Source organism: Pseudomonas sp. BIC9C (genome assembly GCF_034541995.1).
In the GTDB taxonomy this organism is placed as follows: domain Bacteria; phylum Pseudomonadota; class Gammaproteobacteria; order Pseudomonadales; family Pseudomonadaceae; genus Aquipseudomonas; species Aquipseudomonas fluorescens_CC.
On the sequence record NZ_JAWDGM010000001.1, the window covers coordinates 346,029 to 1,268,774 of the forward strand.

The window sequence follows — 922,746 nt, forward strand, 5'->3', positions numbered from 1 at the left end:
CGCTGGCAAGTATCGCGTAAAAAACACCACGATTGTACACAATGGATGGTGGCAACACGACTGTACGGCTGAATGTTGCCTCGGCTGTATCGCAACGTCTGGTTACTTTTGAGTTTAGGCTTGTTCGCAGAATCCGCCCTCCTGTGGGAGCGGGCTTGCTCGCGAATGCAGTCTGTCAGCCACATCAATGTCGACTGACACACCCTCTTCGCGAGCAAGCCCGCTCCCACAAGGCTCTGCATCGCTGCGGACATCTTCATTGGTATAAGGAACACCGCCGTCATGAACGACGCCACGCACACGCAGCTCCGCCCACTGGCCGACACCTCGACCTCGGCCATCGTCGCCGGGTTCATCGCCATGATGACCGGCTACACCAGCTCCCTGGTGCTGATGTTTCAGGCCGGGCAAGCGGCGGGCCTGAGCAGCGGGCAGATTTCTTCGTGGATCTGGGCGATTTCCATCGGCATGGCGGTGTGCTCCATTAGCCTGTCCCTGCGCTATCGCACGCCGATCACCATTGCCTGGTCGACCCCCGGTGCCGCGCTGCTGATCACCAGCCTGGGCGGTGTAAGCTACGGTGAAGCCATTGGTGCCTATATTACCTGCGCGGTACTGGTGACGATTTGCGGGCTGACCGGCAGCTTCGAACGGCTGGTGAAAAAAATCCCGGCATCCTTGGCCGCCGCCCTGCTGGCAGGGATCCTGTTCAAGATCGGCAGCGAGATCTTCGTCGCTGCGCAACACCGCACCGCCCTCGTATTGGGGATGTTTGTCACTTATCTGCTGGTCAAGCGCCTGTCGCCACGCTATGCGGTGTTGGCGGCATTGCTGATCGGCACGGCATTGTCAGGCTTCATGGGGCTGCTGGACTTCAGCGGTTTTCACCTGGAGGTGGCCACGCCGGTCTGGACCACGCCGCACTTTTCCCTGGCAGCGACCATCAGCATCGGCATCCCGCTGTTTGTCGTCGCCATGACATCACAGAACATGCCCGGTATCGCCGTATTGCGCGCCGATGGTTACACGGTGCCAGCCTCGCCGCTGATCACCACCACCGGCATCGCCAGCTTGCTGTTGGCACCATTCGGCTCCCACGGGATCAACCTGGCGGCGATCAGCGCAGCAATCTGCACCGGGCCGCACGCCCATGAGGATCGCAACAAGCGCTACACCGCCGCCGTCTGGTGCGGGATTTTCTACGGGTTTGCCGGCGTGTTCGGCGCGACGCTCGCCGCATTGTTTGCCGCGCTGCCCAAGGAGCTGGTGCTGTCGATTGCTGCGCTGGCGCTGTTTGGCTCGATCATCAACGGCTTGAGCATTGCCATGAGCGTCGTGAAGGAGCGTGAAGCCGCGCTGATCACCTTCATGGTCACGGCATCGGGGCTGACGCTGTTTTCCATCGGTTCGGCGTTCTGGGGGATTGTCGCGGGGGTGGTGACGCTGCTGATCCTCAACTGTGGGAGCGAGCCTGCTCGCGATGGTCTTCAACGATAACGCTGGAAACCTGACACCCCGCGGCGCTCTCAGGTTCATCGCGAGCAAGCTCGCTCCTACAAAGAGCAGGCATAAAAAAACGGCGACCCTCGGGTCGCCGTTTTTTCAGAACATCAAGCTACCGGATTGATCGGCTTTTCCGGGTACCAAACGTCCAGCAGCGGGCTGACTTCAACGCTGGTCAGCTCGGTGCGGCCTTTGAGCCAGGCTTCAACGGCAGCGCGCTGTTCAGCGCTGACCGAGCCACGCTTCTGCAGGCAAACCAGACCGTAGTCGTCGCCGCCAACATAGCCCAGACCGTTGGCTTCCATGGCTTCTTTGAGGAACGCATCGAGGAAAGCATCAATGGCTTCATCAGCCAAATCTTCTTTGAAATCCAGGTTCAGTTCGAAACCCAGCTCTTGAAATTCATCGACGCACAGTTTTTTGCGCAGACGCTGGGAACGGTTAGTCGCCATTGGAACAATCCTCTTAAGTAATAACGGGCGGCACTTTAGCAGTTTAAGCCGCCGATTGCCTGACTCTCTGGGCCACGATGCCTACCGTCGGTAAAAAAATAGCCTGTCAGACAGCCCGCGCACGGCACAAGCAGCGACACCTTGGGGCATAATGCCGACACTTTCATGACCATTGAGGGAATTTATCTCTATGCCCTCGTCTTATTCCCCCTCGGCTGTAGGGTTTTATTTCAGATGATCAAATCTTTGCGTCCATTGCTGTTGGCCGGTTTTTCTCTCCCCTGGCCTTCTCCGTTTCCGCAGCGCCCATCAACACTGCGTTGTCGCCCAATGTTGAAAAAGCCCTGAAAGCCAGCAAGTTGCAGGACAACGCCCTGTCGCTGGTGATGATCCCGCTCACCGGTCCCGGCACCCCGACGGTGTTCAATGCAGACGTCTCGGTCAACCCGGCGTCGACCATGAAACTGGTCACCACCTACGCGGCCCTGGAAATGCTCGGCCCGAACCACCAGTGGAAAACCGAGTTCTACACCGACGGTACCCTCAGTGGCGGCATCCTCAACGGCAACCTCTACCTCAAGGGTGGCGGCGATCCGAAGCTGAACATGGAAAAACTCTGGCTGCTGATGCGTGACCTGCGTGCCAATGGTGTCACCCAGGTCACCGGCGACCTGGTGCTGGATAAAACCTTCTTCGTGCAACCGCAACTGCCGGAGTTCAATGACGACGGCAACGACGAAAACAAACCGTTCCTGGTCAAACCCGACTCGCTGCTGGTCAACCTCAAGGCCCTGCGCTTCGTCGCGCGCAATGATTCGGGCAAGGTATTGGTCTCGGTGGAACCGCCGATTGCGAGCATCCGCATCGACAACCAGGTCAAAGCCCTCAATTCCAAGCAATGCACCGGTGGCGTGCGCTACAACCCGGTAGCACAGGCCGATGGCAGCGTGACCGTGACAGTCGGCGGTCAACTGGGTGAAGGTTGCAGCTCGCAGACTTACCTGTCGCTGCTCGACCATGCGACCTACACCGCCGGCGCCGTCCGTGCGATCTGGAAGGAACTGGGTGGCAGCATCCAGGGCAAGGATGTGCTGGCGCCAACACCCAAAGATGCCAAGGTACTGGCCCGGGCGTTCTCTCCAGACCTGGCGGAAGTCATCCGCGACATCAACAAGTACAGTAACAACACCATGGCCCAGCAGTTGTTCCTGAGCCTCGGCCAACGCTTCCGCACCGATGCCGATGGCGACGACGCCAAGGCCGCCCAGCGTGTGGTGCGTCAGTGGCTGGCGAAAAAGGGCATCACCGCGCCGCATCTGGTGATGGAGAACGGCTCCGGCCTGTCCCGCTCCGAGCGCGTCAGCGCCCGGGAAATGGCTTCGATGCTCGAAGCGGCGTGGCACAGCCCGTATGCCGCCGAATACATCAGCTCGATGCCGATTGCCGGCACCGACGGCACCATGCGCAAGCGCCTCAAGACCACGGCGATGCGCGGCGAAGCCCACGTCAAGACCGGCACCCTGAACACCGTGCGGGCGATTGCCGGGTTCAGTCGCGACGTCAACGGCAACACCTGGGCGGTGGTGGCGATCCTCAACGACAAGGCCCCGTTCGGCGCCTCTTCGGTGCTGGATCAGGTGCTGCTCGACCTGTACCGTCAACCGAAAATGCCGCAGACGGCTTCGGTTCTGTAAAGCACCACATAACCCTTGTGGGAGCGGGCTTGCTCGCGAAGGCGATTTGTCAGTCACATCGATGTTGGATGTGCCGCCGTCTTCGCGAGCAAGCCCGCTCCCACATTAACTGCGTACAGCCTGGGTCAGTTCATTTCCTCTTCCACACGATCCCTTCCTGCCTGTTTAGCCGCATAAACCCCCGAATCCGCGCGCAATAGCAAGGCATCGGCGCCCTCCCCGACCCGCCAGCTGGCAATCCCGAAACTGGCCGTGACCGTACCCACACCTTCAATGGGTGAACTGCGCAAGCCTTGCCACAATTGCTGGGCCAATACATAGGCATGTTCGCCATTGATATCCGGGCACAGCACCATGAACTCCTCACCGCCCAAGCGGCAGAACACATCGGTGCGACGCAGCCGGTGGCCGATCCGTTGGCACACTGCCTGCAACACCCGATCACCGATGGCATGGCCATGCAGGTCATTGATGCGCTTGAAATGGTCGATATCGAGCATGATCACCGACAAATCCCCACCGCCGCGCTCTACCCTGGCCATTTCGGTGGTCAGACGCTCCTGGAAATAACGCCGGTTGTGGATACCGGTCAGCGAGTCGGTGACCGACAACGCGCGCAACTCTTCTTCCACCCGCTTCATATCGGAAATGTCCGAGACGTAGCCGTGCCACAGCACACCACCACCGGGCAGTTCCTCCGGAGTGGCTTCGCCGCGAACCCAACGCAATCCACGTTGCGGCAGTTGCACGCGGTATTCTTCGCGCCACGGGCTGAGCGTGTCGGCCGAGGCGCGGATCGAGGCGCGGACACGGGTGGTGTCCTGCGGGTGAATCCGGGTGAAGATCGACTCGGCATTGAGCAGCAGCACGTCGGGTTCCAGCTCGTAGATCTCGCGAATGCCGTCGCTGGCGTAGATCACACTGAAGCGCCCGTCGAACTCCATCTTGAACTGGTAGATGCCACCGGGCACGTGGGCGCTGAGTTTTTTCAACAGCAGGTCCCGCGCCGCGAGCGCTTCATGGACCCGTTTGCGTTCGGTGATATCGATGCACACCGCCAGGTGCCCGACCCACAGGCCTTGCTCGTCGAGCACCGGAGTCGCGAGCATGTTGACCATCAAATGGCTGCCATCGCCGCGCACCAGCGTCCACTCCCGCGCCTCGTGGCTGCCCTCCATGTCGCCTTCGACCAGCATCGCGTGACAGGCTGGCACCGGTTTGCCATAGCGTGCACTCAACTCTACCGAGCGAGCGGCCAGTTCCCGAGGCAGGTGCAGGTTCTCCAGGGTCATATGGCCGACCACATCGGCACTGGCGTAGCCAAGCATCTGCTCGGCACCTGCGTTGAAAGTGCTGATGACGCCGCGCAGGTCAGTGGCGATGATCGCAACCTGGGTGGCGGCATTCAGCACGCCACGCAACTGACCATGGGTGCCGCGCAGTTCTTGTTCTCGATCGCGCAGCTCCTGGGTGCGTTGCTCGACCAGCTTCAACGCCCTCTGGCGCTGGCTGACCAACACATACAGCAAGGCACTGAGCAACACGCTGAGCAAACCACCCAGCACCACCACACTGGTCACAGATGAATGATTGGCCTGGATGAACGCTGCACTGGGCTGGATATCAACTTGATAGTCATGGTCGGCCATGCGCAACAGGCGCGTGGCGGACAACTCGCTGATCGCCGGCGGGTTGGGCGACTCGAACAGCACCTCGTGCTGGTCGTCGGTCGACAAATCGAGGATGCGCACCGATAGATAATCATGGCTCGCTTCCGGCAGCCCGTCCGCCAGCAACTGGCGCATGCTGATCACTGCCATGACATAACCGTAGGGCTTCGTGGCCTTGTGGTCTTGACTGTTGCGCTGCGTGACCGGCGCGACCAGCAACACCCCCCGTGCATAAGCCGGCTCGATACTCACCAGATGCATCGGCTGCGACACCGCCATGTCGCTACGCTGATCGGCCCGATCGAGCGTGGCGCGCCGCAGCGGCTGGGCCAGCAAGTCGTAACCAAGGGGAGACCCGAGTTTGCTTTGGGTCTGGCTATAAAGCACCACCACGTACTCGTTGCGTTCGCCCGCCAGTTTCAGCTGACCGTCGGCATCGAGTTCGCGCAGGGTGAAGTTACTCAAGCCTTCGTCGCGCACACGGCGCTCGAACGCCGCCCGCTGCTCGCCGGTAACCCGTTCCGCATAGGAATAGGCTTGGGTTCGCAGCAGCAAAGGCTGGGTATAACCGTCGAATTCCGCACGGGAAACAAAACTGGAATTGGCGAAAAAACGGCGCAGGCCATCAAGGCGCTGCTCCTGATCTTCGAAACGCTCTTCGATACGGCTGTAACGCTCACTGGCCAGCAGTTGAAAGCGTTGCCGCAATTGATGGTGAAACAGATTCAGCGTCGACCACGCCAGCAAACCCGTGAGCACCCCGCCGACAAGTAACACCAGCAGCGCGACCAGCCAGGCCGAGACATCTTCGCTGAGAAAACCCAGGATCTTGGGGCGCACGGCGTGCAACGACATAAAACGCAAACTCAAAACGCCAGGTGCGGGAAAGCCCTTTGGCCATGAGTTGAGTTATAGCTATTAGCCACTAATTTGACTAGTACTGTAGGAGCGAGCCTGCTCGCGATGGACGATAACGAAAACACGTGCTTTCTGAATGCACGCGGTGTTCTTGAGTCCATCGCGAGCAGAGCTCGCTCCTACAGTGAATCAGCACAGCTGTTTAACGAGCCGTGATTTTCCAGGCGCGATGGATCTTGGCGTTGCGGGCAAAATCCGGGTCGATGGTCTGGGCGGTGATGTCCTCGACCGCATAACGCTCGCCGAGATTGGCCTCCAGTTCGAACTTGCGGAAGTTGTTGGAGAAGTACAACACACCACCAGGCGCCAGTCGCGCCATGGCCAGGTCGATCAGTTGCACCTGGTCGCGCTGCACGTCGAACACGCCTTCCATGCGCTTGGAGTTGGAGAACGTCGGCGGGTCGATGAAGATCAGGTCGTACTCGTCACGACTGGCTTCGAGCCACGCCATCACATCGCCCTGCTCCAGGCGGTTCTTGTCGGAAAAACCGTTCAGCGACAGGTTGCGACGCGCCCAGTCCAGATAGGTTTTCGACAAGTCGACACTGGTGGTGCTGCGCGCGCCGCCCTTGGCCGCATGCACACTGGCCGTTGCGGTATAGCAGAACAGATTGAGGAAGCGTTTGCCGGCCGCCTCTTTCTGGATACGCATGCGCATCGGCCGATGGTCGAGGAACAGACCGGTATCGAGGTAGTCGGTGAGGTTCACCAGCAGCTTCACGCCACCTTCATTGACCTCGACAAACTTGCCCTGCGCCGCCTGGCGTTCGTACTGCTTGGTGCCACTCTGACGCTCGCGGCGCTTGACCACTACTCGGCTCTTGTCGATGCTCAACGCCTGCGGGATGGCAGCCAGGGCATCGAACATGCGGGCCGAGGCTTTTTCCGGGTCGATGGATTTCGGCGCGGCGTACTCCTGCACATGGACCCAATCGTGATACAGGTCGATGGCCATGGAGTATTCCGGCATGTCGGCATCGTAGACGCGGTAGCAGTCGATGTCTTCACGCTTGACCCATTTGCCCATGGCCTTGAGGTTCTTTTGCAGGCGGTTGGCGAACATCTGCCCGCCTTCGCTCAGGCGCGGCTGCTCGACCACCGGAGCCGGTGCCGGCGTCGGTTTGATCGGGTTGCCGTTCTTGTTGAACTTGCGTTCCAGCGGCTCGTTTGGCGCCTGATCATAGGCGGCTTGCTCACGCTCGACCTGGCGTTGCTCCGGGGTACGGCGCTCGCCAGTGACGAACTGGTCCGGCAGCACTTTGATCAGCAGCAGCTTGCACGGCAAGGCGCCGTTCCAGAACGAATACTGCTTGTGGCTGCGGATGCCCATGCGCTTGCCCAGGTCCGGCGCGCCGGTGAATACCGCCGCTTCCCAGTTCAGGCAGGCCTGACGCAGGCGCTCGCCGAGGTTCTGGTAGAGGTAGAGCAGGCTCGCCTCGTCGCCCAGACGCTCGCCGTACGGAGGGTTGCAGATCACCAGGCCTTTCTGGTTCTGGTCCGGGCGCGGCTCGAAAGTCGCGACTTCACCCTGATAGATCTTGATCCACTCGCTCAGGCCGGCCCGTTCGACGTTGTTACGGCCCGGTTGAATCAGCCGTGGATCGGCTTCGTAGCCGCGAATCCACAGCGGTGGCTTGGCCAGTCCGGCCGCTGCGCGCTCGGACGCCTCTTCGTGGAGTTTTTTCCACAGCGCCGGAACGTGACCGAGCCAGGCGGTGAAGCCCCACTGCTCGCGACGCAGGTTCGGCGCGATGTCGGCGGCGATCATCGCCGCTTCCACCAGGAAGGTGCCGACACCGCACATCGGGTCGGCCAGTGCACCGCCTTCGGCCGCGATACGCGGCCAGCCGGAACGGATCAGGATGGCGGCCGCGAGGTTTTCCTTGAGCGGCGCCGCACCTTGCTGCAGGCGATAACCGCGCTGGTGCAGGCTGTGACCAGACAGGTCGAGGGACAGAATGGCTTCGCCGCGGTCCAGGCGCAGGTGGATGCGCAGGTCCGGATTGAGCTTGTCGATGGACGGACGGTCGCCTTGCGGGGTGCGCAACTTGTCGACGATGGCGTCCTTGACCTTCAGCGCGCCGAAGTGGGTGTTGTCGATACCCGAGCCATGGCCGCTGAATTCGACGGCCAGGGTGCCGTCATTGAGCATGTGGTCTTCCCACTCGATGTCCAGCACGCCGTGGTACAGGTCTTCGGCGTCCTTCATCGGGAAACGCTTGAGCACCAGCAGCACGCGGTTGGCCAGGCGCGACCACAGGCACAGGCGATAAGCGGTTTCCATGGTGGCCATGCCGCGCACGGCAGAGGTGTGCTCCCGCGCTTCCTCAAGGCCAAGCCCGACGGCTTCCTCGATGAGCAGGCCTTCAAGGCCTTTTGGGCAAGTGAGGAAGAGTTCGAAACGATCGGACATGGGAATTCCAGAACCTTTAGCTGAGTGACCGGGCAACGCATTGCCGGTCCGGTTTTCAATCAGGCGCTTTTCTCGAAGAGCGCCCGCGTGGCACGAAGGTGTGCCGTTCCACCCTTGCTGCCCGGGTTAAATGAGCTTAGATGCAAGGGCAGATAAAAAAGTTGATGCAACAAAATGTCATAAGTCGACCCTTCGTCGAATAGTGCTTCCCGGCAACGGGAGCCATTCTCACTAAAGGATTAAGCCCATCATCCAGCGCAGGGCCGATCATACCGGGGTTTGGCCAATAAATACGCTACAAACACGCTGTTACTTATGGCCTTAGCACATTAATAGTTACGTCCTTATGACAAAACGATCATTCCCTCGATGTGACGCATTGGTTAGAACTCAATACAGGTTGGCGCCACAACGGACGCCAACACCTTGGCTCGCCACGCCGGCAGCGAGCCGCCAACGGCAGACATTTCTGCCAGACCTCGATTGAGGTCGACGCGATACATACAGTCAACAAGTGAGGGCAACACCCTATGAGAAGACTTAAGCGTGATCCGTTGGAAAGAGCGTTTTTGCGCGGATATCAATATGGCGTTGGTGGCAAATCCCGTGAGCTTTGCCCATTTACTCTACCGTCGGTACGTCAAGCCTGGATCAACGGCTGGCGAGAAGGACGCGGCGACAACTGGGACGGTATGACCGGCACTGCGGGAATCCACAGACTCAACGAACTTCACGCCGTCGGCTAATTACAGGGCACAACACTCCGACACGACAATCTGATTTTGTACTGAATTAACCACGCACGTCCCATCCGGACGGCGGGCTCCGGCCCAGGGGCTCCTTTTAAGGAGCCCTTTTTTATGCCTGCTCGTTGGCCCAGAACAATCCCCCCTGTAGGAGCGAGCTCGCTCGCGATGGACGTCAACGATAACGCGTGCTTTCTGGATACACGCGGTGTTCTCGAGTCCATCGTCGGAACGCCGCCCGGAGCAAGCTCGCTCCTACAAGGGCTCAGCGCAGGGCTGCGATGGCGTCTACCGACTCACGAATCAGCGCCGGGCCTTTGTAGATGAAGCCCGAATAGATCTGCACCAGGCTCGCGCCAGCGGTGATTTTCTCCGCGGCGTGCTTGCCTTCGGTAATGCCACCGGCAGCGATGATCGGCAGGCGACCACCCAGCTCCGATGCCAGCACTTTCACGGTGTGGGTGCTCTTGTCGCGAACCGGGGCGCCAGACAGACCACCGGCCTCGTCGCCATGCTCCATGCCTTCGACGCCTACGCGGCTCAGGGTGGTGTTGGTGGCGATGACGGCATCCATTCCGGTTTCGATCAGCGCTTGCGCAACCTGCGCGGTTTCTTCGTCGCTCATGTCCGGCGCGATCTTGATCGCCAGCGGTACATGCTTGCCATGACGCAGGGCCAGCTCCGCACGGCGCTCGGCCAGATCAGCCAGCAACTGCTTGAGCGAGTCACCGAATTGCAGGCTGCGCAGGCCCGGCGTGTTTGGCGAACTGACGTTGACCGTCACATAGCTGGCGTGGGCGTAAACCTTGTCCAGGCAGATCAGGTAGTCGTCCACGGCACGCTCGACCGGCGTATCGAAGTTCTTGCCGATGTTGATGCCCAGCACGCCCTTGTACTTGGCCGCCGCCACACGGGCCAGCAGGTGATCGACGCCGAGGTTGTTGAAGCCCATGCGATTGATGATCGCCTCGGCTTCCGGCAGGCGGAACAGGCGTGGCTTCGGGTTACCCGGCTGCGGACGCGGCGTGATGGTGCCGATTTCGACAAAACCGAAACCCAGTTGGGCGAAACCATCGATGGCCGCGCCGTTCTTGTCCAGGCCGGCGGCCAGCCCCACCGGATTCGGGAAGTCCAGGCCCATGACATTCACCGGCGTCTTCGCCGGGGCCTTGCACAGCAAGCCGTTGAGCCCAAGACGTCCGCCCGCGCCGATCAGGTCCAGGGACAGATCGTGGGAGGTTTCCGGGGAGAGTTTGAACAACAGCTGACGGGCCAGGGTGTACATGGGCGGATTTGACTCGATTGGCGGCGAATTGAGGCGGCGATTATAGCCGGGCAACGGGGTGGCAAGCGAGGCGCGTGAGCAAATCAACGGTTAATGGCATATGCCTTGCACCACTTAAGGCACCAGCACCCATGCCAACGACGGAATGTGTGCAAAGACAATGGCGTCGTCCCCGGCCTGCTCATGCAAGCACTCGGGACGACGTTTTTTTTGCAAGGTGATCACGCGATGAACGAACCGTCAGCCGGCCCTCTGGCCTGGGTCAATGGCAGCGATGCCCCGGAGAAAACCGAAATCAATCTCGGCTTCATGGCCCTGAGCGACTGCGCCTCGGTGGTTGTCGCCGCCACCCAGGGCTTCGCCCAGCCCCATGGCTTGACCCTGAACCTCAAGCGCCAATCGTCCTGGGCCAACCTGCGGGACAAACTGGTCAGCGGCGAACTCGATGCTGCCCATAGTCTCTACGGCCTGGTCTACGCCGTTCACCTGGGCATCGGTGGCGTGGCCGCGACCGACATGGCCGTGCTGATGGGCCTGAATCAGAACGGCCAGAGCATCAATCTGTCCCGCGGCTTGCAGGCGCTGGGAGTGACCAGTCCTGAAGCACTGGATCGGCACGTGCACCAAACTCGCTCAAAACTCACCTTCGCCCAGACGTTTCCAACCGGCACCCATGCCATGTGGCTGTATTACTGGCTCGCCAGCCAGGGCATTCACCCGCTGCTGGATGTCGACAGCGTAGTGGTGCCGCCACCGCAAATGGTCGCGCACCTGCGAGCCGGGCGTATCGACGGATTCTGCGTCGGCGAACCCTGGTCTGCCAGCGCCGTGCAACAGGACCTGGGCTTCACCCTGGCCACGACCCAGACCCTCTGGCCCGATCATCCGGAAAAAGTCCTCGGCTGCACCCGCGCATTCGTCGAGCAATACCCCAATACCGCGCGGGCATTGGTGATGGCGGTCCTGGAAGCCAGCCGTTTCATCGAAGAAAGCACCGAGAATCGCCGCAGTACCGCACAATTGCTCAGTGCCGCGCAGTACCTTGACGCACCACTGGACTGCATCGAACCGCGCCTGCTGGGTGATTACGCCGACGGCCTTGGCCATCGCTGGCAAGACCCGCACGCGCTGCGCTTGCACGGGGATGGCGAGGTCAACCTGCCGTACCTGTCCGACGGCATGTGGTTCATGACCCAGTTCCGCCGCTGGGGTTTGTTGCGCGATGACCCCGACTATCTCGCGGTGGCCCGGCAGGTCCAGCAACTGGACCTCTACCGTCAGGCCGCCAGTGCCGTCGGCGTCGCTTCGTCGGCCGAGGAAATGCGTAGCAGTCAGTTGATCGACGGCAAAATCTGGGACGGTTCGGACCCGGCCGGTTATGCCCGCAGCTTCAAACTGCACGCCATGAGCGACAGCTCGCACCGATCCGCCAGCCACTGACAGGAGACCACGAACATGCTGCGTATCCTGCTGATCAACGACACTGCCAAAAAAGTCGGACGCCTGAAGGCCGCCCTGACCGAGGCCGGTTTCGAAGTGATTGATGAATCCGGCCTGACCATCGACTTGCCCGAACGCGTCGAAACGGTGCGTCCGGATGTAATCCTGATCGATACCGAGTCACCGGGGCGCGATGTCATGGAACAAGTGGTGCTGGTGACTCGCGACCAGCCCCGACCGATTGTGATGTTCACCGACGAGCACGACCCCGAGGTGATGCGACAGGCGATCAAGTCCGGGGTCAGTGCCTACATCGTCGAAGGCATTCACGCACAACGCCTGCAGCCGATTCTCGATGTGGCCATGGCGCGCTTCGAAAGCGACCAGGCCCTGCGTGCCCAGTTGCATGCCCGCGACCAGCAATTGGCTGAGCGCAAGCGCATCGAACTGGCCAAAGGGCTGCTGATGAAAATGAAGAGTTGCAACGAGGAAGAGGCCTACACCCTGATGCGCCGCCAGGCGATGAGCCGACAGCAGAAGCTGATTCAAGTGGCGGAGCAGATCATTGCCATGAGCGAATTGCTCGGCTGAAGCCCAGTGGTGAATGATCTATCGCCTTCGCGAGCAAGCCCGCTCCCACATTCGACCGCGATCAAATGTGGGAGCGGGCTTGCTCGCGAATGGCTGCAACTCGGTTTCGAGTGTTGGCACAAATCTCGCTAAGTAATCACCACAGGTAACCAACGGCGGTTGCCCCACCTACGACAAAGACGTCGCGCACCTCATTTGCCCCTGGCGAATCGGGTCGCGGCGTTTTTTCGTTTTGGCCCCACAGCACGGGGCCGGTGGTGCGGCCGTAACGGCGCCCCACCTGCAAGCTCATGACTCCTTCCGAGACTCTTCACAGCTGAGGTGCGCGATGAATTCAAGCTTCTGGAAATCTGGCCATACACCCACATTGTTCGCAGCCTTCCTCTATTTCGACCTGAGCTTCATGGTCTGGTATCTGCTCGGCCCCTTGGCGGTACAGATCGCCGCCGACCTGCACCTGACAACGCAGCAACGCGGGCTGGTGGTGGCCACACCCATTCTGGCCGGGGCGGTCTTGCGTTTTGTCATGGGGATGCTGGCTGATCGTCTGTCGCCCAAAACTGCCGGCCTGATCGGTCAGGTCATCGTGATCTGCGCCCTGTTCGGCGCCTGGAAACTCGGTATCCACAGCTACGAGCAAGCGTTGCTGCTGGGGCTGTTCCTCGGCATGGCCGGCGCTTCTTTCGCCGTCGCCCTGCCGTTGGCATCGCAGTGGTATCCGCCGCAGCACCAAGGCAAGGCCATGGGCATCGCCGGTGCGGGGAACTCGGGCACGGTGTTCGCCGCATTGATCGCCCCGGTGCTGGCGGCGGCGTTTGGCTGGAGCAACGTGTTCGGCTTCGCCCTGATTCCGCTGATTCTGACCCTGATCGTCTTCGCCTGGCTGGCCAAAAACGCCCCCGAGCGGCCAAAAGCCAAATCCATGGCCGACTACTTCAAGGCCCTGGGCGATCGTGACAGCTGGTGGTTCATGTTTTTCTACAGTGTGACGTTCGGCGGCTTCATCGGCCTGGCCAGCGCCCTGCCCGGTTATTTCAACGACCAGTACGGCCTGAGCCCGGTCACTGCCGGCTACTACACTGCTGCCTGCGTGTTTGGTGGCAGCCTGATGCGCCCCTTGGGCGGCGCGCTGGCTGACCGTTTCGGCGGTATTCGGACCTTGCTGGCGATGTACACCGTCGCGGCGATCTGCATTACCGCTGTCGGGTTCAACCTGCCGAATTCCTACGCCGCACTGGCGCTTTTCGTCTGCACCATGCTCGGTCTGGGTGCAGGCAATGGCGCGGTATTCCAGTTGGTGCCGCAGCGGTTTCGTCGGGAAATCGGCGTGATGACCGGCCTGATCGGCATGGCGGGCGGCATCGGTGGTTTTGCCCTCGCGGCCGGCATGGGCGCGATCAAGCAAAGCACCGGCAGCTATCAACTGGCGCTGTGGTTGTTCGCCAGCCTCGGCGTACTGGCCTGGTTCGGCCTGCACGGCGTGAAACGGCGCTGGAGAACCACCTGGGGTTCGGCCGCCGTGACGGCTGCGCGGGTCTGAGGTCTCGATGAGCCTGCAACTGAGTTTCGCCGAAGCCAGCGCCATCGGTCCTCGCGAGGAAAACCAGGATGCCCTGCGCCTGGTCACGCCGGCTCCGGCGCTGGCGGCGAGCAAAGGTTACCTGTTCGCCATCGCCGACGGTGTCAGCCAGTGCGCCGATGGCGGTCTGGCTGCCCGTTCGACGTTGCAGGCCCTGGCGCTGGATTACTACGCCACGCCGGAAACCTGGAGCGTCGCACAGGCACTTGATCGTCTGCTGTTGGCGCAAAACCGCTGGTTGCAGGCCAATGGCGGCGGACAACCGCTGCTGACCACCCTCAGTGCGCTGGTCCTGCGCGGCCGGCGCTTTACCCTGGCCCATGTCGGCGATTGTCGGGTGTATCGCTGGCACGCCGATAGATTGCAGCGAATCAGCGAGGATCACGTCTGGGATCAGCCGGGCATGCAACATGTGCTGAAACGGGCCCTGGGCCTCGATCAACATCTGGTGCTGGATTTTCTCGACGGTGAGTTGCGCCCCGATGAAAGCTTCGTTCTGCTCAGCGATGGCATCTGGGCCGTCCTGGGCGATACCGCCATTGCGGCGATCCTGCGTGATCAACCGGACTTGAACAGCGCAGCGCAAACCCTGGTCAATGCCGCACACCTGGCGGGCAGCCAGGACAATGCCAGCGCCTTGCTGGTGCGGGTCGATGCCCTCGGTGAAGCGAGTATTGGCGATGCGTTGATTCACTTGCAGCAATGGCCACTGCCGCCAGCCTTGAAACCGGGTCAGACGTTCGAGGGCTGGCAGGTCGAGGGGATCGTCGCCCAGAGCCAGCAATCACTGCTTTATCGCGTTCGCGACAATCAGCAACAACCCTGGTTGCTGAAAACGCTGCCGGGCCGCCTGCACGACGATCACCAGGCCGGGCAAGCGCTGCTGTCGGAAGAGTGGTTCCTCAAACGCGTAGCCGGTCGACATTTTCCTGAAGTCCATGCCGTCAGCCAGCGTCAGCATTTGTACTACGTGATGCGTGAATATTCGGGCGCTACCCTGGCGCAACGATATGAGCAAGGCGGACCGTTGCCACTGCCCCAATGGCAAGACATCGCCGAACGCTTGCTGCGAGCGGTCGGTCTGCTGCATCGACGGCAGATTCTGCATCGCGATATCAAACCGGAAAACCTGTTACTGGGGCACGACGGTGAGTTGCGCCTGCTGGATTTCGGCCTCGCCTACTGCCCCGGTCTCTCGCAAGACCTGCCCTGGGCTCTGCCGGGCACACCCAGTTACATTGCACCGGAAGCCTTTCGCGGTGAAGTGCCGACGCCACAGCAGGACTTGTACGCCGTCGGTGTGACCTTGTATTTCCTGCTCACCGGGCACTATCCCTATGGCGAAATCGAAGCGTTCCAGCGCCCGAGGTTTGGCCTCCCGGTCAACGCCAGCCGCTACCGGCCCGACCTGCCGGACTGGATCGCCCATAACCTGGAACGCGCCGTGGCGGTGGCCCCCGATCAACGCTTCGAAACGGCGGAAGAATGGTTACTGCTGATCGAACAGGGCGAACGCCGCAGTTTGAATGTGCGCCCCAAACCATTGCTGGAGCGCGAGCCACTGAAGGTCTGGCGAACATTGGCGCTGGTATCGCTGTTGCTCAATCTGGTGCTGCTGGTGGTTGCGCTCCATTAGCGGGCAGCGCGCTTTGAATCGGTGCATTCCCTCACGGTTCTGTCCCTGAAAACGGGAGGAACGCCAATAAACACGGGACCTGAGCGACTTGGCACAACCGCTGCATTACCTCTTTCAACAGACATAAAGCGCAGGCTTCAACGACGAAGGCTGCACTTCCCGAGAGAACGGGACCAGGACAAAGGTGTCCTCGCCAGGTAACTGGCGGGACGCCTTTTTTTGTTTGCGCAAAATTTGTCGAGCATGGCCTGAACCCTGATGAGGCAGGCCTGAGCTCCCCGGAGAACCTGATGAAAAAACTAAAACTGGTGATGATCGGCAACGGCATGGCTGGGGTCCGGACCCTGGAAGAATTGCTCAAACTGAGCACAGAGCTGTACGACATCACGGTCTTCGGCGCCGAACCGCACACCAACTACAACCGCATTCTGTTGTCGCCGGTGCTGGCGGGCGAACAGACCTTCGAAGAGATCGTGCTCAACGACCTGAGCTGGTATCTGGACAACAACATCAAACTGCTGCTCAACCGCAAAGTGGTAGAGATCGACCGGGTCAAGCGCCGGGTCATTGCCGAAGACGGCAGCGAAGCCGAATACGATCGCTTGCTGATCGCCACCGGCTCGACGCCTTTCATCCTGCCTATTCCCGGCAACACCCTTGAGGGCGTGATCGGCTACCGCGATATCGCCGACACCCAGGCCATGATCGACACCGCGAAAACCCACCGGCACGCCGTGGTGATCGGTGGCGGCCTGCTCGGCCTGGAGGCCGCCAACGGCCTGATGCTGCGGGGCATGCACGTCACCGTGGTGCACATCGGCGAGTGGTTGATGGAGCGGCAACTGGACAAGACCAGCGGCCAATTACTGCAAACAGCCCTGGAGTCTCGCGGCCTGCACTTTCGCCTGAGCGAGCAGACCCAGGCCTTGCACGACGCGGGCAACGGCCGGGTCGGTTCGGTGCAGTTCAAGAACGGCGACATCATCCCCGCGGACCTGGTGGTGATGGCCGCCGGCATTCGCCCCAATACCGAACTGGCGGAGAAATCCGGCATTCCGTGCAACCGCGGGATTCTGGTCAACGACACCCTGCAAACCTATGACCCGCGGATCTATGCCATCGGTGAGTGCGCCAGCCATCGCGGCATCGCCTACGGTTTGGTGGCGCCACTGTTCGAACAGGCCAAAGTCTGCGCCAACCACCTCGCGCAACTCGGTTTTGCCACCTACAAGGGCTCGGTGACCTCGACCAAACTGAAGGTCACCGGCATCGACCTGTTTTCCGCCGGCGACTTCATGGGTGGCGAAGGCACCGAGACCATTACCCTCTCGGACCCGATTGGCGGGGTCTACAAAAAACTGGTGATCAAGGATGACGTGCTGGTCGGCGCCTGCCTGTACGGCGATACGGCAGATGGCGGCTGGTATTTCCGGCAGATCCGTGAAAACCATGCCATCAGTGAGATCCGCGATCACTTGATGTTCGGTGAAAATGCGCTTGGCGACGTAGGGCATCAGGGCCAGGACAAAGCCATGAGCATGGCCGACAGCGCCGAAGTCTGCGGCTGCAACGGCGTGTGCAAAGGCACCATCGTCAAGGCGATTCAGGAGCACGGGCTGTTCAGTGTCGACGACGTCAAGAAACACACCAAGGCAGCCAGCTCCTGCGGTTCGTGCGCGGGCTTGGTGGAGCAGATCCTGATCAACACCGTGGGCGGCGCCGCCGACGTCAAGCCGAAAAGCGAAAAGGCCATCTGCGGCTGCAGCGATCTCAACCACGGGCAGATCCGCCAGGCCATCCGCGAGCAGCACCTGCTGACCATCGCGGACACCATGGGCTACCTGAACTGGCGCACACCCAATGGTTGCGCCACTTGCCGGCCGGCACTCAATTACTACCTGATTTCCACCTGGCCGGGGGAAGCCAGGGACGATCCGCAATCGCGCCTGATCAACGAAAGGGCTCACGCCAACATTCAGAAAGACGGCACTTACTCTGTAGTCCCGCGGATGTGGGGCGGTGTGACCAATCCTTCGGAACTGCGGCGCATTGCCGACGTTGCCGACAAGTACAACGTGCCGATGGTCAAGGTTACCGGTGGCCAGCGCATCGACTTGCTGGGCATCCGCAAGCAAGACCTGCCGGGGGTATGGAAAGACCTGGACATGCCATCCGGCCACGCCTATGGCAAATCCATCCGCACGGTGAAAACCTGCGTCGGCAGCGAGTTCTGCCGCTTTGGCACCCAGAACTCCACACAGTTGGGTATCGAGCTGGAACATGACCTGTTCAACATGTGGTCACCGCACAAGGTGAAACTGGCTGTCTCCGGTTGCCCGCGCAACTGCTCGGAAGCCGGTATCAAGGATGTAGGAATCATCGGCGTGGACTCCGGCTGGGAGATGTACATCGGTGGCAACGGCGGGATCAAGACCGAAGTCGCGGAATTCTTCGTCAAACTGAAAACCGCCGAAGAAGTCCGCGAATACAACGGTGCATTCCTCCAGCTCTATCGCGAAGAAGCCTTTTACCTCGAACGCACCGTGCACTACCTGCAGCGGGTCGGCATGGACCATATCAAGAAAGCCGTGCTTGAGGACCCAGAACGTCGCAAGGCACTCAACGATCGCCTGCAATTCTCGCTGTCGTTCGAACAGGACCCGTGGAAGGAACGCCTGGAACAGCCACAGCTGAAAAAAGAATTCGACGTCATCCCCGTGAAAAACCTGGAGGTGCTGGCATGAACTGGCTGGATATCTGCGCACTGGATGAAATCAATACCCTTGGCTCGCGGATCGTCGCCGGCCCAAAGGGAGACATCGCGATTTTTCGTACCAGCGACGACGAAGTGTTCGCCCTCGATGACCGCTGCCCGCACAAGGGCGGCCCGCTGTCCCAAGGCCTGATCTACGGCAAACGGGTGGCCTGCCCGTTGCACAACTGGCAAATCGATCTGCAAAGCGGTGAAGCCCAGGCCCCGGACATCGGCTGCGCCCACCACCATCTGACCCGGGTGGAAAATGGCCGGGTCCTGCTGTCCCTGCGGGATGCAGGCTGATGGACCGCCAGATCACCGCGTCCACCTGCTGTTACTGCGGGGTCGGCTGCGGGGTGCTGATCGAGCACGACGGCGAGCGCATCCTCGGCGTCAGCGGCGATCCGGCACACCCGGCCAACTTCGGCAAACTGTGCAGCAAGGGCTCGACCCTGCACCTGACCGGCGACATGACGGCACGGGCGTTGTACCCCGAACTGCGCCTCGGCAAAGGCCTGGCCCGCCACCGCACCGACTGGGATACCGCCCTCGATCACGCTGCCAGCCTTTTTGCCGCGACCATTGCCGAACATGGCCCGGACAGCGTGGCGTTCTACATTTCCGGGCAACTGTTGACCGAGGACTACTACGCCTTCAACAAGCTGGCGCGGGCCCTGGTGGGTACCAACAACATCGACAGCAATTCACGGCTGTGCATGTCCTCGGCGGTGGTCGGCTACAAGCGCAGCCTGGGTGCTGACGCCCCGCCCTGCAGCTACGAAGACCTGGAGTTGAGCGATTGCGTGATGATCGTCGGCAGCAACATGGCCTACGCCCATCCGGTGCTGTTTCGTCGGCTGGAAGACGCCAGATCCCGCCGGCCGCAGATGAAAGTCATCGTCATTGACCCACGTCGTACAGATACCTGCGATCTGGCTGACCTGCACCTGGCGATCTTGCCTGGCACCGATGTCGCCCTGTTCCATGGGATTTTGCATCTGCTGCTGTGGGAAGACTGGATCGATCGTGACTTCATCAGGGACCACACCGAGGGTCTGGCCGAGCTGAAAAGCCTGGTGCGTGACTACTCGCCGCAAATGGTTTCGCAGCTCTGCGGCATCAGCGTCGGGCAATTGCAGCAATGTGCCGAGTGGATCGGCACATCTCCAAGCTTTCTGTCGCTGTGGTGCATGGGGCTTAATCAGTCCACCGCCGGCAGCGCGAAAAACAGTGCGCTGATCAATCTGCACCTGGCCACCGGGCAGATCGGTCGTCCCGGCGCCGGACCTTTCTCTCTCACCGGTCAGCCAAATGCCATGGGCGGGCGGGAAACCGGCAGTTTGTCCAACCTGTTGCCCGGCCATCGTGATGCGACCAATGCGCAGCACCGTGGGCAAGTGGCGTCCTACTGGGGCGTCGAGCAACTGCCGGAAAATCCCGGGCTCACGGCGATCGAGCTGTTCGAGCAAGTGCGCAGCGGCAAGATCAAGGCATTGTGGATCGCCTGCACCAACCCCGCGCAATCCATGCCGGACCAGACGGCCGTGCGCGCCGCCTTGCAAGCCTGCCCGTTCGTGGTGTTGCAGGAAGCCTTTGGCACCACGGAAACCGCGAAGTTTGCTGACCTTCTGCTGCCCGCCGCCAGTTGGGGGGAAAAGGAAGGCTGCGTGACCAACTCCGAACGGCGCATTTCCCACGTACGCCAGGCAATCGCCGCACCGGGTGAGGCACGGCCGGACTGGGCGATCACCGTGGATTTCGCACAGCGTCTGGAAAAATACCTGCGTCCTGGTCGCACCAGCCTGTTTGCGTTCGATAACCCCGCGCAAGTCTTCGATGAATACAAACAACTGACTCGCGAACGCGATCTGGACCTGTCCGGTATCAGCCATGCACTGATCGATCGTCTCGGCCCGCAGCAGTGGCCCTTCCCTTCGGGTGCCGTTGAGGGCACGGCACGGCTGTATGTCGACGGGGTATTTGCCACGGCCAACGGGCGCGCGCAGTTCGTGGCCGATCCGTATCGTGCCGCCAAAGAGCAACGCGATGCACGCTTCCCGCTGACCCTGATCACCGGCCGCCTGCGCGATCAATGGCACGGCATGAGCCGCACCGGCACCGCCGCGCAGTTGTTCGGCCATGTCGGCGAAGCGCAGGTGAGCCTGCACCCGGACGAGTTGCGCCGCCATCGCTTGCAGCCTGGGGATCTGGTCAGCCTGAAAAGCCGGCGCGGTGCGGTTATCGTTGCGGTTGCCAGCGATGACAGCGTGCGTCCGGGCCAGGCGTTTTTACCCATGCACTGGGGCGACCGTTTCCTCAAGGGTGGGGTGAACAGCCTCACCTTGTCCGCATTCGATCCCCTGTCGAAACAGCCCGAACTCAAACACAGCGGTGTTCGCCTGGATCCGGTGGATTTGCCCTGGAAACTGTTCGCACTGATTGAGGGAGATGTTCAACGACATTTTGAGACGCTACGACCGCTATTCGAGGCGTTTTCCTACGTCAGCCTCAGTCTGGTGGGTCGTGAGCGCCCTGCTCTGCTCGCACGGGCTGCCAATGCTTCAGCGCCTTCGGCAGAATTGTTAAGCGAAATCGATAGAAGCCTGGCACTCAATGACGGCCCCGTACTGGCTTACGACGACCCTCGACGGGCCATTGGCAAGCGCGTGCGAATCGAAAATGGCCGGATCACCTCCATTCGACTGGCCGGTGAAACCCTGGCCCAACACTGGTTGCAGGGGCTGTGGCTCGAAGGCCGCGCAGACGAGCAATTGCGGCGCTGGTTGCTGGCGCCGCTGAGCGCACCACCAGGCAACCTCGACGCGCCTGTCGACGCGAACAAAACCCTGTGCAACTGCAAGAACGTCAGCCAGAACGCGATCTGCGCCGGCATCGACCGTGGCCTGGACTTGCAGGAACTGAAGCAGGAACTGGGTTGCGGCACACAATGCGGGTCCTGTGTTCCGGAAATCAAACGCCTGCTGGCTGCCAAGGCGCGGCCAATCACCGTCATCTCGTGAGGAAAACACTATGAGCGCAAAAGTCTGGCTGGTGGGTGCGGGCCCGGGGGATCCGGAGTTGCTCACGTTGAAAGCGGTTCGTGCCTTGCGCGAGGCCGACGTGGTGCTGATCGATGATCTGGTCAATATCGCGATACTTGAGCACTGCCCTCGGGCGCGGATCATCCCGGTGGGCAAGCGCGGCGGCTGCCGCTCCACCCCGCAAGCGTTCATCCATCGCCTGATGCTTCGTTATGCCCGGCAGGGTAAATGCGTGGCGCGGCTAAAGGGTGGCGACCCGTGCATTTTCGGCCGCGGCGGTGAAGAGGCGCAGTGGTTGCGTGAGCGTGGGATCGAAGCCGAGTTGGTCAACGGCATCACTGCCGGGCTGGCGGGGGCAACGCAATGCGATATTCCGCTGACCTTGCGCGGTGTGGCCCGCGGCGTGACGCTGGTCACCGCACACACCCAGGACGACAGCCAATTGAACTGGCAGGCGCTGGCCCAAGGCGGAACGACGCTGGTGATTTACATGGGAGTGGCCAAGCTCGGTGAAATCCGTGAGCAATTATTGGCCGGCGGCATGGCAGCGGATACGCCCGTGGCCATGATTGAAAACGCGTCCTTGCCCCATCAACGGGAATGCCGGAGTTCCCTCACTGCGATGGAAGACGCTGCCTGCAGATTCCAGCTGAAAAGCCCTGCCATCCTGGTGATCGGCGCAGTAGCGGCCAACGCCATCCCCTCCTGCGGGAGCGAGCCGGCTCGCGAAGAGCCTCTATTCGTCGACATCAATGCTGGACTTCAACGCGCCTGACGCGTGCCTCCTCACCAAATCGCAGACAAAGAAAAGCCCGGCCTGAGCCGGGCTTTTCTCAGAGCTGCGAGCTAATTACTTAGCGTGAGCTTCAACCTGCGCTTCTACGCGACGGTTAACAGCGCGACCAGCTTCAGTTTTGTTGTCAGCAACTGGGCGGGATTCGCCGTAGCCAACGGACTGAACGCGGGACGACTCAACACCGTACTGGTTGGTCAGAACTTGCTTAACGGCGTTTGCACGACGCTCGGACAGTTTCTGGTTGTAAGCGTCAGGACCGACGTTGTCAGTGTGACCTTCAACAGTAGTGGTGGTCGATGGGTACTGCTTCATGAAGTCAGCCAGGTTCTTGATGTCGCCGTAGCTGTTTGGCTTGACTACCGACTTGTCGAAGTCGAACTTCACGTCCAGCTCTACACGAACGACTTCAGCAACAGCTGGGCAGCCATCAGCGTCAACAGTTACGTTGGCTGGGGTGTCAGGGCACTTGTCGACGTTGTCGCAAACGCCATCGTTGTCGCTGTCGGAGCAGACTTCTGGTGCTGGAACCGGAGCAGCAGCAGGCTTGTTGCCGCCACCGAAGTTCACACCCAGACCTACGGACGGGATGTAGTCCCACTTGCCGTTGTCCAGCTTGTAGTCAGCCTCTACGCCAGCACGAGCGTAGACGTTTTCGAGGAAGTAGTACTTCAGGCCAGCGCCAGCAGTCAGGAAAGTCGACTGGTCACGACCAGTGTGGCCGTCAGCGGCTACGTTGGTCATGCTGCCGTGCTTGACACCACCTTGAACGTAAGGACGCAGAGCGTCGCCAGCGTTGTTGAAGTGGTACTGAGCGTTCAGACCGAACTGGTCGCCTTCGATTTTCTGATTACCAGTACCGTTGTTCGAACGGGTGTGGTCGTCATTGTTGTAGGTCAAGTTCAACGATACGTCGTCGGTCAAGAAGTAACCGATGGAGGCGCCAGGAGTGTAGCCGTCTTCAACGTTCTTAACGCTGTCGTTGTACTTCTTCCCGTAGTTGAGCTCGCCTTCAACTGCGCCTTGGCCTTGTGCCAGTGCGCCGAACGAAGTAGCGGCAATAAGAGTACCAATGGCCAAGCCCAAGGTGTTTTTCAGTTTCATCCGTTAAATCCCCATCTGGTGATTGTGAAGCAGTCCCGCAAACCGGGGGACAACTCGGCGGCAAGTCTAACAGAACTTGCCTGCACGTAAGAGATATTTGCGCTGAACTAAGTTTCAGCAATGCCTGCAAATTTCTCACGCAATTTATCTAGAGCGCGCTTGTACCGCATTTTTGTTGCACTCAAACCCATATGCATGATGTCTGCGATCTCCTGAAACTCCAGCTCTGCGACAAAACGTAGCACCAGAATTTCGCGGTCAATCGGGTTCACATACACCAGCCAGCGATCAAGTCCGCCCTTTTCCTCAGGTTTCGGCGCCTTTTCTTCGGACGCTTCCTCGAGGGGGTCAAGACTCAATGCGTCCATCAAGCGACGCTTTCGCCGTTCCTTCCGATACTGTGTGATGCACTCGTTGTACGTGATGCTATAAAGCCATGTCTTGAACTTCGATTTACCTTCGAAGTTCTTCAGGCCATACAGCACCTTCAACATGACCTCCTGACAGACATCGTCTGCATCGCGATCGTTCCCGAGATATCGTGCACACACATTAAATAATGTTCGCTGGTAACGCCGCATCAGTTCTTCATAGGCGCGTGTTACGTGAAACAGCTCGGTATGCGAGCGCGCGACCAACTCCTCATCAGAGAGCTCGCGGGGGTCGTAGCGCATGGATAACGATTGGGCTTTATTCAAAACAAGTCGGGCCGACAGTCAGGTCAATGTCCGCCGCAGCCAGCATCAGCGGGCATTTTGCGGCGGCATACATTAGCAGGGTTTGCCGGGTTAGCGGCTACTCACATGCTGCTCAAGGAGGATCCGATTGGAAAGAGAGACTAGCTCACCCTCATCGGTCAGCAATGTGGTTTTAACCGTGCCGATCTCTTCGATCTGGCCTTCGACCTCGCCAACACGCACTTGTTGCCCAACCTGGTACAGCTCACGCACGTAGATTCCCGCAAGAATCTGGCCGGCAATTTCCCGGCTTCCCAACCCCATGGCCAGCGCTACCGCCAGACCAACGGTTATCAACACGATCACGATCACATGGTTCAGCAGGTCAGTCTTGACTTCCAACTGGCTGATCGCAACCGAAATACTGATGATGATCACCAGGCCCTGAGCAATCCGTCCAAGCCCTGCAGCATAGTCCAGGCCCACGCCTTCTGCCGCTCCACGCACCAGCCCGTTGGCCAGTTGCGCCAGCAAAACGCCTACCAGCAACACCAGCGCCGCGCCGAAAACCTTCGGCAAATACAACGCAAGCATATCCAGCGTAGCTGAAACTCGTTCAAGTCCAAGAGATTCTGCGGCAGAAACCAGAAAAATAAGCAGAACGAACCAATAGACGATCTTGCCGATCAGGGTCGAAATGGGCACCTGCAATCCGGCGCGGGACAGCAGCTTGGTCAGGCCGGTGCCACCCATCAAGCGGTCAAGGCCCACTTTGGCGAGCAATTTGGAAAGCAGGGTGTCCAGCAGCTTGGCCACGACGAACCCCAACAGCAGCACGACCAGTGCGCCGAACAGGTTCGGAATGAAGTTCGCAACCTTGGTCCATAACGCAGTCATTGCAGTGACGAGGCTCTGGGTCCAGAGATCAAGTTCCATATTCAATCAGCCTTATCAGCAGTGCGGGCGGTAGGTTTGCGAAGACGGGACACTGGCGCGACATGGGCCGAGCCGTTGTTCAGGGCGATCATCAGGGCGGGCAACCAGCGGCCCAGCAGGCTGAACAAATCGCCGGCGCCGACCTGGCGGTTGGCGGTTTTCAGTACTCGCCCAAGGCACGCATCGTCGTCCCGGGTGGACGGTGAGGCGTTGAGCATGTCGCGCAAAGACTGTTCAAACGGATCGTGCATACGCACCTCTCGTGATGTCTGTGGAAGACGCGGTGAGTTTTGCTCGGGTCACATGGTTTCCCTCAAACCCAGCGCAAACGTCGGAACAACCACCACTGCCCCAGCGCCACCGAGACCATCATCAGGCAGGCGATCAGAAAGCCATAAGGGCTGGCAGAGAATGGAATTCCACCGACGTTGATCCCCAAAAGCCCGGTCAGAAAACTCATCGGCAAAAAGATCCCGGTGATGACGCCAAAGCGATACATCGTGCGATTCATGCGCACGCTCAATCGACGGTCTTCCGCTTCCAGAACCAGCCCCACACGCTCCCGGGTCAGTTCCAGCTCTTCGAGGTAGCGGGTCAGGCTGTTATTCAATTCGTTCCAGTAATCACCATCGTCCTCGAGGAACCAGGGCAACTTGATCCGGGTCAACTGCCCGAAAATATCCCGCTGCGGAGCGAGAAAACGCTTCAACGCGGCGGCCCTGCGACGGATCTGCAATACAGCGCCATGCTCCGGCGCATACCGTTCGTCGGCATCCAGCTTTTCTTCTTCCTCATCGACCACTTCCGAGAGGTCGCTGACCAGATCCTGCACCTTGTTGGTGAGGTACTGCGCCATGTACAGGATGAGTTCGGAGGCTGTTTTCGGCCCTTTGCCGTCGGCCAGTTGCACCAGCAGTTCTTCAGTGGCGCGTAATGGACGCAAACGCAGGGAAATGACACGCTGGGCAGAGCCGAAGATCCGCACCGACACCATGTCTTCCGGCTCGGCACCGGGGTTCAGATTGACCCCGCGCAAAAATAGCAGCAGTTCGCTGTCGGAAAGCTGTAAAAGTCGCGGACGGGTGTTTTCTTCGAGTAACAGGTCACAGCTGAATTCGCTCAGACCACTGGATTTGCGTAGCCAGGTCCGGGTTTGCGGATGACTGCGATCCCAGTGCAGCCACAGGCTTTCATGCGCCTGCAGCTGCAAGTCATCGAGTTCAGTCCGGGCTATCGAACGCGCGCCGCCTCTACCGTCCAGCACCAGGGCATGCACCAGCCCCCATTGCGCGTTTTCTTCCTCGAACATCCGCACTCCTCTGATCTGCAGCCGCTTTTATTCAGGCATTTTCAGCGGGCTGGGCGAGATGATCACGCCGTTGTTGTCCGCATAGATGTAATGGCCCGGATGGAAGGTCACGCCAGCGAAGGTCACGGCAACGTTGAGATCACCGATACCGCGCTTGTCGGTTTTCATTGGGTGGCTGGCCAGCGCCTGGACCCCCAGGTCGGTTTGCGCGATGACGTCGACATCACGGATGCAACCGTAGATCACCAGGCCTTCCCAGCCATTACTGGCCGCTTTCTCGGCGAGCATGTCGCCCAGCAGCGCGCGGCGCAGGGAGCCCCCGCCATCGACCACCAGGACCTTGCCATTGCCCTTGAGCTCGACTTGCTCCTTGACCAGCGAGTTGTCTTCGAAGCACTTGATGGTCACGATTTCGCCACCGAAGGAATCACGGCCGCCGAAATTGCTGAACATCGGTTCCAGCACCTGCACCAGCTCCGGATAGGCATCGCACAGGTCAGGCGTGAGGTAATGGATCATCGAGAAACTCCTGTAAAGAGGAAGACAGCACGAACATCAGTGATGGCTCAGCCACGGAAAGTGACCAGAACAGCTCAATGCGTCATATCTTAGCCGCAAGCCGACCAGAGCGAAATGCCCTTGTTAGAGCATCAGGCTCAAACCGCCGCGGCAAAATCTCCCTGTTCTCCCAACAACGGCGTCTGCTGGTCCGCCAGCCAGCGGGCCACCAAAGGCCAGACTTCAGCCTGGGCGGGCTTGCTGACAAGCATTTCAACATGGCCGAAATTATCGGCAAAACCCTGGTCACGACCTAGATTGATAAATTGCTTGTGCTCGGAACCGAACTTCTCGAACAGTTTGCGACAAGCCCACGCCGGATCCTGATGATCACCCGCTGCGCTCACGGCGAGCACTGGCAACTTGACCTCGGCCAAACCGTCCCACCAGTTTTTATCGGCGTCGCCGAAGCGCCCGAACAGACCGTACCAACGCATGCTTTCCAGGGCCAGACCGATGGGCTCGTCCTCCGGACCGCGTTTGAGCCTTGATCCGGACAACTGGGCAAAACGCTTGAGAATGAAGCGACCGCTCCACTCCACCGGCGGAATCTTCAATGGCCAGTAAGTGCGACTGACCTGAGTGCCAAAAAACGCTGCCGAAGCTACGACTGGCTCACCGATGTACTCGCCGCCCAGCGCGGCTGCCAGGGTAATACCGCCCAGCGAGTGACCGATCCAGTGCGGGACCTGCCCGCTCTGTTCGCGCACGAACGCACCAATGGCCGGCAGGTCATAGCGAGCGTAGTCGGCGACACGGTTCTTACGGTAGTCGTGGTTGCGCTGGGACAGGCCGTGACCGCGCATTTCCGGAATCCAGACGTCGAACCCCAATCGGGTCAGATAGGCGCCCAACCCCAGGCCCTTGGGAGAAAACCAGAACCGGCGATTGGAAAAGCTGCCGTGCAGCAGGATCACCGGCACGCCGCGGGAAGATGGCTCATCAGCCATGCCGAGACGCGTCACGGCCAGCTCGACGGTGAAGTCGGGGCTGTTGCCGGGCTTCAAACGATACACATCTTCGCTCAGATCACCGCGCCGTTCGGCGCTGATCAGGGCGACAGGAAATAGGTTGCTGCTGCTTTGCATAATCTCTTGCACAAAAAAGGGCGGCATCCAGATGGAGCCCGCCCTGCGTAATCAACTGTAGGAGCGAGCTTGCTCGCGATGAACTTCAGAACACCGCGTTTATCCAGGACAAACGCGTTATCGTTAGCGACCATCGCGAGCAAGCTCGCTCCTACAACAACACCATCAAGCTGATGCTTGACCTTCCGCCAGGAAGAACCAGGTTTCCAGTACGGAGTCCGGGTTCAACGACACGCTTTCGATGCCCTGTTCCATCAGCCACTTGGCCAGGTCCGGGTGGTCCGAAGGGCCCTGACCGCAAATACCGATGTATTTGCCGGCCTTGTTGCACGCGGCAATGGCATTGGCCAGCAGCTTCTTGACCGCCGGATTACGCTCATCGAACAGGTGCGCAATGATCCCGGAGTCACGGTCCAGGCCCAGGGTCAGCTGGGTCAGGTCGTTGGAGCCAATGGAGAAACCGTCAAAGAACTCGAGGAATTCTTCCGCCAGGATGGCGTTGGACGGCAGTTCGCACATCATGATCACGCGCAGGCCGTTTTCGCCACGGGCCAGACCGTTTTCCGCCAGCAGGTCGACCACCTGGCTCGCTTCGCCCAGGGTACGGACGAACGGCACCATGATTTCGACGTTGGTCAGGCCCATCTCGTTGCGCACACGCTTCAGCGCGCGGCACTCGAGCTCGAAGCAGTCGCGGAACGATTCGCTGATATAACGCGACGCACCGCGGAAGCCCAGCATCGGGTTCTCTTCTTCCGGCTCGTACAGCTTGCCGCCGATCAGGTTGGCGTATTCGTTGGACTTGAAGTCCGACAGGCGCACGATGACTTTCTTCGGCCAGAACGCAGCCGCCAGGGTGCTGATGCCTTCGACCAGTTTCTCGACGTAGAAACCCACCGGATCGTTGTAGCCGGCGATGCGCTTGTCGACGCTTTCCTTGATGTCCAGCGGCAGGCCGTCGTAGTTCAGCAGCGCCTTGGGGTGCACGCCGATCATGCGGTTGATGATGAACTCCAGGCGAGCCAGGCCCACGCCGGCGTTCGGCAGCTGCGCGAAGTCGAAGGCGCGGTCGGGTTACCGACGTTCATCATGATCTTGAACGGCAGCTCGGGCATGGCGTCAACGGAGTTCTTCTTGATGTCGAAGCCCAGTTCGCCTTCGAAGATGAAACCGGTGTCGCCTTCAGCGCAGGAAACGGTCACGCCCTGGCCGTCTTTCAACAGCTGCGTGGCGTTGCCGCAACCGACTACCGCCGGGATACCCAGCTCACGGGCGATGATCGCCGCGTGGCAGGTACGGCCGCCACGGTTGGTGACGATGGCGCTGGCGCGCTTCATGACCGGTTCCCAGTCCGGGTCGGTCATGTCGGACACCAGTACGTCGCCTGGCTGGACCTTGTCCATCTCGGACACGTCCTTGATGATGCGGACCTTGCCGGCGCCGATGCGCTGGCCGATGGCGCGACCTTCCACCAGCACGGTACCGGTTTCTTTCAACAGGTAACGTTCCATGACGTTGGCCTGGGTGCGGCTCTTCACGGTTTCCGGACGGGCCTGCACGATGTACAGCTTGCCGTCGTCACCGTCCTTGGCCCACTCGATGTCCATCGGGCACTGGTAGTGCTTCTCGATGATCATCGCCTGCTTGGCCAGCTCGCTGACTTCGGCGTCGGTCAGGCAGAAACGTGCGCGATCGGCCTTGTCCACGTCGACGGTCTTGACCGAACGACCGGCCTTGGCCTCGTCGCCGTAGATCATCTTGATGGCCTTGCTGCCCAGGTTGCGGCGCAGGATGGCCGGGCGACCGGCGGCCAGCGTGCCCTTGTGGACGTAGAACTCGTCCGGGTTCACCGCGCCTTGTACGACGGTCTCACCCAGGCCGTAGGCGCCGGTAATGAACACCACGTCACGGAAACCCGATTCGGTATCAAGGGTGAACATCACGCCGGCGGTGCCGGTTTCGGAGCGGACCATGCGCTGTACGCCGGCCGACAGGGCTACCAGCTTGTGGTCGAAGCCCTGGTGCACGCGATAGGAAATCGCGCGATCGTTGAAAAGGGATGCGAACACCTCTTTGGCGGCGCGAATGACGTTTTCGACACCGCGGATGTTCAGGAAGGTTTCCTGCTGACCGGCGAAGGATGCGTCCGGCAGGTCTTCGGCGGTAGCGGAAGAACGCACGGCCACGGCCACGTCAGGGTTGCCGGCGGACAGCGCGGCGAACGCGGTGCGGATTTCGGCATTCAGTTTTTCAGGGAACTCGGCTTCCATGATCCATTGACGGATCTGGGCACCGGTCTTGGCCAGGGCATTCACGTCGTCGACGTCCAGGACATCGAGGGCATCGTGAATCTGCTGATTCAAGCCGCTCAGCTCCAGGAAATCACGATAAGCCTGAGCGGTCGTGGCGAAGCCACCGGGCACCGAAACACCGGCACCTGCCAGGTTGCTGATCATCTCGCCCAGGGATGCGTTCTTGCCCCCCACATGCTCAACATCGTGTTTGCCGAGCTTATCGAGGGAAACTACGTACTCTACCAAGGTGATCTCTCCACTAACTGTGTTGGAAAAGCTCAGAAACCGGCTGCTCTATGGAGCGTTTGCCAGCTATATGGCCTGGACCTGGAAAATAAGTGAGAATGCGGGCCATTGGCGGCCGGCAAATCGCGCCTATCATATCCAAGAATGATCATTAGCTTAAGGCCCAAGGTGCAAATGAAACGATCTGCTTTCTTTATCTCCGATGGTACCGGCATTACTGCCGAAACCCTGGGTCAAAGCCTACTGGCGCAGTTCGAAAACATTACCTTCAGCAAAGTCACGCGGCCGTACATCGACAACGTGGACAAAGCGCGGGCCATGGTACAACAAATCAACAAGGCCGCCGAAACCGACGGCTTCCGTCCGATCATCTTCGACACCATCGTCAATCAGGACATTCGTGAGATTCTCGCAACCTCGAATGGTTTCATGATCGACATTTTCTCGACGTTCCTGGCACCGCTTGAACAGGAGCTGACCGAGCATTCTTCCTACACTGTCGGCAAATCCCATTCCATCGGCTCCAACACCAATTACATGGAGCGGATCGAGGCGGTGAACTTCGCCCTCGACAACGACGACGGCGCCCGCACGCACTATTACGACAAGGCCGACCTGATACTAGTGGGCGTGTCGCGTTGTGGTAAGACACCGACGTGTCTGTACATGGCGATGCAATTCGGCATCCGCGCAGCCAACTATCCGTTGACCGAAGACGACATGGAGCGCCTGCAACTGCCCAGCGCCCTGCGCGCCCACCAGCACAAGCTGTTCGGCCTGACCATCGATCCGGACCGCCTGACCGCCATTCGCAACGAGCGAAAGCCCAATAGCCGCTACTCGAGCTACGCCCAGTGCGAGTTCGAAGTGCGCGAGGTGGAAAACCTGTTCCGCCGCGAGAACATTCCGAACATCAACTCCACGCATTTTTCCGTTGAAGAAATCTCCGCGAAAATCCTGGTGGAGAAAGGCGTCGAGCGGCGGTTCAAATAGAGCCGGCAGCTGCGAACTCAAGCCAACGCTGGTGTGGGTTCGCAGCTACCAGGCTACTTCAGCCGTTTAAGCAGTTCATTGGCGACGTCCATTGTCGATTCGGGGTTCTGTCCGGTAATCAGCTCACGGTCGACCACCATATTTGAACTCCATGGCAGCAGGTTGGACCGATAGCGCCCTCCCGCCTGCTCGAGTGCCGTCTGGGGCATGTATTTCATTTCTCCCCCTTGAAGTCGGCCGTTACGCTGCGCCCACTTTTCCTCCGTGTTGCTCATGACCGTCATGTTGTAGCCGGCATATATCCAGCCGGCCCCCGGATCGGCGCGACCTGTCGACTCCAGTGCGCGAGCAAAGCCCGCCGGGTCCGGCAAGGTGGACAGCAGCGCGGCGGGACCGTGACACACCATTGCCGTGGGCTTGCCCCGTTCGTTGAAGTTCGCCAGAAGCCTGCCCATCAACGGGCTCTCGGTAAGATCCTGCATGGGTGCCCGGCCACCGGGCACATACAACGCATCGAACTGCTCATAGCCCATCTGCTCGACGCGGGTCAGGCTGATGACCGGTGATTCATCGGCAGACGTGAGCTTGAGCGTTTCCAGCAAGGTTTTGTGCGCATTGAAAACTGCCTCGTCATTACCGAAGTAGGACTTGTTCAGAGAGCCCTGATCCAGTATCGGAGCCCGCCCCAACGGGGTCGCGAAGGTCACCTTGTGATCGGCATCGAGCAGCATTTTCACAGGCTGCATGAGTTCGTTGAAATAAAAGCCGGTCTGCACGGACTTGCCGTCCTTCAGGTCGAGCCTTTCGGCATCCGACAGTACGACCAGCACATGGGCGGCCAGGGCGGTTTGACTGGTAGCCCAAATCCCGGCGCTCAGCATCAGCGTCATCAGTTTTTTCATATCGTCTCCAAAGGTTTCCACAGGCGCTTATTGCCTGAAGCCCGTAGAAATTATTGCTACCTTGATCGCCGATAAACCCGTCTGGAAGACAATCTCTTTGGCCCCTGGAAGTAAAAATGGAACGTCGATTCGATCACCTGACCGATGTCGAAACCTTCATCACCGTCGTCGACAAGGGTACGTTGAGCGCAGCCGCCGTCGCCCTGGTCACTACCCCATCGGTGATCAGCCGAGCCATCAAACGCCTGGAAAAAAAGGTCGGGGTACAGTTGCTCAGGCTCACCACGCGCCGGCTGTGCCTGACCGAGGCAGGACGCCTGTACCTGGATCAAATGCGTAACGCTTTCGGCATGATTGCGGACGTGGAAAACACTCTGCAAAGCCAAAGGGAACAACCCGGCGGTCTTCTGCGTATCAGCGCGCCCTCCACCTATGGCCATTACCGATTGCCGGCACTGCTGGCAGTCTTCAACCGACACTACCCGCAGGTCCGAATCGAACTGAGCATCTGCAACCGCAATGTCGACCTGGTGGCTGAAAACTTCGACCTGGCCATTCGCATGGGCGCCTTACCCGACAGCCGGATGATCGGGCGCAAGCTCGAAGATGCACGCCTGTGCCTCGTCGCCGCTCCCCAATACCTGCAACGAGCCGGTGTGCCGCGCAACCTCGACGACTTGAAAAGTCATGCGTGCCTGACCTTTGTCATCCCCGGCACAGGCAGAATCAGACCCTGGCAACTGGTCGAAGATGGGCGGTCCGTCGACTGGGTACCGATGGCAACGGTGCAGGTCTCGGAGGACGTCCTGGGTATCGTTTCCCTGGCTGAACAAGGCCTGGGCATTTGCCAGACCTATGATTTCATCGTCCGCGAACGCATCCGGCAGGGGCACCTGGTGGAGTTACTCGAACAATCGAGCGGACGGACACGATCCTTTTCAATGGTCTACCCCCATCATCGGCTTTTATCCTCTGCCGCTCGCGCCCTGATTGATTTCCTGACCGGACAGTACCGCCGGTGAATCGAAGGCACTCAAAGGCGCATCGCGCAATCGCGCTGCTGCCTCAGATCACGAACAAGTCCACAAACCGGTTCACCGGCGTCGCTTCAAGCGCTAGCTGATCCTTGCACAATTGAAAAATCTGCGCACACCGCTGCGCCGTGAAACGCGTCGCCAGGTTTGCCTTGAACTTGTCCTCCAGCAACGCAATACCCTCAGCGCGGCGCCGACGATGGCCGATCGGGTACTCCACCTCCACCTTCCCCGTGCTCGCCCCATCCTTGAAAAACACCTGCAGCGCATTGGCGATGGAGCGCTTGTCAGCTTGCAGATATTCACGGGTGTAGCGAGGCTCTTCGACGATGACCATCTTGTCACGCAGCACGTCGATGATCGGATGCGCCTTGTGGAAGTCATCCTCATAGTGCTCGGCCACCAGATTGCCGAAGGCCAGCGGCACGGCGGTCATGTACTGAATGCAATGATCGCGGTCGGCGGCATTGGCCAGTTGGCCGACCTTGGAAATGATGCGGATCGCCGATTCGTGGGTGGTGATGACGATCCTGTCGATTTCGTGCAACCGATTACGCACTTGCGGATGAAGCGTCACCGCGGCTTCGCAGGCGGTTTGCGCGTGAAATTCGGCGGGAAAGCTGATCTTGAACAGCACGTTTTCCATCACGTAACTGCCGTACGGGCGAGAGAAGCTGAAGGTGCGCTTGTCTGCGGGCTTGAGCGCCAGATCGTTGTTGGTGTGACTGAACAAGACATCGTAGAAACCCCATTGCCTGGCACTCAACACACCGGGGATGCCCATTTCACCGCGCAAGGCGATGTCCGCCAGACGCACGCCACGGCTGGACGCATCCCCCGCCGCCCAGGATTTGCGCGAGCCGGCATTCGGCGCATGGCGGTAGGTACGCAACGCCTGTCCGTCGGCGAAGGCATGGGAAAGCGCCGAGAGCATCTGCTCGCGGTTGGCGCCCATGAGCCTGGCGGTGACCGCGGTCGAGGCGACTTTCACCAGAATCACGTGATCGAGACCGACGCGGTTGAAGGCGTTCTCCAGGGCAATCACGCCTTGAATTTCGTGAGCCATGATCATCGCTTCAAGCACGACGCGCACGGTCAGCGGCGCATCGCCATTGGCCAGACGCTTTTGCGACAAATGGTCGGCCACCGCGAGAATGGCGCCGAGATTATCCGACGGATGCCCCCATTCGGCGGCGAGCCAGGTGTCGTTGTAGTCCAGCCAGCGCACGATGCAGCCGATGTCCCACGCCGCCTTGACCGGATCGAGCCGAAAAGAGGTGCCTGGCACACGGGCGCCGAACGGTACGACGGTGCCTTCGACCACTGGCCCCAGATGCTTGGTGCATTCGGGAAAACGCAGAGCCAGCAAGCCACAGCCCAAGGTGTCCATCAGGCAGTTGCGGGCGGTGTCCAGGGCTTCTTGCGACTCGACCTTGAAGTTGAGGACGTAGTCGGCGATGTCCTGCAGGACCTTGTCGTAATCCGGGCGATTGTTGAGGTCAACGTTGGCGCTCATGCTCGATTCACTCTGCGGGTGTTTCGTTGATGGGACCTCGGTTCAGGGCGATCTCAGCGGGTGAAAACACTTTTATTTTGATAACGCATCACCTGTGGGAGCGGGCTTGCCCGCGATAGCAGTGCATCAGCCAACATAGATGTTGAATATGAAGGCCTCATCGCGGGCAAGCCCGCTCCCACAAGGACTTGGGTGATTTCTGAATTTACGTCAGAAAGAATCCCCCGGCACGCGCACGAACCCTTCCATCAACACCCGCGCACTGCGGCTCATGATGGCTTTGTTAACCGTCCATTCGCCGTTCACCAGGCTGGCCTCGGCGCCGACGCGCAAGGTGCCCGATGGATGACCGAAGCGCACCGCGTTGCGTTCGACACCGCCCGCCGCGAGGTTGACCAGGGTGCCGGAAATCGCCGCCGCGGTACCGATGGCCACCGCCGCCGTGCCCATCATCGCGTGGTGCAGCTTGCCCATGGACAGCGCGCGAACCAGCAGGTCGACATCGCTGGCTGCAATCGCCTTGCCGCTGGACGCCACGTAATCCGCGGGTTTGGCCACGAACGCCACCTTCGGCGTGTGCTGCCGTTTGGCCGCTTCGTCGATATCCGATATCAGGCCCATGCGCAGCGCGCCATAAGCCCGGATGGTCTCGAACATCAGCAAGGCTTTCGGGTCGCCGTTGATCGCACCCTGCAGCTCGGTGCCCTTGTAGCCGATGTCCTCGGCATTGACGAAAATCGTCGGGATACCGGCGTTGATCATGGTGACTTTCAGCGTACCGACGCCTGGCACTTCCAGGTCATCGATCAGGTTGCCGGTGGGGAACGTCGAACCGCCGGCGCCCTCTTCTTCCGCTGCCGGATCAAGAAATTCGAGCTGCACTTCAGCGGCCGGGAACGTCACGCCGTCGAGTTCGAAATCGCCGGTCTCCTGCACCTCTCCATGGGTGATCGGTACATGGGCGATGATGGTCTTGCCGATGTTGGCCTGCCACACGCGAACCACCGCCACGCCGTTGTGCGGGATGCGGCTGGCGTCCACCAGGCCGTTGCTGACGGCGAACGAGCCGACCGCCGCCGACAGGTTGCCGCAGTTGCCGCTCCAGTCGACGAAAGGCTTGTCGATGGACACTTGGCCGAACAGGTAATCAACGTCGTGATCGGCCTTGATGCTTTTCGACAGGATCACGGTTTTGCTGGTGCTGGAGGTCGCGCCGCCCATGCCGTCGATTTGTTTGTCGTACGGATCCGGGCTGCCGATGACACGCAGCAACAAGGCGTCGCGGGCCGGGCCGGGGACCTGCGCTGCTTCGGGCAAATCCTTCAGGCTGAAAAACACGCCTTTGCTGGTGCCGCCGCGCATGTAGGTGGCGGGGATTTTGATCTGCGGTGCGTGAGACATGAGTGCTCCTTCATAACAGGCACGGGACCTGAAGTCCCGTGCCTGTACAGCCTGTATTAGACGGCAACCGCCGATTCTTCGAGGAAGTCCTGGGCGAAGCGTTGCAACACGCCGCCGGCCTCGTAGATCGACACTTCTTCGGCGGTGTCGAGGCGGCAGGTCACCGGCACTTCGACGCGTTCGCCGTTCTTGCGATGGATCACCAGTGTCAGCTCGGCACGCGGGGTGCGGTCGCCAATCACGTCGTAGGTTTCGCTGCCATCGATGGCCAGGGTGTGGCGGTTGGTGCCAGGCTTGAATTCCAGTGGCAACACGCCCATGCCCACCAGGTTGGTGCGGTGGATGCGTTCGAAACCTTCGGCGGCAATCGCTTCCACACCCGCCAGACGTACGCCCTTGGCCGCCCAGTCGCGAGACGAACCCTGGCCGTAGTCAGCGCCTGCGATGATGATCAGCGGCTGCTTGCGATCCATGTAGGTTTCGATGGCTTCCCACATACGCATCACTTTGCCTTCCGGCTCGACACGGGCCAGCGAACCCTGCTTGACCTTGCCGTTTTCCTGAACCATTTCGTTGAACAGTTTCGGGTTGGCGAAGGTCGCGCGCTGCGCAGTCAGGTGGTCACCACGGTGAGTCGCGTAAGAGTTGAAGTCCTCTTCCGGCAGGCCCATTTTCGCCAGGTATTCGCCAGCGGCGCTGTCCAGCATGATGGCGTTGGATGGCGACAGGTGATCGGTGGTGATGTTGTCCGGCAGCACCGCCAGCGGGCGCATGCCCTTGAGCGGACGCGCCCCGGCCAGTGCGCCTTCCCAGTACGGCGGACGGCGGATGTAGGTGCTCATCTCGCGCCAGTCGTAGAGCGGCGCGACTTTCGGGCCGGTGTCTTCGTGGATGGCGAACATCGGGATGTACACCTGACGGAACTGCTCCGGTTTCACCGACGCCTTGACCACGGCGTCGATTTCTTCGTCGCTCGGCCAGATGTCTTTCAGGCGGATTTCCTTGCCATCGACCACACCCAGTACGTCTTTTTCGATGTCGAAACGAATGGTGCCGGCAATTGCATACGCGACCACCAATGGCGGCGACGCGAGGAACGCTTGCTTGGCGTACGGGTGAATCCGCCCGTCGAAGTTGCGGTTGCCGGACAACACCGCAGTGGCGTACAGGTCGCGGTCGATGATCTCTTGCTGGATCACCGGGTCCAGTGCGCCGGACATGCCGTTGCAGGTGGTACAGGCGAAAGCCACGACGCCAAAACCGAGCTGCTCCAGCTCATCGGTCAGGCCGGCTTCATCGAGATACAGCGCCACGGTTTTCGAGCCCGGCGCCAAGGACGACTTGACCCACGGCTTGCGGGTCAGGCCCAGCTTGTTGGCATTGCGCGCCAGCAGGCCGGCGGCGATCACGTTGCGCGGGTTGCTGGTGTTGGTGCAACTGGTGATGGCGGCGATGATCACCGCGCCGTCCGGCATTTGCCCCGGTACGTCTTCCCACTTCCCGGAGATGCCTTTCGCCGCCAGATCCGAAACCGCCACACGGGCGTGCGGGTTGCTCGGGCCGGCCATGTTGCGTACCACCGAGGACAGATCGAAGGTCAGGCCGCGCTCGTACTGCGCGCCCTTGAGACTGTCGGCCCACAGGCCCGTGGTCTTGGCGTAGTTCTCGACCAACTGCACCTGCTCGTCTTCACGACCGGTGAGCTTGAGGTAGTCGATGGTCTGCTGGTCGATGTAGAACATCGCCGCGGTGGCGCCGTATTCCGGGGCCATGTTGGAGATGGTTGCGCGGTCGCCGAGGGTCAGCGCGGAGGCGCCTTCGCCGAAGAATTCCAGCCAGGCACCGACCACTTTTTGCTTGCGCAGGAACTCGGTCAGCGCCAGCACCATGTCGGTGGCGGTGATACCCGGTTGCAGCTTGCCGGTCAGTTCGACGCCAACGCTTTCCGGCAGACGCATCCAGGAGGCGCGGCCGAGCATCACGCTTTCGGCTTCCAGACCACCGACACCGATGGCAATCACGCCCAGTGCATCGACGTGCGGGGTGTGGCTGTCGGTGCCGACGCAAGTGTCGGGGAAGGCCACGCCGTCACGCACCTGGATCACCGGATACAGTTTCTCCAGGTTGATCTGGTGCATGATGCCGTTGCCCGGCGGGATCACGTCGACGTTCTTGAACGCTTTCTTGGTCCAGTTGATGAAGTGGAAACGGTCTTCGTTGCGACGGTCTTCGATGGCGCGGTTCTTCTCGAACGCCTCCGGATCGAAACCACCACGCTCGACGGCCAGGAGTGGTCGACGATCAGTTGCGTCGGCACCACCGGGTTGACTTGCGCAGGGTCACCGCCTTGCAGGGCGATGGCATCACGCAGGCCGGCGAGGTCGACCAAAGCGGTCTGACCGAGAATGTCGTGGCACACCACGCGGGCCGGGAACCACGGGAAGTCGAGGTCGCGTTTGCGCTCGATGAATTGCTTCAGGGATTCGGTGAGCGTGGCCGGGTCGCAGCGACGCACAAGGTTTTCCGCCAGCACGCGGGAGGTGTACGGCAGGGTGTCATAGGCGCCAGGCTGGATCGCCTCGACCGCTGCGCGGACATCGAAGTAATCCAGGTGGCTGCCGGGCAGCGATTTACGGAATTCTGTGTTCATCGTCAAGACTCGGTCACGGTGGTTTCAAAGGGCGGGGCCTGGCACCGGTATTGAAGTGAACCTGGTCAAATGTGGGAGCGGGCTTGCTCGCGAAAGCGGTGTATCAGTCAACATCAATGTTGGATGTCAGTCCGTCTTCGCGAGCAAGCCCGCTCCCACACTGGTTCTCGGTTCATTCAGTGACCAGCGCTGTAGCCTCCACCATTCAGCGTCGTTCGATTGGCACGAACTTGCGCTGTTCGACGCCGACGTACTCGGCGCTTGGACGGATGATGCGGTTGTTGGCACGTTGTTCGTACACGTGGGCGGCCCAGCCGGTCAGGCGTGAGCAGACGAAAATCGGTGTAAACAACTTGGTCGGGATGCCCATGAAGTGGTACGCCGAGGCATGGTAGAAGTCGGCGTTCGGGAACAGCTTCTTCTGCTCCCACATGGTCTTGTCGATGGCTTCGGACACCGGGAACAACACCTTGTCACCCACTTCGTCAGCGAGCTTCTTCGACCAGCCCTTGATCACCTCGTTGCGCGGATCGTTGTCCTTATAGATCGCGTGGCCGAAGCCCATGATCTTGTCCTTGCGCTCCAGCATGCCGAGGGTGCCCTTGATCGCGTCTTCCGGCGACGAGAAACGCTCGATCATTTCCATAGCCGCTTCGTTGGCACCGCCGTGCAGCGGGCCGCGCAGCGAGCCGATGGCTGCGGTGATGCACGAAAACAGGTCGGACAGGGTCGATGCGCAAACACGCGCGGTGAAGGTCGATGCGTTGAACTCGTGCTCCGCGTAGAGGATCAGCGAAACGTTCATCACCTTGACGTGCAGCTCGCTCGGCTTCTTGCCGTGCAGCAGGTGCAGGAAGTGTCCGCCGATGGATGGCTCGTCGCTCACGCAGTCAATGCGCTTGCCTTCGTGGCTGAAGCGATACCAGTAAGTCATGATCGCCGGGAAGGCGGCGAGCAGACGGTCGGTCTTGTCCTGTTGCTCGGAGAAGTTCGCCTCGGGTTCAAGGTTGCCCAGGAACGAGCAGCCAGTACGCATCACGTCCATCGGGTGGGCGTCGGCGGGGATGCGTTCCAGTACTTCCTTCAGCGCTTGCGGCAAGTCACGCAGCTTGCCCAGCTTGGCGATGTAGGCGTTCAGTTGCGCTTTGCTCGGCAACTCGCCGTACAGCAGCAGGTAGGCAACCTCTTCGAACTGCGCGTCAGCCGCCAGTTCACGAACGTCATAACCACGATAAGTCAGACCGGCACCCGACTGGCCCACGGTGGACAGTGCAGTTTGCCCGGCTACCTGGCCACGGAGCCCGGCGCCACTGAGTACTTTTGCTTCGGCCATTGCTGTCTCCAATTCTTGAATTTTTTTAGGGAAACCAATCTTTCATCTGTAGGAGCGAGCTCGCTCGCGATGGACGTCAATGATGACGCGGGAAAACTGATACCCCGCGGTGTATGGCCCACCATCGCGAGCCAGCTCGCTCCTACAGGTACACGGTGTTCATTATTTCTTCGCGGCAAACAACGCATCGAGCTTCTGCTCGAAGGTGTGGTAGTCGATGCGATCGTAAAGCTCCATGCGCGTCTGCATGGTGTCGATGACGTTCTGCTGCGTGCCATCGCGACGGATCGCGGTGTAGACGTTTTCTGCAGCCTTGTTCATGGCACGGAACGCCGACAGCGGGTACAGCACCAGCGATACATCGGCAGCAGCCAGTTGTTCGGTGGTGTACAGCGGCGTCGCGCCGAACTCGGTGATGTTGGCCAGGATCGGCGCTTTCACACGGTTGGCGAACAGTTTGTACATTTCAAGTTCAGTGATGGCTTCCGGAAACACCATGTCGGCGCCGGCTTCGATGCACGCGGCGGCGCGATCCAGGGCAGACTCCAGACCTTCCACCGCCAGGGCGTCGGTACGGGCCATGATCACGAAGCTGTCATCGGTACGCGCATCGACGGCTGCCTTGATGCGGTCGACCATTTCCTGCTGGGTCACGATTTCCTTATTAGGACGGTGACCGCAGCGCTTGGCGCCGACCTGGTCTTCGATGTGAATCGCTGCGGCACCGAACTTGATCATCGATTTGACAGTGCGAGCGACGTTGAACGCCGAGGAGCCGAAACCGGTGTCCACGTCCACCAGCAATGGCAGGTCGCAAACATCGGTGATACGGCGCACGTCGGTCAGCACGTCATCCAGACCGGTGATGCCCAGGTCAGGCACGCCGAGGGAGCCGGCAGCCACCCCGCCACCCGACAGGTAGATCGCCTTGAAACCGGCGCGCTTGGCCAGCAGCGCGTGGTTGGCGTTGATCGCGCCGACCACTTGCAGTGGATGTTCACTGGCGACCGCATCGCGGAAACGCTGGCCTGGTGTGCTCTTGTTCAAACTCATGACTCACCTCGTTTGGCTGTCGGGTTAACGCCGTCCTGGTAGTGACGGGCGATATTGCGTTTGGAGGCGCCGATGTGACGGCGCATCAACAACTCGGCCAGCTCGCCGTCACGGTCGGCGATGGCATCGAGAATACGGTGGTGCTCGGCGAACGCCTGGTGCGGGCGATTGGGCGTGGTGGAAAACTGGATGCGGTACATGCGCACCAGCTGATAGAGCTCGCCGCAGAGCATTTGGGTCAGCGTGCGGTTGCCGCTGCCCTGGATGATTCGGTAATGGAAGTCGAAATCGCCTTCCTGCTGGTAGTAGCCTCTACCGGCCTGGAACGCTTCATCGCGCTCGTGGGTTTCCAGGACGCGACGCAATTCGTCGATTTCCTCGACGCTCATGCGCTCGGCGGCGAGACGACAGGCCATGCCTTCCAGGGATTCCCGGATTTCGTAAAGCTCAAGCAGCTCGGCGTGATTGAGCGACACCACCCGCGCGCCGACATGCGGCACGCGAACCAGCAGGCGCTGGCCTTCCAGACGGTGGATGGCCTCGCGCAACGGGCCACGGCTAATGCCGTAGGTGCGCGCCAGCTCCGGTTCGGAGATTTTGCTGCCCGGCGCGATCTCGCCTTTGACGATAGCCGCCTGAATGCGACGGAAGACGTTCTCGGACAGGGTCTCCGTATCGTCTTGCGCTAAAACCGGGGGATCGAGTTGATCCAGCATATTGTCGACACCTTGTGAGCCAATGCCGCAAAAACTAACGAATACAGGCGGCACAGTCAAAGGTTAAATCGATATTGTCGACAATCTTCTGATAACCGGCTGCACCATAACGAAGCAACCTCACGGTTTATAGCCACCCGCCAGCGCTGGCGCCATCAAACCACCGTGCTAGAATGCCGCCCGCATTTGTTTGTCACATCTGCACTGCCTGTCATAAAACCCTGATAGGCATACGAGGGAGCTTGCGCAGCGATGCCAGGGCCTTGAATCAAGTCGGACCGCTGCGCACCAGGATTTATGAGACTCAAGCCCTTCCCTGCCTTCCTTTATTTACTTTGCCTGCCCGGCTTCGCAATGGCCGGGGAAAAGACCGTGTATGGCCTGAATGAGTACGCATCGCTCAATGGCATTGATCTGGAAGTGGCGGCCAAACTCGACACCGGGGCGAAAACCGCGTCCCTGAGTGCACGGGATATCAAACGCTTCAAACGCAACGGCGAGTCGTGGGTGCGCTTTTATCTGGCCATCGACGCCGCCCATACGCACCCGATCGAACGCCCGCTGGCCCGTGTCAGCAAGATCAAGCGCCGGGCCGGCGACTACGACCCGGAGGAAGGCAAGAAGTACACCGCCCGTCCGGTGATCGAACTGGATATCTGCATGGGCTCGGCCCTGCGCAGCATCGAAGTGAACCTGACCGACCGCAGCGCCTTCCAATACCCGCTACTGATTGGCTCCGAAGCGCTCAAGCGCTTCGATGCACTGGTTGACCCCAGCCTTAAATATGCTGCCGGCAAACCCGCCTGCACCACCGACGCTTATACCGCCGAGTAATTCAAATGCGCTCTCTTACCCTTCATCTGAAACTGCTGATCGCCATCCTGGTGGTGCTGGGCATTTCAGTTACGGCCTACCAGATCTTCGTGCTGGGCATCCCGGTAACCGAAGACGCCACCGACGACCTGTGGAACATCGACGCCAAGGTCGAGTTCGTCGCCAGTGCCAAGGACCCGGTCAAGATCCAGATGTTCGTGCCACCACTGAGCCGCGACTTCGTCAGCCTCAACGAGAGCTTCATCTCCAATAACTACGGCGTGGCCGTGAACCGGGTCGACGGCAATCGCAAGGTCACCTGGTCGGCACGCCGGGCCAAAGGCAATCAGACGCTGTATTACCGCCTGGTGCTGACCAAGCGTTATTCCGGTGAGAAAGCCAAGATCAAAGGTCCGACCTTTCGCGACAGCATGACCATCGAAGGCCCGGAAAAAATCGCCGCCGAAGCCCTGCTCGCACCGATTCGCCAGCACTCGGCCGACGTCGAAACCTTCGTCGGCGAAGCCATCAAGCGGGTCAACAACCTCAACGACGACAACGTGAAACTGTTGCTGGCCGGCGATCCATCCACCGCGCACAAGGCAAAAATCGTCGAGTTGCTGCTGTCCATCGCCCATGTGCCGATCGAGAAGGTCCACACCATCCGCCTGGTGGCCGACCAGCCGCAAATGCCGGAACTGTGGCTGCGCAGTTTCAATGGTACCGACTGGCTGTACTTCAACCCGGAAACCGGTGAGCAGGGCCTGCCGACCGACCGCCTGCTGTGGTGGACCGGCGACGAAAACCTGATCACCGTCGACGGCGGCAAGAAAGCCAACGTGACCTTCAGCCTGAACAACAGCGAAATGAACGCCATTCGCCTGGCCAAGCTGACCGACGAAAACACCGACGCCAACTTCCTCGAGTACTCGTTGTACGGCCTGCCGCTGCAAACCCAGCAGACCTTCATGATCATGGTGATGATCCCGATCGGCGTGCTGGTGATCCTGATCCTGCGCAACCTGATCGGCATCCAGACCCTGGGCACCTTCACCCCGGTGCTGATCGCCCTGGCCTTCCGCGAAACCCAGCTCGGCTTCGGTATCGCGCTGTTTACCATCATCACGGCGCTGGGCCTGTCGCTGCGCTCCTACCTCGAACACCTGAAGCTGCAAATGCTGCCGAGGCTGTCGGTGGTGCTGACGTTCGTGGTGGTGCTAATTGCGATGATCAGCCTGTTCAGCCATAAACTCGGCCTGGAGCGCGGCTTGTCGGTGGCGCTGTTCCCGATGGTGATCCTGACCATGACCATCGAACGCCTGTCGATCACCTGGGAAGAACGCGGCGGCGGCCATGCCATGAAAGTGGCCATTGGCACGCTGTTCGCCGCGTCCCTGTCACACCTGATCATGACCGTGCCGGAACTGGTGTACTTCGTGTTCACCTTCCCGGCGATCCTGCTGATCCTGGTGGCTTTCATGCTGGCCATGGGTCGTTATCGCGGTTATCGCCTGACCGAACTGGTGCGTTTCAAGGCCTTCCTGAAAGAGGCTGACGCCTGATGTTCGGCTTCTGGAAGACCTGGAAGGCCCTGGAAGCCCGGGGCATCATGGGGATCAATCGGCGCAACGCAGACTACGTGCTCAAGTACAACAAGCGCAGCCTGTACCCCATCGTCGATGACAAGATCATCACCAAGGAGCGCGCCATTGCCGCCGGCATTCATGTGCCGGAACTCTACGGGGTGATTTCCACCGAGAAGGAAATCGACAATCTCGAAGAGATCATCGGCGGGCGCAAAGACTTCGTGATCAAACCGGCCCAGGGCGCTGGCGGCGATGGCATCCTGGTCATCGCCGACCGCTTTGAAGGCCGCTATCGCTCGGTGTCCGGCCGGATCATCAGCCATGAAGAAATCGAGCACCAGATTTCCAGCATCCTCACCGGCCTGTACTCCCTGGGCGGTCACCGCGACCGGGCGCTGATTGAATACCGGGTGATTCCGGACCCGATCTTCAAGAGCATCAGTTACGAAGGCGTGCCGGACATTCGCATCATTGTTTTGCTGGGCTACCCGGTGATGGCCATGCTGCGCCTGCCGACGCGTCAGTCCAACGGCAAGGCCAACCTGCACCAGGGCGCCATCGGCGTCGGTGTGGACCTGGCCACCGGCCTGACCCTGCGCGGCACCTGGCTGAACAACATCATCAACAAACACCCGGACACCACGAATGCCGTGGATGGCGTGCAACTGCCCTACTGGGACGGTTTCATGAAGCTCGCCGCTGGCTGTCATGAGTTGTGCGGGCTGGGCTACATCGGTGTCGACATGGTCCTGGACCAGGAAAAAGGCCCGCTGATTCTTGAGCTCAACGCCCGGCCAGGGCTGAATATCCAGATTGCCAATGACTGCGGGCTGACGTCGCGCACTCATGCGGTGGAAGCACGACTGGAAGACCTGAAGGCTCGTGGCGTGACCGAAACGGTCGAAGAGCGCGTGGCGTTCGTGCAGGAGATGTTTGGGCATATTCCTGCGGTCGTGGGTTGATCACCTTCTCCTGTAGGAGCGAGCTTGCTCGCGAAAAACGCCAGGACAACGCGGGGATTCAGACAGCCCACGTCATCGTTGACGACCATCGCGAGCAAGCTCGCTCCTACAATCCCCTCTAGGAGCAATTCTCCGAGGGGACTACAATCGCCACCCCGCCTCGATGGCTGATCTCCCCCGCCCATGCTGACCTGTTCCGTACACCCGCTGCCCTATCGCGCCAACCCCGCCCAATACTTCGCGGCGATTCGCCATGCTCCCGGTGCCGTGCTGCTCGACAGTGGCCGCCCCAGCGCCGACCGCGGTCGCTATGACTTGCTCAGTGCCTGGCCGCTGGAACAGCTGACGGTATCGCCCGACGAAAGTGGCGACGCTTTCCTGCAACGCCTGCGCGATAACCTCACACGCCTGGGCGAAGCCACTCTGCCGGCACCTTATGAGTTGCCATTTGCCGGTGGATTGATCGGCTACCTGAGTTACGACTTCGGCCGGCATCTGGAGCGCCTGCCGAGCCAGGCACGGGATGACCTGCAACTGCCTGACGCGCGTTTCGGCCTGTACGGCTGGGCCTTGATCAGCGATCACCTTTCGCTGACCAGCCAATTGGTGTTCCACCCGACTCTGCCTGGCAGTGAACGTCAGCGCCTGATCGATCTGTTCAGCCAGCCCGCAGCGGAAGTGGTCGCTCCATTCAAACTGCTCACCCCGATGACTGCCGACTTGAGCGCTGACGAGTATCAACAGGCAATCGAACGCATCCAGCAATACATTCAGGCCGGCGACTGTTATCAGGTCAACTTCGCCCAGCGTTTTCGCGCGCCCTGCCAGGGTGATCCCTGGGCCGCTTACTGCGCACTGCGCGCAGCGTGCCCGACGCCTTTTTCCGGCTTCCAGAGCTTGCCTGACGGCGATGCCGTACTCAGTCTGTCGCCGGAACGCTTCGTCAAAGTCAGCCAGCGCCACGTGGAAACCCGCCCGATCAAGGGCACTCGACCTCGAGGCCTGACACCTGAGCAAGACGCCGCGAACGCCGCCGAACTGCTGGCCAGTCCCAAGGATCGCGCAGAAAACCTGATGATCGTCGACCTGCTGCGCAATGACCTCGGCCGAACCTGCCGCACCGGTTCGGTACGGGTGCCGGAATTGTTCAGCCTGGAAAGTTACCCGAACGTGCATCACCTGGTGAGCAGCGTCACCGGTGAACTGGCGGATGATCGCGATGCCCTGGACCTGATCGCCGGCAGTTTCCCCGGCGGCTCGATCACTGGCGCGCCAAAGATTCGCGCCATGCAGATCATCGATGAGCTGGAGCCAACCCGGCGCGGACTGTATTGCGGTTCGTTGCTGTACCTGGACGTGCGCGGCGAGATGGACAGCTCCATCGCCATTCGCAGTTTGCTGGTCAAGGACGGGCAGGTGTGTTGCTGGGGTGGCGGCGGGATTGTCGCGGATTCCGAGTGGCAGGCTGAGTACCAGGAGTCGATCACCAAGGTGAAGGTGCTGCTCGACACCTTGCAAAACCTGTAGGAGCGAGCCAGCTCGCGATGGTCGTTAACGATAACGCTGGAAACCTGACACCCTGCGGCGCTCTCAGGTTCATCGTCGGAACGCCGCCCGGAGCAGGCTCGCTCCTACAGGGAATGTGCTTACAAACTCAGGGCCCGATTCGAAGCCTTGATGAATTCCTGCTTCAGCTCTTCAAAACTGTGCACCGCCGGGAACTGCGGGAACTCGCGAATCACGTTGTCCGGCGCATGGAACAGAATCCCGACATCGGCCTCGCCCAGCATCGTGGTGTCGTTGTAGGAATCCCCCGCCGCGATCACCCGGTAGTAGAGGCTCTTGAAGGCCAGGACCGACTGACGCTTGGGATCTTTCTGACGCAATTGATAGCCAGTGACTCGCCCGCTGTCGTCAGTAATCAGACGATGGCAGAGCAAGGTCGGGAAGCCCAGTTGGCGCATCAACGGCTGGGAGAACTCGTAGAAGGTGTCTGACAGGATGACCACCTGAAAACGCTCGCGCAGCCAGTCGACGAACTCGATGGCACCGTCCAGCGGCTTGAGCGTGGCGATCACTTCCTGAATGTCGGAGAGCTTCAGGCCGTGCTCGTCGAGAATCCGCAGGCGCTGCTTCATCAGCACGTCGTAGTCGGGAATGTCCCGGGTGGTGGCCCTGAGGGACTCGATCCCGGTTTTTTCGGCGAAGGCGATCCAGATTTCCGGGACCAGCACACCTTCAAGATCCAGACAGGCAATTTCCACAAGACACTCCCATTTGTATTGATTATTGAGTCGAGCGAGCAAAAAGACTGCCGAACTCTAGCGACTCGGGCCTGCCTGCGCAACGCAGAGGATGCCCCGGCCCGTGCTGCTTTTTGTTACCATCGGCCCATATAGAGCGCCCAGCGCCACCGACCTGTAGGAAGCCGCCCTGATGAGCCCAACGTTCGACGTCGTGGAACTCGCCACGACCTATGCCAACAAATCCGCCCAGGACATCCTGAAACTCGCGTTTGCCGAGTTCGGCGATGACCTGTGGATATCTTTCAGCGGCGCCGAGGACGTGGTGCTGGTGGACATGGCCTGGAAGCTGAACAAGAACGTCAAGGTGTTCAGCCTCGACACCGGCCGCTTGAATCCCGAGACCTACCGCTTCATCGATCAGGTGCGCGAGCACTACAAGATCGACATTGAGCTGGTGTCGCCGGACTACACGAAACTCGAACCTTTCGTGAAGGAAAAAGGCCTGTTCAGCTTCTACAAGGACGGCCATGGCGAGTGCTGCGGCATCCGCAAGATCGAACCGCTGCGCCGCAAGCTGTCCGGCGTGAAAGCCTGGGCCACCGGCCAGCGTCGTGACCAGAGCCCCGGCACCCGCAGTGCCGTCGCGGTGATGGAAATCGACACCGCGTTCTCCACTCCGGAACGCACCCTGTACAAGTTCAACCCGCTGGCGCAAATGACCAGCGAAGAGATCTGGGGCTACATCCGCATGCTGGAACTGCCTTACAACAGCCTGCACGAACGCGGCTTCATCAGCATCGGCTGCGAACCCTGCACCCGCCCGGTACTGCCGAACCAGCATGAGCGCGAAGGCCGCTGGTGGTGGGAAGAAGCGACGCAGAAGGAATGCGGGTTGCATGCGGGGAATATCATCAGCAAGTCCAAAGCCTGATCCCGAGCCTTGTGATACCCCTTTGTAGGAGCGAGCCTGCTCGCGATGGACGTCAACGATAACGCGTGCTGCCTGAGTGCCCGCGTTACTCGGAGTTTTTCGCGAGCAAGCTCGCTCCTACAAGGTTTTCGTACCGCCCGTAAATGTGTACACACAAATGTCACCATCGGTGCCATTTGTGTGTGCACTTTTAGTTTCAGCGCCCCAAAAAGTTACATCCCTCTCCGTGACATGCGCCGCCATGCCCTCCTGAATCCCTTCCTTAAAATAAATACCTGTTCAATCGGTCAATTTAAATTTTCTATTTTTCAGTAGCTTGACGAAAAACCATAACAAAACGAAATGAGCAGTGCCTTTCATAGAACTCTCCACTGGCATGGTTCTGGCTTAAGTGCATACATGTTTTGTATACAATAAATTCAAAACATACACACACTTTAGATCCGCAAGCCTGAAGCGCCCTATCCCGTACAGGCTGCAGATGCCCCGTAACCAATGATATTCGCCACCCGCGACGAAGATTTGTCGAGCCAAGGCTCATGCACAGTCATCGCGATGTCGAGCATCAGGAGCCTGCCGGAATGCGTACTAATCTCTCCAATAACAACATCGCACTGGATCTACCCTCCTCCCATTCCACCCACATCGCCGACAATCAAGCGCATCACTGCCCCGTCGTGCTCAGTCCCCGACTGCACAACAAAGACCTGGCGCCGACCAAGGCCGAAGGCCGGCGCTGGGGCCGCTACAGCATCTTTGCCCTGTGGACCAACGACGTTCACAACATTGCCAACTATTCCTTCGCCATCGGCCTGTATGCCCTGGGCCTGGGCGGCTGGCAGATCCTGCTATCCCTGGGGATCGGTGCGGCGCTGGTGTATTGCTTCATGAACCTGTCCGGCTACATGGGACAAAAGACCGGGGTGCCGTTTCCGGTCATCAGCCGGATCAGTTTCGGCATTCATGGAGCGCAGGTTCCTGCGTTGATCCGCGCCGTGATCGCCATCGCCTGGTTCGGTATTCAGACGTACCTGGCGTCCGTAGTCTTTCGCGTGTTGTTGACGGCAGTCCATCCCGGGTTCGCCGACTACGACCACAATTCGATCCTGGGTCTGTCGACCCTCGGCTGGGTGAGTTTCGTCGCAATCTGGTTCGTGCAACTGGCGATCCTTGCCTACGGTATGGAGATGGTGCGGCGCTACGAAGCGTTTGCCGGCCCGGTGATTCTGCTGACTGTCGCCGCCCTCGCTGCCTGGATGTACACCCAGGCCGACGCGACCATTGCCTGGTCGATCCGTGAACCGCTGACTGGCGGAGAGATGTGGCGCAACATCTTTGCTGGCGGCGCATTGTGGCTGGCGATCTACGGTACGTTGATCCTCAACTTCTGCGACTTCGCCCGCTCTTCGCCGTGCCGCAAGACCATCAAAGTCGGCAACTTCTGGGGCCTGCCGGTGAATATTCTGGTGTTCGCCGCCATCACCGTCCTGCTGTGCGGCGCGCAATTCCAGATCAATGGCCGGATCATCGAAAGCCCGACCGAAATCATCGCCTCGATTCCCAACACCTTCTTCCTGGTGCTCGGCTGCCTGGCGTTCCTGATCGTCACCGTGGCGGTGAACATCATGGCCAACTTCGTCGCCCCGGCGTTCGTCCTCAGCAACCTGGCCCCGAAGTACCTGACCTTCCGCCGCGCCGGGCTGATCAGCGCGACCATCGCCGTGCTGATCCTGCCGTGGAACCTCTACAACAGCCCGCTGGTGATCGTGTACTTCCTCTCCGGCCTCGGTGCCCTGCTCGGCCCGTTGTACGGCGTGATCATGGTCGACTACTGGCTGGTACGAAAAGGCCGGATCAACGTGCCGCAGTTGTACAGCGAAGACCCCAACGGCGCGTATTACTACAGCCGCGGCGTCAATTTACGCGCGGTGGCGGTGTTCATTCCTGCAGCTTTGATCGCCATCGTCCTGGCATTGGTACCGGGCTTCCACAGCGTGTCGCCGTTCTCCTGGCTGATCGGTGCCGGGATCGCCGGAATGCTCTACCTGATCATCGCCAAGCGCCAACCGCACTATGCCGATGTCAGTGGCGAATCAATCGCGGTCGACAACGTCAGCCATTAATCCTGTCGCGGCCCGACATTGTCGGGCCGCAGAACCACCAGCAATAAGGACTCCCCATGCGCATTCTCGTGGTCAACGTCAACACCACCGAATCCATCACCCAGGCCATCGCCCGCTCGGCGCAAGCCGTCGCGTCGCCCGGCACGGAAATCGTCGGCCTCACCCCGCATTTCGGCGCCGACTCCATCGAAGGCAATTTCGAAAGTTACCTGGCGGCCATCGCGGTCATGGATCGGGTGATGTCCTACGACCAGCCCTTCGATGCGGTGATCCAGGCCGGTTACGGCGAACACGGCCGTGAAGGCCTGCAGGAACTGCTTAACGTGCCGGTGGTGGATATCACCGATGCCGCCGCCAGCACGGCGATGTTCCTCGGTCACGCCTATTCCGTGGTCACCACCCTCGACCGCACCGTGCCGCTGATCGAGGATCGCCTCAAGCTCTCCGGCCTCTGGGATCGTTGCGCCTCGGTGCGGGCCAGCGGTTTGGCCGTGCTGGAACTGGAACACGAGCCGCAGCGCGCACTGGAAGCCATCGTGCATCAGGCCGAACTGGCGGTGACCCAGGACAAGGCCGAAGTGATTTGCCTGGGCTGCGGCGGCATGGCCGGGCTGGACGAGCAGATTCGCCGGCGCACCGGCGTGCCGGTGGTGGATGGCGTGACGGCAGCGGTGACCATCGCCGAATCGCTGGTGCGACTGGGGTTGTCGACTTCGAAGGTGCGGACTTACGCAACACCGCGACCGAAAAACATCATTGGCTGGCCGGCGCGGTTTGCGCGCTGAGTTCGCAACTATTGACCGAGGCGCAGCCTTCGCGAGCAAGCCCGCTCCCACACTGGATCTCCAGTGAATACAATTTTTGCATTCACAACAGATCAAATGTGGGAGCGGGCTTGCTCGCGAAGAGGGCAACTCGGTCTAGAATCTGGCTCAAACCGCACTGAACCTCTGCCCCAACCCCCGCTCGGCAAACTGCTCAATGATGAAATCGACAAACGCCCGAGTCTTGCCCGGCAGCAGTTTGTGTTCGGCGTAATAGATGGAGGTGTAGCCGTCGTCGATGTACCAGTCCGGCAACACCCGCTGCAACCGGCCCGATTCCAGATAGCCCGCAGCAAACGGCATGCTCACCAGCGCAATGCCCAGCCCCTGCGCGGCCGTGGCGCAGGCCGCCTCGGAATCGCTCATGGTCATCCGCGCCTTGAGCGTCAACGGGCTGTGCTGGTGATTGCGATGGGTCAACTGCCAGGAACGCACACGACCGGTTTGTGGCGAGCGGATCAGTATCCCGTCATGGTGCTTGAGGTCATCCGGCTCGCTGATCGACGCATGAGCCTCCAGGTAAGCCTGCGAAGCCACCAATACCCGATGCGCCGGGCTCAGCCTGCGCGCCACCACGCCCTGGGGTAATTCGAAGCCGCCGCCAATTGCCGCATCGAAGCCCTGCCCGATCAGATCGACCTGGCGGTTATCGAAGTGCCAGTCCGGGTTGATCGCCGGGAATCGCCGCAGAAACTCGCCGAGCATCGGCACAATGTACAAACAGCCGAACACCGTCCCCATGCTGACTTTCAAAGTGCCCGCCGGCTGCCCTCCGGCACTGGCGAGATTGGCCACGGCATTCTGGATCGTGTGCAGGCTGGCGCTGACTTCGCCGAGAAACAACTGACCGGCCTCCGTCAGGGTCAGGCTGCGCGTGCTGCGCTGAAACAATCTGACGCCCAGGCGTGCCTCGAGCTTGGCGACGCTCTTGCCCACCGCCGCTGGGGTCAGACTCAAGCGTCGCGCCGCTTCGGCAAAGCTGCCGACCTCGGCGCTGCGCACAAAGCATTCGATACTGCTGAAGGTTTCCATAGACGCCACTATAAACTTTTGGTTTACACAGACTATCTCAACTATGGTCTACACAGCATGTAATCCCGAATCGATACTAGGCTCCATCAACCGGGACATCTCGCCTCGGGACTTGGAGATCGACATGACTACTCAGAACCTCAGCGGCAAAGTGGCATTGATTCAAGGTGGTTCCCGCGGCATCGGCGCAGCCATCGTCAAGCGCCTGGCTGCTGAAGGCGCGACCGTTGCCTTCACTTATGTCAGTTCGACGGCCAAGGCCGAAGCACTGCAAGACAGCATCACCGCCAGGGGTGGCAAGGCCCTGGCCATCAAGGCTGACAGCGCCGACGCCGAGGCGATCCGCGGTGCCGTGTCCGCCACGGTAGAAGCCTTCGGTCGCCTGGATATCCTGGTCAACAATGCGGGTGTACTGGCCATCGCGCCGCTGGCCGAGTTTAAACTCGAAGACTTCGACCAGACCCTGGCCATCAACGTGCGCAGCGTGTTCATCGCCACCCAGGCCGCCGCCAGACACATGACCGAAGGCGGTCGCATCATCAACATCGGCAGCACCAACGCCGACCGCATGCCCTTCGCCGGTGGTGGCCCGTACGCCATGAGCAAGTCGGCACTGGTCGGCCTGACCAAAGGCCTGGCCCGTGATCTCGGCCCGCAAGGCATCACCATCAATAACGTGCAACCGGGTCCGGTCGACACCGACATGAACCCGGCCGACGGTGACTTTGCGGAAAGCCTGATCCCGATGATGGCCGTTGGCCGTTACGGCAAGGCCGAAGAGATCGCCAGCTTCGTCGCCTACCTTGCCAGCCCTGAAGCCGGCTACATCACGGGGGCCAGCCTGACCATCGACGGTGGCTTTGGCGCCTGATGCGTTAAACGCAGTCAACATGTGGGAGCGAGCCTGCTCGCGAAGGCAGTATGTCAGGCAACATAGATGTCGTCTGATCTACCGTTTTCGCGAGCAGGCTCGCTCCCACATTTGTTTGCGTGCGCCTACAACTCTTCCGGATCAGGCCAGTTCCAGCGCCGGCAAACCAAAAGCGCCCGGCTCGAACGCCTTCAACGTACGAAGAATGCCATCGGCATGTGCGTACCTGGCGTCGGCCATTGCCGCATCCGGAATCGCAATCGCCGTCATCCCCGCCGCTTTCGCTGCGGTGACACCAAAGGGCGAATCCTCGAACACCAGGCAATCCTCGGGCGCGACGCCCAGGCGCCGCGCCGCCGTCAGGAAAATATCCGGTGCCGGCTTGGCCGCGCCCACCTCGGGGTCATCGGCGGTGACGATGAAGTCGAACAAGGCGAACCAGTCGCGGTGCAAGGTGGTTTTCTGGCCGAACGACTGGCTCGAAGAACTGGTGCCGACCGCAATGGGAATGTTGTTGGCCTTCAGATGCCGTACCAGCTCCTGTGCGCCCGGCATCGCCTGTGCTGTAGGAAAACGCTCGCGCATCAGCGGCTCACGGATCACAAGAAACTCTTGCGCCGTAATCGGCAAGTCCAGTGCTTCAACCACATAGCGCGCCAGATCGCCCGCGCCCCGACCAATGATGTTCTGTTTGATGCTCCAATCGAACGTTCGGCCGTAACGCGCAGCGATGATGGACGTGACTTCGGTGTAGATGCCCTCTGTGTCCAGCAACAAGCCGTCCATATCGAAAATCACGGCCTTGATCGGGCCGAATGCTTTCAGTGGTGCATTCATCGCATCTGATCCGTTTTCTGAGGCATCCCGGGCAGTTCAGGAACGGCCTGATGCCCGAATGGATTAAAGGATTCAGCAGCATAGCGAGCGCCGCTGGCTCAGAGCAACGATGAAATCCCGATCCACGCCGAATGGCCCTACGTTATTTAAAGAATCGCCCTACACCAAACGCCAACTTTCCTGACTTCTTTCCTTGCTGATCCCCCGCAGAGTCTCGCGTTCCACACTCCGCCAAGCGAAAGTCTGCCGATGTTCGATCCCCAAAAGGTATTGACATGCCCCGCCAGCAGCCCCTTGATGCGGGTGCACAGGATCGAAACCGGCGAGCGCACTGCCACCCACAACTGCCCGGTATCGATGGTTACCGGTGAAGTACTGCTAACCCGGACCGACGGCACCCTCGACGGAATCTTGCCGTTCGACTTCACCCGTCTCTATCGCACCAGTGCCGTCGAACTCGACAGTGGCCTCGGTTTTGGCTGGAGCCATTCGCTGTCCCAGTACCTGAAACTCCACGGCGAGCAGGTGCTGCGGATCGACCCCGAAAACCGCCGCACGCCATTTCCGCGGCCGACGGCCGCGCGCCCGCTGATCCACAACAGCCTGTCGCGGGCGGCGATTTACCTCGGCGAGGCGCCGGACGAACTGATCCTCGCCCTGGCCGGCGACGTGGCGCGTTTCCATCACTTCCGCGACGGCCGACTCAGTGCGATCAGCGACGCCTACGGCAACCGCCTGACGATACAGCGTGACCGCTTTGACCGGATTCAGCGCCTGGACAATGGCGCCGACCGCGCCCTGCTACTGCGTTACGACCTCAAGCACCTGGTGGCCGTCGACTATCAGGTGTTTCAGCGCAGCGGCTCCGAGGCGTACACCTGGCGGACCGAACAGACACTGGTCAGCTACCGCTACGACGCCCGCCAGCGTTTGATCGAGGCGACCAACGCCGCGGGTGAAAGCGAGCGCTATGACTACGACGAGCAGCACGTCATCCTGCAACGGCAACTGGCTGGCGGCGCGAGTTTCTTCTGGGCGTGGGAACGCTCCGGCAAGGCAGCTCGCTGCATCCGTTACTGGGCCTCGTTTACGCAGATGGAAGTGCGTTACATCTGGGACGATCAGGGCCATCTGATCGCACTGCTTGCGCCGGATGAGGCGCCCATGTCCTACGAGTATCGTCACGGCTTCCTACACACCCACACCCACAGTCAGGCGAGGTGGAGCTACCGGCGCAATGCCCAAGGGGACATCACTGCCGTCACCGATCCCGACGGGCAGATCACCCGCTATTTCTACGACCCGCAGGGACGCTTGCTGACGATCCGTTTCCCCGACCAGAGCAGTCACCGGTTTGTCTGGAACGCCTTGGGACAATTGCTGGAAGAGACCCTGCCGGACGGTGCTCTTCGCACTTTTTCCTACGATGCATTGGGGCGGCGGATTACCCAACAGGACGAACACGGTGCCGTCACCGGTTATGAGTGGGACGCCGTGGGCCGACTGACCCAGACCACGCTGCCCACCGGTGCCCGCCGTGCCTGGCGCTATAACGCCTACGGCCAGGTCACCGCCAGAACCGACGAACTGGGGCGGGTAACCCGTTACGAATACACCGACGACCTGCACTTGGTCAGCCGTCGGATCAACCCCGACGGCAGTGCACTGAAGTACCGCTACGACCATGCGCAATTGATGCTCACAGAGATCGACAACGAGGTCGGCGACACTTACCGGCTGGACTATACCCCGGGCGGACTGATCCGACAGGAAACCGGTTTCGATGGCCGTCGTACCGCCTACAGCTACGACCTCAATGGCCAGTTGCTGGTGAAAACCGAGTTTGGCGACGACGGCTCACAGCGGGTGACTGGTTATCAACGTGACAACGCTGGGCGGCTACTGGTCAAAACTCTGCCCGATGGGATCAAGGTCGAGTACCGTTACGACAACCTCGGGCGACTGGTCAACGTCGATGACGGCCAGGACCATCCGCTGGAATTCGAATACGACCGCCAGGACCGGCTGATCACCGAGCATCAGGGTCCGGGGACCCTGCGTTACGGCTATGACCCCGGTGGTCGGCTCAAGCGCATACGCCTGCCGGATGCCTGTGTCCTCGTCTACCACCACACCAAGGGGGCGCCCTGACTGCCATCGATCTCAACGGCACGCGCCTGACCAGCCATCGTTTTGTCGGTAGGCGCGAACAGCAACGCCAACAGGGGCTGCTGCTCAGCGATTATGCCTACGACGAGCAAGGCCGTTTGCAGGCCCATGCCGTCAGCAAAAAGCAACGACCGCTGTACCACCGCGAGTATGCCTACAGCACCAAGGGCAACCTCCTGCAAATTGCCGACAGCCGCCACGGTTCACGCCGCTACCAATACGACTCGCTCGACCGCCTGACCGGCGTGCGCCACACCCGCGACCCGTCCACAGAGAACTTCACTCACGACCCGGCCGGCAACCTGCTGATCCACGACCGCCCCGGCCCTCGCGTACTCCAGGGCAACCGCTTGCGCCGCCGCTGCGACAGCCACTACGACTACGACGCCTTCGGCAACCTGATTCGCGAATGTCGCGGTATGCCGGCCCAGATCACCGAATACACCTACGACAGCCAGCACCGCTTGATCGGCGTCAGCACCCCGGACGGTAAAAGTGTCAGCTACCGCTACGACGCCTTCGGTCGGCGCATCCGCAAAACCGTCGACGGCCAGACCACGCAATTCTTCTGGCAAGGCGACCAGCTCATCGCTGAAAGCGGCCCCCGGCACTACCGCAGCTACGTCTACGAACCCGACACCCTCCGCCCGCTGGCGCTGCTTGACGGCAAAGGTCGGGGAGACGCCTGTCCGTTCTACTACCAACTCGACCACCTCGGCACCCCGCAGGAACTGACCAGTTATGCCGGCGCCATCCTCTGGTCGGCCAAATACACCGCCTACGGCAAACTCCGCGAACCGAGCCACAGCGACGACAAACGGCTTGAACAACCGCTACGGTTTCAGGGGCAATATTTCGACGCTGAGAGTGGCCTGCACTACAACCGGCATCGCTACTACCATCCGGACATCGGTCGTTATCTGACGCAGGATCCGGTCAAGTTGGCCGGTGGCTTGAACCCGTATCGATACACCCGCAACCCGACAGGATGGGTGAATCCGTCGGGGTTGGACGGGAATTGCCCGCAGGCGAACAAGCCGGGATGCCTGGCGACGAATCGGGAGGGAGTGGCAAAGGTTGATGAAGGTGAGCCTGATGCGCCCGCTCCAAAAACTCCAAATAAACACTTGTATCGCGGGGGCTCACGGGAGCCCTGGGAAATCCATGAAACTGCAATTGAACCCGTTGGATCGACTGCTTAAAGCAATCGGGCCCCGGGCTTCCTCACTGTCGTTTCGTAACAGCTATCTCACCCGATCCATCGGCACCGGCAATGACTTGGTGATGGACGCATTCGATCCGGCAACACGGTTCGATCAATCTTCGTCCTCTTCCTCATCTTCAAAATCAATGTTCCCCACATCGCCCGCATCATCAGCATCGTTGAGCGGCACCGTCGCATCATCCATCAGCGATCCCGGGTCTTCATTGCCGGGATCGTTGATAAACGGCAGTCCGCTCGGGCCTTTTTCTTCCTTGCCTTCGGTTTCCGCAGTCATGGCATGCCTCGCTTAACTAGTGATGCCTCTTGTGGTGCTTGTTCGAGTGTTTATGACCGTTACCGGAATGGGAATGACCGCTGTCACTCCCCAGATCATTGCCGACCGCGCCGCCTGCTGCACCGCCAAGACCCGCGCCGATGGCCGATCCGGTCGAACCGCCCAGACTGTTGCCGACCACCGATCCACCCGCCGCGCCCAAACCACCGCCGATCGCCGCTTCGGTGCGACTGTGCTTGGGCGCGGCAACGGCACTGCCGGCCGCTCCGCCGACACCCGCGCCAATCGCTGCGCCAGTGCTGCCACCCACCTGGCCACCGACAACGTTGCCCAACACCCCACCAAGACCACCGCCTACCGCGGCATCTCCGTTACCTCCCGCCAGCGCCACCTGAGAGACCAGCAATCCAAAAACAATCGCCGGCAACATCAATCGACGAGCATTCAGGCTTCCGTTTTTCTTGCCGTTGGTTACAGGGTTCATGGTACGCCTCACATTCTTGGGGGGTATGGATGATTTGAGCCATTGCGGCGTAAAACGTTCACATACGAAAAAGCCCGGCATCAAGCCGGGCTCTTTTCAAATCTGGATCAGGATCAGTGACGCTTGTGACCATTGGCCAGGTTGCTGCCTACGCCGCCGCCCAATGCACCACCCAGGCCTGCGCCGATGGTGGCACCGGACTTGCCACCGAGGCTGTTACCGATCACCGAACCACCGGCCGCACCGACACCGCCACCGATCGCAGCGCTGGTGCGATGACCTTTTTTGGCGGCAACTGCGCTGCCCGCCGCGCCAGCGACGCCTGCACCAATCACTGCGCCAGTGCTGCCGCCCATCTTCTGGCCGACCACGTTACCCAATGCGCCGCCCAAGCCACCGCCCAGCGCGGCAGTGCCGTCACCAGCCATTGCACCTTGAGCAACCAGAAGCCCCAGAACCAGAGCAGGCAGTGTTAAACGCATGACAAAAACCTCAAAAAATAGGGGTACACAAAAAGAGGGGCGAGATTGAATGCTTTTGCGCGGATAAAGTCCAGCACGCCGGTCCAACTTCGCGATTGGCGACGATTGGACAGCATTTTGGGAAAAGGTTTTATGGCGGGCAAAAAAAAGCCCGCAGGGGAACGGGCCAGGTGTTGCTTTCTAACGGATGAGTCGAGATTACGGAGGGAGCTGTGAAAAGTTTGTGAAAGATCAGCCGCCTGAAAATATTGTCATGCAGCCCATTCAATCATCAAAAACCCCGCTCAATGACGGGGTCTACTTGTGTTCGTTTACTTCCTGACCGGTGCTGTCACCTTGGGCAGGAATTTGCCCTTCAGTACCCGGCACGCCCTGGTCTTGATCTTGTCGACCTCTGTCTGGTCCTCGCCGAAACTGGCCACATACTGGGTCTGGCCACACCGCACGGAATTGTTGATCGGAAACTCTGCGCCATCGTCCTCGATATACGGATCAGCCATCTCATCACCCCTTTCAAAAAGCGGGATCGACACCGGCAAGCCCTTTTGCCGAAAAAATATCGATCACCACGGTTTTGGAGACTAGCCGGTCACTAATGGACTTGCCGTTCGGATTTCCCCGTGACCGACGAATGGCCTCGCTCTTTCACCGTAACTTGACTGCAGTCCCGGTCACAAACACCACGACCATCCCGCCCTTGCCGGCCGGCATGCTGATCGCATAATCAATCCCGACCACCGCATCCGCCTGAAGCGCCCGTGCCCGCTCCTTGATCTCATCGGTGGCCTGAATGCGCGCTTCCTTCAACGCTCGCTCCAGTGTCTGGGAGCGTCCGCCGAAAAAGTCGCGCATCCCGGCAAACACGTCACGGACGACGTTGATCCCTTGCACTGACTCGGCGCTGACGATGTCCAGATAGGCCGTAATTTGCCGACCTTCAATGGAATGGGTGGTGGTGGTGATCATTACTGTTCCTTCCTGTTCAGATATTCAGCCAACGCATCGAACGCCGGCAATGTCACGGGATCATTGGCGGAGTTGCTGGCCACCGGATGGGATGCGTAGCGAACGATGACCATCCCGGCCTTCGGGTCGACATAGATGCGCTGCCCATGGACCCCACGCGCCATGAACGCCCCGCCCTCCTTGTTCGTCACCCACCACATCGACCGGTAACTCCAGTCTTTGAGTAATGTGTACCCCGCCTTGGCGAAAGCCTGTTTATCACCGCCGCCACGGATATCCTCGATCACCGCCTGCGGCACGATCTGCTGACCGTTGAACCGACCGCCGTTACGCAACATCTCGCCAAACCGCGCCAGATCCCGCAACCCGGTATTCAGGCCACCACCAGCGAATGGCGTGCCGATGGAGTCCACGGTGAAATAGCCATCCTGTTCGGCACCCAACCGGCTCCAGATGTTCTCCGACAGCAGTTGCGCAACATTGCGACCGGTGGCGCGGGCAATGACCCAGCCCAACACGTCGGTGTTGACGGTTTTGTAGGCAAACGCTTCGCCGTGCGCACCTTGCGGTTGCACCGTCTGCAGAAACTCGAAGTAACTGCGAGGGCCGTCATAACCCTTGGGTTTGGGCAACGGGCTGCCTGCCCTGGCATGGGCCCAGACCTCGGCATCCGGGTCTGCGTAGTCCTCGCTGTATTTGAGGCCCGTGGTCATGTCGAGCACCTGGCGTACCGTGGCGCTACCAAACGCAGAATCCGCCAGTTCCGGAACATATTCGGCAACGCGCTTGCCAGCATCGATGCGCCCCTCCGCCACCAACATGGCACCCAGCGTGCCGACTACGGACTTGGTCACCGACATCGCGGCGTGTTGGCCGTCCGGTTTCAACACGCCGAAATAACGCTCGTAGACAACTTTCCCGCGGTGCATCACCACAATGCCATCGGTGTAAGTGGCCGCGAGGGATTGCTCCCAGGTGATCGGTGCCTTGGCGCCAAGGGGGACGAAACTGATCTGGTCGATGTCTTTGCGCAGCGCTGTCTCCAATGGAACCGGTGCGCCCAGGCCCCGTGAAACATTGATCGTCGGCATCAGCTGCCGAAAATTCGAAACACTCCAGCGCATTGCCGGAAACTGGAAATAGCTGCCGTCTTCAAATCGTACAGTGCGATCAGCAGGGGGTGGCGAACCTGCCATCCAACCCAATCTGGCGGGGTCGCTGGCTTCAGCGTCGGGAAAGGTTACGGGGGCAGATGCGAGAGCCAGTGCGGACATGGCAACAAGCGACACAGCCACGATGAACCTGACAGCACCGCGAAAACTGGCGCGAGGATGGAGCATGATGGCGATTCCATTCGAAGAGTTTGAGCAGTCTAACAGCCGGATCGGCTTGGTCACCCGCGCCAATGCCAGGGCGCCACTTTCCACTGCTATGCTGTTAGCGTCGATTCTCTACACTGGAGACGAGCAGCATGAAAGCAGAAGGCAATCATTTCCCCTTCACTTTCAAGGCTATTGCCTACTCGACCGGAGGCTTCCTTGTCGCCTTGGTATCTGCCACAAAGCTGCTCGACACTTACTTCGACATGACGCTGTTGGCAGATACCAAGGGCTGGCTGCTACAGGCGTGGAAGTGGCTTCTGTTAGAAACGCCAATACCGAATTGGTCGCTGCTGACGATTATCGCGGCTTCAATCAGCACTCTGACTTTAGCGATTTACTACTACCGCACCCCTGACGGCACTTACGGCGAGCTACATGAGATAGAGCGAAAAGTTTACAAAACGAACAACCCTCAGTTTCCGCAGTTGACAGATAACCAAACGCTGCTGATGGAAGCTTTGGCCTATCATGCAAACTTTAGAAAAATTGCAAATCTAGACTCGGTTTGCAAACTTGTCTCACTCAGCAAATTGGAAGTTGAAGACGGTCTAAAGCAACTCCAGGCTAAACGTCTTGTGAAGCAAAAAGTGACACGGGGTACGTTCGGCGCCACCTTTTTTGAACTTACCCTGGCAGGTAAGGACTATGCGTTAGAGCGATTCAAGCTCACTTAGTGGAGACACACAGGGTCGGCGAAAGGTATGGATCGGAGTGGCGGAAGGCGGGATGTAATGAGCAGTACAATCGAGTAGTACGGCTGAAAAAGAAAAACCCCCGCAAACCATTGATTTGCGGGGGCTCTCAGAATGTGGCGGTGAAGGAGAGATTCGAACTCTCGATACAGTTTCCTGTATACACACTTTCCAGGCGTGCTCCTTAAGCCACTCGGACACTTCACCGTATCTCTTCAAACATGTTCTGTCTGTCGAGGCGCGCTAATGTAGTCGAAAGCTTTTCCGATGGCAAACATTTTTTTCAGAATTTTCATGCGGTTAACGCGATTCAGCGTTTACGGTCGCTCGAGGCCATGGCAAACCGGCCAATCTCCGGCTTCGCCCCCTCTTCTATATAGAGGGGAATGTACAGCAGGCATGGCGGGCTACGCCTGGCAGGCAGGTAAAGGGTGACTGGCGGGTCAGTCACGGCGCTTTACCTGGCCGGCGGCGGTGGGTAACGTCTGCCCAACTTTATTGAAAGGAATAGCGTCATGAGTGAGTTGATTTCCTACCATCTCGAAGACGGTATCGCGACCCTGACCTTGAGCAATGGCAAGGTCAACGCCATCTCCCCGGATGTGATTGCCGCGTTCAACGCTGCGCTGGATCAGGCCGTGACTGATCGTGCGGTGGTGATCATTACCGGCCAGCCGGGCATTCTCTCCGGCGGTTATGACCTGAAGGTGATGACAGCCGGCCCTAAAGAAGCCGTGGCACTGGTGACCTCCGGCTCGACACTGGCCCGTCGCCTGCTGTCGCACCCCTTCCCGGTGATCGTTGCGTGCCCGGGGCATGCTGTGGCCAAGGCGCGTTTTTGCTGTTGTCGGCCGACTATCGCATCGGTGTTGACGGCCCGTTCAGCATTGGCCTGAACGAAGTGCAGATCGGCATGACCATGCACCACGCCGGTATCGAGATTGCCCGTGACCGCCTGAACAAAGTGGCGCTGCAGCGTTCGGTGGTCAACGGCGAGATGTTCAATCCACAAGGCGCCGTGGCTGCAGGTTTCCTGGATGTCGTGGTGGCGCCTGAAGAACTGCAAGGCGCGGCACTGGCGGCGGCTCGCCAGTTGAAGAAGATCAACATGACCGCGCACAAGAACACCAAGTTGAAAGTGCGCAAAGCGCTGCTGGAGGCCCTGGACAACGCGATCATCCAGGACCAGGAGCATTTGGGTTAAGCCCGGACCTGCTACAACGAAAAGCCCGACCGTCGTGTCGGGCTTTTTCATACATGTCTGTGTTAAACGCCTGTAACCGCTCTAGACCGTATCTGACCGATTAGTCGGAAACATCAGCACAAACATCGGCTATCTCCCACTACTCTGGCAGCAATTGCCGAAAACAGTGCACATCCGTACACTGCGCCACCTTTTGTCCCGGTGGGGCCTGTAAATGCTGTTTTTGTTGCGTATGTCATTGATGGGCCTGCACTTTATTGTGGCGGGTGTGCTGGGTGTAATTCTCGGCCTGTGCCGGCCATTCAACCCGGACAACAGTCGCCTGTGCGCACGCCTGTACGCATGGCCGGCCATGTGTATTTTGCGTTTGCGGGTGAAGGCCGAAGTCGGGCCGTTGATGGATAAGCCTGACAGCTGCGTGATCATCGCCAATCACCAGTCCAACTACGACTTGTTTGTGTTTGGCAACGTAGTGCCCCGCCGTACCGTGTGCATCGGCAAAAAGAGCCTGAAATGGGTGCCGCTGTTCGGGCAGTTGTTCTGGCTGGCCGGCAATGTGCTGATCGACCGTGGCAATGCGCAAAAGGCGCGCAAGTCGATGTTGACCACCACCCACACCCTGCAAAACAAGGAGACCTCGATCTGGGTCTTCCCGGAGGGCACGCGCAACCTGGGTGAGGATTTACTGCCCTTCAAGAAAGGCGCATTCCAGATGGCCATTGCCGCCGGAGTTCCGATCATGCCGGTGTGTGTCAGCAGTTACGTCAAACACATGCGCTTGAACCGCTGGCGCAGCGGGAAAATCCTGATTCGTTCGTTGCCGGCGATTCCCACCGCCGGATTGAGCCTGGATGACATGCCCATGCTGATTGCCCAGTGCCGCGAGCAGATGCGTGAATGCATCGATTCGATGGACCGGCAACTGCAAGCCGCCTGAACAAGAAAACCCGCCTGGTGCGGGTTTTCTTTTGTCTGCGAGACTTTACCGGCGAACTCGGCAGATTTAGCTGACTCGCAAACACTGCGAGGCTAAGCTGATCAACACTGGCATTGCATATGTTGCCAATTGAAAGCTGCCAAAAGAAGTGAACCACCATCATGGGTAGAGTTGTTGCTGCTGCGGTTTATAGCGCCGGTAAAAGAGTCACCAATATCACCCTCGACGAAGGCGCTGCCTGGGCAGCCAAGCCCGGGCACTTTGTCTGGATCGGCCTCGAGGAGCCGAACGCCGGGGAGCTCTACAATCTGCAGCGCCAGTTCAATCTGCACGAACTGGCCATTGAAGACGCCCTGGAAAAGCACAGCCGGCCGAAGCTGGAAACCTTCGGCGATGCGCTGTTCATCGTGACGTATTCGCCCATCCGCCATGAAGGCAAACTCGAGTTCATCGAGACGCATATCTTTGCCGGCAATGGCTACATCATCACTGCACGCAACGGTCACTCGGCGTCCTATGCCCATGTCCGACAACGTTGTGAGGCACGTCCGCTGTTGCTTGAGCACGGGGAAGATTTCGTACTCTATGCCATCCTCGATTTCGTCATTGAAAACTACCAGCCGATGGGCGAAGCCATTCACTCGGAAATCGATGAGCTGGAACGCAACGTGTTATGCGGCGTGTTGAATGACTACGACATCCAGAAGCTGCATGGCCTGCGTCGTGATGTTTTGCGCTTGCGTCGTTATGTGGCACCGATGATTGAGATCGGGGAGGAATTGCAGAGGCTGAGCTTCCCGTTCATCGATAAGAACATGCGTCCGTACTTTCGCGATGTGCAGATCCATGTAACGCGGCAAATGGAAGACCTGACAACCCTGGCGGATATTGCCAGCCAGACGATTGAGGTCGGGGTGCTGTTGGAGGCCTCTCGCCAGAGCGTGGTGCAACGCAAGTTTGCGGCCTGGGCGGCGATTCTGGCCTTCCCGACGGCGGTGGCGGGGATCTACGGGATGAATTTCCAGAACATGCCGGAGTTGAACTGGCACTACGGGTATTTCGGGGTGCTGGGATTTATTACAGTGGGTTGTCTGGGGTTGTGGGCGAGCTTCAAGAAATCGGGGTGGCTGTAAGAGCGAGCCTGCTCGCGAAAAACCTGAGAGCACCGTGGGCTGTCAGGTTTGGCGCGTTATCGTTTACGACCATCGCGAGCAGGGCTCGCTCCTACAGGTTTTAAACAGCTGTTGGCTTGTGCGCGACAAACCGCATCATCCATTCGGCAACCGTGGTGCCGTGGTGCTCCTGCTCCAGGCTCGCAATGCCTTTGGTGTAGATCTGCTCACCCAGCGCCTCCTGACGAATGTCCAGCAGGGCACGGGAGTAGTCGTGGATGAACTCCGGATGCCCCTGGAAGCACAGCACCTGGTCGTTGATGTGATAAGCGGCATACGGGCAGAAATCGCTGGAAGCGATGACCGTGGCGTTCTCCGGCAGCGACGTGACCTGGTCCTGGTGGCTGATCAACAACGTCAGCTCCTCACGCACCGGGCTCATCCACGGCGCCTTGGCGGCGAGTTTGTATTTGTGGGTGCCGACGCCCCAGCCTTGAGTCGCACGCTCGCTCTTGCCACCGAGCAGCAATGCCAGCAACTGATGACCGAAGCAGACACCCAGCAACTTGTCGCCGCGCTCGTAGCGGGTCAGCAGGTATTTCTTGAGGGTTTCGATCCACGGGTCGGTGCCGAAGGAATCGGCCTTGCTACCCGTCACCAGGTAGGCGTCGAATGTCAGGTCGTCGCTTGGGTATTCACCCTGCACCACGTTGTAGACCGTGAACTCGGCGGCAATCGGCTGCTGCGAAAACAGGTGTTTGAACATCTGCCCGTAGCCCTGATATTGGTCAACCAATTCCGGACGCAGGTGGTCGGTTTCCAGAATGCAGATGCGTAACGACATAAAAAATACCTGACACGTGATGGGAATAATGCACACCCCAGAGCCTGCCCTGAAACACCGTGACAAGGCAAGCCCCGAAATGCGTCATCGCCCCCTTAGAATGCCTCCCTTTTGGCGGCCTTCTCCAGCAGCAATGCGGGCGGCGCGAACCGCTCGCCATATTGCCTGGCCAGGTACTGGGCGCGGGCGACAAAGTCCTGTACGCCGTACTGGTTGATGAACTGCAGCGCACCGCCTGTCCACGGGGCAAAACCGATACCGAAGATCGAGCCAATGTTGCCGTCCGCGGTCGAGGTCAACACGCCCTCCTCCACGCAGCGCACGGTTTCGATGGCTTGTACGAACAGCAAGCGATCACGCACATCTTTCGGCGAAATCTGCCCGTCGGTTTTCTCGAAGCGGGTTTTCAACTGTGGCCACAGGTGTTTCTGGCCGCCTGCCGGATACTCGTAGAAACCACCCCCGGCAGCCTTGCCCGGACGCTTGTATTCATTGAGCAGCAAGTCAATCACGGCAAAGGCCGGATGCTCTCTCAGCGGTTTGCCTTCTGCCTGCAGGTCCTTGGCCGTTTGCAGGCGGATATGGTTCATCAGGCTGAGGGAAACTTCGTCAGAAATCGCCAGCGGCCCTACCGGCATGCCGGCTTTGCGTGCTTCAGTCTCGATCATCGCCGCGCTCACGCCTTCGCCCAGCATGGCAATGCCTTCGTTGGTGAAGGTGCCGAACACCCTTGAGGTGAAGAAACCGCGGCTGTCATTGACCACAATCGGGGTTTTCCTGATTTGCAGGACGTAATCGAACCCGCGGGCCAGGGTTTCATCGCTGGTATTGGCGCCCTTGATGATTTCCACCAGCGGCATTTTTTCCACGGGGCTGAAAAAATGCAGGCCGATGAACTTGCTCTGATCGGGCACGGCGCACGCCAGGCCGCTGATCGGCAAAGTCGAAGTGTTGGAGGCGATCACCGCGTCCGCGCCGACGACCTTCTGCGCCGCCAGGGAGACCTTGGCCTTCAAATCCCGATCCTCGAACACGGCTTCGATGATCAGGTCACAACCGGCCAGGTCGGCATCGTTTGCGGTGGGTTGAATGCGAGCCAGAACGGTGTCGCGTTGCTCGATGCTCATTTGTCCGCGAGCGACTTGCTTGTCCAGCAGCGCCGCCGAATGCGCCTTGCCCTTCTGCGCCGCGGCAAGGTTGATGTCCTTGAGCACCACCTCGATACCGGCCGACGCGCTGACAAACGCAATTCCGGCGCCCATCATCCCGGCGCCGAGCACTCCGACCTTGCGGGTGACATAAGGCGCAAAGCCTTGAGGCCGCGAACCGCCGGCATTGATTTCGTTAAGTTGGAACCAGAACGTGCCAATCAGGTTTTTCGAGACCTGGCCGGTGGTCAGTTCAGTGAAATAGCGGGTTTCGATCAGGTGCGCCGTGTCGAAATCCACTTGGGCGCCCTCGACCGCCGCGCACAGGATCTTCTCCGGCGCGGGCATCGTGCCCTGGGTTTTGCTGCGCAGGATCGACGGTGCAATCGCCAGCATCTGGGCGACTTTCGGGTCTGACGGCGTCCCGTCCGGAATCTGGTAGCCCTTCACATCCCAGCGTTGTACCGCCGCCGGGTTGGCGAGAATCCACGCCTTCGCCTTGGCCATCAGCTCTTCGGAGTCCGCTGCCAGTTCGTCGATCAACCCCGCCTGCAACGCCTGTTGCGGGCGAACTTTCTTGCCTTCGAGCAGGTATGGCAGGGCTTTTTCGATCCCGAGCATGCGCACCATGCGCACTACGCCACCGCCGCCCGGCAGCAGGCCGAGGGTAACTTCCGGCAGGCCGAGTTGCACCGACGGGCTGTCCAGCGCCACGCGATGATGACAGGCCAGGCAGATTTCCCAGCCGCCGCCGAGTGCCGCGCCGTTGATCGCAGCAACCACCGGTTTACCGAGAGTTTCCAGGGTGCGCAGCTGCCCCTTGAGGGTCAGCACCATGTCGTAGAAGGCTTTGGCTTCGGGCTTGCCGACCTTGATCAGTTCATTGAGGTCGCCGCCGGCGAAGAAGGTTTTCTTGGCCGAGGCGATGATCACGCCAGCGATGCTGTCCTTGTCGGCCACCAGGTGCGCAACGCAGTCAGCCATGGCCTCGCGGTACACCGCGTTCATGGTGTTGGCGCTCTGGCCCGGCATGTCGATGGTCAGGACGACGATTTGGTCCTGGCCTTTTTCGTAACGAATGGCTTCGTTCATAACTGGGTTCCTTGAAGTCCGGGCTCAGAGGCGTTCGATGATGGTGGCAATGCCCATGCCGCCGCCGACACACAGGGTCGCGAGGCCATAACGCAGGCGTCGGGCTTCCAGTTCATCCAGCAGCGTGCCGAGAATGGCGCAGCCAGTGGCGCCCAGCGGATGGCCCATGGCGATGGAGCCGCCGTTGACATTGACCTTGTCCGGATCGACAGCCATGTCCTTGATGAATTTCAACACCACGGAAGCGAACGCCTCGTTGACCTCGAACAGATCGATGTCTTCGACCCGCAGCCCGGCCTTGGCCAGCGCCTTGGTCGCCGGCGCGGGGCCGGTGAGCATGATGGTCGGATCGGTGCTGGTGACCGCCGTGGCGACAATCCGCGCCCGCGGCTGCAGGCCAGCGCCCGGCCCTTGGCTTCGGAGCCGATGAGCATCAGCGCCGCACCATCGACAATCCCGGAGCTGTTGCCGGGGGTGTGAACATGACTGATCCGCTCGACATGGCTATAGACCCGCAACGCGGTGGCATCGAACCCCATCTGCCCCATCATCTCGAAACTCGGCTGAGCTTGCCCAGTCCTTCGAGGGTCGAATCGGCGCGAATGAACTCATCGTGATCGAGCAGGATGATGCCGTTCTGGTCCTGCACCGGCACCAGCGACTTGTTGAATGAACCGTCGGCCCGCGCCCGTGCAGCCTTTTGTTGAATGCAGCGCGTAGACATCGACATCCTGACGGCTGAAGCCTTCAAGGGTGGCGATCAGTCAGCGCCCACGCCCTGCGGCGTGAAGTGACTGTGCAGGTTGGTCGCCGGGTCCAGCGCCCAGGCCCCGCCATCGCTGCCCATCGGCACCCGGGACATCGACTCGACGCCGCCGACCACCACCAGATCCTCGAAGCCGGAGCGCACTTTCATTGCGCCGAGGTTGACCGCCTCCAGCCCCGAAGCACAGAAACGGTTGATCTGTACCCCCGCCACGCTGACATCCCAATCGGCCACCTGAGCGGCGGTTTTGGCGATGTCGGAACCTTGATCGCCAATCGGCGTCACGCAGCCGAGCACCACATCATCGACCTGGCTGGTGTCCAGCGCCGTACGCTGTTGCAGTGCGCTGAGCAAACCGGCAACCAGGTCCACCGGTTTGACACTGTGCAAGGCGCCGTCGGCCTTGCCTTTGCCACGGGGCGTGCGTAACGCGTCGAAAATCAATGCTTGGGTCATGACGTCCTCGAACCACAGTACGGGTGGGTGAATATCGAGTGCTCACTCTTGGCCCGAGCCGCGTTTGATTCAATGACCGCAGCGCTCACAGACGTTGACGCTCACGCTCAGACGGACGGTAGTGAGCTACCGGATTTACCGATTCCGGACACCAAGCTGTCTAGCCAACGGGCGCCAAAGAAGCTGGCAATAGGCCTCATGTCTTTTTCAAAGCTAATCGTAACAATTCCATACGAAATGGATCTAAGCCATGCGCAGCGCGGGCTCTAAGGTGAACTTGTACGAAGTTGTCGTCGGGTTTTGCCGAGGCACTCGTCGCTACAGGAAGTGCACCTGCCGTCATGGAGCAATGCAGGCAGGCATCAGGAAATAACAATAAAGGCGGTCAAGCCATGTTCAAACAATCGAAAGTACGACAAGCCGGGCTCATCCTTTTCGCCACCACACTGTTGTTGATATTGCCGAACCTGACCAAGGTGATCGGCTAGTCGCGTCTGAAAGATGCGGCGTCACGTTTTTTAATTGCCACTATCAAAATGTGACTGGCCCGCTACCCGGGCCAGCGTGGCTGTGCCAACCTTGACGGCACTTCCACGACATGGACGGCGATCATTTGAAAATGCTCATTCTGCTCGGGGCCCTGCTGTTCGGCTCGCCCCTGTATGCCGCACAGCTGAACCTGGAGCTGGGCGCGAACAGTCGCACCTGGCAGACCGAGGAGTTGCTCAAGCATCCTCAGGTTCAAACCATCGACATCAGCAACGACGTTTCCTACAAGCGGGACATGAGCTACCGCGCCGTACCCCTGTCCGAGTTGCTGACCGGCATCAAGCCCGACGACCACCTGCAAGCTGTGGCCCTGGATGGCTTTGCCGCCGAAATGACCGCAGCGCCATTGCTCAATACCCAGGGTGCACAGGCGTGGCTGGCGATTGAAGACCCGGCCAAACCCTGGCCACCGCTATCCGAAGGCAAGCCAGGCGCCGGGCCGTTCTATCTGGTCTGGACCAACCCGCAGGCCGGCAACATCAGCCCCGAACAATGGCCGTTCCAGGTGGCGAGCATCAAACGCCTGGCGCCCGTGGCCGAGCGCTTTCCTGCCCTGCTGCCCGATCCGGCGTTGAAGGCGGATGATCCGGTGAACAAGGGTTTTGCGCTGTTCCAGAAGAACTGCCTGGCATGCCATCGACTCAATGGCGCTGGCGACTCGCAGTTCGGGCCGGACCTGAATATTCCGTACAACCCGACCGAGTATTTCGGCACGGACTTCCTCAAGCGCTACATCCGCGATCCACAGAGTTTGCGCCAGTGGCCGCAGGCGAAGATGCCCGGGTTCTCGACCGAGGTGTTGCCGGATGGTGATCTGGGGATGTTGGTGGGGTATTTGCAGCATATGGTTGGGCGCAAGGTTAAGCCCTGACAATATCGTACCTGTAGGAGCGGGCTTGCCCGCGATAGCGATACATCAGTCGCCGATACAGTGACTGGAAGACCGCCTTCGCGAGCAAGCCCGCTCCCACAGGGTTCCGTAGTGTCCCGCTTACTGCTGCTGCACGGAGATCACCGGCGCTGGCGTCGGTGAAACCAGCACCTTGGCGTGCATCTGCTCACACCCACCGCCCCGGCGCATCCCGCGCACCGGGCAGGCATCCAGGTAATCCAGGCCCACTGCCAGTTTCAGGTGACGTTCCGGCCGGGCCAGCTCGTTGGTCACGTCGAAGCTGTACCAGGCATCATCCAGCCAGGCTTCGGCCCAGGCGTGGCTGGCCAGGTGTTCGCTGTTCTCGCTGTACAGATACCCCGACACATAACGCGCCGGAATGCCCAGGCTGCGCGTGCAGGCAAGGAACGCATGGGTATGGTCCTGACACACGCCGGAGCGCCCGGCAAAGGCCTGAGCCGCGCTGGTATCCACTTCCGTGGAGCCCGGCGTGTAGGTCATATGCTGGTTGAGCCCATGCATCAGATCGATCAGCGCCGTGCGATCGCGGCGTTGTTTGCACGCCTTCTCGGCGAACGTACGCAGGGCGGCGTCGGCTTCAGTCAAACGGGTGAAACGCAGAAACGGCAGTGCCGACTGGCTCTCGTGTTCGGCCTCACGCAACTCGTCGATATCGACCTGGCCACGGGCGCCTATGATGATCGCCTCGTGCGGCTCATCCATGGTCAGCACATGCAGGATGTTGCCGAACGGATCGAGTTGCGCCCGCACCGGACGCGGCAGGTCGAGCTGCCAACTGAGCACGTGCTGGCGCTCGCTATCGTGGGGAGTCAGTCGCAGATACTGGATGCTCGCCCGCACCTTGTCTTCGTAGTGATAGGTGGTTTCGTGGCTAATGGAAAGTCTCATGCGGCCTCCAGATAAGAACTGTGTATCGCGTTACCCAACTGGCGCACCAGCGGGATGAACTCGGTCAGCCAGGCGTGCAGGCCTTCTTCGAGAATTTCATGGATACCGGTGTAGCGCAGGCGTGCGTCCATTTCTGCCGCCAGGCGTTGTGCGGGACGACCATTGGCCCCTGGTAATTGCGCGAGGATCTGGTCGATTTCTTCGGTACAGGCGCGCAGGGATCGCGGTACATCGGCCCGCAGCAACAGCAGTTCGGCGACATGCCGGGCGCCGGGGGCGTCGCGATAGATTTCCGTGTAGGCCTCGAACGACGACAACGCCCGCAACAACGCACTCCATTGGTAATACGCGTGAGCGGTGCCATCGCTGACCGCTTCGGCCTGATCGCCGGCCATTTCGTAGCGGGCATCGAGCAGGCGCAAGGTGTTGTCCGCCCGTTCGATAAAGGTCCCCAAACGAATGAAGCGAAACGCATCGTTACGCATGATGGTGCCGTAGGACGCGCCCCGGAACAGATGGGAACGTTCCTTGATCCACTCGCAGAAACGGCTCATGCCGTAGCGACTGAGGCCCTGCTCGGCAATTCCGCGAATTTCCAGCCAGGTGGCGTTGATGTTTTCCCACATGTCGGCGGTGATGCGCCCACGTACCGCATGGGCGCTGGCCCGTGCCGCCCCGAGACAGCTGTAGATGCTCGCCGGGTTGGCCGCATCCAGGGCGAAGAAATGCAACAGCCGTTCGGCATGCAGTTCGCCATGGCGTTCCAGGTAATCGTCCAGGGTGCCGGTGATCAACAGCGGCATGGCCAATTCGTGCAAACCGTCGCCACGACCGTCTTGCGGCATCAGCGACAGCGAATAGCTGATGTCGAGCATCCGTGCGAGGTTTTCCGCCCGCTCCAGGTAACGCGACATCCAATACAAATCCGAGGCAGTTCTACTTAACATGGCAGGCTTCCTTTAATCCTCGACCACCCAGGTGTCCTTGGTTCCGCCACCCTGGGAGGAGTTGACCACCAGGGAGCCTTCGCGCAGGGCAACACGGGTCAAACCGCCGGGCACGACCCGGGTTTCACGACCCGACAGGACAAACGGCCGCAAGTCGATATGGCGTGGCGCAATGCCGTTTTCGACAAAGGTCGGACAGGTCGACAACGACAGCGTCGGTTGCGCGATATACGCATGGGGCTTGGCGATGATCCGCGCGCGGAAGGCTTCGATTTCCGCCGCTGTCGCCGCCGGCCCCACCAGCATTCCGTACCCACCGGAGCCTTGGGTTTCCTTGACCACCAACTCTGGAAGATTGGCCAGTACATGGGACAGTTCAGAAGGGTTACGGCATTGCCAGGTCGGCACGTTCTTCAGGATCGGCTCTTCGTCGAGGTAGAAACGGATCATGTCGGTAACGAACGGATACACCGACTTGTCGTCCGCCACCCCCGTGCCAATGGCATTGGCCAGCACCACGTTGCCGGAGCGGTAGGACGACAGTAGCCCCGGCACGCCGAGCATCGACTCCGGGTTGAAGGCCAGCGGATCGAGGAAGGCGTCGTCGAGGCGACGATAAATCACGTCGACCGCTTTCGGCCCGTCGGTGGTGCGCATGTAGACCTTGTCGTCACGCACGAACAGGTCCGCGCCCTCCACCAGTTCCACCCCCATTTCCCGTGCCAGGAACGCATGCTCGAAGAACGCGCTGTTGAAGCGCCCGGGTGTCAGCACCACCACGCTCGGGTTGTCGATGGGGCTTGAGCTTTTCAGGGTGTCGAGCAGCAGGTTCGGGTAATGGTCGATGGGAGCGATGCGTTGCGCCGCGAACAGTTCGGGGAACAAGCGCATCATCATCTTGCGGTCTTCAAGCATGTAGCTGACGCCGCTGGGTGTACGCAGATTGTCTTCGAGCACGTAGTAGGTGCCGTCGCCATCGCGCACCAGGTCGACCCCGGAGATGTGCGAGTAGATATCGCGGTGCAGGTCCAGGCCCTGCATCGCCAACTGATACTGCTCGTTCGCCAGCACCTGTTCGGCCGGAATGATGCCGGCCTTGATGATGCGCTGCTCGTGGTAAAGGTCGGCGAGGAACATGTTCAACGCCTTGACCCGCTGGATGCAGCCGCGCTCGACGACCCGCCATTCACTGGCAGGAATGCTGCGGGGGATGGTGTCGAAGGGAATCAGGCGCTCAGTGCCCTGCTCGTCCCCGTAGAGCGTGAAGGTTATCCCGGCACGATGAAACAACAGATCGGCCTCGCGTCGCCGTTGTGCCAGAAGCTCGTCAGGCGTCTCGGCCAGCCAACGGGCAAACTCCCGATAATGCGGGCGGACCTGGCCGCCGGCATCGTACATCTCATCAAAATAGGTGCGGATCATGCCGTACTCCTTGTCACTCGGACGTCCAGACCTTCGCAAGGCCCGTGCCATCGGCATAAACGCTTATATTTCAATCGGTTGGATAATCAACACGCACGCACCGCACCAATCCTGTGCGACAAATGCCCCAACCCGATCGCCCCCGCTTCATTGCAAGGCGTGGTGGTCGCCTATCACCAGCATAGTCAGAGTTGATTTCACTGCCCGGCAACGGCTGCGGATAATCCGGGCATTCGCTGAAAAGCTCACCGAACTTCCCTTTTAGCCGCCTGCCCAGGCGGCTTTTTTTGGCCGATTATCAATGCCCGCAAATGAAAACGGCCAACCCGAAGGTCAGCCGTCATTGTCGGTTGTCACTGTTCATAAGGTTATGCGAGTCGCCCTCGTACCTCCTGTTTCACACCCCAGCCTTCGATGATGCCGCCCAATGGCTCGACCACCGCTTCGAAACCCTGTTCGAAATCGCCGATGTCGTCGTAGGTGGCATACATGACTTTGCACAATTCCAGCGCCCAGGCGCCATCGTCGCGCACACTGACTTGCGCATTCAGGGATTCACCATGGTGGAAATGACCTGCTGCCCTGCGTGCCCGCTCCTCATCCGGGAAAATGGCGTAGAACTCGATGGGATGAAACCGCGAAAAGTCAAAACCGCCTTCTTTCATGCGGCGCAGTACGCTGCTGCTGATGTCTTCTTGATAGGCTGTGCTCATGAAACGTCCTCCTCAAAACGATGGATAGACTTTCCGTACTCCCTCACCCGCAACCGAACAGCGCGAGCGACGGCAACCGATGTGCCGGCGGGAAACAAGCATGGAGCTGACAAGACCAGACCTTAGCGATTCATTCGCTGATCTCGCTTGCAGAGTAGCCCCAAGATAGAGCCTCTGCCAAGGTCTGGATTTGAATGCGACAGGTGTCGTTCAGATTGGCGTGATGCCGAGGATTTGAATGGCGTACTGGTCTTTCAGACTTTTGACGGTCGCATCGGCGGTCCGCCCTTCCAGATCGTTCAGATCCAGTTCGGCAGCAACGGGAAGGAGTCGGGCTTTTATGAGTTTGGCAGCGTGCTCGTTATCCGGGCACTCGTCGCACTCAAAGACTTCGTCGACTTGTTCGCCGTGATCATCCACGAAAGTGATTTTCCACTTTTGCATCAAAGCCTCCTCGATAAAACCCATTGATGGGCTCACCTCTATCTCGACCTCGTTAGCTGCCTAATTGTTCCGCCGGAGCAAACACATCGACGGATGTGAAAATCTCTCCCGACACCCGCTTCAACCCGTCCAGCGCAAACCATGTGGGAGCGGGCTTGCTCGCGAAAGCGGTAGAACATTCAACATCAATATTGACTGGTCTGACGCTATCGCGAGCAAGCTCGCTCCTACAGGGTTTTAGTCGTTGCTTGGCTTGTTCACCGCCTGCAACACGTATTGCGGCAAGGCAAAGGCACCGATGTGGATTTCAGGATTGTAGTAGCGGGTGATGATGCCGCTGCCCGCGAAGCGCTGTTGCAGGGTTTCGCGGGACAACTTGCGATAAGCGGTATTGGTGGCGCCCCAGGCGAAGGTCATCGAGCCACCGATATAGGTCGGCACGGCAGCCTGGTAGAAGTGCCAGTCCGGGAACAGGCTGCGCAGGCGACCGGCGGTGGTCTTCACCTCTTCGATCTGCATGAACGGCGTGCCGTTCTGGGTCACCAGGATGCCGCCTTCGTTCAGGCAGCGGTGGCAGGCCTGGTAGAAGTTTTCCGAGAACAGCACTTCACCCGGTCCGATCGGGTCGGTGGAGTCGGAAATGATCACGTCGAACTTTTCAGTGGTGGTAGCGACGAAACGCATGCCGTCGTCGATCACCAGGTTCAGGCGTGGATCATCGAACGCGCCCTTGGAGTGGTTCGGCAGGAATTCCTTGCACATGTCGACCACGGTGCCGTCGATCTCGACCATGGTGATGTGCTCGACACTGCGGTGCTTGGCCACTTCACGCAACATGCCACCGTCACCGCCGCCGATGATCAGCACGCGCTTGGCAGCACCGTGCGCCAGGATCGGCACGTGGGTGAGCATTTCGTGGTAGATGAATTCGTCGGCTTCGGTGGTCTGGATCACGCCGTCCAGCGCCATCACCCGGCCCATGCGCGGGTTCTCGAAGATCACCAGATGCTGGTGTTCGGTGCGCACTTCGTGCAGCAGTTTTTCCATGCGAAAACGCTGGCCGTAGCCTTCGTAGAGGGTTTCCAGGTAGTCGCTGGTCAGGGTGTTGCTCATGGGAAGTGCTCCGATGAATGCGGGTGGCAACGGACGGTTACCCGCCCATGATGGCCAATCGAGCGTCTCGATTGACCGGGAAAGGCGCGCATTCTACGTCGCGGAACATGACAGGTCGAATGTGGGAGCGGGCTTGCTCGCGAAAGCGGTGTGTCAGCCGACTTGTTTTCAACTGCCCCTCCCTCTTCGCGAGCAAGCCCGCTCCCACAGGGTCGGAGTTGTTTGCGGGATATCCGTCAGAATTTGACATTGCCCCGCGGCCCGGCGATGGCCCAGATGATCAGTCCCAGCACCGGCAACAGTGCGATCAACAGTACCCAGAGAATTTTCATCCCGGTCTCGGCGCTACTTTTGAATACGTTGATGATGGCCCAGATGTCCAAGGCAAAAATGATCAAGGCAACCAGGCTGTTGAACGTGGAACCCATGGTGACGCTCCTGAAGAGTGATTTGCCCTCTCAGGATAGACGGTCGTCGCGAGGGCTCCGTTTTATTGACAGTGTTTGGCTATCAGACGTGGATCGCCACTTTCAGGGCTTCCAGGGATGGCGCGGCTGCGATGCCGATTTCTGCGCACAATTCCAGCACCCGTGGCACGTCATTGCCGTAGACCAGCACCACCTGCAACTCGTCATCGAGCAACTGGCTGAAGTTCATCAGCGTGTAGCCACCGTTTTCCTTGTTCAGGCTGCTCATCTGCACCTGGATACGGTTGAGCGCGGTCAGGGCTTCGGTCCTGGCCAGTTGCTTGGGCTTGAGATTGAACTCCACTCCAGGGCCGAACGAGGCGACGATCTGGCCGAACAGGTCCATGTAGGTGTCAGCCTGGAACAGCACCGTTTCCGGCAGGCTGCCGACCACCACCCACTCACCCAGCGGAATCGGGAAGCTGTCGTCGTAGTTGATGTCCGGATTGGCGGTCAGAAAAGCCTGCGGATCGGCGTAGGCCTGTGCCGCTTCGTCTGCGACCTTGAGGATTTCGTCTTCGCCCATGCACCCGGAGCTGATTTTGCTGATGAGTTCGACGAGTGCGGCTTTCATGGGGCGGATCCTGTAGCGAGGGGAATGTTGAGGGCGCGAAGGATAGCGCAAATGTGGACCTGTAGTGAGCGCCCCTTGCCACAAGGCTCAGCGTCAGCCCAGCAGTTTTTCCAGGTGCGCAACAGCATCGGAAGCGCCCATGGTTTTCGCCGCTTCCAGCGCGGTGATGCCATTGGCGTCCTTGGCTTTCGGGTCGGCGCCCTTGCTGATCAGGTAATCGACCACTTCGACGCGATTGAACATCGCCGCCATCATCAGCGCCGTGCGGCCGTCAAAGGACGAGCCTTCAACCTGCGCGCCGCCGTCGACCAAGACCTTGATCACCGCCAGGTCACCCTTGAAGGCAGCACCGGCAATCGGACTCTGTCCGTTGTCGTTGCGGATCTCCGGGTCGGCCTTGTGCTCCAGCAGGACTTTTACCGTATCCACATGACCGTGGTACGCGGCCAGCATCAGCAAGGTGTCGCCCTTGTGGTTACGCAGGTTCGGCGGTAACCCCTTGGTCAGCAGCGCGGCCATCATCGCCGCATCGCCCTCCCGTGCCTTGTTGAATACCTGTTCGGCAAATTCAGCGGCTTCTTCGGGGGTCATCTGGCGGCTTTTGTCTGACATTGGCTACTCCCTTCTCTGTCATTCGTAAAAGCCGACAGTTTCCCGAGCCGCCCCGGCACTGTCACTTGTTTTTTCTCATGGGCCGCCATAGCCAGATTCAATAGCGGTACTTGCCGCCCTGAATGTCAGACAACAATTGCTCCGTGACCTGCACGTAAGTCTGGGTGCCCGGCAGCCAGGCATAGATCGGATCATCACCGGTTTTACCCGGGTCGAAGGCCTCGTCCTTGAGTCGGGTCTTCTGATACTTGAAAGTCCCGGTGGTTTCCATTTTCACTTTCACCCGCAGGAACAACGGCACCGCATAAGCCGGCATTTGCTCACGAGCGAAGGCCAGCAGTTCGCTGAAGTCCAGGGTTGCCAGGGATTCGGCGGGGGTAATCGCCGCCATCCCGGCCCGACCATTGGTATTCCGGATTTCCACGCCATAGGCCACGGCTTCGGAAATACTCGGGTGTTTCAGGAGGATGTTTTCGACCTCCGTGGTCGACACGTTTTCACCCTTCCAGCGGTAGGTATCACCCAGGCGGTCGACGAACTGTGCATGACCAAAGCCGATGCAGCGCAACAGGTCGCCGGTGTTGTAGTAGCGGTCGCCCTGCTCGAATACATCGTGGAGCACGACCTTGGCGGTTTTCTGCGGATCGGTGTAGCCATCCAGCGGTGCCTTGTCGTCGATTTTTGCCAGCAACAGCCCCTGCTCACCCTTGGCGACCTTGCGCATCAGGCCATTGGCCCCACGAATCGGTGCGCCGCTGTCGTGGTCGTACGCCACCAGTTCCCAGGACATCAGGGAAAAACCGATGGTGTTGTCGAAATTCAGAATGTTGGTGAACCCGATATTGCCGTCGCTGGCGGCGTACAGCTCACAGATGTGATTCACCGCAAAGCGGGTCTTGAATTCGTTCCAGGCGCCGGGACGCAGGCCGTTGCCGATCATCTTCTTCACGTCGTGCCGGCTGTCGTCGGCGCTGGGCGGTTGATCGACCAGGTAGCGACACAATTCGCCGACATAACCGATGGTGGTTGCCCGGTACTTGCGCACGTCGTTCCAGAACTGACTGGCGCTGAATTTGCGGCGGATGGCGAACCCGCTGGCACCACTGACCGCCGAACCCCAGCACACGCAAAGGCCCGTGGCGTGGTACAGCGGCAAGGTGCAATAGACGACATCGTCCGGGCGCATGTCCAGGGCGATCATGCCGAAACTCGCCGAACTGCGCATCCAGCGGCCATGCTTGAACACGCCGGCCTTGGGCAGCCCCGTGGTGCCGGAGGTGTAGATATAAAAGCAGGGATCGTCGAAGAAAATCCGCTGGCTGCTGGCCGGGTTGTCGCTGGCGTCATCGAGACTGACGGTCATCAGGTTGATGAAACCTTCAGGCGCGATGCCCGGTTGACGAGAGGTGTCCTGATCGGCGACGAACCAGGTTCGCGCAGCCTGAATCGACACCCGATCACGAACCGCCAGGTAGGCCGGGACCAACTCCTCACCGACAATGATCGCCACCGGCGCCACCAGATTCACACTGTGCACCAGGGTGTCGCGGGTCTGCGAGGTATTGAGCAACGCACTGATCGCGCCGACCTTGGCCACCGCCAGAATCGTCACCAGCAGTTCCGGGCGGTTCTCGATGAAGACCGCCACCACATCCCCCTTGCCGATGCCCTGACCGATCAGGTGATGGGCGATGCGGTTGGCCCATTGGTTGACCTCGGAGTAACTGAGCGTCACGTCGTCTTGCAACAGCGCCGGGCCATCCGGGTTGCGCAACGCGGCTTGCTCGAAACACCAGCCCAAACCACACGCCTGGGTCGGGTCCGTGACATTGGCGGCCTTCATGCCCTTCACCACCCGGGGGATGGCTTTGGCAATGGAAGGCAGCTTGCGGAGCATCATGCCCCAGGTAATCGTGTCGTTTGACGTGCGGCTCATGATGCTCCCGTTCGATCTTTTTTATTGTCGGGCGGCGATGACTGAGCCCGAAAATACGTCAACGGTTCTTGAGCTGTACACGCGGTTTTTGAAATGTTTTGTATCTACGATCTTGATCTGCGATCCAGATCCGCGACAGCGCTGCGCGTAGGTGATCCCGTGCACGCCAATGGGTTCCATCGAGTCGCCGACGTACCTGCAAAATGCAGGATGCACGATGGCCATTCATGCAGATTGCACGAAAGCAAATATCACTAAAAAACGTAAGCTGTTGATTTTTATCAATATAAATCAACTGATATTACTGGCACAAAGGCTGCAACAGTCTCCCCATGCTTGCCATTCAAGTCATCACGGAGCTGAAAGACATGAGCCTGATCCAGGAAAAATTTTCGTCCCTGTTCGCCAACTACGACGTCACCACCCAGGCCCGCCCTGATGGCGGGATCCTGCTGACCCTGAGCGGTGGCGAAGGCAAAGTGTTCAAGCGCTCGATCTCCTACCGGCAATTGCACAATGGCGACCAGCTGATGTGGGTCATCAGTGCGATCCGCCGCGACCTCGCCGAACAAGCCAGTGAACTGCCGCAGATTTCCATGCTGCAAAGCCAGCAACGGTTTGCCCTGCCGACCTATTACTCGCTGTAAAAAAAGTGTGGGAGCGGGCTTGCTCGCGAAGTGGGAGTGTCAGTCAACATCAAAGTTGGATGACACTCCGCATTCGCGAGCAAGCCCGCTCCCACAAGTTATGCGGCGATTTCCAAGCAGTATTTAGAAGGCTGAAGGATTGATTCGCACAAAACTGTCCACGGTGACATGCCCCGCCAGTTCCCCACCCTCACGTGCCAGGCCGCAAGTGGCCATTCCCGCCGCGCGCGCTGCGTCGAGTTCTTCGACGATGTCCGACAAAAACAGAATTTGCTGCGCCTCGACCTGGATCGCCTGGGTGATGTTGGCGTAGGACTGCGCCTCGCGTTTTGGCCCTGACGTCGTATCGAAGTAGCCGCTGAACAGCGGCGTCAAATCCCCGCCTCCGAGCAGCCGAAGATCAACTTCTGCGCCTGGATCGAGCCCGAGGAATAAACGAACAGTTGATAGCCGTTCTGGTGCCATTGCTTGAGCGCTTCGACGGCGTCGGGGTAGACGTGGCCTTTCAGTTGCCCGGCCTGATAACCCTGCTCCCAGACCATTCCCTGCAACGCTTTCAACGGCGTGGCCTTGCGGTCTTCGGCAATCCAGCCCAACAGGATCTCGATGACCCGCTCGACGTCAGCATTCGGTTCGTTGCTGTCGCGGCGCACGGCAGCCAGTTGTTCTGCCACGTCGGCGCGTTCGGCGTGCTGACGGACAAACGCCGGCAAGTGTTTGGCGGCATAGGGAAACAGCACGTCGAACACAAAACTCACCGCGCTGGTGGTGCCTTCGATGTCGGTGAGAATCGCTTTGATCGGCATCGACTCAGTCCTCCAGGCGCGGGAATTGGCTGGCGATGTCTTCGCCGGTGAAATTGGCCACCCAGCCTTCCGGGTTGTTGAACAGACGGATCGCGACGAAATGCGGATGTTCGCCCATGTCGAACCAGTGTTTGGTGCCGGCCGGCACTGAGATCAGATCGTTTTTCTCGCACAGGACCGCGTAGACGTAATCGTCGATGTGCAGGGTAAACAAGCCACGGCCGGCAACGAAAAATCGTACTTCGTCTTCGCCGTGACGATGTTCGTCGAGGAATTTTGCACGCAGTTCGGCTTTTTGCGGGTGATCGCTGTTGAGGCTGATCACGTCGACGGTAACGTAACCGCGTTCGGTCATCAGTTTGTCGATTTGCTCTTGATAGGCGGCAATCACTTCTTCCTGAGTGGCGCCCGGCTGGATCTTCGCCGCCGCTTGCCAGCGGTCGAAGCGCACGCCCTGCTCGGCCAGGGTCGAGGCGATGTCTTCGAAATGGGTCAGCACCTTGTTGGGAGTTTCAGGGCTGGAGACGTGATAAACGGACAGGCTGCTCATCGTGGCAACTCCTTAACGGTTCATGCGTTACGGTTAAAGAGCGAGCGCGTCTTCAACTCGCACTCGAACAAAAATTCAAAGGCCTCGATCTGCCGCAGGGCATCGCTCATGCGCGCGCCCCAGGTGTACAGGCCATGACCGCGGATCAGGTAGCCGACGCAATCGGGATGGGCGTCGAGCCAAGGCTGCACCTTGGCGGCCAGGCGCGCAATGTCCTGATCGTTGTCGAAAATCGGCACGCGCACCCGGGATTCGTGGGTCGTCACACCGCTGAAGGCTTTTTGCAGTTCGTAGTCTTCGAACTCGATGAAGTCTTGCGGTGTCAGGCGCGACAGCACAGTGGCATTCACCGAATGGGTGTGCAGCACGGCACCGATCTCTGGGCGCCAGGTGTAGAGCTGGGTGTGCAACAGGGTTTCGGCGGACGGTTTCTTGCCCGGTTCCAGACTGTTGCCCGACAGGTCAGTGGCCAGCACGTCATCCATGCCAAGTTGCCCCTTGTGCTTGCCGGACACGGTCAGCAAGGCTTCGGTCGGCGACAGGCGAGTCGAGTAATTGCTGCTGGTGGCTGGCGACCAGCCGCGACCATACAGAAAACGCCCGGCGTCGATGATTTCCTGGGCGAGGTGTTCACGGGTAAGGCTCATGGCCTGTCCTCTTGCATACGTGTGGCAATGATAACGGCAGCCGCGACGGCTGCGAGACTGGCAATACTAAAGGTCCATGCCGCGCCGAGGGCGTTCCAGCTGTAACCGGCGTACAACGCGCCCAATGCGCCACCGGTGCCGGCCAGGGCGGCGTACAACGCCTGGCCTTGGCCTTGCTGGCGCGCACCGAAGCTACGTTGCACGAATTGAATGGCAGCGGCGTGAAAGCTGCCGAATGTCGCCGCGTGCAGCACCTGGGCAAACAACAGCACCCAAAGAAACTCCGCGAGCGAACCCAACAACAGCCAACGCAAAGCTGCCAGCAGAAAACTGGCCATCAGCACCCGGCGCAGCGAGACGCGCGCGAGGATCCGGCTCATGGCCAGGAACATCAGCACTTCAGCCACCACGCCGACCGCCCAGAGCATGCCGATCACGCCGCGGCTGTAACCCAGTCGCTCAAGGTGCAGCGTTAAAAACGTGTAATACGGCCCGTGACTCATCTGCATCAGCGCCACGCAGGCATAAAACGCCAATACGCCGGGGCTGCGCAGTTGCTTGAGGAACCCTTCCCCCGCCACCCGGTTGCCCGGCGCCGGTTGAGCATTGGGCACCCACAGGCTGCTGAGCACGATGCCGGCCATGATCAGCACCAGCGCCGCCGGGTAGATGTCCAGGCTCAGCCATTCGAACAGCCGGCCCAGCGCGACCACGGTGATGATGAAACCGATCGAGCCCCACAGGCGAATCTGGCTGTAGCGCGAGGTCTGCCCCTGCAAATGCGCCAGGGTAATGACTTCGAATTGTGGCAACACCGCATGCCAGAAGAACGCATGCAAGGCCATGACCATCACCAGCCAGGCGTAGGTCTTGCTGACGAAAATCAGCGAAAAGGTCAGCAGCGTGCACACCGCGCCGAAGCGCACGATGGTCAGCCGCCGACCGGTGTAGTCGCCCAGCCAGCCCCAGATGTTCGGCGCCACGCAGCGCATCAGCATCGGGATCGCCACCAGTTCACCGATGCGCGCGGCACTGAATCCGAGGTGATCGAAATACAGCGCCAGAAACGGCGCTGTCGAACCGAGCAAGGCGAAATAGAACAGATAGAAACTGGAGAGCCGCCAGTACGGGAGCGCCGCAGTCGCCATCAGACGGCTGCGACTGTGAAGTCAGCCATTTACAGCTGACCCAGCACCGGCGTGCTCACACGCACATCGGCGTTCTGCCCACGGTGACGCAGCAGGTGATCCATCAGCACGATGGCCATCATCGCCTCGGCGATCGGCGTGGCGCGGATGCCGACGCACGGGTCGTGACGCCCCTTGGTGATCACTTCCACCGGGTTGCCATGGATGTCGATGGAACGGCCCGGTGTGGTGATGCTCGACGTCGGCTTCAGCGCCAGGTGCGCGACGATCGGCTGACCGGAGGAAATACCGCCGAGAATTCCGCCCGCGTTATTGCTGAGGAAACCTTGCGGGGTCATTTCATCGCGATGCTCGGTGCCACGCTGGGCGACGCTGGCGAAACCGGCGCCGATTTCCACGCCCTTGACCGCGTTGATGCTCATCAGCGCATGGGCCAGTTCGGCATCGAGGCGGTCGAAGATCGGCTCGCCCAGGCCCGGCATCACGCCTTCGGCGACCACGGTGATTTTCGCGCCGACCGAATCCTGATCGCGGCGCAACTGGTCCATGTAGGCTTCCAGTTCCGGCACTTTGTCCGGATCCGGACTGAAGAAGGCGTTCTGCTCGACCGATTCCCAGGTCTTGAACGGGATTTCAATCGGCCCCAGCTGGCTCATGTAGCCGCGAATGACGATGCCCTGACTCGCCAGGTATTTTTTTGCAATCGCCCCCGCCGCCACGCGCATCGCCGTTTCACGGGCCGAGCTGCGACCGCCGCCGCGGTAGTCGCGCTCACCGTACTTGTGGTGGTAGGTGTAGTCGGCGTGGGCCGGGCGGAACAGATCCTTGATCGCCGAGTAGTCCTTGGACTTCTGGTCGGTGTTGCGGATCAACAGGCCGATGGCGCAACCGGTGGTGCGGCCTTCGAACACGCCAGAGAGGATTTCGACTTCGTCGGCTTCCTGACGCTGGGTGGTGTGGCGGCTGGTGCCGGGCTTGCGACGGTCCAGGTCACGCTGCAGATCCTCCAGGGATATCTCCAGGCCCGGCGGGCAGCCATCGACAATGGCGACCAACGCCGGACCATGGCTTTCGCCCGCGGTGGTGACAGTGAACAGCTTGCCGTAGGTATTGCCGGACATGCAGGACGCTCCGTGAAATGAACCTGAATACGTAATGCGCGCCAGTATACGCAGGCTACCCAAGTAGTTCATCCTCGAACCTTATGGGTGCCTGTGAGTCCAACCGGCATCTTCTTGATGATGGCGCGATGATGCTGCGAGTTCTAGCCTTGAGCCTTACCCTGATTTCCGGCTTCGCCCAGGCGACTGTCCTGCAACGACCGATCACGCTGGATACCGGCACCGGCGAGCTTTTCGGCTCGCTGTTGCTGCCAAAATCCGACGACCCCGTGCCGGTTGTCCTGATCATTTCCGGCTCCGGCCCTACGGATCGTGACGGAAACAACGCCGACGGCGGGCGCAATGACAGCCTCAAGCGCCTGGCCTGGGTACTGGCCAAACACAACATCGCCAGTGTGCGCTACGACAAACGCGGTGTGGCCGCGAGCCTGGCCGCCACACCGGACGAACGTAACCTGACGGTGGACGCCTATGTGGCCGACGCCCAAGCCTGGGGCCACAAGCTCAAGAGCGATCCGCGTTTCGGCAAGCTGATTGTGCTGGGTCACAGCGAGGGTGCCTTGATCGCCAGCCTCGCCGCCCCGAATATCGATGCCGACGCGGTGATTTCTGTCTCCGGCAGCGCAAGGCCGGTTGATCAGGTCATCCGCCAGCAACTGGGCAATCGCCTGCCGCCGCCGCTGATGCTGCGCAGCAATGAGTTGCTCGACAGCCTCAAGGCCGGGAAACCCGACGACAACGTGCCGCCACCATTACAGGCAATTTTCCGTCCGAGCGTGCAACCGTACCTGATTTCCCTGTTCCGCCAAGACCCGGCCGCCGCGTTCGCCAAGCTGAAGATGCCGGCGCTGATCATCCAGGGCAGCAACGACATCCAGGTCGGCGTCAATGATGCCCGGCTGCTCAAGGCCGCCAAACCGGACGCCGAACTGGCGTTGATCGAAGGCATGAACCACGTCATGCGCATCGTGCCCAACGACGTCAAACGCCAACTGGCGTCCTATAAAGATCCGCAATTGCCCCTCGCGGCGGAACTGGGCACGCGAATCCTCGGGTTTATTGATGGACTTCGCACCAGTTGAGCGCTGTAGGGGGCGTTCTCAACCAGTTTTCACGCCCCCTGGCCCTCCAGTCTTGAAAAAAACGGCCGATAAGCCTTTGTCACCACCACATTGGCTGGCGACAAGCTGAGCTTGGACAGGATCTCGCCGTTATGACTGACACCCAGACTTCACCCGACACCACCGCTGAAAAAGACGCACCGCCAGCGGTCGAGCTGCCCTGGGCGGACGTCCACGTCGAGCACCACAAAATGCTCCGTCTGGCGCAGTTGCAGACTGACCGCAACACAGGCGGGCGCCCATTGCGTTTTGTCGAGTTCGGCTATGCCGAGCGCAACGACAAGGAGCGCAGCCTGATGCGCATGAGCATCACCCTGCCCGGCCAGCGCGTGCGCAAGGAACAGAATCATCTGGACGTGTGGGTCGATCACGCCGAAAAACGCGTGCATTTCGGACCGGAAAGCGGACTGCAGATTGAACCGCTGAACCGTGGCATTGGCCGATTCCTGGCGGCCCAGGGCATCAACTGGGCGAAGAAGCGCTGGCCGACCTACACCGTCGACGGCGTTGACCTGAACAACAAGGATGCGCTGAACGAAGATACCCGCCTGCGCCGCGATCATTTTTTACGCGTGCACGGTTTCGACGTGGTGTATGCCGATGCCCAGCATTTGAAAGGCAGCGTCAAGCCGGTCAAGGTCGGCGACCTTTCCGGCGACTGGAACAGCGAAAAACTGCAGGTCGTGGAAATTCTCGAGGCGGCGCAGATGCTCCAGCAAGCCGAACAGAACCTGGCCGAGCAGGAAGTCAAACTCAAGAAACACGAAGAGAAAGTCAGCAAATACAAACGCGAGGACGCCGGGCTGCGCTTCACCATTACTTGCCTGGTGGCGTTTGCGGTGTTTCAGGCGGGGTTGCTGATCTGGATTGCGACGCACCGTTGAAGGCTTGAGACCGCGGCGCGACCATCGCGGGCAAGCCACGCTCCCACAGGATTTGTGTCGTACCCAAATGATGCGGCAGACACTGAACCTGTGGGAGCGGGCTTGCCCGCGAAGATTTTAGAGGTCAGACGCGAGAAGCGAACAACGCCTGGTGCTCCCGGCACTGCTGCGCGCTCAGCATGAACACACCATGGCCGCCACGCTCGAACTCCAGCCAGGCAAAGTCGACTTCCGGGTACAACGCCTCTACGTGCACCTGGCTGTTGCCCACTTCGACAATCAGCAGGCCCTTCTCGGTCAGGTGATCCGCCGCTTCGGCGAGCATGCGCCGCACCAGGTTCAAACCGTCGTCACCGCAGGCCAGGCCCAGTTCCGGTTCGTGCTGGTATTCGTCCGGTATGTCGGCGAAGTCTTCCGCATCGACGTAGGGCGGGTTCGACACGATCAAATCGAAACGTTGCCCCGGCAAGCCCCCGAAACCGTCGCCCTGCACCGTGTACACGCGCTCATCGACACCGTGGCGCTCAATGTTCTGGTTAGCCACTTCCAGCGCTTCGAACGACAGGTCCGCCAACACCACCTCGGCATGCTGGAACTCGTAAGCGCAGGCGATGCCGATGCAACCGGAACCGGTGCACAGGTCGAGAATCCGCGCAGGCTCGGCAGCCAGCCACGGAGTAAAACGATTTTCGATCAGCTCACCAATGGGTGAACGCGGGATCAGCACGCGCTCATCGACGATGAACGACATGCCACAGAACCAGGCTTCGCCCAGCAGATACGCCGTCGGCACCCGCTCTTCGATTCGGCGCTTGAGCAAATTTTGCAGGTGGACCCGTTCGTCGTCTTCCAGATTGCAGTCGAGGTAACTGTCGGCAATTTCCCACGGCAAGTGCAATGCGCCCAACACCAGTTGACGGGCTTCGTCCCAGGCGTTGTCGGTGCCATGGCCGAAAAACAGATCCTCCCCATGGAAGCGGCTGACAGCCCAACGGATATGGTCACGCAGGGTGCGAAGGCGGGAAGTGATCACGACGGCAAACTCCAGAAAAATCGACGGGCGATTCTACCAGTCAAACGGCGCCACGACGACGCGGGAAAACGATCGATTCAAATGTAGGAGTTATCCGTTTTTTCGCCAGGCCATTGAACAAAACTCGACTATTGACAAGGCTACAGGCCAGCAACGACGGCACCTACGATCGTAGCGATTCACAGAACCGCTCAGCCAGAGGACAATGTCGCAAAAGCCCCACTCCAAGGAGCCCCAGAATGTCCGTTCCAAAAACGATGTTTCAACTCAGCGGCCGCGGTTATCCGGCAGCCAAACTGAGTCAAGCGACCCTCATCATCATCGATGCCCAGAAAGAGTATTTGAGCGGGCCACTGGCCCTCAGCGGCATGGATGAGGCCGTCGCGAACATCAAGCAGTTACTCGCCGCAGCCCGTGCCGCTGGCCGGCCGATCGTGCATGTCCGCCACCTCGGAACGCTCGGTGGAATGTTCAACCCGCAAGGCGTCGGTGGTGAATTCATAGCAGGCCTGGAGCCACAGAGCGACGAAACCATCATCGGCAAATTGCTGCCGAGCGCGTTCCACGGTACCGAACTGGCCAAACGCCTGGAAGACCTCGGCGCCCTCGACCTGATCGTCTGCGGCTTCATGAGTCACTCGAGCGTCAGCACCACTGTGCGTGCAGCGAAGAACCTGGGTTTCCGATGCACACTTATTGAAGATGCCTGCGCCACACGCGATTTGCCCTACAAGGGCGGAGTCCTGAGCGCCGCGCACGTTCATCAGACGGAAATGGCGATCATGGGGGACAACTTCGCCACCCTCGCACTGACCCGTGAACTGATCTGATCGACGCTCAATGAGCGGCCCGATACGCCGCTCATCCGCAAAAACCTCTCATTTGCCATAATTGTCTTAGCCTCAGGAACATCCCGGTCAACTCCCGGTCGAAGGGCCGATACCCATTGAGGAAGGTCGGAATGAAGTTATCCGATGGTTTTGACGCTCGCCGCTTGCGGCCCAAAGGCCAAAGAAACTGGCGTTTTCGAATCGGCGCGACATTCGCGGCATTGCTGGCGATGTGCGGCGTGTTGCTCGCCATGGCCGGTACCGCCAGCCTGCTCGGCCACGCACCCGCCCTGGGTGAATTGAACACAAGCCGCACCGGGGCCGCCGTGATCCTGGTCATCGGCCTGTTCGTGCTGTACCTCGGGGTCTGGCTGTGGCGCCGTTGCCGTCGTCGCTCGCGGCAGTCGCGGGAACTGGCCATGTCCCCGCACCTGATGAAAAAACACGACTGAGCTCAAGCTCCAGGCCCACCGCCGCGCGTTTTTGTCGCGCCCGATTCGCTTCGAGTTGGGTAAACTGGCCGCCCTTCGCGGAGGCTGACATGCAAGACGACGATTTTTCCCTGTTCAAAAGCGCGATCCAAGGCGTCAAGCCGATCAAGCACGATCGCGCCGAAACCGGCAAACCCAAGGCTGACCGCGCGCAGATCGCCAAGCTGCGTCTGGCGGCCAGCGTGCGCACCGAATCCACCACCGTCGACGGGCTGTCCGATCAGTTCGTCATCGACGTCGGCCCTGAAGACGAGCTGATGTGGGCACGTGACGGCGTGCAGGAAAGCCAGATGCGCAAGCTCAAGACCGGACAGATTCCGTTCGAAGGCAGCCTCGACCTGCACGGCATGAGCGTGGAAAAGGCCCGGGAAACCCTCTGGGCGTTCCTGGCCGAGGCAACCCGATTCGAAATCCGCTGCGTGCGCGTCACCCATGGCAAGGCAGTACGCCTGGACGGCAAGCGGCCGATGATCAAGAGCCACGTCAACACCTGGCTGCGCCAGCATCCACAGGTGCTCGGCTTTACCTCCTGCCAGGCGAAACACGGCGGTGCCGGAGCGGTTTACGTCATGCTCAAACGCACCATGATGGAAGGTCGCGACGAGTAAAGCTGATGCGTCACGCTTGCAGCGTCGTGTCCGCCACCGTACCCTTGCCCTTTGCGTAAAATCCCACAGGTAGTTTCATGTCCCTGGAACAGAATTACACCGCGATTCTAAAGGGGTAAGGCAAAGTACTCATGGCCAATGAAACCGGGCACTTCCTTACTTTGGAATACCCGGTTTTAACCTGCTTTACACGGTCAGTGGTACAAAAATTGGTACAAGCTTCATTCCCTCCTTCGGCGTCCTGCCCCCTCCTCACACCAAAACCTACTGCTCTCCGAATCTCATCCAACAGCCGCAGCGTCACCACTCACACAAGCTGCGTTGGGCTTATGGCTTCAATCAGCAATACGACCATTCGTCGAATCACACAGTGGCTTAACCAAGCAATTGCATATGCATTCTTCGGTTTACAAATTAATAGTTTGACAGCGACCTTGACGTGGAGATAATCCCGAGCCACTTTGTGTAAGCAATGTGCGTATCCTGTGGATAACTTGCATTCGTTACGTGCACCGCTGATCTTCAAAAAAGGAGCAGCTCATGACCAGCCTATTTTTCAGTGAATCAAGCGCCATGGTTCAGGCACGAAATTTATTCGGCACCCGAACAGATCAGGCCCTTGTAAAAGACGAGGTTACCTCGCCAGCCAGCCGTGACCCATACGAGGCAATCCGTCGAGCTAGTGAGCGGATGAATGCCGGAAAGACCATTTTCGCCCTCGGTGAAAATCAGACCACCCAAGATGAACAGGATGTTCGACGCCATGCCGGACTGCTTCCCTAGATCTAAGACTCTCCCTCCGCAGTCGCCGCTTTTCTGGGTCACGCATAAAGATCGGTATCTTCGTCAACAGCTAATCGCTGACATTCAGGAAGATACCGGCCGCGATTTAATTGTCTATTTCACTGAGTGCGAGCAATCAGGCGCACAAATTGATATGGGCGACGACGTGCTTTTTGCCGAGCTATTGCGAGGATCCCTCGGAAGACCAATCGACTTGCTACTTGAAACCAATGGTGGCTGGACCGATCCGACGGAAAAAATCTGCTCACTGCTACAGCAGGCAGCTCCAGACCTTCGGGTTATCGTTCCCAGACGAGCAAAAAGTAACGGCACCGTCATCGCTATGTGCGGCTCGACAATCATGATGGGAGTGGAATCTGAGCTGGGCCCAATTGATCCGTTTTACAACGGGGTCCCGGTAGATTTTATTCTCAACGCGCCAGCAGGCTCGTTCAACCCCATCGAGTATCAGCTCGCGTTAACAACTCGTGGCCAAACCGAGAAGCTTGCACGCGAACTGCTGTCACGAGGGATGATGTCGCATCTTGGGCCAGAAGAAATTAATGAAACCATAGCGAAAATGGCGACAAGGGGGCACTACCACTCCCATGGATCCGTCATCGATATGCGGGAAGCCGGCCTGCTTAAGCTGAACGTTACACAGCATGCAATGGATGATGCTCTTTGGCAGAAGCTTTGGCTGCTGAGAACAATGTACCAATACGACTGCCTTCAATCGGGCTACGCAAAGATTTTTGAAGCCCAAAAACTAAGTAGCGCCGTTAAGGTTACCCCTCGTCCAGCCCCCTGATACACCAGTAGTGAGCTCTTTAAGAGCTCACTGAATTTCCCGCACATAGGCCTGACAGGCCGCCAACGCGATCAGTCCTTGGTCGCCTCCGTTGGTGATCCCGATAATTCGTTGAGCATGCGCTGGGTCAAGTCGGGCACGCGTTTCTCCATGAACCACGCCGCCGGCGCCGGTGGTGGCAGGCACTGAACAGCCACCGGCTGAATCCGTGGCATCGAGGAGGACTGACAGCCGTAGATCAGCAGTGGCAAGGCGATCGCGCAGGCGAGCCTGATCTCTTTGTGCATTGGTCAAAACCTCATGATGTGTTTGGTCGCTGGCCGACAGTCGCTGCTCGAGCGCCAGGCGCTTATCCTGATCGGCGCGAACCCGGGCAGCAGCCGCGTTGCTGATAGCGGTGAGATCGTCCTGATGCAGCCCGGCCTGCTCGGCCAGTTGCTTGCCGTAACGCCAGTCCTGAACCTTCCACACGCCACCGGCGGTGGCCAGCACCAGCAGCAAAGCACCTGCCAGCGCCAGCTTCAGCGAGGCCGGGTTCATGGCACATCCCTGAAGAACACGTGGTGCCCGAGCACAAGCGTCTGCTTGGCACCTTTCACCCAGGCCGGTGGCTTGGGCATGGTGGTCGCGTAGTAATGGGTGGCGCCGCCGGTGGGGTCCGGCACCTTTCCATCGACCACCTTGTCAGCGGCAATCCGCGCCTGCGCGAGCTCACGGAACGGGATTTTTCTCGCGCCACTCAGGTAAGCGAAGTTCGGGTCGTTCCTGTTCCAGCAGCTGAACTGGTAGGGCTTCTGGCACACGCCGGAATAGCCCTCCCCCCACCACGACTTGTCCTTGCCGTCGTTCACCCGGTTGCGGATGGTCCAGGCCACGGCAATTTGGCCGGCAAGGGATTCGCCGCGAGCCTCGCCCCACAGCGTGCGGGCGAGCATGTCGCGGTCTTTCTCGGATACGGGCATCACTTTTCTCCGGGCAAAAAAAATCCCGCACTTGGCGGGCCTTGGTGTGCGCGAGGCACTTAGGCTTCGTTGATCTCGGACGCTTCGGCACTCACCGGCAACGGGTACCGAGCTTTGATGGCGGCCACTGAGGCAAGCCACGCGGTGTAATCAGGCTCCAGGCCCTGGGAGAGCGCGTCGTAGTCAGCCTCCAAGCGCAATGGATCTGACTCGGCAAGGTAGGCGGTCCGACGCGCATTGAGCGCAGCCTCAAGCTCGGCATTCTTGCGTTCTTCCAACTGCTGCTCGGCGGTGACCATTTGACTGAAGTCGATGTTCATTCTGGAAGCCTCACTTCGCCATCGGGTGGGTTGATGATGTCGCTGGGGAAGCGGACCGCGATACTGGAAGCCGCGTCGCAAGGAATCCCCAGGGCGATAATGAGATCACCATTACGGCGAGTCACATCGCCCACCAGGTGCTGGCACTGAACGGCCGACCAAGGTAGCACCGCCCCCTCCGGCAGCTGCCGAAAGTCGAACGACTCCCCGTTGATGATCAGCACATCGCCGGATTTTTGAACTGAAAGCGGCGCCCGGCCGCCCTGCGGTGAAAGCTTGATGATCATCAGAACCACCTCCCGATTGCTAAATACGATCCACTGACAATTGTTTGCGCGACCGCACCGTTGCGGAAGAGCGCGGTGGCCGACCAGTTCGCCTTTGAGTTGGTTCGGGTGTAGCCATAAACATCATTGCTCGTGTTAGGGCTGCCAAAGGCCTGAAAGGTGTACGCGGTGTCAGCAAACAGCACCGGGAACACGCCCGCCGGCGAAACCGTTGCGACGGCTCCGGCGGCCACAGCGAAGTCAGCAATTGGCCCAGTGCAAATCAACCGGCCGTCTGCAAACTTCGTGGCCTCACCGTTCGCGTTCACCACCTTTTCAAAAATGGCGCCGGTCGGTACACCGCCGCCTTGCGAGACGATTCCGAGAATGGCCGCGATAGCTGCGGCGCCCAACCCCAAGCCGGCACGGGCCAAAGCCGCAGTGTTGCCACCCGTTCCGCCTTTTGCCACCGGCACCACGTTTTCAGTAGAGACCGCGCCGAGCCCGGCCAACGTCGCGCCCCATTGGTCGACCAATTGCCGCACGCGGTCGGCAGTCTCTTTGACGTACCCCTGAATCGGTGCCAGGGCATACGCCCCAGCTGAGGCGTTAGCCCCCTGATACGCGGGGAGAATCGACAGCACCGTAGCGCTGGCAATGTTCGAGACTTCGTACCAGCGCCCATCCGGGCCTAGAAAAGCATCGCCCACACGAGCGTTGGCGGCGAAGGCCGTACCGGTGCCGGTCACGGTGGTGCCGCCGCTAGTGACAGCGACTGTTCCTGATCTGTACCAGGGCATGGTTATTCCTTATCCGAAGGGGAATGGTAGATCTGCAGTTTTGATGTAAAGAGCAACTGGGTAACGGTCAGTCGGCACGCTGTACCAACCCACCGGCCTTGGGGCCACACCTGTTGTTAAAGTTGTGCCGGCTGACGCACCGAACATGAAACTAATACCGCCAACTCGCCCATATGCGCCTTCAATAACAGCGTATGCAATGGGTGTCGGCCCTTGGTTATCAACAGTTGATGCCGCCCTTGACCATGGCAGATGTACTGCGTACTCAACACCCGCTGTCAATGCAACATCAAAACGACAGTCCTGTTTACTGTTGTTAACGTTGTCATCATCTTGACGGCCGACGAAGACTCCATCCGTGTAGGCCGTTTGAACCCCATAAGTACCAGATGGCGCTGTTGGTGGCGGTGGCTGGTACGTACCGGCAATGTTCAGTGGTGGCTGTAGTGAGTTGAACGTGAGAACACCATTTGAATCATACGTCTTCAAATACGGTGATCCCGCAATATTGTCAGCCATCAAATCGAAGCAGTAGAACTTGGTGCTCGCACTTGCATTGGAGAAATGATAGGTAATGCTGGTTCCTGACGTTGTAGTGCCATTCAGACAACCAGACCCGACCAAAAACACGATAGGCGATTTAGCATTGGTTACGGTGAAGCTCCACACCTGATCAAAATTCGCTGGAGAATTGACTGATGATGAAGCTGTCCAGTTGGCTCCATCCGTGGGGTCTAACTGGGCTGACTTGAGGGTTCTGCGCGTCCAAGACGAACTGTAAGCAAGGTACCCACTCTTGACCAAGCCATAGGTGATTTTGCTTGTATCAAACAACAAGCTACCGTCAGGCTTCTTAACTATTAATTGCGGCATTAATAGTACCCATAATAAATTCTGGCGTTAGCTGAAAAGAACCCCCACCCGTTAGTGGCGTAAGAATACGCCCATGACAACGTGCTACCCGAAAGCGTTACACCGGGCAGTTTCCCGGTCACGCCCGTCGTAACAAGCGGCACAATAATGTAGTACTGAGTTTTACCCGTCGGAGGGGCGGGAATGGTTATTCCTCCATTCACGCCCCCTGTATCAACAAACCCTTGCGTTTGACTGATAAACATAGTCATGTCGACCATTACCTGGCCGGCCGCGTTTTTGATTGTAATTCCCGTCATCGCTATAGGCTCAAGTCAATGCCTAGCACCCCATTAGGGTGATAAAACTTCAAGGCGTTACTTGTAAGCTGCATCCTCCCCCCGCCATAGGTGCCGTTCATTTCAAAACCACCATCCTTGTTGATGATCCAACCACTTGTGTTGAACACATAGTTGTTGGACTGAATGTAGTTACCAATCTTGGCGTTACTGATGGAGCCGTCCTCAATGAATGCCGATCGCATGAACACCTGCCCGCCAGTGACAGCAAACGGAGAAGACAATGTGCCGTTGATCCCGTTAACCACGGCAAACAGATCCGCGCTCACCAGGAACTTGCTTTGCAATCCCGCCGGGCCGTTCTCAATGCCCAAGCCAATGCCCGCCGCCACGTACTGACCTTGGCTGTTCAGCTGCATTTTGACCGACCACATCGTGCTGGCCTTGCCGTCGAGCGCTACCACCGCCTGACTGACCGTCTGCACCGCTGCGTTTGTGGTGCCGATGGACACTTCCAGCTGTTCCGAGCGTCGCGCCTGGGCTGTATCACCGTCCGCCCTGACGCGGGTTTCCTCGGCAAACTTCGCCGTAGATCCCCACGCCTGCAACGCTCCAGCCAGTTCGCCTTCCGCATCATCGTCCCGCCCGGTCGTGTAGACGGCCTCGACGGTTGTCCGCAGCGTAGCCACCGCCACGTTGGTATCGACCTGAGCGTCCTGCACGTCCTGGATCTTCGCGGTGTTGTCCCCGACCCCTAAAACAATCGTATCGATCCTTCTCCCCAGCGCATCATCAGCTCCAACGCGGGCCTCGGATTCAGCACCGATGTCCGCGGTATTGCCACCGACCGATGCGCTCAACAACTCCAAGCGGCTCGCTGTTGCAGAGCGGTCGATGACCTGCACCGTCTCCAGGGTGCGAATTCCGGCTTGGTTGTTTGCGACCTGCGCATCGAGTGTGGTCAGGCGGATGGCCGTTGCTTCCCTTTCCGTGGCGCTGGTTCGCACTTCCACCGCAGCCCTCGCGGCGCTATCCCACGCATTCAGGCCCCCGGCTAAATCCCCTTCCCCATCATCATCCCGATACGACGCCTGCAGTGATTGCAGGGAAGTCGACGCAGCCGTGACCTTGCCGTCTACCGTGGTGATGTCGGTTGTGTTTTGGCTGATCTGCACCGCCTGGGCGTTGACCGTCGACACGATGCCGCCGATGTCTTGCCAGTAGGTCGGATTAGGCGGCGCATTGGCCCCGCCGGCATTGGCTGGCACGGCCTTAATGGCGGTGTACAGGCGCTGACCGCCGCGCACGTTGTCGTCTTTCAGGTAGCTTTTCGTCGGCACGTATTCCAGTGCGTCTGTGATTTGGTCGATCCGGTCGTCAAGCGCATCCTTGGCCGCATCAATTCGACCATTGACAGACTCCGGTCCGTCGCCAGAGATCTTGTCGATCTCATCGAGCAGATGCTGGCCAAGTTCGGACTCGGTGATCTGGCCGGAGATCATGTCCAGGATCGGGCCGGCTTCAGAGCTGGCCTGCCCCATCACGCCGTTTGCCACTGGAAAGAACGGGCCGATGTTGCCGGTCCGGTCAACCAGGCGCGCCCAGAAGAAGAACCGCGCGCCGGCCAGCAGGCTCTGCATCCGGTAGTCAGCCTGCGGGTAGGCCAAGTCGGCCAGCTTGGTCGCTGAACCGAGGTTGTTGGTTTGGCCGTACCAGAGCTCGGTGCGCTGGGTGTCCTTGGCACCGATCGGGAATCCCCACTTGATACCGATCCCGAACAGCTCGCTGGTGGTGGTCAGGAACGACACCGCCGGCGGCAACCCGGTTTTACCCAGCAGGTCGGTGAGTACCGAGGTTGTAGGAATAGAAGCAACATTCAATGCACTGACTGCACGAACCCGGGCCAGATACTGGCCGGAGTAGATACCCCGTACATCCACAGCTAGCTCACCGGTGCGTGGAACCTTGACCCACTCTCGGGCGCCCCAGCGCCATTCGACGTCATACCCGACTGCGCCTGGTGCAGCATCCCAAGCGATGGTCATGTTCGTGACGGCAATACCCTGCTCAACGACGACATGCTGACTGAGCAGCACGCGAGCCGGTGCAGCCTGTGTGCCGACCGGAATACCGCTAATTGGCCGCGTATCAACGACCGCGCCGAAATCGATCGCGTCGAACTTACTTGGCTCGTGCTGAATCATCTCGAACTGAAACTGGTGCCACTCAGGACGCGTCACGTTGCGGACATAGAACTGCATCAGCTTCAGGTCGTCGTAGTCGATCGCCCATCCACATTCGGCCTGTGGTACCTCGCTGTAATCCGCCATTACGGTCAGAGCTCGACCCACAGCCGACTTCACCACGCGGGCTTCTGACTTGCCGCTGGGCAAGTTGACGAAGAGCCTTGCACCGGCTGGCACCGGAGTATCGCGATCCAAGGTGATTACTCGGCCCGCAACCGCAGATATACGCCCACCATTCGCACGGCCAGCCAGCGCCGGATCGGCGATGGCAATGACCTGGCCCGGCTTGGGAATTTGCCCATCAAGCCCCACGCGTATGGTAGCGCCACGTGTTTGCAACTGCTCGGTCAACAGCGCCCATTGCCCAGCACGCTGCCCTTGGCCCAGCGACGTGCAGCCGATGGCGTCGACGGCGAGCTCACGCACCATGCCCAGATCGGCCATAGCGGCGTCATCGAACACTGGCTCCTTATCAGTCTCGAACCCTTGATCCGGATTATCCCAAGCGACCATCGCCAGGGTGTGCCGGTCGCGCGCCCGGGTGCCCTCGTACTTGATCTCACCGTTATTGAGGATCTGCGATGGGCTGTAGGTGTAAACCGGATCGCCGGGCATATCGGCGTTGACGACAATCTGGCTTCCATCCCAGTAGGCCATGCCGTGGAAAATCGAGGCCAGATCCTGCAATACCGCGTAGGCCTCGGCTTGCTTCTGAAAGTACAGGTTGCAGGTGAATCGCGGCTCTTGACCGCCCTTGCCGTCCGGTACCATCTGGTCGCAATACTGCCCGATGCGGTACAGCGACCACCGATCAACCATGGTCGCGTCGATGCGCTCGCCAAGACCGTAGTACGGATGCAACACCAGGTCGTAAAACACCCAGGCCGGGTTGTTGGTGTAGGCCTCCTGAAAGGTTCCGTCCCAAACGCCTCCGCTTGTACCAGCGCCACTGGTGCGGTAAGTCCTGGTCGCAGCGTCGTAGTTGGCAGGCACCCGCACGATGCGCCCGCGCATCAGTGCCGCGACCTTGGCGATGTCTCCACCGAACTGCTGGGCGTCGTACTCAAGGCAGCCTACTGCGGTCAACGGGTATTCCTGATCGCTGTCGACCACCTCAGCAATGGCCTCGACCAGCATCCCGTCTTGAATCAGCGAGCTGTTCGCCTCAGGTGTCAGACGCCGAACACGGATTGTCCAACGACTGCCGGCGGGGAGTTCAATCCGGTGAGAACGTTCGTACTTCGTGACGTTCTTGCGGTCGACGAAAGAACTGAGGACTTGAACGTACGGACCGGCGTCGGTCGAAATCTCAACGGAATACTCGATCCGGACGCCGTTAATGTTGCCGCTGGCATCCTGGCTTTGCAGTTGCGGCCACGCGAGGCGAATGCGGACGGCGTCGATCAGGGAATTGTTAATGGAGTGCAGCCACGGCGTGGTGCTGACCAACGGCTGATTCACGGAAATTTCATTGCTCGCTTCCGAAATCCCTTCGAGGCGCGACTGGTTCAGCTCTCCAGAACGGAACTGCCACTTCACGCCTGGGAAGTTGAGCGTTCCGTCCTCAGCCTGCACCGGCGTACCGTCGAGCTTGAGCGAACGAAGACCATTCACCAGCCCAACGATCGGCCCCCAGCTCCAGAGGTAAACAATCCGGGCCGTTGCAATAGACGGAACGCTGTTGGATGCGATGCTCGGCTGCTTCTGCTTGGCCTGGCCGCCCTTGCTGCCGGCAACAGCGCGGCGTTTGCGCGGTGCAGTTCGCGGCGCCTTCTTTGCTGCGCTCATTGGCCTCTCCAGAATGCAAAAACCCGCCGAAGCGGGTGATTAAATGTTGTCTTGGGTGTAGATCCCGCCGGACTCAATCGCCCCGCCGATCTCCCGCTCGCCGTAAAGCAGCGGGTACGGGTTGCCCTGGGCAATGGTCGTGACTGCTCCGCCGAAGCCGTAGCTCGGGTTGTTGCCGTCTTCGTTTTTGTCGCTGGTGTTGGACTTCGTGGTGGGAGACAGCATTTGCACTACGCCACCCAGCCCCATAGCGGCACCGCCGGCGAGCAAGGCCGTGCCCAACGTTGAGGTCGTGCCACCGGTGAACATCCCACCCACGATTAGCGCCACACCGAGCAGGGTTTGAAACATGCCCGCCTGCTTGCTGCCCTGAATGATCGGCATGATGCGGATATCGCCACCGCTGGAATCCTTCAGGTCGAGCTCAGCTTCGGCGAGGTTTCGATCATCGACGAACACAGCGAAGACAAGCCCCCGCTCCTCCGCTTGACGCAGAAACTGCTCGAAGCCTGGCTTCATGTTGCACAGCGCGCTCATCGCATCGCGTACACCGTGGATATCCAGCACATACTGGCGACCGAAGCGTTTACCCAGCACACCACCCAACTTTATGGTGCGCATCATGGTCGGTAGTCCTTGTGCCGAAGAATCAACTTCACCCGGTTGGCCTGCGACCAGCCGTAGACTTCACGACTGGCAAGACGTCCGGGCATGTGGTGATAAATGAATGGGCCGGCGCCGCCCAGGGTGGCCGCCGGCTCGCTGACCAAAGCGGGCTCATCGCCCAAGTAAATCGCCGCATGGTTGGGATGAAAGCAGTTTCGGCCCGGGGTCGGGATCTGCAACACCAGCATGTCGCCACGCCGCGCCGTCTCCACCTGATAGAAACCGGTGGCTTTGAAGTTGTCTTCGTACAGGCTCGGACCTGATTCGTCTTCCCACCACAGGTCATGTCGCTCAAAGTTCGGCAAATGCAGCCCAGCTTCACGGGCATACCAGTCCCGGCAAGCGGCCCAGCAATCCAATAGGCCGTGCGAGAAGTCCCGGCCCAATAATGGCGCCTGGAAACCCGACGGCTTGAACCATTCAATCTCGCCACCCGGCCACCCGACAATGCCCCACGGCAGCTCATGCAGCTCGCAACTGACCCGGTCGGCCATGCTTGGAGTCGGAGACTTGTCCGGGTGGCTGTGAATGATCGCCAGCACCTCGCCGCGATCCTCGGCAGCAGCCTGATCCCGCTCGCAAATCTGGAAGTTTTCCCGGTCAGTTTTCGCCACGTTGGCACACGGCACATATTCACGGCCATCAGCGGTGTTAATCAGCAGCCCGCAGGCTTCAGCCGGATAGGCCTGAGCCGCGTGAGCGCGAATCGTGTCCTGCAATTGTTTGTTGATGCGCATGGATTACCTCGAGCTTGCGATCAGGCTCGCGCCCATTGACCCGCCGAACCGGCGAGTGTTGCCGCGCAGCTTGCAGCTGCTCCACCAGCCGCCGCAGCGATCGAGCGCAGGGTTGTCGGTGGGCTGATTCTTTTTGTCGAACATGACGCTGCCGGTGTACGCGCAGGCCTCGCCCCGGTACCCGCCGCGACAAGCCCATCGGCAGAGCTTGGTGATCTGTTGCGAAGGCAGCTGCTGGCCTTCCATGTCCGTGGGGCTCGACAGAGAAAACACCACCGAGGCGCGACTTTCTTCGGTCTTCTGCTCGATGTACCAGAGGTTGATCTTGCTCTGATCACTGGCAGTAGGATTCCCCTCGGGGAAGTTCGCCGCGTCCAGAAAGTGCCGAAACGTTTCGATAACCCGCACCTTAGCGCCGGCCAAATCACGGAACTGCAAACACAGCGCGGTGATCGCTCCGGGAACGCCACCTAACTCGTTGGCCACCTGTAACGTCGGCGATGCCGGACGGCCATCCCCCCGAATATCGAAGCCCTTTGCCGTGATTTGGAGCGGTGAATACACCTGCCCCTGCCAGATGATGTCGGCCTCCTGGGCGTGCCCATGGAAGCGCCAGAGGTTTGCACCAAGGCGAGTGGCATCGAGCTCGAAAAGCCGAATCTGGTTGCCCGGCTCGAGCTTCTGGATGTCAGTGCTGTAGTTCATGAGCCTCCAGAAACAGAAAGCCCCGCACTTGGCGGGGCTCGATTGAGTGATGGATCAGGGGGTGTAGACCTGCTTGAAGACGAAGGTCAGCGTATAGAGCGTGCCACCTTGTGGCCGCGACTTATACCCAGTACAGCGGTACCGACCTTGCACGTCACCAGGTGGTGTCCAGAGGAAGGATTTGTAACCCTCGTGGCGATCAAGGAACGCCTGCACCAGTGGCAACTCATCCCCCGCCTCCAATGAGCCGGTGTGCGTGAGATTCCAGACCTGGCGCTTGGTGTTGATGCCAATCCCTCCAGCCTGGACATAGCCATCACCGAATTCGTTCTCCCAGGTTGATTGCGAGACATCCCCATCAGCCCCAAGCTGAACGTCGAAAATGAATACTTCGGCCATCAGTTACGCCTCCAGAGTCTTCCACCTTGGCGCATTTCCCGATCGAGAAACTGACCGAACCGCGATTCGAGGCCAGCACTGATTGATTCGCCCTGCATTTGCGCTTGTTGCTCGCTCATGCCTGGCTGTGCCTGCACGGTCACCGGGGCGTTGAAAACGATGGGAGCCGGACCGCCGGAGGAAGAATCACCACCGGTACTGCCAGACGGCCTGATCATCGCAGCCTTGCCGTTGGCCATTGCCTCTAGGGTTCCAACGCCAATCCGGGCTGTAGCCTCCGAGTTGAACACGTACTCGCCGCGGTGGACCGGACCGGCAACTTCGTCACGTCGCCCATTACCGGTGTAGCCACCCTCCATAAAGCCAACACCAGACATGGCCGTCATGCCTACCGCCGAAGCAAGTGGGCCCGTGACGCTCAACGCCGTAGCCATTGCAGCAGGCGCGGCCGCTGGACCAATGATCGGAATCGCCGCGGTGGAGGCATAGGCGTTCAGTCCGGCCTGCAAAGACATCGCCGCCGCATTGGCGCCGAGCGTCCCTGCCGCCGTTGCCTGGGTGGATTTCCCGACCAGCATCTGCACACCCTGATAGATCAGCCACTGCGCGGCCATGTCGCCCAATGCCTTCAACATCGACTTGGCAAAGTTACCGATCATGTCGCCCAGGGCATCACTCGCATCTTCCGCGCCGCTGGCCACATCCGAGAAGAACGTGCCCAGCCCACCGGTCGCCTCGTTCAGCGCGGTGTTGGTGACGTCGGCAGCCTGTGCCGAGTAGTCACGCGCTGCATCGGCGTAATTGGCCCACGCCTCATTGACACCATTCATCCAGTTGGCTTGCTGCTCATCCGTTGCAGCGTAAAAGTCCTGCTGGTGTTGTAGCCGCTTGTCGTACTCACTTTTGAGAACTGCCGTTTCCTTGGCGTATAGCGAGTCTTCAAGCTGGCCGGTGTTGTGCTGCTCCTCGAGATTGGCCACATCAGCGGCGTACTTCTGACGCATCACCAGATCAGCGCGCATCCGGTCGCGGGTCTTGTCGCCCATCCCAACACCGGCAAGCTCTTGGTCGAAGCCATCCTTCGTGGTTTGGGTGGTCAGCGCCTGGGCGTTCTTGAACGCCGTAAGCTTCAGATCGTCCTCGTTCGCCTTCTTCAGCTTATTCAGCGCATCCAGCTCAGCGGCCATGCCCATCAGCCGCTTCTTTTGCGCCTCACTGAGCTTTCCAAGCTTCCCTTCTTGGAGTTCGAACGACAGTTTCTGAACCTCGGTGGCATCCTTCTGCTTATCACCGGTAGTGTTGATCAGCTCGATCTGGCGCTTGTAACTCTCTTCGGTCGATTCGAAATCCTTGAGCTGCTTCTTCGCCGCCGACTCAGCTTCGCTGGCGTTCTTTTTTGACGCCTTGGCGGCTGCATCATCAGCGGCCTTCTGTGCATCCTTGGCGGCTGCCGCCGAACGGATGGCAACGATCATGCCTTCCGTCAGGTCGGTGTTCTCGGAGATAAACCTGTTTGCCGCTTCGAGGGCTGTTTTGTCCTGGGCGGCACCCAGCTGCTTTTGCAGTTGCTCGAGGTATGTCTGACCGACCTGATCCGCAGCAGCGATTGCGGCGTTGTTCTTGCCGCGAGACGCGGTATTGGCGTCCGTCTCACCGGTCAGCTCCGCCAGCGTCTGCCGCTGCTTATCAAGGATAACGGTAAGGTCGGAAACCTTGATTTGCCCGGTCTCAATCGACTGTGCCATTTCCTCCGTGACACCTGGAATCTGTCTGACCTGGTCTGCCACGACCTTCCAATCTACCGCCTGTCCTTTTGCAGAGTTGGCAACGGCCTTGTTGACAATGTCCATAGCCGATTGGAACTCGGCTGGTAGCGGAGCCATGCCGCCCATAAAACCAGAAGCACCGGCAAGACCGGCGTTAGTTAAACTAGCCTGAAACTCGAAAGCGATCGAACCGGCTGCTGTAGCAAGGTCCTTTTCTGTATCTGCGATTGAGGCACGCAACTCGCGCAAGGTGACGGACTGTGTAGCCCGATTGAGCTTATTGAAACGCTCGGTCAGTTTGTCGAGCGGGTCACTCAGATCACCCAATTTCTGCTCGAGAACACTCGTGTTGTCGCGCAGAGTGAGAAACGCAGTCGCGGCGCCAATTGCTAACAATGCGACACCAGCGGGCCCGCCCAACAACCCAAGGACTGTCCTCGTAGGACCTACTACAGCCGATTGAGCAACCGCCACTGCGTTGGTTGCTCGAGCTTCGGCCATCCTCGCTTCCGCAAGCTGGAGGGACATTTGAGTCTGTACAGCCGTCCCCTTCGCTGCTATCGATTCTTTCTCTGCTAAAAAAACGGCAGTTTGAGCTTTTTTCTGATCGGCTTGAGCGGCGAGCAAAGCAGACGCTGCTTGTGCGCGACGTGCCAGGGAGTCCTCAATCGCAGCTTTGGTAGAGAGAACTGATGCGGCAGTTGACGTTGCTAACCCGCGCGCAAAAACGGCCAGAGCACCGGCGGCGGCGACACCCGCAATTTCCGCAAGAGTTTCGAAGTTATCTGCAATGCCACTGATAACTCCGGCAAGAGCACCGGTGCCATCCGTGCTTTCGTTGAGCCGACCAACGTACACGGTGAAGGCGTTTGACAGATTTTGAACCGCATCGCGGACGGCCACACTCATGCTGTCCGCCAAGACCCCATTGGCCTCAGCAGATTTTTGCAAGCCTTCCGTCAGGACGTCCAGGCTGAGCTTGCCCTGAGCTCCGAGGCTACGAATCTCTTCAGCCGTCCTACCGGTTGATTTGGCGATGGTGTCGACTACTGTTGGCATGGCCGCGAGAATCGACTGCCAACCATCAGCTTCGACCTTCCCGGTTTGCAGCGCCTTTGAATAGGCGTCGATGGCGGCACTGGCCTTATCGGCCGAAGCTGAGTTGGTCACCAGCAAGAAGCTGAAGCTGTCCATCACATCCAGCGCCTGGCCGGTGTCGTAGCCCATCGATTTCAAGCTGTCAGCCGTCCGGATGTAAAGCTCTTGCGCTTCACTCAGCGGACGATAGGTGCGCTTGGCGGTTTCCAGCAGGCGCTGTTGCACCAGGTCATATTCGCTAACACTACTGGTGGCCATACCAATTCGGTCGGACATTTGACCGTAGGAGTCTGCCGTCTCGATTATCTTGCTGATAGACGCGGCACCAATGGCTGCAGCAAGAGCACTCTTGATCAGCCCAGCAGCGCTTTCAGCGCTCTCGCCAGCACGGTCAAAAGCCTCATCGACACGCGCCAGACTCTTATCGATCTTGCCAGACGCCTGGGCAACACTGGAGTCTGCGCGGGCCATTTCCTGGCGCAGCTGTGCGGTGGTCGCCTCAATGCGGACCAGCATTCCCTGAACGTCTGTATCTGCCATGCATTTCTCCTGGCAACAAAAAACCCGCCGTAGCGGGTTTTAGTGGATGGCGAATGAAAACTAGTTTTTCCTTGAGTTCGCTCGATTGGCGGCATCGGTAATCTTTCTGATCCGCCGCTCTTCTTTGGCCTGCTGCCTAACTGGGTCGGAGGCTCTACGTTCCCAAACAAAAATCACCGCCAGAATTATCAACACTGACGCCAAAGAAAACAGAATTACATTTCCCAGAGACAACACCAACGCAACGAGCCCCAGAAAAAACCCCGGAGCCAATGCAACGGCTATGACCAGAAGAAGTAAGACTATGAGGAATTGCATCGGTTTTGACTCCGTTCAAACCGGTAGCGTATCAAAAAAATGGTATCCCCCCAATCAACTGCCCCGCCGCCCCGTCAGCGCCTGGCGCAATTTGGCGGCGACTGTGGACGGTTTCGGCTTTTCCTTCTGCCCAGCTGATTTGCCACCAAATGGATTGGTCATCTGCGCCCATTCAACCCGGGCATCCACTGCCAGAAACAACTCTGGGAGTGGAGTACTCCAAGCCACCTCAGGCGACCAACCAAGCCACCCAGTGGCCACCGCGTAAAGCCGGTCAACGTAACTGCCGTCTTCGACAGCACTTACGCCTTCGCCGGCTGCTGCTTTCCCGGGTCAGTGCCCTTGGGATTGTAAAGCGCGACCAGGTACGCATTGAGCTTAACGGACACTTCCAGTACACCTTCTTGCCAAACCTGCTCAGGGATTGCCTCGGAGGCTTTCCCGGTCAGGCCTGCACCGCTGGCGATGATCACAGCGCAACCATCAACGCTCAGGGCGTTGATTGCCTGAGATGCGCCACGCAAGCCACCAAAGTGGGCTTCAATCGCCCGCACTGCGCCGAGGGTGGGCTTGAGGGTGTAAGTCTCACCATCGAGTGTAATGTCGACGGTACCGAGCAGGGTCTTGCTCATGTGACGGATCCTTAAGAATCGGGGCCGAAGCCCCGCAGGTTAGGCGGCGGCAGCCGGGAGGATTTCGAGGATGTCGGAGTTGATGCCGATCGTGACGTTGCGGCGAACCACGTTGTCAGCGGCGCCGGCGGCGACGGTGTTGTTCATCACCTTGCCGCGCAGGTAGAACGTAGTCGGCAACAGTGCCGGAGTGGCAAGCGGATCGCCGTCATTCAATGTGATCTTCATGTTGTAGTCGCCCTTGCTGCGGTCCTTGTGAGCGACTTTCAGTTTGGCTTGGCCCAGGTCGCCGTTGTCGAGGCCGACGGTCAGGGTCAGGTCGCCTGCATCAGCAGTGCCCTTGTACTTGCGCACCCGGCCATCACGCAGCGAGGTGAAGGTCACGGAACTGAAGGTGTCGCCAAACTCGCCAAGGTCTTCAACTTCGCCAATTTCGACGTAGGTGTCGGCTTTGTAGAGCGCTTCGGTGTCAGCGCCGTTCTTGCTGCCGATAGAAATTCGGCAGCCGGCGGCTGTATTGAGGTTGTCTGCGGCCATGGGGGTTCCTCCAAAGGCACATTGGATAAAGCCGCTCGGCGGCCAGGGTTTGGATTCAGTGGGTGGTGATAACGCGGACCGTGATCGATCCCTGGTACGTGACGCCGTCAGCATCGCGCTGGGCATCGGCCTGCTCTACCCTGACGGAAACAGCGCGGCCCACCGTCAAAGGCAGTTTTCGCTCGTCCAAGGCGGCAACAATCTCGCCAATGATGCGCTTCACTTCGGCTTGACCATGAGCATCAGACCAGACAGACAAATAGATCAGGCGCTGCTCGCGCTTCCTGCCGGCGATTGGCGAGCTATTGGTGGATATCTCCCGATCAAACGAGACATACGGCATTGGCGAATCCATGGGCGCACCGTCGTAGACCGGGCACGAAACCTCGGCCTCCAGCCGTGCGAACAGCGCTTCCTGCAATGCAACAGATGGATCAGCCATTGCTCAAACCCTCACTCGCCTTGCGCAACGTATCGGCAACCGCTGCCCGAATGTTCGCCAGCACAAACTCCCGGTTCACATCCTTTGAAGGGCGAAGCCAAGGGTGAGCCGGCCGGGCCGGAATATCCGGGTATTTGCCAAAAAAGGTGGTGCCATCCGATTTGTTCTTGGTGTCCCGCGCACGCAACGCATTACGGCGCCCGGACAGCTTCGACTTATCGCGGTTGTTGGTATGCTCCCCTCCGACCGCGTTTCGGTCAGCCCGCCGATACAGCGTGCCGCTGTAACCCTTGGTGCCGTACTCCAGAAAACGGAGATAGAAAAACCGCTGTGAGTCGCGTTTGCCTCGAATGCCGATCTCGGCGTTGAGGCCGCTCTTCGAAACGAACACCTTCAGGGCGGCCGACGCTGCACCAGTATCCTTGGGGATGAGTTGCCGCATCGTGGCCAGGATGCGGTCAGCGCTCTCCTGCATAACGCCAACCAACTCGTTGTCCATCGTGGCGTGGATGTTGCGCAGGGTCCGACGCAGCTTGAAGTCACCAGACATCCGCGAACGACGGGCGGCCATGGGCTACTCCTTGGCCTTGCCGGGCTTGTCGGAAGCAGGTGTTGCCTCAGCAACGGGCTCCACCAGACCTCGCTGGATCAGGTCGGCGCCAAGCTTGGCGTCTACCGTGAATTCTTCACCCTTCTCCCGATCACCAGTGGCGCCGGAAAGGATGCCCAAGGCAATGACTTTCATGATTAACCTCTATGGATTGGGTACGTTTGAACACGGCAGGCGAAGCATCGTGCTGTCGTTGTCGAGCAGTACTGCCTCGATCAGGTAAGTTTTGGTGATTCCGCCGACTACCTCCACAAGGCGGCAGCCGGCAACCACATCCCGCCGCGGTCGGACACGGATTTCGGCGGTGACAATGGCCGTCAACTGCTCAGCCACCGGCGCAATGCGGCCGGTTGGCAGTGTGATTTCTGCCCAAAGTTTGCCGATCTCTGCCCAGGTGACATTGAAGCCGCCCGAACCATTGGGGACGCGCACCTGCGCCTGAAGTGCGCAGCGGTGTTTCATCGGGCCAGCTCTCATCAGAAACGCTTCCTGTACCAGAGCAACCTTTCGACTGCGAGCGGAACAGCCGAGGAAATCGTCCCGACCACCACGGCCTCGCGGTTTGAGTACCAGTGCCCGACCAGCAGCAGAATGGCCTGCTCAACATCCGGAGTCAGCCCCATCTGCTCGGGCTCCTCCGGATCAGCCTCGACCAGCACCCGATCGCAATGCATAGCCACGTGAGACTTGGCCGACTCGATGTAGCCCGTGATGATCGAATCCTCTTCATCGCCATCCACCCGCAGGTGGAGCTTCACGCGGGCAAGGTCGATCATCTACTTGGTCTCGTTTGGCTTCGCCGATCGGCCAGATTTCGGAGCCGTATTCTCATCGTCCAAGACCGCCAGGCCTTTGCCGATCAGTTGATAGGCATACTCCTCGTCTTCCAGATCCAAAGTCTCGCCAGCAGCGATGCGGCCATTGTTGATCTTGACCTTGTCAGGGTCACCCTCGAAGCCCCACAGAACTTTGACTTTCATAGCCTTCTCCACAAAAAAGGGACCAATAGGCCCCTGGATAAAAGAATGACGAGATCAAGCCTGAGGCTTGAAGCGACCTTTCACGAACGCGTAAGGACGGCGCACAGCCAGACCTAGGCGCTCCTCTACCAGGATGGCGCGCTTGTTCTTGATGAAGTCGTCATTGATCATGCCCACCTTGATGGTGAACGCCATTCGGTCGTAGATCCGCGCGCCCTGGGCAAACGATCCGGTCAGGAACTCACCACCGGTGGTGGTGCCATCCCCTTCATCCATGCTGTCAGAGGCTACGACCGGACGACCCCACAGGATCGGAGTTACCAGGCCCTGCAGGTTGGCGAACAAGTAGCGGTTCTGGGAGTCCTTCTCCAACTCGATGTTCATCCAGTCGAGATCGGTCATGACTACCGCATCTGCCGAGCGCTTCGATTGCTTGCCGACTTGGTACAAGGCACGGCGAACGGTATCGATTGCAGTGTCGTTAGCCTTGCTCAGCGCGGCATTGAACAGGGTGGCCTGGGTCATGATGCCATTGAGGTTCTTGCCGGTACCGTCCCCCTTCAACAGCTGACCTTCCTTCTTCAACTTCAGGTCGTAGCGCAGCAGTTCCTGGATGTAGCTGTAGAGCTGCGGAACGTCGTCCAGCGCCTCGTCGGTAACCGGCATCCATACCGCAATCTTCTTGACTGTGTCGGTGGCCTCTTCAAAGGTCACGTCGCTGGATGGCTTTGCCTCGCCTTCGGCAACCATGCCGGCACCCAGGGTATGCAGCAGCTCCTTGAAGTAGGTGAAGCTGGTGCCGGTGACTGGCGTCGATGGAATCAGGTCCTGAATCACCAGGTTCTGCCGCGGCTTGTCCTGGATGATCGGGTCATACTGAGGCGCCACCAGTCCAGCACTGGTCACCTTGGCTTCGGACATGGTGGCCATAGCCGATTTGGTAATCTCGATTTCTGCCCGGTCCTGCTTCTTGTCCAACAGGGATTTGTAATCGTCGTTGCCCTTCACGAAGTCGATGAAGCCTTTTTGCTCACCACCAGGCGAGCGCAAGCGAACACCCTTCTGTTCCAGATCCTGCACCTGATCGATGACTCGTTGCAGTTCACCCTTCTGGTTTTCGATCTGGGATTTAAGGTCTGTGGTGACCTGATTACCTTTTTCGAGTTCCGCAGCGACGTGGTCGTACTTTTTCTGCAGACCGCCGAAACCTTCTTTGAGTTGGGTTTCGAGGGCATCGCGAATTTCTTTAACATCAGCGGTCATGGCTGAACTCCAAATTGAGTTATGAACAGGTTGGATATTTCTTTCAGCTCATCCACGATCGCCGTGGCCGCGGTACCACCATCACGGTGAACTGCGGAGTAGCCGAGCGAGGCGACTGCTGCCGCCTCCTTTTGTGAGAGCCCCATGCGTTCGCGTAGGGCGGCTTCAAAAAGTCGAATGTCCGACTTCACGTCGGTGATCTTCGCTTCCGGGTTCATGCCGAACGGCACGATCGACGCTTCCCAAAGCTCTGCCTGTTTGATGACCCGGACCGTTCGGCCGGCTCGCTCTTCGAGATTGGAGACGAGGGTGTTGAAGCCGATCGACATGCTGTCGAGCGTGCCCTCCTTCATCAGCTCGTAAGCGTCACGCGCGTAGCTGACGGCGAGGTTGATCTTGCCTTTCAGATACAGGCCGTGATCGTCCTGGGTGAATTCAGATGACCCCACCAGCCGGGTCAGGTCATGGAACAGGGCCAGCTTCAAGCGACCGGCGCGGGTGGTTTTCACTTTGGTGAAGGCACCCGGAAGGATCACGTCATCGCCAAGATCGATGTTGCTGAACACCGCCGCGTAGCCCTCAAAGTTTCCCGCGTCGTCGACGGCCTTTACCTCGAAGGGAACTTCAAGTTTGCTGAACATTGGTCTGCATCTCCCACCGGGTGACCCGGTCGTACTCCGCTCCGGACAGGGGCGGCAGGTTCTCTTTTTTTCGAACGTCGTTGACGGACATCCAGCCAGATCCGCCGGAACCACCGAGGGCTGCCTGGAAATAAGTGGCGCGGCCAGCGCTATCGGCGCGCAGTAATCCCTCGACCACGAACTCGACGAATCGCGAGGAGGAACGAAACATCTTGTCGTTGAGCTCGTCCTCGACCGCATCGATGTAGGGCTTGAGGCCGAAGGTGATGAACCCGGTGAGCTGCTGCTCAAGGTTCGAACCCATGATCGAGGTCTTGTTGGCACGATTGGCCAGCCACAGCGGAACGCCGTAGATGCCGGCCATCGCCTCTTCCTGGAACTGTTGAGACTCGATGAACTGCGCGTCTTTCTGACTGAGGCCGGCCGGCACAATCTTGGGATTGCCCTGCAGAATGGCCATCTTGCCGATGTCCGCCGAATCGCCCTGCCGGACGTCCGGGAACTTCTCCATGACCTGCGCCTGTTGTTGTTTGGTCAGGAACTGCTCGTAAATCACATAGCCGCCGGTGAAACCGCCCTTGCGCATGAAGCGGGAAGACCAATCCTGACCCGCCTTGGCAAGGCCCATGGTTTCGGCCTGGTATTCGATGGGCGACAACCCGGTGACGCCATCCAGACTGAACAGCTTGAAGTGCAGCATGTTCTCGGGGGATACCGGGAACGGCGCCCCATCCTTTGGCGCCACCCAATAAATCAGTTCACCGTCGGTGTCGATGGATACCGTGTCCGTGGAGACGGGCACCAAACCGATCGGCGTGCCGTGGACATTGCGCTCAATCAGCGCAAACGCATTCCCCCTCATCGCCATGTTCACAACGATGAACTTCAGAAAGTTCAGCATCGTCATGTAGGGATTGGGTTTACGCAGAAGCTTTAACGCACGATCGTTTTCCGGGACCTGCTCCCGGCCCGTTGTTTTGTCGTCGTACAGTTTCAGCGGTAAGCCGCTGAGAGATTCCGACAGGATCTTCACGCAGGACCAGACCATGCTGATCGACAGTGCGGTCTTGGTCGTGATGGTGACGCCGGCTTTGGTTCGCTTGCCGCCGACCTCCATCTCCACTTCGACATAGTCGCCCGTGTTCGGATCGGTGTAACCGAAGAACCGCCAGGTGCTGGGGTTGTACCAACGAAATGCCATGGTCAGCCTACTAGTCCGAAGAATCCGTTATTGAGGTAATCGTCCAGGCCGCCGCGGGCCTCAGGGTTGAGGGCCATTAGCGACACGGCGTTGAAGGTGGCCATGAGCGGGTCAATTTTTGCGGTGCCAGAGGCCTGCTTGGTGATCAGGAAGGCGTTGGCTGAAGGAACGCCCTTGGCATTACCGCAGGCCCAGGCCATCAGCGGTTGCCCGCAGTGGAGCAGCGAGCCATCGGCAAGACGGCGCTCGGTGGTCTTGATCGCACCGGTGAGTTTCCAGCCCTGCGAGATGCCTACGATCTGCTCTTCTTCGATGCCGACATCGGCCAGCGCGTCGAGCACCGCGCCGATACCCGCCGGGTCGAGCCCGACCTTATCCAGAAGCCCTGCCTGATTGATCCGCGCAACGATAGCGGCGAACTGATCGACGTCGTCACCGATCTTGTCCACGATGGTGAGGTCGCCGGTGGCTTGTAGATCCAGCAGACGAGGCGCTTCGGACTTGCGCCGTTCGAGCACGGAGGGATGCGCCCAGGCGTGCGCCCAGTGCAGCCATGTGCGCGAGTCTCGAACCCGACCGACCGCCGACAGGCCGAGCAGGTCATCGAGGCCACCACCATCACCGCCCACCTCGATGACTTCACACTGCTCGAGCAAATCATCCAGCGTCATGCCCGCCCTGGCCTGCGCCTCCCAAAATTCGGCACCAACCCAATTGTCGGACATCAGCGCCAGGCCGATCTCGATGTTCAGGTGTTTGGCCAGGAAGCCGCGAATCTCGGCCTCGCCGTCAATCTCCGCCTGCATGAACAGGCGCTCCAGCGTTGGCCGGTCTACGGAGTAGTTGATGTTCGGGTTTACCAAGTGGAAGTTTTCAGGCTTCCGCGCGTCGCCGCTTTTGATCATCTCCTGCGAGAATTCGTAGATGATCGGCAGGAACCGGTTGTCATCGATCCGGCCATCCCGCACGCCGCGGGCATAGTTCAACTTCGATCTGAAGACACCGGCCGGCGGTTCGTTCGATTGGGTTGTCAGCCAGATGATGAAACCTTCGGGTCGGGACAGCAGACCGCCCGTGGCTTCGCGGATCATGTCCGCCGCTTTCGGGTTCTTGCCGAACAGCCAAGTTTCATCGATCAGGACGCCGACGGCCTTCTTGCCACCAACCACGTCGCTATCTGCGGCCACCACCTTCAGAGTGGCGCCCGTCTCGCGGTGAGTAATGAGCCGCAGGTGCGGCTGGACGTGCAGCAGTGTTTTCAGCTCGTCGTCGTTGTTGACCATGTCCTTGGCTGGGACGAAGGCGTTATCCGCAATCTCCTTGGTAGGAGCCAGGATGATGAACTCGGCCGATAGCCGCCAGTTGCGCACCAGTGCGGTCAGCATGATCGCCGCCGCAATGGTCGACTTACTGTTCTTCTTCGGAATGCAAAGCATGAACTCCCGAATCAGTCGCTCGCCGGTCTCGCTGTTGTAGCTGCCGAACACAGCGCCGGCGAACGCCAGAACCCAAGGCGCACATGCAGACTCAATCGTCGGGCTGCCGGGTGCATCCACAATCTTCAGGCCCTTGAAGACCTCAAGGCTTTCCTCGGCCTCCAATGGAAACAGCGGCGGCGGAATGATGGACTCGCCCGCAGAAAGCCGCCGCCACCAGTCCGGGCAGGCGGTAGTCCACTGCATAGATCACCCCTTGACGATTGATAGGGGCGGTTTGCCCTGTGCGTACCGGCCCTTCCCCGCCTGCTTCGCAGCATCGGCAACGGCTTCTTTCTTCCCTTGATCGGCAACCTTGCCGTGGATGTATGGCATCAGCGCCTTGGCGGCGTCGACACGAAGCCTCGGCTCGGCGGCCTGCTCGTTCATGACCGCTACTAGGAAGTCGCGAGGGTCGTCGAACTCGGCGAAGACCAGGCCATCTTCGGGCGGCCCAGCCTCCGCTGGCGAGTTAACTTTCCCCGCAGCTTTAACTTCTGCCGGAGTGGCGTTCTTCACTCGAGTCTTGCGAGCAATCGCGGCGATGACGTCGGGGTCCTTCGCCAGCTTGGAGCCCGCCTGCGACGCGGTTTTCTCGGAGTATCCGGCAGCGATTGCCGCGTCTCTTTTCGAGGCTCCCGACTGCAAAGCGTCAGCAAACCGTCGCTTTTTGTCGGTTAAAGCCATGGTTAACTTTTCCGTAAATTGGGAAAAAATGTGTGCGTGCGGTCGAGGGCGGTCTAGTCCCCGGTCGGGGCCAGATTTTTACCCCCCCCCGGGTCAGAGGCCTGATTACGCACCAAGACGGTGCGCCGAATTAACCAGCGAGTCCGGCTGCTTCCTCGGCCTGCTTGACCGAGTCATGGCAGGGTTTGCACAGGGACTGCCAGTTGGTCTCATTCCAAAACAGCTCCTGATCACCTCGATGCGGAACCTTGTGGTCCACCACGCTGGCCGCAGCGGTCAGGCCTTGGCGTGCGCAGTAAACACAAAGCGGGTGATCGAGCAGGTAACGCTCTCGCGCCTTCTGCCATTTGTAACCATAACCGCGCTGCGTGCTGGTCTTGTCACTTCTCCAGCTGCCTGGGGTGATTACCTTGAGGCGAGAGCCTGCACCCTCCTTTACCCGAGAGCTCAGCGTCTTCAGTCGGACCATTACTCAGCCCTTCGAGGTAGTTTGAAGTCAGCGAACCGATCAGCCAGGTCAGCGATCTTCTTCACGCCGAGGAAGCCGATGAACACTCCGGCAGCCGTGGCGAAGTTCTGAGGTAGACCGAAGTACTCAAGCAGCGGGATCAATCCGATGGTGATCAGCGTGCAGAGCGAGGCCTCAAGCAGCGCCTGTCGCCGTGTGCCACCGCCGTAGATGATGCGCAAGGCCCCCACTACGAAGGACAACGCACCGGCGTAGATCGTCGGCGAGTGCTGGCTCAGCCACGCGAATACCAGCAGCCAGGTATCTGGTTTATCGGGCATGTTTGGCATCTCGGTATCCTCCCTTTCGGGGAGTACGTTAGATCCGGCCCCAGCAGCACTCCCAGCTCGGAGCAATGGGTGTGGTGGAGCCGAAAACAAAAAAGCCCCGGCAAATGCCGAGGCTTGTCATGAGGCAGAGGACCGGTGCGGATTTCCGGCTTCATAGGTTCGATCGCTGGATCGCATACCTCAAACTCTTATCGCGCTGCCCCACAGTGACCGCACGGGTTTGTGAGACACCACTACCGACTTATCGCGTCAGCCTGCGCTTCGTCTGCATTAAAATGCCCAGTTCGATGGCTTGGCTACTTACAACTTGCTGGACATACAATGTCTTGATCAATACTTACACAAGAAGCGCTTGCTCTTCATGCTCTAAAGCTCTGAGGGCAGCACCTACTTTTTCGTTTATCGCCGAATATTCAACGGTTGCTACGTCCAACAATTTATCCGCCTCTTCCTTCGACAACACCAAAGTCATGCGGGAGCAAGTTGAAGATAATTTACCACTCGACTCCCTAACCTCCTGATCACTAACCCGTACTCTCATAAGGGTAACTGCTCGAAAGTGGTTTCTGACCCTTTCACTCAGCTCTTCAGACATTTCGGTCAGGCCCCAGACATCCGTTTCGCGAAACGCTTTCAAGTCGTGCATATAATTCAAGTTTGAAGAACGCATCATGTCCGCTAGGGCAATCTGCAAGTCACCGAGCGCTTTTCGCTGAAGATCAATCCGCTGCAAAAGGATAATTTCTTTTCGCTTTTCAACTCTTGATTCTCTTTCAACAGCAACCTTTCTGTTATCTGTCCACGCATCAAAAACAGCTTTCAGAAAAACACCAACAACCAGCGTGACTACTGGAAACCAAATTGATGGGTTGATCCCTTCCACTTCATCATCCTTAAGAAATCACAACACAAAAAGCAAAAAACCCAACTCAAGAGTCGGGCTTTGCTCGCGGAAAAACCGCAAAGTAACTGAAATCTATAGTTCGACCCCGGTCCTGTCAAGCGGCCTGACGACGAATATCGAGAGCACCATCAATCCAGGCTATTCCTGCCTTCCAAAGCTGTCGCGTCTTCTCTTCGCCGAAGCCCAGCTTCTTACCGACATCGACCAGCGCCTTGTCACGCGAGGTGTAGTACTTCATCAGAACATTACCGCATTCCGGGTAGCGCTTCAGCAGTCGCCCCATCAGTCCGTCAATCATCAGTGCGTCGTCGTCAGTGATCATCGGTGTGTGCAACGTGTTCTCGCGAGATGCGCAGCAGGACACGCCAGACCCCAGCACCACCCAGCGCCCCCAATGCTCCAGCAGGTCTTCGGAGGTGCGCTCGGTGAAACTCATTGTTCTTGCCATCGATCAATCCCCTGTGAAGTTGGTGCCGCCGGCGCCGCGGCGGTTATTCCGTTCGTACTGTGCAGCCGGACCCGACATCAGGGGCTCGCGCTTCAATAGTTCAACTTGGTGTTCGGCGGCCTGGAGCCGGATGCTCAGTTGGGTTACCAGCACCTCCAGCGGCAGCGGTTCGCCAGTCTCAGCAGTGACCCATCCGGCGGCGTTGCACTGCACGCAGGCCAGCTCATGAAATACGCCCCTGATCACCGCACGTCCTCGGCAGGCCGGACACTTGGCCAAGTCCAACTGAGCAACACCGAAGGCTGGGCTGTGTGACTTCTTCATTTGGCCTCCAGCAGCTGCTTGTGCACCGCGTAAATATCGTCGCCGTCCGAGCAGTGAGTGGTGTGCTTAACCATGTGCCGTTCGCCCGTCGACATCTTCACGTCAAGCACCTGCCAGCCGTTTGAGCTGCGGATCACCATTGAGCTGACTTCGGTGGGGTTAACGGCGAGGCCGGTGTGCCTTTCGAGCAAAATCATCATTTTTAAACCTCGCCTATGGTTGATTCTTGAATGGCCTTGCAGCCCTTGTGTTCCGTGGCTTCCAGCGGATTACCCGAATTTTCGTTTCTACCGTCCTTCAACCCGTGAATCAGGGAAAAACCCTTGGTGTCTAAATGGCCGTGCCACAGTTCGAGGGCGGCGCGCTTACGCTCTTCGACGGTCGTGTGGATGTAGGCCTGCACGTTGTGGCCCATGGCGTGGTTGATCAGCATCTCGCCAATCAGGAAGTCGATCCCGAGGTCTGCCCACCCGGTCCTGGCCAACTTGCGCAGGTCGTGACTGCTCCACTCGCCCTTCCCCAACCCGGTGAACACGGCACTGGCCTGCCCTTCGCTCATGCCCTTACCGCTGTGGGAGCGAAACAGGCAGTCGCCGTCGTAATTGCTCGCCTGTTGCGCCGCTCGGTAGCGGATTAGAAGGTTGCAGACCTGCTCCGTCAGTGGGAGCGAGTGTTCGACGCGGGTCTTGGTGTTACCCACCGGCAGATACCAGGTGCGCTCGGGCAAGCTGATGTGCGACCACTGGGCTTTACGGGTTTCGCCGATGCGGGTGCCGTGGCACAGCATCATCAGCGCGAGCATGGCCGGCTGCGAGTCGAACTCGAAAAGCTCATGCAGCTGGCCCAGCAGGCCCTCGATCTGCACACCGCGAAGGCGCGCCGGCTTGGCCTTGATCTTGGTCTTGGAGAAGTCGCTGAACTTGATGCCTGCCATCGGGTTGACCGGAATCAGACCCAACGTGTGCGCCTGACGGCAGGCGACCACCAGCAGGCCGAAGATCAGCCGGACAAACTCCAGCGACAGCGTCTCCTGCAGCGGCCACATCAGTTGGGTGTCGAGGGTGCCGTGACGGACATCGGCCAATACCAAATCACCCACGCGCGGAATCAGGTGGCAGGCGATGGCCGACTTGCCCGTAGCCTTGCGCTTGTCGGAGAGGTTGCGGTCGCGGCTCATGCGGTCGGCGTACCAGTTCAACAGCTCGCCCAGTGTTGACCACGGCGATACGGCGGCACCCGCTTCCGGGTCGGTGCTCAGTCGCATGCGCAGGTCAGGCAACGCCGCCAACACGGCTTTCGCCGACAGGTCCGGATAGGCGCCAATCCGGTTCCACTTCTTGCGCACCACCAAGCTCCAGGTCCCACGTGGACGGGCCTCGGTGAATCGGAAGTACAACCCCGGGTGACGAGGATCACGCATCAGCACCGCGGCCGGATCATCGGCACGCCGACGAATCTCGGCATCGGAGAAGGCCACGGTCATTGTCATGCGGCCACCACTGTAGGAGCGAGTCGCAGGTAGGCGCGGATCTGCTCCATCGCGTCGAAGTGTCCACGGCACACTACCGCCAGATAACCCTGCTCATTGAGCTTGCGGATGCGTGCATGCTGACTGGGTGAGATAGGGGCATCGTTCGGCGGTGTCGCCTTGAACTCGATGTACAGGCCAAAGAACCCGCCGCGCGCCATGGTCAGCACCAGGTCAGGTATACCGGCCTTCACGCCCTGGGCTTTCAACTTGCCGGCGACCGCCTTCACGCGGTGCCCGCCGTTGGGCACGTGATACATCAACTCGAACACCGCCGGGTAGCGCAACTCAAGCTCGCGCATCAGGGCGGCCTGCTCCTGCCCTTCCCGGTCGACTGGCTTCGCGCGCAGGGTCCTTTGTTTGAAGAGTTTGGGTTTAGCGGGCGTCATACTGTTTCTCCAGTCAATCGGTCGATCACTTCAAAGGTCGAAGGCCACATCCGCGCACCGTAGGTTTTGGCCATCTCGACGGATCTGAAAATGGCCACAGCGTGGTCCTGCTCGAAGGTGAGGTCCCACTTGTAGCCACAGCAGTGCACAGCGAATCGGTACTCGGCAGGGTCTGTAGGAGCGAGATACGGGTTAGGCATGTTGAGCACCTCCGACAACCCGCGCCGACGGCTTCAAACCGAGGCGTCGCAAAAGCTGCTCACGCGCCGACTGACCATCTGTAGGAATACCCATCCTCGACACCTGGGCCTGCGCTACTCGCTCGGTCAGTTCGGAAGCCCACTCAACAGCAGATTTTTGGCTGTCATGGCCGATGCCGACGGCAATTTCTTCCAGGGGAAGCCCCTGCACTAGCCGGCGAATCGTGATGTCGTAAGCCCTGTCGAACACCTTGCTGGCCTTTTCCGGGATCAGGTCGCCGAGGTTATGCAGCTCGCATTGCAACGCGGCATGCCGGACAGCTGGATGCGACCAGGTGCGCTCGCCGAACCGACTCGGGTGGGAATTCTCCAGCGCCTCGCGGAAGGCCTTGTCGTGCGACGGAATACCCAGCATCTCAGGGGTGGGCTGGCACCACTTGATGAACTTCCCAACGCTCGGCGCAAAGTCTCCGCCGATCTGCCGGCAGTTCTGCAACCCGTACCGGATCTGCTCAAGAGTGTTGATCCCCGCAACGAGGAACGCCTTGATCCAGCTGCGCTTCGCCGCCTTCAGCGACTCATCATCCGGCCACGCCTGCTTCCAGGCCGGGAAGATTGCCTGCAATTCTTTGAACAGCGCGTTCACCACATCGGCGGTGCCCGGAGGAAGTTGCTTCGGCTGCACCAGCGCGACTGGCGGCAGGTTGCCCATCGTGCTGAGCAGTTGGTTCGTGCTGCGCGGCTTCTTGTTTTCCATCACAAATCCCCCAAATCGTCAGCCCAGCTGGTGTCGTTGAAATCAGGCTCTTGCCCCCGGCCTGCCGCCTGAACACGCTCACGCTTGACCCACTGGACAAGGCGATAGCACCAGCCAGCATTGGAGTCGAGGGTGTTGGGTTTCGCGCAGTGGAAGCCCTTGAACTTGCGAACCGCTTCGTCAGGGACGCAACCGATCGGCAGGCCCGCGATCGCGATCTGATCGGACAGAGACTTAGCGTCCGGCACCCAAAGGGCGAACATGGCGAAGCGAGCCGTGGAAGGAATGCATTCGGCGGCAGCCTGGTCTTGCCGAGAAGCTTCATCAGCCAAATCGCGCTGCAGCTGCTCTTCGGTTACCTGATGGTTAAGTGATGGATTGGGTGCAGATTCTGCACCCCGTTCTGTTCCAGGCTGCACCCCGTTCTGTTGTGAACTGCACCCCGTTGCGTCATCTGCACCCCGTTTTGTACGGGGTGCAAGATTTGCACCCCGCGATAGTTGAAGATCGTAAACGACTGGGCGGCGGTCATGACGGTCAATGTGCACGGCGGCGATGGCTTGATTGCCCTTCTGGATCAGGCCAACCTTCTCCAGATCGTCAAGCTTGTAGCGAACGGTACGCTCAGACAGGCCGGTGTCCTGCGCCAAGGTCGAGGCAGATGGAAAGGCGCCAGCGCCATTGGAACCGGCATAGTTCGCAAGGCACAGCAGCACATGACGCGCACTCGAGTCTTTCAGGGATTCAGTGGGCAAAGAGAGCGCCCAGGACATTGCTTGAACGCTCACAGCGAGGCTCCGATATTTTTTTCGGCCAGATAGGCAAGGCCTTTCGGGGTTACGAGAGGTTGAAAGGCAGCACGATCGGCACCGGTCTCCGGATCGCTTTTCAGCGCGGTGACCTTGTGGATCAGATAGCCGGAGGTGATGCGAGGTTGGTAGGCGGTCCAGCGCCTGGAGCCGCCGCGATGGAAGATCCAGCGGTTCTTTTCCATCCACCGGAACAACTTGGTTGGGGCGACCTGAAGCTGCTTGGCGGCATCACTGATGCAGATCGCACCGCCTGCCGAGGCAAGGCGCTTGATGGCGGCGACTTTCGGCGCCTGGTCCAGAATCACCAGGCGGAGTGACTGGTTTTCCTTTGCCTGATCGGCAGCAGCCTGGAGTGCCTCGGCATAGGTCGCCGGGATCTGGAACTGATCCGCCCTCGCCTCCAGCTCCTGCCAGCGATCAATGATCCGTGCGCGCAGCTCGACGCTGTAACCGGAGACCACCACCAGAGTGTCGCGCTGGGAAAGTAGGAACTCGCGATAGACCTGACCATTCTGCGGATGGACGTAGGGGGTGTCGTTTGAAGAAACGACACCCTTGGCAACCAAAGCCCGGACTGTTTTCAGCACGTTGTCATGGGTGCTGCCAGTGAGTTCGGCGATCTCGCGAGAAGACATAGTGTGTCGCGACACGTTTTGCGATTGCCCGAAAAGTGTCGCGACATGGCGGGTATTGCCGGGGGATGCGATCGTGTTCATAATGGCCCCTCAAGTGTTTTGCTGTTGAAGAAGCCGGTCTAGCCACCGGCTTTTTTGTGCCTGCGATTCAGGCGATTGCTTTCCCGCAGACGCGACCTATCCCGCCGACTGAGCTTTCGCCCTCAGCGTTCAATGTCCCCGCACGTCCTGATGTATTGCTGTCCATTTCCTTTCCCCTAATGGTCTTCCTGGTCGGATCTTTTTTACTGGATGAATCAACAGCTAACTCCGCGCGCTACCTCGACCCCCTGCTAAACCCGATACTGGTGCCACTCGACCTTCTCGTTATTTCTCAATGCTCCGAAGGTCTTCCCGCAACCGCTCAAGGTCTTCCTTGAGCAAATCGAGGTGGTGCTCCATGGCTTCCAGTCGTTCCAGTGGGCTTTCGGTGGCAGGCATAGCCCCCGCTATGCCGCAGACTTTTTTGGTCTGGCTGGAATCGGTCGAATTTCATTAGCCTCGAGTCGACCGTCGTTATGAATGGTGATTTCGATGCTTCTGCTGGAGCGAACCATTTGCGAAATCGCACTTTGGTTCACGCCAAGAGCAGCAGCCAGCGCGGCTTGAGTGCCGTGCTTTTCTAGGTATTGGCTCAAAGGAATCTTTTTCATGGAATTTCCACGGTTCGGTATCTGCCATGGATAGTAGCAGTGCTGCTTTTTACCAGCAACAAAATACTAGCAGCGCTATTTGTGATTTAAGCAGCGCTGCTAATAACCTTGTAACTATGAATAAACGACGACCGTTATCAGCCGAAGAAGTCGCCGAGAGCGTTAGGCTCAAAGCTATTTATGAAGCGAAAAAATCAGCCGCCAGAGCCTCAGGCCAGAGCCTTACGCAAGCAGATGTGGCCGAAGCTTGCGGCTGGTCAGGGCAAAGTGCATTTAGCCAATATGCTACTGGGAAGGTGCCTCTGAATCTTGAGGCGCTTCTTAAGCTAGCCAAAGCTCTTGATTTCAGCCCCGAGCAAGTGAGCACACGCCTTCTATCGATGGTGAGCCTCAACTCTGCACCGAGCGAAGTCGTTTCGGATCGTTCGACTGATCTAGTGCCCATGAGCATTTGGGACGAGGACACGCCGCTCGACGATGATGAGGTCGAGGTCCCGTATTTTGCTGAAGTCCAATTAGCCGCTGGAAGTGGTATGACGCACGTTGTCGAAGTCCCAGGAAGGAAGCTGCGCTTCTCCAAGGCCACCCTGCGCGAGGCCGGCGTGAACATCAATGACGCCATGTGTGCAAGGGTTCACGGCCGAAGCATGGAAAGAATGATTCTGGATGGAGCGGCTGTCGGCGTTGACCGAGGCCAGACGGAGATAATTGATGGCGAAATTTATGCCTTTGACCACGAGGGAATGCTTAGGACCAAGTACCTTTATAGGATGCCAGGCGGAAGCGTAAGGGCTCGTAGCGAGAACCATGAGGAGTATCCCGACGAGATTTTCACACCCGAGCAGATGGCAGAAATCCGGATTCTAGGTCGAGTATTTTGGTGGTCGACAGTTCGAAGGGCTCCGCGTCGGAAATAACCCGCAGCTCTTTGCTATCTTAGGAGTACGGATGTACTCCACCCGCTTGCCAAATTAAACAGCCTATCTATACTGGATATCCAACCAGTATAGATGAGCCTTACTCATGGCCAAAAAAGCCGCCGTACCTAAACAGCCGTCCTCTTACGATCTGCTCGCAATGCGTATCCAAAAAATCATCAATTCAACGGGCGCCCAAACCTCGAAGAGGGCGATCATCTACAAGGCCCCAGATGAATCGCTGGACGATTGGACGCAGTTGCTCGAAGAAATCTCCGAAGCCGACAACGTAACCGTGGCGCACCAGGATGATGGTGGCGTCCAGATTTTTTGGGTTGTACCGAAAGAAGACTGATTGAAGCGCACAAACCGAAGCCCGCCTATTGAGCGGGTTTTTTGTGGGTGCAAGAAATATTATTAGCAGTGCTATTTACAGCATTTAACAGCAGTGCTACTTTTGATTCATCGCAGCCGAGTACCAAAACAGGGATCGCAGCGAAGGACCTTAACAGGCCCGCTGCTCTTTAACAGCCCAGAAGACAACCCCCGACGCCAGACGGCGTTTGAGTTCGGGGAACAGTACGCAACACAGCATGCTTCCGTGCCCGGTAAATCGGCGCGCAAGGTTTGCTGAGCAGTACGGAGTTTTCACTGATGCACCTGGTTACCCGGGTGCATTGGGAAAACAACCGGGAGTCAACGCGATGGAAACAGAAATCGTAAATGGCACATGGAAGGGTCACCTCGGTCGTGGCCTAGCACCGCGAGAACTTCAGTTTCTTCTCTGGGTAGCCCTTGGGCTCACCGCAAAGGAAATCGCACGGGAGGTCGGCATTTCGCCAGCCACCGTAGCGAAGCGTCTCACCAACGCAATGTTCAAGCTCGGCGTTACCCGTCGCGCCGCCCTGGTGGCCGAAGCGATGCGCCGCCAAATCATTTCGCCGATGTGCTTTGTTCTGGCAGCGCTGATCGCCATGCACGCACTGCTAGATGGCGACTCAATGCGCCGCGATCGTCGAGTTCCTGAGCGCCGTATCGCCCAGGTCCGGACGGCAAAGCGCGCCGAAGCTTATGACCACCACGCATAACCCAGGAGAACTCCATGAAGCACGAAGCAGCAGTCGCAAAACTGACCCAGCACGCTCAGCAATGCGATGAAAACGCAGCAATCCAGCAAGACGAAGGCAAGTGGCAAGAAGCGAAATTCAACGAACGACTTGCAGGCGATTACCGAAAGGCAATCGAAGCGCTCCAGGCTGAATAGCATCACTTCTGCACCTTGGCGACAGGGTGCAGCGGGATGTAACCCAACCCAGAGGAAACACCCATGTTCGGTATTGGTAAGAAGTTGTTCGGCGCAAAGCGCGCAGTCAAGAAGCTGGAAAATCGCGACCTGATGCAGGCAATCGTCGGTGGCTGCCTGCTGGTTGCAGCATCGGATGGCGAGATCAGCAAGAACGAAGCGGCCCAAATCGATATCCAGATTCGGGCCAACAAGGCGCTGGAGCACTTCGGCTCCGAGATCACCAGCACCGTGAACCTGTTCACCGAGCAGCTGCAAGCTGGATTCCGCCTCGGCCGCATGAACATCCTGCGCGAGATCCGCGACATCAAGAACAACCCAGCCGACGCAGAAGAGGTGTTCGTGAACATGCTCACCGTTGCCGAAGGCGACGGCAACATCAGCCCCGAAGAGCTGAAGGTTCTCGGCGAGATCGGCAATGAGCTTGGCCTGCGCCTCAAAGACTTCGGTATTGAGGCGTGAGGCAGCGCCAAAGGCAGGCGCTGATCATCTCTGCCGCAGTCATCGCCCTGGCAGTCATTGCAAACAGCGTCATCAATCGCGGCATTTGCTCCTACTACGGCTACCAGACTGACAGAGAAACGAAATACGCCCCGTTCGTTGGCTGTATGGCGAAGGTCTCCGGCAACTGGGTACTGCGTAGCGAGCTGCGAGCCGTTCAATAGGCATCACTTCTGCCCATTCACTAAGTGGGCAGCGGGATGCGGATGTTTCTGCACCGCGCAACGCGGCCCCCTGCATAGGACCGGAAACAAATTGCACCTTTCCGGAATAGTTTTTCCACTCCCACCGAGGGCGACCGCCATGAAATAGACCATGACCCGAAATCACTGCATCTGTGAAAGGCCCGAACGTCCAACGGGCCTTTCTTTTGCCCGCGTTTACCCGTCAGCACTCTCCCCTGCGCCCAACGGCAACCAGCAGGCGGACAGAGTGCTGACGAATGAACGCCGCCCACAAAGAGGAAAGGACATGAATCATACAATCCAACAGCGCCGCGCCATCCTCGATGGGCTGCGCAAGCGCGCCACCATGGCCACCGCCGAGTTCTACCAAAAGGTCGGGATAACAGCTGCCGTGATATCGCCACGCTTCACCGTCGTGCCTCATGGAAACAATTTGTTCGGTGTGGTTGACCGCAAGACTGGCACCGAGCGCGCAGAGGTGGTGGGCCACATGAACGCCTGCCAGTCAGCGCAGAGTTTTGAGAGTGCCGCTCGCTTCACCCAGGCCGCGCATCTATCCATCGCAAATATTGCCCGCTGGACGCTTGTGTTCGCTGTGGTGCTTTTCGCATTTGTCTTCATGGGTGTGTCGCGATGAGCAAGCGAAAGCCCAACAACGGCTTCGCCCGGGCCGAGCGCAGCTGCCGAGCATTGCTCAGGACCAACCACGTCGCCGTCATCAACATCGACCCCAGCGGGTCGCAGATCATGGCGAACTGGAAGAGCTGCCGGCAGATCCGCAGCCTGCCCATCGCCAATGCCCTGTTCGACTTCTCCTATCACTGGACGATCTACATCAGCGCCATGTGTCGCGACGAGCGCGGCGGCGAGTACGTCAAGTCGGTCGAGATATCGCCAGAGGGCATCTACAAGGTCGAGCGCCTGACAGATGCCATTGAGCATTACTACCTGGAGCTGCGTAACAGCTGCAACCCGAACCACCTGGTGGCGTCTGGCTGGATCGCCATTCCCACCGAGGTATCGCTCGAAGAGGCGCAGGCCGCAAAGCTGTTCTACGCCGCCGGAGCTTGGCACCAAATCAAGGTGGCAGCGTGAAGCGCATCAACAACCAGGTGCGACAGCGCCTTCGCCAATCGCAATTCAACCTCCCCCCCAGCGGCCTGCAGGCCATCCCGGAGAAACAACCATGTCCACCGCAACCAATACCGCCGAATTCCTCGAGGAGCTGAACGGCGGCGCATTCGCCAGCCAGATCGGCCACGCCCTTTCCGAAGTAGCCGCTGGGGTTGTCGACCACGGCAAGGCCGGCAAGCTGGTGATCACCTTGGACTTCAGCCGGATCGGCGAATCCAGCCAAGTGAAGATCAAGCACAAGCTCGACTACAAGGTGCCGACCAAGCGCGGCACTCGAAGCGAGAACACCAGCCTGGACACGCCGATGCATGTTGGCTCCGGCGGAAAGATCACCCTCTTCGCTGAGAAGCACGATCAGCTTTTCACCCGCGAAGAAGCCCCAATCAAACCCCGCACTTGATTCACCCTCTCACAAGGATCTGACGCATGTCCCTGACCAAAGAAGCAGTACAGCTCATCACCGATACCGCCCTGCAAGCCTCGGGCAAGATTCTGCCAACTCAAACGCCCACCGTGGTGCTGCCAGAAGGTTGCCAGGTGGTCACGCTGGAAAAGTGGCAGGCCGGCCGCAGCCGCTTCCGTGGCATCTACTCCACTCACTCGCTGGCTGACTTCAGCGCCTACGTGGCCGCCCGGGCCATCCCGACCGCCAAGGGATTCATCGATCAGGATGAAATGACCTGCACCCTGCTGTTCAACCTGGGCACCGATGCACTCCCGGGTCACGCTGATGACCGCGCGGTGCTGAAGCTGAAGGCGTCGGCGGGCTACAAGGCTGCCCAGTCAATCGGTGGCCGGGCGATGTCACAGAAAGAGTTGAGCGACTGGATCGAAGACTGGCACCAGTACCTGACGCCAGTTGATGACGAAGGCAATGCTATCCCTGTCGCCAAGGCCATCGCCGCAGTTCGCACCATCACTGTCAAAGCCAGCAGCGAATCCGAAACCACCGTCGGCGACACCAGCGCCAGCCGTAGCGCCATGGACCAGATCGAAGCCCGGAGCAAAGAAACGCTGCCGGCAGCATTGCTGTTCGGCACCATTCCGTTCGAGGGTTTAACCGAGCAGCAGATCAATCTGCGTATCTCGGTGATCACCAGCGGCGCAGTGCCGGCGCTGAAGCTGCGCTGGGTCGGTGAAGAAGTTCAGCGCGAGGACATTGCGCAGGAGTTCAAGACGGTGCTTCAGGACAAGATTGGTACCGCTGCGGCCCTGTCTCTGGGCTCTTTCGATCCGAAGTAAAGCGGACCATGTGATCCTGCTGATGATTCAGCAGGATCCGGGCGACGAATAACCAACCTCACGCTGCGCATCCGGACACGGAGGGCGGCGCCTGACTGGAGAGAATCGTGCCCCCTCACTTCGAAAGCCCCAACGGGCTATGGCTACGACTGCCGCATTGTGAAAGCGAGTGCCGGGTCGCGCAACTCGACATATTCACCCGACTCTCGATCTCTTATTGCCCTTAAAATAAGTTTTAAAAGATGGCTTGGAACGTTTGAATCATGTACGGGCTTAGTGCCGCGAGCCCTTGAATGATCGTTGCAGCGTTCGCGGAATTCTGGATGAACGAGCCAAACCTAGAACTCCTAACCACTTGGGCCTTCTCTTCATGACTGGCTGCCTCCTTTTTACGAAGCGCAGCTAAAACCTCTGCAAATAGTTCGTGTGGAGTGTCAGCGGGAATACCTAGGGCTGCAAAGGCCCCGGCAGGGTCCCGCTGTAAAATCGCCACTTCGCATTTATTAATGTTCGATTCAATCAGATTGATCTCTACGTCTCCTGAACCGACGGAAATTCCTCCGCCACATTCAGAGATCGTTGAGTTGGTCATGTTGATTATCAAGGCCATCGCTTAGCTCCTTCCGGCTCAATGCCGGGCCGAACACAAATACCCCACTTATACGAATCACGCCAGCCGGCGAGGATCCCATATGCACGTTTTGTTCTGCAGTTACGGGAACGACTCCATCGCCCTGATCCAATGGGCGCATGAGCGTGGCCTGAAGGATGTCGTGTGCCTCTACTCCAACACCGGCTGGTCCGCAAGCTGGTGGTCCGACCGTGTAGCCAAGGGCGAGTCACTGGCCCAGGGCTACGGATTCACCACTGCCCGCACCGAATCGGAGGGGATGCTCGAACTGGTCAAGCGTAAGCGCGGCTGGCCCGGCGCAGGCGGACAGGGTCAATTTTGCACCGCCGAGCTGAAGGTGATGCCAGCTTTGAAATGGCTCGACTCCAACGACCCAGACAAAGAAGCAACAGCCATGACGGGCGTGCGGCGCAGCGAGAGCAGGCACCGTTCCGACGCCGAGGAGCACGTTTTGGAATCAGAGCGGCATGGCGGACGGGAATTGTGGCAGCCCCTTGTGCGACACGACGATGCAATGCGTGACGCCCTACTACATCGTGCGGGCTTCAAAGTACTACCCCACCGGTCACTCGAGTGCTACCCGTGCATCAACGCGAACATCGACGACATCCGGCTTCTTTCCGAGGACCGCATACGATTGATCGACGTCATCGAAAAGGACTTGGGCTTTACAAAGAAGGGCAAGCCCCGGGTGATGTTCCGCACAGCGCGCCGTAAAGGAGCCGTCGGAATTCGGGCGGTCGTCCAATGGGCGGCAGCACCCAGGCCACGCGATCAAATGGAAATGTTCCCCGCTAAGTGCGACTCAGGATACTGCGGCGGCTGAACGAATCCCTCACCACCCTCCACCGCCCGGGCATGCCCCGGATAGGACGACCCATGCCCACAGAAAACAAACCGGCCGAGCCGCTGCAGGTTGAGCGCTCGACAGTCACGAAACTGGTGATCACTGGCGCACCGCGGCTCGACCCGATCACCGTGTTCCTCGAAGACTTTGGCCGGCGCGACTGCCCTACCGAGTCAGACCCGAACTACCAGGCCGCCCAGGGCAAGATCACGATCAACTGCTGGGACAAGAGCTGGAACGCTTACTGGGGCGGCATGGGGCCGCGCACCGCCGCGGAGTTCGTCGCCGACTGCAGTTGGGACTACGTTCTTAACTGCTTGGATCGCGGTATCAGCAGCACGCGATTCAGCGGCGACGCGCTGCATGCCCTGGCCAAAAAGTGCATCGTCCAGCGCCGGCGACAACAGACCGGACGCCACGACTGGGAGTTGGGCGAACTGAGTAAAGGTGAAGCCCGCGAGCTTTGGCACGACATCGATGATCTAAGCAGTATCGAGAGCCCAAACGAATGCTGGCATCAAAGCAAGCTGCTGACCGAGCTGTTCGGCGAGGAATGGCATTACTCGCTCGATGGCAAGGCTGTCGAAGAGAACCACGAATTCACTTACCTGCGCCGCGTTGTCGAGGCTGTTCAGCAGGCGCTGCGCCAGGAACAGCAGCAGGTGGCGGCGTGACTGTTATGAATGCCCATGATTTGGCATCGATGGAGATTTGACTGACGTTCGGAATAAGATGGAACAACTTCAGACAAGGAAAAAAGCTATGAAATATCGGAATGCACTGAACGGAGACCATCCAGGTTCATATCAAATTGCAACAAGAGCAGGTAAAAGCACGCTGAATCCAGGTGAAACCCTACATTTCGAACAATATATAACAGGCTACGGAAACATACTCACTGCAAAAATTCAAGCTTACATATCGACTGACGCCTTTGTAATGGACGATTCTTTCATTCGCAGCAGCATCACCAAAAAAGAAGTGGATGGTGGCACAGAGCTCGGATGGGGAAATACAGTAATGAACCCAACCGATACTGGCTTCACATGTGTGCTGGCAGGAATGCAATTACATGAAAGCCATGAATCTACAATGATTTTCGATGTCCCCGGGCACCCTGGAACCCCAATTTTAGTATGCGAAAACAAAGTAAATCATGCGCCTTTTGAATACACACTAAAGACAAAAAAAGACATTGGACCAGGGGAATATTACATAGATTTTTATTTAACATTTTTTAATGGCGACCATTGGATAACCAGCAAGGAAAGAGTTCCATTTAAAGTTAGAAACTTTTTCGAGCGCCACGCAAAAGCCATTAGTGCTTTGGCTGTAATTGCTTCAGCATCAGGAATAATTCGATTTGCGGCATTACCCATCTACGACTTTGTAAAATCTTTTTTTTGTTAACCACATGCAGGACTTAATCAGTCCTGCTTGAACCCTCACCCTCTCCCCCTTCAAAGTCAGCCGCTATAGCGGCAAAGGAACAGTCATGCCTGAGGAAAAGTTGATTGGCCCCGTCGAAGTCGTGCGAGACGCGGATGGGTATTGGTTCCACCCCCACATCCCGGATTTTGACGAAGACGCCGAAGCTTGGAAGGCGTGGCTCGAAGCCCAAGGTCTGCGGGTGGTTGGCTCGCACATGGACTCCGACTTGGAATCCCATCCCTACTGGGAAGACGATGCAGCTCACTGCCTGGGCTGGGAGCCTGAGACGCCGCCAGGCGCTGGCTGGTTCCTGCTCGGAATTTTCGACACAGACGACGGCCCCTATGTTCAGTGGGCGCGCCGCGAGGTGACGCCATGATCATTGATGACGTGATGACCGACAAAATCACTTTGCACGGCCTGGGCTTTGTGCAGATCCAGCTCCAGGGTAACCAGCGGCTGCACGTCTGGCACCCTGAGCTTCCGCGCCGAACCTGCTTCGAGCACTCGGCAATCCACGATCACCGCTTCGACTTCGTGTCGCGCGTCCTGGTCGGAACGCAGATCAACCATGTCTACGCCTATCAGAAAAAGCATGACGGCGAATTCATGCTTTACCTGCATGAAGGTAAACGAACGGCAAATGGCGGGCGCCCGTGGACTCCAGACGGCTGCGCGGATCTGACGCCGGTAGCCTCGTTTGAAGTGCAGGCAGGGAAGGATTACGAGAGCACTGCTTACGTTTACCACCGAACAGAGCCTGGTGGAGATGGGCGGGTCGCAACGATCATGCGCAAGACCGGTGAATGGCAGGCCGGAGCGCACTCCACCTGCCGCTCTGGCATCCAGCCCGATACAGACTTCGACCGATACCAGTGGTCACCGGCCCAGCTCTGGGAAATAGTCGCCGACGTAATGCTCGGCCAGCAGGTGACGCCATGATCGCCCTCACCTGGTTCGACTACTTCTACTGCTACAAGGGGCCGCGCCGCTAGGGTTCACCCCGCCAGCTACCTTCAGGGGAAAAAGCGTGTACGCAACTGGCGAAGCGAACCACTAAACCTTAGCCCAGCTGATCAACTTACCTGATACCCCTCATCTGATTCCCTTCTTCCACTTACCAGCCTGCCAGTGTACGGCGGGCGAGGATAACTATTGCCATGCCAAACCATGTGACCAACAAAGTGCGCGCACCTGCCCGCGTTCTGAAAACGCTGATCAACGAAAACGGCAAAATCGATTTCAACACCATCCTTCCATTTGCTGGGCAGTTTCCATGGGATGGGATCAGCGGCCAGGCCGAGACCACAGCGCAGGCGATCACCGCCCAGCCGCTCAACGAACACCCGTTGATCGCTGGACTTGAAAGGCGCAACCGTGCCGAAGCCAACGTAATGCAACTGAGTGATGAGTGCTTCGAGCAATTCGTGCAGATGCTTCGTAACAAGCGCACTTGCGGGCACTTCCACACCTTGGACCATGCCCGTGATGTTTGGGGAACGAAGTGGAACGCGTACGACCAGGTGATCGAACTCGATGCCGGAGAGCTTTCGTTCGACACCGCCTGGTCATGCCCCCTGCTAGTCCTGGCAGAACTTTCAAAGCGCCACCCAGATGAAGAGATAACGGTCCGGTATGCCGACGAGGACCTCGGCAGCAACTGCGGGACCGTGAAGCTAAAGGCTGGCGAAACTGTTTCGTCGGAGGTTGCTGGGCGCTGGGACGAGATGAGCGAAGAGCAGCGACAGCAGTGGACTTCCTGGGCGCGCGACTTGAAGGGTTGGCCCGAAGACGAAGAAGACGAATAACCCCCATCACCACCTTCTGCCGCCGCGCGGCATGGAGCATCATCATGTCAGCAGCAGAACAGATACCGGTGGAGTACCTGTCCGACAAAGTCGCCGAGAAAAACTTTGCGGAGATGGTCGGCACGACCCGGCGCGCTCTTCAGGGCAAGCGCCAGCGCAACATCATCCCTAGAGGGGTATGGAACGAGATCGATGGACAGATTTACTACAGCATCAGGAGATATGAGGCATGGCTAGAAAGCCTTTGGGATTGCCCGCCGGAGTTGAATTCGCGGGCCAGTCAGTCCGGATTCGCTTCACCTGGAAGTTCCGCCGCTGTGAGACCCTCCCCTATCCCCAAACGCCAAAAGGCATCAAGGCAGCCGCAGATCTTCGCGCTACAGTAACCAGCCTGATCAAGCATGGCGTGATGGATGACCAGCGTTACGCCGAGCTTTTCCCGAAATCGACCTATTCCACCTACTCCGCCACGCCGCTGTTCGGGGGCTACGCACAGACCTGGCTCGACAGTCGGGAAGTCGTAGGTGGCACCCGTAAAAACTACCGGATATCCCTCAACATTTATTGGATGCCCCACCTGGCATTGCTCCCGATTGACCAGATCAGTTCAGCGACGATCCGAAAAATCGTCAGTGAGACGCAGTGGAAGTCGTCGACCGTAAAGCGTTCGGCGATCCAGCGGCTGTACACGATGTTTGAAAGCGCAGTGAATGATGAGCTGATCACGCGGAATCCAGTCGGCTCGATTGAGCTGCCGGTAAAGGCAAAGAAACCGGTGGATCCGTTTACCGTAGTGGAGGCTGATTTGATTGTCGGGCACCTTTATAAGGTGCTGAAGGGCTCGATGCGGGTTTACGCGGCCTACTTCGAGTTCGCGTTTTATACCGGCATGCGGCCAGGTGAGATAGCGGCATTGCGCTGGAATGAGGTGGACACTGAGGGGCGTGTCGCCAACGTGTGCAGAATCGTCGCTGACTACAAGATCGAGGAGCGCACGAAAACCCGCGAGACGCGGCGAGTCATGCTGAACAGCAGGGCATTGAATGCGCTTGAGGTGGCCAAGGGTGTGGCCGAGTTGAGGGCGAAGCAAAGCCGGAGACAGCACAAACAGTCACCATATGTGTTCCCACCGACCAAGAATTTCGAGTTCATCCAACAGGCCAGCGTGACCGACAAACACTTCAAGGCAGCGCTGGTCGCGTTGAAGATCCGGGCCAGACGGCAATACAACTGCCGGCACACTTACGCTACCATGTGCCTAATGGCAGGCATGAACCTAGGGTTCATCGCGAATCAGCTCGGCCATAGTGTGCAAATGCTACTGTCGACCTATGCCCGGTGGATCAACTCTAGTGAAGACTGGAGCGAAGTCGGGAAGCTGGAACAAAGCCTGATTGGTACAAAATTGGTACAGACCGAAACCGTACCCCTCTAGAACCCATACGGAATAAAGCTCTGTGACATTGGAACAGAATTACACCGCGATCCTTGGCCAACTGGGCGAGGACGTCTCCCGCGAGGGCCTGCTCGACACGCCCAAGCGTGCCGCCAAAGCCATGCAGTACCTCTGCCGCGGCTATGAACAGACTCTGGAAGAGGTCACCAACGGTGCCCTGTTCAGCTCCGACAACAGCGAAATGGTGCTGGTCAAGGACATCGAGTTGTACTCGTTGTGCGAACACCACCTGCTGCCGTTCATCGGCAAGGCTCATGTGGCCTACATCCCGAGCGGCAAGGTCCTGGGCCTGTCGAAGGTGGCGCGGATCGTCGACATGTATGCCCGCCGCCTGCAGATCCAGGAAAACCTCAGCCGCCAGATCGCCGATGCGGTCCAGCAAGTCACCGGCGCCCTGGGCGTCGCAGTGGTGATCGAGGCCAAGCATATGTGCATGATGATGCGCGGTGTGGAGAAGCAGAATTCGACGATGATCACCTCGGTGATGCTCGGTGAGTTCCGCGAGAACGCCGCGACCCGCAGCGAATTTCTCAGCCTCATCAAGTAATTCGCGGCACGAAGAAAACCGGCGTTCATCGCCGGTTTTTTTTCGCCTGCAAAAAATCAGGTAAGCTGCGCGCCCTTCTTCATTTGCACCGTGAGGCTTTCAACGTGTTCGTAAAAGCGCTTCGTGTCGGCCTTGGCCAACTGATCATCTTCATCGACTTCATCACGCGCCCGGGCAAAAAGCAGCGCCCGGCGGAGGCTCAGGCGCAAGTCAACACGGCGGCCAAGGGCCTGACGCTGTATCAATTCCACGCCTGCCCGTTCTGCGTGAAGACTCGCCGTACCCTGCGCCGCCTGAATGTGCCGGTGGCCCTTCGCGATGCGAAGAACAACGAACAGGATCGCCAGACCCTGCTGGAGCAAGGCGGCAAGATCAAGGTGCCGTGCCTGCGTATCGAAGAAAATGGCCAGACCACCTGGATGTATGAATCCAAGGTGATCATTGATTATCTGGACAAGCGGTTTGCTGCAGCCTGATGGTTATGTAGTGCTCGCGAAGAGGCTGACACAGGCACCGCAAATTTCAGACAAAAATAAACCGGCCCATTGGCCTAATGCCGATCAGTTAAGCCTCGTCGCTTGACCTTTGGCCGCAAGAAATCAAAATCCGATGCCTGAATAGGCATCGGATTTTTTTATGCGTCTGGCTCGGGCACTGGAACTAACCCACAACTTCGTCTCGACTCCCAATTCCATTGAGGGATTGGACTCGTTGCTTGATCCCTCTCTGGTCGAGCAAGCGTTGGAACAGGCCGGCGTAGCCACCCTTCGCAAGCGGCGTCTGCCCTTGGAAATGATGCTCTGGTGCGTCATCTCCATGGCGTTTTTCCGGCGCATGTCGGCGTGGGATGTGGTCAGTCGCATGAACATCATGCTGCCCGGGCAACGCCCACTGGTCGCACCCAGCGCCGTAGTCCAGGCCCGTCAACGATTGGGTAGCGAGGCCGTACGACAAGTCTTCGATCTGACGCAGAAAAGCTGGCATGAAGCGGCCGGCCATCCGACCTGGGCCGGATTGCGTTTACTGGGGGTCGACGGTGTCGTCTGGCGAACGCCCGATACACCCGAAAACCGTGCGCGTTACGACTCCGCCAGCAACCAGCATGGCGATACCGGTTTTCCTCAGGTGCGCATGGTTTGCCAAATGGAGTTGACCAGCCATTTGCTGATCGGCAGTGCTTTTGATGGCTATCGCAGTAACGAAATGAAACTGGCAGAGCAACTGATCGACACCACGCCAGATCACTCGCTGACGCTGTTTGATCGCGGTTTCTACTCCTTGGGGTTGCTGCACCAATGGCAGCAGGCCGGCACTGAGCGGCATTGGCTGATGCCGCTGCGTAAAGGTGCGCAGTACGAAGTGATTCAGCGCTTGGGGCGTCAGGATGCGGTGGTCTCGCTCAGCACTTCGCCGCAGGCCCGCAAGCAGTGGCCAGGCTTGCCAGAGCGCCTAACCGCAAGGCTCCTAAGCAAGACCGTAAAGGGCAAGGTCTGTCAGATTTTGACGTCGATGGTCGATCCGCTGCGTTTCCCATCCGATGAAATCGTCGACCTATACAGCCATCGCTGGGAAATCGAATTAGGATTCAGGGAAATGAAACAGACACTGCTCAACAGCAGCTACACGTTGCGTAGCAAGACGCCCGAGATGATCGAGCAAGAGTTGTGGGGCGTGTTGCTGGGCTACAACCTGTTGCGTTATCAGATGGTGGAAATGAGCCGCCATTGTCCGGGCATCCATCCGTGCGAGCTAAGCTTCACCGCGTGTACTTGGGCGATCCTGGGTTTTATCAATGGCGTTTCTGCGGATCGCTCAGGGAACATCCCCAAATACCTCGCCGAATTGCATGCCTCGGCCCCGCACTATGTACTGCCGCATCGCCGGGAAGAGCGGGTTTATCCGCGAGCTATCAGGCTGAAATCCCCGAAGTATCCGATCAAAAATAAAAATGCCAGTCAGCTTAACTGACTGGCATTAGCCCATTGGCCGGTTTATTTGTTTCTAGGCTGCCTTTGCAGCCTGCGCCTGTCGCACCACCGCCGCCAACCGCTTGAGTCCCTCATCCAGCCGTGCCGGATCAATGTGGCTGAAGTTCAACCGCAGATACCCCGGATGATTATCCGGCTCGGGGAAGAACGGTTCGCCCGGCATGAACGCCACGTCATTGGCCAGCGCGGCGTCGAGCAAGGCGCGGGTGTCTTGCGGCTGCTTGAGTTTCAGCCAGAAAAACAGCCCGCCCTGCGGCACGTTCCAGTCCGCCAGATCGCAGAAGTGAGTTTCCAGCGCAGCCTGAAACGCATCCCGACGCCCCCGATAAAAATCACGTAACTCACGACGGTGTTGCTGATATTTCTCGCTGCCGATCCATTGCAGCGCCTGCCACTGGCCGACCCGATTGGTGTGCAAATCCGCCGACTGCTTGAGTTTCAACAGATGGGGAAACAGGTCAGGGCTGGCGATCAGAAAGCCGACGCGCAATCCCGGCAACAGGGTTTTCGACACGGTGCCGGTGTAGATCCAGCTGGCTTTTTTCAAGCGACTGACAATCGGCGTCGCGCTGCCGCCGTCGAAGGTCAGTTCTCGGTAAGGCTCGTCTTCAATCAGCGTCACGCAGAATTCATCCAGCAACGCCGCCACCGCATCGCGCATGGATTCGCTGTAAGACACGGCCGATGGATTCTGGAAGGTCGGGATCAGGTAGATGAAGGCCGGGCGGTGTTGTTCCAGGCGAGCGCGAAGCTCCACAAGGTTCGGCCCGTCGGCTTCCAGCGGCACGGTCAGGCAATCGGCGCCGAACAGTTGGAAGATTTGCAACGCCGCCAGATAAGTCGGCGCCTCGAGCAGGATCTCGGTGCCCTTGTCGATGTACAGCTTGGCGGCAAGGTCCAGGGTCTGCTGTGAGCCGCTGACCACCAGCACCTGGCTGGCCTCGCACGGCACACCCAAGGCTCGCGCTTCGGCAGCCAACGCTTCGCGCAGCGCCGGCTCCCCTTCACTCATGCCGTATTGGCCGATGGACAGCGGCATCTGGGCCCATTCGACCTTCGGCAACATGGCTTCGGCCGGCAGGCCACCGGCAAACGACATCATCTGCGGACGCTGGGCCGCGGAGAGGATTTCACGGATCAAAGAACTTTTAAGGCGCGAGACACGTTCGGAAAAAGCCATGGGATCACCGGTAGCGAGGCATGAGGAAAATGAGTCAAACTTGTTGACCGAAATTACGCTTGATCGAATGGATACGTCAATATGCTTGACCTTAAAAGCCCCCTTTCCCAGCAACAAGCCATGGAAGCGTTTTTCTTCGGCTACCAGGCCTTCACCGCCAAGGTCGATGAAATGCTCGAACGTCGCGGCCTGAGTCGGGTGCACCAACGCATCGTGTTTTTCATCGCCCGTTATCCGAACCTCAGCGTCAAGGAGTTGCTGGCATTGCTCGGGGTGAGCAAGCAGGCGCTGAACATGCCGTTGCGTCAGTTGGTCGAGATGCATCTGGTGGACAGCGTCGCTTCCGAGTCGGACAAGCGTAAGCGGCTGCTGGAACTGACCGACGACGGTGCCCGTTTCGAACAGTCGTTGCGCCGTGAGCAGGTGAAATTGCTGGAGCGGGTGTTTGCCGAGGCTGGGGAGACAGCGGTGAATGGGTGGCTGGCGGTGAACCTGGCGCTGGGGAAAGGCCAGTTGTCGGCAGACTGAGTATTCAATCTGCTGGATTTGTAGTGACTGAACCGACGCCTTCGCGAGCAAGCCCGCTCCCACAAGGGGAATGCGGTCACCTGTGGGAGCGGGCTTGCTCGCGAAGGGGCCAGAACAGGCGATATATCCCTATCGCCAAATATTTCGTCTACAAAATCAAAAACATTATTTGCTTTATTTGTATACAAAAGCATAATCCACTTCGTGCGAGTTCCTGACCAACAAGTCAACAAATTCGCAAGTGCCTCAAAGGGCCGCTGCCACCCTCATGGGTCCGGCCCTGGAAATAACAATAAAACTCTTGAGGAGTACTCGCTGTGGAAAGCCGCAAATCCGAAGCATCGACGCTGGAACTCTCGCCGCCATTACGCAATGGTTTGCTGGAACGCCTGTTCAAACTCAGCTTGCATGGCACCACGGTGAAGACCGAGTTGATTGCCGGACTGACAACCTTCATCACCATGGCCTACATCATTTTCGTCAACCCCAATATCATGGCCGACGCCGGGATCGATCACGGTGCCGCGTTCGTCGCCACCTGCATCGCCGCCGCACTCGGTTGCCTGTTGATGGGCCTGTACGCCAACTGGCCAGTTGGTCTGGCACCAGGCATGGGGCTGAACGCCTTCTTCACCTACACCGTGGTCGGCACCATGGGCTACAACTGGGAAACCGCCCTCGGTGCGGTGTTTGTTTCCGGTGTGTTGTTCATGATCCTGACGTTCTCGCGGATCCGCGAATGGTTGCTCAACAGCATCCCGGTCAGCCTGCGCTTCGCCATGGGCGCCGGCGTGGGGCTGTTCCTGGGGCTGATCGGCCTGAAAACCGCGGGTATCGTCGTCGATAGCCCGGCCACGCTGATCAAGCTCGGTTCCCTGCGCGAACCCGGCCCGCTGCTCGCCGCCGTGTGCTTCCTGATGATCGCCATCCTCAGCTACCACAAGGTGTTCGGCGCGATCCTCATCAGCATCATCACCGTGACCCTCGCTGGTTGGGGCCTTGGGCTGGTGCACTACGAGGGCATCATGTCCGCCCCGCCGAGCCTCTCCCCGACCTTTATGGCCATGAACGTCGCCGGCGTGTTCAACGTCAGCATGATCAGCGTGGTCCTGGCGTTCCTTTTCGTGCACATGTTCGACACCGCCGGCACCTTGATGGGCGTTGCCCAGCGCGCCAACCTGGTGGGCGCCGATGGCCGGATCGAAAACCTTTCCCGCGCCATGAAAGCCGACAGCGCTTCCAGCGTATTCGGCGCAGTGGTGGGTGTTCCGCCAGTGACAAGCTATGTCGAAAGTGCTGCCGGTGTGGCCGCTGGTGGTCGGACTGGTCTTACCGCAGTCACCGTTGGTGTGCTATTTATAGCAGCAATGTTTTTCGCACCACTGGCCGGCATGATTCCCGCCTATGCCACCGCTGGCGCACTGATTTATGTGGCCATGCTGATGATGGGCGGCATGGCCCACATTGAATGGGATGAAGCGACCGACAGTATTCCGGCGATCGTCACCGCCATCATGATGCCCCTGACCTTCTCGGTCGCCGACGGTATCGCGCTGGGCTTCATCACCTACGTGGCGCTGAAGGCCGGCACCGGCAAGTACAAGGAAATCTCGGTCAGCCTGTGGGTGCTCTGCGCGATCTTCATCGCCAAGTTCATCTTCTTGTAGGAGCGAGCTCGCTCGCGAAGGTCGTTAACGGTAACGCGTACTTACCGGGTTGAATCCATAGTCGGAACACTGCCCGGACCAAGTGCGCCACAGCAAACAGCCTCACCCCGTCGGGTGGGGCTTTTGTGCAAATGGAGGAAAGTGATGAGTCTGGAAACCTGGCTGCTGTTCAGCGGCGCTGCGCTGATAGTGATCCTGATCCCGGGGCCGCTGTCTTTGCTGATGATCAGCAACAGTCTGAATTACGGCCTGCGCCGCTCCTGTCCGGCCTTTCTTGGCGGCGTATCGGCCTCGATCTGCCTGCTGAGTGCGTCGGCGCTGGGGCTGGGTGCGTTGTTGCTGGCTTCGGAACAGCTGTTCAGTGCCCTGAAGATTCTTGGCGCCCTTTACCTGTTCTACCTCGCCTGGCAGAGCTGGCAGCAATCGCGCCAGCCATCCCATGGCGCTGAAGTGCCACAGGCAGCACCGGTACCACGCTTTCGTGCACTGTTCGGGCGTGCGTTCATGTTGGGCGCCAGCAACCCGAAGGACATCCTGTTCTTCGCCGCTTTCCTGCCGCAGTTCTTGAGTGCCGAACAGCCGTTCCTCCCGCAATTGTTGGTGATGATTGCGACCTGGACCCTGCTCGACCTGCTGTGCAAATTGGCCTATGGCCTCGGCGCCCATGGTGCGGCGCGGTATCTGCGCAGTGGCAAGGGGCAGAGCTGGTTCAACAGGATCAGTGCGGGCTTGTTCAGTGGCGCGGGTGCTGCGTCTCTGCTGAGCCGCTAAAAGCAAAAGCTTCGCGAGCAAGCCCGCTCCCACAGTTGATCTTCAGTGAACATGGTATTTGTGTTCGAAGATGATCCAGTGTGGGAGCGGGCTTGCTCGCGAAGACGGCATCACAGGCACCGATTTTCTCGAGACGAAAAAAAGCCCGCAGTGTGAGCGGGCGAAAGACCAAAGAAGCTATATGCGCAGTCGCTTCCAGGGTGCAGCAGCTGCTTGGGGGATCAGCTGCCGCGATAGGTGGAATAGCTGTAAGGCGAAATCAACAGCGGCACGTGGTAGTGATCCTGCTCGGCAGAAATGCCGAAACGCAACACCACGACATCCAGGAAAGCAGGCTCCGGCAGCTTGACGCCACGGGCGCGGTAGTAATCGCCGGCATGAAACTGAACCTGATAGACCCCAGTGCGGTAGTCATCGCCTTGCAGCAGCGGTGCATCGACACGGCCATCGCTGTTGGTGACTGCAGTGGCGACCAATTCCAGCTGCGAACCTTCAACGCGGTACAACTCAACCTTGATCGAGCTGCCCGGGCAACCGTGTGCTGCGTCCAAAACGTGTGTAGTCAAACGTCCCATTGATTCTGCGCGCCTGCCTGCGTGGAGCAGTCAGACTTCGCGCCTCCCGAAGTCAGTTGAAAAGGAGACCGCACCGATTCGGAACACGAAAAGCTGCGGCGAGCGATTGATTAAGACATTTTTCATAAAAATTGTACACAATAAAAACGACATTTTTCCCACAACCTCAGCCACCGGCGTATTTGGCATCGATTTCCGGCCAAACCGCACAGCCTATGAACCCTTCATCAAATTGCTGACCAGTCAGGCAGATTTCTTGCAGGCTCACGCCAATCGCAGTAAAAGATGACGGCCGGTGAAAAATGCGAAAATTCAGGCTTACAAAGTGAATATAAAGTTGTATACAATCAGCCCATCGCTGTGACGCAAGCCAGCCATCCAATCTTCAGCTGCGTCACACCAACCGTCATCATCGAATAAGAAGGAAGCCTGCAGTGAGCGCTGACTATCCACGCGACCTGGTCGGTTACGGCAGTAACCCTCCGCACCCACACTGGCCGGGCAATGCCCGCATTGCCCTGTCGTTCGTACTCAATTACGAAGAAGGTGGCGAGCGCAACATCCTGCACGGCGACAAAGAGTCCGAAGCGTTCCTCTCGGAAATGGTTTCTGCCCAACCGCTGCAAGGCGCGCGCAACATGAGCATGGAATCCCTTTACGAGTATGGCAGCCGTGCCGGCGTGTGGCGGATCCTGAAGCTGTTCAAGGAATTCGACATTCCGCTGACCATCTTCGCCGTGGCCATGGCCGCCCAGCGTCACCCGGACGTGATCCGCGCGATGGTCGATGCCGGCCACGAGATCTGCAGCCACGGCTATCGCTGGATCGACTACCAGTACATGGACGAAGCCCAGGAACGCGAGCACATGCTCGAAGCGATCCGCATCCTCACCGAAATCACAGGCATTCGCCCGCTGGGCTGGTACACCGGCCGCACCGGCCCGAACACCCGTCGCCTGGTGATGGAAGAAGGTGGTTTCCTCTACGACAGCGACACCTACGACGATGACCTGCCCTACTGGGAACCGAACAACCCGACCGGCAAGCCGCACCTGGTGATCCCGTACACCCTGGACACCAACGACATGCGCTTCACCCAGGTCCAGGGTTTCAACAAGGGCGACGACTTCTTCGAATACCTCAAGGATGCGTTCGACGTGCTCTACGCCGAGGGCGCCGAAGCACCGAAAATGCTGTCGATCGGCCTGCACTGCCGCCTGATCGGCCGTCCGGCGCGTCTGGCTTCCCTCAAGCGCTTTATCGAATACGCTAAAAGTCATGAACAGGTGTGGTTCAGCCGTCGCGTCGACATCGCGCGCCACTGGCAGGAAGCCCACCCGTACACAGGGGCTGCCAAATGAGCACCTTTCAAACCCTCAAACCTTCGGCCCTGAGCCGCGATGCTTTCGTCGCCGCTTTCGCCGACATCTACGAACATTCGCCATGGGTGGCCGAGAAGGCCTTCGACCTGGGCCAGGACGCTTCGATCGACGAAATCGAAACCCTGCACCAGCGCATGAGCGACATCCTGTTGAGCGCCGATCACACCAGTCAGCTGGCACTGATCAACGCTCACCCGGACCTGGCCGGCAAAGCCGCCGTCCAGGGGCAGTTGACCGAAGCCAGTACGAATGAACAAGCTGGCGCCGGTATTCACCAATGCACGGCCGAAGAGTTTTCTCGCTTCACCGAGCTGAACGACGCCTACAAGGCCAAGTTCAAGTTTCCCTTCATCATGGCGGTAAAAGGCAGCAACCGGCATCAGATCCTCGCAGCGTTCGAAACGCGCATCCACAACCCGGTCGACACCGAGTTCAAGTGCGCGCTGGCGCAGATCAACAAGATCGCCCTGTTCCGATTACTGACCCTATAGCAAGCCTGGCCCAGGGATTTCATGAACGCCGAAATCAACCCGGGCCTGGCAAGCATCCCAAGCCACTTATTTAAAGGCAGACAAGAAGAATGAAAGCTTACGCCGTACCTTTCGAGAAGTTCGTCAACCTGGCCGATGCCCGCCTGGGCACCAAAATCATCTCGGTCACCGATGACTGGTTCGCAGACGCCAACCGGCTGTTCCAACCGACCCCGGCCGTATGGAAGGAGGGCGTGTTCGATGACAACGGCAAGTGGATGGACGGCTGGGAATCGCGTCGCAAGCGCTTCGAAGGCTTCGACAGCGCAGTGATTCGCCTGGGCGTGCCAGGTTCGATCAAGGGCGTCGACATCGACACTTCATTCTTCACCGGCAACTTCCCGCCGTCGGCTTCCCTGGAAGCCTGCTTCCTGGCCGAAGGCGAGCCGAACGAAAGCACCCAGTGGGTTGAAGTGCTGTCCGCCGTCGAGCTGCAAGGCAACAGCCACCACTACCACGAAATCAACAATGACCAGGCCTTCAGTCACCTGCGCTTCAACATCTACCCGGATGGCGGCGTGGCCCGTCTGCGTGTGTACGGTGTGCCGTTCCGCGACTGGTCGGCCATCGGCGACAACGAGCAGGTCGACCTGGCCGCTGCCCTCAACGGCGGCCGCGCCCTCGCCTGCTCCGACGAACACTTCGGCCGCATGAGCAACATCCTCAACCCGGGCCGTGGCATCAACATGGGCGATGGCTGGGAAACCGCGCGTCGTCGTACGCCGGGCAATGACTGGGTCATCGTCGCGCTGGGTCATGCCGGTGAAGTCGAAAAAGTCATCGTCGACACCCTGCACTTCAAGGGCAACTACCCGGACAGCTGCTCGATCCAGGGCGCATTCGTGAAGGGCGGCACCGACAGCCAGATCGAAACCCAGTCGCTGTTCTGGCGCGAACTGCTGCCAAGCCAGAAGCTGGAAATGCACGCCGAACACACCTTCGCCGAGCAGATCAAGGCACTGGGCCCGATCACCCACATCCGCCTGAACGTGTTCCCGGATGGTGGTGTGAGCCGCCTGCGCGTTTTGGGCAAGGTCGCTAAATAAGCGCTGAACCCAATCGCGGGCAAGCCCGCTCCCACAGTGGACTATGGCGTTCACAAAACCTGTGGGAGCTGGCTTGCCAGCGATGACAATAGATCCAACAACACAGAACTCGGATAAGAAGACCAGCATGCGCACACTGACGATTGAACCGCTGACCAAAGAAGCCTTCGCCCCTTTCGGTGACGTGATCGAAACCGACGGCAGCGATCACTTCATGATCAACAACGGTTCGACCATGCGCTTTCACAAACTGGCGACGGTGGAAACCGCCACGCCAGAGGACAAGGCGATCATCAGCATTTTCCGCGCCGATGCGCAGGACATGCCGCTGACCGTCAGCATGCTGGAGCGTCATCCGCTGGGCAGCCAGGCTTTCATTCCGCTGCTCGGCAACCCCTTTCTGATCGTGGTCGCGCCACTTGGCGATGAACCTGTATCAGGCTTGGTCCGCGCCTTCGTCACCAACGGCAGGCAGGGCATCAATTACCATCGCGGCGTCTGGCACCACCCGGTGCTGACGATCGAAAAGCGGGATGACTTCCTGGTGGTTGATCGCAGTGGCACAGGCAATAACTGCGATGAGCATTTTTTCAAAGAGGATGAGCGTTTGATCCTCGCCCCCCACCAATAAGAGAAGGTCTGATCACGCGACAACAAGCGTGACAGGCGAGAGGTAAAGACTGTGGAAGCACATCTGTTGGAATGGCTGAACCTGAGCGTGCGCTGGGTTCACATGATTACTGGCGTGGCCTGGATCGGTGCGTCGTTCTATTTCGTCTGGCTGGAAAACAACCTCAATCGGGTCAACCCGAAAAGCGGTCTGGCTGGCGATTTGTGGGCAATCCACGGTGGCGGTATCTACCACCTGGAAAAATACAAACTGGCTCCACCGACCATGCCGGACAACCTGCACTGGTTCAAATGGGAAGCCTACTTCACCTGGATGTCGGGGATTGCTCTGCTGTGCGTGGTGTTCTACTCCAACCCGACGCTCTACCTGCTGGCTCCGGGCAGCACCCTGAGCGGTCCTGAAGGCGTGGCCATCGGCCTGGGCTCGTTGTTCATCGGCTGGTTCATCTACTCCTTCCTGTGCGACTCGGCCCTGGGCAAACGCCCTGCCCTGCTGGGTTTCATCCTGTTCGTACTGATCATCGGCGCGGCCTACGGCTTCAGCAAAGTGTTCAGCGGTCGGGGTGCGTACCTGCACGTCGGCGCGATCATCGGCACCATCATGGTCGGCAACGTGTTCCGCATCATCATGCCGGCGCAGCGCGCACTGGTCGCGGCGATCGCCGAAAACCGCACGCCGGATCCGGCACTGCCGGCCAAAGGCCTGCTGCGTTCGCGTCACAACAACTACTTCACCTTGCCTGTGCTGTTCATCATGATCAGCAACCACTTCCCGAGCACCTACGGCAGCCAGTACAACTGGTTGATCCTGGCCGGGATCGCGGTACTGGCGGTGTTGGTGCGTCACTATTTCAACACCCGTCACGACAGCCACAAGTTTGCCTGGACCCTACCTGTGGCAGCCGTCGGCATGATCAGCCTGGCTTACGTCACCGGCCCTGCGCCGCTGAACAGCCCGGAAGTGGCCAAGGCACCGGCGAAAATCGAATACCAGCCGTTGCCGGAAACAGCCGTGGGTGGTGGTTTGAAACCCGCTGAAGCCAAACCTGCCGAAGCGCCTGCAGCCGCACCGGCGCAGGCATCCAACGCCGGTCCTGGCTTCGACAAGGTACACAGCGTGATCCAGGAACGTTGCGCGGTTTGCCATTCGGCCAAGCCGACCAGCCCGCTGTTCAGTGCGGCCCCCGCCGGCGTGATGTTCGACACTCCCGAGCAGATTCGCCAGAACGCCGCGCGCATTCAGGCGCAGGCCGTCACCAGCCAGATCATGCCACTGGGCAACATCACGCAGATGACCCAGCAGGAACGTGACCTGATCGGTGCCTGGATTGTTCAGGGTGCTCCGACCAACTAAGTAAAAAGCTTCGCGAGCAGGCTCGCTCCCACAGGTTTTGCATAGCTTGTGTGGGAGCGAGCCCGCTCGCGAATGGCCGCAACGCGGTCCACCTGATTCGAAAACAGCTGCCAGCAGCACTGCAGCTGTAAACACAAGAATAAAAAAGATCCGAGGTGTTGCATGTCCGAGCTATCCGAAGCGCGCATCCCCGACGCACCCGCCATTCAGCGTTTGCCCCTTTTGCAACTGATCCTGGTAGGCCTGCAACACGTTCTGCTGATGTACGGCGGAGCCATCGCAGTGCCGCTGATCATCGGACAGGCCGCTGGCCTGAGTCGTGAAGAAATCGCCTTCCTGATCAACGCCGACCTGCTGGTGGCCGGTATTGCCACCATCGTCCAGTCCCTCGGCATCGGCCCCATGGGCATTCGCATGCCAGTGATGATGGGCGCCAGTTTCGCCGCCGTCGGCAGCATGGTCGCCATGGCCGGCATGCCCGGTATCGGCCTGCAGGGGATCTTCGGCGCCACCATCGCCGCCGGGTTCTTCGGCATGCTCATCGCCCCGTTCATGTCCAAAGTCGTACGCTTCTTCCCGCCGCTGGTGACCGGCACCGTCATCACCTCGATCGGCTTGTCGCTGTTCCCCGTCGCCGTGAACTGGGCCGGTGGTGGTGCTGACGCCGCTCAATTCGGCTCCCCCATCTACCTGACCATTGCCGCGCTGGTACTGGGCACCATTCTGTTGGTGCACCGCTTCATGCGCGGTTTCTGGGTCAATATTTCCGTGCTTATCGGCATGTGCCTGGGCTACGTGCTCTGCGGCCTGCTCGGCATGGTCGACCTCAGTGGCATGGCTCAGGCGCCGTGGCTGCAATTCGTCACCCCGTTGCATTTCGGCATGCCGAAATTCGAACTGGCACCGATCCTCTCGATGTGCCTGGTGGTCGTGATCATCTTCGTCGAGTCCACCGGGATGTTCCTGGCGCTGGGCAAGATCACCGGCCAGGAAGTCTGCCCACGGATGCTGCGTCGCGGCTTGTTGTGCGATGCCGGCGCTTCGTTCTTCGCCGGTTTTTTCAACACGTTCACCCACTCCTCCTTCGCCCAGAACATCGGCCTGGTGCAGATGACCGGCGTGCGCTGCCGTTCGGTGACCATCGTTGCCGGCGGGCTGCTGATCGTGCTGAGCCTGCTGCCCAAAGCCGCGTTCCTGGTGGCCTCGATTCCTCCGGCAGTACTGGGCGGCGCAGCGATTGCGATGTTCGGCATGGTCGCCGCCACCGGGATCAAGATTCTGCAAGAGGCCGACATCGGTGACCGTCGCAACCAGTTGCTGGTGGCAGTGAGCATCGGCATGGGTCTGATCCCGGTGGTACGCCCGGAGTTTTTCGCCCACCTGCCCGTGTGGATGAGCCCGATCACCCACAGCGGCATCGCCATGGCCACCCTCAGCGCGCTGACGCTGAACCTGCTGTTCAACATCCTTGGCGGCGCCGAACGCGCCGCCGCCAACGACTGTCACGCCCACTGACAGGCAAACACACGCCCCCTGTAGGAGCGAGCTCGCTCGCGATGGTCGCGAACGATCACGCGTGTTTTCTGGATAAACGCGGCGCCCTGTAGTCCATCGCGAGCAAGCTCGCTCCTACAGGGCTTGGGGCTGCCTGCGCCTCGTAAAAATAAAAACAAGAGGGAGCAACAGATGATTCGGACACAAACAAACATGCTGTTGGGCTGTGGTCTTCTGGTGGCCAGCCAAGCCATGGCCGGCGATTTACTGCTGTGGCAGACCAACAGCCTGAGCTATCTGTACGGCAAGGATTTCGTGGTCAACCCGCACATCCAGCAGACGATCACCTTCGAACACGCCGACCGCTGGAAGTACGGCGACAACTTCATGTTCATCGACAGCACTTACTACAACGGCGACAAAGACCGGAACAAAGGCGTTCACGCCTATTACGGCGAGTTCAGCCCGCGCCTCTCCTTCGGCAAGATCCTCGACCGCCGTTTCGAATTCGGCCCGATCAAGGACGTGCTGCTGGCCATGACCTACGAGAACGGCGAAGACGACACCGAAGCCTACCTGATTGGCCCTGGTTTCGACCTCGCGGTACCGGGCTTCAATTTTTTCACCTTGAACTTCTATTACCGTCAGACCGAAGGCTCGCGTCCCGGCGACGATGTCTGGCAGATCACGCCGGCCTGGTCCTACACCCTGCCATTGGGCAACTCGAACCTGTTGATCGACGGCTACATGGATTGGGTAGTGGATAACGACCAGAACTCACAGGGCACTTATCACGCCAACCTGCACTTCAACCCGCAGATCAAGTACGACCTGGGCAAGGCCCTGGGCTGGCGGGAGAAACAGGTCTACGTCGGTGCCGAATACAGCTACTGGAAAGACAAGTACGGCATCGAAAACAGCACCAGGTTCGACACCAATGAAAACACCACCAGCCTGCTGGTGAAGGTGCATTTCTGATGCTGCCCCGCAACCGCGCCCCAAACCTATCGTCGGTGCGCCGTTGCGGAGCACTTGAGACCTGGCCGAGGAGTCAGTATTCTCCGCGGCCGCCCGAATCCGGTTTAAAAAAAAGCCCGGATGTAAAACCTGACCAGCAGGCCAACTTATCCCGGCGCTGGCAGGCACCAAGGCACTCCAAAACCCCTCTCAGTCGACTGCTCTTGAGCCGCCGAACGGGAGTTTTTTTGCTTTTTGAAAGCCTTGGCCCAGCTCTTGCCAACAGCACCAAAGCTGACCGAACGGATGATTTTTTACCGCTAGAGAACAGGCGCCACACCAGAGCGCTGACCTTAAAAAATAACGTGGAACCACCTACTTTTTGGGAGCAACCGAATGAAACGTACGTGCACTAGCCTGATGCTGGCGGGATCGATGCTGGCCGGGGGCCAGGCCATGGCCGGCGATTTGCTGCAGTGGCAGAACAACAGCCTGACCTACCTGTATGGCAAGGACTTCCAGGTCAACCCGCGCATCCAGCAGACGGTGACCTTCGAACACGCCGATGGCTGGAAGTACGGCGACAACTTCTTCTTCATCGACAAAATCTTCTACAACGGCAAGGAAGACGCCTTCGCGGGCAAGAACACCCACTACGGCGAATTCAGCCCGCGCCTGTCGTTCAACAAGATCTTCGACCAGAAATTCGAGTTCGGCCCGATCAAGGACGTGCTGCTGGCCATGACCTACGAGTTCGGTGAAGACGACACCGAGTCCTACCTGATCGGTCCTGGCTTCGACCTGGCCATCCCGGGCTTCGACTACTTCCAGTTGAACTTCTACAACCGTCACACCGAAGGCGACCGCCCGGGCGACAACATCTGGCAGGTCACGCCGGTTTGGTCCTACACCATCCCGGTGGGTGGCTCGGATGTGCTGATCGACGGCTTCATGGATTGGGTCGTTGACAACGATGTGAACAAAAAAGGCGAATACCACGCCAACCTGCACTTCAATCCGCAGGTGAAATACGACCTGGGCAAGGCGCTGAACCTGGGTGCCAAGCAGTTGTACGTCGGTGTCGAGTATGACTACTGGAAAAACAAGTACGGGATCGAAGACAGCCAGGGCTTCAAGACGGATCAGAGCGTGACCAGCTTCCTGGTCAAGGTTCACTTCTGATCTGAAAACCTCCTGTAGGAGCGAGCCCGCTCGCGATGGTCGTGAACGATAACGCTGGGGTCCTGATACCCCGCGGTGTCCTGTCGTCCATCGCGAGCAAGCTCGCTCCTACAGGCAATGGCTGCACTGCCAATCTCAGGCCGAAACCAAAGGCTCCACTATCCCCAGAAACCGGCACAACTCCCCGCGCTTGGCCAACGCATCCCGCCGCCCCAGTTCGATCAACTCGCTGCAATACCCCGACTCGAACAGCAGATAACTCAGCACCCCTGCCCCGCTGGTCTTGGTCGCGCCCGGCCCGCGCAGGAACAGGCGCAATGCGGGCGGCAACTCCTGGCGATGTCGCGCGGCAATCTCGTCGATCGGCTGGCTTGGTGAAATCACCAGCACGTCCACCGGCGCCACGCCCAAGGCGCGGATTGGCGTGCCGTCGGGCATCAGGTGACTGAACTGGTTCAGGCGCTGCAGCAACTCGATGTCACTTTCCAGGCTATCAATGAACGTACTGTTGAGCATGTGCCCACCAATCTGCGCCAGGGTGGGTTGTTGCCCGGTGTAAGCGCGTTGAAGTGGCTGCTGCGGATCGAAGCCACGCGGGTTGCCACTGACGCCCACCACCAGCACGCGACTGGCGCCCAGATGCAGCGCCGGACTGATCGGCGCCGACTGACGCACCGCGCCATCACCGAAGTACTCCTCGCCGATTTTCACCGGGGCGAACAGCAGTGGAATGGCCGAACTGGCGAGCAGGTGTTCGACGGACAATTGGGTGGGAACGCCGATGCGTCGATGGCGCAACCAGGCATCGATCTTGCCGCCGCCCTGATAGAAAGTGACTGCCTGGCCCGACTCATAGCCGAACGCCGTGACCGCCACCGCATGCAATTGCTTTTGTGCGATCGCTTCGGCGATGCCGCCCATATGCAGCTTGTCGTTGAGCAGATGGCGCAACGGAGAACTGTTGAGCAGCGCCACCGGCATGTGCTTACCGATGCCGAGCAAACTGTGGCTGACAAAGCGGCTGGCCTGGCGGATCACCCCGGGCCAGTCGCTGCGCAACACCAGATGACTGCGAAAACCCTGCCAGAACGCCGTCAGGCGCTCGATGGCGTTGCGAAAGTCCATTGCCCCACTGGCGAGGCTGACCGCGTTGATCGCGCCCGCCGAGGTGCCGACGATCACCGGAAACGGATTGCTCGCCCCCGGCGGCAGCAGCTCGGCAATCGCCGCCAGCACCCCGACCTGATAGGCCGCCCGAGCCCCGCCGCCGGAAAGAATCAACCCTGTAACCGGTTCGCCTGGACTCATGCACAACTCTCCTTGGTGCCTGATGGGATTTCGTTGTTTTTACCTGTTCCCTTGTAGGAGCGAGCTTGCTCCGGGCGGCGTTCCGACGATGGTGGCGAACGATAACGCGGGGCACCTGACACCCCGCGGCGTCCTTTCGTCCATCGCGAGCAAGCTCGCTCCTACAGGGGATCGGGATTCAACCGCGCTTGGCGTACAGCTTCGGCTCGCCCGGTGGACGGCTCTTGAAGCGGCGGTGGGCCCACAGGTATTGCTCGGGATGTTCACGCAGCACACCTTCGATCCACTGGTTGATGCGCAGGCAATCGGCTTCCTCGGTTTCGCCGGGGAAGCCTTCGAGCGGCGCATGGATCACCAGGCGATACCCGCTGCCGTCCGCCAGACGCTCCTGGGTGAACGGCACCACCAGCGCCTTGCCCAGCCGTGCAAACTTGCTGGTGGCAGTAACGGTCGCGGCCTGAATGCCGAACAGCGGCACGAAGATGCTTTGCTTGGCGCCGTAGTCCTGATCCGGTGCGTACCAGATCGCGCGACCCGAGCGCAGCAATTTGAGCATGCCGCGCACGTCTTCGCGTTCCACCGCCAGCGAGTCGAGATTGTGACGCTCGCGGCCCTGGCGCTGGATGTAGTCGAACAATGGGTTCTTGTGCTCGCGGTACATGCCGTCGATGGTGTGCTGCTGGCCGAGCAGTGCCGCACCGATTTCCAGGGTGGTGAAATGCAGGGCCATCAGGATCACGCCCTTGCCTTCGCGCTGGGCCTGCTGCAGATACTCCAGCCCTTCAACGTGAGCGAGAGTCGCCAGGCGCTTGCGCGACCACCACCAGCTCATCGCCATCTCGAAAAAGCGATGCCGGTGGAGGCGAAGTTTTCCTTGAGCAGGCGCTTGCGTTCGGCGGCGTTTTTTTCAGGAAAGCACAGTTCCAGATTGCGCTGGGCAATGCGCCGTCTGTCGCCGGCCACGCGATACATCAATGCGCCCAGTGCGCGACCGATCCGCAGCAGTGCCGGATACGGCAACTGGACGATCAGCCACAACAGCCCCAGGCCACACCACAGCGGCCAGAAACGTGGAGATAGAAATGCTTTTCGAAAACGCGGGCGGTCCATTAATGCTTCCGGAATGACAATGGCCGCGCATTCTACATCGTTCGACCCGGCTTGCGGCCTGCGGGCGTTCTCGTTATAAGTCTCGGCACTTTTAGTGACAAGTCGTTGTATGCCGACCATGAGCCAAACCGAACCGCTAGACCAAGATCCCGTGTTCCAGTTGAAGGGCAGCATGCTGGCCATTACGGTGCTGGAGCTGGCCCGTAACGACCTCGAAAGCCTTGATCGGCAACTGGCCGCCAAGGTCGCCCAGGCGCCCAACTTCTTCAGCAACGCGCCGCTGGTACTGGCCCTGGACAAACTCCCGGCCAACGAAGGCGCTATCGATCTGCCGGGGCTGATGCGCGTCTGCCGCCAGCATGGCCTGCGTACCCTGGCGATCCGCGCCAGTCGCATCGAAGACATTGCCGCCGCCATCGCGGTCGACCTGCCGGTGCTGCCACCGTCCGGTGCCCGGGAGCGCCCACTGGACCTGAGCGAAGGCGAACCGAAGAAAAAACCGGAAAAACCGCCCGAGCCGACCATCAAGCCGACGAAAATCATCACCTCGCCGGTACGCGGTGGCCAGCAGATTTATGCCCAGGGCAGCGACCTGGTGGTGATTTCCTCGGTCAGCCCGGGGGCGGAACTTCTCGCCGATGGCAACATCCATGTATACGGCCCGATGCGGGGTCGCGTGTTGGCCGGCGTCAAGGGCGACACCAAGGCGCGGATTTTCTGTCAGCAAATGAGTGCTGAACTGATTTCCATCGCCGGGCATTACAAGGTTTCCGAAGATCTGCGCCGCGACCCTCTATGGGGTTCGGGTGTGCAGGTCAGCCTGTCCGGCGACGTGTTGAACATCATTCGGCTTTAACGGATACTGCCGCATTTTCCAAGCATCTCTAAAACGTAGCGAAAACGGCTCAAACGAAGTAGGAAAAAGGCTGAAAGCAGTGTTTACCGGGGGTAAATACCGCTCAAAACCGGATTCCAGCCAAGGCTGTCCGACTGCAGTAGTTTTTCAGGAGATGTTTTTCAGGGACTGAGAAGTCCTTCTTCCTTAGGGGTGAAACACCTTGGCCAAGATTCTCGTGGTTACATCCGGCAAGGGTGGTGTGGGTAAGACCACCACCAGCGCCGCTATCGGTACCGGCCTCGCTCTGCGCGGTCACAAAACAGTTATCGTCGACTTCGACGTGGGCTTGCGTAACCTCGACCTGATCATGGGTTGCGAGCGCCGCGTGGTGTATGACTTCGTCAACGTGGTCAACGGCGAAGCCAACCTGCAACAGGCCCTGATCAAAGACAAGCGCCTGGAAAACCTCTACGTGCTGGCCGCCAGCCAGACCCGCGACAAAGACGCGCTGACCGTCGAAGGCGTGGACAAAGTCCTGATGCAACTCAAGGAAGACTTTGAGTTCGTGGTCTGCGACTCCCCGGCGGGCATCGAGAAAGGCGCCCACCTGGCCATGTACTTCGCCGATGAAGCGATCGTCGTGACCAACCCGGAAGTCTCCTCGGTACGTGACTCCGACCGCATGCTCGGCCTGCTGGCCAGCAAGTCCCGTCGTGCCGAACGCGGCGAAGACCCGATCAAGGAACACCTGCTGATTACCCGTTATCACCCGGAACGTGTGAGCAAAGGCGAAATGCTCGGCGTAGAAGACGTCAAGGAAATCCTTTCGGTGACCCTGCTCGGCGTGATCCCTGAATCCCAGGCGGTGCTCAAGGCATCCAACCAGGGTGTTCCGGTGATTCTCGACGACCAGAGCGATGCCGGCCAGGCCTACAGCGATACCGTTGACCGCCTGCTGGGCAAGACCGTGGATCATCGATTCCTCGATGTACAGAAGAAGGGATTCTTCGAGCGCCTGTTTGGAGGCAACTAAGCAATGAACCTTTTTGACTTCTTTCGTGCCAACAAAAAGCAAAGCACCGCGTCGGTAGCGAAAGAGCGTCTACAGATCATCGTGGCGCACGAACGCGGCCAACGCAGTACCCCGGACTACCTGCCGGCCTTGCAGAAGGAACTGGTGGAGGTGATCCGCAAGTACGTCAATATCGGGTCCGATGACGTGCATGTCGCGCTGGAAAGCCAGGGCAGCTGCTCGATTCTGGAACTCAATATCACCCTGCCTGATCGCTGAGTCGATCCGGCTGGAGCCACGGCGGTTCAGGCCCTTCAAGCCTTTGTAGGAGCTGCCGCAGGGACCGAGGGTTCTGAACCGCCGTTGGCGTTTGTTACGAGGCTGTTTTAATGCCGTTGTCCAACGTCCATATCATCCATCAGGACGCCGCCGTACTGGTGGTGAACAAACCGACCCTGCTGCTCTCCGTCCCTGGCCGGGCCGATGACAACAAGGACTGCCTGATTACCCGCCTGCAAGAAAACGGCTACCCGGAAGCACGGATCGTCCATCGACTGGACTGGGAGACCTCGGGCATCATCCTGCTGGCTCGTGATCCGGACACCCATCGCGAGCTGTCCCGGCAATTTCACGACCGCGAAACCGAGAAGGCCTACACCGCCCTGTGCTGGGGCCAACCCGAACTGGACAGCGGCAGCATCGACCTGCCCTTGCGCTACGACCCGCCGACCAAGCCACGGCATGTGGTCGATCACGAATTCGGCAAACATGCGCTGACCTTCTGGCGAGTGCTCGAACGTTGCGGCGACTGGTGCCGCGTCGAGCTGACACCGATCACCGGCCGTTCCCACCAGTTGCGCGTACACATGCTCTCGATTGGTCATCCGCTGCTGGGTGACGGGCTCTATGCCCATGAGCAGGCGCTGGCGGCCTGGCCGCGCCTGTGCCTGCACGCGAGCATGCTCACATTCACCCATCCCCAGACCGGCGAACGCCTGCGCTTCGAGTGCCCGGCACCGTTCTGAACGCAACGCCCCCCCCTGTAGGAGCGAGCTAGCTCGCGATGATCCCGAGAACGCCGCGGGGCGCCAGGCTTCCCGCGTAATCGTTGACGACCATCGCGAGCAAGCTCGCTCCCACACCGCCAATTTCCTGACCAATACGTTAAACTGGCGCCATTGCTGTCTGGAGCTACTTTATGCGCGAAGAGTTGAACCAAGGCCTGATCGATTTCCTCAAGGCCTCCCCTACCCCGTTCCACGCCACCGCCAGCCTTGTAAAGCGCCTGGAAGCGGCGGGCTATCAACGCCTCGACGAGCGCGAGCCGTGGAATACCGAAGCCAACGGTCGCTACTACGTCACCCGCAACGACTCTTCGCTTGTCGCGATCAAAATGGGCCGCCACTCACCGTTGCACGGTGGCATTCGCCTGGTCGGCGCCCATACCGACAGCCCGTGCCTGCGAGTCAAGCCGCAACCGGAACTGCAACGCCAGGGCTTCTGGCAATTGGGCGTCGAAGTGTATGGCGGTGCGCTGCTGGCACCGTGGTTCGACCGTGACCTGTCTCTGGCGGGCCGCGTAACCTTCCGTCGTGATGGCAAGGTCGAGAGCCAGTTGATCGACTTCAAGGCTCCGGTCGCGATCATTCCGAACCTGGCGATTCACCTCAACCGAGAAGCCAACATGGGCTGGGCCATCAACGCCCAGACCGAACTGCCGCCGATCCTGGCGCAATTTGCCGGTGACGAGCGCGTGGACTTCCGCGCGGTGCTCACCGATCAACTCGCCCGTGAACATGGCCTGAACGCGGACGTGGTGCTCGATTACGAGTTGAGTTTCTACGACACCCAAAGCGCTGCGGTCATTGGCTTGCATGGCGACTTCATCGCCGGTGCGCGCCTGGACAACCTGCTGTCGTGCTTCGCGGGCCTGCAAGCGCTGCTGACGGCCGAGACCGACGAAACCTGCGTACTGGTGTGCAACGATCACGAAGAGGTGGGTTCCTGCTCGGCCTGTGGCGCCGACGGCCCGATGCTTGAGCAAACCTTGCGTCGCCTGCTGCCCGAAGGTGACGAGTTCGTGCGCACCATTCAGAAATCCCTGCTGGTTTCGGCCGACAACGCCCACGGCGTGCACCCGAACTACGCCGACAAACACGATGCCAACCACGGCCCGAAACTCAACGCCGGCCCTGTGATCAAGGTCAACAGCAACCAGCGCTACGCCACCAACAGCGAAACCGCCGGGTTCTTCCGTCACCTGTGCATGGCTGAAGAGGTGCCGGTGCAAAGCTTCGTAGTGCGCAGCGACATGGGCTGCGGATCGACCATCGGCCCGATCACCGCCAGCCACCTGGGTGTGCGCACCGTGGACATCGGCCTGCCGACGTTCGCCATGCACTCGATCCGCGAACTGTGCGGCAGCCATGACCTGACTCACCTGGTCAAGGTGCTGAGCGCCTTCTACGCCTGTCGCGATTTGCCGTAAACCCCGCAATACCCTCTGTAGGAGCGAGCTTGCTCGCGATGGACGTGAACGATGACGCTGGACGCCTGACACCCCGCGGTGCTCTCTAGTCCATCGCGAGCTCGCTCCTACAGACAGACAACACCGCGCAAAAAAGCCACCTAGACTCCCAGTATCCCTTCGACAAGGCTGTCACCATGATTTCGATGTCTACCTTTCACGCCATGCTGATCCCGATTCTTGCCGGGATGCTCATGCTCGCCGTCGGCTTCAACTTTCGCGACAAGAATGCCGGTGTGTTTGTCATGTGGATCGGCATGCTGACCATCCTCGCGACTGTGATCATCAAGATCCTCGCCAAACTCAACGAATAATTCATCGCCCTTGGCTCGCATTGATTTTGACGGGCTCGTACACTCGGTCGATCCGCTCCTTGCGAGGTTGACCGCCTAGTGTTCGCTCGTCTTTTTGCCCTCCCGTGTATTTTCCTTGTCTGCCTGATGACGCTGCTGTCAGTGGCGCCCGTCCAGGCGGCCGGCCTGCCAGGCCTGCTCAACAGCCAGGCCAAGACCCAGCCCGAAGCACAGGAGCCGTTGGGGCAATCCCTGGACGAAGTGATCAAGTCGCTGGAAAACGATCAGCAACGTACCAAGCTGCTGGCCGACCTGAAAAAGCTCCGTGACGCCAGCAAAAAGGCCCAGCCGATTACCGAAGAAGGCGTGTTGGGCCTGATCGGCGGAACCCTGACCAATATCGAGAAGAAGTTTACCGGCGACGACAGTCCGCTCACGCGCTGGTCCAGTGAGTTCGATCAGGCCAGGGAAGAACTGGTGGCGCTGGCGTTGCCGGCCAACGAATGGCTGCCCATGCTGTTCGCCTTCGCCATGATCCTGGTGGTCTGGAGCCTGCTGGCCGCCGCCCTGATCTGGATCAGCCACCGCGTGCGGATGCGTTTCGGCCTGACCGAAGAACTGCCGCAACACCCCCGGGCCCTCGACATGCTGCGCTTCGCCTTGCGTAAACTCGGGCCATGGCTGATCGCCCTGGTGATCACGGTCTACATGAGCTACGCCCTGCCCTCGTCCCTGGGCAAAAGCCTGGCCATGGTACTGGCCTATGCACTGGTGGTCGGCACCTGCTTCTCGGCCATCTGCGTGATTGCCTTTTCCCTGCTCGACGGCCCACACCGCCACCGCGCCTTGTACATCCTGCGGCACCAGGCGTTTCGGCCACTGTGGCTGATCGGCAGCTTTGCCGCGTTTGGTGAAGCGCTGAGCGATCCGCAACTGGTCGACAGCCTCGGCAGCCATCTGGCCCATACCGCCGCGACTGTCGCCAATGTCCTGGCAGCGCTCTCCACGGGGCGGTTCATCCTGCGCTTCCGCCGGCCGATCGCCCACCTGATCCGCAACCAGCCGCTGTCCCGACGCCTGACCCGACGTGCCCTCAACGACACCCTGTCGATTCTCGGCACCTTCTGGTACGTGCCGGCGCTGGTGCTGGTGGCCATATCCCTGTTCGCGACGTTCATTTCCGCCGGCGACACCAGCACCGCCCTGCGCCAGTCGCTGATCTGCACCGTTTTGCTGGTGTTGTGCATGGTCATCAACGGCCTGGTACGCCGCCACGCCCTCAAGCCGCAGCGCAGCATCCGGCGCTACGCGGTGTATTCGGAACGACTGAAAAATTTCTTCTACACCATCGTCCACCTGTTGGTGTGGCTGGCCTTCATCGAACTCGGCCTGCGGGTCTGGGGCATGTCGTTGATCCGCTTTACTGAAGGCGACGGCCACGAAGTCAGCGTCAAACTGTTCAGCCTCGCCGGCACACTGCTGTTCGCCTGGCTGATCTGGATTCTCAGCGACACCGCCGTGCATCACGCGCTGACCCGCTCGCGCAAAGGCCTGGCCAATGCCCGCGCACAGACGATGATGCCGCTGATCCGCAACGTGCTGTTCGTGGCCATTTTCATCATCGCGCTGATCGTTGCCCTGGCGAACATGGGCATGAACGTCACGCCACTGCTGGCCGGTGCCGGTGTGATCGGCCTGGCCATCGGTTTTGGTGCGCAGTCGCTGGTAGCCGACCTGATTACCGGGTTGTTCATCATCATCGAAGACTCCCTGGCCATCGACGACTACGTGGATGTCGGCGGCCACCTCGGCACGGTCGAAGGCCTGACCATCCGTACCGTGCGGCTGCGGGACATCGATGGCATCGTCCACACCATCCCGTTCAGCGAAATCAAAAGCATCAAGAACTACTCCCGGGAATTCGGCTACGCGATCTTCCGGGTCGCGGTGCCGGCCAGCATGGACATCGACAACGCAATCAAACTGATGCGCGAAGTCGGCCAGAAAATGCGCACCGACCCGCTGCAACGGCGCAATATCTGGTCGCCACTGGAGTTTCAGGGGGTGGAAAGCTTCGAGTCGGGCAACGCGATCCTTCGCGCCCGTTTCAAGACCGCGCCAATCAAGCAGTGGGAAGTGTCGCGAGCGTTCAACCTGTCGCTCAAGCGGCACATGGATGAAGCCGGGCTGGATCTGGCGACACCGCGGATGAGTATTCAGGTGATTACCGCAGGTGGTGCGCCAGAACAGTCCGTGTAGGAGCGAGCTTGCTCCTACGGGAAGGTCGGACGTTAGACGACATCCACCCCGACATGAATCGCATCATGCCGCCAGAACTCCAGGTCGCAGTCGATCAAGCGTTCATGCTGGTCATAGTTGACCCGGGCAATCTGCAAGCCCGGGCTGCCCGCCGACACCTTCAACGCCGCCGCCGCGTCCACCGACAACGCCGTGGGCACAATCTCGAAACGCACCCGCCCGTAATGCAAATCGTAATGCCGCGCATACAACTCGGTGATTGATTGATTCAAATCGAAATCGAGGATCCCGGGAAAATACTGCGGGTTCAGATAGTGCTCCACATACAGCACCAGTCGCCCATCGATCCGCCGTGAGCGGCAGATCTGGATCACGCTCGACAGCGCCGGCAATTGCAACCAGGCGCAGACCGCCGCCGATGCCGGTTGCAATCGCGCCGAAATCACCTCGGTGGACGGCACCCGCCCCTGGGCGCTGACCATCGCGTGAAAGTGGCTGCGCTGCATCAGGTTGTACGCCAGGCGTGGCGGCGAGACGAACCAGCCACGGCGCTCCTCGCGGTAGATCTGCCCCTGTGACTCCAACTGCAGCAACGCCTCACGCAGAGTGATCCGCGTGGTGCCGAACAATTCACTGAGCTTGCGCTCGGCGGGCAATTTGTTGCCGGGAGCCAACAGACCGTGGTCGATCTGCTCCTGAAGCACCTGGCCGATGGCTGTTACCGCTTTTGTTGCCTCGTCACGCATCAATGTTTCCTATCTGGACTAGACCAGCACCAATTCGGGGCAGAACCGCAGCGCAAACCGGCTCATTCAATAGTCTGCAAGCGTAGGCACTGCAGATGACCGAGGTGTGACAGAGGCGCCCAACGGTCGCCACTCCGACTTTCAATAACCTGCAATTCATCGGCCATGTCCCCTGCCTGCCGGGGCTTTGACCATGGTCTACGCTTAGCAGGCCACCCGCGATACCGCCGAACAAATAGTCATCCCGGGCGACGAACGACATCAAAGTGTCATCCAGCCCCCTTAAATTGGCTCAGGTATTGCTGACCTAGACCAACACAAACCGCAATCGCAGCGTTGAACACGACCCAAGGAGCTTCGGAATGAAACAGTTTTTCCTGGCATCACTGTTAGGCTCGACCATTGCCATGTGCACCGCCGCCATGGCGGCTGATGATTTGAAAACCCTGGAAGCCGCTGCGAAAGCGGAAGGCGCCGTCAACAGCGTCGGCATGCCCGATGACTGGGCCAACTGGAAAGGCACCTGGGAAGACCTGGCCAAGACGTACGGCCTGAAACACATCGATACCGACATGAGCTCGGCCCAGGAGATCGCCAAGTTCGCTGCCGAGAAAGACAACGCCAGCGCCGACATCGGCGACGTCGGTGCTGCTTTCGGCCCGATTGCGGTCAAGCAGAACGTTACCCAGCCCTACAAACCATCCACCTGGGACCAGGTGCCGACCTGGGCTAAAGACAAGGACGGCCACTGGGCCCTGGCCTACACCGGCACCATCGCTTTCATCGTCAACAAGAAGTTGCTGCACGGTTCCGAGGCCCCAACCAAGTGGGCTGACCTCAAGGGCGGCAAATACAAGGTGTCCATCGGTGACGTGAGCACCGCAGCCCAGGCCGCCAACGGCGTACTGGCCGCGGCACTGGCCAACGGTGGCGACGAGAAGAACCTGAAGCCTGCATTGGAGCTGTTCGCCGACATCGCCAAGCAAGGGCGACTGTCGATGGCCAACCCGACCATCGCCACCATGGAAAAGGGCGAGATCGAAGTGGGCGTGGTCTGGGACTTCAACGGCTTGAGCTACAAGGCCAAGATGGCCAACCCGGATGACTACGTGGTGCTGATCCCGTCCGACGGTTCAGTGATTTCCGGCTACACCACCATCATCAACAAGTACGCCAAGAACCCGAACGCCGCCAAGCTGACCCGCGAGTACATCTTCAGCGACGCCGGCCAGATCAACCTGGCCAAGGGCAACGCCCGTCCGATCCGTGCCGAGCACCTGACCCTGCCAGCCGAAGTGCAGGCCAAGCTGCTACCGAACGAGCAGTACAAGAAGGTCACGCCGATCAAGGACGCGGATGCGTGGGAAAAGACTTCCAAGGCCCTGCCTCAGAAGTGGAACGAAGAAGTCATCGTCGAAATGAAGTAATGCTTTAGATCCCTGTGGGAGCGGGCTTGCTCGCGAATGCGGTCGATCATTCAACATTGATGTCGACTGACACGCCGCCTTCGCGAGCAAGCCCGCTCCCACAGTGGACCGAGTGAAGTCCGAAATTTCCGAATTCCTGTTTCACGGAGTTTTTGCCCCCTATGAAACACAACGTCATCCTTGTCGTGCTCGACGGCCTCAACCATGAGGTCGCCCGCCACGCCATGGGGCACCTGCAGGCTTACGTCGGCGCCGGACGCGCCGCACTCTATAAACTGGAGTGCGAGTTGCCGGCCCTGTCCCGCCCGCTGTACGAATGCATCCTGACCGGCGTTGCGCCCATCGTCAGCGGCATTGTCCACAACAACGTCTCGCGCCTGTCCAACCAGCGCAGCATCTATCACTACGCCACCGACGCCGGCCTTGTGACTGCCGCGGCGGCTTATCACTGGGTCAGCGAGCTGTACAACCGTTCGCCCTTCGTGGCGGCCCGGGATCGCCACACCGATGACCCGGAACTGCCGATCCAGCACGGGCATTTCTACTGGAACGACCACTACCCCGACTCACACCTGTTCGCCGATGCCGAAAGCCTGCGCCAGCGTCATTCACCGAACTTTCTGTTGATCCACCCGATGAACATCGACGACGCCGGGCACAAGCACGGCCTCGACACCCCGCAGTACCGCAACAGCGCCCGCTCGGCCGACATCATCCTGGCCGACTACCTGCAAGGCTGGCTCGATGCCGGTTATCAGGTGCTGGTCACCGCCGACCACGGCATGAACAACGACCGCACCCATAACGGCCTGCTGCCCGAAGAACGCGAAGTGCCGCTGTTCGTGCTCGGCGATGCCTTCAGTTTCAACGCCAAAGCCACGCCAAAACAGACCGACATCTGCGGCACCGTCTGCGAGCTGTTGGGCGTACCCCACGACAAACCCGTGTGCCGGGAGCTGCTCAAGTGACCTCCATGACGCGCGGAAAATGGCTGGCTGCCTTGTGCCTGGTGCCCTTCGCCCTGTTCTTTATCGTGTTCGAAATCGCCCCGCTGGCATGGGTGATGATCAACAGCCTGGAATCGGAAGAGTTCGGTTGGGGCCTGGCCAACTTCACCAGGATATTCAATTCGAAGTTCTATATGCAGGCGATCCAGTACAGCCTCGAGATCAGTTTCTGGTCCAGCGTATTCGGGATCATCATCGCCGTGCTCGGTGCCTACTCCTTGCGCCGGGTCGACTCGAAACTGCGCAATTTCGTCAACGCCTTCGCCAACATGACCAGCAACTTCGCCGGCGTGCCCCTGGCTTTTGCGTTCATCATCCTGCTGGGTTTCAACGGCAGCTTCACCATCATGCTCAAGCAGGCCGGCATCATTCAGGACTTCAACCTGTATTCGAAAACCGGGGTGATCATTCTCTACACCTACTTCCAGATTCCCCTTGGCGTGCTGCTGCTCTACCCGGCCTTCGACGCCTTGCGCGAAGACTGGCGCGAGTCCGCCGCGCTGCTCGGCGCGAACGGCTGGCAGTTCTGGCGCCACATCGGCCTGCCGGTGCTGACCCCGGCGCTGCTTGGCACCTTCGTGATCCTGCTGGCCAATGCCCTTGGCGCCTACGCCACGGTGTACGCCCTGACCACCGGCAACTTCAACGTGATGCCAATCCGCATCGCGGCCATGGTCTCGGGCGATATTTCCCTGGACCCGAACCTGGCCAGCGCCCTGGCCGTGGTGCTGGTGGCCTTGATGACCCTGGTGACCATCGTGCATCAGCTGCTGTTGAAGAGGAGCTACCATGTCTCGCGCTGAATTGGGCCCCATCGGTATCTACCACCGGGTAGTGGTCTACCTGCTGTTCGCCATTCTGTTGTTGCCGCTGCTCGGCACCTTTATCTATTCGATTTCCAGCAGTTGGTCGGCCACCATCCTGCCCAGCGGTTTCAGCATCAAATGGTACGTGCACCTGTGGAGCGATCCGCGTTTCCTGCAAGCGTTCGGGCAATCGCTGCTGGTTTGCGTTGGTTCATTGATTCTTTCGGTGGTTCTGATTCTGCCGTTGCTGTTCGTGGTGCATTACCACTTCCCGAAACTCGATGCGCTGATGAATATCCTGATCCTGCTGCCCTTCGCCGTGCCGCCGGTGGTGTCGTCGGTGGGGTTGTTGCAGCTCTACGGTTCCGGGCCGTTCGCCATGGTCGGCACGCCGTGGATCCTGATCGGTTGCTACTTCACCGTGGCGCTGCCGTTCATGTACCGGGCGATCACCAACAACCTGCAGGCGATCAACCTGCGCGACCTGATGGACGCCGCCCAATTGCTCGGCGCCAGCACTTTTCAGGCGGCGATCCTGGTGGTGCTGCCGAACCTGCGCAAAGGCCTGATGGTGGCGTTGCTGCTGTCATTCTCGTTCCTGTTCGGTGAGTTCGTGTTCGCCAACATCCTCGTCGGCACCCGCTACGAAACCCTGCAGGTCTACCTCAACAACATGCGCAACAGCAGCGGCCACTTCACCAGCGCGCTGGTGATTTCCTACTTCTTTTTCGTGCTGGTTCTGACCTGGGCGGCCAACATCTTGAACAAGGACAAAAGCGAATGAGCTATGTCAGCGTCCAACATCTGCAAAAGAATTACGCGGGCACCACAGTGTTCAGCGACATCAATTGCGAAATTCAAAAGGGTGAGTTCGTCACCTTGCTCGGCCCGTCCGGTTGCGGCAAATCCACGCTGCTGCGTTGCATCGCCGGCCTGACCTCGGTGGATGGCGGCAAGATCCTGCTCGATGGTGTCGATATCGTGCCATTGAGCCCGCAGAAACGCGGGATCGGCATGGTGTTCCAGAGTTATGCACTGTTCCCCAACATGACCGTCGAGCAGAACGTCGCCTTCGGTTTGCGCATGCAGAAGGTCAACACCGACGATAGCCAGAAGCGCGTCGCCGAAGTGCTGAGACTGGTGGAGCTGCATGATTTTGCCGCCCGCTATCCACATCAGTTGTCCGGCGGCCAATGTCAGCGTGTCGCCCTCGCCCGCTCGCTGGTGACCCGACCACGGCTGTTGTTGCTGGACGAACCGCTGTCGGCCCTCGATGCGCGTATCCGCAAGCACCTGCGCGAACAGATCCGTCAGATCCAGCGCGAACTGGGCCTGACCACGATTTTCGTCACACACGATCAGGAAGAAGCCCTGACCATGTCTGACCGGATTTTCCTGATGAATCAGGGAAAAATCGTACAAAGCGGCGACGCCGAAACCCTCTATACCGCACCGGTGGATGTGTTCGCCGCCGGTTTTATCGGCAACTACAACCTGCTGGACGCCGACAGCGCCTCGAAGCTGTTGCAGCGGCCAATCAACAAACGCATCGCCATTCGTCCGGAAGCCATCGAACTGAGCCTCAATGGCGAGCTGGACGCACAGGTACGTAGCCACAGCCTGCTGGGCAACGTGATTCGCTACCGGATCGAAGCCCGGGGCGTGGAGTTGGTGGTGGATGTGCTCAACCGTTCAGCCTCCGATCTGCACCCCGATGGTCAGCGCCTGGCACTTTCCATCGATCCGACGGCCCTGTGTGAGGTAGCCTGATGCCTTTGCTTATCCTGAAGAGAGAACTGCACTGATGGCCCTGGCAATTTTTGATCTGGACGAAACCCTGATCCACGGCGACTGCGCCTCACTGTGGAGCGAGCAAATGGTCCGCCTCGGCTGGGTCGACAGCGAATCCTTCCTGCGTCGTGACAGGGAGTTGATGGATGCCTACGGCCGGGGCCACCTGGCGATGGAGGACTACATGGCTTTCAGCCTGGAACCCTTGATCGGCCGCACGCCCGAAGAAGTCGAGCATCTGGTCGGTCCCTGGGTGGAAGACTTCATCGAACCGATCATCTTCAGCGACGCCACCAGGACCATCGCCGCCCACCGCAAGGCCGGCGACCGTATCCTGGTGATCTCGGCCTCGGGGGTACATCTGGTCAAGCCGATCGCCGAGCGCCTGGGCATCGACGAGATTCTCGGCATTGAGCTGGAAGTGTCGCACGGTGCTTATACCGGTAACACCGTCGGCACCCTGACCTACCGCGAAGGCAAGATCACCCGCTTGCTGGAATGGCTGGATGCAGAAGAGGAAAACCTCGAAGGCGCGAGCTTCTATTCCGACTCACGCAACGACCTGCCGTTGTTGCTGAAGGTGGATTTCCCGCATGTGGTCAACCCGGATCCGGTATTACTCGAACACGCCGAAAAAGCCGGTTGGCCAATCCACCTCTGGAAATAACCCGGATCCCCTGTAGGAGCGAGCTTGCTTGCGATGAACTTGAAGACGACGCTGGTTATCAGGTAGCACGCGTTATCGTTCACGACCATCGCGAGCAAGCTCGCTCCTACAAGCTTTCGTCTATCACCAGCACCACTTTCCCCGCCACGGTATTACTCGCCAATTCGGCAAACGCCGCCTCGGCATCCCTGATCGGGAATGTCCTGGCCAACTGCGGGCTCAAGCGCCCCTCGGCAAACAATGGCCACACATGCTGGCTCAAATCACTGAACAGATCGGCCTTGAATTGATCATCACGGCTACGCAACGTCGAACCCAGCAACTGCACTCGTTTGGCCAGCACCTGGGCCAGATCCAGTTTGGCCTCGCGCCCGCCCATCAGACCGATCAACACCCAACGGCCATCCTGCGCGAGCAGCTTGAGGTTCAACGCCGCATAATTGCCGCCCACCGGGTCGAGTATCACGTCGAATGGCCCCAGGTCCCGCAAGCTCTCCAGATCATCGTTACGCACCACGCCGCCCTGGGCGCCGAGCGCTTCGCAGTAGGCCAGTCGCTCGGCGGAGCCGACGCTGACCCAACACGGGTTACCGAAGGCCTTGCACAGCTGAATGGCCGCTGAACCAATTCCACTTGCCCCGGCGTGCAGAAGAACTTTCTGACCCGGCTTGAGCGCCGCCAGTTGAAACAAATTCAGCCAGACTGTTGCATAAACTTCGGGCAATGCCGCCGCTTCGACCAGTGACATTCCGTCGGGAACCGGCAATACATGCCGCCCGTCGACAACCACCTCTTCGGCCATCCCTCCCCCGGCCAGCAAGGCGCAAACCCGATCGCCAATCTGCCAGGAAGACCCGGCGCCGACCTCGCTGATCACGCCGGAGCACTCTAGACCAAGCACCTGGCTGGCCCCTGGCGGTGGCGGATAAAGACCGGCCTTCTGCAACAAGTCGGCGCGATTGAGGCCCGATGCCGCCACTCGAATACGAACTTGTCCTACATCGCACGCAGGACTGGGCTCATCAACCCATACCACTTGACCGTCAACGCCTTGCAATGCTTTCACAGTGCCTCCATAGTGAGTCTGGACTGAGCCCGAAGCTATAGCGCCGGGCTTTTTGCATTATGCGACCGGCTCCCAGAGAACCGGCGACTTCAAAGACGGCCTAATATGCGTTATCAATTGTCCCCGCGTCGAATCAGCATGAAGCATCTGTTCCCCAGCACTGCCCTCGCCTTATTCATCGGTATCGGCTTGCTGCCGATGTCGAGCAATACATTTGCAGCCAATAGCTGGGACAAGCTTCAACCCGATCGTGACGAAGTGATCGCCAGCCTGAACGTCGTGGAGTTGCTCAAACGCCACCACTACAGCAAGCCACCACTCGATGACGCACGCTCGGTGATCATCTACGACAGCTACCTCAAGCTGCTGGATCCGTCGCGCAGCTACTTCATGGCCAGCGACATTGCCGAATTCGACAAGTGGAAGACACAGTTCGACGACTTCCTCAAGAGCGGCGACCTGAACGCCGGGTTCACCATCTACAAGCGCTATCTGGACCGCGTAAAGGCGCGTCTGGACTTCGCCCTTGCCGAGCTGGGCAAAGGCGTCGACAAGATTGACTTCACCACCAGGGAAACCTTGCTGATCGACAGAAAGGACGCCCCTTGGCTCAAATCCACCGCAGAACTCGACGACCTGTGGCGCAAACGCGTCAAGGATGAAGTACTGCGGATGAAGATCGCCGGCAAAGAGCCCAAGCAGATCCAGGAAACCCTGACCAAGCGCTACAAGAACCAGTTGGCACGCCTGGACCAGACCCGCTCGGAAGATATCTTCCAGGCGTACATCAACACCTTCGCCATGTCCTACGACCCGCACACCAACTATCTGTCGCCGGATAACGCGGAAAACTTCGACATCAACATGAGCCTGTCCCTGGAGGGCATCGGCGCGGTGTTGCAGAGCGATAACGACCAGGTGAAAGTCGTGCGCCTGGTGCCGGCAGGTCCGGCAGACAAGACCAAGCAGGTTGCACCGGCCGACAAGATCATCGGCGTGGCCCAGGGCAACAAGGAAATGGTCGACGTGGTCGGCTGGCGCCTGGACGAAGTGGTCAAGCTGATTCGCGGTCCGAAGGGCACCGTGGTGCGCCTGGAAGTCATCCCGGCCAGCAATGCGCCGAACGACCAGACCAGCAAGATCGTGCCGATCACCCGCGAAGCGGTGAAGCTCGAAGACCAGGCCGTGAAGAAATCGGTACTGAACCTGAAGCAGGACGGCAAGGACTACAAGCTCGGCGTCATCGAAATCCCGGCGTTCTATCTGGACTTCAAGGCCTTCCGTGCTGGCGACCCGGATTACAAGAGCACCACCCGCGACGTCAAGAAACTGCTGACCGAGTTGCAGAAAGAGAAAGTCGACGGCGTGGTCATCGACCTGCGTAACAACGGTGGCGGTTCCTTGCAAGAGGCCACCGAGCTGACCAGCCTGTTCATCGACAAAGGCCCGACTGTGCTCGTGCGCAACGCCGATGGCCGGGTCGATGTCCTGGAAGATGAAAACCCGGGCGCGTTCTACAAAGGCCCGATGGCGTTGCTGGTCAACCGCCTGTCCGCCTCGGCTTCGGAGATCTTTGCCGGTGCCATGCAGGACTACCACCGCGCACTGATCATCGGCGGCCAGACTTTCGGCAAAGGCACCGTGCAGACCATTCAGCCGCTCAACCATGGCGAACTGAAACTGACCCTGGCCAAGTTCTACCGGGTTTCCGGGCAGAGCACCCAGCATCAGGGCGTCTTGCCGGACATCGATTACCCGTCGATCATCGACACCAAGGAAATCGGTGAAAGCGCCCTGCCGGAAGCCATGCCGTGGGACACCATCAAGGCAGCGATCAAGCCTGCAGTGGATCCGTTCAAGCCGTACATTTCGCAGCTCAAGTCCGAGCATGACGGGCGTACGGCCAAAGATGCGGAGTTCGTGTTCATCCGCGACAAGCTGGCCCTGGCGCAGAAACTGATGGCCGAAAAAACCGTCAGCCTCAATGAAGCCGAGCGTCGCGCCCAGCACGCCGACATCGAAGCCAAACAGCTGACCATGGAAAACATCCGTCGCAAGGCCAAGGGCGAAGAACCGCTCAAAGAGCTGAAGAAAGAAGACGAGGACGCCATTGCGGCCGAGGATGCCAAGACCAAACCGGAAGACGATGCCTACCTGAGCGAAACCGGGCGGATTCTGCTGGACTACCTGAAACTCAACACGGCAGTGGCCAAGCACTGAGTTTTTACAAACAATGATGGCAATTTAATGCTGACGCTCCCCGGAGCATCATCAAACAGTCATCATTCTGTCGTGAAATAAAGGACCGGGCGTGCTCTCTTACCAAGAGCCCGCCCGGTCCTTTTTTATCGCCAGAGATCGCCATGACCACGACCGAACAGCTGAGTGCGTTGAGTTCAATCCTGACTCAAGGCGGTTTGCACAGTCTGTTCCAGCCGATCATCAGCCTCTCTGAGCGGCGCATTCTCGGTTACGAAGCCCTCAGTCGCGGCCCCTCCAACAGCCCTCTGCACTCCCCTGTCGCCCTGTTCGCCGTCGCCCGCCAGGCCGGCCGCCTGAGCGAGCTGGAAATTGCCTGCCGCGAAAGCGCTTGCCGACGCTTCAATGAGCAACAACTGCCTGGTCTGTTGTTCCTTAACGTCTCTCCGGAATCCCTGCTCGAAGCGGCGCATCAACCGGGGCGTACCCTGCAATTGCTGCAGGACTTCGGCATTCCGCCGAGTCAGGTGGTCATCGAGCTCACGGAACAGACGCCGACGGATGATTTCCAGCTACTGCAAACCGCCCTGCATCACTATCGGGCGATGGGGTTTTCGATTGCGCTGGATGATCTGGGGGCGGGCTATTCGAGTTTGCGCCTGTGGTCCGAATTGCGTCCGGACTACGTGAAGATCGACCGGCACTTCATCGACGGCATTCATCAGGATGCGCTCAAACGCGAATTCGTCGGCTCGATCCTGCAAATCGCCAAGGCCTCGCGGGCGCAAGTCATCGCCGAAGGTATCGAGCTAGCCGAAGAGCTCACGGTGCTGACCGAAATGGGCGTGGACCTGGTGCAGGGCTACCTGCTCTGCCGCCCCCAGGAGCACCCGCCGCGCGATGCCCGGGCATTGATGCCCCGACAGGACAGCACCGCCGTCGTCCTGAGCGAAGACGGCAGCGACCTCAGCGCCCTGCTCAACGAGCAACCCGCAGTGAACCGGGATACCCCGACCGCCACAGTGCTCGAAGCCTTTCGCCGCCAGGCCAACCTGAACTCGCTGGCGGTCCTGGATGAACAGGGTCAGCCCTGCGGCATTGTCCATCGTCATTCGCTCTCTGATGTCCTGCTCAAGCCCTTTGCCACCGACCTGTACGCGCGCAAGCCCATCAGCCGCCTGATGAGCGATGACTTCCTCGCCGTCGAGCTGAGCCAGTCGCTGCAGCAAGTCAGCCGCCTGATCACCAGCCGTGCCCGCCAGCGCATCGAAGAAGATTTCATCATCACCCTCAATGGTGGCTATCTCGGGCTGGGCCGCGTAATTGACGTGCTCAAACTGATTACCGAACTGAAAATACAGCAGGCCCGCTACGCCAACCCGCTGACCTTGCTACCGGGCAACGTACCGATCCAGCAATGCCTGACGCGGCTGCTGCAACAGCAACGGGAATCGGTGATCTGCTACGTGGACATTGATAGCTTCAAACCCTTCAACGACCTCTACGGCTATGGCCGCGGTGACGACGTCCTGCTGTGCCTGGCGCAATGCCTGATCGACCGCGTCGACCCCTCCCGCGATTTTGTCGGCCACATCGGCGGTGACGATTTCCTGCTGGTGCTCGGCCCGGAAGACTGGCGCAAACGTTTGAACCAGTTGCTCGACGACTTCCAGAGCCAGTGCCGGCGCTTCTACCGCAGCGAGCACCTGGAAGCCGGCTGCTTCATCGCACCGAATCGCCAGGGCGTGCGGCAGGAGTTTGCGCTGTTGTCGCTGTCGATCGGGGTGGTGCATCTGCATCCACAGGCCTGTGAACAACTCGATGCGAGCCAGTTGGCGGAGATGGCTTCCCAGGCAAAGCACCACGCGAAGAATGTGCCGGGGTATAGCGTGCACGTGATTGATAGTCTGGCGCAGCGGATGTCGTATGGGGAGTTGTTCGTGGGGCAGCGGTGATTGAACTGACGCTTTCGCGAGCAGGCTCGCTCCCACAGGATTTGGTGTCGTTCGCAATATCCACATTCGACACGACATCTGTGGGAGCGAGCCTGCTCGCGAAGGCGTTGGACCAGCCACTAATTATCTAAAGGACCGCGAGACACCAACTCTTTGAGCTTGATCTCAGCCAACGGATGCCCAGCCTTGGCAGCCATCTCCCAGAACCGCGCAGCTTCAGCCGGATCCGGAGCCTTGCTCGCCGTCCCGGCCAGGCTGATCACGCCCACTTGATACGCCGCCTTGCCATCGCCCGCCAACGCCGCCAGGCGCAACAAACGCACGCCCTCCTCACGAGCACCGAGGCCGACGCCGCGAAACGTCAGGATGTGCCCATAGAAGCTCTGGGCGCCGACATTGCCCAGGTTGGCCATGCGGGCGAACTGGCCTTCGAGCCAGCGCCAGCCTCGTGGCTGACGGACAAACCATGACCAGTGAAACAATCGGCGCGCGAGCCAGTAACCGGCCCGCGCCTTGAGTTGTAAAAACACTCAGGCCTCGGCCGATTCCGGGTATTCGTACTCGAACACCCGCACCACTTCCGAAGCGTGCCAGGACGCGGCGGCAACACCGTCCGACGGCCCGGAAAAACGCCCGAGGCGCTCGACACACTCAAAGAACCCGGTGCGCGGCAAACGGCTGGCACCCTGGCTGATCACCAGTGAACTGCGCAATGGTTGCTCCGCCTTGGCGTCCAGGGCCGCCAGATGCTCAAGGGCCGCCGTCAGGGTCTGCATGGCCGGGGTCGGCAGCTGCAAACGCTCCAGCAATGCCCGATACGTCAACAGATGGCGCTGGCGACGCGCCTGATCCAGTTCGCCCAGCAATCCGTCCCAGTGTTGACGACTGATGCGTACGCTCACGATTCTTCCCTCCACCCTGGCACCGTCAATTCCCAGGCCAGGCTGCGGCGAATCGCGGCGTCGGGCAGACGCTCGCCACTTTCGATCATGGCAAGGTAAGACGGGCTGATGCCTACCGTGCGGGCCAGCGCCTCGATGGCGATGCCCTTTCCTTCGCGCAAACTGCGTAGTTGATCCAGACCTGGAAGAATCGGGTCTGGTGTTGCCGTCTGAAGCTTCGTGGCTTCAGGCGACGCTTGCTCCTTGATGCCTGCTGCTTTCAGTAACGCCTGATACTGAGCCCATGGCAGAACCGCATATTCGGGCTCGCCTTCGCGTGTAATTATCTGAATATCCATGACTACCCCGTAGGACAAAAACACTTAGCGAGTCAGCACTTTTCCTTAGAAGTGTAATCCTAACAGCGGCCAAGGTCGCGGGGGGCATCAATCTGTGAACAGGTCGAAATCGGCTCAGTGCTTTTTCGGGCCCTGAAGTTGAAGTTGTTCGGGGGTAGCAGGCAGACGCTCGACCACCGCGAGCTTCTCCGGTGCTTGCCGTTGGCGCCAGGCGCGGAAGGCATTGAGTTCGTCGTCGAGCACTTTCATCAGCCACGCCAATACCGCAATGTCATCGAGCATGCCGAATACCGGAATGAAATCCGGGATCGCATCCACCGGGCTGAGGAAGTACATCAGGCCCGCAACGACCGAAATCAGCGCCTTGGGGCTTATGGCGCGATATTCACCACGCCAGTAGGCCAGGCAGAGTGCTTGCAACAGCTTCAAGTCGTCCTTGATTTTGCCCAGTCGATTGCCCTGGCTCGCGCCTTTGCTGGCGACCGCGAACAACAGGGTCGGCAATCGACCGCGTGCCAGCAGGCGCCCGGCCAGAGGCAGGAAACGAGCGAAATTCCAGGGTGCTTTCATGATTTCTCCCGTTGAAATGTTATCCACACAAATTGTGGATAACCTTGTGAACAGAGCTGCTTTTCTCCGCTGAAAGCCCCGTTTTACAAGGCTTGCGTTCAGATCGGGCGTTTTTTACTCATCAAAAAAACCCATAATTTCATTGACTTGGCGACGTTGTGCGTCTACCGCCAACGCCACTATGCCTGAGACTCCGGTCTGGAGCGTCTGTTCGTTTTGTTTACCCCTGCCGAGCGCCAGATGCAACAACGCCCCGCATGAGCGAGGCGTTGTTATCGAAGCAGACGCTGGTTACTTGGCAGCGGCGTCTTCTTTTGCCGGATCCTTGATGGCCAGCAGTTCCAGGTCGAATACCAGCACCGAATTGGCTGGAATCGCCGGGCTTGGGCTTTGAGCGCCGTAAGCCAGGTCAGCCGGGATGTACAGTTTGTACTTCTCGCCAACGTGCATCAGTTGCAGGCCTTCGACCCAACCCGGGATCACACCGCTGACCGGCAGATCGATCGGGCTGCCGCGCTCGACGGAGCTGTCGAATACGGTGCCGTTGGTCAGTTTGCCGGTGTAGTGAACGGTCACTACGTCAGTCGGCTTTGGCTGAGGGCCATCGGCTTTCTGCACGACTTCGTACTGCAGGCCCGAAGCCGTGGTGGTCACACCGGCTTTCTTGCCGTTCTCCTCGAGGAATTTCTTGCCGGCAGCGGCCGACTCTTCGCTCATCTTGGCCATGCGCTCTTCGGCACGCTTTTGCAGTGCGGCGAACGCCTCAACCAGTTCTTCGTCCTTGAGCTTCTGCTCTTTCTTGCCGACGGCGTCTTCGATGCCCTGGGCTACGGCTTTGGAATCGAGATCATCCATGCCTTCCTGGGCCAGGCTCTTGCCCATGTTCAGGCCAATGCCGTAGGAAGCTTTTTGCGCCGGAGTTTTCAGCTCTACGCTGGTCTGCGAATCACAACCCGCGAGTACCAGGCTAACCAGGGCCACCGCCGCCGCCAACCGATGCTGTTTCATGCTATTTCCTTGTTCATGCGCCTAAAGGGCAATCGAGTAAAGCCGCGAGCTTATCAGGCCGCCACGACCAATGGCTACCGGCATGAGAGCCGGAAACATTTGATAAGTTCACGTGTTTAAACGCATTTCACAATTCGGCTGATGAAGCTTCTTTCATCTTGCTCCGACGCAGACTGATTCCAGAACCCGCAGCATCTGGCGTAATGGCCTCTTGCCGCACCCTGGGTACTCGGGCATAACGGCATGATAACTTGACAAGGATGTTTATCGTGCGCCTGTTCCTTCGCTTGCTGGTTCTCATCGCAGTACTGCTCGGGCTGGTCATGGCCGTGGTTCTTTACTACGTCGCCAACCCGAAATTGCCGGCCTGGTCGCCTGCACAACAGGTACATTACCTGGCGCAATGGAGCGCCGCCGACCGAGAAACCTATTACTTCACACCCCAGGGCACTCAGGTCAAAGGCTTGCGCTATGACTGGTTCACTGCCCTCGAACTGCCCTTCTCGCAGCAACGCTTCGCCGCCCCCGAGTACCTCGCACGCTTCGGTTTTCTGGTGGACCCCGGCCAGAATCCGACACTGAACAACCCGGGCAACCACCCGGCAGGCTTTACCCGGCACCAGAATGCGGGGAGCCCGGATGTGTTTCTGGATATCACCTGCGCGGCCTGCCACACCGGAGAACTGCGTTTCAAGGGGCAAGCCGTGCGTATCGACGGTGGCTCGGCGCAACATGTCTTGCCGTCCAGTGTTCCTACACTCAAAGGGGGCAGTTTCGGACAAGCACTGGTGGCCAGCCTGGCCTCGACCTACTACAACCCGTGGAAATTCGAACGTTTCGCACGCACTGTGCTGGGCCAGGACTACGACGCCCGTCACCAACAGTTACGCAAGGAATTCAAATCTTCACTGGATACCTTCCTCAAGGTGGCCTGGAACGACACCCACCGCGGGCTCTATCCGACCGAGGAAGGCCCGGGGCGCACAGACGCCTTCGGGCGCATTGCCAACGCCAGCTTTGGTGATGCGATTTCCCCCGAAAACTACCGCGTAGCCAATGCCCCGGTTGATTATCCGCAGTTGTGGGACATGTGGACGTTCGAATGGGTGCAGTGGAACGGCTCGGCGAAACAACCGATGGCCCGCAACATCGGCGAGGCGCTGGGCGTCGGCGCCACGCTGGATTTCTTCGACGACAATGGCCAGCCGTTGATGGGCGATGCCCGCTATCCCTCCAGTGTCCGCGTGCGCGACCTGCACCTGATCGAAAAAACCCTGCAACGACTCTCGCCTCCAGCCTGGCCGGAAGATCTGTTGGGCGCGGTCGATAAACCCCTGGCAGCAAAGGGGCGCACCTTGTTCGCGGAAAACTGCGCGGGTTGTCATGTACCGCGCACCACCCAGGGCGAGGGGCGTTACGTTCAGCACCTGAAAATGCTCCCGGTGGATTACATCGGCACAGACCCCGGTGCGGCCAACAACATCGCCGACCACCGCTTCGACCTGACAGCGCTGCAATGGAAGCAGGCGGAACTGGAAAAGCTTGATGTAGAGCCAAAACCCACCGAACCACTGGACCTGAGCAAGATGTCCGTGGCCAAGGGGCTGGCCTATGTCACGGCATTTGTCCTGGACCGCGCGTATCAAGACGCCCAAGTCACCCCTGCCGAGCGTCCGGAAATGGACGGTTTCGGCCTACCCATTGGCGTGCGCGAATTACGCTCGTACAAGGCCAGGCCATTGGCAGGTGTATGGGCGACAGCGCCGTTTCTGCACAACGGTTCGGTACCGAGCATTTATCAATTGCTGTCGCCTCAGGATGAGCGTGCTACCACGTTCTTCAAAGGCACCTTCGAATACGACCCGGGACACCTGGGTTACCGCACCGAAGCCTTTACCAATGGTTTTCTGTTCGACACGCGAATCACCGGCAACCACAACGGTGGTCATGAATTCCGTGCCGGCAAACTCGGCAATGGCGTGATCGGCCGCTGGTTGCAGCCGGAGGAACGCTGGGCGCTGCTGGAATACCTGAAAGTGCTGGGCGGCCCGCTGGAAGCGCAATTGCCATGACCACAGCCGCAGTCAAAAGGACTTAACTATGTTGACAACTCTCTGGCTGCGCCTGGGCGCCTTTCTCGGCAAGCTGCTGCTGTGGTTACTGGGCCTGGGCGTGTTGGGCTGGGCATTGGCCAGTGCCTGGTTTGCCTGGCAGCATCGCGGGCCGGTCCCGGCGCAGGAGCTGATTCCGGACGACGAAGCCGCGATGACCCAGGACATCATCCAGACCGCCGTGCGCATCGTCGATCAGCACCGTGAAAGCACCCGCTACCTGCGCGACGCCCATGCCAAGGCCCACGGTTGTGTGAAGGCCGAGGTTCAGGTGCTGCCGGAACTGCCAAGTGAACTACGCCAGGGCGTGTTCAGCGAGCCGGGCAAAACCTGGCAAGCGACGATGCGCCTGTCCAACGGCAATGCCTACCCGCAGTTCGACAGCATTCGCGACGCCCGGGGCATGGCGATCAAACTGCTCGATGTTCCGGGTAAACAACTGTTGAGCAATCAGCAGGAGAGAAGCGAACAGGATTTTGTGATGTTCAGCCATCCGAACTTCTTTGTAAGCAATGTCGCCGAATACCGTCAGAACGTCGCCGCCCAAGCCGATGGCAAAAAGATAATGGCTTTTTTCCCCGACTGGGATCCACGCGCCTGGCAGGTTCGCCACCTGTTTATTGCCCTGGCGACATTGTCCCCCGCCCCGTCGAGCCCAACCCGGACGACGTACTTTTCGGTTTCACCCTACAAATTCGGTGAAGCCAATGCGAAGTACCGGGTGATACCCGATCCGGACAACTGCCCGGCCTACAGCCTGCCGGAACAAAATCGCAAGCTGCCGAACTTTCTGCGCAGTGCGCTGAACCAACAACTGTCGACCGACCGGGTGCCCGCATGTTTCGCCCTGCAAATCCAGCGACAGGACGCCAACAAGTACATGCCGATTGAAGACACCAGTATTGAGTGGCGCGAAAGCGATGCACCCTTTGAGACGGTGGCGCGAATCAACGTGCCGGCACAGGATTTCGATACACCGGCGCTGAACCTGCAATGCGACAACCAGTCGTTCAATCCCTGGTTCGGCCTTGAGGCGCACCGCCCTATCGGCGGGATCAATCGCCTGCGCAAAGCCGTGTATGAAGCCGTCAGCGACTACCGGCACAGCCGTAACGCCGAACTGTAGGAGCGAGCCTGCTCGCGAAAAACCCATGGGCGCCGCTGGCTATCTGAATCTACGCATTATCGTTAACGACCATCGCGAGCTGGCTCGCTCCTGCAGGGAGCGAAAAAGCCAAACCCCAGACAGCAAAAAGCCCGCACTAGGCGGGCTTTCTGTGGTGATCTGGCGTTCAGTGTTCCAGATTACCGAATATGGCGCAGCGGACGGGACTCGAACCCGCGACGCCCGGCGTGACAGGCCGGTATTCTAACCGACTGAACTACCGCTGCGCGTAGCGTTGAAAGTGGTGGGTGATGACGGGATCGAACCGCCGACATTCTGCTTGTAAGGCAGACGCTCTCCCAGCTGAGCTAATCACCCTTTACCTTCGTTGCGGGGCACATTATGCCACAGGTTTTTATAAAGCGTTGATTTATTTGAAGTTTTTTTCAAAAAAATCGAAAAACCGGTGAAACGATGCAACCCACAGGAACAACAGTCAAACTTGAGGCAGAAAAAAACCCGCCTAAGCGGGCTTTTCCGTGGTGACCTGGCGTTCAGTGTTCCAGGTTACCGAATATGGCGCAGCGGACGGGACTCGAACCCGCGACCCCCGGCGTGACAGGCCGGTATTCTAACCGACTGAACTACCGCTGCGCTAAACACTTGAAACGAATGGTGGGTGATGACGGGATCGAACCGCCGACATTCTGCTTGTAAGGCAGACGCTCTCCCAGCTGAGCTAATCACCCTTCGCTTCGGTGTGGCGCGCATTCTACGGAGCGACCCAACCTCTGGCAAGCACTTTTTAAAATAATTTTCTCAGGCCTTCCAAAGGCTTAGAGAAAGGTTGGCCTATGGCACGGCGAAGACAATAATGCCCGCCTTTGTATAAAGGAGAGACTCACCCCATGTGGTTCAAAAACCTGCTTATCTATCGCCTGACCCAAGATCTGCCTGTTGATGCCGAGGCGTTGGAAACTGCACTGGCCACCAAACTGGCGCGCCCATGTGCAAGCCAGGAGTTGACCACCTACGGTTTCGTCGCGCCATTCGGCAAAGGCGAAGATGCGCCGCTGGTGCACGTCAGCGGTGACTTCCTGCTGGTGTCCGCGCGCAAGGAAGAACGTATTTTGCCGGGCAGCGTTGTGCGTGACGCCGTCAAGGAAAAGGTCGAAGAGATCGAAGCCGAGCAAATGCGCAAGGTCTATAAGAAGGAACGCGATCAGATCAAGGATGAAATCATCCAGGCCTTCCTGCCCCGCGCCTTTATCCGCCGCTCGTCGACCTTCGCTGCCATCGCGCCGAAACAGGGCTTGATCCTGGTCAACTCGGCCAGCCCGAAACGCGCCGAAGACCTGTTGTCCACCTTGCGCGAAGTGATCGGCACTCTGCCGGTGCGCCCGCTGACGGTGAAAATGTCCCCGACCGCGACCATGACCGAGTGGGTCACCACGCAGAAAGCCGCGGACGATTTCTTTGTACTGGACGAGTGCGAACTGCGCGACACCCACGAAGACGGCGGCATCGTGCGTTGCAAGCGCCAGGACCTGACCAGCGAAGAAATCCAGTTGCACCTGAGCACCGGCAAAGTGGTCACTCAACTGTCCCTGGCCTGGCAGGACAAACTGTCGTTCGTCCTCGACGACAAAATGGTGGTCAAGCGCCTGAAGTTCGAAGACCTGCTGCAAGACCAGGCGGAACAGGACGGCGGCGACGAAGCCCTGGGCCAACTGGACGCCAGCTTCACCCTGATGATGCTGACCTTCGGCGACTTCCTGCCGGCGCTGGTTGAAGCGTTGGGTGGCGAAGAGACTCCGCAGGGGATCTAACAGCTTGTGATCTGAAACTGTGGAGATTCTATGGTTGAGGGAAGCCCTCAACCGACTTTTGGCTGGTATTCGCTTTGCCCCTTGAGCAAGGCGAATACGACCCTGAGCAAGTTTGCGAGCCAGTATCACCAGTGCCTGAGTGGTGCTGAACCCTCGAGCTCTTTGTGCCGCGTAAAAATCTTTCCAGGCTGGTGTACGACTGGCCGACATGGCTGCGTTGTGCAGAAGTCGGCGAGCTTCCGGATCACCTCGTTTGGTCAAGCTTCGGCGACCGTCTTTTGTCCTGACTTCGCCACCCGCAAATCCATTCCCAGAAAGGCGATGAAGGCATCTGCGTTTCTGAAATCGCCTCGCTGGAATGCTGCGATCAAGCGGGCTCCGGTCAAAAATCCGATGCCTTCAACTTTCAGACAGCGCTTCAACTGACCGAGCAAACCGGCTTCTTTCAGATAATCCTTAATCGTCTTTTCGACCAGCGCCTCAAGCTGTTGCATGGATTTCACTTGCTCGGCGAAAGCGGTCTTCAACAGCGGTTCATTCGCCCAGCTTTGCACCAGGCCCACTCGTGCCTGAACCAGAGCCGCCCGGCGGCGAAAAAGGCTCAAGAGCTGACGGTACAGCGGTGATGGCGGGGTCCAGGGATGAAGATCGTCACCTTCGTTCTTCAGGTAGCGAGCGAGCAGCCTGGCATCCAGCGCGTCGGTTTTGGCGCGGACATTCACCCCTTTGCGTAATGGCTCAGCTCATAGCCACCCACCATGTAAATCACGCAGCCGGCCTCGTAGGCCAGATCGGCGAACTCCAGGTGATAGATATTGGTCGACTCAATGGCGATGGCCACTGTCCTCGGCAAGTCCTTCAGCCACTGCTTGATGGCTGCCTTGTTGTTGGGAATCGTTTCAAGCAGGTCAAGTTCGGCGTGATAAATCACCAGTTCATTCTTGGCGACATCCACGCCTGCGATCGGCTTTGAGACAGAAACCGGCATTGCCATTAAATTTCCTCCGGGATATGGTTTTGAGCACTTGAAGGGCTCACCCAGAGGCGCAGGCTTGTTCCTATCGTCGGTCTAGCCAGATGCATTCTTTATCGGCGCTTGGGTGAAAGGAGGAGGGGCGAAATCTCCCACGGATCTGTACTGCGTCAACAGTCAGAATCGGGCTTTGTCCCTCCTCCTCCCTTCAAGTCCTACCATACAAGCGGGCTTGCTCGCGAAAGCGGAGTATCAGTCAGTACATATGTCGACTGACACTCCGCTTTCGCGAGCAAGCCCGCTCCTACATTTGGTTTTGTGGTGCACTTAATAACAAGGATCAAGCCATGCGCGCACTGGCTGCATTGAGTCGCTTTGTCGGCAACACCTTCGCCTACTGGGTTCTGATTTTCGCTGCCGTGGCGTTTCTGCAGCCGGCATGGTTCCTCGGCCTCAAAGGCGCCATCGTGCCCTTGCTGGGGCTGGTGATGTTCGGCATGGGCCTGACCCTCAAACTCGACGACTTCGCCGAAGTCGCTCGCCATCCATGGCGCGTGGCCTTGGGCGTGGTTGCACATTTCGTGATCATGCCCGGCGTGGCATGGTTGCTTTGCCAGGCGTTCCACTTGCCGCCGGAAATCGCCGTCGGCGTGATTCTGGTGGGCTGCTGCCCAAGCGGCACCTCGTCGAACGTGATGACCTGGCTGGCCCGCGGCGATCTGGCGCTGTCGGTGGCCATCGCTGCCGTCACCACCCTCCTCGCCCCGCTGCTGACGCCAGCACTGATCTGGCTGCTGGCCTCGGCCTGGTTGCCGGTGTCGTTCATGGAGTTGTTCTGGTCGATCCTGCAAGTGGTGCTGTTGCCGATCGTGCTGGGCGTGGTTGCCCAACGGCTGCTCGGCGACAAGGTTCGACACGCCGTGGACGTGCTGCCGTTGGTGTCGGTGGTCAGCATCGTGATCATCGTTACCGCCGTGGTCGCCGCCAGCCAGGCGAAGATTGCCGAGTCCGGCCTGCTGATCATGGCCGTGGTCATGCTGCACAACAGCTTTGGCTACTTGCTGGGTTACTTCACCGGGCGCCTGTTCAAGCTGCCTCTGGCACAGCGCAAGTCCCTGGCCCTGGAAGTCGGCATGCAGAATTCCGGATTGGGCGCGGCCCTGGCCAGTGCGCACTTTTCGCCGCTGGCGGCGGTGCCCAGTGCATTGTTCAGCGTCTGGCACAATATTTCCGGGGCACTGCTGTCGACTTGTTTCCGTCGCATGAGCGAGAAACAGGACAGGGAAATCGCCGCCCAGCAAGCCACTGAATGATCCGCGATCTTGATCCCCGGGTTGATACTGGGCACTATATTGCGCATCGCGGGGACGACCCCGCAGCTCGATCGAGCCATTAATCTGGGGACGACCCCGTCAGACGATGGAGGTCTTCATGTCCTGGATCATTCTGTTTTTCGCCGGCCTGTTCGAAGTCGGCTGGGCCGTCGGCCTCAAGTACACCGACGGCTTCACCCGCCCGCTCCCCACTGTTTTGACCGTTACCGCCATGGCTGTCAGCCTTGGCCTGCTCGGCCTTGCCATGAAGGAATTACCGCTGGGTACGGCCTATGCGATCTGGACCGGTGTCGGTGCCGTAGGCACGGTGATCGCCGGGATCATTCTGTTTGGAGAATCCATGGCGCTGGTGAGGCTGGCCAGTGTGGCGCTGATCATTACAGGGCTCGTTGGCCTGAAGGTCAGCGCCTAAGCCACTATCGCCTTCGCGAGCAAGCCCGCTCCCACAGGGATTGTAGGTGTGCCTACTATGTGTGGCACAACACAAAACCTGTGGGAGCGGGCTTGCTCGCGAAGAGGCCGGTAGAATCACCGATTATCTTACGGCCCCGCGCAACTCCCCCACCAACGCCTGCAACCTGGCAGGCTCCGCCGCCTCAACCGCCACCGCCGGCCCTGCCACCAGGGTCACTCGCGACCACAGGCGATGAAACAGCCCCTTGCCCGGATCGCGGCTGAAAAAACTCCCCCACAACCCTTGCAAGGCCAGCGGAATCACCGGCACCGGCGTCTCTTCGAGAATTCGCGTCAAGCCGCCCTTGAACTCATTCATTTCGCCATCGGCGGTCAATTTACCCTCGGGGAAGATGCACACCAGCTCACCATCCTTCAGATACCGGGCAATGCGCGTGAAGGCCTTTTCGTAGATCTGGATGTCTTCCTGACGCCCCGCGATAGGAATCGTCCCCGCGGTGCGGAAGATGAAGTTCAGCACCGGCAGGTTGTAGATCCTGTAATACATCACAAAGCGAATCGGCCGACGCACCGCGCCGCCAATCAGCAAGGCATCGACGAATGACACGTGATTGCACACCAGCAACGCCGCGCCCTCATCGGGGATCAGATCCAGGTTGCGGTGCTCGACGCGGTACATGGAATGGCTGAGCAGCCAGATCATGAAACGCATGGTGAACTCGGGGACGATCTTGAAGATGTAGGCATTGACGCCGATGTTCAGCAACGAGACCACCAGGAACAGTTGCGGGATCGACAGCTTGGCCACACTCAGCAAGACGATCGAGACAATCGCCGACACCACCATGAACAACGCATTGAGAATGTTGTTGGCGGCAATCACCCGCGCCCGCTCGTTCTCGGCGGTACGCGACTGGATCAGCGCGTACAGCGGCACAATATAGAAACCACCGAAGACGCCCAGGCCGAGGATGTCGAGCAACACCAGCCAGGCGTGGCCGAAACCGAGGATTTCGATCCAGCCATGGCCGACGACATTGTCCGGGATCCCGCCGGAATGCCACCACAGCAGCAGACCGAAGACGGTCAAGCCAAACGATCCGAACGGCACCAGGCCAATCTCGACTTTGCGTCCGGAGAGCTTCTCGCAAAGCATCGAACCCAATGCGATGCCGACCGAGAACACCGTCAGAATCAGCGTCACCACGGTTTCGTCGCCGTGCATCCATTCCTTGGCATACGCCGGGATCTGCGTCAGATAAATCGCCCCGACAAACCAGAACCACGAGTTGCCGACAATCGAGCGCGACACCGCCGGAGTTTGCCCCAGGCCCAGTTTCAGCGTGGCCCAAGACTGGCTGAAGATGTTCCAGTTCAGGCGCATTTGCGGCGTGGCGGCCACCGCGCGGGGGATGCTGCGGCTGGCCAGGTAGCCGAGCACGGCAATGCCGATGATCGCCGTGGACACCACCGGCGCGTAATGCGCCGAAGACATCATGACCCCGGCGCCAATGGTGCCGGCGAGGATCGCCAGGAAGGTGCCCATTTCCACCAGGCCGTTGCCGCCTACCAGCTCATCCTCACGCAGGGCCTGCGGCAGGATCGAGTACTTCACCGGCCCGAACAGCGCCGAATGAGTGCCCATGGCGAACAGCACCACCAGCATCAACGACAGGTGATCGAACAGGAAGCCGACGGCGCCGACCGCCATGATGACGATTTCCCCAAGCTTGATCAGGCGGATCAACGCGTCCTTGGCGAACTTTTCCCCGAATTGCCCGGCCAGAGCCGAGAACAGGAAAAACGGCAGGATAAACAGCAGCGCACACAGGTTGACCCAGATAGAGCGGTCACCTTCGATGGCCAACTTGTACAAAATGGCCAGGATCAACGACTGCTTGAACACGTTGTCGTTGAACGCCCCGAGGGACTGGGTGATGAAGAACGGCAGGAAGCGCCGGGTGCGCAGCAAGGTGAACTGTGAGGGGTGACTCATCTTCCATGTGTCCCTGATTGTGGCTGAAGAGCAGGTAGCGAGTGGCCTGGATTCTTATTGGATTATCAAAAGTCGATCCAGGCCACACCTTACCTAATCTTTGCCGGTTATTTCTTCAATCCGGCAATACACGGCGAGACAAACAGCTCGCCACGCCAGGCGCCCAGCACCGTGCGCTTGCCGACGATCAGCCACATCACGACCAGCAACGCCACCAGCGCACAGCCAAACACGCTGAAAAACGTCAGGCTCAAGGTACTGGCCAGCTTCAATGTCGCCAGAGAATAGACGCCCAACGGGAAGGTGAAGCCCCACCAGCCGAGATTGAATGGAATGCCCACACGCAGGTAGCGCACAGTGATCAGCAGCGCCATCAGCATCCACCACAGGCCGAAGCCCCACAGGGTAATGCCGGCCACCAGACCCAAACCTGCAGCAATTTCACCAATGCCCGGCAAACCGTTGGCTGCAAAAATCAGCGGTGCATCGCCGCCCAGTACCAGCATGCCCAAGGCACCGGTGCCGATCGGGCCCAGGGCCAGCCAGCTCGAGGCGGCCATGTTTTCGTGGGGCAGTTTATGCAGGGCCATGCGCAACAACAGAATGGTCAGAATGCTGAAAGCCACCGGCAGGGAAAAAGCCCAGAGCACGTAGCTGGTCACCAGCACCACCAGTTGCGAATGAGCGTCGGCCAAATGCGGTGCCAACAGGCCACCGCTGGCGGCCGCCACTTCTGCCGCGACCACCGGCAACAACCAGACCGCTGTCATCTGGTCGATGCTGTGCTCCTGACGGGTGAACATCATGTAGGGAATCAGCACGCCGCAGGCCAGCGACATCGCCACATCCAGCCACCACAGCACCTCGGCTACGTGAATCACACCTTCACCCCAGCGCGGCAGGCCGAACACCAGGAAGCCGTTGATGATGGTCGCCAGGCCCATCGGGATGGTGCCGAAAAACATCGAAACCGTGGAGTGGCCGAAGATCCGTCGTGCTTCGTCGAAAAACAGCAGCCAACGCGCGGTGTACATCGCGGTAAACAGCAGAAACAGCGCGATATTGAACATCCACAGGGTTTCGGCGAAGGCGTGCAAGGCGGGAATGGCGACCGGCAATTGCACCAGCGCCAACGCCAGCACACCGGTGCCCATGGTGGCCGCGAACCAGTTGGGGGTGAACTGGCGGATCACCTCGCGGGGATGCTGCAGGTGACTGAAAGGTTTGATTCCGGGCTTGATGCTATTGGCGCAAGTCATGGCGAACTCCTGTCCTCTCGTGAGGTAGAGCCCATGTTAGATCCGAATCGAATATCTATATAACGGGTAATTTCTCTATATCTTATCTATTTTGTAGATATAGACTCAAACGCTCCCTTCCGATTCAATCACCAGAATCCGCGCCGGACCCAGTGGGTGGGCCACATGCTCAGTGCCGACCGAGGCATGGAAAATGTCCCCCACGTTCAGCACTGCCTCCCGTTCGACACCCTCCTCGCGATAGAGCATCCGCACTTGCCCGTCGAGCACCACGAACACTTCCTCTCCGTCATTGATGTGCCATTTGTACGGTTGATCAGTCCAGTGCAGCCGCGTGGTGATGTCGTTCATGTTGGCGATATCCAGCGCCGCCCAGGCACGCTCGCCAGTGAACGATTTGCTGCGGATGATCTTCATGGTCCGATCCTTCGAATGTACTGACAGGGCGCCAAGGCTAACCCAGATTCACGGGTTAGCCGTACAAGCACGGGCAGAACGCTGGCGTAACATAGACGCCAGCGCGCCAAGAGCCAGGATAATCAGCACCACGCCATAACCATCGGTGGTGGTGACCAGGCCGAAGGTTCGCGTCAGGTTTCCGGCCAGCAGCGATGGCAGACAGAACGCAAGGTAGCTGAGCACATAGAACGCCGACATCAGCCCGGCGCGCTCATGGGGCAAGGCCAGCGGCACCAGGCTGCGCAAAGCCCCGAGGAAACCGGCGCCGAAGCCACAACCGGCGACCAGCGTGCCAAGGAAAAACAGGGGCAAACTGGCACTGTGCACGCCCAGTAGAATCAGGACGACTCCCGTCGGCAACGAACAGGCGCCCAAATGCAGCGCCTTGGTAGCAGCCTGATTGCGCAGCATGTAAATCATCAGGGCCCCCGTCACCGTCAATGTGGCGACGGTCGCACCGCCAATCAGGTTCGAGGTCGAACCCGTCGCCGTGCGCACCAGCGAAGGTGCCAGCGACGCGTAAAAACCACCGAGCGCCCAGGTCGCCGTGTTAAGTGGCAACACCCGCCACAAGGTGGCGCGTGCCTGAACAGGTACATGCAAGGTCGGTCGCAACGACGCCCACACACCGGCCTGGCGCGAGACGCTTTCCGGCAATCGCCAGACATACACAGCCTGCAGCGCAAACAGCGCCATCAGCAGCCAGAAGGTCAAATGCAATGGCGCCGGCGCAAACTCGGCCAACACACCGCAACCCAATGCGCCTACCGCCATGCCGAGCAGCGGCGCGACGCTGTTGACCAGCGGCCCCTGCTGGCGGTCAGTGTCGAGTAGCGTTGCACTCAGAACCGCAGTGGCCATGCCAGTCGCGAAGCCCTGCAGCACCCGGGCACTGATCAGCCAGGCGACGCTGTCCGCGTGAATGAACAGCAGCATCGCCAGAATGTTCAGAATCACTGCAGTAAAAATCACCGGCTTGCGCCCCAGGTAATCCGACAGCGAGCCGACCGTCAGCAACGCCGCCAACAGGCTGAGGGCGTACACGCCAAAAATCAGGGTCAGCGTCGCGGCAGAAAACTGCATCTGCTCCTGATACAGGTGATACAGCGGCGTTGGCGCTGTGGAGGCCGCCAGGAAACTGAGCAAGGTAACGGCCAGAAACCACAGGCTGGCACGATTTGAACGAGAACCGGGCATGGACACACTCCGCAAAAGCTAATTTTTTGCTTTTGCGGAGTGTGCTACCGGATCCCTCTTAAAGCAAATTCTTTGTGTTAAGGTCCGAAGCATGGCTTTCAGGACCGGGTGCCAGCAACGGGACCCGCGCGATTCAGGAAACACAAGATGACAGCTCCCACCTTACGCCCCGGCGGCCGCAGCGCACGGGTACAAGAGTCGATTCATTCGGCCGTGCGCCAACTTCTGCAGGAGCAGGAACGCGCCAGCCTGACCGTCCCGCAGATTGCTGCGCGCGCGGGCGTCACGCCGTCAACCATCTATCGGCGCTGGGGCGATGTGTCGGTGCTGCTGGCCGACGTCGCCCTCGCCCGCATGCAGCCCGACAACGAACCGGCCAATACCGGCAGCCTTCACGGTGATGTGCGGGCCTGGGCGGAACAGTACCTCGACGAGATGAGCTCCGAACCCGGCCGCAACATGCTGTGCGACGTGCAGGCGGCGCTGAAGCCGAGTTATTGCGCGACGATCATTGGCGGGCAACTGCAGACGATTCTGGATCGCTATCCGGATGCGCCCAAGCCCAGTGTCGATCGGCTGATCAATCTGATTGCCGCGCCGACGGTGTTTCGCATCCTGTTTTCTGAGGCGCCATTGGAGCTTGAAGAACTGCATCGCTTGATCGCGATTGCGCTGGATCAGTAAAAAACCCTTCGCGAGCAGGCTCGCTCCCACAGGGTTCTTGTGTACGACACAGACTCATTGTGGGAGCGAGCCTGCTCGCGATGAGGCCAGTCCAGACACTGCAAATCCCCCTGCGACACCCCGCCACGCCACGACCTTGGTCGACACTGACTAACGCTGGCGGTCGTGCGAGACTGTCTGTCCGGGCGGGAAGTCCGGGTGTCTTTTGTCTGGAGTCCCCATGTCGCTGTCCACCGGGCTGATCGCCGCCGTTGCCCTGGCCTATATGGCCATCATGTTCGCCATCGCCTTCTATGGCGACCGTCGCAGCGCGCCCTTGCCGCCGCGTGTGCGCGCCTGGGTGTACAGCCTGTCGCTGGCGGTCTATTGCACCAGCTGGACGTTCTTCGGCGCCGTGGGCCAGGCCGCCGAACAGCTCTGGTCGTTCCTGCCGATTTACCTCGGGCCGATCCTCTTGCTGATCGGAGCGCCGTGGGTCCTGCAAAAAATGGTGATGATCAGCAAACAGGAGAACATCACCTCGATCGCCGACTTCATCGCTGCGCGCTATGGCAAATCCCAGCCATTGGCGGTGGTGGTGGCGCTGATTTGCCTGGTCGGCGTGTTGCCCTACATCGCGCTGCAGCTCAAGGGCATTGTGCTCGGCGTGAACCTGCTGATCGGCGCCGGTGCCGACGCCATGGGCACCCGTGCCCAGGACACCGCGCTGATCGTGTCGCTGGTGCTGGCGCTGTTCACCATCGTCTTCGGTACCCGCAACCTCGACGCCACGGAGCACCACCGCGGCATGGTGCTTGCGATTGCCTTCGAGTCGCTGGTCAAGCTGTTCGCGTTTCTCGCCGTCGGCGCATTCGTGACCTACGGCCTGTACGACGGTTTCGACGACCTGTTCGACCAGGCCATGCTGGCGCCGCGGCTTGAACAGTACTGGAAGGAAACCATCAACTGGCCGTCGATGGTGGTGCAGACCGGTGTGGCGATGATGGCGATCATTTGCTTGCCACGGCAATTTCACGTGACCGTTGTCGAGAACATCGACCCCCAGGATCTGCGCCTTGCCAAGTGGGTGTTCCCGGCCTACCTCGCCCTCGCTGCATTGTTTGTCGTGCCGATCGCCCTGGCCGGCCAGATGATGCTGCCCAGTTCAGTGTTGCCAGACTCGTTCGTCATCAGCCTGCCCCTGGCCCAGGCGCATCCGGCGCTGGCCCTGCTGGCGTTTATCGGTGGCGCATCGGCGGCCACCGGCATGGTGATCGTGGCCAGCGTGGCGCTGTCGACCATGGTGTCCAACGACATGCTGTTGCCCTGGCTGCTGCGTCGCAACAACGCCGAGCGCCCGTTCGAAGTGTTCCGCCAGTGGATGTTGTCGGTGCGCCGGGTCAGCATCGTGGTCATTCTGCTGCTGGCCTACGTCAGTTACCGCCTGCTGGGCTCGACCGCCAGCCTGGCGACCATTGGCCAGATCGCCTTCGCTGCCGTGACCCAACTGGCCCCCGCCATGCTCGGTGCGCTGTACTGGAAACAGGCCAACCGCCGCGGCGTTTTCGCTGGCCTCGCCGCGGGCACGTTCCTGTGGTTCTACACCTTGATCCTGCCGATTGCCGCCCTCAGCCTCGGCCTGTCCCTGAGCACATTCCCGGGCCTGGCCTGGTTGCACAGCAATCCACTGAACCTGCCGATCACCCCGCTGACCCAGGGCGTGGTGCTGTCGCTGGCAGGCAACTTCACGCTGTTCGCCTGGGTCTCGGTGCTGTCCCGCACCCGGGTTTCCGAGCACTGGCAAGCGGGCCGCTTCATCGGCCAGGAAATCAGTGCCCGCCCCAGCGCACGTTCGATGCTGGCGGTGCAGATCGACGACCTGCTGCAACTGGCGGCGCGCTTTGTCGGTGAAGAGCGCGCCCGTCAAAGCTTCATCCGCTTTGCTTATCGCCAGGGCAAAGGCTTCAACCCGAACCAGAACGCCGACGGTGAATGGATCGCCCACACCGAACGCTTGTTGGCTGGTGTGCTCGGCGCCTCTTCGACCCGCGCGGTGGTAAAAGCCGCCATTGAAGGCCGGGAGATGCAGCTGGAGGACGTCGTGCGTATCGCCGACGAAGCCTCGGAGGTGCTGCAATTCAACCGCGCCCTGCTGCAAGGCGCCATCGAGAACATCACCCAGGGCATCAGCGTGGTCGACCAGTCACTGAAACTGGTGGCCTGGAACCGTCGATACCTGGAGCTGTTCAACTACCCGGACGGCTTGATCAGTGTCGGCCGGCCGATCGCTGACATCATTCGCCACAATGCCGAGCGCGGTCTGTGCGGCCCCGGCGAAGCCGAAGTTCACGTCGCGCGTCGACTGCACTGGATGCGCCAGGGCCGCGCGCACACTTCCGAACGATTGTTCCCCAATGGCCGGGTGATCGAGCTGATCGGCAACCCGATGCCGGGCGGTGGCTTCGTCATGAGCTTCACCGACATCACCGCGTTCCGCGAAGCCGAGCAGGCGCTGACCGAGGCCAACGAAGGCCTGGAGCAACGGGTGACCGAAAGGACCCACGAATTGTCGCAGCTCAACGTTGCCCTGACCGAAGCCAAGGGCAACGCCGAGGCGGCCAACCAGTCGAAGACCCGTTTCCTCGCGGCCGTCAGCCATGACTTGATGCAACCGCTGAACGCCGCGCGGCTGTTCTCCGCCGCCCTCTCCCATCAGGACGATGGTTTGTCCGGCGAAGCGCAGAAACTGGTCGAGCACCTGGACAGCTCGCTGCGCTCTGCCGAGGACTTGATCAGCGACCTGCTGGACATTTCCCGCCTGGAGAACGGCAAGGTCAACCCGAATCGCCAGCCATTCGCACTCAACGAACTGTTCGACACCCTCGGTACCGAATTCAAGGCACTGGCGCGAGAACAACAACTGGAATTCCGCGTTCGCGGCAGTGCGCTGCGGGTCGACAGCGACATCAAACTGCTGCGTCGGATCCTGCAGAACTTCCTGACCAACGCTTTCCGCTACGGCAAAGGGCCGGTGCTGCTGGGGGTTCGTCGGTACAAAGAACAGCTGTGCCTGGAAGTCTGGGACCGTGGACCAGGTATTCCGGAAGATAAACAGCAAGTGATTTTCGAAGAGTTCAAGCGCCTCGACAGCCACCAGACACGGGCCGAAAAAGGCCTCGGCCTGGGGCTGGCAATTGCCGACGGGCTATGTCGCGTGCTCGGTCAAACCCTGCGCGTTCGCTCCTGGCCGGGACGCGGCAGCGTGTTCAGCGTCAGCGTGCCGCTGGCCCGGGCGCAAACCGCAGCGCCGGTCAAAGTCGCCGAGCTCAATGGCAAATTGCTCAATGGCGCGCAGGTGCTGTGCATCGACAACGAGGACAGCATCCTGATCGGCATGAACAGCCTGCTCAGCCGCTGGGGTTGCCAGGTCTGGACTGCGCGCAATCGCGAAGAATGCGCAACACTGCTGGCCGAAGGCGTGCGCCCGCAATTGGCGCTGGTGGATTACCACCTCGATCATGGCGAGACCGGAACCGACTTGATGGCCTGGTTGCGCACCCAGATGGGCGTACCGGTTCCCGGGGTGGTGATCAGCGCCGATGGCCGGCCGGAGACGGTTGACCAGGTGCATGCCGCGGGGCTGGACTATCTGGCCAAACCGGTGAAACCAGCGGCGTTGCGCGCGTTGTTGAGCCGGTATTTGCCGCTGTAATGCGGATTAACTCAAAACCCTGTGGCGAGGGAGCTTGCTCCCGTCCGGCTGCGTAGCAATCGTCAATCAGGCAATGCGCTTAACCTGAAGAAACTCATTGATCGGTATTGGGGCTGCTGCGCAGCCCAGCGGGAGCAAGCTCCCTCGCCACAAGGTCCACGCTCGCCCGGGGCTATTCCGGCAATTCGACCAACCCATCGACATCCGTCATCGCCCGCTCCAGCAAGTCCGCCGGCAGGCTCTTGCTCGCCCGTGCGCCCAGCAGCTTGAGTTGCTCACTGCGACTGACCAGGTTGCCACGCCCCTCTGTCAGCTTGTTGCGTGCTGCACTGTAGGCCTTGTCCAGTTGTTGCAAGCGATTGCCGACCTCGTCCAGATCCTGAATGAACAGCACGAACTTGTCGTACAGCCACCCGGCCCGCTCGGCGATTTCCCGGGCATTCTGGCTCTGGCGCTCCTGTTTCCACAGGCTGTCGATGACGCGCAGGGTCGCCAGCAACGTGGTGGGGCTGACGATCACGATGTTGCGGTCGAATGCCTCCTGAAACAGCGTCGGCTCGGCCTGCAACGCGGCAGAAAACGCCGCCTCGATCGGCACGAAGAGCAACACGAAATCCAGGCTGTGCAAGCCATCGAGGCGCTTGTAATCCTTGCCGGCCAGGCCCTTGACGTGATTTCGCAACGACAGCACGTGCTGCTTGATGGCGATCTGGCCGATGGCCTCGTCCTCAGCCGCCACGTATTGCTGATAGGCCGTCAGGCTGACCTTGGAGTCGACCACCACCTGCTTGTCGCCCGGCAGATAAATGATCACGTCCGGCTGGAAACGCTCGCCGTCCGGCCCCTTGAGATTGACCTGGGTCTGGTACTCGCGGCCCTTCTCCAGCCCCGCATGCTCGAGCACGCGCTCAAGAATCAGTTCACCCCAATTGCCCTGGGTCTTCTGCCCTTTCAGGGCGCGGGTCAGGTTGGTGGCTTCATCGCTCAAGCGCAAATTCAGCTGTTGCAGACGCTCCAGCTCCCTGGCCAGGGAGAAACGCTCACGAGCCTCGTTCTGATAGCTTTCCTCGACACGTTTCTCGAAGGACTGGATGCGCTCCTTGAGCGGGTCGAGCAACTGCCCCAGGCGCTGCTGGCTGGTTTCGGCAAAACGCTGCTCGCGCTCATCGAAAATTTTCCCCGCCAGCTCGGCAAACTGCGCACGCAACTCGTCCCGTGAACCTTGCAGGTCGTTGAGGCGTTGCTGATGACTGTCCTGTTGCTCGCGCAATTCGGCGTTGAGCGAGGCGGCCTGGGCATCCAAACGGCGCAATTCGGCTTCTTTGCCGGCGCGTTCGATATTCCACGCATGGGCGGCGTCCCGGGCGTCGTCGCGCTCGATCTGCAGCAGTTCGACTTCACGACGCAGCGCAGCCAGGTCAGCCTGTTTGGCGGCGTTGGCCTGGGTCAGATCGCCGACTTCATCGCGGCTGGATTCGAGTTGTGCATTCAATCCGTCCTGCGCCAGTTGCGCCATGGCCAGGCGTTCTTGCAGCAGAGCAACGTCAGCCAGCGTGGTGCTGGCCCGACGCTGAAGTTGCCAGGCCAATACCAGCAACGGCAACGCAGCCGCTGCCAGACCCAGCAACACGCTGGTCAAGTCCATTGCCATAGCCACTCCTGCCATTCGAATAAAGCCTGAAGGTTAACCAAGGCGCCTGATCTTGGACAGCTCAGTCTTCGATCAGCCCCAGTTCCTGTTGAGCGCGGCGATCGCCTGCCCGAGCGGCCTGTCGCAGCAGGTCCTGACCGATCCGCCGATCCCGGGCATTCCCGCATTCCCGGCACATCAACTGGCCAAGGCGACTTTGCGCAGCCACCACGCCTTCACGGGCTGGCTGCTTGAGCAGGCGTCCGGCGATGTGTTTGACGTTACGGTTTTCACCCAGATGCGGACTGTCCAGCAGCCACTCTGCCACGCGCATGGAAAAGCGCTTGGTAGGGGTAACAGAGGGTGGTGTGGAGGAAGAGGAAACGGAGGCTGAGCGAAACTTCATAAAGCACTGTGGGGCAGATCGGAAGGCGCGCAACTTTACTCTCTTTTTCTTACAGGTAAAGCTTAAAATATCCCTGCACGCCCGTCCTAGAGCAAGCGCTCGGGACAATCCACAGAAGCTGTGGATAACTCAGTGGACAACCGCCCCTGAACCCGCTCAAAGCCCTGTGGAATGGGGCTCGCAGTCAAACTGACGATTTTTTCACCAGTAAAAAAAAGCGATGTTTTTCATTGACTTAAATTTTGGTTACAGGCAGCTATTGCGCTTGAACATGAGATGACAGCGGGGTGACAGGCTGCGCAACTAATGTGCACAAGTGCCTTTGCGACGGTTATATCGATGCACTTTTTCGGCGCATTTTTTTGTCGTACCTGGGGATAAGCCCTGGCAAACCCGGTATTTAGACGGCTGCACTGCTACAAACGTCGATGACCGGTGGTCGGATTATTGTCCGAATACAGTGCGTATCAATCGCAGGCAGCGCAGCTTCATGCACACCTCTACAGGGCAAAGCAGCCCGATCAGGCACCTGCCGGGGAATTCTTTTCACTAACACACTTCCCTTAACCAGTTCAATTCGTTAGTATCCGCGGCGTTAGTACCAAGCTGAAAGTCAATTCTGGTCGAACAAATCCCCCCGGTCAGCCTTCCCGACGGAAGCCTCCACCGAACAAGCGGGATCGACCACCTCGATGGTTTCCAGGTAAATCTTGCGCCAACACAACCTTTGAATCGAAAGCAAAGGGTGTCGTTCCGCCTGCTTACTCTGCTCGAACCAACCTGCAAATTGATCAGGATCTTCACCCCGGGCCCAGAACCTTTGCCCCTGATGTGTTGCCTGCCCTCCTAAGTACCTACCTGCCAGCCCAAGCGCGCCAACTTATCAGCGCTTCAAACTGGCTGCCTTGTTCCAGTCGGGTTCTTCGTTCGGTCAATGGTGATCGACGTTACTGGAACGTTTTAACGTTGCACGGTTCTTATCCGTGTCATTTGTAGGAACACCCAATAATGTCTACTCAAATCCAGACTCAGGATGCCATTCGCACCCTAACCAACGCTTTTGCACCAATGAACTGCCTGATCATGGCCGCTCGCAAAGGCTGCTTCAGCTTCACCCTGGTCAACGAACACGGCATCGCTCGTCACAGCGAACGCCTGTACCCCGATCAATACTCCAGCGCCGAGCCGCTGCAGGCTGTGATCGCACGTACCCGTCAGGCACTGGTTGCCTGAAACGCCAGAAAGGCTGAAACCCGAAAGCCCTGCCCGAAAAGCAGGGCTTTTTATTGCCCGATGTTTCTCTTTCCTCGAACCACGACTAAGCACGATCCGATATAAGGGTTATAACTGGCCGCTGGAAATATTTTAAAAACAGGCCTTTACAGCGCGAATATGACACTACACTTCAACTCAAGCGGCTTGACCCGCTTGCGGCGAGCCTGAGTCGATTCACAGCTGCCAAGCCCCCTTCAGGCATCGCCGTCCAATTCAGGTTTCGAGGGTTTTATGGGTATCGCTGCCAGCGAACTGTGCCGCTATGTGATTCGTCCGACATTGATCTATCTCGGACAACATAGCGCTACTGCCGAATCCCTGCTGCTGGGCATTGCCGCCAGCCAGTCCGCCCTTGGTTCCGCCCTGCATGACCGCCGTGGGCACGGCCTGTACCGCATCGCCGAGCCCCGCCACCAGGCCCTTTGGGACCATTACCTGGCCCTTGATCCGGAACGTGCGAGCCTGGTCCGCGGCCTGGCCAGCCAGCATGCGTTTCTGAGTGGCCCGCACCTCGAGTTGACCGTCAACCTGCGTTACGCCACAGCCATCGCCTGGCTGCTGGTGGAAGAACAGAATACCCCCCTCCCCGCCCCGGATGATTTGCTGGGTATGGCCAGGATCTGGCGCCAGACATTTCACCCCCAGGGGCGCCTGCGTGACTTCACTTGCGCCTGGCAAACCTGTGTTTCACCGCTGAATCAGGTAGCCTGCTGACACCTCTGGATCCAAAGATCGCGCAACACGCCGCGAATCTGGTCGGATTGTCCTACAAAACCGCTCTAAATCAAGGCATACAGCCTATGGCGCCGGGACGAAAATGTTGGTAATTTTCGCCCCGGTGATCACCAGGAGTTCTAATAATGAAAAAAGTAATGCTCAAAACCACCCTCAGTCTCGCCGTTGCCATGGCATCCACCCAGATTTTCGCAAGTGGCTTTGCCGTCAACGAACAAAGCATCAGCGGGATGGGTACTGGTTTTGCCGGGCGATCTTCCGCTGCCGATGACGCAAGCACCCTTTTTGGCAACCCTGCCGGCATGTCGCGCCTCAAGCGCGAACAAGTCACCGGCGGTGTTGCGATGATCGACGCACACACTGACATCAGCCACGCCAGCTCCAGCCCGAACGGCGGCAGCAACGACGGCGACATGGTTCCGCTCATCGCCGTACCGATGGGTTACTACGTCAAGCCAATCGACGACAAGTGGGCCGTCGGTGTGGGCGTGTACGCACCATTCGGTCTGGTAACCGACTACGAGAGCGGCTTTGCCGGTCGTTACTTCGGCAGCAAGAGCGAAGTCAAAATCGTCACCCTGCAACCGACTGTCAGCTACGCCTTCAACGACAAGGTTTCCATCGGTTTTGGCCCGACCATCAACCGCATTGACGGCACCCTGGAATCGAACCTGTCGGTCACCCAGGCCGCACCAGACGGCAAGGTCAAGATCACAGGTGACGACACCGCGCTGGGCTACAACATCGGCGTGCTGGTTCAAGCCACCGACAGCACACGTGTCGGCCTGACCTACCACTCGAAAGTGAAGTACAAACTCGAGGGCAACACCAAGGTCAACTACGGCGTGCTGGGCCTGATCGGCCAGAACCCGAACCAGAAGTTCGACGCTTCGCTGGATGTAACCACCCCTGAATCGGTGGACTTCTCGGTCACTCACCAGCTCGACGACAAATGGACTCTGTACGCAGGCAGCACTTGGACCCGCTGGAGCCGCCTGAAAGACATCACCGTTGAAAACACAGGTGTTCCGGCTGCTCTGAACGGCCAGTTCGGCACCATCACCGAAGAACAGAACTGGCACGACACCTGGGCTCACGCCATCGGCGCGTCCTACCAGCTGAACAAGCAATGGGTACTGCGTACCGGTCTGTCTGTCGACCAGGCACCGACCAACAACGTCGACCGTTCCCCACGCATCCCGACTGGCGATCGCAAGGCGTTCAGCGTGGGCGCCGGCTGGAGCCCGACCGACGACCTGACCATCGACGTGGCGTATTCGTACCTGCGCGAAGAGTCGGTCAAGGTCAACAACAGCAACGACCGTGGCCAGAGCTACAACGCCAAGTATGAAAACTACGCGAACGGTTTCGGCCTCGGTGCGACCTACCGCTTCTGATGATTCCCGGCGAGCCTGATCCGCTCGCCATCCGAATCAAAAAAGCCCCGCGCTCTTCACAGAGGCGGGGCTTTTTAACGGGTGTCGATCAGGGGGTCGAAACCAACGGTGGCGAAGCCAGCGCTTTTTCCACCGCCGCAATGAACTCGGGATCATCCGGCTTGGTCAGGCTGGAGAAACCGGCAATCACCTTGCCTTGGCGATCCACCACATACTTGTAGAAATTCCACTTCGGCGCGCTGGTCTGACTGGCGAGGACTTTGAACAAGTGCGTCGCATCGTCGCCACGAACCTTTTGCGGTTCGGTCATGGTGAAGGTCACGCCATAGTTGACGTAGCAGACCTTGGCGGTTTCGGCACCATCCTTGGACTCCTGCTTGAAGTCATTGGACGGAACGCCAATCACCTCCAGTCCTTGCCCCTTGAAGCGCTGGTTCAGCGCCTCAAGGCCTTTGAACTGCGGAGCAAAGCCACAGAAGCTTGCGGTATTGACCACCACCAACGGTTTACCGGCGAAGCGCTGGCACAGGTCGATGGATTCCTTGGCGCGCAGCTTTTGCAGTGATCCTTGCAACAGCTCCGGGCACTCGGCCGCGTAGGCCAGCCCGGTAAACGTCACCAGCAACGCGGGGACCGCAATCCAGCGCATCAGCATGTCGGTGCATCCTTGATAATTCGTCAAAAGCGACGTTACTCGCCCTCGCCGCTCGCTAGCAAGCACCCATGCCCAACTGCATCAGCGCCAGCCCGCCCTGATGCCAGCCCCACCACGACAACGCCAGCAATAAGGCACAGACGGCGGCTACAGCGATCTGCGGCCAAAGACTGTTCATATCGCACTCATTTGTGATTGCAGACGCTCTACCGGCCGCTCCCGCACCGGCCAGTTGAGGGCAGCGGCCAACAGGCTCAAGAGAATTGCCACTTGCCAGATCAAGTCATAACTCCCGGTTCGGTCATACACCACCCCGCCCAACCAGCCGCCCAGGAACGAACCGAGCTGGTGAAACAGGAAAACAATCCCACCGAGCATGGACAGGTTTCGCACACCAAACAAGGTCGCCACCGTACCGTTGGTCAACGGCACCGTCGACAGCCACAGGAAGCCCATGGCCATGCCGAACAGATAGGCCGAGGTGGTGGTCACCGGCAACCACAGAAACAGCGCAATCACCACCGCCCGCAGCAAGTACAAACCGGTGAGCAAACGCGGCTTGGACATCCGCCCGCCGAGCCATCCAGCGGTGTAGGTGCCGAAAATGTTGAACAGGCCGATCAGCGCCAGCACCGTGGTGCCGACCGTCGCCGGAAGATGCTGATCCACCAGGTAGGCCGGCAAGTGCACACCGATGAACACCACCTGGAATCCGCACACGAAAAAGCCGAACGCCAGCAGCCAGAACCCGGAGTGAGAGCAGGCTTCGCGCAGTGCTTCGCCAAGGGTTTGTTCGTGACCCATGACGGGCAGCGGCTTGTCCTTGAGCATGCTCACCAACGGCACAATCAGCGCCACCAGCAAGCCCAGCGCCAGCAGCGCCGCGGACCAGCCAAGCCAGCCGATCAAACCGAGTGTGCCGGGCAACATCGCGAACTGGCCGAACGAACCGGCAGCACTGGCGATCCCCATGCCCATGCTGCGTTTTTCCGGCGGCACTGCGCGACCGACCACACCCAGAATCACCGAGAACGACGTACCGGACAGCCCGATGCCGATCAGCAGGCCGGCACTCAACGACAAGGTCACCGCCGAATCGGAGAGCCCCATGCAAATCAGCCCCGCCGCATACAGGACGCCACCGATCAGCACCACTTTCGCCGCGCCGAAGCGGTCGGCCAATGCGCCGGTGAACGGCTGAGCGAGGCCCCAGATCAGGTTCTGCAAAGCGATGGCGAAGGCAAAGACTTCACGGCCCCAGCCGAACTCGGCGCTCATCGGCGCCAGGAACAGCCCGAAGCCATGTCGAACACCCAGAGACAACGCAAGGATCAGCGCACTCCCCAACAGAACCCAGCCGCATGTACGCCACATCGATGTCATTGTTGTTCTCCGGTAGCGGGTATATACCCGCTTAAGATCGGAAAAACCGGCGTCACGCCAGTTCGTCCAGCAGCTTCAATAAGGTTTCGCGCTTCTCGGCACCCAGGCGATCGATCAAACGCTGCTGCGCGGCTTCCCAGGCCGGCAAGGCAGCCTTGAGACGCTCTGCCCCGGCCTCGGTCAGCAGGACGATCCGATTGCGCATGTCCTCGCCCTCGACCAGCGTCACCAGGCCGTCACCCTCCAGCACCCGCAAATTGCGCCCCAAGGTGCTGCGATCCAGACCCATGGCCTCGGCCAGGACCGAGATGCTTGGCTGATCCAGACGCTGCAGATTGCACAGCAAAGAATACTGCGCAACGTTGATCCCGAAGCCGTCGAGTGCGCCGTCGTAATGCCTGCTGACGCCACGGGCGGCGCGACGCAGGTTGATGCATAAACATTGGGAATCGAGCATGGTGCGTGTATATACCCGCGAGTCGGTTAAATCAAGTTACATGAGAGCTCGCGCCCACAGAGATTTTCGTTGTGCACACTATTTTATCAACGAAACTGAAACCCTGTGGGAGCGGGCTTGCCCGCGAAGAGGCCAGAACATTCAATACAACCCAATCAGACCAAAGCCAAACCTACCAGCACTGCAACCTCCAGCAACTCCAGCATCGCGCCCGCCGTGTCCCCCGTCGTGCCACCCAGCCGCCGCAGCATCACCTGCCGCAACCAGACAAACCCCAGCACAGCCAACACCAGTGCCAGCGCCCCACTGAAGCCGGCGATCAACACACAGGCCAGTGCGCTGACCGCCAACACCTGCTTGCCCGCCGAACGCGGAAGATGATCGGCCAATGCCTGCCCCAGGCCACCGGCGCGCACGTACGGCGTGGTCAGGAACAAGCCGAGCAATGCACTGCGCCCTATGAATGGCACGATAATCAAGGCGAGCGAATGCGCTTGCCCGATCAACGCCACCAGCGCGCTGAATTTAAGCAACAGCACCAGCACCAGCGTCACCACGGCGATCGGCCCGCTGCGCGGGTCTTTCATGATGGTCAGCGTACGCTCACGATCGCCAAAGCCGCCGAGCCAGGCATCGGCGCTGTCCGCCAGGCCATCCAGATGCAACCCGCCACTGAGCAAGACCCAAACGCTCAGCAGCAACGCCGCGTGCAGCAATGTCGGCGTGCCGAGCAACAGCCAGTTCACTGCCCACAGAATCGCGCCAAAGAGCAATCCCACCAGCGGATAAAACAGCAGCGACCGCCCCAGTTCCCGGGGCTCAGGCATGCCGGGCAGGCGAATCGGCAGGCTGCTGAGAAATTGCAGGGCGATCCAGAACGGCAGCATGGTCAGAGCACTTCCTTCAACAAGCCTGCGGACTCCAGCGTCAGCGAAAACACCGCGCCATGCCCGACCTCAACGTTCAGCAGTTGTTCTCGCGGCAGCCCGCGAGCCTGTGCCAGCAACAGTCGCATCACACCGCCGTGGCTGATCAGCAAAATGCGCTCACCGGGAAAGGACGCATGCAAACGCTCCAGCGCTGCCAGTACCCGTGCCGAAAAGTCTGCGACCGGCTCTCCCTGAGGCGGTGTGAACGAATAGGGATCGGCCCAGAACAAGCCCAGCGCCTGTGCGTCGGTTTCCATCAACGCCGCCGCGCTCTGCCCTTCCCAGGCACCGAAATGCAACTCTTGCAGGTCGTTGTCCAATTGCACCGGCACAGCCAATTGCACACCGAGCTCCTCGGCAAACCGCGCACAACGCTGCAACGGCGAACTGACCAGCCGATCCCATGGCCCTCGGCCGACCACGGCGGCGCGCATCTGCGCCCAGCCCGTGTCGGTCAACGCATCATCGATACTGCCGCGCAGCCCGCCACCGAGTTCGGTTTCACCGTGACGCAACAAATCCAGGCGCAAGGTCATGCCGGACGATCTGCCACGGCGGCCTCGGCGAAGGTCGCCATTTGCCCGTGCAGGTCGCAGGCCAGACGTAGCAACGGCACGGCCAATGCCGCACCACTGCCTTCGCCAAGCCGCAGGCCGAGATCGAGCAACGGTTGTGCATTCAGGGTTTCCAGCACATGACGATGGCCCGGCTCGGCGCCGCGATGACCGAACAACAGCCACTGGCGGCATTCAGGGTTCAAGCGCACCGCAACCAGGGCCGCGACACTGCAGATGAAACCGTCCACCAGCGCCGCGACACCTGCCTGGGCACAGGCGAGATAGGCACCGACCAGCGCGGCAATCTCAAAGCCGCCGAGGTTGAACAGGGTCTGCAAGGCATCGTCACGCTGCGCGCCATGCAGTGCCAAGGCGCGCTCGATCACTTGGGCCTTGTGGCTGACACCTTCGGCGTTGAGCCCGGTACCAGGCCCGGTCAAATGGCTCACCGGGCAATCGAGCAAAGCACACGCCAGGGCGCTGGCGGCGGTAGTGTTACCGATGCCCATTTCGCCACCGATAAACAACTGCGCACCGGTGGCCATTGCCCGTTGCACGCTGTCACGGCCGGCTTGCAAGGCGAGTTGCCCCTGCGCCTCGGTCATGGCCGGACCCTGCACAAAATTCGCCGTGCCCAGGCCGACGTTCAGGTGGCGTACACCCGGCAGGTTCAGCGACGGCGTTACCGTGCCCAGGTCCACCACTTCAAGGGAAGCGCCCAGTTGCCGCGCCAGCACGCTGATCGCCGCACCGCCGTTGACGAAGTTGTGCAGCATCTGCCCGGTGACTTCCTGGGGAAACGCCGACACGCCCTCGGCGACGACGCCATGGTCGCCGGCAAAAATCGCGATCCACACCTGCTCCAGACTCGGCTTGACCCGCCCCTGCAAACCCGCCAGTTGCACCGCCACCGATTCCAGCTGGCCGAGAGAACCGGCCGGTTTGGTCAGTTGCTGTTGCCGCGCCTGTGCCTGTTCGACCACTTGGGTATCGACCGGCTTGCACGGGTTCAGCCACCAGGATTGAGTCATAACGCAGTTCCTTTCAGAGTCAGGGGCAGGCCGGCGACGGTCAGCACGACACGCTGACAGCGCTCAGCCAGAGCTTGATGCAGCCAACCGGCCTCATCGACATAGCGGCGAGTCAATTCGCCCAGCGGCACGACACCCATTCCGGTCTCGTTGCTGACAAAAATGATTTCACCTGGCAGCGACGCCAGGCAGTCCAGCAAGGCATCACGCTCGGCAGCCAGGCGCTCGGCATCGTCGAGCATCAGCAGGTTGGTCAGCCACAGGGTCAGGCAATCCACCAGCAGGCATCTGTCGGTACGGGCGGATTCGCGCAGCACCCGGGCCAGTTCCACGGGCTCTTCGATCAATGCCCATTCGGCAGGACGACGGGCGCGGTGATGGGCCACCCGCTCGCTCATTTCTCCATCCAGTGGCTGGCTGGTGGCGATGTAGGTCACGGCCAGAGCGCTGTCGATGGCGAGTTTTTCAGCCAGACGACTCTTGCCGGAGCGAGCGCCGCCGAGGATCAGTTGCAGCATGGTTGTTTCCTTGAAATCTTCAGTGAAGCGGCTGGCCTCTTCGCGGGCAAGCCCGCTCCCACAGGGTTACGAGGTGTACTCAAAATTCATGATCAACCCGAATCTCTGTGGGAGCGAGCTTGCTCCGGGCGGCGTTCCGACGACGAGGCCATGGCAAGCGCCTCAAATCCCGCAGAGCTGACGCAACAGCCCGGTATCCAGATGCTTCTCCACCAGATCCGCCAGCCGCTCGATATCGCGCTCGCGCAAGGCGTGGTAATCCACGGCCTGCACCTCCTGCAACCCGGCCCAGCGCAACAGCGCACTGCACGCTGCTGGCGATTCGAACAACCCGTGCAGGTAGGTGCCGAAAATCTGCCCGTCCGCACTTTGCGCACCGTCACAGCGGCCGTCATCCAGTTGCACGGCGGCATTTTCCAGCGCCGGCCCGGTGGTCACGCCGGCATGAATTTCATAACCCGCAACCGGCGCATCTTCCAGCGCCAGGCGCCCACGCACATTGCGCAACTGCTTCTCTTGCTCGAGCTGAGTCTGGAACGCCAGCAACCCCAAACCGGCACTGGAACCCGGCGCACCTTCGAGACCCAACGGGTCATGCACTTGCTCACCGAGCATCTGCAGGCCGCCACAAATCCCCAGCAGTTTTCCGCCGTAACGCAGGTGCCGGGCAATGGCGGTTTCCCAACCATTGGCCCGCAGGTACGCGAGGTCGCTGCGCACGCTTTTCGAGCCAGGAAGAATGATCAGGTCGGCGGGCGGAATCGCCTGGCCGGGGCCGATGAATTGCAGGTCCACTTGCGGATGCAGGCGCAGCGGATCGAAATCGGTGTGATTGCTGATGCGCGGCAGCACCGGCACTATCACTTTCAGTACCTGGTCGGCTTTATCGGCCTGGCGTTGATCGATGCCGTCCTCGGCCTCCAGGTGCAGGTCCATCACGTACGGCAGCACGCCAATCACCGGCTTGCCGGTGCGTTCTTCGAGCCAGTCGAGACCGGGTTGCAGCAACGCGATATCACCCCGAAAACGATTGATCACGAACCCTTTGACCCGCGCCTGTTCGCTCGGCGACAGCAGTTCAAGGGTGCCCACCAGATGGGCAAAAACCCCGCCACGGTTGATATCGGCGATCAGCACCACCGGGCAATCCACCGCTTCGGCGAAGCCCATGTTGGCGATGTCGCCAGCCCGCAAATTGATTTCCGCCGGCGAGCCCGCGCCCTCGACCATCACCAGTGGATATGCCGCGCTCAAACGCTGGTGGGAAGCCAGTACCGCTTGCATCGCAATGGTTTTGTAGTCGTGATAGGCAACGGCGTTCATGGTCGTCACGGCGCGGCCATGGATGATCACCTGGGCACCGGTGTCACTGTTGGGCTTGAGCAGCACCGGGTTCATGTCGGCGTGCGGCTCAAGGTGCGCGGCCTGGGCCTGTACCGCCTGGGCGCGGCCGATCTCGCCACCGTCGGCGGTCACCGCACTGTTGAGTGCCATGTTCTGCGGCTTGAACGGCACCACCCTTGTGCCCTGGCGCGTGGCCCAACGGCACAGTGCGGTCACCAGCGTGCTTTTACCGGCATCCGACGTGGTGCCCTGCACCATCAGCGTGGTCATTGGTTTTCCTTGGCGAAATCTTCGAATGCCTGCGCCAGTCGCACCCAGGCGGCTTCGTCACCGGGCAAGCCGAATCGCAGGCTGCTGTTGTGCGTGAACAACCGCAGGAGAATGCCGCGCCGGGCCATGAACTCACGCAGCTCTTCGGCGCGTTCGGTGATCAGCCACTGGAACAGCGCACAACCGCCCTGCGGCTGGAACCCGTGTTGCTCCAGCAACGACGCAAGGCGCTCGCTGGCGTCATCCGCACGCATCCGTTGCCGAGTCTGCTCTTCGGTATTGCGCAGGCAGGCCTGGCCCACCACCCGGGTCGGCCCGCTCACGGCCCACGGCCCCACTTGTTCAGCCAGCAACTTGAGCAACTTGCGCTCGGCCAGCACAAACCCCAGGCGCACTCCGGCCAGGCCGAAAAACTTGCCGAAGGAGCGCAAGACGATCAACCCGACTTGATGGGCAAACGGCGCCAGACTCAGTCGCGGCGTGTTATCCATGAACGCTTCGTCCACGACCAGCCAGCCACCGCGTTGGGCCAGGCGTGTGTGCCAGTCGAGCAAGCGACTGGGCGTAAGGCTCAGGCCTGTGGGGTTATTCGGATTGACCACCACCAGCACGTCGAAACTGTCGATAAAGAAGTCGACTTCCTGCTCCAGCACTTCCCGCACGATGTAGCCGTTGCGACGCCACGCTTCGGCGTGCTCGGCATAACACGGCGACAGCACGCCGACCTTGCCCGCCCGACGCAATCGCGGCAGCAGTTGAATCGCCATTTGCGAGCCGGCCACCGGTAGCGCCTGCAAGGTGCCGTAGTAATCACAGGCGGCTTGCTCCAGGCCATCGTCCGTCTCCGGCAGACGGGCCCAGGCCCGCAGCGGGATATCCGGCACCGGGAACGGCCAAGGTGCAAGCCCCGTGGACAAATCCAGCCAGTCAGCTTCATCGATGCCGTACTCGAGCGCTGCCTTGCGCAGCCGCCCACCGTGCTCAAGCATAAAACTCAGCCCCCATGCAGAGAATCAGCAGCCATAACCATACCCCGCGCTGGACCAATTGCCAGCCCCGGTCAATGGAGTCGGCATCCGCCGGCACGCCTTCGCCCAACCGAGGACGCTGATGCAGTTCGCCGTGATAAATCGCCGCCCCGCCCAATTCGACACCCAGGGCACCCGCCCCTGCCGCCATCACCGGGCCGGCGTTCGGGCTGTCCCAGGTCGGGCCCTGGGTGCGCCAGCATTTCAACGCGAGCCGGGTTTTGCCCAGCAGCGCGTAAGTCAGGGCCACCAGACGCGCAGGAATGTAATTGAGCACGTCATCGATCTTCGCCGCGGCCCAACCGAACCGTTCGAAGCGCTCGTTGCGATAGCCCCACATCGCATCCAGCGTATTGCTCAGGCGGTAGAGCACCACACCCGGCGCACCCGCCACGGCAAACCAGAACAACGCCGCGAACACCGCATCGCTGCCGTTTTCCAGTACCGACTCGGTAGCGGCACGGGCAACTTCAGTTTCATCCAGTTCGCTGGTCTGGCGGCTGACCAGATAGCTCACCCGCGTGCGCGCAGCATCCAGATCATGACTGCGCAGGGCCTTGGCCACAGGCGTGACGTGCTCGCCGAGGCTGCGCAGGCCGAGGGCGCAATAGAGCGCGAGAATCTCGACGATCCAGCCGACATAAGGCGCCCAGGAGAATGCCGTAACCAACAGCGTCAGCGGCAACACGGCGATCACCCACGCAGTGACGCCATGGCTACGCCAGCCACGACCACCGCCGTTGAAACGTTGCTCGATGCGGTCGGCAAAACGGCCGAACGCCACCAGCGGATGCCAGCGTTTGGGCTCACCCAGCAGCGCATCCAGCGCAACCGCGGCGACACTCAGCAACGCCACACTCATTGACTCACTCCCCAATAATTTTCGTACAGCAATTCATGTAGCGGACGCGCCTGCGCCCAGCCTTCGAGCACCAGCATCGGCGCCGGGTAGAACGCTTTGACCGGTCCCAGGCACAGCACCGCCAGCGGTTTGGCGCCCGGTGGCAGCCGCAACAAGTCCGCCAGTGCCTGGGGTTCGAACAGCGACACCCAGCCCATGCCCAACCCTTCCGCGCGGGACGCCAGCCACAGGTTCTGGATGGCACAGGACAGTGAGGCCATGTCCATTTCCGGCAAGGTGCGGCGACCGAAGATATGCTGCTCACGGTCGTCCATCAGTGCGGCGACCAGTACCTCGGCGCAATCGTTGATGCCTTCCACCTTGAGCTTCATGAACTCATCGCTGCGCTCGCCTAGGGCTTCGGCGGTACGGATGCGTTCCTCTTCCACCATGGCCTGGATTTGCCCGCGCAAGGCGCGATCACTGATGCGGATGAAACGCCAAGGCTGCATCAGGCCGACACTGGGTGCCTGGTGTGCGGCCTCGAGCAGGCGCCGGAGCAATTCAGGCTCGACGGTGCCGCCGCTGAAGTGGCGCATGTCGCGGCGTTCGGTGATGGCGCGATAGACCGCTGCGCGTTCGGCTTCGGAAAATGCGTTGTTCGTCATGGCCTCTTCGCGGGCAAGCCCGCTCCCACATTTAAAAGTGAGTCGCCTGAAGAAACGCGATCCCCTGTGGGAGCGGGCTTGCTCGCGAAGGCGTCCTCTCGGTCGGGCGCAAACAACGCGGCAATCGCCGATGGATTGGACGGAAAATAGAAATGCACATAAGAGGCCGTCATCCGCCCCTCACGATAAACCGCTTCCGCCCCGCGCCCGCCATTAGGGCTCAAGCCACGTGCAATCGGCACCAGCTCAGTGGTGGTCAGCGAATGGTGATAGGTGTGCCCGCGCAGCGAACCTTCCGGCAGTTCCACCGCTTGCAACGCCAACGCCGCCAGACGCTTTTGCATGACCGCATCACCGGCCAGCACGCCAACCAGTTCGGCGCGAGTGCCCTCGACATCGGTCAGGGAATCGAGCAGATACAGCATGCCGCCACACTCGGCGAGCAACGGTTTGCCTGCCTGGTGGTGGGCGCGGATCGCTTCGAGCATCGCGGTGTTTTGCGCCAGTGCAACATGGTGCAGCTCCGGGTAACCACCCGGCAGATACAGGCTGTCGGCCTCTGGCAACGCACGGTCGCGGATCGGCGAGAAGAACGACAACTCGGCGCCCATCGCCCGCAGCAAGTCCAGGCTCGCGCCGTAGGTGAATGCAAAGGCTTCATCCCGGGCGACGGCAATGCGCACACCGGCCAGCAGCGGTTCGGCGGCAATGACATCCGGTGCGGCAAACTCGACTGCCGGTGGCAGCGCAACCTCGCAGCTGCTGGCCAGGGCATCGGCGGCCGCATCGAGGCGCAGGTCGAGATCGTTCAGCTCACTGGCCTGAACCAGCCCCAGGTGCCGGCTCGGCAATTCGATCCCGGTTTCCCGGGACAGCGCGCCGTACCAGCGCAAACCTTCGGTCAGGCTGCCTTCGAGTAGTTGCGCATGGCGCAGCGTGCCGACGCGGTTGGCCAGCACCCCGGCGAACGGCAAGTCCGGCTGATAGCGCGCCAGTCCCAGGGCCAGTGCACCGAAGGTCTGGGCCATGGCGGTGCCATCGATCACACCCAGCACCGGCACACCAAAATGCCGCGCCAGATCGGCGCTCGACGGCGTACCGTCGAACAGTCCCATGACGCCTTCGATCAGAATCAGGTCGGCTTCAGCCGCAGCTTCCCACAGTAACCGGCGACTCTCCTGCTCGCCGACCATCCACATGTCCAGTTGATACACCGGCGCACCGCTGGCGCGCTCGAGGATCATCGGATCGAGAAAGTCGGGGCCGCACTTGAACACGCGGACCTTGCGCCCCTGATTGCGATGCAAACGGGCCAGCGCCGCGGTGACGGTGGTCTTGCCCTGGCCGGAAGCCGGCGCGGCAATCAGTACCGCCGGGCAATGACGAGGCTGGTTCACAGCTCGACGCCTTTCTGCGCTTTGATCCCGGCTTGAAAGGCATGTTTGATCACGCCCATTTCGGTGACGGTGTCAGCCATCTCGATCATTTCCGGCCTGGCGGCACGACCGGTGACCACCACGTGCTGCATCGGTGGCCGGGACTGCAAGTCGCTGAGCACCTGATCGAGGTCGAGGTAGCCATGCTTGAGGGCGATGTTCAGCTCGTCCAGCACCACCAGACCGATAGACGGATCGCGCAACAGTTGCTGCGACACCGCCCAGGCGGCTTCGGCGGCGGCGATGTCGCGCTGACGGTCCTGGGTTTCCCAGGTAAAACCTTCGCCCATCACATGAAAACGCACCTGCTCGGGAAAGCGCCGGAAAAACAACTCTTCGCCCGTGCTGTTGCGGCCCTTGATGAACTGCACCACGCCACATTGCATGCCATGCCCCATGGCGCGGGCGAGCATGCCAAAGGCCGAACTGCTCTTGCCTTTGCCGTTACCGGTCAGCACCAGCAACAGGCCACACTCGTTCGGGGAATTGGCGATGCGTTCGTCGATCACGGCTTTTTTGCGCTGCATGCGCGCCAGGTGGCGTTCGTCACGATCGGGGGTATCAGTCATGGGGGAGCTCTCCGTTGAGGCAGGAATAACGGCGGGCAGGCACAGCAATAGACGGCAACAAGCCTGGCATCGCCCACCGTGATGCCGCTGGATGAATCAGGCCGGTCTCCGGGCTCATGAGTGGCCACGGGGCCAGACTGTGCGCCTTCCCGCATCGAATCGACACAGTGGCATCACACACAGTTTTCACTCATTTACCGTTGCGGGGGCAGCGCCGGAATTGCAGGCCTTCGACGAACGGAAGGACTCACTCACCGGCTTCCCTGTTTCACTCTGTCGACCCAAGTCACAGAGCACCTGAAACAAGCCGCGAAGGTTAGAGGGTTGGGGGTGGAGCGTCAATTAAAGCCGGGCGGCCACCTGCCGAAAAACTGTCGTCAATCAATAAACTGACGTCAATCTTGTGCCACGCTCGCAGCAGTGATATCAAAGAGCCACAACCCCACAACACAATAACAAGGGTGAGCCCATGCAAGGCATGATCATCAGCAATCCAAAGCTGGAATTCCTGCGCCCGGTGCTCGAGCGCTGGTTCGAATGCATCGACCGCTATAACACCGTCCGCGGCGATGGCGACACACCGTACTGGCACGACGAAAAAGCCAATCTCGGACTGCTGTCTGCCGCGGCCTGGATGGCCGAGATGGTCACGCTGCAACAGACCCCCACCCGCAAACAGACCGAAGAAGGCGACCGCAACGGCCGTGCCGACCTGTTCCTCGCCTCGCCCGAAACCCGCGCCTACATCCAGACCAGCCAGCGCTGGCCACGGGTCAACAGCCTCAATCTGACCCAGGCCCTGCTCGACATCGCCAGCGATGCGAAGCGAGTAAGCCATGCCAGCGACCTGAAAATCGGCTGCCTGTTCGTCGCCCCGCAAAAAGCCCAGCAAGGCGCAACACCGGAAGAACTCCAGGACATGGTCGACGACCTGCAAAAGGAACACACCTGCGCCGTCGCCTGGTATTTCCCCTATGCCTACCGCAAATTGCGCAACGAAGCCGGCAACTATCACCCCGGCATTGCGGTGCTGTTCAAGGAAGCACGCGGCTAAGGGTTGAACCATCGGTCAACAACGCATCTCTATGATTAGAACAAGGCATTCATAGGGAACACCAGCATGCGCAAGCCCCCGCTCGTTCTCGTTATCGCGCTCTGCGGAGGGCTCGCCGCTTGTAGCGAGACCTCCCGCCTGCAGGTCTCCGACGGCACCGGTCCTTCACCCCGACTGCCGGAACCGAACAAAACCCTGATCCCGACCATGAACATCGCCCCGGCCATCGGCTGGCCACCGGGTGCGAAACCCGTCGCCGCCAATGGCACGCAAGTGGCCGCTTTTGCCGAAGACCTGGATCACCCCCGCTGGCTTTATGTGCTGCCCAATGGCGACGTGCTGGTGGCGGAAACCAGCGCACCACCCAAACCCGAAGACGGTAAAGGCATTCGCGGCTGGGTGATGAAGAAAGTCATGGGCCGCGCCGGGGCTCGTGTGCCCAGCCCGAACCGCATCACTTTGCTGCGCGACAAGGACCACGATGGCGTTGCAGAAACCCGCACGGTGTTTCTGCAAAACCTCAACTCGCCCTTCGGCATGACCCTGGTCGGCAAAGACCTGTATGTGGCCGACACCGATCGCCTGCTGCGCTTTCACTATGAAAGTGGCGATACGCAGATCCAGTCACCGCCGATCAAGGTGATTGACCTGCCAGGCGGCCCGCTGAACCACCACTGGACCAAAAATGTCATCGCCAGCAAGGACGGCAGCAAGCTCTACGTCACCGTGGGCTCCAACAGCAACGTTGCGGAAAACGGCATGGACAAGGAAGAAGGTCGCGCAGCGATCTGGGAAGTGGATCGCGCCACCGGCCAACACCGGATCTTCGCCTCTGGTCTGCGCAACCCCAATGGCATGGCCTGGGAACCGCGCAGTGGTGCGTTGTGGACAGCGGTCAATGAACGGGATGAAATCGGCAGCGATCTGGTACCGGACTACATCACCTCGGTGAAAGACGGTGCGTTCTATGGTTGGCCGTTCAGTTACTACGGCCAGCATGTCGATATTCGCGTCGAACCGCAAAACCCGGACCTGGTGGCCAAGGCTATCGTCCCGGACTATGCGGTCGGCCCGCATACGGCGTCACTGGGCCTGACGTTTGCCGAAGGCAGCAAATTGCCGGCGCAATTCAACGAGGGCGCCTTCATCGGCCAGCACGGCTCCTGGAACCGCAAACCGCACAGCGGCTACAAAGTGATTTTCGTGCCCTTCCGCGCCGGCAAGCCGGTCGGGAACCCGGTTGATGTGCTCAGCGGTTTTCTTAACGACAAGGAAGAGGCCATGGGCCGGCCGGTGGGTGTGGTGATTGACCGGCAGGGTGATCTGTTGGTGGCCGATGATGTGGGGAACAAGGTGTGGCGGGTGTCGGCTGCCAGGTAACACCATCCCGGATGAACTCAGAACTCTGTGGGAGCGAGCTTGCTCGCGATGAGGCCGGTACATTCAACATAGATGTTGACTGACCTACCGCCATCGTCGGAACGCCGCCCGGAGCAAGCTCGCTCCCACAGTATTTCCAGTTCAGCGTTTGCGGCAAAGGGTCAAACCATCACCCAACGGCAACAACGACAGATCCACCCGCGCATCGTCTTTCAAGGCCCGGTTGAGTGCCTGGATCGCTCGGGTGTCCGCGCTCTCGGGACTGGCCTCAAGCACGCGCCCGCTCCACAGGGTGTTATCGAACACCGCCAGCCCACCGACCCGCAGCAATCGCAGGGCGTGTTCCAGATAACTCGGGTAGTTGGCCTTGTCGGCGTCGATGAAAATCAGATCGAACTGGCCTGGCAGGTCCAGCTTGCCGAGGGTTTCCAGCGCAGGTGCCAGACGCAGATCGATGCGTCCGGCCAACCCGGCTTCCTGCCAGTAGCGCAGGGCCGTGGTGTTGTAGTCGCCGGGGATATCACAGCAAATCAGCGAACCGTCAGCGGGCAACGCCGCCGCCATGCATAGCGCGCTGTAACCGGTAAAGGTACCGACTTCGAGCAAGCGCCGGGCCCCCGTCAGCTTCACCAGCAAAGCGAGAAACTGCCCTTGCTCCGGCGCCACCTGCCAGCGAGCCATGGGCAGCGCCTGGGTTTCATCGCGCAAGCGCTTGAGCAGCGGGGTTTCCCGCAGGGAGACGTCGAGCAGGTACTGATACAGCGAATCGTCGAGATTGAGGGTGCGGGCAGTCATGACAACCAGCTCCGGAAGTTACGGGTTGCGCGCCAGATGTTCAGGCTGCAGAACACGCTTGGCGCTCAGATAAGCCTTTTGCCAATACGTCTTGGACAAGCTGTCGAGCTTCACGGTGCCACCGGTGGCCGGCGCGTGGACAAAGCGCCCTTCTCCCACGTAGATACCGGCATGACTGACCTGGGAACCGCCATTGGTGGCGAAGAAAATCAGGTCACCGGTTTGCAGGCCTTCCTTACCCACGCTCGCCGCTTGCATGGAGATCATCTCGCGAGTGGTGCGCGGCAAGGAAATGCCGGCGACATCGCGGTAAACGTAAGCGATCAGGCCGCTGCAATCAAATCCGGAATCCGGCGTATTGCCACCCCAGCGATAAGGCGTGCCCACCAGACCGAGCGCGCGAAACAGCACGTCTTCCGCCTCGGGTGAAAAAGCTTGTGAGGAGCCAAATACGATGGGCGCACGAACCACCGGCGCTGGTGGCGGTGTACGGCTGGCGCAGGCACTGAGCAGCGCTGCGAAGAACATGATTGCGAGGCGGGCCGACGTCGTCATAAGCAGAGCATCCTGATCTGGCTGCGGCTTTTTCTGCGGGGAGCGCAGAAAAGAAAACCGCCTGCGTGGGGCGCAGGCGGTTTGCCATCATTTGTAGATCAAGATTCTAGCGGCTACACGACAAACTTCAAGTAAGACTTTAAGTTCGCCTTACAAAATGTCCGCTTATTTACGTGCAGTGACGATTGGCGACGCGTTGGGCGCCATTGCCAGGGCACGCTTGGCCTCGATGAAGGTCTTGCTCCAGTAGCTGTCACCCAGGCTATCGATCCGCACGCCACCGCTGCGACGGCTGCTGGAATGGATGAACTGGTTGTCACCCAGGTAGATCCCGGCGTGACTGACGCGACCGCGACGGCCGTTGGTTGCGAAGAACAGCAGGTCACCCGGCTCAAGCTTGCTGCGCGAGACCAGCGGAGCGTCCACGTTGATCATTTCGCGGGTAGAGCGCGGCAGGTTCATGCCCGCTTCTTCGCGGAACAGGTAACCGATGAAACCACTGCAATCGAAGCCGGCTTCAGAGGTACCGCCGAAACGGTAACGGGTACCGATCAGGGACATGCCGCGTTCGAGGATGCTGTCGGCCAGTACCGGAAGCTGGTAGGACTTGCCACCGGCGAAGTCGGCGAGTTCTTTTTCGGTAGCCAGCTCTTCCTGGAAAAGAGAAGAAGACTGGGCAGTAACGGAGTTTTGAACCTGTTGTTGCGGCGCTTGCTGGGCCACTGGAGTGTGGGCAGCGCAACCGAACAGCAGGGTGACGAGTGCGAGAGGCACGAGGGGTGCGAAGCGATTGAGCATGGGCACGACCGTGGCTGAAAGTTGTAAAGAAGCCGAGACTATGCCCTCTATCAACCTCATTTGCAAATTCAATCGATCTTTTTGTGACTTATCCGTTTCTCGTTTACATCTAAGCGCTTAAGCCCATTTTAAACATACGCGCAGCCTGCAACCGTGCAGGAAAGCGGGTTTTCTAACGCCTGAAATATGCCAAAACCCGCCAAAAGCCCAGGTTTCAGCGGGTTTACCAGCCGAGGGTTTCTTTCAAAAACGGGATGGTCAGCTTGCGCTGAGCCTGGAGGGAGGCCTGATCGAGACGCTCCAGCAACTCGAACAGCGCACTCATGCTGCGGGTACCGCGAGTCAGGATGAAATGCCCGACTTCATCGGTCAGATGCAGCCCGCGACGGGATGCGCGCAATTGCAGGGCACGCAATTTGTCCTCATCGGACAGCGGGCGCATCTGGAAGATCAAGGCCAGGGTCAGGCGGGATTTGAGATCCGCCAGCTTCACCGGCAACTCGCGCGGGGAGGTCGACGCGGCAATCAGCAAGCGTCGGCCGCTGTCGCGCAGGCGATTGAACAGATGGAACAGCGCCTCTTCCCAGTCCGCCTTGCCGGCAACCGCCTGCAGGTCATCGAGACAGACCAGTTCGTACTGTTCAAGGTTGTCGAGAATTTCAATGCCGCGATCGAGCAGTTCAGCCAGCGGCAGATACACCGCAGGCTCCCCTAATTGCTCGAAGCGCAGGCAGGCGGCCTGCAACAGGTGCGTGCGCCCTACCCCATCCTTGCCCCAAAGGTAGATCAGGCTTTCGGTCCAGCCGGCGTCGGCTTCGCATAGCCGCTCGACATAGCCGAGTGCAGCGGCATTGGCGCCTGGGTAGTAGTTGATAAAGGTGGCGTCGTCACGCAGACGCACACCTAGGGGCAGCTGAATCGGTTTCATGCTGACTGAACAGTTCCAAAGGAACCGTTAGTGGCCTCTGTGTAAAGTTTGCGAAGTTTATACCCGTGAAGCGGACCGCACAATGCGACAGACCACAAGCAAAATCAAAGGTTTGCGTTAACACCCTGGTTTGGTGACAGATTCTTTGGCGGTGCATGCGACAGTCGCACGATGCAAGCAGGCCGACCCGGCACGCACCCGGGCAGCCCGCCATCGCCCGCCGACTCCCCTTACAGCTCCGGTTCGTCGACGCCCGCGTAGATTTCAGAATCCTTATACAAATCATGCACATGACGCACCAGCACCATGATCACCGCTGCGACCGGCAAAGCCAGTAGCACACCGGTAAAGCCAAACAGCTCACCACCGGCCAGGATCGAGAAAATCACTGCCACCGGGTGCAGACCGATCCGGTCACCGACCAGCAACGGTGTCAGCAGCATACCCTCCAGTGCCTGGCCGACCATGAACACCGCGACAATGCCGAGCATCGGGTATAGATCACCACCGAACTGGAACAGCCCCGCGATCAGCGCCGCGCCAATGCCGATGATAAAGCCCATGTAAGGCACGATCGCCGCCAGACCGGCAATCAGGCCAATCAACAAGCCCAACTCCAGCCCGACCAGCATCAGGCCCGCTGCGTAGATCACACCCAAGGCCACCATCACCAGCAACTGTCCGCGAACGAACGCTCCGAGCACTTCATGGCACTCACCCGCCAGGGACACCGCACGCTCTTCACGCTCACGGGGCAGCAGGCTGCGGATCTTGGCCATCATCAGGTCCCAATCGCGCAACAAGTAGAAGCTCACCACTGGAATCAACACCAGATTCGCCAGCCAGCCAATCAACGCCAACCCCGAGGCAGTGGCATGACTGAGCACCACGCCGACAACATCGGTGGTCTGGCTCACGTGCTCGCTGATGGCGGCCTTGAGCTTGTCGAACTTCCAGAAACCTTCCGACAAGCCGAACTTCGATTGTGCCCAAGGCAACGCGGTGTGCTGCAGCCAGTCGAGCATCTGCGGGGCCAGCTCATACAAACGAAACAACTGCCTGGCGAGCAGCGGTACCAATACCAACAGCAACGCGGTGAAGATCAGTGTAAACAGGGTAAACACCGCCACTACACCCAAGGTTCGGGACAGGCCCGCCCTCTCCAGTCGATCCACCAGCGGATCGAACAGGTAGGCCAGCAACAGCGCCACCAGGAACGGCGTCAGGATCGGGTGCAACAACCAGACAAACGCGCAAAGCAGGACCACCCCACCGAGCCAGAACCAACGCCGCGTATCGGCCATGAACCACTCCATTGCTTCTATATAAAGAAAGAAAAACTACCAGCGAAAACGCAGTTGCGGTGTCGGGGCGGGCGCAGGGGCAGGCACCGCACCACCGACGGCAGGCTGAACCGGCACTGCCGGGGTCGGGGCCTGCCCCGCCGGCGCTTCCTGCAGCCTTGCGAGCGACAACTGAGCACGCAGTTGATCAACGCTGCCATTGACCCGGTACACAATCCGGTCGCCGTCGACGCTTTGAACGCGCCCGTCAAATGGCTCCAGCAAGCGCCCAAGGGACGCGTAGTGCTCAAGATTCATGCCTTGCACTTCCAGCAATTGCGCGCTCGAAGCACCGGGCCTGGCGACAAACCGCGGTGCCAGGCGCTCGTTGACTGCCAGCATCACTGCATCGGCCACGGCGGCCTGATCGGCGCCCTGCACGGTGCCAGCCTCTTTCTGATCGCCCAGCCACAGACGCCACTTGGCTTGCCACTGCCCACCCTCTTCCTGGGCGTGTACCGCGAGCAAGGCATCGGCGTTGTAGCGTTCCGATGCCGCATGCAAAGGCGCGGGATCTGCACCTTCCAGATTCGGCGCGGTCGCGACGATCTGCTCATTCAAATCCGCCAATGGCAGGCGCAGCGGCAAGCCTCGGTGCTGTGCAGCCCGACGCAGCGGTGCCGCACTGGCCTGACCGTCGCCGACCAGACTTGAACCCTCGGCGGAATCATTCAGCCACCAGCCGAGGATCGACGGCCGACTGGCCCCCCACACGGCCAGTCCAGCGCGGCGCAAGGCCTGTTCGGTGGTGCCCGGATCGAAATCGACTTTCAGGACTTCCGGCGGCCCGGCATCAAAGCCGTATTGGCTGATGATCTGTTGCGGGTCCTTGCGAATCGCGGCCAGCCCCGGACTTTGAGCGGCCTTGGGGTCGCCGGTCAGGCGCAACACCAAGGTGTCCAACGCACGCTGAGTCGCCTGATCGCGCTCCTCGGGTGACTGGCCATTCACCGGTTCGCGCACCTGGTAAAGGCCTTTGACGGTTTCGGCATGACTGACCAGGCTGACCACAGACAAACAACTCACAAGCAAGAATTTACAAAAACGCATGGAAGATTCCTGACGACAAGAGCGGTTGGAACAGACCGCATGAAGACGATCGAGCAAGGCTGTGACCATTGCCCGACGTAAAACATTCACACGTCCCGGGTAAGTTTTCGCACTGTCATAACGATAGACGGTTAATCGCGATACCTTATACAGCCATGCAGGATGCCACCGACACCGCGCATCAACGGTTTTTTTTGAACGGATATGGCCCTGCTGTCGGCCTGAGGATGGCCGCTGCGGCTCAAGCCTGATAAAATCGCGCGCCTTCGCAGACCGGCAACAGCCGGGTACCCTGAAATTCGCGCATGGCTCTCGCCCTCGCCTGTTTCGGCGGTCCCGATGGACTCGGTCGTTACCCAGAAATCCCCCCCTAAAGGCCTGGATCATGAGCAAGCAACCCTCCCTGAGCTACAAGGACGCCGGTGTAGACATCGACGCCGGTGAAGCATTGGTCGAACGCATCAAGAGCGTCGCCAAGCGCACTGCGCGCCCGGAAGTCATGGGCGGCCTGGGCGGTTTCGGCGCCCTCTGCGAAATCCCGGCCGGCTACAAGCAGCCTGTGCTGGTTTCCGGTACTGACGGCGTCGGCACCAAGCTGCGCCTGGCACTGAACCTGAACAAACACGACAGCATCGGCATCGACCTGGTTGCCATGTGCGTCAACGACCTGGTGGTATGTGGCGCCGAGCCGCTGTTCTTCCTCGACTACTACGCTACCGGCAAACTGAACGTCGACACCGCTGCCCAGGTTGTGACCGGCATCGGCGCTGGCTGCGAACTGTCGGGTTGCTCGCTGGTTGGCGGCGAAACCGCTGAAATGCCGGGCATGTACGAAGGCGAAGACTACGACCTGGCCGGTTTCTGCGTCGGCGTCGTGGAAAAATCCGAAATCATCGACGGCTCCAAGGTTGCCGCCGGCGATGCCCTGCTCGCCCTGCCGTCTTCCGGCCCACACTCCAACGGCTACTCGCTGATCCGCAAGATCATCGAAGTGTCCGGCGCCGACATCGAAAACACCCAGCTCGACGGCAAGCCGCTGACCGACCTGCTGATGGCCCCGACCCGTATCTACGTGAAGCCGCTGCTCAAGCTGATCAAGGAAACCGGCGCTGTCAAAGCCATGGCCCACATCACCGGTGGCGGCCTGCTGGACAACATCCCGCGCGTGCTGCCAAAAGGCGCACAAGCCGTGGTTGACGTAGCAAGCTGGAACCGCCCGGCCGTGTTCGACTGGCTGCAAGAAAAAGGCAACGTTGACGAGAACGAAATGCACCGCGTGCTGAACTGCGGCGTGGGCATGGTCATCTGCGTGGCTCAAGAGCACGTTGAAGCCGCCCTGAACGTTCTGCGCGAAGCGGGCGAGCAGCCTTGGGTCATCGGCCAGATCTCCACCGCTGCCGAAGGTGCGGCTCAGGTTGAACTGAAGAACCTCAAGGCTCACTGATGCCTAAGACCTGTGATGTCGTGGTGCTGTTGTCCGGCACCGGCAGTAACTTGCAGGCCCTGATCGACAGCACGCGGACCGGCGACAGCCCGGTCCGCATCGCTGCGGTGATTTCCAACCGCGCCGACGCCTACGGCCTGCAACGCGCCAGGGACGCGGGTATCGACACCCGCACCCTGGATCACAAGGCTTTCGAAGGTCGCGAGGCCTTCGACGCCGCGCTGATCGAACTGATCGACGCCTTCAACCCCGAACTCGTGGTACTGGCCGGATTCATGCGCATTCTCAGCGCGGGCTTCGTACGCCACTATCAGGGTCGCCTGCTCAATATCCATCCCTCGCTGCTACCCAAATACAAAGGGTTACACACTCATCAGCGCGCGCTGGAGGCTGGCGACGCCGAGCATGGCTGCTCCGTGCACTTCGTCACCGAGGAACTCGATGGCGGACCACTGGTCGTACAGGCTGTAATACCGGTAGAGTTACAGGATTCGCCGCAGAGTCTGGCGCAGCGGGTCCATGTTCAGGAACACCTGATCTACCCGATGGCCGTACGCTGGTTTGCCGAAGGCCGTCTAGCCCTCGGCGAGCAAGGTGCTTTACTGGATGGACAGTTACTCGCGGCCAGCGGCCACTTGATTCGAAACTAGGAGATTTTATGCGTCGCGCCCTGCTCTTCGCTTGCGCTCTGCTCGCCTTGCCCTTCGCCCAGGCGGCAGACCTTCAACCCTTCTCCGCCAGCTACACCGCCGACTGGAAACAGCTGCCCATGAGCGGCACTGCCGAGCGCAGCCTGGAAAAAACCAGCGACGGCAAATGGAAACTGAGTTTCAAGGCATCGATGATGATCGCCAGCCTGACCGAAGAAAGCACCCTGACCCCGGATAAGGACACGCTTCTTCCAGAGTCGTACCACTTTGAGCGTGGCGGTTTGGGCAAGGCCAAGAAATCGGATCTGGATTTCGACTGGAACACCAAAGTGATCACCGGCACCGATCGCGGCGACGCGGTCAAGGTTGCGCTGAACCGCGGCATGCTCGACAAATCCACCTACCAGTTGGCCTTGCAGCAAGACGTTGCCGCGGGCAAGAAAAGCATGAGCTATCAGGTGGTCGACGGTAATGAAGTCGATACCTATGACTTCCGCGTACTGGGCGCTGAAAAGGTCGACACCAAGGCCGGCAAGATCGATGCGATCAAGGTTGAACGTGTACGCGACCCGACACAAAACAAACGCATCACCGTGATGTGGTTCGCCAAGGACTGGGGTTACCTGCTGGTGCGCCTGCAACAGGTCGAAACCGACGGCAAGGAGTACAACATCATGCTCCTGGACGGCACGGTCAACGGCAAGGCTGTCAAAGGCAGCTGATCCGGATCGAGACGAAAAGCCCCGCAAACGCGGGGCTTTTTTTCGCCTGTCATTCAGACCGAAAACCGCGCCACCAGCGCATTCAGGTCTACCGCCAACCGTGACAACTCCTGACTCGCCGCGCTGGTCTGGTTTGCTCCGGCCGAGCTCTGTTGCGCCAGGTCTCGGATATTCATCAAGTTGCGGTCCACCTCCCGCGCTACCGCCGCCTGTTCCTCCGAAGCACTGGCAATCACGATGTTGCGCTCATTGATCACGGTGAATGCCGAAGCGATATCTTCCAGGGCAACGCCGGCCGCTTTCGCTGCCTCCAGCGTCGAGCGCGCCCGGGTGTTGCTCTGCTGCATGGCGCTGACAGCCAGATCAGTGCCCTGCTGGATACCGGTAATCATCTGCTCGATTTCCCGAGTCGATTGCTGGGTGCGATGCGCCAGGGCCCGCACCTCATCGGCCACGACCGCAAACCCGCGCCCGGCCTCCCCGGCCCGCGCGGCTTCGATTGCCGCGTTCAGGGCCAGCAGATTGGTCTGCTCGGCAATCGCGCGAATCACGTCCAGCACCGTAGTGATGCCATACACCTTCTGCGCCAGGTCTTCGACCTGAGTGACGTTGGTGGTGACATCTTCAGCCAGCGACTCGATCGACAGCACAGTCTGGTGCACTTGTTCGCGACCATGCTGAGCAATGCGGTCGGACTCGCGCGACGCTTGCGAGGTTGCGGCGGCATTGCTCGCCACTTCTTCCACGGCGGCGGTCATCTGGTTGACCGCTGTGGCCGCCTGCTCGATCTCCAGGCTCTGCTGATGCAGGCCACGGGTAGCATCTTCCGTGACGCTACTGAGCTCCTCCGAAGCCGAGGCCAATTGACTGGATGAATCGGATATACGCTGGAGGGTTTCACGCAAACTCTGTTGCATGCTCTTGAGCGCATGCAGCAGCCGTGCGGGTTCATCCTTGCCGGTAATGCTGATTGCTGCAGTGAGGTCGCCGCCGGCGACCACCTCGGCCACTTTCAACGACTGTGACAGCGGCAACACGATACTGCGCGTCAACAACAGTGCCAGGCCAATGGTGATCAGTGCGGTCACACCAATCATCACCCCGACCCAGATCCGCGATTGGCTGAACACCTGACGTCCTGCTGCGGTCGCCAGATTGGCGTTGTGCTTGTTGAGTTCGACCAGCTCCCTGAGGGTGACCGTGATCTCATCGGCCAGCGGATTCATCTCGCCATTGAGAATGGCCGCCGCCTCTTCCACCCGTCCCTGGGTAGCTTCGGCCATCACCTGACTCTGGAACTGCAGATATTTGCTCTCGGCAGCCTTGAAGCGATCGAACAACACGCGATCTTCAGGCAGCACGATCAACTTGTCATAACGTTGCTTGGCATCGCCGAGAACACTTTTGAGCTCGTTGATTTTGTTGACGTTCTGCGCCTGTGCCTGTGGATCGCGATTGATCAGCAAACGCATGGTCAGCGCCCGCAGTCGCAACATGTCCTGACTCATATCACCGACCGCCATCACACTGGGCAGCCAGTTGTCATCGACCTGATCGGACTGCGCCCGCATATTCGACATCTGCAGCAGGGCAAACGCCCCCAAGCCAAAAACCATCAACGCCAACAGGCCAAAACCGAGACTCGCGCGTGGCGCAATATTGAGACTTCTGATACTCATTCCCCTGGTTCCTTCCAAAAGCGCTGCATCGGGCAGCTGGTTCTTTAGACGGTATCGGACTGTTGAAAATTTGCGTAAGACAAAAAAGTGATATCAAAACAACATTACTGCTACGGTAACGATTCAGCGAAAAGCCCCACCCGTACAAGAAACAGGAACGCACATCCGGCACCATGCTCTATACCTTCAAGGTCTTTTTGATCGAATAAATGTCCTGTTGCTTGCGAGGTTTCCCATGACCGTTACTGTCAACACCGTCTCCGCCGAAGGTTTCCGTCACAGCGTACAAATCGATGACCATGAACTCTTCGCCGACGTGCCCGTCACGGCTGGCGGAGAAGGTTCGGCGCCGGAGCCGCACGATTACTTCGACGCTGCACTCGGCGCGTGCAAGGCCCTGACTTTGAAGCTGTATGCAAAGAAAAAAGACATCCCGTTGACCGGTGTCGGCGTCGAGGTCAAGCGCGACAACAGCCTGGAACAGAAAGGTCAATACGCGCTGCACGTCAAACTGACCCTCAAGGGCGTACTCACCGACGCCCAGCGCGAAGAACTGCACCGCGTGGCCGATCGCTGCCCGATCCACAAGCTGATGACCACGTCCGAAGTCAGCATCGAAACGCACTTGTCCGAAGGCGCGTTCAGCCAATAGCGGCAAGGGCTGCGCAAGCGGGTTATGCTCGTCCGCATCACCCGCTCAGCCTGGAACGCACCATGAACACTCCGCTCGTGATCCGCCCCCGCACCGAAGATGTCGAAGGCCAGCCGATTCTCCGCCCGTTGCCATCCGCCAAGTGCCGCAGCGTCGGACCATTCGTGTTTTTTGATCACATGCTGGAAACCCGTTATCCGCCGGGCACAGGCATGAACATCCGCCAGCACCCGCACATTGGCCTGTCCACCCTCACCTACTTGTTCCAGGGGCAGATCCAGCACAAGGACAGCCTCGGTTCCGATCAGGTTGTCGATACCGGCGATGTCAGCTGGATGACGGCCGGCAGCGCTATCGCCCACGTCGAACGCACGCCCGAGCCCCTGAAAGAAAGCGGCTTCACGATGCACGGCTTGCAGATCTGGCTGGCTTCGCCCAAGGACAAAGAACAAGGCCCGGGGCATTACAGCCACCATCCGGCGTCCACATTGCCGGTCAGCGAAAACCTGGGGGTGAAGATTCGCATGATTGCCGGGTCAGGCTTTTGTCTGGAATCACCGGTGCCAGTGCTTTCTCCTACGCTGTACGCGGAACTGCACCTGCAAACGGCGACGACGCTGCTGATCCCCACCGAGCATGAAGAACGTGCGCTGTATGTGTTGAGCGGCGAGGTGCAACTGGAGGGCGAACTGCTGGAACCTTACACGCTAGCGGTGCTGCCGGCCGGGGAAGAGATGACGCTGTTCGCCGAGAGCGATTGTCATGCCGTGCTGTTTGGCGGAGCGCCACTGGACGGGCCACGGCGGATCAACTGGAATTTTGTCGCCAGCGATCCGGCAGCGATTGATGAAGCGCGCCGGCGCTGGGCGGCTGGGGACTGGCCGACGGTGCCGGGGGAAGTGGAGAGGATCGAACTGCCTTAGTTTTTCTATTGATTGTCAGGCCGCCTTCGCGGGCAAGCCCGCTCCCACAGGGATTTGTTCCATGCGCAACTTTTGCGGACAACCTGGAAACTGTGGGAGCGGGCTTGCCCGCGAAGGGGCCGGCACTCACACCGACCAAATCATGGTCAGCCCTTGAACACTTCATCCAGCAGGTTATGCATCGACGTGAACGCCCGTGCGGCAATCTTCGCGTCATACATCATCATGCCCGGCACCTTGGCGTGCGGGTCGGTGAACGAGTGGAACGCACCGCCGTAGCTCAGCAATTGCCAGTCCACACCGGCTGCGTTCATTTCATCTTCGAACGCTGGCAACTGCTCCTTCGGCACCAGTGGATCGGAGGCACCGTGCAGTACCAGTACCTTGCCTTTGATGTTTTTCGCATCGGCCGGGTTCGGCGTGTCCAGCGTACCGTGGAACGATACCGCGGCCTTCACCGGCGCGCCGGTACGGGCAAACTCCAGGGCGCAGCAACCGCCGAAGCAGAAACCGTAGGTCGCCAGTTTCGACGTATCGACCGCCGCTTCGCCCTGCTTTTGCAATTGTTCGAACGCTGCCTGCATACGCTTGCGCAGCAATGCCCGGTCGTTCTTCAGCGGCATCATCGCCGCGCCCGCCTCATCGTTGTTCGTTGGACGAACCGCCTGGCCGTAGAGGTCCGCAACCAGCACCACGTAGCCCTTGGCCGCCACAGACTTGGCGATCTCCTCGGCACCGGCGCCGACGCCCATCCAGTTCGGCGCCATCAACAAACCCGGGCGCGGGCCTTTATGGTCGGCGTCGAAGGCCAGGCGGCTTTCGTAAGCCTGGCCGTCAATCTGATAAGCAACGGAACGTACAGTGATTTGGCTCATTTCTGACTCCTAATGTTTAAACACCGGAATGAAAAAACCCGCCGAAGCGGGTTTTTCTACAACACAGTCAAGCCGATAGCTCGACCAACAGCTTGTTCAGACGGCGCACATAAGCCGCCGGATCTTTCAAGCTGTCACCGGCCGCCAGGGCCGCCTGATCGAAGAGGATGTGCGACAGGTCGCCGAAGCGTTCGTCGCTCTGCTCGTTGTCGAGCTTCTCGATCAGCGGGTGAGCCGGGTTGAATTCGAAGATCGGCTTCGAATCCGGAACCTTCTGGCCGCTGGCTTCGAGGATCTGACGCATCTGCAGGCCCAGGTCCTGCTCGCCGATGGCCAGGATCGCCGGGGAATCGGTCAGGCGATGGGAAACCCGCACTTCCGCAACGGATTCGCCCAGTGCAGTCTTCAGACGCTCAACCAGACCTTCTTTGGACTTGGCGACTTCTTCCGCGGCCTTCTTGTCCTCTTCCGAGTCCAGGTTGCCCAGGTCCAGGTCACCGCGCGCCACGTCGACGAAACTCTTGCCGTCGAAGTCGCTGAGGTAGCTCATCAGCCACTCGTCGATACGGTCGGTCAACAGCAGCACTTCGATGCCTTTCTTGCGGAAGACTTCCAGATGCGGGCTGTTTTTGACCTGCGCGTAGGTTTCGCCGGTCAGGTAGTAGATCTTGTCCTGACCTTCCTTGGCACGCGCCAGGTACTCGGTCAGGCCAACAACCTGTTCGCCATCGTCGCCACTGGTCGATGCGAAACGCAGCAGACCGGCGATTTTTTCCTTGTTGGCGAAATCTTCTGCCGGGCCTTCTTTCATGACCTGACCGAAGTTTTTCCAGAAGCCCTTGTATTGCTCAGGCTCGTTCTTCGCCAGTTTTTCCAGCATGTCCAGAACGCGCTTGGTCAGCGCCGACTTCATGGAATCGATGATCGGGTCTTTCTGCAGGATTTCCCGCGACACGTTCAGCGACAGGTCGTTGGAGTCGACCACGCCTTTGATGAAGCGCAGGTACAGCGGCAGGAAGGACTCGGCCTGATCCATGACAAACACGCGCTGCACGTACAGCTTCAGGCCTTTGGGCGCTTCACGCTGGTACAGGTCAAACGGCGCACGGCTCGGCACGTACAGCAGCGAGCTGTACTCCAGCTTGCCTTCGACCTTGTTGTGGCTCCAGCTCAGCGGGTTTTCGAAATCGTGGGCGATGTGCTTGTAGAACTCCTGGTATTCCTCGTCCTTGATCTCGGTACGCGGACGGGTCCACAGGGCGCTGGCGCGGTTGACGGTTTCCCATTCAACTGCAGGCTTCTCCTCGCCCTCAACGGCCGCCACTTCTTTCGGCAACTCGATCGGCAAGGCGATATGGTCGGAGTACTTCTTGATGATATTGCGCAGACGCCAGCCATCGGCGAACTCGTCTTCACCGGACTTCAAGTGCAGGACGATGCGGGTACCGCGCTCGGCCTTGTCGATGGTCGCGACTTCGAAGTTGCCTTCGCCCCTGGACGACCAGTGCACACCCTCGCTGGCGGCGCTGCCGGCACGACGGCTGAACACGTCGACTTTGTCGGCGACGATGAATGCGGAGTAGAAACCGACACCGAACTGGCCGATCAGGTGCGAGTCTTTCTTCTGGTCGCCGGTCAGGTGCTTCATGAAATCGGCAGTGCCGGACTTGGCGATGGTGCCCAGGTGGGTGATCGCATCTTCGCGGCTCATGCCGATACCGTTGTCTTCGAGGGTGACGGTTTTAGCGTCCTTGTCGAAGCTCACGCGGATTTTCAGTTCGGCGCCACCTTCCAGCAGCTCTGGCTTGGCCAGGGCTTCGAAACGTAATTTGTCGACAGCGTCAGAGGCGTTCGAGATCAATTCGCGAAGGAAAATTTCCTTGTTGGAATACAGCGAATGGATCATGAGATGCAGCAGTTGCTTCACCTCGGTCTGGAAGCCCAGGGTTTCCTTTTGAGTTTCCACACTCATGGTCATCAAACTCCAATCAGATGGCATAAGCCGCGACCTTGAGGGTCGTCGGCGGGTTGTCCTCAGAGTTTGGGGCTGAGTTCAGGATTTCAAGGGCTCCTCGAGTTTGAAATGTGCACGGGCCGTGGCAATGGGTTCGGCCTCGGTGCTTTGCCAGGCGGTAATCGCCACGTTGGCGACCCGGCGGCCCTGGCGGCAAACCTGGCATCGGGCCCAGGTATCGCGAAACTGCCCGGCACGCAGGTAATCCAGGGAGAAGTCGATGATCTTCGGCACCCCGGGCGTTCCGATAAACACCAGCAGGTGCAGCGCCGCAGCCAATTCCATGAATCCGGCGATCACACCGCCATGAATCGCCGGCAACAACGGGTTACCAATGTTGTCCTTGTTCGCGGGCAGCTTGAACAGCAACTCATCTCCCACCCTTGAGCATTCGACGCCGATCAGCCGGGCATAAGGAATCAGATCCAGCAGTGAGGCGTAATCGCCCTGCTCGTGGGCCTTTTGCAATTGGTCCTTCAGAGACTCGCTCATTGCGCACCTCCGGCAACCACGCCACCAAAGCCCTTGGCACCCTTGATGCCCTTGCCCATGCGCATGAAAGTGCCCACCACATGGGCAATGGGTTGCCCGGGGTCATCCTGATAGGCAAAGCCACGGGCAAAAATCACGTCGGTGGTCACCCGATAGCACTGGGCAAAACCATAGACATTCTTATGCGGCTCGGCGGCGTGCATGTAGTCGATGCGCAGGTCGAGGGTCGGGCAGACTTCGAACTCCGGAAGCACGCAGAGTGTCGCCATGCCACAGGCCGTGTCCATCAGCGAAGTCAGCGCCCCGCCATGAATCACGCCGGTTTCGGGATTACCGACGATCTGCGGGCTGTACGGCAACACAATCGTCAGCCCTTCGCTGCTGGCGCTGTGGACGCTTAGTCCAAGTACCTGACAATGTCGCAGCGCCGACAGAAAGCGCATCGCACGCTCAAAAACGGGGTTCTCAGCCATTTGATAAAAACTCTTGTTTATGCTCGAACAGTGCGGTGGAGGTTCGGGTAAAAGTTCCGCACTAGAACAACCTTATATATCTGAAAGAATTAAGGAACTTAACCCTGATGCGTGGGCTCTTAAGGCCAGTAGATGCTTTTCATCAGGAGAAACACCCCATGCGTAAGACTTTAGCTATTGCCTTGATGTTGACCGCTTCCCTCGGTCTCGCTGCCTGCGATAAAAAATCCGAGGACAAAGCTCAAGATGCTAAACAACATGCTGAGCAAGCCCAGCAAAAAATGAACGAAGCTCAGGATAAAGTGAACGACGCGGCGAAAGAAAACGCCGAAGCCGCCAAAGATCAGGCTCAATCGAACGCAGAAGCGGCAAAAGAGGCTGCTCCAGCTGCTCCGGCCGCTCCTGCCGCTCCTGCCGCTCCGGAAGCGCCTAAGAACTAATCCGGTTTTTAGCGTGACAAAAGAAAACCCGCCAAGTGCGGGTTTTCTTTTGTCTTGAAAAAAGCGGTTAGAGCAAAATCGTTCGAAAAGTCGGACTCATCATCAACAACAGCGAACAGATTAATCCCACCAGCCAAACCATACTGCGTTGCCAGGCCAGGTCCTTCCAGTAACACACCAGGTAAATAACCCGCGAGACCACAAAGATGATCGCCAGACAGTCGATCAGCCATCCCGCCGTCTGCGTGGTATGCGCCATCAACACACCCACCGCGAACAAAATGAACGCTTCGAAACTATTCTGATGCGCGGCTACTGCCCGGGCACCCAGGCCTGTGAGTTGCAACTGCTGCTGGCGCGGCAGGTGGTTATCGTAGCCGCCCTGCTCTTTCATGGCGCTGGTAACGGGGATTCGCGCCAGGTAGATCAACACCGCACTGATAAACACGCACCAGAATGGAATACTCATCAAGCTGCCTCTTTGATTACCTCCGGCAACGGCGCCTCTGTAGGGGTATAGACCATCACATCGAGAACGTCGGAATGAAACTCGCGGCGGTACAACACAAACACGACACCGGCACTCATCAACATGAATAACCATGGGCTGACAAACCAGGCCAGCATGGTCATGCCGAAGTAGTAGGAACGCAGCCCGAAGTTGAACTGGTTGGCGGCCATGGAGATGACGCGGGCCGCGCGGGAGGCAAACGCCTTTCGCTCTTGCTCCGACACATGGCGTTCGCCGACCATCGGTGCCGACCCCACCAGAACCGCCGCAAAGTTGTATTGGCGCATGCACCAGCTGAAGGTGAAGAACGCATAGACAAACACCAGCGCCAGGCACAGCAACTTGATTTCCGACATGCCCTGGGACGCCTGTTGCACCATCGGGATATCCGCCAGCAACGATACCGCCCGCTCCGAAGCCCCCAACACGGTGAGAATGCCGGCCAGGATAATCAGTGTACTGGAGGCGAAGAACGAAGCATTGCGCTCCAGATTGCCGATCACGCTGGCATCGGCGATGCGGTTGTCACGCAGCAGCATGCGGCGCATCCAGTCCTCACGATACAGGTGCAGCACACTGGCCAGACACGCAGTGTCACGGCCTTTCCAGGTGGCATAGCGGGTATACCCGCCCCAGCAGGTAACGAACCAGATGGCGGCAAGAATGTGGATCAGGTTGGCTTGGATGAACGACATGCGGTTCCTTGTGATGTGTTTGCGGTGTACGTAAACCCTGTAGGAGCGAGCTTGCTCGCGATGGTCGTCCACGATAACGCAGGGAAGCTGATGCCCCGCGGTGTTCTCAGGCTCTTCGCGAGCAAGCTCGCTCCTACAATCGATTCGGCAGTGCTTCGACGTTAGCGCAAGGAAAAAGACACTGCATCACGCCCATAAAAAATGCCCCGTATCGATTGATACGGGGCATTTCCGTTTCTGCTCGAAACCCGCTTGTGGCGGGCCGTGGAGCGACTTAAGCCAAGGCTTCGGCGCGCTTGCCCAGCAGGCGATCGCAAACCACGGCGACCACCAGAGTCATTACCGACGGCACCAACCACGCCAGACCTTGCTCACTCAGCGGCAAGTGGGACATCTGAGTCGGCATCCAGTCCGCCAGACCGGCACCCTTGAGGGCATCAATCAGACCGAAGATGAACGATACCAGCATGACCGGACCGACAATGCGACCCTGCTCGTGCCAGAAGTCCTTGCAGAAGCTCAGGGCCACCAGGGCGATGCACGGCGGGTAGATCGCGGTCAGTACCGGGATCGAGAACGCAATCAGCTTGGTCAGGCCCAGGTTGGACACCAGCAGGGAGAATGCAGCAAGGATGATGACCAGCGTCTTGTAGGACAGTGGCAGCACTCGGCTGAAGTACTCGGCGCAGGCACAGGTCAGGCCGACCGCGGTCACCAGGCACGCCAGCGAAATCAACACGGCGAGGAAACCACTGCCCAGCGAACCGAAGGTGTGCTGCACGTAAGCGTGCAGTACCGCCGCGCCATTGGTAGCGCCTGCGGCCACTTCATGGCTGCCCGAACCGAGACGGAACAGGCTGACATACACCAGCGCCAGGCCCACACCGGCAATCAGACCGGCGATGATCGCGTAGCGGGTGATCAGCGCTGGCGACTCGACGCCGCGGGAACGGATGGCGTTGACGATGACGATGCCGAACACCAGGGCACCCAGGGTATCCATGGTCAGGTAACCGTTGATGAAGCCCTGGGAAAACGGCGCCGCCACGTATTCCGGCGTCGCCTGGCCAATGTCACCGGCCGGCAGGGCGAATGCTGCAATGCCCAGCACCGCCAGGGCGATGATCTTCAGCGGCGCGAGGAAGCGCCCTACGGTATCCAGCAAACGACCTGGATACAGCGAGATGAAGAACACCAGCAGGAAGTAGACCGAGCTGTACAGGAACAACGCCAGCGGGCTCTCGCCGGTCAGCGGCGCCAGGCCCACTTCGAACGATACCGTCGCGGTACGTGGCGTTGCGAACAGCGGGCCTACGGCCAGGTAGCACGCCGCCGCCAACAGGCCGCCGGCGATTTTACCGATCGGGCTGCTCAACGCATCCATTGCACCACCGACCTTGGCCAGGGCCACAACGGTAATCACCGGCAGACCGACCGCGGTGACCAGGAAACCCAGCGCCGCCATCCAGACATTAGGCCCGGACTGCAAACCGACGATAGGCGGGAAGATGATGTTGCCCGCCCCGACGAACAGGGCAAACGTCATAAAACCAAGTGCCAGGATGTCCTGGCCTTTCAACACTTTCATTAAGGAAATACCACACTACTGAATCGGAATTTAGAGAGGGATTTCCCTATGGGTGAGGGAAATGCTGTCAGTCCGTATAAGACCGACCCTTTTAGCGCGTTGCTGCCTTGTGGGCCGCGGACGCAAAAAATGGCGCGTAGCCTAACGAATTTGGCCGATAAACGCACTATTGCAGGGCGAACTATCCGATACGCGACACATTTGTGTCGCGTTTACGTATCTAAAGGTGGATCTTCTGTAGGAGCAAGCTTGCTCGCGATGAACGCGAGGACAACCCGCTTCCCGCGTAATCGTTAACGCCCATCGCGAGCAAGCTCGCTCCTACAGATGCACAAAGGCCACCCGAAGGTGGCCTTTGTTTGGTATAGCGTCAGCTAAGCGCGTGGCTTACTTGACAGCCCAACCAGTCAGCTCGGCCAGGGCCTTGCCGATGTCTGCCAGCGAACGCACGGTTTTAACGCCTGCGTCTTGCAGAGCAGCGAATTTCTCGTCTGCAGTGCCTTTGCCGCCAGAGATGATTGCGCCAGCATGGCCCATGCGCTTGCCCGGAGGAGCAGTCACACCAGCGATGTAGGAAACAACCGGCTTGGTCACGTGTGCCTTGATGTAGGCAGCCGCTTCTTCTTCAGCCGAACCGCCGATCTCACCGATCATCACGATCGCTTCGGTCTTCGGGTCTTCCTGGAACAGCTTCAGGATGTCGATGAAGTTCGAACCCGGGATCGGGTCACCACCGATGCCGACGCAAGTCGACTGACCGAAACCGGCGTCAGTAGTCTGCTTCACAGCTTCGTAAGTCAGGGTGCCGGAACGGGAAACGATACCGACCTTGCCTGGCAAGTGAATGTGACCCGGCATGATGCCGATCTTGCATTCGCCTGGAGTGATCACGCCTGGGCAGTTAGGGCCGATCAGGGTAACACCCAGCTCGTCGCACTTAACTTTAGCGTCCAGCATGTCCAGGGTAGGAATGCCTTCGGTGATGCACACGATCAGCTTGATGCCGCCGAAGGCAGCTTCCAGGATCGAGTCTTTGCAGAAAGGAGCCGGAACGTAGATCACGCTGGCGGTGGCGCCAGTGGCAGCTACAGCGTCTTTCACGGTGTTGAACACTGGCAGGCCCAGGTGTTCGGTGCCGCCTTTACCAGGAGTTACACCACCAACCATCTTGGTGCCGTACTCGATGGCTTGCTGGGTGTGGAAACTACCTTGCGAACCGGTAATACCCTGGCAGATAACTTTGGTGTCTTTATTGATCAGGACGCTCATTATTTGCCCTCCGCAGCTTTGACAACTTGTTGAGCAGCGTCGGTCAGGCTGGTAGCAGCGATGATGTTCAAACCGCTTTCTGCCAGTACTTTAGCGCCCAGCTCAGCGTTGTTGCCTTCAAGGCGAACAACAACCGGGATTTTCACGCCGACTTCTTTCACTGCACCGATGATGCCTTCGGCAATCATGTCGCAACGAACGATGCCGCCGAAGATGTTGACCAGTACTGCAGCGACGTTAGTGTCGGACAGGATGATCTTGAACGCTTCGGTAACGCGTTCTTTGGTAGCACCGCCGCCCACGTCGAGGAAGTTGGCTGGCTTGCCGCCATGCAGGTTGACGATGTCCATGGTACCCATGGCCAGGCCAGCACCGTTGACCATGCAACCGATGTTGCCTTCCAGCGCTACGTAGTTCAGTTCGAACTTGGCAGCGTGCGCTTCGCGCGGATCGTCTTGCGACGGATCGTGGAAAGTCTTCAGCTTAGGCTGACGGTACATGGCGTTGGCGTCGATGTTGATCTTGGCGTCCAGGCAGTGCAGATCGCCGTCAGCCTTGATCACCAGCGGGTTCACTTCCAGCAGGGCCAGATCGTGATCCTGGAACAGTTTGGCCAGACCTACGAAGATCTTGGCGAACTGGGCAACTTGCTTGCCTTCCAGACCCAGCTGGAATGCCAGCTCGCGACCCTGGAATGGCTGAGCGCCAACCAGTGGATCGATAGTGGCTTTCAGAATTTTTTCTGGAGTGTCGTGAGCGATTTTCTCGATGTCCACGCCACCTTCGGTGGAAGCCATGAACACGATGCGACGGCTCGAACGGTCAACGACAGCGCCCAGGTACAGCTCTTTAGCGATATCAGTGCACGATTCAACCAGGATCTTGGTGACTGGCTGACCATTGGCGTCAGTCTGGTAAGTCACCAGACGCTTGCCCAGCCACTGCTGTGCGAAGGCTTTGGCGTCTTCTTTGTTGCGAACCAGCTTGACGCCGCCCGCTTTACCGCGACCACCGGCGTGGACCTGGGCTTTGACAACCCACTCGCTGCCGCCGATTTTGTCGCAAGCTTCTGCTGCTGCTTCCGGGGTGTCTACCGCGTAACCGGTGGAAACTGGCAGGCCGTACTCAGCGAACAGCTGCTTACCCTGATACTCGTGAAGATTCATGCTTATTACCGTCTTCGTTAGGTACTGCGCATTCGGTGCTGCACTCATTCAAGTGCCGCACCACCTGTGACTGCTGCTTGCATGGCCTTTCCGGATACCCGGTGCAGCCATGCAAGACTGCGTCCAGCGGATATTCCGCGGTGAGTCTTGCATGCAAGGCTCACGACGGGCCATTCCGCCGTGGTTTCTTATTGTCTTAACGCTTCTTGCGGTTGGCGATGTGGATGGCGCCGCCATTCACTGCCAAAGCAGCTTCGTGCAAGGCTTCAGACAGGGTCGGATGGGAGAAAACCATCATGCCCAGGTCTTCAGCGCTGGTGCCGAATTCCATACCGATCGCGCCCTGCTGAACCAGTTCTGCAGCGCTTGGGCCAATCACGTGGACGCCCAGAACGCGGTCTGTCTTGGCATCTGCGATGACCTTGACGAAACCACCGGTGTCGTTGGCAGCCATGGCACGGCCAGAGGCTGCGAACGGGAAGGTGCCGACGTTAACTTCAACGCCTTCAGCTTTCAAGGCCTGCTCGGTTTTACCGACCCATGCGATTTCCGGGTGAGTATAAATAACCGAAGGGATCAGGTCATAGTTCATCTGGGCCTTGTGGCCCTTGATGCGCTCGACAACCATGATGCCCTCTTCCGAGGCCTTGTGCGCCAGCATCATGCCGCGAACCACGTCGCCGATAGCGTAGACGCCCGGTACGGTGGTGGCGCAGTGATCGTCAACGTGCACGAAACCGCGCTCGTCCAGGGTCACGCCGCAGTCGGCAGCCAGCAGATCAGTGGTCACCGGACGGCGACCAACGGCTACGATCAGCTTGTCGAAAGTGATGTTCTGTTCGCCGTTGGTATCGGTGTAGTTCACCACGACTTCGTCGCCGTTCACTTTGGAACCGGTTACGCGAGCGCCCAGCTTGATGTCCAGACCCTGCTTGGTCAGGGTTTTCAGCGCTTCCTTGGAAACAGCGGTGTCCGCTGCCATCAGGAAGGTGTCCAGGGCTTCCAGGACAGTCACTTCTGCACCCAGACGCGACCAGACCGAACCCAGTTCCAGACCGATCACGCCAGCGCCGATCACACCCAGACGCTTGGGTACGGATTGGAATTCCAGGGCGCCGGTGGAGTCGACGATCACATTCTGGTCAACCGGAGCTGGCGGAATGTCGATCGGACGCGAACCTGGAGCCAGGATGACGTTTTCGGCTTCGATGACTTCAACCGAGCCATCAGGCTTGGTGACTTCGACTTTCTTGCCGGCCAGCAGCTTGCCGTGACCCTGGATGGAGGTCACACCGTTGGCTTTGAACAGGGTCGCAACGCCGGAGGTCAGGCCTTTGACGATGTTGGCTTTACGGCCGACCATCGCTGGCACGTCCATGGTCACGCCAGCGTGATTGATACCGTGGATCGCGAAACCGTCCTGGGCTTCGTGGAATTTCCACGAGCTGTCCAGCAGGGCCTTGGATGGAATGCAGCCGACGTTCAGGCAAGTACCGCCCAGAGCCAGTTTGCCTTCCTTGTCGGTGTACTTCTCGATGCAGGCAGTGGAGAGACCCAACTGCGCGGCCTTGATGGCAGCGACGTAACCGCCAGGGCCCGCACCGATCACTACTACGTCAAATTTCTGCGACATTCAAAAAATCCTCTTTAGCGAAAAGCTTCAAGCCGCGAGCGGCAAGCCAGGCTGCGGGTTTTCCGACAGCCTGGTCTTGCAGCTCATGGCTGCTTCTATCAGATATCCAGCAACAGACGAGCCGGATCTTCCAGCAGGTTCTTGATGGTCACCAGGAAGGTTACAGCTTCTTTGCCATCGATCAGACGGTGATCGTAGGACAGTGCCAGGTACATCATCGGACGGATAACGACCTGACCGTTGATGGCCATAGGACGCTGGATGATGTTGTGCATGCCCAGGATGGCTGCTTGTGGCGGGTTGACGATCGGGGTCGACATCATCGAGCCGAAGGTACCGCCGTTGGTGATGGTGAACGTACCACCGGTCATTTCGTCCATCGACAGTTTGCCGTCGCGGGCTTTCTTGCCGAAGGTGGCGATGCCGCCTTCGATTTCAGCCAGGCTCATCAGTTCGGCGTTACGCAGGACCGGTACAACCAGGCCGCGATCGCTGGAAACTGCAACGCCGACGTCAGCGTAGCCGTGGTAAACGATGTCGCCGCCGTCGATCGAGGCGTTGACAGCCGGGAAGCGTTTCAGCGCTTCGGTGGCTGCTTTCACGAAGAACGACATGAAGCCCAGGCGTACGCCGTTGTGGGACTTCTCGAACAGGTCCTTGTACTTCGAACGCAGCGCCATGACTTCGGTCATGTCGACTTCGTTGAAAGTGGTCAGCATCGCCATGTTCGACTGAGCTTCAACCAGACGCTTGGCAACCGTGGCACGCACGCGGGTCATCGGTACGCGCTTCTCGATGCGGTCGCCAGCGGCGAACACAGGAGCAGCGGCAGCCGGGGCAGCAGCCTTGGCAGGTGCGGCAGCAGGAGCGGCTTTCTTGGCTTCGACAGCGGCAACCACGTCTTCCTTAGTTACACGACCGTCTTTGCCGGTGCCTTTGACGGACGCCAGGTTGATGCCGTTTTCTTCGGCCAGCTTGCGAGCAGCTGGAGCTGCGATAGCGTCTTCGTCAGCGCCAGCGGCTGGAGCAGCGGCAGCTGCGGCCGGAGCAGCAGCGGCAGCCGGAGCGGCGGCAGCAGCGCCGCCTTCAACGATGGAGCCGAGGACTTCGTCGGACAGAACGGTGTCGCCTTCGTTCTTGACGATTGCGCCCAGCACGCCGTCAGCGGTAGCCAGCACTTCCAGCACGACTTTGTCGGTTTCGATGTCGACGATCAGTTCGTCGCGCTTGACCGCGTCGCCCGGTTGTTTGTGCCAGGTGGCAACGGTGCCATCGGCAACCGATTCCGGGAAAGTGGGGGCTTTGATCTCGATAGCCATTATCTGTGGTTCCTTAAATTCGGTTTCAGGTGCGCGAAGGCGTTAAACAGTAAAGGCGTGTTGCAGCAGTTGTTCCTGCTGCTCGGCGTGCATCGATGCGTAACCGCATGCAGGTGCAGCAGAAGCCTCACGGCCCGCGTACTCGAGTACGAGAGACTTGTTGAGGTTGGCGACGCTGCGACGCAAGTGGTGTTGGCTGCAGTACCAGGCACCCTGGTTCATCGGCTCTTCCTGGCACCAGACGGCATACTTGGCGTTGGTGTAAGGCGCCAGGACTTCTTTCAAGTCGTCCTCAGGGAACGGGTACAGCTGCTCGATACGCACGATGGCGATGTCGTCACGGCCTTCGGCACGGCGTTTTTCCAGCAGGTCGTAGTAGACCTTGCCGCTACACAGAACAACGCGCTCGACCTTTTTCGGGTCCAGGGCATCGATTTCCGGGATAACGGTCTGGAACGAACCTTCGGCCAGATCTTCCAGCGTCGAGATGGCCAGCTTGTGGCGCAGCAGCGACTTCGGAGTCAGGACTACCAGAGGCTTGCGCAGCGGGCGAATCACCTGACGGCGCAGCAAGTGGTAGATCTGAGCCGGCGTCGTCGGCATGCACACCTGAATGTTGTGCTCGGCGCACAGCTGCAGGTAACGCTCCAGACGAGCCGAGGAGTGCTCCGGACCCTGACCTTCATAACCGTGCGGCAGCAGCATGGTCAGACCGCACAGACGGCCCCACTTGTGCTCGCCACTGGTGATGAACTGGTCGATAACCACCTGGGCGCCGTTGGCGAAGTCGCCGAACTGGGCTTCCCAGATAACCAGGGCATTCGGCGTGGTGGTCGAGTAGCCGTACTCGAACGCCAACACCGCTTCTTCGGACAGGAACGAGTCGTACAGGTCAAAACGCGGCTGACCGTCGTACAGGTTCTGCAGCGGGATGTAGGTACCCGCGTCTTTCTGGTTGTGCAGGACAGCATGACGGTGCGAGAACGTACCGCGGCCGATGTCCTGGCCAGTCATGCGAATCGGGTGACCTTCGAACGCCAGGGTCGCGTACGCCATGGTTTCGGCGTAACCCCAGTTGATCGGCAGGCCGCCGGCTTGCATCTTCTGGCGGTCTTCGTAGATCTTCGCAACCTGTCGCTGAACCACGAAGCCTTCCGGGATTTCCAGCAGCTTGGCGGACAGTTCCTGCAAGGTCTTGAGGTCGAAGCGAGTGTCGTGACGCGCGGTCCAGGCGTGGCCCAGGTATGGACGCCAGTCCACGAACAACTCTTTGTTCGGTTCCTTGACCAGGCTTTTCACCACGTGCAGACCGTTGTCCAGCGCGTTGCGGTATTCGTCGACTTTCGCCTGAACACGCTCTGCGTCCAGCACACCGCCCTGGGTCAGACGATCGGCATACAGCTCACGGGTGGTGCGCTGCTTGGTGATCTGCTGATACATCAGAGGCTGGGTGCCGCTTGGCTCGTCGGCCTCGTTGTGGCCGCGACGACGGTAGCAGACCAGGTCGATCACCACGTCACGCTTGAACTGCATGCGGTAGTCGATGGCCAGCTGGGTCACGAACAATACGGCTTCCGGATCATCACCATTCACATGGAGGATCGGCGCCTGGATCATTTTCGCAACGTCGGTCGCGTACTCGGTGGAACGCGAGTCCAGCGGGTTGCTGATGGTGAAACCGACCTGGTTGTTGATCACGATGTGCACGGTACCGCCGGTCTTGAAACCGCGGGTCTGCGACATCTGGAAGGTTTCCATGACCACGCCCTGACCTGCGAATGCAGCGTCACCGTGGATGGAGATCGGCAGAACCTTCTCGCCGGTCGGGTCGTTACGACGGTCCTGACGGGCGCGAACCGAACCCTCGACCACCGGGGATACGATTTCCAGGTGGGAAGGGTTGAACGCCATGGCCAGGTGAACTTCACCGCCGGTGGTCATCACGTTGGACGAGAAGCCCTGGTGGTATTTCACGTCACCGGAACCCAGCTCGACCTTCTTCTTGCCTTCGAACTCGTCGAACAGCTCGCGCGGGTTCTTGCCGAAGGTATTGACCAGTACGTTCAGACGGCCACGGTGGGCCATGCCGATGACGATTTCCTTGGTGCCGTAGGAACCGGAACGCTGGATCAGTTCGTCGAGCATCGGAATCAGGCTCTCGCCGCCTTCCAGACCGAAACGCTTGGTGCCCGGGTATTTGGTGCCCAGGTATTTTTCCAGGCCTTCGCCGGCGGTCACGCGCTCGAGCAGGTGGCTCTTGATGTCGGCGGAGTACGTCGGACGACCGCGCACGCTTTCCAGACGCTGCTGGAACCACTGGCGCTGCTCGGAATCGGTGATATGCGTGAATTCAGCGCCGATGGTGCGGCAATATGTCTGCTGCAACGCTTCGTGAATTTCGCGTAGGCTCGCTTCCTCTTTGCCGATGAACAGGTCGCCGGCACGGAAGGTCGTATCAAGATCGGCATTGGTCAAGCCGTAATGATTGATCGACAGGTCTGCAGGTGCAGGACGCTGCCACAGTCCCAGCGGGTCAAGCTGGGCTGCCTGGTGGCCACGCATACGGTAGGCCTGGATCAATCGCAGCACTTCAACTTGCTTCTTCTCGTGCTCACTGCTCACGCTGCCGGCGGAAACCGGTTGGGCGCGGCGCTGGTTCTTTGCCAGCAAGACGAAATGATCGCGAATTGTGGAGTGCGAAACATCGGTGGCAGAGTTGCCGTCGGCAGGCAACTTCTGGAAGTAGGTGCGCCACTCTTCTGGCACAGCGTTAGGGTCGTGCAGGTAGAGCTCGTAAAGCTCTTCCACATAGGCAGCGTTACTACCGGATAGGTAGGCACTGTTCCACATGCGCTGCATCACGCTTTCTTGCATGCTTGGTCACCCTCGGTTAGGGGAACACCATCGGTGTCGACACCGAGCAAACTTGCAGAAGTCCGAATGCAGCGACCAAAACAAGCCACTAGGATCACACTGATAGTCCGGGTACCAGCCCGGATGCCCCTGCTTGTCTCATTTCTTCAAAATAAGAGCCGCAGCCTTTTAAGCTGCTGCTCAGGTTAAAACTACGGCGCCGGTTGAAGCCTGCGCCGCAGCATCTACAGGTACAGCGGTACTACATCTACAACAGCTGGGTTACAGCAGCTGAATCACACGCCGCTCGAGAGCAACATGTTACGGATGTGACCGATGGCCTTAGTCGGGTTCAGGCCTTTCGGACATACGTTGACGCAGTTCATGATCCCGCGGCAGCGGAATACGCTGAACGGGTCATCCAGCGAAGCCAGACGCTCGGACGTCTTGGTGTCACGGCTGTCTGCCAGGAAGCGGTACGCTTGCAGCAGGGCAGCAGGACCCAGGAACTTGTCCGGGTTCCACCAGAAGGACGGGCAGGAAGTCGAGCAGCAAGCGCACAGGATGCACTCGTACAGGCCGTCCAGCTTTTCACGTTCTTCAGGGGACTGCAGGCGCTCGATGGCCGGAGCCGGCGTGTCGTTCTGCAGGTATGGCTTAACCTTTTCGTATTGCTTGTAGAAGATGCTCATATCGACGACCAGGTCACGGATTACCGGCAAACCTGGCAGAGGACGAACGATCAACTTGTTACCTTTTACGACAGCAGACAGCGGCGTGATGCACGCCAGGCCGTTTTTGCCGTTGATGTTCATGCCGTCGGAACCGCAAACACCTTCACGGCAAGAGCGACGATAGGAGAATCCTTCGTCCTGCTCTTTGATCAGGGCCAGTACATCCAGCACCATCAGGTCTTTACCACCGGTATCGACCTGGAATTCCTGCATGAACGGCGCAGCGTCCTGATCAGGGTTGTAGCGATAAACACTGACTTGCAACATGGCGGTCACCCTTAATAAGTCCGGACTTTAGGTTCGAAAGTCGGAACAGTCTTCGGCGAGAAGTTCACGGCACGCTTGGTGACGCGCTTGTCACCCGGGAAGTACAGGGTGTGGCACAGCCAGTTTTCGTCGTCACGGTCTTCGAAGTCTTCACGGGCGTGAGCACCACGGGACTCCTTGCGAACTTCAGCAGCGATAGCGGTAGCTTCGGCCACTTCCAGCAGGTTTTGCAGTTCCAGCGCTTCGATACGTGCAGTGTTGAACGCCTGCGACTTATCGTTGATCTTCACGTTGGCGATACGCTTGCGCAGGTCAGCCAGCTGGGCGATACCCTTCTGCATGTATTCGCCGGTACGGAATACACCGAAGTAGTTCTGCATGCAGCTTTGCAGCTCGCGACGCAGGGTAGCCACGTCTTCACCTTCGGTACGCTCGTTCAGAGCGGACAGACGTGCCAGGGCCGCATTGATGTCGGCGTCGGTGGCGTCGTCGTATTCGATACCGTCGGTCAGCGCTTTTTCCAGGTGCAGGCCGGCAGCGCGGCCGAAGACCACCAGGTCGAGCAGCGAGTTGCCGCCCAGACGGTTGGCGCCGTGTACCGATACACAAGCCACTTCACCTACCGCGAACAGACCAGGAATGATCTTGTCCACGCCTTCGGCGTCCTGGGTGATCGCCTGGCCATGAATGTTGGTGGCAACGCCGCCCATCATGTAGTGGCAGGTCGGAACAACCGGAACCGGAGCGACAACCGGGTCAACGTGCGCGAAAGTCTTCGACAGTTCGCAGATGCCTGGCAGACGGCTGTGCAACACTTCCTCGCCCAGGTGGTCGAGCTTGAGCATCACGTGGTCGCCGTTCGGACCGCAACCGTTACCGGCGATGATCTCTTTAACCATCGAACGGGCAACAACGTCACGACCGGCAAGGTCTTTGGCGTTCGGAGCATAACGCTCCATGAAACGCTCGCCGTGCTTGTTGATCAGGTATCCACCTTCACCACGGCAACCTTCTGTAACCAGTACACCAGCACCGGCGATACCGGTCGGGTGGAACTGCCACATTTCAATGTCTTGTACCGGCACACCGGCACGCAGCGCCATGCCAACGCCGTCACCGGTGTTGATCAGGGCGTTGGTGGTCGAAGCGTAGATACGGCCCGCACCGCCGGTCGCCAGCACGGTGGCTTTCGCGCGGATGTAGGTGGTTTCACCGGTTTCGATGCAGATCGCGATCACACCGACGAACTCGCCTTCGCCGTTCTTCACCAGATCGACAGCGTAGTACTCGTTCAGGAACACGGTACCGGCTTTCAGGTTGCCCTGATAAAGGGTGTGCAGCAGCGCGTGACCAGTACGGTCGGAAGCGGCGCAAGTACGAGCAGCCTGCCCGCCTTTACCGTAATCCTTCGACTGGCCGCCGAATGGACGCTGGTAGATACGACCTTGCTCGGTACGCGAGAACGGCATGCCCATGTGGTCCAGCTCGTAAACGGCAGCCGGGCCTTCCTGACACATGTATTCGATAGCGTCCTGGTCACCGATATAGTCGGAACCCTTGACGGTATCGTACATGTGCCAGCGCCAGTCATCGTTCGGATCAGCAGACGCGATCGCGCAGGTGATGCCGCCTTGAGCGGATACAGTGTGCGAACGGGTCGGGAAAACCTTGGTGATCACGGCAGTCTTGTGACCGCCCTGTGCCAGTTGCAGCGCTGCGCGCATGCCGGCACCACCACCACCAATAATGATGGCGTCGAAAGAAATCGTTGGAATGTTAGCCATGACTCAGATACCCCAGAGAATCTGCACACCCCAGACGAAGTAAGCGAACATCGCAACGCCGCATACTGCCTGGAAAAGGAAACGTACTGCAGTCGCGGACTTGCCCAGCGCCATTGGCGTCAGGTAGTCGGTCGCGATGGTCCACATGCCGACCCAGGCGTGAGCGCCCAGGGCCACAAGGGCCAGCAGACTGAAGATACGCATCCCGTTGTGGGCGAACAGGCCGTGCCACTGGTCATAGCCAATGCCCGGGTTCGCCACGAGGTATCCGATCAGAAAAATGAAATAAGCCGCGAGAACAACCGCAGACACACGTTGCGCCATCCAGTCATAGAGGCCCGAACGCGAAAGGTTCGTAACGCTGGTTACCATATCCAAACTCCTGCCAGAACGATCAACACCACGGAAACGGCGATGATAATTTTCGAGCCCAGGCGGCCGCCTTCAAGCGTCTCACCGATGCCCATATCCATGATCAAGTGGCGCACACCGGCTACCAGGTGATACAGAAGAGCGGACAGGAGGCCCCATGCTACGAACTTGGCCAGCGGGCTGGTCAAGGTTGCCTTCACGTCGGCAAAACCTTCCTCGGAACCCAGGGATTTGCCCAATGCATAAAGCATGAAGCCAAGGCCCAGGAAGAGGATGATGCCGGAAACACGGTGAAGAAACGACGTAACGCCGGTGATGGGGAGTTTGATGGTCCTTAGGTCTAGGTTTACAGGTCGTTGGCTTTTCACGGCTTTTTTTTCACACTGAAGAGCCCCTAACAATCAGGGCAAAGTTGTTGGGGAGTGCACTGGTCAGGTAACCACCACCCAGGGATGCGACCCCCAATAACGCAGGCCCAAAAGCCCCTGGCGGTCGGTGGCCGAGTATAGACAGTTAGGCTACTAATGACAACGCAAACACCTAACCCAAACAGCGGATTGCGCAACTGACATAAAAGGCGTAAATGGCAGTCAATTTCGAGGAAAAAGTCCGGTTAAAGCCTTCTGGAGCAAGACTTTAGGCAAATTGACATTCGAATTTATCTCACTATAGTGGTGCGGGCCCTGCGTGGGGGGTCTGTCTGATGATTTCAAGCATAAATAGGAGGCCACATGGCTGACAAAAAAGCGCAGTTGATCATCGAGGGCGCAGCCCCCGTCGAGCTGCCCATTTTAACCGGCACCGTTGGTCCCGATGTTATCGATGTTCGGGGCCTGACGGCCACGGGCCGTTTCACCTTTGACCCAGGCTTCATGTCGACCGCCTCGTGCGAGTCGAAGATCACCTATATCGACGGCGACAACGGCATTCTGCTGCATCGCGGCTACCCGATCGAACAGCTGGCTGAAAAGTCGGACTACCTGGAAACCTGCTATCTGCTGCTCAACGGCGAACTGCCGACCGCAGAACAGAAGGCCCAGTTCGTCAGCACCGTGAAGAACCACACCATGGTTCACGAGCAGCTGAAGACCTTCTTCAACGGTTTCCGCCGCGACGCCCACCCGATGGCCGTCATGTGCGGCGTAGTCGGCGCCCTCTCGGCGTTCTACCACGACTCCCTGGACATCAATAACCCGCAGCATCGCGAAATTTCCGCGATCCGCCTGGTTGCCAAGATGCCGACCCTGGCCGCGATGGTTTACAAGTACTCCATGGGCCAACCCATGATGTACCCGCGCAACGACCTGTCGTACGCGGAAAATTTCCTGCACATGATGTTCAACACCCCGTGCGAGATCAAACCGATCAGCCCGGTACTCGCCAAGGCCATGGACCGGATCTTCATCCTCCATGCCGACCACGAGCAGAACGCCTCGACGTCCACCGTGCGCCTGGCGGGCTCTTCGGGTGCCAACCCGTTCGCCTGTATCGCCGCCGGTATCGCTGCACTGTGGGGCCCTGCCCACGGCGGTGCAAACGAAGCCGTACTGACCATGCTCGATGAAATCGGCGATGTTTCGAACATCGACAAGTTCATCGCCAAGGCCAAGGACAAGAACGATCCGTTCAAACTGATGGGCTTCGGTCACCGTGTTTACAAAAACCGCGACCCGCGCGCCACAGTAATGAAGCAGACCTGCGACGAAGTATTGAAGGAACTGGGCATCCAGAACGATCCGCAACTCGAACTGGCCATGCGCCTGGAAGAGATCGCCCTGACCGACCCGTACTTCATCGAACGCTCGCTGTACCCGAACGTCGACTTCTACTCGGGGATCATCCTCAAGGCGATCGGCATTCCAACCAGCATGTTCACCGTGATCTTCGCCCTGGCGCGGACCGTCGGCTGGATCTCCCACTGGAAGGAAATGCTCTCCAGCCCGTACAAGATTGGCCGTCCACGCCAGCTGTACACCGGCTACGAGTCGCGTGACATCACCAAGCTGGAAGACCGCAAGTAAGCGCTGTCTTGCTGTAGCGTGTTGAGTTGTACCTGGGAACGGCCTCTATTTATATAGAGGCCGTTTTTATTTGTGCTGTTTCAGCAACCAAACAGCCGTTTTTTGATCGTGAACATATCCGTTATTCAGGTAACGGCCACTTATGGTTCCGCTCTTACAGCGGGTTACTTGGAAAAGCCCCAAGCAACCAAGGGCTCTTGCCCCTGACGTTCAGTGCCATCGGCCATCCATGCCGGGTTGCCCACTGCGCAGAACCGGAACGAAGCCTCTCGAGGGGGCAGGAAGATCAAAAGTAAAAGCAAAAGCAAAAGCGAGGCAGCCTACTGGCCGGCCTGATCGCAATTTAACGCGCTTCCCTGTAGGAGCGAGCTTGCTCGCGAAAAACGCCAGGACAACGCGGGCATTCAGGCAGACCGCGTCATCGTTGACGTCCATCGCGAGCAGGCTCGCTCCTACAGGGCCGAGCGTTAGCTCGCCTGCAGCTCTTGATCTTGATCCACCCGCCCCCTCGGCAGGCTGAGTGGAGGTGTTCATCCGGGGATGGGCGCGCAGCGCCGTTCGACGCAGTCGAACTCATTGCATGTAGGTCAAAGCGAAGCCGACCGGAGGGCAATGCCCCCGGATGAATACCGGAGCGAAGGAACCCCGAGCCCTGGCGAGGGGCCGGACGTTCGGGGCGAGCGCTTTTGGTTACTTTTAAGGCGCTTGTTAAAAGTGACTCGCCGTAAGGGCGAAACTGCCAGCCGCCGTTACCGCAGCAACGGATATGTACACAGCCAACAAAAGACAGGTCGGCTACCAGGCCGCCTTCGCGAACAGACTAGCTCCCACAGCAAATTGGGCACACCCACCAAATTCCGGTCGATAATCGCCCAACAAAAATGCCCCGATCTCTCGACCGGGGCATTGGATGTCAGTGCAACTTATATATAAAACCTTGAAGCCTTAATGCGAAACCGCCCCACTCGCCCCCAAACCAGTCTGCGAACGAACAAACTGCGGGAAGAACAACGCCCGCTCATTGTCAGCCGCAGTGGACTTGTCGGTAACCGAGAAGAACCAGATCCCGACAAAGGCGATCATCATCGAGAACAACGCCGGGTACTCATACGGGAAGATGGCTTTCTCGTGATGCAGGATCTGCACCCAGATGGTTGGGCCAAGGATCATCAGGCCTACCGCACTGATCAGGCCCATCCAGCCGCCGATCATCGCACCGCGAGTGGTCAGCTTTTTCCAGTACATCGAAAGCAGCAGTACCGGGAAGTTGCAGCTCGCCGCGATGGAGAACGCCAGGCCCACCATGAACGCAATGTTCTGGCTCTCGAACAGAATGCCCAGAACGATGGCCAGCACACCCAGGGCAACGGTGGTGATCTTCGAAATACGAATCTCATCCTTCTCGTTGGCTTTGCCCTTCTTGATCACGCTGGCATACAGGTCGTGGGACACCGCCGAAGCACCGGCCAGGGTCAGGCCGGCAACAACCGCCAGAATGGTCGCGAACGCCACCGCCGAGATGAAGCCCAGGAAAATGCTGCCACCGACCGCGTTGGCCAGGTGTACCGCCGCCATGTTGTTACCACCGAGCAACGCGCCGGCCGCGTCTTTGAAGGCCGGGTTGGTGCTGACCAGCAGGATCGCGCCGAAACCGATGATGAAGGTCAGGATGTAGAAGTAGCCAATGAAGCCGGTTGCGTACAGCACACTCTTGCGAGCTTCCTTCGCGTCACTCACGGTGAAGAAGCGCATCAGGATATGCGGCAGACCAGCGGTACCGAACATCAGTGCCAGGCCGAGGGAGAACGCCGAAACCGGATCCTTCACCAGACCGCCAGGACTCATGATCGCCTCACCTTTAGGGTGAACCTTGATGGCCTCGGAAAACAGGATGTTGAAGTCGAAGTTGACGTGTTTCATCACCATCAGCGCCATGAAGGAAGCGCCGGACAGCAGCAGGACAGCCTTGATGATTTGCACCCAGGTGGTCGCCAGCATGCCGCCGAACAACACGTAAAGGCACATCAGCACACCCACCAGGATCACCGCGACGTGATAGTCGAGGCCGAACAGCAGCTGGATCAGCTTGCCGGCACCAACCATCTGGGCGATCAGGTAGAACGCCACCACCACCAGCGAACCGCAGGCGGACAGTGTGCGGATCTGGGTTTGCCCGAGGCGATAGGACGCCACATCGGCAAAGGTGTATTTGCCCAGGTTACGCAGGCGCTCGGCGATCAGGAACAGAATGATCGGCCAGCCCACCAGGAAGCCGATCGAATAGATCAGCCCGTCATAGCCGGAAGCGAACACCAACGCGGAAATCCCCAGGAACGAGGCAGCCGACATGTAGTCGCCGGCAATCGCCAGACCGTTCTGGAACCCGGTGATCTTGCCACCCGCCGCATAGTAGTCGGCAGCTGACTTGTTGCGTTTGGAGGCCCAGTAGGTAATGCACAGGGTGGCCCCCACGAACACAACGAACATCAGGATCGCGGCGACGTTGAGAGGTTGTTTATGCACTTCACCGGTCAGGGCGTCAGCCGCCCAGGCGCCCGGTGCAAAAGCTGCGATGCTCAATAGAGCCAGTAGACGCCGGATCATTGCTGAGCCTCCTTGAGAATCGCATTGTTCAGGTCGTCAAACTCGCCATTGGCACGTCGTACGTAGATACCGGTCAGGACGAAGGCCGAAACAATCAGCCCGACGCCAATCGGTATGCCCCAGGTAATCGAAGACTCGGGATTGATTTTCGTCCCCAGCACTTGCGGCCCGTAAGCAATCAAAAGGATGAATGCGGAGTAAAGCCCTAGCATGATCGCCGAAAGAATCCAGGCGAATCGTTCCCTCTTGCTAACCAGCTCCTTGAAGCGCGGGCTGTTTTGAATCGAGAGGTAAATGCTGTCGTTCATTGTTTTTATCCTCGCAGCACAGATTTAGTTGGAACGGTATCCACTCTATGCGGCTGCGGGGCAGGTTCCAGACGACCTTAGTCTTAGAACCCCATGACGTTTTCGCCAATTGTAGGAGCGAGCTTGCTCGCGATGAATTTGAAGGCGCCGCACTTTTTCAGACAGCACGCGTTAACGTTCACGCCCATCGCGAGCAAGCTCGCTCCTACAGAAAAGCAAAGGGCCGCTTGGCACAAGTTTGCCAAGCGACCCTGCAAGGTGCTGACCAGACGCGTCAGCTCAAATTATTTAGTCCAGGCAGCAACACGCTCAGGGTGTTTGGCAACCCAATCCTTCGCGGCGGCATCAGGCTTGGCACCGTCCTGAATCGCCAGCATGACCTGACCGATTTCGTCCTTGGATTCCCACTGGAAGTTTTTCAGGAACTTGGCCACTTCCGGCGCCTTGGCCTCCAGGCCTTTGCTGCCGATGCTGTTCACGGTTTCAGCCGCGCCGTACACGCCTTTCGGGTCTTCGAGGAAGCGCAGTTTCCACTTGGCGAACATCCAGTGCGGCACCCAACCGGTCACGGCGATGGATTCGTTTTTCTTCTCGGCACGGGTCAGCTCGGCGATCATGCCGGCGCCGGAACTGGCTTTGTTTTGATACCCGGTCAAGTCATAGTCCTTGATGGCCTGATCGGTCTTGATCATCACACCCGAACCGGCGTCGATGCCGACGATGCGTTTCTTGAAGCTGTCGTCGGTTTTCAGGTCCTCGATGGACTTGGCTTTAACGTACTCCGGCACAATCAGGCCGATTTTCGCGTCCTTGAAGTTCGGGCCGTAATCGACGACCTGATCCTTGTTCTTCGCCCAGTATTCGCCGTGGGTCACCGGCAGCCAGGCCGACAGCATGGCGTCGAGTTTGCCGGTGGCCACACCCTGCCACATGATCCCGGTAGCGACCGCTTGCAGCTTCACGTCGTAACCGAGCTTCTGTCTGATCACTTCTGCGGCCACGTTGGTCGTGGCGACACTGTCCGACCAGCCATCAACATAACCGATAGTCACTTCCTTACTGGCGGCGCTGGCCACGGTAGCGCTGATCGCCAGCACCAAAGCGGCACCTGCGCCCAAGAGTCGTCGCATCTTCATCGTTACTTCCCCGAAAGTGCTGCGCTCGACGGATGCCGAGTCGCTTAAACGTATTGTTATGGTGCACAGCGCCCCCATCACGCCTACCGCAAACCCGTTCAAACATCAGCGGAGTACTGACGCCTTCGATAATCAACCTGACGCTCATCGCGACCTGCTCTGCCAGCGACCTCAAGGCATCGAGAAACGACATCAGAACGCCATTAATCTTCAACGCGACCAACGCACCGGAGGCTCCGCCCGAACTTTGCATGTCAAAATCATGCAGGCCACCAGACACACGGTAAATGCAGGTAACATGCGCCGCTTTGTTCCCACACGGCCTGACCATGTCCGCAACATCACGCTTTCCTTTTCCTGCTTATCTATTCGCCTGCTTTCTGGGGCTCTTTGCCCTCGGTGGTTTCTGGTACGGCATTGGCAAACCGGTGATCCTGCCGGATGTCGCCAGCGCGACGCACAAGCTGCAATGCGCCTCCTACACCCCATTCGACAAAGACCAATCGCCGTTCGACGTGCCATTCAACTTGCGCCCCGAGCACATGGATGCCGACCTCGAGCTGCTGTCCAAAAGTTTCGAATGCATCCGCACCTATTCCATGACCGGCCTCGAAGCCTTGCCGGATCTGGCGCGCAAGCATGGCTTGAAGCTGATGATCGGCGCCTGGGTCAACAGCAACCCGGTGGACACGGAAAAAGAAGTCGACCTGCTGATCGCCTCGGCCAACGCCAACGCGGATGTGGTGAGCGCGGTGATCGTCGGCAACGAAACCCTGTTGCGCAAGGAAGTCACCGGTGCGCAATTGGCGAAGCTGATCAACAAGGTCAAAAGCCACGTCAAACAGCCTGTCACCTATGCCGACGTCTGGGAGTTCTGGCTCAAGCATCCGGAAATCGCCCCCGCCGTGGACTTCCTGACCATCCATTTGCTGCCGTATTGGGAAGATGATCCATCGAACATCGACGCAGCCCTTCAACATGTGGCCGAAGTACGCCAGGTGTTCGGCAACAAGTTCGCGCCCAAGGATGTACTGATCGGCGAAACCGGCTGGCCAAGCGAAGGTCGCCAGCGCGAAACGGCCCTGCCGAGCCGGGTCAACGAAGCCAGGTTCATTCGTGGTTTTGTCGCCATGGCCGAGCAGCAGGGCTGGCACTACAACCTGATCGAAGCCTTCGACCAGCCGTGGAAACGCGCCAGTGAGGGTGCGGTCGGGGGTTACTGGGGATTGTTCGATGCCGATCGCCAGGACAAGGGCGTGCTGGCCGGGCCAGTGACAAACGTACCGTACTGGTCGCAATGGCTGGCGGCAGGCGGATTGATCTTCATTGGCACATTGCTGCTTGGCGGCCGGGTTCGCACGACACGCTCGGCGCTGGTGCTGCCCCTGCTCGGTGCATTGGCGGCGTGCTCGATTGGCGCCTGGGGTGACCTGGCACGGGTTACCACGCGTTTTACCAGTGAGTGGTTGTGGGTCGCATTGTTGACGGCTCTGAATCTGCTCGCGCTGGCCCATGCCGCGCTGACGTTGAGCCCTCGTAGCGATTGGCGCGGGCGCGCTTTCAACTTGCTCGAACGCCGTGCTGGCTGGCTGGTGGCAACGGCAGGTTTCGCAGCAGCCGTGATGATGCTGGAGCTGGTGTTCGACCCGCGCTACCGCAGCTTCCCGAGTGTCGCGTTCATCGTGCCGGCGCTGGTTTACCTGTGCCGCCCGGTGAATGTGCCGCGCCGCGAGATTGCGTTGCTGACCTTCATCATCGGTGCCGGCATTGCGCCGCAACTGTTTCGTGAAGGTTTGCAGAATCAGCAGGCCTGGGGCTGGGCGCTGGCGAGTGTGTTGATGGTGGCGGCGTTGTGGCGTTGCTTGCGGGTTCGCACAGTTTGATTCTTTAGCGACTCAGCCGGCCTCTTCGTCGGATCGCCGCCCGGAGCAAGCCCGCTCCCACATTTGATCGTTGTCGAACACAAAATTTATGTTCGCTGAAGGACTTTGTGGGAGCGGGCTTGCTCGCGAAGGCTGACGGTCAGACGCCGCGAGACTCCCTGACCAACCGCAACCCCGCAATCACCACCGCAAACACCGCCAGCGTCGTGTTGTACAACGCCAGCGCCGGAAACCCAAACACCAGCGCCAGCACCGCCAGCCACCACCCTGCCCGCCCTGGCACGACAAAGCCGATGATCGCCGCGCCCAGCGCAGCCCAGCCCAGAACCCCGAAGTGGATCATCAGCCCCAGGTTCGAACGCACCTGGCATTCCCAGCTGCTTGCCTCATCCACGCAAATGCCGACCCACTGCGCATCCTCCATGAAGCCATAACGCGCGCCATAACTGGCGGCCAGCCATACCGGCAGCAACACAAGCAGCAAAATCACGGGCAGACGGCGGGACATGTAACACTCCAATAGGCGAAAAACGGCGGCCAGCTTAATCGCAGGACAGCCTTACGCAAGCACTAACAACTGTTAACTGGTCATTCAATCGCTGCAAAGTGTATCGTCCAGCTACTATTACTTCGAAATTAGGCCTGTTTGGTGCCGATGCGTGGCACTTTGGCGCAAATCCGGTGGTCATAGCCTGCGAAACTCATTCGGCACCTTCCTCTAAGGGATTTAGTCATGCTCCGTTCCTTGCGCTTCGCCGCCCTGTTTGGCGGCCTTATCTTGAGTGCGTCCGCACTGGCGGTCGAGATTGACGCCGCCAGTTATGGCTACCCCTGACCAACCCGTTCGAGGCGACCATCGCGACCACGCCGCCGGTCGGTCCGGAGCTGCCCCTGGACGATGACATCGATCAGACGGTGCGCAGCGTCACCTTGCGTCCGGAGCGGGCGTTCGAATTGCCGGACAACTTCTGGGCGGTCAAGAAACTCGACTACCGCATTGCCACGCAGGATCACGCCGCGCCGCTGATTTTCCTGATAGCCGGCACCGGAGCGCGCTATGACAGCAGCCTGAACGAATACCTGAAGAAGCTCTATTACAAAGCCGGCTACCATGTGGTGCAGTTGTCATCGCCCACCAGCTATGACTTCATGAGTGCCGCATCGCGCTTTGCTACACCGGGTGTTTCCAAGGAAGACGCCGAAGATTTGTACCGGGTGATGCAGGCTGTGCGGGCACAGAACCCGAAAGTGCCGGTCACCGATTACTACCTGACCGGGTACAGCCTGGGTGCACTGGATGCCGCTTTCGTCTCGCACCTGGACGAAACCCGCCGCAGCTTCAACTTCAAGAAAGTCCTGCTGCTCAACCCGCCGGTCAACCTCTACACCTCTATAACCAACCTCGACAAGCTGGTCCAGACCGAGGTCAAGGGCATCAACAACAGCACCACGTTCTATGAACTGGTGCTGAACAAACTGACCCGCTACTTCCAGCAAAAGGGCTACATCGACCTCAACGACGCCCTGCTCTACGACTTCCAGCAGTCCAAACAGCACCTGACCAACGAGCAGATGGCAATGCTGATCGGCACGTCGTTCCGCTTTTCGGCGGCCGACATTGCCTTCACTTCGGACCTGATCAACCGTCGCGGCCTGATCACCCCACCCAAGTTCCCGATCACCGAGGGCACCAGCCTCACGCCATTCCTCAAGCGTGCATTGCAATGTGATTTCGACTGCTACATCACCGAACAGGTCATCCCGATGTGGCGCGCCCGCACCGACGGCGGCAGCCTGCTGCAACTGATTGACCAGGTAAGCCTGTATGCACTGAAGGACTATCTGCACGAAAGCCCGAAAATCGCCGTCATGCACAACGCCGATGACGTGATCCTCGGCCCTGGCGACCTGGGCTTCCTGCGCAGGACCTTCGGTGATCGCCTGACCGTTTACCCGCACGGCGGCCACTGCGGCAACATCAACTACCGCGTCAACAGCGACGCCATGCTGGAGTTCTTCCGTGGCTAAATATCTCCTGCTTTTCGCTGCGTTACTCTGTGCAGGCGTCGCCAATGCCGACAACAGCAAAGCCAACACTCCCGTGGTCGTCGACAGCGACGGCTTCAAGGAACCGCTGAGCAAACTCAAATTCAACCCGGGTCTGGATCAGCGCGAGTTCGAGCGTTCGACGCTCAGCGCACTGGCTGTCTACGATCCGCTGGAAGAGTGGAACCGGCGCGTCTATCACTTCAACTACCGCTTCGACCAATGGGTGTTCATGCCGGTGGTCAATGGTTACCGCTACGTCACCCCGAGCTTCCTGCGCACCGGTGTCAGCAACTTCTTCAACAACCTGGGCGACGTACCCAACCTGTTGAACAGTCTGCTGCAACTCAAGGGCCAGCGCTCGCTGGAAACCACCGGGCGACTGCTGCTCAACACCACCATCGGCGTGGCCGGCCTGTGGGACCCGGCCACCGCCATGGGCCTGCCGCGCCAAAGCGAAGACTTCGGCCAGACGCTGGGCTTCTACGGCGTGCCGGGCGGCGCCTATTTCGTCCTGCCGATCCTCGGTCCGTCGAACCTGCGTGATACCGGCGGCCTGTTGGTGGATTACTCGGCCGAAAATGCGATCAACTTCCTCAACGTGGCCGAGGTCAGCTCCAACCATCCGGAAGTCTGGATCCTGCGTGGCATCGACAAGCGCCACCAGACCACCTTCCGCTATGGCCAGTTGAACTCGCCTTTCGAGTACGAAAAAGTGCGTTACGTGTACACCGAAGCGCGCAAGTTGCAGATCGCCGAGTAATTCCGGCACCCCAAAAACACTGTGGGAGCGGGCTTGCTCGCGAAGAGGTCGTGTCAGTCACCAAAAAGGTTGTCTGACACGCCGCTTTCGCGAGCAAGCCCTCCCACATTTGTCATGTGCTGTCTTCAGCCTTTCAGTGCTTTCAGATTTTGCTGACAGCCATCACCCCAACCAACACCACCGCCCCCGCCACAATCCCCGCTGCCCCATTAAGCAACGTCGGCACGATAAACCGGGCACCACCCGCCCCCGCGCTGACACTTTCAATCCAGTGATGCACCACCGGCACACCGTGGGTCAGGATGCCGCCACCGACCAGGAACATCGCCGCAGTGCCAATCACCGACAGGCTTTTCATCATGTACGGAGCCGCACGCAAAATCCCGCCGCCGATGCTCCTGGCCATCTGACCAGGCTTTTGGGTCAGCCAGAGCCCCAGATCATCGAGTTTGACGATGCCCGCTACCAATCCGTAAACACCGACGGTCATGACGATGGCGATACCCGAGAGCACGATGACTTGCTGGGTCAGCGCCGACTCGGCGACTACGCCGAGGGTGATGGCGATGATTTCCGCCGAGAGAATGAAGTCGGTGCGGATCGCGCCCTTGATCTTGTCCTTTTCAAACGCCACCAGATCCACCGCTGGGTCCGCCACTGCCTCGACCAATTCGGCATGTTCAGCCTGATCTTCAGTCTCACTGTGCAGAAACTTGTGGGCGAGCTTTTCGAACCCTTCGAAGCACAAATAAGCGCCACCGAGCATCAACAGCGGCGTGACCAGCCAGGGTATGAACGCACTGATGGCCAGCGCCGACGGCACCAGGATCAATTTATTGATGAACGAACCCTTGGCAACGGCCCAGACCACCGGGATTTCCCGTTCGGCCCGCACGCCGCTGACTTGCTGGGCATTGAGTGCCAGGTCGTCTCCGAGTACACCGGCCGTTTTCTTGGCGGCCATTTGGGTCATCAATGACACGTCGTCCAGCACGGCCGCAATGTCGTCGATCAACACCAGCAAACTGCTTCCTGCCATGAATCGGGTTTCCTTCTGCAATGAATGCGCAGCAGCATAGCGCGGCATCACGGGCTGTGGTGCATTCTTGAGCGCCGCGCGAGGCCGGTGATACCATGTGCAACCGCCAGAACAGGCAAGGAATCACCCGGGTTATGAGCACTATCCGCGAGCGCAACAAACAACTGATCCTGCGTGCCGCCAGTGAGGAGTTTGCCGACAAAGGCTTCGCTGCGACCAAAACCAGCGACATCGCAGCCAAGGCGGGATTGCCCAAGCCCAACGTCTACTACTACTTCAAATCCAAGGAAAACCTCTACCGCGAGGTCCTGGAAAGTATCATCGAACCAATCCTGCAGGCGTCGACACCGTTCAATCCGGAAGGCGAACCCGGTGAAGTGCTCAGCGGCTACATTCGCTCGAAAATCCGCATCTCCCGCGACCTGCCTTTCGCCTCCAAGGTGTTCGCCAGCGAAATCATGCACGGCGCCCCCCACCTGAGCAGCGATCTGGTCGAACAGCTCAATGGCCAGGCCAAACACAACATCGAGTGCATCCAGACCTGGATCGACCGCGGGCAAATCGCCCCCATCGATCCCAACCACCTGATGTTCAGCATCTGGGCCGCTACCCAGACCTACGCCGACTTCGACTGGCAGATCACCGCCATCACCGGCAAGGCCAGGCTGGATGAAGAAGATTACGAAGCGGCAGCGCAGACGATTATCCGGTTGGTGCTCAAGGGGTGTGAGCCCGAACGGTAGACCGCGGCGCGGCCTTCGCGAGCAAGCCCGCTCCCACATTTGTCCTTCGTACACCGCTCCAATGTGGGAGCGGGCTTGCTCGCGAAGGAGGCAACTCGGTTTTGCTGTCAAACCCAGATCGCATCCCACAATGGATAGTCAGCGAGCTTTTCAACCAGCCCCGCCCGCAATGGGTTAGCCACAACATATCGAGCCAGTTTCACTAGATCCTCTTCTTTTCGCAGAGCATGATCATGAAAGCTCTGCTGCCAAAGGCTGCCTGTTCGACCAGTCGCCGCATTAATTGCTCGGGTACTCAAGGATTTGGTTTGGCACATCAGTTGCCCCAGTGAGCCTTTGTTCAACTGAATCAACCAATGAAATTGATCAGGCATGACTACCCAGGCCAAGGAATCGGCGAAGCCATCATTCTGTGCTTGCTTGAATTGATGGACCACCAAGCGACCCAAGGTGTAATCCCTGAATACAGGTTCTCGCTTCAGGGTATTGGCAGTCAGTAGATAGATGCGGTTTTGCTCGGTGTACCGGCCGATCCGCAGGCGGTGTGAAGCTGACAACTCAGGCATTCCCTTGCCCTCTCTCATGATGAAATCATCAAAAGGCTAGACGGGGGAATATGTGAAAGTGGGCCAGACTTTTAGCTGGATATGTCTGAGAAACTGCCTTCGCGAGCAAGCCCGCTCCCACATTGGATTTCTGTCGCTCAAAGATTTTGTGTCCGCAGAAGATCCAGTGTGGGAGCGGGCTTGCTCGCGAAAGCGGTTAATCTGTCGCTACACCATCAAGCCGCTACCCCCGCATCCGCCCTCAACCCCAACGCCTCGATGGCATTGATCGCACACTGCTCGTCAACATCCGACAAATCGCCGCTGATCCCCACCGCCCCCAGCACATTCCCGTCCTGATCCCGAACCAGTACACCACCCGGTGCCGGCACGACGCTGCCCTGCCCCAGGCTGTTCAACGCGGCGATAAACGCCGGGCGTTGCTGGGCGTCCAGCGCCAGCAGGCGTGACCCCTTGCCCAGCGCAATGGCGCCCCAGGCCTTGCCGATGGCGACGTGCGGGCGCAACAGGCTGGCGCCGTCTTCGCGTTGCAGGGTGATCAGATGCCCTCCGGCATCCAGCACCGCAATGGTCAGGGGCGCTGCCGAGATGGCCCGCCCTGCACTGATGGCCTCGTTGACCAGGTTGACTGCGACTTTCAAGGTTAAAGCGCTCATGGTGCCGTCCTCATTTTGTTTTTCGGAAAGTCGTTGGGCTGCGCCGTTGTGCCGCAGCCCAATGCAACAAATAGAACACAATGAATTATTTTTTTGTATACAATAATTCTCGAAAGGCGCCACATGCGACGAAAAGCCACAGTAGATTGGGCTTCCGACGAATGAAACGAGCGCTTGAGAAAATGGATTGACCTGCGCCGTCCGCCGTGAATACACTCTGCGCAAAGCCACTTGTACACAATTACAAAACGTAAAGAGGCACAAAACCATGAGCAAAATGAGAGCAATCGAAGCCGCCGTTCTGGTGATGCGCCGTGAAGGGGTCGATACCGCTTTTGGCATCCCGGGTGCCGCCATCAACCCGCTGTACTCCGCCCTGCAAAAGGTCGGCGGCATCGATCACGTACTCGCTCGCCACGTTGAAGGCGCCTCGCACATGGCCGAGGGCTACACCCGCACCAAGGCCGGCAACATCGGCGTGTGCATCGGCACTTCCGGCCCTGCCGGTACCGACATGGTCACCGGGCTCTACAGCGCCTCGGCCGACTCGATCCCAATCCTCTGCATTACCGGCCAGGCACCCCGCGCCCGTATGCACAAGGAAGACTTCCAGGCTGTCGACATCACCAGCATCGTCAAGCCGGTGACCAAGTGGGCAACCACCGTTCTGGAACCGGGCCAGGTGCCTTACGCGTTCCAGAAGGCTTTCTATGAAATGCGCTCCGGCCGTCCAGGCCCGGTGCTGATCGACCTGCCATTCGACGTGCAGATGGCCGAAATCGAATTCGACATCGACGCGTACCAGCCACTGCCGCTGGCCAAGCCGAGTGCTACCCGCGTCCAGGTTGAAAAAGCGCTGGCCATGCTGGATCAGGCCGAGCGTCCATTGCTGGTGGCCGGTGGCGGTATCATCAACGCCGACGCCAGTGACCTGCTGGTGGAGTTCGCCGAGCTGACCGGTATTCCGGTGATCCCGACCCTGATGGGCTGGGGCACCATTCCGGACGATCACCCGCTGATGGTGGGCATGGTCGGCTTGCAGACTTCGCACCGCTACGGCAACGCGACCATGCTCAAATCCGACGTAGTTCTGGGCGTGGGCAACCGTTGGGCCAACCGTCACACCGGTTCGGTCGATGTGTACACCGAAGGCCGCAAGTTCATTCACGTTGATATCGAACCGACCCAGATCGGCCGCGTGTTCACCCCGGACCTGGGCATCGTATCCGACGCCGCAGCCGCGCTGACCGTGTTCATCGAGGTCGCTCGCGAATGGCAAGCCGCCGGCAAACTGAAGAACCGCAGCGCCTGGCTGCAGGACTGCCAGCAGCGTAAAGCCAGCCTGCAGCGCAAGACTCACTTCGACAACGTGCCGGTCAAGCCGCAACGGGTCTACGAAGAAATGAACCAGGTGTTCGGCAAAGACACCTGCTACGTCAGCACCATCGGTCTGTCGCAGATCGCCGGCGCGCAGTTCCTGCACGTCTACAAGCCGCGTCACTGGATCAACTGCGGTCAGGCAGGCCCGTTGGGCTGGACCATTCCGGCAGCGCTGGGTGTGGTCAAGGCCGATCCGAACCGTAAAGTCGTGGCCCTGTCGGGGGACTATGACTTCCAGTTCATGATCGAAGAATTGGCGGTCGGCGCGCAGTTCAAGCTGCCGTACATTCATGTTGTGGTGAACAACTCGTACCTGGGCCTGATCCGTCAGGCACAGCGCGGTTTCGACATGGACTACTGCGTGCAGCTGTCCTTCGACAACCTCAACGCCCCGGAACTCAACGGATATGGTGTGGACCACGTCGCAGTTGCCGAAGGCCTCGGTTGCAAGGCACTGCGTGTGTTCGAACCGGCTCAGATCCAGCCTGCCCTGCGCAAGGCTCAGGAACTGATCGAAGAGTTCAAGGTTCCAGTGATCGTCGAGATTATTCTGGAGCGCGTGACCAACATTTCCATGGGTACCGAGATCAACGCCGTCAACGAATTCGAAGACCTGGCGCTGGTCGGCGACGACGCACCGACTGCGATTTCGTTGCTTGATTGATAGCTGACCGCTCCCACAGGGGACCTCAAACACATACGGGAGATCACCATGCCGCGTTTCGCAGCCAACCTGTCCATGCTGTTCACCGAACAGGACTTCCTTGCCCGTTTCGAAGCGGCCGCCAAAGCCGGCTTCAGTGGTGTCGAATACCTGTTCCCGTACGACTTCAGCTCTGCCGAAATCAAGGCCCAGCTCGACGCCAACGGTCTGACCCAAGTGCTGTTCAACCTGCCGGCCGGTGACTGGGCCAAGGGCGAACGCGGCATCGCGTGCCTGCCGGATCGGGTTGAAGAGTTCCGTGCCGGGGTCGATCTGGCCATCGCTTACGCACAAGTGCTGGGCAACACCCAGGTCAACTGCCTGGCCGGCATTCGTCCGCAGGGCTTTGACGATGCCACCGTGGAGAAAACCTTCGTCGCCAACCTCAAGTACGCGGCCGACAAGCTGCAAGCGGCGGGTATCAAACTGGTGATGGAAGCGATCAACACCCGTGACATTCCAGGCTTCTACCTGAACAACACGGCGCAAGCCCTGTCGATTCGCGAGCAGGTCGGCAGCGCCAACCTGTTCCTGCAATACGACATCTATCACATGCAAATCATGGAAGGCGATCTGGCCCGCACCCTGCAATCGCACCTGGGCGAGATCAACCATGTGCAGCTCGCGGACAACCCGGGGCGCAACGAACCAGGTACCGGTGAAATCAACTACCGCTTCCTGTTCGAACACCTGGACCGCATCGGTTATCAGGGCTGGGTCGGTTGCGAATACAAGCCGCTGACCACCACTGAAGCCGGTCTGGGCTGGCTGAAAACCCATAACGCTATCTGAACGAACAACACAAAACCCTGTGGGAGCGGGCTTGCCCGCGATGGCGGCAGCACAGATACAAATATGTTGCCTGACCCACCGCCATCGCTGGCAAGTCGAATCGTCGCACCGCAGCTCCCACAATGAATCTGCTGCGTCTCTAAGACTGCATTGCAGCATCGGAATAAAACGAGGATTTTCTCATGGCTAAAATTGGATTTATCGGCACCGGCATCATGGGCCACCCAATGGCGTTGAACCTGCAGAAAGCCGGTCACAGCCTGTTCCTGTCGGCGCACCACGACCCCGCCCCTGCCGACCTGGTTGCCGGTGGCGCCGTCGCTCTGGCGAACCCGAAGGAAGTTGCCCAGGAAGCCGAATTCATCATCGTCATGGTGCCGGATACCCCGCAGGTCGATGACGTGCTGTTCCGCGCCGACGGCGTTGCGGCCGGTGTTGGCAAAGGCAAAGTGGTGATCGACATGAGCTCGATCTCGCCGACCGCCACCAAGGCTTTCGCAGCGAAAATCAACGAAAAAGGCGCGCAATACCTCGACGCCCCGGTCTCCGGCGGTGAAGTCGGTGCCAAGGCTGCGACCCTGAGCATCATGGTCGGCGGCGATGCCGACGCCTTCGAACGCGCCCTGCCGCTGTTCCAGGCCATGGGCAAGAACATCACCCTGGTGGGTGGCAACGGCGACGGTCAAACCGCCAAAGTGGCCAACCAGATCATCGTGGCCCTGAACATCCAGGCCGTGGCTGAAGCCCTGCTGTTCGCTTCGAAAAACGGTGCCGATCCAGCCAAGGTGCGTGAAGCACTGATGGGCGGTTTCGCTTCCTCGAAGATCCTCGAAGTGCACGGCGAGCGCATGATCAAGGGCACCTTCGATCCAGGCTTCCGCATCAGCCTGCACCAGAAGGACCTGAACCTGGCCCTGCAAGGCGCCAAGGAGCTGAACATCAACCTGCCGAACACCGCCAACACCCAGCAAGTGTTCAGCACCTGCGCGGCCATCGGTGGCAGCAACTGGGACCACTCGGCGCTGATCAAGGGCCTGGAACACATGGCGAACTTCTCGATTCGCGACAAGAAGTAAGCCCTGCCCCAAACCGCATCAAACCTGTGGGAGCGGGCTTGCTCGCGAAGAGGGAGTGTCAGTCGACATGGATACTGACTGAACCACCGCTTTCGCGAGCAAGCCCGCTCCCACAGGACCCGCGACAAACCCAATAACAAGAATTCCGGGAGCCCGCCATGTCGGTCGATCCGCAACAATTGCTGCGCGAGCTGTTTGCCACAGCCATCGACGCGGCGCATCCGCAACAAGTGCTCGAAGCCCATTTGCCTGCCGACCGCAGCGGTCGCGTGATCGTCATTGGTGCTGGCAAAGCCGCAGCCGCCATGGCCCAGGTGGTGGAACGCTGCTGGCAGGGTGAAGTGTCCGGCCTGGTGGTGACCCGTTACGGTCACGGCGCCCCTTGCGAAAAAATCGAAGTGGTCGAAGCCGCGCATCCGGTACCGGACGCTGCCGGCCTGGCCGTGGCCAAGCGTGTGCTGGAACTGGTCAGCGATCTCAGCGAAAACGATCGCGTGATCTTCCTGCTCTCCGGTGGCGGCTCTGCCCTGCTGGCACTGCCGGCCGAAGGCATCACCCTGGCCGACAAGCAGTCGATCAACAAAGCCTTGCTCAAGTCCGGTGCCACCATCGGCGAGATGAACTGTGTGCGCAAGCACCTCTCGGCGATCAAAGGCGGCCGCCTGGGCAAAGCCTGCTGGCCCGCCACGGTTTACACCTATGCGATTTCCGATGTACCGGGCGACCTCGCCACGGTCATCGCCTCCGGCCCTACCGTGGCCGACCCGAGCACGTCGGCCGAAGCGCTGGCGATCCTCAAACGCTACGCCATCGAGGTGCCGGCCTCGGTGCGCAACTGGCTGCTAAGCCCCGAATCGGAAACCGTCAAACCCGGTGACCCGAGCCTGGCGCGCAGTCATTTCCAGTTGATCGCCCGCCCGCAGCAATCCCTTGAAGCGGCGGCGGTGAAATGCCGACAGGCCGGGTTCAGTCCGCTGATCCTCGGCGACCTGGAAGGCGAATCTCGCGAGGTGGCAAAAGTCCATGCCGGCATCGCGCGGCAGATCGTCCTGCACGGTCAGCCGCTGGCGGCGCCCTGCGTGATTCTCTCGGGCGGTGAAACCACCGTCACCGTGCGCGGCAATGGCCGTGGCGGGCGCAACGCCGAATTCCTGCTGAGCCTGACCGACAGCCTCAAGGGCCTGCCCGGCGTCTACGCGCTGGCCGGTGACACCGACGGCATCGACGGTTCGGAAGACAACGCCGGCGCGATCATGACCCCGGACAGCTACGCCCGCGCCGCGGCAAAGGGCCTGAGCGCCAGCGACGAGTTGGACAACAACAATGGCTACGGCTACTTCGAGGCACTCGACGCCCTGATCGTCACCGAGCCGACCCGTACCAACGTCAACGACTTCCGCGCAATCCTGATCCTTGAGAGCACTAAACATGACGCCTGACAAAAAGGTCAAAATCCTCGCCACCCTGGGACCTGCCATCGACGGCATCGACGACATCCGTGAGCTGGTGCTGGCCGGGGTCAACATCTTCCGCCTGAACTTCAGCCATGGCGATCACGCCGACCACGCCCAGCGTTTTCAGTGGATTCGTGAAGTCGAGCGCCAGCTGAATTATCCATTGGGCATTCTGATGGACCTGCAAGGCCCGAAACTGCGGGTCGGCAAGTTCGCCGAAGGCAAGGTGCAACTGGTCCGCGGCCAGGCCTTGCGCCTGGACCTCGATGCCACGCCAGGCGATGAGCGCCGGGTCAACCTGCCACACCCGGAAATCATCGCCGCGCTGGAGCCAGGCATGGACCTGCTGCTGGACGACGGCAAGTTGCGTCTGCGGGTCGTGACCAAGTACGCCGACGCCATCGACACCACCGTGCTCAATGGCGGCGAACTGTCGGACCGCAAAGGCGTGAATGTGCCGCAAGCGGTGCTCGACCTGAGCCCGCTGACCGCCAAGGACCGCCGCGACTTGACCTTCGGTCTGGAGCTGGGTGTGGACTGGGTGGCGCTGTCGTTCGTACAACGTCCCGATGACATCCGCGAAGCCCGTACACTGATCGGCGACAAGGCCTTCCTGATGGCCAAGATCGAGAAGCCCTCGGCCGTCGAACAACTGCGCGAGATCGCCGAACTGAGCGATGCGATCATGGTCGCCCGCGGTGACCTGGGTGTGGAAGTGCCGGCCGAAAGCGTGCCGCAGATTCAGAAGAACATCATCAGCACCTGCCGCCAGCTCGGCAAACCGGTGGTGGTGGCGACCCAGATGCTGGAATCGATGCGCTTCTCACCGGCGCCCACCCGCGCCGAAGTCACCGATGTGGCCAACGCCGTAGCCGAAGGTGCGGACGCGGTGATGCTGTCGGCGGAAACCGCGTCCGGCGAATACCCGCTCGAAGCCGTGCAGATGATGAGCAAGATCATCCGCCAGGTGGAAAACGGTCCGGACTATCAGACTCAACTCGATGTCAGCCGACCGAAAGCCGAGGCGACGGTTTCCGACGCGATCAGCTGCGCCATTCGCCGCATCAGCAACGTGCTGCCGGTGGCAGTGCTGGTGAACTACAGCGAGTCCGGCGCATCGAGCCTGCGTGCGGCGCGGGAGCGGCCGACGGTGCCGATCCTCAACCTGACGCCGAACCTGCAGACCGCCCGTCGCCTGAGCGTGGCGTGGGGTGTGCACTCGGTGGTCAACGACCGCCTGCGTCAGGTCGATGAAGTCTGCTCGACGGCACTGGAGATTGCCCAGGCCCAGGGCATGGCGCAGCGTGGCGACACGTTATTGATCACCGCCGGTGTGCCCTTTGGGCAGCCGGGATCGACTAACTCTTTGCGTATCGAGACATTGATCTAGCGCCCATACCGGCCTCATCGCGAGCAAGCTCGCTCCCACAGTTGATTTGTGTACGGCACAAATACAATGACTGAGCAAAGACTCAATGTGGGAGCGAGCTTGCTCGCGATGCGGGCAACCCGGTCCCACTGACTTTCAGAACTGCCATGCCTGCCAACCATTTCAACACCCACTGCCCTGACTGGGCCGAAGCGTTGCTCAACGGCTTCAGCCAGATCTTTCTCCAGCGCAATCCGCTGTGCGGCCTGCTGTGCCTGCTGGCCATTCTGTTCACGGCGCCTGCCTTGCTCGGCGGCGCCTTGCTCGGCGGTGTCGCCGGGCTGCTCACCGCGCAACGTCGCAACTATGCCAAGGCTGATCGTCAGGCCGGACTGTTCAGCTACAACGGTGTTCTGCTCGGCCTGTTGCTGAGCCTGTATTTCCCCTGGTCGGCAATGATGCCGCTGCTGATTCTGGCCGCCGGTGGCCTGAGCGCGATGATCACCCAGCAGTGGCTCAAGCGCGTCCGGGTCAGCCAATACCTGCCTGCCTATACGGCGCCCTTCGTCGGGTTGGGCTGGTTGCTGCTGTGCTTCGCCACGCCCTCGACACAAGCGCACTTGATCGAAGTCAGCACGCTGAACATGCTCGCCGCCCCCCTCAAGGGCCTCGGCCAGGTCATGTTCCTCGGTCATCCTCTGGCCGGTGCGATGATTGCCGCCGGTTTGCTGATCGCCGATCGCCGCGCCTTCGGCTGGGCGTTGCTGGCGTCTGTCGCGGGCATGGGCTGGAGCCTGCTGCACCACGACTTCTACAGTGCATTGCTCGGTCTGGGTGGCTATAACGCCGTACTCGCCGCCCTCGCCTTCAGCTCGCAGCGTCGCCAACCCTGGCTGCCGCTGGTTGGCATCGGCCTGGCGCTGGCGCTGACACCGGTGTTTGCCGCCATCGGTCTGCCCACGCTGACCGCGCCGTTCATTCTTGCCTGCTGGCTGATTCGCAGCGTTGTGCAAATGCTCGGCAAAGCCACCGTCGAAAGCGCGCCTTGCGCTAACGGGGAGAATCAACCTAGGCTGCGCTGATTTGCGGCCAAGGCGATGTGCATGATCAGCAACGACACGTGGCGTAATCGCCTGTACGTGATTATTTTCCAGACCGACACCGTCGCCGGGCGACGCTTCGACACCAGCCTGCTGCTGATCATCTTCGCCAGCCTGGTGGTGGTGATTCTGGACAGCATCGATGACGTCCACCAGCACTACGCCAGCCTGCTGGCGTTCATCGAGTGGGGCTTCACGGTGATCTTCCTCGGCGAGTACATCCTGCGCCTGTACTGTTCGCCCAAGCCCCTGCGCTATGCCTTCAGTTTCTATGGTCTGGTGGACCTGCTGGCCATCGTGCCCGGCATCCTCGCGCTGTACTACAGCGATGCCCAGTACCTACTGATCATCCGGGTGATCCGGATGTTGCGGATCTTCCGCGTGCTCAAGCTCGGCCCCTACCTCAAGCAAGCCCATTACCTGCTCGATGCCCTGCGCGGCAGCAAGCAGAAAATCCTCGTGTTCCTGCTCAGTGTCTGCACCCTGGTGACGGTGTTCGGCACCCTGATGTACGTGGTCGAAGGCCCGCAACATGGCTTCACCAGCATTCCCAAGGGTATTTACTGGGCGATCGTCACCCTCACCACCGTCGGTTACGGCGACATCGTGCCCAAGACCGCGCTGGGCCAGGTCATCTCGTCGATGGTGATGATCACCGGTTACTCGATCATTGCCGTGCCCACCGGGATCTTCACCGCCGAACTGGCCACGGCCATGCGAGGCAGCCAGTTGCAGCACGACTGCCCGGTGTGTGCGAAAAACAGCCACGAACAAGAAGCATCGTTCTGCTCCCGTTGCGGCAATGCACTGTTCAAAAAACTGGAATAAGCAAAGAGCTTTTTAATATTTAAAGGACTAAAAGTGCCCGGTTATAGTCGCTGGCAAAATCGTATCGACCGCACCACTCGTAGGAGCGAGTTCACTCGCGAAAAACGCCAGGACAACGCGGGCACTCAGACAGCCCGCGTCATCGTTAGCGTCCATCGCGAGCAGGCTCGCTCCTACAGTGTTGGTGCGGCGACTCCTACACAAAGAACAAGGACTGCGCAGTGAAAAAACTCTTTGGCGCCTCACTTCTCGCCGTTGGCCTGGCCCTGGGCAGCATCGCTCAGGCTGCACCGACCCTGCTCAACGTTTCCTACGACGTGATGCGCGATTTCTACAAGGACTACAACACTGCGTTCCAGAAACACTGGCAAGCCGAGCACAACGAAAACATCACCCTGCAAATGTCCTTCGGTGGTTCCAGCAAACAGGCGCGTTCGGTCATCGACGGTTTGCCGGCTGACGTGATCACCATGAACATGGCCACCGACATCAACGCCCTGGCGGACAACGGCAAACTGGTCCCGGACAACTGGGTCACGCGCCTGCCGGACAACAGCGCGCCGTTCACCTCGGCCACCGTGTTCATCGTGCGCAAGGGCAACCCGAAAGCCCTGAAGGACTGGCCGGATCTGCTCAAGGACGGCGTTCAGGTCGTCGTCCCGAACCCGAAGACCTCCGGTAACGGTCGCTACACCTACCTCTCGGCCTGGGGCTACGTGTTGAAAAACGGCGGCGACGAGAACAAGGCGAAGGAATTCGTCGGCAAACTGTTCAAACAAGCGCCAGTACTCGATACCGGTGGCCGTGCCGCCACCACCACCTTCATGACCAACCAGATCGGCGACGTGCTGGTGACCTTCGAGAACGAAGCGGAAATGATCGCCCGCGAGTTCGGCCGTGATCAGTTCGAAGTCATCTACCCAAGCGTCTCCGCCGAAGCCGAGCCACCGGTGTCGGTGGTCGACAAATCGGTCGACAAGAAAGGCACCCGCGCCGCCGCCGAGGAATACCTGAAGTACCTGTGGTCGCCGGAAGGCCAGGAAATCGCCGCAGCCAACTACCTGCGCCCGCGTGACCCGGCCGTGCTGGCCAAGTACACCGACCGCTTCCCGAAAGTGGACTTCCTGTCCGTCGAGAAGACCTTCGGTGACTGGCGCACCGTGCAGAAGACCCACTTCAATGATGGTGGAGTTTTCGACCAGATTTATGCGCAATAAACACTTGTAGGAGCGAGCTTGCTCGCGATGGACGTCAACGATAATGCGTTTTTTCTGAATAAACGCGTTGACCGTGACTCCATCGCGAGCAAGCTCGCTCCTACAGTGTTCCGTGTATGTTTCAGCTCAGGTTGCCGCAGAAAATAGCCTGGTGACCATCGGCCGGGCTTTCACGCACCACCAGGGCATAGCCACCGGCTCGAAGGGTCTCGACGGCGACCGGTGCGCTTTTCCAGAAATACTGGTGCGACGCCGCCGAATAGAACCGTGCATTCGGTCCGTCGTTCATGTCATAGACCGGCTTCGCCCCCAGGTTCGCGCAACTGCCCGGGTAGATGTAAGCCATTAAACGACCCGGTAACGCACTGCCCATTGGCACGCCACTGACTGCAAACCAGAACACGGTGTCATGCCCACTGGGCATCATGATCGGCCGGCCGATATTCCCGACATTGGCCGAGGTGCCGTTCAGGGGAACGTTGGTGACTTGGCTGTCCGGCACTGTCGAACATCCACAGAGCCCGCCGACTGCTACGACAAACGCCAGCGAAGATACGATTTTCATCGTGATACTCCCGCTTGTAAGGACACATTGAAGTGATCCCCCCTGTAGATTCTAGCTACCGGGGCTCTGCGGTTTTTTCTTCGGATGGCCGGTTGCCACGTGTCGGCTACGGGACGTGCAAGGAGAACATAAGCACGCTATCGAACAGCATGTAAGTAAATGTATCATTTACCCTCGATGTTCCAACGCAAGGCACTTCGGCGGACGACACACGCGTCCGTCAGTCATTCCGCAATGGAATGATTGCTATCACTCCAATCCCACTTCCGCCGTTTCAGTCAGCCCATTAGCCTGTGCGCATTCCTTTCCGTACAGCGAGACCCGTTATGAACCCAGCGACCCAGGTGCCCCACGGCACCGCGACAATGACCCGAGGCATGGTGCTGCTGTTCGCCTTCTGCTGCGGCGCCATTGTCGCCAACATCTACTACGCCCAGCCGATCATCGGCCTGATCGCTCCGGACATCGGCCTGACCAATGCCATGGCCAGCCTGATCGTTTCCCTGACTCAGATCGGCTATGCGCTGGGACTGTTTTTCCTGGTGCCGCTGGGGGATCTGTTGGAGAACCGCCGGTTGATGATCATCACCACGCTGGTGGCGATTGTCAGCCTGCTGGGTGCGGGATTCACCGATCAGCCGAACGTGTTCTTGCTGATTTCGTTGTTGGTGGGGTTCAGTTCGGTTTCGGTGCAAATCCTGATTCCGTTGGCCGCGCACCTGGCGCCGGAAGAAACACGTGGTCGTGTGGTTGGCGCAATCATGGGTGGTTTGTTGCTCGGCATCCTGCTGGCCCGACCGGTGTCCAGTGTGGTGGCCGATCACTTCGGCTGGCGGGCGATGTTTGTGATTGCCGCGGTGTTGATGGCGGCCATCAGCATCGTGCTGGCGATGACCATTCCCAAGCGTGAACCTGATCACAGCGCGTCCTATGGCCAATTGCTGGGCTCGCTGTGGACGCTGTTGCGCAAGCAGCCGGTGCTGCGCCAGCGTGCGTTTTATCAGGGGTGCATGTTTGCCACCTTCAGCCTGTTCTGGACCGCCGTGCCGCTGGAGCTGGCGCGCAATCACGGATTGTCGCAAAGCGAGATCGCGATTTTCGCGCTGGTGGGAGCCATCGGCGCCATTGCCGCCCCGATCGCCGGACGCCTGGCCGATGCCGGTCACACCCGTATCGCGTCATTGCTGGCCCTGCTGTTCGCCAGCCTGAGTTTCGTGCCGGCGTTCATCCATCCGGCCTACAGCGTCATCGGCCTGGCCGTGACCGGCGTGGTGCTCGACTTCTGCGTGCAGATGAACATGGTCCTCGGCCAGCGTGCGGTCTACGCCCTCGACGGCAAAAGCCGCAGCCGCCTGAATGCGCTGTACATGACCAGCATTTTCATCGGCGGCGCCTTCGGCTCTTCGGTGGCCAGCGCGGTGTACGAACACGGTGGCTGGTTGTGGATCGTGATCGTCGGCAGTGCGTTTCCGCTGCTGGCATTGCTGCGATTCCTGAGTGTTTCGCAGAAGGTTTCGCTGGCGACGGCATAAGCCTCAAAACCCGGTCGGATCGCCGCCCGGAGCAGCCTCGCTCCCACAGTGGATCCGCAGTGTTTTTCAGAACAGTACAAGGACTCTGGATGGACCGCCTCGGCGCAATGGAAACCTTCGTCTACGTGGTGGAAACCGGCTCGTTTTCCGCCGCCGCACGGCGCCTGAACATCGGCCAGCCGGCCGTGTCGAAAACCATCGCGCAACTCGAATCGCGGTTGGCGGTGCGGCTATTGCTGCGTTCGACCCGGGGGCTGACGCCCACCGAAGCCGGGCTGGCCTTTTTCGAACGGGCCAAGCGTGCCATCGAAGAAGCCGACGAGGCCGACAACGCCGCTCGCGGTTCCGCCAGTGGGCTGAGTGGCAACCTGCGTATCTGCGCGGCTGTCACTTTCGGGCGGCTGCATATCGTCCCGCACCTGGGCCCCTTCCTGGAGCAAAATCCGGAGTTGAACATCGACCTGATGCTCGATGATCGCAACCTCAACCTGGTGGAAGAAGGCGTCGACATCGCCCTGCGCATGGGCCCCCTGAGCGACTCGGGCCTGACCGCGCGCAAGATCGCCGAATGCCGGCGCATGGTACTGGGCACACCGGCGTACTTCGCAAAACACGGCGAACCCACCTGCCCCGCCGACCTGTGCAAGCACCAGGCAATCGTCTACACCCTTGGTGGCGGCACCAGTTGGCCATTCAACAAGGCCGGCGAGGAGCAATCGGTCATCGCCAGCGGCCGGATCCGCGTCAACGCCGCCGAAGGCCTGCGTGAGGCCGTGCTGGCCCACCAAGGGTTGACCATGGCCTCGCAATGGATGTTTGCGCCGGAACTGGCCGACGGCTCGGTGCGGGAAGTGATGCAGGACTGGACACTGCCGAACCTGGATTTGTGGGCGGTTTTCCCCACGGGGAGAATGGCCAGCGCCAAGGCTCGGGCGTTCGTCGAGTATGTGCAGGGGGTGTTGGCCAGGAAGGCCTGACAGGCAGCCGGGGGTTACTCGTCAATACAGACCAGCAACCGCTCGACCGTTTGCTCAAGCGGCCCGGAGTTGTCGAGCAAGTGCACGGCCGGGTCCTCCACCAGCAGTTGCTCGCTGAATCGGGCATTGCGTGCCAACCGCTGATCGATTTCGCTCACCGATTCCCGCCCGCGCTCCAGCAAGCGCTGGCGCAGTACTGCCTGATCCACAGTCAACAACAGCACCAACGCATTCGGATAGCGCAGGCGCGTATTCTGCAAATGCCCCCGAGAGCCGTTGACCAGTACGTCCTGCCCGGCAGCCAGCCAATCGTCGATTTCCCGCGGGATGCCATAGGACAACCCGTTGGCGTGCCAGCTCAGGGCAAATGCGCCTTGGGCCTCCATATCGGCGAATTCCTGTGCACCGACGCCCAGCGCCGCCTCGCCCACGGCTTCCGCCGAACGCGTGATGACCCGCCGCACGACGCGGCAGCCGCGTTCGGCCAACCGTGTTCGCGCAGCATCCAGCAGGCTGTCCTTGCCCGAACCTGAAGGCCCGATGAGATAGATCAACCTGCCTGCCATCAAACCAACCTCTTCATTTGTCACCCTGTTTGCCGGATCCACGGCAGACCGTCCTGATCACGTTTGCACCAGGTCAGCCCGCAGGCCCGGCGTATGATCCATCACCGACACCGGTTGCACCAGCGGGTTTTCCAACGGATCACGGTATAGGTTGAGGGTGTTCGGATGATACAGCTCGCAGCGCGGGTCCATCCGACGTCGGGGGCTGTGGGTGCGTGGTTTGCCCTTGATGGCTATGTGTTGGGCTACGTGTTTTTTACTGGTGTACATATCCGGTTTTGCGGTAACGGCGGCTTATGGTTCCGCCCTTACGGCGGGTTACTTGGAAAAGCCCCAAGTAACCAAGGGCTCTTGCCCCTGACGTTCGGTGCCTCGCCAAGGCTCGGCATTCCCTTGCTCCGGTCCTGCTCCGTGGGCCGCCGCGATCGGCCATCCATGGCCGTACGCGGCTAACCCGGCATCCATGCCGGGTTGCCCACTGCGCAGAACCGGAACGAAGCCTCTCGAGGGGGCAAGAAGATCAAAAGCCAAAGCGAGGCGGCCTGCTGGCCGGCCTGATCGAAATTGAACGCGTTTCCCTGTAGGAGCGAGCCTGCTCGCGAAAAACGCCGGGACAACGCGGGTATTCAGGCCGCACGCGTTATCGTTGACGTCCATCGCGAGCAGGCTCGCTCCTACAGAAGAGCAGAGCAAAGGCAGATTGGCGTACCCCCACGCTCCTCACCACTCAACAGGCCGAGCGTTAGCTCGCCTGCCGCTCTTGATCTTGATCCACCCGCCCCCTCGGCAGGCTGAGTGGAGGCGTTCATCCGGGGATGGGCGCGCAGCGCCGTTCGACGCAGTCGAACCCATTGCATGTAGGTCGAGCGCAGCCGACCGGAGGGCAATGCCCCCGGAGGAATGCCGGAGCGAAGGAACCCCGAGCCTTGGCGAGGGGCCGGACGTTCGGGGCGAGACCTTTGGTTCCTTTGGGGCGTTTGCCAAAGGGACTCGCCGTAAGGGCGAAACCGCCAGCCGCCAATACCGCAGCAACGGATATGTCCACAATCAACAAAGACAAGCCGCCTTCGCGAGCAAGCCCGCTCCCACAAGGTTCAGCAGTGCCCTGACAATCACATTTCAGCAGGCACAAAAAAGGCGACCCGAAAGTCGCCTTGGTCCGTTACTGCCCGAATTGCCGCCCCAGTCCACCCGGCACTCCGTGAATATCAGTCTCCTCCCACGGCCCCTTCGGACTGATCGACCGACTCCAGCCGTTATCCCAGCGATAGTAGGTACGCTGGCGATAGAAGGTATTGGGCTGATCATCCAGCACATAGACCCCAAGTTTCGGATCCCAATGGCTGTTGCCCCCCGGTGGCGGCGCGAAGCTGGCCGAGGTACGTGGCAGCGGTTTTGCGGGCTTGGCCGGCGTGGTTGGCTTGACCGGCACCGTCGACGGCACTGGCTTGATACCCGGCTGCGACGGCGGGATCGGCGGTGGTACCTCATGCTCCGCTGGTCGCTGGACCGCACAAGCGCTTAACCCCATAACGACGCTGAGCAGGGTGATACGAGCGAATGCGGTCATGATTGCGTTTTCCTGTTATTTATCCGGGCTGTCGATGGTCAATGTTTGCGGCGCGGTGGTGCTGCTGGCCAGGGGCTGGCTGCGACCGATCCATTCGCCAGCGGTAGGTTTGCCGGCACGGGAAATACGCGCAACCAGTTGGACTTCAGGGAAGTTCGACAGTTTCAATTGCGGCATCATCGCGTCGGCATCACCCAGTTCGACGGTCACCGGCAGGTCGGCCACGGTCATGCGCTTGACCGCCAGCGGGGCCGGAGGACCGGAGATCGCACGGGCGAAAATGAACACGCTGTCGCCAGGCTGAACCTTGGTCTTGAGGTCCGCTGCCAGATCGACGCTGACCTTGAGCAACGCCGAGGCCTTGGCCGCCGGTGCTTGCGCCACCTTGCCGCCACTGGCCACCAGCTTCTCCGTGGCCCGGATAATCCCGCCCTGTAACGCCTCGCGGGATTTGTCGTCCGGCGGCAATTGCGCCAGCAGGCGATTCCAGTATTCGATGGCGTCCTGATAACGCTCGCCCTCAAACGCGGCGATGCCGAGCAAGCCGAGACTGGTGACTTCCTTCGGATCGGCCTTGAGCGCTTCGTCGGTCAGGGCCTGGACCTTGTCCGACCACTTTTTGCCATCGGCGAAGTACTGGGCCTGGGCCCATTGACCGAGCAGCTCGGGCTGACGACCGGCCAGGTTCACCGTGCGCTCGAACATCTTCGCCGCATCCGCCGGGCGATCCTGAGCCATGTAGGTACGACCGAGGAAGTACGTGCCTTCGGCGGAATCCGGTTGAGCGGCGACGGCACGCTCCAGGCGCTGGGTCATCTCCTCCATCGTCCTGGGTGCCTGGGAGAATTCACGGGTCAGTTCGACCTTGTCGCTGGCACCGTAATGCATATACAGCCCCAGCCCCAGCACCGGCACCAGAATGGCCGCCAGCAACGGCAAGGGTTTGCCCAGACGCGATACCTGCGGCGCTTCGACACCTTCGGTGTCCGCCAGCAACTCACGGGCGGCTTCGGCGCGACCGGCGTCCATTTGCGCCGCATCGAGCACGCCCTCTTCCTGCTGAACCTGCAATTCAGCCACGCGCTCCTGATAAAGCGCCACGTTCAGGGCGGTACGATCCTCTTCACGCTGGGCGCGACGGCTGCGCAGCACCGGGATCAACAGAAAACTCAGGGCAACCAGAAGCAGCAGACCTGCAGCGAGCCAGAAATCAATCATTCTTGGTTTTATCCAACAGGTGGTCGAGGCGCGAGCGCTCCTCGGCAGAAAGCGAGCCCGGGGTGTCGGCACGTTGCACGCGACGACGGCGGACGATCACCGCGATGATCACCACACCGCCCAGCAACAAGCCGGCGGGGCCGAACCAGAGCAAGGCGGTCTTGGCATTCAGGGCCGGTTTGTAGCGGACGAAATCACCGTAGCGGTCGACCATGAAGTCGATGATCTGCTGGTTGTCCTTGCCCTCGCCAAGCATGCGGAAAATCTCTTTGCGCAGGTCGGCGGCAATCGGTGCGTTGGAATCGGCGATGTCCTGATTCTGGCACTTGGGGCAACGCAACTCTTTGGTCAGCTCACGAAAACGCTCACGATCGCCTTCTTTGGCGAACTCGTAGGTGTCGATGGCCGCGTGGGCCACGCCCGCCAGGCTCAGGCCCAGAACGGCGGCAGCGATCCAGCGCTTCATGGCTTGGCCTCGTCGACCAGCGCCTGGTACTTGGCCGCCAGTTTTTCGCGCCAGACCTGCTCGTCGATCACACCGACGAACTTGTCACGGATGACACCCTTGGCGTCGATGAAGAAGGTTTCCGGTGCGCCGTATACACCGAGGTTCAGGCCCAGCGAGCCTTGGTCGTCACGGATATCCAGCGCATAGGGGTTATGAAAGTCCGCCAGCCACTTCAAGGCATCGGCGTTGGTGTCCTTGTAGTTGATGCCGTAGATCACCACGCCCTGTTGGGCCAGCTTGTTCAACACCGGGTGCTCGACCCTGCAGGAAATGCACCAGGTGCCCCAGACGTTGACCAGCGCCGGTTTGCCGAGGATGTCAGCGCGGGTCAAGGTCTTGTCGCCCTGCACCGCCGGCAGGGAAAACTCCGGGAACGGCTTGTTGATCATCGCCGAGGGCAACTCGGCCGGATCGAGGTACAACCCGCGGTAAAGAAACACAGCAACCACCAGAAAGATCACCAGTGGCAACAACATCAACCAACGCTTCATGCAGTGGCTCCCGACATGCCCAGTGCTTCGCGCACGCGGCTTTTTACCTTGACCCGATAACGCCGATCCAGCGCCGCCAGCAACCCGCCGAAACCGGTCAGCAAACCACCGAACCAGATCCAGCGCACGAACGGCTTGACGTGCACGCGCACGGCCCAGGCACCGTTACCCAGCGGTTCGCCGAGGGCGACGTAGAGGTCGCGGGTGAACCCGGCGTCGATGCCGGCTTCGGTCATCACCGAGTTCTGCACGGTGTACAGGCGTTTTTCCGGATGCAACACGCTGACTTCCTTGCCGTTGCGGATCACCCGGACGGTACCCTTGTCGGAAGTAAAGTTCGGGCCTTCGAAGTGCTTGGCGCCTTCGAAGATAAAGTGGTAACCGGCCAGGTCCATGGACTCGCCCGGCGCCAGGCGCAGGTCACGTTCGGCACTATTCTGGCTCGACAGCACGACACCCAGCGCACACACCGCAATGCCCAGGTGCGCGATCTGCATGCCCCAGTAGCTGCGGGTCAGGGTCGGCAGGCCTTTGATCAGCCCTTTGTGGCGGGTCTTGTCGAAGATGTCACGCGCGCCGGCCAGCAGCACCCAGGCGGCGAGCATGAAGGTGGCGAGCACTGCCCAGTTGAAATCGCCGTACGCGACGCCGGCCACCACGGCCATGGCGGCGCTGCCCAGCAAGACCGGCGTCAGCATGCTCGCCAGCCATTTCACCGGGGTGTCCTTCCAGCGCACGATCACGCCGACCGCCATCACCACCATCAGCAACGCCATCAACGGAATGAACAGCGCGTTGAAGTATGGCGGGCCAACCGACAGCTTGGCGCCGGTCATGGCGTCCAGAATCAGCGGGTACAAGGTGCCGAGCAGAATCATCGACGCCGCCACCACCAGCACCAGGTTGTTGCCCAGCAACAGCGTTTCCCGGGACCAGAGGTTGAAGCCCACCTGGCTCTTGACCACCGGCGCGCGCAGGGCGAACAGCGTCAATGAACCACCGACCACGAACAGCAGGAAAATCAGGATGAACACCCCGCGTTCCGGATCGGACGCAAAAGCGTGCACCGAGGTCAGCACGCCGGAACGCACGAGGAAGGTCCCCAGCAGGCTCAGCGAAAACGCAGCGATGGCCAGCAGCACGGTCCAGCTCTTGAACACGCCACGTTTTTCCGTGACCGCCAACGAGTGAATCAGTGCGGTGCCCACCAGCCATGGCATGAACGAGGCGTTTTCCACCGGGTCCCAGAACCACCAGCCGCCCCAGCCGAGTTCGTAGTACGCCCACCACGACCCCAAGGTAATGCCAATGCCGAGAAACGCCCAGGCCACGATGGTCCACGGACGCGACCAGCGCGCCCACGCGGCATCCAGGCGACCGCCCATCAGCGCGGCAATGGCGAACGCGAAGGCCACCGAGAAGCCGACGTAGCCCATGTACAGCATCGGCGGGTGCACGATCAGGCCGATGTCTTGCAGCAACGGGTTGAGGTCGGCACCGTCGCCGGGCACCTGCGGCAGGATGCGTTTGAACGGGTTGGAGGTCATGATCAGGAACAGCAGGAAACCGGTGCTGATCATGCCCATCACCGCCAGCACGCGGGCCAGCATGACCTGCGGCAACTGCCGGGAAAACACTGACACCGCGAAGGTCCAGCCGCCGAGAATCAAGGCCCACAACAGCAAGGAACCTTCGTGGGCGCCCCACACGGCGCTGAACTTGTAGTACCACGGCAACGCGCTGTTGGAGTTGTTGGCCACATAGGCCACGGAGAAGTCATCGACCATGAAGGCGTAGGTCAGGCAACCGAAGGCAAACACCAGAAAGGTGAACTGCCCCCACGCGGCCGGCTGGGCCAGGCTCATCCACAGGCGATCATTGCGCCACGCACCGAGCAGCGGCACCACGGCCTGGGCCAGGGCGAAGCACAGGGCCAGGATCATCGCCAGATGACCCAGTTCGGGAATAAAGATGCCGGATGTCATGGATCAACCCTCCTTCGCGGGCGTTGGAGCCGATTGACCGCTGTCTTTCAACGCCTTGGTCACTTCCGGCGGCATGTACTTCTCATCGTGCTTGGCCAGCACTTCATCGGCCACCACCACGCCATCGGCATTGAGCTTGCCCAGGGCGACGATGCCCTGCCCTTCGCGGAACAGGTCCGGAAGGATGCCGCGATAGGTGATGGTCACGGATTTGTTGAAGTCGGTGACAACGAACTTCACGTCCAGGGAATCGCTGGAACGCTCCAGCGAGCCTTTCTCGACCATGCCGCCAGCGCGAATGCGCGTGTCCAGCGGAGCTTCGCCGTTGGCGATCTGGGTCGGTGTGTAAAACAGATTGATGTTTTGCTGCAGGGCGCTCAGGGCCAGGCCGACGGCAGCGCCGACCCCGACCAGGATCGCGAGAATGATGATAAGACGCTTTTTGCGCAGCGGATTCACTTGCCGTTCTCCCGGCGCAAACGACGCGCCTCTTGTTGCAGATACCGCTTGCGGGCCAGGATCGGCGCCGCCACGTTGAGGGCCAGTACCGCCAGGCAAATGCCATAGGCTGACCAGACATACAGGCCATGATGACCCATGGCGATGAAGTCGCCGAATGAAGCAAAACTCATCGAGCGACCTCCAGGCTGTTTTCCACTTCGGCCTTGACCCAACTGGCCCGGGCTTCGCGCTTGAGCACTTCCAGACGCATGCGCAGCAGCAACACCGCGCCGAAGAAACAGTAGAAGCCCAACACCGTCAGCAGCAATGGCAGCCACATTTCGGCGGGCATCGCCGGTTTTTCGGTGAGGGTGAAGGTCGCCCCCTGGTGCAGGGTGTTCCACCACTCCACGGAGTACTTGATGATCGGGATGTTGATCACGCCGACGATCGCCAGCACCGCGCAGGCCTTGGCCGCGCTGTCACGATTGCTGATCGCGTTGCCCAGCGCAATGAGACCGAAGTACAGGAACAGCAGAATCAACATGGACGTAAGGCGTGCATCCCAGACCCACCACGAGCCCCAGGTCGGCTTGCCCCAGATCGCGCCGGTGACCAGCGCCACGGCGGTCATCCACGCGCCGATGGGCGCCGCACATTGCAGGGCGACGTCGGCCAGTTTCATTTTCCACACCAGCCCGACGATACCGCACACGGCCAGCATCACATAGATGGACTGCGCCAGCATGGCGGCCGGAACGTGGATATAGATGATGCGAAAGCTGTTGCCCTGCTGATAGTCCGGCGGCGCGAAGGCCAGGCCCCAGACCACGCCAACGCTGATCAGCAGCAACGCCGCGATGCTCAGCCAGGGCAGCATTTTGCCGCTGATGCCGTAAAACCATTTGGGCGAGCCGAGCTTGTGAAACCACGTCCAGTTCATACTGTTTCCATCACGGTTGCTCTTTACTGTGAAGAGCCAGGGTCTGCCTTTTTAAAACCAAAAGCGGTCAAAAAATAACCAGACCTCATTATTATTCGCCGACGCTGATCTTCAGGCCAGCAGCTATTGCAAAAGGTGTCAGAGTTATCGCCAGGGCGGTCAGGCTGCCAAGCCACAGGAGATAACCGGTCGCCGGCATGCCCTGCAAGGCCGCCTGCAAGGCACCACTGCCCAGGATCAATACCGGGATGTACAGCGGCAGAATCAGCAGTGCCAGCAACAGGCCGCCGCGCTTCAAACCCACCGTCAGTGCCGCACCCACCGCACCGAGCAGGCTCAGTACCGGTGTACCTAGCAGCAACGAAAGCAGCAACACCGGCAGACAGGCGGCAGGCAAACCGAGCATCAGCGCCAGCAAAGGTGCGAGCAAAACCAGTGCCAGGCCGGAAAAAGCCCAGTGTGCCAGCACTTTGGCCAAAACCAGAAGAGCCAGGGGGTGCGGCGAAAGGACCCACTGTTCAAGGGATCCGTCTTCGAAATCACTGCGGAAAAGCCCGTCCAGCGAGAGCAGGACCGATAAAAGTGCCGCGACCCAGACCAACCCCGGAGACAAGGTTTGCAACAATTGAGACTCAGGTCCGACTGCCAACGGGAACAAGGAAACGACGATGGCGAAAAACACCAGCGGATTCGCCAGCTCTGCGGGACGGCGGAACAGCAGACGGGCCTCACGGGCGACCAACAGGCCAAAAACACTCATACGGCCCAATTCCCCAGATCGATGTCGCGATAAGCGGCCGGCATCCGGCTCAGCGTGTGGTGGGTGGTCAACACCACCATGCCGCCACGTTCGCAGTGAGCGGCCAGATGTTCTTCGAGTTGTGCCACGCCCTGCTTGTCGAGGGCGGTAAAGGGCTCGTCGAGGATCCACAGCGGCGGGCTGTCCAGATACAAACGCGCCAGTGCGACGAGGCGCCGCTGGCCAGCGGACAGGGTGTGGCAGGGAACATCTTCGAAACCGCGCAATCCGACCGCCGCCAGGGCTTGCCAGATCGCTTCATGGGAGGCCGGTTGATGCAAGGCGCAGAGCCAGCTCAGGTTCTCTTCCGGTGTCAGCAAATCCTTGATTCCCGCCGCATGGCCGATCCACAGCAGGTTGCGCGCCAGCTCAGTGCGCTGCTCATCAAGGGGCTTGCCATTGAGCAGCACTTGACCGGCGGTCGGGTGCATCAAACCTGAAAGCAGGCGCAACAGACTGGTCTTGCCACTGCCGTTGGGGCCGCTGATTTGCACCATTTCGCCACTGGCCAGTCTCAAATCGAGATTTTCGAAGAGCAGCCGAAGGTCTCGCTCACAGGCAAGGGCAACGGTTTGCAGGACTGGACTGGTCAAGGGTTCACGGGCCTTATACGGTTCAAGTCGGCACTGGCGCGGCCGTTAAAGAGATGCAGCATAGATGCAATGACGTCTTGTTCTAGAGAGCTGCGTCAAACAATTGCAAAATTTTCGCCATTTTTGGATACAACGGCGCGGCATTATACATGCCAGACCTTAGTCTAAAGAGTGCATTTTCCTCAGGTTGTGACCGCGTATGACAGGCGAAATGAACATCCTCCCGCTAGCGCAAACCGTCCCGGTGACTTCACGTGCGCAGGTGATCAGCGGTGAGTTGCTCAAGTTGCTGACGCCGGTGGAGGGGCTGATCAGCGTCGGTCAGACCGCCCAGGCCGAAGTGTTGTCGCTCAAGCAGACAGACCAGACTTTCCAGATGCTGCTCAAGGTCACCCTCGACAGCGGCCGCCAGACCACGGTCCAGACCACCGGCAATCAACCGCTGGCCCAGGGCACCACGCTGGTCGTCAGCCAACCTTCGGCCGGCAATCTGGCGGTGACGGTGCAACAGGCCATTGCCTCCAGCGTCGCCACCCTCACCCGCCTCGACACCGCGCAATTGCTCGTTGGCACCCTGCTGCAGGGCAAAGTATTGACCTCGCAAGTACTGCCGCAGTTGCCTGGCCAGCCCATGGTGTTTCGCTCGATGGTGAGCCTGCTCAACACCGCACTGAGCGGCAGCACCCTGAGCATCGACAGTCCACAACCCTTGCGCATCGGCACCTTGTTGAGCGCGCAGGTGCAGGATGCCCAGACCGTGAAGTTCGTGCCACTGAGCAGCCGCCAGGAACAACTGGCGGTGACCCGGCAACTGGTCGACCAGCAAAGCCGCCAGGGCTCGCTGGACGGCTTGCTCAAGCTCCTGCAGAACCTTCCGGACTCGGACCAGACATCCGTTGAATTGCGTAGCGCCGCTGCCCAGCTGCTCGCCGGCTTGCCGGATGTTCAACAGTTGAGCACCCCCAAGGGCCTGGCCCAGGCCTTGGCCAGCAGCGGTGTGTTTCTCGAAAGCAAACTGCTGACCGGGCAAAACCCGACACTCGCACCGGACATGAAAGGCGACCTGCTCAAACTGGTTGCGCAATTGAGTCAGGGGCTGCCGGCCAACACCAGCCTCGGCGCGATCATCGCCGCCAATACCCTGGCCCAGGCCATGCCGAATTTTGTCCGCAATGCCCTGGGCATGCTCGGTCAGGTCAGTGCCAAACCGTCGCCAACCGGATTCCCGCTGCCCGAACGCCTGTTGCAAAGCGCCGACGGTGAAAACGACGACCTCGAACACCTGCTGCGTTTGGCCGCCGCTGCGGTTTCACGCCTGCAAAGCCATCAGCTGTCGAGTCTGGAGCAAACCGGCGTAACCGCCGACGGACGGCTGATGAGTACCTGGCAGCTGGAAATCCCGATGCGCAACATGCAGGACATCGTGCCATTGCAGGTCAAGTTCCAGCGTGAAGACGCGCCCAAAAGAGAACAGCCAAAGGAGCGTCGCGAAGAGCGCGAACCCAGGCAACAGCTGTGGCGTGTGGAGTTGGCCTTCGCCATGGAGCCTTTGGGGCCGTTGCAAATTCAGGCGCAACTGATCAAGGGCAGCCTCTCCAGCCAACTCTGGGCAGAGCGGCCTTACACCGCCAGCCTGATCGAAAGCAATCTGAGCGGGTTGCGTGACCGCTTGCTGTCCGCCGGCCTGAACGTCGGCGACCTGGATTGCCACCTCGGCACACCGCCCCAAGGCCCGCAAACCCGCCTCGAACAACGCTGGGTGGATGACACCGCATGAAAAACCCCAACGCCCCACACCAGGCCATCGCCCTCAAATACGACGGCACCCACGCCCCCACCCTCACCGCCAAGGGTGACGAAGAACTGGCCGAAGAAATCCTGCGGATCGCCCGCGACTGCGAAGTGCCGATCTACGAAAACGCCGAGCTGGTGAGACTGTTGGCACGCATGGAACTGGGGGACAGCATTCCGCAGGAGCTCTATCTGACGATTGCCGAGATCATTGCGTTTGCATGGAATCTGAAGGGGAAATGTCCGGCGGGGCAGGATCCGGATGGGCTGATGGTGGAGAAGGACATTACCGAACGAGGGGAAGACTACTGAGGATTCGAATACGCCATCGCGAGCAGGCTCGCTCCCACAGGTGAACACATGTTCCGTGTCCGACATAGAACCATTGTAGGAGCGAGCTTGCTCGCGATGGACTCAAGAACACCGCGTTTTTCCAGGAAGCCCGCGTCATCGTTAACGACCATCGCGAGCAAGCTCGCTCCTACAGGTGATCTTCAGTGAACACATCTTGTGTGTCCGACATGGAACCATTGTGGGAGCGAGCCTGCTCGCGAAAGCGATTTCAGCCGGATCGCAAAACTCAGTTTCTGTGCAACTTGCTCATCAACTCCGCCTCAGCCTGGGTCAAGCCACAGGACTGAGTCAGCTCGTCGACGCTTGCGCCCATCCCGACCAGTCGCGCAGCCTGGGCAAACGACAGGCTTGAAGGATCGCGCTGTTCCAGCTGGGCGAGTTTGTCCGGCAATGGCGCGACTATTGCGCGCAGTTCATGCAGTTCTTCGCCCATGTGCACGTTGCCGTTCTGGTAATCCTCGACGCGTTTGCCCAGGTCCTTGATGCGCTGATCGCGTAGCGCATCACCCTGGGCCTGTTGCGCGGCGATCTGCTTTTGACTGCGAATGTATGCCAGGAACATTGCCAGCGTGCCTGCCCAGAACAGGAACAGGACAATGACCGCGACCTCGAGAATCAATCAGATACTCTCCAGTTCCGACCATTCTTCTTCGCTCATCATCTTGTCGAGCTCGACCAGGATGAGCAGTTCGTTGTTCTTGTTGCACACGCCTTGAATGAACTTGGCGGACTCTTCGTTACCCACGTTCGGCGCTGTTTCGATTTCCGACTGACGCAGGTAAACCACTTCGGCCACGCTGTCGACCATGATCCCGACCACCTGCTTGTCGGCTTCGATGATGACGATACGGGTGTTGTCGCTGATCTCGGCATTCATCAGGCCGAAGCGCTGACGGGTGTCGATCACGGTGACGACGTTGCCGCGCAGGTTGATGATGCCCAGCACGTAGCTCGGGGCGCCCGGGACCGGGGCGATCTCGGTGTAACGCAGGACTTCCTGAACCCGCATCACGTTGATGCCATACGTCTCGTTGTCCAGCTTGAAGGTGACCCATTGCAGGATCGGATCTTCGGAACCTTTTGCCGCCGTCGCCTTATCATTCATACCCTGTCCCCTCAAGAAACCGCCCTGGCGGTGTGTGTTCCGTGCAACGCCATCGAGTGGCGCCGCCTGTTGTTTATTTAACGTTTGTCGGTGTGTGGTTCGGCTTGCTGCCGGACATGTGCCTTGCCCCGCCACTGGCGATCAGTTCAGCCAGGGAGGCAACGTCGAGCAAGGCGCACATGTGTTCAATCACCGTGCCGGCGAGCCATGGCCGCTGGCCTCGATGACTTCTCCATTTGATTTCATTCGGGTCCAGACGCAATGAGCGACTGACCTGATGCACGGCCAGGCCCCATTCGTAGCCCTGGACCGAAATCACGTATTGCAGACCCTGCTTGAAATCGTCGCGGTAACGGTCGGGCATGACCCAACGCGCGGTATCGAGCACCTTGAGGTTGCCAGCCTGGCTCGGCAGGATGCCAAGGAACCATTCCGGCTGGCCGAACAACGGCGTCAACTCATGACCGGCCAGGGAGTAAATCGACCCCAGGCACACCAGCGGCACGGCCAGGGTCAAGCCGGCGACATCGAACAGCAGGCACTCGAAGGGATCGGCAGCCCAGGACGGACGACCATCGGTGTCCACCGGTGGCGGCGTACTGCTCGGCGGCAGATGAACTTCAACGACGGGCAGCACCAGCGCTTGATGCACTTCGACAACAGCTGGCTCCGGTGCTGGCTGTACCTCGACGGCCGGCGGCACCAACGCCTGGAGCAACGGTGCGATGGTCGATACCGGCGCCAGCATGGGTGTCGGTGCTTCGACCACGGCTACTGGAGCCTTCGCTACCGGCGTGACCACAGGAGCGGGAGCAACCACCATTTTCTGCGCATCGCGGGCCTGTTCTTCGAGCACTGCCGCCTGGAATTCGTCCAGCACCGCTTCAACCTCGACCACCCGGGGAGGCGCTTCGATTTCTGGTGCAAATTCCTCGGTGATGTCTTGCAGCAAGCTGTCCAGATAAGACTGAAGCGCCAGTTGCGGGCGCGAGGTGGTCTTCAACGGCCGGTTCATGGCAGAACCCCTGCAGGAGCGAGCTTGCTCGCGATGGAGGTATGAGCGCCGCGTATCTCCAGGAGGCCCGCGTCATCGTTGTCGTCCATCGCGAGCAAGCTTGCTCCTACAAAAGCCAGGCTCATCTCAAGCCACCTGCGGAACAAGTTGCGCCGCCAGCAGATGCTTGAGCAACGCACGGTAAGCGAGAACGCCACGGCTCTTGCCGTCGAACTGCGAAGGCGTCAGCCCGGCACGGCTGGCATCACGCAGGCGCGTGTCCACCGGGATATAGCCCTGCCAGATTTCGTCGGGGAATCTGTCACGCAGCACGCGCAACGTTCCGAGGGATGCCTGGGTGCGCCGGTCGAACAGCGTCGGCACGATGGTAAACGGCAGCGCCTGTTTGCGAGAGCGGTTGATCATCGCCAGGGTGTTGACCATGCGCTCAAGGCCTTTGACCGCCAGGTGTTCGGTCTGCACCGGGATCACCAATTGCTGGCTCGCCGCCAAGGCATTGACCATCAGCACGCCGAGCAATGGCGGGCTGTCGATCACGGCGTAATCGAAGTCCTGCCACAGTTGCGCCAGGCTCTTGGCAATCACCAGGCCCAACCCGCTCTGCCCCGGCGACTGGCGCTCGAGGGTGGCCAGTGCGGTGCTGGAGGGCAACAGGGAGATGCGTTCGTCACTGGTCGACAGCAGCAGTTGGCCCGGTAGGCCTTGCGGCACGTTGCCCTTGTGCAGGAACAGGTCGTAGCTACTGTGCTCCAGGGCGTCGGGATCGTAGCCGAAGTAGCTGGTCATGGAGCCGTGGGGGTCGAGATCGACCACGACCACGCGCTTGCCCGCCTCCGCCAGTAAACCGGCTAAAGCGATGGAGGAAGTGGTTTTACCGACACCACCCTTTTGATTGGCGACTGCCCAGACTCTCATTCGGATTGTTCCTCCCGGCCGAATGGATCGACCGAGAAATAGCTCAACGAGTTAATACGGGTGACGGAGAATTGACGGCGCTCTCTCGTACCGGCGACTTGACCGGGGTCGGTGCAGTTTGTGTGCCAGCACGCTTCAATGCGGCATCCGGTTGCGCATGGGCGGTTCCGGTGCCGGTCAGGCTGCGGCGAACATCGAGGTTGCGCGACACCACCAGCACCACCCGACGGTTGCGTGCACGGCCTTCAGCGGTGGCGTTGTTAGCCACCGGTTGAAACTCGCCGTAGCCCACCGAAGCCAGGCGACCGGGGTTGACTCCCTGCATCGCCAGCATGCGCACAATGCTCGCCGAGCGGGCCGAGGACAGTTCCCAGTTGGTCGGATATTGCGCGGTGCGGATCGGTTGATCGTCGGTGAAGCCTTCGACATGAATCGGGTTGTCGAACGGTTTCAGGATCGCTGCAACCTTGTCGATGATGTTGAACGCGATGTCGCTGGGCATGGCGTCGCCGCTGCCGAACAACAGGCTGGAGTTGAGCTCGATCTCGACCCACAACTCGTTGCCGCGCACGGTCATCTGGTTGGAGCTGATCAGGTCACCGAACGCAGCGCTGATGTCGTCGGCGATGCTTTTCAGTGGATCGCTGGCGCCCGAGACACCGGCATCAACCTGGTCACTGTCCTTGACCAGCGGCTTGGCCGGGGTCACGGTCTTGGGCCGTTCATCACCGATGGGGATCGGCTTGAGCGCGCGGTCGGTGTCGGTAAAGACTCCGATCAGTGCCTCGGAAATGATCTTGTACTTGCCTTCGTTGATCGAGGAAATCGAGTACATCACCACGAAAAACGCGAACAGCAAGGTGATGAAGTCCGCGTAGGACACCAGCCAGCGTTCGTGGTTGACGTGTTCTTCATGCTGGCGACGACGTGCCATGTTCCATGTCTCCCATCAATCCATGAAGCCCTGAAGCTTCAACTCAATTGAGCGTGGGTTCTCACCTTCGGCGATCGACAGGAGCCCTTCCAGCAACATTTCGCGATAACGCGACTGGCGCAAAGCGATGGATTTGAGTTTGGCGGCGATCGGCAACAGCACCAGGTTGGCACTGGCCACGCCGTAGATGGTGGCGACGAAGGCCACGGCGATGCCGTTACCCAATTGCGACGGATCACCCAGGTTGCCCATGACGTGAATCAGGCCCATCACCGCACCGATGATGCCGATGGTCGGCGCGTAACCGCCCATGCTTTCGAAGACCTTGGCCGCTTCGACATCGCGGCTTTCCTGGGTGTAGAAATCCACTTCCAGAATGCTGCGGATCGCTTCCGGCTCGGCGCCGTCGACCAGCAGTTGCAGGCCTTTGCGTGCGTAATTGTCGGGCTCGGCGTCAGCGATACCTTCAAGGCCAAGCAGGCCTTCCTTGCGGGCGGTCAGGCTCCAGTTCACCACGCGGTCGATGCCACCGGCCAGGTCAACGCGAGGCGGGAACAGGATCCATGCGAGGATCTGCATGGCGCGCTTGAAGGCGCTCATCGGCGATTGCAGTAGCGCGGCGCCAATGGTGCCGCCGAGCACGATCAGCGCTGCCGGGCCGTTGGCCAGGGCGCCGAGATGACCGCCTTCAAGGTAGTTGCCGCCGATGATGGCGACAAAGGCCATGATGATGCCGATCAGGCTTAGAACATCCATCAGATACAGGCCTCGACCAGGTGCTTGCCAATGTCGTCGAGGCTGTACACCGCGTCGGCCAGTTCAGCTTTGACGATGGCCATCGGCATGCCGTAGATCACGCAACTGGCTTCGTCCTGTGCCCAGATCGAACTGCCGCCCTGCTTGAGCAGGCGCGCGCCCTCACGGCCGTCGGCGCCCATGCCGGTCAGGACCACCGCCAGAACTTTGTCGCCGTAGGACTTGGCTGCCGAACCGAACGTGATGTCCACGCATGGCTTGTAATTCAGACGTTCGTCGCCCGGGAGGATTTTCACCGCACCGCGGCCGTCGATCATCATCTGCTTGCCACCCGGCGCCAGCAGCGCCAGGCCCGGACGCAGGATGTCGCCATCCTCGGCTTCCTTGACGCTGATGCGGCAGAGTTTGTCCAGGCGCTCGGCGAAGGCCTTGGTGAAGGCGGCCGGCATGTGTTGAACCAGTACGATCGGGGCCGGGAAACTGGCCGGCAATTGGGTCAGGACCCGTTGCAGGGCCACCGGGCCGCCGGTCGACGTACCGATGGCCACCAGTTTGTAGGCTTTGCGTTTTGGCGCGGACGACGACGCAGTGGCAGCATGCGTACGCGTCGGGATCGGTGCCGGACGCACAGGCGCGCTGCTGCCAAAACTGCCCACGCTGGAAGGCGCAGGTGTCGGGGCTGGCGCAGCGACAGGCGCCGGAGCGCTGTAGGCGCTGACTCGACGATTGCTGCGCGAAATGCTGAGAATCTTTTCGCACAGCAGTTGCTTGACCTTCTCGGGGTTGCGCGAGATGTCTTCGAAATTCTTCGGCAGGAAGTCCACCGCGCCGGCATCCAGCGCATCGAGGGTGACCCGGGCGCCTTCATGGGTCAGCGAGGAGAACATCAGGACCGGGGTCGGGCAGCGTTGCATGATGTGCCGCACGGCGGTGATGCCGTCCATCATCGGCATCTCGTAGTCCATGGTGATCACGTCGGGCTTGAGGGCCAGCGCCTGATCGATCGCCTCTTTGCCGTTGGTCGCCGTGCCGACGACCTGGATATTCGAATCCGCTGAAAGAATTTCCGAGACGCGGCGGCGGAAAAACCCCGAATCGTCCACCACCAGGACTTTGACTGCCATAAACACTCCATTAGATGGAGCGGGGCCAGGCGCCCCGCTCCACCAGAATCAAATACGCCGTGTGGCGTAACGCTTGAGCATGCTCGGAACATCGAGAATCAGCGCGATGCGGCCGTCACCGGTGATGGTGGCGCCGGACATGCCTGCAGTTCCCTGGAGCATTTTGCCCAATGGCTTGATGACCACTTCTTCCTGGCCCACCAGTTGATCGACGACAAAGCCGATCCGCTGCGTGCCCACCGAAAGGATCACCACATGCCCCTCGCGCTGCTCTTCATGAGCGGCGGAGCTGACCAGCCAGCGTTTGAGATAGAACAATGGCAGCGCCTTGTCCCGCACGATCACCACTTCCTGGCCGTCCACGACGTTGGTGGTCGACAGGTCGAGATGGAAGATCTCGTTGACGTTCACCAGCGGGAACGCAAACGCCTGGTTGCCGAGCATGACCATCAGCGTCGGCATGATCGCCAGGGTCAGCGGCACCTTGATGACGATCTTCGACCCCTGGCCCTTGGCCGAGTAGATGTTGATCGAACCGTTGAGCTGGGAAATCTTGGTTTTCACCACATCCATGCCCACGCCACGACCCGATACGTCGGAGATCTCGGTCTTGGTCGAGAAACCCGGGGCGAAGATCAGGTTGTAGCACTCGGTGTCGCTCAGGCGGTCGGCCGCATCCTTGTCCATCACGCCGCGTTTCACGGCGATGGAACGCAGGACGTTCGGGTCCATGCCTTTACCGTCATCGGAGATCGACAGCAGGATGTGATCGCCTTCCTGCTCGGCCGCCAGGATGACCTTGCCGCCACGGGCCTTGCCCGAGGCTTCGCGCTCTTCCGGCGATTCGATGCCGTGGTCGACGGCGTTGCGCACCAAGTGGACCAACGGGTCGGCCAGGGCCTCGACGAGGTTCTTGTCGAGGTCGGTTTCTTCGCCGACCAGTTCCAGGTTGATCTCTTTCTTGAGCTGGCGAGCCAGGTCGCGAACCAGGCGCGGGAAGCGTCCGAAGACTTTCTTGATCGGTTGCATCCGGGTCTTCATGACCGCGGTTTGCAGGTCGGCCGTGACCACGTCGAGGTTCGACACGGCCTTGGACATGGCTTCGTCGCCGCTGTTGAGACCAAGGCGGACCAGGCGGTTACGCACCAGCACCAGCTCGCCGACCATGTTCATGATCTCGTCGAGACGCGCGGTATCGACACGTACGGTGGTCTCGGCTTCGCTCGCCGGCTTTTCCGCCGGTGGCGCGGCCGGAGCACGGGACGATGCCGGTACGGCAGCCGGTGCAGCAGCGGCGGCCGGGGCCGGCGCTTCGGCTTTCGGCTCGGGAGCCTTGGCCACCGGTTTCGGCGCCACAGCCTTGGCTGTCGCTGCTGCAACGGAAGCGTTCGAACCGTTGGCCGCCGTCGCGCTGCCGACTTCGCTGAACTTGCCTTTGCCGTGGAGTTCGTCGAGCAGCGATTCGAATTCGTGATCGGTGATCAGGTCGCTACCGACCGCCGCCGCGCTTGGTGCTGCGGATGCAGGCACCGAAGCAATGGCCGACTCCAGTGCCTCGACAGCAAAGTTGCCCTTGCCATGTAACTGATCGAGCAGCGCTTCGAATTCGTCGTCAGTGATATCGGAACTGTCGCCCGCCACTTTCGGAGCTTCCGGAGCTGCCGGCGCCGGGGCTACCGCGTCAACGGCGAACTGGCCTTTACCGTGCAACTGATCGAGTAGCGACTCGAATTCGGCATCGGTGATTTCGTCGCTGGCGGCCGTCTCGCTGGCAGGCGCCTGCGCAACGGCCGGTGCCTCGGCCTGTGCCTTGACGGCATTCAGCGAGTCCAGCAGTTGTTCAAATTCGGTGTCGGTGATGTCGTCGGAACCGGTTTCGGCCACGGGCTCTTCAATGACGTCGGCGACGGGCGCAGAAGCCACTTCGTCAGCCGATTGCGGCTCGGCCAGACGGGCCAGCGCCGCAAGCAGTTCAGGTGTCGCGGCCGTGATCGGGCTGCGCTCGCGGACCTCGCTGAACATGCTGTTCACCGCGTCCAGCGCTTCGAGAACCACGTCCATCAGTTCCGAATCGACGCGACGTTCACCCTTGCGCAGGATGTCGAACACGTTCTCGGCGATGTGGCAGCACTCCACCAGCTCGTTGAGCTGGAGGAAGCCGGCGCCCCCTTTTACAGTGTGAAAACCGCGAAAAATTGCATTGAGCAAGTCCGCATCATCCGGACGGCTTTCCAGCTCGACCAGTTGCTCGGACAGTTGCTCTAGAATCTCGCCGGCCTCAACCAGGAAATCCTGAAGGATCTCTTCATCGGCGCCGAAGCTCATTAAGGGTGTGCTCCTAACAGACAGGTCTAAAAACCTAAAATGCCTAAAATTCTAAAACCCTAGGCTGGATAGCAAATCGTCCACATCGTCCTGATCGGACACAACGTCTTCTCTTTTATCGGCATGAATCTGCGGACCTTCACCCTGAGAGAGATGTTTTTGTGGATCTTTTTCGGCAAGCATCGCTTCACGGTCATGTTCGATGCCCGCAAAGCGGTCCACCTGACTGGCCATGAGCACGAGCTTGAGCAGGTTGCTTTCAACTTCGGTGACCAACTGGGTCACGCGCTTGATCACTTGCCCTGTGAGGTCCTGGTAATCCTGGGCGAGCAGGATGTCGTTCAGGTTGCCCGACACCGCGCGATTGTCCGTGCCGCTGCGCGCCAGGAACCCGTCGACCCGCCGGGCCAGTTCACGAAACTCTTGCGCACCGACTTCGCGACGCATGAAGCGCCCCCAGTCCGCGCTCAAGGCCTGGGCTTCATCCGCCAGGCCATTGACCAGCGGCGTGGCACTTTCCACCAGATCCATGGTGCGGTTGGCCGCGGCTTCGGTCAGCTTGACCACATACCCCAGACGCTCGGTGGCATCGGTGATCTGCGACACTTCTTCGGCTTGCGGCATGTGCGGGTCAATCTGGAAATTGACGATCGCGCTATGCAGTTCGCGAGTGAGCTTGCCCACTTCCTGATACAGGCCGCGGTCACGGGTCTGGTTGAGCTCATGGATCAATTGCACCGCGTCGCCGAACTTGCCCTTTTCAAGGCTCGCGACCAATTCGACGGCGTGTTTTTTCAGGGTCGATTCGAAATCGCCCAATGAAGTTTCGTTATTGCCCATAGCTCCCCCGTGGCGCACTCATCAACCGATGCGTTCGAAAATCTTCTCGATTTTTTCTTTCAACGCCTGGGCCGTGAAGGGTTTGACCACATAGCCGTTAACGCCGGCCTGGGCCGCTTCGATGATCTGCTCGCGCTTGGCTTCAGCGGTCACCATCAGCACCGGCAGGTGCTTGAGCTTTTCATCGGCACGCACGTGGCGCAGCAGATCGATACCGGTCATGCCAGGCATGTTCCAGTCCGTTACCAGAAAGTCGATGCTTCCGCTGTTGAGCACCGGAATGGCGGTAGTGCCATCGTCGGCCTCGACGGTGTTGGTGAACCCAAGGTCACGCAGCAGGTTCTTGATGATCCGCCGCATCGTTGAGAAGTCATCAACGATGAGGATTTTCATGTTCTTGTCCAATTCGACCTCCAAGCAGTCTTAAACGCGCCCAGCACCTGGACGCGCCATTTCAATCAATCCGGCAAAGCACTCAATGACTGTCTGGAGCACAACAGATCGCGACCGGCGCAGTTCAACACCACACCAGCCTCGTTCGCAGTGTCCCCACACTGCCTTCAGCGCGCTCGCCACTCCCCCAAACGCCCCCGCAAACGGGCCGCGCACTGGCTGTGTAACTGGCTGACCCGCGATTCGCTGACCCCCAGGACCTCACCGATTTCCTTGAGGTTCAACTCTTCGTCGTAGTACAGCGCCAACACCAGTCGCTCACGCTCCGGCAAATTGGCAATCGCATCCGCCAGCGCAGCCTGGAAGCGTTCATCTTCCAGATCGCGTGACGGCTCGAGATGAGCACTCGCGCCATCCTCGTGCAGCCCTTCGTGTTCGCCGTCCTGCAACAGATCGTCGAAACTGAATAACCGGCTGCCCAGGGTGTCGTTCAAAATTCCGTAGTAATCGTCGAGACTCAATTGGAGTTCGGCCGCAACTTCGTGATCTTTAGCGTCACGGCCGGTTTTCGCTTCAATCGAGCGAATCGCATCGCTGACCATGCGCGTATTGCGGTGAACCGAACGTGGCGCCCAGTCCCCCTTGCGCACTTCATCGAGCATGGCGCCGCGGATTCGAATGCCCGCGTACGTCTCGAAACTGGCGCCTTTGCTGGCGTCGTATTTGGTCGACACTTCAAGCAAGCCGATCATCCCGGCCTGGATCAGGTCTTCGACCTGGACACTGGCCGGCAAGCGCGCCAGCAAGTGGTAAGCAATGCGTTTAACCAGCGGCGCGTAACGCTCGATCAGCTCGTACTGCGCATCACGCGCCGATCGCTTGTAGAGGTTGTAACCGCTTGCTGTCATAGCACGGGTCCCGCTGTTTGCTGCACGAGGCGCTCGACGAAAAACTCCAGGTGCCCGCGCGGGTTGGCAGGCAACGGCCAGGTATCGACTTTCTGCGCGATGGCCTTGAACGCCAGCGAGCACTTGGAACGCGGGAAAGCCTCGTAGACGGCGCGCTGCTTCTGCACAGCCTTGCGCACACTTTCATCGTAAGGCACGGCGCCGACGTACTGCAGGGCGACGTCGAGGAAGCGATCCGTGACCTTGGTCAACTTGGCGAACAGGTTGCGCCCTTCCTGCGGGCTCTGGGCCATGTTGGCCAGGACGCGGAAGCGGTTCATGCCATAGTCACGATTGAGCAACTTGATCAAGGCGTAGGCATCGGTAATCGAGGTCGGCTCGTCACATACCACCAGCAGCACTTCCTGGGCTGCGCGAACGAAACTGACTACCGAGTCACCAATGCCCGCAGCGGTGTCGATCACCAATACGTCGAGGTTGTCGCCGATATCACTGAAGGCCTGGATCAGGCCCGCGTGTTGCGCAGGGCTCAGATGCACCATGCTCTGAGTGCCGGATGCGGCCGGAACGATACGGATGCCGCCTGGTCCCTGCAGCAGTACGTCGCGCAGTTCGCAGCGGCCCTCGATCACGTCGGCCAGGGTACGTTTGGGTGTCAGGCCCAGCAGAACGTCGACGTTCGCCAGCCCCAGGTCGGCGTCCAACAACATGACGCGCCGGCCAAGCTCAGCCAGAGCCAGGGACAAGTTCACTGACACATTAGTTTTCCCGACGCCACCTTTGCCGCCGGTCACCGCGATCACCTGTACGGGATGCATGCTGCCCATGTTATTTCTTTACCTTGTCTTGCATAGACGGAGGCCACATTACTGGCTGCGCGTTCGCAATCGGAACAATGCATGGCAGACCATCGATGTAGGTACAAAAACTGTTCATTACTACCTTAGCCAACCTGCTTGGTTTGGCTGTGGTAAATATCAGCGAACATGTCAGCCATGGCTTCTTCGCTGGGTTCTTCCTGCATTTGCACGCTGACGGCGCGACTGACCAACTGATGACGGCGCGGCAGATGCAAATCATCCGGAATCCGCGGGCCATCGGTCAGGTAGGCCACGGGTAACTCATGACTGATGGCCAGGCTCAACACCTCGCCCAGGCTTGCCGTCTCATCCAGTTTAGTCAGGATGCAGCCAGCTAGCCCGCAACGCTTGTAACTGTGGTAAGCGGCCGTTAGAACCTGTTTCTGGCTAGTGGTTGCCAGGACCAGATAATTTTTTGAACGGATGCCGCGACCGGCCAGGCTTTCGAGCTGCATGCGCAGGGCCGGATCGCTGGCCTGCAGGCCCGCGGTATCGATCAGCACCACGCGCTTGCGCAGCAAGGGTTCCAGCGCCTGCACCAGGGACTGGCCCGGATCGACGTGGGTCACCGACACATTGAGAATGCGCCCCAGGGTCTTGAGCTGCTCCTGGGCACCGATGCGGAAGCTGTCCATGCTCACCAGCGCAATGTTCTGCGCGCCATACTTGAGCACGTAACGGGCAGCCAATTTGGCCAGGGTGGTGGTCTTGCCCATGCCGGCAGGGCCGACCATGGCGATCACTCCGCCCTCTTCCAGCGGCTCGACTTCCGGGGTAACGATCATGCGCGCCAGGTGCGCCAGCAACATGCGCCAGGCCTGACGAGGTTCTTCGATTTCCGTGATCATTGCCAGCAGGTCGCGCGACAGCGGGCCTGACAGGCCGATGCGTTGCAGGCGCCGCCAGAGGTTGGCCTGGTCCGGACGGCTGCCTTGCAGCTGGTTCCAGGCCAGCGAGCCAAGCTGCACTTCCATGAGTTCGCGCAGGCTGTTGAGCTCGAAACGCATCGAGTCGAACGCGCGCGGGTCTACGCCACCGGCCGCTGGCGCAGCGGCCGGTGCAGGGCGACGGGGTTCGGCGTACGTCGGCTCAATCAGTGGCTCGGCGGCGGTCAACGGCAAGCCGGCGAACAACTGGCGGTTGGTGCTCTTGTCGCTCTCGCCCTCGCCACGCAGGCTCAATTCGGCCTGGGCGGTGACGATCCGCGACTGAGTCTTGCGCAACTCGTCTTCGAGCTCCATGTTCGGAACACGCGGCGCCAGCGCCGACAACTTGTAGTCCAGCGCAGCCGTCAGTTCGACACCCCCGGCGATCCGGCGGTTGCCAATAATGGCGGCATCAGCGCCCAGCTCATCGCGAACCAGCTTCATGGCCTGACGCATATCGGCGGCGAAAAAACGCTTAACTTGCATAAACCACTACCTCAGCCGTTGGGCCCTACTGTCGCAACGATGGTCACTTGCTTGTTGTCAGGGATTTCCTGGTAAGCCAACACGTGCAAACCCGGGACTGCGAGCCGGCCAAATCGCGAGAGCATCGCGCGAACCGGACCGGCCACCAGCAGAATCACCGGCTGACCTTGCATCTCCTGACGCTGCGCCGCGTCGATCAACGAGCGCTGCAACTTCTCAGCCATGCTTGGCTCCAGCAGAACGCCCTCTTCCGAGCCTTGTCCTGCCTTCTGCAGACTATTGAGCAATATCTGTTCCAACCTTGGCTCCAGCGTGATGACTGGCAGCTCCGACTCAGTGCCTACAATGCTTTGGACGATTGCACGGGATACGCCAACACGCACGGCAGCCCCACCAGCGCGGCGGTATCTTGACTCTTGGCGGCATTGTTGGCGATGGCCTCGGCAATGCTGCGGATATCGCGAACAGGCACTTGTTCGGCCAACAGCGCTTGCAGCACCTTGAGCAGCTGCGACAGCGAAACCACGCCCGGCACCAGCTCCTCGGCCAGTTTCGGCGAGCTTTTGCCCAGCAATTGCATGAGTTGCTGCACTTCTTCGTGACCGATCAGTTCACTGGAGTGCTTGTAGAGTATCTGGTTCAAGTGGGTAGCCACTACTGTACTGGCATCGACCACCGTATAACCGAGGGATTGCGCCTGGGCGCGCTGGCTGATTTCGATCCAGACCGCCTCCAGGCCGAAAGCCGGATCTTTGGCGGTAATGCCATTGAGCGTGCCGTAGACCTGCCCCGGATTGATCGCCAGCTCGCGATCCGGGTAAATCTCCGCTTCGGCCAGGATCACCCCCATGAGGGTCAGGCGATAGGCACTTGGCGCCAGGTCGAGGTTGTCGCGGATATGCACGGTCGGCATCAGGAAGCCGAGATCCTGGGACAGCTTCTTGCGCACCCCCTTGATCCGCGCGAGCAACTGGCCACCCTGGTTGCGGTCCACCAACGGAATCAGGCGATAACCCACTTCCAGGCCGATCATGTCGATGGGCGTCACATCATCCCAGCCAAGCTCCTTGGTTTCCTGGGCGCGGGCCGGCGACGGCAGCAGCTCCTGCTGGCGCTTGACCTCTTGCAGGGCCTGAACCCTGGCGACATTCTGCTTTTTCCAGAACAGGTAAGCGCCGCCGGCCGCCAGGGCCGCCATGCTCAGGAACGAGAAGTGCGGCATGCCCGGCACCAGGCCCATGACCGCCATCAAGCCCGCCGCCACCGCCAGCGCCTTGGGCGAGGCGAACATCTGGCGATTGATTTGCTTGCCCATGTCTTCCGAACCGGAAGCACGGGTCACCATGATCGCTGCGGCTGTCGATAACAACAGTGATGGCAATTGCGCCACCAAACCGTCACCAATGGTCAACAGCGCATACACCTTGCCGGCGTCGGCGAAGTTCATGTTGTGCTGGAAGATACCGACCGCCATACCGCCGATCAGGTTGATGAACAGGATCAACAGCCCGGCGATGGCGTCACCCCGGACGAATTTGCTGGCACCGTCCATGGAGCCGTAGAACTCGGCTTCCTGGGCCACTTCCGAGCGGCGGGCCTTGGCCTGGGCCTGATCGATCAGACCGGCGTTGAGGTCGGCGTCGATCGCCATTTGCTTGCCCGGCATCGCATCGAGTGTGAAACGCGCGCTCACCTCGGAAATCCGCCCCGCACCCTTGGTTACCACGACGAAGTTGATGATCATCAAAATCGCGAAGACCACGATACCGACCACGTAGTTACCGCCGATCACCACCTCGCCGAACGCCTGGATCACCTTGCCGGCCGCCGCATGACCGTCCTGGCCGTGGAGCATCACCACCCGTGTGGAGGCCACGTTCAACGCCAGGCGCAACAGCGTCGCCACCAGCAGGATGGTCGGGAACACCGCGAAATCCAGCGGGCGCAAGGCGTAGACGCACACCAGCAGCACGACGATGGACAGCGCGATGTTGAAGGTGAAGAACACGTCCAGCAGAAACGGCGGCACCGGCAGCATCATCATCGCCAGCATGACCAGCAGCAACAGCGGCACGCCCAGATTGCCTCGACTGAGGTCGGCAATGTTGCTGCGAGCACTGTTGATTAACTGAGAGCGATCCACCGGTATTCCCCGTTCCTTTGAAGCAAACTTTTGACGCCTGAAGCGGGCGCAGAGCGGCTACTGCAAGAAGCTTTCCAACTTTTGCAAAGGGAGAAATAGAGCGATTTTTCAGGGGGATATGTGTTGCCTGGGCTGACGTCATCGCGGGCGAGCCCGCTCCCACAAGGTTTCGCCAATCCTGTGGGAGCGGGCTTGCCCGCGAAGAGGCCATCAACGACAGCGCGAAAATCAGGAATCGCGGCGCAAATCCGGTGGAATCGGCAGATCATCCTTGAGCGGATCCGGTCGCTTGCCCTTGCCCGCCCGGTACTGGCGAATCTGATAGACGTAAGCCAGCACCCGCGCAACCGCCAGATAGAGCCCGCCGGGAATTTCCTGCTCAAGCTCGGTGGAGTAGTAAATCGAACGCGCCAGCGCCGGGGACTCCAGCAGCAGGATCTCGTTGGCCGCCGCGATCTCACGGATCTTCAAGGCCAGGAAGTCGGTTCCCTTGGCCAGCAGTACCGGCGCATTCCCCTTTTCCGGGTCGTACTTGAGCGCCACGGCGTAGTGCGTCGGGTTGGTGATGACCACGTCGGCCTCGGGAATCGCTGCCATCATCCGCCGCTGGGACATTTCGCGCTGAAGCTGGCGAATCCGCTGCTTGACCTCCGGCCGCCCCTCTTGATCCTTGTGCTCATCACGCACTTCCTGCTTGGTCATCAGCAGTTTCTTGTGGCTTTCCCAGAGCTGCACCGGCACGTCCACCGCAGCGATGAGGATCAGCCCGCAGGCCATCCACAAGGTACTCCAGCCCACGACTTGCAGGCTGTGGATGATGGCCATCTCCAAGGGTTCATGGGCGATACGCAGCAGGTCATCGATATCCGACGACAACACCGCCAGCGCCACGAACAGAATGATGATGAACTTGGCCAGAGCCTTGAGCAGTTCGACCAGCGACTTGGTCGAGAACATGCGTTTGAGCCCGGGACCGGGGTTCAGGCGGCTGAATTTGGGCGCCATGGAACTCGCCGCGAACAGCCAGCCCCCCAGGGAAATCGGACCGATGATGGCGGCCAGCACCAACGTGATCATCACTGGCTGGATAGACCACAGGGCAATTTGCCCCGAGCGCATCAGGTAGGTGGCCATGGAGCGCTGATCCAGGATCACCTCTCGCGGCAGCGAGAAGTTGATGCGCATCAGCTCCATCATGTCTTGCGCCATGGCGCCGCCAAAAATCAACAACGCCGAAGCACCGACCAGCATGATCGCCAGGGTGTTGAGCTCCTTGGACCGGGCTACCTCACCCTTTTCACGGGAGTCCTGCTTGCGTTTCTCCGTGGGGTCTTCTGTTTTGTCCTGACCGCTTTCGCTCTCAGCCATGACTCAGCTCGCCCGCGCCATTTCGCGTAACAACTGAAGGGCCTCGGAGGCCAGCGGTTGATACTGGTTGAGAATGTCCGCCAGCCCGACCCAGACGATAAACAGCCCAAGCACCAGGATCAGCGGAAAGCCGACAGAGAAAATGTTCAGTTGCGGCGCCGCCCGGGTCATGACGCCAAACGCGATGTTGACCACCAGCAGCGCGGTAATCGCCGGCAACACCAGCAACAACGCCGAACCAAGCACCCAGCCGAGCTTACCGGCCAGCTCCCAGTAGTGATTGACCATCAGGCCGCCACCCACCGGCAACGTGGTGAAGCTCTCGGTGAGGATCTCGAACACCACCAGATGACCGTTCATGGACAGGAACAGCAGCGTCACCAGCATGGTGAAAAACTGCCCGATCACCGCCGTCGATACGCCGTTGGCGGGGTCGATCATCGAGGCGAAGCCCATGCCCATTTGAATGGCGACGATCTGCCCGGCCACCACAAAGGCCTGAAAGAACAGTTGCAAGGAAAAACCCATCACCGCACCGATGAGGATCTGCTCGGCGATCAGCAGCAACCCGCTAAGGTCCAGGGGATTGACCGGGGGCATCGGTGGCAGCCCCGGCGCGATGACCACGGTAATGGCCAACGCAAAATACAGGCGGATGCGCCGAGGCAGCAGGGTCGTGCCGAACACTGGCATGACCATCAGCAAAGAGCCGACGCGAAACAGCGGCAACATGAATGTCGCCACCCAGGTGCTGATCTGCGTATCGGTCAGCGCAAGCAGAGACATGGTCTAGCCGATGACCTGAGGAATGCTGCCATACAACTGCAGGATGTAATCCATGAAGGTCTGCACCAGCCACGGCCCGCCGACGATCAGCGTCACCAGCATCACCAGCAGGCGCGGCAAAAAGCTCAGGGTCTGTTCGTTGATCTGGGTCGCGGCCTGGAACATCGCCACCAGCAGCCCCACCAGCAGGCTCGGAATCACCAGCACGGCAACCATCATGGTGGTCAACCACAGGGCTTCGCGGAAAATGTCTACGGCGACTTCAGGGGTCATGGCGAGACACCACCGAAACTGCTGGCCAGGGTGCCGATGATCAACGCCCAGCCATCCACCAGCACGAACAGCATGATCTTGAACGGCAGGGAAATGATCAGCGGCGACAGCATCATCATACCCATGGCCATGAGCACACTGGCCACGACCAGGTCGATGATCAGGAACGGAATGAAAATCATGAAACCGATCTGGAACGCGGTTTTCAACTCGGAGGTCACAAAGGCCGGCACCAGGATGGTCAGCGGCGCCTGATCCGGCGTCGCGATGTCAGTGCGCTTGGACAAGCGCATGAACAGCTCCAGATCGCTGGTGCGGGTCTGGGCGAGCATGAAACTCTTGATTGGCACCTGCGCCTTGGCGACGGCATCCTGGGCCGTCAGCTTTTCCGCCAGATACGGCTGCAAGGCGTCCTGGTTCACCCGGTCGAACACTGGCGCCATGATGAACAGGGTCAGGAACAGCGCCATGCCGGTGAGGATCTGGTTCGACGGTGTCTGCTGCAGGCCCAGGGCCTGGCGCAGGATCGAGAAGACTATGATGATCCGGGTGAAACTGGTCATCAGCATGACAAACGCCGGGATAAAACTCAGCGCGGTCATGATCAGCAGGATCTGCAGGCTGACCGAGTATTCCTGCGCACCCTGCGCATTGGTGCCCAGGGTGATGGCCGGGATCGACAGCGGATCGGCGGCGAATGCCAGCGGCGAGGCCAGCATCAGGGTCAGCGTCAAGACGATGCGTAGCGCACCCATTACTTCTTATCCTTCTGATCTTTACCCAGCATTTCCAACAGGCGCTGGGCAAATTCCGGCGTCGGCTTCTCGGTACTCGGCACTTGCACCGGCTCCTTGAGAACGTGCAGCGCAGTAATGTTGCCGGGGCTCAGGCCCAACAAAATCTGCTCGTTGCCGACCTGCACCAGCATCAGGCGGTCGCGAGGCCCCAGTGCGCGGGAGCCGACAATGTCGATCACCTGGCCCTTGCCAGCCGGACCGGCCTGCTGGACCCGACGCAGCAACCAGGCGAGGAGGAAGATCAGCCCCAGTACCAGCAGCAGGCCGAACACCAGTTGCGTCAGTTGGCCGCCCACGCCACTGCTCACCGTGGGCGCAGCAGCCGTGGTCGCCACTGCAACCGCTTCGGCCGCCAGTACGCTGAACGGCATGGCCAGCGCGCCCCCCAGCAAAGCCCCCAGAAGCTTTTTCACTCAGCGCAGCTTCTTGATGCGTTCGCTTGGGCTGATCACGTCCGTCAGGCGGATGCCGAACTTCTCGTTGACCACCACCACTTCGCCGTGGGCGATGAGCGTGCCATTGACCAGCACGTCCAGCGGCTCGCCGGCCAGGCGATCAAGCTCGATCACCGAACCCTGGTTCAGTTGCAGCAGGTTGCGGATGTTGATGTCGGTGCTGCCCACTTCCATGGAAATCGACACCGGAATATCGAGAATCACGTCCAGGTTCGGGCCTTCAAGGCTCACCGGATCGTTGTTTTTCGGCACGCTGCCGAACTCTTCCATTGGCAGGCGGTTGGACGCTGAGTTGCCGGAATCGGCGGCCAGCAAGGCGTCGATGTCGGCCTGCCCGGCATCACCGGTTTCTTCCAGGGCTGCGGCCCACTCATCGGCCAGAGCCTGGTCGTCTTGGGTGTTCATATTGTCAGTGTCCTCGGCGAGCAAAAGTTCAGAATTCGGTAATTCGCGAATGGGTACGAGCGCCGGTCAACGGCGCTCGATCGGCTCGATCACTTGCAACGCCAGGTTGCCCTTGTGCGAGCCCATCTTGACCTTGAAGGCCGGCACGCCGTTGGCGCGCATGATCATTTCTTCCGGCATCTCGACCGGGATCACATCCCCCGGCTGCATGTGCAGGATGTCGCGCAGGCGCAACTGACGACGAGCCACCGTTGCACCGATCGGCACATCGACGTCCAGCACGTCCTGGCGCAGGGCGTTGACCCAGCGCTCGTCCTGGTCGTCGAGGTCCGACTGGAAGCCGGCGTCGAGCATTTCACGCACCGGCTCGATCATCGAGTACGGCATGGTCACGTGCAGGTCGCCGCCGCCACCATCGAGTTCGATGTGGAAGGTCGACACCACGATGGCTTCGCTCGGGCCGACGATGTTGGCCATGGCCGGGTTCACTTCCGAGTTGATGTACTCGAAGTTGACTTCCATGATCGCCTGCCAGGCTTCCTTCAAATCGACGAACGCCTGCTCCAGCACCATGCGCACCACACGCAGTTCGGTCGGTGTGAATTCACGCCCTTCGATCTTGGCGTGCCGGCCATCACCGCCGAAGAAGTTGTCCACCAGCTTGAACACCAGCTTGGCGTCGAGGATGAACAGCGCAGTGCCGCGCAAGGGTTTGATCTTGACCAGGTTGAGACTGGTCGGCACGTACAGCGAGTGCACGTATTCGCCGAACTTCATCACCTGCACGCCGCCGACCGCCACGTCTGCCGAGCGACGCAGCATGTTGAACATGCTGATGCGGGTATAGCGGGCGAAACGCTCGTTGATCATTTCCAGGGTCGGCATGCGTCCACGGACGATGCGATCCTGGCTGGTCAGGTCATAGCTTTTGACGCTGCCGGGTTCGGCAGCGTTTTCGGTCTGTACCAGACCATCGTCGACGCCATGCAGCAGCGCGTCGATCTCATCCTGGGACAGCAGGTCCTGCACGGCCATGTCGTGTTCCTACTGCAGTACGAAATTAGTGAAAAGCAACTGTTCGACCACCACTTTGCCGAGCTCTTTCTGCGCCACTTCCTGCACACTGGCAGTGGCCTTCTGCCGCAGCATTTCCTGGCCGACCGGCGACGCGAGGGTCGCAAAGTCCTGCCCGGAGAACAGCATGACCAGGTTGTTGCGGATCACCGGCATGTGAACCTTGAGTGCATCCAGATCCGCCTGGTTGCGCGCGAGCATGGTGATGCTCACTTGCATGTAACGCTGGCGACCGTTCTGGTTGAAGTTGGCCACGAAGGCCGGCGCCATCGACTCGAAAATCGCTGGCTGTTTGCCGACTGGAGCGGTTTGCGCCTCGGCGGCGGCAGGCTTGCTCTGAGCGCTGTGCATGAAGTACCAGGTCGCCCCCACGGACACACCGATCGCCAGCAGCAGGGCCACCACGATCACGATAATCAGCTTGAGTCTGCCTTTGGTTGCGGGGTCTTTTACTGCTGCGTCGCTCTTCGCCATGCCAATAATCCGTCACTATTCGGGTTTTCACAGTCGCACGGCAAGGCAAGAGCAAGTGTTATGCCAGAACGCTTGGGAGGGGGGATGGGTGGAGAATTGCGTTCAAGAGAACACTGCAGGTCACTGTGGGAGCGGGCTCGCCCGCGATAGCGGTGTATCAGTCAACGATGATGTTGAATGTCAGGGACCTATCGCGGGCAAGCCCGCTCCCACAGGGATCGTGTTCAGTTCGATCAGGCGTAGTAGTCGACGGCGCTGGAGCCGATGACACTGGTAACAGGTGCTGAGACCTCGGCAACGTCTGAAGTGAGCTCGTCATCCATGGAATCGAGGCGACCACCGCTATTAGTGGTTCGCCCGCTCCGACTCTGTTGAGCCTGCTCCTGCTGCGAACCCCGGGACTGGTCGGACACGTTGACGTCAACCTGCCCCATGCCCTGCTGCGCAAACATGTCGCGCAAGCGATGGACCTGGCCGTCCAGCGCCTCGCGGACTCCTGGATGCGCACTCATGAACGTGACCTGGGTCTGCTGGTCGGGAACCATGTTCACCCGAATATCCAGGCGCCCCAGTTCGGCGGGCTGCAACTGGATGTCCGCCGCCTTGAGATTGGCGCTGGACAGGTACATGACCCGGTTCACCACCTCTTCGGTCCACCCACTCTGATGCATGGCGATCGGCTGGTTCACCGGCAAGGCATTGGCGGTCTTCGGTGTGGCCGCCTGGGTCAGCGCTGCCAGGCGGTTGGCGAAATCGTCGACACGGGTGTCGCTGCTGGCGGACTTGAGGTCCTTCAGACCGTCATCGATCAAGCCGCTGAAAGCCTTGTCGTCCCCCTGACCGGTGCTGCTCTTGTCGCCCTGAACATCCAGCATGATCGCCATGCCGGCGGCAAAGTTTTGCGCGGGTGTCAGCTCACCGTCAGCCTGGGCTTGCGCCTGAGTCGGTGCGGACTTGGGTTGCGCCTGGCTGGACGCCGATACGTGACCGCTCTGCTCCATCGCCAGGCGCACCGCCGGCAATGCGTCGAGGGGATCGGCTTCGGGATCGAAATCGCCGCCAGTACTGCTCGGCGCCGTAGCACTTGCAGCCGTGGTCGCCGCAGCAACCGGCGCTTCAACCACTGGCTGCGCTGCTTCGGCCACGGTAGGCGTTGTCGGCACTGGCGCTGGCATCACTGGCTGTATGGCTTGCAGCAACGACGGATCAAGCGCCGGATCGACCGGCGCAGCATCGACGACCTGCGCCGGGTCGGTATCCGACGCATCATCGCCGGCTGTCTTGTCGTCAGCCTGTACCGGCTTGTCGGCAGGCAAGGATTTGCCGCCATCGGCAACCACCGGCTCCTCGGCGGCAGACTTGTCGTCGCCAGCGTCTTTTTTTCCGGCGACTTCGCAGGTTTTGTCACGACTCGTCCCGGACGAGGTATCCACCACCGCATTGGGCTTGTCCTGCGCCTGATTGGCGTAGACCTGAGCGAAGCTTGCGGCCTTGTCCCCGGGCTCAGCGGTCAGCGCCGGAGGATTGGCGGAGTCGGCTTGAGTCCTGGCCTGCCTGGAGGCCTGAAGCAGAATATTGGGGGTAACGGGCATGAAACGGTCTCCGCTGCACTGGGATCGTAGGTACAGTCGGGAGAGTTGATTGCAAAGGTCGAGCCAGTTTCACTCGAAGGAGACCAAATGCAGCGCATGCTCAGATTTTTGCCGGGCAACGCTGTCGTTCAGCCTCGTACAGAGGCCGGATAGCGGCGAACTCGCGGTCGATTTCGCGGACCAGTTCCTGAACGCCAGTGCATGGCGAACTACTGGCCTGCTGCTCGAGTCGATGGCAGAGCTCGGTCAGCCTGACTGCGCCCATATTGCTGCTGCTGCCTTTGAAGCTATGGGCGGTTTCAACGAGCAGTGCGGCACTGTCAGCTGCTCTCAGGACTTTCAGGCGCTCTTCGGAGTCGGCAAGAAAGATATCCAGCAGATCCGGATAGCCATCTTCCATCACTTCCTGCAATGTACTCAGCACGCTGCGATCCACATGTGTGTCGTCCACTTGCTCACTCCTTGATCAAGAATGCGCGGATTATGCCAGAGCCTCCCAGATAAACTCCACGCGTGCACTTCGACCATCGTCGGTCCAGCGGGCATTACGTCCCAACTGGCGGATCAGGCTGACCCCACGTCCCGACAGGCGGATGTCATCCAGCGGTCTTTGCATCACCCGTTCGACATCGAAACCCTTGCCGCTGTCTTCGATGTGAATGCTAAGGCAACCGCCGTCGTCTGTTGGCGCCACCTGCAAATGTAGCCGCACATAGCCTTCCTGAAGCTCGTCCAGCCGCGCATTGCGCTCTTGATAATATCGCGCAAAACCCGAGGCATCGCGCTTGAGGCTCGAATCCAGCCCCAGCACGCCATGCTCCAGCGCATTGGAGTAGAGCTCCGCCAGCACACTGTAGAGCGCACCGCTCTGAGCCCGAAGGCCATGAACCTCCAGCAGCAACTGCAACAGATAGGGCAATGGATTGAAACGCTTGAGCGTGGCGGCGCGAAATTCGAAACTCACCGACCAGTCCAGCGGACAGGACTGGCCGCTGTCGGAGTAGATCAACGTTGGCGGAGTGATCTGCGCCGGCTCCAGCAGGCTGATTTCGACCATGCTGACATCGTCGCGGTTCTCTCCGCCGAAATCGCGAAGCGCCTGCTCGATTTCTTCGAACAGCGCATCTGGCTGACAGTTGGCGGCAAACACCTGCTGCAATCGCTGCTCGCCAAACAACTGATCATTGGCGTCGCAGGTGTCGATCACCCCATCGGACAACAGGAAAACCCGATCTCCGAGCGCCATGGGAAACACATCAGTGCGCTCATCGAAGGATTCCGGAGTCAGCACACCCAAGGGCAGGTGCCGCGCCGGAAGAGGCGTTCGCTCGCCACTGGCAATGCAATGCAAGTAACCGTCCGGCATTCCACCGTTCCAGACTTCCACCGAACGACGCTGGAAACTCAGGCACAGCAACGTGGCACAGCAGAACATGTCCACCGGCAGGATGCGCTTGAGCTTGGCATTCATCTCACGCAGGGTTTCCGCCAGGCCATAGCCCTTGGCCGTCATCCCGTAAAACACTTCGGCCAGGGGCATGGCCCCCACTGCCGCCGGCAGACCGTGGCCGGTGAAGTCGCCCAGCAGTACGTGCATGTCTCCGGCCGGCGTGAACGCGGCCAGCAACAGGTCGCCGTTGAACAGCGCATAGGGCGATTGCAGATAACGGATGTTCGGAGCGGCATTCAGGCAGCCGGAATGCGCCACCTTGTCGAAAACGGCCTTGGCCACACGCTGCTCATTGAGCAGGTAGTCGTGGTGCCGGGCGATCTGGTCACGCTGTTGCAGCACCGTGTCCTGCAAGCGCCGCAAGCGATCCATCGCCTTGATCTTGGCTGCGAGAATCACCTGGTTGTACGGTTTCGCCAGAAAGTCGTCACCGCCGACCTCCAGACAACGGGCCAGCGCTTCGCTTTCGGACAAGGAAGTGAGGAAGATGATCGGCACCAGGGTTTCCCCGGCCAGGGCCTTGATTTGCCGGGCTGCCTCGAAACCGTCCATGACCGGCATCAGCGCATCCATCAACACCAGATGCGGTGATTGCTGGCGAAACGCCTCGACCGCTTCTTCACCGTTGGCCGCCGTCAGCACTTCGTGCCCCTGGCGGCGCAAGATGCTCGACAACAGCAGGCGATCGGCGGCGCTGTCCTCGGCAATCAGGATCGTCAGCGGCTCCAGTGGCTGCATGGCAATCAACTGATGTCGAACAGCTTGTCGAAGTTGGAGATGGCGAGGATCTTGCGCACGTCGGTACTGCTATTGACGACGCGCACATCGGAGTTGTCGCCACCGGCATGATCACGCAGCAGAAGCAGCATGCCCAGGGCCGAGCTGTCGAGGTAAGTGGCGTCTTTCAGGTCGACCACAACTGCCGATAGCTGTTTATCTTCGTAGGACTGACGAAACTCCTGATGCTTGGCAAAATCGAATCGTCCCTTGACCGATATCGTCAGTTTTTGCCCATCCGGAGAGACTTCTGTAACGACTGACATTTCATGGCTTCCTTGTCATTGGTAAACCCGCTTGCACAAGGTTTAGCATTTGGTAGAGGTTGGAGCAAGGCGGGAGGTTGTGGTGGCTGTCGGATCGCTATCGCTGTACACCTGACATCCCCGTGCGCTCACAGGTTCATCGCGAGCGAGCTCGCTCCTACAAGTGATCCTGCCGTGGCAGGCGCTGGGATAATTCATCCAGCAACTTCTGCTCGCGCCGGTCTTCAAGCGCCCGCGCCTCATCGGCATAACGCTGTACCAGCTTGCGCAAACCTTCGACCCGGGCAAACGCCTGCTGCCAGGTTTCCCGGGCTTTGTTGAGGTTATTCTGATGCCAGACCAGGCTTTGCCGCTGCTGGTCGATGGCCGTGCCCAGTTGCGCAAGAAAGCCCTGATAGCCCAGCAACCATTGGCCCGAGACACCGCCGCTGCCGCGTACGATCCATTGTTCCTGATAGTCGAGACGGAAGGCTTCAAGGTCGGCGAGCTTGCTTTCCGCCAGGCGAACCTGTCCTTGAAAGTGCCCCAGGCGCTGGACCGCGGTTTTCTCGGCCTTTTCGGCCATTTCCACCACGGGCGCCAGCCTTCCTGCCCGACTCTGGGCCATGACCGCTTAACCGCCTGCCGCGGGCGCGAAGATCGAGGCGAGATACGCTTCGCTTTCGCCCAGGCTGATGCTGTCGTTGAGGCCCTGACGCAGGTATTTGACCAATTGCGGTTGCAGGGAGATCGCCAGATCGGTCTCCCGATCTCCACCGGCGACATAGGCGCCAACACTGATCAGGTCCCGGCTCTGCTGATAGCGCGACCACAACTGCTTGAAATACTGCGCACGGGTCATGTGTTCCGGCGATACCACCGCCGGCATCACCCGACTGATGGATGCCTCGATATCAATGGCCGGGTAATGCCCTTCCTCGGCCAGTCGCCGGGACAGCACAATGTGCCCGTCGAGCACGCCCCGCGCCGAGTCGGCAATCGGGTCCTGCTGGTCGTCGCCTTCGGACAGCACGGTGTAGAACGCGGTGATCGAACCACCGCCCTTCTCCGCGTTACCCGCCCGCTCCACCAGTTTCGGCAGCTTGGCGAATACCGACGGCGGATAGCCCTTGGTCGCCGGCGGCTCGCCAATGGCCAGGGCGATTTCCCGCTGGGCCTGAGCGAATCGGGTCAGGGAATCCATCAGCAACAGAACGTTCTTGCCCTTGTCGCGGAAATACTCGGCGATGCGTGTGCAATACATGGCAGCGCGCAGTCGCATCAGCGGCGCATCGTCCGCCGGGGACGCCACGACCACTGAACGCTTGAGCCCCTCTTCACCGAGGATATGCTCGATGAATTCCTTGACTTCACGACCCCGTTCACCGATCAGCCCGACGACGATAATGTCGGCCTCGGTAAAGCGCGTCATCATCCCCAGCAACACCGATTTACCGACACCGGTACCGGCAAACAGGCCGAGCCGCTGGCCGCGACCGACGGTCAACATGCCGTTGATGCAACGGATGCCCACGTCCAGCGGCTCACTGATCGGCTCGCGCTTGAGCGGGTTGATGGTTGGGCCATCCATGGGTACCCAGTCTTCGGCCTTCATCCCGCCCTTGCCGTCCAGGGCACGACCGGCACCGTCGAGCACCCGTCCGAGCATGCTCATGCCCATGGGCAGGCGACCGGTATCGGCCAAGGGCACCACCCGGGCACCGGGCGCAATGCCGGCGACACTGCCGACCGGCATCAGAAAGACCTTGCTGCCGGAGAAGCCCATTACTTCGGCTTCAACCTGCACCGGGTGATAGCTGTCGTCGTTGATGACCATGCAGCGGCTGCCCATGGCGGCGCGCAGGCCCTCGGCTTCGAGGGTCAGGCCGACCATGCGCAGCAGGCGGCCTTCGAGGATCGGTGCGCCCTCCAGCCCCGTGGCCTCGGCGTAGCTGCCCAGGCGCTTGGCGAAACTGGTGCGTTCAAGGCGCATCGGGAACATCCGGAGCCGGAGCGACCGCAGGCTTGCCTTCGATTGGCAGTTCAAGGCTCAGGTCCGGCGCAGCCGGGTGCAATGCCTGCTCGTGCAACTGATCGAACAGCTTGTCCATCACCCGCGCGACACGGGTTTCGACCGTGGCGTCGATGCGGCTGTGTTCGGTCTCGACCCGACATCCGCCAGGCAACAGCGCTTCGTCCTCGACGATGCGCCAGGTTTCTTCATGGCGCTCGCGCAGGGCTTTGACCTGTTCGAAATCCTGCGGATTGATGTACAGCCGCACATTGCCCACGCCCAGCGGCAACAGCTTCAGCGCTTCGCGCATGACGTGTTCGATCTGCGTGGAGTCGATGGCCAGTTCGCGCTGGATCACCTGCCTGGTGATGTGCTGCACGAGGTCGACCATAGACTTTTCGATCTCGGTGTCCTGTTCGGCAATGGGCTCGAACAGGTGCGTCATCAGTTGCTCCAGCGCCGCGATCTTGGCCGTCAGGGCCACTTCAGCTTCCTGGCGGACCTTGAGCGTGGTGCTGTGGAATCCTTCTTTCTCACCCACCGCGAAGCCTTCGTTATAGGCTTCCTGGCGAATGCTTTCGAGCTCTTCGAGGGTCAGTGGCTGGACTTCCTCCAGCGGCACTTCCTCCATCTCCGGCGGCTCGGGTTCAGGCTCCGGTTCCGGCTCGGGTTCCGGCGGGTCGAAACTGGGCAACGCCCAGGTATCGAAGCCACTGACATCCCTGGCCCGGATCAGGTCAGTGGGTGCATCATCATTCTTGACCATGGTGTTAGATCATTTCCTCGCCGCCCTTGCCGCCGAGAACGATTTCTCCGGCTTCGGCCATACGGCGGGCGATGGTGAGGATTTCCTTCTGCGCGGTTTCCACGTCGCTGACGCGCACCGGGCCCTTGGCTTCCAGGTCGTCGCGCAACAGTTCGGCCGCACGCTTGGACATGTTCTTGAAGATCTTCTCCTTGACGCCTTCGTCCGAACCCTTGAGGGCCAGCACCAGCACATCGGAGGACACTTCGCGCAGCAGCGCCTGGATCCCGCGATCGTCGACATCGGCCAGGTTGTTGAAGACGAACATGAGGTCTTCGATCTGACCGGACAGGTCTTCGTCGACTTCGCGGATCGAGTCCATGAGCTGGCCTTCGATCGAGCTGTCGAGGAAGTTCATGATGTCCGCCGCACGCTTGATGCCACCCAGGGTGGTGCGCGAGGCATTCGAGTTACCGGAGAACTGCTTCTCGAGAATCTGGTTGAGTTCTTTCAGGGCCGCAGGCTGTACGGTGTTCAGCGAGGAGACTCGCAGGATGATGTCCAGCCGCACCTTGTGGTCGAAGTTGCCAAGCACTTCACCGGCCTGGTCCGGATCGAGATACGCCACCACGATCGCCTGGATCTGCGGGTGCTCGTAACGGATCACGTCGGCGACGGCGCGCGGCTCCATCCACTTCAGACTGTCGAGGCCGCTGGTGTTGCCACCGAGCAGGATGCGGTCGATCAGGCCATTGGCCTTGTCTTCGCCCAGGGCCTGGGTGAGCATTTTGCGCACATAGTCGTCGGAGCCGACGCCCAGGCTGGTCTGGTCGCCGACGATATCGACGAACTCGCTCATCACCTGCTCGACCTGCTCGCGGTGCACATTCCCCATCTGGGCCATGGCCACACCCACGCGCTGAACCTCTTTGGGGCCCATGTGACGCAGCACCTGGGCCGCGTCGGTGGAGCCCAGGGACAGCAACAGGATTGCGGCCTTGTCGACCTTGGACAGTTTGGCGGCAACGGCTCGGTTATCACTCATCTGCGTTAATCCACTCTTTCACGACCTGGGCCACACGACCCGGGTCTTCTGCCACCAGACTCTTGATTGCGTTCAACTGTGCGTCATAGCCTTCGCTCGGGCTCGGCAGCAGGATGCTGGTCGGGCCGCCGAGGCTGACGCGGTCGTTGGCCAGCTCGCCGTCCAGGCCGCCCATGCCACCCAACTCGACGTCGCTGCCAATGCCGGCCAACTGCTTGCCTTTGCCGCCGCCAGTGATGTTGTTGAGCACCGGACGCAGCACACCGAACACCAGCACCAGAATGAACAGCACACCCAGCACTTGCTTGACGATGTCCCAGAACCAGGGCTGGGAGTAGAACGGAATATCGGCAATCACTTCACCGCGCTCGGCGGAGAACGGCATGTTGATCACACTGACACTGTCACCACGGCTGGCATCGAAGCCGACCGCATCCTGAACCAGGCGAGTGAAGCGCGCCAACTCATCGGCGCTCCATGGCGCACGGGTGGTTTCGCCGTTGGCCGGGTTGATCTTGACCTGGTCATCGACCACCACCGACACCGACAGGCGATTCAATCGGCCCTGCTGCTGCTTGGTATGGCTGATGGAACGGTCGAGCTCGAAGTTTTTGGTCGATTGCTGACGCTTGTCCGCCGGGTACGGTGCGAGCATCGGCTGACCGGTGGCCGGGTCCATGATTTGCTGGCCGTTGGCGTCGATCAGTGGCTGGCCTGGCTGCACCATGCCGGCCGACGCGGTCGCACCACCGGTGGTTTGCGGCGCGGAGGCCGGCGACGGCGGCTGGTTGCTCAGGGCACCCGGCACGCCTTGCGGACCATTGCTGGCGGTGCGTTGTTCGTTGACCGACTGCTCGCTGCGCAACGCCGGTTGATCCGGGTTGAATTGCTCGGAAGTCGACTCGACCGCACTGAAGTCCACATCCGCGGACACTTCGGCTTTATAGCGATCGTTGCCCAGTACCGGCTGCAGGATGTTGTGCACGCGCTGGGTGAGCATGCTTTCCATGCGGCGGCTGTAGTCGAATTGCTTGCCGGCCATGGTCAGTTCGGAGTTTTCCGCCTGATCCGACAGCAGGTTGCCCTTCTGGTCGACCACGGTGATCTGCGACTTGCTGAGTTCGGGAACGCTGGTTGCCACCAGATTGATGATGGCGACGACCTGGCCTGGCTCCAGCGAGCGACCGGAGTACAGCTCAACCAGAACCGAAGCACTTGGCTTGCGCTCGTCGCGCACGAACACCGAACTTTTCGGGATCGCCAGGTGCACACGGGCACCCTTGACGTTGTTCAGGCTGGAAATGGTGCGGGCCAGTTCGCCTTCGAGGCCGCGACGATAGCGGGTCGCTTCCATGAACTGGCTGGTGCCCAGCCCCTGTTCCTTGTCGAGGATTTCAAAACCGATGTTGCCGTCGCTGGGAGTGACACCAGCGGCTGCGAGCTTGAGCCGCGCACGGGACAGGTCATCGGCCTTGACCAGCAAGGCACCGGAATTGGGTTCGACGGTGTACGGAATATCGGCGGAGGCCAGGGTATCCATGACCTGCTTGGCGTCCATGCCGGCAAGGCTGCCGTACAGAGGCCGGTAGTCCGGCTGCTGGGACCACAACACCACGGCAAAGCCAATCGCCACGCTCGCCGCCAGGCCGACCAACAGGCCCACCTGACGCAACATGGTCATCTCGGAGAGGTTTTCCAGGAAGGACAATCCGAACAGCGGCGGCTTGCCGTCTATTGGAGTGGCCTTGGCCGGAACGTTATCGGCGACTGCTTCTGCCATGACTCAATCTCGTCCTTTAAACCGGCATCTGCATGATGTCTTGGTAAGCCTGAACCAACTTGTTGCGCACCTGGGTCAATGCCTGGAATGACACGCTAGCCTTCTGCGAGGAAATCATCACGTCTGTCAGGTCGACGCCGCTTTTGCCGATTTCGAAGGCGCTGGCCAACTGAGTGGAAGCCTGTTGGGTGTCGTTCACTTTATTGACGGCCTGGCCGAGCATGTCGGAAAAACTGCTGCCCGCCACTTCAGGGACGGCCGTCGATTTCGGCGCAGACATGGCATCCATTTGCATGGCGCGCATATCCAGCATCAACCGATTGAATTCAATACCTTGGCTCATGGTTTCTCTCTTTGACGACCCGCAATTTTTTGACACTCACTCGGCGGGTAGTGAGGTGTTAGCAACAAGGGTGCCAGCTCCATGGCCAAGTTTCACAAAAGCCCCTCTCATCGCCACTAGCCCCCGTAGGAGCGAGCTTGCTCGCGATGAACTAAAGAACGCCGCGTTTATCCTGACGCCCCGCGTTATCGTTAACGACCATCGCGAGCAAGCACGCTCCTACAGGCCCAGGTATTGGAACCAGGGATCAGGTGGCAAAGAGATAGGCTTCCACATCCATGCCGGCATCGCGCATCTGCGCCAGCTTGTAACGCAGGGTTCGCGGGCTGATGCCCAGGCGCTCGGCCGCCTCTTTGCGACGACCGCGCTCGGCGCGCAAGGTATCGATGATCATCTGGAATTCACGGCGACGCAGGTCATCGCCCAGCGCACCGGCCGACTCGGCCTCGACTTCCACAGGACGCACCGGTGCCGGCGCCAACGCCGGCAATGGAGCGCAAGCCACCGGCCCCGCCAGGCAGAAATCCTGCGGCTGGATCAAACCACCCTGCTGCAAAATCAGCGCACGCTGAATCGCGTTGTCCAGCTCACGCACGTTACCTGGCCACGGATAACCGATCAGGCACACCTGAGCCTCGGGCGACAATCTGGCAGGCGAATGCTTCATTTTATTGACGTGCCTGGCCAGCAGACGCTCGGCCAGCGGCAGGATGTCGGCGGTGCGCTCGCGCAACGGGCGCCAGGCCAGAGGAAACACCGACAGGCGATAATAAAGATCCTCGCGAAAGCGCCCCGCCGCCACTTCACCCGCAAGGTCACGATTGGTAGTCGCAACCACACGAATGTCCAGCGTGACCGGTTTACGCGCCCCAACCCTTTCGACCTCGCGCTCTTGCAGCACGCGCAGCAATTTGGCCTGGAGCCCCAGGGGCATTTCGGAAATTTCATCGAGCAGAATGGTGCCACCGTCGGCCTGCTCGAACTTGCCGGCTTGCGCAGCAATGGCGCCGGTGAAGGCACCCTTCTCGTGACCGAACAAGGTCGCTTCGAGCATGTTGTCCGGGATCGCCGCGCAGTTGATCGCAATAAATGGCTGATGGGCGCGATGAGAATGCTGATGGATGTAACGCGCCAACACTTCCTTGCCCGTGCCCGACTCACCCGAGATCAGCACAGTGGAGTCGCTGCGTGCGACCCGCGCCGCCAACTCGAGTAGCTGCGCGCTCGCCGGCTCGAACGCTACCGGTCCTTCGCCTTCGGTCAAGCCGAGACTGCCCAGGGCATGACGCCCTACCAGATCGAGCAACGCCTTGGGCTCGAATGGCTTGACCAGGTAATCCGCCGCCCCTTGGCGCATCGCATCGACCGCACGCTCGACAGCGCCGTGAGCCGTCATCAACAACACCGGTAACTGCGGCTGCCGCACTCGCAGCATGCCGAGCAACTGGTGGCCGTCCATGCCCGGCATGTTGACGTCGCTGATCACCAGGCTGAACGCCTCGCTGCCGACAGCAGCAAGCGCATCTTCGGCCGACCCCACTGCCTTGTAATCGTGCCCCGCGAGCAATAGCGTATCAGCCAGTGCCTCGCGCAACGCGCGGTCGTCCTCGACCAGTAAAACCTTGATACCCATGTGCGTCACTCCGCCCCTTGAGCACTGCTGAACAACGGCAGGATCACCTGCGCGCAAGTGCCGCGACCGAGCCGCGAACGCAGCTGCATCTCTCCCTGATGAGCACGCGCCACTGCCTTGACCACGGTCAGGCCAAGACCCGTGCCGGTGGTCTTGGTGGTGAAAAAGGGTTCGCCCAATCGCGCCAGAACGGCGGCATCGATACCGGAGCCACTGTCACTGACGCACAGGTGCAGGTTGTTGCCGCGGGTGTAGAGATGAATCTTGAGGCGCAATTGACCGGCGCTGGCCTGAATGGCGTTCTCGATCAGATTGAGGATCGCTCCGACCAACGTGTCGCGATTGCACAGCAACTCCCCCGAGTGACTGTCGCACTGCCAGCGGATCGGCAGATCCTGCACGTGGGTCAGCGCGGCCGCTTGCAACGACTGCATCAGTTGACCGGGCGTCACGCGATCGGTCAGCGGCAACTCGCCCCGGGCGAACACCAGCATGTCGCGCACCTGGTGCTCCAGCTCGTGCAGGCGCTCCTTGAGGCGCCCGGCAAAGCGCTGCTGGGTAGCGACCGGCAGCTCCTGCTCGGTCAAATGGCTGGCGTACAGCAGCGCGGCGGACAACGGCGTGCGAATCTGATGAGCCAGTGAAGCGACCATGCGCCCCAGCGACGACAGGCGCTCATGACGGGCCAGTTGATCCTGCAGGTGGCGGGTTTCAGTCAGGTCATTGAGCAACACCAGCTGGCCGGGCTCGGCGTCCAGCGAGCGCGTGGCGATCGACAGACGCCGACCATCCTTGAGGGAGACTTCATGACCATCGTCTTCGCGCGGCGCAAAACAGCGAGCAATGACGTGGCGCCACAGTTCACCCTCCAGCGGTAAACCCAGCAATTCGCACGCCGCCGGATTGGCTTCGCGCACGATGCCCTGGGCGTCAATGACGATGACACCACCGGGTAACAGATCAAGGAGGTTTTGCAGGCGGTTGGCCAGGCGTTCTTTTTCCGCCAGCTCCTGCATGCGCTGAGCACTGACCACCGCCAATTCACCCTTGAGCTCGGTTACCCGGGCTTCAAGCATGCTGTAGGAATCGGTCAACTGACTGGACATCTGATTGAACAGCGCGAATGCCTGCTCAAGGCCCAGCCGACTCGCCTGCTCTACGGACGACGGTTGCCGCGAAGCATCAGGGACAGGAGACATCTGGGCGGCTTGGGGCATTGTGCTCTCTCGCTTGGCTGACCGTCAGTGAAACGGAACGTTGCGAGGGACGTAGCAATACCCGTGCCTAAAAAAAACTTCTTGTAAATGAATGGGTTGAAAAACAGGCGTCAATCATCTGCCTGTTCGTCTCCATCACGACGGCTCATGCCGTACTTGCGCATCTTTTCCACCAGCGTGGTACGACGAATACGCAGCCGCTCGGCCGCGCGCGCCACAATGCCATTGGCATCATCCAGCGCCTGCTGAATCAACCCTTGCTCCAGACCGCCGAGGTAGTCCTTCAGGTCCAGGCCCTCGGGAGGCAACATGGCGTTGGCGGTGAAGTCCGGCGTATGACCATTGATGGCCACGCGCTCTTCCAGATCGCTGCGCAGGCTGTCGACCATCTGCTCGTCTTCATCGTCGACGTAGCGGAACTTCTTCGGCAACTCGGCCACACCGATCACGCCGTACGGATGCATGATCGCCATGCGCTCCACCAGGTTGGCCAGCTCGCGGACGTTACCCGGCCAGCCATGCCGGCACAGCGACATGATCGCCGCCGAGTTGAAACGGATCGAACCGCGCTTCTCGTGCTCCATGCGCGAGATCAGCTCGTTCATCAGCAACGGAATGTCTTCGACGCGCTCGCGCAGCGCCATCTCGATCGGGAACACATTCAGGCGGTAGTACAAGTCTTCGCGGAAGGTGCCGATCTCGATCATGCTTTCGAGATTCTTGTGGGTCGCTGCAATGATGCGCACGTCGACGCTCTGGGTCTTGTTGCTGCCCACACGCTCGAAGGTGCGCTCCTGCAATACGCGCAGCAACTTGACCTGCATCGGCAGCGGCATGTCGCCGATTTCATCGAGGAACAGGGTGCCACCATTGGCCAGTTCAAATCGACCGGCGCGGCTGGTGATCGCCCCGGTGAAGGCGCCCTTCTCATGACCGAACAATTCGCTTTCCAGCAACTCGGCCGGGATCGCCCCGCAGTTGACCGGCACGAACGGCGCTTCGCGGCGCTTGGAATGGTAATGCAGGTTGCGCGCAACCACTTCCTTGCCGGTGCCGGACTCACCGAGGATCAGCACGCTGGCATCGGTATCGGCGACTTGCTGCATCATCTGACGGACGTGTTGAATCGCCCGGCTGGTGCCGACAAGGCTGCGGAAAAGATTAGGTTCGCGATGACGACCGCGCTCGCGGGCCTGGTCGTACATCTCGCGATAGACCTGGGCACGGTGCAGCGAATCGAGCAACTTGCTGTAGCTGGGTGGCATTTCGAGGGTCGAAAGCACTCGGCGACGCTGGTCTTCCGGCAGGTCAATGGAAGAATTATCGCCCATTAACAAAACCGGAAGGAACTCATCCCAGGTCGAGAGTGTCTTAAGCAAGCCCAGAAGTGCACCAGGAGCATTGACCGTCCCGATGAGGACACAGATTACTTCACGACTTGACGACAATGAGCCGACAGCCTGCTGCCAGTCATGGCTACCGCAGGGTAAATTTTCTTCGCCGAGAAAATTCAAGATCACCGCCAGGTCGCGGCGGCGGACGCTATCGTCATCGATCAGCAGAATTTTGGTTTCACGCCACATGCAATAGCAACTTCCCTAGTCAACTCAATGCCCAAAATGCTGGGGCAAGCTAGACGCTTGCAGACACGTTGTGCCTGAAGACGACTGAAATCTGGAACCAGCCACTAGTTAAGTCAAAAAAACGTGCACAGTCAAATTTATGGCGCACATGTCTGGATTAACTTGAGGTTAACTAACCAAACAGATGGTAAACCTTTGCCGCGTTCCGCGCTTGCTGGATCTGAGACATTTCATCGACTATCGCCTGCCTCTCCCCCATCGCCACCTCAAGCAGCTGCTTGTAGACATACAGCAACTCCTCAAGATTGCTGCGCAGAACTTCTTCATCCAGCGAAGCCTCGCTCAAGACGTCTTCCATGCACGAACGGCAATCCAGGTCCAATTGACCGATGGCCTCCCAGTCGCGCTCGGCCAAGGCACCGACCAGCGCTTCACGGGTTTGTTCTATTCGCTGCAATACAAGACTCATGGCGATCTCCCTAGAACTGCGGACCTGGCTCAGCAATGCCGTCCCAGCCTTCTTTCACCGTGCGAAGCAGCCCCGCAACCTCATCGAGAATCTTCGGGTCGCTGCTGATGTTCGCCTCGGCCAGGCGCTTCATCATATAGATGTAAAGACTGTCGAGCTCGCCCACGGCATCGGCGCAATTTTCAAGATCCAGGCCTTCACGCAAGCCACCGATGATGCCAATCGCCTTGCTGATCGACACACACTTGCCGGGAATGTCCTTGCGTTCCAGGGCGCCTTTGGCCTGAGCGATACGGTCCAGGCCACCTTCCATGAGCATTTGCACCAAACGATGCGGACTCGCTTCGGACGTCTGGGCGTGCGCGCCCACTTTCTGATACTGCCGAAGGGCTAACATTGGATTCATGTTCTACCTCATTACCACAATGACTCGTATGAGCAGTGTATCGTCCACAAACCAGAAAACTTTAGAGCAAAAGACAAAAACCCGGCACACGCGAAAATGCGTAGCCGGGTTTTTGTCGTCAGCTCATGACTAGCTGTTGGACTTCTGGGCGTTCAAGGACGTGAAGAACGAAGTGATGCTAGTCGCCGTCGCTTTCATTTGCCCGACCAGAAGGTCCATTGCGTTGTATTTGGCGGTCAGCGTCTTGGTCATGTTCGCGACACGCAAGTCCAATGCCGACTGCTGATTCGAAAGATTCTTGCTCACGCTCTGCAGGTTGCTATTGCGCTGATCGAGCAAGCCACCGGCCTGCACATAAGGCTTGATTGCAGTGCCCATGCGCGCCAGCAGGCCGTTGGTCGCGTTGGTTCCGCTGAACAACTGCTGCACCTGGCCACTCATACCGCCGGTGGACATCGTCTTGTTGAACGCCGTCGTGTCGAACGCCAGGTTGCCGGTTTTCTCGTTTGTCATCACGCCGATCTGCGACAGCACCGCCAATGGACCGCCCGCCCCGGGAGCCGTCAGCACGCTGCGGATATCGGAAATCAGCGTGCGCGACATCGAGTCACCGGTAAACGCCGCCTGAACCGTCAGGTTGCCATCGGCATCCGCTGTCGCCTTGGTCAGGGAATTGATGGTGTTCATCAGGGTGTTGTAGGAATCGACGAACGACTGGATCGATGTTTGCAAACCGGTGGTGTTGGTCGCCACGGTGACGGTCGCAGCAGCCGGCGGTGTACCCGGGCTCGCGGACGTCAGGTTCAGGGTCAGGCCACTGACGGCGCCGGTAACCGTATTGCTCTTGCTGGTCACTGCCAGACCATCGATGGTCAGCGACGCATCCACCGCCACCCCGTTGACCGCCCCCGAACTGGAAGCAGAAGGGTTGGCACCCATCGGTTGCGTACCGTCGATTGCAAGGCCGGCGATACCGCTGACCACAAGGTCGGAACCCGCGCCGGTCTTGCTGGAACTGATCACCAGTCGCGACGCACCGCTGCTGTCGGTCACGATGTTGGCAGAAATACCATTACTCGCCTGCGCAGAGTTGATGGCATCCCGAGTGCTCTGCAAGGTCGCATTGGCTGGAATCGTGACATCGTAATCAGTGCCATTCTGACTGATTTTCAGAGTACCACTCGGAATGGCACTGGCGGCACCGCCGGCAAAAGAAGCACTGGCTACTTTCGAGCTGGTGGCCAGGTTGTTCACAACAACGCTGTAGGAACCGGCAACTGCGGTGTTGTCGGAGGTTGCACCCAGAATCGACGGGGTACCCGAAGTGGCGGTAAAGCCCGCAAACGCAGGATTGGTATTGCTACCGAGATTGGTCAGCGCCGTCTGAAAGGCCGTCAATGCGCTTTTCAAGGAACCGACACCGGAAATCTTCAGCGTGTTGGTTTTGGTCTGGGTATCGATCTGCGTCTGCTTCGCCGATTTGTCGGCGTTGACCAGCGCAGTGACGATATCACCGATATTCAGGCCAGAGCCTAAGCCCGAACCCGGTAAAATTGGACTTGCCATTTTGCGTCTCCCTTCAGGTTGCTGCCACTCTTTTGACCAATACCTGCGCCAAAGAACGTACAGACACGATTCATGCCAGCTATCAAACCTTAGCGTCGAACAATACGTGGCTCGCATTGCTCAGGCTTTCTGCCAGCTTGAGGGCCTCTGCGGAGGGGATCTGTCGCACGACTTCGCCCGTTTCGCTTGCAATCACCTTGACGACGACCTTTCCGGATTGCTCGTCTATCGAGAACTCCAGATTGCGCTTGATCGACTGCACAAATTTTTCGATCTGCTGCACCGCGTGCTTCAGGTGAGTGTCATCCGCATCCAGCTTCTTGTCCGCCGCTGGAGTCACGCTGGCGGCTTCAGGCTTTTCCGGCGCTTTATCCGAGACAGTGCTCGCTGGCTGGGGAGCCGGATAAGACACGCCAAGCTTTACGCTCATCTCCATGCCCATCACCTCTTAACGTAAAAAGCGAGAGAGCGTGACAAGCACACTCCCCCGCTCAAACTCATTCCGAAATTACTGAAGCAGCTTCAGTACAGCGGAAGGCAGTTGGTTGGCCTGGGCCAGAACCGAGGTGGAAGCCTGTTGCAGGGTTTGCTGCTTGGTCAGGTTCGCGGTTTCTGCGGCGAAGTCGGTGTCTTGTACACGGCCTTGTGCAGCAGTGGTGTTTTCCACGATGTTCTGCAGGTTGGAGATGGTGCTGGTCAGACGGTTCTGCGAAGCACCCAGGTTTGCGCGGGTGGCGTTGATCGATGCCAGAGCAGCGTCGATCGCGGTGATCGCGTTGTCGATGTTGGCAGACAGGGTAGCGGAAGTCGCACCGGTCAGAACAACAGTACCGCTGCCTACGGACAGGGATACGGCGTCGAACTTGGAGCTCAGCACCAGGTCGATGCGGTTGGCCGAGCCAGTGTTGGCGCCAACTTGCAGTTGCATGGTACCAGCCGTACCGTCCAGCAGGTTTTTGCCGTTCAGGTTGGTGGAAGCAGAGATACGAGTGATCTCGTCAGACATCTGAGCGAATTCGGAGTTGGTAGCGGTCTGGTCAGCAGTGCTGTTGGTACCGTTACGTGCTTTAACAGCCAGTTCACGCATACGCTGCAGAATGTCGGTCGAAGCTTGCAGAGCGCCTTCAGCGGTCTGGGCAACGGAGATACCGTCGTTGGCGTTCTGGATTGCCTGGGTACCACCACGGATCTGTGCAGCCATGCGGGTTGCGATCTGCAGGCCGGCGGCGTCGTCCTTGGCGCTGTTGATTTTCAGGCCGGAAGACAGGCGCTGCATCGAGGTCGAAAGTGCATCGGTAGCACGGTTCAGGTTTTTCTGAACGCCCAGCGACGTGGTGTTGGTATTTACAGTTAAAGCCATGACGAATTCCTCGTTGGTTGGGTACTGCGGCTTCCGGCCCTGGCAACCGCCGGGTATGGCCTAGAGAACCTTCGTAATAGTTATCGTCGGGTTGGCAGGTTGCTTGAGGGCTTTTTTGAAAAAAAATGCCATCACCCTGCCACCCCCGAGAAAACAAGGGCTTAGCGCCCCTCAACCGCGAAAAAATGACGCCATAAAACTGTCCAACCCACAAACGCCCGTGCCAAAGCTGTTGCTGCCCCTCAGGCCGGCATGTTTTCGAGCAATTCGATCAACTCATATTCCATGAAGTCGGCAAGCCCCAGCCAATCCTGGCGCTCCTGACAGGCCAGCATTTGCCTGAGCATCAAGGCCCAGGCCTGCTGAACATCCTGAGGTGCCTGTGCAAACAGCCGTTGCGTCTCATCGAACAGATCAACCATGTTCAAAGCCGCTTCGACATCACGCCCCAGGCGAAACAGTCCTGCGCACTGCCGGTACTCATCGATGCCTTTCACTTCAAGCTTCATTGCACGAAATCCTGATTGAATTGCGTACCGGCAATCATTGCCCCTGCCCGACTGCTGTTGAAGAACTGCACCTCGGGATGCCTGGCGATGTAACGCTCGAGCTCGCACAGGTAACTGCGGAAATTCAATTGCGTCTTGACCTTCTGTCCATGTCCATCGTGCACCCAGTGCCTGGCCTGGTTCACTGGCGGGCCCAGGTCACCATCATTCCAACCGGTATGGGTCCTGTTCATCGGGAAGGAAAAATCCGCACCGAAAAGCGTGATGCGCTGCGCGCCCATCTTCACTGCCAGATCGACTGCCGGGTGGATCACGCTACCACTGACGTAGAGCTGCGCACGCGGGTGTAGCTCACGCAATGCGGCGTAGATCGGGCTGGAGGAATAACCGCCATACCGCTTGCCGCTCCAGGCCTTCAGCATCTGTGGATCGCTCAAAGGCAAGTACACCAGCGGAATGCCTTCGGAGTCCTCGCCCGGCAAGTGCAGCGCACTGATGCGCTGATCGATGCTCACCACCAGGTCAGGTTTGATTCCGTGCTCGCGAAGGGGCCTGTAGGCGGTATCCACACTGATGAACAGGGGACGCGGCGTTTGATTGCGCACGGCTGCAAGGCGCTCGAAGTTGCCTTCAAGGCTGGGCCCTGTGCCGATCACATAGATCTCACGCTCGGAACACGTGCCAAACAGCTGTGCCACATCATCATCGGCAAGCAGCACTTCGAGTGTGTCCTGCAAGCGCTGCTGAATGACGGGAGACTGCGGGTCGAATTCTCGATTGTTGAAACTCAGGTGCACTTCGCTGACCAGGCGATCACGGATCTTCGCACTGAAGTCATCCGCCAGCAGCATTTCGGCCGGCAACGCAAAAAACGGGGTGCAGATGTCCGACAGATCGCCGGCATACAGCAGTTGCACGCGCGGATCGCTCAGCCATTGGCGTTGATCGATCAGTTGCAGCACCAGTGCGAAAAGCGCGCCGTTGAGAATATGGACATAGAGCTTTTCAAGCCCCGCGCGCTCCAGCAAGACCGAAGGCAAATCGCCGAAACCGGTGCCGTAAACGTGCAGCAACGGCTTGTCTGGCGCCAGGCTGGCGGCCTGCAAACGGGCCTCACCCAAGCGATCATGGCGGCTGGTGAGCTGGATGCCACCCACACACAACGTCGAGTCCCGCCCCTCGATCAGTTCGACCTCGATGGCCAGGCGATCTTCCGTTTTCAATCGCGCATACAGCGACGGCCAGCGCCGCTGGATAACTTGAGCATTGTCTTCAAAGCATTCGCTCATGCTACCTCGCATTCCTTACAAGCAAAAAAGCGCTCAAGGTTAACCCTTGAGCGCTTTTTTGTACCGGCCTTTTTTATTAAAAGACTTTCATTCAAGGACGATAGATGATCGCCGAACCCCATGACAGCCCCACTCCGAAACCGCTGAGCGCAACGCGCTTCCATTCGGAATCGAGAATATGCTTTTCCAGCAGCAATGGAATGCTCGACGACACCGTGTTACCGGTCTCGACCATGTCCTTGATGAACTTCTGCGGGCATTCTTCGAAGCGCCGCGCGACCGCATCGACAATCGCCGCGCTGCCCTGGTGAATGCAGAACGCGTCGATGTCGTCGGCCCTCAGTTGCGACTCGCCCAGCAACTCATGCAAATGTGCCGGCACCTTGAGCAGTGCGAAGTTGAAGACCTGGCGGCCGTTCATGAAGAACACGCCGTCAGTGACTTTCAAATGTGGAGCGCCGGAACCGTCGGTGCCGAACTTGGCCTTGCCCAGTGCCCAGGTCGGATTTTCACCCATCCAGGTCGCGGTGGCGGCATCGCCGAACAGCATGGTGGTGTTACGGTCTTCCGGGTCGACGATCTTCGAATACGGGTCGGCCGTGATCAGCAGGCCGTTCTTCAGGCCAGCGGCCTCCATGAAGCCCTTGATCGCATAGATGCCGTAGACGTAACCGGAACAGCCCAGGGAAATATCGAACGCGGCGACGTTGGTCGGCAGGCCGAGCTTGTCCTGCACGATGGCTGCGGTATGCGGCAGGCCTTCTTCGTCACCGTTCTGGGTGACGACAATCAACGCATCGATGGATTCACGTTTCAGATCAGGGTTGCTGGCAAACAGCGCATTGGCCGCTTCAACGCACAGATCGGAGGTTTCCTGATCCACGCCTTTGCGCGGCAGGAAAGCCGAACCGATCTTGCCCAGGATGAACTCTTCATCCTTCTCGAATTTTGCACCTTGTGCGTAATTGTCCACGCCGGCTACAGGAACGTAGCTCGCAATGCTTTTTATGCCAATCATTACGGCTTCCCAATAATAAACAGCCCAATACCACCACTCGCAAGGAATCGAGGGGCGCCGACAAACCTGGATTACCGTCACACCAAGGCGACGGCCGGGAAGCATAGAGGGCTATCACTGAACCCGATAAAGGGTCAGGCGCCATCTTCCCGGTCAATACAATACAGTGAAGATGCCCGTTATGACTCGCAGGTCACGCATTTTGCCGAATCAGCGCCGCTTGGGGTTATTCGACCAACGACCAGTCCAGCGGTGTTCCACGCTTGATGGCCTGACGGGCACGGCGTCCCAGGAGGCTTTGCGCATGCTTGGGCGCCAGCCCGAGTCCCGGACGGATGGTTCTCAGATTTGTCCCTTCGAAGGGCTCACCGGCCTCCATATCCTGGGCAACATACAACGACCGACGGTACACCAGGGATGGGCGCTCAGCCTCGGTGACGCCGTAATGCACTTGCCCCATGGCCTGCCAGGCGCGTTCGGTTTCAATCACCAGGCTGACCAGCTCAGAAGGCTCCAGCGAGAAGCTGGCGTCGACGCCACCGGCCGCACGCTCGAGGGTGAAATGCTTTTCTACCACCGTCGCACCCAGTGCCACCGCCGCCACGGACACACCGACGCCCATGGAGTGATCGGACAACCCCACCTGACAATCAAACAACTCGCGCAGATGAGGAATCGTCCTCAGGTTGCTGTTCGCCGGTGAAGCCGGATAGGTGCTGGTGCATTTGAGCAGCACCAGATCCTTGCACCCGGCCTCGCGGGCGGCGCGCACGGTTTCATCGAGTTCGGCGATGCTGGCCATGCCGGTGGAAATGATCAGCGGCTTGCCCGTCGCGGCGACCCGGCGTATCAGCGGCAGGTCGGTGTTTTCGAAACTGGCGATCTTGTAGGCCGGCACGTCAAGGCTTTCGAGAAAGTCCACGGCACTCTCATCGAAGGGCGTGGAGAACGCCAGCAGGCCCAGTTCCCGGGCGCGAGCGAAAATCGGCGCGTGCCATTCCCAGGGCGTGTGGGCCTTTTCATACAAGGCGTACAGCGAAGTACCGGCCCATAGGCTGTTGGGGTCCTTGATGAAGAACTCGCCTTCGGCCAGGTCCAGGGTCATGGTGTCCGCGGTGTAGGTCTGCAGCTTCAACGCATGGGCACCGGCCCTGGCCGCGGCCTCGACAATTTGCAGCGCGATGTCCAGGGACTGGTTATGGTTGCCGCTCATCTCGGCAATGATGAAGGGTGGCGCATCGGCACCGATCAGGCGCTCGCCGATCTTGAAGCTAGTCATCTGCGTGATCCTTCAATACGCGCGTGAACGCGCAGGCATTCTGGGTAAAACCGGCTTCGCGAAAGACGTTCAACGACGGCTGGTTAGCGGGCAGCACCTGAGCGGTGAGCGACTCCAGTTCTGGCCAGTGGGCCTTCACGAAGGCTTCTCCACGGGCCAGCAGCGCCCTGCCCCACCCCAGGCCGAACCGGCCTTCGAACAGATAAATCGACACCTCGGCGCTAAAGCCACGCCTGTCATAACGCAGCACACCGACCGGACCGTCATCAGCCTCGGCAATCAACAACAGCCGCCGGGGATTGCTCAGGCTCGCGGTCAGCCAGTTCTGATGCGCAGGCCATTCGATCACGCCGGTCTCCAACGACCAGCGGCGCACCGCCTCGGTGTTGCGCCCGTCGAACAACAGCTGCGCATCATCCAGGGTCGCCGGGCGCATTTTCAGCACCGCGCCGGCCAGCGCAGCCGCCACCCGCTGCGCCCCCCGGCCATCGACAAGTTGCCGCGACTGCTGTGCCAGGCTCTGGCGCAACCCCTGGTTACCGGAGACAAAACCGATGGCCAGGCGCAGTTGCTCGACACTGACGTGCTCACGGGCGCCCATGAACACATGGGCGCCCGCCGCCGCCATGACCTCGCCATTGGCCTGCTGGTTATTCGACACGGCAATGCAAATCGTCGGCAGCCCCATGGCCGCCCGCTCCCAACTGGTGCCGCCACCCGCCCCGACAAACAGGTCGGCTTCGGTCATTAATCGATAAAATTCGCTGACAAAACTGTGCAGGCGCCAATGCGGCCGACTCGCCGCCAACGCCTGCATCTGCGCCCGGGCCGGATTATCCGCACCGGCGACAAAGTCGACTTCCAGTTCAGCAAAATCCGCCAGCGCCAGCATCGCATGATGGGTCTGCATGGCAGCGTCGAACCCGCCGAAATTCACCAGCACACGCCGGGCCCGGGGCTTGATTTCGATGGCCGGGCAACGGAACTCGTCGCGCAACATGGCAAACCGGGGACCGAACAATGTCCGGCAGCCTGGCGCCAGCAGCGACGCATAAGCCTCTGGCGTACCCGAGAGATTCTGGTTCAGCAGCAAATCGGCGCTGTAGGTGCGCGTGGCGAGGTCATCCACCACGGCGATCCGTGGCGCCCAGCGTCGCGCGGCCGTCTGCCAGTGATGATCGAGGCCGTAGTGGTCGACAATGATCCAGTCAAACGCCGGCTGGTGTTCCAGCAATGGCTCGAGCGCGGCGATGTCTGCCTGCCATGGCAGCATGGATTCGATGGCTTGTTGCGGGTCTTCATCACTGTAGCGCTCGGGCAGTTCGAAGGTTTCGAAACCTTCGGCCCGCAGTGCCTCCAGTCGATGCCCCGGCAACAGGCGACAGGCGAACGCCACATGACTGCCCTGCCGGCGCAATACGCGGGCCAGGCACAGGCAGCGCGCGATGTGGCCGCTGCCGATGGTTGGCGAGGCGTCAGAGCGAATCAGCACTCTCATTGCAGCTCACCTCCGGCTTTCAGCGCAGCATACAGGTACTCCGCGCGTTTCCAGTCCTGCGGCGTGTCGATGTCCTGCACCAGATGACGCGGCAGGATGACCGGCAGGCTGTACGGTGAATACAGCACCTCGCCACGCAGCCAGGCATCGCTGCGGCCCCAGTAGAACTGCCCGGCGTCCTGATAGGCGATCGACAGATCCTGGGAGCGGGTATCACGATACTGCGGATACAACGCGGTCAATGCGCCCTGATCATCAAGGGTCAGGGCTCGCTGAACCGGGAAACCGAAGTCGCACACCGAGAATGCGAAAGACTTGTCGGGATGCTGCTCCAGCAGGCTCAGCCCCTGGACGAGAAATCGCGATTGCAACAACGGCGCGGTCGCGTAGATGCAACAGGCGCGAGCAAACTCGTCGCCTTGTTCACGCAAGGCGTGCAGGGCATGGGCGATCACCGCTGCGGTACCCGTGAAGTCGTCGGCCAGTGCCGCCGGGCGCATGAAGGGCACCTGAGCGCCACAGTCCCGCGCCAGCCCGGCGATTTCCTCGTCGTCGGTACTGACCACCACCCGGGAAAACAACCTGGACTCCAGGGCGACCTGAATCGAGCGGGCAATCATCGGCACACCGGCGAACGGCTTGAGGTTCTTGCGGGGTATGCGTTTGCTGCCACCGCGGGCCGGGATGATGGCGACGTTGTTCAACGGCGTTTTTCCAGGACAAACCAGGTGATGTCATCCACCGGGAATTGCGGATCGCGGTGGTAGCCAAAACCGTAATCGAGCAGTTGCAGGTCGTCATAGCGATCAAGCATTTCACCGGCGAAATCGCGCTTGAACAACTTGCCGCTGTTGCCGCGATACGGGACCTCGACCGGTGCCGGGTTGTAGTACTCGGCGATCAGTATGTAGCGCTGGCTCAACTCATACAGTTGCGCGTAAGCGGCCGGCAGCAACTCCGACGCCAGGTGAATCAGTACGCCTTTGCTCAGCGTCAGGTCGAAGGTGCGTTCGCGAGGAAAATCGAACAGCGAACCCTGCCAGATGTGTGCAATACCCAGCGCCTGGGCAGCGGCACAGGCGCTGGCATTGATTTCCACGCCGAACAACTCGCAACGGGGCAACAACTGACGCAGTGCCTGCAGGTTGTTGCCGGCATTGGTGCCCAGTTCCACCAGGTTGTCGATGCGCCCGACCCGTGTCAGTGCCTTGGCAAACAACGCCAGGTTCGCGGCCACCAGCGGCTGCCCGACATTGCGATCAACGTACTGGTTGCCGAATTCGCCCTGCCAGAAAGTTTCCTGCTCGGTCAGTTCACGCATCACACATTTCCCACCCGCCGCAATGGCTGGATTATTTCGATCAACTGCCGCATCTGCTCGACCACATAGTCCTGTTCCTCATTACTGAGCAACGGATACAACGGCAGGCTGATGGCTTCGGCGTAGTAACGTTCGGCCTGCGGAAAATCACCTTCGGCGAACCCGAGATCACGATAATATGGCTGCAAATGCACGGGAATGTAATGCAGGTTCACCCCGATCCCCGCGGCCCGCAACCCCTCGAACACCTCACGATGAGTGAGACTGATCTGATCGAGTTGCAGCCGCACCACATACAGATGCCATGACGACTCGGCCTCAGGCTGCGCACCGGGCAGGGTCAGCGGCAGATACGCCAGCAAGCGCTCATAACGCGCCGCCAGTTCACGCCGCCGCTCGATGAACTCATCCAGTTTGTTCAACTGCGACAAACCAAGGGCCGCTTGCAGGTCGGTGATGCGGTAATTGAACCCCAACTCCACCTGTTCGTAGTACCAGGGGCCGTGGCTGGGTCCGGTCATTTGCTGCGGATCCCGGGTCATGCCGTGGCTGCGCAAGCGCTGCAAACGCTCGGCGAGTTCCGGGCTGTTGGTCATCACCATACCGCCCTCGGCACTGGTGATGATCTTCACCGGATGAAAACTGAACACGGTCATCGCGGCAAACTCGCCGCAACCCACCGGGCGCCCGGCGTAGGACGCACCAGCGGCATGGGCCGCGTCTTCGATCACCGTAATGCCGTATCGCCTGGCCAGCATGGCAATCCTGCGCATGTCGCAGCTCTGCCCCGAGAACGCCACGGCCACGAGCACCTTCGGCAGCCTGCCTTCACGCTCGGCGCGCTCCAGCTTGACGGCCAGCGCAGCGGCGTCGAGGTTCCAGGTCAGCGGGTCGATATCGACAAAGTCCACCTCGGCACCGCAATAGCGACCACAGTTTGCCGAGGCGAGAAAGGTGTTCGGTGTCGTCCACAGCCAATCGCCCGGGCCGAGCCCCGCCGCCAGGCAAGCGATGTGCAGGGCCGCCGTGGCATTGCACACCGCCACGGCAAAACCGGCCTCGCAACGTTCGACCATCGCTCGCTCAAAGCGCTCGATGGTCGGCCCCTGGGTCAGCCAGTCAGACTGCAATACACCGACCACGGCGTCGATGTCCGCCTGATCAAGGCTTTGCCGAGCGTATGGAATCATGCTGGTAACCAGGCATGGGCAAGCTTGTCCGGCAAGCGACGGACGAAATGACGCCCGAACGAGCCGGTACCGCCTGAGATGAAAATCGATTTTCCGTTGAACATGCCTTGAATCCTTATACCTGTCCGCCGGGCCTACCCGAGCAACTGCGCCCAGTTCACCGAAGCACTTTCGCCCAGGGCGAAACCTTTGCCGCTCAAGGCCAGATTGGCGTTATAGGCCTGATCCTGCGCAAAGGCTGCCGCCCACTTGTCACGCAGCGCATCGAGGGCCTGCGGCACCTGTGGCACTTCACCCGAATGAATGACCTGGACCAGCGGCGTCCACACGGTGAGGTAACCGGCCTGACCGGCCCTGAGGCACAGATCGACATCGCTCAAGCCATCGGCGAAGGTCACGCTGTCCAGGCCGTCCAGGTCATCGAACAACGCTTTACGCACCATCAGGCACGCCTTCGACACCGCCGAGTAGTTCTGCTCCAGCGCCAACCGGTGCAGGTAACCTTCGGCGTCGTGTTTTTCACCGACGAAGGCTGAGCCCACACCGCCGTTCATGCCAAGAATCAGGCCGGCCTGGGTGACCTTGCCGTTGCGGTCGATCAACTTGGGACCGACCACGCCGACTTCCGGACGCTGGGCGTGATTGAGCAGCGACTCTAGCCAGTTCGGGTTGACCACTTCACTGTCGGCGGCCAACAGCACCAGGTACTCGCCCTGCGCCTGCTGGCTGGCGGCGTTGTACAACGCTGCGTCGCTCAGGGTCTGGTCGGCACGCAGCACGCTGACTTTCGGATGCTGGTAGGTGCCCAGCCAATCGTTGACCTCGGCCGACTGATGCGGGTTGAGCGCGATCAGCACTTCGTACTGGATATAGCGGGTACGCAGCAACACGGCTTGCAGGCACTGTTGCAGCGCCGAAAGATTGTCTCCGGCCGGTACGATGATCGACACCAGCGGACGCTCGGTGTGGCGGTAATCGATCTGCCAGGTGCCAGGCAGCGTCGAAGTGATCTTGGCCTTGTAGCCACGATTGCCCAGATGGCGCAACAACGCCAGGCGCTCATCGGCGTTTTCTTCCAGTACCGGCGCCCGGGCAATCACCAGCGGCTCATCCAGGTGGGCCAGCCCATTGAGGCCGCCCTGCTCGATGATGCGCAGCAGCAAGTCGAATTCCAGGGCCTTGCTGAAGTCAGGCTGGTAGCCGCCGACTTCGATGAACACTTCCCGACGGATCAACCAGTGACGCGCCATCAGGGCCGGCAGGCTTTGCAGCAAATCAAGATTGAAACCAGGGCGGAACACGTCCACCAGTGCGCCTTCCGAGGTGCGCTGGATTTCGTCGGTGGCGACGGCGCGGCACTCGGCAGCAGACAGCAGCTCCAGGCTGGCCCGCAACAGGCCACCGGCGGTGAATTCGTCACCGGCTTCAGCCAGCAGCAACCAATCGCAGCTCGACTGACGAGCACTCTGGTTCAGTTTGTCGACGTAGTTGCCTGGCGTGACCCGGACAAAGTGCAGGGTGTTCTGCGCCGTGGTCGCCGCCGGTGCTTCACCGGTGGTGAAGACCACAATCCTGAACGCCTTGCTGTGCCCCTCGAGCAGACTGTCGAGGCTGACTTGCAGCTTGTCGATATCGTTATCCAGATCCAGCAGGAAGATCCCGAACTGCGGGCCACCGTCGTTAGCCGCCAGGTGCCGGGCGATCGACTCAGCCTCGAGTGCATCGGGCTGACGCGGTGCAAGCCACTTGAGCAAACGACCGGACAGCATCTTGTCGAACGTCGCGCGATTGCCCTCGACCGACACCGCCTCAAGACGTGCAGCCCAGTCGCTCAGGGTCTGCGCCTCTTCGTCTTCGCCCAGCAGTTCCAGTTGAGCCACCAGACGCTTGACCACCACGCGGTTGAAGACGTTGCTGTCGTGGGCTTGCCACAAACGGTCGACCACACTTTCCGGCGTGTCATTGTTACGCGCCAGCATCAGGCTCTGCTGACGGGTCCAGATGCCTTCCAGGCCTTGCAACTGAACGCGACCGGCCGGCATGGCGTGCAACAGGAACTCGAACTGGGTCAACTGATCGAAGAACGCCTGGTTGTAGAACGGCATTTCGACGTACTGCTTGGGGCCGAAACGGCGCACGGGGCCTGTCTCGACGCTCGTCCAGGCGGACTCGATAATCAGCTCGGTGGTCAGTGCGCGACCGGTGCGCAAACTATCGGCCAAGGCTTCAAAGCTTTGCAGCGCGAATTGCTTGCCTTGCTCCGGGTCTTCACCTTGAACCTGAGTCGGCAGCCCGAAGAGGAAAGCGGCAAAGGTTTCACGCTCGGCGACCGTCTTCGCATCGGTATGCGCCAGCGTGTGGAAGATCTCGGTGTTGTGATCCGAGTACCCGTAGTTCATCTCACGCACGACATACGGGATCGGCAGAATCCGCGCCTTGCCCCGTGCCAGCATGTAATAGGTGTGACCGATTTCCTGCCACTGGAAGGACGTATCCTGAGGCATGACCTGATACCAGTCACGAACCAGGTCGGTGCGCTGTACGGCATAGAAAGGCGGGAGGTACTGGTGCATGTAGTCGAGCACACGCTCCTCGGCGTGCTCGGAGCAGTAGTCTTCGCAGACCTTCTTGTCACGCCGCAAGTAGCTGACGCTGTTGGCTTGCGACAGGTACATCATGCTGTAACCGTGGCACAGGCCGTAATCGGGATTGTCCTGCATGAATGCCACGGCTGCGCGCAAGGCGTCGTGCACATGGAAGTCATCGTCGGCGGCGAACACCATAAACGGTGTGGTCACTTGTTCCACGCCATGCGCCAGCTTGGCACGAACCCCCCAGTAGCCAAACTGCGGGACATGCCGGTAATCCACATTTTCAAACTGCCCGGCCAGGCCTGGCTGACCCTCAGTCGAAGAATCCAGCACCAGAATCCTGCAAGGCAAGTCGCTGTAGAAACGTGCCGCCCGACGCAAGAATGCCGGCCGCTCGTGAGACATCAGCACCACGGTCAACTGTTCGTTGAGTGCCAACCCGTGTTCAGAATTATTCTTGCCTTGCATACATTTCCCCACAACGGCGAATCGCCGAAAAAACCCAACGATGTCTTGTCGATTACCGCACGCGACGCAGATAGCCATCCGGCGCGACGGTGATCAGCAGCTTGCTGTGAATGGCCTGGTCGATTTCAAAATCACGGTTTTCTTCCAGGTAAGCCCATACCGCGGTCTTCGGGTTGTCGCCCTTGCCCCACGGGCGGTCCGGGAAGGCGTCTTCCGGCATGTCTTCAACCACGGTATCCATCACCACGCAGTAGCTGCCCACAGAGGTCATCGGAGCATAGGCCCGCAGCTCTTCCAGAACGTGCTCGTGGGTGTGGTTGGAGTCCAGGACCACCAGCACTTTCTTGCCTTCGACGTGCTGGCGAACCTGATCGACGATCGCAGGGTCAATGCTCGACCCCTGGATCATCCGGATCCGCTTGCTCATCGGATGCGCTTCGATTGCCTCACGGTTGTGCTGGCGGATATCGATGTCGACGCCCAGCACTTCGCCATGGCCGATCAGCTCCAGCATCGAGGCGTAAAACACCAGCGAGCCGCCGTGGGCGATACCCGTCTCGACGATGATGTCCGGCCGCAGCGCCCAGATGATCTCCTGCATGGCGACCATGTCCTGGGGGAACTGAATGATCGGGCGGCCCATCCAGCTGAAGTTGTAGGTGTACTTGTGCCTGGCGGTCGTGCCAACCCAGTCCAGCGACGTGGCTTGCAACGCTTTGTCCTGCTGCAGGCCTTCGATGTTCTCTTTTACTTCTTCACGAAACTGCTCATGAGGATTCATTACAGACTCTCCGGAAATTAGTCGCGGGGGTTACTTGAGAACCCGACCGTCTTGAAAGGAAGCAGGATTGGTCTTGATGGTCCTGGCGGGATTGCCCGCCACAACCGCATAGTCTGGAACGTCCCTGGTCACCACGGCGCCTGCACCGATGGTGACCCAACGGCCGATGCGCAATCGCGGCAGGATCGTCGCGTTGGTGCCGATGAAGGTGCCGTCGCCGATCTCGACACAACCGGCAATGCAGACACCCGGCGCCATGAACACCGAATGACCGATCTGCCCCTCATGCCCCACCACGCTGCCGGCACTGATACTGGTGTTATCGCCCAGGCTGACTTGCGCCTGCATGATCACGCCCTCTTGCAGATACGTGCCGACGCCCATCGTGATCATCGTCAGATCGATGCCCGGGTGGATGAAGTTGCCCAGGGTGCCACCGGCCTCGACGATCTCGCAGGTGGTGCGGTAACGCAGCGCCGTGGTGCCGGTGATCAAATTGACAAAGCGTGTGTCGGGGCCTTTCAGCTCGGCTACCTTGTCGGTGCCACCCACCACCGGCACGCCATAAAACAGCGTGCCTTGCTTCGCCGGATCGTTATCGAGAAAGGCGAACTGCACGTCCGGCTGGCTGCGTTGCAGGGTGAGGATCATCCGTACCGCTTCAGGATTGGCCGCCCCCAGCAGGTAAACCTTCATAGCCGGGTCCTTTTGAGTACCAGCGCGCGCAGCACCTCGATGACCCGGCGCTGATCGTCGTCGGTCATGTCGTGGTAGCTCGGCAGATTGATCGCGCGCTCCGGCAGCGAATGCGCCACGGGCGAGTCGGCCGTCAGTTCGCTGAACATCGGCAAGGACGACAGCGGCCAGAAAAACACCCGCGCATCGATATCGGCGGCCTGGAAAGCGGCGATCAACATGTCCCGTGTGATCCCCAGTTTGCGGTCAAAGACCACGGTGGGCATCCAGTAACCGTTACGCGAATGGTCCGGTTCGGGGTTCATGGACAGGCCCGGCAAGGAAGCCAGGGCGTCGGCGTAGTGGGCGAAGATCGCTCGCTTGCGCTGGATAAGCTCGTCGATCCGCTCAACCTGCGCGCAACCGACGGCGGCTTGCAGGTTGCTCATCTTGTATTTGAAACCGAGGAAGTCCGGCCAGAACTGTTTGCTGCTGCCCGCCACCCGGCCATGGTTGGACAGGGTCAGTACGCGCTCATACAGGGCCTTGTCCGACGTCACGAAGATGCCGCCTTCGCCGGTGGTCATGGTCTTGGTGCCGTGAAAGGAAAACGCGCCGAACGCGCCCAGCGAACCAGCCGCCTGACCGCGCCACTGCGAGCCGATCGCCTCGGCTGCGTCTTCGATGACCGGCAGGCCAAACTCACGACCGATGGCCAGCAACGCATCCATGTCGCAGAGATTGCCGTAGAGGTGCACCGCCAGAATCGCCTTGGTTCGCGGGGTAATCGCCCGTCGAACCTGCTGCGGGTCGAGGCACCAGCTGTCCGCCAGCACGTCGACGAACACCGGCGTCGCACCCAGATAGGTGATGGGCGCAGCCGAGGCAATCCAGTTGGTATCGGCAAGGATCACCTCATCGCCGGCACCGATGCCCAGCGCCGCCATCCCCATGTGCAGCGCGCCGGTGCAGCTGGACGTTGCAATCGCGTACGTCGCACCCACGTGCCCGGCAAAGGACTTTTCGAACCGCGTCAGGTACTCGTAGCAACGCTCTCCCCAACCATGGCGCACGGCATCGAGTACATAGTCAGCTTCCAGCTCACCGACACTGGGCTTGGTGTAATGAATTCGGCTCATCGAATGATCAACTCGGGAATGGCAATGACAAAACGACCGTCCCATGCACGAATGCCGGCAAAGGCCTGGGTGATCTCATCCCGCAGGTTCCACGGCAGCACCAGCACGTAGTCCGGTTTTTCGATGTCGATCTGTACGGGCGACACAATCGGAATGCGGCTACCAGGCAGGTACTTGCCTTGTTTGTGCGGGTTGGCATCGGCGACCCAGGCGAGCAGATCCGGCTTGACCCCGGCGTAGTTGAGCAGGGTGTTGCCCTTGGCGGCGGCACCGTAGCCAACCACCCGCTTGCCATCGGCCCTGGCCTGCAACAAAAAGCGCAGCAGGTCATGCTTGATGCGCTCGGCGGCGGGTGCCAGGGTCGCGTAGTACTCCGGGGTTTTCACTCCGGCGGCGAGTTCGGCCTGTAGCTGTTGCTGAACCGCCGGTTGCACTTCGCGACGCTCACCATCCAGGCGCTGGACGAACACCCGCAACGAACCGCCGTGGGTCGAGAGCTGACTGACATCGAATACTTGCAGACCATTGCGCTCGCACAACGTCTGCACAGCGGTCAGCGACAGGTAGGAATAATGCTCGTGGTACAGCGTGTCGAACTGCTGGCCGGCCATCAGGGTCAGCAACTGCGGGAACTCGAAAGTCGCCACACCGGTCGGCTTGAGCAACGTCGCGAAACCGCCGAGGAAATCGTTGATGTCCGGGACGTGGGCCAACACGTTGTTGGCGGCCATCAGGTCGGCGCCCCAGCCTTCGCTTTTCAATTGCGCGGCGGTGTCGCGACCGAAAAACAGCTCACGAATCTCCAGGCCTTTTTCCCGCGCCGCTTGCGCGGTGCTGCGGGTCGGCTCGACGCCCAGACAATGGATGCCGCGCCTGGCCACGTACTGCAGCAGGTAACCGTCGTTGGCCGCGACTTCCACCACGCGGCTGTCGGCGCTCAGGCCGAAGCGCTCGACCATCTCGGCCACATAACGCTCGGCATGGGCCAACCAGGTGCTGGAGAACGAACTGAAATAGGCGTACTCGGCATCGAACAGGCTGTCGGCGCGGGTGTAATCCTCGGTTTGCACCAGCCAGCATTGCTGGCACACGGCAACCTTCAACGGCACCCATTGTTCGGCCTGCTCCAACTGGTCGACACGCACGTAGGCGTTGGACGGCGGCGCGGTGCCCAGGTCGATCAGCGGCAAGGTCAGCGCAGCGGCGCAACCACGGCAGTTCATAGACGCACTCCGGCGAAGTGTTCATCGAGCGCTGGATGGCTGGCATCGCGCACCGACAGATTATTGACAGGCAGCGGCCAGGCAATGGCCAGCCGTGGATCGAGTACCGACAACCCGCCTTCGTGTTCCGGCGTGTAGTCGTTGCTGTGCAGGTAAAGCAGCTCGGCGTCGGCACTCAGGGTCTGGAAGCCATGGGCGAACCCGGCCGGAATCAACAGGCTGCAGCCATCACCGGCACGCAGGTGTTCGGCATGCCAGTGCAGGAAGGTCGCGGAGTCGGGACGCAAATCCACCGCGACATCCCAGACTTCACCGCGCAAGCAAGTGATCAACTTGGCTTCCGGGGCACAGGCATTCTGGTAATGCAGGCCACGCACGCTGCCGCGTTCGCGGGTGCAGGAGTGATTGATCTGGCGGATATGAAACGCCTGGCCAAATGCACTGAGGCTGCCTTCGCAAAACAACCGGGAGAAGTGCCCCCGCTCGTCCTCGAAACGTTTGTGCTGCACGCTGAACAAACCGTTCAACGGCAACGCCTTCAACAGAAATTCACTCACAGTGCGCCTCGGTACAGGTTCAATTGCGCCAGGCTGATGGCGCGCATGTCATCGCCGTTCTGCCACGCCAGATGCCAATCCAGGGTCTGGGTCAGGCACTGCTGCAACGACCAGCGCGGTTGCCAGCCGAGCAATTGACGGGCGCGGCTGCTGTCCAGGCGCAACAGGCCGGCCTCATGCATATCGCTCGGTTCGATGCGCAGCCCGCGTGCCTGCGGCCATCGGCTGGCGAGCAGTTCAACCACTTCACCGACACTGCACATGTCCGCTTCACCGGGACCGAAATTCCACGCCCCGGCGAATTCCGGGCCTTGCTCAAACAGGCCGGCAGCCAGTTGCAGATAGCCGGCCAGCGGTTCCAGCGCGTGTTGCCATGGGCGCACCGCCTGCGGATAGCGCAAGGTCACCGGCTCATCCGCCGACCACGCCCGCAGCACGTCGGGAATCAACCGCTCCGGGGCAAAATCGCCGCCTCCAAGCACGTTGCCGGCGCGCGCCGTGGCCAACGCCAGACCATGCTCGGCGTGCTTTTCAGGCGCAAAGAACGAGGCGGCATAGGACTGCGCGAGCAATTCGCAGCAAGCCTTGCTGCTGCTGTAGGGATCGTGACCGCCCAACGCTTCGTTTTCGCGGTACGGCCACAGCCACTCCTGATTGGCGTAGACCTTATCAGTGGTCACCAGCACGCAGGCGCGCACGCCGCCGACCTGACGGATCGCCTCGAGCAGGTTGAGGGTGCCCATGACGTTGATGGAGTACGTGCCCAACGGGTCGCGATAACCTTCGCGCACCAGCGGCTGGGCCGCCAGGTGCAGGACGATTTCCGGCTGGGTCTCGGCGATCAGTTCCAGCAAGGCCCCCAGGTCACGCAGGTCACCGCGCTGATCATTGATGCCTTCGTGAACGCGGGCCAGTTGGAACAGGCTCGGCTCGGTGGACGGATCGAGGGAAAACCCGCTGACCTCGGCACCCAGGCTTTGCAGCCACAACGTCAGCCAACTGCCCTTGAACCCGGTGTGGCCGGTGACCAGCACCCGCTTGCCGCGCCAGAATTGCGGGCTCAGCCCCATTGCTTCCATGGGGCCTCCCCACTCTGCCACAACGCCTCGAGGTGGTTCTTGTCACGCAGGGTGTCCATCGGCTGCCAGAAACCGTCGTGCTGGAACGCCATGAGCTCGCCGCGCTCGGCCAGGCCATCCAACGGGCCGGATTCCCACGAGGTGTCGTCGCCTTCGATCAACGGCAGGACCTTGGGCGAGAGGACGAAGAACCCGCCATTGATCCAGCCACCGTCGCCACGAGGCTTTTCGGTGAAACCCAGGACGGTGTCGCCATCGCGATTGAGCGCGCCGTAGCGGCCGGGTGGTTGTACCGCGGTGACGGTCGCCAGTTTTCCGTGCTTGAGATGGAAATCAACCAGCGCACCGATGTTGAGGTCCGACACGCCGTCGCCATAGGTGAAGCAGAACGCCTGTTCGTCTTCGAGGTAGCGGCGGGCACGGCGCAAACGGCCGCCGGTCATGGTCTCTTCACCGGTGTCGATCAGCGTGACGCGCCATGGCTCGCTGTAGTTCTGGTGAACATCCATGCGGTTGTTGCGCATGTCGAACGTGACGTCGGAGGTGTGCAGGAAATAGTTGGCGAAGAAGTCCTTGATCGCATAGCCCTTGTAGCCAAGGCAGATCACGAAATCGTGAATTCCATGAGCGGAATACTGTTTCATGATGTGCCAGAGAATTGGCTTGCCGCCGACCTCGATCATCGGCTTGGGCTTGAGGTGCGACTCCTCGCTGATCCGCGTACCCAGGCCACCCGCCAAAATAACTGCCTTCATCCCTTTCCCTCTTGTTCGTCACAGGGCTCAGCCAAGCTGTATCAAGCTTTTGCGGGCCATCCGGGTTAAACCTGCCGCCGTTCAGGGCACATCCGGACTCACCGGAAGTGCTCGTTTTATGGCGATATAAGGGGGACTTGCAGGAAACGCGCCAGCTCTTTCAATCCGCTATCGGGGAAAGCGCAGCGGGCAACTTCAACGGTAATCGCGAAGTCTGACGGCAAAAAAAGGTTCTTCTCGCAATCCCGGGGGAACACCGATACCTGTAGGAGCCGGCTTGCTGGCGATGGCGGCCTCATGGCTGGCGTACTTTGTTGGTTGTGTACATATCCATTTCTGCGGTAACGGCCGCCTATGGTTCCGCTTTTACAGCGGGTTACTTGGAAAAGCGCCAAGCAACCAAACGCTTTTGCCCCTGTCGTTCGGTGCCTCGCCCAGGCTCGGCATGCCCTCGCTCCGGTCCTGCTCCGTGGGCCCGCCGCGATCGGCCATCCATGGCCGTGCGCGGCCTCTCGAGGGGGCGTGCACCGCAAAACCACCGCGAGGCGAGCTAACGCTCGACCTCGTTGTTTCGTGGTGCACGCGTTCCCCTGTAGGGGCTGCTGCAGGCTGCGAACTGGAGATTGCTGAAGATCAAGATCCAAAAGATCACAACCTGCAGCAGCCCCTACAGATATTTCGTTATATGTGTTCCCCCGGGATTCCGTGAAGAACCAAAAAAAAGGCAGGCGACTCAACGTCGCCTGCCTGATCGGGATGGATGCGCGAACGGTCAGTCCGCCAGCCAGCCGTTCTCCCAGTAGCGCAAATTGTCGCCGCGCAGCACGTAGTCACGCAGCACGATCTCGCGCAACTCGTCGCCCATGCGATAGCTGGCGTCCGGATCGGCCAGGTGCATGCGGATCGCCTGCAGCCATTCATCCGTGGAGTTGGTCTTGATCCGGGTGCACGGCAGGTAGCCGCGATAGGCCTCGGTGTCGGTGCAGATCACCGGGTACCCGCAAGCGCCATACTCCAGCAGCCGCAGGTTGCTCTTGCAATCGTTGAAGATGTGGAACTCCAACGGTGCCAATGCCAGATCCAGGTTCAGGCTGGCCAGCTTGGCCGGGTACACGTCCAGCCCGATCACCCCATGGAACTCGTGCATGTACGGGCGCAAATCGTCCGGGCACATGCCGAAGAATACCCAGTCGACTTCATTGGCCAATTCGCGGACCACATCGGCGATGACCGCCAGGTCACCGTGGTGGCTGGTGCCGCCACCCCAGCCGACCCGAGGCTTTTTCGACGTGCGGCGTTGACTGCGCAGGTCGGTCCACAAGTGCGACGCCAACATGTTGGGCACCACGCGAATGTCGTGATGCATGTCCGACAGCGCGTTACCCAGCGGCTCGGTGGAGACCACCACCCGATCGCACATGCCGATGGCGCGCCGGACCAGCTTCTCCATTTCATCCTTGCCCGGCATGTTGCGGATATGCGCATTGCGGTGCGGAACGTTGATCACAAAGTCATCCAGCTCATAGATGCGTCGTGCGCTGGAGTATTTTTGCAGGCTCGGGATTTCGTTGATCGGACCTTCGGAATAGCGCCCCTGCAAGATGATCACGTCAGGCGAATGGCGCTCGACTTCGATGATGGTCGGCAGGTTGTAATGAATGCGCCCCTGCGCCCTGCCGGCCGCCTCCAGCTCAATCAACGGTTGCGTGACCCGGTAATGGCCGATGGCGGACGCGTTGACCGGCAACGCGAGAATCTTCGGCAGCAGAGCCTTGGAAAACGGGCTCCAACCGGATCGCAAGCCTGGCTCGAGACTGAAGCTTGCCCCGCCCAATCCCTGCAACGCCAGGTTGGTGTTGTAGGCCGGATCACGGGCCACGATCGGCAACCAGCGTTTGTAGAAAACTTCCTGCTCCTGTTCGTTGCGCACCTGGTCAACTTCTTGCGCAACCACCGCCGGTTGCGCGCCCAACGCCAGTTGAGCGTGAGGCGTCCAGACCACCAGATAACCTTCCTGGCCGACACGCAAACACAGGTCCACCTCATTGAGGGACTGCGCCAGGCCCTGCTCATCCAGGCCACCGACTGCCTCAAAGACCGTCTTGCGCACCATCAGGCAATCGCCGCCGACGGCACTGAAATCGTGGGCGACCTGCAAGCGGTACATGTAGCCTGCTGCGTGCAGCATCTCGCCATGGAACGGCACGCCGGCCGGCCCTTGCAACCCGAGAATCAGGCCGGCATGCAGCACGCGGCCATCGGGGTTGAACAACTTGACCCCCACCACGCCGACTTCCGGACGCTGTGCATGGTTGAGCAATTCGCCCAGCCAGTCAGCCTGGGTAATCACCGTGTAAGGGTTGAGCATCAGGACGTAATCGCCAGCAGCCTGCCGCACGGCGAAATTGCGCACCGCCGCCGCATTGCCTTGCAATTCACTGCGCAACACCCGGATCCGGTCGCTGCCCAGTTGCGCCATGCCGGCGAACCAGTCCAGCGCCTCGGCGCTCTCGCTGCCGTTGTCCACCAACAGCAACTCGTATTCGCCGTAGGCCGTTTTCTCCAGCAGGCTCTCGACACAGCGTTGCAACGCCAGGGTCTGATCCTTACTGACGATAACGATCGACACCAGCGGCCGATCGGCATGGCGATAGTCGATCCGGTTGAGCAGCTCCGAACTGCCCTGGCGAATGTCGTGGGCGACACCCAGGCGATGCAAGTGAGCCCCAAGCAGCCGCGGATTGGTGTCCACCACTTCCGGCAGCGACAGCCATCTGGTCAGGTCGAACGCCGACTCCAGCAGCACCTCCGCAACGTGTCCGACCACGTGCGTGCCGCTAAGCTCGACCATGCGCCACAACATATCGTGTGGCGCCAGTTCGCCGTATGCCGAATCGAATCCGCCCAGCGCCAGGAACTGCTCGCGCTCGAATGCCAGCGCTCGCCCTACATAGGGATAGCTGCGCATCAGATCCAGGTTGAAGTCCGGCTTGAATGCAGGCTCGGCCGACTCACCCTGATGCAGCCCACCTTCGTCGCTGTACAGGCAGGTCAGCGTGCGCGACAGCGCAATTCGTTCAGCCATGATCAGCAAGGCCGGCGCCACCAGGCGATCACCGGCACGCAACAGATAGAACCAGCCAGCGCCTTCCAGTTGCGGCAACAGGGCATTGATCTGCTGCTGCCAGTCATCCTGCAACGGCAAGCGGAACACACGCTCGTCCAGCCGGGCGTCCGTACAGGATGCCGACAGCACCAGTGTCAGTTCAGGGGCATAATCCTGATCCGCCAGCGATTGCAGGGTGAGCTCCAGTGCCGAACGACTGCCATGCTCATCGATGATGACCGGAACGATCTTGGGTCTGGTTGGCCAGGCTTCCAGCGTATCCGCCAGCAGCTCGCGTTGACCGTCGGTGAGCGTGCGACACGCCAGCCACTGGGCATACAGCTGCCCGAAGCTGACACTGGCGATGCCGACATGCCAATCCTGGGTGGTCTGCTTTGTGCCCAGGGTCCGGCTCAGCGGCAACTCCTCCCAAACCCGTGGTGACTCGTCCACTTTAGTCAGTGGCACATAGCGCACCCAGCCCTGGGCCGGCGCAGGTTCGCCGCCACGGGCCTTGAGCATCTGCGACAGCCATTGCCGCTCGGTTTCGGCCGCGTCTTTCATCGCCTGCTGGCCACTCAAACGCTCCGGGTACAGGCGTTCGACGCCGAGCACGTGATTGGACACCGCCAGATTGCCGCGCCGCATCAGGCAGACGTACAAGGCGAAGTCGAGGGTCGCGACGAAGCAATGGCCGGGCTGAGTCAGTGCCGGGAACAGTTCGAGCACGTCAGCCCGACGGAACATCGCGTTGCTGAAGCCACCGAGGATGTTGACCGGGAAGTTTTCGAAGATGGCCAGCAGGTCCTCGCCCTTGAACACCCCGCCCACCGGAGAAAGCGGGGTGTTTTCCAGACGCGAAGGCAGCGGCATGTCGTCGGCATCCCAGAGCAACCGCTGGGCCACCACCAGATTGACGTCAGCGCAGTCGATCAGCGCCTGGGCCTGACGCTCGATGCAGGCCGAGAACAACTGGTCATCATCACAAAGAAACTTGATGTACTCGCCTTGCGCCTGCTCCAGGCAAGCTTGCAGGTTGCCCACCAGCCCCAGGGTTCGCGGATTTCGCACATACCGTACGGTCGCGCCCTGCTCAACCACCGAAGCCACGATCTCTTCGATCTCATGACCGCGGCTGTCATCGCAAACGATGATCTCCAGATTGCCGTAGCTCTGACTCACAGCCGTGTGCAAGGCACGACCGAAGAAGCGCGGGTTGAAGGCAGGAATGACCAGGCTGACAAGCGGGAGTGAATTCACGGCGGGCTCACTGGCGGCGCGAGCCCGCCCTGAAAAGCGAGCCCTCGGTTACCGCAAAAAGACGATAAATACTGAAGGGGCAAGACAATCGGGCGCCTGCGCGCCCGAGCGCCGTCAGATCTTGTTGAACAGGCCCAGCTGGGAAATCTTGCTGAACGCCAGCTGCGCAGCCTGCAGCATGGTCTGCTGCAAGGTCAGGCGAGTCATGACTTCGGCCGGGTCCGAATCGCGAATCGACGACTGGCTCGCAGTGTTCGCCAGGGTCAGGCTCTCGTTGGTCGCGGTCTGGTTATCCAGTGCCTGACCACGGGCACCGATCGTGGTGATGGCCGAGCCGATCTGGTTGGCCGCACTGTCGATGTTGCCCATTCCCGACTCCATGGCCCCCAGAAACTTCTGCTTGGCCGCTGGATCGCTGTCGATCGGCGTGTTCAGCGCGGTGATCATCTGGCCCAGGGTGTCGAGCACGTTCTGCGTCTGGTGGTTGTTGGACTGAATCACGAACTGGTCGCCGGACGCCGGGGCGCCACCGCCCAAGGCAAACGTCACGCCCGCCGCGGTGGCGTTGCCGCCCGAGACCGTGCCCGACGACACCGGCCGGCTGTCGGCGGTGATCGGCGCCGCATACAGGTCGAAATTGGTCGCGCTGGTGAACTTGAGGATCGCCCCGCCCGACGGAAAGGCGTTGGTGTACGCCGTCGGGTTCGTCACGCTGGAACCGGTGATGACCGCGGTCGACGCGTTACCGGCGCTGCGCGACGTGTTGAAGCTATCCGAGGTGGAAGACAGATTGAAACTGTGGCCGGCGATCACCGCATCCGGGTTGGTATCACCGGATTTGAGGTTGATGTTCAGCTTCAGGTCAACGCCACGGAAACTGACCGTCTGGTTGGCACCGTTGGCGTTGCTGATGACGCCATTCTGGCTGGCTTCGGCGGTCACGTCGTTACCCAGCGCGTCGGTGATCATCAACTGGGTGCTGCTGAGGAAGCTGACGGTGTAGGGCTGGCCGCCAGAGAACTTCGCGTTGTAGGTAGAGCTGGTGCCGACCGTACCGTTGGACAGCACCACGCGCCCGTCATCCACTACCGGAGCGGTCATGGTGGTCTGGGTGCGACCGGTATTGATGGTCTGCTGGAACGCATCCCAACCGGTGGTGTTGGTCCCGACCGTCATGCCATCGCCAATGCCAAGGTCGACCGTGGTCTGGTCACCGTTGTAGCTGTAGGTGCCATCCGAGTTCTGCGAGTAAGGCGCGGTGTCGGTTTTCGAACCGGAGAACAGGTAATTGCCGTTCGCGTCCTTGGCGTTCATCAGGCCCAGCACTTGTTGCTGGATCTGGCCCAGCTCCGAAGCATAGGCCTTGCGGTCCGCGTCGGTGGCGATGCCGTTGCTGGCGGCGAGGGCCAGTTCCTTGGCGCGCTGCAAGGCGGTACCGATGGAGCTGAGCGTGGTTTCCTGCAGGCTCAATGCACTCTTGGTGCTCTGGATGTTGGTGCCGTACTGATCAAGCATCGCGCTCTGCTGACCCAGCTGCAGCAAACGACCGGCACCGATCGGATCATCGGCGGCGGTATTGATGCGGGTCAGGCTGCTGGCTTCGTTGCTGGTCGCGATGGCCTTGTTGAAGTTGCGCTGGTAGTTCGCAGCGGTGATTTCGTAATACTGGGCGGTGGAAATGCGCATGAATTACGACTCCTTAAAGGCTGTTGATCAGCGTGGTGAAAATTTCCTGCGCAGCCTTGATGATCTGCGAAGACGCGGTGTAGTACTGCTGGTACTTGACCAGATTGCCGGTTTCTTCATCCAGGTCGACCCCGGAGTTCGAATCCCGCGCGCTTTTGGCGTTGGCCAGGATCGCCGTGGTGGCCTCACTGTCGGACTTGCCCTGGGCCGCCTTGGCGCCGACGTTGGTCACCAGCTTGTTGTAGGCATCGGTCAGGCTGATGCCTTTGCTCGCCGTGCCGGTGTCTACGGTCTGTCTGGTTTGCAGTCCGACCAGCGCTTGGGCGTTGCGGTTGTCCGAAGACGCCGCGCCAGTCAGGTTGATGCTGAAGCTTTCGCCGCTGGCTGGCGTGGCGCCGACCGTGGTCTGCACGGTGAAGGTCTTCTGCACGGCCGGCGTGACGCTGTTGTCCATGACCGGAGCACCGCTGGAATCGACCATGCCCACTTTAAGGTTCAGCGTGTTGCTCTGGCCGGGAACGATGGTGCCGGTGCCGATCGAGTTGCCCTTGGCATCGACCATGTTGTAGTTCTGGCTACCGCCGCTGGCCGCTCCGAAAACCAGTTTGACCGGCGTCGAGTACTTGAGCGCGGTCTGCATTTCCGCCTGGGCCGCCGGGTTGTAGATATCGATGGTGCTGGTCAGCGTCGGCTGGGTGTAGGTGCCGGTGTTGTTGGCACTGGTCACGCCGGTCAAGGGTGCTGCGGCCGCGATTTTTTTCGGGTCGGTGAGCACGGTCTGGATACCGGCCGCGGCGCCTCGGGTCGGCGTCACCTTGAACGAATCGCCGGCGCTCAGCGCACCGCCGTTCAGGTTCAGGCTGAAACCGTCGATCACCGGAGCCGGGGTCGTCGTGGTGCTGAATGCGCCCATGTCGGTGCCGTCCGAGCGCTTGACGGTGTAGTTGGTCGCGCTGGTGAATGTCACCTGATAGTCGCTGGTGGTCAGCTTGCCGGTGTCCTTGATGGTGACATCCAGATTGCCGGAGCCGGCACTGTTGCCCGCCGCCGCAATGCTGCGCTGACTGACCAGCGCGGCACTGTTGATGTTGTTGAAGATCGCCGCGCCGAAATCACCGTTCTTGTCGATGCCTTGCGCCTGCTGGCTGTTGATCTGGTCAGCCACCACCAATGCCACTCGTCCCAGCTCATTGAGCGAAGGGTCCAGCACTTCCTTGCGGTAAGTCAGCAGACCACCGATCTTTCCGCCGCTGACCACCGAGGTCACGTCGATGGTGCTCGATCCACGATTGAGCTGCAGCGCCATGCGCGATGGGTCATCCTTGCCCGGTACGGTTTGCAGTGTATTGGTGGTGTTGCCGACCACCAGTGGCTGACCGCTGCCGATGTAGATGTCGTAGCTGTTGCCACGTTCGACCACCTGGGTACCGACCAGCTCGGACAGTTGGCGTACGGCTTCGTTGCGCGAGTCCAGCAGGTCGTTTGGCTGATTGGTGCCGGTGGAGAGTTCGGAGATTTTCTGGTTGAGCGTGGCAATCGTGGAGGACAGCTTGTTCACCTGATCCGCCATGTCGCCCAGGCTGCCATTGAGGTTGGTGTTCTGGTCATTCAACTGCTTGGCAATCGAATTGAAGCGGGCGGACAGGGCCTGGGCACCGGTCAGCACCGACTGGCGGGACGTGTCGTCGGTGGCCGACGTCGAAACGCCCTGCATCGAGGTGAAGAATTTTTGCAGCACACCGGTCAGCCCGGTGTTGCTATCGGAAAGCGTGGCGTCCAGCGGAGTGGCCTGTGCGTTATACGCCGAGGCTTCGCTGTCGAGCGAGGTAGCGGTGCGCAGCTGCGAATCGAGATACGAGTTATACACGCGGCGCACATCGGCCAGCGTCGTGCCGGTACCGATGAACACGTTGCCGTACTGAATCGAGCCTTTGGTGCTCTGCACAGATTGCTGGCGCGAGTACCCGGCGGTGTCGACGTTGGCAATGTTGTTGCCGGTCGTCACCAACGAGTTATGGCCAGCACTCAGCCCCGACATCCCGATATTGAGCAAACTCATGATTCAGACCTTAATCCTTGTGCCTATAAAGGCGTGGTGGAAACGCCCGCCGCAGCGTAGTTCTGGTAACTCGTCATCTGCTTGGCTATCTGCGAAATCTTGCTTGCGTAGTCCGGGTCGGTTGCGTAACCGGCCTTCTGCAACTCGCGTACAAACTGTTCTGGGTTATCGGCCGACTTCACGACATCTTGATAGCGATTATTGGTCTGCAGCAAAGTCACAAGGTCATGGAAACTGTCCTTGTAGGAGTCGTAGGAACGGAACTCGGCCGTCTCCTTGACCATCTGCCCGTTCCTGAATTCGCTGGTGATCGCCCGCGCCGAATTGCCCTGCCAGCTGGTGCCGGCCTTGATGCCGAACAGGTTGTGGCTGCTGCTGCCGTCCTGAGCACGCATGACCGACTTGCCCCAGCCGGTTTCCAGGGCCGCCTGGGCCACCAGGTAACGCGGATCGACACCGATCCGGGCCGCCGCTTCCCTGGCCATCGGCAACATCGTATTGACGAACTGGTCGGCAGAACTGAAGGCTTTCTTCGCCGGCGCCAGAGGAATCTGCGCCATGGCGCGACCGTAGATCTGCATGCCACCCGTGGAAGCCTGCTGCGCGTTCGCCAGCCAGTCGCCGTTGTACAACGGCCCCGAGCCGGCGGTCGTCGCACGCTCAGGCAACAATGTCTTGTTGACCGTCGTGGTGGCAGCGGTCGTAGCCGAAGGCACCAACCCTGCCAACAGACGATCAGCCAGCTTCGGCGGCAATGCCAGGCGCCGCTGGTTGATCAGCGCCATGTCATTGCGGTGCGCGCCCTCGCCCGCCTCTTGCGACGTATGAACCGATCGCGAAGCCCACAATGGACGCTGACCATTGACGCGCGACAACGGGCCATCGAGCGCGACCGTACCGGCCGCCACCGGCGTTTGCACGGCTGCTTTTGCGGCCTCTTGCCTGGCCAGCGACGCAGCGGCCGCCTCGCCCGGCGCCAATGGTTTGTTCTTCGACATCTGGCGCATCAGCACGTCCGCCAGACCGATACCACCACCCTCGCGGGACATGGAAACGGCCAGTTGCTGGTCGTACATTTCCTGGTACTGCTTGGCCGCCGGGGTGTTCATCGGATTGTCCTGCCCCAGCGCTTCAGTGGCCGAGCGCATCGACTTGAGCATTTCCCCGAGGAACAGCGACTCGAATTCCTGCGCCACCTTGCGCAGGTTGCCGTCACTGTTCTTGTCGCCGACCTTGAGCTGATTCAGACGGTTCAGGTCCGAATAGGAGCCCGAATCGCTGCTGCTGACCAGACCGCTCTTGCGCATATCCACGGTGGCCGTCCTCAGATCACGATCAGGTCGGCTTGCAGGGCGCCAGCCTGCTTCAGCGCCTCAAGAATGGCCATCAAGTCACCCGGTGCCGCGCCGACCTGGTTCACCGCCCGCACGATCTCGTCGAGGGTGGTGCCAGGGCCGAACTTGAACATCGGCTTGGCTTCCTGCTGGGCATTGACCTTCGAACGCGGCACGACCGCCGTCGTGCCATTGGACAGAGGGCCAGGCTGGCTGACGATCGGGTCTTCGGTGATGGTCACGGTCAGGCTGCCATGGGTCACGGCGGCCGGCGAAACCTTGACGTTCTGACCGATCACGATGGTGCCGGTACGGGAGTTGATGATGACTTTCGCCACCGCCTGGCCCGGGTCGATCTCAAGGTTCTCCAGGATCGACAGGTAGTCGACCCGCTGGCTCGGATCGAGCGGCGCGGTGACGCGAATCGAACCGCCGTCGATGGCCTGGGCCACGCCAGGGCCGAGCATGTCGTTGATCTTGTCGACGATGCGCTTGGCGGTGGTGAAGTCGGAACGGTTGAGGTTCAGCGTCAGGCTGTTGCCCTGGTTGAATCCGCTCGGCACCGCGCGCTCCACCGACGCACCACCGGGGATGCGGCCGGCCGACGGAACGTTGACGGTGATCTTCGAGCCGTCGCGACCTTCCGCATCGAAACCACCGACCACCAGGTTGCCCTGGGCCACCGCATAGACGTTGCCGTCGATACCTTTGAGTGGCGTCAGCAGCAAGGTGCCGCCGCGCAGACTCTTGGAGTTACCGATGGACGAAACGGTGATGTCGACCTGCTGCCCCGGCTTGGCGAACGCCGGCAAATCGGCACTGATCGACACCGCCGCGACGTTCTTCAACTGCACGTTGCCCGAACCCGGCGGCACCTTGATGCCGAACTGCGAGAGCATGTTGTTGAAGGTCTGCAGAGTGAACGGGGTTTGCGTCGTCTGGTCACCGGTGCCGTTAAGCCCGACCACCAGGCCGTAACCGATCAATTGGTTGGAACGCACGCCGGAAATGCTGGCGATGTCCTTCAGGCGCTCGGCTTGAGCATTGAAGGCTGCCGACAGCATCAGGGCGGCCACCATAAGGTGTTTGAAGTTCAACATGCTCAACTGGAAAGCCACCTAGAAAGGGAACAGCGGGCTGAGGAAGAAACGGTCGAACCAGCCTGGCTGACTCGCATCGGCAAACGAACCGGTGCCCGAGTAGGTGATGCGCGCATCGGCGACACGGGTCGACGACACGGTGTTGTCGGTAGAGATGTCATCGGCGCGCACGAGACCGGCAATCCGTACCAGTTCGTCGCCGGTGTTGAGGGTCATCCACTTCTCGCCGCGCACCGCGATGATGCCGTTGGGCAACACATCGGCGACGGTCACTGTGATCGAGCCGGTCAGGGTGTTGCCCTGCGCCGCCTTGCTGTCACCCTTGGTCGCGCGGTCGCCTTCATAGCTGGCGTCCAGACTCAGGTCACCACTGCCAAACGGATTGTTGGTGTTGGGGGTGGAGCCGAACAGCGAGGTCAGGCCGATGCTGGCCTTGCTGTTCTTGCCAATTTGCGAGTTGGCGTTTTTGCTGGCCTGGGTCCTTTCGTTCAGGGTGATGGTGATGATGTCACCGACCCGGAACGCCTTGCGGTCGCTGTAGAGGTTCTGCTCGAAACCGGCCTGATAGATAGAGCCGTTGTTCGCCGCCGCCGGCAACGGCGTGCGCGGCAACACCGGAGCGTAGTAAGGGTCATTGGGTTTGGGCGTCGCAGGCACGCAACCTGCGAGCGCGGCGATCCCACTCAGTGCCAGAACAGATACATAGCGATTCATGACCCTACCTCACGGTGTAGCAGGCAGCCTCATGGCCGCCCCATAGACTTGATTACAGATTCTGCGTTACGAACGAGAGCATCTGGTCGGCGGTGGAGATCACCTTGGAGTTCATCTCGTAGGCGCGCTGGGTGGTGATCATGTTGACCATTTCTTCAACGGTGCTGACGTTGGACGTTTCCAGGGTGTTCTGCAGCGTGGTGCCGAAACCGTTCAAGCCCGGTGTGCCGACTTGCGGCGCGCCACTGGCAGCGGTTTCCAGGAACAGGTTGTTGCCCACTGCCTGCAGGCCGGCCGGGTTGATGAAGTCGGCGGTTTGCAGGTTGCCGATCACCTGGGCAGCCGGGTTGCCGGCAACGGTGATGGACACGGTGCCGTCGCGACCGACCGTGAAGGTCTGCGCGTCGTTCGGAATGACAATGGCCGGCTCCAGGGCAAAGCCGCTGGCGTTCACGATCTGGCCGTTGGAGTCCAGGTGGAACGTACCGTCACGGGTATAGGACGTGGTGCCGTCCGGTTGCAGGATCTGGAAGAAACCGCGACCGTCGATGGCCATGTCCAGTGGCTGCTCGGTGGTTTGCAGGCTGCCGGCGGTGAAGTTTTTCTGGGTGCCGACGATGCGCACACCGGTACCCAGTTGCAGACCCGACGGCAGTTCGCTGTCTTGGGTCGACTGGGCGCCTGGTTGACGCTTGATCTGGTAGAGCAGGTCCTGGAACTCGGCGCGGTCACGTTTGAAACCCGTGGTCGACACGTTCGCCAGGTTGTTGGAAATGGTGGTCAGGTTGGTGTCCTGGGCGGACAGACCTGTTTTGGCAACCCATAGAGCCGGAAGCATTCGATTCTCCTCGTGCGCCTGTTTTACGGCGCTACGTTCTGGTAATTAGCTGATCTGCAAGACCCGAGCCATGGCCTGGTCGTCGTCTTTGGCGGTGTTCATCATCTTGATGTGCAGCTCGAACTGCTTGGACAAGGCCAGTACCGAGGTCATCTCGTCCACGGCATTGACGTTGCTCGACTCGAGGAACCCGGACACCAGCTTGACGCCGGCATCGGCTTGCGCCGGCTTGCCGTCCTTGGTGTGGATCGAACCATCCAGGCCTTTGGTCATGTTCTTGAGGTCCGGGTTGACCAGCTTGATGCGGTCGACTTCAGCCATCACCCGAGGACCTTCGCCCATCGCGCGGATGCTGATGGTGCCGTCTTCACCGACTTCGATCTGCTGCTCCGGCGGCACGGCAATCGGCCCGCCATTGCCCATGACCGGCATGCCGTTGCCGGCGCGCAACACGCCCAGGGCGTCAACGTTCAGGCTGCCGGTGCGCACGTAGCTTTCACCGCCATCGGGGTTCTGCACGGCAATCCAGCCGCTGCCTTGCACGGCAACGTCGAGGTCACGGCCGGTTTCCACCAGCGAGCCCGGGGAGAAATCGGTGGCCGGGCGTTCGGACATGGCAAACGCACGCGCCGGAAAGCTGTCACCGAACACTGGCATCGAACGGGCCTGCTCCAGGTCTTTCTGGAAGCCGTTGGTGGAGATGTTCGCGAGGTTGTTGGCATGAGCCTTTTGCGCCAGTGCATTCTGGCTGGCGCCGGTCATTGCCACATAAAGGTACTTGTCCACACTCTTTCCTCTGCCTGCCGGACGTTTGCCGTCCACTGCTGTACTGCTGAGCCATAAGCAATTTGCAGACCAACTTGTTTTGGGCGGCGCAAGGCCCGGCAAACAAAGGACTTGAAGGCTTCAGAGGGAATTGGTGATTTGTATCGGAGACGAAAAACCGGCGGTGTCATGCCGGTTAGTGGCAAGGGGTGACCCTGGGCAACGGCCACTGCCGCCATCGCGAGCAAGCTCGCTCCCACAGTGGATCTGTGCCTCACTGAAGATCCCTGTGGGAGCGAGCTTGCTCGCGATGGGGCCAGCATATACACAGCAAGTGTCAGCTAAGGCTCAGCCTTGCCCACCTCATACTCGCGCAGCTTATTGGCAATGGTGGTATGCGAAACCCCCAGGCGCTTGCCCAGTTGCCGACTGCTCGGATGCTCGGAATACAGGCGCTCCAGCACGGCTTTTTCGAAACGCCCGACGATTTCGTCCAGCCCGCCCTCCAGCGAAAAATCGCCAAGCGGCTGACGCACGCCATAATCCGGCAGACGAATATGCTCGGCCTTGACCGTACCGCCGTCGCACAGGGAAACCGCCTGGAACAGCACGTTCTCCAGTTGCCGCACGTTACCCGGCCAATGGTAGTGGCTGAGGCGCTCCATGGCCGCCGGGGCCAGTTTCGGCAACGGGCAACCAATCTGCCGGCTCGCCTGATCGAGGAAGTGCTCCACCAGCGGTGTCAAGCCGTCGAGGCATTCGCGCAGCGGCGGGATGTGCAGCGACAACACATTCAAGCGGTGATAGAGGTCCTGGCGGAACTCGCCGCGAGCACACAATTCGGACAGGTCGACCTGGGTCGCGCAGATCACTCGCACGTCGAGGTAAACCTCCTCATCGCTGCCCACACGACGGAAGCAACCGTCCTGCAAGAAGCGCAGCAATTTCACCAGCAAGCGCGGGCTCATTTCTCCGACGCCATCGAGAAACAGCGTACCGCCCGCCGTCAATTCCAGCAGCCCGAGCTTGCCTTCGGCCCGCGCCCCTTCAAAGGCACCTGGGCCGTAACCGAACAGTTCCGTCTCGGCCATGGACTCCGGCAGACCGGCACAATTGAGCGCCATCAACGGCGACTGCCCACGGGGGCTGGCCAGATGGCAGGCCCGCGCCAGCAACTCCTTCCCGGTACCGGTTTCCCCTTCTATCAAAAGCGGCGCATCCAGCGGCGCCATGCGCCGTGCTTCGCGCACGACCGCAGCCATCACTTTCGAACTCTGAAAGATGCTGTCGAAGCCACGCAACTCCTGCTTGCGCACATTGTAGATGCGCTCGCCTACCCGGTCGGCGCGGTGCAGCGTCAGCACCGCACCGGCCATGGCCTCGCTGTCGTCGTGCTCCGATTGCAATGGTGCGATGTCGGCCAGAAACACATCCCCCTTGACCTTGACCCGCAGCCCGTTGATCCGCGACTTGTTGGCGCGCACCAGTTCCGGCAAATCGAAATCTTCGGCGTACCGCGACAGGGGAATACCCGGCACCTCGTCGACCCGCACTCCGAGCAACTGCGCCGCTGCCCGGTTGGCCGCGACAATGGAACCGCCCATGTCGATCGACAGCACCGGAAACTCCAGCGCACCGAGCAGTGCATTGAGCTCCATGTGCCGACGCTCGCTGGGCATCAGCCCTACACGCTTGACGCCAAAGACCCCGGCAATCGCTTCGAATTTCGGACGCAAGGCCTGGAACTGAATGTTGATCAGGTTCGGGCAATGCAGGTAGATGGCGTTGCCATGCTCACCGCCCACCTCACCGCGGGCCACGTTGATCCCGTACTCCACCAACAGATTGAGAATGTCGCGCAGGATGCCTATGCGGTTCTGGCAGTGGACTTTGATACGCATATAAAAGGTCCAAACAGTGAAGGACGAGGCCAATGGCAGGGATTTTTCTGCGTGGGCGCTCAGATAGTCGTCAAGATTATGTGACAGGAAAGGCGCTTTTCAAACCCGAAAATCTCAGCCAGTACACGACAGCCGATCATTCGTAACGAAAACTTTACGATTATCGAGGATTTTTCCTGCGTGTGACGCCCCGCAGCTGCTGCAACGGTGCAATCCATGGAGTATTTCTAGGTCTATAGATAGCAGTACATAACAAGAACGAATCCCCCTAGCAGGAGAGCAGCATGAAGCAGACGCAATACGTGGCTCGCGAGCCCGATGCGCAAGGTTTTATCGACTACCCCGCCGAAGAGCACGCGGTGTGGAACACGCTGATCACTCGTCAACTGAAAGTGATCGAAGGGCGTGCGTGCCAGGAGTACCTGGACGGTATCGAAAAACTCGGTCTGCCCCACGACCGCATTCCTCAACTCGGCGAAATCAACAAGGTCCTCGGTGAAACCACCGGCTGGCAGGTTGCCCGGGTTCCGGCACTGATTCCCTTCCAGACCTTTTTCGAATTGCTGGCCAGCAAGCAGTTTCCAGTGGCGACCTTTATCCGCACCCGCGAAGAGCTTGATTACTTGCAGGAGCCGGACATTTTCCACGAGATCTTCGGTCACTGCCCGCTGCTGACCAACCCGTGGTTCGCTGAATTCACCCACACCTACGGCAAGCTCGGCCTCAAGGCTTCCAAGGAAGAACGCGTGTACCTGGCGCGCCTGTACTGGATGACCATCGAATTCGGCCTGCTCGACACCCCGCAAGGCCAGCGCATCTACGGCGGCGGTATTCTGTCTTCACCGAAGGAAACCGTTTATTGCCTGTCGAACGAGCCTGAACATCAAGCCTTCGACCCGCTGGAATGCATGCGTACGCCGTACCGCATCGACATCCTGCAACCCCTGTATTTCGTTCTGCCGAACCTCAAGCGCCTGTTCGATCTGGCCCACGAAGACATCATGGGCATGGTCAAGCAAGCGATGCAGATGGGTCTGCACACACCGAAATTTCCGCCAAAACCAAAAGCTGCGTGAACCGCGACTTTTGCTGACAAGTGAGTCTGTCAGTCACCGTCGCTTTGGTTTAGCGTGACGGCACTGTCGACCGATATAAAAACACTCGATTACAGGAAACACACCATGTCTACCTTGAACCAAGCCCATTGCGAAGCCTGCCGCGCCGACGCCCCACAAGTCAGCGATGAAGAACTGCCGATCCTGATCAAGCAGATCCCGGACTGGAACATCGAAGTACGCGACAGCATCATGCAGCTGGAGAAGGTCTTCCTGTTCAAGAACTTCAAACATGCGCTGGCCTTCACCAACGCCGTCGGTGAAATCTCCGAAGCCGAAGGCCATCACCCGGGCCTGCTGACCGAGTGGGGCAAAGTGACCGTGACCTGGTGGAGCCACTCGATCAAGGGCCTGCACCGCAACGACTTCATCATGGCCGCGCGCACCGACGAAGTGGCGAAGGACGCCGAGGGCCGCAAATAATGCATTTCGACGCCATCGGTCGAGTGCCTGGCGACCCGATTCTGGGCCTGATGGAGGCCTATGCGCAGGACCCGAACCCGCGCAAGTTCGATTTGGGCGTGGGCGTCTACAAAGACGCCCAGGGCCTGACGCCGATTCTCGAGTCGGTGAAACTTGCCGAGCAGCGCCTGGTGGATCAGCAGTCCACCAAGACCTACATCGGTGGTCACGGCGAACCGGCGTTCGGCAAGGCCATCAATGAACTGGTGCTGGGCGCTGATTCGAAACTGATCAGCGCACAACGCGCCGGCGCCACCCAGACTCCGGGCGGCACCGGCGCTTTGCGCCTGAGCGCGGACTTTATCGCCCAGTGCCTGCCAGGGCGTGGCGTGTGGTTGAGCAACCCGACCTGGCCGATCCACGAAACGATTTTTGCCACCGCCAAGGTCAAGGTCAGCCACTACCCCTACGTCGGCAGTGACAACCGTCTCGACGTCGATGGCATGCTGGCGGCGCTCAATGAAGCCCCCAAGGGTGACGTGGTCTTGCTGCACGCCTGCTGCCACAACCCGACCGGTTTCGACCTGTCCCACGACGACTGGCACCGGGTGCTGGAGGTAGTACGCAAGCGCGAACTGCTGCCACTGATCGACTTCGCGTATCAAGGATTCGGTGATGGCCTGGAACAGGACGCCTGGTCGACCCGGCTGTTCGCCGCCGAGTTGCCGGAGCTGCTGATCACCAGTTCCTGCTCGAAGAACTTCGGCCTGTACCGCGACCGCACCGGCGCACTGATTGTCTGCGCGAAAACCGCCGACAAGCTCACCGACATCCGCAGCCAGTTGGCCAACATCGCCCGCAACCTGTGGTCGACACCGCCGGATCACGGTGCGGCCGTGGTCGCGACCGTCCTCGGCGACCCGGAGCTGAAAAACCTCTGGGCTGACGAAGTGGAAGGCATGCGCCTGCGTATCGCCCAACTGCGCAGCGGTCTGGTGGAGGCACTGGAACCTCATGGTTTGCGCGAGCGCTTTGCGCACATTGGCGTGCAACGCGGGATGTTCTCCTACACCGGCCTGTCGCCGGATCAGGTCAAGCAACTGCGCGAGCACCACAGCGTGTACATGGTCAACTCCGGCCGGGCCAACGTCGCTGGCATTGATGCAACACGCCTGGACCTGCTGGCCGAGGCGATTGCCAAGGTCTGCAAGTAACTCACAAACACTGCAAATCCCCTGTAGGAGCGAGCTTGCTCGCGATGAACGCCAGAACACCGCGGGGTGTCAAGCACCCCTGTGTTTTCGTTGACGTTTTTCGCGAGCAAGCTCGCTCCTACAGTTTTTCGTGTCCCCATACAAACCTGTCTAGACAACCCCATCCGTCGAAACAAATGGATATAAAAGTCCGTTTGTCATTTTCAGTGCTGTATCCTGCCCAGGCTTTTTCAAAGCGCGGATCTACCAGATCTATCAACAGACTTAGCGAGGAGCGCAACCATGCACGAGATTCCTAATCTCCCCTTCCCAAGCCTGCACGTACCTGAGCAGACGCCCACGCAGCAAGCCGGAGCCCGACAGCCCGAGCCGAAAGAAGCCACTGACCGCCGCCAGGCTGACAGCGAAGACTGAAACACCCGCCGCACAGACCGTGTGGAAAGCGCTAACATGCGCTTTCCACACTGCCTGAAACGAGCTGGCACCATGACCGATGAACTCAGCGAAACCTTTGATGAAAAGCAGGCCAGCGTCCTGATCGGCACTGCCGAGAAAATGATCGAGATCTGGAATCGCCTCCCCCCCGAGAAACAAGCCGCTTTACTCGCCCGCTTCGGCAGCGAAGAAAATGCGCTGGCCGCCCTGGTCACCACGCAACTGGTCGCTCCCGCCAAACCTGAATGACACCTCCCGGCAAATAGTTTTACTTTTTCATAACCTGTGACCGTCCACACCGCTATCATAAGCAGCCTATCTATCCTGCTTTACCGTGGACCTTTACCCATGCCTGAAAACCAGCGCCCCCTGGCGGTCACGCTGCAAGTTGTTTCCATCGTCCTTTTCACCTTCATCGGCTACCTGAACATCGGCATTCCCCTGGCCGTATTGCCCGGTTACGTCCACAGCGACCTGGGCTTCGGCGCTGTGATCGCGGGCCTGGTGATCAGCATGCAATACCTGGCCACCCTGCTCAGCCGCCCCTATGCCGGGAAGATCATCGACAATAAGGGCAGCAAACTGGCAGTGATGTATGGCCTGGCCGGTTGCGGCTTGAGCGGTGTGTTCATGCTGATCTCGGCCTGGACCCAGAGCCTGCCGACCTTGAGCCTGATCAGCCTGTTGATCGGCCGTCTGGTGCTCGGCAGCGCGGAAAGCCTGGTGGGCTCGGGCTCGATTGGCTGGGGTATCGGCCGGGTAGGTGCAGCGAACACCGCCAAAGTCATCTCCTGGAACGGTATCGCCAGCTACGGCGCACTGGCCGTCGGCGCGCCCTTGGGCGTGTTGATCGTCCATCGACTGGGCTTGTGGAGCATGGGCGTGAGTATTGTGTTGCTGGCCGTGCTCGGTCTGCTGCTGGCCTGGCCGAAAACCGCCGCGCCGATCGTTGCCGGTGAGCGCCTGCCGTTCATGCACGTGCTCGGGCGGGTCTTCCCCCACGGCTGTGGCCTGGCCCTCGGCTCCATCGGTTTCGGCACCATCGCCACCTTCATCACCCTGTATTACGCCACTCGACACTGGGATAACGCCGTGCTGTGCCTGAGCCTGTTCGGCGCCAGCTTCATCGGCGCGCGCTTGCTGTTCGGCAACCTGATCAACCGCCTCGGCGGCTTTCGCGTCGCCATTGCCTGCCTGTCAGTGGAAACCCTGGGACTGCTGTTGCTATGGCTGGCACCGGATGCCCATTGGGCGCTGGCGGGTGCGGCGCTGAGCGGCTTCGGCTTTTCGCTGGTGTTTCCGGCGCTGGGGGTGGAAGCGGTCAACCTGGTACCGGCCTCCAGCCGTGGCGCAGCCGTTGGCGCCTATTCGCTGTTCATCGACTTGTCGCTGGGGATCACCGGGCCGGTCGCCGGGGCCATTGCGGCCGGGTTCGGTTTCGCTTCGATCTTCCTGTTCGCTGCCCTTGCCGCGTTGAGCGGATTGACGCTGAGCCTTTACCTGTACCGACAGGCACCGAAGCAACGCGAGGCACGGGACGCCCGCTAGAAGTCGACCTTGCCGCGCCCGGCCTTGATGTTGCCGCGCTTGCTCTTGGATTCGAGGCGACGGGTCTTCGAGCCGAGGGTCGGCTTGGTCGGACGGCGTTTCTTCTCGACCTTGGTGGCACTGAGGATCAACTCGGTCAGCCGCAACAGCGCATCGGCGCGGTTCTGCTCCTGCGTCCGGTATTGCTGTGCCTTGATGATCAACACACCTTCGCTGGTGATGCGACTGTCGCGCAGCGCCAGCAGCCGCTCCTTGTAGAACTCGGGCAAGGACGACGCCGGAATGTCGAAGCGCAGGTGCACGGCACTGGAGACCTTGTTGACGTTCTGCCCACCCGCCCCTTGCGCGCGAATGGCCGTCAACTCGATCTCGGCATCCGGCAGATGCACGTTGTTGGAAATGACCAGCATGGAAAAGCGTCCGTATTCAGTGTGTGCAGGATAAGGCATGCGAGGAAAAAATGTGGGAGCGGGCTTGCTCCGGGCGGCGTTCCGACGAATGCGTCAGGTCAGCCAACAAAGATGTCGACTGACACGCCCTCTTCGCGAGCAAGCCCGCTCCCACAAAGAGATTTATGTGAACCCTGTAAACAACAAACCCGGCACATGGCCGGGTTTGTTGTTACTGCGCTCTGCGCTTACTTCACTGAAGTGCCGGCAGCGTACAGCGCATGTTGCGCACTGCGCTTGTTCTTGATGCCGTAGCAGACCCACATGAACACCAGCCACACCGGAATCGCATACACCGATGTCTGAATCCCCGGAATCAACAGCATCACGCCAAGGATGAACACCACGAACGCCAGGCAGATGTAGTTGCCGTATGGGTACCACAGAGCCTTGAACAGCGGCGTCTGCCGGGTCTTGTTCATGTGCTGGCGGAACTTGAAGTGCGAGTAGCTGATCATCGCCCAGTTGATCACCAGGGTGGCCACCACCAGCGACATCAGCAGTTCCAGCGCGTTTTGCGGGATCAGGTAGTTCAGCAGTACCGCGATCAGGGTCACGGCGGCCGAGGCCAGGATCGAACGCACTGGCACGCCACGCTTGTCGATCTTCGCCAATGCTTTCGGCGCATCGCCCTGCTCGGCCATGCCCAGCAGCATGCGGCTGTTGCAGTAGGTGCCGCTGTTGTACACCGACAACGCCGCGGTCAGGACCACGAAGTTGAGGATGTGCGCAGCGGTGTTGCTGCCCAGCATCGAGAACACCTGCACGAACGGACTGCCGCTGTAGGAATCACCGGAGGCGTTCAGGGTGGTCAGCAGGCTGTCCCAAGGGGTCAACGACAGCAGGATGACCAGTGCACCGATGTAGAAAATCAGGATCCGGTAGATCACCTGGTTGATGGCTTTCGGGATCACGGTTTTCGGCTTGTCGGCTTCGGCTGCGGTGAAACCGAGCATTTCCAGGCCGCCGAAGGAAAACATGATGAACGCCATGGCCATGACCAGGCCGCTGACGCCGTTCGGGAAGAAGCCGCCATGGGACCACAGGTTGCTGACCGCTGCTTGCGGGCCGCCATTGCCGCTGACCAGCAGGTAGCTGCCCAGGGCAATCATGCCGACGATGGCCACGACCTTGATGATCGCGAACCAGAACTCGGCCTCGCCAAAGACTTTGACGTTGGCCAGGTTGATGGCGTTGATCAGCACGAAGAAGGCCGCTGCGGACGCCCAGGTCGGGATGTCCGGCGCCCAGTAGTGGATGTACTTGCCGACCGCGGTCAGCTCGGACATGCCCACCAGAATGTACAGAATCCAGCAGTTCCAGCCCGACAGGAAGCCGGCAAAGCCGCCCCAGTACTTGTGCGCGAAGTGGCTGAAGGAACCGGCCACCGGATCTTCGACGATCATTTCGCCCAGTTGGCGCATGATCATGAAGGCGATGAAGCCGCAGATGGCGTAGCCGAGGATCATCGACGGGCCGGCGGATTTCAGTACCCCGGCCGAGCCGAGGAACAAGCCGGTACCGATCGCGCCACCGAGGGCGATCAATTGAATGTGGCGATTTTTCAGGCCGCGCTTCAGCTCGCCTGATTGCGGGTGTTGTCCACTCATGAAAAGGGTCTCACGCAAGGTTTGATGATATTCAGTAGACGTTGCTGCTCAGGAAATCCGTTAAGCGGCACCGATCAAACCCCAGCGCAAGCACCAGGAGTTCAGCGTATTTACAACGGTCATGCGTCACCTGTTTGTTTTTATCTGTGACGAAATCGAACCCGACACGCTCGTGACGCGACGGAGTGAACAAGGCGGATAGCCTTGAGGTTTGCGCTGATGCGCAGGAGGTCACAGGTAAAACGCGGCGCATTGTACACCTGTAACCCCCTGCTGCCAGACCCGCTGGACAAGCGCGTCTATGGCCGGGATTGCCTGTGTCCGCCCCGAGCGGTTCGGGCGGCTGCAAAAAATGAGTCAGACCCTTGCGGATCATCGACGGGAAAGGCAGGAAAACCGCCTCTCGCAGAGAGATGGAAACGGATTGCGGCGTTCATTGCGCCTCCTTTTTGTTATGCACCTGCACGACAGGCATGGCGCGCATCTGACCCTGCCAGGGCGTGTGAAACAAGCGGGCTAGACCGCAGGAAGGAGGAAGGAAGGCGCTGATGTGTAAGCGTTTTCTTACGGCATCCAGGGCATGGCGATTCCACGGGGTTAATCCGTGGATTTTGTCAGGCTTTCTTTACAGGGCGTAACATCGGGTTTCCATTTGGGAGAGCGTGGTGTTGCCGCTGACGTCTTCGCGGGCAAGCCCGCTCCCACATCTATGGATCCCCCCATTTCTGCAATACTGTTTTTGATGCGTGTTTGGCTTGCTTTCATCTATCCGGCGTCTGGGTGGCGACCCTGCGCCTCGATGAGAATCGCGCCTGACGGCCCTTCATAGAAAGAAGGCTTTTTCAGCCTTGTGGGAGCCCAGGGTAGTCGTCAGGCCGGTTGGCCGTTCACGTCATCTGTTATCCAGCATCGCAAAACCAGGTGGGTGGTGCTCGGGTGGCAGCGAGGTCAAGCGTTCATCGCGCTTGACCCGCCTTGAATTCATCGTGGTGACGGCGATCGACCAGGCGATTCTTGCCAGTTTGTTGGCCAAGGCGCAGACCACACGGTTGGAATGATGGCGAGCCAGCAGTTGGCGGACCCAATCGGCCAGCGCTCCTGTCTGTCGTTCCAGCCCCATCAGATACACACGGGCGCACTGGATAAGCAGCCGTCTCTGATTCCGGTCACCGCGTTTGCTGATCCCCAAAAGTACCGTCTTGTCGCCGGTGGAGTGTTGCTGGGCACCAACCCAATCGAGGCTGAATAGTCTCGACCGCATGAACTGCTGACCGTTGCCCAACTCCGCAGCCAGGACGCTGGAGGTGATCGGACCGACGCAAGGAATTGTCATCAGGCGAGAAGCCAGATCATCTTCAGCGGCCTGGCGTTCAACCTGCTTGTCCAGTGCCTTGACCTGCCCGTCCAGATAATTGAAGTGCTCACGCAGCCCCAGCAGGATTTGTTTGATCTGCGCAGAAAATGAACACGCCTCCAGCAGCGCTGGCGGTTCCTTGATGGCGTGAAAGCCTGGGGACAGGCTGATACCGACCTCTAACAGGCCGGCGTGAATCCGATTGACGCTGGCCGTACGCTCCTTGATGTAGGCGTCGCGTTGCGGGTGAGCATGGCCAGCGCTTGTTGCGCTTCGGTTTTAGGGGCACAAAACGCATGGTCGGGCGGCTCGCCGCCTCGCAAATCGCCATGGCATCGGCGAAGTCGTTCTTGTTGCTTTTCACGTAGGGACGCACGAGGTGGGGGGCAATGAGTTTGGGCACATGGCCCCATTTTGCCGCTTCCCGCGCCATGTAGTGGGCGCCACCACAGGCCTCCATCGCCACCGTGCACGGTTCAAGGTTGGCCAGGTGCCTGGCCAGACCTGCGCGATTGAATTTCTTGTGGTAGAGCTCATGACCGCGATCATCTTGCGCGTGCAGATGGAAGGTATGTTTCCCTAGATCGATAGCGACAATGGCAACGTTGTTCATGGCAATAGCCTCCGTAAGACACCCTGTGAAAGCTTAGAGAGCGATCACAGGGTGTGGGGAAACCATTTCATTAGGAAACTCCAGCGAACGCATTTTTTGTGTACGAAACAGATCACTGTGGGAGCGGGCTTGCCCGCGAAGAGGCCCTGAAAACACCTCATCGCTAAAGCCAGACGAAAAAAAACGCCAACCCGAAGGTTGACGTTTTTATGAAGTGCTCAGCCGATTACTCCGGTTTGCGACGACCAAAACCCGGACGCTGCCCGGAACCGGCCGGTGCGCCACGGCGCTTGCCCGATGGCGTGTCACCGTCGACCAGCGATCCCCGGACGCTTCGGCGCAGGCTTGGCCGGACGCTTGGTGTCGGCCGGACGATCGGCTACCGGCGTACCACGACCTTCGCCACGCTCAGTACGGCCATTGGCCGGACGTGGCGTGCGTGGAGCGCGTTCGCCGTCCTGACGCGCAACAGGCTTGCGACCTGGACGCTCGCCTTCGATCTGCGGCTCGCGGCTGGCACGTGGCGCGACTGGCGCGTCAGTGGCTGGACGCAGGGTACGCACGCGCTCGGTCTTGGCCATCGGACGCGACGACTTGCGCTGCATCCGCTCAAGCTTGTCTTTGCTCTTGGCATTCATCTGCGGCATCGCGACCGGCGTCAGACCGACCTCGGCACTCAGGATGTCGACTTCGTACTGGCTCATTTCGCGCCAGCGGCCCATCGGCAGGTCGGAGTTGAGGAACACCGGACCAAAACGCACGCGCTTCAGACGGCTGACTACCAGCCCCTGGGATTCCCACAGACGACGAACTTCGCGGTTACGACCTTCCATCACCACGCAGTGATACCAGTGGTTGAAGCCTTCACCACCTGGCGCCTGCTTGATGTCGGTGAACTTGGCCGGGCCATCTTCAAGGACCACGCCAGCCTTCAGACGCTCGATCATCTCGTCATCGACTTCGCCACGCACACGTACCGCGTATTCGCGGTCCATTTCGTAGGAAGGGTGCATCAGGCGGTTGGCCAGTTCACCGTCGGTGGTGAACATCAGCAGGCCAGTGGTGTTGATGTCCAGACGACCGATGTTGATCCAGCGTCCCTCTTTAGGGCGCGGCATCTTGTCGAACACGGTCGGACGGCCTTCCGGGTCTACACGGGTGCAGATCTCGCCATCGGGCTTGTTGTACATGATCACGCGGCGGACCGATTCGGCGGCCTCTTCGCGCTTGATCACCTTGCCATCGATGGTGATGGCGTCGTGCATGTCGACACGCTGGCCAAGGGTGGCGTCTTTGCCGTTGACCTTGATACGGCCGTGGCTGATCCAGGCTTCCACGTCACGGCGCGAGCCGACGCCGATACGGGCGAGGACTTTCTGCAGTTTTTCGCCTGCTGGGCCGATTGGCTGGTCGTCTTGCTGGTCTTTGATACTCATCTGGGCACCTCCCGGTGTGGTCTGAAAACTGGGTACTTGGGCGAAGGGATCGCCGAAGGGTCGCGAATCATACGCGCATGCGGGCGTTTGCGCATCAGAGACTAGCTGATCAAGGCAAGGTAATTTGTTTTTCCGCCGGCCGGTGGCTCGCGGTTTTGCGGTGAACACAATTCCCCCCTGTGGGAGCGGGCTTGCTCGCGAAGAGGGCGTGTCAGTCGACATCTTTGTTGGCTGACCTGACGCATTCGCGAGCAAGCCCGCTCCCACCATGGATCTCCACAGTTCTCAAGAATCGCATCAGTCCTCGAACTGGCGGCGCTCTGCCTCGATGGCTTCGGCCAGGGCCAGGGCTTCGGCCTCTTCGTCGGACAGCTCTGGCTCGGGCTTCGGCTGCTCGAGGGCAGCCACGGCGGCCAGGAGCTTTTCCCGGGCTTGGGCAACGCCGAGGATGTCGTCTTCCTGCTCTGGCTCCGTCTCGTCTTCAGGCTCCGGCGCGATCTGCACAACGTCGGATTCCGGCTCAATCGGCACAGGTTCCAGATCGGTCGGGAACTCGGTGCCATCGCGCAGCAAGTCGTCGAAGTCGGTCTTGAGCCCCTCCTCCATGCTGTCCAGCTCCAGCAACAGCGTATGGAAACTGGTTTCTTCCTTCGGCTCTTCCGGCTCGGCGCTGGCGTCGGCCAATTCTTGCAGACCGGCGGGTACGGGTGCGTCGTCGAAATCGAGCACCGGGTCCGGTTCCAACTCGCGCAGTTCCGCCAGCGGCGGCAGGTCGTCGAGGTTTTTCAGGTTGAAGTGATCGAGGAATGCCTTGGTGGTGGCGAACATGGCCGGTTTGCCGGGTACGTCACGGTAGCCGACGATGCGGATCCACTCGCGCTCCATCAGCGTCTTGACGATGTTACTGTTGACCGCCACGCCCCGCACGTCTTCGATCTCGCCCCGGGTGATCGGCTGGCGATAGGCGATCAGGGCCATGGTTTCGAGCATGGCACGGGAGTACCGCTGCGGGCGCTCTTCCCACAGACGCCCGACCCAGGGTGCAAATTTCTCGCGAATCTGCAGGCGATAACCCGAAGCCACTTCCTTCAGTTCAAAGGCGCGGCCATCGCAGGACTTCGCCAGAATCGTCAGGGCCTTCTTGAAGACCGGCGGCTCGGGGCGCTCGCCTTCTTCGAAGAGTTCGAACAGGCTTTCCAGGGATTGCGGCTTTCCCGAGGCCAACAGAAAGGCTTCAAGCAAGGGTGCCAGATCACGGGGTTCAGTCAGGTTCATGTTTCGACTCGTTATTCGGCTCGGGCTCGCACGTGGATCGCGGCAAATGGCTCATTCTGCACCAGCTCGACCAGGGATTCCTTGACCAATTCAAGGATCGCCATAAAGGTCACCACCACGCCCAGGCGCCCTTCTTCAGCGGTGAACAGCTCGACAAACGGCACGAAACCGCCGCCCTTGAGGCGTTCCAGCACATCGCTCATGCGTTCGCGGGTCGACAGCGCCTCGCGGCTGACCTGATGGCTTTCGAACATGTCGCCACGGCGCAACACCTCGGCCATGGACAACAGCAACTCGGACAAGCGTACGTCCGGCAACAGCTTGCGTGCCCGCGCTTCCGGGGCGTCAAGCCTGGGCACCACCACGTCGCGACCGACCCGACTCAGGCCATCGATGCCTTCGGCAGCAGCCTTGAAACGCTCGTACTCCTGCAGGCGACGGATCAGTTCGGCGCGCGGGTCCTCCTCTTCGTCTTCGACGGTTTCGGCACGCGGCAGCAGCATCCGCGACTTGATCTCGGCCAGCATCGCGGCCATCACCAGGTACTCGGCGGCCAGTTCGAGGCGCACCGACTGCATCAACTCGACGTAGCCCATGTACTGGCGAGTGATTTCCGCCACCGGGATATCGAGGATGTTGATGTTCTGTTTGCGGATCAGGTACAGCAGCAGGTCGAGCGGGCCTTCGAACGCCTCGAGGAAGACCTCGAGGGCATCCGGCGGGATGTACAGGTCCAGCGGCATTTCCATGACCGCCTGGCCGTAGACCATGGCGAAGGGCAGTTCCTGCTGGGCTCCGGCCTGACTGTCGACGGGTTCTACTGCGGACATCTAGGCCTCGACCATGAACGGCGCAGGGTCGCCGCAACCAACGCGAATGACTTCCGGCTCGCCGTCGGCGAGGTTGATCACGGTGGACGCCTTGATCCCGCCGAAACCACCATCGATGATCAGATCGACCTGGTGTTCGAGCAGTTGGCGCATTTCATGGGGATCATACATAGGGTCGGTTTCACCGGACATGATCAGACTCACGCTCATCAACGGCTCGCCGAGCTGCTCCAGCAGTGCCAGGGCAATCGGATGACTGGGTACCCGCAGGCCAATGGTGCGTTTTTTCGGGTGCAGCAACAGTCGCGGCACTTCGCGGGTGGCGTTGAGAATGAACGTGTACGGCCCCGGCAAGTGGGCCTTGAGCAAGCGGAAAGTGCCAGTGTCGATCTTGGCAAACAGCCCCAGCTGCGACAGGTCGCAGCAAATCAGCGCGAAGTTGTGCTTTTCATCCAGCCCGCGCAAACGTCGCACGCGCTCCACAGCCACTTTGTCGCCGATCTGGCAACCAATGGCGTAGGAAGAGTCCGTGGGATAAATCACCACCCCGCCCTTGCGGATGATCTCGACCGCCTGTTTGATCAGGCGCGCTTGCGGGTTTTCCGGATGAATCTGGAAAAATTGACTCACATTCTCTACCTGTTCAGACGGCGGCAATAACTGGGTCATGTTTGAATCGACACCATAGCGGTGGCAGATCCTCCGGGACGGGTCGGTATTCACCGATTTCCGACCAGCCTCCTGGGCCATGAAAATCACTGCCGGCACTGACCAGCAGACCGAATTCGCGGGCCAGAATGGCCAGGCTGCCCACTTGCTCGGCAGGCTGATAGCCATTGACCACTTCGATGGCGTGGCCCCCTGCTTGAATATAGTCGGCAATCAGGCGACGACGCTTGCTTCGGGTGAATTCGTAGTGCCAGGGATGCGCCAGACTGACCCAGGCCTTGGCCGCGCGCAGGGTTTCGACGGTTTCATCCAGGGTCGGCCAGTGTTGCTTGACGTCGCCCAGCTTGCCGGCGCCCAGCCATTTGCGGAATGCCTCGGCGCGATCCTTGACGTAGCCTTCACGCACCATCCAGTCGGCGAAATGCGGGCGGGCTGGCGCGTTACCGCTGTCGCCCAGCTCCTGCTGGATCTCCCGGGCACCGTCCAGCGCCCCCGGCATGCCTTTCAATGCCAGTTTGCGGCTGATTTCCTCGGAGCGCAGCCAACGGCCATCATGCAATTTGGCGATGGCCTCGACCAACGGCGCGGCGTTCACGTCAAAACCGTAGCCCAGGACATGAATGGTCGCGCCCCCCCAGGTGCAGGACAATTCGACGCCGTTGACCAGTTGCATCCCCAGCGCGGTAGCCGCGTGCCGGGCCTCGTCGAGGCCTTCAAGGGTGTCGTGATCGGTCAAGGCCAGGACTCGCACGCCTTTCTCGAACGCCCGCGCCACCAGTATCGCAGGCGCCAGGGCGCCATCGGAGGCCGTGCTATGGCAGTGCAAATCAACATTCACAGGGCTTTGTAACCTCAAATCAGCTGGCGCTATCGCGCGCCCATATGTTTGTTATTATGCCGCCACATCCTGCTTCTGGCTGCCACTGTGAAACAATTCATCGATTTCATCCCGCTCCTGCTGTTTTTCATCGTCTTCAAAACCGATCCACGGGTCGTCGACATCGCCGGCCATGAGGTCACTGTAGGCGGTATTTACAGCGCCACCGCGATGTTGATCGTCAGTTCCCTGGTGGTCTACGGCACACTGTTCATCAAACAGCGCAAGCTGGAGAAGAGCCAGTGGCTGACCCTGGTCGCCTGCCTGGTCTTCGGCAGCCTGACCCTGGCGTTCCACAGCGAGACGTTCCTGAAGTGGAAAGCGCCGGTGGTCAACTGGCTGTTCGCCCTGGCGTTCATTGGCAGCCACTTCGTCGGTGACAGCCTGCTGATCAAGCGCATCATGGGCCACGCGCTGACCTTGCCGGAGCCGGTCTGGACGCGCCTGAACATCGCCTGGATCGTCTTCTTCCTGTTTTGCGGCGGCGCCAACCTGTTTGTCGCGTTCACCTTCCAGAGCTACTGGGTCGACTTCAAGGTCTTCGGCAGCCTGGGCATGACTTTGCTGTTCCTGGTCGGCCAGGGCATCTACCTGTCCCGCCATCTGCACGATGCCGACACCACTACGCCAAAAACCGAGGACTGACATGCTTTACGCAATCATTGCCACAGACGTCGCCAACTCCCTGGAAGCCCGCCTGGCTGCACGGCCTGCACACCTGGAGCGCCTGCAAGTGCTCAAGGGCGAAGGTCGCATCGTATTGGCCGGCCCACACCCGGCCGTCGACAGCAATGATCCGGGCGCGGCGGGTTTCACCGGCAGCCTGATCGTTGCCGAATTCGACTCCCTGAGCGCCGCCCAGGCCTGGGCAGATGCTGATCCGTACATCGCCGCGGGCGTCTACGCCAACGTTCTGGTGAAGCCGTTCAAGCAAGTCCTGCCGTAAAATCCTGCCCCGCGATGAACCTTGTCGGTTCATCGCGTTCTCAATCGCTCATTATTCTCGTTTGCCGGCCGACAACCTGCCCAATACTCGTATTGGAATCAGGAGTCGCGATGCGCAAGGGTCCGTTGTGTCTGATGTTGGTCACGTTGTCGGTCGTGGCACCCGCCCACGGTGAAGAAAACGCCGAGGGTGGAAACTCGACGCCGCTTTCCTTGAGCGCCGGCAGCCAGATCACCGAGTTGCAGCAACGCTTGAAAGAAAGCGAACGGCAACGGGAAGAACTGGGCAAACAACTGCAAACTGCCGATGGTGAACGCGAAAGCCCGCTGCTGGCCCGGTTGCGCCAGGAAAACCAGCGATTGAAGCTGCAACTCAAGGAAGCCCAGGCCAGCAGTCCGCTGCCGCGCCTGCTGACCGACCAGCAACAATGGTTTGTCGTTGGCGCCGGGGTAGCGCTATTGGCTCTGCTCTGCGGTATCTTCGCCAGTGGAGCAAGTCGCAAACGTCGACAATGGCTAAATTGAGTGAGTCATGAGCGAGCTGTTACTGATTGATGATGACCAGGAGCTGTGTGAGCTCCTGAGCAGTTGGCTGAGCCAGGAAGGGTTTCAGGTGCGTGCCTGTCACGACGGCCAGAGCGCACGCCGCGCGCTGGCCGAAACCGCCCCCGCAGCCGTGGTGCTGGATGTGATGTTGCCCGATGGCAGCGGGCTGGAACTGCTCAAGCAGTTGCGCAGCGATCACCCGGATTTGCCGGTGCTGATGCTTTCGGCGCGGGGCGAGCCCCTGGACCGGATCCTGGGCCTGGAACTGGGCGCAGACGATTACCTGGCCAAGCCCTGCGATCCACGGGAACTGACCGCCCGCCTGCGCGCGGTCTTGCGTCGTAGCCACCCGGCGGCGGTGTCCAGCCAGATGGAACTGGGTGACCTGTGTTTCAGCCCGGTACGCGGGGTGGTCAGCATCGACGAGCAGGAGTTCACCCTCACCGTTTCCGAAAGCCGCCTGCTGGAAGCCCTGCTCAAGCAGCCCGGCGAGCCCCTGGACAAACAGGAACTGGCGCAGATCGCCCTCGGCCGCAAGCTGACCCTGTACGACCGCAGCCTGGACATGCACGTCAGCAACCTGCGCAAGAAGATCGGCCCACACCCCGATGGCCGCCCGCGTATCGTCGCCCTGCGCAGCCGCGGTTACTACTACAGCCTGTAGGAGCGAGCCCGCTCGCGATGGAGTTCAACGATTACGCATACTGTCTGGTAAAAAGCGCTGCCTGTGAGTCCATCGCGAGCAAGCTCGCTCCTACAATCATCCGGACGTTTTGTCAGGATCGCTGAAAACAGTCTTTACCCAAGCTTTACGCTCCGCTGACCGCCGCTGACCTTGATCTGCGTAATCTGTACTCATCCGGAACGTACCGGGAACGAGACAAGGAGATACACCATGCGCAAGACCCTTATCGCTCTGATGTTCGCTGCTGCCCTGCCGACCGTTGCCATGGCCATGCCTGAAGGCACAGGCCCGATGGACGGCCCGATGGACGGATCGCGCCACGGCGGTCAGATGCACGGCATGCACGGCAAGGGCCCGTACAGTCAACTGGACCTGAGCCGCGAACAACGCGAGCAGATCCGCAAGATCATGGGCGAGCAGATGCACGAGCGTAAGCAACTGGTCGAGAAGTACCTGGAGAAACTCTCACCAGCCGACCAGAAAGCCATGAAAGACGAAATGGCGGCCAAGCACCAGAAAGCCGAAGCTGACGTGCGCGCCGTGCTGAAACCGGATCAACAGAAGAAATTCGACGAGATCCAGAAAAAACAGGCTGAACGTCGCGCTGAATGGGCCGAGTTCAAAGCCTGGAAAGCGCAACAACCGCAAAAAGCGCAATAATGCGCTGACCCTGGACCCGACGGTTTTTCACCGCTGGGCCTGGCACCACACAATTCACTGTGGGAGCGAGCTTGCTCGCGATAGCGTCAGCACGTTCAACATCAACGTGACTGAAAGACCGCCATCGCGAGCAAGCTCGCTCCCACATTAGTTGCGTTTGTTCGAGGACTTTCCGTGCGTTCATTGTTCTGGCGTATCCTGGCCAGCTTCTGGCTGGCCATCGCTCTGGTTGCAGGGCTTTCCATCCTGCTCGGGCACATGCTCAACCAGGACGCATGGATTCTCAGCCGCCACCCGGGCCTCAACACGCTGGCCGAACAGTGGACGCAAACCTACGAAAGTCAGGGCGAAGATGCTGCCCAGGACATTCTCCAGCAACGTAAACGCCAGTATCACATCGACGTTCAGGTGCTTAACGAGAGCGGCGACCCGGTCGTGCGCGGCACCTTCCCGAAACGTGCGGCAGCCTTTGAGGCGCGACAGAACAATGAAGACCGGCGCCTGCCATGGCGGCGCCTGACCGATGAATTCACCAGCGAAAAAACCGGCGACACCTACCTGTTCATCTACCGCATTCCACACCCGGAACTGGACGCCTGGCACCGCGAGAGCCTGCTCTGGCCACTCAGCGCACTGGGGATCGCCCTGGTGGTGCTGACCCTGTTCAGCCTGCTGGTGACCTTTTCCATCACTCGCCCGCTCAGCCGCCTGCGCGGAGCGGTGCATGACCTGGGACAAACCGCTTATCAACAGAACAGCCTGGTCAAACTGGCCAACCGCCGCGATGAGTTTGGCGTGCTGGCCAACGACTTCAACCGCATGGGCGCGCGCCTGCAGAGCCTGATTGGCAGTCAGCGGCAATTGCTGCGGGACGTGTCCCACGAACTGCGTTCGCCCCTCGCCCGCCTGCGTATCGCGCTGGCGCTGGCCGAACGGGCCACCCCGCAAGAACGGGAACAGCTCTGGCCGCGCCTGACCCGTGAGTGCGACCGACTGGAAGCGTTGATCAGCGAAATCCTGATACTGGCTCGGGTCGACTCCGATAACGCCAGTGCGGAAGAGGTGGATCTGAATGCCTTGCTCAATACCCTGCAAAAGGATGCGCAACTCGGCTCACCCGAGCAACTCGTTCACCTCGAAGCCGAGTCGCAACTGAATCTGAAGGGCTGGCCGACCATGATCGAGCGGGCCGTCGACAATTTGCTGCGCAACGCACAGCGCTTCAATCCGGTGGGAGGCCTGCCGATCGAAATGCAGGCGCTGCGCCAGGGTGAACGGATCGTCGTGACCGTGCGCGACCACGGGCCTGGGGTCAGTGCCGAACATTTGAGCCAGCTCGGTGAGCCGTTCTATCGGGCACCAGGGCAGACAGCGGCCGGACACGGCCTGGGCCTGGCCATCGCCCGCCGCGCGGCGGAGCGACACGGGGGTAGCCTGGTGCTGGCCAATCACCCGGAGGGCGGGTTCATTGCCAGTCTGGAATTGCCTCTCGTCCCTGGAGCAGTAGTCCAACCTTGACCCCTGTGGGAGCGAGCCTGCTCGCGAAAGCGCTGGGTCTGACACTTCAATGCCGGATGTGCTGACCCCTTCGCGAGCAGGCTCGCTCCCACAGGAGAATTACGGTGTCAGGCCTTGCCAGGCCAGGCACTGACGAACTCGGCCAGGTCGACTTTCTCGGCCACACGCGGTTCTTTCTGCGGTGTGCCCAGATACAGGAAAGCAATCACTTCTTCCCCCTCCGCCAGGCCCAAACCCTTGGCCACATGGGGCGAGTAAGCCAGGTCACCGGTACGCCACACCGCGCCGATGCCCTGGGCATAGGCCGCGAGCAAAATCCCGTGGGCCGCACAGCCCGCCGCCAGCATCTGCTCGGACTTCGGATACTTGACGTGATCCTGCAACCGCGCAATCACCACCACCACCAGCGGTGCACGCAGTGGACCATTGCGCGCCTTGTCGATGGCCGCTTCGCTGACTTCGCTGTCCGAAAGCTTCGCCGCTTCGGCCAGCAACTCGCCCATTTGCTCGCGCGCCGCGCCTTCGACCGTCAGGAAACGCCAAGGCTGCAAGTGACCGTGATCCGGGGCGCGCATGGCCGCGCCGAACAGCACCTCGCGCTGCTCGGCAGTGGGTGCCGGGTCAATCAGTCGTGGAACGGAAACACGGTTGAGCAAAGCATCGAGAGCCTGCATCGGCCACCTCCTGGAAAATTTGTGCGGCTATTCTAGCTGTAACTGCCACAGCAGTGCCGGTTTACATGCCTTGCCTCGCGGGTAGAATGGCGCCCTTTCCACTATCAGCCGAGCGGACCTCATGGCGTTGCCGACCTTACGGATCATTGGTTTCATCATCGGCATCTTCCTGATCACGCTGGCGATCTCCATGGTCGTCCCCATGGCCACGCTGGTCATTTTCGACCACACCGGCGATCTGCCATCGTTCCTCTGGGCCAGCATGATCACCTTTGTCGCCGGCGTGGCCCTGGTGATTCCCGGTCGCCCGGAACACATTCACCTGCGCCCCCGGGACATGTACCTGCTGACCGTCAGCAGTTGGCTGGTGGTGTGCATCTTCGCCGCACTGCCGTTCCTGCTGACCCAGCACATCAGCTACACCGATTCATTCTTCGAAAGCATGTCCGGCATCACCGCCACTGGCGCAACCGTGCTCAGCGGCCTGGACACCATGTCCCCCGGCATCCTGATGTGGCGCTCGTTGCTGCACTGGCTCGGCGGCATCGGCTTTATCGGCATGGCGGTGGCGATCCTGCCGCTGTTGCGCATCGGTGGCATGCGGCTGTTCCAGACCGAATCGTCGGACCGCTCGGAAAAAGTCATGCCCCGCTCGCACATGGTGGCGCGGCTGATCGTGGCGACCTACGTCGGCATTACCATTGTCGGCAGCCTGGCATTCTGGTGGGCCGGGATGAGCCTGTTCGATGCGATCAACCATGCGATGTCGGCGATTTCCACCGGCGGTTTCTCCACCTCCGACCAGTCTTTGGCCAAGTGGCCGGAGCCTGCGGTGCATTGGGTCGCGATCGTCATCATGATTCTCGGTGCCCTGCCGTTCACCCTGTATGTTGCCACGTTGCGTGGTAACCGTCGGGCGTTGATCAAGGACGAGCAAGTGCAGGGTCTTCTCGGCATGTTGCTGGTGACCTGGCTGGTGCTCGGCACCTGGTATTGGTGGACTACCCAGCTGCATTGGCTGGAGGCGTTGCGGCATGTGGCGCTGAACGTGACGTCGGTCGTGACGACGACCGGTTTCGCACTCGGGGATTACAGCCTGTGGGGCAATTTCTCGCTGATGCTGTTTTTCTATCTGGGATTTGTCGGCGGTTGCTCCGGCTCGACCGCGGGCGGAATCAAGATTTTCCGCTTCCAGGTGGCCTATATCCTGCTCAAGGCCAACCTTAACCAATTGATTCACCCACGGGCGGTGATCAAGCAGAAGTACAACGGTCACCGCCTCGACGAAGAAATCGTGCGTTCGATCCTGACCTTTTCGTTCTTCTTTGCAATCACCATCTGCGTGATTGCGCTGTTGCTGTCGCTGCTCGGCGTGGACTGGATGACCGCCCTCACCGGTGCGGCCAGTACCGTGTCCGGCGTCGGTCCGGGACTCGGCGAAACCATTGGCCCGGCGGGCAACTTCGCTTCCCTGCCGGATGCCGCCAAGTGGATTCTCTCCTTCGGCATGCTGCTGGGCCGACTGGAGATCATTACGGTGTTTGTGCTGTGTATTCCGGCATTCTGGCGTCATTGACCGCTTCAGATGTTTGCAGCAGCCGCATCCGGTACTCGCCGGGTGTGGCAGCGAACCAGCGGCGGAAAGCGCGGAAGAAGTTGCTCGGATCGGCGAACCCCAGCAAGTAGGCAATTTCCAGCAAGGTCATGCTCGGTTGCGCCAGGTACTGCTCGGCCAGTTCGCGCCGTGTGTCGTCCAGCAACCTGAAAACTCGTGCCCTCCTCCTGCAAGCGCCGTTGCAAGGTGCGCTGGGAAAGGTGCAGCGCCTGCGCCACGGCGTCGCGCTTGGGCTCGCCCTGGGGCAACAGGCGGCACAACACCTGCCGTGCCTTGTGGGTCACGCGGCTTTCGGAAAAGCGCGCCAGGTACTCGCCGGCAAAGCGGTCATGCAACAATGCCATGGCCTCGTTGGCCGTCGGCAGCGGCGCTTGCATGTCAGCGCGTTCGAAAATCAGCGCATCGTATGGCGCATTGAACACCAGCGGTGCATGGAAGGCTTGTTTATAAGGTTCCAGATCGGCCGGCTCGGCGCCTTGCAACAACACTTTGCGTGGATGCAGCGTACGCCCGGTCAACCAGCCGCACAGTGCCAAGGCACAGGCCATTGAAGCTTCGGCGCTTTGCCGGGTCGGCGGCAGATGGTCGCCATGTACCGTCAGAATCAGCGCGTAGCCTTCTTCCAGCAGTTTGAAACTCAGGTCGGCACTTTCGGCGATGATCCGCTGATAGCGCACCAGTCGCTGAAAGCCTTCGCCCAGGGTCTGGCTGGACATCAAGGCGTAACCCGCCACATGAAACTGCGCCGGGCGCACCACCTTGCCCATGTTCAGGCCGATGGCCGGGTTACCGGACAGATCGATCGCGCGTTGCCACAGCCGTGTCATGGAATCCTGCGTAAAGCGTGCGTCCGGATCATCCAGTGCCGCGTAGTCGAGCCCCAGCTGTTTGAACAGAGCCCGGCAATCCAGGCCGTCCATCTCCAGCGCTTTGACAATCCCCATCGCCCAGCTTGCAGAAGTCGTTCGTTCGCTCATGGCGTTTTCTTACATGGTGAGCCGCATGCTACGGCTATTGACCGAAGGATATTAAAGTGGCGCCTATTGTCACTGCCTGATGCCATTGATCACTCTAGACTCAAATAAGCTACCCGCAGAACAATAACCACAGAGATCGCAGTCGTGGAAAACATCAAACGCTTCAACAGCTTTGCCGAGTTTTACCCTTACTACCTCAGCGAGCACAGCAACAGTACCTGCCGCCGCCTACACTTTATCGGCACGACACTGGTTATCTTGATTCTGGCTCTGACCGTTGGTCGCGGGGTTTGGATGCTGTTGTGGGCCCTTCCTGTGGCGGGTTACAGCTTTGCCTGGGTCGGGCATTTCTTCTTCGAGAAGAACCGCCCGGCAACGTTCCAACACCCCGTCTATAGCCTGCTCGGCGATTTTGTCATGTACCGGGATATGGTTCTCGGGCGCGTTCCGTTCTAGATGACATCCGTCACAAGAGAGTGCCTATGAATGCCAATGCCCGCTTCACCCACATGAAGGACGGTACGCAGGAAGACTGGGCGATCATCGCCGCGGACTTCAGTGCCTACGCACGACAATTGCCGACAAGGATTGTGGCGCACCTGAAGTTACTGGAGGGTGATTTTGGCGGGTTCCCGGTGGATCGCCTGACCCATTCCCTGCAAACCGCCACCCGCGCCTGGCGCGATGGTCGCGACGAAGAATACGTGGTCTGCGCCCTGCTCCATGACATCGGCGACACCCTGGGTTCCTACAACCACCCGGACATCGCGGCGGCGATCCTCAAGCCGTTCGTCAGCGCCGAGAACTTGTGGATGGTGGAAAAGCACGGGATATTCCAGGGCTACTACTTTTTCCATCACCTGGGTATGGATCGACATCTGCGTGAGCAATTCCAGGACCATCCGCAGTACCAGGCGACCGTCGAGTTCTGTGCCAGGTACGATGCGGCGGCGTTTGACCCGGCGTACGACACGCTGCCATTGAGCTTTTTCGAGCCGATGATGGAGCGGTTGTTTGCGCACCCCAGGAACTCGATCTACAAGGCGGCGATGGAGGATCACGCGCCGGCCTGACAGATCCAGCGGGACCGCTTCGCGGTCCATTCGCGGGCAAGCCCGCTCCCACAGGGGTTGCGGTGCGAGCAGATTCTGTATGCACCACAAATCTACTGTGGGAGCGGGCTTGCCCGCGATGAGGCCAGTACAAACAGCGAATGACTGTCAGGCCAACTCGGCAACCCTGGCCGCCTTCAACTGCGCCTCACGGGCCTGGGCATCCGCCAGGCGATACAACTCGATCGAACCATCCCAATGCTCGATCAGCGCGGTGCACGATTCCACCCAGTCGCCGCAATTGAGGTAGTCCACTTCGCCGACCTTGCGAATCTCGGCATGGTGAATGTGCCCGCACACCACGCCGTGCAGCTCGCGCTTGACGCATTCATGGGCGATGGCTTCTTCGAAGTCACTGATGAAGCTGACCGCTGTTTTCACCTTGTGCTTGAGATAGGCCGACAGCGACCAGTAGCCGTAGCCATATCGCGCGCGCCAATGATTGAGCCAGCGGTTGAGGGTCAGGGTGAATTCGTAGGCCGAGTCACCCAGAAAGGCCAGCCAGCGATGGTAACGGGTGATCACATCGAACTGGTCGCCGTGAATCACCAGCAGGTGCCGGCCGTCGGCGGTGACGTGCACGGCTTCGTCCACCAGCTGGATATTGCCCAGAATCAGCTTCGAATAGCGGCGCAGGAATTCGTCATGGTTGCCGGTGACGTAGATCACCTCGGTACCACGCTTGCTCATGGTCAACAGGCGACGGATCACGTTGGTATGCGCTTGCGGCCAATACATGCCACCGCGCAGTTTCCAGCCGTCGATGATGTCGCCGACCAGGTAGATCTTGTCCGCGTGGTAGCTCTTGAGAAACTGCGACAGGTGTTCAGCCTGACAATCCCGGGTGCCCAAATGCACGTCGGAAATCCATAAAGTCCGTACGCGTTGCTTACGGGTGGGTTTGGCGAGCTCGGCGCTGGTCATGGGCAACCCTCTGGCAAGTTTTGCCAAGTCTGACCCGGCCCGGTTAATGGTCCATGACAGCGTCAAGTCAGTCCTGTGACAACGCTGGCAGGCTCGCTCGGTGTAGACTGACGCCCTGAACCGGGAGACCTGCGATGAGACCGATCCTCACGCTTCGCCAATACAGCCACGACCTGATCGTCCACAGCCACGACCACGCGCAATTGGTGTTCGGGCTCTCGGGCGCCCTGGATTTCGAGGTCGACGGCCATGGTAGCCAGGTGGTCCAGCAGAGTTTCGTGGTGGTACCCTCCGGAGCGCATCACGCGTGTGGCAGCGCCAATGGCAGCCGCTGCCTGGTGCTGGATGTACCCAGCGAACAATGGGTTGCCCAGTCGTTGGGCGATCACGCCGAGTCCAGCCGACGCTTGCTCGACAACGCCGGACGCCTGCCCCTGGACGCCGGGCAAAACCAATTGGTCAGTTGGCTGGCGAACAGTCCGGTCGATGATCCGCTGATCGCACAACAAGGCGCGGTGCTGCTACTGGCCAGTCTCAACAACGCCAGGCCCGACGCCGTCGGCGGTCGGCGCCTGCCCTATGCCGCGCTGAATGCACACATCGATCAGTATGCGGCGTACCCGCTGCAGGTGGCCGACCTGGCCCGGGTGGCCGGCCTGTCCAGTGCCCGTTTGCACGCACGGTTCGTGGCCGAATGCGGGCAGACGCCGATGGACTACATCCGTAGCCGACGCCTGCACATCGCGGTGAGTTTGCTGCGCAACTCGGCGCTGCCTATCGGCGAGATTGCCAGCCGCGTCGGCTACAGCTCCCAGAGTGCCTTCGCGGCGGCGGTGCTACGCGAGTTCGGGGCATCGCCCGGGAAGCTGCGGCGCGAGGCTGGCGACAAAAAACGCTAGTTTGCCGACAGACTCGAGGGGCGATTACGCGCTTCAATGATGCCTCTGTTCGTTTGCCGTTAAGGATTGCGATGACTCCCCGTACTGCCCTTGGCGCCCTGCATATCGGCGCATTGATGTTCGGTCTGACCGGCGTGTTCGGCAAACTGGCTGCCGCGTCACCGGCGATCATCGTTTTCGGCCGCGCCGCTTTTGCTGTGCTTGCACTGGCGTTTTTCGCACGGTTCGCCAGCCAGACGCGCTGGCAGAAACTCGAAGTCGTGGACTGGCGTCGACTGCTGCTCAGCGGCTTGTTGCTGGCCGGGCACTGGGTGAGTTTCTTCATTGCGGTGAAAGTCGCGGGCGTGGCGATCGCAACGCTCGGTTTCGCCAGCTTCCCGGCATTTACCGTGATCCTTGAAGGGTTGATCTTCCGCGAGCGCATTCGCGCCAATGAAATTGTGCTGGTGCTGCTGGTCAGTGTCGGGCTGGTGCTGGTCACACCTGACTTTGATCTGGCCAGCGGAGCCACCACCGGCCTGTTGTGGGCCGTGAGTTCCGGGTTGCTGTTCGCGCTGCTGTCACTGACCAACCGTGCCAGCTCCGGGCGCGTCCCGCCCGTGCAGGCAGCACTGTGTCAGAACGTGGTGGTTGCCCTGTGCCTGCTGCCGGTGGCGGCTCCCCAATTGAGCGAAGTGCGGGCCATCGACTGGCTGTGGATCGGCCTGCTCGGTGTGTTCTGTACCGGTGTCGCCCACAGCCTGTTCGTCGCCAGCCTCGCGGTGATCAAGGCACGCACTGCCGCCGTGGTGTTCGCCCTGGAGCCGGTCTACGGCATCACCGTCGCCTGGCTGCTGTTCAACGAAAACCCGACCCTGCGCATGTTGCTGGGGGGCGCGCTGATCATTGTGGCGATCGTGGTGTCCAGCAGGTTCTCAAGTAGCTCAAGCAGGAAAGCCGTTACCGCCGAGGCTGCGTCTCACTGAGCGCGGTCGTTGTGCCCCAGGTCGCGATCCGGGTCGATCCGGTCGCGGACCCGCTGCTTGAGCACTTTGGCCTCGGGGAAGCCGCCGTCCGCCTTGCGCTCCCAGATCTGCACGGCGTCACAGTAAACATGAAAGACCCCGCCGGTGCCTGGCACCAGGGAGACTTTACCCAGGTCATCCCCAAAGGTGCTGAGCAGTTCCTGGGCCAGCCAGGCCGCACGCAACAGCCACTGGCATTGCGTGCAATAGGTGATGACGATTTCCGGTTTGCTGGCGCTCATGATGGGACTTGACTCCAGAATTTGACGATGCCGCTATGATAGCCCGCCCGGTGGCTGCCGAGTCGGCGGAACAGGTTGCGCCTCCAACTCGAACACAGGCTCGAACATGGCCAGGGCAGCCGACGGCTTGTTCTCGTCCGGGCTGATCACGTCCCAACTCGACGCCATGGACAGTTCCTCCAGGTTGAGTTGGTACACATCGTCAGTGGCGACCGGGATGGCACGACCGCTATCGACCCGCTCAAGCCCATCGATGGCTGGCAGCCCGTCGCGATGCGCAGTGGCCGGTTGCATGGCGGGGGGCCACATTACTGGCTCGGTAAATAGCTCAGCTAGCGGTTCATGTGACGATGGCAGAATCACTGACGTTGTGGCCTGATGTTGCTGATGCCAGCGGCGAACAAACCAGCCCAGCGCCAACAACGCCATCAGCGCTGACACGCCAGCAATCGGCAGCCAGCCCATCCCGGGGTTTTCAGCAATAGCGGTAGCTGGCGCCCCTGCATCAGATGCCATTGATTGCGCCTTTACTTTCCTGAGCTCCGTCAGTTGGGTGTGTAGCTCGGCCAACTGCTGTTTCTGGCCGACGATCAGCTCATCCTGCTCTTGAAGCTTCGCGTTGAGCTCATCGACCGTGGTTTGCAACGAGTGGTTTTGCAGGACGCTGGCGGCCAGCTGTTCGACAGCAGGCTCAACCACGGGGGCGTCGGTTTCTGGTGTCGTCCTTGCCACGGGCGACAGCGGTACGACCGGTTGAACACTGGGGAATGCAGACGCAGGGGACCTGGAAACCGGTTCATCGCTGACGGGAACAACGCCCGACGAGCCTGGCGGATCGATCAGTACCGTGTACTCGCGTAATAACCGACCTTTGGGCCGATCGAGCTGCACGAGGAAATTCAGGAACGGTTCACTGACCGGCTTGCTGGACGTCACCCGGATCACGCTGCGGCTACCGCGCAGGATCGGGGAGAACCTCAGGTTGTCAAGGAAAACTACCCGGTCGACCCCGGCACGGTTGAACTCGTCTGCCGTCGCCAGGCTCACCGACAGCTCGTTCTCCTCCAGGCCAGCCGCATCCACCAGTGCGATATCAGCACGCAGCGGTTGATTCAGCGCCGAATGCAGGGTGATTTCACCCAGGCCCAGCGCAGGTGTCCATGCCGAGTAAGTGACTGCGACCCCGACCAGCAACCACTGAGAACCACCGCGTAAAACCAATCGCCAACACTTGAGCATGAGCATCCTTGAGATCTACAGAAACCATCCGCACGCGTTCGTACATCCGTTACGAACACGATATTGCCGAGTAGTTCTTATAGTTCGCCCAATGCGCTCTCTCAAAAATCTGGCGTTCGGTTATGCCTCAGGATTTTTCAAGGTTGCCCAGGATGTGTCCGTGAACCCGCATGCACACCTTCAAGTCCGCCTCATCGACGCCTTCGAACAGTTCGTGACGCAGCTGCGTGGCAATGGTTTCAATTTGTTCGATCAGGGGACGCGCCGGCGCGCAGAGAACGATTTTCTTCGCCCGGCGGTCTTCCAGCACTGCCTGGCGTTGCACCAGCCCCTGGCTTTCCAGGCTGTCGAGCAAACGGGCCAGGGTCGGGCCTTCGACGCCGACGCTTTGTGCCAGCTCACGCTGGGTCGGTGCTTCATCGAAACGTGCCAGGTGCAGCAGCACCAGCCAGCGCGCCTGGGACAAGCCCATGCCCGCCAGCCGGCGGTCCAGTTCGGCACGCCAGCCGCGGGACATCTGGGCCAATTGCATGCCAAAGCGGTGTTGATCGGTTAACGGCATAAAACACTCATGATCAGACTGAAATAAATTAAAACTAATTATTAGTCAGCTAAGCATGAGCCTCGACTTGAGGCAAGACTTGATCTGTACTGAATCGTTACATCAGCACTACAGATGTCTCAAATCTCGAATTCCGACTGCAAGGCAGCCCGTACGCAGTACAAAACCCCTTCCGGCACCCGGCCCGCGAACAGCGCAGCGATCTCGGAAACCGGCGGCAACTCGCCTTCGCCGTCGAGGAAAGCGTCCTGGACTTCCCCCATCAGATCTTCAGGCAGGTCCAGCGCCTGCTCCAGCGACAACTGCTGCTTGCCGATCGCCTCGGCCAGCATGGTGTAGACGTTCTTTTCCGAGCACTGCAACTGACCGGCAATCTGCACCGGCGTCATACCGGCCCGCGCCAGAGTGATCAGCTCGTGACGCACGTCGGCCACCACTTTCGGCGCCTCGACCTGGCCGCCGAGCACTTCGAGGAAGGCCTCGCCATAACGCTCCAGTTTGCGCGCACCGACGCCACTGACCCTGGCCATTTCCGCCAGCGAGGTCGGCTGGCTGCGGAGCATTTCCAGCAAGGTCGAGTCGGGGAAGATGACGTACGGCGGCACGCCATGTTCTTCGGCGAGCTTGCGCCGCAGGGCACGCAGGGCTTCCCATTGTTCGCGCTCCTCGCCTCGGACCAGTTGGCTTGCCTGGCTCTTGCTGCTTTTCGCCACGGTTTGCGCCTTGAGATCGCGGCGCAATTCCAGGGTCACCTCGCCCTTGAGCAGCGGCCGGCAACTGTCGCTCAGGCGCAAGCCGCCGTAGCCTTCGAGGTCGATGTCGGCCAGACCACGGGCCACCAGCTGGCGGAACAACGAACGCCATTCGCCCTCCGCCATCGCCTTGCCGACCCCAAACACCGAGAGGTGCTGATGGCCGATGCCGCGGATTTTTTCGTTGTCCTTGCCCAGCAACACGTCCACCAGGTGTCCGACGCCGTAGCGCTGGCCGGTGCGGTAGATCGCCGACAGCGCCTGACGCGCAGGCTCGGTGGCATCCCAGGTCTGCACACCGTCGACGCAGTTGTCGCAATGACCGCAAGGCTCGGGCATGTCTTCGTCGAAATAGGCCAGCAGCGTTTGCCGGCGGCAGTGGGTTTCTTCACAGAGCGAGAGCATGGCATCGAGCTTGTGTTGCTCCAGGCGCTTGTGGCGCTCGTCGCCTTCGGAGTTCTGCAACATCTGCTTGAGCATCACCACGTCTTGCAGGCCGTAGGCCATCCAGGCGTCTGCCGGCAGGCCGTCACGGCCGCCACGACCGGTTTCCTGGTAGTAGGCCTCAAGGGATTTCGGCAAATCGAGGTGCGCGACAAAACGCACGTTGGGCTTGTCGATGCCCATGCCGAAGGCCACCGTCGCGACCATGATCAGGCCTTCCTCATTGAGGAAGCGTTTCTGATGGTAGGCCCGCAGATCGTTGGGCAGACCCGCGTGGTACGGCAGCGCCGGGAAGCCTTGCTCGCTGAGGAATGCGGCGACCTCCTCGACTTTCTTGCGCGACAGGCAATACACGATGCCCGCATCGCTACGGCGTTCGGCGAGGAACGCCAGCAACTGCTTGCGCGGCTGCTCCTTGGGCACGATGCGATAAAAGATGTTCGGCCGGTCGAAGCTCGACAGGAAGCGCTCGGCGTCTTGCAGGTGCAGCCGGGTGACGATTTCTTCCCGGGTACGCTTGTCGGCCGTGGCGGTCAGGGCGATGCGCGGTACGTCGGGGAACATTTCCGCCAACTGGCCCAATTGCAGGTATTCCGGACGGAAATCGTGACCCCATTGCGACACGCAGTGTGCTTCGTCGATGGCGAACAGGGCGATGTTCAGCCCTTGCAGAAATGACAGCATGCGCGGCTGGACCAGTCGTTCCGGTGCCAGGTAGAGCATTTTCACTTCACCGCGGCGGATGCGGGCGGCGAGGTCGCGCTGCTGTTCGGCGCTGAGGGTGGAGTTCAATGCGGCGGCGGCCACGCCCAGCTCTTCGAGGGTGGCGACCTGATCGTCCATCAGCGCGATCAGCGGCGAGACCACCACCGCCAGGCCTTCGCGCAGCAGCGCCGGAACCTGGAAGCACAGGGATTTGCCACCACCGGTAGGCATCAGGACCAGGGCATCGCCGCCACTGGCCACGCGCTCAATGATTGCACCCTGGCGGCCACGGAAACTGTCGTAGCCGAAGATGTCCTTGAGGACGCGTTGAGCCTGTTCGAGCATAAAAACTCCAAAAATCACCGAAACATCCCTGCAAGGCTGGTTCAGAACCCGCAAGGCTGCACCGACAAATCGTAAGTGCGCATTGCATGTCGCTTCACATTTCAGCCGTGAGGCCAGCAGGGCATCACAAAACGCGCGAGTATACCCGAGCCCCGTCCGGCAAAGGGCACCGCTGAGAAGACACATCGATGCGCAAATATGCCGTGCGGCTGGCCCAAGCGCTCAAGAAGGCCTAGAATTCCCGCATCGAACATTCCCCAAGGTAGTCCTTTAATGTCCTTCGCTGAGCAACTAACCCGCCTGCAAGTCTTCCTCGACGCTGATGAACTGCATGACGAGGCGCTGGACTACGTGGCCGCCCACGGCTACCTCACTGCGCTTTCGATCTGTTCCGAAGCGGTTCCCGAGCGTGAATGGATCGACGCACTGTTCGCCGAAGAGCCGCACTACAGCAGCGAGGCCCAGCGCGAAGAGATCGAAGCCACGCTGATCGGCCTCAAGGCCCACATCGCCCGCCAACTGGCCTCCGACGAAGAGTTCGAGCTGCCGTGCGACCTGGACCTGGGCGATGAGCCGGACGATTCCGAACTGCGTGGCTGGTGCATCGGCTTCATGGAAGGCGTGTTCCTGCGCGAAGAAGCCTGGTTCGAAACCGCCGAAGACGAAGTCAGCGAAATGCTGCTGCCGATCATGGTCGGTTCGGGCCTGTTCGACGAGCAACCGGAGTTCTCCGACATTGCCGCCGATGCCAACCTGATGGACGACATGATCGTGCAGATCCCGGAAGCCCTGACCGCGCTGTACCTGCTGTGCAACGCACCAGACGAAAAACCGGCGATTCTCAAGCCCCGTCACCACTAAGGTTCTGCCTATGGACAACCCCATAGGCAACCGCCCCCTGATGTTGCGCTACGTGCTGCTGGCCATCGGCTGGCTGAGCGTAGCGCTGGGGGTGATCGGGATTTTCCTGCCGGTATTGCCCACCACCCCCTTCCTGCTACTGGCGGCCGCCTGCTTCGCCCGCAGCTCCCCGCGCTTCTATCAATGGCTGGTTGAGCATCCACGGCTTGGCCCATGGATCCGCGACTACCTCGACGGCAACGGCATCCCGCTCAAGGGCAAGGTCTACGCCATCGGCCTGATGTGGGCGAGCATCCTGCTCTCCTGCTATCTGGTGCCGCTTCCCTGGGCTCGGGGGTTCATGCTGACCAGTGCGGTGCTCGTGACGATCTACATCCTCAGGCAAAAAACCCTGCGTAACACCTGAAGTCTCCCTGGCTATTTGTGGCGAGCCCCGTCCGACGACCTGCCCTGCCCCGGCAAAAACTCCACCTAAACTTCACCCATCTACACTCGAGCAGCCAGACATGGCCCGCAGTCTGCGTAGTCCAGGATGGCCAGCGCTCCGACTTCGGCTCGGCGGCTGGTGGCTGCTGGCGGGTTTGCTACCCACCGTATTCAACGGGGTCCGGGCCGATTGGGATTTCGCACAGATTCTGCAACCCGTTGAAAAACGCTACGGCCCGTCGGGACCGGCACGAAACCGGATCGAGGCGTGGAGTCAAATGCTGCAAAGTGCACGCGGCGCGCCCGAACGTGAGCAGCTCAACGCAGTGAACCGCTTCTTCAATCAGCAGTTGAATTTCCAGGACGATACGCGCATCTGGCAACAGGCCGATTACTGGGCCACCCCCGTCGAAGCCCTGATCAAGGGCGCCGCCGATTGCGAGGACTATGCGCTGGCGAAGTATTTCAGCCTGCGCCAACTCGGCATTCCCAGCGAAAAACTGCGCATCACCTACGTCAAGGCCCTGAGCCAGAACCAGGCGCACATGGTGCTGACGTTCTACAGTTCGCCCACGGCCGACCCAATGGTGCTGGACAACCTGATCGGCGAAATCCGCCCTGCCTCCCAACGCAAGGACTTGCTGCCGGTGTACGCCTTCAACGCCGAAGGCCTGTACCTGCCAGGCAAGAATGGCGGCCAGCGCAGCAGCGACTCGAAAAAGCTGTCGCGCTGGCAGGACGTGTTGAAAAAGATGCAGGCCGAAGGGTTCGACATCGGCGACGGCTGACCGCCAGGCAAGGAGCGATGTATGACAATGCGTAAACAGTTGTTCCTGGCCATCTGCCTGTTCCTGCTGGTGGCGTTCAGCGGCAGTTTTTTTGTCAGCCTGGAAAGCTCCCGCGAGCAAACGCTCAGTCAGTTGCGCGCCCACGCCCAGGATGCAGCCACCGCGCTGGGGCTGTCGCTGACGGCACAGGTCGATGACCCGGCAATGATGGAGCTGATGGTCAGTTCGATTTTCGACAGCGGCTATTTCAGCAGCATCCGCGTCATCAGGCTCCAGGATAAGCAACCCCTGGTGGAACGCAACACACCGACAAAAATCGACGGCGTGCCTGACTGGTTCGTCAATCTGGTCAACCTGCGCCCGGAAGGTGGCGACGCCTTGGTCATGCGCGGCTGGGAACAACGGGCACGGGTTGAAGTGCTGAGCAATCCGCAATTCGCCCTGGCCAAGCTCTGGGACAGTACCCTCGGCAGCCTGATCTGGCTGCTGTTGTGCGGGCTGTTCAGCGCCGTGATTGGTGGATGGATGCTGCGCCGGCAATTTCGTCCCCTCGACAGCATGGTCCGGCAAGCTGAAGCCATCAGTAACCGCGAGTTTCTCAGCCTGCCGAAACTGCCACGGACACCGGAACTGAAACGGGTGGTGCTGGCCATGAACCAGATGGTCGAGAAGCTCAAGGCCCTGTTCAGCGAAGAAGCTGCGCGCAGCGAAAAACTGCGGGCCGAGTCCTATCTGGACAGCCTCACGGGCCTGGCCAACCGGCGCCTGCTCGACGAGCAACTGGCCGACCATTTACGCGAGTGCGAACTGAGCCGCGATGGCCATTTGCTGATGTTGCGGATCAACGACCTGAACGGGCTCAACCAGCGCCTGGGCGGCCAGCGGACTGACGCGCTGATCGGTGCCGTAGGCGAATTGCTCAAGCGTCTGACTCAATTGCCCGAGCGTCGTACCTGGCTGGCGGCACGCAATCGTGGTGGCGAATTCAGCCTGCTGACACCGGGTCTGGACGCTGAACATGCCGTGCGCCTGGCCGCCGATGTCAGCGTCAGCCTGGAGAACCTGCGCCTGATCGGCGCCAGCGATTGCATGCCCGTCGCCCACCTGGGCGTTGTCGCCTACCGCCCCGGTGAGCCGATCGGCACCGTACTCCTGCGCCTGGATCAGGCACTGACCGAATCCCGGCAACATCCCGAGCGACCCTGGGTGTATTTGAGCCATCGTGACACCGCGCCGAATCACACCCAGCACGACTGGCGTACCTGGATCGACGATGCCCTGACCCAAGGCAAAATGCAGTTGTACTTCCAGCCCGTCGTGCAATGCGCCAACCCCGGCCAGGTGCTGCATCACAAAGTACTCGCACGCCTGCTCGACCCACAGGGCGAGGCGATTGCCGCCGGGCATTTCCTGCCGTGGATCGAGCGTCTCGGTTGGTCGGCACGTTTCGACCTGGCGATGCTCGAGGCCACGCTGGACGACCTGGTGGCCAAACGCAGGCCCTTGGCACTGAGCCTGTCCGGGAGCACCCTGCGCGACCCGGTGCAATGGCGAACAATCCTCGACCTGCTCGACTCCCTACCGGAACTGGCGCCGCTCCTGACCCTGGAAATCGACGAAAGCCAGTTGCCCACCCCCGACGAACTGCAGCGTCTGAGCCACAGCCTGCTAGACACTGGTTATCGAATGGGCCTGCAACACTTTGGCGGGCGCTTCAGCCAGATCGGCAACCTCACCCAATTGGGCTTGGCGTATCTGAAAATCGACGGTGCGTACATTCGCGGCATCGACGAGCAGACTGACAAGCGACTGTTCATCGACGCGATCTTTCGTGCGACCCACAGCATTGATTTGCCGCTGATTGCCGAGATGGTCGAAACGTCGGGGGAGTTGGTGGCCATCACAGAGCTGGGTGTTTTCGGCGCGATGGGGCGGTTGATCGGGCCGCCGGAGTCAACCTGACCAGGTAGCCAACTCAACTTCAGCCAAGGCTTCCCGGTCAGACTGGCTCCCTCAATAAACCCGCCACCCCTTCACAGGGTGGCGGTTTTTTTAGTGGGCCTTCGGGTCACACGGTATCCACCTTCAGCGAGTGATCGTTGAGCATGCCGTTGATGATGGTCGCAGTGTCATGCCCGCCCGCGATCACCCCACCCGCCCCCGGCGTTACACCGTAATAACTGGCGAGGTTGACGCCGGCCAGGTCGATGGTCTGGTTCGGCGTGGCCCCGGCCATGGCGCTGACGCCGATGCTGGTCACTGTCGACGGCCCGCTACCGGTGACGGTGAAGTGCAGGTAGTCATCCAGCGACGCCGTGGTGCCGTTTTCCCCTTGCAGCAGCTGCGACAGGTCGAGCTTGTCGGTGCCGGGCGTGAAATCGGTGATCACATCGTGGCCACTGTTGCCCTTGAGCCACTGGAGCATGTCGGCCCCTGCCCCGCCGGTGAGGGTGTTGTTGCCCAGGCCACCGATCAGCAAATCATCACCGCCTCCGCCGTTGAGGATATCGTTGCCCAAGCCGCCGTTGATCACGTTGTTATTGTTGTCGCCGGTCAGGGTGTCGTTGAAGTTCGACCCGACCAGATTTTCGATGCCCATCAGAGTGTCCGTGCCCGCGCCGAGGGTGTTTTGCGCAGCGAGCAGGCTGAGATTGACCGTCACCCCGGCGGTGGCGTGGGCATAGCTGGCGGTGTCGATGCCCGTACCGCCGTCGAGGATGTCATTGCCCGGGCCGCTGTAGAGCCAATCATTGCCGGCGCCGCCGTGCAGTTCGTTGTTGCCGGAGCCGGCGGTGAGCACATCGTTGCCATCGCCGGCATTGAAGATGTTGTTGCCCGTGCCCGCCACCAGTACGTCATCCCCGCTGGTGCCAGTGAGGGTGTGCCCATCCTGATAGCTGATGGTCAGGTTGGCCGAGTCGCTGCCGCCATGATTGTCGTTGGCGGTGTAGGTGCCGTGGTAGTCCGGGGTGACATCGTGTGCTCCGGCGTAGTTGACGGTCATGGTCAACTGATAGTTTTCCGCCGCATTCGTATTGCCGTTACCGGGGTCGGTGATGTTGGTCATGTGGATCTGGTAAGTGCCGTCCGCGCTTGCGGTGATGGTGCCGCCATCGGCGATGTTTACGAACGCCCCACCGTTGAGCGAATACTCCATCGTGACGTGCCCGGCTGCCAGGTTGTGATCAAGGTTGAGCGTCTCACCTTGTTTCAGCTTGACCGTGATGAGGTCTTCATCGTTTGCATTGGAGTTGGACACTGCGCCGAGATAGCCACTGACCACCAGCACCGCCGTCATGGTCGCCGCGTTGGCCGCAAAGGCATTGCGCACGTTTGCCAGACTCTGGTTGGCGGAGTTGTTGTTGGTGCCGGTAAAGCCGATCGCGCCGGTGCCGGTGAAGTCCGCGCCCTTCGCTATCCAGCCGGTGTTGAAGGAGGTCGGTGTCGCCGAGAGTTGATCGCCATTGGGGTCAGTGTCGTTGGCCAGCAACAGTTCGCCCGGCACCACGATGGTGCCCGAAAGCACGTTGGTGATGACGTTATCGTCGGCGGCCACTGGCGGTGCATTCGGAATGACTTTGACCGTCAGGGTGGAACTGACCAGGTCACCGTCGTTGTCGCTGGCGGTGAATCCGATGTTCTCGGTGATCAACACCGACGTGGTTTTCTGCGAAATGTAGGTGTAGTCGCCGGTATCCAGGTTGATCAGCAAGGTACCACTGTTATTGGTGGCAATACTCAACGTATTGTCCAAGGTGTTGAACGTGCCATGGTTGAGCCCGCCGCTGAAGTTCAGTGAGCCCTGATTGCTGTTGCCGCTTGGATCGTAGGTGTACGTGGTGCCGTCCACCGTAATGGTTTTGATAAAGCCGCCATCGGCGCCGAATGAACCGCCCTCGCCCAGCAGCGAACCGGTCACCGGTGCGCCGATCACAGTGCCGGACAGCACCGAGTTGAGCTGGTTGAGGTCGGTCACCACCACCGCATTGGTGTCGGTGTGGCTGCTGCCGTCATAAGCCAGTGGATTGAGGTTGGCATTGGTCACGCCGCTGCCCAGGCCGATCGCGTAGTTCTTGATGTTGTTGGCATCGAGGAAGACTTTCAGCGCGGTTTCGTCGGCGGTGCCGATTTCCAGGCCGGTGTTGGGCTTGCCGTCGGAGAAGAAGTAGCCGACGTTTTGTGCACCGGTCAGTTTGCCGGAGGTAATGAACGCGGTCTGCATGGTCGCCACGGCAGCGTCGTAGTTGGTGCCGCCGTTCGCGGTGAGGCCGGCGAGCAGTGTCTTGGCGGTCGCGACATCGACCCACACCGAGGTCATGTCGGTGGCACTGCTGCTGAAGGTGACGAGCTGCACTTTCACATCGCCAAGGTCGTCGTATTTATCCAGCAAGGCGCTGATGGCCTGCTTGGCCAGAGCCAGCCGCGACAGGCCCGACACGCCGGAAGGGTCGGCCATGCTGCCGGAGACGTCGAGCACGATCAGCAGGTTGGAATCGATCTCCACCGCCGCCACAGAGCGATCCGTTGCCACCGCCTTGGGCACGTCATCGACAATGTTGACCACGATCGTGCTGGTGCTGCTGTTGCCCAGCGCATCGGTGGCTTTGTAGGTGAAGCTTTCACTCAGGCTGTTCGGTCCATCGTTGGCATTCGGCGAAGTTTTTGGTGCCGAGGTCAGGGTGTAGGTATAGCTGCCGTCGGGGTTGAGCAGGATCTGCCCGTAGGTGCCGGTGGCGCTGCCGACCAGGGTGTAGGTGAGCGCGCCACTGCCACCCGAGACCGAACCGACCAGGGTGCCGGACGCGGTTTCGCCAGCGTTGCCCGGGGCGCTGCCGATGACCGTACCGGCGGCCAGGTCCTGGCCATCCTTGCTCAGGTCGAGGGCTTTTTCGTAGACCGTCACGTCGCCGTCGGGGTTGGCCTTGATCGTGCTGTTGGCGACGTCGATGGTGATGGTGGTGGTGCTTTCATCGCCATCGGAATCGCGCACGGTGTAGGTGAACGTATCAGTGGCCCCCGCATCGCCGACCGAATTCTGATTGCTGTGATACACCGCGTTGCCGTTGGCATCGAGGGTCAGGTAGCCATAGGTGCCATTGATCTGGTTGCCCAGCCCGCCGATCGCTGACGTCGAGGTATTGCTTCCGGCACGCACGCCGACCACCGTCGCCGGACCATCGGCGCCGCTGACGTCGTTGCCCAGCACACTGATGTTGACGGTGCCGCCCTCCACTACCGACGACGAATCAGGTTTGGCGCTCGGCAAGTCATCGACGATGTTGACGTTGATCTGTCCGGTCGCACTATCACCGTCCGTATCGGTGGCCACGACGTTGAAGTTCTCGGTCAGGCTGTTGGCGCCGTTGGCCGTTGGATGGGCTTCGTTATCGTTCAGGGTGTAGCTGTAGCTGATGACACCGCTAGCCGGGTTGAAACCGGTGACGGTCAGCGTGCTGCCCAGTGGTGTGGTGATCGATTGCGGGAAGCCAGCGGTCACGCCACCGGTGATCACGGCAATGCCGCCGACGGTCAGGGTTTGCAGGCCATCGAGGGCGGTCACGGTGAAGGTCCCGCTCTGCGTCAGGGCCGGCACGCTGGGGCTGCTGCCATCGCTGAGGTTTTTCTCGTAGACCGTCAGCTCACCGCCATTCACGTCGAGGCCGTTGAGGGTCACCGGATCGTCGTTGTTGTGGACGTTCAGCACCAGGTTCGCGGTGCTGCTGTCGCCGTCGGCATCGGTGATCATGTAGGTGAAGGTTTCGCTGCCGTTGCCACCGCCGTGCAGGGCCTTGAAGTCGGCATCGCTGGTGTTGAGGGTGTAGGTGTAGGTGCCGTTGGCATTGAGCACCAAAGTGCCGTAAGTCCCGGTGAAGGTGCCGGGGGTGATCGGGCCGGCGTTTGCGCCGAGCGCAACCCGGTCCGCGCCTTGCACGTCGTTGCTCAGCACGTTGCCACTGAGGGTCAGCAAGGTTTCCGAGGCGGTACTGGCGTTGCTGTCGTACACGCCCTTCGGCAGGTCGTCGACGATGTTCACGTCGAGTGAGCCGGTGGCGGTGGTGCCGTTGTCGTCGACCACGGTCACGGTGAACTGTTCAGGCAGGCTGTTGGCGCCGTTGGCGGCCGGGTGGGCTTCGTTGTCCACCAGGGTGTAGCTGTAGCTGACCACGCCGGTCGCCGCATTGAACCCGGTGATGGTCAGCGTACTGCCCAGCGGGGTGGTGATCGACTGCGGGAAGCCGGCGGCCACGCCGCCGCTGACTACGGCGATGCCGCCGACGGTCAGGCTGGTGACACCGTCCAGGGCCGTGACGGTGAAGGTGCCGCTCTGGGTCAGGGCCGGTGTGTCCGGGTTGCTGCCATCGCTGAGGTTTTTTTCGTAAACCGTCAGCTCACCGCCATACACGTCGAGGCCGTTGAGGACCACCGGATCGTCGTTGTTGTAGACATTCAGCACCAGGTTCGCGGTGCTGCTGTCGCCGTCGGCATCGGTGAGGGTGTAGGTGAAGGTTTCAGTGCCGTTACCGCCGCCGTGCAGGGCTTTGAAATCCGCGTCGCTGGGGTTGAGGGTGTAGGTGTAGGTGCCGTTGGCGTTGAGCACCAGGGTGCCGTAAGTGCCGGTGAAAGTGCCGGGGGTGATCGGGCCGGCGTTTTCGCCGAGTGTCACCCGGTCGGCGCCTTGCACGTCGTTGCTCAACACGTTGCCAGTGAGGATCAGCAAGGTTTCCGAAGCGGTGCCATTGCTGTCGTACACGCCCTTCGGCAGGTCGTCGACGATGTTCACGTCGAGTGAGCTGGTCGCGGTGGTGCCGTTGTCGTCGACCACGGTCACGGTGAACTGTTCAGGCAGGCTGTTGGCGCCGTTGGCGGCCGGGTGGGCTTCGTTGTCCACCAGGGTGTAGCTGTAGCTGACCACGCCGGTCGCCGCATTGAACCCGGTGATGGTCAGCGTACTGCCCAGCGGGGTGGTGATCGACTGCGGGAAGCCGGCGGCCACGCCGCCGCTGACTACGGCGATGCCGCCGACGGTCAGGCTGGTGACACCGTCCAGGGCCGTGACGGTGAAGGTGCCGCTCTGGGTCAGGGCCGGTGTGTCCGGGTTGCTGCCATCGCTGAGGTTTTTTTCGTAAACCGTCAGCTCACCGCCATACACGTCGAGGCCGTTGAGGATCACCGGATCGTCGTTGTTGTAGACGTTCAGCACCAGGTTCGCCGTGCTGCTGTCGCCGTCGGCATCGGTGAGGGTGTAGGTGAAGGTTTCACTGCCGTTGCCACCGCCGTGCAGGGCTTTGAAGTCCGTGTCGTTGGGGTTCAGCGTATAGGTGTAGGTGCCATTGGCATTCAGCACCAGGGTGCCGTAGATACCGGTGAAAGTGCCGGGAGTGATGGGACCCGCGCTTTCGTCGACCGCTACCCGGTCAGCGCCTTGCACGTCGTTGCTCAGCACATTGCCGTTGAGGGTCAGCAGGGTTTCCCAGGCCGTTGAAGCATTGCTGTCGTACACACCTTTTGGCAGGTCGTCGACGATGTTGACGTTGATCTGCCCGGTCGCACTGTCGCCGTCCGTATCGGTGGCCACGACGTTGAAGTTCTCGGTCAGGCTGTTGGCGCCGTTGGCCGTTGGATGGGCTTCGTTATCGTTCAGGGTGTAGCTGTAGCTGATGACACCGGTCGCCGCGTTGAAGCCGGTAATGGTCAGCGTGCTGCCCAGTGGTGTGGTGATCGACTGCGGGAAGCCGGCGGCCACGCCGCCGCTGACCACGGCGATGCCGCCGACGGTCAGGATTTGCAGGCCATCGAGGGCAGTCACGGTGAAGGTCCCGCTCTGGGTCAGGGCCGGTGTGTCCGGGTTGCTGCCATCGCTGAGGTTTTTTTCGTAAACCGTCAGCTCGCCGCCATACACGTTGAGGCCGTTGAGGATCACCGGATCGTCGTTGTTGTAGACGTTCAGCACCAGGTTCGCCGTGCTGCTGTCGCCGTCGGCATCGGTGAGGGTGTAGGTGAAGGTTTCACTGCCGTTGCCACCGCCGTGCAGGGCTTTGAAATCCGTGTCGTTGGGGTTCAGCGTATAGGTGTAGGTGCCATTGGCATTCAGCACCAGGGTGCCGTAGATGCCGGTGAAAGTGCCAGGGGTGATCGGGCCGGCATTTTCGCCGAGCGTTACCCGGTCGGCGCCTTGTACGTCGTTGCTCAGCACGTTGCCGTTGAGGGTCAGCAGGGTTTCCGAGGCCGTTGAAGCATTGCTGTCGTACACGCCTTTTGGCAGGTCGTCGACGATGTTGACGTTGATCTGCCCGGTCGCACTGTCGCCGTCCGTATCGGTGGCCACGACGTTGAAGTTCTCGGTCAGGCTGTTGGTGCCGTTGGCCGTTGGATGGGCTTCGTTATCGTTCAGGGTGTAGCTGTAGCTGATGACACCGGTCGCCGCGTTGAAGCCGGTAATGGTCAGGGTGCTGCCCAATGGCGTGGTGATCGATTGCGGGAAGCCCGCAGCTACACCGCCGCTGACCACGGCGATGCCACCGACGGTCAGGGTTTGCAGGCCATCGAGGGCGGTCACGGTGAAGGTGCCGCTCTGGGTCAGCGCCGTGGCATCCGGTGCGCTACCGTCGCTGAGGTTTTTCTCGAAGACGGTCAGTTCGCCACCCTCGACGTTCAATCCACCAATCGTCACCGGGTCGTCGTTGTTGTGGATTTGCAGCACCAGGTTCGCGGTGCTGCTGTCGCCGTCCGCATCGGTGATGGTGTAGGCGAAGGTTTCGCTGCCGTTACCGCCGCCATGCAGGGCTTTGAAGTCCGCATCGCTGGTGTTGAGCGTGTAGGTGTAGGTGCCGTTGGCATTCAGTACCAGGGTGCCGTAAGTGCCGGTGAAAGTGCCGGGAGTGATCGGTCCGCTGTTTTCCCCGAGCGTCACCCGGTCGGCGCCTTGTATGTCGTTGCTCAGCACGTTGCCGTTGAGGGTCAGCAGGGTTTCCGAGGCGGTGCCATTGCTGTCGTCCACGCCCTTCGGCAGGTCGTCGACGATGTTCACGTCCAGTGAACCGGTGGCGGTGGTGCCGTTGTCATCGACCACGGTCACGGCGAACTGCTCAGGCAGGCTGTTGGCGCCGTTGGCAACTGGATGGGCTTCGTTATCGACCAGTGTGTAGCTGTAGCTCACCACACCAGTCGCTGCGTTGAAGCCGGTGATGGTCAGGGTGCTACCCAGTGGCGTGGTGATCGATTGCGGGAAGCCCGCAGCTACACCGCCGCTGACCACGGCGATGCCGCCGACGGTCAAGGTGGTGACACCGTCGAGAGCGGCGACGGTGAAGGTGCCGCTCTGGGTCAGCGCAGTGGCATCCGGTGCGCTGCCGTCGCTGAGGTTTTTCTCGAAGACGGTCAGTTCGCCACCCTCGACGTTCAATCCACCAATCGTCACCGGGTCGTCGTTGTTGTGGATCTGCAGCACCAGGTTGGCGGTGCTGCTGTCGCCGTCGGCATCGGTGAGGGTGTAGGTGAAGGTTTCAGTGCCGTTACCGCCGCCGTGCAGGGCTTTGAAATCCGCGTCGCTGGTGTTCAGCGTGTAGGTGTAGGTGCCGTTGGCGTTGAGCACCAGGGTGCCGTAAGTCCCGGTAAAGGTGCCGGGAGTAATAGGTCCGCTGTTTTCACTGACCGGTACCCGGTCGGCGCCTTGTACGTCGTTGCTCAGTACATTGCCGTTCAGCGTCAGCAGGGTTTCCGAGGCGGTGCCATTGCTGTCGTCCACGCCATTGGGCAGGTCGTCGACGATGCTCACGTCGAGGCTACCCGTGACCGTGGTGCCGTTGTCGTCGACCACGGTCACGGCGAACTGCTCAGGCAGGCTGTTGGCGCCGTTGGCAGTTGGATGGGCTTCGTTATCGACCAGTGTGTAGCTGTAGCTCACCACACCAGTCGCTGCGTTGAACCCGGTGATGGTCAGGGTGCTACCCAGTGGCGTGGTGATCGATTGCGGGAAGCCCGCAGCTACACCGCCGCTGACCACGGCGATGCCACCGACGGTCAGGGTGGTGACTCCGTCGAGGGCGGCGACGGTGAAGGTGCCGTTCTGGGTCAGCGCCGTGGCATCCGGTGCGCTGCCGTCGCTGAGGTTTCTCTCGAAGACGGTCAACTCGCCGCCCTCAGCGTTCAATCCGCCAATCGTGATCGGGTCATCGTTGTTGTGGATCTGCAGCACCAGGTTGGCGGTGCTGCTGTCGCCGTCGGCATCGGTGAGGGTGTAGGTGAAGGTTTCAGTGCCGTTACCGCCGCCGTGCAGGGCTTTGAAATCCGCGTCGCTGGTGTTCAGCGTGTAGGTGTAGGTGCCGTTGGCGTTGAGCACCAGGGTGCCGTAAGTCCCGGTAAAGGTGCCGGGAGTAATAGGTCCGCTGTTTTCACTGACCGGTACCCGGTCGGCGCCTTGTACGTCGTTGCTCAGTACATTGCCGTTCAGCGTCAGCAGGGTTTCCGAGGCGATGCCATTGTTGTCATCTACTGCTTTGGGCACGTCGTCGATGATGCTGATATCCAGCGTACCGGTAGCGCTGTCGCCATTGCTGTCGATGGCCACCAGGGTGACGTGCTCGGTAAGACTATTGGCCCCCTCGCCGCTGGCATGGGTTTCGGCGCGGTTGAGGGTATAGCTGTAACTGACCACGCCCGTGGCCGGGTTGTAACCGGTGAAGGTCAAGGTACTGCCCAGAGGGGTGGTGATCGACTGCGCAAAACCTGTCGCCACACCGCCGCTGATCACGTTGATTGCGCCGATGCTGAGGCTGGTCAGCCCGTCTGGCGCATTGATGGTGAAGGTGCCGCTTCGCGTCAGCGAGCCATCGTTCCTCGCCGAACCGTCGGCCAGGTTGGCTTCATTGACGCTCCGCTCGCCGTTCTGCTGCGACAGGCCTTCGAAGGTGACCGGATTGTTCGGCGCCTGCGGAACCACCGGCGCCACCACAGGGGCAGCGGTCTCTACAACGTTGTTGTCCGGATTTGCGTTCAGGCGTTCTTCGGGAAGTACGGGAATGCCATTGAAACCGGCAGTGGGGAAGCCAATGGTTGGGTCGACTCGCCCGCCCACTTCTTCGAGCATGACGAAACTATGACCACTGCCCTGGATACCACCCGGTACACCGGTAGTCGTGGCAGGTCCGGCAGCGGTGGCTTCAGCGGTTTGGGTCGGGTCGTCGCCCGCCGCAATGGCTTTTTGCAGTTGTTCGACATCCGTCAGCTGAGTTTCGCTCGGCGTCACCGCTTCATGCGGGTCCACATGGGGAATCTGATTGGCGAGCAGCTGCGGTGTCATTTGCATGCTGCTGTCACGCCCGAGGGTCAGCTCCTGGCCATTTTGCAGATGCACCGCCACCGCGCCTTCAGCGCCGGTGCTCAGTTGGTCGCCGGCGAACAGCCGGTCCCCTTCGACCAAAGCACGCCGGGTGCCGTCGCTCGCGACCGCGAACACCTGACCGATGACCTTACTGACGATGCCGATGAGCGTAGCCATGTGCACTTCCTCCGCTGCCAACCGCTGTCGGCACCTTGTTTGCGCGAAGAACATGCTCATGGCTCAAACGGGTTGTCTGGCGGATCGTGTTCCGGGTACCGGTTTACATGAGTAAGCCGTGGCCCTGGCAACGATCTCGCCCAGCCAGTCGCTCACGGCGCTGTTTACGATTTTGGGAAAAACCCTCTGCAATCAATGGCATCGGATCCCTGTGCGCAACAACGTTGCCTGTGAGCGATGCGTAGCGATCCTGAATCACTCAAGTGACAAAAAACCGTCGCCACCAGATCGCTCGCGTCCCTCCCCTCCAGCACTTCTCCGCCCTATGTCGATAAGTGGATTGGAATTTTCCTCAAACCCCGAAAAGCGCCCTAGCGCCCATAAAACAAGGGCTTTCGCATTGAACAATGTGCTGGATTTCGCAGAGCGCATAAGTTTTTTTTTGCATAGTCGTTATGAAAAAAATTTCTTAGCTACGCTCCAGAATGTTCTTAGCTCTTTTGTTAAAGACGTGAAACAACTTCACCTATAAATATCGTCAAATTATTGGCGATTGATAAGCACCATCAGCAATCAGGGAGATGTACATGCGCCTATTAACCCCCCTCTGCAGCGCGGTTCTTTTGGCCATGGCCTGCTCGTCCCAGGCTCAGGCCATGACGCTGACCGAAGCGATCCAGAGCACCATCGCGACCCACCCGGAGCTGGCATCACGGGTGGACAGCCGCCTGTCGGCTGATGAGGACGTGAAGGTCGCCAAAGGGGGCTTTTATCCATCGGTTGATCTGAACGCCGCCTACGGGCGCGCGTACAGCGATAACACCAATACCCGGGCGCTCACCCCCAGCGGGCACAACACCGAAACCCTGAACTACACCCAGTCGGAATTGCGCCTGCGACAAATGCTCTTCGACGGGTTCAACACTTCCAATGAGGTCGAACGCACCAAAGGCGTGGTCAACTCGCGAGCCTATTACGCTCAGGGTACGGCTCAGGATCTGGCCCTGCGCACCACCGAGGTTTACCTCGAAGTGCTCAAGCGCCGCGAACTGGTGACACTGGCCAAAAACAACCTGCAAGCGCACTTGCGGGTCAACGACCAGATCGGCCTGCGCACCCAGCGCGGCGTGGGCAGCAACGCCGATGCCGACCAGTCCACGGCTCGCCGGGCACTGGCGGAAAACAACCTCGACACCGCCGAAGTGGATCTGGCTGACGCCGAGTCGAACTTTTACGCCGTTGTAGGGCGTATGCCCGATGAACTCGAAACCCCGCCATCGATTCGCGGCGAAGTCCCTGCCTCCCTGCCCGAAGCCCAGCAGAGCATGGTGGAAAACAACCCTTACCTGAAATCCGCCCAGGCCGATGTGCAATCGGCCGAAAGCCAGTACGAAGTCGCCAAGTCGCCGTACTACCCGCGCTTCGACGCCGAGGCGGCAGTGGGCGCGAACAACAACGTGCAGGGTGACGAAGGCCACGACAACGAATGGCGGGTCGGCGTGCTCATGAACTACAACCTGTTCCGCGGCGGCAGCGACAAGGCGCGCCTGGCCTCCGACTCGCACAAGATCAACCAGGCCATGGACATCCGTAACAATGCCCTGCGCCAGCTCAACGAGAACATTCACCTGGCCTGGAACGCCATGGTCAATGCCAAGAAACAGACCCCGACCGCCCGTGAATACGCCGACACCAGCAAGCGCGTACGCATGGCCTACCAGGATCAGTTCGGCCTCGGTCAACGGACTCTGCTGGACCTGCTCGACAGTGAAAACGAACTCTACAACGCTAACCGTCGCTACACCGAAGTGCGCTACACCGAAGAGTTTTCGATGTACCGCGTCCTGGCGAACATGGGCCAGTTGTTGAGCAAACAACGGGTCGTGCTGCCCGCCGACGCGATTGCCCAGACCGAAGTGAAAAACGAAGCTCGGCTGCCTGAAATGAAGTAGTGCATGGGAGGGTTCAATGACCAGCATGGAACCCGGCAACCCCGGTGTCGATCCGCGCCTGAGCTTCGATGACCCGCTTCTGGACGGTCTGTTGATCCTCTGCAAACTCCACGGCGCGACGGTCAGTCGCACCAGCCTGAGTGCCGGGCTGCCCATGGCACACCAACGCCTGAGCCTGGACCTGCTGCCCCGTGCAGCGGCCCGGGCCGGTTTGCAGGCGCGCTTGCTGCGTCGTGACCTCAAAGACATCTCTGCGCTCAACCTGCCCGTGCTGCTGTTGCTCGACAACGGCCGCACGGCCGTCCTGCGCCGTTATGGCGAGGATGGCAAGGTGCTGATCCTGCCCAGCGAAGCCGACGGCGGCGAACAATGGCTCAGCCCTGAGGAGCTGGCCAAACACTACAGTGGCCAGGCGCTGTTTGCCCGTCCACGCCACGAACTCGAAGACTTGCGCTCGCCGCTGGTGCCTCGCCAGGCCTGGTTCCGCGATACGCTGAAGCTGTCGAAATGGCTGTACAGCGATGCGATTCTGGCGAGTTTCCTGATCAACCTGCTGGGGCTGATGGTGCCGCTGTTCGTGATGCAGACCTACGACCGCGTGGTGCCGAACCAGGCCACTTCGACTTTGTGGGTGCTGGCGATCGGTCTGCTGATCGGCACTGCTTTCGAACTGGTGCTACGGATCGTGCGCGCGCACTTGCTGGATACCGCCGGCAAGAAAACCGACGTGATCCTGTCGGCCACACTGTTTGAGCGCATCACCGGCATGGCAATGAAAGCGCGACCAGCGACCATCGGGGGTTTTGCCCAAAGCATTCATGACTTCCAGGGCTTGCGGGAATTTCTCACCGCCGTGACCCTCACCAGCCTGATCGACCTGCCCTTCTGCCTGCTGATGCTGCTGGTGATCGGCCTGCTCGGAGGCTGGCTGGTGGTGATCCCGATACTGGCGTTTCCCATCACCATCATCTTCGCCATGGTGATCCAGGTACGCCTGCGCGACACCGTGCAGAAAAGCCTCAGCCTCGGCGCCGAACGCCAGGCGTTGCTGATCGAAACCCTCAGCGGCCTGGAAACCCTCAAGGCCTGCAGCGCCGAAAGCGAGCGCCAGCACAAATGGGAAAGCACCCACGGTGCCCTCACCCGCCTCGACAGCCATGCGCGCAACCTCTCGGCCCTGGCCACCAACGGCACCTTGTTCATCCAGCAGTTGTCCGGCATGGCGACCATCGTCGCCGGGGTCTACAGCATCATCGCCGGCAACCTCAGCGTCGGCGCCCTGGTGGCCAGCTACATGCTCGGCAGCCGGGTATTGGCGCCACTGGGGCAAATCGCCGGCCTGATCACACGCTACCAGCAAGCGCAACTGACCATGAAAAGCACCGACGCGCTGATGGGCCTGCCCCAGGAACGCGACGCCAGACAACGGCCGCTGGAGCGCACCCAACTGCAAGGCGCGCTGGATGTTGTCGGCGTGACCTTCCACTACAACGGCCAGAGCTCTCCCGCCCTGGCCAATGTCGGTTTCAGTGTGAAACCTGGTGAGCGCGTCGGCATCATCGGCCGCAGCGGCTCAGGTAAAAGCACCTTGGCGCGACTGGTGATGGGGTTCTATGAACCGGATGAAGGCCAGTTGCTGATCGATGGCCTGGACCTGCGGCAACTGGACGTCGCCGACCTGCGCCATCAAATCGGTTACGTCGCCCACGACCTGCCGCTGCTGGCCGGCAGCCTGCGCGACAACCTGACCCTCGGCGCGCGCTATATCAGTGACTCACGCATGCTCGAAGTGGCGGAAATGACCGGCGTCACCGAACTGGCCCGGCAACACCCGCAAGGCTTCGACCGGCCCGTGGGCGAACGTGGGCAACTGCTGTCCGGCGGCCAGCGCCAGGCGGTATTGCTGGCCCGGGCCATGTTGCTCGACCCGCCCATCATGCTGCTCGACGAGCCCACCAGCGCCATGGACAACAGCAGCGAAGACGTCCTGAGGCAAAAACTCCACGGCTGGGTCCAGGGCAAAACCATCCTGCTGGTGACCCACCGCACCTCGATGCTGAGCCTGGTGGATCGCCTGGTGGTGCTGGACAACGGGAGGATCGTCGCCGACGGTCCGAAAGAAGCGGTCATCGATGCACTGCGCAAGGGCCGCGTCGGCTCTGCGGCAGTCTAGGAGTCGTCCATGTCTGCCGATCAAGGGTCCCGTGGCTACTTCGACAGTTTCAACAAAAGTGCCGAAACCGAGTTCATGCCGGAAACCGCTGGCGCCTCGTTGCAGGACTCACCGCGCTGGTCGCGAATCACCGTGTGGCTGGCCGCCGCGCTGCTGGTCAGCGCACTGCTCTGGGCCAGGTTCGCCGTGTTGCAGGAAGTGACCATGGGTGAAGGCAAGGCGATTCCGTCGAGCAAAGTCCAGGTGATCCAGAACCTGGAGGGCGGCATCGTCACTGAAATTTTCGTTCGTGAAGGACAAATGGTGAACAAGGGCGACACCTTGCTGCGCCTGGATGACACGCGCTACCTGTCGAACAAGGGCGAAAGCGAAGCCGATCGCTTTGCCTTGACCGCGCAGGTCGAACGACTTTCGGCCGAAGCCGAAGGCCGGCCGTTCAAGCTGTCAGAAGAAGTGATCGCCAAGGCGCCGCAAGTGGCTGAAGACGAGCGCTCTCTGTACGAACAGCGGCAACGCCGATTGGCCAGCGAACAACGTACCCTGACCGAGCAACTTCGGCAAAAAACCCAGGAGTTGGCGGAGTTTCGCTCGAAACAGGGTCAATTCAGTTCAAGCCTGGCGTTGTTGCAGCAAGAGATGAACATGTCCGCACCACTGGTGGGCACCGGCGCGGTATCACCGGTGGAAATTCTGCGCCTCAAACGCAGCGCGGTGGAGATTCGCGGCTCATTGAACGCCACCACCCTGGCGATTCCCCGGGCGGAATCGGCAATCAACGAGATCAAAAGCAAGATCGACGAGTCGGAACAGACCTTCCGTTCGGAAGCCGCCAAAGAGCTGAATGAGAAACGCACCGACCTGTCGAAAATCACGGCATCGAGCATCGCCATCGACGACCGCGTGACCCGTACCACCGTGGTCTCGCCGGTTCACGGCATCATCAAGGTGTTGAAGGTCAACACCATCGGCGGCGTGGTCCAGCCCGGCAGCGACATGGTGGAAATCGTGCCGCTGGAAGACAACCTGCTGATCGAAGCCAAGGTGCGGCCACAGGACGTTGCATTCCTGCATCCGGGCCAGAAAGCCATGGTCAAGTTCAGTGCCTACGACTACACCATCTACGGCGGCTTGAGCGCCAAACTGGAGTTGATCGGCGCCGACACCATCACCGACGACAAGGGCAACAGTTTCTATCTGATTCAGGTGCGTACGGACAAAAACCATTTGGGCGGGGACGTAAAACCGCTGCTGATCATCCCGGGGATGGTGGCGACGGTGGACATCATTACCGGGGAGAAAACGGTGCTCGATTACTTGCTTAAACCGGTGCTCAAGGCCCGGACCGAGGCGATGCGGGAGCGGTAGTCCTTGTTCGAAAATTGCAGTGATTGAACCGGCCTCATCGCGGGCAAGCCCGCTCCCACAGCGTTTAGTGGTGTTCCACTTTTTTTGTGTACGACGCAACCCCTGTGGGAGCGGGCTTGCCCGCGAAGGGGCCGGCATTGACGACTACTTCGACCCATGATTACGCAGGTAAACCTCCTCCCCCATTGCCGCAATCTGCCCCTCGATCAAGGCTTCGAACGGCCTGAGCAATGGCGCAAAAGAGGTCGGTGCCTCAAGGGTTTCAAGCGCCTGCACAATCGCCTCCACCGTCGACAATGCACCCGGCCCCGGCGCCTTGCGCAGACGATAACGGGACACACCGCCCTCGGCCAGCGTCACCCTCGGCAACGCCGCCAGCAGCGGATTGAGGTGCAACATCTTGCGTGCCTTGCGCCAGGTGCCGTCCGGGACGACCAGCAACAGCGGTTCGTCTGTCGCGGCACAGGCTTGCATCGGTTGCGCTTCTTCGCCGGGAAACAACAAGCGCGCCTGATACCCCGGCCGGCTCAACAATGTCGGCAAATCCTCGAACACCTCCCCCACGATCAACTCGGCATTGTTCAAGCCCAACGCCGCCAGCCGCGCCGTATTCAGTGCATGGTTCACTTCGCTCGGATGTTGCAACAGCAACACGCGGGTGCGGCTGTCGAGGCTCGGGATCAATGGGCACAGGCAGTGGCTTTGCGGACGCAGGCACCGCGAGCATTGGATTCTGGACATCTTCTCAGGCCTGATTGAGTTGGGCTTTAAGCAAGTCACGGAACGTCTGGATCAGCGGCTCGCGGCTACGACCCCGACGCACGATCATCGAGAACGGCGCCTGATAACCGAAGGTCGCCGGCAGCAACACACGCAAGTCACCCTTGTCGGCCCAGGCCTGGGCGTAGTGCTCCGGCAGGTAGCCAATGTAGGCGCCGGACAGCACCAGAATCAACTGGGCCTCCATACTTTCCACGGTCGCGGCACTGTGCTTGAAACCGTGACGCGCCAGTTCAGCCTGACTCCAGTAGCCGCGACCGACCATGCGCTGCTGGGTGATGACTTGCTCGGGAATGCGCCGCTCGTTGAACAGCGGATGCCGCGTGCTGCAATACAACCAGTGTTGTTCACGGTACAGCGGCATGTACACCAGGCCGCTCATGCGCGTGGAAAACGCGCCGATGGCCAGGTCGAGGCGGTTGTCTTGCACCCCGAGTTGCAATTCGTAGGGGCTCATCACCGACAGGTGCAAGTGCACGGCCGGGTGTTCCTGGCTGTAGGCACCGATGGCTTCGGCAAACGGCAGGGCCTTGTCGCTGACGGTGGAGTCGATGACCCCAAGGTTCAAGGTACCGCGCAACTCGCCCTTGAGGGCCGCGGCGTATTGCTCGAAACCTTCGAGCTCGCCCAACAGACGCAGGGTTTCCTGATGAAACAGTTCGCCCTTGCTGGTCAGGCTGAAACCGCCACGACCGCGATGGCAGAGCACCAGGCCGAGGGCCGCTTCGAGCTGGCTCATGTAGGTGCTGATGGCCGACGTCGAGAGATTGAGCTCCTGCTGCGCGTTGGCGAAACCCTGGTGTCGCACCACGCTGACGAAGATGCGCAATAGTTTCAGGTCGGGTAAAGCGTTGGCCATGAGGGGCTCCAAACATTCAGCTGAATCTGGGTTGCGGCAGCTACGTTCCTGTAGGAGCTGCCGCAGGCTGCGATTTTTTGATCTTGCTTCGTTCGGCCATGAAACCGCCGAAAAGTAAAAGATCGCAGCCTGCGGCGGCTCCTACAGGGTTATTCATCAGCCATTACGTGAGTGGTGAAGTCTATCGCCGACTTCGCCATTAGTTTAGAAAAATCTGAACTAAGTATTTGCCCGTAGCGATTCTTCCCGGCCACTACATTTCGCAGAATCGGCGCCACAAGGTGCGCCCGTACTCCCGTGAACGGTGCAACCGACATAAATAAAACAACGACGATGAGGCCCTACCCGTGGACAAGATTCTTCACCAACCACTGGGCGGCAACGAAATGCCGCGCTTCGGCGGCATCGCCACCATGATGCGACTCCCCCACCTGGAAACTGCTGCCGGCCTGGACGCTGCCTTCGTAGGCGTGCCGCTGGACATCGGTACCTCGCTGCGCCCCGGCACCCGTTTCGGGCCTCGCGATATCCGCACCGAATCGGTGATGATCCGCCCTTACAACATGGCCACCGGTGCTGCACCGTTCGACTCGCTGTCGGTTGCCGACATCGGCGACGTGGCGATCAACACCTTCAACCTGCTGGACGCCGTTCGCATCATTGAAGAAGCCTACGACGACATCCTCGAACACAACGTGATCCCCCTGACCCTGGGCGGCGACCACACCATCACCCTGCCGATCCTGCGTGCCATCCATAAAAAGCACGGCAAGGTCGGCCTGGTGCACATCGACGCTCACGCCGATGTGAACGATCACATGTTCGGCGAGAAAATCGCCCACGGCACAACCTTCCGTCGCGCCGTTGAAGAAGGCCTTCTGGACCCGGACCGTGTCGTACAGATTGGCCTGCGCGCCCAGGGCTACACCGCTGATGACTTCAACTGGAGCCGCAACCAGGGCTTCCGTGTGGTTCAGGCCGAAGAGTGCTGGCACAAATCGCTGGAGCCATTGATGGCTGAAGTCCGCGAGAAAGTCGGTGGCGGTCCTGTCTACCTGAGCTTTGACATCGACGGCATCGACCCGGCCTGGGCTCCTGGCACCGGCACCCCGGAAATCGGAGGTCTGACGACCATTCAGGCGATCGAGATCGTTCGTGGCTGCCAAGGCCTCGACCTGGTCGGTTGCGATCTGGTAGAAGTCTCGCCCGCTTACGACACCACTGGTAACACCTCGCTGCTGGCCGCCAACCTGCTGTACGAAATGCTCTGCGTACTGCCTGGCGTAGTCCACCGCTGAGGATGGGCCATGAACGAACGTGATCAGGTTCTCAAAGCCGCCGCCGATCTGGTGTCCGCTTTTGCCCGTAACGATCGCGAAGCCTACTTCGGCGCGTTCAGCGCCGATGCCAGCTTCGTCTTCTACACCCTCGAACAGCCCCTGCTGTCGCGCGACGCCTATCAGGCGATGTGGGACAGCTGGCGCGCCGAGGATGGCTTCGAGGTGCTCTCGTGCACCTCAAGCAACGCTTTCGTCAGCCTGCAGGGTGACGTGGCGATTTTTATCCATGACGTAGCCACCGAGCTGCGCATGCAAGGGGAGCAGCACTTTAGCCAGGAGCGCGAGACGATTGTTTTCAGGAAACAAGCGTCTGGCCAAGAACAACAAGGCCTATGGCTGGCCTGTCACGAACATTTGTCCGCGATGCCGGAAGGGCTGCCAACCCCTTAGCCAACACAGGTGACGCTCACGCACGATGAGCGCGCCTTTATGATCGGAGCTGATCATGAATAACAACAACAAAGACCAAAGCCTTACGCAAATTGAAACCCACGGGGTCGAACAGATCCCGGACAACGAACGCACCGCAGGCCCGACGGACTTGTTCCGGATGATCTTCGGTGGTTCCAACACCTTTGCCACCGCCGTCCTCGGCAGTTTCCCGGTACTGTTCGGCCTGTCTTTCCAGGCGGGCGTCTGGGCGATTGTGCTGGGCGTGTTGCTGGGTTCGCTGATCCTCGCGCCAATGGGCCTGTTCGGCCCGATCAACGGCACGAACAACGCCGTGTCTTCCGGTGCGCACTTCGGCGTGCACGGACGGATCGTCGGTTCGTTCCTGTCGCTGTTGACCGCCATCGCCTTCTTCTCGCTCTCGGTGTGGAGTTCGGGTGATGCGCTGATCGGTGGCGCCAAACGCCTGATCGGCCTGCCGGAAACCGACCTGACCCTGGGCCTGGCCTACGGTCTGTTCGCGATTCTGGTGCTGACCGTGTGCATCTATGGTTTCCGCTTCCTGCTGTGGGTCAACAAGATCGCGGTGTGGAGTGCCAGCCTGCTGTTCCTGCTTGGCGTCTTCGCCTTCGCCGGTCCTTTCGATGTGAACTACGCCGGTAGCGTCAACTTGGGCCAACCCGGTTTCTGGGCTGCCTTCATCGGTGCAGCATTGGTGGCCATGAGCAACCCGATTTCCTTCGGTGCGTTCCTCGGCGACTGGTCGCGTTACATTCCGCGTGATACTTCCAAGCGTCGCATCATGGCGGCGGTGGTGATTTCGCAGATCGCAACGTTCATCCCGTTCCTGTTCGGCCTGACCACCGCGACCATCGTGGCGATCAAGGCGCCGGACTACATTGCGGCCAACAACTATGTGGGCGGCCTGCTGGCAGTATCCCCGACCTGGTTCTTCCTGCCGGTTTGCCTGATCGCAGTGATCGGCGGCATGTCCACCGGCACCACCTCGCTCTACGGCACCGGCCTGGACATGTCCAGCGTGTTCCCACGGGTACTGTCGCGGGTCAAGGCCACGCTGCTGATTGGTGTGATGTCGATTGCCTTCATCTTCATCGGGCGCTTCGCGGCCAACCTGGTACAGAGCGTGTCGACCTTCGCCGTACTGATCATCACCTGCACCACCCCCTGGATGGTGATCATGATCATCGGCCTGCTGGCCCGTCGCGGCTTCTACTGCCCGGATGACCTGCAAGTGTTCACCCGTGGCGAGAAAGGTGGACGTTACTGGTTCACCCACGGCTGGAACTGGCGTGGCATGGGGGCCTGGATCCCGAGTGCCGCGGTCGGCCTGTGCTTTGTGAACCTGCCGGGGCAATTCGTCGGCCCACTGGGCGAAATGGCCGGTGGTATCGACATCAGCCTGCCTGTGACCCTGGGCCTGGCCTCGGCGGTTTACCTGGTCCTGCTCAAAATGTTCCCGGAAGCCAGCGCTGTGTACGGCCCGCACGACCTTCGCAACAAGAGCACGGATTCGCTCGCTAAACCGGCGATGCAACCCGTCGCCTGATTAAACGCACTACCCCTGTGGGAGCGGGCTTGCTCGCGAAAGCGATCGGTCAGTCACATCGATTTTGAATGTGCCGCCGTCTTCGCGAGCAAGTCGAATCGTCGCACCGCCGCTCCCACAAGGGATTGATTTTCAGCCTCACATAAAAAAGACAATCGGAGACACGCCATAATGGCTTTGGATTTATTCGTTGTACTCATCTACGCCGCCGCGATGCTGCTTCTCGGCTATTACGGCATGCGCAAGGCCAAGACCAACGAAGACTTTTTGGTCGCCGGTCGTAACCTCGGCCCAAGCCTGTACATGGGCACCATGGCTGCCACCGTTCTGGGCGGCGCGTCCACCGTGGGCACCGTGCGTCTGGGCTACGTGCATGGCATCTCCGGTTTCTGGCTGTGTGCCGCACTGGGTTGCGGGATCGTCGCGCTGAACCTGTTCCTCGCCAAACCGCTGCTGAAACTGAAGATCTACACCGTTACCCAGGTGCTGGAAAAACGCTACAACCCGATGGCCCGCTCCGCGAGCGCGGTGATCATGCTGGCCTACGCGCTGATGATCGGCGTGACCTCGATCCTGGCAATCGGCACCGTTCTGCAAGTGCTGTTCGGCCTGCCGTTCTGGATCTCGGTACTGCTCGGTGGCGGCGTCGTGGTGATCTACTCGGCCATCGGCGGCATGTGGTCCCTGACCCTGACCGACATCGTCCAGTTCATCATCAAGACCGTAGGCCTGATGTTCATCCTGTTGCCAATCTGCATGTACCGCGTCGGCGGCTGGGATGAGCTGGTGATGAAACTGCCGGCGGCTAGCTTCAGCTTCACCACCATCGGCTGGGACACCATCATCACCTACTTCATGATCTACTTCTTCGGCATCCTGATCGGTCAGGACATCTGGCAACGGGTGTTCACCGTCAAGACCGCCAAAGTGGCTCAGGTTGCCGGTACCGCTGCCGGTATCTACTGCATCCTCTACGGTCTGGCCTGCGCCCTGATCGGCATGGCTGCACACGTACTGATCCCGGATCTGGACAACGTCAACAACGCCTTCGCCGCCATCGTCAAACTGTCCTTGCCGGACGGTATCCGTGGCCTGGTGATCGCTGCCGCACTGGCCGCCATGATGTCCACCGCCAGCGCCGGCCTGCTGGCCGCTGCCACCACCCTGACCGAAGACCTACTGCCGAAACTGCGTGGCGGTAAACAGTCGAGCCTGGCGATCAACCGCCTGTTCACCCTGTTGACCGGCTGTGTGGTTCTGGCCATTGCCCTGGTCGTGAACGACGTGATCAGCGCCCTGACCCTGGCCTACAACCTGTTGGTGGGCGGCATGCTGATCCCGCTGATGGGCGCCATCTTCTGGAAACGCGCCACCACCGCCGGTGCCATCGCCAGCATGGGCATGGGCTTCGCCACTGCGCTGCTGTTCATGTTCAAGGACGGTCTGGACGCCAATACCCCGATCTATTACAGCCTCGGCGTAGGCCTGGTGAGTTTCGTGCTGGTCAGCCTGTTGTCCCCTCGCCCGGTAACTGTGGCCAGCGCTGCCTAAGCTGAACATAACGACTTGATGCTTTCTTCGACGGGTGTGGCGTCGGTTGCCACACCCGTTTTTTTTCGTCTGGAGAAAACGTTTTATGAAAATTGTTTCTCGTGACCAGTGGTTCGAAGTGAAATCGCTCAGCGACGGCATCCGCCTGATCCACGAACCGTACATTCGGCCTTTCTACCGCTGCAACCTCTGGCACATCCAGGGCCGGGACAAAGACCTGCTGCTGGACAGCGGCTCGGGCCTGGTCAGCCTGCGCGAGCAATTGCCGTGGATCACCGAGCGACCTCTGGTAGCGGTGGCCAGTCACTGCCATTTCGACCACATCGCCGGGCATCACGAATTTCCTGAGCGCCTGGTACATCCCGCCGAGGCGGACATTCTCGCCGCCCCCGACGGTGATAACGACCTGAGCAAGGCCTTCGTCGGCGATGACATGTTCGAAGCCCACCCGGATTGCCCGCTGTGCTACGCCGAATACCGGGTCAAAGCCGCACCGGCCACGGGGTTTATCGAAGACGGAGATGTGCTGGACCTGGGCAACCGGGTGTTGCAAGTCGTGCACACGCCGGGACACTCGCCGGGGGGCATCTGCCTGTACGAAGCCGCCACCGAAACCCTGTTCAGCGGCGACATCATCTACGACGGCCCGCTTATCGAAGACGCCTACCACTCCAACCTTGACGACTACGCCCGCAGCCTGCAACGCTTGCGGACGTTGCCGATCCGCACAGTGCATGGCGGACATTTCGGCAGTTTTTCCGGGGCACACTTGCGCAGCATGATTGACGAATGGCAGCGCTCACACGGCTGAAGCCTGCTGTACTCAACCGCAGGAACTGCACCGGCACGGAGAGCCAAAACGACGTCCTCCTGGAAGAACGCTCATGAAAAAAGCTGCCGTTCGTGCTGTCGTGCATCGCTACATCAGCCGCCTGCTGGAAAGCCGGGATGACTTCGACGACAACGCCAACCTGGCGCAGTTGGGACTGGATAAGGAAGATATCGAAGAACTGATCTTCCATCTGGAAGATGAGCTGGGTGTAACGGCGTTTACCGCCGAGGAAGACCGGATGCTGAAATCCGCCAGGACGGCGAATGATTTGAGCCGGTTTTTACTGGAGATCGGACGGTATTGAGATGGGTTGCCAAATGCGCAGTCTATGACCATCAGGATTGAATGGCAGCATGCTGTTCTGTGCGAGGGGGCTTGTTGGAACAAGCCCACCCTTACTAGCGATCTGGAGTCTGCTTTACCGGCGACGTTGCTGGCGTCGACGCTGTTCGTCATCAGTACGAATAGGCACTGGTTGCAGTGGCGGCTCGATCAACCCGAGAGCGACGCCCAGGTCATGCAGCCAGTTTTGGATTTTCTCTTTCATGGTGCCCCCTTCAGGGTAGTGCCGAGCGGCCAAAATTCTGAAGCCCGTTCGCACTGATAATAGTCCGAAGTCCTACGCAATGCTCGTGCAAAGTCGCAATGATCTGTTACTGAATCCATCACAATCAGCCTGTGTTCAGGCAATTTCCTGCGTCGGCACCGGTGCCGGCGGAAATACCACCTGTTGCTGCTCGATCCAGGCATTCAGGTTGGCCCCGACCATGCCCTTGCGCCACATCAGCCAGGTGGTTGCGCTGGCGAACGGCTCGGCCAACGGATGCACCGCCACACTCTCACGGCCCGGCAAACTGGCGAGCATCGACTCCGACATCAGCGCCACACCGGAACCGGCAATCACACACGCCAGCATCCCCGGATAGGATTCGATCTCCATCGCCCGTCCCATGGCGGCGTGGTCATGGGCGAACCAGGCTTCCAGGCGCATGCGGTAGGAACAACCCTGGCGAAAGGTAAACACCGCGCGCCCTTCCACATCCAGCGCACTGCGCACCGGCGGATGATCGGCCTCGCTGATCAGCACCAGGCGCTCGTCGCACAAGGGCACCCCGTCGAGCCCGGCCAGCTCCATGGGGCCATCCACCAGCGCGGCATCGAGTCGACCGGTGAGCAGGCCTTCGAGCAATTCCCCGCTGGGGCCGGATTGCACTTGCAGGTTCACGGCCGGATACAAACGGTGGTAGCGCGCCAATAGCCCCGGAAGGTGAATCGCGGCGGTGCTGTACATGGTGCCGAGCACGAAGTCGCCCGCCGGTTGCCCGCCCTGCACTGCCGCGCCGGCTTCGTCGCGCAAGGCAAACAGCTTGGCGGTGTAGTCCAGCAAGACTTTTCCCGCAGGCGACAGCTGCAAACGCTGACGTTCGCGCAGGAACAGTTCGACGCCGAGTTGCTCTTCCAGCTGCTTGAGCCGGGTCGACAGGTTTGACGGTACTCGATGCAGCCGTTCGGCGGCTCGGGTGATGGACCCTTCTTCGGCCACCGCCTGGAAGATGCGCAATTGGCTGAACTCCACGACACTCTCCAAAACAGAACAAGTTACTCAATATTATTCATTTTTAAAGAAAGTCAATCAGTCCTAGCCTGACGGTCATTGATCCTCTGAACGGAATCCAGACCATGTCCCCCCTGATTCGCTTATCCGCCTGTTTTGTTGCCCTGATGATGGCCATGGGCATCGGCCGTTTTGCCCTGACACCGCAACTGCCGCATCTGCTCAGCGAAGGTCAGATCGACCTGACCGCCGCCGGGCTGATTGCCGCCGCCAACTACCTCGGCTATTTCATCGGCGCGGTGGACGCCATGTTTTCCCGGCGTCCCGCGCAAGTGCGCCAGCGCTTGCACGGCGGATTGTGGCTGTGCGTGCTGCTGACCCTGGCTTCGTTCTGGGCCAATGGTTTCTGGTCGCACCTGCTGCTGCGCTTCGGCACCGGTGTAGCCAGCGCCTGGGTGCTGGTGATGATCACCGCCCTGAGCCAACCGCTCGCGGCAGCGGCCGGTCGTCCTCGGCTCGGCGCCCTGGTCTTCGCCGGACCGGGCCTGGGGATTTTTCTGACCGGTTTGTTGGCCCTGGGCTCGAATCTGCTGGGCCAGACATCCGCCACCTTGTGGCTGGTGTACGCCGCTGTGGGGCTGGCCATGCTGTTGGGGATCCTGCCGTTCCTGCCACAACCGGCCGCCACCGCGACTGCTGCACCCAGCGCCAGCCCGTCGCCCACTCAAGGCATCGGTCGCCTGGGCTTGATCTATGCCTTGTACGGATTGGGCTACATCATCCCGGCAACCTTTTTGTCGCAAATGGCTAACGCGCAATTCCATGGCCAATGGCAGGCCGACCTGTTCTGGCCATGCTTTGGCCTGGCGGCGGCAACCGGTGTGGTGCTGGTGAGTTTGCGTCGGCAGAAGCCCGACGCCACGCGTCACTGGTTGATGGCGACGTTATGGCTGCAAGCTGCTGGCGTTTTCGCCTGTCTGCTGGGCAACGGGCCTGGCCTGGCGTTGGGTGTGATCCTGTGCGGCACGCCGTTCCTGGCCTGCATGCAACTGGTGATGCAACGCTCCCGGGAACTGGCGCCCCACGCCACCCAGCGCAATGCCGGCCTGCTGACGGCCTGCTTTGCCGTGGGTCAGCTCAGCGGGCCATTGCTGGCGGCGCTGAGCAGTCATTTCAGTGGCGGTTTGCAGCCGGCACTGGTGGTCGCCGGCTGCGGCTTGCTGATCGCCGGCGGTCTGTCGCTCCGCGCCGGTCAGTTCTGCCCCAGGGCTTTGCGCAAACGACGGCGCAACCACTGTTCAGCGCTGACAAACGTGATGCCCGCCAACACCAGCACTGCACCGATGATGAAGTTCAGGCTCAGCGCCTCGCCCAGCAGCACCACACCGAACGTGACGCCGAACAACGGCGTCATGAACGAAAACACCGCGAGGTTCGCTGCCAGGTAACGGCGCAGCAGCCAGAACCAGACCAGGTAACTGAAGAACGACACGACCACGCCCTGAAACAGCACACTGGCGACTGCCACGGAAGTCAGGCTGACGTGGGTGATCTGGCCACTGAGCAGCGCGATCAACAACAAACCGAAGAAACCGACGATCAACTGATAGAACAGCGTCAGGGTCACCGGCGCTTCCGACAGCGCGAGGCGCGCACCACCACCGTGGTCGCGCCCCAGGCTGCGCCCGCCAGCACACCCAGGGCATCGCCCATCAACATGCGGTAATCAAAGGTTGTCCCAGGACACTCCGCCGGCAAACGCGATGGCAATCCCGATAAAGGCCAGGACAATCCCCAGCCATTGCAAGGGTCGCAAACGCTCACTGGGCGGCAACCAGTGCACACCCAATGCGGTGAAGATCGGCGCGGTGTGAGAAACACTGACATGTGCGCCGCCGTGGTCAGTTGCAGGCCTTCGGAAATGAAGAAAAACTCAGGCCGAACAAGGCACCGGCCAACAGGCCACCGCGCCAGGTCGTCCCCACCTGGTTCCAGCCGCCCTTCCAGCAGATCAGCAACCCGACCAGCAACGCCGACATACCGGAACGTCCGGCCGCCTGCATCACTGGCGCGATATCGGCCGCCGCCCATGATCATCACCTGTTGAACGCCCCAGACCAGGCACAACCCGACCATCACTTGCAGGGCAAACCCGTCGGCGCTGCGCCGGGTGGCGCTCACCGGAACACCTCGAAGACACAATCCATGGCAAAGACTCGGCAGTAAAAGCAAAACCCCGGCCTTCTCACTGGAAAAGAAAACACCGGGGCGAAAAATCATGTTGTCGATTATCAATCAGAAGGCCAGAAAATGCCGCCTGTCAGAGACCTCTACTTCTCTGCTTGCGCCACCCTGGCTCTCTGTATTGTCAGAACATCAACTGAGTTCGATGCGATCGGCATGAATGACGATCTGGCCATTCTTGTACAACGCACCAATGGCCTTCTTGAAGTTGCCCTTGCTGACACCGAACAGGCTGCTGATCAATGCCGGATCGCTCTTGTCACTGACCGCCAGGGAGCCGTTGTTTTCGCGCAGCTTTGCGAGAATCTTCGAGTTCAGGCTGGTGGCCGCTTCCTGGCCGACCGGCTGCAGGCTCAGGCTGATCTTGCCGTCGGCGCGAACTTCCTTGATAAAGCCCTTTTCTTCTTTACCGGCGCGCATGAACTTGAAGATTTCGTTCTTGTGGATCAGGCCCCAATGCTTGTTGTTGATGATGGCCTTGAAGCCCATGTCCGTGGCTTCGGCCACCAGCAGATCCACTTCCTGGCCTGCGGTGTAGTTGGCCGGGGTCTTGTCCAGGTAACGATCCAGGCGCGCGGTCGCGGTGATGCGGCGGGTGTGTTTGTCGAGATAGACGTGCACCACCACATACTCGCCCGCCGTCATCTGACGCTTCTCTTCGGAGAACGGCAGCAACAGGTCTTTCGGCAAACCCCAGTCGAGGAATACGCCGATGCTGTTGACTTCAACAACTTTCAAACTGGCGAATTCACCGACTTGAACTTTCGGTTTTTCAGTAGTTGCGATGAGTTTGTCATCGCTGTCCAGATAAACAAAAACGTTGAGCCAGTCTTCATCTTCAGTAGGAATATCTTTTGGAATATAACGATTAGGCAGAAGGATTTCGCCATCCGCGCCACCGTCCAGATATAAACCGAAGTTAGTGTGTTTAACCACTTGCAAACTGTTGTAACGCCCGACTAAAGCCATGTCCAATACCCTCATTGCGTGGGCGGCATTCTACCCGGTTTTGAGCGCTGCGTTCGGCACCCGGCCCGGTGGCACGCGAAAATCCTCTGAAGGCCTTAATTTTCCCGGGTTTTCATCGCACACCTGGCCGCTCGTCAGACCGATCCGGGCATTTACGCCATGCCCAGGCAAGCGTAACGCGGTATTTTTCCAGGCAATGTTCTTAGTTAAAACAGCGGCTTAGACACCTATTTCGAATATTGGCCGATGATTAATTACCCCGACCTCACGATTATTGCGAGGGGATATTTGCCAAGCAATTACCAGGTGATTCCTGTACGATGCCTGGCCAAGTTAATTTTCTACAGGTTAATGGCCGCCATGCGCGTAAAAGCATCCACCAGCAAACCAAAGCCAGCTCCAGCCGTCGAAACCAGCGAATCGATCAACAGCCAGATCGCTGCGTTCCTCAAGTCCGGCGGTGAAATCCAGCAAATTGCCAAAGGCGTCAGCGGCCAGACATTCGGCCCGTCCAAGCAGATCACCCTGGGCAAAAAGTAATCCCCCTCGCTTCACCTGGTCCCAAAGCGCTTTGAGCTTCGAAGCGCTTGGACTGGAACTCTCGTTTCTCCCCGCCGATACTCCATCAAATCCTGTGAACATCGACGAGCGGCAGCCATTGCTCGGCTGAACTGTCAGGCTCATCCTGGGTTCACATAAGAATCAGACCCCGAAGACTGGCTATCGCAAGGATTCGCCCATGTCCCGCTGGTTCAAACATATTGCCGTTGTGCTGACCATCGCCCTCACCCTCGGCGCGTGCAACCGCATAGGCCTGGCCTACCGCAACCTCGACGTGATCATCCCGTGGACGCTCAGCGACTACCTGGACATGAACGGCGAGCAAAAAAGCTGGCTGAACGAACGCCTGAAGGAACACCTGAGCTGGCACTGCACCACCCAACTGCCCGGCTACCTCGACTGGCTGGACCGCCTGCAAACCATGATCGCGACCAACCAGGTCACCGATGCCACCTTGCAGGCACGCACCCACGAAGCCGAACAGGCGATCGCCGAGACCGCACGGGAAATCACCCCGTCGGCCATCGAATTGTTGCAGGGGCTGAATGACAAGCAAGTCGCCGAGATGAATGAAGCCTTCGCCAAGGACCGGCGCCAGCGCCAGGAGGAATACCTCAAGCCCTCCCTCGACCAGCAGATCAAGGAGCGTGGCGAACGCATGGAAAAGCGTTTGAGCGACTGGCTCGGGCCACTGAGCACCACCCAGCAACAGCGGGTAGCCACATGGTCCAGCGCCTTGGGCGAGCAGTACTCCCAGTGGCTTGCCAACCGGGTCCATTGGCAGAAGCAGTTCAGTGCAGCTGTTGCCCAACGCCAGAGTCCACAATTCCCACAACGCATCGAGATACTTCTGGTCAATCGTGAGAGTTTGTGGACACCCGCCTATCGTCAGGCCGTTGCCAACACCGAAGCCCAGGCGCGTTCACTGTTCGTGGATCTGATGGCTGAAAGTACGCCGAACCAGCGTGAGCGTTTGCTGAAGAAAATCGAGGGTGTGAGGAAGGACTTCAGTGATCTGAAGTGCTTGAAAGCAGCGAAACAAGGCTAAGTGCTACACAAATCCCATGTGGGAGCGAGCCTGCTCCAGTACCTGTAGCGGGTGGTCATTGCCGGGAATACTGCTGTCGTTCAGCCGCGCTCTTACTGACGACCGACCAGCGGTATGTCGAATTCCACACAAGCCAAACGACTAGGCTGTGTAAGCCCCCTCCCCGCCCCACGCAGGAGAAAACGTCATGAACATCCAGAATCATCCCGTCGTGTCACGGGAAGAATGGCTCGCCGCCCGCAAACAGCACCTTGCCCACGAAAAAGCCTTCACCAAAGAACGAGACAAACTCAGCGCCGAACGCCGCGCCCTGCCTTGGGTGAAAATCGACAAGGACTACCGCTTCCAGGGGCCAAGCGGAGAACTGAAACTGGCGGACCTGTTCGGCGGCCGCAGTCAGTTGGTCATCTACCACTTCATGTTCGCCGAGGGCTGGGATGAAGGCTGCCCCGGTTGCTCGTACTTGAGCGATCACATCGACGGCGCCAACCAACACCTGGCCCACCACGATATTGCAGTGGTGGCGGTTTCCCACGCACCGTTCGCTGAATTCCAGGCGTTCAAGCGGCGCATGGGCTGGAAGTTCGACTGGGTGTCGTCAGCAGGATGCGACTTCAACTACGACTTTGGCGTCTGTGCCCGGGCCGAAGAGGTCGCCGCCGGAAAGGCTACGTACAACTACGAAAAAACCGACGGCGCCGAGGAAGAACTCCCCGGCCTCAGCGTGTTTTATCGCAATGACGCCGGCGACATTTTCCATACCTACTCCACCTATGCCCGGGGCCTGGACTTGCTGGTCGGCGCCTACAACTACCTCGACCTGACGCCCAAGGGTCGCAACGAGGACGAAATCATGGAGTGGGTGCGGCATCATGACAAGTATGAGGAACAGGAGAAGTCGAGCTGCTGTCATGGTGGTTAGCCCCAGACACCGAGGCGCGGCCTTCGCGGGCAAGCCACGCTCCCACGGGTTTTGTGTCGTACACAAGGTATGTGTTCACACCAGGCCCCTGTGGGAGCGGGCTTGCCCGCGAAGAGGCCCGACCATTCAACACAAAGTCCCCAGATAAAAAACAAGGCCAAGACAATGAACGTCACCCTCAAAACCCTGCCCCCGGCCCGCATCGCCTACCTGCGCTACACCGGCCCCTACGGCCCGGAAATCGGTACCTTCTGGCGCGAAACCGTAGCCCCGTGGATGATCGAAAAAAACCTGCTCAACCGCGTGCGCTACGGCATCGGCCACGACGACCCGAGCACCACACCGCCGCAATACTGCCGCTACGACGCCTGCGTCGAAGTGCCCGCCGACTTCGAGCCGAAATACCCGTTCGCCGTCACCCACCTGCCCGGCGGCCGCTATGCCGTTGCCCACTTCAAAGGACCGGCCAGTGAAATCCCGGCGGCGTGGGGTGAATTGTGCAGACAGTGGATGCCGGAAAGCGGATTGGCCTACGACCAGCGTCCGGGTTTCGAGCGGTACCCGGTGGAAGCTTCCTACGACGAGAATACTGGCGTGATGGAAATGGACATGTGCATCGCCATAAAAGACCAATAATCCCCCAAAACCCTGTGGGAGCGAGCTTGCTCGCGATGGCGGACTAACACCCGCTGCGAAGGTCGACTGACACACCGACATCGTCGATTCGCTGTTCTGTGCGATCAGCACTAATGTCGTGGGTCAGCGCCGCATCTTGCTCGGCCGTCAGGGTGACGCCCAGCGACAGGTTGAGTTCCTGTTTGCTGGCGATGGCGTTGTTCATCAGGTACTTGAACATGGCCTCGTCCGAGGTCAGGCCATCGAGAAAGCGTTGACCGGTACGGGCGACCACCGCTTGCTGAATCAGACGTTGTTCATAAAGGCCATCGCCGAGGCGCTTGGCGCTGTCGTCAGGATCGTAGCCGAGGTTGCCCAGCAGGTAGTCCGAGCTCATGAACTGCTTGAGGTCGGTGAGTACCGGGTTGGTTTCGATCAGGTATTTGTTAGCGTTGCTCGGCGCCTTGATGTCCGGTAGGGCGGTAATATGGCTGAAGGGTCGGTTGTCGGAAATTGCGGGCAGATTTATTTACTGGTCATGCACTATCCCCGCACAAAAAATTCCTGGTGCGATTCTTTATTCCGTCAACGCATGTATTGGAGGACCTAACAAGTAGAAAATAAAAAGTAGAGGTAGTTATCCCACAATAGGCGCTCTGTTTAGCTCCCAGAGATCAGGATCCATATGCTCAAGTACATCTTCAAACTGACTCCAGCCATTGGACTTGACAAACTGAGCCTCAGTTTCAAGCAGCGGAACTAACCACACCATTACAGTATGCGGCGAGGACTCTTTATAAGTAGAAAAGCCCTCATCAAACAAAACAGGAATAGAGGCATATAGAGAATTGACTGCCACCCCCGTAATCAATGGTGCACTAGGCCCTATAACGTCTCCGCGAAGCAATGCTTGATCCTTTGCCAAAACATAATCACAAAAGGAAAGCATAAAAGATGCAATTTCTTCAGCAGCAAACTTTTCATAAGCGGTAAAGACAAACTCTTGCCTAACTTTACGCCCCTGCGACATTTGCAATGGAGTATTACTCAGGCCAAGCGTGACATAAGTCACCGCGCCGTCGAAGGGTTGATTCCTGAAACGTACAACCTGTACTGGGCTGGAGTTTTCGCTAAAACTCCAGCCTAAGTCTAGCGCCCCAAGCGTCTGCTCAATGTGTGAGACTAAAGTCATTGATCAGCAGGCCTCGCCCCACGTGAACGGTTACAGCCCGGACATTCGAGCCTCGTACCGGTGTTGTATTCATCTAATACCTCTGAACGCGTTTTCCCGGAAAGGTCACGCTGACTCCAAGGAGGCTGGTGGTCTACATCCCAATCTCTTCGCCCCTGCCCTGGAGCAACACCCACATCTGTGCTGCAGGTAGGGCATGCTTTTGTCCCTGGTGCAGAACCAGTTGCTGCGTTATCCCAAGAATCTTGAACTGTTTGCTTTCTAAAACCGGATGGTCTCTTTGTTACATCTGCTACGCCATTGGCGAGATTGTCTACGGTCCCTGTAGCTTTTGCACCTCCTTCCGCCAACGCCGCACCGAATTTTTTCTCCAAGGCCTCCAGAATCTCTTTGCCTACCGGGCCAGAGATTGCCACCGCCGCTTTACCCTTCCCGGTTGGCGTGGGGAAAAACAGGTCAATGCCCAGCCCGACAATTTGCTCCGTCAGAGTCGGCTCAAAGAAAATTTCACGAAGATCCCCAGGAGAGAATTGATTCAGAAATTCAACAGTTCTAGGGTTCAGCTTCGCAGGGTCTTTTTCACCATCGGCAATTTTCTGCAGGTCTGCCAGTACATCCTGTGGCTGCAGATCCACAAACTGGTTTTGCTCATGCAGGGTAGCGAAGCCTTTCTCCAAACGGGCTGCTGCCTCTCTGTGCACTTGCTGATTGTAACGCTCGGCATTGCCCGCTACCCAGCTTGCAATCTCTGGATCGCCACCACCCATGGCGCCAGCCAGAACTCCGATAATCTGAGCGGTGCCCACCTTGAATTGATCATCGGTGGCAAAACGCGAATCCAGATAGTTACCTAAGGCCTCGGTTGTAATCGCATTCAGCCCCTCCACTGCCGCCCCCGCCAAGGCTCCAGTCTTGAAGTCGCCCCCCCTTGCCGCCGAAAGTGCACCTCCCAAGATTGCATGCATCAGTATTTTCTGTGCCGACCCTGGATCGACGTTCAAATGATCGGCAAGGTCTCCAACCTGTTTATTGCCAAAGGCAGCGGCAAGATCCAGCCCTTCAGAGACCAGGGAGGCACCCAGATTGTCTTTTAAACTGCCTCCGTTGATGGCTGTGTTGATAGAGCCTGCAACCAGTGCATGTGCCGTGCTACGCAGGACGTTCTGACTGATGGTGTTCCAATCCAGCATGCTTGCCGAGTAGCCGGGATTCATGATCCCGTCCGCTTTCAGAATGAGCGCTCCATCGGTACTCCAGCCACTCACCATCCCATCGAGACCATTCAATGCATAGCCGGTAGCAAATTGCGTGGCATAACCCTTGATTGCATCTTTGCTGACGGTGGCTTTCAGGCCAGCCCCCAAATCGCCACCGCTATTCACGGTACCCACGGTGAAGTTGGTGGCCACGGCTCCCATCATAGGACCGAGAAACATGCTGGCGACAATGGCAATGACTAACGCAGATGCAGCCCCGAGTCCGGAGTTGTCATACTTCCAGCTGTCATGGATTTCCTTGACCAGCCTCCAATCGACCTGACCGTTGGCTTCTGCCTGTTTTATCCACGCTAGTTCGGGCTCAACTTTCACCATTGCATCAATGGTTTCACTAACGGTTTTCTGATCAATCTGTTTTATGTCGATCGTGATTTTTCCTGCGGCCCTCATTGCGAGCTCGCCCTGAGCCACCAATTGACTTTGGCGCACGGTTTCGTCGGTATTGCCCTTACCCTTGGCGCTGGTCCAGGCTAGGTTGCTGCTACTCTTCTCGTGGCTCTCCTGGTGCAGGTCCTTGACCGCTTCGAAGGTGATACTGCCGCCGCTGTCCAGGGTCAGGTCCTGGCCACTGTTGAGCTTGGCGCCCTGGTAACGTTGATCGCCACCACTGATCAGGCTCAGGTCACCACCGGCTTGGATTTCACTGCCGAAGTTTTTCACATCGGTGACTTCATCGCGCTGGGTCTTCTTGCTACCGAAGCGGCCCTTCTTCTTCATGTCATACAGCGAGTAATCGCTGTCCTGTGCAGCCAGCAACTCAAGATTGCCGCCCGCCACCAGGTAGGCTTCATCACCGGCGCTGACCCGGCTGGAGAGCAGGGTCAGGTCCTGGCCGGCACTCAGGGCGACGTTGCCGCCGGCGGTGAGGCGGGTGCCGACCTGGCTGACGTGGTCTTCCTGCGTCGTGACTTTTTTGGATTTGCTGTAGCTATGCGCCTCGTCCGCTGCCGAGGCCAAAGTGAGGTTGTCCGTGGCGGCCAGGGCGATGTTGCGTTTGGCGTCGAGCTGGCTGGCGATGACGCTGATGTCGCGCCCCGCGTTGACCGAGAGGTCACGACCGGCGCTGACCGAGCCACTCATCTGGGTGATGTTTTGGTCGACAAAGCTGCTGCCGCTCGCAAGCTTATTTTCGGCCTGCGCGGAAACCAGATTCACATCCCGACCGGCGTTGATCGTAGTGTCGCGGCCGCTCTGTAGCATCCCGCCGATGTTGTTGACGTCACGACCGGCCTTGATGGTCAGGTCGTTGGCGGCTTCGATGCGGGCGGCGCTATCGGCGTACGCGCGGCCGGTGCTGAAATCACCATTGCTGGCTTGCGCGGTGGTCACGCTGCGCTCGTTGATCACGTCACCGTTGACGGCAGTAAGGGTGACGTCACGGCCCGCGATGATGCCGCCGGCCTTGTTGACGAGGTTGTTTCCCGCAAGCAGGTCGAGGCGGTTGCCGGCTTCGACCAGGCCGCTGTTGACCAGGTCATTGCCGGCCATGGCAGCCAGGTTGTTGCTGGCGCGCAGAGTACCGGCGTTGTTCAGGTCTTGCCCGGCGATCAGGGTCACGTCGCGGCCCTGGATCAGCGCCCCGTTGGGTGCCAGGCGATTGTTGGCGTTGGCCAGGTACAGCACCGGCACCAGCACGTCCTCGCCATTGACCTGCATGGTTTCCATCCAGACGATGTCGTGGGTGAGTGCTGCGACCTGTTCGGCGGTGAGGGATACGCCCAGCGACAGGTTGAGTTGCTGTTTGCTGGCGATGGCGTTGTTCATGAGGTACTTGAACATGGCCTCGTCCGAGGTCAGGCCGTCGAGAAAGCGTTGACCGGTACGGGCGACCACCGCTTGCTGAATCAGGCGTTGTTCATAAAGACCATCGCCGAGGCGCTTGGCGCTGTCGTCAGGATCGTAGCCGAGGTTGCCCAGCAGGTAGTCCGAGCTCATGAACTGCTTGAGGTCGGTGAGCACTGGATTGGTTTCGATCAGGTATTTTTGCGGTTTGGACTGACCGCTACTGCTCGGCAGGCCTTGCACCCGGGCGACGGTCTGGCTGGCTGCCGGGGTGATTTGCGCAATGGCAGGCGATGTCTGGCCGGGCAGCGGAGCTACGGCGGCGAGTTGCTGTTTGCTGGCGATGGCGTTGTTCATGAGGTACTTGAACATGGCCTCGTCCGAGGTCAGGCCGTCGAGAAAGCGTTGACCGGTACGGGCGACCACCGCTTGCTGAATCAGGCGTTGTTCATAAAGACCATCGCCGAGGCGCTTGGCGCTGTCGTCAGGATCGTAGCCGAGGTTGCCCAGCAGGTAGTCCGAGCTCATGAACTGCTTGAGGTCGGTGAGCACTGGATTGGTTTCGATCAGGTATTTTTGCGGTTTGGACTGACCGCTACTGCTCGGCAGGCCTTGCACCCGGGCGACGGTCTGGCTGGCTGCCGGGGTGATTTGCGCAATGGCAGGCGATGTCTGGCCGGGCAGCGGAGCTACGGCGGCGGGTTGACCTGGCAGCGGAGCGACGACACCGGGCTGACCCGGCAGCGGAGCGACTACTCCGGGCTGACCTGGCAACGGAGCGACTACACCGGGCTGACCTGGCTGCGGAGCGACGACACCGGGCCTACCTGGCAGCGCAGCGACGACACCGGGCTGACCTGGCTGCGGAGCGACGGCACCGGGCTGACCTGGCTGCGGAGCGATGACACCGGGCTGACCTGGCAGCGGAACGACGACACTGGGCCGACCTGGCTGCGGAGCGACGACACCGGGCTGACCTGGTAGCGGAACGACGACACCGGGCTGACCGGGTAGCGGAACGACGACACCGGGCTGACCTGGTAGCGGAACGACGACACCGGGCTGACCGGACAGGTTCGCGCCGGTTATATCGCTGACTACAGTAGCAGCGGGCGCATCGGCGCTGTGCCCCGGCACGACGACGCTGCCGGCACCGCCATCGCTCGGCGCCGTGACATTGATCGACGATGTGTTGCTGATAACGCCGGCACCTTGACGGGCGTCCGCGACCACCTGACGGCTGGCGGCCGAGGCCTGTGTGATATCGCTCAGTTGGATATCGCGCACCTGAGCATCCGGCACGGTCTGGTCGCGTTGAGCCAAGGCGAGACTGGCGCCACCGAAGGTCCAGCTTTGTGGCGCAGCGTTAGCCTGAGTTGCCTGGGCACCGCTACCGCCCTGCCCGCTCAGGCGGAACAGGCCGTTCTGGCCGGTTGGCAGGTTGAAGCCCGGCAGTGTCAGGGGATTGATCTGCTGTTGGGCCAGGTTGGGAGGTAGTTGGGCGTTGAGGTTGACGATGGTCGGGGCGGGCTGCCCATTGAGCTGGGTCGAGCCGACGCGTGATGCACCGGAACCGATGACCACTCCTTCGCGAATCACACTATTGGTGAGATTTTGCGACGCGGTGATGCTGACTGCACCACCTGCCTGCACAACCGCATTAGCGTAAGACGATGGGCTGTTGTAAGTCACCGTGGTGTCGAAGGGAATTGCGGACTGGATCGCGTCCGGTGCAGCGGTCCGAACACCGTCGCCGTAATGAGGAAGCGTAAAGTCGTACCATAAGGATCCAGCAGGCACGGTGATGTATACCGAACCAAACCTAATGTAGTTTTCCCCGTTTTTGCCGCCAGGGTGAGGTGCCACCTGTATTACGGATTCGGCTCCGGAACTGTTCCAGAAATGGAGGTTAGGCCTTGAGAATGTCGGGTTGCTGCCGCCAACGTATCCCAATGATCCCGGATCGTAGGAAGGATCATTGGCAGCGTTGTAAGCCATGATCGAATTCCATAGATTCAAATCGGTAGTCTGTTGCCCTGCAGTAAGAGCAATAGATCGCCGCACGTTATAGTCGCCTACAGAAGCCCCTTGATTCGTAAAGGTCTGCAGGTTGAACGTGAGGTTGTTTCCTGCGCTGATGGTCGACGCCTGATTGAGAAACACCCCGCCGTTTGCCAGAAAGTTACGACCAGCCGTCATACTGGCCGAGGCGGAATCCTGAGCAATCTGCGACTGGTAGTTTTCCACCCAGACCGCATAGCTGCTTAAGCCCAACGGGGCAAGAGGATCGAGCGAAGAGCAGGTGTAGCACTGCACGCCGATCTCGCCAGAGACCAACCCGCCTGTGGTCAGGAATACGTCCTTGCGGTTCTCGATGGAGCTGGACGCCAGGCTCAGGTCACCACCACTCTCGATGGTCGCCGACACGTTGGAGATCGACGCACTCAATCCATTGTTGTCGTCCCTGGCGATGCTGACGTTGCCGAGGCCATAGACATCCGCGTAGCGGTTGGTGAAGTTATCAGTGCGCAGCGCCATGTCGCCGCCGCTGAAGATCAGGCCATTCTGGTTGAGGATGGAGGAGGCGTTGACGCGCAGGTTGGCACCACTGCCCAGGGTGCCCTGGTTGTTCAAGTAGGCGGCATTGACGGTCAGTGCCCCGGCTGAAGTGAGGCGTCCGAGGTTGGTCAGGCTGCCACTGCTACTTACGGTTCCACTGGCGCCAGCCGTGATACTCGCCACAGGGGTAAGGTTGATCTGCGCAGCACTCAAACCAAGATTGCCGACACTGCTCACGCTGCCATTGCCGCTATAAACACCGCCCAGGTTGAGGGCAAGGCTACCGCTGCTGGCAATCAACCCATCGTTGTACCAATTGCCCCGCTCCCCGTGAAACTGTCGGAGGCCAGGAGTTGGCCGCCGGCGGTTTGGCTGAAGTTGTTGACGTTGACGTTCAGGCGCCCGGCCTGAATGACGCTGCTGTTGGTCCAGGTGTCCGCATTGAGCGTCAGGCCGCCACGGGTGACGATGCTGCCGCCGGCGTTGACGACGCTGGTCATGGACAGGCCAAAAGTGCCGGTGCCGACATGCAACAGGGTGCCGCCAGTGTTAAGGAAGTTGCCGGCAGCAAGGGTCAGGTCGCTGTTGGCGCTTTCGACGGTGCCATTACGGTTATCGAGCAGGCCACCGATGTTGAATTGGGTAGCGCCACCGGTGCCGAGGGCACGTAGTTGGCCCGTCTGGTTGTCGATACTCGCGGCGGAGATCGCCAGGGTACTGTCGCTTTCGATGATGCCCAGGCGGTTGTTCAGAGCACCGCTCAGGGTCAGGTCGATCTGGCTGCCGGCGATCTGGCCGTCATTGCTGCCGCTGTTGTCGAAGTTGTTACCAGTGACACTGACTCGGCCCCGGGCGTAAAGGCCGCCATTGCGGTTGTCGAAGTCAGCGGTATGAATGATCGTATCGCCGGCTTGCGCAGCGATACGCCCGCCGTAGTTGTTGATGCCAGCCAGCGCGGTCAGGTCCAGGCGCTGGGCCTGGGTGACGCCGCCCTGGTTGTTGTTGGTTGGGTCGTAGCTGTTTTTCAGTACGCCGGTGAGGTGGGCGGTGAACGCGCCTTGCAGGCTGGCCAACACGCCGCCGCGGTTGTCGAGGTTGCCGGCAATGACGGTCAGGTCGCTGCCTTGGGCGATGATGCGACCGCTATAGTTGTCGATGTCACCGGCGACAGTGAGGCTCAGCGAACCCTGGCTTTGCAGCACACCCAGGTTGTTGGCCAGGTTGGCGGCTTGCAGTTGCACGCCACCATTCTTGCTGTAGATCAAGCCATCGGTGTTGTTCTGCACGGTGCCCGTTGCCGCGAGCAATAGTTGACCGTTGGCGGCCACGGTGCCGCGATTGTTGTTGTCGAGGCCGCCGGTGAGCAGGGTCAGCAGAGACTGGCTCGCCAGTTGCCCACCCTGGTTGTTGATCTGGCTCGCACCTTGAATCAGTAGCGGGCCGGCACTGGCGAGTTTGCCGCTGGTGTTGGTCAAGACGCCGAGCAAGTCGAGGGTGACCGCGCCATTGCCAACCAGGCTACCGGTAGTGTTGTCCAGGTGGGTACCGGTGAAGCTCAGGCTCTGTTGCGCGTTGATCACACCCGCCGCATTGCCAAGGGTCATGGCTTGCACGACGAGGGCCGCACCGCTGTCGATCAGGCCATTCTGGCTGTTGTTCAGCAGGCCGCTGAGGGTCAGGGTCTGACCGGCGCCACTGGACAGGATGCCGCCGCTGTTGTCGAGGCTGGCGGCGTTGACGGTGAGTGCACTTTGGCTGACCAAGGCACCGGCGCCACTGTTGAGCAAGTCACCACTCAGGGTCACGCCGAGGTTGCCGTTGCGGCTGGAGAGCGTGCCGTTGTTGCGGTTGTCGAGGCTGGCGCCTGTCACGGTGAGGCCCTGCCAGCCGGAGATCAGGCCGTTCTGGTTGAGCAGGTTGCCGGTGGCGTTGAGGCTCAGCAGGTTGCTGCTGATCAGTTTGCCGCCATTGTTGTCGAAGGTGCGTCCGGCCAGAGCAACACTTTGGCTACTGGAAACTTCACCGCCCTCGTTGTTCAGATCACGCAGGTGGCTGATGTTCAGTGGACCCTGGGCGGTGATCAGGCCGTTGCGGTTGCTCAGGTCGCCGCCACTCAGGTTCAGGCTGATGCCGGCACTGCCGAGCAATCGACCACCATTCTGGCTCAAGGCGCCGAGGGTCAGGTCGATGTCGCTTTTTGCCGACACTTCGCCGCCGCTGCTGGAGTCCAGGCTGTTGGCAGTCAGGCTCAATCCGCCCTGGCTGTTGATCAGGCCATTGGCGCTGTTGTCCAGGGCCGCTGCGTTGATTGTCAGCGCCGTGCCGCCGAGCAGTTGGCCGCCCCGGTTGTTGAGGCCGGCGGAATTGAGGTTGAGTGTCTGCGCAGCGTTTATCAGGCCGTTGTTCTGGTTGCTCAACAGGCCATTGACGTTGAGCGCGAGGTTGCCCCGGCTGGTCAGGAGCCCGCCGCTGTTGTCCAGCGTACCGGCGCCTGTGTCGAGGCTGGTGGCAGCGATCATGCCGTTGATGTTGCTCAGTGCCTGAGTGACGCGCAGGGTCAGGCCCTGGTTGCTCAGAAGCTTGCCGCCGCTGTTGTCGAAGTTTTGCGACGCCAGGGTAAAGGCTTGGGCACTGGAGATTTCCCCACCCTGGTTGGCGACACCGTTGAGGTTGTTCAACAACAGTAGCGGTGCATTGATCAGGCCACCCTGGTTGTTCAACTGGCCGTTGTTCAAGTCGAGGGTCAGGGCGCTGTTGCTGAACAAGGTGCCGTTTTGCTGGTCCAGCTCCGTGAGGCTGACGGTCAGTGCATCGCTACTGCCGATGCTGCCACCTGCCTGGTTGGTCAGTTGTGCGGCGATCACGTCGAGGCGACCGGCGCTGCTGACCCGGCCACTCTGGCTGTTGTCGAAGGCACCAGTTTGAATCGAGACGGGGCCTTTGCCGCTGATCCGACCCTGCTGCCGGTTGTCGAGGCTGGCGCTGTGCAGGTTGAGGTCGGCGTCGGTGACCAGTTGCCCGCCCTGGTTGCTGATTGCCCCAGCGCTATTGACGCTCAAGCTACCGGCGCTGGAAAAGCTGCCTGCCGTGTTGATCAGATTGCCCACCCGCGCGCCGAGTGAACCTTCGCTGCTGAACAGGCCGAGGCTGTTGTCCAGCGTAGCGCCGAGGTCAACGTCGATGCTCTGCTGACTGAGCAAGGATCCGCTGGTGTTATCCAGCCCGGTGCCGGTCACGCTTAATCCGGTCTTGCCAAAGAGCAGGCCTTTGTTGCGGTTGATGATTTGATCGACTGTCAGCAGCAGGGTGTTCTGGGCAAGAATTTGTCCATTGTCGCTGTTATCCAGTTGCTGGCCGACCAGGGTCAGGTTGCCCTTGGTGGAGAGTTCGCCACCACGGTTGTCGACGTTGCCAACCTTGATATCCAGTGTGCCCGTCGCACCAACGAAGCCGTTCAGGCGGTTGTCCAGGCGATCGCCGGTCAGGCTCAGGTTACCTTGGGCGATCAGTTGCCCGCCCTGTTGTTGCAAGCTGCCAATGCTGGCGGTGACGTCTTGTTTGCCGGCGATCTGCCCCAGGCTGTTGTCCGTTGTAGCAGCGCTGAGCAGCAGTTTGCCGTCGGCGATCAAGGTGCCGTTGTGGTTGGTGAAGCTGTTGTCAACGGCCAGAGTCAGGCCGTCACGGCTGCTGATCAAACCGCTGCTGTTGTCCAGACTGGCGCTATGCGCGTTCAGCGCGGCAGCGGAAACGATGCCGTTGATGTTGCTCATCGCCTGCGCCAGTCGCAGCTTCAGCGCTTGATAACTGAGCAGCTTGCCGCCGCTGTTGTCGAGTGTTTGAGCGTCGACAGTAAAGGTTTGGGCGCTGGAGATTTCGCCATTGTTGTTGGCGACGCCATTGAGATTTTTCAGCAGCAACGCGCCGGGCGCATTGATCAAGCCACCCTGGTTATTCAACTGGCCGTGGTTCAGATCAAGGCTCAACGCCGTATTGCTGAACAGCTCACCGCCCTGCTGGTCGAGGCCCGTGACTGCTGCAGTCAGCGCCATGGCACTGGCAATCCTGCCAGTGTCCTGGTTGATCACTTGGGCGGCGCTCATGTCCAGGGTGTTGGCGCTGGTCAGGCGACCGCCGTGGCTGTTGTCGAAAGCACCGGTACTGACCCGGGTCGCGCCTTTGCCGGACAGCACGCCGCTGTTTCGGTTATCAAGACTGGCACTGTTGAGGGTCAGCCCGGCATCGGTGGTGATCGAGCCACCCTGATTGCTCAGTACGCCAGTGATCGTTACGGTCAACGCATTGGCAGCGGACAGACTGCCCGCACTGTTGTTCAGGCTGGCGGCGTTGACCGTCAGAGTCCCTTCGCTGCTGAGCAGGCCGGCGCTGTTGTCCAGATCGCCCGCAAGGTTGATAGCGAGACCCTGCTGGCTGGCGAGCGTGCCCCCGGCATTGCTCAGACTCTTGCCGTTGAGGCTGAGCGTGTCGCCGAACAGTAGCCCCTTGTTCTGATTGATCAGGCTCGCAACGCTCAGTCCCAGTGCGGTGCCCGCCAGTACCTTGCCGCCGTCGCTGTTGTTCAGTTGTTGGCCGACAATGGCGACATCAACCTGACTGGAGATTTCACCCCCGCGGTTGTCGATGTCACCGACATTGAGTTTCAGCGCTTTTGTCGCCCCGAACAAACCGCCCCGGCTGTTATCCAGCGTGGTGCCAGTCAGCGTCAGAGTGCCTTGGGCGACCATCTCGCCACCCTGCTGGGTCAAGGTGTCGACATTGGCAATCAGGTCGCTCTGACTGGCGATACGACCTGCGTTGTTGAGCACTACGCCTGCTTGCAGTTGCAGCAAGCCCACGGCGCTAAGCAAGCCGCCCTGGTTATCCAGATGCTGACCGGTGAAACCAATGCCGGCCTTGCTGCTGAGCAGGCCTTGCTGGCGGTTATCCAATTGATCGATGTAGAGCTGCACGTCCTTGTCGGCACGAATGACACCGCCGCGATTGTCCGACGAGCCATTGCGCAAGGTCAGCAGATTTTTGCCCGAGATGCGACCACCGCGGTTATCCAGGCTCAGGCTTTGCAGGTTCATCACACCCTTGGCCTGCACGCTGCCGCCGCTCTGGTTGTTCAGTAGGCCGCCGAGGCCGAGGTCGAGGTTACCGTCAGTCACCAGGCTGCCCGCCTGACGGTTATCCAGGCTTGCGGCGCTGATGCTCAGCCCTTGCCCGGCCCCCAAAGTACCGGCCTGGTTATCCACGGCGCCGCTGATCATCAGGCTCAGGCGCTGATCGGCCAGCACCTGACCGCCACCATTGCCCAGGCTCATGGCTACAAGGGTGGTGTTGCCGGCGCTGGACAGTTCACCGCCCTGGTTGAGCAGTGCACCAGCCAGTTGCAGGCTCAGGTCGGCATCGCTGCTGATGCTGCCGTTGCTGTTGTCGAGCCGAGCGGCGCGCGCATCCACACTCGCTGCCGAAATCAACCCTCCGACGTTGGTCAGGGCCTGATTGATGCGCACGGTCAAACCCTGGTCGCTGAGCAGCTTGCCGTCGGTGTTGTCGAGACTTTGCGCCGTCAGGCTGAACGCCTTGGCACTGGAAATTTCACCGCCCTGGTTAGCGACGGCATTGAGGTTTTTCAGCAGCAGGTGACCCGGTGCCGTCAGCAAACCACCCTGGTTGTTCAACTGGCCATTGCTCATGTCCAGGGTGACATCCGTGTTGCTGAACAATTGCCCGCCCGCGTGCTGATCGAGGCCGGTGACGGTTGCGGTCAACGCCATGGCGCTGGCGATGCGGCCAGCCACGCTGTTATCCACCTGGCTGGCCGTGAAGCTGAGCGCGCCAGTGCTGGTCAGGCTCCCGCCTTGCTGGTTGGTGAATGCGCCGGTGTTGAGTACCACGCCTTTACCGGCGATGCGACCTTGCTGGCTGTTATCGAGACTGCCGCTGCTCAAGGTCAGACCGGCGTCGGTCAGCAGGACGCCGCCCTGGTTGGCAATCGCGCCACTGCTGGTCACGGTCAATCCGCCCACGCCGGATACGCTACCGCCATTGTTGCCCAGGCTCGCCGTTTGAAGCGTGAGCGTGCCGTCGCCACGCAGGGTGCCCTGCGCGTTGTTCAATTGATTGGCGAGGGTCAGGTTGAGATTGCGTTTCGCGTACAGGCTGCCCGCCCCGCTGTTGTCCAGCTGCCCGGCGTTGAGCTGGACATCACGCTGCCCGGCGATCACGCCCTTGAGCTGATTGTTCAAGCGGTCGAGGCTCAGTGCGATGTCGCCGTTGGCCAGGATCTGGCCGTTGCTGTTGTCCACCTGACTGGCGCTTAACGCCAGATTGTGTTGAAAAAGTCGGATTTTCAGCTCGCCTGAACTCAGGCTCGGCCACCTCTGGAGAACCTATTCACCACGTTGCGTGGTTTTTCGGCCCTTCGTTAACCTTTACTGCTCGGTTATTGGGTTAATTTGAGGTTTTTGCTTCGTGCAGACGCACCTATCCCGTAGCAGGTGGCCCTTGAGAGGTAAATTTGGCCAGCCGTCGCAGGTTCTGCACCGCGGCGGCCAGCGTGAACTCATCGGACGCGCCACTCATACCACGTAGGCGCAAGCGATCCAGTTTCAGGATGCGCTTGAGGTGGGCAAACAACATTTCGACCTTCTTACGTTCGTGGCGAGCGCTGCGCTGATACGCCGGCGTCGCTGCGATGCGTCGAGCCACATCACGCGCGGCTTCATGGACGCTGCGGACGATCTTGCGAATCGAAGTGTTCGGGCAGCACTTGGCTTTCATCGGACAGGCAACGCAGTCGGTCTGCCGGGATCGGAAGATGATGGTGTTGGCTTTGGTGACGTGCGAACGCTCGTTCTTGAAGGCTCGCCATTCGCTGCGCAATACGTTGCCGGCCGGGCAGCGGTATTCCTCAGCCTCTTCATTCCAGTGGAAATCGTTACGAAAAGCTGTCGTTCTTGCGCTCAGTTTTGTCCCACACTGGCACATGCGGTTCGATGTCTTTGTCCTCCACCATCCAGGCCAGCATCGGCGCTGTGCCGTAAGCGGTGTCGCCGATGAGGCGTTCCGGTTTGATGTCGAACTGCGCTTCAACCCGATCGATCATCGTCTTGGTGCTCTCGACTTCTGCGGTGCGATGAGCCGGTGTGGGTTCCACATCCATGATCACGCCGTGCTCGGTATCGATCAGATAATTCGTGGAGTAAGCGTAGAACGCTGGGCCGCCTGGAGCCGCGGTCCAGCGAGCCTGAGATCCGTCAGCGACAGGCGCTTCGGTAGCGTTTCGGCCAAAGCCTCTTCATCGAGGCCTTCAAGGTACTCACGCACGGCGCGGGTGCTCAGGGCCGGATCGCTCCAGTTGATCGGTTCATCACCCGGTACGCCGCGCTGCCGACTCGCATCCGCTTTGATGATGCTGGCGTCCACGGCAAAGCCTTCGCCTTTAACCAGACCTGCGTCCATGCAGCGACGCAGCACTTCATTGAACAACCAGCGAAACAGCTCACTGTCCCGAAAGCGGCCGTGTCGATTTTTGGAAAAGGTCAGTGGTTGGGGACTTCATCGTCAAGGTTCAACCGGCAGAACCAGCGATACGCCAAGTTCAAATGGGCCTCTTCGCACAACCGCCGCTCGGGCGAATGCCGTAGCAATAGCCCACGATCAGCATGCGGATCATCAGTTCAGGATCAATCGACGGACGCCCAATCGGGCTATAGAAATCGGCGAGGTAATGGCGCAGGTCGTTCAGATCAAGACACCGATCAATGCTGCGCAGAAGGTGATTGGCGGGAATGTGATCTTCAAGGTTGAACGAGTAAAACAGCCGCTCCTGCCCACTCGATAACTGTCCCATCATGCTGCGTGCTTCCCTGCTGGCCAATGCAGAGATTTTGCCGCAGGCCAGACAGGGGAGCTACTTTTTCAACAGAATCGCCAGATCGCCGACGCTCGACAGTTGGCCGTTGCGGTTGTCCAGCGAATTGGCGCTGAGCTGCAGATTGCCGCCCACGTTGATCAGCCCGAACTGATTGAGCAGTGCTCCGGCAATGTGTGCGGTCAGCGCGCCAGTGCTGGTCAGGCTTCCGCCTTGCTGGTTGGTGAACGCGCCGGTGTTGAGTACTACGCCGTTACCGGCGATACGACCCTGCTGGCTGTTATCGAGACTGCCGCTGTTCAAGGTCAGACCGGCGTCGGTCAGCAGGGCGCCGCCCTGGTTGGCAATCGCGCCGCTGCTGGTCACGGTCAATCCGCCCACGCCGGATACGCTGCCACCATTGTTGCCCAGGCTCGCCGCTTGCAGCGTGAGCGTGCCGTCGCCGCGCAGGGTGCCCTGCGTGTTGTTCAATTGGTTGGCCAAGGTCAGGTTGAGATTGCGTTTCGCGTACAGGCTGCCCGCCCCGCTGTTATCCAGCTGCCCGGCGTTGAGCTGGACATCACGCTGCCCGGCGATCACGCCCTTGAGCTGATTGTTCAAGCGATCGAGGCTCAGTGCGATGTCGCCGTTGGCCAGGATCTGGCCGTTGCTGTTGTCCACCTGACTGGCGCTTAACGCCAGATCGCCGACGCTCGACAGTTGGCCGTTGCGGTTGTCCAGCGAATTGGCGCTGAGCTGCAGATTGCCGCCCACGTTGATCAGCCCGAACTGATTGAGCAGTGCTCCGGCAATGTGTGCGGTCAGCGCGCCAGTGCTGGTCAGGCTCCCGCCTTGCTGGTTGGTGAACGCGCCGGTGTTGAGTACTACGCCTTTACCGGCGATGCGACCTTGCTGGCTGTTATCGAGACTGCCGCTGTTCAAGGTCAGACCGGCGTCGGTCAGCAGGGCGCCGCCCTGGTTGGCAATCGCGCCGCTGCTGGTCACGGTCAATCCGCCCACGCCGGATACGCTGCCACCATTGTTGCCCAGGCTCGCCGCTTGCAGCGTGAGCGTGCCGTCGCCGCGCAGGGTGCCCTGCGTGTTGTTCAATTGATTGGCCAGGGTCAGGTTGAGATTGCGTTTCGCGTACAGGCTGCCCGCCCCGCTGTTATCCAGCTGCCCGGCGTTGAGCCGGACATCACGCTGCCCGGCGATCACGCCCTTGAGCTGATTGTTCAAGCGGTCGAGGCTCAGTGAGAGGTCGCCGTTGGCCAGGATCTGACCGCCGCTGCTGTTGTCCGCCTGACTGGCGCTTAACGTCAGGTCGCCGACGCTCGACAGTTGGGCGTTGCGGTTGTCCAGCGAACTGGCGCTGAGTTGCAGATTGCCGCCCGCGTTGATCAGCCCGAACTGATTGAGCAGCGCTCCGGCAATTTGTGCGGTCAGCGCGCCAGTGCTGGTCAGGCTCCCGCCTTGCTGGTTGCTGAACTCGCCGGTGTTGGTACCACGCCTTTACCGGCGATGCGACCTTGCTGGCTGTTATCGAGACTACTGCCGTTTCAAGGTCCGTCAGACCGGCGTTGGTCAGCAGCGCGCCGCCCTGGTTGAGCAGTGTACCAGTCAGTTGCAGGTTCAGGTCAGCATCGCTGCTGATGCTGCCGTTGCTGTTGTCGAGCCGAGCGGCACGCGCCTCCACACTCGCTGCCGAAATCAAGCCTCTGACGTTGGTCAATGCCTGATTGATGCGCACGGTCAAACCCTGGTCGCTGAGCAGCTTGCCGTCGGTGTTGTCGAGGCTTTGCGCCGTCAGGCTGAACGCCTTGGCACTGGATATTTCCCCGCCCTGGTTAGCGACGGCATTGAGGTTTTTCAGCAGCAGTTGACCCGGTGCCGTCAGAAAGCCGCCCTGGTTGTTCAACTGGCCATTGCTCAAGTCCAGGGTAACATCCGTGCTGCTGAACAATTGCCCGCCCGCGTGCTGATCGAGGCCGGTGACGGTTGCGGTCAACGCCATGGCGCTGGCGATGCGGCCAGCCACACTGTTATCCACTTGGCCGGCCGTGAGACTGAGCGCACCAGTGCTGGTCAGGCTTCCGCCTTGCTGGTTGGTGAACGCGCCGGTGTTGAGTACTACGCCTTTACCGGCGATGCGACCCTGCTGGCTGTTATCGAGACTGCCGCTGTTCAAGGTCAGACCGGCGTCGGTCAGCAGGGCGCCGCCCTTGCAATCGCGCCGCTGCTGGTCACGGTCAATCCGCCCACGCCGGATACGCTGCCGCCATTGTTGCCCAGGCTCGCCGCTTGCAGCGTGAGCGTGCCGTCGCCGCGCAGGGTGCCTGCGTGTTGTTCAATTGATTGGCCAGGGTCAGGTTGAGATTGCGTTTCGCGTACAGGCTGCCCGCCCGCTGTTATCCAGCTGCCCGGCGTTGAGCCGGACATCACGCTGCCCGGCGATCACGCCCTTGAGCTGATTGTTCAAGCGGTCGAGGCTCAGTGAGAGGTCGCCGTTGGCCAGGATCTGACCGCCGCTGCTGTTGTCCGCCTGACTGGCGCTTAACGTAAGGTCGCCGACGCTCGACAGTTGGGCGTTGCGGTTGTCCAGCGAATTGGCGCTGAGTTGCAGATTGCCGCCCGCGTTGATCAGCCCGAACTGATTGAGCAGCGCTCCGGCAATTTGTGCGGTCAGCGCGCCAGTGCTGGTCAGGCTCCCGCCTTGCTGGTTGCTGAACTCGCCGGTGTTGAGTACCACGCCTTTACCGGCGATGCGACCTTGCTGGCTGTTATCGAGACTACCGCTGTTCAAGGTCAGACCGGCGTTGGTCAGCAGCGCGCCGCCCTGGTTGAGCAGCGCGCCAGCCAGTTGCAGGTTCAGGTCGGCATCGCTGCTGATGTTGCCGTTGCTGTTGTCGAGCCGAGCGGCGCGAACATCCACACTCGCTGCCGAAATCAAGCCTCTGACGTTGGTCAGTGCCTGATTGATGCGCACGGTCAAACCCTGGTCGCTGAGCAGCTTGCCGTCGGTGTTGTCGAGGCTTTGCGCGGTCAGGCTGAACGCCTTGGCACTGGAAATTTCCCCGCCCTGGTTAGCGACGGCATTGAGGTTTTTCAGCAGCAGTTGACCCGGTGCCGTCAGTAAGCCGCCCTGGTTGTTCAGCTGGCCATTGCTCAAGTCCAGGGTGACATCCGTGCTGCTGAACAATTGCCCGCCCGCGTGCTGATCGAGGCCGGTGACGGTTGCGGTCAACGCCATGGCGCTGGCGATGCGGCCAGCCACACTGTTATCCACTTGGCCGGCCGTGAGGCTGAGCGCGCCAGTGCTGGTCAGGCTCCCGCCTTGCTGGTTGGTGAACGCGCCGGTGTTGAGTACTACGCCGTTACCGGCGATGCGACCTTGCTGGCTGTTATCGAGACTGCCGCTGTTCAAGGTCAGACCGGCGTCGGTCAGCAGGGCGCCGCCCTGGTTGGCAATCGCGCCGCTGCTGGTCACGGTCAATCCACCCACGCCGGATACGCTGCCGCCATTGTTGCCCAGGCTCGCCGCTTGCAGCGTGAGCGTGCCGTCGCCGCGCAGGGTGCCCTGCGTGTTGTTCAATTGGTTGGCCAAGGTCAGGTTGAGATTGCGTTTCGCGTACAGGCTGCCCGCCCCGCTGTTATCCAGCTGCCCGGCGTTGAGCCGGACATCACGCTGCCCGGCGATCACGCCCTTGAGCTGATTGTTCAAGCGGTCGAGGCTCAGTGAGAGGTCGCCGTTGGCCAGGATCTGACCGCCGCTGCTGTTGTCCGCCTGACTGGCGCTTAACGTCAGGTCGCCGACGCTCGACAGTTGGGCGTTGCGGTTGTCCAGCGAACTGGCGCTGAGTTGCAGATTGCCGCCCGCGTTGATCAGCCCGAACTGATTGAGCAGCGCTCCGGCAATTTGTGCGGTCAGCGCGCCAGTGCTGGTCAGCTTGCCTTGCTGATGGTTGTCCAATGTCCCAGCCACGTGCAGGCCCAACGTGCCTTGACTGACCAGCGAACCTTGCTGACTGTTGTCCAGTGCACCCGCGCTGACCTGTAGGTCCTGCTGGGCCAGGGCACGCCCTCCCTGATTATTCATCTGGCCACTGGCGGTGATACTCAGGCTCTGCCCGGCGCCGATCAAACCGGCAACGTTATCCAGAGCCCCCACCTGCACGGTACTGACTGCCAGGCTGGACAGTTCACCGCCGCTGTTATCCAGATAGCCGGCGTTGGCATTGAGGTTGCCGCTACTGGTGATCAGGCCGCCTTGGCTGTTCAACACCTGATTGGCGGTAACGCCCAGGCTGCCCTGGCTCAACACTCGACCTTTCTGACGGTTATCCAGGGTCGAGGTAGAGATTTGCGTGCTGCCTTGACCGTTCAGCGTCCCACCTTGGTTGAACAGGGTCTGTGCCACCGCGGCTTGCACCGAACGGCTGGCGATCACGCTGCCACTGTTGGTGAGGTTTTGCGCCGCGAGGCTTACATCACCGCTGGTATTGCGGCTGTTGTCGGCGTTGACGCCGGCTTCGATCACCGCCCGATTGCTCAGTCGCCCGCCGCTGGACAGGCTGATGCGGTCGCGGGCAGCGAGGTTTTGTTGTGTGTTGAGGTCTCCAGTGGCTGTGACTGCAAGGCTGGTGCCCGCATAAACCGGTCCCTGGGCATCAAGGCTCGCGGTTGTGACGTTGACTGCACCGGCGGCAGCAGTCTGGGCCAGGCTCAGATGACCATTGGCATCGATCTGGATGTCACCGCCACTGGCGGCCAGATTACCGGCCAGCTTCACCCCGACGCCGGCCTCGGTGCCGACCAGTTTGATCGCCCCGGCGTACATGCCGCCCAGCGCCGAACTGTCGATGGCCAATTGTGGTTTGGCGCTGCCGTCATCGGCGCGAGCAGTAGCACTGAGAGTCTGGGCGTTGACGTCGTTGCGACCGGCCACGATCGTCAGGTTTTTCGCTTGAATCTCGGCGTTGATCTTCGCGCTGCGAGTGATGATTTCGAAGCTGTCGACGTTGTTGGCATTCAGCCCTGCGCCGTCGATGGAGACACTGCCCTGATCCACCTGATAACGATCCACGCGCCCGTTTTCCAGCACGGGTTTACCGGTGGTCAATGTCACGCGCGGGGTATTGATGAAGCCGCAGCCGTTGCAGCTGATTCCATAGGGGTTGGCAACAATGACCCGTGCCGATTGGCCGGCCACTTCGGTGTAGCCGTTGAGTTGGCTCGGGCTGCCGCCGTTGACTTCGTTGAGGATGGTCTGCGCGGCGACCCCATTGAAGTTCGGGTTGCCGACGATGATCCCGCCCAGTTGGGTGGATTGAGTACGCGCGGTGGCGTTGTTGAGAATCACGCCTTGGGTGCCGACGTTGTAATCGTGGAACTGGTTATGCGACAGCCCGGTGCCATTGGGCGTGGCGATGTTGACGATCGGCACGCCGTTGCCCGCCTGACCGAGGCTGGTGCCCGGCGTGGCTACCACGATGCCGTCGGCCTGCGCCCACACCGGTTGCCAGAACATCACGTTCGCCAACAGGAACGCCAAACCGCGCTTGGGCATGCCCCAGAAGTGCTCGCGCGATTTCACTGCAGCGGAAGGCTGGCGGCTCAGGAAGGCGTATTGGCGGGCATCCATGTCGAAGGTCTCGGTGAGGCGAAATCAGAGAAAGAAATCCATCCGGAAATAGATCGGCGCTTCGCGCTCGGTCAGGGCGTCCGGACGTTCAAGGGAATGGGCAAAGGTCACACTGACGGCGAGGTGCTGGCCGCGAGCAAACACCTCCACCGAGTTGCTGGACATGCGCCCGTGCTGATCGCCGTTGTAGCGATCGTTCCGAATCACGCCCTGGTCGTAGCCGAGGCCGGTGCCGTATTCAGCGAACACCGGACGCAGCCAATCCAGGGTGACCTGGCGGCTCCAGCGCAGGTCGTTGCGCCAGTAACCGCCGCTGTCACCGGACAAGGATTGCTCCTTGTAACCACGGATCGACGACAACCCGCCAAGGCTGGTGCGCTGCGGGCCGAACAGCACGTCTTCACTGCGCTGGCCGGTCATCAGGCTGCTGAAACTGAGCGACTCGTCCCACAGCTTGAACGGCTGCAAGTAGCTCGCCGTGGCGGTGTATTTGCGGTAGCGCGCGTTCGGCTCGCCAGGGCCCGGGTGATCGTCGCCCTGCGCATCGAACGCACCGATACCCTCTTGCATCCCGAGGTCGAGGTTGACGAATGCGCTGCCGACTCGCCGACCGTGGTTGATCCCAAACTGTGCTTCGCTGATACGGTTACTGCTCAGTTTGAGCTTGCTGTCTTCGATGAAGTTGTTGGTGCGCAGGTACGACAGGCCGGTACTGAGCGAGGTCTTGCTCACGGCATCGCGATGGATCACCCGCTCAGCGTGTAGCTGATGGTTTTCGCTGTCGCCGGTCTGTTTGAAGTTGAAGCCGTTGGCTTGGGCCAACGAGCGATAGTCACTCTGGCTGTAGGAGTAGCTGAAGTTCCACCAGCCCCACGGCAGGCTGTAATTGAGCATTGCGTTACTGGAGGTGTGCTGGTGATCGCTCACCGCATCGTGACCACCTCGCAGATTCAACTGATCGGCCAGTCCCAGCGGGCTGTCCCAATCAAACGTCGTGCCCCACTGCTGCTCGCCGGTGCTGCGCAGGCCGTCGTTGCTGCGGGACAACCCGGCGCGCCAGGGTTTTTGCGGGGTGTTCTTGACCAGAACTTCGCTGCCGCCAACGTTCTGGCCCGGCGCCAATTCCATCTGTGCCTGATTCGATGGCAAGCGGTTGAGTTGATCGACCAGTTGCTCGATTTCGCGCAGGTTGACCAACTCACCGGTTTTTCCGGGGAATGCCATGCCCAGCTCTCGGTCCGACAGCTTGCTGCCCTCCGCACCTTTCAGTCCTTCGAGTTTGCCCTCGACCACCAGCACCTTCAGGTGCCCGCCGGACAAATCCTGCTGCGGCAAATAAGCACGGCTGGTGACCAGACCTTTTTCGATGTAGTGATCGGTGATGACTTTCAGCAGTTCGTTGAGCTGAGTGATGCCCAGGCATTGGCCGATGTAAGGCTTGAGCAGACGGTTTTTTTCGCTATCGGAAAGGCTGTCGGCGCCCTTGAGTTCGATGTCGGTGATGGGGAAACAACGGGTGTCCGCTGGCGCCGCGGGCTGAACGGGTCTGGCTTCCTTACCAGGCAATTCCTTGAGTTCTTCGAGACGCCGACGTTGCTCTTCGAGCAGACGATCCTGACGTTCGCGAATGAGATCAGTGTCACCCGGGGTGGTGGCAGCATTAGCGGAATTCAGTGGAGAAAGGCACAGCAAAGCCAGGCACAACCTCGCCACAAGGGCGGGTGAGTACATGTTCGATCCCTCGAATCGGAAGGTGATAGCACAATAGTGGCGCAATACTAAATGGCCATCATTCTGACGTCAAATAATGGATCCATTCAAAAAGCGCTTGCGGTTAAATCGGGCGTTTCCGACCGGTATGCAGGACGGCTCCTTTGATTGATCAGCGTTTGAAGGCGTTGCAGACAGCGGACAAGAAAGCCGAAAGCTGATTTATTGAGGAATTTCGAGCATAAAAAAACCGGACATCTGTCCGGTTTTTTTGGGGTCACTGCATTGGCTTATTCAGCAGCCGGCGCTTCCGGCTTGCGGCGCTTGAGCGGGGCCATGCCGTCCTTGCTGACCAGCGAATCGCTCTTCGGCCGATTGGCGCTCTTGCGCTTGGTCGGGGTCTTGGCGGCAGTTTTCTTCTTATCGCCCTTGGCGTCGGTCTTTTTCTTCTTCACGCCGACGGCCTTGCCCGAGGCCTTGACCTTTTTCGGTCCGCCGTAGGTGCCTTTGACTTCCTTGATGGTACGGCGCTCGAAGCTCTGCTTGAGGTAGCGCTCGATGCTCGACATCAGGTTCCAGTCGCCGTGGCAGATCAGCGAGATCGCCAGGCCATCGTTGCCGGCGCGGCCGGTACGACCGATGCGGTGCACGTATTCGTCGCCGCTGCGTGGCATGTCGAAGTTGATCACCAGGTCCAGACCGTCCACGTCCAGGCCGCGAGCGGCGACGTCGGTGGCCACGAGGATTTTCACGCCGCCCTGCTTCAGGCGGTCGATCGCCAGTTTGCGATCCTTCTGGTCTTTCTCGCCGTGCAGCACGAACGCTTTGTATTCCTGCGCCACCAGGCGGCCGTAGATGCGGTCGGCCATGGCCCGGGTGTTGGTGAAGACGATGGCCTTCTGGTAGGTCTCGTTGGCCAGCAGCCAATTGACGATCTGTTCTTTGTGCTGGTTGTGGTCAGCGGTGATGATTTGCTGGCGAGTGGTGTCGTTCAGCTGGCTGACCGCGTTGAGCTGCAGGTGCTCAGGGTTGTTCAGGACCTTGGCAATCATCTCGCGCAGGCCGGAACCGCCAGTGGTGGCGGAGAACAGCATGGTCTGCTGACGATTCGGGCATTCGTCCACCAGGCGCTGCACGTCTTCGGCAAAGCCCATGTCGAGCATGCGGTCGGCTTCGTCGAGCACCAGAACTTCGACTTCCTTGAGGTCGAGGTTGCCGGCGTTCAGTTGCTCGATCATCCGGCCCGGCGTACCGATCAGGATGTCCGGCACCTTGCGCAGCATCGCGGCCTGGACCTTGAAGTCTTCGCCACCGGTGATCAGGCCGGACTTGATGAAGGTGAACTGCGAGAAGCGTTCAACTTCCTTCAGCGTCTGCTGGGCCAGTTCGCGGGTCGGCAGCAGGATCAGGGTCTTGATGCTGACACGGATTTTCGCCGGGCCGATCAGACGGTTGAGGATGGGCAAAACGAATGCAGCGGTTTTGCCGCTACCGGTTTGCGCCGTCACCCGCAGGTCACGCCCCTGGAGCGCCAGCGGAATGGCCGCGGCTTGCACAGGCGTTGGCTCGACAAATTTCAGCTCGGCCACGGCTTTGAGCAGGCGTTCGTGCAGGGCGAATTGGGAAAACACGGGTGCTACCTCGAAGAAATGCAAAAAAACAGCTGCATAGGGTAACGGTTTCGAGCGCTCAGGCCGAGTTTCTTTATACAAATGGCGGTAAACAGTTGGTTTTTTGTTGCCTGATTTTGCCCCAAACGTAATACAAAGCGTCTTAAATGCTCTAATCGCCCCTCGCGCTCTACAGAAGAATCGTTTTAACCATGGATATCAAACAGCTCTGGATCAACGTCCAAGACCTTTGGGACGCCCTCGATCAGCACCCGCTCGTGCACTCCAGCCTGTCGCTATTGTTGCTCCTGGCGCTTGCGCTGTTCCTCGGACGGGTGGCGCGTTACCTCATTTTGCACGCGACCAAAATGCTCGGCCGCCAGCCGGCCTTGCATTGGGTCAATGATTTCCTGCAGAACAAGGTGTTCCATCGCCTGGCGCAGATCACGCCTTCGCTGGTGATCCAGTTCGGGCTCAATCTGGTGCCGGACCTGAGCAAAGCCAGCCTGAAATTCCTCGGCAACGTCGCGCTGTCGTTCACCTTGCTGTTTCTGCTGTTGGCGGTCAGCGCCCTGCTCAATGCCCTGCTGGACATCTACGCCCGCACCGAGCACGCCCGCACCCGCTCGATCAAAGGCTATGTGCAACTGGCGAAAATGGTGCTGTACGTGTTTGGCGCGATCATCATCGTCGCCACGCTGATCGACCGCTCGCCGCTGTTGCTGCTGTCGGGGCTGGGTGCCATGTCGGCGGTGATTCTGTTGGTCTACAAGGATACGCTGCTGTCGTTCGTCGCCAGCGTGCAGTTGACCAGCAACGACATGCTGCGGGTCGGCGACTGGATCGAGATGCCCCAGGTGGGCGCCGACGGCGATGTAGTGGACATCACCCTGCACACGGTCAAGGTGCAGAACTTTGACAAGACCATCGTCTCGATCCCGACCTGGCGCCTGATGTCCGAGTCGTTCAAGAACTGGCGCGGCATGCAGGCTTCCGGTGGCCGCCGAATCAAACGCAGCCTGTTCATCGACGCCAGCGGCGTACGCTTTCTGCGTGACGACGAAGAGCTGAAGCTGTCCCAGGTGCACTTGCTCACCGACTACATCACCCGCAAACAGGCCGAACTCAAGGCCTGGAACGAAGCCCAGGGCAACGTCGCGGCCATGTCGGCCAACCGCCGGCGGATGACCAATATCGGCACTTTCCGTGCCTATGCGCTGGCCTACCTGAAGAGTCACCCGGAGATCCAGCCGAACATGACCTGCATGGTCCGCCAGATGCAGACCACGGCCCAGGGTATTCCGCTGGAAATCTACTGTTTTACCCGCACCACAGCGTGGGCCGATTACGAGCGGATCCAGGGGGATATTTTCGACTACCTGCTGGCGGTGCTGCCGGAGTTCGGGCTGAGCCTTTATCAGCAGCCGAGCGGAACGGATTTGCGTGCGGGGATATTGCCGGCGGTGTTGGGCGCGAGCCATCTTCCCGAAGCCGAAAAACGCAGGATGTAACCCCACAAAAAACCTGTAGGAGCGAGCTTGCTCGCGATGGACGTCAACGATAACGCGTGCTGTCTGATTGATCGCGTTGTTCAGACGTTTTTCGCGAGCAAGCTCGCTCCTACAGGGGCAGGGGTACATCCATTTCAGCGTTTGCGGGTTACTTGACCTGCCGCTGCGGCGCCTTGTGCACCATGGTATAGGCGTAATCCACGCCCATGCCGTACGCGCCGCTGTGTTCCAGCACCAGTTCCATGACCGCCTCGTAAGTGTCCTTGTGCGCCCAGTCACGCTGGTATTCGAGCAGCACTTGCTGCCAGGTCACCGGTACCGCGCCGGCCTGAATCATCCGTTGCACCGACATGTCGTGGGCTTCTTTGCTGGTGCCACCGGAAGCGTCGGTGACGATGTAGACCTCGTAGCCTTCAGCCAGGGCTTCCAATGCCGGGAACGTCAGGCAGACCTCAGTCCACAGCGCCGCGATGATCAGTTTTTTTCGCCCCGTGGCTTTCACCGCGTCAACCAGTGCCTTGTCTTCCCAGGAGTTCATCGAAGTGCGCTCGATCGGCTTTTGATCCGGGTGCACAGCCAACAATTCCGGCCAGATGTAACCGCTGAAACTTTCGGTTTCAACCGAGGTGTAGATGGTCGGTACGTTGAAGATCTTTGCCGCCTTGGCGAGGCCGACGGTGTTGTTCTTCAGGGTCTGACGATCGATGGACTGAACGCCGAAAGCCATTTGTGGCTGGTGGTCGATCAGGATCAGGGCGGAGTTGGTTGGGTTGAGCAGTTCACGAATAGACATGGCGCGTTCCTTTTGATGTCGATACTTTCGAATGAGTTCAGGGTTAGTCGACGTTGCCGCAAGAGGCTTTGCTGTCGGCTTGGATGTCACTTTAGGGGCTGGCGATAAAAGGGACAATTACCTAAAATCGAGAATCATTGATTCTAAAATAGGGACAATATGGATCGCATCGAATGCATGCGTGCCTTCGTCGTCACGGTCGGCGAGAACGGCTTCGCCGCAGCCGCCAGGGCCATGGACGTGCCGCGCTCGAAAGTCAGTAAACAGATTCAGGCACTGGAAGAAGCCATCGGCGTGCAATTGCTGCAACGCACCACCCGCAGCCTGCACCTGACCGAGGCCGGGGCCGAGTATTTCGAAGCAGCACGGGAAGTGTTGGCGGCGCTGGACGAGGCCGAGCAACGCGCCCGTGACGGCATCGGCGAGTTACGCGGTGTGTTGCGGGTCAATGCGCCGATGTCGTTCGGTCTTCGGCGATTGGGGCCGTTGATTCCGCTGTTTCATGAATTGCACCCGAACATCGAGCTGCAACTGGTGCTCAGCGACCAGCAGGTCGACCCGGTGCGGGGTGGGTTTGACGTAACCATCCGCATCGCCAGCATGCCGGACTCGACGATGATCGCCCGGCAACTGGCGCCCGCACCGCGCATCATGGTGGCATCCCCTGCTTATCTCGAGCGCGCGGGCGTCCCGCAGACTCCGCAGGATCTGCGCGCCCATCAATGCCTGAACTACGGGTATCTACAGAGCGGTGTCAGCCTGCAACTGTGCAATGGCAAGGAAACCCAACGGGTGAACGTCACCGGCCCACTGCACGCCAACAACGGCGACTTGCTCGCCCAGGCCGCCGAAGCCGGCATGGGCATCGCCCTGCTGCCCGACTTCATCGTCGAGGATGCGCTGGCCGCCGGGCGGCTGGTGCCGGTGCTGTGCGAATGGCAGGCCCCGGCGATCACCATCAACGCGGTGTATTCGTCGGCACGGCGGGTGCCGCAGAAGACCCGGGCGTTTATCGACTTTCTGGTGGATCAATTGGCGCCCAAATGATTTTTTGGGCGCTGTCCGATCAAAAGTGATCAAGAACCCACTTTTGGACTTCGGGTGTATCGTTTATATCGCCATTAAAAACAAATGGCGGTTCATAACTTTGATTATTTCCTCGAGCTCGGCCTCTCCATACCTTTAACGGCAGCCAAAACCGAGCACCACTCGGCAGTGTTTGAGAGCCTATATCAATATAAAGTGTATCGCCGCTCGTTGGTAACCCGAAATGGACAACCCCCGGAATTGCGAGAACAACGTCCGCAAAATCTAGACAGGCACTCGCGCAAAAAGAGTCAGTAACCAGTGCAAGCTTGCCTTTAAAGTTTTTGGCGTTGAATCCTCTCGCCCCCTCCGGAGAGACCGAGGTTGTACTCGGTTGTCGTAACCAGTTTTTCTTCTCGTGAAGCGCGAACTCCATCGACCCGGTCAGACCAAGAACAAACTTATAAGCTTCGCTGTCTTTTCCATAATCACTCCCCATGGTTGTTAGAGCGTTATTGAGCGTTGACAGTGCAAAAGGAGAAACACGCCACATCGCATACGCACGAGATGGCTCGCCCAGGTTTTTTACCCATCGCGAGCCTAACAGTGCAGAAAGTATTTCAGCACCGACCAAACTGTTACCGCCGCGGTTGCCTCTTGTATCAAGCACAACCAGCTTGGCATCGTTAATACTCTTGATAGCCTCGAGCATTTTATCAAGGGAAGCATTCTCGGCTGCTGATGGCATGAAATTTGAGACATGTATCCAATATCGCCCTTCTCCCAAATTCTGGAGCGATTGAGGTGGTTGGGATTGGCGCAGGAAAGCCTTCAGCTGCCCGGAATCCTCTTGCCACAGCAACGCAAAGTTTTGTCTTTCTCCATTTGGAAGAGCAACCAAACAGTTTTTTGACAAGTCTCTCGCCAGTACGGGATAACTGGCATCATCGACAGTTAACTGCTGAGCCAAATGCAACCAAGTGGACTGTAGATCAAGTCTGCGATCAATATATGGAGATATTTCACTCTCTAGCTTTTCGCGGACCGATTTATTGTCACACGATATAACTTCGGAACCTATCGGCGGCAGCGGTACAGGCCAATTCTCAGCGATATGCCTTACAACAAAACTATGACCTCGCATATCTAAAATGAAACCTGCCCAGGACGAATTTCCTTTATCAGGCTGATTCAACCCTACGTGTCCATCCTTGAAGCCCGCGATGTAAAAATTAAGCACGGCCAAGGAGTCTTTCCTTGAGTTGACGCGTCTGGACAGCTGACTGGCATCCAGATAACCCCGTTCAACCCAGGCTGAAAAAGACTTGTTTTCACTGTCTATAGCGCCTGGATGAGAAGTAACTACCAGTTGTCGAATGACAGAAAGATCATTAACAGTAATCTCTCTCCAGTTTTTTGCATGTGCCTCATCAGCTAACACAAAAGACGGTAAAATAATAAGCAATAGAAGCATTAAGCATAAACGCTTCAAGAGAAACACATTAGCATTACACGTCATTTAAAAAACCAGACAAATGATGGTCAGATAGATGTCATCTGAGCATTGCGTACCAGTATGCCAACGCTCGCGGCTAACCGAATGCGAGCAGCTCTTCGTCAAAAAATCGCAGCCTGCGGCAACGCCTACACGAATCTGGTTGCGCGCCGTATACCCAACCGACTGATCCACACCGCCAGCAAAATCACCGAACCACCGAGCAACAACCGCCCCAGTTCTTCATGCTGGTTCCAGATCAGCAGATTGATCAGCAACCCCACCGGCACATGCAGGTTGTTCATCACCGCGAGGGTACCGCCGTTGACCAGGCACGCACCTTTGTTCCACCAGTAGAGTCCCAAAGCGGTCGAGACCAGGCCGAGGAACAGCAGCACGCCCCATTGCAACGGCGCTTCGGGCAGGAAGTTCTGTTTGCCGAACAACAGAAACGCCGGCAACGCCACCGCCAGTGCGCCGAGGTAGAAGAAGCCGAAACGTCGGTAATGCGGCAGATCGCTCGGATGGCGCGCGACCAGGTGTTTGTACAGCACCTGCCCGGCGGCGTAGGTGAAGTTGGCCAGCTGCAGCAACAGGAACCCCATGAAGAAGTCCGGGTTGATCCGGTCAAAGCGAATCACCGCCGCCCCCGCCACTGCCACCAGTGCCGCGACCAGGGCCCAGGGATTGAACCGACGATTCAATGCGTCTTCAATCAGGGTCACGTGCAGTGGCGTGAGGATGGTGAACAGCAGCACCTCCGGCACCGTCAGTACACGAAAGCTCAAGTACAGGCAGACGTACGTCACGCCGAACTGCAACGCGCCGATCAACAGCAGGCCACGCATGAACGCAGGTTCCACCGAGCGCCAGCGGGTCAGTGGCAGGAACACCAGCCCAGCCAGCAGCACGCGTACCAGCACGGCGAAGTAACTGTCGACGTGACCGGCCAGGTATTCGCCGATCAAACTGAAGGAAAACGCCTGGATCAGCGTGACAAAAAGTAGATAGCCCATGCTCGCCTCATTTCGAATGGCGGCGACGATAGCGGGTTTTGTCACTTATCGCGACTCGTCAGGCAACCCGAAACCTTGTGGGAGCGAGCCTGCTCCGGGCGGCGCTCCGACGAAGACGGTGGGTCAGACACATGGATGTTGGATGTGCCGGCGCTTTCGCGAGCAGGCTCGCTCCCACAGGAGACTGTGCAGGTACTTGCTAAATCGCAGGCAAAAAAAAGCCCGATCTCGCTAAAGCGTTCAATCGGGCAAGAGCACTCAGGAGCAACAAGTGCGAAGGGAGGTTCGATGCGCGTACAGGCTTGAAGGGTTGCGCCAGATCACTAGACCATCCAGCGATTATCTGGCGATTAACGGGTCAGGCCACTTGCGAAAGCCTGGCGTTGGCCTGGTTCAGGCCTTTCTCCTGGAAGTCACCGCCCAGGTTCATGCCTTCGGCGTGGATGAACGTCACGTCGTGGATGCCGATGAAGCCCATGACCTGACGCAGGTACGGTTCCTGATGATCGGCGGTGCTGCCGGCATAGATGCCGCCGCGAGCCGTCAACACAAAGGCGCGCTTACCGCTGAGCAGGCCTTGCGGACCGGTTTCGGTGTACTTGAAGGTCACACCGGCACGCAGTACATGGTCGAGCCAGGCTTTCAGGGTGCTGGGGATCGCAAAGTTGTACATGGGTGCAGCCATGACAAGCACGTCGGCGGCGAGCAATTCATCGGTCAACTGGTTGGAGCGTTCCAGGGACGCCTGTTCGATGTCGCTGCGCTGCTCGGCGGGTTTCATCCAGCCACCCAGCAGATTGATGTCCAGGTGCGGCACCGGCTTGACGGCCAGGTCCCGGACGGTGATCTGGTCATTCGGGTGAGCGGCTTTCCACTGGCTGATGAATGTCTGGGTCAACTGGCGGGAAACCGAGTCTTGCTGACGGGCACTGCTTTCGATGATCAGAACGCGGGACATGGGATGTAGCCTCCATCTGGGAATGCTGTAAGTCGATGGAGTGAAGGTTAAACAGAGTCATATCGATGAAAAAGCGCAAATAACTGCTATAACCCATCAATAAATTCGTTTATAAGCTCAACATACTCTGTGGGAGCGGGCTTGCTCGCGAAGCGGTGGGTCAACAAAAGTGATCTCGACTGACACGACGCCTTCGCGAGCAGGCTCGCTCCCACAGGGGGATTGATTTCATTTCGGGGTGCAGGTCAGCTCGATGCGCAGCTTGATGATGTTGCGGTTGAATTTGGCGGTGGCATTTTTGTGCTTGCCGGCCGGTACGTCGATCTTGCGGGTACGCGGCGCTTCCGGGCCATTGATGAAAACGGCCTTGCAGCTCGCATCGACGTCGCCGTAGTTGGCCACCTGGATGGAGCCGATGTCGTTATCCGTGTCGTAGGTCTGGTAATCGATCTTCATGCCGTTGAGGTCTTTTTTCACATCGATCGGGTAAGCCATCGCCGTCAGCGGCAGCAGCGCCAGCAGCACACAACAGAATTTTTTCATTCAGCAGCCTCCAGTTAGGGCTGCCAGCTTAGGACAAGAGGAGCTCAACATGAAAGCGCCCCGCGTGACCCTTGATCAATGGCGAACGTTGCAAGCCGTGGTCGATCACGGCGGTTTCGCCCAGGCCGCCGAGGCGTTGCATCGCTCGCAATCGTCAGTCAGCTACACCGTGGCACGCATGCAGGATCAGCTCGGGGTACCCTTGCTGCGCATCGACGGACGCAAAGCCGTGCTGACCGAAGCCGGCGGCGTGCTGTTGCGCCGCTCCCGGCAACTGGTGAAACAGGCCAGTCAACTCGAAGACCTGGCCCATCACATGGAGCAGGGCTGGGAAGCCGAAGTACGCCTGGTGGTCGATGCCGCTTACCCGAGTGCCCGCCTCGTCCGCGCCTTGACCGCGTTTATGCCGCAAAGCCGTGGCTGCCGGGTGCGTCTGCGTGAGGAAGTGCTGTCGGGTGTGGAGGAAGTCCTGCTCGAAGGCGTGGCCGACCTGGCCATCACCGGGTTCAGTATTCCCGGTTACCTGGGCGCGGAATTGAGCGACGTCGAGTTCGTCGCGGTCGCCCACCCGGAGCATCCCTTGCATCGCCTCAACCGCGAATTGAGCTTCCAGGACCTGGAAAGCCAGATGCAAGTGGTGATCCGCGACTCGGGCCGCCAGCAACCACGGGACGTCGGCTGGCTCGGTGCCGAACAGCGCTGGACGGTCGGCAGCCTGGCTACCGCCGCAACGTTCGTCAGCAGCGGTCTGGGGTTTGCCTGGCTGCCCCGGCACATGATCGAACGAGAACTCAAGGAAGGTACGCTCAAGCTGCTACCGTTGGACCAGGGCGGCAGTCGTAACCCGAGCTTTTACCTGTATTCGAACAAGGACAAACCGCTCGGGCCGGCCACGCAGATTCTCATCGAACTGCTGCGTACGTTTGACACCGCACCACTGGACGCACCGTTCGCCGCCCCCGAACAAGCCTGACACGGAGTGTATGCATGGCCTATTTCGAACACGAAGGTTGCAACCTGCACTATGAGGAATATGGTCACGGCTCGCCGCTGCTGCTGGTCCACGGTCTGGGCTCCAGCACGCTGGACTGGGAAAAACAGATCCCGGCACTGGCCACCCGCTACCGGGTGATCATCCCGGATGTGCGCGGTCACGGCCGTTCGGACAAACCCCGGGAGCACTACAGCATTGCCGGATTCAGCGCGGACCTGATTGCACTGATCGAGCACCTTGATCTGGGGCCGACACACTATGTCGGCCTGTCCATGGGTGGCATGATCGGCTTCCAGCTGGCTGTGGACCAACCACAACTGCTCAAGAGCCTGTGCATCGTCAACAGCGCGCCCGAGGTCAAACTGCGCAGCCGCGATGACTATTGGCAGTGGTTCAAGCGCTGGAGCCTGATGCGCGCCCTCAGCCTTGGCACCATCGGCAAGGCGCTGGGCGACAAGTTGTTCCCGAAGCCCGAGCAGGCCGACTTGCGACAAAAGATGGCCGAACGCTGGGCAAAAAACGACAAACATGCTTATCTCGCCAGCTTCAATGCCATTGTGGGTTGGGGGGTTCAGGAACGACTTTCGAAGGTCACCTGTCCAACCCTCATCGTCAGCGCCGACCGTGACTACACACCGGTGGCGCTGAAGGAAAACTACGTAAAACTGCTGCCCGACGCGCGGCTGGTGGTGATCGCCGATTCCCGCCACGCCACGCCGCTGGACCAGCCGGAACACTTCAACCAGACGCTGCTGGAGTTTCTGACCGCAGTCGACACCACCACTCAGGATCACTGACCCATGCTGAAAAAAATCGCCCTCGCCGCAGGCTCCGTCCTGTTTGCCGCCAACCTGATGGCCGCGACGCCGGAAAAGGCACCGCATGTGCTGCTGGACACCACCAACGGCCAGATCGAAATCGAACTGGACCCGGTCAAGGCCCCGATCAGTACCAGGAACTTCCTTGCGTACGTCGACAGCGGCTTCTACAACAACACGATTTTCCACCGGGTAATTCCTGGTTTCATGGCTCAGGGCGGCGGGTTCACCACCTCGATGCAGCAGAAACCGACCAAGGATCCGATCAAGAACGAAGCCAGCAACGGCCTGCATAACGTGCGTGGCACGCTGTCGATGGCGCGCACTTCCGATCCAGACTCGGCCACCAGCCAGTTCTTCATCAACGTCAAGGACAACGACTTCCTCGATCCGGGCCGTGACGCCGGTTATGCCGTGTTCGCCAAAGTGGTCAAGGGCATGGATGTAGTGGACATCATCGTCAACTCCCAAACCACCACCAAGCAAGGCATGCAGAATGTGCCTATCGACCCGGTGCTCATCAAGTCCGCCAAGCGCATCGACTGAGACTAAGCTGGACAAGGATGTCCGAGCCGTTGCCGGTGTTTGCCGGCAACGCTCAAACCGTTAAAAGGAGAGCCCGTTCGCGGGCGAACAACCGATGCTTTATCGCCGCTTTGAAAAACTGATCGATGTTTTCCGTGAAGCGCCGACGGCGTCTCCGCCGGACCGGGTTTTCCCTTTCTACACTTATTACCTCAAGCAGGTCTGGCCGAGCTTCGCCGCCCTGTTGATCGTCGGCCTTATTGGTGCATTGATCGAGGTGGCGTTGTTCAGCTACCTGAGCCGCATCATCGACCTGGCCCAAGGCACGCCGAACGCCAATCTGTTCCGCGAGCACGCCCTCGAGCTGACCTGGATGGTGGTGGTCGCCCTGGTGCTGCGCCCTATATTCGTGGGCTTGCATGACCTGCTGGTGCACCAGACCCTGAGTCCCAGCATGACCAGCATGATCCGCTGGCAGAACCACAGCTACGTGCTCAAGCAGAGCCTGAATTTCTTCCAGAACGACTTCGCCGGGCGCATCGCCCAACGCATCATGCAAACCGGCAACTCACTGCGCGACTCCGCCGTGCAAGCCGTGGATGCGTTGTGGCATGTGCTGATCTACGCCATCAGTTCGCTGGTGCTGTTCGCCGAAGCCGACTGGCGCCTGATGATCCCGCTGCTGACGTGGATCTTCGCCTTCATCGGCGCCCTCTATCACTTCGTGCCACGGGTCAAGGATCGCTCGGTGGTGGCGTCTGATGCGCGCTCCAAACTCATGGGGCGGATTGTCGACGGCTACACCAACATCACCACCCTGAAGCTGTTCGCCCACACCCACTTCGAACAGCAATACGCCCGCGAAGCGATCAAGGAACAAACCGAAAAGGCGCAATTGGCTGGCCGTGTGGTCACCAGCATGGACGTGGTCATCACCAGCATGAACGGCTTGCTGATCGTCTGCACCACCGGCCTGGCCCTGTGGTTGTGGACACAGTCGCTGATCAGCGTGGGAGCGATTGCCCTGGCCACCGGCCTGGTGATCCGTATCGTCAACATGTCCGGCTGGATCATGTGGGTGGTGACCGGCATCTTCGAGAACATCGGCATGGTGCAGGACGGTCTGCAGACCATCTCGCAACCGGTCACCGTCACCGACCGCGACCAGGCCAAGCCTTTGTCGGTGGCCCGTGGCGAGGTGCGCTTCGAACAAGTGGATTTCCACTACGGCAAGCAGAGCGGGATCATCGGCGACCTCAGCCTGACCATCAAGGCTGGCGAGAAAATCGGCCTGATCGGCCCATCCGGTGCCGGCAAATCGACCTTGGTGAACCTGCTGCTGCGCCTGTACGACGTCGAAGGCGGACGCATCCTGATCGACGGCCAGAACATCGCCGACGTCAGCCAGGAAAGCCTGCGCGAACGCATCGGCATGATCACCCAGGACACGTCGCTGCTGCACCGCTCGATCCGTGACAACCTGCTGTATGGCAAACCCGACGCCACCGACGCGCAACTCTGGGAAGCGGTGCACAAGGCCCGGGCTGACGGTTTCATTCCTTCACTCTCGGACGCCGAAGGCCGCAGCGGTTTCGACGCCCACGTCGGTGAGCGCGGAGTGAAACTCTCCGGCGGCCAGCGCCAGCGCATCGCCATTGCCCGCGTGTTACTCAAGGACGCGCCGATCCTGATCATGGACGAGGCCACGTCGGCACTGGATTCGGAAGTCGAGGCGGCGATCCAGGAAAGCCTCGAAACCCTGATGCAGGGCAAGACAGTGATCGCCATCGCTCACCGGCTCTCGACCATCGCCCGGATGGACCGGCTGGTGGTGCTGGAAAACGGCAAGATCGCCGAAACCGGAACCCACGCCGAGCTGCTGGCCCATGGCGGTTTGTATGCGCGGTTGTGGCAACACCAGACCGGTGGATTTGTCGGGATCGATTGATCCGCAGGATGGCCACATTACCTGTAGGAGCGAGCTGGCTCGCGATGGTCGTCAACGATAATGCTGGGAGCCTGACAGCCCGCGGCGTTCTCTAGTTCATCGCGAGCAAGCTCGCTCCTACAGGGGGGCAAGTGAAGCCGAAAGATTTTAGAAAACCGCCAGGGCCCGCCAACAAAGGGCCCTGGCGGTTTTTTGTGCCTGCTGGAATTCTGAAAAAACCGTGCTGTACTCACTTCAACCTTCTGGAGGTGGTTCTGCAGTCCATCGGCTGGATGCACAAGGCAGCATAATCTCGAAAGGGAACTCTCTCATGTCTCTGTTGAAGCGTTCGACTACTGAGTTGGTAGGCACGTTCTGGCTGGTGTTGGGTGGTTGCGGCAGTGCGGTATTGGCGGCGGCTTTTCCGCAGGTGGGAATCGGCCTGCTCGGAGTGTCCTTTGCGTTTGGCCTGACAGTGCTGACCATGGCTTTCGCCATCGGCCATATTTCCGGCTGTCATCTCAATCCTGCGGTGTCCCTCGGCCTGGTGGTGGGTGGGCGGTTTCCGGCCAATGAATTGCCGGCCTACATCATTGCCCAGGTCCTTGGCGGCGTGATTGCAGCCGCCCTGCTGTACTTCATAGCCAGCGGCAAACCCGGTTTCGAACTGGCGGGAGGCCTGGCGTCCAACGGCTACGGCGAACACTCGCCTGGCGGCTACTCGATGGCGGCAGGGTTCGTCTGTGAACTGGTGATGACCGCGATGTTCATCCTGATCATCCTCGGCGCCACCGATAAACGTGCCCCGGCCGGGCTGGCACCGATTGCCATCGGCCTGGGGCTGACGCTCATCCACCTGATCTCGATCCCGGTCACCAACACCTCGGTCAACCCGGCGCGCAGCACCGGCCCGGCGCTGATCGTCGGCGGCTGGGCGATTCAACAATTGTGGATGTTCTGGGTCGCGCCGCTACTCGGTGCAGTCGTCGGCGGCGTGCTGTATCGCTGGCTGGGCAAGGAAGACAACTGACACGCCATAAGGAGAAGATCAGCCTTGTCGATAAGGCAAGGCTGACTTCGCATCCTCTGCATAAGCCATCACCCCCAGCCGCTCCTGCTCCAGAAAGTCTTTCACCGCCGCTTTCAACCCTGGATGCCGCAGGTAGTGCCAGGAATGCATAATGACTGGCTCGAATCCACGAATCAGTTTGTGCTCGCCCTGGGCCCCGGCATCGAAACGCTGGAAACCGTTGGCGATGGCATAGTCCATCCCCTGGTAGAAACAGGTCTCGAAATGCAGGCGATCGAACTCCGCCAGGCATCCCCAGTAACGTCCATAAAAGCTGTCCCCACCTACCAGACTGAACGCCATCGCCACCGGCCGAGCCCCCTGTTTGGCCAGCACCACGCGAATCGACTCCGGCATGCGTTCGGCCAACAGGCTGAAAAACGCCCGCGTCAGATACGGCGCTTGGCGGCGCACCGCATACGTATTGGCGTAGCAGGCATAGACGAAATCCCATTGAGCCTGACTCAGTTCCCGCCCCTCCAGCCATTCGAACTCAAAACCCTGCCCGGCCACCTGCTCGCGCTCCTTGCGCATCTGTTTGCGCTTGCGCGAACTCAGCACGTCGAGGAAGTCCTGGAAATCCCGGTAGCCGCGATTCTGCCAGTGGTATTGACAGCCAACGCGCTGCAACCAGCCGGGCTGCTCGCTCAGTGCCGCGTCGGTGAACGGATCGGTGAAGTTGATGTGGGCACTGGAGAGTTGTTCTATCTCAAGGTAGCCCGGCAGGCTGTTCAATAATTCGAAGCCGTCTTCTACCCTGGCCGCCAACAACCGCGGCCCGCTGACAGGACTGAACGGCACCGCGGTCAACAGTTTGGGATAGTAATCGATGCCGGCGCGTGCACAGGCATCGGCCCAGGCGTGATCGAACACGTACTCGCCGTAGGAATGCCACTTGCGATAACTGGGCAGCGCGGCGATCAAACGCTCACCTTCAACGTGCAGCAAATGCTCGGGCTGCCAGCCGGAATGGGGGCCGACGCTGCCGCTGTCTTCCAGTGCGCTCAAAAAAGCGTGACGCAGAAAAGGCTGACTTTCCGGAACCAGGGCGTCCCAGGTCTGCGGGGCAATTTCTGACAGTCTTTGCAGGCGTTGCAACGGCATCACCGTCCTCACTCTTCATGGCGTGAAAGCCCCGCGAGTATCGCCTATCGCTCTGCAATGCACACGGGCAAAACGACGACAGTGCTCTAACTCAATAGTTCACGGCGACTTTGTATCGTCATCGACACGACATCACATCGCCACCGCTCTGTCATAAACCATCGCGATACTGGCGCCTGTTTTTAGAGCGCCGGGTTATACCCGGCCACTGTTTTCCGCCCCTAACGGTCGGTTGTGTCCCGGATGGCTCTGTCATCCCCTCTCATCTTCGGAGATTGATATGCGTCTTGCTTCCACGAAAACTGCGGCGGCCTTGTGCGGCGGCCTGTTGCTGGCCATGAGTGTTCCGGCCAGTGCCGCAGTCGACGCCAAACTGCTCGACATGCTCAAGGCTAACGGCTCGATCACCAACGCGCAGTACAGCGAACTGCAAGCCGAGCTGGCCAGGGATCAGAAAGACCAGCAGATCGCCCGTCAGGCTCAGCAAGAGACCAACGAGCAAATCGCGGCCACCGCGAAGAAAACCGACACCTTGAGCGCCTTCGACCAGAAGCTTGCATGGGCGGCAAAGACCCAGTTCAAGGGTGACGTACGTTTCCGTGAAGAAACCGTGCACAACGATGGCGTGCCAAACAACAAGGACCAGGACCGTCAGCGCATTCGTGCCCGCCTGGGTGCCTACAGCGAGATCAACCCGCAGGTCGACACCGGTATCCGTATCGCCACCGGCAGCAACGACGACGCTCGCTCGACCAACCAGGACCTGAACAACTACTTCGACAAGAAGCAGATCTGGCTGGACCAGGGCTACATCGACTACCACCCGGACGCGATCAAGAACCTGCACCTGGTTGGCGGCAAAATGCCACAACAATGGGTGAGCATGGGCGACATCATCTGGGATAGCGACATCAACCCGGAAGGTCTGGCCGTCACCTACAAGTACCCGCTGAGCGGCAGCACCGAGCTGTTCGGTAGCGCCGGCCACTACACCCTCAAGGACAACGTCGATGGTGAAGGCGTGCAGTTCAAGCACGACCTGCGTCTGTACGCCGGTCAGTTGGGTGCGCGCTTCGCCATCACCGACAGCATGAAAATGACGTTGGGCGGCAGTCTCTATTCCTACGACAACGACAGCAGCAGTGCCTGCCCTACCACTGGCACCGTCACTGCGCCATGCGCCCTGGCCGTCAACGGCAACAGCCCGGGCGAAACCTTCAAACTGTACGAAGGCTTCGGTCAACTGGACTTCAGCAACCTGCCGGTTCCGTTGTCGATCTACGGTCAGTACGTCAACAACACCGATGCCAGCAACGACCAGGACACTGGCTGGCTGGCCGGTGTGAAATCCAAGGTCTACGGCTTCAACCTGGACTACAACTACCGCGACGTGCAGCGTAACGCTGTGGTGGGTGCCTTCACCGACTCCGACTTCGCCAACGGTTTCACCGGTTCGCGCGGCAGCAAGCTGAAAGTGAGCTACGACCTGGACAAGAACTTCGCCCTGGGCGCGACCTACTTCATGGCGACCTCGGACCAGACCAACGCCAACATCAAGAAAACCGATTCGGACATCAACACCTTGCAACTGGATGCCGAAGCGAAGTTCTGATTCACCCCGCAACACGACTCGGGCAAGGAAGCCTGAGCCCTTTTTATAGCCTGGCGTTGATGTATCGGTCCCCATCATCCTCCGATACATCAACGCGAGACTGTTTTCACATCCCCGTCTGTACCCATTCAACTGTGGTGAGCGAGCTTGCTCGCGCTGGACTGCGAAGCGGTCCCGAACTCAGCCACCGCGTTTTACCGGACACACCACACCAGCTTGTCTTGCGACTGCTTCGCAGCCGAGCGGGAGCAAGCTCCCTCGCCACAAAAGCCAAACCAAAAAAAATCGCAGCTTTCGGCTGCGATCTTTTCATCTGCTGTAACAGTTAATTCAATTTCAGCGCTTGCGCAGCAACACGCTACCAATCGAATAACCGGCGCCGAACGAACTGAGCACGGCCAGCGAACCGGCGGGCAGATCGTCCTGGTTCTTGTGGAACGCAATCACGGAACCGGCGGAACTGGTGTTGGCGTAGGTGTCGAGAATCACCGGGGCTTCCTGTTCGGTGGCGTCGCGGCCCAGCAGCTTCTTGACGATCAGGTGGTTCATGCTGAGGTTGGCCTGGTGCAGCCAGAAGCGCTTCACGTCGCTGACGTTGAGCTGGTTCTCCTGCAGATGCTCACCGATCAGCTCGGCCACCATCGGGCAGACTTCCTTGAACACCTTGCGGCCTTCCTGCACGAACAGTTTGTCCTTGGCGCCGATGCCCTCTTCCGCCGCGCGGTTGAGGAAGCCGAAGTTGTTGCGGATGTTATTGGAGAACTTGGTCAGCAACTTGGTGCTGACGATGTCGAACTGGTACCTGGACGTCGCCAGATCGGCGCGCTCGATGATCACCGCGGTGGCGGCATCGCCGAAGATGAAGTGGCTATCGCGGTCACGGAAGTTCAGGTGGCCGGTGCAGACTTCCGGGTTGACCATCAGGATCGCCCGAGCCTGGCCCAGCTGGATGCTGTTGGCGGCGGTCTGGATACCGAAGGTCGCCGAAGAGCACGCCACGTTCATGTCGAAACCGAACCCCTGGATGCCCAGTGCTTCCTGGACTTCGATGGCAATGGCCGGGTAAGCACGTTGCAGGTTGGAGCAGGCGACGATCACGCCGTCGATGTCCGCCGCGGTCTTGCCAGCGCGCTGCAAGGCTTGTTCAGCCGCGCCGATGGCCATCTGGCAAAGCACCGACCACTCGTCGTTGGAACGCTCCGGCAGGCGTGGGGCCATGCGTTGCGGGTCGAGGATGCCGTCCTTGTCCATGACAAAGCGGCTCTTGATGCCTGAGGCTTTTTCGATGAATGCGGCGCTGGATTCGGTCAACGCCTCCACTTCACCGCGGGCAATGGCATCGGCGTTGTCGGCGTTGAATTGCGCGACATAAGTGTTGAAAGACTGGACCAGCTCTTCGTTGGAAATGCTGTTGGCCGGGGTGTACAGGCCGGTGCCACTGATGACGACTTTATGCATGGTCGTGTCTCTAATCTGTTCAGGCAGAAAGTATTGGCACCGTCGTACCAACACACAAAGGGTCTATTCCCATCCGGGGGACGCAAACCTGGCATCGCTTTATTCCGACCTGCCGACGACCGTGAAGGCTCAAAACCGCGGGGCCGGCGTTTATAGGCGCGAAGTTTGCCATAAACCTTGGGTTTTCGCCCCTTTTGCGAGAGCGACAACACACCTGTAGGAGCGAGCTCGCTCGCGATGGATTAAAGAACGCCGCGGGGTGTCAGGTTCCCAGCGATATCGTTGACGACCATCGCGAGCGAGCTCGCTCCTACAGGGGGGTGTCAGGCCTCTACCTGGCTCCACTGCTTGTTCAGCCGCTTGTCGGAGATCGGCACCTTGGTCCCCAGTTGCTGGGCAAACAGCGAAACCCGGTATTCCTCCAGCCACCAGCGATACAACTCCAGCTGCGGATCGCGCTTGCCTTCCTGGGCGTGTTTGCTGGCGCGGGTCTGGTATTGAGCCCACAGGCCGCCCAATTCACCGCTCCAGACCCGGTCGCGCTGCACCTGGGCGCCGATTTTTTCGAAGCGCTGCTCAATGGCCTTGAGGTAACGCGGTAACTCCTTGAGCCACTGCATCGGCGTTTCCCGGACAAACCCCGGATAGACCAAGTGGCTGAGCTGCTGCTTGATGTCGTTCAAGGCCACGGCTTGCGCCAGATCGATCTTGCCCTTGAAGCGCTTTTGCAAACCGTGCCAGAGCTTGAGGATTTCCAGGGTCAGCTTCGCCACACGCTCGGCGTGCTCGGTCCAGCCGCCACGCTTGCGTTCAGCCAGGGACGCCAGGCCGGCACCATCACGAGGCAGCGGGTCTTCGCCCTCAAGAATGCAGCTGTCGAGGCTGGCCAGCAGAATGTCTTCCACCAACGCATCGACACGCCCCATGTCGCGATACAACAGACCCAGTTCGGTCAGGCCTGGCAACTTGCCGCGCAGGAACTTCGCCGATTCGGCCAGTTGCTGCATCAGCAGGCGCTGCAGCGCACGGCGATGCTGGAACTCGGCTTCGGCCGGCGTCGAGAAACGTCCTTCCTTGACCGTGCCCGCCTCTTCCACCAGCGCCGGATACACCGTCATCGACAGCCCGGCGATCTTCTGCTGGGTTTTCTCGGCGACGGCGGCAAACACTTTCGGTTCCACCGGTTGCTGGCTCTTCGCGGATTGCGGGACGGCCAACGCCGCCTGGCTGGCTTCGGCGAAACGCGCAGTCAGCTCCGCCAGATCACGACCTTCACCGAGGAACTTGCCCTGGCCGTCGACGATTTCCAGGTTCATCCGCAGATGGCTTTCGACCTGCTGCGCCGCCTCGGCCCAGGCTTCATCGCTGACCCGCGCTCCGGTCATGCGCAAAAGCTCGCGCCCCAGGGCCTGGGACAGCGAACCCTCGGCAAAGGTCATGCGCTGCAGGGCCGCCTTGACGAAGTCCGGTACTGGTACGAAGTTCTTGCGCAAGGCCTTGGGCAAGTTGCGCACCAGCGCAATGCACTTGGCTTCGATGACACCCGGCACCAGCCATTCCAGGCGTTCCGGTGGCAGCATCGGCAACAGCGGTGCCGGCACGCGCAGGGTCACGCCGTCCCGTGGATGGTTGGGTTCGAAGTGGTAGCCGAGCGCCAGTTCCAGATCGCCGATGTGCAGCGTATCCGGGTAGTGCTGGGCGGTGACTTCACTGGCTTCGCGGGCCAGCACGTCCTCTTCGCGCATGATCAGCAACTGCGGATCTTTCTGGCTGTTGATCCGATACCAGCTGTCAAAGGTCGCCGTCTGATGGATCTCCGCCGGCAGTCGCGCGTCGTAGAAGGCGAACAGGGTCTCTTCGTCGGCGAGGATCTCGCGACGACGGGCCTTGGCTTCCAGTTCGTCGAGTTGCTCCAGCAACTGTTTGTTGGCGGTCAGGCACTTGGCTTTCGATTGGATCTCGCCGCGCACCAGTGCTTCGCGGATAAACAACTCGCGTGAAACCACCGGATCCACCGGGCCGTAATGCACCGGCCGACGGCCGACCACGATCAACCCGAACAGGGTGATCTGCTCGAACGCCACGACCTGGCCGCGCTTCTTCTCCCAGTGGGGTTCGAAGTGGTTTTTCTTGATCAGGTGCCCGGCCAGCGGCTCGATCCAGTCGGCGTCGATCTTCGCCACCATGCGCGCGTAGAGCTTGGTGGTTTCCACCAGTTCGGCGGTTATCAGCCACTGCGGACGCTTTTTACCGATACCCGACGACGGATGAATCCAGAACCGCCGCTGACGGGCGCCGAGGTAATCGCCCTCTTCGGTTTTCTGGCCGATCTGGCTCAGCAACCCCACCAGCACCGCTTTGTGCAGTTTCGGATTGTCCGCCGGCTCTTTATTGAGGCTCAACTGCATGTCGCGGCAGATCAGGCTCAGTTGACGATGGGAGTCGCGCCATTCGCGCAGGCGCAGGTAATTCAGGAAGTTCTTGCGGCACCAGTTGCGCAACGGGCTGGCGCTCAGTGCCTGGCGCTGCTCTTCGAAGCCGCGCCACAGATTGACCAGTCCAGCGAAGTCCGAATCGGCGTCTTTCCACTGAGCGTGGGCCTGATCCGCCGCTTGCTGACGCTCCGGCGGGCGCTCACGCGGGTCCTGGATCGACATGGCGCTGGCGACGATCAGCACTTCCTGCAAGCTGCCAAGCTTCGCCGCTTCCAGCAACATGCGGCCCATGCGCGGGTCCACCGGCAGCCGTGCCAGTTGACGACCGAGCGGCGTCAATTGACTGTTGCGATCCACCGCTGAGAGTTCTTGCAGCAGGTTGAAACCGTCACTGATGGCCTTGCCATCCGGCGGCTCGATGAACGGGAACGCGGTGATCTCGCCGAGGCGCAGATGCAACATCTGCAGGATGACCGCCGCGAGGTTGGTCCGCAGAATCTCCGGATCGGTAAATTCCGGGCGACCAAGGAAATCCTCTTCGCTGTACAGGCGCACGCAAATGCCCGGCTCGACCCGCCCGCAACGACCCTTGCGCTGGTTGGCACTGGCCTGGGAAATGGCCTCGATCGGCAGGCGCTGAACCTTGGCCCGGTAGCTGTAACGGCTGATTCGCGCGGTGCCGCTGTCGATCACGTAACGGATACCCGGCACGGTCAGCGAGGTTTCCGCGACGTTGGTCGCCAGCACCACACGACGGCCCGGGTGCGACTGGAAAATTCGCTGCTGCTCGGCCGGCGACAGGCGTGCGTACAGCGGCAGGATCTCGGTGTGCTTGAGCTGGGCCTTGCGCAGCATGTCGGCGGCGTCGCGAATCTCGCGCTCCCCCGGCAGGAACACCAGCACGTCACCGGGACTGCGGCGTTCGCTGCGCTCATAAGCGGCGATTTCGTCGAGAGTGGCGAGGATCGCCTGGTCCACCGTCAAGTCGTCCTCGACGCGGTTGCCCTCTTCGTCCTGCTCAAGCGTCAGCGGGCGATACCAGGTATCCACCGGGAAGGTACGGCCGGACACCTCGACAATAGGCGCATCGTCGAAGTGTTTGGAGAAACGCTCCAGGTCGATGGTCGCCGAAGTGATGATGACCTTGAGGTCGGGACGGCGCGGTAGCAGGGTTTTCAGATAGCCGAGCAGGAAGTCGATGTTGAGGCTGCGCTCGTGAGCTTCGTCGACGATGATTGTGTCGTAGCGTTCCAGATAGCGGTCGTTCTGGGTTTCCGCGAGCAGGATGCCGTCGGTCATCAGCTTGATCAGGGTGTTGGAATCGCTCTGATCCTCGAAGCGCACCTGATAGCCGACCAGCGCGCCCAGCGGTGTTCCGAGCTCTTCAGCCACCCGGCTGGCGACGCTGCGCGCAGCAATCCGGCGCGGCTGGGTATGGCCGATCAGGCCATGCTGGCCGCGACCGATTTCCAGGCAGATCTTCGGCAACTGGGTGGTTTTACCCGAACCGGTTTCGCCGGCGATGATCAGCACCTGGTGCTTTTCCAGCGCTTTCTTGATTTCGTCGCGCTTGGCGGCGATCGGCAGGCTGTCGTCGTAACGAATCACCGGCAGGCTGGCCTTGCGCGCCAGCACCTGATCAGAGGACGCCTGCAGGCGCGCCACCCATTGGGCCAGCTTGGCCTCGTCGGGTTTCTTGCGCAGCTCAAGCAACTGCCGCCGCAGCCGGTGGCGGTCGGCGAGCATGGCGTGATCGAGGTTTTTCAGCAGTTTGTCGATGGAGGGCGATTCGTCGGTCATCGGGTACGCAATTCGGTCGTCTAGTGGCGCAGGGTGGCGATTGTCGCAGATTTGGTTGCATCACGACGAATGCAACCTGATTTCGTGGCGAGGGAGCTTGGCTCAGGTTCCTACTCTTAATCCAGGCCCTTGCGCCGATACGGGAACACATCAATCACCTTCCCCGCCCGAATCGCCTCTTGCAGGCTCTTCCAGTAATCGGCGTTGTACAACTCTCCATGCAGTTGGTCGAACAACCGGCGCTGCCCCGAATCGGCAAACAGGAACGGCGGAAACTCTTCCGGGAACACGTCCAGTGGCCCGATCGAATACCACGGCTCGGAGGCCATTTCGTCCTCGGGGGTGCGCGGTGCCGGGATGTGGCGAAAATTGGCCTCGGTGAGGAAGCAGATCTCGTCATAGTCGTAGAACACCACCCGGCCGTGACGGGTCACCCCGAAGTTCTTCAACAGCATGTCGCCGGGAAAGATGTTGGCCGCCGCCAGTTGCTTGATCGCCAGCCCGTAGTCTTCCAGGGCCTCGCGCACCTGCGCCTCGTTGGCGTTTTCCAGGTAGAGGTTCAGCGGGGTCATGCGCCGCTCGGTCCAGCAGTGACGGATCAGCACTGTGTCGTCTTCCACCGACACCGTGGACGGCGCGACTTCCAGCAGCTCCTCAAGACACGCCGGATCGAACTTGCTCAGCGGGAAACGAAAGTCGGCGAACTCCTGGGTATCGGCCATGCGTCCGACCCGGTCGACGCTCTTCACCAAACGGTACTTTTCGATGACCGTGGCGCGGTCGACGTTTTTCGACGGCGAGAAACGGTCCTTGATGATTTTGAACACGGTGTTGAAACCCGGCAGGGTGAACACGCTCATGACCATGCCGCGCACACCGGGAGCCATGATGAACTGGTCGTCGGTGTTGGCCAGGTGATTGATCAACGCCCGGTAGAACTCCGACTTGCCGTGCTTGTAGAAGCCAATCGAGGTGTACAGCTCGGCAATGTGCTTGCCCGGCAGGATACGCCGCAGGAAGCCGATAAATTCCGCCGGCACCGGCACATCCACCATGAAATACGAACGGGTGAAGGAGAAAATGATCGACACGTCCGCCTCGTCGGTGATCAGCGCATCGATCTGGATGCCGCGCCCTTCGAGGTGCAGCAATGGAATTGCCAGCGGCCATTGCTCGTCGGTGGTGTAGATGCGCCCCACCAGGTACGCACCTTTATTGCGGTACAGCACCGAGGAAAACAGTTCGACGCTCAACTCCGGGTCCTTGCACACCCAATCCGGCAGGTTCTCGCGCAGTTGCGCTTCGAGGCGGCGCAGGTCCCCGGGCAGGTCGGCGTATTCTTCGCTGAAGCGGTAGTCGGCGAAAATGCTGGCGAGCATGGCCGACAATTGGCCTTGCGGCTTGTAGGTGCGGGTTTGCGCGGCCCGGGCACGGCGCAGGCTCGGCCGGGTGGTGTGGATGAACATGCAGCCGTCGCTGATCAGGTCATGGCTGAACAGCCCGCAGAAGATCGAGTTGTACCAGGTCTCGGACAGTTCATCGTCGAAGCGCAGGTCAATCAGGCTGATGTAGGCGCTTTTGACCAGCGGCCAGCAGCTGACGTCCAGGGTGCCTGGGTCAAACGCAGTGCGCAGTCGCGCCACCGTTTCACCGACTTTTTCTTCATACAGATTGATTCGTGCCGCCGACGCCGATTGCGTCTCTTGCCACAGGGCCTGCTCAAAACGGGCCCGGGCGCCGTCGGTGATCTGGCGAAAATGCTCGCGGTAATCGTCAAAGCCATCGAGGATCAAGCGGGCGATGTCGGCGGCTGGCCATTGCTGCGGCATGGTGAGACCTCTGCGGGAATTCGGAAGGCTTGAGCTTAGCCAGTGAAGCGGGTGCAGGAGAAGCGTAATTTTCCCGCCGAATTAAATGCCCGGTTTTCGGTTGCCATCGATCACACACTCAGCAACACTTTCGCCCCTCCCCCATGGAAGAACCGCCCTGTGAACCCCGTCGATATTTTCCGTTTACTGTCCCTGGCGGCCATTTGGGGGGCGAGTTTTCTGTTCATGCGCATCATCGCCCCGGTGATCGGCTCCCTGCCCACCGCGTTTTTCCGCGTGTCGATTGCCGCCGCCGGGTTGCTGGTGATTCTTGGCCTGATGCGCACCAGCTGGGATTTCAAGGGTAAACTCAAGACCGTGATGCTGCTCGGGGTGATCAACTCAGGGATTCCGGCGACGCTCTATTCGGTGGCCGCGCAGGTACTGCCCGCCGGTTACTCGTCGATTTTCAATGCCACGACCCCGCTGATGGGAGTGCTGATCGGCGGACTGTTTTTCCATGAAAGGCTCACTGGCGCCAAACTCGGCGGTGTGTTCCTGGGGTTGTTCGGCGTGGGCGTGCTGACCCGTGCCGGTCCGGTGGCGTTCGATATGGAACTGCTGATGGGTGCCGTCGCCTGCCTGCTCGCGACCACTTGCTACGGATTTGCGGGGTTTCTGGCCCGCCGCTGGCTCGATCAGGCCGGTGGCCTCGACAGCCGTTTGTCGGCATTGGGCAGCATGCTCGGCGCGACGTTGTTCCTGCTGCCGCTGTTCGGCTACAGCGTGATCAGCCAACCACCCGCGAGCTGGGGCGGCTGGAGTGTCTGGCTCTCGTTGCTGGGGTTGGGTCTGGGATGCACGGCGTTTGCGTACATTATTTACTTCCGGCTCCTGAGCTCGATTGGTCCTGTGAAATCGATGACTACGACCTTTTTGATCCCGCTGTTCGGCGTGTTGTGGGGGGGGCTGTTTCTCGATGAGCCACTGTCGATGGCGCATATCTATGGCGGGGTGTTGATTGCAGTGGCGTTGTGGTTGGTGTTGAAGCCGGCTGCTGTGAAACCGGGTTTGGTGGCGGACCGTTAGTATTGTTGCGTTGCGGATGACGCCAACAATCACAAAGGCCCGGAGCATGGCTCCAGGCCCTTTCGGGTTTACCCGCAATTACGCAGTTTTACGGAACACAAACACCAGACCGACGATGATCAACAGCATGCCGAACAGGCTCAACATCGCCAGGCGATTGCCGAAGATCAGATAGTCCATCACCGCCGTTACCGCCGGCACCAGGTAAAACAGGCTGGTGACATTCACCAGATTGCCTCGAGCGATCAAGCGGTACAGCAACAACGTCGCCAGCACCGACACCACCAGCCCCATCCAAAGCACCGGCAGGATGAAACCACTGCTGCGTTCGAAGTGAAACGGCTGGAAGGGTACGAAAACCCCGCACAACAACAGCCCCGCGAGGTACTGCACCGGCAGCGTGCCGAGAGGATTGTCGGTGATGCGTTTCTGCATGATCGAACCGAACGTCATGCTCGCCAGCGCGAGCAAACCGAAAAGCATCCCGGCCAGCGACATCCCGGCCAGCCCAATGCCCTGATAGACCACCATGATCAACCCGGTCAGCCCCAGGGCCAGACCGAACATCCGGCTCCAGGAGCGCTGACGCTCCATCAGCACCACGGTGAGAATCGGCTGCACGCCCATGATGGTCGCCATCACCCCGGGCGTGACCTTGAGGTCGAGGGCCAGCAGATAGAAAATCTGATAAGCCCCAACAACACCACGCCGGTGGCCATCGCATACAGCATCGGTTTGCCGCCCTTGGGCAACTTCAGCTTGAGCAACGGTACCAGCAACACCAAACCGCAGAGCGCAATGACGAAACGGAACATCAGGAAGGCGAAGGGTGACGCGTGGGCCAGCCCCCATTTGGAGAAAATCGCCCCGCTACTCCACAGCAGAACGAACAGGCTCGTGGAGGCCGCCGCGAGCGCGGACTTTTTCGAAAGGACAAACATGAATACCACCTGTAGTCAGGCAAAAAGCCAACTCAGCCGAAGCTGAAATTCAGTCGTTTTTTTTCAGGCAGGCAGGGGAACAGCAGAAAGCAGCTGATCAGCCCGAAATGCCAACGCCTGGCGGTGAGACCACCGCGCACACTGGCGTGCGACTGACAGGAGGGGGGTAATGACTGATCTGCCCGGGCTGCTGATTCCCGCACGGCACGACGCCAGCGTTGACCGCTGAATCGACTACCGCGTTGATGTGGGATGCAGGCATTGGGCTGATCTTTGTTCGAGGAATAAAAAAGCGAGTCCGAAACTCACCGTACGCCGACTATAACCAGCGTTCGACATGGATTGCAACGACTTGGCCAAAAGGCCAGTAATGACAGTCGGCAGAGTCCGCATTGTGCAGTTGGGGGGCTCGGGATTCCGTGAAGAACCATAAAAAAACCGCTCACAACGAGCGGTCTCTTTTTGTTTCCGAGAGCGGATGTCAGCCAAACAGCCAATACCCCAACAACGTCAGCACCGCCACCGCCAGTACCGGGCGTAGTACACGGTAGGCCTTGGGATTGCGCCGCTTCCATTGCTTGACCACACCACTGAATTTATCGCTGGAGTTCTTGCTCCAGGCATAGGCCTGGTTGATCCCGCCCACACGCTCGTCATCCAGATTCTGCGGGGCGGTGGCGCGACCCAGCCAGGCGCTGATACTGCGATTGATGCGGGTCATGAAGCGATTGCTCAGTGGGCGCTCGATATCGCAGAACAGGATGACCCGGGTCTTTTCCGTTTCATTCTTGACCCAGTGCACGTAGGTCTCGTCGAACATCACGTCCTCACCATCGCGCCAGGCGTAAACCTGACCGTCGACAAAGATGCGGCAATCATCGGAGTTGGGGGTGGACAGGCCCAAGTGATAACGCAGGGAACCGGCAAACGGATCGCGATGTGGGTTGAGATGGCTGCCGCCCGGCAGCAGCGCGAACATGGCGCCTTTGACGTTGGGAATACTGCTGACCAATTCCACGGTTCTCGGGCACAAGGCTTCGGCAGAAGGCAGCGGTTTGTCGTACCACTTGAGATAAAAACGCTTCCAGCCCTTCTTGAAGAACGAGCCAAAACCGGCGTCGTTGTTCTTTGCCGCCGCACGGATATACCCCTCGTCGAACAGGTGCATCGCTTCGTCGCGAATCACCTCCCAGTTGTCCTTGAGCACATCCAGTTCCGGGAACTTGCTGCGATCCAGATACGGTTTGGAAGGCACACCGGAAAACAGGTACATCAAGGCGTTATAGGGTGCGAACAGTGCCGAATGGTTCACGAACTGGCGCAAAACCGGCAGACGCGCCTTGCCGCGTAAATGCACATAGAGGGTGCTGCCGAGAAACAGCAGCAACAACGAGGCCTTCGCGGCAAACGATAAGGTCATCAACAACTCCTTTGAAGATAAGCGACACGTGCACCACGTCCATTGCCTGACATGGCTGCTGGCATGATAAACACTACCGACCCGATGAAAAACCTGCACTTTTCAACATTCAATGTTAATAAATGTGCAACAAAGCATTTCTTAACATAAAACGCCTGAACGCTGGCTGATGCAGATCCATCATCAATCGGGCCCTGACAATGGATCGCAACCAGCGATAACGCCTCAACCATCAGCGCCGGCCACGATCCACCAATGTTCAGTGTCTACTGCTGATTCTCCTGCTCGGTAAACAGATCACTGAACAGCATGCTCGACAGGTAACGCTCACCGGAATCCGGCAGGATCACGACAATGGTCTTGCCTTGCATTTCCGGGGTCTCGGCCAATCTTACGGCCACTGCCATGGCGGCGCCGCAGGAAATCCCGGACAAAATCCCTTCTTCCTGCATCAAGCGCAAGGCCATGGCCTTGGATTCTTCGTCACTGACCAGTTCCACCCGATCAACGATCGACAAATCGAGGTTCTTCGGCACAAAACCGGCACCGATGCCCTGGATCTTGTGCGGGCTCGGCTTGATTTCTTCACCGGCCAGGGCCTGGGTGATCACCGGCGACACCGCCGGTTCTACCGCCACCGAGAGTATCGGCTTGCCTTGGGTATTCTTGATATACCGTGACACTCCGGTGATGGTTCCACCGGTTCCGACGCCTGCCACCAGCACGTCGACCGCGCCGTCGGTATCGTTCCAGATTTCCGGGCCGGTGGTTTTTTCGTGGATGGCCGGGTTGGCCGGGTTGTCGAATTGTGCCGGCATGAAGTACTTCGACGGGTCGCCAGCAACAATTTCACCGGCTTTCTCGATGGCGCCCTTCATGCCTTTGGCCGGCTCGGTCAACACCAGTTCGGCACCCAGTGCCTTGAGCACCTTGCGGCGCTCGATACTCATGGACGCCGGCATGGTCAGCATCAGTTTGTAGCCACGGGCGGCGGCCACGAAGGCCAGGCCGATACCGGTATTACCGGAAGTGGGTTCGACGATGGTCATGCCCGGCTTGAGTTTGCCACTGCTCTCGGCATCCCAGATCATGTTCGCGCCGATCCGGCACTTGACCGAGTAACCGGGGTTGCGCCCTTCGATCTTGGCCAGGATGGTCACACCACGCGGCGCAATGCGATTGATCTGCACCAGCGGCGTGTTGCCGATGGAGTGGGCGTTGTCAGCGAAAATGCGGCTCATGGCTGGGTCCTTAACGACAGCATTGAAATAGGGCATCAAGGTAAGCCTCTTGCCCGCAGGCGTCCAGTCAGGTCGGACGTCCGCTGATCAGTGCGGTCAATGGCTTTGGATCGAAGCCGGATGCAGGCTAACTTTTGCGCGTGACGATGTACCGGCCAGTGTCTTCTGCCGCACGGGGCGAATTCGATTGCTGTTGCAGGAAGTCCCACCCCAGGCAGGCCAAGGCTAACGATCGCGGCACAGTTTCGCGACCACTGCTGTATCGGGTGATGCTGCGGGTACCGACCCCCAGCGCTTCAGCCGCCTGATGAAGCGATAACCCGGTGCGAGCACGCCAATCAATAAAAATTCGGGTGTTTTCGTCGGTTGCATTTTGCGCCAAGGCATCCAGGTAGAGAGTGTCTGCGCCAATCTGGATATCAAGCTCAGGCCATTCGACACTCCAGCCATCGTCACCCAACACGGCATTGTCAAAAGCGACTCCCTGCAAAGGTTGGAGACCTGGATAGGCATGCAGGTCACGAGTCAAATCGAGCATCAGTTGCTGGCCATCGATAAACGTCAGCGCCAAACGATAATCCGACAACGCCTGCACTGCCGATAGCCGTGGTCGTTTCATGGGTAACATCGTTTCCAATCCTCCAGCAATTGAGTCTGGTGGGCTCTGACCCACTCCAGAGCTTCCCTGAGTATCAGCGGCGGTGCCTTGCCCACCATCACTTCGACGGTTTCCAGGCTCAGCATGACGTCCAGCCCACCACCCGTCAGATGAACGTGTGGCGGTGGATGATCCTTTTCGCGCAACTGAATGCGATACGTATCTCGAAATCGGTATTTAGTAGACATGCTCGGCATGCTATCGCCAATATGGCGATACAAAGATACTGGCCAACAGCCGATACTGAGTCAAGATGTGACGCCCCATTCAGAGACTGAATAAGCCGTCTGCGTTCACAGTCGACCGGGCAGCGCGTTATAGTCGGGGCTGACTCTTTTATTGCGCCCCCGCCCTGCCTCGTTCAGGTCGGCGTTACCGTTCGAGGATTAGCAGATGAAGTTCGAAGGCACCCAGGCCTACGTCGCCACCGATGACCTGAAGCTTGCGGTCAACGCCGCCATCACCCTGGAGCGGCCGTTGCTGGTCAAGGGCGAACCGGGCACCGGCAAGACCATGCTCGCCGAGCAACTGGCCGAATCCTTTGGCGCCAAGCTGATCACCTGGCATATCAAGTCCACCACCAAGGCCCATCAAGGCCTGTACGAGTACGACGCGGTCAGCCGCCTGCGCGATTCGCAGCTCGGCACGGAAAAGGTCCATGACGTTCGCAACTACCTGAAAAAGGGCAAGCTCTGGGAAGCCTTCGAATCCGAAGAACGGGTCATCCTGTTGATCGACGAAATCGACAAGGCCGACATCGAGTTCCCGAACGACTTGCTGCAAGAACTCGACAAGATGGAGTTCTACGTTTACGAGATCGACGAGACCATCAAGGCGAAAAAACGCCCGATCATCATCATTACCTCCAACAACGAAAAAGAGCTGCCGGACGCCTTCCTGCGTCGATGCTTCTTCCACTACATTGCCTTCCCCGACCGCGTGACGATGCAGCGGATCGTCGACGTGCACTACCCGGACATCAAGAAAGACCTGGTCAGCGAAGCGCTGGACGTGTTCTTCGACGTGCGCAAGGTGCCGGGCCTGAAGAAAAAGCCTTCGACCTCCGAGCTGGTGGACTGGCTGAAACTGCTGATGGCCGACAACATCGGCGAAGCGGTGCTGCGCGAGCGCGATCCGACCAAGGCCATCCCGCCGCTGGCCGGTGCGCTGGTGAAAAACGAACAGGACGTGCAACTGCTGGAGCGTCTGGCGTTCATGAGCCGTCGCGGCACCCGCTAAGAGGCTGATGCCATGCTGCTCAACCTGTTCAATGAAATGCGCGCAGCCAAGGTACCGGTCTCGGTGCGAGAGCTGCTGGACCTGATCAATGCGCTGAAACAGCGCGTGACCTTCGCCGATATGGACGAGTTCTATTACCTGTCCCGGGCGATCCTGGTGAAGGACGAAAAGCATTTCGACAAGTTCGACCGGGCGTTCGGTGCCTACTTCAATGGCCTGGAAAAACTCGACGACCACCTGCAGGCGCTGATTCCCGAAGACTGGCTGCGCAAGGAGTTCGAGCGCTCGCTGACCGATGAAGAGCGGGCGGCGATCCAGTCCCTCGGCGGCCTGGACAAGCTGATCGAAGAGTTCAAGAAACGCCTTGAAGAACAGAAGGAACGCCACGCCGGTGGCAACAAGTGGATCGGCACCGGTGGCACCAGCCCGTTCGGTTCCGGCGGTTTCAACCCGGAAGGCATTCGGGTCGGCGATGCCGGCAAGCGCCAGGGAAAGGCGGCCAAGGTCTGGGACCAGCGCGAATACAAGAACCTCGACGATTCGGTCGAGCTGGGCACCCGCAACATCAAGGTCGCCCTGCGTCGCCTGCGCAAGTTCGCCCGTCAGGGCGCGGCGGAAGAGCTGGACATCGACGGTACCATCGATCACACCGCCAAGGATGCGGGGTTGCTGAACATCCAGATGCGGCCGGAGCGGCGTAACACCGTCAAGCTGTTGCTGCTGTTCGACATCGGCGGCTCGATGGATGCCCACGTGAAGATCTGCGAGGAGCTGTTCTCGGCCTGCAAGACCGAGTTCAAGCATCTGGAGTACTTCTATTTCCACAACTTCATTTATGAATCGGTGTGGAAGAACAACATGCGCCGCACCTCCGAGCGCACCTCGACCATGGACCTGCTGCACAAATACGGCGCCGACTACAAAGTGATCTTCATCGGCGACGCCGCCATGGCGCCCTACGAAATCACCCAGCCAGGCGGCAGTGTCGAGCACTGGAACGAAGAAGCCGGTTACGTGTGGATGCAGCGGTTCAAGGAGAAGTACAAGAAGCTCATCTGGATCAACCCGTATCCGAAAGATACCTGGGGCTATACCTCGTCGACCAATATCGTTCGGGATCTGATCGAGGACCAGATGTATCCGCTGACGTTGCGGGGGCTTGAGGAAGGGATGCGGTTTCTTTCCAAATAATCTCTGCTGTCTGTTCAGACGCCTTCGCGAGCAAGCCCGCTCCCACAGGGATCTCATGTACAACAAAGATCCAATGTGGGAGCGGGCTTGCTCGCGAAGCTTTTAGCCTTTCAAAAAGCGCCGCAAATACTCGACCTGTTCGCGATGCGCCACTTCCTGCACCACCGGCCGCAACCGCACCTGCGCCCCCGGCAAACATTGCGCCAACCGCGCCAGCGCCAACGGCGTCAATGCTCCCAGACGCGGATAACCACCGATGGTCTGCCGATCATTGAGCAGCACGATCGGCTGCCCGTCCGGCGGCACCTGCACAGCGCCCAACGGGATACCTTCGGAAATCATCGGCTTGCCCTGGTACTGCAACGCCGGGCCCAACAGGCGAATGCCCATTCGGTCGGCACGGCTGTCGAGGCTCCACGCGCTGTTGAACGCATCGAACAGGCTCTGCCCGCTGAACTCACCGATCTGTGCACCGAGGACCAGGTCCATAGGCGCATTGAGACTCAGGTCTGGTCGCTGTTCTGGCGATAACTCCCGCAGCAACATCACCGAATTGCCCGAATAGCTCAAACACGCACCTTTGCCCAGCGCATGGCCCATTCCGTCCAGGCCGCCAAGCTCCTCACGGACCACCGTCGCGCTACTGCCCAATACTTTCGGTGCATCAAACCCACCCGGCGCCGCCAGATAGGCCCGGGCGCCGAGCAACGGCTGGGTGAATTGCAGACGCTGACCTTTGAGTAGCCTGAAACTGCGCCACGGTGCCAGCGCCTCGCCGTCCACCTGTGCGCCAAGATCCGCTCCGGCCAAGGCCAGCACGCATTCTTCCTCGGCAACGACGGTAAACCCGCCGAGGGTGATTTCGATCACCGGCGCCCCCAGTCCGTTGCCCAACAACCAGTTGGCCCAGGACATCGAACGCCAATCGGCCGCTCCACCCTGGGTCACGCCCAGATGCCGCACGCCGAATCGACCGGCATCCTGCAACAGGCACAGCGCTGTGCTCGCTTCAATCATCAGACGGCTCATGCCAGGGCCTCCAGTGGCGTATCGTCACCGCCCAGGTTTATGAACTCGGCATGGCCGACCGCTTCGAACCGTACGGTGTCGCCGGGTTGCATCAGGCTGTAGCCGTCACGGTTGCGATCGAACAATCTGGCCGGCGTGCGACCAATCAGGTTCCAGCCGCCTGGCGATACCACCGGGTAAGCCGCCGTCTGCCGTTCGGCGATGCCGACGCTGCCGGCGGCGACTTTCTTGCGTGGCGTGTTCAGACGCGGCGCGGCGAGCACCTCTTCCACCAGCCCCATGAAGGCGAAGCCCGGCGCAAAACCCAGGGCGAACACCTGATACTCACGCTCGCAGTGACGACGGATCACCTCCTCCACCGCCAATCCACTGCGCTGCGACAACAGGCTCAACTCCGGTCCGACGCTCAAGTCGTACCACACCGGCAACACATGACAGGTACCTCGAGTACGCGCATTGGGCGACAGATCGATCAACGCCTGGGCAATCAATTCCCGGGCCTGGGCGGGACTCAGTGCGGTCAAGTCGTAATGCACCATCAATGTGGTGTAGGACGGCACCAGGTCGATCAGATGCTTACCGAATGCCGTGTGCAGACTTTCACTGGCCGCCAGCATCCATGGCATGTTGGTTTCGGCAATTTCATCGAACAGGCGCACCATCAGGCAATCCAGCGCCACCACTTCCACCCGCAGCTTCATGACTCACTCTGCCGGTTCAGGGCTTCACGGATTCGTTGCACGGCAGCGACCGAACTGGCGTTGTCGCCGTGCACGCAAAGGGTGTTGGCCTGCAAATGCAGGGCGCTGCCATCGCTGGCGGTGAGCGGATCGCCACGGGCAATGGTCAGCGCCTGTTCGATGATCTTTTCCGGGTCGTGATGCACCGCTCCCGGCAGTTGGCGCGAGACCAGCCTGCCGGCGCTGTCGTAAGCCCGATCGGCGAAGGCCTCGAACCACAGCGTCACGCCATATTCATCGCCCATTTGTTGGGCGGCGCTGTTGTCTTTGGTCGCCATCAGCATCAATGGCAGATTGCGGTCGTAGGACGCCACTGCCTGTAAAACGGCACGTAACTGAGCCGGGTTGGCCATCATGTCGTTGTACATCGCGCCATGGGGTTTGACGTAACTGACCCGGCCGCCCTGGGCCCGGCAGATGCCGTCGAGGGCGCCGATCTGGTAATGCAGAATGTCTTGAAGCTCCTGGGCGGCATACGCCATGGAACGGCGGCCGAATCCCACCAGATCCTGATAGGCCGGATGCGCACCGACTTGTACACCGTGGCTGAGGGCCAGGCTGACGGTCTTGCGCATGACGCTCGGGTCGCCGGCGTGAAAACCACAGGCGATGTTGGCGCAATCGATGAAGGGCATGATTTCTGCGTCCAGACCCATGGTCCAACTGCCGAAACTCTCGCCGATGTCGCAGTTCAATAGCAGGCGGCTCACACTGAACACTCCTGTTGGCTTTATTCTTTTTTGCTGCGGGACATATCTGTAAGACAGTCCCGCAGGTTATCAGTTACTGCGCGTCGAGTTGCTTGCCACGGGTTTCCGGCAGGCTCAGGGCCGCGAGGATCACCACGCCATAGGAAACCGCCGCAAAGGCGCCGATGCCCACACTCAGCGGCACGGTCTGGCTGAGCAAGCCGATCAGCAGCGGGAACAACGCCGCCAGCGCCCGGCCGATGTTGTAGCAAAAGCCCTGGCCCGAACCGCGAATGCGCGTGGGGAACAACTCGGTCAGGAACGCCCCCATGCCGCTGAAGATCCCCGAAGCAAAGAAGCCCAGCGGAAAGCCCAGCCACAGCATCACGCCGTTGCTGACCGGCATTTGCGTGTACAGCAACACAATGGTGAACGAGCCGACGGCGAACAGGATGAAGTTCTTTTTACGTCCGAGGATGTCGGTCAAATAGGCGCTGATGACATAACCGACGTAGGAACCGACGATCACCATCGCCAGATAACCGCTGGTATTGAGTACGCTCAATCCGCGTTCGTTCTTCAGGAAAGTCGGCAACCAGGACGTGATCGCGTAGTAGCCACCCAGCGCGCCAGTGGTCAGCAATGAAGCGCGAATCGTGGTGAAAAGCATGCCGGGGGCGAAGATCTCGTAGAACTTCGACGGGTTGCTCGGCTCCTGTCTGGCTTTGGCTTCACGATAAATTTCCGGGTCCTTGACCAGTCGGCGGACGAAGATCACGAAGATTGCCGGCACGATGCCGAGGATGAACAGCGCACGCCAGGCGTCTTCCGGTGGCAATACCGAGAACAGTAGCGCATACAGAATCGCCGTCAGCCCCCAACCCAGCGCCCAGCCGGACTGCACCATGCCAACGGCCTTGCCACGGTCCTTGGCACGAATCACCTCGCCGATCAGAACCGCGCCGGCCGTCCACTCGCCACCGAAGCCGAAGCCCATCAGGGTCCGTGCGATCAGCAGTTGCTCGTAGCTCTGGGCAAAGCCGCAGAGAAAGGTGAAGAAGGCAAACCACAGCACGGTCAGTTGCAAGGTGCGCACACGACCGATGCGGTCGGAGAGAATCCCGGCCACCCAGCCACCGATGGCCGAAGCGATCAGCGTGCTGGTGTGAATCAGCCCGGCCTGGCCGGTGGTGATGCCCCACATGGCGATCAGGGTCGGCACCACGAAGCTGAGCATCTGGGTGTCCATGCCGTCCAGGCCATAGCCGATCTTGCAGCTCCAGAAGGTGCGGCGCTCCTGCTGATTGATGTTGCGATACCAGTCGAAAGGTCCCGGGCGGGCCGAGGCTTTCGGAATGGCAGTGGTGTCGGGCGCACTCATGGCAAATCTCCGCGCTGATTTTATTGATATTGTTCTGAGCCCCGACGACGCCTATCGTGGGAACCGGATGCGTCGATTCTTGGATGCGCACCCCTGCTGCGTCCAACTAATAAAAACCCGCCCTAGACATAAGAAATCTTTATCCCATGAACCTGAAGTTTCTCGAGACCTTTGTCTGGGTCGCCCGACTCAAGAGTTTCCGCCTGACCGCCGACAAGCTCTTCACCACTCAGGCCTCGATTTCCAGCCGCATCGCCGTGCTTGAAAGCGAGCTCGGGGTAAAGCTGTTTCTGCGTGATTCGCGCGGCGTGAGCCTGACGCCCGAAGGCCTCAAAGTGCTTGATTACGCCGAGCAGATGATGGACACCATGCAGGCGCTCAAGCAGTCGATCGAGACCCGATCGAGCAAGGCCGGACGCGTGCGCATCGGCGTGATGGACACGGTGATCCATACCTGGCTCAGCCCGTTGGTGGCGCAGATGACCGATCACTACCCGCTGGTGGAAATCGAGCTGGTGGCCGATACCTCGCTCAACCTCTGCGACCAGCTGCAAAAAGGCTTTCTCGATGTGATCCTGCAGACCGACCTGCTGCGCCAGGAAAGCGTGCGCAGCCTGGAACTGGCCAGCCACCCCATGGGCTGGATTGTCGCCAGCAATTCCCTGTACAACCGCGAGTATTCAGGCGTCGCCGATCTGGCGAATGAGCGGATCATCACCTACTCGAAAAACTCCCATCCGCATCAGGAAGTGCTCGCCCTGATGCAGGCCAATGGCGTGATGGCGCCGCGGCTGAACTGCGTGAATTCGGTGTCGGCGATTACCCGCTTGTTGCGCGATGGTTTCGGTATCGGTGCCTTGCCACCAGTGCTGGTGGCCGAGGAACTGGCGCGCGGCGAATTGACCTTGCTGGACATCGATCAGCGACCACCCGACTTGCAGGTAGTGGTGTCGTGGCGGGTGGGCGTTGAGTGGGTCGAGGAGATTGTGACGTTGTGTCAGCAGGTGTTGGAGGGGTATGCGCAGAAAGTGGGAGAGCGCTACATGGTCTTGAGCAAACCCATGGCCAGCCTCTGAAAACGAGATCGCAATATCATAAGTGTTAATCTCTATCATTTGCATTAATATTTTTAAAATGTATTCTCTGCGCGCATTTAGCTAATCACTGTCCAGAAGGAGTCGGACTCGATGCGCGCTTACACGCATAAACAGCAGCAATTGCTCTCAAACTGGAGCGAAGCCCTCGGCACTCCGGCCTTCCAGTCCCACCGCATCACCCTCGACCACTTGAGCAATGCCCTGGAGCCCGCCGCCCAGCGCTGCTTTCAACGCCTGATCCAGGCGTTGTTTCGCGAAGGTCTGATCAACCCCGAAGCCTGCGAATACGACGACAACAGCCGTTGCTGGCTGCCACTTGGCGACGGTGCGCAGCTTTGCTTCGATCACCTGTCGGGCGGAAGAATGAACAGCTGGGACGTTCGTGGCAGCATCGTCCTGCACACCCCCGACAGCCTGCCCCACAAAATCCAGTTGCCCAGCGAACTGCTCGCGCACCTCAGCACCCGGCTCAACCCGCCCGCCTCCCCGCAGGTACTGGAACGTCTGGCCCGCGAACTGGACGACAGCTACAGCAACGACACCCTGTGCCTGGCGTTCCACCATGGATGGACCGAGCGCCTGAGAGAGCAGATCGACACCGAGTACGACGACAATCTGCTTGCCTGGCTCAAAGCCAGCCCCGACCACCAGAACCCGACGTCATTGCTCGAACAATGGGGCACGCTCGGCCATCCCTGGCATCCGAACTACAAGACCAAACTGGGCTTGAGCGCTGCGCAGGTCATCGCTTTCTCGCCGGAATTCGAAGCGAGTTTTCCGATTGTGCTGTGCGCCCTGCACCGTCAGTACGCACATGTCGAATCACTGGCCGGCACCGCCGATTACTGGGACTGGTGGCAGGGCCACTTCCCGCGGGCCGCCGAACAATTGCAGCACCATTTGCAGCAACGGGGCCTGGAGGTAACGGACTACCTCCCGCTGCCGTCGCACCCATGGCAAGCCAATGAAGAATTGCCCAATTCGTTCGCCAACGAGATCGCCGACAACCTGCTGATCATCACCGACATCTTTGCCTTCACTGGTCACCCGACCATGTCCTTCCGCACGCTCGTACCTGAGGCCAGCCGCGTTGCGCCGATGGTCAAGCTGCCGGTGGCGTTGCGACTGACCAGCGTGCAGCGCACCGTGTCGCCGCGCTCGGCCCGAATGGGACCGCGCATCAGCCAATTGATACTGCAGATTCTCGATCATGAACCGCAGATTCAGCGCCTGCTGAACATCGTGCCGGAGCGCATCGGCGTGCATTACGCGCCACAACCGGCCAATGACGAACGATCCCGGCATGCCGCCGTGCTGTACCGCGACAACCCGCTGACACTGCTGCAAGAAGGCGAACTGGCCGTGCCGGTCGGCAGCCTGTTCGCCGTCAACGAATTCGAACAACCGTTGCTGCATGACTGGGTGCAACTGGCTCAGGGCCGTGACGACAGCGAGGCCATGCTGGCGTTCTTCGATGATTACCTGTCGATTGCCGTCCCGAGCCTGCTGGGTATCTACCTGATGTATGGCGTGGCGTTCGAAGCGCACCAGCAAAACAGCTTCATGGTGATGGGTGCTGACGGACAGTTGAACCGGCTGTTACTGCGTGACTTCGGCGACATTCGCATTGATCGCAAAACCCTGCACGCCAAGGGTCTGGATATCCAGCTGTACGATCCGAAAATGACCCTGTACGACGACGCCGGTTTTGTCCGCGACAAGCTCCTGCATACCACGTTCATGTGCCACCTCGGTGAGTTGACGCTGCTCTGCGCCCGCCACTGGAATGTGCCGGAAAACATCCTTTGGGAGCGCTTGGCCAGGCACGTTGAACAGTGCTTCGAGAGCGTGCGCGAGCACGTCGAACCGGCACGCTGGGCAAGCGAGCGTCAGGCTCTGCTGGAACAGGATTGGCCGGCCAAATCGTTCATGCGCATGCGCTTGCACGACAGCCACGCCGACATCGTCGGACGCCTGAGTAATCCGCTGCGAACCAACGCCGATGCTCGCTGATGGTCGTGCGTTGCGGCTGCTGATCGTCATCCAGTTTGTCTCCATGGGTGCCATGGAAATGAGCGGCCCGTTCTGGCCATTGCAGATCCAGCATCTGCTTGGGCCAGAGGGCGCCGGCTACACCGCGCTGCTATCGGCGCTGGTTTACGCCGGCCCGATGCTGGCGGCCATGCTGCTGACGCCCGCGTGGGGGCGTTTGGGTGATCGCACCGGACACAAGCCGATGATCGTTCGGGCGTTGCTGGCACTTGCGCTGTGCCAGGGGCTGGCGGCTATTACCCTCAACCCGTGGCTGCTGGTGGGCATTCGCGTGATGCAAGGCGCATTGGCCGGGTTTCTCGCCGCCGCGCAAGCCTATGCCCTGGCCTGCTGCGACAGTTCCCGGCGCGGTCACACCCTGGCCCGTCTGCAATCGGCGACCGCCGTCGGCTCGTTGATCGGCCCGATACTGGGCGGCTGGTTGATGGACATCTCGGGGTTTGCCCTGCTCTGTCATGGCGCGATGGCGATTTGCCTGCTGTGTGCACTGGGGAGTTTTTTCCTGCCGGCCGACAAGGCGCGAGCCTCGACGAAGAAACCAGTGGCGCCGGTAGCCCTGCCTAAAGGCTGGCTCGGTGGAATCCTGCTGGTGATCGTGCTGATTCAAGCCGCGAAGATGATGCCGCAACCCTTCTACGCGCTGTACGTCGCCGACATTCTGCACGCGCCGGGCTGGCTGATCGGTGCCACTTACGCGGCGAGCGCCGCAACGCTGGCCATTTGCGCACCGCTGTGGGGGCGTCTGTTCGACCGCTGGCAGCCGGCTTACACCTTACGCGTCATCGAAGGCGTTGCCTGGCTCTGCGCCCTGACACTGGCGGCCACGGCACTGGCTAACGAGTGGCTGGGCTTTCTCGTCAGCCGGCTGGTCTGGGGCATCTGGCAAGGCGCACTGCTTCCCGTTGCCTATGCACTGATCGCCAACACCGTGTCTTCAAGCCAGCAGGGTTTTGCCCTCGGCCTGGGCAACAGCGCGGCCAAGGCTGGCGCCCTGCTCGGTACCGTCCTCGGCGGGATCGGCATGGGGCTGGTCGGGTTGGCCCACAGTTTCTGGCTGGTGGCGTTGACCTACGCACTGGCCGCCATCGGGATTCACTGGGTGCGCTCGTTCACCGCCACACCCGGCCCGGCAATCGTATCTACCCACACTTATCACGACTAAAAAAAAAGACCAACTCATGACCCGCACCAAACTTTCCTTGTTGATTCCGCTGCTCGGCTCCGTCAGCGTCCAGACCTGGGCCGAGGACACCGAGCAGCAACCCGGCACATTGAACATGCAAGCCACCGTCGTTTCCGCGACTCGCAGCGAAGCGACCATTGCCTCGATTCCAGGTTCGGTCCAGGTGATCGACGAACAACAGATTCGCGAACAGAGTGGCGCGGGGCGTCGGGTCTCCGACATCCTGGGGCAACTGGTTCCCGGCCTGGCGCCGTCCAGCGGCGGGATGAGCAACTTCGGCCAGACCCTGCGCGGGCGCAACATGCTGGTGTTGATCGATGGCGTGTCGCAGAACGCCACGCGTGACAACTTCCGCCAGCTCAACAGCATCGCACCGGCCAGTATCGAACGCATCGAGGTGGTTTCCGGCGCCAGCAGCATTTATGGTGCTGGTGCTTCGGGCGGCATCATCAACATCATCACCAAGCGCAATCAGGGGCAGGACCTTGCCTACAGCAGCAAACTGGGCCTGACCAGCGGCAACAACCTCAACAGCAAGGGTTTCGCCTACGAGGCCTTTCAGAGTGCGACCGGGCGCAAGGATGCCCTGGACTGGTACGTGTCCGCCGACCTGACCCAGCGCAACGACCAGTTCGACGGCAACGGCAATCGCATCCCTCAGGACACCTCCCAGGGCAGCAACATGGACACCGAAACCTATGACCTGCAAGGTCGTTTCGGTTACGAACTGGATGCCGACAAAAAACTCAGCCTGTCGCTGCAGGACTACAAGGACCAGCAGGACACCGGCTACACCAAAGACCCGAAAAACTCGCAGCAAGCCGTGGCGGTCAAAGGGCTGAAACTCGACGACCAGCCCTACACCCATAACCAGGCGGCCAACCTCAACTACACCGACAACGACTTCTACGGCCAGGGCCTGCAAATGGAAAGCTACTGGCGCCGGGCCGACGCGCTGTTCTTCCCGGACCTGTCGCGGGGCAAGGCCGGGATCGCCGACAACAACAGCGTGCAGGATGTCTACGGCCTGCGTGCGGCCATCGACACGCCGCTGCCGGCCATCGGCAGCGCCACCGGCAACCTGGTCTGGGGCGCCGACTATGATCACGAACGCTCCCGCCAACGCGGTGACCAATACACCCTCAATGGGCTGACCTACACCAAGACCGGCACCACTTACGAGATGGGCCCGGATATCGAAACCACCACCAAGGCGTTGTTCGGGCAAATGTCCTGGGACATCGGAGACTGGACTTTGCGTGGCGGTGTGCGCCGCGAATGGATCGAAAGCGAGGTCTCCGACAGCATCGCTTACGGTCAGATTGTGCAGACCGGCGTACGCGCCATCCTGCCCGGGGACACCCTCAAATACGACGCTACGCTCTATAACCTGGGCGCGGTCTATCACCTGAGTGAGCATCAGGACGTTTTCGCCAATTACAGCCAGGGCTTTTCGCTGCCGGACATCCAGCGCTTCTTGCGTGACGTGAGCAGCACCTTCGACATCCAGAGCCTCAACGCCCAGGCCATCAAGGTCGACAGCTACGAGCTGGGCTGGCGCGGTGACTGGGACAAATGGCAGGCCGACGTCACCGTCTATGAAAACACCTCGGACGTGACCCAGTTCTACGATGCCAACAGCCGTGTCTTGCGTCTGATCAACCAGAAGGAGCGGGTTCGCGGCATCGAAAACAGCCTGACCTACCGCGCGACCGATCACTGGTCGGTGGGTGGCACCTATGCCTGGGCCAAGGGCGAGACCCAGCAGAACGGGAAATGGATCGATCTGCCGGCGACACGCATTTCACCGGCCAAAACCACGCTGTTCGTCGGCTACACCGAAGACGACTACAGCCTGCGCCTGCAGGGCATGCACCTGGCCAGTTACGACGCTGCCGCCAAGGACAACAACGGGCGCGACATCGAAGGCTATACGCTGGTGGACCTGCTCGGCTCCGTGTACTTGCCGGTCGGTCGTCTGGAAGGCGGGGTGTACAACCTGACCAACCGCACGTACGTCAACCTGTTCGCCCAGGCCAATGCCAAAGCGCCATTCCCCAACGCCGAAGGCCGTACCTTGAGCCTGACCTATTCGATAGATTGGTAATCAAGCAAGGAGCCGGCTTGCCGGCTCCCTTACGTTTGACGGTGTTACAAGCCGCGCAAATCCCGCTCTTCGATCGGCCGGCTCTGGCGCAGACGCTTGCCGCCCAGCACCACCCAGTCAATCAACCGGAACAGGCATTCCAGGCCAAACGACAGCAGCAAGGCGCCGCTCATGCCCCAGATCATCGCTTCGGGCGTCAGCAGGATCTGGTAGCTGTAGCCATTCCAGGTTTCCTTGCGGATGTCCGGATCAGCCGCCAGCACCACTTGCAGGAAGCGGATGTACCACGGTCCTTGCATCGCCTGGAATTGCTTGTCCAGTGCCAGTTGGCGGGTCAGCAGGTTGTTCAGGCTGTCGGCGTCGCTGCGAAAGATCGGGTCATCACTGGCGCGGTAATGGGTCACCAGGGCCTGCATGTCACCTTTGAAGAACTGATTGGCGGTGTTCTGAAAGCCGCTCAACCCGGCTTGCGCCTCGATCAGATGGGCTTCGACCCGCTTGGCGTAATCGCCGATGAAGCCCGGCACCTGGACACCGATCAACAGGCCCGCCGCAAACAACACCAGCCGTAGATAACTGAGCAACATGCAAGGAGTCCTTATTCGGTCGTGCCCTGACTGACGCATTCGCCGCGTCGCCACAGGCTCCATTGACCCGGTTCGTAACGGGTCCAGGTTTCGTTTTCGGTCAGGGGCTCGGTGGCGATGACGGTGACCACATCGTCAGGGGTGGTTTCGGCCTGAAAATCGACGATCACGTCGACATCTTTCAAGCGTGCCGGGCCAAAGGGTGCACGACGGGTGATCTGCGCCAGCTTGGTCGAGCAATAGCAGAACAGCCAGTCGCCGTCGCTGAGCAGGCAGTTGAACACACCTTTGCTGCGGTATTCGGCGCAAGCGGCCACCAGATCCGGCAGCAACGCTTCGACCTCGACCGGTTCGGGGAACGCCGCACGCACGCGGTTGAGCAAATCGCAGAACGCCGCTTCGCTGTCGGTATCACCCACGGGGCGATAGAAACTGGCTGCCGGCTGAAAGTCCGCCAACTGGCCATTATGGGCGAAACACCAGTTGCGTCCCCACAGCTCACGCACGAACGGATGGGTGTTGGACAGGCAGACCTTGCCGACGTTGGCCTGGCGGATGTGCCCGATCACCACTTCGCTCTTGATCGGATAGCGCTGCACCAGGTTCGCGACTTCCGACTCGCAGCTTGCCGCCGGGTCCTGGAACAGCCGCAGCCCACGGCCTTCATAGAAGGCAATGCCCCAACCATCGCGGTGTGGACCGGTGCGTCCGCCGCGCTGCATCAGCCCGGTGAAACTGAACACGATATCGGTCGGGACATTGGCACTCATGCCCAATAACTCACACATGCTCGGACTCTCGCTCAATCGCAGGGGCAAGGTTACAAACGGGGTTCGACTCGCATCCGCTGAGGATTGCTCGGCACGGGTGGACGACCGTAACGATCATCGCCGGCACCGCCGAACGGTTGATCATCCTCAGGCTCGTCGGCACGGACGGCGGCTTTGGCGACAGCCTCACGCTCCTTGCGGGCGTTGGAGGCGCGTTCGATGGGGAAACGGATCGCCACCAGCACCAGATAGAGGCCGAACGCGATCATGCCGTACATGAACAGATCGGAAATCGCCCGCCAGGCGTTGTTGCCGACCTTGAACAGCAGGTCGAGTGCAGTAATGGCGACGGCCGGTGCGACTTTTTCCTTGACCGGATCGATGATGGTCGGGCTGAACAGCAACACGGCCATCGCCAGCCGCAGCGGCTCACGCAGCCAACGCCACATCCAGCGGGTCAAGCGCATCCACACCAACAGGCAGCCCAAAGCGGCAAAGGCGTAGAGGCCCCAAGCGATCAGATAGTCGTTCTCGGTCATGGTGTCCATGGCAAGGCAGGCAAGTCGGGTAGAGACAGGCCATTACTGGCCTGCCTCCCCCTAAGAACCGTACGTGCGCCTTTCAACGCATACGGCTCAAGTCTTTAGAAAGCCCCTTGCGGAGCCGGTTTGTTCACTGTCAATCCACGGCTGTGAAGCTGTTGGTGACAAATAGGATGCAATAGTACCCGGTTATCTAGGGTGTCTCTACCGCCAAGAGTGCGGTGGATAATGTGATGGTCATGCCATCCCGTTTCCTTCGTAATCGGTTGTTTGCACATCAGACACAGTCCTTTCTGGCTTTGATAGAGACAGAGAATCTGTTTGCGATACTTCAGCTTTTTCAGCATCTGTGCCGTCCGCAGCTTCTCGCCCATTTCTTCCATGGAAGGGTCGAAGGGGTTGTACTCCCCACTAACCTTCCTGTGTCGTTCGATCGGTGTACTCGCAAGCGAATACAGAGCGACCTCCTTTTTCGTCCCGTTTTCCTCCAACATCGTGGTGGCAAACACCCAACTTCTGTTTCCTTGAGTTCGGAAATACTTCTTCCCGATCCATTGCAGTGACTTGTTCGGGTGCCGCCGCTTTGCCCAACGCCATAGAGCATAAAACAACACATTATCCATGCGGCTGTAGGCCTGCTTGGCTACTACAGGCTGGTGATACAGCGCCCAGCCTTTCAAGATGGGATTGAGCAATCGAATCAAATACTCCTGCTTCGCCATCTTGTTGGCGTCGATGACCTCCTTCACCTTGTGATAGAACGCCTTGACGTTCTTCTTACTCGGTTTGATCAGAAGCTTCCCGTCGTACTTACGGAAATTCCAACCCAGAAAGTCGAAGCCTTGATCGGTATGGACGATATGTGTTTTCTCAGGGGATAACTGCAACCCGCGTACTGCCAGGAATTGCTCCACCCAAGGTCTGATTTCGCTTTCCAGTACCTCTTTCGAGTTTCCAGTAATCACAAAATCATCCGCATACCGCACCACGTTGATCTTCAGCTTTCTGGCCCTTGTCACGCCCAGATACTGCTTGAGCTGTGTTTCCAGACCATCGAGCGCCATATTTGCCAAGGTAGGCGAGATAATCCCGCCTTGTGGCGTACCAGCATCCGTTGCCTGTAGCTGGCCTTTATGGATCACGCCAGCCTTCAACCATTTCCGAAGAATCGCTTTGTCCGTAGGGACGTTGGCGAGCATCCAGTCATGATTAATGTGATCAAAGCAGCCTTGTATGTCCGCCTCCAGTATCCATTGGGCCGAAACCTTCTTGGACAGGCAAACAAACAACTGTCCCATCGCATCCGCTGTAGAGCGTTCGATCCTGAAGCCGTAGCTGTTCGGATCGCCCTTGGTTTCTGCAATGGGTGCCAGAGCTAGCAAATACAGCGCCTGCATAGCCCTGTCAGTCATGGTTGGGATACCCAAAGGGCGTTCCTTCCCATTCGACTTCGGAATGAACACACGCCGTAAAGGTCGTGGCTTATATCCGTGACGCTTCAACCCATTTGCCGCTATCCATTTTGCGTCGGGTGTATCCCAGAGCACGCGGTCGACTCCCGCCGTGCGCTTACCCTGGTTTTCAGTGACTCGTCGTACGGCCAAGTATCTGGCCGATCGAGAGCGGGTCAGCATCCGTTGCAGGGCTTTCACCCTGCGCCATTTGCCTTCCCGACAAGCCTTCGCAATCCGCACCTGCATTGCCCGAACATTCCGCTGAACACGACACCAATCGATGTCATGCCATTGTTGCGGAGTGCCAGAAAGCGCAGGCACGGCCATTTGGCTGTGCTCTATCATGCTGCCTTCCTCTCAAGTTTCCCCGAGTAGAAGACGTACGCATCCCCTGACGGGAATGGACGCTCCCGTCAGGGTTGGATTAGTAGGAGACCCAATACTGCGGGTCTCTAAGATCATTGAGACAGGTTCAGTCAGAGTTCATGCGACGAAAGACCACGCAGAAGTCTGCCCGGTTTCCCGTGAGGTAATGTCCCAACCCCTATCCGAGCCATTACAGCCCGGCTTTCGCTTTCTCTGCGATCCCATACCCGCACAGCCAACAGATCCCCTTGCGGTTCACCTGCCCGAAGGCGGCCATACGGGCTTACCACGTTCCCTGCCTGTCACACGATTGGTTTAGGGCCTGCCTTTTCACCGATGGTCCTATGACGACGTACCTCAAGCCTCTACAGAGGTATCCGACCACGTGCCTTTTGGCTCAAGCCTGACAGCAGTTTTGGCTTGTTCATAATTACGGCGTTTATCAGCAGTTCACTTACGTTACCCATGCCAACCAGCCTAGCGTCTCAACCCGGCACTGCTCCGAGTATCTATGCTTTACCTCGCGGCAAAAGCACACCCTGACGGGGACTACATTGTGAGAAGAGCTTCACACCTCACCGTTACCAGTGACGCATGTCTTCCTAGGCTATCGTTGGTCGCACAACGAGTCCGCTGTCACCTTGCGAGCAAGGTAGATGGACAATGACAGACAGAGCTTTCGCTCATGTCTCCGGTTTGATGTGAGCAGGGACTGCCGAGGCAGCATGCCCAAAGAAATTGTTACCTCCTGTTTCAAAAGCAGGAGGGAACCCCAGCGGGGATTCTCTCCCGCATGGGTTTAGCCCTGAACAGGGCTGATGTGTAGTAGGCACTCCAGTACCGAAAAATCTGGTACTGCGGTCGAGCTACCGAGCGCTAATCGACCTTGAGTTTGCCACCGCCGCTGCGGCAAGTCCTTGAAGGCATTGGACTTCTGGGAGGGTTTTGTTTCTTGGGGTTGGGTACCCAAGCTCTTGGCTTCCTTTCGGAAGCCCTTCAAGATGACTCTACACCTCGAAGTCTTGGAGACACGCTACGCGTGTCGCACAGAGGCGCTTATGATAACGGCTTTTCGCCCATCAGGCTGCATCAATGCCTGACTGTTGGACGTTGTCCATGTGGGAGCGGGCTTGCTCGCGAATGCGGCTTATCATTCAAACATGATATTGACTGACTCAACGCCTTCGCGAGCAAGCCCGCTCCCACAGGTTGCCAAGCCCCTATTCCGTACACTGTTCGAGAGCCCTTCATGCCCCTATCCGCCAACACTTGCGACGCCCCGATTGCCCACAAGGCTGATGGCTCCGATCCGTATGCCTGGCTGCAAGAGCGCGACACCGACGCAGTGCTCGACTACCTGAAAGCCGAAAACCGCTATCAGCAAGCGCAGACTGCCGACCAGGCCGGGCTGCGCGAAACCCTGTTCGAGGAGATCAAGGGGCGGATTCTCGAGACCGATTTGTCCCTGCCCTCGCCGTGGGGACCGTATCTGTACTACACCCGCACCATGGCGGGCGATGAGTACGCCCGACACTACCGCTGCCCGCGCCCGGCCGATGACAGCCTGACCCTCGACGAAAGCCGCGAACAACTGCTGCTGGACCCGAACGAACTGGCCAATGGCGGCTTCTTTTCCCTGGGCGCGTTCAGCATCAGCCCGGATCATCAGCGCCTGGCCTACAGCGTCGACTCCAGTGGTGACGAAATTTACACGCTGTTCGTGAAGGAACTGTCCGACGGCCGCATCAGCGAGCTGGAATTCCAGGACTGTGACGGCAGCATGACCTGGGCCAACGACAGCCTGACGCTGTTCTTTGGCGAACTGGACGACACCCATCGCCCGCACAAGCTGTATCGCTACCGACTGGACGGCACGGCGGCCGAAGAAGTGTTCCATGAGCCGGACGGTCGCTTCTTCATGCATTGCTACCGTTCAAGCTCCGAGCAGCAGTTGCTGCTGTCCGTAGGCAGCAAGACCACCAGCGAAGTCTGGGTCCTCGATGCCTCCCAGCCCCAGCAGGCGTTCACCTGCCTGGCACCACGGGTCGAGGATCATGAATACGACGTCGACCACGGTGCGCTCGACGGTCAATGGACCTGGTTCATTCGCAGCAACCGTGACGGTATCAATTTCGCCTTGTACACGGCCGTCGATACCGGCGCCGCGCCGACCGAAGCCGACTGGCAGAACCTGATCCCCCACAGCGACACAGTGATGATCGACGGCATCAGCCTGAACACCGGGGCCATGACCCTGAGCCTGCGGGTCGGCGGCTTGCCGGTCATTGAAGTTCACCCGCAGGGCCTGGCGCCTTATCGCGTGCAACTGCCGGATGCGGCCTATAGCCTGCATGTGCAAAACAGCCTGGAATTCGAAAGCGAGCGGATTCGCCTGCGCTACGAAGCGTTGAACCGCCCGGCGCAAATCCGCCAACTGGACCTGGCCTCTGGCGAGCAGAAAGTCCTCAAGCAAACCCCGGTGCTCGGCCCGTTCGATGCCGACGACTACGTCAGCCAGCGCCTGTGGGCCACCGCGCCGGACGGTACGCAAGTGCCCATCAGCCTGGTGATCAAGCGCACAGACCTGGGCAAACCCGTGCCGCTGTACCTCTACGGCTATGGCGCCTATGGCGAAAGCCTCGACCCATGGTTCTCCCATGCGCGCCTGAGCCTGCTGGATCGCGGCATGGCGTTTGCCATTGCCCACGTGCGTGGCGGCGGCGAACTGGGGGAAGCCTGGTATCGCGCCGGCAAGCAGGAGCACAAGCACAACACCTTCAGCGACTTTATCGCCTGCGCCGAGCACCTGATCGCCCAAGGCTTTACCACTGCACCGCAGTTGGCGATCAGTGGCGGCAGCGCCGGTGGCTTGCTGATCGGCGCGGTGCTCAATCAACGGCCCGAACTGTTTGGCGCCGCCATCGCCGAGGTGCCGTTCGTCGACGTACTCAACACCATGCTCGACCCTGATCTGCCATTGACCGTGACGGAGTACGACGAGTGGGGCAACCCTGAGGAGCCGGGCGTCCATGATCGGATCAAGGCTTACGCCCCCTATGAAAATGTCACCGCGCAAGCTTATCCGGCGACCCTGGTGATCGCCGGTTACAACGACAGCCGTGTGCAGTATTGGGAAGCAGCCAAGTGGGTGGCGAAACTGCGCGCGACCAAAACCGACAGCCATCCACTACTGCTCAAGACTGAACTGGGTGCAGGGCATGGCGGGATGAGCGGTCGATATCAGGGATTGCGTGACGTAGCACTCGAATATGCATTTTTGTTCAAGGTTTTGGGCATTGCCTGAGGAACCTGAGCCGATGAACCGGTCTTAATTCCACACACTGGTAGCCGATACAACACAAAACCCATGTGGGAGCGGGCTTGCTCGCGAAGAGGCCGAAACATTCAGCAGAGATATTGACTGACACACCGCCTTCGCGAGCAAGCCCGCTCCCACAGGGGATTTGCGGTAATTTCAAATACGAGTCAGCAACAATCACAAAAAAGACCGTGACGACATGTCTGAATCAACCTTTCTGAACAACGAAATTCGCGACTGGCTGATGGATTGCGGCCTGTTCAATCAACTGCAGCCGGCGGACTTCGCCGCGGCTTCGGGCTACTTCAGTATCAGCACCATTGCCCAGGGCGAAGAGATCTTCCAGGAGGGCGATGCCGGAAGTTTCATGTGCATCATCCATACCGGTCAGGTGGCGGTGCAGAAAACCACCGCTGACGGCCAGCGAGTCACCATCGCCACGTTGCGCAGCGGCCGCTCGTTCGGTGAAATGGCCGTGCTCGACGGCGAACGGCGCTCGGCCAGTTGCGTGGCCGCAAGCAACTGCCAGTTGCTCAACCTGGGCAAGGACTCGCTGGAAAAGATGCTCAACGACGCACCGAAAATCGCCGCCAAGGTCATCCGCGCCCTCGCCGTGTCCCTTTCCAAACGCCTGCGCATGGCCGACGGTCAACTGCTTTCGCAGCAGGTCTAGCCGCCCGGCGATTTGACTTTCGGTGGATTGGGCTCCAGGCCCGGTATCGGCTGGTCCTTGGTCGGCGGGCTCGGCATTTCAATCGGCACCAATGGCGGACCGCTACTGCCGGGGCCGACTTTAGGCAAAGGCACCGGGCTGATTTGCGGGTATGGCGTGGGCGTCGCGGTGCCGGGCGAACCGGGCATCGGCGCGGGGCTTACGGGAATCGATTGCAACTGTTGAGCCTGCACTGCAGTTATCGAGAGCGCAGCCAGGGTAATGGCCGTTAGAATAGTGCGCTTCATCAATGGCTCCGTTGGCCTTGTCGTCATAAACAGGCTACTCCCAACTGCGTCTGTTTGCCCTCCCCCTGTGCAGCCAATTTTCTTCAAGTGAGCCCCATGAAACGTTTCGTTCTGCTGGACACCACCCCCATTCCTGAAAACGGCGGTGCCCTGTGCCTGTTCGAATACGGCGAGGATTTCGTCATCAAGATCCAGGGTGGCGATGGCGGACAATTGATGAACACGCGCATGCATGGCTCCGAAGATGCCCTGGCCGAGATCCCGTGTCGCAAGGTCGCCGGTCGACCGGACTCACGGGTACTCATCGGCGGCCTGGGCATGGGGTTCACACTCGCTTCGGCGCTCAAGCACCTGGGCAAAACCGCCGAAGTGGTGGTCGCCGAACTGGTGCCCGGCGTCGTTGAGTGGAACCGTGGACCGCTGGGCGAGAAGGCCGGTAATCCACTGCTCGACCCGCGGACAGTGATTCGCATGGAAGACGTGGCCAAAGTCCTGCAAGCCGAACCCCTGGGCTTCGATGCCATCATGCTCGACGTCGACAACGGCCCCGAAGGCCTGACCCAGAAAGCCAACAGCTGGCTGTACTCGGCCGGCGGACTGAGCGCCTGCGCCAAGGCCCTGAGACCCAAAGGTGTGCTGGCCGTCTGGTCGGCCAGTGCCGACCGGCAGTTTTCCGACAAACTGAAGAAGGCCGGTTTCAAGGCCGAGGAAGTGCAGGTCTTCGCCCATGGCAACAAGGGCACCCGCCACACCATCTGGATTGCCGAGAAGCTCAAGGGCTGAGCTAAACTTCGCTTAATACCGTCATTAGTCTTTCTACAAAGGTGAACCCATGAGTTCGTCCACCCCGACCAACACGTCCAAGCTGGATCGCATCCTCGCCGACAACCAGCGCGACAAGGAAATGGGCTACCGCGACAAGGCCCTGAAGATGTACCCGCACGTCTGTGGCCGTTGCGCCCGTGAGTTTTCCGGCAAGCGCCTGAGCGAACTAACGGTGCACCATCGCGACCACAATCACGACAACAACCCGCAGGACGGCTCGAACTGGGAGTTGTTGTGCCTGTACTGCCACGATAACGAACACTCGCGGTATACCGACCAGCAGTATTTCGACGAAGGCTCCCTCAGCACGCCGAAAATCGCCAAGGCCACGCATAATCCGTTTGCGGCGTTGGCGGGATTGATGAAAAAGAAGACTGAAAATCTTCAGTGCCTGAACTGGCCTCATCGCGAGCAAGCTCGCTCCCACATTGTTCTTCGTCCGTCAGGACACCTCGATCAACTGTGGGAGCGAGCTTGCTCGCGATAGCAATAGTCCTGACACCACAGATCTCCAACCTGAGCACCCCTCCCCCAATCCCCGTATAATCGCGCTTTTTTCCCGAAAGGCACCCCGCTCGTGGCAGACAAACGGTACAGCTGCATTGGTTTGTATAACCCCAAGTCACCGGAAAACGTAGGTTCCGTGATGCGAGCCGCTGGCTGTTATGGCGTGGCGTCGGTGTTCTACACCGGCAAGCGCTATGAGCGCGCCGCCGACTTCGTCACCGATACCAAGCGCGTGCACTACGACATCCCGCTGATCGGCATCGACGACCTGAAGAAAATCCTGCCCCTCAATTGTGTGCCCGTCGCCGTTGAACTGGTCGAAGGCGCTCGCCCGTTGCCGGAATACACCCACCCGGATCGCGCGATCTACATTTTCGGCCCGGAAGACGGATCGCTGGACAAAGAGATTCGCGACTGGTGTGAAGACGTGGTCTACATTCCGACCACCGGTTGCATGAACCTGGCCGCCACGGTCAACGTCGTGCTCTACGACCGCATGGCCAAGGGGCTCAATACCCGCTCCGGGCCAAAATTCCGCTGAATCGCCGCACATCCGATTGAACGAGCTGCCTGCCCGGGCAGTCAGCTTATCTATCGATCACTGAAGCCTGGAGACAGACCATGAGCGAACTCAAACCCGTCGAGCGTATCGAATCCACCCCGTTCCAGAGCCCCTCCGGGCAGAACGTGCAGGGCTGGGAGCGCATCGGCTCCCTGGCCGGCGGCGTGGTGATGGTGGGCAAGGGCCTGCGTCGTGGCGGGGTCTTTGGCCTGGTCCAGGTGGCCATCGGCGGCGTGGCCCTGGCGCGCGGCATTACCGGCCACAGTTCGGCGAAAAGCCTGCTGGAGAAAAGCCGTCAGGACATGAACAACGTGCGGGCGAAAATCCAGCGGGCGGGTGAAGAACTGAGCCAGTTGAAGGCCAACGCCGAGGCGGCGAACAAAACCGCCAGCGTTACCGACAAGCCTAAAGCCGGGGTTTGATCCGGGAATTTCGCTGAGGCAACCGGCCTCTTCGCGAGCAAGCCCGCTCCCACACTGGTTTTGTGTACAACGCGGACCAATGTGTGCGGGCTTGCTCGCGAATGGCGGTGTTACTGAATCAACTCGGTACTCAGTACTTTTGAAGAACCACCGATCACGCTCTCGCTGAGCTGAACAAACGCTGTGGTATCGATATCCCCTTGCCGCATCGCCCCGCGCAACACGTCGTCCAGCGAACGCTTGTTATGGGTTTTCAGGCGAATTTCGCGATCCAGCTCCTGCAGCAACACCACGGCCCTGGCCAGCTGCGCCGGGTTGATCCGCTCACTGCGCAGCGTAGTGACTTTCTGGCTTATCCTGACCAGTTTGCCGTGCAGGTTCTCGTAGCGTTCATCGCTCATGCCGCCGGCCCGGCGCACCAGTTCGATAGCGTAATACTCGGCAAAGCCTTCACTGATCCAGTCACTGCGCTGCGTGCCGTTGATCCGCCCGAACATCTGGGCCAACTCACGGACCAGGGCACTGGTGCCACTTTCGCTGACCAACGGCAGGTGACTGTTGAGATAGATCGATTCGTGCGCCGACTGACTGCCGCGCCACATTGAATCATTGGCCCCGACGATCAGCAATTTGCCAGGGTGACGCGGATACAGCGCCTGCACTTGCGGCCAGACGAAAGTCAGCAGCGTCAGCACATCCATACGACGCATACCCTGCCCCAGTGGCGAGGCGACGGTGACTTCCGTCTCGCCCAGACGAGTACGGCGGCTGCCAAGCTGGCCGGCGAGCATCCAGCCTGTGGGCCGGTCGAACAGCCGGGAAGGGTTATCGATACGGAATTTGTTCTGACCGATGCGTGGCCACGCGGTTTCAACGCTTTTCCAGCCAGCGGGCAGTTCGAATTCAAGGCGTGAAACCAGTTCGATGCCGTCCTGTTGGTCGAGTCTGGCCGCCGGTACCAGATCTTCGCCGCGCATCAACGCCCAGTTTGGCGTCATGCGCGTGTCGAAGCTGCCGCTCTTGCGCCCGTGGCTGATACTCACGCGGTAGGTCAGGCTGGCCTTGTCAGCCGTCGGGCGCCAGACACCTCGCGCCGCTTTGCCGGGGGTCAGTTGCCATTGGCCGTCAGCCTTGAAATCGCTGTAGCGGCTGCCGTCGCCGAGGTCGAAATCCAGGCTGCGCACTGCCGAACCCTGGGCGAGCGTCAGGCGTACTTCGGCCTGATCGCTCTGCGGCAACAGGTGCACGTGATAATCCAGATTGACCTTGTTCGCCGCCCATACGGGCGAATTCACGGCCAGAAATCCAACGACCCACGCCCGCCGCCATCCCCCAGCCATACACACTCCTGATGTGGCGAGCGAGCTTGCTCGCGCTGGGCCGCATCGCGGCCCCAAATCCTGGTTATCACTGGCGACTTTTTGAGTGCTAAGCACTGGTGCGCCAGCCCGGTCAAGCGGGAGCAAGCTCCCTCGCCACAAAAAAAGCGATGAGCATTAACCCGCTCGGAAAATCAGGTGATCTTCCCAATCGTCTTCCGGCACGCTGCCTTCGGCGAGCATGCGCCCGGACTGGGAAATCCGCTCGTGATGCACGGCATCGCGATCACCGCACACCAGGTGATGCCACAACGGCAGGTCCTTGCCTTCGCTGACCAGGCGATAGCCGCAGGTCGGCGGGAGCCATTTGAATTCGTCGGCCTTGCCCGGCGTAAGCTGGATACAGTCCGGCACGGAGTCACGGCGGTTTGGATAGTCCGTACACTGGCAGGTTTTCAGGTCCAGCAATTTGCAGGCGATACGCGTGTAATAGACGCTGTTGTCGTCTTCGTCTTCAAGCTTTTGCAGGCAGCACAATCCACAGCCGTCGCACAGCGACTCCCATTCCTCCTGATCGAGTTGATCGAGGGTTTTGCGTATCCAGAACGGTTCTACTTTGGCGGCCATGGTTCGAGCATCGACATCAGGTGGTGAAAAGGCCGCCAGTCTAGTGCCCGAAGCCCCTTGGGCCAAGCATTGGCGACTGTCGGTAGAACGGGCTTGTCAGTTTTTGCGTTGCCAAGTAGCTTTGCCAATCGCAAGGAGCCCTACCCGCGTGCCATTAACGCTCAACCGCGTTGCATTACGGTGAACTGCCACGGCTCCCGAAAAACCTCACGGCCCGGCTCAACTGCGCCCACAGGTTTCGGACAACCCTCACTTTCAAACGTAGCAAGGAATCTCTTGATGAGTGCCAACCCACGCGTTGCCGATTACGCCATTCACCCTCAGTTCACCGATCGCTGGTCGCCCCGCGCCTTTACCGGCGAAACGATTCCAGAGGAAACCCTGCTGAGCTTCTTCGAAGCCGCCCGCTGGGCACCTTCGGCCTACAACTCGCAGCCCTGGCGCTTTCTCTACGCACGTCGCGACACGCCGAACTGGGAGCGTTACCTGGGCCTGCTGAACGAATTCAACCGCAGTTGGGCGCAACATGCGTCGGCCCTGGTGATCGTGATTTCGAAAACCACCTTCACCGCGCCAGGCGCCACCGAAGAAACCCCAGCCCTGTGGCACACCTTCGACACCGGTTCCGCCTGGGGCCACCTGGCCTTGCAAGCGAGCCTGAGCGGCTGGCACACCCACGGCATGGCCGGCTTCGATCAGGAACTGACCCGCAAGGCGCTGAACATTCCTGAAGGTTATGCCCTGCACGCCGCCGTCGCGGTGGGCAAGCTGGGGGACAAGGCGAGCCTGGCGGACTACCTGCAAGCCCGTGAAGAACCCAGCCCGCGTCGTCCATTGAGCGAGTTGGCGGCTGAAGGTGACTTCACCCTGTAAGCCACACTGCCAGTGTCTGTAGGAGCGAGCTTGCTCGCGAAGGAGTGTCAGCTACCTTGGTGTCGACTGACACACCATCGCGAGCAAGCTCGCTCCTACAGCCAGGCAAGCGGCGAATCAATACCCGCGGTCGAAGTCCACTTCCCCGCGCAACGCTTCTCCCGCCTGATACGCCCGCAGGTTTTCGACAAACAGCTTCACCATCATCGATGGCGAAGTCGGTGCCGAACTGTGGCCGGTCAGCAGCAGGCCCCAGGCCGTCCAGAATGGATGACGCTGGGGCAATGGTTCCTGACGGCACACGTCAATCACCGCACCCGCCAGATGCCCTTCCTTCAAGGCCTCCACCAGATCCGCATCGACCACCGCCACACCGCGCCCGGCGTTGATGAACAACCCGGTCGGCTTGAATTGCCTGAACAGCGCCGCGTCGTAGATATCGTGGGTGTCCGGCGTGTTCGGCAGCAGATTGACCACGTAATCGACCTCACCGACCAGCCGCGGCAGATCCGCCAGTGAACCGACTTCGATAAACGGCGCCTGCTCCCGCGCGCTGCTGGCAACGCCATACAACTCGACGCCAAACGGCACGAGGAACTGAGCGACACTTTGACCGATATCACCGGTGCCGACGATCAACACCTTGCGCCCCGCCAGGCTCTGACCATGGCGACTGTCCCACTTGCGCTCGACCTGGCTGACCAGTCGCGCCAGCACTTCACGTTCGTGACCGAGCATATAGGTGAGCACGTACTCGGCCATGACCTGGCCGAAGATGCCGACTGCACGGGTCAACCGATAGTGCCGCGGCAAGCCATCGGCCAGCAGCGGCGTGATGCCCGCCCAGGTCGATTGCAGCCATTGCGGTTGATGGCCCTGGCGTAACAGGGTCGCCAGCAAATCAGGCTGGCCGAGCCACACCGGGCAATCGGCGGCCTGACTGGCCAGTTCGGCGGAGTCACCGCTGGTCAGCACCTCCAGATCCGGTGCCGCCTCGCGCAACAGTTGGGCGTACACGGGGTGGTCGTGTTCAGCAATCAGGACGCGCATGCTTCAAACCTTTCAAAAACGGTGCAGACGGCCGCCGACAGAGCGGTGCTCCGTCGATGCTGCCATCGCTAAAATCAATCAGTGTTTCATAACCACTCTGAACAGAGCCTGTCTGCCGCTCACACCGGGTCGTTGCGACGCAACAACTCTTCCGGCAAGTGCTCGATGTACTCGTCTTCGGCAGGCGGCATTTGCAGGTGAAAACCCTGTTTTTCGAGGTTTTCCAGCACGACCGCGATGTCCTCGCGCGACAGCTTGCGCTCGGGGCTCAGCACCAGGTCGAACGCGTGGATGGCCTTGCCGAAGGCTGCCATCAGGGCATCCGGCACACGCTCCAGAGCATCGCTCTTGAGCACATACAGGTACATTTCGTTTTTCTTTGAGCTGCGGTAGATGGAGCAAATACGTTTCAAGGCTGTTCTCCGGCGGTGGCCAGGCTGTCGAGCAGCGTCTGGCCCATCAATTCGCGACGCCAGCCACGCAGCGAATCAGGCAATTGGTAGGGACCATTGGGAAAGCCGCTCTTGAGCAGCGCTTCCAGGGTTTTCTTGCGCAGCATCAGTTCCGGCGCAATGTTCAGGCGCTCGGCTTCGGCCTGGCCGATGGCTTTCAGCTGTTTGAGTAGCACGGCAGCGTCCACCGGTAATGGCTCCGCCACGGCTGGCGGCCATTGATCAGGCGACACACTGCCAGAGCGCTTGATCAGATCAAGCAGAAACTCGCCGTCCTGACGCACGGTACGCGGGTGCATGTCTTCGATTTTCGCCAGGGCACCGAGGTTGTCCGGCTGCGTGCGCGCCAATGGCCACAGCGAATGCTCGCGGATAATCCGGTTGCGCGGCAAGTCACGGGCGCGCGCTTCCTTTTCGCGCCAGGCGCAAAGCTCACGCAAAACGGCGAGTTGGGCGCGGGACAGCTTCCAGGCCAGCTTGGCATCGCGATAGACCTCGTTCGGGTCGATCTCGCGGCGCAGGTTGGCCACCAGTTCGGCGCCGTCTTCCAGGACCCAGGCGTATTTTTCGTCGGACAGCTTGGGACGCAGCTTTACGAACACTTCAGCCAGGTGCACGGCATCTTCGGCAGCATAGCTGATCTGGGTTTCGGAAAGCGGGCGTTGCAGCCAGTCGGAACGGGTTTCACCCTTGGGCAGGTCGATGCCGAGTACTTCCTGCACCAGCCGCGAATAGCCCATGGAAAAACCAAGGTTCAGGTAAGCGGCAGCCAGCTGCGTATCGAACAGTGGTGCCGGCAGGCTGCCGGTCAGGCGCAGCAGGACTTCGAGGTCTTCGCTGCACGCATGGACAACTTTGAGCACGGCCGGGTTTTCCAGCAACGCGGCCAATGGTTGCCAGTTGTCGATGGTCAGTGGATCAATCAGGTAGGCGCGTTCGCCATCGCCGACCTGCAACAGGCCGGCGATCGGGTAGAAGGTGTCGACCCGCATGAATTCGGTATCGAGGGCAACGAATGGCAACTGCTGCCACTCGGCACACAACTGTCCGAGGCTATCGTTGTCGCGAATCCAGTGAATATCGATGGCCACACGGCTCTCCCTTGAAGAATGGCGCGCAGTATATATCGCCCCCGGCGATTTCCGCGCATCCACTGAACAAGAGCGTTAGCGAAAATTACTGCGTGACATACAGAATAGTCCGACAACGTCAGGCTAGCTGGTCTTACCCAGCACGTAGATCCGCATCCGCGCACAACCGGGCAAAAAGTCCTGATGGCTGAGCAAACGGAAACCCGCCTGCCTGAACTCGCTTTCCACCTCGGCCTTGCTCGGCAACGGCCCTTCCACGCCTGAACGCGCGCCCTTGAAACGACCGCCGAGGCGCACCGCGACAATCACCGTATCGCGACTGACCCGGCAAAACTCGCCAAGCATCGCCAGACGATGTTCCGGGTTGGCAAGGTGCTGAAACAGTTGCATGCAAAAGATGCAGTCAACCGCGTTCTCCGACAAGCCAATCGTGAACGCGGAGCTTTGAAAGGTCTTGACCCGCTTCAACAAACTCTGCGGATGATGTGTGCGGGCATGATCGAGGATCTCCTGGGACGGATCCGTCGCGAGAATCACCCGATTGGCATGTTCGGCCAGCACCGGCCAGAAACGCCCCACACCGCAGGCCACGTCAAGGATCAACCCCGGTTCACCGGCGGCCTTGAGTGCATTGCGCACCAGACGCTCCTCACGCCAGAGCGCCAGACGCCCGGCCAGACCCGGCGCTTGCGGCTGAAGGCAGACGCGCGCATGTTCCTGGTCGTAGCGCCGGGCAATCTCAAGCTCGATGGCGGATGGGGGCTGAGCGGACATGTGCAATGGCTCTTGATGAAAGTTCTACAGGCCGCAGGTCGGCGGCCGCCGCGTGAAACAAAACCGGAGCACTCAATCTTTAGCCAACGCACCGTCGACCACTGGACCACGACATCCGGCAAACATGTCCAGGTCCTGGTTGTAGACCTTGCTGTTGACCTCCAGCAGCCCAAGCATCGAATGAAACAGGTTGTCCTGGCTCAAGGGCTTTTCGCGACTCTGCTGCAGGCAATGGGTATCTACCGCAAACGACTTTTTATAGCTGTCGGAGAACCAGGCAAACATGGCTACATGCTTTTGCTGTTCCGGGGCCAGCATGTAAGGCGTGCCGTGGAGGAACAGGTTGTATTCACCCAGGGATTCGCCATGGTCCGACAGATACAGCATCGCGGTATCCACTTTGCCCTGGTTACTGCGCAACAGATCGATCAGGGTCGACAGCACATGGTCGGTATAGACCAGGGTGTTGTCGTAACCATTGACGATACTTTCGCGACTGCAATTGTTCAGGGCATTACTCTCGCAAACCGGGGTGAAACGCTCGAACTCTTTCGGATAACGCTTGAAGTACTCCGGACCGTGACTGCCCATCTGGTGCAATACCAATACGGTGTCTTTGTCCAGGGTATCGATGAAATGTTGCAATCCTTGCAGCAGGATTTCGTCGCGGCATTCACTGTTGGCACACAGCGCCGGATCTTTCAGATTGCTGACGTCTTCAATGGTGACGCGATCGCACGTACCCTTGCAGCCTGACTGGTTGTCACGCCAGATCACGTCGATACCTGCATGCTTGAGCACATCCAGCAGGCCTTCTTCGTTCTTCGCCTTGCTGGCGTTGTAGTCCTTGCGGCCCATGTTGGAGAACATGCAAGGCACCGATACGGCGGTTTCAGTACCGCAGGAATGCACATCGGTGAAGGCGATCAGGCCGTCTTCCTTACTCAGTTTCGGCGTGGTGTCACGGCTGTAGCCAAGGATGCCGAAGTTCTCTGCCCGGGCACTTTCACCTACGACTAGAACAGTCAGGGATTTGCGCCCGTGAGTTTGCCAGGCCGGATTGCGCTGGGCATCTTCCCCGATTTTGACAAAGGGCTGTCGCGCAGTGGCTACTTTTTCACGCAAGAAACCGGCCGAGGCACCAATGTAGTTGCTTGGCACCACCATCAGACGCAATTCGTGGTGATTGCGAAACAGCGAAGACAGGCCTTGGTAGTTAACCAATGCAACACCACCAATGACCGCTGCCGAGGCAAAAACCACCAGGACTTTACTCAGTAGCTCACGGTGCCAGCGACGGTAATCAATCGGCGTCTTCCACAACAGCCAAGTCGGTAAAACACCCAGTAGCACGATATAAACAAACAACTTGAGCGACAGTAAGTCGCGCACTTCCGTAGCATTGGTTTCCGCAAAGTTACGCAACATGCCGGTGTCGATCAGCACACCATACTGGCTCATGAAATACGCCACGCCCGCGCTGATCATGAACAGCAGGGTCAGGACCGGCTTGAGCACCGGCCGGAAGGCCAGCAAGGTCAGGACAATATTGAAGGCCGCGAAGATCATCACCCCGAAGGCCACGCGCATGACGATGCCTTTACCATCGGCTGCGGTGATTTCGAACAGGTGTTGCCAGAGTACAAAATTGAAGCCAACTAACAAAAATGCGCTGGCAATCAGTGTCACCCATTCGGGGCGCACGGCTTTAATCTTAAGCATGAGGTTCGGCGGGTCCTGAAAATAAATGCCTTCGGTAAATGTGAAAATTTCATTTACCGAGGCAGCTCTAATTTTAGGTTGCCAACCATCAATTTTTTGTGAAAAAGAAGCCAACAATTAGTTGGCTTATAAAACCCGCCTGAAACTTTCAGACTATTTGAGAATGGTTCAGCTCCGGTTCAGCGTCGACTCAAGCCTGGTGCAAGTACCACCGCCAGTCCTGCTCACCGACCTCCCCATGAATTGGCGATATTCGGCGCGTTTCACCGCCAGGTAGACACCGAGGAACTCCCCGCCGAACGATTCCCTGGCCCAACTGGAGCCTTCCAGTGATCGCAATGTGGTCAGCCAGTCTGTCGGCAACAGTTTCGCAGCCTGGGCGTAGCCATTGCCCTCCACCGGCGCACCAGGGTCAAGTTGTTCACGGATACCGCGATGAATACCGGCCAGTATCGCCGCAGCCGCCAGATAGGGTTGGCGTCTGCGCCACAAATCCGATGCTCGATGTGCCGGGAATACGCTGGCCCGCCGGGTACGCGCAGGCTCACGGTGCGATTGTCCACGCCCCAGGTGGCCGCCAGAGGCGCATAGCTGTTGGCCTGGAATCGACGGTAGGAGTTGGCGTTGGGGCAGAACAGCAACAGCGAATCGAGCAAGGTACTGAGCATGCCTGCGACAGCCTGCTTGAGCAGTGGCGTTCCATCCGGCGCTTCGCTGGCAAAGAGGTTGTTGCCGTCCTTGTCCGCCAGGCTCACGTGCATGTGCATCCCGGTACCGGCCAGGTCATCGAATGGCTTGGCCATGAAGCAGGCTGTCATGCCGTGCTTGTGCGCCACCCCCTTGACCAGACGCTTGTAGCGCACCGCTTCGTCCATCGCCTGCAACGCATCGGTGCGGTGCTCGAGGGTGATTTCCACTTGCCCCGGTGCGTATTCGGAAATGGCCGTGCGCGCCGGAATCCCCTGGAGCTTGCAGGCGCTATAGAGATCGGCCAGGAACGGTTCGATCTGTTCAAGCTCGCGCAAACCATAGACCTGAGTGCCGCGCGGACGCCCGCCATCGACATCCCGTGCCGATTGAGGCCGGCCGTTGCTGTCGCGTTGCTGATCCAGCAGGTAGAACTCCAGTTCCGCCGCCATGACCGGGTAATAGCCGTCAGCCTGTAAACCTTCGATGACTTTCGCCAGCAAATGACGGGGATCGGCAATGGTGGCGGGCATTCCTTGCGTTGGGTGCATGCTGACCTGCACGGCCGCGGTCGGTATCAGACGCCACGGCATGCGCGTGAGGCTGCCGCTGATCGGGTAGGCCCGGCAGTCGATATCACCGACATCCCAGACCAGCCCCGAGTTTTCCACGTCATCGCCGTTGATGGTCAGCCCGAGGATAGTGCTCGGCAATGGCCGCCCGCTTTCATACACCGCCAGCAACTCGTCACGATGCAGCAACTTGCCCCGTGGCACTCCGTTGTTGTCGAGGATGAACAGCTCGAACATTTCGATATCCGGGTTCTGTTCCAGAAAGGTCAGGGCTTCAAGCCTGGTGGCAAACGCGGTGGTGGCACTGCTCATGGGAATTCTCTTTTTCCGTGTCAGACGGGTACGCAAAAGCACCCGCACTTCAATCCCGGCATCAACCGGAACAGGTAGGGACAATCAGCGGAAAAAGCAGGAATCCGGCGGGCGCGCATGGCGGCAATGCCACAGCGCCCAGAAGGCCAGTTCCGAAGGAAGTGCAGAGAGGTTTGGTGCGGTGGCGGGCATGAATCGACGCCCAAGGCTCGACGTTCGAGCGTCGGTGGATGCCTTGAAGTGGATTGCGACTGGCCAACCGTCCATAGGGAGAACCACAGAAATCAGATGACCCGCAGCCTCACACGATGGGTCAAGTCGTTAAATCAGGATTTGTAGAACCTTGGATGTCGTTTGGCTAAACATTTCCCTGTTCAGTGGTGCCCCTGCGGGAGCTTGTATTTAATTTCCAAATACCACACCGGACTTTCTGATTTGCCGCCTCCAGGCTACGCGCGCCTAATCGGACCACTACTGTTCAAGGTCCGATCATGGAAAACACGCGCGCCACCGCCCACCCTGCCCTCTGGCTGATGCCCAGCGTTGTCCAGGTTGCCCTGAACCTGCGCCCCTCCATGCCGTTGCCCTTCAACCCAGGGCACTACACCCGCCACATCCATTGACCCGGAGCCCGCCATGAAAACCACCGGTATCGCCGCCGCTCACGCCAGTATGCTGCTTTGGGCCTTGTTGATCGCGGCGTCGTTTTCCGCAGCGGCGCAAGTCAGCCAGGCCATCGACCCGATCCTGCTGACCGGTTTGCGCCTGTTGTTTTGCGCCGTGGTGTTTCTGCCGCTGTTGCTGCTCAAGGGCGATGCCGTCATGACCGCCCGTGCGCTGCTCGGTCACGCCGTGCTCGGCCTGCTGCTGGCACTGTACTTCGGCTCACTGTTCGAAGCATTGCGCTACACCTCGGCCGTCAACACCGGGACGGTGTTCACGCTGGTGCCGCTGATGACTCTGGCTTTCGAAGCCGTGCTGACACCTGACGGCAGCCTGAAACAACGGATTGTACCGATGCTGCTCGCCGCTGCCGGCGCAGTGTTACTGATCATGAAAGGCAGCGGCCCCGGCGAGTTGCCATCGCCCTATGCATTGACCGTGTACGGTATCGGCTGCCTGGCCATGGCACTCTACGCTCCCCTCAGCCAACGCCTGAAAGCCAGTAGCCTCAAGGGGCGCGGGCCAGTGCCCATGACGTTCTGGAACATGCTGTTCGGTGCGCTGTTTCTACTCACGTTCTGCGGCTTCAGTGGCGGTTGGCGCTCGGCATCACTACTGACGCTCAACGATTTCTATTGGCTGATGTACCTGGCGGTGTTCGCCACCCTGGCGACGTTTTGGCTGCTGCACCGGGCCATAGGTGTGATCGCGCCGTCCTCGGTGATTTCCTACATCTACCTGAGCACGCTGTTCATCACCGTGTTTCACTGGCTTTGGGGGCGCCTGATGCCGCTGCCGCTGGAACTGGCCGGCGCGGTACTGGTGGGCGTCGGAATGTTCGCGCTGTTGATGTCCAGCCGCCGCGCCGTGTCGTCGATGGTCCAGGGCTGAAAGGGCCTTGGGCAAAACTTCCGGCGAGGCATTCTCCCTGTTCCCTCATTCCGCTAGGATCATTCGCTCATCCTTGCACAAGGTCAGCGCAAGGAACGTAGCGAGACGGAATGGATGCTGAACAGTAATTCACTTAGAAAACTCGACATGCAGGACCTCATGGTGTTCGTCGCCGTGTACGAGCAAAACAGCGTCACCGGCGTATCCGAGACGCTTTGCGTCAGCCAGTCCACGGTGAGTTACTGCCTGAAAAAACTGCGTACCGGTTTCGAGGACGAGCTGTTCGTCAATACCCGTACCGGCGGCATGCAGCCCACCCGCAAGGCTGGCGCGATGTACCCTCACGTGTTGAAAATCCTCGAAGGCATCAACCTGTGTCACGCCGGCTCACCCACGTTCGACCCAGGCCTGCAACCCGTGACCTTCAACATCTGCGCACCGGAATATTTCGAGCAACTGATCCTGCCGCGCTTGTTGAAAACCTTCGACCTCGCCGATCTTCCGGTGATGGTCAATGTGGTCAAACTCGAAGCCGATATTCCTGCACAGGCGTTGCGCGAAGGCAGCCTCGACCTGGTGATGTGCTTCGGTCCGAACTTTCATCGCCGGCACATCGATTTCAAATCCCGGACACTGCTCGAAGACGACCTGGTTTGTGTTTTCGATAAACACGCCACGCCGGCGGAACCACGCTTGAGTCTGCAAAGCTATGTCGAGCGTCGACACGTGTTTCCGACACCCTGGACGTCCGCCACCAACATGGTCGACGGCTGGCTCGCGCAGCAGACTCATCAGCGCCAGATCGTCGCACGCGCCAACAGCTACAGCGCAGCGCTGAAGCTGATTACCGGCACCGACTATGCCCTGACCCTGCCCCGGCGCATCCAGCGACTGCTGGCCAGTGCAGACACCTTCAATCACTGTGAAGCGCCCGAAGGCTTGCCGGGTTTCACCCTCGACATGCAGTGGAACCAGGGTGTCGATCAGGACAGCGCCAACACCTGGCTGCGGGAGCAAGTGATCCAGGCCTGTGTCGAGCAGGAAACGGCCTGATACTCAGTGGCTGATGGCGGTCTCGCTGTAGGAATCGCGATCGATGTCAAGAATCTCCACGCACAACTGGACTTCAATGCCGCTCGGCCATTCACACAGGTCCTGAACCACCGCCAGCAGGCTTTCAGACAGTTGTTTCTTGATTTGTGCGGAACGACCGCTCAACAGCGCCAGCTTCACATGCACGAACGCCCGCTCAGCCAGTGCCGTGCCCACCTTGAACGTCTCGACCTTGACCGCGCGGCTCTTGATGTCGAATTCGGCAGCAAACTGACCGGAACCCACCAACGTATTGTTCAACCGCATCAATGCCACATCGGCATTCAGATCAGTCAGGTTGGCGGTGTATTCCATGTGCAGGTGAGGCATGAGTCGCTTCCTTCAAGTGGGGTGCAAAGGTCGTACATATAACACAGCGCCACCCTGTTCATTCGGGCAGCGGCAATACGGCGCGCTCACTCATGAACGCCTCCAGGCGCGAACGCAGCCAGCGCTCGGCAGGGTCGCTATCGACGTGGCTGAGCCAGACCATGGATAAATCCAGGGTCGGAGTCTTGAAGGGAAAGGGCTCCTTGAACAGCACTCCCGATGCGGCCATCGCCTCGGCTGTATAATCCGGCAGGCTGGCAATCAGGTCGGTGCCGGCAAGCAGGGCCGGCAATGCACTGTACTGCGGCACCGAAAGCACCACCTGGCGCGTGCGGCCGATATCCGCCAGCCACTCGTCGGCATAGCCACTGACATTGGCGGTATGGGACACCAGCACGTGCGGTCGCGCGCAATATTCATCGAGGGTCAGCGGTGTGTCGGAGGCATCGGCGCGCAAAATGCTGGGCTGGATGTGCCGCAGCAACTTGCGCTTGGCATTGGCCGGCAAGCCGCGGGTCTGGCTGATGCCCACCGTGATATCGCCGGACGCCAGCAAGTCGGGAATTCGCCAGTAATCGACATGCTGCACCACAAACACCACGTTGGGTGCCTCCTGGCGCAGAGCTCGCAGCAATGGCGGCAACAGCCCGAATTCGACATCGTCGGACAACCCGATGCGGAACGACATCGTGCTGCTGGCCGGGTCAAAATCATGGGTCAGGCTCAAGGCCACGGACAAGGAATCCAGCGCCGGCGACAGGTGCTTGATGATCTCCTCTGCCCGCGCCGTCGGCTCCATGCGATGGCCAACGCGTATGAACAGCGGATCATTGAACATCGCACGCAAGCGGTTGAGCGCAGAGCTGATGGTTGGCTGACCGAGAAACAGCTTTTCCGCCACCCGAGTGACGTTGCGTTCGAGCATCAATGTCTCGAACACCACCATCAGGTTGATATCGGCCTTGCGAAGTTCGTTGCGGTTCATCCACTGTCCCCGATCCCCAAATCTGCTGACAGTTTAGGTAGCTGGCGCGACTGCCGTCTATCCAACTCAAGTTCAACTGCCTGATCAATGCATCTGCACAAAAACTGAATGTCACAAAAAAAGGTCCGTCCACGTTGGCCATAGACGGACCTTCCTTACAAGAGAGCAACGCCGGTCGCTCTTTTGTATTTGTGGCTTACGCCACGATATCCGTCATCGCAGCCTGGCCCACCGTGCCTAGGGCAAAGCCCGCCACACCCATGCCGTCAAGGTCGACATACAGGCTCGTCTGGTTGGTTTCAGCGAAGTAAGTCAGGACCGCATCACCCACATGGCCGGTGAAGCTGCTGACGAAGTTCAGCATTGCACCACCTGAAGCGAACTGCGAGAGGCCCGACAGATCAATCTTGTCCTGGCCACTGGTGAAGTCCATGATCCAGTCCGGTGCGTTGTAGTGGGTATCGCTGGCAGCACCAAACACAAAGGTGTCCGCCCCGCCCCGCCCCACAAGGTATCGCCGCCGCCACCGCCGTAGAGAATGTCGTTACCGGCGCCGCCTTCCAGCAGGTTGGCCATCGCGTTGCCGATCAGCAGATCATTTCCTGAACCGCCGAGAGCGGCTTCCACCGTCACGCCCTGAGCGATCGAGACGTTGCCCACCAGGCCGCCGACATCGGAGAACGAGCCTTGGTTGAGGTTGATCTTCTGATTCTGGGTGAAACCGGAGAAGTCCAGCGTGTCGTTGCCACCGCCATCCCACACCGAGAACACCACCTTGGAGGCCGCCGACGTAGCGCTGTAGAAGTCGCGATCGGCGTTGGAATTAAAGCCGTACACAGTGTTATCGGCACGGGTCTCCATATTGGCCCCGTAGAGCTTTTGCACGGCGGCGATGTCGTCCATCAAAGGTGCCGAGGCATAGGCGTGGCTGCCGTCCTTGCTGAAGTTCTGGTTGGTGTTGCTCTCGCTCCAGTAGCTCATCAAGCTGTAGCCGCGCGTGTCTTGCGCGTAGGTCGCATCGTTATAGGTCGGATTACCGTTACCCGCGTTATAGACGCCAGGGTGGGACAGGCCCAGGCTGTGGCCAATTTCATGGGTCAGGGTCTGCCGGCCATAGTTGCCATGGTCCGGGGTCTTGTTGACCTGATATTGGTCGTTGATCAGGTACCACGACTGACCGTCGTAGCTGCTGCCCGACGGTAGATACGCGAAGGCGGCGCCGCCAGTGCTGACGTTGTAGTTGCCGAAGCTCAGGTTACCGTCACCGTTCGCCGCGTCTTGTGTGAACGTCACGCTGGCCACGTCCGACCAGGATTGTAATGCGAGAATTGCCTGGGCTTTCTGCTGCGCGCTGAACTCGCTGAAATCCCCCAGTCGCGAGTCGTAATTGGAGGGCGAGGAGGTCATGAAACTGAAGCCCAGCTCGATCTTGCCATTACCGTCCTTGTCGCCCCAGGACATGTTCTTGCGCAGAATCGAATCGGCCGCCTGGTCGGCAGTGAACGACGGTTTGCCGTTGATCAGTTCCGAGCCACCACGATCGTACAAATGGTTGAAGGCATCGACTTGGCTGTAGGCCGAACTGACCCGGCCCGAGGCCTCCACCACTTTTTCTTTTGCTTTTGCCTGTGACATTGCTCACATCCTTGTTTCAAGTCGTCAATTTCGATAGACCACGACAACCCCTTCGCGAGATCGTCCTATCACTCGCCCTATTGAAGGCGATACAAAACTGACACAGTTTCAAGCAGCACAGCTATTGAATTTTTAGATAGCGCAGCGGACACCACAGAACACAGTATGCCGAGGACAAGTATTCACCTCCAAGTCACCAGCGTGGCCACCACAACCAGGTTGGTTGCGCTTACGCGCAACGCGCCATTCCGGGCGCCCCAAAGAAAAGCCCGGCATTTCTGCCGGGCTTTGCTTACTGCTTTAAGCGCGCTGTTTGAATGCGATCTTTGACCACAGGGTAAAGGCGACTGGTGGTGTCCAACCTGAGTTTGAAATGTGTTCTTGCAGGCACAAGTACTTATTGCCTTCGTAAGTCACGCCATCCTCTTTGCGATACCGATGGTTCAATTGCCATTCAGGATACTCTGGGTCTGTTATGTCTCCGGCAGTTCTAACACTCAGGCTCTTGCTCGGAAGCGATTCTTTTCCCGAAGAGTCTGTGGCCGTGACAAAGTAGCTGTACTGAGTGTTCGGCGTTAGACCTGAGTCCTCCAGCGTAAAGGCCGACGTATGGCCTATTGAAGTTCCATTTCGGTACAGCGTGTATACATCGATCGGACGAGGACCGGCTGAAGCCCCCCAATTCAGGGCGATGCTGGTTTCAGTCACGTCCCTGGCGGTCAAATTTGCAGGAGCTGTTGGCCGGTCACCAATACCTGATTCACCGTGAATCAAGGGAGCGTAACGATTGTAGAACTCCCAATCGTAGGGAACATTGTCCACGCTGATGCCATCATCCCAGTTGATCGACCAGGTCATCAGCCCTTTGATGGAATGGCCGGCAGCATCGAGACGTTTGAAAGCATTGACCACTGCAGCAGGATCAATCACATAACCTGTGGCCGCAGCGTCAACGTTGGCTGGTAAGCCAATAACAAATTTATCTGCAGGAATGGCGATGTAGTCCCGAGTGCCTGTTACCAGGCTTTCGGTCAGGTAGAAGAGAAAATCCTCTTTCATCGCATCATTGTTCTGCGCAATCCAGGCGCCTTTACCGTCGTTGGCCTCTTGAACCCAGATCCCGTCGCCACCTTGGTTGTAGTATTGAGGCGCAATGAAATCGTAGTACCCCTCGAGCGCCTGAATATACTCGACGTACTTGCCGTCACTCCTGAGATAAGGAAATTCAGGTGCCATGCTGATAATGAAGAGCTTTCCTTCGCCTTTATAGTGATCTTTCACCAGTTTCAAGGCTGCAGGCAGCACCGCCTTGTTGTCAGCAAAATCGATTGCGCTTTGCTCGAGGTCGATATCCAACCCATCGAAGCCGTAGATTTCAACCAAGCGGATGATCTCATTCGCCAGAGGTTGTTCATCCCCTTTGTGCAACTCGATATGAGCGTCGGCACCACCCAACGAAATCAAGACAGCCCTTCCCTGGCTATTCAGCACGCCTACCTGGCGGCGAAACTCGTCGTCGGATAGGTTGTAGGGTTTAAAGGTAGGAATGCCCTGGCCTTTCATAAAGGCCACAGCAACAACGTTGTAGTCCTTGGGGATATCCACCAAATCCAGATTGGCGAACTGCCCACCTTGATAACCGTCACCATGGCCAGCGGGCCAGTTATGCCAAAAGCCCATCAAGATTTTTTTATTGGCAATGCCAGGTATCAGAGATGCTGAATCACTTACTTTAGACTTCAGTAATGAAAAATCAATCTTGGACATTGTTCTATTCCTTCAGAACTGTATTAAGAACCATGCATGGCCCGAGCTTTATTTAAAGTTCACATCAAACGCCTGATAGAACGCATTGCCGGTATCAGCAACTACCCAAAGCAAGACAATGACATGATGGCCTTGCTTACCCAGTGGCAGCTTCACTTCATGCTCTATTTTTGCCTTCAATTCAGAGGAATGCTCGTAATACGGTATTTGAGTATAAAAATCATCATAGAAAGACTTTGGTTCAAGCTGAGCGCGGCTTATGCGTTTTTCAGGATCCCAGCCATCCTTTGTAATAAACCAGCTATAACCCCGAGTCACATGAGGCATGGCGTACACCCATTTAACATGAAACATCTGTCCCGGATCAACATTCAACAGAGGCCAGGTAAATGGGCGATTTAGCTTTTGACTCATTTCCTCGTTCGTGAAGTTAACGCAGTCGCGGGCATCTGTCTTGCCGCCGCTGAGGATATAACCATCGGCCGGTGGCACCACGCTCACGCTGTCAATCTCGTAAGGCCTTGGGAATGGACCCGCAGTCAATGATGGAAAGTTCTTACCTCCTTCCATTTCATTAGCTTGCCAGTCAAGGATAAGGCCTTCTTCTGTAGCAACAGCACTACGACTAGGAGGGGAAATTACACGACCGTGTTTAAATTTAGGACTAGATTCCGGCTTATTCATCACGCTCACTCCTTTGATTAGTTTATCTCTCCCTAGAGGAGAAATCTCAGGCTAGCGCAAGGTTTTAGATTGTCCACCAAAAAAATAAATACGGCTAAAAAGGCAGGAGAACAACAGCCAAACGAGCTCATCCAGCCCCCCACCTCTCTCTTCTCCACCAAAAACAAACGAATGAGTTAGTTTCATCAAGCAAACAGACACCTATAATCTTTCGAAATACATACCAAAAACAATATATCTTTATTTTATTAACCATGAAGGATGGACAGCATGAAAATGTCGGCTAATGTGAGATGGCGCCCAAATGAGCAACGTTGAAACTCCGATTGGCGAGAGAGTTCTCAGGACAATTGCGCAGAGCGTTGCGCATATTTTTTTTGCAAGGAGGCGTGCAACCATGGATACGATAAAGGGCTGTTCGGAACTTATTAGAACAACTGAAAAAACAAGACATTTTCAACTTTACAGAAAGGCTTCAATCTCCGATGGCCGCCGAGCACCGGAATGGGCGCTCAACGGATCTACGTATGCAGAACAGCAGACGAAGTACTAAACGCTGCGAATGAAGCACTATCGCAAGACTTTCGGATCACCGTCAGGAGCGGAGCGCATTGCTATGAGGGGTTCGTATCGAATCAGCTCAATCACGAAAAACCAGCAATTATTGGCGTGGTTGAACTCAAGAGCTTTTCTCACTCCGGAAGACTCCCTGGCCTGGCTATACGAGTGCCAATTATCCGTCGATCAGAGCTGCGGAAAACGTACGGGTGCCACCAAAAGCATTGAGCAGATAGCAGCCTGGGGCGGACTCACGCCATCATTTATTGCCCTAAAAATGCCCTAAACAAAATCTCGGAAACGAAAAAGCCCCCGTAATCTCTAACGATTACAGGGGCTTAGTCTTATTCAATAATGGCGGAGAGATAGGGATTCGAACCCTAGGTACCGGTGAAGGTACAACGGATTTCGAATCCGTCCCATTCGGCCACTCTGGCATCTCTCCAACGGCGCGCATCATAACAACACTTTCGCAGGAAGCGAACCCCCAAAGCGAAATATTTCTGTGCTTTCAGATGCTTGCGTCGGTTAAAGCGGTACGCCCAGACGATTGGCGACTTCTTCGTAGGCTTCGATGACATCACCGAGGCCCTGACGGAAGCGGTCCTTGTCCATTTTCTTGCCGGTCGCCTTGTCCCACAGACGGCAGCCGTCCGGGCTGAATTCGTCGCCCAGCACGATGGAGCCATCGTGGAACACACCGAATTCCAGCTTGAAGTCGACCAGCAGCAGGCCGGCGTCGTCGAACAGTTTGCTCAGGACTTCATTGACCTTGAGCGACAGTTCTTTCATGCGAACCAGTTGCTCGGCGGTGCCCCAGCCAAATGCCACGACGTGGGATTCGTTGATGAACGGGTCGCCCTTGGCGTCGTCCTTCAGGAACAGTTCGAAGGTGTAAGGGTTGAGCTTCATGCCCTCTTCGACACCCAGGCGCTTGACCAGGCTGCCAGCGGCATAGTTACGCACGACGCACTCGACCGGAATCATGTCGAGTTTCTTCACCAGGCACTCGTTGTCGCCCAGCAATTTGTCGAATTGGGTCGGCACGCCAGCGGCTTCGAGCTTCTGCATGATGAAGGCGTTGAACTTGTTGTTCACCATGCCTTTGCGGTCGAGCTGTTCGATACGCTTGCCGTCGAACGCCGAGGTGTCGTTGCGAAACAGCAGGATCAAACGGTTAGCGTCGTCGGTCTTGTAAACCGACTTGGCTTTGCCGCGGTAGAGTTCTTCACGTTTTTCCATGATGGGCTCCGCTTGCTAAGTAGATGGGCTAGGCGATGTGGCGCCAGTCGAGCCCTGAATCTTGATCGGCCAGTTGCAGCCAGTCCGGGTCGCACCCGAGGGTGTCGACAAAACATTGCCGGGCCAGCTGCGGCAGGTTGTTCTTGCTGCTCAGATGGGCCAGGACCAGGTGTTGCAGGTCTTTCCAGCCCAACTCGGCCACCAGGAATGCCGCCTGATGGTTATTCAAATGTCCCAGCTCACCGCCCACCCGTTGCTTGAGAAAGTACGGGTAATGACCGCGGGCCAGCATGTCACGACAGTGATTGGACTCGATCATCAACGCATCGAGGTCCCGATAGCCGTCCAGCACCTTGTCACAATACGAACCCAGGTCGGTCAACAGGCCGAAGCGCCGCTCACCGTCACTGAATACATATTGCGTCGGTTCCTGCGCATCGTGGGCCACGGCAATGACACCGATGCTCAAGTCGCCGATTTGCAGCTGCTCGCCGCCGGCCAGAAAACCTGCGGGTTCAATCGGTTTGCGCATCCCGCGCAAGGTCCCGCGACTGAGGTAGACAGGCAGATTGTAGCGCCGAGACAGCAAACCCACGCCATGCACGTGGTCGGCATGTTCGTGGGTCACGAGTATCGCGCTCAGCTGCGCAGGGTTCACACCCAGGCGCAGCAGGCGCTTTTCGGTTTCCCGCAGGGAAAAACCACAATCCACCAAGACGTACGTATCAGCGCTGGCTACCAGCGTGCCGTTCCCTTGACTACCACTGCCGAGAACGGCAAAACGCATAGGATCAGCCCAGGTTGTCCTGAATCTTGCTCAACACTTTACGCGCCACATCTGCTGGCGCCACGGTGTTGATGTTTTTCTCGACGGTGACCTGGACGTTCTCGCCAACCTTGCTCAGGCGAACCTGATAACGCTCGGCGCGGGCGTCAAGCTCTTCCTTGCTCGGCGCGCTGCCGAACAGGCTGCTGAAGAAGCCTGGCTTGTCGTCTTTCTTCTCGGCTTTTTCGGCCAGGTTGATGTAGTACAGGCCCAGGCTGCGGTTGATGTCTTCAACGCGCCATTCGCCTTGTTCCAGCGCACGACCGACGCTCGCCCAGGCACGATCCAGGTCGGTACCGACGTTCAGCACAGGGTTGCCGCTGCCGTCTTCGCTGAGGCTGACACGGCTGGGTGCGTCGAAATCACGCGAAGCCAGCATCGAGACCGAACCGCCCTTCTCCGAGATACGGCTCATGCTCGCGAGCATGTCGTCGACCAGCGCCGCGTCCAGGCCAGTGTTGACCGAACGGTTGGTGAATGCCACGTCAGCGGTGCTGCCGGCAGGACGCTCGGCGCTGACCACATAGACTTCACTGGTGTTGCGCTGCACGCCTGGCTCGATGCGCACCCGCACACGAGTTTCGCTGTCCGTGCCGACGCCGGCCGCGCTCAGGCGTTTGCCCATGGCGGCGGACAGTTCGTCGGAATGTTGCCAGGTCGTGGTGAATTCACCGGTTTGCGGACGCTGTTCATCCAGACGGAAGCCATTGTCCTGGAAGAACTGAACGGCCACAGGCCAGACTTCGGCTGGCGGGTTCTGGGCCAGGATGGAGCTGGAACCGCCGCTCTTCTGCAGGGAGTAGGCGCTGGCGTCGGCAGCAGCGGTGAGCGGCTGCGGCCGAGGCACGACGTATTCGCCCTTGGCGGTGTCATCAGCCACGTTGCGCGGGATCGGCAACAGCGGATCCAGACGCTTGGCAGTACGGACATCCGGTGGCATTTGCATCGGTGCAGTCTGTTGCGCGTCCAGGTAATCGCTACCGCGGTCACGGAAATAACCTTCCGGGCCCCAGATCCATCCGCAGCCACTGGTGCTGGAGATAATCAAGGCAAGTGCGGAAAGTCCGGCCATTCGCTTCATGCGTTGTACTTCCTCAATTAAACCAGGACGCTGCACTGGCGCAGGGCCGAGCGGAGCGTTTCGTGACAAGGTGCGCTCAGCCAGGTCAGCGGCAGGCGAATGCCTTCGTGCATCAGGCCCATTTCAACCAAAGCCCACTTCACCGGAATCGGGTTGGCTTCGATGAACAGGTCCTTGTGCAGCGGCATCAGTTTTTCGTTGATGGCCCGCGCAGTCTCGGCGTCACCCCGGAGGGCGGCCTCGCACAGATCGGCCATTTCACGCGGAGCGACGTTGGCGGTGACGGAGATGTTGCCCTTGCCGCCCATCAGGATCAGCTCGACCGCGGTCGGATCATCGCCGGAAAGGACGATGAAGTCCTTGCTGACGCCATCGAGGATGGCTTTGGCGCGCTTGAGGTCGCCGGTTGCTTCCTTGATGCCGATGATGTTCGGCACGGTGGACAGGCGGATCACGGTCTCGGCCTGCATGTCGCAGGAGGTGCGGCCGGGAACGTTATAGAGAATCTGCGGGATGTCGACCGCTTCGGCGATGTGCTTGAAGTGCAGGTACAGGCCTTCCTGGGTCGGCTTGTTGTAATACGGCACGACCAGCAGGCAGGCATCGGCACCGGCTTCCTTGGCGTTGCGGGTCAGCTCGACGGCTTCGCGGGTCGAGTTGGCGCCGGTACCGGCTATCACCGGAATGCGACCGTTGACCTGTTTGACTACGGCCTTGATGACGGCGATGTGTTCTTCGACGTCAAGGGTTGCCGACTCGCCGGTGGTGCCGACGGCGACAATGGCATGGGTGCCGTTTTCAAGGTGGAAGTCCACGAGTTTGCTGAGGCTGTCCCAGTCAAGACGCCCCTGTGCATCCATGGGTGTGACCAGTGCCACCATACTGCCCGCAATCATGAAACCGCTCCTGCCGGAAAAAGAGAGCCGTAATGGTACTGGCGCCAAGATGCTTGCACAAGCGAAGTACTGTGCTGCCGCCATTCCCCTTGGCGCCGGTTTTCGCTACCCTTCAGACTTTGATCGGTACTGATCAGCTTGTACGCCGGGTTCCAGCCTCCCTTTTCGGCCTCCCAGACCCCGTTTCAGCGTCGCCGCTACGCGTTCCCGCTATTATGGGAGCGAGTTGCACGCCGCAGACCGGGGTTTTCTGAATGGGCACGCGCAGGCGCACCCCGACGGCCAACGCCCGTCAACCTACCGACCGCTCATCGCTTTAGGAATGCTGCATGTCCACCCCCACAGTCCGCGAACAATTCCTTGTCATCAGTGCGCTCGGCGCCCACCCCATGGAGCTGACCAACGTCCTGTGCCGCGCCAGCCATGAAAACCGCTGCGCCGTTGTCACCTCCCGCCTGACCCGTCATGGCGAATGCAGTGCGCTGGTACTGGAAATCTCCGGTAGCTGGGATGCCCTGGCACGCCTGGAAGGCAGCCTGCCAGTGCTGGCCAAGCGGCATGCATTCACGGTCAACGTGGTGCGCAGCGCCGCCCTGGAAAACCGTCCCCAGTCCCTGCCGTACGTCGCTTATGTCAGCTCGGCCTACCGCTCGGACATCATCAACGAGCTGTGCCAGTTCTTCATGGACCACAATGTCGAACTGGAAAACCTGACCTGCGACACCTATCAGGCTCCGCAGACCGGCGGCACCATGCTCAATGCCACGTTTACCGTGACCTTGCCGCCCGGCGTGCAGATCAGCTGGCTGCGCGATCAGTTCCTGGATTTTGCCGACGCGCTGAACCTGGACGCCCTGATCGAACCCTGGCGCCCACAGAACCCAATGTAAGGAAGCTTTCATGGCCGTTGCCATCGACCAACCGGTTGCCGATTTCGAAGCCCCCGCCACCAGCGGGCAGACCGTCAGCCTTGCCGGCCTGAAAGGCAAGCAGGTGGTGATCTACTTCTACCCCAAGGACAGCACGCCGGGCTGCACGACCGAGGGGCAAGGCTTTCGCGATCAATACGCTGCGTTCAAGGCCGCCAATACCGAAGTGTTCGGCGTGTCTCGCGACAGCCTGAAATCCCACGAGAACTTCAAGTGCAAGCAGGAATTTCCCTTTGAGCTGATCAGCGACAAGGACGAAACCATCTGCCAGTTGTTCGACGTGATCAAGCTGAAAAAGCTCTACGGCAAGGAATACATGGGCGTGGATCGCAGCACGTTCCTGATCGACGCCAAAGGCGTGCTGCGCCAGGAATGGCGCGGCGTGAAGGTGCCAGGGCATGTCGATGCGGTATTGGCCGCCGCTCAGGCCCTGAATAAAGCCTGATGCCTCTAGCGCCTATCCGGACGCTTTCGCGGGCAAGCCCGCTCCCACATTGGACCGTGTTTTTCTGAGCAACTCGGTCAACTGTGGGAGCGGCGGTGCGGCGATCCGACTTGCTCACGAAGGGGCCATCAGCCCCACTGAACGATCAAACCCGCCCCTTAAAGCAGCGGCGCCACCGCTGGCTCCTTGCGCGGCCAGGCGTCCAGCACCGCCTTGAACAGCGTCGCCAGGGGAATCGCAAAGAACACCCCCCAAAAGCCCCACAACCCGCCAAACAGTAGCACCGCGCAGATGATCGCCACCGGATGCAGGTTGACCGCTTCCGAGAACAGCAAGGGCACCAGCACGTTGCCATCCAGTGTCTGAATGATCCCGTAAACCGCCATCAAGTAAATGAACTGATCGCTCCAGCCCCACTGGAACAGCGCAATCAGAAACACGGGCACAGTCACCACCACGGCGCCGACATAAGGCACCACCACGGAAATCCCCACCAGCAGTGCCAGCAACGCCGCGTAGTTGAGCTCAAGAACGACAAAGGCGATGTAGGTCACGCCACCGCAAATGAAGATTTCGATGACCTTGCCGCGAATGTAGTTGGCGATCTGCCGGTTCATTTCATGGGCGACCCGGGTGATCAACGCTCGCTCACGGGGCAGGTAACCACGCACCCACTGGCCGATCATGGCCCGATCCTTGAGGAAGAAAAACACCAGGATCGGCACCAGCACCAGGTAGATCATGATGTTCACAAGCAATGGCAGGCTCGACAGCGAGAATGTCAGCGCCCACTGACCAAACTTGCCGATTTCGCCCCGCGCCACCTCGATGGCCCGCAGCACCTGCTCGTCCGATACCAGATGGGGATAGCGCTCGGGCAACAGCAGCAACAGCGACTGCCACTTGGCGAGCATGCCGGGCAACTCGTTGAACAGGGTGATCAGTTGGTGCCAGAGCAACGGCACGACGACCACGATAAACACCAGCAACAACCCCATGAACAACGCAAAGACCAACCCCACCGCGACCCCGCCCGGCACCCGCAGGCGCTCGAGGGCCACCACCAGCCCCTGCATCAGGTACGCCAGCACCATCCCGGCGAGCACCGGCGCCAGCATACCGCCCAGGGTCAGCACGGCGGTAAACGCCAGAAACAGCAGGACAGCCAGCACCACCGCTTCTTCATCGGAGAAATAGCGCTGAATCCAGTCGCGTAACACTTTGAACATTAATAATCCTTAGGAGCAAACGCAGCCGATTTCAGGCTTTTTTCAACCAGTAGCGGTAAACACCCGCGTCATCTTCTTCACGAAGCAGGGTATGACCGGCCAAACGGGCAAAGGTGCGAAAGTCGCGCTGCGAACCGGCATCGGTGGCGATGACCTTGAGTACCGCACCACTGACCATCCGGTTGAGTTCCATCTTGGCCTTGAGCAACGGCAACGGGCAATTCAGGCCACTGGCGTCCAGTTCAACGTCATGGGCTACAGCGTCGGTCATTGCATCACTCCGGGTCAGGTGGTTGAGTCGCCTAGAATATCTGGTCGCAACGCCGGTGTCCGGCTACAGTAAGGTCTTTGTCGACTAAGGCTTTGTGCATGACATTTTTGCGCCCTACCCTGCTGACGCTCGCTTGCCTGCTCGCCTCACCGGGCTTCGCCGACGACCTGCCGTCACTCGGCGACGCCAGTTCTGCCATTGTCTCTCCGCAACAGGAATACCAGCTTGGCCGTGCCTGGCTGGCAATGCTGCGCAGCCAGGTTGCGCAGCTCAACGATCCGCAACTCAAGGATTACGTGGAATCCAGCGTTTACCGACTGGTGGAGACCAGCCAGGTCACCGACCGGCGCCTGGAGTTCATCCTGATCAACAGCCCGCAGCTCAACGCCTTTGCCGCGCCGGGCGGGATCGTCGGGGTCAACGGTGGCTTGTTCCTCAACGCACAGACCGAAGGCGAGTATGCCTCGGTACTGGCGCACGAATTGGCTCACTTGTCGCAGCGCCACTTTGCCCGGGGCGTCGAAGCGCAGCAACGCATGCAAGTACCGATGATGGCTGCATTGCTGGCCGGTATCGTGATTGCAGCCGCGGGCGGCGGTAACGCCGGGATTGCGACCATTGCCGGTACACAGGCTGCGGCCATTCAGGAACAACGGCGATTCTCCCGCCAGAACGAACAGGAAGCCGATCGCATCGGCATTCTCAATCTGGAAAAGGCCGGTTATGACCCCCGGTCGATGCCCACCATGTTCGAACGCTTGATGCGTCAGTACCGCTACGATGCCAAGCCACCGGAATTCCTGCTGACTCACCCGGTCACCGAATCGCGTATCGCCGACACCCGCAACCGTGCCGAACAGGCGCCAAAGGGCGGCGTCGAAGACAGCATGCGCTATCAACTGATCCGCGCACGCGTCCAGCTGATCTATGAAGAAACCCCGGGGCTCGGCGCCAAGCGCTTCCGCGCCCAGCTCGACGAGAACCCGAAAAACGACGTGGCGCGCTACGGCCTGGCGATCGCCCAGATCAAGGGCGGCCAACTCAACGAAGCGCGGGAAAACCTCAAGCAGCTGCTGGCCAAGGCACCCAACGAAATCATCTACAACCTGGCTCAGGTGGATCTGGACATCACCAACAATCGCCTGCCCGATGCCCAGTCCCGGGTTGACCGGTTGATAAGCCAGTACCCTGGCAACTACCCGCTGAATCAGGTGCGCGTCGACCTGCTGCTGAAGCAAAACCGCGCCGGCGATGCAGAGAAAGCCCTCGAAGGCCTGCTCAAGTCGCGTCCGGATGACCCGGACGTGTGGTATCAGGTTGCCGAGACGCGCGGCCTGTCGGGCAATATCATCGGCCTGCATCAGGCTCGTGCCGAGTATTTTGCGCTGGTCGGGGACTACAAACAGGCCATCCAGCAACTGGACTTCGCCAAGCGCAAGGCCGGCAGCAACTTCCCGTTGTCTTCGCGGATCGACGCGCGGCAACGCGAACTGATGGAACAGGAGCGCATGATCAAGGACATGATGGGCTGACGTCTTCGCACACAATAAGTCCGGACATAAAAAAACCGCCTCTTTCGAGGCGGTTTTTTATTCAACCGACAACCGGGTTATTCAGCCAGTTTGAAGGTGATGAAGCTCGCACGCCCCTGACGCAGTACCCGCATCGACACCGAACGGTTCTTTGGCAGCGCCTTGGCGATGTCCGCGAACTCCTTGGTGGAACCGATGGCCTGGTTGTTCAGGTGGGTGATCACATCACCCGGCTGCAAGCCGATCATGGCGGCAGGACCGTCCATCACTTCCTTGATCAGCACGCCACCTTTGAGGTCGTAGGTTTTCTTTTGCTCGTCAGTCAGCTCGACCACGGAAACACCGAGGCGATTGCTGCTACGTTCGATGCTGGATTTTGGCAGCGCATCCAGCTCCTTGCCTTCTTCCGGAATTGCGCCGACCGTCAGTTCGACATTCTTGCGCTTGCCGTCACGAATCACTTCCAGATTGGCCTTGGCGCCAGCCTTCAATGCGCCAACGAGATGCGGCAGGTCGGCCGACATGACGATTGGCTGACCGTTCATGCTCAGGATCACGTCGCCAACCTGCAGGCCACCCTTGGCAGCCGGGCCATCATCCTGGATCTGGGCAACCAGCGCACCCGCCGGCTTCTCCAGACCAAACGATTCGGCCAGGTCCTTGCTCACTTCCTGAATCACGACACCGAGCCAGCCACGGCTGACCTTGCCACCGGATTTCAGCTGATTGGAAACATCCATGGCCACGTCGATCGGGATTGCAAACGACACCCCCATGAAGCCACCGGAGCGGGTATAGATCTGCGAGTTGATCCCGACCACCTCACCGTTCAGGTTGAACAGCGGGCCGCCCGAGTTACCCGGGTTGATCGGCACGTCGGTCTGGATGAACGGCACATAGTTTTCGTTCGGCAGGCTGCGACCGACGGCACTGACGATGCCTTGGGTCACCGTGTGGTCAAAGCCGAATGGCGAACCGATCGCGACAACCCATTGGCCTGCCTTCAGGTCCTGGGATTTGCCGAGCTTCAGCACGGGCAGATCCTTGCCTTCGATTTTCAGCAGCGCCACGTCGGAACGTGGATCGGTGCCGATCAGCTTGGCTTTCATTTCGCTGCGATCAGCCAGACGAACGAGGATTTCGTCAGCATCGGCGATCACGTGGTTGTTGGTCAGGATGTAGCCATCAGAAGAGATGATGAAACCCGAGCCCAGGGACGTTGCCTCACGTTGACGATCGCGAGGTGAACGCGATTGCGGCGGCATGCCCCGCTCGAAGAATTCGCGCAGCATTGGCGGCAAGCCTTCGAGGTCGGGCATTTGCTGGCTGACTTTGCGATCCGGCAGCTTTTGCGTGGTACTGATGTTCACGACCGCAGGCGAGGCCTGTTCGACCAGTTGCGTAAAGTCAGGCAATTCGACCGCTTGGGCGGTGACCGCCTGACCGAGCACCAGTACGGTGGCAATTATGGAAAGGTAGGACTTCAAGCGTGGTATCGACATACGGCTCCCGTTACGACGAGCATGGTTAAGCGATATGGAGCAAGGAACACCGGGAACAATACGCCGGTATTTTTGTTCCGGGAACAACAAACAAGGCCAGAGCCGAGGGGCTCTGACCTATAAGAAATTTTGGGGAATTTTGCAAATTGAAATGCTCACGAAACATTTCGAATTTAGCTCACTGCTTGGTTGCAGCAGCGTCGGTACGCATCGAGAGCGCTATCCGTTCAGCAGTACCGACCGGTATCTCGCCGACGACGGTCACCATCATCTCACCCTGTGCAGTGGTCAAGCGCCGGGAAACCGCAACGGTCGGCCCCAACTGAGTACGGGTGTCGGTGACTGTTGCGCCATTCAACGGCTCGAGGAATACCGAGAAGCGCGCCAGACCATCGTCATACAACAGGCTATTGACCTGGGTTTTGGTCTCCGGATCCTTGCGAGCGGTGCTGCTGGTCAGCTCGAAGCCCGGCGGCAACCACTCGGAACGCCAGACCTGGGCAGTCTTGACGGCAGAAGCCTTGTCGCTTTCAAGGTTGACCGGCTTGCAATCGTTACTGGCCTGCAGGTCGTTTTCGGAAGGAACGTCAGCCGTATCCAGTTGCGTGAACTGGAAGCGCTCCAACAACCGCCCCTTGTCGTCCAATAGCAAAGACTTCAGAGGCAGAGCGGTTTCCTTATCCAGATGCAGTTCAAAACCGTAGCGGTGTTGATCGCGGGGTGTCAGCGATACGATCACTGCCGAACGCCCGGCGACACGCGACTTGCCGATCACGGCGAGGTCATACCAATTCTTGAGCTTTTGAGGATCGAGTGCACGGGCAGCGGAGTTGGGGGAGTCCCCAAGCCCTGCTATCAGTGTGCCGCTGACGCATTGAGTATGCCCATCAATGCGCACGACTTCCTGAGCGGAACCGTCGAGCTGGATCAATCGCTCGCGAACCTTTCCATCCTGGACACGGTGCCAGATGTTATGGGTAGAAAAACTACCGTTACGCTCGTAGACGAAAGTACCCTTGAAGCTTTGCTGTTGCTCTGCCTGGCCCAGGCGGGTCAACCAGTCCTGGGCATCATCGGCCTGGGCTGGAACGATGAACCAGCCGCTGAGCAGAAGCGAAAGTAGAGGTATGGCGCGCATGATCCTCCTTAACGGTTTTCCAGGCTTGCGGCACGAGCGTAAGGCAGCGCGCTCTCAGTACCTTTCAGTGCAGCCTGTTGTGCATGTTGGCGCAAGTAACCTGGCAGACGCTGATCGTGCCAGCCTGGCTGACCTTGCAAAACGCCGCTGGCCATTGGGCCGGTGGCTTCCGAACTCTCATTGTAGCCTGCCAGCACAGCAGGGCCTTTTACTTGAGGAACGGCAAGTGCGGGTTGACTGGATTGCTGGGCCAGTTCGACACCGGCAATCTCATCCTGGTTGTACAGACGCACACCGGCCAGTACCGCCAGGGTCACGGAAGCTGCGACCGCCAGACGACCCAGGCTGCGCCATGGACCGCGGGAAGCTTTTGCCGGTACGGCTTCGTCAGCCAGGGCAGCAGAAACAGCCGCAGCGATGTCCAGACGTGGAAGCAGCAGATCCTTGTGCATCACTGCCCGAGCGATCTGATAACGAGCCCAGGTATCACGGGTTTCAACATCGTCGCAGGCATTCAATACCCGACGCAATTCCAATTCGTCCGCTTCGTTATCCATCACTGCGGACAGCGATTCCTGCAGGGCTTCACGACTCATGGCGTTCCTCTCTTGGCTGTCGCCGCTGTCTTTAGTTTTCCTGCAACAACGGCTGCAGGGCTTTGTCGATGGCCTCCCGGGCGCGGAAGATCCGGGAGCGCACGGTGCCTACCGGACATTGCATGACACTCGCAATGTCCTCGTAACTCAGACCATCAAACTCACGTAAAGTTAAAGCCGTACGCAAATCTTCCGGCAGTTGCTGAATGGTTCGATGGACGGTGCCTTCGATCTCATCCCGCAGCAAAGCCCATTCTGGCGACTCGAGATCCTTGAGGCCATGATCGCCATCGTAGAACTCTGCATCCTCGGAACTGACATCGCTATCCGGCGGCCGACGGCCGCGTGAAACCAGATAGTTTTTCGCCGTGTTGATGGCGATGCGGTAAAGCCACGTATAAAACGCGCTGTCTCCGCGAAAATTTCCAAGTGCACGGTACGCCTTGATAAAGGCTTCTTGTGCCACATCCTGGGCTTCATGGGTGTCGTGCACAAAACGCACGATCAACCCGAGAATTTTGTGCTGGTATTTCAGCACTAGCAGATCGAAAGCACGCTTGTCGCCGCGCTGAACGCGTTCGACCAGCTGCTGATCCTCTTCCTGGGTTAGCATGAACACTCCTCGATGAGCTCGGAGGAGGATTGCAGAAGTAAACCACCAGACTTGCAAACATAGACTCGGGCTTTTCGCAAAAGTTCTCCCCCTCAGGCAAGTTTCCTGCGGGCTCTGATTTGGCACGCACGAAAAGCGCAGCGCGAGTTGACCCGGCTGCGCGAATAATCTTGTCATCGGACTCTTCGGCAAGGATCGAACCGCAATTCCTCACTGAAGCCGACGCTGTCCCTTGTTTCAGGCAACCGTCTATTGATCTTGGCCCTTTGGCAAAAGTTCCAAATATTTATAGCTGCGCCGAACCGACATTGTGCAACCGTGAAGCGAAAATGACTGTTAAATCGGCGATACAGTCATTCTCGTGCCCAACGGGCAGAAAAACATCCGACGAAGCGACCGATGTTTTGCGTCACAGTAGTTTCACAATGCCATGCTGGCTCGGGTATTGTGCCGCTCCCCCCCTCTATATACTAGTGGGCAGTACGGCCGACTCGACTCGCCAGTCCGGCTGCGCCACCCCCGACCCGGGTCGCTTTGAGCGGAATCCTGAAATGAGCCAACAGTTTCAACACGATGTTCTGGTAATTGGCAGCGGTGCTGCCGGCTTGAGCCTTGCGCTGACCTTGCCCGGTCATTTGCGCATTGCCGTTCTGAGCAAGGGCAACCTCGCCAATGGCTCGACTTTCTGGGCCCAGGGCGGCGTTGCAGCCGTGCTGGATGACACCGATACCGTTGAATCCCATGTCGATGACACACTCAATGCCGGCGGCGGCTTGTGCCATGAGGACGCCGTGCGCTTTACCGTCGAGCACAGCAAGGAAGCGATTCAATGGCTGATCGACCAGGGCGTGCCCTTTACCCGCGATGAACAGTCGAGCAACGAAGATGGCGGGTTCGAGTTCCACCTGACCCGCGAGGGCGGTCACAGCCACCGGCGCATCATCCACGCCGCCGATGCCACGGGCGCTGCCATTTTCACAACCCTGCTCGACCAGGCCAGGAAAAGACCGAACATCGAACTGCTGGAACAGCGGGTTGCGGTTGACCTGATCACGGAGAAACGCCTGGGACTCGAAGGTGATCGCTGCCTCGGCGCTTATGTGCTCAATCGCGGCACCGGCGAAGTCGACACCTATGGTGCCCGTTTTGTGATCCTCGCCTCGGGTGGAGCGGCCAAGGTTTACCTCTACACCAGCAACCCTGACGGCGCCTGTGGTGATGGCATCGCCATGGCCTGGCGCTCGGGCTGCCGGGTGGCGAACCTGGAATTCAATCAGTTCCACCCCACTTGCCTGTATCACCCGCAAGCCAAGAGCTTCCTGATCACCGAAGCCCTGCGAGGCGAAGGTGCCCACCTGAAACTGCCCAACGGCGAGCGCTTCATGCAGCGCTTCGATCCACGGGCAGAGTTGGCGCCACGGGACATCGTCGCCCGGGCCATCGACCATGAAATGAAGCGCCTGGGCGTCGATTGCGTCTATCTGGACATCAGCCACAAGCCCGAAGCGTTCATCAAGACGCACTTCCCGACGGTGTACGAACGCTGCCTGGAATTTTCCATCGACATCACCAGGCAACCGATTCCGGTGGTCCCGGCGGCGCACTATACCTGCGGTGGCGTAATGGTCGATCAACAGGGCCGCACCGATGTGCCGGGACTGTACGCCATTGGCGAAACCAGTTTCACCGGCCTGCACGGTGCCAATCGCATGGCCAGCAACTCGCTGCTGGAATGTTTCGTTTATGCCCGTTCGGCAGCCGCGGACATTCTCGAACAGTTGCCCCGGGTTCCGATGCCAGCCCCCCTTCCCGCCTGGGACGCGAGCCAGGTCACTGATTCCGATGAAGACGTGATCATTGCGCACAACTGGGATGAACTGCGGCGGTTCATGTGGGACTACGTCGGCATCGTGCGCACCAACAAGCGCCTGCAACGGGCGCAACACCGCGTGCAACTGTTGCTGGATGAAATCGACGAGTTCTACAGCAACTACAAGGTCAGCCGGGATCTGATCGAGCTGCGCAACCTGGCCCAGGTGGCCGAGCTGATGATTCTGTCAGCCATGGAGCGCAAGGAAAGCCGTGGCCTGCATTACACCCTCGACTACCCGGACATGTTGCCGGTCGCGCTGGACACTATTCTGGTGCCGCCCACCTACGTCGGCTGAATTTGAGCCGGACCCGCAGGCGTCGGTGCACCTCCGCCGCCTGCGCATCCCGGGGCACGCAAATGGCCCTGACCCGGCGCTCGCCACGCAGACGGAATCGCAGCACCACCACCAACGGCAGCGCCAGGCTGTCCGGCCTTAGTTGCACGGCTGCCAGCCCTTGGCCCGACTCCACAACTGCCAGCCATCGGCATCGCGCCGCAAGCCGCAAAATGCCTGCGGGTGCGTCAGCAAGATCTGCCGGGGCAACAGCCAGGCTCCGTGAGCCACACACAGCACGACACCGAGCAAGCTGGCCCAGACCGGAATCGACAGTAGACACAACGAACCCAACGCGAACAGCTGGGCCAAAAGATACGCCGCCAGCAACTGCCGTGAGGCATGCCAGCGGCATTCGAACCCGTTACTTGGGCTGGACACGATCCAGGATCATGCGGACCATGCGCTGCAGTTCAGGATCTTCGGATTCGCTGCGCTCCATGAACCAGCCGAACATGTCCTGATCCTCACACGTCAGCAGTCGGACGTACAACGCGCGATCCACCTCGTTGAGCGTTGCGTAAACCTCTTTCGTGAACGGCACCAGCAACACATCAAGCTCAAGCATGCCGCGGCGGCTGTGCCAAAAGAGGCGGTTCAGTTCAACATCTTCGACCATGGAGCGCTCCTCAAATAGGCCGCAAGTATACAGGCCCGCGCACCGTCGAACACTCGGCTTTGGTCGGCACCGGCATTCCTTTGTGAACTACCCATTTCGAAGGCGCCCCCTTATGATGTCCACCAGACTCTTTACCCTGCGATGACCCATGGCCGATTCTGCTTTTTTCTGCACGCTTTCTCATGAAGGTGTTCTCGCGGTCCGCGGCGCGGACGCCAGCAAATTCCTGCAAGGCCAACTGACCTGCAATCTCAACTACCTGAGCGATTCCCGGGCCAGCCTCGGTGCGCGCTGCACGCAAAAAGGCCGGATGCAATCGAGTTTCCGCATCCTGCTCGAAGGTGACGGCGTGGTCCTGGCCATGGCCGCCGAATTGCTCGAACCGCAACTGGCGGACCTGAAAAAATACGCGGTGTTCTCCAAATCGAAACTGACCGACGAAAGTGCCGCCTGGGTCCGCTTCGGCGTTGATCATGGCAACGCCGCACTGGCCAGCCTCGGTCTGGACCTGCCGACAGAAACCGACAGCGTCGTGCGCAGCGATGGACTGATAGCCATCCGTGTCTCGCCGGAACGCGCCGAGTTGTGGGTCGCCGCCGGTCAAGCCGATGCGGTCAAAGGCAAGCTGTCGGCCGTGCTGAGCGAAGGCGACCTGAACCAGTGGCTTCTTGGCCAGGTCCGCGCCGGGATCGGCCAGGTCATGCCCGGCACCCGCGAGTTGTTCATCCCGCAGATGCTCAACCTGCAAGCGGTCGGCGGCGTGAGTTTCAAGAAAGGTTGCTACACCGGGCAGGAAATCGTTGCGCGGATGCAGTACCTGGGCAAACTCAAGCGCCGCCTGTATCGCCTGCAACTGGCTGCCAGCGAGCTGCCTGAACCGGGTATCGCGCTGTTTTCCCCGACCCACGGCAGCTCGATCGGCGAAGTGGTGCTGGCTGCCCGCGCCGGGCAGAACATCGAACTCCTGGCGGTGTTGCAAGCCGAAGCAGCAGAGAGTGGAGACATCCACCTGGGCGCGCTCGAAGGGCCGTCCTTGCAACTGCTCGACCTGCCTTATGAACTGGACCGCGATCGCGAAATCCAGCAATAACGGCAGCACTTGGCGCAACACCTAGAGAGACTAAATGAGCGAGCTGGCGGAAAAGGTCCAAAAGGATTTGGTTGAGGCCATCAATAACGATGACCTGGTTCTGCCAACGTTACCGGAAGTGGCCCTGCAAATTCGCAAGGCCGCGGAAAACCCGGAAGTCAGCGTCAGTACCCTGAGCAAAGTGATCGGCCGTGATACCGCGCTGTCGGCACGCCTGATCAAAGTGGTCAACAGTCCACTATTACGCGCGACCCAGGAAGTGACCGATCTGCATACCGCGATCACCCGCCTGGGCATCAACTACAGCTGTAATCTGGCGATCGGCCTGGTCATGGAGCAGATTTTCCATGCCCGGTCCGACGTGGTGGAACAGAAGATGCGCGATGTCTGGCGTAAAAGCCTGGAAATCGCCGGTGTCAGCTACGCCTTGTGCCGCCGCTACACCCGACTCAAGCCCGATCAGGCGGCCCTTGGCGGGCTGGTGCACCAGATCGGCGTGCTGCCGATCCTGACCTACGCCGAAGATCACTATGAGCTGCTGTCCGACCCGGTCAGCCTCAACCATGTCATCGACCAGATTCATCCGCTGATCGGCGAAAAACTGCTCAAGGTCTGGGAGTTTCCCGAGATGCTGGTACAAGTGCCGCGGCTATACCTGAACTTCAAACGCCAGTCTGCGCAGGTCGACTATGTGGATCTGGTGCAGGTGGCCAGCCTGTATTGCCTCCAGGACACTGATCATCCGCTCGCCCGTACCGATGCGCTGAGTGTACCGGCCTACAGGGCGCTCGGAATCGATTTCGACGACGCGGCGATGTGCGCCGATCTGGAAGAAACACGCACGATGTTTTACTGATCCAAAAACGCGTTGCCCCTTCGCGAGCAAGCCCGCTCCCACACTTGATCTGCGGCGACCAGGTTCAATGTGGGAGCGGGCTTGCTCGCGAAGAGGTCCGAACAGGCGCTGCATCACTCCCCCGCAATAAAACTCACCCGCACCTTCAAACCCGCCTGCTCACCATCGTGCAGGCTGATCTGTGCCAGGTGCGCGCGACAGATCTCGCCGACAATCGCCAACCCCAATCCAGAACCGGCCACTTGCTGATTGCGTCGGTAAAAGCGTTCGAATACCCGATCGCGCTCTTCAAGAGGTATGCCGGGGCCATCATCTTCGACTTCCAGCACGGCGGGTGCCGAGACGCGCAGAATCACGTTGCCGCCTGGCGGCGTGTGAGCCAATGCGTTATCCACCAGGTTACTCAGCAGTTCGTTCAGTAGCGTTGGCTCGCCCCGCAACCAGACGGGTTCATCCGCTTCAAGCGCCAGCGCGATGCCGCGCTTGTGGGCCAAGGGTGCCATGGCCATGCCCAGCTCCCGAGCCAATTGACTCAGGTCGAGTAACTGCGCGCCGCCCTCGGCAATCGCCCGGGCGCCATTTTCGACCCGTGCCAAGGACAGCAACTGATTGGCCAGATGGGTCAAGCGATCAGTGCCCTGGGCGGCGGTCTCCAGCGTGCTGCGCCAGGTATCGGGCTCGGCCGAGCGCATGCCCAGTTCCAGACGCGCCTTGAGCGCTGCCAATGGCGTGCGCAGTTCGTGGGCGGCGTCGGCAATGAATTGCGCCTGTTTCTCGAACTGGCCGCGCAAGCGCTCGGTAAAGTGATTGAGTGCACGCACCAGCGGCCACAATTCGCGCTGCACTTCCACCAACGGCAAAGGGCGCAGATCGTCCGGCTGACGCTCTTCCACCGCCGTGCGCAAGCGCTCCAGCGGGCGCAACGCGGCGCTCACCGCAATCCACACCAGCATCAACGCCCCCATTGCCAGCATACCCAGGCGCAACAACGTATCCGCCGCCAGGCTGCGGGCCATGCTGACGCGCGCCTCATCGGTTTCCGCCACGCGGATTTCCGCCATGCCGTTCATGTTCGGCTCGCTCACGGGCTTGAGCAGGCTCACCACGCGCACGTTCTGCCCGCGGTACTGGGCGTTGTAGAAACGTGCCAGCGCCGGATAGTCGTCGGTGCGCGGCGTTCCTGGCGGTGGCGCGGGCAGGTTTTCGTAACCGGAAATCAGCTTCTGATTGATGTCGTTGACCAGGTAGAAAATTCGCCCGGCACTGTCGTAGGCAAACGTATCGAGGGCCACGTAGGGCACGTCGGCACTCAGGGAGCCGTCACGTTGGGAGACACCGGCGGCGATGGTCCGCGCCGAGGCCAGCAAGGTCCGGTCATAGGCCGTGTCGGCGGCTTCACGACCGTTCCAGTAGGCGCTCAACCCGCTGGCCAGCATCAACACCACCAGCAACAGCGCCAGGTTCCACAGCAACCGCCAGCGCAGGCTGCTGGGCTTATGCATCGCGGCTTTCCAGCAAGTAACCGAGGCCACGGAACGTCACGATGGCAACCGGCTGGCCATCGAGTTTCTTGCGCAGGCGGTGCACGTAGATTTCGATCGCATCGGGGCTGGCCTCTTCATCGAGACCGAACACTTGCGACGCCAATTGCTCCTTGCTCATCACCCGACCGGGGCGCGCGATCAGGGCTTCGAGTACGGCCCGTTCGCGGGAGGTCAGGGTCAGCAACTCTTCGCCAAGGGTGAAACGCCGGGTTTCCAGGTCATAGGCCAGCACACCGCAACGCTGAATGCGTTCACCGCCCAGCACGCTGCGGCGTAACAAGGCTTTGACCCGGGCTTCGAGCTCGGTCAGTTCGAACGGCTTGGCCAGGTAGTCATCGGCGCCGAGGTTGAGGCCGTGGACCCGGTCCTTGACGTCGCTGCGGGCGGTCAGCATCAGCACCGGCAGGTTCTTGCCCCGTGCCCGCAGGCGCGCCAGCACTTCGAAGCCATCCATGCGCGGCAAGCCGACGTCGAGGATCGCCATGGCGTACTCCTCGCTGCCCAGCGCCAGGTCGGCCGCCACGCCATCGTGCAGGACGTCCACGGTCAACCCGGTGCTCTTGAGTGCCTGGGCAACACTTTCGGCGAGCTGCAAATGGTCTTCGACGAGCAGGACACGCATGGATCTTTACCTCGTTCAGGGATGGTCGACGCCATTCTTTGGCGCGGAGTTTACAGCCGCAATCGCTACTGTGAAGCCCGAAAAACCGTGAAAGCCAGCTGAAAGCTTAGCGAAAGGTTAGCCCGTTACAGTCCAGCCACGGACAGTTTCGGCTGCCGTCGCTGCCGCCACACAGCGATAGGAAAAACGCCTCGAAGCGTTTTCGACAAATAAGAACAATAAACGGAGTAAGTCATCCATGCAGTCCTTGCAGACCCAGGCCATCGCGCCTGCCCGCCTCTCCCGTTTCAGCCACGCTGCGCTTGCCAGCGCTGCTGCCCTTGCCGGTTTTTCACCGTTGAGCCAAGCCGCATTCTTCGAAGACAGCTCGGCCACGTTCGAAACCCGCAACATGTATTTCAATCGCGATTTTCGCGACGGTACCAGTGCCCAACAGTCCAAGCGTGACGAGTGGGCCCAGGGGTTCATGCTCAATCTGAAATCAGGCTACACCGACGGCGCCGTGGGGTTCGGTGTCGACGCGCTGGGCATGCTGGGGGTCAAGCTCGATTCGAGCCCGGACCGCACCGGCACCGGTCTGCTGCCGACCGACGATGGACGAGCCGTCGACGAATACTCCAAGCTCGGCCTGACCGGTAAAGTGAAGATCTCCGCCAGCGAGCTGAAAATCGGCAGCCTGATCCCGGAACTGCCGATCCTCAAGCCCAACGACGGGCGCATCCTGCCGCAGACCTTTGAAGGCGGCATGCTGACCTCCAAAGAGATCAAGAACCTGACCTTCACCGGCGGGCGCCTGGACAAGGCCAAGGATCGCGACAGCACCGACTTCGAGGATGTTGCCCTCAACAACAAGAACGGCCGCTTCGCCGGAACGGTGGCCGGCGAACACTTCGACTTTGGTGGCGTGGACTACAAGTTCACCGACAAGATCACTGGCAGCTACCACTTCGCGCAACTCGATGAAGTCTACAACCAGCACTTTCTCGGGCTGATCGCCTCGCAGCCATTCGGCCCTGGCACCTTTGCCACTGACCTGCGGTTTGCCATCAGCGACGACCAGGGCGAGGCCCGTGGCGGCAAGATCGACAACAAGTCCCTCAACGGTCTGGTGAGTTACGCCTTGAGCGGGCACAAGTTCAGCGCGGGCTACCAGCACATGTCCGGCGACAGCGCGTTCCCGTATGTGGATGGCAGCGACCCGTACCTGGTGAACTTCGTGCAGATCAACGACTTTGCCGGCGCCGAAGAGCGCTCCTGGCAAGCGCGTTATGACTTCGACTTCGTCACCCTCGGCGTCCCTGGCCTGAGCTTCATGAGCCGTTACGTGAGCGGTGACAACATCAAGCTCAAGAACGGTGGCGAAGGCAAGGAATGGGAACGCAACAGCGAGATCAAATATGTTGTACAAAGCGGCGCGCTCAAGGATGTCGCCGTGCGTTTGCGCAATGCCACCTACCGCTCCAACTACTCCGCTCGCGATGCCGATGAAGTGCGTCTGCTGGTGAGCTACAGCGTTGCCCTTTGGTAATTCAGTACATCCAAAACAACAACTCCCAAGGAGACTTGAATGAACCTGTCAATGCGTAAAATCGCCCTCGCCGCCAGCGTCCTGCTGTTCACCGGCCAAGCGCTTGCCGAACCCAAACGCCCGGAATGCATCGCTCCGGCCTCGCCCGGCGGTGGTTTCGACCTGACCTGCAAACTGGCGCAAAGCGCGCTGGTCAACGAAAAACTGCTGACCAAACCGATGCGCGTGACCTACATGCCCGGCGGTGTCGGTGCGGTGGCGTACAACGCAGTAGTCGCCCAGCGCCCTGCCGATGCCGGCACCCTGGTGGCCTGGTCCAGTGGTTCGCTGCTGAACCTGGCCCAAGGCAAGTTCGGTCGTTTCGATGAAAGCAACGTGCGCTGGCTGGCCGCCGTTGGTACCAGCTATGGCGCCATCGCGGTGAAAAGCGACTCGCCCTACAAGACCCTCGACGATCTGGTTCAGGCGCTGAAGAAAGATCCGAGCAAAGTGGTGATCGGTTCCGGCGGCACCGTCGGCAGCCAGGACTGGATGCAAACTGCGCTGATCGCCAAGGCCGCCGGAATCAACCCGCGCGACCTGCGTTACGTTGCCCTTGAAGGTGGCGGTGAAATTGCCACCGCCCTGCTCGGCGGTCACATCCAGGTCGGCAGCACCGACATCTCCGACTCCATGCCGCACATCCTCAGCGGTGACATGCGCCTGCTGGCAGTGTTCGCCGACAAGCGTCTGGACGAGCCGGAAATGAAAGACATTCCGACTGCCCGCGAGCAAGGCTACGACATCGTCTGGCCGGTGGTGCGCGGCTTCTACCTCGGGCCAAAAGTCAGCGATGAAGACTACGCCTGGTGGAAAGCGGCCTTCGACAAACTGCTGGCCTCCGAAGACTTCGCCAAGCTGCGCGATCAGCGCGAGCTCTTCCCGTTCGCCATGACCGGCCCGGAGCTGGACACCTACGTGAAGAAGCAGGTCGCGGACTACAAAGTGCTGGCCAAAGAGTTCGGCCTGATCCAGTGATCGTCTCTGTCTAGCGGCTGCGGCGCCGTTTTGCGGTGCCGCAGCCCAGGAGTTCCTCATGCTCTTACAACGCATTTTCGCCTCGGTGCTGTTGCTGGCCTGTATCGGCCTGGCACTGATGGCATGGCCGTACCAAGCGGCTTTTTCCTACGAACCGGTGGGGCCTCGGGCCTTTCCATTGCTGATGCTCGGCCTGATGGGCTCGGCACTGCTGTACATGGTATTTCGTCCTGCGCCGATCAAGCACAGCGATGACGAGCCGCCGCTGGACCGCGAAACCCTGACCAAGATCGGCATCTGCGTGGTGCTGTTGCTGGTGTTCGCCGGCGCCTTCGAACCCCTTGGTTTCATCATCGCCAGCATCCTCACTGGCGTGCCGATGGCGCGCCTGTATGGTGGCCGCTGGGTACCCAGCATCGTGATCATCAGCCTGATGGCCGTCGGCCTTTACCTGCTGTTCGATCGCGTGATGGACGTACCGCTGCCCCTCGGCCTGCTCGACGTTCTGGAGAACTGACATGGATACTCTTGGCTATTTGGGTCAGGGCTTCGGCGTCGCGCTGAGCCCCTACAACCTGGTGACCGCCCTGTGCGGCACCCTGATCGGCACCGTGGTCGGCCTGTTGCCCGGCCTGGGCCCGATCAATGGCGTGGCACTGTTGATCCCGATCGCATTTGCCCTCGGCCTGCCACCGGAGTCGGCGTTGATTCTGCTGGCGGCGGTGTACCTGGGTTGCGAATACGGCGGCCGGATCAGCTCGATCCTGCTGAACATCCCGGGCGAAGCCTCCACTGTGATGACCACCCTCGACGGCTACCCGATGGCCCGCCAGGGCCTGGCCGGTGTCGCGCTGTCGCTGTCGGCCTGGAGTTCGTTCATCGGCGCCTTCATCGCGACCTGCGGCATGGTGCTGTTCGCCCCGCTACTGGCGAAATGGGCAATTGCCTTCGGCCCGGCGGAATACTTCGTGCTGATGGTATTTGCGATTGTCTGTCTCGGCGGCATGGCCGGTGATCGACCGTTGAAGACCTTCATCGCGGCGTTGATCGGCCTGTTCCTGTCGACGGTCGGCATCGACGCCAACAGCGGCGTGTATCGCTTCACCGGGGACAACATCCACCTGACCGACGGCATCCAGTTCGTCGTGCTGGTGCTGGGGCTGTTCTCCATCAGCGAAATCCTCCTGCTGCTGGAAAAAACCCATCACGGCCAGGAAGCGGTGAAAGCCACCGGCCGCATGATGTTCAACTTCAAGGAAGCGGCGTCGGTGTTCGTGGTGAACATTCGCTGCGGCGTGCTGGGCTTCATCATGGGCGTGTTGCCGGGTGCCGGCGCGACCCTGGCCAGTGCCGTGGCCTACATGACCGAGAAACGCATCGCCGGTGCCAGTGGTAAATTCGGCCAAGGCGACAAGCGCGGTCTCGCTGCCCCGGAAACCGCCATCGGTGGCGCGGCCTGCGGTGCGCTGGTACCGATGCTGACCCTCGGTGTGCCTGGCTCCGGCACCACGGCGGTGATGATCGGTGCACTGTCGCTGTACAACATCACCCCGGGCCCGCTGCTGTTCCAGGAACAACCCGACATTGTCTGGGGCCTGATCGCTTCGTTGTTCATCGCCAACATCATGCTGGTGATCCTCAACATCCCGATGATCCGCGTGTTCACCCGCATCCTCGCCGTGCCGAACTGGGCACTGGTGCCGGTGATCGCCATCATCACCGGGATCGGTGTCTACGCGGTGCACGCCACCACCTTCGACCTGTTCCTGATGATCGGTATCGGCATCTTCGGCTACATCCTGCGCAAGCTGGACTTCCCGTTGTCGCCGCTGCTGCTGGGCTTCATCCTCGGCGGCCTGATGGAGCAGAACCTGCGTCGCGCCCTGTCGATATCCAACGGTGCGCTGGAAATCCTCTGGTCGAGCCCGATCACCTTCGGTGTCTGGGTGCTGACGGCGATCATGCTGTTGATGCCGATCATCCGCATCTGGCGCAAACGTTCGGCCGCGCAACGCGCTATCGCCGATGTCTGATCGGACACCCTTCAGAAACTGGTGGGGAACCCCGCTGGTCGGCCTGCTTGGCGGTTACCTCGCCAGCCAGGTCGGCTGGCCTTTGCCGTGGATGGTCGGCTCGTTGCTGGCGATCATCCTCGTGCGCTGCCTGACACCCTGGCAATTGGCCGAAATCCCTGGCGGCCGCAAGTGCGGCCAGTGGATCGTCGGTATCGGCATTGGCCTGCACTTCACCCCGCTGGTGATGGAGCAGGTGCTGAGTCATTTCGGTCTGATCTTCTTCGGAGCGTTGGTCACCAGCCTGTCTGCGGCCGTCGGCGTATGGCTGATGCGCCGCACTGGTGAAGATCGGGCCACGGCGTTCTTTTCCAGCATGCCCGGTGGTTCCGGGGAGATGGTAAACCTCGGCGCCCGCAATGGCGCGGTGCTCAGCCGTGTGGCGGCGGGGCAGAGTTTGCGGGTGCTGGTAGTGGTGCTCTGCGTGCCGGCGGCTTTCAAGTATTTACTGGGCGATGGCGCCCCGATTCTACATGCCACCGCTGTGGACTGGCGCTGGCTGGCCCTGCTGTTCCCGGCAGGCGCATTGGCGGCCTGGATCTGGGAACGCCTGCGGCAACCCAACCCCTGGCTGTTCGGGCCGTTGCTGGTCAGTGCGGCAGCCAGCATCGGCTGGGATCTGCACATCGGCTTGCCCAATGGCGGCAGCCAGATCGGCCAATGGCTGATCGGTAGCGGGTTGGGCTGTCACTTCAACCGGCAGTTTTTCCGCCGTGCGCCATCGTTCATGGGGCGCACCTTGATCGGCACGGTGTTGACCATGTTGATTGCAACGGCGGCGGCGCTGGGCTTGAGTGCCCTGACCCACCTCGATTTGCGTTCACTGACTTTGGGCATGATGCCCGGTGGCATTGCCGAAATGAGCCTGACGGCGGAAACCCTGCAACTGTCGGTGCCGCTGGTGACGGCGATGCAGGTGATGCGGTTGTTGTTTGTGCTGTTTCTGGCGGAGCCGTTGTTCAAGTACTGGAACCGGGACCCGGATTCAGTCTGATGGACCGAGTCGCCCGATTCGCGAGCAAGCCCGCTCCCACAGGGTTCGCGTGATCCTTGTGGGAGCGGGCTTGCTCGCGAAGCTTTTCAAACCGGCGGCAACCGCCACTCGATCGGCGTCTCGCCATTCTGTTCCAGAAACTTGTTGGTCCGGCTGAAGTGCCCGCAACCGAGGAAGCCGCGATAGGCGGACAGCGGTGACGGGTGCACCGAGGTCAGTACCAGATGCTTGGTCGCATCGATCAGCTTCTGCTTGCTCTGGGCATGGGCGCCCCACAGCATGAATACCAGGTGCGGTTGCTGTTGGCTGACCACTTCAATGATGCGATCGGTGAAAAACTGCCAGCCCTTGTCCTTGTGTGCATTGGCGTTGGCGCGCTCAACGGTCATGGTGGTGTTGAGCATCAGTACGCCCTGATCGGCCCAGCTCTGCAGGTAGCCATGGTTGGGGATGTCGATGTTCAGGTCGCGTTTGAGTTCTTTGTAGATGTTCACCAGCGACGGTGGCGCCGGCACGCCGGGTTGCACCGAGAAGCACAAACCATGGGCCTGACCCGGGCCGTGATAGGGATCCTGACCGAGGATCACCACTTTGACCTTGTTCAGCGGTGTGGAATTGAGCGCGTTGAATATCATCGGCCCCGGTGGATAGATCTCCTTGCCGGCCGCCCGCTCCTGTTGCAGGAAGTTTCGCAACTCTGCCATGTAGGGCTGGTCGAATTCGGCACGCAGTGCCTCCTTCCAGCTCGGTTCGAGTTTGATACGGTCGTCAGCAGTCATGGTTACATCCGGCAAAAACAATGGGGCGAACCCTAGGAAAGCGCATCACGCTTGTCAATTGATCTGACACAGATCCGGCACTTTCCCACACAGCGATCATAATTAACCCTCAATTTCCCGATCGAGGTCACGATGAATCTGCACTTCGAAGAACTCACCGGCACCGACGGCGCCCGCATCGGCATCGCCAGCCTGGATGCCGAAAAATCCCTGAACGCCCTGTCCCTGCCGATGATCAACGCCCTGCGCGACCGCATGGAGGCCTGGGCCAAGGACCCGCAGATCGTCTGCGTCCTCTTGCGTGGCAATGGCGCCAAGGCTTTTTGCGCCGGTGGCGAAGTGCGCAGCCTGGTGGAAGCCAGTCGCGCCCATCCGGGCGAAGTACCGCCACTGGCCGCGCAGTTTTTTGCGGCGGAATATCGCCTGGACTTCAAACTGCACACCTACCCCAAACCGTTGATCTGTTGGGGCCACGGCTATGTGCTGGGCGGTGGAATGGGACTGTTGCAAGGTGCGGGCATCCGCATCGTCACGCCGAGCAGCCGGTTGGCCATGCCGGAGATCAGCATCGGCCTGTACCCGGATGTTGGCGGCAGTTGGTTCCTGTCGCGCCTGCCCGGCAAGCTCGGGTTGTTCCTGGGCCTGACCGGCGCGCACATGAACGGCCGCGATGCCATCGATCTGGACCTGGCCGACCGCTTCCTGCTCGACGATCAACTGCCGGCACTGCTCGACGGACTGCTGCAATTGAACTGGCAGGAACAGACGCCCATGCAGCTCAACAGCCTGCTCAAGGCCTTGCAGCAGGAAGCCGTGGCACAGATGCCCGAAGCCCAGTGGCTGCCGCGCCGTCAACAGATCGACGAGTTGCTGGATGTCAGCGACGTGCGTTGCGCCTGGAAGGCCATCAGTGCCTTGCGCGATCACAGCGACCTGTTGCTGAGCCGCGCAGCCAGGACCCTGAGCGAAGGCTCGCCGCTGACCGCGCACCTGGTGTGGGAACAGATCGTCCGTGCCCGGCACCTGTCACTGGCCGAAGTCTTTCAGATGGAATACACCCTGAGCCTCAACTGCTGTCGTCATCCGGAGTTCAGCGAAGGTGTACGCGCCCGGTTGATCGACAAGGATCAGAAGCCGCACTGGCACTGGCCGGACATCAACAACGTGCCGGATGCGGTGGTAGAAGCGCATTTCCACAAGGCCTGGGAAGGTCGGCATCCGCTGGCGGATCTGTCGGAGTACTAAAGTCCGGGCATAAAAAATGTGGGAGCGGGCTTGCTCGCGAAGAGGTTGTGTCAGCCAACATTGTTGTGTCTGACACACCGCTTTCGCGAGCAAGCCCGCTCCCACATTAAAACTGCGACGGACTATCGATGGCCGCCCCGCCCATCGTGATCGCCACGCCCGTCACGATGGTTGCGCCCTTCGTGACCGCGAAAGTCATTGTTCCAGCCTCCGCGGTCATGGCCATCCCAGCCATGGTTCTGATGCATCTGGTAATTGCCCCGAGATTGCTGATAGTAACGAGGGGCCGGCTGGTAATAGCGCGGGGACGGTTGATACATCCGCGGCTGCGAGTAATAGCGCGGTGTCGGCTGGTAATACCGCGCTGGTGGCATGTAATACCGAGGCGGCGGTGTGTAGTAACCATTGGAGTAATAGGAGCGGCCCCCGGCGTAATAGGTTGGCGCAGGCGAGGTATAGACTTCGGAACTGTAGTAACTGCCTCCTTCGTCGTAGTAAGGCACGCAACCACCAAGGGACAACCCCGATACAGCAAGCAAAAGGATTCGGCGCAGATTTTTTTGACAGTGCATGGCGGCCTCCTGGACCGCGGGCGAGCCACACCAGCGACGCTGGCAGGCGGCAGTCAAATGTTCACTGACTGTCGAAAGATCAGACATCGAATTCGGAATCTGGTGCGCTCCTGAAACAAGTAGAAACATCTGCCCGATGAAAGGTTTTTCATCCATTCACACCATGATTAACGGTGGCCACCGTGAAATCCACCGCCATGATATCCACCCCCGTGATAGCCACCGCCGCCGTAACCGTGACCACGGTAATGGCCATGCCCACCGTAGTAATAGGAGCGATAGCCGCCGTAATAACGCGGGCCGTAGTAACCGTAGTAGTAAGGCGAGTAGTAACCGGGATAGTAATAAGGTGCCGCGTAAACATCGGCAGGACCGTCGTAGTAGTAGCAGCCAGACAATCCAACACCGAGCAATGCACCAAACAACAATCGACGTAACATGACGGCCTCCGTAAAGACCTGTGACAGCAGCCAGCACAGACCGGCTGACATCTGTTTTGACTGGCAAATCCCTGCCAAGTGCAACGTCGCAGCCACCTTCTGATCAGCGGTGGATACGTTCCAATGCGGTGCGCCTGCGCACCATGACAAGGCAGTCCGCCTTGCCAATCCAACCCGTCGCCCTCCCTGCCCCCCGCGCCAGAGCGCTCGGCGCAACTTGGCACGCCTCTCGCTTTAGCAAGACCGTGCAGGAGTCACTACAGGTTCGCGGCACCACAATTTGAAAATGGCTGACTAGGGTTCCGGCTCGCAATCGCGAGTGACTGGTCCGAGAGTTGGCGACCTCCAGTTGAGGTTACACGGCGGGACAAAAGCCCGGGAGACAAGCCACCGCTAGCGGTGCCGCTGCCGTCCTGTCCGTCCTTGACCAACTGGAGAACCACCATGTCCCAGCTTCGTTTACCCGCCCTCTTCGCGGCTGCGTTTGCAGCCCTCGTGAGCTTCTCGTCCCAGGCTGCCCAGAAAGATCACTTCAGCGTGTGCTGGACGATCTATGCCGGCTGGATGCCATGGGAATACGCCGGCAGCCAGGGCATCGTCGACAAATGGGCGAAGAAGTACGGCATCAAGATCGACGTGGTGCAGCTCAATGACTATGTCGAATCGATCAACCAGTACACCGCTGGCCAGTTCGATGGCTGCACCATGACCAACATGGACGCGCTGACCATTCCGGCCGCCGGCGGCGTCGACAGCACGGCGCTGATCGTCAGCGATTTCTCCAACGGCAACGACGGCATCGTGCTCAAGGGCGAAGGCAAGCAAGTCGCCGACCTCAAGGGCATGGACGTCAACCTGGTGGAATTGTCGGTCTCCCATTACCTGCTGGCCCGGGCGCTGGATTCGGTGGACCTCACCGAGAAAGACCTGAAAGTGGTCAACACCTCCGACGCCGACATCTCTGCCGCCTTCAACACCGAACAAGTCAACGCCGTTACTACCTGGAACCCGATGCTCTCGGACATCAAGGCCAAGCCCGGTGTGAGCGAAGTGTTCAACTCCAGCCAGATCCCCGGCGAAATCATGGACATGATGGTGGTCAACAGTGCCACCCTCAAAGACAACCCGGCCCTGGGCAAAGCCCTGACCGGTGCCTGGTTCGAAGTCGTCGAATTGATGAACGCGAAAAACGCCGCCAGCAAAGCCGCGCTGGAACACATGGCCAAAGCCTCGGGCACTGACCTGGCGGGTTTCCAGGCGCAACTGGACACCACCCGATTGTTCGCCACGCCCAAGGAAGCCCTGGCATTCAGCACCAGCAAGCAACTGCCGGAGACCATGCGCAAGGTCGCCGAGTTCTCCTTCCAGCACGGCTTGCTGGGTGAAGGCGCCAAGGACACCAGCGCGGTGGGCATGGCCTTCGCCAACGGCGTGACCAGCGGCGACAAGGCCAACCTCAAGCTGCGCTTCGACCCGAGTTACGTGCAGATGGCCGCCGACGCCAAGCTGTAATCAGGAGAACTGGCCATGCGCCTGATCAACCGTCACCCGGACCGCCCGAGTCACCTGCTGTTGGTGATCCTGCCGTTCGCCCTGGTGCTGTTCGCCTACTTCACGGGCTCGGCCGAGCGACTGACGGACAACCCCAACGACAAACTGCTGCCCAGCGCCGTGCAGATGACCGATGCGGTGAAACGCCTGGCGTTCGTGGCCGACACCCGTACCGGCGAATACCTGCTCTGGCAGGACACGGCGTCCAGCCTGCAACGCCTGGCCATCGGCCTGGGCATCAGCGCCCTGGCTGGGCTCTGCCTGGGCATCACCGCCGGTACCCTGCCGCTGTTCGGTGCGCCGTTGTCACCCTTGCTGACAGTGCTGTCGATGGTGCCGCCACTGGCGATCCTGCCGATCCTGTTCATCGTCTTCGGCCTGGGGGAAGTGTCGAAAGTGATGCTGATCGTCATCGGCATCACCCCGGCCCTGGCCCGGGACCTGGAACAGCGCGCCGGGGAAATCCCCGTGGAGCTGCTGATCAAGGCCCAGACCCTCGGTGCCTCGACCTGGACCTTGATGCTGCGGGTGGTGCTGCCGCAATTGTTGCCACGGCTGCTGATCTCGCTGCGGCTGATGCTCGGCTCGGCGTGGCTGTTCCTGATCGCCGCCGAGGCCATCGCCTCCACCGACGGCCTTGGCTATCGGATTTTCCTGGTACGCCGCTACCTGGCGATGGACGTGATCCTGCCGTACGTGGTGTGGATCACCCTGCTCGCCTGGCTGATGGATTGGGGCCTCAAGCGCCTGACCCTGCGTGCGTTCCCCTGGCACCAAGGGGCCGCCAAATGAGCTTCATCACCGTTAAAAACGTCTGGCAGCAATACGCCGACCAAGTGGTGCTCGAAGGCCTGAGCCTGACCGTCAACGAGGGTGAGTTCTGCACGCTCGTGGGTGCATCCGGTTGCGGCAAATCGACCTTCCTGCGCCTGCTGCTCGGCCAGGAACGCGCCAGTCGCGGCGAGATCCTGCTCGACGGCCAGCCGTTGGCCGGCGAGCCGGATGCCAGCCGTGGCGTAGTGTTCCAGCGCTATTCGGTGTTCCCGCACCTGAGTGTGCTGGACAACGTTGCGCTCGGCCTCGAATTGCCACGCTCACCGCTGCTCGGACGTCTGTTCGGCAGTGCCAAAAAAGACGCCCGCGAACAGGCATCGCAGATGCTGCAAAAAGTCGGTCTGGGTCACTCCCTGGACAAGTACCCGGCGCAGCTCTCCGGCGGCATGCAACAACGGCTGGCCATTGCCCAGGCGCTGATCATGAAGCCGCGCGTGTTGCTGCTCGACGAACCCTTCGGCGCCCTTGATCCGGGCATCCGCAAAGACATGCACGCCTTGCTGCTGGAGCTGTGGAGCGAGACCCGACTGACGGTGTTCATGGTCACCCATGACCTGTCCGAAGGCTTCAGCCTCGGCACGCGCCTGCTGGTGTTCGACAAGGTCCGCCTCGACCCGCACGCCCCCGGCGCCTACGGCGCACGCATTACCTACGACATCCCTTTGAACAGCGACCGCCGCACCCACCGTGCCGCCGTCGACGCCTTGCCAGTGCAACTGGCGGGCTCACTTCGAACCGCTTGAGAGGGTTTTGCCCATGACTGATTCGACCCGACTGTTCCCGCCCTTCGCCGAAGAAACGCTCCCCGGCGGCGGCCATCGTTCCTTCGTGCTCAAGCGCGGCCAATTGCTGCGCCTGACCGACCTGCGCGGCGGCGCCAACGTCAGCCTGACGTTGCTCAACGCCAATGAAAAAACCGAACGCCTGAACCTGCCCGACAGCCTCAAGTGCCAACACACCGCCAAACTCACCGCCGGCCATTGCCTGTACTCGGACATGGGCCGCGTGCTGGCCGCCATCACCGCCGACACTTGCGGCTGGAGCGACAGCCTGGGCGGCGTGCTCTGCGCTGAGGAAGTGGCAGAAAAGTACGGCACGGGCCGCTATCAGGAACTGCGCAACGGCTTCTTCCGTAACGGTACCGACAACCTGTTGGTGGAGCTGGGCAAGTGGGGGCTGGGCCTGTCCGACCTGCTGATGACCCTCAACCTGTTCAGCCGCGTGAACGTCGACGACACCGGGCGCTTCCACTTCGTCGCGGGCAATTCCAAGGCTGGCGACTACATCGAGTTGTACGCGCCGATGGACACCTTGGTGGTGCTCACCGCCCTGCAGCACCCGATGGACCCGACCCCGGAATACGCGCCGAAACCCTTGAAGCTGAGCTGGATGAATGCCGACGCCAGTGTCGCCGAACACTGCCGCACCTCACGCCCGGAAAACGAGCGCGGCTTCATCAACACCGACCGTTTGTTCGCCTGAGGATCGCTGCCATGTCACTCGCTATCGCTTCCACTGCCGCTTCTAATGGCAATGCTGCAAACAGACAGCCCGAAACGGCGGTCTACCGCGCCACCATCCCCGCCGGTGAACCCTGGCTGATGGAGGTCAAGGCCGGCCAGACCCTGCGCATCCTCGATCTGGAAGGCAATCAGGCTGTCGATACGCTGTTCTATAGCGCCGCCACCCCCAAGGAGCGCTACGACGTGCAGCGCACCCTGCGCCGGCAGAACAGCGTGTACCTGAGCACCGGCAGCGTGCTGTATTCCAACCTCGGCAAGCCGATGCTGACCATCGTCGCCGACACCTGCGGGCGTCACGACACCCTCGGCGGCGCCTGTGCGCAAGAGAGCAACACCGTGCGCTATGCCCTGGAAAAACGCTACATGCACAGCTGCCGCGACAACTACCTGCGCGCCTGTGTCCATGATGGTCGCCTGGGCAAGGGCGATATCGGGCCGAACATCAACTTCTTCATGAACGTGCCGGTCACCGCTGACGGCGGCCTGACCTTCGAAGACGGCATCTCGGCACCGGGCAAGTACGTCGACCTGCGGGCCGAGATGGACGTCATCGTGCTGATCTCCAACTGCCCGCAACTGAACAACCCGTGCAATGCCTACAACCCCACCCCTGCGGAGCTGCTGGTATGGAACTGAGATTCCCGGGATTGCGCCGCTGGTTGTTTGCCCTGTGCCAGGCCCGTTCAGGCCAGTGCCTCAAACAGTAGAAACCGCCACCTCCCCCTGTAGGAGCGAGCTTGCTCGCGAAAAACCCAAGAGCGCCGCCGGGCATCCGGTTTCACGCGTAATCGTTCACGACCATCGCGAGCAGGCTCGCTCCTACAAGGGGCCAATGGTGTTTTGGAACGAACTGATTCTGCCGTCGGGGACGACCTCGGCGCCTGTCGAAAAACTGCGGGACGGCCCGCATCCCAGTCGAGGCTGATGCGCTATCGCCTCCGGGGGTTATGCCATGTTCGAAAAAGTCCTGATTGCCAACCGTGGCGCCATTGCCTGCCGCATCCTGCGGACCTTGCGCGAGCTGCAAGTGCAGGGTGTTGCCCTGTACTCCGAAGCCGATGCCGCCAGCCTGCACATCCTGCAAGCCGATGAGGCCCACAGCCTCGGCGAAGGTGCGGCCGCCGGCACTTACCTGGCGGTCGATAAAATCCTCGCCATTGCCAAAGCCACTGGCGCCACCGCGATCCATCCCGGCTACGGCTTTCTCTCGGAAAACGCCGCGTTCGCCGAAGCCTGCGAGGCCGCCGACATCGCCTTCATCGGCCCGACGCCCGAACAACTGCGCGTGTTCGGCCTCAAGCACACTGCGCGCGCCCTGGCCAAACAGCACGGCGTGCCAATGCTCGAAGGCACCGGACTGCTCGACAGCCTCAATGCCGCGCTTCAGGCCGGTGAACAGGTCGGCTACCCGGTGATGCTCAAGAGCACCGCCGGGGGTGGCGGCATCGGCATGCGCGTGTGCCGCAGCGCGGCCGAGTTGAGCGAATCCTTCGAAGCGGTCAAACGCCTCGGGCAGAACAACTTCAGCGACGCCGGGGTGTTCATCGAGAAGTACATCCAGCGTGCCCGCCATCTGGAAGTGCAGGTATTCGGCGACGGTCACGGTGAAGTGATCGCCCTCGGCGTGCGCGACTGCTCGGTGCAACGCCGCAACCAGAAAGTCCTCGAGGAAACCCCAGCGCCGAACCTGCCCGACGGCATGGCCGATGAACTGTGCGCGGCGGCGATCAAACTGGCCAAAGCGGTGAATTACCGCAGCGCCGGCACCGTGGAGTTCGTCTTCGACAGCGATGCCCGGCGTTTCTACTTTCTGGAAGTGAACACCCGTTTGCAGGTGGAGCACGGCGTCACAGAACAGGTGTGGGGCGTCGACCTGGTGCGCTGGATGGTGCAGTTGGCGGCCGGTGACCTGCCGCCGCTGAGGGACCTGGTACAGGGTTTGAAACCGCAGGGCCATGCGATTCAGGCGCGGTTGTATGCCGAAGATCCGGGGCGCGATTTCCAACCGAGCCCCGGTTTGCTCACTGCGGTGAATTTCCCCGCTGCCGATGGCAAACAGCTGCGCATCGACACCTGGGTCGAGGCGGGCTGCGAGATCCCGCCGTACTTCGATCCGATGATCGCCAAGGTCATCAGTTGGGCGCCGACCCGCGAAGAGGCGACTGCGGATCTGCATCAGGCGCTGGGTGCCAGCCTGCTCTACGGCGTGGAAACCAACCGCGATTACCTGCGGCAGATTCTACTGGATGCACCTTTCGCCAGCGGTCAACCGTGGACCCGCTGCCTGGAAGGCCTGGTCTATCAGGCCAACACCTTCGAGGTGCTCAGCGCTGGCACCCAGACCAGCGTTCAGGACTATCCCGGCCGCCTCGGCTACTGGGCGGTCGGCGTGCCGCCTTCGGGGCCGATGGACAGTCGCGCGCTGCGTCTGGGCAATCGTTTACTGGGCAATGACGAAGGCGCGGCGGCGCTGGAAATCACCATGAGCGGGCCGTTGCTGCGCTTCAATTGCGAGGCGGTAGTGGCGGTAACCGGCGCACAGATTCCATTGCTGCTCAACGGTGAAAACGTGCCAATGAACACCGCGCTGGCCGTTACGGCGGGTGCGAAGTTGAGCCTCGGCACCATTGCCGGCGCAGGTGCCCGTAGCTACCTGTGCCTGCGCGGCGGCCTGCAGGTGCCGGACTATCTGGGCAGCAAAAGCACCTTCACTCTCGGCCAGTTCGGCGGCCATGGCGGGCGCGCATTGCGAGCCGGTGATGTGTTGCACCTGCCAGCCCTGAATGACCGCAGCGTCGGTCAACAACTGGCTGAAGATCAGCTCACCGGGCTGCCAGCGGTTCGGCAGATTCGTGTGATCTACGGCCCCCACGGCGCCCCGGAATACTTCACGGAAAACTACATCGGCACCTTCTTCTCCACGCAGTGGGAAGTGCATTTCAACTCCAGCCGCACGGGCGTCCGCCTGATCGGGCCAAAACCGCAATGGGTGCGCGCCGACGGTGGTGAAGCCGGTTTGCATCCGTCGAACATCCACGACAATCCCTATGCCATCGGTGCGGTGGATTTTACCGGTGACATGCCGGTCATCCTCGGCCCGGATGGCCCGAGCCTCGGCGGGTTCGTGTGCCCGGTAACGGTGATCGAGGCGGATCTTTGGCAACTGGGGCAGCTCAAGGCCGGGGACAAGGTGCAGTTTGTGCCCGTTGACCTCAAGACCGCCCGCACCCTGGCCTTGAAATGGGATCACTGTGGGAGCGGGCTTGCTCGCGAAGAGGCCGTGTCAGTCAACATTGCTGTGTCTGAAGCACCGCTTTCGCGAGCAAGCCCGCTCCCACAGGGGATGGTGTCGCCCGTGGTATTGGATTTGGGGCAGGACGACACCCGGCTGGTCGCAAGACTGTCCGGTGACACGCATTTGCTGCTTGAAATCGGCGCCCCGGAACTCGATCTGGTCCTGCGTTTTCGCGCCCACGCCCTGATACAGGCCCTGGAAAGCAAACACCTGCAAGGCGTGATCGACCTCACCCCCGGCATTCGTTCGCTGCAAATCCACTATCAACCCGAGCAACTGCCACTGGCCGACCTGCTCGGCATAGTCGCCGGCGAATGGGATGCGGTGTGCGCAGCCAAAGACCTGCAAGTACCGTCACGCATCGTCCATCTGCCGCTCTCCTGGGACGACCCGGCGTGCCAGCTGGCCATCGAGAAATACATGACCACCGTGCGCAAGGATGCGCCGTGGTGCCCGAGCAACCTGGAGTTCATCCGTCGCATCAATGACCTGCCCAACCTCGATGAAGTCCAACGCACGGTGTTCGATGCCAGTTACCTGGTGATGGGGCTGGGTGACGTTTACCTCGGCGCACCGGTCGCCACTCCGCTCGACCCGCGCCATCGCCTGGTGACCACCAAGTACAACCCGGCGCGCACCTGGACGGCCGAGAACTCGGTGGGCATCGGTGGCGCCTACATGTGCGTCTACGGCATGGAAGGCCCCGGCGGTTATCAGTTTGTCGGGCGTACGCTGCAGATGTGGAATCGCTACCGCGAAGTCGCCGCGTTCGATGGTAAACCGTGGCTGCTGCGGTTTTTCGACCAGATCCGTTTCTACCCGGTCAGCGCCGATGAACTGCTGCGCATCCGCCGGGATTTTCCCCTCGGGCGCTTCGACCTGAACATCGAGCACAGTCAGTTGAATCTGGAGGAATATCAGGCATTCCTGGCACAGCAAGCCGAGAGCATTGCCGCGTTTCGCGATCAGCAAAAAAGCGCATTCAATGCTGAACGCGAACGCTGGATCGACAGTGGCCAGGCCCATTTCGACAGTGAAGAACCGGCCCCGGAGGCGACCGAAGAGGCGCCGTTGGCCTGCGGTCAACAGAGCGTCGACAGCCACATCGCCGGCAACCTCTGGCAGGTCCGGGTCGAGACCGGCAGCCGCGTCGAGGCCGGTGATGTGCTGGTGATCCTGGAGTCGATGAAGATGGAAATCCCCCTGCTCGCGCCAATGGCCGGCGTGGTGCGCGAGATTCGCGTGCAACCGGGTTCGGCGGTGCGCGCCGGACAACGCGTCGTGGTGCTGGAACTCGACTGAACCCATTTTGCCAAGGACTCATGCCATGAACATCAACCTGCAACTCGACGCCCTGCGCAGCGCCTACCGCGAAGGCAGCCTCACCCCCCGGCAACTGCTGCCGGGCCTGCGGGACAAAGCCGCGGCGCTGAACCCGGACTATCACCTATTCATCCACTTGCTCAGCGCAGAAGAACTGGAACCTTACCTCGCCGCCCTCGACGGTCGAGACCTCGACAGCCTGCCGCTGTATGGCGTGCCGTTCGCGATCAAGGACAATATCGACCTGGCGGGCATTGAGACCACGGCGGCGTGCCCGGCATTTGCCTACATGCCAGAGCGTTCGGCGACCATCGTCGAGCAACTGCTGGCCCTCGGTGCGATTCCGTTGGGCAAGACCAATCTCGACCAGTTCGCCACGGGGCTCAACGGCAGCCGCTCACCGTACGGCGCGTGCCCCAACAGCGTATTGCCGGAGTACCCGTCGGGCGGCTCCAGTGCCGGTTCGTCGCTGGCGGTGGCGCTCGGGGTCGCGAGTTTTGCATTGGGCACCGACACTGCTGGCTCCGGGCGCGTGCCGGCGGCGTTGAACAATCTGGTCGGCATGAAAGCCACCAAGGGCCTGATTTCGACGGCCGGCGTCGTACCGGCCTGTCGTACGCTCGATTGCGTCACCACGTTCACCGCCACGGCGCGGGAGGCCAGCCAGTTGCTGGCGCTCACTGCGCGCCTCGACCCACGGGACGAATACAGCCGCAGCAATCCGTTGTGGAACGACGGCTCGGCGTTCGGCACACCGCGGCCGTTCCGTTTTGGCGTGCCGCGTGCGCAGGACCTGCAATTCTTCGGCTGCCCTGAAGGCCCGCTGTTGTTCGGTGACACCATCGACCGCCTCAAGGCCTTGGGCGGCGAAGCGGTGGAACTGGACCTGTCACCCTTTCTGGAGGCCGCGCGTTTGCTCTATGAAGGCCCTTGGGTGGCCGAGCGCTACAGCGTGGCCGGCGAGTTGATGGCGCAAAGCCCCGAGGCCGTGTTGCCAGTGATTCGCACCGTATTGGCCAAGGCAACCACCGTCGACGGCGTGCAAACCTTCCGCGCCCAATACCGGCTACAAGCGCTCAAAGCCTTGTGCGACACCGCAATGGAAGGCCTTGACTGCGTCGTCACGCCGACCATCGGCCGCCCGGTCAAACTGGCGGAGCTGGAGGCCGAACCGGTGCTGCGCAACTCGGAACTGGGCTACTACACCAACTTCATGAACCTGCTCGATTACGCCGCCGTCGCCGTGCCCGGTGCATTCATGGACAACGGCCTGCCATGGGGCGTGACGCTGTTTGGCCGGGCCTTTACCGATCAGTACCTGTTGAGCGTGGCGGATGCCTTGCAGCGTCAGCAAGGCTTGGCCGCACCTGCACCGGTGACGGTTGCACGCCATGATCGGGCGCGGCTGGTGGTCTGTGGTGCGCATCTGGACGGGTTGGCGTTGAACTGGCAGCTCAAGCAACGCGGTGCCCGCTTGGTGGAAACGACCTTCAGTTCGCCGGACTATCAACTCTATGCCCTGGCCGGTGGCCCGCCGTTTCGTCCGGGCATGGTCCGCGTGCAGGATGGCGGCGTGGCGATTGCGGTGGAGGTCTGGGAGTTGCCCAGCCGTGAGCTGGGTTCGTTCCTGACCGGGATTCCGGCACCACTGGGGTTGGGCAAGGTGCAACTGGCGGACGGTCGCTGGGAGAGCGGGTTTATCTGCGAGGCATATGGGTTGGAGGGCGCGGTGAACATCAGCCATTTGGGCGGGTGGCGGATGTATCTGAAATCACTGGCTTGAACACACACTCCTGTGGGAGCGGGCTTGCTCGCGAAGGCGTCAGCACATTCACGATTAAAGTGCCTGACTCACCGCCTTCGCGAGCAAGCCCGCTCCCACAAGGACCACGCGCAACCTCTGTGGAATGCAGGAACGACCATTCGCGGCGCACATAGGGCAGTTATTTCCCCGCCGTGCAATTAGAATGCTCGCCATCGGATGACTGCCAATGGAACTGCCATGCCGCTTCGCTCGCCGCTGTATTCTCAACGTTCGTTGGTTCTCACGCTGGTCGCGTTGCTGGGCGCAGGTTTCCTCGCCACTTCCTTTCTCAGCTACTACGCCTCCCGGGCCTCGATCCGCGACAACATCGTCAACACCGAGCTGCCACTGACGTCGGACACGGTCTATTCGGAAATCCAGAAAGACCTCGTCAGGCCGATCCTGATTTCCTCGATGATGGCCCGCGACACCTTCATGCGCGACTGGGTGGTCAACGGTGAAAAAGACTCCGACCAGATGACCCGCTACCTCAACGAGGTCATGACCCACTACGGCGCCTACACCGCATTCTTCGTCTCCAACACCAGCCTGACCTACTACCACGCCAAGGGTGTGCTCAAACAGGTCAAGGCCAGCGAACCCCGCGACGCCTGGTACTTCCGCGTGCGGGACATGAAGGATCCGTACGAAATCAATGTCGACCCGGACCTCGCCAACAAGGACAACCTGACCTTTTTCATCAACTACAAGGTCTACGACTACAACGACCGATTCATCGGCGCAGCCGGGGTTGGCCTGACCGTCGACGCTGTGATCAAGCTGATCGACAAGTACCAGCAGCGTTATCAGCGCAGCGTGTATTTCGTCGACAACTTCGGGCGCCTGGTGCTCACCGGCGTCGAAGGGGGTCCGCAGGGTGCGCGCATCGGGCAGCAACTCGGTGAACTCGACAGCATGAAAGACCTGGTCAGTCGGCTGCCCAAACCCCACAGCGGCAGCTATGAATATTCCGTGCAGGGCCAGGGACATTTTCTCAACGTACGCTTTATCCCGGAGCTGAACTGGTACCTGTTCGTCGACAAACGCGAAGACAGCGCCCTGGGTGAAATCCGCCAGTCGCTGTACCTCAACCTGTTGATCTGCCTTTTGGTCACGGTGATCGTGCTGGCCCTGCTCAACCGGGTGATCAAACGCTTTCAGGACAAGATCCAGGCCCAGGCCACCCTCGACAGCCTGACCGAACTGCCCAATCGTCGCGGCTTCGACCTGCTGGCCGCACAGGCCATGCACGAAGCCCGGCGCGAGCCCAAACCGCTGACCGCCTTGCTGTTGGACCTCGACCACTTCAAGGCGCTGAACGACACCTACGGCCACCTGGCCGGCGACCAGGTACTGATCGGTTTCGCCCGGGATCTGGAAAGTTGTCTGCGGCACTCGGACATCGTCTGCCGCTGGGGCGGTGAGGAGTTCATCGTGCTGCTCAAGGACACTGATGGCAAGACAGGCCTGATGATCGCCGAGAAAATTCGCCAGCACGTGGAACAACAGCGCCATGCCTACCACGACAAGGCCTTGCAACTGACCGTGAGCATTGGCCTCACGATCCTGCAGCCCGATGACACCTTGCACAGCCTGCTGTCACGGGCGGATCATGCGATGTATCGGGCCAAGCAAAGTGGCCGTAACCGAACCTGCGTGGAAATATCTCACTCCGTCCATGAACCAGCCTGACCTCTGCCCCGCCTGCGGTGCCCCCAATGACTGCACCCTGGCCGACCCGCGAACCGCCGACCGCGCCTGCTGGTGCTACGGCGTCAGCATCGACCCGGCAGTGCTCCAGGCGCTGCCGGCGCAACTGCGCAACGCTTCGTGCCTATGCCCGCGTTGCGCCGAGGTCGAGACGCAGTTGCAAGCAGCGTCCGGGTCGATCAAGTAAGATGCGCCCCCCTTTCCTCACTGATCCCTAGTCATGCGTGTCGACCGATTCCTCAGCAGCCTGCCGCGCTTCAACCGTAAGCAGGTGCGCCTGTTGCTGGTGGAAAAACGCGTCAGGGTTGACGGAAAAGTCGTCAGTGACCCGCACAGCGAAGTCCGCGAATTCAGCCGCGTCGAAGTTGACGACGACGTGCTGCAAGTCGGCAAACCGCTGCGCCATTTCATGTTGCACAAGCCCGCCGGATGCGTCAGTGCCACGCGGGATCCGCAACACCCGACCGTGCTCGATCTGATCCATGAACCGGACAAGGACGAACTGCACATCGCCGGCCGCCTGGACTTCAATACCACCGGCCTGATGCTGATCACCAATGACGGCAGCTGGTCGCGCCGCCTGACCCAACCGCAGACCAAACTGCCCAAGGTCTATTACGTCGAAACCGAGCAGGAGATCGGCCCTGAATACGCGATCAAATTCAGTGAAGGGCTGTACTTCGCCTTCGAAGACCTCACCACGCAACCGGCCGGGCTAGAGCGGCTCGGACCGAAATCGGCACGCCTGAGCATTGTCGAGGGCCGTTATCACCAGGTGAAGCGCATGTTCGGCCACTTCGACAACAAGGTGCTGCACCTGCACCGCGAGCGCATGGGGCCGCTGGTGCTCGACGACGCGTTGAGACCGGGCGAATACCGCCCGCTGACCGACGAAGAGATCCGATCGATCTAAGCGCACGACCGCTCAGCAGAAAGTTGTCGAACAATTTATCAACGGCACTTGCGCAATGATGTGACCCCTGCTTGAATCAGGACGTCGGCCGAAATGTGACCGATGAGTCACCCCATACTTCCAAGAAACTTTTTGCCGGTAGGAACCCAAGGGTTCCGGCCTCACCCGGCAGACTGCCCGCCAATAACAATACCCGTCGACCGGACTGCATTGGATCGACATGGGCCAGCAAATTCCAAGGCATATGCCTACCTGTCACAAAGCTCGTGCAATCTCATTTGCGCGCATACCCGCTTGCCAGGAGTCTTATGACATGAGGCCAGAAATCGCTGTGCTGGATATACAGGGTCAGTACCGGGTTTACACGGAGTTCTATCGCGCAGACGCCGCAGAGAAGACCATTATCCTGGTCAACGGCTCGATGGCCACGACTGCGTCGTTTGCACAAACCGTGAAAAACCTCCATCCGCAGTTCAACGTCGTCTGCTACGACCAGCCCTACGCGGGCCGGTCAAAAGCCCACAACCTGCATGAGAAAATGCTCACCAAGGAAATCGAAGGGCAGATCCTGCTGGAGCTGATCGACCACTTCGCCGCCGAGCACGTGCTGTCGTTTTCCTGGGGCGGCGCCGCGACCATGATGGCGTTGTCGCAACGGCCACGGCGCATCGAAAAGGCCGTGATCAGCTCGTTCTCCCCGGTGATCATCGCGCACATGCTCGACTACCTCGAGCGCGGAGTCGAACACCTCGGCAACCTGGACCGCGACCGGGTTGGGCACCTGGTGAACGACACCATCGGCAAACACCTGCCGTCGCTGTTCAAGCGCTTCAACTATCGCCACGTCAGCTCCCTGGCCGAGCATGAGTACGGGCAGATGCACTTCCATATCAACGACGTGCTGCACAGTGACCGCCAGTGCTATCTGCACGCGGCGAAAAAAATTGATGTACCGGTGCTGTTCCTCAACGGCGAATGGGACGAATACACCGCCGCCGACGACGCCCGGTTGTTCGCCGGCCACGTGCAACACAGCACGTTCAGCACCCTTCAGGCCACCGGCCACTTTCTCGACATGGAGCACAAAGCCGCCTGCCGAGACAGCCGCAACGCACTGATGGGTTTCCTGAAACCGTCGCAACACGAAAGCCGACCGCGTTACCACAACGTCCAGGAACACCATGCATTGGCAAGCTGAAGTAGCGTCATCGCGAGCAAGCCCCGCCCTGCTGCGTTAAACGTATTGCACAGGCGCGAGGCTTGCCCGCGATCGACCGTCATGGGCTCCACGTTTTCTTGATACATCGTGTTAAACCCGCCCCACGTAAAGAAAAACTTCAAATCGCCGGCCGTATCTGGTACAAAGTCACCGCTCTGAGCGGGTGTCGTATAATGGCATTACTCCAGCTTCCCAAGCTGATAACGAGGGTTCTTAATCGGCCCCGTCCGTAGGTGCGTATTTGTAGTGGTGTTTCGCGGGTGTAGTTTAATGGTAGAACTGCAGCTTCCCAAGCTGCTAACGTGGGTTCGATTCCCACCATCCGCTCCAATACCCCATTACAAATCAAGAGCTTACAAACCTTCGCTCCGCAACTCCTCTCCGCAGATTCGCTTTCCCAGCAAGTCGTCCCTAGACCTCTCCAATACGCATCAGACTAAAAAGTCATTACGACAACTCCCATCTTCTACCCCCTTCCGTTGCTCACCTCTACTACCAACCTACACACCCCACGGAAAATGGTACGCCGTGAATTCAGTTGGCTTTTGGTTCGAGCAGGTGGGATATCTCAAGCGCGACCCATTACCAAGGAAAAAAAATGGCCCATCACGTCCCGCAAGCTGAATCCATCGCTCGCTGTCCACCGAATCATGAGATAGAAAGCGCGGATTGAGATCAGTCCAACCTGCCCAGACCACAACCCACCACACTTAAACTAGCCTCTTGCATTCTTGCAGCCGCGCCGCTAGTCTCGGTTCTGCGCTAGGTAGGCGCACCTCACCCGTCAGTGAAAGCTGGTAACGGCACTACCTTTAAGTAAACGATCTCATAGGCCATGATTTTTTTTGCGGCCCCAATAAGACGTAGGCGGGTGGCGTTGGATATGGGGTTGGAGAAAAAACATGAGCACCCTACCTACGCTCCAAAAGCAGCACTCCTCGCTCCACGAACAGCCTTCGACCCTTCGCGGTATCAAGAAAAAAGCCAAAGCTATTCGCCAAGCCGGACAGAAGCATGCGATGACGTTAGATCTTGTCGCCAAAGCTGCCGGATATCGCAATTTCCATCACGCCCAGCGTGAACTTTCCCCAGCCTCGCCGCAGCATCAGCAGCAACCTGGCAGACACTCTATTTTCATTTCAGCCTACTGGCGTGACAGAGACTCGTCTCCAAGATCTGCTGGGTGCGAAACCATCCAGATCCACTTAAGCCGCCCGGTGAAGGATCTGATGACAAGACATCAGGGCACATATGCTCGAAACCTTGAAGGGTTTCGCCTAGAGGCGCCTGATCATCTCGAAATGCGCGCTAACACGGATAGCCAAGCTCGGGCGCGTGAGCTCCTCGTACGTGCAGCACTTTCAATGCAATTTATGGAAGTCACAGGCCTACGCCCCGCAACTTCGGAAAGGAATTTTAAAGCGCTCGAAAATCTTGAGGGCTTTCCATCCAAAGATCACGTTTCGCTCTGGATTGACCCGAAATCAGGTGGATGGGTCGCACTTGATGAGCCCTATGGTCACGTTAACGAAAAGTCGTTAGTCAGCAAACGTGCCGAGTGGATTACTGACCACGCATTGCACCTGCACAAACCCACTTGGGGTGGGCTCTACTTCCCTGGGAATGCTGTACCGCACTTAATCGCTTCGGACGGGGAACTCCTGCATAGAGTTGCTAGCTCAGTGGAAGCGCTAGACCCGATAGCGGCTGTACCGTCAGACACGCAGCCATGGGATGGCACTTCCGCTCCCTATACTTCGCAATTTGTTAGCCCTGCCAGGAAGGCCAGCGGCGTTGCACGCAAACCTCGGCCTGGAACGACGTATGGGTACAGTAAGGGCGCGATTGAATACCACCGTGAAGCCGGCTACGCGTCTCTTTGGCGCCCTGAAACGCAAATGAGTCTGGAGGATCACTCGAAAATTGGGAGCGAGTTCCAGCGGCTTTGCATATCGCCGATGACCTTCAACGCACACAAAGTATTCCGGAGCTGGTGCTCCACGCTGGAGAATTGGATGTATGCGGAGTATCAGAAAAGCGAGCGGGACGACAAGTTCTACGACACTTATTACGGTGGCAACCCTGCACCATACGAGACTGTCGAGGATCAACAGTCGGCCATCGACCGCGTATGTAACATTGTTTTGGCAGGCTATGTCGACTGCAAGCCGCGAAGAGATCTGCTGAAGGATCTCAAATCAGCCCAGGCGATCATTGCGAAAGTTCTGCCCCGCTAAGGTTCACGATCGATCCTTGGTCTTTTTCCCTTATGCTCAAATAACCAAGGGTGACTAGCGAGCTGTAAAAGCCTACTCACCCCATGGTCAAATCACCATTGATGCAGGAAACCTCGTCACGCCCATCGAAGGATGCAAAGCATTTGGCAGCTTTCATCATCCACACTTGGGCGCACGGGGCCACTGTAGGGGCGTGAATGAACTCCCCCCCCGTGGGCACCCCGAGCATGGAGGCCCAGCACAGATGAAAAGTACCGCAGCCCGTTACGAGCGGCGCCTCCCCCCCCTCGATTGGACAAGTCGTAGGCTCGATGCTAGCGTTTGACTGCATCGGTCGACCTGGATCGAGCGGTCGGTTCGCAAAGGCAACGCCTCAGGTGCTCCCCATCTTTTCGCACGCATTTCGACAATAGTCAGCGGGCAGCCGACACCGTGACGTATTGGAGAACTGCTATGCGTATTCCAATCTATTCCGAAGATTTGCTGACCCGGGGCGGCTTCAAACGAATCGCAAAAAAACTTCAGCGCCAGTGGCCTGGTCAGAGCTCAATCAAGCTCTGGTTCGCTCGTGAGATTCTTTCAAAAGGGATGGGCTACCGCGACTATCACGACGTATTGATGTCATCCAAAACATGCCAGCTCGGAGCTATCGCACCTACTGAATGTCAAGTAAGGGCTGGTATAATTTCGACCATTTCTAACGCCCTTCGATCAGACAACAACATCACTATTGAACTCGAAGAGCTACAGCACTTTGTGGAGACGTTGCCACTGTATTCCCTCCTTGCGTTTAAAGACCAGTCCAGAGCACGGCCATTCGATAACACCCTCACGCCCCCTCTCCAACTTTGTAGTGATGATCAGAAAAAGATCGCAGCGGCTGGTCAAGACGCGCACCAGCTCCGGCAGGCAGCACCTGTCACTTACATCAAAAAACGTAAGTCCGTCGATGCGCATGTGAATATGATCAGCCAGGAAGCCATCCAAGCGATCCGCGAGATCTTGGAGCGTTCAGGCAGCCTTCGTGATCAAAGCCTGTATGTCATGATGCAGACAGGATTGCGTTCGCAAGTCATTCTCTCCACTAAAGCACGCTTCGAACCCGCCTTAAATGATCGAGGCATTATTCAGACCTTGAAGGCCCCCTTTCTAATATCCCAAGGCGCACAGGTTATTGGTCGATACATAGAGGCCGAAAAGCTGAAGCCGGATGATTACCTTTTCCCTTCCGATAGCGACCCTAAACGCCCAATGACTTCCCAGGAGCTGGGAAAAGTCTTTGCGTCCTGGATTTTGAAAGCGCAACTTGCCGGCGGGAAATTTACGCCACGCAACGTTCGAACATTTTCTATCGCGCACGCCATTAACACTTCAAAGTGGAGTCTAAGTCACGCCATTTACACTTCAGAGTTGAGTCTAAGTACTGGGCACATATCACGGGCGATGACTCAGCACTATGTTATTGCGGGAAATACCACGCCCGACAAGACCTGACAGCGCTTGGTGGTTGGTGCTCGAATTATATGAGTTGTTGGGCATCTACCATCGCAAATCTGAGCGAGTAAGTACTCCTACAAGACAGTCTGGGCTTCCTGCACCTTCGCACCACACGAAGGTGCAGGAAGCCTTTGTTTTCTTGCAAAGACCGTTAACGCATTCTGGTAGCTAGTAGTGACCCCATGCCGGGATTGAAAGAAAGCAGGGAGAAAAGAGGGAGAAAGAAATAAAGGAAATATCGTAGCCGGCAATGGCGAGCTCAAAACAGAACCAAACGGCGTAAACACAGCAAGGTAAATCGCTAAAAGTTATAGCAATTATCGTGCAAAAATACGTAACGATGCTAGCTTGATCTTGTATCAGACTACAGGCGGAGTGTCAATATATGTTTAATTCGAAAATATCCCCCACGCCCGCCGAAGCGCCCTGTCGCCAATGAAAAACCTAACGCTGCTACCGACAAACGGCGTTCCCCGGCTATACACGGAAGACGGTATGCCTGTGGAGGCCTACAACCGCTACACCCGTTATCTATTCTGCGAAAAAAAGGATCACTTCAGCCGTGCAACCAAAAAAGGCAATCACCAGAGTACCGCGAACTTTTTCGATTATTTGCACGAGCTGGGCATTCTAGGAGCAGAACTCAGACCTTCCCCTCGACTGGTTGAGGAATGGGTAAGCGGATACGGACGCTTTCTTTTAGAGGCCGACCAATCTGACGATCTAGTGTTCAGGCGCGTGGCGATAGCACTTGGAAGGAAGCCGATAAGCAGAAAAGCCTGCAAAGCATACCTGTATGGCGTGAATGGCTTCCTTAAGGTTGACGCTTTGCTGGAGAAACAGCAGCGCAGACTTGAAGAGTTGCTGAAAACACCCAAACCACACCATCAACCCTTCATGCCCATAAACCTTTCTCCTAGCTCGCCTCCCTCCATCGAAGCCAGCGGCATGATTCGCAGAAACAGCGTGCTGGGAGCCAACCTGAACATCTCTCACATTGAGGTACCCAGGGCAACGGGCATTTTTATTAAGGAACGTGGCAAGAATAGGACGCGAAAGGTCAAAGATTTCCCCGCGAAATACTTGATCGAGACCATTGAGAACATGACTTCAGCCCGCGACCGATGCTTTTTCGCAATGATAGGAGCGGGAGGTTTGCGTTTTTCCGAAGCATTGGCCATGCCAAACGATCTGATAGATATTCCCAATAAAACGCTGCGTGTTGAAGATCCGAACGACTGGCGACAATCCTCAAAATACCATGGCAGCGAACAGTACCCCTACAAAGGCAGAGAGACCGCCATTGTTTATTTGATACCGGAGCTGAGAAATTATTTATTCGAAAAAATAATTGAGTACAAAGCTGTTAGGCCCAGTAGCGAAAGCCACCTTTTGTTTGTCTATGAACAGGACGAGCGCTACGGCGAACCGATGTTTTGTACGGACATACAAAATCTTAACGGCCTGTTCAACTATAACTTCAAGCGAGCCCAACAAAAAACTTTCGCATCGCTCAAGGAAAATGATCAATTCAAGCCGAACTACACGGTTCACAGCCTGCGGCACTTTTATGGCATGTGGCTGAGAAACGATACGTACATCCCTGGGCGCAAACAGATCGGATTGGAACTGAGTGAAGTTCAAGTCAGGATGGGCCACAAGTTAATAAGATCCACGGAGATTTATGCCTACAGAAGACAGGAAATCCTGAATATCGACTACAGCATGTCTTGGCAACTCATGATAGGAAGACTTGGCTTACCTAATCTTATGGAGGCGAGAGCGGTAGCACTCGAAGCACTAGCAGCACATGTGAGATCAATGGAAAAAGAACAACGGGTGAGCCATGATTAACATATCACTCAACACCCTATATTTCAGACCTGAGTTCAACCAAAAAATTGTGAGCGATACAGCCGATTTTTTATGTGACCAATTATCCGCTTTACGCGGGCCGCTGCCAGACGACTACGAAACCGCTGAAAACTTTGAGAAGCGTACGCGCTATAGTTTTCAATGGCTAGTTTCACATCGTGAAAATACCCCGTTTAACCAAGAGGATCTACAGAATCTATTCAACATAGCTAACACACCAAAAACGGATAAAGCCGAACTTCGAGACCTATATATAAAATTGACAGGCAGACAACCTAAATACATTGACGATGTAAATGGATTAAAAGGGCCAATTAAGGCGCTGATGATCCTGCTTTGGTCAAACAAGCAATTATTGCTTCCGATTCTCTTTGACAAGAAAGGTATGAGCAAAGCCTTTCCAGACATCTATAATATTACTGACGGTTTTGTAGCAGAAATAGTTCTCCACTGCTCAAACCGACATTTGGTAAAGTACTTCAGAGCGTTCGTATACACCGTTGACTGGGCTAAGCCTAAGGATGTTACCTTTTTGGAGTTATGGGACGCGACACCTAAACTTCTGGAAGTAATCAAACAATATAAGGCTCTCAACCAATGTACGGAGTACCCCAGGCACTACTGCATATTGGGTTTTGCCGCTCTACTTGCAATTCGCCACCCTGGTATATTGACTTCTAAACAGATCATCTTACTGGAGAAGTATCTACAATCATTGTCGATCTCCAGACACCTAGAAAAAAACATATCAACGCCAGAAGAGTTCGAGAAATATTTAGCACTGTCGGCTGGCCATAAGCTACGTCACCGACAACAAATAAACGGCACAATTAAAGTCAAGCGACATCCTGGGCTTGAGCACGCATCGGACAATCCGGAAGAATACTTCGCTGCTCTGTCCACTCAAAAGCGTGGTGAAGGACTAAACTGGCTTAATGGAGGTTATTACAGATACCGTCCCGAGTTAGATCTATCCACCGCCGTTGAGTGGTGGAAACCGGCGATAGAAGATTATCAAAAGTATTTGAACGGCAGAGTAGCCAAGTCACGTCGAGGACAACTAAAATCGTTTTTAAACATCTTATGTGACTACGTATTCTGCTACATCCCGCATTGGTGCTACTTACATCCCGACAGTCCAGTACGTCCACCCTTGAAAATTGACGATTTTCATAGAGAATTGTTCTGGAATCGACAAGAGTATGAACAGGAGGAAGGCGAAAACTCATTTAGAGGGGTGGAACTCCCAAAAACTGCTATGGAGATGTTTAAGACAAGGCGATCACCCAATCAACTTACTCCATTTATCGTGGCAATAGACGACTTTTTTAAATACTGCATTTCTCATAGAAAACAAATTAAACTGTATAAGCGTCAGGCGATCAGCGATTCGTTTGACAACCCGGTTATACGTAAGTTTGATACCGAGGGAAGCGGCCCGCGAGGAAATACAGATAAAATCGTTTTGCCGCTGAAAAGCGTTCCCTACGCCGAAGCCTATACCCATATTTTGAATGCCATTGGAGTCGACCTTCAACGAAGGTTACTGGCGGGAGAACTGCAAGAACAAATCAAAATATATTATGGAAGCTCACACATTGATCTTGATGCTCTTAATTTAAAGTACACAATTGAGATTCCAGGCAATGAAGTCGGCAAGACTATTACGGTTCCGATTCATCGAATACCAAACTGTTATAGTTGGAAGCGAGGATCCTACAAGCGGGAGGATGGCTCGATCATTGAGGCAAAAATCCCCCACCTCGGGGTTTTGCGAATGCTAATGGTCGCCCTGCATGCCGGCCAGCGCGTGCAAAATAGCCAATGGTTAGATTTAGACACTTTCGATGAATACGAACGTTTTTCACCTGACAACACCAGTTTTCTAGCAACACTATTTATCAACACTGACAAAACCGATCCAGAACGTACCGTATCCATTCAGCGTTCAGTATTCAATATGTTACTGGAGGAAAAACGATTCCAACTCGAAGTAATGTTAGAGCCGCCAAAAAAAATCAAATACGAAAATGACGATTTCAGTCAATACAACGAGTACCGACCGTTATTCAGGAGTCCCTTCACAGGAAGAGGCTTACCCTTTAGCGATAACACATATTCCGACATTTGGGTAAAAATTCTTATAGGCCTACAGGATATCTATAACTATCAGAAACCAGAAAGCGAACATCATCACTTCGTTTATTACAATGGACGAGCCCATCGAGCAGTGCATACACCACATGCATTACGCACCACATGGGTTACCTGGATGCGCTTATACGGTGGTCTTGAATACGTCCTAATCATGAAGCAGGTCGGCCACTCAGAGATAACAATGAGTTTCCACTACACTGCACCTGACGTGCTGGAGACCAATACACTCATAGAACAAGCGTTCCATCAAAGGAACCAAGCGGCCTCAACGGAAAATCATTTTAACCTGATCACCAGTATGGCCACGCGACCGTCACTTGAAACATCCGCCTTACGATCAGGTCTTTTGTTTAATCCACAAGCCACTATCGAACAACAGCGCCTATTCAGTGTATCTAGCCAGTTTGTTGAATCTAAACAGACGGGCCTGGGAATGATTGACGTATTGAACCTAGGAAACTATGGATATTACGACGATTGCATTTGCCCGTTCAATGGCAAATGCCCAAAAGCACTTTTGAATTTTACAGGTATGGCGCGATGCTGCAGTATTTGTCCCTTTGCTATATGGGGGCTAGACCATCTGGAAGGAGTCGAGGCGAAAAAGCGCTTCTATCAACTGCGCGTCAATCATTTGCTACAGGTATTCGATCACTTGATCGAGCGGAAGGAGGAAAAAGCGGCTGAGGAAATTCGCGCAGATTTAAGCCTAGCCAGTTTAGAGCTGGCTGGATACCATCAGATTAGCAGTGTCATCCGATCTGAGCTCGAAAAGTCAGCCAACATAAAAAACTCCTTCGCGATGCGTCGCCCTGAAATCCTAGAGAAGCATTGCAAAATCCAGATTGATATAAATCATCCGGGTTGGAGGTATGTATCAAACCTTATTGACCTTAAGAACTATCCACAGTTTTGTGCTGACTCTTACTTACAGATCCTGAACCGGTTTTCTCGTAACTTGCCGCCACCTGGTATTAAGGATGAGAAACGTACTCCGTTGGATCGGGTACTCGCACAGATATCCGCAACAATGAAAAGTGAGGGCATCAATCTTTCACAACTGGCGGATCGCTTATCCAGCGATCAATATCGGATAGAGGCTGAGGAACATGAGTAACTTCACTCCAGGCCAGAAGGAAAAAGTAGAAGCAGGACTGGCTCTTTTGAAGAACATAGTCACCACGAAACTTAAACCAAACTACCACCCTCGGTTCATAACACACTTCATGGAAAATATGGCAGAGCTGTCAAAATTCGATATCTCTTGGCTCATTCGATCGGACAGTCCCTATCGAGAATATTTGGTCTCGGTATTTAATGGAATTAAAGACAAGAAAAGGCCTAACCAAACCACTGAACTCAAAAACAAAATCGAAAAACTTGAAGCCACAATCATGCTACAAAATCACAAAATAGAAATCCGGGATCGCATAATCGAGAATTTAAATATCTCACAGGTCGAATTCACAGATGACACCGGTGACTCATCGCCGAAAGTTAAAACTTGGCTCAAAGAATTTGAAGATACATGTCATGTCTTAAAGGCAATGGTTAATTATTTTTCCAGCTTGGGGGTCACGATCCACGACGGCAAGATTCTCGATATGGGAAACATAGACGGCATACCCAGGACAGTTGCAGCGGGAGCTCAACTGAAAGCCTACCTAAAATGGCTGGAAACCCATGAACTCCCTGCATCGCTACTTGACCAGCATTAATCCATCGAACCCTAAAGCGCAGCGGTTGCGTGGCTATCTGCTGGATTGCATTAGCGGAAAGTCGACCCTCCCAACCTACAGCGGTAAAATTAACTCCTCTGCCTTGGCGACGAAGATCAACTGCGACCGCCAGGCGTTCTATGGGCACAGAGGATCGAAAGAGCTCAAAGACATTTTTTCCGCTCTGCTGGTCGATGGACAAGAACTCATCACCGCATCCGCATCAACACCTAGACCCCAAAAGGCCAACACCCAAAAAACCAGAACCCAAGAAGACAAACCCAGGAAGAACAAATCCCCAGAATCTCGTAAGAAACGAAATATCCCCAGTGACCACCTGCAGTTGCTTTCGACCATTTCACAACTGGAATTGGAACTCGCCAGGAACAAGCAGCTGCGGATGGATGTGCTGTCAGGGAAGATTATCGTGCTATGAGAGTCACCTTAGTCACGATCACCCTGACAGCCATCGGCGAATATGTGGCCGTAGCAAAGGTGCGACAGGGCGCTCGTGCAATTTCCTTTGTCCTACCCACCCTTCTTGAATCCCAGACCTGCCTGTTGCCCGGCGAATCCTACGAGGTGACGCTTATAAAGGACAAAGTCAAGATGAGGTGTGCCGCCTCGATGACTCACTTGGCGCATACACCAGCCAGTTTCGCGGCAAGTCTAAAATATTTCGGTGTAATTCCCCGCAGAGGATTCAATCCTCGCTCCGCCCAACGCATTGCAAAGGCATTCAAGTCTCGCCCGGAAGCGTTACTCGACATCTTTCTTCAGGGAGCTTTGGAGCCTATCAGCGAAATTATAGGTGTCGTCCAAGCCCATTCATTGTTATCGGCTTTTCAGACCAGATGCCGTTTGATAGCGCTGACCAAAAAACTGATTCAACTCAAGATTTCGAAACAAGCCGCTCCCATCTTGTTAAACCTCCATGGGCACGATGCGCTGGAAAAAATCACGGAGCGACCTTGGCTACTCGTCCCTTTTGCACCAGCTGCTGTCACGATTGAGGGAATGACGGCAATCGAAAGAATTGGGATGGAACTGCTCCATTATCTTCGTACCCAGTCTACCAAAGGCTGCTTGGCGGTCTTGATATCCGCACTCCCCCCAAAGCTTGGATGCGCTGTTGATCTTTGCAAGCAAAGAGGAGCTATAGTTCAAGAGGGAGACAGTATCCAATTGGTCTCACATTTCATTCTTAAGGAAAATATCGAGCGAATGCTTTACCTCCTTGACGCGACGTTATCTCCTAAGTTCTTGGATTACGAAATTGAGTACAATATCGAGCGCCTAGAGATTTATCATGGACAACGCTTTAGTGGCAGCGACATCTCCATATCTAAACAAGTCATCAATCACCCCATCACACGCTTATACCACACGAATCCAATCACCATAGATCAAACACTGCACAACCTCTCCGAGGTTTATTCTGATATCTACAATGGTGATATTTATCGAGTTTATGCAGGCATAGTGACCAACGCAAAGCAAAACACACCACGCCTGCATCATTATTCATCTGTAATAAACTTCATCAGCAGTGGCAATGAAAAAATCCAAAATAGCCTCATGCTTATAATGGACGCCTCAAAACTCAGCCTCTCGGAACTTTACCTCATCCTTGAGAAAATTCATGCTTCCACGAAAATTTTAATGATCTACCACGAAACACCTAATCCAAATGCCAATCACTTACTGATCAACCGAATACTAAGTCGCTACCCCTTCACTTTAGACGCATTATAAAAGTCGACCATCATGATCCCGAGATGCTGCTTCTTCTAACCCTGATAGAGCAGCGGCGCCTTTCACAGCCGTAAGCCCTTGTACCGCTGGTCGGTATTACTCCTCCAAAAAAACGAACACAACCGATTACTAAAAAGCCAAATCATCGACTATGATTTTACTTACAAATCAATATACATACAAACCGATAAACCTCAACCAATTGATTTTTATAGAATTAAAAATTACTCAAAGACCCACACACATTCGCAATATTATAAACACCCATATCAGCCCAATTAGACCATCTTCAATAAACGCATAAATAGCTCCACCCTTTAAGTTATGGATCACGCAGTCAGACCAAACTCCTAATTGACAACCTGCGTAGACCATACTTCAATTCAAACACCCTCACCAAGAGTATCAGAAAATGCAATACTCTAGATTCTTCTACACAGAGCATGAATCGTCCGTGGATTCCAAGGAAGAAGGAGCTTTTACTATACTTTCGACACCCCAGAGTCGAGATATAAATTTTAATCTGCGCTCAACAATTGGATTACAGCGCGTAGCCATACTATGGGATGGCGGTATTGACACCCGAGTATTTCATCTATTGGAGCGTGCGCTAGTCATAAGCGTTCTATCACCAGTCAAAGTGCTTCATGCATCAGAAGGACTCTTACACGTTTTAATAGACAAAGAATTAAGCATCAAGAACCGAAGTCTATTTGAAGAGCTGTGGTGGGACTTGGCCACTCATGTTATCTATGACGAATGGACACTGTCAGTTTTCCCAGAGGATCAGATATTTACTCCGCTGGACGGTGGCAGAGTATTTAGAGATCATTGTAAGGATATTGTTTCCTCCCAGTCACTCGGAATTACTGACTATTCATACGACCTGTTCCTTTTCACTGATGAGTGGGAGCCCGAAAACCTGACTGTCGATCCAAGGCAGTTCAGATAGTACGACGATCAACTCTAAGGTTAGGGCTTCCAGGAGTGCCTTTGAAAAGACTCTACAATACTAAAAACGCATCCTCCTATCTGGATTGCCGGAACACTTTCTAGCCCCATTCCCACGGCTCAATTAAAGAAGATAAGCCCGCAGCCGCATTAATTGGGCAGGCAACCGCCTGCCTGAGTAATTGGGACACTCGCCATGCTGAAAGACTTCATGACGACAATCAGATGCCATTCGCGAAGAACTGGTACGTCCAGCAAATGCCCCGGAGCACTGTGCCTGATTTTTTCCCCGCTGGGCTTTAGCTAATCTTCCCAAATAGGTTGAGGAAATCCCATGAACAATTTGCTGCGTGAATTACTAAAAGAAAAACGTATGGCGCGTGGAATCAGCACCCCTCAGGCCGCTTGGTGGGCCGGGGTGAACGATCGCGCTTGGCGGTCGTACGAAACCGAGGAAGAAAACAGCTCTTCAAGGGTGCCATCGGAAAGTACTTTGAGGTGTTTTTTCCAACGCTCCGGAATCAAGATGCCGCCTGAATTCAGAAGGTATCTGGCCCCTCACGGTCAGGCCCGCACATTAAGCGTCACTACCTATAAGGGCGGGGTGGGGAAATCCCCTATCACCATCAACATCGCCGCGTGCCTGGTTTCCAAGGGATTCAAGGTAGCGGTTGTAACAGATGACATCGTTTTCCGATGCATGAATGCGGATGGAGAAGGCCCTGAGGCCGGCTCTCTCGTCAGTCAAATAAGCTTCTATGATGATCGCGACATTTTATTTTCTGCCTCTGAACTCAAGGCGCTAGCCAAAGAAATCCGAGATAACGTTACGAACGCACCTGCCGAGAAACGACTCGAACGGGAAGCCACTTATAGCCGGACAATTGAACGCTTACATAGAAAGCGCAAGGCGACACTGACGTTTAAAAACTTGAAACAGCGTTACGATTACATACTGCTAGACATGAGCAGAAATCTTGAGATTTTACGAAGACACGTCGAGTTGATTGCGTTGATTCTGGACAGTAATTGCTATCAATCTGTCGGTAGTGCCCTCAAATTTATTTCTCACATTAAAGAGATAGGCGGGAGAAGCGCCATGCCCAATCTATTTGGGTTAGTCACTCACTATAATGTTGGCGGAGAAAGCCAGGAGCTGATCGAGTTTGTGGGCGACCTTCAGGGCGTCCCTCAAGGCGTCAGAGACGAGCTGCAGTCGACGCGATTTGACACCTATCGTCACCGTGAGACCATCTTGGAAAAAATGAGGGTACTAGAGATTCCACTACTCGACACCCGGATGACCGCCGCACACGAGATTGTCATCGATATTTACAACAGTACCCGTGAGCTCATGAAAGGCTATTGCTACTTCCATTCGATCCTGGACATTGCTCCCAAGTCTTATGCTTGCGAAGAAGTGTTCCGACTCACAGAGGAACTGACCGAGCAAAAGCTCTGATGGTACTCCCGAACGCCAACCGCCGATCAAGTCGCGTGGAGGCGGTACAGACTAGTCGTATACCCGCGCGCTTTCAACAGAACGAAAGCTGGCAACGCCGCTGGCGGTTAGTTTCATTACGCCCCCGCACACGAGCATCCACCACTGCAACTGGCTAAAATCGAACTCACACCGGCGAACCCCAGGAGTGCTAATAGTGAATTATGTTGAGTTGATTCAGCGTCAAGCCGAGCGGATCTTTGGCAACAAAACGAAAGCTGATGTGTGGCTGAATCATCCAAAATCAGAATTTGGTGGTTCTACTCCAATGGAGCATGCTCAAAACGAAGCCGGTTTTCAGCAAGCCTGGGAAATGCTTGAGCGGATAGACCATGGGTACTCCTTCTGATTATGGGCATTCACATCCAGCGGATTGAACACGATCGGGGATGGGGAGAGCCCCCTGTGTTCTCCAAATTTGATGCGTGAATATCGAGCCATCGATGTGCGGGAACCATTTACATATTACTGGAGTTATCAGCTCGTGATTGGCGACGACAGATTGATTGCTGAGTGAGTCACTGCTCGACTCAACCGGACAATTGAGGGTATCGCGGCTGTCCTTGAGGTTTATTCGACTCGAAATAGTAATGCTTTAGCCCGGCATCCTGTTCCATCCGCATGTGAGTGACCGGAGTACTTACTCAACCCAAAATCCCCCGGCCACATAACGTCGGTGAAACACCTCGTGATTATCTAAATCGACCTTATGAGAGTCGATTGGTGACTCGCCTGGATCGACAGGGTACGCCTCAGGCTGCATCTCTCGAAGACGAATAAGCTCTTCAAAATTAGCCTGAGCAGTTGCACGACGTCTGGCAATGATTGTCTGAGCGATCTCGTTGAAAAACGGATCCGGGCCATTTTCCCAAAACCATTGTTTGAGGTCGTAATAAATCTGCTGGTGTCGACGGTCAAACCCACCGATGTGCTCGTTGATGTCAAACGGATACCGGCCGCTCTCATATTGGTAGAGAACGAAATCCTGCAACCTGCGAGCTGTTCCGTAGGTATCGTCCAGCAGGATGTCTTTATGCAATTCGTAGGGAGACAGAATCATCGACTGGATCTCGCAGGGTTCATATCAGCAAGTGTAGCCATCACTCCTCCAAAAGTGCGGTAGCTGTTGAAACGTATCTGCTCATGTTTGCACGACCCGATGCTTACCAGTTGGACTTCACTTCGGTGTATTCGCCTTTTTGGCAAAGGTTGACCAAGAGCACCTCGGTTTTGCTGTATTTGAAACCTGGTCGAAAGACTCGATCCACCGCTTCCACTGCAGCCTTTGTCATCATTCGCACGTCGTCCGTTGGATAGGGCAATCCACCAGAACACCGTTGGCGTACTTGGCCTCCTCCGGATTGAACATGCCGGTACGTATGCTGACCCTGATCTTCTTGCACAGTGAAAGCTGTGCACGAAGCTTTTCCGTCGCTCGCATCATGTAGGTAGCGACTTCCTCCTTGATCGGCGCTATCTCGGTAAGACGTTTGCCGAACATCCGACTGCAGCAGATCTCTTGCTTGGGTGGATCAGGCTCATCAAGGTCAAGGCATGGCGTACCCGCTAACTCACGAGCAGTCTTTTCGATCACCACGCTGAACTTCTTACGAAGCGTCCAGGGATCTGTTTTGGAAAGATCCCAAGCTGTCTTGATACCCATACCTTCCAAGTGCAAAGTCATCTTGCATCCGACAGCCCAGACGTCTGATACAGAGCATTTCTTCAGTACCCAATCGCGCTTGGTTTGGTCACGAAGATCAACAACACCGCCGCTCTGTGCCTGCCATTTTTTTGCTGCATGGTTGGCGAGCTTGCTGAGGGTTTTAGTCCCAGCAATACCTACGCCGACAGGGATGCCCGTGCTGCGATAAACCTGCGCACGCATCCGTCGCCCGAGCGCTTCGAGATCTCCCGGTACACCCGCCAAATCTGCGAAGGCTTCTTATCGATGCTGTAGACCTCAACGGCTGGCACCAAGGATTCGATCACACTCATCACGCGCTAACTCATGTCGCCATACAGCGCGTAGTTCGACGAGAAGGCCACGATGCCGTGCTGCTTGAGTTTGCGTTTGATCTGGATGTACGGCTCGCCCATTTTTATGAACGGCTTGCTGTCCGCGCTGCGGGCGATCACACAGCCATCGCTGTATCTGAAGGACGCTAACAGATAGTTAGATGTAAGAGCATGATCTATAACGAATTTTATCGACTAACGATTTTTAAGTATAACCATTCTCTGATAATCAGCGATTTCAAAATTGCTTCAGCCTGCTCGAGTCAGGTGGCCACCTACAGACGTAGCCGCTTTTACCCTGCCCGGAACTGACCACAAACTCCAGGTTATGTGATGGTGATCTAATCAAAATGAGGCCACGTTTATGTCACCGTAGCTACCCAAAGTCGCAAAAAAATTCATGCCCACCTGTCAATTTTACAGGATCAGGCTACGATTCTACTGGCTGTTAACCAAACGTTAGGACTGAGGACTGTATCATGTCGATAGGCACCAATGAGCTGGTCAAAATCTTAGACGAGGCGGTAACAAACGGAATGGACGTAGCAATACAAAAATACGGAGCAAATTTATCCAATGATGAAAAAGCTGGTTTGAAGTCGCTTACCCCCGAGCAGACAAAAGACGCACTTCTTAATCTCCTAGCAGCAAGCAAGGCACTCGGAAAGCCATTTTGGTTTGATAACAACAATAACAACCATTAAGGTGCACGCAATGGAGGGCTTTCATAGCTATGGGCTTGATCATAACGGGGTACTAACTACGGATGTTTTAATTATAAACCCCCCCATTGTTGACCCAACTATGCCTCCACACTTTGCTGCATACTTAGTCGGCGCAATGAAAAACTCTGGATTAGCTTGTAGCATTCGCTTCGACGATCTCAACGTGTCAATCTTAAATCACCTTACTAGCGCACAGGGATTTGATACGGTACAACGAGAGTGCGACATGCTCCTTGAAAACATAAAGAAAAAAAAAGAATTATCTAAATTAGACGAACTGCAATACAAACATATTTCGCAAATTTTTGGCTTGACTCACGAAGCGATAGCTGAAGCTCGTAGCATTTTGACATCGACAACTAAATTTTACGAGTTCGGTCAGTACCAAGGCGCTGCAAATTTAATATCTCGATACATTGACGCAACAACAGCAACAGCACTGCCAGGAATGTACTCTTTTTGGGAACTCGACTTATCAACCTATGGAGACCTATCATCTGCAGATGATTTATCTGACCCCACCTTTTTAGAACTGCTATGCAAACCTTTTCAACATTTTCTTGATCCGTACTTAGATAGCATTGCTGAGTCCAACCCCTGCCTAATAGGCATTTCGTGCAACTATATATCACAACTGCCATACGCAATTAATATCGCACGTAATCTATTGTCTAGAAACTGCAGCCTGAATATCTGTATCGGAGGGACAGAAATTACAGACATATATAAAAACATCAATAAACTCTCAGACTTATGGCGTATATTCCCTCCAGAAATAGCATTAGTAATAGGTGAAGGCGAAAGCGCATTTACCACGCTTGCAAAAGCCTGTCTAGGTGGTACTAAAGCTATCGAAGGGCATATTCACCACCCAAATATTGTCACATCCTTATGCCTCTCCCGAAAAAATTCTTCGTATGTTGAAGACATAAACAACATTGGAACCCCAGACTATTCCATCTATAAGATGGAAGACTATTGGTCGCCCGAGCCAGTTATACTTTACTCACCGACGCGCGGTTGCTACTGGAATAAATGTACGTTTTGCGACTACGGCCTAAATTTTAACTCTCCGACTTCACCCAGTCGCGAGAGAGACCTTTCAGGATTGCGCACAGACCTTAAAAGCATCGCTAAATTAGCAGAAGCCATGTATGTGGCAGTTGACGCAATTTCGCCAAAATTTCTTATGAAACTATGTGAAGAAATCAAAGAATCCAAGTTTCGGCTGAGCTGGAGTGCCGAGATACGACTGGAGAAGAAAATTGTAAGCCATGACTTAGCCAAAATATTAAGCGAAGGTGGCTGTGTAGGGCTTTCATTCGGATTTGAATCAGGCTCTCAGCGGATCTTAGATAAGATAAATAAGGGTGTAGATATAACATTAGTTCCAGATTTGTTGGATGCTGTATCCAACGAAGGAATACATGTGCAGCTTATGGGGTTTACTGGATTTCCATCAGAAACTGAGGATGAAGCCTCGGAAACATTTGAATTTCTTGAGCGCCACAAAGACAGCTGGACACTGTCTGGAATTGGAAGTTTTGTACTCACTCCAGGTTCCATTGTGGCCAAGTCACCATCTAATTTCGGAGTTGTTGAGACTAGATCAGATCATCGAGATATAATCAGGAGCTTACACTGGATGGAGGAAGGAGGACTCAATGTTGATGGCAGTCGTCACGATAGCGTTAGGTTAAAATATTCGAAAATGTCAACACGTGTATCGTTAAGTCGCCCATATTTTGGCGGCATAGATACAGCGCATTCAATACTTTACTTCAGGCGCTACCCCGGTGCCTCATCTATCATCAAGCTATTAAGTACTCCAAAAGTAAATCTCATTGACGAACATATTTTTGAATCTGAATTTTTGGATTTTATGCTTTTCCTGGAACCCAGCGATGTAAAACGTGATTTCAATTCTTCTGGAACAGGAAGATATAAGTTGCTAAAAGAATGGCTTTCAGTGACTAGGCCCGCTAAACGGTCAAATAGAAAATTTAAAATAACTTCAAGTGGTAGGATTTTTATAGTTTCAAACACGCCGTTGCCATCTTGGATATCGGCACATTTTACCTAATGCCAGCGAAGTTAGGATAGCGCTAGTGAAATATGAATCGACAGGATGCCGGTGGCACTTACATCATGGACTACACCCTCGGGAATATACAGCGCATCTCCTACCTGAAGAGTTATATTATTACTTGCAACTCCATCTTCCATGCATACAACATCATTCGGAAACACCCAATGTTTTTCGCCCTGAAGCTGAACTGCAAGAACATCGTGTTGATCATAATGCGCCCCAAACCTTCCCGCATCCCGGACTGCACAATAAAGGTTTGCGCTACTTTTAATTGGCAGAAGAGCCTCCACCCAATCACACAAAAAATTCACGCTGGGGAGTAGCGGGCCTATGTTATCCACAACGAGAGTACTGTCCCGATAAACAGCCGTGAATACATCATCATATGAAGCCCGCAATTGTAGCTTCCCGTCAGTGACACCTTTAAAACATCTTGGATCAAAAAATTTGTCACCGCAGAGTAGACGCAATCTTGGAGGAGCCAAATCGGCCCTTTCGATGATGTCTTTGAGGTCGGACATGTCTAACCTTACATCGCAGCAGTTCCGCCAATGTTGAGGGCGCCTAGCAACTCTAACCGATTCGACCAACAACGCACCATTTAATATCATATTAATTCACCCTAGTGTAACTTTTAACTATAGAATGCTCGTGCTTTATTGATCTAGTACCCTCCCCAACGTCCACCAGATTTTCAACTACTCCCCAAACATCCACTTGCCCACCGTAATTCTCCAACGTTCCAATTACAGTTCCTCGTATCCGTGCTTCGCCGCATGGCTCAACTACACACTTCCCTTTTATCGTACCTCCAAGCTCTAAGATACCGCCATTAATAACCACCACAGCTCCAAGTACTGTTCCCGATACTTCAAGTCTGTCGGCAACCTCTATGTCGCCCTTATGGATTCCTGAAATAGACATAGGACTTCCTTTCAATTGACGTTTAAGCGGATCATTCCCTATATGTTAGGTTGTCTTGTGCAATATGCTAGCGACAGGCTAAAGAATAAGCTCATCCTTTTCACCTTCGTCATCAGAAGCCCGCTGCCTTCTCCCGAAATTCACCGACCGCTCGACCGCCGGCATTCAAAGATTTTTGCCGACGTCGACCTATGGAGACACTGCAAAAATAGCCAACCGTCCCCACCCTTGGCACACTGAGCACCTTCAACCAGCCCCCTCTCCGTGAGCCTTGTTACGCGCGTGCAGAGGACCTTCTCCGAACTCGAATACACCGGCAAGAAAAAGCAGACTCGCCGCGATCGCTTCCTGGCTGACCTCGAACAGCTGGTGCCCTGGGCACAACTGGAGGCGCAAGTGGCGCCGTTTTATAGCGACACCACAGGCAAGCGCGGGCGCCCTGCAATTGGGTTGTCGCGCATGTTGCGCATGTATGTCGTGCAGCAGTGTTTCGGTTTCTCCGACGAAGGCACCGAAGATGCCGTCTACGACAGCCAGGCCATTCGTGGTTTTATCGGCATCGACCTGGGCCGTGAGTCGGCACCGGATGCCACCACCTTGCTGCGATTTCGCCGCTTGCTGGAAACTCATCAGCTGACGCGAGTGCTGTTTGAAACGATCAACCAGCATCTGGCCAGCCGGGGTCTGCTGCTCAAGGAAGGCACTATCGTCGACGCTACCTGATCGCCGCGCCGCCCTCGGTCAAGAACCGAGAAGGCAAGCGCGATCCTGAGATGCATCAGGCGAAAAAGGCAACCAGTGGCACTTTGGGATGAAGGCCCATGTCGGTGTCGACGCCACATCGGGGCTGGTGCACAGCCTGGTGGGGACGGCAGCCAACGTGGCGGATGTCACCCAGGTCGACCAGTTGCTGCACGGTGCCGAAACCTATGTTTCGGGTGACGCTGGATACACCGGTGCGGCCAAGCGACCGGAGCATGCTGAACGGGACGTTATCTGGTCGATTGCAGCACGGCCAAGCAGTTACAAGCACCACGGCAAAGGCAGCTTGCTGTTCCGGGTCAAGCGCAAGATCGAATACGCCAAGGCGCAACTGCGTGCCAAGGTCGAGCATCCCTTCCAGGTAATCAAGGTGCGTTTCAATCATCGAAAGGTTCGCTACCGTGGACTGGAAAAGAATACGGCGCAGTTGTTCAGTCTGTTTGGGTTGGCCAATCTGATGCTGGCCAAGCGGTATTTGCAACGGGCGGCGGGATAAATCCGTTTGAAAGGCGAGGCTGGCCCGCAAATCAGCAAAATGAGGGCAGAAATCGGCCCCAGAAACGCAGAATAAGGCCGATGGGTTGAAAAAAACGGCTTGAAAATGGAGGACGGCGCGAACGGGTTAATTGTTCAGCGTCTCCCTAGAATTCTGAGCGGCTTGACCGCATTGAAGCTGCTAGCGTACCTGGAAGTGGATCAATCACATCAACTTCCACCTGCGAAACGTATCTTCGAGACTCCTGAGCGGAATCATCGGCGAGCGCCAGGCTTCCTGACGCAATCCTAGATCCTGTAGCAAATCCGGCAACGCCAGCAGCAACCGAGCGTCCGCCCGTAAGCGTTCGAACAACCATTCCGGATCTGCCCTATGCGCGAAGCGAGCACACACTCCCCCCCAATCGACCGAACCTAGTCGTTCAATCTTTGTTGACCAGCGGGTAATCCGCACAACGCCCTCGATATCCAGCACCATGGGCGCAACATCGTAGATGGGTGCAAAACTCACTCGCTCCTTGCCCCGAAGGATCGAGAGATTTCCGCCATGGTTGTCGGTGTTCCCGACAGCCTGGTTGATCAAATCCCGTCTCAAGTATTCGCTAAGCATGTCCGGTATTTCAGACTCTTGGCCGGCAGCAATCCATGTTTCCGCTAGCCGATCCACGACGTCGAAATGATTCAAAAAACCACCTCGATTGCTGACGCCACATAATGAATACATTGACTCTACTGCGATGCGCTCCACTGCCCCCAGAGAGACCTTCCGATCGAATCTTTGCATCCAAATGCTAGGTATCTCCGCCGCTTCGTGGGCCAGACCATCAGCGGCGATCGTGTCGATCCCCAACTGGCCCAGCGCGCGGTAAAAGCAGTATTCGGAGTGCAGGATGTCACGGTCTAATTGACTGGCGGTGTTACGCGGGAATTTAACAAACCAATGTTGGCGCACATCTGAGTCGCTTAGCATCCCTTCGGGATAAAACCGCCCCGAAGCATCCTCGACCAGCAGCATCTTTGGAGCTTCACCGCCGGCCCCAAGAGCACCGCTTATTGCCATTCCCGATTCCCTGGCCTGGTCGAGAAAGCTCATACCTTCCTGAATAACCTCTTCTCGGGTAAACCCACCAGTCACCTTTTCTGCGGGATGCAGCATTCCGGTCGCACCTTTTATACGCAGGTGCCCAATGGGAGCAGCAGCGAATTGCTGAAGCAAAAAAAGATCAATCGACATATCCGGCGGTACTACCGTTCTCGACAAGATGTGTCGACGTGCAGCACCGGCCGGGATGATATCGCGCAAAAAAGCTGGGGCAGGCTCACGCCGAATATCCCACTCCAGTGGAAGGTTCGCACTGACAGCCGGCGCTTTAACCGTACCCAGTTGAACGAACTTATCCACAAGATATTCGGGCAGATAGTGGATGATGCATCGGCTCCGCAGGCTATCTCTAGACGAATCGAAGCTGACCACCAGTGCGTCGTGCCAATGGCCTTCCGAGTGAATCTGGAGCGTGATGAATTCCATACTTCTCGGCAAATTGCCGAACCCTCACTGCGCCTTGATCATTATGAATCTGAAGGGTTTCTTGGGGGCCTAAGTAGTCCCGGACGGCCGTGAAAATTTTCTCGATCAGCGTCGCTGAATCACTTCAATCGCGAGCAAGGCACTCCGCCCAAACCTGGAGCTTTTCCCTATCTCGCAACTACCTGACGAGCCCTGACAAATTTTCATGCAGCGCTGCGACAGCAGGCACACTCACGTGCTTTCTTGCACCACGGCCAGCCAGGATGTACAGCTTGTCCTTGCTTTCAAAAAAGCATCCGTGGAAGTCTTTCTGATAGCCAGTGACGAAACCATCGCTAGCTGGGACGCTGGCATCACTGTCGTACACAGCATGGCTGATGAAAAGTACAGTGGGCTGAAGTCCCTGCTTCCTCACTTCACGCTCCTGGACCTCGGCGAGCATGACGTCGAGTAGCATCCAATTCCGAACAATGCAAAATGGCTGCCCCTCGAACTCCTCACGCGCCAGTTGAATGAGCTCACCGTCTTCAAGCTGAGAGCCACCGAGCATCTGGGCGGGGCCATACAGCACATCTTCAATCAAATCTGCTTGCACACTGTTGCCTTGTTTTCTAAAGACTTTCAAAGCGACACGGTTCCAGACATCTAGACGCCGTGCATCGTGGGAGTTGGGTAGCCTTGGATGCCGATTGAAAAGCCTATAATTCGCTAGTGGATCATATTGATCTCGGGCATAGCGCCGTTCTCATGCCACCAGTGACAAACAACGTATCGGCTTCCGTTGTGAGTTTCACAAAGCTGATATCCCATAAGTTCGAACACCTTTACGAGCCTCGAAGTACGGATCGTTTTCCCGTCCTCAAACCGCCCGCGTGTTTCAGAAAAAACCACTCCGATCATGCAGAGAGGCTGGGACTCGGCGCAGCACAGGTAGCCTGTCACTTGGACGCCGAAATCAATTGTCTTGGCGTCCAAAACGCATGTTGGTAGAGCCATTTCTTTCTTTTCCTAAGCCTCTTTTATCGACCACGAGAAACCCACAAAGCACCTCAATGAACTCGATCGAAACGATCTAAAGCACCGTTCTGAAAAAGCCAGTGGGCAACGACAAAAATCCCACCATCGATTGTCGTAAAAACGTCGTAGCCTGCACGCTGGCTTCGACCTACAACGGGTAGTGCATGTATGGGTAAACCTTCCGGGTACCTTTGCGCTGGGTCACAGAACAGAAGACCTGTAATTTTTGGAGGGCGCTCCAGAGCGCACAAAAGGTACCCAACAACGTCTGGATCCGCGATTGCAACCCTTGCTCTCTCAATGACCGTTGGATACCTGTGAAACCTGAAGTCGGACAATTTTGCTCCGTACGTTTTGATCCAGTACATCCTGCCCCTCCTCCATCACCGATCAGATCTCTATCGTGAAATCCGAGATGAAGCCTGTTTCTTCTTGGGGGTAACCACGCGGATTTGAAATGAGCCGGCATCCTCCTAACTCCGTATCCACGGCACGATGTGTATGCCCAAAAATCCAAACGTCCACCATCGGCAAAAGTGCATTCCACCGGTTTGTATAGGCCGCACTCAAATGGCCGTCATGCTTATCACCTGCGACTTCTGGAACCGGACAATGGTGCGTCACCACGACGGTTTTCCCTTCAAACGGTTTGGCGAGCTCGGCGACCAAAAAATCAAAAGCTTCATGGTTTCGCTCGATCACGTCTGTCGGGCGTAGTCGTCGAAAGCGCTCTTCTGCTCTGATCACCTGAAAGTCATTCATCCACATTCCGCAGGTCACCATGGCTTCCACGGTGTCTCCGGTAGAGGAGAAATCCGTCCAGGACGTTGTGACCAAAAACCGCGTTTGGTTGCAAATCCAAACCTGATTTTCCAAAACGTGCACGTGCGGTGCATCTGACTCTCGCATTTTGCGAAGCGTGTGGTCGATGTGGCCTTTGTAAAACTCGTGATTCCCGCAGACGTAAATCACGGGGCAGCTGAAGGTCTCGTTGGCCCATTTCACGCCTCGCGCTTGGACGTCGATGTCACCTGCCAATACGACAATGTCGGCATCTGTGTCAGGCGGCTCGAACAGGGCGAACTCGTTGTGCAGGTCTGAGTAAATCTGGATTTTCATATCAAACCGTCGATTTCTTTTGGCTGGTGTATGGCGCCTTGCCTGCCCATTCGACTTTAAGTCGCACGGTCACGGGTGACGATCTGGATCAGTCATAAACCGCTAAAAACGCCGTGCCGCCAGCCTGAGCCGAAATCTGGAAACGCCATAAACCGAGTGAGTTTTCGATTTGGCCCTATATTGAATTCAGCATCCTCTAGGCCAAGAAACACATCTGGTTGGGCGCATCACGGTTGAACGTCCCGACTGAAGCAAGGGTGTAAAAGCGATTAAATCCCGCACGAATGATTATATGCATTTGTACGGGACTAGGCAATCGCGGCATATCGTTCTGTTTGAAGGGACGTTCGGCATGACGCTTCGCCAAGCCTTTGCAGTTGCCTTAAAGTTCGTACGCGGACGGCAAGGCCAATCGCAGCAAAAAATCTCTGGTTCGATGACTGCCTCATACGTCAGCCGATTGGAAGCCGCGCAGTGTTCAGTGACCGTTGAGGCGAGCGATGAGCTCGCGAAGGGCTTGAAGTTGCACCCTCTTTCGCTCATTGCTCTAGTCTATGCGGCCGAACAAAATTCGACGGCAGCTGAGGTACTCCTGCGCGTAAGAAGCGAGCTGAGAAGTTTGCAAATGCTCGATGCTCACGTAACCAGTGATGAGATCGCTCACCCGCTTACGGCAAAAGGGAGTGAGACAACACGCGAAGTCCTTGAGCTGAAGCATCAAGGATTGAACCAGAGAGAGGTTGCTAGAAAGCTCGGGATATCTACTTCGACTGTTGGCCGGCACTGGCATCGATCTGAGTGATAGAACAGTTCCTACGTCTTAGCGGCCGACAAACTGTTTGAAACGCTCTCAATCGAGTGAAACACTGAGTTCGCGTTCGAAATGTCTATGATCGAAGCCCAAGGACTGACGCTATCGTGACCCTCCCGCCTTCCGCTCAAGCCACATATCAGCCCGACTTTTCATTGCATACTCTCGGCTGGAAAGCGTTCCAAGATCTTTGCGCCCAGGTGTGCAGCGAATCCCTCCATCGGACAGTTTTGACCTATCGAGAGGCTCAAGATGGTGGCCAGGACGCAGTATTCCTGTTGCTGGATGATTCGGGGCAGTTCCAAGAGGCGACCATCCAGTGCAAATTCAGCGGCAAGGCCGAGCGCCGTTTGAAAGTCAGCGATATCCATTCTGAACTAGAGAGCGTGGCTGCTTTGGTTCAAGACGGTCGTGCAAGTAGTTACTACCTGATCACAAACATGGGAGTAGATGCCCCCGTAGCGGCGGCGGTAAGAGATCTTCTGCGGGCTCAAGGCGTTCAAGCCCCCCACGTATGTGGCAAGGAATGGCTGACGACCGAGATCCGCGCTAGTGCTCGCTTGAGAGCCTTGGTACCCAGGGTATACGGCTTGGGCGACCTGTCATCGATTATTGATGAGCGATGTGCTTCACAGACACGTGCACTGCTGGGGCATCTTCTCCCCTCCCTTCGAATCTACGTCCCAACAGATGCGCATCGAGCAGCAGTCAAGGTGCTCGGGGAGCATCGACTCGTATTGCTTCTGGGAGCACCGGCGGCAGGTAAGTCCATGCTCGCAGCTATCCTCGCGACGATGGCGGCAGATACTGATCAGTTGGAGTGTTTCAAATGTGACGGCCCATTGGAGATCAAAACGTATTGGAACCCTAACGAGCCCAAGAGGCTTTTTTGGGTCGACGATGCATTTGGCCCGAACCAGATGAGGGAAGATTACGTCGATGCATGGATCGAATTCCTTCCCAAGATGAAGACCGCATTGGAACAGGGCTGCTATTTCATACTCACCTCCAGAACGCATATCTGGAATGAAGCCCGGCTTCGTCTTGGAACTCGGAACCACCAACTGCTTGCTAGCGGGAAAGCGACCGTACAGGTGGGAGAGCTTCTTGCGAGCGAGCGTGAGCAAATTCTGTATAACCATATCAAGGCAGGTCAGCAATCTCACGACTGGAAGCGTCAGGTTAAACCTCACTTGGCCGGTATTTCTGAAGACCTAAACTTGCTGCCCGAAATCGCACGGCGTCTAGGCGATCCCACCTACACATCCGCTATCAACAAGCTTCCGGATGACCTGGTTCGTTTCATCAATCATCCACAAGAGTTTTTGAAAGACACGATTAACGAGTTGGCCGCCCCCCAGCTAGCAGCCATGACCATCGTGTTTCTTGCCAGGTCGCGCCTACCAATTCAAGGCGAGCTTGATGGCATCCAAAAGGTTGCTGATAAGTTTGGAACCTCTGAAGCCCTTATCACCCAAGCTCTTCTTCAACTGAAAGACTCCTTTCTGACGCAGAAAGAGGAAAACAACGAGATCTACTGGTCTTTCATCCATCCGACTTTTGCAGACGCCATCAGCAGCATACTTAGCGCTCGTCCAGACCTAGTGGGTTTCTATCTGAAAGGCGCGAAGACTGAAACGATTCTGACGGAGGCCGTCTGCGATGGCGCGCAGAACGTAAAAGACGCCGTGTTGATTCGCACAGCGCATTTTGAAACGTTGGCTGAGAGGTTGTTGGAGGTTCCAAACGAACCCAAGCAGAACGAGAATCTGTTTGCCTTTCTCGGCAGGCGAGCTCCCCTGACCTTTTTGAAACGACTAATTGAGTTGGAACCTGAGCTTCTACGCCGCAGAGGTCGAACCGATCCATGGTACAAAATTGCATGGCGGGCTGAATACCGAATGCTCGCCCAGGCGCATTCGTTGTTACTCCTTCCTGATGACATTCGAAGCCGGTGCTGCTTTGAACTGGAGCAGGCCGCGCTCAAAAAATGGGACATCTCGTTCCTCCCTAGCGAAGAGATACTGACCCTGTTCAGGCCCCATGAGCTGATCACTCTGACCTTAAAGATTCTTGATGTTATAAATAATTACATCTCAGAAGAGATCGCGAATATAGAGCTGGATGTGGATCTCGATTCCGACATCGAGGATCAGTTTTCGAAGGTCACCTCGTTCATAGAAAACGCGGAAATATTAGGCGTGAATGACGACGATCTTAAGCAACAGTTGCACAATCTTTCGAGTGATGCCCGCGAAGCGATATCTGCATGCGAGCGTAGGCAGTCAGAGGATGAGGGCACGAGCGTGTTCTTAGACATGCCCACGGCAGAAGCACCATCCGGCAAGGGTCAGCGCTCTACGTTCAGTGACATTGACGAAGATTAAGCTGACGCCGTGCACTAAGCCGCACAATACCTTTCAGTGGTTCACCAGGTCTGTAAGCGCACATGAGCAATTTATTTTCGTCAGGCCCCCGTCTGCTAGATCCATCTGGAGACCCAAAGAGGCAGGCTGTTGATGCCCTCCGGGGGTATGCATATCAGCTCTATGTCAGCGCGCTTGCGTGGATCCGCTTGAAGCCGGGTGAACGGCTTTATCTTGAGGTGGCAGAAGATTATGCGATCGCGGCTGAGGACTCTTTAAAAGGCGTCCAAGTCAAGGACACTCTCGGATCCGGAAGTATCACGATCAACTCCCAGGACGTGCGGGAGGCTCTGGACAACTTTGTCGACTTAGTCGAGCGCAACCCGGACACCCAAGCCACCCTTCGCTTTCTCTCCACCTCACCTATCGGCCGTGAGCGAGAAATCAGCCACCGGGTAGATGGCCACGCAGTACTCGATTACTGGCAACAAGCAGCGCGCAATGCTGAGGTGAAACCACTACGTGATGCGATTTTGAGAGCCGAAATCTCTAACCGCGTGAGATCGTTTATTCAAGCTCGCAGTGATGAAGAGCTACGGCTGGATTTACTGCAGAAGATAACTTGGGATTGCGGTGAGCCTGGGCTTACGGACGTGAGGCTGGAGTTGTCAGGTGCGCTCGTGTCTTATGGCAGTGACCGGCTTCGGCTTTTGCCAAGCGATTCAGAACCTCTATCAGCAGTTGTACTGCAATCGGTCTTGGACTGTGCTCTTCGCACGGAGCCGAAGGCACGGTATTTGGATTCCGCCGCGCTACTGAATTTGTGCGCAGATGCCGGTCGCTCATCACTACCCAATAGCTTGCTTGAGAGCATCATGGCTCAGCAGACGGGCCAACATCAGTTGCAAGACCTCGAACTGCCGGCCACGTTAGAAACCTTAGATGTTGTGCCACTGCCCACTCTTCTATTACCGCGACAAGACGTTGTCCAGGCTGTAACCAAAATCCTAGAATCGACCTCCGTCGCCATCCTATCAGCCGGTACTGGCATGGGTAAATCAGTGGTGGCCAGGCTCTCCGCACGAGCCAGCGGCGGCAAATGGATGATGGTTGATCTTCGAGATGTAGCTGCTGAAGTGTGTGAATATCGGCTAAATAAAGCTTTGGGTGAAACAGCCGCAACCCCTCTGGCTGGCATCATCCTGGACGACCTTAACGAACTAAATACACCGAAGGTCACTGCGGCTCTCGCTCGGCTGCTCCGCAGCCTCAAAAGACACAACTCAGCCTGCATCGTGACCTGCTACAAAGACTTGTCTTTCCGCGCACTTGAAAAACTCGACTTGGATGCTGGAGCAAGCCTCCGAATCCCCGCGCTGAGTCATCCTGAAGTTGCCAGCCTTGTACAAATGATCGGAGGGGATGCCTCCCGATGGACGTCATTTGTGCGATACGCGGGCGGCAACGGCCACCCGCAATTGGTTAGGGTGGTACTCACTGGATTGAAGCAAAGGGGATGGCCAACCACGGACATTGATGACCTCACCAGAACTGAAATTGGTGTCGACATCGAGGAAGAGCGGGAGGCGATCCGTCAAAACTTGGTAAACGCTCTAGATGTTGAACCAAGGAAATTTTTGTATCGAACAAGTCTGGCCGTTGGCCGCTTCAAGCGAAAGAGTGCATTGCAATTAGGAGAGATCGAACCCCAAATCCACTCTGCCGGCGAACACTTGGACACTTTGATAGGCCCTTGGATCGACAAACTCGGCTCCGGATTGCTGAGGGTGTCCCCATTGATTGCTAATGCGGGTGAAAACACACTTCTTCCTACGGAACAGGTAGCAGTTCATCGAGTGCTTGCTGAAAGTCTTTTTGAGACTGGCAAGCTCGACGTGACGACCGTGGACGATCTGTTCCTTCATAGCATCAAAGGGAAAAGTAATAATATTTTAGTCCAGTTAGGCGGAGCGCTACTGAGAGCAAAACACGAAGAACTAAAGATCATTGCAGAGTGGTTCCCTAGCCTGCGCTTTGCATCTCTTGACTCATCAATTGTTCCCAAAGATCCAGCAATAGCAATTCTATTCAGGTTGAACCAGTTCGCTATTGCTGCATCTCTTGACAACAAAACATCGCATCCATCAAACGTGTGGAAAACCCTTGAATCGGAGATAAAGAAATCCGACCCTCAAGATGAAGGCATGTTCCAGTCGATGGCAATGGGCAAAGCATTATGTCTCAATGACCTCCCCACGATACTCCCAAACTGGTTCAGCCTTCTCCGAAAATTTCGAGCTTCCATCGCAAAAAAAACAGAGTTCCTCCCCTCCATTAATAAATTGGATCAAAATGGTGGGCTGTTTATCGCGCAAGCTATACGAATTGGCAGCGTGCATGCACAGCAAAACTTATTCGATGAGTTGCATCACTTAGATCGGCAGGAGCGTGAGGAATATCTTGGCTTTACCCTTACTACTCGTGAAGGAACCGCTGCACTAGTAAATGGCCCTTGGCTTGAAGAAGTTCGCTCAGGCAAAATCGATGGTCGCAGCGCCTCCAAAGTTATCAGCAGATGGCGCAACTCACCCGTAGTTGGGGTCATGCACAACTCACAATTTTTCTCCTGGTTGCAGCGAGCATCATGCTCGATGAATACTCAGGGGATCCTGACAGCGCCCTTGAGTTAATCAAGCAAGCAGAGACAGAGTTCGGGACTGTTATCGACTTAGCCAGAGCACGATCAAAGATCTATCTTCGCCAGCGCAAACACCATGACGTCATTTCGATAGTGAGGGATATTGACTCTCAAGTTGATGAATTCGAACCGTTAGAACGAATGTTTTTGCGTAGAGAAACAGGTATTAGCTTCGCCGAAACAGGCGACTGGAAAGCGGCGGCGTCTCAATTTTTTCAAGCACACAAAGATGCGTTGGCAGTAGCAAGCGGATCCTTTAACGCTATAGCTCTGGGGTTGAAGGCCGACTATGCTCTTGCACTGTTCAAAGCAGAAGATCTTGGCATGGCTGTCGATATATATCGAGAAGTGATTGAGCAGCTTCCAGAGATTGATTCAGAGGACTCGTTACAGGCCGCGTATTGCAGTCGTGTTATACGCCATGGATTACTGTGGTTGCACGTACAAATAATCGGCGCGGAGAATGAACCCCTCATCAACGGCGAACCTACATCAATGCTTGCGGGAATGTGTAGTAACCCGAATCCACCTGCGGATATAGTTAAGCTTCCGCGAGCATCCCTAGACACCACTTGGTATCTCTTTGCTACAACGGAGTCTGAGGCAGTAGGGCCTACACAGGCACTTAGCAACCTAGTAAGAAGATTGAATGGAAAAACTGCTCCATCCTTTGAGTTGACTTTTAGATCGTACATTCTCAACAACTCGATAAAGAATTTAACCGTAGACGGATTCGCCGACCAGCTAAATCGCTGGTTGGATTTCGTATCCTACGCCTTCAACCAGGCGAATGGAGAAACTCTCACGGCTACGGAAGTCCCTGCATTTGCCATCGTACCAATAACATCGAAAGATACTTTGCAATCGGAACGACTTGTAAGATTTCAAAGATCCGCAATTTACGCATTCGGTATTTCTGCCGCTCTATCCGGTAACATCTCAGATTTGAAAGCTCTACGAGAAAACATTGAAAAGCATAACAATTTAAGTGGAGCAGTCACTTGGATTGATAAAATCCTGTCGCCTGATCCTGATGACGAAGCCAATGACATTACAAGCACAATCCATACGGCTCTCACACGTTCTGATTTATTCCTAACTCAGTTGTTCGAAATAACAGTTCGTTTCTTGGAAATGGCAGCGCAATCTCAGTTCCGAACCGCGCTTGAAAAGCCGCTCACTCGATGGTGCCAAGAAAAGTGGAAAAAACAAATTGAATCAAAACTAGCCTTCAACAAAGCCAATTTAGTCATACCAGAAATTCAGAAGTCGTTTGAATTCCCAGGTATTGCAGGCGTCGCTGCGATAATATTAGCTGCGGAACCAGGCGTTCCCATACAACTAAATACAAAAATGCGTGAGTTCTTTTCTGAAATCATGAAAGCCTTACCGGGAAATTATTGACAGCATGATCTTTGGTTAAAGTATGACTTGAGCTTCACTTAAGTAAATATTGAGATGACACACTCCCAATACGCCGTTAAGCCAATTATTAAAAGTGAGTACTGAGCTTGGATTTTGAATTATCTGAACCAAAAACATTACACTCACCCTTCCGCAGGTTGTCTATTAACGTCAAAATGAGGCGCTATATATCTCATCTAAGCGGACACTCATGCAGCTTCCCTGGCTGCAATGAAAACTTGACGTTAAATGGTGCATCATTTATCGGTCACGTAGCTCAAATCGAGTCTTCTAACCCTTTTAGCCCAAGATATAATTCAAACTTGGACGAGGACGCGTTACCGGATCCAGATAACTACCTGCTGCTATGCCCTAATCATCACGCGATTATTGATCGCCAACCTGAGGTATACAGCCCGCAGTGGTTAAAAAAAGCTAGAGACCAACACCTAAAAATCATCGCTCTAGTTACCAGCAGCCCTTCAGCTGAAGAGGTCAAACTTGATGACAACGTCCAATTATCGATCACAGAGGCTTTAGACGTTTGGCGAAAAAATCGCGCAAACGCATCAGAAGAATTCTGGCAACGGCTACTGGAACGTTGCCCCACAGTTTTAGCTCAATCGTTCCCCACAAGCACGATTAAATTCGGTAGCAAATGCTATGTCGGTGGTAAAAGCGTAAATAATAGCGGAGGAAACATTATTGACTTCCTATACACAAACAAAACAACTGGAAACGTTATCCTTATTGAAATCAAAACACCTAAAACAAGACTTTTAGGAAAACACTACAGAACTAACGCCTTTTCTATTAGTGAGGATCTAACAGGTTCAATTACACAGATTTTGAATTACAAGGAGCAGATCACTATGGAATACCATAGCCTTGTTCGGGATTCGGTCACGTCCTTCTCCACTTTCAATCCAAAATGCCTCCTTGTAGTAGGCGACATCGAAGCAGAGCTAACAACCTCAACAAAAATTAAATCCTTCGAGTTATTTAGGAACACCCTGAAAGATGTCGATATCATAAGTTACGATGAGTTATTTCAGAGAGCACAGGATGTACTTGAAATTATGAGCTAACCACGGCTGATAGACTCCACGTTCGACGGTTGATATGCCTTCTTATGACGAAGAGCTGTAGCACTTTTGACCGATCCACGAGGTGACCAAATCCTCCAAAGTCGCGGCTTCATCTTGGTCGAGGTCAAACGGAGGTTCGCCCTCAATGAAATACGTAAATTTCTCAACGTCGTAACCAAGCACTTTAGCCTCAACCACCCGCCCCTTAACGTAGTTCTGTTTCCCCCTACTGGCAGGATGGAGCTCTAGCAAAAGGTTGGAGACGTCTGCAGGGCTCAAGACATAGGGTCTGTTATCAATCATGATTGTCAACATTCCCCCTGACTGCATAGGGAATGAGAAACGCTTGTCTTTCCTCGCATGAATTCTAAATGGATAGAGGAGCTTGTTTGCGCTTTTGAATCGCTCATAGAGCTCAGTAACCGGAGGTAGATCCACAAAATTAGAGTGAATAATCTGATTACGGAACCTTCGCAACTCATCGGCTTCTACCAGAAAATCAGACCAAAGCTTCGGCAGTTGAGGATAAAGAGGAAAATTAGGCAACCTGTTTTGGATAGCCATATTCAGCGTTTCTGATTTACCAGGAGATGGTGAGCCTTTCAACATAAGGTAGTCGAAAATTGACCGTTCAAACTCTACAGTTTCATATCTCAAATCATCGAATGAGATGCTGTAGGAGCCCGGCTTGTCGGTGTAATTCCGTTCGATAAAATCAATTCGACTCAGCGGTTTCTTCTTAAAAGAAAACATGATCTCTGTCCTTGGTAGAAATGAGGTATCTACCCCAGTACCCCGGGTTTCCGTTAGAGTGGACACGAACCGTACGCACAGATGCACTTTTACCGGCTAATCAGCACGACTTCGACTCAATGCATTCCACGTTCGAAATGTGCCATGACTGCCTTCTTCTTCGGTCAGTTGGAAGCCAATGGTACGCAGTCTAGGCCGATGCATACCTCACACACCGCCCCCTGCCCATGCGGTGCGTACGCTTCATATCCCTTTGGGGTCAATTGGTTGATAGCCAGGGGGGATGTAGCTCTCCCCCCTGTGGCGAAACCAACGAGTATTAATCCTCCCTTTCGCCGTCATTATTAACGTCAGCGTGTAAGACTACCTTTGACAATCCCGCGACGAAATCATGGGCATCCAGTATTTGACTGACAACACCGAAGCTTTCCAGCTGCAAAAACTTAGACCCAAATACCTCCGATGGTATCTTCAGCTTGAGCAAATCGAAAAAATTCTCATCGTGTGTTGATATGATTATTTGCTTATCAAAACGCAGCGAGACATTCCGAAGGAGATCAATAACCGCAAGGATATTAATAGAATCCATTGACTGAATAGGGTCATCGATCAGTATGACGTCTAACGGAACATCCTTCTCGTCCCTTGCATGTAGGGCGCTGGCCAGAAACACACTAAGACTAAGTATATTAAGCTGAGCCGAACTAAAGTAGAGCATCGGTGAAATCAAATCACCTTTACCATCTTTAAGTATAATATTCAAACCAGGTTGATTCGAACCATCAAAATCAGGAATAAACTCTACTTTCTTAAATGAAGGGTGGGGGTCAATTTGGCTATAAATCGCGTTAATTAAATCCGTAAAAAAGAAAGATCCAATTCGCGCCCGAAGTTCGTCAAATATGATCTCTCGTTCTTCCGATAGCTTTTTGTCGACCAACTGATGTTCAGAGAGCCTACGCTCTATAACAGAAAGACGTTCGCGCAAGACCAGGCTGTCCAGATAGGGCTTGAAGGCTTTCAATTGCTCAGTTAGCAGGTCAAATTTATCGATTTTAGCAACCAAATCGGCGGATTGCGCAGTCGATGATCCCAGAGCCGATGCGATTTCCGAACGAATCATATCTGGACTGGCAGTGAGCTCCTTGCCAAGCAATCTACCGAGACTTGCCAAGAACGATTCCACGGCGAACGTTGCGTCGCTAACGGATTTAGAAGCTGTATCTCTCTGGATGGCTAACTGCTGAAAATCTATCCAATTTCCATCTTCGAGCATCACCTGTTGGAGCTCATGGCATTCCACAGACAGCCTTTCAAGTTGCGCCGAGCTTTCGCCCAGGGAACGACTGAGCTGGTCACGTTTTTGACCACAATGCGCCGAGAGATCCGTAAACTCACTAACCGCCTCCTTCAGTGCGAAGGCCAATACTTTGTTGTATTGATCCTTTGATGTGATGCTCTCCCGAATAAAGCGCAGCTCCTCTAACCTTGCATTGACTCTTTGCAGCTGGGCCTGAAAGCCAACTACAGCATTACTGACCAACTCAAGCTGAGCGGCCTGGGACACTCGAATACTAGAAAGACTATTGAGTTCAGCTCCTGCCCGAGCGTGTAATTCCTCGGAACTCAGATTCCAAACTCTCAGTTGGAGTGCTTCGATTGTTTGCTGAGTCGCGCTGTTTGAGGCTATAAGAGAAGAACATTCTCGCTGAACTTTATTGATTTTTAGAGAAAGTTGATCAAGTTTAGTTCTAAGTTCGATCACCTTCTTACCGAGTCGATCCTTTGCTTCAGCAACCGCCAAGTTAATAACGCTCTTAAGCACCGTCACCCGAGACGTAATCTGCTCAAGCTGGATTGCGTTTTGTCTTGCTGCCTCAGTCAGGAGATCGTTGTTTTTTATGGCGGACGTCAAGGCCTCAGGAGAAGCGTGTACTGCTCGGCAAAGTGGGCACTTATCGCTAGGCCATTCACCAAGATAAGTTAGCCCTTGAGAGACTATACGCTCAACACCCTCTTTTTGCCGGGTAAGCGCTATTTGAGTATTCCTGATCGTATTATCATGCTGCTGTAGTAAGTCTAACTCTTGATGAGCGGAGTAGACTTCAGAGAGACGGTTAGTTGGTAGTAGGGGGAGACTCGTACCTTGCTCCAGCAAGGTCTTGGCGTTTATTGTTATCGCAGAGAGCTTAGTTAGCTCAACCGTCATACGCTCGTGGTCAGCCCTGTCGACCTGAATCGTTGCCATCCTGCTCTGCAGGTCTGTTTGCTGACCAGACAGACCAGCCTGATGCACTGCAATCTCTGCATGAACAGCAGGGCTATTTGACAGCATCGACCGCAAGGCCAATGATCGCTGATCAGACTTACTAAGAGCATCACGATGTAGCTTTTCAGATTCTTGGGCCGTTCTAAGCTCTACGGCGATTCCGCTCTGCTGCTGTTCTAGTGTGTTTTGCTCAACTGACGCTCTTTTACGTTCCGATTCGTCAAAGAGGAAACTTGGAAGCAATTTTTCTATCGTTTCCAGTTCCGTGAGTTCGCCAGTCCATTTTTGCCAGTCTGCGAGGTTTTTGCTGTGAGCAGCGGAAAGAGACTGGTAATTTTGCGAGTCTTTAACACCTTTCGCCAGCCCTGCCAACCGAGGACTTTGTTCGGAAATCACATCAAGATGAAACTGCAACTCTTCAAGCCGAGAGGACTGCTCCAATAGAGCAGTCTCACGTTGACGCTGCGCCGTATGGAAAGCCGCTAACGTATGTTTTCGTTCAATGATAGATGCAAGTAATTGATGTTCTAAACTTGCATTAAAATTCGCAGAAACTAGAGATATTGACTCCCCACCCTGGTTTAGGCTCACAGCTAGCGCGTTGAATTTATCAAAAATTGCAGTATCGACCGGGGCGTTAAGCTCTTTCTTGACCTCAGTCCGCTGCTTCCGAAGAGCATCCAAAGTCAGCTTATTTTCAGTTATAACTGCGGTAAGCTCTTGGCGTAGAGCCTCGGCTTCACCGCCAAAGTGCTGCATGAACAGCTCATACCGCTCTTGCGGCTTAGCTTCGCGCAAGAAACGATCAATAGCATCTTGGGAAAGTATAATTTTGCTAAATATTCTGGCTTCCTTACCTTTTTTACCTTTAGAAACGCCTAAGGCCAGATCAGTCGAATTCCACTTCAACTTCGGGAGCTCCCTAGGAAAATTCCCACGAGTAGTCACCACTTCCACTCGGGTTAAAACCTCATCCGAAACATCTTTGTTGCGCAAGATCTTCAAAGGTATCCGATCTTGTTTAGTCCCACGGGCTGCTATTTGGTTATTTTTTTTATTATGCTCACCCGCGTACCTCTCCAAACTGTCCGTTAGCGCCCATTCTACAGCATCATAAAATGAGCTTTTCCCAAACCCATTCGGAGCGTAGATCGCAACAAAATTAGATGGTATATCACCATCAAGGGTAAAATCGAAGTTCCCATCCTTTTTATATTTATAGGCGCGAAAACCTTCAATCTCAACTTTCTTTATTTTCATCTCGCCTATAATACTCGATTAGTTTATTTACAATTTCGCCCCGTTTTTCTTTCGACTTGCTTGTAGCGTCTATAGGCGCATTTTTAATCAATGAAGCAATGGAAAGTTTTACTCCCGCCTGGAGCTTAGGAAGTGTCTTCTGAAGCTTCAAATTAGCTCCGAGCAACTCCACATTGATCAACTTTTCAATACTTTCAATAGTTGGACGCTCCCCCTGGTTATCCAGAACTACTTTTCTAGCCGCATACCGATCATTTTCAATAACATATTTCTCGCGAACTTCCAAGCGATCTGGGCACAACATGACCAAGTAAATATTCCATCTGGAAAATTTTGCTTCAGGCTTAAACTTGACCGACACTATACTTTGAATAGCCTTCCAGCTCGCGACCATTTCTTCAGAAGAGCCAAACCAGCAAACTATGCAATTAATGAATTGCAACTGATCACAGGAGTAGAGTTCAAACTCTACCTCTTTGAACTCCGACTTCAGAAAACCCAGATCATGAGCCGTCTTTGATAGCGCTACCATAATAACCCTTGAATTTTGTCAGCTGACTGCCGATATTGACGCTTCCATACTCTCGGTGCTTAGCCAAAACGTATTTATTACGAAGCCCTTTTAAATGCGCCACTGAGTAAGTACCCCATAATTCGACATGCGCGCTATCAATTCTGGCTAACTCTCTGAATTTTGGCGAGGAAGCGATATCATCGATAACCTCATTAAGGTCATCTGAGTCAGGTACGTCTACTGCATTTTCTTCAGGAGAGTTAATAAGCATAGCGCCATTGGCCTCAAGCATGCCTTTCGCAGCCTTGAATATATCTGACAACCTCCGTATCCAGTTGTCACCGCTACTGGAATACATAAATCGACACTTACGATCAAGTAATTCTAGATAGGCTTCATCCACAACGTAAACATCATCAAGTATTGAGCAGACAATCACAAACTCAAAGTAAGCTACCCAGATTTCTCTACTCAACACGGTATCGCTAGGCTCATCATCACCTATCAGAAGTTCTCTTCGATACCGCATCATCAAATCATGAGGCGTAGGCATCCCATGTTCGATCAACCACTCTGCCTGTTCATTTAGCTTCTGACGTAGCTTTTGAACGTTCGCTGGATTTGCAGCATTAAAATCAAATATATCGCCTTTGAAGTTCGAAAAGCACCCCATGTAATAAGGTGCGATTTGCAAAAGATCATTTGCCTCGATAATCTCTTCAAAACGACTGATGGGAAAGCAACGGATTCTCCCATATCTCGCATCTGGATCTTCGTCGTCCATCCGAGCTTCGACGCCCCACAAATGCGCAATATCACCATCAATGTGGTAGATCGCCCCACCGGACATCCCTTCAATCGATTCCTGTCCAGGGTTGCCTGTCAAATTACAAACAATGACCTGGTGTGCGACGTCGTTAGAACTTCCTGTGTAAATCTTGAAGGGTCTGTCCGTTTCATGATTCGATCTTGGGTAACCGACATAGGAGATCCCAGAACCTGCCGGCAACGCCTGCATCAAAGTACGCTGTTTGATGTCAGCTTGAAACTCGACTTTGATAATGGAGCAGTCGACCTCGGAATGGTGATAAGGGGATCCGATAACATTAATCACTCGCCCGTTCCGACTGATCTCCGCACGCTCCCCTACCACATGGCGAGCCGTTAAAACATACGAATAGTCTTGCGATAATGTACTTATAAGAACGCCACTACCCGTATTTACTTTAACGGCGTAAGAAATAATTTGCTCATCAGTCGTCATATTAAAGAACAATCTCTTCACAGAGTCCTATTAGGCGCTCGGAATAGGCGTCTTCTTCATGACTCAACAATATCTGCCCAATGATTTTACTATAATTAAAGAAAATACTCGCGTCGCTACCAGCCAGAATTCTAGCTATCACCCTCTTATTTGGCAGCCCATGGATCGACCCATTGGAAGAAATCATAAAACGGTCGCTCGCCACCAGTTCAAGAAATTCTCGGCTTGTGTTGTACTGGCTTCCATGATGCGAAACTTTCACCAAATCAACCGAGAGTTTCGAATCGGTGCTATAGCCCAGCGTGCGTAGCATTGATATTACTGCTCCGTCATGCGCGTCACCCAGAAACAGCATAGTTTTGTCGTCGGCCTTGAGGATAAATGCGATCGAACTACCATTTGGTATAGATTTGTCCGCCTCAAACGAGTCGTTAGCCAAAATTTCCTCGAAGCTCAGCGCATAGTCCGTTTCTCGGGAAGTTTCGGCAGGGCTTTTTTCTCTAGGCCAAACACAAAGAAGTTTCTGAAGCTTCTCTTCGTTTGGTGACAAAATCGTAAATGTAAAAGGGCCGTTCTGAATAGTCTGACCGGCCATCACAAGAGGAACGCGGTCACAGCCAATTTCGTCCAACAGCGTCTCGAACAATTTGCCTTGCCTAACGCTGGTCTCAGGCGCGTCGCCACTCAGATAAAGGTCGTTCGCAGGTATTGCCGGCGCATTGAAATGATCGGTAATCAGCCGTGAAGAGTTAAACCATATGGACTTGACCATATCACTCAGATACCCGGGGGCCTTGAATGCTCGCAGTAACCCGCCAATATGATCATCGTCAATATGGGTCAAAATCGCGAGATCGATGTGTTGGCCTTTAGCTTTCAGCTCATCGAGAACGATGCAGAGTGCTCCCTTGCGTATCGGTGGAGAGCCGTACTTGAAGGTAGCCGCATTCCCACCATCGATCAGCAGGTTAAACACGCCATCCGGGCCCTCATGTGTGACCAAGATGCAATCGCCGTGGTTCGCTTGCAGGATGCGTACGCTGATGCCCATCCAAACTCCCTGTATCGCCAGGATCATTCCGCAGAGGACGACCACACTGTCATAGTGCCAGTAAAATAGCGCGTCCCAGTACATCTTCCAAGCGCTCTGGTTCCAACGGTATTTGAAGCCAAAATGCAGCCTCAAGATTGTCCGTCGATTGCTTGTCAGTAGTGAGGATATTAGCTGTAGGAGAGTTCTCTATTTTTCAGCTGCCACCTCTTGGTTTCCTACCTCAACTCGCCAAAAATTCTCTTCAAGCGGTAGCAGTAATTGCTGTTAAAAGTCCTTACCTGTCCATGAGTTACCAAAATAATGGACTTTACCGAAATCATGCCAACACATTGATATGTATAGATTTTTTGTAGATTTTGCTCGAAAACTCACTACTACCTTCTTTCGGAAATGCAAGGAGGCACTACCTCGGAACCAATACGCACCTGGGTGCGGATTGGTAGTACTTGGAAGAGTGCGTCTCTCACGCCCAGTCCTAGAAGGGACAAACGTTTGTAGTAGACATACACACCTACACACATTTTGAGTGGCTACCCCCCGATTAGGGGTTCGATTCCCTTCACCCGCTCCAATCGAATTCAGTCTCACGTCAGGATGGTTTTGACGGGGGATGCAGAGACAGAAAAAACCGGTCCAAGTGACCGGTTTTTTTGTGGGCGGGATTTGGGTCAGTGTCTCCAAACCCTGAAAATTAGCGTTTCCGCGCAAGATCCAGGTTTTGTTAACGCTTTCTCGTCCCGATAAAAGATTTCCTCCACGACATCAGAGATTGCAACTCTCCAATACTCAGACTAACATCTCCCAAAACGGGAGGACGCACAGTGCGTGTGATTGCAAAAGGGACATTGCGGGAGTTCTGGGAAAGTAGCCCGGCTTATGCTGACTCCGAAACACCACTGGTTGAATGGTATCGGCACATGGAAAAAGCCGTGTATGGCACGCCGCAAGAGGTCAAAGCGGAGCTGAGAACGGCCAGCATCCTCAAGGGTGGCAGGGTTGTATTCAACATCGGTGGCAACAAGTACCGGGTGATTCTGGCAATCGATTATCAGCGCCAGCTCGGTTTCATACGATTCGTTGGCACCCACGCCCAGTACGATCAGATCAACGCGGAGACCGTGTGATGAACATTAAACCTATTCGCAGCCAGGAAGACCTGACCGCTGCATTTGCTCGTGTTGAGCAGTTGTGGGGGGCTGAAATCGGCTCGCCTGAGGGCGATGAGCTGGATATTCTGGCGCTGCTCATCGAAAAGTACGAAGACGAGCATTACCCGATGCCTCCCTCCGATCCCATTGAGGCAATTAAATTTCGCATGGACCAGCAGGGCCTGACCCCTCGCGATCTGGAACCCTTCATTGGCACGAGCGGACGCGTGTCCGAAGTACTGAATCGCAAGCGTAAATTGAGTCTATCGATGATCAAGCGCTTGCATGACGGGTTGCGGATTCCTTACGAAAGTTTGCTAGCAGGTGTTGCCTGATAGCGTACACCTCCCCCCAACTCCAACCTCAGAACAGGTTGTTTGACGGGAGATGCAGAGAAAGTGGAAAACCGGTCCAAGTGACTAATGCCGATCAGTTAAGCCTCGTCGCTTGACCTTTGGCCGCAAGAAATCAAAATCCGATGCCTGAATAGGCATCGGATTTTTTTATGCGTCTGGCTCGGGCACTGGAACTAACCCACAACTTCGTCTCGACTCCCAATTCCATTGAGGGATTGGACTCGTTGCTTGATCCCTCTCTGGTCGAGCAAGCGTTGGAACAGGCCGGCGTAGCCACCCTTCGCAAGCGGCGTCTGCCCTTGGAAATGATGCTCTGGTGCGTCATCTCCATGGCGTTTTTCCGGCGCATGTCGGCGTGGGATGTGGTCAGTCGCATGAACATCATGCTGCCCGGGCAACGCCCACTGGTCGCACCCAGCGCCGTAGTCCAGGCCCGTCAACGATTGGGTAGCGAGGCCGTACGACAAGTCTTCGATCTGACGCAGAAAAGCTGGCATGAAGCGGCCGGCCATCCGACCTGGGCCGGATTGCGTTTACTGGGGGTCGACGGTGTCGTCTGGCGAACGCCCGATACACCCGAAAACCGTGCGCGTTACGACTCCGCCAGCAACCAGCATGGCGATACCGGTTTTCCTCAGGTGCGCATGGTTTGCCAAATGGAGTTGACCAGCCATTTGCTGATCGGCAGTGCTTTTGATGGCTATCGCAGTAACGAAATGAAACTGGCAGAGCAACTGATCGACACCACGCCAGATCACTCGCTGACGCTGTTTGATCGCGGTTTCTACTCCTTGGGGTTGCTGCACCAATGGCAGCAGGCCGGCACTGAGCGGCATTGGCTGATGCCGCTGCGTAAAGGTGCGCAGTACGAAGTGATTCAGCGCTTGGGGCGTCAGGATGCGGTGGTCTCGCTCAGCACTTCGCCGCAGGCCCGCAAGCAGTGGCCAGGCTTGCCAGAGCGCCTAACCGCAAGGCTCCTAAGCAAGACCGTAAAGGGCAAGGTCTGTCAGATTTTGACGTCGATGGTCGATCCGCTGCGTTTCCCATCCGATGAAATCGTCGACCTATACAGCCATCGCTGGGAAATCGAATTAGGATTCAGGGAAATGAAACAGACACTGCTCAACAGCAGCTACACGTTGCGTAGCAAGACGCCCGAGATGATCGAGCAAGAGTTGTGGGGCGTGTTGCTGGGCTACAACCTGTTGCGTTATCAGATGGTGGAAATGAGCCGCCATTGTCCGGGCATCCATCCGTGCGAGCTAAGCTTCACCGCGTGTACTTGGGCGATCCTGGGTTTTATCAATGGCGTTTCTGCGGATCGCTCAGGGAACATCCCCAAATACCTCGCCGAATTGCATGCCTCGGCCCCGCACTATGTACTGCCGCATCGCCGGGAAGAGCGGGTTTATCCGCGAGCTATCAGGCTGAAATCCCCGAAGTATCCGATCAAAAATAAAAATGCCAGTCAGCTTAACTGACTGGCATTAGTCCAAGTGACCGGTTTTTTTGTGCGGGGGATCTGGTGATGCGCCTGCCAACGCTAGCGTTAAGGCCCTCACTTTTAGGAGCCAAAAGGAGATCAAGGCTAGAAAAAGCAGCGTCCTGCACGACACTGGGAAATGTCCGTTCACTTGCGCATTGCTGTGCTTTTGCCACGAGGCCTATGGTCCGAGCGCACCCAAAATGGCGTTTAGGGTTTGGCGACCTGAAGTGGAATACAAAAGCGCACTGGCTTGCTTGCAGGCATTTTTGCATCTGTAGAGTTGTGTTTTCTGGCAGCTGTGCGCAGGGGATCTTCGGATCTGCCGGCTTCCACTCCGGTTCGCCAACCCGGCACTGGCGGAAGAACGGGAGCGGCCAATGATGATGCTGGTCGGCGTTCAGCGTGGATAAAAAAGGGACAAATCACGCTGCCCCTTTTTGCATCAACGGGTCGCGACGATAAACAGTCGCGGGAACGGCAACAGCACCGAACCATCGGACAAGGCCGGATACGCCCGCTCGATAGCCGCCTGATACTGCTTCAGATACTGCGCCCGCTCCGCCTCGTCCAGCGGATCGAGGAACGGCCGCAAACCGCTGCCCTTGAACCACTCCACCACACCAGACGCACCGCCCGCGAGGGGATGATGGTAGGTGGTGCGCCACACATCGACGCGGGTGCAGCAGGCTTTCAGTATCGAGTAGTAACCGCTGGCACTGTCCATCTCCGTGCGCTGCCCGGCAGCGCCTGCCAGTTTGCCCACCCATGGACCGTCCGCGGCCACATCGCGCATCAGTCGGTGTGAAGGTTCATAGAGGTTGTCGGGCATCTGGATCGCCAGGCTGCCACCCGGTGCCAACTTATTCACCAATGACGGCAGCAACGCTGCGTGATCGGGCACCCACTGCAACACCGCATTGGCGAAAATCACGTCGAACGGGCCGCTGTCGTTCCAGGTGTCGATGTCGGCAACATCGAACTGCACATTCGGCAGGCGTTTGCGCGCGGCCTCGATCATGTCGGTCGAACTGTCCAGTCCGCGCACCGTGGCGTTGGCAAAACGCTCGACCAGCAACTCGGTGGAGTTACCGGGGCCGCAACCGATATCGATGGCCGAATGCACGTCCCCGGCGTGGATGGCCGCCAGCAGGTCACGGGCGGGACGGGTGCGCTCATCTTCAAAAGCGACGTACTGCTTGGCGGACCAACTCATTGCGTTCTCCTGTCGGTGTGTCGTTCTGGCCGAGGCCAGCAACCGGATCGCTACGATACATCGACTGGTGGATTCAGCTCTATTCCACCTTTGGTGGAAAACGTTGGTGAGTGCTTCAGAAAAAACCGGCCCTATTGGCTCTACTGGCCGGTTTTTTTCATCACAGGAAAAACATCTTTAATCGTAATACCCGACAGTCTTCTTCAAATGATCCGAGTACTCGTAAATGTCATCGACGGAATTGATTGCATGCCGGGTTTCGTTCTTCTCTTCGTCAAATATGCCGATGTATTTCTGCGATCGGTTGAAGTGCAGTCGGCAGATCGGCTTGCGGTTGTTGTCGTCGAGCAGGATGCCGAAGTAACTCTGTGTGTCACGCTGAACAATCCGTTTGGCATCAACAACCGATCGAACTACGGCTCGGACGATGTGATAGCCCTCCAGTTCTTCCAATGTCGTCAGAACCTTGTCCCCTGACTCATCTCGAACATCGGGTTGTTCCGTGTCACCCGTAGCGACCGGTAAAGAGGCCAGTGCAGGCTGGATGGCGCCACTCATAGCCGACTTTAGCCGGTCATTGATTTGGTCATTGAGAAACTGCACCACGGCCTTTTTCGTGAGCTCATGGAACTGCTCGCGGACCTTTTGAGTTATCACTCCATCGTAAACACGTGAAGCAAAGACTTTCACAAAATCGTCGTCCGGCTTGCTGACTTGAGAAGCAATGACCTTTTTGATTTGGCTGACGTACTTCAACTCACCTGCAGCACTGATGATCGATTCCACATCGAATGCAGACTTGGTGAGCTTCACCAATTCGGGGACGGAATACTCGTCGATATCCAGCAGGTCGAGCTCAAGAAACGGTTTCTCGTCCATTTTGTTTGGCGCATCCAAGTCAGTGAAAAACTTATAGACCTGGCCATTGGTGAGAATGGAGATTCGAGCGCTGGTGACATGGAAATAGCGGAACAGCTGGGAGGCATGATTGATGTGCAGTGGCTCACCAATTTTTTTGCACTCGATTAGGATCTGAACCTCGCCAGCCTTCATGATTGCGTAGTCAATTTTCTCCCCTTTTTCGTTCCAATATCGCAAACGAATTCAGGTGTCACTTCCGTTGGATCGAAAACATCGTAGCCCAGTACCGTGCTGATAAAGGGCATGACAAAAGCATTCTTGGTCGCTTCTTCCGTTTGAATGGCAGCGCTCTGCAAACGAACTTTGGCAGCGAGACTTGCTAACTTTTCGAAGAATTCCATGAGTAGCCTCTTTTCCGGTTTCGATCCGTGTGAACACATGCTGGCAAATTGACTGCCATTGATACTAGACACAAACCGGTACAAAGGAAGATTCCCACCAAAAATTAAGATCTTGCCCACCGCCATGCTTCATTGGGTTGCAACCCCAGCCGAATTTTCATCTCGCCACCTATGTCTGAACTTCAGGTTCTTCAAAGAAAAACGGCGCGTGACCGAAGCCCCGCGCCGTTTGTGTTCAAATCTTCCGCTCAACTCCTCGCCTGCAACGCCTTGGCCATTTGCAGATGATTTTGCAATTTTGGCAGGGTTTCTTCGGCGAATGCCTTGATTTGAGGCACGTCGGTGGTCTGCGCTTGCTGCTGCAACTGATCGATGGCTTCCTGCGTGGTCTTCACCTGGCTGGCTGTATAGGCCTCATCGAAGGTCGCCCCCTCCATGACTTGTGGCATCAGGGCTTTGGCCTTTTCGACAATTTCTTCGCGCGGGGCCACCGGCAAATCCAGTTGCCTGGCGATTTTCGCCAAGTGCTGGTTCGCAGTGGTGCGGTCGTCGATGACGACGATGGTGTAGTCCTTGATCTCTTTGGACTCGGATTTCTGGTGCGCCAGGCGACTCGCTTCAATATCGGCGATACCTTTTGCCGAGGCCTCGTCGATGAATTCAGCGGGGGACTGGGCAAAAGCGCTGCTGGCTAACAGGCCCAGTAACATGGCAAAACTGGCATTGCATAATCGGGTGGCCATGCGGTTCATGGTCGCGCCCTCCTTTTTCCAATTCAAACGGGAGCTTTCGCCCCGCCTCTCAATCAAAACCACCAGCATCCTTTAGCGGGATTTCTGACCGCCCTTGCGGCCCATGTCGGGTTTCGCCGGGTCTTTATCGACGGTCGTGGTGGTGGTTTTCCCACCCTTGCGACCCGCTTCAGAGGCCTTCGTTCGGTCGTTGGTGAAGTTTCCCGAGTTCGAGTTTCTTGAGTCAGGCATGATTCTCTTCCTCTTGGTGATGATCGCGGCGAGCCTGCGCCCGCATAGAATCTGAATTTGCGCGTCGCAAAAGGTTTAGAAAATTGCGTGGATACCACGACGAACGGTGCCCGGCTGTCAGACCATTCGCAGGTGGTGCTCGCGTTTGGCGCAATACATCGCCTCGTCGGCATGCCGGAACAACTGCTTCTCTTCGGTGCCGTGATCGGGGTATCGGGCGACGCCGATACTCGGCTGGATGCTCAGGTTATGCCCGTCCAGACGCAGGGGCTGGGCCAGCACCTGACGGATTTTTGCGACCACGATATCGGTGTCTTCCGAGGCGTGAATGCTGTGCAGCAGCACCACGAACTCATCGCCGCCAATGCGGGCCACGGTGTCGGTTTCCCGCACGCAGCCCTTGAGCCGGTTGGCCACCGCCTGCAGCAGCATGTCGCCAACCGCGTGGCCATGGGTGTCATTGACTTGCTTGAAGCGGTCGAGGTCGACGTACAACAGCGCCATGTACCCGCCGTCTTCACGGGCCAATCGCAGTGACGCCTTGAGCCGGTCACGAAGCAGCTCACGGTTGGGTAACTGGGTCAGTTGGTCGTACTGGGCCATGTGTTGCAGGCGGGCGTGCAATTGCTTGCGCTCGATGGCGGTCGCGATCTGGGCGCAGACGTATTGCAACAGTTCCATGTCTTGCTCGGTGTAGCGTTCGCCGCCCGGAATGCTTTTGACGATCAACGCGCCGATGGTGCCATTTTGCGAGTTCAGCGGCACACCCAGCCAACAGGGGCCGTTCTGCCCGGTCACCAGCACTTCGAATCCGGCAGGCGGTGTGCACTGGTCTGGAGTCAGCAGGATCGGCTGCCCCGTGCGGATCACTTCGGTGCACAGGCGCCCGGTCATGGTTCCGGGTTGTTCGGGCTGTGGCTCGTGGTCATCGACGTGATAAGGGAAATTCAGTTGTGCGCAGTGCTCGTCGTACAGCGCCACGGAAAAATTCAGTGCCGGCAGCCATTCACCAATGATCAAGTGGATGCGTTTGAACAACGCCAGCAGATCCTCTGCCGCATGGGCCGCCTCGGAAATTGCATACAACGCGGCCTGCCGGGATTCGGCCTGCTTGCGTTCGGTGATGTCGCGAGCCACCGCGATGCGCAACTGGTCGACCTCGGACCAGCGTGCCGACCAGAGGATGTGCACCACGCGGCCATCCTTGCGCAGGTAGCGGTTTTCGAAGTTGAGCTTGGGCTCACCGCCCATGATTTCCCGGGCGGCGTCGAGGGTGCGCTGGCGATCGGCCGGGTGCACCAAATCGATCATCGGCTGGCCGATCATCTCATCGGCGCTGTAGCCGAATATGCGCTCGCACGCCGCACTGACAAAGACGAAGCGGCCCTGTTTATCCACCGCACAGACGGCGTCCAGCAACAGATCGATATAGCTCGCCAGCGGCGCGGAATTTCGGTTTTCCATGATTCAGCGTGGGTGCCCCGATAATGCAGCGCTCTTCAATCATCCCTGCCCCGTCAGCCTTGCATCCCTGTGATTATATTCAAGCCTTGTCCGGCATCAGCCCCGGCAACGCATGGACCAGCGCATTGATGGCGAAACCGATGAACATTACCCCGCACAATCGGGTGATTGCCAGTTCATGACGCTGGTACAAGGTGCGCACTCGCCGTGCACCGACGATGCCAATGAGAATAGCGTAGGCGAGCAACCCGCCGACGAAGCTCAGGCCGATCAGTGTCGGCAGCATTGACCAGTGGAGCAGTTCCGCGCGGCTCGACAACAGCGCCGTGAACGTCGCCACCGCCACCGGATAGGCCTTGGGATTGGTCAGGCCAAACAGGATGCCGTGCCAGAACGGCTGCCGCGCCGCACCCTGTGGCGCATCACCGCTGCTGCGCCGGGCACGCACCGCACGCCAGCCGAGCCAGAACAGGTACAGGCCGCTGAGCACACCGAGCACGTCGAACGCCGTACTGCCGATCTCCCGCGCACCGACAATCGCGATCAGCGCCGTGCTGCACCAGACCACATCACCGAGCAAATGCCCGCACAGAAACCCTGCCCCGGCCCGTCGCCCATGGGCCGCGCCAATGCCGAACACCGCCAGCACACCCGGCCCCGGGGTGATGCCGTAGATAAAACCCGAGGCAAGCACGGCCATTAGCAACGATGGGGTCATGGGGAGTCCTTTTGAACGGCTTGGTGAATGGTGGCCAGTCTATATCAGGTCATTGCCTGTCGACTGAAACATCTCGACGGACGAACGGGCTGGTCCAACCCCACCAATGACGGTGTAGTATGTTGTATTACAAACCACTACATCGAGACCACCATGTCAGTTATGTCCCTGCGCATACCAGACGAAATCGCCGATACCCTCGCGAATCTTTCTAAAGCAACGGGCCGCAGCAAATCATTTCTGGCCGTGGATGCGTTGCGTGAATACCTGGCCCGTGAAGCGTGGCAAATCGAGGAAATTCAGAAAGCCTTGAAAGAAGCCGATGAAGGTGACTTCGCGACACAAGAAGAAGTGAACGCCATTGCTGACAAGTGGACGGCGAATGCGCGTTGAGTGGTTGCGTACGGCGTTAAAGAATCTGGATGACGAAGCCGCGTACATCGCCATCGAAAATCCAAAAGCTGCAGCAGATTTTGTCCAGGCAATTCTCGCCAGTGTCGATCACCTTGCCCGATTTCCAGCGACGGGTCGTGAAGGACGCTTACCCGGTACTCGGGAATGGGTCATGTCTGATCGCCCCTATCTGATTCCCTACCGTGTTCGCCAAGGTCGGCTTCAGGTACTACGAATTTTTCATACGCGTCGCCTGCCACCTTCCAATTGGTAAAGGCCATTTGGAAGAGTCTCTAGCATTCGATCCCCTCCCCAATCCTCCGATTCAACCAGTTCAACGCCTGATCCCCGCCCCGGCGCTTGTGCCAGACCAGTACGAAGGTGAACGACGGGATGTGAAACGGCGGTGGGACGACAATCAGTGATTGCTCATCGATATCGCGCAAGCCTCGCGACGCGACCGTGAGAATCAGGTCGGTTCCACTGATGAATTCCGGGGCGACGCGCCAGTGCGGCAGGCTGACTGCTACACGACGACGTTCGCGCAATGCAGTCAATGCACGCTCGATTTCCGGGGTGCCGCTGCCGCGCATCTCCAGCAGAACGTGAGGCCGTGCCAGGTAGGTGGGCAGGTCGAGGACACCATCGGCGGGCAGGCTGTTGCGGTCCACCAGGCAGGCGTACTGCTCTTCGAACAGCGGCGTGCTGCGCAATTCGTTGGGCATTTCCGGGAACACACCCGCGGCGATATCAATGTCACCGTTGAGTACCCCTTCGAGCACGCTTTCGCGGCTGCCATGGCTGATTTGCAGGTCGATGCCCGGCGCTTCGTGGCGCAACGTACGGATCAGTCCCGGCAGGACAATGGCGGCGCCATAGTCGGACATCGCCAAGCGGAAAGTACGCTGGGTGGTCTTGGGATCGAAGGCATTGGGCGCCAGCAGCGCTTGCACCTGGGCCAGGGCTTCGGCCAGCGGTGCCACCAGTTCCAGCGCTCGCGGCGTCGCTACAAGGCCGGCCCCTGCGCGCACCAGCAGCGGGTCGCCGAGCAGGTCACGCAATCGCGCCAGCGCATGACTGACCGCTGGCTGGCTCAAGTGAAGACGCTCGGCCGCCCGGGTCACGTGTTGCTCGCTGAGCAAAGCGTCGAGGATCACCAGCAAGTTGAGGTCGATACGTCGAAGATCATTCATTTGCTGCATGTTCTGGATAACAAAACGGAATTTAAATCTGCGCGACGAATACCCTAGAGTCCAGCAAAACCTGTTGGAGATCGATCATGAGTACGTTGCATTGGGCCGGTTGGTTGCTGCTGGCCGCCTTCGCCGGGGCGGTGGTGCCGTTTCAGAGCGCAATCAACGTCAACCTCGGACGCGGCTTGGGTCATCCGCTGTGGGCGACGCTCGCCTCGTTGCTGGTGAGCGTTGTGGTGCTGTTGCCGATCATCGTTGCGATGCGTTTACCGTTGCCGTCTCTGGCATTCATCAGCCAGGCGCCACTCTGGATGTGGGCAGGTGGCGCTTTTGGGGTGTGCTTTATTTCGTTGGCGTTGGTGCTGCTGCCCAAACTCGGTGCCGCAGGGTTCATGGCATTGGCGCTGGCGGGGCAAGTGGTGGCGTCGTTGTTACTGGATCACTTCGGCTGGTTTGGGTTGGTGGAGCGGCCAATCAGCTTGCCCAAGGTGTTTGGGGTGGTGCTGCTGATGGCCGGGGTGGTGTTGATTCAGTTTTTTGATGCACCGGCCAAAGGTTTGGCGACGGCGGGTTGAGGGGGGCAACTGAAAGTGCGATGGCGCTTTTCAGTCAGTCATCGCGGGCAAGCCCGCTCCCACAGTGACCGCGTCGGCCATAACTTTTGTGTCCGCCGCGTACCCTGTGGGAGCGGGCTTGCCCGCGAAAGCGATGTATCTGACACCGCAGCTATCAAACCTTGTCCAACGTCCGCAACTTCTGCGGCAACCCCCACAGCAACAGCGCCACGGCAATCAGTGCGCAAACACCAATGACATACAGCGCCGGCGTGGTACTGCCGGTCAGGTCCTTGATCCGGCCGACCATCACCGGGCTGACAATGCCACCGAACTGGCCCAGAGTGTTGATCACCGCGATCCCGCCGGCAGCCCCGCACCAGCTCCGGCCAACAGTTTCGGCGGCAGGGTCCAGAAGCTCGGGATGGAGGCGATGATCCCGGCACCGAGCAGGCCCAACGCGACAGTCAGGAAGGTCGTGTGGCTGGCGAAGATCCCCGCACAGAAGAACCCGACCGCACCGACCGCCACCAGACCGGCGACGTACTTGCGCCGCTCGCCGGAAGCATCGGACAGGCGTCCGATCACCACCATGCTGATGGCGCCGCAGATGTACGGAATGGCCGTCAGCAAGCCGATCATCACCGGACTTTCGGTGCCGGCGCTGCGGATCAGTTGCGGCGCCCAGAAATTCAAGCCGTAGGACGCCACCTGAATCAGGAAATAGATCAGCCCCAGTGTCAGGAAACCCGGGATCCGCAGGGCGGCGAGCAGCGAACCGCCGCTTTTGTGCGGCTCATGCTGAGCGATGCGGCTGGCCAGCAGGGTCTTCTCCGAAGGCGTCAGCCAATGGGCGTCTTCGATACGGTCCTTGAGCAGGGTTAACACCAGCAAACCGAGGCCGATGCACGGCACGCCACCGAGCAGGAACAGCCAGTGCCAGCCGCGCATTTGCAACACACCGTCGAGGTGTTGCAGCACAAGGCCGGAGAAGGGCGCGCCTACCAGGCCGGCGAACGCCGACGACAGGAAGAGCATCGAGGTGATGCGCCCGCGATAGTGCTGCGGGAACCACAGGGTCAGGTAATACAGCACGCCCGGGGCGAAACCCGCCTCCATCGCGCCGATCACGAAGCGCAGCACATAGAACTGCCATTCGCTGTTGACGAACACCATGGCTGCCGTGGCCAGGCCCCAGGACATCATGATCCGGGCGATCCAGCGCCGGGCGCCGACCTTGTACAGCATCATGTTGCTCGGCACTTCGAAGATCACATAGCCGACCACGAACAACCCGGCGCCGAGGCCGTAGGCGGTGTCGCTCAGGCTCAGGCCGGCCTGCAGCTGAAACTTGGCGAAGCTGATGTTGATGCGGTCGAAAAACGCGAACAGGTAGCAGACCATGATCAGCGGCATCAGACACCAGGCGACTTTGCTGACCAGGGCTTTTTCGGTGTCGTGGCTAACGGACGGGCTCACACCCGCCTCCAGTGCATTGAGGCTCATTGCGGTTCTCCAGGCGGACTTCCCGTGGGTGTCCGATTGTTTTTGTTGTCTGGTAAATGTTCGATTTCACTGTAGGAGCGAGCTCGCTCGCGACGAACCTGAGATCGCCGCGGGGTATCTGGCATCCAGAGTTATCGTTGACGTCCATCGCGAGCATGCTCGCTCCTACAGGAGGGCAGTTTGCTCAGGAAGGCACGGGGTGCAGGTCGCAATTGCGCCCGGCCTTGGCCAGTTGACCGGGTACTTCGTGGCCGAGCAGCGCCGGCAGTCCTCGGGACAGTTTCAGCAGCAGCGGCAAATCGATACCGGTATGAATGCCGACTTCATCGCACAGGTTCACCAGATCCTCGGTGCAGATGTTTCCCGATGCTCCCGGTGCGAACGGGCAGCCGCCGAGGCCGCCGAGGGCCGCATCGAAGCGCCGGGCACCGGCCTCGTAAGCGGCCAGCACGTTGCACAGGCCAAGGCCGCGGGTGTTGTGAAAGTGAAGGGTCAGGTCTGATGAGGAGACCCTTTGCAGCACCCGGCGCACCAGCCGGTCGACCTGGCGCGGATTGGCCATGCCCGTCGTGTCGGCCAGGGTAATGCCCTGGATGCCGAGCTCCTGATAGGCTTCGACGATTTGCAGTACGCGGCCCTCGTCGATCTCGCCTTCGAAGGGGCAGCCGAAGGTGGTGGCGATGCTGGCGTTGAGTCGCACAGGGCTGTCGCCAACGAAGTGCACAATCTCACCGAACGCCGCCAATGAATCTTCGCAACGCATGCGCATGTTCGCCAGGTTATGGGTCTGGCTGGCGGACATTACCAGGTTCAGCTCATCGGCCCTGCACGCCAGAGCCCGTTGTGCGCCCTTGAGGTTGGGGATCAACGCGACGTAGATCACCCCCGGTTGCCGGTTGATGCCCTTGAACACCAGTTCGCCATCGCGCAGTGCCGGAATGGCCTTGGGCGACACGAACGAACCGGCTTCGATACGGCTGAATCCGGCCTGCGACAGTTGGTCGATCAAGGCGATCTTGTCGTGGGTTTCAACCCAGGTCGGCTCGATTTGCAAACCGTCGCGCGGGGACACTTCCTGCACGATCAGGTGGTCGGAACAATCGGTGATCATTGCACCACTCCTTCGACTTTCAGGCGTTCGATGTCTGTTGCGGTCAGGCCCAATTGCGTGAGGATGCCGTCAGTGTGCTGGCCCAGCCCGGGCCAGACCAGTTCACGCCGCCGGGTGTCTCGGAAAGTTTCGGCACGATGCCCGGCATCTTCACCGTGGCACCACCGGGCAGCTCGGCATCGAGCAGCATGTCCCGCGCCTGATAGTGCGGGTCGGCGACGATGTCGGCCACCGAATAGATGCGTCCGGCCGGGACTTCGGCAGCTTCCAGCGCGGCCAACACCTCGTCGATGGGCAGGCTGCTGGTCCAGTGGGTGATGGCGGCGTCGAGCAGATTGCTTTTGGCTGCACGCCCGTCGTTGTGGGCGAACTCCGGCGCTTCGGCCAGATCGGCGCGGCCGATGGTTTGCATCAGGCGCCGGTAGATCGGGTCGCTGTTGCCGGCAATCACCACGTAGGCGCCGTCGGCTGTCAGGTACGTGTTGGACGGCGCAATCCCCGGCAAGGCACCACCGCTGCGTTCACGCACATGGCCAAGCATGTCGTATTCCGGCACCAGGCTTTCCATCACGTTGAACACGCTTTCGGCCAGGGACACATCAACGATTTGCCCGCCGCCCTGCCCGGTCTTGACCCTTAGCAGCGACATCAGCGCGCCGATCACCGCATGCAGCGAAGCCAGGGAATCGCCAAGGCTCACACCGACCCGCGCCGGCGGCGAACCGGGCGTGCCGGTGGTGTAGCGGATCCCGCCCATGGCTTCGCCTATGGCACCGAAACCCGGACGATCGCGGTACGGGCCGGTCTGGCCGTATCCGGAAATCCGCACCAGCGTCAGGTTGGGGTTGAGCGCGTGCAACACGTCCCAACCGAGGCCGAGCTTTTCAAGGGCGCCGGGGCGCAGGTTCTCGATCAGCACATCGGCGCTGGTCGCCAGTTGCTTGACCAGTTCGATGCCTTCAGGGGATTTGAGGTTCAGCGCCAGGGACTTCTTGTTGCGTGATTGCAGGTACCACCACAACGAGGTGCCTTCGTGCAGCTTGCGCCATTTGCGCAGGGGATCACCCTGGCCCATGGCTTCGATCTTGATCACCTCGGCGCCGAACTCGGCCAGCATGCGCGCCGCAAACGGCGCGGCGATCAGCGTGCCGATCTCGATCACTTTGATCGCACTCAAGGGGGCAGTCATCGCGGGGTACCTCTTGTTCTTGGAATATGAGCCAAGGCTAGAGGACCGGAGCCTCGGGAATCCAACCTTCAGTTGGCAACGGGCGTTCGCGAAATGCGAACGCTCTGGAAGATTGTCCTGACCTCAGGGCCGCCTTCGCGAGCAGGCTCGCTCCCACAGGGGATTAATGAGCGACACAGGTCCAGTGTGGGAGCGAGCCTGCTCGCGAAGAGGCCGGCCAATTCAGCCGAGAACGATCAAACCGCCCCACGCAAATGCTCAAACAACATCCGGCTCACCGGCGACAGCAACGCCTCATCCCGCACCACCAGAATCAACGCCCGGTCCGACCATTCGTCCGTCAATGGCACCGCGTGCAAACCCAGCGCCCGGCCAAACAACTCATAGGCCCGCTGCGGCAGGATGCCGATCCCCATGTTGGCCTGGATCATGCGGCACATGGCGTCGAACCCAGGCACATGAATGCGCACCCGCAACACCTTGCCGGCCTGGCGGGCGGCGGCGTGGGTGCGCATGTTGATCGAACTGGCGGCATGCAACCCGACGTAATCGCTGTCCAGCGTATCGGCGAAAGCCACGCTCGAGCGGCTCGCCAATGGATGGTGCGGCGGCATCAACACCACCAGTTTGTCCTGGCGATACAACACGCTGTGCAGGCCCTTGATATCGCTGTCGATGGAACAGATGCCGAGGTCGGCCACCCCGTCGAGCACGCCCTGGATCACCCCGGCGCTGGGGCGTTCTTCGAGGTCGGTCTTGACCTGTGGGTGACGCTCGGAAAAGTCCCGCAGGTCCTCGGGCAAAAACTGAATGATCGCCGACAGGTTGGCGAGCATCCGCACATAGCCGCGCACACCGTGGCTGTGCTCGCCCAGTTCAAGGCCCATTTTCTCGACGTTGAACAACATCTGCCGGGCATGGTGCAGCAGCGTTTCACCGGCCGGCGTCAGGGACATGCCCTTGGCCTGGCGCACGAACAGACTGATGCCCAGTGCCTCCTCCAGTTCCATCAGGCGCTTGCTCGCCGCCGAGACGGCAATCGCTTCGCGCGACGCCGCGCGGGTCAGCGTGCCCTCTTCATGGACGGCGACGAACAGTTGCAGAGTGATCAGGTCGAGACGGCGGATCAGGCTTTTTTGCAGCATCGGGTACTCGGCGAAGTCGGCTCGGGCGAAGTCGCAGCATAGCGTTCTTCACCCCAGTCGTACCGTGGTCCGGGCACCCGCTCGTGATAAAGTCGCCGCCCATAGACCTTTTGCCGTGAGACGAAGACCGCAATGACCGATTTCCAGGATGTCGATGCCCAACTTGAAGACTGGAACACCTTGCGCAGCAGCACTTCGTTCAGTGGTTTGCTGGTGGGCAACGGTGCCAGCCGCGCGGTGTGGGACGATTTCGGCTACGAGTCGCTGTTCGAAAACGCGCGTACCGTTGAAGAAAAACCCCTGAGCCCGTCCGAACTCAGTGTGTTCGATGCGATGCAGACCCGCAGTTTCGAACAAGTTCTGAGCGCGTTGAAAACCACCAGCCGGGTCAACAAGGCCCTGGCTGTCAGCTCCGCCGCCCCACGCAATCGCTACTACGCGATCAAGGAAGCGCTGATCAACACCGTGCATGCGGTGCATATCCCGTGGCGGCTGGTAGTGCCTTCGACGCTGGCAACCATCCATCAGGAACTGGCCAGCTACCGCACGGTGTTCACCACCAATTACGACCTGCTCAACTACTGGGCGGTGCAACACCAGCCTGAAGCGATCACCGATCTGTTCCAGGGTGCCGAACCCGGTTTCGACCTGAGCGACACGGCCACCGACAAAACCCGCTTGCTGTACCTGCACGGCGGACTGCACCTGGTGCGCAACCAGGACGGTACGGCGCGCAAGCTGATGTCGACCGAGGGCACGTTGCTGGGCAATTTCGCCATCAACAACACGATCAAGACCCTCGACGACGTGCCGCTGTTCGTCAATGAAGGCCCGAGTGCGGACAAGCTCAAGACCATTCGCAGTTCGGACTATCTGTCGTTCTGCTACGAGCAGTTACTCGGTCACGGCCAGGCGCTGTGCATCTTCGGCCATGCGCTGGGGGAGCAGGACAGCCACATCATCCACGCCCTGCGCCTGGCGAAACCGCAGGTGGTGGCGATCTCGATTTACCCGCGCAGCAAGGCATTCATCCAGCACCAGAAGCGGCATTACACGAAAGTGTTCGAGGGGACGGGGGTTGAGTTGCGGTTTTTTGATTCGAAGAGTCATGCGCTGGGTGGCCCGAAGCTGGCGGTTCCAGTCGAAGTTTAGCGGCGACTGATCCGACGCATTCGCGAGCAGGCTCGCTCCCACAGTAACCCGGTTCCGACAGGAGAAATGCAGCCAAATGTGGGAGCGAGCCTGCTCGCGATAACGGCCTTTCAGTCAACATCAATGTTGAATGTTATGGCCTCTTCGCGAGCAAGCCCGCTCCCACAGGGAGATGTGTGTTGATCTCAAAGCACCGGCAACGTCTTGTCTTTGATCACCTTGGTCGAGCCGTTGGCCTTCACGCTGGCGATGCCTTTCTCCATGGCGGCATCGGAGGAATAGGCCTCGCTGCTGCCGATGATCTCGTGGTTACCCGCCTTGAGGTTGAAATACGGATGGCCATCCTTGGTGGTTTTCTTCTCGTAACGCTCATCCAGCGGGCTGTTGGCCTGGACCGAGGCGATGCCTTTGTCGGCGGCGGCGTGGGTGGTGTACAGCTCGCTGGTCAGAATGGTCTCGGCGTTGGCCGCCTTGAGGACAAACCTGAACTGGCCATTGCTGCTTTTGCTCACTTCATACCATCCGGACATGCTTTTTCTCCTTGGCGATTGAGAGGTGGCGCGCTTCAGAGTAAAGACCAAGCCGGGATTTCTGTCGCCTGTACGGCCCCCTTCGTCGGATCGCCGCCCGGACCAAGCCCGCTCCCACAGGTACAGCGTGATCCGTGTGGGAGCGGGCTTGCTCGCGAAGCGGTCGACGCAATGCCGGCTATTTCACCACCGCGCGCACCACCGACAACTCCGGCACCTGAGTCCGCCGCTGACTCAGGTAGCGCGTACAACTCACCCGCAAGAACGAGGCGAAATTGACCACTTCGCCGCGATAGTCCATCACTTCTTCATACAGCTTGGCGATCAACTGATTGGTGGTCATGCCGTCGACCTCGGCGATTTCGCTGAGGATGTCCCAAAACTGATTTTCCAGCCGCAGGGTGGTGACCACCCCGCAGATGCGTAGCGAGCGGGAGCGCGATTCGTAAAGAATCGGGTCGGCTTTGACGTACAGCTCGCACATGGACATGTCCCTCGTTACAGCGTGATTCTGGTACCCAGCAGCCCCAGGAAACCGGCCAGCCAGTTCGGGTGCGCAGGCCAGGCCGGAGCCGTGGCCAGATTGCCCTGAACATGGCCGTCCGTCACCGGAATATCGATATACGTACCGCCCGCCAGTCGCACTTCCGGAGCGCAGGCCGGGTAAGCGCTGCATTCGCGACCTTCGAGAACACCCGCTGCCGCCAGCAACTGCGCACCATGACACACGGCGGCGATCGGTTTGCCGGCTTTGTCGAATGCGCGCACCAGCTCCAGGACCTTTTCGTTCAGGCGCAGGTACTCCGGCGCACGGCCACCCGGAATCAGCACGGCGTCATAATCGGCGGCGTTGACCTTGGCGAAATCGAAGTTGAGGGCAAACAGGTGACCGGGTTTTTCACTGTAGGTCTGGTCGCCTTCAAAGTCATGGATCGCCGTGCGCACGGTCTGGCCGGCGGTTTTACCCGGGCAAACAGCGTGCACTGTGTGGCCGATCATCAGCAGCGCCTGGAACGGCACCATCACTTCATAGTCTTCGACGTAATCACCGACCAGCATCAGAATTTTTTTCGCAGCCATGGGGAGGACTCCTCTGGAAGTGGGCGTGCAGGAGTATTCAAGGTAGTCCTTATCCGGCAGGTCGGGTAACAACCGGCTATTACCTGATGGACCGCGTTATCGTTCTTCGCGGGCAAGCCACGCTCCCACAGGATTTGCGTTGACCGCAAGAACGACACAGGACCTGTGGGAGCGAGCTTGCTCGCGATGGCGGCCTCAAACTGTACGGATATTTCTGTAGCCAGCTGTAAGCGCCAAAGCCCGGGGTTTATGGCTAGATAACGACATCTCCCACCCTCCAAGATTCTGGTTGCCATCATGTCCTCGCGCGAAAACACCGGCATGGCCCTGGGCCTGCTCGGCGTTGTGATCTTCAGCCTCACTCTGCCCTTCACGCGGATTGTCGTGCAGGAACTCCACCCGCTGCTCAACGGCCTTGGCCGGGCGCTGTTTGCGGCGGTTCCGGCGGCGTTGCTGTTGCTGTGGCACCGGGAAAAATGGCCGACCTGGAAACAAGTCAAAGGCCTGACGCTGGTGATGGCCGGGGTGATCCTGGGTTTCCCGGTATTGTCGGCCTGGGCCATGCAAACCTTGCCGGCGTCCCACGGTGCGCTGGTCAACGGGTTACAGCCGCTGTGCGTGGCGCTGTACGCCGCGTGGCTGTCCCATGAACGTCCTTCGAAAGCCTTCTGGGCCTGTGCCGCATTGGGCAGTGCGTTGGTGCTCGGTTATGCACTGATCAGCGGAGCCGGCAGCATTCGGGCCGGTGACCTGCTGATGCTTGGAGCCATTGCAGTGGGCGGGCTGGGGTACGCCGAGGGAGGCCGACTGGCCAGGGAGATGGGCGGCTGGCAGGTGATCTGCTGGGCACTGGTGCTGTCGACGCCGCTGCTGATCGGCCCGGTGGTGTACCTGGCGCTGCAACATCAGGGCGAGATTTCCGCCAGGACCTGGTGGGCCTTTGGCTACGTCTCGCTGTTTTCGCAGTTCATCGGCTTCTTCGCCTGGTACGCCGGGCTGGCCATGGGCGGCATTGCCCGGGTCAGTCAGATCCAGTTGCTGCAGATCTTCTTCACCATCGCCTTCTCGGCGCTGTTCTTCGGTGAACATGTGGAGCCGATTACCTGGCTGTTTGCTGGCGGGGTGATCGTGACGGTGATGCTGGGACGCAAGACTGCGGTGCGCCCGGCGCAACCGGGCACATTACCGGCCGGAATTCAGGTCAAACCTTAGCCGCGAGGTAACCGTCAGCGCGCAGCAACGTTTCCAGGCAATGCTCGCTGATGTGATAAAAATCCTTCAGCTCCTGGATTTTCGCCAACAGTTGAGCCGGATCGACCGGCTCGGCGCGCTTGACCGCCAGGATCATCTTGTTCTTGTTGGTGTGGTCCAGTGAGATGAACTCGAACACCTTGGTCTCGTAACCGCAGGCCTCAAGGAACAACGCGCGCAAACTGTCGGTGACCATCTCCGCCTGCTGGCCCAGGTGCAAGCCGTATTGCAGCATCGGTTTGAGCAGCGCCGGGCTCTGGATTTGCAGGCGGATCTGTTTGTGGCAGCACGGTGAACACATGATGATCGACGCGCCGGAACGGATGCCGGTGTGGATCGCATAGTCGGTGGCGATATCACAGGCATGCAGGGCGATCATTACGTCCAGTTCGCTCGGCGCCACGCTGCGCACGTCACCGCACTTGAACACCAGGCCGGGGTGTTCAAGCCTGGCGGCCGCGGTGTTGCACAGGGTGACCATGTCTTCACGCAGCTCGACGCCGGTCACTTCGCCTTCGGCCTTCAAGGTGTTGCGCAGGTAATCGTGGATGGCGAAGGTCAGGTATCCCTTGCCCGAACCGAAGTCTGCCACACGCACCGGTTTGTCCAGTGCCAGGGGTGACGAGGTCAGCGCATGGCTGAACACTTCGATGAACTTGTTGATCTGCTTCCACTTGCGCGACATCGCCGGGATCAACTCATGCTGCTTGTTGGTCACACCCAGGTCGGTGAGAAACGGCCGGCTCAGGTCAAGAAAACGGTTCTTTTCACGGTTGTGCCCAGCCAATGGCACTTCGCGCAATTGCTGAGGTTTGCTCTTGAACAGCGATGACTTGCCCTTTTTGCTGTATTCGAGCTGGGCTTCGTCGGTCAACGACAACAAATGCGCATTTTTGAACAACGCTGGCAGCAGCCCGGCAATGCTCGCCACGCCTTCAGCCAGTGGCAGGTTCTTGGTGATATCGCGAGTCTTGTAGCGGTAGACAAAAGACAGGCAAGGCTGCGCCTTGACCGTCACCGGCTTGATGATGATCCGCTGCAGGTCCGTTTCATCGCCCGCGTACTTGGCCAGCACCAGTTTGATGAACGCATTGTGCTCGAGGCTGGTTCGCAGCAGGTCGATGAACTGGGCGTGATGATCCGGCGCGAGGCTGGCGGGAGTGGCGGTGACGGACATGGAAAAACGGCCTCAGGGCGATGCAAATCGAAGAATGCCGGTATTTTAAGGGGGACGAGGACTTTGGGCACGGGGTTATTTTGTGGCAGGTCCCAGTCATGCGGCCCAGGACCTCAATACAACCAATGAAACCTCAGGGTTCCACCAGTCGAAGCCTGCGGTTGTTCGGCGAGTTGATGATGTGTTTGACGATCAGCCCCACTGGCACTGCCCAAGTCAGGCCATTGGCGGGGTCAGTCACCACGGCAACCGTTTCGGAACTTGCATCGATGTCGAGGCGACGACGGTCGTTGCACGATTTGAGTACGCCGTAGGCACGGCTAACCAGCCTTTCCGCCAGGTACATCGGTACATCCATATTCTGCAAATGCTTCACCGCACGACAAAACAGGACTTGATCGTCGATACCCCCTTCACTTTCATGACGCCCCAGAAACGCCTGGGCTATAGCCAATAGTTCCTCATTCAGATCTGCATCTTCATCGGTGACCTTCATGTTCACGCCTCCTGCGGCATTTCTGTCATGGCAGGACTGACTGCAACAGGCCCGGCGGCACGGCGCAAATCGGGTCCGGCGCAAGGCAGGCGTACGGCCGGATTAGGCATGCCACTGGGCGAAAGTTCATGGGTCATTTCAAATTCGGCACGTACCGACCAACCGCACGCTTCCGACGTACATTGCAGATACGCCACCCGCAGGAAAATATGTCGGCCCTCGCTGGTGCGGATGCGCATCCTGTTCAAGCAGTGCGGGCACACCATTTTATAAGTACTCATACTTGATTCCCGAGGGTCATTGGGTGGCAATCAACCTGATCAAACGCAATACTGCTTGAGAGGTTCGTTGTGGTGTTCCGGCCTTGTGAACAGTGTCTGCCAGACATAAGGAAGTGCATCGGGCAGACCTGTAATGGGTTCGAGCCAAGCTCGTAGGAAATCACCCTGATACCATTAGGAAGTTTCGACATCGTATTCTTCTGCCTCATCTTTAATGATTGATTACCTATAAGAAAAAAAGTACTCATTACGCATAAATTAGGCACTCAAAAAGCATATGTCAAAAGGAAGAGGCTCAAATTGCGTAGCAAAAAATCACAAGCTGTTCTGGCTCGCCTGAAGCAAATTACCGGCACAAAAACCGATGCTTCTTTGTCTTCCGCGCTACAGATCAGCCCGCAAACCCTTAGTAGCTGGCGAGGCCGCGACAGCACACCGTACTCATTATGCGTAGATATCGCTCAAAGCCGGGGCATCTCCCTTGACTGGCTGCTGCTGGGTGAAGGGCCGATCCTGAGACAAACAGTTACTAATTCTTCGGAGGCTGATCAGGAATGCACAACACGGGAGAACACCATTCTCTCGCTCTGGCGGTTGCTCGACGAAGATGATCGCTGCGTCATACAAAACGCACTCGAGGAAAAGCAACGACTGCGCGATATGGAACTCAGACTTTCCGAAATGGCCTCTATTCTGGCAACACTTAAACCTTCGAATGAAACTTGATGACCTCTATCATCCGAAGTTTCATTGCTCCAGGACGTGCCACGGGCCACCCTTTCACGAACCATCATTTTCTCCCTCGCAGGTGTCGAATGATTTCGCCGATACCGGCGCTATCGATCCATTGCATGAGTTTGATGCTGACGGGAATAACGATAAGCGCACAAAGAAAGGCTGTTACGCCTGCTGTCAAAAAAGGCGCCAGCGGATGCGCGACAGGCGTAAAGAGGTAACCGACACCTGCAGACAGCAACCAGGAACCGATGCGCTGCCAGGCCTTGAAGCCAGTGCGAGTGGTAGTGACCAGCCACGCTCCGAGCATTGCACCGAACAATACCTCGCCATCAACAACCGGCAGTGTTGCAATCCCCATTCCCATTATGAGCCCACTGATACCGTTGTAGATCGAATCAGTCACGCTCATGCGCACCTCGTGCAACCACCGAATCCACGATGATCGCTCCCGACTCGATCGCCTTGAGCAATGCGCAAGTGCGAGAGCTGACGTCGAACTTTCGGCGAATATTGGCGAAGTGAAAATTGACGGTAGATTCCGCGCAATTCTCGATCCTGGCGATTTCCCAGGAAGTCTTGCCCTTGAAACACCACATCAGGACTTGTGTTTCTTTCGCCGTCAGCTTCGCCGTTGGCGTACTTTCCTCTCCGCCAAGAGCTACCCGTGCCAAAGAGTCATTCGATTGTTGGGTTGACATAAGAATCCCTCTACGCGGGAACACCCGTCGCTGGGCGTCCACTGTTAGAGAGAAATACTGACGACAAGGCCGAACCCGGACAATTGACGGGAGTTGTAGCCGCGAGCGCTACACAACGCCATGCCAGGACCTAGCCGAGCACCACCAACCGGTTCGGCAACTCATTGCGCACATGGGTCACGGGTACATGCACCTTGAGCAGCTCGCCGCAGGCTTCGACACAGCTGATAAAACCTTGCAGCGTCTGCCCCTGCTTCACCTGCTGGGTGAACGTGGCGACGATGGCGTCCCAGTTCTTGTTGTCCAGGCGACTGGATATCCCTTCATCCACCAGGATCTCCACATAACGCTCGGCCTCTGAAACGAAAATCAGCACGCCGGTGCGGCCTTCGGTGTGGTGCAGGTTCTGCTCCAGAAACTGCCGGCGCGCCAGGTTCGAGGCGCGCCAGTGGCGCACCGAGCGCGGGATCAGATGGGTGGTGACTTTCGGCAGGCGGAACACCAGGCACAGGATGATGAAGAGGGCCCATTGCACCATCAGCAGGCTGTGCATGGTCAGCCAACCGGTGAGGTAGTGCACGACGCCCGGCACCAGCAGCGCCAGCAGGCTGGCCCACAGCAACGGGATATAGGCATAGTCGTCGGCGCGGGCCGCGAGCACGGTCACCAGTTCTGCATCGGTATCGCGCTCGACCCGGGCAATTGCCTCGGCGACTTTGCGTTGTTCGTGTTCAGTCAGTAATGCCATGTCGTGAATTGCCTGCTCTTTTTATTATCACCAGCCGCCGGACGAACCGCCCCCGCCGAAACTGCCCCCGCCGCCGCTGAAGCCTCCACCTCCACCGCCGCCGCCAAATCCGCCACCGCCAAAGCCACCCCCGGATCCACCGGAGCCACCCCGGCCGGCGGGAAGGATACCGAGCATCTGGCACACAAAAACAGTCAGGATGAACAACATCACCAAAAACACGAACAACCCGGGATGCCGCGAGACAAAATCGTCCCCCGGATCGCCCCTGGATTCATATGCGGTCGACGATTCGTCCAAGGGGTTGCCGCCCAGCACCACCAGCATCGCCGCCACGCCGTCACTGATACCTTTACTGAAGTTGCCGGTCTTGAACGCCGGGGTGATAACCCGGTTGATGATCACCGAACTCTGGGCGTCCGTCAGTCGGTCCTCCAGGCCGTAGCCGACTTCGATGCGAAGTTTGCGCTCGTTGCGGGCGACGATCAGCAAGGCGCCGTTGCTCTTGTCCTTCTGCCCGATGCCCCAGTGGCGACCGAGTTGGTAACCGAAGTCGGCGATGTCGGTGCCTTGCAAATCCGGCAAAGTCACTACCACAAGCTGTTCGCCGGTGGCTTGCTCATGGGCCTGAAGTTGCCGGGTGAGTTGCTCGCGCACCGACGGCTCGATCATCTGCGCATTGTCGACCACCCGTCCGGTCAGCGCCGGGAAGCTCAGCTCGGCCCGGGCCGTGATCGTCACCACCCACAACAACAGCAACAGGCCTGTTTTCAGGACGCGCATGGGCAACCTCTTGCGTGGTGACGCCGATTACCGCTGTTCAGAATTTGACCTCGGGGGCCTTTTCCGACCCAGGTGCAGCTTCGAAGGTCTCGCGCACCGGCAGATTGCTGTACATCACGCTGTGCCACAGGCGTCCGGGGAACGTGCGGATCTCGGTGTTGTATTTCTGCACCGCGAGGATGAAATCACGCCGGGCCACGCTGATCCGGTTCTCGGTGCCTTCGAGCTGCGATTGCAAGGCGAGGAAGTTCTGGTTGGCCTTCAGGTCCGGATAACGCTCGGAAACCACCATCAAACGGCTCAAGGCGCCGCTGAGCTGATCCTGGGCCTGCTGGTACTGCTTGAGTTTTTCCGGGTTGTCGAGGGTCGAGGCATCCACCTGGATCGACGTGGCCTTGGCCCGGGCCTCAATGACCGCAGTCAGTGTCTCTTCTTCATGCCTGGCGTAGCCCTTGACGGTTTCCACCAGGTTGGGAATCAGGTCGGCGCGCCGCTGATACTGGTTCTGCACCTGGCCCCAGGCGGCCTTGGCCTGCTCGTCGAGGGTCGGGATGTTGTTGATGCCGCAGGCGGTCAGCAACGTGGCCAGCATCAGCAGCGTGACGACCTGCAAACGCGAACGGTAGGTTGGACTTACATTCATCAGAATGACGCTCCCTTGTACATTTCATGAAAAAACCGACCGTGAAACCTTCTGAGCCGGGTCTTGGGGCATAATCGCCCGCGCCTCTGGATTGCAACGGGCCGATGGGCTAAAAAGAGGCCCGGCGCAAAAACGCATCCGCCCGCTGGCTGTCGTTTTTGGCTCTGGTTTGTTGAGCCGGCACCCGAACAACAATAGACGCTCCCTAAATTTTGGCTGGCCGGCGTGTACATCGCCGTTTGGGCCCTTGAGAAAACTATTCATGAAGAAGCTGTGTTTGCTGGGCCTGTTCGTCAGCCTGGCCAGTCATAACGTATTGGCCGCCACGACACCCGCACCCCTGGAGAACAAGGAAGCCTTCGTCAGCAACCTGATGAAGCAAATGACCCTCGATGAAAAAATCGGCCAGTTGCGCCTGATCAGCATCGGCCCGGAAATGCCGCGCGAAATGATCCGCAAGGAAATCGCGGCAGGTAACATCGGCGGTACGTTCAACTCGATCACCCGCCCGGAAAACCGGCCGATGCAGGACGCGGCCATGCGCAGCCGCCTGAAGATCCCGATGTTCTTCGCCTACGACGTGATCCACGGCCACCGCACCATTTTCCCGATCCCGCTGGCCCTGGCCTCGAGCTGGGACATGGACGCCATCGGCCTGTCCGGGCGCATCGCCGCCAAGGAAGCCGCGGCTGACAGCCTCGACATCACCTTCGCGCCGATGGTCGACATCTCCCGCGACCCACGTTGGGGCCGTACTTCCGAAGGCTTCGGCGAAGACACCTACCTGGTGTCGCGCATTGCCGGTGTAATGGTCAAGGCGTTCCAGGGGACTGGCGCGAACGCGGCCGACAGCATCATGGCCAGCGTCAAGCACTTCGCCCTGTACGGCGCGGTCGAGGGTGGCCGCGACTACAACGTGGTCGACATGAGCCCGGTCAAGATGTACCAGGATTACCTGCCGCCGTACCGCGCCGCCATCGATGCTGGCGCTGGCGGGGTCATGGTCGCGCTGAACTCGATCAACGGCGTGCCGGCCACGGCCAACACCTGGCTGATGAACGACCTGCTGCGCAAGGAATGGGGCTTCAAGGGCCTGGCGGTCAGCGACCACGGGGCGATATTCGAGCTGATCAAGCACGGCGTCGCCGCCGACGGTCGCGAAGCGGCGAAGCTGGCGATCAAGGCCGGCATCCACATGAGCATGAACGACACCCTGTACGGCAAAGAACTGCCAGGGTTGCTGAAGTCCGGCGAGATCCAGCAGAGCGACATCGACAACGCCGTGCGCGCGGTATTGGAAGCCAAGTACGACATGGGCCTGTTCAAGGACCCGTACCTGCGTATTGGCAAGGCCGAGGATGATCCGGCCGACACCTACGCCGACAGCCGCCTGCACCGTGCCGAGGCCCGTGATGTGGCGCGCCGCAGCATGGTGTTGCTGAAGAACCGCAACGAAACCCTGCCGCTGAACAAGACCGCGAAAATCGCCCTGGTCGGCCCGCTGGCCAAGGCGCCGATCGACATGATGGGCAGCTGGGCCGCCGCCGGTAGGCCGGCGCAATCGGTGACCCTGTTCGACGGCATGACCAACGCCCTGGGCGACAAGTCGACACTGATCTACGCCCGCGGCGCCAACATCACCAGCGACCCGAAAATCCTCGGCTACCTGAACTTCCTCAACTTCGACGCCCCGGAAGTGGTGGATGATCCGCGTCCGGCGAACGTGCTGATCGATGAAGCGGTGAAAGCAGCCAAGGATGCTGACGTCGTGGTGGCAGCAGTCGGCGAATCCCGTGGCATGTCCCACGAATCGTCGAGCCGCACCGACCTCAACATCCCGGAAAACCAGCGCGAGCTGATCCGTGCCCTGAAAGCCACCGGCAAACCGCTGGTGCTGGTGTTGATGAACGGCCGTCCACTGACGATCCTCGAAGAGAAAGAACAGGCCGACGCGATCCTGGAAACCTGGTTCACCGGCACCGAGGGCGGCAACGCCATCGCCGATGTACTGTTCGGCGACTACAACCCGTCGGGCAAACTGCCGATCACCATCCCGCGTTCGGTAGGCCAGATTCCGACCTACTACAACCACCTGACCATTGGCCGGCCGTTCACCCCGGGCAAACCGGGCAACTACACCTCGCAGTATTTCGATGACACCACGGGTCCCCTGTACCCGTTCGGCTATGGCCTGAGCTACACCGAGTTCAGCCTGAGCGACATGGCGCTATCGTCGACCACACTGAACAAGACCGGCAAGCTCGACGCCAGTGTCACAGTGAAAAACACCGGCAAGCGCGATGGCGAAACCGTGGTGCAGTTGTACATCCAGGACGTGGCCGGCTCGATGATCCGCCCGATCAAGGAACTGAAGAACTTCCAGAAAGTGATGCTCAAGGCCGGCGAACAGAAAGTCGTGCACTTCACCATCACCGAGGACGACCTGAAGTTCTACAACACCCAGCTCAAGTACGCGGCAGAGCCGGGCAAGTTCAACGTGCAGATCGGCCTGGATTCAGTGGACGTGACGCAGCAGAGTTTTGAGTTGCTGTAATCCCTGAAACACCGCAAAACAAATGTGGGAGCGGGCTTGCTCGCGAAGACGGAGTGTCAGACAACGATGATGTCGACTGACAGACCGCTTTCGCGAGCAAGCCCGCTCCCACATTGGATCTCAGTGTTTTCGGAAATCGGACACTAGCCCCTTCGATCCAGCAGATTCACCACCACTCGATCCACCCATCCCCACACCCGCTGCTTGACCCGCCGCCACAGTGGCCGCCGCTTCCACTCTTCCAGGCTGACTTGCTGGCTCAGGGCGAAGTCGTGCTCGAAACTCGCGGCTACCGCTCGGGTCAATCCGGGGTCCAGTGCTTCCAGGTTGGCTTCCAGGTTGAAGCGCAGATTCCAGTGATCGAAGTTGCACGAACCGATGCTCACCCAGTCATCGATCAAGACCATTTTCAAGTGCAGGAAGCACGGCTGGTATTCGTAGATCTTCACCCCGGCCCTGAGCAGTCGCGGGTAGTAGCGATGGCCGGCATAACGCACGGATGGGTGATCGGTACGGGGGCCGGTCAGCAACAAGCGCACATCGATGCCCCGGGCAGCCGCCCGGCGCAGGGAACGGCGGACTTTCCAGGTCGGCAAAAAGTACGGCGTGGCCAGCCAGATCCGTCGATGGCCACTGTTCAGGGCGCGCACCAGCGATTGCAGAATATCCCGGTGTTGACGGGCGTCGGCATACGCCACCCGCCCCATGCCCTCGCCCTGGGACGGCACACGGGGTAACCGCGGCAAGCCGAAATGCGAGGCTGGTCGCCAGGCACGTCGGTGGCGGTTGGCAATCCACTGCCGATCGAACAGCAGCTGCCAGTCGAGCACCAGCGGGCCGGTGATTTCCACCATCACTTCGTGCCATTCGCTGACGTCTTCGCCCGGCGTCCAGAACTCATCCGTGACGCCTGTGCCGCCGACCACGGCCAGGCTCTGGTCCACCAGCAGCAGCTTGCGATGATCGCGGTAAAAGTTGCCGACCCAACGTCGCCAACTCAGGCGATTGTAAAAACGCAGCTCCACACCGGCGGCCATCAGTCGCTGACGCAAGGCCAGGGTGAAGGCGAGGCTGCCGTAATCATCGAACAGGCAACGCACCCGCACACCGCGCTCGGCGGCCTGCACCAAGGCCTGGACCATGGCTTCGGCGCAGGCGCCCGCCTCCACCAGATACAGCTCCAGCTCGACCTGTTCTTCAGCCCGTGCAATCGCTACCAGCATGCGTGGAAAAAACTGCGGACCGTCGACCAGCAGTTCGAAATGGTTGCCTTCACGCCAGGGAAAAACCGGACCGGCCATGTCAGCGCGCCGTGAAAATCAGTACCGCACCCACCGGTACCGACAGACTGATCGCCGACAGGTCGGCCATTTTGCGCAAGGCTTCCAGGCCGGGAGCCAAATCGAAATCTTCGGCGTTGATCACCAGCGGCTCGAGGGTCACCACCTGAAAGCGCCGGTCGTCCAGACGGGTCGCCAGCAGTTGGGCCGGGTACTCGCGCTGTTTGCCGTGCAGGTCGACCGTCAGCGGCAGGCGCAACTCCAGCTGTGCGCCGGGAGCGAGGTCGTTGATCGGGCGCAGATCGATTTTCGTGGTGATCAGGGCCTCGGGAAACCGGTCGATCTGGAACAGTGCCTTGCGCATGCGCTCATCGCGCAACGGAACGCCGCTATTGATCGACTCCAGCTCGACCTCCACCTGCGCCAGCCCCTCCGGATCGACCTTGCCGTGCAGCACCAGAAAGCGCTGCACTTCGGAAACATTGGCGTTTTTGGTACTCACAAACGACAGGCGCGAAGACTCGCCATCAAGGTACCAATCGGCACGGGCCGACAAAGCGGCGCCAACCAGTAGCAGGAACGCGAGGGGTTGGAGGGTGGAGCGCATCAACATAAAGACTCGTGGGGCAGATAAACCTGTGCTGAACCTTAACCGGCCTTCAGCGCATTGCAAGCCGTCTACTGCTACAAACATGCCTTAGTGGCGAGGGAGCTTGCTCCCGCTCGGCTGCGAAGCAGTCGTAAAACCGCCACCCGCGTAAAGTCTGAAGAAACCGTTTGACTGAGTTAGGGAGTGCTTCGCACTCCAGCGGGAGCAAGCTCCCTCGCCACAAAAGCGCTCGCCCCAACCAGTAGAATCATTGTGTTCAAGGCTGCAAGCGACAGCCCTGACGCTCGCCGCCCCATACGGCGCTGTTGCTGCGGCCCATGCCGCTGACCGTGACATGCTTGCCGGCCGGGTCATCGGTAAAGCTGCTGGCGGGCAGCCACTGTTTCACATAACGGTGGCAGTACTCGACGTCATTGTTCATCACGTAGCGGCACGAACAGTATTCCTTGGCCGTGTAAGCGCTGATGATGTCGGGGAACGCCCACAGCGCCAGCCGTTCGTGCCAGATCCAGCCGAGCAAGGCGATCAACAGGATCAGCAACAAGGAACTGACCGGTCGACGGCGAATGAAACCGGTCATGGTTGCACCTTCCCGGCAAAGGCGTTGAGCGCGAGCTTGAGCAATTCGTTGTGCCGGTAACTGCCGTCGCGGTCATCGCCGTAGCGGACGATCACCAGGTGTTCACTGGGGATCACATACATTGCCTGCCCCCAATGACCCAGCGCGGCGAAGGTGTCGGCGGGGGCATCGGGCCAGGGTCGTGCCGCGCTCTCAACAGCTCGATTGAGCCACCAATGGCCGCCGGGAACGGCATCGTCTTGATGGGCGTGATAGTGAGCGAACGGCTCGCGGTTGAACGTCACCCAGTCCTTGGGCAGCAGTTGTTTGTCTCCCCAGCGACCCTCGCGATCCATCAACAGACCGACCCGGGCCAGATCCCGTGCAGTGAGGTAGGCATAGGACGAAGCGACGAAAGTGCCCGTGGCATCGGTTTCCCAGACGGCATGGTGAATGCCCAGCGGTTCGAACAATGCGGCCCACGGATAGTCGGGATAGCGGCTGGCGCCAACGATGGTTTTCAGCGCGGCGGACAACAGATTACTGTCACCGCTGGAGTAGCGAAATGCCTGGCCCGGTGCCGCGTACGCAGCATGGGTTGCGGTGAACGCGGCCATGTCGTGGTGACCGTGGGTGTAGAGCATGGCCACCACCGAAGACTTCAGCGGTGCGTATTCATAGTCCTCCTGCCAATCCAGGCCCGAGGCCCAGTGCAGCAGGTCGGCCATGGTCATGTCGGGGTGTTCTTGCAGGGGCGGATAAAACTTCGCCACCGGGTCGTCGAGCTTGAACAAGCCTTCGCCATAGGCCACGCCGAGGACCGTGGCCATCAGGCTCTTGCTGATCGACCAGGTCAGGTGCGGTGTCTCGGCCGTCGTCGGACCGGCGTAGCGCTCGTAGAGCAACTGGCCGTCGCGGATCACCAGCAAGGCATCGGTGCGAATGCCCTGGCGAGTGGTGTCGTCGCGGGATGGGAAGGCGTAGGCCTCCAGGGCTTGAAGCGCCGGGCCGCCCGGCGTCGGGGCGATCGGCCATTGCTCGGCGGGCCAGTATTCGGCCTGGGTCGTGAAGCTGAGCAACAGCATGAAAATCAGGGACAAGCCTTTGGGCATGGCGGGGCTCGGAGTTTGAACTTGCTGAGCCTAGTCGAGGCTGATGACAGTTTTGGAGTTTGTGTTGCCTTTGAGGGCGCCTTCGCTGGCAAGCCAGCTCCTACAGGTTCTGCGTCGAACACAACATTTGTACACGACACAGGTCCCTGTGGGAGCGGGCTTGCCCGCGAAGAGGCCAGTCAGGGCAGCGAAGATTCCGCCAACGCCTTGGCCAACCGCTTGCCCCGCGCCCCCGCCGCCAACTCCATCACCGCGCGGTCGCGCTGCCACATCACCGCCCACTCCGGTGGCCCTCCTGCCAGTGCCTCGTTCACTTCAGCCTTGAGTCCTTCGAACTGTGCAAACAACCCGCCCAGCACCACATGCCCGGCCAGACTGGTCGGTGGCTGGCGGCTGGTTTCCGCGCACCCGGCCAACAATCCCAGCAGACGCAATTGCAAGGATTGCGGCCAGGCACAGTCCTGACCGATACCGTACAACCACGCCGTCATGGCGCTCAGTACATAGATGTCTTCCAGCGTGCGGAACGGTTTGACGTAGGCGTCCCAACCATCCCCCGCGAGCAACTCGCACAGCGCGTTATCCAGATACAACCGACCATGGCTGATGTCCGGCATCAACGGGATCGGCGCCAGTTTTTCCACCCGCACACCCGGTTCATCGCGATAGATCACCGCCAGGCTCAAACGCGGATCGGCGCCGGGCGCCTCGCTACGCACCGCCACCAGCAGCCAGTCGGCGGCATCCCCGGCGGTGACGAAATCCTTGCGTCCATTCAGGCGCAAACCGCTCAGCCGGGTTTGCATGTCGGCCGGGCGCAGGCTGCGCTGCTCGGTGGCGCACAACGCGCCGAGGCTCAGTGGCGCGCTCGGCCAGAGCATGCGCAAGGCCGCCTGATACCCCACCAGAAACGCCAGCCCCGGCGTTGCCATCAACCGCCCGCCGAGCACGGCCAGTTCAAACGGCGTGACCGTTCCCAACTGCTGCAACAAGGTCGCGAAACCTTCGGCCAGATCCGGGTTGGCGGGCAAGCGATCACGGCGGTTCAACAGGGTTTGCCAGGGCATAAGAGGCTCCTTGAGGGCTGTCATATAAGCATCACCAAAGCTTAATGGCGATGACACCGGGGCTACATAGCCTGACTTTGCACAACACGGCTAGACAAAGAAAGTCGATTCGCTGTAGCCCAAAGACGGGTGAGCAGCCCGCACGGAGATTCGCCATGACTCAGATCGCCCGCATCAGCGACACCGGCAACGAACGCCGCCTGCAAGCCGAACGCCTGGTGGGCGCCGAGGCGCTGCAGGAAGCCCAGGCCTTGCGCTTCAACGTGTTCAGCGGCGAATTCAACGCCAGGCTCAAGGGCGCTGAACTGGGCCTGGACATGGATGACTACGACGTTCACTGCGCCCACATCGGCGTGCGTGACTTGAACACCGGGCGTCTGGTGGCGACCACCCGCTTGCTCGACCACACGGCTGCCAGCAGCCTGGGCAAGTTTTACAGCGAAGAAGAATTCAGCCTCCACGGCCTGGTGCATCTGCAAGGCCCGATTCTGGAAATCGGTCGCACCTGCGTCGACCCGGCCTACCGCAACGGCGGCACCATCGCCGTGCTCTGGGGCGAACTGGCCGAAGTCCTGAACCAGGGCGGCTACAGCTACCTGATGGGTTGCGCGAGCATTCCGATGCAGGATGGCGGCGTGCAGGCCCACGCGATCATGCAGCGTCTGCGCGAACGCTACCTGTGCACCGAACACCTGCGCGCCGAGCCGAAGAATCCGCTGCCAAGCCTGGACATCCCGTCGAACGTGATTGCCGAAATGCCACCGCTGCTCAAGGCCTATATGCGCCTGGGCGCGAAGATCTGCGGCGAGCCATGCTGGGACGAAGATTTCCAGGTCGCCGACGTGTTCATCCTGCTCAAGCGCGACGAGCTCTGCCCGCGCTACGCCAAACACTTCAAGGCGGCTGTGTAATGGGCCGGTTAAGGGTGTACGCGCGAATCGCGCGAGTGCTGATGGTGGTGACGCTGGGCCTGGGCATGGCCAGTGTGTTCGGGGTATTCGAGCGCCTGGGCATGGCCCATTCGATGGCGCGCCGGCAACGCTGGTCGCGGTTTTTCATGGCCCGCCTGAGCAACGCCCTGCCCTTTGACGTGACCGTCCACGGCGAGCTGCCGAAGGCACCGATGCTCTGGGTCAGCAACCACGTGTCCTGGACCGACATCCCGCTGCTGGGCATGCTCACGCCGCTGTCGTTCCTGTCCAAGGCCGAAGTGCGCACCTGGCCAGTGGCCGGCTGGTTGGCGGCCAAGGCCGGCAGCCTGTTCATCCGCCGTGGCTCGGGTGACAGCCAGTTGATCCGCAAGCAGATGACCCGTCACCTGGAACAAGCCCACCCGCTGCTGATGTTCCCGGAAGGCACCACCACCGATGGCCGTTCGCTGCGTACCTTCCATGGTCGCCTGCTGTCCGCCGCCATCGATTCCGAAGTGGCGATGCAGCCGGTAGCGATTCGTTATGTGCGTGACGGCGAGCCTTGCGCGCTGGCGCCGTTCATTGGCGACGATGATCTGCTCTCGCACCTGATGCGTCTGTTCGCCAATGACCGCGGCGGCGTGGAGATTCATCTGCTCAAGCCCATCGAGTGCCAGGGCCGGGAACGCGCGGCATTGGCGTTCGAAGCGCAGCAGGCGGTGCAGAAGGCGTTGTTCGGGGCTGCTCCGGAAAAACAGCAAGTGCCAATGCGCCCAGCTATAGCCGCTTGAAAAACATTCCCTGTGGGAGCGGGCTTGCTCGCGAATGCGGGTGTCATTCAGCTCAGATGTCAGCTGATACACCGCATTCGCGAGCAAGCCCGCTCCCACATGGGTTTTATGTCGTTGGATAGCTCCGGGCAAAATCCTGCAACTGCGGATAGAACAACCGAAAGTCCTCGCTCAACGGTTCATACAACCGCCGCAACTCCGGCATCGCCGCCGCCAGTTCCTCCGGCCGGGTCAGGCGGCGCGAGATCCCGCGCAATACCTGCTCCAGCACTTCGAACTCCTGATACGAACCCAGCCAGTCATTGGCCACCATGTGCGGTGCAATCTGCGCCAGCCGCCCCGGCAATTGCCGTTCGCTGGACAGCACCCGGTAAACGTCCGAGGTGAACAACGCCAGGGGCCGGTCGGCATACAGCGCCCAGTCCCGGGCCAGGCAATGGTCGAAAAACACGTCGAGCACGATCCCCGCGTAGCGACGACGGGTCAGGGAAAAACGCGACAACGCGACATCCACCAGCGGATGGCGATCGGTGAACACGTCGATGCTGCGGTGCAACTGGATAGCGCCCTCGATTTCCGGAGCGAACTGCCCTTGCAGCCGTCCCTTGACGAAATCGCCATACAGACTGCCGAGCAATTGGCCGGGACGCTGGCCACCGAGGTGAAGATGTGCGAGATAGTTCATGGGCGCAGCTTAGCACTGCCCCCTTGTCTTGTTACACTCAACATATCGTTATAACTCGATATATCGAAATGTGAGTTGGTCAGAGCCAAATCATATTTGTATATCGCGAAATACCGATTTAAAGTTCGCCTCATCGCGATATAGCGTTTTAAACATCACGAGCCCACATCATGACCATCAATCTCGACGAAATAATAAAAGCCCTGGCACACCCAGTCCGGCGAGACATCCTGCACTGGCTCAAGGACCCGACCGTCGAATTTCCCGACCAGTCCCACAGCAACGAGCACGGCGTTTGCGCCGGGCAGATCGATCAGCGTTGCGGCCTGTCGCAATCCACGGTGTCCGCACACCTGGCGACCCTGCAACGCGCCGGCCTGATCAGCAGCCGCAAAGTCGGCCAGTGGCACTTCTTCAAACGTAACGAGGAAACCATCCAGGAGTTCCTCCGCACCTTCAGCAAAGAGCTCTGATCCTTAGAGCCGAAAAGGAATCAACAATGCCCCTCTCGCTACTCATCCTGGCCTTGAGCGCCTTCGCCATCGGCACCACCGAGTTCGTCATCATGGGCCTGCTGCCCAACGTGGCGGCTGACCTGGGTGTATCGATTCCCGGTGCCGGCTGGCTGGTGACCGGTTACGCCCTGGGCGTGGCCATCGGCGCGCCGTTCATGGCGCTGGCCACCGCCAGACTGCCGCGCAAGGCTGCGCTGGTGGCGTTGATGGGCATTTTCATTATCGGCAACCTGCTCTGTGCAGTGGCCAGTGACTACAACGTGCTGATGTTTGCCCGTGTGGTGACAGCCCTTTGTCATGGCGCCTTCTTCGGTATCGGCTCAGTCGTGGCTGCCGGCCTGGTGCCTGCCAACAAACGCGCTTCGGCCGTGGCCCTGATGTTTACCGGCCTGACCCTGGCCAACGTCCTCGGCGTGCCGCTGGGAACCGCCCTCGGTCAGGAAGCCGGCTGGCGTTCGACCTTCTGGGCCGTGACCGTGATCGGCGTGATCGCGCTGATCGGCTTGATCCGCTTCCTTCCGGCCAAGCGTGATGAAGAAAAACTCGACATGCGCGCCGAACTGGCCGCACTCAAGGGCGGTGGCATCTGGCTGTCCCTGAGCATGACGGCACTGTTCGCCGCCTCGGTGTTCACCCTGTTCACCTACGTCGCGCCGCTGCTGGGCGAAGTCACCGGCGTCTCGCCCCGTGGCGTGACCTGGACCCTGATGCTCATCGGCCTGGGCCTGACGGTCGGCAACATCATCGGCGGCAAGATGGCTGACAAAGGCCTGGCGGCCACGTTGATCGGCGTGTTCATCACCATGGCCGTGGTGTCCACTGTGCTGACCTGGACCAGCGTCGCGCTGATCCCGACCGAAATCACCCTGTTCCTCTGGGCCACCGCGTGCTTTGCCGCCGTACCGGCCTTGCAAGTGAACGTAGTGACCTTCGGCAAAGCCGCACCGAACCTGGTGTCGACCCTGAACATCGGCGCTTTCAACATCGGCAACGCACTCGGTGCCTGGGTCGGCGGCAGCGTGATCGCCCACGGCTTCGGCCTGACCAGCGTGCCCCTCGCCGCAGCGGTCCTGGCGGTACTCGCCCTGCTGGTCACCCTGATTACTTTCCGTCAGAGCGGCAATCCCGATCTGGCCCCTGCTACCAACTGACAGACCATTACCTCACGAGGGTTGCATTAAATGACGAGTATTTTCGATCCGATCAAACTGGGCGACCTCGAGTTGGCCAACCGCATCATCATGGCGCCACTGACCCGCTGCCGCGCCGACGAAGGTCGCGTGCCGAACGCGCTGATGGCCGAGTACTACGTACAGCGCGCCTCCGCCGGCCTGATCCTCAGTGAAGCCACGTCGGTTACCCCGATGGGCGTCGGCTACCCGGACACCCCGGGCATCTGGTCCAACGATCAGGTGCGTGGCTGGTCCAACGTGACCAAGGCTATCCATGGCGCGGGCGGCAAGATCTTCCTGCAGTTGTGGCATGTGGGTCGCATTTCCCACGGTTTGTACCTGAACGGTGAAGCCCCGGTCGCCCCGAGCGCCATCCAGCCAAAAGGCCACGTCAGCCTGGTTCGTCCGTTGGCCGACTTCCCTGTCCCGCGCGCCCTGGAAATCGCTGAAATCGCCGACATCGTCGACGCTTACCGCGTCGGTGCCGAAAACGCCAAGGCCGCCGGCTTCGACGGCGTGGAAATCCATGCCGCCAACGGTTACCTGCTCGACCAATTCCTGCAAAGCAGCACCAACCAGCGCACCGACGACTACGGCGGCTCCCTGGAAAACCGTGCGCGCCTGTTGCTGGAAGTGACTGACGCTGCCATCGAAATCTGGGGCGCCGGCCGCGTGGGTGTACACCTGTCGCCACGCGCCGACTTGCATGACATGGGCGACGACAACCTGGCCGAAACCTTCACCTACGTCGCAAGCGAACTGGGCAAGCGTGGCATTGCCTTCATCTGCTCGCGCGAGAAAGAAGGCGCCGACAGCCTCGGCCCACAACTCAAGGAAGCCTTCGGCGGCCCCTACATTGCCAACGAGCGTTTCACCAAGGACAGCGCCAACGCATTGCTCGCCAGCGGCAAGGCCGATGCAGTGGCCTTCGGCGTACCCTTCATTGCCAACCCTGACCTGCCGGCACGCTTGCAGGCTGACGCGCCGCTGAACGAAGCGCGTCCGGAACTGTTCTACGCCAAGGGCCCGGTCGGCTACATCGACTACCCGACGCTGTAACCGGCAACCGTTGAAACGCAAAAGCCCCGACTCGAAAGAGCCGGGGCTTTTTACTGCCTGCAGGGGCGATATACGGATATCTCACAGGCTCGACACAAAATCCCTACAAAATACTGAGCTTGCTACCTGTCATCCCGCCCGGGGTACGTATATAAAAGCACCCCATTACGGCACCTCGATTCACAAACAGGCCCCGGGCTGACACACGCCGACCCAATTACGCTTTTTGTTTCATTTGCGCAGGCTGGGGCTCAAGCGCAGCATATCCAGCCCGGTATCAACCCAACGCTCGGCTTCGGTGTGCAATTCAAAACTGTCGGGGGCCAGCAACCACTTGTACAGGATGCCGTCTATATAAGCATGCAAGCCGATCGCGGCGCGGGCGGTGTCGAGGTTTTCCGGCAACTGGCCGCGATTCACGGCATTACTCAGGGCCAGGCCGATTCGTATATTGCATTCGAGGTTGGCCGACACCCGTTGTTGGCGCAGGTCGCACATTTCATCGGTGAATTCGCACTTATGAAAAAGAATCTCATTGATGCGTCGGGTTTTCGGGTCCAGCGCAATTTGATGAAACAAATGAATCAACAGTTTGCGCATGCAGCCCAGGGGATCGAGTTCGTCTTCGCTTTCGCTGGCCTTGGCCATTTCTTCCAGCGGCTCATGCAAGGTGTCGAGCATGGCCTGCACCAGATCCGCCTTGTTGCTGAAGTGCCAGTAAATGGCCCCGCGAGTAACGCCGGCCAGGGTCGCGATGTCCGCCAGGGTCGTGCGCGCCACGCCTCGCTCGAAAAAGGCCTTTTCGGCCGCCACGAGAATTTGCGCGCGGGTTTCCTGAGCTTCCTCTTTGGTACGACGGACCATGGCAGTACAACCTCAATCAGGGTGCTTCAGCGATGTCTGAATATCAGCTGAATAAAAGTGGGGCGAACGTTCTGGGGATTCGTCCCCGGCCTACAATTCCAACCTTCAAACGGTTTGTGTAACGGCTTGTGTAACGGCGTTGATACGCAGCCTGGGTATTTACAAACAGCCATGTACGTAAGTATATTCCTTAGCAAGCTACTTATCCACACGGCATACACTTTTCAACCTTCCACCTTTCTAGTGCGCTCCTTGCGCGCCTGACCCGAGGATTTTCATGCAATTCAAGCCAGCTGTTACCGCTCTGGTCGCCGCCGTCGCCCTGGCATCGCTGCTCAGCGGATGCAAAAAGGAAGAGGCAGCACCGGCCGCCCCACCACCTCAGGTCGGCGTCGTGACTCTGCAACCCCAAGCTTTCACCCTGACGTCCGATCTGCCCGGCCGTACCAGTGCATTCCGCATTGCCGAAGTCCGTCCTCAGGTCAACGGCATCATTCTCAAGCGCCTGTTCAAGGAAGGCAGCGACGTCAAGGCCGGCCAGCAGCTCTATCAGATCGATCCATCGATCTATGAAGCAACGCTCGCCAGCGCCGAAGCGAACCTGCGTTCGACCAAGTCGATTTCCGACCGCTACAAGCAATTGGTCGACGAACAAGCCGTAAGCCGTCAGGAATACGACACCGCAGTAGCCAACCGCCTGCAATCGGAAGCCGCGCTGCAAACCGCGCAGATCAATGTGCGCTACACCAAGGTCAACGCCCCGCTGACCGGCCGCATCGGTCGTTCCTCGGTGACCGAAGGCGCGCTGGTCAGCAATGCCCAGGTCGATGCGATGGCGGTGATTCAGCAAATCGACCCGATCTACGTCGACGTGACGCAGTCCTCGGTCGAGCTGCTGCAACTGCGCCGCGAGCTGGAAAGCGGTCGCCTGCAGAAAGCCGGCGACAACGCGGCCTCGGTCAAGCTGACCCTCGAAGACGGCAGCGACTACAAGCTGGACGGCAAGCTGGAGTTCTCCGAAATCTCGGTTGACCAGACCACCGGTTCCGTCACCCTGCGCGCCATTTTCCCGAACCCTGACCACACCCTTCTGCCTGGCATGTTCGTGCACGCCAAATTGCTGGCCGGTGTGAACAGCGCAGCGATCCTGGCCCCGCAGCAAGGCGTGACCCGCGACCTCAAAGGTACGCCGACCGCACTGGTTGTCGGCCCGGACAACAAGGTCGAACTGCGCCAACTCAAGGCCAACCGCACCGTCGGTAACCAATGGCTGATCGAAGACGGCCTGAAGGCCGGCGATCGCCTGATCACCGAAGGTCTGCAATTCGTCAAACCTGGCATCGAAGTCAAGGCCAGTGAAGCGACCAACGTAGCCGCAAAGAACCCGGCCCCCGCCCAGGTAGCTGATAAAGCCTCTGGCGGCAAAGGGGAGTAAACCATGTCGAAATTTTTTATCGACCGTCCGATTTTCGCCTGGGTAATTGCCCTGGTGATCATGTTGGTCGGGGCACTATCGATCCTCCGGTTGCCGATCAACCAGTACCCGAGCATTGCGCCTCCAGCGATCGCCATCTCCGTGGCCTACCCGGGTGCTTCGGCACAAACGGTTCAGGACACCGTGGTTCAGGTGATCGAGCAACAGCTCAACGGTATCGACAACCTGCGTTATGTCTCGTCGGAAAGTAACTCCGACGGCACCATGACCATTACCGCGACCTTCGAGCAAGGCACCAACTCCGACACCGCGCAGGTCCAGGTCCAGAACAAGCTGAACCTGGCCACCCCGCTGCTGCCGCAAGAAGTGCAACAGCAGGGTATCCGCGTCACCAAGGCCGTGAAGAACTTCCTGCTGGTGATCGGCGTGGTGTCGCGTGACGGCAGCATGACCAAGGACGACCTGTCCAACTACATCGTGTCGAACATGCAGGACCCGATCTCGCGGACCGCCGGTGTCGGCGACTTCCAGGTGTTCGGTTCCCAGTACGCCATGCGTATCTGGCTCGACCCGGCCAGGCTGAACAACTACAACCTGACCCCGATCGACGTCAAAACCGCCATCGCTGCGCAGAACGTCCAGGTGTCGTCCGGCCAGCTCGGCGGCCTGCCTGCCCTGCTCGGCACCCAGCTGAACGCAACGATCATCGGCAAGACCCGCCTGCAGACCGCGGAGCAATTCGACAAGATCCTGCTCAAGGTCAACAAGGACGGTTCCCAGGTACGCTTGAGAGATGTTGCCGAAGTCGGCCTGGGGGGTGAGAACTACAGCATCAACGCCCAGTTCAACGGTGCCCCGGCTTCCGGCCTGGCCGTGAAACTGGCCACCGGTGCCAACGCTCTCGATACCGCCAAAGCCCTGCGCGCGACCATCGACAACCTCAAGCCGTTCTTCCCGCAAGGGATGGAAGTGGTGTTCCCGTATGACACCACTCCGGTCGTAACCGAATCGATCAAGGGCGTGGTTCACACCCTGGTCGAAGCGGTCGCCCTGGTGTTCCTGGTGATGTTCCTGTTCCTGCAGAACTTCCGTGCCACCATCATCACCACGATGACCGTGCCGGTGGTATTGCTCGGTACGTTCGGCATCCTCGCGGCCGCCGGTTTCAGCATCAACACCCTGACCATGTTCGGCATGGTGCTGGCCATCGGCTTGCTGGTGGACGACGCCATCGTCGTGGTGGAAAACGTCGAACGGGTGATGAGCGAAGAAGGCCTGTCACCGAAAGAAGCCACCAAGAAGTCCATGGGCCAGATCCAGGGCGCACTGGTCGGTATCGCCCTGGTGCTGTCGGCGGTTCTGCTGCCAATGGCGTTCTTCAGCGGTTCCACCGGTGTGATCTACAAACAGTTCTCGATCACCATCGTCTCGGCCATGGCCCTGTCGGTACTGGTCGCGCTGATCTTCACCCCGGCGCTTTGTGCGACCATGCTCAAGCCGATCCCGAAAGGCGAGCACGGCACCCCGAAACGCGGTTTCTTTGGCTGGTTCAACCGCAATTTCGACCGCGGCGTTCGCAGCTACGAACGCGGTGTCGGCAATATCCTGCAGCGCAAGATCCCCTATCTGCTGGCGTATCTGCTGATCGTGGTGGGCATGATCTGGCTTTTCAGCCGCATTCCAACGGCGTTCCTGCCTGAGGAAGACCAGGGTGTACTGTTCGCCCAGGTGCAAACCCCGGCCGGTTCCACGGCCCAGCGTACCCAAGTGGTCGTCGATGAAATGCGTGAATTCCTGCTGCGTCCGGGCAAGGATGGCGGCGAAGGCGATGCGGTGAACTCGGTGTTTACCGTGACCGGCTTCAACTTCGCCGGCCGTGGCCAGAGTTCGGGTATGGCGTTCATCATGCTCAGACCCTGGGACGAACGTAACGCCGACAACAACGTGTTCAAGGTGGCGGCCCGTGCCCAGCAGCACTTCTTCACCTTCCGCGATGCCATGGTATTCGCCTTCGCGCCACCGGCGGTACTGGAACTGGGTAACGCCACCGGTTTCGACGTGTTCCTGCAGGACCGCGCCGGTATCGGCCACGAAAAACTGATGCAAGCGCGAAACCAGTTCCTCGGTATGGCCGCGCAAAGCAAGATTCTGACTCAGGTGCGTCCGAACGGCCTGAACGACGAACCGCAATACCAGCTGGAAATCGATGACGAGAAGGCCAGTGCCCTGGGCATTACCATCGCCGACATCAACAACACCCTGTCGATTGCCCTGGGCAGTAGCTACGTCAACGACTTCATCGACCGTGGTCGGGTGAAGAAGGTTTACGTGCAAGGCAAGCCAGGCGCTCGAATGGGCCCTGAAGACCTGCAGAAGTGGTACGTGCGCAACGCCAGCGGCACCATGGTTCCGTTCTCGGCGTTCGCCAAGGGCGAGTGGATTTACGGTTCGCCGAAACTGGCTCGCTACAACGGCGTGGAAGCGATGGAAATCCTCGGTTCCCCAGCGCCTGGCTACAGTACCGGTGAGGCCATGGCCGAAGTCGAAGCCATTGCCAAGAAACTGCCGGCGGGTGTCGGTATTTCCTGGACCGGCCTGTCGTACGAAGAACGCCTGTCCGGTTCGCAAGCGCCGGCGTTGTACGCCCTGTCGCTGCTGATGGTGTTCCTGTGCCTGGCGGCGCTGTATGAAAGCTGGTCGATTCCGATCGCGGTGATGTTGGTGGTGCCGCTGGGGATCATCGGTGCACTGATGGCCACCAGCCTGCGCGGTCTGTCCAACGACGTGTACTTCCAGGTAGGCCTGTTGACGACTATCGGTCTGGCGGCGAAAAACGCCATTCTGATTGTCGAATTTGCCAAGGAACTGCACGAACAAGGGCGTAGCCTGCGCGATGCCGCAATCGAAGCCTGCCGCATGCGCCTGCGACCGATCATCATGACCTCGCTCGCCTTCGTGCTGGGTGTGGTACCACTGGCGATTTCCACGGGCGCAGGTTCCGGTAGCCAGCATGCAATCGGTACCGGCGTGATCGGCGGTATGATCACGGCCACTGTGCTGGCGATCTTCTGGGTCCCGCTGTTCTTCGTCACCGTGTCGTCCATTGGCCAGCGTAAAATTGCCGACCAGGATGACGCTCTTGAAACTTCTAAAGAGGCTGGCTAATGAGCAAGTCGCTACTCTCCCTGGCAGTCGCCGCCTTCGTGCTCGGTGGCTGCTCGCTGATACCTGATTATCAGCAGCCCGAAGCACCGGTGGCGGGGCAGTACCCGCAGGGCCTGGCGTACTCGCCGGCCCAGGCACCGGCGCAAGCTGCCGCCGAACAGGGCTGGAAGCAGTTTTTCCATGACCCGGCGCTGCAACAGCTGATCCAGGTGGCCCTGGAAAACAACCGTGACCTGCGTGTCGCGGCCCTGAACATCGACGCGTTTGCGGCGCAGTACCGTATCTCCCGTGCCGATCTGTTCCCGGCTGTCTCGGCCAACGGCACCGGCAGCCGTCAGCGCGTTCCGGCTGACGCTTCGCAGACCGGCCAAGCCGGTATCACCAGTTCCTACTCGGCCACGGTCGGGGTCAGCGCCTATGAACTCGACCTGTTCGGTCGCATTCGCAGCCTGAACGAAGAAGCGCTGCAGAAGTACTTCGCCACCGAAGAAGGCCGTCGCAGCACGCAGATCAGCCTGGTGGCCAGTGTGGCCAATGCCTACCTGACCTGGCAGGCCGACAAGGAACTGTACAAGCTGACCCAGGACACCCTGGCCACCTTCGAGGAGAGCTACAAGCTCACCGCCCGCAGCAACGAAGTCGGCGTCGCCTCGGCCCTGGACCTGGCGCAGTCGCGCACCTCGGTGGAAAACGCCCGTGCGCAACTGGCCAAGTACACCCGTCAGGTCGCCCAGGATGAGAACAGCCTGGTGCTGCTGCTCGGCACCGGAGTCCCGGCCAACCTGCAAGCGGCCAAACCACTTGACGACGACCTGCTGAGCGACGTTCCACCCGGCCTGCCGTCGGACCTGCTGCAGCGTCGTCCGGACATCCTTCAAGCCGAGTACAACCTGAAGGCCGCCAACGCCAACATCGGCGCGGCGCGGGCTGCGTTCTTCCCGAGCATCAGCCTCACGGCCAATGCCGGCACGCTGAGCCCGGACCTGTCCGGTCTGTTCAAGGGTGGTTCGGGCACCTGGCTGTTCCAGCCGCAGATCAACCTGCCGATCTTCAACGCCGGCGCCCTGAGCGCCAGCCTGGATTACTCGAAAATCCAGAAAGACATCAGCGTGGCGAACTACGAGAAGTCCATTCAAACGGCCTTCCAGGAAGTCGCCGACGGCCTGGCCGCCCGCCAGACCTACGTCCAGCAGTTGCAGGCACAGAAAGATTTCGTCAGTGCCAACCAGGCGTACTACGGCCTGGCCGAGCGTCGTTACCGCATCGGTGTCGACAGCAACCTGACCTTCCTCGATGCCCAGCGTCAGCTGTTCAGTGCGCAACAGGTGTTGATCACCGACCGCCTGGCGCAGCTGGTCAGCCAGGTCAACCTGTACAAGGCCCTGGGTGGTGGCTGGAACGAACAGACGGCGCAGAACGAGCCGTTGAAAGAAGCAGCGCCGAAGATGAAATATTTCTGATAGCGCTGTGAACACAAGGAGCCCACCAATTGGTGGGCTTTTTGTTGGCTGCGAGAAACAGTGGTGCCAGAACTGGCCTCTTCGCGAGCAAGCCCGCTTGTATGGTAGGACTTGAAGGGAGGAGGAGGGACAAAGCCCGATTCTGACTGTTGACGCAGTACAGATCCGTGGGAGATTTCGCCCCTCCTCCTTTCACCCAAGCGCCGATAAAGAATGCATCTGGCTAGACCGACGATAGGAACAAGCCTGCGCCTCTGGGTGAGCCCTTCAAGTGCTCAAAACCATATCCCGGAGGAAATTTAATGGCAATGCCGGTTTCTGTCTCAAAGCCGATCGCAGGCGTGGATGTCGCCAAGAATGAACTGGTGATTTATCACGCCGAACTTGACCTGCTTGAAACGATTCCCAACAACAAGGCAGCCATCAAGCAGTGGCTGAAGGACTTGCCGAGGACAGTGGCCATCGCCATTGAGTCGACCAATATCTATCACCTGGAGTTCGCCGATCTGGCCTACGAGGCCGGCTGCGTGATTTACATGGTGGGTGGCTATGAGCTGAGCCATTACCGCAAAGGGGTGAATGTCCGCGCCAAAACCGACGCGCTGGATGCCAGGCTGCTCGCTCGCTACCTGAAGAACGAAGGTGACGATCTTCATCCCTGGACCCCGCCATCACCGCTGTACCGTCAGCTCTTGAGCCTTTTTCGCCGCCGGGCGGCTCTGGTTCAGGCACGAGTGGGCCTGGTGCAAAGCTGGGCGAATGAACCGCTGTTGAAGACCGCTTTCGCCGAGCAAGTGAAATCCATGCAACAGCTTGAGGCGCTGGTCGAAAAGACGATTAAGGATTATCTGAAAGAAGCCGGTTTGCTCGGTCAGTTGAAGCGCTGTCTGAAAGTTGAAGGCATCGGATTTTTGACCGGAGCCCGCTTGATCGCAGCATTCCAGCGAGGCGATTTCAGAAACGCAGATGCCTTCATCGCCTTTCTGGGAATGGATTTGCGGGTGGCGAAGTCAGGACAAAAAGACGGTCGCCGAAGCTTGACCAAACGAGGTGATCCGGAAGCTCGCCGACTTCTGCACAACGCAGCCATGTCGGCCAGTCGTACACCAGCCTGGAAAGATTTTTACGCGGCACAAAGAGCTCGAGGGTTCAGCACCACTCAGGCACTGGTGATACTGGCTCGCAAACTTGCTCGGGTCGTATTCGCCTTGCTCAAGGGGCAAAGCGAATACCAGCCAAAAGTCGGTTGAGGGCTTCCCCTCAACCATAGAATCTCCCACATTTAACCGGGTTCTTTCAGAAAGAAACGCGGTCGAATGTGGGAGCGGGCTTGCTCGCGAAGAGGCCGGCCAACACACCACAAAACCCGAATAAATGTTGCGTTCGATAATCGCCCAAAACCTGCTTTCACCGATTGAACCATCTAGTACATTCCATTCACCATCCGACCCACAAAACCAATAACAACAGGTTCGACACCATGCCCCCGCGCCCCGCCCTCTCCGGCTGATCCGCTTCGTTTGTGCTGATTTCCGATGTTCGTCTGCAACCCCGGGTTGCGGCATCACCCCGCTTCATCCCCAAGAATTAGAGAGACCCGAGTCCATGACGCCTTCCACCGCGCAATATTTCGTTCCCGGCCTGATCGCCGCCGCCCTGGCCAGTGCCGCCCTGCCCGCCTGCGCCGAAGAGCCGGGTTTTGTCGAAGGCGCCAAGGTCAACCTGAACCTGCGCAACTTCTATATCAACCGCAACTTCACCAACCCGACCAAGGCCCAGGGCAAGGCTGAAGAATGGACGCAGAGTTTCATCCTCGACGCCAAGTCCGGGTTCACCCAGGGCACCATCGGGTTCGGCATGGATGTGCTCGGTTTGTATTCGGTGAAACTCGACGGCGGCAAAGGCACCGGTGGTACGCAACTGCTGCCGCTGGACCACGACGGCCGCCCGGCGGACAACTTCGGCCGCACCAACGTGGCGTTCAAGGCGAAGCTGTCGCAGACCGAAGTCAAGGTTGGCGAGTGGATGCCCGTGTTGCCGATCCTGCGCTCGGACGACGGTCGCTCGTTGCCGCAAACTTTTCGTGGCGGCCAGATCACCTCAAAGGAAATCAATGGCCTGACGCTCTACGGCGGCCAGTTCCGCCAGAACAGCCCACGCGATGACAGCAGCATGAGCGACATGTCGATGACCGGCAAAGCCGCGTTCACCTCCGACCGTTTCAACTTTCAGGGCGGTGAATACCTGTTCAACGACAAACGTACCCAGATCGGTCTGTGGAACGCCGAGCTCAAGGACATCTACAGCCAGCAGTTCATCAATCTGATCCACAGCCAACCGCTTGGCGACTGGACCCTGGGCGCCAACCTCGGTTTCTTCTACGGCAAGGATGACGGCAGCGCCCGGGCCGGCGAGTTGGACAACAAAACCCTGTATGGCTTGTTTTCGGCCAAGTACGGCGGCAACACGTTCTACGTCGGCCTGCAGAAACTCACCGGTGATAACGCCTGGATGCGGGTCAACGGCACCAGCGGCGGCACACTGGCCAACGACAGCTACAACTCCAGCTACGACAATGCTCGGGAAAAGTCCTGGCAAGTGCGCCACGACTACAACTTTGTCGCCCTCGGCGTACCGGGCCTGACCCTGATGAACCGCTACATCAGTGGCGATAACGTGCACACCGGCAGCATCACCGATGGCAAGGAATGGGGGCGTGAATCGGAACTGGGCTACACCGTGCAGAGCGGTGCGCTGAAAGACCTGAACGTGAAATGGCGCAACTCGACCATGCGTCGCGACTACAGCAACAACGAGTTCGATGAGAACCGCCTGATCATCAGCTACCCGATCAGCCTGCTGTAAAGTTCACTACCGTTATCGCGAGCCTTCTACAGAAAAGCACCGGACACAAAAATGCATGGCCAGCCTGGCCGAGAAGTCCTGCAGGTTTACGCTTGCAGGGCTTTTCGGTCAGGCTGGCCATCTCATTAAACCCCTCTCTCGAGGGGCTCTTTGTGAAGCAGCATCAACCAACACGCATCAAGTCATCTGAATGATGGTCTGCATGATGGTGCTCTGGGTGGAGATGGTCTTGGCGTTCGCCTGATAGTTGCTCTGCGCCTTGATCAGGTCGACCAGTTCGTTGGTCAGGTTGACGTTGGACTCTTCCAAGGAGTTGGAAACGATCGAACCCAGGGTGCCGGTTTCCGGTGCATCGTAGCCCGGGATGCCCGATGCGTAGGTTTCTTTCCAGCTGGTGCCGCCTACCGGCTGCAGGCCTTGCTCGTTGGTGAAGCTGGCCAGGGAAATCTGGCCGATCGGCTTGGTCTGGTTGTTGCTGAAGTTGGCCAGCAGCACTCCGCTGCCGTCGATGGTCAGGTTGGTGATCTGGCCAGTGGCGTAACCGTTCTGTGCCGGAATCGAACGCGCGGTGTCGGCGTTGAACTGCGTGGTGTTGGCCATGGCGATGGTCAAACCTGCCGGGTCGGCTGCGGCGCCGTTGGCTGTCCAGACGCCATTGGTCACGGAGCCCGGAGTCCAGTTGGTGATCTTCAGGTCACTGCTGATCACCGAAGTCGGTGGCGTGGTTGGCGGCGTCACGGGGGTGCTGACCGAAGTCAGTTTACCGGTGGAATCGAAGGACATGGTCGAAGCAACCGGAGCGGTAACCTTAGGATCACTGCCATCCGGGTTGCGGCCATCGATCAGTGTGTAGGTGTCCCACGTATTCGCGCCAGTCTTGACCATGTATTGATCCATGGTGTGCTGGTTACCCTGAGTATCGAAGATCGGGGTACTGAACGACTTGGTAAAGGTCTCGGTCTTGGACGGGTCGAACTTGTTGGCCGCAACCGTCTGGTCGATCACCGCCGAGGTGGAGTTCAGGTTGATCGTCGACGACACGGTGCTGGTGGACTTCGGCGCCAGGTTGGAGGTATCGATCCGCAGGTCGGTCAGCACCCCGTTGACGATCTTGCCGTTGGAATCCACACCGTAACCTTGCAGGCGGGCAGTGCCGTCGCTGTTGGTGACGTAGCCTTCCTTGTCGGTCTTGAACGTACCGGCACGGGTGTAGGTCAGGGAGCCGTTATTGCTCAGGACAAAAAAGCCATTGCCCTGGATACCCATGTCGAGCACGTTGCCAGTGTTGCTCACGTCACCCTGGCCGAACTGCTGGGAAACGTTGGCCAGGCGCACGCCGTTGCCGACGGTCTTGCTGCCGGTGCCCAGGCGGGTCGCCGAGTACACGTCTTCGAATTCTGCACGAGACGATTTGAAACCGGTGGTCGCGACGTTGGCGATGTTGTTGCCGGTCACGTCCAGTTGTTTGTTGGCTGCATAGAGACCGCTAAGGCCGATATTGAAAGACATCATCACTCCTTTGTGCCGTGTTAGTCGGCTCTACATACCAATGGTTTGTACTTTGGACAGGGCAACGCTGCCCAGCCCGGCCAGATTGAGCATCAACTCACCGCCGGTCTGGCTGATGGTCACGCTGTTGACGGTCGCGGGCAGGTTGGTGATCAACGCAACGGACTTGCCATCGATCGTGGTCGTGGCGCCAAAGGTGTAGGTGCCCGCAGGTACCGTCTCACCCGCATCGTTCTTGCCGTCCCAGATGAAGCTGGCGTTGCCGGCCTTCTGCGAGCCGAGGTCGATAGTACGCACGGTCTTGCCGCTGGCATCGGTGATCTTCAGGGTGGCGGACGCCACCGAAGACGGAACCACTACCGTACCGCTGAGGCTCTTGGTGGTATCGACCACGGCCTTGTCGCCCGGTGCGATGACCGAACGGCCCACCAGCGACGATGCCTGCAGTGCCTGGGACGAGTTGTAGTTGCTGGCCAGGCCGCTCACGGTGTCGTTGAGCGTGGTGATGCCTTCCAGGCTACTGAACTGCGCCAGCTGGGCCACGAACGCGCCATTGTCCTGGGGCTCCAGCGGGTTCTGGTTTTTCAGCTGGGTCACCAGCAACTGCAGGAACGCATCCTTGCCCAGGGCCTTGTTGCCCGTGGCACTGCCGGTTGCCGACGCGAGGCCGTCAGTCGTGGTGTTGGTCTTGATCGAGGAGTTGGCCAGGATGTCGTTGAGGCTCAAACCACTGGTGGAATCGGTAACACTCATCTGAGTCGCCCCTTATCACTGACCGAGGGTCAGGACCTTCTGCATCATGGTCTTGGCGGTGTTCATCATTTCGGCGTTGGTCTGAAACGAACGGCTCGCGGAAATCATGTCGGCCATTTCTTCAACCACGTTGACGTTCGGGTAGTAGACGTAGCCCTTGGCATCAGCCGCCGGATGGTTCGGCTCGTAGCGCGCCTCGAGGTTGCTCTGGTCTTCGACCACCCCCAGTACCTGCACGCCCTGACCGGCGGCGTCCTGGCTCTGGAACAGCGAGTCGCTGCCGCCGCTCTGGCCGCCCTGGAACATGGTGGCGAACACCGGGTGGCGCGCGCGGTAGGTCTGGTCGATGCTCGACGAGACGGTCTCGGCGTTGGCAATGTTCGAAGCGACGGTGTTCAAACGCGTGGTCTGCGCACTCATGCCGCTACCGGCAATGTTGAAAACACTGGATAGAGACATGGCTTACTCTCCGCGCAGGGCTGATACCAGCCCTTTGAATTTGCTGTTGAGCAGGGTGAAGCTGGCCTGGAAGCCGATCGCGTTTTCCGCGTAGTTCGACTGCTCCAGCTGAGCATCCACGGTGTTCTGGTCGATCGACGGTTGCATCGGCGTGCGATACAGCAACGACTCGTCGCCATTGCCCAGACCTTCAGCTTCGATATGACGGCTGTTGGTCATGTTCAAGGCGAAGGTGCCGTTTTTGGTTTTCTCGTTCTGCTCGGCGAGCACTTTCGAGAAATCCAGATCCCGAGCCTTGTAGTTCGGGGTGTCGGCGTTGGCGATGTTGTTGGCCAGGACTTCGGCACGCTGGGCGCGGAAGCCCAGGGCTTGTTCGTGGATACCGAGCGCTTTATCGAAGCTGATGCTCATGTCGGGAAACCTTCGGGTGACCTGATTTTACGTAGGATCAACTTAGCAAGCCCCATGCCAATTCAAAAAAGCCCGGAAACCGGGGCTTTGCCGGCCATGGCAATGCGGCAATGCCAGAAAAGCGGCAACGGGTTTCCGCCGGATGCCGCTTTTCTGCCGCTTCCTCCATTCGCAGAACACCATCTGACCCTGTGGGAGCGGGCTTGCCCGCGAAGGCGTCGTATCAGCCGATATCAACTTTTCTGGTCCACCGCTTTCGCGGGCAAGCCCGCTCCCACAGGGGGTGGCGGTGCCCGCAGAAAATCATCAGGCATAAAAAAACGGGAGCCCATGAGGACTCCCGTTTTCGATGACACCAGCAAAAATCACTTCGCCTGGTAAATGATCCCCGGGCTGCACTGGACCATCTGGTAATGATCCGGCAAACCGTTCAGTGCTTCGGAAGCACCGAGGAACAGGTACCCCCCCGGCTTCAACGTACTGTGGATGCGCAACAGGATGTCCTTCTTCACCTCGGCGGAGAAGTAGATCAACACGTTGCGGCAGAACACGATGTCGAACTTGCCCAGGCTCACGTAGCTGTCCAGCAGGTTGAAGGAACGGAACTCCACCCGGCTCTTGATCGGCGCCTTGATCGCCCAGCGCCCCGGCCCTTTCGGGTCGAAATAACGCTGCAGGCGCTCTGGCGACAGACCACGGCCGATGGCCAGGCTGTCGTACTCGCCAGTCTTGCAGTTGGTCAGCATGGTGCCGGACAGGTCGGTGGCAACAATCTGCACGCCCATCCTTAACTGACCCATGTTGACCCGCTCGAACTCGTCGATGGACATCGACAGCGAATACGGTTCCTGGCCTGAGGAGCACGCCGCCGACCAGATGCGCAGGCGCTGGCCAGGACTGGCCTTGATCGCTTCGGGCAGTACCTTGTTCTTCAAGACTTCAAACGGGTAGGTGTCACGAAACCACAGGGTTTCGTTGGTGGTCATGGCGTCTACCACCTGCTCGCGCAAACCGCTGCGCGGCTGGGTCTGCATGCGCTGAACCAGCTCACCCAAAGACTTGATGCCTTGCTGTTCCATCAGTTTGTTGAGACGGCTGGAGACCAGGTACTGCTTGTTTTCACCGAGCAAAATGCCACAGGCTTTTTCCAGGAACACCCGGAACTGTTCGAAATCCAAATTACCCGTAGACAATGATGCCGCCTCTTAAATCGTGTTGACTGCCAGGGGCGCAGGCCCCTAGCTGATATCTGCTGCCTTGATCCGGTCGACTACCCGGGATGCCAGGTCATCAGGACGGAATTTGGCCAGGAAGTCATCGGCACCGACCTTCTTGACCATCGCCTGATTGAAAACCCCCGACAACGAAGTATGCAGGATGATATGAAGCTTTTGCATGCGCGGGTCGTTGCGGATTGCCGCCGTCAGGGTGTACCCGTCCATCTCCGGCATCTCGATGTCGGAGATCATCATCAGGAACTCTTCTTCCGGTTTCTTGCCCTCATCGACCAGTTTGCGCAGGTAGTCCAGCGCTTGCCGACCGTCGTTCAACGCCACCACTTCGACACCGACCGTTTGCAGGCAACGGGTGACCTGCTTGCGTGCCACCGACGAGTCGTCGACCGTCAGCACTCGCAACGAAAGCGCCTTGTGCTGGGTTTCGACATCCACCACGCCGACGGAAATCGCTTCCGGCGTCGGCGCCACTTCCGCCAGCACTTTCTCGACGTCGATGATTTCGACCAACTGATTGTCGACCCGCGTCACTGCCGTCAGGTAGTGATCGCGTCCGGTGCCCTTGGGTGGCGGATGGATCTCCTCCCAGTTCATGTTGACAATGCGTTCCACCGAGCGGACCAGGAAACCCTGGGTCTTGGTGTTGTACTCCGTGATGATCACGAAGGGATTGTTCTTGTCCTTCAAAGCACCGGAGCCGGTCGCCATCGCCAGATCAAGGATCGGTATGGTCGCCCCCCGGATGTTCGCCACACCGCACACGACAGGACTGGATTTGGGCATCAGTGTCAGTTGGGGGCATTGCAGCACCTCCCGAACCTTGAACACATTGATCCCGTACAGCTGCTGACCGTCGAGACGGAACAACAACAGCTCCAGGCGATTCTGCCCCACCAGTTGCGTGCGCTGGTTTACCGAATCCATTACACCAGCCATGCCCAGACTCCTACACCAACGCCAAGTGTTGTTGCGACGCGCCTTCATCACTAAACGGCACGGCGCTTGCTTTTTTAATCGTTATGAACACAGAACCGACATTTTTTCGACGCCTGACCACACCCTGCCGCAAATGGCTCGGCGTGCTGGCGGCTGTTTGCCTGTTCAACGCTGGCAGCCCTGCCCTTGCTGACGCGGTTACCTTGCCTGACATGCTTATCGGCGTCACTCAGGGCTTTCTTGAATTCACCGTAGAAGACTATCTCGCCACCAGTCAAACGGAAGGTCGCTACGAGATCCAGGTCAACCCGCTCGATCCGCGCATGCACATGCCGATGTGCGACAAGGAATTGACAGCAACCCTTGAGAGCCCCAAGCCGCTGGGACGGGTCACGGTCAAGGTCCGCTGCGAGGGCGCGGCCCCCTGGACCGTCTTCGTGCCCGCTCAAGTCCGGCTGTTTCGCGATGTCGTGACCACCGCCCGACCACTGCGCCGCGCCGCCATTGTCGAGCCTGGGGATGTGGTCCTGCGCGAGCGCGATATCAGCCTGATCAGCCAGGGCTACCTGACCTCCCTTGATCAAGCGGTCGGGCAGCGACTGACCCGACCAACGGTCGCCGACCAGGTGATTACCCTGGTGCACATCGAACAGGCCGAGGTCATCCGCAAGGGTGATCAGGTAGTGATTACCGCCCGCAGCGGTACGCTCAGCGTGCGCATGCCGGGCGAAGCCCTGTCAAACGGCAGCCTGAGCGAACAGATCCGGGTGAAAAACCTCAACTCCCAGCGAGTCATCAAGGCGCAGGTCATGGCGCCGGGGCAGGTGGAAGTGTCCATGTAAGGCTCTCGGTTCACCGGAATGTGGCGCTTGCCGCGGCTGTTCCCTAGACTGTGCTCCATGCAGGGCAAGCGCTGACGCGCGCGAGGTTCATTGATAAATGGACCTAAAGTTTTCCAGGGAATGGCCGAAACCATGGCAAGCGTCCAAATTCCCAGAGGTTTTTTATCATGGTCATCGATTTCAGCCGTTTGAACAGCTCCTCGTCCCTTACGGGCAGTACACGTACCAGCGCCAGCAAGGAAAGCGCCGAAGCCGGCAAATCCGCGCCGCTGGAGTCCGCGGCCGAACAGGCCGGTACCGTCAAAAGCGGGGAATCGGTACACCTCAGCGAAGAGGCTCAACAGTTGCAGAAGGTCACTGACAAGCTGCGCGATCAGCCTGCCGTCGACAAAGCCCGCGTGGCCGAGTTGAAAGCAGCGATTGCCGATGGCAGCTATAAGGTCGACAGCAACCGTGTAGCCAGCAAACTGCTCAACTTCGAAGCCCAGCGCTAGGCCACCGCCGGCGCCAGGCTTTTGGACGCTTAAAACCCAAGGCCAGCCATGCACGACACTCATTTACTGCAACTGATCACCGACGACTTTGCTCCAGCGCAACACTTGCTGGAATTACTGCAGACCGAATCCCTCGCATTGCATGGCCGCGACATGCCATTGCTCGAGGACATCCTGGCGCAGAAACAGGCATTGGTCGTCTTGCTCGAACAGCATGGCCGCAAGCGCAGTGAAGTTCTCGCCAGCCTCAACCTGCCGACCAACCGTGCCGGTCTTGAGCAATTGGCCAGTCAGTCGAGCATTGGCGACCAGTTGCTGGCGCAAAGTGACGTGTTGACCGATCTCCTGGCCCAGTGCCAGGCCATCAACGCCAACAACGGTCAGTCGATCCTCACTCAGCAGGCCGCTACGGCCACCCAGCTGAAAATCCTCACCGGCGGTGAAACCCCGGCGCTTTACGATGCCAGCGGTACATTCTCCAAGCTTGCCAAGCCACGCCCGCTCAGTCAGGCTTAGCCCGCTCGATGAGCCCGCTCTATCCAAGACGCGAAAGATGCTGGCAAAATGCTGGCTAGCCGTAGTCAAATTTTGTCTGGAGATTGATTAACCGTGTCCAATGCCTTATCCGTGGATGATGCTCCGCAGCCACCCAAGGTGCTCTCCACGCCCTTGGAAATCTCCGGCAACCTGCGCCAGCTGCTCGAAAGCCATGACCCGCTGATCATCACGTTCCACGAGCGCAGCCAGCGCTTCCAGAGCTATCTGGTGGATCTTGACCGTGACAGCAACATGATCGCCCTGGACGAAATGATCCCCCGCGATGGCGAGCGCTACCTGCTGGCGGGCGAACCGTTCAAGGTCGAAGGCTTCCACGAAGGCGTGCGCATTGCCTGGGAAAGCAACGGCCAATTGAACATCGACGAATCCGGTGGCAGTCGCTGCTATCGCGGCACCCTGCCCGATGAAGTGGTGTACCACCAGCGCCGCAATGCGTTCCGTGCGGCACTGAAGCTGGCACAACTGGTCAACGTCAACCTCGACGGCGAAAAGCTCAAGGCTCCCATCAGCGGCAAGTTGCTGGATATTTCCGCGACCGGCTGCAAACTGCGTTTCGACGGCGACATCACTGACAGCCTGCAACTGGGCCAGGTGTACGACCGCTTCAGCGCCGACCTGCCCTTTGGCAAAATGACCGCTCCGGTCGAATTGCGTTATCTGCACTTCGAAGAAAAGATTTCCACCACCTTCGCCGGCGTTCGCTTCCACAACATGAGCGGCCTGGTGCAGCGTCAGGTCGAACGCTTCGTCTACCAGTTGCAACGCGAAGCACGCCGCTTCGACAAAGACGACATCTGATAGAGCGCCAAAAAAAACGGGTAGCCCTTGCGGTGACTGCCCGTTTTTGTGCCCGGGATTTAAGGCCTGACCTCGCTGAGGTTTGGGTCCCGCCCTGCATCAGGATCTTCCGGCGGCTGATCGGATTCAGTTTCGGTGACAGTTTCAGGTTCTGATTCAGGCTCTGGCCCGGTATTCACCGGAGTGTGCATCTGATCCTGCACCACCTGCTCGTCAACACGCGGGTCGAGGCAGGCCACCAGCGGTGAGCTCGTCATGTTGTCCGGCATGGCCACGTGATGCAGCGGCGCATCTTCCACCTGATGCAGGTTGGTCACCGCTTTCGGGCGAATCCGCCACACCAGTACCAGCGCGAAGAAACTGAAAAACGCATAAAGCATCTGGCTGCCGAACAACTTCATCAGCACGCCTGCCACCAGCGGCCCGATACTCGCGCCAACGCCATAGGTCACCAGCAGCATTGCCGTCAGGGACACCCTGCGATCGCCTTCGACATGGTCGTTGGAGAACGCGACCGCCAACGGATACAGGCAGAACTGCACCAGCGAACAGACGAAACCGGCGACAAACAGAATCTCCAGCGGCACCTGCGGCATGATCGCCAACGGTAATGCCGCCAGGGCCAGGCTGAATGCAAAACTGCGGATCAACACGGCCCGATCGTAGCGGTCGGACAACCAGCCCAACGGCCACTGCACCACCAGCCCGGCAAAAATGCAGCACCCCATGAACAAGCCGACCTGCTCCGTGGACAACCCTTGCTGCGAGGCATACAGCGGCGCCAGACCGTAGAACGAACCGACGATCAGGCCTCGCCCCGAGCACCGTGCTCAATGACTGTGGCACGCGCTTGATAAAGAACCGTGGTTCCATGGGCGCCGGATGCAAGGGTGCAGGGTGAATACGCCGGGTCAGGGCCACGGGCACCAGGCACAGGGCGAAACACAGGGCGACCAGCATCAGCAGCTCCAGCCCCAGCGCCGGGTGCATGACCAGAATCAGCTGCCCCATCACCAGGCCCAGGTAAGAGGCGATCATGTAACCGCTGAACACCAACCCGCGCTGCCTGGCTTCGGCCTGCTCGTTCAGCCAGCTCTCGATCACCATGTACTGGCACATCATGCCGAGGCCGACGATCACCCGCAGGAACAACCAGGCCGGCAGCCAATCGATCAGGCCATGGCCCAGCACCGCCGCGCCGACAATCCCGGCACAGGCCGAGTAGGCCCGGATATGCCCGACCCTGGCAATCAACCGGTGACCGATCTTGCCCCCCAGCACCAGGCCGAAGTAGTTGGCCGCCATCAATGCACCGACCCACAGGCTGTCGACATGATCGGCAGCCAGGCGCAAGCCCAGGTAAGTACTCAACAGGCCCGAGCCGATCAACATCATCAGCGAGGCGAAATACAGCGCTCGAAAGGATTTCCAGATTTGGCGCATCGGCGTTCCGAGCGGCTCCTTGCAGTGAGAATCGGCTATCGCTAAACGATAGCCGGATGTCGACGGATCGTCAGGCCTGGGCTGCTAAAACACGCCTTTCCCAGGGAGTAATTTCATCCTGGAAACTGCTCAGCTCCAGGGTCTTCGAAGCAATGTAGCCTTCGATGAATTCCGCACCGAACAGTTCCTTGGCCAGCTGGCTACGTTTCAGACGCTCAATGGCCGCATGCAAGGTACACGGCAACGAAAGATTGTCCGGCACTTCGAATTCACCCTGGATCGGCGCGCTCGGTTCCAACGCGTTCTCGATACCATGCAACCCTGCCGCCAGGCTTGCGGCAATCGCCAGATACGGATTGGCATCGGCGCCCGGCAAGCGGTTCTCGACCCGACGGGCCACCGGCAGACTGGCCGGAATGCGCAGGCCGGCCGCCCGGTTGTCGTGGGACCAGCAGGCATTATTCGGTGAGGCGTAAGGGTGGCACAAGCGCTGATAGGAGTTCACGTTCGGCGCAAACAGCGCGGTGAAGTCGGCCATGCACGCTTGCTGACCAGCAATGAAATGGCGGAAGGTGGCCGTCTCCTGCCCCGCCTCATCACTGAACACGTTGCGCCCCGAATCGATCTCGACGACGCTCTGGTGGATGTGCATCGAACTGCCCGGCGTATGCGCCAACGGCTTGGCCATGCACACCACGCTCAGACCATGCTTGAGGGCAACTTCCTTGAGCAAGTGCTTGAACAGGAACGTCTGGTCGGCCAGCAACAGCGGATCACCATGCAGCAGATTGATCTCGAACTGGCTGACGCCCATTTCGTGCATGAAGGTATCGCGGGGCAAGCCCAACGCAGCCATGCATTCGTAGACTTCATGGAAGAAGGGGCGCAATCCATTGTTGGAGCTGACGCTGAACGCCGACTGGCCATCCTCGCGACGACCATCCAACCCCACTGGCGGCTGAAAAGCCTGGGTCGGATCAGTGTTGGGGGCGAAGACAAAAAACTCGAGCTCGGTCGCCACCACTGGCGCCAGGCCGCGGGCTGCGTAACGGGCAATCACCGACTTGAGCTGACCACGGGTCGACAGATTGCAGTGGGTGGTGGTGCCCAGTTCATCCGCGTCACAAATGGCGAAAGCTCGCGGCGGATGGCTCCAGGGCAGACGGTGAATTTGTGCAGGGTCCGGGATCAGCGCCAGGTCGCCATCATCGCTGCCGTAAAATCGCGCCGGCGGGTATCCGCCCATGATGCATTGCAGCAGCACGCCCCGCGCCATCTGCAAACGTCGACCGTCGAGAAACCCCTCGCTGGTCATCACTTTGCCCCGTGGAACGCCATTCAAATCCGGCGTGACACATTCAACTTCATCAATGCCCGTCAATCGCTGCGCGAGTGAACTCAGGCCAACGGTGGTCATGACACTATCCTTGTTATTGTGCGGGCCGCGAACGGCGACCGTACAAAATAGGCTCCGCGTGTTCGGAATTTCAAGCAGCGTCGATAAATATGCTGCCTGTCAGGGCAGGTAAAGACGGAACACCCCGCCGCCCAACGGCCCCCCATTGCTGATTTCGGTGCGTCCGCCGACGCCGTTGCGCTGATGCAACGCAGCAATTCGTCCGGCAAAGTACAGGCCCAACCCGGTGCTGCCGCTGCTTTGATTGATGCCCTGCACGTAATCGGCCTGACGCTCGATCATCTGCGTCGGATACCCCTCGCCATCGTCATTGATGGTCAACACCAGTTGCCCGGCTTCGTCGCTGACGCTGATCAACACGGCATGTCGTGCAAAGCGAATGGCGTTGTTGATGCAGTTGGCCAATACCGACGCGATCAACTCTCGGTCGAAGAAACCCAGCGGGCTCAGCGGGTCCACTTCATAGGTGGCCATGATGCCGCGGCTGGCGAACACCTCCTGATGGCAAGCCAACTGCGCTTCGATGAAGTCGTCCAGTTCATGGTAGGCCGGTTGCAACGGCATCTGGTTGACGCCGAGTTTGTACAGCCCCAGCAACTGCACCAGCATGCCGTTGAGGTGGGCGAACTCGAAGTCGATCACACCCTGCTCCGGCGTCTGCTGCGCCGACTCCGGCAATCGCGCCAGCCACTGGCTCTGGGCCTGCATCAGCATGGCCAGCGAGTTCTTCATGTCATGCACGGTAGAGGCGATCACCGTGGAGAAATCCAGTGCCTGCCGGTTGTCGTTCATTGGCCAAACGCCTTGCTGTTGAGCTTCTGGTAACGCGGATAGCGCGCGTCGGTGTCGGGCATCAGGCCAACCATTTTCAGGCAGGTCCGGCATTCTTCCAGCTCCGCTGAAGGAGCGCCGGTATCGGTGCCGTGCAACAACGACTGCGCCAGGTTCAGGGCGATACTGATGTTCTTCGGCTGCATTGCCAGGGCCTTGCGAAAGACCTGCCGGGCCTCCGCCAGATTGCCGGTCTTGTACACGCGCACGCCCTGACGATTGAGCTCTGCAGCGGCGTTGCCGGAATTGAGGATGCTCGGGTCGTCGGTCTGTTTGGCGATGTCCTTCATGACCGCCGGATCGTCGCCGTAGATTTCCACGCAGTTTTTCAGCATCGCGGTGCCGGCCTCGCTCTGCCCGAGCATTTTCAGTTGCTTGGCCACCAGCAACGCCGCTTCGGCGCTCATGAATTGCTCCATGCCATCCAGGCGCAGCAGGGCTTGCTCGGTGAGCTTGTCAGCCGTCTCGGCATCGTTGAGCAACAGACTGGTGGCCTTCATCAGGCGCGCGCGGATTTGCAGGCCCGGGTCGGAGGGGTTTTCCTTGGCCACGGCGCTCAATGTGGTGTTGATTTCCAGTCGGGTTCGCGTGTCCAGCCCCCTTTCGCTGCCCTTGCTGATCAAGGCGTGGGCCAGGCCGAGGTTGCTCTCGGCATCCTTGAACCGCGATTGCGCGCCCTGGCTTACAGCCTGGCGATAGGCCTTGGCCGCTGTGTCGAAGTCCTCGTTGGTCATCGCCAGCTTGCCCAGCAACGCTTGCCGGCGCACCGCCAGCGGCGACAGGCGAATCGCCTCTTCCAGAACGCGCTGTGCACCTTTGGTGTCCCCTTCGGCGACCAGCACGTCAGCCATGCCGTCATACAGCGACGGCATCATCGGGAAGACTTTCAGGGCTTTTTCGTAAATGCCTTTGGCCTGCCCGACCTGACCACGCTTGAACAGCAACTTGCCCAACCCGGCAAACGCCCATGGCAACGGGCGGTCGGCGATGATGCCGTCGTACAGCCGCTCCAGCGCTTCGTTCTGATTGAGGTCGCGCAGGGCATCGGCGCGGTAGCGCAGGCACAGTGGCGAATAGCGGATGTCTTGCTTGCACAAGGCGATGCAGGCGTTGAGCACCTCCATCGGCTTGCCGCGGTCAAGGGCCTGCAGGATTGGCTTGAGCAGGGTTTTGCGCTGCTCCAGGCGCTCCAGTCGCTGGGCCAGGCTGGAACGGTTGAAGGGTTTGGTCAGATAGGCATCGGGCTCGTGCTCCAGCGCACTGAGCACCATGGCCTGGCTGGTTTCGGCGGTGACCATGACGAACACCGCTTCATGGCTGATCAGCTTTTCTTCCATCAGGTCTTCGAGCACCTGCTGGCCGTTTTTCTTGCCGTCACCCAGGTGAAAGTCCTGCAGGATGAAGTCGTACTGCTTCTGCGAACACATTTTCAGCGCCTGTTCGCCGGTATCGGCAGTGTCCACTTCCTTGACACCCAGTTCGCGCAGCATCGACCGAACCGAACTGCGGAAGTCCGAGAAATCATCGACGATCAGAAAACGCTTTTGGTGATACGACAGCATCGAAGATTTCCAGGCAATTTAAGAAGAAGAACCCAAAGGCAAATACACGGACGGACTCAGCTTCGCAGCCCCTGTTTTGGCGCGCAGATGATAACGGGTGGCACTAGGCTATCAAACACCTTCTCACAGAGATGAGGCCCCCCAAGCCAACCGCAAAAGGCAAAATGGCCCCTGACTGCCCGTGTTATCGGCCAGCAGTGGTATTCCCTTGAGAAGCTTCCCCAACGCTCACTCCGGATAGGAGAAGGCGTTACTGAAAACGAGACATCGTGCACAAAAATGTATGGTCAGCCCATCTCCTGCAACCTCATTGGTTGTTTTCGGTAAAGCTGGCTTGCGCTAATGTATTCGGGCTCATGGTGAGCGTTGCTGGAACAACGCTCGGCCCTCGATGAGTAGCCGCTCCCGACTGTCCTGAAAAAGCCCTCAGCCTCTAAAGCTGAATTTTTGTGCCAGGTCCTCAGTCGGGCCGTTTGCCGTTTACTGTCATCAGTCAGTGACGTCGCAAAAGCCGGTGATAACGCTGTACGTTCAAGCGTTCGGATGTGGGTCGTACTGGCCGCCTTTGGCCAGTACCGCCCACGATTCGCGCCAGTTTGTTGGCCAACGCGCACGCTACGACATTGGAATGTCGGCGCGTCAGCAGTTCTCGAACCCAAGGCCCCAGGGCATCTTCCCGCTTGTCGATATAACGCATGATGGCTCGCGCGCCCTGCACCAGCAGTTGGCGTATGTGCTTGTCGCCACGCTTGCTGATCCCCAATAGCACTGTTTTCCCTCCCGTTGAATACTGCCTCGGCACCAGTCCTAATGAAGCGGCAAAGTCGCGTCCACTTCGATAGTTCGACGCATCGCCCACATCCGCCAGTACTGCGCTGGCAGTGATCGGGCCGATGCCTGGAATACTCTGCAAACGACGCCCGGCATCGTCTTCTTTCAGCTGCTGCTTCAGGTCGGACTCGATGTCCTTGATTTCATCATTGAGCTGTTGAATTTGACGATAAAGACGCATCACCACGCCCTTCAAGCGCACAGGAACGGGGTGTTGTGGATCGTCCAGCAGCGCCGGCACGCGGTGCAACGCAATAACGCCAATAGGCAGGCTGATCCCGAACTCCAGCAGAAAGCCATGAATCTGATTGGTCGCGACAGTGCGATGGCCAATCAATGATTCGCGGACACGGTGCAGCGCTGAAAGCGTTTGCTGCTCTTGGGTTTTGATCGAGCAGAAGCGCATCGCGGGGCGGCTCGCCGCCTCGCAAATCGCTTCGGCATCAATGAAGTCGTTTTTGTTGCCTTTGACGAATGGTTTTACGTACTGCGGGGCGATCAGCTTCACCTCATGGCCCATTGCACCGATCTGTCGAGCCAGCCAATGGGCGCCACCGCACGATTCCATCACCACCGTACAGGCCGGCAGCTGGGCCAATGTGCTGAGCAACTGAGCGCGGCTGGTTTTCTTGCGTAAAACCTGATGACCTTTGGCGTCCTGGCCGTGCAGGTGGAAACTGTGTTTTCCAATGTCGATACCGAGAAGCGTCATCGTGTTCATGAGAGATCCTCCGCCGAAAACGAGAAAAGCCCTGCAAGCGTAAACCTGCAGGGCTTCTCGGTCAGGCTGACCATCTCATTAAGCCCCGCCGGAATCAATTTTCCGACGGGGCCTTCTGGACAGCAAAGTGCTGATAAAGATGGTGTCCCAGGGCAGGTTCGAACTGCCAACCTTCCCCTTAGGAGGGGGATGCTCTATCCAATTGAGCTACTGAGACACATGTCGGCCGCAACGAAACGCGGCGCGATGGACGGCGTGCATGTTAACGGCCGGGCCGGCTTTTGTCATGTCGTCCGTAGGGCTTTTTAAGTGTAGGCAGACGCCTCAGCCGGGGGCGGACCTGTTTACCGTGCAAATTGCATCACTGCAAAAAGCCACCCTTGCAAAATGCAATAGGGTGCTTTACCAAAAATAACTTAATTCATTGTTTTTAAAGATTTTATTTGCCGATAGACTCTGGCATGCGCGCTGCTTCCACTGGTCTCAAGAGCAACCGAGGCCCGCGCCATGAACAGCGTTCTTTTACTCTCGAATGCAATCGCACTGGCAGTTTTACCGGGATTTCATTTTATTCCCGAGAGCAGCGTTACACAGGTTGCCCAACGAATGCCGCATTAGCTTCAGTTGCAGAAGGCGCGGCAAATAGCGGTATTGAGTGATCGGCACGGATTTGTCAGCCAGCAAATGAGCCAGGAAAACATCCTGCTACCGGCGCCATCATCCAAACGTTTGGTATTTTGAATCCCCCACCAGGAGCACAGCATGTCCAGATCGGCCGCGAGTTTCTTCATCCTCGCCTTGTTGAGCGGCATTTTTCATCTGTCATTGACCCAGGACATGGTCATCACCCTCCCCCTGATTGCCTGTGCTGTCTTCACCGGTCTGTTCGTGCTCGCGCTGATTGCCGGACGCAAGATCAAGTTTGATCCGGTACTGCGTTAATCCCGGCCCGGCAGATCCGCTGCAAGGACCTGCCATCCATCCCGAATTCTCCCCCTCCGTACGACTGCCCCTAGTAAATCGGCCATTTGCCACTATTCTGTAAAGGCAAGGAACGGGGATCGAGTCCGCTTATTCCTCCTCTCAGAAACCTTTCGTCGGGAGGAGGCTGCATCAAGCGTTACGGCCCGGTCGAACTTTTCAAACCAGTCCGCATTTCTGATAATGGGTGCTGGCAGAACGCCTTTATACCGTTCAATATTTGTCATAGAATTGACGCCAAGGATCTGGCTGGTTTGAGGCATGATGTGCGCCTCTATCAATTCAGGTTGAACATTTGGTCAGAGCGCTTGTCCTATCAGACATCCTGCGGCCAATCCCGAAAACCGCTCCCCTGAACTAACCGGTTAAATATATGCGCCCATTGAAACAGGCAATTTATTCCAGCCGTACGGCTGACAAGTTCGTCGTACGTCTGCCAGACGGAATGCGTGAACGCATTGCCGAGGTGGCTCGCAATCATCATCGCAGCATGAACTCCGAAATCATTGCGCGCCTTGAGCAGAGTCTTATTCAGGAAGGCGCACTGGGAGAAGAGTTGAGCATGCGCCTGGACAGCCCGGAGCTTTCCTTGCACGAACGGGAGCTGCTGCAGCGCTTCCGCCAACTCTCCCATCGACAGCAGAACGCCCTGGTTTCGCTGATCGCGCATGATGCTGAAATGGCCGCCGACCCGTCCTGATTCAAGCAGAACGCTCAAGCCAGCTTGATCGCTGGCTTTTTTTTGCCTGAAATTCAGGCCCCAAAAAAAACCCGCCAAAGACGTGATGGTGTAGGAGCGAGCTTGCTCGCGATGGACTCAAGAGCGCCGCGTTTAGTCAGTAAACACGCGGCATCGTTAACGACCATCGCGAGCAAGCTCGCTCCTACAGCAATACGCCAAAGGCGGGTTTTCAATGAACGGGGCTTCAGAGCAGGAAGATTGTCGCCAGCCCGAGGAAGATGAAAAAGCCTCCGCTGTCGGTCATGGCGGTAATCATCACACTGGCGCCCATTGCCGGATCGCGACCCATCTTCGCCAGGGTCATCGGGATCAAAACCCCCATCAACGCCGCCAGTAGCAAGTTGAGCGTCATCGCGGCGGTCATCACCACGCCCAATGACCAACTGCCATAGAGCAGGTAGGCAACCGCACCAATCACCCCGCCCCAGATCACGCCGTTGATCAACGCGACGGCCAATTCCTTGCGCATCAGACGCGAGGTATTACCGGTGCTCACCTGGTCCAGCGCCATGGCCCGAACAATCATGGTGATGGTCTGGTTGCCCGAGTTACCACCGATCCCCGCCACGATCGGCATCAACGCCGCAAGTGCCACGAGCTTCTCGATCGAACCTTCAAACAAACCGATGACCCGAGAAGCCACGAACGCGGTAATCAGGTTGATCGCCAGCCAGGCCCAACGGTTACGCAGGGATTTCCAGACCGACGCAAAAATATCTTCTTCTTCACGCAGACCCGCCATGTTGAGAACTTCGCTTTCGCTCTCTTCACGGATCAGGTCGACCATTTCATCGATGGTCAGACGACCGATCAGCTTGCCGTTCTTGTCGACCACGGGCGCGGAGATCAAGTCATAACGCTCGAATGCCTGGGCCGCATCGTAAGCGTCTTCGTCCGGGTGAAAACTCACCGGATCGCTGGCCATCACCTCGGAAACCTGCTTGTCCGGATCGTTGACCAGCAAACGCTTGATCGGCAACACACCCTTGAGGACGCCGTCGTAATCGACCACGAACAGTTTGTCGGTATGGCCCGGCAACTCCTTGAGACGGCGTAGATAACGCAAGACCACTTCAAGGCTGACATCTTCACGGATGGTCACCATCTCGAAGTCCATCAACGCACCGACCTGTTCCTCGTCGTAGGACAGTGCCGAACGCACGCGTTCGCGTTGTTGCTGGTCGAGGGTCTCCATGAGCTCATGGACGACGTCTCGCGGCAGCTCGGAGGCCAGGTCAGCGAGTTCGTCGGCATCCATGTCCTTGGCCGCAGCCAGGAGCTCGTGATCGTCCATGTCGGCGATCAGCGATTCACGAACCGAATCGGATACTTCAAGAAGGATGTCGCCGTCGCGATCGGCCTTGACCAATTGCCAGAGCGTCAGACGGTCGTCCAGCGGCAAGGCTTCAAGGATGTAGGCGACGTCGGCGGAGTGCAGGTCATCGAGCTTGCGTTGCAACTCGACAAGGTTCTGCCGGTGGACCAGGTTCTCGACCCGGTCATGATGCGGGCCTTCCTGGCGGTGAGTCAGGTCTTCTACCACACGCTGGCGCTGCAGCAACTCAACCACCTGAGCCAGGCGATCCTGCAAGCTTTCCTGCGTTTTCTTTACTTCAACATCGGACATAGGCGAACTCCACTCCCAGCAGCGGGGCACGCCGGAAGGATCAATCAGTCAATTCATGATTGGTAAAACGGGGTACTGAGTAACTACTGGGTAAGTCCATGGAGGTATTCCACAAGCCCCGGCGGGGCTGACGGGCGCAATGATACACCGCCTGACGGTTTTAAACGTTAAAAAATCGTGGCTGAAACAAGCGCTTGCACAACAATCTTGAGCATCGTCCTGATCCATCAAAATGCGACGACGTATTCTGAAAAGAAAACACACCCCCGCTCGAAAATTGTAGCCGCTACCCTTAAAAAGGAACGTCATGGAGGACGCCTGATGCCATCGATTTCACAACTCCTTTTACTGCTCAGCCTGCTCGGCCCCCTGCCCCTGGCGCTCGCCACCACCATTCAACGCTGCGAGGCGGCCGATGGACGCATCACCTTCACCACGCTGAGCTGTGCCGCAGGCGAACGCGTTTCACTTCAGGACGTCCGCGCCTTTGCACCTGGCAGCACGATGGTGCTTATGCCGCCGGCCGAACCCCGCGAAACATCAGCAATGAACATCAAAAGGAAAGAGCCAACCGTGGTCGGTCAGACGCAGGACAAGTGTGGAAACCTGATCAGCGCCAGGGAGCGCCGAGAGGCGATCATCAATCAGCGAGTGGTCGCGGGCATGAGCCAGCAAGACGTCGAAAGCTCGCTTGGCAAGCCAGACAGGATCAGTATTCGCAATTCAGCCACGACCTACCGTTACGACACCAAGAGAGGTCGCAGCGCACAGGTGGAGTTCGACGAGAGGGGATGCACGAAAGGAAAAGCCAAATCCCGGACGGCAAAAAGCCCGCATTAAATGCGGGCTTTTTGTTGTATGGTGCACTCGACAGGATTCGAACCTGTGACCGCTCGGTTCGTAGCCGAGTACTCTATCCAGCTGAGCTACGAGTGCATTTGTTGCCGCGCATTATAGGCCGTTTAATCTCTATGTCAAACACTTTTTCTAGTAATTTCAACAACTTACCGAAGAAGCCAGATTACAACGTACTAAGCAAATAATGGCGGAGAACGGGGGATTCGAACCCCCGACACCCTTTTGAGGTGTACTCCCTTAGCAGGGAGCGCCTTCGGCCACTCGGCCAGCTCTCCGCAACACGGGGCGTATATTAACCAGCTTCTTCCCCGTTTGCAAACATAAAAAACGATAAAAATTAATGGCTTGGTTCTTCGTCCTTCTCTTTCTTGATACGCAGGTAAATTTCCTCCCGGTGAACAGCCACCTCTTTGGGAGCATTAACACCGATGCGCACTTGATTTCCTTTGACGCCGAGCACGGTCACGGTGATTTCGCCATCACCGATAATCAGGCTTTCTGCGCACCGACGAGTCAGAATCAGCATACCTTTCTCCTCACGCATTTCATTTCAGGGACAACAGTCTGCAAAAAAAAGGCACTCGACCCACAACCGGAGCGGTCACAGCCCTACATGCCTGAGTATTGACTAGCGCGAGCAAAAGAACAGGCCCGGGGGCACGCCATTCAAAACAAAGGCGCGGTCAGACCGCGCCTTTGGCAAACGCATCACTCGCCCTGGCGGGCCGGTGCGTCCAGTTCGAAAGCCGTGTGCAGAGCGCGCACAGCCAGTTCCAGATACTTCTCTTCGATCACTACGGAGACTTTGATTTCCGAAGTCGAGATCATCTGGATGTTGATGCTTTCCTTGGCCAGGGATTCGAACATGCGGCTGGCGACGCCTGCGTGAGAACGCATGCCAACGCCGACGATCGATACCTTGGCGATCTTGGTGTCGCCCACGACTTCACGGGCACCCAGCTCGCCAGCGGTTTTTTCCAGCACGGCTTGCGCCGCCTGGTAGTCGTTGCGGTGCACGGTGAAGGTGAAGTCGGTGGTGTTATCGTGCGCGACGTTCTGCACGATCATGTCGACTTCAATGTTCGCGGCACTGATCGGGCCGAGAATCTTGAATGCAACGCCCGGGATGTCTGGCACGCCACGGATGGTCAGCTTGGCTTCATCGCGGTTGAAAGCGATACCGGAAATGATCGGCTGTTCCATGGTTTCCTCTTCATCAATAGTAATGAGGGTGCCCGGACCCTCCTTGAAGCTGTGCAGTACGCGCAGCGGAACGTTGTACTTGCCGGCGAACTCGACCGCGCGGATCTGCAACACCTTGGAACCGAGGCTGGCCATTTCCAGCATCTCTTCGAAGGTGATCTTGTCCAGGCGCTGAGCCACGGACACCACACGCGGGTCGGTGGTGTAGACACCGTCGACGTCGGTGTAGATCTGGCATTCGTCAGCCTTCAGGGCTGCTGCCAGCGCCACACCGGTGGTGTCGGAGCCGCCACGACCGAGGGTGGTGATATTGCCGTGCTCGTCGACGCCCTGGAAACCGGCGACCACTACCACACGACCTGCCTTCAGATCACCGCGAATCTTCTGGTCATCAATCTGCAAGATACGCGCTTTATTGTGCGCGCTATCCGTCAGAATCCGCACCTGGTTGCCGGTGTAGGACACCGCAGGCACGCCACGCTTGATCAGTGCCATGGCCAACAGGGCAATCGTCACCTGCTCACCAGTGGAAACGATCACGTCCAGCTCGCGCGGAACCGGTTGACCGTCGCCACTGATTTGCTTGGCCAGATCGATCAGACGGTTGGTTTCGCCGCTCATTGCAGACAGCACAACCACCAGGTCATCGCCGGCATCGCGGAATTTCTTAACCTTGTCGGCGACCTGCTCGATTCTCTCGACAGTACCGACCGAGGTGCCTCCAAATTTCTGTACGATCAAAGCCATTTCAAAGCCGCCTCTGCCCATGAAGGGCGCCCAAATAATCACTCAAACAGCGTTGCGGCCCGCCACTAGACTGCGAGCCGCAAGTACTGCCTTATAGACCCTGTTCTACAAACGGAACGGTCAGGGCCAGTGCCGCATCCAGTGCGCCGGCGTCGGTACCGCCGCCTTGCGCCATGTCTGGACGACCACCACCCTTCCCGCCCACTGCCGCAGCGGCTTGCTTCATCAAATCACCGGCTTTGAGTTGGCCAGTCAGGTCTTTGGTTACGCCTGCAACCAGAACGACCTTATCCTCATGGACACTGCCGAGCAGGATCACTGCGCGGCCGAGTTTGTTTTTCAGTTGATCGACCAGCGCCAGCAGCGCCTTGCCATCCTGACCGTCCAGACGCACGGCCAGCACTTTCACGTCCTTGACGTCCAGCGCCTGGGCCGACAGATCGTCGCCCGCGGCACTGGCAGCCTTGGCTTGCAACTGCTCGAGTTGCTTTTCCAGCAGACGGTTGCGCTCCAGCACAGCCGACAGCTTGTCGATCAGGTTATCGCGGCTGCCCTTGACCAGGCTGGCCGCTTCCTTGAGTTGTTCTTCCGCCGCATTCAAGTAGGCCAGCGCTTGCGCACCGGTGACAGCTTCGATACGACGCACACCCGATGCCACACCGCCTTCGCTGATGATTTTCAGCAGACCGATGTCGCCGGTACGGTTGGCGTGGATACCGCCGCACAGTTCGACGGAGAAATCGCCCATGCTCAGTACGCGCACGTTGTCGCCGTACTTCTCGCCGAACAGCGCCATGGCGCCTTTCTGCTTGGCGGTTTCGATGTCGGTTTCTTCGGTTTCAACTTCGGAGTTCTTGCGAATCTCGGCGTTGACGATGTCTTCCAGCGCTTTCAGTTGTTCAGGCTTGATGGCTTCGAAGTGGCTGAAGTCGAAGCGCAGGCGCTGACTGTCGACCAGCGAACCTTTCTGCTGAACGTGATCGCCCAGCACCTGACGCAATGCGGCGTGCAGCAAGTGAGTCGCGGAGTGGTTCAGCGAAGTCGCGTGACGCACTTCGGCATCGACATGAGTCTCGACCGGAGCACCCACAATCAGGCTACCCGAATCCAGCACACCGTGGTGCAGGAACGCACCGCCGGTCTTGGTGGTGTCGCGCACGTCGAAACGCGCAGCGCCAGCCTGGAGGAAGCCGCAATCACCGATCTGACCACCGGATTCGGCATAGAACGGCGTCTGGTTCAGAACGACCACGCCCTCTTCGCCTTCATTCAACACGTCGACCGATTGCCCGTCCTTATAGAGAGCAACGATTTTTGCCGAACCGCTGTGAGCGGTATAACCGGTGAACTCGGTGTCCACATCGACCTTGACCAGGCTGTTGTAGTCCATGCCGAAGGAACTGGCGGAACGGGCACGGACGCGCTGGGCTTCCATCTCGCGTTCAAAACCTGCTTCGTCAATGGTCAGGCTGCGCTCGCGAGCGATGTCGCCGGTCAGGTCCATCGGGAAACCGTAGGTGTCGTAGAGTTTGAACACCACGTCGCCCGGCACCACGTCGCCTTTGAGTTCAGCCAGATCCTGCTCGAGGATCTTCAGGCCCTGCTCCAGGGTCTTGGCGAATTGCTCTTCTTCGGCCTTCAGCACGCGTTCGATGTGCGCCTGCTGGGATTTCAGTTCCGGGAAAGCTTCGCCCATCTCGGCGACCAGGGCCGCAACGATCTGGTAGAAGAAGCTGCCCTTGGCGCCCAGCTTGTTACCGTGACGGCAGGCGCGACGGATGATCCGGCGCAGCACGTAGCCGCGGCCTTCGTTGGACGGCAGCACGCCGTCGGCAATCAGGAAACCGCAGGAACGGATGTGGTCAGCCACGACTTTCAGGGAAGCCTGATTGTCGTTGGTGCAGCCGATGGCCTTGGCCGATGCGCTCAGCAGGCTCTGGAACAGGTCGATTTCATAGTTCGAGTGAACGTGCTGCAGCACGGCACTGATCCGCTCAAGACCCATGCCGGTGTCCACCGACGGCGCTGGCAGCGGGTGCAACACGCCATCGGCGGTGCGGTTGAACTGCATGAACACGTTGTTCCAGATCTCGATGTAACGGTCGCCGTCTTCTTCCGGCGAGCCCGGTGGGCCGCCCCAGATGTCGGCGCCGTGATCGTAGAAAATCTCGGTGCAAGGACCGCACGGGCCGGTATCGCCCATGGTCCAGAAGTTGTCGGAGGCGTACGGCGCGCCCTTGTTGTCGCCGATGCGCACCATACGCTCGGCCGGAACCCCGATTTCCTTGGTCCAGATGTCATACGCCTCGTCATCGCTGGCGTAAACGGTGACCCAGAGCTTTTCCTTCGGCAGGTTCAGCCATTTGTCGGAAGTCAGGAAATTCCAGGCGTAGGTGATCGCGTCACGCTTGAAGTAGTCGCCGAAGCTGAAGTTACCCAGCATTTCGAAGAATGTGTGGTGACGAGCGGTATAACCGACGTTTTCCAGGTCATTGTGCTTGCCGCCGGCGCGCACGCATTTCTGGCTGCTGACCGCGCGGGTGTACGCGCGCTTTTCCTGGCCCAGGAAGCAGTCCTTGAACTGGTTCATCCCCGCGTTAGTGAACAGCAGGGTTGGGTCGTTGCCCGGAATCAAAGAGCTGGAGGCTACACGGGTGTGGCCTTGCTCTTCGAAGAAGCGAAGGAAGGCTTCACGGATTTCTGCGCTTTTCATTAGGTTCTTCCACGGAGGCTGCGGCCAAAGGCCTGTTCGAAACGTCAACAGACGAAGCGACGGCAAAGGGCCGCATTATATCGGCCCTGCGCGCGGGGTACAGCGTGTTTATACGATAGAAACGGTCAATTGGAACGCTAACGCTATCACTTGCGCGAAAAGTCGACGAATGTCGCGACGACTTGCCCGATTTGCGCACGGCTGACGTCCATGTGCGTGACCATGCGCAGACGCGCAGCGGCACTGAGCTTGATCCCGCGTTCGGCGGCAAACGCCTTGAGCGCCTCGGCCTTGTCGCCCATCTGCACGTAAACCATGTTGGTCTGCACCGGCTCAACCTGATAACCCGCCGCATGCAGGCCTTCTGCCAGCAATTGTGCGTTGGCGTGGTCGTCGGCCAGGCGCTCTACGTTGTGATCCAGTGCATACAGGCCCGCCGCCGCCAGAATCCCGGCCTGGCGCATGCCGCCACCGACCATTTTGCGCAGGCGCCGGGCCTTGCCGATCAGCTCGGCCGAGCCGCACAACACCGAACCGACCGGTGCGCCCAGCCCTTTGGACAGGCACACCGAGACAGAATCGAAATGTTGGGTGATTTCCCGGGCATCCACACCCAATTTCACCGCCGCGTTATACAAACGTGCGCCATCCAGGTGCAATTGCAAGCCATGCTCGCGGGTAAAACTGCGCGCCCGCGCCAGGTACTCCAGCGGCAGGACCTTGCCCTGCATGGTGTTTTCCAGCGCCAGCAATCGGGTGCGGGCGAAGTGGAAGTCATCCGGCTTGATCGCCGCCGCGACGTGGGCCAGGTCCAGCGAACCATCGGCCTGCACTTCCAGCGGTTGCGGCTGGATCGAACCGAGCACCGCTGCACCACCCCCTTCGTACTTATAAGTGTGGGCCTGCTGGCCGACGATGTACTCGTCACCGCGCTCGCAATGGGCCATCAACCCAAGCAGGTTGCTCATGGTGCCGGTCGGCACGAACAGTGCCGCGGCAAACCCCAGGCGCTTTGCCAGATCAGCTTCCAGACGGTTGACCGTCGGATCTTCGCCATACACATCATCGCCGGTGGCGGCGTTGGCCATCGCGTCGAGCATGCCGGCGGAAGGTTGGGTGACGGTGTCGCTGCGAAGATCGATAACGCTCATGAATCTGGCCTCGGTAAGCAGGGGAAATCCCTTTCAGGAAAGAATTACTGCGGGCATGGCGACGATTAATCAACCCTTGCGTAGGAAAAGCTGATTAAACCAACGGAAAAGTCGATGACAATCATCCAAAAGGGGCCATGCGCATACCGGAAATATGTGATAAAAACGCTGCGCCGCCAAACATTCCGGCGGCAAAAACGTTCTCAGGGCGGGGTGCAACTCCCCACCGGCGGTAATTGCGCGCAATGCGCATAGCCCGCGAGCGCTTGGTGACAGCACGGCTTCGGCGGTGCCTGGCAGCAAGGTCAGCAGACCCGGTGTGATCCCGGGGCCGACGGTCATAGTCCGGATGAAGAGAGAACGGGATTGACAGCAAAGGGCCGTCCGTCGGCATTCGTGCGAGCGTGCGCCCCCTTGAATCCCCTTCGATTCATAACGCCCTGTTTTTCACACAAACAGGAGTCAGAACATGCAACCCACTGCAATCGACAGCAAAAGCAAACACCATCAGGGCGAGCGCGTTGCGTTCATCCAGGCCTGCTGGCACAAGGAAATTGTCGATCAGAGCCGTAAAGGCTTCGTCGCCGAAATGATTGCCCAGGGTTATCAGGAGTCCGACATCGACTTCTTCGAAGTCGGCGGTGCCTTTGAAATGCCCCTGCACGCCAAGTTGCTGGCCAAGACCGGTCGTTATGCCGGCATCGTCGCGGCAGCCCTGGTGGTGGACGGCGGGATCTACCGTCACGAATTCGTCGCCCAGTCGGTGGTCAGCGGCCTGATGCAGGTTCAGCTGGAAACCGAAGTACCGGTGTTCTCGGTGTCCCTGACCCCGCACCACTTCCATGCCGGCGAAGAGCACCAGAAGTTCTTCTTCGAGCATTTCGTGCATAAGGGCCAGGAAGCGGCGAAGACGTGTGCGGATACGTTGTTGAAAATCCGTGCTCTGCGCCGCACTGAACCGCGTGCCGTAGCCGTCTAAACACCGAAAACCTTGTAGGAGCGAGCTTGCTCGCGATGGTCGTCAACGATAACGCGGGAAACCTGGCACCCCGCGGCGTTTTCGGGTTCATCGCGAGCAAGCTCGCTCCTACAGTGGAAAGGGGTAAGTCAGGCCAGGTTTTCGTCTGTGGTCGGCACGATCAGAATGCCGGCACGCAGGCCATTTTTCACCCTGGGGTTCGGGAAGATGATCCGGGCGCCCTCTTCCTCGATGATCCAGCGGGTATTGGCGATGTCTTCAGCCAGCAGATAACCCACATCCAATTCGGAAAAATTCTCGATGTCCGCCGGCAGGTTCAAGCGGAAGCTGTCGCTGTGCTTGATGATTTCCCGTGCCACGCTGTACAGCTGCAAACCGTCCAGTGCCGCGTCCGTCAGTTCCGGCTCGGCACCTTCGATGATCTGCTTGAGGCGTTCCTCCAGCAGCGAGACATTGACCCCGGCGTTTTGTCCGAACGGCCGCGCCTTGCCGAGCTCCAGGGTGAAAGCCTCTGCACCGAGCTTGTCGTAGGTGTAGGCGCTGAACACGATGGACGGCTTGTTCTGCAGCAACACCGCTTCCATACCGGCGGCGCGCAAGCGAGCCAGTTCCAGGCGCGAATGCTGGCGCCCCTCCTTCCAGGGGTACAACGCGAACTGCTCGATCTTCGAGCCACGGATCGCGGTATGCAGGTCGTAGTGCAGGCGCTGGCGATCCGGCAGGCTGAAGAAACTCGCGGCCAGGCGCTCCAGTTCACAGGCGCGCAGGGCTTCGGAACCGCTGCTTTGTTCGTGACGGCCATTGAACAGCCGATTGACGTCCTGTTCGATGAAGCGCTCGCCTTTGCGAATCGCTTCGGGGTTGCCGAACAGGAACAGAATACGTGCGCGCGGCTTCAAGTCGCCGCGGGCGATGTCATGCAACAGGCGATCGAGCAACTCGATCGGCGCTGTTTCGTTGCCGTGGATCCCCGCCGACAGCAGCAGGTCCAGGCCGTTGTCACGCGCTTCGGGCGGCCGGACTTCCAGCGCACCCTCGCTCAACCAGCGCATGCGCACGCCTTCGACAGTCAGTTGAGTCTTCTCCGCCGGTTCACGGCCGGCGAGGGTCAGTTCAAGCAGTTTGCCGAGGGCGAGCATAGAGCGGTTTCCTTAGTGGTCGTGGTTGCAATCCGGGCCGTGAACGTGTTCCTCGTCGGTGAGGTCAGCCGGTTCCATCTCCAGTTGCAGACTTACCAGATTAGTCGCCAATGGGCGCAGCAGCAGGTTGGCGTATTCGGCATCGCCTTCTTCGACGTCCACGCCGATCAGCAGTTGGCCGCGGCCATCGTGCTGGATCCACAGCTCTTTGCCTTGCCACATGACCGCAACGCGGGTGCAGGAGGTTTCCAGTTGCGTGCCGTCAGTGTCTTCAAGGATCAGCTGCAGTTTGTCGCTCATGTAATTACGCTCTCGTTTGAGATGAAGCGACGCGCTGCCATGCGGGGCAGCGCGCCGTCGATCAATTGATCTGGAATGGATAAACCGCGCCCAGTTTAAGGATTTGCGTCAGTTCATCCAGTGCCGTCCGGCACTCAAGCAGCAATTGCGGGTCCGCAAGATCGTTTTCGCTCATGCGGTCGCGGTAGTGCTTCTGGACCCATTCGGTCAGTGTGCCGTACAACGGTGCCGTCATGATAACCCCTGGATTGACGGCCGCCAGTTCGGTTTCGTTGAGTGCGACACGCAACCGCAGGCAAGCCGGGCCACCGCCGTTCTGCATGCTCTGCTTGAGATCGAAGACTTTCACTTCGCGGATCAGGCCGCCGGAGCTGGTCAAACCCTGCAAGTACTGCCAGACACGCTCGTTGCCACGGCATTCTTCCGGCACGATCAACAGCATGGAACCGTCAGGACGTGACAGCAGTTGGCTATTGAACAGGTAGGAACGAACCGCGTCCTCCACTGTTACCGCGGAACGCGGTACGCAGATTGACTGAAATTTCCCACCGGCTTTGGCGAGTTTGCTCTGCAGTTCGGCCAGCATCTGCTCGGTCTCGAGGAACGCGTCCTCGTGATAGAACAGTACTTCACCATTGCCGACGGCGATCACGTCGTTGTGGAACACACCCTGATCGATCACCGACGGGTTCTGCTGGGCGTAGACCACGCCGTCATCGCTCAAGCCATGCAAACGGGCAACGGCCTGTGACGCTTCGAGGGTCTGGCGCGCCGGGTACTTCTGTGGAGCCGGGTAGCGGGTGTCGAACGCGCTGCGGCCGAACACGAAGAACTCAACGCCGGCTTCGCCGTACTCGCGGCAGAAACGCGTGTGGTTGGCCGCGCCTTCGTCACCGAACTGCGCCACGGCCGGCAAGGCGGCGTGGTGGGCGAAGTGTTTCTGGTCAGCGAACATCGCCCCCAGCACGCGGCTGGTGGTCGGGTGTTCGATGCTGCGGTGATATTTGCAGTTGAGGTTGGCGGCGGTGAAATGCACGCGGCCATCAGCGGTGTCAGCGCTCGGGCTGACAGTAGCGGCGTTGGCCACCCACATGCTCGAGGCCGAGCAACTGGCCACCAGCAGCGGCATCGCGTCTTTGGCAGCGCGCTCGATCACTTCAGCGTCGGTGCCGCCAAAGCCCAGGCGACGCAGGGCGGCCACATCCGGGCGTTCTTGCGGTGCCAGTACGCCTTGCTGGAAACCCATTTCCATCAGCGCTTTCATTTTTGCCAGGCCTTGCAGCGCCGCTTCCTTGGGGTTCGAAGACTGCTGGCTGTTGCTCTGGGACGCGACGTTGCCGTAGGACAGGCCGCCGTAGTTATGGGTCGGCCCCACTAGACCGTCAAAATTGACTTCATAGGATTTCATCAGCGAGGCTCCACGAGAATCTGTTGTTATAGGCTTCAGTAACTGTTCTTTGAGACCGAGGCGTGGCCATCGCTGGCAAGCCAGCTCCCACAGTGATTGCGTTGTACACAAGATGTGTGAACGCCACCGAACCTGTGGGAGCGGGCTTGCCCGCGATGGGCATCACGCCATCTTCACGCCCGGCGTGAGGGCCGCTGGCAAGACCAGGCTCGGCGTTTCCAGCGAGGCCACCGGGTACGCGCAGTAATCTGCCGCGTAATAGGCGCTGGCGCGATGGTTGCCCGAGGCGCCGACGCCGCCGAATGGCGCACTGCTTGCCGCACCGGTCAGTTGTTTGTTCCAGTTGACGATACCGGCGCGGCTTTCCAGCCAGAACTGCTGGTAGCGTGCTTCGGAGTCCGACAGCAGACCGGCGGCCAGACCGTAGGCGGTGTCGTTGGCCTCAGCGATCGCCCCTTCAAAATCAGCGTAGCGGATCACTTGCAGCAACGGGCCGAACAGCTCTTCGTCAGGACGATCGGCGACGGCGGTCACGTCCAGAATACCCGGGGTCAGCAGGGCCGATCGAGCCTGTGGCTGGGTCATTTCCAGCAGTGCCACGGCACCATTGGCCAGCAGGTGTTCCTGTGCATCCATCAGTGCTTTCGCTGCGCCGAGAGAGACCACCGAGCCCATGAACGGCGCCGGTTGCTGATCGAAGGCACCGACTTCAATAGTCGCGCTGACCGCCACCAGGCGCGCCAGCAGCGAGTCGCCCCAGGCACCCTGCGGCACCAGCAAGCGGCGGGCACAGGTGCAGCGCTGGCCGGCGGAGATGAACGCCGACTGAATGATGGTGTAAACGGCGGCATCGAGGTCCGCGACCTGATCGACCACCAGCGGGTTGTTACCGCCCATTTCCAGCGCCAGGATCTTGTCCGGACGACCGGCAAACTGCTGGTGCAGGTGATTGCCGGTACGGCTGGAACCGGTGAAGAACAGGCCGTCGATACCCGGGTTCGCCGCCAGGGCGATGCCGGTTTCGCGAGCGCCCTGCAGCAGGTTCAATACGCCGGCCGGCAGACCGGCTTCGATCCAGCACTTGACCGTCAGTTCGGCCACTTTCGGCGTCAGCTCGCTCGGCTTGAACAGCACGCTGTTACCCGCCAGCAATGCCGGCACGATGTGGCCGTTCGGCAAGTGACCCGGGAAGTTGTAAGGACCGAACACCGCCACCACACCGTGGGGTTTGTGGCGCAGCACGGCGGTGGCATCGCCCAGCGGGCCGCTCTTCTCGCCGGTACGCTCGCGGTAGCTCTGCACCGAAATGGCGATCTTGTTGACCATGCTGGTCACTTCGGTCGCCGCTTCCCACAAAGGCTTGCCGGTTTCTTCACCGATGGTGTGGGCCAATTCGTCAGCGTGATTCTTCAGCGCCGCCGCAAAGGCTTCCAGCACCGAGATACGTTCTTCCAGGGTACGCCGCGCCCAGCCCGGGAACGCCTGACGCGCTGCTTGCACAGCCGACTCGACCTGAGCGGCGGTGGCACCGACGCCAGACCACAGCACCTGTTGGGTCACCGGGTTCAGCGACTCGAAGGCTTCGCCCTGACCGGCCAGCCATTCACCTGCGATGTAAAGCGACTTCATTATTTCGACTCCCGAGCTGCGGACAACGCCACGGCGCGCACTTGATCGCCAGCGTTGAGTTGAAGACGTTTGGCGGTCAGCGGGTCGACCACCAGGGTGCCGGCGGCCAGACGTGCCGGAGCGGCAGTGATGCGGCAGTCTTCGCGCTTGCGGTTGTGAATGATGAACGGCGTGGCGTCGTCACCCGGGGTGCCAACGGCCAGCACCAGCGCCTGGCTGTCACGCACGGCGCGGATCTTGCCGGTTTCGCATTCGATGGCCGGGCCGGCGTCGAAAATGTCGACGTAACCCTGGTAGCTGAAGCCTTCGCTCTTGAGCATGGCCAGCGCCGGCTCGGTGTCCGGGTGAACCTGACCGATGACGTTACGCGCATCCGGCGACAGGAAGCAGGTGTACAGCGGGAATTTCGGCATCAGTTCGGCGATGAACGCCTTGTTGCCCACGCCGGTCAGGTAGTCGGCCTGGCTGAATTCCATCTTGAAGAAGTGCCGGCCCAGGCTTTCCCAGAACGGCGAACGCCCGGCTTCGTCGGAAACACCGCGCATTTCGGCAATGATCTTGTTGCCGAACAGTTGCGGGAATTCGGCGATGAACAGCATCCGCGCCTTGGACAGCATGCGACCGTTGAGGCCGCTGCGGTAATCGGCGTGCAGGAACAGCGAGCACAGCTCGGAGTTGCCGGTCAGGTCGTTGGCCAGGAACAGCGTCGGGATTTCACGATAGATGTTCAGCTCTTGCGAAGCGCTGACCGTCAGACCGACCCGGAAGTTGTACCAGGGCTCACGCAGGCCGACGGCGCCGGCAATGGCGGAAATGCCCACCACGCGAGCGTTGTCGTCCTCGAGGACGAACAGGTAGTCCGCATCGCCCCGCCCGGCTTCGCCGCGAAAGGTCTTCTCGGCCCAGCCGACCCGATGGGCCAGCCGCTCTTCGTTGGCCGGCAAGGTAGTCAGGCCGGTGCCGGTGCTGCGGGCCAGGTCGATCAGAGCGGGTAAATCGCTGCTGCGTACGGGACGAACGATCATGCTATCTCCTCAAACGGGCCGCTTGCGCCACCCGTGAAACTTCGCTGCTTTCTAGGCAAAACTCTCTGGCGATCAGAGCAGGCGTCAAACCGCTACCAGGCGCACGCTGGCGCCTTCACCGACACCCAGGGCTTCGGCCGCTTCCAGGTCCAGGGTCACCGGTTTACCCGGCGCGTAGTCAAGCTCGAGCATGACGGCGCGGTAGTCCTGCAACTGGGCATTGGCAACCAGATACTGGCGACCGACACCTTTGACCGGCTCGCCGATCTTCACCGGCACCACACGGCTCTGGGCGATCGAACGGATCCCCGAGACACGGGCATGCAGGGTCGGGCCGCCGTCGAAGATGTCGATGTAGTGATCGGTCTCGAAGCCTTCGCGCATCAGGATGTCGAAGGTGATCTGCGCCCGCGGGTGTACCTGGCCCATCGCTTCTTGCGCGGAGTCCGGCAGCAGGGGCACATAGATCGGGTAATGCGGCATCAGTTCGGCGAGGAACGTACGGCTCTTCAGGCCGCACAGACGCTCGGCTTCAGCGTAGTTGAGGTCGAAAAAGTTGCGGCCGATGGCGTCCCAGAATGGCGAGTCGCCGTTTTCATCGCTGTAACCGACGATTTCGGTCACCACGGAATCGGCAAAACGCTCCGGATGGCTGGCCACGAACAGCAAACGGCCACGGGAATTGAGTTCCGACCACGGTGAACCCACCAGATCGCGCTGCACGTAGAAACTGGTCAGCAAGCTGTTACCGGTCAGGTCGTGGCACTGGGAGAGCACGTGGATCTTGTTGTGAATCTTCAGCTCGCGGGAAGCGTGCACGAAGGTTTCGTTGCGGAAGCTGTAGAACGGCTCGGAGTAACCGGCCGACGCCACGATGGCCGAGCAACCGACCAGTTTGCCGGTGGCGGTGTCTTCAAGAACGAAGAAATAGCTTTCCTCACCGTTGAAGCTCACTTCGGCGGCGAACGAGGCTTCGCTTGCCGCGATCTTGTCGCTCAGGCGCTCAACGTCATCCGGCAAGGAAGTGACACCAATCGGACTGTCCGCAGCCAGACGCTGTACCTCGCCCAGATCAGCCATTTGCGCGGGGCGCATCACCAGCATGGTGTCACTCCTTTCTTAAACTCTTTTGAGGGAAATAAGCCGGCCCCTTGTAGGAGCGAGCCTGCTCGCGATGGTGGATCAGCAACAATGATGTCGACTGACACACCATCGCGAGCAGGCTCGCTCCTACAGAAAAGCGGGGCCGGCATAAAAAATTCGGTTCGACGCCTGAAAGCCAGGCGTCGAAGGGTCTATCAGGCTTGCGTCAGTTTTGCTGCGGCACGTTCGAAACGGTCCAGGCCTTCGTCGATGTCCGCGTCTTCAACCACCAGGCTCGGCGCGAAGCGCACCACGTCCGGGCCGGCTTGCAGCACCATCAGGCCTTCTTTTTCAGCGGCGTTGAAGATGTCCTTGGCCTTGCCTTTCCAGGCATCGCTCAAGACGCAACCGATCAACAGGCCCATGCCACGGACTTGGGTGAACAGGCCGTATTTTTCGCCGATCTGCTCAAGGCGCGCCTTGAACTTGTCGTGCTTGGCGCTGACGCCAGCCAGCACTTCAGGAGTGTTGATCACGTCGATGACAGCTTCCGCGACAGCACACGCCAACGGGTTGCCGCCGTAGGTGGTGCCGTGGGTACCAACGACCAGGTGCTTGGCCAGGTCTTCGGTGGTCAGCATGGCTGCGATCGGGAAACCGCCGCCCAGGCTCTTGGCGCTGGTCAGGATGTCCGGGGTCACGCCGTAATGCTGGTAGGCAAACAGATGGCCAGTACGGCCCATGCCGGTCTGCACTTCGTCGAAGATCAGCAGCGCGTTGTGCGCGGTGCACAGTTCACGGGCGCCTTGCAGGTACTCGAGTTCGGCCGGGATTACACCGCTTTCGCCCTGGATCGGTTCCAGAACCACAGCGCAAGTCTTGTCGGAAATGGCGGCTTTCAGTGCGGCCAGATCGTTGTACGGCACGTGGGTGATGCCGGTGATTTTAGGACCGAAGCCATCGGAGTACTTCGACTGGCCACCGACGTTCACGGTGAACAGGGTACGGCCGTGGAAACTGTTGAGCGCGGCGATGATTTCGTACTTCTCGCTGCCGAAACGGTCGTGACCGACACGGCGGGCCAGCTTGAAAGCGGCCTCGTTGGCTTCGGCGCCGGAGTTGCAGAAGAAAGCGCGGTCGGCAAAGGTAGCGTCGACCAACTTATGCGCCAGGCGCAGGGCCGGCTCGTTGGTGAACACGTTGGACACGTGCCACAGCTTGTTCGCCTGCTCGGTCAAGGCACCGACCAGCGCCGGATGCGCGTGACCCAATACGTTAACGGCAATCCCGCCGGCAAAGTCGATCAGCTCGCGACCGGACTGGTCCCAAACGCGGGAACCGGCGCCACGCACAGGAATGAATGCGGCAGGCGCGTAGTTAGGAACCATTACCTGATCGAAATCGGCGCGTTGTACCGCAGCGTGCTCAACGGACATCGGAGTCTCCTGAAGAGAAAACACTCGCCTGAAACTGGCGAGCGATGGGGGGATTGTAAGGACAGTTTTCAGCCCGGCCTTGCCGCCAAGCGACAACTTCTTATAGCGCAAACCCCGGATTTTCCCGGGTTTACGGCAATGCGACATATAGGGTCGCAAAGGCGCAGTTTAACTGTCTGACAAGGTTAACGGCAGGGTTGCCAGGATTAGATTTGCCGAACCGGCTCGCGCTCCGACCCTGCGCCACAGCTTTATCATCGCGCGCGGATTTGCCTGGGCATTGTTCAGCGCCCAAGGATTGGCACGACACCAATGTATAAAGATAGAAATTGAACAAACCCTCGCGCAGGTCATGGGCGCTCAGCCCATGCCCCTTGTCAGCCGAGGGTTAACTGCGTTCCGACGGCACCGACGACAATTCGAACGGACTGCTGCTGCGTCGCTGGTTGCGATCTTCCCGCGGCGTGGCACCGAAGAAATTGCGATAGGCGCTGGAGAAATGCGGCCCCGAGGAGAAGCCACAGGACAGGCCGATCTGGATGATCGACTTGCTGGTTTGCATCAACATCTGCCGGGCCTTGTTCAGGCGCAGCTCCAGGTAGTACTGGCTCGGCACGCGGTTGAGGTATTGCTTGAAGATCCGCTCCAGTTGCCGACGGGACACGCACACGTGCTGGGCGATTTCGTCGGTGGTCAGCGGCTCTTCGATGTTGGCTTCCATCAACAGCACGGCTTGAGTGAGCTTCGGATGACTGGAGCCGAGGCGGTTCTGCAACGGAATGCGCTGGCGTTCACCGCCCTCGCGGATGCGCTCGACCACCAGCTCTTCCGACACCGCACCGGCCAGTTCCGCACCATGGTCACGGGCCAGCACCGCCAGCAGCAGATCGAGCACCGACATGCCGCCGCACGCGGTCAGACGATCGCGGTCCCAGTCGAACAGGTGACTGGTGGCGATGACTTTCGGGAAACGCTCGGCGAAATCGTCCTGCCAGCGCCAGTGCACCGCCGCACGATAACCGTCGAGCAAACCAAGCTGCGCCAACGGATAGACACCGGCCGACAGACCGCCGATCACACAACCGGCACGCACCAGTTGTTTGAGCGCACTGCTGAGCGCCGGCGCCAGTGCGGTCGGTGGCTCGTCAGCGAGCAGGAACAGTTTCTGGAAGTTTTCGAGCTTGCCGGTCCATGCTTCACCCGGTAATTGCCAGGCGCATTCGGTCGGTGGTTCGGCCAGAGCTTCGGCATGTAGAAACGACAGTTCGTAGACCACATCAGGATGCACACGCTGGGCAACACGCAAGGCCTCCTCAGCCAGCGCAAGCGTCAGTGCTTTAGTGCTGGGCCAAATCAGGAAACCAATTCGATGGGCAGTCATGGGCGAGCGATCCGAAGCGAAGAACAGTGATGAAGGCATGGGCCAATGCTAGCCCGTAAAAGAACACAAATCGCAAAACCGGCAAAGATCAAATGTGGGAGCTGGGCCAGCCTCTGAATTGCGAAGCATGCACTATCCCGGTGCACAACGGCAGCTCTGATTACTTCAGGCTACCCGAGAGGAATTGCTGCAAACGCTCGGATTGCGGGTTCACCAGCACTTCGCGCGGGTTGCCGCTTTCTTCGACCAGACCTTTGTGCAGGAACACCAACTGGTTCGACACTTCACGGGCGAAGCCCATTTCGTGCGTCACCACCACCATGGTCCGGCCTTCCTGGGCCAGGGCCTGCATGACTTTCAGCACGTCGCCAACCAGCTCCGGGTCCAGTGCCGAGGTCGGTTCGTCGAACAGCATCACTTCCGGCTCCATCGCCAGCGCACGGGCAATCGCCACGCGCTGCTGTTCGCCGCCGGACATGTGGCCCGGGTAGGCGTCCTTGCGATGCGCCACGCCCACCTTGTTCAGGTAGTGTTCGGCTTTCTCGCGCGCCTCAGCCTTGGACACGCCCAGCACGTGCACCGGCGCTTCCATGATGTTTTCCAGCGCGGTCATGTGCGACCACAGGTTGAAATGCTGGAACACCATCGACAGGCGCGAGCGCATGCGTTGCAGCTGTTTCGGGTCGGCGGCCTTCAGCGCGCCGTCCTTGTTCGCCACCAGCTTCAACTCTTCGTTGTTGAGCAGGATCTTGCCCGCGTGCGGCTGCTCAAGCAGGTTGATGCAACGCAGGAAGGTACTTTTGCCGGAGCCACTGGAGCCGATGATGCTGATCACATCGCCGGCTGCCGCTTTCAGGGACACGCCCTTGAGCACTTCGTGACTGCCATAGCGTTTATGCAGGTCTTGGACTTCAAGTTTGTACATGCGGTCGGTTCTCACAAAAACAGTCAGTCAGTCGTTGAGCAAGCGCCCGTGACGCAGCGCTTCGCGCCCCGCCACCTTGGCCAGCCAGAAACCGGGTTGGGCATAACGCAGCCGTTCAATGGCAAACAGCACCCCGGACGTACCAGCACACACCGTGCTGACCCGATCCGCCAACGGATCGATCACTTCAAAAATCTCGTCGCCCGCTTCAACCCACTCACCGGGTTTGCGCAGGAAACTCACCACACCGGGGTGTGGTGCCAACAACAACTCAGTGCCTTCGAACGGCATGCCTTCGCAAGGATCTTGCGCAGGTTTCGGCCATTCACCACCGATCAGGCCTTGCTCGGCAAGGAACGCCAGAATGCCTTCGGCGTGGGCGCAGGCTTCAGCGCGACCGGTGTCGGCCTGCCCCCCTAATTCAATGGTAGTCGCCAGACAGGCCAGCGGAATTTGTGCATCCGGGAACAGACGCGACAGACGCAACCACGGCAACGAACAGGCTTCGTCGAACGAACTGCCGCCGGAATCTTCCGCCAGCAGACCGACCCGCACATTCAGGTGCGCAGCCAGCGAACGCCACTGCGGCCAGTGCTGCGGCAAGGCATACATGTGCAGCGCCGCTTCGGCATCGCAATGCAGATCCAGCACGACATCGGCGGTGCAGGCATGGCTGAGCAGCACACGCTGCATGCCTTGCAACTGGCTGCTCGCCTCTGGCAACGCGGCCAGATGATCAGCCATCGCCTGACGGATCAGGCGAATGTTGGCGTGCGGATCCTCACCGAGGCTCTCTGCCAACGCAGCCGCAACCGGCGCGCTCAACTCGACGAAATCGCGGTTGAAGTTCTTGCCGCTGCCGGCTTCGAAACGCCCTTGATGATTACCCTGCAGCAGTTGACCGAGGCCCAGTGGATTGGCCACCGGCACCAGTTCGATCACACCGTTGAGCAAGCCCTGGGCTTCGAGTTCGACCAGACGCTTTTTCAGCTCGAACGCGGTGCGCATGCCCGGCAGTTCATCGGCGTGGAGACTGGCCTGGATGTAGGCCTTGCGCTCGCCGCTGCCGAAGCGGAACACCGAGATCCGGCGTTCGCTGCCCAGGTGGCTCCACGGCAAAGCATGATCGATGCGTTCCATATCAGTGCTTCCGCGGGGCCAGGTAGCCCAGCCAGCGACGCTCGGCCATCTTGAACAGCTTCACCAGGATGAAGGTCATGCACAGGTAGAACACGCCGGCGGTGATGTACGCCTCGAACGGCAGGTAGAACTGGGCGTTGACCGTACGCGCGGCACCGGTGATATCGATCAGGGTCACGATGGACGCCAGACTGGTGGTCTGCAGCATCATGATCACTTCGTTGCTGTACTGCGGCAGCGCGCGGCGCAGGGCCGACGGCAGCAGGATGCGCTTGTACATCTTGATCCGCGACATGCCCATGGCCTTGGCCGCTTCGATCTCACCGTTCGGCGTGGCACGCAGGCTGCCGGCGATGATTTCGGCGGTATAGGCGCTGGTGTTGATCGCGAATGCCAGGCACGCACAGAAGGTGGCGCTGGACAGCCACGGCCAGAAGAAGCTTTCACGCACCGCTTCGAACTGCGCCAGACCGTAGTAGATCAAAAACAGCTGCACCAGCATCGGCGTGCCGCGGATCACGTAGGTGTAGAGCCAGGCCGACATGTTGACGACCGGGTTCTTCGAGACGCGCATCAGGCCCAGCGGCAATGCGCACAGCAGGCCGAAGAACAGCGACAGTGCGAGCAGTTTGAGGGTGGTCACCAGGCCGCCGAGGTACAGCGGCAGGGCCTCCCAAATGACGTTGTAGTCGAAGATCATAGATCAGCCGCCCTTACGCCTACCGAGTAGCGCTTCTCAAGGTGACGCAATGCCAGCAACGAGACGCTGGTGATCACCAGGTACAACGCCGCCACTGCGAGGAAGAAGGTGAAAGGCTCGCGGGTGGCATCGGCCGCCTGCTTGGCCTTGAACATCATGTCTTGCAGACCCACCACCGAAATCAGCGCGGTCGCCTTGGTCAATACCAGCCAGTTGTTGGTGAAACCCGGAATCGCCAGGCGAATCATCTGTGGCACCAACACCCGGAAAAACACCTGGAAACTGCTCATGCCGTAGGCCATGCCGGCTTCGGCCTGACCCTTGGGGATCGCCATGAAGGCGCCACGGAAGGTTTCCGACAGGTACGCACCGAAGATGAAGCCCAGGGTGCCGATACCGGCCGCCAGCGGGTTCAGGTCGATGTACTCGTCATAACCAAGCATCGGCGCGACGCGGTTGAGCAGGTCCTGGCCGCCGTAGAAAATCAGCAGGATCAGCACCAGGTCGGGAATACCGCGGATCACCGTGGAATACAGGTCGCCCAGCCAGGCCAGCCAGCGCACTGGCGAAAGACGCAGTGCCACGCCGATCAGACCCAGGACAATGGCCAGGGCCATGGACGACAAGGCGAGCTGAAGCGTCAGCCAAACGCCATCGAGGATGACAGCCCCGTAGCCTTTCAACATGATTCAGGTCCTCGAAAGTTGGGATGAAAAAATGGCGCAAACCTCAGAGATCCTGTTGCTTGCGCCATTTCGGACTTGTCGCTTGGACGTATTACTTGCCGTAGATATCGAAGGCGAAGTATTTGTCCTGGATTTGCTTGTACTTGCCGTTCTCGCGAATGGCCGCGATGGCGGCGTTGAGCTTGTCCAGCTCAGCCTTGTCGCCCTTGCGAACCGCGATACCTACGCCGTCGCCGAAGTATTTGACGTCGGTGAACGCAGGGCCGACGAACGCGAAGCCTTTACCGGCGTCGGTTTTCAGGAAACCGTCATCCAGCAGCGTAGCGTCTGCCACGGTGCCGTCGAGGCGGCCGGCAGCCACGTCGAGGTAAATTTCGTTCTGCGAACCGTATGGCTTGATCTCGGCACCCAGCGGGGCCAGGACTTCGCGGGCGAAACGCTCGTGGATCGAACCACGCTGCACACCGATGTTCTTGCCCTTGAGCTCGGTCAGGCCTTCGCTGACCTGAGTGCCGGCCTTCATGACCAGGCGAGCCGGGGTGTTGTAGTACTTGTTGGTGAAGTCCACGGACTTCTTGCGATCTTCAGTGATCGACATGGACGACAGGATCGCGTCGATCTTGCGCACTTTCAGCGCCGGGATCAGGCCGTCGAACTCTTGCTCGACCCACACGCACTTGACCTTCATCTCTTCGCACAGGGCGTTGCCGATGTCGTAGTCGAAACCCACGATGCTGCCGTCCGGCGCTTTCGACGCGAACGGAGGGTAAGCCGCCTCGATACCGATTTTCAGAGGCTTTTCATCGGCGAAGGTTGGCAGGGACAGCACGGACAGTGCCAGGGCGCCAAGCAGCACGAGTTTCTTCATCTTGGGACTCCATCGGTAAAGGGCTAAAACGGCAGAGTGAGCGACAGCCCAATATGCGAATGAGTGGAACCGGAAAGCGTTGCTGCGTCCTGGGAAGCGGGCGTTGAAATTCAACACGGGCAACGACGAGCGAGTGATCGGCATTCTAACGACAGGCCCGAAGCCGATATTTCTTCAATGCGACAACTAATTACAGAAGCACTGAGAATGCCGTTTCGGCACGTTGACAGCCCTGCAAAATCATGCAAAGGCAAAAGACATTGAACCGATCTATGCTGCAAATTGCGGGCCTATTATTGGCAAACCCTTCTAATCCGGCAAGCACAGCGTAGGGTCTTATTTTTTATCCGTGGTTCTGAGGCCCTGATACAGGGCCTGGCGTTTCCCAATGCCCCGTACTGGCGCGATGCGGTTACACAATCAGTAACCTGAAAGATCGCGGGTAACAGTAGGAAAATGCCGACAGAGGAAACCGATATTTATTGGTAGATGTTGCTGTATTGCCTGACAGATCGCTTTCGCGGGCAAGCCCGCTCCCACAGGTTTTTGTGGTGTGGTTCGGATCGCATTTACACCGCGAATCCCTGTGGGAGCGGGCTTGCCCGCGATGAGGCCAACCCAAACAACACAAAACTCAAGCCCAGAAAAAAGCCCCACCCGGCGCAATGCCAGGCGGGGCTCCAAGTGACTCAGAACCGCTACTTAAGCAACATTCATCGTCTTGTGCGTATCAATCAAATGCTGCACCACACCCGGATCAGCCAAGGTGGAGATATCGCCCAACCCCTCGTACTCAGCCGTCGCAATCTTGCGCAGAATCCGGCGCATGATCTTGCCCGAACGGGTCTTCGGCAGGCCCGGCGCCCACTGGATGACATCCGGTGAAGCAATCGGGCCGATCTCTTTGCGCACCCAGTTTTTCAGCTCCAGGCGCAGTTGCTCGCTCGGCTCTTCGCCATTTTTAAGGGTGACATACACATAAATGCCCTGCCCCTTGATGTCGTGCGGCACACCGACCACAGCGGCTTCGGCGACTTTCGGGTGAGCGACCATCGCGCTTTCGATCTCGGCGGTGCCCATGCGGTGGCCGGACACGTTGAGCACGTCGTCCACTCGACCGGTGATCCAGTAGTAACCATCGGCATCGCGACGGGCGCCGTCACCGGTGAAGTACATGCCGCGGAACGTCTTGAAGTAAGTGTCGACGAAGCGGTCATGGTCGCCATACAGCGTACGCGCCTGGCCTGGCCACGAATCGAGAATCACCAGGTTACCCTCGGCCTCACCCTCGACGATGTTGCCCAGGTTATCCACCAGTGCCGGCACCACGCCGAAGAACGGACGCGCCGCAGAGCCCGGCTTGAGGGCGTGCGCGCCCGGCAGCGGGCTCATCATGTTGCCGCCGGTTTCGGTCTGCCACCAGGTATCGACGATCGGGCAACGGGACTTGCCGACGTTCTTGTAGTACCAGTCCCAGGCTTCCGGGTTGATCGGCTCGCCGACCGAACCCAGCAGGCGCAGGCTGCTGCCGTCAGCGCCTTCAACAGCGGCCGTGCCCGAGGCCATCATGGCGCGGATCGCGGTCGGTGCGGTGTAGAGGATGTTGACCTTGTGCTTGTCGACGATCTTCGCCACCCGGGTGATGTCCGGGTAGTTCGGCACGCCTTCGAACAGCAGCGTGGTCGCGCCGTTGGCCAGCGGGCCGTAGACGATATAACTGTGGCCGGTGACCCAGCCGACGTCGGCGGTGCACCAGTAGATTTCACCCGGGCGGTAGTCGAACACGCGCTCGTGGGTCATGGCCGCGTACAGCAGGTAGCCGCCGGTGGTGTGCTGCACGCCCTTCGGCTTGCCGGTGGAGCCGGAGGTGTAAAGGATGAACAGCGCTTCTTCGGCGCCCATCTCTTTCGGCGCACAAACGGTGCCGGCCACTTTCATCAGGTCCTCGAACCAGATGTCGCGATGCTGGTTCCACTTGATGTCGCCACCGGTGCGCTTGCACACGATGACTTTCTGGATGCTGCTGGTTTCCGGGTTGGTCAGCGCGTCGTCGACGTTGGCCTTGAGCGGGATTTTCTTGCCGGCACGAATGCCTTCGTCGGCAGTGATCACCACTTTCGAACGGCAGTCGATGATGCGACCGGCCAGGGCTTCCGGCGAGAACCCGCCGAACACCACCGAGTGAATCGCGCCGATCCGGGTACAGGCCAGCATGGCGACCACGGCTTCGGGGATCATCGGCATATAGATAGTCACCACGTCGCCGCGGTGCACGTCCTGGCCACGCAGGGCGTTGGCGAACTTGCAGACTTGCTCGTGCAGCTCGCGGTAGGTGATGTTGCGGCTTTCGGCAGGGTCATCGCCTTCCCAGATGATCGCGACCTGATCGCCGCGCTCGGCCAGATGACGGTCCAGGCAGTTGTAGGAAACGTTCAGGGTGCCGTCGGCGAACCATTTGATGTCGACATGGTGATCGTCGAAGGACGTCTGCTTCACCGTGGTGAAAGGCTTGATCCAATCGAGGCGCTTGGCTTGCTCGCGCCAGAAGCCGTCCGGGTTGACGACCGACTGCTGGTACATGGCCTTGTAGGTCGCCTCGTCGGTCAGCGTGTTAGCCAGAACCTCGGGACGAACGGGATACAGGGAAGCCGCACTCATCTTTCTTACCTCGGTGGAATAGTTGTTTTTGTATGACCCTGTTGTAGCCCGGGCCGGGCCTATAGAACCATTCGACGATGGTAGTAACAAGCCCCTACAAAATGTCGTGAATACCCACCAAACATCACACAACACCTGTAGGAGCGAGCCCGCTCGCGATGGTCGCCAACGATAACGCGCCCAACCTGACACCCCGCGGTGCCCTCTGGCTCATCGCGAGCAAGCTCGCTCCTACAAAAAAGAAGAGGTTATTCAGGGATTGTTACAGGATCTGTCAAAGGTGTTTATCAAAACCACGGCTATATGAACTTATCCGCCACCCCTAAAATCTGCCACGCCAACCCGGCAACCTGAGTTAACCAAGTTACAGCCCCCACGAAGGCAGTTAACCCAAACCCAGTAGTTCAGCTCCACACGCAACCCCAAAAAGGTTGCGTGAACCCACTCGACCTTAGAAAGGTAAAACTCAAATGAAAGCTTTATTGGTTCTGGCCCTCAGCAGCGTGTGCGTAAGTGCCATGGCAGCCGAGGTCCCGACTGATGTCGCGCAGCAACAACCGCCCATTGAGGAATACACTTACTCGATGAATCTGGACATCGCCAAAGTGATCTCCATGAGCGAAGCCCCGAATGTTTGTGAAGTCGTGCCAATGAAAATGGAATACGAAGATTCCAGCGGACAACGGCATATCCTGCGTTACAGCGCGATGGGCAACGGTTGCTCTAACGGCTGATCCCCTGCTTCACCCCTCCCCCAATAAGGTTCGACCCATCCGCCACGATCAGGCAGATGAAGCGCCGAACCTTAATGATCGATTATATCGATTGTTTTAAGCATTTATTTGCGCTTTTTAATCGAATTAGTCGGCGTAAAATCAACTACAACCCAAGACAAACGACGCCCAAGAATCTGGAGCACTGACCATGAAAACCCAACTGATCCTCGCCCTTACCCTCTCCGTGCTGGCTGCCAACACCTTCGCCGCCGATGGTTACGACCGCACCGGCTCGGCTGCTTACACCACTGAAGCGGCTGTCGCCTCCGACGGTTACGACCACACCGGTTCAGCGTCCTTCGCCGCCGATGGCGCAGACCACGTTGGCGCAGGCAAACTCGCTGCCGACGGCGCTGATCACACCGGCGCTGCCCGCCTCGCCGCCGATGGTGCCGATCGCGTCGGCGCCGCTCGCCTGAGCTGAGCTGCCAGCGCGACTTCATGGCCCGACTTCGGTCGGGCTTAGTTGTGTCTGGAGCCTGAGAAAACCCCACCGAAACACAAGATGTAGTGAAAAAAGCCTTTTTTGGTTATTTCTTGAGCAAAAATAATCCAGGGCAAAAAATCAGGAAAAAAAATCTTCCCCCGCCAACATCGTTCAAAGCCCTATAAACCCTCGCTCTGACCGAAAAACGGTCGCCGTCGACCGATCCGTGAGCCATTTCGTCGCACCACAGCACGCAAAACTTCCCTATAATGCGGGGGTTAAACGGGCCTGCAATATTCCCTTACAGGAATGAAAAGCCAGTCTGAAGCCCCGCACAAGCGATCAAAGCTTGCTGCGCCCATCAGTGGCTCTCGGAACCCCGTACAAAATTCTGTTTGATGCCTGCGTATAGCTGCTGCAAAAAACGATTCCTTTAGATCCAACGCGGCCAGTAAGGCCGTGTGAAAAACCGACCTATCCATTTTCACACGGGCACACTGGCCCTCACGCAGGAGACGACACGTCATGCTGAGCTGGGACGAATTCGACAAAGAAGACACGGAAGTAGCAGTCAAGAGCGCCAACGCCGGCCACGCCACCGAAGCCAACATGGACCGTCTCGACAGCGCTGGCGGTGCCGCCGCCCTGGAAGCCCGTGCCGTGACCGCCGCTGACTCCGCCGCCGTTGCCCGCGCCAAAGCCGCCCTGGACTCCCTCGACGTCGCCGAAGGCCTCGCCGAACTCGAAGGCGCCTCCGCCCGTGTCGCCGTTGACGAAAAGCGCATGATCAACTGCCGCGCCGACCTCAACCAGCTCGTACCCTTCAAGTACGACTGGGCCTGGCAGAAGTACCTGGACGGCTGCGCAAACCACTGGATGCCGCAAGAAGTCAACATGACCGCCGACATCGCCCTCTGGAAAAACCCGGAAGGCCTGACCGACGACGAGCGCCGCATCGTGATGCGCAACCTCGGCTTCTTCTCCACCGCCGACTCCCTGGTTGCCAACAACCTGGTCCTGGCCGTGTACCGCCTGATCACCAACCCGGAATGCCGCCAGTACATCCTGCGCCAGGCTTTCGAAGAAGCGATCCACACCCACGCCTACCAGTACTGCATCGAATCGCTGGCCATGGATGAAGGCGAAATCTTCAACATGTACCACGAGATCCCGTCGGTCGCGAAAAAAGCCACCTGGGGCCTGAAATACACCCGTTCGATCTCCGATCCGAAGTTCGAAACCGGCACCGTCGAAACCGACAAAGAACTGCTGCGCAACCTGATCGCCTACTACTGCGTTCTGGAAGGCATCTTCTTCTACTGCGGCTTCACCCAGATCCTCTCCATGGGCCGCCGCAACAAAATGACCGGCGTCGCCGAGCAGTTCCAATACATCCTGCGCGACGAATCCATGCACCTGAACTTCGGCATCGACGTGATCAACCAGATCAAAATCGAAAACCCGCATTTGTGGGATGCCGAGATGAAGGAAGAAGCTTCGCAGATGATTCTGCAAGGTACTCAGCTGGAGATCGAATACGCTCGTGACACCATGCCTCGCGGCGTGTTGGGCATGAACGCGGCGATGATGGAGGATTACCTCAAGTTCATCGCTAACCGTCGTCTGTCGCAGATCGGTTTGAAGGAAGAGTATCCAGGGACGACTAACCCGTTCCCTTGGATGAGCGAGATCATGGACTTGAAGAAGGAGAAGAACTTCTTTGAGACGAGGGTTATTGAGTATCAGACTGGTGGGGCGCTGAGCTGGGATTGATAGCCTAGCTCATCCCGATTTGACGGTTAAACTTGAATCGGCAAATCGAAAAAACAAAAGCCCCGATCTGATCGGGGCTTTTTATTGGGAAAGGATTGAGCCTTTTTCATCCCCTACACCACAACGCTAAAAGTCCTACGGTACTTACAGCAGCCTCCGAATTGATGCGCATCCGATGCACATCTAATCTCTATCGCAGGTGCCTAAGAAACGCCCAACGTAGAAAGCTTGGCCAATTGCATAGACTCGTAATCACCCTCGGTGATTTATCGATCGGATATGTGAAAGCTTTGCCCGTTGGAGTTTCTTAAGTCCAATCTACGTTGGGGGTCAGGCTCTCAATAACCTATACGTAGAGGTACTGGATATGCCTGCCCCCTCGTCTGTAACAGTCTTCACCCGCCACAAACTCCCCCTCCACGCCATCCTCCTAGAAAACCAGCCATGGTTCTGCGCCCGCGATATCGGTCGTTTGATGGGTTTCCATCTGAGTGAGCGCGTGGTCAACAAGCTAGACAAAGACCAGCACCGCACGCTGTGGATTGAGTATTACCAGCAACCGGAAAAACAGCTGATGCTCAGTGAGTCCGGAGTTTATGCGCTGTTGGTGTATCACTACGCCCCAGGAAATCGGTTGCTGCGGGAGTGGATCACCCATCAAGTGGTGCCGGCCTTACGTGATGCGGAGCAGTCGGACAATTCGGATCGGCCGATGTTGAGTTTGTTGGATTGGCCGGAAATGTCGCTGAGCTTGCTGCACTGGCAGGATGAAGGTTGGATTCGGCTGCGGGACATGCCTTATCTATTGCTCGATCACACGCAACGTCGGATTCCGGTGACTAAGCCTTGGTGGCGGAAGGTTGTGCGGGCGTTTCAGTTGTCGAAGCAATCGGTGGGTTAGGTGACGTGCTTGTAGGATCGCTTGCGAGATTCGTCTCCGTTTTGTGTAGGAATTTTCGTAGACAGTTGTAGTGGCCACTCAGTATCGTCCGAGGGTATTTCACCCTCGGCGATTGTATGGATACGGAAAAGAACAACAGCGATTGGAGTGACGTAGAGATTCAGGCTGCGGTCGATGCCTACCTAAGCATGCTTTCTCGCGAGCAGAACGGTCAGGCGATCAACAAGGCTCATGAAAATCGCGTGCTGCGCGAAGGTGCTTTGGCCGGTCGGACTAAAGGCTCCGTTGAGTTTCGGATGCAGAACATTTCTACCGTGTTGGTTGAACTCGGGCGTGACCGCATTGAGGGCTACAAACCCGCCAAGAATGTCGGCGCCAATGTTGCGAAGAGCATTCGTGAAGCACTCAATGCTCCAGGACCTGTAACCCCCGAAGACTTTGCCCCGACAGCGGACGAAGCGACGCTGGAGCGGCGAGCTGCAAAGCTTGAGCGACAACCGATTAAAGTCGAGCCGAAGGGGATTGAGAAACCAGAGCAAACTCAGTCCAGCGGAAAGTCGTATGTTCGCGATCCGGAAGTGAGAGCGTGGGTTCGCCAACAGGCTGAAGGTAAATGCGAAGGCTGTGGCAACCCAGCTCCGTTTGAAAAGTCGGGCAGTCCGTTTCTTGAGGTTCACCACGTTAAGCATTTGGCCCAGGAAGGTTCGGACCGTCCGAGCAATGCTGTAGCGCTGTGCCCGAACTGTCATCGACGTTGTCACCATTCGAGTGATCGGGAGGAGTTCACAGCTTTGCTTTATACAAGGGTGAAACGGTTGAAGCCGGAATAACCGAGCGGAACAAAACCTGTGGTGAGGGGCTTGCCCCGTACGGCTGCACAGTAGTCGTAAATCCGCAAAATTCGGTTTGTCTGATGCTCCCGAGTTGCAGCATTTGGGGCCGCTTTGCAGCCCAGCGGGGGCAAGCCCCCTCACCACAGGGTTGGTGGTTGGCTTGGTTGTTGTGTTGATTGTGCGAATCGCAAGCAGGCTCGCTCCCACAGGGGTTCAGCGGCTGGCTTGGAAACGTCTGTGTATCAGGGCCGCAGGATTTTCTTGTGGCCCTTTTCTTTGGCTGTGACTGCAGTTACGAGATCATTTCCCCAACCCACTAATCCGCCAAGGACACACCGCCGCCCTAACCCCACTCGGCCCAACAATCTCCGGCGTCTGCCCCAACGACTTCGCGCTCAACACTCTCCCCACCCGCTCAATCAACTGATCAAACCCCAACGTCGCATCCTCCTGATGCAGCTTGCGCAGTTGCTCAACCAAGGCATAGGTGAAGGCGCCGTAGTGGTTGGAGCCCACCACACATTCACTGGCTTTTTCGTTTTCCCGTGCGGCGTAGAGCATCAGCGGCATGTAGGGCCCGTGGTGGCCGTAGAGTTTGCCTTGGCGCAGCAGTTGGGCTTTTTTCTCGGGGCGCAGGCCGGTGGCGGCGCCTTGGGTGGTGCGGGTGCGGGTGAGGCCGCGGGTTTTGTTGTCTTGTTCGCTGAAGTCGCGGCGGTCGGCGTCGGTGGCGTAGACGCGGCGGTCCCAGTCGCCGGCGTAGGGGTCCCAGCGCAGCATGCGGTGGCGGATGTCGCTGGGTGGGGTGATGCCGCGCACGCGGCCGTTGCCGCGGGTCATGCCGCCGGCGTAGCAGCAGTCAAACATGACGGTGAGTTTGGCGCCGTGGCCGTCCGGGTCGAAGGGCAGGTGGCTGTAGAACTGGCGGAACAGTTTGTCGGTGAAGTGGGTGCTTTCGTCGTCCCAGTCGAAGTCGTGAAGCACCAGGGTTTCGTCCATGCAGTCGGCTTCGCCGCTGCTACTGTAGACCGGCAGTTGAGTGCCGTGGCCGGAGTAGAACAGCACGCGCTCGTCCCCGGCGCGGGCGCCTTCCACCAGCCATTCCAGGCGCTCGACGAAGTTGGCCCGGGTCGCTCGGGCGTCGTGCAGCAAACGGATGTCGCCGGCGTCGTAGCCGCTTTCCTGCAGCATGCGGCTGATCAGGTAGGTGTCGTTGATGCAGCCCTCGAGGCGTGCGCTCGGGTCGGGGTAGTCGTTGATGCCGACCACCAGGGCGCGACGTTTGCGTTGGCCACTGCGGGACAGGAATGCCGGCACTTCCAGCGCTCGCGCCGCCACCACATCGCGGGCCAGTTGCGGCCACAGGCCGGTCTGGCTGGTGGGTGACAACAAGTAGGCCTGGGCGGCGTGATTGAGGTCGAGCAGGTCATCACGCAGCGGCACGCTGAATTCGGTTTGCAGGTCGACCCGCGCGGAATCCGGCGAGGTGATGGGCCGGGTCAGCAAGCCGTCGTTGGGGTTGTGGAGATGGAACCAGCGGCGGATGCCTCGGCCGTTTTCGCTCAGGCGCAGAACCCGCCCGCCCCACACTTCGCGCATCACCAGCGGCAGTGCGATCGGTGAGCCGAAGCTGACGAACACTCGGCCATCGATGCGCTTGAGGGCCGAACCTTTTTCGCCACCGACCGGCGCAAGGCGTCGTAGCCGATCAGGCTGCCCAGCCCTTGGGCGAAGATGATCTGTGGGTTGAATGCCTCGATCTTCGCCAACAGATGTTGAGTCAACGCAGTGCGCAACTCGGCGTCTTCGATCCATTGCACGATGGCGCCAACGGTGGTGCGCAACATCTGATTGACCGGCAGGCCCCAACTGCCGAAATTCTCGTCGGCCTTGCCCCTGGCGTCGGCGCTCAGCATCGCCAGGCCTCGGGTGATCTGGGCGAAGTCCGGTCCCTCCTTGAGTTGCCCGTCGAAGGACAGGAAGTCGATGTCCTGGTCATCGATGGGGCGACCGTTCTGTGCCAGTTGAGTACGGATCAATGTGCGCCACTGGTCCTGCCAGTTCGCATCGATGCCGCCCTGCCCTTGGCCGGCTGGCGTGAACCCGACACCAGGCAGGCACAGGACGCGTAGCCGCGTTGGCGCGACTTCCGCTCCCGGCTCCGCCAAGGCTTTGCTGGCAGGCACCGCAACGGGGCGAACCGTTTGCCCTTGGGCGGTGACCATCAAATCCTGCAAGCGCCGCAGTTTCGCCTCCAGGCTGTCTGCACTGGGTGCGGCGGGCGTGAGCGCGGCCTGACCGGGGTCGGCCAGGGCTCGGCTGCGGTTGCCGAGAAAACCGCTGACCCATTGGGCGCTGCTCTTCCAGATCTGCTCTGGATCGAGGCCGTCGAGGTAACCGGTGGCGCTGTCCACCACCTGCCGACTCTGGGTCGCCAGTTCGGACTCGATCAATGGCAACACGACGCGAATGGGCACCACGGTGGCCGCCAATGTCGGCGCAGCCGTTACGCCCGGTGCAGCACGCCAGATGGGTGCATTGCCGAAGTGCTGCGCGGCGATCACCCGAGGGCCGAGGGCACTGCGCGGCAATTTGAAGTGATCGCAAAGAAATGCCAGTAGGCTGGTGTGATCGTAATGCTGGGCCTGGACGTTGCCCGTCCAGGGAATCAAGCCTGGCTTGAGCCACGGCGAAGCCAGGATCGCCGGAACCCGAACGCCGAGGCGGGTGAATGGATTTTTCCATGGGACATCGACCGCTGAACCGGTCGCCACGCAAGTCGGCGGCACCACGTGGTCATGAAAGCCGCCATGTTCGTCGTACAGCAGCACGAACAGGGTTTTGTTCCAGACAGCGGTGTTGGCCGACAAGGCATTGAACACCTCGCCGACAAACTGATCGCCAAAGCGCAGGTCTTCGGGTGGATGATGCGACACATTGGGCCCGAGTTTGCCGTTGAGCAGGCCATAGCTCGGTTCGATCCAGGCCAGCTCAGGGAGCTTGTCACCGGCGACGTCCGACTTGAAGTCGTCGATGCTCAGGTGCTGCAAACCACCCCTGACCAGCGCCGCCAGCGGAATCGCGCCATCGGAATAAATGCGCGCGTCGTGGCCGTTGTTGCGCAGCAGCGAAAAAATACTCTCGCCGCCGAACTGTGCGATCAGGCTTTTGATGCCGGCCAGCACCGTACCAGTGGATGGCATCAGCAGGTGACCATTGCAACTGCCGAGCATGGCAAAAAAACGGTTCGGCCAGGTGGGGCCTGGCACCGAGGAAAACCAGCGGTCGCACACGGTGAAATTGCGCGCCAACCCCTGGATTGCCGGCAACGAATCGTCCGCTGGCGTGGCGCCGAACGGGATGTAGTTCATCGCGCGTTGGGCCATGGACTGCGACCAGGTTTTGTACACCTTCAGGTCGGTGCGGGCCTTGTCGTAGGCATCCTGGGCAAAACCGGCGAGCGTAGGGTTGGCCGGGCTGGTCTTGAAGGAGACGCCCAGTTGTTTCTCCACGTTGACGAATTCGTGGCCAAGGTCGAAACCCTCGCTATTGCCCGGCGGCAGCGCCGGAGGCAGAGGAGGCGGCGGCGCCCACAAACTGTAGTTTTCCGGGAACTCCGATGCCTGGGTGATCACCGTCGAATTGCCATTGGCCAGCTTCAGCGGGTTGGTGCTGGGCGCCTTGCGGTTGATGCCGTCACACGCGGGATTGATGCTTGTGTAATCCCCCAGCAAATGGTCGAACGAACGGTTTTCCATCATCAGCACGACGACGTGCTCAATCCCGGCGGGCCAGTTGTTCGGCATGGTTCGCTCCTTGATGTGAAGTCTCTATATCGATCTCGCGGTTTTCACGGCAATCCGTTCCCTTCATCTTCCCGCTCCCTGTAATCCACCTGATAACTCGCCACATAGCTCTCCACAGCCGTCCCGACCGTAGGAAAAAACGCCGTCTCCCCCAGCCGCGCAAACAACCCGAAGCGCTTGAGCTTGTCCTTGACCGGGTCTTTCATCTCGGCAAAGCACAACTCGATACCCGCCGCGTGCAGGGTGTCGTCCAGTTCGGCCAGCATGTCGGCGGAAGTCACGTCGACGCTGGTGACCGGTTCTGCGGCGACCACCAGCCAGCGCACGGGCGTGGGCGATGCCGCCACGGCGTCCAGCACTCGTTCGCTGAACAGCTCGGCGTTGGCGAAAAACAACGGCGCATCCCAGCGAAACAGGACCAGGCCAGGTATCAGGCGCGCGTTGGGATAACGTTTGATGTCGTGGTAGCCCTTGACCCCATCGGCGCGCCCCAATACCGCGGAATACGGGCGCCAGCCATCCCAGAGGAATTCAATGACTGCAATCACGATGGCCAGGCCGATGCCCTCGATCGCGCCGAACACGGCCACGCCGACCGTGCAGACAATCGATAGCCAGCATTCCCAGCGCTGGATGCGATAGATCCGGCGCAGGTCGCTGATTTCGATCAGGCCAATGGCCGAGGCGATCACGACCGCCGCCAGTGCGCTGGACGGTAAATGTTGCAGCAGGTCCGGTGCCACCACCAGCAGCAAGGCCACCGCCAGTGCGCCGACGACGCCGGTCAGTTGGGTTTTGGCACCGGCGGCCTCGGCCACGGGAGTCCGTGACGAGCTGCTGCTGATCGGGAACCCCTGAAAAAATCCGGCCGCCAGGTTGGCGATACCGAGGCCCACCATTTCCTGGTTCGGGTTGACGTAAGTACGGGTCCGCGCCGCGTAGACACGGGACAGCACGCTGGTGTCGGCGAACGAGACGAGTGCGACGGCGCAGCCACCGATCAAGACCGGGACGATATCGGCGCTGGTGATCCAGGGGATGGCGAAGCCGGGCAAGCCTTGGGGGAGCGAACCGAGGACCGACACACCGGCGCGTGTCGCAAGGTCGAGTCCCCCCACGGCGACCGTCGCGCCTGCCACGGCGATCAGGATGCCCGGCCATTGCGGCCTTCTTTTGAGCAGCAGGATCACTGCCAGGGTGAGCCCGCCGACCATGAATGTGGTCCAGTTGACCTTTCCCGCCATCACCGCCGAGGCGATGGCCCCCAGGTTTCTCAACGGACCGCCAGACTCAATCGAAAAACCGAACAGCTTGGGCAGTTGGCTGATCAGTACGGTCAGTGCGATGCCGTTCATGTAGCCGTAGCGGATCGGCTTGGACAGCAGCTCGGTGATAAAACCCAGGCGCGCGATACCGGCCAGGATACACACCGCTCCCGAGACGATCGCCATCATCCCTGCAAGGGCGACGGCTCGCTGCGGGTCGCCGCCGGAGAGTTGAATGATGACCGCAAGAATGACGGCCACCAGGGAGGAATCCGGCCCCATCACCAGAATCCGGCTGGGGCCGAACAAGGCATAGAACAACAGCGGAACGATAGTCGCGTACAGGCCGTAAATGCCGGGCACGCCTGAAGCCACCGCATAGGCGATACCGACCGGCACCAGCATCGTGGTCAGCACCAGGCCGGCCACGATGTCGTAACGCAACCATGCCGGTTGGTAGTCGCGCAGCATGCCCAGCCCCGGTAGCCAGCCGCGCCAACCGCTCTGTTCATCCCGGCGAGCTATCCGGCCCGGCTCCGGGAGGGGCGGCGAAGCATCTGAATGGCTCATGAAACCGCTCTCTTTGATGGACTGTGCAGACCCGGCGATCTTGAAGTGATCTCAGTGTAGCTATTGCTTCGAATGCGCCATCACTGGAAGCTGTTCGCATAAAGGATTTGGAACCCGACATGAAATTCGACCTCGCCTACTGCCTCAGCCTTAACGACAAATTGTCGATCTATGACGTTCGGGATCTGAATTTTGACGAGACGATGGCGTTCGATTCGGCCAAGGAGCATTTCCAGTGCCCCAACGATGCTTGTCGTTTGGCATTCGATGCGGCCAATGAATTGGGCACGTTCAACGCGAAGAATGTGAATTACGTGCGCACGCCGCACTTCAAGAACCTGCCGAGTACGCGGCATGTCGAGGGGTGCCCTTATGCGAGCCTGAAGACGCCGGCGTCGGGTGTGGAGGATGCGGAAACGGATGACAGTCGCGAGGAGCATTTCCCGTCGGAATTGTTACTGACCAGGCGCGAGTATGTGCGCAAGCCGTCCAGTCCGAAGGTCGCGGCGGACGGGGTGCGGGATGAGCCGCCAACGCTTTCGGTGGCAAGCAACGTCGAGCAACCGGGCAGGGAATCGGCACCGGACAAGACCAGCATCTTCGCCCACCCGGTGGAATGTTTTGTGTCGAACTTCGACGACAAGGATTTGCTCAAGCGTGTGCCACTGAAGATTGGCGAGCACACCGCGCCCTACGGGTCGTTTTTCAAGAAGATCGAGTACCTGCAAGACAACAAGGGGCTGATTTACTGGGGCAAGGTCAAGGAGATCAAGGACTACACCCAGAGTTTCCGCATCGATTTCGAGAAAAAGGTCTGGTTCGAGAAGAAGCCTTACTCGGTCAATGTCTACCTGAGCAAAAAGCTGATCGACAGCTACCGCAAGCGCAAGGCGTTCCTGGAGGAGATCAAGCACGCCATCGAGAGCGGACGGGAGTTGTACTGCTTCTTTTATGGGGTGACTCCGGAGTTGAAGCAGGTGCCAAGCAAGAAAAACCCCGAGCAGACGTTCGGGGTGTTCAGCGCCAACATCGAGAATCTGGATCACTTTATCGTGCGGGAAGCGCCGGGGTTGGCGGGCAAGTAAGCGCAGCGCCGTTCGTCTGCCTGAAAAGACAAATCAAAAAATGCGTTTGATCCGGGCTCAAAACAACTGTACAAAAACACAGTATGTTTTGAACCAACACTCTCGAGCCCGGAGAACACCATGGCCTCTCAAGCGATGAAAATCACCCTGGAACGTATCGCCCTCTTCCAATTCACCCCGCCCACTGCGCCCAGGCCCGAGCGATGCTGGGCTGGAGTGTGGAAGAGCTGTCGCGGGAGTCCCGAGTCTCGGTGGAGGCCATTCAACGTTTCGAGGCGCGCCAGGAAGTGCTGGATGTCACGCGCCTGGCGCTGGCCTATCGGCTTGAAGCCGAAGGGTTGGTGTTCTTCCCGGGGTTTGCGCCGGGTCGAGGGATGAATGTGAAAGGGTCGACGCCGAATCCGGTGGGGCGGGCGGATTTTGCGATGGTGGAGTGAGCCAACTCATCGATTGACTATAAATGCCCCCTGTAGGAGCGAGCTAGCTCGCGATGGACGTTAACGATAACGCGTGCTGTCTGAATGATCGCGTTGTCCAGATGTTTTTCGCGAGCAAGCTCGCTCCTACAGAGGCCATCACTCTACGCGTTCTGCGCCACCACCCGATCACTCTCCCCTTCCACCGCCAGCCACCACGCACCACCGCGCTGCGGATGCATCAAGTTGAACGCCTCTCCCATCTGCGGTGTGGTGATCGATACATTGCGCTCCCAGGCCAGGGCCAGGATGCGGTCGAAGGGTTCGTACCAGGCGTGCATCGACAGGTCGAACGTGCCGTTGTGGATCGGCAGTAGCCAGCGGCCCTTGAGGTCAAGGTGGGCTTGCAGGGTTTGTTCGGGTTGCATGTGCACGTGCGGCCAGTCGACGTTGTAGGCGCCGGTTTCCATCAGGGTCAGGTCAAATGGGCCGTACTGTTCGCCGATGCGCTTGAAGCCGTCGAAGTAGCCACTGTCGCCACTGAAGAAGAGGCGTGTGTCGCCGTCGATCATCACCCACGAGGCCCAGAGGGTGCTGTTGCTGTCGAACAGGCCACGGCCGGAGAAGTGCTGCGATGGGGTGGCGATGAACTGGATGCCATCGACTTCCGTGCCTTGCCACCAATCCAGTTGGCGAACTTTGCTGGCGTCGATGCCCCATTTGATCAGGGTGTCGCCTACGCCCAGCGGGGTAAGGAAGTGCTTGGTCTTGTCCGCGAGCTTCAACACAGCCTGATGATCCAGGTGGTCGTAGTGGTCGTGGGACAGGATCACCGCTTCAATCGGTGGCAATTGTTCCAGGCTGATCGGTGGCTGGTGAAAACGCTTGGGGCCAGCCCATTGCACCGGCGAGGCCCGCTCGGCGAAGACCGGGTCGGTGATCCAGAACTTGTCGCGTAACTTGAGCAATACCGTGGAGTGGCCCAGGCGATAGACGCTGTGGTTCGGCGCTGCGATCAGCGCGGCTTGAGTCAGGGCTTGCACCGGGACGGGCGCGCTCGGGCGGGTGTTTTGCGGTTTGTGGAACAGCGCGTTCCACAGGATGCCCATGGTTTTGCCAAAGCTTAGACGTTGAATCGGCGTGAAGTTTTGATACTGCCCTTGAGCCTGTCGGGACGCTTCAGGCGTGGAGGCGTTGTCCGCCGGGAAGTTTGAATTGGCCATGACTGAATGACTCCAGAAAAACCGCGCATGACGCGATTCTCCGCTTTGGGACGATAAATGGCCAAGGCACGCACGCATCAGCCGGACTTTCTATTTTTTACTGGGCAGGATTAACAAAACATTACACTGCACAGTGTAGTTTCTAGGTTGCATCAAAGTCGATGACAAGTAAACTACCGAGTGTAATTTTCCCCTTCTTCCTGCCGAAGCGTACTTATGACAGCTCCACAGCGCCTCACCGACCGAAAACGCCAAGCGATCATTCAAGCCGCGATCGACGAATTCCGTGACAACGGTTTCGAGATCACCAGCATGGACAAGATTGCGGCCACTGCCGGCGTGTCGAAGCGCACGGTGTACAACCACTTCCCCAGCAAGGAAGAGTTGTTCGCCGAGATCCTCAAACAGTTATGGACCCGGGTGACGGCAGAACAGGAAACGGCCTACCGTCCCGACTTGCCATTGCGCGGCCAATTGCGCGTATTGCTGATGGCCAAACTGCAAATGTTGGGCGATGACAATTTTCTCGACCTGGCTCGGGTGGCGATAGCGGCGGCGATTCATTCCCCGGAGCGGGCGCAGGATATGGTGGCGCGAATGGGCGAGCGCGAAGAAGGACTGACGGTATGGATTCGCGCCGCTCAGGCCGATGGCCGGTTGAAAGCCATTGCCCCTGATTTTGCCGCACAACAGGTGCAGGGCCTGCTCAAGTCTTTTGCATTCTGGCCGCAGATTTCCATGGGCAAGCCGGGTTTGCCACCCGAAGAACAGCACCGGGTGGCCGAATCCGCACTGGACATGTTTCTGGCCTGCTATCAGGTGTAATAAATGACAATGTCGACGGTGGTGTCGAACGATTGATGGCTCCGATTTGAACGGCCCATGTGTTTCAGAATGAAACTGGCGCTGAGGCTATAGTGAGCCTCAGCCCCAGCGACAAACAGAGAGCATCATGACCACCACGAGCCAAGCAACCGCCGCCCCTGTCGATCACCTGCGTTTCCATCGCCCCCATGCCCACCTGGCGCCGACCTTTGGCAATGACAAGTTTGCCCTGCGCGCAGAAGCCTTTGCCCGATTCTTTGGCACCCCGACCTTTCTTGGCGCACAAACGCTGATCGTGGTGGCCTGGGTGTGCCTGAATCTGTCCGATTTCACCCACTTCGATGCGTACCCGTTCATCCTGCTCAACCTGGCTTTCAGCCTGCAATCGGCCTATGCCGCGCCATTGATTCTGTTGGCCCAGACTCGTCAGGCCGCGCGGGACAAAGCCCAAACCGATGCCGATGCGCAGCACCGCGAAGCGCTGGCGATCGCCAACAGCGAACGGCAGGCAGAAGCCGCGAAAAACACACCGCGCAATTGATGGAACTGCTTGAGCAGAACACCCGCCTCACGGAGATGACCAAGGCCCTCACCGAGCGCATCGAAAGCCTGACCACGGAAATGCATCAACACTTCGTGCGCAAGGATGTGCCAGAAGCCTGAACGGCCTCACGGCAGTTTCAGCGCTCGCCCCAACTCATCGAACAAGGTGACCACCGAGCGCAAGGCGCGGCAATCGGGACGCGTCAGCAGCCACAGTGCGGTGTCGTATCCGTGCAATGGCTCACCCAGCGGCTGTAATCCGTCGCCGATCAAAAAGTCCGGCAATGCCGCGACGCCCAGCCCCGCCCTGACCAGTTCGGTAACCGAAAGCATGCTGTTGCAGCGATAGCCCGGCGTTACGCCCGGCAAGGCCCGGCGACGCCAGGTAACGGTCGGGTGATCGGGCAGGAAATCGTCCGGGGCGATCCAGGTCAATGAGGCCAGGTCTGTGGTGTTGACCGATTGCAGATACCGCTCGCTGGCGCACACGCGGTAGGAAATGTCCGCCAGGCGCCGTCCTACCAGGTGCTCCGGTGGCGTGCGCGTCAGGCGCAGGGCGATATCGGCATCCCGACGGCTGAGGTTGGCAAAATCGTTGGACGTGCTCAGTTCGAGCGTCAGCGCCGGATAGTTCGGCATGAATTGCGCCAGCGCCGGCAACAGCAAACCTTGCAGGACCGAATCGGTACAGGTCAGGCGCACGATACCGCTGATCACTTCACCGCCCTGCTCCACACCGATGCGCGCCGCCTCCAGCGCCTGCTCGGCGCGCTCGGCCTGTTCAGCCAGGGACTGCGCCAGGGTGGAGGGCAAGTAACCGGCGCGGCTCTTTTCGAACAGTTGCTGACCCAGTGCAGCCTCCAACCGGCGAACCGCTCGAAACACCGTCGAGACATCCACCTTCATCAGCTGTGCGGCCCGGGCCAGAGAGCCACCGCGCACCAGCGCGAGGATCAGGGCCAGGTCGGGGTAATCCAGTCGATAGTGCGTCGCTGCATTGATCACTTGGGAAAACGCCAATATTGAGTGCGTGAGCGCCAATCTATAGTGGGCACCAGGAATCAACAAGTGCAGAGGCCCCTCATGGAAACCCACCCGATTCGCATCGCCCTGATCGGCGACCACGACCCACAGGTTACCGCCCACCAGGCCATTCCCATCGCGCTCGAAAAGGTCGCCGCTCACACCGGCCTGAACCTGCAATGGCAATGGCTGGCCACCGATGAAATCCACGCCGAGACACCGCTGCACAGATTCGACGGTTTCTGGTGTGTACCGGCCAGCCCGTATCGCAACATGGACGGCGCATTGCTGGCGATCCGTTTTGCCCGCGAACAACGGCGACCGTTCCTCGGCACCTGCGGCGGTTTTCAACACGCGGTGCTGGAATATGCGCGCAATGTGCTGGGCTGGTCGGATGCCGAACACGGCGAGACGGCGCCAGATGCAGCACGGGCGCTGCTGACACCGCTGACGTGCGCGCTGGTGGAAGCGGTCGATAGCATTCATTTGCGTGCAGGCTCGTTGATCGCCGAGGCGTACGAAAGCGTCGAGATTCGAGAAGGCTATCGCTGTCGTTATGGAGTGAATCCGCAGTTCGAAGGGGAGCTGCTCAAGCGTGAACTTCACGCCGTCGGCCACGATTCGGAACAAGGGCTGCGCGCGGTCGAACTCAGCGGCCATCCGTTCTTTGTCGCGACCTTGTTCCAGCCCGAGCGGGTGGCGCTCAAGGGCGTCTTGCCGCCGTTGATTGGTGCCTTTGTCGCCGCCTGTGCAGGGCGGTCGTCATGATCGCCGATACGCCAGCAACACCTTACTACGCGGTGATCTTCACCTCGGTGCGCACCGAGGGCGACCTGGGTTACGCCGAAGCGGCCGCACGGATGCTGGAACTGGCCCGTGAACAGCCGGGGTTTCTCGGGGTGGAGTCGGCTCGGGGCGAGGATGGGTTGGGAATAACCGTGTCGTACTGGGCCAGTGAAGCGGCGATTCTGGCGTGGAAGCATCATCCGGAGCACAGTGCGATTCGCGAACGTGGGCGCTCGACCTGGTATGCGCGGTGTCATACGCGGGTGTGCAGGGTTGAGCGGGCCTACGGGTTCAGCTTGTAGATGATGTGGTGTGCTTGAGGCCGTCTTCGCGGGCAAGCCCGCTCCCACAGTGTTCTGTGTCGGGCACATTACTTGTGTACACCCAAGATCCCTGTGGGAGCGGGCTTGCCCGCGAAGAGGCCAGAACGGTCACCGCAAAAACTCAGCCCTGAACCAGACTGCGCACCGCCGAAATCTCCGGCACATCCCGCCGGTTCATGTACACCCGCAAGGGCTCGGTGATGTTGATCCGCTCATCGATGTTCTGCTCCAGCAGCAACTGAATCAATTCGCGCTTGAGCGTCATGGCCTGCCCGGGCCCCGCGACCCAGACAAACTCGCTGGTCGGGATGATGCCGTCGTCCGCCACGTCCATGCCGAACGAGTCTTCGCTGAAGCGCACGATGTAGTGCCCGGTCTTGCGATTGAGGCCGACGAAGCCTTTGAGTTGGTCGGCAGCCTGGCAGATGAGCTGGGAAGTGATGCGCATGGTAAACCTCACATAAGGTCGCAACGGACCGCTGATCGATGGTTTACACACAAGGCAGGTGCATGGGTTTCCCTCTGCCGGGGAAATGGCCGAGGCCAAGATTACTGCAAAGAACCGCACAAAGGCGCTGAAAAAATTCTGCATTGAACAGGTTTGTGTCGCTCTCGCGATAGCCTGTGCAATGATCAGTTGTTAAAAGGAACCACCCCTCATTACGAAAGGATCTCGACCATGCCTGCACCCTTTACTAAAAGTGCCCTGTTACTGAGCCTGTTGCTCGGCTTCGGCCAGGCACAGGCCACCAGCGAACCCGGCCCCACGGCGCTGGCAACCCGTTTGGGTATTCCGCATCCAGCGGTGATCGCCCACCGTGGCGCGTCTTTCGATGCACCGGAATCCACTGCCGCCGCCTACAAGGCTGCCCGCGACCTGGGTGCCGACTACCTGGAAATGGACCTGCAGCGCAGCAAGGATGGCGTGCTGTTTGCCCTGCACGACAACAACCTGCAACGCACCACCGACGTCGCCAGCAAATTCCCCGAGCGCAAGGACAGCCCGGCCAATGCGTTCACCATGGCCGAGCTGAAAACCCTGGATGCGGGCAGCTGGTTCAACGCCGCATACCCGGATCGCGCGCGCCCGGCCTTCGCCGGCCTGAAGATTCTGACCCTTGATGAAGTCATCGACATCGCCGAGGGCAACGCCTTGCACAAGCCCGGTCTGTATATCGAGACCAAGGAGCCGAAGCAGTTTCCCGGCATCGAACGCGACCTCAAGGAAAAACTTCAGGACCGTGGCTGGCTGAGCCCGACCGGTTCGAAACTGGCGAAAAGCGAACTGGCGGTCGGCCAAGGCAACGGCAAGGTGGTCCTGCAGACCTTTGAGAAGAGCAGCCTCGAACTGCTGCAAAAAGAAATGCCGACGGTGCCGAAGATCCTGCTGTTGTGGGTGGGTGAAGGCAGTATCGAGCCCAAGTCCAAAGTGACATTTGCCGAGTCCGGCGAAAAGGACAAAGCCACTTACTACGCCAGACAGCAACCGAAGGACAAAGCCGAATTCCAGCAGTGGGTCGACTACGCCAAGGCCCAGGGTGCCATTGGCACCGGACCGTCTGCCGCACTGACCCAGGGTGGCGACCAGAGCTATTCGGACCTGGTGCAACCGTGGATGAACCAGTACACCCACAGTCAGGGCCTGCTGGTACACGTCTATACCGTCGACGAGGCAGTGGACTACCAGAAAGTCATGGACGCCGGTGTCGACGGTATTTTCACCAACCGCGCCAGAGAGTTGTTGGCGTTTTATAAACGTCCGGCGGCGAGTGTCGATCAGGTGCTAAAGAACAACGGCTACTGATCCAGAGTCGCGCAAAACCCTGTGGGAGCGGCGGTGCGGCGATCCGACTTGCTCGCAAAAGCGGTTTGTCATTCAGCAATGATGGTGGCTGACACACCGCCTTCGCGAGCAAGCCCGCTTGTATGGTAGGACTTGAAGGGAGGAGGAGGGACAAAGCCCGATTCTGACTGTTGACGCAGTACAGATCCGTGGGAGATTTCGCCCCTCCTCCTTTCACCCAAGCGCCGATAAAGAATGCATCTGGCTAGACCGACGATAGGAACAAGCCTGCGCCTCTGGGTGAGCCCTTCAAGTGCTCAAAACCATATCCCGGAGGAAATTTAATGGCAATGCCGGTTTCTGTCTCAAAGCCGATCGCAGGCGTGGATGTCGCCAAGAATGAACTGGTGATTTATCACGCCGAACTTGACCTGCTTGAAACGATTCCCAACAACAAGGCAGCCATCAAGCAGTGGCTGAAGGACTTGCCGAGGACAGTGGCCATCGCCATTGAGTCGACCAATATCTATCACCTGAGTTCGCCGATCTGGCCTACGAGGCCGGCTGCGTGATTTACATGGTGGGTGGCTATGAGCTGAGCCATTACCGCAAAGGGGTGAATGTCCGCGCCAAAACCGACGCGCTGGATGCCAGGCTGCTCGCTCGCTACCTGAAGAACGAAGGTGACGATCTTCATCCCTGACCCCGCCATCACCGCTGTACCGTCAGCTCTTGAGCCTTTTTCGCCGCCGGGCGGCTCTGGTTCAGGCACGAGTGGGCCTGGTGCAAAGCTGGGCGAATGAACCGCTGTTGAAGACCGCTTTCGCCGAGCAAGTGAAATCCATGCAACAGCTTGAGGCGCTGGTCGAAAAGACGATTAAGGATTATCTGAAAGAAGCCGGTTTGCTCGGTCAGTTGAAGCGCTGTCTGAAAGTTGAAGGCATCGGATTTTTGACCGGAGCCCGCTTGATCGCAGCATTCCAGCGAGGCGATTTCAGAAACGCAGATGCCTTCATCGCCTTTCTGGGAATGGATTTGCGGGTGGCGAAGTCAGGACAAAAGAAGACGGTCGCCGAAGCTTGACCAAACGAGGTGATCCGGAAGCTCGCCGACTTCTGCACAACGCAGCCATGTCGGCCAGTCGTACACCAGCCTGGAAAGATTTTTACGCGGCACAAAGAGCTCGAGGGTTCAGCACCACTCAGGCACTGGTGATACTGGCTCGCAAACTTGCTCGGGTCGTATTCGCCTTGCTCAAGGGGCAAAGCGAATACCAGCCAAAAGTCGGTTGAGGGCTTCCCCTCAACCATAGAATCTCCCACAGGTTATGTATTTGTGCTTGTGTGTCCGAACACAGTCCACAGGCATTGATGCAAGACACGCAGGGGGGTTTAAGGGTGGATTAAGTTACTCACGCTAACCTGATCTCACTTGAACGGATCGCCCAAGGAAAGAAGCCCATGAAGACCCTGACTGCTTTGTTGACCGCTGCAACCCTGACCCTCAGCGCGGGCCTGGCCCAGGCCGATGTGCGGGTCGATGAGATCCCGCAACTGGTCAAGGACGGCAAGATCAAGCCGCTGGAAGATCTGAACAGGATCGCACTGGATCTGCACCCGGTGCAACGATCACCAAAACCGAACTGGACAACCACTTCAACGGTTACGAGTACGAAATCGAACTGCGTGACGCCAAAAACGTCGAGTGGGATGTGGACATCGATGCCTCCAACGGCAAGGTCCTGAAAAACAAACAGGACACCTGATCGCGAAACACACAAAGGCCGCACGATTGAAAAGTCGTGCGGCTTTTGTGCATTCGGGATTCAGGCCAGATCGACTGTGTACCGACGCGGCAAGGAACCCGCTACACAGTCATTGGCATCAAGCGCTCAGCCGCGCCGTCACCTCGTTCAACTGCCCCGACAAACCGTGCAGGTTGTTGCTGGCCGCTTCGGTACGCTGCACGTTGTCCAGGTTGGTGCTGGCGATGCTGGTGATCTCGGTAAGGTTGCGCGAGATGTCTTCGGCCACCGAGGTTTGCTCTTCGGCGGCCGTGGCGATCTGGCGGTTCATGTCGCGGATGGCTTCCACGGCCAGGGTAATGCGTTCGAGCATGGCGCCAGCCTCGGTCACTTGCTGCACGCTTTCTTCGCTGCGCGACTGACCGCTTTCAATCGCCTGGGCTGCTTCGATCGCACCGGTCTGCACGGTCTGGATGATCTGGTTGATCTCGATGATCGACGCCGCCGTGCGCTGGGCCAGGCTGCGCACTTCATCGGCCACCACCGCGAATCCGCGTCCGGCCTCACCGGCACGGGCCGCTTCGATGGCCGCATTGAGCGCCAGCAGGTTGGTCTGTTCGGCGATGCCGCGAATCACCTCCAGGACCTTGCCGATGCGCCCGCTGTCGGTTTCCAGTTGGCGGATGACCGTGGCGGTATTGGCGATTTCACCGCGCATTTGGGTGATGGTGTGGATGGTGCCCTGCATGACTTTTTCGCCTTGTTGGGCGGACTGGTCGGCATCGTCGGCGGCCCGCGCCGCTTCGGCGGCATGCCGGGCAACTTCCTGTGCGGTGGCAGACATTTCGTTCATGGCCGTCGCCACCTGATCGGTGCGGTTGAACTGCTCGTTGGTGCCGCCTGCCATCACGGTGGCAATCGAATTCAACTCGCCGCTGGCGCTGTCCAGATCCGACGCGCTGCGCTGCAAACGGCTGAAGGTTTCAGCGAGGAAATCACGCAGGGTGTTGGCGGCCATCGCCAGTTTTCCCAACTCGTCCTGACGGGTGCTGGCCACGCGCTCGGCAAAACGTCCCTGGCTGAGCTGCGCCACGTATTCGATCAGTTTGCGGATCGGCTCGACCAGGTTGCGGTTGACCAGCCACAGGCTCAGCAGGCCAATCAGCAGCCCCGACACCAGCATCACGACAAGCCCCAGCAACACCGTGCGATCGGCACTAGAGCTGATCAGGGTCGATTGCTCGGCGCCCTGCTTGCGCAACTCGCTGACCAATTCACTCATTTGATCGCTGGTGGCACGGTCCACGCCCTTGACCGCCGTGTCGCCCGCCGTCGGTTCGCCGCCTGCGGCAACGAACGCGTCCCGGCCCTTCTGATAGGCCGCACCCAACTGACGATGTTCGTCACGCAAGCGTTCAATGCGGCGCTTGAGTTGAGGGTCGATGCCCTTCTGCCCGGCCAGTTCGCCAAGGATGTTTTGCACATCGCGCTGACGGTCTTCGAATTGCCCCCAGTACTTGCTCAGGTCCGCCGGTTGCTTGCCGCGCAGCAGGACGTTTTTCCATTCCTGCACCTGCACCTTGAATTGCAGGTTGGCTTCATCGATCAATTGCGAGGTGTGCAGCGGGCCTTCGATCAGATTGGCGTAGCTCTGCACGCCGCTGGACAGGAAGTGAAAACACGCCAGGGCGATCAACAGCATCGCCAGCAGGCTGCCACTCAGCAGGGCGAGAATTTGTGCTCTCAGGGACTTTTGCAAAAGCATCGGATGGTACTCATGACAGGAATGAGGCACGCCCCGGTAAGGCGTGAAAGGTGTCCGGACATCCCTGTCTGCGATCACGGCCAATGGCCGGGGGCGCGCAACTTAACCCAAGCGTGATCGGCGTGCCAGAGCGGTTCTTGAGAAGAATCCGACCGCCGGTAGGGCAATCGTTTGCGTTATTTTCCCGTCACAAAAACGTCATCCCGGCTTGCGATGATGCCGCTCAAGTGAACCTGTAAAACATGTGACAGGCGCCTCCCCTTGCGAGTCCTCATGAACCACAGCATCGACCAAAGCCATCGCGACACGGATCTGTTCGGCCTGCTCTACGGTTTCAGTTTTCGCCCCGGTGAGGCCGGACGGGAAATCAATTCCGCCGAGGCCTTGCAGTACCTGCAACAACCGGAGAGCGACGAGCAATTTCTGTGGCTGCACCTGAACCTCGCCCACGCCGCGTGCGAACGCTGGATGAAGAGTCATCTGGAATTGCCCGAGGAGTTTTTCGAAGCGCTGCACGAAGGCTCGCGCTCGACGCGCATCGAGCATGTCGACTCCGCGTTGCTGGCGGTGGTCAACGACGTGGTGTTCAACCTCAGCAACATGGTGTCGTCGGATGTCTCGACGCTGTGGGTGTGCGCCCGCAGCCGGCTGATCATCAGCGCCCGCCTGCAACCGCTGCACTCGGTGGACAAATTGCGCTCGTCGGTGAAGGCCCGGGAATGCTTTCGCTCCCCGCTGGAACTGCTGGTGCATCTGCTGCGCGACCAGGGTGAAGTGCTGACCCAGATCGTGCGCAAGACCAGCCAGAGCGTGGATCAGATCGAAGACGAACTGCTGTCCTCGCGGCTGTCGACCAACCGCGCCGAGCTGGGCGCCAATCGCCGGGTGCTGGTGCGATTGCAACGGCTGCTGGCGCTGGAGCCAGGCTCGTTGCTGCGCCTGCTCAACCGGCCGCCGCAATGGCTGCAAAAGGAAGACGTGAAGGAATTGCGCAAATCCACCGAGGAGTTTGCGCTGATCATCAACGACCTCACGACGCTGGGTGAGCGGATCAAGCTGTTGCAGGAAGAGATCGCCGCCAATATCAACGAACAGACCAACCGCACGCTGTTCACCCTGACGGTGGTGACGGTGCTGGCGCTACCGATCAATATCATCGCCGGTTTCTTCGGCATGAACGTCGGCGGCATTCCGCTGGCCGGTGATCCGGAAGGTTTCTGGATCCTCGTGGCGCTGGTCGCGACCTTTACCGTGATCGCCGGGCGCTGGGCGTTTCGCAAGCAACAGGATTACTGAACGCTCCGGAACTCGGTGGGAGCGGGCTTGCTCGCGAAGGCGTCAGGTCAGTCAATATCAATGTTGAATGACACATCGCCTTCGCGAGCAAGCCCGCTCCCACAGTTTCAGGGTTCACTTTCACGGACCGGTGATTTCAGATCAGCGGCGCGCAAATCCCCCAAACACTGACCCAGAGCAGTCTCCCTGTAACAATTGGCAACGATTATCACTGGTACTCCTTCCCACCTCAGGAATGTCCGTGATGGCTACGCCCTCCTTCACCGCCGCCCCGGCACCCGCCAGTAGCGCCAGACCGCAATTCGACAAAAAACCCGGCCTGCTCACCATCGTGGTGTTTTTTGCCGTGCTGGCCATCGGCTTGTTGTTTACCGCCTACAGCCTGATGCACGACATGAGCGAACTCGGCACGGTGGTAACCACCTGGACGCCGTTCCTGCTGTTGGGCGTGGCGCTGTTGATCGCCCTGGGCTTTGAGTTTGTCAATGGCTTCCATGACACCGCCAACGCGGTGGCCACCGTCATCTACACTAACTCGCTGCCACCGAACGTCGCGGTGGTCTGGTCCGGTTTCTTCAACTTCCTCGGGGTGCTGCTGTCCAGCGGCGCGGTGGCGTTCGGCATCATCGCCCTGCTGCCGGTGGAGCTGATCCTGCAAGTCGGCTCGTCCGCCGGCTTCGCAATGATCTTCGCCCTGCTGATCGCGGCGATCCTGTGGAACCTCGGCACCTGGTGGCTGGGGCTGCCGGCGTCGTCCTCGCACACCCTGATCGGTTCGATCATCGGGGTCGGCGTGGCCAATGCCCTGATGCACGGCCGCGACGGCACCAGCGGTGTGGACTGGGCCCAGGCAACCAAGATCGGTTACGCGCTGCTGCTCTCGCCCCTGGTCGGCTTCGGCTGTGCCGCGCTGCTGTTGCTGGCCCTGCGCGCGTTCGTCAAGAATCGTGCGCTGTACAAGGAGCCAAAGGGCCAGACCCCGCCGCCATGGTGGATTCGCGGCCTGCTGATCATGACCTGCACCGGTGTGTCCTTTGCCCACGGTTCGAACGACGGTCAGAAAGGCATGGGCCTGATCATGTTGATTCTGGTGGGCACGCTGCCAATGGCTTACGCCTTGAACCGCACCATGCCGGCGGATCAAGCGCTGCAGTTCGCGGCGGTCGCCGAAGTCACCCAGCAAGCGTTGGTGAAAGCTGCGCCGCTGCCAGCGCCCGCCGACCCGCGCCCGGTGCTGTCCGAATACGTGCGTTCCAAGCAAGCGACCCCGCAATTGGTGCCCGCGCTGGCTGCGCTGACCGGCAGCATCGGCGCCCAGGTGAAAAGCTATGGCTCGCTGTCGAAAGTCCCGGCCGAGGCCGTGGGCAACGTGCGTAACGACATGTATTTGAGCAGCGAAACCATTCGCCTGATGGACAAGAACAAGGTCGGCAATTTCGACGCTGACACCAGCGGCAAGCTGCAACTGTTCAAGCAACAGATCGACAACGCCACGCGGTTCATTCCGTTGTGGGTGAAAATCGCCGTGGCCATCGCCCTGGGCCTGGGCACCATGGTCGGCTGGAAGCGCATCGTGGTGACCGTCGGCGAGAAAATCGGCAAGACCCACCTGACCTACGCCCAGGGCGCCTCGGCAGAAACCGTGGCGATGCTGACCATCGGCGCCGCCGACATGTTCGGCCTGCCGGTGTCGACCACTCACGTGCTGTCCTCGGGCGTGGCCGGGACCATGGTCGCCAACGGTGGCGGCTTGCAGATGAAGACCATCCGCAACCTGTTGATGGCCTGGGTGCTGACCTTGCCGGCGGCGATCCTGCTGTCGGGTAGCCTGTACTGGTTGTTCACGCAGTTGTTCTGAATGTGGGAGCGGGCTTGCTCGCGAAGGCGGCGTGTCAGTCGACATCGATGCTGAAGGTCAGACCGCCTTCGCGAGCAAGCCCGCTCCCACAGGGTACAGGTTCGAAGCACATCATCCCGGCGGGTTTTCCCGCCGGGATTTTTTCGTCCAGCGGCACGGCATTTGCTCACAAACTCGAGGGCTTGCGCTTTATTGACGCACCACGCCTCCGGCAGCCCTTCAGTTTGTTAGCGCGATGCCGACTCATAAGACACTCGATGTATTCAGGAGAGGAACCGTGAATCTGTACATCAATCAGCTGCAACAGAAAGCTGACTTTAAAGAAGCCATTTACGCGGGCGATATTTTCCTGAACACGCAGTTATGCGCCGCCAAAGAACTCTGTGCGTTCGCGCAGGAAAGCATCACGGCCGCCTTCGATGGCGAAACCAACCATCAGGCGCTGCACACGCTGATGCCGGTGGAAGAATTCGTGGTGCTGGTGACTCGCCTCAAGGGCCAGTTCACCAACAGCCTGCGTGCCAAGGAGCTGATCCGCAGCTTCACCGACGAAATCGGTGCCGCTCCCGAGGAATTCATTTTCGACGTACCGCGCATCCGTGTCGTGCCCAACTACGACTACCTGCACGCCGGCGTCAGCTACGCCTACAAGCCCCATCGCGATACCTGGTACGGCGGTGTCGACTGCCAGATCAATACCTGGATGCCGGTCTACACGATCCAGCCGGACCAGACGATGATGATCAACCCGGCCTACTTCGACGTCCCGGTGAAAAACACCTCGGCGCAGTGGAGCCTGTCTGACTGGATCGACGTACAACGCCAGCGCGCCAAGGACAACGTCAAGGAAGAGGCGCGCCAACACCCGGTGCCCACCGAAGCGATCAACGATGCCAGCGAACTGTGCATCGCCGGCAACACTGCCGAGATGCTGGTGTTCTCCGGTTCGCACCTGCACGGCACCGTGCCCAATTACACGCAACAAACCCGCTTCAGCGTGGACTTTCGCCTGATGCACCTCGACGACCTCAAGCACCGGCGCGGCGCGATCAACGTCGACAGCGCTTGCCCGGATGTCGGCGCCGGCTTCAAAGACTATTTCCACGTCCACGACTTTTCGAACTTCCGAGGAATCCAGCAATGACCAAGCGTCGCATCACGCCCGCCGAGGCCCAGTACAACGAAACCCGTTCCGGCGTCCTGAAACGAGTCGATGCCGAATACGTGGCCGACGCTCCGTTCGTCTTCGCCAACCGCATTGGCGTGACGGCTGCGTTGTCGCGCATGGAACTGTTCAAGAAGGTCGCTGAAGTACCGGGCGCGATCATCGAGTGCGGCGTGTACAAGGGCAACTCGCTGATGCTCTACATGCACCTGTCGATGATTCTCGAGCCGTATGCGATCAACCGATCGATCGTGGGCTTCGACACCTTCGAAGGCTTCCAGAGCATCGACAAGAAAGAAGACCCCGCCGACGTCAACGAAACCATGTTCGCCGACACCGACCAGTCGCTGATCCAGGACATGATCGACGCCAACGACCTGTTGCGCCCGGTCAATCGCATTCCGCGCTGCGAGCTGGTCAAGGGCGACATCGTCAAGACCGTACCGGAGTGGGTCAAGACCCGTCCGGACCTGGTCGTGGCCATGCTGATCCTCGACACCGACCTGTACGAATCGACCAAAGTCGCGCTGGAAACCTTCCTGCCGTACATGCCCAAAGGCGCGATCGTGGTGCTCGACGAAGTTGCCTACCGTAACTTCCCGGGTGAAACCAAGGCCCTGCGTGAAGTGCTCGACCTGAACAAGATCGAACTCAAGCGCCTGCCGTTCGATTCGTGCGTGGGTTACTTCCACGTTTGATCCAGAGGCACAAAAAACTGTGGGAGCGGGCTTGCTCGCGAAAGCGGTCTGACATTCGGCATTGATGTTGACTGATACTCCGTCTTCGCGAGCAAGCCCGCTCCCACAAAAAGCCTGGTCTCAGGCTTCTGAGCGGATCACCTCCCCCAGCCAGTCCATGAACACCCTGACCCGCAGCGGCAAATGCCGCTGCCGGGCATAGAGCAGCGATGCTTCCATGGACGGCGCGTTGAACTGCGACAATACCTCGACCAATTCGCCGCTTTGCAGGTATTGCTGCATGCCCATCCTCGGCGCCTGGATCAGGCCGAAACCACCCAGGCAGGCGGCCTCGTAGGCATCGGTGCTGTTGACCGTGACACTGCCGGCCATCGGCAATCGCTGCACCTGCCCCTTGGCGACGTACACAAACCCTTCCGAACGCCCGCCCAGTACGCCGACGTAGTGCACCAGCCGATGCCGCGCCAGGTCTTCCAGCCGCTCGGGCACGCCATAGCGCTGCAAATAGGCAGGGCTGGCGCAGTTGACCACGGTGAAGTCACACAGGTGCCGTGCCACCACCGATTGATCCGGCTGGGCGCCGATGCGCAGCACGCAATCGAAGCCTTCGGCGAGCAGATCGACCCGGCGATCGGTGCTGCTGATTTCCAGTTCAAGCAGCGGGTGCTGCGCCATGAACTGCGGCAAGCGCGGCATCACCACCCGGCGCGCGAGAATGTTCGGCAGGTCGATGCGTATGCGCCCGACCAGCGACGCTTCATCTTGGCGAAACAATCCCTCGATTTCGTCCATGTGCGACAACAGGTCCTTGCTGCGCTCGTACAACACCAGGCCATCCTGGGTCGCCTGCACTTTGCGCGTGGTACGTTGCAACAGCCGGGTGCCGAGCAAGGCCTCCAGTGCCTGCACATGCTCGGACACCGTCGAGCGAGGCAGACCCAGGCTTTCGCCGGCCAGGGTGAAACTCGACATCTCGCTGACACGGACAAAGGTGCGCAACAGTTCCAGTTTGTTCATCAGCCCGCTCTTTTATTGTTCGGATTATCCGATCAGTGATTCCGGTTTCACTCTGTTTATCACCACCAAGCGGATAAATAAACTTCCTCACATCAACCGCCCACTGCACCTGAGGAAGTCCCATGAACCGTAAAATTGCACTGATCACTGGCGCCAGCCGCGGCCTCGGCAAAAACGCTGCCCTGCATCTGGTCGCCCAAGGCATCGACATCATTGGCACCTACAACAGCCGCGCCGATGAGGCGCAGGCACTGGTGGCCGAGATTGAAAGCCTGGGCGGTCGCGCCGTCATGCTGCAACTGGACGTTGCCCGGAGTGAGCAGTTCGACGCCTTCGGCAGCGAAGTGGCGAAGGTCTTGCACAGCCACTTCGAGCGCGAACGCTTCGATTTTCTGGTCAACAACGCCGGGATCGGCCTGCACGCCAACTTCGTCGACACCACCGTCGAACAGTTCGACCTGTTGGTGAACATCCACTTCAAGGGGCCGTTTTTCCTCACGCAGACGCTGTTGCCATTGCTCAATGACGGCGGCCGCATCGTCAACATTTCCAGTGGCCTGGCCCGCTTCAGTCTGCCGGGGCACAGCGCCTACGCGGCGATGAAAGGCGCGATGGAAGTGCTGACCCGCTACCAGGCCAAGGAACTCGGCGCGCGCAACATCGCGGTGAACATCCTGGCACCGGGCGCGATAGAAACGGATTTCAGCGGCGGCGCCGTGCGCGACAACCCCGATCTGAACACGCTGGTGGCGAACAACACCGCCCTGGGTCGCGCCGGTTTGCCGGATGACATCGGCGCCGCGATTGCGCTGCTGTTGGCGCCGGGTAGCCAGTGGATCAATGGCCAGCGCATCGAGGCGTCGGGGGGGATGTTTTTGTAAGGCCTAATACTGAAAATCAAGCGGCACACAACCTATGTGGCGAGGGAGCTTGCTCCCGTTCGGCTGCGAAGCAGTCGCAAAGCTTGGGACCGCTTCGCGGTCCAGCGGGACGGTGCGGCGACCCGACAAGCTCCCTCGCCACAAAAACAGTTCTTAGCAAACCTCGCGAGCCATCACCATCCGCTCGCGTACCACGTCATACACCCAGTGATAGACGTAGGTGTACGGCAGGAAGAACAGCAGCACACCGATATCCAGCAGGAACGCCTGCCACAGGCTGACCTTCAGCCACCAGGCAATCAGCGGCACCCCGAGGGCGACCAGCCCGCCTTCGAATAACAGCGCATGCACCACGCGGACCCAGGCGTTGTGCACGATGGCAAAGCGCTTGAGCAGGCGGTCGAACAAGCCGTTGAAGACCACGTTCCAGGCGAGGGCCAGAGCGGCGATGAGGACGGTGACCATGCCCATTTCCAGCATCGGTTTTTTCATGATCCAGGCCAGCAACGGGGTACAGATCAGGATGGCCAACAGTTCGAAACCGATGGCCTGGAAAATACGTTCTGTAATGGACTTGTTGGCGCTCATGGCCGAACTCCCTTGAGTGACTGTGGTTGCCATGATCCGTCATCACACCGATACTTCATAACCAATAACCATCGATCAAGGCGATAGTTCATGGCCTCTCACGAAGTGTTGCTGGCGTTTGTCGAAGCCGCGACCCAAGGCTCGTTTTCCGCCGCAGCGCGCAAGCTGGGCCGCAGTCAGTCGACCATCAGCGCGGCGGTGGCCAGCCTGGAAATCGACTTGAACCTGACCCTGTTCGACCGCAGCAGCCGCAAGCCCGGACTGACCCCGGCCGGGCACGTCATGCTGCAACGGGCCGAGGACATCCTGGCCGCCACCAGTCGCCTGGAAATGACCGCCAGCCAACTGTCCCAAGGGGTGGAAGCGAAGCTGACGGTGGCGCTGTCCGATACCTATCAGTCGGACCGCTTCGAAGCCGCCCTCAGCGCCTTCGAGCAGCGTTACCCGGACCTGGAACTCGAATGCCTGATCGCCGAATGCGATGACCTGGTGTCCCTGGTGCAAAGCGGCCGGGCGCAGATTGCCTTCGCCGAAATGCAGGACAGCTACCCGCCGGACCTGGTCAGTTCGACGGTGGACGAGCGCACGGAAATCGCCTTGTTCGTGTCCCCCACACACCCTTTGGCGACGCTGGACTACGTCGATCAGGACGCCCTGCAGCAGCACCGCGAGCTGCGTCTGGCCACCATCATCAATCCCTATGAAAGTCGGGCGAAGGGCCGCGTCTGGTCGGCGCCGAGTTATCTGATGCTGCTGGAAATGGCCCAGGGCGGATTCGGCTGGGCGCCGCTGCCCCGCTGGCTGGTGGAGCGATTCGGGCCTGGCACATTGCAGGAACTGGTGGTGCGCGGCTGGCCGAAAACGGTGTCGGTGGATGCGCTGTGGTCACGGCTGAATCCACCGGGGCCGGCGGGGAGCTGGTTGTTGGGCAAGATGCTGGAATAGTGGTGCGGCCTTCGCGAGCAAGCCCGCTCCCACAGGTCATTGTGGGAGCGGGCTTGCTCGCGAAGAGGCCAGTAAGATCACATTACTCCAACGCCTTGAGCCGCCCTTCAATAAACCGCCGCTCCGGCTCTTGCCGGGTCAACGCCAGTGCCCGCCCCCACGCTGCCCGCGCTTCTTGCTTGCGGCCCAGTTGCCGACAAAATTCCGCCCGTGCCGAATGCGCCAGGTGGTAATCGAGCAGTTCTCCCCGTTCCAGAATGGCGTCCACCAACCTAAGCCCCGCCAGTGGCCCATCCCGTTTCGAAATCGCCGCCGCCCGATTCAACTCGATCACCGGCGACGGCACCGCTCGCAGCAGCACGTCATACAGACCGACAATCTGCGGCCAATCGGTTTCCCCCGCTGCCGGGGCTTCGGCATGCACCGCCGCGATGGCCGCTTGCAGGCAATAGGGTCCGAATCGCCCCATGCTCAGCGCCTTTTCGATCAGCGCGCAGCCTTCAGTGATCAACCCGGCGTCCCACAGCGAACGGTCTTGCTCATCCAGCACAATCAGCTCGCCGCTCGCCGAGGTCCTGGCCGGGCGGCGCGACTCGTGCAACAGCATCAACGCCAGCAAGCCCACCACCTCCGGCTCCGGCAACAACTCCACCAGTAACCGGCCGAGACGGATCGCCTCGCGGGTCAGCTCCTCGCGGATCAGTTCGGCCCCGACGGACGCCGAGTAGCCCTCGTTGAACACCAGGTAAATCACCCGCAATACGCTGTCCAGGCGCTCGGGCAACTCAGCCAGCGTCGGCACTTGATAAGGGATTTTCGCGTCGCGGATCTTCGCCTTGGCACGCACGATGCGCTGGGCGATGGTGGTCGGGGCCGAGAGAAAGGCCCGGGCGATTTCTTCCGTGGTCAGGTCGCAGACTTCCCGCAGCGTCAACGGCACTTGCGCATCCGCCGCCAGGGCCGGGTGGCAGCAAGTGAAGATCAGCCGCAGGCGATCGTCTTCCACGTCTTCAACACTCCAGTCGGCCTGTTCCAGCGCCTCCAGTTGCTCGATCAACAAGGGCTGCGACGCGGCAAAACGCGCACGCCGACGCAAGGCATCGATGGCCTTGAAGCGCCCGGTGGACACCAGCCAGGCCCGCGGATTGTCCGGCACGCCATCACGCTGCCAGCGTTCGACCGCGATGAAAAACGCCTCGTGCAAGGCCTCTTCGGCGAGGTCGAAATCCCCCAGCAAACGAATCAGGGTCGCAAGTATGCGCCGCGACTCTTCGCGATAGACCCGCTCGACCTGCGCCTGAACCGGCAGCCCTGGCATCTTAAGGATTCAACTGCCGAACGGGGCGCACTTCGACACTGCCGACCCGGGCCGCCGGAATGTTCCCGGCGACCTGGATGGCTTCGTTGAGGTCCTTGGCATCGATCAGGTAGAAGCCGGCCAGTTGCTCCTTGGTTTCAGCGAACGGGCCGTCGGTGATCGACAGCTTGCCGTTGCGCATGCGCACCGTGGTGGCGGTCTGCACCGACTCCAGCGCCTCGGCGGCGACCATCCGGCCGCTGCCCTGGATCGACTCGGCGTAGGCCATGCACTCTTCGTCCTTCGGGCTTTCCGGTAGCGAATGCAGCAGATGCTCATCGCTGTAGACCAGGCATAAATACTTCATCACGCTCTCCTTATCGAACGATCAACTATGGTCGCTGATTGGCATTCCGGCTCGGCTTCCCGACGATCAGGGCTTGAGGTCGAACAGCGTCGCGCCGCTGGTCATGTCGAACGGCGCCGACCAATGTTCGTGGACAATCTGCCACAGCCCGGCTTCCTGCCGATAGCAGGCGGTGACGCGCATCCAGCAGGACTGGGTTTCGCCCTTGTCGTTGGTGCCACCGCAATGTGCCAGCCAGTGAGCGAACGCGATTTCCTGGGACGGCTCGATGGTGACTTCGTGGAATTCGAAGATGTGCGGGCCGGGGCACATTTCCATGCAGGCCTGCCAATGCGCGCGATACGCCGGCTTGCCTTTGAATTGCAGGGCCTTGACCGCGTCGAAGGAGACGATGTCATCGGCATACAGGGCCATGACTTTTTCAATGTCCTTGGCCATGACCGCCTGACGATAGTTCTCGATGAGGTTCTGGATCTGGGTTTGCGAGTTCATGGTGGTTCTCCGTGGTTTTTATAGTGAAGACACCCTTAGTCGTCCGGCGATCCGGCAAATCGACAGGTGAAATAAAAATAATCCAAACGGCCAGACTCGCTAGAATCCGGGATTCATTCATGCAGGAAAAAGGACACTCCCGTGACAGCCCGACTCGTGCCTTATGAAAGCCTGAATACGCAGCAGCGCCAACAGGTCGAGGCCATCGAAGTGCATCCGCAGCAAATCAGGTTCTCCGGTGATATCCACGGCGCCCTGCACACCCTGCTGTCCCGACCCGGCCCCGGTGTGAAGGGATTCGCCCTGCTGGCTGAGGGTGTGCCCGTTGCGTTTCTGCTGCTCAAGCGCCCTCCGGTGTTGCCGGCCTGGGCCGATGAACACAGCGCCACCCTGCATGCACTGCAAGTCGATCAACGCGCTCAGGGCAAAGGCTACGGCAAGGCCTGCCTGCAGGCGCTGCCCGAGGCGGCGCGCCGGGCCTGGCCGGAAATCAAAGGGCTGGAGTTGTCGGTGGATGCCGACAACGAGGCGGCCATCGCTCTGTATGCCCGGTTTGGCTTTGTCGACAGCGGCGAGGCGTACAAGGGCCGGATCGGCTATGAGCGGCGGATGGGGCTGGTGTTTTGAACGCTCGATAGTCGCAACCGATTTTTCTAACACAACGCCGAACCTGTGGGAGCGGGCTTGCCCGCGAAAGCGGTCTGACAGTCGACATTTTTGTTGAATGTGATGCCGTCATCGCGGGCAAGCCCGCTCCCACAGGGGATCTGTGCTGGGTTTAGAGTTCCAGCACCATCTCATGCCACGCCATGCCGCCATGGTCGGACGCCGAGGGTTTGACGTAGGCAAAACCGAACCCGGCGTACAACGGAATGTGTCGTTCCTTGCACATCAGGTTGATGCTGACCTTGCCCATCGCACGCATGCGTTCGATGAACTCGCCCATCAGGCGCTTGGCCAGGCCTTGCCCCTGATAATCCGGGTGCACCACCACCGACATGATCACCACGTGCGGCCCGGCCGGGTCGTGGCCGATCAGTTCCTTGAACGCCTCGTCCGACATTTCCACCTGATACGCCGCCCCGGAATTGATGAAACCGGCCACTGCCCCGCCCACTTCAGCGACGATAAAACCCTCGGGCCAGGTGGCGATGCGGGTGGCGATCTTCTCGCGGGTGGCGGCTTCGTCACCTTCATAGGCAAGGGTTTCGATGGCAAAGCAGCGGTCAAGATCGGCTGGGGTGACGTTGCGGATGACGGTGTTCATGGCAGCTCGGGATCAGCGTGGGAAAGGCTGGGGATCATAAATCAGCCGCCGTGGGACATCGAGAGACGAATCGGCTGATCCGCCTCCCGCTGCCGGTGTCATGCCTTGATCGGCAACCAGATTTCCAGCTTGCCGGTATTGAGCCTGGGGTTGAAGTCTTCGCTGTAGCGCTCGAACTCCGGGGCCGCCAACAGCTCGTGGCCGGACTGCGGCAGCCACGTACCATGGATGTACTGAAAGGTTTGCGGCAGGGTGTCCAGCGGTCCCTTGTGCTCGAACACCACGTACTGCTGAGGCTGAACTTCTACCCAGCGGTACGTTTCCGGCAAGTCGTCGAGTTTGCTGATCTCGACGCCAGCGATGTAATCGAAGCCGCCCTTGCCGTCGAAATTACAGCAGACGCCGTAGGTCACTTCGCCCTTCTGTCCCGGAACATTGCCGATGTGGGGAATGAATTTATCCCAGAGTTCGGGAATGCCTTTTACCGTCTCTTGGGTAAATCGTCCGCCAAGTCCTGCGATCAGCAGAAAGTGTCCGTGTTCGAATCGGGGCTCCGTCACCTCGACGCTTGTTTGCTCATCCATGACTCTACTCCTGCGCTTAAAAGTGGGTTCGGCTCGGAGTATAGAAGCCAAACCCGATTCGCCCAATTACAGTGCGTGCAGCTGCTCGACGGCGGCGGCGCCGACGAACTCGTTATAGCCAGATAAAATCACGTAGACCGCGAAATAGCAGAAAATCGCCGCCGATGCCATGTAGGAGTAACGCAGCAATTTGTCGCCGAGCAACTTGCCGCCGTGGCTCGCGGCAAAGCACAGCCCGACACACCAGAGAATCCCCGCGCAAAGAAAACCGCCGAGAAACAGCGCCGAGCTGAGGGCACCACCGCCACCGGAACGGGCGATCAGCGTGCCACCCACCGCGGCGAACCAGAGAATCGCACTGGGCGACGACATGGCCAGGAAAATCCCGCGAAAGAACTCCTTGCGATGGGAGTTGTGCCCCACCTCGGCCGATTGCGCCAGCAACGCCTCGTGGTGAATCGCCGAATGGATCATCTTCGCCGCGAAGTACACCAGCAGCGCCGAGCCACCGATCCACAGCACCCAGCGCACGCTTTCGTACTGCAGCAACACGGTCATGCCGGCCAGCGCCAGTACCGCGTAGATCAGGTCGCCGACGCAGGTGCCGAGGCCCAGCGCAAAGCCCTGGAAATAACCGCGTTGCATGGCCAGGGTGATCATTGCGATGTTGGCTACGCCGATATCCAGGCACAGTGAAAGGCTCAGCAAGAAGCCACTGGAAAATTCCATCGACCCAATTCCTTCGGAAAAATTTGTTTACATGGAGGCTGGACAGTCTGCCACAGCTGCCCGTACATTCCGTCACAGGTCACCGCTGACCTGCGTCGCTCGGACGGTTCCGGGCGCTTACGTTATCCGAGGCAACAATGGCCGAACAAGGTTCGCCGCGCCGCTTTGCGCGCATCGATCGACTCCCCCCTTACGTGTTCAACATCACTGCCGAGCTGAAGATGGCCGCCCGTCGTCGTGGCGAAGACATCATCGACTTGAGCATGGGCAACCCCGACGGCGCCACGCCGCCGCACATCGTCGAAAAACTGGTGACGGTGGCCCAACGCGAAGACACCCACGGTTACTCCACCTCCAAAGGGATTCCGCGCCTGCGCCGGGCGATCTCCAATTGGTACAAGGATCGCTATGAGGTCGACATCGACCCGGAAAGCGAAGCCATCGTCACCATCGGTTCCAAGGAAGGCCTGGCGCATTTGATGCTGGCCACCCTGGATCAGGGCGACACCGTGCTGGTACCGAACCCGAGCTACCCGATTCACATCTACGGTGCCGTGATTGCCGGCGCCCAGGTGCGGTCGGTGCCGCTGATTCCTGGCGTGGATTTCTTCGCCGAACTGGAGCGGGCGATTCGCGGCTCGATCCCGAAACCGAAGATGATGATTCTCGGCTTCCCGTCCAACCCCACCGCCCAGTGCGTGGAGCTGGATTTTTTCGAACGGGTGATCGCCCTCGCCAAGCAGTACGACGTACTGGTGGTCCACGACCTGGCCTACGCCGACATCGTCTACGACGGCTGGAAAGCCCCGTCGATCATGCAAGTGCCGGGCGCCAAGGACATTGCGGTGGAGTTTTTCACCCTGTCCAAGAGCTACAACATGGCTGGCTGGCGCATCGGCTTCATGGTCGGCAACCCGGAACTGGTCAACGCCCTGGCGCGGATCAAGAGCTACCACGACTACGGCACCTTCACCCCGCTGCAAGTGGCGGCAATTGCCGCGCTGGAAGGCGATCAGCAATGCGTGCGCGACATCGCCGAGCAGTACCGGCAGCGACGCAACGTGCTGGTCAAAGGCCTGCATGAGCTGGGCTGGATGGTCGAAAACCCGAAAGCGTCGATGTACGTCTGGGCGAAGATTCCCGAGGCTTATGCGCACCTGGGCTCGCTGGAGTTCGCCAAGAAACTGCTGGCCGAGGCCAAGGTGTGTGTCTCGCCGGGCGTCGGGTTTGGCGAGTACGGCGATGATCACGTGCGCTTTGCGCTGATCGAAAACCAGGACCGGATTCGTCAGGCCGTACGCGGGATTCGCGGGATGTTCCGGGCGGATGGGCTCGTAACCAAATCCTGACACCCTACACAAAACACTGTGGGAGCGGGCTTGCTCGCGAAAGCGGTGTGTCATTCAACGAAGATGTTGTTTGACGCACCGCATTCGCGAGCAAGCCCGCTCCCACATTTGTCTTGCGCTGCTGTTTAGAACCTGTAGGAGCCGGCTTACTGGCGATCGCTTCGACTCGGTTTGACGTTGAACCGAGTCGCCTGCATCGCCAGCAAGCCGGCTCCTACAGAGGTTTGCATCAGACACAAAAAAACCGCATCGCTGCGGTTTTTTTGTGTCTGGCGAAACGCTTAAACGAACAACGACAACAGCAGGATAAAGCCCAGGCCCACCACCGACAGGATGGTTTCCATCGCGGTCCAGGTCTTGAAGGTTTCCGCCACGGTCATGTTGAAGTATTGCTTGACCAGCCAGAAACCGGCGTCGTTGACGTGAGACAGGATCAACGAACCGGCACCGGTGGCCAGTACCAGCAGCTCACGGTTCACACCTGGAATCATCCCCACCACCGGCACCACGATGCCAGCGCCGGTAATGGTCGCCACGGTCGCCGAACCGGTTGCGATACGAATCACCGCCGCCACCAGCCAGGCCAGCAGGATCGGCGAGATCTGCGCGGCCACCGCCATATGGCCGATCACGTCACCCACGCCGCTGGTCACCAGCATCTGCTTGAAGCCACCACCGGCACCGATGATCAGGATGATCGCGGCGGTCGGCGCCAGGCTCGCATCCAGCCATTTCAGGATCTGTTGGGAACCGATGCCCTGCTTGTGGCCGAAGGTGTACAGCGACAGCAGCAACGCCAGCAGCAGCGCCGAGATCGGGTGACCGATCAGGTCCATGAAGGTGCGGAAGAAGTTGCCGTCCGGCAGCACCACGTCGGCAAAGGTCTTGAGCAACATCAGGAACACCGGCGACAGCACGGTGACCAGGGTGATGCCGAAGCTCGGCAGATCGGCGGAATCCGACTCGCGCGCCAGTTGATCCACCAGCTCCTGATTCGGATGACCGGGGATGTGCTTGGCAATGAAGGTACCGAAGATAGGACCGGCAATGATAGCCGTCGGCAGCGCCACGATCAGACCGTAGAGAATGGTCTTGCCGATGTCGGCACCGAACACGCCGATGGCCAGCAACGGACCCGGGTGCGGTGGCACCAGGCCGTGTACCGCGGACAGACCCGCCAGCAGTGGAATACCAATCTTGATGATCGACACGCCGGTGCGGCGGGCGACGATGAACACCAACGGAATCAGCAACACGAAGCCGATTTCGAAGAACAGCGGGATGCCGACCAGGAACGCGGCGAACATCATCGCCCACTGCACCTTGTCCTTGCCGAAGGCGCGGATCAACGTCTGCGCAATCTGATCCGCACCGCCCGATTCGGCCATCATTTTGCCGAGCATCGTGCCCAGCGCGAGGATGATGCCGACAAAGCCGAGTACGCCACCGAAGCCGTCCTGGAATGCCTTGATGATGGTACCGATCGGCATGCCGGAGGTGAGCCCGAGGAAAGCGGCGGCAATGGTCAGGGCAATGAACGGATGGAACTTGAACTTGGTGATCAGGACGATAAGCCCGATCACCGTGACCACTGCATCGAGCAGCAGGAACGTCTCGTGGGACATGCCAAACATTGGGGGTGTCTCCTGGTTGTTGTTGTTATTAAAGCGGGTTGATCAGAAGTCGGAAGGACAGCGCTGTCTTTGCAAGCACACTCATACCGCCTGTTTCAGGCCGTTCGCCAGCCACCAGACATGAGCCTGGGCAGCCAGTTGCTCGACGCTATGGGTCGAAGCATCCAGCGCCAGGGTCAACGGTTCGCCCTTGGGCGATTCGAGGGTGGCGAACTGGCTGGCGATCAGGGTCGACGGCATGAAGTGGCCCGGTCGATGGGACACACGGTCGGCGGCCACTTCGGGAGTCAGTTCCAGGAACACGAAGCCCAGGCCCGGCAAGGCACTGCGCAGGCGTTCGCGATAGATGTGTTTGAGCGCCGAACAGGTCAGCACCGGGCGCTCGCCCTTGGCGTCGACACGGCGCAGTTCATCGCACAGGCTGTCGAGCCAGCCGGCGCGGTCTTCGTCGTTCAGGGGGATCCCCGCGCTCATCTTTTCGATATTGGCGGCAGGGTGGAAAGAGTCGCCTTCAATGGCAGTGGCGCCGCTCAGTTGGCACAGGGCTTCGCTGACGCACGTCTTGCCGCAACCGGCAACGCCCATGATGACCAGGGCGGTGATGGGATGATTCATGTAACACCTCAGCGCGCAGACAGCGCTACCTTTGCCAGTTATGACACTAGACCAAAAGCAGGAGTTGCCGACGCCTTTCTTGTCATTTTGTGGGTTGCAGCAGGTTAAGTCCCAACACCAAAAAGCGAGGATCAGGCGAACCCCCGCTCACGCATTTGCAGCTGCATCGAGACAGCGCTACCTTAGTGCCTTGAATTTTGTTTGGCAAGCCATCGATGAACACAACCAAGAACGATAAAAATACCCGCACCACTGGCCGCCCTACCCTCAACGAAGTTGCCCGACTGGCCGGCGTCAGCCCGATTACCGCTTCCCGCGCCCTGCGGGGCGTCAGCACCGTGGCCACCGAACTGGTGGAAAAAGTGCAGAAAGCGGCGCTGGAACTCAACTATGTCGTCAACCCTGCCGCCCGTGCCCTGGCCTCGGCCCAGAGTCAATCAGTCGTGGTGTTGGTGCCGTCGCTGTCCAACCTGCTGTTCATCGACACCCTGGAAGCCATTCATCAGGTCCTGCGGCCCAAGGGATTCGAAGTGCTGATCGGCAATTTCCACTATTCGCGCGATGAAGAAGAAAACCTGCTGCGCAATTACATGGCCTATCAGCCGCGTGGCTTGTTGCTGACCGGTTTCGACCGCACCGAAAGTTCACGGCGGATGATCGAAGCCAGCAATATTCCCTGCGTGTACATGATGGAGCTGGACAGTGCAGCCGGGCTCAATTGCGTTGGCTTTTCACAACTGGCGGCCGGCGAAACAGCCGCCGAACACTTGCTGTCTCGCGGGCGCAAGCGTCTGGCCTACATCGGCGCGCAACTGGATCAACGCACCTTGCTGCGCGGCGAAGGGTTCCGCAAGGCCCTGCAAAAGGCCGGCCTGTATGACCCCGACCTGGAAGTGCTGACGCCACGCTCGTCTTCGGTCGGCCTGGGCGGAGAACTGTTCCTGCAACTGCTCGCCAGTCATCCCGATGTCGATGCGATCTTCTTCGGCAACGACGACCTGGCCCAGGGCGCGTTGCTCGAAGCCATGCGCAATGGCATCAGGATTCCCGAGCAGGTGGCGATCCTCGGCTTCAACGATTTGCCCATGTCCGAACACATGGTCCCGCGCCTGAGCAGCATCAACACCCCGCGCGAGGCCATCGGCCGACGTGCGGCGGAGCAGATGCTCACGCTGATGGCCGGCAATAGCGTGGCCAGGCCGGTGCAGGACATGGGGTTTGAGTTGAAGGTGCGCGAGAGTACGTAAGCACCTGCATCAATTCAGTCAGGCAAGGGAAAATGTGGCGAGGGGGCTTGCCGGAACGCCGAACCGCCCCCTCGCCACAGGGAAAGCCGCCACGATTCGCTGATCCGCATTTCGAAACATCATTTACCCTCCACGACCCGAGTGTCGAGTGCAAAATCCGCAAACTTTTTTCTCGCGGATATTCCTATGCACAAAGCGATTTTCCTGACCGGCGTGCTGACCTTCTCGCTCGGCCAAACGATTCAGGCACAAGCCTCGGAGCCGAACGACTGGACGCAGTTGCTGAGCGATCCTCGTTTCATGCCGGCAATCAAAAACTGCCTTGCCGCTCACCCGAAAGCCGAGGGGCCAGCCGTTGTAATGAACGTTTGGCATGCGAGCCTGGAAGCAGCCGGGGTCATGACAACCGACCTGAGCGGACGCAGAAACAGCTGTTTCGCCCACAAGGACACGGGTGTTGTAAGCCAGTCCCGGACGGTGTTTGACCTGCCCGGACCACTGTTTGTGTCAGTGGATCAAGCCAAAGTGGCGCCCAAGGGCGAGTGCATTGAATCAACTCCGGTGTACACCGACCAACGGCTTCAGGGCTGGATCATCAGGCAACCGGTCCTCTATCCGCACATCCCCAGTGCCTGTTCGTCCCCGATCTGGACCGACCTGTTGCCGGGCAACCAGGCTCGGCCAAGCGCCTGAAGTCCAATCAAGAGCAGAACGCGGGGCGTCAGTTGAGGCATTACCACGCGAAGCGTGGGAACGATCAAGGCGCCCATGCGACCGGATTTCAACTAACCTTTTAGAGCAACGTATGTCGCCCTGTGGCAGGCACACTGTTAGATTCCCGTAGCGCACCCATTCGCTAACGGAGTAGCTCTATGGAACACACACTGAAGATTCTGGGTAAAGCCTCGTCCATCAACGTCAGAAAAGTCCTGTGGACCTGCGAAGAACTGGGTATTGCCTACGAACGCGAGGACTGGGGCAGCGGCTTCGCGTCCACCCACAGCCCCGAGTTCCTCCGGTTCAACCCCAACGCCAAGGTGCCGGTGATCATCGACGACGCCGGTGTGCTGTGGGAGTCCAACACCATCTGCCGTTACCTGGCCGGCAAACACCACCATCATCACAACGAGTTGCTGCCCACTGAACCGGCGGCACGCGCCCGGGTGGAGCAATGGATGGACTGGCAAGCCACCGAGCTCAATCCATCGTGGAGTTATGCCTTCATGGCGCTGGTGCGTAAGGACCCGGAGTTCCAGGACGCCCATCGCCTCGAAGTCGGCGTCCGCGGCTGGAACCAGATGATGGGCATCCTCGAACATCAACTCGCGACCACCAAGGCCTATGTCGCCGGACCACGGTTTACCCTGGCCGACATCGTCATCGGCCTGTCGGTCAACCGCTGGCTGATGACCCCGATCGAGCGTCCGGACTACCCCGCCGTCGATGAGTATTTCAAACGCCTGGCGCAACACCGTGGTTTCCTGAAGCAATGCTGCAACGGCTTGCCTTGAATGGCCGCAGGTGGTCGACAAGTCCCCCGCCTCGCTTTAATCGATGCTTTTTTGTAGGAGCGAGCTCGCTCGCGATGGACTCAAGAGCACCGCGTTAAGCCAGAAAACACGCGTTATCGTTATCGACCATCGCGAGCAAGCTCGCTCCTACAGTGGGTCTGCGTTTTTTTGTAGGAGCGAGCTCGCGATGAACCCAAGAGCGCTGCGATCAGTTCAGTTGCAACGTCGAATTGAACTGACTGATTGCATCCACCACGTGGCGCGAGCCCTGCTGGATTTCCAGGATCACTTCCCCCGCCTCGTTCGCCAGTTCCACGCCCAGGCCGGTTCGACTCAGGCTCGATTGCATGCTCGACACCGCGCTGAGCGACAAATCGTGGTTCTTGCGCACCACCTCGACAATCTCCAGCGTCGCCTGACTGGTGCGCGCCGCGAGGCTGCGCACTTCATCGGCCACCACCGCAAACCCGCGCCCGTGCTCACCGGCCCGTGCCGCTTCAATCGCCGCGTTGAGCGCCAGCAGGTTGGTCTGATCGGCAATGCCGCGGATGGTCTGCACGATGGTGCCGATGATGTCGGACTGTTTGCTCACGGCATCGATACTCAGTGCCGCTTCGTTCAAGTCCCGGGAAATGTCCTGGATGATCTGCACCGTCTGTTGCACCACCTCGGAACCCTTGCGGGCACAGGCGTCGTTCTGCACTGAGGTGCTGTGGGCCGATTCGGCGGCGGTTTGCAGGGTGGTCATCTGGTGAGTGATGTCGCTGGCAAACTTGACCACTTTGTACAACCGCCCCTTGGCGTCGAACAACGGGTTGTAGGACGCTTCGAGGAATAGGGTCTGCCCCTGCTTGTTTCGGCGCTCGAAACGATGGGAGTGGTATTCGCCGCGGTTGAGTGACGCCCAGAAATTCCGGTAACCCTGGGACTCGGCTTCGGCACGGTGGCAGAACAGGCTGTGATGCTGCCCCACCACTTCGTTGAGCGAGTACTGCATGGTTTTCAGGAAGTTTTCGTTGGCGCTGATGACCTTGCCTTCGGGCGTGAATTCGATCACGGCCATGGAGCGGCTGATCGCGGCGAGCCGGCTTTCGCTTTCGCGCTCCTTGTTGACCCGGGCGGTGATGTCGGTGGCGACCTTGATCACGCTCTTGACTTGCCGGTCGGGGCCCAGCACCGGCATGTAGCTGGCTTCGAGCCAGATCTCCCGGCCGCTTTTGTGCAAGCGCAAAAAGGTCCCGCTCAGCGGTTCGCCCCGCGCCAGGTCGCGCCATAACCGGGTGTAGTCATCGCTGCGGTAATACTGCTCTTCACAAAAGATCCGGTGATGCTTGCCGCGCACTTCTTCGGCGCTGTAACCCATGGCACTGCAAAAATTTTCATTGGCATCGATGACGATGCCGTCCGGGGTGAATTCAATCATCGCCATCGAACGACCGATCGCCGCCAACCTGGCGTTGGCCTCGGTCAGCGCGCAGCTGAATCGTTCGATTTCCAGCAGGTCAGCCTTGTGATGTAGGTTGAACATTGTTGTATCACCTTTCGCGCGATTTCTTGATTGATGAAAGTTGCAGGTCTTTCAAATCCACCACTGCGTTCCGCAGGACAGGCACACGCATCCCTCCAAAAAGAAGGACTGGTCAGGTGATAAATGATGTTCGATCGGAAGGGTCCCTATTGCGACACTCTCATCAAGACATCCTTCTCTTGATAGCCCGCATGCGGGCCAGCCCTAACAGATTCAAGACAAATTCCATTTAGCGAACAGCTCCTTGTCATCAAGTGTCGGTGCCTTCGATTGCGCACTCTTGCGGCCAGACATCGACCACCTCATGGCGGTCGACATAGTTGGTTACACTTGATCATAGACAGCAACCTTGGGCTTGCAAGGCCACTAGTCGGCCACTATTGAGGACAAAATCGGTTCAGCGGCCGGCGGTTAAAGCGGCGCCGGCCGCCGAATTGGCGCAAGACTTCAGACCAATCGCGAGCAAGCCCGCTCCCACAGGGGATCGGCGGTGACCACAAGGCTTGTGGACATCAAAGATCCAACGTGGGAGCGGGCTTGCTCGCGATGGCAACCTTCCAGATATCAAAAAACTACAAGCTGGCACTCACCCTGGTCGCCACCTCCCCCGGCACCCAGCCCTTCCACACCTGCGGCTGCTCACGCAAAAACGCTTCGGCGACTTCACGGGGTTTCTGGCGCTTTTCACTCATCTGGCCCAAGGTCTGGTTCAGCAGATCAATCGGCAGGTCGACCTTTTCAAAGAACGTCACCAGGTCCGGGTATTGCGCCTTGAACGGTGCCGATACGCCGATGGCCAGGCTGGCCGGCATCGAGCGCGTGCCTTTGGGATTCGGGTTGTTGGCATCGGCCAGGGTTTTCCAGGCGTCGGCGTCGAACGGCGGTTCGTCTAGTTTCACCAGTTTTAAGCGCCCCAGCAGCGGTGTCGGCGACCAGTAGTAGAACAGCACCGGTTTGCCACGGCGGATCGACGACGCCACCTCGGCATCCAGTGCAGCACCGGACCCCGTGCGGAAGTTGACGTAGCTGGCCGTCAGGTTGTAAGCCTTGAGTTTCTGGCTGTTGACGATTTCCGAGGTCCAGCCGGTCGGGCTGTTGAGGAAGCGTCCGCGACTCGGGTCTTCGGGGTCGCGGAACACGTCCTTGTACTTCGCCAGATCAGCAACGGATTTCAGCTCCGGGGCCAACGGCTTGATGCCGCGCTCGGGATCGCCCTTGATCACGTACTCCGGCACCCACCAACCTTCGGTGGCGCCTTTGACCGTATCGCCGAGGCCGAACACCTTGCCCTCCGCGGCAGCCTTGACCCAGGCCGGGCTGCGTCCGGCCCACTCTTCACCGATGACCTGGATATCGTTTTTGGCCAGCGCCGCTTCAAGGCTGACGGTGCTGCCCGGCAGTGTGTCGGTCGGGTAGCCGTAACCTTTCTCAACGATCAGACGCAGGATTTCGGTGATCAGGCTGCCGCTTTCCCAGGTGATGTCGCCGAAGTGAATGGGTGCGGCTTTTTCCGTGGCCGAGGCCGGGTGGGACAACAGGCTCAGGGCCAGCAACGAACTGCCGAGCAGGGTTTTGATCGATCTCATGCGGACCTCTTGTTCTGGAGTGGACGGTTCAGGGATTGATTGGCGCTGTGCCGGTCGCACAGGGCCTGGGAACGGGTCATGTAGTCGCTGACCGAACGTAGCGAGATGCCCAGCGCAGCGGCAATTTGCGGATAGGTCAGGCCGTCGATCCGCGACAGCAGGAAGGTCGAGCGCACTTTGCCGGGCAGCCGCTGAAGACTGCGCTCCACACGGGTCAGGGTCTGGGACAACTGGGCCAGCGCCTCGGGCGATTCGGCGTGGGTCGGCCCGGCCTGTTGCAGTTGCTGTAGATATTGGCGCTCCAGATCACCTCGGCGCCAACGCTGATAGAGCAGGCGCCGGGCGATGGTGGTGAGCAAGGCACGGGGTTCACGGATTGCCGTCAGGCCAGGGGCTTCGAGCAGTTGCACGAAGGTTTCGCAGGCAATGTCTTCGACACCGGCGACATCGTTCAGAGACTGGCGCAGGCGTGTGCAGAGCCAGTGGTAGTGAGCGCGGAACAGTCCGTCCACGTGTTTGCGATGAAGAATATCGGCGCCGGACATAGGGGCTCCTGGGTTAGGGGTCGCTGAATGTCCGGTGGTCCGGTGGTCCGGTGAGGCGAATCCTAGCAAGGAGCCTTATTCATTAATAATACTTAAAACTTATTTTTATATTCATTTACGGAATTAAAAATCACTTACTCGCGAAAGAATGGATCTGTCGACCCAACACTCAGGCCTTATCGCAAAACCCCATACCCCAACGTCTCGGCTTCACGCTGATAGTCGAGCACCACCTGATAGTCGCTTTCGCTAGCCGGCAACACCTCAGGCAAGCCGAGGATTTCGGCGACGTCAGGCAACTCACGAAGCGCTTGATTCATCGCCTGCAATAGCGCTTCAGCGTGCTGATCGCTGACGGTGGCTGACGTGATGTAGGGCAACGTCGGGCTGAACGCACTGCGAGTGATCACGCGTAAACCGGCCACTTCGTCCGCAGCGTGGCGCGCCAGATAGGCAAAGGTCACGCTGTCGATGGCCGCCAGATCGGCCAGGTCTTCGCGCAACCAGCGCAGACTTTCGCGATGGCTGCCGCTGATACCGACCTGCGCAAAAAACCGCCCGTCACGTTGCAACGGCGCCAACCGGTGGCGCAGCAAATTCATGCCGCTGTTGGAGTCCTGGCCATTGATCACGCCTCGGCTGTCGCGAAACTCCGGCAGGGTTCGCCGTGCATCTTCGAGGCGTCCCAGGATCAGGCTGCAGTGATTGCCGCCACTGCTGTCCGGCAGTTCATGACGAGGGCGCCCCAGCACCCGGACTTTGCCGCGTAATGCCGTCATCAGCGGATAACCGCAGGTTTGCGTGAGCAGCAGGTGCGGCGACAACCACAGGTCCGCCAGTGACAGGCCTTCGGCATCACGGCGGGTTTCGCCCAAGTGCTCGAGGATGCGCGCCAGCCAGCGTTCGTTGGCCTGGTGGATGGGGTCGGGGGCGGTGTACATCAGTAGTTCGGCGATGTGTTGGGTCATCGTAGTTTTCCATGTAACAAGCCCCCCCTGTGGGAGCGAGCTTGCTCGCGATAGCGGTGTGACATATTGCATGGATGTTGACTGACACGACGCCATCGCGAGCAAGCTCGCTCCCACAGGGGAACTCAGTTGGTAGCAACAAATCAGTGAAACGGATGCCTCGGGCTGTCGATGGCCTTCACGCCATGTTCACGCCACAGCTGCCCATACCCCCGCACCAAGAATCCACCACTGCGCGCCAACCATTGCTCGCGGCGGGCCCTGTAGGCGCGGGGCAAGTCGTACCAGGGCAAGCCCGGCAACTCGTGATGCACCAGGTGGAAATTGAGGTTCAGGAACAACCAGCGCCACGGCCAGGCGGCTTCATTGAGCACGGTACGCTGTTCCGGCGCCGCCTGAGGTCGATGTTCATAGTAGGAGCGAATCATGGCGATCGACAGCGCTGGCACACTGATCAAAAACAGGTAATGCCAAACCGGCAATACGCTCAAGCGTGCGATGAACAGCAGCATCAACCCGGTCATAGCGCCGTGACTCAGCCACATCAGCCAGGCTTGGCGCTCACCGGCTGTCAGACGCTGCAGTTCTTCACGGGCCAGTGTCAGCAAGGCCAGCGGCGCGCCAAAAGCAAAGCGGCCGAGCACGGTTTTGTTCAGCCAGTGCAGGCTGCGCACCAGCCGTGAACCGCCCTGCCACTGCTCGGCGCTCAGGTAACGGCTTTCCGGATCGCGACCGGGGATCGTCAGGTCCTCGTCGCGGTGATGCTGCAAATGGTTATCGCGATACAAGGTGTACGGATACCAAACGGCAAACGGCGCGTAGCCAAGGATTTTGTTCAGGGTTGGCCAGCGCGTGGGATGACCGTGCAGCAGTTCGTGTTGCACGGACAACCACAGCACCAGCAAGGGGATCAGCAACAGCGTGCTCCACCACAATCCCAGCCGATGGCTGTTCAGCACGATGCCAAACCAGCCGCCATACACGCCGATCAGCAGCAACCAGGTCGGCCATTCGGTGCGTGCGGTGAAGCGTCGACGCAGGGTTTCGATTTCTAGTTGGTGGGCGCTATCGAAGTAATGGGGCATGGCGTTGCTCAGATCGGGGACCAGTCCCCTTCTGTGCAATGGCCTTGGGAAATCCTGCAGATTATTTTCAGGAGGATCGCTCCCATGTTGCATGGGAGCGATCAATCAACGCGGGATCAGTGACCGAATACGCCGACCTTTTTGGCTTTCTTGTCCGCACGCTTTTCAATGGCGGTTTTCACCGGTTTCTTTTTTGCCGCTTTCTTTGAATCCATACCTTTGGACATGATGCGTACTCCACTCACAGGGATGTGAAATCAGGTATACACCTATCCCGGCGCGTGTGTTCTTTTATAATCGCCCGCTTTGCATACCGACAGTCGAAAACCATGCCCGACACCCAATACACCTTGCTCGACGAGCCGTTATGGCCATTGATGAACAAGTTCTACCGCGCTCACCAATCGTCGATGAAAGCCGTGCGCGACGCGCAGTTGTGGGTGGCCCGGCGTGACCGGATTGTTGCCGCGCTGTGTTTGCGTCCGGTGTCCGGTGGGCATTGGCTGACCGGGTTGTTTGTCGATCCGGGGTGTCGCGAACAAGGGCTTGCCGCCGGGTTGATTGCCGCAGCGGTGAAGGATTGCGAACTGCCGGTGTGGCTGTTCTGTCATCCGGATTTGCGGGGGTTTTATGAGCGTCGCGGCTTTACTTTCGATCCGCCGATGCCTTACGCGATGGTTGAACGCTTGAGCCGATACGCACGCAGCAAGCCGATGATTGCGATGGGGCTGGACCCAGGCGTTTAACTTACTCAAGCCAGTTGGAGATCCAATGTGGGAGCGAGCTTGCTCGCGATGGCGGTGTGACAGATAACATTGATGCTGACTGACACGACGCTATCGCGAGCAAGCTCGCTCCCACAGGGTTTTGCAGTGATCTAGTCGTCCGCGTTGGGGTCCAGGTCCGGGAACATCACCTCGGTGAAGCCAAACTTGCTGAAGTCGGTGATTCGCGACGGGTATAGGCGGCCGATCAGGTGATCGCATTCATGCTGCACCACCCGTGCGTGAATCCCCGAAGCAATGCGCACGATGGGCTCGCCCTTGGGGTCGACGCCTTCGTAGCGAATCTGCTGGTAACGCTGCACCGCGCCGCGCAGGCCCGGTACGGACAAACAGCCTTCGAAACCCTCCTCCAGGGTCGGGCTCAGCGGTGTGATCAACGGGTTGATCAGGATCGTCTGCGGCACAGCCTCGGCATCCGGATAACGCTCGCTGTGCTCGAAACCGAAGATCACCAGTTGCAGGTCGACACCGATCTGCGGAGCAGCCAGGCCAACGCCTCCCACACTTTCCATGGTCTGGAACATGTCATCGATCAGTTGCCACAGCTCGGGGCTGTCGAACATCTCGGCCGGTACTGGCGGGGCAACGCGCAGCAGGCGCTCATCGCCCATTTTCAGAATTTCACGAATCATGATCAGGTTTCATCAATGGTCGGTTTGTGTGAGTGATCGCGCCCCAGTCCCGACACGTGGTGTTTTTCCTCATGGACGGGACCATGCTCGCCAGCCACTTTTTCGCCAGGGTCCTTGCCGTCTCGCGACATGTGTTCGATCACCGCGTTCATCTCTGCGCCCAGCAACAGCACCGCGGCGGAAATGTAGAAGTACAGTAACAGCACGATGATTGCGCCGATACTGCCATACATGGCGTTGTAGTTAGCGAACTCCTTGACGTACAGGCCGAAGCCCAGGGAGGCGATGATCCACACGACCACCGCCAGCACCGAGCCTGGGGTGATGAAGCGAAACTCCTGTTTGACATCGGGCATGACGTAGTAGATCAACGCCACCGCGACCATCATCAGAATCACGATCACCGGCCAGCGCGCGATGGTCCAGAGCGTGACGATAAAATACTCAAGGCCGACTTGCGCAGCGATCCACTCCATCACCTGCGGCCCGAGCACCATCAGTGCGGCGGCGATCAGCAGCATGCCGGCAATGCCGACGGTGTAGATGATCGACAACGGAAAGCGTTTCCACAGCGGGCGCCCTTCGACCACGTCGTAGGCAGCGTTCATCGCACTCATCATCAGCCGCACACCAGCGGAGGCGGTATATAGCGCAATCACGATCCCCACCGAGAGCAACCCACCCTTGGATTGCTGAAGCTGGTCGATCACCGGGTTGACCTGTTCCAGTGCCTGGGGCGGCAATACCAGTTCCGATTGCAGGCGTAGCCAGGAGAAGAAGTCGGGCAGATGCAGGAAGCCGATCAGGGCAATCAGAAACAGAATGAACGGAAACAGCGAAAACAGCATTTGATAGGCCAGCGCCGAGGCATAGGTCGACATCTCGTCGGCGACGAACTCGGTGACCGTGCGCATCATCACACGGTGCAGGGGCAAGCCTCTCATGTCCGGAAAAATCATTAGCGTCTCCATTCGCCGCATACGCATTTGGATTGAAGTCGTGGCGACTCTGGGGGCCGTTTCCTTCACCAAGGTAGCCCAGTTGGCGACTTTGAAACAAATTCAGTGTGCAAGTTCAGGCTGACACAAAAATGGCCATCCGGGGATGACCGCTTCTTCTTTTATTAAAGGCATTTCAATGGGAGGAAAAGTCGTTTCGTAAGGTTGACCGGGGGCTTTTGCAGGGCGTTTCATTTATTTCCACCACGACATTTCATCGCTCAGTGCAGGTTGCGCTTTATGTTTGCGGGCCAACCCCTGAGAATGCGCAACACATTCAGGCCATGGCGCTGAAGATCCAATCCCGTAGGAATGTTATGAAACTCGATAAAAAGCAGGCCATTGCCCGCAGAAACCAGGAGCTCGGCGGTGCTGTGCTTGGCGTCAACAACTGCCACTTCACCGAATTGAACCGTAACCGCAATATCTGGTGGTTCGACATCCCGGTATCGCGCCTGGCCGTGGGTCAATACGAGTGGGTTCACCTGCTGATGCACACGCCGGACACCGACGAGCTGCTGCACCTGAAAGTGCCGACCGTGTTCCTGCGCGAGAAGCTCGAAGGCCTGGTGGTGCGCAATGAAGGCAAGCGCAAGGCTGCATTGAGCCTGGAACTGAGCGCCGACAAGGACTCCTTCCTGCAGGACATGCGCCCGGCGGGCACCAACGTCAACTTCGCGCCGTTTCGCCAATAACCATCATTCCTGTAGGAGCGAGCTGGCTCGCGATGGACGTCAACGATGACGCGGGCTGCCTGAATGAACGCGTAGTCTGGAGGTTTTTCGCGAGCATGCTCGCTCCTACAGAGGATCGGTGTTGCCAGCCGACCAACAAAAAGCCCCGCATTTGCGGGGCTTTTTGTTGATTACGCGGTGGCTTTCTTCGCGTTGATCTTCTTCAACTCTTCATCACGCAATTCACGACGCAGGATCTTGCCGACGTTGGTGGTCGGCAGTGCATCGCGGAACTCCACGGAGCGCGGGACCTTGTAGCCGGTGACGTTGGCGCGCATGTGCTCCATCACCTGTTCCTTGGTCAGGGTCACGCCCGGCTTGGCAACGATGAAAATCTTGATCGCCTCGCCCGACTTTTCGTCCGGCACACCGATGGCCGCGCACTGCAGTACGCCCGGCAGGGTAGCCAGCACGTCTTCGAGCTCGTTCGGGTACACGTTGAAACCGGAAACCAGGATCATGTCTTTCTTGCGATCGACAATGCGCATGTAGCCATCGGGCTGAATCAGCGCGATGTCACCGGTCTTCAACCAGCCTTCGCTGTCGAGGATCTCGTCGGTGGCGTCCTGGCGCTGCCAGTAACCCTTCATGACTTGCGGGCCCTTCACGCACAGTTCGCCGATTTCACCCAGCGGCTGCTCGACACCGGCATCGTTGATGACTTTGCACAGGGTCGACGGCACCGGAATGCCAATGGTGCCGACCTGGATGTGCTGAATCGGGTTCACCGTCGCCACCGGGCTGGTTTCGGTCATGCCGTAGCCTTCGCAGATGCCGCAACCGGTCACCGCTTTCCAGCGTTCGGCCGCGGCCAGCTGCAGGGCCATGCCACCCGACAAGGTGACTTTCAGCGCGGAGAAGTCCAGCTTGCGGAAACCTTCGTTGTTGCACAGGGCCACGAACAGTGTGTTCAAACCGACAAAGCCGCTGAACTTCCACTTCGACAGTTCCTTGACCATCGCCGGCAGGTCGCGCGGGTTGCTGATCAGGATGTTGTGGTTGCCCGCCAGCATCATTGCCATGCAGTGAAAGGTGAACGCATAGATGTGGTACAGCGGCAGCGGCGTGATCAGGATCTCGCAACCTTCATTGAGGTTGGAACCCATCAGCGCCTTGCACTGCAGCATGTTCGCCACCAGGTTGCGGTGGGTCAGCATCGCGCCCTTGGCCACGCCGGTGGTGCCGCCGGTGTATTGCAGCACCGCGACATCGCTGTTGGCCGGGTTGGCTTCCGCCACTGGCTGGCCCAGGCCTTTGCTCAGCACGTCGTTGAACCTGACGGCTTTAGGCAAGTGATAGGCCGGCACCATTTTCTTCACATACTTGATGACGCTGTTGACCAGCAAGCGCTTGAGCGGCGGCAGCAGGTCAGCGACTTCGGTGACGATCACGTGCTTGACGCCGGTTTTCGGCACCACGGTTTCGGCCAGGTGTGCCATGTTGGCCAGGCAGACCAGGGCCTTGGCACCGGAGTCGTTGAATTGGTGTTCCATTTCCCGCGCGGTGTAGAGCGGGTTGGTGTTGACCACGATCAGCCCGGCGCGGATGGCGCCGAAAACGGCAACCGGGTACTGCAACACGTTGGGCAGTTGCACGGCGATTCGATCGCCGGGCTGCAAATCGGTATGCTGTTGCAGGTAAGCGGCAAACGCACCGGACAACTCGTACAGTTCACCGTACGTGAGTGTCTTGCCCAGGTTGCTGAATGCCGGCTTGTTGGCGAAGCGTTGGCAGGATTGCTTCAACACTGCCTGAATATTCGGATACTCGTCGGGATTGATGTCGGCAGCAATCCCGGCTGGGTACTTATCCTTCCAAAAGTCTTCGATCATGGAAGCCCACTCCTCAGCAACGCGAATTCAGCACCGCATTTGATGCGATTATTATTGGTGTTTGGCCATTGGTGAATCTGGCTGATAGAAGGCCGAGAAGTCACAAAGCGCGCCGAGAGTAGCAGCTTTGCAAAGGGTCGACTAGAGCCAAAAGCGGCCCATACGGTCACAATTGTGACTCAAGAATGACAAGCGGTCATTTTAGAGCAAAAATTCTATACACCCCTGAAAGCCCCGAAAATCGGGGCTTTCGCGCTAAAACTGTAGGAGCGAGCCTGCTCGCGATGGACGTCCGGACAACGCGATCATCCAGACAGGGCGCGTTATCGTTGGCGTCCATCGCGAACAGGCTCGCTCCTACAGGGATCGGCCAATCACCGATCAGGCAATATCACGCAACTCCCGCCGCAGGATCTTGCCCACCGGCGTCATCGGCAGCGACTCCCGCAGCACGATGTGCTTGGGTACCTTGTATGCCGTGAAGTTCTCCTTGCAGTAGGCCTTCAGCTCTTCAAGGCTGACGCCCGCTTCACGGGCCACCACGAACAGCTTCACCGCCTCCCCCGACCGTTCGTCTGGCACACCGATGACCGCACAGTTGGCGACTTTCGGGTGTGCCATCACTACGTCTTCGATCTCGTTCGGGTACACGTTGAAACCCGAGACAATGATCATGTCCTTCTTGCGATCGACGATACGCACGAAACCGTCCGGGTCGATCACCGCGATATCACCGGACTTGAACCAGCCCTCGGCATCCAGCACTTCAGCCGTGGCATCGGGTTTCTGCCAGTAGCTCTTCATGATCTGCGGGCCCTTGATGCACAACTCGCCGCGCTCGCCCAAAGGTTGTTCGACGCCGTCATCGCTGATGACTTTCAGCGCAGTGCCCGGCACCGGCAGGCCGACCGTACCGATCCGCGACTGGTCGCCATACGGGTTGGTACAAGCCACCGGCGAAGTTTCGGTCAGGCCGTAACCTTCGGTGATGCGGCAACCGGTCAGTTGTTCCCAACGTTCGGCTGTCGCCTTGACCAGCGCTGTGCCGCCGGAGTTGGTGAGCTTGAGGCTGGAGAAGTCCAGGGTCTTGAAGTCCGGGTGATCCATCAGCGCAACGAACAGCGTGTTGAGCCCCAGCAGCGCCGAGAAGCGCCAGTTCTTCAGTTCCTTGATGAAGCCGCCGATGTCACGCGGGTTGGTGATCAGCACGTTGTGGTTGCCCGTCACCATCATGCACATGCAGTTCGCCGTGAAGGCATAGATGTGGTACAGCGGCAGTGGCGCGATCATGACCTCCTGCCCTTCGCGCAACAACGGTTGCCCGTCACTGCCAAACTGTCCCAGACATGCCCGTGCCTGTTGCATGTTCGCCACCAGGTTGCCGTGACTCAGCATCGCGCCCTTGGCCAGGCCGGTGGTGCCGCCGGTGTATTGCAGCACGGCGATGTCGTCGAGACCGACGTTCAGCGGCTTGATACCCAGGCCACGGCCCATGCGCAACGCGCTCTTGAAAGAAACGGCCTGGGGCAAGGAATAGTCCGGGACCATCTTCTTGACCTTGCTCACCATCGTGTTGACCAGCCAACCCTTGGCGGTGGGCATCAGGTCGCCCATCTTCGCTTCGATCAGGTACTGGATATCGGTGTCGGGGAGCACTTCCTGGACTTTCTGGCCGAAGATGTTCAGGTACACCAGCGCCCGGGCACCGGAATCCTTGAACTGGTGACGCATTTCCCGCGCGGTGTACAACGGGTTGGTGTTGACCACGATCAACCCGGCGCGCAGGGCACCGAACACGGCAATCGGGTAATGCAGGACGTTGGGCATCTGCACCGCGATGCGGTCCCCCGCCACCAGGTCGGTGTGGGCTTGCAGATAACCGGCGAAGGCCGCGCTCTGGCGCTCCAGCTCGGCGTAGGTCAGGGTCACGCCCATGTTGCTGAACGCCGGGCGGTCAGCAAACTTCTTGCAGGAACGCTCGAACACCTCGATCACCGACTTGTAGGCTCCCAGATCGATATCCAGGGGTACACCGGCCGGGCGTTTGTCATTCCAGAAATCAGGTTGCATTGTTCTTGTCCTCTTTACCTGAATCTATCCGGGGCCACTTTTCTGTCACTTTTCAAAAAAAATGCAAAAAGCGGAGCTTCACGGACACTAGCAGTTATGACGTAGCAGGCAAATATGCCCACCGCCGTCATTGACCGTATGAATCTACTTGCCGTGGCGTAGGCTGATCAGACGCCCGGCCAAGGATGCGCTATAAACTGCAACGAGCTGTTTGCGACCAGGCAGCCTCATGCAAAGGAACCGCCATGATCCATGACACATTCTGGCTGACCACGAGCGACCACAGCCGCCTCTTCGTCAACCAGTGGCTACCCGACGGCAGCCTCAAGGCAATGATTCTGCTGGCCCACGGCATGGCCGAACACAGCGGTCGCTATGGACCCCTTGCGCAAAAGCTCTGTGATCAGGGCTATGGCGTGTGTGCGCCAGACCTGCGTGGACATGGCAAAACTGCCGAAAACGGGACACTCGGGCATTTCGCCGATGACAATGGCTGGTCCAAGGTCGTGAGCGACCTGGCCTGCCTCAACCAGCACATCGGCCAGCAGCACCCTGGCGTACCGATCGTACTGCTCGGTCACAGCATGGGCAGCTACGTTGCCCAGGCTTATCTGCTGCACCACAGTGCCAGCCTGCACGGGGCGATCCTCAGCGGCTCGAACTTCCAGCCTGTGGCGCTTTATCGCGCGGCACGGCAAATCGCCCGTTTCGAACGCCTGCGCCAGGGCCGCCAGGGACGCAGCGCATTGATCGAATGGCTGTCGTTCGGCTCGTTCAACAACAAGTTCAAACCGGCACGCACGCCGTTCGACTGGCTCAGCCGTGATCCGGCGCAGGTCGATCTGTACGTCAACGACCCGCTCTGCGGTTTCCGTTGCACCAATCAACTGTGGATCGACTTGCTCGGTGGCTTGCAGCAAATCAGCAAAGCGTCCAATCTCGCGCAGATCGACCCGGGCCTGCCGTTGCTGGTGATTGGCGGTGAATGTGATCCGGTGAGCGAAGGCAAGCGTCTCAAGGATCTGGCCGACGCGCTGCGGGCGGCCGGCAGCCAGCACCTGCAACTGACCGTTTACCCGCAGGCACGGCACGAACTGTTCAACGAGAGCAACCGCGATGAAATCATCGCCGATGTACTGAACTGGATCGCACAGGCCTTGAGCACGCCTCGACCGCACCGATCCGAATAGTTTTTTTGTGAATTTTTTAATTCGTCACAGGAATTGAGACAGATGACCCAGGTTACCAACACCCCTTACGAAGCCCTCGAAGTCGGCCAGACCGCCAGTTTCAGCAAGACCGTCGAAGAGCGCGACATCCAGTTGTTCGCCGCGATGTCCGGCGATCACAACCCGGTGCACCTGGATGCCGAATACGCCGCCAGCACCATGTTCAAGGAGCGCATCGCCCACGGCATGTTCAGCGGTGCGTTGATCAGCGCGGCGGTCGCCTGCGAGTTGCCTGGACCGGGGACTATCTACATCGGCCAGCAGATGAGCTTTCAGAAACCGGTGAAAATCGGCGACACCCTGACCGTGCGCCTGGAAATTCTGGAAAAGCTGCCGAAGTTTCGCGTGCGCATTGCCACTCGCGTGTTCAACCAGCGCGATGAGCTGGTGGTGGATGGCGAGGCGGAAATCCTCGCACCACGCAAGCAACAGAGCGTGACGCTGACGGAGCTGCCGGCCATCAGCATCGGTTGATTCGCCGCATATAACTGTGGGAGCGGGCTTGCTCGCGAAGGCGGCGTGTCAGTCACTATTAATGGCGACTGGCAGACCGCCTTCGCGAGCAAGCCCGCTCCCACAGTTACTTCAACCTGGCTTACGAACGGCACGCGCCTGGCTTACGAACGGCACGCGCCTGGTTACGCAGGGCCTTGACCTGATCGTGATTGCGTTGCGCGCCATGGTACTGACGTTCAACCAGGTCACGAATGCCCACCAGGTTGTGCTTGTTGATTTTCTCCATCGCGTCCCGGTAAGCCTTCAACGCATGGTCTTCACCACGCTCGGCTTCATTGAGTACGGCCTCCTCGCCCTTGCCGGTGAACATCGACTTCACGTCGACCCAGCGACGGTGCAAGTCACCGCTGACACTGGTGGAGGTTTGCGGATCGCCGCCAATCGAACGCACGGCGGACTGCAATTCTGCTGCAGCCGTAGCACAATCGGCCGAACGCGCGATAAACAGGTTTTTGAGTTCAGGGTGCTTGATGTCTTCAGCGCAAGTCTTGAACCCGGCCTGACCGTCCTTGCTGGTTTCAATCAGGTCGTTGAGTACAGAAATCGCTTCTTTGTTCATGTCGGTCATTTTTCAATTCCTTGCGGTGGATGAAAGGTGTAATGACCGTTGCACCCTGCATGCCAGCTCGGAACCGTTTAACTATCCGTTATTTTTCAAGCAGTTACCTATTATCCAAAAATCTGTATCCGTTTTATTTGCATGATCTGTCATTTGGCCTGCATGCAGAATGCCTGTATTTTCCAGATTGACTGAATCAAGACGACCGACCGATGAATCCTGAAAAGCTCGAACTGCTGATCACCCGCGAAATGCCTTTCGGCAAGTACAAGGGTCGAATCATTGCCGACCTGCCCGGCCCTTACCTGAACTGGTTCGCCCGGGAGGGTTTCCCTCACGGCGAGTTGGGCGGCCTGCTGGCCCTGATGCAGGAAATCGATCACAACGGCTTGTCGGACCTGCTCGAACCGCTACGCGCCAAACACGGCAAACCGGCCCCGCGCCACTGAATCACCTACCGAGTAGCCCATGCCTGACAACACCCGCCGCGCCCGTGATGAAGCCTTCTGGCAAACCTTTGCCGACCGCTACGATGTCGAACCCGGCCCGCTCAACCTGGAGAACGGTTACTTCGGTCGCATGTCGCGCACGGTGGTCGAGGAATACCAGCGCAACATCGAGCTCATTAATCGCAGCAACTCGGTCTACGTGCGCCAGCGCTTCGAACAGGGCGACAGCCTGAAGATCCGCGCGCAACTGGCCAGGTTGACAGGCACACCCGCCGACAGCATCGCCCTGACCCGTAACGCGTCGGAAGGTTTGCAGTCGCTGATCCGCAACTACAACCGGCTGCAGCCCGGCGATCAGGTACTGGTTTGCGATCTGGAATACGACACGGTCAAAGGCGCCATGCGCTGGCTGGCACGCAATCGTGGTGTCGAAGTGATCGAGATCGAACACACACACCCGGCAACCTTCGACAGCCTGCTCAATACCTATCGGGACGTCTTCGCGCGGCATCCGCGGCTGAAGCTGATGGCCCTGACCCACGTCACCCATCGCACGGGCCTGGTGATGCCGGTGCAGGCGATTGCAGCCGCTGCGAAGGAACAGGGCATCGACGTCATCCTCGATGGGGCCCATGCCCTCGGCCAACTCGAATTTGACCTGACCGGGCTCGGTATCGCCTTCGCCGGCTACAACCTGCACAAGTGGATCGGTGCCCCACTGACGCTCGGCTTTATCTACATCGCCCCCGAACGCCTGGCCGACATCGACCCGGACATGGGCGAGATGCACTTCCCGGTCACTGACATTCGCGCCCGTACGCCGTACAGCACACCGAACATTCCGGCGCTGCTGACCCTGCCGCTGGTACTCGAGGAGCATCACGCCATGGGCGGCGCGGCGGCCAAGGGGGCGCGGCTCAACTACCTGCGCAACCTGTGGGTCCGCTCCGTACGCGAACTGCCGGGCATCGAAGTCCTGACCCCGGACGACCCGCGACTGTACTGCGGCATCACGGCCCTGCGTTTCATCGCACAGACCGATCAGCAGGCGATGGTCGAGCGGCTGCTCAAGGACTACAACCTGTTCACCGTGGTGCGCACCGGCGCGGCGTGCGGCCCGTGCATCCGCATCACTCCGGGGCTGACCACCACCGCCGGGCACATGACGCGGCTGACCACGGCGCTGGCGCAATTGTGCTGACCTGCTCGCGATGGGCATGAACGATAACGCGGAGCGGCGCCTGTAGGAGCGAGCTCGCTCGCGATGGTCGTAAACGATGACGCGGGAACCCGATAGCCAGCGGCGCCTGGGGTTTTTCGCGAGCGAGCTCGCTCCTACAGAGGTGTTGATTGCCGCACGTTTTCGCGGGCAAAAAAAACGGTGCACCGACCAAGCGCACCGTAAAGCCGTAGAACACACAACGAGTGTCGGGTGAAGCGATCAGTCCAGCAGCGCCAAAGCCTCGGCGGTGCATTCCTGAATGCGGGCCCAGTCGCCGTTCTTGATCCACTCCGGATCAAGCATCCAGCTACCGCCCACGCACATGACGTTTTTCAACGCCATGTAGCTCTTGATATTGGCCGGGCCGACGCCGCCGGTCGGGCAGAATTTCACTTCACCGAACGGGCCGCCCAAAGCCTTGATGGCCGCGACGCCGCCGCTGACTTCGGCCGGGAACAATTTGAATCGGCGGTAACCCAGAGCGTAGCCTTCCATGATGCCCGAGGCATTGCTGATGCCTGGCAACAGTGGAATCGGGCTGGCAACGCTGGCTTCCAGCAAATCACGGGTAATGCCCGGCGTGACGATGAATTGCGAACCCGCCGCTTCGGCGGCAGCCAGCATCTGGCGATCGAGCACGGTGCCGGCACCGGTCACCAGTTCCGGACGCTGCTCGCGCAGAATCTGGATGGCCTTGAGGCCGAATTGCGAACGCAGGGTCACTTCCAGGGCCGTCAGGCCTCCGGCCGCGAGCGCGTCGGCCAGCGGCAGAACGTCCTGCTCGCGAGCGATGGTGATCACCGGCAGGATCCGCGCCTTCGTGCAGAGGCTGTCGATCAGGGCAACTTTGTCCGCCATGGAAACGGTCGGGGATGGGTTTGTCATAGCGGCTGTTCCTTGGCTCATGGGCACCAGTAAATCTCTAACGTGGGTTGCAGAAATGCGCGCACCGGCATTTCGGCGACATCGTCACCGGCCAGCGCGAAACTCAGGGTGGTCAGCTTGGACTGACCGGAAATCGACAGAATCTTATGTTTGGCCGAAGCCAGCAGCGCACGACTCATGGTCAGGCGCTGATGCGGCACGGTCGGCGCCAGCATCGGCCAGCAACGACGTGTGCCGTCGACTTTCAAGGCCTCGTCAAGGTTCGGGCTGTTGGGGAACAGCGACGCGGTGTGGCCGTCATCGCCCATGCCGAGGATCAGCACGTCGATCACCGGCAACTCGGACAGCAAGCGGTCGGCCTGCTCGGCCGCCTGTTCAAGGTTGGCACTGGCGCTGTACAGGCTCAGGAACTGCGCCTTGGCCGCCGGGCCTTGCAAGAGATATTTCTTGAGCAGGCCAGCGTTACTGTCGGCGTGCTCCACCGGCACCCAACGCTCGTCAGCCAGGCTGACCACCACGTTGGACCAGTCCAGCGCCTGCCTGGCCAGGTGCTGGAAAAACGCCACCGGGCTGCGGCCACCGGACACCACCAGCGTCGCTGTACCCTGGGCGTCGATTGCATCGCTCAATTGCTTGGCTACATTCAGTGCCAGGCTTTCGGCCAGCAGCACCGGGCTCTTGAACGCATGGGCGCTGACGCCCTGCGGCAGTTTCAAATCAGATATCGCCATACCATGACCTCCCGTCCCGCGTGATCAGAGCAATGGAGCTCATCGGCCCCCAGGACCCGGCCGCGTACGGCTTGGGCGCATCGCCGGATTTTTTCCACCCGGCGATCAACTGGTCACACCACTTCCACGCGGCTTCGATTTCATCTTTACGGACAAACAGGTTCTGATTGCCACGCATCACTTCCAGCAACAACCGCTCGTAGGCATCGGGAATCCGTGCGCTGCTCCAGGTGTCGGAAAAATTCAGCTGCAACGGACCGCTGCGCAGCTGCATGCCTTTATCCAGGCCTTGATCCTTGGTCATCACGCGCAAGGAAATGCCTTCATCCGGTTGCAGGCGGATAATCAGCTTGTTGCTGATTTGCAGGCGCTGCTCGGGAGCGAAGATGTAGTGCGACGGTTCCTTGAAGTGGATGACGATCTGCGACAGTTTCTGCGGCATGCGCTTGCCGGTACGCAGGTAAAACGGCACGCCGGCCCAGCGCCAGTTGCGGATGTCGGCACGCAGGGCGACGAAGGTTTCGGTGTCGCTCTGGGTGTTGGAATTGGGTTCTTCCAGGTACCCCGGTACTGCCTTGCCTTCGCTGTAGCCGGCGATGTACTGGCCGCGCACCACTTGAGTGGTCAGGCCTTCCGGGCTGATCGGCGCCAGGGCCTTGAGCACTTTGACCTTCTCGTCACGGATGCTGTCGGCGGACAGGTCGGCCGGTGGGTCCATGGCGATCAGGCAGAGCAGTTGCAGCAGGTGGTTCTGGATCATGTCGCGCAACTGGCCGGCCTTGTCGAAGTAACCCCAGCGGCCTTCGATACCGACCTTCTCGGCCACGGTGATTTCCACGTGGGAAATGTAGTTCTGGTTCCACTGGGTTTCGAACAGGCTGTTGGCGAAACGCAGGGCGATCAGGTTCTGGACGGTCTCTTTGCCCAGGTAGTGGTCGATGCGGTAGGTGCGGTTCTCCGGGAAGAATTGCGCCACGGCGTCGTTGACCTTGCGCGAGGATTCCAGGTCCGAACCGATGGGCTTTTCCAGCACCACACGGGTGTTTTGCGCCAGGCCGACCTTGGCCAGGTTTTCGCAAATCGCGCCGTATACGGCGGCCGGGGTCGCAAAGTAGGCGATGACCCGCTGTGCGGTGCCGGCAACTTCGGCCAGGGCCACATAATCTTCGGCGTTGAGGAAGTCGACGTGCAGGTAGCTCAGGCGCGCCAGAAAACGCTCGACCACGGCGGCGTCCAGCTCTTTGGCACCGACATAGCGGCGCAGCTCGGAGGCAATGAACGTCAGGTGTTCCTGCTCGCTGCCAGGCTCACGGGCCAGCGCGATAATACGCGTGTCCTCGTGCAACAGGCCGGCGCCGTCGAGTTGATAGAGGGCAGGAAACAGCTTGCGCAAGGCCAGATCGCCCAGGGCGCCGAACAAGGCAAAGGTGCACGGTTCAACCGTAATCGAGAGCATGATGTTTGTTCTTTTATCAAGTTAAGCTACAAATACCTTTTTTCAAGGCATCACTCAAGGGAAAATGTAGTAATAACCACAACATTTTCGCAAAATACAGATTCCGAGTGGTGGTCGGTCGGAGCCATCAGTAGGATAGGCCACCGTTACGGGCCTCACCAAAGGCCCTTTTTGCATTAGCCGCGCGCTTATCGGTGCCGGTGAATCAAGGAATCCCATATGGACCGCGTGCGAAATTTACTGGAACAAATCCAGAATCGCCTTGAAGAGCTGAACAAGGCCGAGCGCAAAGTCGCCGAGGTGATCCTGCTCAACCCGCAGCAGGCCACCCGGTTCAGCATCGCTGCCCTCGCCCAGGCGGCTTCGGTCAGCGAACCGACGGTCAACCGTTTCTGCCGTTCGTTCGGCGTCAGCGGCTACCCTGAGCTCAAACTGCAACTGGCCCAGAGCCTGGCCAGTGGCGCCGCCTACGTCAGCCGTGCGGTGGAAGCCGACGACAATCCGGAAGCCTATACCCAGAAGATCTTCGGCAGCGCCATCGCCTCACTGGACAGCGCATGCCAGGCACTGGACCCGAACCTGATCAGCCGCGCCGTCGACCTGTTGATCCAGGCCCGGCAGATCCACTTCTTCGGCCTCGGCGCCTCGGCCCCGGTGGCCCTGGATGCCCAGCACAAGTTCTTCCGTTTCAACCTCGCCGTCACGGCCCACGCGGACGTGCTGATGCAGCGCATGATTGCCTCGGTGGCCCACACCGGCGAGCTGTTCGTGATCATTTCCTATACCGGTCGCACCCGCGAACTGGTGGAAGTCGCGCGCATCGCCCGGGAAAACGGCGCATCGGTGCTGGGCCTGACCGCCGAGAACTCGCCGCTGGCCAAGGCCAGCACCCTGAGCCTGAACATACCGCTGCCGGAAGACACCGACATCTACATGCCGATGACGTCGCGGATCATCCAGCTGACCGTGCTGGACGTGCTCGCCACCGGCATGACCTTGCGCCGGGGCGTGGACTTCCAGCCGCACTTGCGCAAGATCAAGGAGAGCTTGAATGCCAGCCGGTATCCGGTGGGTGACGAGTTCAACTGACCGATCCTGAATCTTTATTGCTTGAAAGGACGCCTTCGCGAGCAAGCCCGCTCCCACAGTTGACCCGGTTCCGTCAGAACGAACGCGATCAAATGTGGGAGCGGGCTTGCTCGCGAAGGGGCCAGTTGCAACACCGCAGAATCAAGCCCCCACCCGCGCCTGCAAACTCAAATGCGCCCGCTCCCCTGGTTTCAGGCACAGGCTGTCTGTACCGCCACTCGCTGCTTCTACACAGACAAATTCGGATATCTCGTTCCAAGTCACGCCGAGCAACGGCCGTGAACCGGGATGCCAAACCACCGTGTCGGCCGTTTCGCCAGTGTCGATGCACAGCGCCCGCTGCCAGGCATGGTCGTTGAGCTGCAATTCGCCGTCATGCTGGAACACTCGCTGACAACCGCCGTCCACGCGCAACTCGCCTTCCTGCTGGCAAACCTGTCGGTTCAACTGGTCATAACCCTGGGCACCTTCCAGCCCAGACAGCGCTATCTCACTGACATCGCCAATACGCCAGTAAGCGTGCAAAGCCTGGCTCAACTGGCACGGCATGTCGTCCTGATGTTCGGTGCTCAGGCGCAACGCCATGCGCTCGCCCAGATGCGCGTGCAGATCCACCTGCCAGTCGCACAACTTCAGTTGCCAGTGCAATTGCACGCCATCGTCGTCACTGTTGCTGTCGAGCAGCTTCCAGTCGAGCAACCGCGCCCAGCCATGGGACGGCCAGGCGTTTTCGCTCGGATGCCGGCCATACCACGGCCAACACACCGGCACGCCACCGCGAATGGCACCGACCTGCGGCCACTTCGCCGCGCACCACAGCCAGGGTTTCTGGCCCTTGGGCTGGAAGTGCAACAACTGCGCGCCCTGACGGCTGAACACCGCCTGACACAGCGGATGATCGATCACCAGCACGTCGCGCATCTGATAGCGCTCCCACGCGAACACCGGACGCTCGCGCAAGGATTTGAAGAAGCGTTGTAGCGGATGCTCAAGCATGTGCCACGGTCCTGAAAATCATCTGTCACCGGGGTGCGCGGCCCGCAAAAAAAAGCGGACAGCCAGGGCTGTCCGCAAAAATGCGCACATTGAGGAGAGCTTATCGCAACAGCGTTAGAACACCGACTGAATTTTCAGGCCGGCCACCAGCGCGTTGTCGACTTCATCCACACCACCCGGGTGCGTGACGTATTGCAGGTTGGGACGTACGGTCAGCCAGTTGGTCACGTGGAAGCCGTAGTTGATCTCGTAGTTGTATTCGGTTTCACGAATGGGTGAGAACAGCGGATTGTCGAAGTCCGAAACACCGTTGGCCGCGTTGGTCAGCTCGGCGTTTTTCTTCACGTCATCGTTGACATGGATACGGGCGAAACCGATGCCCACGTCATCCTTCGGACGCGCGTCGAACGGGCCCTTGTACACAAACATCAGCGACTGGTAGTTGTCGATGAAGTTGGTGTCCTTGTCGTGGAAAGTGGCGTTGGCCGCGATGTTCAGACCGCGAGAAGCATCGCCGTTGTGGCTGGTGAGCTGCTGCTGCGCGACGAACCAGTAGCCGTGCTTGCTATCGTGGACGCGCAAAGGGTTGCCGGTGGTCGCTGCGTCCTGACCGTTGTCGTCTTCGCGAACGTCGTTGGCATCGGAGGTACTTTTGTAGTAACCGACGCGGTATTCACCTGGCAGGTTGTTGACCTTCGGCGACCAGACCAGCTCGACCGGCAGGACGGTGCCATTGGTCCCACTGCCGCTGAGCTTGAAGCCGTTACCGTGCTCCAGTTGCGACGTGTTCTGGTTGTACGCACCGATCTGGGCGTAGAGCTCGTCATTGATGTTGTACTTCACGCGGATCGCCGCCTGCATCACCGGCCAGTTGTACCAGATGTTGGTGGCCCAGTTACCCACCTGGGATCCGCAGAACGCCAGGTTCTGGAATTCGCACGGGAAGGTGTTGAAGTCTTCACCTTCGCCGAAGTAACCGGCTTTGACGTCCAGTTTGTTGTCGAAGAACTGATGCTGAATCCACAACTGGGTCAGACGCACCATATGGCCACGACCGAAGACTTCCTGGGAGGAACTCAGGGTGCCGGCACGCGGGTCGCCGATACGGTCGTTGGAGATGTTCTCACCGTTACGGTTGGTGAGCTGGATCTTGGCTTGGGTGTTATCCCAACCCAGCAGTTTTTGAAGGTCCAGTGCCGCTCCCAGGCCGAACTGGTCGGAGTAGCGCGCGGTCTTGTCATCGTTGAAACCGCCATGCAGGTTGGCGCCGACTTCACCGACATAATCCATCTTGATGTCGATGCCCTGCTCGATCAGTTTGGTACGTTCGCCACCCCAATCGCCCGTCATCCATTTGGAGTCGGAGCTGAACGCTTCATCGGCCATCGCATTGCCGGCCAGAACCAGTGCTGCCGCTGCTGACACTTGGCAGATCAACCGGGCCTTGTTCTTCATCTTCATCCCTACATCCTCGTTTTATTGTTATTAACTTTTCTTCTTTAACGCGGTTACATCAGTTGCGACGGATAACAATCCATCCGCCACATGTCCCCCACCTGTAGGAGCGAGCTTGCTCGCGATGGTGTATCAGCTGCATCGGTGCCAACTGACACTCCATCGCGAGCAAGCTCGCTCCTACAGTCTTGTTCTTCAGCGGCCTTTGAATTGCGCTACGTTGGCAGCATGTGATTCGGTTTTCGCTACGCCAGCGACACCCAGTCGCTCACCCGTTTTCGCATCGAACAACAGCACTTTCGCCGGATCGAATTGCAGGTTCAGGGTCTCGCCCACCGCTGGCGCCACGTCCGGCGCCATGCGGCAGCAGACCTTGGTGTCGTTGAGGTTGACGAAGACCAGGGTGTCGGGACCTGTCGGTTCGGTGACCTGGACTTCGGCACGAATGGTCGGCAAACCGTTCGCTTCGCCATTGGCCAGAACGATCTGCTCAGGGCGCATGCCGAGGATCACTTCGCGATCTTCAAGACCGGCGTCCTGCATGCCCAGCGGCAATTCGCATCGGGCCTGGCCGCTGTCGAGCAGCGCCAGCAGGCGACCGTCCTTGCGCTGCAAGCGCAGCGGGATGAAGTTCATCGGCGGCGAACCGATGAAGCTCGCCACGAACAGGTTGGCCGGGTTGTTGTAGATGTCCTTCGGCGTACCGAACTGCTGGATGATGCCGTCCTTCATCACCGCCACCTTGTCACCCAGGGTCATGGCCTCGATCTGGTCGTGGGTCACATAGACCGTGGTGGTTTTCAGGCGCTGGTGCATCAGTTTCATTTCGGTGCGCATCTCGACGCGCAGCTTGGCGTCGAGGTTGGACAGCGGCTCGTCGAACAGATAAATCTTCGGCCGCCGTGCCAGGGCACGGCCCATCGCCACGCGCTGTTGCTGGCCACCGGAGAGTTGGCCGGGCTTGCGGTTGAGCAGGTGTTCGATCTGCAACAGCTTGGAGACGCGGGCGACTTCTTCGTCGATTTCCGCGGTCGGCATTTTGCGGATCTTCAGGCCGAAGGCGATGTTGTCGCGCACGCTCATGGTCGGGTACAGCGCGTAGGACTGGAACACCATGGCGATGTCACGATCCTTGGGGCTCATGCCGCTGATGTCGGCGGCGTCCACCAGGATCGCGCCGCCGCTGATGGTTTCAAGGCCCGCGATGCAGTTCATCAAGGTGGATTTACCGCAGCCCGACGGGCCGACCAGGATCAGGAACTCACCGTCATCGATCTTCAGTTCGATGTTTTTCAGGGTGTCCGGCAAACCGGCGCCGTAGGTCTTGTTGACGTTGCGTAATTCGAGAGTTGCCATGTCTTTACCCCTTGACCGCGCCGGACGTCAGCCCACGCAGGAAATACTTGCCAGCGAATATGTAGACCAGCAGTGTCGGCAGCCCGGCGATCATCGCGGCGGCCATATCAACGTTGTATTCCTTGACCCCGGTGCTGGTGTTGACCAGGTTGTTCAGGGCCACGGTAATTGGCTGGGCATCGCCACTGGCGAAGACCACGCCAAACAGGAAGTCATTCCAGATCTGGGTGAACTGCCAGATCAGGCAGACCATCACGATCGGGATCGACATCGGCAGCAGGATCTTCCAGAAAATCGTGAAGAAGCCTGCGCCATCGAGCCGCGCAGCCTTGACCAGCGCATCCGGAATGCTCACGTAGTAGTTGCGGAAGAACAGCGTGGTAAACGCCAGGCCGTAGACCACGTGCACCAGCACAAGACCCGAGGTGGTGTTGGCCAGGCCGAATTTGCCGAGGGTGAACGAGGCCGGCAGCAGCACGGTCTGGAACGGCAGGAAGCAGCCGAACAGCAACAGGCCGAAGAACAGTTGCGAACCACGGAAGCGCCACATCGACAGCACGTAGCCGTTCATGGCCCCGACGAAGGTGGAGATCAGCACCGCCGGCACGGTGATCTTCACCGAGTTCCAGAAGTAGCCGCCGACCACGTCCCAGGCCTTGATCCAGCCGATGCCGTCAATCACGGTCGGCCAGCTCAGCAGGTTGCCGGTGCGGATGTCTTCGGGGGATTTGAAGCTGGTCAGCAACATCACCACCAGCGGGATCAGGTACACCGCCGCCGCCAGCAACAAGGTGGCGTAGATCGCGATGCGGCTGAAGCTCAGGGTTGGTTTGCCGAGTTGATTAGTCATGGCGTTTGCCTCGCAGCTCGGAGTACAGGTACGGCACGAGGATGGTCAGCACGGCGCCGAGCATCAGCATGGCGCTGGCCGAACCGATGCCCATCTGGCCACGGCTGAAGGTGAAGGAATACATGAACATCGCTGGCAGGTCGGAGGAGTAACCCGGACCACCCGCGGTCATTGCCGCGACCAGGTCGAAGCTCTTGATCGCGATGTGCGCGAGGATCATGAAGGCACTGAAGAACACCGGGCGCAGGCTCGGCAGCACGATCTTCAGGTAGATTGTCGGCAGGCTCGCCCCGTCGACTTGCGCGGCACGGATGATCGATTGATCGACGCCGCGCAGGCCGGCGAGGAACATCGCCATGACAAACCCGGAGGCTTGCCACACAGCAGCGATCACCAGGCAGTAGACGACGCGATCCTGATCCACCAGCCAGTCGAGACGGAAGCCTTCCCAGCCCCAGTCACGCAGCATCTTGTCCAGGCCCAGGCCCGGGTTGAGCAGCCATTTCCACGCGGTACCGGTGACGATCATCGACAGCGCCATCGGGTACAGGTAGATGGTGCGGATGAAGCCTTCCTTGCGAATGCGCTGGTCCAGCAGCACGGCGAGGAACACGCCCAGCACCAGGCTGATGCCGATGAACATGCCGCCGAACAGCGCGAGGTTCTTGCTCGCGACCCACCAGCGGTCGTTGTCCATCAGGCGCATGTATTGCTGCAGGCCGACCCATTTGTAGCTCGGCATGAAACTGGAGTTGGTGAAGGACAGAATGAACGTCCAGATGATGTAACCGTAGAAGCCAACCAACACGATCAGCATGCTCGGCGCGAGTACCAACTTGGGTAGCCAGCGTTGCAGCGCATCGAACGGTGAGGCTTTGCTGAAAACCGCCACAGAGCTCATCGGGATAATCCAGGTGGAGAAGTGAAATCCGGACAGAGTTCCCCCCTGCAGGAGCGAGTTTGCTCACGATGGCATCAAGAACACCGGGGTCTGTCTGGATGAGCGCGGTGTCTGGTAGTCCATCGCGAGCAAGCTCGCTCCTACAATGGGGCGGAGCTCTCTCTGGGGTTTGCCGCAGGATTCTCCTGCGGCGATTGCGAATTACTGGGCCGCTTTGACAGCCGAGGCCAGTTGGGCGCTGGCCTTGGCCGGGTCAGCGTCCTTGTCGTTCATGAAGTTGGTGACCACGTCGAAGATCGCACCTTGCACGGCCAGGGAGGTGGCCATGTTGTGCGCCATGCTCGGTTGCAGGCCGCCGGTCTTGTCGTCCGCGATGAAGTCCTTCGCCGACTTCTGGGCACACTCGTCGAAGCCGAGCTTGTCCATTTCGTTCAGCATGTCGTTACGCACCGGGATCGAACCCTTGTTCATGCTGAAGACTTTCTGGAAGTCGGTACCCAATGCGACCTTGGCCAGGTCTTGCTGAGCAGCGATATCACCCTTGCGATCAGCCTTGAGCTTGAACACCGCCAGGGAGTCGATGTTGTAGGTGAAGGCTTTTTCGGTGCCCGGGAACGCTACGCACTGGTAGTCCTTGCCGGCGATTTTCTTCGCGGCGGTCCATTCGCTCTTGGCCCAGTCGCCCATCATCTGCATGCCGGCCTTGCCATTGATGACGTCGGCGGCGGCGATGTTCCAGTCACGACCGGCGCGGTTCGGGTCCATGTAGCCGGTGATCTTTTTCAGCTCGGCGAACGACTGGGTCATCTCCGGGCCGGACAGGGTCTTCTGGTCCAGGTCGACCAGGGCTTTCTTGTAACCGTCGGCGCCCATGACCGAGAGCACCACGTCTTCAAACACGGTGCTGTCCTGCCAAGGCTGACCGCCGTGGGCGAGCGCGATGAAGCCTGCGGCCTTGAGCTTGTCGCCAGCGGCATAGAATTCTTCGAGGGTAGTCGGGGCTTTTTCGATCCCGGCTTTCTTGAACACTTCCGGGTTGATCCACAGCCAATTGACGCGGTGGATGTTCACCGGCACGGCCACGTAATCGCCTTCGTATTTGACGGTGTCGGAGACTTTCTTCGACAGCAGGCCATCCCAGTTTTCCGCCTTGGAAACCTCTTTCAACGCGTCGATGCTGAGCAGGCCAGTGCTGCCCCACTCCTGGATGTCCGGGCCTTTGATCTGGGCGACGCCTGGCGGGTTGCCGGCTACGGCGCGACTTTTGAGTACGGTCATGGCCGTGGAACCGCCACCACCGGCGACTGCGCCGTCCTTCCAGGTGAAGCCGTCTTTTTCGACTTGAGCTTTCAGGACATCGACCGCTGCTTTTTCACCACCGGAAGTCCACCAGTGAACGACTTCAACGGAACCTTTGGATTCGGCAGCGAGGACACTGAGGGGGAGCGCAGACAGGGAAGCGAGAGAAATGACAGTAGCGAGGCGAGAAATCGCATTCATCTAGGAGCACCTTTCTTGTTGTTATGCATGCAAGTCTGTTGCTTGCGCTGCATAGGATTCTAAACAGGGGATATCCCCTCGCAGGTAACGAAGGGATGCGCGAATGTCACCGCATGGTTACATAGAACCGCTCTGGGACAGATGCGCCAGCGCTGTGGCCATGCTTGGCGCCAGCGCCAGGCGCGGAATCAGCACGGCTTGCCAGGCGTGGTAAAGGTCCGGCTTGCCCGGCCAGATATCGGCACTCGGGCGGTTTTGCGGGTCGAGTTCGTGATACCAGCTGCCATCACAGCGGTCGATGAAATGACTGTCACAGAATTCCCAGAACAGTCGGTACCAGCGTTCGTATTGCTCATCACCGGTGCGCTTGAGTAGCGCGCTTGCAGCGGCACTGGCTTCGCAATGGGTCCAGTGCAGGCGATGACGGACCACCGCTTTGTTGTCCCAGTCCAGGGTGTAGACGATCCCCGGCGCACCATCGACGTCCCAGCCATGACGGCAGTTGTGCTCAAAGAGTTTTTGCGCGTCGGTGAGCAGCCAGCCCGGCGCGAGCATCCCCGCTCTGATCCGCGAAGCTTCGAGATGCAGCAACAGCCGCGCCCACTCGAAACCGTGGCCCGGTGTGGTGCCGTAGGGGCGGAAGCCGTCGGCCGGATTGTCGCGGTTGTAGTCCCGCAGTGGCTGCCAGGCGCGATCGAAATGCTCGATCACCAGGTAATCGTTGGCAGCGGCGTGACCATGGATCACCCGCTCGACAATCCGCTGGGCACGGCTGAGCCAACGGTTGTCATCAGTGACATCGGCCAGGGCGAGGAAGGCCTCGGTGGCGTGCATGTTGCTGTTGGCGCCTCGATAGGCTTCCTCCTCGCTCCAGTCACGGTTGAAGGATTCGCGCATGGCGCCCTCCTCCTCACTCCAGAAGTTCGTGTCGATGATGTCGATGGCATCATCGAGCAAGGCCTGCGCACCGGGACGCTGCGCGACTACCGCGGAACTCGCGGCCAGCGCGACGAAGGCATGCAGGTAGGCGTTCTTGCCGGTGTTGCCATCGCGATGTTCGGCAGCCGCGAACCAGCCGCCGTGAACCGCATCACGCAGTGGCCCGCGTAGCGCCGCGACACCGTGATCCACCAGCTCGGCAAAACCCGGCAGCCCCTGGATATGGGCCATGGCGAAGCTGTGGGTCATGCGCGCAGTGTTCATGGTCCAGGCTTGCGCATCGGCCGGGAGGCGACCTTTTTCATCGAGGTTGCCGAAGCCTTCGGGGAGCCTCGAAGCCTTGGCAAACGCCAGCAGGCGCAAGCCTTCGGTAGCGAGCCATTGCTGATGGGCAGGAGCATTGAGCCAACTGCTGAAGGCAGGTTGGAAGGTGTCCATGACGTACCTTTTTTGTTGTTATGACTGCTGGGCAGCATAAACAACGGACGAAGGCGGGCTTGTAACGAAGGGGGTGGGTTATGTCACCGGGTTGTGACAATTACCTTTAGGGCGATGTTGAATGTTCTGCCGCCTTCGCGAGCAAGCCCGCTCCCACATTAGAATGCGATCAAATGTGGGAGCGGGCTTGCTCGCGAAGAACGATAACGCGGTATTTCTAATCAGCACTACGCGGCAACTGCAACGTCACCCGCAACCCACCCTCACGCAGATTCTGCAAACTCACTTCACCACCATGGCTATGGGCAATGTTGCGCGCAATCCCCAGCCCCAACCCATAGCCCTGCTGCTGCCCGGCCAGGCGGAAGTGCGGTTCGAACACCTGCTCCAGCCGCTGCTCCGGCACGCCCGGCCCTTCATCATCGACATGCAGGATGAACGCGCTTTCGTCGTCGTCGATGTGCAGGTGTGCGTTCTGTCCGTACTTCAACGCGTTGTCGATCAGGTTGCCGATGCAGCGCTTGAGCGCCAGCGGTTTCCCCGGATACGCCGCCAGCGCCCGCCCCTGTTGGGTCACGCGACCGTTGCCGTTCGGTGCCAGATAAGGCTCCACCAGACAGTCGAGCACATGGTTGAGATCCACTTGCTCGATGTTCTCGTGGATGTCGGTGTCTTTCACGCATTGCAGCGCGCCCTTGACCAGCAGCTCCAGCTCATCCAGATCGCGGCCGAACTTGGCTTGCAGTGTTTCGTCTTCGAGCAATTCGACCCGCAGGCGCAGGCGGGTGATCGGCGTGCGCAGGTCGTGGGAAATGGCGCTGAACAACTGGCTGCGTTCGGTCAGGTAACGGCTGATGCGCTCGCGCATGGTGTTGAAGGCACGGCCGACTTCGACCACTTCACTGCCACCACCTTCGGCCACCGGCTCGACATCGGCGCCCAGCGACAAGTCCCGCGCCGCCCGCGCCAGGCGCTTGAGCGGACGGCTCTGCCAGTGCACCAGCAGGCCGATGAACAACAGCAAAAAACCGCTGGTCAGGACGATGAACCACACCTGCTGCGCCGGCAGGCCCTGCTCTTCAAGACTGGTGTAGGGCTCGGGCAACAGCGAGGCGATGTACAGCCATTCGCCCGGCGCCATCTGGATCTGCGTGACCAGCACCGGAGGATTCACCGGTTCCAGCGTCAGCGCGTAGTGCGCCCAGGAACGTGGCAACTCATCGAGCTTCAGGCCGCCATTGAAGATGCGCAGGTCTTCCGGGCTGACGAAGGTCACCGAGATGTCCGCGTCCTGGCCGAGGGACTGGCGCAGCACCTCGTCCACGGCTTTGAGCACCGCCTCTTTGCGCGGGGTGATGGGCAGCACTTCCATGCCCAGGGGTTTGTCGTTGAGCGTCACCACGAACCGGGTGCCACCCATGCTGCGCAACTGATCGAGCACCAGGGGCCGAAACGCCACCGGCAACGAACGGAAGTAACTGACACTGGCCGTCATCGAATGGGCCAGGCTGCGAGCGCTGGTGACCAGGCCCTCGAGCTGCGTGGCGCGCAGTTGCGAGACCCAGATCACGCTCGACAGCGTCTGGGCGAACAACACGGCCAGCAAGGTCAGCAGCAACATCCGCCCGAGCAGCGAACGCGGCATCGGTACCTTCGCCGCGAGCTTGCGCAACAGCTCAGTGGCCATTGCTGGCAACCACAGTGGCTGCCAATTGGTAGCCACTGCCGCGCACGGTACGGATCAGCCGTGGTGGTTTTTCGGTGTCGCGCAGACGCTGGCGCAAACGGCTGACCGCCATGTCGACAATACGGTCGAGGGGCATCAGGTCCCGTCCACGGGTGGCATTGCCGATGGTGTCGCGGTCGAGGATTTCCTGAGGATGATCAAGGAACAGTTTCAGCAGTGCGAAGTCGGCACCCGAGAGAATCACCTCTTCGCCATCGATGTGAAACAACCGATGGCTGACCATGTCCAGACGCCAGTCATCGAAGGCCAGTACCTCGCCACCGCTACGCTCCTGACCGAACTGCGCGCGGCGCAGCAACGCCTTGATCCGCGCCTGCAACTCCCGTGGGCTGAACGGCTTGCCCAGATAATCGTCGGCGCCCAGTTCCAGGCCGATGACGCGGTCAGCCTCGTCGGAACTGGCGGTGAGCATGATGATCGGCACCTGAGCCTGGCGTGGATGCTGGCGAACCCAGCGGCACAGGCTGAAGCCGTCTTCGTCGGGCAGCATCACATCAAGGATCACCAGATCACTCGGCGCCTCGTTCAGCGCCTGGCGAAAACCGGCGCCGTCGGGCGTGGTACGCACCTGGAAACCGGCACGGGTCAGGTAGGTGTCCAGCAACTCGCGTATCTCTTGATCGTCATCGACCAACAAAATCGACTTGTTGACTGAGCTCACAGGAAGGCGTCCTTGTTGTTGGAATTGGGCGGATTATGCCTTAAGCACTCAACTTACAAACACCACAGAAAAACTGTAGGAGCGAGCTTGCTCGCGATGGACTTGAAGGCACCGCGTGCATTCAGAAAGCACGCGTTATCGTTAACGTCCATCGCGAGCAGGCTCGCTCCTACAGGTGATTGCATTCAGGCTGGAATGGATTGCTCCAGCGCTACTCCAGCCCCCATCAACCCCGAATACGGCGCCGTCACCAGCCACACCGGTATCCCCTTGAAGTAATCGCTCATGCAACCCTTGTCGGCGAAGCAGCGGGCGAAACCGCTCTGCAGGAAGAAGTCGGCAAAGCGTGGAATCACCCCGCCAACGATGTACACGCCAGCGTGGCCACCGGTGGTCAGCACGTTGTTGCCGGCCACGCGACCCAGCCAGCAGCAGAACTGCTCAAGCACTTCCACGGCAATCGGATCGCCCGCCAGCCCGGCAGCGGTGATGGCCTCCGGGGTGTCGAGCACCGGCGTATGCCCGTCCACCGCGCAGATCGCCCGGTAGACGCGGGGCAAGCCGCCGCCGCTCAACGCGGTTTCAGCGCTGACGTGACCGATTTCGCTGTAGATGTGCTGCCAGAGTTGGGTTTCACGCGGGCTGCTCAGTGGCAGATCGACGTGACCGCCCTCCCCCGGCAACGCGGCGAACCGGCCCTCACCCAAATCGAGCAAAGTGCCGACGCCCAGGCCGGTGCCCGGGCCAATTACCACCGCCGGGCGCAACGGCTCCGGCGTACCTTCGCAGACCACGCGGAATTCACCAGGCTGCAAACGGGTCATGCCCAGGGCCATGGCCGAGAAGTCGTTGACCAGCAACAGTTGCTCGACCTGCAAGGTCTGGCAAAAGCCCTTGCGGCTCAGGCGCCAGTGATTGTTGGTGAATTTGAATTCGTCGCCACTGACGGGGCCGGCCACCGACAGGCACACCGAACCGATCGAGCCCGGCGCCAGACCCAGCCCGCTCAGGTAGAGGCTGATGGCCTCTTCCGGGCTGTCATGGTCGGCCGTCGCCAGCACCTGGACCGATTCCAGCTGCTGGTTTTTCCACAACGCGAAACGTGCGTTGGTCCCACCGATGTCACCGACCAAAGCCAGTTTCAATTAAGCGTCTCCAGGGCAGAAGTGAAGGCGCTGGCGCCCTGCTCCGCCGAGCTGAAGGCCATGCGCATGAAACCAAACAGTTCGCGACCGGTGCCGATGTTGTTGCCCAACAGGCCCTTGGCCGGCGTGCGCGCTGCGAATTCGTCGGCGTCCACCTTAAGCTCCAGGGTGCCTTTGACGCCATCGACGCGGATGATATCGCCCTCTTGCACCCGCGCCAAAGCGCCGCCTACATAGGCTTCGGGGCTGACATGAATGGCCGCCGGAATTTTCCCCGACGCGCCGGACATGCGTCCGTCGGTCACCAGCGCCACCTTGAAGCCGCGGTCCTGCAATACACCGAGGAACGGCGTCATCTTGTGCAGCTCCGGCATGCCGTTGGAGCGAGGGCCCTGGAAGCGCATCACCGCGACAAAATCCTTCTCCAGCAAACCGGCCTTGAATGCATCGGCCAGGTCCTGCTGATCCTGGAACACCATGGCTGGCGCTTCGACGATCTGGTTTTCCACGGCAACGGCTGAGACTTTCATCACACCGCGACCCAGGTTGCCTTCCATCACCCGCAGGCCACCTTCCGGCGAAAATGCGCGGGCAACCGGGCGCAGAATGCTTTCATCGAGGCTGTCGGTCACACCTTCGCGCCACACCAGCTGGCCATTGTCGAGGAACGGCTCCTGGGTGTAGCGGCTCAGGCCGTGGCCCATCACGGTGTTGACGTTTTCGTGGAGCAACCCGGCTTCCAGCAGTTCACGGATCAGGAACGACATGCCGCCCGCGGCCTGGAAGTGGTTGATGTCAGCTTTGCCGTTCGGGTAGACGTGGCTCAGGGTCGGCACGACTTCGGAGAGGTCGGCCATGTCCTGCCAGGTCAATTGAATGCCCGCCGCCATGGCGATGGCCGGCATGTGCAGGGTGTGGTTGGTCGAGCCGCCCGTGGCGTGCAGCGCCACGATGGAGTTGACCAGCGAACGCTCGTCGACGATTTCGCCGATCGGCATGAAGTCGCCGTTCTGCTTGGTCAGGCGGGTGACCTGGTGCGCGGCTTCGCGGGTCAAGGCATCGCGCAGCGGCGTGTTCGGGTTGACGAAGGACGCGCCCGGCAGGTGCAGGCCCATGACTTCCATCAGCAACTGGTTGGTGTTGGCGGTGCCGTAGAAGGTGCAGGTGCCTGGGCTGTGGTAGGACTTCATTTCCGATTCCAGCAGCTCTTCGCGGGTGGCCTTGCCTTCGGCGTACTTCTGGCGCACATCGGCTTTCTGCTTGTTGGAAATGCCCGACACCATCGGCCCGCCCGGCACGAAGATCATCGGCAGATGGCCGAAGCGCAGCGCGCCCATCATCAGGCCCGGCACGATCTTGTCGCAGATGCCCAGCAGCAGCGCGCCGTCGAACATGTTGTGGGACAGCGCCACGGCAGTGGACAACGCGATCACTTCGCGACTCGGCAGGCTCAGTTCCATGCCCGGCTCGCCCTGGGTCACGCCATCGCACATGGCCGGTGTGCCACCGGCGAACTGGCCGACGGAGCCAATCTCGCGCAGGGCCTTTTTGATCATCTCCGGAAAGACTTCGTACGGCTGGTGCGCCGAGAGCATGTCGTTATATGACGAAACTATCGCGATGTTCGCGGCGTTCATCATCCGCAGGCTGTGCTTGTCGTCGCTGCCGCAACCGGCCACGCCATGGGCGAAGTTGGCGCATTGCAGCTTGCCGCGCATCGGACCGTCGCTGGCCGCACCGCGGATCAATGCAAGGTAGGCCTCACGCGTGGCGCGGCTGCGGGCGATAAGCCGTTCAGTGACCTCAAGGACGCGGGGATGCATGTGTAGAACTCCAGGCTAACGGATGTGGCGACCTGATTGTCTATGCTGATCAAAGGCCGGTGTCGATGGGATGACAGACGGTTTATTTGACCATTCGGACCAGTTGATTCAGGTCACTCGTTGTAGATTGAACAAAATATTGCCATTAAAAAGGCTTGTTTTCTATTTTTTTGCGAATAATCTTGTAATTCCAACAACAAAACGACGGTAGCGCCGCACTATGACTCTTCGAATCGCAATCAATGGTTTTGGCCGCATCGGCCGTAACGTCCTGCGTGCACTCTATACCCAGGGCTACCGTCAGGATCTGCAGATCGTCGCCATCAACGACCTGGGCGACAGCGCGATCAATGCTCATCTGCTCAAGTACGACACCGTTCACGGCACATTCGATGCCGATGTCCAGCACGACCAGGAGAGCCTGACGGTCAACGGCGACCGCATTTCGGTCAGCGCCATCCGCAACCCGGCCGACCTGCCCTGGGCCGCGGAAAAGATTGATGTGGTGTTCGAATGCACCGGTCTGTTCACCGACCGGGCCAAAGCCGCCGCGCATATTACGGCGGGCGCGCGCAAAGTCATTATCTCTGCACCGGCCAAAGGCGCCGACGCCACCGTCGTTTACGGGGTGAACCACGACATTCTGCGCCAGTCGCACCAGATCATTTCCAACGCGTCGTGCACCACCAACTGCCTGGCTCCGGTGGCCCAGGTGCTGCACCGCGAACTGGGCATCGAAAGTGGCTTGATGACCACCATTCACGCCTATACCAACGACCAGCACCTGACCGACGTCTATCACGTCGATCCGTACCGCGCCCGTTCGGCCACCCAGAACATGATCCCGAGCAAGACCGGTGCCGCCGAAGCCGTCGGCCTGGTGCTGCCGGAACTGGCGGGCAAATTGACCGGCATGTCGGTACGTGTACCGGTCATCAACGTCTCGCTGGTGGACCTGACGGTGCAGCTCAAGCGCGAAGCGTCGGCCGACGAGGTCAATGCGCTGATGAAAGAAGCCAGTCAGCACTCGAAGATCCTTGGTTACAACACCCTGCCGCTGGTCTCCAGCGACTTCAACCACAACCCGTTGTCGTCGATCTTCGACGCCAACCACACCAAGTCCAGCGGCAAGTTGCTCAAGGTGCTGGCGTGGTATGACAACGAGTGGGGCTTCTCCAACCGCATGCTCGATAACTGCCTGGCGCTGTGCAACGCTGAATAAGCAGCACGCCCCCCCTTCCTGTAGGAGCGAGCTTGCTCGCGATGGATGTAGGGGCCTCGCGTTCATTCAGGCGCCCCTTGTCATCGTTAACGACCATCGCGAGCAAGCTCGCTCCTACAGGGTACGTGTCATTTCTGGAGCAACCATCGATGATCGGCATCACCTTTACGCAAAAGACCCTGGCGGCGCGCAAGCGTATCGCCCTGGTCGCCCATGACCACTGCAAGGTGTTCTTGCTGGACTGGGCCGAACGGCAAAAAGACAAGCTGGCCCAACATGATCTGGTCGCCACCGGCACCACGGGGTTGTTGTTGCAACAACGCCTCGACCTGCCGGTGCAAAGCATGATCAGCGGACCACTGGGCGGCGACCAACAGCTCGGTGCGCAAATCGCCGAGCAGCGGGTCGATATGCTGGTGTTTTTCTGGGACCCGTTCGAACCCCAGCCCCACGACCCGGATATCAAGGCGTTGCTACGGGTCGCGGCAGTCTGGAACATCCCGGTGGCCTGCAACGAATGCAGCGCCGACTACCTGCTCAGCAGCCCGCTGATGGATCAGGCACACACCCATCGAATACCCGATTACGCGAGCTATTTGCAGGGTCGTGCTTAAACCTTAACAAATCAGCCCTTGACCACTTGAGTGGATGATAAGCATTATCATTTGCTCGAAATGGATCAGGTCCTCCCGTGAGTCAGTCGCGCTTCAATCACGTTTTCCTCGCCCAGCGCACCTCCCTGCTGCGCACGCTGGAACGGATGGTCAACAATCACAGCACCGCTGAAGACCTCTTGCAGGAAACCTACCTGCGGGTGACCCGTGCATTGAGCGAACGGACCATCGATCATCTTGAGCCCTTTGTCTTCCAGACGGCGCGCAACCTGGCACTGGACCATTTGCGCACGCGGCGCATCCATTCGCGCACCATGGTCGACGACGTGCCGCCAGAGGTGGTGCACAGCGTCGCCGCCCCCACCAGCAGCGCTGAAGACGCCGCCCATGCCGAACAATTGCTGGAGCGCCTGAACGTGAGCCTCAGTGAACTCAGCACCCGCCAACAGCGGATTTTCATCCTCAGCCGCCTGCACGGGCACAGCTATCAGCAAATCGCCGACGAGCTGAACGTGTCCCTCAGTACCGTGCAGAAAGAACTCAAATTGATCATGTCGATCTGCATCGGTGTTGCCGATCGTTTGAACACCGATTAAGCATCAGGGTCTCTCCCATACACCGGGCCGACTGCGCTGAGCATCGGGCTTTGCTACCCTTGCCCCACTTTTTTGCGCTTCACTAAAAAAACAGCCGTGCACAGACACTGCCGAGGACACACCGTGACGGACAACCACCGCTCCCCTGGGCCTTCGCCAGCGCAGGACCCCGCAAGCGCGATGGACCAGGCCCTGGACTGGCTGATCGTGCTCGACAGTCCCGACGAGGAGCAGACCCGCCAATTCCATATATGGCTTGAGGCCGATCCGTTGAATGCCCAGGCGTTCGCCAGGGCCCAGGCGATCTGGGACGGTCCGCAAGTGGTGCAATGCGCGCAAAGCCTGGCCGCGCGGCCCGCGAAAGTCACGGTTCTCGCCCGTCTGCGTCCGCACTGGAAACCACTGGCCACCGCTGCCGTGCTGCTGCTCGGCCTGTTCAATTTCAGCAACTTGCCGATGCGCCTGCAGGCCGATCACCTGACCGTGGTCGGCGAGCGCCAGCGCCTGCAACTGGAGGACGGCTCCAGGGTCCTGCTCAATACCAATTCGGCGTTCTCAAGCACCATCAATGACCAGCAACGTGTTGCCCACCTGTATCAGGGCGAAGCGTATTTCGAAGTGCAGGCCAATCGCGGCCAGCCACTGGAAATCGACGCCGGCCCGGTCACGGCCAGCGTTCGCGATACCGCATTTGCCGTGCGTTACCTCGACGGCGTGGCGCAAGTGCGGGTGCAACGCGGGGATGTCGACTTGCGTGCCACCCGTGACGATGCACGGGTGCGCTTGTCCGCCGGGGAAAGCATTCGCATCGGCCCCAACGGCTTCGACCGCCCGGCCAGGCTGGATGCCGCCACTGACCTTGCGTGGGTCCAGGGGCGACTGGTGTTTGAAAACTGCCCGTTGAACCAGGTACTGGCAGAACTTCGCCGCTACTACCCGGGCTGGATCATCAACAATAACGAACAACTGGCCGATGTCGCCGTGACCGGCAACTATCGCCTCGATCAGCCCCTGGACGTGGTTCGCTCCCTGGCCCACATCACCTCGGCCCGACTCCAGGAGTTCCCGGCGCTGGTCATATTGAACTGAATGAGAATTATTTTTACTCGATAGCCGAATCCCGTACGTCTCGTTATAGCCAATGCAATTGATTCGCATCTCACCATGCCAATCAGCACCTATAAAGATTCGTGCGACACGGAGCGCTATCGATGTCCCCTCGCCTTACCCGCCCAACCTCATCACCCTCCCGCGTGCTGTCGCTGCTGACCGCTGCGATACTGATGGCCGGTGCTGCACCGCTCATGGCCGCCACCGCCCCCGAGCAACCGGCTCGCAAAATGGGCGACTACCCGTTCGCCATTCCCCAGCAATCTCTGGTGTCGGCACTCAATGCCTTTACCGCCGTCACGGGCTGGCAGGTCGGTGTGGCGTCGGAGCTGACGCAAGGCGTAGCCTCGCCGGGCGTCCGTGGTTCGCTGTCGCCGGAGAAAGCCCTGGATCGCCTGTTGGTGGGGACCAACCTGAGCTATCGCAAACTGGGCAATAACAGCATCGTCCTGGAAAAGCGCAGCGCTGGCAGCACGCTCAACCTGCAACAGGTGACTATCAGTGCCACCCGTAACGAACAGGATGTGAACAGCGTGCCGAGCACGGTCTCTGTCTATACGCGCGAAGACCTGGACCGCAACAACGTCAATACCATCAAGGAACTGGTGCGCTACGAACCCGGTGTTTCGGTGGGCGGCACAGGCCAACGCGCCGGCATCACGGGCTACAACATTCGCGGCATCGATGGCGACCGCGTGCTGACCCAGGTCGATGGCGTTCAGGTGCCCGACGGTTTCTTCAACGGCCCGTATGCCCAGACCAACCGCAACTATGTCGACCCGGAAATCGTCAAGCGTGTGGAAATCCTCCGGGGCCCGGCGTCGGTGCTGTATGGCAGCAACGCCATTGGCGGTGCGGTCAGCTACTACACGCTGGACCCGGACGACATCATCAAACCGGGCAAGGATGTCGGCGCGCGCCTGAAAACCGGCTACAACTCAGCCGATGACAGCTGGCTGACTTCCGGCACCGTCGCCGGCCGGACCGGCGAGTTCGATGGCCTGTTGCACCTCAGTCAGCGCAACGGTCATGAAACAGAGTCCTTTGGCGAAACCGGCGGCACTGGCCTGAATCGCACTGAAGCCAACCCCGAGGATGCGCGCACCACCAGCGTGCTGGCCAAACTGGGCTGGGATTACGCTGACGACGCGCGTTTGGGCCTGACCTACGAGCATTACAAGGCCGACCGCGATACCAACCAATTGAGCGCCGTGGGCGGCCCGTTCGATGCCGGACGCGGTATGGGCTTTTACAAGTCCCGTACCGGTAACGACACGATCACCCGCGAACGCTTTGGCCTGGAACACAGCTTCGGTCTGGACAGCGCACTGGCCGACAACATCAAGTGGTCGTTGAACTACCAGATCGCCAAGACCGACCAGAGCACCGAGGAAATCTACGCGCCGCCGTCACGGACGGTGCAGCGTAACCGCGATACCACCTACAAGGATCGCCAATGGGTATTCGACGCCCAGGCTGACAAGTCCTTTGCCATTGCCGACACCGATCACCTCGTCACCTATGGCACCACCATCAAGCAGGACAAAGTCACCGGTCTGCGTACCGGCACTGGCACTTGCCTGACCGTGGCCGGCACCTGCCGGGTCATCGGTGCCCCTAGCGCAAGCGACACGCTGAAACCCGCCAGTGACTTCCCGGACCCGACCATCAACAGCTACAGCCTGTTCGCCCAGGATCAGATCAGCTGGGGCAACTGGACCTTCCTGCCCGGTGCACGCTACGACTACACCGAACTCAAGCCGCACATCACCGAAGAGTTCCTGGCCACCGCCGACCAGAGCCGCAACGGCGAAGTGAGCGACAAAACCAAAACCTGGCATCGCCTGTCGCCGAAATTCGGCACCACTTACAGCTTCGACGACCACTACACCTGGTACGGCCAATACGCCGAAGGCTTCCGCACCCCGACCGCCAAGGCGTTGTATGGTCGTTTCGAAAACATCGCCGGCGGCTATCGGGTCGCGCCTAATCCGGACCTCGAACCGGAAAAGAGCAAAAGCTACGAGACGGGTTTGCGCGGCAACTTCGAGCAGGGCTCGTTTGATGTGGCGGTGTTCTACAACAAGTACCGCGACTTCATTAACGAGAACGCCATCACTCCGGGCTACACCGAGACCACGTTCAAAAGCAACAACATCAAACACGCCACCATCAAGGGCGCGGAGGTCAAGGGACGCCTGAACCTCGACGCCTTCGGCGCGCCGCAAGGCCTCTACACCCGGGGCTCGGTGGCTTATGCCTACGGTCGCAACGACGACAACGGCGAGCCGCTCAACAGCGTCAACCCGCTGACCGGTGTGTTCGGACTCGGTTATGACCAGGACACCTACGGCGGTCTGCTCAGTTGGACCCTGGTGAAGAAGCAGGACCGCGTCGACAGCACCAGCTTCAAATCCCCGGACGGCACCAGCACCCAGTTCAAGACCCCGGGCTTCGGCATTCTGGACCTGAGCGCGTTCTACAAGGTGACCGACGACGTGACCGTCAGTGGCGGCGTCTACAACCTGACCGACAAGAAATACTGGCTGTGGGATGACGTGCGCGGCTTTGACAGCGTCGGCGAAGCCGCGGTGACCCAACCGGCCAACCTCGACCGCCTGACCCAGCCGGGTCGCAACTTTGCGGTCAACCTGATCTGGGATATCTGATCCGCTCATCTCGCCGGGCGGTTTCATCAAGCCGCCCGGTGAGGATTTTTTACTGTCAGGCGCCTTCCTGTTCGTCTCGTTACCAAGCGCCTCTTTTTCCCCCAAGGAATTGCCATGACTACCCAGGCCACCGAACAACGCCCCAACCTGCGTTCGCAACGTTTGAACCAGATCACCAACGAGCCGCACAGCAAGCTCGATGCCCTGGTCAAGGCCCATGCTCCGTTTGAAACCCAGGCCAGTTTCGCCCGCTTCGTGGTGGCGCAATACCTGTTCCAGTCGGAACTGGTGTCGCTGTACAACGATGCCGAACTGACCGCCATCGTCCCGGACCTGCCGTCCCGCTGCCGTGCCGAGGCGGCCAAGGCTGATCTCGCGGACCTGGACACCGACGTGCCGGCACCTGTCGCCGGTGCCCTGAAAAACCCGACCAAGGCCGAGGCCCTGGGCTGGATCTTCGTTTCCGAAGGCTCGAAGCTCGGCGCAGCCTTCCTGATCAAGCGTGCCGTGGGCCTTGGCCTGAGCGAAACCTTCGGCGCCCGTCACCTCGGCGAACCGGCCGGCGGCCGCGCTGAAGGCTGGAAAAGCTTCGTCAAGACCCTGGACGGCCTGGCGTTCAGCGCCCGGGAAGAAGCCGAAGCGGAAAAAGGCGCCATCGACGCGTTCAACCGTTTTACCGTGTTGCTGGAGCAGGCTTACGCCACCGAAGCCGCCTGACCCAACGCGTTCCCCCTGTGGGAGCGGGCTTGCTCGCGAAGAGGTCATCAGCCTCAACATCAACGTAAACTGACACACCGCTTTCGCGAGCAAGCCCGCTCCCACAGGGACGAAGCAAATCCGTAAGATTTCGATCAGCCTCACATGTTGCCTTGAGCCCATGCCAGCCTCCTCCAGACTCTCCCGCCTCCTCTTCGGCCTGCTGGCCTATGTCAGCCTGGGTATCGGCCTGATCGCCATCGTCATTCCCGGCCTGCCCACCACCGAGTTCATCCTGCTGGCAGCCTGGGCCGCGACCCGAAGTTCACCGCGCCTGAGTGCCTGGCTGGAAAACCACCGGCTGTTCGGCCCCATCCTCCATAACTGGCGCAACGGCAAGATCATCGCGCGCCGGGCGAAAATCAGCGCCACTGTCAGCATGCTGTTATGTGCCGGTCTGATGTTGGCGATGCTCGATCACGGCTGGCCGGTCTACCTGGCGATTACCGGGATGGGGCTGGGCAATCTGTGGATCTGGTCCCGACCGGAATCAGTGCCGGAACCCTCCTGAACAATTCCGCGACTTTTCCTCGTTTTAAAGCGCTTTTCGGCACATTTTTCTGCGCAAACGTTCAACCAATACCGTTCGTCGGGTTGCCCCTCATGTAACCTCTTCGCCACGCCGATGTGCATTGACCGGCGCTAAACGGACTTAGCGAGTGAGCCGCAACGGCCCACAGCCAACACTTCATCCATTCGCGAGTTCGCCCTATGTTCGACTCAGTGTCCATCCGCCTGAAAATCGTCCTGCTGTCCGGTCTGTGCCTGCTGGGTGTAGTCGCCTTGATAGTGGGCATGAACATCTACCAGACCAATCAGAACGATGACCTGGTCAATGATTCCAGCAGCAGAATGCTCACCGCCAGTGTGCAGGACCTGCTCCAGGCCAAGGCCGCCGAGCAAGCGGTGCGGGTGCAGAAGACATTCGGTGAAACCCTGACGGTGGTGACGGCCCTGGCGGACCAGATCCAGGACATGCGCAACCTCGCCGCCAAGCGTTCGCTGGAGCCCGGTGCCCTGCGTGAAGCGTTGAACCAGAGCCTGAAAACCGCCTTCGAGCGCAACGGCAAAGTGCTGGGCATCTGGCTGGCATTCGAACCCAACGGCCTGGACGGCAGGGACAGCGAATTCGTCAGTGACGCCGCCCGTCAATCCAACGAGGCCGGGCGTTTCGCCACATACTGGAGCCGCGCCGGGGGTGAGTCGCTGAACACGATCATGGTCGAAGAGGACATGACCAAGACCACCCTGAACCTCAGCGGCACACCGTACAACGTCTGGTACACCTGCCCGCGGGACAGCAAGCGCACCTGCCTGCTCGACCCGTACGCCGATACTGTCGGCGGCAAGGAAGTGTTGATGACCACCATTTCCGTACCGCTGCTGGTGGATGGCAAGTCCATCGGTGTGGTCGGTGTCGACATCGCCCTCGACGCCCTGCAAGCGGCGGCGGTCGATTCCCAACGCGAGCTGTTCAACAGCGCCGGGCACATGCTGATCGTCTCCGGCACCGGCGTGATGGCGGCCTACAGCGTCGATGCAACGAAAGTCGGCAAGCGCATCGGCGACACCCTGGGCGCGGATGGCAAGGACATCCTGCAATTGCTCGGCAGTGGTGCACCGAAGATTCTCCAGCAAGGCGACCTGATCCGTGCGGTGTATCCGGTCAGCCCGATTGCCGATGCCAAGGCCTGGGCCGTGGTGATCGACCTGCCCAGACAAGTGCTGCTGGCCGACTCGGTGAAGCTGCAGGCAGTGCTCGACGATGCCCAGCAAAGCGGCACGATCAAGGCCTTGTCGGTGGCGGTGATCGCTGGTGTACTCGGTCTGCTGCTGATGTGGCTCACTGCATCCGGCGTGACCCGGCCGATCGATAGCGTGGCCCAGATGCTCAAGGCGATTGCCAGCGGCGACGGCGACCTGACTCAGCGCCTGCACTACAACAAGCAGGACGAACTGGGCGAACTGGTGAGCTGGTTCAACCGCTTCCTCGACAAGCTGCAACCGACCATCGCGCAGATCAAGCAAAGCATCAGCGACGCCCGCGGCACGGCCGATCAGTCGTCGGAGATTGCCCGCCAGACCAGCGAAGGCATGCAGGTGCAGTTCCGCGAAATCGACCAGGTCGCCACGGCGTCCAACGAGATGAGCGCCACCGCCCACGATGTTGCCAACAGTGCCTCGAACGCGGCCAGTGCCGCCAAGGGGGCCGACCAGTCGGCCCGCGACGGCATGCAGATCATCGAGCGCAGCACCCGCGATATCAATCAACTGGCCGACGAAGTCAGCAAGGCCGTGACCGAAGTCGAAGCCCTTGCGGTCAACAGCGAACAGATCGGTTCGGTGCTGGAGGTGATTCGCAGCATCGCCGAACAAACCAACCTGCTGGCCCTCAATGCGGCGATTGAAGCCGCCCGCGCCGGCGAGAGCGGTCGCGGCTTTGCGGTCGTGGCCGATGAAGTGCGCAACCTGGCCAAACGCACCCAGGATTCGGTGGAAGAAATTCGCCTGGTGATCGAACGCATCCAGTCCGGCACCCGCGGCGTGGTCGCCACCATGCATTCAAGCCAGACCCAGGCCCACAGCAATGCCGGGCAGATCCAGCAGGCGGTCCAGGCCTTGGGCAAGATCAGCGACGCGGTTACCGTGATCAGCGACATGAACCTGCAAATCGCCAGCGCCGCCGAGCAGCAAAGCGCCGTGGCCGAAGAGGTCAACCGCAATGTCTCGGCGATTCGCACGGTCACCGAAACCCTGACCGGCCAGGCCACCGAATCGGCCCAGATCAGCAGCCAGCTCAACGCCCTGACCACCCACCAGATGAAGTTGATGGATCAGTTCCGGGTGTAGTCATCACACCGCTAATCCCCTGTGGGAGCGGGCTTGCTCGCGAAGACGGCAGCCCATTCAACATCAATGTGGCTGACACACCGCTTTCGCGAGCAAGCCCGCTCCCACAAAGGGATTTCATCTGACCTGGAATTTTTTGAACTATGATCGGGCTCTCGCTCCGGAGGGCTCTTCAATGACTGATCTGCTCACGTCCATTCAAGCCGCACTCGGTTTGCCTCACACCCCGATTCCATTCACGTCCAGCGGCGCCCTGCCCTCGGCGTTTGCCGTCACTGATCTGGCCTGCGCCAGCGTGGCCGCCGCCGGCCAGGCCGTCAGCGAACTGCTGCACCAACAAACCGGACGCCTGCCCGACCTTGAAGTTGACCGCCGCCTGGCGTCCTTCTGGTTCGCCACCTCGATTCGCCCGATCGGCTGGAGCGTTCCACCGCTGTGGGACCCGATGGCCGGTGACTACGCCACCCGCGATGGCTGGATTCGCCTGCACACCAACGCGCCCCATCACCGCGCCGCGGCAGAAAGCGTGCTCGGTGCCTGTGCCGACCGTGCGGCGATGGCCGGCAAAGTGGCGCAGTGGACGAAAAACGAACTTGAGCAGGCGGTAGTGGATGCCGGTGGTTGTGCCGCCGAAATGCGGACCTGGGAACAATGGCAGGCCCATCCTCAAGGCCAGGCGGTCAATGCCGAGCCCTTGATTCAATTTGCCAACGACCCAAGCCAGAACCGCAAACCCTGGACAGGTTCAGTGGCGCGACCACTGGCCGGCATCAGGGTGCTGGACTTGACCCGGGTACTGGCAGGCCCCATCGCCAGTCGCTTCATGGCTGGCCTCGGCGCCGATGTCTTGCGCATCGATCCACCGACCTGGAGCGAGCCGGGGGTGGTGCCGGAAGTCACTTTGGGAAAACGTTGCGCGCGTCTTGATCTGCACGACAAGTCCGATCGCGCCGTATTCGAGTGCCTGCTCAAGGACGCCGACATTCTGCTCCATGGCTACCGTGCCGATGCGCTGGAACGACTGGGTTTGGGCACCAATGAGCGCCGGCAACTGAACCCGGACTTGATTGATGTTTGCCTGAACGCTTATGGCTGGAGTGGCCCTTGGCAAAACCGCCGGGGCTTCGACAGCCTGGTGCAGATGAGCAGTGGCATTGCAGAAGCGGGCATGGGCTGGAAGCAGACGGACAAGCCGACGCCATTGCCGGTGCAGGCCCTCGATCACGCCACCGGGTATTTGATCGCGGCCAGTGCGATCAGGCTGCTGGCAGGACGCTTGAGCAGCGGGATGGGTGGCTCGGCCCGGTTGTCGTTGGCGCGTACGGCGAAGTTGTTGATCGAGCAGGGTGCCGGCCCGGATGATCCGCTGCGCGGAGAAGATCAATACGATCAAGGGATACAGGTTGAGCAAACGCCCTGGGGCCCGGCGCATCGCTTGCAGGTGCCTCTGAAGATCATCGGGACGCCACTACAGTGGGCATTGCCAGCGACTGAACTGGGTTCACATCCCGCGCAGTGGTGGTGACAGTCATATCGCCATCGCGGGCAAGCCCGCTCCCACAGGTTCTGTGGTGCTCACAGATTTTGTGTACGACGCAGTCCCTGTGGGAGCGGGCTTGCTCCGGGCGGCGATCCGACGAAGACGTCAGGACTATGACTACAAATTCCGGATCAGCTCAGTCCGCCCGACTCAATGAAGTCCACAGCACCTGCGCCGCATACCCTCGATAAGGCCGCCATGCTTCACCCCGCAACAACAGCTGCTTCGCTGTCACCGGCCCCCCCTCCTGCGCCACCAGCGCATTGATCAGCCCCACGTCGCCATTGGGAAACCCGTCCATCTCCCGCAACTGTCGCAGCGCAATGTATTGCGCCGTCCAGTCACCAATCCCGTGCAACGCCAGCAACCGCGCCACGCCTCCTTCGCGACCGGGCTCAAATAGTCGCGGATCATCGAGCAGTGCCTGAGCCACGCCCGACAACGTCCGGCCCCGGCTTTTCGGCATGCCCAACGCCGCCAGATCGGCCCCCGCCAACACGTCAGCCGTGGGGAACACGTGGCTCAAACCCGGTAACGGTCTGCCCAGCGGTGCGCCATATTGCGCCACCAGCTTCCCCGCCAGGCGGATCGCCGCCACCACCGTAATCTGCTGCCCCAGCACCGCGCGGATCGCCAGCTCCAGCCCGTCCCACGCCCCCGGCACACGCAGCCCGGGGCGCTGGGCAATCAATCGGGCCATCAGCGGATCAACCGTTAAATGCCGATGGATCGTGGCGAGGTCAGCGTCGAGATCGAACATCCGCCGCACTCTTGCGACGATTTCAGGCACGGCGTTCGGGTCGGGAAAATCCAGTGTCAGCTCAAGGGCATCAGAGGTAGCAGGCCGAATGGAAAAGGTACCGTGCCCACCGTTCAGTTCGATGCCGCGCGAGTAAACGCCGTCAGCAACCGTTTCCAGTCCCGCAATCGCCCGCGCCGACAGAAAATCCAGCATCGCCGGCCAGTCATAGGGGGGCTGATACGCCAGCAGCACCTTCACAGACTCAGCAACCCGCTGTACAACCCATAAGCCGCCAGCCCGGCGCCGCCAATGACAGCGGTGAAAATGCCTTTCTCGATGACCGTGAACAAGGGCATGCCCTGCTCACGGCGTGCCTTGGCAAACAGGATCACGCCCGGCGCATACAGTAGCGCCGACAGCAGCAAATATTTCAGGCCACCGGCGTACAGCAACCACACCGCGTAACTCAAGGCGATGGCGCCAATGAGCAAATCCTTGCTTCGCTCGGCGGGCGCCTGTTGATAGGTTTCACCGCGCACGCACAACAACACCGCATAGGCCGCCGACCACAGGTACGGCACCAGAATCATGGAAGACGCCAGATAAATCAGGCTGGTGTAAGTACCGGCGGAAAACAGCGTAATCAGCAGAAACAGCTGGATCATCGCGTTAGTCAGCCACATCGCATTGACCGGCACACGGTTGGCGTTTTCCTTGCTCAGGAATGCCGGCATGGTCTTGTCCTTCGCCGTGGCGAACAGGATTTCGGCGCACAACAGCGCCCAGGACAACAAGGCACCCAACAACGAGATCGCCAGGCCGACGCTGATCAGCAACGCCCCCCAGGGGCCGACGATGTGTTCCAGCACCGCCGCCAACGAGGGGTTCTGCAATTTCGCCAGCTCCGGCTGGGTCATGATCCCCAGCGACAACACGTTCACCAGCACCAGTAACGCCAACACGCCAATGAACCCGATTACCGTTGCGCGACCTACATCGGAACGTTTCTCCGCCCGGGCCGAATAGACACTGGCCCCCTCGATCCCGATAAACACGAACACGGTGACCAGCATCATGTGCCGAACCTGGTTCATCACGCTGCCGAATTCCGGGTTGTTGCGGCCCCAGATATCGAGGGTAAAGATGTCCGCCTTGAACGCCACGGCGGCGATCACGATGAACATGATCAGCGGTACGATCTTGGCCACGGTGGTCACTTGATTGATGAACGCCGCCTCCTTGATCCCGCGCATCACCACAAAATGCACGGTCCAGAGCAGCAGCGAAGCGCAGACGATCGCGATCGGTGTGTTGCCTTCGCCAAAGACCGGGAAGAAATAACCGAGGGTGCTGAACAGCAGCACGAAGTAGCCGACGTTGCCCAGCCACGCACTGATCCAGTACCCCCAGGCCGAAGAAAAGCCCATGTAGTCGCCGAAGCCGGCCTTGGCGTAGGCATATACCCCGGAGTCCAGCTCCGGCTTGCGATTGGCCAGGGTCTGGAACACGAACGCCAGGGTCAGCATGCCGACGGCAGTGATTGCCCAGCCGATCAGGATCGCCCCGGCATCGGCCTTGGCCGCCATGTTTTGCGGCAGGGAAAATATCCCGCCACCGATCATCGAACCCACCACCAATGCGATCAATGCGCTCAGGCGAAGCTTGTTCGGTGATTGCGCCATCGTTGCATCTCCATTTTTTCCGGGGGACGAAAACTGCCGCGAGATCGTCCCATAACGTGCGTCAACCAAACTGCTGAAGAGTAATAACGTTTATTGGATAACGCCAACAAGTGGCTTTTTTACTTGCACAAAATGGCTATTTTGACGCCGATATAATCATTTGTTTTATACGATTTTTTAATACATCAATTCTGTACAAAAAATGCATGAAGAAAATTTGCAGATTTTGAAAAACAAACTAGCGTCATAATTCGAAACAAATTCCAAAATCGCTTAAATAATCTGTAAAAAGGCTCTAGAACAAGCATTACAAGCAAAAGCATTGTAAATGATGGCACTCCGCCTATAACCTGGGAACGCTCTCATTTAATGATCTAAGTCAGCTGATTGAACAGGCAACGGAATTAGTCTGTTGCCTCTCTTCTCCTGCATTGGAGTCATGCAATGTCTGAAGCACCCGGAAAACTGAAACTCGGCGCGCTGGTTGCGTTAGTCGTGGGTTCGATGATTGGTGGCGGTATATTTTCCTTGCCACAAAACATGGCCGCCAGTGCGGATGTCGGCGCCATTCTGATCGGTTGGGCGATCACCGCCGTCGGCATGCTCACCCTGGCGTTCGTGTTCCAGACCCTGGCCAACCGCAAACCCGATCTTGACGGCGGGGTCTACGCCTACGCCAAGACCGGTTTCGGCGACTACATGGGCTTCTCGTCCGCCTGGGGGTACTGGATCAGTGCCTGGTTGGGCAACGTCGGCTACTTCGTGCTGCTGTTCAGCACCCTCGGCTACTTCTTTCCGCTATTTGGCGAGGGCAATACCCCCGCTGCCGTGATCGACGCCTCGGTGCTGCTCTGGGCCGTACATTTCCTCGTACTGCGAGGAATCAAGGAAGCCGCGTTCATCAACCTGGTGACCACCGTCGCCAAGATTGTGCCGCTGCTGTTGTTCATGTTGATTGCGTTGTTCGCCTTCAAGCTGGACATCTTCACCGCCGACATCTGGGGCCTGAAGAACCCGGACCTGGGCAGCGTGATGGACCAGGTGCGCAAAATGATGCTGGTCACCGTGTGGGTGTTCATCGGCATCGAAGGCGCGAGCATCTTTTCGGCCCGGGCGGAAAAACGCAGCGATGTGGGTAAAGCCACCGTGATCGGCTTCGTCACCGTGCTGCTGTTTTTAGTCCTGGTCAACGTGCTGTCGCTGGGGATCATGACCCAGCCGGAACTGGCAAAACTGCAGAACCCGTCAATGGCCGCCGTGCTGGAACACGTGGTCGGTCACTGGGGCGCGGTGCTGATCAGCGTCGGTTTGATCATCTCGTTGCTGGGGGCGTTGCTGTCGTGGGTGCTGCTGTGCGCGGAGATCATGTTCGCCGCCGCCAGGGACCACACCATGCCGGAGTTCTTGCGCAAGGAAAACGCCAACCATGTACCGGTCAACGCCCTGTGGCTGACCAACGCCATGGTGCAGATTTTCCTGATCATCACCCTGTTCTCGGCCAGCACCTACCTGTCGCTGATCTACCTCGCCACCTCGATGATCCTGGTGCCCTACCTGTGGTCGGCGGCCTATGCCTTGCTGTTGGCGGTGCGTGGCGAAAGCTACGAAGGCGCGGCGGGCGAGCGGCAGAAGGATCTCGTCATCGGCGCGGTGGCCCTGATCTACGCGATCTGGCTGCTGTACGCCGGCGGCATCAAATACCTGCTGCTGTCCGCCCTGCTCTACGCCCCCGGCGTGATCCTGTTCGCCAAGGCCAAGCTGGAAATCAACAAACCGGTTTTCACCAACGTCGAGAAGCTGATTTTCGCTGCGGTGGTCGTGGGCGCCGTGGTGGCGGCCTACGGACTCTACGACGGCTTCCTGACCCTTTAGCTTCTGCTTCTGGAAGCACAACCCTGTTTTGTCATCTGGAGGATCACTGTAATGACCAAGGAAAAAGTTAAGTACGGCGTCCATTCCGAAGCCGGCAAACTGCGCAAAGTCATGGTTTGCTCCCCGGGACTTGCCCATCAGCGGCTGACCCCGAACAACTGCGATGAACTGCTGTTCGATGATGTGCTGTGGGTGGCCCAGGCCAAGCGCGACCACTTCGACTTCGTCACCAAGATGCGCGAACGCAACATCGATGTGCTGGAAATGCACAACCTGCTGACCGACATCGTCGCCATTCCCGAAGCGCTGGACTGGATCCTGGAACGCAAGATCACCGCCAACTCGGTGGGCCTGGGACTGATCAACGAAACCACCTCGTGGCTGCGCAGCCTGGAGCCGCGCAAGATCGCCGAGTTCCTGATCGGCGGCGTTTCGGGCGATGACTTGCCCACCAGTTTCGGTGGCAAGGCCATCGAGATGTTCCGCGACTTCCTCGGCAACTCCAGCTTCATCCTGCCGCCGCTGCCCAACACCCAGTTCACCCGCGATACCACCTGCTGGATCTACGGTGGCGTCACCCTCAACCCGATGTATTGGCCGGCACGCCGCCAGGAAACCCTGCTGACCACCGCCATCTACAAATTCCACCCCGAGTTCACCAACGCCGACTTCCAGATCTGGTACGGCGACCCGGACAAGGATCATGGCAACTCCACCCTTGAGGGCGGTGACGTGATGCCGATCGGCAACGGCGTGGTGTTGATCGGCATGGGCGAACGCTCGTCGCGCCAGGCCATTGCCCAACTGGCGGTGAACCTGTTCAAAAACAAGGCCGTCGAGAAAGTGATCGTCGCCGGCCTGCCGAAATCCCGCGCGGCCATGCACCTGGACACCGTGTTCAGCTTCTGCGATCGCGACCTCGTCACGATCTTCCCGGAAGTGGTGAACCAGATCGTCGCCTTCACCCTGCGTCCCGATGAAAGCAAGGCGGGTGGCATCGACATCCGTCGCGAAGAAACCAACTTCCTCGACACCGTGGCTCAGGCCTTGAACCTCAAAGCGTTGCGCGTGGTGGAAACCGGCGGCAACAGCTTCGCCGCCGAGCGCGAGCAATGGGACGACGGCAACAACGTGGTGGCCGTGGAGCCAGGCGTGGTCATCGGCTACGACCGTAATACCTACACCAACACCCTGCTGCGCAAGGCCGGCGTGGAAGTGATCACCATCAGCGCCGGCGAACTCGGCCGGGGACGGGGCGGCGGCCATTGCATGACCTGCCCGATCATCCGCGACCCTATTGACTACTAACCTATGAACCTTGGCCCGCGCAGCGCTCTACCCAAGAGCATGCCCAGGCCAAGGGGATAACCGACACCTTAGGAGATCCAAAATGGCGTTCAATATCCATAACCGCAATCTGCTGAGCCTGGAACATCACACCCCTCGCGAATTGCGCTACCTGCTCGACCTGTCCCGCGACCTCAAGCGTGCCAAGTACACCGGCACCGAACAGCAGCATCTCAAGGGCAACAACATCGCGCTGATCTTCGAAAAGACCTCGACCCGCACCCGCTGCGCGTTCGAGGTCGCAGCCTATGACCAGGGCGCCAATGTCACCTACATCGACCCGAACTCCTCGCAGATCGGTCACAAGGAAAGCATGAAGGACACCGCCCGTGTGCTCGGACGCATGTACGACGCCATCGAGTACCGTGGCTTCAAGCAGGAAATCGTCGAGGAACTGGCCAAGTACGCCGGCGTACCGGTGTTCAACGGCCTCACCGACGAGTATCACCCGACACAAATGATCGCCGACGTGCTGACCATGCGTGAGCACGCCGACAAGCCCATCCACGAGATCAGCTACGCCTACCTCGGCGATGCACGCAACAACATGGGCAACTCGCTGCTGCTGATCGGCGCCAAGCTCGGCATGGACGTGCGCATCTGCGCGCCAAAAGCCCTGTGGCCGGCAGACGACCTGGTGGCTCGCTGCAAACAATACGGGGAAGAAAGCGGCGCGCGCATCACCCTCACCGAAGACCCGAAAGCCGCCGTCAAGGGCGTGGACTTCATCCACACCGATGTCTGGGTGTCGATGGGCGAGCCGGTCGAAGCCTGGGCCGAGCGCATCCAGCAACTGCTGCCGTACCAGGTCAACGCCGAGCTGATGAAGGCCACCGGCAACCCACGCACCAAGTTCATGCACTGCCTGCCGGCGTTCCACAACAGCGACACCAAGGTCGGCAAGCAGATTGCCGAGCAGTACCCGCACCTGAAGAACGGCATCGAAGTGACCGATGACGTGTTCGAGTCGCCGGCCTGCATCGCCTTCGAGCAAGCGGAAAACCGCATGCACACCATCAAGGCGATTCTGGTGTCGACGCTGGCTGACTTGTAAATCCACGCCCCCACCCTGTAGGAGCGAGCTTGCTCGCGATGAGCCCGAGAGCGCCGCGTAATTTCAAAAAATTCCGCGTCACCGTTGACGACCATCGCGAGCAAGCTCGCTCCTACAGGGGATCACCGAACTCAGAAGGACTAGCACCATGCGTATCGTCGTTGCTCTGGGCGGTAATGCCCTGCTCCGTCGGGGCGAACCCATGACCGCTGACAACCAGCGCGCCAACATCCGGATCGCCACCGAACAGATCGCCAAGATTCATCCCGGCAACCAACTGGTCATCGCCCACGGCAATGGCCCCCAGGTCGGCCTGCTGTCTTTGCAGGCGGCGGCCTACACCTCCGTCACCCCTTACCCGCTGGACGTGCTCGGCGCCGAAACCGAAGGCATGATCGGCTACATCATCGAACAGGAACTGGGAAACCTGCTGGACTTCGAGGTCCCCTTCGCGACCTTGCTGACCCAGGTCGAAGTCGACGCCAATGACCCGGCCTTCAAAAACCCGAGCAAACCCATCGGCCCGGTCTACAGCAAGGCCGATGCGGAAAGACTCGCCGCCGAAAAAGGCTGGGCGATTGCCCCGGACGGCGACAAATACCGCCGTGTGGTCGCCAGCCCGAAACCCAAGCGCATCTTCGAAATCCGTCCGATCAAATGGCTGCTGGAAAAAAGCAGCATCGTGATCTGTGCCGGTGGCGGCGGCATTCCGACCATGTATACGTCCCCCGGCAAACTCGAAGGCGTCGAAGCGGTCATCGACAAGGACCTGTGCTCGGCGCTGCTGGCCGAACAGCTTGAAGCCGATCTGCTGGTGATCGCCACTGACGTCAACGCCGCTTTCATCGACTTTGGCAAACCCACGCAGAAAGCCATCGCCCAGGCGCATCCCGACGAAATGGAAAAACTCGGCTTCGCCGCCGGCTCCATGGGACCGAAGGTACAGGCAGCCTGCGAATTTGCGCGCCATACTGGGAAAGTGGCGGTGATCGGCTCGCTCGCGGACATCGAAGCGATCGTCCAGGGCAAGGCCGGTACGCGCATCAGCACGGCATCACCTGGCATTACCTACTTGTAAGGAGAGACGCCCATGGCACAGTTTGAGCCAGGTCACTTGCACATCGAGCGTCATGCGCTGACACCGGACGATGTCAGCTACAACGTGCACCTCGACTATGAAGTCAGCAAGAATGACAAAGGTGAAAAAGGCATCCAGTTCACCATGCATGGCAGCATTCAGGGCAAGGTCATGTCAGAGCCCTTCTTCCTGCCCAAGGAGGAGGCCTACAACTTCGCCAGCAACGTGACGAAAATCGCCGAGAAGTACGGTATTCCAAAGACCCATAGTCAGATCGGTTCGACACACAAACACTACGATCTGATGTTTGAGGACATACGCAAACAGCTGAACATGAAATCCGGCGACCCGATAGATCTCGAGAAATTCGAGTAACGCACACCCCAACTGTAGGAGCGAGCATGCTCGCGATGAGCCCGAGAACGCCGCGGGGAGCCAGACTTCCCGCGTTATCGTTGACGACCATCGCGAGCAGGCTCGCTCCTACATTGGATTGATGCAGTCCCCGAAATCCGCGCAGGATTTCACCATTAGCCCGCCCCAAGGCATACTTGCCACCCTCCGCACTGCAGAACCCGAAACCGCCCCATGCGTATCCACGTCAGCTTCATCGACCGCGTCGGTATCACCCAGGAAGTCCTGGCCCTGCTCGGCGGGCGCAATCTGAACCTGGATGCGGTGGAAATGGTCCCGCCCAATGTTTATATCGACGCCCCGACCCTGAGCCCGCAAGTCCTCGAGGAGTTGCGCGATGCCCTGTTCAGCGTGCGTGGCGTGCAAGCGGTGACGGTGGTCGACATCCTGCCCGGCCAGCGCCGGCACCTGCAGCTCGACGCGTTGCTGGCTGCCATGACCGACCCGGTGCTGGCGCTGGACAGCGACGGCAAGGTGCTGCTGGCCAACCCGGCCTTGATCGCCCTGTACGGCCGCGAACCCGACGGCGAAAGCGTGGCCGAGCTGTTTGCCGACCCGGCCTTGCTCGACGCCCTGCTCGAACACGGCTTTCGCCTGCCGCTGCGGGAAATCACCGTCAACGGCCAGACCTTGTTGCTCGACGCCACACCGATCACCGACGCCGGCGCCCTGCTGACCCTGTACCAACCGAACCGCATCGGTGAACGCCTGTCCGCGCTGCACCATGACCATGCCGAAGGTTTCGATGCACTGCTCGGCGAGTCCCCGGTGATCCGCACCCTCAAGGCGCGCGCCCAGCGGGTGGCGGCCCTCGATGCCCCACTGTTGATCCAGGGCGAAACCGGCACCGGCAAGGAGCTGGTGGCCCGTGCCTGCCACGCCATCAGTGCCCGGCACAGCGCACCGTTTCTGGCATTGAACTGCGCGGCATTACCGGAGAACCTCGCCGAAAGTGAGCTGTTCGGCTACGCCCCCGGCGCCTTTACCGGCGCGCAACGAGGTGGCAAGCCAGGGCTGATGGAACTGGCCAACCAGGGCACGGTATTTCTCGATGAAATCGGCGAGATGTCGCCGTATCTACAGGCCAAATTGCTGCGCTTCCTCAACGACGGCAGTTTTCGCCGGGTCGGCGGTGACCGTGAGGTCAAGGTCAACGTACGGATTCTCAGCGCGACCCACCGCGACCTGGAAAAAATGGTCAGTGAAGGCCTGTTCCGCGAAGACCTGTTCTATCGCCTCAACGTCCTCAACGTTGAAGTGCCGCCGTTGCGCGAGCGCGGCCAGGACATTCTGCTGCTGGCCCGCTACTTCATGCAGCAGGCCTGCGCGCAGATCCAGCGCCCGGTCTGTCGCCTGGCGCCGGGCACTTACCCGGCACTGCTGGGCAACCGCTGGCCGGGCAACGTGCGGCAATTGCAGAACGTGATCTTCCGCGCCGCGGCGATCTGCGAAAGCAGCCTGGTGGACATTGGCGACCTCGACATCGCCGGCACCTCGGTGGCCCGTCAGAGCGACCATGACGTCGACAGCCTGGAGCAGGCCATGGACGAATTCGAGAAAACCCTGCTGGAAAAACTCTACGTCAGCTATCCCTCGACCCGGCAACTCGCGACCCGCCTGCAAACCTCCCACACCGCGATTGCCCATCGGTTGCGCAAGTACGGGATTCCGAGCAAGGCCTGAAACACTGATTCCAGGATCACCGCTGGTCCCTGTGGGAGCGGGCTTGCCCGCGATGGCGTCGGCACATGCAACATTGATGGCGGCTGGACTACCACTATCGCGAGCAAGCTCGCTCCCACAGGGCTCTCCATCCAGCCGAAAAACCGCGCCAAAAGCGACCTCCATCTGTACTGAAAGCGCTACAGCGGAACGATATCGCTACACCCCTCTCCGATCACGGCTGTGCAAGGCTTTGATCCACCTCGGCTTTTATCCCTGTCATACGTCGTATCGATTTCGCTACAGCGAGTGAATTTCAGCCTTTATCGAAACCCTCTAAATCATTGATCAATAACAATAAAAACAAGGTTGGCCGCGTTCTTGCTATGTAGTCCTCCATAACCAGGGCATCGCCCAAGTATTCAATCGCGTCCACCAGACGAGTCTGGCCCCTTAGGAGTTTCCATGAGCGAGTTGCGTTTTACTGAAGATCACGAATGGCTGCGCACCGAAGCTGACGGCAGCGTCACTGTCGGCATCACCGCTTTCGCACAGAACGCCCTGGGTGACGTGGTTTTCGTTCAACTGCCTGAGCTGCAGTCCTACGACAAAGGCGCCGAAGCCGCCACCGTGGAATCGGTAAAAGCCGCCAGCGGCGTGTACATGCCGCTGGACGGCGAAGTACTGGAAGTGAACCCGGCGCTGGACAGCAGCCCGGAACTGGTCAACGAAGATCCGCTGGGTGAAGGCTGGTTCTTCCGTTTCAAACCAAGCGACGCCACCGCTGTCGGCCAACTGCTGGATCAGGACGCCTACGACCGCCTGATCAAAGCCCAAGCCGAAGCCTGAGGAGCACCGACATGACCCAGATCAATCTGACTACCGCCAACGAATTCATCGCCCGTCACATCGGCCCGCGCGCCGGTGACGAGCAAGCCATGCTCAACAGCCTCGGTTTCGACTCCCTGGAAGCCCTGAGCGCCAGCGTGATTCCCGACAGCATCAAGGGCACCAGCGTCCTCGGCCTGGAAGACGGTCTGAGCGAAGCCGATGCCCTGGCCTTGATCAAGTCCATCGCAACTAAAAACCAGCTGTTCAAGACCTACATCGGCCAGGGCTACTACGGCACCCATACGCCGTCGCCGATCCTGCGCAACCTGCTGGAAAACCCGGCCTGGTACACCGCCTACACCCCGTACCAGCCAGAAATCTCCCAGGGCCGTCTCGAAGCGCTGCTGAACTTCCAGACCCTGATCAGCGACCTCACCGGCCTGCCGATCGCCAACGCTTCCCTGCTCGACGAAGCCACCGCCGCTGCCGAAGCCATGACCTTCTGCAAACGCCTGAGCAAGAACAAAAGCAGCCACGCGTTCTTCGCCTCCGTGCATTGCCACCCGCAGACCCTCGACGTACTGCGCACCCGTGCCGAGCCTCTGGGCATCGACGTGGTGGTGGGCGACGAGCGTGAACTGAGCGACGTGACGCCGTTCTTCGGCGCCCTGCTGCAATACCCGGCGAGCAACGGTGACGTGTTCGATTACCGCGAGCTGACCGAACGCTTCCACGCTGCCAACGCCCTTGTCGCCGTAGCTGCCGACCTGCTGGCCCTGACCGTGCTGACCGCACCGGGCGAATTCGGTGCCGACGTGGCCATCGGCAGCGCACAACGCTTCGGCGTGCCGCTGGGCTTCGGTGGCCCGCACGCGGCGTACTTCTCTACCAAGGACGCATTCAAGCGTGACATGCCGGGCCGCCTGGTCGGTGTTTCGGTAGACCGTTTCGGCAACCCGGCCCTGCGCCTGGCCATGCAGACCCGCGAGCAACACATCCGTCGCGAGAAAGCCACCAGCAACATCTGCACCGCGCAAGTACTGCTGGCCAACATCGCCAGCATGTATGCCGTGTACCACGGTCCAAAAGGCCTGACGCAGATCGCCAATCGCGTGCATCACCTGACTGCAATCCTGGCCAAAGGCTTGAGCGCACTGGGTCTGAACGTCGAGCAAGCGAGCTTCTTCGACACCCTGACCGTGAAGACCGGCGCTCAAACCGCCGCCTTGCACGACAAGGCGCATGCCCAGCGCATCAACCTGCGCGTGGTCGATGGCGAGCGCCTGGGCCTGTCCCTGGACGAAACCACCACTCAGGCCGACGTTGAAACCCTGTGGAGCCTGCTGTCCGACGGCAAGACCCTGCCGGACTTCGCCGCCCTCGCCGCCTCGGTACAAAGCACCATCCCGGCCGCGCTGGTGCGTCAGTCGCCGATCCTCAGCCACCCGGTGTTCAACCGCTATCACTCGGAAACCGAGCTGATGCGCTACCTGCGCAAACTGGCGGACAAGGACCTGGCGCTGGACCGCACCATGATCCCGCTGGGTTCGTGCACCATGAAACTCAACGCCGCCAGCGAAATGATCCCGGTGACCTGGGCCGAGTTCGGCGCCCTGCACCCGTTCGCCCCGGCCGAGCAAAGCGCCGGTTATCAGCAATTGACCGACGAACTGGAAGCCATGCTTTGCGCTGCGACCGGCTACGACTCGGTGTCCTTGCAACCAAACGCCGGTTCCCAAGGCGAATACGCAGGTCTCTTGGCGATTCGTGCCTACCACCAGAGCCGTGGCGAAGACCGTCGCGACATCTGCCTGATCCCGTCGTCGGCCCACGGCACCAACCCGGCCACCGCACAAATGGCGGGCATGCGTGTCGTCGTCACCGCGTGCGACGCCCGTGGCAACGTCGACATCGAAGACCTGCGCGCCAAGGCCATCGAGCACCGCGAACACCTCGCTGCGCTGATGATCACCTACCCGTCGACCCACGGCGTGTTCGAAGAAGGTATCCGCGAAATCTGCGGCATCATTCATGACAACGGCGGCCAGGTGTACATCGACGGCGCCAACATGAACGCCATGGTCGGCCTCTGCGCGCCGGGCAAGTTCGGCGGCGACGTTTCGCACCTGAACCTGCACAAGACCTTCTGCATTCCGCACGGCGGTGGCGGCCCGGGTGTCGGCCCGATCGGCGTGAAATCGCACCTGGCGCCATTCCTGCCGGGCCACGCACAGATGGAGCGCAAGGAAGGCGCCGTTTGCGCGGCACCGTTCGGCAGCGCAAGCATTCTGCCGATCACCTGGATGTACATTCGCATGATGGGTGGCGCGGGTCTCAAGCGTGCATCGCAGCTGGCGATCCTCAATGCCAACTACATCTCCCGTCGCCTTGAAGAGCACTACCCAGTGCTATACACCGGCAGCAACGGCCTGGTGGCGCACGAGTGCATCCTCGACCTGCGTCCGCTGAAAGACAGCAGCGGCATCAGCGTCGATGACGTGGCCAAGCGCCTGATCGACTTCGGCTTCCACGCGCCGACAATGTCGTTCCCGGTAGCCGGCACGCTGATGATCGAGCCGACAGAAAGCGAATCCAAGGAAGAACTGGACCGTTTCTGCGATGCCATGATCCGCATCCGCGAAGAAATTCGTTCGGTGGAAAACGGCACCCTGGACAAGGACGACAACCCGCTGAAAAACGCTCCGCACACCGCGAAGGAGCTGGTCGGCGAGTGGTCGCACCCGTACAGCCGTGAACAAGCGGTTTACCCGGTTGCGTCGCTGATCGAAGCCAAGTACTGGCCACCGGTCGGTCGCGTCGACAACGTGTTTGGCGACCGCAACCTGGTCTGCGCCTGCCCGTCGATCGAAAGCTACGCTTAAACGAATGAGGGGGCGGATTGATCCGCCCCCAATTTCCAGAACACCCCACAACCCTGTGGGAGCGAGCTTGCTCGCGATGACGGACTGACAGCCACCATCAATGTCGACTGAACGACCGCTATCGCGAGCAAGCTCGCTCCCACAGAGATCTGTGCCAAGTCTTATGTTCCGTGAATTCCTATAACAAGAAACCGGAGAACCACCATGTCGTTAAGCGTGTTCGACCTGTTCAAGATTGGCATCGGCCCCTCCAGCTCCCATACCGTCGGCCCGATGCGCGCCGCTGCGCGTTTCGTCGAAGGTTTGCGTCGTGAAGGGCTGCTGACGGCCACCACCTGCGTCAAAGTCGAGCTCTACGGCTCACTCGGCGCCACCGGCAAGGGCCACGGCAGCGACAAGGCTGTATTGCTCGGTCTGGAAGGCGAGCATCCGGACACCGTGGACACTGAAACCGTCGCCGCCCGTCTGCAAGACATTCGCGGTAGCGGTCGCTTGAACCTGCTCGGCGAACACAGCATTGCGTTCAACGAGAAAGAACATCTGGCGATGATTCGCAAACCGTTGCCCTATCACCCCAACGGCATGATCTTCCGCGCCTTCGACGCCGCCGGCCTGCAAGTCCGCAGCCGCGAGTACTACTCGGTCGGCGGCGGTTTTGTGGTTGACGAGGACGCCGCCGGCGCCGACCGCATCGTCGAAGACGCCACACCCCTGACCTTCCCGTTCAAAAGCGCCAAGGATCTTCTCGGTCATTGTGTCAAGTACGGGCTGTCCATCAGCCAGGTGATGCTAACCAACGAAAGTGCCTGGCGACCGGAAGCCGAAACCCGCGCCGGCCTGCTGAAAATCTGGCAAGTGATGCAGGACTGTGTAGCCGCCGGTTGCCGCAATGAAGGCATCCTGCCCGGCGGGCTGAAGGTCAAGCGCCGGGCCGCCGCGCTGCATCGGCAACTGTGCAAGAACCCGGAATCGTCATTGCGCGACCCACTGTCGGTGCTCGACTGGGTCAACCTCTACGCCCTGGCCGTCAACGAGGAGAACGCCAACGGCGGGCGCGTCGTAACGGCGCCCACCAATGGTGCGGCGGGGATCATTCCGGCGGTGTTGCACTACTACATGCGTTTTATCCCCGGTGCGAATGACGACGGCGTGGTGCGCTTTCTGCTCACTGCCGCAGCCATCGGCATTCTGTACAAGGAAAACGCCTCGATCTCCGGCGCCGAAGTCGGCTGCCAGGGCGAAGTCGGCGTCGCCTGCTCGATGGCTGCCGGTGCCTTGTGCGAAGTGCTGGGCGGCAGCGTGCAACAAGTGGAGAACGCCGCGGAAATCGGCATGGAACACAACCTCGGGCTGACCTGCGACCCGATTGGCGGGCTGGTGCAAGTGCCTTGCATCGAGCGCAACGCCATGGGTTCGGTCAAGGCCATCAATGCCGTGCGCATGGCGCTGCGCGGCGACGGGCAACACTTCGTCTCCCTCGACAAGGTCATCCGCACCATGCGCCAGACCGGCGCCGACATGAAAAGCAAATACAAGGAAACCGCCCGTGGCGGTTTGGCGGTCAACATTATCGAGTGCTGATGCGCGCTCATCTGCACCCTTCTTCAGGAGCTGAATATGTCCACCGAACAACTGTTGAAAACTCCATTGCACGCACTGCACATCGAACTCGGCGCGCGCATGGTGCCGTTCGCCGGCTACGACATGCCCGTGCAATACCCGCTGGGCGTAATGAAAGAACACCAGCACACCCGCGACCAGGCCGGGCTGTTCGATGTCTCGCACATGGGCCAGATCCGCTTGACCGGCGCCAATGCCGCCAAGGCCCTGGAAACCCTGGTGCCTGTGGACATCATCGACCTGCCGGTGGGCATGCAACGTTACGCGATGTTCACCAATGCCACTGGTGGCATCCTCGATGACCTGATGGTCGCCAACCTGGGCAACGACGAATTGTTCCTGGTGGTCAATGCCGCCTGCAAGGACCAGGACCTGGCACATCTGCGCAAGCACATTGGCGACCAGTGCACAATCGAGCCGCTGTTCGAAGAGCGCGCCCTGCTCGCCCTGCAAGGCCCGGCGGCGGTTACCGTACTGGCACGCCTGACCCCGGAAGTGGCAAAAATGACCTTCATGCAGTTCGCCTGCGTGAAGCTGCTGGGCGTGGACTGCTTTGTCAGCCGCTCGGGTTACACCGGTGAAGACGGTTTCGAAATTTCCGTACCCGCCGCCAACGCCGAAGCCCTGGCTCGTGCGTTGCTGGCTGAAGCGGAAGTGGCTGCCATCGGCCTTGGCGCCCGCGATTCCCTGCGCCTGGAAGCGGGTTTGTGCCTGTACGGCCATGACATGAATACCGAAACCAGCCCGATCGAAGCCAGTCTGCTGTGGGCCATCTCCAAGCCACGTCGTGCCGATGGCGCTCGTGCTGGCGGCTTCCCGGGCGCCGAAACCGTATTCGCCCAGCAACAGGCCGGTGTCAGCCGCAAGCGCGTCGGCCTGTTACCGCAAGAGCGCACGCCGGTGCGCGAAGGTGCCGAGATCGTCAACGAAGCCGGCGACATCATCGGTAGCGTCTGCAGCGGCGGTTTCGGGCCGACCCTGGGCGGGCCGCTGGCCATGGGTTATGTCGATAGCGCTTATATCGCACTGGACACCCCCGTTTGGGCGATTGTTCGTGGGAAAAAGGTGCCTTTGCTTGTAAGCAAAATGCCATTCGTTCCACAACGCTACTATCGTGGCTGATTGAATGTTCCTATAAGTAACGCGGTTGCGTTAACTGCGCACTAATGTGTAACGCAACCGCCATAAAATAGTGCATTGTTTGGCTCTAAGCTTCGATTATGAACTTTGCTTATAACGATCGAAAGCATTTGAACAACGCCAGCGTATAAGGCCTCACTAGTGGCCTGACTTTGCCATCAACCTGAGGAAATACGGGGCCTTCACAGGGCTTGTTTTTTCTCCCGTAGTTGGCGTAGAGTTTGTTCACTGTGTTTGCATGGGTCGCTTGGAATCGTGACCTGGGCAGTAGCCTACAAGTTAGCTACATCCCGTTCGACGTCTTCTTACTCTCCTGCAACCAGCCCCAGTACTCTTTCATGAGAAAGAGACTGTCATTAATTTTTTGCGTCAAAGGAAATAAGAAATGTCCCAACGTCAGAGCGGTACCGTCAAGTGGTTTAACGACGAGAAAGGTTTTGGTTTTATCACTCCAGAAAGCGGTCCGGATCTGTTCGTGCATTTCCGCGCTATTCAGGGCAACGGTTTCAAGAGCCTGAAAGAAGGCCAGAAAGTGACCTTCATCGCTGTGCAAGGCCAGAAAGGCATGCAGGCTGACGAAGTACAAGCAGAAGGCTAATCTTCTGTAACGAAAAAGCCCCTGATGCTGACATCAGGGGCTTTTTTGTGCGCGCAAATCCGTAAAATGGCTTCTTTTTTCGCCGAGAGCCTGTCATGTCGAAACACCTGCTTACCCCCCAGGGCGACTTTCCTGCCGCTGGCCTGGGTCGTCGCCTGGCAGCCATGTTCTATGATTTCCTGCTGTGCACCGCCCTGCTGATCGTCACCAGCGGCATCTACAAGATGATCCAGATGGCGATCATCGGCGAAGAAAGGATGCGCACCCTGACCGAAGCGGGTGCGCTGGACGGCGATCCCCTGCTCTCCACAGTCCTGTTGTTCGTATTGTTCGGCTTTTTCGCCAAATTCTGGACCTGGTCCGGTCAGACCCTGGGCATGCAGGTCTGGTGTATCCGGGTGCAGAATGCCGATGGCTCGTCCATCAGCCTGTGGCAGGCGCTGCTGCGCTTTGTGGTGTCGATTGCCTCGCTGCTTTGCGTCGGCTTGGGATTCATCTGGTCGTTGTTCGACAAGCAGAAGCGCAGCTGGCATGACATGTATTCCAATACGCAGCTTGTTCGCATCCCAAAGAAGACCAAGTAATCCCTGAACACACAAACCAATGTGGGAGCGGGCTTGCTCGCGAAAGCGGTGTGTCAGACAACCTTGATGTTGACTGATACTCCCTCTTCGCGAGCAAGCCCGCTCCCACAGTTTTTGCGGCTTGCCTGAAAGACCTCAGGCGTTACCCGCGAGCTTCAAACGGGCTGCAGCGGTGAAATCAAGCATCCGCTTGAGCGGCCGAATCGCCTGCGGGATCAACGCCGGATCGACAAAGATCTCGTTCGCCCCTTCTTTCAACGCCTTCAGCGTGCGCTCAAGGGTGTTCATGGCCATCCACGGGCAATGCGCACAACTGCGGCATGCCGCGCCGTTACCCGCCGTCGGGGCTTCGATAAAGACCTTGTCCGGGCACAGCTGCTGCATCTTGTAGAAGATGCCGCGGTCGGTCGCAACGATCAGCGTCTTGTTCGGCAGGCTCTGTGCCGCCGCAATCAACTGACTGGTGGAGCCTACGGCATCGGCCAACTCGATCACCGATGTCGGCGACTCAGGGTGCACCAGAATCGCCGCATCCGGGTACAGCGCCTTCATGTCTTCAAGCTGCTTGGACTTGAACTCTTCGTGAACGATGCAGGCACCGTCCCACAGCAGCATGTCGGCACCGGTCTGTCGCTGGATGTAGGTCCCCAGGTGCTTGTCGGGGCCCCAGATGATGGTCTCGCCGTTGTCCATCAGGCTTTCGACGATTTCCAGCGCACAGCTTGACGTCACAACCCAATCCGCTCGGGCTTTTACCGCAGCGGAAGTGTTGGCGTACACCACCACCGTGCGCTCCGGGTGTTGATCGCAGAACGCGGAAAACTCGTCCACCGGGCACCCCAGGTCGAGCGAGCAGGTCGCTTCGAGCGTCGGCATCAGTACGCGCTTTTCCGGGTTGAGGATCTTGGCAGTCTCGCCCATGAACTTCACGCCGGCGACGACCACGGTCCTGGCTGGATGGGCGTTGCCGAAGCGGGCCATCTCCAGCGAGTCGGAGACACAGCCGCCCGTCTCTTCGGCCAGCGCCTGAATGACAGGGTCACAATAGAAGTGGGCCACCAGCACCGCGTCCTGAGCCTTGAGCTCGGCGGCGATGGCAGCACGGTAATAAGCCTCTTCATCGGCGCTCAGCGGCTTGGGCTGCTTGGCGTCGAGGTGGGCTTGAACCAGAAGGCGTTCGGAAATTTGCGTCATGTTCGCAAGACCTGCAGGCGCATTCGCGCGAAAGTCGAGTATACACCCGGCTCCGGACCCTTCGGGGTACCGCCGGGAAAGTGAGTATTCATCAGGCACGGACAGCGTTGAAGCTGCGCAAGGCTACAGAATATCCGACGGATGCAAAAGATGATTCTGACCTGTGTCATGCGCAGCAGCCCGAAGCGAGGCGGACTTGAATCGCGGGCAAAAAAATCCGGAAATCTCACTTGCGTGGGCCTTCCAGACTTTTAAAACAGCTAAAAATGGTGGGTCGTGTGGGATTCGAACCTACGACCAATTGGTTAAAAGCCAACTGCTCTACCAACTGAGCTAACGACCCGCTGTGTGGTGGCGCGTATAATACTGATTTTTAAGGACTATTCAACACCTATTTTGAAATAAATCAAAAATAAGGTGTTGGATCGCTGATTCCGGCCGCCGCGAAGCCTTCTGCACGCAGTCGGCAGCTGTCGCATTTGCCGCAGGCACGGCCTTCATCATCGGCCTGATAGCAGGAAACGGTCAGCCCGTAGTTCACACCAAGCTTCACACCCGCCTGGACGATCTGCGCCTTGCTGAGGTTTTGCAGCGGTGCCTGAATCCGGAAGCCATTGCCTTCCACGCCGGCTTTGGTTGCCAGGTTGGCCATGCGCTCGAACGACTCGATGAATTCGGGACGGCAGTCCGGGTAACCGGAGTAATCCACCGCATTGACGCCGATGAAGATGTCGCGCGCACCGAGCACTTCAGCCCAGCCCAGGGCCAGGGACAGGAACACCGTGTTACGCGCAGGCACGTAAGTCACCGGAATACCCTCACCCGACTCTTCCGGAATATCGATGCTGCTGTCGGTCAGCGCCGAGCCGCCCATGCCGTTCAGGTTCAGACCGATCACCTTGTGTTCGACCACACCCAGGTCTCGGGCCACGCGTTCGGCGGCGTGCAATTCGGCGTGGGACCGCTGACCGTAGTCGAAGCTCATGGTGTAGCAGCTATAGCCTTCGGCGCGCGCCATGGCCACGACGGTCGCCGAGTCCAGGCCACCGGACAGCAGGATGACCGCACGCTTTTCTGGAGTGTTCAGTTGTTCAGTCATTTCAGCGCCCCGGCTCGTCATTCCATAGATATTTATGCAACTGCAATTGCAAACGCACTGGCAGGTTGTCCGCCACCACCCAATCCGCCAAATCCCGAGCATTGAGATCATGGTGACTTGGCGAGAACAGGACTTCGCCGGCACGCTGGTCCAGACCGTACTGGATCAGCTTGGAAACGGACCAGTCATAGTCCTCCCGCGAGCAGATGACAAACTTCACCTGATCGTTGGGCGTGAGCAGCTCAATATTTTCGTAGCGATTGCGGTGCGCCTCCTTCGAACCCGGGGTCTTCAGGTCGACAACGCGACTGACCCGGGAATCTACCGCCGAGATATCAATAGAGCCACTGGTTTCCAGCGACACTTCGTAACCGGCGTCACACAAGCGCTTGAGCAAGGGAATGGCGTTGGGTTGCGCCAGGGGCTCGCCGCCCGTGACACAGACGTATCGCGGACGGAAACCGGCGACCTGCTCGAGGATGTCGTCGAGCGTGCGAATGGTTCCGCCTGTGAACGCGTAGGCGCTGTCGCAGTATTGGCAACGCAACGGGCAACCGGTCAGGCGCACAAAAACAGTGGGCAGGCCGGCAGTCCGAGTTTCACCCTGCAACGAGTAGAAAACTTCGGTGATTCTCAATGTGTCTTGCATAGTCGCCACGGGCGTAACAGCTAAACAGGCTGTCCGCCTCCGTCAGGCACTTCAAGGAACCCCGACAATGCGCAGATCCCAAAAAGCGTGTTTCAGAAAAAGGGGATAAATTCTAACGAAAAAACCCGCGACAAGCGCGGGTTTCTTCAAAACGGGTCAAGCAGCCTTACATTTTCTGCAGATCGCGCTGGGCCAACTGGGCGGCGGATGTACCCGGATACTGGGACACCACCTGCTGCAGAATGCCCTTGACCCGGTCGGTGTGACCCAGGCGACGCTCTACATCAGCGAGCTTGTACAGCGAGTCTGGCACTTTGGCGTGCTTCGGATACAGCTGCGAAACCTTGGCAAACGCCTGACCTGCACCTTGCAGATCACCTTTGGCCAGGTTCACTTCGCCCAACCAGTATTGGGCGTTGCCCGCGTACTGACTGTTCGGGTATTTGCGCAGGAACGCCGAGAAAGCCTGGCTGGCCTTGTCGAAGTCCTTGGCCTTGATCAGGTCGAAGGCAGCATCGTAATAGAGCTTTTCCTTCGCCGGATCTGCCGGCTCGCTACCTGCGGCAGGTGCTTGAGCGGCGGCCGCGCCTGCTGCCGCACCTGCGGCTGCACCGGCGGCGTTCAAATCACCACCGGTGGAAGAATGTTCAGGAGTCGCGGCTGGTGCAACGCCGGTTCCTATGCGCCGATCAAGATCCTGGTATCGCTCCAGGTTTTCCTGCTTCATGCGCGCTACATCGTTTTGCAGAACCTCGATCACACCTTGCTGGCGCTCGATCTGTTGCTGCATTGATTGCAGTTGGTTGAACAGCTCGCCCTGTGCCGAGACAGGGGTCGAAACCCCTCCCCCGGCATAGGCGCCGTTCGTACCGTAACCTGCAGGCGGATAAGTGCTCCCGCTATTGTTATAGCCGGAGTTGTCCTCGACCACAGGAACCGCAGCCCACACCGCAAGCGGCGCGAGGCTGAGAGCCAGAACAGTTACAGCACGACGGCACGTTCGCATGACGAATTACTTACGCAGTTCGACGCGACGGTTTTGAGCCCAGGACTGCTCGTCGTTGCCGGTAGCAACTGGACGCTCTTCGCCGTAGGAAACCAGTTCCAGCTGAGCTGGGGAAACACCTTGCAGTACCAGGTAGCGCTGAACGGCTTTCGCACGACGCTCGCCCAGTGCCATGTTGTACTCACGAGTACCACGTTCGTCGGTGTTGCCTTCCAGAACAACGCGAGCGCCGTTTGCTTTCAGGTCTTTGGCGTGAACGTCCAGAGCGCGCATGGCTTCTGGCTTCAGGTCCGAGCTGTCGTATTCGAAGTAGAAAGTGGTGATTGCGCGCAGAGCAGCTTCTTCGCTCAGGGAGCCGTCAACTGCACCAGTGTTTGCGCCGTAACCAGCGTTTGGATCTACCGCGCCTTCACCGGCATTGTCGCCGCCTTTGGACGAGCAACCTACAGCTACAGCCATGGCCAGTGCCAGCGCAGCAAATTTACCAAACTTCAGCATTTCCATCGTGAAACTCCTAATGAACCCCAGTGTGTTAAGTAAAACGTATAGCGCCGCGTCAGTTCAGGTAAGGGGACCAGGAAGGTTCTCTGACTTCGCCTTGTGCGGTAGGAAGCGGGAGCCTTACGCGTCCATTGATGGACACGAGCATCAAGACTCCCCGGCCCTGCTGGCGGGTGGCGTAGATTACCATGGTGCCGTTGGGCGCAACAGTAGGCGACTCGTCCAGAGTGCTATCAGTGAGTATCTTTACACTACCGCGCTGCAGATCCTGGGCCGCCACCTTGAAATTGGTAAAACCATCCTGACGGTGAATCATGACAAGCGTCTTTTCATCAGCCGACAATTTAGGGTTGGCGTTGTAGTTGCCGACGAAAGTCACGCGCTCGGCACCGCCACCCCCCGCGCTGGTTTTGTAGATCTGCGGTTTGCCGCCACGGTCGGAAGTGAAGTAGATGGTCGAGCCATCCTTGCCCCAGAACGGTTCGGTGTTGATGCCAGGACCGTTGGTGACGCGGGTGATCTGACGCGAGCCCAGGTTCATCACATAGATGTCCGGGTTGCCGTCTTTGGACAGCACGAACGCCAGGCGATTGCCATCCGGCGACCAGGCTGGTGCACCGTTCAGGCCTTCGAAGTTGGTGATCTGCTCACGGCGACCGGTGTCGATGTTCTGCATGAAGATCCGCGGACGCTTCTGCTCGAAGGAGACATAGGCGATGCGCTTGCCATCCGGTGCGAAACGCGGCGACAGGATCGGCTCGCGCGATTGCAGCAGGGTCACGGCGCGAGCACCGTCGTAGTCCGAACGTTGCAGGGTGTAGCGAGTGTTGTTCTCGGAGAAGCGCTCAGCCGTAACGTACAGCAGGCGAGTCGAGAAGGCCCCCTTGATACCCGTGAGCTTTTCGAACGACTGGTCAGAGATGTAGTGCGCCATGTCGCGCAACTGATCGACGCCGCCCGACACGCTGCCAGTCAGCACTTGCTGCTCGGTGGCCACGTTGAACAGTGCGTATTGCACCTGCAGGCGACCGCCCGCCGGAACGATGCTGCCGACCATGACGTACTGGGCACCCAGCGCCTTGAAGTCACGGAAAATGATTTCGCTGGCCTGGCTCGGCTGACTGATCATGTTCTGCTTTGGAATCGGCGAGTAGTAACCCGAGTTGCGCAGGTCGTTACCGATGATTTCCGCCATGTCGTCAGGCAGCACGCTACCGCCCTGGAAGCCGAATGGCACAACGGCGATCGGGGTCGCCCGATCGCTGCCGCTGGTAACCAGAATATTTTTCTCATCTGCCATCGCGATCCCTGCCATGCAGCAGATAACGACCAGCATTCCTCGTAGAAGGTTTCTCACAAGGCTAGATCCTCAGGTGTGAATGTCATCTTGAATGAACGATACGGAGCGAAATCACTCGGCTTCATTCCCTGCATTTCTGTCAAACGTCCAATATTCTTCACTGCTGCAACAGCCGATGCGTCAAACGGACCGTCGCCACTGGACCTGGACACGCTGACCGAAGTCACCGTACCGTCCGGCAACATGCCGATTTGCAACACGACCGTCATGCCTTTGCGTGCCGAAGGTGGACGGGCCCAGCCTTCCGCTGCACGAGCACGAATCAGGTCATCGAAACTGCCGGCGACTTCGTCACCCTGCTCATCGGCCAAGGCCTGCTGACGCTGCGGCGTGTCGGAAAGCAAATCTGCCAGGGCCTGAGCCTTTTTGTCTTCGGCGGATTTACGCGCCGCATCCTGCGATTTCTTCTTCGCAGCATCGGCAGCAGCTTTCTTCTTCGCTTCCTCGGCGACTTTCTTCTTCGCCTCCTCAGCCTCGGCTTTCTTCTTGGCGTCTTCCGCGGCTTTCTTCTTCGCGTCTTCGACGATCTTTTCTTGGCTTCTTCAGCGGCCGCTTTCTTGGCTTCTTCTTCAGCAGCCTTCTTGGCTTCTTCTTCAGCTTTCTTCTTGGCTATATCAGCCAATTGTTTCTCTTCTGCCTTCTTGGCTTCCGCGGCTTTCTTCGCGTCGTCGGCTTTCTTGGCTTCATCAGCCTTTTTCGCCTCGTCCGCTTTCTTGGCTTCGTCGGCCTTCTTGGCTTCTTCGGCCTTTTGAGCCGCCTCTTCTTTCTTTTGTTCCGCAGCCTTCACCGCTTCCTGCTCGACCTTTTTCTGTTCCATCTGCTCGACTTCGGTCTGACGCGCAGCAGATTTCTGCGCTTCACCGGCAATCTTCTGATTGGTCTGGGTGGTCGCCCGACTTTTCGATTTCAGCTGGTACAAGGTCGCCTGGACAATCGGCTTGGCCGGCGGCAGTTCCGGGGTAAAGGCAAAACTGACGAACAGCATGCCGAACACCAGCACGTGCAAGCCAATCGCCCAGACACTAGGCCAGAAGTAGCTTTCCGAGGCGGACGGCTCTCGCTGTTGCTGCATCAGGGCGCCTCGGTAATCAAGCCAACATTACCGACCCCGGCTTTCTGCAACCCGCCCATGGCCCCCATGACGGAACCGTAATCGACGGATTTGTCACCGCGAATGAAGACCTGGGTGTGCTTGCCGTTTTCATTGCCGACGCGAATGATCTTGGTCACGGCGTCGGTCATCTGCGGCAACGTCATGGCCCGGTCCTGCTGCTTGTCTGTGTCGACTTCGCTGCCAAGGTTCCAGTAGTAGGTCTTGTCGGATTTGATGGAAATGGTCAGGACCTGGGTGTTGTTGTCCTGCGGCAAGGCTTCGCTGGAAACCTTGGGCAGATCAACTTTCACGCCCTGATTGAGCATCGGCGCGGTCACCATGAAGATGACCAGCAGCACCAACATCACGTCGATGTAGGGCACCACGTTCATCTCGGCGACCGGCTTGCGCTTTTTGCGAGCTCGAGCGATTAAAGCCATTGGAAATTACCTGCTTATTCTTCGCTGGTGTGCACTTTGCGGTGCAGGATCGCCTGGAACTCGTCGGCGAAGGTGTAGTAGCGGCCCAGCAGGGTTTCGCTGCGAGCAGCAAAACGGTTGTAAGCGATAACGGCTGGAATCGCGGCGAACAGACCGATGGCCGTGGCGATCAGTGCTTCGGCGATACCCGGGGCCACAGTGGCCAGGGTCGCTTGCTGGGCGGTTGCCAGACCACGGAAGGAGTTCATGATCCCCCAAACCGTACCGAACAGACCGATGTACGGGCTGACGGAACCGACGGTGGCCAGGAAGGGCAGGCTCTGCTCGAGCTTTTCTTCTTCGCGGGAAATGGCGACGCGCATGGCACGGGCCACGCCTTCCATGACCGCTTCCGGATCAACGCCTGACTGCTGGCGCAGACGGGAGAACTCCTTGAAGCCGGCACGGAAGATTTGCTCGACACCCGAATCAGGGTCCGGGTTGCTGCCGGCCTGACGGTACAGCTTGGACAGGTCGATACCCGACCAGAAGCGCTCTTCAAAGCTCTCCAGGGCACGTCGACCGGCGCGCAGCAGGTTGCTGCGCTGAAAGATCATGATCCACGAGGTCACCGATGCGGCTACCAGGGTCAGCATTACCAGTTGCACCACGATACTGGCATTGCTGACCAGGCTCCACATGGAGGAATGGTCGACGACGTTAGCTTCCACGCTTTATCTCCTGCTTTGAGTGTGTACCCGCGCCGCTCACGTCGGCAAAGGCCGCTCGTAGAGCTTCGGGAATGGCCCGGGGTTTCAAACTGTCGGTGCGCACACAGGCCACCAGAAACTGCCCTTCGCAGAGCAGTGCATTATCCGTTGCCCGCCTGACCTGCTGTTTGAAGCGCAGGCTGGCACGGTTCAATTCGATTACTTCAGCGCTTACCAGCAGTTCGTCGTCCAGTCGCGCCGGCGCGTGGTAGCGCGCTTCGCTGGAATGCACGACGAACAACAGGTCCTCCCCTGCCAGCTGCGATTGGGCAAAGCCCAGATCTCGTAGCCGCTCGGTTCGAGCCCGTTCCATAAACTTGAGGTAATTAACGTAATACACGATGCCCCCCGCATCGGTGTCCTCGTAATAAACGCGACAGCGATGTGCGAAAGGCTCAAGCCCGTTTTGCGCGCGCATACTCTAGTGCTTACTCCTCAGGTTGCCAATCCGGCCAGGCAACTGTTTTTCATTGATCTGCGGCTTTCACGTGAAAGTACGGTCCTGGGACCCTACATTGCCCGAAAAAATCAGCACGCAATGTTAATTAATCGTCAGCGGCATCGAGAAACTCGTCTACCACGGGCATTTCGCCCAATCGTGACGGAATGTTTAAGCCGAAATGCAGGTAGGCATGCCGCGTCACCACCCGCCCCCGTGGCGTGCGCATGATGTAACCCTGCTGGATCAGGTAAGGCTCCAGCACGTCTTCAATGGTGTGACGCTCTTCGCTGATGGCGGCGGCCAGGCTGTCGACCCCGACCGGCCCACCGTCGAATTTCTCGATCATGGTCAACAACAGACGCCGGTCCTGGTGATCGAAGCCGCGCTCGTCGACGTCCAGCAGGTTCAGCGCGAGGTCGGCGATCGGCTTGGTGATATGCCCCTTGGCGCGAACTTCAGCGAAATCACGCACCCGGCGCAGCAGTCGGTTGGCAATCCGTGGCGTGCCACGGGCACGGCGGGCGATTTCGAAGGCACCCTCCGGATCCAGCGGCAAACCGAGGATGCTCGCCGAACGACCGACGATGGTCGCCAGGTCCGCGTTGTTGTAGAACTCCAGACGCTGGACGATCCCGAACCGGTCACGCAACGGGTTGGTGAGCATCCCCGCCCGCGTCGTGGCGCCGACCAGGGTGAACGGCGGCAGATCCAGCTTGATCGAACGCGCGGCCGGCCCCTCCCCGATCATGATGTCGAGCTGGAAATCCTCCATGGCCGGGTACAGCACCTCCTCGACGATGGGCGACAGGCGATGGATTTCATCGATGAACAACACATCGTGAGGCTCAAGGTTGGTCAACAGCGCCGCCAGGTCACCGGGGCGTTCCAGCACCGGCCCCGAGGTGCTCTTGATCGACCCCCCCATTTCCTGGGCGATGATGTTGGCAAGGGTGGTCTTGCCCAGGCCGGGCGGCCCGAAGATCAGCGTGTGATCCAGGGACTCGTTACGACCGCGAGCGGCTTGAATGAACAACTCCATCTGCTCGCGAACGGTCGGCTGGCCAATGTATTCGGCCAGGCTGACCGGGCGAATCGCCCGGTCCTGGACTTCTTCGCGCTCACGCGGGCTGTGCGTGGCAGCGATCAGACGATCAGCTTCAATCACTTAGATCATTCCCTTCAAGGCACGGCGGATCATGTCTTCACTGCTCAAACCTTTCTCCTTGATCGCAGACACTGCCTTGCTGGCTTCCTGGGGTTTGTAGCCCAGGGAAATCAAGGCGCTGACGGCGTCATTCTCGGCAGTGTTTACCGGGGCAGGTCCATCCGGCTGGTTCGGCACCAGGGCGAACATGGCCGGTACGGTTTCCCAGGCCTTGAAGCGATCCTTGAGTTCCACCAGCAAGCGTTCGGCGGTTTTCTTGCCGACACCCGGGACCTTGGTCAGCGCCGAAGTGTCCTGGGACTGTACGCAACGGACCAGTTCGTCGACTTCCAGGCTCGACATCAAGGCCAGCGCCAGTTTCGGCCCGACGCCGTTGAGGCGGATCAATTCGCGAAAGAAATCGCGCTCACGCTTGCCGACAAAACCATAAAGTAACTGTGCGTCTTCGCGCACCACCAAATGGGTGTGCAAGGTCAGCGGCTCGCCGACCGACGGCAAGCGGTAAAGGGTCGTCATGGGCACTTCAAGTTCATAGCCCAGGCCATTTACATCCAGAATCAGATGTGGAGGCTGCTTCTCAGCCAGGGTGCCGCGCAAACGTCCAATCACGTTACAAATCCTTGAGCGTTGGCCAGCTCTGGGCCAGCGACTGATAGAGCGAGGGAATACCGCCGACAACCCAGGCGAAACACCCTCACTCCATAAAAATGATTGCTGATGCTATCAGAGACGCAGGCGCCCGCCACGACTGCGTGCTGCTCCCAGGCCATGGGGCAACAGACTGGAACGGGTATGAGCATGGCAGATGGCAATGGCCAGGGCGTCCGAAGCATCGATCTGCGGCTTGCTGGTCAGCTTGAGCATGTGCATGACCATCATCTGCACCTGCTCCTTATTGGCCGCACCGGTACCGACGACCGCCTGCTTGACCTGGGTTGCAGTGTATTCGGCAATTTCCAGGCTTTCCTCGGCACCTGCCACGATCGCGGCGCCACGGGCCTGCCCCAGCTTCAAGGCGGAATCGGCGTTACGGGCCATGAACACCTTTTCGATCCCCATGGTCACCGGATGGTAAGTCTGGATGATCTCCCGCACCCCGCGATAGACAATCTGCAGTCGCTCATGCAGCTCGCCGGCACCGGTGCGAATGCAACCGGAGGCGACGTACTCACAGCCACGGCCGGTATCACGAACCACACCGTAACCGGTGATGCGCGAACCGGGGTCGATACCAAGAATTAAAGTCATAACGCCTGCGGGCTCAGTAAAAGCACGATATTCAATACAACGAATAACAAATGTGGGAGCGGGCTTGCTCGCGAAAGCGGTTTCATATTCAGCAACAACGTTGCCTGCAAATCCGCGTTCGCGAGCAAGCCCGCTCCCACATGGGACATTGTTGCCCTTTAGCCTAGCTGCGCGGCCACCGACTCCGGAATCTCCGCGTTGGAATAGACGTTTTGCACATCATCCAGGTCTTCGAGCATATCGATCAGCTTGAGGACTTTCTCGGCACCTTCCAGATCGAGCTCGGCGCTGGTGGTTGGCAACATGACGATTTCCGCGTCATCACCTTTGAAGCCCGCCGCTTCCAGTGCGTTACGCACGGAATAGAATCCGGCAAACGAGGTGAAAACGTCGATCGAACCGTCTTCATTGGTCACCACGTCATCGGCGTCGGCTTCCATGGCCGCTTCCATCAGCGCGTCTTCGTCAACACCGGCAGCGAAGGAAATCTGCCCCTTGCGTTCGAACAGATAGGCCACCGAACCGTCAGTCCCGAGGTTGCCACCGCACTTGCTGAACGCGTGACGAACAGCGGCTGCGGTACGGTTACGGTTGTCGGTCATGCATTCGACCATCACCGCCACGCCACCTGGACCGTAACCTTCGTAGGTCAGCTCGACCACGTCGTCCGTGTCGGCAGCGCCGGTACCGCGGGCGATAGCACGGTCGATGATGTCGCGACTCATGTTGGCACCCAGGGCCTTGTCCAGGGCCAGACGCAGGCGCGGGTTGGAGCCCGGGTCGCCACCGCCCTGACGGGCAGCAACGGTCAGCTCACGAATCCACTTGGTGAAGATCTTGCCCCTCTTGGCATCCTGACGTTCTTTGCGGTGCTTGATGTTCGCCCACTTGGAATGACCTGCCATAACTCGCTCCGAATTCTCTTTGAAACATTGCCCGCTGCGCTGTATTGCGCCGGCCGGCAAACAAAAATCTTGAACAGCTCTATCGATAAAGAAAGGGCGCATCCCGAGATGCGCCCTTCAGGTCAACGTTACTCAGCCTTAGGCGTTTCGCGCAGACGAATGTGCAGCTCGCGCAATGCCTTGGCATCCACCTGACCCGGCGCCTGGGTCATGACATCTGCCGCGCTCTGGGTTTTCGGGAAGGCGATCACCTCGCGGATCGACTGGGCGCCGGTCATCAGCATCACCAGTCGGTCCAGACCGAAGGCCAAACCACCGTGCGGCGGTGCGCCGTATTTCAGGGCGTCGAGCAGGAAGCCGAATTTCTCTTCCTGTTCCGCTTCGTTGATGCCCAGTAGACGGAACACCGACTGTTGCATCTCCTTGCGGTGGATACGGATCGAACCGCCACCCAGTTCGGTGCCGTTCAACACCATGTCGTAGGCACGGGACAGAGCGCCAGCCGGGTTGGCTTCCAGCTCTTGCGGGGTGCACTTCGGTGCGGTGAACGGGTGGTGCAAGGCGGTGAAGCTGCCGTCGTCGTTTTCTTCGAACATCGGGAAGTCGACGACCCACATGGGTGCCCACTTGCAGGTCAGCAGGTCCAGGTCGTGGCCAAGCTTGATCCGCAGCGCGCCCAGGGCTTCGCTGACGATCTTCGCCTTGTCGGCGCCGAAGAACACGATATCGCCGTCGACCGCACCGACGCGATCGAGGATCACGTTGAGGTTGGCTTCAGGAATGTTCTTCACGATTGGCGACTGCAGGCCTTCGACGCCATTGGCGCGTTCGTTGACCTTGATGTACGCCAGGCCCTTGGCACCGTAGATACCGACAAACTTGGTGTAATCGTCGATCTGCTTGCGCGGCATGCTTGCCCCGCCAGGAACGCGCAAGGCGGCGATGCGGCATTTCGGGTCATTGGCCGGGCCGCTGAACACCTTGAAGTCGACTTCCTTGAGCTGATCGGCCACGTCCACCAGTTCCAGCGGGTTACGCAGGTCTGGCTTGTCGGAACCGTAGCGGCGCATGGCTTCTTCGAAAGTCATGTGCGGGAACTCACCGAACTCCAGACCCAGCACTTCCTTGAACAGGTTGCGAATCATTTGCTCGGTCAGGCCCATGATCTCTTTTTCATCGAGGAAGCTGGTCTCGATGTCGATCTGGGTGAATTCCGGCTGACGGTCGGCACGCAGGTCTTCGTCACGGAAGCACTTGGCGATCTGGTAGTAGCGGTCGAAGCCGGCCACCATCAGCAATTGCTTGAACAGCTGCGGCGATTGCGGCAGGGCGAAGAACGAACCGGCGTGAGTGCGGCTCGGTACCAGGTAGTCGCGCGCGCCTTCAGGGGTGGCGCGGGTCAGGATCGGCGTTTCTACGTCGAGGAAGCCGTTCTCGTCGAGGAAGCGGCGGATGCTGGTGGTCATGCGCGAACGCAGGCGCAGCTTCTCGGCCATTTCCGGACGACGCAGGTCGAGGAAGCGATAACGCAGGCGGGTTTCTTCGCCGACGTCGGAGAATTCGTTCAATGGGAACGGCGGGGTTTCCGATTCGTTCAGTACTTCCAGCTCATAGCCGAGGACTTCGATCATGCCCGACGCCATGTTGGCGTTGGTTGCACCGGCCGGACGCAGGCGAACCTTGCCGGTGATCTTCACGACGTACTCGCTGCGCACGCGGTCGGCTGCGGCGAAGGTTTCAGCGCGGTCCGGATCGAACACGACCTGGGCCAGACCATCACGATCACGGATATCGAGGAAAATCACCCCACCGTGGTCACGGCGACGATGGACCCATCCGCAAAGGGTAATTTCCTGGCCGTCCAGGCTTTCGTTCAGTTGGCCGCAATAATGGCTGCGCATCATGGTCGTGGTTTCACTTCTCGTAATTCGAAATTCGGTTGGAGATCCTACAGCAGCCCCGCCTTTAAAAAAGTCGCCGGGTGATGCAAGAGCTCGCGTGTCGTTCAACTCAGGTTCAGGACCTTAGTCAGCTTTGTCGCCGCCGACCAGATTCTTCTTGGAACCGGTCTTGAAATCGGTTTCGTACCAACCCGTGCCGCTGAGGCGAAAGCCGGGCATGGACAGCAATTTTTTAAGCTCTGGCGCCTGACAGGCAGGGCAGTCGACCAGCGGTGCATCACTGATCTTTTGAATGGCTTCCAACTGATGACCACAGGAAGCACATTGATAATCGTACATCGGCATGGAGGTTGTCTCGGCGATCAGATTGCTACCGCACACGCAGGGTTTTGCGGCAAAGAGCGGGATTATATCCATTAAAATGCGGCCTGTGCAGCCGTAAGACTGCACAGGCCGACACTCTGCCGCTTTCGCCGCCCAGACCAGGCCGTGACGATGCACCCTCCTTCCTTGAGGCTGTGCACGACACAGACAATCCGCACCAACCCGCTGGAATTCCTTACTCCACCGTGGCGCAAGTGAACTTCACGATCCACATGAGATAACAGCCTACCGACCGAGCAACCGTTGACCCGGGCCATTTCCGCCAAAATATCCCAATAAACCTGCTCAAGGCGCAAACAGGTAGCGAAACCATTCAATCGTAATGAGTGAGACAAGGGCTGAGCCAACAACTTTTGGCAGCCCCCTCGGAGAACGCCCTACCCTGGCAAGCCTGCGGCCTTACCCTAACCCCGAAACTTCGGGCAACCTGCGGCAATTTGCCCGCAAAAGAGCCGCCGGACGCCCTGATTTGAGTAGCCTGCGGCTTTGCTGTTAAATAGACAGCGTGTCGCCAGTGCCTATTTTTCCGGGCATGGCGCATAGGCTGATACCGGGCACGTGTCCAACGCCTCTTTATTGTTTTGAAGCGAACCGTGCGCCATCAGCTCTTCCTTGTGAACTGTCTTAACGTGAGTCAATCAAAATGTTGAAAATCGTCCATCTACTGATAGGCGCAGCGGCCTTGCTGCTGTCCTTCATCCCTAGCCTGCAATCCGAAGCCTTGCCTTACCTGCAACAACCTGACGCGCTGTACCTGGCCTTTTTCGGCCTGCTCAATCTCACACTCGCACCTGTCATCCCTTACTGGAACAAAGGTCCGCGCCACCAACTGCAAAACCTGGTCAGCGCCCTGCTGGTTCTGGCGGTAGTCCTGCAAACCCTGACACTGATCGCACCGATGCCTGTCATCGCCGGTCAACCCGCCGTGCTGTTCAGCCTGGTCGCAGCCCTGATCGCCGTTGCCCTGCATCTGGGCATCAGCTTCTACAAATCGTCACCCGTTGCCGCCTCGCCAAGCTACGACATGAGCAACCGCGATACTGGCACCGTGAAATGGTTCAACACGTCCAAAGGCTTTGGCTTCATTTCCCGCGACTCCGGCGACGATATCTTCGTCCACTTCCGGGCCATTCGCGGTGAAGGTCACCGCGTCCTGGTAGAAGGCCAGCGCGTGGAGTTCTCTGTCATGAATCGTGACAAGGGCCTGCAAGCCGAAGATGTGATCGCCGCGCTGCCACGCCGCTGATTCAAAGCTGAAAAAAACCGCGCACAGCCGAGCTGTCCGCGGTTTTTTCATGCCTGCGCGTCGCTCAATAGTGCGGCGGCGGCGCTTCCTCTTCGAACGACTCGAACTGGCCGACCATTTCCTCCTGGCGCTTGAGCAGCGCAGCCATTTGCAGTTGCAGACGCTCGACCACCCGTTGCTGCTCGACCAGGACATCATTCAATGCCTGGACGGTGTCATCCTGAAAGGCCAGGCGGCTTTCAAGATCGGTAACGCGTTCTTCCAGGCTCATGATTCAACCCTCCAGAAACGTAAAACCATCGGTCAATATCAGGCGCAAACGTTCGCGAATGGCGGCAACCTGCTCCGATTCATAGGGCTTTGCTGGATGCTTGCCCCAAACCGGTGCTGGCCAGGCGGCATCTTCGCGCTTGCGCACAATCACATGCATGTGCAACTGGCTGACGACATTGCCCAGCGCCGCAACATTCAATTTGTCCGCGTCGAACGAGTCCTTGAGCACTTGCGAAAGCACCGTCGTCTCTTGCCAAAGCTGCTGCTGGTCTGCGACACCCAACTGAAATATCTCACTGATAGCCTCACGACGAGGTACCAGGATGAACCAGGGATAGTTCGAATCGTTGGACAACAGCAACCGGCAGAGCGGAAAGTCCCCGATCGGTAACGTGTCTTGTTGAAGTCGTGGATCTAAAGCGAACACTGCGTACACTCCCACCGGGGCATCATTTTTCAGCTTAGCGCCCATCCGGAGGGACAGCGCACCAAGCGACCGGACGGCAGCATACCTGCGAACGGCGCACGCTTCACGGCGAACCTTGCGCAGCGGCCACGAGCGCAAGCGAAAAACTGACACCCCGCCCCCGGATGAGACACTTTTCGCTGCCGCGCACCATGACAGCACCGATCAACCGGAAAAATTGCCGAAATGACTGATTCACAACGAAGTGTTCGCGCAAGACAAGCGATCAACCGGGATGAGCTCAGTACAGGGCGAAAAATTTTTTGCACCAAAACCGCACAGTGGGTCTACGCTGATTGCTTCGACATCCGCCGTTTACTCACTGGCGGGGTGAACCGGTAACATTTTTGGTTGTCAGGCAGTCGACCAGAAGGGTGCAACATGATGCCAGGCAAGGCGTCAAGCCCATACTAAACGTGCTTGAACCCCCCGGTTTTATGAGGTTTTTACAGCGTCAGACCGTCAACCTGAAAAAAAATGCAACAAGGCTCGATTTTGCGCATGCTTATTGCATTAATACCCAACATCACCTGAGTGACACCCGCTGGAAGCGGAGGTCTTCAGGCAAAAAAAGACAGTGGCAAGGTAGCCCGATGGAGATTCAAACGTTTCACCAGGACTCTTTTTACCGGCGCCAAGGCTCAGAAAACAGCATTAAAGTTGTCAGCCCGGTTGCGTCGGAGCTGGAAATTTGCGACATCTATCTCGCTGTTTGCGACAGGGTCGTAAAGAAGGCGAAAGGTTAGATACGCAAGTATCGCCAACATTGTCGGCGTGATATAAGTTTGCGCCGACACAAAAAGAAAGAGCCGCCCAGATAATAAATCAGGTGGGACGGCAGTACTCTTCTAAAACCAAAGGAGCAAATCACGATGCGCGTGATGAAGTGGAGCATGATCGCACTGGCAGTTGCAGCAGCAGCCAGTACTCAATTGGCAGTAGCCGCACCTTTCGTAAGCGACCAGGCCGAAGCCAAAGGTTTCGTTGAAGACAGCAAACTCGACTTGCTGGTTCGCAACTACTACTACAACCGTAACAAGAAAAACGGCGCAACCGACGACAAAGACTGGACCCAGGGCATTCAGGGCATGTACAGCTCGGGTTACACCCAAGGTCTGATCGGTGTTGGCGTTGAAGCTTGGGGCCAACTGGCCATTAAGCTGGACGGTTCCGACAAATATGCTGGCACCGGCAACATGTCCGTGGATTCCGATGGCGAAGTCAACAACAGCCAGGGCAAAGCCGGCGCTGCCGCCAAGTTCCGCATCTCCAAGACCGAGCTGAAAATCGGCGACATGCAGCCAAGAACTGCTCCGGTGTTCGCTGTTGGCGGCTCCCGTATCCTTCACCAAACTGCCAGCGGTATCCAACTGCAGAGCAGCGAAGTCAAAGACCTCGACCTCGAAGCCGGCCACTTCTACTCGGCAACCAGCCAGGACCGCAACGCTCGTGATGGCGAACTGTTCGCTACTTACGCTGGCGTGACTGCCAACTCCATCGACTACTTCGGTGGCAAATACGGCATTACTCCTGACCTGAGCGTATCGCTGTACGGTGCCAAGCTCGAAGACGTCTGGAACCAGTACTACGCCAACGCGAACTACACCCTCGCACTGGGCGGCGACAACTCGATCAACTTCGACGGTAACATCTACAACACTCGCGACACCGGTAACGCTAAAGCAGGCGACATCAACAACACCGCCTACTCCCTGGCTGCTGCTTACTCGTTCCTGAAAGCACACACCCTGACCCTGGCCTTCCAGAAGGTCAACGGCGATACCCCGTTCGACTACATCGGTGTGGGTGACAACAACCGTGGTGGCGACTCGATCTTCCTCGCCAACTCCATCCAGTACTCTGACTTCAACGCCCCTGGCGAGAAGTCGGTACAAGCCCGTTACGACCTGAAAATGGCCGAGTACGGCGTACCTGGCCTGAGCTTCATGGTCCGTTACGTGAATGGCTGGAACATCGACGGTACCAACACTCCATCGAACAGCACCTACACCGGTCTGTACGGTGCAGACGGCAAACACCACGAAACCAACGTGGAAGCCAAGTACGTCATTCAATCCGGCCCAGCCAAGGATCTGTCGTTCCGCATCCGTCAAGCATGGCACACCGCCAATGCTGACGAAGGTGAAGGCGATATCTCTGAGTTCCGCCTGATCACCGACTACCCACTCAACATTCTGTAATCACAGAAAGTTAGTTTGCGGTAATCAAAAAAAGGCCCATCTTCGGATGGGCCTTTTTCGTTGGTGTGACAACAGTGTGTTTAAACGATCAGATCCATGCAGAACATGCCTGACCCAATAGTCAGGCATTGACCAGAAAACCAATCACTGCGCAGCAGATTCCTGAACCACGCGAATAACCCGCTGTGGAAATGGAATATCGATGCCGGCCTCTCTCAGACGATCACGGGATAGTTCGTTGAACATGAACATCACATCCCAATAATCCGCCGTCTTCACCCAGACTCGCAGGGAAACAGTGATAGAACTGTCACCCAATGTCGAAATGACGGCCTGAGGTGCCGGGTCAGTCAAAACACGCGAATCCTTGGCCAACTCCAACAACACTTCTCGGGCTTTCTGCAAGTCTGCTTCGTAATCGACGCCTACATCAAACACCACTTTGCGGGTCGGCTGACGATTGGTATTGGTGATAATGCCGTTCGACAGATTACCGTTGGGCACGATGATGGTTTTGTTGTCACCAGTGCGCAGTACGGTATGGAAAATCTGGATGCTGTCGACAGTACCGGCGACACCTTGAGCCTCGATCCAGTCACCAATACGAAACGGACGGAACAGCAAAATCAGCACGCCGCCCGCGAAGTTCGCCAGACTGCCCTGCAAGGCCAGGCCAATGGCCAGGCCCGCCGCACCAATCGCCGCTACAAACGAAGTGGTTTCCACACCGATCATCGAGGCCACGCTGACGATCAGCAGGATCTTGAGGATGATGTTCGCCAGGCTGCTGATGAAGCCTTGCAGCGCCAGGTCGGCATTACGCAATGCAATCAGGCCGCCGAGCTTTTTCGTGACTTTGTTGATCAGCCACCAGCCGATGGCCAGGGTGATGACCGCCAGCAGTACACGACTGCCGTATTCCATGATCATCGGGATCCAGGTTTGGGATACCTTGACCAGATTGTCTACCTCAGCATTTAAGTCCATCTGCTTACTCCTTTTTCCGGCTATCCGGCATGCGTAAAAAAAAGCGGCAGAAAGATCGAACCGCGACGGGCTCAATCGTTTCTGCCGTTGCCTGGGCCTCCGACGTCGCAAACGCCAAGAGGTTCCCGCTTTTCAGGTCAGTCGCGGAAGTTGTTGAACTGCAGCGGCATACCGAATTCCTTGGCCCGCAACACTGCAATGGCTTCTTGCAGGTCATCACGCTTTTTACCGGTAATACGCACCTGCTCGCCCTGAATGGCAGCCTGGACCTTGAGCTTGGCGTCTTTGACGTGAGCGACGATTTTCTTCGCCAGTTCCTTGTCGATGCCTTCCTTGAGGACCGCTTCCTGCTTCATCAACTTGCCCGAAGCGAACGCGTCCTTGACTTCAAGGCACTGCACGTCGATTTTGCGCTTGACCAGCGCCAGCTTGAGGATCTCAATCATTGCTTCGAGCTGGAAATCCGCCTCAGCGGTCAGGTTGACGGTCAGGTCTTTTTCCTTGAACTCGAAGCTGCCTTTGCCTTTCAGGTCATAACGACGATCGAGTTCCTTGACGGCGTTCTCGACCGCGTTGGTGACTTCGTGTTTGTCCAGTTCGGATACCACGTCGAACGACGGCATGTAATCTCTCCAAATTTAAAGGCGCACTGATGGAGCACGCCTGGCTTGCGGTTAAAATCCGCGCTGATTATAACGGGTCTTTCCCATCATTCACTGTGAGCTGCCGATGCACGCCTTAAACAGAGCAAAAAGCTGATGTCTACCACCTGGCATGTTCTGGGCGCCGGCAGCCTCGGCACTTTATGGGCGACACGCCTGGCACGGACTGGCGTGCCGGTCAGGCTGATCCTGCGGGACATCGCGAGACTGCAGGCCTATGAGGCGGCCGGTGGATTGACACTGGTGGAACACGGCGAGGCGCAACACTATGCCGTGCCCGCCGAGACAGCCGACAGCAGCCAACCAATCAACCGCCTGCTGGTGGCGTGCAAAGCCTACGATACCGAAAGTGCGGTAGCCCGAGTGGCACCACGCCTGGCCCCAGGCGCTGAACTGATCCTGCTGCAAAATGGCCTGGGCAGTCAGGACGCGGTGGCCGCACAGGTTCCTCAGGCACGCTGCATCTATGCGTCGAGCACCGAAGGCGCCTTCCGCGAAGGCGATTGGCGCGTGGTGTTTGCCGGACATGGCTTCACCTGGCTGGGGGATGCGAGCCATCCGGTCGCACCGATCTGGCTCGACGACCTGAGCGCTGCCGGCATCCCCCACGAATGGAGCACCGAAATCCTGACCAGGCTGTGGCGCAAACTCGCCCTGAACTGTGCGATCAATCCGCTGACGGTGCTGCACGATTGCCGCAACGGCGGTTTGCAGCAACATCACTGCGAAGTCGCCACCCTGTGCGGCGAACTGGTGGAGTTGCTTGAGCGTTGTGGTCAGCCGGCAGCGGCCGAAAACCTGCAGCAGGAAGTCGAACGGGTGATCCACGCCACTGCTGCCAACTACTCGTCGATGCATCAGGACGTCTCAAGCCAGCGCCGCACAGAAATCAGCTACCTGCTGGGTTATGCCTGTAAAGTTGCCGGGCGTCATCAACTGAACCTGCCTCACCTCAATCAGCTTGAGTCAAGGTTGATTGCTCGCCTGCAAAGCCTTGGATTGCCCAGCGACTGAGCAGCGGCTACGCTGGCCACTTGTTCCTTTTTTGCGATGAATCCGATGCCATTGCGCCAGCGCCTTGAAAACCTGCCCGTCGGCCAGAAACTGCTAGCCGCCCTGCTGGTACTGATGGTCACCGTCCTGCTGGTTGCCAACCTGACCTTTATCAGCGCCGCGTACTACATCTCCCAGGAAAGCATGGCGCCCCAGGCCCTGCAGACCATCGGCCGACTGGTATCCAACCCGAGCCTGGCCTCCGAAGCCCTGGCGTCACCACAAAGCGCCGAGCGCCTGCTGCAGGAGCTCAACAGCTATTCGCCGCTGCGTGCGGCAGCCCTGTATGACGGCAAGGGCGAGCAACTGGCGCAATTGCAGCATGGCGACACCCTGGAGCTGCCCAAGCGTTTCCGGCATGTCGAAGACTGGCAGGCCACCGAGTTTCGTACCAATCAAGTCATCACCCTGCCCCGCCCCGGCACAGCACCAGGGCACCTGCTGCTGGTGGCCACGAGCGAACTGCCAGTGGCGTTTTACACCGGGACCCTGACGGCCAGCCTGGGCATTCTGATCTTCAGTGTGCTGCTGTGGCTGATCATTGCCCGCCAGATCAAGCGCCTGATTACCCGGCCGATCCACCAACTCGAAGAGCTGTCCCGCCAGGTAACCCGTGAAGAAAACTACGCACTGCGCGCTTCGCGAGGAAACCACGATGAAATCGGCAGCCTCGCCGAGGCGTTCAACACCATGCTTTCGCGAATCGAGGCCCGGGAGCAGCAACTCAAGCGGGCTCGGGACGACTCCCAGGCGGCCTACGACCAGGCCCAGGGGCTGGCCGAAGAAACCCGCCATACCAACCGCAAACTGGAGCTCGAAGTCCAGGTGCGCAGCAAGATCGAGAAAAAGCTCACCGGCTTCCAGAACTACCTCAACAGTATCATCGACTCCATGCCGTCGGCGCTGATCGCCCTCGACGAGCAGCTCTACGTGACGCAATGGAACCAGGAGGCCAGCGCCCTGTCCGGCACACGCCTCGATGAAGCCCTGAACCAGCCCATCTTCCTTGCCTTCGAACCGCTCAAGCCATTTTTGCCGCAACTCAAGCAAACGGTCGAGCAGCATACGGTGGCCAAAATCGAACGTGTCACCTGGCTCAAGGACGATGAACCCCGCCACTACGCCCTGACTTTCTATCCGTTGATGGGCGGTGCCGGGCGTGGCGTGGTGATCCGGATCGACGACATCACCCAGCGCCTGTCCCTGGAAGAGATGATGGTGCAGTCGGAGAAAATGCTTTCGGTCGGGGGGCTTGCCGCCGGCATGGCCCACGAGATCAACAACCCGCTGGGTGCGATCCTGCACAACGTGCAAAACATTCGCCGACGCCTGTCCCCTGACCTGCCGAAGAACCTTGAGGTGGCCGAACAGGCCGGAATCGAACTGGCGACAGTCAATCAATATCTGCAAATCCGCGAAGTGCCCCAGTTGCTCGACGGCATCCAGCAGGCCGGTGCCCGGGCCGCCAAAATCGTGACCCACATGCTCAGTTTCAGCCGTCGCAGCACCCGCCAAATGGCCCCGTGCGATCTGCCCGCGCTGATCGACCAGGCCGTGGAGATCGCCGGTAACGATTTCGACCTGGCGATCGGCTTCGACTTCAAGGGCCAGGCCATCGTTCGACAGTTCGATCCTGCGCTGGGACCGGTTCCCGGCACCGCCAACGAACTGGAGCAAGTGCTGCTCAACCTGTTGAAAAACGCCGCGCAAGCCATTCACCAGCGCGAAGACGACAGCGAGCCTGGACGGATCATCCTGCGCACCAGGCTGAATCCGCCGTGGGCGGAAATTCAGGTCGAGGACAACGGCATCGGCATGAGCGAGAGCGTGCGCAAACGGACCTTCGAACCTTTCTTCACCACCAAGGAAATCGGCCAGGGCACCGGACTTGGGCTGTCGGTGTCGTACTTCATCGTCACCAATAACCACAAGGGGCAGATGGAAGTGCAATCGACTCTTGGCCAAGGCACCTGCTTCACCTTGCGCCTGCCCCTGGCGAGTACCCCACCTGTCTCGCAACAACTCAATCTGCTATCGAGGTAACCATGGGCTTTCGTTTGTCGAAGATTTACACCCGCACTGGCGACAAAGGCGAGACCGGTCTGGGCGATGGCCGTCGCGTGCCCAAGGATCACCCGCGGATCGAGGCCATTGGCGAAGTCGATACGCTGAACAGTCAGGTGGGCGTGTTGCTGGCCGGGTTGGCGGCACAAACCCATGCCATTTCAGGCTTGCAGGAAGTGATCGATGTTTTGGCGCCATGCCAGCACCGATTGTTCGACCTCGGTGGCGAACTGGCGATGCCGGAGTATCAGGCGTTGAATGCGGCGGAAATCGAACGCCTGGAAGACGCAATCGATGTGTGGAATGAAGAGTTGGGCCCGCTGGAGAACTTCATCCTGCCCGGTGGTTCGACGCTGATTGCCCAGGCTCATGTCTGCCGCAGCCTGGCGCGCAGCGCGGAGCGGCGGTGTCAGCAACTCAATGCGATCGAGCCGTTGGCCGGGGTTGGCCTGGCGTACATCAATCGGTTGTCGGATTTGTTGTTTGTTGCCGCGCGGTTGATTGCCAAGCGGCAGGGAGTAGCGGAGATTCTTTGGCAGCCTGCGGCGAAACCTGAGGCTTAGTCGGCGCCTGTCAGGGCCCCTTCGCGAGCAAGCCCGCTCCCACAAGGATTGTTGGTGTTCACACAATCTGTGTTTAACCTTGAACATTGTGGGAGCGGGCTTGCTCGCGAAGGGGCCTGTAGCATCACCCTGGAATCACGCCTCAGGCCAAAATGCCCGAATCCCCGCCACCCCCTGCGCACCCGCAGCCCAGGCTTTCTCGATCTCCGACGGGCCTACACCACCGAGCAGGAACACTGGCTTGCTGAACCCGTCGATCAAGCTCGACGCCTGTTCCCAACCCAACGGCTCGGCGCCAGGGTGAGTCTGGGTTGGCTGAACCGGCGACAGGGTCACGAAATCCACCCCCATCTGTTCGGCCAGCGCCAGCTCTTCAGCGTTATGGCACGACGCCGCAAGCCAGCGCGATGCCGGTAACGGTCGCCCGGCCGCTGCGTATTTGCGCAACTGCGCCGAGGTAATGTGCCAACCCGCAGCCGGGAAGTCGCCCAGCCATTCGAACGGCCCCTTGATCATCAATTGCGCCTTGCCGGCACACAAACCCACCGCATCGACAGCCAGGTCGCGATACTTCGGATCGTAACCGTTCGGTGCACGCAACTGGATAAGCTTGATGCCGCCGGCAATAGCCCTCTGGATACCACGCAGCAACGCTGGAGTTTCCAGGTCTTCCGGCGTGATCAAGTACTGAGCGGGTAATTTTGCAGCCGCGACGATCGGCTGATTGGCCGAGGGGAACTCGTAACTCGACAAATCACGCGGTGCAACCCAGGCCAGCGGTTGTCCCTCGGCACCGTGGGGCTCGCCGGTAAACGCCGAGACTTCCCAGACATCCAGCAACACCTGCTTGTCCGGGTAATCGTGCCGAATCCTGATCAGCGGGCGCGCCGCGCCGACCACGATGCCCAGCTCTTCATGGAGTTCGCGGGCCAGTGCGGTTTCGACCGATTCGTCGGCCTCGACCTTGCCCCCGGGAAACTCCCACAGGCCGCCCTGGTGCTGTGACTCGGCACGACGGGCGATCAGGATCTGGCCACTGCCATCGCGGATGACGGCAGCGGCGACATGAACTCGTTTCACCTTTGCAACTCCTCCAGACCGGCCTTCTGCCAGGCCTTGAACGCCGGCCATTGGTAGAGGGTCTCGACATAGGCCTCGTCCATGGCAGACAGTTTCACCTGATAGGTGCGCAAGCGCACGGCAATCGGTGCAAAGAACACATCAGCCAGACTGATACGACCAAACAGGTACGGCCCGGTTTCTGTCGCGGCAGCACGGCACTCGGCCCACAGTGCCGACATGCGTTCGATGTCGGCCTGAACGTCAGCCGGAACCGGCGACAACGGGGCGTCATGGCTCAGGTCAAACGGCATGTTGCCGCGCATGGCGAAGAATCCGCTATGCATTTGCGCACATGCCGAGCGCGCCTGGGCGCGGGCGGCGATGTCCTTCGGCCAGAGACCCGGGAACTGTTCTGCCAGGTATTCGGCTATCGCCAGGGAGTCGGCGATGGTGCCGTGTTCGGTTTTCAGCAGCGGGACCTTGCCCGTTGGCGAATGCTTGAGCAGACGCTCGCGGGTGTCCGGCTGGTTCAGTTTGATCAGTTCTTCGGTGTAGGCCGCGCCGGTCAGATCCAGAGCCAGGGCGCCGCGCAGGGACCAGGAAGAAAGCAGTTTGTCGCCGATGATCAGGTGCAGGCTCATGTTCGGGGTGCCTTCTCGTCAGGGTAACAAGCAAGAATATCCAGCGTTTGGTCGTCAGCCTTCGCGAGCAAGCCCGCTCCCACAGTTGATCGGACAGTACTCACATTTTGTGTTCACTGAAGATCTCCTGTGGGAGCGGGCTTGCTCGCGAATGGGACGACTCGGTCTTTAACCGTGTATCAAGTACGGTACTCGGCGTTGATCTTCACGTATTCGTGGGACAGGTCGGTAGTCCAGATGGTTTCGCTGCAATCGCCGCGACCCAACTCGATACGGATGGTGATTTCTTCCTGCTGCATCACCGCCGCGCCCTGGGCTTCGGTGTAGGTTGCCGCGCGCGCGCCGCGGCTGGCAATGCACACTTCACCGAGGAACACGTCGATCTTGCTCACGTCCAGGTTCGGAACACCGGCACGGCCAACAGCGGCCAGGATACGGCCCCAGTTCGGGTCGGAAGCAAACAGTGCGGTCTTGATCAGCGGCGAGTGAGCCACGGTGTAACCGACGTCCAGGCACTCCTGGTGATTACCGCCACCGTTGACTTCAACGGTGACGAACTTGGTCGCGCCTTCGCCATCGCGAACGATGGCCTGGGCCACGTCCATGCACACTTCGAACACCGCTTGCTTCAATTTGGCGAACAACTCGCCTTCGGCGCGGGTGATTTCCGGCAGCGCGGCCTGACCCGTGGCGATCAGCATGCAGCAGTCGTTGGTCGACGTATCACCATCGATGGTGATGCGGTTGAACGACTTGTTGGCGCCATCGAGCATCAGGTTTTGCAGCACGTCGCGGGAAACCTTGGCGTCGGTGGCGATGTAACCGAGCATGGTGGCCATGTTCGGGCGAATCATGCCGGCGCCTTTGCTGATGCCGGTAACGGTGATGGTCACACCGTCGTGCTGGAACTGACGACTGGCACCTTTTGGCAAAGTGTCGGTGGTCATGATGCCGGTGGCGGCAGCTTCCCAGTTGTGGATCGACAGATCATCGAGGGCAGCTTGCAGCGCACCTTCGATTTTCTCCACAGGCAGCGGCTCGCCGATCACACCGGTGGAGTACGGCAGCACCTGGCTGGCATCGACACCGGTCAGTTCAGCCAGTTTGGCGCAGGTGCGCTCGGCGGCGGCCAGGCCAGGCTCGCCCGTGCCGGCGTTGGCATTGCCAGTGTTGGTCAGCAGGTAACGCACAGGGCCTTGTACGCGTTGCTTGGCCAGGATCACCGGTGCGGCGCAAAAGGCGTTCAAGGTGAACACGCCGGCAACCGTGGAGCCTTCAACACAGCGCATGACCACAACATCCTTGCGCCCCGGGCGCTTGATGCCGGCCGAGGCGATACCGAGTTCAAAACCGGCAACCGGGTGCAACGTTGGCAAAGGACCAAGACCAACAGCCATGAATGCGCTCCTTTATAAATAATGTCAGCACCGCTCAAGGGAAACGGTGGTTCGAATGGTAAAACGCCGCGACGGCAGAAGCCGGTCGCGGCGCGGGTATTTCAGCGTTTGAAACGGGTTTTACTGAATCTGCCCGTGGCAATGCTTGAACTTCTTGCCCGAACCGCAGTAGCACAGTTCGTTGCGACCCAGCTTCTGCTCGTTGCGAACCGGCGCAGTAGCGAGAGCAACATCAATCTCTTCGCCCAACACTTCCGGTTGCTCCAGGCCTGGAGCCTCTTCATGCAGGAACTGCATGCGAGCGGCCAATGCCTCGGCTTCCTGGCGCAGGCGCTGCTCCTCTTCGATCGGGTCTTCGCGGCGAACCTGAACGTGGGACAACACACGGATCGAATCGCGCTTGATCGAATCCAGCAACTCGGAGAACAGGGTGAAGGACTCGCGCTTGTATTCCTGCTTCGGGTTCTTCTGGGCATAACCACGCAGGTGGATACCATGACGCAGGTGGTCCATGGTCGACAGGTGGTCTTTCCACAGGTCGTCCAGAACGCGCAGAACGATTTGCTTCTCGAAGGTGCGCAGCGCTTCGGCGCCCGCCTGGTCTTCTTTCTCGTTGTACGCCGCGACGAGCTCGCTCATGAGCTTCTCGCGCAGGGTTTCTTCGTACAGGTGATCGTCTTCGTCGAGCCATTGCTGGATCGGCAGCGTCACACCGAAATCGCTCTGCAGCGCAGCTTCCAGGCCGGCCACGTCCCACTGCTCAGGCAGCGATTGCGGAGGAATGTGAGCGCTGACGGTAGCGTTGAGCACGTCCTGACGGAAGTCGGCAATGGTCTCGCCGATGTTGTCGGCGGCCAGCAACGTGTTACGCATGTGATAGATCACTTTACGCTGTTCGTTGTTGACGTCGTCGAACTCGAGCAGTTGCTTACGAATGTCGAAGTTGCGGCCTTCGACCTTGCGCTGGGCCTTTTCGATGGCGTTGGTCACCATGCGGTGCTCGATCGCTTCGCCAGGCTGCATGCCCAGGGCCTTCATGAAGTTCTTCACCCGGTCAGAGGCGAAGATGCGCATCAGGCTGTCTTCCAGCGACAGATAGAAGCGGCTGGAACCGGCGTCGCCCTGACGACCGGCACGACCACGCAGCTGGTTGTCGATACGGCGCGATTCGTGACGCTCGGACGCAATCACCTGCAAACCACCCGATTCGAGCACTTGTTGGTGACGCTTCTGCCAGTCGGCCTTGATCTGGGCAATCTGCTCAGGGGTCGGGTTTTCCAGGGAAGCCACTTCCACTTCCCAGTTACCGCCCAACAGGATGTCGGTACCACGACCGGCCATGTTGGTGGCGATGGTCAGTGCGCCCGGGCGACCGGCCTGGGCAATGATCTCGGCTTCCTTTTCGTGGAACTTGGCGTTCAGGACCTTGTGTTCGATGCCTTCCTTCACGAGCAGGCTGGACATGTGCTCGGAGGTTTCGATGGTGGCAGTACCCACCAGCACCGGACGACCGGCGGCCATGCTTTCCTTGATGTCGGCCACGATTGCCGCGTATTTCTCGTCGGCAGTCAGGAACACCAGGTCGTTGTAGTCTTTACGGGCCAGCGGCTTGTTCGGTGGAATCACCATGACCTGCAGGCCATAGATCTGATGGAACTCGAACGCTTCGGTGTCGGCCGTACCGGTCATGCCGGACAGCTTGTTGTACAGACGGAAGTAGTTCTGGAAGGTGGTCGACGCCAGCGTCTGGCTCTCGGCCTGGATGTTCAGGTTTTCCTTGGCTTCGATGGCCTGGTGCAGGCCTTCGGACAAGCGGCGACCCGGCATGGTACGACCGGTGTGCTCGTCGACCAGTACGACCTGACCGTCCTGCACGATGTATTCGACGTTGCGATGGAACAGCTTGTGCGCGCGCAGGCCGGCGTAAACGTGAGTCAACAGGCTCAGGTTATGCGCCGAGTACAGGCTCTCGCCTTCAGCCAGCAGGCCGATGCGGGTCAGCGTTTCCTCGACGTACTGGTGACCGGCTTCGTTGAGTTCGACCTGACGGGTCTTCTCGTCGATGGTGTAGTGACCGGCCTGGGTCACTTCGCCTTCGACTTCCTCGACGTGCAGCTTCAGCTGCGGGATCAGCTTGTTGACCTCGATGTACAGCTTGGAGCTGTCCTCGGCCTGACCGGAGATGATCAGCGGCGTACGGGCTTCGTCGATGAGGATGGAGTCGACTTCGTCGATCACGGCAAAATTGAGTTCGCGCTGGAATTTTTCTTCCATGCTGAACGCCATGTTGTCGCGCAGGTAATCGAAACCGAATTCGTTGTTGGTGCCGTAGGTGATGTCGGCGGCGTAGGCTGCGCGCTTCTCTTCCGGCGGCTGGAACGGCGTGACAACGCCGACCGTCATGCCGAGGAATTCATACAGCGGGCGCATCCAGTTGGCGTCTCGGCGGGCCAGGTAGTCGTTCACCGTCACAACGTGCACGCCGTTGCCGGACAGCGCGTTGAGGTAAACGCCCAGTGTTGCCACCAGGGTCTTGCCTTCACCGGTACGCATTTCAGCGATCATGCCTTCATGCAAGGTCATGCCGCCGATCAGCTGGACATCGAAGTGGCGCATGCCCATGACACGCTTGCCGGCTTCGCGGGCGACCGCAAAGGCTTCTGGCAGCAGCTTGTCGAGGGATTCCCCTTTGGCGATGCGGGCCTTGAACTCGCTGGTCTTGGCACGCAATTGATCGTCCGAAAGGGCCACCATTTGCTCTTCGAAGGCATTGACGAGTTGCACCGTCTTGAGCATGCGTTTGACTTCACGCTCGTTCTTGCTTCCAAAAAGTTTCTTTAACAAAGGCGCAAACATATCGGCAGGATCTTCCACACTAAAGGGATGGAGGGCGGCCCCGTGAGTCGCCCGTGCAGCCCTCATGGCCGCATGCGAACGAGCATTCTACCCGGAAACGATGGAGAGGAAAGTGGCGATATTCCACGATGCTGGCACAGCGCTTTGACGGGGCTCACTTAAAATAGGGGCGTTTTGCTCAACTTCAAGCCGTTCAAGGCAGAAGTTAGTTGTTGATTTAATGGGTAAAGCGTCCACAAAAGCAATGGGCGGGTGCATTCGCTGCTTTCTGCTACCATGGCGTCTCTGTTACTTCAGGTGTCTGATCATGGCATTTCGCCCACTTACGGCCAAAGTACCTGCCGTTCTACTACGCGAAGCCAAGCCGCTGAAAGCCATTCTCGGCCACGCTCAACGCCTGGGTCATCTGCAACGTTTGCTCGAAAGCCAATTGCAACCCGCCGCTCGCGAGCATTGCCACGTGGCTTCCTGGCGCGAAGGCAGCTTGTTGCTGATTGTCACCGACGGCCACTGGGCAACCCGCCTGCGTTACCAGCAGAAGCGTCTGCAGCGGCAATTGCAACTGTTCGACGAGTTCGCCAACCTGACACGAATCCTGTTCAAGGTGCAGCCGCCTACCGTTCAGCGGGGCGCAGTCGGGCACACCATGGATTTGTCCAATGATGCTGCCGCGACCATTCAGGCGACGGCTGATGGCATCAGTGACCCGAATCTGCGGGCAGCGCTGGAGCGACTGGCGGCGCACGCCAAAACCAGAACCTGACATCGGACTAATGTGGGAGCGGGCTTGCTCGCGAAAGCGGACTGACATTCAACATCAGTGTTGGCTGTAATGACGTCTTCGCGAGCAAGCCCGCTCCCACTTTGACTGTGTTCGTTCAAGCTAGCGGCGTTTGCTGCCACCCAGCAAAGACCCCATCAACCCGCGTACCAACTGGCGCCCAAGCTGATTGGCCGCCTGGCGCATCGCCGATTTCAACGCCTGCCCCGCCGCCGTGCCAAGGAATTCCCCGGCCTGCTCGGTGAAGCTCGGTTCCTCGGGTACCGGTTTTCCCGGAACCGCTTCGGCTTCTGGTGCCAGGCCCTTGCGCCCCATCAGCACCTCATAGGCTGATTCACGGTCAATCGGCTTGTCATAGCGCCCCTGCAACGGCGAAGCGGCAATCAGCGCTGTACGCTCGGCACCGGTCAAAGGCCCGATCCGCGATTGCGGCGGCGCTACCAGCACCCGCTGGACAATCTCCGGCGTACCCTTGTCCTGCAAGGTCCCGACCAACGCTTCGCCGATACCGAGCTCAGTCAGCACCGACAAGGCATCGAACGCCGGGTTTGGCCGGAAGCCGTCCGCCACTGCCCGCAGGGATTTCTGCTCCTTGGCGGTGAACGCGCGCAAACCGTGCTGGATGCGCAAGCCCAGCTGAGCCAGCACGTCATCCGGCAGGTCACCCGGCGACTGGGTGACGAAATACACGCCCACGCCTCTCGAGCGAATCAACCTCACGACTTGCTCCAGACGGTCACGCAATGCCTGCGGCGTACCGTTGAACAACAAGTGGGCCTCGTCGAAAAACAGCGCCAGCAACGGTTTGTCCGCGTCGCCACGCTCAGGCAGTTGCTCGAACAGCTCGGCCAGCAGCCACAGCAGGAACGTCGCGTAGACCTTCGGCGCTTCATGCACCAGACGGCTGGCATCCAGCAAATGAATGCGCCCGCGACCATCCGCGGTGGGTTGAAGGATGTCTTCGAGTTGCAGCGCCGGCTCGCCGAACAAAGCTTCGGCCCCCTGTTGCTCCAGGGTCGCCAGACGCCGTAGCAACGCCTGGCTGGAGCCGGTGGTCATCAATGCCGCGTCGTCCCCGAGCAGTTCCGGGTTGTCCCTGAGGTGATTGAGCAGTGCCTTCAGGTCTTTCAGATCCAGCAACAACAGGCCTTCGCGGTCCGCCACCTTGAACGCCGCATACAGCGCCGACTGCTGACTGTCGGTCAGTTCCAGCAGGCTGCCCAGCAGCAACGGCCCCATTTCACTCAAGGTTGTGCGTAAAGGATGACCGGACTGACCCTGTACGTCCCACAACGTCACCGGATAAGCCTGAGGCTTGTGGTTGAGCCATGGCATCCCGGCAATCCGTTCGGCGATCTTGCCCTGGGGGTTGCCGGCGGCGCCAAGGCCGCACAGGTCACCCTTGATGTCGGCGGCGAACACCGCCACGCCGGCATCGCTGAAGGCTTCGGCCAGTCGTTGCAAAGTGACGGTTTTGCCGGTACCGGTCGCACCTGCGATCAAACCATGGCGGTTTGCCAGGCGCATGGCCTGGGCGATCGGCTGCCCCTTGAGGTCGGCGCCGATAACGAGTTGCAATGAATCAGGCATTTGGTCACCCATGATTAATCTTTGGTCCTACACGGCCGATAGAAATAACGACAAAGCAGACAGACACGATCTGGTCAGAAATTTCCCTAAGGAGAGTCGGAAAATTCACTTGCTTTCAACCTTGCCCGTTGTGCGTCCCTTTATAAAAGCACGCGCTGGACATTAAGACCTTAGCGGAACCCCAAGCCATGAACAAAAATCTGCGTTTCAGCCATAAAATCCTGCTTGCCGCCGCCCTTATCGTTATTGCCGCCTTCGCCTCATTCACGCTGTACAACGACTATTTGCAACGCAACGCCATTCGTAAGGACCTGGACAATTACCTGCAGGAAATGGGCAGAGTCACTGCCAACAACATCCAGACCTGGTTGAACGGGCGCAGCCTGTTGATAGAAAACCTGGCACAAACCGTCGCACTCAATCCCGAGGCGGGCAACGTATCCAGTCTGCTTGTGCAAAAAGCCGTGACTTCGACCTTCATGGGTGCCTACCTGGGCAGCAAGGACGGTTCTTTCATCATTCGCCCGGACAGCAAGATGCCCGACGGCTATGACCCTCGTGCGCGCCCCTGGTACAAGAGCGCTCAAGGCACCAGCGGTTCGGCGCTGACTGAACCCTACGTGGACCTGGCCTCCGGCCAACTGGTGATTTCCATCGTCAATAGCGTGATCAAGGATGGACAGAACATCGGTGTCGTCGGTGGCGACCTGAGTCTGCAGGTGATCGCCGACAGCCTCAATGCGCTGGATTTCGATGGCATGGGCTACGCCTTCCTGATCAGCGCCGATGGCAAGATCCTGGTACATCCCGACAAAGCGCTGGCGATGAAGACGCTCAAGGATGTCTACCCGCAGGATACGCCCGCGATCAGCAGCGACCTGAGTGAAATCCAGGTCGACGGTAAAACCCGCATCGTGACCTTCACCCCGATCAAGGGCCTGTCGTCGGTCAACTGGTACATCGGCCTGTCGGTGGACAAGGACAAAGCCTTCTCGAAGCTCAGCGAATTCCGCACCTCCGCGGTCGTTGCGACCGTCATTGCCGTGGCCATCATCATCGCCCTGCTCGGCATGCTGATTCGCATCCTGATTCAGCCATTGCACGTCATGACCCGCGCCATGGCCGACATCGCCGACGGCGAAGGCGACCTGACCAAGCGCCTGACCATCGTCAACAACGACGAATTCGGCAGCCTGGGCACCGCGTTCAACCGCTTTGTGGAGCGTATTCACGGTTCGATCCGCGAAGTGTCTTCGGCCACCGGGCAAGTCAACGAAGTGGCATTACGGGTGGTCGCGGCTTCCAACTCGTCGATGTTCAACTCCGACCAGCAAGCCTCGCGCACCAGCAGCGTCGCCGCCGCCATCAACCAGCTCGGCGCCGCCGCCCAGGAAATCGCGCGCAACGCCGCTCAGGCTTCGAGCCAGGCCAGCGATGCCCGCAGCCTGGCCGAAGACGGCCAGCAAGTGGTGGACCGCAGCATTGTCGCGATGAATCAGCTGTCGAGCATGCTCAGCGCTTCCAGCACCAATATCGAATCGTTGAACAGCAAAACCGTGAACATCGGGCAGATCCTCGAAGTGATCACCAGCATTTCCCAGCAAACCAACCTGCTGGCGCTCAACGCCGCGATTGAAGCCGCGCGCGCCGGTGAAGCCGGTCGTGGTTTTGCCGTGGTGGCGGACGAGGTGCGCAACCTGGCACACCGCACGCAGGAATCGGCGCAGCAAGTGCAGACGATGATCGAGGAGCTGCAAGTCGGCGCCCGGGAATCGGTCAGCACCATGAGCGACAGCCAGCGCCACAGCCAGGACAGCGTGGAAATCGCCAACCTCGCGGGCGAACGCCTGAACAGCGTGACGCTGCGTATCGGTGAAATCGACGGCATGAACCAGTCGGTGGCCACCGCAACCGAAGAACAGACTGCCGTGGTGGAGTCGATCAACGTCGACATCACCGAGATCAACACGCTGAACCAGGAAGGTGTGGAAAACCTGCAATCGACATTGCGCGCTTGCTCGGACCTTGAGCAGCAGGCGGCGCGGTTGAAGCAGTTGGTGGGTAGCTTCAGGATCTGAGGCGCTGCCGCTGGCCTCATCGTCGGAACGCCGCCCGGGGTAGCCCGCTCCCACAGGTATCTTGGTGTTCACACTATCTGTGTTGCACCACAAAACACTGTGGGAGCGGGCTTGCTCGCGATAGCGGCCTGTCAAACGATACATCCCCCCGCTGACATCCCTCCCGCATAACCCCAACCGAACATCTATTCTTCATAAAGGTCAACCAAGGGAGTACCGGGACTGGAGGACCGTTCATCGTGCATATCGCTGACATCACCATGTTCTATGCCCCTGCCAGCGGTGGCGTGCGTACTTATCTGGATGCAAAGCACCGTCGCCTGGGCATCAAGCCGGGCATTCGCCACAGCTTGCTGATCCCTGGGCCCTCCTTGAGCGAGCAGGACGGCATCTTCACCGTTCCGGCCCCTGCCCTGCCCTTCGGCAAGGGCTATCGCTTCCCTCTGCGTCTGGCGCCCTGGCGCAATGTCCTGCAAGACTTGCAACCTGATCTGATCGAAGTCGGCGACCCCTATCTCACCGCATGGGCGGCGCTGGATGCGCGGCGCCAACTCGACGTGCCGGTCATCGGCTTTTATCACTCGGACCTGCCGCTACTGGTCCGCAACCGCATGGGCAACTGGGTGACCAACAACGTCGAGGCCTATGTCAGCAAGCTCTACGGCAACTTCGACCGGGTCCTGGCGCCCAGCCGGGTCATGGCCGACAAACTTACCGGGCTTGGGGTCAGGAATGTCTTCGTGCAGCCGCTCGGTGTCGACCTGCAAACCTTCAATCCCGATGCCAGGGACCCCGGGCTGCGGGCCGACTTGGGCCTGGACGAAAACACCCGGTTGCTGATCTTCGCCGGGCGTGGTTCCAAGGAAAAAAACCTGCCCGTGCTGCTCGACTGCATGGAACGCCTGGGTGGACGCTATCACCTGCTGCTGGTGGGCTCGTCGATGCCCACGGCCGTGCCGTCCAACGTGACGGTGATCGACCAGTTCTGCCCGGCGGCGCAGGTGGCCCGCCTGATGGCCAGCGCCGACGCATTGCTGCACGCCGGCGATCAGGAAACATTCGGCCTGGTCATTCTGGAGGCCATGGCCAGCGGCATTCCGGTGGTGGCCGTGGCCGCCGGGGCTTTCGAGGAAATCGTCACCGAGGACTGCGGCCGCCTCTGCACACCGAACAATCCTGCCGCGATGGCCGCCGCCGTTCGAGAACTGTTCGGGTCGGGCAACACAACGCTGGGCAAACAGGCACGGTTGCATGTCGAACGGCATTACGCCTGGGACACGGTGGTCAACAGCTTGCTGCGCCACTACCACGCCGTGCTCGGTAGCCAATGGCCACTAACCGCCAATGGTTGAGCCCATGAACAAACCCGGTTTGCTGCTGGTACTGCACGACGTGGCTCCGCCAACCTGGGCCGATTACCAGCCGTTCCTCAAAGCCGTCGACGCATTGGGTGACGTGCCGATCACCTGGCTGGTGGTACCGGACTTCCACAAACACAACGATCTGGACGCCCATCCGCAATTTCGCCGCCAGCTCAGCGCCAGGGTTGCCCGCGGCGACGAACTGGCACTGCATGGCTACTTCCACTGCGATGACGGACCGATGGCCCGCAATCCCGGCGACTGGTTCATGCGTCGGGTCTACACCCACGAAGGCGAGTATTACAATTTGTCAGCAGAAGCCGCCCTCGCCCGCCTGCGTTCGGGCATCGAGATGTTCCACCGCCATGACTGGCCGCTGGCGGGGTTCGTCGCCCCTGCCTGGCTGATGAGCCAAGGTACTCGCCAGGCATTGCGCCAATTGCCGTTAAGTTACACCAGCGACTCGCAGCATTTATACCGATTGCCGGATTTCACCGCGATCGAGGCACCCGGTCTGGTCTGGAGTGCGCGCAGTGCCTGGCGCCGGGGCGTATCGAAGCTCGTCAGCGATCGCCGTGAGCAACGCTGGCAGCAGGCACCGGTAATTCGCCTGGGCCTGCACCCGGTGGACATGCGCCATGAATTCTCGTACCGATACTGGCTACAAACCCTGAAACGCCTGCTCGACAACGGAAGGGTTCCGATGACCAAGGCCCAGTGGCTGGCGCTGCAAAACGACCGACCGGGTCGTGCCGCATGAGTCGCGGACTGCTGTTGCTCGTCGGCCTGCTCGTGGCGGTGCTGATTCCAACACTGTTGGGCGGCAGCGAAACCTGGTCCCGGCTGACCGGTTTTCCGCTGCTGTGGCTGTTGACCATGTTTGGCATGATCTTGCTGTGCTGGGGCGTGAACACCCTGCGCCTGCGCCTGTTGCTGGGGGATCAATGCCACAAGGTCAGCCGGCTCAGAAGCCTCGGCGTGGTGATGGCCGCCGAATTTGCCTACTGCGCCACGCCCGGCGGCAGCGGCGGGCCTTTGACGATCATGGCTTTGCTGGCACGACACGATGTGCGTCCGGCCAGGGGCAGTGCCGTGTTTGCCATGGACCAGTTGAGCGACTTGCTGTTTTTCCTCTGTGCCCTGAGCGGGATTCTGATTTACGCCCTGTTCCAGCACCTGAGCCAGCGCATGGAATGGATGCTGACGGTCAGCGCCGTTTCGTTGTTTGGCGGCCTGATCAGTAGCGCCATGGTGGCGCGGTATCACCGTTTACTGATTCGCCTGAGCGGCCGATGGCTCGCCCGACTCAATGTCAAGGCGACCACTCGAATGCGCTGGGCGCGCAAGCTCCTGCAGTTTCTGGCGGCCTTTACCGACACGCTGAAATTGCCCGTGCAGACCTTGATCAAGGTATTCGTCCTGACCTGCGTGCATTGGGTTATACGCTACAGCGTGCTCTATCTGGCGTTGCGCGGGCTCGGCGCGGACTTGCAGTGGGCCTGGAGCTTTCTGATCCAGATGCTGGCCCTGAGCGCCGGACAATTGAGCCTGCTGCCGGGCGGCGCCGGGGCGGCAGAGCTGACGTCCGCTGCGCTGCTGGCGCCGATGGTCGGGAAGTCCACCGCGGCTGCGGCGATCCTGATTTGGCGGGCGGTGACGTACTACTTCTATTTGCTGGTTGGTGGACCGGTGTTTTTGCTGATGCTGGGCAGCCCGCTGCTGAAGAAACTGATGAAACTCAGGCAGGCTTAGGTTTGTCCTCGGGCTCTTGCTGCAACTGTTCCCACAACTGCGCGGCGTCAGGGAACTCCGTACCCGTTTCAGGCCCCATGTCATCCGGGTCGTAGCGGCTCAGGCAACCCTCGCCCAGCGTGGCGGGCGCCCTGGATGTGGCTTTGTCCAGTGGATCGGTCATGGTTTTGTCCTCGGTGCAGAAACGGCGAAGGGCCTGAAGCGATTGAACGCCCAGGCCCTTCGAATTTCAACTGTGCCGCAGGTCTGTCAGAAGACGACGGTTTTGTTGCCGTGTACCAGCACCCGGTCTTCCAGGTGATAACGCAAGCCTCGGGCCAGCACCATTTTCTCGACATCACGGCCGAAACGCACCATGTCTTCGATGCTGTCGCTGTGGCTGACGCGCACCACGTCCTGCTCGATGATCGGGCCGGCATCCAGCTCTTCGGTCACATAGTGGCAGGTCGCACCGATCAGCTTCACGCCACGCAGGGAGGCCTGGTGGTACGGCTTGGCACCGACGAACGACGGCAGGAAGCTGTGGTGAATGTTGATGACCTTGTGTGCGTATTCGCTGCACAACTCCGGTGGCAGGATTTGCATGTAACGGGCAAGCACCACCACTTCGGCATCGTGCTGTTTGACCAGGCGCGAAACCTCGGCGAAGGCCGGTTGCTTGTCCTGCGGATTGACCGGGACGTGGTAGTACGGAATACCGTGCCACTCCACCATGCTGCGCAAGTCATCATGGTTGGAAATCACACAGGAAATTTCGCAGTCCAGTTCATCGCTGTGCCAGCGGTGCAGCAAGTCGGCCAGGCAGTGCGACTCGCGGCTGGCCATCAGCACCACGCGTTTCTTCTGTTCGGTATCGGTGATGCGCCAGTCCATCGAAAACTCTTCGGCGATCGGGGCAAAGGCTTCGCGAAACGCTTCGATACCAAATGGCAGGGAGTCGGCACGGATTTCGTGACGCATGAAGAACCAGCCACTGAGATTGTCCGAGTGATGGCTCGCTTCAGTGATCCAGCCGTTGTGTGATGCCAGAAAGTTACTGACTTTGGCAACGATGCCAACACGGTCCGGGCAAGAAATCACCAGACGAAAAGTGCGCATGAGGGGGAAACTCCAGAACTTCGCAAAGGCCGCCATTCTAGCGATTGCGCAGCAAAACTGCAGTATTGTTGACGTTTTGCCCTGCCCGAAGGTCGGTGCGACAGGGCGGACAGCGCCAGTGCTGGTTCGCCCGGATGCTCTAGCGGTGCCGGTCAAATGTTAATTTATGTATATCTGACAGACCTGGACCATACTAATAACAGCATTACCAATGCACGCCAAAGACACAGCAGTTAAATTAAATAAAGTTGGCTTAAATGTTTACTTGATGAAACACCGTGACTATTATTGCCGCACTGTCACCTGCCATCCAGCGCACAACATAAGGTAGTCCACATGTCCTTGATCAACGAATATCGCGCCACCGAAGAAGCTATCAAAGAGCTGCAAGCCCGTTTGAAGAACCTGTCCCAAGACGACAAACTGCAAACCGAGCTGGAATTCGAAGGCAAACTGCGCACCCTGATGGGTGAATACTCCAAGTCCCTGCGCGACATCATCGCGCTGCTGGATCCAGAATCCAAAACCAAGGCACCACGCGGCGGTGCAGTGAAAACTACCGGCACCAAGCGTGCTCGCAAAGTTAAACAATACAAAAACCCGCACAACGGTGAAGTCATCGAAACCAAAGGTGGCAACCACAAGACTCTGAAAGAGTGGAAAGCCAAGTGGGGCGGTGACGTGGTGGAAGGCTGGGCTACCCTGCTGGGCTAAGCCCCGGAGCTTGTCGCAGATGGATCCGTGACAAAAAATAACGCCAGCAAATGCTGGCGTTTTTTTATGCATGGTGTTTAAGCCCTGGCATGTTCGAATTCAAAGACTCAAGCGCTGGCGTAGTCCCTGGACATAATCCTGCCACTCACAGAGCACCCCCCGCTGAAACGCAGTAGCACTAACGCTCAATTGGGCCGCGGCTTCTACAAAACTTTCAAGGGTATTTGGCGCCCCCCATTCGGGGTCTGACAAACGTTTCTGACAGAATATTCGCCAGCGTTCTTGCTCCTCGGAATTCAACGTGTCGGGAAAGTTGCGTGCGCGATATCGAAACAGCAATTCCGGCAAACGTTCGTCATCGAAAGGCCACTGCTCTTGTGCCAATTGCTTCGGGTCAACGGTTCTGACTTGTTCACACAAACGTCGATCCCGATCACCGATAAATCCATCGTATAACTGTTGCTCAGGATCTTGGCTCTGGGAAAAATCTTCACGGGCATAAATTGCCAGAATTTTATCCTGCCAAACTTTCCGGGCGTCATTGAGCTGCAACACCCTCTGCTGATAAAGCGCCATATCCAGCCCCAGACGCTGCTGATCTTCCTGGCGAAGTACCGACAACGGGGCCACCACCGGGCACTTGTTGATGTGAATCAGCTTCAACGGCACCGGTAACTCGTCTTCGGCCAGTTCGTCGCGGCGGGTATACAAGCGCTGGCGCAAACTTTCGGCATCCAGATCGAGCAGGCCCTGGGGATCGAGGTGCAGGTCACAGACAATCAGGGCGTTCTTGTTGCGCGGGTGCCAGGCCAGCGGCAACACCACACCCACATAATTGCGCTGCGGAAAAACGCCCGGAAACATGCACCATTGGTTGCAGCAGCCGTATCTGGTCCATGACTTTTTGCTTGCTGCGCAACTGGAACAGCCAGTCGTACAGTTTTGGCTGTTTTTCCCGTATCAGGCGTGCCAGGGCGATCGTCGCGCGAACGTCCGACAGCGCTTCGTGGGCATTGCCATGATCGATGCCGTTGGCAGCGGTCAGGCGCTCAAGCTTGAGCGTGACCCGCCCCTCGTCGTCCGTCGGCCAGACCATGCCATCGGGGCGCAAGGCATAGGCGGCGCGCACCACATCGATCAGGTCCCAGCGGCTGTTGCCGCCCTGCCACTCCCGCGCATAAGGGTCGAAAAAGTTTCGGTACAGGCTGTAGCGGGTCATTTCGTCGTCGAAACGCAAGGTGTTATACCCCGCGCCACAGGTACCGGGCGCCGCGAGCTGGGCATGCACCCGGGTCATGAAATCGGCTTCGCTCAAGCCTTGCGCCTGCAGTTGCCCGGGGGTGATTCCCGTGATCGTGCAGGCCGCCGGATGCGGCAGGATGTCGTCACTGGGCTGGCAGTAAAGATTGACCGGCTCGTCAATTTCATTGAGATAGAAATCCGTGCGCAGGCCGGCCATTTGCAACGGACGGTCACAACGGGGATTGATGCCAGTGGTTTCGTAGTCGTACCAGAAGATGGAGGTCACGGGCGATTCCTGAACAGAAGATCGGCAAAGTCTAGGCGTTCACCTCCCGCCCCGGCCAGTAGTCTTGTCATTCAAGCACCTTGTGCGACTCGCCTTGCACTACACAGTTATGTCGTTTCCCCCCGTCCCCCCTCGAATAGGCTGCTAGCATCGAATGGATACACAATCCCGATCCAGGCCACATCATCAGGTTGCCCATGCTCGAGACCACAGCACTGCCAGGGAACGCGCCGCTGTCACCGCCGCTGGATACGCGGTACCAGGTCGAAACGCCGGAGGGCGTCGACCTGCCACTGCGCCCGGCCGGGTTGATGGTCCGTGCGCTGGCGTTCGCCATTGACCTTGGTTTGCGCGGCCTGGTCCTGGGCGTGCTGTTCATTACCCTGGCGATGCTCGGCAAACTGGGGGCCGGACTCGGCTCGATCCTGCTGTTCGTGGTGAGCTGGTGGTACATGGTGCTGTTCGAGGTGCTGAACCAGGGCCGCTCGCCGGGCAAGCAATGGATGGGACTACGGGTGGTGCATGATGATGGCACCCCGATCGGCTGGTCCGCGTCGCTGCTGCGCAACCTGCTGCGCGTGGTCGATCTGCTGCCGTTCGGTTATTTCCTTGGGGCCATCAGTTGCCTGCAACACCCTCACTTCAAGCGCCTCGGCGATATCGCCGCCGGGACCCTGGTGATCTACCGCGAACAATCGCACACCCGCCCCGAACTCCCCGAAGCCCAGCCCCGCCGCCCGGCCTTTGCGCTGACACTCACCGAGCAGCGGGCCATTCTCGGGTTTGCCGAGCGCCAGGGCGAACTCTCCCGGGCGCGGGTCGATGAACTGGCTGCGATCCTCGCCCAACCGTTGCAAGTCCCGGCCCCGCAGGCGGTGACCGAGCTCAACGGCATTGCCCGCGGTTTGTTGGGGCCGACATGAAGCAAAGCCTTTTTGAAAACCGGCACAAGGCCGAATGGGAACAGTTCGCTCACCTGCTCGAGCAATTGGAGCACGACAGGAAAGCCACCGGAGCCGGCAATTTCCCGAGGGACTACCGACGTCTCTGCCAACACCTGGCACTGGCCAGGGAGCGGGGCTACAGCAGTTTTCTGATCGACGCCTTGCAGCAACAAGCGCTGCGCGGACACCAGCAACTCTACCGTCACCGCAGCCGCCTGGGCGCCAACGTGCTGGCATTCATCCTGGCCGACTTTCCGCGACTGGTGCGCGAACAGTGGCGTTTCGTCCTCGCCGCCAGCCTGATGTTCTTTATCAGCCTGGCCGGGTTCGCGCTGCTGGTGTACCTGTACCCGGACCTGGTCTACAACCTGATCCCCGCCGAGCAGGTCAGCGAGATGCAAAGCATGTACGACCCCGTTGCCGGTCACCTCGGACGCACGGCGGAGCGAGCCGCCAGCGAGGACTGGGCGATGTTCGGCTACTACATCATGCACAACATCGGCATCGCCTTTCAGACCTTCGCCAGTGGTTTGCTGTTTGGCCTGGGCAGCGTGTTCTTCCTGATCTTCAACGGCCTGATGATCGGTGCGGTGGCCGGGCACCTGACCTACGTCGGCTATGGGCAAACCTTCTGGTCATTCGTGATCGGCCATGGTGCCTTCGAACTCAGCGCCATCGCCCTGGCCGGTGCCGCCGGCCTGAATCTGGGCTGGGCGTTGGTCGCCCCGGGGCGTCTGCCACGCTCTGAGGCTTTGCGCCTGGCTGCGCGCAAGAGCGTGCTGCTGGTCTGCGGGGTCATGCTGTTCCTGTTGATCGCGGCGTTTATCGAAGCCTACTGGTCATCAATGACTGGCCCGTCGCAGCAGACCAAGTACCTGGTGGGCGCCGCGCTCTGGTTGCTGGTGGTGGTTTATCTTCTGTTTGCCGGACGTCGCCGCCATGCACCTGAGTGACGCCACGGTGGTGATTCGCCCGCGCCCGACCTGGGAAGCCATGGACCTCGGCGTGCTCCTGAGCCAGCGCCACCGACGCCTGTTGATGACCAGTTGGGCCATGGTCACCTTGCCCGTTTTCGCGCTGCTCAGTTGGGGATTCTGGGATTCGCCCTCTCTTGCCGTATTCATTTTCTGGTGGCTGAAGCCGGCGTTCGAACGCCTGCCCTTGTACATCCTGTCCAAAGCCATGTTCGCTGAAACGCCTTCGCTCAAGCAGGCCCTGCAGCAGTACCCACGCCTGCTCAAACCGCAACTGCTGGCCAGCCTGACCTGGCGACGCCTGAGTCTGCATCGCAGTTTCGCGATGCCGGTGATGCAACTCGAAGGCCTCAATGGAGCGCAACGGCAACAGCGCCTGCAGGTGCTGTTGCAGCGAGACGCCGGCGCCGCACGCTGGTTGACGATCATCGGCGCGCACCTGGAGGGCGCGCTGTGGATCGGCTTGATGGTGTTGTTCTATCTGCTGCTGCCACAACAAGTCGCGCTCGACTGGAGCTGGCAGTCGCTGATCTCTGCGGCCAGCCAGGACTGGCGTTGGCTGGAACATCTGACCAACGCTTTTTATGCACTGGTGCTGGTGGTCTGGGAACCGATCTATGTCGCCTGCGGTTTCAGCCTTTACCTGAACCGGCGTACGGTGCTGGAGGCCTGGGATATCGAACTGGTGTTCCGCCGCATGCGCCAACGCCTCACTGGTGCAGCCGTTGTCCTGTTGATCGCCGCGCTATTGCTGATGCCGACCACACACGGCGTGTGGGCCGCCGAACCGGCCCTTTCACCCGACAGCCCACGTTTGCTGGGCCAGCCCCTGACCAGTCGGGCCTCCAGGGAAGGCATCAGGACGATCCTCGAACAGCCGCCCTTCAAGAACCGGGAAACAGTGACGCGCTACCGCTTTGGCGAAGACCAGCCAGGTGCTGAAGCCAAGGACGATGGCAAGACACCGCAATGGTTGAAGGCCCTGCTGAGGCTGCTTGAGGGGCAGCGCTTCGGGGCATTGGCGAGCCTGATTGAAATCGTGCTGTGGGGCACCGTCATCGGAGCCATTGGCCTGTTGATCTGGCGCTATCGCGACTGGTTGCAAGCGTTTGTCAGCCGTCGACCGCCCCTCGACATAAAAACCACCCGGCCGTTACCGCAGCAGGCATTCGGCCTGGACCTCAAGCCCGAGTCCCTGCCCACCGACATCGCCACCCGCGCTGAAAGTCTCTGGCAGACTCATCCGCGCGAAGCCCTCGGCTTGCTTTATCGCGCCCTGCTCAGCCGCCTGATGCACGATTTCAACATCGCACTCAAAGCCGCCGACACCGAAGGCCAGGTGCTTCAGCGTGTCGAACTATTACAGCGGCCGGCCTTGCTCGCCTACAGCAAAGACCTGACCGGGCACTGGCAAAACATGGCCTACGGTCATCGCCTGCCACCCGCCCAAGTGCAGCAGGAACTGTGTAACGGCTGGCGTATTCTGTTCGACTCGCAGGCTATCCGTTGAGTCGGCGCCGGGGGGCGATAGCCGGGGCGTTGATCGTCGTGTTGGTGGCTGCGTTGAGTGTTTATCTGTACCTCAAGGCCACCCCCTACCCGAGCGAAATCGACCACGGCCCCTCCCCCGAAGCCAAGGCCAACCCTTATCTGGCGGCGGAACTCTTCTTGCGCCAGCAAGGCCTGAGCGTCGACCACGCCAATGGCCTCGACATCCTGCCCAGCCTCGACCCGCATCAACACAGCCTGCTGCTGTTCGGTGACCGCTACAACATGACTCCACGGCAGATCGACCAGGTGATGAACTGGACCCGGGCCGGCGGACGGCTTCTGTTTGTCGCAGAATCGCTGTGGGACGAAAAACTCGGCCACAGCAACGACCTGCTGCTCGATCGGGTGCAAGTGCACCAACTCCTGAGCAAGGACCTCAAGGCACCGCCACCCAATGTCGGCGAAGATCCGTACCCGCAACTGACCAAGCTCTACCTGGAAGGCGAAGACGCCCCGGCCTATGCCGGTTTCGATACGGCGTTCCATCTCGAAGACCCGAAAAACCTTGCCCAGGCCTGGGCCAACAGCGCCAGGGCCACGCACATGATGCAGCTCGATCACGGGCTTGGCTCGATCATCGTGGTCACCGATGCCGACCTGTGGAAAACCCCGGCCATCGACCAGTACGACAACGCCTGGCTGCTCTGGTACCTGACCGCCGACACCCGCGTGACACTGATCTTCAACACCGATCACGACAGCCTGCCGACCTTGCTGCTGCGTTATTTTCCCCAGGCGCTGGTTGCATTGCTCGCCTTGATCGGCCTGGGGTTCTGGCACTTTGGCGTGCGGCAGGGACCACTGCAGGAACCGGCGCCGAAAGCACGTCGGCAACTGCAGGAGCACCTGCACGCCAGTGCCGATTTCATCTTGCGCCGCAGCGGGCAGCACAGCCTGCTGCGAGCACTGCAACAAGACATCCTACGCCGTGTCCGCCATCGTCACCCCGGTTATGACCAGCTCGCCGTCGCCGAACAATGGCTGATGCTCGCGCGTCTGACCGGCCAACCCACGCGCGCCATCAGCCAGGCCATGGGCCCGCGACCGAAGCAGCGGCTTTCCAGCGCTGAATTCAGCCGCCAGGTCGCCCACCTGCAAACCTTGAGGAATGCCTTATGAATGAACCGACCGAGCCCGGCGCACCGAGTCACGCCGAACAGCAACGCCAGCGTGCCAGCCACTTGGCCCAGGCGATACGCAACGAACTGCAAAAAGCCGTGATTGGCCAGAACAGTGTTATCGACGACGTGCTCATGGCCCTGATTGCCGGGGGCCACGTATTGCTCGAAGGTGTACCCGGGCTGGGCAAGACCCTGCTGGTAAGGGCACTGGCACGCTGCTTCGGCGGCGAATTCGCACGCATCCAGTTCACCCCGGACCTGATGCCCAGCGACGTCACCGGGCATGCTGTGTACGACTTGCAGACCGAGCAGTTCAAACTGCGCAAGGGGCCGCTGTTCACCAACCTGTTGCTGGCCGACGAGATCAATCGCGCCCCGGCGAAAACCCAGGCGGCGTTGCTCGAAGCCATGCAGGAACGGCAAGTCACCCTCGAGGGCCGCGCCCTGCCCATCGTGCAACCGTTCATGGTGCTGGCCACGCAGAACCCCATCGAGCAGGAAGGCACTTATCCACTGCCCGAAGCCGAACTGGATCGCTTCATGCTCAAGGTACGCATGGACTACCCCGATGCCGCGCAGGAACTGGACATGGTGCGCCAGGTCAGCCGCTCGACCCGCGCCGACATGCTCGACGTGCAGCCGTTGCGCACGGTGTTGCAAGCCAAGGATGTGTTGGCCTTGCAACGCATTGCCAGTGACCTGCCGCTGGACGATCAAGTGCTTGATTACGCCGTGCGCCTGGCGCGCACCACTCGCAGCTGGCCTGGCTTGACGTTGGGTGCAGGCCCCCGGGCCTCCATCGCCCTGGTGCGTTGCGCCCGGGCGCGCGCCTTGTTGCGCGGTGGTGAGTTCGTGATACCGGATGACATCAAGGGCTGTGCCCTGGCGGTGCTGCGCCATCGCGTGCGCATTGCGCCGGAGCTGGATATCGAAGGGCTGGACATCGACCAGGTGCTGCGCCAATTGCTGGATCAAGTCCCGGCGCCGCGCCTGTGAAACCCAGCCGCCTGCTGCTGCTCTGGCTCGCGCTGCTACTGGGCATCGGCATCGTGCTCGGCACCTTGCAGGCGCTGGGTCTTGCACTGCCTTCATACCTGTCGCGGATCAACTGGGGATTGCTCCTGGCCCTGCTGGCCCTGGCATTGATCGACGCCATCCGCCTCAAACGCTTGCCCTCGCCCCGCCTGCAACGGCAGATTCCCGGCAGCCTGGGGCTGGGACGCTGGGGTGAAGTACAGCTGGAGCTGGAACATGATTATCAACTGCCCCTGACCCTCCAACTCTTCGATCATGTACCGGACGGTCTGGTCTTCGACAACCTGCCACTGTCGGTGCCCTTGCAGCCCGGCCAGCGCACCCGGGCGGGTTACCGCCTGCGCCCGCTCAGACGGGGTCACTTCCGTTTTGAACATTGCGAAGTCAGCCTGCCCGGCCCGTTGGGTTTGTGGTCCGACAAACGCCTGCTGAACCTGACTGACCAGACCCGCGTCTATCCCGACTTCGCTCGTCTGTACGGCGGCCAGTTGCTGGCTGTGGATAACTGGCTCAGCCAACTCGGCGTACGCCAGCGGCAGCGTCGGGGCCAGGGGCTGGAATTTCATCAGTTGCGGGAATTTCGCGAAGGCGACAGCCTGCGCCAGATCGACTGGAAAGCCACCGCCCGCCAACGCACGCCAATTGCCCGGGAGTATCAGGACGAGCGCGACCAGCAGATCATCTTCATGCTCGACTGCGGCCGGCGGATGCGCAGCCAGGACGGGGAACTGGCGCATTTCGATCACGCGCTCAACGCCTGCTTGTTGTTGAGTTACGTCGCACTGCGCCAGGGCGATGCGGTCGGGCTGTGTACCTTCGCCAGCGAACAGCCGCGCTACCTCGCGCCAGTCAAAGGCACTGGGCAACTCAATGTCCTGCTCAACACGGTCTATGACCTGACCAGCAGCGGTCGCAGTGCCGACTATGAGACCGCCACTACACAATTGCTCACCCGACAGAAACGACGGGCTCTGGTGGTATTGGTGACCAACCTGCGAGATGAAGACGATGAAGAACTGCTTACCGCCATCAAGCGTCTGGGCAAACAGCATCGGGTATTGATCGCCAGCCTGCGCGAAGAAGTGCTCGACAGCTTGCGCCAGACACCGGTACAGACCTTGCCCGAAGCCCTGGTCTATTGCGGCGCAGTGGATTACCTGAATGCCCGGACCGAACTCCATGAGCGGTTGGACGCTCATGGGGTGACGGTGGTGGATGCAAAATCCAGCGAGTTAAGTGCCGCGCTGATCAGTCGATACCTGGAATGGAAGAAGGCCGGGGTGTTCTAGACCCCGGCCGCGTCCATGCCAATGCACCATTCAGTCAGCCGGTGGGACATACACCTGGGTGATTTCGAGCGTTCCTTGCGGATCAAGTGGACCGTTCGGTGGCGTAATATCCGGCTTGGGCGGGCGTCCTTTGAAGAAGCAGACAGCGCTTGGATCGGATGCCACCGTATCCACGACCTGCACCACCTTTACCGCATTGTCGCCAACGATCCAGGGCATGGCCGGTTCGAACACCCAGTCAGTACCGACCGGTGAAAAAGTACCGCCCACTTCCATGCCCCAATCGGTGAACATCTTCAGTTCGGACACCTCGGCATGCACCTGGGTGATGGTCAGAGCGCCGAAAGGCGTCAATGGCTCGCGTGGTGGCGTAATGACCGGTTGATGTGGCTTGATCTGGATTTCGAACGGCGTGTCGATCCCAACAGACCACTCTCCCTCGAAGGACTGTCTCGCATTAACGTAATAGCGCCCCGCCGGGAGATCCGATATCTCGGTATTGAGTGGCGCTTGCCACTCACCACTCAATACCGTCGCCGTCGCCAATACCGGGTCTGGAAAACCCTCACGATGGACATTGACGGTCGCCCCTTCATACCCCTGCCCCCCAAATGTCGGCCGGCTGCTGGTCGGTTCGCTCGGACCGGTGATCACCGGAGGGGGCAGGATGTGGGTAAACGTACATGGAGCGCTAGGATCGGATTCCACGGTGTCCTCGGTGCCCTCGGTGCCCACGGCTTGCGTCACCGTCACCGAGTTTGCACCTATCGACCAGTTATCTCTCGGGATAAAGGTGCGCGTGGCGCCACTCCCGACAAAGTCGCCATCCACCACCTTGGTCGTGCCCGTTTGCAGCATTTTCAAGGTGGGTGTCTTGGTGGTGTACACGTTGATGACGGTCAGCGGGGTCCTTGCGGCTATCACCCCGATCGGTGGCAGGATCGCCGGTTGTGGCGGCTTGATCTTAATGCTGAACGCGGCCATCCAGCCAGATCTTACCTCTCCGACGATCTGACTTCCCGACATGATATGGGACCCCGCCACAAAATCCGGGCCCTCTGCCAGGAGTGGCGCCTGCCATCTGCCATTCGCCACGGTCGCCTTCGCCAGGACAGTGTGCGGAAACGTATGCCGAACCACTTCGACGGTCGCCCCATCATGGCCTGTCCCCTCAAAGGTCGGCCGGCCGTCGGTCGGCTCGGTCGGGCCGGTCATCACCGGCCTTGGCAAGTTGAAGGTGAAGGTGCACGGAGCGCTTGGGTTGGATACCACGCCTTCCACGGTTTGCACGACAGTCACCGAGTTGCTGCCCCACTCCCAGTCCGTATCCGGAATGAACTCACGGGTGGTCCCGGTCCCGTTAAAGTTACCCGTCACCTCATCGGTCGTGCCTGCCCGACTCATTTTCAGTTGAGTCGCCTTGAGATCCACCTGCGTGACAGTGAGTGGAGATCTTTGTACGACGGGTTCGCTCGGTGGCAGGATGGCCAGTTGTGTGGGTATCAGGGTGAACGTACACGGAGCGCTCGGATCGGACTCCACCGTATTCACGGTTTGCGTCACCTTCACCGAGTTGGTACCAAACGACCAGTTATCTCTCGGGGTAAAGGTGCGGGTGGCGCCACTCCCGGTAAAGTTGCCCGCCACCTCACCAGTCTCGTCCGAACGCAGCATTCTCAAGCTGGTTGCGGAGGCATGCACTTGGGTGACGGTCAGCGGAGTCCTTGCGGTTATCGGCTTGCTCGGTGGTGTGATTATCAATGGAGGCGGCTTCACGGTCACCGTGAGCGCATCGCTGGGCAGCGATGCTTCTCCACTCACGGTTTGCACGGCCTTGAAGGTGTGGGAGCCGGGAGTCAAGGCCGTAGCGGGGGCAAAGCTCCACAAATAAGTTTGTGGCTTCGTGACAGTCCCGGGTACCGATGCTCCGGCACCGTTTTGCATGGTTATCGTTGTCTCGTAATGCATAGAATTGTTACCACTGATCCTCTGACTCGATGGCACGGTCGAGCCCGGGCCTGGATCAGTAATTTTCAGTTTGGGCGGGCGCACCTTGAACGATCGAGGCTCACTTCGTACCGAGGTCTGGCCATTGATCGACTGCTCCGCGGTGATCGTCCAATCGCCGGGCCACATCTGATCCGCAATGAAGGACCAATTGCCGCCGTTGGAGGTGAGCGTCCCCGTCACTGCTGAATTTCCTCTACGCACGACCAACGTGGCCCCCGGGTAATAGCCGGTGCCCGTAATGGCCTGCCCCCGTTCCATGGGGGCGCTTGGCTGCGTGATTATCAATTGAGGCGGCTTCACGGTCACCGTGAGCGCATCGCTGGGCAGCGATGCTTCTCCACTCACGGTTTGCACAGCCTTGAAGGTGTGGGAGCCGGGAGTCAAGGCCGTAGCGGGGGCAAAGCTCCACAAATAAGTTTGTGGCTTCGTGACAGTCCCGGGTACCGATGCTCCGGCACCGTTTTGCATGGTTATCGTTGTCTCGTAATGCAAAGAATTGTTACCACTGATCCTCTGACTCGATGGCACGGACGAGTTCGGGGCTGGATCAGTAATATTCAGTTTGGGCGGGCGCACCTTGAACGATCGAGGCTCACTTCTTACTGAGGTCTGGCCATTGATCGACTGCTCCGCGGTGATCGTCCAATCGCCGGGCCACATCTGATCCGCAATGAAGGACCAATTGCTGCCGTTGGGGGTGAGCGTCCCCGCCACTACTGAACTTCCTCTACGCACGACCAACGCGGCCCCCGGGTAATAGCCGGTGCCCGTAATGGCCTGCCCCCGTTCCATGGGGGCGCTTGGCTGCGTGATTATCAATTGAGGCGGCTTCACGGTCACCGTGAGCGCATCGCTGGGCAGCGACGCTTCTCCACTCACGGTTTGCACAGCCTTGAACGTGTGGGAGCCGGGAGTCAAGGCCGTAGCGGGGGTAAAGCTCCACTCATAAATGACTGGCTTCGTAACAGTCCCGGGTACCAGCTGTCCGGCACCGTTTTGCATGGTTATCGTTGTTTCGTAATGCAAAGAATTATTACCACTGATCCTCTGACTCGATGGCACGGGCGAGCCCGGGGCTGGATCGGTAATTTTCAGTTTGGGTGGGCGTACCTTGAAGGAGCGAGGTGTGCTCCGTCCGGAATTCTGGCCACCAAGGGTCTGTTCCGCGGTGATGGTCCAATCCCCAGGCCACATCTGATCGGCAATAAAGCTCCAGATCGAACCACTGGTCGTCACGCGCCCCCCAACAACAGCGCCGTTTCTGCGCACGACCAACGTTGCCCCTGAATAAAAACCGGTCCCGTGTATGGCATTTCCCCGCTCCAGCGGCGAACTCGGCTGTGTGATGACGGGAGCTGGTGGTGGAATAGTGACTGTCTTTTCTACTGCCAAATCAGAACGACGCCGCGAGTTTGGGGCGATCTGCTGGGCTGTAATGCTGTATTTACCGGTCAACCAGCTTCTCGGCGCGATAGCCGTCCAGCTACCATCAGCACGCACTTGGGCCGTTGCCTGAACCTCGCCCCCAACACCCACGAAGAAAACCTCTACCTTGGCGTTGGGCAATCCCCCCGAACCATTGATGGTCGGTTTCAAATCGGTGACCGTCACGTTGCCAATCACCGGCCTATACAAGACCGTAAACGGCACGCTATCCGAATACTGCGTCTGACCGGAAAGGGTCTGGTAAGCGGCCATGCTGAAGGTATCCCCTTGGGGCAAATCCTGTGTGACCTGAAATCTCCAGTTTCGGTCGTTGCCCACCGTTCCTCTGCCGTATTCAACTTTCGTGCTGCCGGATTGATAGAGCTTGATGATTGCGCCACGCTCCCCCCGACCTGAGAAGGTTGGCCTTTTTTCCTTGACCAGATTGCCAGGCGGGGTGGTGAAGGTGGGGCGTTGGCCTGCGGCCATTCTCATACCCCAGCGATTAGTCCAGGCACTCCAAACCAGGCCAGCTTTGTAATCCATAGAAAAATAAAAACCAACGCCTGGCGGAATAGCGTTATCCGGGATCTTCATATTAAAAACTGTACCAATCCACCCCCCGCTGTACTTTATGGTTCCACCATTATCCAGATGAAACTCAAGCCGCCACGCACTAGCAAATCCCGTTGGTATCACGGCATTGACAATAAAACCGGGATAAAGTGTGGCGTATTCCGAAGGTGCTGTAATAACAGGCCCGACCACAAGTATCTCTGATTTGCTTTCATCATCTACGCTCATTGCCCTCAACTCCACAGTCACTCGTTATTAACCACTTCAATGGATTCATTTCTAGCGCAATGCGATATAAATCAATACCTGTCAAAAATGACAGCTCCGACAAAAAGTAATCCAGGATTTGGTCGCGCCCCCACTCTGCCTACAACGCCTCGTAGCCGCAGCATCTTGACGACGGAGATTTGCCAGTTGAGTGGGTTGGGGGGGCTGCTGGTGGAGCGGTCGCTGGAGAGCGGGTGATCGGTGTGGCTTAGCGTTTAGACGCACAATCTTCATTGTCTGATCGGACGCGTTCGTGAGCAGGCTCGCTCCCACATTGATCGATGTCACCTAGGCGATTCCAGGTGGCAGCGAGCTTGTTCGCGATGGCGAGCGCAAAAGCTGCAGATTTCAGGCCGAAGCCGGCAACGTCTGAAAACTGAAGTATTGCCTCAACGCTTCCACCAATTGTCCATACTCCGGCGGCGCCCGTTGCAGGCTGAATCCGGCGTCAAAGTGGTGGGGGGTTGCGTCTTCGTGGCACCACAGGCAACACGCCCACAGGTCGATGACCTGAGGGCAGCCATCGCTGGCGGGAATCTTCAGGCGCAGGCTGAAGTCCGCGCCGATCATCATCGGCAGCTGGCTGATCAGCATCAGCCCGTCTTCAGAGACGTTGCCCAGAAAACCGACGGGTTTGTCGGTGATGCCGTTGAAGACTTTCAGGAAGTACGGCAGTTGATGCCGCTCGATTCGGCGGTCGGTGAACATGTGCAATATCGCTATGCAGGGCTCTTAAGCAGAGCCGCACTACGGCTTCGGAACGGGTACGCATAAGGCTTTGCCCGCTCTCCCCGCTTCCGGTGCGCCAGTCCTTGAAGCGCAGAGTCTTGCTTGTGCCGGTCACAGGTGTTGCCCCGGTTCAGAGGCAGGGCTCCAGAACCGGTTTCTTCGACTATAGCTCACCACCGCCGGGGAACCCGCGATTGAATGATACCTGCCATCAGTACTGCGTCGGTTTGACCGCTGCGGCACCGCGCATCGGGTAGTGGCCCAGGCTCTGCAAGGTTTCCAGGCGGGCGCGGGCGCGGTAGGCGTATTCGCTTTGCGGATACGCGGCAATAATGAACTGGTAGGTCTGGGCCGCATCGATGAACATCTTCTGCCGTTCCAGGCACTGTCCGCGCATCATCGACACTTCCGGCCACACGTAAGGCCGCGCGCGGCTGTCGCGTTCGACCTTGGACAGCTCGAGCATCACTTGCTCGCAATTGCCCCGGTCATAGGCGCTGTAGGCATTGTTCAAGTGATGGTTCATCGACCAACGGGTACAGCCCGTGACGCTGAGGGCGCTGATGGCAAGGGCGGCAATGAGCACGAATCGCATAGGGGATCTCCTGTCTTGAACCCTGTATCGACCCGTGGTCGGAAATCTTCAGGCTGTGGCAGCGAGAAGTTGCCTGGTTCAATAAAGAAAGCAATAAGTAGTGCAAACGAACAATGACTACAACTTCGGAGCATAGTAGCCTCACTCAGCGCTTGAACTCAGGAGTCTTTGCATGTCCGTCCGTCGTACCAAAATCGTCGCCACCCTTGGCCCGGCCAGTAACTCGCCGGAAGTTCTCGAACAGCTGATCCTGGCTGGCCTGGACGTCGCCCGCCTGAACTTCTCCCACGGCACCCCCGACGAGCACAAGGCTCGCGCGAAGCTGGTGCGTGACCTCGCGGCCAAGCACGGTCGCTTCGTCGCCCTGCTGGGTGACCTGCAAGGCCCGAAAATCCGTATCGCCAAATTCGCCAACAAGAAGATCGAGCTGAAGATCGGTGATCAATTCACCTTCTCCACCAGCCATCCTCTGACCGAAGGCAATCAGCAAGTGGTCGGCATCGACTACCCGGACCTGGTCAAGGACTGTGGCGTGGGCGACGAGCTGCTGCTCGACGACGGTCGCGTGGTGATGCGCGTCGATACCGCCACCGCCACCGAACTGAACTGCACCGTGACCATTGGCGGCCCACTGTCGGACCACAAAGGTATCAACCGTCGCGGTGGCGGCCTGACCGCTCCGGCCCTGACTGAAAAAGACAAGGCCGACATCAAGCTCGCTGCGGAAATGCAAGTCGACTACCTCGCGGTATCCTTCCCGCGTGACGCCGCCGACATGGAATACGCCCGTCAACTGCGCGACGAAGCCGGCGGCACTGCCTGGCTGGTGGCGAAGATCGAACGCGCCGAAGCCGTGGCCGATGACGAAACCCTCGACGGCCTGATCAAGGCGTCCGACGCGGTGATGGTTGCCCGTGGTGACCTGGGTGTGGAAATCGGCGACGCCGAGCTGGTGGGCATCCAGAAGAAGATCATTCTGCACGCCCGCCGCCACAACAAGGCGGTGATCGTTGCGACCCAGATGATGGAGTCGATGATCCAGAACCCGATGCCGACCCGTGCCGAAGTGTCCGACGTGGCCAACGCCGTGCTCGACTACACCGACGCCGTGATGCTCTCGGCCGAATCCGCTGCCGGCTTGTACCCGCTGGAAGCCGTACGGGCGATGGCGCGCATCTGCGTCGGCGCTGAAAAGCACCCGACCAGCAAGACCTCCAGCCACCGCATCGGCAAGGAATTCGCCCGCTGCGACGAGAGCATTGCCCTGGCGACCATGTACACCGCCAACCACTTCCCGGGCGTAAAAGCGATCATCGCCCTGACCGAAAGTGGCTACACCCCGCTGATCATGTCGCGTATCCGTTCCTCGGTGCCGATCTACGCGTTCACCCCGCACCGCGAAGCCCAGGCTCGCGCGGCAATGTTCCGTGGCGTGTACACCATCCCGTTCGATCCGGCTTCGCTGGCGCCGAACGAAGTCAGCCAGAAGGCGATCGACGAACTGGTCAAGCGCGGCGTCGTAGAGAAAGGCGACTGGGTCATCCTGACCAAGGGCGACAGCTACCACACCACCGGCGGCACCAACGGCATGAAGATCCTGCACGTTGGCGACCCGATGGTCTGAGTGACCGCTTGCTGAAAAACAAAAGCCCCACCATGTGAATGGCGGGGCTTTTTGCTTTCTGATCCAACAGGTGTGTTGTCTGATTGGGCCTCATCGCGGGCAAGCCCGCTCCCACAGGGTTTTGTGTTGCTCACATGATTTGTGAACAACCCCGGTCAATGTGAGTGGGCTTGCTCCGGGCGGCGATCCGACGATGAGGCCGGCACAGTCAGCAAATGATTCAATGCCGCTTGATAAACCCCGACAACGCCGCCATCGCTTCCGGCGAACGCAGCCGTTGGGTAAACAACGCCCCCTCCTCTTCGATCACCTTGCGCAACAACTCCCGATCCGGAGCTTTCATCAATTGCTTGCTGATCCGCACGGCCTCAGGCGGCAGCGACTCAAAGCGCAGCGCCATCTCCCGCGCCTTGGCCAAGGCCTCTTCACCACTGCCCAGCGCCTCGGACGCAATGCCCCACGCCGCAGCCTGTTCACCATTGAAACCCTCACCGAGCAGCAACAGTTCCGCCGCTTTGGCATGCCCGAGCAAACGCGGCAAGAGCAGGCTGGAACCAAACTCAGGGCATAACCCGAGATTGACGAACGGCATGCGCAACCGTGCATCCCGGCTGACATACACCAGATCGCAATGCAACAACATCGTCGTGCCAATGCCCACCGCTGCTCCAGCCACGGCGGCGATCACCGGTTTGCGGCATTCAAGCAGGCTGAGCATGAACTGGAATACCGGGCTGTCGAGGCCGCTCGGCGGTTGCTGGATGAAATCGGCGATGTCGTTGCCGGCGGTGAAGCATTCGGCGGAACCGGTGATCAGCACGGCGTTGATCTCGGGGTCGCTGTCGGCCTGTTTCAACGCTTCGGCCAGGTGGCTGTACATGGCGCGGGTCAGGGCGTTTTTCTTGTCCGGGCGATTCAGGCGCAGGGTCAACAGGCCGCGTTCGCGTTCAACTAGGATGGCATCGGTCATGGCAGGTCTCGCGTCTGAAAAGTCAGCGCTCAACCACGGGGCAGGAACACATCGGCCAGCAGTTGATTGCGCGGCAATCCCGCCAGGTACAGGCGCCGGGCGAAGGCGTCGACACTGTCGGGGGCTCCGCAGAGTAAGGCCTGGGTTTGCCGCGAAACAAGCCGCAGTTGCGCCAAAGCCGCTGGCAACTCGGCCGGAGTCCACAGTTCGACACTCATGTTCGGAAGGCTGGCGGCCATGGCTTGCAGAGGTTTGGCCAGGTAGTGCTCATCGGCATCATGGGCCAGGTGAATGACGCGGATAGCGCCCTGATGATCGTGGCGCAGCGCTTCGCGCAATACGCCAAACAACGGCCCCAACCCGGTACCGGCCGCCATCAGCCACAACGGTCGAGCGTGCCAGTCAGGGTCGTAATGCAAGGCACCGCCGCGTAGCTCACCGAGACGGATCGGATCGCCGATGCACAATTGCCTGGCGGCATCGCTGAATTCCCCGGGCTTGCGGCAATCAAGATGAAACTCCAGAAAACGGTCTTCCTGCGGCAGGCTGGCGAGGGAATACGGGCGCGCCACGTTGCCCGCCCACAACACCAGGTGCTGGCCGGCGCTGTAGCGCAACGGTCGCTGTGGGGTCAAGCGCAAACGCAACACGCTGTCGCTCAACCAATCGACGGCCGCAACCTCGGCCGGGCGACCGTCCTCTAGCGGGTCGAAGGCATGCACCTGCAAGTCCTCGACCACCTGACACTGGCACGCCAGCCGCCAGCCCTGTTCACGCTGCTGTGCACTCAGGGCATCCGGGCGGCTGTCACTCGGCAGGCCTCGTACACACTGCACCAGGCACGCATGGCAACTGCCGGCGCGGCAGCTGTAAGGCACCGGCACGCCGTTCTGATTCAGTGCATCGAGCAGATTGCTGCCCGCCGCCACCGACCAATGGCGCTCGCCGACCTGCAGTTCAGGCATCGACGTTCTCCCACGCGGCCGCGCATCGGTTGCGGCCATCACGTTTGGCGCGATAGAGCGCCTGATCGGCCTGTTGCAGGGCATCATCGAGGTCGTCGCCCGGTTCCAGCAGGGTCATGCCGGCGGACAAGCTGAGGTTACGCACATTCAGCCCGATCAATTCGACATCGGTGAATGCGATGCGCAGCCGTTCGCAGCACGAAGTCAGACTGTCGCCATCACAATCGGGCAGCAGCAGCACGAACTCTTCGCCACCGTAGCGAGCCAGAACGTCACCGTCGCGCAGGCACGCGGTGGCAACGCCGGCAAAGGCTTGCAGCACCTGATCGCCGGCGGCATGGCCGTGCGGTCGTTGATGCGTTTGAAATGGTCGAGGTCGATCAACGCCAGGCCATGCATGACACCCGCATCCATGGCTTTCAACTCGCGGGACGCCAGGCGCAGGAAATGCCGGCGATTGAACAGGCCGGTGAGCTCGTCGGTGGCCACCAGGTCTTCGAGCTGACGCATCATCCCGCGCAACGTGTCCTGGTGCGCCTGCAATGCAAAACGCCGCTGACGCATACGCTGTCGCGAGGCCTGGACATGGCGGGCATACAGCACCAGCCACACCAGTACGATGAACAGCACGCAGACCTGCAACACCGCCATGGCCGGGTCAGGCAGCTGGAAGTGGTAGCCCTCCCACAACGTGATCGCACTGAAACTGCAAAACACCAGCAACGCACATCGTACAAAAGACCGGCGTGACAGATGAAACAGGCCGAACAGCAGGATCAGCACGTAAAACACCAGAAACGCGCCCCGGGCTTCGTCCAGATGGGCGATCAGCCAGGTTTGCCAGCCCAGCCCCAACAACACTTGCGCCTCGGTCAGGCTGGGGTCGGCGAAGCGCAGGTTGTAGCCGCGGTAAAACATCGCGAACAGGACAGCCTGGCTGGCCACTACCAGTACGCTGCCGATGACGACACTGGAAAGCGGCGCGTCGTAGTGACCGGTAAAAAACGCCAGCCAAAGCAACAACAATGCCAGGGCATAGGTGCCGGCCGCCAGGGCGAAACGTTTGAGCAACAGGCGCTGGATGGCGTTATGGGTCAATCGTTGATTCACCAAATGAAAGGAGACTGACAGAGCGTCCTACTCTACAGACCGTATGTCACTTTAGTGGCATGGCCGATAAATGACCATTCAATTTTCGGCATGGACAACCTGAGCAACCGAGGCCCTGTGGCGAGGGAGCTTGCTCCCGCCGGGCTGCGAAGCGGCCCCCCTGCATTCTTTCAGGAGTAATGTGCCGACAGATTTACGACTGCTTCGCCCGAGCGCGGACCGGCCGACGGGAGCAAGCTCCCTCGCCACAAATATCATGAGCTTTAACTTGCAGCTTCAAACTTGCCGCCTGTAGCTGCTTCTATGCGACCAACGATTGACTGTCGGCGCGTGTGCAGGCCTTTGATGCGCGGTATACTGCCGCGCCTTTTTAGCGTCGCGCCAGCATGCCCGGCGTGCCTTGAAAGGTGCTTGCAACCGACCGATGCACCCAAGCTGCAAGCACCTTAATTGAATGTTCCCGTCTTTTAGAGGAGCGCGACTCATGACCGTGATCAAGCAAGACGACCTGATTCAGAGCGTTGCCGACGCCCTGCAGTTCATTTCCTACTACCACCCCGTGGATTTCATCCAGGCGATGCACGAGGCCTACCTGCGCGAAGAATCGCCAGCGGCCCGCGACTCGATGGCACAGATCCTGATCAACTCGCGCATGTGTGCCACCGGCCACCGCCCGATCTGCCAGGACACCGGCATCGTCACCGTGTTTGTCCGTGTCGGCATGGACGTGCGCTGGGATGGCGCCACCATGAGCCTGGACGACATGATCAACGAAGGCGTGCGTCGCGCCTACAACCTGCCGGAAAACGTCCTGCGTGCCTCGATCCTCGCCGACCCGGCGGGCGCTCGCAAGAACACCAAGGACAACACCCCGGCCGTTATCCACTACTCCATCGTTCCGGGTAACACCGTGGAAGTGGACGTGGCGGCCAAGGGCGGCGGCTCCGAGAACAAGTCGAAGATGGCCATGCTCAACCCGTCCGACTCGATCGTCGACTGGGTCCTGAAGACCGTTCCGACCATGGGCGCCGGCTGGTGCCCACCGGGCATGCTCGGCATCGGCATCGGCGGCACCGCCGAGAAAGCCGCGGTGATGGCCAAGGAAGTGTTGATGGAATCCATCGACATTCACGAGCTCAAAGCCCGTGGTCCGCAGAACCGCATTGAAGAAATGCGCCTGGAGCTGTTCGAGAAGGTCAACCAGTTGGGCATCGGCGCCCAGGGCCTCGGTGGCCTGACCACCGTGCTCGACGTGAAGATCATGGACTACCCGACCCACGCCGCCTCCCTGCCGGTGTGCATGATCCCGAACTGCGCCGCCACCCGTCACGCGCACTTCGTGCTCGACGGTTCCGGCCCGGCCTCGCTGGAAGCGCCACCGCTGGACGCCTACCCGGAAATCGTCTGGGAAGCCGGCCCGTCGGCCCGTCGCGTCAACCTCGACACCCTGACCCCGGAAGAAGTACAGAGCTGGAAGCCGGGCGAAACCGTCCTGCTCAACGGCAAGATGCTCACCGGGCGCGACGCTGCGCACAAGCGCATGGTCGAGATGCTGAACAAGGGCGAAACCCTGCCGGTGGACCTCAAGGGTCGCTTCATCTACTACGTCGGCCCGGTCGATCCGGTCGGTGACGAAGTGGTTGGTCCGGCCGGTCCTACCACCGCGACGCGGATGGACAAGTTCACCCGTCAGATCCTCGAGCAGACTGGCCTGCTGGGCATGATCGGCAAGTCCGAGCGCGGCCCGACCGCGATCGAAGCGATCAAGGACAGCAAGGCCGTGTACCTGATGGCCGTCGGTGGCGCCGCTTACCTGGTCGCCCAGGCGATCAAGAAGTCCAAGGTGCTGGCGTTTGCCGAACTGGGCATGGAAGCGATCTACGAGTTCGAGGTCAAGGACATGCCGGTGACTGTTGCGGTGGATAGCAAAGGGGAGTCGGTGCATATCACCGGTCCTGCCATCTGGCAGAAGAAGATCAGTGAGAGTCTGGCGGTGGAAGTACAGTAATATTTAACCGCTAAAAGAAGAACACCGCGCTCTTTATTGAAAAAGCGCGGTGTTTTTTTATTTCACTGACAATTAGGCAATAGAACCGTTATAGCGATTGTAAATAATAAACTTGGGATGGGGCATATTCGGATACTGGATATAAACCCAACCATCTTCGTCCGTATAGTGTTTTTGAGTAGTCCACCCCCAATCAACTATCACTTCCACGCCACCCACCATTTTCCTGGTAAAAAAAGAACGCGCGCGAACTCCATACTTCCAATAACCGCCAGGCACGCCATTATGAACAGGTCCGAAGTACTCTGCGATTGTTACTCTATTATGTCCTACAGACATCGGCATCTCCATGGAACTGTAGCCCGACTCCAGTACTTTCAGTCGTACTGAGAAATCTCCCTTGATGGCTTCAACACAATTAATTGCCCACCTCACGCCGTCTGGCCCAATTATTTGAGGTTCACTTGGATCGGGGCTAATTGTGACATTGAGGCCAGTAGCGGCATCACTCACCTCTAACACCAAAGACTTACCGAGCAATTCACTGTCCTTGTCTTTTCGGAGGTGGATTCCCAAGTTATGTGAAATACCGATACAGGGATAGAGCGTGCCACCATCGAAAGCAGCATTAATCGTGTCAAACATCACGAGCATGTCTACAATAAACTTGTCCAGCTTGACTTGGCTTGGTAAATGCCAATCCACCATTACAGGACTGGTCAGCTTCAACCCGAAACACCCCGCCTCCCCTGCCCCGGAAAAAATCGACCAGCGCACGACTTGCCCTTCCTCGATCAATTGCGGTACCCCAATCTCGGGATCGAACCCCAGATCCAGTTCCGTTACGCCCCACAGGTCCTGCAAGGTCACACTGGAACCTATCAACCGGCTGCCACTGTTGACCTTGAGTTCCAGTTCATAGGGCCTCTCGCGAATCAGAACGATGTCGCCCTTGGCCAGGTCAACCCGCTCGCCGTTGAGATAGAGCTCGGCCTCCCGGGCCCAGTCATCCTTTGCCAGGGCGGTCACCTCGAACAGCTGCGTCATCACTACGCCCTGGTTAGCCTCGGTGATCTCCGCCAACACTTCATGGCCACCAGCCGAATCGGGCCTGTAACGAAAATCGGTCCAGCCATCGGGTCCGGTCAGGGTGGTCTGCAACGCCTGCGACTTACCCTTGATGCGCCACTGCACCCCCACAGCATCGACTGGCTCGCCGGTATCGCCGGACGTCACCTGAACCCTCAACAGGGTACTCTGCCCGCTGTCCACCACCGGCTGGCCAAGCACCGGGCCGGCGTCACCGATTCCATAGAGGGACTCGACCACGTTAAAGGTCCGCACATCGGTCCATGGAGAATCGTCAAACTCCTCGGAATGCCTGGCCCTGATGGAGTACGGACCAACGTCCCACGGCTCAGACGTTGATCCTTCCCGCGGCCAACGCCAGTTCCTCACTCCCTGGACAGCGGCGAACCCTTGATCCTCAGGATCTTTATCGTGGCGCAGTATTATCAGGCCACGGGTTTCTGTCGCAGTGCCCCTGATTACCGGATAACGCGACATATTCTCCCCGACGCGCGGGGAGCTGATCGTAGGTTTTTTCGGTATGTCCTTAACGGTGAAGGAATGGGGGAACGGACTCCACTCAGATGCGGGTCCAACGCCTTTTTGCTGCGCCTCGAGCTCGTGTCTGCCCGGCACCAGCGGGTTTTTGACCAGAAAGAGCAGCTCGCCGTTCTCATCGGCGGGTAGCGAACACAGCTCAGTGTCCGAACCCTTGAGGCGCACGGTAATCAGTGCATGGGGCAGGCCAACCACCTGGATTTGCGGGCGTGTCGTGGTGTTGGTGCCGGCACCTGGCATGAGGATATGCGGCGCTTCAGGTTTTTCCCCGCTCTCGACGATGAAGGTGCACGGTTCGCTGGCCTCGGAATCCACAGCGTTCACGGTTTGCACTACCGTGACGGTATGTTCTCCCTCCGGCCAATCCCCGGATGGCGTGTACAGCCTGACCGTCCCGCTGCCGGCGAACTCGCCCGGTATCTGACCTCCCTTATCGTCCAACATCGTTAACTCGGTGCTCTCCATCGCTCCGATGTCGATTCGTCTTTGCTGCGATTCATCCGCCATTATCGAATGCTCCTCTGCCCGGCCCAACTTAGCCACGTTTGTGAGCATTTCTACAACAGCCTCCCCCTCATGACCACCTATCACAAATGACAGGTCGGATGAACAGCGCACTGAGGATAAGTCTCCCCTCAAGACAAACATCTAGCGATATAAAACTCGATGAAATAACAAAATCAATCTAAGTCAATCCAGGCGAACTGTCAGGTTTGACAGGTTACAGACCCAATCCATGTCGCTAGCTTGATGTCACCGAGCACGCTGACAAGCGCCCCCCTCCCTATATACAGTAGGAGTACCCAGATATGGATATGACCGTCGAAAACCATTCATTGTTGAAAGAACTCATAAAGGACGACGATGGCCCGCAAAAAAAGGGTCGAGTCAACTTTAAAACAGCCATGCAGAAACTGGGCTTCGAATCCGTCTTCGACATCGTGCGTCTGTCACAATCCGAATTCGCTTCCCGGCTCGCCCTGTTCAGTGACGCCAATGCACAAGTGGCCTATGACAACGCCAGAAGCTATGCCACGCTGCTGGCGCGCCTGTACCGAGAGCACAGCACCTCCTCGGACACACCGCCGCCACTGGCGCAGCGCACCGGCGTACGCTCGCTGGTACCCCAAGGGCCGACGTTTCAAAACCTGTTCAAGGAAAACTGGGACGACTTTTGCAAAGTCGGCGCGCTTGCCGACTCGACAGGGCCCGTGGCCTATCTGAGCGAGCTTTATGGCTTTGTCAAGGATCTGGAAAAAACCCAACCCGCAGATCCCCAACGTATCCTCTTGGACAAGCGTCGCCCTGACCTCAAGGACCTGTTGATCACCCAGGACAGCGTCTTCGCTCCACAGCCGATGCTGGAGATTGTCAACGAAGTCCTGTCGCGCAACCTGCGCGCTTACCTGGGTACTTCCACGTCTCTGCATCTGGTGTTGAGCGAAAAGCGCTACCCCTTCGAACTGCCTTACAACTTCTACCATCATCAATGCCAACTGGGGTTGGCCGATGAAAAGCCAAGGCTGGGGGCGTTGAATTACCGGGCCAGCGTGCTGCTGCCGATCGCTCAAGGCGCCCTCGGAAATAACCGGTATGGCAAGGTGCAGAACCCGGCACTGCAGGCACAACAGTTGCTGACAGGCCTGAGTCCACAGCAACAGGCGTTACTGATCGAGCCATCACTGTTCAGCAACTTCTATTTGAATCGCAATGATCTGATCAACGGCTGGAAGAGTGCAGGGACTACTCACCTGCGTCCTCATACACCGCTGGGCGTCGCCTTTTTACTCCCGACCGTCGACTCGGTTATCGGTCCGGCAGATCCGGTGGCGACTGAACCCACTAGTGCGTTCGCTGGCACAAACGTTGCCCCGGTGACCTTCAGCAAACAGAGTCGACCCAACCTGAGCGCGAACCTGAAGCTGAACTCCGCCACGCCTACCCGTTCCAATGTCTGGTTGCTTACTCATTTGCACACTGGCACAGAGTTCACCATCACCTCGGTACTGCAAGCTGACGGAACGCTCCCCAACCCCGCTGAAACCGGCTACACCGCCCGGTTCAACCTGCACACTGCCACCGGCACTGTGGCCGCACCGGTGCTGCTGGCCAAACAAAGCGTCACCCTCACCCTGGACGAGCAATACCACCTCTCAGCCCCGGAAAAAGCCTTCTTCAAACGCGCTTACGGCGTCGACATCCAGGACGACAAGCTGTCCCACCTGTCGGACCTGAACCATTTCATGCAGCAAACCGGCTTGAAAACCGAGCAGGTGGAAATGCTCCTCTCGCAACACTCCTACAGCGTACGCCTGTCACCCAATTGCCCAAGTAAAAACCTGCAAAGCGCCGGGGTTACCCTACCCGGCACCACCGGCAAGGTGCTGCCCTTCCCCCACGCGAATCATTACGGTGCCTGTTACGTCAACGGTACTGGCACCGGCGGCGACCTGTACGACAGCCTCTCCCCGCCTTCGTCCGAGTCGATCATCCGTGATCAGTTCGATAACTCCATGGGGCTGGTCCAGGAGGAGTTCGGCGAAGCAAAATTCTGGCGCCTGACCAAGCTCTCCCTCGACCGCCTCGACCGCCTGCAACGGATGGTTCGCCTGCAACGCTACACCGGCCTGTCGTTTACCGACCTGGACACCTTGGTTATCAGCGCCATACGGGCTGAAGGGCAAAACAACCTGGGCATGGAGCTGAACAAGAACACCCTGCGTACACTGGGTGTCTATCAGCACCTGAACCGGCGCTATGGCATCGCGCCCCAGGAATTCGCGGCGCTGCTGCACGACCTGCCGCCCTACGCCAGCGGCAAGGGCGCGGTGGCGCTGTTCGACCAGGTATTCAACCAGGTGCAAATGTTCGATAGCCCGCTGATTCTCGATCAAAGCGTCTTCAACACGGCGGTACCCACCTCCCCGGCCGACCAAAAAACCCTGTTGCAACTGTGTGCCGGGCTCAACTTGCAGCCGACCGACGATTCGCTGATGTTGATTGTTGCGCAAACCAGAAAACTCCTCGGCTCCCTCAAGCGAGATCTGCCGACGGTATCGTCGCTGTACCGCCAGGCGCGTATCGCACGACTGTTCGGCTGCTCGGTCGCCGACCTGTTGACCCTGGCAGGGTTGTTGGGTGGTTCAGCCTACAAGGGCGCCCTGGCCAGTGGTCGCCTGAGCCCGCAGACCGACACCCCTGCCCCGGACATTCTCGACATTCTGATGCACCTGGAATGGGCCACCGACTGGCTCAAAGACAGCCAACAGAGCGTCGAGCAACTACGAAAACGCTTGGGGCCCAATGTCCCCTTGGTGCTCGGCGATGAACTCGAAACCGACTCGACGGACCTTGCCTTGGAGTACCCGCCACTGCCTGACGACATGCTTGCACGCTTGAATAAACTGCACGACGACACCCTGCTCAGTTGCATGACCCCCAATCGGGTCAACGCGCTGGGGCTGCCCGCTCTAGATCAAGCGTCGAGACCCCTCCATTGGCTCAATCTGCTCAAAGGCAAAGGCTTGCTGGACGAGCAGGGTCTGTTGCCAGGGCTCGATGAGCTGAAACCGATCGACGAGCCCCTGACCTGGCTGCGTGACCCCATCAACTCGCTGGTTAACGATCAAAACCTGGCGGTTCACGTAAAGGAGGACTGCAAGACCAAACTCACCCAAGCGCTGCTTGAAGCCCATGACCAGCAAACACAATTGCTCGAAGCGCTGTTCAAGGACACCGCCGACCTTGCGCAGGAACTCGCCGTTGCGGTGATCCACTGGGCGAACGCCTCTGTCTACAGCTTCCTTGGAGACGCGCTGGAAACCAACAACAGCGCCCTGATCGAGGTGTTCCAGCGTGTCTCGCAGCATGCCGAAATCGTCGTGCAACTGCGCTTGAGCAACAGTGCCCTGCGTCTGTTCGTGCTTAACCCGGATTGGTTGGGTGCCGCCGAATATGAGGAGACCAGTAGCGAACCCAGCTTGGCCGAGCTCTACCTGTTCGAGCGCTTCAGCCACTGGTTCCACGGCCAGCGCCATTCGGAAGATGCGCTGCTGAGCTATTTCAGCCTCGCCAACCCGACCAAAGCGAAACTGAAAAACAAGGCCCTGCGCCAGATTGCCAGCGAAACCGCCAATGCGGCCCTGGCCCGATTGCTGGAATGGCCGGTAGATGAAATCACCGCCCTGGCCAATACCTTGCCGGATAAACGTGTCTGCACCATGGCCCAACTCGACTGGGTACGCCGCTGCCAGGCGACCTGCCAGGCCAGCGGGCTTTCTGCCGGAGTGCTGCTCAAGGCGACCGCCCTGGACGACAACACCACCCCGGGCGCCTTGAATGCCTGGAAAGCCGTGGGTGAAGCCATCGTGGCCGCCAACCAGGTCTCCGACTCTTCACTTGCGAATGTCTAAGGAACGATCATGACGACTGCATTCGACGCGCCACTCAATGAAGCCTTTCGCAGTGCAATGCTCGCACTGTATTTGCACGAAGCGGTACCCAACGACCCGTACCTGATCGAACAGGGGCTGGCGCACCAGATCACCGAACCGAACGATCTTTACGAGTTCTGGCTGCTGGACGTGCTGGTCAGCCACAACGTGCCCACCAGCCCGGTCGCCTGCGCCATCGCCAGCCTCCAGCAACTGGTCAACAGCATCATGCTGAACATGGAACCCGGTTACGGCGACACCAGCTTCACGCCCGAACAGAAAAAAACCTGGCTCGATGGCCTCAACCGTTACCCGGTCTTTTCCGCCGAGAAACAACTGAGTACCTTCCCGGATCTCTTCATGGACCCGACCCTGCGCCTGACCAGGACCGACAGCTTCGATCAACTGAACAACGACATCAACCAGGCCAGGATCGAGCCTGAAACCATCCAGACCGCCGTGCTGGCCTACCTCAACCGTTTTGAGGAAATCGCCAACCTGAAGATCTGCAATGGTTACATCGACAGTGCCGAGAACAACTTCGCCAACAGTAAATATCACCTGGTCGGGGTCTCGGCCGACAGGAATGCCTGCTATGTCCGCACATTGGACATGAGCCTGCGCCCGGCCAAGGGCCCGGCTGCGCACCGGGAGCGATACCGGACAAGTATGACAAGCCATTGCCCAATGCCTGGTCGGACTGGCAAAAGGCCAATGTGCCGATTTCGGAAAAAACCCTGCAGCACACGATCCGGCCGTGCTGGTTCAACAACCGGCTGTTCGTGGTCTGGGCCGAACTGGAGTATCAGGATCCGCAAGCCATCGCGCCCGGCACATTGAACGCGGACAACATCGTCAAGAAACGCCCGCTGTTTCGGCTGTATGGCAGCTACAGGATGTACGACGGCAATTGGAGCACGCCGCGGGTCTACATCGAAAACTACAGTCTGCACCCGGAACTGATTGCCAAGACACCCAAGGAGATAGCCGAGCAAACCCAGAGTATCGCGGTGTATGACCACTCGACGTCACCGGAATCGATGGTGCTGATGCTGTACTCCAATTACCAGGCAGGAAAGACCGGCCCCGATGAGCAACCAGGGCTCAACGACACTTACGATTTCCTGAGGACGGTACGTCTCGACAAAAATTTCCATGTGACAGCGCTGTTTCCGCTGGAGGGTTCCATTCCCCCTTCTGCCTTGACCGAGCCTGCACGGGAAGACACTCGGGAGGCCTCTCATGTTCGGATGATCGGTCATATCTTCGCCGACAGGAATGCGGGACGTTTTCAGTACTGGCTTCCGTCCGGTGTGCCTGATTTCGGTTCTATCGTTAAGACCAAACCCCATAAGGGCGAAAATAACTGGGATTTCAGAGGCTGGCAGTCACGGATCAACGATGCCGAAATTATTTATGATCGAACTCACTCCAACATTGAATTGACTGTGTCGTTGAACGAGGGGTTCGATGATACTCAAACTGTAGTACTTGACATCTTCGAAGACAGTGCCAAAACCAAACAGCTTTTTAAAATAACGCTTGTTTATGCTGCCCAACATTCTGGGGGTGCCTTACTGCTTGAGGGCTCGACCATAGAACCAGTCGGCACTGACTTCATGGCGCAGGACAATGCTGCTTATTGCTTCCTCGGCAGCCCGGATCGGATCAGGTCGCTCATTTATGATGGCAGCAGAACTCAATTCAGCGTACCTCGCACAGAAAGAGGTGGAAGTGCGTCCCTTAGAGGAAAGATGGCATTAATAGATATCGAGGAACTTCTCTATAACTATTCATTTGAAAACTGCTGGCGTTTTACCAATGCAGGTGGAGTAACTCTCCTCCCTGTCCATCACGAGGCGAAGATCGATATCTACGGTTATTACAAATACCCGCTGTTTGTCGCCCATCCTGTTGACGTAATTTCGCCCGAATTTCCATTGGATTGTGCTCAGATGGAGATGATCGCCTACCTTCCCGCTACCAACAATTTGGCAAAGGACAGTACGCAGAAGTTTGTAATCTCGATCGATCAAACCACCTATCGGCCGGATGGCTGGAACGTGGCCTGGCCTCCTGAGCAAAAAGATTTATGTATTCCCCTGATCTTCGGCGTTAAGGTCTTTTCTTCCCTTGGCGTTGCAGTCAGGGGCGCAGCCCTCAAAGCGGTGACCGTCGGTTTCGGCGAAGTGCTTGAACGGGAGGTGCAACTGGCCCCCAGCATCCAGGGCATGGACGACTCTTCAGTTGGGGACAGCCCTTCCTTGGGCAAGGCACAATACATTGACTTCAAGGGTTCAAACATCGAGTACTCCGAAAGAGACCCAAAGATAAAGATCGCGGATGTAACGCGAGCCCCCATTCGCACAAACACCACCTTTGCCAGGACCCTGATCGAACGCGCCGAATCCGGTATGGAATCTTTGCTGAGCTGGGACACCCAGCACATGAAGGAACCGCCCATCCCCAACGATAACGGTGCCGAAGAGATGGACTTCTCCGGTGCCTACTGGCTGTACTTCGTCGAACTGTTCCTGTACCTGCCGTGGCTGGTGGCGTACCGGTTGAACGAAGAGCAACGCTACGATGAGGCCAAGCAGTGGCTGGCCCATGTGTTCGACCCGTCGCGCCAAAGCAGCCAGCCGGGACATGCCGGCTACTGGCAGGCCGTGCCGTTGGAGAACCCGGTGTGGCCCGGCCCGGTGGATCCCAGCCAGGCCATTCTGTACCCCGACGACCCGCACCAGATCGGCCTCAGTTTCCCGGTGCACTTCCAGAAAGCCCTGTTTGGACTCTACATCGACATCGAAACCAACCAAGCGGACCAGGCCTATCGGGAACTGACCCCGGACGGGCTGGCGGAAGCCAAGCTGCGTTATGTGCATGTACAGGACATGCTGGGGCCGAACCCGAACGTGCGGCAAGTCGATGACTGGACGCCGGTCACCCTGCATGAATTGAGCAGTGCCACCAACCCGGCCCTGCGCCAGTTCGAACAGCGTTTGATCAGCCAGCAGCGTCAACTGCAGGAAAACCCGCCACTACGTATCGGTCGGGCGCCAACCACCGCTGTAGCGCCATTGCTGTGCCTGCGTCCGCATGCCCAGGACCTGTTCCTGTTAAGCGTGGACAACCCGTATTTGCGTCGGCCTTTCAACCTCGAACTGGTGCAGCGTTGGGAACGGGTGGAAAGCCGCCTGTACAACCTGCGGCATAACCTCGACATGGCGGGCAACGCCCTGAACCTGCCACTGTTCGCCGCGCCGCTCGATCCGCGCGCCCTGCTCGCCGCCTCGGGCCAGGGCCTGTCAGGCACGGCGCTCAGCCGCCTGTTGAGCCCGAGCATTCCCCATTACCGCTTCAGCTTCATGTTCGCCCTTGCGCAGAATGCCGTGGAGAGCGTGATTCAATTTGGCTCGACCCTGCTGTCGTTGATCGAGCGCAAGGAGCAGGCACAGTACCTGGAGTTGCAACAGCAACAGGCATGGAACCTGGCAAAAGCGGCGGTGGATATCCAAGTCCAGGCCGGGAAGATAGATGAAGCCAACAAGAACGCACTCAAGGCAAGCCAGGCCATCATCGCAGGCCGGGTCAGTTACTACGAGAACCTGTTGAGTGCTGGGGTCAGTGCCGGAGAAATTGCGGCCGGCAGCTTGCACCTTGATGGCCGACTGATGGAGGTCGCGATGGGCGCTCTTGGATTTACCGGGGAAATGGCCAAAGTGGCGCCAAACATCTTCGGATTTGCAAACGGCGGTCATCGTATTGAAGGTGCGCTCCAGGCCCCCATGCACTTATTGCAAGCAGGTGCCGCTGCGTCTCACGGCGCAGGCGAAGCCATCGGGCTTTATGAGCAATATCGCCGCCGCGCCCAGGAATGGACCCTGGCCCGGGATCAGGCAAAACTCGAAGCTGCGCAAGTCGACGCCCAACTTGCCGTGTACGAAGAACAACACAAAGCCACCCAACTGCAACTGCGCCAGGCCCAAACTGCCCTGAGCCAAGCCAAGACCACCCATGACTTCCTGCTCAGCAGCAACCGCTTCAGCAAATCCCAGACCTATAACTGGCTCAACAGCAAGTTCAGCAGTTTTTACTACACGGCGTACACCACGGCCCTGTCGATGTGCCAGATGGCCGAGGCCTGCTGGCAATACGAAATGGGCGACTTCAGCCAGACCTTTATCCGCCCTGGCACCTGGAACAGCACTTACCGGGGCCTGGGCAGCGGCGAAGAACTGAAGATGAGCCTGGTGCAGATGCACCAGCAATACCTGAGGAACAATGCCCGGGAGCTGGAGATCAGGAAGACCGTATCGGTCAGGAAGCTCAAAAACCTGGAGGGCTCCGCCAACGATGCTGCCTGGCAGGCACTGCTGAAAACCGGCAGCGTCGATTTCGAACTGACCCAGGCCCTGTTCGACGATGACTACAAGGATCAAAAACACTACATGCGACGGGTCAAGACCGTCAGCGTATCGCTGCCGAACATCCGTGGCCCCTACCAGGACGTTTGCGCGATCTTGAGCCAGAGCTACAGCAAGGTCGAGATGTCCGCCACGATCGGTGCCAACGTCAAGGAAAACCTGCGGGCCAGCCAGCAGATTGCTCTCTCGACCGGCCTGGACGACAACGGCCTGTTCCAGCTCAACTTCCAGGACGAACGTTACCTGCCGTTCGAGTGCATCGGTGCCGTTTCAAAATGGAACCTCAAGTTCCCCAATACCACGGCCCAGAAAGAGCACCTCGAATCCCTCAACGACATCATTTTTCATCTCAATTACACCGCCCGGTCCGGAGGTGCGGTATGAACGAAGAATCGAAGCTGGAATTCAACCCGCCCTCCCTGCCCAAGGGCGGTGGCGCCATCCAGAGCATCGGCAAGGGCTGGGGCGCGGTGGGCACCAACGGTGCGGCGTCGCTGGAATTGCCACTGCCGATCAGCAAGGCACCGAACCGCGACATGGTCCCGGCCCTGGGCCTGGGTTACAGCAGCGATGTGGGCAACAGCCCGTTCGGCATCGGCTGGCGGCTGACCACCAATGCCATCACTTTGCGCACCACCAAGGGCGTGCCGCGGTATGACGGCAGCGATCAGGTGGCCGGCCCCGGCGGCGATATATGGATGCCGGAAAAGGATGACACCGGTAACGTCATCGCCAGGGTGGTGTCCAGCTACAACGGCGTCACCCTGGGTAATCACAGGGTGGTGCGCTACTGGCCACGGGTGGAAGGCGCCTTCGATTTGATCGAGCACTGGACCCGGGTGGGGGATACGGACAATGCCGCAGGGTTCTGGCTGATCCACGGTGCCGACGGCAGCCTGCACTGCTACGGCAAGACCGCCGCCTCGCGCCGGGCCGATCCCAACGACAAAAACCGTGTCGGGGTCTGGCTGATCGATGAAAGCCTGAACCTGCGCGGCGAACACGTGGTGTATGAGTACCGGGCGGAGGATGAAGCGCCGCCGCAATCACGGGATTTTCGCGCCCAGCGCTACCTGTACAAGGTGTTGTACGGCAATGCCGAGGCCTGCGCCGACCTGTATTCGTGGCGCGCCGAGGGCTGGAAGAACCTGCACTTTTTCTTTCACCTGGTGTTCGACTATGACGAACGCGGTACCGACCTGACGCACGTGCCTGCCTACGCGCCCGAACACGCGTGGAAGGAACGCAGCGACCCCTTCTGGAACTACGCCTATGGCTTCGAGCTCGGTAGCCGACGCCTGTGCCGGCAGGTGCTGATGTTTCATCACTTCGTCGAGGAACTGGGCCCGGAGCCGGTGCTGGTTCAGCGCCTGCTGCTCGAACATCGTCAGAGCCCGCTGGGCTACAACCACCTGACCGCCGCCCACATCCAGGCCTATGACAGCCAGGGGCAGATGGAAAGTCGCCCGCCCATGGAGTTCGTCTACAACCCTTTCGAACTCGACCCGGGCCAGCCAGGCTGGAGCGAGTTCCCGGCGATGCCCGGCCTCAATGACGGCCAGCACTACCAACTGGTGGACCTCTACGGTGAAGGGTTGCCAGGGGTGCTGATGCGCATTGACAAGGCCTGGTACTACCGCGAACCGCTGCGTGCAGACACCGGCGGCGGTGAGGATGTGCGCTACGGCGACTGGAAACTTCTGCCCCATGTCCCGCTGGCCGACGGCAGCAAGCCGATTCGCCAATCCCTCAGCGACATGACCGGCGACGGCAAGCTCGACTGGGTGATTGCGCAACCGGGCCTGAGCGGTTTCTTCACCCTCGGCCACGACCGTGAATGGTCCAATTTCGTCGCTTTCAAGGCCATGCCCTCGGAATTTTTCCATCCCGAGGCGCAAATGGCCGACCTGGTGGGTGATGGTTTGTCCGACCTTGCACTGATCGGTCCGGGCAGCGTTCGACTGCATGCCAGCCTGCGAGAGGAGGGCTTTCGTAACGCCATCGACGTGCCCCACGCGGATGACTCATTGCCGTTGCTGAGCAACAGCCCGACCGAGGTCGTGGCCTTCGCCGATGTCCTGGGCAGCGGCCAGCAACACCTGGTGCGCATTCGCCACAACGAGGTCAAGTGCTGGCCTAACCTGGGCCAAGGCCGTTTCGGCAAGGGCTTCGTGTTCAGCGCCCTGCCCTTCGCTGTTGAAAGCTTCAACGCCTCGCAGGTCCAACTGGCGGACCTCGACGGCTCGGGCGCCACCGACTTGATCTACCTGGAGTCCGACCGTTTCCGGGTGTTCATGAACCACAGCGGTAACGGTTTTGATCAAACCCCGGTCGATATACCCTGGCCCGCTGGCGTGCGTTACGACCGGTTGTGCCAGGTCAGCATCGCCGATCTGCAGGGGCTGGGGTGTTCCAGCCTGGTGCTGACGGTGCCGCACATGACGCCCAAACACTTTCACTACCGGTTCGTCCAGGCCAAGCCTTACCTGGTCAACGCCAGCTACAACAACATGGGCAGCGCCACAGGGGTGACCTATCGCAGCTCGGCCCAGGAATGGCTGGACGAAAAAGATGAGCTGCTCAAGGCGGGCAAGGCCCCGGTCTCGCACCTGCCCTTCGCCATGCACCTGGTCAGCCAGCAGACCCAACTCGATGAAATCACCGGAAACCGGCTGACCCAGGGCTTCTCCTATCGCCAAGGCTTCTACGACAGTGTCGAGCGGGAGTTCCGTGGCTTCGGCCTGCTGCTGCAAACCGACAGCGAAGCCTCGGCTGCCGACCGTTCGAGCCCGGGCTTCACCGCACCGATCCTCAGCAAGACCTGGTTCCACACCGGTAAGGCCGTGGACATGCGCGATGACGATTACTACAGCGGCGACACGGCGGCGAAGCCATTGCGCGAAACCTTACTGCAGGAGTATCACCTCAACGACGCGGCCGGCCGCCTGATAACGCCCGACGCCGACCTTGAACGAGAAATGGCCCGCACCCTCAGCGGTTCGGTGTTGCGCTCGGAAGTTTTCGCGGCCGACGACGACCCCGCGACTGCCGTGCCCTACACCGTGCAGGAAAGCCGCTTCGCCATCCGCTTGTCAGGCCCAGGGGCGATCATCATCCCTATGGGGTGCTGCAACCCCTGCCCCTGGAGAGCATCGCTTATCACTATGAACGCGAGCTCGCCGATGACCCGTTGGTCCAGCACACGCTGAACCTGGAGTGGGACAAGTTCGGCAGCCTGACCCACAGTGTCGTGGTGCATTACGCCCGGCGTAAAACCGACAAGGATAAACCGCCCTTCGAGGTGGGCGAAGCCGGTGACGAGAGCGATGAAGCCTACGAAAACAAGTGGTGGCTCGATGCCCACGACGACCAGCAGCAATACTATTACGTGACCCAGAGCAAAGCCGGTTTTTATCACCTGGAGAGTCCGGAGGGCTGGCGCCTGGGCATCCCCTGGCGTCAACGGGGCAACGCCCTGGCGCTGAAAAAAAACGCACTCGATCCGCAAGACATCCATTACGACAGCATCCTGGAGCTCAGCAAGGACGGCGGGCCATGGGCCGCCGAAGCAGTGCTGACCGGTCTGGTCCTGCAGCGCTATCAGGACCCGGCCACCGGGCAATTGCTGGACCCGGATCCGGACAAGGGGAAAATCATCTTCAGCGCATTGCCCGACTATCAGGAAAGTGCCGAACTGGACGCCACCGCCCTGGGTGCGTACGACAAGCTCAAGGACGAAAACGGCCAAATGCCGTTCAACCTCAAGGAAAAATTGCTGTCGCCCGAAGTGGGCTACCACATCATGGAGTGGTTTCTGCCTGACGCCCCTGCAGGAGAGCCCGAAGATCCGAGCGACGCCAAGAACTACTTGTGGTCCGTGCGCAAAAGCTTCCCCACCTACCGCAAGCTGGAGGGCTTTTATAACGTTGAAAAATTCCAGCAGACCAAGAGCCATGGCATCACCTCAGTCGCGTACGACGATCACTGGTGCCTGAGTACCGCCGTTACGCTGCCGGATGGCTGTACCACAAGCATCCTCGATATCGACTACCGATCGTTCCTGCCAGCAGGCATCATCGACCCCAATCAAAACACCCAGGAGGCTCGCTACAACGCGTTTGGCGAAGTGCTGGTGACCAGTTTTCATGGCACGGAACTGGGCGTCGATGTCGGTTTCCATCCGCTCAGCGGTTACCAGCCACCGGAGGACCGCACCCCGGCAGGCGCTATCGCCGACAAGAACAAAGCCATCGACAACTACGCCACGGCCACCTTCTCTGCGCCGTTCAGCTGGATGGGCAAGATTCCTCCGGCAGCGCCCGCGCCCTGGCTGGCCTGGGCCCGCGCCGAAGGTTTCGTATTACCCGACGGCCATCTCTGCAGCCGGGCGCGCGTGCACCTTGAAAGCCTGCAAAATCCTTCCGCGAACGAACTGCAGTTGCAGCAATACATTGACGACGCACATCGCGAACCCGTGCATGTCGTCACCTTGCAGGCCGACCGCTACCCCGGCGATCCGGAGCTGCAAATCCGCGCGGCCATCGCCTGCTGGGATGGCTTCGGACGTTCCCTGCAAACCAAGCAGGAGGTCGAGCCTGGCCTGGCCTGGGTGGTCAACGACAAAGGTGAACTTGAACCCGACGAAAACGGTCGCCCCAAGGAAGAACAGGCAGCCCGGCGCTGGCGGGTCAGCGAACGGGTCGAGTACAACAATAAAGGCGAAACCGTGCGGATCTATCGCCCCTACTTCGCCAGCGCCTACCGCTACATCAACGACGCCTCGATCCGCGAGTCGGGCTACCACGACCAGCAGTTCTACGACGCCGCCGGCCGGCCGACACACACTGTGCTGGCGAAAAAAATGTTGCAGGGCAATCCACCGCAAGAAAAACCGTTGCGCCGGGAACAACGCTATCGCACCTGGTACAGCATTGCATTTGATGAGAACGACCTGTTTGATCCGCCACCCGCACAACGGCGGACGAACTGGACAATCCATTGAACTCAAACTTCCATCGCCATACGCCGGTACTGGCAGCAACAGACGGTCGTCGTATGGCGATACGGCATTTCGCTTATCTTCGCGCGGTGGCGACTGCCAAAAAAACATGACTTCTTGAAAGCATCAGGTATCAACCTGAACGCATGAGATGAGAACTGGCGCAAGATAGTCCGCATGCTATCTTGCGCCTCTTATCTTTTGTCCGATTTCCGTTCGATGCTCCCGACCTCCAGATCCCTGCGCCTGGCGCTCTACACCTTGCTAATCATCGCCGGCGCCGCCATCGCCGCGACCCTGGCCATGCGCCACGCCGTGCGCCAGTCAATGGTCGAAGACGCCGCCCGTGCCAATCAGCAATTGGCACTGTATGCCACATCCCTGCATACCCTGATCGAACGTTACCGTGCCCTGCCCGCCGTGCTAGCGCTGGACCCGGAGCTGCGCTCGGCGCTCAGGGGTGCGGTGAGCCCCGAGCAGCAGGATGCGTTGAATCGCAAACTGGAAAAGATCAACGGCGCCGCTCAATCCTCGACCCTGGAATTGCTCGACCGCAACGGCCTGGCCATCGCGGCCAGCAACTGGCGCCTGCCCAGCAGTTACGTCGGGCATAACTATGGCTTCCGCCCCTACTTCAACCAGACCCGCACCCAGGGCACCGGGCGCTTTTACGCGGTAGGCGTGACCAGCGGGATTCCCGGCTACTTCCTCTCCAGCGCGGTCAGCGATGACGACGGTCAGTTCCTTGGCGCCATGGTGGTGAAACTGGAATTTCCCGAACTGGAGCGCGAGTGGCGTCAGGGCAGCGACACGCTCCTGGTCAGCGATGCCCGCGGGATCATCTTCATCGCCAACCAGCCGGGCTGGCGCTACCGCCTGCTCAAGCCGCTGAGCGACAGCGACCATGCCGAACTCAAGACCACCCGTCAGTACGACAAGCAGCCCCTGACGCCGCTTGAGTTTCAATCGTTGCGGCGCTTCGACGACAACAGTGACCTGGCTCGGGTCGATGGCCCGGACGGCAAGGCGGATTACCTGTGGGAATCCCTGCCGCTGAGTGCCGAGGGCTGGACCCTGCACCTGCTGCGTCGCCCACAGGTTGCCTTCGAGGACAGCCGCAACGCCGCGCTCGCCGCGGCCGGGCTATGGCTGACCCTGGTGTTCCTGCTGCTGTTTCTCAACCAGCGCTGGCGCCTGGCCAAACTGCGCCAGCGCAGTCGCGAAGAACTCGAACAGCTGGTTGAAGAACGCACCCGCGACCTACGCACCGCCCAGGAAGGTCTGGTGCAGTCGGCCAAACTCGCGGCACTGGGGCAGATGTCCGCCGCCCTGGCCCATGAAATCAACCAGCCGCTCACCGCCCAGCGCATGCAGCTGGCGACCTTGCGCCTGCTGCTCGACAACGGCCGCGTCGACGACGCCTACAAGGCGCTCAAGCCGGTGGATGAAATGCTCACCCGCATGGCGGCTCTTACCGGCCACCTGAAAACCTTCGCCCGCAAGAGCCCCAGCGGCTTGCGCGAACGCCTGGACCTGGCGGCGGTGGTGGACCAGTCGCTGCAACTGCTCGACACCCGGTTGCGCGACGAACAGGTCAGCACGGTGTTGCACCTGACCCGTCCGGCCTGGGTGCGCGGCGATGCGATTCGCCTGGAACAGGTGCTGATCAATCTGCTGCGCAACGCCCTCGATGCGATGCAGGACAAACCCTGCAAACGCCTGGAAATCCGCCTCGAAGCCGACGAGCAATTGTGGCGCTTGAGCGTGATCGACAACGGTGGCGGCATCGCCGAAGAGAACCTGTCCAAGGTCTTCGATCCGTTCTTCACCACCAAGCCGGTGGGCGACGGCCTGGGCATCGGTCTGGCCGTATCGTTTGCCATCGTCCACGAATCCGGCGGGCGCCTGAGTGCCGCCAATCATGACAAAGGTGCCGTGTTTACCGTGACCCTGCCCATCGACCTGGAGGTGCATGAACCATGCTGAACTCAGTGATGGTGGTCGACGACGAAAGCAGCATCCGCAGTGCCGTCGAGCAATGGTTGAGCCTGTCGGGTTTCGAGGTACAGCTGTTCAGCCGCGCCGATGAATGCCTGGCGCAATTGCCCAGGCACTTTGCCGGGGTGATTCTCAGCGATGTGCGCATGCCCGGCATGACCGGCCTGGAACTGCTGGCCGAGGTGCAGCGCCGGGATGCCGATTTGCCGGTGATCCTGTTGACCGGCCACGGCGATGTGCCGATGGCCGTCGAGGCCATGCGCGACGGTGCCTACGATTTCCTCGAAAAACCCTTCAGCCCGGAAACCCTGCTTGGCAGCCTGCGCCGCGCCCTCGACAAGCGCCGGCTGGTGCTGGAAAACCGCGCGCTGCACGAGCAGGCGGACAACCGTGCCAAACTGGATGCCACGCTGCTCGGCGTGTCCCGGGGTTTACAGACCCTGCGTCGGCAGGTGCTGGACCTGGCAGCACTGCCGGTCAACGTGCTGATTCGCGGTGAAACCGGCAGCGGCAAGGAACTGGTTGCGCGTTGCCTGCACGACTTCGGGCCGCGGGCCGACAAGCCCTTTGTTGCACTCAACTGCGCGGCCATCCCTGAGCAATTGTTCGAGGCCGAGCTGTTCGGTCACGAGAGCGGCGCGTTCACCGGGGCGTCCGGCAAGCGCATTGGCAAACTGGAGTACGCCGACGGCGGCACACTGTTTCTTGATGAAATCGAAAGCATGCCGCTGGCCCAGCAGGTGAAGTTGCTGCGGGTGTTGCAGGAGCAAAAGCTTGAGCGACTGGGGTCGAACCAGAGCATCCGCGTGGATTTGCGCATCATCGCTGCGACCAAACCGGACCTGCTCGACGAAGCGCGGGCCGGACGTTTTCGCGAAGACCTGGCCTATCGTTTGAACGTCGCCGAGTTGCGTTTGCCGCCACTGCGCGACCGGCGCGAGGACATCCCGTTGCTCTACGAGTCATTTGCCCGCAACGCTGCCGAACGCCTCGGGCGGACCTTGCCACCGTTGAGCGGTCCACAGCTGAGCCATCTATTGAGCCACGACTGGCCGGGCAATGTGCGCGAACTGGCGAACGTCGCCGAGCGTCAGGTATTGGGGCTCGGCGAGCCGGAGCCCCTGGGCATCGAGCCCGGCCAGTCACCGGCGGCGCAGCAGGAAGCGTTTGAAGCGCAATGCCTGCGTGCGGCGCTGACCCGGCACAAGGGCGATGTGAAAGCGGTGCTTGAAGAACTGCAACTACCGCGCCGGACCTTCAATGAAAAGATGCAGCGGCATGGGTTGAGTAGGGAGATGTTCCTGTAGCGTCCGAGCTGGCCTCTTCGCGGGCGAGCCCGCTCCCACAGGTTCTGTGTCGTGCTCAACAATCTGCGTTCAACTCGGTCATTGTGGGAGCGGGCTTGCCCGCGAAGAGGCCAGTGCAGGCATTGTAAATCCACGAATCGAATCAGCAACTTTCCGCTCACCACCAAACTTTTATAAGCGGATTTCCGCTCACCGAAACACCCTCCCCCCTCTAAACCGGCCCTCTCCCCGTTGGCACAGCTCCTGCTATAGCCCAGGCAGGCTGCGTTTCATCGCGCTCCACAAAAACAATTAAATGAAGGATCCTTCAATGGATAACTCCAACTCCCTGCCGCTTGGGTCGGCTGCCGTGCCGGCCAAGGAAAGAACCACTTCCAGCCGCATCAAATCGATCTTCAGCGGTTCCGTCGGCAACATGGTCGAGTGGTACGACTGGTACGTCTACGCCGCCTTCTCCCTGTACTTCGCCAAGACCTTCTTCCCCAAAGGCGACACCACCGCCCAGTTGCTCAACACCGCCGCGATCTTCGCCGTGGGCTTCCTGATGCGTCCGATCGGTGGCTGGCTGATGGGTCTGTATGCCGACAAGGTCGGACGCAAAAAGGCCCTGATGGCCTCGGTATACCTGATGTGCTTCGGCTCGCTATTGATCGCCCTGAGCCCAGGCTACGAAGTCATCGGCATCGGCGCGCCGATCCTGCTGGTGTTCGCGCGCTTGCTGCAAGGCCTGTCGGTGGGTGGCGAATACGGCACCTCCGCCACTTACCTCAGCGAGATGGCAACCAAGGAGCGTCGCGGCTTCTACTCCAGCTTCCAGTATGTGACGCTGATTTCCGGCCAGCTCATCGCCCTGGCGGTGCTGATCGTGCTGCAACAACTGCTGACCACCGAAGAACTCTACGCCTGGGGCTGGCGCATCCCGTTCGCCATCGGCGCGCTATGTGCCGTGGTTGCGTTGTACCTGCGTCGCGGCATGGAAGAGACCGAGTCGTTCACCAAAAAAGAGAAAGCCAAGGAAAGCGCGATGCGCACCTTGCTGCGTCACCCCAAGGAACTGATGACCGTGGTCGGCCTGACCATGGGCGGTACCCTGGCGTTCTACACCTACACCACCTACATGCAGAAATACCTGGTGAACACCGTCGGCATGAGCATTTCCGACTCCACCACCATTTCCGCCGCCACGCTGTTTCTGTTCATGTGCCTGCAACCGGTCATCGGCGGGCTGTCGGATAAAATCGGTCGCCGGCCGATCCTGATTGCCTTCGGCATCCTGGGAACCCTGTTCACCGTGCCGATCCTCACCACCCTGCACACCGTTACGACCTGGTGGGGCGCGTTCTTCCTGATCATGGCGGCGCTGATCATCGTCAGCGGCTACACCTCGATCAACGCCGTGGTGAAAGCCGAACTGTTCCCGACCGAAATTCGCGCCCTGGGCGTGGGTCTGCCGTACGCATTGACCGTATCGATCTTCGGCGGCACCGCCGAATACATCGCGCTGTGGTTCAAGAGCATCGGCATGGAAACCGGTTACTACTGGTATGTCACCGCGTGTATTGCCGTGTCGTTGCTGGTGTACGTCACCATGAAAGACACCCGCAAGCATTCGCGGATCGTGACCGACTGACAGTTACATTGAGGGTAGCTGTTATGGCCCTATCGCGAGCAGGCTCGCTCCCACATTGGATCTGCGTACACCAGACCTTTGTGGGAGATTCTATGGTTGAGGTAAAGGCCTCAACTGACTTTTGCTTGGTATTCGCTCTGCCCCTTGAGCAGGGCGAATACGACCCGAGCAAGCTTGCGGGCCAGCATGACCAGTGCCTGAGTGGTGCTGAAGCCTCGAGCTCTTTGTTCTTCGTAAAAACCTTTCCAGGCTGCCGTACGGCTGGCCGACATGGCCGCGTTGTGCAGAAGCCGGCGGGCCTCTGGATCACCACGTTTAGTCAAACTCCGGCGGCCGTCTTTTTGCCCTGATTTCAACACCCGCAAATCCATTCCCAGAAAGGCGACGAAGGCATCCGCGTTTCGGAAGTCACCGCGCTGAAATGCCGTGATCAAGCGGGCTCCGGTCAAAAAACCAATGCCTTCAACTTTCAGGCAGCGCTTCAACTGAGCGAGTAAACCGGCTTCTTTGAGCTGATCGTTGATCGTCTTCTCGATCAGCGTCTCAAGCTGCTGCATGGACTTCACCTGTTCGGCAAAAGCGGTCTTGAGCAGCGGCTCATTCGCCCAGCTTTGCACCAGACCGACCCGTGCCTGGACCAGAGCCGCGCGGCGGCGGAAAAGGCTCAAGAGCTGGCGGTACAGCGGTGACGGCGGGGTCCACGGGTGAAGCTCTTCGTGCTCGTTCTTCAGATAGCGAGCAAGCAGCTTGGCATCCAGTGCATCGGTTTTGGCACGGATCTTCACGCCTTCGCGGTAATGTTTGAGCTCGTAGCCTCCCACCATGTAAATCATGCAGCCAGCTTCGTAGGCCAGATCCGCAAACTCCAAGTGGTAGATATTGGTGGCTTCAATGGCAATGGCCACCGTGCTCGGCAAGGCCTTCAACCACTTATTGATGGCGGTTTTGTTGTTGGGAATTGGTTCGAGCAGGTCCAGTTCGGCGTGATAGATCACCAGCTCATGCTTGGCGACATCCACGCCCACGATCGGTTTTGAGGCAGGGACCGGCATTGCCATAGGATTTCCTCCGGGATATGGTTTTAAGCACTTGAAGGGCTCACCCAGGGGCGCAGGCTTGTTCCTATCGTCGGTCTAGGCCAGATGCATTCTTTATCGGCGCTTGGGTGAAAGGAGGAGGGGCGAACTCTCCCACAGTCTGTACTGCGTCAACAGTCAGAATCGAGCCTTGTCCCTCCTCCCCCCTTCAAGTCCTACCATACAAGCGAGCCTGCTCGCGAAGGCCGCGACTCGGTCTCAAGAGAATTCGGCAGTCCTAATCAGTGGTTAATGCCCAGGACTCATCCTGCACCCGCCTGATCAATTCAACGCGATGTGCAAACTGAACCTGGAGTAACCACCATGAACACCAGACTGATTCTCGCCCTGACCCTCTCTGTACTGGCGGCCAATACCTTCGCCGCCGACGGGTACGACCGCACCGGTTCCGCCGCCTTCACCGCGCGAAGCAACGCCGCTGGCGACAGCCGCACCGACGCGGCCAATGTCGCTGCCAACAGCGTCGATCGCACCGACGCGGCCAAAGTCGCTACCGACAGCGTCGATCGCACCGACAACGCTCGCACCAACTGATCCCTGAACGCATCACCACAGCCCGGCTTTGGCCGGGCCTTGTCGTTTCTGCGATCTTTTGCAGTCAGGCAAAAATCCCGAGCTGGAATTTACACGATACGCTCTGCACTATTTGCCATCCCGAACGCCCTTGGAACTCACTCCATGCCCGACGACATCCACTTCTACGAACCCGCCTATGGCCACGGCCTGCCCCACGATCCGTTCAACGCCATCGTCGGCCCACGCCCCATTGGCTGGATCTCTTCACAGGATGCCGAAGGCCGCCTGAACTTGGCGCCCTACAGCTTCTTCACCGCCTTCAACTACGTTCCGCCGATCATTGGTTTTTCCAGTATCGGGCGCAAAGACAGCCTGAACAACATCGAACAAACCGGAGAGTTCGCCTGGAACCTGGCCACGCGGCCGCTGGCCGAGCAGATGAACCAGAGCTGCGCCATGGTCGGGCCTGAGGTCAACGAATTCGAACTGGCCGGGCTGACGACCGCTGCCTCGAAGGTCATCCAGGTGCCACGGGTCGCCGAAAGCCCGGTGTCCTTCGAGTGCAAGGTCACGCAGATCATTCAGTTGCAACGGGCGGACGGCAATGTGGTGCCGAGCTGGCTGATCCTCGGCGAAGTGGTCGCCGTGCATATCGCCAAATGGCTGTTGAAGGATGGGATATACGACACCGCCGCGGCAGAACCGATTCTGCGCGGCGGCGGGCCAGCGGATTACTTCCAGCTGGGGCCTGAGGCGTTGTTCAAGATGTACCGCCCGGGGCGGTGAAGTCACTACCAGAGCAGGTCGGTGTTTTCCTTGACGTCCTTGAGGCGGGTCAGCTCCCTGGCGGCCGCATCATCGGCCTCGTGGGCGGTCTTGAAGACCTGGCCTTCCAGCACTTTGTGAAAACGCGGGGCGCCGGAACCACCCAGCGCTTTGACGGCGATAGCGGCGTGGTAACCCCCCTCGCCCGGTACTACAGCGGAAACAGCTTCGAAGTGTTCAAAGGCTTTACGTGCCATGTCGCGAATCCTGGCTGGTTGAGAATGCTGTCATTAAACCCTCAACCGGCCAGTTTGTGTACCGCCGCTGCGGACTGACCGAGGGCCTGCGCCGCCGAGACATCCTTGAAGGTGTGGAAATCCAGGCTGTTGACCACCAGGTCCTGTACCAGCTCGGCAAAAACCTCCATCGCCGGCGTGCTGAAGTACGCGGTCATGGCCTGTTGATTGCTCCAGAAACCGGACACCAGCCACAGATCCGGATCGCACTGCGAATGCTGCAAGGCAAAGCTCAGGCAGCCCGGCGCTGCGCGGGACGGTTCGATCAGGGCGCTGAGGCGTACACCGAGTTCCGCCGAACGCCCGGCGCGCGCTCGAACGAAGGCCATATGACTGACGGGGATCTGCTTGGACATGTTCAACCCTCCCGGGGAGTCGCGTGGCAGCCGGGGGACGGGCTGCGACAGGATCAAAGGTTAAGGGCCGCGACGCCGGCCTCGTTAGTCGATTCCTGCCGCCGCGTTGCACAATCCTGCGAAACTGCATGGGAAGCCTGTAACAAGCGGTAAAACCCTGTCACGGTTCTGCCATACGAGTTTCAAGCAAGTTTTTCAGGCGCAAGGCTCTAGTGTTAACACCGCCGGTCGAGCCCAGGCAGAATCAGGCAAGCATCTGGCAGGATGTGTCTACCGCTGTCACTTGCACAAACTTATGCTTTGCCCCATTCCCTCCATGCCTTGCCGAGGATGTCTCGCATGTCGTCGCCCGATCACTTTCAAGCTCCGCTGGACACCGACATGGAAAAGCAGCGCGCGGAACTGGCGGCGATCATTCGCCGTAACACCGCCGAAGATGGCAGTTACGCCACGGCCATCGGCTCGCTGTTCATGTCACGCCACAGCCAGTCCCATGAATTCGCCCCGGGGCTGGCGCAACCAGCGCTGTGCATCATGGCCCAAGGACGCAAGGAAGTTCGGTTGGCCGACGAGTACTTTAACTACGACCCATTGAACTACCTGGTGGTCTCGGTCTCGATGCCGCTGAGTGGAAGGGTGGTGGATGTCTCGGCCGAGGAACCGATCCTCGCCTTGCGCCTGGACATCGACCCGGCGGAAATCACTGCACTGATCGCCGACGCCGGCCCCCTCGGCGTGCCCACCCGGCCGACCGGGCGCGGGCTGTATGTCGAACGGCTCGACACCGCCATGCTTGATGCGGTGCTGCGTCTGGCACGGCTACTGGACACGCCTAAAGACATCGCCATGCTCGCGCCGCTGATTCGCCGGGAGATCCTCTATCGACTGTTGCGCAGCAAACAGGGGCACCGGCTGTACGAAATCGCCATCGCCAACAGTCAGAGCCATCGCATCAGCCAGGCGATCAAATGGCTCAACGGCAACTTCGAGCAGCCGTTGCGCATTGATGATCTGGCGAAAGAAGTGAACCTGAGCGTGTCGACGTTGCATCACCGTTTCAAGGCGATGACGGCGATGAGTCCGTTGCAGTATCAGAAGCAGCTTCGCCTGCAGGAAGCGCGGCGGCTGATGCTGGCCGAAGGGCTGGAGGCTTCGGCGGCGGGGTATCGCGTCGGCTATGAAAGCCCTTCGCAGTTCAGCCGGGAGTACAGCCGGTTGTTCGGTGCGCCGCCTTTGCGGGATCTGGCGCGGTTGCGGTTGACGGTTTGATCCGGAATTTTTTGTGTGGCTGCTGACCCTTTCGCGAGCAAGCCCGCGCCCACATTTGGAATGCATTCCACCTGTGGGCGCGGGCTTGCTCGCGAAGAGGCCAGCTCAGGCAATACAAGTCTTGGATCAGGCCCCGAGTACCCGGCAAGCCTCTGCCGGCAACGTCACCGACACCGGATGCCCAACATTCAGGCCGAAGCCCTGACACGGCGTGCTCAGCGCGGTAAACGACACCCCGGAACACTCCACCGTGGTCTCGATGGTCGCGCCGATATCGCGCACGAACGTCACCTTGCCCAGCAAGCGGTTGCCCGCGGTCGCCTGGGGGGCGGACAGTTGCAGGTCTTCTGGACGAATCAGCATCTTCAACTTCTCCCCTGCCGCAATACTGGTGCAGATCGGCACTTGCAGCGCATCGCCACCCGGCAGGCTGACCTTGCCGTTGCCCAGCGCCGTGGCCGGGAAGATGTTGCCCGAGCCGATGAAATCGGCGACGAACTCGTTGGCCGGGTGTCGATAGATTTCAATCGGCGTGCCCACTTGCTGCACCCGATGCTCACCCAGCACCACCACGATATCGGCCATGGTCATGGCCTCGCGCTGGTCGTGAGTCACCATGATGGTGGTGATGTTCAGGCGTTGTTGCAGTTGACGGATTTCCACCTGCATCGACTCGCGCAGCTTGGCGTCCAGCGCCGACAACGGTTCGTCGAGCAGCAGGATCTTCGGGTGCGAGGCAATCGCCCGGGCAATCGCCACGCGCTGACGCTGGCCACCGGAGAGCTTGGCCACCGGACGATTGATCATCGGCTGCAGCTGGATCAGTTCCAGCAACTCCACCACCCGCGCCTGCTGATCGGCCTTGCTGACCCCGCGCAGTTTCAGCGGATAGGCGATGTTCTCGCCCACGGTCATGTGCGGGAACAGTGCCAGGGACTGGAACACCATGCCGAAGTTGCGCAGGTGCGCCGGGGTGTTGCCGATGTCTTCACCGTCCAGGCGGATCTCGCCGCCGGTCAGGGTTTCAAGGCCGGCAATCATGCGCAGCAACGTGGTTTTGCCGCAGCCCGAAGGGCCGAGGAAACACACCAGTTTGCCCTCGGGCAAATGCAGGTTCACATCCGTTACCGCGCAGGCCGAGCCGTAATGTTTCTCGACGTTTTCCAGAATCAGACCAGACATAAGAATCACCTCAAGAAATCAGAACGAAACGCCACCTTCACCAACCAGCTTCTCCAGCGCCCAGATCAGGACGAAGTCGATCAGCACGATCAGCACGGCAAACGAAAATACGGTTGGGTCGAGCGAAGACACGGTGCGGCTGTACATCCAGATCGGCACGGTCATCACATCGATGGTGTAGAGGAAGTAGGTCACGGTGAACTCGTTGAACGAGACGATGAACGCCAGCAGCATGCCCGCCAGGATCCCCGACTTCATCAACGGCACCACCACATCGACAATCGCCCGCAGCGGTGAAGCGCCGAGCATTTGCGCGGCCTCCTCGACTTCGCTGCCAATGGAAAGCATCGCCGCCGTGCAGTTCTTCACCACGAACGGCAACGCGAGGATCACATGGGCAATCACCAGGCGCGAGGTGGTCATCTGGAACGGCAGGCTGTCGAACACCAGCAGCAGCGCCAGCCCCAACACCACCATCGGGAACACCAGGGGCAGCGACATCAATTGCAGCGCCACGGCCTTGCCGCGGAATTCGCAACGGGTCAGCGCGTAAGCCGCCGGCACCGCGATCAACGTGGCGAAGATCATGGTCAGGCACGACACCATCAGGCTGGTGGTCATGGCCTTGCCCAGGCTCAGCACATCGCTGGCGTCCGGCGAGACGAAGGTGTGCCAGGCGGCCTTGTACCATTGCAGGCTGTAGCTGCTCGGCGGGAAGTCGAGGTTCGACGCGCCGCTGAACGACATCACGATCATGGTCAGGATCGGCAGCACCGCCAACAGCAGGATGAAGCCCGACAGGATGCCGGCGAACTTGCCGGTTTCACCCGGCAACAGCGACTGGCGCTTCTTGATCAGGGTACTCATTGCGAAGCCTCCAGCATGCGGCGACGACGGCCAGTGATGTATTCGGACAGGGTCATGATCGCGAGGGTCGTGACGATCAGCACCACACCGGCAGCCGATGCGGCGGGCCAGTTCATCAGCGGGGCGATCTGGTCATGCACCATCACCGCCAGCATCGGCACGCGCCGGCCACCGAGCAGCAACGGCACCACGAAACTGCTGGCGTTGTAGGCGAACACCAGGGTCGCACCGGTAATGATCCCCGGCAGACTCATCGGCAAGACCACCTGGCGGAACACCTGCAAGCGACTGGCGCCGAGGGTGGCGGCGGCCTCTTCATAGCTGCGGGCGACACCGCGCATGGCGCTGGCAATCGGCAACACGGCCAGCGGGAAGGCGGTTTGCACCAGGCCCATCAACACACCGTTCTGGTTGTACAACAGCATGATCGGGCGTTTGATCAGGCCCAGGCCCATCAGGGTCTGGTTGAGCATGCCGCCAGGGCCGAGAATCACCAGCCAGCCGTAGCTTTGCAGCAGCAGGTTGACCAGCAATGGCAGCAACACCGCCGCAAGGAAGATCCGTCGCACGAACGGCGAGGTCAGGCGCGACATGGTGTAGGCCACCGGGATCGCCAGGATCACTGCGATCACCGCGCTGATCAGCGCCAGGCGCAGGGTCAGCATCAGCGATTTGAGGTAATAGGGTTCCAGCAACTGGGCGTAACTGGCCAGGCTGAACCCGGACCATTCCGCGCCTTTGGTGCCCACGCTCATGCGCAGTACCAGCAGGCTGGCGGCAATCAGTACGCCAAGAAACAGCATCGACGGCGAGAGGAAAAACCAGGCGCGCGTCGTTGGCGAAACACCCTGAGCAGCGCGCACGGGGGCGGCACTCACCGGATGGGTCAGAGGTTGGTGTTCCATAGCAAAGGTCTCGTCAATGGAAGATCAATGGCACACGGTAGCGGGGTGTAAACCCCGATCCCCTGTAGGAGCGAGCTCGCTCGCGAAGGAAGTGAGGGCGCTACGTTCATTCAGGCAACCCTCGTCATCGTTAACGTCCATCGCGAGCAAGCTCGCTCCTACAGATCAGGAAGAAAAGATTTCCGTGTAACGACGAATCCATTGGTCATGCACAGTCGCCAGGAAGGCGTTGTCGTGCATGATCGCCTTCTCGGCAATCTGCTCCGGCGTGAGGATGTACGGGCTCTTGCGGGCTTCGGCGGAGATGATCGCCTTGGCGTTGACCGGGCCGTTGTAGATGTCTTCAGCCATCTTGCCCTGCACCAGCGGGTCCAGGGAGTGGTTGATGAAGGCGTAGGCCATGTCGGTATCGCCCGGACGGTTCTTCGGCATGACCGATTGCATCAAGTCGGTGTAGAAACCTTCCTTCATGCCAAAGGTTGCACTCAGACCGTAGTTCGGATCGCGGATCTGTTTCGGGAAGAACGCGGGTGCGTACAGACCGCCCATGTCCAGGGAACCGGTGCGGAACAGTTCGGCGATCTGGTTCGGGTTTTCACCCAAGGTCACCACACGATCTTTCAGCTCGGCGAGTTTCTTGAAGCCCGGTTCGATGTTGTGCTCGTCACCACCGGCCAGTTTGGCGGCGATGATGATCAGGTCCATGGCCTCGGTCCAGTTCGGCGGCGGCAGGAAGATGTTCGGGGCCAGCTCCGGGTCCCACAGGGCGGCGTAGCTGTCCGGCGCTTGTTTCTGAGTGCGGGTGCTATAGACCAGGCTGTTGCACCACAGCAGATAACCGATGCCGTGGCCATTGGCGCCGGTGCGGTACTTCTCCGGTACATCGACGAGGTTGGGAATGCGGTTGAGGTCGGGTTTTTCCAGCAGGTTGGCGGCGGCCAGACCTTCGGCGCCGACGCCTGCCAGGGTGATGATGTCGTATTGCGGACGATCACCACCGGCCTTGAGCTTGGCGACCATTTCCGAGGTGCTGCCGGTGCGGTCAGCGATGACCTTGCAGCCGTACTTGCCTTCGAACGTCGCGGCGATGTTACGCAGTGCAGCCAGGCCGGTGTCATCGGACCAGGTCAGCAAACGCAGGGTCTTGCCGGCAAAACGTGTATCGCCGGCATTGGCCTTGATGAACGGCATGCTCATGGCCGCTGCTGCAACCGAGGCTACGCCCACGGTCTTGATGAATTGACGTCTGTTCAGATCATGCTCGCCCATTACGGACTCCCTTTGTTTTTGTAGGTATGAGGCTGGTCAAAACTGTTGCATCCGCGCGGCCGGATCAGCTTTAGCCCCCGTGTTTTCGGGGCTTGGCTGAACCGGCGAGTTCATCCTGAGGTCGTGCAAAACACCTGACTATCGATAAAAACTCATTGAAGCCATGACGTCAGCGCATGCCTTCTTTTCCTTGTGGGAGCGAGCTTGCTCGCGATGGACGTCAACGATAATGCGGGGCATCAGACAGCCCGTGTCGTCCATGCGTCCATCGCGAGCAAGCTCGCTCCTACACAGTGACAGGCGTCAGACGGCCCGAATCACGTGTTTGATTTCCTGGAAAGCCTGCAAGCCCCACGGCCCCAATTCGCGGCCGATGCTGCTCTGCTTGTAGCCGCCCCAGGCGGTCTGCGGGAAGATCACCTGCGGCGCGTTGATCCACACAAGCCCCGCCTGCAAAGCGTTGGCGACGCGGTCGGCAGTCTCGGCATTACGTGTCACCACACTGGCGACCAGGCCAAACTGGCTGTCGTTGGCCAGGGCAATCGCTTCGGCTTCAGAGGCGAAACTGCGCACGCAGATCACCGGGCCGAAAATCTCTTCATTCCACAGCGCACTGTCGAGGGGCACTTCGGTGAAAACTGTCGGCTGCAAAAAATATCCGCGCGGCAGGTCGGCCGGGCGATTGCCACCGCAAACCAGCCTGGCGCCGGCACTCAAACCGCGATCGATGTGGCCCAATACACGTTGGTATTGCGCCTGATTGACCAGAGCGCCCATTTCCACGTTCGGGTCGAACGGGTCGGCCACGCGAATCGCTTCGGCACGGGCCTTTACGCGGGTTAGAAACTCGTCGGCCAGCTCATCGGCGACCAGCACGCGACTGGTGGCGGAACACATCTGCCCGGCGTTGAAGAAACCACCGCCGCAAGCCACTTCCACCGCCAGGTCGATATCGGCATCGGTCAGTACCAGCAGCGAAGATTTGCCGCCCAGTTCCAGGCTCACGCCCTTGACGGTTTCCGCCGCACGTTGCATGACCTGCACGCCGACCGCATTGCTGCCGGTGAACGACACCTTGGCGATGCGTGGGTCAGCCGACAGCGGAGCGCCAACGGCCAGGCCGGTACCACAGACCAGATTGAACACACCGGCAGGCACGCCGGCTTCAGCGATGATTGCCGCCAGTTCCAGCTCCGGCAGCGGTGTCACTTCCGAAGGCTTGAGCACCACGCAGCAACCGGCGGCCAGGGCCGGGGCGAGTTTCCACGCGGTGGTGACCATCGGGAAGTTCCACGGCACGATCAGGCCAACCACACCGCACGGCTCACGGCGCAGGCGAGCGCTGAAGTCGTCGGTCGGCAGCTCGATGGCACTGTCCTGTTTCGCATCCAGCCCTTCGGCCAGACCGGCGTAATACTCGAACGTGGCGATCACGTCATCGACGTCGATCGCGGCTTCGAATTGCGGCTTGCCGTTGTTGCTCGACTGCAAGTGCATCAGTTTTTCACGATGGGCCTGCACGCCCGCGGCGATTTTGCGCAGGATGGCACCGCGTTCGGCGCCCGTGGTTTTCGACCAGCCGGCGAACGCCAGGGTCGCCGCGCTCACGGCTTGATCAACAGCGCGCTCATCGCCGCCATTGACTGTGGTCAACAGAGCTTCGGTCGCCGGGTTGATCACGCGCAGGTGTTCATTGCCCGCCGACCATTGGCCGTTGATGTACAGGCCATCCAGGGTAGTCGGGAAAGTCATTTCGACACCGCCTGCATCCACTCGCTCTGGTCGATTTCAATCAGGGTCGGGCCTTGGCGATCGGTGGCTACGCGCAATGCGCCGCGCAATTGCTCGACACTGCTGACGGCTTCGGCCGCGCAACCCAATGCCTTGGCCACACCGATGAAGTCCGGGGTGTAGATGTCCACGCCGACCGGCTCGATGGCGCGGTTGACCATGTATTTCTTGATCTCTTCGTAGCCCTGGTTATTCCACAGCAGCACGATCACCGGGGTGCGCGCTTCAACGGCACTGGCCAGTTCCGGCAGGGTGAATTGCAGGCCGCCGTCGCCGATCAGGCACACCACCGGTGGGCGAGCACCGTTTTCAACGCTGCCGCCGAGCCAGGCGCCAATCGCCGCCGGCAAGGCGTAACCGAGGGTGCCGTAACCGGTGGATGAATTGAACCAGCGACGCGGACGCTCCGGGTTGAACGTCAGGTTGCCGGTGTACACCGGCTGGGTCGAATCGCCGACGAACACGGCGTCCGGCAGTTCGTGCAGCACGGTTTCCAGGAAACGGGTCTGGGCCAGGGTCGGTGCGTCCCAGGTGGCGGCCAGGTCTTCACGCAGACGAGCGGCGCGTACTTGCCCCCAATCGTTGCGGCGCTCGGCCAGGGATTTGTGCGACAAGGCGCTGAGCAAAGCCTGGGCGGCGTTGCGCGAGTCGGCCACCAATGCCACGTGCGGCGGGTAGTTGCGCACAGTCTGGTCAGGGTCGATGTCGACGCGCAGCAGTTGGCCTGGAATCTCGAAGCCACCGGCGAAGGTCACGTCGTAGTCGGTCTCGGCCAGTTCGGTGCCGATGGCCAATACCACATCGGCCTCGGCGACCAGTGCACGGGTGGCGACCAGGCTCTGGGTCGAACCGATTAGCAGCGGGTGCCCGGAGGCGAGCATGCCCTTGGCATTGATGGTCAGGGCTACCGGTGCGTCCAGCAACTCGGCCAGCTCAGTCAGCTCGGCCGCCGCGTCGATGGCACCGCCGCCGGCGAGAATCAGCGGATGCTTGGCGCCGGCCAGCAAATCGGTCATGCGCGACACGGCGCTCGGCGAAGCACCGGCGCGATCGATGTTGACCGGCAGGCTGCTGAGCAGGTCGTCGGCGTCTTCAACCAACACATCCAGCGGAATTTCAATGTGTACCGGGCGCGGACGGCCGGCCTGGAACAGCGCAAAGGCGCGGGCCAGTACGCCCGGCAATTCCGACGCCGACATCAGGGTGTGGGAGAACGCCGCAACACCGGCACACAGTGCGCCCTGGTTCGGCAGCTCATGCAGCTTGCCGCGACCGCCGCCCAACTGGCTGCGCGATTGCACGCTGGAGATCACCAGCATCGGGATCGAATCGGCGTAGGCCTGGCCCATGGCGGTGGTGATGTTGGTCATGCCAGGGCCGGTGATGATGAAGCACACACCGGGTTTGCCGCTGGTACGGGCGTAGCCGTCGGCCATGAAGCCGGCGCCCTGTTCATGGCGCGGCGTGACGTGGTTGATGCTCGAACGGGCCAGCCCGCGATACAACTCCACGGTATGAACCCCCGGAATGCCGAACACCTGCTCGACCCCGTAGTTTTCGAGTAACTTGACCAATACTTCGCCGCACGTCGCCATGTCTTTGCCCTTTTTGTTCGTTTGAGACGCCGGGCATGCGCTGTGTTTATGATGGATTCGCAGGCCCGGGAATGGCCTCATTGGAACGGGCGACACGTAGCCGCAACAATGGATAAAAAGTCATACTAGCCATGTCCTCACGTCATACCTTGGATCACAATGAAACGACTGCCTCCCCTGCCGGCGCTGCACACATTTTTGATTACCGCGCAGTGCTGCAATTTCACCCGTGCTGCCGAACAGCTGTTTATCACCCAGGGCGCGGTGAGTCGGCAGATCGCCGGGCTGGAAGATTTTCTGGGTTATGAATTGTTCATCCGTCAGGCCCGAGGCCTGGACCTGACAGCCGAAGGACGGGAATGGCTGCCACGGGTGCAGCAGATTTTCGGCCTGATCGACGAGGCAGTGGAGCAGATCGGCGAGAAGCGCGAAACCCTGCAGCTCAAGGCACCAACCTGCGTCATGCGCTGGTTGCTGCCGCGTCTGTTGCAATGGCAAAGGGAGCGCCCGGACGTGCCGGTGGAGCTGACCACCACGGTCAAACACGGCGTGGATTTTCATCGCGAGCAGTTCGATGCGGCAGTGATGTACGGCCCACCACCGGATACTTCATTGATGTCGCAAAAACTCTTCGATGAACAACTCACACCGGTGTGTTCCAGACCGATGCTCGAAGGCCCCATGCCCCTGCAGACTCCGGTCGATCTGCAACAACACCTGTTGTTGCACCCGACCCGCGATGAACGGGACTGGAAGGCCTGGTTGAAAGCCGCGGATGTGCAGTTGAGCAATGTCGGCAAAGGCCAGCATTTCGAAACACTGGACCTGGCGATGTCGATGGCGTCCCAGGGAACGGGGGTGGCGATTGGCGATTGGTCGTTGATCGGCGATGACCTGAACGCCGGACGGCTGGTCATGCCATTCGAATTGAAGGTGACTACGGGGTTGGCGTATTACCTGGTATTCCCCGAAAAACCCGGGCCTTCACCGAAGTTGCGTGAATTGATGGGCTGGCTGGTGGAGCAGGCGCAGTCTCGCTGAACCACGGTATCTGTAGGAGCGAGCTCGCTCGCGATGGTCGCCAACGATAACGCTGGGAACCTGATACCCCGCAGCGTTCTCAGGTTCATCGCGAGCGAGCTCGCTCCTACAGGAGATCAGTGACCTCAATACCCGACAGCAAACCGTTGCCGCGAATGCTCCGGTGCTTCCACTTCATCGAGCATCGCAATCGCGTAGTCGGCAAAGGTAATCCAGCTTCGCCCTGCGCTGCTCACCAGCAAATCATCCTTGCCGATGCGGAATTTTCCGGTGCGTTCACCTTCGACAAACTCCGCCGACGGCGACAGAAAAGTCCAGTCCAGTTGCTTTTCCTGACGCAGGCTTTCAAGAAACACAGCACCGGCACCGGCTTCGGCCTTGTACGCTGCCGGGAAGCCTTGACTGTCAATCACCCGGGTGCCGTCCGGCAACAACAATGAGCCAGCGCCGCCTACCACCAGCAGGCGCTTGATCCCGGCCTTCTTCACCGGCCCGACCACGGCACTGGCCGGCAGGGTGGAGAAATGCGCCGCGCTGATCACCACATCATGACCGGCGACGGCCGCTTGCAGGGCAGCAGCATCAAGGGCATCGACATTTTTGCTGACCACACCGTCACGCTGAGCGATCTTCGACGTATCGCGGGCAATGGCAGTGACGTTGTGGCCACGACGCAAGGCCTCTTCCAGCAATTGGCTACCGGCACGACCGGTGGCTCCGATGATTGCGATTTTGCTCATGACATTCTCCAGTTGGCTTGAAAGTATCGATATCAATTTGCGCAGAACTTTGTGGCGAGAGGGCTTGCCCCCGCTCGGCTGCGAAGCAGCCGCAAAACCTGTGTTTATGGAGTGCCTGAAGGAATGCCGGGGAGCGCTGCGCACTCCAGCGGAAGCAAGCTCCCTCGCCACAGAAACCCCATCACCTCAATGACTCATTCACCCCACTTCATCTCACCCTTGGCGACCTTGGCACTCAGCTCAAGAGAGCTTTCGTCGCCCAGGGTCGGGAAGCGTTTTTTCATCGCGGCGATCAGCGCGGCAGAATCCTTGGCCTGGGCGGTTTCTTCATCGAAGGCCTTGATGTAGTCGGCGGTGAACTGCACAGAGGCCAATGAACCCGTGCTGCCGCCCTGGTAATGACCCGGCACCACGGTTTGCGGTTTCAGGGTTTCAATGGAGTGCAGCGTAGCCAACCAATCGGCATGGGACTTTGGCGTTTGGGTGTCGGCCATCCACACGTGGATGTTTTGCGCCACCACGACACCACCGACTACAGCCTTGATCGATGGAATCCACACGAAGCTGCGATCCGGCTGCGGCCCCTCAAGACCCACCACCTGCAGCTTCTGCCCTTCGAGGATCAGGCTGTCGCCCTTGAGCACGTCCGGCACGATGGTTTTGGCCGGCACATCGGCCCCCATTTTCGGGCCCCAGAATGCCAGTTTGCCGTCGACGGTTTGCTTGATGTGGTCAACGGTCGGCTGCGAAGCAAGGACTTTGGCCTTGGGGAACGCGGCCGTCAGGGTATCGAGGCCGAAGTAGTAGTCCGGGTCACCGTGACTGATGTAGATGGTGGTCAGCTGCTTGCCGCTGGCGCGGATTTTCTCCACCACCTGTTCGGCCTGGGACTTGCCGAATTGCGCATCCACCAGAATCGCTTCTTTTTCGCCGCTGACCAGCACCGAGGTCACCGGGAAGATGGCTTTTTCGCCAGGGTTGTAGACATCCAGCGTCAGGGTCGAGGCGGCTGCATGGGCGGCGAAACCGAGGGCAGCGCTTGCCAGTAATACACGCTTGAGAAGGGTGAGTCCGATCATCTGTTGCTCCGTTGTCCGAATGCCTAGCTAGGCGAATGCCCTTTTTGTAGGAGCGAGCTCGCTCGCGATGGTCGCCAACGATAACGCTGGGAACCTGATACCCCGCGGTGTTCCCAGGTTCATCGCGAGCAAGCTCGCTCCTCCAGAGGAACAGAGCTTAGTTGCCTGACTCAGTACAAAAAATGCGATGCTTGAACATAGTTTGTTTCTGAAAGCGGGCAAATCATGGATCGTCTTCAAGCAATGCGTGTGTTCGTCACGGTGGTCGACCTCGGCAGCCAGTCGGCCGCCGCCGATCATCTGGAGCTGTCACGGCCGGTGGTGTCGCGGTATCTGGCGGAACTGGAAGACTGGGTCGGCGCGCGTCTGATGCACCGCACCACACGCAAATTGAGCCTGACCGCCGCCGGCACCGAAATCCTGCCCCGCTGCCGACAGATGCTCGATTTGTCCACCGACATGCAAGCCGCCGTCGGCGAGCCGGATGACGCACCGCGCGGCCTGCTGCGCATCAGCGTCAGCACCTCCTTCGGCCAGGCGCAACTGGCCGATGCCATGGCCGCTTATGTGCGACGCTACCCCGGCGTCAGCATCGACATGCAAATGCTCGATCGCACCGTGAACCTGGTGGATGAGCGCATCGACCTGGCGATCCGCACCAGCAACGACCTGGACCCGAACCTGATCGCCCGTCGCCTGACGGTTTGCCGTTCGGTGATCTGTGCTTCCCCCGCTTACCTGCGCGAGCACCCGGCACCGCAACGGGTCGAGGACCTGAGCCTGCACAACTGCCTGACCCATTCCTACTTCGGCAAAAGCCTCTGGCATTTCGAGCAGGATGGCGAACAGGTTTCAGTACCGGTGCAGGGCAACATCAGCGCCAACGAGGCCAGTACGCTGTTGCGCGCAACGCTCGCCGGTGCCGGGGTGGCGATGCTGCCCACCTACCAGGCCGGCGTGCACATCCACAGCGGCGAATTGATTCGCCTGCTGCCAGCGGCCGAACCCCGGCAAATGAACGTGTATGCGGTGTATGCCTCGCGCAAGCACATGCCGGCGGCGTTGCGCAGCTTGCTGGATTTTCTGGTGCTTAGATTTCCGGAAGAACCGGAATGGGATATCGGCCTGTAACCGGATCAAACTGTGGGAGCGGGCTTGCCCGCGATCGCGGTTGATCATTCAGCACTGTTGTCGACTGACCTGACGCCATCGCGGGCAAGCCCGCTTGTATGGTAGGACTTGAAGGGAGGAGGAGGGACAAAGCCCGATTCTGACTGTTGACGCAGTACAGATCCGTGGGAGATTTCGCCCCTCCTCCTTTCACCCAAGCGCCGATAAAGAATGCATCTGGCTAGACCGACGATAGGAACAAGCCTGCGCCTCTGGGTGAGCCCTTCAAGTGCTCAAAACCATATCCCGGAGGAAATTTAATGGCAATGCCGGTTTCTGTCTCAAAGCCGATCGCAGGCGTGGATGTCGCCAAGAATGAACTGGTGATTTATCACGCCGAACTTGACCTGCTTGAAACGATTCCCAACAACAAGGCAGCCATCAAGCAGTGGCTGAAGGACTTGCCGAGGACAGTGGCCATCGCCATTGAGTCGACCAATATCTATCACCTGGAGTTCGCCGATCTGGCCTACGAGGCCGGCTGCGTGATTTACATGGTGGGTGGCTATGAGCTGAGCCATTACCGCAAAGGGGTGAATGTCCGCGCCAAAACCGACGCGCTGGATGCCAGGCTGCTCGCTCGCTACCTGAAGAACGAAGGTGACGATCTTCATCCCTGGACCCCGCCATCACCGCTGTACCGTCAGCTCTTGAGCCTTTTTCGCCGCCGGGCGGCTCTGGTTCAGGCACGAGTGGGCCTGGTGCAAAGCTGGGCGAATGAACCGCTGTTGAAGACCGCTTTCGCCGAGCAAGTGAAATCATGCAACAGCTTGAGGCGCTGGTCGAAAAGACGATTAAGGATTATCTGAAAGAAGCCGGTTTGCTCGGTCAGTTGAAGCGCTGTCTGAAAGTTGAAGGCATCGGATTTTTGACCGGAGCCCGCTTGATCGCAGCATTCCAGCGAGGCGATTTCAGAAACGCAGATGCCTTCATCGCCTTTCTGGGAATGGATTTGCGGGTGGCGAAGTCAGGACAAAAAGACGGTCGCCGAAGCTTGACCAAACGAGGTGATCCGGAAGCTCGCCGACTTCTGCACAACGCAGCCATGTCGGCCAGTCGTACACCAGCCTGGAAAGATTTTTACGCGGCACAAAGAGCTCGAGGGTTCAGCACCACTCAGGCACTGGTGATACTGGCTCGCAAAACTTGCTCGGGTCGTATTCGCCTTGCTCAAGGGGCAAAGCGAATACCAGCCAAAAGTCGGTTGAGGGCTTCCCCTCAACCATAGAATCTCCCACAGGGGTCATCGGTGTTCTGAATACCGCGTCAAATGCCAAACCCGTTTGTTGGTAACTCACCGGCGCTGACCTATGCTCAAAGTAATACCGAAAGGTATTCGTTCAGGGGTCAACGCCATGAACATCAAAACAAGAAGATACCTCGCGATCTTCATCACCTGTGCGGTCACACTCGGGCTGTATGGCGCTGCAGCTTGGCGCGTCGAGCAATTGCGCAACCTGCCCCGTGATTACGCGAGCTGCAACTTCGAGCACTGCATTCCCCACAACGCCACCCTCGATGCCCTCCGGTAACGAAGGAGGTCAGGCTTCGTTGTCCTGATCGGCCTTCAAGCGGTCGCGGAACGCCTTGGGCGAAATCCCCACACGACGCCGGAACAGGCGCGTGAAGTTGGTCGGATCGGAAAACCCCAACACGTCGGACATTTCATAAATGGTCATGCTGGTGTAGGTCAGCAAACGCTTGGCCTCCAGCAACTGCCGTTCGTGCACGATCTGCAACGCCGGTTGCCCCGCCAGCTCACGACAAGTGCCGTTGAGGTGGGACACGGAAATCCCCAGCCGGTGTGCCAGGTCCTCGACCTTGACGTGCTGGCGATAGGTCTCTTCCACCAGCTGAATGAAGCCGTTGAGGTATTCCCGGGCCCGCTGCGGTCGCGCCATGGCGGTGCGACGCTGGATCACCTGGCGGCTGATCCACACCACGATCACACTGACCAGCGAATGCATGAGCATTTCCCGCGCCGGTTGGTGGCTGGTGTACTCGTTCTGCAAGGCACTGAACAGGCTGTTGAGGTACTCGGCGTCCTTGCCTGCCGGGTAACTTTCGGCCTGGGCCAGGGCATTGAGCGATTGCCCCAGTTGCATCTGCAAATGGGCGATCAGCGGCGCGGCCAGGGTCACGACAAAGCCTTCCACGTCCTCGGAAAAACGAAAGCCGTGCACCGACAGCGGTGGCAGGATCTGGATTGCCGGTTCCACCAGTTGCGTACGCTGGCCTTCGATTTCAAGCTCTGCCTGACCTTTGAATACGAAGAGCAACTGGCACAAATCGGCGTGGCGGTGGGGTTTGATTTCCCAATGATGTTCGCTACTGCGTTTGGAAATGGTTTCACAGTGCAGCAAGTCCGGGGTCGGCCAATCCAGGCTTTCACCGTAGAGCTTGAACACTGGAATCGAAGGCAGGTCAGGCTTGTTCATCACTTCAATCCAGGCCTCGGAATAGATGACGGGCGATAATCGCACCGATTGGCAGAATGTACAGCTATCGACTCAGTTTTCACCTTCAATTGACAGACCCGCAAGGGAAAAATGCAAGCACTCGATCCATAAAAATCATTCACCGGCCCTGGTCGCGTGAAGCTTGCGAGTCATAAAAACAATGAAAACGCTGAAAACCCAGGTCGCCATCATTGGTGCCGGCCCTTCAGGCTTGTTGCTCGGCCAATTGCTGCACAACGCCGGCATCGACACCCTCATTCTCGAACGTCAGACCCCGGACTATGTACTCGGCCGAATCCGCGCCGGTGTGCTCGAACAAGGCATGGTAGAGCTGTTGCGTCAGGCCGGCGTAAACCAGCGCATGGACGCCGAGGGACTGGTGCACGGCGGCTTCGAACTGGCCCTCGACGGGCGCCGGGTACACATTGATCTGCACGCCCTGACGGGTGGCAAAACCGTGATGATCTACGGCCAGACCGAAGTCACCCGCGACCTGATGGCCGCTCGTCAGGTCGCCGGTGCGCAAACGATTTACCAGGCAGGCAACGTCGAGCTCCACGGCATGAAAACCGATGAAGCGTTCGTTACGTTTGAAAAAGACGGCGACTTGTATCGCCTCGATTGCGACTACATTGCCGGGTGCGATGGTTTCCATGGAGTGGCACGGCAGTCGATTCCGGCCGAGAGCCTGAAAGTGTTCGAACGGATCTATCCGTTTGGCTGGCTGGGGATTCTTGCCGATACGCCGCCGGTCCATGAAGAGCTGGTCTACGCCCGCCACGAGCGTGGTTTTGCGCTGTGCAGTATGCGTTCAGCGACCCGTACCCGGTACTACTTGCAAGTACCCGCCGACGAAAGCGTCGAGAACTGGTCCGACCAACGCTTCTGGGATGAACTCAAATCCCGCCTGCCGCAAGACCTGGCGGACAATCTGGTGACAGGGCCGTCCATCGAAAAAAGCATTGCGCCGCTGCGCAGTTTCGTGGTCGAACCGATGCAATACGGACGCCTGTTCCTGGTCGGCGATGCCGCGCACATCGTCCCGCCCACCGGCGCCAAGGGCCTGAACCTGGCAGCCAGCGATGTAAGTACGCTGTTCAATATCTTGCTCAAGGTTTACCGCGAAGATCGCGTCGATTTGCTGGAGAAGTACTCCGAAATTTGCCTGCGCAGGGTGTGGAAGGCCGAGCGGTTTTCCTGGTGGATGACCTCGATGCTGCACCGCTTCGATGAGCACGATGCCTTCAGCCAGCGCATCGCCGAGTCGGAGCTGGAATATTTCATCGACTCCGAGGCCGGTCGAAAAACCATCGCAGAAAACTACGTCGGACTTCCTTATGAGGCTATCGAATAGCCTGCTACCGACTTACACTGGCGAGCATCCCCGCTCGCCTTGCCTCTTGCGGGTCAATCACTGCCCGCAGGTTTTCCCGTGACCAATCTCCGCCAGCCTGAAACGCCCAAACCCGCCATCCGCAGCGTGCTGATCGCCCTGATGCTGGCAATTTTTCTCGGGGCGCTGGACCAGACCATCGTCGCCGTTTCGATGCCGGCCATTTCCGCGCAGTTCAAGGACGTCAGCCTGCTGGCCTGGGTGATTTCCGGCTACATGGTGGCCATGACCGTGGCGGTGCCGATCTACGGCAAACTGGGCGACCTGTACGGGCGGCGCAAGCTGATGCTGTTCGGCATGGGCCTGTTCACCCTGGCGTCGGTGTTCTGCGGCATGGCACAGAGCATGGAGCAACTGGTACTGGCGCGAATCTTCCAGGGCATCGGGGCCGGCGGGATGATTTCGGTGAGCCAGGCGATCATCGGTGACATCGTGCCGCCACGGGAGCGCGGCCGGTATCAGGGCTATTTCAGCAGCATGTATGCAGTGGCCAGTGTGGCCGGCCCGGTGCTTGGTGGTTACATGACCGAATACCTGTCCTGGCGCTGGGTGTTCCTGATCAATCTGCCGCTGGGCCTGGGCGCCTGGCTGGTGGCTTATCGCACGCTGGTGGGCCTGCCGATTCCGCAACGCAAACCGATCATCGATTACCTGGGCACCGTGCTGATGATCATCGGGCTGACGGCGTTGTTGCTGGGTATCACGCAGGTCGGTCAGGGCCATTCCTGGCGCAGCGCCGAAGTGCTGGCGTTGCTCGCGTGTGCGGTGCTGGTGCTGGGGCTGTTTGTCGTTCACGAGCGGCGGGCACGGGAGCCCTTGCTGCCCATGCACCTGTTCGCCAACCGCAATGCGATCCTGTGCTGGTGCACGATTTTCTTCACCAGTTTCCAGGCCATCTCGCTCATTGTGCTGATGCCATTGCGCTTTCAGAGCGTGACCGGCGCCGGTGCCGACAGCGCCGCCCTGCATCTTTTGCCGCTGGCCATGGGCTTGCCGATTGGCGCGTATTTCGCCGGCCGCCGTACTTCCGTGACCGGACGCTACAAACCGATGATTCTCACCGGTGCTGCGCTGATGCCCATCGCGATACTTGGCATGGCGTTCAGCCCACCGCAGGCATTCGTCGTGAGCAGCCTGTTCATGTTGCTCTGCGGGATTTCCTCCGGCATGCAGTTCCCGACGTCATTGGTCGGCACGCAGAACTCGGTGGACCAGCGGGACATCGGCGTCGCCACCAGCACCACCAACCTCTTCCGTTCGCTGGGTGGTGCCGTGGGTGTGGCGTTGATGTCGGCGCTGCTGTTGGCGTTGTTGCAGGACTCAAGTTTTGCGCACCTGGCCGGCTCGTCGCTGATCGTCGAGGGCAGTTCAGGCAATGTGTTGCTCGACGGTTTGAACGCCGCACCGGGTGACGCGCAGAACGCCTTGCGTGCCGAGTTGTTGTTGACGTTCCGGCACTTGCTGACGGTCAGTGCGGTGGTGTCTTTGCTGGGGCTGGCGGCAGCGATTGCCATGCCGAACATGCTGTTGCGCGGGCGCGAGGACAAGGTTCGGTAGATGGACCTAATCGCCTGTATTCGCGAGCAAGCCCGCTCCCACAGTTGACCGCGTGCTCATGAAGAACTCGGTCTAATGTGGGAGCGGGCTTGCTCCGGGCGGCGTTCCGACGAAGGCGATATGACAGTCACTACAATTCAAGGGCTGTAATACCCGACCGCCACCAGAAAGTGCCCGACCTTCTTCAGGTAGGCATGTTTGTTCTCGACCTTGCCGGTCACCGGGTTTTTCCAGCGGTATTCGTATTCGCCGTCATCCTGCCTGGCCAGCAACGCCAGAATCGGCTCGCCCACCGGTTTGCCTTCCGGGTCCGCGATCTTGCTGAAGTCGGTATTGACCAGCCGCAGATTGGTGCCGTGGGCCACGTAACGCTGGGTATCCGGGTCGACGACAAACACATACAGGTCATCCTGCAGGTAGCCGCCCTTGAGGGAATTGATCGCCGTCAGGGTGCCCTTTTCGTCCTTGGCCAGATCGGTTGCCGCTTTATTCAGCAAGGCCATGGCCTGTTCGGCGGAGGCTCGTGGCAGGTAATAACCGACCGCCAGAATCCGCTGGCCGACGCGCTGGTAGTAGACATGCTTGCGCTCGACCTTGCCGTCATTCCAGTTCTGCCAGCGATATTCCGCCTGCTGAATGCCATTGCCTTCCGGCACTTTCAGGGCGTCCTTGAAGGCTTTCTGCAGGTCCGGCCCGAGCACCTCCGAGACGTCCCGGCCGATCAACGCCGACGACGGTCCGCCGCTGGCAAGCATCACGCCCTTGGTGTCGAGCACAAAGACATAACGGTCCTTGTCGACAAACTCACCCTGGCGGCTGAACGCCGCAAAGGCCTTGTCGCCATTCTGGTGGTAATAAGCCAGGGCTTTTTCCAGCAGGGCGATGGCAGCCTTGCTGTCGTCCTTTTCCTTCCCGGCGGCTTGCACCTGGCCCAGACATGACAAAAACATGCCGCACAGCAAGGCGGACCTATGCAGAAACCCCATTGCGCATCCCTCGTTCCTGGTGGTGTTTCAAGAGCGTAGACGGCAAAGGGGGGATGTATGGATATTCAGGAAAACGCTGAGTGAAGCTTTTGTGGCGAGGGGGCTTGCCCCGTTGCGCTGCGAAGCGGCGCTAAGACCTACGACCGGTTTTGGCCTGACACACCGCGGTTACCTGTTTTGCGACTGCTGCGCAGCCGAACGGGGGCAAGCCCCCTCGCCACAGCAAGCTCCCTCGCCACAAGTGTTCGGATTACTGCCGGGCGCGCAGTTGCTGCTGAAGGTTCTGGATCTGCGCCTGAAGGGTATTGATGTTGCGGGTGACCTGGCTGCGGAACGCATCGAACTCGGCGGTATTGGTCGAGCCCTGCGTGACCGCCGGACGGTTGTCCTGCTCGCTCTTGAGCACGATCATGTCCTGCTCGAGACGCTCGATGGCAGCGCTCGGGTTGCCTTGTTTCTTCAGCGCGGTGATATCGGCGCCCAGGCTCTTCAACTGCGCATCGAGTTTTTCCGAGTCGGACGGGGCACTTTTCAGGGCGGCCAATTCAGCGTTCAAGGCTTTGACCTGGGCCTGCAACTGCGTATTGGCTGTCTGATGTTCGTTGTTCTGAGCAGTCAACTGCGCCACGCGTTTGTCCAGTTCGGTGGATTGCGCGGTCATTTGTGCCAGCCGCTTGTCCAGGTCCGAGGCCTGGCCGGCAACACCTTGCTGCTGGGCATTCTGGTCCTGGAGTTTGCTTTCCAGCTGGCGGATTTGCAGCTTCAAGGCCTCGCTGTCGGTGGTGACACTGGTCTGGCTGGCAACAACCTTGCCGGAAATATCCTGCAGGCGCCCTGCCGCTTCTTCACTGATTCGGGCAAAGCTCTCCTGGGTCGCCACCAGTTGCTGTTCCATCAGGGAAATCTGCTGAAAGCTCCACCAGGCCAGGCCCGCGAACGCAAAGAACAACGCCCCGACCAAGGCCCACAGGGCACCGGTACCCGCCGCCTTGACCTTCACCACCGGCGCCGTGCGCGCTTGCACGGCTGTGCGGGCAGTGGGCGGAAAATCGTCATCGAGAACGTCTGCACGCAGGCTCGGTACATCATCGAAGTCGTCGTTGGCATCGTTACGCATGGACATTGGGTCAACCTTAGTGGATCACATAATGGCTTTATGCCGCGCAGTATAAACCCCACAGCCGCAACCATTGACCCTGAAGCCCGTATCCGGTTCATTCAGGGGTCTTTGTTCGAACGTCAGCGAACAGCCTGAGCCTTCCACCAGCCACAGAACTCATCGAGCGCCGTCCAGAGGCTGACCTTGGGATCGTAATCCAGATAATGCCGGGCGCGGCCGATGTCCAGGGTGAAATTTTTGTTCATGACCTGCATGCCCAGACGCGACAGCGTCGGTTCGGGACGCCCCGGCCACAATTTGCACACACCCTCGTTGAGCGCCGCCACACTATAGGCCAGGCCGTAGGAACGGTAGCGGGTGACCTGTGGGACTTCCATGTTGCGCATGACGTAATTGACCACATCCCACAACGGAACCGGCGTGCCATTGCTGATGTTGTAAACCTTGCCCAGTGCGGAACCGCTGGCCAGCAAACTGCTGAGCAACGCCTCGTTGAGGTTTTGCACACTGGTGAAATCGACTTTGTTCAGACCGTTGCCGATGATCGCCAGGCGCCCCTTGCGCTGCATGTTCAACAGGCGCGGGAAGATGCTCATGTCGCCGGCCCCGGTGACGAAACGCGGGCGCAGGGCCAGGGTTTCCAGGCCGAACTCCTGGGCACCGAAGACTTTTTGCTCGGCCAGGTACTTGGTGGCGGCGTAAGGGTGTTTGAAGCGCTTGGGCACCTGCTCTTCGGTCAGGCCCAGGTGATCGCGACCATCGAAGTAGATCGATGGCGACGACAGATGCACCAGCCGCCGAACCTTTTGTTTCAGGCAGGCTTCGACCACGTTCTCGGTGACCTGGACGTTGCCCTGATGGAAGTCCTGATAACGCCCCCATAACCCGACGGCACCGGCGCAATGCACCACGGCCTCGACGTCCGAACACAGTTCGCGCGCCAGTTCCGGGTCGCTCAAATCGCCCTGGATGAACTCGGCTCCCCGGCGTACCAAATGCTCCACACTCTCGGCCCGGCGACCGTTGACCCGCACGTCCAGGCCCTGTTCCAGGGCAAAACGCGCAAAGCGCCCGCCGATGAAGCCGCTTGCGCCGGTAACCAGAATCTTCATGAATTGCTCCTACAGATGCAGCTACAAGCTCAAAACTACGAGCTGCAAGTTAAATCGAGTGCGCAAGCGCTTCACTTGCGGCTTGCAGCTTGACGCTTACGGCTGCTCCAAGGGCACCAGCCATTGCTTCGACGCACGGACCAATTGATCGGTGAGTAAACCCAGCAACTGGCCGCCATTACGCCAATGATGCCAGTACAGCGGCACATCGATTGGCTTATCTGGCAGCAGCTCCTGCAATACGCCCCTTTCCAGTTGCTCGCGTACCTGCAGTTCCGGAACCAGCCCCCAGCCCAGCCCGGCTTCCGTCAGACGGATAAAGCCTTCCGACGACGGGCATAAATGGTGTTCAAAACCACCCTCGACGCCCAGGGACGCCAGATAACGATGCTGCAGGAAATCGTCCGGGCCAAACACCAGCGCCGGGCTTCGGGCCAACTGATCGGCGCGTACACCTTGCGGAAAATGCCGGGCAATAAAGGCGGGGCTGGCCAGCGCACGGTAACGCATCGCCCCCAGCAGCACGCTGCGCGCACCCGCCACCGGACGTTCGCTGGCGCAGACACAGGCCGCCACTTCACCGGCGCGCATGCGCTTGAGGCCCACGGTCTGGTCTTCGACCACCAGGTCCATCAACAGATGCTGTTCCGCGCAAAAAGCCCCCACGGCTTGCGCCCACCAAGTGGCCAGGCTGTCGGCATTCAGGGCGATCCGCAGGCGTTCCGGCAGGCCCTCTTCATCCAGCGCCGGCACCAGGCTTTGCAAATCCCGTTCAAGCAATCGCACCTGCTGCACGTGGTTGAGCAACCGTCGACCGATTTCCGTCGGCGTTGGCGGCGTGGCCCGCACCAGCACCGGTTGGCCAACCCGTGCTTCCAGCAGCTTGATGCGCTGGGAAATCGCCGATTGCGACAGGCCCAGCACCTGGGCCGCCCGTTCAAAACCGGCCTGTTCGACCACGGCGGCCAGGGCGGAAAGCAATTTATAGTCGAACATCAGTTTTCCTAATGAGCGATCAGCATGATTTGTTTTTCTTATACAGCCTTCCCAAGGACAATGACCAGCAAGAACTCTTGAACAAGGATCCCCCACATGGCTGGCGAAACTTCACTGGCAACGCTGCTGCGCAGCATGAGCCCGCAACTCAACGCTGGCGAATACGTGTTCTGCACCCTGCGCGACGGCAAATTGCCTGCGGATCTGGAGATTGTCGGCAGCTTCCGCGAGCAGGAAGGCCTGACCGTGATTCTCGAACGTTCCCACGCCGAAAAAGCCGGATTCAGCTTCGACTACATCGCCGCCTGGATCACCCTGAACGTGCATTCGGCCCTCGAAGCGGTCGGCCTGACCGCCGCATTCGCCACGGCATTGGGCAAGGCCGGCATCAGCTGCAACGTGATTGCCGGCTACTACCACGACCATTTGTTTGTCGGCCAGGCCGACGCCGACCGTGCCCTGCAAGTGCTGCGGGATCTGGCAGCCAACGCGGAGTAAGAAATCATGTGGCAAAGTTATGTGAACGGGCTGCTCGTGGCCTTCGGCCTGATCATGGCGATCGGCACCCAGAATGCGTTTGTCCTGGCGCAAAGCCTGCGGCGTGAACATCACCTGCCGGTGGCGGCACTCTGCGTGGCCTGCGATGCGCTATTGGTGGCGGCCGGGGTATTCGGCCTGGCGACAGTACTGGCACAAAATCCGACATTGTTGGCGATTGCCCGCTGGGGCGGCGCAGCGTTTCTGTTGTGGTACGGCAGCCAGGCACTGCGCCGGGCCTTTTCGAAACAGAGCCTTGAGCAGGGCGAGAGCCAGACCGTACGCTCGCTGCGGGCGGTCATGCTCAGTGCGCTGGCGGTGACGTTGCTCAACCCGCACGTCTATCTGGACACGGTTTTGCTGATCGGCTCCCTCGGCGCACAACAAACCGAGCCGGGCGCTTATGTCGTAGGTGCGGCCAGTGCCTCGCTGCTGTGGTTCTTCACCCTGGCGCTCGGTGCCGCATGGCTGGCACCGTGGCTCGCCCGCCCCAGCACCTGGCGAATTCTCGATCTGTTGGTGGCGGTGATGATGTTTGCCGTAGCGCTGCAGTTGATCGCGGCCATCTGATTCGCAGAACCTCTATTCCACACAGTTGTTGCGTGGTTATGCCGCCCCCCCGGTGCTATGATCCGACTCCCTGCGCCGCAAAGAGTACAAACTCCCCGGCGCTTGTCTGGCCGCCCGTGATCGGCCTTGCGCTCACCGCAACTGACCTGATTAGGAGAATCATCATGGCTTTCGAATTGCCGCCGCTGCCTTACGCACACGATGCCCTGCAGCCGCACATTTCCAAGGAAACCCTGGAATACCACCACGACAAGCACCACAACACCTACGTCGTGAACCTGAACAACCTGGTGCCAGGCACCGAGTTCGAAGGCAAGACCCTGGAAGAAATCGTCAAGACTTCCTCGGGCGGTATCTTCAACAACGCCGCTCAGGTCTGGAACCACACTTTCTACTGGAACTGCCTGGCGCCAAACGCTGGCGGTCAACCAACCGGCGCACTGGCCGAAGCCATCAACGCGGCTTTCGGTTCGTTCGACAAGTTCAAGGAAGAGTTCAGCAAGACTTCCATCGGCACCTTCGGTTCCGGTTGGGGCTGGCTGGTGAAGAAGGCTGACGGTTCCCTGGCCCTGGCCAGCACCATCGGCGCCGGCAACCCGCTGACCAACGGCGACACCCCGCTGCTGACCTGCGACGTCTGGGAACACGCTTACTACATCGACTACCGCAACCTGCGTCCGAAGTACGTCGAAGCGTTCTGGAACCTGGTCAACTGGAAGTTCGTGGCTGAGCAGTTCGAAGGCAAAACCTTCACCGCTTAAGCTCGTCGCCAGTCAAAAAAGCCCGGCTTATGCCGGGTTTAATGAGATGGTCAGCCTGACCGATAAGCCCTGCAGGTTTACGCTTGCAGGGCTTTTCTCGTTTTCGGCCGGAGGATCTCTCATGAATGCGATGACGCTTCTCGGTATCGACATCGGCAAACACAGTTTCCACCTGCATGGCCAGGACACCCGAGGTCATCAGGTTTTGCGCAAGAAGATGAGCCGTGGCCAGTTGCTCGGAAGCTTGGCGCAACTCCCCATCTGCACGGTGGTGATGGAGTCTTGTGGTGGTGCCCACTGGTTGGCTCGGGAGATCGGCGCACTCGGTCACGAGGTGAAGTTGATCGCTCCGCAGTACGTCAAACCGTTCGTTAAAGGCAACAAAAACGACTTCATTGATGCAGAAGCGATCTGTGAGGCGGCGAGCCGCCCCACGATGCGCTTCTGCCCGATCAAAACGGCAGAACAGCAAACGCTTTCGGCCCTGCACCGTGTTCGAGGCTCGCTGATTGAGCATCGGACGGCGGCGACCAACCAGATTCATGGGTTTCTACTGGAGTTCGGGATTAGCCTGCCCATCGGTGTCACGGCCTTACACCGCGTACCGGCGCTACTGGACGACCCTCGGCACCCGGTTCCATTGCGTCTCAAGGGCCTGCTGATGCGCCTCTATTATCAGATTCAACAGCTCACTGATGAGATCAAGGACATCGAGTCCGACCTGAAACAACAGTTGAAGGAAGACGATGCCGGACAACGCTTGCAGAGTATTCCTGGCATTGGCCCGATCACCGCCAGCGCGGTATTGGCCGACGTGGGGATGTCTCGCGCTACCGCAGCGGACGCGATTTCGCGGCTTCGTTAGGGCTGGTCCCGAGGCAATACTCGACGGGCGGAAAGACGGTGCTGCTGGGGATCAGCAAGCGTGGGGACAAGCACATACGTCAGCTCTTGGTGCAGGGTGCGCGGGCCATCATGCGTCATATCGATAAACGGGAAGATGCCCTTGGGCCTTGGGTTCAAGAGCTGCTGAGGCGCCGACACTCCAACATCGTGGCCTGCGCCTTGGCGAACAAACTGGCGCGAATCGTGTGGGCGGTACTGGCCAAAGGCGGCCAGTACGACCCACATCCGAACGCTTGAACGTACAGCGTTACCACCGGCTTTTGCGACGTCACTGACTGATGACAGTAAACGGCAAACGGCCCGACTGAGAACCTGGCATAAAAATCAGCTAGAGAGGCTGAGGGTTTTTCAGGACAGTCGGGAGCGGCTACTCATCGAGGGCCGAGCGTTGTTCCAGCAACGCTCACCATGAGCCCGGATACATTAGCGCAAGCCAGCTTTACCGGAAACAGCCCATGAGGTTGCAGGAGATGGGCTGACCATACATTTTTATGGAAGGATACAAGCAACGGGACGGTGGCGATCGTTGCGCCGCCTTCGCGAGCAAGCTCGCTCCCACAGGTCACCACCGAGCCAGTGGGAGCCGGCTTGCTCGCGATGGTCGTCAACGATGACGCGGGCTGTCTGAATCCCCGCGGTGTCCCGGCGTTTTTCGCGAGCAGGCTCGCTCCTACAGAAGAGCAGAGCAAAGGCAGATCAGCGTACCCCCACGCTCTTCACCACTCAACAGGCCGAGCGTTAGCTCGCCTGCCGCTCTTGATCTTGATCCACCCGCCCCCTCGGCAGGCTGAGTGGAGGCGTTCATCCGGGGATGGGCGCGCAGCGCCGTTCGACGCAGTCGAACTCATCGCATGTAGGTGCCAGCGAAGCCAACCGGAGGGCGATGCCCCCGGATTAATGCCGGAGCGAAGGAACCCCGAGCCCTGGCGAGGGGCCGGACGTTCGGGGCGAGCGCTTTTGGTTACTTTTAACTGGGCCGGCATTCCGGGCGCTAGTTAAAAGTGACTCGCCGTAAGGGCGAAACCGCCAGCTGCCGTTACCGCAGCAATGGATATGTACCCCCCAAACCCGCACGAAGCCAATTTCCCAAGATGAAACCAGCCTCCAGCCCCTTGCTCCACCGCCACTGCCGACTAACATCAAACAAAAGGAAAATATCTCCACCCCGCCCCTCAAGTTGAAGGACTCGACAACCGACACAGTGCTAACAGGCTAACTCGTCAGGACAACTGCAAATCGGCCAAGCTGCAGGCAAAATCCCCCAAGGATGATTGTCCCTTTGACTGCCATCACGGGATTGCCAATACTCATGGCAACTTGATGCTACCCGCACGGAACAAGGAATAACCCTTTGAAGCTGGAACTCAAGAACAGCTTGTCGGTGAAGTTGCTTCGGGTCGTACTCCTGTCGGCATTGATCGTAGGCGTGATCTTGAGCTGCGCGCAGATCGTGTTCGATGCCTATAAAACACGCCAGGCCGTCGCCAGCGATGCCGAGCGCATCCTCGACATGTTTCGTGACCCCTCGACCCAGGCCGTCTACAGCCTGGACCGGGAAATGGGCATGCAGGTGATCGAAGGCCTGTTTCAGGACGCCGCCGTGCGCCAGGCTTCCATCGGCCATCCCAACGAAGCCATGCTCGCGCAAAAAACCCGCGAGTTGCAGTACTCCCACAGTCGCTGGCTGACCGACCTGATTCTTGGCAAGGAACGCACCTTCACCACCCAACTGGTCGGTCGCGGGCCTTACAGCGAGTATTACGGTGACCTGAGCATCACCCTCGATACCGCCACCTATGGTCAGGGGTTCATTATCAGCTCGGTGATCATCTTCATCTCCGGCGTACTGCGCGCGCTCGCCATGGGGCTGGTGTTGTATCTGGTCTATCACTGGCTGCTGACCAAGCCGCTGTCACGGATCATCGAGCACCTCACGGAAATCAATCCGGATCGTCCCAGCGAACACAAGATTCCGCTGCTCAAGGGTCACGAGAAAAACGAACTGGGCATCTGGATCAACACTGCCAACCAGTTGCTCGAATCCATCGAACGCAATACCCATCTGCGCCACGAAGCAGAAAACAGCCTGTTGCGCATGTCCCAATATGATTTCCTGACGGGTCTGCCGAACCGCCAGCAGTTGCAGCAACAACTGGACAAGATCCTCATCGACGCCGGCAGGCTACAGCGCCGGGTCGCGGTGTTGTGTGTCGGCCTCGATGACTTCAAGGGCATCAACGAGCAGTTCAGCTACCAGACCGGCGACCAGCTGCTGCTGGCCCTGGCCGATCGCCTGCGCGGTCATAGCGGTCGCCTGGGCGCCCTCGCCCGCCTCGGTGGCGACCAGTTCGCCCTGGTCCAGGCCGATATCGAGCAACCCTACGAAGCCGCCGAACTGGCGCAAAGCATTCTCGATGATCTGGAAGCGGCGTTCGCCCTCGATCATCAGGAGATCCGCCTGCGCGCCACCATCGGCATCACCCTGTTCCCCGAGGACGGCAACAGCACCGAGAAGTTGCTGCAAAAGGCCGAGCAGACCATGACGCTGGCCAAGACCCGCTCGCGCAACCGATATCAGTTCTATATCGCCAGCGTCGACACCGAAATGCGCCGCCGCCGCGAACTGGAAAAAGACCTGCGCGATGCGCTGATCCGCAATCAGTTCTACCTCGTCTACCAGCCGCAGATCAGCTACCGCGACAACCGCGTGGTGGGCGTCGAAGCCCTGATTCGCTGGCAACATCCCGAGCACGGCATGGTGCCGCCAGACCTGTTCATCCCGCTGGCCGAACAGAACGGCACCATCATCGCCATCGGCGAATGGGTGCTGGACCAGGCCTGCAAACAATTACGCGAATGGCATGACCAGGGCTTCAGCGACTTGCGCATGGCGGTCAACCTGTCCACGGTTCAATTGCACCACACCGAACTGCCCCGGGTGGTCAACAACCTGCTGCAGATGTACCGCCTGCCGCCACGCAGCCTGGAGCTGGAAGTCACCGAAACCGGCCTGATGGAAGACATCAGCACGGCGGCCCAGCACCTGCTCAGCTTGCGTCGCTCCGGCGCGCTGATCGCGATCGATGACTTCGGAACCGGCTATTCATCCTTGAGCTATCTGAAAAGCCTGCCGCTGGACAAGATCAAGATCGACAAGAGCTTCGTTCAGGACCTGCTCGATGACGATGACGATGCGACCATCGTTCGCGCCATCATCCAGCTGGGCAAGAGCCTGGGCATGCAGGTGATTGCCGAAGGCGTGGAAACCGCCGAGCAAGAGGCCTACATCATTTCCGAAGGCTGCCACGAAGGTCAGGGCTATCACTACAGCAAGCCGTTGCCGGCACGGGAGCTGGGCGTTTACCTGAAGCAGGCCCAACGCACTAATGCCGCTATTTTGTAACCCCTGTAGGAGCGAGCCTGCTCGCGATGGTCGTGAACGATAACGCGCTCATTCTGGATGAGCGCGTTGTTCTCAGGTTCATCGCGAGCAGGCTCGCTCCTACAGGGTTGCGATCCTCGCTTTGTGAATAAGAAATATTTCCAGGTACAACCCTTTACACATAATGCGAAAGATTTGCATTATGTCGCAGTTTTGCGTGCGCATAGCACGACTCCACTCTCTATCGAAGCAGGATGTTCGCCATGATTCGTATGCCTCTGGCTACCGCCAGTCTGTTGGCCATCGCTATTGCCCTCGCCGGTTGCGGCGAAGGTAAAGACAAAGAAAAAGCTGCCGCGCCTGCGCCAGCTGCCAGCACTGCGGCTGCTCCGGCCGCTGCGCCTGCCACTGCCGGTAAAGTCGACGAAGCCGCCGCCAAAGCCGTTGTCGCTCACTACGCCGACATGGTTTTCGCCGTTTACAGCGATGCCGAATCCACCGCGAAGACCCTGCAAACCGCCGTCGACGCCTTCCTCGCCAAGCCGAACGACGACACCCTGAAAGCCGCCAAGGCTGCCTGGGTTGCCGCTCGCGTGCCTTACCTGCAGAGCGAAGTGTTCCGCTTCGGCAACACCATCATTGACGACTGGGAAGGCCAGTTGAACTCCTGGCCGCTGGACGAAGGCCTGATCGACTACGTCGACAAATCCTACGAACACGCTCTGGGCAACCCGGGTGCCACCGCCAACATCATCGCCAACACTGAAGTGCAGATCGGCGAAGACAAGGTCGATGTCAAAGACATCACCCCGGAAAAACTCGCCAGCCTGAACGAGCTGGGCGGTTCCGAGGCCAACGTCGCCACCGGCTACCACGCCATCGAATTCCTGCTCTGGGGCCAGGACCTGAACGGCACCGGCCCAGGCGCCGGCAACCGTCCGGCCTCGGACTACCTGGAAGGCAAAGGCGCTACCGGCGGCCACAACGACCGTCGTCGTGCCTACCTGAAGTCCGTGACCCAACTGCTGGTCAGCGACCTGGAAGAAATGGTCGGTAACTGGAAGCCGAACGTGGCCGACAACTACCGCGCCACCCTGGAAGCGGAACCGGCCGAGTCCGGCCTGCGCAAAATGCTGTTCGGCATGGGCAGCCTGTCCCTGGGCGAACTGGCGGGCGAGCGCATGAAGGTTTCCCTGGAAGCCAACTCCCCGGAAGACGAACAGGATTGCTTCAGCGACAACACCCACAACTCGCACTTCTACGATGCCAAGGGCATTCGTAACGTGTACCTGGGTGAATACACTCGCGTCGACGGCACCAAAATGACCGGCGCCAGCCTGTCGTCCCTGGTGGCCAAAGCCGACCCGGCTGCCGACACCGCGCTGAAAGACGACCTGGCCGCCACCGAAGCCAAGATCCAGATCATGGTCGACCACGCCAACAAGGGTGAGCACTACGACCAGTTGATCGCTGCGGGCAATACCGCGGGCAACCAGATCGTCCGTGACGCCATCGCGTCGCTGGTCAAGCAGACCGGTTCGATCGAAGCCGCCGCCGGCAAACTGGGGATCAACGACCTGAACCCGGACAACGCTGATCACGAATTCTGATCAACGCTGGCTGAATGAAAAAGGCGACCTTCGGGTCGCCTTTTTTGCATCTGCTACACGCAGACCAATGTGGGAGCGAGCCTGCTCGCGAAAACGGTGGGTCAGACACCACTGATACCAGCTGTTATGGCCTCTTCGCGAGCAGGCTCGCTCCCACAGGGTTCTGTGTTGCCCATCACTTCAAATTACTGCCCCACATCAAGCAAACGATAATTCCTCTTATTCAAATTCCCATCCCCTGTTAGACTTTGCGCCCTTGTTTTGCTCGTCTTGCAGGATGTCTGATGCCCCCGCTGCCTCTTCGCTTGTCCGCACTGTTTCTGGCATTGGGCCTGAGTGCCTGCGATGACGCCCCGAAATTCACCCAGGCTGAACCCGGTGAAGCCCGCTCCGGCGGCAGTGCGACGGTGCGCAAAAGCGATCAGAACGCGTTTTCGATGCCCTCGGCGAATCTGCCGCCATCACGGCGTGTGGATTTCAGCGTCGGCAACAGTTTCTTCCGCAGCCCCTGGGTGATCGCCCCATCGACGACGACCGCTCGCGATGGCCTCGGCCCACTGTTCAACACCAATGCCTGCCAGGGCTGCCACATCAAGGACGGCCGCGGCCATCCGCCGACCCCGGACGATGCGAACGCCGTGTCGATGCTGGTACGCCTGTCGATTCCCGACGCTCCGGCGTATGCCAAGGTCATCGAACAGCTCGGCGTGGTGCCGGAACCCGTCTACGGCGGTCAGTTCCAGGACATGGCCGTACCCGGTGTGGCCCCCGAAGGCAAAGTGCGGGTCGATTACACCGCCGTGCCGGTTCGCTTCAGGGACGGTACCGAAGTCGAGCTGCGCAAGCCAAGCCTGAACATCACCCGGCTGGGCTACGGCCCGATGCACCCCGACACCCGTTTCTCGGCACGTATAGCGCCGCCGATGATTGGCCTGGGCCTGCTTGAAGCAATCCCTGACGAGGCGATCCTGGCCAACGCCGAGGCACAGGCCAAGGCGAACAACGGCATCAGCGGACGACCGAACCAGGTGTGGGACGATGCCCGGCAAAAGACCGTTTTGGGAAGATTTGGCTGGAAAGCCGGACAACCGAACCTCAATCAACAAAATGTTCACGCGTTTTCGGGTGACATGGGCCTCACGACCAGCCTGAGACCCTTTGACGACTGCACGGACGCGCAAATTGCCTGCAAACAGGCCCCCAATGGCAACGGCCCGAATGGCGAGCCAGAAGTCAGCGATAACATCCTGAGCCTGGTGCTGTTCTATAGCCGTAACCTCGCCGTCCCGGCCCGTCGTGACGTCAACGCCCCTGAAGTGCTGGCCGGCAAAACCCTGTTTTATCAGGCCGGTTGCCAGTCCTGTCACACACCGAAATACACCACCGCCGCCAACGCCGCCGAACCTGAACTGGCCAATCAAGTGATTCGCCCGTACAGCGATCTGCTGCTGCATGACATGGGCGACGGCCTGGCTGATAACCGTACCGAATTCCAGGCCAGCGGCCGCGAATGGCGTACCCCACCGTTGTGGGGCATCGGCCTGACACAGGCGGTCAGCGGTCACACCCAGTTCCTGCACGACGGCCGCGCCCGCAACCTGCTCGAAGCCGTGCTCTGGCATGGCGGTGAGGCGACCGCGGCGCAGCAACAGGTTTTGTCTTTCAATGCCGAGCAGCGTACCGCGTTGCTGGCGTTCCTGAATTCCCTTTAACACGCATTCCATTCGCGGGAGCCCAACATGTTCCGTCCCAAATTATTGTTCACCAGCCTTGCCGCACTCGCCCTGGGTGCCTGCTCGCCCCAGGACCCGCAAGCGGTCACGTCGGCGGCCATCGCCAAGTCGGTGATCCTGCCGACCTACACCCGCTGGGTTGAAGCCGACCGTCAATTGGCGGTCAGTGCCCTCGCCTATTGCGAAGGCAAGGAAACCCTGGAAACCGCCCGTGCCGATTTCCTGCATGCGCAAAAAGCCTGGGCCGAACTGCAACCATTGCTGATCGGGCCGTTGGCCGAAGGCAACCGTTCGTGGCAAGTGCAGTTCTGGCCGGACAAGAAAAACCTGGTCGGCCGTCAGGTCGAGCAACTGGTCACCACCCAGCCGCAGATCGATGCCACTGCACTGGCCAAGTCCAGTGTTGTGGTACAGGGGCTCTCGGCCTACGAATACATTCTGTTCGACAGCAAGCCTGATGTAGCCAACGCTGAACAGAAGGCCAGGTACTGCCCGCTATTGGTCGCGATTGGCGAACGCCAGAAGCAATTGGCCGAAGAGATTCTGCAAACCTGGAACAACACCGACGGCATGCTCGCGCAAATGAGCAAGTTCCCGAACCAGCGCTACGCGGACTCCCACGAAGCGATCGCCGATCTGCTGCGCGTGCAGGTCACGGCCATCGACACCCTGAAGAAAAAACTCGGCACGCCGATGGGTCGCCAGAGCAAGGGCGTGCCACAACCCTTCCAGGCCGATGCATGGCGTAGCCAGAGCTCCCTGACCAGCCTCGAAGCCAGCCTCGCGGCCGCCAAAACCGTCTGGGAAGGTGTGGATAACAAAGGCCTGCGCAGCCTGTTGCCGAGCGAGCAGAAACCGTTGGCCGACAAGATCGATGCGGCCTATGCCGCCTCGCTGAAACTGTTCGCCAGCAACCAGCGCTCGCTGACCGAAATGCTCGGTGATGACGCCGGCCGCCAGCAACTCAACGACCTGTACGAAAGCCTCAATGTCGTCCATCGCCTGCACGAAGCTGATCTTGCCAAGGCGCTGGGCATCCAACTGGGCTTCAACGCCAACGACGGTGACTGATGAGGGCGAGGTCCATGCTGCGACGCCAGGTTCTGACATTAGGTAGTTTGTTGCTGGGTGCGGTGACGCTGGGCGGCTGGAAGCTGTTCAGGCAAAAGGACAAGAGTCCGTTGTTGCTTTCGGCACGGGACGATACCGATGGCCAGCATTACGCCGTGGGTTATCGACTGGACGGCACCCAGGTGTTCGCCACCCGGGTCGGCCAGCGTTGCCACGACATCGTCAACCACCCGACACAGCCGATTGCGCTGTTTGTCGCCCGCCGTCCGGGTACCGAGAGCTACCTGATAGACCTGCGCGACGGTGCGCTCCTGCAAACCGTGGTGTCACAGCCGAACCGGCACTTCTACGGACATGCGGTCATTCACCACAGTGGTGACTGGCTGTACGCCACCGAAAATGACACCACCGATCCGGGGCGCGGCCTGCTCGGCGTGTATAAGTTCGAAGGCGAAAGGCTGGTGCACAGCGGTGAAGTTTCCACCCACGGCCTCGGACCGCACCAGGTGTCGTGGATGCCCGACGGCGAAACCCTGGTGGTGGCCAACGGCGGGATTCGCACCGAGGCCGAAAGCCGGGTGGAGATGAACCTCAACGCCATGGAACCGAGCCTGGTCCTGATGCAGCGTGACGGCACCCTGCTGAGCAAGGAAACCCTCGCCCAGCAGATGAACAGCGTGCGCCATCTGGCCATCGCCAGTGACGGCACCATCGTCGCCAGCCAGCAGTTCATGGGGGCGGCCCACGAGCCGTCGGAGCTGTTGGCGATCAAGCGTCCCGGTCAGCCTTTCGTCGCGTTCCCGGTGCCCGAGCATCAGTTGCAGGCCATGGGGCACTACACCGCCAGCGTCGCGATACACAGCGACTTGCGCCTGGTGGCATTGACGGCACCACGGGGCAACCGTTTTTTCATCTGGGACCTGGACAGCGGTGAAGTACGCCTGGATGCACCACTGCCCGATTGCGCCGGGGTCGGCGCCGTGGCCGACGGTTTTGTCGTGACCTCGGGTCAGGGGCGCTGCCGCTACTACGATTGCCGCCAGACAAATCTTATTGCAAAGCCGCTGGAGCTGCCGGCAGGGCTCTGGGACAACCATCTGCATCTGATGGCCTGAATCATTGAAAAAATCGCCGCCTTGGGCCGCGCTTGTATCGGGATGACGGACACCCGGCAGGCGCGGCCCAAGGCGGAGAATCTTTTCAGGCTTTCCCCCCTCTAATACCTCACGAACTGTAAAAACGGCAGTGGGATTACCCTCTACACTCCCGGTAATGTGCCCCGCTGTCTCACCTGATTTCCTCCAAGGAACTGGAATATGCTGCGTCGCCGCATGCTGATCATGTTGGGTGTGGTTCTACTGATTGTGCTGGTCCTGGCCGCGTACAAGGCCTTCTCGATCTACACGATGGTTCAAGGCTTCTCTGCGCCCAGACCGGCCATCAGCGTTGCCGTGGCCACCGCCACCGAGCGCCCATGGCAAGCCCGCCTGCCTACCGTTGGCACGCTCAAGGCATTGCAAGGCGTGGACCTGAGCCTGGAGACCGATGGTACCGTCATCGATTTGCAGTTCGAGTCAGGGCAAAAGGTCAAGGCCGGTCAACCACTCCTGCGTCTCGACAGCGCCGTTGAAAGTGCCCTGCTGGAAACTGCGCTGGCCGACCTCGGGCTGGCACAGCTTGATTACGGTCGCGGTAGCCAACTGGTCGGCAGCCAGGCCATTTCCAAAGGCGAGTTCGACCGCCTCTCGGCGGTCCTGAAAAAGAGCAGGGCCACAGTCAATCAGCTCAGGGCCGCGCTCGAGAAAAAACGCATCATCGCGCCGTTCAGCGGCACCATCGGCATTCGTCAGGTGGACGTCGGCGACTATGTGGCCACCGGCACCATGATCGCCACCCTGCAAGACCTCAGCAGCCTGTATGTCGACTTTTTTGTGCCCGAGCAGTCGGTGCCGAAGATTGCCCTCGGCCAGCCAGTGCAGGTCGTTGTCGCGGCGTATCCGACCCTGGAGTACCCCGGCACCATCAGTGCAATCAACCCCAAAGTCGAGAACAGCACCCGTAACGTGCAGGTCCGCGCCACCCTGGCCAACCCCGATGGCAAGTTGATGCCAGGCATGTTCGCCAACCTCCAGGTGCTCCTGCCCGACCCGCAACCGCGCATCGTGGTACCGGAAAGCGCGATTACCTACACGCTCTACGGCAACTCGGTGTACGTGGCCGTACCAAAGAAGGCCGAAGATGGCAGCCCGCAAAGGATGACAAGGGCCAGCCGGTGCTGATCGCCGAACGGCGTTTTGTCGAAACCGGCGAACGCCGCGACGGGCAAGTGATGATCACCAAAGGCGTGCAGAGCGGCGAGAAAGTGGTGACCGCCGGCCAGCTCAAACTGGACAACGGCGCACACATCGCCATCAGCGACGACAAGACCCTGGCCGAGCAGAACAGCCCGCCACGCGCGAACTGATCAAGGAATCCCCATGGCTTTTACCGATCCGTTCATCCGCCGCCCGGTTCTCGCAACTGTGGTCAGCCTGCTGATTGTGCTGCTGGGCTTCCAGGCCTGGGGCAAACTGCCGCTGCGACAGTACCCGCAAATGGAAAACGCCCTGATCACGGTGACCACCGCCTACCCCGGGCCAACGCCGAGACCATCCAGGGCTATATCACTCAACCGATGCAGCAAAGCCTGGCGAGCGCCGAGGGCATCGACTACATGACCTCGGTGAGTCGCCAGAACTTTTCGGTCATCTCGATCTACGCACGTGTCGGCTCCAACAGCGACCGTCTGTTTACCGAACTGCTGGCCAAGGCCAACGAGGTCAAGAGCCAGCTGCCCCAGGACGCTGAAGACCCGGTGCTGAGCAAGCAATCTGCCGATGCGTCAGTGCTGATGTACATGAGCTTCTTCAGCAAGGAATTGAACAACCCGCAGATTACCGATTACCTGTCACGGGTGATCCAGCCGAAACTGGCGACCTTGCCCGGCATGGCCGAAGCCGAGATCCTCGGCAACCAGGTGTTTGCCATGCGCCTGTGGCTGGACCCGGCGAAGCTCGCGGGTTTCGGCTTGAGTGCCAGCGATGTGACCAACGCGGTGCGCCAGTACAACTTCCTCTCGGCTGCCGGCGAGGTGAAAGGCGAATACGTGGTCACCAGCATCAACGCCAATACCGAACTCAAGTCCGCCGAAGCCTTCGGGGCCATTCCGCTCAAGGTCGATGGCGACAGCCGTGTTCTGCTGCGGGATGTGGCGCGCGTGGAAATGGGCGCGGAAAACTACGACACCATCAGCTCGTTCGGTGGCACCCCTTCGGTGTACATCGGCATCAAGGCGACGCCCGGCGCCAACCCGCTGGAAGTGATCAAGGAAGTGCGCAAGATCATGCCGGACCTCGAGGCCCAGCTACCACCGAACCTCAAGGGTGAAATCGCCTATGACGCCACCCTGTTCATCCAGGCCTCGATCGACGAAGTGGTGAAAACCCTGTTCGAGGCGGTGCTGATCGTGATCGTGGTGGTGTTCCTGTTCCTCGGGGCCCTGCGTTCGGTGGTGATCCCGGTGGTGACCATCCCGCTGTCGATGATCGGCGTCATGTTCTTCATGCAGATGATGGGGTACTCGATCAACCTGCTCACCCTGCTGGCGATGGTATTGGCCATCGGCCTGGTGGTGGACGACGCCATCGTCGTGGTGGAAAACATTCACCGCCACATCGAGGAAGGCAAGACTCCGCTCGAAGCCGCCATTGAAGGTGCCCGGGAAATCGCCATGCCGGTGGTTTCGATGACCATCACCCTGGCGGCGGTGTACGCACCGATCGGTTTCCTGACCGGCCTGACCGGGGCGCTGTTCAAGGAGTTCGCCCTGACCCTGGCCGGCGCGGTGGTGATTTCCGGTATCGTTGCCCTGACCCTGTCGCCGATGATGTGTGCGTTTCTGCTGCGCCACGATGAGAACCCCAGTGGCCTGGCCCATCGCCTGGACCTGATTTTCGAAAGCCTCAAGCGCCGCTACCAGAGCATACTTCACGGCACCCTCAACACCCGGCCGGTGGTGCTGGTGTTCGCCGTGATCGTGTTGTGCCTGATTCCGGTCCTTCTCAAGTTCACCAAATCAGAACTGGCGCCGGATGAGGACCAAGGCATCATTTTCATGATCGCCAACGCCCCGCAACCGACCAACCTCAACTACCTGAACATCTACACCGACGAGTTCGTCTCGATCTTCAAGGCGTTTCCCGAGTATTACTCGTCGTTCCAGATCAATGGTTTCAACGGCGTGCAATCGGGCATCGGCGGTTTCCTGCTCAAGCCGTGGAACGAGCGCAGCCGCACGCAAATGTCGATCCTGCCCGAGGTGCAGGCCAAACTGGAAAAGATCCCGGGGTTGCAGATTTTCGGCTTCAACCTGCCATCTCTGCCGGGCACCGGCGAAGGTGTGCCGTTCCAGTTCGTCATCAACTCCGCCAATGATTACGAGTTGCTGCTGCAGGTGGCCGACCGGGTAAAAAAACGGGCGAAGGAATCCGGCAAGTTTGCGTTTGTCCACGTTGACCTGGCTTTCGACAAGCCGGAAGTGGTGGTGGATATCGACCGCGCCAAAGCCGCGCAGATGGGGGTTTCCATGCAGGATCTGGGGGGAACCCTGGCAACCCTGCTGGGTGAAGCCGAGATCAACCGTTTCACCGTTGAAGGTCGCAGCTACAAAGTCATTGCCCAGGTCGAACAGCCATTCCGCGACAATCCGGACTGGCTGAACAATTACTACGTGAAAAACGCCAAGGGCGAACTGTTGGCGCTGTCGACCCTGATCACCGTCACCGACCGTGCTCGACCGCGACAGTTGAACCAGTTCCAGCAACTCAACTCGGCCATCCTGTCCGGAGTGCCGCTGGTGAGCATGGGGGAAGCCGTAGACCTTGTGCATCAGATCGCCCGGGAAGAGGCACCTGCCGGTTTTGCCTTCGACTACGCCGGCGCATCGAGGCAGTACGTTCAGGAAGGCAGTGCCCTGTGGGTCACCTTTGCCCTGGCATTGGCGGTCATTTTCCTGGTACTGGCGGCCCAGTTCGAAAGCTTCCGCGACCCGCTGGTGATCCTGGTCACCGTGCCCCTCTCTATCTGTGGTGCATTGATTCCGCTGTTCCTGGGCTGGTCGAGCATGAACATCTACACCCAGGTCGGGCTGGTGACGTTGATCGGGCTGATCAGCAAGCACGGCATTCTGATCGTCGAGTTCGCCAACCAGCTACGCAAGGACAAGGGCCTGACGGCACGCGAAGCAGTGGAGGAAGCGGCAGCCATCCGCCTGCGTCCGGTCTTGATGACCACCGCAGCGATGGTATTCGGCATGGTGCCATTGATCATCGCCACCGGTGCTGGCGCGGTCAGCCGGTTCGACATCGGCACGGTCATCGCGACGGGCATGTCGATCGGCACACTGTTCACCCTGTTTGTGTTGCCCTGCATCTACACGTTGCTGGCCAAACCGGATAAACCCTGATGCGGAACAACCTGTAAGAGGAATCTGTGGGGCGAGCCTGCTCGCGAAGACGGCTTACCATTCAACAGGGATGTTGACTGATACATCGCTTTCGCGAGCAGGCTCGCTCCCACAGTGGCCCTATGCACTCCGGTAGATTTCCAAAGGCAAAAAAAGGCCTCGCATCAGCGAGGCCTTTCATTTTGGCTTCAATCGGTTCAATTCTGCGGCCTCAATCCCTGAGATAGTCCGAACATGAACAACAACAAATCATGATCGGGTCGAGTGGCCACGGATGCCTTCGCAACCCGCGGCAATGGACAATGTTCTTCTGCGTTTATCGAGCTGAGAACCTGGGGGCGCGGTTGCTCCCAGGCTGCCATCGCGATCGATGCAACTGCCAAGGCTCCTACCAGAAACAAACCTCGTGCAATTTCGAGTTTCATCGCTATAAACCCTTGATAGCGCTGCCAAACGCCGTTTCATAAAAGTAGACGAGTTTTTTCCAGTCTGCTTCGCTGAACGATGAGTGGCGACGCAATTGCTTCATGTCATGGGCCGCTGCGCGATGAGCGGTCAAACGCTGTCGGGATTTCTCCAGATCGATCAGGGCCACTTCAACCTTGGCCGTCTCGCCCTCTCCGGTCACGCGAACGAATACGTGCTTGTCGTAAAGGCAACCGTGCTGCCAGCGGCCCTTGTGCATGCGCGCCAGGTTTTCAGCCAGGTCCTTGAGCACGCGGTCGTGTATGGCTTCACCATGACGCTCGCGACCGCCACCGGCGTACCAGCGATCGATTTCCTCGAAGCCGTCCAGCGACCTGGTGACCAGCAAGGCACGCCATTTGTGCACTGGATCACGCTGCGCGCCGCAGAAAACGATATGCGGAACCCGTACGCCAAGCGCGGCGACACCGTTGAGCGCAGCACTCTCGCGCAGTACTGTCGGCCGCCCGAAAGGGTGCTGCCAGCTACGATGGATATGCCCGGTCTGACGCTTGGCGTAGAGCAGTTGTCCATCACTGCCCATCACTCGTTGAACGCCGCTTTCCCCGCCGCGACGGACGTTAGGTTCTTCTACCCATTCACCGCGCTGATTCCAAAAATAATCGAAGCGATCCTGGGGAGCGACTTCCGTTTCTGCTGCACACTGCACTGCCATCCTGTTACCTCTTGCGTAATACGTAAACTCGCCACATGGCATAGAGCGGCAAAAAGTCCAGTTGTTCCTGGATGCGGAAACCCGCCTGCTCAAATTCCCTCTCTACGGTAGCGGCCGGTAACACGAAGCGGTTTTGGTAACCCGCCTGCCCACGGGTTTTCTCCAAACGCTTGCGCTTCCAGGCCTTGAAGTTGCCATCGACCCACAGCGAAAGGATCACGCTGTCACGGGTAACGCGCTCGAATTCGCGCAAAACAGCCATGCGATGCTCGGCTTCACCGATGTGGTGGAGCAAGCGCATGCAAAAAATGCTGTCGACGGCGTTGTCCGGCAAGGCGATGTCGAATGCAGAAGTGTGCAAGGGCTGTACCCGTTTCACCACGTCGGCGGGTTGCGCCTGGGTTGCGACCTTCAGCATGGACTCCGAGTTATCGGCACCGATGATCACGCGGTTGGTTTTTTCCGCCAGCAAGGGCCAGAAACGCCCTGCACCGCACGGCAAGTCGAGGATCAGGCCGGGCTCGCCAACCAGGTCCAGCGCCTTGCGCGCCAATTGTTCGTCACGCCAATGGGACAGTCGACGGCCGAGACCTTCCTGGTGTTTGCGCAAATAGCGTTGCGCGTGTTGCTCGTCGTACTTTTCGGAAAAATCGAGTTTGATCGGGCCGTCCATCACCTGGTCTCCTGAACTACTGATAGCAGCTACCTTAGGTTTCGCGGTGTCGGTGACAGGTGATTCACTTGTGAAAATTTCATTACGGGAAACCTGGAAGTATTACAGGCTTTTACAGAATTGATAAAGTTTGCTGGACGCCTGACTCAACAGATCAGGTTCGGGACAACTCCACCTGAAAACGACAACCATTGGGCTCCATGGTTGTCAGGCTGACGCTCCAGCCCTGGTTTTCACAGATCCGCTGCACCAATGAAAGCCCCAGGCCCAACCCTTCCCCGCGCTTTTCGTTGCCCCGGACGAACGGTTCGAACATCGCCTCGCGTTTTTCCTCGGGAATACCCACGCCACTGTCTTCGACCAGAAAGCCGGTGCCCGTCAGGGTCAGGCGGATGAAGCCCTGTTCGGTGTAATGCAAGGCGTTGCGCAGCAAGTTACCCATCACCGCGTGCAAGAAGGTCGCATTGTAGCCCTTGGCCTCGGGGTTGCCCGGTTCGAAGATCAGCTTCAACCCTTTGCTTTCAATGGGCTCGCGCCACAGACCGAGCAGGCCCTCGGCCACCTGGCCCAGGGACTGCTGTGGCGACATGCTGGCGTCTTCACGCTGGGCACGGGCCAGCATCAGGAAGGTTTGCACCAGCTCACGCATTTCTTCACACGCCCGGGCAATGCGCTCGACCTGGGCGCGACCGCGCTGATCGATACCAGGGTTTTCCAGCAACAACTCGCAGGAACTGGCCAATATCATCAAGGGCGTACGCAGTTCGTGGCTGACGTCGCTGGTGAACAACCGCTCGCGGGTCAGGGCCTGACGCAAGCGCCCGAGGGTGGCGTCGAAGGCCACGGCCAGTTCGCCCACTTCGTCGGCGGCATAATCCGGAGCCAAAGGAGGCGCCAAACCGAGCAGTTGATCGCGATGACGTACCTGGCGGGCCAGCCGCACCACCGGCGCCATGACCTTGCGTGCCAGGATCCAGCCGAGAAACACCGCCAGCGCCAGGCTCAATACGAACCCCACCAGCGCCACGGCAAACAGCACCCGCTCACGCTCTTCGAAGTCGCTCTGGTCCTGCAACAGCACGTAACGTCGGCCGTCGACGATTTCGACCATGGCGTGGTACGACAGGTTTTCACGGAACACTTCGTGGAAACCCGGCTCCAGGTGCCGCAGATCCTTGGGCAAGCTGAAATCACCCGGTCCGCCGCTGAAGTAGAACAATTGGTCCGGTTCGGGACGATGGCTCCAGTCCGTGACATTGTCCATCAGCAACAGGCGCTGCAAATCGCCGCCCAGACCTGCCGAAATCAGTTTTTCTTCCACCAGGTGCACGGTCGCCACGATACCCATGGCAAAGGTACCCGCCACCAGTGCGCTCATCAGCGCAAAGGCAATGATGATGCGTTGAGCAAGGCTCTGCTTAAACTCCATCACGGCCCTCGGCCAAGCGATACCCCACCCCGTGCACGGTTTGCAGCAATGGCTTGGCGAACGGCTTGTCGATCACCTGGCGCAGTTGGTGGACATGGCTGCGCAGGCTGTCGCTGTCCGGGCAGTCATCCCCCCACAGCGCTTCTTCAAGAATTTCACGGCGCAACACATGCGGGCTTTTCTGCATCAACACGGCCAGCAACTTCAGGCCGACCGGGTTGAGTTTCAGCAACCGGCCTTCGCGGGTGACTTCCAGGGTGTCGAGGTCATAGCTCAGGTCGCCGACCTGTAAGGTCCGCCGCCCACCGCCCTGGGTCCGGCGCATGATCGCTTCGATACGGGCCGCCAGTTCAGACAGGGCAAACGGCTTGATCAGGTAATCATCAGCACCGGACTTGAAGCCTTGCAGACGGTCATCCAGTTGATCACGGGCCGTGAGCATGATCACCGGCGTTTCGCGGCGGGCATCTTCGCGCAGGCGCTTGCACAAGGTGTAGCCATCGATGCCGGGCAACATGATGTCGAGCACGATCAAATCGTAGTGCTCGGTGGCCGCCAGATGCAGGCCAGACAGACCATCCTGCGCGCAATCCACGGTATAGCCTTTGAGCCCCAGGTAATCGGCCAGGTTGGCCAGGATATCGCGGTTGTCTTCAACCAATAGAATTCGCATGGGTATCTCTCCGTCCACAGTAACGGCCGTCATGGCCCGCGCAGCTTAAGGCCAAGTGTGGCTCACGGCTAGGGGAAGGCCAGGGGTGAATCAATTCGATCAACCAAAAGGTATGATTAACAAGTTTTTCACTATCGATTCACGTGCTGACTACAGCGGTCAGCCGAGACTCACACGCGTTTGATAAAAGGAATACAACAAATGGACTATTTGAAGACGGCCCCCATGCGTTTTTTGCTGCTGGTGACCGGCTCCTGGCTGGTGATTTTTTTTCTGACTCGAACAGTCCTGCTCCTGACGCATCTGGATGAGGCCGGAAGCGGCTTCCTGTCGGTGTTCGGCATCGGCCTGCTTTACGACCTGGGCTTTATCGCTTACGCAGCACTGCCCATGGGCCTCTACCTGTTGCTGTGCCCCCCGGCCCTGTGGCGCACGCGTGGCCATCGCTGGTTCCTTCAGGGGCTGCTGACGGTCAGTCTGTTCGCGATGTTGTTCACCTCGGTGGCCGAATGGCTGTTCTGGGATGAGTTCGGCGTGCGCTTCAACTTCATTGCCGTCGACTATCTGGTGTATTCCGACGAAGTACTGAACAACCTGCTTGAGTCATATCCGATCGGCACGCTGCTGAGTATCCTCGCCGTGCTGGCCGTGGTCCTGAGTCTTGCATTGCGCAAACCCTTCAACGCCGCACTTGATGCGCCGTTGCCGCCGCTGCGTGGGCGCTTGCTGAATGCGCTCGGTTTGTTGATCGTCGCTGGCCTGAGCATGCAACTGCTCAGCCAGGACGCCCCGCGCGCCCAGGGCGGCAACGCCTACCAGAACGAACTGGCGAGCAATGGCCCGTATCAATTCTTCGCGGCATTCCGCAACAACGAACTGGACTACCCGCAGTTCTACAGCACACTGCCATCGGCCGTGGTTGCCCAACAGATTCGCGCCGAACTGGCAGAACCCAATGCCCGCTTCGTGGGTCAGGACCCGCAGGACATTCGCCGGCAGATCGATAACCCGGGTGCACCGCGCAAGCCCAATATCGTGCTGGTCACCATTGAAAGCTTCAGCGCCAAGTACATGGGCAGCAACGGCGACACCCGTAACCTGACGCCCAACCTTGATGCCTTGCGCAAGCAGAGCCTGTATTTCAATAATTTCTACGCCACCGGCACCCGCACCGACCGCGGCCTGGAAGCCATCACCCTGGCGATTCCGCCAACGCCCGGTCGCTCGATCGTCAAGCGCGTGGGTCGTGAAAGCGGCTTTGCCAGCCTTGGCCAGCAACTCAATGCCGTGGGCTACGACAGTGTGTTTGTCTACGGTGGCCGTGGTTACTTCGACAACATGAATGCGTTCTTCAGTGGCAATGGTTATCGCGTTGTAGACCAGAGCAGCGTCGAGGAGTCGGAGATTCACTTCAAGAATGCCTGGGGCATGGCCGATGAAGATCTCTACAGGCAGACACTGAAACTGGCCGATGCCGACTACGCCAGGCAGCAGCCTTTCCTGCTGCAACTGATGACGACGTCCAACCATCGCCCTTACACCTATCCGGACAACCGGATCGACATCAAGTCCGGGAACGGCCGTGACGGCGCGGTGAAATACACCGACTACGCCATCGGCCAGTTTCTCGAGCAGGCGCGTCAAAAACCCTGGTTTGACAATACAATCTTCGTCTTTGTCGCCGACCACACCGCAGGCAGTGCCGGTAAGGAAGACTTGCCCATCGCCAACTATCAGATTCCGCTGTTCATCTATGCGCCCAAGTTGATCGAAGCTCGGGAAACTGCACAATTGGCCAGCCAGATCGATCTGGCGCCAACGTTGCTGGGCTTGCTCAATCTGGATTATGAATCGACGTTCTTTGGCCGTAACCTGTTGCAGGACAACCCGCTGCCACCACGTGTGGTGGTCGGTAACTACCAGCACCTGGGGTTGTTCGACGGCAAGGACCTGGCGATTTTGAGCCCACGTCAGGGCTTGCGTCGTCACGATGAAGCGCTGACTGAAAGTCGCGAGTCCCGGTCGACCGCCGATGACCCGCTGATTACCCGCGCAATCACCTATTACCAAACGGCCAGTTATGGCTTCAAGCAACAGCTGCTTGGCTGGAAGGCGCCCAAGGAGGGTGCCGGTCAAGTCGGCGAACGTTAACCGAATCGCCCCGGGCTGATGCCCCGGGGCCTTTTCCTTTGTTCAGGATCCACCATGTCATCAACTGCTGTCCGTCCTGCCCCTCGCCCGCTCAATTTCCGGGTGTGCCTGGGGGTTCCCGCCGTTGCGGCGATCGTTCTGGTGTTGCTCGAACTGACCTCACTGGACATGGACCTTGCCAAGCTGTTCTACGACCCGGTCGCGGGTGACTTCATCGGACGGCACAGTTACTTCCTGGAAAACATCCTGCACACCCGCGCCAAGCAGGTCGTCATTGCATTTTCGGTGTTCGCCATCCTCGGCTACATCGCTTCGTTCTTCATGACCAGGCTCAAACCGCTCAAGCGCGAACTGGGTTGCCTGGTGCTGTCCCTGGGCCTGGCGACGTCCTTTGTCACGCCCATGAAAGCGGTGACCGCAGTGCAATGCCCTTGGAGCCTTGAGCAATTCGGCGGTCACGAGACCTACAGCGAACTGTTGAGCCCTCGCCCGCACACCGAAAAACCGGGACGTTGCTGGCCTGGCGGCCACGCGGCCACCGGTTTCACCCTGTTTGCCCTGTTTTTCGTATTGCGTGACCGTCGCCCGCGCATGGCTCGCGCAGCGTTTGTCTTCGCCTTCGCCCTCGGCTCGGTGTTCTCCATCGGGCGGATGATGCAAGGCGCGCACTTCTTCTCGCACAACGTGTGGACGGCGGTGTTCTGCTGGCTGATTTGTCTGGGGTCGTATTACTACGTTCTGTATCGACCGGCGTTGAAAGCTGGACGCGAGGCAAGTGCGGCACCTGTAGCCGTCTGAAACACAGATCAAATGTGGGAGCGAGCCTGCTCGCGAAGCAGTTCAACATTCAACGATGATGTTGACTGATACATTGCTTTCGTCGGAACGCCGCCCGGAGCAGGCTCGCTCCCACAATGAACCGATACGGGCTTCAGAGTCCGGGCAATAAAAAACCCCGCCTGCTTTCGCAGACGGGGTTTTTTCGTACAGGGGTAAGGCTGGCTTACATCATGCCGCCCATGCCGCCCATACCGCCCATGTCTGGCATACCGCCGCCAGCGCCGCCGTCTTTCTTCGGTGCATCAGCAACAGCAGCTTCGGTGGTCAGGATCAGACCGCCGATCGAGGCTGCAGCTTGCAGAGCCGAACGGGTAACCTTGGTTGGGTCCAGGATGCCCATTTCGATCATGTCGCCGTATTCGCCAGTCGCAGCGTTGAAGCCGAAGCTGCCTTTGCCGTTCTTGACCTTGTCGACCACAACGCTTGGCTCGTCGCCGGAGTTGGCAACGATCTGACGCAGCGGCGCTTCAACAGCGCGACGCAGAACGGCGATACCCACGTCCTGATCAGCGTTGTCGCCTTTCAGTTCGGTCAGTGCTTCCAGAGCACGGATCAGGGCCACACCACCGCCAGGTACCACGCCTTCTTCAACGGCTGCACGGGTAGCGTGCAGGGCGTCTTCAACGCGGGCTTTCTTCTCTTTCATTTCAACTTCGGAACCGGCGCCAACCTTGATCACTGCAACGCCGCCGGACAGTTTGGCCAGACGCTCTTGCAGTTTTTCACGGTCGTAGTCCGAGGATGTTTCGGCAACCTGAGCACGGATCTGAGTGATGCGTGCTTCGATGTCGCCGTGTACGCCAGCACCGTCAACGATGATGGTGTTTTCCTTGGACAGGGTCACACGCTTGGCGCTGCCCAGGTTATCCAGGGTTGCGCTTTCCAGGCTCAGGCCGATCTCTTCGGAGATAACAGTACCGCCGGTCAGAACAGCGATGTCCTGCAGCATGGCCTTGCGACGGTCGCCGAAGCCTGGAGCCTTGACGGCTGCGACTTTGACGATGCCACGCATGTTGTTCACAACCAGAGTCGCCAGGGCTTCGCCTTCAACGTCTTCGGCCACGATCAGCAGCGGACGGCCGGCTTTGGCAACGGCTTCCAGTACTGGCAGCATTTCGCGGATGTTCGAGATCTTTTTGTCGACCAGCAGGATCAGCGGGCCGTCCAGCTCGGCGACCATGGTCTCTGGCTTGTTGACGAAGTACGGGGACAGGTAGCCACGGTCGAACTGCATGCCTTCAACAACCGACAGTTCGTTTTCCAGGCCCGAGCCTTCTTCAACGGTGATCACGCCTTCTTTACCGACTTTTTCCATGGCTTCGGCAATGATGTCGCCGATGGAGTTGTCGGAGTTGGCGGAGATGGTACCTACCTGAGCGATTGCCTTGGTGTCAGCGCATGGCTTGGACAGGGCCTTGAGCTCTTTGACGATCGCGATGGTCGCCTTGTCGATACCGCGCTTGAGGTCCATCGGGTTCATGCCGGCAGCGACGGCTTTCAGGCCTTCGTTGACGATCGACTGAGCCAGAACGGTAGCGGTGGTGGTGCCGTCGCCTGCGTCATCGTTGGCACGGGAGGCAACGTCTTTGACCAGCTGCGCGCCCATGTTTTCGAAACGGTCTTCCAGTTCGATTTCTTTGGCGACGGAAACGCCGTCCTTGGTGATGGTCGGAGCGCCGAAGCTCTTCTCGATGATCACGTTACGGCCTTTCGGGCCCAGGGTCGCTTTTACTGCGTCAGCCAGGACGTTGACACCGGTGAGCATTTTCTTGCGGGCGGAATCGCCGAATTTAACTTCTTTAGCAGCCATGATCGATATTCCTTAAATACTTTGAAGTAGCGGGAAAATGAGCGGGTAATCAGCCTTCGATAACAGCGAGGATTTCGTTCTCGCTCATTACCAGCAGGTCTTCGCCGTCGACTTTCACAGTGTTGCTGCCGGAGTAAGGACCGAACACAACCTTGTCGCCCACTTTCACGGACAGTGCACGCACTTCACCGTTTTCCAGTACGCGGCCGGTGCCTACAGCGAGGATTTCGCCGCTGTTGGCTTTTTCAGCAGCCGAACCTGGCAGGACGATACCGCCAGCGGTTTTCTTTTCTTCTTCGCTGCGACGGATGACGACGCGGTCATGCAGAGGACGAAGCTTCATTGTCGATCTCTCCTAATTGTGGTTTTCATCGGCCGGTGTAGTCCCGGCGGGTTTAACAAAGTCCGACGGTGCCGGGTGCGGCTCGTCAAGCGAACCGCGGAAGTCTGTCTGGCGTGTTCGCCAGAAACCTTGCGGTGACCGTTACATAAGGGCGCATAAGCTTATTACAAGGGCGAGGATCGAAAATTTTTCAGGTCGATGCCCCGCAAACGAACACGGCACCCAAAGGTGCCGTGTGTGGAGTGCCATTACTTGGTATCGCGGTGCTCGAACTCGCCTTCGATCACGGTCGGTTCACGCCCCAGTGGCTCACGGGGGGCTGGACCGCCGCGTGCCTGCAGGTCGTCGGCGAACGCTCGCTGACGCATGGCCTGTTGTTCGGCACGCTGGCGCATTTTACCCGCCAGCAGGCGGCGACTGAACGGCAGCAGCATGAGCAGGCCGATCACATCACTGATGAAACCCGGAAGAATCAACAGGCCACCGGCCAATGCCAGCATCAGGCCTTCGAGCATGGTCTGGGCCGGCAACTCGCCGCGGCTCAGGCTTTCACGGGCACGCAGGGCCGTGGCCAGGCCGGCGATGCGCAGCACGAACACACCGAACATCGAGCCGAGAATGATCAGCAGCAGGGCCGGGAAAAACCCGATGGACCCTGCCACCTTGACGAATACGAACAGCTCCAACACCGGGAACAGCAGAAAGAGCAACAAAAAAGGGCGCATCAAATGGTTCCTCAACGCAAGAATGCCTTGCCAGTTCACCTTAGATGACGTCGCGGTTTCGTGAATTCAAGCGTCGGCCACTTCATTTTTCGGCCAATGTTCGGCGTGAGCCAGAGAAACCAAGGCCTCCCGGACTTGTGTCGGCGTATTACAAGGCGCTTGAAACGGCAACCAGTACAGGCTTTGACCGATGCGCAGGTGCATGCCTTCGGCATCGATACCGGCCATTTGCGCCGGTACGTTATTCGGCAGCCCGGCCAGCTCGACGTAATGGGCGATGGCCTTGGCGTGATCGGCGTTCATGTGCTCGACCATGCTCAGTTCAGCCTTGCCGGCGAAAGGGTTGGCCAGGGTCAGGTCATTGACCCAATGAATCGCGCCAAAGCCGCCGATGTAACGGTGGCGCACAGGCTTGAGCACCCAGAAGTCGAAATCGTGGGCCTTGTGATAACCCTGCGATTCCGGGAAGTAGCGGTAGTAACGTTCGGAAGCGGCTTCAATGGCGGCTTCGTCTTCGAGCTGCTGCGCTTCGGCCAGATAGGTCAGTCGACCAACGGCCTGGACATCCTCAGCGCCACGCTCGCCCACGAACAGCGAGCATTTCGGGTCTTTCTGTAAATTGTGGGTGTGTTGGGCGATGCGGCTGATCAGGATCAGCGGCCGGCCCAGCTCGTCCAGGCAGTACGGAACCACGGAGCCGAACGGGAAACCGGGCATCGATTTGGAATGCGTCGAGAGCACTCCACGGTATTCCTTGAGAAGCAATTCTCGTGCATGCTTAGCTGCTTCAACGCTCAATTTATGACTCCTTAATTAGAATCCGTCAGAAAAACGGACGAGCTGCTGGTGAAAGTCCCAGCACGCCATCGGGGCAGTTCTCATGTGCAGCCGGGCCATGTCAGGCGCAGATCGAGAGGCTCTCTTCAAGGAAACCACTCAGACCTGCTACCGGGGGCATGCGAATGCAACTCACTGACAAAGTAATCATTATCACTGGCGGTTGCCAGGGTTTAGGCCGCTCCATGGCCGAGTATTTCGCAGGCAAGGGCGCGAAACTTGCGCTGGTGGACCTGAACCAGGAAAAACTCGACGCCGCCGTCGCGGCCTGCAAGGCCCAGGGTGTCGAGGCCCGCGCCTACCTGTGCAACGTGGCCAACGAAGAACAAGTGACCCACATGGTTGCCCAGGTCGCTGAAGACTTCGGCGCGATCCATGGCTTGATCAACAATGCCGGGATCCTCCGTGACGGCTTGTTGCTCAAGGTCAAGGATGGGGAAATGACCAAAATGAGCCTGGCCCAGTGGCAGGCGGTCATCGACGTCAACCTGACCGGCGTGTTCCTGTGCACCCGTGAAGTCGCGGCGAAGATGGTCGAGCTGAACAACAGCGGCGCAATCATCAATATCTCGTCGATTTCCCGCGCCGGCAACGTCGGTCAGACCAACTACTCGGCGGCCAAGGCCGGTGTCGCTGCGGCGACCGTGACCTGGGCCAAGGAACTGGCGCGCTACGGCATTCGTGTGGCCGGAATTGCACCGGGCTTCATCGAAACCGAAATGACCCTGGGCATGAAGCCGGAAGCGCTGGAAAAAATGACCGCCGGAATCCCGCTCAAGCGCATGGGCAAGCCGGAAGAGATCGCCCACTCGGCGGCGTACATCTTCGAGAACGACTACTACACCGGCCGGATTCTGGAGATGGATGGCGGGTTGCGGATCTAAACCCAACCAAAAAACCAATGTGAGAGCGGGCTTGCTCGCGAAGGCGGTAGATCAGCCAACTTATTGGTTGAATGACACACCGCTTTCGCGAGCAAGCCCGCTCCCACATTTGGTCAGCGTTTATCTGGCAAATATCAATCGTCGCTGACGCTGATATTCGGCATCGCCGGCGTCAACGCTTCCTGCAATACGATCCGCGCGCCGACATGGCGGGCCAGTTCCTGGTAAACCAGGGCGATCGGGCTGTCAGGCTCGGCGATCACCGTTGGCTTGCCGCCATCGGCCTGTTCGCGGATGACCATCGACAGTGGCAACGAGGCCAGCAACTCGACACCATACTGGTTGGCCAGCTTCACGCCACCACCCTCACCGAACAGGTGCTCGGCATGTCCGCAATTGGAGCAGATATGCACAGCCATGTTTTCCACCACGCCCAGCACCGGAATGTTGACCTTGCGGAACATTTCCACGCCCTTGCGCGCGTCCAGCAATGCCAGGTCCTGCGGGGTGGTCACGATGACTGCACCGGCCACTGGCACTTTCTGCGCCAGGGTCAGCTGGATGTCACCGGTGCCTGGCGGCATGTCGATGACCAGGTAGTCCAGATCGCCCCACGCAGTCTGGGTCACCAATTGCAGCAAGGCGCCGGAGACCATCGGACCACGCCAGACCATCGGCGTGTTGTCATCGGTGAGGAAGGCCATGGACATCACTTCCACGCCATGGGACTTGAGCGGGACGAACCATTTCTGATCCTTGACCTCGGGACGGGTGCGCTCCGGTATGCCGAACATGATGCCCTGGCTCGGACCGTAGATATCCGCATCGAGAATCCCGACCTTGGCGCCTTCACGGGCCAGGGCCAGGGCCAGGTTGGCCGCCGTGGTGGATTTGCCCACGCCACCCTTGCCGGATGCCACGGCCACCACGTTCTTGACATTGGCCAGCCCCGGAACCTGTGCCTGGGCCTTGTGTGCGGCAATCACGCTGGTGATCTCGACACGGGCACTTGCCACACCATCCAACCCCTGGATGGCCATTTCCAGCATCTGCGCCCAGCCACTCTTGAACAGGCCGGCGGCGTAACCCAATTCGAGCTGAACGCTGACGCGGTCGCCCTGGATCTCGATGTTGCGCACGCACCCGGCGCTGACCGGATCCTGGTTCAGGTAAGGGTCGGTGTATTGGCGAAGGACGGCTTCCACCGCTGCGCGATTGACGGCGCTCATGGGCAACTCCGAAAACAGGACTGGAAAAAGATGACGGGTATCCTACGCCGGCCATCCAATTGTGGCGAGGGAGCTTGCTCCCGCTCGGCTGCGCAGCAGGCGCAATTTGACTGACCCGGTCTGTCCGACAGATTGGAATCGCCGGGTTAGGGGCGGCTTCGCCACCCAGCGGGAGCAAGCTCCCTCGCCACAGTTTTTGTGGTCACAGCAATAGGAAACAGGCTCACAGGGTGAAAAATATGCGCCGGCGCTTTATAGTGGCCGACCTCCGTTTCATCAAGTAGCCGAGCCCCATGTCCGAGCCACGCAAGATCCTCGTCACCAGCGCCCTGCCCTATGCCAATGGTTCGATTCACCTCGGCCATATGCTGGAATACATCCAGACCGATATGTGGGTGCGCTTCCAGAAGCACCGCGGCAATCAATGCATCTATGTCTGCGCCGACGACGCCCACGGTTCGGCCATCATGCTGCGCGCGGAAAAGGAAGGCATCACCCCGGAACAACTGATCGCCAACGTCCAGGCTGAACACAGCGCCGACTTTGCCGACTTCCTGGTGGACTTCGACAACTTCCACTCCACTCACGCCGAAGAAAACCGTGAGCTGTCGAGCCAGATCTACCTGAAGCTGCGTGACGCCGGGCACATCGCCACGCGCTCGATCACCCAGTATTTCGACCCGGAAAAGAAAATGTTCCTGGCCGACCGTTTCATCAAGGGCACCTGCCCGAAATGCGGCACCGAAGACCAGTACGGCGACAACTGCGAAAAATGCGGCGCGACTTATGCGCCAACTGACCTGAAGGATCCGAAGTCGGCGATCTCCGGCGCCACCCCGGTGCTCAAGGATTCCCAGCATTTCTTCTTCAAGCTGCCGGATTTCCAGGCCATGCTGCAGAGCTGGACCCGCAGCGGTACCTTGCAGGATGCCGTGGCCAACAAGATCGCCGAATGGCTGGACGCCGGCCTGCAACAGTGGGACATCTCCCGCGATGCACCGTATTTCGGTTTCGAGATTCCCGACGAGCCGGGCAAGTACTTCTACGTGTGGCTGGATGCGCCGATCGGCTACATGGCGAGCTTCAAGAACCTGTGCAACCGTACGCCGGAGCTGGACTTCGACGCGTTCTGGGGCAAGGACTCCACCGCCGAGCTTTACCACTTCATCGGCAAGGACATCGTCAATTTCCACGCCCTGTTCTGGCCAGCCATGCTCGAAGGCGCCGGCTACCGCAAGCCGACCGGGATCAACGTGCACGGCTACCTGACCGTCAACGGCCAGAAAATGTCCAAGTCCCGCGGCACCTTCATCAAGGCCCGCACCTACCTGGATCACCTGTCGCCGGAATACCTGCGCTACTACTACGCCTCCAAGCTGGGCCGTGGCGTCGATGACCTCGACCTGAACCTTGAAGACTTCGTGCAGAAGGTCAACTCCGACCTGGTGGGCAAGGTCGTCAACATTGCCAGCCGTTGCGCCGGGTTCATTCACAAAGGCAATGCCGGCGTGATGGTCGACACCAACGCCGCGCCCGAGTTGACCGAAGCCTTCCTGGCCGCCGCGCCAGGCATTGCCGACGCCTATGAAGCCCGCGACTTCGCCCGCGCCATGCGCGAGATCATGGGCCTGGCCGACCGCGCCAACGCCTGGATCGCCGACAAGGCGCCGTGGTCGTTGAACAAACAGGAAGGCAAACAGGATGAAGTCCAGGCCATCTGCGCCACCGGCGTCAACCTGTTCCGCCAGTTGGTGATCTTCCTCAAGCCGGTGCTGCCGTTGCTGGCCGCCGATGCCGAGGCGTTCCTGAACGTCGCGCCGCTGACCTGGAACGACCACGCGACCTTGCTCGCCAACCATCAGTTGAACGAGTTCAAGCCGCTGATGACCCGTATCGACCCGGTCAAGGTGCAAGCCATGACCGACGCTTCGAAAGAAGACCTGACCGCCAGCCAGACCGACACCGGCGAAGCACTCCCTGCCGGCAATGGTGAACTGGCCAAGGATCCGTTGTCGCCGGAAATCGAGTTCGACACCTTCGCGGCAGTCGATTTGCGCGTTGCGCTGATCGTCAAGGCTGAACACGTGGAAGGCGCCGACAAGCTGCTGCGCCTGACCCTGGACATCGGTGACGAGCAACGCAACGTGTTTTCCGGGATCAAGAGCGCCTACCCGGACCCGTCCAAGCTCAATGGTCGTCTGACCATGATGATCGCCAACCTCAAGCCACGGAAAATGAAGTTCGGCATCTCCGAAGGCATGGTGATGGCGGCCGGTCCTGGCGGTGAAGAAATCTACCTGCTGAGCCCTGACAGCGGCGCCAAGCCGGGTCAACGCATCAAGTAAGGTCTGCGGCAAATCGATCCCACAGTCGTGCCTGGCGCGCCTGTGGGATTTTCATGTCTGGCCCACCCTCTCGCCTTGCCGGATAATGCCTAAGCTTTTTAGACCATCTCCTGCAAAAACTACCGTTCTTGCCGGCACGAACAATGACCGAGATCCTGCTTACGCTTATCAGCGCCGCCCTGATCAACAACCTCGTGTTGCACTGGCCGCTGGCCGTCGATCCGATGTTGGCCGGCCAGCGCCGTCAGGTCCATGCCTTGGGTATTGCGACGACATGCCTGATGCTGGTCGCGGGCATGCTCGGATACGCGCTCTATCACTGGCTACTGGTGCCGCTGCAATTGACGACGCTGCGCCTGTTTGTATTTCTGCCTTTGAGCGTACTGCTGATCGGCCCGTTGCTGAAACTGCTGGCACAGGTGTTTTCGACGCTGTCGTTCGAAGGCCTGTGGCCATTGCTGCTGGGCAATGCCGGCGTGCTCGGCGTGGCCTTGCTCAATGCACAAGAGGACAAGGACTTCTTTCACGCCACAGCCTTGAGCCTTGGTGCAGGGCTGGGCTTCTGGCTGGTGTTGAACCTGTTCACTGATTTGCGTGAACGCACGGCCGACAACGATGTACCCCTGCCCTTTCGCGGCCTGCCGATCGACCTGATTGGTGCCGGCCTGATCGCAGTGGCCTTTCTCGGATTCAGCGGACTGATCAAAACATGAGTCTGATTCAACGCATCGACGCACTCTTGCCGCAAACCCAATGCGGCAAATGCGGCCACCCCGGGTGTAAACCGTACGCCGAAGGCATCGCCAGCGGTGAGGCGATCAACAAGTGTCCGCCCGGCGGCAACGAAACCATCGCGGCCCTGGCCGAGTTGCTGAAGGTGCCGGTGCTGGAACTGGACATCACTCGCGGCTCGGCACCTGCGCAAATCGCTTATATCCGCGAAGCCGAGTGCATTGGTTGCACCAAGTGCATTCAGGCCTGCCCGGTCGATGCCATCGTCGGCGCGGCCAAACTGATGCACACGGTGATCATCGATGAGTGCACCGGTTGCGACCTCTGCGTGGCACCGTGCCCGGTGGACTGCATCGAAATGCGCCCACTGCCACCGAACACGGTACTGCCCGTTGTCGGGGGCCTGGCCCTTACACCGCAAGCAAAGCAGGCCCGCACCCTCAAGCGCGATCACGCACGACGCCGCTTCGAACAACGCAATGCCCGCTTGCAGCGTGAGGAGCAACAGAAAGTCGCCGAGCGGCAGGCCCGACAGCGGGCCGCACAACCTGCCGAAGCGGCAGTCGACCCGGTGCAGGCCGCCCTCGAGCGTGTTCGCGCGCAGAAAGCCGCCAATGCCGATGCCGCACTGAAAAAGGCGAAAATCGATGTGGCGATGAGTCGGGCGCAGCTGCACAAATCGCTGAAGGCCTTCGGACATCCACCGACCTTCGAACAGCAATCGCAGTTGATCGTCTTGCAACAGCAGTTCGAAGCCGCCGAACAAAACCTGGCGCAACTGGAAAGCGCCGCCCCACCAGCCCCTGCGCCGACGGTCACCGCCGTATCGTCAAATGATGCCGATCTGAAACGGGCCAAGATCCAGTTGGCCATGCGCCGCGCCGAACTCAAGAAGGCTCAGGCCAACGAAGCACCGGCGGAACAAATCGAAGCCCTGGAGCGCGCACTCGGCGAAGCCGAACGTCAGGTGGACGCCCATGCCAGCCCTTGAAGCGGTGGATGATCGCCTGCAACAGGCGATGAAACTGGTGCTGCTGGCCACGCTACCGGGAATGCTGGCGGCGTTCTGGCTGTACGGCTGGGGCGTGTTGATCAACCTGGCTCTGGCGGCCACTGCTGCGCTGGCCGCTGAGGCCGCCGTCGTGCAATGGCGCAAGCGACCGCTGAGACCAACCCTGAGTGACGGTAGCGCGCTGGTCAGTGCCGCATTGCTGGCTCTGGCGCTGCCGCCTTACTGCCCATGGTGGCTGACTCTCAGTGCTGCCGCTTTTGCGATGGTGTTTGGCAAGCACTTGTATGGCGGCGTCGGCTCGAATCCCTTCAATCCGGCGATGCTAGGTTTTGCCCTGGTGCTGGTGACCTTTCCCCAACCAATGACCCATTGGCCATCGTCCCACGGCATGGACCTGCTGAGTGGCTTGCAGCAAGTGTTCGGAGTCGGCCGTGCGCCGGATGCGTGGGTGCAGGCCACGGCACTGGACAGTCTGCGGATCAACAAAAGTCTGACCATTGATGAACTGTTTGCCGGCAACCCGGCATTCGGCCACTTTGGCGGCCGGGGGGTGGAATGGCTGAACCTGGCTTTTGTGGCAGGTGGCCTGTTTCTCCTGCAACGAAGGGTAATCAGCTGGCATGCCCCCGTCGGCATGCTCGCCAGCCTGTTCATCATCAGCCTGCTGTGCTGGAACGGGTCGGGCTCGGACTCCCATGGCTCACCGCTGTTTCATCTGCTGACCGGCGCAACCATGCTGGGGGCGTTCTTCATCATCACCGAACCGGTGTCCGGCGCCAGAAGCCCTGGCGCGCGACTGCTGTTCGGCGCTGGCGTCGGGCTTCTGACTTATCTGATTCGTACCTGGGGCGGCTATCCGGACGGCATCGCCTTCGCCGTACTGTTGATGAACCTGTGTGTGCCGGCGCTGGAGCGGCTCGTGGCGGCCAGACAACAGCCGGAGGCGCCATGAGGCGGACTTCAAGTATCGCGCTTGTGGTGCTTTTGGCTGCACTGGGCTTTGGCATGACGTACGTCGTGCAGCTCGTCAGCGCGCCGCGCATTGCAGCCGAACAGCGCCTGATCGACAGCCGTAATCTGCTCGACCTGATCCCGTCAGACAGCTACGACAATCAACCACTCGAACACCCCATCAAGTTCGAACCAACCGTCCTGACCAACAGCACCTTGCTGGGTGGCTATCTGGCGACCCGGGCCGATCAACCCGTCGCGGTGTTATTGCGCAGTCAAACCCTTGGCTACGCCGGTGCCATCGACCTGTTGATCGCTATCGACGCCAATGGCAGGTTGCTGGGCGTCAAAACCCTCAAACAGTCGGAAACACCAGGACTGGGAGCACGGATCGCCGACTGGCCCAATACCTGGCTGCAGGTTTTTTCCGGCAAATCCCGAACAGAACCCGGTGACAGCGGCTGGGCGCTGAAAAAGGATCAGGGGCAGTTCGATCAGATCGCAGGCGCGACCATCACCTCAAGAGCCGTGATCAATGCTGTCCACGATGCCTTGCGTCACTTCGATGAACATCGGCAGCAACTGCTAGGAAAACCTGCCCATGGATAACTCATCGACTCTGCGCAACACCTTGATGCTGACGCCGCTGATCGGCGCTACCCACTCGCTGATGGCTGCACTTGGCCTGTGCCTGATGTTCGTGGTGGTGACCCGGTTGTTCAGTCTGGCCATGGGGGCCCTGAGACCCCGACTGGTCCCGGCGACCCGCCTGCTGGTCAGCATCCTGCTGGCGGCCACGCTCACCAGTTGCGCGGAACTCATGGCACAGGCCTGGTCGCTGCAATGGCAGCAGCATCTGGGGTTTTATGGCGCCTTGATCGCCTTGCAATGCGTCGTACTGGAACACTCCGGGTACTTTAAGCGCGACTGGCGCCAACGCCTGCGACTCGATGGCCTGTTTGCCGCGCTGATGATCGTGCTGGGCCTGCTGCGCGAACTCATCGGTAACGGAACACTTGGAAACCATCTATCGTGGCTGTCCGGCGCAACGCAAACTGACTGGCAACGCTGGGTGCTGGTGACCGATGGCGGCCTGCGCCTGGCGACATCGGTCCCTGGCGGATTCATTCTGCTCGGACTGCTGATTGCCGCCTGGCAGGCCTGGCTCCCCACACCCACACATTGATTGCCGTCGAGGAAACGCACCGCCCATGAATGCCGCAAAACGTCTGGAAATATTCCGCAGACTGCACGAGGACAACCCGGAACCAAAGACCGAGCTGGCCTATTCCTCACCGTTCGAATTGCTGATTGCCGTGATTCTCTCGGCACAGTCGACCGATGTCGGCGTCAACAAGGCCACAGCCAGGCTGTTCCCGGTCGCCAATACCCCGGCAGCGATCCATGCCCTGGGTGTCGAGGGACTGTCGGAGTACATCAAGACCATCGGTCTGTACAACAGCAAGGCAAAAAACGTGATCGAAACCTGCCGCTTGCTGGTCGAGCGTCACGCCGGTGAAGTGCCGCAAACCCGCGAAGAGCTGGAAGCGCTGCCCGGCGTCGGCCGTAAAACCGCCAACGTGGTACTCAATACCGCATTCCGTCAGCTGACCATGGCTGTCGATACGCATATTTTCAGGGTCAGCAACCGGACTGGCATTGCTCCCGGCAAAAATGTGGTGGAAGTCGAGAAAAAGCTGATGAAATTCGTGCCCAAGGAGTACCTGCTCGACTCCCATCACTGGCTGATCC

800 protein-coding genes, 11 tRNA genes, 49 pseudogenes and 3 riboswitches (1 of these 863 cut by a window edge) are annotated in these 922,746 nt (G+C 59.5%); of the genes and pseudogenes, 356 read left to right on the forward strand and 504 right to left on the reverse strand.

All coding sequences use genetic code 11. The annotated features are described in order from the left end of the window. Window positions 1-282 precede the first annotated feature (282 nt). A complete protein-coding gene (locus RS887_RS01635; RefSeq protein WP_322614145.1) occupies window positions 283-1,497 on the forward strand; it encodes a benzoate/H(+) symporter BenE family transporter in 1,215 nt (404 codons plus the stop codon). Between the two features lie 113 nt (window positions 1,498-1,610). On the opposite strand, the gene RS887_RS01645 is transcribed toward RS887_RS01635, so the two are convergent. Continuing rightward, a complete protein-coding gene (locus tag RS887_RS01645; RefSeq protein WP_007971486.1) occupies window positions 1,611-1,955 on the reverse strand; it encodes a YggL family protein in 345 nt (114 codons plus the stop codon). Between the two features lie 234 nt (window positions 1,956-2,189). Between RS887_RS01645 and dacB the strand changes: the two are divergent. Then, window positions 2,190-3,649: pseudogene (gene dacB / locus RS887_RS01650) on the forward strand (D-alanyl-D-alanine carboxypeptidase/D-alanyl-D-alanine-endopeptidase). Window positions 3,650-3,774: 125 nt separating this feature from the next. Here dacB and RS887_RS01655 read toward each other — a convergent pair. Both RS887_RS01655 and rlmKL read right to left on the reverse strand, forming a co-directional pair. Then, on the reverse strand, window positions 3,775-6,174 hold the full coding sequence (locus tag RS887_RS01655; RefSeq protein WP_322614146.1) for a diguanylate cyclase: 2,400 nt from the start codon (window positions 6,172-6,174) through the stop codon (window positions 3,775-3,777). Between the two features lie 205 nt (window positions 6,175-6,379). Next, window positions 6,380-8,650, reverse strand: a complete 2,271-nt coding sequence (gene rlmKL / locus RS887_RS01660) for a bifunctional 23S rRNA (guanine(2069)-N(7))-methyltransferase RlmK/23S rRNA (guanine(2445)-N(2))-methyltransferase RlmL (protein WP_322614147.1) — start codon at window positions 8,648-8,650, stop codon at window positions 6,380-6,382. 530 nt (window positions 8,651-9,180) lie between these two features. On the opposite strand from rlmKL, the gene rmf reads away from it, so the two are divergent. After that, entirely contained in the window at window positions 9,181-9,396 is a 216-nt protein-coding gene (gene rmf / locus RS887_RS01665; RefSeq protein WP_003223300.1) for a ribosome modulation factor, read from the forward strand. 265 nt (window positions 9,397-9,661) lie between these two features. On the opposite strand, the gene RS887_RS01670 is transcribed toward rmf, so the two are convergent. Next, entirely contained in the window at window positions 9,662-10,681 is a 1,020-nt protein-coding gene (locus RS887_RS01670; RefSeq protein ID WP_008021844.1) for a quinone-dependent dihydroorotate dehydrogenase, read from the reverse strand. Window positions 10,682-10,909: 228 nt separating this feature from the next. On the opposite strand from RS887_RS01670, the gene RS887_RS01675 reads away from it, so the two are divergent. The 8 genes from RS887_RS01675 to cobA all read left to right on the forward strand — a co-directional run bounded on the left by RS887_RS01675 (window position 10,910) and on the right by cobA (window position 22,498). Continuing rightward, the gene (locus tag RS887_RS01675) at window positions 10,910-12,121 is read left to right on the forward strand and encodes a CmpA/NrtA family ABC transporter substrate-binding protein (protein WP_322614148.1); all 1,212 of its coding nucleotides are present in this window, start codon (window positions 10,910-10,912) and stop codon (window positions 12,119-12,121) included. A gap of 15 nt (window positions 12,122-12,136) precedes the next feature. After that, window positions 12,137-12,712 (forward strand): ANTAR domain-containing response regulator, encoded by a 576-nt coding sequence (locus RS887_RS01680; protein WP_322614149.1) that lies wholly within the window; start codon window positions 12,137-12,139, stop codon window positions 12,710-12,712. Window positions 12,713-13,040: 328 nt separating this feature from the next. Beyond that, complete coding sequence (locus tag RS887_RS01685; RefSeq protein ID WP_007971497.1) at window positions 13,041-14,252, forward strand: nitrate/nitrite transporter; 1,212 nt, start codon at window positions 13,041-13,043, stop codon at window positions 14,250-14,252. A 7-nt stretch (window positions 14,253-14,259) separates the two neighbouring features. Further along, window positions 14,260-15,927, forward strand: coding sequence for a bifunctional protein-serine/threonine kinase/phosphatase (locus RS887_RS01690; protein ID WP_322614150.1), 1,668 nt, complete (start codon window positions 14,260-14,262; stop codon window positions 15,925-15,927). Between the two features lie 290 nt (window positions 15,928-16,217). Continuing rightward, window positions 16,218-18,671, forward strand: a complete 2,454-nt coding sequence (gene nirB / locus RS887_RS01695) for a nitrite reductase large subunit NirB (RefSeq protein ID WP_322614151.1) — start codon at window positions 16,218-16,220, stop codon at window positions 18,669-18,671. Next, a complete protein-coding gene (gene nirD, locus RS887_RS01700) occupies window positions 18,668-18,985 on the forward strand; it encodes a nitrite reductase small subunit NirD (RefSeq protein WP_085716817.1) in 318 nt (105 codons plus the stop codon). The genes nirB and nirD overlap by 4 nt, the downstream gene beginning before the upstream one ends. Continuing rightward, on the forward strand, window positions 18,985-21,702 hold the full coding sequence (locus RS887_RS01705; RefSeq protein WP_322614152.1) for a molybdopterin-dependent oxidoreductase: 2,718 nt from the start codon (window positions 18,985-18,987) through the stop codon (window positions 21,700-21,702). The genes nirD and RS887_RS01705 overlap by 1 nt, the downstream gene beginning before the upstream one ends. A gap of 10 nt (window positions 21,703-21,712) precedes the next feature. After that, entirely contained in the window at window positions 21,713-22,498 is a 786-nt protein-coding gene (cobA, locus tag RS887_RS01710) for a uroporphyrinogen-III C-methyltransferase (RefSeq protein WP_322614153.1), read from the forward strand. A 75-nt stretch (window positions 22,499-22,573) separates the two neighbouring features. On the opposite strand, the gene RS887_RS01715 is transcribed toward cobA, so the two are convergent. The 8 genes and pseudogenes from RS887_RS01715 to ppsA all read right to left on the reverse strand — a co-directional run bounded on the left by RS887_RS01715 (window position 22,574) and on the right by ppsA (window position 30,728). After that, window positions 22,574-23,620 carry an OmpA family protein gene (locus RS887_RS01715; protein ID WP_322614154.1) on the reverse strand — a complete coding sequence of 349 codons (1,047 nt, stop codon included), beginning with the start codon at window positions 23,618-23,620 and terminating at the stop codon, window positions 22,574-22,576. Between the two features lie 107 nt (window positions 23,621-23,727). Next, window positions 23,728-24,318: an RNA polymerase sigma factor SigX gene (gene sigX / locus RS887_RS01720; RefSeq protein WP_075949123.1), complete on the reverse strand. Its 591-nt coding sequence runs from the start codon at window positions 24,316-24,318 to the stop codon at window positions 23,728-23,730. A 90-nt stretch (window positions 24,319-24,408) separates the two neighbouring features. Further along, entirely contained in the window at window positions 24,409-25,233 is an 825-nt protein-coding gene (locus RS887_RS01725) for a mechanosensitive ion channel family protein (protein WP_111282559.1), read from the reverse strand. Window positions 25,234-25,235: 2 nt separating this feature from the next. Continuing rightward, a complete protein-coding gene (locus RS887_RS01730) occupies window positions 25,236-25,484 on the reverse strand; it encodes a hypothetical protein (RefSeq protein ID WP_008017601.1) in 249 nt (82 codons plus the stop codon). Between the two features lie 62 nt (window positions 25,485-25,546). Continuing rightward, the gene (locus tag RS887_RS01735) at window positions 25,547-26,542 is read right to left on the reverse strand and encodes a zinc transporter ZntB (protein ID WP_322614155.1); all 996 of its coding nucleotides are present in this window, start codon (window positions 26,540-26,542) and stop codon (window positions 25,547-25,549) included. Between the two features lie 27 nt (window positions 26,543-26,569). After that, window positions 26,570-27,058, reverse strand: a complete 489-nt coding sequence (gene rraA / locus RS887_RS01740) for a ribonuclease E activity regulator RraA (RefSeq protein ID WP_181456758.1) — start codon at window positions 27,056-27,058, stop codon at window positions 26,570-26,572. A gap of 140 nt (window positions 27,059-27,198) precedes the next feature. Next, window positions 27,199-28,188 (reverse strand): alpha/beta fold hydrolase, encoded by a 990-nt coding sequence (locus RS887_RS01745; RefSeq protein WP_322614156.1) that lies wholly within the window; start codon window positions 28,186-28,188, stop codon window positions 27,199-27,201. A gap of 165 nt (window positions 28,189-28,353) precedes the next feature. After that, a pseudogene (gene ppsA / locus RS887_RS01750) lies at window positions 28,354-30,728 on the reverse strand (phosphoenolpyruvate synthase). Window positions 30,729-30,902: 174 nt separating this feature from the next. On the opposite strand from ppsA, the gene RS887_RS01755 reads away from it, so the two are divergent. After that, complete coding sequence (locus RS887_RS01755) at window positions 30,903-31,721, forward strand: pyruvate, water dikinase regulatory protein (protein ID WP_008017606.1); 819 nt, start codon at window positions 30,903-30,905, stop codon at window positions 31,719-31,721. A 53-nt stretch (window positions 31,722-31,774) separates the two neighbouring features. On the opposite strand, the gene RS887_RS01760 is transcribed toward RS887_RS01755, so the two are convergent. Beyond that, window positions 31,775-32,623, reverse strand: coding sequence for a type 1 glutamine amidotransferase domain-containing protein (locus RS887_RS01760; protein ID WP_322614157.1), 849 nt, complete (start codon window positions 32,621-32,623; stop codon window positions 31,775-31,777). A gap of 116 nt (window positions 32,624-32,739) precedes the next feature. Between RS887_RS01760 and RS887_RS01765 the strand changes: the two genes are divergently transcribed. Next, window positions 32,740-33,645: a LysR family transcriptional regulator gene (locus RS887_RS01765; protein ID WP_322614158.1), complete on the forward strand. Its 906-nt coding sequence runs from the start codon at window positions 32,740-32,742 to the stop codon at window positions 33,643-33,645. A 43-nt stretch (window positions 33,646-33,688) separates the two neighbouring features. On the opposite strand, the gene prpD is transcribed toward RS887_RS01765, so the two are convergent. From prpD to RS887_RS01795, 6 genes and pseudogenes are all read right to left on the reverse strand, one after another. Beyond that, entirely contained in the window at window positions 33,689-35,173 is a 1,485-nt protein-coding gene (gene prpD / locus RS887_RS01770) for a 2-methylcitrate dehydratase (protein ID WP_322614159.1), read from the reverse strand. Between the two features lie 210 nt (window positions 35,174-35,383). Then, entirely contained in the window at window positions 35,384-36,574 is a 1,191-nt protein-coding gene (prpF, locus tag RS887_RS01775; RefSeq protein WP_322614160.1) for a 2-methylaconitate cis-trans isomerase PrpF, read from the reverse strand. A 56-nt stretch (window positions 36,575-36,630) separates the two neighbouring features. Then, a pseudogene (gene acnD, locus RS887_RS01780) lies at window positions 36,631-39,224 on the reverse strand (Fe/S-dependent 2-methylisocitrate dehydratase AcnD). Window positions 39,225-39,429: 205 nt separating this feature from the next. Then, the gene (prpC, locus tag RS887_RS01785) at window positions 39,430-40,557 is read right to left on the reverse strand and encodes a 2-methylcitrate synthase (protein ID WP_322614161.1); all 1,128 of its coding nucleotides are present in this window, start codon (window positions 40,555-40,557) and stop codon (window positions 39,430-39,432) included. A gap of 162 nt (window positions 40,558-40,719) precedes the next feature. Next, window positions 40,720-41,610 (reverse strand): methylisocitrate lyase, encoded by an 891-nt coding sequence (gene prpB / locus RS887_RS01790; RefSeq protein WP_008017616.1) that lies wholly within the window; start codon window positions 41,608-41,610, stop codon window positions 40,720-40,722. Continuing rightward, entirely contained in the window at window positions 41,607-42,326 is a 720-nt protein-coding gene (locus RS887_RS01795) for a GntR family transcriptional regulator (RefSeq protein ID WP_008017617.1), read from the reverse strand. The genes prpB and RS887_RS01795 overlap by 4 nt, the downstream gene beginning before the upstream one ends. 297 nt (window positions 42,327-42,623) lie before the next feature. Between RS887_RS01795 and RS887_RS01800 the strand changes: the two genes are divergently transcribed. The 4 genes from RS887_RS01800 (at window position 42,624) to pabB (ending at window position 47,214) form a co-directional block, all read left to right on the forward strand. Next, window positions 42,624-43,160, forward strand: a complete 537-nt coding sequence (locus RS887_RS01800) for an ATP-dependent zinc protease (RefSeq protein ID WP_322614162.1) — start codon at window positions 42,624-42,626, stop codon at window positions 43,158-43,160. A gap of 5 nt (window positions 43,161-43,165) precedes the next feature. After that, window positions 43,166-44,701: an inactive transglutaminase family protein gene (locus RS887_RS01805; protein WP_322614163.1), complete on the forward strand. Its 1,536-nt coding sequence runs from the start codon at window positions 43,166-43,168 to the stop codon at window positions 44,699-44,701. Next, window positions 44,701-45,687 (forward strand): alpha-L-glutamate ligase-like protein, encoded by a 987-nt coding sequence (locus RS887_RS01810; protein ID WP_322614164.1) that lies wholly within the window; start codon window positions 44,701-44,703, stop codon window positions 45,685-45,687. The genes RS887_RS01805 and RS887_RS01810 overlap by 1 nt, the downstream gene beginning before the upstream one ends. Before the next feature lie 183 nt (window positions 45,688-45,870). Next, window positions 45,871-47,214: an aminodeoxychorismate synthase component I gene (gene pabB / locus RS887_RS01820; RefSeq protein ID WP_322614165.1), complete on the forward strand. Its 1,344-nt coding sequence runs from the start codon at window positions 45,871-45,873 to the stop codon at window positions 47,212-47,214. A gap of 119 nt (window positions 47,215-47,333) precedes the next feature. Here the strand turns inward: pabB and thrH are convergent, their stop codons facing one another. Continuing rightward, entirely contained in the window at window positions 47,334-47,951 is a 618-nt protein-coding gene (thrH, locus tag RS887_RS01825) for a bifunctional phosphoserine phosphatase/homoserine phosphotransferase ThrH (RefSeq protein WP_322614166.1), read from the reverse strand. A gap of 172 nt (window positions 47,952-48,123) precedes the next feature. On the opposite strand from thrH, the gene RS887_RS01830 reads away from it, so the two are divergent. From RS887_RS01830 to RS887_RS01840, 3 genes are all read left to right on the forward strand, one after another. Next, on the forward strand, window positions 48,124-48,864 hold the full coding sequence (locus RS887_RS01830) for a phosphoadenylyl-sulfate reductase (RefSeq protein WP_322614167.1): 741 nt from the start codon (window positions 48,124-48,126) through the stop codon (window positions 48,862-48,864). Window positions 48,865-49,445: 581 nt separating this feature from the next. Then, window positions 49,446-50,987 carry an NCS1 family nucleobase:cation symporter-1 gene (locus tag RS887_RS01835; protein WP_322614168.1) on the forward strand — a complete coding sequence of 514 codons (1,542 nt, stop codon included), beginning with the start codon at window positions 49,446-49,448 and terminating at the stop codon, window positions 50,985-50,987. A 56-nt stretch (window positions 50,988-51,043) separates the two neighbouring features. Beyond that, on the forward strand, window positions 51,044-51,772 hold the full coding sequence (locus RS887_RS01840) for an aspartate/glutamate racemase family protein (RefSeq protein ID WP_008017624.1): 729 nt from the start codon (window positions 51,044-51,046) through the stop codon (window positions 51,770-51,772). A 147-nt stretch (window positions 51,773-51,919) separates the two neighbouring features. Here the strand turns inward: RS887_RS01840 and RS887_RS01845 are convergent, their stop codons facing one another. Then, complete coding sequence (locus RS887_RS01845) at window positions 51,920-52,843, reverse strand: LysR family transcriptional regulator (protein ID WP_322614169.1); 924 nt, start codon at window positions 52,841-52,843, stop codon at window positions 51,920-51,922. Window positions 52,844-52,967: 124 nt separating this feature from the next. On the opposite strand from RS887_RS01845, the gene RS887_RS01850 reads away from it, so the two are divergent. Continuing rightward, window positions 52,968-53,714: a 3-oxoacyl-ACP reductase family protein gene (locus tag RS887_RS01850; protein WP_322614170.1), complete on the forward strand. Its 747-nt coding sequence runs from the start codon at window positions 52,968-52,970 to the stop codon at window positions 53,712-53,714. 141 nt (window positions 53,715-53,855) lie between these two features. On the opposite strand, the gene RS887_RS01855 is transcribed toward RS887_RS01850, so the two are convergent. Then, window positions 53,856-54,551, reverse strand: a complete 696-nt coding sequence (locus RS887_RS01855) for an HAD-IA family hydrolase (protein WP_111282601.1) — start codon at window positions 54,549-54,551, stop codon at window positions 53,856-53,858. 330 nt (window positions 54,552-54,881) lie between these two features. Here RS887_RS01855 and RS887_RS01860 point away from each other — a divergent pair. Continuing rightward, window positions 54,882-57,916, forward strand: a pseudogene (locus RS887_RS01860) (RHS repeat-associated core domain-containing protein); the annotation flags it as partial. 120 nt (window positions 57,917-58,036) lie between these two features. On the opposite strand, the gene RS887_RS01865 reads toward RS887_RS01860, so the two are convergent. The 6 genes from RS887_RS01865 to RS887_RS01890 form a co-directional block, all read right to left on the reverse strand. Further along, complete coding sequence (locus RS887_RS01865; RefSeq protein WP_322614171.1) at window positions 58,037-58,219, reverse strand: hypothetical protein; 183 nt, start codon at window positions 58,217-58,219, stop codon at window positions 58,037-58,039. Between the two features lie 16 nt (window positions 58,220-58,235). Continuing rightward, the gene (locus tag RS887_RS01870) at window positions 58,236-58,703 is read right to left on the reverse strand and encodes a YMGG-like glycine zipper-containing protein (RefSeq protein WP_322614172.1); all 468 of its coding nucleotides are present in this window, start codon (window positions 58,701-58,703) and stop codon (window positions 58,236-58,238) included. A gap of 113 nt (window positions 58,704-58,816) precedes the next feature. Next, window positions 58,817-59,185, reverse strand: coding sequence for a bacteriocin (locus RS887_RS01875; RefSeq protein WP_102672845.1), 369 nt, complete (start codon window positions 59,183-59,185; stop codon window positions 58,817-58,819). Window positions 59,186-59,496: 311 nt separating this feature from the next. Beyond that, window positions 59,497-59,685, reverse strand: coding sequence for a hypothetical protein (locus RS887_RS01880; RefSeq protein WP_032829518.1), 189 nt, complete (start codon window positions 59,683-59,685; stop codon window positions 59,497-59,499). 145 nt (window positions 59,686-59,830) lie between these two features. Next, complete coding sequence (locus tag RS887_RS01885; protein WP_322614173.1) at window positions 59,831-60,151, reverse strand: YbjQ family protein; 321 nt, start codon at window positions 60,149-60,151, stop codon at window positions 59,831-59,833. After that, window positions 60,151-61,425: a serine hydrolase domain-containing protein gene (locus RS887_RS01890; protein ID WP_416339946.1), complete on the reverse strand. Its 1,275-nt coding sequence runs from the start codon at window positions 61,423-61,425 to the stop codon at window positions 60,151-60,153. Before RS887_RS01890 ends, RS887_RS01885 begins: the two co-directional genes overlap by 1 nt. 197 nt (window positions 61,426-61,622) lie before the next feature. Here RS887_RS01890 and RS887_RS01895 point away from each other — a divergent pair, with 197 nt between their 5' ends. After that, window positions 61,623-62,207, forward strand: a complete 585-nt coding sequence (locus RS887_RS01895; RefSeq protein ID WP_322614175.1) for a hypothetical protein — start codon at window positions 61,623-61,625, stop codon at window positions 62,205-62,207. Window positions 62,208-62,342: 135 nt separating this feature from the next. On the opposite strand, the gene RS887_RS01900 is transcribed toward RS887_RS01895, so the two are convergent. Both RS887_RS01900 and RS887_RS01905 read right to left on the reverse strand, forming a co-directional pair. Next, window positions 62,343-62,432 (reverse strand) — tRNA-Ser (locus tag RS887_RS01900). 103 nt (window positions 62,433-62,535) lie between these two features. Continuing rightward, on the reverse strand, window positions 62,536-62,676 hold the full coding sequence (locus tag RS887_RS01905) for a hypothetical protein (RefSeq protein WP_322614176.1): 141 nt from the start codon (window positions 62,674-62,676) through the stop codon (window positions 62,536-62,538). A 64-nt stretch (window positions 62,677-62,740) separates the two neighbouring features. Between RS887_RS01905 and RS887_RS01910 the strand changes: the two are divergent. The 3 genes and pseudogenes from RS887_RS01910 (at window position 62,741) to RS887_RS01920 (ending at window position 65,499) form a co-directional block, all read left to right on the forward strand. Beyond that, window positions 62,741-63,429: pseudogene (locus RS887_RS01910) on the forward strand (crotonase/enoyl-CoA hydratase family protein). Window positions 63,430-63,643: 214 nt separating this feature from the next. Then, window positions 63,644-64,366 carry a 1-acylglycerol-3-phosphate O-acyltransferase gene (locus RS887_RS01915; protein WP_322614177.1) on the forward strand — a complete coding sequence of 241 codons (723 nt, stop codon included), beginning with the start codon at window positions 63,644-63,646 and terminating at the stop codon, window positions 64,364-64,366. Window positions 64,367-64,527: 161 nt separating this feature from the next. After that, window positions 64,528-65,499 carry a magnesium and cobalt transport protein CorA gene (locus RS887_RS01920; protein WP_322614178.1) on the forward strand — a complete coding sequence of 324 codons (972 nt, stop codon included), beginning with the start codon at window positions 64,528-64,530 and terminating at the stop codon, window positions 65,497-65,499. A gap of 100 nt (window positions 65,500-65,599) precedes the next feature. Here RS887_RS01920 and RS887_RS01925 read toward each other — a convergent pair whose 3' ends face one another. The 3 genes and pseudogenes from RS887_RS01925 to RS887_RS01935 form a co-directional block, all read right to left on the reverse strand. Next, on the reverse strand, window positions 65,600-66,322 hold the full coding sequence (locus RS887_RS01925) for an amidotransferase (protein WP_322614179.1): 723 nt from the start codon (window positions 66,320-66,322) through the stop codon (window positions 65,600-65,602). Window positions 66,323-66,417: 95 nt separating this feature from the next. Then, window positions 66,418-68,562, reverse strand: a complete 2,145-nt coding sequence (locus RS887_RS01930) for a 3-hydroxyacyl-CoA dehydrogenase NAD-binding domain-containing protein (RefSeq protein WP_322614180.1) — start codon at window positions 68,560-68,562, stop codon at window positions 66,418-66,420. 24 nt (window positions 68,563-68,586) lie between these two features. Beyond that, a pseudogene (locus RS887_RS01935) lies at window positions 68,587-69,784 on the reverse strand (acetyl-CoA C-acetyltransferase). A 598-nt stretch (window positions 69,785-70,382) separates the two neighbouring features. Here RS887_RS01935 and RS887_RS01940 point away from each other — a divergent pair. Beyond that, window positions 70,383-71,204 carry a cytochrome c gene (locus tag RS887_RS01940; protein ID WP_322614181.1) on the forward strand — a complete coding sequence of 274 codons (822 nt, stop codon included), beginning with the start codon at window positions 70,383-70,385 and terminating at the stop codon, window positions 71,202-71,204. A 120-nt stretch (window positions 71,205-71,324) separates the two neighbouring features. Here the strand turns inward: RS887_RS01940 and RS887_RS01945 are convergent, their stop codons facing one another. From RS887_RS01945 to RS887_RS01990, 10 genes are all read right to left on the reverse strand, one after another. Beyond that, window positions 71,325-72,134 (reverse strand): transglutaminase family protein, encoded by an 810-nt coding sequence (locus RS887_RS01945; protein WP_111282631.1) that lies wholly within the window; start codon window positions 72,132-72,134, stop codon window positions 71,325-71,327. Continuing rightward, entirely contained in the window at window positions 72,131-73,081 is a 951-nt protein-coding gene (locus RS887_RS01950) for an alpha-E domain-containing protein (RefSeq protein ID WP_007971901.1), read from the reverse strand. The genes RS887_RS01945 and RS887_RS01950 overlap by 4 nt, the downstream gene beginning before the upstream one ends. A gap of 12 nt (window positions 73,082-73,093) precedes the next feature. Then, window positions 73,094-74,503 (reverse strand): circularly permuted type 2 ATP-grasp protein, encoded by a 1,410-nt coding sequence (locus RS887_RS01955; protein ID WP_096509732.1) that lies wholly within the window; start codon window positions 74,501-74,503, stop codon window positions 73,094-73,096. A gap of 368 nt (window positions 74,504-74,871) precedes the next feature. Further along, window positions 74,872-75,216, reverse strand: a complete 345-nt coding sequence (locus RS887_RS01960; RefSeq protein ID WP_008017656.1) for a ribonuclease E inhibitor RraB — start codon at window positions 75,214-75,216, stop codon at window positions 74,872-74,874. A 210-nt stretch (window positions 75,217-75,426) separates the two neighbouring features. Continuing rightward, window positions 75,427-75,660, reverse strand: coding sequence for a hypothetical protein (locus tag RS887_RS01965; RefSeq protein ID WP_111282828.1), 234 nt, complete (start codon window positions 75,658-75,660; stop codon window positions 75,427-75,429). Window positions 75,661-75,897: 237 nt separating this feature from the next. Then, on the reverse strand, window positions 75,898-76,773 hold the full coding sequence (speE, locus tag RS887_RS01970) for a polyamine aminopropyltransferase (RefSeq protein ID WP_322614182.1): 876 nt from the start codon (window positions 76,771-76,773) through the stop codon (window positions 75,898-75,900). A gap of 236 nt (window positions 76,774-77,009) precedes the next feature. Beyond that, window positions 77,010-77,201 (reverse strand): PLD nuclease N-terminal domain-containing protein, encoded by a 192-nt coding sequence (locus tag RS887_RS01975; RefSeq protein WP_007993066.1) that lies wholly within the window; start codon window positions 77,199-77,201, stop codon window positions 77,010-77,012. A gap of 82 nt (window positions 77,202-77,283) precedes the next feature. Next, window positions 77,284-77,814: a hypothetical protein gene (locus RS887_RS01980; RefSeq protein ID WP_322614183.1), complete on the reverse strand. Its 531-nt coding sequence runs from the start codon at window positions 77,812-77,814 to the stop codon at window positions 77,284-77,286. A 93-nt stretch (window positions 77,815-77,907) separates the two neighbouring features. Continuing rightward, window positions 77,908-78,426 (reverse strand): ankyrin repeat domain-containing protein, encoded by a 519-nt coding sequence (locus RS887_RS01985; protein ID WP_322614184.1) that lies wholly within the window; start codon window positions 78,424-78,426, stop codon window positions 77,908-77,910. A gap of 97 nt (window positions 78,427-78,523) precedes the next feature. Beyond that, a complete protein-coding gene (locus RS887_RS01990; protein ID WP_322614185.1) occupies window positions 78,524-80,362 on the reverse strand; it encodes a long-chain-acyl-CoA synthetase in 1,839 nt (612 codons plus the stop codon). Window positions 80,363-80,730: 368 nt separating this feature from the next. On the opposite strand from RS887_RS01990, the gene RS887_RS01995 reads away from it, so the two are divergent. Further along, window positions 80,731-81,009, forward strand: coding sequence for a DUF3509 domain-containing protein (locus RS887_RS01995; RefSeq protein ID WP_322615245.1), 279 nt, complete (start codon window positions 80,731-80,733; stop codon window positions 81,007-81,009). Between the two features lie 123 nt (window positions 81,010-81,132). On the opposite strand, the pseudogene mtnC reads toward RS887_RS01995, so the two are convergent. The 5 genes and pseudogenes from mtnC to aroC form a co-directional block, all read right to left on the reverse strand. Next, window positions 81,133-81,815 (reverse strand): annotated as a pseudogene (mtnC, locus tag RS887_RS02000) (acireductone synthase). 4 nt (window positions 81,816-81,819) lie between these two features. Further along, window positions 81,820-82,365, reverse strand: coding sequence for an acireductone dioxygenase (locus RS887_RS02005; RefSeq protein WP_322614186.1), 546 nt, complete (start codon window positions 82,363-82,365; stop codon window positions 81,820-81,822). A gap of 20 nt (window positions 82,366-82,385) precedes the next feature. Further along, window positions 82,386-83,012 (reverse strand): methylthioribulose 1-phosphate dehydratase, encoded by a 627-nt coding sequence (locus RS887_RS02010; RefSeq protein ID WP_057399337.1) that lies wholly within the window; start codon window positions 83,010-83,012, stop codon window positions 82,386-82,388. Beyond that, window positions 83,009-84,160: an MFS transporter gene (locus RS887_RS02015; protein ID WP_322614187.1), complete on the reverse strand. Its 1,152-nt coding sequence runs from the start codon at window positions 84,158-84,160 to the stop codon at window positions 83,009-83,011. Before RS887_RS02015 ends, RS887_RS02010 begins: the two co-directional genes overlap by 4 nt. A gap of 29 nt (window positions 84,161-84,189) precedes the next feature. After that, window positions 84,190-85,281, reverse strand: a complete 1,092-nt coding sequence (gene aroC, locus RS887_RS02020; RefSeq protein WP_085716874.1) for a chorismate synthase — start codon at window positions 85,279-85,281, stop codon at window positions 84,190-84,192. A gap of 83 nt (window positions 85,282-85,364) precedes the next feature. Between aroC and RS887_RS02025 the strand changes: the two genes are divergently transcribed. Together RS887_RS02025 and RS887_RS02030 are read left to right on the forward strand one after the other, a co-directional pair. After that, window positions 85,365-86,363, forward strand: a complete 999-nt coding sequence (locus tag RS887_RS02025; protein WP_322614188.1) for an alpha/beta hydrolase — start codon at window positions 85,365-85,367, stop codon at window positions 86,361-86,363. Window positions 86,364-86,494: 131 nt separating this feature from the next. After that, window positions 86,495-87,286: a hypothetical protein gene (locus RS887_RS02030; protein ID WP_322614189.1), complete on the forward strand. Its 792-nt coding sequence runs from the start codon at window positions 86,495-86,497 to the stop codon at window positions 87,284-87,286. A 124-nt stretch (window positions 87,287-87,410) separates the two neighbouring features. Here RS887_RS02030 and prmB read toward each other — a convergent pair whose 3' ends face one another. Then, window positions 87,411-88,319 carry a 50S ribosomal protein L3 N(5)-glutamine methyltransferase gene (gene prmB / locus RS887_RS02035; RefSeq protein ID WP_322614190.1) on the reverse strand — a complete coding sequence of 303 codons (909 nt, stop codon included), beginning with the start codon at window positions 88,317-88,319 and terminating at the stop codon, window positions 87,411-87,413. Window positions 88,320-88,558: 239 nt separating this feature from the next. On the opposite strand from prmB, the gene RS887_RS02040 reads away from it, so the two are divergent. The 5 genes from RS887_RS02040 to RS887_RS02060 all read left to right on the forward strand — a co-directional run bounded on the left by RS887_RS02040 (window position 88,559) and on the right by RS887_RS02060 (window position 91,842). After that, window positions 88,559-89,149: a cysteine hydrolase family protein gene (locus tag RS887_RS02040; RefSeq protein ID WP_322614191.1), complete on the forward strand. Its 591-nt coding sequence runs from the start codon at window positions 88,559-88,561 to the stop codon at window positions 89,147-89,149. Between the two features lie 131 nt (window positions 89,150-89,280). Further along, on the forward strand, window positions 89,281-89,601 hold the full coding sequence (locus RS887_RS02045) for a hypothetical protein (protein WP_085716878.1): 321 nt from the start codon (window positions 89,281-89,283) through the stop codon (window positions 89,599-89,601). A gap of 89 nt (window positions 89,602-89,690) precedes the next feature. Continuing rightward, a complete protein-coding gene (locus RS887_RS02050; protein WP_111282658.1) occupies window positions 89,691-90,248 on the forward strand; it encodes a Smr/MutS family protein in 558 nt (185 codons plus the stop codon). A 540-nt stretch (window positions 90,249-90,788) separates the two neighbouring features. Continuing rightward, window positions 90,789-91,031: a hypothetical protein gene (locus tag RS887_RS02055; protein ID WP_322614192.1), complete on the forward strand. Its 243-nt coding sequence runs from the start codon at window positions 90,789-90,791 to the stop codon at window positions 91,029-91,031. Next, window positions 91,000-91,842 carry an SDH family Clp fold serine proteinase gene (locus RS887_RS02060; protein WP_322614193.1) on the forward strand — a complete coding sequence of 281 codons (843 nt, stop codon included), beginning with the start codon at window positions 91,000-91,002 and terminating at the stop codon, window positions 91,840-91,842. The genes RS887_RS02055 and RS887_RS02060 overlap by 32 nt, the downstream gene beginning before the upstream one ends. A 71-nt stretch (window positions 91,843-91,913) precedes the next feature. On the opposite strand, the gene rz1 is transcribed toward RS887_RS02060, so the two are convergent. The 39 genes from rz1 to RS887_RS02255 all read right to left on the reverse strand — a co-directional run bounded on the left by rz1 (window position 91,914) and on the right by RS887_RS02255 (window position 121,559). Then, window positions 91,914-92,129: a lysis system o-spanin lipoprotein Rz1 gene (gene rz1 / locus RS887_RS30465; protein ID WP_416339931.1), complete on the reverse strand. Its 216-nt coding sequence runs from the start codon at window positions 92,127-92,129 to the stop codon at window positions 91,914-91,916. A gap of 249 nt (window positions 92,130-92,378) precedes the next feature. After that, window positions 92,379-92,804, reverse strand: a complete 426-nt coding sequence (locus RS887_RS02070; protein WP_322614195.1) for a cell wall hydrolase — start codon at window positions 92,802-92,804, stop codon at window positions 92,379-92,381. 59 nt (window positions 92,805-92,863) lie between these two features. After that, a complete protein-coding gene (locus tag RS887_RS02075; protein WP_322614196.1) occupies window positions 92,864-93,124 on the reverse strand; it encodes a hypothetical protein in 261 nt (86 codons plus the stop codon). After that, window positions 93,121-93,411 carry a hypothetical protein gene (locus RS887_RS02080; protein WP_322614197.1) on the reverse strand — a complete coding sequence of 97 codons (291 nt, stop codon included), beginning with the start codon at window positions 93,409-93,411 and terminating at the stop codon, window positions 93,121-93,123. The genes RS887_RS02075 and RS887_RS02080 overlap by 4 nt, the downstream gene beginning before the upstream one ends. Further along, window positions 93,411-94,190 carry a phage tail protein gene (locus RS887_RS02085; protein WP_322614198.1) on the reverse strand — a complete coding sequence of 260 codons (780 nt, stop codon included), beginning with the start codon at window positions 94,188-94,190 and terminating at the stop codon, window positions 93,411-93,413. The genes RS887_RS02080 and RS887_RS02085 overlap by 1 nt, the downstream gene beginning before the upstream one ends. A gap of 9 nt (window positions 94,191-94,199) precedes the next feature. Continuing rightward, entirely contained in the window at window positions 94,200-95,063 is an 864-nt protein-coding gene (locus RS887_RS02090; protein ID WP_322614199.1) for a hypothetical protein, read from the reverse strand. A 301-nt stretch (window positions 95,064-95,364) separates the two neighbouring features. Beyond that, window positions 95,365-99,375, reverse strand: coding sequence for a phage tail protein (locus tag RS887_RS02095; RefSeq protein WP_322614200.1), 4,011 nt, complete (start codon window positions 99,373-99,375; stop codon window positions 95,365-95,367). A 39-nt stretch (window positions 99,376-99,414) separates the two neighbouring features. Next, a complete protein-coding gene (locus RS887_RS02100; RefSeq protein WP_322614201.1) occupies window positions 99,415-99,999 on the reverse strand; it encodes a tail assembly protein in 585 nt (194 codons plus the stop codon). Then, window positions 99,996-100,778 (reverse strand): C40 family peptidase, encoded by a 783-nt coding sequence (locus RS887_RS02105; RefSeq protein WP_322614202.1) that lies wholly within the window; start codon window positions 100,776-100,778, stop codon window positions 99,996-99,998. The genes RS887_RS02100 and RS887_RS02105 overlap by 4 nt, the downstream gene beginning before the upstream one ends. A gap of 3 nt (window positions 100,779-100,781) precedes the next feature. Beyond that, complete coding sequence (locus tag RS887_RS02110) at window positions 100,782-101,483, reverse strand: phage minor tail protein L (RefSeq protein WP_322614203.1); 702 nt, start codon at window positions 101,481-101,483, stop codon at window positions 100,782-100,784. Window positions 101,484-101,537: 54 nt separating this feature from the next. Then, window positions 101,538-101,882 carry a phage tail protein gene (locus RS887_RS02115; RefSeq protein ID WP_322614204.1) on the reverse strand — a complete coding sequence of 115 codons (345 nt, stop codon included), beginning with the start codon at window positions 101,880-101,882 and terminating at the stop codon, window positions 101,538-101,540. Continuing rightward, entirely contained in the window at window positions 101,882-105,286 is a 3,405-nt protein-coding gene (locus RS887_RS02120; protein ID WP_322614205.1) for a tape measure protein, read from the reverse strand. The genes RS887_RS02115 and RS887_RS02120 overlap by 1 nt, the downstream gene beginning before the upstream one ends. 60 nt (window positions 105,287-105,346) lie before the next feature. Next, on the reverse strand, window positions 105,347-105,604 hold the full coding sequence (locus RS887_RS02125; protein WP_322614206.1) for a hypothetical protein: 258 nt from the start codon (window positions 105,602-105,604) through the stop codon (window positions 105,347-105,349). A gap of 302 nt (window positions 105,605-105,906) precedes the next feature. Beyond that, entirely contained in the window at window positions 105,907-106,236 is a 330-nt protein-coding gene (locus tag RS887_RS02130; RefSeq protein ID WP_322614207.1) for a hypothetical protein, read from the reverse strand. Window positions 106,237-106,275: 39 nt separating this feature from the next. Next, window positions 106,276-106,773 carry a hypothetical protein gene (locus RS887_RS02135; protein WP_322614208.1) on the reverse strand — a complete coding sequence of 166 codons (498 nt, stop codon included), beginning with the start codon at window positions 106,771-106,773 and terminating at the stop codon, window positions 106,276-106,278. A gap of 55 nt (window positions 106,774-106,828) precedes the next feature. Next, window positions 106,829-107,215: a DUF3168 domain-containing protein gene (locus RS887_RS02140; RefSeq protein ID WP_322614209.1), complete on the reverse strand. Its 387-nt coding sequence runs from the start codon at window positions 107,213-107,215 to the stop codon at window positions 106,829-106,831. Next, on the reverse strand, window positions 107,208-107,786 hold the full coding sequence (locus RS887_RS02145) for an HK97 gp10 family phage protein (RefSeq protein ID WP_322614210.1): 579 nt from the start codon (window positions 107,784-107,786) through the stop codon (window positions 107,208-107,210). The genes RS887_RS02140 and RS887_RS02145 overlap by 8 nt, the downstream gene beginning before the upstream one ends. Before the next feature lie 3 nt (window positions 107,787-107,789). Then, entirely contained in the window at window positions 107,790-107,960 is a 171-nt protein-coding gene (locus tag RS887_RS02150) for a hypothetical protein (RefSeq protein WP_322614211.1), read from the reverse strand. 9 nt (window positions 107,961-107,969) lie between these two features. Beyond that, on the reverse strand, window positions 107,970-108,302 hold the full coding sequence (locus RS887_RS02155; RefSeq protein WP_322614212.1) for a head-tail adaptor protein: 333 nt from the start codon (window positions 108,300-108,302) through the stop codon (window positions 107,970-107,972). After that, window positions 108,302-108,601 carry a head-tail connector protein gene (locus RS887_RS02160; RefSeq protein WP_322614213.1) on the reverse strand — a complete coding sequence of 100 codons (300 nt, stop codon included), beginning with the start codon at window positions 108,599-108,601 and terminating at the stop codon, window positions 108,302-108,304. The genes RS887_RS02155 and RS887_RS02160 overlap by 1 nt, the downstream gene beginning before the upstream one ends. Then, on the reverse strand, window positions 108,602-108,805 hold the full coding sequence (locus tag RS887_RS02165; RefSeq protein ID WP_322614214.1) for a hypothetical protein: 204 nt from the start codon (window positions 108,803-108,805) through the stop codon (window positions 108,602-108,604). A gap of 54 nt (window positions 108,806-108,859) precedes the next feature. Next, window positions 108,860-110,068, reverse strand: coding sequence for a phage major capsid protein (locus RS887_RS02170; RefSeq protein ID WP_322614215.1), 1,209 nt, complete (start codon window positions 110,066-110,068; stop codon window positions 108,860-108,862). Beyond that, window positions 110,065-110,709 carry an HK97 family phage prohead protease gene (locus RS887_RS02175; RefSeq protein ID WP_322614216.1) on the reverse strand — a complete coding sequence of 215 codons (645 nt, stop codon included), beginning with the start codon at window positions 110,707-110,709 and terminating at the stop codon, window positions 110,065-110,067. The genes RS887_RS02170 and RS887_RS02175 overlap by 4 nt, the downstream gene beginning before the upstream one ends. Continuing rightward, a complete protein-coding gene (locus RS887_RS02180) occupies window positions 110,693-111,910 on the reverse strand; it encodes a phage portal protein (protein WP_322614217.1) in 1,218 nt (405 codons plus the stop codon). Before RS887_RS02180 ends, RS887_RS02175 begins: the two co-directional genes overlap by 17 nt. A gap of 2 nt (window positions 111,911-111,912) precedes the next feature. After that, window positions 111,913-113,592, reverse strand: a complete 1,680-nt coding sequence (locus RS887_RS02185; protein WP_322614218.1) for a terminase large subunit — start codon at window positions 113,590-113,592, stop codon at window positions 111,913-111,915. A 3-nt stretch (window positions 113,593-113,595) separates the two neighbouring features. Then, window positions 113,596-114,072: a terminase small subunit gene (locus RS887_RS02190; RefSeq protein ID WP_322614219.1), complete on the reverse strand. Its 477-nt coding sequence runs from the start codon at window positions 114,070-114,072 to the stop codon at window positions 113,596-113,598. A 130-nt stretch (window positions 114,073-114,202) separates the two neighbouring features. Next, window positions 114,203-114,541, reverse strand: a complete 339-nt coding sequence (locus RS887_RS02195; protein ID WP_322614220.1) for an HNH endonuclease — start codon at window positions 114,539-114,541, stop codon at window positions 114,203-114,205. After that, window positions 114,541-114,870 (reverse strand): phage holin, lambda family, encoded by a 330-nt coding sequence (locus RS887_RS02200; RefSeq protein ID WP_322614221.1) that lies wholly within the window; start codon window positions 114,868-114,870, stop codon window positions 114,541-114,543. Before RS887_RS02200 ends, RS887_RS02195 begins: the two co-directional genes overlap by 1 nt. Before the next feature lie 337 nt (window positions 114,871-115,207). Further along, window positions 115,208-115,753, reverse strand: a complete 546-nt coding sequence (locus tag RS887_RS02205; RefSeq protein ID WP_322614222.1) for a hypothetical protein — start codon at window positions 115,751-115,753, stop codon at window positions 115,208-115,210. Between the two features lie 115 nt (window positions 115,754-115,868). Beyond that, the gene (locus RS887_RS02210; RefSeq protein WP_322614223.1) at window positions 115,869-116,210 is read right to left on the reverse strand and encodes an antiterminator Q family protein; all 342 of its coding nucleotides are present in this window, start codon (window positions 116,208-116,210) and stop codon (window positions 115,869-115,871) included. 15 nt (window positions 116,211-116,225) lie between these two features. Then, on the reverse strand, window positions 116,226-116,546 hold the full coding sequence (locus tag RS887_RS02215; protein ID WP_322614224.1) for a hypothetical protein: 321 nt from the start codon (window positions 116,544-116,546) through the stop codon (window positions 116,226-116,228). Then, a complete protein-coding gene (locus RS887_RS02220; RefSeq protein WP_322614225.1) occupies window positions 116,543-116,746 on the reverse strand; it encodes a hypothetical protein in 204 nt (67 codons plus the stop codon). The genes RS887_RS02215 and RS887_RS02220 overlap by 4 nt, the downstream gene beginning before the upstream one ends. A gap of 2 nt (window positions 116,747-116,748) precedes the next feature. Beyond that, on the reverse strand, window positions 116,749-118,035 hold the full coding sequence (locus RS887_RS02225; protein WP_322614226.1) for a site-specific integrase: 1,287 nt from the start codon (window positions 118,033-118,035) through the stop codon (window positions 116,749-116,751). Beyond that, a complete protein-coding gene (locus tag RS887_RS02230) occupies window positions 118,032-118,463 on the reverse strand; it encodes a VRR-NUC domain-containing protein (protein ID WP_322614227.1) in 432 nt (143 codons plus the stop codon). The genes RS887_RS02225 and RS887_RS02230 overlap by 4 nt, the downstream gene beginning before the upstream one ends. Beyond that, a complete protein-coding gene (locus RS887_RS02235) occupies window positions 118,460-118,663 on the reverse strand; it encodes a hypothetical protein (RefSeq protein ID WP_322614228.1) in 204 nt (67 codons plus the stop codon). Before RS887_RS02235 ends, RS887_RS02230 begins: the two co-directional genes overlap by 4 nt. After that, entirely contained in the window at window positions 118,656-119,420 is a 765-nt protein-coding gene (locus tag RS887_RS02240; protein WP_322614229.1) for a replication protein P, read from the reverse strand. The genes RS887_RS02235 and RS887_RS02240 overlap by 8 nt, the downstream gene beginning before the upstream one ends. Next, window positions 119,420-120,193, reverse strand: coding sequence for a helix-turn-helix domain-containing protein (locus tag RS887_RS02245; RefSeq protein WP_322615246.1), 774 nt, complete (start codon window positions 120,191-120,193; stop codon window positions 119,420-119,422). The genes RS887_RS02240 and RS887_RS02245 overlap by 1 nt, the downstream gene beginning before the upstream one ends. A gap of 11 nt (window positions 120,194-120,204) precedes the next feature. Beyond that, window positions 120,205-120,948, reverse strand: coding sequence for a phage antirepressor KilAC domain-containing protein (locus tag RS887_RS02250; protein WP_416339932.1), 744 nt, complete (start codon window positions 120,946-120,948; stop codon window positions 120,205-120,207). 407 nt (window positions 120,949-121,355) lie between these two features. Beyond that, entirely contained in the window at window positions 121,356-121,559 is a 204-nt protein-coding gene (locus RS887_RS02255; RefSeq protein WP_322614230.1) for a Cro/CI family transcriptional regulator, read from the reverse strand. 26 nt (window positions 121,560-121,585) lie between these two features. On the opposite strand from RS887_RS02255, the gene RS887_RS02260 reads away from it, so the two are divergent. The 9 genes from RS887_RS02260 to RS887_RS02300 all read left to right on the forward strand — a co-directional run bounded on the left by RS887_RS02260 (window position 121,586) and on the right by RS887_RS02300 (window position 126,841). Further along, on the forward strand, window positions 121,586-122,476 hold the full coding sequence (locus tag RS887_RS02260; RefSeq protein WP_322614231.1) for a LexA family transcriptional regulator: 891 nt from the start codon (window positions 121,586-121,588) through the stop codon (window positions 122,474-122,476). A gap of 106 nt (window positions 122,477-122,582) precedes the next feature. Continuing rightward, entirely contained in the window at window positions 122,583-122,831 is a 249-nt protein-coding gene (locus RS887_RS02265) for a DUF1654 domain-containing protein (protein WP_322614232.1), read from the forward strand. Between the two features lie 349 nt (window positions 122,832-123,180). Continuing rightward, window positions 123,181-123,564, forward strand: a complete 384-nt coding sequence (locus RS887_RS02270) for a helix-turn-helix transcriptional regulator (RefSeq protein ID WP_322614233.1) — start codon at window positions 123,181-123,183, stop codon at window positions 123,562-123,564. Between the two features lie 14 nt (window positions 123,565-123,578). Continuing rightward, window positions 123,579-123,740 carry a hypothetical protein gene (locus tag RS887_RS02275; RefSeq protein ID WP_322614234.1) on the forward strand — a complete coding sequence of 54 codons (162 nt, stop codon included), beginning with the start codon at window positions 123,579-123,581 and terminating at the stop codon, window positions 123,738-123,740. 63 nt (window positions 123,741-123,803) lie between these two features. Continuing rightward, window positions 123,804-124,241 (forward strand): tellurite resistance TerB family protein, encoded by a 438-nt coding sequence (locus tag RS887_RS02280; protein WP_176987178.1) that lies wholly within the window; start codon window positions 123,804-123,806, stop codon window positions 124,239-124,241. A gap of 354 nt (window positions 124,242-124,595) precedes the next feature. Next, entirely contained in the window at window positions 124,596-125,102 is a 507-nt protein-coding gene (locus tag RS887_RS02285; RefSeq protein ID WP_322614235.1) for a hypothetical protein, read from the forward strand. Continuing rightward, the gene (locus tag RS887_RS02290; RefSeq protein WP_322614236.1) at window positions 125,099-125,560 is read left to right on the forward strand and encodes a hypothetical protein; all 462 of its coding nucleotides are present in this window, start codon (window positions 125,099-125,101) and stop codon (window positions 125,558-125,560) included. Before RS887_RS02285 ends, RS887_RS02290 begins: the two co-directional genes overlap by 4 nt. A 91-nt stretch (window positions 125,561-125,651) precedes the next feature. Then, window positions 125,652-125,999, forward strand: a complete 348-nt coding sequence (locus RS887_RS02295; protein WP_322614237.1) for a hypothetical protein — start codon at window positions 125,652-125,654, stop codon at window positions 125,997-125,999. A 26-nt stretch (window positions 126,000-126,025) separates the two neighbouring features. Further along, window positions 126,026-126,841: a DUF2303 family protein gene (locus tag RS887_RS02300; protein WP_322614238.1), complete on the forward strand. Its 816-nt coding sequence runs from the start codon at window positions 126,026-126,028 to the stop codon at window positions 126,839-126,841. Window positions 126,842-127,076: 235 nt separating this feature from the next. Here RS887_RS02300 and RS887_RS02305 read toward each other — a convergent pair whose 3' ends face one another. After that, window positions 127,077-127,451, reverse strand: coding sequence for a hypothetical protein (locus RS887_RS02305; RefSeq protein WP_322614239.1), 375 nt, complete (start codon window positions 127,449-127,451; stop codon window positions 127,077-127,079). Between the two features lie 82 nt (window positions 127,452-127,533). Between RS887_RS02305 and RS887_RS02310 the strand changes: the two genes are divergently transcribed. The 10 genes from RS887_RS02310 (at window position 127,534) to RS887_RS02355 (ending at window position 135,529) form a co-directional block, all read left to right on the forward strand. Continuing rightward, a complete protein-coding gene (locus RS887_RS02310) occupies window positions 127,534-128,298 on the forward strand; it encodes a hypothetical protein (protein WP_322614240.1) in 765 nt (254 codons plus the stop codon). Window positions 128,299-128,351: 53 nt separating this feature from the next. Continuing rightward, window positions 128,352-128,993 carry a hypothetical protein gene (locus RS887_RS02315; protein ID WP_322614241.1) on the forward strand — a complete coding sequence of 214 codons (642 nt, stop codon included), beginning with the start codon at window positions 128,352-128,354 and terminating at the stop codon, window positions 128,991-128,993. A gap of 58 nt (window positions 128,994-129,051) precedes the next feature. After that, window positions 129,052-129,729, forward strand: a complete 678-nt coding sequence (locus RS887_RS02320) for a hypothetical protein (RefSeq protein ID WP_322614242.1) — start codon at window positions 129,052-129,054, stop codon at window positions 129,727-129,729. 85 nt (window positions 129,730-129,814) lie between these two features. Beyond that, entirely contained in the window at window positions 129,815-130,129 is a 315-nt protein-coding gene (locus tag RS887_RS02325; RefSeq protein ID WP_322614243.1) for a hypothetical protein, read from the forward strand. After that, window positions 130,126-130,692 carry a hypothetical protein gene (locus RS887_RS02330; RefSeq protein WP_322614244.1) on the forward strand — a complete coding sequence of 189 codons (567 nt, stop codon included), beginning with the start codon at window positions 130,126-130,128 and terminating at the stop codon, window positions 130,690-130,692. The genes RS887_RS02325 and RS887_RS02330 overlap by 4 nt, the downstream gene beginning before the upstream one ends. Before the next feature lie 218 nt (window positions 130,693-130,910). Next, window positions 130,911-131,558: a hypothetical protein gene (locus tag RS887_RS02335; RefSeq protein WP_322614245.1), complete on the forward strand. Its 648-nt coding sequence runs from the start codon at window positions 130,911-130,913 to the stop codon at window positions 131,556-131,558. A 229-nt stretch (window positions 131,559-131,787) separates the two neighbouring features. Continuing rightward, entirely contained in the window at window positions 131,788-132,993 is a 1,206-nt protein-coding gene (locus RS887_RS02340; RefSeq protein ID WP_322614246.1) for a tyrosine-type recombinase/integrase, read from the forward strand. A gap of 22 nt (window positions 132,994-133,015) precedes the next feature. Beyond that, a complete protein-coding gene (gene folE, locus RS887_RS02345; RefSeq protein ID WP_032832746.1) occupies window positions 133,016-133,561 on the forward strand; it encodes a GTP cyclohydrolase I FolE in 546 nt (181 codons plus the stop codon). Window positions 133,562-133,665: 104 nt separating this feature from the next. Continuing rightward, window positions 133,666-134,037 (forward strand): glutathione S-transferase N-terminal domain-containing protein, encoded by a 372-nt coding sequence (locus RS887_RS02350; RefSeq protein WP_322614247.1) that lies wholly within the window; start codon window positions 133,666-133,668, stop codon window positions 134,035-134,037. A 160-nt stretch (window positions 134,038-134,197) separates the two neighbouring features. Next, a complete protein-coding gene (locus RS887_RS02355; protein ID WP_322614248.1) occupies window positions 134,198-135,529 on the forward strand; it encodes an IS4 family transposase in 1,332 nt (443 codons plus the stop codon). A 33-nt stretch (window positions 135,530-135,562) separates the two neighbouring features. Here RS887_RS02355 and RS887_RS02360 read toward each other — a convergent pair whose 3' ends face one another. Next, the gene (locus RS887_RS02360) at window positions 135,563-136,729 is read right to left on the reverse strand and encodes a PLP-dependent aminotransferase family protein (RefSeq protein WP_322614249.1); all 1,167 of its coding nucleotides are present in this window, start codon (window positions 136,727-136,729) and stop codon (window positions 135,563-135,565) included. A gap of 81 nt (window positions 136,730-136,810) precedes the next feature. Here RS887_RS02360 and RS887_RS02365 point away from each other — a divergent pair, with 81 nt between their 5' ends. From RS887_RS02365 to RS887_RS02375, 3 genes are all read left to right on the forward strand, one after another. Beyond that, window positions 136,811-137,257: a MarR family winged helix-turn-helix transcriptional regulator gene (locus RS887_RS02365; protein WP_322614250.1), complete on the forward strand. Its 447-nt coding sequence runs from the start codon at window positions 136,811-136,813 to the stop codon at window positions 137,255-137,257. Window positions 137,258-137,574: 317 nt separating this feature from the next. Beyond that, a complete protein-coding gene (locus RS887_RS02370; protein WP_008017677.1) occupies window positions 137,575-138,924 on the forward strand; it encodes an NCS2 family permease in 1,350 nt (449 codons plus the stop codon). Between the two features lie 144 nt (window positions 138,925-139,068). Beyond that, entirely contained in the window at window positions 139,069-139,695 is a 627-nt protein-coding gene (locus RS887_RS02375) for a LysE family translocator (RefSeq protein ID WP_322614251.1), read from the forward strand. A gap of 221 nt (window positions 139,696-139,916) precedes the next feature. Here the strand turns inward: RS887_RS02375 and uraH are convergent, their stop codons facing one another. After that, window positions 139,917-140,270: a hydroxyisourate hydrolase gene (uraH, locus tag RS887_RS02380; RefSeq protein WP_008017679.1), complete on the reverse strand. Its 354-nt coding sequence runs from the start codon at window positions 140,268-140,270 to the stop codon at window positions 139,917-139,919. A gap of 434 nt (window positions 140,271-140,704) precedes the next feature. Between uraH and puuE the strand changes: the two genes are divergently transcribed. The 8 genes from puuE to RS887_RS02420 all read left to right on the forward strand — a co-directional run bounded on the left by puuE (window position 140,705) and on the right by RS887_RS02420 (window position 148,845). Beyond that, window positions 140,705-141,631, forward strand: a complete 927-nt coding sequence (puuE, locus tag RS887_RS02385; RefSeq protein ID WP_322614252.1) for an allantoinase PuuE — start codon at window positions 140,705-140,707, stop codon at window positions 141,629-141,631. Next, window positions 141,628-142,143, forward strand: a complete 516-nt coding sequence (gene uraD, locus RS887_RS02390) for a 2-oxo-4-hydroxy-4-carboxy-5-ureidoimidazoline decarboxylase (RefSeq protein WP_322614253.1) — start codon at window positions 141,628-141,630, stop codon at window positions 142,141-142,143. The genes puuE and uraD overlap by 4 nt, the downstream gene beginning before the upstream one ends. Before the next feature lie 89 nt (window positions 142,144-142,232). Beyond that, a complete protein-coding gene (alc, locus tag RS887_RS02395; protein ID WP_322614254.1) occupies window positions 142,233-143,228 on the forward strand; it encodes an allantoicase in 996 nt (331 codons plus the stop codon). A gap of 127 nt (window positions 143,229-143,355) precedes the next feature. After that, window positions 143,356-143,859, forward strand: a complete 504-nt coding sequence (locus RS887_RS02400; protein WP_007988150.1) for an ureidoglycolate lyase — start codon at window positions 143,356-143,358, stop codon at window positions 143,857-143,859. A 51-nt stretch (window positions 143,860-143,910) separates the two neighbouring features. Continuing rightward, entirely contained in the window at window positions 143,911-145,212 is a 1,302-nt protein-coding gene (locus RS887_RS02405) for a urate hydroxylase PuuD (RefSeq protein ID WP_007993089.1), read from the forward strand. Between the two features lie 162 nt (window positions 145,213-145,374). After that, window positions 145,375-146,727: a nucleobase:cation symporter-2 family protein gene (locus tag RS887_RS02410; RefSeq protein WP_111282674.1), complete on the forward strand. Its 1,353-nt coding sequence runs from the start codon at window positions 145,375-145,377 to the stop codon at window positions 146,725-146,727. A gap of 171 nt (window positions 146,728-146,898) precedes the next feature. Then, entirely contained in the window at window positions 146,899-147,684 is a 786-nt protein-coding gene (locus RS887_RS02415) for an outer membrane protein OmpK (protein ID WP_322614255.1), read from the forward strand. Between the two features lie 375 nt (window positions 147,685-148,059). Then, a complete protein-coding gene (locus tag RS887_RS02420; RefSeq protein WP_322614256.1) occupies window positions 148,060-148,845 on the forward strand; it encodes an outer membrane protein OmpK in 786 nt (261 codons plus the stop codon). Between the two features lie 135 nt (window positions 148,846-148,980). Here RS887_RS02420 and RS887_RS02425 read toward each other — a convergent pair whose 3' ends face one another. Next, window positions 148,981-150,153 carry a patatin-like phospholipase family protein gene (locus tag RS887_RS02425; protein WP_322614257.1) on the reverse strand — a complete coding sequence of 391 codons (1,173 nt, stop codon included), beginning with the start codon at window positions 150,151-150,153 and terminating at the stop codon, window positions 148,981-148,983. A gap of 178 nt (window positions 150,154-150,331) precedes the next feature. After that, window positions 150,332-151,263 (reverse strand): annotated as a pseudogene (locus RS887_RS02430) (lipid A biosynthesis lauroyl acyltransferase). Window positions 151,264-151,381: 118 nt separating this feature from the next. Between RS887_RS02430 and minC the strand changes: the two are divergent. The 7 genes from minC (at window position 151,382) to RS887_RS02465 (ending at window position 158,192) form a co-directional block, all read left to right on the forward strand. Beyond that, the gene (gene minC, locus RS887_RS02435) at window positions 151,382-152,119 is read left to right on the forward strand and encodes a septum site-determining protein MinC (protein WP_322614258.1); all 738 of its coding nucleotides are present in this window, start codon (window positions 151,382-151,384) and stop codon (window positions 152,117-152,119) included. Window positions 152,120-152,321: 202 nt separating this feature from the next. Further along, window positions 152,322-153,134, forward strand: a complete 813-nt coding sequence (gene minD / locus RS887_RS02440) for a septum site-determining protein MinD (RefSeq protein ID WP_322614259.1) — start codon at window positions 152,322-152,324, stop codon at window positions 153,132-153,134. Between the two features lie 3 nt (window positions 153,135-153,137). Then, a complete protein-coding gene (gene minE, locus RS887_RS02445) occupies window positions 153,138-153,392 on the forward strand; it encodes a cell division topological specificity factor MinE (protein WP_007974947.1) in 255 nt (84 codons plus the stop codon). Window positions 153,393-153,502: 110 nt separating this feature from the next. After that, window positions 153,503-154,138, forward strand: a complete 636-nt coding sequence (locus RS887_RS02450) for an RluA family pseudouridine synthase (RefSeq protein WP_008017695.1) — start codon at window positions 153,503-153,505, stop codon at window positions 154,136-154,138. Window positions 154,139-154,311: 173 nt separating this feature from the next. Continuing rightward, the gene (locus RS887_RS02455) at window positions 154,312-155,601 is read left to right on the forward strand and encodes a M18 family aminopeptidase (protein WP_322614260.1); all 1,290 of its coding nucleotides are present in this window, start codon (window positions 154,312-154,314) and stop codon (window positions 155,599-155,601) included. Window positions 155,602-155,777: 176 nt separating this feature from the next. Beyond that, the gene (locus RS887_RS02460; RefSeq protein ID WP_008017698.1) at window positions 155,778-155,954 is read left to right on the forward strand and encodes a hypothetical protein; all 177 of its coding nucleotides are present in this window, start codon (window positions 155,778-155,780) and stop codon (window positions 155,952-155,954) included. A 126-nt stretch (window positions 155,955-156,080) separates the two neighbouring features. Continuing rightward, window positions 156,081-158,192 (forward strand): mechanosensitive ion channel family protein, encoded by a 2,112-nt coding sequence (locus RS887_RS02465; RefSeq protein ID WP_416339933.1) that lies wholly within the window; start codon window positions 156,081-156,083, stop codon window positions 158,190-158,192. A gap of 32 nt (window positions 158,193-158,224) precedes the next feature. Here RS887_RS02465 and phnR read toward each other — a convergent pair whose 3' ends face one another. Then, entirely contained in the window at window positions 158,225-158,938 is a 714-nt protein-coding gene (gene phnR, locus RS887_RS02470) for a phosphonate utilization transcriptional regulator PhnR (RefSeq protein WP_322614262.1), read from the reverse strand. A 362-nt stretch (window positions 158,939-159,300) separates the two neighbouring features. Here phnR and RS887_RS02475 point away from each other — a divergent pair, with 362 nt between their 5' ends. The 6 genes from RS887_RS02475 to RS887_RS02505 all read left to right on the forward strand — a co-directional run bounded on the left by RS887_RS02475 (window position 159,301) and on the right by RS887_RS02505 (window position 164,636). Beyond that, a complete protein-coding gene (locus RS887_RS02475; RefSeq protein WP_085716896.1) occupies window positions 159,301-160,365 on the forward strand; it encodes an ABC transporter substrate-binding protein in 1,065 nt (354 codons plus the stop codon). Window positions 160,366-160,526: 161 nt separating this feature from the next. Continuing rightward, window positions 160,527-161,333 (forward strand): alkaline phosphatase family protein, encoded by an 807-nt coding sequence (locus RS887_RS02485; protein WP_322614263.1) that lies wholly within the window; start codon window positions 160,527-160,529, stop codon window positions 161,331-161,333. 5 nt (window positions 161,334-161,338) lie between these two features. Then, entirely contained in the window at window positions 161,339-162,175 is an 837-nt protein-coding gene (locus tag RS887_RS02490) for an ABC transporter permease subunit (RefSeq protein ID WP_322614264.1), read from the forward strand. After that, window positions 162,162-162,962 carry an ABC transporter permease gene (locus RS887_RS02495; RefSeq protein WP_008017706.1) on the forward strand — a complete coding sequence of 267 codons (801 nt, stop codon included), beginning with the start codon at window positions 162,162-162,164 and terminating at the stop codon, window positions 162,960-162,962. The genes RS887_RS02490 and RS887_RS02495 overlap by 14 nt, the downstream gene beginning before the upstream one ends. After that, window positions 162,959-163,948 (forward strand): ABC transporter ATP-binding protein, encoded by a 990-nt coding sequence (locus tag RS887_RS02500; RefSeq protein WP_322614265.1) that lies wholly within the window; start codon window positions 162,959-162,961, stop codon window positions 163,946-163,948. Before RS887_RS02495 ends, RS887_RS02500 begins: the two co-directional genes overlap by 4 nt. Window positions 163,949-163,982: 34 nt before the next feature. Continuing rightward, window positions 163,983-164,636: an HAD family hydrolase gene (locus RS887_RS02505; protein ID WP_322614266.1), complete on the forward strand. Its 654-nt coding sequence runs from the start codon at window positions 163,983-163,985 to the stop codon at window positions 164,634-164,636. Between the two features lie 106 nt (window positions 164,637-164,742). Here RS887_RS02505 and RS887_RS02510 read toward each other — a convergent pair whose 3' ends face one another. Continuing rightward, window positions 164,743-165,702 (reverse strand): zinc-binding dehydrogenase, encoded by a 960-nt coding sequence (locus tag RS887_RS02510; RefSeq protein ID WP_322614267.1) that lies wholly within the window; start codon window positions 165,700-165,702, stop codon window positions 164,743-164,745. 138 nt (window positions 165,703-165,840) lie between these two features. On the opposite strand from RS887_RS02510, the gene RS887_RS02515 reads away from it, so the two are divergent. Then, entirely contained in the window at window positions 165,841-167,922 is a 2,082-nt protein-coding gene (locus RS887_RS02515) for a carboxy terminal-processing peptidase (protein WP_322614268.1), read from the forward strand. 143 nt (window positions 167,923-168,065) lie between these two features. Continuing rightward, window positions 168,066-169,856 carry a bifunctional diguanylate cyclase/phosphodiesterase gene (locus RS887_RS02520; protein WP_322614269.1) on the forward strand — a complete coding sequence of 597 codons (1,791 nt, stop codon included), beginning with the start codon at window positions 168,066-168,068 and terminating at the stop codon, window positions 169,854-169,856. 119 nt (window positions 169,857-169,975) lie between these two features. Here RS887_RS02520 and RS887_RS02525 read toward each other — a convergent pair whose 3' ends face one another. From RS887_RS02525 to RS887_RS02545, 5 genes are all read right to left on the reverse strand, one after another. Beyond that, complete coding sequence (locus RS887_RS02525; RefSeq protein ID WP_322614270.1) at window positions 169,976-170,386, reverse strand: sel1 repeat family protein; 411 nt, start codon at window positions 170,384-170,386, stop codon at window positions 169,976-169,978. Continuing rightward, the gene (locus tag RS887_RS02530; RefSeq protein ID WP_003223109.1) at window positions 170,387-170,758 is read right to left on the reverse strand and encodes a hypothetical protein; all 372 of its coding nucleotides are present in this window, start codon (window positions 170,756-170,758) and stop codon (window positions 170,387-170,389) included. It abuts the gene before it with no gap. Next, window positions 170,755-171,096, reverse strand: a complete 342-nt coding sequence (locus RS887_RS02535; protein ID WP_111282832.1) for a helix-turn-helix domain-containing protein — start codon at window positions 171,094-171,096, stop codon at window positions 170,755-170,757. Before RS887_RS02535 ends, RS887_RS02530 begins: the two co-directional genes overlap by 4 nt. A gap of 114 nt (window positions 171,097-171,210) precedes the next feature. Then, window positions 171,211-171,666 (reverse strand): YkvA family protein, encoded by a 456-nt coding sequence (locus RS887_RS02540; RefSeq protein ID WP_322614271.1) that lies wholly within the window; start codon window positions 171,664-171,666, stop codon window positions 171,211-171,213. Between the two features lie 291 nt (window positions 171,667-171,957). After that, window positions 171,958-172,674 carry an FKBP-type peptidyl-prolyl cis-trans isomerase gene (locus tag RS887_RS02545; protein ID WP_008017718.1) on the reverse strand — a complete coding sequence of 239 codons (717 nt, stop codon included), beginning with the start codon at window positions 172,672-172,674 and terminating at the stop codon, window positions 171,958-171,960. Window positions 172,675-172,943: 269 nt separating this feature from the next. Between RS887_RS02545 and RS887_RS02550 the strand changes: the two genes are divergently transcribed. Continuing rightward, complete coding sequence (locus tag RS887_RS02550; RefSeq protein ID WP_322614272.1) at window positions 172,944-174,746, forward strand: di-heme-cytochrome C peroxidase; 1,803 nt, start codon at window positions 172,944-172,946, stop codon at window positions 174,744-174,746. Between the two features lie 28 nt (window positions 174,747-174,774). Further along, the gene (locus tag RS887_RS02555; RefSeq protein ID WP_322614273.1) at window positions 174,775-175,911 is read left to right on the forward strand and encodes a catalase family protein; all 1,137 of its coding nucleotides are present in this window, start codon (window positions 174,775-174,777) and stop codon (window positions 175,909-175,911) included. A gap of 189 nt (window positions 175,912-176,100) precedes the next feature. Here RS887_RS02555 and RS887_RS02560 read toward each other — a convergent pair. The 4 genes from RS887_RS02560 to RS887_RS02575 form a co-directional block, all read right to left on the reverse strand. Beyond that, window positions 176,101-176,177 (reverse strand) — tRNA-Asp (locus RS887_RS02560). A gap of 15 nt (window positions 176,178-176,192) precedes the next feature. Next, window positions 176,193-176,268, reverse strand: a tRNA-Val gene (locus RS887_RS02565). A gap of 199 nt (window positions 176,269-176,467) precedes the next feature. Beyond that, window positions 176,468-176,544 (reverse strand) — tRNA-Asp (locus RS887_RS02570). A gap of 19 nt (window positions 176,545-176,563) precedes the next feature. Continuing rightward, a tRNA-Val gene (locus RS887_RS02575) sits at window positions 176,564-176,639 on the reverse strand. A 159-nt stretch (window positions 176,640-176,798) separates the two neighbouring features. Here RS887_RS02575 and rdgC point away from each other — a divergent pair. Continuing rightward, window positions 176,799-177,719 carry a recombination-associated protein RdgC gene (gene rdgC / locus RS887_RS02580; protein WP_007969735.1) on the forward strand — a complete coding sequence of 307 codons (921 nt, stop codon included), beginning with the start codon at window positions 176,799-176,801 and terminating at the stop codon, window positions 177,717-177,719. A 47-nt stretch (window positions 177,720-177,766) separates the two neighbouring features. Here rdgC and RS887_RS02585 read toward each other — a convergent pair. After that, a pseudogene (locus RS887_RS02585) lies at window positions 177,767-178,713 on the reverse strand (IS110 family transposase). Window positions 178,714-179,039: 326 nt separating this feature from the next. Between RS887_RS02585 and RS887_RS02590 the strand changes: the two are divergent. Beyond that, entirely contained in the window at window positions 179,040-180,005 is a 966-nt protein-coding gene (locus RS887_RS02590; protein ID WP_322614274.1) for a bile acid:sodium symporter family protein, read from the forward strand. 118 nt (window positions 180,006-180,123) lie between these two features. Then, the gene (gene sugE / locus RS887_RS02595) at window positions 180,124-180,438 is read left to right on the forward strand and encodes a quaternary ammonium compound efflux SMR transporter SugE (RefSeq protein ID WP_085716911.1); all 315 of its coding nucleotides are present in this window, start codon (window positions 180,124-180,126) and stop codon (window positions 180,436-180,438) included. Window positions 180,439-180,561: 123 nt separating this feature from the next. Here the strand turns inward: sugE and RS887_RS02600 are convergent, their stop codons facing one another. From RS887_RS02600 to RS887_RS02615, 4 genes are all read right to left on the reverse strand, one after another. Beyond that, on the reverse strand, window positions 180,562-182,436 hold the full coding sequence (locus RS887_RS02600) for an MFS transporter (RefSeq protein ID WP_322614275.1): 1,875 nt from the start codon (window positions 182,434-182,436) through the stop codon (window positions 180,562-180,564). Between the two features lie 107 nt (window positions 182,437-182,543). Beyond that, window positions 182,544-183,695, reverse strand: coding sequence for a TDT family transporter (locus RS887_RS02605; RefSeq protein ID WP_322614276.1), 1,152 nt, complete (start codon window positions 183,693-183,695; stop codon window positions 182,544-182,546). 105 nt (window positions 183,696-183,800) lie between these two features. Beyond that, window positions 183,801-184,112: a cupin domain-containing protein gene (locus tag RS887_RS02610; RefSeq protein ID WP_322614277.1), complete on the reverse strand. Its 312-nt coding sequence runs from the start codon at window positions 184,110-184,112 to the stop codon at window positions 183,801-183,803. Between the two features lie 48 nt (window positions 184,113-184,160). After that, a complete protein-coding gene (locus tag RS887_RS02615) occupies window positions 184,161-185,351 on the reverse strand; it encodes an MFS transporter (protein ID WP_322614278.1) in 1,191 nt (396 codons plus the stop codon). A 147-nt stretch (window positions 185,352-185,498) separates the two neighbouring features. Here RS887_RS02615 and RS887_RS02620 point away from each other — a divergent pair, with 147 nt between their 5' ends. Continuing rightward, on the forward strand, window positions 185,499-186,035 hold the full coding sequence (locus tag RS887_RS02620) for a TetR/AcrR family transcriptional regulator (protein ID WP_322614279.1): 537 nt from the start codon (window positions 185,499-185,501) through the stop codon (window positions 186,033-186,035). Window positions 186,036-186,255: 220 nt separating this feature from the next. Continuing rightward, a complete protein-coding gene (locus RS887_RS02625; protein ID WP_322614280.1) occupies window positions 186,256-189,726 on the forward strand; it encodes a NahK/ErcS family hybrid sensor histidine kinase/response regulator in 3,471 nt (1,156 codons plus the stop codon). Between the two features lie 172 nt (window positions 189,727-189,898). Here the strand turns inward: RS887_RS02625 and rmuC are convergent, their stop codons facing one another. Next, on the reverse strand, window positions 189,899-191,263 hold the full coding sequence (gene rmuC / locus RS887_RS02630) for a DNA recombination protein RmuC (RefSeq protein ID WP_322615248.1): 1,365 nt from the start codon (window positions 191,261-191,263) through the stop codon (window positions 189,899-189,901). Window positions 191,264-191,438: 175 nt separating this feature from the next. Then, window positions 191,439-191,762: a hypothetical protein gene (locus RS887_RS02635; RefSeq protein WP_043302325.1), complete on the reverse strand. Its 324-nt coding sequence runs from the start codon at window positions 191,760-191,762 to the stop codon at window positions 191,439-191,441. A 1,008-nt stretch (window positions 191,763-192,770) separates the two neighbouring features. Between RS887_RS02635 and RS887_RS02640 the strand changes: the two genes are divergently transcribed. The 3 genes from RS887_RS02640 (at window position 192,771) to RS887_RS02650 (ending at window position 195,169) form a co-directional block, all read left to right on the forward strand. Continuing rightward, window positions 192,771-192,995 (forward strand): hypothetical protein, encoded by a 225-nt coding sequence (locus tag RS887_RS02640; RefSeq protein WP_008017910.1) that lies wholly within the window; start codon window positions 192,771-192,773, stop codon window positions 192,993-192,995. Between the two features lie 273 nt (window positions 192,996-193,268). Next, window positions 193,269-193,751, forward strand: a complete 483-nt coding sequence (locus tag RS887_RS02645) for a hypothetical protein (RefSeq protein WP_057399385.1) — start codon at window positions 193,269-193,271, stop codon at window positions 193,749-193,751. A 146-nt stretch (window positions 193,752-193,897) separates the two neighbouring features. Then, entirely contained in the window at window positions 193,898-195,169 is a 1,272-nt protein-coding gene (locus RS887_RS02650; RefSeq protein ID WP_322614281.1) for an OmpP1/FadL family transporter, read from the forward strand. 88 nt (window positions 195,170-195,257) lie between these two features. Here RS887_RS02650 and RS887_RS02655 read toward each other — a convergent pair whose 3' ends face one another. The 14 genes from RS887_RS02655 to cobO all read right to left on the reverse strand — a co-directional run bounded on the left by RS887_RS02655 (window position 195,258) and on the right by cobO (window position 206,855). Next, the gene (locus RS887_RS02655; protein WP_322614282.1) at window positions 195,258-195,824 is read right to left on the reverse strand and encodes a glutathione peroxidase; all 567 of its coding nucleotides are present in this window, start codon (window positions 195,822-195,824) and stop codon (window positions 195,258-195,260) included. 55 nt (window positions 195,825-195,879) lie between these two features. After that, a complete protein-coding gene (locus RS887_RS02660; RefSeq protein WP_309675059.1) occupies window positions 195,880-196,002 on the reverse strand; it encodes a hypothetical protein in 123 nt (40 codons plus the stop codon). Next, a complete protein-coding gene (locus RS887_RS02665) occupies window positions 195,999-197,207 on the reverse strand; it encodes an MFS transporter (protein WP_322614283.1) in 1,209 nt (402 codons plus the stop codon). The genes RS887_RS02660 and RS887_RS02665 overlap by 4 nt, the downstream gene beginning before the upstream one ends. Before the next feature lie 52 nt (window positions 197,208-197,259). Next, the gene (locus RS887_RS02670; RefSeq protein ID WP_008017903.1) at window positions 197,260-197,664 is read right to left on the reverse strand and encodes a MarR family winged helix-turn-helix transcriptional regulator; all 405 of its coding nucleotides are present in this window, start codon (window positions 197,662-197,664) and stop codon (window positions 197,260-197,262) included. Between the two features lie 155 nt (window positions 197,665-197,819). Then, window positions 197,820-198,551 (reverse strand): adenosylcobinamide-GDP ribazoletransferase, encoded by a 732-nt coding sequence (locus RS887_RS02675; RefSeq protein ID WP_322614284.1) that lies wholly within the window; start codon window positions 198,549-198,551, stop codon window positions 197,820-197,822. A 2-nt stretch (window positions 198,552-198,553) separates the two neighbouring features. Further along, window positions 198,554-199,129 (reverse strand): alpha-ribazole phosphatase family protein, encoded by a 576-nt coding sequence (gene cobC, locus RS887_RS02680; RefSeq protein ID WP_322614285.1) that lies wholly within the window; start codon window positions 199,127-199,129, stop codon window positions 198,554-198,556. Beyond that, a complete protein-coding gene (gene cobT, locus RS887_RS02685; RefSeq protein ID WP_322614286.1) occupies window positions 199,126-200,181 on the reverse strand; it encodes a nicotinate-nucleotide--dimethylbenzimidazole phosphoribosyltransferase in 1,056 nt (351 codons plus the stop codon). Before cobT ends, cobC begins: the two co-directional genes overlap by 4 nt. Beyond that, window positions 200,178-200,699, reverse strand: a complete 522-nt coding sequence (gene cobU / locus RS887_RS02690; RefSeq protein ID WP_322614287.1) for a bifunctional adenosylcobinamide kinase/adenosylcobinamide-phosphate guanylyltransferase — start codon at window positions 200,697-200,699, stop codon at window positions 200,178-200,180. Before cobU ends, cobT begins: the two co-directional genes overlap by 4 nt. A gap of 162 nt (window positions 200,700-200,861) precedes the next feature. Then, window positions 200,862-202,313: a cobyric acid synthase gene (locus tag RS887_RS02695; RefSeq protein WP_322614288.1), complete on the reverse strand. Its 1,452-nt coding sequence runs from the start codon at window positions 202,311-202,313 to the stop codon at window positions 200,862-200,864. Beyond that, window positions 202,310-203,302: a threonine-phosphate decarboxylase CobD gene (gene cobD / locus RS887_RS02700; RefSeq protein WP_322614289.1), complete on the reverse strand. Its 993-nt coding sequence runs from the start codon at window positions 203,300-203,302 to the stop codon at window positions 202,310-202,312. The genes RS887_RS02695 and cobD overlap by 4 nt, the downstream gene beginning before the upstream one ends. Continuing rightward, on the reverse strand, window positions 203,295-204,203 hold the full coding sequence (gene cbiB, locus RS887_RS02705) for an adenosylcobinamide-phosphate synthase CbiB (protein WP_322614290.1): 909 nt from the start codon (window positions 204,201-204,203) through the stop codon (window positions 203,295-203,297). The genes cobD and cbiB overlap by 8 nt, the downstream gene beginning before the upstream one ends. Next, window positions 204,200-204,850: a 5,6-dimethylbenzimidazole synthase gene (gene bluB / locus RS887_RS02710; protein WP_322614291.1), complete on the reverse strand. Its 651-nt coding sequence runs from the start codon at window positions 204,848-204,850 to the stop codon at window positions 204,200-204,202. Before bluB ends, cbiB begins: the two co-directional genes overlap by 4 nt. Further along, on the reverse strand, window positions 204,847-206,247 hold the full coding sequence (locus RS887_RS02715; protein ID WP_322614292.1) for a cobyrinate a,c-diamide synthase: 1,401 nt from the start codon (window positions 206,245-206,247) through the stop codon (window positions 204,847-204,849). Before RS887_RS02715 ends, bluB begins: the two co-directional genes overlap by 4 nt. Next, window positions 206,244-206,855, reverse strand: a complete 612-nt coding sequence (cobO, locus tag RS887_RS02720) for a cob(I)yrinic acid a,c-diamide adenosyltransferase (protein ID WP_111282756.1) — start codon at window positions 206,853-206,855, stop codon at window positions 206,244-206,246. The genes RS887_RS02715 and cobO overlap by 4 nt, the downstream gene beginning before the upstream one ends. Window positions 206,856-206,936: 81 nt before the next feature. Beyond that, window positions 206,937-207,171, reverse strand: a riboswitch (cobalamin riboswitch). 153 nt (window positions 207,172-207,324) lie between these two features. Here cobO and RS887_RS02725 point away from each other — a divergent pair. Continuing rightward, complete coding sequence (locus RS887_RS02725) at window positions 207,325-207,909, forward strand: hypothetical protein (RefSeq protein ID WP_322614293.1); 585 nt, start codon at window positions 207,325-207,327, stop codon at window positions 207,907-207,909. Window positions 207,910-207,975: 66 nt separating this feature from the next. Then, window positions 207,976-209,289, forward strand: a complete 1,314-nt coding sequence (locus tag RS887_RS02730; RefSeq protein ID WP_322614294.1) for a sorbosone dehydrogenase family protein — start codon at window positions 207,976-207,978, stop codon at window positions 209,287-209,289. Between the two features lie 141 nt (window positions 209,290-209,430). Here the strand turns inward: RS887_RS02730 and RS887_RS02735 are convergent, their stop codons facing one another. The 6 genes from RS887_RS02735 to RS887_RS02760 all read right to left on the reverse strand — a co-directional run bounded on the left by RS887_RS02735 (window position 209,431) and on the right by RS887_RS02760 (window position 214,758). Continuing rightward, on the reverse strand, window positions 209,431-210,084 hold the full coding sequence (locus tag RS887_RS02735) for an O-methyltransferase (protein WP_322614295.1): 654 nt from the start codon (window positions 210,082-210,084) through the stop codon (window positions 209,431-209,433). Between the two features lie 18 nt (window positions 210,085-210,102). After that, window positions 210,103-210,639 (reverse strand): C40 family peptidase, encoded by a 537-nt coding sequence (locus RS887_RS02740; protein ID WP_322614296.1) that lies wholly within the window; start codon window positions 210,637-210,639, stop codon window positions 210,103-210,105. Between the two features lie 165 nt (window positions 210,640-210,804). Next, window positions 210,805-211,437, reverse strand: coding sequence for a C40 family peptidase (locus tag RS887_RS02745; protein ID WP_322614297.1), 633 nt, complete (start codon window positions 211,435-211,437; stop codon window positions 210,805-210,807). Window positions 211,438-211,660: 223 nt separating this feature from the next. After that, complete coding sequence (hda, locus tag RS887_RS02750) at window positions 211,661-212,365, reverse strand: DnaA regulatory inactivator Hda (RefSeq protein WP_007898944.1); 705 nt, start codon at window positions 212,363-212,365, stop codon at window positions 211,661-211,663. A gap of 230 nt (window positions 212,366-212,595) precedes the next feature. Next, entirely contained in the window at window positions 212,596-213,669 is a 1,074-nt protein-coding gene (locus RS887_RS02755; protein WP_322614298.1) for an AI-2E family transporter, read from the reverse strand. Window positions 213,670-213,705: 36 nt separating this feature from the next. Then, window positions 213,706-214,758 carry a DUF2066 domain-containing protein gene (locus tag RS887_RS02760; protein WP_322614299.1) on the reverse strand — a complete coding sequence of 351 codons (1,053 nt, stop codon included), beginning with the start codon at window positions 214,756-214,758 and terminating at the stop codon, window positions 213,706-213,708. Window positions 214,759-215,143: 385 nt separating this feature from the next. On the opposite strand from RS887_RS02760, the gene purM reads away from it, so the two are divergent. From purM to RS887_RS02775, 3 genes are read left to right on the forward strand one after another with little or no spacing between them, the layout of a single operon-like run. Continuing rightward, a complete protein-coding gene (gene purM / locus RS887_RS02765; protein ID WP_008049708.1) occupies window positions 215,144-216,202 on the forward strand; it encodes a phosphoribosylformylglycinamidine cyclo-ligase in 1,059 nt (352 codons plus the stop codon). Further along, entirely contained in the window at window positions 216,202-216,852 is a 651-nt protein-coding gene (gene purN, locus RS887_RS02770) for a phosphoribosylglycinamide formyltransferase (protein WP_057399406.1), read from the forward strand. The genes purM and purN overlap by 1 nt, the downstream gene beginning before the upstream one ends. Window positions 216,853-216,860: 8 nt before the next feature. After that, complete coding sequence (locus tag RS887_RS02775) at window positions 216,861-217,574, forward strand: DUF3108 domain-containing protein (RefSeq protein WP_111282772.1); 714 nt, start codon at window positions 216,861-216,863, stop codon at window positions 217,572-217,574. 53 nt (window positions 217,575-217,627) lie between these two features. Here the strand turns inward: RS887_RS02775 and RS887_RS30470 are convergent, their stop codons facing one another. Continuing rightward, window positions 217,628-218,491, reverse strand: coding sequence for a methyl-accepting chemotaxis protein (locus RS887_RS30470; RefSeq protein ID WP_416339947.1), 864 nt, complete (start codon window positions 218,489-218,491; stop codon window positions 217,628-217,630). After that, window positions 218,483-219,253, reverse strand: a pseudogene (locus RS887_RS30475) (MCP four helix bundle domain-containing protein); the annotation flags it as partial. The gene RS887_RS30470 and the pseudogene RS887_RS30475, both read right to left, overlap by 9 nt. 235 nt (window positions 219,254-219,488) lie before the next feature. On the opposite strand from RS887_RS30475, the gene RS887_RS02785 reads away from it, so the two are divergent. Both RS887_RS02785 and RS887_RS02790 read left to right on the forward strand, forming a co-directional pair. Continuing rightward, a complete protein-coding gene (locus RS887_RS02785) occupies window positions 219,489-219,905 on the forward strand; it encodes an OsmC family protein (protein ID WP_322614301.1) in 417 nt (138 codons plus the stop codon). 62 nt (window positions 219,906-219,967) lie between these two features. Further along, a complete protein-coding gene (locus RS887_RS02790) occupies window positions 219,968-220,828 on the forward strand; it encodes a pirin family protein (protein ID WP_322614302.1) in 861 nt (286 codons plus the stop codon). 146 nt (window positions 220,829-220,974) lie between these two features. Here the strand turns inward: RS887_RS02790 and RS887_RS02795 are convergent, their stop codons facing one another. The 4 genes from RS887_RS02795 to RS887_RS02810 form a co-directional block, all read right to left on the reverse strand. Continuing rightward, window positions 220,975-221,703, reverse strand: coding sequence for a dienelactone hydrolase family protein (locus RS887_RS02795; RefSeq protein ID WP_322614303.1), 729 nt, complete (start codon window positions 221,701-221,703; stop codon window positions 220,975-220,977). A gap of 67 nt (window positions 221,704-221,770) precedes the next feature. After that, window positions 221,771-223,675 (reverse strand): molecular chaperone HtpG, encoded by a 1,905-nt coding sequence (gene htpG, locus RS887_RS02800; RefSeq protein WP_322614304.1) that lies wholly within the window; start codon window positions 223,673-223,675, stop codon window positions 221,771-221,773. A gap of 81 nt (window positions 223,676-223,756) precedes the next feature. Continuing rightward, window positions 223,757-224,209, reverse strand: coding sequence for a PaaI family thioesterase (locus RS887_RS02805; RefSeq protein WP_322614305.1), 453 nt, complete (start codon window positions 224,207-224,209; stop codon window positions 223,757-223,759). Next, the gene (locus RS887_RS02810; RefSeq protein ID WP_322614306.1) at window positions 224,206-224,682 is read right to left on the reverse strand and encodes a PaaI family thioesterase; all 477 of its coding nucleotides are present in this window, start codon (window positions 224,680-224,682) and stop codon (window positions 224,206-224,208) included. Before RS887_RS02810 ends, RS887_RS02805 begins: the two co-directional genes overlap by 4 nt. 158 nt (window positions 224,683-224,840) lie before the next feature. Between RS887_RS02810 and RS887_RS02815 the strand changes: the two genes are divergently transcribed. Then, window positions 224,841-225,122: a hypothetical protein gene (locus RS887_RS02815; RefSeq protein WP_322614307.1), complete on the forward strand. Its 282-nt coding sequence runs from the start codon at window positions 224,841-224,843 to the stop codon at window positions 225,120-225,122. 67 nt (window positions 225,123-225,189) lie between these two features. Here the strand turns inward: RS887_RS02815 and RS887_RS02820 are convergent, their stop codons facing one another. The 12 genes from RS887_RS02820 to sdhC all read right to left on the reverse strand — a co-directional run bounded on the left by RS887_RS02820 (window position 225,190) and on the right by sdhC (window position 239,681). Then, window positions 225,190-225,591, reverse strand: a complete 402-nt coding sequence (locus RS887_RS02820) for an MAPEG family protein (protein ID WP_322614308.1) — start codon at window positions 225,589-225,591, stop codon at window positions 225,190-225,192. Then, complete coding sequence (locus tag RS887_RS02825; protein WP_111282786.1) at window positions 225,591-226,328, reverse strand: DUF599 domain-containing protein; 738 nt, start codon at window positions 226,326-226,328, stop codon at window positions 225,591-225,593. Before RS887_RS02825 ends, RS887_RS02820 begins: the two co-directional genes overlap by 1 nt. A 274-nt stretch (window positions 226,329-226,602) precedes the next feature. Continuing rightward, a complete protein-coding gene (gene brnQ / locus RS887_RS02835; protein ID WP_322614309.1) occupies window positions 226,603-227,916 on the reverse strand; it encodes a branched-chain amino acid transport system II carrier protein in 1,314 nt (437 codons plus the stop codon). Between the two features lie 387 nt (window positions 227,917-228,303). Beyond that, a complete protein-coding gene (gene sucD / locus RS887_RS02840; RefSeq protein ID WP_003223019.1) occupies window positions 228,304-229,185 on the reverse strand; it encodes a succinate--CoA ligase subunit alpha in 882 nt (293 codons plus the stop codon). Continuing rightward, entirely contained in the window at window positions 229,185-230,351 is a 1,167-nt protein-coding gene (gene sucC / locus RS887_RS02845) for an ADP-forming succinate--CoA ligase subunit beta (RefSeq protein ID WP_003223015.1), read from the reverse strand. Before sucC ends, sucD begins: the two co-directional genes overlap by 1 nt. Before the next feature lie 196 nt (window positions 230,352-230,547). Continuing rightward, entirely contained in the window at window positions 230,548-231,984 is a 1,437-nt protein-coding gene (gene lpdA, locus RS887_RS02850; RefSeq protein ID WP_322614310.1) for a dihydrolipoyl dehydrogenase, read from the reverse strand. Window positions 231,985-232,082: 98 nt separating this feature from the next. After that, on the reverse strand, window positions 232,083-233,303 hold the full coding sequence (odhB, locus tag RS887_RS02855; protein WP_007977514.1) for a 2-oxoglutarate dehydrogenase complex dihydrolipoyllysine-residue succinyltransferase: 1,221 nt from the start codon (window positions 233,301-233,303) through the stop codon (window positions 232,083-232,085). A 42-nt stretch (window positions 233,304-233,345) separates the two neighbouring features. Continuing rightward, window positions 233,346-236,177 carry a 2-oxoglutarate dehydrogenase E1 component gene (locus RS887_RS02860; RefSeq protein ID WP_322614311.1) on the reverse strand — a complete coding sequence of 944 codons (2,832 nt, stop codon included), beginning with the start codon at window positions 236,175-236,177 and terminating at the stop codon, window positions 233,346-233,348. A gap of 275 nt (window positions 236,178-236,452) precedes the next feature. Next, window positions 236,453-237,157: a succinate dehydrogenase iron-sulfur subunit gene (locus RS887_RS02865; protein ID WP_003223007.1), complete on the reverse strand. Its 705-nt coding sequence runs from the start codon at window positions 237,155-237,157 to the stop codon at window positions 236,453-236,455. A gap of 11 nt (window positions 237,158-237,168) precedes the next feature. Then, window positions 237,169-238,941 (reverse strand): succinate dehydrogenase flavoprotein subunit, encoded by a 1,773-nt coding sequence (gene sdhA, locus RS887_RS02870; protein WP_322614312.1) that lies wholly within the window; start codon window positions 238,939-238,941, stop codon window positions 237,169-237,171. Window positions 238,942-238,944: 3 nt separating this feature from the next. Further along, on the reverse strand, window positions 238,945-239,313 hold the full coding sequence (sdhD, locus tag RS887_RS02875) for a succinate dehydrogenase, hydrophobic membrane anchor protein (protein WP_007959040.1): 369 nt from the start codon (window positions 239,311-239,313) through the stop codon (window positions 238,945-238,947). Continuing rightward, window positions 239,307-239,681 carry a succinate dehydrogenase, cytochrome b556 subunit gene (sdhC, locus tag RS887_RS02880; RefSeq protein ID WP_033052382.1) on the reverse strand — a complete coding sequence of 125 codons (375 nt, stop codon included), beginning with the start codon at window positions 239,679-239,681 and terminating at the stop codon, window positions 239,307-239,309. The genes sdhD and sdhC overlap by 7 nt, the downstream gene beginning before the upstream one ends. Window positions 239,682-240,044: 363 nt before the next feature. Between sdhC and gltA the strand changes: the two genes are divergently transcribed. Further along, window positions 240,045-241,334, forward strand: a complete 1,290-nt coding sequence (gene gltA, locus RS887_RS02885) for a citrate synthase (RefSeq protein ID WP_007977501.1) — start codon at window positions 240,045-240,047, stop codon at window positions 241,332-241,334. A 945-nt stretch (window positions 241,335-242,279) separates the two neighbouring features. On the opposite strand, the gene RS887_RS02890 is transcribed toward gltA, so the two are convergent. The 3 genes from RS887_RS02890 to RS887_RS02900 all read right to left on the reverse strand — a co-directional run bounded on the left by RS887_RS02890 (window position 242,280) and on the right by RS887_RS02900 (window position 245,382). Next, window positions 242,280-243,938, reverse strand: coding sequence for a cation acetate symporter (locus RS887_RS02890; RefSeq protein WP_322614313.1), 1,659 nt, complete (start codon window positions 243,936-243,938; stop codon window positions 242,280-242,282). Then, entirely contained in the window at window positions 243,935-244,246 is a 312-nt protein-coding gene (locus RS887_RS02895; RefSeq protein ID WP_322614314.1) for a DUF485 domain-containing protein, read from the reverse strand. Before RS887_RS02895 ends, RS887_RS02890 begins: the two co-directional genes overlap by 4 nt. Window positions 244,247-244,530: 284 nt before the next feature. Further along, on the reverse strand, window positions 244,531-245,382 hold the full coding sequence (locus RS887_RS02900) for a glycine betaine ABC transporter substrate-binding protein (RefSeq protein WP_322614315.1): 852 nt from the start codon (window positions 245,380-245,382) through the stop codon (window positions 244,531-244,533). 287 nt (window positions 245,383-245,669) lie between these two features. Here RS887_RS02900 and RS887_RS02905 point away from each other — a divergent pair, with 287 nt between their 5' ends. Continuing rightward, window positions 245,670-247,265 carry a beta (1-6) glucans synthase gene (locus RS887_RS02905; RefSeq protein ID WP_322614316.1) on the forward strand — a complete coding sequence of 532 codons (1,596 nt, stop codon included), beginning with the start codon at window positions 245,670-245,672 and terminating at the stop codon, window positions 247,263-247,265. A gap of 139 nt (window positions 247,266-247,404) precedes the next feature. Here the strand turns inward: RS887_RS02905 and RS887_RS02910 are convergent, their stop codons facing one another. Further along, window positions 247,405-247,773, reverse strand: a complete 369-nt coding sequence (locus RS887_RS02910) for a hypothetical protein (RefSeq protein ID WP_322614317.1) — start codon at window positions 247,771-247,773, stop codon at window positions 247,405-247,407. A gap of 225 nt (window positions 247,774-247,998) precedes the next feature. On the opposite strand from RS887_RS02910, the pseudogene RS887_RS02915 reads away from it, so the two are divergent. Next, window positions 247,999-249,293: pseudogene (locus tag RS887_RS02915) on the forward strand (serine/threonine protein kinase). After that, window positions 249,286-250,074 carry a VacJ family lipoprotein gene (locus tag RS887_RS02920; protein WP_322614318.1) on the forward strand — a complete coding sequence of 263 codons (789 nt, stop codon included), beginning with the start codon at window positions 249,286-249,288 and terminating at the stop codon, window positions 250,072-250,074. The pseudogene RS887_RS02915 and the gene RS887_RS02920 overlap by 8 nt, the downstream one beginning before the upstream one ends. Before the next feature lie 125 nt (window positions 250,075-250,199). Here RS887_RS02920 and RS887_RS02925 read toward each other — a convergent pair. Then, window positions 250,200-251,113, reverse strand: a pseudogene (locus RS887_RS02925) (DUF808 domain-containing protein). Between the two features lie 134 nt (window positions 251,114-251,247). Between RS887_RS02925 and RS887_RS02930 the strand changes: the two are divergent. Then, a complete protein-coding gene (locus RS887_RS02930; RefSeq protein WP_322614320.1) occupies window positions 251,248-251,856 on the forward strand; it encodes a TetR/AcrR family transcriptional regulator in 609 nt (202 codons plus the stop codon). Between the two features lie 107 nt (window positions 251,857-251,963). Here the strand turns inward: RS887_RS02930 and RS887_RS02935 are convergent, their stop codons facing one another. Both RS887_RS02935 and RS887_RS02940 read right to left on the reverse strand, forming a co-directional pair. Further along, the gene (locus RS887_RS02935) at window positions 251,964-252,422 is read right to left on the reverse strand and encodes an REP-associated tyrosine transposase (RefSeq protein ID WP_322615249.1); all 459 of its coding nucleotides are present in this window, start codon (window positions 252,420-252,422) and stop codon (window positions 251,964-251,966) included. Between the two features lie 215 nt (window positions 252,423-252,637). Continuing rightward, entirely contained in the window at window positions 252,638-253,078 is a 441-nt protein-coding gene (locus tag RS887_RS02940; RefSeq protein WP_046819366.1) for a GlcG/HbpS family heme-binding protein, read from the reverse strand. A 268-nt stretch (window positions 253,079-253,346) separates the two neighbouring features. Between RS887_RS02940 and gcl the strand changes: the two genes are divergently transcribed. The 8 genes from gcl to RS887_RS02985 all read left to right on the forward strand — a co-directional run bounded on the left by gcl (window position 253,347) and on the right by RS887_RS02985 (window position 262,997). Beyond that, window positions 253,347-255,122, forward strand: a complete 1,776-nt coding sequence (gene gcl / locus RS887_RS02945; protein ID WP_007991778.1) for a glyoxylate carboligase — start codon at window positions 253,347-253,349, stop codon at window positions 255,120-255,122. Between the two features lie 48 nt (window positions 255,123-255,170). After that, window positions 255,171-255,953: a hydroxypyruvate isomerase gene (gene hyi / locus RS887_RS02950; RefSeq protein ID WP_090453874.1), complete on the forward strand. Its 783-nt coding sequence runs from the start codon at window positions 255,171-255,173 to the stop codon at window positions 255,951-255,953. Window positions 255,954-256,135: 182 nt separating this feature from the next. Next, window positions 256,136-257,029 (forward strand): 2-hydroxy-3-oxopropionate reductase, encoded by an 894-nt coding sequence (locus tag RS887_RS02955; protein WP_322614321.1) that lies wholly within the window; start codon window positions 256,136-256,138, stop codon window positions 257,027-257,029. Window positions 257,030-257,187: 158 nt separating this feature from the next. Beyond that, window positions 257,188-258,468, forward strand: coding sequence for a glycerate kinase (locus RS887_RS02965; protein WP_322614322.1), 1,281 nt, complete (start codon window positions 257,188-257,190; stop codon window positions 258,466-258,468). Continuing rightward, a complete protein-coding gene (pyk, locus tag RS887_RS02970) occupies window positions 258,458-259,873 on the forward strand; it encodes a pyruvate kinase (protein WP_007983282.1) in 1,416 nt (471 codons plus the stop codon). The genes RS887_RS02965 and pyk (RS887_RS02970) overlap by 11 nt, the downstream gene beginning before the upstream one ends. 146 nt (window positions 259,874-260,019) lie before the next feature. Then, on the forward strand, window positions 260,020-260,934 hold the full coding sequence (locus tag RS887_RS02975; protein WP_322614323.1) for an urea transporter: 915 nt from the start codon (window positions 260,020-260,022) through the stop codon (window positions 260,932-260,934). Between the two features lie 21 nt (window positions 260,935-260,955). After that, window positions 260,956-261,780: an ion transporter gene (locus RS887_RS02980; RefSeq protein WP_322614324.1), complete on the forward strand. Its 825-nt coding sequence runs from the start codon at window positions 260,956-260,958 to the stop codon at window positions 261,778-261,780. 221 nt (window positions 261,781-262,001) lie between these two features. Next, window positions 262,002-262,997, forward strand: coding sequence for a sulfate ABC transporter substrate-binding protein (locus RS887_RS02985; RefSeq protein ID WP_322614325.1), 996 nt, complete (start codon window positions 262,002-262,004; stop codon window positions 262,995-262,997). Window positions 262,998-263,118: 121 nt separating this feature from the next. On the opposite strand, the gene RS887_RS02990 is transcribed toward RS887_RS02985, so the two are convergent. Beyond that, window positions 263,119-263,562: a hypothetical protein gene (locus RS887_RS02990; RefSeq protein ID WP_322614326.1), complete on the reverse strand. Its 444-nt coding sequence runs from the start codon at window positions 263,560-263,562 to the stop codon at window positions 263,119-263,121. Window positions 263,563-263,888: 326 nt separating this feature from the next. On the opposite strand from RS887_RS02990, the gene RS887_RS02995 reads away from it, so the two are divergent. Together RS887_RS02995 and RS887_RS03000 are read left to right on the forward strand one after the other, a co-directional pair. Then, window positions 263,889-265,094, forward strand: a complete 1,206-nt coding sequence (locus RS887_RS02995) for an MFS transporter (protein WP_322614327.1) — start codon at window positions 263,889-263,891, stop codon at window positions 265,092-265,094. An 89-nt stretch (window positions 265,095-265,183) separates the two neighbouring features. Then, a complete protein-coding gene (locus RS887_RS03000; protein WP_322614328.1) occupies window positions 265,184-266,071 on the forward strand; it encodes a LysR family transcriptional regulator in 888 nt (295 codons plus the stop codon). A 14-nt stretch (window positions 266,072-266,085) separates the two neighbouring features. Here RS887_RS03000 and phnN read toward each other — a convergent pair whose 3' ends face one another. The 12 genes from phnN to ccmA all read right to left on the reverse strand — a co-directional run bounded on the left by phnN (window position 266,086) and on the right by ccmA (window position 275,185). Continuing rightward, window positions 266,086-266,637: a phosphonate metabolism protein/1,5-bisphosphokinase (PRPP-forming) PhnN gene (gene phnN / locus RS887_RS03005; RefSeq protein ID WP_322614329.1), complete on the reverse strand. Its 552-nt coding sequence runs from the start codon at window positions 266,635-266,637 to the stop codon at window positions 266,086-266,088. Between the two features lie 57 nt (window positions 266,638-266,694). Next, on the reverse strand, window positions 266,695-266,907 hold the full coding sequence (locus tag RS887_RS03010; RefSeq protein WP_322615282.1) for a hypothetical protein: 213 nt from the start codon (window positions 266,905-266,907) through the stop codon (window positions 266,695-266,697). A gap of 892 nt (window positions 266,908-267,799) precedes the next feature. Then, a complete protein-coding gene (locus RS887_RS03015) occupies window positions 267,800-268,207 on the reverse strand; it encodes a hypothetical protein (protein WP_322614330.1) in 408 nt (135 codons plus the stop codon). A gap of 15 nt (window positions 268,208-268,222) precedes the next feature. Further along, window positions 268,223-269,425, reverse strand: coding sequence for a c-type cytochrome biogenesis protein CcmI (gene ccmI / locus RS887_RS03020; RefSeq protein WP_322614331.1), 1,203 nt, complete (start codon window positions 269,423-269,425; stop codon window positions 268,223-268,225). Next, on the reverse strand, window positions 269,418-269,891 hold the full coding sequence (locus RS887_RS03025) for a cytochrome c-type biogenesis protein (protein ID WP_103394764.1): 474 nt from the start codon (window positions 269,889-269,891) through the stop codon (window positions 269,418-269,420). The genes ccmI and RS887_RS03025 overlap by 8 nt, the downstream gene beginning before the upstream one ends. Further along, entirely contained in the window at window positions 269,888-270,424 is a 537-nt protein-coding gene (locus RS887_RS03030) for a DsbE family thiol:disulfide interchange protein (protein WP_322614332.1), read from the reverse strand. The genes RS887_RS03025 and RS887_RS03030 overlap by 4 nt, the downstream gene beginning before the upstream one ends. After that, complete coding sequence (locus tag RS887_RS03035; RefSeq protein WP_322614333.1) at window positions 270,421-272,409, reverse strand: heme lyase CcmF/NrfE family subunit; 1,989 nt, start codon at window positions 272,407-272,409, stop codon at window positions 270,421-270,423. The genes RS887_RS03030 and RS887_RS03035 overlap by 4 nt, the downstream gene beginning before the upstream one ends. Window positions 272,410-272,412: 3 nt before the next feature. Continuing rightward, window positions 272,413-272,868 (reverse strand): cytochrome c maturation protein CcmE, encoded by a 456-nt coding sequence (ccmE, locus tag RS887_RS03040; protein ID WP_008020317.1) that lies wholly within the window; start codon window positions 272,866-272,868, stop codon window positions 272,413-272,415. Continuing rightward, entirely contained in the window at window positions 272,865-273,041 is a 177-nt protein-coding gene (gene ccmD, locus RS887_RS03045) for a heme exporter protein CcmD (RefSeq protein WP_007980758.1), read from the reverse strand. Before ccmD ends, ccmE begins: the two co-directional genes overlap by 4 nt. Next, window positions 273,038-273,793: a heme ABC transporter permease gene (locus RS887_RS03050; RefSeq protein WP_085716984.1), complete on the reverse strand. Its 756-nt coding sequence runs from the start codon at window positions 273,791-273,793 to the stop codon at window positions 273,038-273,040. Before RS887_RS03050 ends, ccmD begins: the two co-directional genes overlap by 4 nt. Before the next feature lie 91 nt (window positions 273,794-273,884). Continuing rightward, window positions 273,885-274,553 (reverse strand): heme exporter protein CcmB, encoded by a 669-nt coding sequence (ccmB, locus tag RS887_RS03055; protein ID WP_007980754.1) that lies wholly within the window; start codon window positions 274,551-274,553, stop codon window positions 273,885-273,887. Beyond that, window positions 274,550-275,185 (reverse strand): cytochrome c biogenesis heme-transporting ATPase CcmA, encoded by a 636-nt coding sequence (gene ccmA / locus RS887_RS03060; protein ID WP_322614334.1) that lies wholly within the window; start codon window positions 275,183-275,185, stop codon window positions 274,550-274,552. Before ccmA ends, ccmB begins: the two co-directional genes overlap by 4 nt. A 199-nt stretch (window positions 275,186-275,384) precedes the next feature. Between ccmA and RS887_RS03065 the strand changes: the two genes are divergently transcribed. Together RS887_RS03065 and RS887_RS03070 are read left to right on the forward strand one after the other, a co-directional pair. After that, complete coding sequence (locus tag RS887_RS03065; RefSeq protein ID WP_322614335.1) at window positions 275,385-276,962, forward strand: flagellar hook-length control protein FliK; 1,578 nt, start codon at window positions 275,385-275,387, stop codon at window positions 276,960-276,962. Next, a complete protein-coding gene (locus RS887_RS03070; RefSeq protein ID WP_322614336.1) occupies window positions 276,959-277,288 on the forward strand; it encodes an EscU/YscU/HrcU family type III secretion system export apparatus switch protein in 330 nt (109 codons plus the stop codon). The genes RS887_RS03065 and RS887_RS03070 overlap by 4 nt, the downstream gene beginning before the upstream one ends. A gap of 268 nt (window positions 277,289-277,556) precedes the next feature. Here RS887_RS03070 and RS887_RS03075 read toward each other — a convergent pair whose 3' ends face one another. The 65 genes and pseudogenes from RS887_RS03075 to RS887_RS03395 form a co-directional block, all read right to left on the reverse strand. Continuing rightward, window positions 277,557-277,949, reverse strand: coding sequence for a DUF2802 domain-containing protein (locus tag RS887_RS03075; RefSeq protein ID WP_322614337.1), 393 nt, complete (start codon window positions 277,947-277,949; stop codon window positions 277,557-277,559). Continuing rightward, a complete protein-coding gene (locus RS887_RS03080; RefSeq protein WP_007980742.1) occupies window positions 277,950-278,435 on the reverse strand; it encodes a chemotaxis protein CheW in 486 nt (161 codons plus the stop codon). A 73-nt stretch (window positions 278,436-278,508) separates the two neighbouring features. Beyond that, the gene (locus tag RS887_RS03085) at window positions 278,509-279,450 is read right to left on the reverse strand and encodes a CheW domain-containing protein (RefSeq protein ID WP_322614338.1); all 942 of its coding nucleotides are present in this window, start codon (window positions 279,448-279,450) and stop codon (window positions 278,509-278,511) included. Between the two features lie 126 nt (window positions 279,451-279,576). Beyond that, window positions 279,577-280,365: a ParA family protein gene (locus RS887_RS03090; protein ID WP_322614339.1), complete on the reverse strand. Its 789-nt coding sequence runs from the start codon at window positions 280,363-280,365 to the stop codon at window positions 279,577-279,579. A gap of 43 nt (window positions 280,366-280,408) precedes the next feature. Beyond that, window positions 280,409-281,299, reverse strand: coding sequence for a flagellar motor protein MotD (gene motD, locus RS887_RS03095; RefSeq protein ID WP_322614340.1), 891 nt, complete (start codon window positions 281,297-281,299; stop codon window positions 280,409-280,411). A gap of 15 nt (window positions 281,300-281,314) precedes the next feature. After that, window positions 281,315-282,055 carry a flagellar motor protein gene (locus RS887_RS03100; protein WP_085716992.1) on the reverse strand — a complete coding sequence of 247 codons (741 nt, stop codon included), beginning with the start codon at window positions 282,053-282,055 and terminating at the stop codon, window positions 281,315-281,317. Then, window positions 282,055-283,179 carry a chemotaxis response regulator protein-glutamate methylesterase gene (locus tag RS887_RS03105; RefSeq protein WP_322614341.1) on the reverse strand — a complete coding sequence of 375 codons (1,125 nt, stop codon included), beginning with the start codon at window positions 283,177-283,179 and terminating at the stop codon, window positions 282,055-282,057. Before RS887_RS03105 ends, RS887_RS03100 begins: the two co-directional genes overlap by 1 nt. A 48-nt stretch (window positions 283,180-283,227) precedes the next feature. Next, complete coding sequence (locus RS887_RS03110; protein WP_322614342.1) at window positions 283,228-285,504, reverse strand: chemotaxis protein CheA; 2,277 nt, start codon at window positions 285,502-285,504, stop codon at window positions 283,228-283,230. A 51-nt stretch (window positions 285,505-285,555) separates the two neighbouring features. After that, complete coding sequence (locus RS887_RS03115) at window positions 285,556-286,344, reverse strand: protein phosphatase CheZ (RefSeq protein WP_322614343.1); 789 nt, start codon at window positions 286,342-286,344, stop codon at window positions 285,556-285,558. Between the two features lie 21 nt (window positions 286,345-286,365). Continuing rightward, complete coding sequence (locus RS887_RS03120) at window positions 286,366-286,737, reverse strand: chemotaxis response regulator CheY (RefSeq protein WP_003183998.1); 372 nt, start codon at window positions 286,735-286,737, stop codon at window positions 286,366-286,368. A gap of 167 nt (window positions 286,738-286,904) precedes the next feature. Then, complete coding sequence (fliA, locus tag RS887_RS03125) at window positions 286,905-287,645, reverse strand: RNA polymerase sigma factor FliA (protein WP_008016286.1); 741 nt, start codon at window positions 287,643-287,645, stop codon at window positions 286,905-286,907. Then, window positions 287,642-288,472 carry a flagellar synthesis regulator FleN gene (gene fleN, locus RS887_RS03130; RefSeq protein WP_008001746.1) on the reverse strand — a complete coding sequence of 277 codons (831 nt, stop codon included), beginning with the start codon at window positions 288,470-288,472 and terminating at the stop codon, window positions 287,642-287,644. The genes fliA and fleN overlap by 4 nt, the downstream gene beginning before the upstream one ends. A gap of 116 nt (window positions 288,473-288,588) precedes the next feature. Continuing rightward, the gene (gene flhF, locus RS887_RS03135) at window positions 288,589-289,917 is read right to left on the reverse strand and encodes a flagellar biosynthesis protein FlhF (protein WP_322614344.1); all 1,329 of its coding nucleotides are present in this window, start codon (window positions 289,915-289,917) and stop codon (window positions 288,589-288,591) included. 11 nt (window positions 289,918-289,928) lie between these two features. Further along, window positions 289,929-292,060, reverse strand: a pseudogene (flhA, locus tag RS887_RS03140) (flagellar biosynthesis protein FlhA). 228 nt (window positions 292,061-292,288) lie between these two features. Further along, window positions 292,289-293,428: a flagellar biosynthesis protein FlhB gene (flhB, locus tag RS887_RS03145; protein WP_322614345.1), complete on the reverse strand. Its 1,140-nt coding sequence runs from the start codon at window positions 293,426-293,428 to the stop codon at window positions 292,289-292,291. 3 nt (window positions 293,429-293,431) lie between these two features. Further along, window positions 293,432-294,214 (reverse strand): flagellar biosynthetic protein FliR, encoded by a 783-nt coding sequence (fliR, locus tag RS887_RS03150; RefSeq protein WP_057398374.1) that lies wholly within the window; start codon window positions 294,212-294,214, stop codon window positions 293,432-293,434. Window positions 294,215-294,217: 3 nt separating this feature from the next. Next, window positions 294,218-294,487, reverse strand: coding sequence for a flagellar biosynthesis protein FliQ (gene fliQ, locus RS887_RS03155; protein ID WP_057398373.1), 270 nt, complete (start codon window positions 294,485-294,487; stop codon window positions 294,218-294,220). Further along, a complete protein-coding gene (gene fliP / locus RS887_RS03160; protein ID WP_322614346.1) occupies window positions 294,484-295,242 on the reverse strand; it encodes a flagellar type III secretion system pore protein FliP in 759 nt (252 codons plus the stop codon). The genes fliQ and fliP overlap by 4 nt, the downstream gene beginning before the upstream one ends. After that, window positions 295,242-295,697: a flagellar biosynthetic protein FliO gene (gene fliO / locus RS887_RS03165; protein ID WP_322614347.1), complete on the reverse strand. Its 456-nt coding sequence runs from the start codon at window positions 295,695-295,697 to the stop codon at window positions 295,242-295,244. The genes fliP and fliO overlap by 1 nt, the downstream gene beginning before the upstream one ends. Beyond that, window positions 295,698-296,144 carry a flagellar motor switch protein FliN gene (fliN, locus tag RS887_RS03170; RefSeq protein WP_015096241.1) on the reverse strand — a complete coding sequence of 149 codons (447 nt, stop codon included), beginning with the start codon at window positions 296,142-296,144 and terminating at the stop codon, window positions 295,698-295,700. Between the two features lie 66 nt (window positions 296,145-296,210). Then, entirely contained in the window at window positions 296,211-297,179 is a 969-nt protein-coding gene (gene fliM / locus RS887_RS03175) for a flagellar motor switch protein FliM (RefSeq protein WP_007983373.1), read from the reverse strand. A 9-nt stretch (window positions 297,180-297,188) separates the two neighbouring features. Beyond that, complete coding sequence (gene fliL, locus RS887_RS03180) at window positions 297,189-297,692, reverse strand: flagellar basal body-associated protein FliL (protein ID WP_111280521.1); 504 nt, start codon at window positions 297,690-297,692, stop codon at window positions 297,189-297,191. A gap of 233 nt (window positions 297,693-297,925) precedes the next feature. Continuing rightward, window positions 297,926-299,284 carry a flagellar hook-length control protein FliK gene (locus RS887_RS03185; protein ID WP_322614348.1) on the reverse strand — a complete coding sequence of 453 codons (1,359 nt, stop codon included), beginning with the start codon at window positions 299,282-299,284 and terminating at the stop codon, window positions 297,926-297,928. Between the two features lie 100 nt (window positions 299,285-299,384). Next, window positions 299,385-299,735: an Hpt domain-containing protein gene (locus RS887_RS03190; protein ID WP_322614349.1), complete on the reverse strand. Its 351-nt coding sequence runs from the start codon at window positions 299,733-299,735 to the stop codon at window positions 299,385-299,387. A gap of 30 nt (window positions 299,736-299,765) precedes the next feature. Further along, window positions 299,766-301,472 (reverse strand): fused response regulator/phosphatase, encoded by a 1,707-nt coding sequence (locus tag RS887_RS03195; protein ID WP_322614350.1) that lies wholly within the window; start codon window positions 301,470-301,472, stop codon window positions 299,766-299,768. Window positions 301,473-301,477: 5 nt separating this feature from the next. Continuing rightward, window positions 301,478-301,777, reverse strand: a complete 300-nt coding sequence (locus RS887_RS03200) for an STAS domain-containing protein (protein ID WP_322614351.1) — start codon at window positions 301,775-301,777, stop codon at window positions 301,478-301,480. 157 nt (window positions 301,778-301,934) lie between these two features. Continuing rightward, window positions 301,935-302,384, reverse strand: a complete 450-nt coding sequence (gene fliJ / locus RS887_RS03205; RefSeq protein ID WP_322614352.1) for a flagellar export protein FliJ — start codon at window positions 302,382-302,384, stop codon at window positions 301,935-301,937. 6 nt (window positions 302,385-302,390) lie between these two features. Then, window positions 302,391-303,749, reverse strand: a complete 1,359-nt coding sequence (gene fliI, locus RS887_RS03210; protein WP_007975340.1) for a flagellar protein export ATPase FliI — start codon at window positions 303,747-303,749, stop codon at window positions 302,391-302,393. After that, the gene (gene fliH, locus RS887_RS03215; RefSeq protein WP_322614353.1) at window positions 303,739-304,536 is read right to left on the reverse strand and encodes a flagellar assembly protein FliH; all 798 of its coding nucleotides are present in this window, start codon (window positions 304,534-304,536) and stop codon (window positions 303,739-303,741) included. Before fliH ends, fliI begins: the two co-directional genes overlap by 11 nt. A gap of 4 nt (window positions 304,537-304,540) precedes the next feature. Next, a complete protein-coding gene (gene fliG, locus RS887_RS03220; protein ID WP_007983391.1) occupies window positions 304,541-305,560 on the reverse strand; it encodes a flagellar motor switch protein FliG in 1,020 nt (339 codons plus the stop codon). Continuing rightward, the gene (gene fliF / locus RS887_RS03225; RefSeq protein ID WP_322614354.1) at window positions 305,553-307,340 is read right to left on the reverse strand and encodes a flagellar basal-body MS-ring/collar protein FliF; all 1,788 of its coding nucleotides are present in this window, start codon (window positions 307,338-307,340) and stop codon (window positions 305,553-305,555) included. The genes fliG and fliF overlap by 8 nt, the downstream gene beginning before the upstream one ends. A gap of 16 nt (window positions 307,341-307,356) precedes the next feature. Next, a complete protein-coding gene (gene fliE, locus RS887_RS03230) occupies window positions 307,357-307,683 on the reverse strand; it encodes a flagellar hook-basal body complex protein FliE (protein WP_008021337.1) in 327 nt (108 codons plus the stop codon). 247 nt (window positions 307,684-307,930) lie between these two features. Next, window positions 307,931-309,316, reverse strand: coding sequence for a sigma-54 dependent transcriptional regulator (locus RS887_RS03235; RefSeq protein WP_322614355.1), 1,386 nt, complete (start codon window positions 309,314-309,316; stop codon window positions 307,931-307,933). Window positions 309,317-309,321: 5 nt separating this feature from the next. Further along, window positions 309,322-310,515, reverse strand: a complete 1,194-nt coding sequence (locus RS887_RS03240) for a sensor histidine kinase (RefSeq protein ID WP_322615250.1) — start codon at window positions 310,513-310,515, stop codon at window positions 309,322-309,324. Between the two features lie 128 nt (window positions 310,516-310,643). After that, window positions 310,644-312,116, reverse strand: a complete 1,473-nt coding sequence (locus RS887_RS03245; protein ID WP_322614356.1) for a sigma-54 dependent transcriptional regulator — start codon at window positions 312,114-312,116, stop codon at window positions 310,644-310,646. Between the two features lie 172 nt (window positions 312,117-312,288). Next, a complete protein-coding gene (locus RS887_RS03250) occupies window positions 312,289-312,585 on the reverse strand; it encodes a hypothetical protein (protein ID WP_015096255.1) in 297 nt (98 codons plus the stop codon). A 10-nt stretch (window positions 312,586-312,595) separates the two neighbouring features. Next, the gene (gene fliS, locus RS887_RS03255; RefSeq protein WP_111280499.1) at window positions 312,596-312,991 is read right to left on the reverse strand and encodes a flagellar export chaperone FliS; all 396 of its coding nucleotides are present in this window, start codon (window positions 312,989-312,991) and stop codon (window positions 312,596-312,598) included. A gap of 129 nt (window positions 312,992-313,120) precedes the next feature. Continuing rightward, on the reverse strand, window positions 313,121-314,557 hold the full coding sequence (gene fliD / locus RS887_RS03260; RefSeq protein ID WP_322614357.1) for a flagellar filament capping protein FliD: 1,437 nt from the start codon (window positions 314,555-314,557) through the stop codon (window positions 313,121-313,123). Window positions 314,558-314,639: 82 nt separating this feature from the next. Then, entirely contained in the window at window positions 314,640-314,993 is a 354-nt protein-coding gene (locus tag RS887_RS03265; protein ID WP_322614358.1) for a flagellar protein FlaG, read from the reverse strand. A 72-nt stretch (window positions 314,994-315,065) separates the two neighbouring features. Next, the gene (locus RS887_RS03270; protein WP_111280493.1) at window positions 315,066-315,917 is read right to left on the reverse strand and encodes a flagellin domain-containing protein; all 852 of its coding nucleotides are present in this window, start codon (window positions 315,915-315,917) and stop codon (window positions 315,066-315,068) included. Window positions 315,918-316,159: 242 nt separating this feature from the next. Further along, window positions 316,160-316,426, reverse strand: a complete 267-nt coding sequence (locus RS887_RS03275) for a hypothetical protein (protein ID WP_322614359.1) — start codon at window positions 316,424-316,426, stop codon at window positions 316,160-316,162. Then, window positions 316,423-317,715, reverse strand: a complete 1,293-nt coding sequence (locus RS887_RS03280; protein ID WP_322614360.1) for a motility associated factor glycosyltransferase family protein — start codon at window positions 317,713-317,715, stop codon at window positions 316,423-316,425. Before RS887_RS03280 ends, RS887_RS03275 begins: the two co-directional genes overlap by 4 nt. Window positions 317,716-317,806: 91 nt before the next feature. After that, window positions 317,807-318,733, reverse strand: a complete 927-nt coding sequence (locus RS887_RS03285; protein ID WP_322614361.1) for a ketoacyl-ACP synthase III — start codon at window positions 318,731-318,733, stop codon at window positions 317,807-317,809. A 226-nt stretch (window positions 318,734-318,959) separates the two neighbouring features. Further along, the gene (gene pseI / locus RS887_RS03290; RefSeq protein WP_322614362.1) at window positions 318,960-320,012 is read right to left on the reverse strand and encodes a pseudaminic acid synthase; all 1,053 of its coding nucleotides are present in this window, start codon (window positions 320,010-320,012) and stop codon (window positions 318,960-318,962) included. Further along, a complete protein-coding gene (gene pseG, locus RS887_RS03295) occupies window positions 320,005-321,510 on the reverse strand; it encodes a UDP-2,4-diacetamido-2,4,6-trideoxy-beta-L-altropyranose hydrolase (protein WP_322614363.1) in 1,506 nt (501 codons plus the stop codon). The genes pseI and pseG overlap by 8 nt, the downstream gene beginning before the upstream one ends. Continuing rightward, window positions 321,507-322,214 carry a pseudaminic acid cytidylyltransferase gene (gene pseF / locus RS887_RS03300; RefSeq protein ID WP_322614364.1) on the reverse strand — a complete coding sequence of 236 codons (708 nt, stop codon included), beginning with the start codon at window positions 322,212-322,214 and terminating at the stop codon, window positions 321,507-321,509. The genes pseG and pseF overlap by 4 nt, the downstream gene beginning before the upstream one ends. Further along, window positions 322,211-322,831, reverse strand: a complete 621-nt coding sequence (locus RS887_RS03305) for a pseudaminic acid biosynthesis-associated methylase (protein WP_322614365.1) — start codon at window positions 322,829-322,831, stop codon at window positions 322,211-322,213. Before RS887_RS03305 ends, pseF begins: the two co-directional genes overlap by 4 nt. Beyond that, window positions 322,831-324,021 (reverse strand): UDP-4-amino-4,6-dideoxy-N-acetyl-beta-L-altrosamine transaminase, encoded by a 1,191-nt coding sequence (gene pseC / locus RS887_RS03310; protein WP_322614366.1) that lies wholly within the window; start codon window positions 324,019-324,021, stop codon window positions 322,831-322,833. The genes RS887_RS03305 and pseC overlap by 1 nt, the downstream gene beginning before the upstream one ends. A gap of 134 nt (window positions 324,022-324,155) precedes the next feature. Beyond that, entirely contained in the window at window positions 324,156-327,080 is a 2,925-nt protein-coding gene (locus tag RS887_RS03315) for a TIGR00180 family glycosyltransferase (protein ID WP_322614367.1), read from the reverse strand. Window positions 327,081-327,132: 52 nt separating this feature from the next. Further along, on the reverse strand, window positions 327,133-327,861 hold the full coding sequence (locus tag RS887_RS03320) for a cephalosporin hydroxylase family protein (RefSeq protein ID WP_322614368.1): 729 nt from the start codon (window positions 327,859-327,861) through the stop codon (window positions 327,133-327,135). 30 nt (window positions 327,862-327,891) lie between these two features. Then, window positions 327,892-328,557: an acetyltransferase gene (locus RS887_RS03325; protein WP_322614369.1), complete on the reverse strand. Its 666-nt coding sequence runs from the start codon at window positions 328,555-328,557 to the stop codon at window positions 327,892-327,894. Continuing rightward, window positions 328,554-329,675, reverse strand: a complete 1,122-nt coding sequence (locus RS887_RS03330; RefSeq protein ID WP_322614370.1) for a DegT/DnrJ/EryC1/StrS family aminotransferase — start codon at window positions 329,673-329,675, stop codon at window positions 328,554-328,556. The genes RS887_RS03325 and RS887_RS03330 overlap by 4 nt, the downstream gene beginning before the upstream one ends. Further along, window positions 329,672-330,898, reverse strand: coding sequence for a class I SAM-dependent methyltransferase (locus RS887_RS03335; protein WP_322614371.1), 1,227 nt, complete (start codon window positions 330,896-330,898; stop codon window positions 329,672-329,674). The genes RS887_RS03330 and RS887_RS03335 overlap by 4 nt, the downstream gene beginning before the upstream one ends. Then, window positions 330,895-331,455 (reverse strand): dTDP-4-dehydrorhamnose 3,5-epimerase, encoded by a 561-nt coding sequence (locus RS887_RS03340; RefSeq protein ID WP_322614372.1) that lies wholly within the window; start codon window positions 331,453-331,455, stop codon window positions 330,895-330,897. Before RS887_RS03340 ends, RS887_RS03335 begins: the two co-directional genes overlap by 4 nt. Next, complete coding sequence (gene rfbG / locus RS887_RS03345) at window positions 331,452-332,534, reverse strand: CDP-glucose 4,6-dehydratase (RefSeq protein WP_322614373.1); 1,083 nt, start codon at window positions 332,532-332,534, stop codon at window positions 331,452-331,454. The genes RS887_RS03340 and rfbG overlap by 4 nt, the downstream gene beginning before the upstream one ends. Beyond that, entirely contained in the window at window positions 332,516-333,289 is a 774-nt protein-coding gene (gene rfbF, locus RS887_RS03350; RefSeq protein WP_111280463.1) for a glucose-1-phosphate cytidylyltransferase, read from the reverse strand. Before rfbF ends, rfbG begins: the two co-directional genes overlap by 19 nt. A 772-nt stretch (window positions 333,290-334,061) precedes the next feature. Beyond that, window positions 334,062-337,655, reverse strand: coding sequence for a glycosyltransferase (locus RS887_RS03355; RefSeq protein WP_322614374.1), 3,594 nt, complete (start codon window positions 337,653-337,655; stop codon window positions 334,062-334,064). A 114-nt stretch (window positions 337,656-337,769) separates the two neighbouring features. Then, window positions 337,770-339,341 carry a flagellar hook-associated protein 3 gene (locus RS887_RS03360; RefSeq protein ID WP_322614375.1) on the reverse strand — a complete coding sequence of 524 codons (1,572 nt, stop codon included), beginning with the start codon at window positions 339,339-339,341 and terminating at the stop codon, window positions 337,770-337,772. Window positions 339,342-339,354: 13 nt separating this feature from the next. Next, the gene (gene flgK / locus RS887_RS03365) at window positions 339,355-341,400 is read right to left on the reverse strand and encodes a flagellar hook-associated protein FlgK (protein ID WP_322614376.1); all 2,046 of its coding nucleotides are present in this window, start codon (window positions 341,398-341,400) and stop codon (window positions 339,355-339,357) included. 23 nt (window positions 341,401-341,423) lie between these two features. Beyond that, complete coding sequence (gene flgJ, locus RS887_RS03370) at window positions 341,424-342,713, reverse strand: flagellar assembly peptidoglycan hydrolase FlgJ (protein WP_322614377.1); 1,290 nt, start codon at window positions 342,711-342,713, stop codon at window positions 341,424-341,426. Between the two features lie 11 nt (window positions 342,714-342,724). Next, complete coding sequence (locus RS887_RS03375) at window positions 342,725-343,834, reverse strand: flagellar basal body P-ring protein FlgI (protein WP_322615251.1); 1,110 nt, start codon at window positions 343,832-343,834, stop codon at window positions 342,725-342,727. A gap of 18 nt (window positions 343,835-343,852) precedes the next feature. After that, entirely contained in the window at window positions 343,853-344,548 is a 696-nt protein-coding gene (gene flgH / locus RS887_RS03380; RefSeq protein ID WP_322614378.1) for a flagellar basal body L-ring protein FlgH, read from the reverse strand. Between the two features lie 52 nt (window positions 344,549-344,600). Beyond that, window positions 344,601-345,386: a flagellar basal-body rod protein FlgG gene (flgG, locus tag RS887_RS03385; protein WP_007975316.1), complete on the reverse strand. Its 786-nt coding sequence runs from the start codon at window positions 345,384-345,386 to the stop codon at window positions 344,601-344,603. A 45-nt stretch (window positions 345,387-345,431) separates the two neighbouring features. Then, window positions 345,432-346,172 (reverse strand): flagellar basal body rod protein FlgF, encoded by a 741-nt coding sequence (locus RS887_RS03390; RefSeq protein ID WP_111280449.1) that lies wholly within the window; start codon window positions 346,170-346,172, stop codon window positions 345,432-345,434. 320 nt (window positions 346,173-346,492) lie between these two features. Next, complete coding sequence (locus tag RS887_RS03395) at window positions 346,493-348,052, reverse strand: sigma-54-dependent transcriptional regulator (protein WP_322614379.1); 1,560 nt, start codon at window positions 348,050-348,052, stop codon at window positions 346,493-346,495. A 284-nt stretch (window positions 348,053-348,336) separates the two neighbouring features. Between RS887_RS03395 and phhA the strand changes: the two genes are divergently transcribed. The 6 genes from phhA (at window position 348,337) to RS887_RS03425 (ending at window position 352,766) form a co-directional block, all read left to right on the forward strand. Further along, the gene (gene phhA / locus RS887_RS03400; RefSeq protein ID WP_322614380.1) at window positions 348,337-349,128 is read left to right on the forward strand and encodes a phenylalanine 4-monooxygenase; all 792 of its coding nucleotides are present in this window, start codon (window positions 348,337-348,339) and stop codon (window positions 349,126-349,128) included. 105 nt (window positions 349,129-349,233) lie between these two features. Beyond that, a complete protein-coding gene (locus RS887_RS03405; protein WP_007975310.1) occupies window positions 349,234-349,590 on the forward strand; it encodes a 4a-hydroxytetrahydrobiopterin dehydratase in 357 nt (118 codons plus the stop codon). Continuing rightward, window positions 349,590-350,783 (forward strand): amino acid aminotransferase, encoded by a 1,194-nt coding sequence (locus tag RS887_RS03410; protein WP_416339934.1) that lies wholly within the window; start codon window positions 349,590-349,592, stop codon window positions 350,781-350,783. Before RS887_RS03405 ends, RS887_RS03410 begins: the two co-directional genes overlap by 1 nt. Before the next feature lie 282 nt (window positions 350,784-351,065). Continuing rightward, the gene (locus RS887_RS03415) at window positions 351,066-351,197 is read left to right on the forward strand and encodes a hypothetical protein (RefSeq protein ID WP_008021369.1); all 132 of its coding nucleotides are present in this window, start codon (window positions 351,066-351,068) and stop codon (window positions 351,195-351,197) included. 72 nt (window positions 351,198-351,269) lie between these two features. Further along, window positions 351,270-351,467 carry a hypothetical protein gene (locus RS887_RS03420; RefSeq protein ID WP_322614381.1) on the forward strand — a complete coding sequence of 66 codons (198 nt, stop codon included), beginning with the start codon at window positions 351,270-351,272 and terminating at the stop codon, window positions 351,465-351,467. Between the two features lie 99 nt (window positions 351,468-351,566). Further along, the gene (locus tag RS887_RS03425; RefSeq protein ID WP_322614382.1) at window positions 351,567-352,766 is read left to right on the forward strand and encodes an MFS transporter; all 1,200 of its coding nucleotides are present in this window, start codon (window positions 351,567-351,569) and stop codon (window positions 352,764-352,766) included. Here RS887_RS03425 and arfB read toward each other — a convergent pair. From arfB to RS887_RS03465, 9 genes and pseudogenes are all read right to left on the reverse strand, one after another. Then, complete coding sequence (arfB, locus tag RS887_RS03430) at window positions 352,763-353,176, reverse strand: alternative ribosome rescue aminoacyl-tRNA hydrolase ArfB (protein ID WP_322614383.1); 414 nt, start codon at window positions 353,174-353,176, stop codon at window positions 352,763-352,765. The two genes, RS887_RS03425 and arfB, sit on opposite strands and share 4 nt — an antisense overlap. A 227-nt stretch (window positions 353,177-353,403) precedes the next feature. Beyond that, window positions 353,404-354,825 (reverse strand): amino acid permease, encoded by a 1,422-nt coding sequence (locus RS887_RS03435; RefSeq protein ID WP_322614384.1) that lies wholly within the window; start codon window positions 354,823-354,825, stop codon window positions 353,404-353,406. A gap of 892 nt (window positions 354,826-355,717) precedes the next feature. Then, entirely contained in the window at window positions 355,718-356,158 is a 441-nt protein-coding gene (locus RS887_RS30480; RefSeq protein ID WP_416339935.1) for a transposase, read from the reverse strand. Between the two features lie 88 nt (window positions 356,159-356,246). Further along, a complete protein-coding gene (locus RS887_RS30485; RefSeq protein ID WP_416339936.1) occupies window positions 356,247-356,792 on the reverse strand; it encodes an IS110 family transposase in 546 nt (181 codons plus the stop codon). 226 nt (window positions 356,793-357,018) lie between these two features. Beyond that, window positions 357,019-358,228: pseudogene (rluB, locus tag RS887_RS03445) on the reverse strand (23S rRNA pseudouridine(2605) synthase RluB). Window positions 358,229-358,525: 297 nt separating this feature from the next. Next, window positions 358,526-359,503, reverse strand: a complete 978-nt coding sequence (gene scpB / locus RS887_RS03450; protein ID WP_322614385.1) for an SMC-Scp complex subunit ScpB — start codon at window positions 359,501-359,503, stop codon at window positions 358,526-358,528. 11 nt (window positions 359,504-359,514) lie between these two features. Further along, a complete protein-coding gene (locus RS887_RS03455; RefSeq protein WP_181456712.1) occupies window positions 359,515-360,273 on the reverse strand; it encodes a segregation and condensation protein A in 759 nt (252 codons plus the stop codon). Window positions 360,274-360,333: 60 nt separating this feature from the next. Further along, the gene (locus RS887_RS03460) at window positions 360,334-360,963 is read right to left on the reverse strand and encodes an L-threonylcarbamoyladenylate synthase (RefSeq protein WP_322614386.1); all 630 of its coding nucleotides are present in this window, start codon (window positions 360,961-360,963) and stop codon (window positions 360,334-360,336) included. 13 nt (window positions 360,964-360,976) lie between these two features. Beyond that, complete coding sequence (locus RS887_RS03465) at window positions 360,977-361,840, reverse strand: PHP domain-containing protein (protein WP_111280434.1); 864 nt, start codon at window positions 361,838-361,840, stop codon at window positions 360,977-360,979. Between the two features lie 87 nt (window positions 361,841-361,927). Here RS887_RS03465 and RS887_RS03470 point away from each other — a divergent pair, with 87 nt between their 5' ends. The 6 genes from RS887_RS03470 (at window position 361,928) to RS887_RS03495 (ending at window position 366,233) form a co-directional block, all read left to right on the forward strand. Beyond that, window positions 361,928-362,524, forward strand: a complete 597-nt coding sequence (locus tag RS887_RS03470; RefSeq protein WP_322614387.1) for a septation protein A — start codon at window positions 361,928-361,930, stop codon at window positions 362,522-362,524. A 1-nt stretch (window position 362,525) separates the two neighbouring features. Beyond that, window positions 362,526-362,825 (forward strand): YciI family protein, encoded by a 300-nt coding sequence (locus tag RS887_RS03475; protein ID WP_007984134.1) that lies wholly within the window; start codon window positions 362,526-362,528, stop codon window positions 362,823-362,825. A 110-nt stretch (window positions 362,826-362,935) separates the two neighbouring features. Then, window positions 362,936-363,349, forward strand: coding sequence for a translation initiation factor 2 (locus tag RS887_RS03480; RefSeq protein WP_322614388.1), 414 nt, complete (start codon window positions 362,936-362,938; stop codon window positions 363,347-363,349). Window positions 363,350-363,356: 7 nt separating this feature from the next. After that, window positions 363,357-364,034 (forward strand): response regulator transcription factor, encoded by a 678-nt coding sequence (locus RS887_RS03485; protein ID WP_007984138.1) that lies wholly within the window; start codon window positions 363,357-363,359, stop codon window positions 364,032-364,034. 231 nt (window positions 364,035-364,265) lie between these two features. Continuing rightward, window positions 364,266-364,715, forward strand: coding sequence for a Spy/CpxP family protein refolding chaperone (locus tag RS887_RS03490; protein WP_085719073.1), 450 nt, complete (start codon window positions 364,266-364,268; stop codon window positions 364,713-364,715). A gap of 174 nt (window positions 364,716-364,889) precedes the next feature. Next, the gene (locus tag RS887_RS03495; protein ID WP_322614389.1) at window positions 364,890-366,233 is read left to right on the forward strand and encodes a HAMP domain-containing sensor histidine kinase; all 1,344 of its coding nucleotides are present in this window, start codon (window positions 364,890-364,892) and stop codon (window positions 366,231-366,233) included. A gap of 107 nt (window positions 366,234-366,340) precedes the next feature. Here the strand turns inward: RS887_RS03495 and RS887_RS03500 are convergent, their stop codons facing one another. Then, on the reverse strand, window positions 366,341-366,907 hold the full coding sequence (locus tag RS887_RS03500) for an NAD(P)H nitroreductase (RefSeq protein ID WP_322614390.1): 567 nt from the start codon (window positions 366,905-366,907) through the stop codon (window positions 366,341-366,343). Window positions 366,908-367,028: 121 nt separating this feature from the next. Here RS887_RS03500 and RS887_RS03505 point away from each other — a divergent pair, with 121 nt between their 5' ends. After that, window positions 367,029-368,483, forward strand: coding sequence for a TrkH family potassium uptake protein (locus tag RS887_RS03505; RefSeq protein WP_322614391.1), 1,455 nt, complete (start codon window positions 367,029-367,031; stop codon window positions 368,481-368,483). Here the strand turns inward: RS887_RS03505 and RS887_RS03510 are convergent. Next, window positions 368,440-369,499 (reverse strand): annotated as a pseudogene (locus RS887_RS03510) (AraC family transcriptional regulator). The gene RS887_RS03505 and the pseudogene RS887_RS03510 overlap by 44 nt on opposite strands. Before the next feature lie 144 nt (window positions 369,500-369,643). Between RS887_RS03510 and RS887_RS03515 the strand changes: the two are divergent. Both RS887_RS03515 and RS887_RS03520 read left to right on the forward strand, forming a co-directional pair. Beyond that, complete coding sequence (locus tag RS887_RS03515; RefSeq protein WP_322614392.1) at window positions 369,644-369,955, forward strand: DUF962 domain-containing protein; 312 nt, start codon at window positions 369,644-369,646, stop codon at window positions 369,953-369,955. 26 nt (window positions 369,956-369,981) lie between these two features. Beyond that, window positions 369,982-370,572, forward strand: a complete 591-nt coding sequence (locus RS887_RS03520; protein ID WP_322614393.1) for an HD domain-containing protein — start codon at window positions 369,982-369,984, stop codon at window positions 370,570-370,572. A gap of 147 nt (window positions 370,573-370,719) precedes the next feature. Here the strand turns inward: RS887_RS03520 and RS887_RS03525 are convergent, their stop codons facing one another. Beyond that, a complete protein-coding gene (locus RS887_RS03525; RefSeq protein ID WP_085719080.1) occupies window positions 370,720-371,535 on the reverse strand; it encodes a UDP-2,3-diacylglucosamine diphosphatase in 816 nt (271 codons plus the stop codon). A 134-nt stretch (window positions 371,536-371,669) separates the two neighbouring features. Between RS887_RS03525 and RS887_RS03530 the strand changes: the two genes are divergently transcribed. Continuing rightward, window positions 371,670-372,434: a helix-turn-helix transcriptional regulator gene (locus tag RS887_RS03530; protein ID WP_111280415.1), complete on the forward strand. Its 765-nt coding sequence runs from the start codon at window positions 371,670-371,672 to the stop codon at window positions 372,432-372,434. Between the two features lie 71 nt (window positions 372,435-372,505). After that, window positions 372,506-373,399, forward strand: coding sequence for a DMT family transporter (locus RS887_RS03535; protein WP_008023655.1), 894 nt, complete (start codon window positions 372,506-372,508; stop codon window positions 373,397-373,399). Here RS887_RS03535 and RS887_RS03540 read toward each other — a convergent pair. The 4 genes from RS887_RS03540 to recQ all read right to left on the reverse strand — a co-directional run bounded on the left by RS887_RS03540 (window position 373,393) and on the right by recQ (window position 377,727). Continuing rightward, window positions 373,393-373,680 (reverse strand): SelT/SelW/SelH family protein, encoded by a 288-nt coding sequence (locus RS887_RS03540; protein WP_322614394.1) that lies wholly within the window; start codon window positions 373,678-373,680, stop codon window positions 373,393-373,395. The genes RS887_RS03535 and RS887_RS03540 overlap by 7 nt on opposite strands. A 33-nt stretch (window positions 373,681-373,713) precedes the next feature. Continuing rightward, window positions 373,714-374,919 (reverse strand): hypothetical protein, encoded by a 1,206-nt coding sequence (locus tag RS887_RS03545; protein WP_322614395.1) that lies wholly within the window; start codon window positions 374,917-374,919, stop codon window positions 373,714-373,716. A gap of 127 nt (window positions 374,920-375,046) precedes the next feature. Then, window positions 375,047-375,481 (reverse strand): MarR family transcriptional regulator, encoded by a 435-nt coding sequence (locus RS887_RS03550; protein WP_150724407.1) that lies wholly within the window; start codon window positions 375,479-375,481, stop codon window positions 375,047-375,049. 119 nt (window positions 375,482-375,600) lie between these two features. Continuing rightward, entirely contained in the window at window positions 375,601-377,727 is a 2,127-nt protein-coding gene (gene recQ / locus RS887_RS03555; protein WP_322614396.1) for a DNA helicase RecQ, read from the reverse strand. A gap of 273 nt (window positions 377,728-378,000) precedes the next feature. On the opposite strand from recQ, the gene RS887_RS03560 reads away from it, so the two are divergent. The 4 genes from RS887_RS03560 to lapD all read left to right on the forward strand — a co-directional run bounded on the left by RS887_RS03560 (window position 378,001) and on the right by lapD (window position 381,764). Further along, window positions 378,001-378,588: a YecA family protein gene (locus tag RS887_RS03560; RefSeq protein WP_008023664.1), complete on the forward strand. Its 588-nt coding sequence runs from the start codon at window positions 378,001-378,003 to the stop codon at window positions 378,586-378,588. Between the two features lie 10 nt (window positions 378,589-378,598). Further along, entirely contained in the window at window positions 378,599-378,994 is a 396-nt protein-coding gene (locus tag RS887_RS03565; protein WP_322614397.1) for a YbaN family protein, read from the forward strand. A 100-nt stretch (window positions 378,995-379,094) separates the two neighbouring features. Beyond that, window positions 379,095-379,802, forward strand: a complete 708-nt coding sequence (gene lapG / locus RS887_RS03570; protein ID WP_322614398.1) for a cysteine protease LapG — start codon at window positions 379,095-379,097, stop codon at window positions 379,800-379,802. A gap of 21 nt (window positions 379,803-379,823) precedes the next feature. Continuing rightward, a complete protein-coding gene (gene lapD, locus RS887_RS03575; protein ID WP_322614399.1) occupies window positions 379,824-381,764 on the forward strand; it encodes a cyclic di-GMP receptor LapD in 1,941 nt (646 codons plus the stop codon). 106 nt (window positions 381,765-381,870) lie between these two features. On the opposite strand, the gene RS887_RS03580 is transcribed toward lapD, so the two are convergent. Further along, window positions 381,871-391,299, reverse strand: coding sequence for a retention module-containing protein (locus RS887_RS03580; protein WP_322614400.1), 9,429 nt, complete (start codon window positions 391,297-391,299; stop codon window positions 381,871-381,873). Window positions 391,300-391,886: 587 nt separating this feature from the next. Between RS887_RS03580 and RS887_RS03585 the strand changes: the two genes are divergently transcribed. Genes RS887_RS03585 through RS887_RS03595 form a run of 3 tightly spaced genes read left to right on the forward strand, consistent with a single transcriptional unit; the run spans window position 391,887 to window position 396,789 of the window. Further along, a complete protein-coding gene (locus RS887_RS03585) occupies window positions 391,887-393,251 on the forward strand; it encodes a TolC family outer membrane protein (RefSeq protein ID WP_322614401.1) in 1,365 nt (454 codons plus the stop codon). Window positions 393,252-393,267: 16 nt separating this feature from the next. Then, entirely contained in the window at window positions 393,268-395,424 is a 2,157-nt protein-coding gene (locus RS887_RS03590; RefSeq protein ID WP_322614402.1) for a type I secretion system permease/ATPase, read from the forward strand. A 9-nt stretch (window positions 395,425-395,433) separates the two neighbouring features. Beyond that, entirely contained in the window at window positions 395,434-396,789 is a 1,356-nt protein-coding gene (locus RS887_RS03595; protein ID WP_322614403.1) for an HlyD family type I secretion periplasmic adaptor subunit, read from the forward strand. 144 nt (window positions 396,790-396,933) lie between these two features. Here the strand turns inward: RS887_RS03595 and RS887_RS03600 are convergent, their stop codons facing one another. Together RS887_RS03600 and RS887_RS03605 are read right to left on the reverse strand one after the other, a co-directional pair. Then, on the reverse strand, window positions 396,934-397,530 hold the full coding sequence (locus RS887_RS03600) for a tRNA-uridine aminocarboxypropyltransferase (protein ID WP_322614404.1): 597 nt from the start codon (window positions 397,528-397,530) through the stop codon (window positions 396,934-396,936). 4 nt (window positions 397,531-397,534) lie between these two features. Further along, window positions 397,535-398,428: a LysR family transcriptional regulator gene (locus RS887_RS03605; protein WP_007972518.1), complete on the reverse strand. Its 894-nt coding sequence runs from the start codon at window positions 398,426-398,428 to the stop codon at window positions 397,535-397,537. A 347-nt stretch (window positions 398,429-398,775) separates the two neighbouring features. On the opposite strand from RS887_RS03605, the gene speB reads away from it, so the two are divergent. From speB to RS887_RS03635, 6 genes are all read left to right on the forward strand, one after another. Further along, window positions 398,776-399,726, forward strand: coding sequence for an agmatinase (speB, locus tag RS887_RS03610; RefSeq protein ID WP_085729068.1), 951 nt, complete (start codon window positions 398,776-398,778; stop codon window positions 399,724-399,726). A 9-nt stretch (window positions 399,727-399,735) separates the two neighbouring features. Further along, a complete protein-coding gene (locus tag RS887_RS03615) occupies window positions 399,736-400,158 on the forward strand; it encodes a YybH family protein (RefSeq protein WP_008018245.1) in 423 nt (140 codons plus the stop codon). A gap of 55 nt (window positions 400,159-400,213) precedes the next feature. After that, entirely contained in the window at window positions 400,214-401,725 is a 1,512-nt protein-coding gene (locus RS887_RS03620; protein ID WP_322614405.1) for a cytosine permease, read from the forward strand. A gap of 171 nt (window positions 401,726-401,896) precedes the next feature. Next, window positions 401,897-403,276 carry a sodium:solute symporter gene (locus RS887_RS03625; RefSeq protein WP_322614406.1) on the forward strand — a complete coding sequence of 460 codons (1,380 nt, stop codon included), beginning with the start codon at window positions 401,897-401,899 and terminating at the stop codon, window positions 403,274-403,276. Between the two features lie 85 nt (window positions 403,277-403,361). Further along, window positions 403,362-404,087: an MBL fold metallo-hydrolase gene (locus tag RS887_RS03630; RefSeq protein WP_322614407.1), complete on the forward strand. Its 726-nt coding sequence runs from the start codon at window positions 403,362-403,364 to the stop codon at window positions 404,085-404,087. A 73-nt stretch (window positions 404,088-404,160) separates the two neighbouring features. After that, entirely contained in the window at window positions 404,161-404,412 is a 252-nt protein-coding gene (locus RS887_RS03635) for an acyl carrier protein (RefSeq protein WP_111280385.1), read from the forward strand. A gap of 114 nt (window positions 404,413-404,526) precedes the next feature. Here RS887_RS03635 and RS887_RS03640 read toward each other — a convergent pair whose 3' ends face one another. Both RS887_RS03640 and ptrR read right to left on the reverse strand, forming a co-directional pair. Next, window positions 404,527-404,655, reverse strand: a complete 129-nt coding sequence (locus tag RS887_RS03640; protein WP_007914492.1) for a PA1414 family protein — start codon at window positions 404,653-404,655, stop codon at window positions 404,527-404,529. A 135-nt stretch (window positions 404,656-404,790) separates the two neighbouring features. Then, entirely contained in the window at window positions 404,791-405,684 is an 894-nt protein-coding gene (gene ptrR / locus RS887_RS03645) for a putrescine utilization regulator PtrR (protein WP_322614408.1), read from the reverse strand. A 104-nt stretch (window positions 405,685-405,788) separates the two neighbouring features. Between ptrR and RS887_RS03650 the strand changes: the two are divergent. Beyond that, a pseudogene (locus RS887_RS03650) lies at window positions 405,789-406,971 on the forward strand (MFS transporter). On the opposite strand, the pseudogene RS887_RS03655 reads toward RS887_RS03650, so the two are convergent. Both RS887_RS03655 and RS887_RS03660 read right to left on the reverse strand, forming a co-directional pair. Continuing rightward, a pseudogene (locus RS887_RS03655) lies at window positions 406,916-407,844 on the reverse strand (DMT family transporter). The pseudogenes RS887_RS03650 and RS887_RS03655 sit on opposite strands and share 56 nt — an antisense overlap. A gap of 195 nt (window positions 407,845-408,039) precedes the next feature. Then, on the reverse strand, window positions 408,040-408,876 hold the full coding sequence (locus tag RS887_RS03660; RefSeq protein WP_008018234.1) for a S1 RNA-binding domain-containing protein: 837 nt from the start codon (window positions 408,874-408,876) through the stop codon (window positions 408,040-408,042). A 351-nt stretch (window positions 408,877-409,227) separates the two neighbouring features. Here RS887_RS03660 and RS887_RS03665 point away from each other — a divergent pair, with 351 nt between their 5' ends. The 4 genes from RS887_RS03665 (at window position 409,228) to RS887_RS03680 (ending at window position 412,043) form a co-directional block, all read left to right on the forward strand. Further along, on the forward strand, window positions 409,228-409,416 hold the full coding sequence (locus tag RS887_RS03665) for a hypothetical protein (RefSeq protein WP_322615253.1): 189 nt from the start codon (window positions 409,228-409,230) through the stop codon (window positions 409,414-409,416). A gap of 199 nt (window positions 409,417-409,615) precedes the next feature. Next, entirely contained in the window at window positions 409,616-410,485 is an 870-nt protein-coding gene (locus RS887_RS03670; protein WP_322614409.1) for a DUF6279 family lipoprotein, read from the forward strand. 187 nt (window positions 410,486-410,672) lie between these two features. After that, the gene (locus RS887_RS03675; RefSeq protein ID WP_322614410.1) at window positions 410,673-411,407 is read left to right on the forward strand and encodes a thioredoxin family protein; all 735 of its coding nucleotides are present in this window, start codon (window positions 410,673-410,675) and stop codon (window positions 411,405-411,407) included. Window positions 411,408-411,572: 165 nt separating this feature from the next. Then, window positions 411,573-412,043: an AraC family transcriptional regulator gene (locus RS887_RS03680; RefSeq protein ID WP_322614411.1), complete on the forward strand. Its 471-nt coding sequence runs from the start codon at window positions 411,573-411,575 to the stop codon at window positions 412,041-412,043. A 112-nt stretch (window positions 412,044-412,155) separates the two neighbouring features. On the opposite strand, the pseudogene RS887_RS03685 reads toward RS887_RS03680, so the two are convergent. The 12 genes and pseudogenes from RS887_RS03685 to RS887_RS03735 all read right to left on the reverse strand — a co-directional run. Continuing rightward, a pseudogene (locus RS887_RS03685) lies at window positions 412,156-412,551 on the reverse strand (hypothetical protein); the annotation flags it as partial. Between the two features lie 108 nt (window positions 412,552-412,659). After that, complete coding sequence (locus RS887_RS03690; RefSeq protein WP_322614413.1) at window positions 412,660-413,214, reverse strand: suppressor of fused domain protein; 555 nt, start codon at window positions 413,212-413,214, stop codon at window positions 412,660-412,662. Continuing rightward, window positions 413,211-419,132 carry a DUF637 domain-containing protein gene (locus RS887_RS03695; protein WP_322614414.1) on the reverse strand — a complete coding sequence of 1,974 codons (5,922 nt, stop codon included), beginning with the start codon at window positions 419,130-419,132 and terminating at the stop codon, window positions 413,211-413,213. The genes RS887_RS03690 and RS887_RS03695 overlap by 4 nt, the downstream gene beginning before the upstream one ends. After that, on the reverse strand, window positions 419,129-425,143 hold the full coding sequence (locus RS887_RS03700) for a hypothetical protein (RefSeq protein ID WP_322614415.1): 6,015 nt from the start codon (window positions 425,141-425,143) through the stop codon (window positions 419,129-419,131). Before RS887_RS03700 ends, RS887_RS03695 begins: the two co-directional genes overlap by 4 nt. Window positions 425,144-425,321: 178 nt before the next feature. Further along, window positions 425,322-426,693, reverse strand: a pseudogene (locus tag RS887_RS03705) (transposase). Between the two features lie 57 nt (window positions 426,694-426,750). Further along, window positions 426,751-427,929 carry a hypothetical protein gene (locus RS887_RS03710; RefSeq protein WP_323131739.1) on the reverse strand — a complete coding sequence of 393 codons (1,179 nt, stop codon included), beginning with the start codon at window positions 427,927-427,929 and terminating at the stop codon, window positions 426,751-426,753. A gap of 105 nt (window positions 427,930-428,034) precedes the next feature. Beyond that, window positions 428,035-428,154: pseudogene (locus RS887_RS30440) on the reverse strand (hypothetical protein); the annotation flags it as partial. 184 nt (window positions 428,155-428,338) lie between these two features. Beyond that, window positions 428,339-428,878 (reverse strand): annotated as a pseudogene (locus tag RS887_RS30445) (filamentous hemagglutinin); the annotation flags it as partial. A gap of 17 nt (window positions 428,879-428,895) precedes the next feature. After that, window positions 428,896-429,129, reverse strand: coding sequence for a hypothetical protein (locus tag RS887_RS03720; RefSeq protein WP_322614416.1), 234 nt, complete (start codon window positions 429,127-429,129; stop codon window positions 428,896-428,898). Further along, window positions 429,056-432,331: a filamentous hemagglutinin N-terminal domain-containing protein gene (locus tag RS887_RS03725; RefSeq protein ID WP_322614417.1), complete on the reverse strand. Its 3,276-nt coding sequence runs from the start codon at window positions 432,329-432,331 to the stop codon at window positions 429,056-429,058. The genes RS887_RS03720 and RS887_RS03725 overlap by 74 nt, the downstream gene beginning before the upstream one ends. 24 nt (window positions 432,332-432,355) lie before the next feature. After that, the gene (locus tag RS887_RS03730; protein ID WP_322614418.1) at window positions 432,356-434,062 is read right to left on the reverse strand and encodes a ShlB/FhaC/HecB family hemolysin secretion/activation protein; all 1,707 of its coding nucleotides are present in this window, start codon (window positions 434,060-434,062) and stop codon (window positions 432,356-432,358) included. Window positions 434,063-434,331: 269 nt separating this feature from the next. Further along, the gene (locus tag RS887_RS03735) at window positions 434,332-435,672 is read right to left on the reverse strand and encodes a DEAD/DEAH box helicase (RefSeq protein WP_008018231.1); all 1,341 of its coding nucleotides are present in this window, start codon (window positions 435,670-435,672) and stop codon (window positions 434,332-434,334) included. Window positions 435,673-435,863: 191 nt separating this feature from the next. On the opposite strand from RS887_RS03735, the gene RS887_RS03740 reads away from it, so the two are divergent. After that, a complete protein-coding gene (locus tag RS887_RS03740; RefSeq protein ID WP_322614419.1) occupies window positions 435,864-437,162 on the forward strand; it encodes a mechanosensitive ion channel family protein in 1,299 nt (432 codons plus the stop codon). Window positions 437,163-437,310: 148 nt separating this feature from the next. Here RS887_RS03740 and RS887_RS03745 read toward each other — a convergent pair whose 3' ends face one another. Further along, window positions 437,311-437,955 (reverse strand): hydrolase, encoded by a 645-nt coding sequence (locus RS887_RS03745; protein ID WP_008018228.1) that lies wholly within the window; start codon window positions 437,953-437,955, stop codon window positions 437,311-437,313. A 159-nt stretch (window positions 437,956-438,114) separates the two neighbouring features. Here RS887_RS03745 and RS887_RS03750 point away from each other — a divergent pair, with 159 nt between their 5' ends. Continuing rightward, window positions 438,115-439,002 (forward strand): LysR family transcriptional regulator, encoded by an 888-nt coding sequence (locus RS887_RS03750; RefSeq protein WP_322614420.1) that lies wholly within the window; start codon window positions 438,115-438,117, stop codon window positions 439,000-439,002. Between the two features lie 19 nt (window positions 439,003-439,021). Here the strand turns inward: RS887_RS03750 and RS887_RS03755 are convergent, their stop codons facing one another. The 4 genes from RS887_RS03755 to RS887_RS03770 all read right to left on the reverse strand — a co-directional run bounded on the left by RS887_RS03755 (window position 439,022) and on the right by RS887_RS03770 (window position 442,993). Beyond that, on the reverse strand, window positions 439,022-440,482 hold the full coding sequence (locus RS887_RS03755; RefSeq protein ID WP_322615255.1) for a S41 family peptidase: 1,461 nt from the start codon (window positions 440,480-440,482) through the stop codon (window positions 439,022-439,024). A 143-nt stretch (window positions 440,483-440,625) separates the two neighbouring features. Further along, window positions 440,626-441,492 (reverse strand): carboxylate/amino acid/amine transporter, encoded by an 867-nt coding sequence (locus tag RS887_RS03760; RefSeq protein ID WP_322614421.1) that lies wholly within the window; start codon window positions 441,490-441,492, stop codon window positions 440,626-440,628. 358 nt (window positions 441,493-441,850) lie between these two features. After that, a complete protein-coding gene (locus RS887_RS03765) occupies window positions 441,851-442,450 on the reverse strand; it encodes an FMN-dependent NADH-azoreductase (protein ID WP_057400658.1) in 600 nt (199 codons plus the stop codon). A gap of 228 nt (window positions 442,451-442,678) precedes the next feature. After that, the gene (locus RS887_RS03770; RefSeq protein ID WP_111280365.1) at window positions 442,679-442,993 is read right to left on the reverse strand and encodes a 3-phosphoglycerate kinase; all 315 of its coding nucleotides are present in this window, start codon (window positions 442,991-442,993) and stop codon (window positions 442,679-442,681) included. 49 nt (window positions 442,994-443,042) lie between these two features. On the opposite strand from RS887_RS03770, the gene RS887_RS03775 reads away from it, so the two are divergent. The 5 genes from RS887_RS03775 to aqpZ all read left to right on the forward strand — a co-directional run bounded on the left by RS887_RS03775 (window position 443,043) and on the right by aqpZ (window position 448,287). After that, window positions 443,043-443,966 carry a LysR family transcriptional regulator gene (locus RS887_RS03775; protein WP_008018223.1) on the forward strand — a complete coding sequence of 308 codons (924 nt, stop codon included), beginning with the start codon at window positions 443,043-443,045 and terminating at the stop codon, window positions 443,964-443,966. Between the two features lie 14 nt (window positions 443,967-443,980). Continuing rightward, window positions 443,981-444,784, forward strand: a complete 804-nt coding sequence (locus tag RS887_RS03780) for an alpha/beta hydrolase (protein ID WP_322614422.1) — start codon at window positions 443,981-443,983, stop codon at window positions 444,782-444,784. 3 nt (window positions 444,785-444,787) lie between these two features. Then, a complete protein-coding gene (locus RS887_RS03785) occupies window positions 444,788-445,351 on the forward strand; it encodes a peptidylprolyl isomerase (RefSeq protein ID WP_322614423.1) in 564 nt (187 codons plus the stop codon). A gap of 94 nt (window positions 445,352-445,445) precedes the next feature. Next, window positions 445,446-447,278 (forward strand): ABC transporter ATP-binding protein, encoded by a 1,833-nt coding sequence (locus RS887_RS03790; protein WP_322614424.1) that lies wholly within the window; start codon window positions 445,446-445,448, stop codon window positions 447,276-447,278. Between the two features lie 310 nt (window positions 447,279-447,588). Next, window positions 447,589-448,287: an aquaporin Z gene (gene aqpZ / locus RS887_RS03795; protein ID WP_322614425.1), complete on the forward strand. Its 699-nt coding sequence runs from the start codon at window positions 447,589-447,591 to the stop codon at window positions 448,285-448,287. An 18-nt stretch (window positions 448,288-448,305) separates the two neighbouring features. On the opposite strand, the gene RS887_RS03800 is transcribed toward aqpZ, so the two are convergent. Continuing rightward, window positions 448,306-449,430 (reverse strand): GNAT family N-acetyltransferase, encoded by a 1,125-nt coding sequence (locus RS887_RS03800; RefSeq protein ID WP_322614426.1) that lies wholly within the window; start codon window positions 449,428-449,430, stop codon window positions 448,306-448,308. A 280-nt stretch (window positions 449,431-449,710) separates the two neighbouring features. Here RS887_RS03800 and RS887_RS03805 point away from each other — a divergent pair, with 280 nt between their 5' ends. Beyond that, window positions 449,711-451,042 (forward strand): putative porin, encoded by a 1,332-nt coding sequence (locus RS887_RS03805; protein WP_322614427.1) that lies wholly within the window; start codon window positions 449,711-449,713, stop codon window positions 451,040-451,042. Between the two features lie 336 nt (window positions 451,043-451,378). On the opposite strand, the gene RS887_RS03810 is transcribed toward RS887_RS03805, so the two are convergent. The 3 genes from RS887_RS03810 to aceK all read right to left on the reverse strand — a co-directional run bounded on the left by RS887_RS03810 (window position 451,379) and on the right by aceK (window position 458,564). Continuing rightward, window positions 451,379-452,500 carry a beta-ketoacyl-ACP synthase III gene (locus RS887_RS03810; protein WP_111280351.1) on the reverse strand — a complete coding sequence of 374 codons (1,122 nt, stop codon included), beginning with the start codon at window positions 452,498-452,500 and terminating at the stop codon, window positions 451,379-451,381. 323 nt (window positions 452,501-452,823) lie between these two features. Beyond that, window positions 452,824-456,735, reverse strand: coding sequence for an ATP-dependent RNA helicase HrpA (gene hrpA / locus RS887_RS03815; RefSeq protein WP_322614428.1), 3,912 nt, complete (start codon window positions 456,733-456,735; stop codon window positions 452,824-452,826). Between the two features lie 116 nt (window positions 456,736-456,851). Next, window positions 456,852-458,564 (reverse strand): bifunctional isocitrate dehydrogenase kinase/phosphatase, encoded by a 1,713-nt coding sequence (gene aceK / locus RS887_RS03820; RefSeq protein WP_322614429.1) that lies wholly within the window; start codon window positions 458,562-458,564, stop codon window positions 456,852-456,854. Window positions 458,565-458,723: 159 nt separating this feature from the next. Between aceK and RS887_RS03825 the strand changes: the two genes are divergently transcribed. Beyond that, complete coding sequence (locus RS887_RS03825; protein ID WP_322614430.1) at window positions 458,724-459,632, forward strand: DMT family transporter; 909 nt, start codon at window positions 458,724-458,726, stop codon at window positions 459,630-459,632. 78 nt (window positions 459,633-459,710) lie between these two features. Here RS887_RS03825 and RS887_RS03830 read toward each other — a convergent pair. The 5 genes and pseudogenes from RS887_RS03830 to RS887_RS03850 all read right to left on the reverse strand — a co-directional run bounded on the left by RS887_RS03830 (window position 459,711) and on the right by RS887_RS03850 (window position 464,080). Beyond that, window positions 459,711-460,573, reverse strand: a pseudogene (locus RS887_RS03830) (DMT family transporter). Window positions 460,574-461,054: 481 nt separating this feature from the next. Beyond that, on the reverse strand, window positions 461,055-461,993 hold the full coding sequence (locus RS887_RS03835) for an aspartyl/asparaginyl beta-hydroxylase domain-containing protein (RefSeq protein WP_322614431.1): 939 nt from the start codon (window positions 461,991-461,993) through the stop codon (window positions 461,055-461,057). 266 nt (window positions 461,994-462,259) lie between these two features. Then, window positions 462,260-463,234: a cysteine synthase A gene (gene cysK / locus RS887_RS03840; RefSeq protein WP_322614432.1), complete on the reverse strand. Its 975-nt coding sequence runs from the start codon at window positions 463,232-463,234 to the stop codon at window positions 462,260-462,262. Window positions 463,235-463,361: 127 nt separating this feature from the next. Beyond that, on the reverse strand, window positions 463,362-463,862 hold the full coding sequence (locus RS887_RS03845; RefSeq protein WP_322614433.1) for a DUF2442 domain-containing protein: 501 nt from the start codon (window positions 463,860-463,862) through the stop codon (window positions 463,362-463,364). After that, window positions 463,850-464,080, reverse strand: coding sequence for a DUF4160 domain-containing protein (locus tag RS887_RS03850; RefSeq protein WP_056721363.1), 231 nt, complete (start codon window positions 464,078-464,080; stop codon window positions 463,850-463,852). The genes RS887_RS03845 and RS887_RS03850 overlap by 13 nt, the downstream gene beginning before the upstream one ends. Before the next feature lie 205 nt (window positions 464,081-464,285). On the opposite strand from RS887_RS03850, the gene RS887_RS03855 reads away from it, so the two are divergent. Both RS887_RS03855 and RS887_RS03860 read left to right on the forward strand, forming a co-directional pair. Then, window positions 464,286-465,131, forward strand: a complete 846-nt coding sequence (locus RS887_RS03855; RefSeq protein WP_007984829.1) for an AAA family ATPase — start codon at window positions 464,286-464,288, stop codon at window positions 465,129-465,131. A gap of 12 nt (window positions 465,132-465,143) precedes the next feature. Continuing rightward, complete coding sequence (locus RS887_RS03860; RefSeq protein ID WP_057400675.1) at window positions 465,144-466,322, forward strand: vWA domain-containing protein; 1,179 nt, start codon at window positions 465,144-465,146, stop codon at window positions 466,320-466,322. A gap of 102 nt (window positions 466,323-466,424) precedes the next feature. On the opposite strand, the gene RS887_RS03865 is transcribed toward RS887_RS03860, so the two are convergent. The 4 genes from RS887_RS03865 to RS887_RS03880 form a co-directional block, all read right to left on the reverse strand. Further along, window positions 466,425-467,351 (reverse strand): biotin-dependent carboxyltransferase family protein, encoded by a 927-nt coding sequence (locus RS887_RS03865; RefSeq protein WP_322614434.1) that lies wholly within the window; start codon window positions 467,349-467,351, stop codon window positions 466,425-466,427. Next, window positions 467,348-468,052 (reverse strand): allophanate hydrolase subunit 1, encoded by a 705-nt coding sequence (locus RS887_RS03870; protein WP_322614435.1) that lies wholly within the window; start codon window positions 468,050-468,052, stop codon window positions 467,348-467,350. Before RS887_RS03870 ends, RS887_RS03865 begins: the two co-directional genes overlap by 4 nt. Next, window positions 468,049-468,801, reverse strand: a complete 753-nt coding sequence (locus RS887_RS03875) for a 5-oxoprolinase subunit PxpA (protein WP_322614436.1) — start codon at window positions 468,799-468,801, stop codon at window positions 468,049-468,051. Before RS887_RS03875 ends, RS887_RS03870 begins: the two co-directional genes overlap by 4 nt. A 73-nt stretch (window positions 468,802-468,874) precedes the next feature. Next, entirely contained in the window at window positions 468,875-470,161 is a 1,287-nt protein-coding gene (locus RS887_RS03880; RefSeq protein WP_322614437.1) for an MFS transporter, read from the reverse strand. A 146-nt stretch (window positions 470,162-470,307) separates the two neighbouring features. Here RS887_RS03880 and RS887_RS03885 point away from each other — a divergent pair, with 146 nt between their 5' ends. The 4 genes from RS887_RS03885 (at window position 470,308) to RS887_RS03900 (ending at window position 476,600) form a co-directional block, all read left to right on the forward strand. After that, entirely contained in the window at window positions 470,308-471,237 is a 930-nt protein-coding gene (locus tag RS887_RS03885) for a LysR family transcriptional regulator (RefSeq protein WP_322614438.1), read from the forward strand. A gap of 111 nt (window positions 471,238-471,348) precedes the next feature. Further along, window positions 471,349-473,271, forward strand: coding sequence for an IucA/IucC family protein (locus RS887_RS03890; RefSeq protein ID WP_322614439.1), 1,923 nt, complete (start codon window positions 471,349-471,351; stop codon window positions 473,269-473,271). Beyond that, complete coding sequence (locus tag RS887_RS03895; protein ID WP_322614440.1) at window positions 473,261-474,472, forward strand: MFS transporter; 1,212 nt, start codon at window positions 473,261-473,263, stop codon at window positions 474,470-474,472. The genes RS887_RS03890 and RS887_RS03895 overlap by 11 nt, the downstream gene beginning before the upstream one ends. A 16-nt stretch (window positions 474,473-474,488) precedes the next feature. Continuing rightward, window positions 474,489-476,600, forward strand: a complete 2,112-nt coding sequence (locus RS887_RS03900) for a TonB-dependent receptor (RefSeq protein ID WP_322614441.1) — start codon at window positions 474,489-474,491, stop codon at window positions 476,598-476,600. Window positions 476,601-476,644: 44 nt separating this feature from the next. On the opposite strand, the gene RS887_RS03905 is transcribed toward RS887_RS03900, so the two are convergent. From RS887_RS03905 to ltrA, 4 genes are all read right to left on the reverse strand, one after another. Further along, window positions 476,645-477,187, reverse strand: coding sequence for a DUF2937 family protein (locus tag RS887_RS03905; RefSeq protein WP_322614442.1), 543 nt, complete (start codon window positions 477,185-477,187; stop codon window positions 476,645-476,647). 11 nt (window positions 477,188-477,198) lie between these two features. Next, on the reverse strand, window positions 477,199-477,975 hold the full coding sequence (locus tag RS887_RS03910; RefSeq protein WP_322614443.1) for a class II glutamine amidotransferase: 777 nt from the start codon (window positions 477,973-477,975) through the stop codon (window positions 477,199-477,201). A gap of 32 nt (window positions 477,976-478,007) precedes the next feature. After that, a complete protein-coding gene (locus RS887_RS03915; protein WP_322614444.1) occupies window positions 478,008-478,505 on the reverse strand; it encodes an MFS transporter in 498 nt (165 codons plus the stop codon). Between the two features lie 95 nt (window positions 478,506-478,600). Continuing rightward, window positions 478,601-480,298, reverse strand: coding sequence for a group II intron reverse transcriptase/maturase (ltrA, locus tag RS887_RS03920; RefSeq protein WP_322614445.1), 1,698 nt, complete (start codon window positions 480,296-480,298; stop codon window positions 478,601-478,603). A 1,270-nt stretch (window positions 480,299-481,568) separates the two neighbouring features. Here ltrA and RS887_RS03930 point away from each other — a divergent pair. Then, window positions 481,569-483,623 carry a S9 family peptidase gene (locus tag RS887_RS03930; protein ID WP_322614446.1) on the forward strand — a complete coding sequence of 685 codons (2,055 nt, stop codon included), beginning with the start codon at window positions 481,569-481,571 and terminating at the stop codon, window positions 483,621-483,623. Window positions 483,624-483,837: 214 nt separating this feature from the next. Continuing rightward, window positions 483,838-484,311: a cyclic nucleotide-binding domain-containing protein gene (locus RS887_RS03935; RefSeq protein ID WP_322614447.1), complete on the forward strand. Its 474-nt coding sequence runs from the start codon at window positions 483,838-483,840 to the stop codon at window positions 484,309-484,311. Here the strand turns inward: RS887_RS03935 and RS887_RS03940 are convergent. Continuing rightward, entirely contained in the window at window positions 484,308-484,598 is a 291-nt protein-coding gene (locus tag RS887_RS03940) for a hypothetical protein (RefSeq protein ID WP_322614448.1), read from the reverse strand. The two genes, RS887_RS03935 and RS887_RS03940, sit on opposite strands and share 4 nt — an antisense overlap. A gap of 96 nt (window positions 484,599-484,694) precedes the next feature. On the opposite strand from RS887_RS03940, the gene RS887_RS03945 reads away from it, so the two are divergent. The 4 genes and pseudogenes from RS887_RS03945 (at window position 484,695) to RS887_RS03960 (ending at window position 486,914) form a co-directional block, all read left to right on the forward strand. Further along, window positions 484,695-485,381 carry a hypothetical protein gene (locus RS887_RS03945; protein WP_322614449.1) on the forward strand — a complete coding sequence of 229 codons (687 nt, stop codon included), beginning with the start codon at window positions 484,695-484,697 and terminating at the stop codon, window positions 485,379-485,381. 49 nt (window positions 485,382-485,430) lie between these two features. Further along, window positions 485,431-485,796: pseudogene (locus RS887_RS03950) on the forward strand (YajD family HNH nuclease); the annotation flags it as partial. Window positions 485,797-486,000: 204 nt separating this feature from the next. Further along, a complete protein-coding gene (locus tag RS887_RS03955) occupies window positions 486,001-486,471 on the forward strand; it encodes an RNA methyltransferase (protein ID WP_043302150.1) in 471 nt (156 codons plus the stop codon). Window positions 486,472-486,551: 80 nt separating this feature from the next. Next, window positions 486,552-486,914, forward strand: a complete 363-nt coding sequence (locus tag RS887_RS03960; protein WP_322614450.1) for a DUF2892 domain-containing protein — start codon at window positions 486,552-486,554, stop codon at window positions 486,912-486,914. A gap of 110 nt (window positions 486,915-487,024) precedes the next feature. Here the strand turns inward: RS887_RS03960 and RS887_RS03965 are convergent, their stop codons facing one another. Together RS887_RS03965 and RS887_RS03970 are read right to left on the reverse strand one after the other, a co-directional pair. Next, window positions 487,025-488,254: a hypothetical protein gene (locus tag RS887_RS03965; protein ID WP_322614451.1), complete on the reverse strand. Its 1,230-nt coding sequence runs from the start codon at window positions 488,252-488,254 to the stop codon at window positions 487,025-487,027. Between the two features lie 156 nt (window positions 488,255-488,410). Continuing rightward, window positions 488,411-488,860, reverse strand: coding sequence for a YcgN family cysteine cluster protein (locus RS887_RS03970; RefSeq protein WP_008015986.1), 450 nt, complete (start codon window positions 488,858-488,860; stop codon window positions 488,411-488,413). 279 nt (window positions 488,861-489,139) lie between these two features. On the opposite strand from RS887_RS03970, the gene RS887_RS03975 reads away from it, so the two are divergent. Further along, on the forward strand, window positions 489,140-489,733 hold the full coding sequence (locus RS887_RS03975; RefSeq protein ID WP_322614452.1) for a nitroreductase family protein: 594 nt from the start codon (window positions 489,140-489,142) through the stop codon (window positions 489,731-489,733). A gap of 117 nt (window positions 489,734-489,850) precedes the next feature. Here RS887_RS03975 and RS887_RS03980 read toward each other — a convergent pair whose 3' ends face one another. The 6 genes and pseudogenes from RS887_RS03980 to RS887_RS04005 form a co-directional block, all read right to left on the reverse strand. Beyond that, complete coding sequence (locus RS887_RS03980; RefSeq protein WP_322614453.1) at window positions 489,851-490,783, reverse strand: D-2-hydroxyacid dehydrogenase; 933 nt, start codon at window positions 490,781-490,783, stop codon at window positions 489,851-489,853. Window positions 490,784-490,902: 119 nt separating this feature from the next. Next, complete coding sequence (locus RS887_RS03985) at window positions 490,903-491,196, reverse strand: YcgL domain-containing protein (protein ID WP_322614454.1); 294 nt, start codon at window positions 491,194-491,196, stop codon at window positions 490,903-490,905. Continuing rightward, complete coding sequence (gene rnd, locus RS887_RS03990) at window positions 491,193-492,326, reverse strand: ribonuclease D (protein WP_322614455.1); 1,134 nt, start codon at window positions 492,324-492,326, stop codon at window positions 491,193-491,195. Before rnd ends, RS887_RS03985 begins: the two co-directional genes overlap by 4 nt. 123 nt (window positions 492,327-492,449) lie before the next feature. Then, window positions 492,450-493,100 carry a class I SAM-dependent methyltransferase gene (locus tag RS887_RS03995; protein ID WP_322614456.1) on the reverse strand — a complete coding sequence of 217 codons (651 nt, stop codon included), beginning with the start codon at window positions 493,098-493,100 and terminating at the stop codon, window positions 492,450-492,452. 72 nt (window positions 493,101-493,172) lie between these two features. Then, window positions 493,173-494,822, reverse strand: a complete 1,650-nt coding sequence (locus RS887_RS04000) for a phosphoethanolamine--lipid A transferase (RefSeq protein ID WP_322614457.1) — start codon at window positions 494,820-494,822, stop codon at window positions 493,173-493,175. Window positions 494,823-495,012: 190 nt separating this feature from the next. Beyond that, window positions 495,013-496,393, reverse strand: a pseudogene (locus RS887_RS04005) (glutamine synthetase family protein). Between the two features lie 491 nt (window positions 496,394-496,884). Between RS887_RS04005 and RS887_RS04010 the strand changes: the two are divergent. The 3 genes from RS887_RS04010 to RS887_RS04020 all read left to right on the forward strand — a co-directional run bounded on the left by RS887_RS04010 (window position 496,885) and on the right by RS887_RS04020 (window position 499,000). Beyond that, complete coding sequence (locus RS887_RS04010) at window positions 496,885-497,016, forward strand: hypothetical protein (RefSeq protein WP_322615283.1); 132 nt, start codon at window positions 496,885-496,887, stop codon at window positions 497,014-497,016. Window positions 497,017-497,029: 13 nt separating this feature from the next. Continuing rightward, complete coding sequence (locus tag RS887_RS04015; RefSeq protein ID WP_322614458.1) at window positions 497,030-497,947, forward strand: DMT family transporter; 918 nt, start codon at window positions 497,030-497,032, stop codon at window positions 497,945-497,947. Window positions 497,948-498,061: 114 nt separating this feature from the next. Continuing rightward, a complete protein-coding gene (locus RS887_RS04020) occupies window positions 498,062-499,000 on the forward strand; it encodes a LysR family transcriptional regulator (RefSeq protein ID WP_322614459.1) in 939 nt (312 codons plus the stop codon). A gap of 3 nt (window positions 499,001-499,003) precedes the next feature. On the opposite strand, the gene RS887_RS04025 is transcribed toward RS887_RS04020, so the two are convergent. The 10 genes and pseudogenes from RS887_RS04025 to dapA form a co-directional block, all read right to left on the reverse strand. Further along, a complete protein-coding gene (locus tag RS887_RS04025) occupies window positions 499,004-499,369 on the reverse strand; it encodes a 5-carboxymethyl-2-hydroxymuconate Delta-isomerase (RefSeq protein ID WP_322614460.1) in 366 nt (121 codons plus the stop codon). Between the two features lie 58 nt (window positions 499,370-499,427). Further along, on the reverse strand, window positions 499,428-500,354 hold the full coding sequence (locus tag RS887_RS04030; protein ID WP_008016001.1) for a LysR substrate-binding domain-containing protein: 927 nt from the start codon (window positions 500,352-500,354) through the stop codon (window positions 499,428-499,430). A 196-nt stretch (window positions 500,355-500,550) separates the two neighbouring features. Next, window positions 500,551-501,989: pseudogene (locus RS887_RS04035) on the reverse strand (serralysin family metalloprotease). Window positions 501,990-502,289: 300 nt separating this feature from the next. Beyond that, window positions 502,290-503,756, reverse strand: coding sequence for a carbohydrate-binding protein (locus tag RS887_RS04040; protein WP_322614461.1), 1,467 nt, complete (start codon window positions 503,754-503,756; stop codon window positions 502,290-502,292). A gap of 48 nt (window positions 503,757-503,804) precedes the next feature. Beyond that, window positions 503,805-504,440 (reverse strand): lytic polysaccharide monooxygenase auxiliary activity family 9 protein, encoded by a 636-nt coding sequence (locus RS887_RS04045; protein ID WP_322614462.1) that lies wholly within the window; start codon window positions 504,438-504,440, stop codon window positions 503,805-503,807. 913 nt (window positions 504,441-505,353) lie between these two features. Beyond that, window positions 505,354-505,443, reverse strand: a tRNA-Ser gene (locus RS887_RS04050). 83 nt (window positions 505,444-505,526) lie between these two features. Then, window positions 505,527-506,240 (reverse strand): phosphoribosylaminoimidazolesuccinocarboxamide synthase, encoded by a 714-nt coding sequence (gene purC / locus RS887_RS04055; RefSeq protein WP_007944067.1) that lies wholly within the window; start codon window positions 506,238-506,240, stop codon window positions 505,527-505,529. A 28-nt stretch (window positions 506,241-506,268) separates the two neighbouring features. Next, a complete protein-coding gene (locus RS887_RS04060; RefSeq protein WP_085715396.1) occupies window positions 506,269-507,027 on the reverse strand; it encodes an MBL fold metallo-hydrolase in 759 nt (252 codons plus the stop codon). Between the two features lie 4 nt (window positions 507,028-507,031). Beyond that, a complete protein-coding gene (bamC, locus tag RS887_RS04065; protein ID WP_322614463.1) occupies window positions 507,032-508,147 on the reverse strand; it encodes an outer membrane protein assembly factor BamC in 1,116 nt (371 codons plus the stop codon). Window positions 508,148-508,164: 17 nt separating this feature from the next. Beyond that, complete coding sequence (gene dapA, locus RS887_RS04070) at window positions 508,165-509,043, reverse strand: 4-hydroxy-tetrahydrodipicolinate synthase (protein ID WP_057400709.1); 879 nt, start codon at window positions 509,041-509,043, stop codon at window positions 508,165-508,167. Between the two features lie 329 nt (window positions 509,044-509,372). Here dapA and RS887_RS04075 point away from each other — a divergent pair, with 329 nt between their 5' ends. Beyond that, complete coding sequence (locus RS887_RS04075) at window positions 509,373-509,933, forward strand: glycine cleavage system protein R (RefSeq protein WP_322614464.1); 561 nt, start codon at window positions 509,373-509,375, stop codon at window positions 509,931-509,933. Window positions 509,934-509,943: 10 nt separating this feature from the next. After that, a complete protein-coding gene (locus tag RS887_RS04080; RefSeq protein ID WP_322614465.1) occupies window positions 509,944-510,417 on the forward strand; it encodes a peroxiredoxin in 474 nt (157 codons plus the stop codon). 158 nt (window positions 510,418-510,575) lie between these two features. Here the strand turns inward: RS887_RS04080 and RS887_RS04085 are convergent, their stop codons facing one another. Beyond that, window positions 510,576-511,646, reverse strand: coding sequence for an AI-2E family transporter (locus RS887_RS04085; protein WP_008023779.1), 1,071 nt, complete (start codon window positions 511,644-511,646; stop codon window positions 510,576-510,578). Between the two features lie 31 nt (window positions 511,647-511,677). Then, window positions 511,678-511,917, reverse strand: coding sequence for a sulfurtransferase TusA family protein (locus RS887_RS04090; protein ID WP_057400713.1), 240 nt, complete (start codon window positions 511,915-511,917; stop codon window positions 511,678-511,680). Between the two features lie 98 nt (window positions 511,918-512,015). On the opposite strand from RS887_RS04090, the gene RS887_RS04095 reads away from it, so the two are divergent. Further along, complete coding sequence (locus tag RS887_RS04095; protein ID WP_322614466.1) at window positions 512,016-513,449, forward strand: M48 family metalloprotease; 1,434 nt, start codon at window positions 512,016-512,018, stop codon at window positions 513,447-513,449. A gap of 77 nt (window positions 513,450-513,526) precedes the next feature. Here the strand turns inward: RS887_RS04095 and RS887_RS04100 are convergent, their stop codons facing one another. From RS887_RS04100 to rpoE, 4 genes are all read right to left on the reverse strand, one after another. Continuing rightward, window positions 513,527-514,951: a DegQ family serine endoprotease gene (locus tag RS887_RS04100; RefSeq protein WP_322614467.1), complete on the reverse strand. Its 1,425-nt coding sequence runs from the start codon at window positions 514,949-514,951 to the stop codon at window positions 513,527-513,529. A 178-nt stretch (window positions 514,952-515,129) separates the two neighbouring features. Further along, complete coding sequence (locus RS887_RS04105; RefSeq protein WP_322614468.1) at window positions 515,130-516,089, reverse strand: MucB/RseB C-terminal domain-containing protein; 960 nt, start codon at window positions 516,087-516,089, stop codon at window positions 515,130-515,132. Window positions 516,090-516,097: 8 nt separating this feature from the next. Continuing rightward, window positions 516,098-516,685: a sigma-E factor negative regulatory protein gene (locus tag RS887_RS04110; RefSeq protein WP_111280216.1), complete on the reverse strand. Its 588-nt coding sequence runs from the start codon at window positions 516,683-516,685 to the stop codon at window positions 516,098-516,100. A gap of 31 nt (window positions 516,686-516,716) precedes the next feature. Next, window positions 516,717-517,298, reverse strand: coding sequence for an RNA polymerase sigma factor RpoE (gene rpoE / locus RS887_RS04115; protein ID WP_322614469.1), 582 nt, complete (start codon window positions 517,296-517,298; stop codon window positions 516,717-516,719). Window positions 517,299-517,849: 551 nt separating this feature from the next. Between rpoE and nadB the strand changes: the two genes are divergently transcribed. Continuing rightward, on the forward strand, window positions 517,850-519,466 hold the full coding sequence (gene nadB / locus RS887_RS04120; protein ID WP_322614470.1) for an L-aspartate oxidase: 1,617 nt from the start codon (window positions 517,850-517,852) through the stop codon (window positions 519,464-519,466). On the opposite strand, the pseudogene RS887_RS04125 reads toward nadB, so the two are convergent. Together RS887_RS04125 and RS887_RS04130 are read right to left on the reverse strand one after the other, a co-directional pair. Further along, window positions 519,435-519,886: pseudogene (locus RS887_RS04125) on the reverse strand (protein YgfX). The gene nadB and the pseudogene RS887_RS04125 sit on opposite strands and share 32 nt — an antisense overlap. Further along, window positions 519,870-520,124, reverse strand: a complete 255-nt coding sequence (locus tag RS887_RS04130) for a succinate dehydrogenase assembly factor 2 (protein WP_007979797.1) — start codon at window positions 520,122-520,124, stop codon at window positions 519,870-519,872. The pseudogene RS887_RS04125 and the gene RS887_RS04130 overlap by 17 nt, the downstream one beginning before the upstream one ends. A gap of 148 nt (window positions 520,125-520,272) precedes the next feature. On the opposite strand from RS887_RS04130, the gene RS887_RS04135 reads away from it, so the two are divergent. Both RS887_RS04135 and RS887_RS04140 read left to right on the forward strand, forming a co-directional pair. Beyond that, the gene (locus RS887_RS04135) at window positions 520,273-521,214 is read left to right on the forward strand and encodes a folate-binding protein YgfZ (protein WP_322614471.1); all 942 of its coding nucleotides are present in this window, start codon (window positions 520,273-520,275) and stop codon (window positions 521,212-521,214) included. A gap of 34 nt (window positions 521,215-521,248) precedes the next feature. Beyond that, the gene (locus RS887_RS04140; RefSeq protein ID WP_322614472.1) at window positions 521,249-522,070 is read left to right on the forward strand and encodes an HDOD domain-containing protein; all 822 of its coding nucleotides are present in this window, start codon (window positions 521,249-521,251) and stop codon (window positions 522,068-522,070) included. A 113-nt stretch (window positions 522,071-522,183) separates the two neighbouring features. Here the strand turns inward: RS887_RS04140 and RS887_RS04145 are convergent, their stop codons facing one another. Together RS887_RS04145 and RS887_RS04150 are read right to left on the reverse strand one after the other, a co-directional pair. Beyond that, entirely contained in the window at window positions 522,184-523,572 is a 1,389-nt protein-coding gene (locus RS887_RS04145) for a sensor histidine kinase (RefSeq protein WP_322614473.1), read from the reverse strand. Beyond that, window positions 523,565-524,236 (reverse strand): response regulator, encoded by a 672-nt coding sequence (locus tag RS887_RS04150; RefSeq protein WP_322614474.1) that lies wholly within the window; start codon window positions 524,234-524,236, stop codon window positions 523,565-523,567. The genes RS887_RS04145 and RS887_RS04150 overlap by 8 nt, the downstream gene beginning before the upstream one ends. A 238-nt stretch (window positions 524,237-524,474) precedes the next feature. On the opposite strand from RS887_RS04150, the gene RS887_RS04155 reads away from it, so the two are divergent. The 5 genes from RS887_RS04155 to RS887_RS04175 are packed head-to-tail and all read left to right on the forward strand — an operon-like array spanning window position 524,475 to window position 529,847. Beyond that, on the forward strand, window positions 524,475-525,764 hold the full coding sequence (locus tag RS887_RS04155) for an OprD family porin (protein ID WP_322614475.1): 1,290 nt from the start codon (window positions 524,475-524,477) through the stop codon (window positions 525,762-525,764). Between the two features lie 39 nt (window positions 525,765-525,803). Next, entirely contained in the window at window positions 525,804-526,781 is a 978-nt protein-coding gene (locus tag RS887_RS04160; protein WP_322614476.1) for a tripartite tricarboxylate transporter substrate binding protein, read from the forward strand. Window positions 526,782-526,839: 58 nt separating this feature from the next. Further along, entirely contained in the window at window positions 526,840-527,298 is a 459-nt protein-coding gene (locus tag RS887_RS04165) for a tripartite tricarboxylate transporter TctB family protein (RefSeq protein ID WP_322614477.1), read from the forward strand. Window position 527,299: 1 nt separating this feature from the next. After that, entirely contained in the window at window positions 527,300-528,814 is a 1,515-nt protein-coding gene (locus RS887_RS04170) for a tripartite tricarboxylate transporter permease (protein ID WP_322614478.1), read from the forward strand. Further along, complete coding sequence (locus tag RS887_RS04175; protein ID WP_322614479.1) at window positions 528,807-529,847, forward strand: AbrB family transcriptional regulator; 1,041 nt, start codon at window positions 528,807-528,809, stop codon at window positions 529,845-529,847. Before RS887_RS04170 ends, RS887_RS04175 begins: the two co-directional genes overlap by 8 nt. 86 nt (window positions 529,848-529,933) lie before the next feature. Here the strand turns inward: RS887_RS04175 and ung are convergent, their stop codons facing one another. Then, complete coding sequence (ung, locus tag RS887_RS04180) at window positions 529,934-530,626, reverse strand: uracil-DNA glycosylase (RefSeq protein WP_111280198.1); 693 nt, start codon at window positions 530,624-530,626, stop codon at window positions 529,934-529,936. Between the two features lie 132 nt (window positions 530,627-530,758). Between ung and RS887_RS04185 the strand changes: the two genes are divergently transcribed. Beyond that, window positions 530,759-531,871: an enoyl-CoA hydratase/isomerase family protein gene (locus RS887_RS04185; protein ID WP_322614480.1), complete on the forward strand. Its 1,113-nt coding sequence runs from the start codon at window positions 530,759-530,761 to the stop codon at window positions 531,869-531,871. Window positions 531,872-531,993: 122 nt separating this feature from the next. Here RS887_RS04185 and RS887_RS04190 read toward each other — a convergent pair whose 3' ends face one another. Both RS887_RS04190 and RS887_RS04195 read right to left on the reverse strand, forming a co-directional pair. Then, window positions 531,994-532,443 carry a hypothetical protein gene (locus RS887_RS04190; protein WP_322614481.1) on the reverse strand — a complete coding sequence of 150 codons (450 nt, stop codon included), beginning with the start codon at window positions 532,441-532,443 and terminating at the stop codon, window positions 531,994-531,996. A gap of 167 nt (window positions 532,444-532,610) precedes the next feature. Continuing rightward, window positions 532,611-532,883: a hypothetical protein gene (locus tag RS887_RS04195; protein WP_322614482.1), complete on the reverse strand. Its 273-nt coding sequence runs from the start codon at window positions 532,881-532,883 to the stop codon at window positions 532,611-532,613. Window positions 532,884-533,166: 283 nt separating this feature from the next. Beyond that, window positions 533,167-533,267, forward strand: a riboswitch (guanidine-I (ykkC/yxkD leader). 60 nt (window positions 533,268-533,327) lie between these two features. On the opposite strand from RS887_RS04195, the gene RS887_RS04200 reads away from it, so the two are divergent. From RS887_RS04200 to RS887_RS04305, 22 genes are all read left to right on the forward strand, one after another. Continuing rightward, entirely contained in the window at window positions 533,328-534,395 is a 1,068-nt protein-coding gene (locus tag RS887_RS04200; protein WP_111280190.1) for a putative urea ABC transporter substrate-binding protein, read from the forward strand. Between the two features lie 15 nt (window positions 534,396-534,410). Then, window positions 534,411-535,226, forward strand: coding sequence for an ABC transporter permease (locus RS887_RS04205; RefSeq protein ID WP_322614483.1), 816 nt, complete (start codon window positions 534,411-534,413; stop codon window positions 535,224-535,226). Then, a complete protein-coding gene (locus tag RS887_RS04210; protein ID WP_322614484.1) occupies window positions 535,223-536,011 on the forward strand; it encodes an ABC transporter ATP-binding protein in 789 nt (262 codons plus the stop codon). The genes RS887_RS04205 and RS887_RS04210 overlap by 4 nt, the downstream gene beginning before the upstream one ends. Before the next feature lie 13 nt (window positions 536,012-536,024). Continuing rightward, the gene (locus RS887_RS04215) at window positions 536,025-536,750 is read left to right on the forward strand and encodes an urea amidolyase associated protein UAAP1 (protein ID WP_322614485.1); all 726 of its coding nucleotides are present in this window, start codon (window positions 536,025-536,027) and stop codon (window positions 536,748-536,750) included. 11 nt (window positions 536,751-536,761) lie between these two features. Continuing rightward, the gene (locus tag RS887_RS04220; protein ID WP_322614486.1) at window positions 536,762-537,427 is read left to right on the forward strand and encodes an urea amidolyase associated protein UAAP2; all 666 of its coding nucleotides are present in this window, start codon (window positions 536,762-536,764) and stop codon (window positions 537,425-537,427) included. Between the two features lie 316 nt (window positions 537,428-537,743). Then, window positions 537,744-541,388: an urea carboxylase gene (gene uca, locus RS887_RS04225; protein ID WP_322614487.1), complete on the forward strand. Its 3,645-nt coding sequence runs from the start codon at window positions 537,744-537,746 to the stop codon at window positions 541,386-541,388. A gap of 25 nt (window positions 541,389-541,413) precedes the next feature. Then, window positions 541,414-543,192: an allophanate hydrolase gene (atzF, locus tag RS887_RS04230; RefSeq protein ID WP_322614488.1), complete on the forward strand. Its 1,779-nt coding sequence runs from the start codon at window positions 541,414-541,416 to the stop codon at window positions 543,190-543,192. A 219-nt stretch (window positions 543,193-543,411) separates the two neighbouring features. After that, complete coding sequence (locus tag RS887_RS04235) at window positions 543,412-544,905, forward strand: sensor domain-containing diguanylate cyclase (protein ID WP_322614489.1); 1,494 nt, start codon at window positions 543,412-543,414, stop codon at window positions 544,903-544,905. Continuing rightward, a complete protein-coding gene (locus RS887_RS04240; RefSeq protein ID WP_322614490.1) occupies window positions 544,892-545,110 on the forward strand; it encodes a cysteine-rich CWC family protein in 219 nt (72 codons plus the stop codon). Before RS887_RS04235 ends, RS887_RS04240 begins: the two co-directional genes overlap by 14 nt. A gap of 33 nt (window positions 545,111-545,143) precedes the next feature. Further along, window positions 545,144-545,836 carry a pseudouridine synthase gene (locus tag RS887_RS04245; protein ID WP_322614491.1) on the forward strand — a complete coding sequence of 231 codons (693 nt, stop codon included), beginning with the start codon at window positions 545,144-545,146 and terminating at the stop codon, window positions 545,834-545,836. A 313-nt stretch (window positions 545,837-546,149) separates the two neighbouring features. Continuing rightward, window positions 546,150-547,034 (forward strand): alpha/beta hydrolase, encoded by an 885-nt coding sequence (locus RS887_RS04250; protein WP_322614492.1) that lies wholly within the window; start codon window positions 546,150-546,152, stop codon window positions 547,032-547,034. Between the two features lie 277 nt (window positions 547,035-547,311). Continuing rightward, a tRNA-Gly gene (locus RS887_RS04255) sits at window positions 547,312-547,385 on the forward strand. Window positions 547,386-547,957: 572 nt separating this feature from the next. Then, the gene (locus RS887_RS04260) at window positions 547,958-549,292 is read left to right on the forward strand and encodes a DUF5623 domain-containing protein (RefSeq protein WP_322614493.1); all 1,335 of its coding nucleotides are present in this window, start codon (window positions 547,958-547,960) and stop codon (window positions 549,290-549,292) included. 453 nt (window positions 549,293-549,745) lie between these two features. Continuing rightward, complete coding sequence (locus RS887_RS04265) at window positions 549,746-550,786, forward strand: hypothetical protein (protein WP_322614494.1); 1,041 nt, start codon at window positions 549,746-549,748, stop codon at window positions 550,784-550,786. Between the two features lie 498 nt (window positions 550,787-551,284). Continuing rightward, window positions 551,285-552,643: a site-specific integrase gene (locus tag RS887_RS04270; RefSeq protein WP_322614495.1), complete on the forward strand. Its 1,359-nt coding sequence runs from the start codon at window positions 551,285-551,287 to the stop codon at window positions 552,641-552,643. Beyond that, the gene (locus RS887_RS04275; RefSeq protein WP_322614496.1) at window positions 552,636-555,938 is read left to right on the forward strand and encodes a hypothetical protein; all 3,303 of its coding nucleotides are present in this window, start codon (window positions 552,636-552,638) and stop codon (window positions 555,936-555,938) included. The genes RS887_RS04270 and RS887_RS04275 overlap by 8 nt, the downstream gene beginning before the upstream one ends. Then, complete coding sequence (locus RS887_RS04280) at window positions 555,931-556,539, forward strand: hypothetical protein (protein ID WP_322614497.1); 609 nt, start codon at window positions 555,931-555,933, stop codon at window positions 556,537-556,539. Before RS887_RS04275 ends, RS887_RS04280 begins: the two co-directional genes overlap by 8 nt. Further along, entirely contained in the window at window positions 556,505-556,975 is a 471-nt protein-coding gene (locus tag RS887_RS04285) for a hypothetical protein (RefSeq protein ID WP_322614498.1), read from the forward strand. The genes RS887_RS04280 and RS887_RS04285 overlap by 35 nt, the downstream gene beginning before the upstream one ends. Next, on the forward strand, window positions 556,972-558,294 hold the full coding sequence (locus RS887_RS04290) for a hypothetical protein (RefSeq protein WP_322614499.1): 1,323 nt from the start codon (window positions 556,972-556,974) through the stop codon (window positions 558,292-558,294). The genes RS887_RS04285 and RS887_RS04290 overlap by 4 nt, the downstream gene beginning before the upstream one ends. Before the next feature lie 454 nt (window positions 558,295-558,748). After that, window positions 558,749-559,246 (forward strand): hypothetical protein, encoded by a 498-nt coding sequence (locus tag RS887_RS04295; RefSeq protein WP_322614500.1) that lies wholly within the window; start codon window positions 558,749-558,751, stop codon window positions 559,244-559,246. Between the two features lie 333 nt (window positions 559,247-559,579). Then, window positions 559,580-560,707, forward strand: coding sequence for an AAA family ATPase (locus tag RS887_RS04300; RefSeq protein WP_322614501.1), 1,128 nt, complete (start codon window positions 559,580-559,582; stop codon window positions 560,705-560,707). Window positions 560,708-560,903: 196 nt separating this feature from the next. Beyond that, a complete protein-coding gene (locus tag RS887_RS04305; protein ID WP_322614502.1) occupies window positions 560,904-561,095 on the forward strand; it encodes an MbcA/ParS/Xre antitoxin family protein in 192 nt (63 codons plus the stop codon). 291 nt (window positions 561,096-561,386) lie between these two features. Here RS887_RS04305 and RS887_RS04310 read toward each other — a convergent pair whose 3' ends face one another. Both RS887_RS04310 and RS887_RS04315 read right to left on the reverse strand, forming a co-directional pair. Next, window positions 561,387-561,806, reverse strand: coding sequence for a hypothetical protein (locus RS887_RS04310; protein ID WP_322614503.1), 420 nt, complete (start codon window positions 561,804-561,806; stop codon window positions 561,387-561,389). Between the two features lie 121 nt (window positions 561,807-561,927). Next, window positions 561,928-562,897, reverse strand: a pseudogene (locus RS887_RS04315) (Y-family DNA polymerase); the annotation flags it as partial. A 347-nt stretch (window positions 562,898-563,244) separates the two neighbouring features. On the opposite strand from RS887_RS04315, the gene RS887_RS04320 reads away from it, so the two are divergent. Together RS887_RS04320 and RS887_RS04325 are read left to right on the forward strand one after the other, a co-directional pair. After that, the gene (locus RS887_RS04320; RefSeq protein WP_322614504.1) at window positions 563,245-563,469 is read left to right on the forward strand and encodes a hypothetical protein; all 225 of its coding nucleotides are present in this window, start codon (window positions 563,245-563,247) and stop codon (window positions 563,467-563,469) included. A 10-nt stretch (window positions 563,470-563,479) separates the two neighbouring features. Further along, a complete protein-coding gene (locus RS887_RS04325) occupies window positions 563,480-565,573 on the forward strand; it encodes a B12-binding domain-containing radical SAM protein (protein WP_322614505.1) in 2,094 nt (697 codons plus the stop codon). 11 nt (window positions 565,574-565,584) lie between these two features. On the opposite strand, the gene RS887_RS04330 is transcribed toward RS887_RS04325, so the two are convergent. Next, window positions 565,585-566,100 (reverse strand): JmjC domain-containing protein, encoded by a 516-nt coding sequence (locus RS887_RS04330; protein ID WP_322614506.1) that lies wholly within the window; start codon window positions 566,098-566,100, stop codon window positions 565,585-565,587. A 91-nt stretch (window positions 566,101-566,191) separates the two neighbouring features. Continuing rightward, on the reverse strand, window positions 566,192-566,503 hold the full coding sequence (locus tag RS887_RS04335) for a hypothetical protein (RefSeq protein ID WP_322614507.1): 312 nt from the start codon (window positions 566,501-566,503) through the stop codon (window positions 566,192-566,194). Between the two features lie 282 nt (window positions 566,504-566,785). On the opposite strand from RS887_RS04335, the pseudogene RS887_RS04340 reads away from it, so the two are divergent. After that, window positions 566,786-567,761, forward strand: a pseudogene (locus tag RS887_RS04340) (IS5 family transposase). Window positions 567,762-567,965: 204 nt separating this feature from the next. On the opposite strand, the gene RS887_RS04345 reads toward RS887_RS04340, so the two are convergent. The 3 genes from RS887_RS04345 to RS887_RS04355 all read right to left on the reverse strand — a co-directional run bounded on the left by RS887_RS04345 (window position 567,966) and on the right by RS887_RS04355 (window position 571,424). Further along, window positions 567,966-569,288 (reverse strand): type II toxin-antitoxin system HipA family toxin, encoded by a 1,323-nt coding sequence (locus RS887_RS04345; protein WP_322614508.1) that lies wholly within the window; start codon window positions 569,286-569,288, stop codon window positions 567,966-567,968. A 178-nt stretch (window positions 569,289-569,466) separates the two neighbouring features. Next, window positions 569,467-569,913, reverse strand: a complete 447-nt coding sequence (locus RS887_RS04350; protein ID WP_322614509.1) for a DUF6957 family protein — start codon at window positions 569,911-569,913, stop codon at window positions 569,467-569,469. 782 nt (window positions 569,914-570,695) lie between these two features. Continuing rightward, window positions 570,696-571,424, reverse strand: a complete 729-nt coding sequence (locus RS887_RS04355; RefSeq protein WP_322614510.1) for a metallophosphoesterase family protein — start codon at window positions 571,422-571,424, stop codon at window positions 570,696-570,698. 352 nt (window positions 571,425-571,776) lie between these two features. Between RS887_RS04355 and RS887_RS04360 the strand changes: the two genes are divergently transcribed. From RS887_RS04360 to RS887_RS04380, 5 genes are all read left to right on the forward strand, one after another. Beyond that, window positions 571,777-572,226: an ECF-type sigma factor gene (locus RS887_RS04360; RefSeq protein WP_322614511.1), complete on the forward strand. Its 450-nt coding sequence runs from the start codon at window positions 571,777-571,779 to the stop codon at window positions 572,224-572,226. 116 nt (window positions 572,227-572,342) lie between these two features. Beyond that, window positions 572,343-574,622, forward strand: coding sequence for a hypothetical protein (locus RS887_RS04365; protein ID WP_322614512.1), 2,280 nt, complete (start codon window positions 572,343-572,345; stop codon window positions 574,620-574,622). A gap of 62 nt (window positions 574,623-574,684) precedes the next feature. Continuing rightward, complete coding sequence (locus RS887_RS04370; protein WP_322614513.1) at window positions 574,685-577,291, forward strand: hypothetical protein; 2,607 nt, start codon at window positions 574,685-574,687, stop codon at window positions 577,289-577,291. Beyond that, window positions 577,246-578,703 (forward strand): hypothetical protein, encoded by a 1,458-nt coding sequence (locus tag RS887_RS04375; RefSeq protein WP_322614514.1) that lies wholly within the window; start codon window positions 577,246-577,248, stop codon window positions 578,701-578,703. Before RS887_RS04370 ends, RS887_RS04375 begins: the two co-directional genes overlap by 46 nt. 107 nt (window positions 578,704-578,810) lie before the next feature. Continuing rightward, complete coding sequence (locus tag RS887_RS04380) at window positions 578,811-579,791, forward strand: Shedu immune nuclease family protein (RefSeq protein WP_322614515.1); 981 nt, start codon at window positions 578,811-578,813, stop codon at window positions 579,789-579,791. Window positions 579,792-579,833: 42 nt separating this feature from the next. Here the strand turns inward: RS887_RS04380 and RS887_RS04385 are convergent, their stop codons facing one another. From RS887_RS04385 to RS887_RS04405, 5 genes are all read right to left on the reverse strand, one after another. Further along, a complete protein-coding gene (locus RS887_RS04385; protein WP_322614516.1) occupies window positions 579,834-580,544 on the reverse strand; it encodes a hypothetical protein in 711 nt (236 codons plus the stop codon). 319 nt (window positions 580,545-580,863) lie between these two features. After that, window positions 580,864-584,073, reverse strand: a complete 3,210-nt coding sequence (locus tag RS887_RS04390) for an AAA family ATPase (RefSeq protein WP_322614517.1) — start codon at window positions 584,071-584,073, stop codon at window positions 580,864-580,866. Continuing rightward, window positions 584,054-584,605 carry an ABC-three component system middle component 1 gene (locus RS887_RS04395; RefSeq protein WP_322614518.1) on the reverse strand — a complete coding sequence of 184 codons (552 nt, stop codon included), beginning with the start codon at window positions 584,603-584,605 and terminating at the stop codon, window positions 584,054-584,056. Before RS887_RS04395 ends, RS887_RS04390 begins: the two co-directional genes overlap by 20 nt. Then, complete coding sequence (locus RS887_RS04400) at window positions 584,577-585,851, reverse strand: ABC-three component system protein (RefSeq protein WP_322614519.1); 1,275 nt, start codon at window positions 585,849-585,851, stop codon at window positions 584,577-584,579. The genes RS887_RS04395 and RS887_RS04400 overlap by 29 nt, the downstream gene beginning before the upstream one ends. 1 nt (window position 585,852) lies before the next feature. After that, complete coding sequence (locus RS887_RS04405; protein WP_322614520.1) at window positions 585,853-586,902, reverse strand: ComEC/Rec2 family competence protein; 1,050 nt, start codon at window positions 586,900-586,902, stop codon at window positions 585,853-585,855. Window positions 586,903-587,726: 824 nt separating this feature from the next. On the opposite strand from RS887_RS04405, the gene RS887_RS04410 reads away from it, so the two are divergent. The 3 genes from RS887_RS04410 (at window position 587,727) to RS887_RS04420 (ending at window position 589,890) form a co-directional block, all read left to right on the forward strand. Further along, window positions 587,727-588,029 (forward strand): type II toxin-antitoxin system HigB family toxin, encoded by a 303-nt coding sequence (locus RS887_RS04410; RefSeq protein ID WP_322614521.1) that lies wholly within the window; start codon window positions 587,727-587,729, stop codon window positions 588,027-588,029. Further along, window positions 588,029-588,388: a transcriptional regulator gene (locus RS887_RS04415; RefSeq protein ID WP_322614522.1), complete on the forward strand. Its 360-nt coding sequence runs from the start codon at window positions 588,029-588,031 to the stop codon at window positions 588,386-588,388. Before RS887_RS04410 ends, RS887_RS04415 begins: the two co-directional genes overlap by 1 nt. Before the next feature lie 170 nt (window positions 588,389-588,558). Then, window positions 588,559-589,890 (forward strand): IS4 family transposase, encoded by a 1,332-nt coding sequence (locus tag RS887_RS04420; protein ID WP_322614248.1) that lies wholly within the window; start codon window positions 588,559-588,561, stop codon window positions 589,888-589,890. Between the two features lie 447 nt (window positions 589,891-590,337). On the opposite strand, the gene tam is transcribed toward RS887_RS04420, so the two are convergent. From tam to RS887_RS04450, 6 genes and pseudogenes are all read right to left on the reverse strand, one after another. Further along, window positions 590,338-591,108 carry a trans-aconitate 2-methyltransferase gene (gene tam, locus RS887_RS04425; protein ID WP_322614523.1) on the reverse strand — a complete coding sequence of 257 codons (771 nt, stop codon included), beginning with the start codon at window positions 591,106-591,108 and terminating at the stop codon, window positions 590,338-590,340. A gap of 177 nt (window positions 591,109-591,285) precedes the next feature. Continuing rightward, window positions 591,286-592,370 (reverse strand): annotated as a pseudogene (locus RS887_RS04430) (type I restriction endonuclease). A 248-nt stretch (window positions 592,371-592,618) separates the two neighbouring features. Further along, window positions 592,619-593,122 carry a DUF4142 domain-containing protein gene (locus RS887_RS04435; protein WP_322614524.1) on the reverse strand — a complete coding sequence of 168 codons (504 nt, stop codon included), beginning with the start codon at window positions 593,120-593,122 and terminating at the stop codon, window positions 592,619-592,621. A 72-nt stretch (window positions 593,123-593,194) separates the two neighbouring features. Then, window positions 593,195-593,353, reverse strand: a complete 159-nt coding sequence (locus RS887_RS04440) for a KGG domain-containing protein (protein WP_322614525.1) — start codon at window positions 593,351-593,353, stop codon at window positions 593,195-593,197. Between the two features lie 117 nt (window positions 593,354-593,470). Beyond that, the gene (locus RS887_RS04445) at window positions 593,471-594,817 is read right to left on the reverse strand and encodes a diguanylate cyclase domain-containing protein (RefSeq protein WP_322614526.1); all 1,347 of its coding nucleotides are present in this window, start codon (window positions 594,815-594,817) and stop codon (window positions 593,471-593,473) included. A 79-nt stretch (window positions 594,818-594,896) separates the two neighbouring features. Next, complete coding sequence (locus tag RS887_RS04450; protein WP_322614527.1) at window positions 594,897-595,535, reverse strand: LysE family translocator; 639 nt, start codon at window positions 595,533-595,535, stop codon at window positions 594,897-594,899. Window positions 595,536-595,688: 153 nt separating this feature from the next. On the opposite strand from RS887_RS04450, the gene RS887_RS04455 reads away from it, so the two are divergent. Next, window positions 595,689-595,928 carry a CopG family ribbon-helix-helix protein gene (locus RS887_RS04455; protein ID WP_322615256.1) on the forward strand — a complete coding sequence of 80 codons (240 nt, stop codon included), beginning with the start codon at window positions 595,689-595,691 and terminating at the stop codon, window positions 595,926-595,928. Then, window positions 595,918-596,202, forward strand: a complete 285-nt coding sequence (locus tag RS887_RS04460; RefSeq protein ID WP_322614528.1) for a type II toxin-antitoxin system RelE/ParE family toxin — start codon at window positions 595,918-595,920, stop codon at window positions 596,200-596,202. The genes RS887_RS04455 and RS887_RS04460 overlap by 11 nt, the downstream gene beginning before the upstream one ends. Window positions 596,203-596,221: 19 nt before the next feature. Here RS887_RS04460 and RS887_RS04465 read toward each other — a convergent pair whose 3' ends face one another. Next, window positions 596,222-597,130: a LysR family transcriptional regulator gene (locus RS887_RS04465; protein WP_322614529.1), complete on the reverse strand. Its 909-nt coding sequence runs from the start codon at window positions 597,128-597,130 to the stop codon at window positions 596,222-596,224. A 77-nt stretch (window positions 597,131-597,207) separates the two neighbouring features. On the opposite strand from RS887_RS04465, the gene RS887_RS04470 reads away from it, so the two are divergent. Next, window positions 597,208-597,696: a DMT family transporter gene (locus tag RS887_RS04470; protein ID WP_322614530.1), complete on the forward strand. Its 489-nt coding sequence runs from the start codon at window positions 597,208-597,210 to the stop codon at window positions 597,694-597,696. A gap of 154 nt (window positions 597,697-597,850) precedes the next feature. Here the strand turns inward: RS887_RS04470 and RS887_RS04475 are convergent. From RS887_RS04475 to RS887_RS04490, 4 genes and pseudogenes are all read right to left on the reverse strand, one after another. Continuing rightward, a pseudogene (locus RS887_RS04475) lies at window positions 597,851-599,181 on the reverse strand (MFS transporter). A 184-nt stretch (window positions 599,182-599,365) separates the two neighbouring features. Beyond that, entirely contained in the window at window positions 599,366-600,292 is a 927-nt protein-coding gene (locus RS887_RS04480; RefSeq protein ID WP_322614531.1) for a hydroxymethylglutaryl-CoA lyase, read from the reverse strand. Beyond that, window positions 600,289-601,481, reverse strand: a pseudogene (locus RS887_RS04485) (CaiB/BaiF CoA transferase family protein). Before RS887_RS04485 ends, RS887_RS04480 begins: the two are co-directional and overlap by 4 nt. Before the next feature lie 236 nt (window positions 601,482-601,717). Next, the gene (locus RS887_RS04490; protein WP_322614532.1) at window positions 601,718-602,626 is read right to left on the reverse strand and encodes a LysR family transcriptional regulator; all 909 of its coding nucleotides are present in this window, start codon (window positions 602,624-602,626) and stop codon (window positions 601,718-601,720) included. A gap of 132 nt (window positions 602,627-602,758) precedes the next feature. Between RS887_RS04490 and RS887_RS04495 the strand changes: the two genes are divergently transcribed. Continuing rightward, a complete protein-coding gene (locus RS887_RS04495; RefSeq protein WP_322614533.1) occupies window positions 602,759-603,778 on the forward strand; it encodes a DUF4917 family protein in 1,020 nt (339 codons plus the stop codon). Between the two features lie 185 nt (window positions 603,779-603,963). On the opposite strand, the gene RS887_RS04500 is transcribed toward RS887_RS04495, so the two are convergent. The 3 genes from RS887_RS04500 to RS887_RS04510 all read right to left on the reverse strand — a co-directional run bounded on the left by RS887_RS04500 (window position 603,964) and on the right by RS887_RS04510 (window position 605,388). Continuing rightward, entirely contained in the window at window positions 603,964-604,308 is a 345-nt protein-coding gene (locus tag RS887_RS04500; protein ID WP_007999360.1) for a YegP family protein, read from the reverse strand. 178 nt (window positions 604,309-604,486) lie between these two features. Beyond that, window positions 604,487-604,792, reverse strand: coding sequence for a ribbon-helix-helix domain-containing protein (locus tag RS887_RS04505; RefSeq protein WP_007982997.1), 306 nt, complete (start codon window positions 604,790-604,792; stop codon window positions 604,487-604,489). Window positions 604,793-604,806: 14 nt separating this feature from the next. Beyond that, window positions 604,807-605,388: a DJ-1/PfpI family protein gene (locus RS887_RS04510; RefSeq protein WP_322614534.1), complete on the reverse strand. Its 582-nt coding sequence runs from the start codon at window positions 605,386-605,388 to the stop codon at window positions 604,807-604,809. 297 nt (window positions 605,389-605,685) lie between these two features. On the opposite strand from RS887_RS04510, the gene RS887_RS04515 reads away from it, so the two are divergent. Then, window positions 605,686-606,600, forward strand: a complete 915-nt coding sequence (locus RS887_RS04515) for a DMT family transporter (protein WP_322614535.1) — start codon at window positions 605,686-605,688, stop codon at window positions 606,598-606,600. On the opposite strand, the gene RS887_RS04520 is transcribed toward RS887_RS04515, so the two are convergent. From RS887_RS04520 to RS887_RS04530, 3 genes are all read right to left on the reverse strand, one after another. Continuing rightward, window positions 606,590-607,816, reverse strand: coding sequence for an SAM-dependent methyltransferase (locus tag RS887_RS04520; protein ID WP_322614536.1), 1,227 nt, complete (start codon window positions 607,814-607,816; stop codon window positions 606,590-606,592). The genes RS887_RS04515 and RS887_RS04520 overlap by 11 nt on opposite strands. A 133-nt stretch (window positions 607,817-607,949) precedes the next feature. Then, window positions 607,950-608,312, reverse strand: a complete 363-nt coding sequence (locus tag RS887_RS04525; RefSeq protein ID WP_322614537.1) for a hypothetical protein — start codon at window positions 608,310-608,312, stop codon at window positions 607,950-607,952. A 2-nt stretch (window positions 608,313-608,314) separates the two neighbouring features. Beyond that, complete coding sequence (locus RS887_RS04530) at window positions 608,315-608,593, reverse strand: ogr/Delta-like zinc finger family protein (protein WP_322614538.1); 279 nt, start codon at window positions 608,591-608,593, stop codon at window positions 608,315-608,317. A 300-nt stretch (window positions 608,594-608,893) separates the two neighbouring features. On the opposite strand from RS887_RS04530, the gene RS887_RS04535 reads away from it, so the two are divergent. After that, on the forward strand, window positions 608,894-609,319 hold the full coding sequence (locus RS887_RS04535) for a helix-turn-helix domain-containing protein (protein WP_322614539.1): 426 nt from the start codon (window positions 608,894-608,896) through the stop codon (window positions 609,317-609,319). A gap of 64 nt (window positions 609,320-609,383) precedes the next feature. Here RS887_RS04535 and RS887_RS04540 read toward each other — a convergent pair whose 3' ends face one another. The 5 genes from RS887_RS04540 to RS887_RS04560 form a co-directional block, all read right to left on the reverse strand. Then, window positions 609,384-609,740 carry a putative holin gene (locus RS887_RS04540; RefSeq protein WP_322614540.1) on the reverse strand — a complete coding sequence of 119 codons (357 nt, stop codon included), beginning with the start codon at window positions 609,738-609,740 and terminating at the stop codon, window positions 609,384-609,386. Further along, window positions 609,727-610,029 carry a helix-turn-helix domain-containing protein gene (locus RS887_RS04545; RefSeq protein ID WP_322614541.1) on the reverse strand — a complete coding sequence of 101 codons (303 nt, stop codon included), beginning with the start codon at window positions 610,027-610,029 and terminating at the stop codon, window positions 609,727-609,729. Before RS887_RS04545 ends, RS887_RS04540 begins: the two co-directional genes overlap by 14 nt. 130 nt (window positions 610,030-610,159) lie before the next feature. Further along, the gene (locus RS887_RS04550; RefSeq protein ID WP_322614542.1) at window positions 610,160-610,777 is read right to left on the reverse strand and encodes a TPM domain-containing protein; all 618 of its coding nucleotides are present in this window, start codon (window positions 610,775-610,777) and stop codon (window positions 610,160-610,162) included. Between the two features lie 27 nt (window positions 610,778-610,804). Next, complete coding sequence (locus tag RS887_RS04555) at window positions 610,805-611,560, reverse strand: TPM domain-containing protein (RefSeq protein WP_322614543.1); 756 nt, start codon at window positions 611,558-611,560, stop codon at window positions 610,805-610,807. A 37-nt stretch (window positions 611,561-611,597) separates the two neighbouring features. Continuing rightward, entirely contained in the window at window positions 611,598-612,203 is a 606-nt protein-coding gene (locus tag RS887_RS04560) for a LemA family protein (protein WP_322614544.1), read from the reverse strand. A gap of 262 nt (window positions 612,204-612,465) precedes the next feature. On the opposite strand from RS887_RS04560, the gene bglX reads away from it, so the two are divergent. Further along, window positions 612,466-614,757 carry a beta-glucosidase BglX gene (gene bglX, locus RS887_RS04565; protein ID WP_322614545.1) on the forward strand — a complete coding sequence of 764 codons (2,292 nt, stop codon included), beginning with the start codon at window positions 612,466-612,468 and terminating at the stop codon, window positions 614,755-614,757. Between the two features lie 143 nt (window positions 614,758-614,900). Here the strand turns inward: bglX and RS887_RS04570 are convergent, their stop codons facing one another. From RS887_RS04570 to RS887_RS04590, 5 genes are all read right to left on the reverse strand, one after another. Continuing rightward, a complete protein-coding gene (locus RS887_RS04570; RefSeq protein WP_322614546.1) occupies window positions 614,901-616,058 on the reverse strand; it encodes a phosphatidylserine/phosphatidylglycerophosphate/cardiolipin synthase family protein in 1,158 nt (385 codons plus the stop codon). Window position 616,059: 1 nt separating this feature from the next. After that, window positions 616,060-616,650, reverse strand: coding sequence for a YceI family protein (locus RS887_RS04575; protein WP_322614547.1), 591 nt, complete (start codon window positions 616,648-616,650; stop codon window positions 616,060-616,062). A 253-nt stretch (window positions 616,651-616,903) separates the two neighbouring features. Beyond that, complete coding sequence (locus tag RS887_RS04580; RefSeq protein ID WP_322614548.1) at window positions 616,904-617,227, reverse strand: amidase; 324 nt, start codon at window positions 617,225-617,227, stop codon at window positions 616,904-616,906. Further along, entirely contained in the window at window positions 617,224-618,318 is a 1,095-nt protein-coding gene (locus tag RS887_RS04585; RefSeq protein ID WP_322614549.1) for a serine hydrolase, read from the reverse strand. Before RS887_RS04585 ends, RS887_RS04580 begins: the two co-directional genes overlap by 4 nt. A gap of 179 nt (window positions 618,319-618,497) precedes the next feature. Next, window positions 618,498-619,385, reverse strand: a complete 888-nt coding sequence (locus tag RS887_RS04590; RefSeq protein ID WP_322614550.1) for an acyl-CoA dehydrogenase family protein — start codon at window positions 619,383-619,385, stop codon at window positions 618,498-618,500. A 155-nt stretch (window positions 619,386-619,540) separates the two neighbouring features. Between RS887_RS04590 and olsB the strand changes: the two genes are divergently transcribed. Both olsB and RS887_RS04600 read left to right on the forward strand, forming a co-directional pair. After that, a complete protein-coding gene (gene olsB / locus RS887_RS04595; RefSeq protein ID WP_057400777.1) occupies window positions 619,541-620,296 on the forward strand; it encodes an L-ornithine N(alpha)-acyltransferase in 756 nt (251 codons plus the stop codon). Further along, a complete protein-coding gene (locus tag RS887_RS04600) occupies window positions 620,296-621,087 on the forward strand; it encodes a lysophospholipid acyltransferase family protein (protein WP_322614551.1) in 792 nt (263 codons plus the stop codon). The genes olsB and RS887_RS04600 overlap by 1 nt, the downstream gene beginning before the upstream one ends. A 106-nt stretch (window positions 621,088-621,193) precedes the next feature. Here RS887_RS04600 and RS887_RS04605 read toward each other — a convergent pair whose 3' ends face one another. Continuing rightward, window positions 621,194-621,772, reverse strand: coding sequence for an ACP phosphodiesterase (locus tag RS887_RS04605; RefSeq protein ID WP_322614552.1), 579 nt, complete (start codon window positions 621,770-621,772; stop codon window positions 621,194-621,196). Window positions 621,773-621,942: 170 nt separating this feature from the next. On the opposite strand from RS887_RS04605, the gene RS887_RS04610 reads away from it, so the two are divergent. From RS887_RS04610 to RS887_RS04620, 3 genes are read left to right on the forward strand one after another with little or no spacing between them, the layout of a single operon-like run. Then, complete coding sequence (locus RS887_RS04610; protein WP_322614553.1) at window positions 621,943-622,245, forward strand: metalloregulator ArsR/SmtB family transcription factor; 303 nt, start codon at window positions 621,943-621,945, stop codon at window positions 622,243-622,245. A 26-nt stretch (window positions 622,246-622,271) separates the two neighbouring features. Then, window positions 622,272-623,438, forward strand: coding sequence for an MFS transporter (locus tag RS887_RS04615; RefSeq protein ID WP_322614554.1), 1,167 nt, complete (start codon window positions 622,272-622,274; stop codon window positions 623,436-623,438). Window positions 623,439-623,468: 30 nt separating this feature from the next. After that, window positions 623,469-624,518 carry an alkene reductase gene (locus RS887_RS04620; protein WP_322614555.1) on the forward strand — a complete coding sequence of 350 codons (1,050 nt, stop codon included), beginning with the start codon at window positions 623,469-623,471 and terminating at the stop codon, window positions 624,516-624,518. 231 nt (window positions 624,519-624,749) lie between these two features. Here RS887_RS04620 and emhR read toward each other — a convergent pair whose 3' ends face one another. After that, on the reverse strand, window positions 624,750-625,382 hold the full coding sequence (gene emhR / locus RS887_RS04625) for an efflux system transcriptional repressor EmhR (RefSeq protein WP_322614556.1): 633 nt from the start codon (window positions 625,380-625,382) through the stop codon (window positions 624,750-624,752). A gap of 277 nt (window positions 625,383-625,659) precedes the next feature. Here emhR and RS887_RS04630 point away from each other — a divergent pair, with 277 nt between their 5' ends. The 5 genes from RS887_RS04630 (at window position 625,660) to RS887_RS04650 (ending at window position 634,307) form a co-directional block, all read left to right on the forward strand. After that, on the forward strand, window positions 625,660-626,817 hold the full coding sequence (locus tag RS887_RS04630) for an efflux RND transporter periplasmic adaptor subunit (RefSeq protein WP_322614557.1): 1,158 nt from the start codon (window positions 625,660-625,662) through the stop codon (window positions 626,815-626,817). A 3-nt stretch (window positions 626,818-626,820) separates the two neighbouring features. Further along, entirely contained in the window at window positions 626,821-629,982 is a 3,162-nt protein-coding gene (gene emhB / locus RS887_RS04635) for an efflux RND transporter permease subunit EmhB (RefSeq protein ID WP_322614558.1), read from the forward strand. Continuing rightward, the gene (gene emhC / locus RS887_RS04640; protein ID WP_322614559.1) at window positions 629,982-631,442 is read left to right on the forward strand and encodes an efflux RND transporter outer membrane subunit EmhC; all 1,461 of its coding nucleotides are present in this window, start codon (window positions 629,982-629,984) and stop codon (window positions 631,440-631,442) included. The genes emhB and emhC overlap by 1 nt, the downstream gene beginning before the upstream one ends. Before the next feature lie 302 nt (window positions 631,443-631,744). Next, window positions 631,745-632,692 (forward strand): transposase, encoded by a 948-nt coding sequence (locus RS887_RS04645; protein ID WP_322614560.1) that lies wholly within the window; start codon window positions 631,745-631,747, stop codon window positions 632,690-632,692. Between the two features lie 355 nt (window positions 632,693-633,047). After that, window positions 633,048-634,307: an OprD family porin gene (locus tag RS887_RS04650; RefSeq protein ID WP_322614561.1), complete on the forward strand. Its 1,260-nt coding sequence runs from the start codon at window positions 633,048-633,050 to the stop codon at window positions 634,305-634,307. Window positions 634,308-634,484: 177 nt separating this feature from the next. Here RS887_RS04650 and flgE read toward each other — a convergent pair whose 3' ends face one another. The 6 genes from flgE to RS887_RS04680 form a co-directional block, all read right to left on the reverse strand. Further along, complete coding sequence (flgE, locus tag RS887_RS04655; protein WP_322614562.1) at window positions 634,485-635,816, reverse strand: flagellar hook protein FlgE; 1,332 nt, start codon at window positions 635,814-635,816, stop codon at window positions 634,485-634,487. A gap of 30 nt (window positions 635,817-635,846) precedes the next feature. Further along, window positions 635,847-636,569 carry a flagellar hook assembly protein FlgD gene (gene flgD / locus RS887_RS04660; RefSeq protein WP_085717185.1) on the reverse strand — a complete coding sequence of 241 codons (723 nt, stop codon included), beginning with the start codon at window positions 636,567-636,569 and terminating at the stop codon, window positions 635,847-635,849. Window positions 636,570-636,584: 15 nt separating this feature from the next. Further along, on the reverse strand, window positions 636,585-637,028 hold the full coding sequence (flgC, locus tag RS887_RS04665) for a flagellar basal body rod protein FlgC (RefSeq protein WP_007980123.1): 444 nt from the start codon (window positions 637,026-637,028) through the stop codon (window positions 636,585-636,587). Window positions 637,029-637,031: 3 nt separating this feature from the next. Further along, window positions 637,032-637,439 carry a flagellar basal body rod protein FlgB gene (gene flgB / locus RS887_RS04670; RefSeq protein ID WP_007988729.1) on the reverse strand — a complete coding sequence of 136 codons (408 nt, stop codon included), beginning with the start codon at window positions 637,437-637,439 and terminating at the stop codon, window positions 637,032-637,034. A gap of 365 nt (window positions 637,440-637,804) precedes the next feature. Beyond that, on the reverse strand, window positions 637,805-638,632 hold the full coding sequence (gene cheR / locus RS887_RS04675; RefSeq protein WP_322614563.1) for a protein-glutamate O-methyltransferase CheR: 828 nt from the start codon (window positions 638,630-638,632) through the stop codon (window positions 637,805-637,807). 45 nt (window positions 638,633-638,677) lie between these two features. After that, window positions 638,678-639,610, reverse strand: coding sequence for a chemotaxis protein CheV (locus tag RS887_RS04680; RefSeq protein WP_322614564.1), 933 nt, complete (start codon window positions 639,608-639,610; stop codon window positions 638,678-638,680). 83 nt (window positions 639,611-639,693) lie between these two features. Between RS887_RS04680 and flgA the strand changes: the two genes are divergently transcribed. From flgA to RS887_RS04700, 4 genes are all read left to right on the forward strand, one after another. Then, window positions 639,694-640,452, forward strand: a complete 759-nt coding sequence (gene flgA, locus RS887_RS04685) for a flagellar basal body P-ring formation chaperone FlgA (RefSeq protein WP_322614565.1) — start codon at window positions 639,694-639,696, stop codon at window positions 640,450-640,452. A gap of 167 nt (window positions 640,453-640,619) precedes the next feature. After that, a complete protein-coding gene (gene flgM / locus RS887_RS04690) occupies window positions 640,620-640,946 on the forward strand; it encodes a flagellar biosynthesis anti-sigma factor FlgM (protein ID WP_322614566.1) in 327 nt (108 codons plus the stop codon). Window positions 640,947-640,994: 48 nt separating this feature from the next. Further along, entirely contained in the window at window positions 640,995-641,462 is a 468-nt protein-coding gene (locus RS887_RS04695; protein ID WP_322614567.1) for a flagellar protein FlgN, read from the forward strand. A 93-nt stretch (window positions 641,463-641,555) separates the two neighbouring features. Beyond that, a complete protein-coding gene (locus tag RS887_RS04700) occupies window positions 641,556-642,302 on the forward strand; it encodes a flagellar brake protein (RefSeq protein WP_322614568.1) in 747 nt (248 codons plus the stop codon). A 59-nt stretch (window positions 642,303-642,361) separates the two neighbouring features. On the opposite strand, the pseudogene RS887_RS04705 reads toward RS887_RS04700, so the two are convergent. The 6 genes and pseudogenes from RS887_RS04705 to RS887_RS04730 all read right to left on the reverse strand — a co-directional run bounded on the left by RS887_RS04705 (window position 642,362) and on the right by RS887_RS04730 (window position 649,324). Beyond that, window positions 642,362-643,745: pseudogene (locus RS887_RS04705) on the reverse strand (MFS transporter). 70 nt (window positions 643,746-643,815) lie between these two features. Continuing rightward, entirely contained in the window at window positions 643,816-645,060 is a 1,245-nt protein-coding gene (locus RS887_RS04710) for a glutamine synthetase family protein (RefSeq protein ID WP_322615257.1), read from the reverse strand. A gap of 201 nt (window positions 645,061-645,261) precedes the next feature. Further along, window positions 645,262-645,954 (reverse strand): HAMP domain-containing sensor histidine kinase, encoded by a 693-nt coding sequence (locus RS887_RS04715; RefSeq protein ID WP_322614569.1) that lies wholly within the window; start codon window positions 645,952-645,954, stop codon window positions 645,262-645,264. Continuing rightward, on the reverse strand, window positions 645,951-647,555 hold the full coding sequence (locus tag RS887_RS04720) for a response regulator (protein ID WP_322614570.1): 1,605 nt from the start codon (window positions 647,553-647,555) through the stop codon (window positions 645,951-645,953). Before RS887_RS04720 ends, RS887_RS04715 begins: the two co-directional genes overlap by 4 nt. Before the next feature lie 531 nt (window positions 647,556-648,086). Then, window positions 648,087-649,107: pseudogene (locus tag RS887_RS04725) on the reverse strand (IS110 family transposase). 140 nt (window positions 649,108-649,247) lie between these two features. Beyond that, window positions 649,248-649,324 (reverse strand) — tRNA-Arg (locus RS887_RS04730). 290 nt (window positions 649,325-649,614) lie between these two features. On the opposite strand from RS887_RS04730, the pseudogene RS887_RS04735 reads away from it, so the two are divergent. The 3 genes and pseudogenes from RS887_RS04735 (at window position 649,615) to RS887_RS04745 (ending at window position 650,788) form a co-directional block, all read left to right on the forward strand. Then, a pseudogene (locus RS887_RS04735) lies at window positions 649,615-649,848 on the forward strand (hypothetical protein). A gap of 21 nt (window positions 649,849-649,869) precedes the next feature. Further along, window positions 649,870-650,049: a PA3371 family protein gene (locus tag RS887_RS04740; RefSeq protein ID WP_322614571.1), complete on the forward strand. Its 180-nt coding sequence runs from the start codon at window positions 649,870-649,872 to the stop codon at window positions 650,047-650,049. Between the two features lie 412 nt (window positions 650,050-650,461). After that, window positions 650,462-650,788: an Arc family DNA-binding protein gene (locus RS887_RS04745; protein WP_322614572.1), complete on the forward strand. Its 327-nt coding sequence runs from the start codon at window positions 650,462-650,464 to the stop codon at window positions 650,786-650,788. A 226-nt stretch (window positions 650,789-651,014) separates the two neighbouring features. Here RS887_RS04745 and mgtE read toward each other — a convergent pair whose 3' ends face one another. Next, window positions 651,015-652,457 (reverse strand): magnesium transporter, encoded by a 1,443-nt coding sequence (gene mgtE / locus RS887_RS04750; RefSeq protein WP_085717171.1) that lies wholly within the window; start codon window positions 652,455-652,457, stop codon window positions 651,015-651,017. A 321-nt stretch (window positions 652,458-652,778) separates the two neighbouring features. Between mgtE and RS887_RS04755 the strand changes: the two genes are divergently transcribed. Beyond that, window positions 652,779-653,297: a cell envelope protein SmpA gene (locus RS887_RS04755; protein WP_322615258.1), complete on the forward strand. Its 519-nt coding sequence runs from the start codon at window positions 652,779-652,781 to the stop codon at window positions 653,295-653,297. 19 nt (window positions 653,298-653,316) lie between these two features. Here the strand turns inward: RS887_RS04755 and RS887_RS04760 are convergent. From RS887_RS04760 to ltaE, 6 genes are all read right to left on the reverse strand, one after another. Beyond that, a tRNA-Arg gene (locus tag RS887_RS04760) sits at window positions 653,317-653,393 on the reverse strand. A 107-nt stretch (window positions 653,394-653,500) separates the two neighbouring features. Further along, window positions 653,501-653,590, reverse strand: a tRNA-OTHER gene (locus RS887_RS04765). 62 nt (window positions 653,591-653,652) lie between these two features. Next, window positions 653,653-653,841: a carbon storage regulator CsrA gene (gene csrA / locus RS887_RS04770; protein ID WP_002554426.1), complete on the reverse strand. Its 189-nt coding sequence runs from the start codon at window positions 653,839-653,841 to the stop codon at window positions 653,653-653,655. Window positions 653,842-654,023: 182 nt separating this feature from the next. Next, complete coding sequence (locus RS887_RS04775; RefSeq protein WP_007971040.1) at window positions 654,024-655,265, reverse strand: aspartate kinase; 1,242 nt, start codon at window positions 655,263-655,265, stop codon at window positions 654,024-654,026. 91 nt (window positions 655,266-655,356) lie between these two features. After that, window positions 655,357-657,978 (reverse strand): alanine--tRNA ligase, encoded by a 2,622-nt coding sequence (alaS, locus tag RS887_RS04780; RefSeq protein ID WP_322614573.1) that lies wholly within the window; start codon window positions 657,976-657,978, stop codon window positions 655,357-655,359. A 146-nt stretch (window positions 657,979-658,124) separates the two neighbouring features. Next, a complete protein-coding gene (gene ltaE / locus RS887_RS04785) occupies window positions 658,125-659,129 on the reverse strand; it encodes a low-specificity L-threonine aldolase (RefSeq protein ID WP_322614574.1) in 1,005 nt (334 codons plus the stop codon). A gap of 195 nt (window positions 659,130-659,324) precedes the next feature. Next, window positions 659,325-659,495, forward strand: a riboswitch (FMN riboswitch). Window positions 659,496-659,598: 103 nt separating this feature from the next. On the opposite strand from ltaE, the gene RS887_RS04790 reads away from it, so the two are divergent. Further along, complete coding sequence (locus RS887_RS04790) at window positions 659,599-660,108, forward strand: 6,7-dimethyl-8-ribityllumazine synthase (RefSeq protein ID WP_322614575.1); 510 nt, start codon at window positions 659,599-659,601, stop codon at window positions 660,106-660,108. A gap of 128 nt (window positions 660,109-660,236) precedes the next feature. Here the strand turns inward: RS887_RS04790 and astE are convergent, their stop codons facing one another. From astE to acs, 14 genes are all read right to left on the reverse strand, one after another. Continuing rightward, window positions 660,237-661,247 (reverse strand): succinylglutamate desuccinylase, encoded by a 1,011-nt coding sequence (astE, locus tag RS887_RS04795; RefSeq protein ID WP_322614576.1) that lies wholly within the window; start codon window positions 661,245-661,247, stop codon window positions 660,237-660,239. Window positions 661,248-661,259: 12 nt separating this feature from the next. Further along, window positions 661,260-661,547 (reverse strand): hypothetical protein, encoded by a 288-nt coding sequence (locus RS887_RS04800; RefSeq protein ID WP_057399070.1) that lies wholly within the window; start codon window positions 661,545-661,547, stop codon window positions 661,260-661,262. Between the two features lie 61 nt (window positions 661,548-661,608). Next, entirely contained in the window at window positions 661,609-662,955 is a 1,347-nt protein-coding gene (gene astB, locus RS887_RS04805; RefSeq protein WP_322614577.1) for an N-succinylarginine dihydrolase, read from the reverse strand. 162 nt (window positions 662,956-663,117) lie between these two features. Next, complete coding sequence (gene astD / locus RS887_RS04810) at window positions 663,118-664,587, reverse strand: succinylglutamate-semialdehyde dehydrogenase (RefSeq protein WP_322615259.1); 1,470 nt, start codon at window positions 664,585-664,587, stop codon at window positions 663,118-663,120. Then, a complete protein-coding gene (gene astA, locus RS887_RS04815) occupies window positions 664,584-665,609 on the reverse strand; it encodes an arginine N-succinyltransferase (RefSeq protein WP_008004226.1) in 1,026 nt (341 codons plus the stop codon). The genes astD and astA overlap by 4 nt, the downstream gene beginning before the upstream one ends. Before the next feature lie 84 nt (window positions 665,610-665,693). Then, window positions 665,694-666,713 (reverse strand): arginine/ornithine succinyltransferase subunit alpha, encoded by a 1,020-nt coding sequence (aruF, locus tag RS887_RS04820; RefSeq protein WP_008022780.1) that lies wholly within the window; start codon window positions 666,711-666,713, stop codon window positions 665,694-665,696. Window positions 666,714-666,907: 194 nt separating this feature from the next. Next, complete coding sequence (locus RS887_RS04825) at window positions 666,908-668,128, reverse strand: aspartate aminotransferase family protein (protein ID WP_322614578.1); 1,221 nt, start codon at window positions 668,126-668,128, stop codon at window positions 666,908-666,910. Window positions 668,129-668,516: 388 nt separating this feature from the next. Next, window positions 668,517-669,509 (reverse strand): transcriptional regulator ArgR, encoded by a 993-nt coding sequence (gene argR, locus RS887_RS04830; protein ID WP_322614579.1) that lies wholly within the window; start codon window positions 669,507-669,509, stop codon window positions 668,517-668,519. 160 nt (window positions 669,510-669,669) lie between these two features. After that, the gene (locus tag RS887_RS04835) at window positions 669,670-670,434 is read right to left on the reverse strand and encodes an ABC transporter ATP-binding protein (RefSeq protein ID WP_111279965.1); all 765 of its coding nucleotides are present in this window, start codon (window positions 670,432-670,434) and stop codon (window positions 669,670-669,672) included. A gap of 27 nt (window positions 670,435-670,461) precedes the next feature. Continuing rightward, on the reverse strand, window positions 670,462-671,574 hold the full coding sequence (locus tag RS887_RS04840) for a M14 family metallopeptidase (protein ID WP_322614580.1): 1,113 nt from the start codon (window positions 671,572-671,574) through the stop codon (window positions 670,462-670,464). Between the two features lies 1 nt (window position 671,575). Further along, the gene (locus RS887_RS04845; RefSeq protein ID WP_322614581.1) at window positions 671,576-672,274 is read right to left on the reverse strand and encodes an ABC transporter permease; all 699 of its coding nucleotides are present in this window, start codon (window positions 672,272-672,274) and stop codon (window positions 671,576-671,578) included. Then, window positions 672,271-672,960, reverse strand: a complete 690-nt coding sequence (locus RS887_RS04850) for an ABC transporter permease (RefSeq protein ID WP_095193266.1) — start codon at window positions 672,958-672,960, stop codon at window positions 672,271-672,273. The genes RS887_RS04845 and RS887_RS04850 overlap by 4 nt, the downstream gene beginning before the upstream one ends. A 91-nt stretch (window positions 672,961-673,051) precedes the next feature. Continuing rightward, window positions 673,052-673,828 (reverse strand): ABC transporter substrate-binding protein, encoded by a 777-nt coding sequence (locus RS887_RS04855; RefSeq protein ID WP_103397762.1) that lies wholly within the window; start codon window positions 673,826-673,828, stop codon window positions 673,052-673,054. Window positions 673,829-674,530: 702 nt separating this feature from the next. Further along, window positions 674,531-676,486: an acetate--CoA ligase gene (gene acs / locus RS887_RS04860; RefSeq protein WP_322614582.1), complete on the reverse strand. Its 1,956-nt coding sequence runs from the start codon at window positions 676,484-676,486 to the stop codon at window positions 674,531-674,533. A 470-nt stretch (window positions 676,487-676,956) separates the two neighbouring features. Here acs and RS887_RS04865 point away from each other — a divergent pair, with 470 nt between their 5' ends. From RS887_RS04865 to RS887_RS04885, 5 genes are all read left to right on the forward strand, one after another. Next, a complete protein-coding gene (locus RS887_RS04865) occupies window positions 676,957-677,220 on the forward strand; it encodes a DUF2790 domain-containing protein (protein WP_322614583.1) in 264 nt (87 codons plus the stop codon). A gap of 190 nt (window positions 677,221-677,410) precedes the next feature. Continuing rightward, window positions 677,411-677,686 (forward strand): hypothetical protein, encoded by a 276-nt coding sequence (locus tag RS887_RS04870; protein ID WP_322614584.1) that lies wholly within the window; start codon window positions 677,411-677,413, stop codon window positions 677,684-677,686. Window positions 677,687-678,214: 528 nt separating this feature from the next. After that, a complete protein-coding gene (locus RS887_RS04875; RefSeq protein ID WP_007978181.1) occupies window positions 678,215-679,462 on the forward strand; it encodes a ribonucleotide-diphosphate reductase subunit beta in 1,248 nt (415 codons plus the stop codon). A gap of 367 nt (window positions 679,463-679,829) precedes the next feature. Then, window positions 679,830-680,363, forward strand: a complete 534-nt coding sequence (locus RS887_RS04880; protein WP_322614585.1) for a Bro-N domain-containing protein — start codon at window positions 679,830-679,832, stop codon at window positions 680,361-680,363. A gap of 116 nt (window positions 680,364-680,479) precedes the next feature. After that, window positions 680,480-681,193 carry an HNH endonuclease gene (locus RS887_RS04885; protein ID WP_322614586.1) on the forward strand — a complete coding sequence of 238 codons (714 nt, stop codon included), beginning with the start codon at window positions 680,480-680,482 and terminating at the stop codon, window positions 681,191-681,193. A gap of 303 nt (window positions 681,194-681,496) precedes the next feature. Here the strand turns inward: RS887_RS04885 and RS887_RS04890 are convergent, their stop codons facing one another. The 3 genes from RS887_RS04890 to RS887_RS04900 are packed head-to-tail and all read right to left on the reverse strand — an operon-like array spanning window position 681,497 to window position 686,834. Continuing rightward, entirely contained in the window at window positions 681,497-682,834 is a 1,338-nt protein-coding gene (locus RS887_RS04890; RefSeq protein ID WP_322614587.1) for a caspase family protein, read from the reverse strand. Continuing rightward, window positions 682,792-684,999, reverse strand: a complete 2,208-nt coding sequence (locus tag RS887_RS04895) for an alkaline phosphatase family protein (protein WP_322614588.1) — start codon at window positions 684,997-684,999, stop codon at window positions 682,792-682,794. Before RS887_RS04895 ends, RS887_RS04890 begins: the two co-directional genes overlap by 43 nt. 44 nt (window positions 685,000-685,043) lie before the next feature. Next, window positions 685,044-686,834: a SulP family inorganic anion transporter gene (locus tag RS887_RS04900; RefSeq protein ID WP_322614589.1), complete on the reverse strand. Its 1,791-nt coding sequence runs from the start codon at window positions 686,832-686,834 to the stop codon at window positions 685,044-685,046. Window positions 686,835-686,953: 119 nt separating this feature from the next. On the opposite strand from RS887_RS04900, the gene RS887_RS04905 reads away from it, so the two are divergent. Together RS887_RS04905 and RS887_RS04910 are read left to right on the forward strand one after the other, a co-directional pair. After that, window positions 686,954-687,919 carry a hypothetical protein gene (locus RS887_RS04905; RefSeq protein WP_322614590.1) on the forward strand — a complete coding sequence of 322 codons (966 nt, stop codon included), beginning with the start codon at window positions 686,954-686,956 and terminating at the stop codon, window positions 687,917-687,919. Between the two features lie 120 nt (window positions 687,920-688,039). Then, window positions 688,040-688,356 (forward strand): annotated as a pseudogene (locus RS887_RS04910) (XRE family transcriptional regulator). Between the two features lie 143 nt (window positions 688,357-688,499). Here the strand turns inward: RS887_RS04910 and RS887_RS04915 are convergent. Continuing rightward, window positions 688,500-689,558, reverse strand: coding sequence for an MBL fold metallo-hydrolase (locus RS887_RS04915; RefSeq protein ID WP_322614591.1), 1,059 nt, complete (start codon window positions 689,556-689,558; stop codon window positions 688,500-688,502). Window positions 689,559-689,774: 216 nt separating this feature from the next. Between RS887_RS04915 and RS887_RS04920 the strand changes: the two genes are divergently transcribed. Then, entirely contained in the window at window positions 689,775-690,383 is a 609-nt protein-coding gene (locus RS887_RS04920; protein WP_322614592.1) for a TetR/AcrR family transcriptional regulator, read from the forward strand. Window positions 690,384-690,510: 127 nt separating this feature from the next. Beyond that, window positions 690,511-691,046 (forward strand): annotated as a pseudogene (locus tag RS887_RS04925) (DUF1003 domain-containing protein). A gap of 6 nt (window positions 691,047-691,052) precedes the next feature. Here RS887_RS04925 and RS887_RS04930 read toward each other — a convergent pair. Next, entirely contained in the window at window positions 691,053-691,994 is a 942-nt protein-coding gene (locus tag RS887_RS04930) for a LysR family transcriptional regulator (protein WP_322614593.1), read from the reverse strand. Window positions 691,995-692,009: 15 nt separating this feature from the next. On the opposite strand from RS887_RS04930, the gene RS887_RS04935 reads away from it, so the two are divergent. Both RS887_RS04935 and RS887_RS04940 read left to right on the forward strand, forming a co-directional pair. Next, complete coding sequence (locus tag RS887_RS04935; RefSeq protein ID WP_322615260.1) at window positions 692,010-692,717, forward strand: CTP synthase; 708 nt, start codon at window positions 692,010-692,012, stop codon at window positions 692,715-692,717. Further along, complete coding sequence (locus RS887_RS04940; RefSeq protein WP_322614594.1) at window positions 692,714-693,037, forward strand: antibiotic biosynthesis monooxygenase; 324 nt, start codon at window positions 692,714-692,716, stop codon at window positions 693,035-693,037. Before RS887_RS04935 ends, RS887_RS04940 begins: the two co-directional genes overlap by 4 nt. Before the next feature lie 142 nt (window positions 693,038-693,179). Here RS887_RS04940 and RS887_RS04945 read toward each other — a convergent pair whose 3' ends face one another. Further along, a complete protein-coding gene (locus tag RS887_RS04945) occupies window positions 693,180-693,506 on the reverse strand; it encodes a DUF2025 family protein (RefSeq protein ID WP_057399046.1) in 327 nt (108 codons plus the stop codon). 231 nt (window positions 693,507-693,737) lie between these two features. Here RS887_RS04945 and RS887_RS04950 point away from each other — a divergent pair, with 231 nt between their 5' ends. From RS887_RS04950 to RS887_RS04960, 3 genes and pseudogenes are all read left to right on the forward strand, one after another. After that, window positions 693,738-694,862, forward strand: a complete 1,125-nt coding sequence (locus tag RS887_RS04950) for a glycerophosphodiester phosphodiesterase (protein ID WP_322614595.1) — start codon at window positions 693,738-693,740, stop codon at window positions 694,860-694,862. Window positions 694,863-695,185: 323 nt separating this feature from the next. Continuing rightward, window positions 695,186-696,133 (forward strand): annotated as a pseudogene (locus RS887_RS04955) (IS110 family transposase). 168 nt (window positions 696,134-696,301) lie between these two features. Next, window positions 696,302-696,606: pseudogene (locus tag RS887_RS04960) on the forward strand (PepSY domain-containing protein). Between the two features lie 118 nt (window positions 696,607-696,724). Here the strand turns inward: RS887_RS04960 and RS887_RS04965 are convergent. After that, a complete protein-coding gene (locus RS887_RS04965) occupies window positions 696,725-698,350 on the reverse strand; it encodes a methyl-accepting chemotaxis protein (RefSeq protein WP_322614596.1) in 1,626 nt (541 codons plus the stop codon). 273 nt (window positions 698,351-698,623) lie between these two features. On the opposite strand from RS887_RS04965, the gene RS887_RS04970 reads away from it, so the two are divergent. From RS887_RS04970 to RS887_RS04990, 4 genes are all read left to right on the forward strand, one after another. Then, complete coding sequence (locus RS887_RS04970) at window positions 698,624-699,646, forward strand: transporter (protein ID WP_322614597.1); 1,023 nt, start codon at window positions 698,624-698,626, stop codon at window positions 699,644-699,646. Between the two features lie 244 nt (window positions 699,647-699,890). Further along, window positions 699,891-701,504, forward strand: coding sequence for an inorganic phosphate transporter (locus RS887_RS04980; RefSeq protein ID WP_322614598.1), 1,614 nt, complete (start codon window positions 699,891-699,893; stop codon window positions 701,502-701,504). Between the two features lie 277 nt (window positions 701,505-701,781). Next, the gene (locus RS887_RS04985) at window positions 701,782-702,648 is read left to right on the forward strand and encodes a hypothetical protein (RefSeq protein WP_322614599.1); all 867 of its coding nucleotides are present in this window, start codon (window positions 701,782-701,784) and stop codon (window positions 702,646-702,648) included. Beyond that, window positions 702,645-703,367 (forward strand): TylF/MycF/NovP-related O-methyltransferase, encoded by a 723-nt coding sequence (locus RS887_RS04990; RefSeq protein WP_085717129.1) that lies wholly within the window; start codon window positions 702,645-702,647, stop codon window positions 703,365-703,367. The genes RS887_RS04985 and RS887_RS04990 overlap by 4 nt, the downstream gene beginning before the upstream one ends. 120 nt (window positions 703,368-703,487) lie before the next feature. Here RS887_RS04990 and RS887_RS04995 read toward each other — a convergent pair whose 3' ends face one another. Continuing rightward, the gene (locus RS887_RS04995; RefSeq protein WP_322614600.1) at window positions 703,488-704,384 is read right to left on the reverse strand and encodes a LysR family transcriptional regulator; all 897 of its coding nucleotides are present in this window, start codon (window positions 704,382-704,384) and stop codon (window positions 703,488-703,490) included. Between the two features lie 122 nt (window positions 704,385-704,506). Here RS887_RS04995 and RS887_RS05000 point away from each other — a divergent pair, with 122 nt between their 5' ends. Continuing rightward, complete coding sequence (locus RS887_RS05000; RefSeq protein ID WP_322614601.1) at window positions 704,507-705,265, forward strand: SDR family NAD(P)-dependent oxidoreductase; 759 nt, start codon at window positions 704,507-704,509, stop codon at window positions 705,263-705,265. A gap of 153 nt (window positions 705,266-705,418) precedes the next feature. On the opposite strand, the gene RS887_RS05005 is transcribed toward RS887_RS05000, so the two are convergent. Next, window positions 705,419-705,853 (reverse strand): multidrug/biocide efflux PACE transporter, encoded by a 435-nt coding sequence (locus tag RS887_RS05005; protein ID WP_322614602.1) that lies wholly within the window; start codon window positions 705,851-705,853, stop codon window positions 705,419-705,421. A 90-nt stretch (window positions 705,854-705,943) separates the two neighbouring features. On the opposite strand from RS887_RS05005, the gene RS887_RS05010 reads away from it, so the two are divergent. After that, the gene (locus RS887_RS05010; protein ID WP_322614603.1) at window positions 705,944-706,798 is read left to right on the forward strand and encodes a LysR family transcriptional regulator; all 855 of its coding nucleotides are present in this window, start codon (window positions 705,944-705,946) and stop codon (window positions 706,796-706,798) included. An 82-nt stretch (window positions 706,799-706,880) separates the two neighbouring features. Here the strand turns inward: RS887_RS05010 and RS887_RS05015 are convergent, their stop codons facing one another. The 3 genes from RS887_RS05015 to RS887_RS05025 all read right to left on the reverse strand — a co-directional run bounded on the left by RS887_RS05015 (window position 706,881) and on the right by RS887_RS05025 (window position 708,954). Further along, window positions 706,881-708,116 carry an RNA polymerase sigma factor gene (locus RS887_RS05015; RefSeq protein WP_322614604.1) on the reverse strand — a complete coding sequence of 412 codons (1,236 nt, stop codon included), beginning with the start codon at window positions 708,114-708,116 and terminating at the stop codon, window positions 706,881-706,883. Between the two features lies 1 nt (window position 708,117). Further along, window positions 708,118-708,462, reverse strand: coding sequence for a YciI family protein (locus RS887_RS05020; protein WP_008022845.1), 345 nt, complete (start codon window positions 708,460-708,462; stop codon window positions 708,118-708,120). A 66-nt stretch (window positions 708,463-708,528) separates the two neighbouring features. Then, on the reverse strand, window positions 708,529-708,954 hold the full coding sequence (locus RS887_RS05025) for a YybH family protein (RefSeq protein ID WP_322614605.1): 426 nt from the start codon (window positions 708,952-708,954) through the stop codon (window positions 708,529-708,531). 141 nt (window positions 708,955-709,095) lie between these two features. On the opposite strand from RS887_RS05025, the gene RS887_RS05030 reads away from it, so the two are divergent. Then, a complete protein-coding gene (locus tag RS887_RS05030) occupies window positions 709,096-709,581 on the forward strand; it encodes a GNAT family N-acetyltransferase (RefSeq protein WP_322614606.1) in 486 nt (161 codons plus the stop codon). A 151-nt stretch (window positions 709,582-709,732) separates the two neighbouring features. On the opposite strand, the gene RS887_RS05035 is transcribed toward RS887_RS05030, so the two are convergent. The 3 genes from RS887_RS05035 to RS887_RS05045 form a co-directional block, all read right to left on the reverse strand. After that, on the reverse strand, window positions 709,733-710,221 hold the full coding sequence (locus tag RS887_RS05035) for an N-acetyltransferase (protein WP_322614607.1): 489 nt from the start codon (window positions 710,219-710,221) through the stop codon (window positions 709,733-709,735). Between the two features lie 98 nt (window positions 710,222-710,319). Further along, window positions 710,320-710,805, reverse strand: a complete 486-nt coding sequence (locus RS887_RS05040; RefSeq protein WP_322614608.1) for a GyrI-like domain-containing protein — start codon at window positions 710,803-710,805, stop codon at window positions 710,320-710,322. Window positions 710,806-710,871: 66 nt separating this feature from the next. After that, window positions 710,872-711,534 carry a LysE family translocator gene (locus RS887_RS05045; RefSeq protein ID WP_322614609.1) on the reverse strand — a complete coding sequence of 221 codons (663 nt, stop codon included), beginning with the start codon at window positions 711,532-711,534 and terminating at the stop codon, window positions 710,872-710,874. A gap of 137 nt (window positions 711,535-711,671) precedes the next feature. On the opposite strand from RS887_RS05045, the gene alaC reads away from it, so the two are divergent. Next, complete coding sequence (gene alaC, locus RS887_RS05050) at window positions 711,672-712,883, forward strand: alanine transaminase (protein WP_322614610.1); 1,212 nt, start codon at window positions 711,672-711,674, stop codon at window positions 712,881-712,883. Between the two features lie 281 nt (window positions 712,884-713,164). On the opposite strand, the gene RS887_RS05060 is transcribed toward alaC, so the two are convergent. Together RS887_RS05060 and RS887_RS05065 are read right to left on the reverse strand one after the other, a co-directional pair. Continuing rightward, a complete protein-coding gene (locus RS887_RS05060) occupies window positions 713,165-714,517 on the reverse strand; it encodes a GntP family permease (protein WP_111279930.1) in 1,353 nt (450 codons plus the stop codon). Window positions 714,518-714,598: 81 nt separating this feature from the next. Then, window positions 714,599-715,132: a gluconokinase gene (locus tag RS887_RS05065; RefSeq protein ID WP_322614611.1), complete on the reverse strand. Its 534-nt coding sequence runs from the start codon at window positions 715,130-715,132 to the stop codon at window positions 714,599-714,601. 215 nt (window positions 715,133-715,347) lie between these two features. Between RS887_RS05065 and RS887_RS05070 the strand changes: the two genes are divergently transcribed. The 3 genes from RS887_RS05070 to RS887_RS05080 all read left to right on the forward strand — a co-directional run bounded on the left by RS887_RS05070 (window position 715,348) and on the right by RS887_RS05080 (window position 717,890). Next, window positions 715,348-716,379: a LacI family DNA-binding transcriptional regulator gene (locus tag RS887_RS05070; RefSeq protein WP_322614612.1), complete on the forward strand. Its 1,032-nt coding sequence runs from the start codon at window positions 715,348-715,350 to the stop codon at window positions 716,377-716,379. A 186-nt stretch (window positions 716,380-716,565) separates the two neighbouring features. Continuing rightward, the gene (locus RS887_RS05075) at window positions 716,566-717,072 is read left to right on the forward strand and encodes a hypothetical protein (RefSeq protein WP_322614613.1); all 507 of its coding nucleotides are present in this window, start codon (window positions 716,566-716,568) and stop codon (window positions 717,070-717,072) included. 179 nt (window positions 717,073-717,251) lie between these two features. Further along, entirely contained in the window at window positions 717,252-717,890 is a 639-nt protein-coding gene (locus RS887_RS05080) for a glutathione S-transferase (protein ID WP_322614614.1), read from the forward strand. Window positions 717,891-718,098: 208 nt separating this feature from the next. Here the strand turns inward: RS887_RS05080 and RS887_RS30490 are convergent, their stop codons facing one another. From RS887_RS30490 to RS887_RS05105, 6 genes and pseudogenes are all read right to left on the reverse strand, one after another. Then, window positions 718,099-718,638, reverse strand: a complete 540-nt coding sequence (locus RS887_RS30490; protein ID WP_416339948.1) for a methyl-accepting chemotaxis protein — start codon at window positions 718,636-718,638, stop codon at window positions 718,099-718,101. A 9-nt stretch (window positions 718,639-718,647) separates the two neighbouring features. Further along, window positions 718,648-719,418: pseudogene (locus RS887_RS30495) on the reverse strand (PAS domain-containing protein); the annotation flags it as partial. 572 nt (window positions 719,419-719,990) lie between these two features. Beyond that, the gene (locus RS887_RS05090) at window positions 719,991-721,004 is read right to left on the reverse strand and encodes an ABC transporter substrate-binding protein (protein WP_322614616.1); all 1,014 of its coding nucleotides are present in this window, start codon (window positions 721,002-721,004) and stop codon (window positions 719,991-719,993) included. Then, the gene (locus RS887_RS05095; RefSeq protein WP_322614617.1) at window positions 721,001-721,549 is read right to left on the reverse strand and encodes a sigma-70 family RNA polymerase sigma factor; all 549 of its coding nucleotides are present in this window, start codon (window positions 721,547-721,549) and stop codon (window positions 721,001-721,003) included. Before RS887_RS05095 ends, RS887_RS05090 begins: the two co-directional genes overlap by 4 nt. 176 nt (window positions 721,550-721,725) lie before the next feature. Then, window positions 721,726-722,517 (reverse strand): phosphate/phosphite/phosphonate ABC transporter substrate-binding protein, encoded by a 792-nt coding sequence (locus RS887_RS05100; protein ID WP_416339937.1) that lies wholly within the window; start codon window positions 722,515-722,517, stop codon window positions 721,726-721,728. 143 nt (window positions 722,518-722,660) lie between these two features. Beyond that, entirely contained in the window at window positions 722,661-723,602 is a 942-nt protein-coding gene (locus RS887_RS05105; protein ID WP_322614619.1) for a fatty acid desaturase, read from the reverse strand. Window positions 723,603-723,931: 329 nt separating this feature from the next. Here RS887_RS05105 and RS887_RS05110 point away from each other — a divergent pair, with 329 nt between their 5' ends. After that, window positions 723,932-724,348: a GNAT family N-acetyltransferase gene (locus RS887_RS05110; protein ID WP_322614620.1), complete on the forward strand. Its 417-nt coding sequence runs from the start codon at window positions 723,932-723,934 to the stop codon at window positions 724,346-724,348. Between the two features lie 131 nt (window positions 724,349-724,479). Here RS887_RS05110 and def read toward each other — a convergent pair whose 3' ends face one another. After that, window positions 724,480-725,019: a peptide deformylase gene (def, locus tag RS887_RS05115; protein WP_322614621.1), complete on the reverse strand. Its 540-nt coding sequence runs from the start codon at window positions 725,017-725,019 to the stop codon at window positions 724,480-724,482. A gap of 2 nt (window positions 725,020-725,021) precedes the next feature. Next, window positions 725,022-725,978, reverse strand: coding sequence for a YihY/virulence factor BrkB family protein (locus tag RS887_RS05120; RefSeq protein ID WP_111279918.1), 957 nt, complete (start codon window positions 725,976-725,978; stop codon window positions 725,022-725,024). A gap of 356 nt (window positions 725,979-726,334) precedes the next feature. Between RS887_RS05120 and RS887_RS05125 the strand changes: the two genes are divergently transcribed. After that, window positions 726,335-726,712, forward strand: coding sequence for a hypothetical protein (locus RS887_RS05125; protein WP_322614622.1), 378 nt, complete (start codon window positions 726,335-726,337; stop codon window positions 726,710-726,712). Window positions 726,713-726,882: 170 nt separating this feature from the next. Here the strand turns inward: RS887_RS05125 and fadD1 are convergent, their stop codons facing one another. Next, complete coding sequence (fadD1, locus tag RS887_RS05130) at window positions 726,883-728,583, reverse strand: long-chain-fatty-acid--CoA ligase FadD1 (RefSeq protein ID WP_111279916.1); 1,701 nt, start codon at window positions 728,581-728,583, stop codon at window positions 726,883-726,885. Window positions 728,584-728,964: 381 nt separating this feature from the next. Beyond that, window positions 728,965-730,653: a long-chain-fatty-acid--CoA ligase FadD2 gene (fadD2, locus tag RS887_RS05135; RefSeq protein WP_322614623.1), complete on the reverse strand. Its 1,689-nt coding sequence runs from the start codon at window positions 730,651-730,653 to the stop codon at window positions 728,965-728,967. Between the two features lie 245 nt (window positions 730,654-730,898). On the opposite strand from fadD2, the gene RS887_RS05140 reads away from it, so the two are divergent. Together RS887_RS05140 and RS887_RS05145 are read left to right on the forward strand one after the other, a co-directional pair. Further along, window positions 730,899-731,843 carry an alpha/beta hydrolase gene (locus RS887_RS05140; RefSeq protein ID WP_322614624.1) on the forward strand — a complete coding sequence of 315 codons (945 nt, stop codon included), beginning with the start codon at window positions 730,899-730,901 and terminating at the stop codon, window positions 731,841-731,843. A gap of 42 nt (window positions 731,844-731,885) precedes the next feature. Next, the gene (locus RS887_RS05145; RefSeq protein WP_007974451.1) at window positions 731,886-732,356 is read left to right on the forward strand and encodes a MaoC family dehydratase; all 471 of its coding nucleotides are present in this window, start codon (window positions 731,886-731,888) and stop codon (window positions 732,354-732,356) included. 121 nt (window positions 732,357-732,477) lie between these two features. Here the strand turns inward: RS887_RS05145 and RS887_RS05150 are convergent, their stop codons facing one another. Next, window positions 732,478-732,966 (reverse strand): PA2169 family four-helix-bundle protein, encoded by a 489-nt coding sequence (locus tag RS887_RS05150; RefSeq protein ID WP_322614625.1) that lies wholly within the window; start codon window positions 732,964-732,966, stop codon window positions 732,478-732,480. Window positions 732,967-733,169: 203 nt separating this feature from the next. On the opposite strand from RS887_RS05150, the gene RS887_RS05155 reads away from it, so the two are divergent. Both RS887_RS05155 and RS887_RS05160 read left to right on the forward strand, forming a co-directional pair. Next, window positions 733,170-733,406 (forward strand): DUF3820 family protein, encoded by a 237-nt coding sequence (locus tag RS887_RS05155; RefSeq protein WP_003227425.1) that lies wholly within the window; start codon window positions 733,170-733,172, stop codon window positions 733,404-733,406. Window positions 733,407-733,425: 19 nt separating this feature from the next. Further along, complete coding sequence (locus tag RS887_RS05160) at window positions 733,426-734,607, forward strand: aminotransferase class V-fold PLP-dependent enzyme (protein ID WP_322614626.1); 1,182 nt, start codon at window positions 733,426-733,428, stop codon at window positions 734,605-734,607. A 240-nt stretch (window positions 734,608-734,847) separates the two neighbouring features. Here RS887_RS05160 and RS887_RS05165 read toward each other — a convergent pair whose 3' ends face one another. Genes RS887_RS05165 through zwf form a run of 3 tightly spaced genes read right to left on the reverse strand, consistent with a single transcriptional unit; the run spans window position 734,848 to window position 737,700 of the window. Further along, the gene (locus RS887_RS05165) at window positions 734,848-735,513 is read right to left on the reverse strand and encodes a bifunctional 4-hydroxy-2-oxoglutarate aldolase/2-dehydro-3-deoxy-phosphogluconate aldolase (protein WP_057399014.1); all 666 of its coding nucleotides are present in this window, start codon (window positions 735,511-735,513) and stop codon (window positions 734,848-734,850) included. Window positions 735,514-735,530: 17 nt separating this feature from the next. Then, entirely contained in the window at window positions 735,531-736,244 is a 714-nt protein-coding gene (gene pgl / locus RS887_RS05170) for a 6-phosphogluconolactonase (protein ID WP_322614627.1), read from the reverse strand. Further along, window positions 736,231-737,700, reverse strand: coding sequence for a glucose-6-phosphate dehydrogenase (gene zwf, locus RS887_RS05175; protein WP_322614628.1), 1,470 nt, complete (start codon window positions 737,698-737,700; stop codon window positions 736,231-736,233). Before zwf ends, pgl begins: the two co-directional genes overlap by 14 nt. 228 nt (window positions 737,701-737,928) lie before the next feature. On the opposite strand from zwf, the gene RS887_RS05180 reads away from it, so the two are divergent. Next, on the forward strand, window positions 737,929-738,789 hold the full coding sequence (locus RS887_RS05180; RefSeq protein ID WP_170948639.1) for a MurR/RpiR family transcriptional regulator: 861 nt from the start codon (window positions 737,929-737,931) through the stop codon (window positions 738,787-738,789). Window positions 738,790-738,930: 141 nt separating this feature from the next. On the opposite strand, the gene RS887_RS05185 is transcribed toward RS887_RS05180, so the two are convergent. The 11 genes from RS887_RS05185 to edd all read right to left on the reverse strand — a co-directional run bounded on the left by RS887_RS05185 (window position 738,931) and on the right by edd (window position 752,600). After that, on the reverse strand, window positions 738,931-739,785 hold the full coding sequence (locus tag RS887_RS05185; protein ID WP_322614629.1) for a D-hexose-6-phosphate mutarotase: 855 nt from the start codon (window positions 739,783-739,785) through the stop codon (window positions 738,931-738,933). 114 nt (window positions 739,786-739,899) lie between these two features. Beyond that, on the reverse strand, window positions 739,900-741,246 hold the full coding sequence (locus RS887_RS05190) for a carbohydrate porin (protein WP_322614630.1): 1,347 nt from the start codon (window positions 741,244-741,246) through the stop codon (window positions 739,900-739,902). A gap of 189 nt (window positions 741,247-741,435) precedes the next feature. Then, window positions 741,436-742,596: a sn-glycerol-3-phosphate ABC transporter ATP-binding protein UgpC gene (locus RS887_RS05195; RefSeq protein WP_322614631.1), complete on the reverse strand. Its 1,161-nt coding sequence runs from the start codon at window positions 742,594-742,596 to the stop codon at window positions 741,436-741,438. Window positions 742,597-742,600: 4 nt separating this feature from the next. Further along, window positions 742,601-743,446: a carbohydrate ABC transporter permease gene (locus tag RS887_RS05200; protein ID WP_111279905.1), complete on the reverse strand. Its 846-nt coding sequence runs from the start codon at window positions 743,444-743,446 to the stop codon at window positions 742,601-742,603. After that, window positions 743,439-744,347, reverse strand: coding sequence for a carbohydrate ABC transporter permease (locus tag RS887_RS05205; protein WP_008056768.1), 909 nt, complete (start codon window positions 744,345-744,347; stop codon window positions 743,439-743,441). Before RS887_RS05205 ends, RS887_RS05200 begins: the two co-directional genes overlap by 8 nt. Window positions 744,348-744,548: 201 nt before the next feature. Then, window positions 744,549-745,847: an ABC transporter substrate-binding protein gene (locus RS887_RS05210; RefSeq protein WP_322614632.1), complete on the reverse strand. Its 1,299-nt coding sequence runs from the start codon at window positions 745,845-745,847 to the stop codon at window positions 744,549-744,551. A gap of 117 nt (window positions 745,848-745,964) precedes the next feature. Beyond that, window positions 745,965-747,224 carry an AGE family epimerase/isomerase gene (locus tag RS887_RS05215; protein WP_322614633.1) on the reverse strand — a complete coding sequence of 420 codons (1,260 nt, stop codon included), beginning with the start codon at window positions 747,222-747,224 and terminating at the stop codon, window positions 745,965-745,967. A gap of 217 nt (window positions 747,225-747,441) precedes the next feature. Further along, the gene (locus RS887_RS05220; RefSeq protein WP_416339949.1) at window positions 747,442-748,869 is read right to left on the reverse strand and encodes an ATP-binding protein; all 1,428 of its coding nucleotides are present in this window, start codon (window positions 748,867-748,869) and stop codon (window positions 747,442-747,444) included. A 31-nt stretch (window positions 748,870-748,900) separates the two neighbouring features. Beyond that, a complete protein-coding gene (locus RS887_RS05225; protein WP_322614635.1) occupies window positions 748,901-749,632 on the reverse strand; it encodes a response regulator transcription factor in 732 nt (243 codons plus the stop codon). A 185-nt stretch (window positions 749,633-749,817) separates the two neighbouring features. Continuing rightward, the gene (locus RS887_RS05230; RefSeq protein ID WP_322614636.1) at window positions 749,818-750,777 is read right to left on the reverse strand and encodes a glucokinase; all 960 of its coding nucleotides are present in this window, start codon (window positions 750,775-750,777) and stop codon (window positions 749,818-749,820) included. Further along, a complete protein-coding gene (gene edd, locus RS887_RS05235; protein WP_322614637.1) occupies window positions 750,774-752,600 on the reverse strand; it encodes a phosphogluconate dehydratase in 1,827 nt (608 codons plus the stop codon). The genes RS887_RS05230 and edd overlap by 4 nt, the downstream gene beginning before the upstream one ends. A gap of 220 nt (window positions 752,601-752,820) precedes the next feature. On the opposite strand from edd, the gene gap reads away from it, so the two are divergent. From gap to RS887_RS05280, 10 genes and pseudogenes are all read left to right on the forward strand, one after another. Then, on the forward strand, window positions 752,821-753,822 hold the full coding sequence (gap, locus tag RS887_RS05240) for a type I glyceraldehyde-3-phosphate dehydrogenase (protein WP_007974423.1): 1,002 nt from the start codon (window positions 752,821-752,823) through the stop codon (window positions 753,820-753,822). A gap of 149 nt (window positions 753,823-753,971) precedes the next feature. Beyond that, the gene (locus RS887_RS05245) at window positions 753,972-754,436 is read left to right on the forward strand and encodes a methylglyoxal synthase (RefSeq protein WP_322614638.1); all 465 of its coding nucleotides are present in this window, start codon (window positions 753,972-753,974) and stop codon (window positions 754,434-754,436) included. A gap of 77 nt (window positions 754,437-754,513) precedes the next feature. Further along, window positions 754,514-755,032 (forward strand): sigma-70 family RNA polymerase sigma factor, encoded by a 519-nt coding sequence (locus RS887_RS05250; RefSeq protein ID WP_322614639.1) that lies wholly within the window; start codon window positions 754,514-754,516, stop codon window positions 755,030-755,032. 123 nt (window positions 755,033-755,155) lie between these two features. Further along, a complete protein-coding gene (locus tag RS887_RS05255) occupies window positions 755,156-756,121 on the forward strand; it encodes a FecR family protein (protein WP_322614640.1) in 966 nt (321 codons plus the stop codon). A 122-nt stretch (window positions 756,122-756,243) separates the two neighbouring features. Beyond that, window positions 756,244-758,811 (forward strand): TonB-dependent receptor, encoded by a 2,568-nt coding sequence (locus RS887_RS05260; RefSeq protein WP_322614641.1) that lies wholly within the window; start codon window positions 756,244-756,246, stop codon window positions 758,809-758,811. A 114-nt stretch (window positions 758,812-758,925) separates the two neighbouring features. Next, complete coding sequence (locus RS887_RS05265) at window positions 758,926-759,528, forward strand: biliverdin-producing heme oxygenase (protein WP_322614642.1); 603 nt, start codon at window positions 758,926-758,928, stop codon at window positions 759,526-759,528. A gap of 160 nt (window positions 759,529-759,688) precedes the next feature. Further along, the gene (locus tag RS887_RS05270; RefSeq protein ID WP_322614643.1) at window positions 759,689-760,078 is read left to right on the forward strand and encodes a YbaN family protein; all 390 of its coding nucleotides are present in this window, start codon (window positions 759,689-759,691) and stop codon (window positions 760,076-760,078) included. Between the two features lie 464 nt (window positions 760,079-760,542). Next, window positions 760,543-761,559, forward strand: a pseudogene (locus RS887_RS30500) (HAMP domain-containing protein); the annotation flags it as partial. 102 nt (window positions 761,560-761,661) lie between these two features. Further along, window positions 761,662-762,417: a methyl-accepting chemotaxis protein gene (locus RS887_RS30505; protein WP_371926002.1), complete on the forward strand. Its 756-nt coding sequence runs from the start codon at window positions 761,662-761,664 to the stop codon at window positions 762,415-762,417. 175 nt (window positions 762,418-762,592) lie between these two features. Then, entirely contained in the window at window positions 762,593-763,942 is a 1,350-nt protein-coding gene (locus RS887_RS05280; RefSeq protein ID WP_322614645.1) for a CoA transferase, read from the forward strand. Window positions 763,943-764,093: 151 nt separating this feature from the next. On the opposite strand, the gene RS887_RS05285 is transcribed toward RS887_RS05280, so the two are convergent. After that, entirely contained in the window at window positions 764,094-764,957 is an 864-nt protein-coding gene (locus RS887_RS05285) for a DNA-3-methyladenine glycosylase (protein WP_322614646.1), read from the reverse strand. After that, on the reverse strand, window positions 764,954-766,381 hold the full coding sequence (gene arcD / locus RS887_RS05290) for an arginine-ornithine antiporter (RefSeq protein ID WP_322614647.1): 1,428 nt from the start codon (window positions 766,379-766,381) through the stop codon (window positions 764,954-764,956). The genes RS887_RS05285 and arcD (RS887_RS05290) overlap by 4 nt, the downstream gene beginning before the upstream one ends. A gap of 444 nt (window positions 766,382-766,825) precedes the next feature. Here arcD (RS887_RS05290) and arcD (RS887_RS05295) point away from each other — a divergent pair, with 444 nt between their 5' ends. The 12 genes from arcD (RS887_RS05295) (at window position 766,826) to RS887_RS05350 (ending at window position 781,463) form a co-directional block, all read left to right on the forward strand. Continuing rightward, complete coding sequence (gene arcD, locus RS887_RS05295) at window positions 766,826-768,253, forward strand: arginine-ornithine antiporter (RefSeq protein ID WP_322614648.1); 1,428 nt, start codon at window positions 766,826-766,828, stop codon at window positions 768,251-768,253. Window positions 768,254-768,304: 51 nt separating this feature from the next. Next, on the forward strand, window positions 768,305-769,561 hold the full coding sequence (gene arcA / locus RS887_RS05300) for an arginine deiminase (protein ID WP_111279888.1): 1,257 nt from the start codon (window positions 768,305-768,307) through the stop codon (window positions 769,559-769,561). 82 nt (window positions 769,562-769,643) lie between these two features. Continuing rightward, window positions 769,644-770,654 (forward strand): ornithine carbamoyltransferase, encoded by a 1,011-nt coding sequence (locus RS887_RS05305; RefSeq protein WP_322614649.1) that lies wholly within the window; start codon window positions 769,644-769,646, stop codon window positions 770,652-770,654. 148 nt (window positions 770,655-770,802) lie between these two features. Next, complete coding sequence (gene arcC / locus RS887_RS05310) at window positions 770,803-771,732, forward strand: carbamate kinase (protein ID WP_322614650.1); 930 nt, start codon at window positions 770,803-770,805, stop codon at window positions 771,730-771,732. A gap of 12 nt (window positions 771,733-771,744) precedes the next feature. Continuing rightward, window positions 771,745-772,107 carry a DUF5064 family protein gene (locus RS887_RS05315; protein WP_085714514.1) on the forward strand — a complete coding sequence of 121 codons (363 nt, stop codon included), beginning with the start codon at window positions 771,745-771,747 and terminating at the stop codon, window positions 772,105-772,107. 213 nt (window positions 772,108-772,320) lie between these two features. Further along, entirely contained in the window at window positions 772,321-773,829 is a 1,509-nt protein-coding gene (locus RS887_RS05320; RefSeq protein ID WP_085714513.1) for a sigma-54-dependent transcriptional regulator, read from the forward strand. Window positions 773,830-774,273: 444 nt separating this feature from the next. Continuing rightward, the gene (gcvH, locus tag RS887_RS05325) at window positions 774,274-774,657 is read left to right on the forward strand and encodes a glycine cleavage system protein GcvH (RefSeq protein ID WP_007982298.1); all 384 of its coding nucleotides are present in this window, start codon (window positions 774,274-774,276) and stop codon (window positions 774,655-774,657) included. Window positions 774,658-774,668: 11 nt separating this feature from the next. Then, window positions 774,669-777,521 (forward strand): aminomethyl-transferring glycine dehydrogenase, encoded by a 2,853-nt coding sequence (gene gcvP / locus RS887_RS05330; protein WP_322614651.1) that lies wholly within the window; start codon window positions 774,669-774,671, stop codon window positions 777,519-777,521. A 204-nt stretch (window positions 777,522-777,725) separates the two neighbouring features. Further along, window positions 777,726-779,102, forward strand: a complete 1,377-nt coding sequence (locus RS887_RS05335; protein WP_322614652.1) for an L-serine ammonia-lyase — start codon at window positions 777,726-777,728, stop codon at window positions 779,100-779,102. Window positions 779,103-779,138: 36 nt separating this feature from the next. Further along, entirely contained in the window at window positions 779,139-780,263 is a 1,125-nt protein-coding gene (gcvT, locus tag RS887_RS05340) for a glycine cleavage system aminomethyltransferase GcvT (protein WP_322614653.1), read from the forward strand. 403 nt (window positions 780,264-780,666) lie between these two features. Next, window positions 780,667-780,879, forward strand: coding sequence for a cold-shock protein (locus tag RS887_RS05345; RefSeq protein WP_007931076.1), 213 nt, complete (start codon window positions 780,667-780,669; stop codon window positions 780,877-780,879). 95 nt (window positions 780,880-780,974) lie between these two features. Next, window positions 780,975-781,463 (forward strand): RDD family protein, encoded by a 489-nt coding sequence (locus RS887_RS05350; RefSeq protein ID WP_322614654.1) that lies wholly within the window; start codon window positions 780,975-780,977, stop codon window positions 781,461-781,463. A gap of 135 nt (window positions 781,464-781,598) precedes the next feature. On the opposite strand, the gene nadA is transcribed toward RS887_RS05350, so the two are convergent. The 18 genes and pseudogenes from nadA to RS887_RS05440 form a co-directional block, all read right to left on the reverse strand. Then, window positions 781,599-782,657: a quinolinate synthase NadA gene (gene nadA, locus RS887_RS05355; RefSeq protein WP_322614655.1), complete on the reverse strand. Its 1,059-nt coding sequence runs from the start codon at window positions 782,655-782,657 to the stop codon at window positions 781,599-781,601. A gap of 267 nt (window positions 782,658-782,924) precedes the next feature. Next, window positions 782,925-783,000, reverse strand: a tRNA-Lys gene (locus RS887_RS05360). Window positions 783,001-783,063: 63 nt separating this feature from the next. After that, entirely contained in the window at window positions 783,064-783,756 is a 693-nt protein-coding gene (gene queC, locus RS887_RS05365) for a 7-cyano-7-deazaguanine synthase QueC (RefSeq protein WP_322614656.1), read from the reverse strand. A 1-nt stretch (window position 783,757) separates the two neighbouring features. Next, entirely contained in the window at window positions 783,758-784,405 is a 648-nt protein-coding gene (gene queE, locus RS887_RS05370; protein ID WP_007995628.1) for a 7-carboxy-7-deazaguanine synthase QueE, read from the reverse strand. Window positions 784,406-784,571: 166 nt separating this feature from the next. Further along, window positions 784,572-785,411: a tol-pal system protein YbgF gene (gene ybgF / locus RS887_RS05375; protein ID WP_322614657.1), complete on the reverse strand. Its 840-nt coding sequence runs from the start codon at window positions 785,409-785,411 to the stop codon at window positions 784,572-784,574. Window positions 785,412-785,417: 6 nt separating this feature from the next. Further along, window positions 785,418-785,915 (reverse strand): peptidoglycan-associated lipoprotein Pal, encoded by a 498-nt coding sequence (pal, locus tag RS887_RS05380; RefSeq protein ID WP_003178634.1) that lies wholly within the window; start codon window positions 785,913-785,915, stop codon window positions 785,418-785,420. Window positions 785,916-785,967: 52 nt separating this feature from the next. Beyond that, window positions 785,968-787,248, reverse strand: coding sequence for a Tol-Pal system beta propeller repeat protein TolB (gene tolB / locus RS887_RS05385; RefSeq protein ID WP_178076654.1), 1,281 nt, complete (start codon window positions 787,246-787,248; stop codon window positions 785,968-785,970). Between the two features lie 17 nt (window positions 787,249-787,265). Further along, window positions 787,266-788,344, reverse strand: a pseudogene (tolA, locus tag RS887_RS05390) (cell envelope integrity protein TolA). Next, window positions 788,344-788,796: a protein TolR gene (gene tolR / locus RS887_RS05395; protein WP_162130292.1), complete on the reverse strand. Its 453-nt coding sequence runs from the start codon at window positions 788,794-788,796 to the stop codon at window positions 788,344-788,346. Before tolR ends, tolA begins: the two are co-directional and overlap by 1 nt. Before the next feature lie 23 nt (window positions 788,797-788,819). After that, complete coding sequence (gene tolQ / locus RS887_RS05400) at window positions 788,820-789,515, reverse strand: protein TolQ (RefSeq protein WP_007977321.1); 696 nt, start codon at window positions 789,513-789,515, stop codon at window positions 788,820-788,822. Then, entirely contained in the window at window positions 789,505-789,972 is a 468-nt protein-coding gene (gene ybgC / locus RS887_RS05405) for a tol-pal system-associated acyl-CoA thioesterase (protein WP_085714501.1), read from the reverse strand. The genes tolQ and ybgC overlap by 11 nt, the downstream gene beginning before the upstream one ends. Window positions 789,973-790,099: 127 nt before the next feature. Continuing rightward, window positions 790,100-791,161: a Holliday junction branch migration DNA helicase RuvB gene (gene ruvB / locus RS887_RS05410; RefSeq protein ID WP_322614658.1), complete on the reverse strand. Its 1,062-nt coding sequence runs from the start codon at window positions 791,159-791,161 to the stop codon at window positions 790,100-790,102. Next, window positions 791,162-791,770: a Holliday junction branch migration protein RuvA gene (ruvA, locus tag RS887_RS05415; protein ID WP_007995640.1), complete on the reverse strand. Its 609-nt coding sequence runs from the start codon at window positions 791,768-791,770 to the stop codon at window positions 791,162-791,164. Between the two features lie 114 nt (window positions 791,771-791,884). Further along, the gene (gene ruvC, locus RS887_RS05420; RefSeq protein ID WP_008015799.1) at window positions 791,885-792,409 is read right to left on the reverse strand and encodes a crossover junction endodeoxyribonuclease RuvC; all 525 of its coding nucleotides are present in this window, start codon (window positions 792,407-792,409) and stop codon (window positions 791,885-791,887) included. A gap of 158 nt (window positions 792,410-792,567) precedes the next feature. Beyond that, window positions 792,568-793,314 (reverse strand): YebC/PmpR family DNA-binding transcriptional regulator, encoded by a 747-nt coding sequence (locus RS887_RS05425; protein WP_007977329.1) that lies wholly within the window; start codon window positions 793,312-793,314, stop codon window positions 792,568-792,570. Window positions 793,315-793,442: 128 nt separating this feature from the next. Next, a complete protein-coding gene (gene aspS, locus RS887_RS05430) occupies window positions 793,443-795,218 on the reverse strand; it encodes an aspartate--tRNA ligase (RefSeq protein ID WP_008015797.1) in 1,776 nt (591 codons plus the stop codon). Window positions 795,219-795,338: 120 nt separating this feature from the next. Further along, the gene (locus tag RS887_RS05435) at window positions 795,339-795,560 is read right to left on the reverse strand and encodes a zinc ribbon domain-containing protein (protein ID WP_322614659.1); all 222 of its coding nucleotides are present in this window, start codon (window positions 795,558-795,560) and stop codon (window positions 795,339-795,341) included. Between the two features lie 140 nt (window positions 795,561-795,700). Continuing rightward, window positions 795,701-795,946, reverse strand: a pseudogene (locus tag RS887_RS05440) (ribbon-helix-helix domain-containing protein); the annotation flags it as partial. A gap of 296 nt (window positions 795,947-796,242) precedes the next feature. On the opposite strand from RS887_RS05440, the gene RS887_RS05445 reads away from it, so the two are divergent. Further along, the gene (locus RS887_RS05445) at window positions 796,243-796,845 is read left to right on the forward strand and encodes a cold-shock protein (RefSeq protein WP_008015795.1); all 603 of its coding nucleotides are present in this window, start codon (window positions 796,243-796,245) and stop codon (window positions 796,843-796,845) included. Between the two features lie 64 nt (window positions 796,846-796,909). Here the strand turns inward: RS887_RS05445 and RS887_RS05450 are convergent, their stop codons facing one another. Together RS887_RS05450 and RS887_RS05455 are read right to left on the reverse strand one after the other, a co-directional pair. Further along, window positions 796,910-797,116 carry a SlyX family protein gene (locus tag RS887_RS05450; protein ID WP_322614660.1) on the reverse strand — a complete coding sequence of 69 codons (207 nt, stop codon included), beginning with the start codon at window positions 797,114-797,116 and terminating at the stop codon, window positions 796,910-796,912. Window positions 797,117-797,119: 3 nt separating this feature from the next. Next, window positions 797,120-797,545 carry an HIT domain-containing protein gene (locus RS887_RS05455; RefSeq protein WP_322614661.1) on the reverse strand — a complete coding sequence of 142 codons (426 nt, stop codon included), beginning with the start codon at window positions 797,543-797,545 and terminating at the stop codon, window positions 797,120-797,122. A gap of 911 nt (window positions 797,546-798,456) precedes the next feature. Between RS887_RS05455 and RS887_RS05460 the strand changes: the two genes are divergently transcribed. Beyond that, window positions 798,457-799,785, forward strand: coding sequence for an OprD family porin (locus RS887_RS05460; protein ID WP_322614662.1), 1,329 nt, complete (start codon window positions 798,457-798,459; stop codon window positions 799,783-799,785). A gap of 144 nt (window positions 799,786-799,929) precedes the next feature. Here RS887_RS05460 and RS887_RS05465 read toward each other — a convergent pair whose 3' ends face one another. After that, on the reverse strand, window positions 799,930-800,772 hold the full coding sequence (locus RS887_RS05465) for a mechanosensitive ion channel family protein (RefSeq protein WP_322614663.1): 843 nt from the start codon (window positions 800,770-800,772) through the stop codon (window positions 799,930-799,932). A 137-nt stretch (window positions 800,773-800,909) separates the two neighbouring features. After that, a complete protein-coding gene (locus RS887_RS05470; protein WP_007977344.1) occupies window positions 800,910-801,395 on the reverse strand; it encodes a YajQ family cyclic di-GMP-binding protein in 486 nt (161 codons plus the stop codon). Window positions 801,396-801,530: 135 nt separating this feature from the next. On the opposite strand from RS887_RS05470, the gene RS887_RS05475 reads away from it, so the two are divergent. Genes RS887_RS05475 through RS887_RS05485 form a run of 3 tightly spaced genes read left to right on the forward strand, consistent with a single transcriptional unit; the run spans window position 801,531 to window position 805,114 of the window. Then, on the forward strand, window positions 801,531-802,448 hold the full coding sequence (locus RS887_RS05475) for a putative 2-dehydropantoate 2-reductase (protein ID WP_322614664.1): 918 nt from the start codon (window positions 801,531-801,533) through the stop codon (window positions 802,446-802,448). A 45-nt stretch (window positions 802,449-802,493) separates the two neighbouring features. Continuing rightward, window positions 802,494-804,530, forward strand: a complete 2,037-nt coding sequence (locus tag RS887_RS05480) for a sensor histidine kinase (protein ID WP_322614665.1) — start codon at window positions 802,494-802,496, stop codon at window positions 804,528-804,530. A 2-nt stretch (window positions 804,531-804,532) separates the two neighbouring features. Continuing rightward, window positions 804,533-805,114 carry a cob(I)yrinic acid a,c-diamide adenosyltransferase gene (locus RS887_RS05485; RefSeq protein WP_322614666.1) on the forward strand — a complete coding sequence of 194 codons (582 nt, stop codon included), beginning with the start codon at window positions 804,533-804,535 and terminating at the stop codon, window positions 805,112-805,114. Window positions 805,115-805,249: 135 nt separating this feature from the next. Here RS887_RS05485 and RS887_RS05490 read toward each other — a convergent pair whose 3' ends face one another. From RS887_RS05490 to secA, 4 genes are all read right to left on the reverse strand, one after another. Next, window positions 805,250-806,194, reverse strand: coding sequence for a Nudix family hydrolase (locus tag RS887_RS05490; protein WP_322614667.1), 945 nt, complete (start codon window positions 806,192-806,194; stop codon window positions 805,250-805,252). Beyond that, on the reverse strand, window positions 806,191-806,817 hold the full coding sequence (locus RS887_RS05495) for a glutathione S-transferase family protein (RefSeq protein WP_008015780.1): 627 nt from the start codon (window positions 806,815-806,817) through the stop codon (window positions 806,191-806,193). Before RS887_RS05495 ends, RS887_RS05490 begins: the two co-directional genes overlap by 4 nt. Before the next feature lie 179 nt (window positions 806,818-806,996). After that, window positions 806,997-808,214 carry a bifunctional glutamate N-acetyltransferase/amino-acid acetyltransferase ArgJ gene (gene argJ, locus RS887_RS05500; RefSeq protein WP_108215085.1) on the reverse strand — a complete coding sequence of 406 codons (1,218 nt, stop codon included), beginning with the start codon at window positions 808,212-808,214 and terminating at the stop codon, window positions 806,997-806,999. A gap of 120 nt (window positions 808,215-808,334) precedes the next feature. Further along, window positions 808,335-811,070 carry a preprotein translocase subunit SecA gene (gene secA, locus RS887_RS05505; RefSeq protein ID WP_322614668.1) on the reverse strand — a complete coding sequence of 912 codons (2,736 nt, stop codon included), beginning with the start codon at window positions 811,068-811,070 and terminating at the stop codon, window positions 808,335-808,337. 307 nt (window positions 811,071-811,377) lie between these two features. Between secA and RS887_RS05510 the strand changes: the two genes are divergently transcribed. After that, window positions 811,378-811,833, forward strand: coding sequence for a DUF721 domain-containing protein (locus RS887_RS05510; protein ID WP_322614669.1), 456 nt, complete (start codon window positions 811,378-811,380; stop codon window positions 811,831-811,833). 120 nt (window positions 811,834-811,953) lie between these two features. Here RS887_RS05510 and RS887_RS05515 read toward each other — a convergent pair whose 3' ends face one another. Next, a complete protein-coding gene (locus RS887_RS05515; protein WP_322614670.1) occupies window positions 811,954-813,441 on the reverse strand; it encodes a helicase HerA-like domain-containing protein in 1,488 nt (495 codons plus the stop codon). A 188-nt stretch (window positions 813,442-813,629) separates the two neighbouring features. On the opposite strand from RS887_RS05515, the gene RS887_RS05520 reads away from it, so the two are divergent. The 4 genes from RS887_RS05520 (at window position 813,630) to RS887_RS05535 (ending at window position 818,632) form a co-directional block, all read left to right on the forward strand. Continuing rightward, the gene (locus RS887_RS05520; RefSeq protein ID WP_322614671.1) at window positions 813,630-815,519 is read left to right on the forward strand and encodes a methyl-accepting chemotaxis protein; all 1,890 of its coding nucleotides are present in this window, start codon (window positions 813,630-813,632) and stop codon (window positions 815,517-815,519) included. Between the two features lie 239 nt (window positions 815,520-815,758). Continuing rightward, entirely contained in the window at window positions 815,759-816,871 is a 1,113-nt protein-coding gene (locus tag RS887_RS05525; RefSeq protein ID WP_322614672.1) for a glycosyltransferase family 1 protein, read from the forward strand. Beyond that, complete coding sequence (locus tag RS887_RS05530; RefSeq protein WP_322614673.1) at window positions 816,864-817,640, forward strand: polysaccharide deacetylase family protein; 777 nt, start codon at window positions 816,864-816,866, stop codon at window positions 817,638-817,640. Before RS887_RS05525 ends, RS887_RS05530 begins: the two co-directional genes overlap by 8 nt. After that, a complete protein-coding gene (locus RS887_RS05535; RefSeq protein WP_322614674.1) occupies window positions 817,637-818,632 on the forward strand; it encodes a lysylphosphatidylglycerol synthase transmembrane domain-containing protein in 996 nt (331 codons plus the stop codon). The genes RS887_RS05530 and RS887_RS05535 overlap by 4 nt, the downstream gene beginning before the upstream one ends. On the opposite strand, the gene RS887_RS05540 is transcribed toward RS887_RS05535, so the two are convergent. Together RS887_RS05540 and purU are read right to left on the reverse strand one after the other, a co-directional pair. Beyond that, the gene (locus RS887_RS05540) at window positions 818,619-818,795 is read right to left on the reverse strand and encodes a hypothetical protein (RefSeq protein ID WP_322614675.1); all 177 of its coding nucleotides are present in this window, start codon (window positions 818,793-818,795) and stop codon (window positions 818,619-818,621) included. The genes RS887_RS05535 and RS887_RS05540 overlap by 14 nt on opposite strands. A gap of 86 nt (window positions 818,796-818,881) precedes the next feature. After that, window positions 818,882-819,730 carry a formyltetrahydrofolate deformylase gene (gene purU / locus RS887_RS05545; protein WP_007993692.1) on the reverse strand — a complete coding sequence of 283 codons (849 nt, stop codon included), beginning with the start codon at window positions 819,728-819,730 and terminating at the stop codon, window positions 818,882-818,884. Window positions 819,731-820,066: 336 nt separating this feature from the next. Between purU and mvaT the strand changes: the two genes are divergently transcribed. After that, window positions 820,067-820,444, forward strand: a complete 378-nt coding sequence (gene mvaT / locus RS887_RS05550) for a histone-like nucleoid-structuring protein MvaT (RefSeq protein ID WP_007933316.1) — start codon at window positions 820,067-820,069, stop codon at window positions 820,442-820,444. A 174-nt stretch (window positions 820,445-820,618) separates the two neighbouring features. On the opposite strand, the pseudogene sbcB reads toward mvaT, so the two are convergent. After that, window positions 820,619-821,972 (reverse strand): annotated as a pseudogene (sbcB, locus tag RS887_RS05555) (exodeoxyribonuclease I); the annotation flags it as partial. A 197-nt stretch (window positions 821,973-822,169) separates the two neighbouring features. On the opposite strand from sbcB, the gene RS887_RS05560 reads away from it, so the two are divergent. Genes RS887_RS05560 through RS887_RS05585 form a run of 6 tightly spaced genes read left to right on the forward strand, consistent with a single transcriptional unit; the run spans window position 822,170 to window position 828,886 of the window. Further along, window positions 822,170-822,895, forward strand: coding sequence for an RDD family protein (locus RS887_RS05560; protein ID WP_322614676.1), 726 nt, complete (start codon window positions 822,170-822,172; stop codon window positions 822,893-822,895). After that, on the forward strand, window positions 822,892-823,869 hold the full coding sequence (locus RS887_RS05565; protein WP_322614677.1) for a stage II sporulation protein M: 978 nt from the start codon (window positions 822,892-822,894) through the stop codon (window positions 823,867-823,869). The genes RS887_RS05560 and RS887_RS05565 overlap by 4 nt, the downstream gene beginning before the upstream one ends. Beyond that, window positions 823,856-825,400 carry a DUF4129 domain-containing protein gene (locus RS887_RS05570; RefSeq protein ID WP_322614678.1) on the forward strand — a complete coding sequence of 515 codons (1,545 nt, stop codon included), beginning with the start codon at window positions 823,856-823,858 and terminating at the stop codon, window positions 825,398-825,400. The genes RS887_RS05565 and RS887_RS05570 overlap by 14 nt, the downstream gene beginning before the upstream one ends. Beyond that, entirely contained in the window at window positions 825,397-826,560 is a 1,164-nt protein-coding gene (locus tag RS887_RS05575; protein ID WP_322614679.1) for a DUF4350 domain-containing protein, read from the forward strand. The genes RS887_RS05570 and RS887_RS05575 overlap by 4 nt, the downstream gene beginning before the upstream one ends. Then, window positions 826,557-827,558, forward strand: coding sequence for a MoxR family ATPase (locus tag RS887_RS05580; protein ID WP_322614680.1), 1,002 nt, complete (start codon window positions 826,557-826,559; stop codon window positions 827,556-827,558). Before RS887_RS05575 ends, RS887_RS05580 begins: the two co-directional genes overlap by 4 nt. Further along, complete coding sequence (locus RS887_RS05585) at window positions 827,555-828,886, forward strand: DUF58 domain-containing protein (RefSeq protein WP_322614681.1); 1,332 nt, start codon at window positions 827,555-827,557, stop codon at window positions 828,884-828,886. The genes RS887_RS05580 and RS887_RS05585 overlap by 4 nt, the downstream gene beginning before the upstream one ends. 30 nt (window positions 828,887-828,916) lie before the next feature. On the opposite strand, the gene RS887_RS05590 is transcribed toward RS887_RS05585, so the two are convergent. From RS887_RS05590 to RS887_RS05600, 3 genes are all read right to left on the reverse strand, one after another. Then, a complete protein-coding gene (locus tag RS887_RS05590; RefSeq protein ID WP_322614682.1) occupies window positions 828,917-833,125 on the reverse strand; it encodes a hypothetical protein in 4,209 nt (1,402 codons plus the stop codon). 387 nt (window positions 833,126-833,512) lie between these two features. Further along, window positions 833,513-833,872: a PilZ domain-containing protein gene (locus RS887_RS05595; RefSeq protein ID WP_322614683.1), complete on the reverse strand. Its 360-nt coding sequence runs from the start codon at window positions 833,870-833,872 to the stop codon at window positions 833,513-833,515. Between the two features lie 232 nt (window positions 833,873-834,104). Continuing rightward, window positions 834,105-834,488 carry a tetratricopeptide repeat protein gene (locus RS887_RS05600; RefSeq protein ID WP_322614684.1) on the reverse strand — a complete coding sequence of 128 codons (384 nt, stop codon included), beginning with the start codon at window positions 834,486-834,488 and terminating at the stop codon, window positions 834,105-834,107. A gap of 172 nt (window positions 834,489-834,660) precedes the next feature. Here RS887_RS05600 and pyk (RS887_RS05605) point away from each other — a divergent pair, with 172 nt between their 5' ends. After that, window positions 834,661-836,112, forward strand: a complete 1,452-nt coding sequence (gene pyk, locus RS887_RS05605) for a pyruvate kinase (RefSeq protein ID WP_322614685.1) — start codon at window positions 834,661-834,663, stop codon at window positions 836,110-836,112. A gap of 220 nt (window positions 836,113-836,332) precedes the next feature. Here the strand turns inward: pyk (RS887_RS05605) and RS887_RS05610 are convergent, their stop codons facing one another. The 3 genes and pseudogenes from RS887_RS05610 to RS887_RS05620 all read right to left on the reverse strand — a co-directional run bounded on the left by RS887_RS05610 (window position 836,333) and on the right by RS887_RS05620 (window position 839,145). Next, complete coding sequence (locus RS887_RS05610; protein WP_322614686.1) at window positions 836,333-837,082, reverse strand: enoyl-CoA hydratase-related protein; 750 nt, start codon at window positions 837,080-837,082, stop codon at window positions 836,333-836,335. A gap of 29 nt (window positions 837,083-837,111) precedes the next feature. Then, entirely contained in the window at window positions 837,112-838,047 is a 936-nt protein-coding gene (locus RS887_RS05615) for an iron-sulfur-binding ferredoxin reductase (RefSeq protein ID WP_322614687.1), read from the reverse strand. Continuing rightward, window positions 838,040-839,145 (reverse strand): annotated as a pseudogene (locus RS887_RS05620) (diguanylate cyclase domain-containing protein). The gene RS887_RS05615 and the pseudogene RS887_RS05620 overlap by 8 nt, the downstream one beginning before the upstream one ends. A gap of 496 nt (window positions 839,146-839,641) precedes the next feature. Here RS887_RS05620 and RS887_RS05625 point away from each other — a divergent pair. Continuing rightward, window positions 839,642-841,165 carry a fumarate hydratase gene (locus RS887_RS05625; protein WP_007931196.1) on the forward strand — a complete coding sequence of 508 codons (1,524 nt, stop codon included), beginning with the start codon at window positions 839,642-839,644 and terminating at the stop codon, window positions 841,163-841,165. A gap of 72 nt (window positions 841,166-841,237) precedes the next feature. On the opposite strand, the gene RS887_RS05630 is transcribed toward RS887_RS05625, so the two are convergent. Continuing rightward, on the reverse strand, window positions 841,238-843,298 hold the full coding sequence (locus RS887_RS05630) for a hypothetical protein (protein ID WP_322614688.1): 2,061 nt from the start codon (window positions 843,296-843,298) through the stop codon (window positions 841,238-841,240). A gap of 302 nt (window positions 843,299-843,600) precedes the next feature. On the opposite strand from RS887_RS05630, the gene RS887_RS05635 reads away from it, so the two are divergent. The 7 genes and pseudogenes from RS887_RS05635 (at window position 843,601) to RS887_RS05665 (ending at window position 861,585) form a co-directional block, all read left to right on the forward strand. Then, window positions 843,601-847,203, forward strand: a complete 3,603-nt coding sequence (locus RS887_RS05635; RefSeq protein ID WP_322614689.1) for a Tc toxin subunit A — start codon at window positions 843,601-843,603, stop codon at window positions 847,201-847,203. A 9-nt stretch (window positions 847,204-847,212) separates the two neighbouring features. Next, on the forward strand, window positions 847,213-848,064 hold the full coding sequence (locus RS887_RS05640; RefSeq protein WP_322614690.1) for a neuraminidase-like domain-containing protein: 852 nt from the start codon (window positions 847,213-847,215) through the stop codon (window positions 848,062-848,064). After that, a complete protein-coding gene (locus RS887_RS05645; RefSeq protein ID WP_322615261.1) occupies window positions 847,947-852,035 on the forward strand; it encodes a neuraminidase-like domain-containing protein in 4,089 nt (1,362 codons plus the stop codon). The genes RS887_RS05640 and RS887_RS05645 overlap by 118 nt, the downstream gene beginning before the upstream one ends. Continuing rightward, a pseudogene (locus tag RS887_RS05650) lies at window positions 852,032-856,653 on the forward strand (SpvB/TcaC N-terminal domain-containing protein). The gene RS887_RS05645 and the pseudogene RS887_RS05650 overlap by 4 nt, the downstream one beginning before the upstream one ends. 216 nt (window positions 856,654-856,869) lie before the next feature. Next, the gene (locus tag RS887_RS05655; protein WP_322614691.1) at window positions 856,870-858,636 is read left to right on the forward strand and encodes a sensor histidine kinase; all 1,767 of its coding nucleotides are present in this window, start codon (window positions 856,870-856,872) and stop codon (window positions 858,634-858,636) included. Beyond that, window positions 858,630-859,955, forward strand: a complete 1,326-nt coding sequence (locus RS887_RS05660; protein ID WP_322614692.1) for a sigma-54 dependent transcriptional regulator — start codon at window positions 858,630-858,632, stop codon at window positions 859,953-859,955. The genes RS887_RS05655 and RS887_RS05660 overlap by 7 nt, the downstream gene beginning before the upstream one ends. Window positions 859,956-860,265: 310 nt before the next feature. Then, window positions 860,266-861,585: an MFS transporter gene (locus RS887_RS05665; RefSeq protein ID WP_322614693.1), complete on the forward strand. Its 1,320-nt coding sequence runs from the start codon at window positions 860,266-860,268 to the stop codon at window positions 861,583-861,585. A 110-nt stretch (window positions 861,586-861,695) separates the two neighbouring features. On the opposite strand, the gene RS887_RS05670 is transcribed toward RS887_RS05665, so the two are convergent. Beyond that, window positions 861,696-862,643, reverse strand: a complete 948-nt coding sequence (locus tag RS887_RS05670; RefSeq protein ID WP_322614694.1) for a transposase — start codon at window positions 862,641-862,643, stop codon at window positions 861,696-861,698. A 342-nt stretch (window positions 862,644-862,985) separates the two neighbouring features. On the opposite strand from RS887_RS05670, the gene RS887_RS05675 reads away from it, so the two are divergent. Beyond that, complete coding sequence (locus RS887_RS05675) at window positions 862,986-863,216, forward strand: hypothetical protein (protein WP_322614695.1); 231 nt, start codon at window positions 862,986-862,988, stop codon at window positions 863,214-863,216. Window positions 863,217-863,360: 144 nt separating this feature from the next. Then, complete coding sequence (locus RS887_RS05680; protein WP_322614696.1) at window positions 863,361-863,984, forward strand: flavin reductase family protein; 624 nt, start codon at window positions 863,361-863,363, stop codon at window positions 863,982-863,984. Window positions 863,985-863,989: 5 nt separating this feature from the next. Here the strand turns inward: RS887_RS05680 and RS887_RS05685 are convergent, their stop codons facing one another. After that, window positions 863,990-864,220 (reverse strand): hypothetical protein, encoded by a 231-nt coding sequence (locus tag RS887_RS05685; protein ID WP_322614697.1) that lies wholly within the window; start codon window positions 864,218-864,220, stop codon window positions 863,990-863,992. A 41-nt stretch (window positions 864,221-864,261) separates the two neighbouring features. Further along, window positions 864,262-864,615: a putative quinol monooxygenase gene (locus RS887_RS05690; RefSeq protein WP_111279834.1), complete on the reverse strand. Its 354-nt coding sequence runs from the start codon at window positions 864,613-864,615 to the stop codon at window positions 864,262-864,264. 339 nt (window positions 864,616-864,954) lie between these two features. Here RS887_RS05690 and RS887_RS05695 point away from each other — a divergent pair, with 339 nt between their 5' ends. Next, window positions 864,955-865,884 carry an AraC family transcriptional regulator gene (locus tag RS887_RS05695; protein ID WP_322614698.1) on the forward strand — a complete coding sequence of 310 codons (930 nt, stop codon included), beginning with the start codon at window positions 864,955-864,957 and terminating at the stop codon, window positions 865,882-865,884. 126 nt (window positions 865,885-866,010) lie between these two features. Here the strand turns inward: RS887_RS05695 and RS887_RS05700 are convergent, their stop codons facing one another. The 6 genes from RS887_RS05700 to RS887_RS05725 all read right to left on the reverse strand — a co-directional run bounded on the left by RS887_RS05700 (window position 866,011) and on the right by RS887_RS05725 (window position 873,493). Beyond that, on the reverse strand, window positions 866,011-867,066 hold the full coding sequence (locus tag RS887_RS05700) for an ABC transporter ATP-binding protein (protein WP_322614699.1): 1,056 nt from the start codon (window positions 867,064-867,066) through the stop codon (window positions 866,011-866,013). 18 nt (window positions 867,067-867,084) lie between these two features. Then, window positions 867,085-867,933 (reverse strand): ABC transporter permease, encoded by an 849-nt coding sequence (locus RS887_RS05705; RefSeq protein ID WP_111279831.1) that lies wholly within the window; start codon window positions 867,931-867,933, stop codon window positions 867,085-867,087. Then, window positions 867,930-868,838 carry an ABC transporter permease gene (locus tag RS887_RS05710; RefSeq protein ID WP_008023746.1) on the reverse strand — a complete coding sequence of 303 codons (909 nt, stop codon included), beginning with the start codon at window positions 868,836-868,838 and terminating at the stop codon, window positions 867,930-867,932. Before RS887_RS05710 ends, RS887_RS05705 begins: the two co-directional genes overlap by 4 nt. Before the next feature lie 165 nt (window positions 868,839-869,003). Then, window positions 869,004-870,107: an extracellular solute-binding protein gene (locus RS887_RS05715; RefSeq protein WP_322614700.1), complete on the reverse strand. Its 1,104-nt coding sequence runs from the start codon at window positions 870,105-870,107 to the stop codon at window positions 869,004-869,006. Between the two features lie 303 nt (window positions 870,108-870,410). Next, window positions 870,411-871,859 (reverse strand): aldehyde dehydrogenase family protein, encoded by a 1,449-nt coding sequence (locus tag RS887_RS05720; protein ID WP_322614701.1) that lies wholly within the window; start codon window positions 871,857-871,859, stop codon window positions 870,411-870,413. Continuing rightward, window positions 871,856-873,493: a 5-guanidino-2-oxopentanoate decarboxylase gene (locus RS887_RS05725; RefSeq protein WP_322614702.1), complete on the reverse strand. Its 1,638-nt coding sequence runs from the start codon at window positions 873,491-873,493 to the stop codon at window positions 871,856-871,858. The genes RS887_RS05720 and RS887_RS05725 overlap by 4 nt, the downstream gene beginning before the upstream one ends. A gap of 159 nt (window positions 873,494-873,652) precedes the next feature. On the opposite strand from RS887_RS05725, the gene RS887_RS05730 reads away from it, so the two are divergent. Beyond that, window positions 873,653-874,534 carry a LysR substrate-binding domain-containing protein gene (locus RS887_RS05730; protein ID WP_322614703.1) on the forward strand — a complete coding sequence of 294 codons (882 nt, stop codon included), beginning with the start codon at window positions 873,653-873,655 and terminating at the stop codon, window positions 874,532-874,534. 125 nt (window positions 874,535-874,659) lie between these two features. Here RS887_RS05730 and RS887_RS05735 read toward each other — a convergent pair whose 3' ends face one another. Further along, window positions 874,660-875,274, reverse strand: coding sequence for an NAD(P)-dependent oxidoreductase (locus tag RS887_RS05735; protein ID WP_322614704.1), 615 nt, complete (start codon window positions 875,272-875,274; stop codon window positions 874,660-874,662). Window positions 875,275-875,468: 194 nt separating this feature from the next. Next, a complete protein-coding gene (locus RS887_RS05740) occupies window positions 875,469-876,353 on the reverse strand; it encodes an MBL fold metallo-hydrolase (protein WP_322614705.1) in 885 nt (294 codons plus the stop codon). A 225-nt stretch (window positions 876,354-876,578) separates the two neighbouring features. On the opposite strand from RS887_RS05740, the gene RS887_RS05745 reads away from it, so the two are divergent. The 3 genes and pseudogenes from RS887_RS05745 (at window position 876,579) to RS887_RS05755 (ending at window position 879,055) form a co-directional block, all read left to right on the forward strand. Further along, window positions 876,579-877,484 carry a LysR family transcriptional regulator gene (locus RS887_RS05745; RefSeq protein WP_322614706.1) on the forward strand — a complete coding sequence of 302 codons (906 nt, stop codon included), beginning with the start codon at window positions 876,579-876,581 and terminating at the stop codon, window positions 877,482-877,484. Between the two features lie 299 nt (window positions 877,485-877,783). Continuing rightward, window positions 877,784-878,731 (forward strand): annotated as a pseudogene (locus tag RS887_RS05750) (IS110 family transposase). 147 nt (window positions 878,732-878,878) lie between these two features. Then, a complete protein-coding gene (locus tag RS887_RS05755; protein ID WP_181456676.1) occupies window positions 878,879-879,055 on the forward strand; it encodes a hypothetical protein in 177 nt (58 codons plus the stop codon). A gap of 9 nt (window positions 879,056-879,064) precedes the next feature. On the opposite strand, the gene RS887_RS05760 is transcribed toward RS887_RS05755, so the two are convergent. After that, complete coding sequence (locus RS887_RS05760) at window positions 879,065-879,961, reverse strand: helix-turn-helix domain-containing protein (protein ID WP_322614707.1); 897 nt, start codon at window positions 879,959-879,961, stop codon at window positions 879,065-879,067. Window positions 879,962-880,151: 190 nt separating this feature from the next. Between RS887_RS05760 and pobA the strand changes: the two genes are divergently transcribed. Both pobA and RS887_RS05770 read left to right on the forward strand, forming a co-directional pair. Then, entirely contained in the window at window positions 880,152-881,336 is a 1,185-nt protein-coding gene (gene pobA / locus RS887_RS05765) for a 4-hydroxybenzoate 3-monooxygenase (RefSeq protein WP_322615262.1), read from the forward strand. A 78-nt stretch (window positions 881,337-881,414) separates the two neighbouring features. Further along, complete coding sequence (locus RS887_RS05770; RefSeq protein WP_322614708.1) at window positions 881,415-882,932, forward strand: MDR family MFS transporter; 1,518 nt, start codon at window positions 881,415-881,417, stop codon at window positions 882,930-882,932. 137 nt (window positions 882,933-883,069) lie between these two features. Here the strand turns inward: RS887_RS05770 and RS887_RS05775 are convergent, their stop codons facing one another. The 4 genes from RS887_RS05775 to RS887_RS05790 form a co-directional block, all read right to left on the reverse strand. After that, window positions 883,070-883,918 (reverse strand): cache domain-containing protein, encoded by an 849-nt coding sequence (locus RS887_RS05775; protein WP_322614709.1) that lies wholly within the window; start codon window positions 883,916-883,918, stop codon window positions 883,070-883,072. A gap of 250 nt (window positions 883,919-884,168) precedes the next feature. Next, complete coding sequence (locus RS887_RS05780) at window positions 884,169-885,041, reverse strand: ATPase (protein WP_322614710.1); 873 nt, start codon at window positions 885,039-885,041, stop codon at window positions 884,169-884,171. A gap of 116 nt (window positions 885,042-885,157) precedes the next feature. Beyond that, complete coding sequence (locus tag RS887_RS05785; protein ID WP_322614711.1) at window positions 885,158-886,150, reverse strand: NAD(P)-dependent oxidoreductase; 993 nt, start codon at window positions 886,148-886,150, stop codon at window positions 885,158-885,160. 96 nt (window positions 886,151-886,246) lie between these two features. Beyond that, a complete protein-coding gene (locus tag RS887_RS05790) occupies window positions 886,247-887,146 on the reverse strand; it encodes a LysR family transcriptional regulator ArgP (protein ID WP_322614712.1) in 900 nt (299 codons plus the stop codon). Between the two features lie 96 nt (window positions 887,147-887,242). On the opposite strand from RS887_RS05790, the gene RS887_RS05795 reads away from it, so the two are divergent. From RS887_RS05795 to RS887_RS05845, 11 genes and pseudogenes are all read left to right on the forward strand, one after another. After that, window positions 887,243-887,644 (forward strand): ACT domain-containing protein, encoded by a 402-nt coding sequence (locus tag RS887_RS05795; protein WP_223503966.1) that lies wholly within the window; start codon window positions 887,243-887,245, stop codon window positions 887,642-887,644. Between the two features lie 6 nt (window positions 887,645-887,650). After that, window positions 887,651-888,253, forward strand: coding sequence for a LysE/ArgO family amino acid transporter (locus RS887_RS05800; RefSeq protein WP_111279814.1), 603 nt, complete (start codon window positions 887,651-887,653; stop codon window positions 888,251-888,253). A 164-nt stretch (window positions 888,254-888,417) separates the two neighbouring features. Further along, window positions 888,418-889,014 carry a superoxide dismutase gene (locus RS887_RS05805; protein WP_007986065.1) on the forward strand — a complete coding sequence of 199 codons (597 nt, stop codon included), beginning with the start codon at window positions 888,418-888,420 and terminating at the stop codon, window positions 889,012-889,014. Window positions 889,015-889,135: 121 nt separating this feature from the next. Further along, window positions 889,136-890,157, forward strand: a pseudogene (locus tag RS887_RS05810) (IS110 family transposase). Window positions 890,158-891,271: 1,114 nt separating this feature from the next. After that, window positions 891,272-893,323 (forward strand): putative bifunctional diguanylate cyclase/phosphodiesterase, encoded by a 2,052-nt coding sequence (locus RS887_RS05815; protein ID WP_322614713.1) that lies wholly within the window; start codon window positions 891,272-891,274, stop codon window positions 893,321-893,323. A 242-nt stretch (window positions 893,324-893,565) separates the two neighbouring features. Then, window positions 893,566-894,912 (forward strand): imelysin family protein, encoded by a 1,347-nt coding sequence (locus RS887_RS05820; RefSeq protein WP_322614714.1) that lies wholly within the window; start codon window positions 893,566-893,568, stop codon window positions 894,910-894,912. Window positions 894,913-895,196: 284 nt separating this feature from the next. After that, window positions 895,197-896,624 (forward strand): di-heme oxidoredictase family protein, encoded by a 1,428-nt coding sequence (locus tag RS887_RS05825; RefSeq protein ID WP_322614715.1) that lies wholly within the window; start codon window positions 895,197-895,199, stop codon window positions 896,622-896,624. A 27-nt stretch (window positions 896,625-896,651) separates the two neighbouring features. Further along, window positions 896,652-897,716, forward strand: a complete 1,065-nt coding sequence (locus tag RS887_RS05830; protein ID WP_322614716.1) for an imelysin family protein — start codon at window positions 896,652-896,654, stop codon at window positions 897,714-897,716. 14 nt (window positions 897,717-897,730) lie between these two features. After that, entirely contained in the window at window positions 897,731-898,831 is a 1,101-nt protein-coding gene (locus tag RS887_RS05835) for a DUF1513 domain-containing protein (protein WP_322614717.1), read from the forward strand. Window positions 898,832-899,032: 201 nt separating this feature from the next. Continuing rightward, window positions 899,033-900,180 (forward strand): annotated as a pseudogene (locus RS887_RS05840) (efflux RND transporter periplasmic adaptor subunit). 13 nt (window positions 900,181-900,193) lie between these two features. Next, a pseudogene (locus RS887_RS05845) lies at window positions 900,194-903,219 on the forward strand (multidrug efflux RND transporter permease subunit). 197 nt (window positions 903,220-903,416) lie between these two features. Here RS887_RS05845 and RS887_RS05850 read toward each other — a convergent pair. From RS887_RS05850 to colR, 5 genes are all read right to left on the reverse strand, one after another. Then, window positions 903,417-903,644 (reverse strand): hypothetical protein, encoded by a 228-nt coding sequence (locus tag RS887_RS05850; RefSeq protein ID WP_322614718.1) that lies wholly within the window; start codon window positions 903,642-903,644, stop codon window positions 903,417-903,419. A gap of 2 nt (window positions 903,645-903,646) precedes the next feature. Beyond that, entirely contained in the window at window positions 903,647-904,360 is a 714-nt protein-coding gene (locus RS887_RS05855) for a lipopolysaccharide kinase InaA family protein (RefSeq protein ID WP_322614719.1), read from the reverse strand. Between the two features lie 4 nt (window positions 904,361-904,364). Next, complete coding sequence (locus RS887_RS05860; RefSeq protein ID WP_111279803.1) at window positions 904,365-905,033, reverse strand: class I SAM-dependent methyltransferase; 669 nt, start codon at window positions 905,031-905,033, stop codon at window positions 904,365-904,367. Window positions 905,034-905,187: 154 nt separating this feature from the next. After that, window positions 905,188-906,462, reverse strand: coding sequence for a HAMP domain-containing sensor histidine kinase (locus RS887_RS05865; protein ID WP_322614720.1), 1,275 nt, complete (start codon window positions 906,460-906,462; stop codon window positions 905,188-905,190). Continuing rightward, entirely contained in the window at window positions 906,452-907,135 is a 684-nt protein-coding gene (colR, locus tag RS887_RS05870; protein ID WP_085718688.1) for a two-component system response regulator ColR, read from the reverse strand. Before colR ends, RS887_RS05865 begins: the two co-directional genes overlap by 11 nt. Window positions 907,136-907,336: 201 nt before the next feature. On the opposite strand from colR, the gene RS887_RS05875 reads away from it, so the two are divergent. Both RS887_RS05875 and RS887_RS05880 read left to right on the forward strand, forming a co-directional pair. Further along, window positions 907,337-909,286 (forward strand): LTA synthase family protein, encoded by a 1,950-nt coding sequence (locus RS887_RS05875; RefSeq protein WP_322614721.1) that lies wholly within the window; start codon window positions 907,337-907,339, stop codon window positions 909,284-909,286. A 54-nt stretch (window positions 909,287-909,340) separates the two neighbouring features. Next, window positions 909,341-910,084: a phosphatase PAP2 family protein gene (locus RS887_RS05880; RefSeq protein ID WP_322614722.1), complete on the forward strand. Its 744-nt coding sequence runs from the start codon at window positions 909,341-909,343 to the stop codon at window positions 910,082-910,084. A gap of 205 nt (window positions 910,085-910,289) precedes the next feature. On the opposite strand, the gene groL is transcribed toward RS887_RS05880, so the two are convergent. The 4 genes from groL to RS887_RS05900 all read right to left on the reverse strand — a co-directional run bounded on the left by groL (window position 910,290) and on the right by RS887_RS05900 (window position 913,802). Continuing rightward, on the reverse strand, window positions 910,290-911,936 hold the full coding sequence (gene groL / locus RS887_RS05885; protein WP_322614723.1) for a chaperonin GroEL: 1,647 nt from the start codon (window positions 911,934-911,936) through the stop codon (window positions 910,290-910,292). Window positions 911,937-911,985: 49 nt separating this feature from the next. Beyond that, window positions 911,986-912,279 (reverse strand): co-chaperone GroES, encoded by a 294-nt coding sequence (locus RS887_RS05890; protein WP_007985847.1) that lies wholly within the window; start codon window positions 912,277-912,279, stop codon window positions 911,986-911,988. A 248-nt stretch (window positions 912,280-912,527) separates the two neighbouring features. After that, window positions 912,528-913,004 (reverse strand): FxsA family protein, encoded by a 477-nt coding sequence (locus RS887_RS05895; RefSeq protein WP_322614724.1) that lies wholly within the window; start codon window positions 913,002-913,004, stop codon window positions 912,528-912,530. A 66-nt stretch (window positions 913,005-913,070) separates the two neighbouring features. Then, the gene (locus RS887_RS05900; RefSeq protein ID WP_322614725.1) at window positions 913,071-913,802 is read right to left on the reverse strand and encodes a HugZ family protein; all 732 of its coding nucleotides are present in this window, start codon (window positions 913,800-913,802) and stop codon (window positions 913,071-913,073) included. Between the two features lie 164 nt (window positions 913,803-913,966). Here RS887_RS05900 and RS887_RS05905 point away from each other — a divergent pair, with 164 nt between their 5' ends. Continuing rightward, on the forward strand, window positions 913,967-914,725 hold the full coding sequence (locus RS887_RS05905; protein WP_322614726.1) for an SDR family oxidoreductase: 759 nt from the start codon (window positions 913,967-913,969) through the stop codon (window positions 914,723-914,725). Window positions 914,726-914,859: 134 nt separating this feature from the next. Here the strand turns inward: RS887_RS05905 and apbC are convergent, their stop codons facing one another. Continuing rightward, on the reverse strand, window positions 914,860-915,954 hold the full coding sequence (gene apbC / locus RS887_RS05910; RefSeq protein ID WP_322614727.1) for an iron-sulfur cluster carrier protein ApbC: 1,095 nt from the start codon (window positions 915,952-915,954) through the stop codon (window positions 914,860-914,862). Between the two features lie 293 nt (window positions 915,955-916,247). On the opposite strand from apbC, the gene metG reads away from it, so the two are divergent. The 7 genes from metG to nth all read left to right on the forward strand — a co-directional run. Next, window positions 916,248-918,299 (forward strand): methionine--tRNA ligase, encoded by a 2,052-nt coding sequence (gene metG, locus RS887_RS05915; protein ID WP_322614728.1) that lies wholly within the window; start codon window positions 916,248-916,250, stop codon window positions 918,297-918,299. A gap of 143 nt (window positions 918,300-918,442) precedes the next feature. Continuing rightward, window positions 918,443-919,012 (forward strand): electron transport complex protein RnfA, encoded by a 570-nt coding sequence (locus RS887_RS05920; RefSeq protein WP_322614729.1) that lies wholly within the window; start codon window positions 918,443-918,445, stop codon window positions 919,010-919,012. Further along, complete coding sequence (gene rsxB / locus RS887_RS05925; RefSeq protein ID WP_322614730.1) at window positions 919,009-920,022, forward strand: electron transport complex subunit RsxB; 1,014 nt, start codon at window positions 919,009-919,011, stop codon at window positions 920,020-920,022. Before RS887_RS05920 ends, rsxB begins: the two co-directional genes overlap by 4 nt. Further along, a complete protein-coding gene (locus RS887_RS05930) occupies window positions 920,009-920,995 on the forward strand; it encodes an RnfABCDGE type electron transport complex subunit D (protein ID WP_322614731.1) in 987 nt (328 codons plus the stop codon). The genes rsxB and RS887_RS05930 overlap by 14 nt, the downstream gene beginning before the upstream one ends. Beyond that, window positions 920,992-921,603 carry an RnfABCDGE type electron transport complex subunit G gene (locus RS887_RS05935; protein WP_322614732.1) on the forward strand — a complete coding sequence of 204 codons (612 nt, stop codon included), beginning with the start codon at window positions 920,992-920,994 and terminating at the stop codon, window positions 921,601-921,603. Before RS887_RS05930 ends, RS887_RS05935 begins: the two co-directional genes overlap by 4 nt. Then, window positions 921,596-922,180 (forward strand): Rnf-Nqr domain containing protein, encoded by a 585-nt coding sequence (locus RS887_RS05940; RefSeq protein ID WP_322614733.1) that lies wholly within the window; start codon window positions 921,596-921,598, stop codon window positions 922,178-922,180. Before RS887_RS05935 ends, RS887_RS05940 begins: the two co-directional genes overlap by 8 nt. Window positions 922,181-922,205: 25 nt before the next feature. Beyond that, window positions 922,206-922,746, forward strand: the 5' portion of a protein-coding gene (gene nth / locus RS887_RS05945) for an endonuclease III (protein ID WP_007985859.1). 98 nt of this gene lie beyond the right edge of the window; the window shows 541 of its 639 coding nt (coding positions 1-541); the start codon lies at window positions 922,206-922,208; the stop codon falls past the right edge of the window.

Bases quoted from the DNA above. Each gene is read 5' to 3' on its own strand.
- RS887_RS03845 (WP_322614433.1), bottom strand. From the start codon at position 463,862: ATGTTACCCATGAAACGACCACGGCTATCGGCAGTGCAGGCGTTGTCG.
- RS887_RS04440 (WP_322614525.1), bottom strand. From the start codon at position 593,353: ATGCCTGACTCAAGAAACTCGAACTCGGGAAACTTCACCAACGACCGA.
- RS887_RS04110 (WP_111280216.1), bottom strand. From the start codon at position 516,685: ATGAGTCGTGAAGCCCTGCAGGAATCGCTGTCCGCAGTGATGGATAAC.
- RS887_RS01865 (WP_322614171.1), bottom strand. From the start codon at position 58,219: ATGACTGCGGAAACCGAAGGCAAGGAAGAAAAAGGCCCGAGCGGACTG.
- RS887_RS02080 (WP_322614197.1), bottom strand. From the start codon at position 93,411: ATGATCATCAAGCTTTCACCGCAGGGCGGCCGGGCGCCGCTTTCAGTT.
- RS887_RS05660 (WP_322614692.1), top strand. From the start codon at position 858,630: ATGCTGAACTCAGTGATGGTGGTCGACGACGAAAGCAGCATCCGCAGT.
- RS887_RS03235 (WP_322614355.1), bottom strand. From the start codon at position 309,316: ATGGGTATCAAGGTTTTACTGGTCGAGGACGACCGCGCGTTGCGCGAG.
- RS887_RS02495 (WP_008017706.1), top strand. From the start codon at position 162,162: ATGTCTCGCGCTGAATTGGGCCCCATCGGTATCTACCACCGGGTAGTG.
- RS887_RS05895 (WP_322614724.1), bottom strand. From the start codon at position 913,004: ATGCGCCCTTTTTTGTTGCTCTTTCTGCTGTTCCCGGTGTTGGAGCTG.
- RS887_RS02125 (WP_322614206.1), bottom strand. From the start codon at position 105,604: ATGCAATTCCTCATAGTCTTACTTCTTCTGGTCATAGCCGTTGCATTG.
- tolB (WP_178076654.1), bottom strand. From the start codon at position 787,248: ATGCTGGTCGTTATCTGCTGCATGGCAGGGATCGCGATGGCAGATGAG.
- RS887_RS02935 (WP_322615249.1), bottom strand. From the start codon at position 252,422: ATGCCTGAGTTGTCAGCTTCACACCGCCTGCGGATCGGCCGGTACACC.
- RS887_RS02540 (WP_322614271.1), bottom strand. From the start codon at position 171,666: ATGAAAGCACCCTGGAATTTCGCTCGTTTCCTGCCTCTGGCCGGGCGC.
- RS887_RS03630 (WP_322614407.1), top strand. From the start codon at position 403,362: ATGAAAATTGTTTCTCGTGACCAGTGGTTCGAAGTGAAATCGCTCAGC.
- RS887_RS03105 (WP_322614341.1), bottom strand. From the start codon at position 283,179: ATGGCAGTCAAAGTCCTGGTGGTGGACGATTCGGGGTTTTTCCGCCGC.
- RS887_RS01745 (WP_322614156.1), bottom strand. From the start codon at position 28,188: ATGCAAAGCAGCAGCAACCTATTTCCTGTCGCCCTGATCAGCGCCGAA.
- RS887_RS02810 (WP_322614306.1), bottom strand. From the start codon at position 224,682: ATGGCTGAGAACCCCGTTTTTGAGCGTGCGATGCGCTTTCTGTCGGCG.
- RS887_RS04170 (WP_322614478.1), top strand. From the start codon at position 527,300: ATGGATACTCTTGGCTATTTGGGTCAGGGCTTCGGCGTCGCGCTGAGC.
- RS887_RS02025 (WP_322614188.1), top strand. From the start codon at position 85,365: ATGGGTGCCTGTGAGTCCAACCGGCATCTTCTTGATGATGGCGCGATG.
- RS887_RS02400 (WP_007988150.1), top strand. From the start codon at position 143,356: ATGCGCACACTGACGATTGAACCGCTGACCAAAGAAGCCTTCGCCCCT.
- RS887_RS05185 (WP_322614629.1), bottom strand. From the start codon at position 739,785: ATGCTTGAGCATCCGCTACAACGCTTCTTCAAATCCTTGCGCGAGCGT.
- RS887_RS03485 (WP_007984138.1), top strand. From the start codon at position 363,357: ATGAGCGAGCTGTTACTGATTGATGATGACCAGGAGCTGTGTGAGCTC.
- RS887_RS05090 (WP_322614616.1), bottom strand. From the start codon at position 721,004: ATGAGATCGATCAAAACCCTGCTCGGCAGTTCGTTGCTGGCCCTGAGC.
- sucC (WP_003223015.1), bottom strand. From the start codon at position 230,351: ATGAATCTTCACGAGTATCAGGGTAAGCAGCTGTTCGCTGAGTACGGC.
- RS887_RS02910 (WP_322614317.1), bottom strand. From the start codon at position 247,773: ATGTCCCGCCGTCTGCCCGTGATTTTGCTGCTTGTGTTGCTGCCGGTA.
- RS887_RS03475 (WP_007984134.1), top strand. From the start codon at position 362,526: ATGCTTTACGCAATCATTGCCACAGACGTCGCCAACTCCCTGGAAGCC.
- RS887_RS02135 (WP_322614208.1), bottom strand. From the start codon at position 106,773: ATGGCCGCAGACAACCTCAATACAGCCGCCGGCTGCCGAATTTCTATC.
- flgE (WP_322614562.1), bottom strand. From the start codon at position 635,816: ATGTCTTTCAATATCGGCCTTAGCGGTCTCTATGCAGCCAACAAACAA.
- atzF (WP_322614488.1), top strand. From the start codon at position 541,414: ATGAACATCAACCTGCAACTCGACGCCCTGCGCAGCGCCTACCGCGAA.
- RS887_RS04215 (WP_322614485.1), top strand. From the start codon at position 536,025: ATGACTGATTCGACCCGACTGTTCCCGCCCTTCGCCGAAGAAACGCTC.
- recQ (WP_322614396.1), bottom strand. From the start codon at position 377,727: ATGCTCGAACAGGCTCAACGCGTCCTCAAGGACATCTTCGGCTACGAC.
- RS887_RS04370 (WP_322614513.1), top strand. From the start codon at position 574,685: ATGAGCAATTTATTTTCGTCAGGCCCCCGTCTGCTAGATCCATCTGGA.
- RS887_RS02740 (WP_322614296.1), bottom strand. From the start codon at position 210,639: ATGACGACGTCGGCCCGCCTCGCAATCATGTTCTTCGCAGCGCTGCTC.
- RS887_RS05425 (WP_007977329.1), bottom strand. From the start codon at position 793,314: ATGGCAGGTCATTCCAAGTGGGCGAACATCAAGCACCGCAAAGAACGT.
- RS887_RS05785 (WP_322614711.1), bottom strand. From the start codon at position 886,150: ATGAAGATTCTGGTTACCGGCGCAAGCGGCTTCATCGGCGGGCGCTTT.
- RS887_RS02140 (WP_322614209.1), bottom strand. From the start codon at position 107,215: ATGGCTGATCCATCTGTTGCATTGCAGGAAGCGCTGTTCGCACGGCTG.
- RS887_RS02620 (WP_322614279.1), top strand. From the start codon at position 185,499: ATGACAGCTCCCACCTTACGCCCCGGCGGCCGCAGCGCACGGGTACAA.
- RS887_RS03035 (WP_322614333.1), bottom strand. From the start codon at position 272,409: ATGACATCCGGCATCTTTATTCCCGAACTGGGTCATCTGGCGATGATC.
- RS887_RS02190 (WP_322614219.1), bottom strand. From the start codon at position 114,072: ATGGCTTTAACCGACAAAAAGCGACGGTTTGCTGACGCTTTGCAGTCG.
- RS887_RS05800 (WP_111279814.1), top strand. From the start codon at position 887,651: ATGTGGCAAAGTTATGTGAACGGGCTGCTCGTGGCCTTCGGCCTGATC.
- RS887_RS04330 (WP_322614506.1), bottom strand. From the start codon at position 566,100: ATGTCCGACCTCAAAGACATCATCGAAAGGGCCGATTTGGCTCCTCCA.
- RS887_RS02600 (WP_322614275.1), bottom strand. From the start codon at position 182,436: ATGAGTCACCCCTCACAGTTCACCTTGCTGCGCACCCGGCGCTTCCTG.
- RS887_RS02075 (WP_322614196.1), bottom strand. From the start codon at position 93,124: ATGAACATCGACTTCAGTCAAATGGTCACCGCCGAGCAGCAGTTGGAA.
- RS887_RS01635 (WP_322614145.1), top strand. From the start codon at position 283: ATGAACGACGCCACGCACACGCAGCTCCGCCCACTGGCCGACACCTCG.
- RS887_RS01755 (WP_008017606.1), top strand. From the start codon at position 30,903: ATGAAACGATCTGCTTTCTTTATCTCCGATGGTACCGGCATTACTGCC.
- RS887_RS02955 (WP_322614321.1), top strand. From the start codon at position 256,136: ATGGCTAAAATTGGATTTATCGGCACCGGCATCATGGGCCACCCAATG.
- RS887_RS02965 (WP_322614322.1), top strand. From the start codon at position 257,188: ATGTCGGTCGATCCGCAACAATTGCTGCGCGAGCTGTTTGCCACAGCC.
- RS887_RS03500 (WP_322614390.1), bottom strand. From the start codon at position 366,907: ATGCAGGCTCTCGATGCTTTGCTCAACCGTGTTTCCGTTCCACGACTG.
- RS887_RS02795 (WP_322614303.1), bottom strand. From the start codon at position 221,703: ATGAGCCAAATCACTGTACGTTCCGTTGCTTATCAGATTGACGGCCAG.
- RS887_RS05690 (WP_111279834.1), bottom strand. From the start codon at position 864,615: ATGTCCAAGCAGATCCCCGTCAGTCATATGGCCTTCGTTCGAGCGCGC.
- RS887_RS04200 (WP_111280190.1), top strand. From the start codon at position 533,328: ATGTCCCAGCTTCGTTTACCCGCCCTCTTCGCGGCTGCGTTTGCAGCC.
- RS887_RS03635 (WP_111280385.1), top strand. From the start codon at position 404,161: ATGAAAAAAGCTGCCGTTCGTGCTGTCGTGCATCGCTACATCAGCCGC.
- RS887_RS05245 (WP_322614638.1), top strand. From the start codon at position 753,972: ATGATCGGCATCACCTTTACGCAAAAGACCCTGGCGGCGCGCAAGCGT.
- cobD (WP_322614289.1), bottom strand. From the start codon at position 203,302: ATGCTTGAGCACGGTGGGCGGCTGCGCAAGGCAGCGCTCGAGTACGGC.
- RS887_RS03665 (WP_322615253.1), top strand. From the start codon at position 409,228: ATGGCCGCCATGCGCGTAAAAGCATCCACCAGCAAACCAAAGCCAGCT.
- RS887_RS03410 (WP_416339934.1), top strand. From the start codon at position 349,590: ATGCATTTCGACGCCATCGGTCGAGTGCCTGGCGACCCGATTCTGGGC.
- RS887_RS05730 (WP_322614703.1), top strand. From the start codon at position 873,653: ATGAAACGACTGCCTCCCCTGCCGGCGCTGCACACATTTTTGATTACC.
- RS887_RS02185 (WP_322614218.1), bottom strand. From the start codon at position 113,592: ATGCAGTGGACTACCGCCTGCCCGGACTGGTGGCGGCGGCTTTCTGCG.
- RS887_RS02090 (WP_322614199.1), bottom strand. From the start codon at position 95,063: ATGCCGCAATTAATAGTTAAGAAGCCTGACGGTAGCTTGTTGTTTGAT.
- RS887_RS05270 (WP_322614643.1), top strand. From the start codon at position 759,689: ATGCCAGCCTCCTCCAGACTCTCCCGCCTCCTCTTCGGCCTGCTGGCC.
- RS887_RS04160 (WP_322614476.1), top strand. From the start codon at position 525,804: ATGAACCTGTCAATGCGTAAAATCGCCCTCGCCGCCAGCGTCCTGCTG.
- RS887_RS02610 (WP_322614277.1), bottom strand. From the start codon at position 184,112: ATGAAGATCATCCGCAGCAAATCGTTCACTGGCGAGCGTGCCTGGGCG.
- RS887_RS04075 (WP_322614464.1), top strand. From the start codon at position 509,373: ATGTCCACCCCCACAGTCCGCGAACAATTCCTTGTCATCAGTGCGCTC.
- RS887_RS04825 (WP_322614578.1), bottom strand. From the start codon at position 668,128: ATGTCCGTTGAGCACGCTGCGGTACAACGCGCCGATTTCGATCAGGTA.
- RS887_RS04680 (WP_322614564.1), bottom strand. From the start codon at position 639,610: ATGGCTGGTGTAATGGATTCGGTAAACCAGCGCACGCAACTGGTGGGG.
- purN (WP_057399406.1), top strand. From the start codon at position 216,202: ATGCCTAAGACCTGTGATGTCGTGGTGCTGTTGTCCGGCACCGGCAGT.
- phhA (WP_322614380.1), top strand. From the start codon at position 348,337: ATGAAGCAGACGCAATACGTGGCTCGCGAGCCCGATGCGCAAGGTTTT.
- aspS (WP_008015797.1), bottom strand. From the start codon at position 795,218: ATGATGCGCAGCCATTATTGCGGCCAACTGAACGAAAGCCTGGACGGC.
- RS887_RS05820 (WP_322614714.1), top strand. From the start codon at position 893,566: ATGATTCGTATGCCTCTGGCTACCGCCAGTCTGTTGGCCATCGCTATT.
- RS887_RS04040 (WP_322614461.1), bottom strand. From the start codon at position 503,756: ATGTCCAAGATTGATTTTTCATTACTGAAGTCTAAAGTAAGTGATTCA.
- ltaE (WP_322614574.1), bottom strand. From the start codon at position 659,129: ATGAGCGTTATCGATCTTCGCAGCGACACCGTCACCCAACCTTCCGCC.
- RS887_RS03745 (WP_008018228.1), bottom strand. From the start codon at position 437,955: ATGTCTATTCGTGAACTGCTCAACCCAACCAACTCCGCCCTGATCCTG.
- RS887_RS02505 (WP_322614266.1), top strand. From the start codon at position 163,983: ATGGCCCTGGCAATTTTTGATCTGGACGAAACCCTGATCCACGGCGAC.
- RS887_RS02105 (WP_322614202.1), bottom strand. From the start codon at position 100,778: ATGCGCATCAACAAACAATTGCAGGACACGATTCGCGCTCACGCGGCT.
- RS887_RS04000 (WP_322614457.1), bottom strand. From the start codon at position 494,822: ATGCTTAAGATTAAAGCCGTGCGCCCCGAATGGGTGACACTGATTGCC.
- RS887_RS04570 (WP_322614546.1), bottom strand. From the start codon at position 616,058: ATGGCCGGTCCGGTTTTTCCCTGGCGTGAAGGCAACCATTTCGAACTG.
- RS887_RS03195 (WP_322614350.1), bottom strand. From the start codon at position 301,472: ATGCAGCCACTGGAGCCGCTGACGATCCTGATTGCCGAGGACAGCGCC.
- RS887_RS01805 (WP_322614163.1), top strand. From the start codon at position 43,166: ATGCGCTCTCTTACCCTTCATCTGAAACTGCTGATCGCCATCCTGGTG.
- queC (WP_322614656.1), bottom strand. From the start codon at position 783,756: ATGACTGAACAACTGAACACTCCAGAAAAGCGTGCGGTCATCCTGCTG.
- RS887_RS03185 (WP_322614348.1), bottom strand. From the start codon at position 299,284: ATGCCCGTTACCCCCAATATTCTGCTTCAGGCCTCCAGGCAGGCCAGG.
- RS887_RS03030 (WP_322614332.1), bottom strand. From the start codon at position 270,424: ATGAAGCGTTGGTTGATGTTGTTGCCACTGGTGATCTTTCTGGTGGTT.
- RS887_RS01990 (WP_322614185.1), bottom strand. From the start codon at position 80,362: ATGAGCCGCACGTCAAACGACACGATTACCTGGGGCATGATGCTCCGC.
- astE (WP_322614576.1), bottom strand. From the start codon at position 661,247: ATGCTCGCCCTCGGCAAACTGCTTGAACTGACCCTCGCCGGCCGTGAA.
- RS887_RS02245 (WP_322615246.1), bottom strand. From the start codon at position 120,193: ATGTCCTGGGCGCTCTCTTTGCCCACTGAATCCCTGAAAGACTCGAGT.
- astA (WP_008004226.1), bottom strand. From the start codon at position 665,609: ATGATCGTTCGTCCCGTACGCAGCAGCGATTTACCCGCTCTGATCGAC.
- RS887_RS03855 (WP_007984829.1), top strand. From the start codon at position 464,286: ATGAAGTTCGAAGGCACCCAGGCCTACGTCGCCACCGATGACCTGAAG.
- RS887_RS03245 (WP_322614356.1), bottom strand. From the start codon at position 312,116: ATGTGGCGTGAAACCAAAATTCTGCTGATCGATGACGATAGCGTCCGC.
- RS887_RS04325 (WP_322614505.1), top strand. From the start codon at position 563,480: ATGGAGGGCTTTCATAGCTATGGGCTTGATCATAACGGGGTACTAACT.
- edd (WP_322614637.1), bottom strand. From the start codon at position 752,600: ATGCATCCCCGCGTCCTTGAGGTCACTGAACGGCTTATCGCCCGCAGC.
- uca (WP_322614487.1), top strand. From the start codon at position 537,744: ATGTTCGAAAAAGTCCTGATTGCCAACCGTGGCGCCATTGCCTGCCGC.
- ltrA (WP_322614445.1), bottom strand. From the start codon at position 480,298: ATGATAGAGCACAGCCAAATGGCCGTGCCTGCGCTTTCTGGCACTCCG.
- RS887_RS02805 (WP_322614305.1), bottom strand. From the start codon at position 224,209: ATGAGCGAGTCTCTGAAGGACCAATTGCAAAAGGCCCACGAGCAGGGC.
- RS887_RS03415 (WP_008021369.1), top strand. From the start codon at position 351,066: ATGCACGAGATTCCTAATCTCCCCTTCCCAAGCCTGCACGTACCTGAG.
- RS887_RS03620 (WP_322614405.1), top strand. From the start codon at position 400,214: ATGAATAACAACAACAAAGACCAAAGCCTTACGCAAATTGAAACCCAC.
- acs (WP_322614582.1), bottom strand. From the start codon at position 676,486: ATGAGTGCGGCTTCCCTGTATCCCGTTCGTCCCGAGGTTCTGGCTAAC.
- RS887_RS05160 (WP_322614626.1), top strand. From the start codon at position 733,426: ATGCCTGACAACACCCGCCGCGCCCGTGATGAAGCCTTCTGGCAAACC.
- RS887_RS30470 (WP_416339947.1), bottom strand. From the start codon at position 218,491: ATGCAACAGAGTTTGCGTGAAACCCTCCAGCGTATATCCGATTCATCC.
- RS887_RS02335 (WP_322614245.1), top strand. From the start codon at position 130,911: ATGCCAAACCATGTGACCAACAAAGTGCGCGCACCTGCCCGCGTTCTG.
- purC (WP_007944067.1), bottom strand. From the start codon at position 506,240: ATGGAAAAACGTGAAGAACTCTACCGCGGCAAAGCCAAGTCGGTTTAC.
- RS887_RS04150 (WP_322614474.1), bottom strand. From the start codon at position 524,236: ATGCGTGTCCTGCTCGTCGAAGACCATTTGCAGCTCGCCGAAAGTGTT.
- RS887_RS02195 (WP_322614220.1), bottom strand. From the start codon at position 114,541: ATGGTCCGACTGAAGACGCTGAGCTCTCGGGTAAAGGAGGGTGCAGGC.
- RS887_RS04870 (WP_322614584.1), top strand. From the start codon at position 677,411: ATGAAAACCCAACTGATCCTCGCCCTTACCCTCTCCGTGCTGGCTGCC.
- RS887_RS01965 (WP_111282828.1), bottom strand. From the start codon at position 75,660: ATGCAAAAGTGGAAAATCACTTTCGTGGATGATCACGGCGAACAAGTC.
- RS887_RS02735 (WP_322614295.1), bottom strand. From the start codon at position 210,084: ATGACTGCCCGCACCCTCAATCTCGACGATTCGCTGTATCAGTACCTG.
- RS887_RS03800 (WP_322614426.1), bottom strand. From the start codon at position 449,430: ATGCCGTTGCAACGCCTGCAAAGACTGTCAGAAATTGCCCCGCAGACC.
- def (WP_322614621.1), bottom strand. From the start codon at position 725,019: ATGATTCGTGAAATTCTGAAAATGGGCGATGAGCGCCTGCTGCGCGTT.
- RS887_RS04465 (WP_322614529.1), bottom strand. From the start codon at position 597,130: ATGCAGCAAATGAATGATCTTCGACGTATCGACCTCAACTTGCTGGTG.
- RS887_RS05670 (WP_322614694.1), bottom strand. From the start codon at position 862,643: ATGGCAATGCCGGTCCCTGCCTCAAAACCGATCGTGGGCGTGGATGTC.
- RS887_RS04165 (WP_322614477.1), top strand. From the start codon at position 526,840: ATGCTCTTACAACGCATTTTCGCCTCGGTGCTGTTGCTGGCCTGTATC.
- RS887_RS05475 (WP_322614664.1), top strand. From the start codon at position 801,531: ATGTCTACCACCTGGCATGTTCTGGGCGCCGGCAGCCTCGGCACTTTA.
- RS887_RS01725 (WP_111282559.1), bottom strand. From the start codon at position 25,233: ATGGAACTTGATCTCTGGACCCAGAGCCTCGTCACTGCAATGACTGCG.
- RS887_RS03600 (WP_322614404.1), bottom strand. From the start codon at position 397,530: ATGTCCAGAATCCAATGCTCGCGGTGCCTGCGTCCGCAAAGCCACTGC.
- fliM (WP_007983373.1), bottom strand. From the start codon at position 297,179: ATGGCCGTGCAGGACCTGCTGTCCCAGGATGAGATCGACGCGCTGCTG.
- RS887_RS05070 (WP_322614612.1), top strand. From the start codon at position 715,348: ATGAACACAACCAAGAACGATAAAAATACCCGCACCACTGGCCGCCCT.
- RS887_RS04965 (WP_322614596.1), bottom strand. From the start codon at position 698,350: ATGCTTTTGCAAAAGTCCCTGAGAGCACAAATTCTCGCCCTGCTGAGT.
- fliA (WP_008016286.1), bottom strand. From the start codon at position 287,645: ATGACAGCAAGCGGTTACAACCTCTACAAGCGATCGGCGCGTGATGCG.
- RS887_RS02040 (WP_322614191.1), top strand. From the start codon at position 88,559: ATGTCCGTTCCAAAAACGATGTTTCAACTCAGCGGCCGCGGTTATCCG.
- arcA (WP_111279888.1), top strand. From the start codon at position 768,305: ATGACCAAGGAAAAAGTTAAGTACGGCGTCCATTCCGAAGCCGGCAAA.
- RS887_RS01950 (WP_007971901.1), bottom strand. From the start codon at position 73,081: ATGTTAAGTAGAACTGCCTCGGATTTGTATTGGATGTCGCGTTACCTG.
- RS887_RS02300 (WP_322614238.1), top strand. From the start codon at position 126,026: ATGTCCCTGACCAAAGAAGCAGTACAGCTCATCACCGATACCGCCCTG.
- RS887_RS02210 (WP_322614223.1), bottom strand. From the start codon at position 116,210: ATGAGTTTCACCGAGCGCACCTCCGAAGACCTGCTGGAGCATTGGGGG.
- fliP (WP_322614346.1), bottom strand. From the start codon at position 295,242: ATGGGTGCGCTACGCATCGTCTTGACGCTGACCCTGATGCTGGCCTCG.
- RS887_RS02930 (WP_322614320.1), top strand. From the start codon at position 251,248: ATGAGCACTATCCGCGAGCGCAACAAACAACTGATCCTGCGTGCCGCC.
- RS887_RS02240 (WP_322614229.1), bottom strand. From the start codon at position 119,420: ATGGAAAACAAGAAGCCGCGCAGCACGAACCAACTGCTCAGCACGATG.
- RS887_RS01945 (WP_111282631.1), bottom strand. From the start codon at position 72,134: ATGAGACTTTCCATTAGCCACGAAACCACCTATCACTACGAAGACAAG.
- prpD (WP_322614159.1), bottom strand. From the start codon at position 35,173: ATGAGCGCCAACGTTGACCTCAACAATCGCCCGGATTACGACAAGGTC.
- cobU (WP_322614287.1), bottom strand. From the start codon at position 200,699: ATGCTGCAACTGATCCTCGGCGGCGCTCGCTCCGGCAAGAGTCGTCTG.
- RS887_RS03305 (WP_322614365.1), bottom strand. From the start codon at position 322,831: ATGCGTGAACTGACCGAGCAGGAAACTTTCTGGCAGGGCGAATTCGGC.
- cobO (WP_111282756.1), bottom strand. From the start codon at position 206,855: ATGACTGATACCCCCGATCGTGACGAACGCCACCTGGCGCGCATGCAG.
- RS887_RS03325 (WP_322614369.1), bottom strand. From the start codon at position 328,557: ATGAAGGTTTACCTGCTGGGGGCGGCCAATCCTGAAGCGGTACGGATG.
- RS887_RS03790 (WP_322614424.1), top strand. From the start codon at position 445,446: ATGCTTTATCGCCGCTTTGAAAAACTGATCGATGTTTTCCGTGAAGCG.
- RS887_RS03740 (WP_322614419.1), top strand. From the start codon at position 435,864: ATGGATATCAAACAGCTCTGGATCAACGTCCAAGACCTTTGGGACGCC.
- pseI (WP_322614362.1), bottom strand. From the start codon at position 320,012: ATGACTAGCTTCAAGATCGGCGAGCGCCTGATCGGTGCCGATGCGCCA.
- RS887_RS03375 (WP_322615251.1), bottom strand. From the start codon at position 343,834: ATGTTGAACTTCAAACACCTTATGGTGGCCGCCCTGATGCTGTCGGCA.
- pyk (WP_007983282.1), top strand. From the start codon at position 258,458: ATGACGCCTGACAAAAAGGTCAAAATCCTCGCCACCCTGGGACCTGCC.
- RS887_RS05725 (WP_322614702.1), bottom strand. From the start codon at position 873,493: ATGGCGACGTGCGGCGAAGTATTGGTCAAGTTACTCGAAAACTACGGG.
- RS887_RS02515 (WP_322614268.1), top strand. From the start codon at position 165,841: ATGAAGCATCTGTTCCCCAGCACTGCCCTCGCCTTATTCATCGGTATC.
- nadB (WP_322614470.1), top strand. From the start codon at position 517,850: ATGAGCCAACAGTTTCAACACGATGTTCTGGTAATTGGCAGCGGTGCT.
- pseC (WP_322614366.1), bottom strand. From the start codon at position 324,021: ATGATTCCATACGCTCGGCAAAGCCTTGATCAGGCGGACATCGACGCC.
- RS887_RS02160 (WP_322614213.1), bottom strand. From the start codon at position 108,601: ATGATCGACCTTGCCCGCGTGAAGCTCCACCTGCGGGTGGATGGCGAT.
- prpF (WP_322614160.1), bottom strand. From the start codon at position 36,574: ATGTCTCACGCACCGCAGATCAAAATCCCCGCCACCTACATGCGCGGC.
- RS887_RS05590 (WP_322614682.1), bottom strand. From the start codon at position 833,125: ATGAGCGTAGATGATGAAAGCAAATCAGAGATACTTGTGGTCGGGCCT.
- RS887_RS30490 (WP_416339948.1), bottom strand. From the start codon at position 718,638: ATGACCACCCTGCAAACCGCCGCCGAATCGGCCCACAGCACCTCAGTG.
- RS887_RS01645 (WP_007971486.1), bottom strand. From the start codon at position 1,955: ATGGCGACTAACCGTTCCCAGCGTCTGCGCAAAAAACTGTGCGTCGAT.
- RS887_RS03200 (WP_322614351.1), bottom strand. From the start codon at position 301,777: ATGTCAGTCGTTACAGAAGTCTCTCCGGATGGGCAAAAACTGACGATA.
- sdhA (WP_322614312.1), bottom strand. From the start codon at position 238,941: ATGGCTAACATTCCAACGATTTCTTTCGACGCCATCATTATTGGTGGT.
- RS887_RS02605 (WP_322614276.1), bottom strand. From the start codon at position 183,695: ATGACTTGCGCCAATAGCATCAAGCCCGGAATCAAACCTTTCAGTCAC.
- RS887_RS04095 (WP_322614466.1), top strand. From the start codon at position 512,016: ATGACATTTTTGCGCCCTACCCTGCTGACGCTCGCTTGCCTGCTCGCC.
- RS887_RS03590 (WP_322614402.1), top strand. From the start codon at position 393,268: ATGACCAGCATGGAACCCGGCAACCCCGGTGTCGATCCGCGCCTGAGC.
- RS887_RS03535 (WP_008023655.1), top strand. From the start codon at position 372,506: ATGACTCCCCGTACTGCCCTTGGCGCCCTGCATATCGGCGCATTGATG.
- flgA (WP_322614565.1), top strand. From the start codon at position 639,694: ATGAACACAGAACCGACATTTTTTCGACGCCTGACCACACCCTGCCGC.
- RS887_RS02615 (WP_322614278.1), bottom strand. From the start codon at position 185,351: ATGCCCGGTTCTCGTTCAAATCGTGCCAGCCTGTGGTTTCTGGCCGTT.
- RS887_RS04260 (WP_322614493.1), top strand. From the start codon at position 547,958: ATGAGCACCCTACCTACGCTCCAAAAGCAGCACTCCTCGCTCCACGAA.
- RS887_RS02030 (WP_322614189.1), top strand. From the start codon at position 86,495: ATGACTGACACCCAGACTTCACCCGACACCACCGCTGAAAAAGACGCA.
- RS887_RS01760 (WP_322614157.1), bottom strand. From the start codon at position 32,623: ATGAAAAAACTGATGACGCTGATGCTGAGCGCCGGGATTTGGGCTACC.
- RS887_RS03315 (WP_322614367.1), bottom strand. From the start codon at position 327,080: ATGCAAGGCAAGAATAATTCTGAACACGGGTTGGCACTCAACGAACAG.
- RS887_RS05665 (WP_322614693.1), top strand. From the start codon at position 860,266: ATGGATAACTCCAACTCCCTGCCGCTTGGGTCGGCTGCCGTGCCGGCC.
- lapD (WP_322614399.1), top strand. From the start codon at position 379,824: ATGACAATGCGTAAACAGTTGTTCCTGGCCATCTGCCTGTTCCTGCTG.
- RS887_RS01960 (WP_008017656.1), bottom strand. From the start codon at position 75,216: ATGAGCACAGCCTATCAAGAAGACATCAGCAGCAGCGTACTGCGCCGC.
- RS887_RS04620 (WP_322614555.1), top strand. From the start codon at position 623,469: ATGACGAGTATTTTCGATCCGATCAAACTGGGCGACCTCGAGTTGGCC.
- RS887_RS05890 (WP_007985847.1), bottom strand. From the start codon at position 912,279: ATGAAGCTTCGTCCTCTGCATGACCGCGTCGTCATCCGTCGCAGCGAA.
- RS887_RS05805 (WP_007986065.1), top strand. From the start codon at position 888,418: ATGGCTTTCGAATTGCCGCCGCTGCCTTACGCACACGATGCCCTGCAG.
- RS887_RS02070 (WP_322614195.1), bottom strand. From the start codon at position 92,804: ATGCCCGTATCCGAGAAAGACCGCGACATGCTCGCCCGCACGCTGTGG.
- RS887_RS03945 (WP_322614449.1), top strand. From the start codon at position 484,695: ATGAAACGTTTCGTTCTGCTGGACACCACCCCCATTCCTGAAAACGGC.
- RS887_RS05535 (WP_322614674.1), top strand. From the start codon at position 817,637: ATGAGTCGCGGACTGCTGTTGCTCGTCGGCCTGCTCGTGGCGGTGCTG.
- ccmI (WP_322614331.1), bottom strand. From the start codon at position 269,425: ATGATTGATTTCTGGCTCGCTGCAGGTCTGCTGCTTCTGGTTGCCCTG.
- RS887_RS05335 (WP_322614652.1), top strand. From the start codon at position 777,726: ATGTCGTTAAGCGTGTTCGACCTGTTCAAGATTGGCATCGGCCCCTCC.
- RS887_RS05065 (WP_322614611.1), bottom strand. From the start codon at position 715,132: ATGAATCATCCCATCACCGCCCTGGTCATCATGGGCGTTGCCGGTTGC.
- aroC (WP_085716874.1), bottom strand. From the start codon at position 85,281: ATGTCCGGCAATACCTACGGCAAGCTGTTCACTGTCACCACCGCGGGC.
- RS887_RS03115 (WP_322614343.1), bottom strand. From the start codon at position 286,344: ATGGGCAATAACGAAACTTCATTGGGCGATTTCGAATCGACCCTGAAA.
- RS887_RS05315 (WP_085714514.1), top strand. From the start codon at position 771,745: ATGGCACAGTTTGAGCCAGGTCACTTGCACATCGAGCGTCATGCGCTG.
- RS887_RS03120 (WP_003183998.1), bottom strand. From the start codon at position 286,737: ATGAAAATCCTCATCGTTGATGACTTCTCAACGATGCGGCGGATCATC.
- RS887_RS05520 (WP_322614671.1), top strand. From the start codon at position 813,630: ATGAACAAAAATCTGCGTTTCAGCCATAAAATCCTGCTTGCCGCCGCC.
- RS887_RS05305 (WP_322614649.1), top strand. From the start codon at position 769,644: ATGGCGTTCAATATCCATAACCGCAATCTGCTGAGCCTGGAACATCAC.
- RS887_RS05780 (WP_322614710.1), bottom strand. From the start codon at position 885,041: ATGTCCATGCGTAACGATGCCAACGACGACTTCGATGATGTACCGAGC.
- RS887_RS04615 (WP_322614554.1), top strand. From the start codon at position 622,272: ATGCCCCTCTCGCTACTCATCCTGGCCTTGAGCGCCTTCGCCATCGGC.
- RS887_RS02745 (WP_322614297.1), bottom strand. From the start codon at position 211,437: ATGCTCAATCGCTTCGCACCCCTCGTGCCTCTCGCACTCGTCACCCTG.
- RS887_RS05580 (WP_322614680.1), top strand. From the start codon at position 826,557: ATGAATGAACCGACCGAGCCCGGCGCACCGAGTCACGCCGAACAGCAA.
- RS887_RS05320 (WP_085714513.1), top strand. From the start codon at position 772,321: ATGCGTATCCACGTCAGCTTCATCGACCGCGTCGGTATCACCCAGGAA.
- RS887_RS03780 (WP_322614422.1), top strand. From the start codon at position 443,981: ATGGCCTATTTCGAACACGAAGGTTGCAACCTGCACTATGAGGAATAT.
- flgK (WP_322614376.1), bottom strand. From the start codon at position 341,400: ATGAGTTTGCTCAATATCGGGATGTCGGGGCTGAGTGCTGGCCATAAC.
- RS887_RS02305 (WP_322614239.1), bottom strand. From the start codon at position 127,451: ATGGCCTTGATAATCAACATGACCAACTCAACGATCTCTGAATGTGGC.
- RS887_RS03550 (WP_150724407.1), bottom strand. From the start codon at position 375,481: ATGCCGTTAACCGATCAACACCGCTTTGGCATGCAATTGGCCCAGATG.
- RS887_RS03880 (WP_322614437.1), bottom strand. From the start codon at position 470,161: ATGAGTGCGCCCGACACCACTGCCATTCCGAAAGCCTCGGCCCGCCCG.
- RS887_RS04555 (WP_322614543.1), bottom strand. From the start codon at position 611,560: ATGCGCGTCCTGAAAACAGGCCTGTTGCTGTTGTTGTGGGTGGTGACG.
- rdgC (WP_007969735.1), top strand. From the start codon at position 176,799: ATGTGGTTCAAAAACCTGCTTATCTATCGCCTGACCCAAGATCTGCCT.
- RS887_RS02260 (WP_322614231.1), top strand. From the start codon at position 121,586: ATGGATAGTAGCAGTGCTGCTTTTTACCAGCAACAAAATACTAGCAGC.
- RS887_RS02215 (WP_322614224.1), bottom strand. From the start codon at position 116,546: ATGAAGAAGTCACACAGCCCAGCCTTCGGTGTTGCTCAGTTGGACTTG.
- RS887_RS03525 (WP_085719080.1), bottom strand. From the start codon at position 371,535: ATGACCAGCGCCGAGCTCGCCAAACCCACCCGTAAGCAACGCGTACGG.
- RS887_RS04500 (WP_007999360.1), bottom strand. From the start codon at position 604,308: ATGTCCGGATGGTATGAAGTGAGCAAAAGCAGCAATGGCCAGTTCAGG.
- RS887_RS02130 (WP_322614207.1), bottom strand. From the start codon at position 106,236: ATGAGCAAGACCCTGCTCGGTACCGTCGACATTACACTCGATGGTGAG.
- RS887_RS03240 (WP_322615250.1), bottom strand. From the start codon at position 310,515: ATGTCTCCTGTCCCTGATGCTTCGCGGCAACCGTCGTCCGTAGAGCAG.
- RS887_RS01835 (WP_322614168.1), top strand. From the start codon at position 49,446: ATGCGTACTAATCTCTCCAATAACAACATCGCACTGGATCTACCCTCC.
- RS887_RS01985 (WP_322614184.1), bottom strand. From the start codon at position 78,426: ATGTCAGACAAAAGCCGCCAGATGACCCCCGAAGAAGCCGCTGAATTT.
- RS887_RS02290 (WP_322614236.1), top strand. From the start codon at position 125,099: ATGAGCAAGCGAAAGCCCAACAACGGCTTCGCCCGGGCCGAGCGCAGC.
- RS887_RS05080 (WP_322614614.1), top strand. From the start codon at position 717,252: ATGGAACACACACTGAAGATTCTGGGTAAAGCCTCGTCCATCAACGTC.
- RS887_RS02310 (WP_322614240.1), top strand. From the start codon at position 127,534: ATGCACGTTTTGTTCTGCAGTTACGGGAACGACTCCATCGCCCTGATC.
- RS887_RS04220 (WP_322614486.1), top strand. From the start codon at position 536,762: ATGTCACTCGCTATCGCTTCCACTGCCGCTTCTAATGGCAATGCTGCA.
- RS887_RS02060 (WP_322614193.1), top strand. From the start codon at position 91,000: ATGTTCGACGCCATGCCGGACTGCTTCCCTAGATCTAAGACTCTCCCT.
- RS887_RS04480 (WP_322614531.1), bottom strand. From the start codon at position 600,292: ATGATCACCGATTGTTCCGACCACCTGATCGTGCAGGAAGTGTCCCCG.
- groL (WP_322614723.1), bottom strand. From the start codon at position 911,936: ATGGCTGCTAAAGAAGTTAAATTCGGCGATTCCGCCCGCAAGAAAATG.
- RS887_RS02360 (WP_322614249.1), bottom strand. From the start codon at position 136,729: ATGGCTTTTTCCGAACGTGTCTCGCGCCTTAAAAGTTCTTTGATCCGT.
- RS887_RS01800 (WP_322614162.1), top strand. From the start codon at position 42,624: ATGAGACTCAAGCCCTTCCCTGCCTTCCTTTATTTACTTTGCCTGCCC.
- RS887_RS05630 (WP_322614688.1), bottom strand. From the start codon at position 843,298: ATGGCGGATGAATCGCAGCAAAGACGAATCGACATCGGAGCGATGGAG.
- RS887_RS01845 (WP_322614169.1), bottom strand. From the start codon at position 52,843: ATGGAAACCTTCAGCAGTATCGAATGCTTTGTGCGCAGCGCCGAGGTC.
- RS887_RS04845 (WP_322614581.1), bottom strand. From the start codon at position 672,274: ATGATCTTCGACTACAACGTCATTTGGGAGGCCCTGCCGCTGTACCTC.
- RS887_RS03850 (WP_056721363.1), bottom strand. From the start codon at position 464,080: ATGTCTACTAAATACCGATTTCGAGATACGTATCGCATTCAGTTGCGC.
- RS887_RS04740 (WP_322614571.1), top strand. From the start codon at position 649,870: ATGTCCAGATCGGCCGCGAGTTTCTTCATCCTCGCCTTGTTGAGCGGC.
- RS887_RS02170 (WP_322614215.1), bottom strand. From the start codon at position 110,068: ATGACCGCTGATGTTAAAGAAATTCGCGATGCCCTCGAAACCCAACTC.
- RS887_RS03675 (WP_322614410.1), top strand. From the start codon at position 410,673: ATGAACATCCAGAATCATCCCGTCGTGTCACGGGAAGAATGGCTCGCC.
- RS887_RS05830 (WP_322614716.1), top strand. From the start codon at position 896,652: ATGTTCCGTCCCAAATTATTGTTCACCAGCCTTGCCGCACTCGCCCTG.
- RS887_RS02725 (WP_322614293.1), top strand. From the start codon at position 207,325: ATGCAAGGCATGATCATCAGCAATCCAAAGCTGGAATTCCTGCGCCCG.
- RS887_RS02635 (WP_043302325.1), bottom strand. From the start codon at position 191,762: ATGAAGTTTCGCTCAGCCTCCGTTTCCTCTTCCTCCACACCACCCTCT.
- metG (WP_322614728.1), top strand. From the start codon at position 916,248: ATGTCCGAGCCACGCAAGATCCTCGTCACCAGCGCCCTGCCCTATGCC.
- RS887_RS03900 (WP_322614441.1), top strand. From the start codon at position 474,489: ATGACCCGCACCAAACTTTCCTTGTTGATTCCGCTGCTCGGCTCCGTC.
- RS887_RS01955 (WP_096509732.1), bottom strand. From the start codon at position 74,503: ATGATCCGCACCTATTTTGATGAGATGTACGATGCCGGCGGCCAGGTC.
- RS887_RS03960 (WP_322614450.1), top strand. From the start codon at position 486,552: ATGAGCGAACTCAAACCCGTCGAGCGTATCGAATCCACCCCGTTCCAG.
- RS887_RS05000 (WP_322614601.1), top strand. From the start codon at position 704,507: ATGAACCGTAAAATTGCACTGATCACTGGCGCCAGCCGCGGCCTCGGC.
- RS887_RS02425 (WP_322614257.1), bottom strand. From the start codon at position 150,153: ATGAGTCCAGGCGAACCGGTTACAGGGTTGATTCTTTCCGGCGGCGGG.
- RS887_RS04920 (WP_322614592.1), top strand. From the start codon at position 689,775: ATGACAGCTCCACAGCGCCTCACCGACCGAAAACGCCAAGCGATCATT.
- RS887_RS04025 (WP_322614460.1), bottom strand. From the start codon at position 499,369: ATGCCTCACCTGCACATGGAATACACCGCCAACCTGACTGATCTGAAT.
- lapG (WP_322614398.1), top strand. From the start codon at position 379,095: ATGGCCCGCAGTCTGCGTAGTCCAGGATGGCCAGCGCTCCGACTTCGG.
- RS887_RS04060 (WP_085715396.1), bottom strand. From the start codon at position 507,027: ATGCGTTTTGCCGTTCTCGGCAGTGGTAGTCAAGGGAACGGCACGCTG.
- RS887_RS04935 (WP_322615260.1), top strand. From the start codon at position 692,010: ATGGAAACCCACCCGATTCGCATCGCCCTGATCGGCGACCACGACCCA.
- RS887_RS05775 (WP_322614709.1), bottom strand. From the start codon at position 883,918: ATGGGGTTTCTGCATAGGTCCGCCTTGCTGTGCGGCATGTTTTTGTCA.
- RS887_RS03090 (WP_322614339.1), bottom strand. From the start codon at position 280,365: ATGAGAGTCTGGGCAGTCGCCAATCAAAAGGGTGGTGTCGGTAAAACC.
- RS887_RS02790 (WP_322614302.1), top strand. From the start codon at position 219,968: ATGAACACTCCGCTCGTGATCCGCCCCCGCACCGAAGATGTCGAAGGC.
- RS887_RS05760 (WP_322614707.1), bottom strand. From the start codon at position 879,961: ATGAACAAGCCTGACCTGCCTTCGATTCCAGTGTTCAAGCTCTACGGT.
- RS887_RS04895 (WP_322614588.1), bottom strand. From the start codon at position 684,999: ATGCCGAACAACTGGCCCGCCGGGATTGAGCACGTCGTCGTGCTGATG.
- RS887_RS04450 (WP_322614527.1), bottom strand. From the start codon at position 595,535: ATGACCCCATCGTTGCTAATGGCCGTGCTTGCCTCGGGTTTTATCTAC.
- gcvT (WP_322614653.1), top strand. From the start codon at position 779,139: ATGTCCACCGAACAACTGTTGAAAACTCCATTGCACGCACTGCACATC.
- htpG (WP_322614304.1), bottom strand. From the start codon at position 223,675: ATGAGTGTGGAAACTCAAAAGGAAACCCTGGGCTTCCAGACCGAGGTG.
- RS887_RS03280 (WP_322614360.1), bottom strand. From the start codon at position 317,715: ATGAGCGAATGCTTTGAAGACAATGCTCAAGTTATCCAGCGGCGCTGG.
- cobT (WP_322614286.1), bottom strand. From the start codon at position 200,181: ATGACTCAATCCTGGTGGCTGAACCCGTGCAAGCCGGTCGATACCCAA.
- RS887_RS04720 (WP_322614570.1), bottom strand. From the start codon at position 647,555: ATGCTGTCGTATCACCAAAAGCGTTTTCTGATCGTCGATGATTTCTCG.
- RS887_RS05040 (WP_322614608.1), bottom strand. From the start codon at position 710,805: ATGGATGAGCAAACAAGCGTCGAGGTGACGGAGCCCCGATTCGAACAC.
- RS887_RS05260 (WP_322614641.1), top strand. From the start codon at position 756,244: ATGTCCCCTCGCCTTACCCGCCCAACCTCATCACCCTCCCGCGTGCTG.
- RS887_RS04715 (WP_322614569.1), bottom strand. From the start codon at position 645,954: ATGAACGACAACCGGCAGGCACTGGATTTCTCCACGGTGATCGCCTCT.
- RS887_RS03890 (WP_322614439.1), top strand. From the start codon at position 471,349: ATGCGCGCTTACACGCATAAACAGCAGCAATTGCTCTCAAACTGGAGC.
- RS887_RS05905 (WP_322614726.1), top strand. From the start codon at position 913,967: ATGCAACTCACTGACAAAGTAATCATTATCACTGGCGGTTGCCAGGGT.
- RS887_RS05680 (WP_322614696.1), top strand. From the start codon at position 863,361: ATGCCCGACGACATCCACTTCTACGAACCCGCCTATGGCCACGGCCTG.
- RS887_RS04300 (WP_322614501.1), top strand. From the start codon at position 559,580: ATGAACAATTTGCTGCGTGAATTACTAAAAGAAAAACGTATGGCGCGT.
- cobC (WP_322614285.1), bottom strand. From the start codon at position 199,129: ATGACCTTGCGCCTGGATTTGTTGCGTCACGGTGAAACCGAACTCGGT.
- rlmKL (WP_322614147.1), bottom strand. From the start codon at position 8,650: ATGTCCGATCGTTTCGAACTCTTCCTCACTTGCCCAAAAGGCCTTGAA.
- argJ (WP_108215085.1), bottom strand. From the start codon at position 808,214: ATGGCTGTTGGTCTTGGTCCTTTGCCAACGTTGCACCCGGTTGCCGGT.
- RS887_RS05005 (WP_322614602.1), bottom strand. From the start codon at position 705,853: ATGAGCGCCAACAAGTCCATTACAGAACGTATTTTCCAGGCCATCGGT.
- queE (WP_007995628.1), bottom strand. From the start codon at position 784,405: ATGCAAGACACATTGAGAATCACCGAAGTTTTCTACTCGTTGCAGGGT.
- RS887_RS04790 (WP_322614575.1), top strand. From the start codon at position 659,599: ATGCAACCCACTGCAATCGACAGCAAAAGCAAACACCATCAGGGCGAG.
- RS887_RS02465 (WP_416339933.1), top strand. From the start codon at position 156,081: ATGACGCTGCTGTCAGTGGCGCCCGTCCAGGCGGCCGGCCTGCCAGGC.
- ruvC (WP_008015799.1), bottom strand. From the start codon at position 792,409: ATGACTTTAATTCTTGGTATCGACCCCGGTTCGCGCATCACCGGTTAC.
- RS887_RS04135 (WP_322614471.1), top strand. From the start codon at position 520,273: ATGGCCGATTCTGCTTTTTTCTGCACGCTTTCTCATGAAGGTGTTCTC.
- gcvH (WP_007982298.1), top strand. From the start codon at position 774,274: ATGAGCGAGTTGCGTTTTACTGAAGATCACGAATGGCTGCGCACCGAA.
- RS887_RS02545 (WP_008017718.1), bottom strand. From the start codon at position 172,674: ATGAAACAGCATCGGTTGGCGGCGGCGGTGGCCCTGGTTAGCCTGGTA.
- flhF (WP_322614344.1), bottom strand. From the start codon at position 289,917: ATGCAAGTTAAGCGTTTTTTCGCCGCCGATATGCGTCAGGCCATGAAG.
- RS887_RS03690 (WP_322614413.1), bottom strand. From the start codon at position 413,214: ATGACTTTAGTCTCACACATTGAGCAGACGCTTGGGGCGCTAGACTTA.
- RS887_RS02900 (WP_322614315.1), bottom strand. From the start codon at position 245,382: ATGAAGATGCGACGACTCTTGGGCGCAGGTGCCGCTTTGGTGCTGGCG.
- RS887_RS04405 (WP_322614520.1), bottom strand. From the start codon at position 586,902: ATGGGCATCAGCGTACGCATCCTGCAAGCGAACCACGGCGATTGCATC.
- RS887_RS30485 (WP_416339936.1), bottom strand. From the start codon at position 356,792: ATGAACAACGTTGCCATTGTCGCTATCGATCTAGGGAAACATACCTTC.
- RS887_RS04950 (WP_322614595.1), top strand. From the start codon at position 693,738: ATGCCTGCACCCTTTACTAAAAGTGCCCTGTTACTGAGCCTGTTGCTC.
- ccmD (WP_007980758.1), bottom strand. From the start codon at position 273,041: ATGAGTTTTGCTTCATTCGGCGACTTCATCGCCATGGGTCATCATGGC.
- RS887_RS02095 (WP_322614200.1), bottom strand. From the start codon at position 99,375: ATGAGCGCAGCAAAGAAGGCGCCGCGAACTGCACCGCGCAAACGCCGC.
- RS887_RS01915 (WP_322614177.1), top strand. From the start codon at position 63,644: ATGCTGTTTTTGTTGCGTATGTCATTGATGGGCCTGCACTTTATTGTG.
- RS887_RS05075 (WP_322614613.1), top strand. From the start codon at position 716,566: ATGCACAAAGCGATTTTCCTGACCGGCGTGCTGACCTTCTCGCTCGGC.
- RS887_RS05120 (WP_111279918.1), bottom strand. From the start codon at position 725,978: ATGATTTTTCCGGACATGAGAGGCTTGCCCCTGCACCGTGTGATGATG.
- RS887_RS04415 (WP_322614522.1), top strand. From the start codon at position 588,029: ATGAACATTAAACCTATTCGCAGCCAGGAAGACCTGACCGCTGCATTT.
- RS887_RS03335 (WP_322614371.1), bottom strand. From the start codon at position 330,898: ATGAACTGCCGTGGTTGCGCCGCTGCGCTGACCTTGCCGCTGATCGAC.
- olsB (WP_057400777.1), top strand. From the start codon at position 619,541: ATGACTCAGATCGCCCGCATCAGCGACACCGGCAACGAACGCCGCCTG.
- RS887_RS05140 (WP_322614624.1), top strand. From the start codon at position 730,899: ATGATCCATGACACATTCTGGCTGACCACGAGCGACCACAGCCGCCTC.
- RS887_RS02055 (WP_322614192.1), top strand. From the start codon at position 90,789: ATGACCAGCCTATTTTTCAGTGAATCAAGCGCCATGGTTCAGGCACGA.
- RS887_RS02250 (WP_416339932.1), bottom strand. From the start codon at position 120,948: ATGAACACGATCGCATCCCCCGGCAATACCCGCCATGTCGCGACACTT.
- RS887_RS03420 (WP_322614381.1), top strand. From the start codon at position 351,270: ATGACCGATGAACTCAGCGAAACCTTTGATGAAAAGCAGGCCAGCGTC.
- RS887_RS02115 (WP_322614204.1), bottom strand. From the start codon at position 101,882: ATGGCCGAAGTATTCATTTTCGACGTTCAGCTTGGGGCTGATGGGGAT.
- arfB (WP_322614383.1), bottom strand. From the start codon at position 353,176: ATGCTGGTCATTTCCAACAACGTGCATCTGCCGGATGCCGAGATCGAG.
- RS887_RS04190 (WP_322614481.1), bottom strand. From the start codon at position 532,443: ATGCACTGTCAAAAAAATCTGCGCCGAATCCTTTTGCTTGCTGTATCG.
- RS887_RS04695 (WP_322614567.1), top strand. From the start codon at position 640,995: ATGCACGACACTCATTTACTGCAACTGATCACCGACGACTTTGCTCCA.
- lpdA (WP_322614310.1), bottom strand. From the start codon at position 231,984: ATGTCGCAGAAATTTGACGTAGTAGTGATCGGTGCGGGCCCTGGCGGT.
- RS887_RS04875 (WP_007978181.1), top strand. From the start codon at position 678,215: ATGCTGAGCTGGGACGAATTCGACAAAGAAGACACGGAAGTAGCAGTC.
- pseG (WP_322614363.1), bottom strand. From the start codon at position 321,510: ATGAGAGTGCTGATTCGCTCTGACGCCTCGCCAACCATCGGCAGCGGC.
- flhB (WP_322614345.1), bottom strand. From the start codon at position 293,428: ATGGCTGAGAGCGAAAGCGGTCAGGACAAAACAGAAGACCCCACGGAG.
- RS887_RS03940 (WP_322614448.1), bottom strand. From the start codon at position 484,598: ATGAAGCGCACTATTCTAACGGCCATTACCCTGGCTGCGCTCTCGATA.
- hyi (WP_090453874.1), top strand. From the start codon at position 255,171: ATGCCGCGTTTCGCAGCCAACCTGTCCATGCTGTTCACCGAACAGGAC.
- RS887_RS01880 (WP_032829518.1), bottom strand. From the start codon at position 59,685: ATGGCTGATCCGTATATCGAGGACGATGGCGCAGAGTTTCCGATCAAC.
- RS887_RS04755 (WP_322615258.1), top strand. From the start codon at position 652,779: ATGCCATCGATTTCACAACTCCTTTTACTGCTCAGCCTGCTCGGCCCC.
- RS887_RS03680 (WP_322614411.1), top strand. From the start codon at position 411,573: ATGAACGTCACCCTCAAAACCCTGCCCCCGGCCCGCATCGCCTACCTG.
- RS887_RS04855 (WP_103397762.1), bottom strand. From the start codon at position 673,828: ATGAAGAAACTCGTGCTGCTTGGCGCCCTGGCACTGTCCGTGCTGTCC.
- RS887_RS04420 (WP_322614248.1), top strand. From the start codon at position 588,559: ATGCGTCTGGCTCGGGCACTGGAACTAACCCACAACTTCGTCTCGACT.
- RS887_RS04140 (WP_322614472.1), top strand. From the start codon at position 521,249: ATGAGCGAGCTGGCGGAAAAGGTCCAAAAGGATTTGGTTGAGGCCATC.
- rsxB (WP_322614730.1), top strand. From the start codon at position 919,009: ATGAGTCTGATTCAACGCATCGACGCACTCTTGCCGCAAACCCAATGC.
- RS887_RS05640 (WP_322614690.1), top strand. From the start codon at position 847,213: ATGACGACTGCATTCGACGCGCCACTCAATGAAGCCTTTCGCAGTGCA.
- RS887_RS02265 (WP_322614232.1), top strand. From the start codon at position 122,583: ATGGCCAAAAAAGCCGCCGTACCTAAACAGCCGTCCTCTTACGATCTG.
- RS887_RS05145 (WP_007974451.1), top strand. From the start codon at position 731,886: ATGACCCAGGTTACCAACACCCCTTACGAAGCCCTCGAAGTCGGCCAG.
- RS887_RS04275 (WP_322614496.1), top strand. From the start codon at position 552,636: ATGATTAACATATCACTCAACACCCTATATTTCAGACCTGAGTTCAAC.
- RS887_RS02995 (WP_322614327.1), top strand. From the start codon at position 263,889: ATGAACCCAGCGACCCAGGTGCCCCACGGCACCGCGACAATGACCCGA.
- RS887_RS02110 (WP_322614203.1), bottom strand. From the start codon at position 101,483: ATGAACTACAGCACTGACATCCAGAAGCTCGAGCCGGGCAACCAGATT.
- RS887_RS05855 (WP_322614719.1), bottom strand. From the start codon at position 904,360: ATGGCAGTGCAGTGTGCAGCAGAAACGGAAGTCGCTCCCCAGGATCGC.
- RS887_RS02825 (WP_111282786.1), bottom strand. From the start codon at position 226,328: ATGTCGTTCATCCAAGCCAACCTGATCCACATTCTTGCCGCCATCTGG.
- RS887_RS02155 (WP_322614212.1), bottom strand. From the start codon at position 108,302: ATGAGAGCTGGCCCGATGAAACACCGCTGCGCACTTCAGGCGCAGGTG.
- RS887_RS05200 (WP_111279905.1), bottom strand. From the start codon at position 743,446: ATGACTAATCAACTCGGCAAACCAACCCTGAGCTTCAGCCGCATCGCG.
- RS887_RS02270 (WP_322614233.1), top strand. From the start codon at position 123,181: ATGGAAACAGAAATCGTAAATGGCACATGGAAGGGTCACCTCGGTCGT.
- RS887_RS05825 (WP_322614715.1), top strand. From the start codon at position 895,197: ATGCCCCCGCTGCCTCTTCGCTTGTCCGCACTGTTTCTGGCATTGGGC.
- RS887_RS05470 (WP_007977344.1), bottom strand. From the start codon at position 801,395: ATGCCGTCGTTCGACGTGGTATCCGAACTGGACAAACACGAAGTCACC.
- RS887_RS05460 (WP_322614662.1), top strand. From the start codon at position 798,457: ATGCGCGTGATGAAGTGGAGCATGATCGCACTGGCAGTTGCAGCAGCA.
- RS887_RS05195 (WP_322614631.1), bottom strand. From the start codon at position 742,596: ATGGCAACTCTCGAATTACGCAACGTCAACAAGACCTACGGCGCCGGT.
- RS887_RS05695 (WP_322614698.1), top strand. From the start codon at position 864,955: ATGTCGTCGCCCGATCACTTTCAAGCTCCGCTGGACACCGACATGGAA.
- prpC (WP_322614161.1), bottom strand. From the start codon at position 40,557: ATGGCCGAAGCAAAAGTACTCAGTGGCGCCGGGCTCCGTGGCCAGGTA.
- RS887_RS05345 (WP_007931076.1), top strand. From the start codon at position 780,667: ATGTCCCAACGTCAGAGCGGTACCGTCAAGTGGTTTAACGACGAGAAA.
- fadD2 (WP_322614623.1), bottom strand. From the start codon at position 730,653: ATGCAACCTGATTTCTGGAATGACAAACGCCCGGCCGGTGTACCCCTG.
- RS887_RS04280 (WP_322614497.1), top strand. From the start codon at position 555,931: ATGAGTAACTTCACTCCAGGCCAGAAGGAAAAAGTAGAAGCAGGACTG.
- RS887_RS04775 (WP_007971040.1), bottom strand. From the start codon at position 655,265: ATGGCTTTGATCGTACAGAAATTTGGAGGCACCTCGGTCGGTACTGTC.
- hrpA (WP_322614428.1), bottom strand. From the start codon at position 456,735: ATGACCGACGAATCGCCCTCCATCGACAAACTGCTGAAAAACCTCGAT.
- RS887_RS04990 (WP_085717129.1), top strand. From the start codon at position 702,645: ATGACCAAGCGTCGCATCACGCCCGCCGAGGCCCAGTACAACGAAACC.
- RS887_RS01810 (WP_322614164.1), top strand. From the start codon at position 44,701: ATGTTCGGCTTCTGGAAGACCTGGAAGGCCCTGGAAGCCCGGGGCATC.
- RS887_RS03540 (WP_322614394.1), bottom strand. From the start codon at position 373,680: ATGAGCGCCAGCAAACCGGAAATCGTCATCACCTATTGCACGCAATGC.
- RS887_RS04015 (WP_322614458.1), top strand. From the start codon at position 497,030: ATGAAAACCACCGGTATCGCCGCCGCTCACGCCAGTATGCTGCTTTGG.
- RS887_RS02180 (WP_322614217.1), bottom strand. From the start codon at position 111,910: ATGGCATTTCGTTGGTACAACCCCAGCACCTGGCGGTTCTTCGGTTAC.
- sugE (WP_085716911.1), top strand. From the start codon at position 180,124: ATGTCCTGGATCATTCTGTTTTTCGCCGGCCTGTTCGAAGTCGGCTGG.
- RS887_RS03910 (WP_322614443.1), bottom strand. From the start codon at position 477,975: ATGTGTGAGTTATTGGGCATGAGTGCCAATGTCCCGACCGATATCGTG.
- RS887_RS05205 (WP_008056768.1), bottom strand. From the start codon at position 744,347: ATGAGCTCTGTGGCGGTTTTCAGCAAAGCCTCACCGTTCGATGCGCTG.
- RS887_RS01675 (WP_322614148.1), top strand. From the start codon at position 10,910: ATGAACGAACCGTCAGCCGGCCCTCTGGCCTGGGTCAATGGCAGCGAT.
- RS887_RS03085 (WP_322614338.1), bottom strand. From the start codon at position 279,450: ATGAACCGGCCGTTGAAGACCACCTCGCGCCCGCAACTGGCGCTTCAG.
- RS887_RS04085 (WP_008023779.1), bottom strand. From the start codon at position 511,646: ATGTTCAAAGTGTTACGCGACTGGATTCAGCGCTATTTCTCCGATGAA.
- RS887_RS04970 (WP_322614597.1), top strand. From the start codon at position 698,624: ATGAACCACAGCATCGACCAAAGCCATCGCGACACGGATCTGTTCGGC.
- nirD (WP_085716817.1), top strand. From the start codon at position 18,668: ATGAACTGGCTGGATATCTGCGCACTGGATGAAATCAATACCCTTGGC.
- RS887_RS04605 (WP_322614552.1), bottom strand. From the start codon at position 621,772: ATGAACTATCTCGCACATCTTCACCTCGGTGGCCAGCGTCCCGGCCAA.
- RS887_RS04395 (WP_322614518.1), bottom strand. From the start codon at position 584,605: ATGGTAGCGCTATCAAAGACGGCTCATGATCTGGGTTTTCTGAAGTCG.
- RS887_RS01680 (WP_322614149.1), top strand. From the start codon at position 12,137: ATGCTGCGTATCCTGCTGATCAACGACACTGCCAAAAAAGTCGGACGC.
- RS887_RS05095 (WP_322614617.1), bottom strand. From the start codon at position 721,549: ATGTCCGGCGCCGATATTCTTCATCGCAAACACGTGGACGGACTGTTC.
- arcD (WP_322614648.1), top strand. From the start codon at position 766,826: ATGTCTGAAGCACCCGGAAAACTGAAACTCGGCGCGCTGGTTGCGTTA.
- emhB (WP_322614558.1), top strand. From the start codon at position 626,821: ATGTCGAAATTTTTTATCGACCGTCCGATTTTCGCCTGGGTAATTGCC.
- RS887_RS02150 (WP_322614211.1), bottom strand. From the start codon at position 107,960: ATGAAAGTCATTGCCTTGGGCATCCTTTCCGGCGCCACTGGTGATCGG.
- RS887_RS02535 (WP_111282832.1), bottom strand. From the start codon at position 171,096: ATGGATATTCAGATAATTACACGCGAAGGCGAGCCCGAATATGCGGTT.
- RS887_RS03870 (WP_322614435.1), bottom strand. From the start codon at position 468,052: ATGAAGCTGCGGGTGGAAGTGGTGGCGCTGGATTGCCTGATGGTGCGC.
- RS887_RS02285 (WP_322614235.1), top strand. From the start codon at position 124,596: ATGACCCGAAATCACTGCATCTGTGAAAGGCCCGAACGTCCAACGGGC.
- RS887_RS03770 (WP_111280365.1), bottom strand. From the start codon at position 442,993: ATGAAAAAATTCTGTTGTGTGCTGCTGGCGCTGCTGCCGCTGACGGCG.
- RS887_RS03070 (WP_322614336.1), top strand. From the start codon at position 276,959: ATGAAAAACCCCAACGCCCCACACCAGGCCATCGCCCTCAAATACGAC.
- RS887_RS01895 (WP_322614175.1), top strand. From the start codon at position 61,623: ATGAAAGCAGAAGGCAATCATTTCCCCTTCACTTTCAAGGCTATTGCC.
- purM (WP_008049708.1), top strand. From the start codon at position 215,144: ATGAGCAAGCAACCCTCCCTGAGCTACAAGGACGCCGGTGTAGACATC.
- RS887_RS03405 (WP_007975310.1), top strand. From the start codon at position 349,234: ATGTCTACCTTGAACCAAGCCCATTGCGAAGCCTGCCGCGCCGACGCC.
- RS887_RS05220 (WP_416339949.1), bottom strand. From the start codon at position 748,869: ATGCCGCGTTCGCTGCTCGGGCGGATGTTGCTGCTGACCTTGCTGGCC.
- RS887_RS03895 (WP_322614440.1), top strand. From the start codon at position 473,261: ATGCTCGCTGATGGTCGTGCGTTGCGGCTGCTGATCGTCATCCAGTTT.
- RS887_RS05125 (WP_322614622.1), top strand. From the start codon at position 726,335: ATGAAACTCGATAAAAAGCAGGCCATTGCCCGCAGAAACCAGGAGCTC.
- RS887_RS03505 (WP_322614391.1), top strand. From the start codon at position 367,029: ATGGCGTTGCCGACCTTACGGATCATTGGTTTCATCATCGGCATCTTC.
- RS887_RS05045 (WP_322614609.1), bottom strand. From the start codon at position 711,534: ATGGAATTTTCCAGTGGCTTCTTGCTGAGCCTTTCACTGTGCCTGGAT.
- alc (WP_322614254.1), top strand. From the start codon at position 142,233: ATGAAAGCTTACGCCGTACCTTTCGAGAAGTTCGTCAACCTGGCCGAT.
- cobA (WP_322614153.1), top strand. From the start codon at position 21,713: ATGAGCGCAAAAGTCTGGCTGGTGGGTGCGGGCCCGGGGGATCCGGAG.
- RS887_RS02755 (WP_322614298.1), bottom strand. From the start codon at position 213,669: ATGGCCGATACGCGGCGTTGGTTCTGGCTCGGTGGGGTGGTCCTGCTT.
- RS887_RS04645 (WP_322614560.1), top strand. From the start codon at position 631,745: ATGGCAATGCCGGTTTCTGTCTCAAAGCCGATCGCAGGCGTGGATGTC.
- minE (WP_007974947.1), top strand. From the start codon at position 153,138: ATGAACCTTTTTGACTTCTTTCGTGCCAACAAAAAGCAAAGCACCGCG.
- RS887_RS04520 (WP_322614536.1), bottom strand. From the start codon at position 607,816: ATGTCCGTCACCGCCACTCCCGCCAGCCTCGCGCCGGATCATCACGCC.
- ccmB (WP_007980754.1), bottom strand. From the start codon at position 274,553: ATGAGTGTTTTTGGCCTGTTGGTCGCCCGTGAGGCCCGTCTGCTGTTC.
- RS887_RS03530 (WP_111280415.1), top strand. From the start codon at position 371,670: ATGAGACCGATCCTCACGCTTCGCCAATACAGCCACGACCTGATCGTC.
- RS887_RS04540 (WP_322614540.1), bottom strand. From the start codon at position 609,740: ATGAGCGTGACTGATTCGATCTACAACGGTATCAGTGGGCTCATAATG.
- RS887_RS02555 (WP_322614273.1), top strand. From the start codon at position 174,775: ATGTTGACAACTCTCTGGCTGCGCCTGGGCGCCTTTCTCGGCAAGCTG.
- RS887_RS02760 (WP_322614299.1), bottom strand. From the start codon at position 214,758: ATGCGTTTTTGTAAATTCTTGCTTGTGAGTTGTTTGTCTGTGGTCAGC.
- RS887_RS04510 (WP_322614534.1), bottom strand. From the start codon at position 605,388: ATGGCTGCGAAAAAAATTCTGATGCTGGTCGGTGATTACGTCGAAGAC.
- astB (WP_322614577.1), bottom strand. From the start codon at position 662,955: ATGAAATCCTATGAAGTCAATTTTGACGGTCTAGTGGGGCCGACCCAT.
- RS887_RS01855 (WP_111282601.1), bottom strand. From the start codon at position 54,551: ATGAATGCACCACTGAAAGCATTCGGCCCGATCAAGGCCGTGATTTTC.
- flgC (WP_007980123.1), bottom strand. From the start codon at position 637,028: ATGTCTCTATCCAGTGTTTTCAACATTGCCGGTAGCGGCATGAGTGCG.
- RS887_RS03750 (WP_322614420.1), top strand. From the start codon at position 438,115: ATGGATCGCATCGAATGCATGCGTGCCTTCGTCGTCACGGTCGGCGAG.
- emhR (WP_322614556.1), bottom strand. From the start codon at position 625,382: ATGGTCCGTCGTACCAAAGAGGAAGCTCAGGAAACCCGCGCGCAAATT.
- RS887_RS05210 (WP_322614632.1), bottom strand. From the start codon at position 745,847: ATGAATGCGATTTCTCGCCTCGCTACTGTCATTTCTCTCGCTTCCCTG.
- alaC (WP_322614610.1), top strand. From the start codon at position 711,672: ATGGCCGAACAAGGTTCGCCGCGCCGCTTTGCGCGCATCGATCGACTC.
- ybgF (WP_322614657.1), bottom strand. From the start codon at position 785,411: ATGCGAACGTGCCGTCGTGCTGTAACTGTTCTGGCTCTCAGCCTCGCG.
- motD (WP_322614340.1), bottom strand. From the start codon at position 281,299: ATGGCACGTCGTCGCCAGCATGAAGAACACGTCAACCACGAACGCTGG.
- RS887_RS02165 (WP_322614214.1), bottom strand. From the start codon at position 108,805: ATGAAAGTCAAAGTTCTGTGGGGCTTCGAGGGTGACCCTGACAAGGTC.
- RS887_RS04265 (WP_322614494.1), top strand. From the start codon at position 549,746: ATGCGTATTCCAATCTATTCCGAAGATTTGCTGACCCGGGGCGGCTTC.
- apbC (WP_322614727.1), bottom strand. From the start codon at position 915,954: ATGAGCGCCGTCAATCGCGCAGCGGTGGAAGCCGTCCTTCGCCAATAC.
- RS887_RS03860 (WP_057400675.1), top strand. From the start codon at position 465,144: ATGCTGCTCAACCTGTTCAATGAAATGCGCGCAGCCAAGGTACCGGTC.
- RS887_RS05020 (WP_008022845.1), bottom strand. From the start codon at position 708,462: ATGAAGTATTTATGCCTGGTCTACAGCGATGAGCATCTGCTGCATTCG.
- RS887_RS05860 (WP_111279803.1), bottom strand. From the start codon at position 905,033: ATGGACGGCCCGATCAAACTCGATTTTTCCGAAAAGTACGACGAGCAA.
- flgD (WP_085717185.1), bottom strand. From the start codon at position 636,569: ATGAGTGTTACCGATTCCACCAGTGGTTTGAGCCTCAACGACATCCTG.
- sdhD (WP_007959040.1), bottom strand. From the start codon at position 239,313: ATGGTAACCAGCGTTACGAACCTTTCGCGTTCGGGCCTCTATGACTGG.
- RS887_RS03935 (WP_322614447.1), top strand. From the start codon at position 483,838: ATGTCTGAATCAACCTTTCTGAACAACGAAATTCGCGACTGGCTGATG.
- RS887_RS05530 (WP_322614673.1), top strand. From the start codon at position 816,864: ATGGTTGAGCCCATGAACAAACCCGGTTTGCTGCTGGTACTGCACGAC.
- RS887_RS03580 (WP_322614400.1), bottom strand. From the start codon at position 391,299: ATGGCTACGCTCATCGGCATCGTCAGTAAGGTCATCGGTCAGGTGTTC.
- RS887_RS04010 (WP_322615283.1), top strand. From the start codon at position 496,885: ATGGAAAACACGCGCGCCACCGCCCACCCTGCCCTCTGGCTGATGCCC.
- RS887_RS03275 (WP_322614359.1), bottom strand. From the start codon at position 316,426: ATGAAGCTTGAAGTGAAAGGCATCGATGAGTACCGGCAGTGCGCAGGA.
- RS887_RS05515 (WP_322614670.1), bottom strand. From the start codon at position 813,441: ATGCCTGATTCATTGCAACTCGTTATCGGCGCCGACCTCAAGGGGCAG.
- RS887_RS03865 (WP_322614434.1), bottom strand. From the start codon at position 467,351: ATGAGCCGTCTGATGATTGAAGCGAGCACAGCGCTGTGCCTGTTGCAG.
- RS887_RS04995 (WP_322614600.1), bottom strand. From the start codon at position 704,384: ATGAACAAACTGGAACTGTTGCGCACCTTTGTCCGTGTCAGCGAGATG.
- RS887_RS03730 (WP_322614418.1), bottom strand. From the start codon at position 434,062: ATGTACTCACCCGCCCTTGTGGCGAGGTTGTGCCTGGCTTTGCTGTGC.
- RS887_RS02120 (WP_322614205.1), bottom strand. From the start codon at position 105,286: ATGGCAGATACAGACGTTCAGGGAATGCTGGTCCGCATTGAGGCGACC.
- gcl (WP_007991778.1), top strand. From the start codon at position 253,347: ATGAGCAAAATGAGAGCAATCGAAGCCGCCGTTCTGGTGATGCGCCGT.
- RS887_RS05435 (WP_322614659.1), bottom strand. From the start codon at position 795,560: ATGCCGATGTACGATTATCAATGTGCTTCCTGTGGTCATCAGTTGGAA.
- fliI (WP_007975340.1), bottom strand. From the start codon at position 303,749: ATGCGCCTTGAACGCACCAGTTTCGCCAAGCGCCTGGGCAGCTACGCC.
- RS887_RS02450 (WP_008017695.1), top strand. From the start codon at position 153,503: ATGCCGTTGTCCAACGTCCATATCATCCATCAGGACGCCGCCGTACTG.
- aruF (WP_008022780.1), bottom strand. From the start codon at position 666,713: ATGCTGGTGATGCGCCCCGCGCAAATGGCTGATCTGGGCGAGGTACAG.
- RS887_RS30505 (WP_371926002.1), top strand. From the start codon at position 761,662: ATGCAGGTGCAGTTCCGCGAAATCGACCAGGTCGCCACGGCGTCCAAC.
- RS887_RS03885 (WP_322614438.1), top strand. From the start codon at position 470,308: ATGAACCTGAAGTTTCTCGAGACCTTTGTCTGGGTCGCCCGACTCAAG.
- RS887_RS05865 (WP_322614720.1), bottom strand. From the start codon at position 906,462: ATGGAGTTTAAGCAGAGCCTTGCTCAACGCATCATCATTGCCTTTGCG.
- RS887_RS02655 (WP_322614282.1), bottom strand. From the start codon at position 195,824: ATGCTGATGCGCTGGATTGCGGTCCCCGCGTTGCTGGTGACGTTTACC.
- RS887_RS03640 (WP_007914492.1), bottom strand. From the start codon at position 404,655: ATGAAAGAGAAAATCCAAAACTGGCTGCATGACCTGGGCGTCGCTCTC.
- RS887_RS04980 (WP_322614598.1), top strand. From the start codon at position 699,891: ATGGCTACGCCCTCCTTCACCGCCGCCCCGGCACCCGCCAGTAGCGCC.
- RS887_RS02420 (WP_322614256.1), top strand. From the start codon at position 148,060: ATGAAACGTACGTGCACTAGCCTGATGCTGGCGGGATCGATGCTGGCC.
- RS887_RS03975 (WP_322614452.1), top strand. From the start codon at position 489,140: ATGAGTGCCAACCCACGCGTTGCCGATTACGCCATTCACCCTCAGTTC.
- fliL (WP_111280521.1), bottom strand. From the start codon at position 297,692: ATGGCGAAGAGCGACGCAGCAGTAAAAGACCCCGCAACCAAAGGCAGA.
- bamC (WP_322614463.1), bottom strand. From the start codon at position 508,147: ATGAAGCGAATGGCCGGACTTTCCGCACTTGCCTTGATTATCTCCAGC.
- RS887_RS05155 (WP_003227425.1), top strand. From the start codon at position 733,170: ATGAATCCTGAAAAGCTCGAACTGCTGATCACCCGCGAAATGCCTTTC.
- RS887_RS04800 (WP_057399070.1), bottom strand. From the start codon at position 661,547: ATGAGCGACAAACTGCAGCTGATCCTTGAAGACACTGACGGCACGCAA.
- RS887_RS01655 (WP_322614146.1), bottom strand. From the start codon at position 6,174: ATGTCGTTGCACGCCGTGCGCCCCAAGATCCTGGGTTTTCTCAGCGAA.
- RS887_RS04130 (WP_007979797.1), bottom strand. From the start codon at position 520,124: ATGGTCGAAGATGTTGAACTGAACCGCCTCTTTTGGCACAGCCGCCGC.
- RS887_RS03110 (WP_322614342.1), bottom strand. From the start codon at position 285,504: ATGAGCTTCGGCGCCGATGAAGAGATCCTTCAGGATTTCCTGGTTGAG.
- RS887_RS04355 (WP_322614510.1), bottom strand. From the start codon at position 571,424: ATGAAAATCCAGATTTACTCAGACCTGCACAACGAGTTCGCCCTGTTC.
- RS887_RS05560 (WP_322614676.1), top strand. From the start codon at position 822,170: ATGCTCGAGACCACAGCACTGCCAGGGAACGCGCCGCTGTCACCGCCG.
- RS887_RS04915 (WP_322614591.1), bottom strand. From the start codon at position 689,558: ATGGCCAATTCAAACTTCCCGGCGGACAACGCCTCCACGCCTGAAGCG.
- RS887_RS03785 (WP_322614423.1), top strand. From the start codon at position 444,788: ATGCTGAAAAAAATCGCCCTCGCCGCAGGCTCCGTCCTGTTTGCCGCC.
- RS887_RS03265 (WP_322614358.1), bottom strand. From the start codon at position 314,993: ATGGAGATGAGCGTAAAGCTTGGCGTGTCTTATCCGGCTCCCCAGCCA.
- RS887_RS05035 (WP_322614607.1), bottom strand. From the start codon at position 710,221: ATGAACACCGTCATCCGCAACGTCACCCCAGCCGATCTTGACCGCTGC.
- RS887_RS03720 (WP_322614416.1), bottom strand. From the start codon at position 429,129: ATGTCCGGCTCAACGCCGGGCAGCTGGATAACAGCGGGCGGGCAGCCT.
- RS887_RS02520 (WP_322614269.1), top strand. From the start codon at position 168,066: ATGACCACGACCGAACAGCTGAGTGCGTTGAGTTCAATCCTGACTCAA.
- RS887_RS04880 (WP_322614585.1), top strand. From the start codon at position 679,830: ATGCCTGCCCCCTCGTCTGTAACAGTCTTCACCCGCCACAAACTCCCC.
- RS887_RS04865 (WP_322614583.1), top strand. From the start codon at position 676,957: ATGAAAGCTTTATTGGTTCTGGCCCTCAGCAGCGTGTGCGTAAGTGCC.
- RS887_RS04580 (WP_322614548.1), bottom strand. From the start codon at position 617,227: ATGACCGGTTTCATTCGCCGTCGACCGGTCAGTTCCTTGTTGCTGATC.
- RS887_RS05510 (WP_322614669.1), top strand. From the start codon at position 811,378: ATGGCATTTCGCCCACTTACGGCCAAAGTACCTGCCGTTCTACTACGC.
- RS887_RS02820 (WP_322614308.1), bottom strand. From the start codon at position 225,591: ATGAGTATTCCATTCTGGTGCGTGTTTATCAGTGCGGTGTTGATCTAC.
- RS887_RS02100 (WP_322614201.1), bottom strand. From the start codon at position 99,999: ATGATGCGCACCATAAAGTTGGGTGGTGTGCTGGGTAAACGCTTCGGT.
- RS887_RS05280 (WP_322614645.1), top strand. From the start codon at position 762,593: ATGACTGATCTGCTCACGTCCATTCAAGCCGCACTCGGTTTGCCTCAC.
- RS887_RS03670 (WP_322614409.1), top strand. From the start codon at position 409,616: ATGTCCCGCTGGTTCAAACATATTGCCGTTGTGCTGACCATCGCCCTC.
- RS887_RS05880 (WP_322614722.1), top strand. From the start codon at position 909,341: ATGTCATCAACTGCTGTCCGTCCTGCCCCTCGCCCGCTCAATTTCCGG.
- RS887_RS01975 (WP_007993066.1), bottom strand. From the start codon at position 77,201: ATGGGTTCCACGTTCAACAGCCTGGTTGCCTTGATCATTTTTGCCTTG.
- RS887_RS03660 (WP_008018234.1), bottom strand. From the start codon at position 408,876: ATGGCTTTAGTCGGGCGTTACAACAGTTTGCAAGTGGTTAAACACACT.
- RS887_RS05570 (WP_322614678.1), top strand. From the start codon at position 823,856: ATGCACCTGAGTGACGCCACGGTGGTGATTCGCCCGCGCCCGACCTGG.
- RS887_RS01840 (WP_008017624.1), top strand. From the start codon at position 51,044: ATGCGCATTCTCGTGGTCAACGTCAACACCACCGAATCCATCACCCAG.
- RS887_RS04940 (WP_322614594.1), top strand. From the start codon at position 692,714: ATGATCGCCGATACGCCAGCAACACCTTACTACGCGGTGATCTTCACC.
- RS887_RS30480 (WP_416339935.1), bottom strand. From the start codon at position 356,158: ATGACAATTCCTTGCGTCGGTCCGATCACCTCCAGCGTCCTGGCTGCG.
- RS887_RS01690 (WP_322614150.1), top strand. From the start codon at position 14,260: ATGAGCCTGCAACTGAGTTTCGCCGAAGCCAGCGCCATCGGTCCTCGC.
- RS887_RS01795 (WP_008017617.1), bottom strand. From the start codon at position 42,326: ATGCTGGATCAACTCGATCCCCCGGTTTTAGCGCAAGACGATACGGAG.
- phnN (WP_322614329.1), bottom strand. From the start codon at position 266,637: ATGGCAGGCAGGTTGATCTATCTCATCGGGCCTTCAGGTTCGGGCAAG.
- RS887_RS03015 (WP_322614330.1), bottom strand. From the start codon at position 268,207: ATGACCGCATTCGCTCGTATCACCCTGCTCAGCGTCGTTATGGGGTTA.
- RS887_RS02775 (WP_111282772.1), top strand. From the start codon at position 216,861: ATGCGTCGCGCCCTGCTCTTCGCTTGCGCTCTGCTCGCCTTGCCCTTC.
- RS887_RS05935 (WP_322614732.1), top strand. From the start codon at position 920,992: ATGAGGCGGACTTCAAGTATCGCGCTTGTGGTGCTTTTGGCTGCACTG.
- fliR (WP_057398374.1), bottom strand. From the start codon at position 294,214: ATGTCTCTGCTTGCGCTGACCGATACGCAGATCAGCACCTGGGTGGCG.
- RS887_RS04460 (WP_322614528.1), top strand. From the start codon at position 595,918: ATGCGCGTTGAGTGGTTGCGTACGGCGTTAAAGAATCTGGATGACGAA.
- RS887_RS03930 (WP_322614446.1), top strand. From the start codon at position 481,569: ATGCCCCTATCCGCCAACACTTGCGACGCCCCGATTGCCCACAAGGCT.
- RS887_RS03455 (WP_181456712.1), bottom strand. From the start codon at position 360,273: ATGGTCTACGGCCAGGCGGTCATGGAAATGCCGCTGGACCTGTACATC.
- RS887_RS01730 (WP_008017601.1), bottom strand. From the start codon at position 25,484: ATGCACGATCCGTTTGAACAGTCTTTGCGCGACATGCTCAACGCCTCA.
- RS887_RS03995 (WP_322614456.1), bottom strand. From the start codon at position 493,100: ATGTCCGCTCAGCCCCCATCCGCCATCGAGCTTGAGATTGCCCGGCGC.
- zwf (WP_322614628.1), bottom strand. From the start codon at position 737,700: ATGCTCTCGATTACGGTTGAACCGTGCACCTTTGCCTTGTTCGGCGCC.
- secA (WP_322614668.1), bottom strand. From the start codon at position 811,070: ATGTTTGCGCCTTTGTTAAAGAAACTTTTTGGAAGCAAGAACGAGCGT.
- RS887_RS02415 (WP_322614255.1), top strand. From the start codon at position 146,899: ATGATTCGGACACAAACAAACATGCTGTTGGGCTGTGGTCTTCTGGTG.
- RS887_RS03565 (WP_322614397.1), top strand. From the start codon at position 378,599: ATGGACAACCCCATAGGCAACCGCCCCCTGATGTTGCGCTACGTGCTG.
- RS887_RS04145 (WP_322614473.1), bottom strand. From the start codon at position 523,572: ATGCATAAGCCCAGCAGCCTGCGCTGGCGGTTGCTGTGGAACCTGGCG.
- pal (WP_003178634.1), bottom strand. From the start codon at position 785,915: ATGGAAATGCTGAAGTTTGGTAAATTTGCTGCGCTGGCACTGGCCATG.
- RS887_RS04375 (WP_322614514.1), top strand. From the start codon at position 577,246: ATGCTCGATGAATACTCAGGGGATCCTGACAGCGCCCTTGAGTTAATC.
- RS887_RS02625 (WP_322614280.1), top strand. From the start codon at position 186,256: ATGTCGCTGTCCACCGGGCTGATCGCCGCCGTTGCCCTGGCCTATATG.
- scpB (WP_322614385.1), bottom strand. From the start codon at position 359,503: ATGAACCTGACTGAACCCCGTGATCTGGCACCCTTGCTTGAAGCCTTT.
- RS887_RS03625 (WP_322614406.1), top strand. From the start codon at position 401,897: ATGGCTTTGGATTTATTCGTTGTACTCATCTACGCCGCCGCGATGCTG.
- RS887_RS04445 (WP_322614526.1), bottom strand. From the start codon at position 594,817: ATGGAAAACCGAAATTCCGCGCCGCTGGCGAGCTATATCGATCTGTTG.
- RS887_RS04630 (WP_322614557.1), top strand. From the start codon at position 625,660: ATGCAATTCAAGCCAGCTGTTACCGCTCTGGTCGCCGCCGTCGCCCTG.
- RS887_RS02990 (WP_322614326.1), bottom strand. From the start codon at position 263,562: ATGAAAATCGTATCTTCGCTGGCGTTTGTCGTAGCAGTCGGCGGGCTC.
- RS887_RS01670 (WP_008021844.1), bottom strand. From the start codon at position 10,681: ATGTACACCCTGGCCCGTCAGCTGTTGTTCAAACTCTCCCCGGAAACC.
- RS887_RS04585 (WP_322614549.1), bottom strand. From the start codon at position 618,318: ATGCCCAAAGGCTTGTCCCTGATTTTCATGCTGTTGCTCAGCTTCACG.
- RS887_RS04900 (WP_322614589.1), bottom strand. From the start codon at position 686,834: ATGAGCCATTCAGATGCTTCGCCGCCCCTCCCGGAGCCGGGCCGGATA.
- RS887_RS04175 (WP_322614479.1), top strand. From the start codon at position 528,807: ATGTCTGATCGGACACCCTTCAGAAACTGGTGGGGAACCCCGCTGGTC.
- pyk (WP_322614685.1), top strand. From the start codon at position 834,661: ATGTCCGTCCGTCGTACCAAAATCGTCGCCACCCTTGGCCCGGCCAGT.
- gcvP (WP_322614651.1), top strand. From the start codon at position 774,669: ATGACCCAGATCAATCTGACTACCGCCAACGAATTCATCGCCCGTCAC.
- RS887_RS03435 (WP_322614384.1), bottom strand. From the start codon at position 354,825: ATGAGTGGACAACACCCGCAATCAGGCGAGCTGAAGCGCGGCCTGAAA.
- RS887_RS02015 (WP_322614187.1), bottom strand. From the start codon at position 84,160: ATGGCGACTGCGGCGCTCCCGTACTGGCGGCTCTCCAGTTTCTATCTG.
- brnQ (WP_322614309.1), bottom strand. From the start codon at position 227,916: ATGAAAGTGTTGAAAGGCCAGGACATCCTGGCACTTGGTTTTATGACG.
- argR (WP_322614579.1), bottom strand. From the start codon at position 669,509: ATGACTGCCCATCGAATTGGTTTCCTGATTTGGCCCAGCACTAAAGCA.
- RS887_RS04600 (WP_322614551.1), top strand. From the start codon at position 620,296: ATGGGCCGGTTAAGGGTGTACGCGCGAATCGCGCGAGTGCTGATGGTG.
- RS887_RS03425 (WP_322614382.1), top strand. From the start codon at position 351,567: ATGCCTGAAAACCAGCGCCCCCTGGCGGTCACGCTGCAAGTTGTTTCC.
- RS887_RS05615 (WP_322614687.1), bottom strand. From the start codon at position 838,047: ATGCCTGAACTGCAGGTCGGCGAGCGCCATTGGTCGGTGGCGGCGGGC.
- rpoE (WP_322614469.1), bottom strand. From the start codon at position 517,298: ATGCTAACCCAGGAAGAGGATCAGCAGCTGGTCGAACGCGTTCAGCGC.
- RS887_RS02145 (WP_322614210.1), bottom strand. From the start codon at position 107,786: ATGGCCGCCCGTCGTTCGCGGATGTCTGGTGACTTCAAGCTGCGTCGG.
- rfbG (WP_322614373.1), bottom strand. From the start codon at position 332,534: ATGGAAGCAATGGGGCTGAGCCCGCAATTCTGGCGCGGCAAGCGGGTG.
- RS887_RS05215 (WP_322614633.1), bottom strand. From the start codon at position 747,224: ATGGACACCTTCCAACCTGCCTTCAGCAGTTGGCTCAATGCTCCTGCC.
- rz1 (WP_416339931.1), bottom strand. From the start codon at position 92,129: ATGCACAAAGAGATCAGGCTCGCCTGCGCGATCGCCTTGCCACTGCTG.
- RS887_RS02230 (WP_322614227.1), bottom strand. From the start codon at position 118,463: ATGACGCCCGCTAAACCCAAACTCTTCAAACAAAGGACCCTGCGCGCG.
- RS887_RS01850 (WP_322614170.1), top strand. From the start codon at position 52,968: ATGACTACTCAGAACCTCAGCGGCAAAGTGGCATTGATTCAAGGTGGT.
- RS887_RS02005 (WP_322614186.1), bottom strand. From the start codon at position 82,365: ATGAGCAGCCTGTCCGTTTATCACGTCTCCAGCCCTGAAACTCCCAAC.
- RS887_RS05150 (WP_322614625.1), bottom strand. From the start codon at position 732,966: ATGACCGACATGAACAAAGAAGCGATTTCTGTACTCAACGACCTGATT.
- RS887_RS05710 (WP_008023746.1), bottom strand. From the start codon at position 868,838: ATGGAACACCAACCTCTGACCCATCCGGTGAGTGCCGCCCCCGTGCGC.
- RS887_RS04650 (WP_322614561.1), top strand. From the start codon at position 633,048: ATGACGCCTTCCACCGCGCAATATTTCGTTCCCGGCCTGATCGCCGCC.
- RS887_RS04455 (WP_322615256.1), top strand. From the start codon at position 595,689: ATGTCAGTTATGTCCCTGCGCATACCAGACGAAATCGCCGATACCCTC.
- nirB (WP_322614151.1), top strand. From the start codon at position 16,218: ATGAAAAAACTAAAACTGGTGATGATCGGCAACGGCATGGCTGGGGTC.
- RS887_RS05930 (WP_322614731.1), top strand. From the start codon at position 920,009: ATGCCAGCCCTTGAAGCGGTGGATGATCGCCTGCAACAGGCGATGAAA.
- RS887_RS02355 (WP_322614248.1), top strand. From the start codon at position 134,198: ATGCGTCTGGCTCGGGCACTGGAACTAACCCACAACTTCGTCTCGACT.
- nadA (WP_322614655.1), bottom strand. From the start codon at position 782,657: ATGACGCAAATTTCCGAACGCCTTCTGGTTCAAGCCCACCTCGACGCC.
- RS887_RS02895 (WP_322614314.1), bottom strand. From the start codon at position 244,246: ATGAACGACAGCATTTACCTCTCGATTCAAAACAGCCCGCGCTTCAAG.
- arcC (WP_322614650.1), top strand. From the start codon at position 770,803: ATGCGTATCGTCGTTGCTCTGGGCGGTAATGCCCTGCTCCGTCGGGGC.
- RS887_RS02650 (WP_322614281.1), top strand. From the start codon at position 193,898: ATGAAAAAAGTAATGCTCAAAACCACCCTCAGTCTCGCCGTTGCCATG.
- RS887_RS02175 (WP_322614216.1), bottom strand. From the start codon at position 110,709: ATGTTCAGCAAACTTGAAGTTCCCTTCGAGGTAAAGGCCGTCGACGAC.
- fliF (WP_322614354.1), bottom strand. From the start codon at position 307,340: ATGGCAGAAGCAGTCGCCGATAACGTTCCGGCCAAGGCCACTCCAATA.
- RS887_RS05060 (WP_111279930.1), bottom strand. From the start codon at position 714,517: ATGTTTGGCATGTCCCACGAGACGTTCCTGCTGCTCGATGCAGTGGTC.
- RS887_RS04495 (WP_322614533.1), top strand. From the start codon at position 602,759: ATGACCGATTTCCAGGATGTCGATGCCCAACTTGAAGACTGGAACACC.
- RS887_RS04575 (WP_322614547.1), bottom strand. From the start codon at position 616,650: ATGTTGATGCGCTCCACCCTCCAACCCCTCGCGTTCCTGCTACTGGTT.
- RS887_RS02325 (WP_322614243.1), top strand. From the start codon at position 129,815: ATGCCTGAGGAAAAGTTGATTGGCCCCGTCGAAGTCGTGCGAGACGCG.
- RS887_RS01930 (WP_322614180.1), bottom strand. From the start codon at position 68,562: ATGAACGAAGCCATTCGTTACGAAAAAGGCCAGGACCAAATCGTCGTC.
- aqpZ (WP_322614425.1), top strand. From the start codon at position 447,589: ATGTCTCTGTTGAAGCGTTCGACTACTGAGTTGGTAGGCACGTTCTGG.
- RS887_RS03760 (WP_322614421.1), bottom strand. From the start codon at position 441,492: ATGGGCTATCTACTTTTTGTCACGCTGATCCAGGCGTTTTCCTTCAGT.
- RS887_RS01885 (WP_322614173.1), bottom strand. From the start codon at position 60,151: ATGATCACCACCACCACCCATTCCATTGAAGGTCGGCAAATTACGGCC.
- RS887_RS02455 (WP_322614260.1), top strand. From the start codon at position 154,312: ATGCGCGAAGAGTTGAACCAAGGCCTGATCGATTTCCTCAAGGCCTCC.
- RS887_RS05875 (WP_322614721.1), top strand. From the start codon at position 907,337: ATGGACTATTTGAAGACGGCCCCCATGCGTTTTTTGCTGCTGGTGACC.
- RS887_RS05745 (WP_322614706.1), top strand. From the start codon at position 876,579: ATGGATCGTCTTCAAGCAATGCGTGTGTTCGTCACGGTGGTCGACCTC.
- RS887_RS05940 (WP_322614733.1), top strand. From the start codon at position 921,596: ATGGATAACTCATCGACTCTGCGCAACACCTTGATGCTGACGCCGCTG.
- RS887_RS03360 (WP_322614375.1), bottom strand. From the start codon at position 339,341: ATGCGCATTTCCACCGCCCAGTATTACGAAATCACCGCTGCGAACTAC.
- RS887_RS05450 (WP_322614660.1), bottom strand. From the start codon at position 797,116: ATGAGCCTGGAAGAACGCGTTACCGATCTTGAAAGCCGCCTGGCCTTT.
- fliE (WP_008021337.1), bottom strand. From the start codon at position 307,683: ATGAGCCAAGGTATTGAATTCAATCGGTTGATGCTGGATATGCGCGCC.
- RS887_RS01875 (WP_102672845.1), bottom strand. From the start codon at position 59,185: ATGCGTTTAACACTGCCTGCTCTGGTTCTGGGGCTTCTGGTTGCTCAA.
- RS887_RS04610 (WP_322614553.1), top strand. From the start codon at position 621,943: ATGACCATCAATCTCGACGAAATAATAAAAGCCCTGGCACACCCAGTC.
- RS887_RS04100 (WP_322614467.1), bottom strand. From the start codon at position 514,951: ATGTCGATACCACGCTTGAAGTCCTACCTTTCCATAATTGCCACCGTA.
- RS887_RS05625 (WP_007931196.1), top strand. From the start codon at position 839,642: ATGACCGTGATCAAGCAAGACGACCTGATTCAGAGCGTTGCCGACGCC.
- RS887_RS03480 (WP_322614388.1), top strand. From the start codon at position 362,936: ATGCGCAAGGGTCCGTTGTGTCTGATGTTGGTCACGTTGTCGGTCGTG.
- RS887_RS04530 (WP_322614538.1), bottom strand. From the start codon at position 608,593: ATGAGTACTTATAAAATGGTGTGCCCGCACTGCTTGAACAGGATGCGC.
- mgtE (WP_085717171.1), bottom strand. From the start codon at position 652,457: ATGTCCGATGTTGAAGTAAAGAAAACGCAGGAAAGCTTGCAGGATCGC.
- RS887_RS03835 (WP_322614431.1), bottom strand. From the start codon at position 461,993: ATGACCTTATCGTTTGCCGCGAAGGCCTCGTTGTTGCTGCTGTTTCTC.
- RS887_RS03285 (WP_322614361.1), bottom strand. From the start codon at position 318,733: ATGATTGGCATAAAAAGCATTGCGAGCTACGTTCCTGTAGCCGGCGTG.
- RS887_RS02905 (WP_322614316.1), top strand. From the start codon at position 245,670: ATGCAGGTAACATGCGCCGCTTTGTTCCCACACGGCCTGACCATGTCC.
- RS887_RS04210 (WP_322614484.1), top strand. From the start codon at position 535,223: ATGAGCTTCATCACCGTTAAAAACGTCTGGCAGCAATACGCCGACCAA.
- RS887_RS02340 (WP_322614246.1), top strand. From the start codon at position 131,788: ATGGCTAGAAAGCCTTTGGGATTGCCCGCCGGAGTTGAATTCGCGGGC.
- RS887_RS03965 (WP_322614451.1), bottom strand. From the start codon at position 488,254: ATGGCTGGGGGATGGCGGCGGGCGTGGGTCGTTGGATTTCTGGCCGTG.
- RS887_RS03595 (WP_322614403.1), top strand. From the start codon at position 395,434: ATGTCTGCCGATCAAGGGTCCCGTGGCTACTTCGACAGTTTCAACAAA.
- RS887_RS04320 (WP_322614504.1), top strand. From the start codon at position 563,245: ATGTCGATAGGCACCAATGAGCTGGTCAAAATCTTAGACGAGGCGGTA.
- RS887_RS04335 (WP_322614507.1), bottom strand. From the start codon at position 566,503: ATGTCTATTTCAGGAATCCATAAGGGCGACATAGAGGTTGCCGACAGA.
- RS887_RS03545 (WP_322614395.1), bottom strand. From the start codon at position 374,919: ATGCTCAAGTGTTGGCGATTGGTTTTACGCGGTGGTTCTCAGTGGTTG.
- RS887_RS05165 (WP_057399014.1), bottom strand. From the start codon at position 735,513: ATGACAAACCCATCCCCGACCGTTTCCATGGCGGACAAAGTTGCCCTG.
- RS887_RS02295 (WP_322614237.1), top strand. From the start codon at position 125,652: ATGTCCACCGCAACCAATACCGCCGAATTCCTCGAGGAGCTGAACGGC.
- RS887_RS04020 (WP_322614459.1), top strand. From the start codon at position 498,062: ATGCTGAACAGTAATTCACTTAGAAAACTCGACATGCAGGACCTCATG.
- RS887_RS04045 (WP_322614462.1), bottom strand. From the start codon at position 504,440: ATGAATAAGCCGGAATCTAGTCCTAAATTTAAACACGGTCGTGTAATT.
- fleN (WP_008001746.1), bottom strand. From the start codon at position 288,472: ATGGGCAGCATGCATCCCGTACAGGTGATCGCGGTGACCGGCGGCAAA.
- RS887_RS04745 (WP_322614572.1), top strand. From the start codon at position 650,462: ATGCGCCCATTGAAACAGGCAATTTATTCCAGCCGTACGGCTGACAAG.
- bglX (WP_322614545.1), top strand. From the start codon at position 612,466: ATGAAGAAGCTGTGTTTGCTGGGCCTGTTCGTCAGCCTGGCCAGTCAT.
- sucD (WP_003223019.1), bottom strand. From the start codon at position 229,185: ATGAGCGTCCTGATCAATAAAGACACCAAAGTTATCTGCCAGGGTATT.
- RS887_RS05705 (WP_111279831.1), bottom strand. From the start codon at position 867,933: ATGAGTACCCTGATCAAGAAGCGCCAGTCGCTGTTGCCGGGTGAAACC.
- RS887_RS03725 (WP_322614417.1), bottom strand. From the start codon at position 432,331: ATGGATGCCCGCCAATACGCCTTCCTGAGCCGCCAGCCTTCCGCTGCA.
- RS887_RS04545 (WP_322614541.1), bottom strand. From the start codon at position 610,029: ATGTCAACCCAACAATCGAATGACTCTTTGGCACGGGTAGCTCTTGGC.
- RS887_RS01685 (WP_007971497.1), top strand. From the start codon at position 13,041: ATGAATTCAAGCTTCTGGAAATCTGGCCATACACCCACATTGTTCGCA.
- RS887_RS04390 (WP_322614517.1), bottom strand. From the start codon at position 584,073: ATGAAAATAAAGAAAGTTGAGATTGAAGGTTTTCGCGCCTATAAATAT.
- RS887_RS04490 (WP_322614532.1), bottom strand. From the start codon at position 602,626: ATGCTGCAAAAAAGCCTGATCCGCCGTCTCGACCTGATCACTCTGCAA.
- RS887_RS04080 (WP_322614465.1), top strand. From the start codon at position 509,944: ATGGCCGTTGCCATCGACCAACCGGTTGCCGATTTCGAAGCCCCCGCC.
- speE (WP_322614182.1), bottom strand. From the start codon at position 76,773: ATGAGCAACACCCTGACCAGCGACTACCTGGAAACCCTCTACGAAGGC.
- RS887_RS02645 (WP_057399385.1), top strand. From the start codon at position 193,269: ATGGGTATCGCTGCCAGCGAACTGTGCCGCTATGTGATTCGTCCGACA.
- RS887_RS05720 (WP_322614701.1), bottom strand. From the start codon at position 871,859: ATGACTTTCCCGACTACCCTGGATGGCCTGTACATCAACGGCCAATGG.
- gltA (WP_007977501.1), top strand. From the start codon at position 240,045: ATGGCTGACAAAAAAGCGCAGTTGATCATCGAGGGCGCAGCCCCCGTC.
- RS887_RS05790 (WP_322614712.1), bottom strand. From the start codon at position 887,146: ATGTTCGACTATAAATTGCTTTCCGCCCTGGCCGCCGTGGTCGAACAG.
- RS887_RS05480 (WP_322614665.1), top strand. From the start codon at position 802,494: ATGCCATTGCGCCAGCGCCTTGAAAACCTGCCCGTCGGCCAGAAACTG.
- RS887_RS02675 (WP_322614284.1), bottom strand. From the start codon at position 198,551: ATGCTGCCGTTCTGGATCGCCCTGCAATTTCTCAGCAGCCTGCCGATT.
- RS887_RS03805 (WP_322614427.1), top strand. From the start codon at position 449,711: ATGCGTCTTGCTTCCACGAAAACTGCGGCGGCCTTGTGCGGCGGCCTG.
- RS887_RS04250 (WP_322614492.1), top strand. From the start codon at position 546,150: ATGAGGCCAGAAATCGCTGTGCTGGATATACAGGGTCAGTACCGGGTT.
- flgH (WP_322614378.1), bottom strand. From the start codon at position 344,548: ATGAATCGCTATGTATCTGTTCTGGCACTGAGTGGGATCGCCGCGCTC.
- RS887_RS02640 (WP_008017910.1), top strand. From the start codon at position 192,771: ATGTCTACTCAAATCCAGACTCAGGATGCCATTCGCACCCTAACCAAC.
- RS887_RS04470 (WP_322614530.1), top strand. From the start codon at position 597,208: ATGAGTACGTTGCATTGGGCCGGTTGGTTGCTGCTGGCCGCCTTCGCC.
- RS887_RS03330 (WP_322614370.1), bottom strand. From the start codon at position 329,675: ATGAGCCGAATTCATTACACCAAGCCCAGTGTCGGTGAGCTGGAAGCT.
- RS887_RS04590 (WP_322614550.1), bottom strand. From the start codon at position 619,385: ATGCCCTGGCAAACCCTGTTGAACCGCCGTGATCGCTTGCCCGCCAAC.
- RS887_RS02045 (WP_085716878.1), top strand. From the start codon at position 89,281: ATGAAGTTATCCGATGGTTTTGACGCTCGCCGCTTGCGGCCCAAAGGC.
- flgG (WP_007975316.1), bottom strand. From the start codon at position 345,386: ATGCTTCCGGCTCTATGGGTTGCCAAAACAGGTCTGTCCGCCCAGGAC.
- minC (WP_322614258.1), top strand. From the start codon at position 151,382: ATGAGCCAAACCGAACCGCTAGACCAAGATCCCGTGTTCCAGTTGAAG.
- RS887_RS04905 (WP_322614590.1), top strand. From the start codon at position 686,954: ATGAAATTCGACCTCGCCTACTGCCTCAGCCTTAACGACAAATTGTCG.
- RS887_RS05795 (WP_223503966.1), top strand. From the start codon at position 887,243: ATGGCTGGCGAAACTTCACTGGCAACGCTGCTGCGCAGCATGAGCCCG.
- mvaT (WP_007933316.1), top strand. From the start codon at position 820,067: ATGTCCTTGATCAACGAATATCGCGCCACCGAAGAAGCTATCAAAGAG.
- gap (WP_007974423.1), top strand. From the start codon at position 752,821: ATGACTCTTCGAATCGCAATCAATGGTTTTGGCCGCATCGGCCGTAAC.
- RS887_RS01830 (WP_322614167.1), top strand. From the start codon at position 48,124: ATGAGCCCAACGTTCGACGTCGTGGAACTCGCCACGACCTATGCCAAC.
- RS887_RS01705 (WP_322614152.1), top strand. From the start codon at position 18,985: ATGGACCGCCAGATCACCGCGTCCACCTGCTGTTACTGCGGGGTCGGC.
- RS887_RS02485 (WP_322614263.1), top strand. From the start codon at position 160,527: ATGAAACACAACGTCATCCTTGTCGTGCTCGACGGCCTCAACCATGAG.
- RS887_RS04105 (WP_322614468.1), bottom strand. From the start codon at position 516,089: ATGCGCGCCATACCTCTACTTTCGCTTCTGCTCAGCGGCTGGTTCATC.
- RS887_RS04515 (WP_322614535.1), top strand. From the start codon at position 605,686: ATGTCCTCGCGCGAAAACACCGGCATGGCCCTGGGCCTGCTCGGCGTT.
- RS887_RS03980 (WP_322614453.1), bottom strand. From the start codon at position 490,783: ATGCGCGTCCTGATTGCTGAACACGACCACCCCGTGTACGCCCAACTG.
- RS887_RS02475 (WP_085716896.1), top strand. From the start codon at position 159,301: ATGAAACAGTTTTTCCTGGCATCACTGTTAGGCTCGACCATTGCCATG.
- fliH (WP_322614353.1), bottom strand. From the start codon at position 304,536: ATGGTCAAGAATGATGATGCACCCACTGACCTGATCCGGGCCAGGGAT.
- RS887_RS04835 (WP_111279965.1), bottom strand. From the start codon at position 670,434: ATGTACAAACTTGAAGTCCAAGACCTGCATAAACGCTATGGCAGTCAC.
- RS887_RS04290 (WP_322614499.1), top strand. From the start codon at position 556,972: ATGAGAGTCACCTTAGTCACGATCACCCTGACAGCCATCGGCGAATAT.
- uraD (WP_322614253.1), top strand. From the start codon at position 141,628: ATGAGCACCTTTCAAACCCTCAAACCTTCGGCCCTGAGCCGCGATGCT.
- tam (WP_322614523.1), bottom strand. From the start codon at position 591,108: ATGAGTTGGTCCGCCAAGCAGTACGTCGCTTTTGAAGATGAGCGCACC.
- RS887_RS02460 (WP_008017698.1), top strand. From the start codon at position 155,778: ATGATTTCGATGTCTACCTTTCACGCCATGCTGATCCCGATTCTTGCC.
- purU (WP_007993692.1), bottom strand. From the start codon at position 819,730: ATGCGCACTTTTCGTCTGGTGATTTCTTGCCCGGACCGTGTTGGCATC.
- RS887_RS01715 (WP_322614154.1), bottom strand. From the start codon at position 23,620: ATGAAACTGAAAAACACCTTGGGCTTGGCCATTGGTACTCTTATTGCC.
- prpB (WP_008017616.1), bottom strand. From the start codon at position 41,610: ATGAGTTTGAACAAGAGCACACCAGGCCAGCGTTTCCGCGATGCGGTC.
- RS887_RS04710 (WP_322615257.1), bottom strand. From the start codon at position 645,060: ATGACCAGCGAGGGGTTTCTCGACGGTCGACGTTTGCAGATGGCGCGG.
- RS887_RS04240 (WP_322614490.1), top strand. From the start codon at position 544,892: ATGAACCAGCCTGACCTCTGCCCCGCCTGCGGTGCCCCCAATGACTGC.
- RS887_RS02500 (WP_322614265.1), top strand. From the start codon at position 162,959: ATGAGCTATGTCAGCGTCCAACATCTGCAAAAGAATTACGCGGGCACC.
- RS887_RS02330 (WP_322614244.1), top strand. From the start codon at position 130,126: ATGATCATTGATGACGTGATGACCGACAAAATCACTTTGCACGGCCTG.
- RS887_RS05835 (WP_322614717.1), top strand. From the start codon at position 897,731: ATGCTGCGACGCCAGGTTCTGACATTAGGTAGTTTGTTGCTGGGTGCG.
- RS887_RS01920 (WP_322614178.1), top strand. From the start codon at position 64,528: ATGGGTAGAGTTGTTGCTGCTGCGGTTTATAGCGCCGGTAAAAGAGTC.
- fliS (WP_111280499.1), bottom strand. From the start codon at position 312,991: ATGAATCCAATGTTAGCCCTTCGGCAGTATCAGAAAGTGGGCGCGCAC.
- RS887_RS01940 (WP_322614181.1), top strand. From the start codon at position 70,383: ATGGACGGCGATCATTTGAAAATGCTCATTCTGCTCGGGGCCCTGCTG.
- RS887_RS04245 (WP_322614491.1), top strand. From the start codon at position 545,144: ATGCGTGTCGACCGATTCCTCAGCAGCCTGCCGCGCTTCAACCGTAAG.
- RS887_RS04155 (WP_322614475.1), top strand. From the start codon at position 524,475: ATGCAGTCCTTGCAGACCCAGGCCATCGCGCCTGCCCGCCTCTCCCGT.
- RS887_RS05675 (WP_322614695.1), top strand. From the start codon at position 862,986: ATGAACACCAGACTGATTCTCGCCCTGACCCTCTCTGTACTGGCGGCC.
- RS887_RS01765 (WP_322614158.1), top strand. From the start codon at position 32,740: ATGGAACGTCGATTCGATCACCTGACCGATGTCGAAACCTTCATCACC.
- RS887_RS05635 (WP_322614689.1), top strand. From the start codon at position 843,601: ATGGATATGACCGTCGAAAACCATTCATTGTTGAAAGAACTCATAAAG.
- RS887_RS02410 (WP_111282674.1), top strand. From the start codon at position 145,375: ATGTCCGAGCTATCCGAAGCGCGCATCCCCGACGCACCCGCCATTCAG.
- RS887_RS04235 (WP_322614489.1), top strand. From the start codon at position 543,412: ATGCCGCTTCGCTCGCCGCTGTATTCTCAACGTTCGTTGGTTCTCACG.
- RS887_RS03615 (WP_008018245.1), top strand. From the start codon at position 399,736: ATGAACGAACGTGATCAGGTTCTCAAAGCCGCCGCCGATCTGGTGTCC.
- RS887_RS03765 (WP_057400658.1), bottom strand. From the start codon at position 442,450: ATGTCCCGCGTTCTGATCATCGAAAGCAGTGCCCGTCAGCAAGACTCG.
- RS887_RS02785 (WP_322614301.1), top strand. From the start codon at position 219,489: ATGACCGTTACTGTCAACACCGTCTCCGCCGAAGGTTTCCGTCACAGC.
- phnR (WP_322614262.1), bottom strand. From the start codon at position 158,938: ATGCGTGACGAGGCAACAAAAGCGGTAACAGCCATCGGCCAGGTGCTT.
- RS887_RS05655 (WP_322614691.1), top strand. From the start codon at position 856,870: ATGCTCCCGACCTCCAGATCCCTGCGCCTGGCGCTCTACACCTTGCTA.
- RS887_RS03065 (WP_322614335.1), top strand. From the start codon at position 275,385: ATGACAGGCGAAATGAACATCCTCCCGCTAGCGCAAACCGTCCCGGTG.
- RS887_RS03395 (WP_322614379.1), bottom strand. From the start codon at position 348,052: ATGCGTATCAAAGTCCACTGCCAGAACCGCATAGGCATCCTGCGCGAC.
- RS887_RS02280 (WP_176987178.1), top strand. From the start codon at position 123,804: ATGTTCGGTATTGGTAAGAAGTTGTTCGGCGCAAAGCGCGCAGTCAAG.
- rfbF (WP_111280463.1), bottom strand. From the start codon at position 333,289: ATGAAGGCAGTTATTTTGGCGGGTGGCCTGGGTACGCGGATCAGCGAG.
- RS887_RS03915 (WP_322614444.1), bottom strand. From the start codon at position 478,505: ATGGACACCATGACCGAGAACGACTATCTGATCGCTTGGGGCCTCTAC.
- pgl (WP_322614627.1), bottom strand. From the start codon at position 736,244: ATGGCGATATCTGATTTGAAACTGCCGCAGGGCGTCAGCGCCCATGCG.
- RS887_RS05740 (WP_322614705.1), bottom strand. From the start codon at position 876,353: ATGATCGGACTCACCCTTCTCAAGCGTGTATTACTGGCAAGCGCTGCC.
- RS887_RS04400 (WP_322614519.1), bottom strand. From the start codon at position 585,851: ATGACGACTGATGAGCAAATTATTTCTTACGCCGTTAAAGTAAATACG.
- RS887_RS02940 (WP_046819366.1), bottom strand. From the start codon at position 253,078: ATGAGCGCTTTAACCTTGAAAGTCGCAGTCAACCTGGTCAACGAGGCC.
- bluB (WP_322614291.1), bottom strand. From the start codon at position 204,850: ATGACGAACAACGCATTTTCCGAAGCCGAACGCGCAGCGGTCTATCGC.
- RS887_RS02235 (WP_322614228.1), bottom strand. From the start codon at position 118,663: ATGCCTAACCCGTATCTCGCTCCTACAGACCCTGCCGAGTACCGATTC.
- RS887_RS05920 (WP_322614729.1), top strand. From the start codon at position 918,443: ATGACCGAGATCCTGCTTACGCTTATCAGCGCCGCCCTGATCAACAAC.
- RS887_RS04360 (WP_322614511.1), top strand. From the start codon at position 571,777: ATGACGCTTCGCCAAGCCTTTGCAGTTGCCTTAAAGTTCGTACGCGGA.
- RS887_RS02695 (WP_322614288.1), bottom strand. From the start codon at position 202,313: ATGACCACGCTGATGGTGCAGGGCACCACGTCGGATGCCGGTAAAAGC.
- RS887_RS03490 (WP_085719073.1), top strand. From the start codon at position 364,266: ATGCGCAAGACCCTTATCGCTCTGATGTTCGCTGCTGCCCTGCCGACC.
- RS887_RS01890 (WP_416339946.1), bottom strand. From the start codon at position 61,425: ATGTCCGCACTGGCTCTCGCATCTGCCCCCGTAACCTTTCCCGACGCT.
- RS887_RS04195 (WP_322614482.1), bottom strand. From the start codon at position 532,883: ATGTTACGTCGATTGTTGTTTGGTGCATTGCTCGGTGTTGGATTGTCT.
- RS887_RS03605 (WP_007972518.1), bottom strand. From the start codon at position 398,428: ATGGCCAACGCTTTACCCGACCTGAAACTATTGCGCATCTTCGTCAGC.
- RS887_RS02320 (WP_322614242.1), top strand. From the start codon at position 129,052: ATGGAACAACTTCAGACAAGGAAAAAAGCTATGAAATATCGGAATGCA.
- RS887_RS04560 (WP_322614544.1), bottom strand. From the start codon at position 612,203: ATGAATGTAAGTCCAACCTACCGTTCGCGTTTGCAGGTCGTCACGCTG.
- emhC (WP_322614559.1), top strand. From the start codon at position 629,982: ATGAGCAAGTCGCTACTCTCCCTGGCAGTCGCCGCCTTCGTGCTCGGT.
- RS887_RS01995 (WP_322615245.1), top strand. From the start codon at position 80,731: ATGAGCCTGATCCAGGAAAAATTTTCGTCCCTGTTCGCCAACTACGAC.
- RS887_RS02665 (WP_322614283.1), bottom strand. From the start codon at position 197,207: ATGACATCGATGTGGCGTACATGCGGCTGGGTTCTGTTGGGGAGTGCG.
- RS887_RS02890 (WP_322614313.1), bottom strand. From the start codon at position 243,938: ATGATCCGGCGTCTACTGGCTCTATTGAGCATCGCAGCTTTTGCACCG.
- RS887_RS02730 (WP_322614294.1), top strand. From the start codon at position 207,976: ATGCGCAAGCCCCCGCTCGTTCTCGTTATCGCGCTCTGCGGAGGGCTC.
- RS887_RS04345 (WP_322614508.1), bottom strand. From the start codon at position 569,288: ATGGAATTCATCACGCTCCAGATTCACTCGGAAGGCCATTGGCACGAC.
- RS887_RS02670 (WP_008017903.1), bottom strand. From the start codon at position 197,664: ATGCTCGATTCCCAATGTTTATGCATCAACCTGCGTCGCGCCGCCCGT.
- RS887_RS05465 (WP_322614663.1), bottom strand. From the start codon at position 800,772: ATGGACTTAAATGCTGAGGTAGACAATCTGGTCAAGGTATCCCAAACC.
- fadD1 (WP_111279916.1), bottom strand. From the start codon at position 728,583: ATGATCGAAGACTTTTGGAAGGATAAGTACCCAGCCGGGATTGCTGCC.
- RS887_RS05190 (WP_322614630.1), bottom strand. From the start codon at position 741,246: ATGAAGATGAAGAACAAGGCCCGGTTGATCTGCCAAGTGTCAGCAGCG.
- cbiB (WP_322614290.1), bottom strand. From the start codon at position 204,203: ATGAGTGTGGCGTTGCTGAGTGTCGCCGCGGTTGCGCTGGATGCGCTG.
- RS887_RS03775 (WP_008018223.1), top strand. From the start codon at position 443,043: ATGAAAGCGCCCCGCGTGACCCTTGATCAATGGCGAACGTTGCAAGCC.
- RS887_RS05565 (WP_322614677.1), top strand. From the start codon at position 822,892: ATGAAGCAAAGCCTTTTTGAAAACCGGCACAAGGCCGAATGGGAACAG.
- RS887_RS05105 (WP_322614619.1), bottom strand. From the start codon at position 723,602: ATGCCCCATTACTTCGATAGCGCCCACCAACTAGAAATCGAAACCCTG.
- RS887_RS02315 (WP_322614241.1), top strand. From the start codon at position 128,352: ATGCCCACAGAAAACAAACCGGCCGAGCCGCTGCAGGTTGAGCGCTCG.
- RS887_RS05025 (WP_322614605.1), bottom strand. From the start codon at position 708,954: ATGAACTCGCAAACCCAGATCCAGAACCTCATCGAGAACTATCGTCAG.
- RS887_RS02590 (WP_322614274.1), top strand. From the start codon at position 179,040: ATGCGCGCACTGGCTGCATTGAGTCGCTTTGTCGGCAACACCTTCGCC.
- RS887_RS02815 (WP_322614307.1), top strand. From the start codon at position 224,841: ATGCGTAAGACTTTAGCTATTGCCTTGATGTTGACCGCTTCCCTCGGT.
- hda (WP_007898944.1), bottom strand. From the start codon at position 212,365: ATGAAACCGATTCAGCTGCCCCTAGGTGTGCGTCTGCGTGACGACGCC.
- RS887_RS02375 (WP_322614251.1), top strand. From the start codon at position 139,069: ATGAGTCTGGAAACCTGGCTGCTGTTCAGCGGCGCTGCGCTGATAGTG.
- RS887_RS03050 (WP_085716984.1), bottom strand. From the start codon at position 273,793: ATGAACTGGACGTGGTTTCACAAGCTCGGCTCGCCCAAATGGTTTTAC.
- RS887_RS04270 (WP_322614495.1), top strand. From the start codon at position 551,285: ATGCCTGTGGAGGCCTACAACCGCTACACCCGTTATCTATTCTGCGAA.
- ybgC (WP_085714501.1), bottom strand. From the start codon at position 789,972: ATGCGCGCGCAAAACGGGCTTGAGCCTTTCGCACATCGCTGTCGCGTT.
- fliG (WP_007983391.1), bottom strand. From the start codon at position 305,560: ATGAGTGATAACCGAGCCGTTGCCGCCAAACTGTCCAAGGTCGACAAG.
- RS887_RS05485 (WP_322614666.1), top strand. From the start codon at position 804,533: ATGGGCTTTCGTTTGTCGAAGATTTACACCCGCACTGGCGACAAAGGC.
- RS887_RS04885 (WP_322614586.1), top strand. From the start codon at position 680,480: ATGGATACGGAAAAGAACAACAGCGATTGGAGTGACGTAGAGATTCAG.
- RS887_RS04385 (WP_322614516.1), bottom strand. From the start codon at position 580,544: ATGTTTTCTTTTAAGAAGAAACCGCTGAGTCGAATTGATTTTATCGAA.
- RS887_RS04850 (WP_095193266.1), bottom strand. From the start codon at position 672,960: ATGTTGAAAGGCTACGGGGCTGTCATCCTCGATGGCGTTTGGCTGACG.
- RS887_RS04550 (WP_322614542.1), bottom strand. From the start codon at position 610,777: ATGGCATTACTGACTGAACACGAACAACGCAAAGTCGCCGAGGCAATT.
- RS887_RS03270 (WP_111280493.1), bottom strand. From the start codon at position 315,917: ATGGCTTTAACTGTAAATACCAACACCACGTCGCTGGGCGTTCAGAAA.
- RS887_RS04310 (WP_322614503.1), bottom strand. From the start codon at position 561,806: ATGATTCTGTCTCCCTACGAATTGCATAAAGACATCCTGCTGGACGAT.
- RS887_RS04945 (WP_057399046.1), bottom strand. From the start codon at position 693,506: ATGCGCATCACTTCCCAGCTCATCTGCCAGGCTGCCGACCAACTCAAA.
- RS887_RS04435 (WP_322614524.1), bottom strand. From the start codon at position 593,122: ATGAACCGCATGGCCACCCGATTATGCAATGCCAGTTTTGCCATGTTA.
- RS887_RS05755 (WP_181456676.1), top strand. From the start codon at position 878,879: ATGAACATCAAAACAAGAAGATACCTCGCGATCTTCATCACCTGTGCG.
- RS887_RS05350 (WP_322614654.1), top strand. From the start codon at position 780,975: ATGTCGAAACACCTGCTTACCCCCCAGGGCGACTTTCCTGCCGCTGGC.
- RS887_RS02860 (WP_322614311.1), bottom strand. From the start codon at position 236,177: ATGCAAGAAAGCGTGATGCAGCGCATGTGGAACAGTGCCTACCTATCC.
- RS887_RS02980 (WP_322614324.1), top strand. From the start codon at position 260,956: ATGATCAGCAACGACACGTGGCGTAATCGCCTGTACGTGATTATTTTC.
- RS887_RS03810 (WP_111280351.1), bottom strand. From the start codon at position 452,500: ATGCATAAAGTCGTCATCAGTGGCACCGGCCTGTACACCCCGGCCAAC.
- RS887_RS05445 (WP_008015795.1), top strand. From the start codon at position 796,243: ATGTTGAAAATCGTCCATCTACTGATAGGCGCAGCGGCCTTGCTGCTG.
- RS887_RS05610 (WP_322614686.1), bottom strand. From the start codon at position 837,082: ATGACCGATGCCATCCTAGTTGAACGCGAACGCGGCCTGTTGACCCTG.
- cysK (WP_322614432.1), bottom strand. From the start codon at position 463,234: ATGAGCCGCATTTTCGCTGACAACGCCCACTCCATCGGCAACACGCCG.
- RS887_RS05265 (WP_322614642.1), top strand. From the start codon at position 758,926: ATGACTACCCAGGCCACCGAACAACGCCCCAACCTGCGTTCGCAACGT.
- RS887_RS01980 (WP_322614183.1), bottom strand. From the start codon at position 77,814: ATGAAAGCCGCACTCGTCGAACTCATCAGCAAAATCAGCTCCGGGTGC.
- RS887_RS03025 (WP_103394764.1), bottom strand. From the start codon at position 269,891: ATGAAGCGCTGGATCGCTGCCGCCGTTCTGGGCCTGAGCCTGGCGGGC.
- RS887_RS02010 (WP_057399337.1), bottom strand. From the start codon at position 83,012: ATGAGCCTTACCCGTGAACACCTCGCCCAGGAAATCATCGACGCCGGG.
- dapA (WP_057400709.1), bottom strand. From the start codon at position 509,043: ATGATTGCGGGCAGTATGGTGGCACTGGTCACACCCATGGATGCACAG.
- fliQ (WP_057398373.1), bottom strand. From the start codon at position 294,487: ATGACCCCTGAAGTCGCCGTAGACATTTTCCGCGAAGCCCTGTGGTTG.
- RS887_RS01735 (WP_322614155.1), bottom strand. From the start codon at position 26,542: ATGTTCGAGGAAGAAAACGCGCAATGGGGGCTGGTGCATGCCCTGGTG.
- RS887_RS02490 (WP_322614264.1), top strand. From the start codon at position 161,339: ATGACGCGCGGAAAATGGCTGGCTGCCTTGTGCCTGGTGCCCTTCGCC.
- fliD (WP_322614357.1), bottom strand. From the start codon at position 314,557: ATGGCAAGTCCAATTTTACCGGGTTCGGGCTTAGGCTCTGGCCTGAAT.
- RS887_RS03520 (WP_322614393.1), top strand. From the start codon at position 369,982: ATGAATGCCAATGCCCGCTTCACCCACATGAAGGACGGTACGCAGGAA.
- RS887_RS03905 (WP_322614442.1), bottom strand. From the start codon at position 477,187: ATGTTGCTCAGTTATCTACGGCTGGTGTTGTTTGCGGCGGGCCTGTTG.
- RS887_RS05010 (WP_322614603.1), top strand. From the start codon at position 705,944: ATGGCCTCTCACGAAGTGTTGCTGGCGTTTGTCGAAGCCGCGACCCAA.
- RS887_RS05110 (WP_322614620.1), top strand. From the start codon at position 723,932: ATGCCCGACACCCAATACACCTTGCTCGACGAGCCGTTATGGCCATTG.
- RS887_RS05850 (WP_322614718.1), bottom strand. From the start codon at position 903,644: ATGAAACTCGAAATTGCACGAGGTTTGTTTCTGGTAGGAGCCTTGGCA.
- flgB (WP_007988729.1), bottom strand. From the start codon at position 637,439: ATGAGCATCAGCTTCGATAAAGCGCTCGGTATCCACGAACAAGCCCTG.
- RS887_RS04185 (WP_322614480.1), top strand. From the start codon at position 530,759: ATGAATCTGCACTTCGAAGAACTCACCGGCACCGACGGCGCCCGCATC.
- RS887_RS04205 (WP_322614483.1), top strand. From the start codon at position 534,411: ATGCGCCTGATCAACCGTCACCCGGACCGCCCGAGTCACCTGCTGTTG.
- RS887_RS04525 (WP_322614537.1), bottom strand. From the start codon at position 608,312: ATGAAGGTCACCGATGAAGATGCAGATCTGAATGAGGAACTATTGGCT.
- RS887_RS03320 (WP_322614368.1), bottom strand. From the start codon at position 327,861: ATGAATCCTCATGAGCAGTTTCGTGAAGAAGTAAAAGAGAACATCGAA.
- RS887_RS05715 (WP_322614700.1), bottom strand. From the start codon at position 870,107: ATGGGCGAGCATGATCTGAACAGACGTCAATTCATCAAGACCGTGGGC.
- RS887_RS01925 (WP_322614179.1), bottom strand. From the start codon at position 66,322: ATGTCGTTACGCATCTGCATTCTGGAAACCGACCACCTGCGTCCGGAA.
- RS887_RS04840 (WP_322614580.1), bottom strand. From the start codon at position 671,574: ATGGAACGCATCGATCATGCTTTGCCGTGGAGCCACCTGGGCAGCGAA.
- RS887_RS03560 (WP_008023664.1), top strand. From the start codon at position 378,001: ATGTCCTTCGCTGAGCAACTAACCCGCCTGCAAGTCTTCCTCGACGCT.
- RS887_RS05595 (WP_322614683.1), bottom strand. From the start codon at position 833,872: ATGTTCACCGACCGCCGAATCGAGCGGCATCAACTGCCGTACTTCCTG.
- fliJ (WP_322614352.1), bottom strand. From the start codon at position 302,384: ATGGCCCAGAGTCGGGCAGGAAGGCTGGCGCCCGTGGTGGAAATGGCC.
- RS887_RS02200 (WP_322614221.1), bottom strand. From the start codon at position 114,870: ATGCCAAACATGCCCGATAAACCAGATACCTGGCTGCTGGTATTCGCG.
- RS887_RS02975 (WP_322614323.1), top strand. From the start codon at position 260,020: ATGCCTGCCAACCATTTCAACACCCACTGCCCTGACTGGGCCGAAGCG.
- RS887_RS02365 (WP_322614250.1), top strand. From the start codon at position 136,811: ATGCTTGACCTTAAAAGCCCCCTTTCCCAGCAACAAGCCATGGAAGCG.
- rmf (WP_003223300.1), top strand. From the start codon at position 9,181: ATGAGAAGACTTAAGCGTGATCCGTTGGAAAGAGCGTTTTTGCGCGGA.
- odhB (WP_007977514.1), bottom strand. From the start codon at position 233,303: ATGGCTATCGAGATCAAAGCCCCCACTTTCCCGGAATCGGTTGCCGAT.
- RS887_RS05700 (WP_322614699.1), bottom strand. From the start codon at position 867,066: ATGTCTGGTCTGATTCTGGAAAACGTCGAGAAACATTACGGCTCGGCC.
- RS887_RS03585 (WP_322614401.1), top strand. From the start codon at position 391,887: ATGCGCCTATTAACCCCCCTCTGCAGCGCGGTTCTTTTGGCCATGGCC.
- RS887_RS03970 (WP_008015986.1), bottom strand. From the start codon at position 488,860: ATGGCCGCCAAAGTAGAACCGTTCTGGATACGCAAAACCCTCGATCAA.
- RS887_RS04090 (WP_057400713.1), bottom strand. From the start codon at position 511,917: ATGACCGACGCTGTAGCCCATGACGTTGAACTGGACGCCAGTGGCCTG.
- RS887_RS05600 (WP_322614684.1), bottom strand. From the start codon at position 834,488: ATGCGATTCGTGCTCATTGCCGCCCTTGCCATCAGCGCCCTCAGCGTC.
- RS887_RS05015 (WP_322614604.1), bottom strand. From the start codon at position 708,116: ATGCCAGGGCTGCCGGTTCAGGCGCAGGTCGAGCGGGTCTATCGCGAA.
- RS887_RS02275 (WP_322614234.1), top strand. From the start codon at position 123,579: ATGAAGCACGAAGCAGCAGTCGCAAAACTGACCCAGCACGCTCAGCAA.
- colR (WP_085718688.1), bottom strand. From the start codon at position 907,135: ATGCGAATTCTATTGGTTGAAGACAACCGCGATATCCTGGCCAACCTG.
- pabB (WP_322614165.1), top strand. From the start codon at position 45,871: ATGCTGACCTGTTCCGTACACCCGCTGCCCTATCGCGCCAACCCCGCC.
- RS887_RS03000 (WP_322614328.1), top strand. From the start codon at position 265,184: ATGGACCGCCTCGGCGCAATGGAAACCTTCGTCTACGTGGTGGAAACC.
- RS887_RS04030 (WP_008016001.1), bottom strand. From the start codon at position 500,354: ATGAACCGCAACGAACTTCGCAAGGCCGATATCAACCTGATGGTGGTG.
- arcD (WP_322614647.1), bottom strand. From the start codon at position 766,381: ATGGCGCAATCACCGAACAAGCTTCGCCTGAGCGCATTGATCGCATTG.
- alaS (WP_322614573.1), bottom strand. From the start codon at position 657,978: ATGAAAAGCGCAGAAATCCGTGAAGCCTTCCTTCGCTTCTTCGAAGAG.
- fliN (WP_015096241.1), bottom strand. From the start codon at position 296,144: ATGAACACCCAAGACGACCAGGCTCTGGCCGATGAGTGGGCCGCAGCC.
- RS887_RS02865 (WP_003223007.1), bottom strand. From the start codon at position 237,157: ATGTTGCAAGTCAGTGTTTATCGCTACAACCCTGATCAGGACGCTGCG.
- RS887_RS03080 (WP_007980742.1), bottom strand. From the start codon at position 278,435: ATGAATGATAAGGCGACGGCGGCAAAAGGTTCCGAAGATCCGATCCTG.
- aceK (WP_322614429.1), bottom strand. From the start codon at position 458,564: ATGCCGCAGCAATGGCCAGCCGCCGACATCGCCCGCTTGATCCTCGAT.
- flgM (WP_322614566.1), top strand. From the start codon at position 640,620: ATGGTCATCGATTTCAGCCGTTTGAACAGCTCCTCGTCCCTTACGGGC.
- RS887_RS05735 (WP_322614704.1), bottom strand. From the start codon at position 875,274: ATGAGCAAAATCGCAATCATCGGAGCCACCGGTCGTGCCGGTAGCCAA.
- RS887_RS03100 (WP_085716992.1), bottom strand. From the start codon at position 282,055: ATGGATGTTCTAAGCCTGATCGGCATCATCATGGCCTTTGTCGCCATC.
- RS887_RS02220 (WP_322614225.1), bottom strand. From the start codon at position 116,746: ATGATGATTTTGCTCGAAAGGCACACCGGCCTCGCCGTTAACCCCACC.
- RS887_RS02660 (WP_309675059.1), bottom strand. From the start codon at position 196,002: ATGAACAGTCTTTGGCCGCAGATCGCTGTAGCCGCCGTCTGTGCCTTA.
- RS887_RS05495 (WP_008015780.1), bottom strand. From the start codon at position 806,817: ATGAGCCTGCACCTGATCATCGGCGACAAACTGCTTTCTTCCTGGTCC.
- RS887_RS03250 (WP_015096255.1), bottom strand. From the start codon at position 312,585: ATGAGTCTTGTATTGCAGCGAATAGAACAAACCCGTGAAGCGCTGGTC.
- csrA (WP_002554426.1), bottom strand. From the start codon at position 653,841: ATGCTGATTCTGACTCGTCGGTGCGCAGAAAGCCTGATTATCGGTGAT.
- RS887_RS05685 (WP_322614697.1), bottom strand. From the start codon at position 864,220: ATGGCACGTAAAGCCTTTGAACACTTCGAAGCTGTTTCCGCTGTAGTA.
- RS887_RS05540 (WP_322614675.1), bottom strand. From the start codon at position 818,795: ATGACCGATCCACTGGACAAAGCCACATCCAGGGCGCCCGCCACGCTG.
- RS887_RS03010 (WP_322615282.1), bottom strand. From the start codon at position 266,907: ATGTACACCAGTAAAAAACACGTAGCCCAACACATAGCCATCAAGGGC.
- RS887_RS04505 (WP_007982997.1), bottom strand. From the start codon at position 604,792: ATGTGCGAGCTGTACGTCAAAGCCGACCCGATTCTTTACGAATCGCGC.
- uraH (WP_008017679.1), bottom strand. From the start codon at position 140,270: ATGGGACGTTTGACTACACACGTTTTGGACGCAGCACACGGTTGCCCG.
- RS887_RS04285 (WP_322614498.1), top strand. From the start codon at position 556,505: ATGAACTCCCTGCATCGCTACTTGACCAGCATTAATCCATCGAACCCT.
- RS887_RS02085 (WP_322614198.1), bottom strand. From the start codon at position 94,190: ATGCCCTGGTACAGATCAGGAACAGTCGCTGTCACTAGCGGCGGCACC.
- RS887_RS05100 (WP_416339937.1), bottom strand. From the start codon at position 722,517: ATGACCCAACACATCGCCGAACTACTGATGTACACCGCCCCCGACCCC.
- RS887_RS02255 (WP_322614230.1), bottom strand. From the start codon at position 121,559: ATGAAAAAGATTCCTTTGAGCCAATACCTAGAAAAGCACGGCACTCAA.
- RS887_RS02225 (WP_322614226.1), bottom strand. From the start codon at position 118,035: ATGACAATGACCGTGGCCTTCTCCGATGCCGAGATTCGTCGGCGTGCC.
- RS887_RS01870 (WP_322614172.1), bottom strand. From the start codon at position 58,703: ATGAACCCTGTAACCAACGGCAAGAAAAACGGAAGCCTGAATGCTCGT.
- RS887_RS02050 (WP_111282658.1), top strand. From the start codon at position 89,691: ATGCAAGACGACGATTTTTCCCTGTTCAAAAGCGCGATCCAAGGCGTC.
- ung (WP_111280198.1), bottom strand. From the start codon at position 530,626: ATGACTGCTGACGACCGTATCAAACTCGAACCGAGCTGGAAGGAGGCA.